Annotated in this window: 916 protein-coding genes, 18 tRNA genes, 3 rRNA genes, 18 pseudogenes, 14 riboswitches and 1 other annotated feature (2 of these 970 cut by a window edge); of the genes and pseudogenes, 629 read left to right on the forward strand and 326 right to left on the reverse strand. The window is 45.5% G+C overall.

What is annotated here, in order from left to right:
- The 7 genes and pseudogenes from CEF21_RS05440 to CEF21_RS05470 form a co-directional block, all read left to right on the forward strand.
- Positions 1–262, forward strand: the 3' end of a protein-coding gene (locus CEF21_RS05440; RefSeq protein ID WP_164462090.1) for a sensor histidine kinase. Its footprint begins 1,493 nt before the window's first position; only the last 262 of its 1,755 coding nucleotides appear in the window; its start codon lies off the left edge, out of view; its stop codon occupies positions 260–262.
- A gap of 15 nt (positions 263–277) precedes the next feature.
- Positions 278–1,759: a response regulator gene (locus tag CEF21_RS05445; RefSeq protein WP_164462091.1), complete on the forward strand. Its 1,482-nt coding sequence runs from the start codon at positions 278–280 to the stop codon at positions 1,757–1,759.
- Between the two features lie 72 nt (positions 1,760–1,831).
- Positions 1,832–2,194 (forward strand): annotated as a pseudogene (locus CEF21_RS05450) (family 4 glycosyl hydrolase); the annotation flags it as partial.
- A gap of 27 nt (positions 2,195–2,221) precedes the next feature.
- Positions 2,222–2,674, forward strand: a complete 453-nt coding sequence (locus CEF21_RS05455; protein ID WP_123913974.1) for a hypothetical protein — start codon at positions 2,222–2,224, stop codon at positions 2,672–2,674.
- Between the two features lie 19 nt (positions 2,675–2,693).
- Positions 2,694–3,563, forward strand: coding sequence for a MurR/RpiR family transcriptional regulator (locus tag CEF21_RS05460; RefSeq protein WP_123913976.1), 870 nt, complete (start codon positions 2,694–2,696; stop codon positions 3,561–3,563).
- Positions 3,564–3,584: 21 nt separating this feature from the next.
- Complete coding sequence (locus CEF21_RS05465; RefSeq protein ID WP_123913978.1) at positions 3,585–3,929, forward strand: HAD family hydrolase; 345 nt, start codon at positions 3,585–3,587, stop codon at positions 3,927–3,929.
- 37 nt (positions 3,930–3,966) lie between these two features.
- Positions 3,967–4,482: a hypothetical protein gene (locus tag CEF21_RS05470; protein WP_123913980.1), complete on the forward strand. Its 516-nt coding sequence runs from the start codon at positions 3,967–3,969 to the stop codon at positions 4,480–4,482.
- Positions 4,483–4,894: 412 nt separating this feature from the next.
- On the opposite strand, the gene CEF21_RS05475 is transcribed toward CEF21_RS05470, so the two are convergent.
- Positions 4,895–5,257, reverse strand: coding sequence for a hypothetical protein (locus CEF21_RS05475; RefSeq protein ID WP_123913982.1), 363 nt, complete (start codon positions 5,255–5,257; stop codon positions 4,895–4,897).
- A 334-nt stretch (positions 5,258–5,591) separates the two neighbouring features.
- Between CEF21_RS05475 and CEF21_RS05480 the strand changes: the two genes are divergently transcribed.
- The 4 genes from CEF21_RS05480 to CEF21_RS05495 all read left to right on the forward strand — a co-directional run bounded on the left by CEF21_RS05480 (position 5,592) and on the right by CEF21_RS05495 (position 11,301).
- Complete coding sequence (locus CEF21_RS05480) at positions 5,592–5,873, forward strand: heterocycloanthracin/sonorensin family bacteriocin (RefSeq protein ID WP_123913984.1); 282 nt, start codon at positions 5,592–5,594, stop codon at positions 5,871–5,873.
- 116 nt (positions 5,874–5,989) lie between these two features.
- Positions 5,990–7,810, forward strand: a complete 1,821-nt coding sequence (locus tag CEF21_RS05485) for a bacteriocin maturation protein (RefSeq protein ID WP_123913986.1) — start codon at positions 5,990–5,992, stop codon at positions 7,808–7,810.
- Positions 7,807–9,741, forward strand: coding sequence for a TOMM precursor leader peptide-binding protein (locus CEF21_RS05490; RefSeq protein WP_123913988.1), 1,935 nt, complete (start codon positions 7,807–7,809; stop codon positions 9,739–9,741). Before CEF21_RS05485 ends, CEF21_RS05490 begins: the two co-directional genes overlap by 4 nt.
- Before the next feature lie 12 nt (positions 9,742–9,753).
- On the forward strand, positions 9,754–11,301 hold the full coding sequence (locus CEF21_RS05495; RefSeq protein WP_481747629.1) for a SagB family peptide dehydrogenase: 1,548 nt from the start codon (positions 9,754–9,756) through the stop codon (positions 11,299–11,301).
- A 228-nt stretch (positions 11,302–11,529) separates the two neighbouring features.
- Here CEF21_RS05495 and CEF21_RS05500 read toward each other — a convergent pair whose 3' ends face one another.
- The 5 genes from CEF21_RS05500 to CEF21_RS05520 all read right to left on the reverse strand — a co-directional run bounded on the left by CEF21_RS05500 (position 11,530) and on the right by CEF21_RS05520 (position 15,836).
- Positions 11,530–12,192, reverse strand: coding sequence for a Type 1 glutamine amidotransferase-like domain-containing protein (locus CEF21_RS05500; RefSeq protein WP_123913990.1), 663 nt, complete (start codon positions 12,190–12,192; stop codon positions 11,530–11,532).
- A 424-nt stretch (positions 12,193–12,616) separates the two neighbouring features.
- Entirely contained in the window at positions 12,617–12,937 is a 321-nt protein-coding gene (locus CEF21_RS05505; RefSeq protein WP_123913992.1) for an ArsR/SmtB family transcription factor, read from the reverse strand.
- The gene (locus CEF21_RS05510; protein ID WP_123913994.1) at positions 12,934–13,353 is read right to left on the reverse strand and encodes an SRPBCC family protein; all 420 of its coding nucleotides are present in this window, start codon (positions 13,351–13,353) and stop codon (positions 12,934–12,936) included. The genes CEF21_RS05505 and CEF21_RS05510 overlap by 4 nt, the downstream gene beginning before the upstream one ends.
- 107 nt (positions 13,354–13,460) lie before the next feature.
- On the reverse strand, positions 13,461–14,420 hold the full coding sequence (locus CEF21_RS05515) for a D-2-hydroxyacid dehydrogenase (RefSeq protein ID WP_123913996.1): 960 nt from the start codon (positions 14,418–14,420) through the stop codon (positions 13,461–13,463).
- A 69-nt stretch (positions 14,421–14,489) separates the two neighbouring features.
- Positions 14,490–15,836: an FAD-binding oxidoreductase gene (locus tag CEF21_RS05520; protein ID WP_123913998.1), complete on the reverse strand. Its 1,347-nt coding sequence runs from the start codon at positions 15,834–15,836 to the stop codon at positions 14,490–14,492.
- Positions 15,837–16,229: 393 nt separating this feature from the next.
- Between CEF21_RS05520 and CEF21_RS21190 the strand changes: the two genes are divergently transcribed.
- From CEF21_RS21190 to CEF21_RS05535, 3 genes are all read left to right on the forward strand, one after another.
- Entirely contained in the window at positions 16,230–16,403 is a 174-nt protein-coding gene (locus CEF21_RS21190) for a hypothetical protein (RefSeq protein WP_164462092.1), read from the forward strand.
- Positions 16,404–16,521: 118 nt separating this feature from the next.
- On the forward strand, positions 16,522–17,283 hold the full coding sequence (locus CEF21_RS05525) for a TerC family protein (protein ID WP_123914000.1): 762 nt from the start codon (positions 16,522–16,524) through the stop codon (positions 17,281–17,283).
- Between the two features lie 894 nt (positions 17,284–18,177).
- Positions 18,178–19,221, forward strand: a complete 1,044-nt coding sequence (locus CEF21_RS05535; protein ID WP_123914004.1) for a hypothetical protein — start codon at positions 18,178–18,180, stop codon at positions 19,219–19,221.
- Between the two features lie 123 nt (positions 19,222–19,344).
- Here the strand turns inward: CEF21_RS05535 and CEF21_RS05540 are convergent, their stop codons facing one another.
- The 5 genes from CEF21_RS05540 to CEF21_RS05560 form a co-directional block, all read right to left on the reverse strand.
- Positions 19,345–19,686: a hypothetical protein gene (locus tag CEF21_RS05540; protein ID WP_123914006.1), complete on the reverse strand. Its 342-nt coding sequence runs from the start codon at positions 19,684–19,686 to the stop codon at positions 19,345–19,347.
- A 76-nt stretch (positions 19,687–19,762) separates the two neighbouring features.
- A complete protein-coding gene (gene rbsK / locus CEF21_RS05545; protein WP_123914008.1) occupies positions 19,763–20,635 on the reverse strand; it encodes a ribokinase in 873 nt (290 codons plus the stop codon).
- A 96-nt stretch (positions 20,636–20,731) separates the two neighbouring features.
- The gene (locus CEF21_RS05550; RefSeq protein WP_123914010.1) at positions 20,732–21,364 is read right to left on the reverse strand and encodes a YczE/YyaS/YitT family protein; all 633 of its coding nucleotides are present in this window, start codon (positions 21,362–21,364) and stop codon (positions 20,732–20,734) included.
- Positions 21,365–21,442: 78 nt separating this feature from the next.
- A complete protein-coding gene (locus CEF21_RS05555; protein ID WP_123914012.1) occupies positions 21,443–21,916 on the reverse strand; it encodes a GNAT family N-acetyltransferase in 474 nt (157 codons plus the stop codon).
- A 31-nt stretch (positions 21,917–21,947) separates the two neighbouring features.
- Positions 21,948–22,400: a DUF2269 family protein gene (locus CEF21_RS05560; protein WP_123914014.1), complete on the reverse strand. Its 453-nt coding sequence runs from the start codon at positions 22,398–22,400 to the stop codon at positions 21,948–21,950.
- Between the two features lie 218 nt (positions 22,401–22,618).
- Here CEF21_RS05560 and CEF21_RS05565 point away from each other — a divergent pair, with 218 nt between their 5' ends.
- Positions 22,619–22,966: a DoxX family protein gene (locus CEF21_RS05565; protein ID WP_123914016.1), complete on the forward strand. Its 348-nt coding sequence runs from the start codon at positions 22,619–22,621 to the stop codon at positions 22,964–22,966.
- Between the two features lie 55 nt (positions 22,967–23,021).
- On the opposite strand, the gene CEF21_RS05570 is transcribed toward CEF21_RS05565, so the two are convergent.
- Entirely contained in the window at positions 23,022–23,996 is a 975-nt protein-coding gene (locus CEF21_RS05570) for a LacI family DNA-binding transcriptional regulator (RefSeq protein WP_123914018.1), read from the reverse strand.
- A gap of 220 nt (positions 23,997–24,216) precedes the next feature.
- Here CEF21_RS05570 and CEF21_RS05575 point away from each other — a divergent pair, with 220 nt between their 5' ends.
- Together CEF21_RS05575 and CEF21_RS05580 are read left to right on the forward strand one after the other, a co-directional pair.
- On the forward strand, positions 24,217–25,686 hold the full coding sequence (locus CEF21_RS05575) for a glycoside hydrolase family 32 protein (RefSeq protein WP_123914020.1): 1,470 nt from the start codon (positions 24,217–24,219) through the stop codon (positions 25,684–25,686).
- Positions 25,687–25,742: 56 nt separating this feature from the next.
- Entirely contained in the window at positions 25,743–26,741 is a 999-nt protein-coding gene (locus CEF21_RS05580; protein WP_123914022.1) for a carbohydrate kinase family protein, read from the forward strand.
- A 26-nt stretch (positions 26,742–26,767) separates the two neighbouring features.
- Here the strand turns inward: CEF21_RS05580 and CEF21_RS05585 are convergent, their stop codons facing one another.
- Positions 26,768–27,451 carry a ribosomal eL19 family protein gene (locus CEF21_RS05585; protein ID WP_123914024.1) on the reverse strand — a complete coding sequence of 228 codons (684 nt, stop codon included), beginning with the start codon at positions 27,449–27,451 and terminating at the stop codon, positions 26,768–26,770.
- A 51-nt stretch (positions 27,452–27,502) separates the two neighbouring features.
- On the opposite strand from CEF21_RS05585, the gene CEF21_RS05590 reads away from it, so the two are divergent.
- The 14 genes and pseudogenes from CEF21_RS05590 to CEF21_RS05655 form a co-directional block, all read left to right on the forward strand.
- Entirely contained in the window at positions 27,503–27,871 is a 369-nt protein-coding gene (locus CEF21_RS05590) for a YhfM domain-containing protein (protein WP_123914026.1), read from the forward strand.
- A 34-nt stretch (positions 27,872–27,905) separates the two neighbouring features.
- Complete coding sequence (locus CEF21_RS05595) at positions 27,906–28,310, forward strand: VOC family protein (RefSeq protein ID WP_123914028.1); 405 nt, start codon at positions 27,906–27,908, stop codon at positions 28,308–28,310.
- Between the two features lie 230 nt (positions 28,311–28,540).
- A complete protein-coding gene (locus CEF21_RS05600; RefSeq protein WP_123914030.1) occupies positions 28,541–28,993 on the forward strand; it encodes a YwqH-like family protein in 453 nt (150 codons plus the stop codon).
- Positions 28,990–29,256, forward strand: coding sequence for a YwqI/YxiC family protein (locus CEF21_RS05605; RefSeq protein WP_123914032.1), 267 nt, complete (start codon positions 28,990–28,992; stop codon positions 29,254–29,256). Before CEF21_RS05600 ends, CEF21_RS05605 begins: the two co-directional genes overlap by 4 nt.
- Before the next feature lie 22 nt (positions 29,257–29,278).
- Positions 29,279–31,252, forward strand: a complete 1,974-nt coding sequence (locus tag CEF21_RS05610) for a T7SS effector LXG polymorphic toxin (protein WP_123914034.1) — start codon at positions 29,279–29,281, stop codon at positions 31,250–31,252.
- 17 nt (positions 31,253–31,269) lie between these two features.
- The gene (locus CEF21_RS05615) at positions 31,270–31,632 is read left to right on the forward strand and encodes a hypothetical protein (protein ID WP_123914036.1); all 363 of its coding nucleotides are present in this window, start codon (positions 31,270–31,272) and stop codon (positions 31,630–31,632) included.
- Between the two features lie 259 nt (positions 31,633–31,891).
- Positions 31,892–33,118 carry a zincin-like metallopeptidase toxin domain-containing protein gene (locus CEF21_RS21855; protein WP_123914038.1) on the forward strand — a complete coding sequence of 409 codons (1,227 nt, stop codon included), beginning with the start codon at positions 31,892–31,894 and terminating at the stop codon, positions 33,116–33,118.
- 17 nt (positions 33,119–33,135) lie between these two features.
- The gene (locus CEF21_RS05625; RefSeq protein ID WP_123914040.1) at positions 33,136–33,474 is read left to right on the forward strand and encodes a hypothetical protein; all 339 of its coding nucleotides are present in this window, start codon (positions 33,136–33,138) and stop codon (positions 33,472–33,474) included.
- Between the two features lie 868 nt (positions 33,475–34,342).
- Complete coding sequence (locus CEF21_RS05630) at positions 34,343–35,155, forward strand: alpha/beta fold hydrolase (protein ID WP_123914042.1); 813 nt, start codon at positions 34,343–34,345, stop codon at positions 35,153–35,155.
- Positions 35,156–35,309: 154 nt separating this feature from the next.
- Positions 35,310–35,744, forward strand: coding sequence for a YciI family protein (locus tag CEF21_RS05635; protein WP_123914044.1), 435 nt, complete (start codon positions 35,310–35,312; stop codon positions 35,742–35,744).
- Positions 35,741–37,006, forward strand: coding sequence for an RNA polymerase sigma factor (locus CEF21_RS05640; protein ID WP_123914046.1), 1,266 nt, complete (start codon positions 35,741–35,743; stop codon positions 37,004–37,006). Before CEF21_RS05635 ends, CEF21_RS05640 begins: the two co-directional genes overlap by 4 nt.
- A 117-nt stretch (positions 37,007–37,123) precedes the next feature.
- The gene (locus CEF21_RS05645) at positions 37,124–37,558 is read left to right on the forward strand and encodes a YciI family protein (protein ID WP_123914048.1); all 435 of its coding nucleotides are present in this window, start codon (positions 37,124–37,126) and stop codon (positions 37,556–37,558) included.
- A gap of 86 nt (positions 37,559–37,644) precedes the next feature.
- Positions 37,645–37,986, forward strand: a complete 342-nt coding sequence (locus CEF21_RS05650) for a DUF1801 domain-containing protein (RefSeq protein ID WP_123914050.1) — start codon at positions 37,645–37,647, stop codon at positions 37,984–37,986.
- Positions 37,987–38,140: 154 nt separating this feature from the next.
- Positions 38,141–38,359, forward strand: a pseudogene (locus CEF21_RS05655) (pre-toxin TG domain-containing protein); the annotation flags it as partial.
- 287 nt (positions 38,360–38,646) lie between these two features.
- Here CEF21_RS05655 and bla read toward each other — a convergent pair.
- The gene (gene bla / locus CEF21_RS05660; protein WP_481747655.1) at positions 38,647–39,552 is read right to left on the reverse strand and encodes a class A beta-lactamase; all 906 of its coding nucleotides are present in this window, start codon (positions 39,550–39,552) and stop codon (positions 38,647–38,649) included.
- A gap of 310 nt (positions 39,553–39,862) precedes the next feature.
- On the opposite strand from bla, the gene CEF21_RS05665 reads away from it, so the two are divergent.
- The 5 genes from CEF21_RS05665 (at position 39,863) to CEF21_RS05685 (ending at position 42,945) form a co-directional block, all read left to right on the forward strand.
- Positions 39,863–40,705, forward strand: a complete 843-nt coding sequence (locus tag CEF21_RS05665) for a sialate O-acetylesterase (protein WP_123914052.1) — start codon at positions 39,863–39,865, stop codon at positions 40,703–40,705.
- Positions 40,702–41,247, forward strand: coding sequence for a PadR family transcriptional regulator (locus tag CEF21_RS05670; RefSeq protein ID WP_123914054.1), 546 nt, complete (start codon positions 40,702–40,704; stop codon positions 41,245–41,247). Before CEF21_RS05665 ends, CEF21_RS05670 begins: the two co-directional genes overlap by 4 nt.
- 495 nt (positions 41,248–41,742) lie before the next feature.
- Positions 41,743–41,982 (forward strand): hypothetical protein, encoded by a 240-nt coding sequence (locus CEF21_RS05675; RefSeq protein WP_123914056.1) that lies wholly within the window; start codon positions 41,743–41,745, stop codon positions 41,980–41,982.
- Positions 41,983–42,026: 44 nt separating this feature from the next.
- Complete coding sequence (locus CEF21_RS05680; RefSeq protein ID WP_123914058.1) at positions 42,027–42,575, forward strand: GNAT family N-acetyltransferase; 549 nt, start codon at positions 42,027–42,029, stop codon at positions 42,573–42,575.
- A 76-nt stretch (positions 42,576–42,651) separates the two neighbouring features.
- A complete protein-coding gene (locus tag CEF21_RS05685) occupies positions 42,652–42,945 on the forward strand; it encodes a hypothetical protein (RefSeq protein ID WP_123914060.1) in 294 nt (97 codons plus the stop codon).
- Positions 42,946–43,257: 312 nt separating this feature from the next.
- Here the strand turns inward: CEF21_RS05685 and CEF21_RS05690 are convergent, their stop codons facing one another.
- The 3 genes from CEF21_RS05690 to CEF21_RS05700 form a co-directional block, all read right to left on the reverse strand.
- Positions 43,258–43,659 (reverse strand): ankyrin repeat domain-containing protein, encoded by a 402-nt coding sequence (locus CEF21_RS05690; protein WP_123914062.1) that lies wholly within the window; start codon positions 43,657–43,659, stop codon positions 43,258–43,260.
- Between the two features lie 120 nt (positions 43,660–43,779).
- Positions 43,780–44,982, reverse strand: a complete 1,203-nt coding sequence (locus CEF21_RS05695) for a glycosyltransferase family 2 protein (protein WP_123914064.1) — start codon at positions 44,980–44,982, stop codon at positions 43,780–43,782.
- A 103-nt stretch (positions 44,983–45,085) separates the two neighbouring features.
- Positions 45,086–45,751 carry an O-methyltransferase gene (locus tag CEF21_RS05700; protein ID WP_241156771.1) on the reverse strand — a complete coding sequence of 222 codons (666 nt, stop codon included), beginning with the start codon at positions 45,749–45,751 and terminating at the stop codon, positions 45,086–45,088.
- A gap of 121 nt (positions 45,752–45,872) precedes the next feature.
- Between CEF21_RS05700 and CEF21_RS05705 the strand changes: the two genes are divergently transcribed.
- Entirely contained in the window at positions 45,873–46,811 is a 939-nt protein-coding gene (locus CEF21_RS05705) for a M23 family metallopeptidase (RefSeq protein WP_123914068.1), read from the forward strand.
- A gap of 34 nt (positions 46,812–46,845) precedes the next feature.
- Here CEF21_RS05705 and CEF21_RS05710 read toward each other — a convergent pair whose 3' ends face one another.
- The 4 genes from CEF21_RS05710 to CEF21_RS05725 form a co-directional block, all read right to left on the reverse strand.
- The gene (locus CEF21_RS05710) at positions 46,846–47,181 is read right to left on the reverse strand and encodes a hypothetical protein (protein WP_123914070.1); all 336 of its coding nucleotides are present in this window, start codon (positions 47,179–47,181) and stop codon (positions 46,846–46,848) included.
- A 17-nt stretch (positions 47,182–47,198) separates the two neighbouring features.
- Positions 47,199–49,136 (reverse strand): DUF6792 domain-containing protein, encoded by a 1,938-nt coding sequence (locus tag CEF21_RS05715; protein WP_123914072.1) that lies wholly within the window; start codon positions 49,134–49,136, stop codon positions 47,199–47,201.
- Positions 49,123–49,806 carry a hypothetical protein gene (locus CEF21_RS05720; protein ID WP_123914074.1) on the reverse strand — a complete coding sequence of 228 codons (684 nt, stop codon included), beginning with the start codon at positions 49,804–49,806 and terminating at the stop codon, positions 49,123–49,125. The genes CEF21_RS05715 and CEF21_RS05720 overlap by 14 nt, the downstream gene beginning before the upstream one ends.
- Before the next feature lie 420 nt (positions 49,807–50,226).
- The gene (locus CEF21_RS05725) at positions 50,227–50,862 is read right to left on the reverse strand and encodes a hypothetical protein (protein WP_123914076.1); all 636 of its coding nucleotides are present in this window, start codon (positions 50,860–50,862) and stop codon (positions 50,227–50,229) included.
- A 299-nt stretch (positions 50,863–51,161) separates the two neighbouring features.
- Here CEF21_RS05725 and CEF21_RS05730 point away from each other — a divergent pair, with 299 nt between their 5' ends.
- Positions 51,162–51,446, forward strand: coding sequence for a CD3324 family protein (locus tag CEF21_RS05730; RefSeq protein ID WP_123914078.1), 285 nt, complete (start codon positions 51,162–51,164; stop codon positions 51,444–51,446).
- Positions 51,447–51,547: 101 nt separating this feature from the next.
- On the forward strand, positions 51,548–52,180 hold the full coding sequence (locus CEF21_RS05735; RefSeq protein ID WP_123914080.1) for a FusB/FusC family EF-G-binding protein: 633 nt from the start codon (positions 51,548–51,550) through the stop codon (positions 52,178–52,180).
- Positions 52,181–52,575: 395 nt separating this feature from the next.
- On the opposite strand, the gene CEF21_RS05740 is transcribed toward CEF21_RS05735, so the two are convergent.
- On the reverse strand, positions 52,576–53,031 hold the full coding sequence (locus CEF21_RS05740; RefSeq protein ID WP_123914082.1) for a hypothetical protein: 456 nt from the start codon (positions 53,029–53,031) through the stop codon (positions 52,576–52,578).
- Positions 53,032–53,123: 92 nt separating this feature from the next.
- Between CEF21_RS05740 and CEF21_RS05745 the strand changes: the two genes are divergently transcribed.
- From CEF21_RS05745 to CEF21_RS05755, 3 genes are all read left to right on the forward strand, one after another.
- Positions 53,124–53,525, forward strand: coding sequence for a hypothetical protein (locus CEF21_RS05745; RefSeq protein WP_123914084.1), 402 nt, complete (start codon positions 53,124–53,126; stop codon positions 53,523–53,525).
- Positions 53,526–54,028: 503 nt separating this feature from the next.
- Complete coding sequence (locus CEF21_RS05750; RefSeq protein ID WP_123914086.1) at positions 54,029–54,526, forward strand: hypothetical protein; 498 nt, start codon at positions 54,029–54,031, stop codon at positions 54,524–54,526.
- 37 nt (positions 54,527–54,563) lie between these two features.
- On the forward strand, positions 54,564–55,790 hold the full coding sequence (locus tag CEF21_RS05755; RefSeq protein WP_123914088.1) for an MFS transporter: 1,227 nt from the start codon (positions 54,564–54,566) through the stop codon (positions 55,788–55,790).
- A gap of 42 nt (positions 55,791–55,832) precedes the next feature.
- Here CEF21_RS05755 and CEF21_RS05760 read toward each other — a convergent pair whose 3' ends face one another.
- Positions 55,833–56,999, reverse strand: a complete 1,167-nt coding sequence (locus tag CEF21_RS05760) for an ABC transporter permease (RefSeq protein WP_123914090.1) — start codon at positions 56,997–56,999, stop codon at positions 55,833–55,835.
- Complete coding sequence (locus tag CEF21_RS05765; RefSeq protein WP_123914092.1) at positions 56,989–57,738, reverse strand: ATP-binding cassette domain-containing protein; 750 nt, start codon at positions 57,736–57,738, stop codon at positions 56,989–56,991. Before CEF21_RS05765 ends, CEF21_RS05760 begins: the two co-directional genes overlap by 11 nt.
- A 163-nt stretch (positions 57,739–57,901) precedes the next feature.
- Here CEF21_RS05765 and CEF21_RS05770 point away from each other — a divergent pair, with 163 nt between their 5' ends.
- Genes CEF21_RS05770 through CEF21_RS05785 form a run of 4 tightly spaced genes read left to right on the forward strand, consistent with a single transcriptional unit; the run spans position 57,902 to position 61,329 of the window.
- Positions 57,902–58,603 (forward strand): LytR/AlgR family response regulator transcription factor, encoded by a 702-nt coding sequence (locus CEF21_RS05770; protein ID WP_123914094.1) that lies wholly within the window; start codon positions 57,902–57,904, stop codon positions 58,601–58,603.
- Positions 58,604–58,617: 14 nt separating this feature from the next.
- On the forward strand, positions 58,618–59,577 hold the full coding sequence (locus CEF21_RS05775; RefSeq protein WP_123914096.1) for a sensor histidine kinase: 960 nt from the start codon (positions 58,618–58,620) through the stop codon (positions 59,575–59,577).
- A gap of 1 nt (position 59,578) precedes the next feature.
- Positions 59,579–60,589, forward strand: coding sequence for a serine hydrolase domain-containing protein (locus tag CEF21_RS05780; RefSeq protein ID WP_241156772.1), 1,011 nt, complete (start codon positions 59,579–59,581; stop codon positions 60,587–60,589).
- Complete coding sequence (locus CEF21_RS05785; protein ID WP_123914098.1) at positions 60,586–61,329, forward strand: phosphotransferase family protein; 744 nt, start codon at positions 60,586–60,588, stop codon at positions 61,327–61,329. Before CEF21_RS05780 ends, CEF21_RS05785 begins: the two co-directional genes overlap by 4 nt.
- A gap of 37 nt (positions 61,330–61,366) precedes the next feature.
- Here the strand turns inward: CEF21_RS05785 and CEF21_RS05790 are convergent, their stop codons facing one another.
- The gene (locus tag CEF21_RS05790) at positions 61,367–62,452 is read right to left on the reverse strand and encodes a site-2 protease family protein (protein ID WP_123914100.1); all 1,086 of its coding nucleotides are present in this window, start codon (positions 62,450–62,452) and stop codon (positions 61,367–61,369) included.
- 140 nt (positions 62,453–62,592) lie between these two features.
- Positions 62,593–63,066 carry a VOC family protein gene (locus tag CEF21_RS05795; protein WP_123914102.1) on the reverse strand — a complete coding sequence of 158 codons (474 nt, stop codon included), beginning with the start codon at positions 63,064–63,066 and terminating at the stop codon, positions 62,593–62,595.
- A 269-nt stretch (positions 63,067–63,335) separates the two neighbouring features.
- On the opposite strand from CEF21_RS05795, the gene putP reads away from it, so the two are divergent.
- Both putP and CEF21_RS05805 read left to right on the forward strand, forming a co-directional pair.
- Entirely contained in the window at positions 63,336–64,838 is a 1,503-nt protein-coding gene (gene putP / locus CEF21_RS05800; protein ID WP_123914104.1) for a sodium/proline symporter PutP, read from the forward strand.
- A 41-nt stretch (positions 64,839–64,879) separates the two neighbouring features.
- Positions 64,880–65,509, forward strand: coding sequence for an MSMEG_1061 family FMN-dependent PPOX-type flavoprotein (locus CEF21_RS05805; protein ID WP_123914106.1), 630 nt, complete (start codon positions 64,880–64,882; stop codon positions 65,507–65,509).
- 441 nt (positions 65,510–65,950) lie between these two features.
- Here the strand turns inward: CEF21_RS05805 and CEF21_RS21530 are convergent, their stop codons facing one another.
- Complete coding sequence (locus tag CEF21_RS21530) at positions 65,951–66,388, reverse strand: peptidoglycan-binding domain-containing protein (protein WP_277423935.1); 438 nt, start codon at positions 66,386–66,388, stop codon at positions 65,951–65,953.
- A 60-nt stretch (positions 66,389–66,448) separates the two neighbouring features.
- Positions 66,449–66,970 (reverse strand): annotated as a pseudogene (locus tag CEF21_RS21535) (peptidoglycan recognition protein family protein); the annotation flags it as partial.
- A gap of 429 nt (positions 66,971–67,399) precedes the next feature.
- On the opposite strand from CEF21_RS21535, the gene nagA reads away from it, so the two are divergent.
- The 4 genes from nagA to CEF21_RS05830 are packed head-to-tail and all read left to right on the forward strand — an operon-like array spanning position 67,400 to position 70,892.
- The gene (nagA, locus tag CEF21_RS05815) at positions 67,400–68,581 is read left to right on the forward strand and encodes an N-acetylglucosamine-6-phosphate deacetylase (protein WP_123914110.1); all 1,182 of its coding nucleotides are present in this window, start codon (positions 67,400–67,402) and stop codon (positions 68,579–68,581) included.
- Positions 68,568–69,314 (forward strand): glucosamine-6-phosphate deaminase, encoded by a 747-nt coding sequence (gene nagB, locus CEF21_RS05820; RefSeq protein ID WP_123914112.1) that lies wholly within the window; start codon positions 68,568–68,570, stop codon positions 69,312–69,314. The genes nagA and nagB overlap by 14 nt, the downstream gene beginning before the upstream one ends.
- Positions 69,311–70,048, forward strand: coding sequence for a phosphonate metabolism transcriptional regulator PhnF (gene phnF, locus CEF21_RS05825; RefSeq protein WP_123914114.1), 738 nt, complete (start codon positions 69,311–69,313; stop codon positions 70,046–70,048). Before nagB ends, phnF begins: the two co-directional genes overlap by 4 nt.
- A gap of 1 nt (position 70,049) precedes the next feature.
- A complete protein-coding gene (locus tag CEF21_RS05830) occupies positions 70,050–70,892 on the forward strand; it encodes a DUF4037 domain-containing protein (RefSeq protein WP_123914116.1) in 843 nt (280 codons plus the stop codon).
- Positions 70,893–70,911: 19 nt separating this feature from the next.
- Here CEF21_RS05830 and CEF21_RS05835 read toward each other — a convergent pair whose 3' ends face one another.
- Entirely contained in the window at positions 70,912–71,496 is a 585-nt protein-coding gene (locus CEF21_RS05835) for an RDD family protein (protein WP_123914118.1), read from the reverse strand.
- A 243-nt stretch (positions 71,497–71,739) separates the two neighbouring features.
- Between CEF21_RS05835 and CEF21_RS05840 the strand changes: the two genes are divergently transcribed.
- The gene (locus CEF21_RS05840) at positions 71,740–72,963 is read left to right on the forward strand and encodes a threonine synthase (protein WP_123914120.1); all 1,224 of its coding nucleotides are present in this window, start codon (positions 71,740–71,742) and stop codon (positions 72,961–72,963) included.
- 219 nt (positions 72,964–73,182) lie between these two features.
- Here CEF21_RS05840 and CEF21_RS05845 read toward each other — a convergent pair whose 3' ends face one another.
- The 5 genes from CEF21_RS05845 to CEF21_RS05865 all read right to left on the reverse strand — a co-directional run bounded on the left by CEF21_RS05845 (position 73,183) and on the right by CEF21_RS05865 (position 76,659).
- Positions 73,183–73,374, reverse strand: a complete 192-nt coding sequence (locus CEF21_RS05845) for a YfhD family protein (RefSeq protein ID WP_123914122.1) — start codon at positions 73,372–73,374, stop codon at positions 73,183–73,185.
- 75 nt (positions 73,375–73,449) lie between these two features.
- Positions 73,450–73,569: a YfhE family protein gene (locus tag CEF21_RS05850; protein WP_123914124.1), complete on the reverse strand. Its 120-nt coding sequence runs from the start codon at positions 73,567–73,569 to the stop codon at positions 73,450–73,452.
- Between the two features lie 180 nt (positions 73,570–73,749).
- Entirely contained in the window at positions 73,750–74,307 is a 558-nt protein-coding gene (locus CEF21_RS05855) for a GNAT family N-acetyltransferase (RefSeq protein ID WP_123914126.1), read from the reverse strand.
- Positions 74,308–74,559: 252 nt separating this feature from the next.
- The gene (locus tag CEF21_RS05860; RefSeq protein ID WP_123914128.1) at positions 74,560–75,732 is read right to left on the reverse strand and encodes an amidohydrolase; all 1,173 of its coding nucleotides are present in this window, start codon (positions 75,730–75,732) and stop codon (positions 74,560–74,562) included.
- Positions 75,733–75,765: 33 nt separating this feature from the next.
- On the reverse strand, positions 75,766–76,659 hold the full coding sequence (locus CEF21_RS05865) for a TIGR01777 family oxidoreductase (protein WP_123914130.1): 894 nt from the start codon (positions 76,657–76,659) through the stop codon (positions 75,766–75,768).
- A gap of 95 nt (positions 76,660–76,754) precedes the next feature.
- Here CEF21_RS05865 and recX point away from each other — a divergent pair, with 95 nt between their 5' ends.
- Together recX and CEF21_RS05875 are read left to right on the forward strand one after the other, a co-directional pair.
- Positions 76,755–77,570 (forward strand): recombination regulator RecX, encoded by an 816-nt coding sequence (recX, locus tag CEF21_RS05870; protein WP_123914132.1) that lies wholly within the window; start codon positions 76,755–76,757, stop codon positions 77,568–77,570.
- Between the two features lie 60 nt (positions 77,571–77,630).
- A complete protein-coding gene (locus CEF21_RS05875) occupies positions 77,631–77,948 on the forward strand; it encodes a YfhH family protein (RefSeq protein ID WP_123914134.1) in 318 nt (105 codons plus the stop codon).
- A 31-nt stretch (positions 77,949–77,979) separates the two neighbouring features.
- Here CEF21_RS05875 and CEF21_RS05880 read toward each other — a convergent pair whose 3' ends face one another.
- Positions 77,980–78,144: a YpzG family protein gene (locus CEF21_RS05880; RefSeq protein WP_123914136.1), complete on the reverse strand. Its 165-nt coding sequence runs from the start codon at positions 78,142–78,144 to the stop codon at positions 77,980–77,982.
- Positions 78,145–78,168: 24 nt separating this feature from the next.
- Positions 78,169–78,324 carry a small, acid-soluble spore protein K gene (gene sspK, locus CEF21_RS05885; RefSeq protein WP_123914138.1) on the reverse strand — a complete coding sequence of 52 codons (156 nt, stop codon included), beginning with the start codon at positions 78,322–78,324 and terminating at the stop codon, positions 78,169–78,171.
- Positions 78,325–78,449: 125 nt separating this feature from the next.
- Here sspK and CEF21_RS05890 point away from each other — a divergent pair, with 125 nt between their 5' ends.
- A complete protein-coding gene (locus tag CEF21_RS05890) occupies positions 78,450–78,719 on the forward strand; it encodes a YfhJ family protein (protein WP_123914140.1) in 270 nt (89 codons plus the stop codon).
- 225 nt (positions 78,720–78,944) lie between these two features.
- On the opposite strand, the gene CEF21_RS05900 is transcribed toward CEF21_RS05890, so the two are convergent.
- A complete protein-coding gene (locus tag CEF21_RS05900) occupies positions 78,945–79,925 on the reverse strand; it encodes a metal-dependent hydrolase (RefSeq protein WP_123914142.1) in 981 nt (326 codons plus the stop codon).
- 87 nt (positions 79,926–80,012) lie between these two features.
- On the opposite strand from CEF21_RS05900, the gene mutY reads away from it, so the two are divergent.
- From mutY to CEF21_RS05920, 4 genes are all read left to right on the forward strand, one after another.
- Positions 80,013–81,101 carry an A/G-specific adenine glycosylase gene (gene mutY, locus CEF21_RS05905; protein WP_123914144.1) on the forward strand — a complete coding sequence of 363 codons (1,089 nt, stop codon included), beginning with the start codon at positions 80,013–80,015 and terminating at the stop codon, positions 81,099–81,101.
- Between the two features lie 61 nt (positions 81,102–81,162).
- Positions 81,163–81,417, forward strand: a complete 255-nt coding sequence (locus CEF21_RS05910) for a hypothetical protein (protein ID WP_123914146.1) — start codon at positions 81,163–81,165, stop codon at positions 81,415–81,417.
- Entirely contained in the window at positions 81,372–81,749 is a 378-nt protein-coding gene (locus CEF21_RS05915; RefSeq protein ID WP_123914148.1) for a hypothetical protein, read from the forward strand. Before CEF21_RS05910 ends, CEF21_RS05915 begins: the two co-directional genes overlap by 46 nt.
- Positions 81,746–81,976 (forward strand): hypothetical protein, encoded by a 231-nt coding sequence (locus CEF21_RS05920; RefSeq protein ID WP_123914150.1) that lies wholly within the window; start codon positions 81,746–81,748, stop codon positions 81,974–81,976. The genes CEF21_RS05915 and CEF21_RS05920 overlap by 4 nt, the downstream gene beginning before the upstream one ends.
- Before the next feature lie 62 nt (positions 81,977–82,038).
- Here the strand turns inward: CEF21_RS05920 and CEF21_RS05925 are convergent, their stop codons facing one another.
- On the reverse strand, positions 82,039–82,263 hold the full coding sequence (locus CEF21_RS05925; protein ID WP_123914152.1) for a hypothetical protein: 225 nt from the start codon (positions 82,261–82,263) through the stop codon (positions 82,039–82,041).
- A gap of 90 nt (positions 82,264–82,353) precedes the next feature.
- Between CEF21_RS05925 and fabL the strand changes: the two genes are divergently transcribed.
- The 5 genes from fabL to CEF21_RS05950 all read left to right on the forward strand — a co-directional run bounded on the left by fabL (position 82,354) and on the right by CEF21_RS05950 (position 86,397).
- Positions 82,354–83,103, forward strand: a complete 750-nt coding sequence (gene fabL, locus CEF21_RS05930) for an enoyl-[acyl-carrier-protein] reductase FabL (protein WP_123914154.1) — start codon at positions 82,354–82,356, stop codon at positions 83,101–83,103.
- Positions 83,104–83,171: 68 nt separating this feature from the next.
- Complete coding sequence (locus CEF21_RS05935) at positions 83,172–83,357, forward strand: gamma-type small acid-soluble spore protein (RefSeq protein WP_123914156.1); 186 nt, start codon at positions 83,172–83,174, stop codon at positions 83,355–83,357.
- Between the two features lie 271 nt (positions 83,358–83,628).
- The gene (locus tag CEF21_RS05940; RefSeq protein ID WP_123914158.1) at positions 83,629–83,883 is read left to right on the forward strand and encodes a YgaB family protein; all 255 of its coding nucleotides are present in this window, start codon (positions 83,629–83,631) and stop codon (positions 83,881–83,883) included.
- A 173-nt stretch (positions 83,884–84,056) separates the two neighbouring features.
- Positions 84,057–84,587 (forward strand): nucleoside tri-diphosphate phosphatase, encoded by a 531-nt coding sequence (gene ntdP / locus CEF21_RS05945; RefSeq protein ID WP_123914160.1) that lies wholly within the window; start codon positions 84,057–84,059, stop codon positions 84,585–84,587.
- A gap of 64 nt (positions 84,588–84,651) precedes the next feature.
- The gene (locus CEF21_RS05950; protein WP_123914162.1) at positions 84,652–86,397 is read left to right on the forward strand and encodes an ABC transporter ATP-binding protein; all 1,746 of its coding nucleotides are present in this window, start codon (positions 84,652–84,654) and stop codon (positions 86,395–86,397) included.
- A gap of 377 nt (positions 86,398–86,774) precedes the next feature.
- Here the strand turns inward: CEF21_RS05950 and CEF21_RS05955 are convergent, their stop codons facing one another.
- Entirely contained in the window at positions 86,775–87,449 is a 675-nt protein-coding gene (locus tag CEF21_RS05955; protein WP_123914164.1) for a hypothetical protein, read from the reverse strand.
- A 341-nt stretch (positions 87,450–87,790) separates the two neighbouring features.
- On the opposite strand from CEF21_RS05955, the gene CEF21_RS05960 reads away from it, so the two are divergent.
- The 5 genes from CEF21_RS05960 to nikC are packed head-to-tail and all read left to right on the forward strand — an operon-like array spanning position 87,791 to position 93,359.
- Positions 87,791–88,792: an ABC transporter ATP-binding protein gene (locus CEF21_RS05960; RefSeq protein WP_123914166.1), complete on the forward strand. Its 1,002-nt coding sequence runs from the start codon at positions 87,791–87,793 to the stop codon at positions 88,790–88,792.
- Complete coding sequence (locus CEF21_RS05965; protein WP_123914168.1) at positions 88,767–89,735, forward strand: ABC transporter ATP-binding protein; 969 nt, start codon at positions 88,767–88,769, stop codon at positions 89,733–89,735. The genes CEF21_RS05960 and CEF21_RS05965 overlap by 26 nt, the downstream gene beginning before the upstream one ends.
- A 46-nt stretch (positions 89,736–89,781) precedes the next feature.
- The gene (locus CEF21_RS05970; protein WP_123914170.1) at positions 89,782–91,395 is read left to right on the forward strand and encodes an ABC transporter substrate-binding protein; all 1,614 of its coding nucleotides are present in this window, start codon (positions 89,782–89,784) and stop codon (positions 91,393–91,395) included.
- Positions 91,396–91,454: 59 nt separating this feature from the next.
- Entirely contained in the window at positions 91,455–92,456 is a 1,002-nt protein-coding gene (locus CEF21_RS05975) for an ABC transporter permease (RefSeq protein ID WP_123914172.1), read from the forward strand.
- 27 nt (positions 92,457–92,483) lie between these two features.
- Positions 92,484–93,359, forward strand: a complete 876-nt coding sequence (gene nikC, locus CEF21_RS05980) for a nickel transporter permease (RefSeq protein WP_481747656.1) — start codon at positions 92,484–92,486, stop codon at positions 93,357–93,359.
- A 32-nt stretch (positions 93,360–93,391) separates the two neighbouring features.
- Here the strand turns inward: nikC and CEF21_RS05985 are convergent, their stop codons facing one another.
- Positions 93,392–94,468, reverse strand: a complete 1,077-nt coding sequence (locus CEF21_RS05985; protein WP_123914176.1) for an FUSC family protein — start codon at positions 94,466–94,468, stop codon at positions 93,392–93,394.
- Between the two features lie 273 nt (positions 94,469–94,741).
- On the opposite strand from CEF21_RS05985, the gene CEF21_RS05990 reads away from it, so the two are divergent.
- Positions 94,742–95,014 (forward strand): DUF2651 family protein, encoded by a 273-nt coding sequence (locus CEF21_RS05990; RefSeq protein WP_164462093.1) that lies wholly within the window; start codon positions 94,742–94,744, stop codon positions 95,012–95,014.
- Positions 95,015–95,106: 92 nt separating this feature from the next.
- On the forward strand, positions 95,107–95,928 hold the full coding sequence (locus CEF21_RS05995; protein ID WP_123914180.1) for an MBL fold metallo-hydrolase: 822 nt from the start codon (positions 95,107–95,109) through the stop codon (positions 95,926–95,928).
- 116 nt (positions 95,929–96,044) lie between these two features.
- Here CEF21_RS05995 and CEF21_RS06000 read toward each other — a convergent pair whose 3' ends face one another.
- The 4 genes from CEF21_RS06000 to ssuD (CEF21_RS06015) are packed head-to-tail and all read right to left on the reverse strand — an operon-like array spanning position 96,045 to position 99,696.
- Complete coding sequence (locus CEF21_RS06000; RefSeq protein ID WP_123914182.1) at positions 96,045–97,019, reverse strand: sulfonate ABC transporter substrate-binding protein; 975 nt, start codon at positions 97,017–97,019, stop codon at positions 96,045–96,047.
- A gap of 1 nt (position 97,020) precedes the next feature.
- Positions 97,021–97,776, reverse strand: coding sequence for an ATP-binding cassette domain-containing protein (locus CEF21_RS06005; protein ID WP_123914184.1), 756 nt, complete (start codon positions 97,774–97,776; stop codon positions 97,021–97,023).
- Between the two features lie 14 nt (positions 97,777–97,790).
- Positions 97,791–98,564, reverse strand: coding sequence for an aliphatic sulfonate ABC transporter permease SsuC (ssuC, locus tag CEF21_RS06010; RefSeq protein WP_123914186.1), 774 nt, complete (start codon positions 98,562–98,564; stop codon positions 97,791–97,793).
- A complete protein-coding gene (ssuD, locus tag CEF21_RS06015) occupies positions 98,557–99,696 on the reverse strand; it encodes an FMNH2-dependent alkanesulfonate monooxygenase (protein ID WP_123914188.1) in 1,140 nt (379 codons plus the stop codon). Before ssuD (CEF21_RS06015) ends, ssuC begins: the two co-directional genes overlap by 8 nt.
- 556 nt (positions 99,697–100,252) lie before the next feature.
- On the opposite strand from ssuD (CEF21_RS06015), the gene CEF21_RS06020 reads away from it, so the two are divergent.
- Both CEF21_RS06020 and CEF21_RS06025 read left to right on the forward strand, forming a co-directional pair.
- On the forward strand, positions 100,253–100,408 hold the full coding sequence (locus CEF21_RS06020; protein ID WP_123914190.1) for a YezD family protein: 156 nt from the start codon (positions 100,253–100,255) through the stop codon (positions 100,406–100,408).
- 11 nt (positions 100,409–100,419) lie between these two features.
- Positions 100,420–100,689 (forward strand): hypothetical protein, encoded by a 270-nt coding sequence (locus CEF21_RS06025; RefSeq protein ID WP_123914192.1) that lies wholly within the window; start codon positions 100,420–100,422, stop codon positions 100,687–100,689.
- Positions 100,690–100,923: 234 nt separating this feature from the next.
- Here CEF21_RS06025 and CEF21_RS06030 read toward each other — a convergent pair whose 3' ends face one another.
- From CEF21_RS06030 to CEF21_RS06065, 8 genes are all read right to left on the reverse strand, one after another.
- The gene (locus tag CEF21_RS06030) at positions 100,924–101,742 is read right to left on the reverse strand and encodes a carbohydrate ABC transporter permease (RefSeq protein ID WP_123914194.1); all 819 of its coding nucleotides are present in this window, start codon (positions 101,740–101,742) and stop codon (positions 100,924–100,926) included.
- A gap of 11 nt (positions 101,743–101,753) precedes the next feature.
- Positions 101,754–102,629, reverse strand: a complete 876-nt coding sequence (locus CEF21_RS06035) for a carbohydrate ABC transporter permease (RefSeq protein ID WP_123914196.1) — start codon at positions 102,627–102,629, stop codon at positions 101,754–101,756.
- Between the two features lie 64 nt (positions 102,630–102,693).
- Complete coding sequence (locus CEF21_RS06040) at positions 102,694–103,938, reverse strand: ABC transporter substrate-binding protein (protein WP_123914198.1); 1,245 nt, start codon at positions 103,936–103,938, stop codon at positions 102,694–102,696.
- Positions 103,935–105,020, reverse strand: coding sequence for an FMNH2-dependent alkanesulfonate monooxygenase (ssuD, locus tag CEF21_RS06045; protein ID WP_123914200.1), 1,086 nt, complete (start codon positions 105,018–105,020; stop codon positions 103,935–103,937). The genes CEF21_RS06040 and ssuD (CEF21_RS06045) overlap by 4 nt, the downstream gene beginning before the upstream one ends.
- Positions 105,021–105,527: 507 nt before the next feature.
- A complete protein-coding gene (locus tag CEF21_RS06050) occupies positions 105,528–110,009 on the reverse strand; it encodes a glutamate synthase-related protein (protein WP_123914202.1) in 4,482 nt (1,493 codons plus the stop codon).
- Between the two features lie 591 nt (positions 110,010–110,600).
- Entirely contained in the window at positions 110,601–111,893 is a 1,293-nt protein-coding gene (locus CEF21_RS06055) for a glutamate-1-semialdehyde 2,1-aminomutase (RefSeq protein WP_123914204.1), read from the reverse strand.
- 65 nt (positions 111,894–111,958) lie between these two features.
- The gene (clpP, locus tag CEF21_RS06060) at positions 111,959–112,537 is read right to left on the reverse strand and encodes an ATP-dependent Clp endopeptidase proteolytic subunit ClpP (RefSeq protein ID WP_123914206.1); all 579 of its coding nucleotides are present in this window, start codon (positions 112,535–112,537) and stop codon (positions 111,959–111,961) included.
- 15 nt (positions 112,538–112,552) lie between these two features.
- Positions 112,553–113,155: a sigma factor-like helix-turn-helix DNA-binding protein gene (locus CEF21_RS06065; protein WP_123914208.1), complete on the reverse strand. Its 603-nt coding sequence runs from the start codon at positions 113,153–113,155 to the stop codon at positions 112,553–112,555.
- A gap of 166 nt (positions 113,156–113,321) precedes the next feature.
- Between CEF21_RS06065 and CEF21_RS06070 the strand changes: the two genes are divergently transcribed.
- From CEF21_RS06070 to CEF21_RS06080, 3 genes are read left to right on the forward strand one after another with little or no spacing between them, the layout of a single operon-like run.
- Positions 113,322–114,347 carry an ABC transporter ATP-binding protein gene (locus CEF21_RS06070; RefSeq protein ID WP_123914210.1) on the forward strand — a complete coding sequence of 342 codons (1,026 nt, stop codon included), beginning with the start codon at positions 113,322–113,324 and terminating at the stop codon, positions 114,345–114,347.
- 15 nt (positions 114,348–114,362) lie between these two features.
- Positions 114,363–115,154: an ABC transporter permease gene (locus CEF21_RS06075; protein ID WP_123914212.1), complete on the forward strand. Its 792-nt coding sequence runs from the start codon at positions 114,363–114,365 to the stop codon at positions 115,152–115,154.
- Positions 115,155–115,157: 3 nt separating this feature from the next.
- A complete protein-coding gene (locus CEF21_RS06080; protein ID WP_123914214.1) occupies positions 115,158–115,943 on the forward strand; it encodes an ABC transporter permease in 786 nt (261 codons plus the stop codon).
- Between the two features lie 442 nt (positions 115,944–116,385).
- Here the strand turns inward: CEF21_RS06080 and CEF21_RS06085 are convergent, their stop codons facing one another.
- Genes CEF21_RS06085 through CEF21_RS06095 form a run of 3 tightly spaced genes read right to left on the reverse strand, consistent with a single transcriptional unit; the run spans position 116,386 to position 118,613 of the window.
- A complete protein-coding gene (locus tag CEF21_RS06085; protein ID WP_123914216.1) occupies positions 116,386–117,666 on the reverse strand; it encodes an FtsW/RodA/SpoVE family cell cycle protein in 1,281 nt (426 codons plus the stop codon).
- 3 nt (positions 117,667–117,669) lie between these two features.
- A complete protein-coding gene (locus CEF21_RS06090) occupies positions 117,670–118,074 on the reverse strand; it encodes a PadR family transcriptional regulator (RefSeq protein WP_123914218.1) in 405 nt (134 codons plus the stop codon).
- On the reverse strand, positions 118,059–118,613 hold the full coding sequence (locus CEF21_RS06095) for a sigma-70 family RNA polymerase sigma factor (RefSeq protein ID WP_123914220.1): 555 nt from the start codon (positions 118,611–118,613) through the stop codon (positions 118,059–118,061). Before CEF21_RS06095 ends, CEF21_RS06090 begins: the two co-directional genes overlap by 16 nt.
- Positions 118,614–118,871: 258 nt before the next feature.
- Here CEF21_RS06095 and CEF21_RS06100 point away from each other — a divergent pair, with 258 nt between their 5' ends.
- Together CEF21_RS06100 and bcp are read left to right on the forward strand one after the other, a co-directional pair.
- Positions 118,872–119,279, forward strand: a complete 408-nt coding sequence (locus CEF21_RS06100) for a potassium channel family protein (protein ID WP_123914222.1) — start codon at positions 118,872–118,874, stop codon at positions 119,277–119,279.
- Positions 119,280–119,339: 60 nt separating this feature from the next.
- Positions 119,340–119,807, forward strand: a complete 468-nt coding sequence (gene bcp / locus CEF21_RS06105; protein WP_123914224.1) for a thioredoxin-dependent thiol peroxidase — start codon at positions 119,340–119,342, stop codon at positions 119,805–119,807.
- A 173-nt stretch (positions 119,808–119,980) separates the two neighbouring features.
- Here the strand turns inward: bcp and CEF21_RS06110 are convergent, their stop codons facing one another.
- On the reverse strand, positions 119,981–120,136 hold the full coding sequence (locus CEF21_RS06110; RefSeq protein WP_123914226.1) for a type II toxin-antitoxin system antitoxin: 156 nt from the start codon (positions 120,134–120,136) through the stop codon (positions 119,981–119,983).
- 11 nt (positions 120,137–120,147) lie between these two features.
- Positions 120,148–121,014, reverse strand: a complete 867-nt coding sequence (locus CEF21_RS06115; RefSeq protein ID WP_123914228.1) for an SPFH domain-containing protein — start codon at positions 121,012–121,014, stop codon at positions 120,148–120,150.
- Between the two features lie 333 nt (positions 121,015–121,347).
- Between CEF21_RS06115 and perR the strand changes: the two genes are divergently transcribed.
- Complete coding sequence (gene perR, locus CEF21_RS06120) at positions 121,348–121,785, forward strand: peroxide-responsive transcriptional repressor PerR (protein ID WP_123914230.1); 438 nt, start codon at positions 121,348–121,350, stop codon at positions 121,783–121,785.
- Between the two features lie 25 nt (positions 121,786–121,810).
- On the opposite strand, the gene CEF21_RS06125 is transcribed toward perR, so the two are convergent.
- Positions 121,811–122,170, reverse strand: coding sequence for a YgzB family protein (locus CEF21_RS06125; RefSeq protein ID WP_123914232.1), 360 nt, complete (start codon positions 122,168–122,170; stop codon positions 121,811–121,813).
- Positions 122,171–122,369: 199 nt separating this feature from the next.
- Between CEF21_RS06125 and CEF21_RS06130 the strand changes: the two genes are divergently transcribed.
- The 23 genes from CEF21_RS06130 (at position 122,370) to CEF21_RS06240 (ending at position 133,575) form a co-directional block, all read left to right on the forward strand.
- Positions 122,370–123,242 (forward strand): nucleotidyltransferase-like protein, encoded by an 873-nt coding sequence (locus CEF21_RS06130; RefSeq protein WP_123914234.1) that lies wholly within the window; start codon positions 122,370–122,372, stop codon positions 123,240–123,242.
- 232 nt (positions 123,243–123,474) lie between these two features.
- Positions 123,475–125,013, forward strand: a 16S ribosomal RNA gene (locus tag CEF21_RS06135).
- Between the two features lie 242 nt (positions 125,014–125,255).
- Positions 125,256–128,183, forward strand: a 23S ribosomal RNA gene (locus CEF21_RS06140).
- Between the two features lie 130 nt (positions 128,184–128,313).
- A 5S ribosomal RNA gene (rrf, locus tag CEF21_RS06145) occupies positions 128,314–128,429 on the forward strand.
- Together the 16S, 23S and 5S rRNA genes with 15 tRNA genes alongside form the textbook arrangement of a ribosomal RNA operon.
- 6 nt (positions 128,430–128,435) lie before the next feature.
- A tRNA-Asn gene (locus CEF21_RS06150) sits at positions 128,436–128,510 on the forward strand.
- 6 nt (positions 128,511–128,516) lie between these two features.
- A tRNA-Ser gene (locus CEF21_RS06155) sits at positions 128,517–128,607 on the forward strand.
- 8 nt (positions 128,608–128,615) lie between these two features.
- Positions 128,616–128,690: transfer RNA gene (locus tag CEF21_RS06160), tRNA-Glu, on the forward strand.
- Between the two features lie 119 nt (positions 128,691–128,809).
- A tRNA-Val gene (locus CEF21_RS06165) sits at positions 128,810–128,885 on the forward strand.
- A 161-nt stretch (positions 128,886–129,046) separates the two neighbouring features.
- Positions 129,047–129,123 (forward strand) — tRNA-Met (locus tag CEF21_RS06170).
- 4 nt (positions 129,124–129,127) lie between these two features.
- Positions 129,128–129,204: transfer RNA gene (locus CEF21_RS06175), tRNA-Asp, on the forward strand.
- Between the two features lie 63 nt (positions 129,205–129,267).
- Positions 129,268–129,343, forward strand: a tRNA-Phe gene (locus tag CEF21_RS06180).
- 10 nt (positions 129,344–129,353) lie between these two features.
- A tRNA-Thr gene (locus CEF21_RS06185) sits at positions 129,354–129,426 on the forward strand.
- Between the two features lie 16 nt (positions 129,427–129,442).
- Positions 129,443–129,526: transfer RNA gene (locus tag CEF21_RS06190), tRNA-Tyr, on the forward strand.
- Between the two features lie 5 nt (positions 129,527–129,531).
- Positions 129,532–129,605: transfer RNA gene (locus CEF21_RS06195), tRNA-Trp, on the forward strand.
- Between the two features lie 18 nt (positions 129,606–129,623).
- A tRNA-His gene (locus tag CEF21_RS06200) sits at positions 129,624–129,699 on the forward strand.
- 47 nt (positions 129,700–129,746) lie between these two features.
- Positions 129,747–129,821 (forward strand) — tRNA-Gln (locus CEF21_RS06205).
- Positions 129,822–129,884: 63 nt separating this feature from the next.
- A tRNA-Gly gene (locus tag CEF21_RS06210) sits at positions 129,885–129,959 on the forward strand.
- Between the two features lie 7 nt (positions 129,960–129,966).
- Positions 129,967–130,040, forward strand: a tRNA-Cys gene (locus CEF21_RS06215).
- 8 nt (positions 130,041–130,048) lie between these two features.
- A tRNA-Leu gene (locus CEF21_RS06220) sits at positions 130,049–130,129 on the forward strand.
- Between the two features lie 221 nt (positions 130,130–130,350).
- Complete coding sequence (locus CEF21_RS06225; RefSeq protein WP_123914236.1) at positions 130,351–130,980, forward strand: dihydrofolate reductase family protein; 630 nt, start codon at positions 130,351–130,353, stop codon at positions 130,978–130,980.
- A gap of 137 nt (positions 130,981–131,117) precedes the next feature.
- Positions 131,118–131,693, forward strand: coding sequence for an MEDS domain-containing protein (locus CEF21_RS06230; protein ID WP_164462094.1), 576 nt, complete (start codon positions 131,118–131,120; stop codon positions 131,691–131,693).
- A gap of 170 nt (positions 131,694–131,863) precedes the next feature.
- Positions 131,864–132,235 carry a MerR family transcriptional regulator gene (locus CEF21_RS06235; protein WP_123914240.1) on the forward strand — a complete coding sequence of 124 codons (372 nt, stop codon included), beginning with the start codon at positions 131,864–131,866 and terminating at the stop codon, positions 132,233–132,235.
- Positions 132,236–132,279: 44 nt separating this feature from the next.
- Positions 132,280–133,575 (forward strand): hemolysin family protein, encoded by a 1,296-nt coding sequence (locus CEF21_RS06240; protein ID WP_123914242.1) that lies wholly within the window; start codon positions 132,280–132,282, stop codon positions 133,573–133,575.
- A gap of 99 nt (positions 133,576–133,674) precedes the next feature.
- On the opposite strand, the gene CEF21_RS06245 is transcribed toward CEF21_RS06240, so the two are convergent.
- Positions 133,675–134,529 carry a DUF1206 domain-containing protein gene (locus CEF21_RS06245; RefSeq protein WP_123914244.1) on the reverse strand — a complete coding sequence of 285 codons (855 nt, stop codon included), beginning with the start codon at positions 134,527–134,529 and terminating at the stop codon, positions 133,675–133,677.
- Positions 134,530–134,673: 144 nt separating this feature from the next.
- Between CEF21_RS06245 and CEF21_RS06250 the strand changes: the two genes are divergently transcribed.
- Positions 134,674–135,411 carry a helix-turn-helix domain-containing protein gene (locus CEF21_RS06250; protein ID WP_241156774.1) on the forward strand — a complete coding sequence of 246 codons (738 nt, stop codon included), beginning with the start codon at positions 134,674–134,676 and terminating at the stop codon, positions 135,409–135,411.
- Between the two features lie 33 nt (positions 135,412–135,444).
- Here CEF21_RS06250 and CEF21_RS21860 read toward each other — a convergent pair whose 3' ends face one another.
- Entirely contained in the window at positions 135,445–135,687 is a 243-nt protein-coding gene (locus tag CEF21_RS21860) for a PH domain-containing protein (RefSeq protein ID WP_123920001.1), read from the reverse strand.
- Between the two features lie 260 nt (positions 135,688–135,947).
- Here CEF21_RS21860 and CEF21_RS06260 point away from each other — a divergent pair, with 260 nt between their 5' ends.
- From CEF21_RS06260 to CEF21_RS06275, 4 genes are all read left to right on the forward strand, one after another.
- Positions 135,948–136,463 carry a PH domain-containing protein gene (locus CEF21_RS06260; RefSeq protein ID WP_123914246.1) on the forward strand — a complete coding sequence of 172 codons (516 nt, stop codon included), beginning with the start codon at positions 135,948–135,950 and terminating at the stop codon, positions 136,461–136,463.
- On the forward strand, positions 136,460–137,896 hold the full coding sequence (locus CEF21_RS06265; RefSeq protein ID WP_123914248.1) for a PH domain-containing protein: 1,437 nt from the start codon (positions 136,460–136,462) through the stop codon (positions 137,894–137,896). The genes CEF21_RS06260 and CEF21_RS06265 overlap by 4 nt, the downstream gene beginning before the upstream one ends.
- A gap of 148 nt (positions 137,897–138,044) precedes the next feature.
- The gene (locus CEF21_RS06270; RefSeq protein WP_123914250.1) at positions 138,045–138,422 is read left to right on the forward strand and encodes a MaoC/PaaZ C-terminal domain-containing protein; all 378 of its coding nucleotides are present in this window, start codon (positions 138,045–138,047) and stop codon (positions 138,420–138,422) included.
- A 338-nt stretch (positions 138,423–138,760) separates the two neighbouring features.
- Positions 138,761–139,399 carry a hypothetical protein gene (locus CEF21_RS06275; protein WP_123914252.1) on the forward strand — a complete coding sequence of 213 codons (639 nt, stop codon included), beginning with the start codon at positions 138,761–138,763 and terminating at the stop codon, positions 139,397–139,399.
- Positions 139,400–139,566: 167 nt separating this feature from the next.
- Here the strand turns inward: CEF21_RS06275 and CEF21_RS06280 are convergent, their stop codons facing one another.
- Entirely contained in the window at positions 139,567–140,409 is an 843-nt protein-coding gene (locus tag CEF21_RS06280; protein ID WP_123914254.1) for a hypothetical protein, read from the reverse strand.
- Positions 140,410–140,610: 201 nt separating this feature from the next.
- Here CEF21_RS06280 and CEF21_RS06285 point away from each other — a divergent pair, with 201 nt between their 5' ends.
- Both CEF21_RS06285 and CEF21_RS06290 read left to right on the forward strand, forming a co-directional pair.
- The gene (locus tag CEF21_RS06285; RefSeq protein ID WP_123914256.1) at positions 140,611–140,886 is read left to right on the forward strand and encodes a hypothetical protein; all 276 of its coding nucleotides are present in this window, start codon (positions 140,611–140,613) and stop codon (positions 140,884–140,886) included.
- Positions 140,887–141,020: 134 nt separating this feature from the next.
- Positions 141,021–141,094, forward strand: a tRNA-Gly gene (locus tag CEF21_RS06290).
- Between the two features lie 92 nt (positions 141,095–141,186).
- Here the strand turns inward: CEF21_RS06290 and CEF21_RS06295 are convergent.
- Positions 141,187–141,852: a B3/B4 domain-containing protein gene (locus tag CEF21_RS06295; RefSeq protein ID WP_123914258.1), complete on the reverse strand. Its 666-nt coding sequence runs from the start codon at positions 141,850–141,852 to the stop codon at positions 141,187–141,189.
- Between the two features lie 76 nt (positions 141,853–141,928).
- Between CEF21_RS06295 and queG the strand changes: the two genes are divergently transcribed.
- On the forward strand, positions 141,929–143,062 hold the full coding sequence (gene queG / locus CEF21_RS06300; RefSeq protein WP_123914260.1) for a tRNA epoxyqueuosine(34) reductase QueG: 1,134 nt from the start codon (positions 141,929–141,931) through the stop codon (positions 143,060–143,062).
- A gap of 591 nt (positions 143,063–143,653) precedes the next feature.
- Here the strand turns inward: queG and CEF21_RS06305 are convergent.
- Positions 143,654–143,989, reverse strand: a complete 336-nt coding sequence (locus tag CEF21_RS06305; RefSeq protein WP_164462095.1) for a DUF3221 domain-containing protein — start codon at positions 143,987–143,989, stop codon at positions 143,654–143,656.
- A gap of 145 nt (positions 143,990–144,134) precedes the next feature.
- Between CEF21_RS06305 and CEF21_RS06310 the strand changes: the two genes are divergently transcribed.
- The 3 genes from CEF21_RS06310 (at position 144,135) to CEF21_RS06320 (ending at position 146,843) form a co-directional block, all read left to right on the forward strand.
- Complete coding sequence (locus tag CEF21_RS06310; RefSeq protein WP_164462096.1) at positions 144,135–144,971, forward strand: DUF2785 domain-containing protein; 837 nt, start codon at positions 144,135–144,137, stop codon at positions 144,969–144,971.
- A gap of 155 nt (positions 144,972–145,126) precedes the next feature.
- On the forward strand, positions 145,127–145,909 hold the full coding sequence (locus CEF21_RS06315) for a YwqG family protein (protein ID WP_123914266.1): 783 nt from the start codon (positions 145,127–145,129) through the stop codon (positions 145,907–145,909).
- Positions 145,910–145,952: 43 nt separating this feature from the next.
- Complete coding sequence (locus CEF21_RS06320) at positions 145,953–146,843, forward strand: PhzF family phenazine biosynthesis isomerase (protein ID WP_123914268.1); 891 nt, start codon at positions 145,953–145,955, stop codon at positions 146,841–146,843.
- A gap of 107 nt (positions 146,844–146,950) precedes the next feature.
- On the opposite strand, the gene CEF21_RS06325 is transcribed toward CEF21_RS06320, so the two are convergent.
- Positions 146,951–147,496: a nucleotidyltransferase family protein gene (locus tag CEF21_RS06325; protein ID WP_123914270.1), complete on the reverse strand. Its 546-nt coding sequence runs from the start codon at positions 147,494–147,496 to the stop codon at positions 146,951–146,953.
- A complete protein-coding gene (locus tag CEF21_RS06330; RefSeq protein WP_123914272.1) occupies positions 147,493–148,104 on the reverse strand; it encodes an FMN-binding negative transcriptional regulator in 612 nt (203 codons plus the stop codon). Before CEF21_RS06330 ends, CEF21_RS06325 begins: the two co-directional genes overlap by 4 nt.
- Before the next feature lie 155 nt (positions 148,105–148,259).
- Here CEF21_RS06330 and CEF21_RS06335 point away from each other — a divergent pair, with 155 nt between their 5' ends.
- The 17 genes from CEF21_RS06335 to CEF21_RS21865 all read left to right on the forward strand — a co-directional run bounded on the left by CEF21_RS06335 (position 148,260) and on the right by CEF21_RS21865 (position 163,159).
- Positions 148,260–149,153, forward strand: a complete 894-nt coding sequence (locus CEF21_RS06335) for an amidase domain-containing protein (protein ID WP_241156775.1) — start codon at positions 148,260–148,262, stop codon at positions 149,151–149,153.
- A 38-nt stretch (positions 149,154–149,191) separates the two neighbouring features.
- Positions 149,192–149,674, forward strand: coding sequence for a tRNA (uridine(34)/cytosine(34)/5-carboxymethylaminomethyluridine(34)-2'-O)-methyltransferase TrmL (gene trmL / locus CEF21_RS06340; RefSeq protein WP_123914274.1), 483 nt, complete (start codon positions 149,192–149,194; stop codon positions 149,672–149,674).
- A gap of 529 nt (positions 149,675–150,203) precedes the next feature.
- The gene (locus CEF21_RS06345; protein WP_123914276.1) at positions 150,204–152,099 is read left to right on the forward strand and encodes a PrkA family serine protein kinase; all 1,896 of its coding nucleotides are present in this window, start codon (positions 150,204–150,206) and stop codon (positions 152,097–152,099) included.
- A gap of 484 nt (positions 152,100–152,583) precedes the next feature.
- A complete protein-coding gene (locus CEF21_RS21195; RefSeq protein WP_164462097.1) occupies positions 152,584–152,751 on the forward strand; it encodes a hypothetical protein in 168 nt (55 codons plus the stop codon).
- Between the two features lie 272 nt (positions 152,752–153,023).
- Positions 153,024–154,193, forward strand: a complete 1,170-nt coding sequence (gene yhbH / locus CEF21_RS06350; protein WP_123914278.1) for a sporulation protein YhbH — start codon at positions 153,024–153,026, stop codon at positions 154,191–154,193.
- 70 nt (positions 154,194–154,263) lie between these two features.
- A complete protein-coding gene (locus CEF21_RS06355) occupies positions 154,264–154,617 on the forward strand; it encodes a GIY-YIG nuclease family protein (RefSeq protein WP_123914280.1) in 354 nt (117 codons plus the stop codon).
- 263 nt (positions 154,618–154,880) lie between these two features.
- A complete protein-coding gene (locus tag CEF21_RS06360) occupies positions 154,881–155,840 on the forward strand; it encodes a sugar kinase (RefSeq protein WP_164462098.1) in 960 nt (319 codons plus the stop codon).
- A 140-nt stretch (positions 155,841–155,980) separates the two neighbouring features.
- Positions 155,981–156,619, forward strand: a complete 639-nt coding sequence (locus CEF21_RS06365; protein ID WP_123914282.1) for a bifunctional 4-hydroxy-2-oxoglutarate aldolase/2-dehydro-3-deoxy-phosphogluconate aldolase — start codon at positions 155,981–155,983, stop codon at positions 156,617–156,619.
- Between the two features lie 84 nt (positions 156,620–156,703).
- Complete coding sequence (locus CEF21_RS06370) at positions 156,704–157,711, forward strand: LacI family DNA-binding transcriptional regulator (protein ID WP_123914284.1); 1,008 nt, start codon at positions 156,704–156,706, stop codon at positions 157,709–157,711.
- A gap of 3 nt (positions 157,712–157,714) precedes the next feature.
- Positions 157,715–157,900 (forward strand): hypothetical protein, encoded by a 186-nt coding sequence (locus tag CEF21_RS06375; protein ID WP_123914286.1) that lies wholly within the window; start codon positions 157,715–157,717, stop codon positions 157,898–157,900.
- A 154-nt stretch (positions 157,901–158,054) separates the two neighbouring features.
- The gene (locus CEF21_RS06380; RefSeq protein ID WP_123914288.1) at positions 158,055–158,852 is read left to right on the forward strand and encodes a transporter substrate-binding domain-containing protein; all 798 of its coding nucleotides are present in this window, start codon (positions 158,055–158,057) and stop codon (positions 158,850–158,852) included.
- A gap of 18 nt (positions 158,853–158,870) precedes the next feature.
- Positions 158,871–159,536, forward strand: a complete 666-nt coding sequence (locus tag CEF21_RS06385; RefSeq protein ID WP_123914290.1) for an amino acid ABC transporter permease — start codon at positions 158,871–158,873, stop codon at positions 159,534–159,536.
- A gap of 12 nt (positions 159,537–159,548) precedes the next feature.
- A complete protein-coding gene (locus CEF21_RS06390; protein ID WP_277423927.1) occupies positions 159,549–160,289 on the forward strand; it encodes an amino acid ABC transporter ATP-binding protein in 741 nt (246 codons plus the stop codon).
- 173 nt (positions 160,290–160,462) lie between these two features.
- A complete protein-coding gene (locus CEF21_RS06395) occupies positions 160,463–161,197 on the forward strand; it encodes an IclR family transcriptional regulator (protein ID WP_123914294.1) in 735 nt (244 codons plus the stop codon).
- Between the two features lie 15 nt (positions 161,198–161,212).
- On the forward strand, positions 161,213–162,391 hold the full coding sequence (locus tag CEF21_RS06400) for an MFS transporter (RefSeq protein WP_123914296.1): 1,179 nt from the start codon (positions 161,213–161,215) through the stop codon (positions 162,389–162,391).
- 13 nt (positions 162,392–162,404) lie between these two features.
- Positions 162,405–162,872: a heme-degrading domain-containing protein gene (locus tag CEF21_RS06405; RefSeq protein ID WP_123914298.1), complete on the forward strand. Its 468-nt coding sequence runs from the start codon at positions 162,405–162,407 to the stop codon at positions 162,870–162,872.
- Between the two features lie 2 nt (positions 162,873–162,874).
- Complete coding sequence (locus tag CEF21_RS21865) at positions 162,875–163,159, forward strand: putative quinol monooxygenase (RefSeq protein WP_481747657.1); 285 nt, start codon at positions 162,875–162,877, stop codon at positions 163,157–163,159.
- A gap of 72 nt (positions 163,160–163,231) precedes the next feature.
- On the opposite strand, the gene CEF21_RS06415 is transcribed toward CEF21_RS21865, so the two are convergent.
- Complete coding sequence (locus CEF21_RS06415) at positions 163,232–163,654, reverse strand: pyridoxamine 5'-phosphate oxidase family protein (RefSeq protein ID WP_123914300.1); 423 nt, start codon at positions 163,652–163,654, stop codon at positions 163,232–163,234.
- A 188-nt stretch (positions 163,655–163,842) separates the two neighbouring features.
- Here CEF21_RS06415 and CEF21_RS06420 point away from each other — a divergent pair, with 188 nt between their 5' ends.
- Positions 163,843–164,469, forward strand: a complete 627-nt coding sequence (locus CEF21_RS06420) for an FMN-dependent NADH-azoreductase (RefSeq protein ID WP_123914302.1) — start codon at positions 163,843–163,845, stop codon at positions 164,467–164,469.
- A gap of 457 nt (positions 164,470–164,926) precedes the next feature.
- On the opposite strand, the gene CEF21_RS06425 is transcribed toward CEF21_RS06420, so the two are convergent.
- Positions 164,927–165,211: a hypothetical protein gene (locus CEF21_RS06425; protein ID WP_123914304.1), complete on the reverse strand. Its 285-nt coding sequence runs from the start codon at positions 165,209–165,211 to the stop codon at positions 164,927–164,929.
- Between the two features lie 189 nt (positions 165,212–165,400).
- Here CEF21_RS06425 and CEF21_RS06430 point away from each other — a divergent pair, with 189 nt between their 5' ends.
- From CEF21_RS06430 to CEF21_RS06445, 4 genes are all read left to right on the forward strand, one after another.
- Positions 165,401–165,874 (forward strand): divergent PAP2 family protein, encoded by a 474-nt coding sequence (locus CEF21_RS06430; RefSeq protein WP_123914306.1) that lies wholly within the window; start codon positions 165,401–165,403, stop codon positions 165,872–165,874.
- Between the two features lie 252 nt (positions 165,875–166,126).
- Entirely contained in the window at positions 166,127–167,524 is a 1,398-nt protein-coding gene (bcaP, locus tag CEF21_RS06435) for a branched-chain amino acid transporter BcaP (protein WP_123914308.1), read from the forward strand.
- A 72-nt stretch (positions 167,525–167,596) separates the two neighbouring features.
- Complete coding sequence (locus CEF21_RS06440) at positions 167,597–167,929, forward strand: DUF3889 domain-containing protein (protein ID WP_123914310.1); 333 nt, start codon at positions 167,597–167,599, stop codon at positions 167,927–167,929.
- Between the two features lie 320 nt (positions 167,930–168,249).
- A riboswitch (SAM riboswitch) is annotated at positions 168,250–168,355 on the forward strand.
- 107 nt (positions 168,356–168,462) lie between these two features.
- Positions 168,463–169,809 carry a Na+/H+ antiporter NhaC family protein gene (locus CEF21_RS06445; protein WP_123914312.1) on the forward strand — a complete coding sequence of 449 codons (1,347 nt, stop codon included), beginning with the start codon at positions 168,463–168,465 and terminating at the stop codon, positions 169,807–169,809.
- Positions 169,810–169,877: 68 nt separating this feature from the next.
- Here CEF21_RS06445 and CEF21_RS06450 read toward each other — a convergent pair whose 3' ends face one another.
- Positions 169,878–170,099: a hypothetical protein gene (locus CEF21_RS06450; RefSeq protein WP_123914314.1), complete on the reverse strand. Its 222-nt coding sequence runs from the start codon at positions 170,097–170,099 to the stop codon at positions 169,878–169,880.
- A 201-nt stretch (positions 170,100–170,300) separates the two neighbouring features.
- Here CEF21_RS06450 and CEF21_RS06455 point away from each other — a divergent pair, with 201 nt between their 5' ends.
- Positions 170,301–171,416, forward strand: coding sequence for an acyltransferase (locus CEF21_RS06455; RefSeq protein ID WP_164462099.1), 1,116 nt, complete (start codon positions 170,301–170,303; stop codon positions 171,414–171,416).
- Between the two features lie 11 nt (positions 171,417–171,427).
- On the opposite strand, the gene CEF21_RS06460 is transcribed toward CEF21_RS06455, so the two are convergent.
- From CEF21_RS06460 to CEF21_RS06480, 5 genes are read right to left on the reverse strand one after another with little or no spacing between them, the layout of a single operon-like run.
- Positions 171,428–171,901, reverse strand: coding sequence for a hypothetical protein (locus CEF21_RS06460; protein WP_123914318.1), 474 nt, complete (start codon positions 171,899–171,901; stop codon positions 171,428–171,430).
- Positions 171,898–172,182, reverse strand: coding sequence for a YczF family membrane protein (locus CEF21_RS06465; protein WP_123914320.1), 285 nt, complete (start codon positions 172,180–172,182; stop codon positions 171,898–171,900). The genes CEF21_RS06460 and CEF21_RS06465 overlap by 4 nt, the downstream gene beginning before the upstream one ends.
- Positions 172,160–173,284, reverse strand: coding sequence for a GerAB/ArcD/ProY family transporter (locus tag CEF21_RS06470; RefSeq protein ID WP_123914322.1), 1,125 nt, complete (start codon positions 173,282–173,284; stop codon positions 172,160–172,162). The genes CEF21_RS06465 and CEF21_RS06470 overlap by 23 nt, the downstream gene beginning before the upstream one ends.
- A gap of 12 nt (positions 173,285–173,296) precedes the next feature.
- Positions 173,297–174,472, reverse strand: a complete 1,176-nt coding sequence (locus tag CEF21_RS06475) for a Ger(x)C family spore germination protein (protein ID WP_123914324.1) — start codon at positions 174,470–174,472, stop codon at positions 173,297–173,299.
- The gene (locus CEF21_RS06480) at positions 174,469–175,860 is read right to left on the reverse strand and encodes a spore germination protein (RefSeq protein ID WP_164462100.1); all 1,392 of its coding nucleotides are present in this window, start codon (positions 175,858–175,860) and stop codon (positions 174,469–174,471) included. Before CEF21_RS06480 ends, CEF21_RS06475 begins: the two co-directional genes overlap by 4 nt.
- Positions 175,861–176,391: 531 nt before the next feature.
- Here CEF21_RS06480 and CEF21_RS06485 point away from each other — a divergent pair.
- From CEF21_RS06485 to fabF (CEF21_RS06505), 6 genes are all read left to right on the forward strand, one after another.
- Complete coding sequence (locus CEF21_RS06485) at positions 176,392–177,060, forward strand: cobalamin B12-binding domain-containing protein (protein ID WP_123914328.1); 669 nt, start codon at positions 176,392–176,394, stop codon at positions 177,058–177,060.
- Positions 177,038–178,144 (forward strand): ATP-binding protein, encoded by a 1,107-nt coding sequence (locus CEF21_RS06490; RefSeq protein WP_123914330.1) that lies wholly within the window; start codon positions 177,038–177,040, stop codon positions 178,142–178,144. Before CEF21_RS06485 ends, CEF21_RS06490 begins: the two co-directional genes overlap by 23 nt.
- A 655-nt stretch (positions 178,145–178,799) precedes the next feature.
- Entirely contained in the window at positions 178,800–178,913 is a 114-nt protein-coding gene (locus CEF21_RS21785) for an RAxF-45 family protein (protein WP_481747658.1), read from the forward strand.
- Between the two features lie 207 nt (positions 178,914–179,120).
- A complete protein-coding gene (abc-f, locus tag CEF21_RS06495) occupies positions 179,121–180,929 on the forward strand; it encodes a ribosomal protection-like ABC-F family protein (RefSeq protein WP_123920009.1) in 1,809 nt (602 codons plus the stop codon).
- 31 nt (positions 180,930–180,960) lie between these two features.
- Complete coding sequence (locus CEF21_RS06500) at positions 180,961–181,323, forward strand: DUF4181 domain-containing protein (RefSeq protein ID WP_123914332.1); 363 nt, start codon at positions 180,961–180,963, stop codon at positions 181,321–181,323.
- Positions 181,324–181,420: 97 nt separating this feature from the next.
- Positions 181,421–182,662, forward strand: coding sequence for a beta-ketoacyl-ACP synthase II (fabF, locus tag CEF21_RS06505; RefSeq protein WP_123920011.1), 1,242 nt, complete (start codon positions 181,421–181,423; stop codon positions 182,660–182,662).
- 27 nt (positions 182,663–182,689) lie between these two features.
- On the opposite strand, the gene CEF21_RS06510 is transcribed toward fabF (CEF21_RS06505), so the two are convergent.
- From CEF21_RS06510 to CEF21_RS06525, 4 genes are all read right to left on the reverse strand, one after another.
- The gene (locus tag CEF21_RS06510) at positions 182,690–183,385 is read right to left on the reverse strand and encodes an LrgB family protein (RefSeq protein WP_123914334.1); all 696 of its coding nucleotides are present in this window, start codon (positions 183,383–183,385) and stop codon (positions 182,690–182,692) included.
- Positions 183,375–183,752 carry a CidA/LrgA family protein gene (locus tag CEF21_RS06515; protein WP_123914336.1) on the reverse strand — a complete coding sequence of 126 codons (378 nt, stop codon included), beginning with the start codon at positions 183,750–183,752 and terminating at the stop codon, positions 183,375–183,377. Before CEF21_RS06515 ends, CEF21_RS06510 begins: the two co-directional genes overlap by 11 nt.
- A 403-nt stretch (positions 183,753–184,155) precedes the next feature.
- Positions 184,156–184,569 (reverse strand): carboxymuconolactone decarboxylase family protein, encoded by a 414-nt coding sequence (locus CEF21_RS06520; RefSeq protein WP_123914338.1) that lies wholly within the window; start codon positions 184,567–184,569, stop codon positions 184,156–184,158.
- Positions 184,570–184,748: 179 nt separating this feature from the next.
- Positions 184,749–185,648, reverse strand: coding sequence for a LysR family transcriptional regulator (locus tag CEF21_RS06525; protein ID WP_123914340.1), 900 nt, complete (start codon positions 185,646–185,648; stop codon positions 184,749–184,751).
- A gap of 288 nt (positions 185,649–185,936) precedes the next feature.
- Between CEF21_RS06525 and CEF21_RS06530 the strand changes: the two genes are divergently transcribed.
- Positions 185,937–186,548: a flavin reductase family protein gene (locus tag CEF21_RS06530; RefSeq protein WP_123914342.1), complete on the forward strand. Its 612-nt coding sequence runs from the start codon at positions 185,937–185,939 to the stop codon at positions 186,546–186,548.
- Between the two features lie 112 nt (positions 186,549–186,660).
- Here CEF21_RS06530 and CEF21_RS06535 read toward each other — a convergent pair whose 3' ends face one another.
- Positions 186,661–187,893, reverse strand: coding sequence for a M14 family metallopeptidase (locus CEF21_RS06535; protein ID WP_123914344.1), 1,233 nt, complete (start codon positions 187,891–187,893; stop codon positions 186,661–186,663).
- Between the two features lie 963 nt (positions 187,894–188,856).
- Here CEF21_RS06535 and CEF21_RS21870 point away from each other — a divergent pair.
- Together CEF21_RS21870 and CEF21_RS06545 are read left to right on the forward strand one after the other, a co-directional pair.
- Positions 188,857–189,531 (forward strand): methyl-accepting chemotaxis protein, encoded by a 675-nt coding sequence (locus CEF21_RS21870; protein ID WP_481747659.1) that lies wholly within the window; start codon positions 188,857–188,859, stop codon positions 189,529–189,531.
- A 91-nt stretch (positions 189,532–189,622) separates the two neighbouring features.
- Positions 189,623–190,201 (forward strand): NAD(P)H-dependent oxidoreductase, encoded by a 579-nt coding sequence (locus CEF21_RS06545; RefSeq protein WP_164462102.1) that lies wholly within the window; start codon positions 189,623–189,625, stop codon positions 190,199–190,201.
- 453 nt (positions 190,202–190,654) lie between these two features.
- Here CEF21_RS06545 and CEF21_RS06550 read toward each other — a convergent pair whose 3' ends face one another.
- Entirely contained in the window at positions 190,655–192,412 is a 1,758-nt protein-coding gene (locus CEF21_RS06550; RefSeq protein WP_123914350.1) for a glycoside hydrolase family 66 protein, read from the reverse strand.
- A gap of 67 nt (positions 192,413–192,479) precedes the next feature.
- Positions 192,480–195,023 carry a glycoside hydrolase family 31 protein gene (locus CEF21_RS06555; protein WP_123914352.1) on the reverse strand — a complete coding sequence of 848 codons (2,544 nt, stop codon included), beginning with the start codon at positions 195,021–195,023 and terminating at the stop codon, positions 192,480–192,482.
- Between the two features lie 457 nt (positions 195,024–195,480).
- Here CEF21_RS06555 and CEF21_RS06560 point away from each other — a divergent pair, with 457 nt between their 5' ends.
- Positions 195,481–196,311 carry an aldo/keto reductase gene (locus CEF21_RS06560; RefSeq protein ID WP_123914354.1) on the forward strand — a complete coding sequence of 277 codons (831 nt, stop codon included), beginning with the start codon at positions 195,481–195,483 and terminating at the stop codon, positions 196,309–196,311.
- Between the two features lie 119 nt (positions 196,312–196,430).
- Here the strand turns inward: CEF21_RS06560 and CEF21_RS06565 are convergent, their stop codons facing one another.
- A complete protein-coding gene (locus tag CEF21_RS06565; RefSeq protein ID WP_123914356.1) occupies positions 196,431–197,336 on the reverse strand; it encodes an RluA family pseudouridine synthase in 906 nt (301 codons plus the stop codon).
- Between the two features lie 180 nt (positions 197,337–197,516).
- Here CEF21_RS06565 and CEF21_RS06570 point away from each other — a divergent pair, with 180 nt between their 5' ends.
- Together CEF21_RS06570 and CEF21_RS06575 are read left to right on the forward strand one after the other, a co-directional pair.
- Complete coding sequence (locus tag CEF21_RS06570) at positions 197,517–197,918, forward strand: DUF5365 family protein (RefSeq protein WP_123914358.1); 402 nt, start codon at positions 197,517–197,519, stop codon at positions 197,916–197,918.
- A 31-nt stretch (positions 197,919–197,949) separates the two neighbouring features.
- Positions 197,950–198,612, forward strand: coding sequence for a hypothetical protein (locus CEF21_RS06575; protein WP_123914360.1), 663 nt, complete (start codon positions 197,950–197,952; stop codon positions 198,610–198,612).
- Positions 198,613–198,648: 36 nt separating this feature from the next.
- Here the strand turns inward: CEF21_RS06575 and CEF21_RS06580 are convergent, their stop codons facing one another.
- The gene (locus CEF21_RS06580; RefSeq protein ID WP_123914362.1) at positions 198,649–199,119 is read right to left on the reverse strand and encodes a thioredoxin family protein; all 471 of its coding nucleotides are present in this window, start codon (positions 199,117–199,119) and stop codon (positions 198,649–198,651) included.
- A gap of 2 nt (positions 199,120–199,121) precedes the next feature.
- Complete coding sequence (locus CEF21_RS06585; RefSeq protein ID WP_123914364.1) at positions 199,122–199,553, reverse strand: disulfide oxidoreductase; 432 nt, start codon at positions 199,551–199,553, stop codon at positions 199,122–199,124.
- A gap of 161 nt (positions 199,554–199,714) precedes the next feature.
- On the opposite strand from CEF21_RS06585, the gene CEF21_RS06590 reads away from it, so the two are divergent.
- The 6 genes from CEF21_RS06590 (at position 199,715) to CEF21_RS06615 (ending at position 206,072) form a co-directional block, all read left to right on the forward strand.
- Positions 199,715–200,716 carry a LacI family DNA-binding transcriptional regulator gene (locus CEF21_RS06590; RefSeq protein ID WP_123914366.1) on the forward strand — a complete coding sequence of 334 codons (1,002 nt, stop codon included), beginning with the start codon at positions 199,715–199,717 and terminating at the stop codon, positions 200,714–200,716.
- A gap of 15 nt (positions 200,717–200,731) precedes the next feature.
- A complete protein-coding gene (locus CEF21_RS06595) occupies positions 200,732–202,417 on the forward strand; it encodes a glycoside hydrolase family 13 protein (RefSeq protein WP_123914368.1) in 1,686 nt (561 codons plus the stop codon).
- 162 nt (positions 202,418–202,579) lie between these two features.
- A complete protein-coding gene (locus CEF21_RS06600) occupies positions 202,580–202,999 on the forward strand; it encodes a CBS domain-containing protein (RefSeq protein ID WP_123914370.1) in 420 nt (139 codons plus the stop codon).
- 88 nt (positions 203,000–203,087) lie between these two features.
- Positions 203,088–203,756: an HAD family hydrolase gene (locus CEF21_RS06605; RefSeq protein WP_123914372.1), complete on the forward strand. Its 669-nt coding sequence runs from the start codon at positions 203,088–203,090 to the stop codon at positions 203,754–203,756.
- 50 nt (positions 203,757–203,806) lie between these two features.
- Entirely contained in the window at positions 203,807–205,354 is a 1,548-nt protein-coding gene (locus CEF21_RS06610) for a bifunctional GNAT family N-acetyltransferase/carbon-nitrogen hydrolase family protein (protein ID WP_123914374.1), read from the forward strand.
- Between the two features lie 160 nt (positions 205,355–205,514).
- Positions 205,515–206,072, forward strand: a complete 558-nt coding sequence (locus CEF21_RS06615) for a glycerol-3-phosphate responsive antiterminator (protein WP_123914376.1) — start codon at positions 205,515–205,517, stop codon at positions 206,070–206,072.
- A 219-nt stretch (positions 206,073–206,291) separates the two neighbouring features.
- Here CEF21_RS06615 and CEF21_RS06620 read toward each other — a convergent pair whose 3' ends face one another.
- A complete protein-coding gene (locus CEF21_RS06620; RefSeq protein WP_123914378.1) occupies positions 206,292–207,098 on the reverse strand; it encodes a hypothetical protein in 807 nt (268 codons plus the stop codon).
- A gap of 766 nt (positions 207,099–207,864) precedes the next feature.
- Here CEF21_RS06620 and CEF21_RS06625 point away from each other — a divergent pair.
- The 6 genes from CEF21_RS06625 to CEF21_RS06650 all read left to right on the forward strand — a co-directional run bounded on the left by CEF21_RS06625 (position 207,865) and on the right by CEF21_RS06650 (position 215,793).
- Entirely contained in the window at positions 207,865–208,374 is a 510-nt protein-coding gene (locus tag CEF21_RS06625) for a DUF3916 domain-containing protein (RefSeq protein ID WP_123914380.1), read from the forward strand.
- A 490-nt stretch (positions 208,375–208,864) separates the two neighbouring features.
- Complete coding sequence (locus CEF21_RS21540; protein WP_241156776.1) at positions 208,865–209,272, forward strand: hypothetical protein; 408 nt, start codon at positions 208,865–208,867, stop codon at positions 209,270–209,272.
- 227 nt (positions 209,273–209,499) lie between these two features.
- Complete coding sequence (locus tag CEF21_RS06635; protein ID WP_123920015.1) at positions 209,500–210,318, forward strand: MIP/aquaporin family protein; 819 nt, start codon at positions 209,500–209,502, stop codon at positions 210,316–210,318.
- A 66-nt stretch (positions 210,319–210,384) separates the two neighbouring features.
- Positions 210,385–211,875, forward strand: coding sequence for a glycerol kinase GlpK (glpK, locus tag CEF21_RS06640; protein ID WP_123914382.1), 1,491 nt, complete (start codon positions 210,385–210,387; stop codon positions 211,873–211,875).
- Between the two features lie 155 nt (positions 211,876–212,030).
- A complete protein-coding gene (locus tag CEF21_RS06645; protein WP_123914384.1) occupies positions 212,031–213,689 on the forward strand; it encodes a glycerol-3-phosphate dehydrogenase/oxidase in 1,659 nt (552 codons plus the stop codon).
- 355 nt (positions 213,690–214,044) lie between these two features.
- Positions 214,045–215,793 carry a phospho-sugar mutase gene (locus tag CEF21_RS06650; protein WP_123914386.1) on the forward strand — a complete coding sequence of 583 codons (1,749 nt, stop codon included), beginning with the start codon at positions 214,045–214,047 and terminating at the stop codon, positions 215,791–215,793.
- A 477-nt stretch (positions 215,794–216,270) separates the two neighbouring features.
- Here CEF21_RS06650 and CEF21_RS06655 read toward each other — a convergent pair whose 3' ends face one another.
- Positions 216,271–216,675 (reverse strand): Na-translocating system protein MpsC family protein, encoded by a 405-nt coding sequence (locus tag CEF21_RS06655; RefSeq protein WP_481747637.1) that lies wholly within the window; start codon positions 216,673–216,675, stop codon positions 216,271–216,273.
- A 212-nt stretch (positions 216,676–216,887) separates the two neighbouring features.
- A riboswitch (cyclic di-AMP (ydaO/yuaA leader) is annotated at positions 216,888–217,029 on the forward strand.
- Between the two features lie 497 nt (positions 217,030–217,526).
- Here CEF21_RS06655 and CEF21_RS21875 point away from each other — a divergent pair.
- The 9 genes from CEF21_RS21875 to CEF21_RS06700 all read left to right on the forward strand — a co-directional run bounded on the left by CEF21_RS21875 (position 217,527) and on the right by CEF21_RS06700 (position 228,473).
- Positions 217,527–217,604: a potassium-transporting ATPase subunit F gene (locus CEF21_RS21875; protein ID WP_123920017.1), complete on the forward strand. Its 78-nt coding sequence runs from the start codon at positions 217,527–217,529 to the stop codon at positions 217,602–217,604.
- 23 nt (positions 217,605–217,627) lie between these two features.
- A complete protein-coding gene (kdpA, locus tag CEF21_RS06665) occupies positions 217,628–219,301 on the forward strand; it encodes a potassium-transporting ATPase subunit KdpA (protein WP_123914390.1) in 1,674 nt (557 codons plus the stop codon).
- A 27-nt stretch (positions 219,302–219,328) separates the two neighbouring features.
- Positions 219,329–221,353: a potassium-transporting ATPase subunit KdpB gene (gene kdpB / locus CEF21_RS06670; protein WP_123914392.1), complete on the forward strand. Its 2,025-nt coding sequence runs from the start codon at positions 219,329–219,331 to the stop codon at positions 221,351–221,353.
- Positions 221,354–221,375: 22 nt separating this feature from the next.
- Positions 221,376–221,930 (forward strand): potassium-transporting ATPase subunit KdpC, encoded by a 555-nt coding sequence (gene kdpC, locus CEF21_RS06675; RefSeq protein WP_206427799.1) that lies wholly within the window; start codon positions 221,376–221,378, stop codon positions 221,928–221,930.
- 21 nt (positions 221,931–221,951) lie between these two features.
- On the forward strand, positions 221,952–224,273 hold the full coding sequence (locus CEF21_RS21700; RefSeq protein ID WP_123914394.1) for a universal stress protein: 2,322 nt from the start codon (positions 221,952–221,954) through the stop codon (positions 224,271–224,273).
- Positions 224,274–224,397: 124 nt separating this feature from the next.
- A complete protein-coding gene (locus CEF21_RS06685) occupies positions 224,398–225,843 on the forward strand; it encodes an amino acid permease (protein WP_241156839.1) in 1,446 nt (481 codons plus the stop codon).
- Between the two features lie 319 nt (positions 225,844–226,162).
- The gene (locus tag CEF21_RS06690; protein ID WP_123914398.1) at positions 226,163–227,302 is read left to right on the forward strand and encodes a GAF domain-containing sensor histidine kinase; all 1,140 of its coding nucleotides are present in this window, start codon (positions 226,163–226,165) and stop codon (positions 227,300–227,302) included.
- Positions 227,299–227,931 carry a response regulator transcription factor gene (locus CEF21_RS06695; RefSeq protein WP_164462103.1) on the forward strand — a complete coding sequence of 211 codons (633 nt, stop codon included), beginning with the start codon at positions 227,299–227,301 and terminating at the stop codon, positions 227,929–227,931. The genes CEF21_RS06690 and CEF21_RS06695 overlap by 4 nt, the downstream gene beginning before the upstream one ends.
- 11 nt (positions 227,932–227,942) lie before the next feature.
- On the forward strand, positions 227,943–228,473 hold the full coding sequence (locus CEF21_RS06700) for an NADPH-dependent FMN reductase (RefSeq protein ID WP_123914402.1): 531 nt from the start codon (positions 227,943–227,945) through the stop codon (positions 228,471–228,473).
- A gap of 32 nt (positions 228,474–228,505) precedes the next feature.
- Here the strand turns inward: CEF21_RS06700 and CEF21_RS06705 are convergent, their stop codons facing one another.
- The gene (locus CEF21_RS06705) at positions 228,506–228,748 is read right to left on the reverse strand and encodes a YhdB family protein (protein WP_123914404.1); all 243 of its coding nucleotides are present in this window, start codon (positions 228,746–228,748) and stop codon (positions 228,506–228,508) included.
- A 175-nt stretch (positions 228,749–228,923) separates the two neighbouring features.
- On the opposite strand from CEF21_RS06705, the gene CEF21_RS06710 reads away from it, so the two are divergent.
- Positions 228,924–229,247, forward strand: a complete 324-nt coding sequence (locus CEF21_RS06710; RefSeq protein ID WP_123914406.1) for a DUF3889 domain-containing protein — start codon at positions 228,924–228,926, stop codon at positions 229,245–229,247.
- Positions 229,248–229,309: 62 nt separating this feature from the next.
- Positions 229,310–230,221 (forward strand): alpha/beta hydrolase, encoded by a 912-nt coding sequence (locus CEF21_RS06715; RefSeq protein ID WP_123914408.1) that lies wholly within the window; start codon positions 229,310–229,312, stop codon positions 230,219–230,221.
- 48 nt (positions 230,222–230,269) lie between these two features.
- Here the strand turns inward: CEF21_RS06715 and CEF21_RS06720 are convergent, their stop codons facing one another.
- Complete coding sequence (locus CEF21_RS06720; RefSeq protein ID WP_123914410.1) at positions 230,270–231,748, reverse strand: catalase; 1,479 nt, start codon at positions 231,746–231,748, stop codon at positions 230,270–230,272.
- Between the two features lie 144 nt (positions 231,749–231,892).
- Between CEF21_RS06720 and CEF21_RS06725 the strand changes: the two genes are divergently transcribed.
- Positions 231,893–232,240: a DUF4362 domain-containing protein gene (locus tag CEF21_RS06725; RefSeq protein WP_164462104.1), complete on the forward strand. Its 348-nt coding sequence runs from the start codon at positions 231,893–231,895 to the stop codon at positions 232,238–232,240.
- A 381-nt stretch (positions 232,241–232,621) separates the two neighbouring features.
- Here CEF21_RS06725 and CEF21_RS06730 read toward each other — a convergent pair whose 3' ends face one another.
- On the reverse strand, positions 232,622–233,059 hold the full coding sequence (locus CEF21_RS06730; protein WP_123914414.1) for an RrF2 family transcriptional regulator: 438 nt from the start codon (positions 233,057–233,059) through the stop codon (positions 232,622–232,624).
- A 223-nt stretch (positions 233,060–233,282) separates the two neighbouring features.
- Here CEF21_RS06730 and CEF21_RS06735 point away from each other — a divergent pair, with 223 nt between their 5' ends.
- Positions 233,283–234,692 carry a SpoVR family protein gene (locus CEF21_RS06735; RefSeq protein WP_123914416.1) on the forward strand — a complete coding sequence of 470 codons (1,410 nt, stop codon included), beginning with the start codon at positions 233,283–233,285 and terminating at the stop codon, positions 234,690–234,692.
- 141 nt (positions 234,693–234,833) lie between these two features.
- Entirely contained in the window at positions 234,834–235,325 is a 492-nt protein-coding gene (locus CEF21_RS06740; RefSeq protein WP_123914418.1) for a PCYCGC motif-containing (lipo)protein, read from the forward strand.
- Positions 235,326–235,443: 118 nt separating this feature from the next.
- Here the strand turns inward: CEF21_RS06740 and CEF21_RS06745 are convergent, their stop codons facing one another.
- Both CEF21_RS06745 and CEF21_RS06750 read right to left on the reverse strand, forming a co-directional pair.
- Positions 235,444–235,761, reverse strand: a complete 318-nt coding sequence (locus CEF21_RS06745) for a DUF3784 domain-containing protein (protein ID WP_123914420.1) — start codon at positions 235,759–235,761, stop codon at positions 235,444–235,446.
- A 51-nt stretch (positions 235,762–235,812) separates the two neighbouring features.
- Positions 235,813–236,292: pseudogene (locus CEF21_RS06750) on the reverse strand (IS1595 family transposase); the annotation flags it as partial.
- Between the two features lie 151 nt (positions 236,293–236,443).
- On the opposite strand from CEF21_RS06750, the gene CEF21_RS06755 reads away from it, so the two are divergent.
- The 3 genes from CEF21_RS06755 (at position 236,444) to CEF21_RS06765 (ending at position 239,105) form a co-directional block, all read left to right on the forward strand.
- The gene (locus CEF21_RS06755) at positions 236,444–237,112 is read left to right on the forward strand and encodes a YncE family protein (protein ID WP_123914422.1); all 669 of its coding nucleotides are present in this window, start codon (positions 236,444–236,446) and stop codon (positions 237,110–237,112) included.
- Positions 237,113–237,368: 256 nt separating this feature from the next.
- Positions 237,369–238,409: a hypothetical protein gene (locus CEF21_RS06760; RefSeq protein ID WP_123914424.1), complete on the forward strand. Its 1,041-nt coding sequence runs from the start codon at positions 237,369–237,371 to the stop codon at positions 238,407–238,409.
- 162 nt (positions 238,410–238,571) lie between these two features.
- Positions 238,572–239,105, forward strand: coding sequence for a GNAT family N-acetyltransferase (locus tag CEF21_RS06765; RefSeq protein WP_123914426.1), 534 nt, complete (start codon positions 238,572–238,574; stop codon positions 239,103–239,105).
- A gap of 49 nt (positions 239,106–239,154) precedes the next feature.
- Here CEF21_RS06765 and CEF21_RS06770 read toward each other — a convergent pair whose 3' ends face one another.
- On the reverse strand, positions 239,155–239,466 hold the full coding sequence (locus CEF21_RS06770; RefSeq protein WP_123914428.1) for a winged helix-turn-helix transcriptional regulator: 312 nt from the start codon (positions 239,464–239,466) through the stop codon (positions 239,155–239,157).
- Positions 239,467–239,597: 131 nt separating this feature from the next.
- On the opposite strand from CEF21_RS06770, the gene CEF21_RS06775 reads away from it, so the two are divergent.
- The 3 genes from CEF21_RS06775 to CEF21_RS06785 all read left to right on the forward strand — a co-directional run bounded on the left by CEF21_RS06775 (position 239,598) and on the right by CEF21_RS06785 (position 241,331).
- The gene (locus tag CEF21_RS06775; RefSeq protein WP_123914430.1) at positions 239,598–240,518 is read left to right on the forward strand and encodes an NAD-dependent epimerase/dehydratase family protein; all 921 of its coding nucleotides are present in this window, start codon (positions 239,598–239,600) and stop codon (positions 240,516–240,518) included.
- Between the two features lie 22 nt (positions 240,519–240,540).
- Complete coding sequence (locus CEF21_RS06780; protein WP_123914432.1) at positions 240,541–240,732, forward strand: DUF1272 domain-containing protein; 192 nt, start codon at positions 240,541–240,543, stop codon at positions 240,730–240,732.
- A gap of 113 nt (positions 240,733–240,845) precedes the next feature.
- Entirely contained in the window at positions 240,846–241,331 is a 486-nt protein-coding gene (locus CEF21_RS06785; RefSeq protein WP_241156777.1) for a GNAT family N-acetyltransferase, read from the forward strand.
- Between the two features lie 232 nt (positions 241,332–241,563).
- Here CEF21_RS06785 and CEF21_RS06790 read toward each other — a convergent pair whose 3' ends face one another.
- A complete protein-coding gene (locus tag CEF21_RS06790; RefSeq protein WP_123914434.1) occupies positions 241,564–242,112 on the reverse strand; it encodes a TetR/AcrR family transcriptional regulator in 549 nt (182 codons plus the stop codon).
- A gap of 167 nt (positions 242,113–242,279) precedes the next feature.
- Between CEF21_RS06790 and CEF21_RS06795 the strand changes: the two genes are divergently transcribed.
- From CEF21_RS06795 to CEF21_RS06805, 3 genes are read left to right on the forward strand one after another with little or no spacing between them, the layout of a single operon-like run.
- Entirely contained in the window at positions 242,280–243,074 is a 795-nt protein-coding gene (locus CEF21_RS06795; RefSeq protein WP_241156778.1) for a carboxymuconolactone decarboxylase family protein, read from the forward strand.
- Positions 243,052–243,801 (forward strand): SDR family oxidoreductase, encoded by a 750-nt coding sequence (locus CEF21_RS06800; protein ID WP_164462105.1) that lies wholly within the window; start codon positions 243,052–243,054, stop codon positions 243,799–243,801. Before CEF21_RS06795 ends, CEF21_RS06800 begins: the two co-directional genes overlap by 23 nt.
- Positions 243,802–243,828: 27 nt before the next feature.
- The gene (locus CEF21_RS06805) at positions 243,829–244,224 is read left to right on the forward strand and encodes a cupin domain-containing protein (protein ID WP_123914438.1); all 396 of its coding nucleotides are present in this window, start codon (positions 243,829–243,831) and stop codon (positions 244,222–244,224) included.
- Between the two features lie 44 nt (positions 244,225–244,268).
- Here the strand turns inward: CEF21_RS06805 and CEF21_RS06810 are convergent, their stop codons facing one another.
- A complete protein-coding gene (locus CEF21_RS06810; RefSeq protein WP_123914440.1) occupies positions 244,269–244,814 on the reverse strand; it encodes a TetR/AcrR family transcriptional regulator in 546 nt (181 codons plus the stop codon).
- Between the two features lie 332 nt (positions 244,815–245,146).
- Here CEF21_RS06810 and CEF21_RS06815 point away from each other — a divergent pair, with 332 nt between their 5' ends.
- The 4 genes and pseudogenes from CEF21_RS06815 (at position 245,147) to CEF21_RS21885 (ending at position 248,626) form a co-directional block, all read left to right on the forward strand.
- Entirely contained in the window at positions 245,147–245,512 is a 366-nt protein-coding gene (locus CEF21_RS06815; RefSeq protein WP_206427800.1) for a cyclophilin-like fold protein, read from the forward strand.
- Between the two features lie 25 nt (positions 245,513–245,537).
- A pseudogene (locus CEF21_RS06820) lies at positions 245,538–246,692 on the forward strand (MFS transporter).
- A 719-nt stretch (positions 246,693–247,411) separates the two neighbouring features.
- Positions 247,412–247,621 (forward strand): annotated as a pseudogene (locus CEF21_RS21880) (HAMP domain-containing protein); the annotation flags it as partial.
- Positions 247,613–248,626 carry a methyl-accepting chemotaxis protein gene (locus CEF21_RS21885; RefSeq protein ID WP_481747660.1) on the forward strand — a complete coding sequence of 338 codons (1,014 nt, stop codon included), beginning with the start codon at positions 247,613–247,615 and terminating at the stop codon, positions 248,624–248,626. The pseudogene CEF21_RS21880 and the gene CEF21_RS21885, both read left to right, overlap by 9 nt.
- Before the next feature lie 162 nt (positions 248,627–248,788).
- Here the strand turns inward: CEF21_RS21885 and CEF21_RS21555 are convergent.
- A pseudogene (locus CEF21_RS21555) lies at positions 248,789–248,992 on the reverse strand (GNAT family N-acetyltransferase); the annotation flags it as partial.
- A 73-nt stretch (positions 248,993–249,065) separates the two neighbouring features.
- Here CEF21_RS21555 and CEF21_RS06835 point away from each other — a divergent pair.
- On the forward strand, positions 249,066–249,665 hold the full coding sequence (locus CEF21_RS06835) for a hypothetical protein (RefSeq protein ID WP_123914444.1): 600 nt from the start codon (positions 249,066–249,068) through the stop codon (positions 249,663–249,665).
- A 168-nt stretch (positions 249,666–249,833) separates the two neighbouring features.
- Here CEF21_RS06835 and CEF21_RS06840 read toward each other — a convergent pair whose 3' ends face one another.
- Together CEF21_RS06840 and CEF21_RS21890 are read right to left on the reverse strand one after the other, a co-directional pair.
- Positions 249,834–250,349 (reverse strand): hypothetical protein, encoded by a 516-nt coding sequence (locus CEF21_RS06840; protein ID WP_123914446.1) that lies wholly within the window; start codon positions 250,347–250,349, stop codon positions 249,834–249,836.
- 14 nt (positions 250,350–250,363) lie between these two features.
- A pseudogene (locus tag CEF21_RS21890) lies at positions 250,364–250,534 on the reverse strand (CGNR zinc finger domain-containing protein); the annotation flags it as partial.
- Between the two features lie 483 nt (positions 250,535–251,017).
- Here CEF21_RS21890 and mntA point away from each other — a divergent pair.
- A complete protein-coding gene (gene mntA / locus CEF21_RS06850) occupies positions 251,018–251,425 on the forward strand; it encodes a type VII toxin-antitoxin system MntA family adenylyltransferase antitoxin (RefSeq protein ID WP_123914450.1) in 408 nt (135 codons plus the stop codon).
- Positions 251,415–251,822: a type VII toxin-antitoxin system HepT family RNase toxin gene (gene hepT, locus CEF21_RS06855; protein WP_123914452.1), complete on the forward strand. Its 408-nt coding sequence runs from the start codon at positions 251,415–251,417 to the stop codon at positions 251,820–251,822. Before mntA ends, hepT begins: the two co-directional genes overlap by 11 nt.
- Positions 251,823–251,825: 3 nt before the next feature.
- Here hepT and CEF21_RS21200 read toward each other — a convergent pair whose 3' ends face one another.
- Both CEF21_RS21200 and CEF21_RS06860 read right to left on the reverse strand, forming a co-directional pair.
- Entirely contained in the window at positions 251,826–252,002 is a 177-nt protein-coding gene (locus CEF21_RS21200; protein ID WP_164462107.1) for a hypothetical protein, read from the reverse strand.
- 179 nt (positions 252,003–252,181) lie between these two features.
- Complete coding sequence (locus CEF21_RS06860) at positions 252,182–252,436, reverse strand: hypothetical protein (protein ID WP_123914454.1); 255 nt, start codon at positions 252,434–252,436, stop codon at positions 252,182–252,184.
- 113 nt (positions 252,437–252,549) lie between these two features.
- On the opposite strand from CEF21_RS06860, the gene CEF21_RS06865 reads away from it, so the two are divergent.
- Positions 252,550–253,473, forward strand: coding sequence for an RNA polymerase sigma factor (locus CEF21_RS06865; RefSeq protein WP_123914456.1), 924 nt, complete (start codon positions 252,550–252,552; stop codon positions 253,471–253,473).
- A 415-nt stretch (positions 253,474–253,888) separates the two neighbouring features.
- Here CEF21_RS06865 and CEF21_RS06870 read toward each other — a convergent pair whose 3' ends face one another.
- Positions 253,889–254,257 carry a MerR family transcriptional regulator gene (locus CEF21_RS06870; protein ID WP_123914458.1) on the reverse strand — a complete coding sequence of 123 codons (369 nt, stop codon included), beginning with the start codon at positions 254,255–254,257 and terminating at the stop codon, positions 253,889–253,891.
- 236 nt (positions 254,258–254,493) lie between these two features.
- On the opposite strand from CEF21_RS06870, the gene CEF21_RS06875 reads away from it, so the two are divergent.
- The 3 genes and pseudogenes from CEF21_RS06875 (at position 254,494) to CEF21_RS06885 (ending at position 256,137) form a co-directional block, all read left to right on the forward strand.
- Complete coding sequence (locus CEF21_RS06875; RefSeq protein WP_123914460.1) at positions 254,494–255,231, forward strand: SDR family oxidoreductase; 738 nt, start codon at positions 254,494–254,496, stop codon at positions 255,229–255,231.
- Positions 255,232–255,582: 351 nt separating this feature from the next.
- A pseudogene (locus CEF21_RS21560) lies at positions 255,583–255,783 on the forward strand (DUF4190 domain-containing protein); the annotation flags it as partial.
- A 99-nt stretch (positions 255,784–255,882) separates the two neighbouring features.
- A complete protein-coding gene (locus CEF21_RS06885; RefSeq protein ID WP_123914462.1) occupies positions 255,883–256,137 on the forward strand; it encodes a hypothetical protein in 255 nt (84 codons plus the stop codon).
- Positions 256,138–256,194: 57 nt separating this feature from the next.
- Here CEF21_RS06885 and CEF21_RS06890 read toward each other — a convergent pair whose 3' ends face one another.
- Both CEF21_RS06890 and CEF21_RS06895 read right to left on the reverse strand, forming a co-directional pair.
- Positions 256,195–256,611 carry a VOC family protein gene (locus CEF21_RS06890; RefSeq protein WP_123914464.1) on the reverse strand — a complete coding sequence of 139 codons (417 nt, stop codon included), beginning with the start codon at positions 256,609–256,611 and terminating at the stop codon, positions 256,195–256,197.
- A gap of 149 nt (positions 256,612–256,760) precedes the next feature.
- A complete protein-coding gene (locus CEF21_RS06895) occupies positions 256,761–257,219 on the reverse strand; it encodes a GyrI-like domain-containing protein (RefSeq protein WP_123914466.1) in 459 nt (152 codons plus the stop codon).
- 142 nt (positions 257,220–257,361) lie between these two features.
- On the opposite strand from CEF21_RS06895, the gene CEF21_RS06900 reads away from it, so the two are divergent.
- Positions 257,362–257,634, forward strand: coding sequence for a hypothetical protein (locus CEF21_RS06900; protein ID WP_123914468.1), 273 nt, complete (start codon positions 257,362–257,364; stop codon positions 257,632–257,634).
- Positions 257,635–257,733: 99 nt separating this feature from the next.
- Here the strand turns inward: CEF21_RS06900 and CEF21_RS06905 are convergent, their stop codons facing one another.
- The 3 genes and pseudogenes from CEF21_RS06905 to CEF21_RS06910 form a co-directional block, all read right to left on the reverse strand.
- Entirely contained in the window at positions 257,734–258,183 is a 450-nt protein-coding gene (locus CEF21_RS06905) for a hypothetical protein (protein ID WP_123914470.1), read from the reverse strand.
- A gap of 145 nt (positions 258,184–258,328) precedes the next feature.
- Positions 258,329–258,433 (reverse strand): annotated as a pseudogene (locus tag CEF21_RS21895) (IS1595 family transposase); the annotation flags it as partial.
- 14 nt (positions 258,434–258,447) lie between these two features.
- Positions 258,448–259,305, reverse strand: coding sequence for an alpha/beta fold hydrolase (locus CEF21_RS06910; protein ID WP_123914472.1), 858 nt, complete (start codon positions 259,303–259,305; stop codon positions 258,448–258,450).
- A gap of 163 nt (positions 259,306–259,468) precedes the next feature.
- Here CEF21_RS06910 and CEF21_RS21205 point away from each other — a divergent pair, with 163 nt between their 5' ends.
- From CEF21_RS21205 to arsC, 13 genes are all read left to right on the forward strand, one after another.
- The gene (locus CEF21_RS21205; RefSeq protein ID WP_164462108.1) at positions 259,469–260,056 is read left to right on the forward strand and encodes a CGNR zinc finger domain-containing protein; all 588 of its coding nucleotides are present in this window, start codon (positions 259,469–259,471) and stop codon (positions 260,054–260,056) included.
- A 283-nt stretch (positions 260,057–260,339) separates the two neighbouring features.
- Positions 260,340–261,563 (forward strand): DUF418 domain-containing protein, encoded by a 1,224-nt coding sequence (locus CEF21_RS06920; protein WP_123914474.1) that lies wholly within the window; start codon positions 260,340–260,342, stop codon positions 261,561–261,563.
- A 224-nt stretch (positions 261,564–261,787) separates the two neighbouring features.
- Positions 261,788–262,225 carry a MarR family winged helix-turn-helix transcriptional regulator gene (locus CEF21_RS06925; protein WP_481747638.1) on the forward strand — a complete coding sequence of 146 codons (438 nt, stop codon included), beginning with the start codon at positions 261,788–261,790 and terminating at the stop codon, positions 262,223–262,225.
- A gap of 89 nt (positions 262,226–262,314) precedes the next feature.
- Complete coding sequence (locus CEF21_RS06930) at positions 262,315–263,247, forward strand: ring-cleaving dioxygenase (protein ID WP_123914476.1); 933 nt, start codon at positions 262,315–262,317, stop codon at positions 263,245–263,247.
- Between the two features lie 13 nt (positions 263,248–263,260).
- Positions 263,261–264,208, forward strand: coding sequence for a ring-cleaving dioxygenase (locus tag CEF21_RS06935; protein WP_123914478.1), 948 nt, complete (start codon positions 263,261–263,263; stop codon positions 264,206–264,208).
- Entirely contained in the window at positions 264,205–264,807 is a 603-nt protein-coding gene (locus tag CEF21_RS06940) for an alpha/beta hydrolase (protein WP_123914480.1), read from the forward strand. The genes CEF21_RS06935 and CEF21_RS06940 overlap by 4 nt, the downstream gene beginning before the upstream one ends.
- Positions 264,808–265,350: 543 nt before the next feature.
- A complete protein-coding gene (locus CEF21_RS06945) occupies positions 265,351–265,905 on the forward strand; it encodes a YdhK family protein (RefSeq protein WP_123914482.1) in 555 nt (184 codons plus the stop codon).
- A gap of 483 nt (positions 265,906–266,388) precedes the next feature.
- Entirely contained in the window at positions 266,389–266,835 is a 447-nt protein-coding gene (locus CEF21_RS06950) for a MarR family winged helix-turn-helix transcriptional regulator (protein ID WP_123914484.1), read from the forward strand.
- A 67-nt stretch (positions 266,836–266,902) separates the two neighbouring features.
- Complete coding sequence (locus CEF21_RS06955) at positions 266,903–267,769, forward strand: permease (protein ID WP_123914486.1); 867 nt, start codon at positions 266,903–266,905, stop codon at positions 267,767–267,769.
- Between the two features lie 11 nt (positions 267,770–267,780).
- A complete protein-coding gene (locus CEF21_RS21210) occupies positions 267,781–267,948 on the forward strand; it encodes a hypothetical protein (RefSeq protein ID WP_164462109.1) in 168 nt (55 codons plus the stop codon).
- A gap of 71 nt (positions 267,949–268,019) precedes the next feature.
- Positions 268,020–268,370 carry an ArsR/SmtB family transcription factor gene (locus CEF21_RS06960; protein WP_123914488.1) on the forward strand — a complete coding sequence of 117 codons (351 nt, stop codon included), beginning with the start codon at positions 268,020–268,022 and terminating at the stop codon, positions 268,368–268,370.
- Positions 268,371–268,383: 13 nt separating this feature from the next.
- Positions 268,384–269,679: an arsenic transporter gene (locus CEF21_RS06965; RefSeq protein WP_123914490.1), complete on the forward strand. Its 1,296-nt coding sequence runs from the start codon at positions 268,384–268,386 to the stop codon at positions 269,677–269,679.
- 30 nt (positions 269,680–269,709) lie between these two features.
- A complete protein-coding gene (gene arsC / locus CEF21_RS06970) occupies positions 269,710–270,129 on the forward strand; it encodes an arsenate reductase (thioredoxin) (RefSeq protein WP_123914492.1) in 420 nt (139 codons plus the stop codon).
- 39 nt (positions 270,130–270,168) lie between these two features.
- Here the strand turns inward: arsC and CEF21_RS06975 are convergent, their stop codons facing one another.
- Positions 270,169–270,435: a putative periplasmic lipoprotein gene (locus CEF21_RS06975; protein ID WP_123914494.1), complete on the reverse strand. Its 267-nt coding sequence runs from the start codon at positions 270,433–270,435 to the stop codon at positions 270,169–270,171.
- A 522-nt stretch (positions 270,436–270,957) separates the two neighbouring features.
- A complete protein-coding gene (locus tag CEF21_RS06985; RefSeq protein ID WP_123914496.1) occupies positions 270,958–272,694 on the reverse strand; it encodes an ABC transporter substrate-binding protein in 1,737 nt (578 codons plus the stop codon).
- A 100-nt stretch (positions 272,695–272,794) separates the two neighbouring features.
- Between CEF21_RS06985 and CEF21_RS06990 the strand changes: the two genes are divergently transcribed.
- Both CEF21_RS06990 and CEF21_RS06995 read left to right on the forward strand, forming a co-directional pair.
- On the forward strand, positions 272,795–274,060 hold the full coding sequence (locus CEF21_RS06990; RefSeq protein ID WP_123914498.1) for an MDR family MFS transporter: 1,266 nt from the start codon (positions 272,795–272,797) through the stop codon (positions 274,058–274,060).
- 255 nt (positions 274,061–274,315) lie between these two features.
- Positions 274,316–275,227, forward strand: coding sequence for a cation diffusion facilitator family transporter (locus CEF21_RS06995; RefSeq protein ID WP_123914500.1), 912 nt, complete (start codon positions 274,316–274,318; stop codon positions 275,225–275,227).
- 159 nt (positions 275,228–275,386) lie between these two features.
- Here the strand turns inward: CEF21_RS06995 and CEF21_RS07000 are convergent, their stop codons facing one another.
- Together CEF21_RS07000 and CEF21_RS07005 are read right to left on the reverse strand one after the other, a co-directional pair.
- A complete protein-coding gene (locus CEF21_RS07000) occupies positions 275,387–275,710 on the reverse strand; it encodes a hypothetical protein (protein ID WP_123914502.1) in 324 nt (107 codons plus the stop codon).
- 114 nt (positions 275,711–275,824) lie between these two features.
- Positions 275,825–276,148: an ArsR/SmtB family transcription factor gene (locus CEF21_RS07005; RefSeq protein WP_123914504.1), complete on the reverse strand. Its 324-nt coding sequence runs from the start codon at positions 276,146–276,148 to the stop codon at positions 275,825–275,827.
- Between the two features lie 125 nt (positions 276,149–276,273).
- On the opposite strand from CEF21_RS07005, the gene CEF21_RS07010 reads away from it, so the two are divergent.
- Positions 276,274–276,888: a hypothetical protein gene (locus CEF21_RS07010; RefSeq protein WP_123914506.1), complete on the forward strand. Its 615-nt coding sequence runs from the start codon at positions 276,274–276,276 to the stop codon at positions 276,886–276,888.
- Positions 276,889–277,314: 426 nt separating this feature from the next.
- Here CEF21_RS07010 and CEF21_RS07015 read toward each other — a convergent pair whose 3' ends face one another.
- On the reverse strand, positions 277,315–279,060 hold the full coding sequence (locus CEF21_RS07015; protein ID WP_164462110.1) for a methyl-accepting chemotaxis protein: 1,746 nt from the start codon (positions 279,058–279,060) through the stop codon (positions 277,315–277,317).
- 113 nt (positions 279,061–279,173) lie between these two features.
- On the opposite strand from CEF21_RS07015, the pseudogene CEF21_RS21900 reads away from it, so the two are divergent.
- The 4 genes and pseudogenes from CEF21_RS21900 to CEF21_RS07030 form a co-directional block, all read left to right on the forward strand.
- Positions 279,174–280,466 (forward strand): annotated as a pseudogene (locus tag CEF21_RS21900) (amino acid adenylation domain-containing protein); the annotation flags it as partial.
- On the forward strand, positions 280,443–282,188 hold the full coding sequence (locus CEF21_RS21905) for an SDR family oxidoreductase (protein ID WP_481747661.1): 1,746 nt from the start codon (positions 280,443–280,445) through the stop codon (positions 282,186–282,188). The pseudogene CEF21_RS21900 and the gene CEF21_RS21905, both read left to right, overlap by 24 nt.
- A 43-nt stretch (positions 282,189–282,231) precedes the next feature.
- Positions 282,232–282,867: a 4'-phosphopantetheinyl transferase family protein gene (locus CEF21_RS07025; protein WP_164462111.1), complete on the forward strand. Its 636-nt coding sequence runs from the start codon at positions 282,232–282,234 to the stop codon at positions 282,865–282,867.
- Between the two features lie 187 nt (positions 282,868–283,054).
- Positions 283,055–287,050: a beta strand repeat-containing protein gene (locus tag CEF21_RS07030; protein ID WP_241156781.1), complete on the forward strand. Its 3,996-nt coding sequence runs from the start codon at positions 283,055–283,057 to the stop codon at positions 287,048–287,050.
- Positions 287,051–287,164: 114 nt separating this feature from the next.
- Here the strand turns inward: CEF21_RS07030 and CEF21_RS07035 are convergent, their stop codons facing one another.
- On the reverse strand, positions 287,165–288,904 hold the full coding sequence (locus CEF21_RS07035) for an ATP-binding protein (RefSeq protein ID WP_123914516.1): 1,740 nt from the start codon (positions 288,902–288,904) through the stop codon (positions 287,165–287,167).
- Positions 288,904–290,061 carry a beta-ketoacyl synthase N-terminal-like domain-containing protein gene (locus CEF21_RS07040; protein WP_123914518.1) on the reverse strand — a complete coding sequence of 386 codons (1,158 nt, stop codon included), beginning with the start codon at positions 290,059–290,061 and terminating at the stop codon, positions 288,904–288,906. Before CEF21_RS07040 ends, CEF21_RS07035 begins: the two co-directional genes overlap by 1 nt.
- 122 nt (positions 290,062–290,183) lie before the next feature.
- On the opposite strand from CEF21_RS07040, the gene CEF21_RS21215 reads away from it, so the two are divergent.
- Positions 290,184–290,330: a hypothetical protein gene (locus tag CEF21_RS21215; RefSeq protein ID WP_164462112.1), complete on the forward strand. Its 147-nt coding sequence runs from the start codon at positions 290,184–290,186 to the stop codon at positions 290,328–290,330.
- Positions 290,331–290,387: 57 nt separating this feature from the next.
- Here CEF21_RS21215 and CEF21_RS07045 read toward each other — a convergent pair whose 3' ends face one another.
- The gene (locus CEF21_RS07045) at positions 290,388–291,338 is read right to left on the reverse strand and encodes a hypothetical protein (protein WP_241156844.1); all 951 of its coding nucleotides are present in this window, start codon (positions 291,336–291,338) and stop codon (positions 290,388–290,390) included.
- 229 nt (positions 291,339–291,567) lie between these two features.
- On the opposite strand from CEF21_RS07045, the gene CEF21_RS07050 reads away from it, so the two are divergent.
- Both CEF21_RS07050 and CEF21_RS07055 read left to right on the forward strand, forming a co-directional pair.
- The gene (locus CEF21_RS07050) at positions 291,568–291,759 is read left to right on the forward strand and encodes a hypothetical protein (protein ID WP_123914522.1); all 192 of its coding nucleotides are present in this window, start codon (positions 291,568–291,570) and stop codon (positions 291,757–291,759) included.
- Positions 291,760–291,776: 17 nt separating this feature from the next.
- A complete protein-coding gene (locus CEF21_RS07055; RefSeq protein WP_164462113.1) occupies positions 291,777–292,247 on the forward strand; it encodes a PH domain-containing protein in 471 nt (156 codons plus the stop codon).
- On the opposite strand, the gene CEF21_RS07060 is transcribed toward CEF21_RS07055, so the two are convergent.
- The gene (locus CEF21_RS07060; RefSeq protein ID WP_123914527.1) at positions 292,244–292,681 is read right to left on the reverse strand and encodes a YoqH family protein; all 438 of its coding nucleotides are present in this window, start codon (positions 292,679–292,681) and stop codon (positions 292,244–292,246) included. The two genes, CEF21_RS07055 and CEF21_RS07060, sit on opposite strands and share 4 nt — an antisense overlap.
- Positions 292,682–292,862: 181 nt before the next feature.
- On the opposite strand from CEF21_RS07060, the gene CEF21_RS07065 reads away from it, so the two are divergent.
- The 3 genes from CEF21_RS07065 (at position 292,863) to CEF21_RS07075 (ending at position 294,111) form a co-directional block, all read left to right on the forward strand.
- Positions 292,863–293,144 carry a GNAT family N-acetyltransferase gene (locus tag CEF21_RS07065; protein ID WP_346773371.1) on the forward strand — a complete coding sequence of 94 codons (282 nt, stop codon included), beginning with the start codon at positions 292,863–292,865 and terminating at the stop codon, positions 293,142–293,144.
- Between the two features lie 65 nt (positions 293,145–293,209).
- On the forward strand, positions 293,210–293,416 hold the full coding sequence (locus CEF21_RS07070) for a DUF5316 family protein (RefSeq protein WP_123914529.1): 207 nt from the start codon (positions 293,210–293,212) through the stop codon (positions 293,414–293,416).
- Positions 293,417–293,466: 50 nt separating this feature from the next.
- Positions 293,467–294,111: a hypothetical protein gene (locus CEF21_RS07075; RefSeq protein WP_123914531.1), complete on the forward strand. Its 645-nt coding sequence runs from the start codon at positions 293,467–293,469 to the stop codon at positions 294,109–294,111.
- A 41-nt stretch (positions 294,112–294,152) separates the two neighbouring features.
- Here CEF21_RS07075 and CEF21_RS07080 read toward each other — a convergent pair whose 3' ends face one another.
- Positions 294,153–294,542 carry a DUF1761 family protein gene (locus tag CEF21_RS07080; RefSeq protein ID WP_123914533.1) on the reverse strand — a complete coding sequence of 130 codons (390 nt, stop codon included), beginning with the start codon at positions 294,540–294,542 and terminating at the stop codon, positions 294,153–294,155.
- Positions 294,543–294,670: 128 nt separating this feature from the next.
- Here CEF21_RS07080 and CEF21_RS07085 point away from each other — a divergent pair, with 128 nt between their 5' ends.
- A complete protein-coding gene (locus CEF21_RS07085; RefSeq protein WP_123914535.1) occupies positions 294,671–295,435 on the forward strand; it encodes a MerR family transcriptional regulator in 765 nt (254 codons plus the stop codon).
- Positions 295,436–296,013: 578 nt separating this feature from the next.
- Here the strand turns inward: CEF21_RS07085 and CEF21_RS07090 are convergent.
- A complete protein-coding gene (locus CEF21_RS07090; RefSeq protein WP_123914537.1) occupies positions 296,014–297,195 on the reverse strand; it encodes a NupC/NupG family nucleoside CNT transporter in 1,182 nt (393 codons plus the stop codon).
- 343 nt (positions 297,196–297,538) lie between these two features.
- Positions 297,539–297,679, forward strand: a riboswitch (cyclic di-AMP (ydaO/yuaA leader).
- A gap of 144 nt (positions 297,680–297,823) precedes the next feature.
- Here CEF21_RS07090 and CEF21_RS07095 point away from each other — a divergent pair.
- Genes CEF21_RS07095 through CEF21_RS07105 form a run of 3 tightly spaced genes read left to right on the forward strand, consistent with a single transcriptional unit; the run spans position 297,824 to position 298,978 of the window.
- A complete protein-coding gene (locus CEF21_RS07095) occupies positions 297,824–298,234 on the forward strand; it encodes a CBS domain-containing protein (protein WP_123914539.1) in 411 nt (136 codons plus the stop codon).
- Between the two features lie 25 nt (positions 298,235–298,259).
- On the forward strand, positions 298,260–298,721 hold the full coding sequence (locus CEF21_RS07100; protein ID WP_123914541.1) for an MgtC/SapB family protein: 462 nt from the start codon (positions 298,260–298,262) through the stop codon (positions 298,719–298,721).
- A 20-nt stretch (positions 298,722–298,741) separates the two neighbouring features.
- Positions 298,742–298,978 (forward strand): hypothetical protein, encoded by a 237-nt coding sequence (locus tag CEF21_RS07105; protein ID WP_123914543.1) that lies wholly within the window; start codon positions 298,742–298,744, stop codon positions 298,976–298,978.
- A gap of 23 nt (positions 298,979–299,001) precedes the next feature.
- Here the strand turns inward: CEF21_RS07105 and CEF21_RS07110 are convergent, their stop codons facing one another.
- The gene (locus CEF21_RS07110) at positions 299,002–299,298 is read right to left on the reverse strand and encodes a hypothetical protein (protein ID WP_123914545.1); all 297 of its coding nucleotides are present in this window, start codon (positions 299,296–299,298) and stop codon (positions 299,002–299,004) included.
- A gap of 163 nt (positions 299,299–299,461) precedes the next feature.
- On the opposite strand from CEF21_RS07110, the gene CEF21_RS07115 reads away from it, so the two are divergent.
- Positions 299,462–300,304 (forward strand): dimethylarginine dimethylaminohydrolase family protein, encoded by an 843-nt coding sequence (locus CEF21_RS07115; protein WP_241156782.1) that lies wholly within the window; start codon positions 299,462–299,464, stop codon positions 300,302–300,304.
- Between the two features lie 72 nt (positions 300,305–300,376).
- On the opposite strand, the gene CEF21_RS07120 is transcribed toward CEF21_RS07115, so the two are convergent.
- The 6 genes from CEF21_RS07120 to CEF21_RS07145 all read right to left on the reverse strand — a co-directional run bounded on the left by CEF21_RS07120 (position 300,377) and on the right by CEF21_RS07145 (position 307,880).
- Positions 300,377–301,825, reverse strand: coding sequence for an MDR family MFS transporter (locus CEF21_RS07120; RefSeq protein ID WP_123914547.1), 1,449 nt, complete (start codon positions 301,823–301,825; stop codon positions 300,377–300,379).
- Positions 301,826–302,032: 207 nt separating this feature from the next.
- Complete coding sequence (locus CEF21_RS07125) at positions 302,033–302,491, reverse strand: nucleoside deaminase (protein ID WP_123914549.1); 459 nt, start codon at positions 302,489–302,491, stop codon at positions 302,033–302,035.
- Positions 302,492–302,594: 103 nt separating this feature from the next.
- On the reverse strand, positions 302,595–303,929 hold the full coding sequence (locus CEF21_RS07130) for a (Fe-S)-binding protein (RefSeq protein WP_123914551.1): 1,335 nt from the start codon (positions 303,927–303,929) through the stop codon (positions 302,595–302,597).
- Complete coding sequence (gene glcD, locus CEF21_RS07135; RefSeq protein WP_123914553.1) at positions 303,926–305,338, reverse strand: glycolate oxidase subunit GlcD; 1,413 nt, start codon at positions 305,336–305,338, stop codon at positions 303,926–303,928. The genes CEF21_RS07130 and glcD overlap by 4 nt, the downstream gene beginning before the upstream one ends.
- A gap of 101 nt (positions 305,339–305,439) precedes the next feature.
- The gene (locus CEF21_RS07140) at positions 305,440–306,540 is read right to left on the reverse strand and encodes a CdaR family transcriptional regulator (RefSeq protein ID WP_123914555.1); all 1,101 of its coding nucleotides are present in this window, start codon (positions 306,538–306,540) and stop codon (positions 305,440–305,442) included.
- A gap of 500 nt (positions 306,541–307,040) precedes the next feature.
- On the reverse strand, positions 307,041–307,880 hold the full coding sequence (locus CEF21_RS07145) for an endo alpha-1,4 polygalactosaminidase (protein WP_164462114.1): 840 nt from the start codon (positions 307,878–307,880) through the stop codon (positions 307,041–307,043).
- 116 nt (positions 307,881–307,996) lie between these two features.
- Here CEF21_RS07145 and CEF21_RS07150 point away from each other — a divergent pair, with 116 nt between their 5' ends.
- Positions 307,997–308,284: a hypothetical protein gene (locus tag CEF21_RS07150; protein ID WP_123914559.1), complete on the forward strand. Its 288-nt coding sequence runs from the start codon at positions 307,997–307,999 to the stop codon at positions 308,282–308,284.
- 204 nt (positions 308,285–308,488) lie between these two features.
- Positions 308,489–309,451, forward strand: a complete 963-nt coding sequence (locus CEF21_RS07155; protein ID WP_123914561.1) for an L-lactate dehydrogenase — start codon at positions 308,489–308,491, stop codon at positions 309,449–309,451.
- 40 nt (positions 309,452–309,491) lie between these two features.
- On the opposite strand, the gene lepB (CEF21_RS07160) is transcribed toward CEF21_RS07155, so the two are convergent.
- A complete protein-coding gene (lepB, locus tag CEF21_RS07160; RefSeq protein WP_123914563.1) occupies positions 309,492–310,019 on the reverse strand; it encodes a signal peptidase I in 528 nt (175 codons plus the stop codon).
- Between the two features lie 340 nt (positions 310,020–310,359).
- Between lepB (CEF21_RS07160) and CEF21_RS07165 the strand changes: the two genes are divergently transcribed.
- The 5 genes from CEF21_RS07165 to CEF21_RS07185 all read left to right on the forward strand — a co-directional run bounded on the left by CEF21_RS07165 (position 310,360) and on the right by CEF21_RS07185 (position 316,816).
- Positions 310,360–310,839: an RrF2 family transcriptional regulator gene (locus CEF21_RS07165; protein ID WP_123914565.1), complete on the forward strand. Its 480-nt coding sequence runs from the start codon at positions 310,360–310,362 to the stop codon at positions 310,837–310,839.
- Positions 310,840–310,855: 16 nt separating this feature from the next.
- Positions 310,856–311,242 (forward strand): nuclear transport factor 2 family protein, encoded by a 387-nt coding sequence (locus CEF21_RS07170; RefSeq protein WP_123914567.1) that lies wholly within the window; start codon positions 310,856–310,858, stop codon positions 311,240–311,242.
- A 556-nt stretch (positions 311,243–311,798) separates the two neighbouring features.
- Positions 311,799–312,770: an aromatic ring-hydroxylating oxygenase subunit alpha gene (locus tag CEF21_RS07175; protein WP_123914569.1), complete on the forward strand. Its 972-nt coding sequence runs from the start codon at positions 311,799–311,801 to the stop codon at positions 312,768–312,770.
- Positions 312,771–312,945: 175 nt separating this feature from the next.
- The gene (locus CEF21_RS07180) at positions 312,946–314,151 is read left to right on the forward strand and encodes an ROK family protein (protein ID WP_123914571.1); all 1,206 of its coding nucleotides are present in this window, start codon (positions 312,946–312,948) and stop codon (positions 314,149–314,151) included.
- A gap of 19 nt (positions 314,152–314,170) precedes the next feature.
- Positions 314,171–316,816 carry a CBM35 domain-containing protein gene (locus CEF21_RS07185; protein WP_123914573.1) on the forward strand — a complete coding sequence of 882 codons (2,646 nt, stop codon included), beginning with the start codon at positions 314,171–314,173 and terminating at the stop codon, positions 316,814–316,816.
- Positions 316,817–316,852: 36 nt separating this feature from the next.
- On the opposite strand, the gene CEF21_RS07190 is transcribed toward CEF21_RS07185, so the two are convergent.
- The 4 genes from CEF21_RS07190 to CEF21_RS07205 form a co-directional block, all read right to left on the reverse strand.
- Positions 316,853–317,404: a glutathione peroxidase gene (locus CEF21_RS07190; protein WP_123914575.1), complete on the reverse strand. Its 552-nt coding sequence runs from the start codon at positions 317,402–317,404 to the stop codon at positions 316,853–316,855.
- A gap of 172 nt (positions 317,405–317,576) precedes the next feature.
- Positions 317,577–317,840 (reverse strand): hypothetical protein, encoded by a 264-nt coding sequence (locus tag CEF21_RS07195; protein ID WP_123914577.1) that lies wholly within the window; start codon positions 317,838–317,840, stop codon positions 317,577–317,579.
- Between the two features lie 128 nt (positions 317,841–317,968).
- Positions 317,969–318,385 carry a VOC family protein gene (locus tag CEF21_RS07200; RefSeq protein ID WP_123914580.1) on the reverse strand — a complete coding sequence of 139 codons (417 nt, stop codon included), beginning with the start codon at positions 318,383–318,385 and terminating at the stop codon, positions 317,969–317,971.
- Between the two features lie 623 nt (positions 318,386–319,008).
- Entirely contained in the window at positions 319,009–320,052 is a 1,044-nt protein-coding gene (locus CEF21_RS07205; RefSeq protein WP_123914582.1) for a hypothetical protein, read from the reverse strand.
- A 496-nt stretch (positions 320,053–320,548) separates the two neighbouring features.
- On the opposite strand from CEF21_RS07205, the gene CEF21_RS07210 reads away from it, so the two are divergent.
- From CEF21_RS07210 to CEF21_RS07220, 3 genes are all read left to right on the forward strand, one after another.
- A complete protein-coding gene (locus tag CEF21_RS07210; protein WP_123914584.1) occupies positions 320,549–320,812 on the forward strand; it encodes a YueH family protein in 264 nt (87 codons plus the stop codon).
- A gap of 194 nt (positions 320,813–321,006) precedes the next feature.
- On the forward strand, positions 321,007–321,414 hold the full coding sequence (locus tag CEF21_RS07215; protein WP_164462115.1) for a nuclear transport factor 2 family protein: 408 nt from the start codon (positions 321,007–321,009) through the stop codon (positions 321,412–321,414).
- The gene (locus CEF21_RS07220) at positions 321,362–321,922 is read left to right on the forward strand and encodes a maltose acetyltransferase domain-containing protein (RefSeq protein WP_123914588.1); all 561 of its coding nucleotides are present in this window, start codon (positions 321,362–321,364) and stop codon (positions 321,920–321,922) included. The genes CEF21_RS07215 and CEF21_RS07220 overlap by 53 nt, the downstream gene beginning before the upstream one ends.
- A gap of 55 nt (positions 321,923–321,977) precedes the next feature.
- On the opposite strand, the gene CEF21_RS07225 is transcribed toward CEF21_RS07220, so the two are convergent.
- Positions 321,978–323,447, reverse strand: a complete 1,470-nt coding sequence (locus tag CEF21_RS07225; RefSeq protein ID WP_123914590.1) for a potassium/proton antiporter — start codon at positions 323,445–323,447, stop codon at positions 321,978–321,980.
- 331 nt (positions 323,448–323,778) lie between these two features.
- Here CEF21_RS07225 and CEF21_RS07230 point away from each other — a divergent pair, with 331 nt between their 5' ends.
- The 7 genes from CEF21_RS07230 to CEF21_RS07260 all read left to right on the forward strand — a co-directional run bounded on the left by CEF21_RS07230 (position 323,779) and on the right by CEF21_RS07260 (position 329,904).
- Positions 323,779–324,345, forward strand: a complete 567-nt coding sequence (locus tag CEF21_RS07230) for an RNA polymerase sigma factor (RefSeq protein ID WP_123914592.1) — start codon at positions 323,779–323,781, stop codon at positions 324,343–324,345.
- Positions 324,335–325,090, forward strand: a complete 756-nt coding sequence (locus tag CEF21_RS07235; RefSeq protein ID WP_123920034.1) for an anti-sigma factor — start codon at positions 324,335–324,337, stop codon at positions 325,088–325,090. The genes CEF21_RS07230 and CEF21_RS07235 overlap by 11 nt, the downstream gene beginning before the upstream one ends.
- A gap of 150 nt (positions 325,091–325,240) precedes the next feature.
- A complete protein-coding gene (locus CEF21_RS07240) occupies positions 325,241–326,167 on the forward strand; it encodes a nucleoside hydrolase (RefSeq protein ID WP_123914594.1) in 927 nt (308 codons plus the stop codon).
- 42 nt (positions 326,168–326,209) lie between these two features.
- Complete coding sequence (locus CEF21_RS07245; RefSeq protein WP_164462116.1) at positions 326,210–326,593, forward strand: fluoride efflux transporter FluC; 384 nt, start codon at positions 326,210–326,212, stop codon at positions 326,591–326,593.
- Positions 326,590–326,940, forward strand: coding sequence for a fluoride efflux transporter FluC (locus CEF21_RS07250; protein ID WP_123914598.1), 351 nt, complete (start codon positions 326,590–326,592; stop codon positions 326,938–326,940). Before CEF21_RS07245 ends, CEF21_RS07250 begins: the two co-directional genes overlap by 4 nt.
- Positions 326,941–327,422: 482 nt before the next feature.
- Positions 327,423–327,794 (forward strand): ArsR/SmtB family transcription factor, encoded by a 372-nt coding sequence (locus CEF21_RS07255; RefSeq protein WP_123914600.1) that lies wholly within the window; start codon positions 327,423–327,425, stop codon positions 327,792–327,794.
- Positions 327,787–329,904 (forward strand): heavy metal translocating P-type ATPase, encoded by a 2,118-nt coding sequence (locus CEF21_RS07260; protein ID WP_123914602.1) that lies wholly within the window; start codon positions 327,787–327,789, stop codon positions 329,902–329,904. Before CEF21_RS07255 ends, CEF21_RS07260 begins: the two co-directional genes overlap by 8 nt.
- A 392-nt stretch (positions 329,905–330,296) precedes the next feature.
- Here CEF21_RS07260 and CEF21_RS07265 read toward each other — a convergent pair whose 3' ends face one another.
- Positions 330,297–330,710, reverse strand: coding sequence for an NUDIX hydrolase (locus CEF21_RS07265; protein WP_123914604.1), 414 nt, complete (start codon positions 330,708–330,710; stop codon positions 330,297–330,299).
- A gap of 191 nt (positions 330,711–330,901) precedes the next feature.
- Positions 330,902–331,660: an MBL fold metallo-hydrolase gene (locus CEF21_RS07270; RefSeq protein ID WP_123914606.1), complete on the reverse strand. Its 759-nt coding sequence runs from the start codon at positions 331,658–331,660 to the stop codon at positions 330,902–330,904.
- Positions 331,661–331,778: 118 nt separating this feature from the next.
- Here CEF21_RS07270 and CEF21_RS07275 point away from each other — a divergent pair, with 118 nt between their 5' ends.
- The 4 genes from CEF21_RS07275 to tenA all read left to right on the forward strand — a co-directional run bounded on the left by CEF21_RS07275 (position 331,779) and on the right by tenA (position 335,805).
- Complete coding sequence (locus CEF21_RS07275) at positions 331,779–332,201, forward strand: Lrp/AsnC family transcriptional regulator (RefSeq protein WP_123914608.1); 423 nt, start codon at positions 331,779–331,781, stop codon at positions 332,199–332,201.
- Between the two features lie 87 nt (positions 332,202–332,288).
- Positions 332,289–333,479 (forward strand): chromate efflux transporter, encoded by a 1,191-nt coding sequence (gene chrA / locus CEF21_RS07280; protein WP_123914610.1) that lies wholly within the window; start codon positions 332,289–332,291, stop codon positions 333,477–333,479.
- 257 nt (positions 333,480–333,736) lie between these two features.
- Positions 333,737–334,711 carry a DUF3231 family protein gene (locus CEF21_RS07285; RefSeq protein WP_123914612.1) on the forward strand — a complete coding sequence of 325 codons (975 nt, stop codon included), beginning with the start codon at positions 333,737–333,739 and terminating at the stop codon, positions 334,709–334,711.
- 50 nt (positions 334,712–334,761) lie between these two features.
- Positions 334,762–334,868, forward strand: a riboswitch (TPP riboswitch).
- Positions 334,869–335,118: 250 nt separating this feature from the next.
- A complete protein-coding gene (gene tenA, locus CEF21_RS07295) occupies positions 335,119–335,805 on the forward strand; it encodes a thiaminase II (RefSeq protein WP_123914614.1) in 687 nt (228 codons plus the stop codon).
- 216 nt (positions 335,806–336,021) lie between these two features.
- Here tenA and CEF21_RS07300 read toward each other — a convergent pair whose 3' ends face one another.
- Positions 336,022–336,375, reverse strand: a complete 354-nt coding sequence (locus CEF21_RS07300; RefSeq protein WP_123914616.1) for a hypothetical protein — start codon at positions 336,373–336,375, stop codon at positions 336,022–336,024.
- Positions 336,376–336,531: 156 nt separating this feature from the next.
- On the opposite strand from CEF21_RS07300, the gene CEF21_RS07305 reads away from it, so the two are divergent.
- Positions 336,532–337,011: an RIP metalloprotease gene (locus CEF21_RS07305; RefSeq protein ID WP_123914618.1), complete on the forward strand. Its 480-nt coding sequence runs from the start codon at positions 336,532–336,534 to the stop codon at positions 337,009–337,011.
- Between the two features lie 50 nt (positions 337,012–337,061).
- Here the strand turns inward: CEF21_RS07305 and CEF21_RS07310 are convergent, their stop codons facing one another.
- The gene (locus CEF21_RS07310) at positions 337,062–337,502 is read right to left on the reverse strand and encodes a ferritin-like domain-containing protein (protein ID WP_123914620.1); all 441 of its coding nucleotides are present in this window, start codon (positions 337,500–337,502) and stop codon (positions 337,062–337,064) included.
- A gap of 235 nt (positions 337,503–337,737) precedes the next feature.
- Here CEF21_RS07310 and CEF21_RS07315 point away from each other — a divergent pair, with 235 nt between their 5' ends.
- The 7 genes from CEF21_RS07315 to CEF21_RS07345 all read left to right on the forward strand — a co-directional run bounded on the left by CEF21_RS07315 (position 337,738) and on the right by CEF21_RS07345 (position 346,280).
- Positions 337,738–338,526, forward strand: a complete 789-nt coding sequence (locus CEF21_RS07315) for a GNAT family N-acetyltransferase (protein ID WP_123914622.1) — start codon at positions 337,738–337,740, stop codon at positions 338,524–338,526.
- 153 nt (positions 338,527–338,679) lie between these two features.
- Complete coding sequence (locus CEF21_RS07320) at positions 338,680–340,530, forward strand: IucA/IucC family protein (RefSeq protein ID WP_164462117.1); 1,851 nt, start codon at positions 338,680–338,682, stop codon at positions 340,528–340,530.
- Positions 340,493–342,397: an IucA/IucC family protein gene (locus CEF21_RS07325; protein WP_123914626.1), complete on the forward strand. Its 1,905-nt coding sequence runs from the start codon at positions 340,493–340,495 to the stop codon at positions 342,395–342,397. Before CEF21_RS07320 ends, CEF21_RS07325 begins: the two co-directional genes overlap by 38 nt.
- A complete protein-coding gene (locus CEF21_RS07330; RefSeq protein ID WP_164462118.1) occupies positions 342,394–343,605 on the forward strand; it encodes an MFS transporter in 1,212 nt (403 codons plus the stop codon). The genes CEF21_RS07325 and CEF21_RS07330 overlap by 4 nt, the downstream gene beginning before the upstream one ends.
- Positions 343,606–343,607: 2 nt before the next feature.
- Positions 343,608–344,792: a type III PLP-dependent enzyme gene (locus CEF21_RS07335; protein ID WP_123914630.1), complete on the forward strand. Its 1,185-nt coding sequence runs from the start codon at positions 343,608–343,610 to the stop codon at positions 344,790–344,792.
- 235 nt (positions 344,793–345,027) lie between these two features.
- Positions 345,028–345,336: a transposase gene (locus CEF21_RS07340; protein WP_123913424.1), complete on the forward strand. Its 309-nt coding sequence runs from the start codon at positions 345,028–345,030 to the stop codon at positions 345,334–345,336.
- Positions 345,324–346,280: an IS3 family transposase gene (locus tag CEF21_RS07345; protein WP_123913123.1), complete on the forward strand. Its 957-nt coding sequence runs from the start codon at positions 345,324–345,326 to the stop codon at positions 346,278–346,280. Before CEF21_RS07340 ends, CEF21_RS07345 begins: the two co-directional genes overlap by 13 nt.
- A gap of 398 nt (positions 346,281–346,678) precedes the next feature.
- Here CEF21_RS07345 and pdxR read toward each other — a convergent pair whose 3' ends face one another.
- Entirely contained in the window at positions 346,679–348,040 is a 1,362-nt protein-coding gene (gene pdxR / locus CEF21_RS07350; RefSeq protein ID WP_123914632.1) for a MocR-like pyridoxine biosynthesis transcription factor PdxR, read from the reverse strand.
- A gap of 101 nt (positions 348,041–348,141) precedes the next feature.
- Between pdxR and CEF21_RS07355 the strand changes: the two genes are divergently transcribed.
- From CEF21_RS07355 to CEF21_RS07365, 4 genes are all read left to right on the forward strand, one after another.
- Positions 348,142–348,573 carry a GNAT family N-acetyltransferase gene (locus CEF21_RS07355; protein WP_123914634.1) on the forward strand — a complete coding sequence of 144 codons (432 nt, stop codon included), beginning with the start codon at positions 348,142–348,144 and terminating at the stop codon, positions 348,571–348,573.
- A gap of 230 nt (positions 348,574–348,803) precedes the next feature.
- Entirely contained in the window at positions 348,804–348,911 is a 108-nt protein-coding gene (locus CEF21_RS21220) for a YhdX family protein (protein WP_164462119.1), read from the forward strand.
- A gap of 222 nt (positions 348,912–349,133) precedes the next feature.
- On the forward strand, positions 349,134–350,234 hold the full coding sequence (locus tag CEF21_RS07360; RefSeq protein WP_164462120.1) for a mechanosensitive ion channel family protein: 1,101 nt from the start codon (positions 349,134–349,136) through the stop codon (positions 350,232–350,234).
- A gap of 47 nt (positions 350,235–350,281) precedes the next feature.
- Positions 350,282–351,049, forward strand: a complete 768-nt coding sequence (locus CEF21_RS07365) for an NAD-dependent protein deacylase (protein WP_241156783.1) — start codon at positions 350,282–350,284, stop codon at positions 351,047–351,049.
- Positions 351,050–351,324: 275 nt separating this feature from the next.
- Here the strand turns inward: CEF21_RS07365 and CEF21_RS07370 are convergent, their stop codons facing one another.
- Positions 351,325–352,170, reverse strand: coding sequence for a polysaccharide deacetylase family protein (locus CEF21_RS07370; RefSeq protein WP_123914636.1), 846 nt, complete (start codon positions 352,168–352,170; stop codon positions 351,325–351,327).
- 266 nt (positions 352,171–352,436) lie between these two features.
- Here CEF21_RS07370 and CEF21_RS07375 point away from each other — a divergent pair, with 266 nt between their 5' ends.
- The 4 genes from CEF21_RS07375 (at position 352,437) to CEF21_RS07390 (ending at position 356,067) form a co-directional block, all read left to right on the forward strand.
- Complete coding sequence (locus tag CEF21_RS07375) at positions 352,437–353,222, forward strand: SDR family NAD(P)-dependent oxidoreductase (protein WP_123914638.1); 786 nt, start codon at positions 352,437–352,439, stop codon at positions 353,220–353,222.
- Between the two features lie 64 nt (positions 353,223–353,286).
- The gene (locus tag CEF21_RS07380; protein WP_123914640.1) at positions 353,287–353,592 is read left to right on the forward strand and encodes an ArsR/SmtB family transcription factor; all 306 of its coding nucleotides are present in this window, start codon (positions 353,287–353,289) and stop codon (positions 353,590–353,592) included.
- Positions 353,593–353,668: 76 nt separating this feature from the next.
- A complete protein-coding gene (locus tag CEF21_RS07385; protein WP_123914642.1) occupies positions 353,669–354,685 on the forward strand; it encodes an NAD-dependent epimerase/dehydratase family protein in 1,017 nt (338 codons plus the stop codon).
- On the forward strand, positions 354,685–356,067 hold the full coding sequence (locus CEF21_RS07390) for an aldehyde dehydrogenase (RefSeq protein WP_123920040.1): 1,383 nt from the start codon (positions 354,685–354,687) through the stop codon (positions 356,065–356,067). Before CEF21_RS07385 ends, CEF21_RS07390 begins: the two co-directional genes overlap by 1 nt.
- A gap of 149 nt (positions 356,068–356,216) precedes the next feature.
- Here CEF21_RS07390 and CEF21_RS07395 read toward each other — a convergent pair whose 3' ends face one another.
- On the reverse strand, positions 356,217–356,624 hold the full coding sequence (locus tag CEF21_RS07395; RefSeq protein WP_123914644.1) for a hypothetical protein: 408 nt from the start codon (positions 356,622–356,624) through the stop codon (positions 356,217–356,219).
- Between the two features lie 1,362 nt (positions 356,625–357,986).
- Here CEF21_RS07395 and CEF21_RS21910 point away from each other — a divergent pair.
- The 8 genes from CEF21_RS21910 to CEF21_RS07435 all read left to right on the forward strand — a co-directional run bounded on the left by CEF21_RS21910 (position 357,987) and on the right by CEF21_RS07435 (position 364,478).
- Positions 357,987–358,637 (forward strand): methyl-accepting chemotaxis protein, encoded by a 651-nt coding sequence (locus CEF21_RS21910; protein WP_481747662.1) that lies wholly within the window; start codon positions 357,987–357,989, stop codon positions 358,635–358,637.
- Positions 358,638–358,792: 155 nt separating this feature from the next.
- A complete protein-coding gene (locus tag CEF21_RS07405; RefSeq protein ID WP_241156784.1) occupies positions 358,793–359,572 on the forward strand; it encodes an NUDIX hydrolase in 780 nt (259 codons plus the stop codon).
- A gap of 19 nt (positions 359,573–359,591) precedes the next feature.
- Positions 359,592–360,140, forward strand: a complete 549-nt coding sequence (locus CEF21_RS07410; RefSeq protein WP_123914646.1) for a cysteine hydrolase family protein — start codon at positions 359,592–359,594, stop codon at positions 360,138–360,140.
- A 23-nt stretch (positions 360,141–360,163) separates the two neighbouring features.
- Positions 360,164–361,630, forward strand: coding sequence for a nicotinate phosphoribosyltransferase (locus tag CEF21_RS07415; RefSeq protein ID WP_123914648.1), 1,467 nt, complete (start codon positions 360,164–360,166; stop codon positions 361,628–361,630).
- A gap of 7 nt (positions 361,631–361,637) precedes the next feature.
- Positions 361,638–362,252: a nicotinate (nicotinamide) nucleotide adenylyltransferase gene (gene nadD, locus CEF21_RS07420; protein ID WP_123914650.1), complete on the forward strand. Its 615-nt coding sequence runs from the start codon at positions 361,638–361,640 to the stop codon at positions 362,250–362,252.
- Positions 362,253–362,276: 24 nt separating this feature from the next.
- Positions 362,277–363,095: an NAD(+) synthase gene (gene nadE, locus CEF21_RS07425; protein ID WP_123914652.1), complete on the forward strand. Its 819-nt coding sequence runs from the start codon at positions 362,277–362,279 to the stop codon at positions 363,093–363,095.
- A 687-nt stretch (positions 363,096–363,782) separates the two neighbouring features.
- On the forward strand, positions 363,783–364,259 hold the full coding sequence (locus tag CEF21_RS07430; protein WP_123914654.1) for a DUF2975 domain-containing protein: 477 nt from the start codon (positions 363,783–363,785) through the stop codon (positions 364,257–364,259).
- A 9-nt stretch (positions 364,260–364,268) separates the two neighbouring features.
- Positions 364,269–364,478, forward strand: a complete 210-nt coding sequence (locus tag CEF21_RS07435) for a helix-turn-helix domain-containing protein (protein ID WP_100330217.1) — start codon at positions 364,269–364,271, stop codon at positions 364,476–364,478.
- Positions 364,479–364,962: 484 nt separating this feature from the next.
- Here CEF21_RS07435 and CEF21_RS07440 read toward each other — a convergent pair whose 3' ends face one another.
- The 3 genes from CEF21_RS07440 to CEF21_RS07450 all read right to left on the reverse strand — a co-directional run bounded on the left by CEF21_RS07440 (position 364,963) and on the right by CEF21_RS07450 (position 367,747).
- On the reverse strand, positions 364,963–365,856 hold the full coding sequence (locus CEF21_RS07440) for a DMT family transporter (protein ID WP_346773372.1): 894 nt from the start codon (positions 365,854–365,856) through the stop codon (positions 364,963–364,965).
- Positions 365,853–366,401, reverse strand: a complete 549-nt coding sequence (locus tag CEF21_RS07445) for a bifunctional transcriptional activator/DNA repair enzyme AdaA (protein WP_123914656.1) — start codon at positions 366,399–366,401, stop codon at positions 365,853–365,855. Before CEF21_RS07445 ends, CEF21_RS07440 begins: the two co-directional genes overlap by 4 nt.
- 95 nt (positions 366,402–366,496) lie before the next feature.
- Positions 366,497–367,747, reverse strand: coding sequence for an ATP-binding protein (locus CEF21_RS07450; RefSeq protein WP_123914658.1), 1,251 nt, complete (start codon positions 367,745–367,747; stop codon positions 366,497–366,499).
- A 205-nt stretch (positions 367,748–367,952) separates the two neighbouring features.
- Here CEF21_RS07450 and CEF21_RS07455 point away from each other — a divergent pair, with 205 nt between their 5' ends.
- The 3 genes from CEF21_RS07455 (at position 367,953) to CEF21_RS07465 (ending at position 368,815) form a co-directional block, all read left to right on the forward strand.
- Positions 367,953–368,219: a hypothetical protein gene (locus tag CEF21_RS07455; protein WP_241156785.1), complete on the forward strand. Its 267-nt coding sequence runs from the start codon at positions 367,953–367,955 to the stop codon at positions 368,217–368,219.
- Between the two features lie 7 nt (positions 368,220–368,226).
- On the forward strand, positions 368,227–368,478 hold the full coding sequence (locus tag CEF21_RS07460) for a hypothetical protein (RefSeq protein ID WP_123914660.1): 252 nt from the start codon (positions 368,227–368,229) through the stop codon (positions 368,476–368,478).
- A 127-nt stretch (positions 368,479–368,605) separates the two neighbouring features.
- Positions 368,606–368,815 carry a hypothetical protein gene (locus tag CEF21_RS07465; protein ID WP_123914662.1) on the forward strand — a complete coding sequence of 70 codons (210 nt, stop codon included), beginning with the start codon at positions 368,606–368,608 and terminating at the stop codon, positions 368,813–368,815.
- Here the strand turns inward: CEF21_RS07465 and CEF21_RS07470 are convergent.
- Positions 368,812–369,069, reverse strand: a complete 258-nt coding sequence (locus CEF21_RS07470; RefSeq protein ID WP_206427802.1) for a hypothetical protein — start codon at positions 369,067–369,069, stop codon at positions 368,812–368,814. The genes CEF21_RS07465 and CEF21_RS07470 overlap by 4 nt on opposite strands.
- Positions 369,070–369,160: 91 nt before the next feature.
- Between CEF21_RS07470 and CEF21_RS07475 the strand changes: the two genes are divergently transcribed.
- Positions 369,161–369,811 (forward strand): hypothetical protein, encoded by a 651-nt coding sequence (locus CEF21_RS07475; protein ID WP_241156786.1) that lies wholly within the window; start codon positions 369,161–369,163, stop codon positions 369,809–369,811.
- A 403-nt stretch (positions 369,812–370,214) separates the two neighbouring features.
- Here CEF21_RS07475 and CEF21_RS07480 read toward each other — a convergent pair whose 3' ends face one another.
- Both CEF21_RS07480 and CEF21_RS07485 read right to left on the reverse strand, forming a co-directional pair.
- Complete coding sequence (locus CEF21_RS07480) at positions 370,215–371,261, reverse strand: ribonucleotide-diphosphate reductase subunit beta (RefSeq protein WP_123914664.1); 1,047 nt, start codon at positions 371,259–371,261, stop codon at positions 370,215–370,217.
- A gap of 12 nt (positions 371,262–371,273) precedes the next feature.
- Positions 371,274–373,523: a ribonucleoside-diphosphate reductase subunit alpha gene (locus tag CEF21_RS07485; protein WP_481747663.1), complete on the reverse strand. Its 2,250-nt coding sequence runs from the start codon at positions 373,521–373,523 to the stop codon at positions 371,274–371,276.
- 132 nt (positions 373,524–373,655) lie between these two features.
- Positions 373,656–373,835: riboswitch (cobalamin riboswitch) on the reverse strand.
- Between the two features lie 197 nt (positions 373,836–374,032).
- Here CEF21_RS07485 and dat point away from each other — a divergent pair.
- The 8 genes from dat (at position 374,033) to CEF21_RS07530 (ending at position 380,298) form a co-directional block, all read left to right on the forward strand.
- Positions 374,033–374,890 carry a D-amino-acid transaminase gene (gene dat, locus CEF21_RS07490; RefSeq protein ID WP_123914666.1) on the forward strand — a complete coding sequence of 286 codons (858 nt, stop codon included), beginning with the start codon at positions 374,033–374,035 and terminating at the stop codon, positions 374,888–374,890.
- A gap of 141 nt (positions 374,891–375,031) precedes the next feature.
- Positions 375,032–375,832 (forward strand): SGNH/GDSL hydrolase family protein, encoded by an 801-nt coding sequence (locus tag CEF21_RS07495; protein WP_123914668.1) that lies wholly within the window; start codon positions 375,032–375,034, stop codon positions 375,830–375,832.
- Positions 375,829–376,743, forward strand: coding sequence for an ABC transporter ATP-binding protein (locus CEF21_RS07500; protein WP_123914670.1), 915 nt, complete (start codon positions 375,829–375,831; stop codon positions 376,741–376,743). Before CEF21_RS07495 ends, CEF21_RS07500 begins: the two co-directional genes overlap by 4 nt.
- On the forward strand, positions 376,736–377,716 hold the full coding sequence (locus CEF21_RS07505; protein WP_123914672.1) for a DUF2705 family protein: 981 nt from the start codon (positions 376,736–376,738) through the stop codon (positions 377,714–377,716). Before CEF21_RS07500 ends, CEF21_RS07505 begins: the two co-directional genes overlap by 8 nt.
- 692 nt (positions 377,717–378,408) lie before the next feature.
- Positions 378,409–378,753 (forward strand): histidine kinase, encoded by a 345-nt coding sequence (locus tag CEF21_RS07515; RefSeq protein ID WP_241156787.1) that lies wholly within the window; start codon positions 378,409–378,411, stop codon positions 378,751–378,753.
- Between the two features lie 61 nt (positions 378,754–378,814).
- On the forward strand, positions 378,815–379,057 hold the full coding sequence (locus CEF21_RS07520; RefSeq protein ID WP_123914676.1) for a hypothetical protein: 243 nt from the start codon (positions 378,815–378,817) through the stop codon (positions 379,055–379,057).
- Between the two features lie 175 nt (positions 379,058–379,232).
- Entirely contained in the window at positions 379,233–379,718 is a 486-nt protein-coding gene (locus tag CEF21_RS07525) for a hypothetical protein (protein ID WP_123914678.1), read from the forward strand.
- Positions 379,719–379,929: 211 nt separating this feature from the next.
- Complete coding sequence (locus tag CEF21_RS07530) at positions 379,930–380,298, forward strand: hypothetical protein (RefSeq protein WP_123914680.1); 369 nt, start codon at positions 379,930–379,932, stop codon at positions 380,296–380,298.
- A gap of 283 nt (positions 380,299–380,581) precedes the next feature.
- Here CEF21_RS07530 and CEF21_RS07535 read toward each other — a convergent pair whose 3' ends face one another.
- Positions 380,582–381,364, reverse strand: a complete 783-nt coding sequence (locus CEF21_RS07535) for a GNAT family N-acetyltransferase (protein WP_123914682.1) — start codon at positions 381,362–381,364, stop codon at positions 380,582–380,584.
- Between the two features lie 151 nt (positions 381,365–381,515).
- On the opposite strand from CEF21_RS07535, the gene CEF21_RS07540 reads away from it, so the two are divergent.
- Positions 381,516–382,553, forward strand: coding sequence for an alpha/beta fold hydrolase (locus CEF21_RS07540; RefSeq protein ID WP_123920054.1), 1,038 nt, complete (start codon positions 381,516–381,518; stop codon positions 382,551–382,553).
- Positions 382,554–382,587: 34 nt separating this feature from the next.
- On the opposite strand, the gene nhaC is transcribed toward CEF21_RS07540, so the two are convergent.
- Both nhaC and CEF21_RS07550 read right to left on the reverse strand, forming a co-directional pair.
- Complete coding sequence (gene nhaC, locus CEF21_RS07545) at positions 382,588–383,973, reverse strand: Na+/H+ antiporter NhaC (RefSeq protein ID WP_123914684.1); 1,386 nt, start codon at positions 383,971–383,973, stop codon at positions 382,588–382,590.
- Positions 383,974–384,219: 246 nt separating this feature from the next.
- A complete protein-coding gene (locus CEF21_RS07550; RefSeq protein ID WP_123914686.1) occupies positions 384,220–384,732 on the reverse strand; it encodes a universal stress protein in 513 nt (170 codons plus the stop codon).
- 189 nt (positions 384,733–384,921) lie between these two features.
- Between CEF21_RS07550 and CEF21_RS07555 the strand changes: the two genes are divergently transcribed.
- Complete coding sequence (locus CEF21_RS07555; RefSeq protein ID WP_164462121.1) at positions 384,922–386,952, forward strand: transglycosylase domain-containing protein; 2,031 nt, start codon at positions 384,922–384,924, stop codon at positions 386,950–386,952.
- A 393-nt stretch (positions 386,953–387,345) separates the two neighbouring features.
- On the opposite strand, the gene CEF21_RS07560 is transcribed toward CEF21_RS07555, so the two are convergent.
- Positions 387,346–387,624 (reverse strand): hypothetical protein, encoded by a 279-nt coding sequence (locus CEF21_RS07560; RefSeq protein WP_123914690.1) that lies wholly within the window; start codon positions 387,622–387,624, stop codon positions 387,346–387,348.
- A gap of 607 nt (positions 387,625–388,231) precedes the next feature.
- Between CEF21_RS07560 and CEF21_RS07565 the strand changes: the two genes are divergently transcribed.
- Together CEF21_RS07565 and CEF21_RS07570 are read left to right on the forward strand one after the other, a co-directional pair.
- Positions 388,232–389,989 (forward strand): ABC transporter ATP-binding protein, encoded by a 1,758-nt coding sequence (locus CEF21_RS07565; protein ID WP_123914692.1) that lies wholly within the window; start codon positions 388,232–388,234, stop codon positions 389,987–389,989.
- Positions 389,986–392,016 carry an ABC transporter ATP-binding protein gene (locus CEF21_RS07570; RefSeq protein ID WP_123914694.1) on the forward strand — a complete coding sequence of 677 codons (2,031 nt, stop codon included), beginning with the start codon at positions 389,986–389,988 and terminating at the stop codon, positions 392,014–392,016. Before CEF21_RS07565 ends, CEF21_RS07570 begins: the two co-directional genes overlap by 4 nt.
- Before the next feature lie 43 nt (positions 392,017–392,059).
- Here CEF21_RS07570 and CEF21_RS07575 read toward each other — a convergent pair whose 3' ends face one another.
- Positions 392,060–392,734: an NAD(P)H-dependent oxidoreductase gene (locus CEF21_RS07575; protein ID WP_123914696.1), complete on the reverse strand. Its 675-nt coding sequence runs from the start codon at positions 392,732–392,734 to the stop codon at positions 392,060–392,062.
- Positions 392,735–392,857: 123 nt separating this feature from the next.
- Here CEF21_RS07575 and CEF21_RS07580 point away from each other — a divergent pair, with 123 nt between their 5' ends.
- A complete protein-coding gene (locus CEF21_RS07580) occupies positions 392,858–393,208 on the forward strand; it encodes a winged helix-turn-helix transcriptional regulator (protein ID WP_123914698.1) in 351 nt (116 codons plus the stop codon).
- 34 nt (positions 393,209–393,242) lie between these two features.
- On the opposite strand, the gene CEF21_RS07585 is transcribed toward CEF21_RS07580, so the two are convergent.
- Entirely contained in the window at positions 393,243–393,860 is a 618-nt protein-coding gene (locus CEF21_RS07585; RefSeq protein ID WP_123914700.1) for an NAD(P)-dependent oxidoreductase, read from the reverse strand.
- Between the two features lie 313 nt (positions 393,861–394,173).
- On the reverse strand, positions 394,174–394,374 hold the full coding sequence (locus tag CEF21_RS07590; RefSeq protein WP_123914702.1) for an alpha/beta-type small acid-soluble spore protein: 201 nt from the start codon (positions 394,372–394,374) through the stop codon (positions 394,174–394,176).
- Positions 394,375–394,627: 253 nt separating this feature from the next.
- Between CEF21_RS07590 and CEF21_RS07595 the strand changes: the two genes are divergently transcribed.
- The gene (locus CEF21_RS07595; protein ID WP_123914704.1) at positions 394,628–394,870 is read left to right on the forward strand and encodes a hypothetical protein; all 243 of its coding nucleotides are present in this window, start codon (positions 394,628–394,630) and stop codon (positions 394,868–394,870) included.
- Between the two features lie 51 nt (positions 394,871–394,921).
- On the opposite strand, the gene CEF21_RS07600 is transcribed toward CEF21_RS07595, so the two are convergent.
- The 7 genes from CEF21_RS07600 to CEF21_RS07630 form a co-directional block, all read right to left on the reverse strand.
- Positions 394,922–396,049, reverse strand: coding sequence for an ABC transporter ATP-binding protein (locus tag CEF21_RS07600; RefSeq protein WP_123914706.1), 1,128 nt, complete (start codon positions 396,047–396,049; stop codon positions 394,922–394,924).
- Between the two features lie 134 nt (positions 396,050–396,183).
- The gene (locus CEF21_RS07605) at positions 396,184–397,020 is read right to left on the reverse strand and encodes a helix-turn-helix domain-containing protein (protein ID WP_481747664.1); all 837 of its coding nucleotides are present in this window, start codon (positions 397,018–397,020) and stop codon (positions 396,184–396,186) included.
- Positions 397,021–397,538: 518 nt separating this feature from the next.
- Positions 397,539–397,748 (reverse strand): YheE family protein, encoded by a 210-nt coding sequence (locus tag CEF21_RS07610; protein WP_123914710.1) that lies wholly within the window; start codon positions 397,746–397,748, stop codon positions 397,539–397,541.
- An 80-nt stretch (positions 397,749–397,828) separates the two neighbouring features.
- A complete protein-coding gene (locus CEF21_RS07615; protein WP_123914712.1) occupies positions 397,829–398,857 on the reverse strand; it encodes a YheC/YheD family endospore coat-associated protein in 1,029 nt (342 codons plus the stop codon).
- The gene (locus tag CEF21_RS07620; protein WP_123914714.1) at positions 398,854–400,224 is read right to left on the reverse strand and encodes a YheC/YheD family endospore coat-associated protein; all 1,371 of its coding nucleotides are present in this window, start codon (positions 400,222–400,224) and stop codon (positions 398,854–398,856) included. Before CEF21_RS07620 ends, CEF21_RS07615 begins: the two co-directional genes overlap by 4 nt.
- A gap of 19 nt (positions 400,225–400,243) precedes the next feature.
- Positions 400,244–401,344, reverse strand: coding sequence for a YheC/YheD family endospore coat-associated protein (locus CEF21_RS07625; RefSeq protein ID WP_123914716.1), 1,101 nt, complete (start codon positions 401,342–401,344; stop codon positions 400,244–400,246).
- Complete coding sequence (locus CEF21_RS07630) at positions 401,341–402,711, reverse strand: YheC/YheD family endospore coat-associated protein (protein WP_123914718.1); 1,371 nt, start codon at positions 402,709–402,711, stop codon at positions 401,341–401,343. The genes CEF21_RS07625 and CEF21_RS07630 overlap by 4 nt, the downstream gene beginning before the upstream one ends.
- A gap of 115 nt (positions 402,712–402,826) precedes the next feature.
- Here CEF21_RS07630 and CEF21_RS07635 point away from each other — a divergent pair, with 115 nt between their 5' ends.
- A complete protein-coding gene (locus tag CEF21_RS07635) occupies positions 402,827–403,963 on the forward strand; it encodes a DUF445 domain-containing protein (protein WP_164462123.1) in 1,137 nt (378 codons plus the stop codon).
- Positions 403,964–404,063: 100 nt separating this feature from the next.
- Positions 404,064–404,414: a YlbF/YmcA family competence regulator gene (locus CEF21_RS07640; RefSeq protein WP_123914722.1), complete on the forward strand. Its 351-nt coding sequence runs from the start codon at positions 404,064–404,066 to the stop codon at positions 404,412–404,414.
- A 235-nt stretch (positions 404,415–404,649) separates the two neighbouring features.
- Here the strand turns inward: CEF21_RS07640 and CEF21_RS07645 are convergent, their stop codons facing one another.
- Positions 404,650–405,612, reverse strand: coding sequence for an acetylxylan esterase (locus CEF21_RS07645; protein ID WP_123914724.1), 963 nt, complete (start codon positions 405,610–405,612; stop codon positions 404,650–404,652).
- 262 nt (positions 405,613–405,874) lie between these two features.
- Here CEF21_RS07645 and ssuD (CEF21_RS07650) point away from each other — a divergent pair, with 262 nt between their 5' ends.
- The 12 genes from ssuD (CEF21_RS07650) (at position 405,875) to CEF21_RS07705 (ending at position 421,596) form a co-directional block, all read left to right on the forward strand.
- A complete protein-coding gene (gene ssuD / locus CEF21_RS07650; RefSeq protein ID WP_123914726.1) occupies positions 405,875–406,933 on the forward strand; it encodes an FMNH2-dependent alkanesulfonate monooxygenase in 1,059 nt (352 codons plus the stop codon).
- A 508-nt stretch (positions 406,934–407,441) separates the two neighbouring features.
- Entirely contained in the window at positions 407,442–408,677 is a 1,236-nt protein-coding gene (locus CEF21_RS07655) for an ROK family transcriptional regulator (RefSeq protein WP_241156789.1), read from the forward strand.
- Between the two features lie 122 nt (positions 408,678–408,799).
- The gene (locus CEF21_RS07660) at positions 408,800–410,107 is read left to right on the forward strand and encodes an ABC transporter substrate-binding protein (RefSeq protein WP_123914728.1); all 1,308 of its coding nucleotides are present in this window, start codon (positions 408,800–408,802) and stop codon (positions 410,105–410,107) included.
- 127 nt (positions 410,108–410,234) lie between these two features.
- The gene (locus CEF21_RS07665; RefSeq protein ID WP_123914730.1) at positions 410,235–411,158 is read left to right on the forward strand and encodes a carbohydrate ABC transporter permease; all 924 of its coding nucleotides are present in this window, start codon (positions 410,235–410,237) and stop codon (positions 411,156–411,158) included.
- A complete protein-coding gene (locus CEF21_RS07670) occupies positions 411,158–411,985 on the forward strand; it encodes a carbohydrate ABC transporter permease (protein ID WP_123914732.1) in 828 nt (275 codons plus the stop codon). Before CEF21_RS07665 ends, CEF21_RS07670 begins: the two co-directional genes overlap by 1 nt.
- 360 nt (positions 411,986–412,345) lie before the next feature.
- Positions 412,346–413,581 carry an ROK family transcriptional regulator gene (locus CEF21_RS07675; RefSeq protein WP_123914734.1) on the forward strand — a complete coding sequence of 412 codons (1,236 nt, stop codon included), beginning with the start codon at positions 412,346–412,348 and terminating at the stop codon, positions 413,579–413,581.
- Between the two features lie 53 nt (positions 413,582–413,634).
- On the forward strand, positions 413,635–414,894 hold the full coding sequence (locus CEF21_RS07680) for an ABC transporter substrate-binding protein (RefSeq protein ID WP_123914736.1): 1,260 nt from the start codon (positions 413,635–413,637) through the stop codon (positions 414,892–414,894).
- 60 nt (positions 414,895–414,954) lie between these two features.
- A complete protein-coding gene (locus tag CEF21_RS07685) occupies positions 414,955–415,806 on the forward strand; it encodes a carbohydrate ABC transporter permease (protein WP_123914738.1) in 852 nt (283 codons plus the stop codon).
- Positions 415,806–416,666, forward strand: a complete 861-nt coding sequence (locus tag CEF21_RS07690; protein ID WP_123914740.1) for a carbohydrate ABC transporter permease — start codon at positions 415,806–415,808, stop codon at positions 416,664–416,666. The genes CEF21_RS07685 and CEF21_RS07690 overlap by 1 nt, the downstream gene beginning before the upstream one ends.
- An 11-nt stretch (positions 416,667–416,677) precedes the next feature.
- Positions 416,678–418,399 (forward strand): glycoside hydrolase family 35 protein, encoded by a 1,722-nt coding sequence (locus CEF21_RS07695; RefSeq protein ID WP_123914742.1) that lies wholly within the window; start codon positions 416,678–416,680, stop codon positions 418,397–418,399.
- Between the two features lie 15 nt (positions 418,400–418,414).
- Positions 418,415–420,640 carry an alpha-galactosidase gene (locus CEF21_RS07700; RefSeq protein ID WP_123914744.1) on the forward strand — a complete coding sequence of 742 codons (2,226 nt, stop codon included), beginning with the start codon at positions 418,415–418,417 and terminating at the stop codon, positions 420,638–420,640.
- Positions 420,641–420,729: 89 nt separating this feature from the next.
- Entirely contained in the window at positions 420,730–421,596 is an 867-nt protein-coding gene (locus tag CEF21_RS07705) for a Cof-type HAD-IIB family hydrolase (RefSeq protein WP_123914746.1), read from the forward strand.
- An 81-nt stretch (positions 421,597–421,677) separates the two neighbouring features.
- Here CEF21_RS07705 and CEF21_RS07710 read toward each other — a convergent pair whose 3' ends face one another.
- Positions 421,678–422,604: a S66 peptidase family protein gene (locus CEF21_RS07710; protein ID WP_123914748.1), complete on the reverse strand. Its 927-nt coding sequence runs from the start codon at positions 422,602–422,604 to the stop codon at positions 421,678–421,680.
- 156 nt (positions 422,605–422,760) lie between these two features.
- Here CEF21_RS07710 and CEF21_RS07715 point away from each other — a divergent pair, with 156 nt between their 5' ends.
- The 10 genes from CEF21_RS07715 (at position 422,761) to CEF21_RS07760 (ending at position 433,795) form a co-directional block, all read left to right on the forward strand.
- Positions 422,761–423,525 (forward strand): alpha/beta fold hydrolase, encoded by a 765-nt coding sequence (locus CEF21_RS07715; RefSeq protein WP_123914750.1) that lies wholly within the window; start codon positions 422,761–422,763, stop codon positions 423,523–423,525.
- Positions 423,525–424,109, forward strand: a complete 585-nt coding sequence (locus CEF21_RS07720) for a TetR/AcrR family transcriptional regulator (protein ID WP_123914752.1) — start codon at positions 423,525–423,527, stop codon at positions 424,107–424,109. Before CEF21_RS07715 ends, CEF21_RS07720 begins: the two co-directional genes overlap by 1 nt.
- Before the next feature lie 72 nt (positions 424,110–424,181).
- Positions 424,182–425,687: a coproporphyrinogen III oxidase gene (locus CEF21_RS07725; protein WP_123920067.1), complete on the forward strand. Its 1,506-nt coding sequence runs from the start codon at positions 424,182–424,184 to the stop codon at positions 425,685–425,687.
- A 556-nt stretch (positions 425,688–426,243) separates the two neighbouring features.
- Complete coding sequence (locus tag CEF21_RS07730) at positions 426,244–426,681, forward strand: GNAT family N-acetyltransferase (RefSeq protein WP_123914754.1); 438 nt, start codon at positions 426,244–426,246, stop codon at positions 426,679–426,681.
- 146 nt (positions 426,682–426,827) lie between these two features.
- Positions 426,828–428,387, forward strand: a complete 1,560-nt coding sequence (locus CEF21_RS07735) for a fatty acid--CoA ligase (protein WP_123914756.1) — start codon at positions 426,828–426,830, stop codon at positions 428,385–428,387.
- 18 nt (positions 428,388–428,405) lie between these two features.
- Positions 428,406–429,554, forward strand: coding sequence for an acyl-CoA dehydrogenase family protein (locus CEF21_RS07740; RefSeq protein WP_123914758.1), 1,149 nt, complete (start codon positions 428,406–428,408; stop codon positions 429,552–429,554).
- A gap of 16 nt (positions 429,555–429,570) precedes the next feature.
- Positions 429,571–430,446 carry a 3-hydroxyacyl-CoA dehydrogenase family protein gene (locus tag CEF21_RS07745; RefSeq protein ID WP_481747640.1) on the forward strand — a complete coding sequence of 292 codons (876 nt, stop codon included), beginning with the start codon at positions 429,571–429,573 and terminating at the stop codon, positions 430,444–430,446.
- Entirely contained in the window at positions 430,443–431,597 is a 1,155-nt protein-coding gene (locus CEF21_RS07750; protein WP_123914760.1) for a thiolase family protein, read from the forward strand. The genes CEF21_RS07745 and CEF21_RS07750 overlap by 4 nt, the downstream gene beginning before the upstream one ends.
- Positions 431,598–431,610: 13 nt before the next feature.
- The gene (locus CEF21_RS07755; protein WP_123914762.1) at positions 431,611–432,381 is read left to right on the forward strand and encodes an enoyl-CoA hydratase; all 771 of its coding nucleotides are present in this window, start codon (positions 431,611–431,613) and stop codon (positions 432,379–432,381) included.
- A 211-nt stretch (positions 432,382–432,592) separates the two neighbouring features.
- The gene (locus CEF21_RS07760; protein ID WP_123914764.1) at positions 432,593–433,795 is read left to right on the forward strand and encodes a dicarboxylate/amino acid:cation symporter; all 1,203 of its coding nucleotides are present in this window, start codon (positions 432,593–432,595) and stop codon (positions 433,793–433,795) included.
- 375 nt (positions 433,796–434,170) lie between these two features.
- Here CEF21_RS07760 and CEF21_RS07765 read toward each other — a convergent pair whose 3' ends face one another.
- On the reverse strand, positions 434,171–434,356 hold the full coding sequence (locus tag CEF21_RS07765; RefSeq protein ID WP_123914766.1) for a YhzD family protein: 186 nt from the start codon (positions 434,354–434,356) through the stop codon (positions 434,171–434,173).
- 145 nt (positions 434,357–434,501) lie between these two features.
- On the opposite strand from CEF21_RS07765, the gene CEF21_RS07770 reads away from it, so the two are divergent.
- A complete protein-coding gene (locus CEF21_RS07770; RefSeq protein ID WP_123914768.1) occupies positions 434,502–435,401 on the forward strand; it encodes an ABC transporter ATP-binding protein in 900 nt (299 codons plus the stop codon).
- A complete protein-coding gene (locus CEF21_RS07775; RefSeq protein WP_123914770.1) occupies positions 435,394–436,644 on the forward strand; it encodes an ABC transporter permease in 1,251 nt (416 codons plus the stop codon). Before CEF21_RS07770 ends, CEF21_RS07775 begins: the two co-directional genes overlap by 8 nt.
- A 120-nt stretch (positions 436,645–436,764) precedes the next feature.
- Here CEF21_RS07775 and CEF21_RS07780 read toward each other — a convergent pair whose 3' ends face one another.
- The 5 genes from CEF21_RS07780 to CEF21_RS07800 form a co-directional block, all read right to left on the reverse strand.
- Positions 436,765–437,490, reverse strand: a complete 726-nt coding sequence (locus CEF21_RS07780) for an ABC transporter permease (protein WP_123914772.1) — start codon at positions 437,488–437,490, stop codon at positions 436,765–436,767.
- A gap of 1 nt (position 437,491) precedes the next feature.
- Positions 437,492–438,346, reverse strand: coding sequence for an ABC transporter ATP-binding protein (locus CEF21_RS07785; RefSeq protein WP_123914774.1), 855 nt, complete (start codon positions 438,344–438,346; stop codon positions 437,492–437,494).
- 20 nt (positions 438,347–438,366) lie between these two features.
- Entirely contained in the window at positions 438,367–438,720 is a 354-nt protein-coding gene (locus CEF21_RS07790; protein WP_123914776.1) for a DUF2178 domain-containing protein, read from the reverse strand.
- On the reverse strand, positions 438,698–438,940 hold the full coding sequence (locus CEF21_RS07795; protein WP_123914778.1) for a helix-turn-helix transcriptional regulator: 243 nt from the start codon (positions 438,938–438,940) through the stop codon (positions 438,698–438,700). Before CEF21_RS07795 ends, CEF21_RS07790 begins: the two co-directional genes overlap by 23 nt.
- Before the next feature lie 249 nt (positions 438,941–439,189).
- Complete coding sequence (locus CEF21_RS07800; RefSeq protein WP_123914780.1) at positions 439,190–439,519, reverse strand: DUF3889 domain-containing protein; 330 nt, start codon at positions 439,517–439,519, stop codon at positions 439,190–439,192.
- Positions 439,520–439,698: 179 nt separating this feature from the next.
- Between CEF21_RS07800 and CEF21_RS07805 the strand changes: the two genes are divergently transcribed.
- The 6 genes from CEF21_RS07805 (at position 439,699) to CEF21_RS07830 (ending at position 446,773) form a co-directional block, all read left to right on the forward strand.
- The gene (locus CEF21_RS07805; protein WP_123914782.1) at positions 439,699–439,905 is read left to right on the forward strand and encodes a hypothetical protein; all 207 of its coding nucleotides are present in this window, start codon (positions 439,699–439,701) and stop codon (positions 439,903–439,905) included.
- 166 nt (positions 439,906–440,071) lie between these two features.
- A complete protein-coding gene (locus CEF21_RS07810; RefSeq protein ID WP_123914784.1) occupies positions 440,072–440,896 on the forward strand; it encodes a GNAT family N-acetyltransferase in 825 nt (274 codons plus the stop codon).
- Positions 440,897–441,251: 355 nt separating this feature from the next.
- Positions 441,252–442,499, forward strand: a complete 1,248-nt coding sequence (locus tag CEF21_RS07815) for a metallophosphoesterase family protein (RefSeq protein WP_123914786.1) — start codon at positions 441,252–441,254, stop codon at positions 442,497–442,499.
- Positions 442,496–445,510: an ATP-binding protein gene (locus CEF21_RS07820; RefSeq protein ID WP_123914788.1), complete on the forward strand. Its 3,015-nt coding sequence runs from the start codon at positions 442,496–442,498 to the stop codon at positions 445,508–445,510. Before CEF21_RS07815 ends, CEF21_RS07820 begins: the two co-directional genes overlap by 4 nt.
- A gap of 62 nt (positions 445,511–445,572) precedes the next feature.
- Positions 445,573–446,517 carry a 3'-5' exoribonuclease YhaM gene (gene yhaM / locus CEF21_RS07825; protein WP_123914790.1) on the forward strand — a complete coding sequence of 315 codons (945 nt, stop codon included), beginning with the start codon at positions 445,573–445,575 and terminating at the stop codon, positions 446,515–446,517.
- 67 nt (positions 446,518–446,584) lie between these two features.
- Complete coding sequence (locus CEF21_RS07830) at positions 446,585–446,773, forward strand: sporulation YhaL family protein (RefSeq protein WP_123914792.1); 189 nt, start codon at positions 446,585–446,587, stop codon at positions 446,771–446,773.
- A gap of 98 nt (positions 446,774–446,871) precedes the next feature.
- On the opposite strand, the gene CEF21_RS07835 is transcribed toward CEF21_RS07830, so the two are convergent.
- Together CEF21_RS07835 and CEF21_RS07840 are read right to left on the reverse strand one after the other, a co-directional pair.
- Positions 446,872–447,072 carry a cold-shock protein gene (locus CEF21_RS07835; RefSeq protein ID WP_123914794.1) on the reverse strand — a complete coding sequence of 67 codons (201 nt, stop codon included), beginning with the start codon at positions 447,070–447,072 and terminating at the stop codon, positions 446,872–446,874.
- Positions 447,073–447,444: 372 nt separating this feature from the next.
- On the reverse strand, positions 447,445–448,329 hold the full coding sequence (locus CEF21_RS07840; protein WP_123914796.1) for a peptidylprolyl isomerase: 885 nt from the start codon (positions 448,327–448,329) through the stop codon (positions 447,445–447,447).
- A 356-nt stretch (positions 448,330–448,685) separates the two neighbouring features.
- On the opposite strand from CEF21_RS07840, the gene CEF21_RS07845 reads away from it, so the two are divergent.
- The gene (locus CEF21_RS07845) at positions 448,686–448,769 is read left to right on the forward strand and encodes a YjcZ family sporulation protein (protein ID WP_035406462.1); all 84 of its coding nucleotides are present in this window, start codon (positions 448,686–448,688) and stop codon (positions 448,767–448,769) included.
- 103 nt (positions 448,770–448,872) lie between these two features.
- Positions 448,873–448,956, forward strand: coding sequence for a YjcZ family sporulation protein (locus CEF21_RS07850; protein ID WP_035406457.1), 84 nt, complete (start codon positions 448,873–448,875; stop codon positions 448,954–448,956).
- Between the two features lie 1,197 nt (positions 448,957–450,153).
- Here the strand turns inward: CEF21_RS07850 and CEF21_RS07855 are convergent.
- On the reverse strand, positions 450,154–450,333 hold the full coding sequence (locus CEF21_RS07855) for a hypothetical protein (RefSeq protein ID WP_035413651.1): 180 nt from the start codon (positions 450,331–450,333) through the stop codon (positions 450,154–450,156).
- A gap of 138 nt (positions 450,334–450,471) precedes the next feature.
- A complete protein-coding gene (locus CEF21_RS07860; RefSeq protein WP_123914798.1) occupies positions 450,472–451,008 on the reverse strand; it encodes a DUF3267 domain-containing protein in 537 nt (178 codons plus the stop codon).
- A gap of 172 nt (positions 451,009–451,180) precedes the next feature.
- Between CEF21_RS07860 and CEF21_RS07865 the strand changes: the two genes are divergently transcribed.
- Positions 451,181–451,519, forward strand: a complete 339-nt coding sequence (locus tag CEF21_RS07865; protein WP_123914800.1) for a DUF1878 family protein — start codon at positions 451,181–451,183, stop codon at positions 451,517–451,519.
- On the opposite strand, the gene CEF21_RS07870 is transcribed toward CEF21_RS07865, so the two are convergent.
- Together CEF21_RS07870 and CEF21_RS07875 are read right to left on the reverse strand one after the other, a co-directional pair.
- Positions 451,513–452,118 (reverse strand): HTH-type transcriptional regulator Hpr, encoded by a 606-nt coding sequence (locus CEF21_RS07870; RefSeq protein WP_123914802.1) that lies wholly within the window; start codon positions 452,116–452,118, stop codon positions 451,513–451,515. The genes CEF21_RS07865 and CEF21_RS07870 overlap by 7 nt on opposite strands.
- Before the next feature lie 200 nt (positions 452,119–452,318).
- A complete protein-coding gene (locus CEF21_RS07875) occupies positions 452,319–452,675 on the reverse strand; it encodes a YtxH domain-containing protein (protein ID WP_123914804.1) in 357 nt (118 codons plus the stop codon).
- 248 nt (positions 452,676–452,923) lie between these two features.
- Between CEF21_RS07875 and yhzF the strand changes: the two genes are divergently transcribed.
- A complete protein-coding gene (gene yhzF / locus CEF21_RS07880) occupies positions 452,924–453,109 on the forward strand; it encodes a membrane protein YhzF (protein ID WP_123914807.1) in 186 nt (61 codons plus the stop codon).
- A 47-nt stretch (positions 453,110–453,156) separates the two neighbouring features.
- Here the strand turns inward: yhzF and CEF21_RS07885 are convergent, their stop codons facing one another.
- The 3 genes from CEF21_RS07885 to CEF21_RS07895 all read right to left on the reverse strand — a co-directional run bounded on the left by CEF21_RS07885 (position 453,157) and on the right by CEF21_RS07895 (position 455,539).
- Positions 453,157–453,675, reverse strand: a complete 519-nt coding sequence (locus CEF21_RS07885) for a tryptophan transporter (protein WP_123914810.1) — start codon at positions 453,673–453,675, stop codon at positions 453,157–453,159.
- A 99-nt stretch (positions 453,676–453,774) separates the two neighbouring features.
- Positions 453,775–454,878, reverse strand: coding sequence for a 3-phosphoserine/phosphohydroxythreonine transaminase (gene serC, locus CEF21_RS07890; protein WP_123914812.1), 1,104 nt, complete (start codon positions 454,876–454,878; stop codon positions 453,775–453,777).
- A 238-nt stretch (positions 454,879–455,116) separates the two neighbouring features.
- Positions 455,117–455,539, reverse strand: coding sequence for an HIT family protein (locus CEF21_RS07895; RefSeq protein WP_123914815.1), 423 nt, complete (start codon positions 455,537–455,539; stop codon positions 455,117–455,119).
- Positions 455,540–455,646: 107 nt separating this feature from the next.
- On the opposite strand from CEF21_RS07895, the gene CEF21_RS07900 reads away from it, so the two are divergent.
- The 4 genes from CEF21_RS07900 (at position 455,647) to CEF21_RS07915 (ending at position 459,187) form a co-directional block, all read left to right on the forward strand.
- Positions 455,647–455,964, forward strand: coding sequence for a hypothetical protein (locus CEF21_RS07900; protein ID WP_123914818.1), 318 nt, complete (start codon positions 455,647–455,649; stop codon positions 455,962–455,964).
- A 558-nt stretch (positions 455,965–456,522) separates the two neighbouring features.
- Positions 456,523–457,272, forward strand: a complete 750-nt coding sequence (locus CEF21_RS07905) for an ABC transporter ATP-binding protein (protein WP_123914821.1) — start codon at positions 456,523–456,525, stop codon at positions 457,270–457,272.
- Positions 457,256–458,476, forward strand: coding sequence for an ABC transporter permease (locus CEF21_RS07910; protein ID WP_123914824.1), 1,221 nt, complete (start codon positions 457,256–457,258; stop codon positions 458,474–458,476). The genes CEF21_RS07905 and CEF21_RS07910 overlap by 17 nt, the downstream gene beginning before the upstream one ends.
- 3 nt (positions 458,477–458,479) lie before the next feature.
- The gene (locus CEF21_RS07915) at positions 458,480–459,187 is read left to right on the forward strand and encodes an EcsC family protein (RefSeq protein ID WP_123914827.1); all 708 of its coding nucleotides are present in this window, start codon (positions 458,480–458,482) and stop codon (positions 459,185–459,187) included.
- 40 nt (positions 459,188–459,227) lie between these two features.
- Here CEF21_RS07915 and CEF21_RS07920 read toward each other — a convergent pair whose 3' ends face one another.
- Together CEF21_RS07920 and CEF21_RS07925 are read right to left on the reverse strand one after the other, a co-directional pair.
- Entirely contained in the window at positions 459,228–460,442 is a 1,215-nt protein-coding gene (locus tag CEF21_RS07920; RefSeq protein ID WP_123914829.1) for an amidohydrolase, read from the reverse strand.
- A 946-nt stretch (positions 460,443–461,388) separates the two neighbouring features.
- On the reverse strand, positions 461,389–461,889 hold the full coding sequence (locus tag CEF21_RS07925) for an antibiotic biosynthesis monooxygenase family protein (protein WP_123914832.1): 501 nt from the start codon (positions 461,887–461,889) through the stop codon (positions 461,389–461,391).
- A gap of 469 nt (positions 461,890–462,358) precedes the next feature.
- Here CEF21_RS07925 and CEF21_RS07930 point away from each other — a divergent pair, with 469 nt between their 5' ends.
- From CEF21_RS07930 to CEF21_RS07960, 7 genes are all read left to right on the forward strand, one after another.
- Complete coding sequence (locus CEF21_RS07930) at positions 462,359–464,497, forward strand: transglycosylase domain-containing protein (protein WP_123914835.1); 2,139 nt, start codon at positions 462,359–462,361, stop codon at positions 464,495–464,497.
- Between the two features lie 126 nt (positions 464,498–464,623).
- On the forward strand, positions 464,624–465,667 hold the full coding sequence (gene hemE, locus CEF21_RS07935) for a uroporphyrinogen decarboxylase (protein WP_123914839.1): 1,044 nt from the start codon (positions 464,624–464,626) through the stop codon (positions 465,665–465,667).
- 115 nt (positions 465,668–465,782) lie between these two features.
- Positions 465,783–466,712: a ferrochelatase gene (gene hemH / locus CEF21_RS07940; protein ID WP_241156790.1), complete on the forward strand. Its 930-nt coding sequence runs from the start codon at positions 465,783–465,785 to the stop codon at positions 466,710–466,712.
- 18 nt (positions 466,713–466,730) lie between these two features.
- On the forward strand, positions 466,731–468,140 hold the full coding sequence (gene hemY / locus CEF21_RS07945; protein WP_123914842.1) for a protoporphyrinogen oxidase: 1,410 nt from the start codon (positions 466,731–466,733) through the stop codon (positions 468,138–468,140).
- A 190-nt stretch (positions 468,141–468,330) separates the two neighbouring features.
- The gene (locus CEF21_RS07950; RefSeq protein ID WP_123914846.1) at positions 468,331–468,930 is read left to right on the forward strand and encodes a TetR/AcrR family transcriptional regulator; all 600 of its coding nucleotides are present in this window, start codon (positions 468,331–468,333) and stop codon (positions 468,928–468,930) included.
- A gap of 47 nt (positions 468,931–468,977) precedes the next feature.
- On the forward strand, positions 468,978–471,185 hold the full coding sequence (locus CEF21_RS07955) for a YhgE/Pip domain-containing protein (RefSeq protein ID WP_123914849.1): 2,208 nt from the start codon (positions 468,978–468,980) through the stop codon (positions 471,183–471,185).
- Positions 471,186–471,386: 201 nt separating this feature from the next.
- Positions 471,387–472,409, forward strand: a complete 1,023-nt coding sequence (locus CEF21_RS07960; protein ID WP_123914852.1) for a LacI family DNA-binding transcriptional regulator — start codon at positions 471,387–471,389, stop codon at positions 472,407–472,409.
- A gap of 189 nt (positions 472,410–472,598) precedes the next feature.
- Here the strand turns inward: CEF21_RS07960 and yhfH are convergent, their stop codons facing one another.
- Positions 472,599–472,733: a protein YhfH gene (yhfH, locus tag CEF21_RS07965; protein ID WP_123914855.1), complete on the reverse strand. Its 135-nt coding sequence runs from the start codon at positions 472,731–472,733 to the stop codon at positions 472,599–472,601.
- Between the two features lie 222 nt (positions 472,734–472,955).
- Here yhfH and CEF21_RS07970 point away from each other — a divergent pair, with 222 nt between their 5' ends.
- Both CEF21_RS07970 and lplA read left to right on the forward strand, forming a co-directional pair.
- The gene (locus tag CEF21_RS07970) at positions 472,956–473,729 is read left to right on the forward strand and encodes an MBL fold metallo-hydrolase (RefSeq protein WP_123914858.1); all 774 of its coding nucleotides are present in this window, start codon (positions 472,956–472,958) and stop codon (positions 473,727–473,729) included.
- Entirely contained in the window at positions 473,716–474,705 is a 990-nt protein-coding gene (gene lplA / locus CEF21_RS07975) for a lipoate--protein ligase (RefSeq protein WP_123920073.1), read from the forward strand. Before CEF21_RS07970 ends, lplA begins: the two co-directional genes overlap by 14 nt.
- 352 nt (positions 474,706–475,057) lie before the next feature.
- On the opposite strand, the gene CEF21_RS07980 is transcribed toward lplA, so the two are convergent.
- Positions 475,058–476,101: a hypothetical protein gene (locus CEF21_RS07980; RefSeq protein ID WP_123914861.1), complete on the reverse strand. Its 1,044-nt coding sequence runs from the start codon at positions 476,099–476,101 to the stop codon at positions 475,058–475,060.
- A 117-nt stretch (positions 476,102–476,218) separates the two neighbouring features.
- Between CEF21_RS07980 and CEF21_RS07985 the strand changes: the two genes are divergently transcribed.
- The 5 genes from CEF21_RS07985 (at position 476,219) to CEF21_RS08005 (ending at position 482,798) form a co-directional block, all read left to right on the forward strand.
- Positions 476,219–477,940 carry a pyruvate oxidase gene (locus CEF21_RS07985; RefSeq protein ID WP_481747642.1) on the forward strand — a complete coding sequence of 574 codons (1,722 nt, stop codon included), beginning with the start codon at positions 476,219–476,221 and terminating at the stop codon, positions 477,938–477,940.
- A gap of 226 nt (positions 477,941–478,166) precedes the next feature.
- On the forward strand, positions 478,167–478,811 hold the full coding sequence (locus tag CEF21_RS21470) for an excalibur calcium-binding domain-containing protein (RefSeq protein WP_206427805.1): 645 nt from the start codon (positions 478,167–478,169) through the stop codon (positions 478,809–478,811).
- A 127-nt stretch (positions 478,812–478,938) separates the two neighbouring features.
- A complete protein-coding gene (locus tag CEF21_RS07995) occupies positions 478,939–480,504 on the forward strand; it encodes a fatty acid--CoA ligase family protein (RefSeq protein ID WP_123914867.1) in 1,566 nt (521 codons plus the stop codon).
- Complete coding sequence (locus tag CEF21_RS08000; RefSeq protein ID WP_123914870.1) at positions 480,501–481,277, forward strand: enoyl-CoA hydratase-related protein; 777 nt, start codon at positions 480,501–480,503, stop codon at positions 481,275–481,277. The genes CEF21_RS07995 and CEF21_RS08000 overlap by 4 nt, the downstream gene beginning before the upstream one ends.
- A gap of 519 nt (positions 481,278–481,796) precedes the next feature.
- The gene (locus CEF21_RS08005) at positions 481,797–482,798 is read left to right on the forward strand and encodes a hypothetical protein (protein WP_123914874.1); all 1,002 of its coding nucleotides are present in this window, start codon (positions 481,797–481,799) and stop codon (positions 482,796–482,798) included.
- 68 nt (positions 482,799–482,866) lie between these two features.
- Here CEF21_RS08005 and CEF21_RS08010 read toward each other — a convergent pair whose 3' ends face one another.
- Positions 482,867–483,232, reverse strand: coding sequence for a hypothetical protein (locus CEF21_RS08010; RefSeq protein ID WP_123914877.1), 366 nt, complete (start codon positions 483,230–483,232; stop codon positions 482,867–482,869).
- 240 nt (positions 483,233–483,472) lie between these two features.
- On the opposite strand from CEF21_RS08010, the gene CEF21_RS08015 reads away from it, so the two are divergent.
- The 8 genes from CEF21_RS08015 to aceA all read left to right on the forward strand — a co-directional run bounded on the left by CEF21_RS08015 (position 483,473) and on the right by aceA (position 491,890).
- Entirely contained in the window at positions 483,473–484,195 is a 723-nt protein-coding gene (locus CEF21_RS08015; protein WP_123914881.1) for an AzlC family ABC transporter permease, read from the forward strand.
- The gene (locus CEF21_RS08020) at positions 484,188–484,496 is read left to right on the forward strand and encodes an AzlD domain-containing protein (protein ID WP_123914884.1); all 309 of its coding nucleotides are present in this window, start codon (positions 484,188–484,190) and stop codon (positions 484,494–484,496) included. Before CEF21_RS08015 ends, CEF21_RS08020 begins: the two co-directional genes overlap by 8 nt.
- A 71-nt stretch (positions 484,497–484,567) precedes the next feature.
- On the forward strand, positions 484,568–485,836 hold the full coding sequence (locus CEF21_RS08025; RefSeq protein ID WP_123914887.1) for a M48 family metallopeptidase: 1,269 nt from the start codon (positions 484,568–484,570) through the stop codon (positions 485,834–485,836).
- A gap of 93 nt (positions 485,837–485,929) precedes the next feature.
- The gene (locus tag CEF21_RS08030; protein WP_123914889.1) at positions 485,930–486,940 is read left to right on the forward strand and encodes a DUF2332 domain-containing protein; all 1,011 of its coding nucleotides are present in this window, start codon (positions 485,930–485,932) and stop codon (positions 486,938–486,940) included.
- A 19-nt stretch (positions 486,941–486,959) separates the two neighbouring features.
- Positions 486,960–488,126 (forward strand): GNAT family N-acetyltransferase, encoded by a 1,167-nt coding sequence (locus tag CEF21_RS08035; RefSeq protein ID WP_123914892.1) that lies wholly within the window; start codon positions 486,960–486,962, stop codon positions 488,124–488,126.
- 121 nt (positions 488,127–488,247) lie between these two features.
- A complete protein-coding gene (locus tag CEF21_RS08040) occupies positions 488,248–488,784 on the forward strand; it encodes a GNAT family N-acetyltransferase (protein ID WP_206427818.1) in 537 nt (178 codons plus the stop codon).
- Between the two features lie 196 nt (positions 488,785–488,980).
- Positions 488,981–490,570: a malate synthase A gene (gene aceB / locus CEF21_RS08045; protein ID WP_123914898.1), complete on the forward strand. Its 1,590-nt coding sequence runs from the start codon at positions 488,981–488,983 to the stop codon at positions 490,568–490,570.
- Positions 490,571–490,594: 24 nt separating this feature from the next.
- Positions 490,595–491,890, forward strand: a complete 1,296-nt coding sequence (aceA, locus tag CEF21_RS08050) for an isocitrate lyase (protein WP_123914901.1) — start codon at positions 490,595–490,597, stop codon at positions 491,888–491,890.
- A gap of 357 nt (positions 491,891–492,247) precedes the next feature.
- Here aceA and CEF21_RS08060 read toward each other — a convergent pair whose 3' ends face one another.
- The gene (locus CEF21_RS08060) at positions 492,248–492,484 is read right to left on the reverse strand and encodes an IDEAL domain-containing protein (RefSeq protein ID WP_123914904.1); all 237 of its coding nucleotides are present in this window, start codon (positions 492,482–492,484) and stop codon (positions 492,248–492,250) included.
- A 256-nt stretch (positions 492,485–492,740) separates the two neighbouring features.
- Between CEF21_RS08060 and CEF21_RS08065 the strand changes: the two genes are divergently transcribed.
- On the forward strand, positions 492,741–493,268 hold the full coding sequence (locus CEF21_RS08065; protein ID WP_123914907.1) for a competence protein ComK: 528 nt from the start codon (positions 492,741–492,743) through the stop codon (positions 493,266–493,268).
- Here CEF21_RS08065 and CEF21_RS08070 read toward each other — a convergent pair.
- Positions 493,265–493,618 (reverse strand): YhjD family protein, encoded by a 354-nt coding sequence (locus tag CEF21_RS08070; protein WP_123914910.1) that lies wholly within the window; start codon positions 493,616–493,618, stop codon positions 493,265–493,267. The two genes, CEF21_RS08065 and CEF21_RS08070, sit on opposite strands and share 4 nt — an antisense overlap.
- A gap of 231 nt (positions 493,619–493,849) precedes the next feature.
- Here CEF21_RS08070 and CEF21_RS08075 point away from each other — a divergent pair, with 231 nt between their 5' ends.
- The gene (locus tag CEF21_RS08075; protein ID WP_123914913.1) at positions 493,850–494,467 is read left to right on the forward strand and encodes a TVP38/TMEM64 family protein; all 618 of its coding nucleotides are present in this window, start codon (positions 493,850–493,852) and stop codon (positions 494,465–494,467) included.
- 10 nt (positions 494,468–494,477) lie between these two features.
- Here the strand turns inward: CEF21_RS08075 and CEF21_RS08080 are convergent, their stop codons facing one another.
- On the reverse strand, positions 494,478–495,611 hold the full coding sequence (locus CEF21_RS08080; RefSeq protein ID WP_164462124.1) for an MFS transporter: 1,134 nt from the start codon (positions 495,609–495,611) through the stop codon (positions 494,478–494,480).
- Between the two features lie 124 nt (positions 495,612–495,735).
- On the opposite strand from CEF21_RS08080, the gene addB reads away from it, so the two are divergent.
- Genes addB through CEF21_RS08105 form a run of 5 tightly spaced genes read left to right on the forward strand, consistent with a single transcriptional unit; the run spans position 495,736 to position 507,813 of the window.
- Positions 495,736–499,242, forward strand: a complete 3,507-nt coding sequence (gene addB, locus CEF21_RS08085; RefSeq protein ID WP_123914918.1) for a helicase-exonuclease AddAB subunit AddB — start codon at positions 495,736–495,738, stop codon at positions 499,240–499,242.
- The gene (addA, locus tag CEF21_RS08090) at positions 499,223–502,933 is read left to right on the forward strand and encodes a helicase-exonuclease AddAB subunit AddA (protein ID WP_123914921.1); all 3,711 of its coding nucleotides are present in this window, start codon (positions 499,223–499,225) and stop codon (positions 502,931–502,933) included. The genes addB and addA overlap by 20 nt, the downstream gene beginning before the upstream one ends.
- A 19-nt stretch (positions 502,934–502,952) precedes the next feature.
- Entirely contained in the window at positions 502,953–504,134 is a 1,182-nt protein-coding gene (locus CEF21_RS08095) for an exonuclease SbcCD subunit D (RefSeq protein ID WP_123914924.1), read from the forward strand.
- Positions 504,131–507,496, forward strand: coding sequence for an AAA family ATPase (locus CEF21_RS08100; RefSeq protein ID WP_123914927.1), 3,366 nt, complete (start codon positions 504,131–504,133; stop codon positions 507,494–507,496). Before CEF21_RS08095 ends, CEF21_RS08100 begins: the two co-directional genes overlap by 4 nt.
- Before the next feature lie 14 nt (positions 507,497–507,510).
- Positions 507,511–507,813 (forward strand): HNH endonuclease, encoded by a 303-nt coding sequence (locus tag CEF21_RS08105; protein WP_123914929.1) that lies wholly within the window; start codon positions 507,511–507,513, stop codon positions 507,811–507,813.
- 171 nt (positions 507,814–507,984) lie between these two features.
- Here CEF21_RS08105 and CEF21_RS08110 read toward each other — a convergent pair whose 3' ends face one another.
- The 6 genes from CEF21_RS08110 to CEF21_RS08135 all read right to left on the reverse strand — a co-directional run bounded on the left by CEF21_RS08110 (position 507,985) and on the right by CEF21_RS08135 (position 510,042).
- On the reverse strand, positions 507,985–508,203 hold the full coding sequence (locus tag CEF21_RS08110) for a spore germination protein (RefSeq protein ID WP_123914933.1): 219 nt from the start codon (positions 508,201–508,203) through the stop codon (positions 507,985–507,987).
- A gap of 41 nt (positions 508,204–508,244) precedes the next feature.
- Positions 508,245–508,652 carry a spore germination protein GerPE gene (locus tag CEF21_RS08115; protein WP_123914936.1) on the reverse strand — a complete coding sequence of 136 codons (408 nt, stop codon included), beginning with the start codon at positions 508,650–508,652 and terminating at the stop codon, positions 508,245–508,247.
- A gap of 2 nt (positions 508,653–508,654) precedes the next feature.
- Positions 508,655–508,831: a spore gernimation protein GerPD gene (locus tag CEF21_RS08120; RefSeq protein WP_123914939.1), complete on the reverse strand. Its 177-nt coding sequence runs from the start codon at positions 508,829–508,831 to the stop codon at positions 508,655–508,657.
- Entirely contained in the window at positions 508,828–509,442 is a 615-nt protein-coding gene (gerPC, locus tag CEF21_RS08125) for a spore germination protein GerPC (protein ID WP_123914942.1), read from the reverse strand. The genes CEF21_RS08120 and gerPC overlap by 4 nt, the downstream gene beginning before the upstream one ends.
- 138 nt (positions 509,443–509,580) lie before the next feature.
- Positions 509,581–509,808, reverse strand: coding sequence for a spore germination protein GerPB (locus CEF21_RS08130; RefSeq protein ID WP_123914945.1), 228 nt, complete (start codon positions 509,806–509,808; stop codon positions 509,581–509,583).
- Between the two features lie 12 nt (positions 509,809–509,820).
- Positions 509,821–510,042 (reverse strand): spore germination protein, encoded by a 222-nt coding sequence (locus CEF21_RS08135; RefSeq protein WP_123914947.1) that lies wholly within the window; start codon positions 510,040–510,042, stop codon positions 509,821–509,823.
- 191 nt (positions 510,043–510,233) lie between these two features.
- Between CEF21_RS08135 and CEF21_RS08140 the strand changes: the two genes are divergently transcribed.
- On the forward strand, positions 510,234–511,388 hold the full coding sequence (locus tag CEF21_RS08140) for a DUF418 domain-containing protein (protein WP_164462125.1): 1,155 nt from the start codon (positions 510,234–510,236) through the stop codon (positions 511,386–511,388).
- Positions 511,389–511,408: 20 nt separating this feature from the next.
- Here CEF21_RS08140 and CEF21_RS08145 read toward each other — a convergent pair whose 3' ends face one another.
- Complete coding sequence (locus CEF21_RS08145; RefSeq protein ID WP_123914953.1) at positions 511,409–511,591, reverse strand: aspartyl-phosphate phosphatase Spo0E family protein; 183 nt, start codon at positions 511,589–511,591, stop codon at positions 511,409–511,411.
- Between the two features lie 233 nt (positions 511,592–511,824).
- Here CEF21_RS08145 and CEF21_RS08150 point away from each other — a divergent pair, with 233 nt between their 5' ends.
- Positions 511,825–512,643, forward strand: a complete 819-nt coding sequence (locus CEF21_RS08150; RefSeq protein WP_241156791.1) for an SPL family radical SAM protein — start codon at positions 511,825–511,827, stop codon at positions 512,641–512,643.
- A 171-nt stretch (positions 512,644–512,814) separates the two neighbouring features.
- The gene (locus CEF21_RS08155; RefSeq protein WP_123914960.1) at positions 512,815–513,717 is read left to right on the forward strand and encodes a fumarylacetoacetate hydrolase family protein; all 903 of its coding nucleotides are present in this window, start codon (positions 512,815–512,817) and stop codon (positions 513,715–513,717) included.
- Positions 513,718–513,817: 100 nt separating this feature from the next.
- Here the strand turns inward: CEF21_RS08155 and CEF21_RS08160 are convergent, their stop codons facing one another.
- Positions 513,818–515,014: an ornithine--oxo-acid transaminase gene (locus tag CEF21_RS08160; RefSeq protein ID WP_123914963.1), complete on the reverse strand. Its 1,197-nt coding sequence runs from the start codon at positions 515,012–515,014 to the stop codon at positions 513,818–513,820.
- Positions 515,015–515,324: 310 nt separating this feature from the next.
- On the opposite strand from CEF21_RS08160, the gene CEF21_RS08165 reads away from it, so the two are divergent.
- Positions 515,325–515,555 carry a hypothetical protein gene (locus tag CEF21_RS08165; RefSeq protein ID WP_123914966.1) on the forward strand — a complete coding sequence of 77 codons (231 nt, stop codon included), beginning with the start codon at positions 515,325–515,327 and terminating at the stop codon, positions 515,553–515,555.
- A gap of 89 nt (positions 515,556–515,644) precedes the next feature.
- Entirely contained in the window at positions 515,645–516,001 is a 357-nt protein-coding gene (locus CEF21_RS08170) for a YisL family protein (protein WP_123914968.1), read from the forward strand.
- Between the two features lie 48 nt (positions 516,002–516,049).
- On the opposite strand, the gene CEF21_RS08175 is transcribed toward CEF21_RS08170, so the two are convergent.
- Positions 516,050–516,610: a DUF2777 family protein gene (locus CEF21_RS08175; protein ID WP_164462126.1), complete on the reverse strand. Its 561-nt coding sequence runs from the start codon at positions 516,608–516,610 to the stop codon at positions 516,050–516,052.
- Between the two features lie 316 nt (positions 516,611–516,926).
- On the opposite strand from CEF21_RS08175, the gene asnB reads away from it, so the two are divergent.
- From asnB to CEF21_RS08210, 7 genes are all read left to right on the forward strand, one after another.
- Complete coding sequence (asnB, locus tag CEF21_RS08180) at positions 516,927–518,768, forward strand: asparagine synthase (glutamine-hydrolyzing) (protein ID WP_123914974.1); 1,842 nt, start codon at positions 516,927–516,929, stop codon at positions 518,766–518,768.
- Between the two features lie 291 nt (positions 518,769–519,059).
- Entirely contained in the window at positions 519,060–519,632 is a 573-nt protein-coding gene (locus CEF21_RS08185; protein WP_123914977.1) for a TetR/AcrR family transcriptional regulator, read from the forward strand.
- A 73-nt stretch (positions 519,633–519,705) separates the two neighbouring features.
- Positions 519,706–522,168: a YhgE/Pip domain-containing protein gene (locus CEF21_RS08190; protein ID WP_123914980.1), complete on the forward strand. Its 2,463-nt coding sequence runs from the start codon at positions 519,706–519,708 to the stop codon at positions 522,166–522,168.
- Between the two features lie 186 nt (positions 522,169–522,354).
- Positions 522,355–523,881, forward strand: coding sequence for a phytoene desaturase family protein (locus tag CEF21_RS08195; RefSeq protein WP_123914983.1), 1,527 nt, complete (start codon positions 522,355–522,357; stop codon positions 523,879–523,881).
- Positions 523,878–525,371 carry a phytoene desaturase family protein gene (locus CEF21_RS08200; protein ID WP_123914985.1) on the forward strand — a complete coding sequence of 498 codons (1,494 nt, stop codon included), beginning with the start codon at positions 523,878–523,880 and terminating at the stop codon, positions 525,369–525,371. The genes CEF21_RS08195 and CEF21_RS08200 overlap by 4 nt, the downstream gene beginning before the upstream one ends.
- Positions 525,337–526,170 (forward strand): phytoene/squalene synthase family protein, encoded by an 834-nt coding sequence (locus CEF21_RS08205; RefSeq protein ID WP_123914988.1) that lies wholly within the window; start codon positions 525,337–525,339, stop codon positions 526,168–526,170. Before CEF21_RS08200 ends, CEF21_RS08205 begins: the two co-directional genes overlap by 35 nt.
- Positions 526,171–526,413: 243 nt before the next feature.
- The gene (locus tag CEF21_RS08210; RefSeq protein ID WP_164462127.1) at positions 526,414–527,559 is read left to right on the forward strand and encodes an MFS transporter; all 1,146 of its coding nucleotides are present in this window, start codon (positions 526,414–526,416) and stop codon (positions 527,557–527,559) included.
- Positions 527,560–527,682: 123 nt separating this feature from the next.
- On the opposite strand, the gene CEF21_RS08215 is transcribed toward CEF21_RS08210, so the two are convergent.
- The 3 genes from CEF21_RS08215 to CEF21_RS08225 are packed head-to-tail and all read right to left on the reverse strand — an operon-like array spanning position 527,683 to position 530,584.
- Positions 527,683–529,158, reverse strand: coding sequence for a phytoene desaturase family protein (locus tag CEF21_RS08215; RefSeq protein ID WP_123914994.1), 1,476 nt, complete (start codon positions 529,156–529,158; stop codon positions 527,683–527,685).
- Positions 529,159–529,173: 15 nt separating this feature from the next.
- Positions 529,174–529,830, reverse strand: a complete 657-nt coding sequence (locus CEF21_RS08220) for a lysophospholipid acyltransferase family protein (protein ID WP_123914998.1) — start codon at positions 529,828–529,830, stop codon at positions 529,174–529,176.
- Entirely contained in the window at positions 529,799–530,584 is a 786-nt protein-coding gene (locus tag CEF21_RS08225) for a carotenoid biosynthesis protein (RefSeq protein ID WP_123915001.1), read from the reverse strand. The genes CEF21_RS08220 and CEF21_RS08225 overlap by 32 nt, the downstream gene beginning before the upstream one ends.
- Positions 530,585–530,754: 170 nt before the next feature.
- Here CEF21_RS08225 and CEF21_RS08230 point away from each other — a divergent pair, with 170 nt between their 5' ends.
- Together CEF21_RS08230 and CEF21_RS08235 are read left to right on the forward strand one after the other, a co-directional pair.
- Positions 530,755–531,579, forward strand: a complete 825-nt coding sequence (locus CEF21_RS08230) for an immunoglobulin-like domain-containing protein (RefSeq protein WP_123915004.1) — start codon at positions 530,755–530,757, stop codon at positions 531,577–531,579.
- A 120-nt stretch (positions 531,580–531,699) separates the two neighbouring features.
- Entirely contained in the window at positions 531,700–532,524 is an 825-nt protein-coding gene (locus CEF21_RS08235; protein WP_123915007.1) for an immunoglobulin-like domain-containing protein, read from the forward strand.
- 42 nt (positions 532,525–532,566) lie between these two features.
- Here CEF21_RS08235 and CEF21_RS08240 read toward each other — a convergent pair whose 3' ends face one another.
- Complete coding sequence (locus CEF21_RS08240) at positions 532,567–532,692, reverse strand: hypothetical protein (RefSeq protein ID WP_123915010.1); 126 nt, start codon at positions 532,690–532,692, stop codon at positions 532,567–532,569.
- Between the two features lie 140 nt (positions 532,693–532,832).
- Positions 532,833–532,977, forward strand: a riboswitch (cyclic di-AMP (ydaO/yuaA leader).
- Positions 532,978–533,110: 133 nt separating this feature from the next.
- Between CEF21_RS08240 and CEF21_RS08245 the strand changes: the two genes are divergently transcribed.
- Together CEF21_RS08245 and CEF21_RS08250 are read left to right on the forward strand one after the other, a co-directional pair.
- The gene (locus CEF21_RS08245) at positions 533,111–534,937 is read left to right on the forward strand and encodes an APC family permease (protein ID WP_123915013.1); all 1,827 of its coding nucleotides are present in this window, start codon (positions 533,111–533,113) and stop codon (positions 534,935–534,937) included.
- Positions 534,938–535,173: 236 nt separating this feature from the next.
- Positions 535,174–535,746, forward strand: coding sequence for a histidine phosphatase family protein (locus tag CEF21_RS08250; protein ID WP_123915016.1), 573 nt, complete (start codon positions 535,174–535,176; stop codon positions 535,744–535,746).
- Between the two features lie 81 nt (positions 535,747–535,827).
- On the opposite strand, the gene CEF21_RS08255 is transcribed toward CEF21_RS08250, so the two are convergent.
- The 4 genes from CEF21_RS08255 to CEF21_RS08270 all read right to left on the reverse strand — a co-directional run bounded on the left by CEF21_RS08255 (position 535,828) and on the right by CEF21_RS08270 (position 540,470).
- Complete coding sequence (locus CEF21_RS08255) at positions 535,828–536,634, reverse strand: SDR family NAD(P)-dependent oxidoreductase (protein ID WP_123915019.1); 807 nt, start codon at positions 536,632–536,634, stop codon at positions 535,828–535,830.
- Between the two features lie 24 nt (positions 536,635–536,658).
- Entirely contained in the window at positions 536,659–537,348 is a 690-nt protein-coding gene (locus CEF21_RS08260) for a GDSL-type esterase/lipase family protein (protein ID WP_123915022.1), read from the reverse strand.
- A gap of 11 nt (positions 537,349–537,359) precedes the next feature.
- Positions 537,360–537,956 carry a TetR/AcrR family transcriptional regulator gene (locus tag CEF21_RS08265; RefSeq protein ID WP_123915025.1) on the reverse strand — a complete coding sequence of 199 codons (597 nt, stop codon included), beginning with the start codon at positions 537,954–537,956 and terminating at the stop codon, positions 537,360–537,362.
- Between the two features lie 1,146 nt (positions 537,957–539,102).
- The gene (locus tag CEF21_RS08270; protein WP_241156792.1) at positions 539,103–540,470 is read right to left on the reverse strand and encodes an MATE family efflux transporter; all 1,368 of its coding nucleotides are present in this window, start codon (positions 540,468–540,470) and stop codon (positions 539,103–539,105) included.
- Positions 540,471–540,593: 123 nt separating this feature from the next.
- On the opposite strand from CEF21_RS08270, the gene CEF21_RS08275 reads away from it, so the two are divergent.
- Entirely contained in the window at positions 540,594–541,460 is an 867-nt protein-coding gene (locus CEF21_RS08275) for an AraC family transcriptional regulator (protein ID WP_123915031.1), read from the forward strand.
- A 356-nt stretch (positions 541,461–541,816) separates the two neighbouring features.
- Here CEF21_RS08275 and CEF21_RS08280 read toward each other — a convergent pair whose 3' ends face one another.
- Positions 541,817–542,869, reverse strand: coding sequence for an alkene reductase (locus CEF21_RS08280; RefSeq protein WP_123915034.1), 1,053 nt, complete (start codon positions 542,867–542,869; stop codon positions 541,817–541,819).
- Positions 542,870–542,988: 119 nt separating this feature from the next.
- Between CEF21_RS08280 and CEF21_RS08285 the strand changes: the two genes are divergently transcribed.
- Both CEF21_RS08285 and CEF21_RS08290 read left to right on the forward strand, forming a co-directional pair.
- On the forward strand, positions 542,989–543,516 hold the full coding sequence (locus CEF21_RS08285) for a GNAT family N-acetyltransferase (protein ID WP_123915037.1): 528 nt from the start codon (positions 542,989–542,991) through the stop codon (positions 543,514–543,516).
- A gap of 543 nt (positions 543,517–544,059) precedes the next feature.
- Positions 544,060–545,466: an amino acid permease gene (locus CEF21_RS08290; RefSeq protein ID WP_123915040.1), complete on the forward strand. Its 1,407-nt coding sequence runs from the start codon at positions 544,060–544,062 to the stop codon at positions 545,464–545,466.
- Between the two features lie 87 nt (positions 545,467–545,553).
- Here CEF21_RS08290 and CEF21_RS08295 read toward each other — a convergent pair whose 3' ends face one another.
- Positions 545,554–546,321, reverse strand: a complete 768-nt coding sequence (locus CEF21_RS08295; protein ID WP_123915043.1) for an alpha/beta hydrolase — start codon at positions 546,319–546,321, stop codon at positions 545,554–545,556.
- Positions 546,305–548,083 carry a glycoside hydrolase family 13 protein gene (locus CEF21_RS08300; protein ID WP_123915046.1) on the reverse strand — a complete coding sequence of 593 codons (1,779 nt, stop codon included), beginning with the start codon at positions 548,081–548,083 and terminating at the stop codon, positions 546,305–546,307. The genes CEF21_RS08295 and CEF21_RS08300 overlap by 17 nt, the downstream gene beginning before the upstream one ends.
- 300 nt (positions 548,084–548,383) lie before the next feature.
- Between CEF21_RS08300 and CEF21_RS08305 the strand changes: the two genes are divergently transcribed.
- The 6 genes from CEF21_RS08305 (at position 548,384) to CEF21_RS08330 (ending at position 556,040) form a co-directional block, all read left to right on the forward strand.
- The gene (locus CEF21_RS08305) at positions 548,384–549,664 is read left to right on the forward strand and encodes a sugar ABC transporter substrate-binding protein (RefSeq protein WP_123915048.1); all 1,281 of its coding nucleotides are present in this window, start codon (positions 548,384–548,386) and stop codon (positions 549,662–549,664) included.
- A 198-nt stretch (positions 549,665–549,862) separates the two neighbouring features.
- Positions 549,863–551,179 carry a sugar ABC transporter permease gene (locus CEF21_RS08310; protein ID WP_123915051.1) on the forward strand — a complete coding sequence of 439 codons (1,317 nt, stop codon included), beginning with the start codon at positions 549,863–549,865 and terminating at the stop codon, positions 551,177–551,179.
- Positions 551,179–552,021 carry a sugar ABC transporter permease gene (locus tag CEF21_RS08315; protein ID WP_123915054.1) on the forward strand — a complete coding sequence of 281 codons (843 nt, stop codon included), beginning with the start codon at positions 551,179–551,181 and terminating at the stop codon, positions 552,019–552,021. The genes CEF21_RS08310 and CEF21_RS08315 overlap by 1 nt, the downstream gene beginning before the upstream one ends.
- Positions 552,022–552,116: 95 nt before the next feature.
- Positions 552,117–553,655, forward strand: a complete 1,539-nt coding sequence (locus CEF21_RS08320) for an alpha-amylase family glycosyl hydrolase (protein ID WP_123915057.1) — start codon at positions 552,117–552,119, stop codon at positions 553,653–553,655.
- A gap of 120 nt (positions 553,656–553,775) precedes the next feature.
- On the forward strand, positions 553,776–554,816 hold the full coding sequence (locus CEF21_RS08325; protein WP_123915060.1) for a LacI family DNA-binding transcriptional regulator: 1,041 nt from the start codon (positions 553,776–553,778) through the stop codon (positions 554,814–554,816).
- A gap of 180 nt (positions 554,817–554,996) precedes the next feature.
- A complete protein-coding gene (locus CEF21_RS08330) occupies positions 554,997–556,040 on the forward strand; it encodes a ParA family protein (RefSeq protein WP_123915063.1) in 1,044 nt (347 codons plus the stop codon).
- A gap of 105 nt (positions 556,041–556,145) precedes the next feature.
- On the opposite strand, the gene CEF21_RS08335 is transcribed toward CEF21_RS08330, so the two are convergent.
- From CEF21_RS08335 to CEF21_RS08350, 4 genes are all read right to left on the reverse strand, one after another.
- Positions 556,146–557,015, reverse strand: coding sequence for an SDR family oxidoreductase (locus tag CEF21_RS08335; protein WP_123915066.1), 870 nt, complete (start codon positions 557,013–557,015; stop codon positions 556,146–556,148).
- 289 nt (positions 557,016–557,304) lie between these two features.
- Positions 557,305–560,712: a methionine synthase gene (gene metH, locus CEF21_RS08340; RefSeq protein ID WP_123915069.1), complete on the reverse strand. Its 3,408-nt coding sequence runs from the start codon at positions 560,710–560,712 to the stop codon at positions 557,305–557,307.
- Positions 560,696–562,552 carry a bifunctional homocysteine S-methyltransferase/methylenetetrahydrofolate reductase gene (locus tag CEF21_RS08345; RefSeq protein WP_123915073.1) on the reverse strand — a complete coding sequence of 619 codons (1,857 nt, stop codon included), beginning with the start codon at positions 562,550–562,552 and terminating at the stop codon, positions 560,696–560,698. The genes metH and CEF21_RS08345 overlap by 17 nt, the downstream gene beginning before the upstream one ends.
- Before the next feature lie 163 nt (positions 562,553–562,715).
- Positions 562,716–562,828: riboswitch (SAM riboswitch) on the reverse strand.
- A 377-nt stretch (positions 562,829–563,205) separates the two neighbouring features.
- Complete coding sequence (locus tag CEF21_RS08350) at positions 563,206–563,697, reverse strand: YajQ family cyclic di-GMP-binding protein (RefSeq protein ID WP_123915076.1); 492 nt, start codon at positions 563,695–563,697, stop codon at positions 563,206–563,208.
- Positions 563,698–563,812: 115 nt separating this feature from the next.
- On the opposite strand from CEF21_RS08350, the gene CEF21_RS08355 reads away from it, so the two are divergent.
- The 5 genes and pseudogenes from CEF21_RS08355 (at position 563,813) to CEF21_RS08370 (ending at position 568,618) form a co-directional block, all read left to right on the forward strand.
- Positions 563,813–564,667 carry a CvfB family protein gene (locus CEF21_RS08355; protein WP_123915079.1) on the forward strand — a complete coding sequence of 285 codons (855 nt, stop codon included), beginning with the start codon at positions 563,813–563,815 and terminating at the stop codon, positions 564,665–564,667.
- Positions 564,668–564,849: 182 nt separating this feature from the next.
- Positions 564,850–565,812 carry a BMP family lipoprotein gene (locus CEF21_RS08360; RefSeq protein WP_123915082.1) on the forward strand — a complete coding sequence of 321 codons (963 nt, stop codon included), beginning with the start codon at positions 564,850–564,852 and terminating at the stop codon, positions 565,810–565,812.
- Positions 565,813–566,372: 560 nt separating this feature from the next.
- Positions 566,373–566,516, forward strand: a pseudogene (locus tag CEF21_RS21915) (HAMP domain-containing protein); the annotation flags it as partial.
- Entirely contained in the window at positions 566,511–567,461 is a 951-nt protein-coding gene (locus CEF21_RS21920; protein WP_481747665.1) for a methyl-accepting chemotaxis protein, read from the forward strand. The pseudogene CEF21_RS21915 and the gene CEF21_RS21920, both read left to right, overlap by 6 nt.
- A 125-nt stretch (positions 567,462–567,586) precedes the next feature.
- On the forward strand, positions 567,587–568,618 hold the full coding sequence (locus tag CEF21_RS08370; RefSeq protein ID WP_123915088.1) for a hypothetical protein: 1,032 nt from the start codon (positions 567,587–567,589) through the stop codon (positions 568,616–568,618).
- 370 nt (positions 568,619–568,988) lie between these two features.
- Here CEF21_RS08370 and CEF21_RS08375 read toward each other — a convergent pair whose 3' ends face one another.
- Both CEF21_RS08375 and CEF21_RS08380 read right to left on the reverse strand, forming a co-directional pair.
- Complete coding sequence (locus CEF21_RS08375) at positions 568,989–569,120, reverse strand: DUF3941 domain-containing protein (RefSeq protein WP_123915091.1); 132 nt, start codon at positions 569,118–569,120, stop codon at positions 568,989–568,991.
- Between the two features lie 62 nt (positions 569,121–569,182).
- Positions 569,183–570,040, reverse strand: coding sequence for a DegV family protein (locus CEF21_RS08380; protein ID WP_123915093.1), 858 nt, complete (start codon positions 570,038–570,040; stop codon positions 569,183–569,185).
- Positions 570,041–570,217: 177 nt separating this feature from the next.
- On the opposite strand from CEF21_RS08380, the gene CEF21_RS08385 reads away from it, so the two are divergent.
- Both CEF21_RS08385 and CEF21_RS08390 read left to right on the forward strand, forming a co-directional pair.
- A complete protein-coding gene (locus CEF21_RS08385; protein ID WP_206427806.1) occupies positions 570,218–571,060 on the forward strand; it encodes a YitT family protein in 843 nt (280 codons plus the stop codon).
- A gap of 10 nt (positions 571,061–571,070) precedes the next feature.
- Entirely contained in the window at positions 571,071–571,541 is a 471-nt protein-coding gene (locus CEF21_RS08390; protein ID WP_123915099.1) for a BsuPI-related putative proteinase inhibitor, read from the forward strand.
- Positions 571,542–571,576: 35 nt separating this feature from the next.
- Here the strand turns inward: CEF21_RS08390 and CEF21_RS08395 are convergent, their stop codons facing one another.
- The 3 genes from CEF21_RS08395 to CEF21_RS08400 form a co-directional block, all read right to left on the reverse strand.
- Complete coding sequence (locus CEF21_RS08395) at positions 571,577–571,747, reverse strand: DUF3813 domain-containing protein (RefSeq protein WP_123915103.1); 171 nt, start codon at positions 571,745–571,747, stop codon at positions 571,577–571,579.
- Position 571,748: 1 nt separating this feature from the next.
- Positions 571,749–571,907: a hypothetical protein gene (locus CEF21_RS21225; RefSeq protein ID WP_164462129.1), complete on the reverse strand. Its 159-nt coding sequence runs from the start codon at positions 571,905–571,907 to the stop codon at positions 571,749–571,751.
- Positions 571,908–572,010: 103 nt separating this feature from the next.
- Positions 572,011–572,820: a Cof-type HAD-IIB family hydrolase gene (locus tag CEF21_RS08400; protein WP_123920077.1), complete on the reverse strand. Its 810-nt coding sequence runs from the start codon at positions 572,818–572,820 to the stop codon at positions 572,011–572,013.
- A gap of 171 nt (positions 572,821–572,991) precedes the next feature.
- Here CEF21_RS08400 and CEF21_RS08405 point away from each other — a divergent pair, with 171 nt between their 5' ends.
- The 10 genes from CEF21_RS08405 to CEF21_RS08450 all read left to right on the forward strand — a co-directional run bounded on the left by CEF21_RS08405 (position 572,992) and on the right by CEF21_RS08450 (position 584,399).
- Positions 572,992–573,777: a prolyl oligopeptidase family serine peptidase gene (locus CEF21_RS08405; protein ID WP_123915107.1), complete on the forward strand. Its 786-nt coding sequence runs from the start codon at positions 572,992–572,994 to the stop codon at positions 573,775–573,777.
- Positions 573,778–573,837: 60 nt separating this feature from the next.
- Positions 573,838–574,146: a metal-sulfur cluster assembly factor gene (locus tag CEF21_RS08410; RefSeq protein ID WP_123915110.1), complete on the forward strand. Its 309-nt coding sequence runs from the start codon at positions 573,838–573,840 to the stop codon at positions 574,144–574,146.
- A 707-nt stretch (positions 574,147–574,853) separates the two neighbouring features.
- Positions 574,854–575,882 (forward strand): N-acetyl-gamma-glutamyl-phosphate reductase, encoded by a 1,029-nt coding sequence (gene argC, locus CEF21_RS08415; protein ID WP_123915113.1) that lies wholly within the window; start codon positions 574,854–574,856, stop codon positions 575,880–575,882.
- A 27-nt stretch (positions 575,883–575,909) separates the two neighbouring features.
- Positions 575,910–577,127, forward strand: coding sequence for a bifunctional ornithine acetyltransferase/N-acetylglutamate synthase (gene argJ, locus CEF21_RS08420; protein WP_123920079.1), 1,218 nt, complete (start codon positions 575,910–575,912; stop codon positions 577,125–577,127).
- A 14-nt stretch (positions 577,128–577,141) separates the two neighbouring features.
- On the forward strand, positions 577,142–577,921 hold the full coding sequence (gene argB, locus CEF21_RS08425) for an acetylglutamate kinase (protein ID WP_123915116.1): 780 nt from the start codon (positions 577,142–577,144) through the stop codon (positions 577,919–577,921).
- Complete coding sequence (locus CEF21_RS08430) at positions 577,918–579,072, forward strand: acetylornithine transaminase (RefSeq protein ID WP_123915119.1); 1,155 nt, start codon at positions 577,918–577,920, stop codon at positions 579,070–579,072. Before argB ends, CEF21_RS08430 begins: the two co-directional genes overlap by 4 nt.
- Before the next feature lie 123 nt (positions 579,073–579,195).
- Positions 579,196–580,248 carry a carbamoyl phosphate synthase small subunit gene (locus CEF21_RS08435; RefSeq protein ID WP_123915122.1) on the forward strand — a complete coding sequence of 351 codons (1,053 nt, stop codon included), beginning with the start codon at positions 579,196–579,198 and terminating at the stop codon, positions 580,246–580,248.
- Positions 580,241–583,249, forward strand: coding sequence for a carbamoyl-phosphate synthase (glutamine-hydrolyzing) large subunit (locus CEF21_RS08440; protein WP_123915125.1), 3,009 nt, complete (start codon positions 580,241–580,243; stop codon positions 583,247–583,249). The genes CEF21_RS08435 and CEF21_RS08440 overlap by 8 nt, the downstream gene beginning before the upstream one ends.
- Positions 583,237–584,178 carry an ornithine carbamoyltransferase gene (gene argF / locus CEF21_RS08445; RefSeq protein ID WP_123915127.1) on the forward strand — a complete coding sequence of 314 codons (942 nt, stop codon included), beginning with the start codon at positions 583,237–583,239 and terminating at the stop codon, positions 584,176–584,178. The genes CEF21_RS08440 and argF overlap by 13 nt, the downstream gene beginning before the upstream one ends.
- 41 nt (positions 584,179–584,219) lie before the next feature.
- Positions 584,220–584,399, forward strand: coding sequence for a YjzC family protein (locus CEF21_RS08450; protein ID WP_123915130.1), 180 nt, complete (start codon positions 584,220–584,222; stop codon positions 584,397–584,399).
- A gap of 87 nt (positions 584,400–584,486) precedes the next feature.
- Here the strand turns inward: CEF21_RS08450 and CEF21_RS08455 are convergent, their stop codons facing one another.
- On the reverse strand, positions 584,487–584,672 hold the full coding sequence (locus CEF21_RS08455) for a YjzD family protein (RefSeq protein WP_123915133.1): 186 nt from the start codon (positions 584,670–584,672) through the stop codon (positions 584,487–584,489).
- Between the two features lie 209 nt (positions 584,673–584,881).
- On the opposite strand from CEF21_RS08455, the gene CEF21_RS08460 reads away from it, so the two are divergent.
- The 3 genes from CEF21_RS08460 to CEF21_RS08470 all read left to right on the forward strand — a co-directional run bounded on the left by CEF21_RS08460 (position 584,882) and on the right by CEF21_RS08470 (position 586,569).
- On the forward strand, positions 584,882–585,616 hold the full coding sequence (locus CEF21_RS08460; protein ID WP_123915135.1) for a hypothetical protein: 735 nt from the start codon (positions 584,882–584,884) through the stop codon (positions 585,614–585,616).
- 43 nt (positions 585,617–585,659) lie between these two features.
- On the forward strand, positions 585,660–586,304 hold the full coding sequence (locus CEF21_RS08465; RefSeq protein ID WP_123915139.1) for a hypothetical protein: 645 nt from the start codon (positions 585,660–585,662) through the stop codon (positions 586,302–586,304).
- A gap of 79 nt (positions 586,305–586,383) precedes the next feature.
- The gene (locus tag CEF21_RS08470; RefSeq protein ID WP_123915142.1) at positions 586,384–586,569 is read left to right on the forward strand and encodes a ComZ family protein; all 186 of its coding nucleotides are present in this window, start codon (positions 586,384–586,386) and stop codon (positions 586,567–586,569) included.
- 51 nt (positions 586,570–586,620) lie between these two features.
- Here the strand turns inward: CEF21_RS08470 and CEF21_RS08475 are convergent, their stop codons facing one another.
- Entirely contained in the window at positions 586,621–586,872 is a 252-nt protein-coding gene (locus tag CEF21_RS08475; RefSeq protein ID WP_123915145.1) for a hypothetical protein, read from the reverse strand.
- Between the two features lie 175 nt (positions 586,873–587,047).
- Between CEF21_RS08475 and CEF21_RS08480 the strand changes: the two genes are divergently transcribed.
- The 4 genes from CEF21_RS08480 (at position 587,048) to CEF21_RS08495 (ending at position 591,199) form a co-directional block, all read left to right on the forward strand.
- Entirely contained in the window at positions 587,048–587,980 is a 933-nt protein-coding gene (locus CEF21_RS08480; RefSeq protein ID WP_123915149.1) for a beta-ketoacyl-ACP synthase III, read from the forward strand.
- A gap of 41 nt (positions 587,981–588,021) precedes the next feature.
- Complete coding sequence (gene fabF / locus CEF21_RS08485; RefSeq protein ID WP_123915152.1) at positions 588,022–589,260, forward strand: beta-ketoacyl-ACP synthase II; 1,239 nt, start codon at positions 588,022–588,024, stop codon at positions 589,258–589,260.
- Positions 589,261–589,560: 300 nt separating this feature from the next.
- Positions 589,561–590,346 (forward strand): DUF2268 domain-containing putative Zn-dependent protease, encoded by a 786-nt coding sequence (locus CEF21_RS08490; protein ID WP_164462130.1) that lies wholly within the window; start codon positions 589,561–589,563, stop codon positions 590,344–590,346.
- Positions 590,347–590,446: 100 nt separating this feature from the next.
- The gene (locus tag CEF21_RS08495) at positions 590,447–591,199 is read left to right on the forward strand and encodes a YjbA family protein (RefSeq protein ID WP_123915158.1); all 753 of its coding nucleotides are present in this window, start codon (positions 590,447–590,449) and stop codon (positions 591,197–591,199) included.
- Positions 591,200–591,483: 284 nt separating this feature from the next.
- Here CEF21_RS08495 and trpS read toward each other — a convergent pair whose 3' ends face one another.
- Positions 591,484–592,473, reverse strand: a complete 990-nt coding sequence (gene trpS, locus CEF21_RS08500) for a tryptophan--tRNA ligase (protein WP_164462131.1) — start codon at positions 592,471–592,473, stop codon at positions 591,484–591,486.
- A 51-nt stretch (positions 592,474–592,524) separates the two neighbouring features.
- Positions 592,525–592,737, reverse strand: a binding site (T-box leader).
- A 45-nt stretch (positions 592,738–592,782) separates the two neighbouring features.
- Complete coding sequence (locus CEF21_RS08505; protein ID WP_123915164.1) at positions 592,783–593,136, reverse strand: DUF3899 domain-containing protein; 354 nt, start codon at positions 593,134–593,136, stop codon at positions 592,783–592,785.
- A 380-nt stretch (positions 593,137–593,516) separates the two neighbouring features.
- Here CEF21_RS08505 and CEF21_RS08510 point away from each other — a divergent pair, with 380 nt between their 5' ends.
- The 6 genes from CEF21_RS08510 (at position 593,517) to CEF21_RS08535 (ending at position 601,089) form a co-directional block, all read left to right on the forward strand.
- The gene (locus CEF21_RS08510; protein WP_123915167.1) at positions 593,517–595,205 is read left to right on the forward strand and encodes a peptide ABC transporter substrate-binding protein; all 1,689 of its coding nucleotides are present in this window, start codon (positions 593,517–593,519) and stop codon (positions 595,203–595,205) included.
- A 130-nt stretch (positions 595,206–595,335) separates the two neighbouring features.
- Positions 595,336–596,268, forward strand: a complete 933-nt coding sequence (opp3b, locus tag CEF21_RS08515; protein WP_123915170.1) for an oligopeptide ABC transporter permease — start codon at positions 595,336–595,338, stop codon at positions 596,266–596,268.
- Positions 596,265–597,293, forward strand: a complete 1,029-nt coding sequence (opp3C, locus tag CEF21_RS08520) for an oligopeptide ABC transporter permease (RefSeq protein WP_123915173.1) — start codon at positions 596,265–596,267, stop codon at positions 597,291–597,293. The genes opp3b and opp3C overlap by 4 nt, the downstream gene beginning before the upstream one ends.
- Before the next feature lie 14 nt (positions 597,294–597,307).
- Positions 597,308–598,351, forward strand: a complete 1,044-nt coding sequence (locus CEF21_RS08525; RefSeq protein ID WP_123915176.1) for an ABC transporter ATP-binding protein — start codon at positions 597,308–597,310, stop codon at positions 598,349–598,351.
- A gap of 1 nt (position 598,352) precedes the next feature.
- Entirely contained in the window at positions 598,353–599,297 is a 945-nt protein-coding gene (locus CEF21_RS08530) for an ABC transporter ATP-binding protein (RefSeq protein ID WP_123915179.1), read from the forward strand.
- Positions 599,298–599,913: 616 nt separating this feature from the next.
- Positions 599,914–601,089: a putative glycoside hydrolase gene (locus tag CEF21_RS08535; RefSeq protein ID WP_481747666.1), complete on the forward strand. Its 1,176-nt coding sequence runs from the start codon at positions 599,914–599,916 to the stop codon at positions 601,087–601,089.
- A 47-nt stretch (positions 601,090–601,136) separates the two neighbouring features.
- Here CEF21_RS08535 and CEF21_RS08540 read toward each other — a convergent pair whose 3' ends face one another.
- The gene (locus tag CEF21_RS08540) at positions 601,137–602,378 is read right to left on the reverse strand and encodes a sialidase family protein (protein ID WP_241156793.1); all 1,242 of its coding nucleotides are present in this window, start codon (positions 602,376–602,378) and stop codon (positions 601,137–601,139) included.
- Between the two features lie 328 nt (positions 602,379–602,706).
- Here CEF21_RS08540 and CEF21_RS21565 point away from each other — a divergent pair, with 328 nt between their 5' ends.
- Positions 602,707–602,970 (forward strand): hypothetical protein, encoded by a 264-nt coding sequence (locus tag CEF21_RS21565; protein ID WP_241156794.1) that lies wholly within the window; start codon positions 602,707–602,709, stop codon positions 602,968–602,970.
- A 21-nt stretch (positions 602,971–602,991) separates the two neighbouring features.
- The gene (locus CEF21_RS08550; protein WP_123915188.1) at positions 602,992–603,360 is read left to right on the forward strand and encodes a hypothetical protein; all 369 of its coding nucleotides are present in this window, start codon (positions 602,992–602,994) and stop codon (positions 603,358–603,360) included.
- Between the two features lie 1,154 nt (positions 603,361–604,514).
- On the opposite strand, the gene CEF21_RS08555 is transcribed toward CEF21_RS08550, so the two are convergent.
- The 3 genes from CEF21_RS08555 to CEF21_RS08565 all read right to left on the reverse strand — a co-directional run bounded on the left by CEF21_RS08555 (position 604,515) and on the right by CEF21_RS08565 (position 607,132).
- Entirely contained in the window at positions 604,515–605,552 is a 1,038-nt protein-coding gene (locus CEF21_RS08555; RefSeq protein WP_241156795.1) for a glycosyltransferase family 4 protein, read from the reverse strand.
- Between the two features lie 71 nt (positions 605,553–605,623).
- Positions 605,624–606,811 (reverse strand): glycosyltransferase family A protein, encoded by a 1,188-nt coding sequence (locus CEF21_RS08560; protein ID WP_123915194.1) that lies wholly within the window; start codon positions 606,809–606,811, stop codon positions 605,624–605,626.
- 132 nt (positions 606,812–606,943) lie between these two features.
- Positions 606,944–607,132 (reverse strand): hypothetical protein, encoded by a 189-nt coding sequence (locus CEF21_RS08565; protein ID WP_241156796.1) that lies wholly within the window; start codon positions 607,130–607,132, stop codon positions 606,944–606,946.
- Positions 607,133–607,260: 128 nt separating this feature from the next.
- On the opposite strand from CEF21_RS08565, the gene CEF21_RS08570 reads away from it, so the two are divergent.
- On the forward strand, positions 607,261–607,839 hold the full coding sequence (locus CEF21_RS08570; protein WP_123915196.1) for a GNAT family N-acetyltransferase: 579 nt from the start codon (positions 607,261–607,263) through the stop codon (positions 607,837–607,839).
- A 247-nt stretch (positions 607,840–608,086) separates the two neighbouring features.
- Positions 608,087–608,485: a transcriptional regulator SpxA gene (gene spxA, locus CEF21_RS08575; RefSeq protein ID WP_123915199.1), complete on the forward strand. Its 399-nt coding sequence runs from the start codon at positions 608,087–608,089 to the stop codon at positions 608,483–608,485.
- Positions 608,486–608,519: 34 nt separating this feature from the next.
- On the opposite strand, the gene CEF21_RS08580 is transcribed toward spxA, so the two are convergent.
- Complete coding sequence (locus CEF21_RS08580; protein WP_123915202.1) at positions 608,520–609,182, reverse strand: TerC family protein; 663 nt, start codon at positions 609,180–609,182, stop codon at positions 608,520–608,522.
- A 308-nt stretch (positions 609,183–609,490) separates the two neighbouring features.
- Between CEF21_RS08580 and mecA the strand changes: the two genes are divergently transcribed.
- The 4 genes from mecA to pepF all read left to right on the forward strand — a co-directional run bounded on the left by mecA (position 609,491) and on the right by pepF (position 615,317).
- On the forward strand, positions 609,491–610,147 hold the full coding sequence (gene mecA, locus CEF21_RS08585; protein ID WP_123915204.1) for an adaptor protein MecA: 657 nt from the start codon (positions 609,491–609,493) through the stop codon (positions 610,145–610,147).
- Positions 610,148–610,320: 173 nt separating this feature from the next.
- On the forward strand, positions 610,321–611,835 hold the full coding sequence (gene cls, locus CEF21_RS08590) for a cardiolipin synthase (protein ID WP_123915207.1): 1,515 nt from the start codon (positions 610,321–610,323) through the stop codon (positions 611,833–611,835).
- A gap of 401 nt (positions 611,836–612,236) precedes the next feature.
- Entirely contained in the window at positions 612,237–613,400 is a 1,164-nt protein-coding gene (locus CEF21_RS08595; protein WP_123915210.1) for a competence protein CoiA, read from the forward strand.
- Positions 613,401–613,499: 99 nt separating this feature from the next.
- Positions 613,500–615,317 (forward strand): oligoendopeptidase F, encoded by a 1,818-nt coding sequence (gene pepF, locus CEF21_RS08600; RefSeq protein ID WP_123915213.1) that lies wholly within the window; start codon positions 613,500–613,502, stop codon positions 615,315–615,317.
- Between the two features lie 721 nt (positions 615,318–616,038).
- On the opposite strand, the gene CEF21_RS21230 is transcribed toward pepF, so the two are convergent.
- Positions 616,039–616,212: a hypothetical protein gene (locus CEF21_RS21230; RefSeq protein WP_164462132.1), complete on the reverse strand. Its 174-nt coding sequence runs from the start codon at positions 616,210–616,212 to the stop codon at positions 616,039–616,041.
- A 318-nt stretch (positions 616,213–616,530) separates the two neighbouring features.
- Here CEF21_RS21230 and CEF21_RS08605 point away from each other — a divergent pair, with 318 nt between their 5' ends.
- Positions 616,531–617,148, forward strand: a complete 618-nt coding sequence (locus CEF21_RS08605; protein WP_123915216.1) for a hypothetical protein — start codon at positions 616,531–616,533, stop codon at positions 617,146–617,148.
- A 44-nt stretch (positions 617,149–617,192) separates the two neighbouring features.
- Here the strand turns inward: CEF21_RS08605 and CEF21_RS08610 are convergent, their stop codons facing one another.
- The 4 genes from CEF21_RS08610 to CEF21_RS08625 all read right to left on the reverse strand — a co-directional run bounded on the left by CEF21_RS08610 (position 617,193) and on the right by CEF21_RS08625 (position 619,923).
- The gene (locus CEF21_RS08610) at positions 617,193–618,068 is read right to left on the reverse strand and encodes a ClpXP adapter SpxH family protein (RefSeq protein ID WP_123920085.1); all 876 of its coding nucleotides are present in this window, start codon (positions 618,066–618,068) and stop codon (positions 617,193–617,195) included.
- Positions 618,068–618,478 (reverse strand): globin domain-containing protein, encoded by a 411-nt coding sequence (locus CEF21_RS08615; protein ID WP_123915219.1) that lies wholly within the window; start codon positions 618,476–618,478, stop codon positions 618,068–618,070. Before CEF21_RS08615 ends, CEF21_RS08610 begins: the two co-directional genes overlap by 1 nt.
- Before the next feature lie 218 nt (positions 618,479–618,696).
- Positions 618,697–619,329: a lytic transglycosylase domain-containing protein gene (locus CEF21_RS08620; protein WP_123915222.1), complete on the reverse strand. Its 633-nt coding sequence runs from the start codon at positions 619,327–619,329 to the stop codon at positions 618,697–618,699.
- A gap of 15 nt (positions 619,330–619,344) precedes the next feature.
- On the reverse strand, positions 619,345–619,923 hold the full coding sequence (locus tag CEF21_RS08625) for a CYTH domain-containing protein (RefSeq protein ID WP_123915224.1): 579 nt from the start codon (positions 619,921–619,923) through the stop codon (positions 619,345–619,347).
- A gap of 146 nt (positions 619,924–620,069) precedes the next feature.
- Between CEF21_RS08625 and CEF21_RS08630 the strand changes: the two genes are divergently transcribed.
- Genes CEF21_RS08630 through CEF21_RS08645 form a run of 4 tightly spaced genes read left to right on the forward strand, consistent with a single transcriptional unit; the run spans position 620,070 to position 622,850 of the window.
- Positions 620,070–620,450 carry a UPF0738 family protein gene (locus CEF21_RS08630; RefSeq protein WP_123915227.1) on the forward strand — a complete coding sequence of 127 codons (381 nt, stop codon included), beginning with the start codon at positions 620,070–620,072 and terminating at the stop codon, positions 620,448–620,450.
- A 38-nt stretch (positions 620,451–620,488) separates the two neighbouring features.
- Positions 620,489–621,127 carry a GTP diphosphokinase gene (gene yjbM, locus CEF21_RS08635; protein WP_123915230.1) on the forward strand — a complete coding sequence of 213 codons (639 nt, stop codon included), beginning with the start codon at positions 620,489–620,491 and terminating at the stop codon, positions 621,125–621,127.
- 36 nt (positions 621,128–621,163) lie between these two features.
- Positions 621,164–621,958, forward strand: coding sequence for an NAD kinase (locus tag CEF21_RS08640; RefSeq protein WP_123915233.1), 795 nt, complete (start codon positions 621,164–621,166; stop codon positions 621,956–621,958).
- Between the two features lie 43 nt (positions 621,959–622,001).
- Positions 622,002–622,850: an RluA family pseudouridine synthase gene (locus CEF21_RS08645; RefSeq protein ID WP_123920087.1), complete on the forward strand. Its 849-nt coding sequence runs from the start codon at positions 622,002–622,004 to the stop codon at positions 622,848–622,850.
- Positions 622,851–622,931: 81 nt separating this feature from the next.
- Here the strand turns inward: CEF21_RS08645 and CEF21_RS08650 are convergent, their stop codons facing one another.
- From CEF21_RS08650 to prpE, 3 genes are all read right to left on the reverse strand, one after another.
- Positions 622,932–623,312 (reverse strand): hypothetical protein, encoded by a 381-nt coding sequence (locus tag CEF21_RS08650; RefSeq protein WP_123915236.1) that lies wholly within the window; start codon positions 623,310–623,312, stop codon positions 622,932–622,934.
- Positions 623,313–623,337: 25 nt separating this feature from the next.
- On the reverse strand, positions 623,338–624,072 hold the full coding sequence (locus CEF21_RS08655) for a class I SAM-dependent methyltransferase (RefSeq protein ID WP_123915239.1): 735 nt from the start codon (positions 624,070–624,072) through the stop codon (positions 623,338–623,340).
- Positions 624,073–624,138: 66 nt separating this feature from the next.
- The gene (prpE, locus tag CEF21_RS08660; RefSeq protein ID WP_123915243.1) at positions 624,139–624,882 is read right to left on the reverse strand and encodes a bis(5'-nucleosyl)-tetraphosphatase PrpE; all 744 of its coding nucleotides are present in this window, start codon (positions 624,880–624,882) and stop codon (positions 624,139–624,141) included.
- Between the two features lie 204 nt (positions 624,883–625,086).
- Between prpE and mgtE (CEF21_RS08665) the strand changes: the two genes are divergently transcribed.
- The 3 genes from mgtE (CEF21_RS08665) to fabI all read left to right on the forward strand — a co-directional run bounded on the left by mgtE (CEF21_RS08665) (position 625,087) and on the right by fabI (position 629,202).
- On the forward strand, positions 625,087–626,463 hold the full coding sequence (gene mgtE, locus CEF21_RS08665) for a magnesium transporter (RefSeq protein WP_123915246.1): 1,377 nt from the start codon (positions 625,087–625,089) through the stop codon (positions 626,461–626,463).
- Between the two features lie 15 nt (positions 626,464–626,478).
- Positions 626,479–628,326: a monovalent cation:proton antiporter family protein gene (locus tag CEF21_RS08670; RefSeq protein WP_123915249.1), complete on the forward strand. Its 1,848-nt coding sequence runs from the start codon at positions 626,479–626,481 to the stop codon at positions 628,324–628,326.
- A gap of 99 nt (positions 628,327–628,425) precedes the next feature.
- Entirely contained in the window at positions 628,426–629,202 is a 777-nt protein-coding gene (fabI, locus tag CEF21_RS08675; RefSeq protein WP_123915252.1) for an enoyl-ACP reductase FabI, read from the forward strand.
- Between the two features lie 174 nt (positions 629,203–629,376).
- Here the strand turns inward: fabI and CEF21_RS08680 are convergent, their stop codons facing one another.
- From CEF21_RS08680 to CEF21_RS08690, 3 genes are read right to left on the reverse strand one after another with little or no spacing between them, the layout of a single operon-like run.
- The gene (locus CEF21_RS08680; RefSeq protein WP_123915255.1) at positions 629,377–629,574 is read right to left on the reverse strand and encodes a hypothetical protein; all 198 of its coding nucleotides are present in this window, start codon (positions 629,572–629,574) and stop codon (positions 629,377–629,379) included.
- Entirely contained in the window at positions 629,571–629,888 is a 318-nt protein-coding gene (locus CEF21_RS08685; protein ID WP_123915257.1) for a DUF2178 domain-containing protein, read from the reverse strand. The genes CEF21_RS08680 and CEF21_RS08685 overlap by 4 nt, the downstream gene beginning before the upstream one ends.
- On the reverse strand, positions 629,866–630,090 hold the full coding sequence (locus CEF21_RS08690; protein ID WP_123915260.1) for a helix-turn-helix transcriptional regulator: 225 nt from the start codon (positions 630,088–630,090) through the stop codon (positions 629,866–629,868). Before CEF21_RS08690 ends, CEF21_RS08685 begins: the two co-directional genes overlap by 23 nt.
- A 153-nt stretch (positions 630,091–630,243) precedes the next feature.
- Here CEF21_RS08690 and purU point away from each other — a divergent pair, with 153 nt between their 5' ends.
- Together purU and CEF21_RS08700 are read left to right on the forward strand one after the other, a co-directional pair.
- Positions 630,244–631,146 carry a formyltetrahydrofolate deformylase gene (gene purU / locus CEF21_RS08695; protein ID WP_123915263.1) on the forward strand — a complete coding sequence of 301 codons (903 nt, stop codon included), beginning with the start codon at positions 630,244–630,246 and terminating at the stop codon, positions 631,144–631,146.
- 60 nt (positions 631,147–631,206) lie between these two features.
- Complete coding sequence (locus CEF21_RS08700) at positions 631,207–631,833, forward strand: CotO family spore coat protein (RefSeq protein ID WP_164462133.1); 627 nt, start codon at positions 631,207–631,209, stop codon at positions 631,831–631,833.
- A gap of 75 nt (positions 631,834–631,908) precedes the next feature.
- Here CEF21_RS08700 and CEF21_RS08705 read toward each other — a convergent pair whose 3' ends face one another.
- The 5 genes from CEF21_RS08705 to CEF21_RS08725 form a co-directional block, all read right to left on the reverse strand.
- On the reverse strand, positions 631,909–632,355 hold the full coding sequence (locus CEF21_RS08705; RefSeq protein WP_123915268.1) for a CotY/CotZ family spore coat protein: 447 nt from the start codon (positions 632,353–632,355) through the stop codon (positions 631,909–631,911).
- A 1,031-nt stretch (positions 632,356–633,386) separates the two neighbouring features.
- Positions 633,387–633,881, reverse strand: a complete 495-nt coding sequence (locus CEF21_RS08710) for a CotY/CotZ family spore coat protein (protein ID WP_123915271.1) — start codon at positions 633,879–633,881, stop codon at positions 633,387–633,389.
- A 166-nt stretch (positions 633,882–634,047) separates the two neighbouring features.
- Complete coding sequence (locus tag CEF21_RS08715; RefSeq protein ID WP_123915274.1) at positions 634,048–634,512, reverse strand: spore coat protein; 465 nt, start codon at positions 634,510–634,512, stop codon at positions 634,048–634,050.
- Between the two features lie 93 nt (positions 634,513–634,605).
- Positions 634,606–634,884 (reverse strand): hypothetical protein, encoded by a 279-nt coding sequence (locus CEF21_RS08720; protein WP_123915276.1) that lies wholly within the window; start codon positions 634,882–634,884, stop codon positions 634,606–634,608.
- 36 nt (positions 634,885–634,920) lie between these two features.
- Positions 634,921–635,319, reverse strand: coding sequence for a spore coat protein (locus CEF21_RS08725; RefSeq protein WP_123915279.1), 399 nt, complete (start codon positions 635,317–635,319; stop codon positions 634,921–634,923).
- A gap of 144 nt (positions 635,320–635,463) precedes the next feature.
- Here CEF21_RS08725 and CEF21_RS08730 point away from each other — a divergent pair, with 144 nt between their 5' ends.
- The 4 genes from CEF21_RS08730 (at position 635,464) to spoVIF (ending at position 636,880) form a co-directional block, all read left to right on the forward strand.
- Positions 635,464–635,802 carry a DUF1360 domain-containing protein gene (locus tag CEF21_RS08730; RefSeq protein WP_123915281.1) on the forward strand — a complete coding sequence of 113 codons (339 nt, stop codon included), beginning with the start codon at positions 635,464–635,466 and terminating at the stop codon, positions 635,800–635,802.
- A gap of 260 nt (positions 635,803–636,062) precedes the next feature.
- Positions 636,063–636,275 (forward strand): hypothetical protein, encoded by a 213-nt coding sequence (locus tag CEF21_RS08735; RefSeq protein ID WP_123915284.1) that lies wholly within the window; start codon positions 636,063–636,065, stop codon positions 636,273–636,275.
- Between the two features lie 87 nt (positions 636,276–636,362).
- Complete coding sequence (locus CEF21_RS08740; RefSeq protein WP_123915287.1) at positions 636,363–636,488, forward strand: YjcZ family sporulation protein; 126 nt, start codon at positions 636,363–636,365, stop codon at positions 636,486–636,488.
- Positions 636,489–636,625: 137 nt separating this feature from the next.
- On the forward strand, positions 636,626–636,880 hold the full coding sequence (gene spoVIF, locus CEF21_RS08745) for a sporulation-specific transcription regulator SpoVIF (RefSeq protein ID WP_123915290.1): 255 nt from the start codon (positions 636,626–636,628) through the stop codon (positions 636,878–636,880).
- A gap of 42 nt (positions 636,881–636,922) precedes the next feature.
- Here spoVIF and CEF21_RS08750 read toward each other — a convergent pair whose 3' ends face one another.
- The 3 genes from CEF21_RS08750 to CEF21_RS08760 all read right to left on the reverse strand — a co-directional run bounded on the left by CEF21_RS08750 (position 636,923) and on the right by CEF21_RS08760 (position 641,246).
- The gene (locus tag CEF21_RS08750) at positions 636,923–638,311 is read right to left on the reverse strand and encodes a M28 family peptidase (protein WP_123915293.1); all 1,389 of its coding nucleotides are present in this window, start codon (positions 638,309–638,311) and stop codon (positions 636,923–636,925) included.
- Between the two features lie 295 nt (positions 638,312–638,606).
- Positions 638,607–638,849, reverse strand: a complete 243-nt coding sequence (locus CEF21_RS08755) for a hypothetical protein (RefSeq protein ID WP_123915296.1) — start codon at positions 638,847–638,849, stop codon at positions 638,607–638,609.
- A gap of 135 nt (positions 638,850–638,984) precedes the next feature.
- The gene (locus CEF21_RS08760; RefSeq protein ID WP_123915299.1) at positions 638,985–641,246 is read right to left on the reverse strand and encodes a UvrD-helicase domain-containing protein; all 2,262 of its coding nucleotides are present in this window, start codon (positions 641,244–641,246) and stop codon (positions 638,985–638,987) included.
- 155 nt (positions 641,247–641,401) lie between these two features.
- On the opposite strand from CEF21_RS08760, the gene CEF21_RS08765 reads away from it, so the two are divergent.
- Together CEF21_RS08765 and CEF21_RS08770 are read left to right on the forward strand one after the other, a co-directional pair.
- Positions 641,402–641,650: a hypothetical protein gene (locus CEF21_RS08765; protein WP_123915302.1), complete on the forward strand. Its 249-nt coding sequence runs from the start codon at positions 641,402–641,404 to the stop codon at positions 641,648–641,650.
- 39 nt (positions 641,651–641,689) lie between these two features.
- Positions 641,690–642,022, forward strand: coding sequence for a tRNA-binding protein (locus tag CEF21_RS08770; protein ID WP_123915306.1), 333 nt, complete (start codon positions 641,690–641,692; stop codon positions 642,020–642,022).
- Between the two features lie 69 nt (positions 642,023–642,091).
- Here the strand turns inward: CEF21_RS08770 and CEF21_RS08775 are convergent, their stop codons facing one another.
- The 4 genes from CEF21_RS08775 to CEF21_RS08790 all read right to left on the reverse strand — a co-directional run bounded on the left by CEF21_RS08775 (position 642,092) and on the right by CEF21_RS08790 (position 644,534).
- Positions 642,092–642,766 carry a DUF421 domain-containing protein gene (locus CEF21_RS08775; RefSeq protein WP_123915309.1) on the reverse strand — a complete coding sequence of 225 codons (675 nt, stop codon included), beginning with the start codon at positions 642,764–642,766 and terminating at the stop codon, positions 642,092–642,094.
- Between the two features lie 75 nt (positions 642,767–642,841).
- Entirely contained in the window at positions 642,842–643,264 is a 423-nt protein-coding gene (locus CEF21_RS08780; RefSeq protein WP_123915311.1) for a GNAT family N-acetyltransferase, read from the reverse strand.
- The gene (locus CEF21_RS08785) at positions 643,264–643,782 is read right to left on the reverse strand and encodes a YjcG family protein (RefSeq protein WP_123915314.1); all 519 of its coding nucleotides are present in this window, start codon (positions 643,780–643,782) and stop codon (positions 643,264–643,266) included. Before CEF21_RS08785 ends, CEF21_RS08780 begins: the two co-directional genes overlap by 1 nt.
- Before the next feature lie 32 nt (positions 643,783–643,814).
- Positions 643,815–644,534: an alpha/beta hydrolase gene (locus CEF21_RS08790; RefSeq protein ID WP_123915318.1), complete on the reverse strand. Its 720-nt coding sequence runs from the start codon at positions 644,532–644,534 to the stop codon at positions 643,815–643,817.
- An 812-nt stretch (positions 644,535–645,346) separates the two neighbouring features.
- Positions 645,347–645,456, forward strand: a riboswitch (SAM riboswitch).
- A gap of 84 nt (positions 645,457–645,540) precedes the next feature.
- Between CEF21_RS08790 and CEF21_RS08795 the strand changes: the two genes are divergently transcribed.
- Positions 645,541–646,665, forward strand: coding sequence for a methionine biosynthesis PLP-dependent protein (locus CEF21_RS08795; protein WP_123915321.1), 1,125 nt, complete (start codon positions 645,541–645,543; stop codon positions 646,663–646,665).
- A complete protein-coding gene (metC, locus tag CEF21_RS08800) occupies positions 646,652–647,857 on the forward strand; it encodes a cystathionine beta-lyase (protein WP_123915324.1) in 1,206 nt (401 codons plus the stop codon). The genes CEF21_RS08795 and metC overlap by 14 nt, the downstream gene beginning before the upstream one ends.
- 78 nt (positions 647,858–647,935) lie before the next feature.
- Here the strand turns inward: metC and CEF21_RS08805 are convergent, their stop codons facing one another.
- Positions 647,936–648,145 carry a hypothetical protein gene (locus CEF21_RS08805; protein WP_123915327.1) on the reverse strand — a complete coding sequence of 70 codons (210 nt, stop codon included), beginning with the start codon at positions 648,143–648,145 and terminating at the stop codon, positions 647,936–647,938.
- A gap of 329 nt (positions 648,146–648,474) precedes the next feature.
- On the opposite strand from CEF21_RS08805, the gene CEF21_RS08810 reads away from it, so the two are divergent.
- Together CEF21_RS08810 and CEF21_RS08815 are read left to right on the forward strand one after the other, a co-directional pair.
- Positions 648,475–648,795 (forward strand): DUF4183 domain-containing protein, encoded by a 321-nt coding sequence (locus CEF21_RS08810; RefSeq protein WP_241156797.1) that lies wholly within the window; start codon positions 648,475–648,477, stop codon positions 648,793–648,795.
- A gap of 15 nt (positions 648,796–648,810) precedes the next feature.
- Positions 648,811–649,230: a DUF4183 domain-containing protein gene (locus tag CEF21_RS08815; protein WP_123915329.1), complete on the forward strand. Its 420-nt coding sequence runs from the start codon at positions 648,811–648,813 to the stop codon at positions 649,228–649,230.
- 37 nt (positions 649,231–649,267) lie between these two features.
- Here CEF21_RS08815 and CEF21_RS21235 read toward each other — a convergent pair whose 3' ends face one another.
- Complete coding sequence (locus tag CEF21_RS21235; RefSeq protein WP_164462134.1) at positions 649,268–649,408, reverse strand: hypothetical protein; 141 nt, start codon at positions 649,406–649,408, stop codon at positions 649,268–649,270.
- Positions 649,408–650,154 (reverse strand): MerR family transcriptional regulator, encoded by a 747-nt coding sequence (locus CEF21_RS08820; protein WP_164462135.1) that lies wholly within the window; start codon positions 650,152–650,154, stop codon positions 649,408–649,410. The genes CEF21_RS21235 and CEF21_RS08820 overlap by 1 nt, the downstream gene beginning before the upstream one ends.
- 82 nt (positions 650,155–650,236) lie before the next feature.
- Between CEF21_RS08820 and CEF21_RS08825 the strand changes: the two genes are divergently transcribed.
- Positions 650,237–650,944: a CPBP family intramembrane glutamic endopeptidase gene (locus tag CEF21_RS08825; protein ID WP_241156798.1), complete on the forward strand. Its 708-nt coding sequence runs from the start codon at positions 650,237–650,239 to the stop codon at positions 650,942–650,944.
- Here the strand turns inward: CEF21_RS08825 and CEF21_RS08830 are convergent.
- The 3 genes from CEF21_RS08830 to CEF21_RS08840 form a co-directional block, all read right to left on the reverse strand.
- Positions 650,922–652,136 (reverse strand): MFS transporter, encoded by a 1,215-nt coding sequence (locus CEF21_RS08830; protein ID WP_123915335.1) that lies wholly within the window; start codon positions 652,134–652,136, stop codon positions 650,922–650,924. The two genes, CEF21_RS08825 and CEF21_RS08830, sit on opposite strands and share 23 nt — an antisense overlap.
- Positions 652,137–652,241: 105 nt before the next feature.
- A complete protein-coding gene (locus CEF21_RS08835) occupies positions 652,242–652,781 on the reverse strand; it encodes a type 1 periplasmic-binding domain-containing protein (RefSeq protein WP_123915338.1) in 540 nt (179 codons plus the stop codon).
- Positions 652,782–652,805: 24 nt separating this feature from the next.
- A complete protein-coding gene (locus CEF21_RS08840; protein WP_123915341.1) occupies positions 652,806–653,441 on the reverse strand; it encodes a DsbA family oxidoreductase in 636 nt (211 codons plus the stop codon).
- A 144-nt stretch (positions 653,442–653,585) separates the two neighbouring features.
- Here CEF21_RS08840 and CEF21_RS08845 point away from each other — a divergent pair.
- Positions 653,586–653,658: transfer RNA gene (locus CEF21_RS08845), tRNA-Val, on the forward strand.
- Positions 653,659–653,990: 332 nt separating this feature from the next.
- Here the strand turns inward: CEF21_RS08845 and CEF21_RS08850 are convergent.
- The 3 genes from CEF21_RS08850 to CEF21_RS08860 all read right to left on the reverse strand — a co-directional run bounded on the left by CEF21_RS08850 (position 653,991) and on the right by CEF21_RS08860 (position 658,337).
- Entirely contained in the window at positions 653,991–655,490 is a 1,500-nt protein-coding gene (locus tag CEF21_RS08850; RefSeq protein ID WP_123915344.1) for an FAD-dependent monooxygenase, read from the reverse strand.
- Positions 655,491–655,529: 39 nt separating this feature from the next.
- On the reverse strand, positions 655,530–655,895 hold the full coding sequence (locus CEF21_RS08855) for a YidH family protein (protein WP_123915348.1): 366 nt from the start codon (positions 655,893–655,895) through the stop codon (positions 655,530–655,532).
- An 87-nt stretch (positions 655,896–655,982) separates the two neighbouring features.
- Positions 655,983–658,337 carry a M14 family zinc carboxypeptidase gene (locus tag CEF21_RS08860; protein WP_123915351.1) on the reverse strand — a complete coding sequence of 785 codons (2,355 nt, stop codon included), beginning with the start codon at positions 658,335–658,337 and terminating at the stop codon, positions 655,983–655,985.
- Between the two features lie 82 nt (positions 658,338–658,419).
- A riboswitch (SAM riboswitch) is annotated at positions 658,420–658,526 on the reverse strand.
- Between the two features lie 470 nt (positions 658,527–658,996).
- Here CEF21_RS08860 and CEF21_RS08865 point away from each other — a divergent pair.
- Complete coding sequence (locus tag CEF21_RS08865; RefSeq protein ID WP_123915354.1) at positions 658,997–659,545, forward strand: GNAT family N-acetyltransferase; 549 nt, start codon at positions 658,997–658,999, stop codon at positions 659,543–659,545.
- Positions 659,546–659,571: 26 nt separating this feature from the next.
- Positions 659,572–660,501, forward strand: a complete 930-nt coding sequence (locus CEF21_RS08870) for a GNAT family N-acetyltransferase (RefSeq protein ID WP_123915357.1) — start codon at positions 659,572–659,574, stop codon at positions 660,499–660,501.
- A 61-nt stretch (positions 660,502–660,562) separates the two neighbouring features.
- Here the strand turns inward: CEF21_RS08870 and CEF21_RS21240 are convergent, their stop codons facing one another.
- Positions 660,563–660,736, reverse strand: coding sequence for a hypothetical protein (locus CEF21_RS21240; RefSeq protein ID WP_164462136.1), 174 nt, complete (start codon positions 660,734–660,736; stop codon positions 660,563–660,565).
- Entirely contained in the window at positions 660,736–661,614 is an 879-nt protein-coding gene (locus tag CEF21_RS08875; protein ID WP_123915360.1) for a LysR family transcriptional regulator, read from the reverse strand. Before CEF21_RS08875 ends, CEF21_RS21240 begins: the two co-directional genes overlap by 1 nt.
- Before the next feature lie 159 nt (positions 661,615–661,773).
- On the opposite strand from CEF21_RS08875, the gene hpaI reads away from it, so the two are divergent.
- The 7 genes from hpaI to CEF21_RS08910 are packed head-to-tail and all read left to right on the forward strand — an operon-like array spanning position 661,774 to position 668,668.
- A complete protein-coding gene (gene hpaI, locus CEF21_RS08880) occupies positions 661,774–662,700 on the forward strand; it encodes a 2,4-dihydroxyhept-2-ene-1,7-dioic acid aldolase (RefSeq protein WP_123915363.1) in 927 nt (308 codons plus the stop codon).
- A 24-nt stretch (positions 662,701–662,724) separates the two neighbouring features.
- Complete coding sequence (hpaE, locus tag CEF21_RS08885) at positions 662,725–664,236, forward strand: 5-carboxymethyl-2-hydroxymuconate semialdehyde dehydrogenase (protein ID WP_123915365.1); 1,512 nt, start codon at positions 662,725–662,727, stop codon at positions 664,234–664,236.
- Positions 664,237–664,239: 3 nt separating this feature from the next.
- The gene (hpaB, locus tag CEF21_RS08890; protein WP_123915368.1) at positions 664,240–665,715 is read left to right on the forward strand and encodes a 4-hydroxyphenylacetate 3-monooxygenase, oxygenase component; all 1,476 of its coding nucleotides are present in this window, start codon (positions 664,240–664,242) and stop codon (positions 665,713–665,715) included.
- 39 nt (positions 665,716–665,754) lie between these two features.
- On the forward strand, positions 665,755–666,717 hold the full coding sequence (gene hpaD / locus CEF21_RS08895; RefSeq protein WP_123920093.1) for a 3,4-dihydroxyphenylacetate 2,3-dioxygenase: 963 nt from the start codon (positions 665,755–665,757) through the stop codon (positions 666,715–666,717).
- Positions 666,718–666,730: 13 nt separating this feature from the next.
- Positions 666,731–667,507, forward strand: coding sequence for a fumarylacetoacetate hydrolase family protein (locus CEF21_RS08900; RefSeq protein WP_241156799.1), 777 nt, complete (start codon positions 666,731–666,733; stop codon positions 667,505–667,507).
- The gene (locus CEF21_RS08905; RefSeq protein ID WP_123915371.1) at positions 667,504–668,295 is read left to right on the forward strand and encodes a fumarylacetoacetate hydrolase family protein; all 792 of its coding nucleotides are present in this window, start codon (positions 667,504–667,506) and stop codon (positions 668,293–668,295) included. Before CEF21_RS08900 ends, CEF21_RS08905 begins: the two co-directional genes overlap by 4 nt.
- A complete protein-coding gene (locus CEF21_RS08910) occupies positions 668,276–668,668 on the forward strand; it encodes a 5-carboxymethyl-2-hydroxymuconate Delta-isomerase (protein WP_123915374.1) in 393 nt (130 codons plus the stop codon). Before CEF21_RS08905 ends, CEF21_RS08910 begins: the two co-directional genes overlap by 20 nt.
- A gap of 26 nt (positions 668,669–668,694) precedes the next feature.
- Here CEF21_RS08910 and CEF21_RS08915 read toward each other — a convergent pair whose 3' ends face one another.
- The gene (locus CEF21_RS08915) at positions 668,695–668,994 is read right to left on the reverse strand and encodes a DUF3243 domain-containing protein (RefSeq protein ID WP_123915377.1); all 300 of its coding nucleotides are present in this window, start codon (positions 668,992–668,994) and stop codon (positions 668,695–668,697) included.
- A gap of 156 nt (positions 668,995–669,150) precedes the next feature.
- On the opposite strand from CEF21_RS08915, the gene CEF21_RS08920 reads away from it, so the two are divergent.
- The 3 genes from CEF21_RS08920 to CEF21_RS08930 all read left to right on the forward strand — a co-directional run bounded on the left by CEF21_RS08920 (position 669,151) and on the right by CEF21_RS08930 (position 672,389).
- Entirely contained in the window at positions 669,151–670,077 is a 927-nt protein-coding gene (locus CEF21_RS08920) for an acetamidase/formamidase family protein (protein ID WP_123915381.1), read from the forward strand.
- Entirely contained in the window at positions 670,070–671,422 is a 1,353-nt protein-coding gene (locus CEF21_RS08925) for an APC family permease (RefSeq protein ID WP_123915385.1), read from the forward strand. The genes CEF21_RS08920 and CEF21_RS08925 overlap by 8 nt, the downstream gene beginning before the upstream one ends.
- A gap of 85 nt (positions 671,423–671,507) precedes the next feature.
- Positions 671,508–672,389, forward strand: coding sequence for an NAD-dependent epimerase/dehydratase family protein (locus tag CEF21_RS08930; protein ID WP_123915388.1), 882 nt, complete (start codon positions 671,508–671,510; stop codon positions 672,387–672,389).
- A gap of 428 nt (positions 672,390–672,817) precedes the next feature.
- Here CEF21_RS08930 and CEF21_RS08935 read toward each other — a convergent pair whose 3' ends face one another.
- Positions 672,818–673,252 (reverse strand): universal stress protein, encoded by a 435-nt coding sequence (locus tag CEF21_RS08935; protein WP_123915391.1) that lies wholly within the window; start codon positions 673,250–673,252, stop codon positions 672,818–672,820.
- A 78-nt stretch (positions 673,253–673,330) separates the two neighbouring features.
- On the opposite strand from CEF21_RS08935, the gene CEF21_RS08940 reads away from it, so the two are divergent.
- The 3 genes from CEF21_RS08940 to CEF21_RS08950 all read left to right on the forward strand — a co-directional run bounded on the left by CEF21_RS08940 (position 673,331) and on the right by CEF21_RS08950 (position 675,943).
- Positions 673,331–673,828, forward strand: a complete 498-nt coding sequence (locus tag CEF21_RS08940; protein WP_123915393.1) for a DinB family protein — start codon at positions 673,331–673,333, stop codon at positions 673,826–673,828.
- 335 nt (positions 673,829–674,163) lie between these two features.
- Positions 674,164–675,360 carry an MFS transporter gene (locus tag CEF21_RS08945; RefSeq protein WP_123915396.1) on the forward strand — a complete coding sequence of 399 codons (1,197 nt, stop codon included), beginning with the start codon at positions 674,164–674,166 and terminating at the stop codon, positions 675,358–675,360.
- A 130-nt stretch (positions 675,361–675,490) separates the two neighbouring features.
- A complete protein-coding gene (locus CEF21_RS08950; RefSeq protein WP_123915399.1) occupies positions 675,491–675,943 on the forward strand; it encodes a GNAT family N-acetyltransferase in 453 nt (150 codons plus the stop codon).
- An 87-nt stretch (positions 675,944–676,030) separates the two neighbouring features.
- On the opposite strand, the gene CEF21_RS08955 is transcribed toward CEF21_RS08950, so the two are convergent.
- From CEF21_RS08955 to CEF21_RS08965, 3 genes are all read right to left on the reverse strand, one after another.
- Positions 676,031–676,540: a hypothetical protein gene (locus CEF21_RS08955; RefSeq protein WP_123915402.1), complete on the reverse strand. Its 510-nt coding sequence runs from the start codon at positions 676,538–676,540 to the stop codon at positions 676,031–676,033.
- Positions 676,541–676,545: 5 nt separating this feature from the next.
- A complete protein-coding gene (locus CEF21_RS08960; protein WP_123915405.1) occupies positions 676,546–678,021 on the reverse strand; it encodes an FAD-binding oxidoreductase in 1,476 nt (491 codons plus the stop codon).
- A gap of 280 nt (positions 678,022–678,301) precedes the next feature.
- Positions 678,302–678,667 (reverse strand): helix-turn-helix domain-containing protein, encoded by a 366-nt coding sequence (locus tag CEF21_RS08965; protein ID WP_123915408.1) that lies wholly within the window; start codon positions 678,665–678,667, stop codon positions 678,302–678,304.
- 197 nt (positions 678,668–678,864) lie between these two features.
- On the opposite strand from CEF21_RS08965, the gene CEF21_RS21705 reads away from it, so the two are divergent.
- The 6 genes from CEF21_RS21705 to CEF21_RS08990 all read left to right on the forward strand — a co-directional run bounded on the left by CEF21_RS21705 (position 678,865) and on the right by CEF21_RS08990 (position 681,264).
- Positions 678,865–678,993 (forward strand): hypothetical protein, encoded by a 129-nt coding sequence (locus CEF21_RS21705; protein WP_277423929.1) that lies wholly within the window; start codon positions 678,865–678,867, stop codon positions 678,991–678,993.
- A 44-nt stretch (positions 678,994–679,037) separates the two neighbouring features.
- A complete protein-coding gene (locus CEF21_RS08970; protein ID WP_123915412.1) occupies positions 679,038–679,289 on the forward strand; it encodes a hypothetical protein in 252 nt (83 codons plus the stop codon).
- A gap of 49 nt (positions 679,290–679,338) precedes the next feature.
- Positions 679,339–679,653, forward strand: a complete 315-nt coding sequence (locus tag CEF21_RS08975) for an ArsR/SmtB family transcription factor (RefSeq protein WP_123920097.1) — start codon at positions 679,339–679,341, stop codon at positions 679,651–679,653.
- A gap of 137 nt (positions 679,654–679,790) precedes the next feature.
- Entirely contained in the window at positions 679,791–680,219 is a 429-nt protein-coding gene (locus CEF21_RS08980) for a DMT family transporter (RefSeq protein WP_123915415.1), read from the forward strand.
- A 34-nt stretch (positions 680,220–680,253) separates the two neighbouring features.
- A complete protein-coding gene (locus CEF21_RS08985; protein ID WP_123915418.1) occupies positions 680,254–680,718 on the forward strand; it encodes a DMT family transporter in 465 nt (154 codons plus the stop codon).
- Between the two features lie 96 nt (positions 680,719–680,814).
- The gene (locus CEF21_RS08990; protein ID WP_123915421.1) at positions 680,815–681,264 is read left to right on the forward strand and encodes a hypothetical protein; all 450 of its coding nucleotides are present in this window, start codon (positions 680,815–680,817) and stop codon (positions 681,262–681,264) included.
- 116 nt (positions 681,265–681,380) lie between these two features.
- Here CEF21_RS08990 and CEF21_RS08995 read toward each other — a convergent pair whose 3' ends face one another.
- Positions 681,381–681,929, reverse strand: coding sequence for an NAD(P)H-dependent oxidoreductase (locus CEF21_RS08995; RefSeq protein ID WP_123915423.1), 549 nt, complete (start codon positions 681,927–681,929; stop codon positions 681,381–681,383).
- A gap of 264 nt (positions 681,930–682,193) precedes the next feature.
- Here CEF21_RS08995 and CEF21_RS09000 point away from each other — a divergent pair, with 264 nt between their 5' ends.
- Positions 682,194–683,150 carry a diguanylate cyclase gene (locus tag CEF21_RS09000; RefSeq protein ID WP_123915426.1) on the forward strand — a complete coding sequence of 319 codons (957 nt, stop codon included), beginning with the start codon at positions 682,194–682,196 and terminating at the stop codon, positions 683,148–683,150.
- A gap of 115 nt (positions 683,151–683,265) precedes the next feature.
- On the forward strand, positions 683,266–683,628 hold the full coding sequence (locus tag CEF21_RS09005; protein ID WP_123915429.1) for a hypothetical protein: 363 nt from the start codon (positions 683,266–683,268) through the stop codon (positions 683,626–683,628).
- 54 nt (positions 683,629–683,682) lie between these two features.
- Here the strand turns inward: CEF21_RS09005 and CEF21_RS09010 are convergent, their stop codons facing one another.
- Positions 683,683–684,111, reverse strand: coding sequence for a hypothetical protein (locus CEF21_RS09010; RefSeq protein WP_123915432.1), 429 nt, complete (start codon positions 684,109–684,111; stop codon positions 683,683–683,685).
- Between the two features lie 493 nt (positions 684,112–684,604).
- Here CEF21_RS09010 and CEF21_RS09015 point away from each other — a divergent pair, with 493 nt between their 5' ends.
- The 5 genes from CEF21_RS09015 to CEF21_RS09035 all read left to right on the forward strand — a co-directional run bounded on the left by CEF21_RS09015 (position 684,605) and on the right by CEF21_RS09035 (position 691,110).
- Positions 684,605–685,621: a LacI family DNA-binding transcriptional regulator gene (locus tag CEF21_RS09015; protein WP_123915435.1), complete on the forward strand. Its 1,017-nt coding sequence runs from the start codon at positions 684,605–684,607 to the stop codon at positions 685,619–685,621.
- 76 nt (positions 685,622–685,697) lie between these two features.
- Positions 685,698–687,818, forward strand: a complete 2,121-nt coding sequence (locus CEF21_RS09020; protein ID WP_123915438.1) for an amylo-alpha-1,6-glucosidase — start codon at positions 685,698–685,700, stop codon at positions 687,816–687,818.
- A gap of 15 nt (positions 687,819–687,833) precedes the next feature.
- Positions 687,834–689,081: an ABC transporter substrate-binding protein gene (locus CEF21_RS09025; RefSeq protein ID WP_123915441.1), complete on the forward strand. Its 1,248-nt coding sequence runs from the start codon at positions 687,834–687,836 to the stop codon at positions 689,079–689,081.
- Positions 689,082–689,367: 286 nt separating this feature from the next.
- Positions 689,368–690,270: a carbohydrate ABC transporter permease gene (locus tag CEF21_RS09030; protein ID WP_123915444.1), complete on the forward strand. Its 903-nt coding sequence runs from the start codon at positions 689,368–689,370 to the stop codon at positions 690,268–690,270.
- 15 nt (positions 690,271–690,285) lie between these two features.
- A complete protein-coding gene (locus CEF21_RS09035; protein WP_123915447.1) occupies positions 690,286–691,110 on the forward strand; it encodes a carbohydrate ABC transporter permease in 825 nt (274 codons plus the stop codon).
- A 173-nt stretch (positions 691,111–691,283) separates the two neighbouring features.
- Here CEF21_RS09035 and CEF21_RS09040 read toward each other — a convergent pair whose 3' ends face one another.
- Positions 691,284–691,751, reverse strand: coding sequence for a CBO0543 family protein (locus tag CEF21_RS09040; protein WP_123915450.1), 468 nt, complete (start codon positions 691,749–691,751; stop codon positions 691,284–691,286).
- Between the two features lie 217 nt (positions 691,752–691,968).
- Between CEF21_RS09040 and ggt the strand changes: the two genes are divergently transcribed.
- From ggt to CEF21_RS09060, 4 genes are all read left to right on the forward strand, one after another.
- A complete protein-coding gene (gene ggt / locus CEF21_RS09045; RefSeq protein WP_123915453.1) occupies positions 691,969–693,720 on the forward strand; it encodes a gamma-glutamyltransferase in 1,752 nt (583 codons plus the stop codon).
- Between the two features lie 632 nt (positions 693,721–694,352).
- Positions 694,353–695,780, forward strand: coding sequence for an alpha/beta hydrolase (locus tag CEF21_RS09050; RefSeq protein ID WP_481747668.1), 1,428 nt, complete (start codon positions 694,353–694,355; stop codon positions 695,778–695,780).
- A 225-nt stretch (positions 695,781–696,005) separates the two neighbouring features.
- Positions 696,006–696,617 (forward strand): class I SAM-dependent methyltransferase, encoded by a 612-nt coding sequence (locus tag CEF21_RS09055; protein WP_123915459.1) that lies wholly within the window; start codon positions 696,006–696,008, stop codon positions 696,615–696,617.
- Between the two features lie 346 nt (positions 696,618–696,963).
- Positions 696,964–698,076, forward strand: coding sequence for an IS110 family RNA-guided transposase (locus CEF21_RS09060; RefSeq protein WP_123915463.1), 1,113 nt, complete (start codon positions 696,964–696,966; stop codon positions 698,074–698,076).
- 582 nt (positions 698,077–698,658) lie between these two features.
- On the opposite strand, the gene CEF21_RS09065 is transcribed toward CEF21_RS09060, so the two are convergent.
- Genes CEF21_RS09065 through CEF21_RS09080 form a run of 4 tightly spaced genes read right to left on the reverse strand, consistent with a single transcriptional unit; the run spans position 698,659 to position 702,126 of the window.
- Positions 698,659–699,363: an ABC transporter permease gene (locus CEF21_RS09065; RefSeq protein WP_123915466.1), complete on the reverse strand. Its 705-nt coding sequence runs from the start codon at positions 699,361–699,363 to the stop codon at positions 698,659–698,661.
- 17 nt (positions 699,364–699,380) lie between these two features.
- Positions 699,381–700,271, reverse strand: coding sequence for an osmoprotectant ABC transporter substrate-binding protein (locus CEF21_RS09070; protein ID WP_123920099.1), 891 nt, complete (start codon positions 700,269–700,271; stop codon positions 699,381–699,383).
- 43 nt (positions 700,272–700,314) lie between these two features.
- The gene (locus CEF21_RS09075; RefSeq protein WP_123915468.1) at positions 700,315–700,968 is read right to left on the reverse strand and encodes an ABC transporter permease; all 654 of its coding nucleotides are present in this window, start codon (positions 700,966–700,968) and stop codon (positions 700,315–700,317) included.
- Positions 700,969–700,986: 18 nt separating this feature from the next.
- Positions 700,987–702,126 carry a betaine/proline/choline family ABC transporter ATP-binding protein gene (locus CEF21_RS09080; RefSeq protein WP_123915471.1) on the reverse strand — a complete coding sequence of 380 codons (1,140 nt, stop codon included), beginning with the start codon at positions 702,124–702,126 and terminating at the stop codon, positions 700,987–700,989.
- A 404-nt stretch (positions 702,127–702,530) separates the two neighbouring features.
- Between CEF21_RS09080 and CEF21_RS09085 the strand changes: the two genes are divergently transcribed.
- The gene (locus tag CEF21_RS09085; protein WP_123915474.1) at positions 702,531–702,815 is read left to right on the forward strand and encodes an AbrB/MazE/SpoVT family DNA-binding domain-containing protein; all 285 of its coding nucleotides are present in this window, start codon (positions 702,531–702,533) and stop codon (positions 702,813–702,815) included.
- 187 nt (positions 702,816–703,002) lie between these two features.
- On the opposite strand, the gene CEF21_RS09090 is transcribed toward CEF21_RS09085, so the two are convergent.
- A tRNA-Arg gene (locus CEF21_RS09090) sits at positions 703,003–703,076 on the reverse strand.
- 113 nt (positions 703,077–703,189) lie between these two features.
- On the opposite strand from CEF21_RS09090, the gene CEF21_RS09095 reads away from it, so the two are divergent.
- The 8 genes from CEF21_RS09095 to CEF21_RS09130 all read left to right on the forward strand — a co-directional run bounded on the left by CEF21_RS09095 (position 703,190) and on the right by CEF21_RS09130 (position 709,361).
- Complete coding sequence (locus CEF21_RS09095) at positions 703,190–703,819, forward strand: metal-dependent hydrolase (RefSeq protein ID WP_123915477.1); 630 nt, start codon at positions 703,190–703,192, stop codon at positions 703,817–703,819.
- 14 nt (positions 703,820–703,833) lie between these two features.
- A complete protein-coding gene (locus CEF21_RS09100) occupies positions 703,834–704,289 on the forward strand; it encodes a GNAT family N-acetyltransferase (protein WP_123920101.1) in 456 nt (151 codons plus the stop codon).
- Positions 704,290–704,456: 167 nt separating this feature from the next.
- A complete protein-coding gene (locus tag CEF21_RS09105) occupies positions 704,457–705,119 on the forward strand; it encodes a hypothetical protein (RefSeq protein WP_123915480.1) in 663 nt (220 codons plus the stop codon).
- Between the two features lie 99 nt (positions 705,120–705,218).
- Positions 705,219–705,566, forward strand: a complete 348-nt coding sequence (locus CEF21_RS09110) for a hypothetical protein (protein ID WP_123915484.1) — start codon at positions 705,219–705,221, stop codon at positions 705,564–705,566.
- 793 nt (positions 705,567–706,359) lie between these two features.
- Positions 706,360–707,088 (forward strand): amino acid ABC transporter ATP-binding protein, encoded by a 729-nt coding sequence (locus tag CEF21_RS09115; RefSeq protein WP_123915487.1) that lies wholly within the window; start codon positions 706,360–706,362, stop codon positions 707,086–707,088.
- Positions 707,089–707,110: 22 nt separating this feature from the next.
- On the forward strand, positions 707,111–707,914 hold the full coding sequence (locus tag CEF21_RS09120; RefSeq protein WP_123915490.1) for a transporter substrate-binding domain-containing protein: 804 nt from the start codon (positions 707,111–707,113) through the stop codon (positions 707,912–707,914).
- A gap of 61 nt (positions 707,915–707,975) precedes the next feature.
- Entirely contained in the window at positions 707,976–708,629 is a 654-nt protein-coding gene (locus CEF21_RS09125) for an amino acid ABC transporter permease (protein ID WP_123915493.1), read from the forward strand.
- 15 nt (positions 708,630–708,644) lie between these two features.
- On the forward strand, positions 708,645–709,361 hold the full coding sequence (locus CEF21_RS09130) for an amino acid ABC transporter permease (protein ID WP_123915496.1): 717 nt from the start codon (positions 708,645–708,647) through the stop codon (positions 709,359–709,361).
- 181 nt (positions 709,362–709,542) lie between these two features.
- Here CEF21_RS09130 and CEF21_RS09135 read toward each other — a convergent pair whose 3' ends face one another.
- Both CEF21_RS09135 and CEF21_RS09140 read right to left on the reverse strand, forming a co-directional pair.
- Complete coding sequence (locus CEF21_RS09135; protein ID WP_123915499.1) at positions 709,543–709,716, reverse strand: DUF4083 domain-containing protein; 174 nt, start codon at positions 709,714–709,716, stop codon at positions 709,543–709,545.
- A gap of 48 nt (positions 709,717–709,764) precedes the next feature.
- On the reverse strand, positions 709,765–710,967 hold the full coding sequence (locus CEF21_RS09140; protein WP_123915502.1) for a cytochrome P450: 1,203 nt from the start codon (positions 710,965–710,967) through the stop codon (positions 709,765–709,767).
- Positions 710,968–711,311: 344 nt separating this feature from the next.
- On the opposite strand from CEF21_RS09140, the gene CEF21_RS09145 reads away from it, so the two are divergent.
- Positions 711,312–713,441, forward strand: a complete 2,130-nt coding sequence (locus tag CEF21_RS09145; RefSeq protein WP_164462137.1) for a YhgE/Pip family protein — start codon at positions 711,312–711,314, stop codon at positions 713,439–713,441.
- On the opposite strand, the gene CEF21_RS09150 is transcribed toward CEF21_RS09145, so the two are convergent.
- Both CEF21_RS09150 and CEF21_RS09155 read right to left on the reverse strand, forming a co-directional pair.
- Positions 713,438–714,499, reverse strand: coding sequence for a hypothetical protein (locus tag CEF21_RS09150; RefSeq protein ID WP_123915508.1), 1,062 nt, complete (start codon positions 714,497–714,499; stop codon positions 713,438–713,440). The two genes, CEF21_RS09145 and CEF21_RS09150, sit on opposite strands and share 4 nt — an antisense overlap.
- Before the next feature lie 63 nt (positions 714,500–714,562).
- The gene (locus CEF21_RS09155; protein ID WP_123915511.1) at positions 714,563–715,081 is read right to left on the reverse strand and encodes a hypothetical protein; all 519 of its coding nucleotides are present in this window, start codon (positions 715,079–715,081) and stop codon (positions 714,563–714,565) included.
- Positions 715,082–715,320: 239 nt separating this feature from the next.
- On the opposite strand from CEF21_RS09155, the gene CEF21_RS09160 reads away from it, so the two are divergent.
- The 8 genes from CEF21_RS09160 (at position 715,321) to CEF21_RS21925 (ending at position 726,967) form a co-directional block, all read left to right on the forward strand.
- Positions 715,321–717,537 (forward strand): helix-turn-helix transcriptional regulator, encoded by a 2,217-nt coding sequence (locus CEF21_RS09160; protein ID WP_123915513.1) that lies wholly within the window; start codon positions 715,321–715,323, stop codon positions 717,535–717,537.
- Between the two features lie 225 nt (positions 717,538–717,762).
- Positions 717,763–718,737, forward strand: coding sequence for an ABC transporter permease (locus tag CEF21_RS09165; RefSeq protein WP_241156800.1), 975 nt, complete (start codon positions 717,763–717,765; stop codon positions 718,735–718,737).
- Between the two features lie 10 nt (positions 718,738–718,747).
- Complete coding sequence (locus CEF21_RS09170) at positions 718,748–719,620, forward strand: carbohydrate ABC transporter permease (RefSeq protein WP_123915516.1); 873 nt, start codon at positions 718,748–718,750, stop codon at positions 719,618–719,620.
- A 41-nt stretch (positions 719,621–719,661) separates the two neighbouring features.
- Positions 719,662–721,236: an extracellular solute-binding protein gene (locus CEF21_RS09175; RefSeq protein WP_123915519.1), complete on the forward strand. Its 1,575-nt coding sequence runs from the start codon at positions 719,662–719,664 to the stop codon at positions 721,234–721,236.
- A 54-nt stretch (positions 721,237–721,290) separates the two neighbouring features.
- On the forward strand, positions 721,291–721,917 hold the full coding sequence (locus CEF21_RS09180) for a YesL family protein (protein WP_123915522.1): 627 nt from the start codon (positions 721,291–721,293) through the stop codon (positions 721,915–721,917).
- 216 nt (positions 721,918–722,133) lie between these two features.
- A complete protein-coding gene (locus CEF21_RS09185) occupies positions 722,134–723,693 on the forward strand; it encodes a M14 family metallopeptidase (RefSeq protein ID WP_123920105.1) in 1,560 nt (519 codons plus the stop codon).
- A 708-nt stretch (positions 723,694–724,401) separates the two neighbouring features.
- Positions 724,402–725,370 (forward strand): S8 family peptidase, encoded by a 969-nt coding sequence (locus CEF21_RS09190; RefSeq protein ID WP_123915525.1) that lies wholly within the window; start codon positions 724,402–724,404, stop codon positions 725,368–725,370.
- A 976-nt stretch (positions 725,371–726,346) separates the two neighbouring features.
- A complete protein-coding gene (locus CEF21_RS21925) occupies positions 726,347–726,967 on the forward strand; it encodes a methyl-accepting chemotaxis protein (RefSeq protein WP_481747669.1) in 621 nt (206 codons plus the stop codon).
- A 41-nt stretch (positions 726,968–727,008) separates the two neighbouring features.
- Here CEF21_RS21925 and CEF21_RS09200 read toward each other — a convergent pair whose 3' ends face one another.
- Positions 727,009–727,368, reverse strand: coding sequence for a DUF2500 domain-containing protein (locus tag CEF21_RS09200; protein ID WP_241156802.1), 360 nt, complete (start codon positions 727,366–727,368; stop codon positions 727,009–727,011).
- A gap of 289 nt (positions 727,369–727,657) precedes the next feature.
- Between CEF21_RS09200 and rsgA the strand changes: the two genes are divergently transcribed.
- The gene (gene rsgA / locus CEF21_RS09205; protein WP_481747644.1) at positions 727,658–728,716 is read left to right on the forward strand and encodes a ribosome small subunit-dependent GTPase A; all 1,059 of its coding nucleotides are present in this window, start codon (positions 727,658–727,660) and stop codon (positions 728,714–728,716) included.
- A 627-nt stretch (positions 728,717–729,343) separates the two neighbouring features.
- Here the strand turns inward: rsgA and CEF21_RS21245 are convergent.
- Entirely contained in the window at positions 729,344–729,517 is a 174-nt protein-coding gene (locus CEF21_RS21245; protein WP_164462138.1) for a hypothetical protein, read from the reverse strand.
- A 367-nt stretch (positions 729,518–729,884) separates the two neighbouring features.
- On the opposite strand from CEF21_RS21245, the gene CEF21_RS09210 reads away from it, so the two are divergent.
- The 4 genes from CEF21_RS09210 to thiE all read left to right on the forward strand — a co-directional run bounded on the left by CEF21_RS09210 (position 729,885) and on the right by thiE (position 732,695).
- Positions 729,885–730,169, forward strand: coding sequence for a DUF4282 domain-containing protein (locus CEF21_RS09210; protein ID WP_123915531.1), 285 nt, complete (start codon positions 729,885–729,887; stop codon positions 730,167–730,169).
- A 248-nt stretch (positions 730,170–730,417) separates the two neighbouring features.
- Entirely contained in the window at positions 730,418–731,233 is an 816-nt protein-coding gene (gene thiM / locus CEF21_RS09215) for a hydroxyethylthiazole kinase (protein ID WP_481747645.1), read from the forward strand.
- On the forward strand, positions 731,230–732,036 hold the full coding sequence (gene thiD / locus CEF21_RS09220; protein ID WP_123915534.1) for a bifunctional hydroxymethylpyrimidine kinase/phosphomethylpyrimidine kinase: 807 nt from the start codon (positions 731,230–731,232) through the stop codon (positions 732,034–732,036). Before thiM ends, thiD begins: the two co-directional genes overlap by 4 nt.
- Positions 732,033–732,695 carry a thiamine phosphate synthase gene (gene thiE / locus CEF21_RS09225; protein ID WP_123915537.1) on the forward strand — a complete coding sequence of 221 codons (663 nt, stop codon included), beginning with the start codon at positions 732,033–732,035 and terminating at the stop codon, positions 732,693–732,695. Before thiD ends, thiE begins: the two co-directional genes overlap by 4 nt.
- A gap of 59 nt (positions 732,696–732,754) precedes the next feature.
- Here thiE and CEF21_RS09230 read toward each other — a convergent pair whose 3' ends face one another.
- Entirely contained in the window at positions 732,755–733,429 is a 675-nt protein-coding gene (locus tag CEF21_RS09230) for a serine/threonine-protein kinase (protein WP_241156803.1), read from the reverse strand.
- A 199-nt stretch (positions 733,430–733,628) separates the two neighbouring features.
- On the opposite strand from CEF21_RS09230, the gene CEF21_RS09235 reads away from it, so the two are divergent.
- The 5 genes from CEF21_RS09235 (at position 733,629) to CEF21_RS09255 (ending at position 737,076) form a co-directional block, all read left to right on the forward strand.
- Positions 733,629–733,952 (forward strand): YnfA family protein, encoded by a 324-nt coding sequence (locus tag CEF21_RS09235; RefSeq protein ID WP_123915540.1) that lies wholly within the window; start codon positions 733,629–733,631, stop codon positions 733,950–733,952.
- A gap of 148 nt (positions 733,953–734,100) precedes the next feature.
- Positions 734,101–734,478, forward strand: a complete 378-nt coding sequence (locus tag CEF21_RS09240; RefSeq protein ID WP_123915544.1) for a hypothetical protein — start codon at positions 734,101–734,103, stop codon at positions 734,476–734,478.
- A gap of 78 nt (positions 734,479–734,556) precedes the next feature.
- Complete coding sequence (locus CEF21_RS09245) at positions 734,557–735,354, forward strand: thermonuclease family protein (protein ID WP_241156804.1); 798 nt, start codon at positions 734,557–734,559, stop codon at positions 735,352–735,354.
- A 163-nt stretch (positions 735,355–735,517) separates the two neighbouring features.
- Positions 735,518–736,177 (forward strand): YwaF family protein, encoded by a 660-nt coding sequence (locus CEF21_RS09250; protein ID WP_123915547.1) that lies wholly within the window; start codon positions 735,518–735,520, stop codon positions 736,175–736,177.
- Positions 736,178–736,320: 143 nt separating this feature from the next.
- Positions 736,321–737,076, forward strand: coding sequence for a TspO/MBR family protein (locus CEF21_RS09255; protein WP_123915550.1), 756 nt, complete (start codon positions 736,321–736,323; stop codon positions 737,074–737,076).
- 510 nt (positions 737,077–737,586) lie between these two features.
- Here CEF21_RS09255 and aldA read toward each other — a convergent pair.
- A complete protein-coding gene (gene aldA, locus CEF21_RS09260; protein WP_123915552.1) occupies positions 737,587–739,038 on the reverse strand; it encodes an aldehyde dehydrogenase in 1,452 nt (483 codons plus the stop codon).
- A gap of 257 nt (positions 739,039–739,295) precedes the next feature.
- On the opposite strand from aldA, the gene CEF21_RS09265 reads away from it, so the two are divergent.
- Positions 739,296–740,231 (forward strand): CAP domain-containing protein, encoded by a 936-nt coding sequence (locus CEF21_RS09265; protein WP_123915555.1) that lies wholly within the window; start codon positions 739,296–739,298, stop codon positions 740,229–740,231.
- A 33-nt stretch (positions 740,232–740,264) separates the two neighbouring features.
- Here CEF21_RS09265 and CEF21_RS09270 read toward each other — a convergent pair whose 3' ends face one another.
- A complete protein-coding gene (locus CEF21_RS09270; protein ID WP_123915558.1) occupies positions 740,265–740,582 on the reverse strand; it encodes a hypothetical protein in 318 nt (105 codons plus the stop codon).
- 348 nt (positions 740,583–740,930) lie between these two features.
- Between CEF21_RS09270 and CEF21_RS09275 the strand changes: the two genes are divergently transcribed.
- Positions 740,931–741,659, forward strand: coding sequence for a Bax inhibitor-1/YccA family protein (locus tag CEF21_RS09275; protein WP_123920115.1), 729 nt, complete (start codon positions 740,931–740,933; stop codon positions 741,657–741,659).
- 147 nt (positions 741,660–741,806) lie between these two features.
- A complete protein-coding gene (locus tag CEF21_RS09280; protein ID WP_123915561.1) occupies positions 741,807–741,968 on the forward strand; it encodes a transcriptional regulator SplA domain-containing protein in 162 nt (53 codons plus the stop codon).
- Positions 741,969–742,255: 287 nt separating this feature from the next.
- Here CEF21_RS09280 and CEF21_RS09285 read toward each other — a convergent pair whose 3' ends face one another.
- Complete coding sequence (locus tag CEF21_RS09285; RefSeq protein WP_123915563.1) at positions 742,256–742,903, reverse strand: MOSC domain-containing protein; 648 nt, start codon at positions 742,901–742,903, stop codon at positions 742,256–742,258.
- Positions 742,904–743,045: 142 nt separating this feature from the next.
- Positions 743,046–743,210: riboswitch (M-box (ykoK) riboswitch) on the forward strand.
- 218 nt (positions 743,211–743,428) lie between these two features.
- On the opposite strand from CEF21_RS09285, the gene mgtE (CEF21_RS09290) reads away from it, so the two are divergent.
- Positions 743,429–744,787: a magnesium transporter gene (gene mgtE, locus CEF21_RS09290; RefSeq protein ID WP_123915566.1), complete on the forward strand. Its 1,359-nt coding sequence runs from the start codon at positions 743,429–743,431 to the stop codon at positions 744,785–744,787.
- 30 nt (positions 744,788–744,817) lie between these two features.
- Here mgtE (CEF21_RS09290) and CEF21_RS09295 read toward each other — a convergent pair whose 3' ends face one another.
- Complete coding sequence (locus CEF21_RS09295) at positions 744,818–745,015, reverse strand: aspartyl-phosphate phosphatase Spo0E family protein (protein ID WP_241156805.1); 198 nt, start codon at positions 745,013–745,015, stop codon at positions 744,818–744,820.
- Between the two features lie 721 nt (positions 745,016–745,736).
- Between CEF21_RS09295 and CEF21_RS21930 the strand changes: the two are divergent.
- A pseudogene (locus CEF21_RS21930) lies at positions 745,737–745,958 on the forward strand (hypothetical protein); the annotation flags it as partial.
- A 150-nt stretch (positions 745,959–746,108) separates the two neighbouring features.
- A complete protein-coding gene (locus tag CEF21_RS21935; protein WP_481747670.1) occupies positions 746,109–746,927 on the forward strand; it encodes a methyl-accepting chemotaxis protein in 819 nt (272 codons plus the stop codon).
- Between the two features lie 406 nt (positions 746,928–747,333).
- Here the strand turns inward: CEF21_RS21935 and CEF21_RS09305 are convergent, their stop codons facing one another.
- Positions 747,334–747,666, reverse strand: coding sequence for a MerR family transcriptional regulator (locus CEF21_RS09305; RefSeq protein WP_123915573.1), 333 nt, complete (start codon positions 747,664–747,666; stop codon positions 747,334–747,336).
- Between the two features lie 307 nt (positions 747,667–747,973).
- Positions 747,974–748,243: a hypothetical protein gene (locus CEF21_RS09310; protein WP_123915575.1), complete on the reverse strand. Its 270-nt coding sequence runs from the start codon at positions 748,241–748,243 to the stop codon at positions 747,974–747,976.
- A 179-nt stretch (positions 748,244–748,422) separates the two neighbouring features.
- On the opposite strand from CEF21_RS09310, the gene CEF21_RS09315 reads away from it, so the two are divergent.
- Both CEF21_RS09315 and CEF21_RS09320 read left to right on the forward strand, forming a co-directional pair.
- Positions 748,423–748,602 (forward strand): Fur-regulated basic protein FbpA, encoded by a 180-nt coding sequence (locus CEF21_RS09315; protein ID WP_123915578.1) that lies wholly within the window; start codon positions 748,423–748,425, stop codon positions 748,600–748,602.
- Between the two features lie 328 nt (positions 748,603–748,930).
- Positions 748,931–749,392 (forward strand): MarR family winged helix-turn-helix transcriptional regulator, encoded by a 462-nt coding sequence (locus tag CEF21_RS09320; RefSeq protein ID WP_123915581.1) that lies wholly within the window; start codon positions 748,931–748,933, stop codon positions 749,390–749,392.
- A gap of 112 nt (positions 749,393–749,504) precedes the next feature.
- Here the strand turns inward: CEF21_RS09320 and CEF21_RS09325 are convergent, their stop codons facing one another.
- A complete protein-coding gene (locus tag CEF21_RS09325) occupies positions 749,505–750,332 on the reverse strand; it encodes a hypothetical protein (RefSeq protein ID WP_123915584.1) in 828 nt (275 codons plus the stop codon).
- Between the two features lie 276 nt (positions 750,333–750,608).
- On the opposite strand from CEF21_RS09325, the gene CEF21_RS09330 reads away from it, so the two are divergent.
- On the forward strand, positions 750,609–752,297 hold the full coding sequence (locus CEF21_RS09330) for a putative bifunctional diguanylate cyclase/phosphodiesterase (RefSeq protein WP_123915587.1): 1,689 nt from the start codon (positions 750,609–750,611) through the stop codon (positions 752,295–752,297).
- A 132-nt stretch (positions 752,298–752,429) separates the two neighbouring features.
- Here CEF21_RS09330 and CEF21_RS09335 read toward each other — a convergent pair whose 3' ends face one another.
- A complete protein-coding gene (locus tag CEF21_RS09335; RefSeq protein ID WP_241156848.1) occupies positions 752,430–754,256 on the reverse strand; it encodes a DNA ligase D in 1,827 nt (608 codons plus the stop codon).
- 67 nt (positions 754,257–754,323) lie between these two features.
- Here CEF21_RS09335 and CEF21_RS09340 point away from each other — a divergent pair, with 67 nt between their 5' ends.
- A complete protein-coding gene (locus CEF21_RS09340; RefSeq protein ID WP_123915592.1) occupies positions 754,324–754,845 on the forward strand; it encodes a D-glycero-alpha-D-manno-heptose-1,7-bisphosphate 7-phosphatase in 522 nt (173 codons plus the stop codon).
- On the opposite strand, the gene ku is transcribed toward CEF21_RS09340, so the two are convergent.
- On the reverse strand, positions 754,842–755,711 hold the full coding sequence (ku, locus tag CEF21_RS09345) for a non-homologous end joining protein Ku (protein WP_123920119.1): 870 nt from the start codon (positions 755,709–755,711) through the stop codon (positions 754,842–754,844). The two genes, CEF21_RS09340 and ku, sit on opposite strands and share 4 nt — an antisense overlap.
- 103 nt (positions 755,712–755,814) lie before the next feature.
- Between ku and CEF21_RS09350 the strand changes: the two genes are divergently transcribed.
- On the forward strand, positions 755,815–756,882 hold the full coding sequence (locus CEF21_RS09350) for an SDR family oxidoreductase (RefSeq protein WP_164462139.1): 1,068 nt from the start codon (positions 755,815–755,817) through the stop codon (positions 756,880–756,882).
- Positions 756,875–758,401 (forward strand): aldehyde dehydrogenase family protein, encoded by a 1,527-nt coding sequence (locus CEF21_RS09355; RefSeq protein ID WP_123915598.1) that lies wholly within the window; start codon positions 756,875–756,877, stop codon positions 758,399–758,401. The genes CEF21_RS09350 and CEF21_RS09355 overlap by 8 nt, the downstream gene beginning before the upstream one ends.
- A 187-nt stretch (positions 758,402–758,588) precedes the next feature.
- Here CEF21_RS09355 and CEF21_RS09360 read toward each other — a convergent pair whose 3' ends face one another.
- Entirely contained in the window at positions 758,589–759,368 is a 780-nt protein-coding gene (locus tag CEF21_RS09360) for an undecaprenyl-diphosphate phosphatase (RefSeq protein WP_123915601.1), read from the reverse strand.
- Between the two features lie 141 nt (positions 759,369–759,509).
- Positions 759,510–759,620, forward strand: a riboswitch (yybP-ykoY riboswitch).
- 92 nt (positions 759,621–759,712) lie between these two features.
- Between CEF21_RS09360 and CEF21_RS09365 the strand changes: the two genes are divergently transcribed.
- From CEF21_RS09365 to CEF21_RS09375, 3 genes are all read left to right on the forward strand, one after another.
- Positions 759,713–760,507 carry a TerC family protein gene (locus CEF21_RS09365; protein WP_123915604.1) on the forward strand — a complete coding sequence of 265 codons (795 nt, stop codon included), beginning with the start codon at positions 759,713–759,715 and terminating at the stop codon, positions 760,505–760,507.
- 913 nt (positions 760,508–761,420) lie between these two features.
- On the forward strand, positions 761,421–762,176 hold the full coding sequence (gene sigI / locus CEF21_RS09370; RefSeq protein ID WP_123915607.1) for an RNA polymerase sigma factor SigI: 756 nt from the start codon (positions 761,421–761,423) through the stop codon (positions 762,174–762,176).
- The gene (locus CEF21_RS09375) at positions 762,173–763,456 is read left to right on the forward strand and encodes an anti-sigma factor domain-containing protein (RefSeq protein ID WP_123915610.1); all 1,284 of its coding nucleotides are present in this window, start codon (positions 762,173–762,175) and stop codon (positions 763,454–763,456) included. The genes sigI and CEF21_RS09375 overlap by 4 nt, the downstream gene beginning before the upstream one ends.
- A 54-nt stretch (positions 763,457–763,510) precedes the next feature.
- Here CEF21_RS09375 and CEF21_RS09380 read toward each other — a convergent pair whose 3' ends face one another.
- A complete protein-coding gene (locus CEF21_RS09380) occupies positions 763,511–763,705 on the reverse strand; it encodes an alpha/beta-type small acid-soluble spore protein (RefSeq protein ID WP_123915614.1) in 195 nt (64 codons plus the stop codon).
- Between the two features lie 154 nt (positions 763,706–763,859).
- On the opposite strand from CEF21_RS09380, the gene CEF21_RS09385 reads away from it, so the two are divergent.
- Entirely contained in the window at positions 763,860–765,074 is a 1,215-nt protein-coding gene (locus CEF21_RS09385; RefSeq protein WP_123915617.1) for an NAD(P)/FAD-dependent oxidoreductase, read from the forward strand.
- Here CEF21_RS09385 and CEF21_RS09390 read toward each other — a convergent pair.
- The gene (locus CEF21_RS09390; RefSeq protein ID WP_123915620.1) at positions 765,069–765,758 is read right to left on the reverse strand and encodes a DUF1836 domain-containing protein; all 690 of its coding nucleotides are present in this window, start codon (positions 765,756–765,758) and stop codon (positions 765,069–765,071) included. The genes CEF21_RS09385 and CEF21_RS09390 overlap by 6 nt on opposite strands.
- A 129-nt stretch (positions 765,759–765,887) precedes the next feature.
- Here CEF21_RS09390 and htpX point away from each other — a divergent pair, with 129 nt between their 5' ends.
- Positions 765,888–766,766, forward strand: coding sequence for a protease HtpX (gene htpX, locus CEF21_RS09395; RefSeq protein ID WP_123915623.1), 879 nt, complete (start codon positions 765,888–765,890; stop codon positions 766,764–766,766).
- Between the two features lie 81 nt (positions 766,767–766,847).
- On the opposite strand, the gene CEF21_RS09400 is transcribed toward htpX, so the two are convergent.
- Positions 766,848–768,569, reverse strand: coding sequence for a methyl-accepting chemotaxis protein (locus CEF21_RS09400; RefSeq protein WP_123915626.1), 1,722 nt, complete (start codon positions 768,567–768,569; stop codon positions 766,848–766,850).
- A 203-nt stretch (positions 768,570–768,772) separates the two neighbouring features.
- Here CEF21_RS09400 and CEF21_RS09405 point away from each other — a divergent pair, with 203 nt between their 5' ends.
- From CEF21_RS09405 to CEF21_RS21255, 4 genes are all read left to right on the forward strand, one after another.
- The gene (locus tag CEF21_RS09405; protein ID WP_123915629.1) at positions 768,773–770,119 is read left to right on the forward strand and encodes a TrkH family potassium uptake protein; all 1,347 of its coding nucleotides are present in this window, start codon (positions 768,773–768,775) and stop codon (positions 770,117–770,119) included.
- 119 nt (positions 770,120–770,238) lie between these two features.
- A complete protein-coding gene (locus CEF21_RS21710) occupies positions 770,239–770,373 on the forward strand; it encodes a hypothetical protein (protein ID WP_277423931.1) in 135 nt (44 codons plus the stop codon).
- A gap of 108 nt (positions 770,374–770,481) precedes the next feature.
- Positions 770,482–770,649, forward strand: coding sequence for a hypothetical protein (locus tag CEF21_RS21250; protein WP_164462047.1), 168 nt, complete (start codon positions 770,482–770,484; stop codon positions 770,647–770,649).
- Positions 770,646–770,819, forward strand: coding sequence for a hypothetical protein (locus CEF21_RS21255; protein WP_164462140.1), 174 nt, complete (start codon positions 770,646–770,648; stop codon positions 770,817–770,819). The genes CEF21_RS21250 and CEF21_RS21255 overlap by 4 nt, the downstream gene beginning before the upstream one ends.
- A gap of 35 nt (positions 770,820–770,854) precedes the next feature.
- On the opposite strand, the gene CEF21_RS09410 is transcribed toward CEF21_RS21255, so the two are convergent.
- Positions 770,855–772,624: a B12-binding domain-containing radical SAM protein gene (locus CEF21_RS09410; RefSeq protein ID WP_123915632.1), complete on the reverse strand. Its 1,770-nt coding sequence runs from the start codon at positions 772,622–772,624 to the stop codon at positions 770,855–770,857.
- 123 nt (positions 772,625–772,747) lie between these two features.
- Complete coding sequence (locus CEF21_RS09415) at positions 772,748–773,755, reverse strand: acyltransferase family protein (protein WP_123915635.1); 1,008 nt, start codon at positions 773,753–773,755, stop codon at positions 772,748–772,750.
- A 297-nt stretch (positions 773,756–774,052) separates the two neighbouring features.
- Between CEF21_RS09415 and CEF21_RS09420 the strand changes: the two genes are divergently transcribed.
- The 3 genes from CEF21_RS09420 to CEF21_RS09430 all read left to right on the forward strand — a co-directional run bounded on the left by CEF21_RS09420 (position 774,053) and on the right by CEF21_RS09430 (position 777,611).
- A complete protein-coding gene (locus tag CEF21_RS09420; protein ID WP_123915638.1) occupies positions 774,053–776,260 on the forward strand; it encodes a PAS domain S-box protein in 2,208 nt (735 codons plus the stop codon).
- Positions 776,261–776,740, forward strand: a complete 480-nt coding sequence (locus tag CEF21_RS09425; protein WP_241156807.1) for a methylated-DNA--[protein]-cysteine S-methyltransferase — start codon at positions 776,261–776,263, stop codon at positions 776,738–776,740.
- A 289-nt stretch (positions 776,741–777,029) separates the two neighbouring features.
- Positions 777,030–777,611 carry a DUF2087 domain-containing protein gene (locus CEF21_RS09430; RefSeq protein WP_123915642.1) on the forward strand — a complete coding sequence of 194 codons (582 nt, stop codon included), beginning with the start codon at positions 777,030–777,032 and terminating at the stop codon, positions 777,609–777,611.
- A 59-nt stretch (positions 777,612–777,670) separates the two neighbouring features.
- Here CEF21_RS09430 and mtnA read toward each other — a convergent pair whose 3' ends face one another.
- The 3 genes from mtnA to CEF21_RS09445 all read right to left on the reverse strand — a co-directional run bounded on the left by mtnA (position 777,671) and on the right by CEF21_RS09445 (position 781,084).
- Complete coding sequence (gene mtnA / locus CEF21_RS09435) at positions 777,671–778,735, reverse strand: S-methyl-5-thioribose-1-phosphate isomerase (RefSeq protein WP_123915645.1); 1,065 nt, start codon at positions 778,733–778,735, stop codon at positions 777,671–777,673.
- A 17-nt stretch (positions 778,736–778,752) separates the two neighbouring features.
- A complete protein-coding gene (mtnK, locus tag CEF21_RS09440) occupies positions 778,753–779,946 on the reverse strand; it encodes an S-methyl-5-thioribose kinase (RefSeq protein ID WP_123915648.1) in 1,194 nt (397 codons plus the stop codon).
- Between the two features lie 88 nt (positions 779,947–780,034).
- Positions 780,035–780,198: riboswitch (SAM riboswitch) on the reverse strand.
- 79 nt (positions 780,199–780,277) lie between these two features.
- A complete protein-coding gene (locus CEF21_RS09445; protein ID WP_123915651.1) occupies positions 780,278–781,084 on the reverse strand; it encodes a carbon-nitrogen family hydrolase in 807 nt (268 codons plus the stop codon).
- Positions 781,085–781,187: 103 nt separating this feature from the next.
- On the opposite strand from CEF21_RS09445, the gene CEF21_RS09450 reads away from it, so the two are divergent.
- The 7 genes from CEF21_RS09450 to CEF21_RS09480 all read left to right on the forward strand — a co-directional run bounded on the left by CEF21_RS09450 (position 781,188) and on the right by CEF21_RS09480 (position 787,651).
- Positions 781,188–782,372 (forward strand): pyridoxal phosphate-dependent aminotransferase, encoded by a 1,185-nt coding sequence (locus CEF21_RS09450; RefSeq protein WP_123915654.1) that lies wholly within the window; start codon positions 781,188–781,190, stop codon positions 782,370–782,372.
- A gap of 96 nt (positions 782,373–782,468) precedes the next feature.
- A riboswitch (SAM riboswitch) is annotated at positions 782,469–782,580 on the forward strand.
- A 79-nt stretch (positions 782,581–782,659) separates the two neighbouring features.
- Positions 782,660–783,904: a 2,3-diketo-5-methylthiopentyl-1-phosphate enolase gene (gene mtnW, locus CEF21_RS09455; RefSeq protein ID WP_123915657.1), complete on the forward strand. Its 1,245-nt coding sequence runs from the start codon at positions 782,660–782,662 to the stop codon at positions 783,902–783,904.
- The gene (locus tag CEF21_RS09460) at positions 783,901–784,566 is read left to right on the forward strand and encodes a 2-hydroxy-3-keto-5-methylthiopentenyl-1-phosphate phosphatase (RefSeq protein ID WP_123915660.1); all 666 of its coding nucleotides are present in this window, start codon (positions 783,901–783,903) and stop codon (positions 784,564–784,566) included. The genes mtnW and CEF21_RS09460 overlap by 4 nt, the downstream gene beginning before the upstream one ends.
- On the forward strand, positions 784,563–785,192 hold the full coding sequence (locus tag CEF21_RS09465) for a methylthioribulose 1-phosphate dehydratase (protein WP_123915662.1): 630 nt from the start codon (positions 784,563–784,565) through the stop codon (positions 785,190–785,192). Before CEF21_RS09460 ends, CEF21_RS09465 begins: the two co-directional genes overlap by 4 nt.
- Before the next feature lie 15 nt (positions 785,193–785,207).
- On the forward strand, positions 785,208–785,744 hold the full coding sequence (locus CEF21_RS09470) for a 1,2-dihydroxy-3-keto-5-methylthiopentene dioxygenase (protein WP_123915666.1): 537 nt from the start codon (positions 785,208–785,210) through the stop codon (positions 785,742–785,744).
- Between the two features lie 471 nt (positions 785,745–786,215).
- The gene (gene cbpA, locus CEF21_RS09475; protein WP_123915669.1) at positions 786,216–786,890 is read left to right on the forward strand and encodes a cyclic di-AMP binding protein CbpA; all 675 of its coding nucleotides are present in this window, start codon (positions 786,216–786,218) and stop codon (positions 786,888–786,890) included.
- 503 nt (positions 786,891–787,393) lie between these two features.
- On the forward strand, positions 787,394–787,651 hold the full coding sequence (locus CEF21_RS09480; protein ID WP_123915672.1) for an aspartyl-phosphate phosphatase Spo0E family protein: 258 nt from the start codon (positions 787,394–787,396) through the stop codon (positions 787,649–787,651).
- A gap of 74 nt (positions 787,652–787,725) precedes the next feature.
- Here CEF21_RS09480 and CEF21_RS09485 read toward each other — a convergent pair whose 3' ends face one another.
- A complete protein-coding gene (locus tag CEF21_RS09485; RefSeq protein ID WP_123915675.1) occupies positions 787,726–788,457 on the reverse strand; it encodes a ZIP family metal transporter in 732 nt (243 codons plus the stop codon).
- A 237-nt stretch (positions 788,458–788,694) separates the two neighbouring features.
- On the opposite strand from CEF21_RS09485, the gene CEF21_RS09490 reads away from it, so the two are divergent.
- The 3 genes from CEF21_RS09490 (at position 788,695) to CEF21_RS09495 (ending at position 790,455) form a co-directional block, all read left to right on the forward strand.
- Complete coding sequence (locus tag CEF21_RS09490) at positions 788,695–789,642, forward strand: aldo/keto reductase family protein (protein ID WP_123915678.1); 948 nt, start codon at positions 788,695–788,697, stop codon at positions 789,640–789,642.
- Positions 789,643–789,676: 34 nt separating this feature from the next.
- Positions 789,677–789,835 (forward strand): hypothetical protein, encoded by a 159-nt coding sequence (locus CEF21_RS21260; RefSeq protein ID WP_164462142.1) that lies wholly within the window; start codon positions 789,677–789,679, stop codon positions 789,833–789,835.
- A gap of 182 nt (positions 789,836–790,017) precedes the next feature.
- Entirely contained in the window at positions 790,018–790,455 is a 438-nt protein-coding gene (locus CEF21_RS09495; RefSeq protein WP_123915681.1) for a MarR family winged helix-turn-helix transcriptional regulator, read from the forward strand.
- Positions 790,456–790,707: 252 nt separating this feature from the next.
- Here the strand turns inward: CEF21_RS09495 and motB are convergent, their stop codons facing one another.
- Positions 790,708–791,475: a flagellar motor protein MotB gene (gene motB, locus CEF21_RS09500; protein WP_123915684.1), complete on the reverse strand. Its 768-nt coding sequence runs from the start codon at positions 791,473–791,475 to the stop codon at positions 790,708–790,710.
- Positions 791,468–792,259 carry a flagellar motor stator protein MotA gene (gene motA / locus CEF21_RS09505; protein WP_123920121.1) on the reverse strand — a complete coding sequence of 264 codons (792 nt, stop codon included), beginning with the start codon at positions 792,257–792,259 and terminating at the stop codon, positions 791,468–791,470. Before motA ends, motB begins: the two co-directional genes overlap by 8 nt.
- Positions 792,260–792,442: 183 nt before the next feature.
- Here motA and CEF21_RS09510 point away from each other — a divergent pair, with 183 nt between their 5' ends.
- The 3 genes and pseudogenes from CEF21_RS09510 (at position 792,443) to CEF21_RS09520 (ending at position 795,307) form a co-directional block, all read left to right on the forward strand.
- Entirely contained in the window at positions 792,443–794,137 is a 1,695-nt protein-coding gene (locus CEF21_RS09510; protein ID WP_123920123.1) for a M3 family oligoendopeptidase, read from the forward strand.
- A 60-nt stretch (positions 794,138–794,197) separates the two neighbouring features.
- Positions 794,198–794,812: pseudogene (locus tag CEF21_RS09515) on the forward strand (IS1595 family transposase); the annotation flags it as partial.
- Between the two features lie 15 nt (positions 794,813–794,827).
- Entirely contained in the window at positions 794,828–795,307 is a 480-nt protein-coding gene (locus CEF21_RS09520; protein ID WP_123915687.1) for a DUF6557 family protein, read from the forward strand.
- Between the two features lie 102 nt (positions 795,308–795,409).
- Here the strand turns inward: CEF21_RS09520 and CEF21_RS09525 are convergent, their stop codons facing one another.
- Positions 795,410–797,554, reverse strand: coding sequence for an ATP-dependent Clp protease ATP-binding subunit (locus CEF21_RS09525; RefSeq protein ID WP_123915690.1), 2,145 nt, complete (start codon positions 797,552–797,554; stop codon positions 795,410–795,412).
- A gap of 194 nt (positions 797,555–797,748) precedes the next feature.
- On the opposite strand from CEF21_RS09525, the gene CEF21_RS09530 reads away from it, so the two are divergent.
- The 8 genes from CEF21_RS09530 to CEF21_RS09560 all read left to right on the forward strand — a co-directional run bounded on the left by CEF21_RS09530 (position 797,749) and on the right by CEF21_RS09560 (position 804,827).
- The gene (locus CEF21_RS09530; protein ID WP_123915693.1) at positions 797,749–798,786 is read left to right on the forward strand and encodes a YkvI family membrane protein; all 1,038 of its coding nucleotides are present in this window, start codon (positions 797,749–797,751) and stop codon (positions 798,784–798,786) included.
- Positions 798,787–798,829: 43 nt separating this feature from the next.
- Positions 798,830–799,561, forward strand: a complete 732-nt coding sequence (locus CEF21_RS09535) for a metallophosphoesterase family protein (protein ID WP_123915696.1) — start codon at positions 798,830–798,832, stop codon at positions 799,559–799,561.
- A gap of 22 nt (positions 799,562–799,583) precedes the next feature.
- Positions 799,584–800,159, forward strand: a complete 576-nt coding sequence (locus CEF21_RS09540; protein WP_123915699.1) for an HAD-IA family hydrolase — start codon at positions 799,584–799,586, stop codon at positions 800,157–800,159.
- A 710-nt stretch (positions 800,160–800,869) separates the two neighbouring features.
- Positions 800,870–802,222: a hemolysin family protein gene (locus tag CEF21_RS09545; RefSeq protein WP_123915702.1), complete on the forward strand. Its 1,353-nt coding sequence runs from the start codon at positions 800,870–800,872 to the stop codon at positions 802,220–802,222.
- Positions 802,223–802,551: 329 nt separating this feature from the next.
- On the forward strand, positions 802,552–803,055 hold the full coding sequence (locus CEF21_RS09550) for a LiaI-LiaF-like domain-containing protein (protein ID WP_123915704.1): 504 nt from the start codon (positions 802,552–802,554) through the stop codon (positions 803,053–803,055).
- A 53-nt stretch (positions 803,056–803,108) separates the two neighbouring features.
- The gene (locus CEF21_RS21575) at positions 803,109–803,234 is read left to right on the forward strand and encodes a DUF6254 family protein (protein ID WP_241156808.1); all 126 of its coding nucleotides are present in this window, start codon (positions 803,109–803,111) and stop codon (positions 803,232–803,234) included.
- A gap of 343 nt (positions 803,235–803,577) precedes the next feature.
- On the forward strand, positions 803,578–804,345 hold the full coding sequence (locus CEF21_RS09555; protein ID WP_123915707.1) for a hypothetical protein: 768 nt from the start codon (positions 803,578–803,580) through the stop codon (positions 804,343–804,345).
- Positions 804,346–804,356: 11 nt separating this feature from the next.
- Positions 804,357–804,827 carry a hypothetical protein gene (locus CEF21_RS09560; RefSeq protein WP_123915710.1) on the forward strand — a complete coding sequence of 157 codons (471 nt, stop codon included), beginning with the start codon at positions 804,357–804,359 and terminating at the stop codon, positions 804,825–804,827.
- Between the two features lie 329 nt (positions 804,828–805,156).
- Here CEF21_RS09560 and CEF21_RS09565 read toward each other — a convergent pair whose 3' ends face one another.
- A complete protein-coding gene (locus tag CEF21_RS09565) occupies positions 805,157–806,467 on the reverse strand; it encodes a DUF2254 domain-containing protein (RefSeq protein WP_123915712.1) in 1,311 nt (436 codons plus the stop codon).
- Positions 806,468–806,547: 80 nt separating this feature from the next.
- Positions 806,548–806,592, forward strand: a riboswitch (PreQ1 riboswitch).
- A 153-nt stretch (positions 806,593–806,745) separates the two neighbouring features.
- Here CEF21_RS09565 and queC point away from each other — a divergent pair.
- The 5 genes from queC to CEF21_RS09590 all read left to right on the forward strand — a co-directional run bounded on the left by queC (position 806,746) and on the right by CEF21_RS09590 (position 809,414).
- Positions 806,746–807,405, forward strand: coding sequence for a 7-cyano-7-deazaguanine synthase QueC (queC, locus tag CEF21_RS09570; RefSeq protein ID WP_123915715.1), 660 nt, complete (start codon positions 806,746–806,748; stop codon positions 807,403–807,405).
- Entirely contained in the window at positions 807,402–807,842 is a 441-nt protein-coding gene (queD, locus tag CEF21_RS09575) for a 6-carboxytetrahydropterin synthase QueD (protein WP_123915718.1), read from the forward strand. Before queC ends, queD begins: the two co-directional genes overlap by 4 nt.
- Complete coding sequence (gene queE / locus CEF21_RS09580; RefSeq protein ID WP_123915722.1) at positions 807,835–808,566, forward strand: 7-carboxy-7-deazaguanine synthase QueE; 732 nt, start codon at positions 807,835–807,837, stop codon at positions 808,564–808,566. The genes queD and queE overlap by 8 nt, the downstream gene beginning before the upstream one ends.
- A 13-nt stretch (positions 808,567–808,579) precedes the next feature.
- Positions 808,580–809,077, forward strand: a complete 498-nt coding sequence (gene queF, locus CEF21_RS09585) for a preQ(1) synthase (RefSeq protein WP_123915725.1) — start codon at positions 808,580–808,582, stop codon at positions 809,075–809,077.
- A 115-nt stretch (positions 809,078–809,192) separates the two neighbouring features.
- Positions 809,193–809,414 (forward strand): hypothetical protein, encoded by a 222-nt coding sequence (locus tag CEF21_RS09590; protein ID WP_123915728.1) that lies wholly within the window; start codon positions 809,193–809,195, stop codon positions 809,412–809,414.
- Positions 809,415–809,965: 551 nt separating this feature from the next.
- On the opposite strand, the gene CEF21_RS09595 is transcribed toward CEF21_RS09590, so the two are convergent.
- Together CEF21_RS09595 and CEF21_RS09600 are read right to left on the reverse strand one after the other, a co-directional pair.
- A complete protein-coding gene (locus CEF21_RS09595) occupies positions 809,966–810,190 on the reverse strand; it encodes a hypothetical protein (protein WP_123915731.1) in 225 nt (74 codons plus the stop codon).
- 1 nt (position 810,191) lies between these two features.
- The gene (locus CEF21_RS09600; protein WP_123915735.1) at positions 810,192–810,683 is read right to left on the reverse strand and encodes a GNAT family N-acetyltransferase; all 492 of its coding nucleotides are present in this window, start codon (positions 810,681–810,683) and stop codon (positions 810,192–810,194) included.
- 210 nt (positions 810,684–810,893) lie between these two features.
- On the opposite strand from CEF21_RS09600, the gene CEF21_RS09605 reads away from it, so the two are divergent.
- Positions 810,894–811,691 (forward strand): peptidoglycan-binding protein, encoded by a 798-nt coding sequence (locus tag CEF21_RS09605; protein WP_164462143.1) that lies wholly within the window; start codon positions 810,894–810,896, stop codon positions 811,689–811,691.
- A 61-nt stretch (positions 811,692–811,752) separates the two neighbouring features.
- Here CEF21_RS09605 and CEF21_RS09610 read toward each other — a convergent pair whose 3' ends face one another.
- Positions 811,753–811,935 carry a YkvS family protein gene (locus CEF21_RS09610; protein ID WP_035408884.1) on the reverse strand — a complete coding sequence of 61 codons (183 nt, stop codon included), beginning with the start codon at positions 811,933–811,935 and terminating at the stop codon, positions 811,753–811,755.
- Positions 811,936–812,233: 298 nt separating this feature from the next.
- Here CEF21_RS09610 and CEF21_RS09615 point away from each other — a divergent pair, with 298 nt between their 5' ends.
- From CEF21_RS09615 to CEF21_RS09625, 3 genes are all read left to right on the forward strand, one after another.
- Positions 812,234–813,106 (forward strand): patatin-like phospholipase family protein, encoded by an 873-nt coding sequence (locus CEF21_RS09615; protein ID WP_277423932.1) that lies wholly within the window; start codon positions 812,234–812,236, stop codon positions 813,104–813,106.
- A 70-nt stretch (positions 813,107–813,176) separates the two neighbouring features.
- Positions 813,177–813,815 (forward strand): SDR family oxidoreductase, encoded by a 639-nt coding sequence (locus tag CEF21_RS09620; protein WP_123915745.1) that lies wholly within the window; start codon positions 813,177–813,179, stop codon positions 813,813–813,815.
- Between the two features lie 60 nt (positions 813,816–813,875).
- Positions 813,876–814,070, forward strand: a complete 195-nt coding sequence (locus CEF21_RS09625; protein ID WP_123915747.1) for a hypothetical protein — start codon at positions 813,876–813,878, stop codon at positions 814,068–814,070.
- A gap of 37 nt (positions 814,071–814,107) precedes the next feature.
- On the opposite strand, the gene CEF21_RS09630 is transcribed toward CEF21_RS09625, so the two are convergent.
- Positions 814,108–814,590 carry a sigma-70 family RNA polymerase sigma factor gene (locus tag CEF21_RS09630; RefSeq protein WP_123915750.1) on the reverse strand — a complete coding sequence of 161 codons (483 nt, stop codon included), beginning with the start codon at positions 814,588–814,590 and terminating at the stop codon, positions 814,108–814,110.
- Positions 814,591–814,867: 277 nt separating this feature from the next.
- On the opposite strand from CEF21_RS09630, the gene CEF21_RS09635 reads away from it, so the two are divergent.
- The 7 genes from CEF21_RS09635 (at position 814,868) to CEF21_RS09665 (ending at position 824,488) form a co-directional block, all read left to right on the forward strand.
- Positions 814,868–815,506, forward strand: coding sequence for a cell wall hydrolase (locus CEF21_RS09635; RefSeq protein ID WP_241156809.1), 639 nt, complete (start codon positions 814,868–814,870; stop codon positions 815,504–815,506).
- A gap of 835 nt (positions 815,507–816,341) precedes the next feature.
- A complete protein-coding gene (locus CEF21_RS09640; RefSeq protein ID WP_241156850.1) occupies positions 816,342–817,817 on the forward strand; it encodes a spore germination protein in 1,476 nt (491 codons plus the stop codon).
- A 17-nt stretch (positions 817,818–817,834) separates the two neighbouring features.
- Entirely contained in the window at positions 817,835–818,929 is a 1,095-nt protein-coding gene (locus CEF21_RS09645; RefSeq protein WP_123915753.1) for a GerAB/ArcD/ProY family transporter, read from the forward strand.
- Entirely contained in the window at positions 818,926–819,990 is a 1,065-nt protein-coding gene (locus CEF21_RS09650; protein ID WP_123915756.1) for a Ger(x)C family spore germination protein, read from the forward strand. The genes CEF21_RS09645 and CEF21_RS09650 overlap by 4 nt, the downstream gene beginning before the upstream one ends.
- Positions 819,991–820,061: 71 nt before the next feature.
- A complete protein-coding gene (locus CEF21_RS09655) occupies positions 820,062–821,387 on the forward strand; it encodes a polysaccharide biosynthesis protein (RefSeq protein WP_123915759.1) in 1,326 nt (441 codons plus the stop codon).
- Positions 821,388–821,471: 84 nt separating this feature from the next.
- Positions 821,472–821,831, forward strand: coding sequence for a rhodanese-like domain-containing protein (locus tag CEF21_RS09660; protein WP_123915762.1), 360 nt, complete (start codon positions 821,472–821,474; stop codon positions 821,829–821,831).
- Positions 821,832–822,601: 770 nt separating this feature from the next.
- Positions 822,602–824,488, forward strand: a complete 1,887-nt coding sequence (locus CEF21_RS09665; protein ID WP_123915765.1) for a heavy metal translocating P-type ATPase — start codon at positions 822,602–822,604, stop codon at positions 824,486–824,488.
- A 395-nt stretch (positions 824,489–824,883) separates the two neighbouring features.
- Here CEF21_RS09665 and CEF21_RS09670 read toward each other — a convergent pair whose 3' ends face one another.
- The 3 genes from CEF21_RS09670 to CEF21_RS09680 form a co-directional block, all read right to left on the reverse strand.
- A complete protein-coding gene (locus tag CEF21_RS09670) occupies positions 824,884–825,075 on the reverse strand; it encodes a hypothetical protein (RefSeq protein WP_123915768.1) in 192 nt (63 codons plus the stop codon).
- Between the two features lie 237 nt (positions 825,076–825,312).
- Complete coding sequence (locus tag CEF21_RS09675) at positions 825,313–826,431, reverse strand: glycosyltransferase family 2 protein (RefSeq protein ID WP_123915771.1); 1,119 nt, start codon at positions 826,429–826,431, stop codon at positions 825,313–825,315.
- Between the two features lie 148 nt (positions 826,432–826,579).
- Entirely contained in the window at positions 826,580–828,091 is a 1,512-nt protein-coding gene (locus tag CEF21_RS09680) for a phytoene desaturase family protein (protein WP_123915774.1), read from the reverse strand.
- Positions 828,092–828,304: 213 nt separating this feature from the next.
- On the opposite strand from CEF21_RS09680, the gene CEF21_RS09685 reads away from it, so the two are divergent.
- From CEF21_RS09685 to CEF21_RS09695, 3 genes are read left to right on the forward strand one after another with little or no spacing between them, the layout of a single operon-like run.
- The gene (locus CEF21_RS09685) at positions 828,305–829,420 is read left to right on the forward strand and encodes a glycosyltransferase family 2 protein (RefSeq protein WP_123915776.1); all 1,116 of its coding nucleotides are present in this window, start codon (positions 828,305–828,307) and stop codon (positions 829,418–829,420) included.
- Positions 829,417–829,920 carry a glycosyl-4,4'-diaponeurosporenoate acyltransferase CrtO family protein gene (locus CEF21_RS09690; protein ID WP_123915780.1) on the forward strand — a complete coding sequence of 168 codons (504 nt, stop codon included), beginning with the start codon at positions 829,417–829,419 and terminating at the stop codon, positions 829,918–829,920. Before CEF21_RS09685 ends, CEF21_RS09690 begins: the two co-directional genes overlap by 4 nt.
- A gap of 55 nt (positions 829,921–829,975) precedes the next feature.
- Positions 829,976–831,076 (forward strand): M24 family metallopeptidase, encoded by a 1,101-nt coding sequence (locus CEF21_RS09695; RefSeq protein ID WP_123915783.1) that lies wholly within the window; start codon positions 829,976–829,978, stop codon positions 831,074–831,076.
- A 39-nt stretch (positions 831,077–831,115) separates the two neighbouring features.
- On the opposite strand, the gene CEF21_RS09700 is transcribed toward CEF21_RS09695, so the two are convergent.
- Complete coding sequence (locus CEF21_RS09700; RefSeq protein ID WP_123915786.1) at positions 831,116–832,138, reverse strand: EAL domain-containing protein; 1,023 nt, start codon at positions 832,136–832,138, stop codon at positions 831,116–831,118.
- A gap of 180 nt (positions 832,139–832,318) precedes the next feature.
- Between CEF21_RS09700 and pfkA the strand changes: the two genes are divergently transcribed.
- Positions 832,319–833,278: a 6-phosphofructokinase gene (gene pfkA / locus CEF21_RS09705; RefSeq protein ID WP_123915789.1), complete on the forward strand. Its 960-nt coding sequence runs from the start codon at positions 832,319–832,321 to the stop codon at positions 833,276–833,278.
- A gap of 412 nt (positions 833,279–833,690) precedes the next feature.
- On the opposite strand, the gene CEF21_RS09710 is transcribed toward pfkA, so the two are convergent.
- A complete protein-coding gene (locus tag CEF21_RS09710) occupies positions 833,691–834,161 on the reverse strand; it encodes a hypothetical protein (protein WP_123915792.1) in 471 nt (156 codons plus the stop codon).
- Between the two features lie 150 nt (positions 834,162–834,311).
- Here CEF21_RS09710 and CEF21_RS09715 point away from each other — a divergent pair, with 150 nt between their 5' ends.
- The 4 genes from CEF21_RS09715 (at position 834,312) to CEF21_RS09730 (ending at position 835,617) form a co-directional block, all read left to right on the forward strand.
- Entirely contained in the window at positions 834,312–834,677 is a 366-nt protein-coding gene (locus CEF21_RS09715; RefSeq protein WP_164462144.1) for a PilZ domain-containing protein, read from the forward strand.
- A 227-nt stretch (positions 834,678–834,904) separates the two neighbouring features.
- Positions 834,905–835,123 (forward strand): DUF1659 domain-containing protein, encoded by a 219-nt coding sequence (locus CEF21_RS09720; protein ID WP_123915798.1) that lies wholly within the window; start codon positions 834,905–834,907, stop codon positions 835,121–835,123.
- 21 nt (positions 835,124–835,144) lie between these two features.
- Positions 835,145–835,363 carry a DUF2922 domain-containing protein gene (locus tag CEF21_RS09725; RefSeq protein WP_123915801.1) on the forward strand — a complete coding sequence of 73 codons (219 nt, stop codon included), beginning with the start codon at positions 835,145–835,147 and terminating at the stop codon, positions 835,361–835,363.
- Positions 835,364–835,422: 59 nt separating this feature from the next.
- Entirely contained in the window at positions 835,423–835,617 is a 195-nt protein-coding gene (locus tag CEF21_RS09730) for a YvrJ family protein (RefSeq protein ID WP_123915805.1), read from the forward strand.
- Between the two features lie 40 nt (positions 835,618–835,657).
- Here the strand turns inward: CEF21_RS09730 and CEF21_RS09735 are convergent, their stop codons facing one another.
- Together CEF21_RS09735 and CEF21_RS09740 are read right to left on the reverse strand one after the other, a co-directional pair.
- On the reverse strand, positions 835,658–838,837 hold the full coding sequence (locus tag CEF21_RS09735) for an efflux RND transporter permease subunit (RefSeq protein ID WP_123915808.1): 3,180 nt from the start codon (positions 838,835–838,837) through the stop codon (positions 835,658–835,660).
- Between the two features lie 157 nt (positions 838,838–838,994).
- Positions 838,995–839,207 (reverse strand): WYL domain-containing protein, encoded by a 213-nt coding sequence (locus CEF21_RS09740; RefSeq protein ID WP_123915812.1) that lies wholly within the window; start codon positions 839,205–839,207, stop codon positions 838,995–838,997.
- A 140-nt stretch (positions 839,208–839,347) separates the two neighbouring features.
- Here CEF21_RS09740 and CEF21_RS09745 point away from each other — a divergent pair, with 140 nt between their 5' ends.
- The 6 genes and pseudogenes from CEF21_RS09745 (at position 839,348) to CEF21_RS21950 (ending at position 842,899) form a co-directional block, all read left to right on the forward strand.
- Positions 839,348–839,557: a hypothetical protein gene (locus tag CEF21_RS09745; protein ID WP_123915815.1), complete on the forward strand. Its 210-nt coding sequence runs from the start codon at positions 839,348–839,350 to the stop codon at positions 839,555–839,557.
- Between the two features lie 88 nt (positions 839,558–839,645).
- Entirely contained in the window at positions 839,646–839,885 is a 240-nt protein-coding gene (locus CEF21_RS09750; protein WP_123915818.1) for a hypothetical protein, read from the forward strand.
- Positions 839,886–840,296: 411 nt separating this feature from the next.
- Positions 840,297–840,752: a hypothetical protein gene (locus tag CEF21_RS09755; RefSeq protein WP_123915821.1), complete on the forward strand. Its 456-nt coding sequence runs from the start codon at positions 840,297–840,299 to the stop codon at positions 840,750–840,752.
- A gap of 340 nt (positions 840,753–841,092) precedes the next feature.
- Positions 841,093–841,257 (forward strand): annotated as a pseudogene (locus CEF21_RS21940) (transposase); the annotation flags it as partial.
- Between the two features lie 469 nt (positions 841,258–841,726).
- A pseudogene (locus tag CEF21_RS21945) lies at positions 841,727–842,146 on the forward strand (transposase); the annotation flags it as partial.
- Between the two features lie 669 nt (positions 842,147–842,815).
- Entirely contained in the window at positions 842,816–842,899 is an 84-nt protein-coding gene (locus CEF21_RS21950; protein WP_481747671.1) for a putative holin-like toxin, read from the forward strand.
- A gap of 712 nt (positions 842,900–843,611) precedes the next feature.
- Here the strand turns inward: CEF21_RS21950 and CEF21_RS21715 are convergent.
- Positions 843,612–843,734, reverse strand: coding sequence for a hypothetical protein (locus tag CEF21_RS21715; protein WP_277423933.1), 123 nt, complete (start codon positions 843,732–843,734; stop codon positions 843,612–843,614).
- 141 nt (positions 843,735–843,875) lie between these two features.
- Between CEF21_RS21715 and CEF21_RS09765 the strand changes: the two genes are divergently transcribed.
- The 11 genes from CEF21_RS09765 to CEF21_RS09815 all read left to right on the forward strand — a co-directional run bounded on the left by CEF21_RS09765 (position 843,876) and on the right by CEF21_RS09815 (position 855,886).
- Positions 843,876–844,934: a Gfo/Idh/MocA family oxidoreductase gene (locus CEF21_RS09765; protein WP_206427807.1), complete on the forward strand. Its 1,059-nt coding sequence runs from the start codon at positions 843,876–843,878 to the stop codon at positions 844,932–844,934.
- Positions 844,935–844,984: 50 nt separating this feature from the next.
- Positions 844,985–845,395, forward strand: coding sequence for a DUF6843 domain-containing protein (locus CEF21_RS09770; RefSeq protein WP_123915830.1), 411 nt, complete (start codon positions 844,985–844,987; stop codon positions 845,393–845,395).
- A gap of 116 nt (positions 845,396–845,511) precedes the next feature.
- Positions 845,512–846,357 (forward strand): glucose PTS transporter transcription antiterminator GlcT, encoded by an 846-nt coding sequence (gene glcT, locus CEF21_RS09775; protein WP_123915833.1) that lies wholly within the window; start codon positions 845,512–845,514, stop codon positions 846,355–846,357.
- A 234-nt stretch (positions 846,358–846,591) separates the two neighbouring features.
- The gene (gene ptsG, locus CEF21_RS09780; RefSeq protein WP_123915835.1) at positions 846,592–848,691 is read left to right on the forward strand and encodes a glucose-specific PTS transporter subunit IIBC; all 2,100 of its coding nucleotides are present in this window, start codon (positions 846,592–846,594) and stop codon (positions 848,689–848,691) included.
- A 101-nt stretch (positions 848,692–848,792) separates the two neighbouring features.
- Complete coding sequence (locus CEF21_RS09785; RefSeq protein WP_123915838.1) at positions 848,793–849,059, forward strand: phosphocarrier protein HPr; 267 nt, start codon at positions 848,793–848,795, stop codon at positions 849,057–849,059.
- Positions 849,059–850,777, forward strand: a complete 1,719-nt coding sequence (gene ptsP, locus CEF21_RS09790; protein ID WP_123915841.1) for a phosphoenolpyruvate--protein phosphotransferase — start codon at positions 849,059–849,061, stop codon at positions 850,775–850,777. Before CEF21_RS09785 ends, ptsP begins: the two co-directional genes overlap by 1 nt.
- A gap of 200 nt (positions 850,778–850,977) precedes the next feature.
- Positions 850,978–852,522 (forward strand): ATP-binding protein, encoded by a 1,545-nt coding sequence (locus tag CEF21_RS09795; RefSeq protein WP_164462145.1) that lies wholly within the window; start codon positions 850,978–850,980, stop codon positions 852,520–852,522.
- A gap of 263 nt (positions 852,523–852,785) precedes the next feature.
- The gene (locus CEF21_RS09800; protein ID WP_123915847.1) at positions 852,786–853,031 is read left to right on the forward strand and encodes a transcriptional regulator SplA domain-containing protein; all 246 of its coding nucleotides are present in this window, start codon (positions 852,786–852,788) and stop codon (positions 853,029–853,031) included.
- A gap of 24 nt (positions 853,032–853,055) precedes the next feature.
- Positions 853,056–854,084, forward strand: coding sequence for a spore photoproduct lyase (gene splB / locus CEF21_RS09805; protein WP_123915850.1), 1,029 nt, complete (start codon positions 853,056–853,058; stop codon positions 854,082–854,084).
- Between the two features lie 117 nt (positions 854,085–854,201).
- The gene (locus CEF21_RS09810; RefSeq protein ID WP_123915853.1) at positions 854,202–854,987 is read left to right on the forward strand and encodes an SDR family oxidoreductase; all 786 of its coding nucleotides are present in this window, start codon (positions 854,202–854,204) and stop codon (positions 854,985–854,987) included.
- A gap of 23 nt (positions 854,988–855,010) precedes the next feature.
- Positions 855,011–855,886, forward strand: coding sequence for an NAD(P)-dependent oxidoreductase (locus CEF21_RS09815; RefSeq protein WP_123915856.1), 876 nt, complete (start codon positions 855,011–855,013; stop codon positions 855,884–855,886).
- A gap of 66 nt (positions 855,887–855,952) precedes the next feature.
- Here the strand turns inward: CEF21_RS09815 and CEF21_RS09820 are convergent, their stop codons facing one another.
- Positions 855,953–856,792, reverse strand: coding sequence for a CAP domain-containing protein (locus CEF21_RS09820; RefSeq protein WP_123915859.1), 840 nt, complete (start codon positions 856,790–856,792; stop codon positions 855,953–855,955).
- A gap of 383 nt (positions 856,793–857,175) precedes the next feature.
- On the opposite strand from CEF21_RS09820, the gene CEF21_RS09825 reads away from it, so the two are divergent.
- The 3 genes from CEF21_RS09825 to CEF21_RS09835 all read left to right on the forward strand — a co-directional run bounded on the left by CEF21_RS09825 (position 857,176) and on the right by CEF21_RS09835 (position 861,776).
- Positions 857,176–859,350: a peptidoglycan D,D-transpeptidase FtsI family protein gene (locus CEF21_RS09825; protein ID WP_241156810.1), complete on the forward strand. Its 2,175-nt coding sequence runs from the start codon at positions 857,176–857,178 to the stop codon at positions 859,348–859,350.
- A 108-nt stretch (positions 859,351–859,458) separates the two neighbouring features.
- Positions 859,459–859,641: a hypothetical protein gene (locus CEF21_RS09830; protein ID WP_123915862.1), complete on the forward strand. Its 183-nt coding sequence runs from the start codon at positions 859,459–859,461 to the stop codon at positions 859,639–859,641.
- Between the two features lie 347 nt (positions 859,642–859,988).
- Positions 859,989–861,776, forward strand: coding sequence for a PAS domain S-box protein (locus CEF21_RS09835; RefSeq protein ID WP_123915865.1), 1,788 nt, complete (start codon positions 859,989–859,991; stop codon positions 861,774–861,776).
- A 21-nt stretch (positions 861,777–861,797) separates the two neighbouring features.
- Here the strand turns inward: CEF21_RS09835 and CEF21_RS09840 are convergent, their stop codons facing one another.
- Positions 861,798–862,958: an aminotransferase A gene (locus tag CEF21_RS09840; RefSeq protein ID WP_123915868.1), complete on the reverse strand. Its 1,161-nt coding sequence runs from the start codon at positions 862,956–862,958 to the stop codon at positions 861,798–861,800.
- Positions 862,959–863,155: 197 nt separating this feature from the next.
- Here CEF21_RS09840 and corA point away from each other — a divergent pair, with 197 nt between their 5' ends.
- The 4 genes from corA to CEF21_RS09860 all read left to right on the forward strand — a co-directional run bounded on the left by corA (position 863,156) and on the right by CEF21_RS09860 (position 865,293).
- On the forward strand, positions 863,156–864,121 hold the full coding sequence (gene corA / locus CEF21_RS09845; RefSeq protein WP_123915872.1) for a magnesium/cobalt transporter CorA: 966 nt from the start codon (positions 863,156–863,158) through the stop codon (positions 864,119–864,121).
- A gap of 40 nt (positions 864,122–864,161) precedes the next feature.
- Positions 864,162–864,365 (forward strand): hypothetical protein, encoded by a 204-nt coding sequence (locus CEF21_RS09850; protein ID WP_123915875.1) that lies wholly within the window; start codon positions 864,162–864,164, stop codon positions 864,363–864,365.
- Between the two features lie 124 nt (positions 864,366–864,489).
- A complete protein-coding gene (locus CEF21_RS09855; protein WP_123915879.1) occupies positions 864,490–865,044 on the forward strand; it encodes a TIGR00725 family protein in 555 nt (184 codons plus the stop codon).
- A gap of 6 nt (positions 865,045–865,050) precedes the next feature.
- Positions 865,051–865,293 carry a hypothetical protein gene (locus tag CEF21_RS09860; RefSeq protein ID WP_123915881.1) on the forward strand — a complete coding sequence of 81 codons (243 nt, stop codon included), beginning with the start codon at positions 865,051–865,053 and terminating at the stop codon, positions 865,291–865,293.
- Here the strand turns inward: CEF21_RS09860 and CEF21_RS09865 are convergent.
- Together CEF21_RS09865 and CEF21_RS09870 are read right to left on the reverse strand one after the other, a co-directional pair.
- Positions 865,276–865,671, reverse strand: coding sequence for a hypothetical protein (locus CEF21_RS09865; protein ID WP_123915883.1), 396 nt, complete (start codon positions 865,669–865,671; stop codon positions 865,276–865,278). The two genes, CEF21_RS09860 and CEF21_RS09865, sit on opposite strands and share 18 nt — an antisense overlap.
- A 74-nt stretch (positions 865,672–865,745) precedes the next feature.
- Positions 865,746–866,714: a GGDEF domain-containing protein gene (locus CEF21_RS09870; protein ID WP_164462146.1), complete on the reverse strand. Its 969-nt coding sequence runs from the start codon at positions 866,712–866,714 to the stop codon at positions 865,746–865,748.
- A 281-nt stretch (positions 866,715–866,995) separates the two neighbouring features.
- On the opposite strand from CEF21_RS09870, the gene CEF21_RS09875 reads away from it, so the two are divergent.
- Entirely contained in the window at positions 866,996–868,252 is a 1,257-nt protein-coding gene (locus tag CEF21_RS09875; protein WP_123915889.1) for an ATP-binding protein, read from the forward strand.
- Between the two features lie 291 nt (positions 868,253–868,543).
- Here CEF21_RS09875 and CEF21_RS09880 read toward each other — a convergent pair whose 3' ends face one another.
- Positions 868,544–869,854: an NCS2 family permease gene (locus CEF21_RS09880; RefSeq protein WP_123915892.1), complete on the reverse strand. Its 1,311-nt coding sequence runs from the start codon at positions 869,852–869,854 to the stop codon at positions 868,544–868,546.
- Positions 869,855–870,044: 190 nt separating this feature from the next.
- Here CEF21_RS09880 and CEF21_RS09885 point away from each other — a divergent pair, with 190 nt between their 5' ends.
- The 4 genes from CEF21_RS09885 to CEF21_RS09900 all read left to right on the forward strand — a co-directional run bounded on the left by CEF21_RS09885 (position 870,045) and on the right by CEF21_RS09900 (position 873,640).
- Complete coding sequence (locus CEF21_RS09885; RefSeq protein ID WP_123915894.1) at positions 870,045–871,367, forward strand: MFS transporter; 1,323 nt, start codon at positions 870,045–870,047, stop codon at positions 871,365–871,367.
- A gap of 67 nt (positions 871,368–871,434) precedes the next feature.
- Positions 871,435–872,085 carry a glycoside hydrolase domain-containing protein gene (locus tag CEF21_RS09890; protein ID WP_123915896.1) on the forward strand — a complete coding sequence of 217 codons (651 nt, stop codon included), beginning with the start codon at positions 871,435–871,437 and terminating at the stop codon, positions 872,083–872,085.
- 82 nt (positions 872,086–872,167) lie between these two features.
- Positions 872,168–873,073 (forward strand): chemotaxis protein, encoded by a 906-nt coding sequence (locus tag CEF21_RS09895; RefSeq protein WP_123915898.1) that lies wholly within the window; start codon positions 872,168–872,170, stop codon positions 873,071–873,073.
- A 30-nt stretch (positions 873,074–873,103) separates the two neighbouring features.
- Entirely contained in the window at positions 873,104–873,640 is a 537-nt protein-coding gene (locus tag CEF21_RS09900) for an HD domain-containing protein (protein WP_123915900.1), read from the forward strand.
- Positions 873,641–873,699: 59 nt separating this feature from the next.
- Here CEF21_RS09900 and CEF21_RS09905 read toward each other — a convergent pair whose 3' ends face one another.
- Together CEF21_RS09905 and CEF21_RS09910 are read right to left on the reverse strand one after the other, a co-directional pair.
- The gene (locus tag CEF21_RS09905; RefSeq protein ID WP_123915902.1) at positions 873,700–874,164 is read right to left on the reverse strand and encodes a YkyB family protein; all 465 of its coding nucleotides are present in this window, start codon (positions 874,162–874,164) and stop codon (positions 873,700–873,702) included.
- 89 nt (positions 874,165–874,253) lie between these two features.
- Positions 874,254–875,762 (reverse strand): HD-GYP domain-containing protein, encoded by a 1,509-nt coding sequence (locus CEF21_RS09910; protein ID WP_123915904.1) that lies wholly within the window; start codon positions 875,760–875,762, stop codon positions 874,254–874,256.
- 187 nt (positions 875,763–875,949) lie between these two features.
- Between CEF21_RS09910 and CEF21_RS09915 the strand changes: the two are divergent.
- Positions 875,950–876,120, forward strand: a pseudogene (locus CEF21_RS09915) (IS1595 family transposase); the annotation flags it as partial.
- Positions 876,121–876,216: 96 nt separating this feature from the next.
- Positions 876,217–876,713, forward strand: a pseudogene (locus CEF21_RS09920) (kinase).
- A 367-nt stretch (positions 876,714–877,080) separates the two neighbouring features.
- On the opposite strand, the gene CEF21_RS09925 reads toward CEF21_RS09920, so the two are convergent.
- Together CEF21_RS09925 and CEF21_RS09930 are read right to left on the reverse strand one after the other, a co-directional pair.
- Positions 877,081–878,376, reverse strand: coding sequence for an MFS transporter (locus CEF21_RS09925; RefSeq protein WP_123915906.1), 1,296 nt, complete (start codon positions 878,374–878,376; stop codon positions 877,081–877,083).
- 106 nt (positions 878,377–878,482) lie between these two features.
- Positions 878,483–878,977, reverse strand: a complete 495-nt coding sequence (locus CEF21_RS09930; protein ID WP_123915908.1) for a L,D-transpeptidase family protein — start codon at positions 878,975–878,977, stop codon at positions 878,483–878,485.
- A gap of 144 nt (positions 878,978–879,121) precedes the next feature.
- Between CEF21_RS09930 and ppx the strand changes: the two genes are divergently transcribed.
- On the forward strand, positions 879,122–880,660 hold the full coding sequence (gene ppx / locus CEF21_RS09935) for an exopolyphosphatase (RefSeq protein ID WP_123915910.1): 1,539 nt from the start codon (positions 879,122–879,124) through the stop codon (positions 880,658–880,660).
- 133 nt (positions 880,661–880,793) lie between these two features.
- Complete coding sequence (locus CEF21_RS09940; protein WP_123915912.1) at positions 880,794–882,899, forward strand: RNA degradosome polyphosphate kinase; 2,106 nt, start codon at positions 880,794–880,796, stop codon at positions 882,897–882,899.
- Positions 882,900–882,995: 96 nt separating this feature from the next.
- On the opposite strand, the gene CEF21_RS09945 is transcribed toward CEF21_RS09940, so the two are convergent.
- A complete protein-coding gene (locus CEF21_RS09945; protein WP_123915914.1) occupies positions 882,996–883,862 on the reverse strand; it encodes a metallophosphoesterase in 867 nt (288 codons plus the stop codon).
- 160 nt (positions 883,863–884,022) lie between these two features.
- On the opposite strand from CEF21_RS09945, the gene fadH reads away from it, so the two are divergent.
- The 5 genes from fadH to CEF21_RS09970 all read left to right on the forward strand — a co-directional run bounded on the left by fadH (position 884,023) and on the right by CEF21_RS09970 (position 888,769).
- Positions 884,023–884,787 (forward strand): 2,4-dienoyl-CoA reductase, encoded by a 765-nt coding sequence (gene fadH / locus CEF21_RS09950; protein ID WP_123915916.1) that lies wholly within the window; start codon positions 884,023–884,025, stop codon positions 884,785–884,787.
- 258 nt (positions 884,788–885,045) lie between these two features.
- The gene (locus CEF21_RS09955; protein WP_123915918.1) at positions 885,046–886,263 is read left to right on the forward strand and encodes an EAL domain-containing protein; all 1,218 of its coding nucleotides are present in this window, start codon (positions 885,046–885,048) and stop codon (positions 886,261–886,263) included.
- Positions 886,264–886,313: 50 nt separating this feature from the next.
- On the forward strand, positions 886,314–886,541 hold the full coding sequence (locus CEF21_RS09960) for a hypothetical protein (RefSeq protein ID WP_123915920.1): 228 nt from the start codon (positions 886,314–886,316) through the stop codon (positions 886,539–886,541).
- A gap of 497 nt (positions 886,542–887,038) precedes the next feature.
- A complete protein-coding gene (locus tag CEF21_RS09965; protein WP_123915922.1) occupies positions 887,039–887,563 on the forward strand; it encodes a DUF3993 domain-containing protein in 525 nt (174 codons plus the stop codon).
- Positions 887,564–887,875: 312 nt separating this feature from the next.
- Positions 887,876–888,769: a manganese catalase family protein gene (locus tag CEF21_RS09970; protein ID WP_346773373.1), complete on the forward strand. Its 894-nt coding sequence runs from the start codon at positions 887,876–887,878 to the stop codon at positions 888,767–888,769.
- A 103-nt stretch (positions 888,770–888,872) separates the two neighbouring features.
- Here CEF21_RS09970 and CEF21_RS09975 read toward each other — a convergent pair whose 3' ends face one another.
- Positions 888,873–889,109 (reverse strand): glutaredoxin domain-containing protein, encoded by a 237-nt coding sequence (locus tag CEF21_RS09975; RefSeq protein WP_123915926.1) that lies wholly within the window; start codon positions 889,107–889,109, stop codon positions 888,873–888,875.
- A gap of 4 nt (positions 889,110–889,113) precedes the next feature.
- Positions 889,114–890,076 (reverse strand): MBL fold metallo-hydrolase, encoded by a 963-nt coding sequence (locus tag CEF21_RS09980; protein ID WP_123915928.1) that lies wholly within the window; start codon positions 890,074–890,076, stop codon positions 889,114–889,116.
- A 206-nt stretch (positions 890,077–890,282) separates the two neighbouring features.
- On the opposite strand from CEF21_RS09980, the gene CEF21_RS09985 reads away from it, so the two are divergent.
- The 4 genes from CEF21_RS09985 (at position 890,283) to cbpB (ending at position 891,983) form a co-directional block, all read left to right on the forward strand.
- A complete protein-coding gene (locus CEF21_RS09985) occupies positions 890,283–890,522 on the forward strand; it encodes a YkuJ family protein (RefSeq protein ID WP_035407102.1) in 240 nt (79 codons plus the stop codon).
- Between the two features lie 100 nt (positions 890,523–890,622).
- A complete protein-coding gene (locus CEF21_RS09990) occupies positions 890,623–891,141 on the forward strand; it encodes a ribonuclease H-like YkuK family protein (protein WP_123920131.1) in 519 nt (172 codons plus the stop codon).
- Between the two features lie 86 nt (positions 891,142–891,227).
- Positions 891,228–891,416, forward strand: coding sequence for an antirepressor AbbA (gene abbA, locus CEF21_RS09995; protein WP_123915930.1), 189 nt, complete (start codon positions 891,228–891,230; stop codon positions 891,414–891,416).
- A 120-nt stretch (positions 891,417–891,536) separates the two neighbouring features.
- A complete protein-coding gene (gene cbpB / locus CEF21_RS10000; protein ID WP_123915932.1) occupies positions 891,537–891,983 on the forward strand; it encodes a cyclic-di-AMP-binding protein CbpB in 447 nt (148 codons plus the stop codon).
- Between the two features lie 43 nt (positions 891,984–892,026).
- On the opposite strand, the gene CEF21_RS10005 is transcribed toward cbpB, so the two are convergent.
- Together CEF21_RS10005 and CEF21_RS10010 are read right to left on the reverse strand one after the other, a co-directional pair.
- Positions 892,027–892,404 carry a VOC family protein gene (locus CEF21_RS10005; protein WP_123915934.1) on the reverse strand — a complete coding sequence of 126 codons (378 nt, stop codon included), beginning with the start codon at positions 892,402–892,404 and terminating at the stop codon, positions 892,027–892,029.
- 12 nt (positions 892,405–892,416) lie between these two features.
- On the reverse strand, positions 892,417–893,151 hold the full coding sequence (locus CEF21_RS10010) for a sulfite exporter TauE/SafE family protein (protein ID WP_123915936.1): 735 nt from the start codon (positions 893,149–893,151) through the stop codon (positions 892,417–892,419).
- Between the two features lie 107 nt (positions 893,152–893,258).
- Here CEF21_RS10010 and CEF21_RS10015 point away from each other — a divergent pair, with 107 nt between their 5' ends.
- The 5 genes from CEF21_RS10015 to CEF21_RS10035 all read left to right on the forward strand — a co-directional run bounded on the left by CEF21_RS10015 (position 893,259) and on the right by CEF21_RS10035 (position 897,676).
- Positions 893,259–894,134, forward strand: a complete 876-nt coding sequence (locus CEF21_RS10015; RefSeq protein WP_123915938.1) for a transcriptional regulator CcpC — start codon at positions 893,259–893,261, stop codon at positions 894,132–894,134.
- A 136-nt stretch (positions 894,135–894,270) separates the two neighbouring features.
- Positions 894,271–895,365 (forward strand): low temperature requirement protein A, encoded by a 1,095-nt coding sequence (locus CEF21_RS10020; protein WP_123915940.1) that lies wholly within the window; start codon positions 894,271–894,273, stop codon positions 895,363–895,365.
- Positions 895,366–895,471: 106 nt separating this feature from the next.
- Positions 895,472–896,182: a 2,3,4,5-tetrahydropyridine-2,6-dicarboxylate N-acetyltransferase gene (dapD, locus tag CEF21_RS10025; protein ID WP_123915942.1), complete on the forward strand. Its 711-nt coding sequence runs from the start codon at positions 895,472–895,474 to the stop codon at positions 896,180–896,182.
- A 68-nt stretch (positions 896,183–896,250) separates the two neighbouring features.
- Positions 896,251–897,375 carry an N-acetyldiaminopimelate deacetylase gene (locus tag CEF21_RS10030; RefSeq protein ID WP_123915944.1) on the forward strand — a complete coding sequence of 375 codons (1,125 nt, stop codon included), beginning with the start codon at positions 896,251–896,253 and terminating at the stop codon, positions 897,373–897,375.
- A gap of 55 nt (positions 897,376–897,430) precedes the next feature.
- Complete coding sequence (locus tag CEF21_RS10035; protein WP_123915946.1) at positions 897,431–897,676, forward strand: YkuS family protein; 246 nt, start codon at positions 897,431–897,433, stop codon at positions 897,674–897,676.
- Between the two features lie 279 nt (positions 897,677–897,955).
- Here the strand turns inward: CEF21_RS10035 and CEF21_RS10040 are convergent, their stop codons facing one another.
- Positions 897,956–898,804: a mechanosensitive ion channel family protein gene (locus tag CEF21_RS10040; RefSeq protein ID WP_123915948.1), complete on the reverse strand. Its 849-nt coding sequence runs from the start codon at positions 898,802–898,804 to the stop codon at positions 897,956–897,958.
- A gap of 332 nt (positions 898,805–899,136) precedes the next feature.
- Between CEF21_RS10040 and ahpA the strand changes: the two genes are divergently transcribed.
- Together ahpA and CEF21_RS10050 are read left to right on the forward strand one after the other, a co-directional pair.
- The gene (gene ahpA, locus CEF21_RS10045) at positions 899,137–899,679 is read left to right on the forward strand and encodes a biofilm-specific peroxidase AhpA (RefSeq protein WP_123915950.1); all 543 of its coding nucleotides are present in this window, start codon (positions 899,137–899,139) and stop codon (positions 899,677–899,679) included.
- Between the two features lie 67 nt (positions 899,680–899,746).
- Positions 899,747–900,202, forward strand: coding sequence for a TlpA family protein disulfide reductase (locus CEF21_RS10050; RefSeq protein WP_123915952.1), 456 nt, complete (start codon positions 899,747–899,749; stop codon positions 900,200–900,202).
- A 58-nt stretch (positions 900,203–900,260) separates the two neighbouring features.
- On the opposite strand, the gene CEF21_RS10055 is transcribed toward CEF21_RS10050, so the two are convergent.
- A complete protein-coding gene (locus CEF21_RS10055) occupies positions 900,261–900,848 on the reverse strand; it encodes a hypothetical protein (RefSeq protein WP_123915954.1) in 588 nt (195 codons plus the stop codon).
- A gap of 227 nt (positions 900,849–901,075) precedes the next feature.
- Here CEF21_RS10055 and CEF21_RS10060 point away from each other — a divergent pair, with 227 nt between their 5' ends.
- From CEF21_RS10060 to CEF21_RS10075, 4 genes are all read left to right on the forward strand, one after another.
- A complete protein-coding gene (locus CEF21_RS10060) occupies positions 901,076–901,276 on the forward strand; it encodes a cold-shock protein (RefSeq protein WP_123915956.1) in 201 nt (66 codons plus the stop codon).
- 440 nt (positions 901,277–901,716) lie between these two features.
- Positions 901,717–902,280: a GrpB family protein gene (locus CEF21_RS10065; protein WP_164462147.1), complete on the forward strand. Its 564-nt coding sequence runs from the start codon at positions 901,717–901,719 to the stop codon at positions 902,278–902,280.
- 279 nt (positions 902,281–902,559) lie between these two features.
- Positions 902,560–904,146, forward strand: a complete 1,587-nt coding sequence (locus CEF21_RS10070) for an ATP-binding cassette domain-containing protein (protein WP_123915960.1) — start codon at positions 902,560–902,562, stop codon at positions 904,144–904,146.
- Positions 904,147–904,297: 151 nt separating this feature from the next.
- The gene (locus CEF21_RS10075) at positions 904,298–905,635 is read left to right on the forward strand and encodes a sodium-dependent transporter (RefSeq protein WP_123915962.1); all 1,338 of its coding nucleotides are present in this window, start codon (positions 904,298–904,300) and stop codon (positions 905,633–905,635) included.
- 183 nt (positions 905,636–905,818) lie between these two features.
- Here CEF21_RS10075 and CEF21_RS10080 read toward each other — a convergent pair whose 3' ends face one another.
- The 3 genes from CEF21_RS10080 to CEF21_RS10090 all read right to left on the reverse strand — a co-directional run bounded on the left by CEF21_RS10080 (position 905,819) and on the right by CEF21_RS10090 (position 908,644).
- Positions 905,819–906,190 carry a winged helix-turn-helix transcriptional regulator gene (locus CEF21_RS10080; RefSeq protein WP_123915964.1) on the reverse strand — a complete coding sequence of 124 codons (372 nt, stop codon included), beginning with the start codon at positions 906,188–906,190 and terminating at the stop codon, positions 905,819–905,821.
- Positions 906,191–906,463: 273 nt separating this feature from the next.
- Positions 906,464–907,642: an FtsW/RodA/SpoVE family cell cycle protein gene (locus CEF21_RS10085; RefSeq protein ID WP_123915966.1), complete on the reverse strand. Its 1,179-nt coding sequence runs from the start codon at positions 907,640–907,642 to the stop codon at positions 906,464–906,466.
- Positions 907,643–908,005: 363 nt separating this feature from the next.
- Positions 908,006–908,644 carry a LysE family translocator gene (locus tag CEF21_RS10090; RefSeq protein WP_123915968.1) on the reverse strand — a complete coding sequence of 213 codons (639 nt, stop codon included), beginning with the start codon at positions 908,642–908,644 and terminating at the stop codon, positions 908,006–908,008.
- Between the two features lie 223 nt (positions 908,645–908,867).
- Between CEF21_RS10090 and lepB (CEF21_RS10095) the strand changes: the two genes are divergently transcribed.
- The 3 genes from lepB (CEF21_RS10095) to CEF21_RS10105 form a co-directional block, all read left to right on the forward strand.
- Positions 908,868–909,431: a signal peptidase I gene (lepB, locus tag CEF21_RS10095; protein ID WP_123915970.1), complete on the forward strand. Its 564-nt coding sequence runs from the start codon at positions 908,868–908,870 to the stop codon at positions 909,429–909,431.
- 175 nt (positions 909,432–909,606) lie between these two features.
- The gene (locus tag CEF21_RS10100; protein ID WP_123915972.1) at positions 909,607–910,494 is read left to right on the forward strand and encodes a DUF4349 domain-containing protein; all 888 of its coding nucleotides are present in this window, start codon (positions 909,607–909,609) and stop codon (positions 910,492–910,494) included.
- An 84-nt stretch (positions 910,495–910,578) separates the two neighbouring features.
- Positions 910,579–911,858: the 5' portion of an ABC-F family ATP-binding cassette domain-containing protein gene (locus tag CEF21_RS10105; protein WP_123915974.1), read on the forward strand. Its footprint extends 343 nt past the window's final position; 1,280 of the gene's 1,623 nt are visible here — the first part of the coding sequence; its start codon is at positions 910,579–910,581; the stop codon falls past the right edge of the window.

A 911,858-nucleotide genomic window follows, 5' to 3' on the forward strand; every position in this document is an offset into this window, starting at 1 on the left:
GGTATACCATGCCTTCGAGCCTGAAACCGAGCAAGGGCACATTGAAATAAAGGGATGGATCGAGGAGGGAAGCATGGTATTTACGATAAGGGACGATGGCAAAGGCTTTGACCCTCTCGAAAGCACAGAGGGGTATGCGCTGAAAAACATCAATGACCGCCTGAAGCTTCATTACGGGGAGGGATACGGTCTGCGGATTGAAAGTGAACCGGGCAGCGGGACGAAGGTTTTGGTTAGGGCCGGGCTGCATTCGAACAGATAAGAAGGGGGCATGGATATGTACACACTTTTTATCGCGGATGACGAAAAAATTGTGATTGAGGGGCTGACGAGTGCCGTCGATTGGGAGAAATACAAGATTCAGATTACCGGTACAGCAATGGATGGAATCGACGCTTTGAAGCAGATCAACTGCCTTCGTCCCGATATTGTGCTCGCCGATATCCGGATGCCCGGAATGAACGGACTGGATTTAATCCGGGAGGCGAAGCGGGAAAATCCAAATCTTCTCTTCATTATGATCAGCGGCTATTCAGAATTTACATACGCGAAGCGGGCGATAGAGATGGAGGCCGTGGATTACCTCGTCAAACCAATGGAAGCAGCCGATATTGTCGCTTCCGTAAAAAAAGCGATTGAAAAGCTGGAAAAAAGGAAGGAAGAAAGCAAGTTAACGAGCAAGATAGAATTATACGAAGCGGAACTGGAAGAGAAGCACGTATTGGATGTACTCATGGGCAGGTGCCCGCTAAAGCCCGTGCCAATCCGTCCGCTTCATGAATACGCCGTCGCGGTCATCCGCGGCCACAATGAGGCATTTGTTGTTCATCTGAGGGAAAAATGCCTGGAAGAATTCATTTATATAGTGGAAGACAGCGTCGTCATGGTTTCCCCCCGGCCTCATGATTTGCAGGACATGTTAATAAGCCTCGCGGATCTCGGAAATCCGGTCATGGGAATAAGCCGTGTCCGCCAAAATGATCTTCACTTGCCTGCCGCCTACGAGGAAGCGAAGGAAGCGCTGAAAATCGGGATCTTTGGAAGCCAGTGTTTAACGAAATATGAAGAGCTGAAAGAGTACGGCCTCCATCAAGGCACAACCATGTTGAAGGAAATTGAGCTGTTCTTTTCCTCAAGGCCAGCGGATGTTTGGAATGAAATGGGCCATCTCATCGATAAAACGATGAACTATGCCGAGGTAAATAAGCTCTCCCCCAAAAAAACGAAATACCTTTGCTTTAACCTGATCAAGACTTTCCTCCGGCATGTCGAAGCCGAATACGAATTGGAAGACAAACTGTTCGGAGAGGGATATCTCCTCTATGAAGAAATGGAGGAGCTCAAATCAAGAGAGGAACTGAAACAATGGCTTACGAATACGGTCCGGGAAGCTGTGGAATATTTAGATCAGAATCGGATTTCTTTTAATGAAAAACTGGTTTTGGAACTGAAGCAGTATGTGAACGAGCATTACAGCGAACCGATTGTGCTGGATGAACTCGGCAGGCGCTTTTACAAAAGCCCCGCCTATTTGTGCAGTCTTTTTTCAAAAAATGCGGGCCAGACAATCTTTGAATACATCACATCCGTCCGAATTGAGCACGCCAAGAGACTCCTTCGCTCCACCAATCTCAAAATTTCAGAAATCTGCGAAAAAACCGGGTACAGCAATCATAAATATTTTAATCAGGTTTTCAAAAAACACGCCGGGAAAACGCCTGGCCAATATCGGAGCAGACACTTAGTGAAGCAGGAATAAGGGCCGGAAAGGCCTTTTTTTTGTTTGTCATCTAGCGCTCAGCGGAGTCGTTTTCCTTAGCAGGCGATTTTGATGAAGCAAAAGGGATTAAAAGTAGCGACGGTCGGCGGTGGTTCAAGCTACACGCCGGAGCTGGTCGAAGGTTTTATTAAACGGTATGATGAACTCCCTATTAGGGAGCTGTGGCTGTCAGACATCGAAGCCGGGAAAGAGAAGCTTGAAATCGTAGGAAGTCTTGCGAAGAGAATGGTAGAAAAAGCGGGAGTGCCAATGGAAATCCATCTGACGCTTGACCGCAGAAAGGTATTTAAGGATGCTGATTTTGTCACAGCCCAGATGAGGGTCGGTTTGCTGGATGAGCGGATTAAGGATGAGCGGATTAAGGATGAGCGGATTCCGCTGCAGCACGGCATGATCGGTCAGGAAACAAATGGAGCTTCTTGGGGATGAAGGAAGCGGGTAATGGATTGCGATCAGGGCTTTTCAGCAGATGGCAATGGAGGAAGACCGGGGGATGCCGTTCAGCCCGTTAACGAAAAGCATTCTTTCAGAGCTCGGCTATACACACGTCCAGGAGATAAAAAAACCATCTATTCCGCGACTAAAGCGGAAATTGCCTCCTTTGTCCCGCTGATTGTGAAGGAGGCAGAGGCGGGAGGGAAAATGGCCCTGCAAATCTTTCAGGAAGCCGGCATCGCACTTGCCGAAATGACGCTTGCCGCCGCGGATAGGCTGGGGTTTGAAAATTATGTTAAAATGGCTGTAAAAGGCAGTGTCCTCCAACATATCCTGTTTGTTCAAACCTCCTTTCTAGACCGCATCAAGCAGAGCAAACCGGAAGCTGAGGTTATTACAGAAGATGTGTCATCTGCTTTGGGCTGCTATTATTTGGCCCGGAAGGAAATGACGCGTTAGAAGGCAGGGGAAGCATCAGGTGGAAGTCGTTAACGTATTACTAAGAATGGAAGGATTGCTGCAGCAGCTGCCGAAATCCGAAGCAAAAATAGCAAGCTATATCCTTGAAAATCCCCGGGAAGCAGTCAGGATGACGATTCATGAACTGGCTGCCGAGGCGAACGCAAGCAGTTCGGCCGTTTCCCGGTTATGCAGGTCGATTGGAATTGATAGTTTCTCCGAGCTGAAACTATCCATCTCTTCTCATATTGCCCGTCCTGAAAGAGCGGGATTCTACGATATTGAGCCGAATGAACCCATTTCCTCCATCAAAGATAAAATTGTCTCCAATTCGGTACAGGCGATTCAGGAGACTGCGCTGTATCTGGATGAAGAGGTGATTGATGAAATTGTGGAAGTGCTGAAACATGCGGATGTCATTTACGTGTACGGCCTGGGAGCGTCCTGGCTCGTAGCGGAGGATATTTCCCATAAATGGCTGAGGCTTGGAAAGTTTGTCAGCATCAATCAGGATCCGCACGTGACCGCGGCCGCGCTTGCTTCTTCCAATAAAAATGCGGTGTTTTTCGCGATTTCCAACAGCGGGGAGACACAGGAAATACTGCAGCTTGTGAACATCGCAAAGCAATCCGGCGTCAAAACAATCGGACTGACGCGCTTCGGAAGCAATCCCTTAACGAATCAGACGGATTTGTCTCTTCACCATGTAAGGGCACCGGAAGCGAAATTCCGCAGTGCGGCAACGAGCTCGCTCTTTGCACAGTTTTTAACGGTCAATATCATTTTTTACGCCTATGCATCCAAGTATTACGATGAAAACATTAAAGAAATCGACCGTTCCAGAGAATCGGTTCTCCGTTTTTCCGGCCGGAATTCACCTAACTTGTAAAGAAAGCGGGGCGGAGAATTCATGTATATAGCCCGGGCTCAATATGAAATTGATTTCGTGCCGACCGGCCTTGCTGAGCATATAAGCGCAGCTGTGCTGGAAGATGACACCGCAAACCATAAACCGCATCCGGAACCGCTGCTGCATATACTGGACCTGCTCCATGCGAGAGCGGAGGAGGCGGTTTATATCGGCGATGCTCCTTCCGATATGGAGAGTGCCAGGCAGGCGGGGATGAAATTCGGGCTTGCGCTGTGGGGAAGCGGAACGGAAGCGGGATTCGAGGACGCGGACTATGTTTTCCGTTCTCCGGAGGAAATACTGAAAACCTATAAGCATATGGTGGATGAAAGTTTCCTAAAATGATAGAATATGCTAAAACCGGTCTGCAAAGGAGCTTTTTATGGCTAACATTTCATTGGCGGAAGCCGTTAAGTTAAAAAGTGTTTTGTCTAAAAGAATTCATGAGCTGGAAGAAGAGATGGACCGGGTGGCCTATCAGGAAGTGGAAAAGGGCAGCAAGGTTCCGAAACAGGCAAGGACGCTTAAGGATGCTGAGGCGGACCTGGACGAGATCCGGAAAGATTTCCGAACTCTCGACCGGCTGATGTATGAGGCGAATATTGGAAATACGGTGGAGTTCGGCGGGGAATCTTTTCCGATCGTAGAAGCGATTGAGCTCGCCACACAGCTCCGGGCAAAAGCAAGGAAGTACAAGGAGTACGGTTCTGCCCAAAAAGAAGAATATCCATATGCGTACAGTGAAAATAACTCCATTATCCGTCTGGCGATGTTCGAGCCGGAGGAATACCGATTGAAAGCGATCGAAATGGACCGGCAGGCCAATCGTCTGTCCAACCAGATTAATGCGAAAAATTATTCGGTAGAATTGAAATTTGACAGCGAAAAGTATTTTTAATCCTTGAAGAGGTGAGAATCCTCTTCAAGGCATAGAAGGAGAACTCCGAATGTACCTTTGGTACTTTAGTTTGGAAATGGCAAGCGGACAAACCAATGATTCCTGACCCATTCCTCTTTTACTGTTTACCAATGACCCACTATGGCAAACGAGGTCGATGACCAAGCCTCTTTGTGAAAATTCTCTCCTTCTATGGATCCCCCGTCATTTTGGCGGGGGATTATTTTTTTACATGGCTATGCTAAAGCATGTTGCTGATTTTTGAACCCCGGTTGATTGAAGCGGAAGGCGTGAGACTCCGAGCTTGAGAGCAGCGGGACATGTGAGATCCCGCAGTCGCAAAGCGGCGAGGCCCGCCTAAGGATAAGCGAACGGCTGCAGCGGAAATCAACAGCGAAGTTTACAGAGCTTTTTACATAAATGCATACATGAACAGCCCGAAATATAACGGGCCGAGGAAAAGGATAAAACTTCCCCCGATGAGGACCGGTCTTGCCTGCTTTGGTATTTCCTCATAGATGGAATCCCCATTCTCGTCTTTTATTTTAAAACTGAAAAAGACATCCCACAGGAGTCCGCCCGCAAAAACAAACTTCCACACAATCGGTGTGAAGAAGCTTGAGCCTGTGACATACCCCATTAGTCCGATCCACGTCAAGATGGAAACGATGAAATCGGCCCTCATCCATGTGGTTTTGTAGCCTCCTTTAAGAAGGAAGCCGATTGCGGCCGTGCCTAAAATCCCTAAATAAATGACCCACAGCATATGTATCACGTGATGTACCTGCTTTCTCCAGTATGACTCTATTATAGTTCAGAAGAATGATAGATGAACAGATACCGTGTAATGGAACTGCGTGCCCATAGTGCCCGGTCAGGCGGCCCTTGGGCTTGCCTTAACAGGACGCTGTGTCTGCTGCTGGTTTCACTGGCTGACAAACCGGTCGAATTTAGATCCTTCCGATGTTTGAAGATTGGGCTTACCCACTATGAACCCAATTCTGCTGTTCTACATAAATTAGGGGGGAATGACACGGAAATGGTGCATTCACCTAGCACGAAGTGAATTTATGAGGGCATGCGAATATAAACATACGGAGGTTATGCAAATGTATCCAATTCAACATGATTTACAGGCATTGCAATTAGGCGATTACCACGTGGGGCAAGTGACTCCCTGGGATATACGGGATGCGCAATATGGAGATTCCAGCCGGCTCTGGGGCTGTGTAGGAATTGGGATTTTCCGATGTTTCGGATGTGCCGGATGTGCGGGCTGCGGCGGATGCGGAGGCTGCGGCGGCTGTGGAGGCTGTGCGGGATGCGCGGTTCGCTGCGGAGGCTGTGCACGCTGCGGCGGATGCGGAAGATGCTGGAGAGGCCAGGAGTAAGGTCTGCCGTTTCATACAAAACCCCTGTGCATATGCACAGGGGTTTTTTGGTATAACGGACAATTTCCGCCGCATAGAGTTAATCGATATAGACTGATTTTTGGAGGAGGAGCGGAATGCAGAATTTGGATCCTTCCATGCGGCTGAAAGTCAATCGGGATACGGTGTACATCCCCGATTCATCGGGCGGTATATATTTCAGAAATAACACCAGTTCATTCCAAATGAAGGGAAGCACGATTGCTCAATGGATTGAAAAACTGATGCCTATGTTTACAGGCGAGTACACGTTAGCGCAGCTGACTGGCGGACTGATGCCTGATTACCGGGAGAGGGTGCTGGAGATTGCCGGCAGTCTTTTTCAGAATGGATATGTAAGAGATGTGAGCGGAGAACGGAGCCATCAGCTGACGGAACAGGTGCTGGAACGATACGGTCCGCAAATTGAATTTCTGGATGGATTCGGCGGATCGGGTGCTGCCCGGTTTGAGGATTATCGAAGGACGAAGGTTCTGGCAGCAGGCTCCGGCCCCTTTTTTGTCGCGCTCGTTTCCTCGCTCCTCGGATCGGGCTTGTCTAAGTTCCATATGAAAATCACCAATACGAACTGGACAGACCGGAGGCGCATAAAGGAATTAGCGGATCACGCCCGTCTGTCGGATCCGGATGCAGCTGTTGAAGAGGCCGATGCAAAGGACTGGGCGGAAGCCATCCGGCCCTTTGAGGCTATTCTGTATGTTTCAGAGGATAAGGAGGAATTGCAGTCCCTTGCCGCCATTTGCAGAGAAGAGGGGAAAATCCTGATTCCGGCGCTCATGATGGAAAATCAAGGGGTGGCAGGGCCGGTTTTATACCCTGAACAAGAAGCCGGTCCTGCAGCTGTGTTTAGAAGTATCCAATCAGATGGCGCCGCATCAGCAAAAGCTGGGTCTTCTGCCGCTTCTGCCATGCTTGCGAACCTCATTGCATTTGAGTGGCTGAAGACAGCGGCGGGACTGAAAGCAGCAGACCGGGAATTTTATCTGCTCGACTTAGAAACGCTTGAGGGAGAGTGGCATCCGATAGCGCCTCATCCTGATCGGTCTGTCACTTTGAGCAGGGCGGGCGGGATCAGAGAGCGGATCGAAAATGAAATGGAGATGAAGCTCGGGTATTGGATTGTCCGTTTCAGTGAATTAACCTCTCCTAAAACGGGGATTTTCCGAACGTGGGATGAAGGAGATCTCCCGCAGCTTCCGCTTGCGCAATGCAGGGTTCAGGCCGCACATCCAGAAACCGGGGGCGTGCTGCCTGAAGTGATCTGCGCCGGGCTGACTCATGAAGAGGCGCGGAGAGAAGCCGGTCTTGCCGGAATTGAAGCCTATGCCGCGTGTCTGTTCGGCACGGCGGGAGCGGGGGCAGGCGAAACGGCGGCGGAAGCCGTCTGCCGCGGTCTCCAAAGGGTGCTGGAAGAAGAACTCAGCCGGAGAAATCAGGAAACGAGCCCTGTCTATCCCGTTCAGCTGCAGGCAGAGGATGAAACATGCCGGTATTACTGGCAGGTGCTGAATACACTTCAATCCCGGCCTGCAGCAGCGGTTGGCAAGGAAGTGGCCGGTTTCCCGTCCGTTTGGATCGGAACGAACCGGGGCTGGACGAACAGCACCGGTCTGAACGTGACCCTTGCCATGAGAAATGCATTGAAAAAAGCCATTCAGCTCGTTCAGTCACCAAACGGAGAAGGTCAAGTGAAGCCGCCGGTGCCCCTGCAGAATTCGTTCCATCTGATTGTGCCTCCTTATGAACTGGATGAACGAACGCTTTTCCTTCAGGCAGAGTCCATATTGGAACAGGAAGGAAGAAGTGTGGAAATTGAAGAGCTTGACATGGGCCCTCTCTTGAAAGAAGGAATTGCGGGAGTGTTCCGGGTTGCTCTAAGAGAGGAGGAAGCTGAATGAAGACCATCGCAGTGATCGGTGAAGGAGCTCTTGCGGATCTTGCCAGTGAGCAGCTGGCTTCCAGCTATGAAGTGATTCATGCAAAAGCTGCCGGGGACGGGACGGCTGGAGCACAGATTGCCCTGCTTTTGCAGGATGGCTGGAACGCTTCTTTTTACAGGGAAAACCGTAAAAAACTCGGGGGCGTTCCCCGGCTGTATGCCTATATGTCTTTTGGGGAGGCTGTGATCGGACCGTTTGAAGAGGACGGATGGAAAGGCTGTGTGTATTGTGCTTCTGTGAGAAGGCTGATGGCCGGGCGGGACCGGAAGGAAATGTGGGATTTGACGGAACGATTGGATGAAACGGGCAGCTCCAGGGATGCATGGGCCACAAGGGCAGCGATGGAGCAAGTCATTCATGTGATCGGGGATGAGATCCGCTTATCCCTTAGCGGCAAGCCGGTCCGTTCAGAAGGAGCGGTCTATTTGATGAATTTAAAAACGCTGTCCGGGAGCTGGCATTCCTTTCTGGCAGATCCTTTCTGCAAAGTATGCGGCACACCTGAAGAAGACTCTCCGGAACTTGCGCGCATCAGACTTGAGCCAAGCCCGAAAATCAGTGAAGACAGCTACCGCTGCCGTTCCATGTCCGAACTCTCGCACGTTCTTTTCAAGGATTATCTGGACGGGAAAACCGGGATCTTCAATGAAAAAACGGTCGATCTCTCAACCCCGTTTGCCGACGCCATCATCAATCTTCCTCTATTCGGGGGAAATGAGGGGACAGCGGGGCGTACCCTTTCCTACGAAGCGAGCGGAATGACGGCGATCTTGGAGGGGCTTGAGCGCTATTGCGGCATGCTTCCGAGGGGGAAAAAACCGGTCATTCGGGATAGCTACAGCCAGTTAAGCGAGTATGCCATCGATCCGAGGACGGTAGGCGTTCATGCCCCTGAAAACTATGAGCAGCCCGGCTTTCCCTTTAAGCCGTTCCGCCCTGACAGGAAGATGAGCTGGGTATGGGGATACTCTTTTTTACAGGAAAGGCCGGTTCTTGTACCGGAGCTGCTTGCGTATTACAGCCTAGGCTGCGGTCATAAAGGCGGATATGTGTACGAAACTTCCAACGGGTGTGCGGTGGGCGGAAGCCTGGAAGAGGCCGTTTTTCACGGGATCATGGAAGTGGCGGAGCGCGATTCCTTCCTGATCACCTGGTATGCAAAGCTTCCTCTCAGGAAGGTTGATCCCCGTTCAGCAGGGGATGAAGAGCTGAATCTGATGCTTGACCGGATGGAATTTGTAAGCGGCTACGAGCTTCACTTGTTCCGTTCCACGATGGAGCACGGCATCCCGAGCATCTGGACTGTCGTTAAAAACCGAAATGACTCCGGCATGAATGTCATGTGTGCGGCTGGAGCCCATCTCGATCCGGTGAAGGCTGTGAAAAGTGCGGTGTTTGAGCTGGCCGGGATGATGGGGGGGCTCGGTGAAAAGCTCGAGCACAGCCGGGAACGTTATGAAAACATGCTTGCGGACGGGTCGCTTGTGAAAAAGATGGAGGATCACGGCATGCTTTACGGGCTGAAGGAAGCAGAGGAGCGGCTCGGATTTTTGCTGAATGATACCCGGCCCATGCTTACGTTTGAAGAGGCTTTCGGGCGAACGCCGGTCCGGTCCGATTTAAAAGAAGATTTGGAAGATGTCCTCGGGCGTTTCAAAGAACGGAAGATGGATGTGATTGTGGTGGACCAGACGGCGCCCGAGCTGAAACGAAATGGCCTGCACTGTGTAAAGGTGCTGATTCCGGGCATGCTTCCTATGACGTTCGGCCATCATTTAACCCGCGTAACAGGTCTTGAACGGGTGCTGAAGGTACCGGCTGAGCTGGGGTATTATCCTAAACCGCTGACCATGGCGGAGCTCAACCCGTATCCGCATCCGTTCCCATAGGAGGAGTGTGCGGTGAATACGAAGGAACTGCTTTACACCATTCACTTTGATATGGATCGGGCAAATCCCCCTGACTGGAAGCCGGACTGGGACGATGCCCCGCTTCCTTATAAAGTGTATAAAGGTCTTGAAACGTTTCCGCTTTCGTCAGCTGTACCCCTCCGTCTATCAGAATCAGAGGAGCCGAAGCAGCCGGATCTGGAGAGAATCGGACACTTTCTCTGGTACACCTACGGACTGGCGCAATGTACACAGACCGCCTATACAGAAGGGGACCTCGTTCAGTCGCTGAGAAGGTTCGCTCCGTCCGGAGGAGGCTTGTACCCGAACGAATTGTATGTGTATTTGAAAATTGAGGATGCTCCCGCAGGCGTCTACCATTACGATGTCGCAGGCCACCGGCTCGTGCTCTTAAGAGAAGGGGAAGCCGATGGATATTTGTCCAAAGCACTCGGCAGCGGCTGTGATCTTTCTTCGTGCTTCGGGGCAGCCATCATCTCGACAAGGTTCTGGAAAAACTTTTTCAAATACCATCAGTTTTCCTACCGGCTGCAGGGGCTTGATGCAGGGGTCCTGATTGGTCATCTGCAGGAGACAGCGAAGCGGTTCGGATTTGCATCCGGCGTGTATTTTCAGTTTCTTGACAGGGCGCTTAACCATCTCCTTGGTCTGAGCGACAAGGAGGAAAGTGTATACGCGGTTGTGCCCCTTTCCGTTGAGGCGACGAGATGGTGTGCAGGCGGGAACCGGCCTGAGGTGACCTCAGAAATCCTGTGCAGAACCATTCCTGCCATTCAAACGAGTTATTCGGCAGGCTCGAAAAGGATACTGGAATTTCCTGCTTTATGCGAGGCCAACGAAGCATCTTTTTTCGATTCGTCTGAATCATTCAGGCGGATCAGGCCGGCGGAAAAGCCTGTCCCGGAAGGACGGAGGCTGGAGCTGCCGGGAACGGGGGTTTCTTATGATTTGGCTGAAGCGTGCCGAAACCGGTTTTCCCCGGAAATGGATTTCACGCATGGAAAAGTCACCATGGAACAGACCGGGACTCTGCTGAGAGAGGCGTTCCGTTCATTTGCCGGCCGGAATGATCTCGACGGTCTGGGGCAAAACCTCCCCCGCGTATCCATCTATGCGTGCTTTCATAAGGTAGATGGCATTCCGGACGGAGCTTATCAATACTGCGATTCTGAACAGGAGATCGCGGAAATCAGACGCGGTGATCACCGGTTTTTCCTGCAGGACGCTATGTCTCTCCACAATATTAACCTCTACCAGGTTCCGATGGTCATCCACATAGCCGGGAGCCGGAACCACCTGCTGGATGAGCTCGGATACAGAGGCTACCGCATACAGCAAATGGAAGCGGGAATGCTCACCCAAAAGCTCCTGCTCACTGCAGCGGCCATCGGCTGGGGAGGCCATCCGCTGCTTGGATATGATGTGAATAAATGCGACGAACTTTACGGAATGGAAGAGCGGGGAGAAACGTGCCTCATCCAAATCCCAATCGGGCCCTGCCGCAAGCGGGCATGGCTTGCGGGGGGGCTGCACACGTGATGCAGAAAATAAGAAAGACCGCCATGGATTCCGCTAACGGGTTCGGTTTCGAAGTGAAAAATTCGTATTTGCAAAGCTTTTCGCACGGTAATTAACAGTTGAATTTACAGAACACTTTAGCAGTAAAATTAGCACGAAAAAAGCTCGGAGTCATTATGCTCTGAGCTTTCTTTGTTGCAGCAAATTTTGAAGATAAGCACCCTTTAGTTGAAGAAGAAATAAGTGACACTACAAGCAGAGCGTCTCATCCAATTTCTGAATCTTGGAGTGGGAAATTAAAAAAACATTGCCTAAAATGTCGATTTTGTCTCCCTTTACACGTACAGCACAATCTTTGTTCGAAGCATAAATGTTTATTTCCTCCGATAGGGGAGATAGTTCACTTTGGACAAACGTAATGTTATTTTCGAGATCAAAATGAGAAAGGACGGAAAATTTGTCAAGACCAATTCCGTCGTAAACAGAGCTCATTTCAACTTTATATCCAAAGTTTTTCGAGCATAACCATTTTGCGGACATATTGATTGCACCAGCACTTGCTCCAATCACAACGCCGCTGCTTTTTTTAATCGAATCCGATAATTCATATTCCATCAAAAAACCATTTTGTTTAAGAGTGTTCCCCCCCAATAAGAAAATGACTGAAGCATTTTGAATTATCGTTTGGGCATCTTCCTTCTGTACGTGATAATTAATTAGATGATATTCATCAAATATAATGCCAGCCTGGTCAAGCCACGATTGTTCAGTAGCACCATTATCTTCATAAATAGATGGATTTGAGCTAATCATAGCAAGCGATTTTCTATCAGTTATATCTGCCTGTAACACACTACCCAGATTCTCTGGAAAAAAATCGTTAAACCAACCTAAATAATAATGAGTTTTCATAAATACCCCCATAGCAAAGTGTAAATCTACCATTTATTCCTTGCGTCATCATTCTGTTTTCTTGTCACAAAAAAAGCTCTCAATATGAACCCATTATTGAATACAAGTTAAACAACACCCTTCACCTAACCTGCTCGATTAGTTGAATAACTACATAATTTTAACATAAATATCCAGAGAGCTGCTTACGTTTTCAACATACCAATTCGCATAGCGATTCTCCAACTGACTGACAATAACCTCTGTCACTCAGCTAAAAGTGGTGCAAATTTGAGTGCTAAAACACAAAAAACATACATTATTGTCCTTAAAATCAACGAAAAAAAGCAGTCCATTTAAGTTGATAATTGGACTGCTAATTAGTGTGTGAATTTAAGTTTTTGTTCTCAAAAACCGAACCCATTAACATTCCGGCGGTCTTTCTTTATTCCTTTTCAGCCAAGTGCTTCATCACAGACAATTTATTCTCCCAGAACCGCTCATAATAGGCGAGCCAGTCTTTCAGTTCAGCAAGCGGTTCAGGATGCAGACGGTAAATTTTTTCCCGTCCGGACTTATGTCCTTTTATAAGCTCTGCTTCAGAGAGGATGTGAAGGTGCTTCACGATGGCAGTCCGGCTGATTGGAAAGTGGGATGTGATTTCTGAGATCGGCAGCTCTTTTTCACTGAGTAATTGAAGGACCTTCCGTCTTGTAGGATCTGCAATTGCCTGGAACACATCATGCTTCTCGGCCATTGAAGTCATTCACCCTCAACTGCTTTTTTCAAACGCTCCTGAACAATCCCGTTCCAGCCGCCGTTCATACGGTCGCGAATGTCGGAACTCTTTGCATTCGGTTTTTGCAGGAGGTCATCCGGGTTTTTCCACCCGCTGTGAATGAGCGTAAACTCTGTGGCATCCCCTAAATCTTTCAGAATAAATGAAACGATCCAGCCTTCCGTATCCCATGAAAAAGAGAGTTTTGCGGGAGGATCAATCTTCAGAACTTTGCACGGAGATGGACCGAATGGAGATTGAACATGAAATTCGTATCCCTCCCGGGGTTCGAAGTCGTTGGGCATAAACCATTGGGCAATCCCCTCTGAAGTGGACACCATTTCCCAAACCTTTTGAATAGGGGCTTTAAGTGTTACTGTTTGGATAATATCTGGCAGGCTCATTTGAATTCTCCTTTTGGTGAAATAACACCTTATGGTTGTATAAAAATGATATAACACCAAATGGTTACATGTCAATCTGTAAAAAGAGGCCCAGTTAGGCCTCCTTTTTAGTATCCTTTATTAAAATCCACCCGGTTCACATCCGGTTCCTCTCCAGCTAAATACTTCTTCAGGTTCGGAAGCAGAATATCTCCGATTACGCGTTCATCATAGTATTCCGTTGAGCCTGCCGTATGAGGTGTAAGTATGACATTTTCCATTTCCCACAGCGGGCTGGCTTCTTCGAGGGGCTCGTTTTCAAACACATCCAGGCCGGCTCCGGCAATTTCCCCTGATTGAAGAGCTGCGACCATATCTTTTTCCACGATTATATCCCCGCGGCCAATGTTGATCAGGAAGGCGGAATTCTTCATTAAAGAAAATTGTTCTTTCCCGATCATGCGGTTTGTATCCTTTGTCAGAGGGAGAGTGACCACCACATAGTCACATTCCGGAAGCATGTCGTTCAGCTGATCCGGTGTGTACATTTTGTCCACAAATTCCGCATTCTTTCCGGAATGCCTCATACCAAGCACGTTCATATTAAAGGCCTTCGCGATCTTCGCTGTTTCTTTCCCGATTGCGCCAATTCCCAAAATCCCAATGGTCTTATTATGGATTTCAAGCTTCAGACCTGCGTGATGCCACGTTTTGCTCTGCTGATTGCGGAGGTAGGCATGGATGTTCCGGGTCAGACCAAGCATGAGAGCAAAAATCGTCTCTGATATCGGGGAGGCGTGGACGCCATTGGCGCTTGTAAGCATGATGGATCGTTCTTCAAGCCAATCCAGCGGTATGTCATTGACGCCTGCACTCCAGGATTGGATCCATTTCACGTTTGAACCGCTACTCAGGTGGCCGGCCATGCCTTTTCTCCACCCGGCAATGATTTCCGCGTCTTTCATATCGTTTTCCCAAACCGATTCATCTCTCCCGACAAGAAGCTCCCAATCTGGAATGGCTTCCTGAATTTGCTGTACGTAAGAATCAGCCAGGTTTTGGCCGATGATCATTTTCCGTTTTCCCATAAAAAAATCCCCCATTCCAGTCTTTCCCTTATTGTACCAAAGGAAGTCGGGGGGATGGAAAAACGGTGCTTATCGAATGGCCTGAGGAAACTGAAAGACACGGGACGGATCATAGCGATCATGTACTTTCCTTAGTCTTTCTGCATTTCCTCCAAAATACGCCGTTTCATAATTTTTCAGTTCACTGATTGGGAAATTGACAAACGAGCCTTCTGTAAGCGACTCAAGCGTCTGGAAGCGCTGCACGACCCAGCGCTGATTGGCGGAGGCGAACCGGTCTTCTTCCCAAACGGATTGAATACCGGCGATATACCGTGCATTCCGGTAGTAAAAAGCCGTTTCTTCAGGATTGACGTCCTTCACCTTTCCGCCAAGCGCATACACCGTGAATCCGGCAAAAATTGAACCGGGCGGTTTGTTTTGAATCAGTTCGGCAAGCGTTCTGATTTCATCCCTTGTATATGGCTTGTAAACAAAACGCCCCGTTGACTTGAATTTTTCAGAGGGGGGATACGTCTCCGCTACCTCTCTAACTGCTTCTAAAAATGTCTTTTCTTCAGCGGATATCTCCATTCCAATGATTTTTAAAAAAGGGGCCAGGATTTTTTTCGCTTCATCCGGCGGACCGTAATAAAATCCCCTGCCGAAAATAGCCATGCCCTCTGAGGAAGAATCATACAAGGTGGCGCTGATCGTCATCTTTCTGTCAGCCTTTGTCAGCCATTTTTGCCATGTCAGCAAAAACTGTTCCATGACAGCAGGGGAGGCTTCAGGACGGTATAGCTGGACGAGCGTAACAGAGCCTATTTTCGGCGGCAGCCGGAACGTCATCGAAACGACGACTCCGAAATTGCCTCCGCCTGCCCCTTTACACGCCCAGAAAAGGTCTTTATTTTTATTCTTGCTTGCTTTCACAAGCTCACCTTCAGCATTTACGAGCTCAAGCTCAATCAAACTGTCGCAGCCCAGTCCTAAAAAGCGGCTTGAGTACCCCCAGCCTCCGCCAAGCACATATCCGCTTACGCCTACAGTCGGACAGGTCCCGCCGGGAAACGGATACCCTCTTTTGCCTGCAAACTCGTATAGCTGTTCATTTCTGACACCTCCGCCTGCTGTGATGGTACGGCTGGAGGAATCCATTTTAATCGTATTTAAGCGGCTGATATCAATAACGAGCACATTATTCCCGACAGAATAGCCTTCATAATGATGTCCCCCTGACCGGATCCTCAAATCAATCTGATTTTTTACTGCCCATTTGATGGCGTTGGAAACATCCTTGACTTCGGATGCATACACAATGATGAGGGGGAATTTTTGGATGGAACGGTTCCATTCCTGCCGGGCCGCTTCATATTTTAAATTTCTGCGAGTAACGACTTCTCCGGTTAATCCATTCAAATCCAGTCCAAACACGCTGCAGTCACCGCCTTATTTCTTTATTCTATTTATAAGTATGAAAGGCGCTGCCCTGCATACCACAGTTACATGCAATGGCCAATCAGAAATCCTTGACAGACAGCCCTGGTATCCATTATGATTTTTTTAACAGCTGAAAGAGTTGAGGCTGTGCTCGAAGAAGAGCGTATATACTCCAAAGGGGAGTAGCTGACAGTTATGTCGACAATACGTGATGACCTCATCACCGGCCTGACTGGCAACAGAAATGTTGTTTGCGAGACCTTTGCCATAATGGTGAAGGGATAAATAGGATGATTTCAAACCTTCACCGGCCTATGGTGGAGGTTTTTTATTTACAAAAACCTTCATACGCATACGACAAACCCATGAAGGAGAATTGAATTTCTGTTGAAATTTGATCTGCAAAAAAGGATTCTTTTATTCATCACCATGCTTGTAACCTTTAAATTGTACGCCGTTACGATTCTGACCCTGGACATCTACAATCCGCCGCGCTCCCTTGCCCTGCAGACCCAGCAGATCCAGGCTGAACAGCCGAGGATGCTGCTTAAACATAGATGAAAGAGTGTTCACTGAATGTTCCTTTTTCAGCCGTTGGATGCAAAAAATTCCGGGTAATCATAAAATGCATGAATGAACAGGATACTAAGAAACATAAACCGAAAAAGGGGGACCCACTTTGGATGCCGGCTTATTGTTGGAATATGGATGGGTATTATTAATACTGATTGGACTGGAAGGGATTCTAGCCGCCGATAACGCGCTTGTCATCGCAACGATGGTGAAGCATCTTCCTGAGGAGCGAAGAAAAAAAGCTTTGTTTTACGGGCTCGCAGGGGCATTTCTGTTCCGCTTCGGCTCCCTGTTTATCATTTCTTACCTCGTGGATATATGGCAGGTTCAGGCGATCGGAGCTCTTTATCTTTTTGGCATCGCGTTTTACCACATTCTCAAAAAGCATGTGCTGAAGCCAAAGGTAAAGGAAGAAAAACCCGAAGCGAAAGAAGGCTCCGGATTCTGGCTCACCGTCATTAAAGTGGAAGTCGCCGATATTGCCTTTGCCGTTGATGCGATTTTGGCCGCGGTGGCTCTGGCTGTGACCCTGCCGGAAACAAGCCTGCCGGATATCGGAGGACTCGACGGAGGCCACTTCGCTGTCATTTTGACAGGAGGAATCATCGGTCTAGTCATCATGAGATTTGCTGCAAGCTACTTCGTGGTCCTGCTTGAACGCAGACCCGGTCTTGAGACCGCGGCCTTTGCCATCGTCGCTTGGGTAGGGGTAAAACTTGCCGTTTACGCATTATCCCATCCGCAGCTTGCGATCATTTCAGAGGGCTTTGGAAAAAGCGTCACATGGAAAGTCATCTTCTGGTCTGTGCTGCTGATCATCGCTGTAGCCGGATGGTTCTTATCCAAACCGAAGAAAGAGCTTGCATAAGGGGAAAAAAGCTGCCGTGGAATCGGCAGCTTTTTTTATATGACAATGTGGGATAGGATAGGTAAACGCGCGGCCTGCTGTTAGTCTGTTGAATTGGGCAATACGGGGGATTTGCTAGGTGCAGGTTACGGGGAAGTTTGTGGGGATTGGGGGTAACTTTGTGTGGATTGGGGGTAACTTTGTGTGGATTACGGGCAAGTTTGTGTCGAGTGTGGGCAAGTTTGTGTCGAGTGTGGGCAACTTTGTGTGGATTACGGGCAGCTTTTTGTCGATTGCGGGCAACTCCGTGTCGATTACGGGCAACTTTTTGTCGATTACGGGCAATTCTGTGTCGATTACGGCCAAATCGACACAGTGCTGCAAAATACGACTCTTATTGGCCCGTCCCTAATTGGGGAATATGGTCCACTCATTGAATACGGGCCAGTTCGGCCGGAATGCGGGCCAACTTTCACCGAAAGCGGGCCAGTTTGGCTGAAATACGGGCCAACTTGCATCGAATACGGGCCAGTTTGGCTGAAATGCGGGCCAACTTTCAACGAATGCGGGCCAGTTTGGCTGAAATACGGGCCAACTTTCAACGAATACGGGCCATCCGACAAACTCCGTCAAAAACCGACCGGCTCAGAAAATACGACCCTTCACAATAATACTGGCCGGTGCCCGCCTTGCTCCGAAAAAATGCCCCTTCATACCGATCACGGGCACCGCCGTGGCAATAATTCCGTGACTCATTAACCCATACCAATATCCTATATTTCTATAAAATCCCAAATTAACCTTTTCTTTCATTGTTATCCATGTTAAGTTACAACTGCGTTAATTTTATATTCATAAAAAGGAAACGTATGGACCTGCAAAACTATATTAGTACATAATTCAGGAGGAAAAAAAGTGAAAAACAAAATGAAGTTTGGTTTTATTTCAGCAATCGCTTTATCTGCTTCTATTTCATTCCAGGCTCATGCAGCAAGTTCTCCGCTGTCTACAGCTAATATCGCTGGCGAACAATTAAAAAAAGCTACATCTGCGTTTGCTGCGACTACTGACTCTGGTGATGTTTATACGATCAATGAAAATTATGACGCCTTTACAAAACGGCTATCCTATACGGAATCAACTATTGGAAAAGTACCCGGTGCTGCGGTTCGCAAAAGTCTATACGAGAAATATGTAACACCTGCTAAAAAAGTAAAAGAGCGAGTCATTTATGAAGTTTCTGAAACCAGATTATTGGGGTCCATTTCAAAATCGACGCTCTTTAATAAAGAGGAAAAAGCAAAACTGGATCTGAAAAAACTTAACCGGCTGAAAACCAGGGCAGTTGAAATTAAAAAGGATGGCGGATACGCCGCTGTTCCACAATCCATTGTAAATGAGTTAACTTGGCTTGAAGATTATTTAAAAGTTGCGGCGGCTGATCCTTTTTACAAAAACAGCAAAAAATTCGTTCTAATGCTGGATTTCGATCCAAGTTCTAAGCAGGCAATGTTTGGCGGAATCAAAATTGGAGATTCCAGACAGAAAGTTAAGCTTCTGCTTGGTGAACCGATAACAGCCTATGGAAACGATGGATGGGAATATGACTACAACGAAACCGCATATGGCGGTGAATTCCTTGGAGTTGAATTTAAAGGCGGCAAATCTGTATCAGCCTTGTTTTATACAGCCAGGTCTGACAAAAACCAATCCTTTTCAAAAGAATTTGCCGATGCATACCCTGGAGATTTATACCAGTCAACGGATTCATACAACAAAAAACTGAAGGTTAATTCCCTTTTTGTACTAAATGGAACCGGTAAAGACTTTGTATACCTTCAAAATTTCGATGATACTGAAACAGTTCAAGAGATTAATCATTATGTAATTCAGGATAAAAACAAAGTGAGCTTTATAAATGTAAACTCAAAAGAGGACTTTACTAGAGTTCCAAAATGAAGTGAGTACAGGCACCACCAATCACTAGCCTGCTCACTATACGGGTATCAGAATATATGAATTCATGAAAACTGCATGGAACAGCCATGCAGTTTTTTTTATTCTCTTTATGCCCGTTCCTGCTTATTGGAACTGCACTATCAAATAACTTGCGATAGGGATGATTGTATTTAAACGTTCAGCCCCTCCGCTAAGGATGGCGTTTACAATATTAGGGAGGATCGCCTGCTGTTTGATTTTTAAGTGTCCAGCCTGCATTTTACTGAATAAGGGCCGGTTCCGATAAGATACGGGCCAACTTTCAACGAATACGGGCACCACCATGCCGATCACGGGCAACTTTGTGCCGATCGCGGGCAACTTCATGCCGATAACGGGCAATTCCATGTCGATAACGGGCAACTCTGTGTCGATCACGGGCAATTCCGTGTCGATCACGGGCAATTCCGTGTCGATTACGGCCAAATCGACACAATTCCACATCATCCGCAGACTTTCACCCTAATAAAAAAAGACGCGCCAGGTTCAGCGCGTCTCCCGTTTACCGCAGCTTCTCTTCCAATTCCTCCCGATAAGGCATCCCGCCCTGGGCACCGAATTTCGTGACGGAGATGGAAGCGGCTTTGTTTGCAAAACGGATGGCCTCCGCCAGGCTTTTTCCTTCGGCTAACGCAACGGCAAAGGCTCCATTGAATGTATCGCCTGCTCCCGTTGTATCGAGCGCTTCGACAGGGAAAGAGGGGATGACCGTCTCGCTTTCGCCATTATAATAACGGACCCCGTTTTTTCCTTCGGTAATCAGGAGCTTGTTCGGGTATTTCTCTAAAAGAGGTTCATCTCCAAAAATCAGTTTTGCTTCGGTTTCATTTGGTGTGACGTATGCGGCATTTTCCAGAACCGCCCCGCTTACCTTTCTTGCCGGCGCGGGGTTCAGAAGCAATGGGACCCCGTGGGTTTTGCATAATTCGGCTGCATGCTCCACCGTTTCTTCCGGGATTTCCTGCTGAATGAGCACCATTTTCGCTTCCTTCAAAATCGGAAGGGCCTCATCCACTAATGAAGGGGAGACGTGCTTATTGGCTCCCTGTACGACAACGATGCTGTTGTCCCCCTCTGCAAGGATGATATGGGCTGTGCCGCTTGCGGTTTCCGGTAATGACTTTACATAATCTGTCCGGACTCCGTTTGCCTGTAGATTGCTCAAGATGGATTCCCCGTAGGAGTCATCCCCAACACAGCCGACCATGTAGACGTCTGCTCCTAATCTTGCTGCCGCGACTGCCTGGTTCGCACCTTTTCCGCCTGGTACCGTTTTAAACGATTCGCCGAGAATGGTTTCTCCGCTTTCCGGACGTTTTGCTGCTGTAACAACCAAGTCCATGGATGAACTGCCGATTACTAAGATTTTTTCCATCGTTTCTCTCACTCCTGCCATTCTGTCTCCTATTATGTATAGCGGAAATCGCATGAAAATACCAACGAAAAACAGACTCTTATGAGGAGTCTGCTGTCAGCTTGCCAATTCCTTTTCCCGTGCGGCCGACCGGTTTGCGATCCATTTCGAGCAGACAAGGTAGGAACGCTGATAAATCGGGCTTTGTACAAACGGATAAATAAACGTAAAAATGAAAACCGGACCGCCGATGACTAAGCCGATGATCACAACTAGGCTTTCCATCATAATTCGCACCCGGCTGATGGAGATGCCCGTTTTATCCGAAAGGGAAAGCATAAAGCCGTCGCGGGGACCTGCTCCGATGCCGGCAGCAGAGTACATGCCGCCTCCAATCCCCATCGTGATGATGGCTAAAAGCAAGATCGCAATATCAGCAGGAAGGCTGGATGCACGGGGGAGAAAGCCGGTAAACAAAAACGCATCAACGAAGACACCGACTAGGACGGCATTTAAAAAGGTGCCGATATTGATGTATTTGCGGCCGATGAATAAGGAGCACACAATCAAAAAAAGCCCGACGAGAATGGTCCATGTCCCGATCGTGAGGCCAAAGCGGTCTCTGAGCGCGATATTCAGCATATCCCACGGGCTGACCCCTAAATACTGAACCTGTATCGCCATGGCGATGCCGTAGCTGAAAATCAATAATCCAATGAAAAAGATCCCTAACCTGGAGCTGTACCGCATCTGTATTCCCCTTTTTTGGATGTTTACATCCGACTATACGTCAAATACGGTGTGAAATAAATAGTAAAAAGGATTTCTTCAGCTAAGTTTTTTTATAAAAAGCACCCGATCCTTCCCAATTCCGTCGTAATCCGAATGAACGGGGATTCCCTCCATCATGTTATTTCCCGGAACGATTTCAAATCCCATTTTTGTATGATAGGCAATGGAACCCTGGTTCACGGGAGACGTAATGCAGCGGACGAAGCTCCGGTCAAAGTCCTGAACGGTTTGGAAAAAGGACCGGTAAAGCAGCTGACCGATCCCCTGTTTCCGGTATTCGGGCTGCACTCCTGCAAAATGGATGTACGCTTCGTCAGGATTGCTTTGCGAGAGGAAGCCAACAAGAAAGCCGATCATCTCCCCATCTTTTTGGGCAAGGAAGCTCGTATTGGAAAAATGATCAAAAAACAGCTTGGGAAGCATATCAGCCATCTGTCTGCCTCCCCACCAGTCATTAAGGACGGCGGAGATGGTGCTGAAATCTGAACGTTTGATGCTCCGGATATTCATGGAAAGTCCCCCTTTCCATCTATTAAATCATTTAAAACGGCTTTAAGACCATCAGTACAATTAAAATAATCGCGGAGGAATGAAGGAACCCATTGTAGGGAGCCATTTTTTTCCCGATTTGAAGGTACGATTCCGGCAGTTCTTCGCCTGAATGATTTTCGAGGATGGCTTTTTGCTCGGCCATCCGTTTAGGCAGGATCACAGCAACAATGGGCTGGACGGCAACGTAAATGATGAGGGAAGCGATGTACCATACTTTTGTGAAAAGATCCGGATTGAGAATACCTAAGAGAATGCCTGTAACGAGAAGGATAATGCTCCCGACTTTTGCGAGTTTTTCAATTCCATCATTCACGTGAAAAGCAAAGTGAGCCTGGGATACCGTCTTCGGGCGGTTCATCAGGATTGGAAGAGCGAAGGTAGCCCCGAGTCCGCATACAGCGGCAATAACATGAATAAGTACAATGATTCCGTAAATGCTCATAAACCTTTCCTCCTAAGTTTTTGATAGGATAATAATACCAAATAAGAAAAGAGAATATGATTAAAATTACAAAATTTACAATTTGTTACACGGATGAAAAATTGGAATATTTATCTCGCTGAAACGAGACTAAACCAGAAATAAACCGAATATATAATACTGTAACTCAGTCTTCCTGACATACATGAGGTTCATCACAAAGCGAGGAGGAAGTAAAGATGGGTACAGTTGCCTTTATTCTTCAAATTTTATTGGGATTGGCGTTTCTTTTCTTTGGCTTTAACAAGTTTGGTTCAAAGATGAACGAAGAGTTTACCCGCTACGGCTACCCGAAATGGTTCAAAATTGCTACCGGAATCGTCGAAGTTGTGGGAGGGGTGTTCCTTCTTGCCGGTTACTGGAATGATCAGCTGACCGCCTGGGGATCTTTGCTTGCAACCTTAACCATGCTCGGTGCGGTTGTGACCCATTTGAAAGTAAAGGATGCGGGATCAAAATTTACAGTTCCGGTCGTACTTCTGCTCGTCTCAGTATTTCTGCTGTATGTGAACAGCGGGAACTTTTAATGGGAGAAAGCCCTGTCTGGAAAATAAGACAGGGCTTTTTTATATCCTCTTCATCTTAAGTGGTCCCGTTTTCCAAGAGTTCAACCGGCAGCTGCGTTTCAAAAGGGAGACTGTCCGTTTCTCCGCTGATCCTTTGGGATAAGCGTTCAATCGCGGTTTTCGCGATATCATAAATTGGCTGCCTGATGGTGGATAACTCCGGGAGCAGCGCACGGGTCGTTTCCGTCCCGTCGTATCCGATCACTTTGATGTCTCCGGGAATGTGCTTTCCCCGTTTCTTTGCTTCGTTTATAAAGGCGGCCGCAATGAGATCATCGCTTGCAAACAGTCCGTCTGCACCGGGATACTCATCGAGAATCCGCTTTACTAAAGAAATCCTGTCCCCGTCTAAGGGAAGCTCATACGTGACGGGGTTCCGGCTATACGCTTCCATCACATCCTCATATGCTTTCCGTCTTAGATTGGCAGGAGTATCGAGTTCTTTCGGCCCGTTGACATGGAGGATTGTCTTGCAGCCTTTTCGAATAAGCAGTTCCGCTGCGGCTTTCCCTCCCGCATAGTTGTCTGAGCCTACAACCGGGATTGTTTCGGACAAGTAATGATCAATGGCGACAATCGGCAGATCCTTTTTGCCTGAATTGAGAACTCCGCGGTTGTAGGTAACGGCAATTACGCCATCCACTTGATTCCGGATCAGCATCTCCATGTATTTTTCTTCTTTATCCATTCTGCCCAGGCTGTTGCAGAGAAGCAGCTTATATCCAAGCGATCCGGAAATGTTCTCGATGTGAAAGGCCAATTCGCCGAAAAAAGGATTGCTTGTATTGGGGACAATCAGGCCGATTACATAGGTCCGTTTATGATAAAGGGAGCGTGCCAGGTCATTAGGGAAATAATGAAGCTCCTTCATTGCTTGAAATACTTTTTCTTTTGTTTTATCGCTTATATAACCCCGGTTATTCAGTACGCGGGAAACAGTCGTAGGAGATACGCCGGCTGCTTTTGCCACGTCATGTATGCTTGGATTCATGGAGGGACCTCCTTATCTCTTAAATCGTCATCAGAAACATCTTATCTTAAAGCGACTGAATTGTTCAAAAATATTTTGACATATGAAACCGGTTGACATAAACTTTTAAGAAAGCGCTCTTATACATTTATTTAACAGGAAGATGACGCCGGCAGCAAGGGGAAATGGCGAGAATTGATCGAAACATAAGCCTTATAGAAGATAATCAAGGAGGAAGAAGATGCTCACAAAAATGAAACTTCAGCAGGCAGAAGATGCGGTCAGGGAAGCGGAAAAAACGATGAATGAGCGTTACCGTCTCGGCTATCACATTATGGCACCGGCCAATTGGATCAATGACCCGAATGGCTTTGTTCAATATAAAGGGGAATACCATGCTTTCTTTCAGCATCATCCATACAGTGTGAATTGGGGGCCCATGCACTGGGGCCATGTAAAAAGCAAAGACCTCGTTCACTGGGAGCATCTCCCGATTGCACTCGCTCCGGGAGATGAGTGTGACAAAGACGGATGTTTTTCGGGCAGCGCAGTCGATAACAACGGGGAACTAACGCTGATTTATACGGGTCATCATTATACGGATCGAGAGAAGGACTTGTTTTACCAAAACCAAAATATAGCCGTAAGTACGGATGGGATTCACTTTGATAAACTAGGTGAAAATCCAGTCATCGCAGCTCCGCCTGCAGACAGCTCCCATCATTTCAGGGACCCAAAAGTGTGGAAGCACGAGGATCATTGGTACATGATTGTCGGCAATTCCGATAAGAATGAAACCGGGCGTGTCATTCTTTACCGCTCTGCCAATCTGAGAAACTGGGATTATATTGGTGTTCTTGCTCAGAGCGACGGCACACTTGGGTTCATGTGGGAGTGTCCGGATTTCTTCGAGCTTGGCGGCAAGCATGTCCTCATGTTTTCTCCGCAGGGAATGAAGGCGGACGGCGACCATTATAACAATCTTTTCCAAACCGGGTACCTCGTTGGGGATTACACATATGAAACCAATACCTATCTTCATGGCGGGTTCAAGGAGCTGGATCACGGCCATGATTTCTATGCTGTCCAGACGTTGAAAGACGATAAAGGCCGCCGTATCGCGATTGGCTGGATGGATATGTGGGAGTCGGATATGCCGACAAAGAAGGACGGCTGGTGCGGTGCACTCACTCTGCCACGCGAAGTAACGCTCGGCAGCCGGGATCAGATTCTGATGAACCCGGTGGAAGAGCTGGAACGGCTCCGCATGGAGGAGCACCGGGTTTGCTCGAACGAAACCATCCAAAAGAGCTATACAGCAGAAGCAGCTGAAGATCTTATGGAGATTCAAGCCGTTATAAATATGGCCGCTTCATCCTCAAAAAAAGCGGAGATCAAGATTTTGGGCTCGAATGGAGAGCATGCCTCGGTTTCCTATGATGCCGAACTCGGGCAGCTCACATTGGATGTATCGAAGTGTGGAAAGAAGAAAGACGGAATACGCAGGGTTTCCCTGAAGAACACCGGTCTTCTTACTCTAAGAATCTATCTGGACCGCTCTTCCATCGAGGTTTTCGCCAATGATGGAGAAGCTACGATGACGAGCCGGATCTATCCGGAAAGCAAACGGCAGGGAATTGAATTCACGGCAGATGCCGATCTTTCCATCAAAGAATGTACGTACTGGAAGCTAAAGGATATCTGGAAATAAAATCAGCAAGGGACAGGCGGATTCTGGCGCTTGTTCCTTCTTTTGAGGTGAGACAGGTGAAAAAGGTATACTGCGTTGGAGAAACATTGATCGATTTTATCCCTATGCAAAAAAACAGAGCGCTAAAGGATGTCGGAGGCTTTGAAAAAGCTGCAGGCGGTGCGCCGATGAATGCGGCGATTGCCGTGGCCAAATACGGGGGCCATTCGGTCATGCTGACTAAAATGGCCCAAGACCACTTCGGCGATTTTCTGCTGGACGTCATGTCTGCGAACGGAGTGGATGTCTCGCATATTGTAAGGACCGACGAAGGAGAAACCGGACTTGCCTTCGTTTCTGTGGACGAGGATGGAGAACGGAGCTTTACCTTTTACCGGAAAAATGCGGCAGATTTGCTGCTGGAGCCGGAGGAGGTTGCGGGTATCGAGTTCCAGGAAGGAGATTTCCTCCATTTCTGTTCCGTTGATTTAGTGGAAAGTCCCATCAAACAAACGCATCTGACACTCATCGAAGAGATCCGCCGGGCAAACGGCACGGTCTGCTTTGACGTAAATGTGCGGATTCCCCTCTGGCCGGACGAAGCAAGCTGCAGGAAGACCATCCTCGAATTTGTGCCGCACGCCGACCTTATTAAAGTATCAAGCGAGGAGCTTGAATTTGTCACCGGCATTGCGGATGAAGAAAAAGCCGTTCAATCCCTGCTATGCGGCAGCGTTAAAGCTGTTATCTACACGAAAGGCGGCGAAGGAGCGTCGATCTATATGAAGGGCGGTCCAGTATTCGAAGATCCCGGCTTCAAAGTAACCGTCGAAGACACAACAGGCGCAGGAGATGCGTTCATCGGAGGTCTGTTAAGCGAACTGCTCAGCCTCGAAGCGGTACCGGACACACTCATCCAAACGCTCCACACCCATCATAGCCGGCTCCTCACATTTGCCAACGCAAGCGGAGCACTCGCCGCCTCAGTGAAAGGAGCCATCGAAGCGGCACCGGGCCGGGAAAAGGTAATGGAATTTATAGATGCCCAGCGGCCGTCGTCGGAGTCGGGGCAATAGTAAGGATTTTTCCATTTGAAGAGAAGCTAGCTTGCTTCTCTTTTTGTTTTGTTCATTCGTGAACAGGGCGGGAAGGATGCTTGGTTCGGCAGGAAAGAAGAGATTGGCAGGAAAACGGCCGGATGCGGCAGGAATAGCAGCGATGTTGGCGGGATAGTTGCTAGATTCGGCAGGAAAGAAAAGATTGGCAGGAAAGTTGCTGGGTGCGGCAGGATAAGCAGCGATTTTCGCGGGATAGTTGCTAGATTCGGCAGGAACCAGCCCCATTTCGGCAGGAAAAAAGAGTTTGGCAGGAAAAAGCCCGGATTCGGCAGGAAAAGCAGCGGTATTGGCGGGAAAGGTGCCAGGTTTGGCAGGAACCAGCCCCGCTTCGGCAGGAAAGAAGAGATTGGCAGGAAAGTTGCTGGGTACGGCAGGAAAAGTAGCGATGTTGGCGGGATAGTTGCTAGATTCGGCAGGAACAAACCCCATTTCGGCAGGAAAAAAGAGTTTGGCAGGAAAACGGCCGGTACGGCAGGATAAGCAGCAATGTTGGCCGGAAAGTTGCCAGGTTCGGCAGGAACCAGCCTCACTTTAGCAGGAAAAAAGAGTTTTGCGGGAAAATGGCCTGGTACGGCAGGATAAGCAGCAATGTTGGCCGGAAAGTTGCCAGGTTCGGCAGGAACTAGCCCCCTTTCGGCAGGAACCAGCAGCGGTGCATGTCGAAACAATAAGTAACCTTCCTCCCAACCTTCCCGTCCATTAAGAAAAGGGGGAATTAGATGAGACGACTATATAGAACGGCAATTTTTCTTATGATTCTATTGATCCTGGCTGCAGCATGTTCCCATGAGACACGAAACGTCATTGTTCAAGGAACGAAGCAGGAGGACAATCGGAGAATTTCTGACCGCGGTAAGGTGCAAAGCATCATCCACATCATTGACACGGCGGAATGGGAAAAGGCGAAGATAGATATCCGTCCGCCTGATTACCGTCTCGGCTTTGAAGAAAATGAGGGAAAGCGGGTCTACTACGATGTTTGGGTGGATCCTGAGCAAAATCTGCTTACGCTTGCCACGAGGAGTCTTTATGGTAAACTTTCAAGACAAAACTCCGCCGATTTATTAAAACTCTTGAGTGAAAAGTAGGTCAGCAGGGCTAAGTAAACTGGAGGGAAAAACCATGAAACTTGATCACACCGGCATCGCTGTTAGAAGGATGGATGAAGCCATTGAATTTTATACGGATGTTCTCGGCGGCAAGCTCGTCGAACGATATACAAGTGAAAAGCCAGGGGTGGAGACGCATATTGCGGTCATCCATCTTGATAACCAGGTCATCGAACTGCTCGAACCAACCAGCAAAACCTCGCCCATCGACCGGTTTATCAGACAAAAGGGAAAAGGAGTCCATCATCTTGCATACGAGGTAGACGATTTGGACAAAGCGATCGATGAGTATGAAGCCCGGGGGTTGACCTTCTTAAAGGATACGTACCGGACAAATCCATTTGGCCGCAGACTGATTTACATGAATCCGGTTCATACGCATGGTCAGATTATCGAACTTTGTGATTACAAAGGGTAAATGGAAACAGCCTTGGAATTATTCTATAGGCTGTTTTTTTATAGGTGATTATTCATATGAATGGAGAAGGAATGGCCTCTGGAACTAGTTAATATCACTCATTTATGCAGGTGAGTGGGAATAAGATGAGGACTTTCTTCCAATTGGGGTATATGGTAAAAAATGATAAAATTAAGGATAGATGAATGTGGGATATTGGCGAAAATAATGAATTTCCGAGGTGAATAAGGATGGATTTATGGGGAGCGCTCAATAGCGCCCAATCGTACATCAGCGGCGGAATTGAAGGATTAGAGGAGAAGATCAGGAAGCTTCAAAAAGCAAACAGTGATATTTCAAAGGAGCAGGGTCAGGGGCAAAGGGAGATTCACATCATCCAGCAGCCGGAGCTTGCCAATGAGTGGAAGGGTCCGCGTGCGAACGATTTTGATGACTCACGTGAAGCGGCCTATAAGGACATGGAGAGAGTATTCAGCAAGGATTACGATGAATATCAAGAAAAAATCAGCAGTGAAATACAGAGATTGCAAAATCAGCTAAATGATTTAAAGATGGCGATGGCTTTTGCGTCTTCCATTGAAGACGGCTTAAGAGCCGTTGATGACACACTGGAAAGTGCCCAAAAGCAATTGGCTTCAATTGGGAAGGATATTGAAAGCCTGACGAGGAAGGTGTTCTCATGACGGATATTAAGCTTGACCATGCGGAGGTTATGAAGCAGCTCGCCGATATGAAAAAGGCGCTCAGTGAGATAAAAATCGATCCGCCTTCCGCTGAATCGCTCGGTGAAAACGACCTCAAATTCACGAAATCGTGGCTTGAAAAGGAAGAGCAAGTTCATAAATTTGCCGGTGAATACGTAAAAGCGGTCCTGAAGAATATTGAAGATACCGAGGACAACGTGAATTATTTGAGAGAGCAGGATGAGGCAATTACAATGAAATAAGAAAAGAGAGGCAGCGTGACAAATGACCAAAGTATATGAATCTGACTCGTTAGCCACGGCCATTGAAACACGGACCAAGCAGTATAAAGACCTCGAAGACAAGCTGATTGCCCTTGAAAACACGTTTAAGGCACTTGTCGATAATACCGAATTCAAGGGAAAAGGCGCCGACAACATTAAAAATTTCTACCAGGCCCAAATTGATCTGGTCACAGACTGGAAAAAATTTATCCAGGCCGTTACGGATTTCTACAGTGATGTTCCGAAATGGGCAGAAGATCATAACCTTGCAGAATCGACCAAAGTGGCCGTTCCTTTTCTTAAGGAAGGGCTTGAAACAGGGTCGAAAAACAGTAAAACGATGGTCGAAACGCAGCACAGTGATCTTGAGGGGATTTTAACATCCATTCATGACCTGATTTCCCTCACCGCTTTCTCCACAGAAGCCTATGACACCAATATGAAAAAAGCGGACACGAAAAGAAGTGAAACGGTTACGGCGGTAGAGAATCTTGATACTTCCTATGAGGAAACGTATAATGCTCAGGCCAGTACGATCGGAGTCGTCCAGCAAGGCTATATAGCCATCATGAATGCAACCGCCAAAAGCGGTTCGGTTCAGCCTATGAATTTCAACGTCAAAACCTATCAGGCCGACCCCATCCACGAAGTCCGGAAAAACGTGCAGGAATCAATCGATGCGTACGAAAAGCAGCAAGAGGAAGCCCAGAAAATCCGCGACCAAATTGCCGCTGAAAAAGCGAGAATCGAAGCAGAAAAGGCCCGCATCGAAGCCGAAAAGAACAAGCCGTGGTATGAAAAAACATGGGACGGCGTCAAAACGTTTGCCGGCGAATTCAGCGGCTATTATGACTCCGTCCGGGCAACGACAGGCGTCGATCCCGTCACCGGCCGCAAGCTCTCCAACGCTGAGCGCGTAGCCGCCGGCGCCATGGCAGCCGCAGGCTTCATCCCCGTCGTCGGCTGGGCAGGCCGCGCCGTCAAAGGCGGAAGCGCCATCGTCAAAACTGCCAAAGGCATGAACGCCGCCAACCACATGCTCGACGCCTACAAAAGCACAAAAGCCATGGACATTCTAAACAAAACCGAAAAAGGAATCTACGGTCTCTACACCGCCAACAGCGCCTGGGAATACGGCAGCGGAATGGACATGTTCGGGAACAAGCTGACGGAGGAGCAAAGGCAGAATGCGCTTTGGAATGGATTGACGATGGGGCTTGTGGGTGGTGGAGCTCATATTATTGATAAGGGCGGACTCCAAAAGCTCGGCAGTAAATTGCCGTACAGCAATACTCATGCAAAAGATTACACTGCAAATGCCCATAAAACCCTTAAAGAAATCGGCAAGCAGGCAGGTTCTAAAACCCACCAACTCATCAAAGAAACACCATTAGCAGCTAAAAGAGTCCTCCAAGTAGCAGGACGGGAGTTAGCCCAAGTAGATATTCCTCTTGTAGTGGTGAGAGAAGCTGTTACTACAACTGGGGAAAAAGTTAGAACGCTAGGAATGGAAAGCAGGAAGCTTGGGGATTTAACTCAGAATAAAAGGCATATTGTAGGGGAAAATGGTCTGCCGAAGTCAGATATAGATCCTTACGGAGGTTATTTTGAAAGAAAAGATTTTCGTACTAAAATTTATAATGCAGAATATACCCCGCATGGCAATAAGCATATAAAGGCAAAAACAGAAGAAGAGGCAAAAAGATTTAGCGAAACCGGAAAGAAACAAGCTCAATATTTACCATCTGTAGATAATAGCATAATTGAGAAAGAGGCCTTATTAAAAGGACATGTACTAGATAAAGGAAATAATAACTACTATTTCTTCCACGATGCTGGTAAAGTAATTGGGTATGATAATGGGCTGCCTACTAGTTGGGTCAGAGCTGAACTTACTAGTGGCGGTTCATACCACGGACATCCAATAGCTGGAGATAGACTGGATAAATATCTGAAAAAAATGGGAGTAAAATAAAGCGAGGTTGTTTAATAGTGAGAAAATATTCTAAATTAAATGTTGATCAATTAAATGTACACCCACTGAGAATACCTGAAGGATGGACAGTTAATTATAATAGTTTTCTAGAATTTGATCCACTTGCTTTAAATGAAGAAGATGATAGATGGTATTTAATGAGCGAAAGTCTTTTGCAATTAAATCACTCAAAAAAATCTATTATGGTGGATTTAGGATGGTATCCAGATACATCAGTAGAAGGTAACTTTTCAGTAGATATAATTAAAAATGAGGATTGGGAAAATCCGCTAGATTCTTATGAAACTAAGGATTACCGGGAAGTGATCAGGTTTATTGAATCTACTCTAAAAAACATTACGGAAACGCAGGATATTTAAAACTGAATTAGAGTTTGAAATAAGTGGAGTAAAATAATAGAGGAGATAATTTTCTTCAAAAAAAGGCTCTTTTCTTATTTGATTAAGGGAGTCTCCTATAGAAAACAACAAAGTATAAACCACTCTAATTGGCAGCTAGCAGTGATTTAGACATTTTACGAAATAAATAAACAGGAAAAGTCTAGTCTTTTAAAAAATAATTGCTTACCTAGAATACTACCTAAAGTACTAATACCTTAGTAGAGCCTTTTGTACATAAATGGGCTCTACTTTTTTTAATCTTTATAAATCCTCCAAAACAAAAAGCGGTTTTATCAAGACCATAAATTTCAACGTCAAAACCTATCAGGCCGACCCCATCCACGAGGTCCGGAAAAACGTACAGGAATCCATCGAAACCTACCAAAAGCAGCAAGAAGAAGCCCAGAAAATCCGCGATCAAATTGCCGCTGAAAAAGCGAGAATCGAAGCAGAAAAGGCCCGCATCGAAGCCGAAAAGAACAAGCCGTGGTATGAAAAAACATGGGACGGCGTCAAAACGTTTGCCGGCGAATTCAGCGGCTATTATGACTCCGTCCGGGCAACGACAGGCGTCGATCCCGTCACCGGCCGCAAGCTCTCCAACGCTGAGCGCGTAGCCGCAGGCGCCATGGCAGCCGCAGGCTTCATCCCCGTCGTCGGCTGGGCAGGCCGCGCCGTCAAAGGCGGAAGCGCCATCGTCAAAACCGCCAAAGGCATGAACGCCGCCAACCACATGCTCGACGCCTACAAAAGCACAAAAGCCATGGACATTCTAAACAAAACCGAAAAAGGAATCTACGGTCTCTACACCGCCAACAGCGCCTGGGAATACGGCAGCGGAATGGACATGTTCGGGAACAAGCTGACGGAAGAGCAGCGTCAGAATGCGCTTTGGATTGGGCTGACGATGGGGTTAGTTGGTCGAGCTGCTACTAAAATTGATAAACTTAACGCTGGAAAATCTACTATAAAAATAAGTAGAAGTCATGTAGGTAATTATAGAAAGAAAGCGGAAAGTTTTGATTTTAATTCATGGGAAGGTCGCCGTGTACGTGGGGAAACTAAATATACTCATATTGGGCTAAGGTTATTAAGCACACGTGAAATTAAAGATTTTAAAAAGGAGATGCATGCAAACGGTATTAAAGTAAAAATAGACAAAAAAGGCATGTTGCCAGACGAAGTTGCTGCTGCTTTTGATCCTAGTAAGGGTCATATTTATTTAAGAAAAGATGCCTCTTATTTAAGTGCAACCCATGAATCTTTCCATGCTAAGCAATGGAAGGAACTTGGAATGGAAAAGTATCAAATGCAAACCAGGTTGGATAAGGAAGAATATGTTTATAGTAAAATTATGGAGAATAGTAATCGTTATAACAGCAAAGAAATTCATGAAGCGCAGAGATATATTTATCAGGTGCGAAATGGAATTTGGCCTTCACCTGATTGGGAAGGATTTAAATAATAAAGGATGGGTAAATAATGAAACTGAATTTAACTCCAGAAAAGGCCATTATGCTTGCAGAATCATATAAGAAAAAATATAAAATATCCGGGAAAACTCCCACAAATACAGAGGAAGCAGTAAAATACTATGAGAATTTTTATAATGTTCAAGGCCCAGCGTGGTTAGTTATATCTGTATTAGATAATAAAATATTTGAGGGTGATGATGAATTTACTATTGTTGTATCTGACACTAAAGAAAAAGTTGAATTCTTTATTGATCATTCAGGAATATCACATTATCCACATATCCCTCAACAAAGCGCAATGAGTGATGAAGAGTTTGAGGCTATTTTTGAAAATGATGAAGAATAATCTCTAGAACTTAGAAGAAGGACAATATGGATCCAATTGAAAGCGGATATTAAATAGTGCCTAATACTACCTGAAAACGGGAAGTGGTAGGCACTTTTTTTAATAACTACAAATTTATTGCCCACGCCAAAAGGGGTTCTGTCCAGCCAGGATGATAAAACGGAGAAAAAAGATTATTTTCTCCAGTCTTTTAAATTGTGGAGGATATCTATATAATGCCGAAGAGATTAAATGAATCTGATCAACTAGAACAAAATCACTTTCCAATTATCGCTTTTTTCAACGCGGTTTCCTTTATCTATTTCTTATGATGGTATTGATTTATTTCCAAACCGAGAGAATCAGCAGAGAAGGCGCCCATTGAAGCCGAAAAGTGTGACTTTAGGCGATAATTTGCGCTGATTTGAAGTGCTATTTCTCACATCCCACCTTATACCCCAGCTACTTACAAACTCAGCAAATCGTTTATATTCCTTCGTTTCAAGAAATGTCTGTGTACTATTCATTTAAATACCTCTTCAAATTTGACTTAGTTGTCTTAGGGTGCTCTGAATCTTCTTCTAATTGGCTTTGTTTAGACTGGACAATATCTGCAATGACTGATTTCTCCGGGATGATTTGATTTTTTAAATGTGTGTTTCCTTTTATTTTTATAAGAAAAAATGGCCTTCTTTTTTAAAGGGGATTTTTAAACAATTGGAGTATTTAAAATGAAATGGGATTTATAAGAAAAAATTTATAAATTTTTACTGCGGATGTGTCGATTTTGCTTATAAGGGTTCGTCGTCTTATTAGAAGCAGATATAATCTGTGAATATTGGAAGTAAATATCTAAAAAATCAGTTGCAAAGACAAGGAGGAAAATTTAATGTATTTTGTTACTTCAAAAGACGGAACGAAGATCGCCTATGACAAAGTTGGCCAAGGGCCAGCTCTCATCCTGATAGCAGGTGCCTTTAGCTACCGGAAATTTCCTCAGCAGGTGGAGCTGGCTAACTTGTTGTCCGAGTACTTCACGGTTTACAACTACGACCGACGCGGCCGAGGAGATAGCGGTGATACTAAGCCATATGATGTTGGACGAGAAATTGAAGATCTTCAGGCTTTGATTGTTGAAGCAGGTGGTTCGGCAAAGGTTTGGGGATTATCTTCGGGAGCTGTTCTTGCCCTGCTAGCTGCAAAGAAAGGGTTAAACATTACAAAATTGGCTCTGCACGAACCTCCTTTTGTGGTTACAGCGGAGGACCGTAAGCCGCCGAAAGATTTTGTGAGGTATACTGCTGAACTTATTTCCAAGGATAAAAGGGCTGAAGCCATTAAGTACTTTATGACCAAGGGCATGGGGGCACCATCATTTGTTGTCAGCATGATGCGCATTATGCCGGGTGTGTGGTCTAAGCTTATGGCGGTTGCTCATACGCTTCCATATGATGCTGCTGTGCTGGATGGCTATATGGAAGGAAAGGAACTGACTGCTGAATGGTGGAGCAGTGTTACGATGCCAACGTTGGTATTAGAAGGGACAGAGAGCCCTGCATCTCTTCGTCATAGTGCTCAAGCATTGGCGAACGTACTCCCCAATGCAAAATTGTTGAGTAAAAAGGGTCTCGGTCATACTAAAAAGCTTGATACAAAAAAGATATCACCGGAGCTTACCGTATTTTTTACGGCTAATCACTAATTAGGCAAAAATTTTTACAAAAAAGTATGGAAAAAATAGTTTCGGTTGTTGATTTAACAGGCAGGTCTCCGTTGAATAAATAGAAGGGGATTTTTGATGCGATTTTACTCAATTAGAACGAAGCTTCAGCATAAAAAATAGGAGGTTATGACTTATGAGATTTATGATGATTGTAAAAGCGACTACAGACTCAGAGGAAGGAAAAATGCCTAGTCTGGAGCTTATTGAGGCGATGCAGAAGTATAACGAAGAATTGGTGAAAGCGGGTATTTTATTAGCAGGAGATGGACTACATTCTAGTTCAAACGGAATAAGGATTTCATATCCTGAACCAGGTGGTAAACCAAAGATTTTAGACGGGCCATTTACGGAGGCAAAAGAATTAATTGCGGGATATACCTTGATTGAAGTTAAATCAAGAGAAGAAGCTATTGAATGGGCATTAAGGATGCCAGATCCACATGGATTTGGGCAGGGAGAAATTGAGCTTAGGCAGGTATTTGATGCAGTGGACTTGACAGATAATCCGGAATTCCTGGAAAAAGAAGCAGCACTTCGCAAACATGTAGAGGAGCGAATAAAAGCGTGAGTTTGCCCCAAACACAACGAACAATTGAAGCGATATGGCGAATAGAATCTCCAAAACTCATTGCAAAGTTAACTGGGGTTGTACGGGATGTTGGTCATGCAGAGGATTTGGCACAAGATGCCTTGGTGATTGCTCTTGAAAATTGGCCGCATGCCGGGATACCAGACAATCCTGGTGCATGGCTGATGACGACGGCGAAAAGGCGTGCGATTGATTTTTTGCGAAGAACGAAGATTCGTGACAAAAAGTATGTAGAGATTGCTAGAAATACAGATTTATATACTGAGGAAGACATAGATCATGTTCTGGATGAGGAGATTGGTGACAATCTCCTTTGTCTGATTTTTATGACCTGTCATCCAGTATTATCAAAGGATGCCAGAGTTGCCTTGACACTGCGACTGTTATGCGGACTTACCACGGAAGAAATAGCGCGTTCATTCCTCGTCGCGGAATCAACTATTGCTCAGAGAATTGTCCGTGCTAAGAGAACCCTTAACGAAAAAAAGATTCCCTTTGAGGTACCTCTTGGAGAGGAACTTAATAATCGCCTGTTGACCGTACTGGAAGTGGTTTACCTTATGTTTAATGAAGGATATTCAGCAACTTCCGGGAACTACTGGATTCGTCCTTTACTATGCCAAGAGGCACTGAGACTGGGACGTGTCCTTGCCGAGATCGCACCTAATGAACCGGAAGTTCTTGGACTAGTTGCTTTAATGGAAATTCAATTTTCCCGGTTCAAAACTCGAGTTAATTCGAAAGGCGAACCTGTTCTTCTTATGGATCAAAACCGTGCAAAGTGGGATCAATTATTGATTCGCCGAGGTTTGGCAGCACTGGAGCGCAGCCGGAAGTTAGGGCGTTCACTTGGGCCATATTCATTGCAGGCAGCCATCTCTGCTTGCCATGCTCAGGCACCGACTCCAGAGGAGACAGATTGGCCGCGAATTGCTGCTCTTTATGAAGCTCTTTCGATTGTAATGCCCTCGCCAATCGTAGAATTAAACCGGGCAGTTGCTATATCTATGGCATTTGGTCCGGACATTGGCATCCAGATTGTAGACGAGTTGAATGCTGACCCATCCTTAAAGAAATATCATCTATTGCCGAGTGTTCGCGGGGATCTTCTGGTGAAGCTAGGTCGTTACGATGAGGCTCAGACAGAATTTAAACGTGCTGCATCACTAACCCAGAATGAACGTGAACGAACACTTCTGCTTAATCGCGCAATGGGATGTGGAAAAGGAACATCTACATAAAATTTTTTCCCATCCTTGTCGATTACCTCGTTCCTTATTCGTCGTGTGGGTAAAGGAAGGGTTGAGCAGCCTATTCTGCTCGTCATTTCTTCCAACTTAAACGAGGAGGCGAAAGCAATGAGGTTTTTATTGATTATCAAAGCTACAGAGTACTCCGAGGCAGGACTAGCCGGCGGAAAGGATTACCGAGAGGCGATGATTTCGTATAAGAAGTCACTGGCTAAAAAAGGTGCACTTCTTGCCGATGAAGAGCTTCAACCAAGTTCAATCGGGTTAAGAATAACGTATCCAATGAAAGGTGAAAATCCACAGGTATTGGCTGGCCCGTTTCCGGTAAATCAAGACCTTATCATGGAATATATGCTGATTAATGTGAGTTCGGAGGACGAGGCACTAAACTGGGCGCTAAGAATGCCGGTTCCAAAGGTGAGAGGCAAGTACGAGATAGAATTGCGAAGATTAAAAGAGAAACTAGAGTCCATACAAGACCCTGGAATAAAGGCGATGGAAGCCTCTTTACAAGATCAGCTTAATGTGTTGAAAAATTTATAATGTCAATTAGGTAAGTTTATTTGTTTTATTCAAGAAAAGATTTTCCAGGCAGTACATAAACCCTATGAAAAGGAGCGTGTGTAAAAATGAACCAAGAAATAACTGATTTTATTGATGCATTAAACGAACCTTGGCAGGGAGAACTTGCCACTAATCTGCGGGAGGCCGTACATCAGGCCATACCAGATGTACATGAACGCATTCAATACAAAAAGCCACATTTTCTAAAGAACGGAAAGTACGCTGCTGTTATCTCGATATCTAAAGCAGCAGTCAGCTTTACCATTTTTAATGCCGTCACATTGAATCTTCCGGAAGGCATGTTCGATGGACCTCCAGAAAGAAAGACAATGAAGCTCCGTAAAGGGGATGCGGTTGATTTTGAACAGCTTGTCTTATTAATTAGTCAAGCCTCAGAAGCGCTTTAATTACAATTCAATTCTATAAATGATTGGATGTAAATATTAAGAAACCCAGCTAATCTTCTCGTGTGAAGATAGCTGGGTTTTTTAAAGTTAGATGGGATGAAATCAGTGGAGTTTATCGCCTATAGTGATAGCCGAAAAGAACAAGCCATAATAAGAAAAAATATGGGACGGCGTCAAAACATTCGCCGGCAAATTCAGCGGCTACTATGACTCCGTCCGGGCGACCACAGGCGTCGATCCCGTCACCTGCCTCAAACTATCCAAAGCCGAGCGCGTAGCCGCAGTGGCCATGGCAGCCGCAGGCTTCATCCCCTTCGTCGGCTGGGCAGGCCGGGTGATTAAATGCGGAATCGTAATCATCAAAACCGAAAAATAATTAAGATAATACATGGAGTAATTATATTGATAGAACCTGTATACGAATATCATAGTCGGGGTTATCTATAATCATAAATTTAATTGGTATGTGACTGATAGAGAGTTATGGTTTTTAGATTGCAAAAAATTTTATGAAGCAGTTATCAGGACAGCCAGAATGATAAAACGGAATCCCGTATTTTATGAAAAAAAGAATCCATTTTGAAAAATGATGGTTCAAAATGGATTCTTCTTCAGCCTATTAAGTTTCGGTTTTATACCATCTTTGCTCTTAAAGTAAAATCACTTGAAAGCATTCAGTGCGACCTTGGCCGCTTTTGCTATAAGTTCATTATCATAGGTGGCATCCTTGGTATCACGGGTGGATAGAATCGCGATGATGATGGGATCTCTGTTCGGCGGCCAGATGACCGCGATATCGTTTCGCGTTCCGTAGTCGCCTGCTCCGGTTTTATCGCCGACTTCCCATCCTTTAGGAACAGCCGCACGGATCAGCTCGTCTCCAGTCGTATTCCTCCGCATCCAATCTGTTAGGATTGCTCGCTTCTCATTCGGGAGAACGCCATCGACCGTGAAAGCCTTGAGGCTGGTGGCAAGTGCTCTTGCTGTACTTGTATCACGGATGTCTCCTGGGATGGCGGTGTTTAAATCAGTCTCGAAGCGGTCAGCTTCGGTGACATGGTCGCCAATTTCCCTCAGTCCTTTTTCGAAGCCGTTAGGTCCGCCAAGCTTCTGCAATAAAAGGTTCGCGGCGGTATTATCGCTGTATCGAATTGCAGCATCGCAAATTTCCCTAAGGGTCATCCCGGTATCCACGTGCTGCTCTGTGATTGGGGAATACGTGACCAGGTCATCTTTGGTGTAGGTGATGACCTCGTCCAGGCTGTCAATCGGGTTTTGCTTTAGCAATACCCCTGCGGCCAAAGCCTTAAAGGTGGATGCATAGGCGAACCGTTCATCGGGCCGATAGACCACCGTGCGATTTGTACCGGTGTCGATTGCATAGACGCCGAGCCGGGCATCAAACTGTTTCTCAAGCTGCCCGAACTTTTGGCGAGTTGCATGACTTGTACGGTTTGTTTGTTCTCCTATTTCTTTTGCCTCGGTCTGCTTTAATCCTTCTCCAAAAGGGCTTAAACTTACAAGACTTAAACTTAATAATCCAACACTCATCCATATTTCTAGCATGCTCACACTTTTCACCATGATCCGTCCTCCCATGAGTTGATAATGTTGGTTCCATTCCAGTCTGAGTCGATCCACTTAATCACATAATAAACACGGATGAACGGTGCAATGTTCATACTGTTCCGTCTCTATCATTCGTAAATTTCTATTTTGATTAAGTTCTATAGATGTAGAATAGCCCCAACAGTTTCTTTCCGGCCTTAAGCAGTTAGTTGAACGCTTACATTTCCATAGTGAGTTGACGATAGTCTAATTAGACTCTATACTAGCATAGTCTAACCAGACTATTATGTAAAGGGATGAAGATTAAATGATAAAATCTTTCTTAATGTTAGGTCAATCAAATATGGCAGGCCGGGGATTCTTGCATGAGGTAGACCCTATCTATAATGAAAAAATAAAAATGCTCCGCAACGGACAGTGGCAAATGATGACAGAGCCTATTAATTATGACCGCCCTGTTGCTGGTATAAGTCTGGCAGCATCTTTTGCAGAGGCGTGTTCGAAAGCAAACCCTGATGAAGAAATTGGTTTGATTCCCTGTTCGGAAGGCGGCAGTTCCTTGAACGATTGGCATCCGCAGGGTACTCTTTTCCGACATGCTTTGTCTGAAGCTCGATTTGCTCTTGAAACGAGTCAAATTTGCGGCATCCTTTGGCATCAGGGTGAAAGTGACAGCCACAATTCTCTGTATGAAACGTATTATGAAAAGCTATCTCTTATCATGGAAACTTTGCGTAAAGAATTAAACCTTCAAGATGTCCCATTAATCATTGGTGAGCTGGGTGACTTCTTAGGGAAAACAGGTTTCGGAAAGTACTCATCTCAGTTTCAGGAAGTCAACGAACAGTTACGTCGATTCGCTCATGAGCAGCAAAATTGTTATTTTGTATCGGCAGAAGGCCTGACTTCCAATCCGGATGGTATTCATTTGAACGCCGTTTCCCAACGGAAATTCGGCTATCGCTACTTCAAAGCTTTTTCCGAAAAACGTCATATCTTAGAGCCTCTACCTGATGAAAATCAGTCACTAGAAATAAAACGTACCTATTCGAAGACTGAACAAATCTATCTTCACAGTCTGAATTTGGCTCTCGGGAAAATCACATACGCTGAATTTGAAGCACAGATGGCAAAGGTGATGCAGCCATGATTCCCTTACTCATTCTTGGCTTACTTATTCAAAACCCCGGCGCTCATGGATACGAACTCTTAAGTTTAATGGAAAAACGGCATTATAAATATATCGTTAACTTTACGAAAGGATCCTTTTATTACAATTTGCAGCAGCTTAAAGAAAAAGGGTTGATTGAAGAAACACATCAAATACGCCCAAACAGCAATCGTGAAATTCATCCCTTCAAAATCACGTCTTTAGGAATAGAAGAATTTGAAAAATTAATGTCCAAATATGGAACGAAATCCGAGTATGTAAACCTATCAATTTATGGGGCATTACTCTTTGCGGATGTATTCGATAAAAATAAATTATTGGAATTCATCCAATCCCAAATGGATCAAACGGAAGCCAGAATTGCTCTTCTCGATGAGTACTTAGCTAATACGAAGGAATTGCCTGGCAAGATGGATTATTTTCGCCGCATGAACGAAAATTCCCGTTCTCATCATTTAGTGAACTTAAAATGGTTTGAAGAATTGAAGGCAGACATAGAAGAAGCTGAAGCTGCTGTATAAATAAAAACGATCATCACCTATCCGCATTGGAATGGATAGGTGATTTTTTATGTTTTCTGGAGATGGATTTGTACTCTCAGCACTAGATTGGTCAGAAGGTTAACCTGATGAAATCATTCAAGCTTTAAGAACAAATGAATCATTTTAGAAAAAAGGCTCTATCAAAGCCTGATGTTGATTTTTAATACCAGTTGATTGAAGTGGAAAGCGAGCGCCTGTAACGGAAATCAACAGCCAAGTTTAATAGAGCTAAAAAAGTAATTTGGATGTATTAAGGGCACTATTTTTGTGAAAAGCACAATCCCCCTATTTTCTATTTATATAAGTTCCCCTTCTCTCTATTTTTTGTATTAAAATGGAATTTAAGGGTTTTCTTACAGAAAGACCGGGGTAAATAAAATTGTTTCAAAAGATATACATAAAACAATTCTTCCGGCTATATCATCCCTTTCACAAACAGCTGCAGAAGCCTCATGGGGAAAAGAAGGAGCAGAAATGAACGGACAATATCCTGATTTAAACCGTTATCGGAAAGATTATCAAAAGCCGCAAAATCCGAAAAAAGTGAAGAAAGAGGAAAAGGATGGATGTTTAGGGGACCTCGGGGAAGGCTGCATGGAGGGCTGCCTGCCATCAGGGTGCGGATGCGGGGGATCGGATGGATGCATGATTCTGATCATGGTTCCGGTTCAGCTTGCGGTCCTTGGAGTTTGGTTCTTTGACAAACTGTTTTAATGAAGAGGCAGACGACGGCCAATAAACTTTTCCAGGAGGCCCCCATGAAAAATATCTACATTCAAAGACCTGTACCAGGTCAAATAAACGAGCTGCACCAATTCTTTATTCGGGTTATCACCGACACATTCACCAAAGAAGGGCTCGGCGGAAAAAAAGAGGACATAGAAGAGGAAATCGCTTCAAAGTTTAAAGTTCTTCAATGTGATTTCGATACGAGGGGGGATGAGCGGTTCTTTTTGACTGCAGCAGAAAATGGCAAGATCATTGGCACGATTGAATTTGGTCCGGCCAGTGAGCTGATTTGTGCATGTACGAACGGTTCCATTAAAGATCTGATGGAGGTTGGCACGGTGTTTGTGGATCCAGATTATCAGCAGAAAGGGATTGGCAGCCGGATGCTGCAGGCGGTGTTTGCTGAATTAAAGAATCGGGGATTTGAGGAGTTTTGCATGGACAGCGGCTACAGCCGGGCACAGGCAATCTGGAGAAAAAGGTTCGGCGAGCCGGAATATTGCCTGCGCAATTATTGGGGTGAGGGATTAGACCATATGATATGGAGATTGAAGGTGCGGGATGTTTTAAAATCTTGATTCACAAAGTGCCTGAAGTATTTAGCAGGTTTGTTTAACAAGCAAGTGAAACTTAAAAGAGAGTAGAGATTTAAGTATGAATCAATTATATGTGTCTTTAAATAAAGCAGGTTTGATGTTTAAGGGGCAGACAGAACAAGGAGAGGTTGATTATATTCATCTCGAAACTCAAGAGAATGGAACAATACATTCAGTGGACGTGAACACATTTGAAACGCTTTTCGGGGATGTGAAAAATAATCCAAGCTATGAAGCCTTGTCGGGATCTCATACTTTTACATTGGAAGATACTCAATACACGATGACAGCGGAGGAAATGGGTTATCAAAAGTATTTCGACAAATGGAAAGAGCACGGATTGTTTAATTAACAGATGCATGGGTTAAAGAAGAATTGTGTGTTGAGCAATTTTAGGACTGAGGCCATATTGCAGTTACTCTGTTAAAGGGGGCTTTAATTGAATAAGGAACCTAATTATATCCCAAAAGCCCAGAACAACCTGTTCCAGGCTTTTTACTTTTCATATAGTTCTTGCTCAAAATGTTATTCAAATTATCTGTTCAGCGTTTATAGGTGATATCTTCCCGTTTATAGACTTTATTGGTTGGGGATTAAATCTGCACAATTTGATCCCCCTTTTCTATGTTTTGATTAATCCTTAAAACAGAACCCGTTACTTTCGTCATCTGCCGCTCAGGCTGTATTCATTCAAAACGGCTGCATGATCACCTGTCGTTATCAGGCTGATGATTTCATGATTCTTAAGCCGGATGGCCTTTTTCAGTTCCTTTGAGTTTGGAGCCGCTCCGTATTGCATCAGGTAGGCGACCATGTATTTATTATTTTTGGTGATAGCGAGTTCCATGGCAGAGTGGCCGGATGCGGATTTCGAGCAGGGGGTGTGGTTCTGTTCCAGTGCAGCGGCAAGGCTTGTGACATTGCTGCTCAAAATACTGGAAATCAGGATGTTATCCGGCTCCTTCCTTTTTTTATTTTTTCCATACACATATAGTCCAATGGCTATGATCATCACGAAAGTCCAGGAGATGGCGGGTAAAAAAGAGCTGATTGATTCGACATTCATGCTGCGTTGACTCCTCCGATATTGGTTTCTTACCACAGTTATATCGGGTGAAAAAAAGAATCGTTTAGTCCGGGTTCTGATTGCCACAAAACAAAAAGCCCCTGTTAATGGGGCTTTTGCTTATTTTCTGGCCATGTTTGTGCTGTAAAGCTCGTTAAAATGCAATTGGGGCGGCAGTTCATAGTTCGGGATCACTTCTGTTTCATTTACACTGTAGCCGAACGACACGATGGAGTGATTAGCATAAAGGTTAAAATTCGTGATAAGTGTCTGAAGGAAGCTGTGCTGGGAGAAAGGCTGCTGATTCAAAACCATCACATAAGGCGTCGTTACTTCAGGAAGATAGGATTGGATGGCGCCGCCGACTGTCTGATTCGCACAGCCGACTGCTGTTGTAAGCGGATGGGAGACAGACGTTAATCTATTGGTAACGTGCTGGTCGGGTGAAAGATCAAGAATAACAACAAGGTAGTTGCTGTAGGTTTGTTCATATACATTCTCGAGTCTGGCAATTGTGCTTTCGTCTGCATAATTCAACGGGAGAAGCAGGGTTAGTTCAAGAGGGATATTCCGTCTTTGTCTTGCCTGATGGCGTACAAAATGGAAGGCATATCTCCAGCGGCGGTGCTGCTCTGTGGTTTGCAGTTTGGCTGAAATGCTGTGTTTGGAATTGACCCGGTAACTGGCGAGTTCAACCGGTACATACTTGATGTCACAGTGTTCAGTCAGCCGCAGCCAATATTCGTAGTCTTCAACGGGTTCTGAACCGTAGCCGGCAATCTTCGCTGCGATGTCTTTTTTGTAGAGAAAGCAGATGCCAATGGTGCAGGCATTCAACAGGTTTTCTTTCGGCTGGTTTAAATACCTGCGAAAGTGGACCATGTCTTCTTCGGTCTGAAGGAATTGACCTTCGTCATTGAACATCCGGAAGGAGCTGTGCACAAGTCCGATTGGTTCCGGGGAAGACTCGATTAGATTCCGCAGTGTCTCAATGAACGGAGCATAATAGACGTTGTCGCTTGATACCCATGTGAAATAACGGATCTCTGAATCGGAGAAAAGCACGTCAAATCCGCGGTTCAGAGAATAGGTAACGCCCTTGTTAACCCCATTATCGAGAATGGTTACTCTCGGATCATAGGAAGTAAGCGATTCAGCGATCACCTTCATCTCCGGCGCTCCGTCAATGACAATGACAAATTTAAAATTCGCGTATGTCTGGGCAAGAATGGACTGGATGGCTGCTGTTAAAAAAGCAGGATTTTGATAATAAACAGGCATAACAATGCCAACATCAGGCATAACAATGCCAACATCAGGCATAACGGGTTCACCACCATTAGAATGTAAAGTATCTTATTCAATCCGGCAATCAGTGGCTTGTATATTTGTCTAATGAAAAAAGAAGCAGGCAACCCGCTCCTTTTTATCCCTCTTTTACAATTCCGATAGCAAATCCGTCATATCCTTTGGAACCGACCGTTTGAATGGCGGTCGCATCAATTCTCGGGTCTTCTGAGAGCAAATCGATAAACTGCTGGACCCCTTTTACACTGGCATCTTCAGCGTCCCCATCCACGACATGTCCTCCACGTACGACGTTATCTCCAATGATGACTGCTCCGGGATTGGCAAGCTCGAGTGCCCATTTCAAATAATGGGGATTGTTCGGTTTGTCAGCGTCGATAAAGATAAAGTCGAACTTTTTCCCTTTTAATCCGGGAAGGGTGTCAAGCGCCGCACCTGTTACAATCTCCACCTTCTGTTCCAGTCCTGCATTCCGGATATTTTCTTTTGCCACCTCTGCGTGCTTCGGATCATACTCAAGCGTAGTGAGGTGCCCGTCACCCGGCAGCGCGCGTGCAAGCCATATGCTGCTGTATCCGCCAAGTGTGCCGATTTCCAGTATATTTTTTGCCCCTTTCAGCTGAACGAGCAAATGAAGAAATTTTCCCTGATTCAATGAGACATCAATCGCAGGCAGACCGGCATCTGCATTTGCTTTTAATACAGCATCCAGAATCGGATCCTTTGGATGAAGTTTTGTACTGAAATAATCGTCTACCTCTGTCCATAATGCTTCTTGATTCACGTTTACATCCCCCTTTATTTTTATGAATTGTATCATATTTCCACTCTTGCCGGTAAGGCAGGAAGGGGAAAGGAAAAAAATGTCGAATGGGTAAGGGAAAGTCAATCTGGGGGGATATTGCATGAAAAAGCTACTGGTTCTATTAGGCACTGTGCTTTTGTTCAGTGTAACAGCAGGGTTTCAGACCATATCGGAAAAAACGGAAAAACCGTTTCATCCGGCGGAATTGGGAGACCGGTTTTTAAAGGGAGACTATGAAGCGGTCTACAGCCAGACAAGTTCCGAATTTAAAGCAGAAGTGCCGATGAAGGATTTTATACAGCTGGCCGATGAGTTTAATAAAGGTGTCACAGGCTATAAGCTTACTTCCCATCTAACTCTAAACAGAGAGCTGAAGCAGTATACGTGGACCGATCAGACAGGAACGAAAGGGATATCCGTTATCGTGCAAAAGGATTATACGATATCCGGTTTAAATCTCATTCCGCTTAAACAGCATGAAAGCGACAAAGCCTTTACAAAAAACAAATACACCATGCCGTTCAAAGGGCGGTGGCTCGTATATTGGGGCGGAACAAATGTCCTCTTGAACTACCATTATCCGTATGAAAGCCAGCGCTATGCGTATGACTTCCTGGAGATGAGAAGGGGCCAAACGTACAAAGGGGATCCGGCTGAAAACGAAAACTATTTCGCATTTGGAAAACCGGTAACAGCACCCCTTGAAGGGAAGGTCGCAGCCGTTGCCGATGGCATCAAAGACAATGTGCCAGGGGAATTGAATGCAGCTCAGCCTGCAGGAAACCATGTCATCATTCAGCACAAGAACGGCGAGTACAGCATCCTGGCCCACTTTAAGAAAAATTCCATTAAGGTCCGAAAAGGGGATACAGTCCGGACGGGGCAAATCCTTGGAGAATGCGGAAACTCCGGCAACTCGACAGAAGCACACATCCACTTCCAAGTAAGCACAACCCCTGATCTCATGAAAGGAAAGTCCGTAAGAATTCGTTTTGCGGATGGAAACGAGCCGGTCAGAGGCGAGTTTGTAAAAAAATAAGCAAAGAAAGTCCCTGCATCCGATGCAGGGACTTTTAGACGTGAAGGACGGCTTCTTTGTCTTCTTCGTAGTAAATGGTCGTCATTTGCCGGTTCATGCTGTTGATAAAACTGCTGTACTGAAACGCGAGAGCGGTCATGGAAGCCTTCTGCTGGGAAATGGCCTCCTGCTGGAGCTTTTGATGCTTCTCCATTTGCTCGCCTATTTTGTCCACCAGCTCACCCGACTGGGCTTCCATTTCAGATTGAACGGTTTGCGTAAATTTTGTTCCTGCTGCGTTTAACTCATCAAGAAGAGTGTTAAAGGTTTGGGCTTTATGAGTCAGGTCCTGTTCCGGAATAAGCTGATGCAGGAAAGACAGCTGCGGCATTGATCATCCCTCTTTTCTCATATTAACGTGAACATCGCGGCTACTTTTTTATCTTCTTTAAAAAAATCTTCAACGGAGGATTTGATTTTATTTACTTGTTTGATACCTTCTGCCTGTTCGGTTTCATGGTAGTGGAATAAATCTTGGAAGGTTGCCGTATTGGCGGGAGGAATCGGATATATGGCTTCCTGGACATCGATGCCGGTCACTTTATAAACGGCCGAGCTGTATCCAAGTTTACCCAGAGCCCAGGAAAAATCGGATTCGGTTGCAGCAATTTCCTTCATGAGCGCTGCTTTTCTGGAGGTATAATCATCGGTATATTCTCTATGATAAGCTTCTTTCAGCTGATTCAGAAGCGTTTTCTTTTCTTCATAAATGCCCAGGCCTTCCTTATAAAGACGAAGGGCAGAAGATAGGTTGATGATAATGGGCTTGCCGTTAACGGATTTCGCCTTATACATATCATCTCCGTTATAAGAAAAACCGTCTAAGGAGAGTGCGCTGATGACCGCATCCATTAAATGGGCATCCGTGGCCATTCCGAACTTTTCCATCAGCTCTTCAAGGATCGTCTTGATGGATCCGAAGCCAGCCATAAATTCATTGAATTCGGTTTGAATGATATCAGATGTGTTCATCAGGACTTTGATCTGATCTAAGAACCCTTTAATATCCCCATTGCGGAGCTTCTCTAAGGAGGCAACATCGCCAATGTTTTCAATGGCCGCCTCCATCGTTTCCAGATTTTCCACCATGCCATCAATGACGGACTCAATCTGCTCCCGCTCTTCAGCGGATACCGTCCCCACAATCGATAGGAGGGCAGGCAGCTCATCCTTTAGACTTGTCACCCTTTTAATCATCAGCACAACATGATCCTTCATCGCACCAATCGTTTTAGCGGCCGTAATGGCATCCTCCGCCCGCTTAATCGGATTAAGGATAGTAAGGTCAAGATCTTTCAGCGTATCAAAAGAATCATCCCAGAACTTTTTATCGTAGCCTGTCACCCCGAAAATGACACCGTCAATCCCATCTTTCTCATAATAAGGAGCAATCTCCGCAAGCTTCTTCTGAATCACCGCCAAATCCTCATCCGAGACGTTATCCATCACACTCTTAATCCCCTCAAAATCCGGATTCGTATCAATCATCTTCCGGTCCCCGAAGAAAAGAAAGCCCCGGAAACCTGATATTGCATAAAGGATTTCCTCTTGAGATGTAGTGTGGTGGATGTTTTTGCCTCGTTCTTTGTAGTAGTCGGTCGCGAATTTTTCGAGTTCGGCGCTTGGGATGGAGTAGATTTCACTTGGATTAGATAGATTAAATTTATTATTAACACGCAATAAAAATTCCCTGTCTACATATGCAAGCTGATATGCACTGGGAGGTGCGTCGTTAAAAGTATAAACCTCTTTGAAATTACCTTTTTGAAGCTGGAGCATCTGAATTAAATTTCCTCCAAGAGAATGGCCTAAGCCATATCTTTCTAAAGGCGGAATTGACTCATCTCCTGTCTTTGATTGAATCTCTTTGTTTACCGTTTCTGCGAACCTGGTTGCTTGATCCAATTGTGTACGATCTCTGCCTGTGTAAATACCAAAAACATTATATAACCAGTCCAATGGTTTCCCTGAACCGTTATCCTCGCCCATTTCACTGCCTCTAGTGATTGTGTAGGATTGATTTATTTTCTTTTGTGGATCATAAAAATGGATAACTGTTCCGTCAAACCCTGAGTCTTTATCAGTCTGATACTTTTCTGAGCCTGAATGATAAATATTGATTTCGGCAGGAGGTGCTTCACCTGTCTCTTCAATATATATTTGACGGACCTTTTCCTGAAAAGCTTTTATTTCGCTATCTGAGGGGTCTTTTGGAATTTCGTATTCCAGTTTCGTAATCCGTGCACGCAACATGTCAGAGGATAATACTTCTTTATTTGATTTCATCCGTCTGCACCTGCTTAAATTTTACGGAATCCATGATTTTTTTTGCAATCTGTTTATGCTTTTCTTCGTTCGATGTACAGTCCTTATCGTCTTTCTTGCAGCTTGCACTATACATAAAACGGATGCCCTGATTACTTTCTTCCGTTTTGATAAAACTAAAAAAATTATAGCTGATGGCATCGTCTATATCCGATGTTTTCTCTCCGTAAAAAATTGTAGCATTCTCGTTTTTCATTTCCTCATACTTGCCGTCATAACTTACCGAAGTGGAAAGAAGATCCAGGTTAGCAGCAATATCCTTTGTGATTGGCAAGTTCTCATAAATAACCTGGGTGTTAACCTTGGCCTTCTCCATGCTTCCGGAAAACATGACGGCTTCCGAACTATTCCCGTTCCTTTCATTGCCAAAGTCTTTGGAAATGACAGCATCCTTAGGAAATAACATGGTGTAGCCTTTAGTTTTTGATTCAAACGTATAATATCCTTTTTCCGCTTCTTTCGATGAAGTCAGATAATCTCTTGTGAAATCATCTGCTATAGCCGGTGGTGCAGGAGATTTTTCTGGATCGGTTTCTCCTTGGACAGTTTTCTGGTCGGGATTTTTATCCATTCCGCAGCCTCCAATAGTTAATAAACTAAAAATCACGGCAAGGCTTATAAATATTTTCAAAGTAAAGCCTCCTTAAAGGTCACTTCTTTCCTATAACCTATTACTACCACATATTCCCACGACGATACAATATAAAACGGAACTCCCCTTGTTTTTGCAACTTTTTACATATGGATAGTACGGTGCATAAGTATGAATCGTTTTGCCGGTCAAGAACTTTTGGCATGGTTAGGACACAGTACTTAAATAACGGATTAAAGCGTCACGATTTACATTATTTTTTTGTGGTTAGGGAATTTTGGAGTTTAGCGACAGGGGGTTATTATCTGTTGTTTAGTTGCTATGAAGATGTATTCAACACCAATTTTTCAACCTGCTCGGATTACCCAGATACGTGCCTCAGCCTCCCATCGCAAAAAAATGAAACATGCAGCAAGTATTAGGAACCGTCACAATTTAATTCCTCCTGCCCTCCGTATTTTATTTGTGAATAAAATTTACCGATTTTATTATTTTCATAGCGGTTGTTTCAAAAGTATGGGTAGCAGATAAGCATTTCTTATCAGCCTTCTGACAGCTTACTCCATATATAAATTGGATGGCTTGGGTACTGTGCTGGGACTTTATATAAGCAAAATAGTTAAAGGAAATGGTGTCTTGAACATCAAATGAATTTTGAGCGAAATAGATGGCTAGTTTCGTGTCTTTCATTTCCTGGTAATTTCCCTCATATCCTATTGTTGAAGATAATAGGTCCAAATTTACTTCCGTATTTTTGGTTATGTTCTTATTTTCGTAGGTGGAGTCGACCATGATTGGGGCATCGTCACGCTCTGCACCATAGATAATTGCTTCATAGTAGTCACCATGAATTTCATTCCCAAACCCATCCGATATCACCGCATCAACGGGGAATAGCATCGTATACCCGCCTGTCTTTGATTTAAATCGATAAAATCCTTTTTCCACTTCTTTGGAAGAAGTCAGATAGCTTCTTGTGAATTCGTCTTTCATGGCCGCAGTGTCCGGCATTGTTTTTTTCTGTGTTTGAACAGAGCTGCAGCCGCCAAACAGGAGCGTCAGGCAAATGATTACAGGATAAAATAATTTAGTCATGGGCATTCTCCTCTCGGAATTGGACTTTTCTAAAAATTACCACAAACAGGGAGGAAAGGCTTTTAGAAAGCTTTGGTATAAGGTATGATTTAATGTGAAGCACTTACAATTTTCAGGGGGTGTCCTTATGGCTGTGAGCACTCTTTTGCCATACATGTCAGCTTCCCATGCAGAGCCTGAGTAAGCAGAAGGCGATCCTTTGCATGGGTGATGGTTAATAATCGCCTAAAAGTTAGGGTCACTTCTGCGGAACCGGCTTTGCCCTTCATTCTTACATTCAGAAGAAGGAGCTGGCAGAAGTGAAACATGTAAAAGCAGCCGCTGTGCTGCCTGAAAGTCTGCTGATTGAGATTCAGAAGTACGTGCAGGGAGAGACCATCTACATTCCTAAGCCTAATGAGGCTTATGGAAAATGGGGATCCCGCTCAGGCGGAAGAAGAGCAGTGGATGAGCGGAATGCAGAAATGAGAAAAGCTTTTAAAAGCGGAAAAACCATTTCACAGCTTGCATCTGACCACCACTTATCAGTGGAAACGGTAAAAAAAATTGTCTATAAAAAAGCCTCAAAGCACGGGTCGTCATGATCCGTGCTTTTTATGCCGAAAATAATTCATAATCATGTTTCCCCTTTCGAAAATACACAGCCTGTGTTTACAATAAAAGAGGACAGAAAGGGGCGGTGGAAATGGAACCATTTATTCGGACGGATCAGTATCAATTTATTAAGTCGCAGGCCTATTCCATTGTGAACGGACACGCGACAGCGAATCATCAAGGTGTATTGAAGGCCGTTAAAGAGATGGCAAGGGAACAGGTTTTGCGTTTAGCGAAGTGGACGGATGAGCAGAGAAGACTGCTTGAGCCGGTCTATGACATAAAGGACCGGGGAGATGCAGAGCTGTATGCAGCCGCCATTAAATCTTACGTGATTCCTTTCAGGGAAGTCGGGGAGCCTGAGATAAAAAAGCTTTTTCCTAAAGCGAAAAAGCTGAAGGCACCTGCCCTTGATGAAGTGGATTTAAAAGAAATCATCTATTTAAGCTGGAAAGACAAAGGCTCAGATAAAATGTTTCTGATTGCCCCTTATCAAGGGAAATTGAAAGGATTGCATGGCACGTTTAATCCCCTGCATAAAAAAAGCATCTGCACCATCTGCGGCGGACATCAAGAAGTGGGCCTGTTTATGACCCAGGTAAAAGGAACGGCGCAGGGAACCTTTGTAAAGCGCGGGAATTACATCTGCAGCGATTCCCTTCAATGCAGCCAGCATATAAAATCACTCGACCGGCTGGAAGACTTTTTCGGACTGATGAGCTGATGAAGGAGTGGGGTGGAGGTGACTGTCCGGCTATGTCCGGTACCAGTTCGGCTTTTGGGGGAGAGGGGCACGGTGCCGGTCTGGTTTGCTTTGCGAGCTATAGTGCCAGTCCGGCTTGATGTGCAAGCTACAGCAGGTGCCAGTCCCGTTCTGCTTCACCGCAGCGGGGGACAGAGGGAACGAATGATGGACCCTTATGGCTCAAGGGCTGGCGGGGAAGGTGCCGGAGCTTTAGTACGGTGAAATTTGTGGGGACTGGCACGGTGCCAGTCCCTTTTTGCTTCACCGTAGCGGGGGACAGAGAGAACGAATGATGGACCCTTATGGCTCAAGGGCTGGCGGGGAAGGTGCCGGAGCTTTAGTACGGTGAAATTTGCGGGGACTGGCACTTCAAGTTAGTCCCAAGCATTAAAAATAATCTCCCCGATTCTCTCCGGCTTCCAAAAAGCGATTTCTTTAAGCTCTGCTTCATCTAGTTCGTTTTCATTTTTAAGCTGATTTCCGCTTATCGTTACTCGCTCATTTAATTCTGTCTTACTTAAAATTGTGTAAAAAGGGCGGAAGGATTCGGCCCATTCAGGCGGGTCCACAAACGAAATCCGGCCATACTCCACTGAAGAAGCAAAGGAAAGATAAGGATAATGGTGATTAAGCAATAGATGGATTTGCACGGTTTGGCTGTACATTTTCACATGATAGAAATTCAGGGGATACTCGGAATCCAGAAACAGCTCCATTTGCAGGCGATGTTTTTGTGCTGCAGTAAAACATACTTGTTTAAACTGAGCTTTGCCGATTTCGGGAAGGGGCGCTGCCTGAGTAAAACCGGTAATGCCATTCGGCAAGTGCATAAAATTCCTTCTTTCTTATATGATAAAAAAATTATATCTCTCTTTGTGTAAGCTATCTATTATAATGAATAAAAAAACTGGAGAAGGATCACATGGCAAGAAAATTTACGATTACGGGGCTGGCTATTCTTTTCATAGCGTTCATTGGTTACCTAACCTACCAAACCTTTTTCAGGATGACATCATTACAAGGAACGTCTCAAAGTGGAAAATGGGCGGCTGAATACCATGAAAATGATGTTTACTGGGAAACAAAAATCATAAAGCTCAAAAACACGGACGATCAATTGACGAAAGTAAACTTCATTGATAATGGGGATGTCGATGAGTACTCAGGCTTCAGCCGCGAGGAGTGGATGAAGGACCGGAACGGAAGATCGTACATAACGATCAATGTATTGGCAGATGCACCTGAAGAGAATCATAGCTATCAAGTACAGATCCATTGGCTGGAAAATGAAAAAGAATACGAAGAAACGATTACCCTGAAGTGATTCAGGGTGTTTTTTCATTTCTTAGCATAGCCGGGAAACGGTAAGAAAGTGGAGGTGCCAGTCCCGTTCTGCTTCACCGCAGCGGGGGACAGAAGGAACGGACGCTGACTCCTTATGGCTCAAGGGCTGGGGGAGAAGGTGCCGGAGCTTTAGTACGGTGAAATTTGTGGGGACTGGCACGGTGCCAGTCCCGTTTTGCTTCACCGCAGCGGGGGACAGAGGGAACGAACGCTGATTCCTTATGGCTCAAGGGCTGGCGGAGAAGGTGCCGGAGCTTTAATACGGTAAAATTTGTGGGGACTGGCACCGCCGCCAAAAACCGGTCGATGCCCGGGAACAATGTCCGGGAAGAGCGCACACCCGGTCGATGCCCGGGAACAATGTCCGGGAAGAGCAGCCCACCCGCTGATGTCCGGGAACAATGTCCGGGAAGAGCGCCCCAACCGTCGATGTCCGGGAACAATGTCCGGGAAGAGCAGCCCACCCGCTGATGTCCGGGAACAATGTCCGGGAAGAGCAGCCTACCCGCTGATGTCCGGGAACAATGTCCGGGAAGAGCGCCCCAACCGGTCGATGTCCGGGAACAATGTCCGGGAAGAGCGCCCCAACCGGTCGATGTCCGGGAACAATGTCCGGGAAGAGCGCCCGACCGCTCGATGCCTGGGAACAATGTCCAGGAAGAGAAGCTCGACCACTCGATGCCCGGGAACAATGTCGGGGAAGAGCGCCCCAACCGCTCAATGTCCGGGAACAATGTCCGGGAAGAACAGCCCAACCGCTCAATGTCCGGGAAGAACAGCCCAACCGCTCAATGTCCGGGAACAATGTCCGGGAAGAACAGCCCAACCGCTCAATGTCCGGGAAGAACAGCCCAACCGCTCAATGCCCGGGAACAATGTCCGGGAAGAGCGCCCCAACCGCTCAATATCCGGGAACACGAAATCACCTTCTCCCAAAAAATCACCTCACCCCCAACCATCCCCCAAAAAGTGGTAGACTAAAATGGAAAGCTTACGTACATAAAGGGGAGAGACCAACATGCAAGCTGCTGAAAGAAGGCCGTCGGTTAATCCGACGGTGTATCCGATCCTTTTTGCGATTGGGTTTGTTCATTTGCTGAATGATTCGATGCAGTCGGTGGTTCCGGCTGTGTTTCCGATTTTGGAGAGGAGTATGAATTTATCGTATGGCCAGCTGGGGTGGATTGGGTTTGCGCTTAGTATGACATCATCCATTATGCAGCCCGTTGTGGGATGGCTGACGGATAAAAAGAGTGCGCCGTATGTGCTTCCGTTTGGTATGGGGCTGTCGATGATCGGGATGCTTGGGCTGGCTTTTGCACCGGGATTCGGATTTGTGCTTCTTTCCGTGATATTCATCGGGCTTGGCTCGGCGGCGTTCCATCCGGAAGGGTCACGGGTTGCGTATATGGCAGCGGGAGGCAGGCGCGGGCTTGCCCAGTCCATTTACCAGGTAGGCGGGAATTTTGGACAGTCGCTTGCCCCGCTTATGACGATCCTGATTTTTATTCCGCTGGGGCAGTTCGGTTCGATTTGGTTTACGCTTGTCGCGGCCTTAGCGGTTTTGGTGCTTCTGTTTGTCTCCAAATGGTACTCAAATCAGCTGATCCGGTTTCCGAAAACGACAAAGGCTGCGGTGAAAACAGCGACTCGCAAAAGAACGAAGCAGGTCGGCTTTGCGATTACGCTGCTCGTTTTTCTCGTGTTTGCCCGTTCCTGGTATTCTGCCGGAATCTCAAACTATTTTCAGTTTTACTTGATTGAGGATTATGGAATCTCCATTAAAGAAGCCCAGTATTTTATTTTTCTATTCCTTGCGTCCGGTGTCATTGGAACGTTTCTCGGCGGACCGCTTGCCGACCGGTTCGGCAAACGGAATGTCATTTTGTTTTCGATGGTCGGATCGGCTCCATTTGCGCTCATTCTCCCTCATGTCAGTCTGATATGGGTGTACCCGTTATTTTTTATAATCGGTGTCATTATTCTTTCGAGCTTTTCCGTTACGGTTGTATATGCGCAGGAGCTCATTCCCGGTAAAATCGGAACGGTTTCAGGGCTTATTGTGGGCTTAGCCTTCGGGATGGGGGCAATCGGGTCTGCGTTTCTCGGAATGCTTGCGGATGTATGGGGCTTGTATGCAACGATGATTTTGTGCAGTGTGCTCCCGGTGATCGGGATTTTGACGGTGTTTTTGCCATCGGATCAGAAGCTGAGAGAGTGGGAAGAAGAGTCTCAAACGCAATGAAAAAAGCAGGCTATCCGTTTTGGGATGTGCCTGCTTTTTTCGTTATTTCCCCATTACCCACTGGTCCTTCTTAAACAGAGAAACCGTAATGGCAAGTACGATGACCATGAACAAAGCGGTACTTCCGACAGTCAAAAGAATGTTCTGGACATTAATAATGCCGTAGAGCATTTCTTTTATCAGAGCAAACATATTGATTGCGGGAATGATGAAATGGTGAAAGCCCGTTTCATTTACACCCGTGCTTGTTAAGGTAATGATCGGCAGGATAGGCAGCATCATAATCGGAGTTTGATAGCTTTGGGCCTCTTTTACCGATTTTGAGATTAGACTCGCGAGCATTTGCACGGATGACATAAAGAGGGCGAACATGACGGATGTCATCAGTGTGATTCCTATGAAAATCCAAACATGATCTCCAAATTGGAGAGCCTCTTTCAACTTTTCGGTCAAAAAGATAATTTCTAAGCTGACAACGACAACTGCTGCAAAGCCGGAAAAAACAGCAATGGTCGAGACAGTCAGCCATTTAGCCAAAAGCATTTTTGTCCGGCTTACCGGCGTAATCAGGAGGGCTTCCATCGTTTTACGGTCTTTTTCGCCTGCAAATAAATCGGTTGCAGCAGGGTAAGCGCCTGAGACGATGGCCATTGCGATAATCATTGGCAGGAAGTTTGAGATAATACTTAAGGCGGCAGCACTGTCATCCTCACTGTTCATTTCTTTCGTTTTGACTTCAAGAGGCTGAATGACCATTGGATCAATATTCGCTGCCTGAAGGCGGTTTTTGACTACCCCATCCTCAAATGCGGTTAGCTGTGCATCAATCATCTCCATCAATACAGACGAATTTTTGCTGAAGGAATCACCATATAGAGTGGCATTTGCCTGCTGCCCGCTGTTAATTTTTTGCACAAATTGGCTATCGAATGTAACGGCCGCCTGAGCATCCCCATCTCTTACGGCTTTTTCAGGATCCGTAAAGCTTTTTGTGTTCACATTTTTTAATCCGCTCACCAGCTGTTCTTCATCGTTAGCAATGCTTGAGGATACAGCTAGGGTAAAAGTTTGTTTTGAATCCGCCATGATGTTTTCGTAAAACAGGGTGATTCCTGTCAGAACCAGTATTGGAATAAATACTCCCATCAGCAGCGTTCTCCGGTCCCGGAGCGAATCCTTCATTTCCTTCAGATAAATGTTAAGAAACATGGCTTTTCCCCCTTACTAATTTTGACATGAATATATAGTTCAAATCCTTGCTCGCTTCCTCTTGGTAAAGGCGATCGAGGTTCCCCTTGTATACGACTTCCCCTTTATGAACCATGACAACGGAATCGCAAAGCATCTGGACCTCTTCCATAATGTGGCTTGAGAAGACAATGGTCTTTCCCTTTGACTTCAGCTGGTGAATCAGCTGGCGGAAAATGTTCGACGACGTGATATCAAGCCCGGTTGTCGGTTCATCAAACAGGATGATGTCCGGATCATGGATCAGTGTTCTAGCAATGGCAACCTTCTGGCGCATCCCCTTTGAAAAGCCGCCGACTTTGCGGTCCAGGTAATCTTTCATCCCGAACCTCACGGCGAGCTCATCAATCCGTACCTTTGTTTCATGCTTGCTCAACCCGTAAAGAGAAGCAAAATACTCAAGGTTTTCTTTAGCGGTCAGCCGGTCGTATAAACCGGTTTCCCCTCCGAAGAGAACGCCAATCCGTTTTTTGACATCGTAGGAATTCTGGACGGTATCAAACCCGGCTACGCTGATCGATCCGTGCGTCGGGGTAATCAGTGTAGCGATTGAGCGGAGAAGTGTGGTCTTGCCGGCACCGTTTTCACCGAGCAGACCGACCACTTCTCCCTTTTTTACATCGAATGAAATGTGCTTGAGTGCCGTTACGTAGGTTTTTCGATCTTTAAATTGCTTTGTCACTTCGTTTATCTGTATCATTCTCTCGTCTCCTTTTCTGCTGGTTTCTACCGTAATCATACAGGCGCATAAATGAGGTTACAGCGAAGTTGTCGCGAAAACGCCTTTTCCTGTCGCGAATGGGTCAAAAAGGGAATCTTAAATGTTACAATAATGGTGGAATTTGTTTACTAGGAGCAGAGCGATGATCAAAGTAGGATTAGTAGATGACCGGATGATTGATCTGGATAAACTGAAGGGCATTGTGTCAAATATGGATGAAATCAAGATTGTTTTTGCGACCCAATCTGCAGAAGAAGCGTATGAGTATGTAAAAAGGGAAGAAGTGGATCTGCTGATCGCCGACATTGAAATGCCGGAGCTCTCCGGCTATGAGCTTGCCGACATCATCCATACCCACGCCCTCAGTATCGCGGTTATTTTCGTAACAGCGACAAGCGGCTATGCCGTGCATGCGTTTGAATTGAATGTCCATGATTACATCATGAAGCCGTATACGAAAGACCGGCTGGAAAAATCGATTCAGCGCTACATTGAAAAAAGCCATTCCTCTGAAATTGCGGGAAGACTGTTTTTAAAGCAAAAATCAGAGATACATATTGTTCAAAAGAAAGAGATTATCTTTATTGAGCGGACAGGCCGGTCGACGACCATTTATACAAAGTCCGGCCAGGTCAAAACGTACCAGACGCTGAATGAACTGGAAGGGGAGCTCAGAGAACGGGATTTCATACGTTCTCACCGTTCCTTTATTATCAACATTCATTTCGTGAAGAACTTTTCGATTTATACAAAAACGACCTATACGGTTTCTTTTGAGGGAATTGATGAAAAAGCGATGATTACGAAAGAGCAGATTGATTTTCTTCAATCGCATTACTTTTAAGGCGGAGATGATGAATGAAAGGAATGACGTATGCAGCGATCCCTGTAATCGGAGTTTATTTTTTCATTTTAATGACTGATGCCCTGCCTGTATGGATGGCTGGCATTGCTGCGGCCGTTTTGATTTACTTATCGGTTAAGCAGTGGTTCGGGAAGATTGGATATGTACCGAATTCTATGAATGGAGCGCTGACTGGGCTTCAGCTTCTAATCGCGGTCAGCGCTTGGCCGGCTCCTCTTCCGGTTCGCTGTCTGCTTTTCCTGGTATTCGCCGGATTGGAATCTATCCGCTATTTAATGGGGAAACAGGCAAGGGAAGCGGACCGGAAAATGACTCAGCTTCTTGAAGCACAGAAGTCGGTGAACGAAACCTTTCGAGTGATCCGGAGCCAGCGGCATGACTATCTGAAGCATATTTCAGCTGTCCATTATCTCATGGAAAAGAATCAAGAAAGCGAAGCGAAGGCGTATATGAACGGCCTTGTCCGCACTTATGAAGAGACGAATTTCTCGATAAAAGGCGAGGACGGGGTGGCGGCGGGACTCCTGCATGATGCATATCAGCGTGCCGGCAGTCTTGGAATCAAGATCACCTATGAGTTTGATTTGCCGATCTCTGCATTGCCGATTTCCCCCTTTGACATGGTTGGTTTACTTGGCAACATGCTGTCCAACGCGATGGAGGCGTGCGAAGAATGGATTCACATGGGAAAGAAAGATCCAGCGCTGACGGTCCGTTTTGAAAAACGAAGCGGGGTTTATATTCTTATTTGCCGGAATTCGAGCGTCCAGCCGCCAAACGAAATACTGGATGTCCTCTTCCAAAAATCGGGCCGTTCCACGAAGGGACAGGAGGGCCTCGGGACAAAAGTAATCGCGGATATTGTAAAACAATATGGGGGCTTTCTCGATTTTACATACAAGGAGCATGAATTTACGCTGAAGCTGAAATTTCCTTCGATAGGGAGAGGGTAACATGCATGATCTTTATGGAAGGGAAAAAATGAAGGAGTACCATATCGCAGGTGCCGGCATGGCTCTTTTAGAGAATGGCCGGGTCAGCCGGAAGGCAGGATTTGGGGTGCTCGAAAGGGGGCAGGAGGAGACCGTTACGGCCGATACCGTATTCAGCGCCTGTTCCATCAGCAAATTTGCCGCGGCCATGCTTGCAATTAGACTCGTAAGTGAAGAGATTCTAGCGCTGGATGAAGAGGTGAACAGGAGACTGAAATCCTGGGAGATTCCTATGAATGGGTTTGAACAGCCAGTGACGCTCCGGCTGCTTTTAAGCCACCAATCCGGGATAAAAGATCCTGAAGGGAGTTTCATGGAATTGGATGATTCACAGCCAAGCCCCTCCATTCGTGAGATTCTGAACGGTATCACGCGCTATTGCCCGCAGCCCGTACAGATCCAGTATGAACCCGGGACGGAGTTTCATTATTCTGATGCGGGATTCTGCGTGCTTGAGCAGCTGATGGAGGACGTAACAGGTATAGCATACGAGGATTTGGTAAGATCAAAGGTGCTGAACCCGCTCGGAATGGACCGCAGTACATTCCATGCGCCAGATGCTAATGCGGCAGCGGGCCATGACCGAAAAAGCCGCGTTTTAGCGGACAAGTATCCGGTATATCCATACCCGGCGGCTGCAGGTTTATGGTCGAGCGCGTCCGACCTCGGGAAGCTTGCAGCTGAATTGATCGATGCTTTGAATGGCAAAAGCACATTGGGGATCTCCCAAGAGCTTGCGGAAGAAATGATTCGTGCACAGGGATGTTCACCGTGGACGGGGCTGGGGGTTTTTGTAAACGGACAGGAAATTTCATCGTTTGGCTGGGGCAAAGGGTTTCAGTGCATGGCGGCTGTTTATCCCCGGCTTGGGACCGGAGCTATTGTCATGACGAACACGGATACAGGTGTTCATCAAAGAGAGGGATGGATCGGAGAGATGCTGGAATGCTTGCTGAAAAGAGAGAGTCAATGAACTTAGACACTGAGATCGCAAAAGGAAATACAGCATCGCTTTACTTGTGCAATAACAGCGTCATCAAACTGTTTCATGAAACTTACCAGGGGACGGAGTCTTTACATGAAGCTGACAAGCAAAGATTCGCCTATTCATGCGGCCTTCCTGTTCCTAAAGTAGAAGATGTGGTAAGGATAAACGGGAGACAGGCAATCATTATGGAGTTGGTTCAGGGCAGAACAATCGGTGATCTTTTATCAGGAAATATGGACAAAGCTGAAGAGTATCTGTCGATTTCCGTTGATAGTCAACAGGAGATACACAGGATTGAAGCGCCTTCTATTGAACCGATGCGCGAAAAATTAAGCAGGCAAATTCAAGATGCCCCCTTGCCTGGTCATCTAAGAGAAGCCCTGATCAGAAAAATGAATGCCATTCGATTTGAAAAAAAGCTGTGCCACGGAGACTTTTACTTGTTTAACTTGATAATGGGAGACAGCAAAGTGACCATTCTTGACTGGGTCGATTCAAGTGCAGGGGATCCGCGTGCCGATGTGTACCGAACGTATCTTTTGTATTTGCAGTATTCAACCGAACTGGCCGAAAGGTATGTACAGCTTTATTGTGAAAAAAGCGCTCTGTCAAAAGAGGAAATTTTACAATGGGCGCCTATTATCGCAGGTGCAAGATTGTCGGAGAACGTCTCTTCTGATAACCGCGAACTCCTCTGTGAAATCGTCTGTTCAGAAACAAAATAAAAGGCTTGGATGCCCGATCATCCAAGCCTTTCTGTCTTTAGGCAGTCACCGATTTTCTCACACAGTCCGCCCGCTTTAAAAGCTTCCTTTCCATTTCTCCGTCTCCGTATAGAGCATACATGCTTGATGAGCAGGCGATGGCTTTTTTTAGGGCTGCTTCGGCTTTCAGGTGATCTCCGGTCAATGCCGCGGCTGCGAACTGCGCTTTTTCATAGGCAAGAGGGTCGCGTTTTTGCACATTATCTGCGATTGCTGATAATTCTACACCTGTTTCGCCTGCCATGTAACAGGCGAGAAGGTAGTTCGCATAGGTTTGTTCCCAAAAGATGCTTCTTTTCTTCTTATCAGGGGTACGCATGACAAAGATGCGAAGGAGTTTAACCGCTTCCCCCGGCGCTCCGCGGCTCATATCATATTGGCTGAGTGCGGACGCAATGGAAAGAGACATCATGTTTTCAGGGAAACCGGTAATCGCTTTTCTTGCCCTTTCGGCAATGTCGGCCGGGAGCTCAGACCAGTCTTCCCGTACATTTCCGGCGATTAGATAAGCGGCGATAAACACCTCTTTTGTCAGCGGATTTCGCAGGTTTTTTAAAGCCGCTCCATCAGGTATGGCATCTTTTGCCTCGGTTATGAGGAGGTTCGTCACACCTGCAAGCAGGCTGATCACAGCAAATACGAAAAGCCATACCTCGTGCAAAACAAGGGACACGATTAATGCGGCAGCACCGGTAATGAGGCTTGCAAGCGGACCGCCTAAAATGTGCCAGTAAAGCTGCTTTTCAATAGAGGCCTTTCTCTCAGTGAGATCAGGATACATGGCAGCTCTCCCGCCAATGCTCAAGCCATGCTTTTCCCATTTGACCCGAGTCTTGCTCCGTTCTTTCGTTATGAGCACCGGTCCGACAAGGATGCTGTAAAAAGTCATCCCTCTCGCAGCACCTCCGGCTAAATGGCCAAGTTCATGGAAAAAAACAGAAAGATAGTGGCCGAACCAAAAATAAACGCACAGCCAGAACAAAGTATTCAAGGAAAGATCGACTTGGAAATAATCGAGTAAAAAATAGGTGCCAAAACCTCCTGCGGCTGCACCGATCAGGTTCATGACAATCAGTTTTTTCATGCTGCCTCCTTATAGCAGGAACGTATTAGTTTCATTATAATACGATTTCGAACGGATAGGATGGAAAAATGAGAATAAATGGATTTTGGATGTTGCCTTCACTTTGTTCCCCTATTTATTTCTGGCTTGTTTTAAGTGTTTTAACAATTGTATCCTGCCTTTTTTTGAATTTCCCTCCATGTACTCAAATGTACAGCTCCCAATTCGGGTATAGGTTCACCTTCAAGTGCTGATATGTATTCTAATGAATTTCCGTCAGGATCCTCAAAGTAGTAGCTTGCAGATGGCATCCATGAGTGGACAATTGGTTCACTAGTGTCAAGACCGAAATCAGGTGACAACTCTATTCCTTGTTTGCTTAGAAAAGTGGGGGCGTTTAGCAGTTCTTCTAAATTAACATGAAAAGCAAAGTGAGATTTTCTAAACTTTACTTTAGGTACCTCCCATACTCCTAACATCTGCTTTTTTTTCGCAGGGTCACCTATCCAAAAGAAAGCAACTCCGCGCTCTTTAATGATATATGCTACTTCCAATTCTAATTTTCGATAAAACTCTATTGAATTCATTAAATGAAGGGTATAAACGTGGGTCTCAAATAGTTCAAGGTTCTTCATCAGTTATCTAACTCCTTTGGTTAATTAGGACTTATCCTAATTGTAAATAATAACCTTTGAATATAAATCCAGAAATAGATGGAATGTACTTGCAACTTTAGTCTTACATACCAAAATGAATAGAACTGTATTCAATGCTATTATTATGTAAGAGATGATCCAATCGGTCAGCTGGTTTATATGGAAAATAGTTCTTAACATTCTATTAATATATTGGTATTCTTAATTTTGTATAAATATTGAAAGCGCTTTTATGAAAGGGGATGCCTATGGATAGTGGAGTCGTTTTATCAATCGGGATTTATATGGCGGGCATGCTGCTGATCGGTTATTTGGCTTACCGGCGCACAGCAAATTTAAATGACTACATGCTTGGCGGAAGAAATCTGGGGCCGGCTGTAACGGCACTCAGTGCAGGTGCATCGGACATGAGCGGCTGGCTTTTAATGGGGCTGCCCGGAGCTATGTTTGTATCCGGATTAAGTGCCGGATGGATTGTTGTGGGATTAACGGCAGGAGCCTGGCTGAACTGGCTGTTTGTCGCGCCGAGATTGCGTACATATACGGAAGTGGCCAACAATTCGATTACGATTCCGGATTATTTTGATAACCGGTTTAAAGATCACTCCCGGATTTTGAGAGTGACCTCAGCGCTTGTCATCTTAATCTTTTTTACCTTCTATACATCCTCGGGAATGGTGGCAGGAGGAGAACTGTTTAAATCGGCCTTTCATCTTGATTACCGGTGGGGAATCTGGCTGACGGCAAGTGTTGTGATCCTGTATACACTTTTTGGCGGGTTTCTTGCGGTCAGCTGGACAGATTTTGTGCAGGGTACCATTATGTTTATTGCTCTTATTCTCGTTCCAATTGTAACCATTGCCAATATTGGAGGCTGGACGGAAACCTTCAGTGAAATCCGCTCCATCGACCCAACGCTTTTGGAAGCATTCAAAGGCACTTCCTTCATCGGGATCATTTCTTTGCTTGCCTGGGGTCTCGGCTATTTCGGCCAGCCTCATATTATCGTCCGTTTTATGGCGATTACCTCGGTGAAAGAAATGAAGAGTGCGAGAAGAATCGGGATGGGGTGGATGATCTTCTCGATTGTCGGTGCGATGTTTACAGGACTTGTCGGAATTGCTTATTTCAGCATCGAAAATATGAAACTTCCGAATGAAGAGACGGTCTTTATCGTCCTGTCCGACGTATTATTTCCGTCTCTGATTACCGGCTTCCTTCTGGCCGCGATTCTGGCGGCGGTTATGAGTACGATTGCGTCCCAGCTTCTCGTCACCTCCAGTGCCATTACGGAGGATTTCTATAAAGCGTTTTTCCGGAAAAACGCTTCGGATAAAGAGCTCGTACTTGTCGGCAGGCTCGCTGTTCTAGGCATAGCCTTAATCGCGCTCGTCATGGCCTTAAATCCGAGTAAAACAATCCTGAATTTGGTCGGGTACGCATGGGCCGGATTCGGAGCGGCGTTCGGACCAGTTGTCCTGCTGAGCCTGTACTGGAAACGCATGACGAAATGGGGAGCCCTTGCCGGAATGATTGGCGGAACCCTTACGGTAATTATATGGGAACAAATCCCGCTCCCATTCTTTAAGGAAGTTTACGAAATTATACCGGGCTTCATTGTGTGCGCCGCTGCTATTGCGGTCACGAGCCTGCTCACAGCCAAGCCTTCCCAGGACATGGAAAACGAATTCGACGAAGCAGTCCGGATGCTGACTGGAGAAAAAAGCAACGACAAGGCTCTTCCTTTATAGGGAGAGCTTTTTTCAAAAAAGACAATAGAGGAGAAGAAGCGATGAAACCATTTCAAAATGTAATTAAATCAGCAGATCAGCTGGAAGAGATTTGGGGGAAACCGGGTAAGCTTGCTGCAAACAAAGTCATTCCCTATCTGGACGCTCACTGTATAAACTTTCTATCACTTTCTCCATTTGTAGTAATCGGTACGTCTAATGCCGATGGAGAATGTGATGTTTCACCAAGAGGCGACCATCCAGGTTTTATTCTCGTATTGAACGAAAAGCAGCTGGTCATACCGGAGCGGCCGGGAAACAAGCGCCTGGACTCCATTCGCAATCTATTGGAAAATCATCATGCAAGCCTGTTATGTATCATACCCGGTTTGGATGAAACGCTGAGAATTACCGGGAAAGCTTCTATTATAAAGGACCCGGATATTCTGGAGCAAATGAAGGCCAAAGGAAAAACACCGATTGCAGGGATCGCGGTTGAAGTCGGGGAGTGCTTCATCCATTGCGGAAAAGCAATGAAGCGGTCACACCTCTGGAACCATACGGAATGGCATGCTGCAGAAGAACTGCCTAAAGCAAACGAAATATTGGCAGAGCATGCAAAAAGCGCAGGACTTGATGCTGTAGGCGTGGCGGCTGCTTTGGAAGAAAGCTACAGAAAAAGAATGTATTAAAAACGGAGTGAATAGCCCGCAATCCGCTGACAGCGGATAAAACGACCGGCTTACTGGCAAATAGAGAAGGATGGGTGCGTGTTTTTTGAAGTTGGAGAGGTTTTTATGGATAGAGGGGAGCTGTCCAAACTAGTTAGGTTAGGCGGCCTGAGAGATATCGGCGATTTTTTCGATATATCGGCGATTTTTCCAATATATCGACTAATTTTTCAATATATCGGCGATTTTTTCAATATATCGATTTTTCGACATGATACGCTAAGCTTCGCTGGCCGCTCTCCCAGTCTGGCCGCCGACAAAGTCCGTAATATACCTAGGTCCCCGCCGCCCCTCTAAATCCCGTGCCCCCACCCGGTTCCAAGTGCGCCCCCCCCCTAAATCCCGCCATCCAGCCTTCCGTTTTCAAATGAAAAGGATGCCCCAAAAAAAGGCATCCTCTTCCTATTTCAATGCATTCAGCATGTAAGTTCGTGTAGTTGGTCCATATACTCCATCATCAGCAAGGGCCGAATAACGGGCTTGGAAGCGGCGGACGGCAGCGGTTGTCTGCGGTCCGTATTGTCCGTCAATGGAACCGGTGTAAACTCCAAGCTTTTGCAGGGCCCGCTGAATTTGCTTAACAGGCTCTCCGGTTGAACCTTCTCTGTAGACTCCGGCTGGCAGGGGATAGCTGGCGGATGGCGGCTTGACCCGGTTTAGTGCAGCATAGGTCTGACTGCCGACAATGCCATCAGCGGTGAGTTTGTTTTTCTTTTGAAAAGCAATGACCGCTGCTTCCGTATCTGCTCCGAAAATTCCGTCTGCTGAGAGGCGGTATCCGGAAGCCATCAATTTTCTTTGAACGTCTTTCACCAAATCTCCTGTATCGCCTTTTCTCACCGGCAGGCTTTCTGCAGGGGGTGAAGAAGCGGGGGGCTTGCCAAAGTCATTGGCCAGTGACCGTTTGACGCTGCTTATAAACTGCGCCCATGATACACCGTAGCGCTGGAAAGCATTCAGCGGATCGGTCCGTCTTGATGGATCAAGCGTGTAGTGGCCGATGATGTGTTTATCCGGATTCAATCCGAACCGGTCGCACAGGTACGCGTGATACCAAACATAACGGTCGAATGCCTTCTGGAAATTAATGCTGCCGCCAAAGCAAAATTCAACTCCGATGGCTGCATCGTTGGCATCTTCCCCAAAGCGGCGGTTGTCTTCCGTAATGCCGTATTGGACATGGTAGGCTTTTTCATCAAGCGGAATGATTTCTAAAATGGTCTTATCGTCGATAAACGTGTGGGCGGAAGCGGATGGCTGCTGATTGTTAAAATATTCGCGGTTCTGAGCCGCACTTGTCCCAGGATTCCCAGTGTCATGGCTGACAATGAACAGAACGGTCCCTATTTTAGCTCCGGAGCGGGAATTCCCGGTCCGAATGTAGGAACGCTGTATAGGATATTTCACTCTCTCACTCTCCATCTCTCTATATAGCTAGTTTATGTTTCTGGAAAAACAACGTTCCGAAGATTCGACAAAATGGTTATCCACACAAAATTCGCACAATATAGAATAATTCAAGAGTTATCAACGTTATCCACACAATTGGTAGGTCATTACATGCAATATTGTGGATAGGTGGGCTTTATCCTCCTAGTCACCCACACGTTTTTCCACAATATCAACAGGGGTGTGTATAACTTATTCACAGATTTGCGGAATTTGTAGAATGGTGCGGAACATCATTGCTACATAAGAAAAACGTTCAAAAAATAGATACAGCCCTGAATGGATAGAGTAGCGAGGAAGAGAAAAGAATGATGACAAAAATAGACATATTACTGGTATAGACAACTAGCCTTATAGATGGTAAAGTTTGTTTAGAATCAGAAAAAAGGAGTGCCTGTAAACATGATTGCGATTACTCAAGCAGCCGTTTATGCAGAAACGGGAACTTTTATACCTGGCTACGTCCTTATACAAGATGGAAAAGTGAAAGAGACGGGAATGATGGAAGCGTTAACTATTCCTGAGGGATGTCAAGAGATCAGGCTGACAGAAAACATCGAGCTGATCCCCGGAATGATCGACATGCACATCCATGGAGCAGGCGGTGCGGATGTGATGGATGCACAAGAAGAGGCACTTAAAACGATGGCCCGGCAGCTTGTTCAGGAAGGGACGACAAGTTTTCTTCCAACTACTATGACGTCGGATGTTTCTTCAATTGAAAAAGCCCTTTCGAATCTGGATGTCTTTATGTCTAGACCGGCTTCAGGAGCGGAAGTGCTCGGTATTCATGTAGAAGGGCCCTTTCTTTCTCCGAAGCGGGCCGGTGCGCAGCTTCCGGGTCATTTCCTGAAGCCGGATATCGAGCTTTTTCAGGAATGGCAGGAAAAAGCAGGGAACGGAATTAAAATGATGACGATGGCTCCTGAGCTGGAAGGCGGCCTTAAGCTTGCGCAGCACTTAGCGGAGACAGGCGTCATTCCTTCCATCGGGCATTCGGATGCTCTTTTCCATGAAGGGGAAAAAGCGGCGGAACACGGAGTCATTCAGGCCACCCATCTTTTCAATGGAATGAGAGGGCTCCATCACCGGGAAGCGGGAACGGCAGGATTCGCCTTGCTTGATCCCCGTATAAAATGCGAAATCATTGCAGATGGAGTACATGTTGCTCCTGAAATGATCAGACTGGCTTATCAGATCAAAGGTGCAGACGGGATGATTCTCATTACAGACTCTATGAGGGCTAAAGGACTTGAAAATGGTGTCTATGATCTTGGAGGACAAGATGTGCATGTGAAGGACGGCAGAGCGGAGCTTTCTAACGGGTCCCTTGCAGGCAGCGTCCTGAAGATGAACGAGGCGGTCCGCAATATGAAGCGTTTTACAGGCTGTTCCACAAAAGACATCATCCAGATGGCTTCTGCCAATCCGGCAAAACAGCTTAATGTGTATGACCGGAAAGGAAGCATCAGAGCAGGGAAGGATGCCGATCTCACAGCCCTGTCAAAGGATGGGGAAGTTGTTCTTACGATTAGTGCCGGAGAAGTTGCTTATCAAAAGGAGGATTCCAATGAAACTGATTAAAACGGAAAATTACCGGGATATGAGCCAGAAAGCTTCGCATATTTTTTTGGATCAAATGGATGCAAAACGGGACCCTGTTCTTGGACTTGCTACCGGCGGAACCGTTAAAGGGGTTTACTATGAACTGATCCAGCTTTATAAAGAAGGACGCATTTCATTTTCAGAGGCCGTCTCGTTCAATTTGGATGAGTATTTCGGAATGAAAAAAGAGGACCCTAACAGTTATTTCAGCTATATGCAGAAGCAGCTGTTCCATTATACGGACTTTGCACCGAATCATAACCACATTCCCGACGGAACAGCCGAAGATCCAGTCAGAGAATGCGGACGGTATGAGCGGATGATTGAAGAAGCGGGCGGAGTGGATCTGCAGCTGCTCGGCATTGGAGAAAACGGCCACATTGGATTTAATGAGCCCGGCACATCTTTTGATATCCCCACTCATCTTGTCCAGCTGACGGACTCAACGCGAAAAGCGAATGCCCGGTATTTTGAAACGATGAACGATGTTCCAGAAAAAGCGGTTACCATGGGAATCAACACAATTATGAAAAGCCGCAAAATTGTTCTTCTTGCTTCCGGTGTCAAAAAGGCGGCAGCGATCGAAAGGCTTTGGTACGGAGAGGTCACGGAAGAATTTCCTGCATCCGTATTAAAAAATCATCCCGATGTCACCATTATTGCAGATGCGGAAGCGCTCTCCGGAATCCGGGAAGGAGATTCAGCTTCATGATCAAAAAAGATTCCCCGGTCCCAATTTACTATCAGGTGGAAGAAAACATTAAAGAAAAAATCCATTCGGGCGAGTGGAAAAGCGGGGATGCCATCCCATCTGAGCGCCAGTTCTGCGAGCAATACTCCATTAGCCGAATGACGGTACGCCAGGCAATCAGCAATCTGGTCAATGAAGGAATTTTGGAACGGAAGAGAGGCCGGGGGACATTTGTCTCCGCTGCCAAGCTGAATCAGGAGCTCACAGGAATTACGAGCTTTACCGAGCAAATGGCGGAACAGGGAAAGAAGCCGGAAACGAAAGTGCTGAGCTTCGAGCAGACTTCCTCTTCCAAGCAGGCGGCGAAGGAACTTGGGCTCGATCAAGATGAAGAGATATACAAAGTGAAACGGATCCGTCTCGCGGACGGAGAGGCAATCGCCTATGAGACCCTTTATATGCCCGTCCGTCTTTTTCCGGACATGACAAAAAAGCATGCAGAGGGATCTATCTATGATTACATTGAAAATCAGTGCGGACTTCCGATCCAGTATGGAAAGCAAGAACTGGAAGCAGCCGAGGCAGGGAAAAAAGCGGCCGACGCGCTAAAGCTTGATGAAGGGGCACCGGTTCTCAAGATTCAGAGGACCAGCTTTACTCCGGACCACACAGCGGTTGAGTATACGAAAACGATTTATAGAGGCGACCGGTATAAATACGTGATGGAACTGGAACGCAAACACGGAGGAATATAGGGTGGAGCCGGCGAAAATTGCAGAAAACATGGCCCGTGTATACCGGCAGAATCCGAAGGTCGAGTCTGTCTGGATTGGCGGTTCTGTATCACGCGGATGGAATGACGGTTTTTCGGACATTGAGCTGTTTCTCGTTTGGAAGTCAGAACCGGCTGATGCAGACCGCATGGAGCCAATTCAGGCCGTTCAGGGGGAAATCCTCGATTATCATGCATATGAAGACGAAGAGTGGTCCGAATCCTATATGGCATTCGGAGTGAAGATGGAGCTCAGCCATTTCTTAACTGCCACGGTGGAAAAGGTCATTAGGGAAGTCACGGTAAATCATTCGGCCAATCTTGACCATCAGTGCCTTGCTTCTTCCATCAGCAGCGGGATATGCCTTGAAGGAGAGGAAGTTTTTTCAAAACTGAAGAACGGGCTTACCCCCTATCCGGCGGGTTTGAAAAAGGCAATGATGGAAGAAAATCTGGATTTTGGAAACCGGTGGCGGAATCGTCAAGCGCTGGCAGACAGACAGGATTGGCTCATGCTCCATGAAGTGTTTGTTACCGTTCAGAAAAAGGTGATGGCGATTCTCTTCGCGTTAAATGAAAGCTATGTCCATCATCCCGCTTTTAAATGGCAAAGAAAATCACTGGATGAGATGGCTGTAAAGCCGGCAGATGCGGCAGAGCGGCTCGAGCAGGTTTTTCTGGAACATCCTTCATACGGTTTAGCCATCCTTGAAGAGTTTCTTGACGAATTTTTCGGAATTGTCAGGATGCATCATCCGGTTCTTTCATTCGATCAAAAGCTGGAAAGCAGCATGGCTGTACGACCGCAGAAAAAAACAGGTGAGTGAGTCACCTGTTTTTCCGGTTTCATATTTCTTTTGCTTCGTTCCATTCGGTCTGGACCGGTTCATTCGGTAAGTTCCGTGTCACATATGTTCCGGCAATCAGATCGTGAATGGATCGTTTGTCTTCCCTTACGCCCATCATGATGGCGCTCGCTGCAAGCACGATCAAGGATAGCAGCATGCCCCCGAATAGAACGGCAAATGCTGCGATGAGGGAGTTGCTTGGTTCAGGGGCTGTTTCCAGCGGATTGCTCATGATTTCGATAAATTCAGACCATGAAAGAGATAGAGCAATGACAGCTCCGATAATGGCCGGAAGACCGTAAAGAATGCCGCTGATCACCGTCCGTTTGATCATCGTCCAGAACGTGACACCCTGCCCGTTCACTTTGACAATCCGAACCTTCACAGCCCTTTTGCCGACCGTATAGCCATACCAGAAAATCGGCAGCAGAAGCCCGTAAAAGAATTGAATCCCGCTTGTCGTATTCTGTCCAATTGTTTCGCCAACCAGGAGAGTAAGTAAATATCCTATAATTGCAAATAGCACTCCGTCAATAAGATTCGCCCCAAGGCGTATCCAAAAGCCTGCCGGATTTTTTTCCATAAAAAATCGCCTCCTTTAATCATCATTTTCCATCATACCCTAAAATACCAAGTAAACCAATGTGTGCCCCATTCATAAGAAAAATATTCTGTGATAAGATAAGGACAAGATTGCTGATCAGACAAACTGAAGGCCCATCTCTAGTTTATTAGGGATGGGCTTTTTTTATCCCATATCCAGCGGGGATTGTATGCAGGATTTGGGCATCAGCGGAAAACCATCATTCACAGGGAGGAATTTTTCATGCTTTACAGTTATATGACACAGCTTGTATGCCCGAAATGCGGCAGCAGCTATGATCCGGATCAAGTCCAGCAGCTGTGCACATGCGGTTCGCCGCTGCTTGTTGAATACGATTACGAGGAACTGAAAAAGGTTTGGACAAAAGAAAGCCTGGCATCCCGCGCAAGCAGTCTTTGGAGATATCACGAGCTTTTGCCGGTTCGTGAAGAAAGCAATGCCGTAACGATGGGGGAAGGGGGCACTCCGATTCTGCCGGTTCCTGAAATAGGCGCGCAGTATGGCATTAAACAGCTATTTATGAAGGATGAAGGCTTGATTCCAACCGGTTCATTTAAAGCGAGGGGAGCAGCTGTCGGTCTATCAAAAGCCAAAGAGCTCGGAGTGAAAAAATTCGCCATGCCGACGAACGGGAACGCCGGGGCTGCATGGTCCCTCTATGCTGCACGAGCCGGACTGGAAGCCAATGTCGTGATGCCGGTGGATGCCCCGATCACGACACGCAAAGAATGCGCTGCATCCGGAGCCAACCTGTGGCTTGTGAATGGACTGATCAGCGATGCAGGGAAAATGGTGGCGGAGCTCGTTGAAAAGAAAGGATATTACGATGCATCCACGCTGAAAGAGCCATATCGGATTGAAGGCAAAAAAACAATGGGTCTAGAAATTGCCGAGCAGTTCGGATGGGAGGTGCCGGACGTCATTCTCTATCCGACAGGCGGAGGGGTCGGGTTGATTGGAATTTATAAAGCACTTATGGAACTCCAGAAGCTTGGCTGGATCGCTCCTGATAAACTGCCGAGACTCGTAGCGGTTCAGGCGGAAGGCTGCGCGCCGATTGTGAAGGCCTGGGAAGAGGGGAAAACCGAATCCGAATTTTGGAAGGATTCTAAAACCGGGGCCTTTGGAATCAATGTTCCGAAAGCCATCGGTGATTTCCTTGTCCTCGATGCGATCTATAAGACAAAAGGCTGTGCCGTTTCCATTTCGGAGGAAGCCATTCAAACCGCCCAGCTTGATATTGCGTCAAAAGAAGGATTGTTCATCTGTCCTGAGGGAGCAGCTGTATTCGCAGCCGCCAAAAAGCTTCGGGAGGAACAATGGATCAAGGAAACGGACAAGGTGGTCCTTCTGAATACAGGGCAGGGAATCAAGTATGCAGATGACCTGAAAGCAGAGGCTCCGGTGCTTGAACCGGGGGATTCCCTTCTATCCGCATTTCAGTAAAAATAAAGAAAATGACCAGCCAATTTAAGCACCGGGAGTTAGGGAAATGGCGCTATTGGCATGATATGACCTTGCCGGGAAAAGGCCAGGTCATCCTCACTTCAAACGAAGGGGTCAAAGTCATTCATTATCAATTGAGTATGTACTGGCCCGATAAATTCCTAAAAGCGAAGCGAATATAAAAAAGCCCCTGCTGACTCCTGGCAGGGGCTTTTGCATTTATCTTTTTCTTTTTTGCTGACGCTGGTTGGCTGCATCGGCTCTGGATTGAGCCTGCGTATCAGCCTGGTCGGCTAATTCACGGGAGAACTCCTCATATGTTCCATCTGTCTCTTTCTTCAGCTGTTTCGGAACTTGAGCAAGACCATTCTTGTTTTTATCACGAGTATGCTGCTTGTGTCCTCTTCCCAAAGTGAACGCCCCCTGTGAGTTGAACTTGTGGTTCAATGTTAGGATAGCCTTACAGCGGGACCTGTATGCTGGTAACTAGTTCTTTTTCTTCGTAAATCCGCCAGCCCGGTCCGCCGCTTTAAATTCCCTGCCATAAAGAACTTCCTGCATCGCGGTCAAGGTTTTCTTCGAATTTTCATGTCGTTTCTTTTCCATCCTTCAATCAGCTCCATTCTTAAGACTAGAACTATTTTGGACAATCGGCATGGGATTCATACTCCATATAAAAACACGGCAGGATTGGCGGACAAAGAGCGGCGGCAGGGAAGCGATTCAGTTCAATAAGTCCGCCTGCCGCAAACAAAAGACCCGCCTTTTTCAGGCGGGCCGTTCTGATTAAGCTTCTTTCAAATGCTGTTCTTCCGCAATGGAAGGGGTTCTCATGGTGTAGAGTGTATATAGATCCTTTTTAATTTCATAAAGGCTGTAGATGTCTTCCCCGTTATTAATTTGATCCAGCAGCGCTTTTCGGGTTTCGTTCGCACATACGACATAAGGAAGCTTTTCTGCCGCTTTCGTTGACCGGACGTTCACCTTCCGGATGCGGAGAAAAATGGTTTCAATGCCTAGTTCGTAGAACAGTTCATTGAAAAAAGCGTCTTTTGCTGTTTGATTGTAGCCTTTGCCGTGGTATGGCTTTCCAAGCCAGGTTCCGAGGAACCCGGCATTTTCCTGGAGGTCAAAAAGACTGATGGTCCCGATTGGAGAGCCCCATTCATCGAGAATGGTCCGTGAAATCAATTCACTGCGCTCTTCGGCTTCAATTGTTTGCTTGGTTAAAAACAAATATTCCTCGATTGAATCAGCTTTATGACGTACGTAAGGGAAGACATCGGGGTGTACCATAAGTTCGTACAGCGCATGACTATCGTGAATGTCACGTTTTTTAAGCATCTTTCTCGCTCCCTCCAACATGAGGGCAGACGCGTAGCCTTAAGCCCCACCCTCGAAATTTTTTAAATTAGCCAAAAAATTTCGGGGTGGGAATCGAACCCACTAGAACCAGTAAAACTGGTGGCGCACCATTTGCCTTCCCATAGATCCCAGGTCATTAAATTGTCATACACAGCAAGGCTTTGTGAGCAAGCCATGCACTGATATCATACTCGAATTTTTATGAAAAAGATACTGTTTTTTTTGTGTTTTTTACTGTTTTTTTTGGCCGGTTTTTATCCCTTTTCCGGAGGCCCATTTTGCGTCTTCAAACACAAGTTTTCCATCAATCATCGTGCACTTCGGTTTCGCTAAATAATGGAAGGGATGGTGGCTCCAGAGAACAAGATCGGCGTCTTTTCCCTCTTCCAGGCTTCCGATGCGGTCATCGACCTGCAGATTGCGTGCTGCGGTGATGGTGATGCCTTCAATCGCTTTTTGTTCATCGAATCCTTCACGGACAGCGAGGGAGGCTACGACATTTAAATATTGAATCGGTGTATATGGGTGGTCGGTTGTAATCGAAACTTCCACACCCTGATCCGAAAGAGCCTGATACGTCTGCCAGCTTTTGTTTTTCAATTCGACTTTCGACCGGCGTGTGAATGTAGGTCCGACGCTTACCTTTGCGTTTTTCCCGGCGAACTCCTCTGCTATCAGATGGCCCTCTGTACAATGCTCGATTCGGTAATCAAGGTTGAACTCCTCGGCAAAACGGACCGCGGATAAAATATCATCCGACCTGTGGGCGTGAATGCGTACGGGAATTTCCCTTCTTAACGCACGGCGTATGGAAATGGAGCGGAAATCTTCTTCATCATCGCAGTATTTGGCAGCGTAAAAGGCTTCGCGAAGCATTCCCATTATTCCCATTCTTGTGATGGAGTCTTTGTTCCCCTGACTATGAATCCGCTTAGGGTTTTCCCCTAATGCAATTTTCAAACCGGCGGTCTCCTTGATCAGCATATCACTGATGTTCACTCCGCTCGTTTTAATGACGGAAGTCGTGCCCCCGATTACGTTCGCGCTTCCCGGCATGATGTGAACCGTGGTAATCCCGTGGGAAATGGCATCATGAAAACCGGAATCAAGAGGATGAACACCGTCAAGGGCGCGGATATGAGGGGTCAGCGGTTCCACGGTTTCATTCGCATCATTCCCCGCCCAGCCGGTTCCTTCATCATAAAGTCCAAGATGGGTATGGACGTCTATGAGTCCGGGAAAAAGGAATTGATCATGACAGTCAATGACCGTACAGTTTTCGGGCGGTGAAATGTTTTTCCCGATCTTTGCGATTTTCCCGTTTTCAACGAGCAGGTCGGACGCATATAAAATGTCCGAGGTTACTGGAAAAATGGTGGCGCGCTTAAATAATGTGCAGGTCATTTTTTTGATCTCCTAGCGGAAATAGATTTTATACTATTTTATTATGTCAGAGAGAGCGCGTTCAAGCGACGGATAAATAAAAGTATATCCGCTCTCAATGGCTTTTTTCGGCAGCACCCGCTGTCCCTCTAAAAGCAGGATGCTCATTTCTCCAAGCGCGAGCTTAATCGCACTGCCTGGAGCAGGGAGCCAGTGAGGACGGTTCAAGACTTCGCCGAGTGTTTTCCCGAAGGTTTCCATCTGCACCGGATTGGGGGCTGTCATGTTAACGGGTCCGCTGATTTCATCGTGACGGATAATAAAATCCATTAAGCCCGCGATGTCGGTAACATGGATCCAGGACATCCATTGAGTTCCTGACCCAAGCGGACCTCCCCCATACAGTTTGTAGGGAAGAATCATCTTCTGCAGCACTCCGCCTTCGCCAAGTACAATGCCAAACCGGGCGTATACAGTTCGTATGCCAAGGTCACGGATCATGGATGCTTCCTGCTCCCATTTCTGTACGGTATCGGAAAGGAAATCCTCGTCAGTCGCAGCAGAGTCTTCGGTAAAGGTTTCTTTCTCAGACGTTCCGTAAACTCCCACGGCACTTGCACTGATAAACACAGATGGTTTTTGGTCAAGACTCTCTAAAATTTTATAAACTTCACGTGATGATTCGACACGGCTTTCTACAATCTCTTTTTTCGTTTCCTCTGTCCAGCGGGTGCTGATTGATTTTCCCGCAAGATTGATCATCACGTCCAGCCCTTCAAGATGCTTGGCAGGATCTGCCCCGTCCGTCATCCATTTTGCATATTCAATATTTCCATAACCTTCTTGCTCGCTTCTGGATAAAATAACGACTTTATGTCCTTCTCTGGCAAAGTATTGAGCGATATGTTTCCCGACAAAGCCGGATCCTCCGGCGATAGCAATTTTCATGGTTTCACCCCGCATAAGTTTTAAGTGCTTTTTCTAAGCTCTACCCTGCCTTCATGATGATAAACGTATGGTAAAATAAGAAGGAGGTGTTGAGGATGGCTTTTGTAACGAAAATTACGTCCCAGCAAAAAAATGCTGAGCGGTACAACATTTATCTGGACTACGGAAAAGGGGAGGAATTTGGTTTCGGTGTGGATGAACACACCTTGATTAAATTCGGCCTTGCAAAAGGAAAAGAGCTTTCAGACCTTGATATTGCCGAAATAACGACAGGCGATCAAATCAGAAAAGCGTACAACTCCGCTCTGGACTATCTCAGTTATAGAATGCGCTCAACAAAAGAAATCAAGCAGCAGCTGGAGAAAAAAGAATTTCAGCCTGAAACCATTCAAGAGGTCTTACATCAGCTTGATGAGTCGGGGTTAACCAATGATCAGCAGTTTGCTGATGCCTATACAAGAACACAGTGGCAGGCCGGAAAAGGCCCGGATGTAATCAAGCAGGAGCTGTTCCAAAAAGGGATTGCCCAGACTCAGATTGAGCAGGCCCTGTCTCTGTATGGTCATGAAGACCAGCTTGATGCTGCCATGGTGCACGCAGAGAAATTTTTAAGAAAAAATCATGCGATCTCGACCATTCAGGTCAAGCAAAAGCTCGAGCAGCTCCTTGTCCGGAAAGGCTACAGCTTCAACCTTGTTTCTGAAGTGCTGCGGTCGGTTGATTATGGAAACAATCAGAACGAGGAAAGAGAAGCGCTCGCAAAGCAGGCTGCAAAAGTGAGCTCCAAATACAACAATGGCCAGGACTATGCGAACAGGCAAAAGATGAAGCAGTACCTGTACCGCAAAGGGTTTCCAATCGAACTCATCGATGAGTATCTTGAAAATCCTGACCAATTTATTCAGAGTTAATATTCGCTTTTACCATGCCCGATTCCTGTTCGGGAGCACACATTAGGGGGAACAAAGGATATGCAGACACAAAGATACAGCGAAATGACGGAATATGAATTAAATACGGAAATTGGAACGTTAAAGGAAAAGGCGCGGAAGGCGGAACAGATGGGCATGGTTAATGAATTTGCCGTGCTTGACAGAAAAATATCCATGGCAAAGTCCTATCTGCTGAATCCCGCTGATTTTAAACCGGGAGAGGAATATGAGATTGAAGGAGCACCGGGAGATACGTTTAAAATTGTTTACATGAACGGCATTTTTGCATGGGGGCACCGGCTTGAAACACCAGATCATGAAGAGGCCCTGCCGATTTCTGTCCTGATTAAACGATAAAAGCCAGCCGGGTATGCCCCGGCTGGTTTGGTTAGGATTGTTTACGCGTCTGGTTTTTCAATATCACCAGATCCTGCGTCATTTGCGTTTCGCCGTTCACTTGTGAGTGAGCGTGCTTTGGGTTAGCCCAAGGCTGCGGATACGCTTGTGTCCGGGAAGAGTAAAAGTGATCATAGGATGGTTTGTGATTGCCCAAACGAATCAGCCTCCATGTCTTAGACTAGTTGGAATCTTCTCTTTGGCCAGAAGCCCTCATGCGCTCCTGGGGATGGTCATTGATCGTACCGTCGGCGCGCTTTGACGCATAAGCGCCTTTTGCGCGCGCTTCGCCTTCAGATCTTTCTGCTATAGGAAAATCCTTTGCCTTATTCCGCAATCTGACCGCCTCCGATGATTAGGGAAATCGCTTCTTTAGAAGCGTACCATTATTATGGCCAGCCCCGTTTGTTTTATAATTAGTACATACAGGCAGTATTGCCTGCAAAAAGGAGGTGCTCCGAAATGGAGAGCTATTTTGAGCGTCTGACGGATCTGCTGCTGCTCAAAAACGATTCGCTTGCCTACGCCCAGGCGAGAACGTGGGTAGAACTTTTATGGGAAGACTTTGAAGCAACCTATGCCAAAGCCGGTGAAAAATATAAAGGCAAAGAAATGACTGAAGCAATCGTCCGGAAATGGATTGAACAATACGGACCACGGCTGCACGAATTTGTTGCATCCAATCCGAAATACAAGCATCTGCTTAATCAGGATGACTATTTAAAACATTAAGGCTATGTTGAAGCATGTTGTTGATTTTAACCCCTGTTGATTGGAGCGGAAGGCGTGAGACTCCGAGCTGAGAGCAGCGGGACAGGTGAGACCCCGGGGTGGCGAAGCCAGGAGGAGGCTCACCGCCCGCCCAAGGATAAGCGAACGACTGCTAGCTGCAATCAACAGCCAAGTTTAACAGAGCTAACATTAAAAAGAGGCGTGTTCCGCTTGGGAACCGCCTCTTTATTCAGGGATAAGATGAAGTTTCTTCCTCAGCTTTTCCTCACTGAAAATCCAGCCGGTATAGGAGCTTACAATCCTAAGGTTCATATCAAGCTGAACAATCGCCACAAACGGGTAGTATCCTTTGCTCCGGTAGCGCAGATCAATGAACCGGACTTCATAATGATCCGAGAACTCTTCCACTTCCCACCGGTAAACGGGGGAGAAGGAAAGAAAGGCAGAGACATTATCATCCTTTTCTGCTGCTTTTATCATATCGGTCTGCGGAACAGGCACACGGTCAAATTCATCAAGAACCGTTAACACCCCTTTAACATGCCGGGCTACATAAAAGTGTGACTGAGTCGTAACGGCTAGATGCCAGCTTCTGAATTTCAGCGTAGGGGAAATGATAATTCCCGTCACATTATCAAATCGCTCATATATTTCGTGAACAATTTTTTTGTTCATAACATATCTGACAATATAATAAATCACAAGCACGGCGAACATTCCTGCAAATGTATATCCCTGCGGAGCGCCCAATACCCAGGCTGCGATTGCCAGCCCATGGATGGAAAAAATAATCGGATCAAACGTATTGATCAGGCCGAGTGCAATCCATTTTCTTGAAAACGGCCTTAATGCCTGTGTTCCATAAGCATTAAAAATGTCGACAAATACATGCAGGGCGACGGCAGCAAATGTCCAAATCCCTAAATGAAGCAAATCCGTTCCCGGAAAGAGAAAATAGATGAGCGCCGTAATCAGGACGGACCACAGCAGGACAGCCGGTATTGAATGCGTAATCCCCCGGTGATTTCGAATATAGACAGCATTATTGCGAAGTTTTAAAATAGTATCCAGGTCAGGAGCCTGTGAGCCAATAATCGCAGCAGCCATAACGGCATGGGATGCTGCGGGATCGCTCCCCATAACGGGATCAAGAGTTGCCACTCCGCCAAGTGCAATCCCCATTACTACATGGGTGGCAGTATCCATAAAATCCCTCCAAGCAAATCCTAATTTTTTATCATTGTATAGCTATGTTTCCCATTTTAGAATGAATCTTAACATCTGGAGGCCACCATGAAAACCATTCTGTCTGATTTTAATATAAATGCGTTCCAGCAGGACTTAATCGGCTGGTTCCAAAAAGAACAGCGAACCCTGCCATGGCGGGAAAATGCTGATCCCTACCGTGTATGGGTATCCGAAATCATGCTCCAGCAAACAAGAGTAGACACCGTAATTCCTTATTTTTTAAACTTCATGGACAAGTTTCCCACGATAGGCGACCTTGCTGAAGCAGATGAAGAACAAGTATTGAAGGCATGGGAAGGACTCGGCTACTATTCCAGAGTCCGCAACCTGCAATCAGCCGTAAAAGAAGTCCATGAAGTCTACGACGGAATCGTACCGGCCGATCCTGATAAATTCGGGGAATTAAAAGGAGTAGGTCCCTACACAAAAGGGGCAGTGATGAGCATCGCCTACAACATACCGGAGCCCGCTGTTGACGGCAATGTGATGCGCGTGATGTCAAGAATTCTGTTGATTGACGAAGACATCGCCAAACCAAAAACAAGAAAACTGTTTGACACCGCCATCCGAGAAGTCATTGCAAAGGACAACCCGTCCGACTTTAACCAGGCCCTCATGGAACTCGGCGCGCTCATCTGCACCCCGACCTCTCCATCCTGCCTGCTCTGTCCGGTACGCGATCATTGCCAGGCATCTGAAGAAGGAAAACAAACCGTTCTCCCCGTGAAAAGCAAAAAGAAAAAACAGAAATCCCTTCTGCTCGCAGCGGCCGTTCTGACAGACAGCCACGGCAATTTCTGGATTCACAAGCGGCCATCAGAAGGCTTGCTCGCCAACCTGTGGGAATTCCCGAACACCGAAACCGTATCAGAAACCATGCCCCAAAAAGATGAACTTGAGCTGTTTTTAAACAAACAATACGGCGCACTGACCGAATTACGGCCGGTCGAAGGAATCATCCAGCACGTCTTCAGCCACCTGATCTGGAACATCACCCTATTCGCCGGAAAAACGGAGCGGGTGGAAGAAGGAAGCGGACTTGTAAAAGTAACCGAAGAACAAATGAAAGAATACGCATTCCCTGTATCGCATCAGAAAATCTATCAGCTGTACCTGGACGGGGAGAATAAATAAAAGAAGGAACCTGGCTTGCAGCCGGGTTCTTTTTGTATATACGTATATCGGTGAACAGGTGGTGGAAAGGTGCGATGTCCGGGAACAATGTCCGGGAAGAGTGGGAATGGGTGCGATGCCCGGGAACAATGTCCGGGATGGCGGAAATGGGTACGATGTCCGGGAAGAATGTCCGGGAAGAGCGGGAAAGAGTGCGATGTCCGGGAAGAATGTCCGGGAAGAACAAGAAATGAGTGTGATGCCCGGGAACAATGTCCGGGATGGGCGGAAATGGGTACGATGTGCGGGAACAATGTCCGGGAAGAACATGAAATGAGTGTGATGCCGGGGAACAATGTCCGGGAAGGGCGGAAATGGGTGCGATGTGCGGGAACAATGTCCGGGAAGAGCGGAAATGGGTGCGATGTCCGGGAACAATGTCCGGGAAGAACAAGAAATGAGTGCGATGCCCGGGAACAATGTCCGGGAAGAACAAGAAATGAGTGTGATGCCCGGGAACAATGTCCGGGAAGAACAGGAAAAGAGTGTGATGTCCGGGAACAATGTCCGGGAAGAACAAGAAATGAGTGTGATGCCCGGGAACAATGTCCGGGATGGGCGGAAATGGGTGCGATGTGCGGGAATAATGTCCGGGAAAGCGGTAAATGAGTGCGATGCCCGGGAACAATGTCCGGGAAGGACTGGAAAAGAGTGCGATGCCCGGGAACAATGTCCGGGAAGGACTGGAAATGGGTGTGATGCCCGGGAACAATGTCCGGGAAGGACTGGAAATGAGTGCGATGCTCAGGAAGAATGTCCGGGAAGAACCGGAAAAGAGTGAGATACCCGGCAACAATGTCCGGGATCACAAAAAAAGGGTGCGATGCCAGGCATGAATACCCGGCATCATCCCCCAAAACAGCAAAGCCAGGCAGCAACTGCCTTTACCCAACTTCCTTCAGTCGTAGCTAACCCTCGTTCCGTGCGTATAATCCGCTTCGTTTCTTTTCATCCCGCCGCGCACTTCGATTTCTTTCATGATTTCTTTGTGGACGGTTAGGCCTTCCGAATTCATATAGGGAAGAACTTGCTGCAGCGCATGGTGGAAATAGGCGAGTTCTTCATTTTTCCATTCGTGTTTGGAGATCATCGTCAGTTCTGACATATCACGTCCAACGTACATAAGTTTATGCCTCCTTGCCGAATATGGCGTATGAACCTTATTGTTTGATACAATAAACGTATCTATTCGAAAGAAAAGAGGATTGGAAACATGACACAAAATCGAGTCGCTTTAGTAACAGGCAGCAGCAGAGGAATAGGAAAGGCGATTGCTTTAAGTTTGGCGAAGCAGGGCTATGATATTGTTATCAACTATGCGAGAAGCAAGCAGGCTGCGCTTGAAACGGCAGAAGAAATTGAGAAGCTGGGTGTGAAAACCCTTGTGGTAAAAGCAAATGTAGGGAAAGTGGAAAAAATCAAAGAGCTTTTTGAACAGATTGATTTAGCGTTTGGACGTTTGGATGTGTTTATCAATAATGCCGCTTCCGGTGTGCAGCGTCCGATTATGGAGCTGCAGGAGAATCATTGGGATTGGACAATGGATATCAATAGTAAAGCGCTGCTTTTTTGCGCTCAGGAAGCTGCGAAGCGTATGGGGGATAATGGAGGGAAAATTGTGAGCATCAGTTCGCTTGGTTCCATCCGTGTTCTTGACAACTATACTGTAGTGGGGGTTTCCAAGGCGGCACTTGAGGCGCTGACCCGTTATTTGGCGGTGGAGCTTGCATCAAAAGGAATCGTTGTGAATGCCGTTTCCGGCGGTGCGGTTGATACAGAGGCGCTTAAGCATTTTCCGAACAGGGAGGAACTTTTGCAGGATGCGATTTCCAAAACGCCTGCCGGCCGGATGGTGGAAATTGAGGATATCGTCAGCGCTGTTGATTTCCTTGTTTCCGATCAGTCTTGGATGATTCGCGGTCAGACGCTTATTGTAGACGGAGGCCGTTCTTTGCTCGTTTAAATTTCAAAAAAAAAATCGTATATTGATCATCTCCTCGGGACATTCTATTTTTTGTGGAGGTGATTACAATGGCAAACAACAACCAAAACCAAGCTGGTAAAACAACTTCTGGAACTAACGTTCAACACGTTAAGCAACAGAACCAACAAGCAGCACAAGGACAATACGGTACTGAGTACGCTTCTGAGACAGACGCTCAGCACGTGAAAAAGTACAACCAGCAAGCTGAAGCAAACAAATCTAAAAACAGCTAATTCACACCACTGAATGCAGAAATGCATGAGAGGTCGCCTGCAAGAATTGTGCTTATCTCCAATCTCTGTACAAGGATCGCTTAATCGTGAGCGGGTCCGGCTGCAGAGGGAGAGAAAGGACGGCTTGCGTGAGGGCGGCCTCTTTTCATTTTCTTATCCCTCTGATTCCCGACAAAATGTGCCATGCTTCTTCTTTTTCTTCTAAAGGAGGCCGACTCGATGGCAACGAATATATACATGAACGCCATTCAAAGCAGAAAGGGGCGCGTGCATGAGCAAATTCGATGTACTTGTAGGAGAGCAGCTCAGGACGATGGATAAGCTGCTGGAGCTTCAAAATGAAGTGGAGCGATGCCAGCGGATTGAAAGGGAGCTTGAACGTCTTCAAAATGAGGATAAACTTAAGATGGTTAAAGATGAGATTCATGAAATGAAGAGAGAACTGCATTCGATTCAGAAAACATTTGAAAAGCAGACGGAGGAAGTCATCCAATCGTATAAGAGCCATCCGGTCTGGGAACGGTAGGCGCTGTTTTAGGTCATCGATCTGCCCGCAGGGGGATTCTCTGTTTGAGCAGCAATGGCCTTTTGTTTTCTTTTTCATTCTACTAACTGTATAATAAAAAGAAATATGAATTCAGGCTTCTGGGAATGAACGGAAACCCTGGCGGAGGCTGCTTTAAAGGATGGCGAAATAGGATGGGCTTACCTGCGGAAGGAGAAACGATACAAATACATAGCTATAAACACAACGGCAAGCTGCATCGGATCTGGGAAGAGACAATGATTCTGAAAGGAACGGACAGCTTGATTATCGGCGGGAATGACCGTACGACAGTTGTGGAGTCAGATGGACGGACATGGATTACAAGAGAACCGGCAATCTGCTATTTTCACGCCAAATACTGGTTTAATATTATCGGCATGATTCGTGAAGACGGGGTGTATTATTACTGCAATATCAGCTCCCCGTTTGTATGGGATGATGAAGCGCTCAAGTACATCGATTATGATCTCGATGTGAAAGTGTTTCCGGATAAGTCCTATATTCTGCTTGATGAGGATGAATATGAGGCCCATAAAAAAGAAATGAATTATCCGGGTGTGATTGACCTCATTTTGAGAAAAAATGTAGATAGGCTGATTAACTGGATTCATGAAGGAGAAGGCCCTTTTTCCTCTGAATTTATTGATAAATGGTATGGGCAGTACTTGAAATTTTCGAAATAAGATGCCTGTTGGAGCGGTTCAGCAGGCTTTTTGCTTGTTTTTAGACACCATGGGGGTTAGGAAAATGGGTTCAATTAAGCGGTACATGGAATTTGTAAAGCCATATAAATGGCAAATTGCCGGAACGATTGCAATCGGAATTGTGAAATTTGCGATTCCGCTTTTAATTCCGCTGTTAATCAAATATGTAGTGGATGATATTATAGGCGGGCCCGGCACTGCCAATGCAAAAACGCAGCACCTTTTCACCATTCTTGGCATTATGTTTGCCGTGTTTGTTGTGATGCGGCCTCCGGTAGAGTATTACCGGCAGTATTTAGCCCAGCTCGCTTCAAACAAAATTCTGTATGATATTCGGGACCAGCTGTTTACCCATCTGCAAAAACTGAGTCTCCGCTATTATGCGAATACCCGCGGCGGCGAAATTATTTCTCGGGTAATTAACGATGTAGAGCAGACAAAGAACTTTGTTATGACAGGCCTGATGAACGTTTGGCTGGATGTCGTCACCATTCTGATCGCGATTGGAATTATGCTGACGATGGATATTCCGCTCACTCTCGTCTCGATTGTCCTTTTCCCTCTTTACGGATTTTCGGTTAAATTTTTCTACGGAAAGCTTCGCGAACTGACAAGGGTCCGCTCCCAGGCACTTGCGGAAGTGCAGGGGCATTTGCATGAGCGGGTTCAGGGGATGCCTGTAATCCGAAGCTTTGCCATTGAGGATCATGAGCAGAGGCAGTTTGCTTCGGAAAATCAAAACTTCCTGCAAAAAGCCATTGATCATACGAGCTGGAATGCAAAAACGTTTGCCGTTGTGAATACGATTACGGATGCGGCGCCGCTTCTCGTTATTGCCTATGCCGGATATCAGGTTATACATGGAGATTTAACAGTAGGAACGATGGTAGCATTTATTGCCTATATCGAGCGTCTATACGGTCCACTGAGGAGACTGATTAACTCTTCGACTCTGATTACCCAGGCTTTTGCTTCTATGGATCGGGTCTTTGAATTTATGGACGAGCCGTATGATATTCAGGATAAACCAAACGCAGTTAAAGCCGATCAGGTAAAAGGGAAGGTCGAGTTTGACCATGTTACCTTTCAGTATGATGACGACGATGCAAAAGTGCTTGATGACGTCACGCTTCAAGCCAATAAGGGGGATACGATTGCTCTCGTTGGGATGAGCGGCGGCGGAAAATCAACTCTTGTCAGCCTGATTCCGCGATTTTACGATGTAACGGGCGGCAGGATTACTCTCGACGGTACGGATATCCGCGATTATGAAGCGACCAGTCTCCGCCACCAAATCGGGATGGTGCTGCAGGATACCTTTTTATTCTCGCATTCGGTGAAAGAAAATATTTTGGTTGGAAAACCGGGTGCGACCGATGAAGAAGTCATTGAAGCGGCTAAAGCAGCCAATGCCCATGATTTCATTATGAAGCTTCCGGACGGATACGAAACGAAGGTCGGCGAAAGGGGCGTCAAACTTTCAGGAGGACAAAAACAGCGCGTGTCCATCGCGCGGGTATTCCTGAAAAATCCGCCGATCCTTGTCATGGATGAAGCGACCAGCGCGCTGGATTTAGAGAGCGAACACCTGATCCAGGAAGCCCTGGAAAAGCTGTCTAAGGACCGGACCACATTCATTGTAGCCCACCGTCTTTCAACCATTACCCATGCTGACCAAATTGTTCTGATGGAGCACGGGAAAATAGCCGAAAAAGGAACCCATCAGGAATTGATGGCGAAAAAAGGCTTGTATTTTAACCTCTTTCAAATTCAGCAGCTTAATATGTAAAGCCCTCCGTCCTGGAGGGCTTTTTGTCATACCGGGAACTTTGTCCACATAAAAATACAGTACGAAAGAAACAAATTCAGTCGGTTGAAGAAAATAATTAAATTTTACTGAAAAGTACAGAAACCCTAGAGTAGTCGCTGAAAAATTCATTCAGGTTATTTTTACTGAATATTTACACTAATGTGAAAGTTTGCTATATTATTGAAATATAAAACTTCTTTGTTCCCACTATAATCAATTCCTCACTATCTACATAAGCAGATCAGCTGTATTTTATTTAAAACAACGAGAGTTTAGGGTTGGGCAGGAAAGCACCGCGGTTCAGCAGGAAAAACCCCGTCGCGGCAGGAATCCGGACTGAATCGGCAGGAAACCAGTCATGTTCGGCGGGAAAATGCAGTTTGGCAGGAAAGCACCATGGTTCGGCAGGAAAAACCTCCATACCGGCAGGAATCCGGACTGAATCGGCAGGAAACCAGCCGAGTTCGGCGGGATAATCCAGTTTGGCAGGAAAGCACCATGGTTCGGCGAGAAAAACCTCCATACGCGCAGGAATCCGGACTGAATCGGCAGGAAAACAGCCGGGTTTGGCGGGATAATCGAGTTTGCAGGAAAGTACCCCGGTTCGGCGTGAAAAACCCCCGTCCCGGCAGGAATCCGGACTGAATCGGCAGGAAACCAGCCATGTTCGGCGGGATAATCCAGTTTGGCAGGAAAGTACCCCGGTTCGGCAGGAAAAACCTCCATACCGGCAGGAATCCGGACTGAATCGGCAGGAAAACAGCCGTGTTCGGCGGGATAATCCAGTTCGGCAGGAAAGCACCATGGTTCGGCAGGAAAACCCCCCGTCCCGGCAGGAATCCGGACTGAATCGGCAGGAAACCAGCCGTGTACGGCAGGATAATCCGGTTCGGCAGGAAAGCACCATGGTTCGGCGGGAAAAACCCCGTCCCGGCAGGAATCCGGACTGAATCGGCAGGAAACCAGCCGTGTTCGGCAGGATAATCCAGTTCGGCAGGAAAGTACCCCGGTTCGGCTTGAAAAACCTCCATACCGGCAGCAATCCGAACTGAATCGGCAGGAAACCAGCCGTGTTCAGCGGGATAATCTAGTTCGGCAGGAAAGCACCATGGTTCGGCAGGAAAAACCCCCGTCCCGGCAGGAATCCGGACTGAATCGGCAGGAAACCAGCCGTGTTCGGCGGGATAATCCGGTTCGGCAGGAAAGCACCATGGTTCGGCGTGAAAAACCCCGTCCCGGCAGGAAAGCACCTCGGTTCGGCGGAAAAAACCCCCGCCCGGCGGAAAGTAAGCGCATGCTAACTGCAATCAGCAGCCAATTTTAACAAAGCCTACAAAAAAATAGAGTGTACCGCATAGAGGGGGCAAGACGCTTGGCAAATGAAACAGTGTTGGAAGTCCGGAATCTGTCTGTCGGCTTCAAAAATGATGCATCGATTACAAATGTGGTGAAATCCGTTGATTTGACCTTGAAGGAAGGGGAAATTCTCGGGATTGTCGGAGAATCGGGCTGCGGGAAGAGTGTGACGTCGATGGCACTGATGGGGCTATTGCCGAAGACCTCTTCTATTCAGGGAGAAATCCGTTATAAAAATAAAAATTTGCTTAAAGAAAGTGAAGTGTCACTTAGGAAAATCAGGGGCAACGAGATTGCGATGATTTTTCAGGAGCCGATGACGTCACTGAACCCGCTCCTCAAAATCGGTGAACAGCTTATGGAAGCGTGCCGGGTCCATACAAAGTGCTCTAAGAAGGAAGCGAAGGAGCAGGCGGTTAAGATGCTCAGTCTTGTGGGAATGCCGAGGCCTGAATCCCTTCTCGGCGAATATCCGCACCAGCTGTCTGGCGGGATGCGCCAGCGGGTGATGATTGCGATGGCGATGATCTGCAATCCGGGTGTTCTAATTGCGGACGAGCCGACGACAGCGCTTGATGTTACGATTCAGTCGCAAATTCTTGCGCTGATGAAGGATTTAAATAAAAAGCTGAATACATCGATTTTGCTCATTACCCATGATCTCGGTGTGGTCGCTCAAGTGTGCGACCGGGTTGCGGTGATGTATGCCGGACAGATTGTGGAAGAAGGAGACAGTGAAGCGATCTTTTCTTCACCGAAGCATCCGTATACGAGAGGGCTGCTTCAGTCTGTACCGGATATCCGCACGAAAAAAGACAAGCTTTTTTCCATTAAAGGCCAGGTTCCGAAACCGGGCAGCATCCAGAAAGGCTGTGCATACGCCAACCGGTGTGAATTTGTTCAGCCGCTGTGCCGGGAGGAAGGACCTGATTTAACAGCAAGCGGTGCGCAGCAGGTCCGCTGCTGGCTGTATAAAGAGGAGGGTGCCCTGATTGAGTCAGCCATTGCTAGAGATTGAAGACTTAAAAAAAGTATATACAACCCATAAAGGGCTCCTGGGCGTGAATAAAACGGAAGTCACGGCAGTGGATGGAGTAAAGCTTGAAGTGAAAGCGGGCGAAACGCTCGGAATTGTCGGCGAGTCGGGCTGCGGAAAATCGACCCTCGGAAGATTGATTGCAAGACTGACAGAGCCGACATCCGGATCGGTCACATTTAATGGACACTCCTTGTTTGATCTGAAAAAGCAGGAAATGAAGTCTGTCAGACGTGATATGCAGATGGTGTTTCAGGATCCGTATGCTTCCTTAAATCCGCGGCAGCAGGTTCGATCCATTTTGGAGGAGCCGCTCATTGTCCATAAGATGGGTTCAAAGAGCGAAAGAATGGACAGGGTTGCGGAAATTATGAGGATTGCCGGCTTTGATCCCGATCTTGGAACCCGGTATCCGCATCAGTTCAGCGGAGGACAGAGGCAGAGAATTGGAATCGCAAGAGCCTTGATGACGAATCCAAAGCTTATTATTGCCGATGAGCCGGTTTCTGCTCTTGATGTCTCCATACAAGCGCAAATTTTGAATCTGTTAAAGGATCTTCAAAGCACGTTTTCTCTTACGTATCTATTTATCTCACATGACCTTGGAGTTGTAAGGCATATCAGCGACCGGGTGGCGGTCATGTATCTTGGAAGATTGGCAGAGCTGTCGGATAGCGAATCTCTTTACCGCGATCCGCTTCATCCATATACCGAGGCACTGTTGTCCAGTGTGCCGATTGCGGAGCCTTCCGCCAGAAAAGCGCCGATTGTCATTAAAGGGGATATGCCGAATCCGGCTGATCCTCCGAAGGGCTGTGCGTTCCATACAAGATGTCCAAAGGTAAAGGCTGTTTGCAAAGAAGTGAAGCCGGATCTTTTCCCGGTTGGGGATGGTCGTTTCGCTGCCTGCCATTTATATGGATGAGCGGCGTGAATGATAGATAAAAGTGAATAATGGGGGGAACCAGAAAATGAGAAAAAAGTGGTCCATGCTTGGTTTAATTTTTGTCCTCATTTTGTCGCTCGCTTTGTCCGCATGCAGCAGCAACACGGCTGGCGGAAAAGACGGGGACGGGAAGTCCGGCGGCAGCAAGAACAAGAAAGATACGCTCATTTACGGAAGGGGCGGGGACTCTACCTCTCTTGATCCGATTACCACAACGGAAGGGGAAGCCTTTAAAGTTACGGAAAATATTTATGAAAGTCTTTTAAGCTATGGGGATAAGGATACAACGGTTCAGCCGGGACTGGCTGAAAAGTGGGAAGCGTCTGAAGATGGTCTCACTTACAAGTTCCATTTACGCAAAGGGGTTAAATTCCATGATGGAACAGACTTCAACGCAGAGGCAGTTGTTGTAAACTTTGACCGGTGGATGAACGGGGATGCAGAGAAATTCCCTTACTACACGATGTTCGGCGGCTTTAAAAAAGATGAGGGGCATGTGATTAAAGAAGTAAAAGCAACAGATGAAAACACTGTTGTCTTTACATTAAAGCGTCCGCAGGCTCCGTTCCTTAAGAATATCGCCATGTCCCCATTCGGCATTGCGAGTCCTGATGCCATTAAGAAATTCGGAGATGACTTACGCGCGAATCCGGTCGGAACAGGCCCGTTCAAGTTTGTGGAATGGAAACAGAATGACCGCATTGTACTTGAGAAAAATAAGGATTACTGGATGAAAGGGTATCCGAAGCTGCAGCAGGTTATCTTCAAAACGATTCCTGAAAACTCAGCACGCCTTAACGCTCTTCAAACGGGAGAAATTGATTTGATGGACGGACTGAATCCGTCTGACCTTTCTAAAGTCGAAGGCGACAAAAATCTTCAGCTGTTCAAGCGTCCATCCATGAACGTTGGATATGTTGGATTAACGGTAACGAGAAAGCCGCTTGATAACAAGCTTGTCAGACAGGCGCTTAACCATGCGGTGGATAAGAAAGCGATTATCGATTCTTTCTACGGCGGATTTGCAGAGCCTGCGAAAAACCCGATGCCTCCTTCCCTTGAAGGCTATGATGATTCCATCGAGGAATACCCGTATGATCTGGAAAAAGCGAAGGCTCTTTTAAAAGAAGCCGGTTTCCCGAATGGATTTGAAATGGAGCTATGGGCTATGCCGGTTGCGCGTCCTTATATGCCTGAGGGAATGAAGGTAGCGGAAGTGCTGCAGGCAAGCTTTGAAAAAATTGGGGTTAAAGCGAAAATCGTCACTTATGAGTGGGCTACGTACTTGGAGAAAGCGAGCAAGGGAGAAGCCGATTCCTTCCTTCTTGGCTGGACTGGTGACAATGGAGATCCTGACAACTTTATCTATACGCTATTGGATAAAGACAGCATTGGCGGAAACAACTATACCTACTTCAGCAATCCGGAAATGCATGACATTCTGATTGAAGCCCAGACGGTAACCGATCAGGCAAAACGAAACGAGCTTTACAAAAAAGCTCAGAAGATTGTACACGATGAAGCACCTTGGATTCCGCTCGTTCACTCAACTCCGATGATGGCGGGAATGTCCGACATTGCAAATTTCATTCCGCATCCAACCGGAACGGATTTGTTCACAAAAGTAGAATTTAAGTAAAGAGAAAAGGGAGGGGGTCTATGCTCCTCCCTTTTTCCAATTTGAAAGGGGATACGGTGATGCTTTCTTATTCTCTGAAGCGCATCGGCATGCTAGTTCCGGTTCTGCTCGGAATGACGATTGTCGTTTTTGCGATTATCCGCGCGATTCCGGGTGATCCTGCCCAAGTCATTTTAGGCCAGCGGGCGACACCGGAAGCGATCCAGCAGCTCACTGTGAAGCTCGGACTGGATCAGCCGGTTTATGTGCAGTACGGCTCTTATTTAAAGGATTTGTTAACTGGAAATCTCGGAGAATCCATCCGCACCGGAGCCCAGATCAGCAAGGAAATGCTTCCCTACCTTGCCGCTACGGCAGAACTGACGATTTTTGCCATGGTGATTGCAACGGTGGTGGGAGTCAATGCCGGGATCATCAGCGCCTGGTTCCAGCGGTCATGGTTTGATTATCTCGCTATGATTATTGCGCTTATTGGAATCTCGATGCCGATTTTCTGGCTTGGCCTTATGGGACAATGGTTCTTCTCCATTCAGTTGGACTGGCTCCCGACAACAGGACGCGAGGAGATCCGGAATCCTGTTGATGCGGTAACCAATCTGTACCTGATCGATACGCTTCTTAATGGCCGGTTCGACCAGTTCGGCGAGGTGTTAAAGCATCTCATTCTTCCCGGGACGGCGCTTGCGACCATTCCGATGGCGATTATTGCGAGAATTACCCGTTCGAGCATGATTGAAGTGCTGAACGCTGATTACATAAGGACAGCCAGGGCGAAAGGGCTTCGGATGAGCTGGGTTGTCTACCGCCACGCACTGAAAAATGCGGTGATTCCGATTTTGACAGTCATCGGTCTGCAAACAGGCTTGCTGCTTGGAGGCGCCATTTTGACAGAGACGATTTTCGGCTGGCCTGGACTTGGACGGTATATTGTAGAGGCAATCAGCTACAGGGATTATCCGGTCATCCAATCCGGAATCCTGATCATCGCCCTTCTTTTCGTCCTCGTCAATCTCGTCGTGGATCTGCTCTATGCAGCGATTGATCCGCGCATCAAATACTAAGGGGGAATCGTTTTGGGAGAACCGCAGCTGTCTGAATCTGTCCAGTATACGGAAGAAAAACCGCTGACTCCTTTTCAGGAAGGACTCCGTTCTTTTTTGAAAAACAAAATAGCGGTGGCTGGTACGGTCATCGTGCTATTCTTTATCGCTGTTGCCATTTTATCTCCGCTCATCGCTCATACGGGGATCAATGAACAGGATTTAACGAAGCGCCTGCTTCCGCCATCCGCTGAGCACTGGCTTGGAACCGATGATTTCGGCCGGGATATTTTTTCAAGGGTCGTTTACGGAGCTAAGATCTCCCTGTTCGTCGGCTTCTTTTCCGTGCTGGGATCTGTTGTTGTCGGTTCCCTGCTCGGAATCATTGCAGGCTATTATGGAAAATGGGCTGATACCATCATCTCAAGACTGTTTGATATCATGCTTGCTTTTCCAAGCATTCTTCTGGCCATTGCTATCATTTCGATTCTCGGGCCGTCTCTGCAAAATGCGCTCATTGCGATTGCGGTCATTAATATTCCAAACTTCGGCCGCCTGCTTCGCGCAAAAGTGCTCAGTGTAAAAGAAGAAGATTACATTTTGGCTGCAAAATCCATTGGGATGAAGGATTCCAGGATTCTTTTCAAGCATGTGCTGCCGAACAGTGTATCTCCTATTATCGTGCAGGCAAGCCTTGCGATTGCGACGGCGATCATTGAAGCGGCTGCTCTCGGGTTTCTCGGACTTGGCGCCCAGGCACCGAGCCCTGAGTGGGGGAAAATGCTTTCGGATTCCAAGCAGTATTTAATTCAGGCGCCGTGGACGATGATTTTTCCGGGGATTGCGATTATGCTGACGGTGCTCGGCTTTAACTTGATGGGGGACGGACTGAGAGACGCGCTTGATCCGAAGTCCAAGAATTAAAAAGGGATGACCAATTGCGGTCATCCCTTTCTTTATTCTTTCGTTTCGCTTATTTCAATTTCATTTTCATCCTTGTGGTAGCTCTGGAAGCTGTTGATCAGCGTATCCAGATGCTCGAGCTGTTCGCTGTAATCGAGTATGCTCGCCACAAGCGGCAGCATGTGGTAAAAGCAGGCGGGATCATGACACTGATTCTGGTACTTCATGAATTCGTCCACCAGTTCCCGTTTATTAAAGAAACCTTCCTGTATCAATTCATTCGGTGTTTCCGTTTTGATTTTGCCGATAAATTTTAAAAGAATGCGCTCATGATAGCTTAGCAGATAATCGAGTTCAGCTGTAATAATCTGCTGCAGCTCCGGCGTCGTCAAATGAAGCTCGTTTTCAAGGCGGTGCAGTTTTTTTAATGTATCAAGCGACTTGTTCGTCGTCAGAAGCATTTGTCTGAACAATACGAGCTTGCGGGATTTCGTTAAGGTATTCCGGCGAAGATAATTCCGCTCTTCTTTATATAGAAGGTAAAGCTGGTCAAGCTGCATCATATTTTCTTTCAGCCGCTCGATATCCTCCTTCAGGACGTTATGTTCAGAAGCCTGGCGGATATTAATGCGAATCCACTTCAGGATTTCCTCTGTACTGTCCGAAATGCGGTAGTACAGCTTCGTTTCATATTTCGGAGGCAGGAACAGCAGATTCACGATAAAGGCGGAGAATACTCCGAGCATAACGGTTCCGAAGCGGAGCAGGGCGAATTGAATAAAATGCTCTCCCGGCGTTTCCATGATTGCAATAACCGTTACAATGGCAACCGGAATGGTATTCTGAATCTTAAGCTTCAGGTTGATGGAAATGACAATAACCGCGGTTAAACCGACAACAAATGGATGAGGGCCAAAAACAAGACCAAAAATAATCGCAAACGCAGCACCGATAAAATTCGCTTGAACTTGCTCGATAACAGATAAATAAGACCGGTAAATCGTTGGCTGAATGGCAAAAATCGCTGCAATCCCTGCGAAAACAGGAGACTGCAGGTTCAACAGAGAGGCAATCCATAAAGCAATGGTGATCGCAATCCCTGTCTTTAAAATTCGGGCACCGAGTTTCATAAAAGTTAAGGTTACATTCCTTTCAAAGGGTTTAAGTAAACAACTACGTAATATACAATGTTTAAAAGGATTATTCAAGATACTATTTCCCATTTTCGGATAAATCATAACGCGCACTTATTAAACATAATTTCAGACCCCTGTATTGGCAAAGATGGAAGCCTTTACAAACCGGAAATGAAACTTGAATTATTTTTTAGTAAAATAGTCCATTCACTTATTTTACAGATAATGTTATATTTTAATGGTATTTTTTTCTAGGAGTTGATGCGAATGTGGGAAATTCCTTTTTATGCGTTTATTGTTCCGGTTGCCGTGCTGCTTCTTTCAATGGTATGTACTCTTAAATATAGAAATCTTTTTTTAGCGCCCGTCCTCACTTTTATCGGGCTCAATCTCATCACAATTGTCCTCCCCTTCATTCAAAATGCCGGTTGGGAAGCTCTTTTTGGGTGGTCTGTCTTTTATACAGGTGTCTCACTGCTGATCTCCCTCATCGGATGGGCTTTCAAAAACAGGGCCGGACGGTTAAAAGAAGCAAGATAACAAAGGCGTTTATTCTATGCAGAATACACGCTTTTTTTTGTCTTAAAATGTGCTAAAATTCAGAATAGAGTTTGATTTTAGGAGGAGCCAAAATGAATTTTGCCATTTGCGAAACATGCGGAGTGCAGTATGAAGATACTGGCATTCCGGCACAATGCATGATATGTTCCGAGGAAAGACAGTATATCAATCCATCAGGCCAGACATGGACGACCCTTGATGAAATGAAGAATTCCGGAATCTATAAAAATGAAATCCTTTCAGAAGAACAAGGATTGTCCAGTTTTACGACGAAACCGGAGTTTGGGATTGGCCAGACAGCTTATTTGATTCAAGAACAGGGATTTAACATCCTATGGGATTGCATCACCTATTTGGATGAGGAAACCATCCAGCGTATTCATGATTTGGGGGGACTTCAGGCCATCGCTCTTTCCCATCCCCACTATTATTCGACCCAAGTGGAATGGGCAGAAACGTTTCAAGCTCCCATCTATATACATGAGGATGACAGGGAGTGGGTAACGAGAAGCAGTGACCAAATCATTTTCTGGTCAGGAGAGTCCCTGGAACTCCACCCAGGAATCGTTCTTCACCGGCTTGGAGGGCACTTCAAGGGAGGAGCAGTGCTCGAGTGGAAAGGCGGGGACAGCGGCAGCGGAATTTTGCTGACGGGAGACGTGATCCAGGTCGTCGCTGACCGGAAATGGGTAAGCTTCATGTACAGCTATCCGAATCTGATTCCGCTGCCTCCCGGCAAGGTTGAGCAAATAGCGGAAAAAGTAAAACCGATCAAATTCAACCGGCTCTATAATGCCTTTCACCGTGTTGTTCTCGAGCAGGCAAACGAAGCCGTACAGCGCTCAGCTGAAAGATACGTAAAAGCGATTAATGGGACATTATTCGATACATAATACAGTAGAAGACTGGTATTTGTATTCCAATTTTATATTAATAAGGTAAACAATTTCATAAAATATAACACCATGAAAGAGAAAGAAAACAGGAACCGCTGCCGGTTCCTGATTCTTTAATCGGCTATCGCTTCCTTCACCTTAATCTCCTTAGGAAGCAGCTTAATCGAGTAGAAGGCTTCCGCAATTTCCTGCTGCTCTTTCTCGATTTCAGCATCGATTTTTACGACTCCGTAAGGTCTTCTTTTTACAGCTGTTTTCAGAATATCTTCATCGATTCCCACAAGCGGGGAAAGGTAGCCTGCGACTTCATCGGGATGCTCCTTCGCCCAGTCGGAAACCTTTTGGACTTCTTCCAGTACATCGTCAATCGTTTGCTTATTTGTTTTCAGATAGCTTTTTGAAGCAAGATAAAAGTCGCGGTCATTGGCGAGACCGTCACCCGATGTGAGGACTCTTGCTTTTGCTTCTTTTTCGGCGACAGCGAGGAATGGATCCCAGATAATCCAGGCGTCTACACTTTTGCGCTCAAAGGCAGCGCGGGCATCGGATGGGGTCAGGTTTACCGGCTGGATATCCTCATATTTTAGACCTGCTTTTTTCAAAGTGCTTAATAGAAGATAATGAGCACTTGACCCTTTCGTGAAGGCGATCTTCTTTCCTTTTAAGTCTTGCAGTTTTTGAATAGCTGAATCCTGTGGAACGAGAACGGCAGACGTTTTTCCTTTTTTATAGCCGGATGCAACATAGCTGAATTCAATGCCGGCAGCCTGGGCGAAGATGGGAGGGGTATCCCCGGTTCTTCCGAAATCAATGCTTCCGGCGTTCAAAGCCTCAAGGAGCTGAGGGCCTGCCGGAAATTCGACCCATTTAACGGAGATTCCTTCTTCTTTTAGCTTCTTCTCCAGTGTTCCTTGAGATTTTAAAATATTGAGAGGGCAATTTTTCTGGTATCCGATTCGAATCACTTTCTTCTCGGAGCTTTGCTTTTCTGCCGGTTTGGAAGATGCATTGGATGCATCAGAGCCGCATGCGCTTAATAGTCCTATAGTTAAAATGAACATCAAGAATAGAGATAAAGATTTTTTCATGTTAACGATCTCCCCCTGCTTTTATGGAATGGACGGATTCTTCCCCCATGACTTTTCTCAATATTTCTCCTGAAAGTGCGGCAAACTTGGCGTGATCTCTCTGCCTTGGACGCGGAAGCGGAATGACTTTATCCATGACGATTTTTCCTTTATCTATCAGGATGACACGGTCTGCGAGCGCAACAGCTTCATCCACATCATGGGTAACGAGCAGAGCGGTGAATTTTCTTTCCTTCCACAGGTTCTCGATAAGGCGCTGCATTTCAATCCGGGTTAACGCATCAAGAGCGCCGAGCGGTTCATCGAGCAGCAGGATATCGGGTTCATTCACGAGTGCCCTTGCAAGCGCGACTCTTTGCCGCTGGCCGCCTGAGAGAATGGAAGGCCATTCCTCTGACCGGTCTGCCAGTCCAACCTGCTTAAGTGTCTGACTCGCAAGCTCCCGCCAATTTCCTTTCAAGCCGATGCCTACGTTGTCAATTACCTTTTTCCATGGGAATAGGCGTCCGTCCTGAAACATGATGCGGGCCGAGCTATTCAGCCCTAACAGTCGCTTGCCGCCGACAAGAATTTCCCCGCCGTCCGGCTTCTCCAGTCCTCCGGCGAGTTTGAGCAGCGTACTCTTTCCGCAGCCGCTTTTTCCGACAATCGCAACAAACTCCCCTTTATCCAATTCGAGATGGATTCCTTCCAGCACATGCTTCTTTCCATAGCTCTTTTCTAAATGGCGGATAGTCAGCTTACCGGTTTGCGTCATTTTTCTCATCTCCTTTACTGGTAGGATGGATGCCATTTCAGGCATTTTTTTTCAAGGATTTTTGCCAGCACATCGGATAGTTTCCCAAGGAGAGCATAGAGGATGATGCTTAATACCACGACATCCATTTGCAGGAATTCCCTTGCATTCATCGCCATATAGCCGATGCCGGAATTAGCCGAGATGGTCTCAGCGACGATAAGTGTGATCCACATGACCCCAAGCGAGAAGCGAACGCCAACAAGGATGGAAGGCAGGGCAGCCGGCAAGATGACATGCCAGAATAGAGAGAAGCCTTTTAATCCATAAACCCGTGCTGCTTCAATCAGCCCTTTGTCAATGGATTTCAATCCATGATACGTGTTGAGGTATATCGGGAAAAGGACTCCGAGTGCCACAAGGAAAATTTTGGCCTCTTCCTCTATGCCGAACCATAAAATGACGAGCGGTATGAGCGCGAGATGCGGGATATTCCGAAGCATCTGAACCGATGTATCTAGGAGCGTCTCCGCTTTGGAGGACAATCCATTTAAGAGCCCGAGCGCGAAGCCGATTCCGCCTCCAATGATAAAACCGATTATGGCCCGCTGCGAACTGATGCCGATATAGTTGAATAGGTCTCCTGATTCCGTCAGAGCAACGGCAGCAGCAAATACAGCGGATGGAGCGGGAAGAATCTTTTCGGAAAGCAAACCGGTCATGGAAAGAACCTGCCACAGAACAATGAGAAGAACGGGAACGCCCCATGCTGCAAGGCTGTTCTTAAAGGATAAAACTTTGTCAGCCACTGGCTTTCGCCTCCTTTGAATCAGGATAGTGATTGTTTGCGACGACCTCTCCGTATGCCTGAATGGACCGCTGAACAGTGTTTTCGAGAGGGAGTTTTGGAAATAAAAGCTCAGCTACCCGGTACGCTTCCTCCAGATGAGGGTAACCGGAGAAGATGAAGTGATCGATTCCAAGATCGTGATACTCTTTCATCCGCTCTGCAACTGTGTCTGCATCGCCTACAAGTGCCGTACCTGCCCCTCCGCGGACAAGTCCGACACCGGCCCAAAGGTTCGGGCTGATCTCAAGAGAATCCTTTTGGCCGTTGTGAAGGGCGGTCATTCGTTTTTGCCCGACAGAGTCATAGCGGGCAAACACCTCCTGAGATTTTCGTATCGTTTCTTCATCCACGTACTGAATGAGAGAGTCCGCCGCATCCCAGGCTTCCTTAGCGGTTTCTCTTACGATCACATGGAGACGGATGCCGAAGCTGACCGTTCGGCCGGACTCAGCTGCGAGCTTTCGTACTTTAGCAATTTTTTCAGCGACGAGAGCGGGGGGCTCGCCCCATGTAAGATAAACGTCAATGTGCTTGGCGGCGACATGCATAGCCGGGTCTGATGAGCCTCCAAAATAAAGCGGCGGATACGGCTTTTGGAGTGAAGGAAGAAGGGATTTTCCGCCTTTAATTTTCAAATGCTTTCCTTCAAAATCAATCTCCTCCCCAGCCAGTTCACGGCGCCATACTTCAAGGAATTCATCCGTCAGTTCATACCGTTCCGTGTGATTCAAATGAAGACCGTCTCCGGCAAGCTCTACCGGATCTCCGCCTGTGACCACATTGATCAGCATCCGGCCACTGGAAAGTCTGTCGAAAGTCGCGGCCATTCTTGCCGCAACGGAAGGAGAGATAAGACCGGGCCGGATTGCTACAAGAAACTTCATTCGTTCCGTGACAGAGAGAAGAGAGGAGGCAGTAACCCAGGAATCCTCGCAGGATTTCCCCGTCGGCAGGAGAGCCCCTTCAAAGCCCAGCTCATCAACAGCCTGGGCGATTTGCCTGAGGTATGGAAAGGTGATCGCTCTGCCGCCTTTCGCTGTTCCTAAAAACTTGCTGTCACCATGTGTCGGAATAAACCAGTAAATTTTCATCTGTTCAGCTCCTTTTGAAATATAGGCTATGTTAAAGTATGTTGTAGATTTTTCACACCTGTTGATTGGAGCGGAAGGCGTGAGACTCCTGCGGGAGCAGCGGGACAGGTGAGACCCCGCAGTGGCGAAGCCGCGAGGAGGCTCACCGCCCGCCCCGCGGAAAGCGAACGACTGCAGTGGAAATCAACAGCCAAGTTTAACAGAGCCAAAATATAAAAAAAGAAGGCTCCCGGACGCACCTGAATGTGCACGCGGAAGCCTTCGGTTGACCGATAAGCCTTTATATATCATTCGTTAACGGAGGGGTTAACTTGAAATTCATAATAATATAACTATTCCGACCAGTCAACTGTGAATTTATGAAATGACAGAATTTTTATGAAATTAATCCATTTGGATTATTTTCTAATTCCGAGTTGACCGATAGGATAAAATTGTTTATTATACAAGTAATCAGACTATTTTGCCGATCGGTTAACCGAAGGCTCTTTATTTCCCCTCTTTGGCGAGGAATAAAGAGCCTTTTTTCATGATAAAAACAGAGGAGTGGACATGGATGAAAAAGCTGGATCAAACGAAAATAGAGTATTTAGTGTCCCTGCTGCAGCGCCTTGAATATGGTTCATTGCTTATAACCGTTCACGCAAATGAAATTACTCAGGTGGAAATTAAAGAAAAAACGAGAATAGCCAAAACAGGAACAGTGAAATAGGAGGGAGAAGGATGACTTCAACAGAAACTGTGAACAGTCCTGATCTTGTTTTTCAGCAGTATTGCAAAGAGGTCTTCGGGGTGAATAGAGGAATTTACAATACGATCGATGAGTGGTTTTTTCAAGCAGGAGCTGTATCTGTTTTAAAAAGAAGGCGGCTGATCCTTGATTTTCTGCAGGATTTGTCTGAACCGAACCCAGGGGAAAAGGCCGCTCTGTTAAAAGTAGGAAAAGGAGGATTGGCGCCTGCCCTTCTTGCCTTTTGGAAGAAGAGTGCGTAGGATTCCTTCGAGTGTTCAAGAACAGCGCTGAAAGCTCCGGCACCATCTCTCAGAGCCGCTGCGGCTCAAAGACTCGCATAACGCAGTCTCTGTCCCGCGCTGCGGTGAAGAATGACAGGAAGTCACCATTGATCCGGTGCAGTACAGTCTCCGAGCCCTGATGTATGAGAGCAAGCAGGATCAGGCACCGGTAAAAAAATACGCCAAAAGAAAAAACCGGCATAGCCGGTTTTTTTACCCTTTCACTGCACCGCTCAATGCCCCCGAAATAAAGAATCGCTGCAGGAACACATACAGAATGATCAGCGGAAGAGATGTGATGAGGACGCCTGCAAACAGGACAGGGTAATTGGTCAGATATTCGCCCTGAAATTGCAAAAGAGCGAGCGGCAGCGTCTTTTTCTCCTCGTTTGTAATAAAAAGAAGAGAGAACAGCAAATCGTTCCATACAATGACCATGGAAAAGATGGCGGTAATCGCAAGCGACGGGAAGGATAGCGGGAGCGTGATTCTCCAGTACATATTCCATTCTGACGCTCCGTCGACTCTGGCTGCTTCGAATAATTCACCTGGCAGGGTCTTCATAAATCCAGTTAAGATAAAAACGCAGATGGGCATGAGAACAGCGACATGGACAAGAATGAGACCGAGCAATGTATTCGTTAATTGAAGCTTCAGCATGAGAGAATATAGCGGAACCATAAGCGTTTGTGCGGGTACAATCATTCCGAGCATAAAGACTGCAAAAAGAAGGTTTCCCCATTTGCTTCTCAGTCTCGTAATGCCATAAGCGATCATACTGGCAAACCACAGGGCGAAAAATACCGCAGCAGCCGTCACGATGATGCTGTTTACAAGGTAATGAGCCAGGGATTTCTCAAACAGCAGAAGGCTGAAGTTGGAGAAATCAAGCACTTTTGGCAGAGCAAGGGGCCCGTCATACACATCGCGCAGCTGTTTAAAAGATGTCAGCAATGCGACAAAAAGCGGGACGATAATGAGTACTGAATAGCTTGACAGAAGGATCGGTTTAACAAGTCCTGTTTTTTTCATGGAGACCTCCTTTAATAGCTGATGCGGCTTGAACGGAGCAGTTTAAATTGAATGAATGTAAGGATGGCGATCAGGATCATAAAAAGCACGGAAGCAGCTGACGCATATCCAAACTGATAGTTTTCAAAAGCTGCATGATAAATATAGGTTGATAGAATCTCTGTTGAATAATTTGGACCGCCTCTCGTCATGGCAAATATCAGGTCAAAAGCTTTGAATGACTGAATCGTCGTATAGGCTACAACAATGGTTGTGGTCGGAGCGAGCAGGGGCCAGGTGATTTTCCGGAATATGTCCCATTTTGAACCGCCCTCGATGGCTGCGGATTCATATAGCTCTGCTGGTATCGCCTGCATCCCGGCTACGAAAAGGACAATCATCTGTCCGATATGGGCCCATACCTGCACGAAGGCAAGGGAGAAAATCGCCCGTTTCGGATCTCCAATCCAGTTTGCGGCAAGGAAATCGAGATGCACCGCCTTCAGAACCTGGTTTAAAAGACCAAGACCCGGATCGTAAATAAACGACCATAGAAACGCCACGGCAACCGAAGAGAGGATGGTCGGAAAAAAGAATAAGGCTCTGAAAAAAATACTGATCTTGTTATTCTTTAATAAATAAAGTGCCAGAATCAGAGAGAACAGTGTTTGAAGAATGACCACGGTCAGCATGAATTTTCCATTGTTGCCAAGCGACTGCAAAAAGATGGAATCGCCGGTGATGAGCTGCACATAGTTTTTTATCCCGACAAAAGGCGGATTCTCCGTATAGCCGTCCCAGGATGTAAAGGAATAATAAACGGTTTGGGTGAGCGGCAGCAGGAAGAAAACGGTGAATAAAAGCAAACCGGGCAGGAAAAACAAGTAGATGCTTTTGCTGTATTTCAAAGGTCGTCCTTCCTTTCTCAGATAAAAAGGAAGAGGGTGGTGACTACTCTCTTCCTTTTTACGCTTATTTGTTTATCGTCTGGTCAATAATTTTCTGTGCCTTTGCAGCGGCTTCTTCAGGACTCGTGCCGCTTAATGTATCCTGAATAGAGTTTACGACCGCTTTTTGTACATCAAGGTTTTCAATCAGGAAGCGCGGCTGAAATCTTGTTTTTTTGTCAGCCCATACTGCCGTTTCTTTTAAATCGTCAGATTCGTACGTAACATCCTTAATGGTTACATGCTGGGCTGTTTTATTGGCATAATCGGATGCATGGTCAGGCTCGCTCAAGAATTCGATGAATTTCTCTGCGGCTTCTTTATGCTTGGAGCGGCTGTTGATTCCGAGCATGAAGGTAGTGGTATGGATGCCTTCCCACTTTGCCTCGTTTTCCGGAACTGTAATAGGAGCAAGCAGCTGGACTTTTAGATCAGGGTTAAGAGATTTTACCGTTGCGATGGAGTAGGAACCAGTAGCAAGCATAGCTGCTTTTTCCTGTGCAAATAATGCAACGGCTGCGTCCTGCTTCGTGCCAAGCGCATCCTTCTGGAAGGCACCCTTATCCTGAAGTTCTTTTATTTGGGTTAATGTTTTAACCCACCATTCTTCCGTCAGCTTTGAATCACCTTTCTCAAGGCCCGTAATCGTTTTGTCATCAGGTGCGTTATTCATGACCATTGTATTCATGAACTGCCCGGGGCTGATGTCAGCACCTGCAAAAGCAATCGGAGTGATTCCATTATCCTGAAGCTTTTTTGAGACAGAAAGAAACTCTTCCCAGTTCTTTGGCGGGGTCAGCCCATATTTTTCAAAAAGCTTCGTGTTATAAAGCGGCATGTTGTAAACAAGCTGATATGGAACCGCCAGCTGCTTTCCATCCTTCTGTCCAGCCTTTATGTACTGTGGCTGATATTGCTTGACTGCCTTGCTGTCAGTGAGGTCTGCGTACAGATTCGCTTTTGCGATGGATTGAAATTGTGCTCCCGGGAAGGAAGCGAAGACATCTCCTACTGTCCCGTCCATTAATTTCGTTTGCGCAAGGGTTTGATATTGATCCGATGGAAAGACATTCATTTCCACATCGATATTCGGGTTCTTTTCTTCAAACTGGGAAATCAGTTCATTAAATACTTTCGAATCCTCTCCTCGCCAGTGGATAAAACTGATTTTTTCCTTTTCCCCGCCGTTTTCCGAAGTACCGGAAGTACCTGCTGAACATCCTGTTAGTGCTAAACTTGCAGCGAATATTAGCCCTGCCCATTTCTTCATATAGCTTCCTCCCTAATTGCTGCTGATTGATTTTTTATGATTGGAAAAACAAGTTCTGCAAAGCGATAAGCTTCTTCCAGATGCGGGTATCCGGAGAGAATAAAGGTATCAATACCAAGACCCTCGTATTCTCTCAATCTTTCAGCGACCGTATCAGGGTCACCGACAATGGCGGTCCCTGCGCCTTCTCTCGCAAGACCGACCCCTGCCCAAAGATTAGGAGAAATCTCTAAATCTTTTCTGGACCTCGAACCGCGATGCAGGGAAGACTGCGTTTTCTGCGCCGTTGAATCAAAGGCAGAAAAACGCTGCTGGAAGCTTTCAATCGTCTCATCTGTTACGTATTGAATGAGTTCTTCCGCTGCATCCCATGCAGCCTGTTCGGTTTCTCTTACGATGACATGCATACGCAAGCCAAATCTTATCGATTTCCCGGCTGCCTTTGCCTGTTTTTTCATCTCCTCTACTTTTTTTCTTATTTTTGCAGGGGGTTCTCCCCATAACAAATGGACATCAGCGTGCTTCAGCCCAACCCGTTTGCCGGCATCGGACGAGCCGCCAAAATAGATTGGAGGATAAGGCTTCTGGATGGGCTGTTCCGGTACATGGGCACCCTTAACAGAAAGATGTTTTCCTTCAAAATCAACCGTTTTCCCTTGAAGAACGTCTCTCCAGATGGTTAAAAATTCATCGGTAAGGTCGTACCTTTGGTCATGGTCCAGATAATTTCCGAAGCCAGCCTGTTCAGCCGGATTTCCCCCGGTCACAATATTAAGAAGGAGGCGGCCGTTTGACAGCTGATCGAAGCTTGCAGCCATACGGGCGGATAGGGTAGGGGACATTAGACCCGGCCGTAATGCCACCAAAAATTTTATACGCGCTGTCACGGATGCAAGCATTGAAGCGGTGATCCATGCATCCTCGCAGTTTGCTCCCGTTGGCAGCAAAGCACCGTCATAGCCGAGAGTGTCTAAGGCGCCTGCGATTTGCTTTAAATAGGAGAGATCGCTTTTTCTGGCTCCTTGAAGGGTTCCTAAATAACGTTCATCTCCTGCTGTCGGAAAAAACCAAAATAAGTTCAATTTTTTTCTCCCCTTATGGTTATGTGTAATGGAAAAATGGTTGTTAAAACAGAAAAAAGACGCCTGCTTACCTTGGGAGTAAGTAGACGCCTTCAGTTTTTCTGATCAGCTCATATTATTGTTTTATTTTAATGTATATAATTCCGATGAGTCAAGTGTGTATTTGATTTTTTTTTGGAGGGAAGCCGGTGGTGTCTGACCCGCACTTTATTAGAGAAGGAAAGCTCTGGCACCATTTCCGTCATCCGCTGCGGCGCAAGGCTTCACACAACGCAGTCTCTGTCCCCCGCTGCGGTGAAGGATGACGGGACTGGCACCGTGCCAGTCCCCGGCTTCTGCAAAGAACGAAAGCTCCGGTACCGCATGCCTCAAACCTTGGTATAAAAGGGTTTAAACGCCGCAGTCTCTGTCCCCTGATGCGTTAAAGCATGCCGGGACAGGCACGCCCCAATTAATACGAAAAGAACCGCCCCCAAAAAAGGCCGGTTCTTTTCGATTCTGGCGATATCACTCTGTAGAAACAGAAGGATCTGCCTGTTCCTTCGCCGGTACAAGCTGAAGGAAGTGCTGGGCCGGATTGTCGAGAAGAGACTTTAGCTCTTCCGCTTCTGCGTGCTGGCCATGCTCTTCAAGTGCGGCAATGTATACGCCAAGCAGCTCTTGAATATCAGTCAATCCTTTTTTATTCAGGTGACCAATTTCAACCTTCGCTCCTTTGGCGACGCGGCGTTCAAGGGCAGATGGAGTAAGGCCCATTTCAGGCTGATGGCGGACATAAACCACTCCGCCGGTCATCCCTGCGCAGATCCATGGACCCGGATCGCCAAGCACAAGGCCGCGGCCGTTTGTCATGTATTCGAAGGCAAAGCCTTTGATATTCGCGTTGACTCCGATGTTGCCATGTTCCGCTGCCGGGATCGGCTTTTCGATGCGGCCTCCGATAATCATATCGGCACCGGATAGCCGGATACCGGCTCTTGCATCTGCATCGCCCTGAACGAGAAGGGTTCCGCTTTGGGCACCGTAGCCGAAGCCTTTTCCGACCGAGCCGCTGTAGAATTCTCCGTCTCCGCCTTTTCCTTTCAGGACGCGGATCGCGCCGCCGAAGGACGTTTTTCCGGTTCCGTCCTGTGCACCGCCTTCAACGGAGATGGTAATTCCGCTTGAGTTATATGCACCAAGGCCATTCCCTGGCACCGAGCCGTTTTTGTACGTCAAGCGGATATCTTCCAGTTCCTTATAGGATCCGTCGAGACGCTCGCGCACCCGGTGGCCGGACACACGGCTTCCGAGAACACGCTGTTCGGAGGTGATGCTTGCAAATTCTCTCGACTGATGAAGGTCTTCATCCCTGTAATCCAGGTATTCAGCGCCTGCTGCAACGGCAAGACCGCGTTCCTGGCTGCTTGCGGCAACCTCTTTATGAGCGCTTGCCAGATTCTGAATTTCAAGAGGCTTCAGCAGCAGGGAAAGATCCATTGCATCAGTCTCTTTTGTTTGTTCAAGCAGGTCGGAGCGTCCGACAATGCTTTGAAGATTCGTAAAGCCGAGGGAAGCGGTCAAAGCTTTCAGTTCGGTTCCGAATGCCGTGAACAGGTTTTTCAGCCCTTGAACGGCAAGATCATACTGTCTCGGAACGAAGCGTCTCAGACCATGTTCTTTCGCCTGTGCCTCCGATTCAATTTGAGTGGCGATTCCGACATGGCACGTATCCAGGTGACAGCCGCGGCACGTGGTACAGCCGATGGCGATCATGGACAGGGTGCCGAAGCCGATGCGGTTCGCACCAAGCAGCATCAGCTTTACAACGTCCAGGGCGCTTTTTACGCCGCCGTCTGCCCATAGCTCGACCTTCTGGCGCAGTCCTGCTTCAAGCAGGGCATTGTGCGCGGCTTTCACACCGATTTCAACCGGAAGACCAACATATTGAAGGGCATGAATCCTTGCTGCACCGGTTCCGCCGTCAAATCCGCTTAGGGTGATGATATCAGCGCCTGCCTTGGCAATACCGACAGCGATGGTTCCGATGTTCGGAACAACCGGTACTTTAACCGCAACCTTTGCCTGGTCATTCGCTGTTTTCAGCTCAGTGATCATTTGAGCCAGATCTTCAATGGAATAAATATCATGGTTGTTTGACGGTGAAATCAAATCGGAACCGATGGTCGCATTACGGGCTTCCGCGATTTTTGCCGTTACTTTTGAACCTGGCAAGTGTCCGCCTTCTCCAGGCTTTGCTCCCTGACCGATCTTAATTTCAAGAAGATTGGAGGAGTTCAGGAGCTCTGCGTTGACTCCAAAACGGCCGGATGCCACCTGCTGTCCGCGCGTTTTCGGGTATTTGCCGAGCATATCCTTAATTTCTCCGCCTTCTCCGTTCAGACTGACCATATTCAGCTGATCGGCTGCCTCCGCATAGGCACGAAACGCAATCTCGTTTTGGGAACCGAAGGACATAGAAGCAATGACGAACGGAAGATCATGCTCTCCGACCCTCAAATCGACTTTTTCCGGATTCACGCTGGAATCGGTTTGTTTAAGGCTTGTGAGGTGGCGGATCGTAATTGGATTCGCTTCCTCCTGCTCGGAAATTTTCTCGCGGTATGCCTCATAGTCCCCGTTCGCCGCCACATCACCGATTGCTTTCCAAATCCTCGGGAAGAGATGGAAGGTTTTCGCCGGACGGGCTTTTTCATTTTCAAAATCTTCCGCACGCTCCATGGCATCGGATTTCATCTGATTGAAATTGTAGCGGAGCTCGTTTGAACCAAGGAAATTCGGAATATCAAGCAAGTCGCCGATTTCATGGTTAAGCCCAATGGCGGAGAAAAGACGTCCATACCCGCGCAGTTCGTGAATGCCGATCGTGGAAATGACTTTTTCCAGCCCTTTATTCAGTGCTTCAAAAAGATTAACAGAAGGCTGTGTCTGGCCGTCTTCCGCTACAGTCGCAAAAATCATGTAAGGATTCAGGATATTCGCTCCGAGTCCATATGCTGTGATGATGTCATGCAGGGAACGAATCGCTCCGGAACGGAGAAGAATCGAACAGTTTCGGCGAAGCTGCACAGCCACAAGATTCTGATCGATCACAGAAGTAATCAAGTGGGGGTCTATCCACAGATTACCGTCTTTATGGGCAAGATGATCGTCCAGTACAAGCAGTGCGGCACCATCCCGAACCGCTTGGATGGCTTCGGCAGATAGACGGTCAAGTGCCTCCTTCAGCGTTTCATTTTCAGAAAACACGGTATTTAAAACGTAAAGCTGTTTATTCCTTGAAAAATGCTCCGTCAGTTCTTCATATGGCAGCTGGCTGGACGCATCAGCTGCTTCATGGGCGAGAAGACCTTCCATGATAATCGGGGAAGGAAGCTCCAGAATATGCTCGCTGGATTCCGCCTCAAACAGGGACGGGCGTTTCCCGACGATTGTCCGGGTAGAGAAATGCTCGGATTCGCGGTCGCGGTCAATGGCCGGATTTGTGACAACCGCTACGCTCTCTTTAAAGAAGTCCGCCAGGTTTTTCCGGCCGGGATGAATGGCGGCAAGCGGCCCGTCATGTCCGAGAGAACGGATTGGTTCAACGCCTTTATCTGCCATCTGCTCTAGCAGCTGGATATGCTCCCTGTCCCAGCCGAATGCGGCATAGTGACCGTTATGAAGCTTCATCACCGGTGATGTGGAGCATTTGCCTTTTGAAACAGGATGGTTCAGATTAGCGCCAAAGCCATCGGTTTGAACGCGTTTTGTAAAGCGGCCGTGAACCTCCTCCTGGTACGCAGGATAGTCATACACCTTGATGGAATCCCCGTCCCATTTCAATCCTACTTTTTCACCCGGCGCCAGCGGCTTTGGATTCGCCATATATTCACTTGCTGGAATGATTCCAGGCTCTGACGCGAAAATATAGGAGGTTTTCGTTTCCACTTTCCAAAGCGGACGCAGACCAAGAGCGTCCACGCTGTAAACCGCTTCATCCCCAAAGCGGGAAATGATGCCTGCCGGACCCTGTGCAAAATGGCCCCAGGCCTCGCGGATATACGTATACAGATTTTTGAGGTGATCCGGATAGGCCTTGATTTCATTAATAATAGGAGGAAACAGAACGTCAAGTGCCTCAAACAAGCTGTATCCGTCACGGCATACAAGAGTCTCGATCGTCCGGTTCAAATCCTGTGAATCGCTTCCGCCGATTGTAAGCGGGGCACCAATCATGCGCGCCTCATCGCGAAGCTTCGAAATCGTATTGATTTCACCGTTATGGCCGAGCATGCTGAATGGCTGCACACGGAAAAAGTTGGACAGGGTATTCGTTGAATAGCGGTTGTGCCCGAGTGTCATGGAGGATGCCACTGAAGGATCCGCAAGATCATGGTAATACTGAGGCAGGATGTCGCCTGCGCCCATGACTTTATATACGGCGGCATGCTGGCTCAAGGAAGCCGCATGGATGTGCTCATCTTTCTCAAGTTCAATGGCCAAATCAAATAGGCGTTTAGTCAGTGATTCACTCGTTTCCTTTGCAGGGATCAGGGCAGTCTGCCAGAAAAGAGGCTCTTCCTGAACAGCAATCGGACCCAGTGCGTGAGAAGAGGTGACTTTGTCCGTTTCAAAAACAATCTCAAAACCGTGTGAAGCAATATGGTTTTCTGCGGCTTTTTTCGTTTCCTGCTGATTGCCGTGGCGGGATAAAAAGAAATGGCCGACAATGAAATCGTCTCTGTCGGTCAGGCTTGAATCCGCACCGGCCTTTTCAAGCTTTTGTTTCCAGAGTTTGCGGGGAATATCAATATGAATGCCTACGCCATCGCCTTCTTCATTTATGAAGCCTGCACGGTGGTTCATCGTGACAAGAGCTTTAATACAAGCATCGATATTCTCTTTCGTTGGTATGTTATGTTTCTCGACGATGGAAACAATTCCGCATGCATCGTGTTCTGCGTTTTCATAGTTTTTGAATAGACTGGGACTCCATTTTTGCTTCATATTAATCGGCTGCTATGAGGGAATGGTTTATTCCGCTCGCTGCGCCTTCACCTCCTGCTTATATAGGTTGAAAATTGATAATAAAATTGAAGAGTAATAGGGTGTAAAAATAAGGCGGAGAAAAGAAAAGAAAACAGTGCCGGACAGGAATTGAACGTACACTGAATTTATATAATTTTCAGAATTGTAGCTTTTATCATATCACCTTGAAATAACATTTTCAATTATTTATGCAAAAAGATGAGAGGGCTATTCATGTCAACCACTGTGTCACAAATGTTCCAAACGCTTATATGCATGATTAAGTAAGCGTTTTCATAGTTGAGGTTAAAAAGAATCAGAGAATGCAAGCTTAATCGGACTGAATAATTATGTATTTTTATGCACTGTGAAGAAAGCTGAGGAAGGCCTGTATTTGAAACGAGTTGGCCCTGAAGAGCGGCCGTATCTGGAGAATGGCCCGTAAACCTAAAGAAGTGGCCCGTATCCGGTGGAACTTGGCCCGGAAACCATCGGATAAGTTCGGCCTCACCTTGTGTGTAAGCACAAAAAAAGGACCGGCTCATAAGCATGCCGGTCCTGTACCCATTCTTATTTTTTCAAAGCTCTAAACGCTTTTTCAACTGCAGCGAGAGTCTCGTGAATATCTTCCTCAGTATGCTCAGTTGTCAGGAACCAGGCTTCGTATTTTGAAGGGGCAAGGTTGATTCCCTGGTGCAGCATTTCTTTAAAGAAGCGGGCGAACATTTCGCCGTCTGTGTTTTCTGCCTGCTCATAGTTTTCTACTTTTTCATCTGTAAAGTAGATGGTGAGCGCACCTTTCAGACGGTTCACTGTGATGGTGACATCATGTTCAGCCGCATGCTTTAGGATGCCTTCTTCAAGGATCGCGCCAAGCCGGTCCATTTCTTCGTAGACGCCTTCCTGCTCCAGTACTTCGAGGCAGGCGATTCCGGAAAGAATGGAAGCGGGGTTGCCGGCCATGGTTCCTGCCTGATAGGCAGGTCCGAGCGGTGCGACAGTTTCCATAATCTCTTTTTTACCGCCGTAAGCGCCAATTGGCAGACCGCCGCCGATAATTTTTCCTAGCGCAGTCAAATCAGGTGTCACGCCGAGCATATCCTGGGCGCCTCCATACATGAAGCGGAATGCCGTGATGACTTCATCATAAATGACAAGAGCACCGGCGTTGTGGGTGATTTCGTTTACCTGCTCGAGGAAGCCGGGTTTCGGTTCAACGATTCCAAAGTTGCCGACGATCGGCTCGACCAGCACAGCAGCGATTTCACTGCCCCATTTTTCCATGGCTTCACGGAAAGGTTCGATGTCATTAAACGGAACGGTGATGACTTCCTGGGCAATGCTTTTTGGAACCCCTGCAGAATCCGGTGTACCGAGTGTTGCAGGACCTGATCCTGCTGCCACAAGAACAAGATCGGAGTGGCCGTGATAGCAGCCCGCAAATTTAATGACTTTATCGCGTCCTGTATAGGCACGGGCTACACGGATCGTTGTCATAACCGCTTCGGTACCGGAGTTTACGAAACGGACCTTTTCCATGTTCGGCATGGCTTTTTTCAGCTTCTTCGCAAAATCGATTTCGAACGGTGTCGGTGTTCCATAAAGAACGCCGTTTTCCGCCGCTTTTGTAATAGCTTTTGTGATATGGGGGTGGGCATGTCCGGTAATGATCGGACCATATGCCGCCAGGTAATCTATGTATTTATTTCCGTCTACATCCCAGAAGTAAGCGCCCTGGCCTTTTTCCATGACGACCGGAGCTCCGCCGCCCACAGCTTTATACGATCGGGACGGGCTGTTTACACCGCCGACAATATGTTCAAGAGCTGACTTTTGAAGCTCTTCAGATTTGGTGAATTGCATAAATCATCCTCCTAAAAAAGTTTGCTCTCTCATTCTAGCACTTTTTCAGGAGGATTTCTGTTCAGCTACCTGGTAATGATTTCATCGACGATTCCGTAGGCGAGTGCTTCCTTCGCGGTCATATAGTAATCGCGGTCTGAATCCCGGGCAACCTTCTCAATTGGCTGTCCGGTCTGTTTGGCGATTTTTTCATTTAAAATCTGTTTGGTGTGAAGCAGGCGTTTCGCGGTTATTTCAATATCGGACGCCTGGCCCCGGGCACCTCCGAGCGGCTGGTGGATCATCACCTCGGCTGACGGGAGCGTATATCGTTTTCCCTTTTTCCCGGACAGGAGCAGCATCGCTCCCATGGAAGCGGCCATTCCGATGCAGATTGTTTTCACGTCAGGCTGAATGTAATCCATCGTATCGATAATCGCAAAACCTGCCGTGACTGAACCGCCCGGACTATTTATATAGAGGGAAATATCTTTTTCCGGATCCTCTGAAGCGAGGAAAAGCATCTGTGCGACCGCGCTGTTGGCTGTCTGGTCATTGATTTCGTCACTGATCATGATGATGCGGTCTTTTAAAAGCCTTGAGTATATATCATACGAACGCTCGCCGTGTTTCGTTTGTTCCACTACATAAGGAATCATGTTCATCTGCAAATCCTCCGTTTATGAAGCGGCCATGAGTGCTGTAGGTCCGCTGTTTGATTTCGGAACGAGGGTCAGCAGATTGAGCAGGGGATGCGGATCTTCTTCCGTCAGAGAACGGCTGATGGCTGCGGCCAGTTCTCCATCAATGTCCGATGTGCCATCCTGCATCGTGTGCTGCCTCGCCCTGAATAAAAGCGCTTTAACGGTTGCAACCGTAAAGCCAGTCAATTCAGCAATTTCTTCATTTTTGAAAAGCAGCGCTTCCTTCAGCACAAAGACGGCTGCCTGTTTCTTCGTCATGACAGAGGCGAGCCATTCGGCAAGCTCTGCTATTTTGTTTTCTGTTTTGGGTTCAGTTAAATCAGAAGGAACGAACCCGATCGTAATCCGGCTTTGTTTGCGGTAAAAGTCAATATGCAAATGATAGGCGGCTTTGTTATAGAGGGCCTGCGGCAGGTCCTCCGGGAGTTCCTGATACTTTTCCAAAAGCCTGCAAACGGCCGCCTGAGCAAGGTCCTCGGCATCCCATTTATTCCGGGTAAGCATGAGACAGTATTTAAATAGGGAAAGATACGTTTCATGAAGGTCTTTTTTTTCAAAACGGGCAGCGCTGCTCTTCATTTCATTCACTCCTTAAAGGTGCACCTTTGTATAATAAACGGCTGAGCCGGCCAAAAGGATATGGGTTTCTGCATTTTATTCTTTCCATGGAAGATGAATTCCTTCAATGTTGGGATGATATAGGCTAAACTAATCTTTGGCAGACATGAAGAAGGGAACGTGCAAAATGAAAAATGTCATTGAAACAGAAGGGCTTCGGAAGGAATTTAAAGCCTATTCGAGCCGGGAAGGCCTCGGTGGTGCTTTCCGGGATTTGTTTACACGCAATTATAAAGTGGTCCGCGCTGTCGATGATCTATCGTTTACCATCAAGCAGGGAGAGATGGTCGGCTATATCGGCGAAAACGGAGCGGGAAAATCCACTTCCATAAAAATGCTGACGGGAATTCTGAATCCGACGGCCGGGACGGTTCGTGTCAATGGAATGGACCCGCATAGGCAGCGGGAGAAATTCGTAAGCTCGATCGGTGTAGTATTCGGCCAGCGCTCTCAGCTCTGGTGGGATATCGCGGTTCAGGAATCATTCCGTCTACTGAAAAAAGTGTATAAGGTGTCTGATGAAGACTATAAAAATCACATGGAGCATGTGATTGAATCACTTGATATCGGTCCGCTCCTTGATAAGCCGGTCCGAAAGCTGTCGCTGGGCCAAAGGATGAGATGCGAGCTTGCGGCTGCATTGATCCATAATCCGCCGCTCTTGTTTCTGGACGAGCCGACGATTGGGCTGGATGTACTGGTGAAACTGAAGATCCGGCAGTTCTTGAAGGAAATGAATGAAAAGTACAAAACGACGATCCTGCTGACCACCCATGATTTATCCGATATTGAGGCGCTTTGCGAGCGGGTCATCATGCTCGATCAGGGGAAAATCATTTATGATGGGGCACTTGCTCATCTCCGCCAGGATTTCGGCGAAGGAAAGAAAATTGAATTTCAGTTTGGAGAGCCTGTTGATGAAGCTTCATTAAAGGAGCTTTCTGCTGAGCTTGAGGTTTTCTGGCAGCAAAACAATGAAAACAGCTGGACAGCCTTGCTTACCGCACAGGAAGCCGGCATGTCTGAGCTCATCGGCCGTGTAGTAGGGGCGAAAAAAGTGCTGGATATGAGCATCCACGAAGTGTCGACAGAAGAGATCATCCGCCAGATTTATGAAAAAGGATATCAGCCGGAACAGAGGGTCCTGACATGATGCGGGGGTCTCATAATGGATAAGTACATTGAAATGGTGCGCATCCGCTTTTTGATGATGCTTGCGTACCGGACGAACTACTACAGCGGGATTCTGATTTACAGTATTAACATCGGCGCCTACTTCTTTTTGTGGTCTGCGATCTATGGAGACAAAGGGAATATCCAGGGCTTGAGCGTACTGCAGATGTCGACGTATGTGGCGGTAGCCTGGATGGCGAGGGCCTTTTATTTCAACAACATCGACCGGGAGATTGCCCTGGAAATAAAGGAAGGGAAGGTAGCGGTTGAACTGCTGCGTCCCTATCATTACCTGGGCATGAAAACGATGCAGGCATTTGGAGAAGGGGTATTCCGTCTGATTTTCTTCTCGCTGCCCGGCATGATATTTATCGCCTTCGTTTTTCCGCTGGAATTTCCGGGCGGGGTGTCCACTTGGATCTTTTTTGCCCTGTCACTCGTTTTCAGTTTTATCATTAATACACAAATTAATTTGCTTACCGGAATTATGACGTTCTTTCTATTTAATAACGACGGACTTATCCGGGCGAAGCGCGTCGTCGTGGATCTGTTTTCCGGACTGCTCCTGCCGATCAGTTTTTACCCGGGCTGGGCACAGAATGTGATGCAATACTTCCCGTTCCAGGCGATCAGCTATGTGCCGAACATGATTTTCACCGAGGCCTATAAAGGAAACGAACTTATGCAGGCCCTGTTCTATCAAGGGGTTTGGGCTGTCCTCCTCCTCATTCCGATCCAGCTTCTATGGATGCTGGCAAAAAAGCAAATGGTCATCCAGGGAGGGTAACACATGTATTACCTATCGATGTTTATCCAATATGCAGGACAATATATGAAAACGAGGCTGCAGTACCGTGCAGACGTCCTGGTTGAAATTTTTTCAGATTTCTTATTTCAGGCTGTCAATCTGATCTTTATCCTCGTCGTATTCGGCCACACCCAGTCCTTAAGCGGGTGGAACCAAAACGAAATCATCTTTATTTACGGATTTTTCCTAATCCCATTCGCGATATTCGGAGCCTTCTTCAACATATGGGACTTTAATGAACGGTACATTGTAAAGGGGGAGATGGACCGGATCTTAACAAGGCCGATCCACAGCCTGTTCCAGATCACGCTTGAGAGGATGGAACTTGAATCGCTGTTCGGTGCGGTAACCGGTTTTGCGGTTATGATGTACGCAGGATTTCAGCTGGATCTCCCGTTTTACTGGCATGATCCGTTCGTATTCCTGCTGTTCACCGTCGGAGGAGTACTCGTTTACGCAGGAATCTTCATCATGATCGCAAGCATCAGTTTCTACTCCGACTCCCGGACATCCATTATGCCGATGATGTATAACATCGGGAACTACGGACGATATCCGGTCGACATTTATAACAAAGCCATCCGCTTCGTCTTAACATGGATCCTGCCATTCGCTTTCGTCGGCATGTATCCGGCGGCTTACTTTTTGAGAAAAGAAGAATGGTATACGTACGCGTTCTTAACACCGGTTGTCGGAATCGCCTTCTTCTTGATTGCCGTATTTGTATGGAATCAGGGCGTGAAGCAGTACCGGGGAGCGGGGAACTAAGCTTGCCTCGCTGTTTTGCACTGACCCTCGATGCGTTCATGCGGCGGGGGAACAAGGAGCTGTCCGGTAAACCCTGTCCCGACATGTAATTGGGAGGGAGGGGGACGGAGGTTTAGTGCTTTAGCAGAGCGGGGGTCAGAGCATTGCACTGACCCCCAATGCGTCAGTGCAGCAAGGGACAAAGCAATAATCCGCTCATCCCCTATCAATGAACCGTTCTGCGGGATAGGGGACGGAGGTTTAATCCTTTAGCAGAACGGTGGTCAGTGCAAACCCGCAGTCGAAAGGAGCCAATCCTGATGGCCAAGAAAAAAGATACAACGCCAAAAGAAGAACCAAAAAAAGCTCCCGAGTGGGAGAAGCTGTATCAGCTGATTAGTAAGAAAGTGAAGAAAAGATAAGATGGGAAGACCGGCTCGTGAATTGGGAGCCGGTCTTTTTGTTAAATAAAGCTAAGATTTTTCCGCCTGTAAATACTTAATGCAGCTCCTACCAATACAGCATTCATCACAAGAGGAGTAAAACCGTAGCTTATAAAGGGCAAAGATACAGATATGGATGGAAGCAATCCCAAGGACATAGCGATACTGTATAAAACTTGGACTGAATACAGGAAGCAGCCTCCTGTGATCAAAGTTCTGCCAAAAGGGTCTTTTACAGAAGAGATCAATTGAAATATCCTAATCAGCAGCAGAATAAGGGCTAAAGCTACAAGAAAGGCTGGTAAATACCCAAATGAGCGTATAATGCTTAAAAATGCATAGTCTGTGTGTGCTAGAGGAACTCTCTCCATATTTGACCCCAACCACTCGGCATTGCTCAAAACTTTTTTTATTTCTACATATATATAGCCGGAACTATGTTTGTAAATGTCGGGATTGATAAATCCGTTGAAACGATCCAATAGCTCCTGATTTTTCAGAAAAGTAATAGCTAAAGTTACTCCAGATATTATCAACATGCAGCTTGATATTACTATGATCTCTGCTCTTTTCTTTACCCTGCTCTGGAACAGCATGGAGAAGACCATTACCATATAAAGCATACAAGTAGGAATTCCAGTTTTATAAAAAATAAAGCCAGGAATTGTGAACAATAATAGGAATTCCCATAGTTTTAAGTCAGATTTTTGCAGGATGCCTGCCCAGCCTAAATAAAATAAAGAAAGTGTAAATAAATTACTGAAAATAAAAGTCCCACCTAAATATATATAGGTGACTCCCTTTACTTTAGGAAAGAATTCAGGGAACAGCGAATGATCAGGGAATAAATTACTCATCAGGCATAATAGAACCAGTCCAGCTATATAAAAATGCCATCTAAACTTAGCCCATTTCCTATAGTCTGCATACATAAGGACAATTGCGATACTCGCTCCAATCAGCACAGATATAGACTTGCTCATAATGTAATCTCTACTACTTAATGCACCAATTGAAATAAGCGGCAAAAACCCAAAGCCCAAAACCGCTGCAAGCAGCACAAGCGTTATCCAGTCCACCTGAGGCCTGTAAATCTTATTAAACTTCTCACCAATCGAATGAGGACTCCCCATCTCCCTAACCGCTTTTTCTTCTGCCTCTTCTTCCGTTAGCCCTTGCCGGATCCACTCCTGTTTCCCTGCCTCAATATGGCCCGCAAGCTCTGCTGTAACGAGTTTCTTCGCTTCTTTCATTTTGATGTGCTTTGTGACTTCACTTAAGAACGTCTTTTGATCCGCCATTTTTTATCCCTCCGGCTGTTCATTCCATTTTAATGAAGGAGCGGCTGATTTTTTTTCGAGCTTTTGGAGCTGTTTCCGTCCTTTAGCATTCAGCTGATAGTGTTTGCGGCTCTCATTGTCCCATCGGCTTTTGAGCCACCCTTTTGATTCAAGCTCATGCAGCATCGTATATAAATCCCCCTCATTTTCATGAAATTTCCGGATGCCTCGGGAACGGATAGAGCGGGACAGGTCAAAGCCTGTTTTCTCGGCTGCCAACAGCTGCATGACAGCCAGAAGCAGATCTTCGTCTGAAATGTCTTCTGTGATTTTTTTTCTGATTTCCCTGTGCATCTTTTCTGTAAAGTTCAGTTCGCTGAACACAGTCTTTTTCATTGATTGGCGAAGGGATCTTAATCGCTTGTCCATTGATGATTGTCCTCCAATCTTTCCTTCAAAAGTTCTTTAGCACGCTTCATTCTTGTTTTAACGGTGTTTTCATTAACGCTGGCTAAAGCAGAGATTTCTTTGATCGTTAATTCTTCAAAATAAAACAAGTAAATGACCTCTCTATATTGAATCGGCAGCTCCATGACTGCGGCTGCAAGCAGGTCATCGGTATCTTTTTGCAGAACTTCCTCTTCAACTAATTGTTCAGAATCCCAGCTATGCGTTAGTTCTTCGCTTGCAGCCATAACGTTTTTGCTGTACCAGCTCTTTACATGATCTTTGCATGTATTAATGGCAATTCTCCATAGCCAAGTCCTAATCTTGGATTTTCTATTATAGGTATGTAAGGATTTATAGCACTTCACGAATATATCCTGAGTCAAATCTTCCGCAATTGCTTTATTCTTTACGTAAGAATAAGCAAGCTGGAGGATATCCTGTCCATATAAATGAATGATTTCATCGAGAACGGCTTCCTTATCTTCGGTTTCCCATATTTCAGCGATTGATTCTTCCAACCTGTCTTCCCCCCTTTTCCACACTTAGACGACGCCCGGTGCCAAATAGTTTTTGGCTTTGTTAAAAATTTATCATATTTCCATAGGTGCGGTTTTTTTTTTTCACACCCCCTTTATACGGAGGTTCAGGGGGGCAGTGCAAAAGCTAGTTTCAGTGCAAAGCCGATCCAATCCAGCCAGACCCTACCCCAAATCCAAAAACATATTTAACTTTTGTTCCCGCATATACATACAAAAAGGACAAACACGGAGGCATTTATGGAACCGGTTATTGCCATCGCCACAATTTTTTGCCTGCTCATGTCCGTCCGGATCACAGCGAAGACGTTTAAAGAGCAGCAATTTCTGTCCCGCGAAACAATTCTTGTTATCGCTTTTTTATATATGTCCATCCTGATCGGCTTTGCGATGATGTACCTTCTTTTCATCCAGACAGGACATGGGGTTTTGACGCAGGGAAATGAACCGATTAAAGGAAATTATCTGGAGCATCTGAACACCAGTCTGTATTTTAGCGCGGTTACACTGTTTTCTGTCGGTTACGGGGAGATTATTCCGGTCGGGGCGGGGAGGCTGCTTGCTGTAATTGAAGCGCTGATTGGCTATATGCTGCCGGTTATTTTAGTAGCCAGAACTGTATTTGAGATCGATAAAAACGCGAAATAGTTGTATGAATTCCCGCTTTTGGGTACGCTCTAGATAGATAACCTATCTGGAGGGGAAAACATGAGTATTGAAGTTGGAGTACAGGCTCCCGAATTTGAACTGATTGCAGCTGGCGGCGAAAAAGTGAAGCTGTCTGATTATAGAGGCAAGTATGTGGTTCTCTATTTTTATCCGAAGGACATGACGCCGGGGTGCACCACGCAGGCTTGTGATTTTCGTGACCGCCACAGTGAATTTTCGGATGTAAATGCGGTGATTCTTGGTGTGAGCCCGGATCCTGTAGACAAGCATGATAAATTCAGAGACAAATATGATCTTCCGTTTCACCTGCTTGCCGATGAGGATCATAAAGTGTCAGAAGCATACGGTGTCTGGAAGCTGAAAAAGAACTTCGGGAAAGAATACATGGGCATTGAACGCTCCACTTTTATTATCGATCCGGAAGGGAAGATTATAAAAGAATGGAAAAAAGTCAAAGTGAAGGATCATGTGGAGGAAGCACTGGCGTTTATTAAGCAAAGGAACTAAACCGCGAAAGCCTGGGAGATTGTTTCTCAGGCTTTTTTCTTATATTCAGGATGCTGACGGAGAAAGAGAAACCAGCCTGGACCTAATCAATCACAGCACTCAATGTTTCAGCGATGCTTGTGATATGCCTCGACATTAAAGAGAACCGGATGCATAGCGTCCGGCTCCTCCTTTTATTCTTCTTTTTTGCTTCGTCCGGCGCGTTTTACCGCTTCCTTCAAAATGATCTCAATCTGGGCATTGACGCTCCTAATTTCATCATCCGCCCACTTCTCCAGTGCTTTATAAAGCTCCGGATCAATTCTGAGAGGAAAGTTTTTTCGCTTCATTTCATCACAACCTAGTAGATGCTTCCTGAATTAATGATCGGCTGCATGCCTTTTTCGGACACGAGGGAAACCATTAAATTATTGACCATCTGTGCTTTTTTCTCTTCATCCAGCTCAACAACGCCTTCTTCCGCGAGCTGTTCAATTGCGGATTTCACCAAACCTACTGCCCCATCCACAATGACTTTCCGGGCAGCTAGAACTGCTGTTGCCTGCTGCCTCTGAAGCATCGCAGAAGCAATCTCAGAGGAATAGGCGAGATTCATAATCCGGGCTTCGATAACTTCCACTCCGGCAACTTCCAATCTTCTTTGAAGATCTTTTGCGAGCATATCGGCTATTTCATCACTATTCTTTCTTAAAGAGATTCCTTCTTCCCCGTAAAAATTATCATACGGATATTGAGTGGCAATATGGCGGATTCCTGTTTCACTCTGAATACGGACAAATTCCACATAGTCGTTAACATCATACATGGCTTTCGCTGAATCCAATACTCTGTAAACGATGACGGCTGCGATTTCAATCGGATTGCCTTCAAAATCATTCACTTTAAGTTTTTCACTGTTAAAGTTGACAGCTCTCAGGGAAATGCTGCTGCGAATCGTAAGCGGGATTGTCAGCCAGAAGCCCTGCTCCCGGATTACTCCCCGGTATGTTCCGAAGAATGTACACACATGGGCTTTATTCGGCTGGACAATGGTCATGCCGCTTAAAATGAGCATCCCGAGAAGGAGAGAGGCGACGGCAAGCCCAATGGCGGGAACTTCACCCATCTGCTGCTGCATGTTTAAGAAAAGAAGAGCGCCTCCGGCAAAAATAAGAAACAGTAAAACCCCTGCAAAACCATTCACTTTCCAAATCTTTTTTTCTATCATGATTTGACCCCCTGTATGTTTATATCAATATGATATCACTTTAATATCAAAATGACACTATATTTTTCCATTTAAAGAATAAATATGTAAAACAAGGCGGGTGTCCATTCCAAAAGGAAGACAAATGTATATAGTAAGAGGGAAGGCATAACCTCCTCAAAGTTAGTGCGACATGGGTGCAGAATCTGATTCTGCACATTTTTTTATGAGAAAATACCGGCTTAACTGCGCATTCCAATAGGCCGGAGCATTGACAAAACTCAATTCCCCGGAGTACACTATTTATAAATATTATAATGTGAGAATGTTTTTCGGAAGAGAGGTGCATGGCGGATGTCTGAACATCAGCTCAAGGAAGCGATTGATACGTTAAAGCAAACCGGAGTCCGGATTACCCCGCAGCGTCATGCCATTTTGGAATACCTTATTCAATCCATGAACCATCCTACAGCGGACGATATTTATAAATCATTGGAAGGTAAGTTTCCAAATATGAGTGTGGCAACAGTCTATAATAACCTTCGTGTTTTTAAAGAAGTCGGTCTTGTAAAAGAATTGACCTACGGTGATTCCTCCAGCCGGTTCGATTTCGTCACAACTGAGCACTACCACGTGATCTGCGAAACATGCGGCAAAATTGTAGACTTCCATTATCCGGGTCTGGATGAAGTGGAACATCTTGCAGCCCATGTCACGGGATTCAAAGTAAGCCATCACAGGATGGAAATCTACGGGGAATGCAGCAGCTGCAGCCAGAAAAAAATCCATTAAAAAAGCTGATAGGATTCAGAGCCTATCAGCTTTTTTTTGCCGTTTTCCGGTTATAATCTTCATTGAATTCTTTTCCTTCAAGCTGCTTGTCCAGTGTCAGAGGCTCCCGGCAGTGCATGCACATATCCACCCTTCCGAGAATTTTCGTCGGCTTTTGGCAGGAAGGACAGATTACTTGTACAGCTCTTGTCGACAGCATGCCAATCCAGAAGTAAACAGCTGTGCTGGCTAAAATCGAAAGCAATCCCAGAAGCATAAAAATTGTCATTGCAATGATTGACTGTCTGAAAAAAATCCCTAAATACATAATAATGAACCCAATAAAAACTAAACTGAGCGCGAACGTTCTTATTTTGTTAATTTTATTTGAGTATGCGCGAGCCATCTCATCATCCCCTTATACTAAATATATCACAGGAAAGGGGAAAGAAATTGAAAAATTACCCATAAATATCCGGAAAAATTCCTTGCCGGAAAAACGGATTTTAATCCTTTAGTGGGATAAATGTTTGTCGAAAAAGGGTATTACGAAAAAATGTAGAAGTAAGAGACGAATCAATCTTGTGCTTGGAGGAATTATTAAGATGGAAAACATTCTCCGTCCTATTTATCAGGAACGGGCAAGTCATCCTGACACGCTTGCAGTAATCATGGTAGAAAAAAAAGATCAGACTTCGGCTGCGACAGACATGTTTGATGCAGCTCTGCTCATCATTGTCAGGACAGCTGAAACACCTGTACATATCAAACACTACGAATTTAATAATCAGAAGGCTTCGATGCATATCGTCACAGAAAAACAAATTAGCGAATGGCTTGTTCTTGGAACAAACAGAAGAATCATTGACTGGATTTTGAACGGGAAAGTTTTATTCGACCGGAATGAATACTTGTCTTCAATGGTAGAAACACTGAATACATTTCCTTTTTCAGAAAGAAAATTAAAAATTGTAATGGAGTACGGGAAACTCATCAGGCGTTATTTTGAGGGGAAGGCTTTTTTTGAGGCAAAACAATATCTGGACGCATATAATCATATCGTTCATGCCCTTCATCATCTTGCAAGGCTGGAAGTGATTGACCAGGGCTTCTATCCGGAAATTACGGTATGGAATCAAGTAAGACAAATTGAGCCTCAGGTTTATAAACTTTACCAAGAGCTGATCGATAGCGGAGAACCTTTGAATAAAAGACTGGAACTTTTATTTTTAGCGAGTGATTTCCTCATCCATTCGAAGGCGGATGTGGGAGCCGCGCATTTGCTTTCTATATTAGAAGAAAAAGATTACTGGCATTTTTCAGAGCTCCTGGCTCATCCGGAAATCGCCTATTATGGAGTGGACCTCAGTATTTTACTGGAGTTTTTAGTGGAGAAGCAGTTCGTGGGAATCCATCTCATTGAGACGAAGGGCAAAGGAATTTATCACCGGGCTTATTCTTTTAAAAAAAGTTATTGACCTGAGTTTAACCAGGTGGTATATTAATAAGCGTCGCTGCTGAACGAAGCCGATAACGCCGAAATCGGCAGCGATAAAAATTAAAAAAAGATGTTGACTCGAGCTGCTTGAGATGTTATGATAATAAAGTCGCTTCTGAGGAAACGAACGAAACAAAATGATCTTTGAAAACTAAACAAATCGAAGTGCCAACGTTAATTCTAGAGCAACAAACAAGAGCTAGTCAAACTACTTTTTGGAGAGTTTGATCCTGGCTCAGGACGAACGCTGGCGGCGTGCCTAATACATGCAAGTCGAGCGGATCTCTTCGGAGATCAGCGGCGGACGGGTGAGTAACACGTGGGCAACCTGCCTGTAAGACTGGGATAACTCCGGGAAACCGGAGCTAATACCGGATAACCTTTCGAACCGCATGGTTCGGAATTGAAAGACGGTTATGCTGTCACTTACAGATGGGCCCGCGGCGCATTAGCTAGTTGGTGAGGTAATGGCTCACCAAGGCGACGATGCGTAGCCGACCTGAGAGGGTGATCGGCCACACTGGGACTGAGACACGGCCCAGACTCCTACGGGAGGCAGCAGTAGGGAATCTTCCGCAATGGACGAAAGTCTGACGGAGCAACGCCGCGTGAGTGATGAAGGTTTTCGGATCGTAAAGCTCTGTTGTTAGGGAAGAACAAGTGCGGGAGTCACTGCCCGCGCCTTGACGGTACCTAACCAGAAAGCCACGGCTAACTACGTGCCAGCAGCCGCGGTAATACGTAGGTGGCAAGCGTTGTCCGGAATTATTGGGCGTAAAGCGCGCGCAGGCGGTCTTTTAAGTCTGATGTGAAAGCCCCCGGCTCAACCGGGGAGGGTCATTGGAAACTGGAGGACTTGAGTGCAGAAGAGGAGAGTGGAATTCCACGTGTAGCGGTGAAATGCGTAGAGATGTGGAGGAACACCAGTGGCGAAGGCGACTCTCTGGTCTGTAACTGACGCTGAGGCGCGAAAGCGTGGGGAGCGAACAGGATTAGATACCCTGGTAGTCCACGCCGTAAACGATGAGTGCTAAGTGTTAGAGGGTTTCCGCCCTTTAGTGCTGCAGCTAACGCATTAAGCACTCCGCCTGGGGAGTACGGTCGCAAGACTGAAACTCAAAGGAATTGACGGGGGCCCGCACAAGCGGTGGAGCATGTGGTTTAATTCGAAGCAACGCGAAGAACCTTACCAGGTCTTGACATCCTCTGCCACTTCTAGAGATAGAAGGTTCCCCTTCGGGGGACAGAGTGACAGGTGGTGCATGGTTGTCGTCAGCTCGTGTCGTGAGATGTTGGGTTAAGTCCCGCAACGAGCGCAACCCTTGATCTTAGTTGCCAGCATTCAGTTGGGCACTCTAAGGTGACTGCCGGTGACAAACCGGAGGAAGGTGGGGATGACGTCAAATCATCATGCCCCTTATGACCTGGGCTACACACGTGCTACAATGGATGGTACAAAGGGCAGCGAAACCGCGAGGTTCAGCGAATCCCATAAAACCATTCTCAGTTCGGATTGCAGGCTGCAACTCGCCTGCATGAAGCCGGAATCGCTAGTAATCGCGGATCAGCATGCCGCGGTGAATACGTTCCCGGGCCTTGTACACACCGCCCGTCACACCACGAGAGTTTGCAACACCCGAAGTCGGTGGGGTAACCCGTAAGGGAGCCAGCCGCCTAAGGTGGGGCAGATGATTGGGGTGAAGTCGTAACAAGGTAGCCGTATCGGAAGGTGCGGCTGGATCACCTCCTTTCTAAGGAAGAATTATCAGCACCCATGCGGTGCAGCGATTAACGGACGCACTTCGAATTTGTTTAGTTTTGAGAGATCATTCTCTCTTAACTTGTTCTTTGAAAACTAGATAACGATATGAATGTCAAACATTCACACGAGTAAGAAAGAACCTTACGATTTTCTTCTGCGTCTATCGCAGAATGAAATGAAAAGTCTGAAGACATCTGTTTTCAGCTTCTAACGAAGATAACTCCGTTATCAGGTTAAGTTAGAAAGGGCGCACGGTGGATGCCTTGGCACTAGGAGCCGATGAAGGACGGTACGAACACCGATATGCTTCGGGGAGCTGTAAGTAAGCGTTGATCCGGAGATTTCCGAATGGGGAAACCCGCTGCTCGTAATGGAGCAGCATCCTGACTTGAATACATAGAGTCTGGAAGGCATACCCGGGGAACTGAAACATCTAAGTACCCGGAGGAAGAGAAAGCAAATGCGATTCCCTGAGTAGCGGCGAGCGAAACGGGATCAGCCCAAACCAGAAGGCTTGCCTTCTGGGGTTGTAGGACACTCAACACGGAGTTACAAAGGAACGGGGTAGGCGAAGCGGTCTGGAAAGGCCCGCCAGAGAAGGTAACAGCCCTGTAATCGAAACTTCGTTCCCTCCTGAGTGGATCCTGAGTACGGCGGGACACGAGAAATCCCGTCGGAATCCGGGAGGACCATCTCCCAAGGCTAAATACTCCCTAGTGACCGATAGTGAACCAGTACCGTGAGGGAAAGGTGAAAAGCACCCCGGAAGGGGAGTGAAACAGATCCTGAAACCGTGTGCCTACAAGTAGTCAGAGCCCGTTAACGGGTGATGGCGTGCCTTTTGTAGAATGAACCGGCGAGTTACGATTACGTGCAAGGTTAAGTTGAAGAGACGGAGCCGCAGCGAAAGCGAGTCTGAATAGGGCGAATGAGTACGTGGTCGTAGACCCGAAACCAGGTGATCTACCCATGTCCAGGGTGAAGTTCAGGTAACACTGAATGGAGGCCCGAACCCACGCACGTTGAAAAGTGCGGGGATGAGGTGTGGGTAGCGGAGAAATTCCAATCGAACCTGGAGATAGCTGGTTCTCTCCGAAATAGCTTTAGGGCTAGCCTCATAGCAAGAGTCTTGGAGGTAGAGCACTGATTGGACTAGGGGCCCTCATCGGGTTACCGAATTCAGTCAAACTCCGAATGCCAAAGACTTATCTATGGGAGTCAGACTGCGAGTGATAAGATCCGTAGTCAAAAGGGAAACAGCCCAGACCACCAGCTAAGGTCCCCAAGTATCCGTTAAGTGGAAAAGGATGTGGGGTTGCTTAGACAACCAGGATGTTGGCTTAGAAGCAGCCACCATTTAAAGAGTGCGTAATAGCTCACTGGTCGAGTGACCCTGCGCCGAAAATGTACCGGGGCTAAACGGATCACCGAAGCTGTGGACTGTTCTTTCAGAACAGTGGTAGGAGAGCGTTCTAAGGGCTGTGAAGCCAGACCGGAAGGACTGGTGGAGCGCTTAGAAGTGAGAATGCCGGTATGAGTAGCGAAAGAGGGGTGAGAATCCCCTCCACCGAATGCCTAAGGTTTCCTGAGGAAGGCTCGTCCGCTCAGGGTTAGTCGGGACCTAAGCCGAGGCCGAAAGGCGTAGGCGATGGACAACAGGTTGAGATTCCTGTACCACCTCTTTTCCGTTTGAGCAATGGAGGGACGCAGGAGGATAGGGTAAGCGCGCTGTTGGATATGCGCGTCCAAGCAGGTAGGCTCAAGGGATAGGCAAATCCGTCCCTTGGTTAAGGCTGAGCTGTGATGGCGAGGGAAATTAAGTACCGAAGTTCCTGATTCCACACTGCCTAGAAAAGCTTCTAGCGAGGAAAATGGTGCCCGTACCGCAAACCGACACAGGTAGGCGAGGAGAGAATCCTAAGGTGATCGAGAGAACTCTCGTTAAGGAACTCGGCAAAATGACCCCGTAACTTCGGGAGAAGGGGTGCTCTTTAGGGTGAATAGCCTTGAAGAGCCGCAGTGAATAGGCCCAGGCGACTGTTTAGCAAAAACACAGGTCTCTGCGAAGCCGCAAGGCGAAGTATAGGGGCTGACGCCTGCCCGGTGCTGGAAGGTTAAGAGGAGAGGTTAGCGCAAGCGAAGCTTTGAATTGAAGCCCCAGTAAACGGCGGCCGTAACTATAACGGTCCTAAGGTAGCGAAATTCCTTGTCGGGTAAGTTCCGACCCGCACGAAAGGCGTAACGATCTGGGCACTGTCTCAACGAGAGACTCGGTGAAATTATAGTACCTGTGAAGATGCAGGTTACCCGCGACAGGACGGAAAGACCCCGTGGAGCTTTACTGCAGCCTGATATTGAATTTTGGCACAGCTTGTACAGGATAGGTAGGAGCCTTGGAAACCGGAGCGCCAGCTTCGGTGGAGGCATCGGTGGGATACTACCCTGGCTGTGTTGAACTTCTAACCCGCGGCCCTGATCGGGCCGGGAGACAGTGTCAGGCGGGCAGTTTGACTGGGGCGGTCGCCTCCTAAAATGTAACGGAGGCGCCCAAAGGTTCCCTCAGAATGGTTGGAAATCATTCGCAGAGTGTAAAGGCACAAGGGAGCTTGACTGCGAGACCTACAAGTCGAGCAGGGACGAAAGTCGGGCTTAGTGATCCGGTGGTTCCGCATGGAAGGGCCATCGCTCAACGGATAAAAGCTACCCCGGGGATAACAGGCTTATCTCCCCCAAGAGTCCACATCGACGGGGAGGTTTGGCACCTCGATGTCGGCTCATCGCATCCTGGGGCTGTAGTCGGTCCCAAGGGTTGGGCTGTTCGCCCATTAAAGCGGTACGCGAGCTGGGTTCAGAACGTCGTGAGACAGTTCGGTCCCTATCCGTCGCGGGCGCAGGAAATTTGAGAGGAGCTGTCCTTAGTACGAGAGGACCGGGATGGACGCACCGCTGGTGTACCAGTTGTCTTGCCAAAGGCATCGCTGGGTAGCTATGTGCGGACGGGATAAGTGCTGAAAGCATCTAAGCATGAAGCCCCCCTCAAGATGAGATTTCCCATCATTTGAGTAAGACCCCTGAAAGATGATCAGGTTGATAGGTTCGAGGTGGAAGCGTGGCGACACGTGCAGCTGACGAATACTAATCGGTCGAGGACTTAACCTTTATTCAAGTAAGGCTTCCATTACTCGTGAAGCATATCGTTATCTAGTTTTGAGTGAACAAAAAAGATTAAAAAAAGTCTTGATTTTTTCTGCTCAGACGATATAATTAATCTTGTCACTTTTAAAACTTGTCTGGTAACTATGGCAAAGAGGTCACACCCGTTCCCATACCGAACACGGAAGTTAAGCTCTTTAGCGCCGATGGTAGTTGGGGGTTTCCCCCTGTGAGAGTAGGACGTTGCCAGGCAGGTATTCCGCAGTAGCTCAGTGGTAGAGCTATCGGCTGTTAACCGATCGGTCGCAGGTTCGAGTCCTGCCTGCGGAGCCATATTATGGAGAGCTGTCCGAGTGGCCGAAGGAGCACGATTGGAAATCGTGTATACGTCATAAGCGTATCGGGGGTTCGAATCCCCCGCTCTCCGCCATAATATCTGGCCCGTTGGTCAAGCGGTTAAGACACCGCCCTTTCACGGCGGTAACACGGGTTCGAATCCCGTACGGGTCACCAACAATTTTAAATCAGCAGCAAGTTAAAGGTGTTACGATCACCCAACAAAACGAATGTAAGAGGGTTGGGAGGAGCAAGCAGTGCAATTGCGCCGCTCATCACAAGCCGAAACACTACATGGAGGATTAGCTCAGCTGGGAGAGCATCTGCCTTACAAGCAGAGGGTCGGCGGTTCGATCCCGTCATCCTCCACCATTAACCTATTATAATTATTATTGTCGCGGGGTGGAGCAACGAGCGAAACTTCTGCGAAAATGCTTCGAGTTGTACTCGCTGAGCTGCTGCTTGGTTTTACTTCCTGAAGCGAGGACAGTCAGCTGTCTGAGAGCATGCTTAAACTTAATACTTCTTATTATCGCGGGGTGGAGCAGTCTGGTAGCTCGTCGGGCTCATAACCCGAAGGTCGCAGGTTCAAATCCTGTCCCCGCAACCAAAATGGTCCGGTAGTTCAGTTGGTTAGAATGCCTGCCTGTCACGCAGGAGGTCGCGGGTTCGAGTCCCGTCCGGACCGCCATTTGATTTTTCGATCAAATCTAAGTAAAATGTAAGAGGGTTTCAATAGAAGCCGAAACTTAATGGCTTGGTAGCTCAGTCGGTAGAGCAATGGACTGAAAATCCATGTGTCGGCGGTTCGATTCCGTCCCAAGCCACCATTTGTTTTTTGCCGGTGTAGCTCAATTGGTAGAGCAACTGACTTGTAATCAGTAGGTTGGGGGTTCAAGTCCTCTTGCCGGCACTGTCTTCACTGATGTGGAGGGGTAGCGAAGTGGCTAAACGCGGCGGACTGTAAATCCGCTCCTTAGGGTTCGGCAGTTCGAATCTGCCCCCCTCCACCATTTACAGGGGCATAGTTTAACGGTAGAACAGAGGTCTCCAAAACCTCCGGTGTGGGTTCGATTCCTACTGCCCCTGCCAATATAAATTCATAATGTGGCGATTGTGGCGAAGTGGTTAACGCATCGGATTGTGGTTCCGACATTCGTGGGTTCGATTCCCATCAGTCGCCCCATATTTTTGTCTTTAGATATTGGCTGCTGTATAATCAATATACATAGATGGGCTATAGCCAAGCGGTAAGGCAACGGACTTTGACTCCGTCATGCGTTGGTTCGAATCCAGCTAGCCCAGCCATTTTTATTTTAAAGGAAATACTTTACTTCCTTTTGCATAGAATGACTTACAGAGATCCATTAAGCGGAAGTAGTTCAGTGGTAGAACACCACCTTGCCAAGGTGGGGGTCGCGGGTTCGAATCCCGTCTTCCGCTCCATAAGTTTGGCGGCATAGCCAAGAGGAAAGGCAGAGGACTGCAACTCCTTTACCCCCGGTTCGAATCCGGGTGCCGCCTCCAAACAATATGCCGGTGTGGCGGAATTGGCAGACGCGCACGACTCAAAATCGTGTTCCTCTGGAGTGCCGGTTCGACCCCGGCCACCGGTATCATAGAAAAAGACCTCAACCTTCATGGTGGGGTCTTTTTTTGTTCCCGTCTTTGAACGAACGAAATAAATGGCAACGGGTTACCTTATGCTCGTCACCGGTGCACCACTTTTTCAGGATGAACAGGTGGAAAAGGATTCTTTACTCTGAGCGTTGAAGTGTAAGGCAAAGAATGTTGTTAGTATTCCTAAAGTACTTATACTGAGAGGATGACAATGAACATGGGCAAACTGGTTGTGAACATGTTTATGACGCTGGACGGCGTTATTCAGGCTCCGGGAAGAGTGGATGAAGATGGAGAGGGCGGGTTCAGCTACGGAGGATGGCAGGCACCGTATGTCGATCCGGAATCGGGGCAGCTGATTGCAGCTGATTATGCAAAGCTTGACGCGCTGCTGCTCGGCCGCAAAACGTACGAAATCTTTGCTCCATATTGGCAGCAGGCTCCGGCCAGCAATCCGTTCACCACGCTGTTCAATGAAAAACCCAAATATGTTGTGTCCCGCACATTAACGGGCGTCGACTGGAACAATTCTAAGCTCATCAAGGGGGAAGTGGCAACAATTGTGCCCTTGCTGAAGGAGAGGTATGCAGAGGTCCACGTTGCCGGAAGCAGCCACTTAATTCAGACATTGCTGCTTCACGGACTGATTGACCGTATGAACATCTGGCAGTTCCCGGTATTGCTTGGAAAGGGCAAACGGTTCTTTGACTCGGGTACGATCCCTACGGCCCTGCGCCTGCTTGAATCGAGAACATTCCGGAGCGGCTCGGTTCTATTGCGCTATGAGACTGCGGGAGAACCGGCGTTCCGGAATATGGGGCAGGAAAAGGATGAGCCGCGTCCATAAGATAAAGGGCATATATCTCGGCAGATAAATAGCTAATATACCCAATTTGTGCGCAGCCGCATGCTTTTTCCTGTAAACATGATAGAATGGTAGGCAGAACGATTTTCGTTCACATTGTTTTATTAAGGAGATTTTATTTGGATACATCCATTATGGCATTTAAGAAAGACATTGATGCATTAGACAAAGGTCATGTTTTATATTTCATAGATGAACCGCACGTATATATTAAAAACGCAGCTGCCTATATTCTCTCCGGAGTTGAGAAGGGGGAGCATGTTTTTGTCATTGAAAATGAGAGGATGTTTTCTTCTTTGCATGCCCTGCTGAAAACTTCATTGACTAAGACTCAGCTCGATATGGTTCATTTCGTAAACAATTTTGATTTTTACTATTCCAATGGAGATTTTCACACCCCTACGATCGTGGCTTATTTTCTGGAGGTTGTGAAGCCGGTCCTCCATGAAAAACAGGCGTTTCGGACATGGGCCCATATTGAGTGGGGGGAATTAAAGGATATTGAGAGTAAGCTTGATGCTTATGAAATAAATGCTAAAACGACCGTGCATGAGATGGAATTGCTTTCAGTCTGCGCCTATGATGTGGTGCGCCTGCCGGAAACCATTAAAGGTTCATTATTAAACTCGCACGACTATTTAATACGTAATCATGAATTAGAGACTTTAAACCGGCAGAATGCGGTAAATGAATAATTTCTTAGGTCTTGCTTACTGTGAGGCCTCTTTTTTTAATTGTGAACCTTCTATTAACATTTTCGATACGGCTTGTCTTCTATTCTATTAAAGGATACAATTCTCGTATAACCATCACGTTACGGTTTAGGGGTGATTCCGTTGGGGCTGAGAAATTAAAGATTGGTGAATTGGCTGAATTGTGTGGAGTAACAAAGAGAACGATTGACCATTATACGAATCTGGGTCTACTAAAAGCAGAACGTTCCCCTTCGAATTACCGCTATTATGATCGGTCTGCTGTTGAGCAAATCCATTTGATTGAACAATGTAAAGCAGACGGGATGCATTTGGCGGAAATTAAGAAGCGGCTGCTGGAAAAGGACGCAGAGGAAATTGATTTATCGGAATTGAGATTAAAAATATGCGGTCTTGAAAAGGATGTTTCTGACGTACTGGCTCATTTGGATAAAAATGATCCAAAGAATGCGGAGCTGATCAAAAAGAATTTGTCTCCCGAAAGTTTATCGCTGATTCAGACTTTGCTTGTGCTGCTTAATTGAATTTATTCAGGAGGTGTGAGATCTTACTTTTGTAAGATCCTTCATTGACAGCTATTAACTTAATTATGTTTGTACTTTTAATTGCACTAACCGGGTTCTTCGTAGCTACGGAGTTCGCGATTGTTAAAATCCGTATGTCCAGGATTGATCAAATGATTGAAGAGGGCAGGAAGGGTGCTGTTGCGGCTAAGAAAGTCGTTTCCCACCTGGATGAATATTTATCTGCGTGTCAGCTTGGAATTACGGTAACGGCCCTTGGACTTGGGTGGCTTGGGGAGCCGACGTTTGAAATTCTATTACACCCTGCGTTTGAATATTTTCAAATAAATGAATCATTGTCTCATGTGCTGACAATCGGTATTGCTTTTGCCCTGGTAACCTTTCTCCATGTTGTTATAGGGGAGCTCGCGCCAAAAACAGTGGCGATTCAAAAGGCGGAGGCTGTAACCCTTGCATTCGCCAAGCCGATTATTTGGTTCTACCGCATTATGTATCCCTTCATATGGTTCTTGAACGGTTCAGCACGCTTTCTGGTCGGTCTATTCGGCCTTAAGCCTGCTTCGGAACACGAACTGGCCCACTCGGAGGAAGAACTGCGTCTGCTGCTCTCAGAGAGCTACAGGAGCGGTGAAATTAATAAAAATGAGCTAAAATATGTGAACAATATTTTTGAATTTGATGAAAGAATCGCGAAGGAAATCATGGTTCCGCGTACCGAGATGGTGAGCATTTCCATTGATGCCCCTTTTGATGAGATTATGGAAACGATGATTGAAGAAAACTATACCCGCTATCCGGTTACGGACGGAGACAAGGATAATATCCTTGGTTTCATGAATGTGAAGGAATTGCTGACGGCTAAGGTAATGAACGGGAACTCCAACGAGGAATTGAAGCTTGAATCCTTCATTAATCCCGTCATCCGGGTCATAGAGAATATCCCGATTCATGATCTGCTAGTGAAAATGCAAAAAGAGCGCACCCATGTTGCGATTCTCATGGATGAGTACGGCGGTACATCCGGTATGGTAACCGCTGAAGATATTTTAGAAGAAATTGTTGGTGAAATCCGCGACGAATTTGATGAGGATGAAGTAGCCGAGATCCGCAAAGTCGGCGAACAGCATTATATTCTGGATGCGAAACTGCTTATCGATGATGTGAATGACCTTCTTGGAACAGAGCTTGAAAATGAAGAGGTCGATACAATCGGGGGCTGGTTCCTGACGCTGAATATTGATGCCGAGTCCGGTTCGGAGATTGAGGAACAGGGTTATCTATTCCGTGTTCATGAAATTGATGGCCATCAGATTTATTATTTGGAAGTGAAAAAAGTTTAAAAGAAAAAGCCATGGATGACATGGCTTTTTCTATGTTTAGGAAAGACCGGTATATATGGCAAGAAGCAGGCGTGCAGAACCAATGTCAGCACGTCTTCATCATTTTCCCCCGTAACTCATGTGCTCGTATCTGCCGCGGATGATTCCGTATACTCCATATAAAATCAAGCCGAGTGCCACTGCCCCGAGCAGCCATTGTCCGTATGGCTGTTTAGCCAATTCAGAAAGGGCGCCGTCCAGACCTTTATTTTGGCTTGGATCCGAGGTGACGGCTGTTTGTACGAAGAAGAATCCAACGATGGCCAGTACGATGCCGCGGGCGATCAGGCCCATTTTGCCGGAGTTACGGGCAATTTTGCGCTCGTGCATGCTCATTTCGCTTGTTTTAAACTTCGTCATGAATTTTTCTTTGTAGCCGGAGATGAATTCATACACCCCATAGCCGATAATGATCACCCCGATGCCGCCAATTATCCACTGTCCGTAAGGCTTAGAAAGGAGCTGGGCGGACATGCTTTGCTCCGAGCTTCCACCAGAGCTGCCGCCGTTCAGTGCGGTTTTAATGGCGGTGAAGGCAATGCTTCCATAGATGACAGCGCTGATCAGATAGCCGATCCGGATGAAGATTCCTTTTGCGTTGGATCCCCGGTGCTCAGGGTCCGAGAAGCATTTGACAATTCCCCAAATACAGTAGCCGATTAATCCTATCCCGATAATCCACAGAAGCACTTGACCAAATGGCATGTTAGGCAGCGATTGAAGCATTCCCTTTGTATCCGTCGTTTTGCCGCCTGCCCCGATGGCTGCCATGAAAGCGAGAACCCCGATCAGCCCATAGACGAGCCCTTGTGCCATGTAACCGAAGCGCCCAAGCCTGCGAATCCATGGTTTCGTGTCATGCTTTGCTTTTTCTGAAGTTTGCCGTGCTCCAGCTTTTGATCTTGATAATTCCATCTTGTACCCTCCACGTTTTCTTCTCAATTTGTACTTCGTAAATTCCCTCTGGCAAAGTATTAGAAACCTTTTTCCTGTGCAGACGCTACTCCTTTTCTTTCCATCTGTATCCCTTTCTTAGAAAAGGAAGCGGAGGTTAGCACAATGAGAGAGTATACTTCGTTTAAAAATGTGAAAGAAATGGATCAATTTGTGAGTGAGGTGCTGGAGCAGCTGCCGCTGGGCCAAATGGATAGAAAGCTGTTAAAGCTCCTGGCAGGATACTCCTGCAAATTTCCGGGAGTGAGTTTTATGAAACTTAAAACGATGGCCGCACATCTGCAAGTCAGCATTAAAACCATCCAGAGAGCCATTAAAAACCTGGCGAATGAAGGAATTGTTAAAAGGATGAAGATGATCAGACCGGTAAGCGGCGGATACGGGGCGTCCCTCACTCTCATATGTCCAATCGATTTGTCCAATCGCAGCAATCCGGCAGAGCCTGTAGGAACAAAGGATGAACCACCGTGCAAAAAGAATGAAACCATTCTTTTTCAATCAAATTTAAAAGATTTAAAAGAACGACAGCAGGAACCTCAAATAGACTATAGCTATGTAACGGAATGGGTTCCTCATGAATTTTTGGAAACGGTGCAGCCGTTCATCAATCCGGAGTCAGCATTCAGGCTGTGGGGAAAAGTTCTGGCTGCCGGAAAAAGGCATGCTCCAAGTGTAGTGGACTTAGTTCCGCCTGCCATCCGGGCATTTAAAGCATCCGTATTTGCATTAAAAATGAAAAGAATCAAGAAAAGTTTTGCCGGATATTTTTGGGGAACGGTCTGCGGAGTTTTAGGAGTTGAACAGCGGAGAGCAAAAGGCCCCCTTTATAATTGGCTTGAGTAGGTATACAAAAAGAGGGCTCTCCAATCCTATCTGTTATTTCAATTTTGATTCCATTTTTATATCAGGCTGAATCTTCAAAAGCATGTCTATAAACTCCTGCTTTTCCTTTGGAGACACAACAGCGATATCAAACGACCTTCCATAGGTGATTTCGAGCCTGTCTAATGATAATGCCGGTGCAGAGAGAGGTTTTTCGTCTGCCGGATTGTTAATGTCCATTATAGGCAGGGTATTGGAAAAGCGGCCATAGTGGATTGTAAGCTGATTGCCATCTATTCGATAGCCGGTAGTAAACCAGAGCTAAATAAGAAGGCCTGCCAATGGTACTGTGACAAACAGGGCTTCATAGTCTCTGCCGGCAGCAAACGGTGAAAGGCAGCAGAGAAGGACCCCTCCCCAAATGACAGGATAGACCCACCAGTCTTTTTTGGATATTCCCTCTCTTCCTCCTGTTTTCCTTTTACATAGCTTGCGCTAGAATAAATAGTTGAAACATTTTCCTTTTTCATACGTAATGACTACTAGAGGTGAACGAAATGTATTTGGAAATTGAAGAACCGAAACAGCGTATTTCCCATAAGGCTGTTCGGGTATGGCAGGTAACCAATACCATTGGGCATTCAGCTGCCGTTGGGATTTTATGTGTTTTGCTTTATCTGGATCATCTGTTTAACTGGCCGGGTTGGGCCGGCTATGTTTTATACGGGTTGATTGCCCTTATGGTTCTTTCAGCTGTGTACTCCATCGCCATTGAACCGAAATATCTGCAAAAAACATGGAGATATGAAATTGATGAGGAATTTATCCAATTAAAGCATGGCCGCTTTACCCAGACTCATGTGATGATTCCCATGGCAAAAGTGGAATATGTTTCAACAAGCCAGGGGCCGTTTTTAAAAAAGCATGGATTGTATAATGTCAACATCGGATCCGTTAACTCGAGCCATACCATCCCTTCAATCGGTAAAGAAGAAGCCATTTCTCTTAGAAATCAGATTGCCATATTCGCAAAAGTGGAAGAGGCTGAAGATAAAGGGGAGATGTCAGAATGACGGACGGGCAAAAAAGGTTCCATCCGGCTTGGCTGCTCGCGGAATTTGTATCGTTTTTTAAGAACACCTGGTTTATCATTGTGTTTCTTTATGTTGTGAAGGCGGACCAGCATACAGGCTGGATCATGTGGGGGAAATATCTTTTTGCTGCCGCTGCCGCCGGGACCCTTCTTTATACCGTCCTGAAGTGGCTGACCCATACATATGAAATGACGGATTCCTCCATTGTTCTCAGGGAAGGGGTATTTGTCAAAAGTCAGCGGAATGTTCCGTTTGATAGAATTCAAAATACCCATACAGCGGCAAACTTTTTGCACCGGATGCTTGGAATGACCTCGCTGACCCTTGAAACAGGAACAAACGAAGGAGAGTCCCCGGCAACATTTTCAATGATTACCCAGCAGGAATCCGCTGCTATTCTGGAACTGGTTCAGAATCAGAAACAGCATGGGGATCCGGAAAGAACCGCGGCTCCCGGCAAAAAGATTTACTTTCAATCGAGCCGGAAAGATAACATAAAAGCAGCATGTACCTCCCTGAGCTTTTTTGCCCTTTTTCCAATCCTGCTTGGACTGTACACACAGATAGATGATGTTTTCAGCCTGGATGAGTCGACCAGGCAGGCGGCCGGCTATTTTAAAAACCATCTCTGGCTGCTTGTGCCCTTGGTTATCGGAGCGCTTGTTTTATCCATCCTAGTCGGGTATGTACAAACTGCCATGAAATACGGAAAATATGAAATCGCAGCAGACGCTGACCGGATATACATCTCAAAGGGGATGCTGAGCTCCAGTGCTTTCTCCATCCAGAAAAACAGGGTACAGGCGATTATGATTCAGCAATCCCTTTTGAAAAGGGTATTTGGAATGGCTGAAATTAAGCTGATCAGCGCGGGAAGTACGGGCAGTGAGGAATTAGAGACCAATTCGCTTTATCCGTTTATGGCGAAGCGGGAAGCCTATGAATTATTGAAACAACTATTGCCAGCCTATCAAATTGAAGAAGAAATGAGCAGGCTCCCAAAAAAGGTGCTGCTGCTCCGGCTCATCCGGCCCTATTATGGAACGGCTGCAGTTGGAATCCTGCTCGCTATATTTAAGAATGAATGGCTATGGATCACAGGAGTGGTGTTCCTAATTGCGATTTTATCGAGGATATTGAATTATGCGTTTACAAGTTACTTGAGAAAGGGAACGTTCATCCAAATCCGTAAAGGGGGCTTTGTGAATGAGACGTTCCTGACAAGGCGCGAACGAATCCAGCAAATTGAAGTCTCCCATTCATGGCTGCAGCGGAAATTCAACACAGGCACACTTCAATTCACAAATCGCTCCAAGCCGGTTCAGGTGAGCACCCTGGAAGACTTGCCCCGGGAAGAGGTAAGTGAGTTTTATGGATGGTATAAAGAGAAATACATCGTACAGGACAGGTAATCAGAGATATAGCTGGAAGCCTCTGAATTTAACCGGAACACTTCAAATGCTGCTGAAATTTGTAAATCCGTTAACAGAAAAGTGAATACTCATTCATTCTTCTTCTGCCCTATGCTATATTCAAAGAAACAAGAAAGGGGCTGACGGAATGAGTATTAAAACGGGGGATCTATTTACATGGGAGCGCACATTTACAGAAGAAGAAACTCTGCTTTTCGCACAGCTTACAGGAGACATGGGCCGGCATCATATGGAAAAGGATGAGCAGGGCCGGCTGATGGTTCACGGGCTGATGACCGCAAGCATCGGGACGAAGATTGGCGGAGATCTTAATTATATTGCAAGGGAAATGGTAAGTGAATTTCTCCGTCCTGTTTTTACAGGGGATACGGTTACGTGCGAGGTCATGGTGACCGAAATTGAGCAGCGGGACGGCTTTAAAAAAGTTGCAATGAAGAGTGTATACCGGAATCAGCATGGAAAGGAAGTGCTGACTGGTTCGTCCTTTGGGATTATCAGGGATTAAAAAGAAGCCCCTGGCAAAAGCCTAACGGATTCGGTTATCGGGGGATAAAACATTAAATAGCAATTTAATTGGGGACTCAATTCACAGATAAATTGGTGTCCCTTTGTTTTTGTTATATCAACGTTTTAACTAATTTAACTAACTACTTCGCACAGAAATACGCACATCAATTGGAGACACCACATAAATTTATGTGGTGTTGTTAAATCCCATGCTAAAACTATTGCGATTTCGATATTTTAAGCAAACTTTATTTTTGGAGATGATAAGTAATTTTTTGCTGAAATAACTATATAGATGGATAGAAATTTTACTTATGAACACTAAGGAGAAATTGAATGGCATTAAAGTTATATAACAAAGAAATACATTTTAAACCTTACCTACTTTATGCTGGGTTTGGATTGGTTGCGGGCATTATAACTAGATTATCAGATTTTTCCTCTAACGATGACTTATGGAGTTTTAGTTCAATAGCAACATTATTTGGCTTTTGGATGTTAACCGTAACATTAGTTATATATTTCAGTTCTTCCAATATAAAAGCGGCGATTAATGTTTTATTGTACTTATTTGCTATGAATTTCAGTTTTTACTTATTAAAATATGTACTCGGCTTTTTTGTTCCAATGTTTGATAATGGCGGATTCCAATGGGGTCTTTTTATTCTCTATAATATTTTTGCCTTAGTATGCAGTGTGATTAGTTATGTACTTTACTTTTGGAACAAAGAAAACAAATTGAGTAATTTTTTGTATGCATTACCTGTAAGCGGATTAGCTGCTGAAACAATTGGTGTTAGTATCTATTTATATAAAAATCATACATTTTTGTTCCAAGTCATTTTTGATGCTATTAGTTTAATAATATTAGGCTATTGGTTCTATAAAAAAGCAAATAATAAATTGATTTATTCAGCAACCTTTGTCATTATCACTTTAATCGGTTATTTTCTGGTTTACCATCCTTTTCTCTAAAAAAATTCATTGTAAACATAGCATAAAATAGCAACTGAATGATTCAGTTGCTATTTTTGAGGTTACATTTAATTGTGAAATCGGTGATATTAATGGGTAAAAAACACTTGTAAATTGAAGTTATCTCCTCATCAAGCGAACCCGTTAGCAAAAGCCGGGGGCTTTTCTTATTTTTCATGAAATGCGGCTGCAATGTCCAGGCCTGTCATCGCGCCATTTGGCTGTTCGATTTGATAGACGATGTTTCCGTCCTGCCAGACAATCATATGGTTCCGGCCTTCAGGAGCGTTTGCATCCAGTGTGACTCTCCCTTTATCAGGCGGAGGGAGCATGGTGCTTTCAAGGTAGGAGACTACCTTTTTGCCAAGTTCAATATTTTGATTTCCTTTGGCACTCATGGCTTTTGAAGCAAACAGCCATCTGCCTTCATTCCAATTCAAAAAAACACTTCCAGCTCCGGCATCGGTATAGCCTTTAATGCCCGATCCAAGATTAACCGGCGGATTTCCGGTAGGATCAGCCTTTTGATAGCCTACCATATCAGCGGCCTCTTGTTCGGTTTTATATTCGGTTGCTTTCACAACCGCAATCTTGCTGTCATTCCCAAGGCCTTTAAGCTTGCTGCTGTTAATCGGAATCGGCTCTTTCGTTTCGTAGAAGGTGATCTCATAGGATTTGCTGTCTGATTTAGTCATAGAGGTTAAATGAAGATCATCTGCTACCGGGATGGTTTTCGGCAGTGTAAATGGCACACGCGACTTCAGCTGAGCCGCTGTTTCGCTTATGACTTGTTCGGGAGTCAGTTCATTGCTCCCGGGTGTTGTTCCGGGTGCCGGTTCTCCCTTGGCAACACCGCTTGAGGATTCCGGAACATCAGCGGCACCATTTGCAGATTCGGAAGCCTTTGCTGTGCTGTTTTGATCAGCCGGTTTTGACTGACTGTCACTCTGGCTGCAGCCGGCGGCGATAGACAGGATCAGAGCGGTACTCAAGATGTAAGGACTTTTCATTGGGTTCCCTCCTTCGCTGTTCCCTTAAACTATTCCCCCTTTTGGCACATGCAAACGGAAAAATTGGATTGAATTGTAAATCATTCTTCTGTCATAGAGTCTTGCACTATTTCCTAGGAAATTTTAGGAGAAAAGGAGGAGGTTTGACGAATCGTGCAGAAATGGAAATATAAGGGGAAGATACAAACAGGAGAACATGATATGAAATTGGAGATGAAGAACCTGTTATTCTTAATCATCCAGCTATTTGTTTCTTTCTTCATTCTCATGCTGATTAGTGCATTGCCTGCTTTATTCGATGGAATGGAGCTTAATATAAGGCAGTATGGAGAGTATCTTTTGCTGCTTGCTCAAAAACTGATTTCTACAACAAAGATACGTTTTGGGAGAAAGGACCGCTCTTTCCGCTCATATTTGAAAAAGCGGGTGACAGTTTTTATTTGCTGTTTCTTGCTCTTGGGTTCTCATTTGCTATAGCTTAAAGCCTTAAAAAAAATGGTCCAGTCTGTCAATTTGCACATATAATAAAAAAAAAATGAATTTTACTGTTGACGAATCATTGTAATAGGAATATAATAAATTACATCGTCATCAAGAGAAAAACTTCACATGCGGGTGTAGTTTAATGGTAAAACCTCAGCCTTCCAAGCTGATGTCGTGGGTTCGATTCCCATCACCCGCTCCATACATACGTTACTAACGCAGTGTTTCGTTCCGATCAGCGAAGCATTGCGTTTTTTACTGTCCAAAAAAGCCTGCCGGGAAATCTGCAGGCTATTATGCAATAATAAAATGTTTTTCCGTTCCTCCGTGAATTTGGACGAACATGGTGGTCAATGCTGATAACAGCTTCCCGGCTTCCGTTTCACTCATCGATGGGGTGAGATAGACAAGCTGAAGGGCATTGACCGTTTCTCTGGTGGCGGCTGTCCGTTTCGAATCAACATATGGACTGCCAAATGCCCCATTTCTGTCAGCGGACAGAATCTTCTTCTCCATGGAAACGTCACGGCCGTTAATGGCTTCGTATGAATCCTTGTCCGTTCCGACGCGGATTTCAATTTCCCCGCTTAGTCGGTCAAGGTCATAAATGCCGATGGGAATCTGATACTCCATGGAAAAGAAGTTATTGATGTCCGCAGCAGAATGAATGGTTTCTAAATACTGCTGTTTTTTAATCCGGCGGAAAATGGCTTCCTGAGAAGGGCGGTAACGGTTCGGATCGGTTCCTGCCTTCTTGAACAGGCTCCGCCATTCCTGAACTGCCGGTATATCTTTAATTTCAATTTCGTCAAAATCGAAGTATAAGGACTCTTGAAACAGCCTCATTCTTCCTTTCAGCATTTGGGGCGCGTCTCCTACTTCAATTCCCCGATAGACGGCTGCTCCGATCTTGAAACCGGGTTCCAGCTCTTTCAGTGTTTGATTAACTTTGATTTCCATTTTATCCGGCCTCCATGATTTGGTACTATTATCTTATCACAATGCATCGGGAAATCTGAAGAAAGGAGAATCACCTATGAATATTCAGTCACTGAAGGAAGAAGTCATCGCGTACAGCCAGTCCATCGGCATCGATAAAATTGGATTTGCCAGTGCTGATACGTTTGAAACGCTAAAAGGAAGACTGCTTATGCAGCAGGCCCTTGGGTATCAGTCCGGTTTTGAAGAGCCGGATATTGAAAAGAGAACGAAGCCGGAGCTGCTTGTTCCGAAAGCAAAATCCATCATAGCGATTGCCCTTGCCTATCCATCTAAAATGAAGGATGCGCCGAAGAGTACAAGAGAGGACCGCCGCGGCATTTTTTGCCGCGCTTCATGGGGAAAGGATTATCATGATGTTCTGCGCGAAAAGCTCGCAAAGCTTGAACAGTTTTTAATAGAAAAGTCACCGGACATCAGGGTGAAGTCCATGGTTGATACAGGGGAGCTGTCCGACCGGGCTGTCGCGGAACGTGCCGGCATCGGCTGGAGCGGAAAAAACTGTGCGATCATTACCCCGGAGTTCGGTTCCTACGTATATCTTGGCGAAATGGTCACCAATATCCCGTTTGAACCGGATCAGCCGATAGAAGACCAGTGCGGAACGTGCAACAAATGCGTCGATGTCTGTCCGACCGGTGCACTCGTTCAGGGCGGACAGCTTAATTCCCAGCGGTGCATCGCGTATTTGACGCAGACTAAAGGCTTTTTGCCGGAGGAATTCAGAACGAAAATCGGGAACCGGCTATATGGCTGTGATACGTGCCAGACCGTATGCCCGGAAAACAAGGGAAAGGATTTTCATTTTCATGAAGAAATGGAGCCCGACCCCGAGATTGCGAAGCCGAGTCTGAAGCCCCTACTGTCTATGTCCAACCGGGATTTCAAAGAAAGGTTTGGACATGTATCCGGGTCATGGAGAGGGAAGAAACCGATCCAGCGAAACGCGATTATTGCCCTTGCCCACTATAAGGATGAAACCGCCCTTCCTGATCTGTACAAGCTGATCAAAGAGGATCCGAGACCGGTCATCCGCGGAACGGCTGCCTGGGCGCTTGGGAAAATCGGAAAATCCGAATCCATTGATTTCTTAGAAGAAAGACTTGGACGCGAAGAGGATGAAGAGGTTTTGAAGGAAATGAAAGCAGGACTGAGCCAGCTCAAGAGATGAAAAAGACTGAACGCACCGGAACATGGTATCCGGTGCTTTTTTTGTTCGGGGAAGATACCATATGATGCATGCAAAATAAAAATTGATTTAGCACTTTTGCCGTTTCAAATGATTTACAATAGAAAATTTTATCTTCATCGGACGATGTGGCATCGCTTGAGAGCGCCGAGAGGGATGAAGGCTCCCGTGTTTACGGCGAGGGCGAGTCGGATAAGGTCTTTTATGAAGTCACGGATGAATTCATCAAGTATCATTCAGAGTCGCGGTGCGATCTTCGGATGCCGCTTTGAGCAGGGGGCGAAGGGGCGTACCAGATGACAATTCAAAATTAACGCCATCGGTGGTTTGTTAGCTGTTTGACAGCCATTCCAGAAAAATAAAGAGGTTTCGGCCTCTTTATTTGTGTTTTTCCCTAGAAGGAGTATTTGTTTTTTATGTAGGAGATGTGAACCCAGGGTACGATCCCAAACTTAAAAAGGAAGATTGATGGAGGGCAGCTTATCGTTTTTCAATTTCTTACATGCTTGTTTGACAGTTAACTATCAATCTACAAGTGTATTATTTCTCGTTACGATTAGGCACGTTCACATTCTACTTTAAAACTTGTATCTTTTCTGCTTTTGCTTTAACGGGATTTGGCATTTTCAATCCCCCAGAAGGAAGCCAAACTTTTACCTTCTGTCCCTTTTTTAAACCATTCGAATTGTATGTGAGCAAATAGTACACATAGTTGTGATGAACATTTTCATTAGACGCTTTCGCTTCCATAAGTTTTTCAAATTCTTCATAACTAATATCCTTTATTACTTCTACTTGGTCTTTATCCGTGTTCGATATATAGCCTGTAAACGTTGAACTGGATGAGCTGCAAGCTGAAAGCAATAGAATTATACAAACACAAACTATAAAATTCGAAAACCATTTCAATTCCGCCACCCCTTTCCAATATTACAAATATTATAATATATTTGAATAAATGATAGGCGCTGCATCAAAATGAAAAATGGATATGGCACTTTTCCCGTTTCATATGATTTACAATAGAAAAAAGAGAAACAAAGGGGATGGAACGATGAAGACGGCTGACGAGATGCTGAAAAGCAGGCTGGTTGAACTTTCTAAAAATCAGTTTAAACCAGGCCGTGAAGAGGATTGTTTTTTGCTCATTAAAGAGGTGTGCCGAAACCTTGGAAGCCCTGACGCAGTCTTAAGGGACGAGCTTGGCTACACCCTTCTCGCGGAATGGGTTTACAGACAGAAATTGTTGACCAATGATCAGCTGCACGAGCTTTATAAAATGATGATTTCAGAGGATATGTGGTTTTATAAAATTGGAGAAATCCAGACTGATAGTGTGCTCATGAGAAGCTTCACGAGCCTTGGTATGACTCTTCTACTCAAGACCGATCAGGATGATCCGTTCCTGACGAAAACAGATTGGCAAAAGGCTTTGATGAGCACGGTTCAATATTGTACGCTGGAAAAAGATCTTCGGGGCTATTCAGAAACGGCCGGCTGGATGCATGCTGCGGCCCACGTCGCTGATCTTCTCACGGCTTTTGCAGAACATCCTGATTTTTCAAGCATCCATACTAAAACCCTGTTAACCTGCATGGAACGAATCATGGAGAATGCAAAGACGGTCTTTAAAGATGAGGAAGATGAGCGGCTTGCAAGAAGCCTGAAAGCGCTCGTTCAGCACAGCCATCTTTCAGCGGATGAAATGCTTGATTGGTTTGCACGTATACCGCTGGAGGCGGAATCGTACATAAACGGATATCGGAAAAGAATCAATTGGAAGCATCTTTTCCGTGCGTCCCTGCTCCAGCTCCATAAAAAAGATCTGTTTTCACAGGAACGGCTCAGTTCCGAACTGACTCGAAGCCGGTTTAATAACCCCTATATTTGATGGGGAAGCAACTCTCCACATTTATTAGGACTTTTTCATCTGTGATAAATAGAAGGGGTTTTAAGGCTCTAATGCTTTTAGAATAAATAGATGGAAGCGGTCTCCTAACCGCAAGCTTGCAGCATACAAATACTAAAAAAAGAGAGGCGACAGACATGCTGACTTTGCCGAAAGAATTAGAGAAGTATCGAAATCAATTGGAAAAATACATGGTTCCTTTTGTAAGCATAACTGCCAAAAAAGGCAGGGCGGAGCTTTTTCAAAGTAAATTTGGAGGGTTTCCATATCTTCCAAAGAACGTTGAACACCCTAAAGATGAAAAGGGTTTGCCTATGAAGCTGCTGGCTCAGATCAACTTCAGCGAAGTTCCTCCACTGGAAGATTTCCCGGAGCGCGGTATCCTTCAAATCTTTCTCTCTGCGAGCGATGATGTATATGGTTTGGATTTTGATAACCCTGTGAGTCAAAAAAACTTCAGGATTCTCTATCATGAAGAGATCCTGGCGGCTGAACAGATTGTGACCGATTTTTCATATCACCATCATAGTGAAGATGAGGATTTCCCTCTAGAAGGGGAGGCAGTCCTTTCTTTTGAAAAGTCGGCTGAAACCATTTCCTCTTCCGATTTCCGCTTTGAACAAGTGGACGTTGATACAGATGAGGTGACAGAAGAAGGGACAGACATTGAGGAATTGATGTGGGAAGCATTATCAGGGCAGGGTCATAAACTAGGCGGCTACCCTTTCTTTACCCAGTATGATCCAAGGGATGGAGACAAAACGTTTAAGAATCATTTGATTACGCTGATTCAAATCGATACAGATGATCACATTGACTTGATGTGGGGAGATGCTGGCGTGGCCAATTTCTTCATCACAAAGGAAGATTTGCTGAACAAAAATTTTACGAATGTTCTTTATAACTGGGACTGTCATTAAATAGGTGGGAAGTAAACACCTTACATTAACGCGGAGGTAGACGATGAAACGAATAAAGGTTCTTCGGTATGATGCGTTCAGCAGCATACCGGGGAAAGGAAATCCGGCAGGAGTCATTTTGAACGGGGATCACTTGAATGAAGCGGACATGCTGGAGCTTGCAAAAATAGCCGGATTCAATGAAACGTCGTTCCCTGTCCGGTCCGGTATGGCTGATTTTAAAATGCGGTACTTTACTCCGGGCGGTGAAATGGATTTATGCGGTCACGGAACGATAGCCGCCATTTATGCATTAAAAGAAAACGGGCTGCTGGGTGAAAAAGAAGAGATCACGATTGAAACAAAGGCAGGAATGCTGCCAATCGGCCTTCAGCATAGCCCGCGCGGCTTATTCGTCACGATGAAACAGGCGGAACCAGTCTTTAAGCCTTTTACGGGGTCAAAGGCAGACTTAATGGCTTCTATTGGACTGTCGGAAGAAGATGTAGCGCCTGATTTGCCAATTGTATACGGAAGCACTGGAAATTGGACGCTGTTAGTCCCGATAAAAGAGCTGCGTGCTTTTGATCGAATGGTTCCTCATAATCAGCAGTTTCCTGATGTGCTGGAAGAGATTCCGCATGCATCGGTCCATCCATTCTGCCTGGAAACCTATGATCCAAATGCTGATATGCATGGCAGGCATTTCTCCTCGGCATTTTCCGGAACCATTGAGGATCCTGTGACAGGCACGGCCTCATGTGTCATGGGTGCATACTATGTGAAATACATAGCGGAGAATGCAGGAATGGAAACGAAGCTGATCGTCGAGCAGGGGAATGAGATTGGAAAAGAGGGGCAGGTTCATGTGAAAGTGACGAAAGACCACAATCGTCTCCATGTTGAAATGACAGGAAATGCCGTTTTTGTTGAGGGATTTGAGACGATTTTGTGAATGCAGAGGGGGACGATTAGTCCCCCTCTTGTTATTGCCCAATTCAAGAAGCGGAACGGCTAAATAGGACTGATAAAAGATTGATTGGCAACAAGAGAATGTAGCTTTTATATTTCTATTATCACCATAGGCCAGACAGCCCCCCAGTTCTTTTCGGTAACCCGGTCTCTATAAACACCTGTGTTCACAAAATATGGCGTCGGCTTCACCTGCATCTTCACCAGATCTTCAATGCCGTGCGGAGCAGCTAATACAGCGCGACCGTCATGGTTCAGCGTAACGCCAATGGCGGTTGCTGTTTCAGGGAATTTGGACATCGCGTCGATCGAATCTGTGTAAGGGTTCATCTTGTTTTTACGGTGCATCCTTGCCTGGTTTTTAACCGACCATGGAATACCTGGTGATAAGGAGAACAGCCTTCGTTCAAGCTCTTTTTCAGCCGCTTCCTCCTGGCAGGAGGGGTCATAATAGATAACATCAACATCGGGGAGCGCGGTTTTTTTTCTGTACCCATGTAGGACATCCCAGACTTTAGAACGGACAAAGCCTGCACAGATCCACCAGTCAGACAGCCTCAGCTGTTTAACGGTTTGAAGGGTATGCATCATCCACACGTCTTCTTCTATAAGCGCGATGATTTCTTTTTCATTCATTCCTTTAGATTCCTTTTCATCAAAGCTGCAATTTTCTGTTCGTTTTCTCCCGGAAGACGTTCAAGCGCTTGAATAACCCGTGCCTGCCGTTCGGGTGGATGATTCTGACTCAGCTTTGCTTTGCCTTCCATTTTCGTGATCCGAATTTTAAATGCAGCAATTCCCTTGCTCAAGTTTTCGATATAATCACGGCCAGCATCCTGCAGATGATAGGAGCTGTCCTCCGGTTCATGCTGGCGGACGAGCATGGACAGCACTTCCAGTATATTTTCCTGGTTTTCGATGAGCTCCAGTTCCCCGCTGACATGGACCGATGTATAATTCCAGGTCGGAACCGCTTGTTTCGTATTGTACCAAGCTGGAGATATGTAGCAGTGAGGCCCTTGAAAAATGATGAGCACCTGCTGGTTTTCAGCATCCTTCCACTGCGGATTCGTTCGGGCAAAATGTCCGTAGATGACTCTTTCCGTCTCATCGACGATCAGAGGCAGCTGGCTTGCGAACGGCGCGCCATGATGATGAGTAAAAACGGTTGCAAAGCTGTTTTCTTTCATCAATTGGTACATCGCTTCTTCGTCATTCATTTCAAAGGGTTGAGGAACATACATAGCTGTGCCTCCTTTTTCTTTAATTTTACCAATGAAGAAGCGCAGGAAATAGGGCCAGTTTTTCTATTCAGGAGGGTGCCATATAAGAAAAAACGGCTACTCCCCGTTTTTCTCTCATATTCTAATAGCAGAAGAACGGGAAGCGGGTGGCTAATGTGAATGAATTGCTTCGAACAGCGGCAGAAAGCCGGCTTGATTATGTAGTGAACGGAAAGGCGAGGAATCTGCCTTTTATGTCGGATGCGGAAAAGCTGTCCCTGGAAAGAAAAGCAGAAGAACTGATTGAGAGGAAGACAACGGCTGTTAAAGGCTCCTCTAAAATCAAAGTCACCGGAATTCAGGATTACCCCGATTTCCGGGAAGTGCAATACCTTCTTCATGAAAAATGGCTGATACAAAATGATGACAGTTTTTATCTGGAGGAAAAAATCGCCCGCCGTTTTGCAGCCGTGACCGATTCGGAAGTGCTGGAGGATTGGGCGGAAAGCAGGCCGGCTGAAGAGGAGATGTTCATTCCGCCTGACTATGAAGACAATCTGGATCGAAAAGGATTCTATTATGACCGCATGGCCGCTGTCCAGTATGCAGAGCGCTGGTGGAACAGCCATAACAGCCAGTATAAAAATTTTGAGGTGAATTGCACCAATTTCGTATCGCAGTGCCTTCGCAGCGGGGGAGCGCAGATGAGGGGATATCCCGGCAAAGGGACCGGCTGGTGGATGCAGAATAATACGTGGAGCTACAGCTGGGCTGTTGCCCATTCGATGAACTTATTCCTGCCGCGCTCCAAAGCGGGGCTGCGGGCGGTGAAAGTGAACTCTGCTGAGGAGCTTCGGCCCGGAGATGTCATTTGCTATGACTTTCAAGGGGATGGGCGGTTTGACCATACGACATTCGTCGTGGCGAAAGACAAAAACAGTATGCCGCTTGTGAACGCGCATACGTCCAACAGCCGGATGCGCTATTGGTCTTATAAGGATTCGACTGCCTATACACCGAACATCCGCTATTCGTTTTACCGGATTCAGGATGATTCTGAGAAAAGCTAAAGCATGGTATAATAGCGGAGATCGAATTTTTAGCAGAGGTGACCATTTTGGGATTACACGTAGTATTGTACCAGCCTGAGATTCCTGCCAATACAGGAAACATTGCCCGTACATGTGCAGCAACGAACACCGTTCTTCATTTAATCCGCCCGCTCGGATTTTCAACGGACGATAAAATGCTGAAGCGGGCAGGCCTCGATTACTGGCAGCATGTTGATATCCGCTATCACGATTCGCTTGATGAGCTCTTTTCTGAATATAAGGACGGAGAATTCTTCTACTTAACAAAGCACGGCAAGCAGCCGCATACGGTGTTTGATTACTCCGATCAGGAGAAGGATTTCTTCTTTGTTTTCGGAAAAGAGACGACGGGTCTGCCGCGTGATTTAATTGATGCGAACATGGAGCGCTGTCTGAGACTTCCCATGACGGAGCATGTCCGTTCGCTGAACCTGTCCAACACAGCGGCCATCCTTGTATATGAGGCATTAAGACAGCAGGATTATTTGGATTTAACGTAAAAAACGGCCTTCCTGCGAAGGCCGTTTTGTTGTTCCTGTTTAGGAAAATGACTCAATGTGGATCAGCATGACCAGGTGGATCTCGATCCAGCTCCAGCGCCCAGCCCATCAGTCCCTCATCCTGCGGAAGCCCGCAGGAAGCGGGGCAGCTGTGCGTTGCGACAGGACTCGCGCACTTAGCAGAACTTCATTTCTTCAAGGCGCCTGCGCTTTTGTTCCTTACTTGCGGATCTTCGGTTTGTCGTTATACCCTGCGGTAAAAATTGAAACGAGGAATGTAATGCAGACTCCAAGCAGCAATACGGTCTTCATAAAAAAGCCTCCTCAGCAAATTAGTCCAAGCGTATGTCTCTCATTATACGGTAATATGTAAGCGCTGTGAATTGTATTCGTTCTCTTTTTCTTCCATTTCTAAATTTTCAGTCATAATGATTGCTTGGCAAACAATCTGAAAAACGAGAATGATAAGCCCCCTTCCTTCATAAAGTGTAATAATCTCTTGTGATGCACAAAGATGAAGGAGGTCCTTATGGATATCTTAAAGAAGATTGAACGGTACAGAGAAGATGAAGAGCGCTTGAAATGGGAAGGAACCTTCGTGGAATATTTGGAAATATTGAAAACCCGTCCGCACGTGGCACAATCGGCTCATTCACGGGTTTATAATATGATCAAAGACTTTGGGATTGAAGAAGTGAATGGGGTAAAGAAGTACAAATTTTTTGATCAGCAGCTCTTTGGTCTCGAAGAAGCGCTGGAGAGACTGGTAGAAGAATATTTTCATCCTGCGGCGAAGCGGCTTGATGTCCGGAAGCGGATTTTGCTTCTCATGGGGCCTGTAAGCGGAGGAAAATCAACGCTTGTTACGATGCTGAAAAGAGGACTGGAAAAGTACTCGCAAACCGATAATGGATCCGTTTTTGCCATTAAAGGCTGCCCGATGCATGAGGATGCCCTTCATCTGATTCCGCATCACCTGCGGCAGGACTTTTACGAGGAATACGGTATTCGGATTGAAGGGAACCTGTCCCCGCTCAATATGATGAGACTGCAGGAAGAGTATGGCGGAAGAATTGAAGATGTGATCGTGGAACGCGTCTTTTTCTCCGAAGATAAGCGGGTCGGAATCGGAACGTTCAGTCCATCGGATCCTAAATCGCAGGATATCGCCGACTTAACCGGAAGCATCGATTTTTCAACCATTGCCGAATACGGCTCAGAGTCCGATCCGCGCGCCTATCGGTTCGACGGGGAGCTGAATAAAGCGAACCGCGGGATGATGGAGTTCCAGGAGATGCTGAAGTGTGACGAGAAATTTTTATGGCACTTGCTTTCTTTAACACAGGAAGGGAATTTTAAAGCAGGCCGGTTTGCCTTAATTTCGGCCGATGAACTTATTGTCGCCCACACAAATGAAACCGAGTACCGCTCCTTCATCTCCAATAAGAAAAACGAGGCGCTTCACTCAAGGATTATTGTTATCCCGATTCCATATAATCTGAGGGCGACAGAGGAAGAGCGCATCTACGATAAAATGATCAGCGAAAGTGATGTTAACGATGTCCATATCGCCCCTCATACACTGAAGGTAGCGGCCATGTTCTCAATTTTGACGAGATTGAAAGAAGCGAAGCGCGGGGATATCGACCTCGTCAAAAAGATGAGGCTGTATGATGGCGAAAGTGTAGAGGGCTATAATTCAGTCGATTTAGAGGAATTAAAGAAAGAATACCAGGATGAGGGCATGAGCGGGATTGATCCGCGCTACGTCATCAACCGGATCTCCTCCACCATTATCCGTAAAGAAAACCCGTCCATCAATGCACTGGATGTCCTTCGTTCTCTGAAAGAAGGTCTGGATCAGCATCCGTCCATCTCGCAGGAAGACCGCGAGCGCTACTTGAACTTCATTTCTGTCGCCCGGAAAGAGTACGACGATATTGCGAAAAAAGAAGTTCAAAAAGCCTTCGTATACTCGTATGAGGAATCAGCCAAAACGCTTATGGACAATTACCTCGATAACGTGGAAGCCTACTGCAACAAAAACAAGCTGCGTGATCCGCTGACAGGAGAAGAGATGAATCCGGACGAAAAGCTCATGCGTTCCATTGAAGAGCAAATCGGCATTTCCGAGAATGCGAAAAAAGCGTTCCGCGAAGAAATCCTGATCCGCATCTCCGCCTATGCGCGCAAAGGGAAACGCTTTGATTACAATTCACACGAACGTCTGCGTGAAGCGATCCAGAAAAAACTGTTCGCCGATCTGAAGGATGTTGTCAAAATTACGACCTCGACTAAAACACCGGATGAGCTGCAGCTGAAAAAGGTAAATGAAGTGGTTGCGAGACTCATTGATGAACATGGCTATAATTCTACCTCTGCCAATGAATTGCTGCGGTATGTGGGAAGTTTGCTGAACCGATAGGAAGGAAGCCGGGGATCCCCCGGCTTTTTGTGTTGGGGGTAATGCAATGGGGAAAGGTTTTTATGTTTAGTAAGGTTTGCAGTAGTTTATCAAGGTTTGCACTGACCCTCACTCTGCTAAAGGACTAAAGCTCCGTCCCCTTATTCCGGCATCGCTGTAGCGGCAGTGGGGGATGTGAGCTTTGCTCTGTCCCCTAATGTGGTAAAGCAATGGGGGTCAGTGCATTGCTCTGACCCCCGTTTCACTGCAGAACTAAAGCTCCGTCCCCTTTATCAAAAAAGCCGCTAAGCAGTTTGGTTCGCAGCATTTCTGCTTTGTCCCCCAATGCGGTAATACGGCGGGGGTCAGTGCACAGTGCACAGTGCACAGTGCAACGCCGAAAACCAGCGCAGACCTGTACTCCCCCAAACCACCCCATAATGCGTGTTTCACTCCCTTCCCAACCGGGTATTTATCTTATATAACCTCCTAAGGAGTGATACACATGGATCAGAAGAATCCGAAAAGATCAAAAGAGAGTTCAAGTATTCGAGATATGGATGATTTGGTGGAACAATCGAAAATTATGGAACATATGAAGACAAATCAGGAAGTGAAGAAATCTGGGAAAACCCCTGACCCTGATCAGCATAAAGTAAACGGGAATAAGTAAGAGTGAACCCTTGCCGGCGGGCAGGGGTTTTATTTTTATGTATAAAATCTAACTGTTTCCTTGCCTTGTAGCCTTGTCTATCTTTTTCAGCAGAGAGCGCCCAATTTTCATAATTGTTTGTCAATAATCCTCATCCCCCGCATAGGATAGAGTAATCTCAAAAAATCAGCCAACGGATAGAATTACATTCACCGACATCATATGCAATGGGCTCTAAACTGGTGAATGCCGCAAGAAAATTTTTTCAAAAAAGTTTGGAGGGGAAGGGGAATATGTCAAAAGGAGACGCAAGCAACTTCGTCATTTCGAATGAAGATTGGTCCCTCCACCGCAAAGGCTACGATGACCAGCTAAGGCATCAGGAGAAGGTACAGGAAGCGATTAAAAACAACCTGCCTGACTTGATTACTGAGGAAAGCATCATTATGTCCAATGGAAAAAACGTAGTGAAGATCCCGATCCGGTCACTTGATGAATATAAAATCCGCTATAATTATGATAAAAATAAACATGTCGGCCAGGGTGACGGAGACAGCCAGGTGGGAGATGTAGTCGCGCGGGACGGCTCACAGCAGGGCCAGGGACCAGGGAAAGGCCAGGGAGCCGGAGACCAGGCCGGTGAAGATTATTATGAAGCAGAGGTTTCCATGATGGAGCTTCAGGAGGCTCTGTTTAAAGAACTGGAGCTGCCGAATCTGAAGCGCAAGGAAATGGCTGAAAACGTGGTGGAAAACATTGAGTTCAACGATATCCGCAAAACAGGCTTAATGGGGAATATCGACAAGAAGCGAACGATGATGTCTGCTTACAAACGGAATGCGATGAAAGGGAAGGCACAATTTTATCCGATTTATCCGGAGGATTTAAAGTTTAAGACGTGGAATGAAGTGATTAAGCCTGAGTCCAAGGCCGTTGTCATCGCGATGATGGATACAAGCGGAAGTATGGGACTTTGGGAAAAGTACATGGCCAGAAGCTTTTTCTTCTGGATGACGCGTTTTCTGAGGACGAAATATGAGCATGTAGAAATTGAATTTATTGCGCATCATACCGAAGCAAAGGTCGTTTCCGAGGAAGACTTTTTTAATAAAGGTGAAAGCGGAGGAACGATTTGTTCATCTGTCTACAGGAAAGCACTTGAGATCATTGGAGAAAAGTATCAGCCTTCCCGCTATAATATTTATCCTTTTCATTTTTCAGACGGGGACAATTTAACGTCCGATAATGCACGGTGCGTGAAGCTTGTCAGTGAATTGATGAAGGTATCCAATATGTTTGGGTACGGGGAAGTCAATCAGTACAACCGCCACTCAACCCTCATGTCCGCCTATAAAAACATCAGCAATGAAAACTTCCGCTATTATATCCTCAAGCAAAAGGCCGATGTGTTCCATGCGATGAAGAGCTTTTTCCGGAAAGAAGCAGCTGAAATGAGCAGCTGATCAGGAGTCCTGCGTGCAGAGCGCAGGATTTTTTTTGATAAATGATTTGGTAAATAGGGAGGGAGAAGAAATGGACCGGAAAAAAGAGCTGAAACAGGCATATAAAGAAGCAAAAATTGAGGCAGGCGTCTACCAGATTAAAAACAGGGTGAATGGGAAAATATTTGTCGCAAGCACCAGGAATCTGAAAACGCTGAACGGGAAACAATTCGAGCTCGAGAACGGCACAAGCACAAATCGAATTCTGCAAAAGGAATGGAATGAATTCGGCAAGGAAGCATTTGACTTCGAGGTGCTGGAAGTATTGATAAAGAAAGAGGAAGGATATTTTAACGAAAAGGATGCGCTGGCGAAGCTTGAAGAAAAGTGGATGAACGAGCTGCAGCCTTATGGTGATCGCGGATATAACCGAATGAAAAAGTAAAGGATGAAAGCTGCCATTGCACGTGCAAGGCAGCTTTTTATTTTTAGCTCTGTTAAACTGGGCTGTTGCTTTCCGTTGCAGGTGCTCGCTTCCCGCAGGAGTCTCGCGCCTTCCGATTCAAACAACTGGTGTTAAAAATCAACATCAGGCTTTAACAGAGCCTTATTTTTTGTGAAAACCGTTGTAAAAACGCTTACATTCTTTTATACTATCAATAAACCGATTTACTAAACCGATTTATCTCGTTTAGAGGAGTGGAGAAAATGCTGGATACGGTAACGTTCGGAGAAGCGATGACCATGTTCATAGCCAATGAGGCAGGGCCTCTTTCTCAAGCAGAGCATTTTACAAAATCGCTTGCCGGCGCTGAAACAAACACAGCAATCGGGTTTGCCAGACTCGGTTTGAAAAGCGGCTGGGCAAGCAAGGTCGGCAAGGATGCCTTTGGCCAATTCATTCTGGACCGCCTCGGACAGGAAGGCGTGAACGTGGACTGTGTCATCACAGATGACCGGTTCCCTACCGGATTTCAGATTAAATCAAAGGTATTAATGGGAGACCCGGAAGTCCAGTATTTCCGGAGGGGGTCCGCTGCAAGCACAATGGCTCCGGATGATGCGGACAGCCGCTACTTTTTGTCCGCAAAGCACCTTCATATAACGGGGATTCCGCTTACGCTTTCCGAAAGCACAAGGGCTTTTTCCCATCATATTTTAGCTCTTATGAAGGAGGCGGGCAGGACGGTTTCATTCGATCCGAATTTGAGGCCTGTGCTGTGGAGCTCACAGGAAGAAATGGTTCGTGAGATAAATAAAGCCGCGTTTCAGGCAGATTATGTTCTTCCGGGAGTGGAAGAAGGCTTGATTCTGACGGGATCGGATCACCCTGAGGCCATTGCGGATTTTTACCTGGAGCAAGGGGTAAGGGCTGTTGCTGTAAAGCTTGGTGCTGAGGGGGCTTTTTTCAAATCAGCGGATGGAAAAGGAACAGCCGCCGGATTTAAGGTGGAAAAAGTCCTGGATACAGTCGGGGCAGGAGACGGCTTTGCGGTTGGCTTTGTCAGCGGAATGCTTGAAGGTCTTCCGATCCGTGATGCTGTTCAGAGAGGGAATGCAATCGGAGCATTAGCCGTTCAATCGATTGGGGACAGCGACGGCTACCCGGTGAGGGAAAAACTTGAGAACTTTTTGAAGGAACAGACAAAGGGGGCAGATCAAAAATGAAAGGGACACTGGCTAAACAGCGATGGACGGGACAACGGGAGGATTTGGTGCTTTGTATTTATTCAAAGTCATCACAATCAACAGCAGCTGCAAAACGGCAGCCATCGGGAGTAAAAAGTGCGTAAGGGGAGGCAAAAAAAATGAAAGCAAATGCGATACAGGAAAGCGGAATTGTCGCTGTCATCCGGGGGGCGAATCCGGAGACGATTATCCCAATTGCCCATGCACTGAAGGATGGAGGCGTGACGGCGCTTGAAATAACGATGGAAAACCCGAAAGCGGTCCGCGTTATTGAACGGCTGAGCGGGGAATTTCATGAAGAAGTGCTGGTCGGTGCAGGAACCGTGCTGGATCCGGAAACGGCAAGGACTGCCATTATGGCGGGAGCTAAATTTATTTTTTCGCCGACGGTTAATCTGGACACAATCCGCATGGCCAAACGGTACGGCGTCATCAGTGTACCCGGTGCCATGACGCCAACCGAGATTTTGGCGGCTTATGAAGCGGGCGCTGATTTGGTCAAAGTATTCCCTGCGAATGTACTGGGGCCTGAATTTTTAAAGGCAGTCGCTGGACCGCTCCCGCATATCCCGCTTATGCCGACAGGCGGAATCGGACTGGATAACATGGAGGCGTTTCTGAAAGCAGGGGCAGCCGCGGTTGGAGCGGGAAGTACACTCGTAAGCGGAAGCATGGAAGCAGATTCCGGCAGCCTCGTAAAGCTTGCGGAACGGGCCAGCCGATTCAGTGGAATTTTCCGCGGTTTCCAAGTTAAGTAACAGGTGCGTCCTCTTCTCCAATGGATTATCACAGCCCGGACCAGTACAATAGAGATAGAATCTATAGACAAGAGGACGGATTAAATGAAACGCGTAACAATGGCAGATGTAGCCGCAGCAGCGGGAATCAGCAAAAGCACGGTCTCTCAATATTTGAACGGCCGTTATGAATATATGGGACAGGACACAAAGGACCGGATTAAGAGAGCGATTGAAGAGCTTGGATATCATCCGAACTATATAGCGAGAAGCCTGAAGCAGAAAAAAACGTCGCTTGTCGGCATCATCGCCGCCAATATCGTCCATACGGTATCGACAGAGGTCAGCCGGGCCATCGAGGATTATTTTCAGGAAAAAGATATACAGGTGATTTTCTGCAACTCGTATGAAGATCAGGAGAAAGAAAAGAAATACATCGAAAGCTTAAGAGCGAGACAGGTAGACGGACTCGTGATTTTTCCGACCGGCAAAAATGTTGAACTTTATAAGAAGCTTGAGGATGAGAGATTCCCAGTCGTATTTGTCGACAGAAAAATGGAAGGTCTCCATGTAAACACGGTCGTCGCGGATAACCGGGATGCCATTCACCAGGCGGTTAGCCACTTGATAGCGGAGGGACATAAGGATCTTGCAATTTTGACGCCGCCGCTTACAATTTATCCCCGGGTGGAGCGGGTAGCGGGATTCAGGGAAGCCATGGAGAGACATGGAGGCCGCCTCAGTGATCGTTTTATTCAATCAGTTCAGATCTCAGGAATGGTGGCTGCGCTTGAGGCTATGTTTGCGGATGGGAATGGTCCTTCGGCACTGATTGCAGGGAATGACTTAACGTTTTTTGAAGTGATGAAGTTCGCCCGGAAGCATGGGGTTCGGATTGGCACGGATCTTGCCCTGGTTGTTTTTGACAACATTGAAATGGCGGCCATTTCCGAGCCTGCTCTTACGGTTATTAACCAGCCCGCTTATGAAATGGGCATGAAGACCGCGGAGCTTTTATTTGAACAAATCAGTGAAAAATGTGATTCTGCAGGGCTGTATGTATTCCGGACGGAGTTGGAAATCAGAGAATCTTCACAAACGAGGAGAGGATAAGAAATGGAGCTTCAGCTCGCACTCGACAGGATGAGTGTGGCGGATGCATTGATACTTGCGGGGAAGACCGGACCGTTTATAGATTATGTGGAGGTCGGAACCTCCCCCTTAATTTATCCGAGCGGAAAAGCCTCAGCCATGAGAAGGTTTTGGGGATGCACAGCAATATGGAATGAACCTGGTATATGAAAATGGAAAAGCACCCGGACAATGCTCCGGGTGCTTTTTAGTGCAGGTCATTCATTTGTTTTCAAAAATCAGAAAAGATTAAATAATGTGAAAAATGGGTAAGTACTACCAATGACGCTAGAAGCTAAATCCTGATAAGGAAGGGAGAGAAAGGATCCGGATGAAAAAGAAATTCATAATGGCGTTCCTCGTGACGGCTGCCGTTCTCACAGGCTGTGCCGAGAAAGACAAAGGAGAAGATGGGCTTGAACTCGTCCATGAAGGGCAGTTTATTTTTGCCGCTTCCGGTGAATTCAAGCCGTTCAGCTATGTGAAGGATGACATGTCGATGACCGGCTTTGATGTAGAAGTAGGAAAAGCAATCGCAAAGGAGCTTGGGCTCAAGCCGGTTGAAAAGCGGATTAAATTTAAAGGGATTGTTGAAGGAGTCAAAACAGGCCGGGCAGACGTTGCCGTGGCGAGTCACACGATTAACGACATGCGTGCCAAATATGTGCGTTTTTCCACACCGTACTATTATTCCGGGCCCCAGATTTTCACAAGGGCGGACAGCGATATTAAGACGACCGCTGATCTGAAAGGAAAAGAGGTTGCCGCAGCAAAGGGATCTACATACGCTGACACAGCGAAGCAGTATACAGGAAACGTAAAAATTTATGACAGTGATATAACTGCATTGAAGGCACTGAGCGAAGGCCGCCATGATGCGGTGATCACGGATTTTGTAACAGGCAGAAGCGCTGCCAATGAAGGATTCAAGATTAAGGGACAGCAGCTGATTGAACGAAGTGCCCAGGCAGTCGTGATCCCGAAGGACAACCCGCTGATGGAGAAAAAAGTGAACGAAGCCCTTGAAAAATTGCGCAAGGATGGGACTTTGGCGAAAATCAGCATCAAGTATTTTGGTGATGACATCACAAAAGAAGAAACAGCTGAAAAACAAAATCAATAAAGAGAGGGAGTAGGAGCCTTGCCTAGTTTGCCGCACTTTTTTCAAGTATTCGGAGAAAGCTATGATGTCTTTTTAAAGGCGATGCTGCTCACTTTGCAGCTGACGGTCGTATCAATTATCATCGGAATTTTTATCGGTCTGTTTTTTGCTTTATTAAAAATTTCCAATATTAAGCCGCTTGGGTACATATCGGATGCCTATATTTATTTGGTTCGCGGAACACCGCTCATCGTTCAGATATTCATCCTGTATTTTGGAATCAGCGGCATCTTTTTAATACCGGATTTCTGGGCCGCATCGCTTGCGCTTGCCTTCCATAATGGTGCTTACATCGCTGAGATATTCAGGGGTACCATTCAATCGATTGACAAGGGGCAAATGGAAGCGGGACGGTCCCTCGGGATGACACGGTCTCTTGCCATGCGCAGGATTATTCTGCCACAGGCCTTTCGCCGTGCCCTTCCTCCCCTTGGGAACCAATTTATCATCGGACTAAAAGATTCATCTCTGGCCGCCTTCATTTCCATGAATGAATTATTCAACGTGGCGACAACGCTCGGTTCCAACAACTTTGATGAAATGACCTACTTATTAATTGTCGCGGTTTATTACTTAATTGTCGTGGCCATTTTGACGATAGCGGTCAACCTGATTGAGAAAAAACTGGCCGTCAGTGACCGGTAGAAGGAGGCAATCATGGATAGAGAAATGATTAAAGTGGAAAAACTGAACAAATCATTCGGAGATTTGCATGTATTAAAGGACATTGACATGACGGTTTATGAAAGTGAAGTGGTATGCCTGATCGGCTCGAGCGGATCAGGAAAAAGTACGCTTCTCCGCTGTCTGAATTTCCTTGAAAAGCGTGATAATGGAAAAGTGATTATCGAGGGGGAAGAAATAAAAAAAGAATCCCATAACATCAATGATGTCCGGCAAAAGGTGGGAATGGTGTTCCAGCATTTCCACCTCTTTCCCCATAAAACGGTGCTCGGAAACGTCATCGAAGCACCCCTGATGGTGAAAAAAATGAACAAGGAAAAGGCTGTTCAGCTCGGAAAAGAGCTGCTTAAAAAAGTTGGCCTTGAGGATAAAGCGGATGTATATCCGAGCAAGCTGTCCGGCGGACAAAAACAGCGGGTGGCCATTGCAAGAGCGCTTGCCATGGAGCCGGATATCATGCTGTTTGACGAACCGACCTCAGCTCTCGACCCAGAGCTCGTTGGAGAAGTGCTCGAAACGATGAAACAGCTCGCTGAAGAGGGGAAAACGATGATTGTCGTCACTCATGAGATGGGATTTGCACGCGAGGTGGCCGATTCCATCGTCTATATGCACGAAGGCCGGATTGTCGAGAGAGGAACGCCGGATGAGTTCTTTGACAACCCAAAGGAAGAGCGCTCGAAGGAGTTTTTGATGTCGACCACGTTTAAATAATGATAGGAAGAAGCTTGAGGTGGACCCTCAGGCTTTTTTTATGTTTGTATTCCTGTTTAAGAATCTGGTGACATTAAAAATAGAGGTTCAAATATAGAAACAATCGGTTCTTTTTTTGATTTATTCTTTTTAAGGCATTAAGATAATCACCGCAGGAAAGAGAGGTGCAGAAGATGAGTCAATATGAGGTGGCCACGCTGAAAAAGGGACTTCTCATCCTGGATGCTCTGCAGCAGGAAGAGAGATTAACTCTGAAGGAAGTCATGGAGAAATTCTCTTTTAATAAATCAACCGCTTTTCGCTTGCTTTATACACTGGAATCAATGGGCTATATCCGAAAAACGGAGCATGCGTATCACGCTACAGCCAAAATAGGCGGAATTTCCGCTCCGGGTCAGGCTAAGCTGAATTGGTTATCCGTCCCGCCTCTTTCAGAGCTGAGCAGCGAAATCGGGGAAACTGCCTATGTTGGAATTCTTTCCGATACGGATGTAGTGACGGCCCAAGTGATTGATGGGAGCCGATCCATTAGAGCGCATTCCGAAGTGGGCGATCGGATGCCTGCTCACCACAGTGCACTTGGTAAGGTGATTCTTGCGTTTCTAAATGATTCTGAACAAAGGCAAGTACTGCAGGATATAAAGCTAAATCCGCATACGGAAAACACTTTTGCCGATTTTCACTTGCTGAAGGAACATCTTCATGTGATCCGCAAGCAAGGATATGCGGTGGATGATGAGGAAACTGAAATCGGCCTGCGGTGTATTGCTGCTCCGATTATGTACGAAGGAAAAGTTATTGCCGCAGTCGCTATATCTGGTCCAGCGACGAGGCTGACGAAAAAGCTCGATAAGCGTCTGAGCAAAAAACTGATTCAGTGCAGTCAGCAAATTTCAGCCATTTTATAGAAAAGGAGCATCAAGATGTCTGCCAAAATTTATTTAGCTCTTCTATCATTTGCCATCAGCGCATTTGCAATCGGAACGACAGAGTTTGTCATTGTCGGCCTGCTTCCAACCGTTGCGGGTGATTTATCGATTTCCGTAACAAAAGCCGGAACGCTGATTTCAGGCTATGCACTTGCGATTGCGATTGGAACCCCAATCGTGACAGTCCTTGCGGGAAGACTTCCGAAAAAAGGATTTCTTATCAGTTTGATGGCGGTTTTCACATTAGGGAATATGCTGTCAGCCGCAGCAGCAAATTATGAAATTTTAATGGTATCTCGCATCATTACGGCCGTTGCCCACGGTGTCTTTTTTGCCATTGCTTCAGCGGTTGCAGCCGATATGGTGCCTGTTAATAAAAAAGGAACAGCGATTTCCATTATGTTTACCGGATTAACGGTAGCCACGATTGCCGGGGTGCCCCTCGGAACGTATATCGGACAAAATTTTGGATGGCGTTCCACGTTTACAGCCGTTGCCGTCCTCGGACTGATCGGTCTGATCGCGAATGTTTTGGCGGTGGAAAAAGTTAAGAAAGCGGATCAGCCTGCGAAATTAACGGATGTGTGGAAGCTAATGAAAAACCGAAGGATCCTTGTCGCCTTGCTCATGACAGCACTGGGTCTGGCGGGAACGATGACCGTATTTGCTTACATCACGCCCATTCTCAAGGAAGTGAGCGGATATCCATCCGAAACCATCACCATTCTCCTGCTTGTTTATGGGGTGGCTGTTGCCATTGGAAATATCGTGGGCGGAAAAATCGCCAATCATCATCCGGTAAAGGCCTTAAGATTTGTATTCGTAATTGAAGCCATTGTTTTGCTCCTGCAAATGTGGCTGCTCCCAAGCAAAATGCTCAGTATCGTCTCGATTATTTTGCTTGGATTCGTTTCGTTCCTGATGTCGCCAGGTGTACAGGCATATATTGTGACTCTCGCTGAAAAGTTAGTCCCCTCTGCAAAAGACCTTGCATCTGGCCTGAACATTTCAGCCTTCAACATCGGAATAGCGGCAGGCTCCACTCTCGGAGGATTGGCCGTGGATTATTTGACGTATTTGGATACAGCGTGGATTGGTGCGATTCTGGCTATACTTGCTGCAGTTTTGGCAGCTGTAAGCTATCGATCCGATAAAAAACAAAAATTATTTTAGAGGAGAGATTTTTATGAACCTGGAACAGTTTGAAAAATTGGAAATGGATTGTCAGTTTGATTCTTTCACAAACGAAGATGCATTAAAGCTTGGAATGACCGTGGTTGACTACGCGAAGGAAAACGGGAAATCCGTTGCCGTTCATATTGAGCGAAACCGCGTTCCGCTGTTTACTCACTTGATGGACGGAACATCTGAAGAAAATGTATTTTGGCTGTACCGGAAAAAGAGAGTGGTTGACCATTACAACAGAAGCTCCCATTATATCGCGAAAAGATTTGAACAAAATGGGACCACTCACGATGAAAGCTCCTTGCTTTCCTCATCCGAATACCAGGCGGTTGGAGGTTCGCTTCCAATCCGGGTAAGGGGAGCAGGGGTAATCGGAAGCTTGACGGTAGCAGGGCTGACACCCCAAATGGACCATGATTATGCGGCAGAAGGGGTTAAACGCTTTTTAGGAAAGGATGAGGAACAATAATTATTGAACAGGCATCCCTCCGTATTAAAACGGGTGCTGAAGATGAATTTATCACTTCTCTTCAGCAAGCACTTCCGATTATTGAACGGGCAAAAGGATTGATAAGCTATCAGATGATCCGGAATATAGAAAATCCTCATTTGTTTATTTTCATAGTCAGGTGGGAAACACTTGAGGACCATATTGAACACTTTGTAAAAAGTGAGGACTTTAAAAAATGGAATGCAGCCATTGTCCCATATTTTGCCGGGGAGCCAGAGGTTTTACACTTTGATGAAATCATATAAATTTTTACTTTGAGCATATCTTCAAAAAACAGGCGGACAATCAACATGGATTGTCCGCCTGTTTAAGCCTGTTTATACTTCAAGTGTATGAGGAGGCTCGCCTTTTTTATTCATTAATCTGATTTGATCAGGAATGATTTTTAACACAATATAGTTTTCATCATTCGGACCGTCGAACCACATCTTCATATTGTCATCCCATAGGCGCTGTTTCAGCTCTTCGGATTTTTCAATAGATGCCGTGCCCTCTACTTCAACGTATGTATCGCCGAAGCCTTCCCCGTCATAGCCGAGAAGAATATGAACGTTCGGGTTTTCGTCAATTTCCTCGACTTTATGGGTTTCAATATCTGTTGGGGTATAAAGGGTCAAATTTTCATTAAAGAAAGTCATATACCGAGAATGCGGCTTGCGGTTTTTCACCGTAGCGAGTGTCCCGATTTTATTTTGATCGATGATTTTCACAATTTGTTCTTTTAGTTGCTGCTGATCCATTATTTTCTCATCCTTTCCATTCAATTGCTTACTTATGAATTACCCTCATTCCCCAAAATTTAAAACCAGGGAATGTTTTGAATCAATCTGGTTGACAGAAGAATGGAAGTGAGATAGAATAAACCTCGAAGTCGAGATACTTTAATAAAAAATATATAATTTCTAACTATTTGAAGGAGAGATAAATTATGGCAAACATTCTATATGTAAAAGCAAATCCAAAAGGTGACGAAATGTCATTCTCAGCACGTGTAGCGAACACGTTCCTTGATGCATACCAAACTGAAAACACTGGAGATAAAGTGGAAACACTTGACCTTTACAATACAGATCTTCCAATGATCGACGCAGACGTTCTTGGCGGCTGGGGCAAACTTGCTGCAGGACAAGAGCTGACTGACGCAGAACAAGCAAAGATTACCCGTCTTTCTCAGATTGTAGATCAATTTCTTGAAGCAGACAAAGTCGTATTCTCTGCTCCAATGTGGAACTTCGGATTCCCTCCATTGATGAAAGCTTACATCGATGCAATCGCAGTGGCTGGAAAAACATTCAAATACACTGAAAATGGTCCAGTCGGTCTTTCCGGCGACAAAAAAGTAGCTCTAATTGAAGCACGCGGCGGAGTATACTCCGAAGGACCTGCTCAATCCATGGAGCACACAGAAAGCTACTTCCGCGCAGTGATGAGCTTCCTTGGCATCAATGATGTCACAGTTGTTCTTGCTGAAGGAATGGCAGCAGATCCTGCAGCAGCTGATGAAATCTTCGGTAAATCTGTAGAAAAAGCAAAAGAAGCAGCACTAAACTTCTAAACAATACAGCAGAACCGTCCGCTCTTTGAGCGGGCGGTTTTTTGTGTGTAAACAGATCAGAACGCTAAGCCGGCAGGTGCGGGAGCGGCGGCTAAATAACGTAGACCAACGGCTAGATAAATTGGTACGGACAAGATAAGGATGGGAGCGGCCGGAAAAGGAGCGGGGACGGCTAAATAACGTAGACCAATGGACAGAAAAATTGGAACGTACAAATTAAGGATGGGAACGGCCAGAAAAGGAGCGGGAATGGCTAAATAAGGTGACGGAACGGCTGAATCACGTGTCCCAACGGACAGAAAAATTGGAACGGACAAATTAAGAATGGGAACGACCAGAAAAGGAGCGGGAATGGCTAAATAAGGTGACGGAACGGCTGAATAACAGGCACCAACGGACAGATAAACTGGAACGGACAAATTAAGAATGGCGACGGCCAGAAAGGGAGCGAGAATGGCTAAAAAGAGGAACGAATTGGATAAATAACGTGTCCCAACGGACAGATAAACTGGAACGGACAAATTAAGAATGGCGAGAGCCAAAAAGGAGCGGGAATGGCTAAATAAGGGGACGGAACGGCTAAATAACGGGCACCAACGGACAGATAAACTGGAACGGACAAATTAAGAATGGCGACGGCCAGAAAAGGAGCGGGAACGGCTAAAAAGAAGAAAGGAACGGCTAAATAACGGGCATCGCCGGACAGAATATAATCCGGCGTCCCGGCCAAATTATGGATCAAGCGTGCTCCATTAGTCTCTTTGCATAGCAGGTTGAACAGGGCTTTCCTGCAGGATATCATCCTCATCTTTAACTGGCATAGTGCAACTCAAGAAATAATAAGAATTTTAACCTTGCCTATATTCGGGTATAAGACATATTGGAACGTGTATAGCTGCCGCGGAACAGTCTAAAACTAAACTCACGCGAGGTGAAGAAATTGATTAGAAATCGAGGAATATTGACCGCTTTATCTGCAATAGGGATTGCACAAGGATTAAAGATTTTTGGCCATAAACGGCTGACCGGCAAATGGGATTGGCGGCCGGTATTTTCAACGGGGGGGATGCCGAGTTCCCACTCTGCAGGTGTTTCTTCACTGGCTACATATGTAGCAGCTAAAAACGGAAGCAGCTCGATTGAGACGGCGTTAGCCGTTATATTCGGCGTAATCGTAATGTATGATGCACAGGGGATCAGGCGTCATACAGGTGAGATTGCGAAGCTTGTGAATGATATTGATGAAGATATTGAGGTCCTTTCCGGTCATTTTCCGGGACTTGGGCATGTAAAGCAGAAAGAGGAGCTTAATGAGCTTTTGGGGCACCAGCCTGAAGAGGTTGCCTATGGGGCTTTGCTTGGAATTGTCATCGGGCTCATCAGTGCAAAAACTGAATCGGAATAAGGAAAAGCCGGCAGATGCCGGCTTTTTCCTATAGTATTTTTATTATTGGAAGATGGTTGACGGGCAATGACCATCCCTATAGAGAAAATGCCGTTTTGTTCAGTAAATCTGCTTCTCTGTGCAGAATTGGGATTTGTCTTAATAAATTAAATTTTCAAAAAACGGTTGATTTTTCGACATCATTCGATTAAATTAAGGATATCTCAAAAATTATGTAAATATTTCAGAATATTTTGAACAGCGGGTGATTGGATGAGTGTATTCAGGAAAAAATCGATTGATCAAATTATCAGAGATTCAGGAAGTAAAGGGGTGTCCCTGAATAAAACGCTTGGAGCGTTTGACCTGACGATGCTCGGGATTGGAGCCATTATCGGGACTGGAATTTTCGTATTAACAGGGGTGGCCGCGGCCGAGCATGCGGGGCCTGCATTGGTTTTATCATTTATTTTGGCCGGTATTGCCTGTGCATTTGCAGCATTGTGCTATGCTGAATTTGCTTCAAGTGTCCCGGTTTCCGGAAGTGCTTATACATACAGCTATGCAACATTCGGGGAATTGATGGCTTGGATATTGGGCTGGGATTTGCTGCTGGAGTACGGTCTTGCCTCTGCTGCGGTTGCAAGCGGATGGTCCGGCTATTTCCAGGGATTGCTGGCCGGATTCGGCCTTCATCTTCCAACAGCCCTGACCAGTGCGTATTCACCCGAAAATGGAACGTATTTTGATATTACGGCAGTTGTGATTGCCTTTTTAATTACCTTCCTTCTGACAAAGGGAGTAAGAGAGTCAGTGCGCCTTAATGCTATAATGGTGATTCTTAAAATCGTCGTCGTGCTTCTTTTCATCGCAGTGGGAGTCTGGTACGTAAAACCGGATAATTGGACACCGTTTATGCCATTCGGTTTCTCAGGAGTTGCTGCAGGTGCAGCGACGGTATTCTTTGCCTATATTGGATTTGATGCCGTATCCTCTGCAGCCGAAGAAGTAAAGAATCCGCAGAAGAACATGCCGATTGGGATTATCGCTTCCCTTGCGGTATGTACAGTCCTATATATTGTAGTTTCCGGAATTCTGACGGGGATTGTTCCTTATACAGAGCTTAATGTGAAAAATCCTGTTGCTTTTGCGCTAAATTATATTAATCAGGATTGGGTAGCAGGTTTAATCTCGATTGGTGCCATTGCCGGAATGACGACGGTTCTTCTCGTGATGATGTACGGCCTGTCCCGTCTGTTTTATGCGATCAGCCGTGACGGACTGCTCCCGAATGGACTGTCGAAAATTAATAAAAAGACAAAGACGCCGGTTAAAACGACTTATCTTGGATGTGTGCTTGTTTCCATTTTTGCGGGCTTCATTCCCCTGGATGAACTCGCTAATCTGACAAGCATCGGTACTCTTTTCGCTTTCATGTCCGTTTCCATTGGAATCCTTGTTCTTCGATCATCCGGACAAGGCAATCAGGGCGGCTTCAGAACCCCGCTCGTGCCGCTTGTCCCGATTTTAGCATTTGTATCCTGTGCGTATTTGATGCTTCAGCTTCAAAAACAGACATGGATTGCCTTTGTCATCTGGCTTGCAATCGGATTGGTCGTTTATTTTGCCTACGGAAAAAAACACAGCTTGCTGAATAAAAAAACTGGATAAAAAAGGCGTGCGCAAGCACGGCTTTTTTTTCTGTTTTGCGCCACCCTAAAAGAAAAAGGGATGTGCTGCACAATGAAAAAATGGATATCCTGCTGTCTGATTACCGCAGTATTAGCAGGGATAGCAGAACCAGGGGCTGCATATGCCCAAACGCATCAGCAGGAACCGGCCTATGCAAAATGGTCAAGGATTGCCATCATGGAGGCGAAAAAGAAGTATCCGGATGCGAAGCTGCTCGATTATTTGCATATTGGTCAGGAAGATACCGGTACAGGGACAGTCAAAGAGAAGTTTAAGTTATGGGTGCGGCAGGGTACAAAAGAGTTCGGCTTATATGTAACCGTTGAGTATGATCCAAAGACACAGAAAGTGAAAAAAATTGATTTTAAAGAATCTGACCGCTGACAGGCTGGATTCAAAGGTCCGAAACACAGGATTTTGCAAATCCTGTGTTTGGGCATGCATTAGAACTCATTTTTTTTTAAAAGCGTAAAGAAGTGTTGAAAAAGAGTGGTAAAAAAAGTAAGTCGAGGTAAAGGGTATACGTGAAGTGTGGAATCGTATATCTTTTTATGATAGCATTGTAAGGGTTTTCCTAATGTTTTATCAATCCAAATGTTTTTTCAGGAAAGTAAAAAGAGGGAGATTTTTGTTTGACATTTTTTGCGGCAGCCAGTAAGGTAGTAAAAGATTGTTTTTGAAAACCCCCATAAATTGATTCCAACTTCTTATCATGAGAGGCGGAGGGACTGGCCCTGCGATGCCTCGGCAGCGGACTTATTAAGAGTGCTGTGCCAAATCCAGCAAGCTTCCATGCTTGGAAGATAAGAAGAGTGTCCTGACCATTGTGTATTAAGGCCTCTTCTTAAAAGGATAAGAAGGGGTCTTTTTTATAGCTTGAAAAAAAGGGAAAACAGAATTGTTGTGAGGTGGAGAACATGGATAGAAAGAATGGATTGAAAGCAAATCCGGTGGCCTTATTGCCATTGATGATTTTCATAGCGCTGTTTATTTTAGCCGGTGTGATTACGGGCGACTTCTACAAGCTTCCGATGGTAGTGGCGATCCTTGTTGCCGTTGCTGCTGCACTGTTTATGAATCGAAAGGAAAATCTGACGTCAAAGGTTGAACGGTTCGCCAAAGGGGCAGGGCATCCGGATATTATGATTATGGTCTTTATCTATATTCTTGCCGGTGCGTTCTCTGAAGCGGCAAAGGGAATGGGAGCAGTTGAATCAACCGTTAATCTTGCGTTAACGTACTTCCCTCAAAGTTTCCTTGTTGTCGGGTTGTTTATTATCGCTGCTTTTGTTTCTCTATCAATGGGAACTTCAATGGGGACAATCGCAGCCCTCGGACCGATTGCTGCAGGAATAAGCGGCGAAACAGAAATTCCAGTCGCTCTTGCGGTTGCATCCGTTATCGGAGGCGCGATGTTTGGGGATAACCTGTCCTTTATCTCCGATACGACCATTGCTGCGGTCCGGACACAGAAGACCGAGATGCTGGACAAGTTTAAGACGAACTTTTTCATCGTGCTTCCCGCAGCGATTGTTACAGCTGTTATTCTGATCATCATTTCGCTTGGAATGAACTCAGCGGTTGAGCCGAAGGATTTCAGTTTCGTTAAAATGCTTCCTTACCTCGGAGTTCTCATTGCAGCTCTCGCTGGATTAAACGTTGTAGCTGTTCTTGGTGGAGGGATTGTTTTGACCGGAATCATCGGGCTTGCGGATGGAAGCTTCAGCCTTCTGTCCTTTTCTCAAACGATGATGAAGGGGATCTCTGGAATGTCCGAGCTTATCATCCTATCTGTTCTGATTGGCGGAATGGTTGAAATCATTAAGCATAACGGCGGGATTGATTTCCTTCTTAATGCAATGACGAAAAACATCCGTACAAAAAAAGGAGCGGAGTTTGGCATAGCCGGACTTGTCAGTGCGACAAATCTATCGACTGCCAACAACACCATCTCGATTATTACAGCCGGTCCGCTGGCTAAAAATATTGCGGATCAGTATGACATCGATAGAAGAAAATCTGCCAGCATCCTGGATATTTTCTCCTGCAGCGTGCAGGGACTGATTCCATATGGTGCGCAAATGCTTGCAGGTGCCCAGCTTGTTAAAGCTTCTCCTTTAAGCATTCTGCCATATACCTTCTATCCGATGCTTACACTTCTATGCGGAATTTTAGCCATTGCCTTCGGTTTGCCGAGACTGAAACCGAAAGCAGGAAGCAAAAAAACGGATGCCGGCAAACTGGAAGAGAACTATACGAATTAATGGGAAACGGGGCTGTAGCCTCATTAAACTTATAACAGGGAGACGCTTCTAAGCGTTTCCCTGTTTTTTTACGAGTAAAGAAGCGGGACAGGTATCGGATGCTTTGCTCCCTCCAGTACGAGCAGCCGGAAATCAGCCAAATCAAACACGAAGTCTGCCTGTAGGAATGTTACAAAAAAAGAAGGTTCGCTAAATTTCGACAGAATTTGCGTGCTGCTTTCTCCGCTTCTTGTAAACCCTTGATTTACCGCCATTCTGCCTTTTTCAGCAATTAATGACAATAACACCATTTTAAAGCCATCTTAGTTAAGAGATGACTTTTTGCTTACGCGCTATTTGTGTGAGTTAGCGCTTACAAGTTCCGTTTCTCTATCTTAAGGCCTTATGTCCAAAACTGGACCAAAGATGGCTTTTGATGGAACAGCCCCATTTCGCTTTCGTTTACGATTAAAATAATGGAGGAGTTATTTTTATATAAAGGAGCGATTGATATGGCAAAAGAGGCTGGCAAGAAAAGCGGTAAATCGTATTTGTTTGAAATTCATTTCCTGCGTGCTTTCGCTTGTTTAGCGGTTGTGGCGGTACATGTGTCTGCGACAAATTCCGGTATGAACAGCGATACGTATAACTGGTTTTCTTATTTTCTGAACCAGATCGGCCGGTTCGGAACCCCCATTTTTGCGGTAATCAGCGGTTTTCTTTTGTTTTTCCAAGTACGGAACAAAGGGTTCCAGTTTGGGAAGTTTATGAAGTCACGCTTTGCCAAAGTCATTATCCCGTTTATTTTATGGAGTGTAGCCTACCGTTATATGATGTACATTTATAACGGGCAGGGAATCGGCGATCCGATGGAAGAACTGGGAGGATTCCTGCAGGGGAAGGCATTTTATCATCTTTATTTCATTTCCATTGTTGTGCAATTTTATCTTGTTTTTCCGCTTCTTCAAAAACTGTTCAGAACACAGACAACCATTATAATTTTTCTGTTTGTGTCGTTTTTAATCAGCTACAATATGTACGGAATAAAGGCCCCGTTTGATGGACCGGTCGGCGAGTTCATTGCGAGTAAATCCTTTATGCCCGTTTGGATTTTCTATTTTGCTTTTGGTGCGTTCCTTGCTTACTACTGGGAAGGAATCCGCAATTTCGCGCTAAAGCGTCCGATTCAAATGCTGATCCTTGCACTGGCTGTTTCTGCGGGAGCTGTCATTGAGTATAACGTGAAAGGCTATGTTTCAAACCGAAGACTTTCCAATTTGGCTAATATTCCGCTTCTATCCATAGCGACAATTGGAATTTACCCGCTTCTTGCCAGGCTTCAGGTCATTAAGCAGCCGCTCGTTTTAATCGGAAAGTATTCGATGGGGATTTATCTTATTCATCCTATGGTGCTGTATTTAATGGCCAGACATTTGCCGGAGTCTTATTGGAATGTTAACTATGTAGGCCTTATGTATATTGCCGTGATGGTGATTTGTGTCGCGGCAATCCGCCTGATTACATTTATTCCGCTCACGACGTTCCTTCTTCCTGTGCCGAAGATCAAGAAACCTGCCCAGGAGAAACAAGTGGATGCTGCTGCAGAAAATGAAAGACAGTCTGCCTAGCGAAAAAGAGCTCAGTGAAATTCACTGGGCTCTTTTTTACTGTCTGTTTTTTCAATGAGCATTTGATATCCATAAATCACAACAGCCCATATCATGGATACGCCAAACATATATGGGGGCTGGAATTTGAGCAGCTTGAAGAGCTTTTTCTTTTGGAAAAAGAAGGCGATTGGATAGGCAAGCAAAAAATCCATTAAAGAATTGGCCAGCAGGTAGCGGAAAAATTTACCGTACGTCAGATGGAAGATCCAAAGGGTTCCGGTAAAGAACGGACCGAAAATAAAGCTTAAATTGACACTGGCTTCTCTTTTTTTTCCGCCCGGCACCCGCCAGTAATGATAGGCGTCTGCAAGAATGCTTTCTACACATAAAATCAGCGAAATAAAGATTCCGGATGGCAAAAAGCGGAGGAGCTGCTTTTTGTTCATAAACAAGAGAGAGAGCAATGAGAGAATGGCCATCAGCCGCTCAGGATACTTTTTCATCCGTTTTTTCCTCCTTTACTGAGCTTTTTTTTTCCTGATTTTACGGAAGTGACAGATAAATAAATGATGATCAGCAAAGCGAAAATCATAAGAGAAAATAAGTCGTTCATAGAAGAGGTTTTCAGCTCATAGGTAAACGTCTTGGCAACCATCTTCCATGAATAGCCCTGATAAAGATCGATACAAATCAAGGCTGCTATCAAGGCTGCTACTATAGTCAATGAAAATATGATGGTTTTTATTTCTGTCAGGATACGTTTAAATTTCTTTATAAATTTCATTGGATGCCCCTTTTTTCTGAGCCTTTTTTTTCTTTAACCAAAGTATTCCCAAGATCAGGGAAGGAAACACCATTTGAAAGGGGATATGAAGGAAGTATGGGACAAATACGAGCCCTTCCTGAAAATGCTCATATTGGGTATTGGCGATAAACAGCGAGCAGGCAATGAGGGAAATGCCATATATCAGAGCAGGAGGGATCGGATTTTTTGTTCCGGTCAACTCGACGGTTCCTCTTAATGCCGCATAAAAGAAGAGGAATACCTTGGAGAATCCTACAATGATCATGAGAATGACGACAATCGAATCAAGGCGCTGAATAAAATCAGAGATATTGATGAGCGACACGGTCGCAAGGATCGGGAAAACAAAGTTTTTCGTCATTTCCGCTCCGAGGATGGAAACATGCAGCGCAGCAGTGGTAACCAGCACAAGGGTGGCCAGAAAAATAGAAGAGAGTGTAATTTTGACCAGTTTTACACTGTCACAGACGAGCGGATAAAACATGGTGAACACCACCATTTCTCCAAAAGGAAAGGTCATAATCGTCGGAAAAATCGTTTTTAAAATCGGCATCGGTCCATTTTGTGCAATGGGCAGCAATTCATGAAGATCAACAATTCCTGAAATGACTTCGAAGGAAACCACAATCACAAATGGGATGGTAATGGAATAAAACAAAGGTTTCGATACAGCTGCGATCACGTGGAATCGCTTAATGCCAAAGTACATGACGGCAAGCATCATAAAGCTGCTGATGACGACCAAAAATGTTTCGTCATAGGCGGTAATAATGAGCAGCTCACCGAAATCCCTTAAAACCCGGGCACAGATATATAAGAAGTAAAGAATATATAGAGACGAAGCGAGGGCGCCCGCTTTTTTCCCGAGCAGCGCAAGAAGAATTCCTACCATGGTCTTTTTGCCGGAAAGTTTTGCGAGAGCAATGTAAATGAGAAAAAGGGGAATGCTCGCTGCATAGCCAAGCAAAATGGCAAGCCATGAATCCTTCATTGCCTGTTTAGCAGGATCAAGAAGGATGGCGCTACCTATTTCAAATATGAAAATTAAATAAAACAGCTCCTTCGCTGACACTCTGCTCATTTTAATCCCTCTTTACATATGGCTTTCAATGACTCCGCCTCTCAGCAGCTCAGTCGATACTTTTACATGAATCTCTGCCTCTTCAAATAGCTGATCCCACTGGTGTTTAATCCGTTTCCATTGCTGTGCATCCTCAGTAGCCAAAATTTGTCCAAAGCCAAACAGATCGGTTTTATGATCTTGAGCGATGGAGATGGATTGCATGATTTCAGATCTTAATTTCGCCGTCATTTCATGCTCGAGTCTCCGGATGATTTCTTCCGTCAGTTTCTTATTTTTCATGCAGCCAAGCGAATACAGCTCGCTTCTTGTTCTCACATTCACTTTGATAACGGCTCTTCCGTTCTCTACAGCTACTTGGGAAGAGGATTTTGAGAAGGGCAATTCATAGGAAATATGCTCACTGTCACACGGTGCATTGACGAAAGTCCGTCTGATTTTATTTTGCAGGATCAGCATGGCTTTCGTCTCATTGGGACCGAGCCAATACATTAATTTGCCTTGCTTGCTGAAGACCGCCGTGTAGCCGACCGCCGTGGAATAAGGTTCACTTTGTTCCAAATTTGCCTGTTTCGTAAAAACGTTCGGATCCCCGTTATTATAAATCCCCGGCATCACTGCATACATACCGCGGTGCTGGTTCATTTTTACCCAGTCAATAATATTGACTCTAATGACAGATCCGTAGTTTTCCATATTGTTTTCCAGCTTTCCGAGAGCGGATAAGGCCGGAACCTTCGTAAGGGGAGGCAGAGCGGACAGAACTTCAAGTGCGGTCTGGTCCTTAGCGGTCAGGAGAAGAAGGCTGCTTCGAATTTCCGAGCCTCTTTCCAAATGCTCAATGATTTCTGTAATTCCCCGCCGCGCCAACGGTTCTCCGATCACCACAACGGAGAGATGGCTGTAGAACGTTCTCCTTGAAATTTTGGAGACGGCTTCCTGGAAAGCCTCGTTGAGGGATGCACCTTTCCCGACCATATTAATCACAGGGACCGCTTTGCCTCCGGAGGACTTGCCGGCGCTCGTCGAGATCTCACTCGGATCGACCAGCTGCAGGGTAACCTGGTAGCCGGGATCCGCCTCATCCATTCCGATTCCAATCACGATGGAAAGATCATTAAGCTCCTGCTGGGTCCCGCAGGATGAGAGAAGAGGAAGAACACATAGAATCAGCAGCCATTTTTTCATGGTTTCCCGTTTCCTTTTCCAGCCTGGGCCCCGTTAGCCATATACGGAGTGCCGAGTGTTGTGAGGTGATAAAGGTGCCCCATGAACATAATTGCCGCGAGCATCAATCCATAATAGCCGAGGAAATATGTGACAAACATTAAGATAAACCGGACTATTCTCGCCGTGATGGCTAAACTGTAATTCGGAAGGGTAAAGCTTGAAATAGCCGTTATCGATACGACAATCACGACAGCCGTGGAAACAAGTCCTGCCTGAACGGTTGTTTGACCAATCACGAGCGCTCCTACGATGGAGACTGCCTGGCCGATTGCTCTAGGAAGCCTCACCCCGGCTTCACGCAGAATTTCAAATGTTACTTCCATAATGAGCACTTCAATAAGCGCCGGGAACGGAACGCCTTCGCGCTGAGAATAAAGGCTGATCAGCAGGGAGGTCGGAATAAGGGCCTGATGGTGAGTGATCATGCCGATATAAATAGATGGTGCGAAAACGGATAGGAAGAAAGCGATATAACGGAGCATCACAATCAGCTTTCCGGAAATATTTGACTGGTATTGATCCTCAGGTGAGTAAAAATAATGCCTGAAACTAGTAGGGCACAGAAGAACAAAGGGCGTGCCGTCTACCAGTATCGCAATTCTTCCGGCGAGAAGACTGCTAACCACTTCGTCCGGCCTTTCCGTATTGTTCATTGTAGGGAAGAGGGTAATTTGATGATCTTCCAAAACTCTTTCAATATAGCCTGATTCCAGTACCGCTTTTGCTTCACTGCCTGTAAGTCTGTCTTTTACAAGCTGAAGCGTTTCCGGGCTTACTTTTTTATCAATGTACATGACGTTTACCTTCGTACGTGAAATCTCGCCGATGACATATTGCTCAAGCTTAAGATCAGGAGACTTCAGCCTTCGCCTGATCAAAGCGACATTCGTACGGAGGGTTTCATTGAAACTCTCTTTTGGACCTCTGATGACCATTTGGGAAGAAGGCTCCTCTACGGCTCTTCTTTCTCCTCCTGATGTCTCAAGATCGATAAATCCTTTATAGCCTTCAATCAGAAAAACAGTGTGCCCTTCCAGAATGGCCTCTGCCGCCTCTTTGCAGGTCGACCCAATCGTGAAATCACTGGCCAGTACACGCTGGGTCAGCTTTTTTAAAAAGTCCTTTTTTAAAGGCATTTCGTTTGAATACAAAATCGGATGGAGTACCTTCTCCGTCACTTTCGTATCATCCGAAATGCCCTTCAGCCGGATCAGACACCCTTCGCTGGATGGCTGGGAAGGAAGCAGGATTGGATGAACGGACAGATCCTGCATCGTATGAAGAGCTGTTTTGATATCGCGGATATTTTGCTTTAAATTACCTGCAAGCTCATTCTGAACGGTCATTCCTTCTCCTCCTGCCATCCCTTAATCTTCTGTCTAGTGTTTGTGAAATCATTAAATTTATGTAACAAAGCAACGATCCATTGAAGAATATGTTACGATTGGCATAGGAAAATAGATAAAAGTCATACAAATAAAAAGTTATTTATGTTTTTCACAATCTAAAAAGGGTTTTGATTCACCCGTCTAGAAAGATATAAGTATCCTCTTCATGCCTCTCACTCCATTCTCAAGTGACATAATCCTCACTCAAACTCTTCATATCGTTTTCACGGCCAACCTTCACCCAAGGGAGGACAAGCCGTCTTACATGGCCGCGGCATTCCTTTCCTGGACATATTTCACTTATTGATGGAAATTAGCTGGTTTCAATAAAGATTCGAATGGGTATTGAAGAAGTTAATCCCTTTTCTAAATGAGCCGAAAACACTAACCGATAATAAAGGCGTAACCATACCTAAAAGCATTCACATATGTTAACCTTTAGTAGACGGGCATTAATTAACTGAATCCAGAAAAGGCAGGTGAGGAAGAATGAATGTTCAAGTGGAGGAGTTAAGCAAGCTTCTGCTGAATGGAAAAGTGATGAAAGCCTGGACCTATTTAAATTCTGCAACAGAAAGTAAAGACAGCATGGAGTTTTACGATGCTTTGAAATATACCATGTACCATATCGGTGAGCTTTGGGAAGAGAATGTGATTACTGTAGCAGATGAACACGTCGCGTCCTATGTGTGCAAGAATCTGCTTTCGTACAAGTATTATCACACGGCAAAAAAACTGCCTGCAATTACCCCTCTTAAAAAGAAAAAAGCGATGTTTTTCTGTGTAGAGGGCGAAGAACACGATTTGGGTGTTCATATGGTCTCGAACTATTTTCAGGAAAACGGCTGGGAAACGCAATGCCTGGGTGCCAATCTGCCCCTTGATTATGCGCTTGACTTTGCTCTTAAGTACAAACCGGAGGTCATTGGGCTGTCTGTTAACATAGCCTATCATCTGCCCACGGTAAATAAATATATTCTGGCACTGGAAGAACTGCCGTTCGGACCTACGATCATGGTAGGAGGAAAGCTGGCTTCGAGTCACGATCTTGAGTTTCATTGTCCTCCCAATACGATGATTATCCGCAATATAACCGAGATTAAGGATTTAATTAAATATATAGGGACTGTTCAACATGGAAATGCAATTAATGTCTAGCAAATATGAAAAAATCCCCTTTTCTTACTTTATGGTGGACCGAAAGCTTAACATCCTTTCTGTGTCCAAAAAGACCTTCAGTGAATTTGATGAGGTTCAAAATTTTATTGAAATCGTCGGAATAGGGAGCAAAAAGAAGGCCGCTTCCTTTATTCTTGATACACCATCCATATCAAAGGTCGAGCTCAACATGAAAACGAAAAACAAGCCGCTGTGTTTGTTTGATATATATATTCAATATGAAAACAAAGAAACGATCCATATTTTCTGCATCAACAAAGAAGAGTCGCTCGAACCTGTATACCAGGCGATGAAAAACCTGGAGCTAGATTTAATGAAAGCTAATATGTCTCTGCTTGAAAAGAATACACAGCTGGAAAAATCACTGAAGGAAATGAAAGAACTTGCTGTTCAAAATCATCATTTGCGTTCATTTAAAGAGATTGCAGCGAGCATATCCATGGATCTGTCCAATCCGCTTACGAGCATTAAAGGATTCTTTAACCAGGTGAAGCCTCATCTGGTAGACCCGGGCGAGAAAAAATTGAATTTTGACGGGTTGAACCGGGCCAATTATGACCTTTACGAATATTTATTCGACGAGCGTCCGCCTATTATGTCGAAGCGGAAGATCATGCTTTCCCAGCTGCTTGATGAAGCGGCGATGATCGTTAAAAAAGAGGCCGATGACTTTGGATGTGAAGTCCATTATCAGGCGAACCTTAAGAATCCGGTTCTTTTTGTAGATAACCGGAAAATTACACAAGTCATTTTAAACATCGTCAGAAATGCAATGGAATCGTTCATGGAAAAAGAGGAATGTGAAGGAAAAGTCCAAATTTTCACTACCCTGAAATCCAATTCGATTGAGATTGTCATAGAAGACAACGGCTGCGGGATGAATCAGGAAGTGCTGGAGAAGCTTTTCATTCCTTTCTCTTCCACAAAAGAAAAAGGCAAAGGCCTGGGCCTCGCCGTCAGCATGGAAATCCTGAAAAACCACGAAGGCGAAATCAAAATAGACAGCAAACACGGAGAAGGCACAAGAGTTACACTCGTTCTTCCATACGTGGAAATTTACTGAAGAGGATGGGACAGAAGTATCTAAGCCCATAATAAACCCGAACAATAAGGCGAGAGGTTCATAAATCTATCGTCTTATTGTTCGGGTTTTGTTTGTATTTGCTTTAAGGATTGTACATTGTACATGTTTTAAACTAGTGGAATGAAGCGGAAGGCACTCGACTCCTGCGGGAAGCAGAGGAAAGACTGAGACCCCGCAGGCAAAGCCGAGGAGGCTCAGCTTCCTCCCCGCGGAAAGCGAGTGTCTGCAGCGCAATGGAACGGCTTACGAAAGGGATTCTATTTAACTGGCAGAAGCATGGAACTAGGATTCGTTTTTGTGGATTATTCATCTTGTTATGTCCCGGCCCCTTTTTTCGCTCTGTTAAAGTCTGATGTTGATTTTTAACACCAGATGATTGAAGTGGAAGGCGAGCGCCTGTAACGGAAATCAACAGCCAAGTTTAACAGAGCTTTTTTTGGGAACTTCAACTTACAAAAACAGCTGGAAAGATAACTGGGTGTGAGGCTGAACAGCAAGTATGCCGGGCATGGTTTCACAAACTTCCCGAACCGCCTGAAAAAATAGGATGGTCAGAAAACCCTTTTTTGTATATACTATACTTAATTACTTGTTCGAAGGAGGTGGAGAAGAGATGAAACGTTCTGAAATTGCAATGGCGGAGAGACTGACTTTTCTTTATTTGTGCCGTGCAATTTTTCACGCTGCAGCTGCCAACGGGACACGTTTGTCCTTTTTTCGCAACTGCATAGCTGAACCAGAATGTTAAGAAGATTCTCTTGTCTGCCAATTAGGAATGCGCGATCAGGGAGGGCTTGTTAGCTCTCCTTTTTTGTATTCTGTTTTTAAGGCCGGGATGGGCAGTGTCTGCTTATCCGGGTCTTTTTGTGTTTTTAACGGGTTTTCTTCTGAAGCTTCACCGCATGGTTTTTCTCCATGGCGCACATCAAAATTTAACATTAAAGGAGAAATGATGATGATCATTTGTTCGGTAAAAAATTTATCTAAATCTTTTGGAGGCCATTTTCTGTTTACCAATTTATCACTTGAAGTTCATGATCACGACAGAATAGGGCTGGTTGGGCGGAATGGTACGGGGAAAACGACCATTTTTAAACTATTGAAAGGGATAGAGCATCCGGACACCGGAGTCATTTCCGTTCGGAAAAATGCAAGGATTGGCTATTTAGAGCAGATTCCGAAGGCCGATCCGGATGAAACGGCGGAGGATGTTTTGAAAAAAGCCTTTGCTGAGTTAGCGGGTATTCAGGAAAAGATGTCATGGCTGGAAGGGGAAATGGCCGCAGCCGGTTCAGAAGAGTTAGACCGGATTCTTGTCCAATATGGGAGTCTGCAGGAACAGTTTGAGCGCCTTGGCGGCTATGAAATGGAAGCGAAGCTGAATAAGGTGGCATCTGGTCTGCAGATCAGCCCCTTGCTGAAGCAGCCATTTCAGTCCTTGAGCGGAGGAGAGAAAACAAAAGTCGGTCTTGGGCAGATTCTGCTTCAGGAGCCGGACTTACTGCTGCTGGATGAGCCGACGAATCACCTGGATATACGGGCTGTGGAATGGCTGGAGCAATTTTTGAAGGATTACAAAGGGACCGTCCTGCTGATTTCGCATGATCGCCATTTTCTCGACGCGGTGGCAACGAAAATGATGGACCTCGAAGATGGGGAGATTACCGTTTACGAGTCCAATTACACCGGCTTTACTGAAGAGAAGCAGAAACAGCTCTTATTGGAATTTCAGGCTTATCAGGAGCAGCAGAAAAAAATCAAGAAGATGAAAGAGGCAATTAAACGGCTCCGGGAATGGGCGAATCAGGCAAATCCGCCAAGCGAAGGACTTCATAAGCGAGCGCGCAGCATGGAGCGGGCACTGGAGCGAATAGAAAAATTAAAGCGCCCTGTGCTTGAACACAAAAGAATGGGACTGCAGTTTGAAGGCTCCGAACGAAGCGGGAAACGGGCTGTCATCATTGAAGAACTCGTTAAACAGTTTGAAGGAAAAACGCTGTTTAAGGGTGTAAATTTGGAGCTGTATTATCGGGACCGCCTCGCAGTAGTCGGAGAGAACGGAACGGGAAAATCGACGCTTATCCGAATGATCTTAGGGAAAGAAAGACCGGATGCCGGAAGGGCGGAATTGGGAAGCAGTGTAAACTATGGCTACTTAGCGCAGCAAGTTTTGGCAGAGGAGGACGAAAAGGAAACGGTTCTTCAATATTTTCGCAGGGATCTTCAGATGACGGAGGAGCATGCGAGGCATGTGCTGGCGAAATTTCTATTTTACGGTGCCTCTGTGTTTAAAAAGATGAGCCATACGAGCGGCGGGGAAAGAATGAGGATTCAGCTTGCAAAGCTGATGCAAAACGATCTCAACCTCCTTATTCTGGATGAGCCGACGAATCATTTGGACATTGAATCACGGGAGGTACTGGAGGATGCGATTGACCAGTTCGAAGGGACCGTTCTGGCCGTATCCCATGACCGCTATTTTTTAGAAAAGCTTTTTACAAAAACGGCCTGGATCCACAATCAGCAGCTCCATTCATTTGAAGGCAGCTATCAGTATGCCAGAAGAAAAATGGATCATCTTCTTTCCGAACCTGGGCATCCAGTGGAGGTGAAAGCCTTTCACAAAAGAACAGCAGAACAAATTGAGGAGGAGCTGATTCGGATTGAAGAAAAAATCGCGTCTGATGCCACTGGCGAACTGGAACGTGTGCGATTAAATCATTTGCGGGAGGATCTCTATGACCAGCTTATGAACCTTCTATAATATGGTAAAATATTGGTAAGGGGGGAGGCTAATGGAATTTTGGAATACGGCGGTTATCGTTTTAGCAGTTGTTCTTTTGGCGTTTGGAGGGGAATGGCTGGTCATCCGGTTTTTCCAAATAGATAAACAGGCTCGCTGGGTTTATAAAAGGGTAAATCAGTGTCACCGTACGGGGGAAGTGATCCTGGTTTTTATATATTGTCTGTTTCTCCTGTTTAATTTCAGGTTTATTTATTGGCCGATTACCTATTTGATGTTCGGTTTTATCATCATGCTGAATCTATTCAGAGCTGTAATGGAATGGAAATATATAAGAGAGACAAAAAGATATATATTATCCATGTATGCTGTCTGTTTTTGCCTTTTATTCTTAGTTTGGATGAATATATTCTAAGTTTAATCATCAGCGGTTCTCCTAATAGAGAACCGTTTTTTTTGTGTGTTAAATATTGTATAAAATATTAGAAAATGGTAGAAGTAGGAAAGGGGGGATTTTGTTGAAAAGGGTGGTCGTTACAGGTGTGGGAGTCATATCAGGCATGGGGAATAATAAAGATACTGTATGGGATGCTGCAGTAAACGGGATTTCCGGGATTGGAGAGCTGACAAGATTTGATTCAGCCGGTTATTCGGCAAAAACTGCATCAGAAGTGAAGGATTTTCAACTATCGGATTATATGCGGGTAAACAAACGGCATCGGATGGACCGCTTTGCCCAATATGCCATTGCTTCTTCAGTTATGGCTGTTGAAGATGCAGGAATTCGGATTGGGGAGCATGTTGAGGCAGAACGGATCGGGGTTTGGTTCGGAACGGCAATCGGCGGGATTGAGAGTTTTGAAGAAAGCTTTAAAAGCTTGCAGGAAGGGGGATACAAAAGTTTGTATCCCTTTGCTACAACGATGGTGATATCGAATATGGCTTCAAGTCAGGTCTCTATCGCTCTTCAGGCAAAAGGAGTGAACAATTGCACCGTTTTATCCTGTGCTTCCGGTGCCAATGCAGTTGGGGATGCGATGAGGGTGATCCAGCGGGGAGAGGCGGACATCATGATTGCGGGCGGAACAGAAGCGTCCATCACACCTCTTGGAGTCGGCGCATTCTGTGCGATGGGAGCCATCTCCTCTAACCCTGACCCAAAAGTTTCATGCCGGCCGTTTCACAGAAAACGGGACGGGCTTGTAATGGGGGAAGGGGCCGCTGCCCTGATTTTGGAGTCGTTTGAATCCGCGCTGAAAAGAGGGGCAGATATTTACGGAGAAATAATCGGATACGGAACGGCGGCAGATGCTTATCATATTACAAGTCCTGCCTCGGGGGGCGAAGGGGCAGTAAGGGCAATGGCCATTGCGCTGGAGCAGTCCGGTCTTGAGAAAGAAGAAATCGGGTATATCAATGCCCATGGAACCAGCACCCTGTATAACGATAAAACCGAAACAGAAGCCATTAAAGCATTTTTCAGAGATTATGCTTATCAAGTGCCGATCAGCTCTACAAAATCGATGACAGGACACATGATGGGAGCGGCGGGAGCCATTGAAGCGATGTTTACGTTAATGACGATAAAAACAGGAATCATTCCGCCGACTCTGAACCTGGATGATCCGGATCCGGATTGCGATTTGGATTATGTGCCGGGGAAAGCGCGAAGACAGAGAATCCGCGCTGCAATGAGCAATTCCCTTGGTTTTGGCGGGCACAATACAGTTCTTGTGTTTCAATCCGTCCAATAAAAAAAGCTTGCTTCCGGGCAAGCTTTTCTACGTGATAAACCGTAATAGAACCGGGATGAGGGAATAACCCCACACAATCGTCAGAAATCCGGCTAAAATCATGGACAGGCTTGAGAATGTCCCCTCAAGCTCCCCATATTCCATCGCTTTCGAAGTGCCGACGCCATGGGCCGCCATTCCGAGCATTAATCCGCGGGCGACCGGAGTCTTAATCGCCATCCATTTAATAATCGAAGGACCGATGATGCCGCCGATAATACCGGTAATGATGACAAACACGGTAGTGAGTGTAGGGAGACCGCCGATTTCCTTTGAGACTTCAACGGCAATGGGGGTCGTGATGGAACGCGGCAAAATGCTGATGATCCATTCGCCGTTTAGATGAACCCAGAGGGCCAAAAGGAAAGAAGTCATAATGGCAGCAACAGAACCGGCTGTTACACTGAAGAAGATCTCTGCCATGTACTTTTTAATCAAGGCTCTATTTTTATAGATAGGAATGGCAAATGCTACAGTGGCGGGACCGAGCATATGGGTCAGAGGTTTAGAGGCATCAATATATTCAGATGCCGGAACCCCGAATAATCTGATGCCGCCGATGAGTACCAAAGGGCAGATCAGGAGCGGATGCAGCAGCGGGAACTTCCATTTCCTGTACAGTGATTTTCCAAGCCGGTAAACCAGATAGGTGATAAATGTCGCCAATAGGAGCTTAATCAGCATCGATCACCGCTTCCTTTCTGCGGGTATGAATCCGTTCAGCGGTAAAGGCTGTCGCTCCCATGACGAGCAGGGTGCTGATCAAGATGATGCCTAGCATCTGCAAACCGGCCCAGCCGAATAGTTCTGTATAATCTACGATTCCAACGGCAGAGGGAACAAAGAACAGCAGCAATTCCGCCAACAGCCAAGACGCTCCTTTTTCAACCCATTCAAGCTTGACGAGTTTAAAAGAAAGGGCAAGGAGAAGAAACGCCATTCCGATGATTCCGGATGGGACGGGGAGTGAAAATACTGCGTTGATCCAAATGCCAAGAAAATAAAAACCGTGTATGAGTGCAATTTGAGAAACAATCAGAATCCATTTCATCCTTGGACCTCCTTTCTTTTTTGTAGTGTTTCATTGAGAGTGGCCAGTGCCAGTGAAGCGCCTGACCCCACTTGCTTCACCGCAGCAGGGGACAGAGGAAACTTGAGCTGAGGCCTTCTCCTGCAAGGGTTTGCGGACACGGTGCCGGAGCTTTCGCACGGTAAAATACTGGGGGACTGGCACGGTGCCAGTCCCGTCATCCTTCACCGCAGCGGGGGACAGAGGGAAGCGGCGGTGAGGCCAACTCGCTCAAGGGTCTGCAGAGATGGTGCCGAAGCTTTCGTTCGGTAATAAACAGCGGGTCAGACCCCGCATCCATACAAAAAAATCCATCAACCTCAGACCCTGCATAAACCGCAGACCTCAGCACCGCAGATTCCACGCCTGCGCCTCAGCATTTCCTTTATTCCCCCGTATTTTCAGATTCGCGCTGTGCAAACACCTTCTTCGCAACGGTCAGCGCATTCAGGACTTTTGGAAACCCGGTATAAGGGACCAGCTGGATAATGGATTCGGTGATTTCCTTTGGTGTCAATCCGGCGGTTAATCCGGTATTCAAGTGGAGCTCAAGCTGAGGCTCGGTTCCCTGGGTGATCAGAGAAGAAATCGTCACGAGCGCTCTTTGTTTATTGGTCAGTCCCTCGCGTGAGTATACCTCTCCGTAGGCGAAATCAATAATCATATCCCCGACATCAGGCGCAATATCCTTCAACTCATCAACAATCCGCAAATGAGTGGAAATATCATCATTGGTATGAAGGGTGTATTCCATCAATTTGTTCATTCCTGTTTGATGACGGTCAACTGGTTTAGTCATATTGCATTCTCCTCTCCTGTAATCTCTGTCTACAACGATAGCACGGAGAAGAGGTATTCGTGAAATATATAAATATTATTAAAGCCATAACTTATAGTTATCGTTGATCCGCAGATGGATGAACGCGAAAAGCCAATGGACGAAAAACGTCAACTGGCTGCGCTATTGAATATTCGCTGTTATTCCCGCATTCTGAGGCGGTCTTTCATCCCCATGATAAATTCGATGAATGCCCTTCCGGCGAACGTGGTGTAGGTATCTTTTGCAATAATGATAGCAAGGCTCCAGGGAATGGAAGGCTTTTGAATGGGAATTTTCCTGACCCGGGTGCTGGTAATCCTTCTGCAGATGGATTGGGGCAGAATGGTGACACCGAGTCCCGCGGCGGCCATTTCCGACATAAAGTCCCACTGAGAGCTTTGGAACAGAATGGCTGGTTCAAATCCTGCATTGATGCAGAACTCTCTTACTTGTTCATAGAGGGCAAAATCTTCACTGTAGAAGATAAAATTTTCATTGCTGAGCTGGGATAATTGAACTTCGCTGCTGGATGCCAGAGGATGGTGTTCATTTACAACGAGTACCAATTCTTCTTCGACAATCGGATACGCATGAAAGTTTTTTTCGTCAACGGGAAGAACGGCAACCCCCATTTCGATGTCACCTGCCAGTACGCTTGCCGTCACCTTTTTTGCCCCGAACTCGGTTATTTGAATCCTGATGTTCGGATGGGCTGTGTGAAAGGCGGCAAGGACTTTTGGAAAAAACAAACTGCCGATGATAGGCGGAATACCAATTTTAATCGTTCCTTTGCTGAGTCCCTGCACATCTTCAACCGAGGAAATAATATCTTTTTCAATGCCGATCATTTGCACCGCATGGCGATAAACGGAATGGCCGGCATCAGTCAGCTCAAGACCTTTATAATTCCGGATAATGAGAGGGACACCCAGTTCATCCTCCAGCGATTTGATCATTTTGCTTAAAGCGGGCTGGGAGACGAGCATGTTTTCAGCCGCTCTTGTGAAGTTTTTCTGTCTGACGGCTTCGACAAAATATTTCAGCTGTCGTAATTCCATACGTCACCTCTATTCATGGTTGATATAACTTTAGCCGTCTTTAAGGATGGTGTCAAAAATTGCTGGAAACTGGCGAATATGAGAAGATTAATTGCCTGAAAAAACGGGTAACTGCCAACAGAGGTTAAGGATCACCCATTTATTCTGAACTTTTCACTTCAGCGAAAACGACTGTATTCTTAATATAGCCTCGGACCAGCTGACGATAACAGCCGGTCCGTTTCCGCATGAACGTCTTTAAGGAGATCCGGCTGCCCGCTTGTTTATGATGAGAAAGGATGAGAATGTATGATTTCGATTTGCCCGAATGATTTGTCTGCATTAGAGAATTACAAGCTTCTGATTGGGAGCGTTATACCAAGACCGATTGCTTTTGTGACCTCCATTTCGGAAAATGATGTGGTGAATGGAGCACCATTCAGTTTTTTTAACATTGCATCATCCAATCCCCCTCTGCTGACGCTTGCTGTTCAAAGAGCAGATGGAAAGATGAAGGATACTGCCCGCAATATTATCAGCCATAAAGAGTTTGTCATTCATGTGACGGATGAGGAAAATGTAGCAAAAATTAACGAAACATCCGCGCCGCTCCCGCCTGATCAAAGTGAAATTGATTTGAGCGGTCTGACCTTGACGCCGAGCATGCAAATACAGGTGCCGGGGATCGAGGAGGCAAAGATCAGGTTTGAATGCAAACTTGAAAAGCATCTGGAGCTTGGCGGCACGGATGGCGAACCGGCTGTGGATTTTATCATCGGCCGTGTTGTTCAATACCATTTTGAAGACGCTGTTTATAAGGATGGAAAAATCATGGAAAGAGAGCTTGCAGCGGTGAGCCGTCTCGCCGGAACGAAATATGGGAAAATCGGAGAAATTTTCTCGATGGAGAGACCTAAGTAAAAAAGCAGGAGGCCATGGGCTTCCTGCTTTTTTTGGAGGTGGATGGCGCGTTAAGCGGTACAGAGCTGCCATCCACTCCTTCAAACTAAATGCTAAAACTGAAACAATAGCCTTACAGAGCACCCTTATAAGTAAGAACTCCTGTCATTGCCTGCTTAAAATCCGCAACAGCCTTTTCACGCCATTTTGTTTCGGCCGGGATGAAGAGCTCTTTGTAGCGGGCCTGAATGATCAGCTTGCTCAAATCGCTTGAGGCACCATAGTGGTAAAGCTGATTCTCCTCGATTGTCCGCTTAAGCGACTGGATGGAATCCACCGTTCCGTCTCCAAGTGTTCCAAACTCAAAAGTAGTGGAGTAGAATGTTTTATCGGGCGCCTTCTCTTTTGCAAGGGCTGTGAAATACTCGGTAATATCCCCTGTTGATGCGTAAAAGCCTTCTGAGTCAGGTGTAAGCACAAGCGGATATTGATAGGCCTTCTGCGCTTCATCCTGCTTTAATGTTTCGCTTGAGGAGCTGAAAATGCTCATCTGATAGCGCGGTCCGTACCCGGTATGCAAGTCAATATGGATGATTTGCTTGTAAGGGGTGGAGAGAATGCTCTCAAACTCATTTTTCATAAAGGAAGTAGATTTCTCATCTTTTGTTCCCCCGTAGTAAACCCCTTTGGAATTGGTGTATTGGCCTGTCAGCAGAGCGCCCTGAACCTTGTCTGTTCCGGCTGTCAGAGCAGCTTTTGCCAGGGAGGCGGTAAATTCAGCATCGTGTGTAAGGATGCTGCCGATTTTCTTTTTCGGTTCAAAGAAGTTTTCAAGTTCTGTGTACGCTTTATTGCTGCTCAGATCGAACGTGCTCCAGTCAGGAATGAAGTTCCGGTTTAAATCTACATTGTTTTCATTGTACCGGCGGAAGTTTTTCATTCCCCAAGGATTAATGGAATGGATCATGTAGACTCCGGTTTTATCCGGATTGAGCTTTTGAATGAATTCATTCATGAACACATCCTGCATAGCAGAACCCGTATACCCTTCAATTCCATGGGTGCCGCTGGAAAGGACAATCAGAGTATCTTTGGACTTTGACGCTTCCGCTTTTAAAAGGTCAATGGAAAGCTCATCCCGGTCAGAAACGGAGAAGCTTTCTTTAGATACAGTCTTCCAGCGTTCAGATAGTCCCTTCTCATAAGTCCGGAAGCGGTCTCTAGATTGTTCATAGGAATTTGGAAAGCTAGTTACGCGTGTTTGTTTTGTGATTCCGGAAGTGGCTGCGAGCAAATGATTCGGAATGACCACGCTGTAGAGAAAGAGAACGGCGATGATCGCGAAAACGGTTTTTTTAAATTTCATAATTTCCTCCAATTAAGCAGATTAGCAGAACAATAGTATTATAACTAATTACCTATATTTTTTACATAAATAGTGGAAAATTTTAAAAATTTGCCGAAATAAGAGGTAATGAGAGATGAAAGAAGGGGTTCCACTGTGCAAGTGCAAGAAATTCAGTTAAAGAAACAAAATCTTAAAAAAGTTTCAGCCATTCTGTTCAGACTGTTTTTGACAGCTGGAGTTATTTTCTTCCTGAACAGCATTGCGCAGAAGATTCTTTACGGCTGGCCGGAGCTTACGTTTATGAATATCGCCTATAATTTCCTGTTCCTGCTGTTTCTGGTTCCGGCATTGCATTATAAGGTGAAAAAAGATGACGAAACGTTTAAGAAACTGTCCGTCTGGACGATGACCGTGTTTGCTTTTTTGCTGAATACGGATTCCTGGGTGAATGTCCCGTTTGTATGGCTTGTGCCGCTTGGAATTGCAGCGCTCTTTGCTGATTCAAGACTGATGAAAAAAGCCTTTTATGTATCCCTTCCGCTCATTGTTGCGGCGCAGTTCGCCCATTTATTTCTTGCGGATCCAATGGATATTGAGACAAGCATGAACCGCAGTGTATTGACGGCCGTTTATTACGGACTTCAATTTCTTTTTGTCGGTCTGCTTCTATCCAGCAGCACGAAACGGTTTGACGGGATGCTGAACGAGAGTGAACTATTGAAAAATGAAATGAATGAAGTCTTGGAAAAAAATCAGCTTGCTTCCAAGGAAATTGGAGGCCATGTAGAAGAATTGAACGGAAACATTGCAGATACGAGCAGCGGAGTGGCGCAGATGAATGAAGCGATCCAATCCATTCACTCTGATTCTGTGCGTTTTCAGGAAGATATGAGAAAATCTTCTGCAGAAATGAAATCCATGGTTATAGATCTTGAATCATCAAATGAACTGACAGGCCGGATCTCGGATTACTCAGGGAAAATGAATGGGTTCATCGAAATCAATAAACAGCATTTAACCCATGCCATTGAAAGCATTAATGAGGTCAAGGAATCGTCTGCAAGTTCCATCAAACATGTACAGCTTCTAACGGAAAAAACATCCGAAGTTGAAAAAGTGCTGAGTGCAATCCGGACGATCGCCGACCAGACGAATTTGCTGGCGCTCAATGCAGCGATTGAAGCTGCAAGAGCGGGTGAGCATGGCCGCGGGTTTGCCGTTGTGGCAGATGAGGTAAGGAAGCTTGCTGAACAATCCTCCCAGTCATCACAGATTATTCAGGACATTTTAAAAGAAATTCTTGATGCAAAAGAACAGGTTTCCGCCTCACTTTATCAAACATCGGAAACCATTAATGAGAGCGTATCGGTCATCTCCAGAACAACGGATGACTTCGATAAAATGGCGGATATCCAGTCAGAGAGTGAAGAGCATTTGTCAAAGGTGGCAGAACGGTTTAATCATTTAGCGGCAAAAGGCGGAGAGGTCGGGAACATCATCAGTTCCCTTCAAAGCCAGCATGAAAGCAACGAAGACCAGATTGCTGCCGCTGCTTCAGCCATCGAACAAATCAGTGCGTCGATTCAGCAGGTTTCTGCGTTTGTTGAACAAGTAGATACGAAGGCAAAACACTTAGTGAACAACAGCCGTGCATAAGTTACTCCTATCTTGAGAATCATACGGGCAGATACGTATTTTCAGGATGACCGACGCATGTGCGGATTGTTCCTTAAGGGAGTCCTTGACTTTGAAAACGCTGATCATTTACGCTCACCCGAAGCTCGATAGTTTTAATGGAGCGATTTTGGAAAAAGTAATCGCAGAGTTAAAGATTCTTCAGGCAGAAATCAGGGTGCGCGATTTGTACCGGATTGGATTCCAGCCTGTCCTTGACGAGGATAACTATTCTGAATTTTACCAAACGAAGGCACCGGCCGATGTAATTGAAGAGCAATCTTATTTGCTGTGGGCAGAACAGATCATCTTTATTTTCCCGACGTGGTGGTCGGGGATGCCGGCCATTTTAAAAGGATACATCGACCGGATTTTCACAAATGGCTTTGCTTTCCGGATGGTAAAAAACGGGACAGAAGGTCTTTTAAAGGGGAAAAAAGGACTGATCTTTCAGACGACGGGTCAGCCTGAACAAAAATTAAAGCCATCCCAGCTGACAATGGCGATGGAAACGGCCATAGACTACGGCATCTTCCATATATGCGGAATTGAAACGGTCTCCCATCAATTTTTGTACAGCGTCACCTTTTCCGATCATGAAACGAAAAAGCGGATGCTTGAGGAAATCGGGGATATTATTCGGATTTTATAAGAGGGGTTTAAAAAGTGGCCAGGGTCTGTCTGAACATTCCCAAAGCGAGGGAATGGCTTAAATGGAAGAGACTGGGACAGAAGCATCTAAGCCCATGATAAACCCGAACAATTAGGCAAAAGGTTCATGAACCGATCGCCTAATCGTTCGGGTTTTGTTTGTATTTCCTTTAAGGATTTGTACATTTTACATGTATTAAAACCAGTGGAATGAAGCGGAAGGCACTCGACTCCTGCGGGATGCAGAGGACGCTTAAGACCCAGCAGGCGCAGCCGAGGAGGCTCCGCTTCCTCCCCGCGGAAAGCGAGTGTCTGCACGTAATGGAACGGCTTACCTGATGGAAAAACGACAATGGCTACGAGAAAGGTATTCTATTTAAGTTTTACCGCGGACTTCCTGGACATCCTCTATATCGGATTGGATTGTTCTCTTTAGGTGTTCCGCTGTGCTTTATTAAAATTCCATAACGAGCATGGTCCAGTAGGTAAGGGAAGGCATGGTCATGGTGACCGTTCCATCTTTTTGGGAAAAGTGAACGGGCACGGGTGCTGCTTTCCTTGAATCAGGAGAGGCAGCCCATATTTTATTTACCGGTCTTTGTTCTGCTGTTTTCACTTCCACTTCTCTGAGTGCATCCGGCTCAGGCTGAGTCCCTTCAGTGTCGCGCCATTCCATGGAGTCTGCCTGTGTGAAGTTGATAAAATGAAGCATTCGCTGCTGATCATTTTGCTTCGAGAATCCCCAGATTTTCCCCTGTTCCGGTTCTGTGCTGATTCCCTTATCTGATTGGGCTTCAAGAGGAACTTCTTTCAGTCCATCCCCGCGGAGCAAGTTTTGATAGGCAACCAGGAAATCGTAATAAGAGTTGAGCTGGTTTTTCAAAGATGCCGTCATTTTTAGATTGTCATTCGGAAAATACTCACTGGAAAGCATATGCTCTCCCAGCTCCAGGTGGGCCCCTCCTGAGGAAAAAATGACACTGTCCGCGAGCAGAAGACCTGGAATGTTAAAGATTCCCGGCTGTTTTTGGGAAAGGCTGTAATCCATGTATGCCGCAAGGACGGTATTTTTTCCGCCTGAATAGGCTGCGTTGTCGTCGATTATCTTTTTCAAATCCTTGAATTGCTTGTATTCATCCCATACTTCCGTGTACATGAAATCCATCGGCGCTGTTCCAATTTGCTTCTGGCCGTATTGATTGACCGCGTTCATAACAAGGGATTGATCCGGTGCTTTGCTTTTGGCGTTGTGAAGGAATTCGTCAAACTGCTCCTCAAGCTTCAGCGGATTGCCGTCATAATCATACACGTCTCCCCGGGAACCGAGCTGGTCGATATGCCATCCGTCAAACGGAAGCTGTTCATATACCGCATTTTGCTTGGCCAGAATATATTCTTGCCATTCTGGATTGCCTGAGTTCAGAAGATACACATTGCTTTTCCAGTCTTCCGGCAGAGGATGAATGTCCTGCTCTTTATGGTTGGGATCCTTATAAACCCGCCATTCATCTTTTACTCCATCCGGACCGGCATCTTCATAGGTCCCGTAAAGGAGATTGTAAGCCATCGTCTTCATCCCCAGCTTTTGGGCATGGGTGATGTAGTCCTTAAGGGTTCCAACGGATACTTCCCGGTTTGCGATGTCCTCCCATTTTGACTGAAGAGCTCCGTTTTCTGTTTTCACCGGTTCATGGTGCTTGTATTGCCAGTCATAAAATTGAACCCCATTAATGTGATAGCGATTCAAACTTTTAAGAACATCGGATGATTGCTTTCCAGCTTTTTCGGAGAAATCGGAAAGAAACCCGTAGCGCGGAAATTTGCTCCAGTCACTTGATACATCAATTCCAATGGTGAATCGCTCCCCATTTACGACGGTTTCAGCCAAATATCCGCGGTAATCTTCCTTTGGGGGAGACCAGCTCCATTTTGCCTCACCGTTTTCAAGAGGGATGGTTTGTGAATCAACTTGCTGTCCCAGATGAAAATATCGGATGAGAGCGGTTTTTTGCTTTGAATGATTGTCCGAAGTAAAAGAAAAAGACACGGCTTCCCCTGGAGCAAACCGTGCCTTATTTAATTCCAGCCCTGCAGCCACCTCTTTTTCAGGTTTGGTTTCGGGCTTTGGCTGAAGAGAAAAGTAAAGAGAAAACATGCCCAGCACCGCCAATATCAGAATAAGGATTGCTAGGATGCGGATTTGCCCTTTCATTAAGAATCGCCTCCATATAAGAAAAGGGACTGCCGGCTATATACCGGCAGTCTCTTTTGTGCTGTGATTAACGAATTTGAACGTCTCTCTTTTCACCAGCAGGGATGTTTACGTAAAGCGTCTTCGTCTTCTCATCGAAGAAGTAAGTACGGCTTGCGTTTGTCATTTTATCCATTGTGTTCACAGCTTTGTATTTCTTCATTCCAGCTGCTACTTTTCTAGGATTTTCTGCATTGTGAAGTTTAAGCGTGTATTGCTCAAGTTTCGTATCTTTGTAGTTCGCTGCAAGCTTCTTCTGGCTGAATGTAACATTGTGCTTGCCTTTGCGTTCTACAGTGAATTTCGTTTCGTTGAATTCACCTTTTTTGCTGTGATCAAGAGTTGCAGCATCATCTTCGTAGAAGCTGTATTCTGCTTTCTTGTCAAGGTAGGTGTCAAGAACAAGGTTTTCAAGCGGTTTTTCGCCAGTGTGCTGCTGCACATCGCGAGTCGGAATCATTGAATCTTTCTTAACGAACATAGGCATTTCATCAAGCTGGCCGCTCACATTAATTGTGCGTCCGCCTTCATATTCTTTTCCGGAAACATAGTCGACCCATTTGTGTCCCTCCGGAAGATAAACGCTGCGGGAAGTTTGTCCTTCTTTTACAACCGGTGCAACCATCAGAGAATCACCGAACATGAATTGGTCTGCAATGTTGTAAGTGTTCTCGTCTTCCTGGAATTGGTACACAAGCGGCTGCTGAACTGGTTTACCTGTTTCAGAAGCATCCTGGAACGCGTTGTATAGGTATGGAAGCAATTTGTAACGCTGTTCAATGTACTTTTTGCTGATTTTTTCAATTTCCGGTCCGAATGCCCATGGCTCTTGACCTTGTTTCACTGTTGCTTTTGCATCACTATCATAATGAATACGGGCGAATGGATACAGGGATCCGATTTGAATCCAGCGGGCATACATTTCAGCTGTAGGACGCTGAGCAAATCCTCCGATATCCGTTCCAACGTTTGCTACACCGGACATACCGATGTTCATGTGGCTAGGAAGGGACATTTGAAGATGTTCCCACGTACTGACTGTATCACCAGTCCAAAGAGCTGAATAACGCTGAGTCCCTGCATACATATCACGAGTCAGAACGAATGGACGCTCATTTGGTTTGTGCATGCTGAATGCACGGTGAGTGGCATCTGCTTCATCATGTCCATACATGTTGTGGTACTCAGTATGAAGAATTTTATCATTGTCGTATCCGAAGTATGCATCAAGCGGCATTGTATGGTTATGCTGCGCATCATCGCGGAATACGGCAGGTTCGTTCATATCGTTCCAGATGCCATCAATTCCGGCATCGAAAAGAACGTTGTGTTTTTGAGCCCACCATTGGCGAACTTCTTCTTTAGAGAAGTCAGGGAATGCAGAATCTCCAGGCCAAACTGGTCCGATAAATGGAGTTCCATCTGCATTTTTAGCCCAATAATCGTTTTTTGTACCTTCTTGGTACGTGCTGTTGTTCTCATCTTGTTTCACAGCCGGATCGTTGATCGCTACAGTATGGAATCCGTCCATTGATTTTACTTTTTTCACAGCATCTTTGAACTGCTGGTTCCATGTGAATACGCGGAATCCGTCCATGTAGTCGATATCAAATACCATTGTATCAAGAGGGATCTTTTTGTCGCGATATGTCTTTGCAACATTTACGATATCATCCGCTGTGTATTCCCATTTACTTTGCTGAAGACCCATTGACCATTCAGGAGGAAGTTCCTGTTTTCCTGTAAGGTCTGTATAGCGGTCGATAACATCAGATACTTCCGGACCATTCATGAAGTAGTAAGTCAGGTCTCCGCCGTTTGCGTAGAAGTAGTAGTAGTCGTCAGATTCTGAAGCCATTTCGTAGTAAGAACGGTGCGTGTTATCAAACAAAATTCCGTAGGCTTTTTCGTTTTTAAGACCGATAAAGAAAGGAATGGTAGTGTAGATGTATTTTGTATCTTTGTCATATGCATAAGCATCTGTGTTCCACATTCCGATGCTTTCGCCGCGCTGGTTCAGGTTCAGTCCGGCTTGCTCTCCGAAACCGTAGAATGCTTCGTTTTTATCGGTTTTCTTATAAACGTAAGGCTTTCCGTTTTCATAGCCGGATGTGCTTCCGTTATCCATGTAATCTTCATTGATCACGTTTCCTTTGTGATCCATGAATTTCACGCCGAATGTATCTTTTTTAATATGAATAATAAGTTCTTTCGTTCTTAGCTCGTATACATTGCCTTTGTCTTTCGCTGTGAATCTTGGAGTCTTCCAATCTTTCTTTGCAATCCCGCGGGAAGTGTACTCTTCTTTTCCTTTTTCAAGGATGGAAACCTTCGCAAGATCGTCTGCAAATAGACGAATGTATGCGTCTTTGTTTCCAAGGTCGAATTTCACTCCATTGTCGAGTCTTTCGATCCCTTTAACTGATAGTTTTTCCAGCTTGTCTTTCGCTAGAGGAGTGTCAGCTTCCGGCTGGGTTACAGCAAGGGCATTTGGAGCAACGGCTGTTGCGGCCAATCCCATTGCAAGGGAAGCGGAGATAACTCCTTTAATGATGCGTTGTGACTTTTTCATCTTCCACCTCGTTAAAAAGATTTTTGTGAACAATTTGTTGTGCACACGACTGCACAAGTCAAAATATAGACTCAATCACATAATTCCACAATCCATTATTTGTCTGTTTTTGTGAGAGAAATTGAACGTGCCATTGTACCTTATCCCCTTATTTCATAAGGGTTTGCAAACGTTTTTCAAAGAAGAGGGAACCGATTCCGCATTAACTGAAAAATAACCCGATGTGTCTAGACAAGTTTTGCATGTTACAATGTGCGGGGCGAAAGTCCCTCATTATGTAATAAAAGAAATATTTCCGGTACATCTATTGATAAAACAAGCTCTTCTGCCTTAACAAATCTTTGCTGTTTGATATAAATAGATAATTCTAAAAAAAGAGACAAGCATCATTTTTGATATTTTGGCGGCGATAAAGGATAATAAAACCGAAATCGGTAAGTGAAGGGAGCTAATAAAAATGGTTAAAAGTTTACAGGAAACCACAACACTTCATAATGGAGTGAAAATGCCATGGTTCGGTCTTGGAGTATGGAAAGTAGAAGATGGGAATGAAGTGGTAAGCTCCGTTAAAGCTGCCATTAAAGCAGGATACCGCAGCATTGATACTGCAGCGGCTTATAAAAACGAAGAAGGCGTAGGACAGGCTATTAAAGACAGCGGTGTGCCGCGCGAAGAGCTTTTCATTACCACTAAATTGTGGAATGCAGATCAAGGATATGATTCTGCACTGAAAGCATTTGAAGACAGCATGGAAAAACTGGGTCTGGATTATTTGGATCTCTATCTAATCCACTGGCCTGTTGAAGGAAAATATAAAGACTCCTGGAGAGCGATGGAGAAGCTTTATAAAGATGGCAAAATTAAAGCCATTGGCGTGAGCAACTTCCAGGTGCACCATCTGGAAGATTTAATGAAGGATGCTGAAGTCGTGCCGATGGTCAATCAAATCGAGTTCCATCCAAAGCTTTCACAGGAAAAAGTCCGCGCATTCTGTAAAGAAAACGGCATCCAGGTGGAAGCATGGTCTCCGCTTATGCAGGGTCAATTATTTGATGAGCCGGTTTTGAAAGAAATCGCTGAAAAGCATGGAAAATCCGTGGCGCATGTCATTCTTCGCTGGGACATTCAAAGCGGAGTAGTGACCATTCCTAAATCAGTGAAAGAACACCGCATTCAAGGGAATGCCGACATCTTTGATTTTGAACTGACTCAGGAAGACATGGAAAAAATCGATGCGCTGAACGAAGACAAGCGTGTGGGTCCAGATCCTGATAATTTTGATTTTTAATCGATAAAAACCGCCTGCTTTGATGAAAGCAGGCGGTTTTTTTACGAGGAAATGGTCTTCGGCCGGCTCCCGCATCAAGAAATTCCACACGGCACACCGTAATAGGCAGAGCTTGAACTTCAGCCGTGGGATTCTTTTGTTTCCCAGCGGATCATATCTTCCGGGAACGGGGCGCATAAATGCATTTCTTCATTTGTGAGGGGGTGCCGGAAGCGGATGCGGGCAGCATGCAGCGCCTGCCTGTCAATCATGCCGGACGGTTTTCCATAAAGCTTGTCTCCAATAATCGGATGGCCGATGTGGCTTAAGTGAACACGGATCTGGTGCGTTCTTCCCGTCTCAAGCTGAATTCTCAAGACGGATTCGGAACCGCTGCTTTTCAGCAGCTCATAATGAGTGACAGCGGACTGGCCTCCCGCTGACACCCTTCTTCTTGAAGAATGGTGGCGGTCCCTTCCAATCGGCTTGTCAATCGTTCCTTTTTTAGGCTTCGGCTGACCATGGACAGCCGCAATGTACGTTCTTGAAATCTCGTGTTCCTGCAGCGCTCTGTCCATAACCGACTGGGCGAGGGCATGTTTGGCAAACAAAATGGCACCCGACGTATCCTCATCAAGCCGGTGAACATGGCGGACTGCCCGTTCCTCCCCCTGCATCATATAATAAAAGGCCAGTGCATTTGCCAGTGTGCCCGTTTCTTTAGCTTCATTCGGATGAGTCTTCATCCCAGCCGGCTTATTCAGTGCTATGAGATGCTCATCCTCAAACAGAATATCAAGCTCTCTGAACTCCGGGATGATCTCCTCTTTTTCAGGCTTAAAGACCTCAAGACTAACGGTATCCCCTTTTTCAACCCGCGGATTTTCTTCATGGAGAAGCGACCCGTTCAGCATAAGTCCCTCTGTCTTTCGATAGTGGGCAATCACTCCCTTTGAAGCGCCGACCTGCTGCAGCAGAAAATCATTTATATGGACAGGCCCTGTTTCCCCCACTGGAAATTCAAGCCACGAACCTCTTCGTTTCATTCCGTTTCTCCTTATCAGAACCAATATAGTAAGGCTGTTGTTCATCGGATGCGTTCTTTCTAGAATGAGTATACCGGACGAAACCACTGCCCGGCAAACGAGGAAACACTTACCTGTCATTTGGAGAATCCTCCTGTGCTATTCTTATGTTACGAATATCGGAAACAAAGGGTGGGGTATATGAAGATTGTCACGGCATCTACAAATGAACAAGAACAGCACATTGAAGAACTAGTGGAAGAAATGTATAAGGAAGTCTTTCCAATCTATTTCTCTGACGAAACAATTGGTCAACTCGAGAAAATGGCTGTTCTCAAACCTACAGACGAAACCATGATTTACAACGGGACGCTGAAAGAAGCGTTTGAAATTATGTCCAGCCTTCAAACTTTAATCGCCGTATTGAAGCATGCAGATGAAGGCAGGAAACAGGAATACGAATCCTTATATGAGCGGAACCGTGAAATACTGGGGCGGTATGGATACGAACTCCCTCTAACCTTCAGCGATTTTTTAACAGAAGGCGGCAAGGGGCCCTTGCTTAGCCGCTATACAAAAGCCGCCAACCGGTACTTGATATAAAAAGCTCTTCCCTGGTGATGGGAAGAGCTTTTTGGCATTGTTTCCTTTCGGAATGTGGGTGCCGGCAGGAAACTGGAGCGAGTGGTGGATGGGGGGCGATTGGCTGGAAAAGGAAATGGTTTGGCAGGATTGTGTGCTGAATGGGCAGGAAAGAGACGTGGACCGGCAGGAAAGCAGGGCGGTTTGGCGGGAAAAACAGAGTGGGCGGGAAAAAGGCCTGGTTTGGCAGGATTGTGTGCGGGATGGGCAGGAAAGAGACGTGGATCGGCAGGAAAGCTGTGCGGTTTGGCGGGAAAAACAGAGTGGGCGGGAAAAAGGCCTGGTTTGGCAGGATTGCGTGCGGGATGGGCAGGAAAGAGACGTGGACCGGCAGGAAAGCAGGGCGGTTTGGCAGGAAAAACAGAGTGGGCGGGAAAAAGGCCTGGTTTGGCAGGATTATGTGCGGAATGGGCAGGAAAGAGACGTGGACCGGCAGGAAAGCAGGGCGGTTTGGCAGGAAAAACAGAGTAGGCGGGAAAAAGGCCTGGTTTGGCAGGATTGTGTGCGGAGTGGGCAGGAAAGAGACATGGACCGGCAGGAAAGCAGTGCGGTTTGGCAGGAAAAACAGAGTGGGCGGGAAAAGAGTGAACTGCACCTGGTTCGCCGCGAAGCCAGCCCGGCAGAGACCGGGAGGGTGCTTCGATCCAGCGGATAAAAAACAGCCCGCTGAAAAACGGGCTGCTGTCCAATTTTACTTTCCGGACCATTCTTTTAATAGCGGTTCGAGTTCTTTTTTTGTTTTTTCCCCTTCGGATGCATCGACTTGTTTCCCGTCTTTATAGTGAACGAGGGTTGGTGTGCCGGTGATGCCATAGGTGTCCCAGTATGCAGGAAATTCTTTCAGATTGAACTGGTCAATCTGGATGCCCATGTCTTTTGCCAGCGGCATCAGTTCCGGTGTTGTGCGCTTGCAGTGAGGACAGTCGGATGCGTAGAAGTAGGTAATGAAATCTTCTCCGCTCTTAATTTTTTTATCGAGCTCGTCCGGCAAAATGTTGTTTTGGTAGTTGGGGTCATCCAGGATGGCCACGGTTGACGGATCGAGAGTTTTCTTCCCATAAGGATTGTCTTTTACTTCCTCTTGTTTCTGAAAATTCGTTACGAGTGCCAGAGCACCGAAAATGACGATTAAGATTGAGGCGAAGATAAGAAGTTTCTTCAAAATTAGCGGCCTGCCTTTCTGATTTTAAGGATCATGATGCTTGAGATGATAATCAAGGTAAATCCGGTCAAGGCTAGAAACGGAATGGTGATGAATCCAAGCCAATTGATGTATTCGCCTGTACAGGGAACTCTTCCGCAGGCTCCTGCATGGTCGGCGAGGAAAGGGATTTTCTGCAATCCGTAATGATAGACGGAAATCAGGGCGCCGATGCTAGAGAGGATCAGGCTGTAGAGCGCGATGCTCCAGTGTTTCTTTGCGATGGCAATTCCCAGTATAATAACCTGTGGATACATGAGGATTCTTTGATACCAGCATAGTTTGCATGGTTCAAACCCGACAATTTCGGAGAAATACAAACTGCCGAGAGTAGATACGAATGAAGCGATCCAGGCAAACAACAGCCAGTTTTCCAGTGCTTTATTTTCAGACATATAGGTCTCCTCGTAAACAATATTAGACAAGAAAATTATAGTACAGAGAGAAGAAGATTGTAAACAGAGATTCACCGCGATTATTGACAACGTTTTCATAGATGGAATACAATATAAATAGAACGTAAACGTTTACGTTTCTGAAAGGGAAGTGCTGAAATTTGAGACCAACGATTAAAGATGTGGCAAGACTGGCGGGAGTATCCGTTGCAACCGTTTCAAGGATTGTAAACGGCCTGCCCGGCTATTCACCGGAAACGAGAAAAAAGGTTATGTCGGTTATCGATGAGCTTGGATATAAGCCTAATGCGGTGGCCCGGAATCTTGTGAACCGGAAGACGAATACGATTGGTGTTCTGCTCCCGCAGCTGTCAAGCCATTTTGCGGCCAAGCTCCTCCAGGGTATTGAGGATGAAGCGCATAAGAGACGGTACAGTGTGGTCATTTGCAATACCGACTCGAACGGGAAGAGAACGATGGACTATTTAGAGCTGCTGAGGGAAAAGCAGGTTGAAGGAATTCTGTTTGCAAGTGAATTTTTAACCGAAGAGTATGCAGATACCATTCGGGGATTCGGGATTCCTGCTGCGGTCATCTCCACCGAATCCCATGTTCCGGAGATCCCGTTTATTAAAGTGGATGATGAGGCGGCCTCTTTCTCAGCTGTGCAATACCTTATGGAAAAAGGCCACAGGAAAATCGGGATGATCGCCGGAACGAAAGAGGATCCGATTTCCGGTGTCCCGAGGGTAGCCGGATTGAAGAGGGCGTTTGAAGCCAATCAGCTTTCATTTAATGAAAATTGGATTGAGCATGGGGATTTTGGATTCAAAAGCGGGTATGAAGCAATGAAGAGGCTTTACCGCAGGAATCCGGATGTCACAGCTGTTTTTGCAGCAAGTGATGAGATGGCGCTTGGGATCTTATCGTTTTGTTATGAGAAAGGGATTAAAGTGCCCGATGATTTATCCGTAATGGGCTATGACGATACCGAGATTGCAACCATGTCGATTCCTCCCCTGACTGCCGTCCATCAGCCGATACAGGAAATGGGCGCAGAGGCGGTAGGGATGCTGATGGACATGATCGGCGGGTCTGAAGCTGAAAGTGTGTTTATGCCCTTCAGCATAACAGAGAGAGACTCAGTTAAAAATCTGAATTAGAGGAGCCAGAGATCAATGGAGAAAATATGGTGGAAAGAAGCGGTTGTGTATCAAATATATCCTCGAAGCTTTATGGACAGCAACGGGGATGGAGTCGGTGATATTAAAGGAATCATCTCCAAGCTTGATTATTTAAAAGAGCTTGGGGTGGATGTTGTATGGCTTTCTCCGGTCTATCAGTCGCCAAATGACGATAATGGCTATGACATCAGTGATTACCGCCGGATTATGGATGAATTCGGAACGATGGACGACTGGGAGCACATGCTTGAGGAAATGCACCATCGTGGCATTAAACTTGTGATGGACCTGGTGGTGAATCATTCTTCCGATGAACACGCATGGTTTGCAGAGTCCCGCAAGTCTAAAGATAATCCGTACCGCGATTATTATATATGGCGCCCGGGCAAGAACGGGCAGGAGCCGAATAACTGGGAGTCTGTATTCAGCGGATCGGCATGGCAGTATGATGAGGAAGCGGGGGAGTATTATCTTCATCTTTTCTCGAAAAAACAGCCTGACCTGAATTGGGAAAATCCTGCGCTTCGTAATGAAGTATACGATATGATGAAGTTTTGGCTGGATAAAGGGATTGACGGTTTCCGAATGGATGTCATTAATTTCATTTCAAAAGAAGAGGGGCTTCCGGATGCAGAAAATCCGGAAGGAAGGCCTTTTGCTCCAGGCGGGCAGCATTTTATGAATGGCCCGCGGATTCATGAATTTTTGAAAGAGATGAATCAGGAGGTCCTCTCGAAATATGATGTGATGACAGTGGGAGAAATGCCTGGAGTTTCACCGGAAGAGGGCATTCTTTATACCGATTCCGAACGAAAGGAACTGAATATGGTGTTCCAGTTTGAGCATATGGATCTTGATGTTCAGCCGGGGAAAAGCAAATGGGACGTAAAACCTCTTGATCTGCGTGATTTGAAGCATTCATTGTCACGCTGGCAGCAGGGAATGGATGGAAAGGGCTGGAACAGTCTGTACTGGAATAACCATGATCAGCCGAGAATCGTTTCCCGTTTCGGTGACGATCAGAAATACAGAGTAGAATCAGCGAAAATGCTTGCGACGTGTCTGCATATGATGCAGGGCACTCCTTATATTTATCAGGGGGAAGAAATCGGCATGACGAATGTCCGTTTTGATTCCATTCAGCAGTATAAAGATATTGAAACGATGAACATGTATAAAGAGCGTGTCATCGACAACAAAGAAGATTCTGCAGAAGTGATGAAGTCCATTTATATAAAGGGCCGTGATAATGCACGTACTCCCGTTCAGTGGGATGATTCGGAAAATGCGGGTTTCACAGAGGGTACTCCATGGATTGAAGTGAATCCAAATTATAAAGAGATCAATGCGAAACAGGCGATAGGAGATCCTTCTTCCATCTTCCATTATTATAAAAACCTGATCTGCTTAAGAAAAAATCATGAAATCATCGTGTACGGTTCCTATGAGCTGATATTGGACGATGACCCTGAAATTTTTGCTTTTATCCGGGAATACAACGGGGAAAAGCTGCTTGTCGTGACAAATTTCTCGGGAAATAATCCGGTGTTTCGACTTCCTGAAGGCTTGGCATTGGGGAGCGATTCTGAACTGCTTGCCGCTAATTACGAGGGAGAGCACGAAGGGAATCACGAGGAGTTTACCTTGAAACCGTGGGAAGCGAGAGTGTATAAATTTTAAGAAAAAACGGCGGGCTAATTGGTCCGCCGTTTTATTCTTTTTCTCGTGATGCATAAACAGACAAGAAAATATCCCCTCATTTCTTTCGCTTTATTGAGATTATTTTCTAGTCCTGCCTGTTCGAAAATTGTTCATACTACTTAACGAAAGGGGAGGGTCATCATGAATTCAGTCAATCAAATCATGTCCAAAAATGTGGCGTGTGTCAGTTCAAGCCAGTCCATTCAAGAGGCAGCGCAGCTTATGAGCCAGCACAATGTCGGATCGATTCCGGTTGTGGATAATAGCCAGATGAAGGGAATTATCACAGATCGTGATATTACACTTCGAACAACAGCTGAAGGCAGAGAAAGCAATACGAAGGTGTCTGATGTGATGACATCCCATGTTGTTTCCGGAAGCCCGGATATGAGTTATGAGGAAGCATCCCAGATGATGGCTCAAAACCAAATCCGCCGTCTGCCGATTGTGGAAAACGGCCAGCTGGCTGGCATGGTAGCCCTTGGCGATCTTTCAGTAAATCAGCTTTCCAATGATTCTGCAGGAAGCGCCCTTTCAAACATTTCAGACCAGCATAAATAAAGAAAAGGAAGGGTAGCCGGGGGTTCCCGGTTATCCTTTTCTTTTTAGTGAAAAGATGTTCATAATAGAAGCAAAGGAGCTGATTCACATGTATAAAGCGGTTGTGTTTGACTTTGATGGTTTGATCCTGGATACGGAAACCCTGCATTACAACGTTCTTCAGGAAATGTTTGAGGAACAGGGATCCCATCTGCCTCTTGAGGTATGGGTGAAGGATGTAGGAACCGATTCCGGATTTAAGCCGTTTACATATTTGGAAGAACAATTAAAGAAGACGGTGGACCATGATTCACTTCAGAAGGAACGTGAAAAACGGTTTGGGGAACGAATTTTAAAAGAGAAGGCGAGACCCGGAGTGGTAGACTATCTGGCTGCCGCGAAGGAGCTCGGATTTAAGGTTGGGCTGGCTTCAAGCTCCAATTATAAATGGGTGAGCACCCACTTGAAACATATTGGCTTATTTGAAGAATTTGAGTGCATTAAAACAAGTGATGATGTGGAGGAAGTAAAGCCAAATCCGGATCTCTATTTAAAAGCAGCTGAATGCCTGGGGGTGAAACCTGAGGAGTGCATCGCGTTTGAGGATTCTGCCCATGGATCCACTGCAGCAAAACGGGCAGGGATGGCGTGCGTGATTGTGCCGAATCAAATCACCGGCGGACTGCCGTTTGAAGAAATGGACCACCGTCTTGAATCGATGGCTGAACTGGAATTCAAGCTGCTTCTTGAAAAGCTGGAAGGAAGAAATCGCGTTTAATACAGACTGAAAAGAGGGTAAATGATTCTAATGGTAAAGGAGATGTTGTCATGAGTGAAGAATTGGATTTATCTAAATTTGAAAAAAAAATGATCATAAGGAATATAGAGCATAAAGATATTGATGAAATTATCAATATGCAGAAGAAATGTTTTCCGGGAATGGAGCCATGGAAAAGGGAACATCTTGAGAGCCATTTAGAGCATTTTCCGGAAGGACAGTTTTGTGCAGAGTTCGAAGGGCAGATTATCGGTTCCTGCTCCAGTCTGCTTGTAAACTTTGATGAATACGATGACCGCCATACGTGGGATGACATTACGGATAACGGATACATTACAAACCATAATCCCGACGGCTATAATCTCTACGGAATTGAAGTAATGGTGGACCCGGAATTCAGAAGAATGAGCATCGGCTACAGGCTTTATGAAGCGCGCAAGGAATTTGCCCGTCTTCAAAATTTAAAAAGCATCATCATTGGGGGCCGAATTCCTAATTTCCATAAACACGCAGGCGAAATGACTCCAAGAGAGTATGTGGAGGAAGTCATCCATCACCGTATTTATGATCCGGTTCTTTCCTTCCAGCTAATGAACGGGTTTACGCTGATGAGGATCAATCCGAGCTACCTGCCGGATGATAAAGCGTCCAATCAATATGCAACCCTGATGGAATGGAACAATGTAGACTATCAGCCGAATACGAAGCGTTATTATAAAACGTCCTTCCCGGTCAGGATTTGTGTGGTTCAGTACATGATGAAGCAAATCGAGTCTTTCGATGAATTCGCGAAGCAGTCCGAATATTATGTGGATGTTGCATCCGATGCAGACGCTGATTTCGCTGTTTTCCCTGAGCTTTTCACCACACAGCTCATGTCTTTTGGCCATGAAAAAACGCCAAGCCAGGCAATCAGACGGCTGACGGAGTTTACAGAAGATTATATATCCCTGTTTACAGACCTTGCTGTGAAGTACAACATCAATATCATCGGCGGATCCCATGTAGTGGAAGAGGATGACGGGGATATCTACAATATTGCCTACCTTTTCAGACGGGACGGGACAATCGAGAAGCAATACAAAATTCATATCACCCCAAACGAGCGCAAGTGGTGGGGCATCAGCGCAGGCGATCAGGTCAGGGTGTTCGATACGGACTGCGGGAAAATTGCCATCCAAATTTGCTATGATATCGAGTTCCCGGAATTGGCACGAATTGCGACAGATATGGGGGCAAAAATCATTTTCACTCCATTTTGTACAGAAGACCGCCAAGGCTATTTAAGGGTTCGGTACTGTGCGCAGGCGCGTGCGGTTGAAAATCAGGTATATACCGTTATTTCAGGTACGGTCGGCAACCTTCCCCAAACAGAAAATATGGATATTCAATACGCCCAATCCGCTATTTTCGCTCCATCCGATTTCGAATACGCAAGAGACGGGATTGTCGGGGAGTGCAACCCGAATATCGAGATGGTCGTAATCGGGGATGTCGATTTAGAAATTTTAAGAAGACAGCGCCAGTCCGGAACCGTCCGGCAGCTGAAGGACCGGCGGCGCGATTTGTATTCGCTCCAGTATAAGAACAGATCGTGATTCAATAACAGCCTGCTTTCCGCGGGCTGTTTTTTTGCTGTCCGACGTATCACAAATTTTATATATGTTAATATAGGTAAAAAAGAATACGATTCATGCTATTTTTACATACATACGAGAGTATACTTAGAAAAAGACAAGCTGGCAGGAGCGTGCGGATATGGGATTTGAAGGGCAGACGATATTGCCTGCATTGAGAAATATGAAGCAATTTGATCAGTTTTTACAGAGTCATTACGAATATGGAGTGCTGCTTGATACTCATTTAGGCCAGCTCAAGGGTATTGTGAAGGCATCTAATCAGGCAGGAAAGAAGCTTCTGATTCATGTCGATTTAATTCAGGGACTTAAGCACGATGAATACGCGGTTGAATTTATCTCCCAGGAAATCAAACCTGCCGGGCTTATCTCTACCCGGTCGAGTGTAATCGGAAAAGCGAAACAGCGCGGCCTCATAGCGATCCAGCGTTTATTCCTGCTTGATACAAGTGCATTGGCAAAGAGTCTTGAGCTTATTCAAAAAAACAGACCGGATTTCATTGAAGTACTTCCCGGAGTTGTCCCGAGCTTAATTGAGGGCATCCGTAAAGAAACGGATATTCCTATACTTGCAGGCGGGTTCGTAAAGACAGAGCAGGAAGTCCAGGCAGCTCTTCAGGCGGGTGCTACAGCTGTTACCAGTTCAGAAACCGCTCTTTGGAAGGAACTGCAGAAATAGCAGGCAACTCCGGCAACGTTCACTTATTAATTCTCAAACAATTATAGTGTTTCTTGATTGCAGCCAGCAGGAGCTTTTCTTTACTTGTGCAGGCGTTGAGCCTCTTCACGCTGCTCTCAGCTCGGAGTCTCGCGCCTTCAAAAGGGGGAAATCGACAACAGACCTTAACAGAGCCTTCTTAAAAAGTAATAAACATGGTGGAAGCTGCTCCTATCAACATTAGCCAACCATTGTATCGTTTCTTTTCCTTTTGGTGACAAAGATGATAAGTGCAGAACCACCTAAAGATAATACTAAAGCAATTCCCCCATAGAGGACGAGCGGGTTTATGGAGTTATTCTTTTCATTGATGACATTTGATGTGGTACCGCTGCCTCCAACAGAAACGTCACTGCCGTTTTTGTCTAGTATTGGATTAGCGTCTTTATATCGCTGAATAAAACGATCTTGAAATTGGTTAATTGTCATGTCCTTCGTAATCATTGTTTTCGCACTATCATTAAGGGCTTTGACAATTTTTAAATCGACCATGTACCAAGCATCAATAGGCATTTCATATATAATTTTTTTATTCTTATCAGGGGTAAACTTGGCTAACATCTCAGCAAAATCTTTTCCATAGCCAAAAGTCGACATAGTGAATTGTCCATCATCTTTTTTGAATGTTCCAATGACATTGACAGGGTTTCCATTTTGGTAGACGACTGATATCCATTCGTTTTTTTGAATCATACCAGATGCATCTTTATCCATCTCCCTGCTCTCTTTAAAGCTTCTGCTAAAAGCAAAAGTAGAGAATAGAGGTCCGAAGGTGATGTTTCCGTCTCCTGTCAGATTGTAATTAGAAGGTGTATCCCTATTAATAACCTGCTTTACATCATTTAAAAAATTCGTATCGGCGTATATTTTAGCTTCTGCCGGTACTTCACCAGTACCATTCTCAAAGTAATCCTCAGCCCTTGCTATGTTTCCATTTGTGGATAATAGAAATGCCAATAACCCGACCACAACGCTCCATCTTTTCAACGTAATAATCCCCCTTAAAACATTCTATTCTGTAACGTGAGTGTGTCTATGTGTAATACGCATATTACTACGGAATTGCGAAGTTAACTTGACGGCGGAGTCTGAAACTATTGGATTAAAACAATGCACTTTGTTTTCATTAGCTGTATCATAGCCTCGAATAACCTTCATATGTCCTTTTCCATGCGCGTCTTCTTGATCTCTAACCTGCATTCTAGCTAAATTATATTCAAGTTGGATACTCCCATAATATACCACTTGGAATATGCTGAAGACTATAACGAGTATCGATAATCATGGACATTTATTTCGTTAATAAAAGCGGAGGAATATATTTTCAAAATAAGACTCATGCAAAAGGATTTTATCCTCCTTTTTGATCATCAAAGAGAGGGAATAGAACCTATTTTCTATTAGAGGAGAAAAAACTTAACTGAGAAAAGATAAAGCGGATGCCTCCGTCTTGTGGGGGCTTCTGGGGAACCACTTGTCTTTGTTTGGAGCCAGATTCCTTTTTAATATTTACCTTTAATATTTAGGCTTTATTAAAAAGCATGATGTTGATTTTTAACATCAGTTGTTTGAAGTGGAAAGCGAGGGCCTGTAACGGAAATCAACAGCAAAGTTTAACAGAGCTAAATTTTAAAAGGTAAAATTAAAAATAGATACGATATTATAAGTTCATAAGTAAGATGCTTATTGATAGTTGTTTATTCTCAACTTAGATAACGTATAAATTAAATTATGGGTAATGAGGAGAAATGGTATGCGGGAGAAAAAGGTTCGAGGAATTAAACGTAAGTCTTATCATTTGATTGAACGAATTAAAGCAAATACTTTGGAGTTTCCAACAGAATTTTACAATGGTTATTGGCATATGCACCTACCCGTTGCTCAGGACTTTATAAGTTCCAACAAAACACCCAAAAAAATCAAACGATTATGCATTCAAACCCTATTGGATAGATCTGAACATCTAATTGGTTTGAAGCCAAATGACAAAGAAAAGTACCGTGTAGTAGTTACAGTTGATTTCCCAGATTTATGGGGTTCGCAAATAATTGTATTTAAAGGTGATTCCCATTTTAAAGATTTCTTTAATAGGAACGACGAATATCAACAATGGCTTTATCTGCCTGATGATAGAAACATTCAAGCTGAATGGGGATTGTCTGTTCCTAACAATTTGAAAATATCAGGTTTTAAAGAAATAATTACAGATGAAGATGGATATCACTATGAAGGTGAAATTTGGTTTATCGGGGAATTAAAATAAATTTAAAGAGACATCATAATTTGTATGTCCCTTTTCTTAATTAAAAAACAACATTTTTGGTTAACAGAGTTTTCTTAATAGGTACGGGAACCTTTTGATCATGCCTATAGGGCGAATGGCCGCAGCATCCTACTGCAGGCAAAAATTGAAGAAAACAGCAAAAAAATGAGAAAATAAGAGATTTGCCTGCATTTATCTGGAAATATTGCCGCTAAACAGTGTTTGTCAAAGTTTACAAATAAACAATCCGGGCAGTAGAATAGCTTCTATCGATATCGATGAATAAAAGCATTCTGGAAGACTTAACACAAAGGGAGCTTGTCTCGCTGGGTGTCCGGTAGGCCAATGAATACTTTTTCATTCAAAATGGGTGTTTCCATTGGATGAAAAGTAATCATTGGCCTTTTTATATGCATCAAATCTAAGCAGACCCCCGGCTCCCCGATCATTTTCAGCAAAGACAGAGTGCCTTACGAAAGAAGGGGATAACATGTTAACGGCAAGCTATGAGGAGCACTGTTCCTTAATCTGCGTACCAAGTATGAGGGAACTGGATTATTTCCAGGCATTTGCGGGAAACGCCCATTCCTCGATCCTGTATTTGACGAGTGATGAGGAAGTGAAGGTTTCTCTTGAGCGTCAGGGGGCAGACAAAGTTCTGCTGACAAGTCTGTATTCAGAGACCATTTTTTTTGAAGAGAATGTGACCCGCATCATTCTTCTGGAGCACAGTCTTTTATCGACGAGCTTGCTGCTAAGGTCACTGAAAAACAGCATCAACGCGCCTATTACTGTAGTAACCAGATTTAAAGCCTATCCGTCAGAGCTTTACCGCAGGCTGGGTGCACGGTATGTGATTTATTCCAATTCCAGCAAGATCGGATTTTTAGTACAATAGCCTCACGGAAAATCCGGTCTATATGCTTGACAACGCTTTCAAACAGTCTTAGTATAATGAGTAAGTTAATTTATGTGACGGAGACGGGGAGATCCACAACTGTACTTTACTTCTGTAAGGGGATAGTTGTGGATTTTTTTGATGTAATGATTTTTCAATCGCTGCTCTACTTTATGGAAGCGTTCTCCTCACAGGTTAACTATAGACTTGATCATGGGGGGATTATAATGACTGCTTTTTGGGGTGAATTAATTGGAACGATGATTTTAATTGTGTTTGGTGCAGGAGTTTGTGCCGGAGTCAATTTAAAAGGATCGTTCGCTCAAAATTCAGGATGGATTGTCATCACCATGGGATGGGGACTGGGCGTTGCCATGGCGGCCTATGCGGTCGGAGGCATCAGCGGAGCCCATTTGAATCCCGCCCTTACAATCGGCCTTGCACTCACAGGCGCTTTTTCCTGGAGCATGGTCCCTGCATATATACTGGCTCAAATGATAGGGGCATTCATAGGAGCGGCACTTATTTATTTTCATTACCTGCCGCACTGGAAGGCAACAGAAGATCCCGGTACGAAACTCGGCGTTTTTTCAACCGGACCGGCTATTCCGAATGTTTTTGCCAACTTCATCAGTGAAGCACTTGGGACATTTATATTAGTACTTGGTATCCTTTCAATAGGAGCAAATAAATTTACAGAAGGGTTAAATCCTCTGATTGTCGGTTTCCTCATTGTAGCCATTGGTTTATCATTGGGGGGGACAACGGGCTATGCCATCAATCCGGCCCGCGATCTCGGTCCGCGAATTGCCCATTTTGTTCTTCCGATTCCGGGAAAAGGACCATCGAACTGGCGTTACGCTTGGATACCGGTTGTCGGACCGATTGCAGGCGGAGCGTTTGGAGCTGTCTTTTACAACTACGCATTTAAGGGCATCATGAATTCATCATTCTGGATTGTAACCGCTATCCTGGCTGTATTGCTAATTGCGACTTACGCGATGACAAAGCGGGAAAGTAATACACTGAAACAAAAAGCCGCTTAATAAAACATGCTGCTGCAGTAAATGGATGGAATTTAGCTGCTGAATAAATTTGAGGAGGAAACATAGATGGAAAAATATATTTTATCACTGGATCAGGGTACAACGAGCTCAAGGGCTATTATCTTTAACAAAAAAGCAGAAATCGTTCATACCGCGCAAAAAGAATTCACACAGCATTTTCCGAAGCCGGGCTGGGTAGAGCACAATGCCAATGAAATTTGGGGAACCGTTCTTGCCGTCATTGCCTCTGCGCTATCAGAATCCAATATTACAGCCGAACAGATAGCCGGAATCGGTATTACGAACCAGCGTGAAACTACGGTGGTCTGGGATAAAAACACAGGGCAGCCTGTCTACAACGCGATAGTCTGGCAATCCCGCCAGACGGTGCCGATTTGCGAAGAGCTGAAAGCGGAGGATCTGAATGATAAATTCAGGGACAAAACCGGGCTTTTGATCGACGCGTATTTTTCAGGAACGAAAGTAAAATGGATTTTGGATAATGTAGAAGGAGCAAGGGAGAAAGCGGAAAAAGGCGATCTTCTATTCGGAACCATTGATACGTGGCTCATCTGGAAACTGTCGGGAGGCCAGGCGCATGTTACCGACTATTCCAACGCTTCCAGAACCCTTATGTACAACATTTATGATCTGAAATGGGACGAAGAGCTGCTTGAAATTCTCGGAGTTCCAAAATCCATGCTTCCTGAAGTCCGTCCATCCTCTGAAGTGTATGGAGAAACCATTGACTATCACTTCTTCGGCCATAAAATTCCGATTGCCGGAGCAGCGGGTGACCAGCAGGCTGCATTGTTCGGCCAGGCTTGCTTTGAAAAAGGGATGGCGAAAAATACGTACGGAACAGGATGCTTTATGCTCATGAATACGGGCGAAGAAGCGATAAAATCTGAACATGGCCTGCTTACAACTCTTGCTTGGGGGGTAAATGGAAAAGTAGAATACGCTCTCGAAGGAAGTATCTTTGTAGCGGGATCTGCTATCCAATGGCTGCGGGACGGATTGCGCATGTTCAAAGATGCGAGAGACAGCGAATCTTATGCAACACGCGTTGAATCAACGGACGGTGTTTACGTGGTTCCTGCATTTGTAGGACTGGGCACACCATATTGGGACAGTGATGTAAGAGGGGCTGTTTTCGGGCTTACACGCGGAACATCGAAAGAACATTTTGTCCGCGCGACACTCGAATCCCTTGCGTACCAGTCCCGCGACGTTCTTGACGCGATGGAAGCGGATTCCGGTATTTCCCTTAAAACACTGAGGGTGGATGGCGGTGCCGTTAAAAATGACTTCCTCATGGAATTCCAGAGCAATATTCTCGGTGTGCCGGTTGAACGTCCGGAAATCAACGAGACAACGGCTCTCGGTTCCGCGTATCTTGCGGGCCTTGCTGTCGGCTTCTGGGAGAACCAATCCGAGATTTCCGACAAATGGGCGATCGACCGCACATTTGAACCGGATATGGAAGAGAAAGATAGGGAAGAATTATACGAGGGCTGGAAAAAAGCAGTGAACGCTGCCAGGGCTTTCAAATAATTCAAACCTGTGCTATAATGAAATCAAGTTAATGACAGTACGGTTGGAGATAAGGAGAGACCGCAGCGCTAAAACAGTGGAGACATTGTTTTGGTTCGTTGCGGTCTCTTTTTTTGCGCCTTACGCTCCTTCCAAAAAATAGGGAGGCTAACATAATGAGTTTTTCCAGTTTAGATAGAGAACAGCAGCTTCAGAAGATGGCAACGGAAGAATATGATTTGTTTGTAATCGGCGGAGGCATTACAGGGGCCGGCATTGCACTTGATGCCGCATCCAGAGGAATGAAGATCGGTCTTGCGGAAATGCAGGATTTTGCAGCCGGAACATCCAGCCGCTCCACAAAGCTTGTCCACGGCGGACTGCGCTACTTAAAGCAATTCGAAGTAAAAATGGTAGCGGAAGTAGGAAAAGAACGCGCGATTGTCTATGAAAACGGCCCTCACGTTACAACACCGGAATGGATGCTTTTGCCGATGCATAAAGGCGGCACGTTCGGAAAATTCTCCACCGGCATCGGACTTCGCGTCTATGATTTCCTGGCAGGCGTGAAGAAGAGCGAATGGCGGACGATGCTGACAGCGGATGAAGTGCTGGAAAGAGAACCGCTCGTCAAAAAGAAAGACCTCCTCGGAGGCGGACGCTATGTTGAATACAAAACCGACGATGCCCGGCTGACCATTGAAGTGATGAAAGAAGCGGTCCGTTTCGGAGCAGAGCCGGTTAACTACGCAAAGGTCGATGGACTTCTTTATGAAAAAGGCAAAGTGATCGGCGTGAAGATTCTGGACGTGCTGACCGGCAAAACCTATGAAATCCACGCGAAGAAAATTGTCAATGCAACCGGCCCGTGGGTCGACGGTCTAAGAGAGAAAGACCACTCGAAGGAAGGCAAACACCTGCAGCTGACTAAAGGAATTCATCTTGTATTTGACCAGTCCCGCTTCCCGCTGAAGCAGGCGGTATACTTTGATACACCGGACGGACGGATGGTATTTGCGATTCCGCGTGAAGGCAAGACTTACGTAGGAACAACGGATACAGTTTACAAAAGCGATATTGCCAAACCAAGAATGACAGAAGCGGACCGCAAATATGTGGTCGATTCCATCAACTATATGTTCCCAAGCCTTGAAATCAAGCCAGAAGATGCCGAATCGAGCTGGGCAGGTCTGCGTCCGCTTATCCATAAGGAAGGAAAGGATCCGTCTGAAATCTCAAGAAAAGATGAAATCTGGACATCCAACTCCGGTCTGATTACCATCGCAGGAGGAAAGCTGACCGGCTACCGGAAAATGGCCGAGCATATCGTGAACCTTGTAGCAGAACGGTTAAAAGACGAAACAGGAAAAGACTTCGGCAAATGCAAAACAAAAAACATGCCGATTTCAGGCGGACATGTCGGAGGAGCATCCAGCTTCCAGCAGTTCAAAAAGGTGAAAACAGAAGCCGGCCAAAAGCATGGACTAACAGAACAGGAAGCAGAACGCCTTGCCCAGCGATACGGCTCCAATGTGGATCAAGTATTTGAAATTCTGGACGGCGTAAAGGAAGAAGCGGCCCGCCTGCAGGTTCCTGCATACGTTCTTGCCGCTGCAGAATACGCGATTACGGAAGAACTGGCTGCTACACCGGCTGACTTCTTCGTCCGCCGCACAGGCGCTGTCTACTTTAACATTGACTGGGTTCGGAGCTACAAAGAACCTGTCATAGATTACATGGCCAGCCGCCTCAGCTGGACGGATGAACAGAAACGAATCTATACCGAGCAATTGAACGAGCAAATCGATTTTGCGGTCGTGCCGCTCGCTGAATAATTTTGACTGCCCCGATGACCCGGGGCGGTTTTTTTTTGTGTATATAAGGGTATGGTATGGGGTTGAACCGGTTTACGGGCACCATCCGGAAGACTGAGGTCCAAACAAAGCTGTGTTCGGGAAAGATTTAGTCCGAATTGATGTCGCCTAAGGGCGATTCGACACAGCCTGACAAAGTTCGGCCCGGAGGACACGGACCATGGCCCCACACCAGGCAAAACCCGCCCCCATCCCTGCTTTTATGATAAAATAATCAAGAACATGCGGCTCTTTTTCGTGCGAAACAGCAGGAGAGCGCGGCATGGATGGAGAAACCGTATAGAAGGATAAAACTTAGCACTTCAGGAGGTAAACGATGAACTGGACACAAAGCTATGAGCGCTGGAAAAACCAAACCAATCTTGACCCTGAACTATTGGATCTGCTTGTCAGTTTCAAAGATGATGAAAAACAGCTGGAGGATTGCTTCTACAAGGATCTGGAGTTTGGTACAGGCGGTATGCGCGGAGAAATCGGACCGGGCACAAACCGAATGAACATTTATACAGTTCGAAAAGCTTCCGAAGGCTTGGCAAAATACATAGAATCTTTCGGTGAGGAAGCGAAAAAGAGAGGCGTGGCAATCGCATACGATTCCCGTCATAAATCTCCTGAGTTTGCGATGGAAGCAGCGAAAACGCTTGCGACACATGGCATTCAAACATACGTATTTGATGAGCTTCGCCCGACCCCTGAGCTTAGCTTCGCGGTTCGCGAGCTGAATGCTTTTTCAGGAATCGTTTTAACGGCAAGCCACAACCCGCCTGAATACAACGGCTACAAAGTATACGGCGAAGACGGCGGCCAGCTTCCGCCTGCTGCGGCAGACGAAGTAATCGCAAAAGTTAATGAGCTTGAGGACGAGCTGTCCATAGAAGTGAAGGATGAATCAAGTCTGAAAGAAGCAGGCCTTATTAAAATCATCGGGGAAGAAATCGATGTAAAATATACAGAGAAATTGACCTCCATTTCGGTGAACCCGGACCTGTCCAAGGAAGTTGACGTGAAGGTTGTATTCACACCGCTTCACGGAACAGCAAACAAACCGGTAAGACGGGGCTTGGCGGCATTAGGCTACGAGAACGTTACAATTGTAAAAGAGCAGGAGCTTCCTGACCCTGATTTTTCAACCGTGAAATCTCCCAATCCTGAAGAGCATGCCGCGTTTGAACTGGCCATTCGGGATGGCGAAGCAGCCGGGGCAGATATCCTCATTGCAACCGATCCGGATGCAGACCGTCTAGGAATTGCAGTGAAAAACGAAGAAGACGAATATGTGGTTCTCACAGGGAACCAAACAGGCGCAATCCTTCTTCACTACTTGCTGTCTGAGAAAAAAGCAAAGGGCATCCTTCCGGAAAACGGCATTGTCCTGAAGACCATCGTGACGTCTGAAATCGGACGGGAAGTGGCTTCTTCTTTCGGACTGGAAACATTGGATACCCTCACCGGCTTCAAATTCATCGGGGAAAAAATCCGCGAATACGAAGAGTCTGGAGAGTATACCTTCCAATTCGGATATGAAGAAAGCTACGGCTATTTAATCGGCGATTTTGCCCGTGATAAAGATGCGATTCAGGCCGCCTTGCTCGCAGTGGAAGTATGTGCCTTCTATAAAAAGAAAGGCATGACCCTTTATCAGGGATTGCTTGAAATTTTCGCGCAGTACGGCTACTTCAAAGAAGGATTAAAATCATTGACGCTGAAAGGCAAAGAAGGCGCTGAGCAAATCCAGGACATCCTTGCTGCCTTCCGTTCCAACCCGCCAGCTGAAATCGCCGGCAAAAAAGTAACCATTATCGAGGATTACAAAACCAGCGAAAGACAGCGGAACGATTCCGGCGAAAAAGAACAAATCGATCTTCCAAAATCCAATGTGCTGAAATATTTCCTCGAAGACGGCACGTGGTTCTGCCTGCGTCCATCCGGAACAGAACCAAAAATCAAATTCTACTTCGCCGTTAAAGGCACGTCCCTCGAAGACGCCGAACAGCGCCTTGCGCACGTAGAACAATCCGTTATGGAAACGGTAGAAGAGATCATTGGAAACAAGGCAGGAAAATAATCGGGTATACAAAAACGCTTGGATCTGATCCAAGCGTTTTTTTTGTGGGGTGATCGTTCTGTTGTTGTGGCTTGCTGTGGCGGGGAGGCAGTCAGGATTCACTCCAGTAATGCCGTGGCGGGGGTCAGTCCCCACATTCATCACCGCAGCAGGGGACAGAGACTAAGTCCGATGAGCCCTTATGCAGCAAGGGATTGGGAGATAGGTGCCGGAGCTTTCGTACGGTAAAATGTAAGGGGACTGGCACGGTGCCAGTCCCCACATTCATCACCGCAGCGGGGGACAGAGGCAAAGTCCGATGATCCCTTGTGCAGCAAGGGTTTGCAGGAGAGGTACCAGAGCTTTAGTACGGTGAAATAGCAGGGGACAGGCACCGCCAGCTGAAAAAAGCGAGCCGCCACCCGCCACCCGCCCAAAACGAGCCATCAGCCGCACCCACTCCAAAGTCCACCGTCCCATTCCGCCCCAACCGCGTTTTTATTCCCCTTGAGAAGAACAGGCAGACGCAGACTCCATGAGCCGCTCCAAATCCTGATCCATGATAAACATTTCGATGCGTTCGCCGGTTTTTGTGCTGATATCGCTATGGCTGGACAGAACTTTGCAGCCGGTCAGTCCTTCAATGATTTCTTCGTATTTTTCGCTGTACATTTCCCTCAGCAGCTGTCTCATGTGCTTGACGAGTTTTCGGCCGTCATCCCGTTCGACCAGGTGCTTCTCTTCAACCGTCATGACTCCTTTGAATCGGGTAATGACCATGTCCCTCATGATATACGTTTTGGCTTCTTGAGGACCTCTGCCGATCAGCTCGCGCTGAAATTTGATTAATGCTTCGCTTACGTCTGCTTCCAGTTTCTTTTTCGTTGTATAAGGCAAACCCATGTCCTCCATAACCCGTTTGATTTCCAGCTAATCTTAATCAGGAGGAAAAAGTTTGTCAACAGGAGAAAAATGGAGAAATAATGTGAAAAGTTTATCCTGGGTTGCGATATTAATGAATAAAGGCAAAATATAAGGAAATATGAATGGATATGATGATTAACCAGGTATTTACTTTGCTGTTCAGCAGGATTAAAATAAATCTCGTAAGAAACAATTAAAGACGGCTTAGTCCCTGTCACACAGGGAACGGAGGAACCAATTTTTTGGGGTTAATTCTGCAGCAGCAGAAAGGATGAGAAACTCTTTCGCCATCCTACCCGTCAGCTAACTTCGTCGGCTAAAGCGAAGGAGGTCCATGACCGCCTTAAGTAAGGTGTTTTTTTATGGAGTTTTTTAATAAACTCTGCAAAAAAAACCTTCATTCCGCTGGTCTTTTTATTTTGCTTACAAACTGAACATGTGAATGGATAAGTGAAAAAGTCTGGGAGACTGGACGTAAAGGAAGCTTCTGGCTTGCTGGACGTAACGTAGACCAATGAGTGCTTTTTCTCCGAATCAACAAATCTTTGCTTGGCCCTGCCCATCAGGTGCCGGAGCTTTCTTAAGATTTGCCCGGGGAAGGAGTAAGCATTGGTCTATTTTTTGTTTTCGGGACTGCTCCATCCCCTGGAGGGAGCACTCAGGAGAACAATCGGCGGAGGCAGCCGCCTTCCTGCTTATCATTCATTGAACTCAATTTGGGAGGTCGCGTATGGACATTGCAGCGATAGGGATCGCCGTTATATGCTTCGGTCTGTTTTACGGATTTATCGTATTTTGTGAAAAAGTCATAAAAGAATAGGAGTGGCGGAATGATCTTTTTACTGATTCTCGTACTTGGTTTGTCAGCCTACTTAATTGATGCCCTTATTCATCCTGAAAAATATTAATTCGAATGCCGGAGGAGAAAATCATGGATTTTGTTCAAATAGGAGTTGTCCTGCTGCTTGTCGTGCTGCTGGCTATTCCGATGGGGAAATATATTGCACGCGCCTTTTCGCTGGAAGAGACGAAGCTGGACCGGGTGTTCGGCTTTGAGAAAATCATCTATAAGTTATCAGGAATAAAGCTTTCATCGATGACCTGGAAGCAATATGCGCTAGCCGCTTTGCTTTCCAACATCGCGATGTTTGCCATCACCTATCTCGTTGTCAGACTGCAGCATGTTCTGCCGGGAAACCCGAGCGGAATTGCCGCAATGGACCCGTTTTTATCCTTTAATACGATTTCGAGCTTCTTAACGAATACGAACCTTCAGCATTACAGCGGCGAGTCGGGATTATCCTATCTGTCCCAGATGATGGTCATCATGTATTTAATGTTTACGACGCCTGCAACCGGGCTTGCCATCTGTATTGCCTTTTTTAGAGGCCTGACCGGGCAAAAGAGCATGGGGAACTTTTATGTGGACCTCGTGCGTGCCCATACCCGGATCCTTATTCCGCTTTCCATCGTGGTGGGTCTTGTTTTAGTCAGCCAGGGTGTTCCGCAGACATTTAGCGGTACAGTAAACGCTGAAACCCTTGAAGGAGCACAGCAGCAAATTGCCCGCGGGCCGGTTGCGGCACTTGAATCCATTAAGCACTTGGGTACTAACGGCGGAGGATTTTTCGGAGTCAACTCGGCCCATCCTTTTGAAAATCCTAATCCATTTACAAACGTATTGGAAATTCTTTCAATGTTCCTGATTCCCGCATCGCTGCCGTTTGCTTTTGGGCACATGGCGAAAAGCCGCAAGCAGGGGTGGATCCTGTTTGGCTCCATGGGCATCATTTTCCTTGCCTTCCTGGCTACTGCCTATTTTGCTGAAAGCAACGGAAACCCGGCGCTTGCAAACATCGGACTTTCCCAGGAAAACGGAAGTATGGAGGGGAAAGAGGTCCGGTTTGGAATTGCCCAAAGTGCCTTGTTTACAACGGTCACAACGGCGGCTACAACAGGAACCGTCAACAATATGCATGATACGCTGACGCCGCTTGGCGGAATGGTTCCGCTCGGATTGATGATGCTGAACAACATCTTCGGCGGTGACGGTGTCGGTACGATCAATATTCTGATGTATGCGATTCTCGGTGTTTTCCTCGCTGGCCTGATGGTCGGAAGAACGCCGGAATTCCTTGGAAGAAAAATTGAAGCAAAAGAAATGAAGCTGATCGCGATTACGATTCTTGTTCATCCGCTGATCATTCTTGTTCCTTCGGCCATCGCGCTGGCTACTGAAATGGGCTCATCCGCGATTTCCAACTCCGGTTTCCACGGCATTTCACAGGTTGTGTATGAATTCACTTCATCTGCTGCGAACAATGGATCCGGATTTGAGGGCCTTGGCGATAATACACCGTTCTGGAATATCTCCACAGGGATTGTGATGCTGCTTGGACGCTACTTATCCATTATCGCTATGCTTGCTGCGGCCGGGTCGCTTCTCAGCAAAAAGCCGGTGCCTGAAACACTTGGAACATTTAAAACCGATAATTTGACGTTTATGACGATTCTGGTATTCACCGTTATTGTGGTTGGAGCCCTTACATTCTTCCCTGTGCTCGCACTGGGACCGATTGCAGAATGGCTGACGATTGCGAACTAATACAAAGAGAAGAGAAGGAGCAAGATCATGAATACGAAGCGGAAAGCGACGATGACAAATGATATTGTCAAACAGGCTTCAATTGATGCCTTTAAAAAATTAAATCCCATGACGATGGCGAAAAACCCAGTTATGTTCGTAGTGGAAATCGGGTTTATAGTCACCCTTATCCTCACTTTGGCTCCAAGCCTGTTCGGTCCTGGGGAAGGTGCCGGGTATAACGGGATTGTCAGCATCATCCTGTTTATCACCATCCTTTTTGCTAACTTTGCTGAAGCATTAGCGGAAGGCCGGGGAAAGGCGCAGGCCGATTCCCTGAAAAAAACGAAGCAGGATACGAAAGCAAAGCTTCTTCAGAAGGATGGTTCCTATAAGGTTGTCAGCTCGACGGATTTACGGAAAGGCGACCTTGTCCTGGTGGAAGCGAATGAACTGATTCCAAGTGACGGAGAAATCATAGAAGGGGTTTCAGCGATTGATGAATCCGCCATTACCGGTGAGTCAGCGCCTGTCATTAAAGAGTCGGGCGGTGATTTCAGCTCGGTGACGGGCGGAACAAAGGTTATCAGTGATGCGATTAAGATCAGAATTACGACGGATCCCGGGGAATCCTTCCTTGACCGGATGATTGGCCTGGTCGAAGGGGCGAAACGCCAAAAAACACCGAATGAAATTGCGCTGAATACCTTACTTGTCAGCTTAACCCTGATTTTCCTGATTGTTTGCGCGACACTGCTTCCCATCTCGTCTTATGTGGACGCTGCAGTTCCAATCGCGACGCTTGTCGCTTTGCTAGTCTGTCTCATTCCAACGACGATCGGCGGCTTGCTTTCCGCGATCGGGATTGCCGGAATGGACCGTGTCACACAGTTTAATGTCATTGCAATGTCAGGGAAAGCCGTTGAGGCTGCAGGGGACATCAACACCATTATCCTCGATAAAACCGGAACGATTACACACGGAAACCGGATGGCTGCTGACTTTGTAGCCGTTGGGGGGACAAGTAAAACCGAACTGAACAGAGTCGCGATGGAAACCTCTCTTTTCGATGAAACACCGGAAGGCCGCTCCGTGATCGAGCTTGCGAGAAAGCAGGGAGCGGCGGAAGAGAAACGCGATGGCGCTGAAGGGGTCGAGTTTAAAGCGGAAACCCGGATGAGCGGAACGGATTTTGCCGGCGGCCGAAGGGTGAGAAAAGGGGCCGTTGATGCGATTAAGGAATATGTAAAGGAACAGGGCGGAACGATTCCTTCCGATCTTGATGATCAGACGACGATGATTGCAACAGAGGGCGGCACTCCGCTTGCCGTGGCAGACGGAAATCGTATCCTCGGCTTAATTTATTTGAAAGATACCGTGAAACCAGGGATGAGAGAACGCTTTGATGAGCTCCGCAGAATGGGGATAAAAACGGTTATGTGTACAGGGGATAACCCGCTGACAGCCGCGACCATTGCCCGCGAAGCAGGAGTAGATGACTTCATTGCCGAAGCAAAGCCTGAGGATAAAATTGCGGTCATCAAAAAAGAACAAGCGGAAGGAAAACTGGTCGCCATGACCGGGGATGGAACGAATGACGCGCCAGCCCTTGCTCAGGCAGACGTTGGTCTTGCGATGAACAGCGGAACCATTGCTGCAAAGGAAGCAGCCAATATGGTGGACCTAGACTCGGATCCTACGAAAATCATTGAAGTGGTGGCAATCGGCAAACAGCTGCTCATGACCCGTGGAGCACTGACCACTTTCAGTATTGCCAATGACATAGCGAAATATTTTGCTATTATCCCTGCGATGTTTATGCTTGCGATTCCAGAGATGCAGGCGCTGAACATCATGCAGCTTGATTCGCCGCAAAGCGCCATTTTATCAGCTCTGATTTTTAACGCGATTATTATACCGATGCTGATTCCGCTTGCGATGAAAGGCGTTAAATACATTCCGATGAGCGCAACGAAGCTATTGAACCGCAACCTCTTTATTTATGGATTTGGCGGTGTCGTCGCTCCGTTTGTTGGAATTAAACTCATTGATATGATTCTATCTGTATTTTAAATCGAGAGAAAAGGTGAAAATTATGCTTAAAAATTTACGAATTGCCCTAGTGCTTCTTGTCATCTGCGGAATCGTCTATCCCCTTCTTATGACAGGCATTGCACAAGCGGTCATGCCCGCAAAAGCGGATGGAAGTCTGATTGAAAAAGACGGAAAGGTGATCGGCTCTGAGCTGATCGGCCAGACATTTAAAGATCCTTCCTACTTTACCGGGCGTATTTCTTCTATTGAAAACAATGCAGCAGGTTCCGGATCCGGAAACTACGCACCATCCAATGAGGAGATGATTGAGCGGACGAAAAAAGATATCGCAGCGTTCCTGAAGGCGAATCCGGATGTGAAGAAAAGCGACATTCCGGCGGACCTGCTGACCAACTCCGGCTCCGGTCTGGACCCGCACATCTCACCGATGGCTGCAGAAATTCAGATTCCGAGAATCTCCAAGCTTCGCAATCTCGATGAAAACGAGCTGAAGGAAATGGTGAAAAAACATACAGAAGGCCGTCAGTTTGGATTGTTCGGAGAGCCGAGAGTCAATGTTCTGGAACTGAACATGGAACTTAGCAAGGAAAAGTAATGAATAAGGGGGGCGGAAGCGATGGCTGACCAATTTAGACGAAAATCACCTGAGGAACTGCTGGACTCCATTTCCAAGCTCCATCGCGGCCGTCTGAAAATTATTTTAGGAGCGGTCAGCGGTGCGGGAAAAACGTATCATATGCTGCTCGAAGGCCATTCTTTAAAGAAAAAAGGGCTGGACGTTGTGATCGGTGTCGTCGGCAGGGGGGAAAACCGCCCGAAAACAGAAGAGAAAATCGGGACGCTTGAAACGGTTCTTCCCATCCAGTGGCGGCGGGGAGAAAGCATTCGCTATGACTTGGACATGGAGCACCTCATTGAACGGAATCCAGAGGTGGTGCTCGTCGATAATCTGGCCAAAAGAAACCGTCCCGGAGCAGATCATCCGAGCAGACTGGACGATGTCCTCGAGCTGCTTGAGCACGGAATCTCGGTCATCACCACGCTGAACATTTATGAGCTGAGCGGGGCCAGGCAGATCGCCGAAAAGCTCACGGGTTTTAAGGTGAAAATTGAGGAATGCCTGCCGGAGGATACATTAACCCGGGCAGACGAAGTCAAGCTTCTTGATGTTCCTCCCGAAGCGATTTTAAAAAGGCTTCAGGAGGGATGTCCGGAAGGTCTGTACGGGGAACTGTTCAGCCAGGGGAGCCTGAGTGCATTGCGTGAGCTGTCCCTTCGTTTTTTGGCAGGCGAAGTAGGAGAGGATCTTGAGGAATACCGGGAAAAACAAGGGCTGATCGGAGCCTCCGGTGCCTCGGAGCGGATCCTCGTTACTGCGCAGTATCACTGGAACGGCTCCATCTTAATCAGAAGAGGCCACCAGATTGCCAAACGGCTCGGCGGAACCCTGAATGTTGTTTGCTTTATCCCGCACAACCGGTCCATCACCTCGGAACAGGCAGCCTTTAAACGGTCGATGAAAAAACTGACCGAAAAACTGGAAGGGAAATTCGAGGAGCTGCCGCTCTTGAAGGAAGATGCACCTTCCGCCATCGTTTCCTATGCAACAAAGAAAAACATTACCCGAATTGTCATGGGACATTCCAAAAAGAGTGTGTGGGAAGAGCGGATTCAAGGCTCGGTTGTCAATAAGATTCTCCGCCACACAAGGAACATCGATATTTTCCTTGTCCCGGACCGGACGGAAGCGGAAGGAGAGCGGCTGCTGCCAGCTAAGCAGACGGAGCTCCCCGTTAATCCTTTCAAGCGGCTCTCCGCTGATGAAATGGCCGATGAAATCAGCAAAATCCGGAGGGGAACGCTGAAAATCTATATCGGTGCCGCGCCGGGTGTCGGGAAAACCTACACGATGCTGAGAGAAGCGAACGAATTGAAGAAAGAAGGCATCGACATTGCCATCGGTCTCCTCGAAACCCATGGACGGAAGGAAACGGAGGAGCAGGTAGGGGAGCTTGAGCTCATTCCGAGAAAACAGATCCCATACAAAAATGTCACCTTAGAGGAAATGGATACGGCTGCGATTATCGCCCGGAACCCAGAGGTCGTGCTGGTTGACGAGCTCGCCCATACGAATGTCCCTTTCAGCAAGCATTTGAAACGGTATGAAGATGTAGAAGAAATTCTGGAGGCGGGAATATCCGTCATTTCCACGGTAAACATTCAGCACCTCGAATCCCTGAACGACAGCGTGGAGCAAATTACCGGAGTCAGAGTGCGTGAGACGATTCCGGACCGGGTTTTAACCGCAGCAGATGAAATCGAGCTGATTGATATTTCACCAAAAGCCCTCAGGCAGCGGATGAGAGAGGGAAATATATACGCCAGGGAAAAAGTCGAGCAGTCGCTTCAGAATTTTTTCAAAACCGGAAATCTGATTGCCCTTAGAGAACTTGCACTAAGGGAAGTCGCAGACGATGTAGATGAAAGGCTTGAATCTCTTGAGCGGAACCAGACGATGCGGGGGCCGTGGAGAAAGCAGGAAACCATCTTCGTCTGCATCAATCTCCGTCCTGAAAGCGAAAGGCTGATCCGGAGAGGCTTCCGCATTTCCTACCGGCTTAAAGCGAAATGGTATGTGATGTTCGTGAAAGGTCCGGCACCTCTTTCAATGGATGAGGAAGCCCTCTTGAAAAAAGCAAAGATGCTGACAGAGCGCCTCGGCGGAGTGTTTTTACTGAGAGAAACAAAAGAGTCCGGGAAAATTGTTCAAAACATCGTGATCCAGCTGATTGATAAAAAAGCAACCCAGCTCATTGTCGGCCATACGTCAAGGTCAAGGGTAGAAGAATTATGGAAGGGAAGAGTGGTTCAGAATCTGCTCAAAGAAACAAGAAATTATGATGTTCTCGTAGTGGCGAATCCAACCGATAAAGGATAGGAGAGTGGACCATGTCAGGCGACACGAGCTAGTTTCCATGTGTTTCATCATTCGTTATGAAAACGGAAAGGGATGAACATGGATGAAACAAGCAGTGGTAAAAGACAGGCCGGCCGTGCTGCCGATGCCGAAAAGCAAAGCAGTCAATGATTTGCAGCGGGGCCTTCAGGCAAGGCATTTAACGATGATCTCGATTGGCGGAAGCATTGGCACGGGCCTCTTTTTGGCAAGCGGCGCCTCTATCTATTCCGCAGGCCCCGGCGGTGCGCTCATCGCTTATTCGATCATTGGAATCATGGTGTATCTGCTGATGACTAGCCTTGGGGAAATGGCTGCCTATATGCCGGTAACCGGCTCGTTCAGTACGTACGCTTCAAAATTCGCGGATCCTGCTTTCGGATTCGCGCTTGGATGGAATTACTGGTTCAGCTGGGCCATTACACTTGCCGTCGAGACATCGGCCGCAGCCATATTGATGAAGTATTGGCTTCCTGATTCTTCCTCTCTCATGTGGAACGCCCTGTTTCTTCTGTTGATTATAGGATTGAATCTGATGCCGGTGAAAAAATACGGCGAAGCTGAATACTGGTTCTCCATGATCAAGGTGGCAGCCATCATCGTGTTTATTATCACGGGGCTGCTGATGATCACAGGCATCCTTTCAGGACAAACCTCAGGATTCAGCGGCTTCACCGCGGGGGATGCGCCCTTCCACGGAGGACCGCTTGCGATCCTTGGAATCCTGATGATTGCCGGCTTCTCCTTTCAGGGAACCGAAATTGTCGGCATCGTTGCAGGAGAAAGTGATCATCCGAAAAAGAACATTCCAATCGCGATCAGACAGATTTTTTGGAGAATTCTGCTCTTTTACATGCTCGCGATCTTTGTAATCGCCATGATCATTCCATTCACGGACGAGCGCCTGATGGGCGGCGATTTAAGCAATGTTGCGATGAGTCCGTTCACTCTCGTATTTGAACGGGCAGGGATTGCGTTTGCTGCTTCCGTAATGAACGCTGTCATCCTCACCTCCGTCCTGTCAGCCGGAAATTCCGGACTGTATGCCGCAACCCGGATGCTTTACGTGATGGCAAAAGAACAAAAAGCCCCGGCGTTTTTGAAAAAGGTAAACCAAAACGGAGTCCCGATCTTTGCTTTGCTGCTCACGGCATTCGTCGGCATGCTTGCGTTCCTAAGCTCCATTTACAGCGAAGGCACCGTCTTTCTCTGGCTGCTGAACGCTTCCGGACTGACGGGATTTATCGCATGGATGGGAATCGCGGTCAGTCATTACCGGTTCAGAAAAGGCTACCTTGCACAGGGCAACCGTCTCGAAGACCTCCCGTACCGCGCCAAATGGTATCCGCTTGGACCGATCCTTGCCGGCATGCTGTGCCTGTTTATCATCCTCGGACAGAACTACCAGGCGTTTTTAGGAGGGCCAATCGACTGGAACGGAATGCTCGTCACCTATATAGGACTTCCAATATTTCTTTCAGCGTGGCTCGGATACAAATGGACCCGCCGGACAAAATGGGTCAAACCCGAAGACATGGATTTGAAACCGTAAGAGGAGAAATCACTTCGGTACATGGCTATAAGTGAAAACCGCTCTTACTGAATGGACTTACAGCCATCATGCGAAGTGATTTCACACTTTCCCCCGTCATCCTGGATGGCGGGTTTTTTAATCGTTATAAGGTACAAATTTACAGCTCTTGATATCAAACATACGGCAGGCACCGGCTAATGCTGCCGCCGCTCCCTCTGAAGCCCCTTTCCCAGCTCTCCATCTCTCCAACCAAAGTATGAGACACAATTCCTTCTTTTCATGTAAGAATATTCCGCTTTTTCCTGATATACTATCTAGAGAGAAGGAGAGAGACGGGATGAATCAGGATCAAAGAAGGATGAAAGAGCTGGGCGCTTTGAAGGTGATTGCGGAAAAATTAAATGAGGGCAGTGAACTGCAGAAGCTGCTTCCGGATGTGCTGAAGGAGCTTGTTCAGCTGATTGAAATGAAATCGGGCTGGATTTATCTTGTGAATGAAGAAGGGGAGAAATTCCTCGCTGCCGATTACTCCCTTCCGGACGCCCTGCTTTTTGACGATAAGCGGGTGATGTGCGGGGGAAAGAGCTGCTGGTGCCTGGACCGTTTCAGCGATGGACGCTTGAAGAAAGCGGCCAATATTCTCAGCTGCAAGCGGATTGATGAGGCAGAGGAGCATCAATACGGGGATACAGAAGGAATGTCGCATCATGCAACCGTTCCCCTCCATGCAGGGGGAGAGCGGTTCGGCTTGCTGAACGTTGGAGCGCCGGGGAAGTCTCATTTTTCAGATGAGGAGCTTGCCTTGCTGGAATCGGTTGCTCTTCAGATTGGGTCAGCGATTAAGCGGATTCAGCTGACCGAAAAAGAGCAGCAGCTTGCGCTTGCGGCAGAGCGGAACCGCCTTGCCCAGGATTTGCACGATTCGGTCAGCCAGCTGCTGTTTTCCATTTCGCTCACGGCGGGGGGGATGAGAGAAATGACGGAGGATGAACATCTGAAAGACATGCTTCGTTATATGCAGGGATTATCCCAGGATGCGCTCAATGAAATGAAAGCACTCATCTGGCAGCTTCGTCCGCCGGGGCTTGAAAAAGGATTAGCCTGTGCCCTTAAGCAGTATGCGGATTTGCTCGGACTTGATCTGGTTCTTCATACGGAAGGAGTTCATACGCTTCCTTCATTGCTTGAAGAAAGTTTATGGCGGATTGGGCAGGAAGCGCTTAACAACTGCAGGAAGCATTCCGGATTAAATCTTGCCGAAATGACCCTCTCCAAATCCAGTTCAAAGGTTCAGCTGGTGATTCAGGATAAAGGAAGAGGGTTTAAATGTCCTGAAGCTGATCTTCCTTCCCTCGGTCTTCAAGGAATGAAGCGGAGAGCGGAACAGCTTAACGGGACCTTTTCCATCCGCAGCAAACCCGGGTCCGGAACTTCCATTCAAGTGACCATTCCATTAAAAGGAGCCGAAGGATCATGATTCGAATTCTTATTGCGGATGACCATCCGGTTGTCAGGAGAGGGCTAGGCTTTTTTCTGGGCATGCAAAAAGATATGGAAATTACAGGGGAGGCGTCAAATGGGGCCGAGGCGCTGAAAATGGCGGGAGACTTGAAGCCTGATTTGATTCTCATGGATTTAAGCATGCCGGAAATGGATGGGATCCAAGCAGCGAAATTGATTAAAGCATCTTTTCCTGACATCAGCATCATCATTCTAACGAGCTATGCGGACCAGGATCACGTCATTCCGGCTATTCAAGCGGGTGCAAGCGGCTACCAGCTTAAAGATGTGGACCCCGCAGAACTAGCCCGCACAATCCGTGCTGTTCTAAACGGCGAACATAAGCTTCATCCCAAGGTAACCAATCATGTCCTTGCCCATCTGGCGGGCGGGAAAAAAGAGACGAATCCCTTTGCTGAATTAACGGCCAGAGAACTTGAAGTACTAAAAGAAATCTCGAAAGGCAAAAGCAACAGAGAGATTGCCGCATCCCTGTTTATTACAGAGAAAACAGTAAAATCACATGTATCCAATCTCCTTCCAAAGCTGCAGGTATCCGACCGCACACAAGCGGCGCTGCTCGCAGTGAGAGAAGGATTGGCATAGGAGGAAATCAGATGAACCTATTAGTCCTAAGCGGAGGCCCAAGAAAACATGGACGGTCCGCGGTTGCAGCCAAACACATTTCAGAGGCGCATCAAACCGAATTGATCGATTTATCGAGTTTTGGATTGCCGATGTACACGGGTGAAGAAGCTCAGGCAGATGATTCACAAGTGAAAAAACTGAAAGCCGCGGCGGAAAAAGCGGATGGCTTTGTTCTCATATCTCCTGAATACCATGGCGGAGTGGCCGGTGCTTTGAAAAATGCTCTGGATTTTCTGAACAGCGGTTATTTTGCCCAAAAGCCCGTCGCATTAGTATCGGTTGCAGGCGGAGGAAAAGGCGGCATTAATACGCTGAATCAGATGAGGACAATCATGAGGGCGCTTTATGCCAACGCGATTCCAAAGCAGCTTGTTCTGGATCCGCATTGCTTTGACATGGAAGCGAAAACCGTGAAGGAAGAGCCGGCTGAACTGGTCCGGGATTTAATAAATGACCTCACTCTTTATGTAAACATCTCTAAAGAAATAATAAAGGGATAATAAAAAAGGAAGGCGCGTGCCTTCCCTTTTTTTTATGTGAAAGGAAGAGCTTCTTCCTGAATATCTTGATGGGAAGCATGGTCAATGTAACGAAGGAGTGTATATAGATTCTGCTCAATCATCGTATAATCATGCTCGAAATTGTAGGCATGAAGGAAATGCTCAATTTTTTTGGAAAGAAAATCATCATGGGTGCGCACCATCAAGATCAGCAGGTTATCCCACTGTGACCTGTGCGTGTAATACAGGGCTTTGTCATAATCAACGTTGTCCAAATGACTTTCCTCCTTTGTTTAGGAGTCCTTCTTAATGTGTGCTGCCGGGCGGCTAATATCTCCGGGGAAAACTTGGCTTTCGCATGTTTACGGATTGGGAGTTACTTTCCGGAATAAGATTAATTTGCTTCGTTCAGGACAAAATAAAGAAAACATCCAAGCGGAGGAGATTGAGTTGAAATCGGGATACTGGGTGAAATCCTTTGCCTTTCTTTTATTTGCTGTGTTTTGTGCCGACTCTGCCGGGGTGTACTTTCATAAAGAAGAACAGCTGAAAGAAGAGGGAGAATATGCGCTTCAGGCTGTTCAAGGAACATTTCCGGATGCGGCAATCCGTACTTTTTCCTATAAAGGAAGAAAACCATCAGGGCGCGATGCGCTCGATTACTACAGGGTGGAAGCAGCCGGGAAAAACCGCCATCCCCTGGTGCTGATTGTTGAAGTAACCGTAAATCCTGAGACGAGTGAACCGAAAAAAGTGCATGTAAAAAAGATCTGAACGTTTCTCCATCTCTCCCCGGTGGTATAGTTAGGCATGCAGGGAAAGGGGCGGATTCATAGATGTTTCATGATACGGAAAAGAAGCTGATTTCGTTATTTGTCCAAAAAGAATGGGATGAGGCCTACGCACTTATTTTGCAGGAAGAACCAAAGCATCCTGAAAAGCTTCATAAATTCAGCTTTTGGAAAGCTTGTGTGCTCTGCATCAATCATGAACCGGATCAGGCATTGGAGGCTTTGCAGAAGGCATTCAATAAAGGATTCTGGTGGAATCCGGATTTGCTGAAATGCGATCAGGATTTAGAACCCCTGCGCGGGAAAAAAGCATTCAATCATCTGATAGACGAATGTGAAAAACGGAAAGAGCAGGCGGCCAAAGAGGCCAAGCCGCAAATTGAATTTCATGGAAATCAGGATCCGTCCGCAGCCATTATTGTCCTTCATGGACGCGGGGGAAATATGGAGGATACCATTCCATATTGGATGAATGAAAGGTCTGTCCGAGACTACTTATACGCCTTCCCCCAATCTTCCCAGGCCGCAGGTTATGAAGCATTCGGATGGGACAACAGAGAGAAGGCAACAGCAGAAATTAAAAGTGTTGTGAAAAAAATAACAGAGAAATACCCAGACGTTGACCGGATCATTCTTGCCGGTTTTTCGCAGGGAGGCAAGCTTGCAATCGAGCTTACTCTAAACGGAGAGCTTGAAAAAACGAATGAATTTTACGCAGTGGTTCCGGCTATTCGTGAGGAGGATCTTAAGCTGAATGGGAGAAGTGGAGTCAGCGGCTGGATCGTCACGGGAACAGAGGATCCGTTTTATGAGGAAACCATTAAAATGACGAAGCACCTCGAAGAGCAAAAAGTACCATGCCGCCTGACAGAGTATGAAGGAATGCCTCATACCTATCCGGAGAAATTTTCAGAGCATGTACAGCAATCGCTTCAACCAAAAAAAGTCACCCGCTGAAGGGTGACTTTTTTCTCAATTGCTGAGAATAAATGAGAATAATTGGTCTTACATTCTGCTAAGCTGAGCGGTGTAGGCGCTGATATCAATTCCAAGGGAGTCAGCTAAACGCTGGCCGTATTCTGCATCCGCACGGTAGAAATTGCAAATCGCAAGAAGTTTTGTGCGTTCGTGAACACCCTGCAGGTCATCAGTCAGATTTTTGATCAGATTGTCCTGCTCTTCTTTTGTATAGCTGCGGTATTTTTCACCGGCTTGCTTAAAGTCGTTCGGTTTTTCGATTTTTTCCCTCGTGATGTAGCCTGAAGGAAGCGGCTGAACGCTGTCGCGGAAGGCTGGAGCTTCTTGAGGGGCATCCGAATGCCGGGTCGGCTCATAGTTCACCGGAGAATTTTGCTGTTTCGTCTGCATGAAGCCGTCACGCTGATTGTTGCGGACCGGGGCATACGGGCAGTTCACCGGGATCTGCATGTAGTTCGGCCCAAGGCGGTGGCGCTGTGTATCCGGGTAGGAGAACAGGCGGCCCTGAAGCAGTTTGTCCTCGGACGCTTCAATACCAGGCACCAATGCGCTTGGGGAGAAGGCGACCTGCTCCACTTCTGCAAAGAAATTTTCCGGATTTTTGTTCAAAGTCATCGTTCCGACTTTCTGAAGCGGATATTCATCTTCAGGCCAAGTTTTGGTCGGGTCGCATGGGTCGAAGTCAAGGCTGTCGTATTCATCAAGCGGCATAACTTGAACATGCAATTCCCATTGCGGATAATCTCCTTTTTCAATCGCATCAAAAAGGTCGCGTGTCGCATGGTTGAAATCCGTTTTTTGGATTTCAGCTGCTTCTTCAGCGGTCAGATTTTTAATGCCCTGAACTGGCTTCCAGTGATACTTCACGTAAACTACATTCCCTTGAGCGTTTACCCATTTGAAGGTATGGACGCCGAAGCCTTCCATGTGACGGTAATCAGCAGGTGTTCCATAATCGGAAAACAGGAACGTCATCATATTGGTGGATTCCGGGGTAAGGGACATAAAATCCCAATAGCGGTCCGGATCCTGAATATTCGTTTCAGGTGACGGCTTTAAGGAATGAACCATATCCGGGAATTTCATCGCATCGCGGATGAAGAATACTGGCAAGTGGTTTCCGACAAGATCATAATTTCCTTCGTTTGTATAAAATTTAACGGCAAATCCGCGCGGATCGCGAAGAGTTTCCGGTGATCCTTTGGAATGGATAACGGTTGAGAACCGGACAAAGACAGGAGTTTCTCTTCCTTCTTCACTTAAGAAATCGGCACGGGTAAACGGCACCATGCTTGTCTCCGTTTTAAAAACACCGTGAGCGCCGGCTCCGCGGGCATGCACGACTCGCTCCGGAATCCGTTCGCGGTCAAAATGGGCGATTTTTTCAAGCAAATGATAGTCTTCGAGAAGTGTAGGACCGCGCTGGCCCGCTGTTCGTGAATTCTGGTTATCCCCGACAGGCACCCCTTGATTCGTCGTTAAATTTGGTCGATTATTTTCAGTCATGTTATAGCCTCCCTTTCACTCTATCAATAATTATTATTATATAGTTTATATTCTAATAGTCAATATTTAATTGTAATGATTTTAATGTGGGTGTGCTGCTTATAAAGGGAGATTATGGTAGAGTGGAAAGAAAGGCGGTGGTACATGAAAAAGCGGATGGTTTGTTTCATGGTGGGTATTGGAATGACAATGAGCGGATGCAGCGGAATCAATCCCTTTAATGGATATACCCCTTCCAGCGAGGATATAATCAATACACATGGAGAAATCAAAAACTTCGAACGCTTTGCCGAATTTACAGAGCATGCTGAAAAAGGGATAAAGGACCAGATCCGAATTGTGAGCTATACGACTGAAGGAGATCCAATCCTTCAAGACCTTGAATTCGACGGCAAGCTGATTAAACTAAGGCATGATTCATCGAGGGATCAATACGGAAGCGAAGAAGTAACCTATGCCTCCTGCAAAGCGATTGAAAAGAAGAAAGGGTAGGAGCAAACAGATTACACATTGATACAATGCGGCAAGGATAATGGAGAAACTCCGGTTTTATCGGTGGAAATCCAATAAAATGAAAATGCCAAGACAGAGAAGGATAAAGCCGCGAAGAGAATGACCCCAGCTAAAATGATGCCGCCAGAATTTTTTATATCGATGAAAATAATGAAATATCGAGGAAAATAACACGATATCTGCGAAATTAGTGAGATATCGGCGAAATTAGTGAGATATCGATTTTTCGGAGGGATTCGACAAGACGGAGATTAAACGCAACCGTGCGGACTGAACAAAATTGTCAACCTAAAATAAAGTCGTCCACCCTAAACGAAAGACCGGCCGCTGTGTCCGATTGGACAATGCGGCCGGTCTTTTTTAGCTTGTTCCGAGAAGGTCCTGCAGCTGGCGCTGGTTTTTCACAAGGTCTGCAAGTGTATAGCCGTCCAGGATCTGCAAATAGGATTGAAGTGCTTTATTCAACACATGCCGCAATCCGCAAACAGGGGATATGACACAATGGTTGGTCTCCGGATCGAAGCATTCTACAATATTAAAATCGTCTTCTGTCTTGCGGACAACCTGTCCGATATTGATGTCTGAAGGATCAAGGGCGAGCTTAATGCCCCCGTTTCTTCCGCGCGTTGTACTTAGAAGGCCCATTTTGCCAAGTTCATAGGTAACTTTCATTAAATGGTTTTTGGAGATGCCGTAAACGTCGGCAATTTCTTTAATGTTGGATAGTTTCTCTCTATCCTTCGCTGCCAGATAAATGAGAACCCGCAGCGAATAGTCGGTATAATTAGTCAGTCTCATATCTACAACTCCGCTTTAGAATCTTACTTTAATAGTATCATACTGTTGCGTTAAATCGAGAAAGAACTCTCCAAATCAAGTGCAATTATGAATTTTTTGTGAATTTCCGCTTGAAAAGTGATCCAAAATCTTTTTCACATAAAAAGGAAAGAAGCGGTCCCTTTCATTTTTTGTTTCAAGAGCTCATACATTGAGTTAAGAACTTGATAAGGGGGAAGGACGTTTGAGCGGATCAAAACATGAATCCCTTCAATATGCGATTGAGCAAATTACCGAAATCGCTGATGGGTTTGGACTGGATTATTATCCAATGCGCTATGAAATCTGTCCCGCGGACATTATTTATACGTTCGGTGCCTACGGTATGCCAACCCGTTTTTCACATTGGAGCCACGGAAAACAATTCCATAAGATGAAACTTCATTATGATCTGGGGTTAAGCAAAATTTATGAGCTCGTGATCAACTCCGATCCGTGCTATGCGTTTTTGCTCGATACGAATTCACTCGTCCAAAACAAACTGATTGTCGCCCACGTGCTGGCCCACTGCGACTTCTTCAAAAACAACTGCCGGTTCGGCAACACGAAGCGTGATATGGTAGAGAGCATGGCCGCAACGGCAGAGCGGGTGAAGCATTATGAGGTGCTCCACGGCAGAAAAGAAGTAGAGGATTTTCTCGATGCGGTTCTCGCGATTCAGGAACACATCGATCCATCCTTGATGAGACCGAAGCTTTCGTGGAGCATGGATGATGAAGAAGATGAGGACGTCCCGAAAAACAGCCCGTACGATGATTTGTGGAAGCTCGACAGCAAACAGGAGAAAACGGAAAAAAAGAAGAAAGGAAAAAAACATTTTCCGCCGTCCCCGGAAAAAGACCTTCTCTTATTTATTGAAGAATACAGCCGGGAACTGGAAGACTGGCAGCGGGATATTCTGACGATGATGCGGGAGGAAATGCTGTACTTCTGGCCGCAGCTGGAAACGAAGATCATGAACGAAGGCTGGGCTTCCTACTGGCATCAGCGCATCATGCGGGAACTCGATCTCACCTCAAGCGAAGCCATCGAATACGCCAAGCTCAACGCAGGGGTCGTTGTCCCATCCAAAACGAGCATCAACCCGTATTACCTGGGCTTGAAAATCTTTGAGGACATCGAAGAACGCTATGACAATCCGACCGAGGAAATGAAACGGCTCGGCGTCAAGCCAAACTCGGGCCGTGAAAAAATGTTCGAAGTGCGGGAAATCGAATCCGACATTTCCTTCATCCGAAACTATCTCACAAAAGACCTCGTCCTGCGTGAAGACATGTACCTGTTCCAAAAGCAGGGCCGCGACTACAAAGTCGTCGGCAAAGACTGGAAAGGCGTCCGCGACCAGCTCGTCAGCATGCGCGTCAACGGCGGTTTCCCATACATCACCGTCAATGACGGAGACTATATGAAAAACAATGAGCTGTATTTAAAACACTGGTACGAAGACATCGAACTTGATCTCAAGTATCTGGAGAAAGTGCTCCCGTACGTCCACCAGCTCTGGGGCCGTCCGGTTCACATGGAAAGCATGCTGGAAGGGAAAAAAGTGATGTTTACGTACGATGGGAAGAGTGTGCACCGGAAGTATTTGTGAGGGAGGAAGAGCCGCTTTGGGGAGCGGCTTTTTTTGCATGCACAGAAAGGCCATATATGTAGTTATTGTGAAAACGCTTGATTCTTCTCGAGGTATCGATAAGATTAAACATACATACTGCGTTCTGGAGGATTGAAAAACTTGAAAATCAAACTGTTCATTATGTGTATCTTGTCCACATTGATGCTCGCCTCTTGTTCAGCTGAACCGGGCAGCGGAATAAAGGAAGAAGCACATGCCGGCCATCAGGAACATGCCAGCGGGGATATCCGTGAAGAGACCAAAAACGTCCAAGCTATTCCTTCATTTTTGGAAGACAAACCTAAGGAAATGCAGGGGATTTATACAGCTGCGGCGAAACACAGGGAGTTGCTTGAATCCATCCCCTGCTATTGCGGCTGTGGTGATTCGGCTGGACACCGGAACAACTATGACTGTTTTGTATTTGAAAATAAAGAGGATGGAAGCCTCGTATGGGATGACCATGGAACGAAGTGCGGGGTTTGTATGGAGATCGCAGCCAAATCGGTCGCTGATTATCAAAATGGGAAAAGCATAAAAGAAATCCGCAGTGAAATCGATCAGCTATACAAAGAAGGATATGCAAAACCGACTCCAACGGAAAACGTATAAAATGACCAAAGGCCTCACGTAAAGTGATGGCTTTTTTTGATAGGCTTTGTTAATGTATAATGTTGATTAGTTTTATAAATTTAGGACTTCAAGTTATGAAGTCATCTGTATATTACCATTAAACATTCTTTTTGAATCTGTTTCTTGTATTTGAGTACACCAATGCAAAAATAATAAAAGTTAAAAGTAAAATAAGACCTATAATAAATAAAATTTGGTTTACTAACATCTCACTCAATGCAAATAATAATAGGCTAAAGCTAATACCATACATAATTTTCCCCATAAATTTGCACAAAGCTACCTCATCATATTGAGCCTTTTCACTGTCAGACATTGTATTATACCCTGCAAGTAATGAAGCTCCTTTTCCTTTTGATAGTAAAATAGCGAAAATTAAGAACGGTATTAAAACGATAAGGATAGCTACTCCCATTCCAAGTTACCTCCTTTCTATAAGATTGCCCTGTAAAGTAACAATTAAGTTCTAATACTGATACGTTCTTAATGAATCATAGGTTTCATTAATTGAAAGTAGACAACTCTCCACAATCATTTTACTTATTGATTCATTATCAGTGCGATGCTTAACAATATCTAAGAATTGAAACCAACTCAAATAATGGTCGAGGTATTTTGTAGCTACGCCATTAAATCGTTGCATTCAACCTTTGAATCTACTGTGATAGTTGTTAACATATTGTATATGATAAATCCCTTTGACTCGTTCCGTCCCATCCGATTTAAAGCGATAATGTTCCATTCCTTTGCTTCTTGCATAGGTGGAAAAAGCCCTCCAAGCATCGGTACAAAGGGTATGATCAGTCCTTAATTTAGCACCAATAGCCTTATCTAATTGTGCTTTCACAATTCTGCCCATACCAAGTACACCTGAATACGTGGCTTTTTGGCGGTCTCTTGCTATTAAAACACAAACTTGTTCGTAGCTGATACCACCGATGTTGCTCTGCTAAATTTAACTTTTTAATTTCTGCAATTAATTCCTTTAACGTCATTGCAAACTCTCCAAACGAAAATTCTTAACTATAATGAAGATACTTTTGCAGCATCAAATCATTTTGTTCGTCATGTTGCTATTCAATGGAGATGGTTTATAAATGAAACAAATTTTAAGGAACACAGTCTTAGGCGTTTTTACACAAAACAATCACCTTTATTTTTGCGAAAATCAAAAGTTCTTTGTGCACGATTTCAGTGTTCAAAAGCAAATCAGTGAAGATGAGTACTGGACAGCATGCTATGGAACAGCTTATCCCAAAATCCTGCAGCAATTTGGAGTCGGGAAAGCTTTGGATGCATCATGGGCGAAACTGGATGATGGTTCGGTACTGATTCATTACTATCAGGATGATGATATCTATCGATTCAATAAAAACGGTGAAATCATGATGAAAACGGATCTTGGCTTTGACACGATTTACAGCTTAGCCATTCAAGGCGGATCGTTTTGGTGTGCGTATCCAACGAATCATACAATCAAGCGCTATTCACTAGAAACGTTCGCAGAAGAAGCCTCAATTGGGGATCAAGAACCGTGGAGCTTTAAAGCCGAAATATTTGACCACCCGGAGCATGTGTTTGTAAAGGGGAATCACTTGTTTGTTTCAGATATGGGAAACAGAAGAGTGTGCAGAGTGGATTTGTCGTCATTTGAGGTAGAGGACTATTTAAAAGCGGATGAACCGGTCTGGGGTTACATGGCAGGGGACGATCAGGAAGTTGTTCATTTGGAGAGCGGGTATTATCTTTATTCATCGCAAGTGTAATAATGATTTACTTCCTATATAATTCAGTATTTACGAGAAGGCGCTTTCCTGCATGACGGATTGCGCTTTTTGTATTTGTCCCAATTATGAAAAGAAAGAAAAAGATATAACATATGGGTGAAAAATCCTAAAAAGCAGGATTTAATAATGGTATAATTGTATATATTTGTTATATTTTCAGAGAGTTAGGAGGAGGTATGAACTACCAGAAAGAGAATAGGAAAGGCTGAAAAGTACATAATAAAAGGAGATTTCTATGTTAAAAAAACTGTTCCTAGTCATGATGGCGTCTATCTTTTTAATGACTGCCTGTGAGCCATTGAAGGGCGTCAATCTAAACCAAATGTTATTAAACCAAGGCAAAATTAAATCATCGCAGAGCTATTCAGTCTTTTCGCTTGACCTTTCTTATAAGAAATCCGAGGTAAAAGATAAAGAATACTTAAATGTTCTCGAAATGCTGGATAATATGGTCATCCACACACAAACGAAAATGCAAAATGCCGATACGATGTCCATAGGCGGTTTTGTTCAGCTTAAACAAGGTAAGATTCCATTCCAGTTATATATGGATAAGAAGCAATTGGTTTTATTGCTAGACCAAGCCTCTAAAGCGATACGGATTCCAATTGAAAGCGCCGGGCCAAATAATCAAACCATGCAAGATATGCAATCTAAGATGCTAGCAGCTGTCGTTAAGGATCTGCCAAATCCTAAACGGATAAACGTACAGACGAATGTCAGTTATAAAGTGCATGGTCAGAATGTAAAAGGCCACAAGATTCATGCCGAAGTCGATGCGAATGAAGCTCCTGGCTTATTACTGAAATTTATGGATAATCTTTCGAAAAATGAAAAAGCACTTAGACAATTAGCTCGGACCATGAATGATCTTAATAAAATGGCCGGTGATGATACAGCAGTTACAGCAGCTCAACTCAAACAGATTCTACAGGAAAATAAGAAAAGCTTTAATGAGTTGCTGCCTGAAATGAAGAAATCAGGAATGCTTGATAAACGCAACCTGTTGAAAACGGATATTTTGCTGGATAAAAACCTCAACGAAAGAAAATCATACACTGAAATTAAACTGCAGAAACTGCCGCAGGATGCAGGAGGCTTGAAAGGAATCACCATTAAGGTAACATCAGAAAATTGGAACATTAATAAAAAGGTCACTGCACAAAAAATCAAAAGAAAGTCATTTTTGAGTGTGGATGCTTCCGAAGAGGAATTTCTGTCCACGCTGGACAAGAAGCGCAGTGTTCTTTACCGCATCTTAAAGTCTTCTAAGTAATAAGGATCCAGACCCCTGTCAATTTGGAACGGATAGGTATCCCGAAATGTCTGCAAAGGGTCTGGAATTTTTTGTTCTTTCTATAAAAAAGTCAAATTAACCTTTTATGGTATTGTATAAAAAGGAACACCTGGAAAAAAATGAGGATAGGGAGAGGAAGCAATGTTTCCAATACTAGAGACAGAGAGATTGGTACTAAGAGAAATAGGCATGGATGATGCAGAGGAGATATTCGCTTGTTTTTCAAATGAAGAGGTAACACGGTATTATGGGCAGGATCCTCTCGAGAATATCGGACAGGCTGAAGGATTCGTCCAGTTCTTTGCCAACAGCTACAGGGAGAAAAGAGGAATCCGGTGGGGCATTGAAGTGAAAGGGACTCAAAAGATCATCGGGACTATTGGATTTAACGCGTGGTCTCCAAAACATAAGCGGGCTGAGATTGGCTATGAGATCCATCCGGATCAATGGAGAAAAGGTTATACATATGAAGCGGTATCGAAAGTGATTGAATACGGCTTCGGCGAATTTGGTTTAACGAGAATCGGAGCAGTCGTGTTTATGGATAATGATGCATCCAATTATTTGCTGAAAAAAGCGGGATTCCAACAGGAAGGTATTTTAAGAGAGTACATGTATCAGAATGGAAAGGCCTATGATACGTATACGTATTCACTGCTTAAAAAGGATCGATAAAGTTTAACCCCAGCCATTCTTTGAGAAGAATGGCTGTTTTCTTATGCATTTATACGTTCCAATGGTATCCCCAGGTTTCCATGGATTTAAAGACGGGTCGAAGAGACTGTCCTTTTTCGGTCAGGGAATATTCTACATGCGGTGGAATCTCAGAATACATTTTCCGATGAACAATCTCTTTTTCTTCCAGCTCTTTTAAACGGATGGATAACGTACGCGGACTGATGCCATCTAACGTTTTTTGAATTTCTCCAAATCTTTTAGGGCCATAAAACAATTCCCTTAAAATTATGAAGGTCCATTTACCTCCGATGATTCCCATTGTCCGTTCGATGGGACAGCCTGCACGCTGTTCTTCCATTTGCTCATCTCCCTCATACTATCCAAAAGTATAGCAACTTCAAAAAATATCACTAATTTATTTTTTATAGTGCTTCATTTATTATAGGGTTGAAAGCAGAATTAGTAAATATTGGGGATGGGTGAAGATGGATGAAAGCAGTTGTTTTTGGAAGTACCGGTTTTATCGGAAGCCATGTGGCCGAACAATTGGCTCTCGCTGGTCACACGGTGACAGCGGCCGCAAGGGAAACGAGCGATATCTCGTTTCTGGAATCGCTGAATGTAAAAGTGGAAAGAATCCGTCATGATGATCCGGATGCCATCCACCGTTTGATGAGCGGAATCGATGTGGTATACAACTGCACGGCAGACAGCAGCCTGGGTTTAGAGCGATACAGTGAAGAATTGGTTGAAATCAAACTGACAGAGAGACTGATCACGGCTGCAGGCCATTGTCATGTTTCCCGTTTCGTTCAGCTAAGCACCGTTGTGATCTATGATTTTAAGAGCAATCAGCCGTTAGATGAGAAGTATATCTCTCAACCCGAATTTCCGTTTCAGCAACTGGCATTGGAAAGAGAAAAAATAGTCCGGTCATTGGGGAAAAAGCTGGGGATCGAGACCGTCATCCTTCGGCCAGCCAGTGCCATTGGGACCCGTGATAAGAAATCTTTTTTCTCGAGGCTGTATCTTGCCCACTTGCACAATCAGTTTCCGATGGCCGGTTCAGGTGAAGCCAGGGTCTCACTCGTTGACACAAGGGACATTGGCAGAGCAATGGAATGGCTGGGAACGTGTGCCTTGGAAGAATGGGATGATGGGGTATATGTCCTGAAAGGGTACGATACAACTTGGTCAGGCCTCAAGGAAGAGATGGATAAGGCGATTGGCACAGAGGCAGGAGTCGAAAATATGCCCATATCTCCATCCATTATGTATAAAAATCTTTCCACCCATCGAATATGGGATGACCAGAAGATCAAAAAAAGCTTTCATACACTCTATACGCTGCCTGTCTCCATCAAGGCATCCTTAGAGGAATTAATGGCAGCTTCAGCAAAATCAAAATGAATGAAAAAGGCGGCTGGTTAAAATGGCATTGGAAATGAGAAAAAATTGTGAACGCTGTGAAGCTTCTATTGAAGAAAATGAATATGCCTACATATGTGTGCATGAGTGTACATTTTGTGCTCCATGCACGGAAGAGGTGCACCATATTTGCCCGAATTGCGGGGGAGAGCTTGTAAGAAGGCCGAAGAAACCAGAAAACGCCTGTATGCTATAATTTTTCGTTTTAGGCATTTACTAAACTTTCGCACGTGAGTTTATCTAACTGAAACTACACCCGCCATGTTTCCAATACTAGAGACAGATAGACTGATACTATGAGAAATCGGCATGGGTGATGCAGAAGAGATATTTTCTTGTTTTTCAAATGAAGAGGTAACACGGTATTATGGCCAGGATCCGCTCGACAATATCGGACAGGCTGAAGGATTCGTCCAGTTCTTTGCCAACAGCTACAGGGAGAAAAGAGGAATCCGGTGGGGCATTGAAGTGAAAGGGACTCAAAAGATCATCGGGACTATTGGATTTAACGCGTGGTCTCCAAAACATAAGCGGGCTGAGATTGGCTATGAGATCCATCCTGATCAATGGAGAAAAGGTTATACATATGAAGCTGTATCGAAAGTGATTGAATACGGCTTCGGCGAATTTGGTTTAACGAGAATCGGAGCCGTCGTGTTTATGGATAATGATGCATCCAATTATTTGCTGAAAAAGGCGGGATTCCAACAGGAAGGTATTTTAAGAGAGTACATGTATCAGAATGGAAAGGCCTATGATACATATGTCTATTCATTGCTGAGAAATAATAGGTAATGACACGGCAGCCGTTTTTTAGGGAACGGCTGCTTTTTAGGCCATGATTTCAATGAATGTTCATTTGTCTTCTATCAGTCACTTTATTTTAAAACTAAGCTCTGTTTAACTCCGCTGTTGATTTCCGCTCCAATCATCCAAAATCAAGATTGTTCAATAAAACTGGTAAAAAAAAGCTCCTGAATGCTATGAGTGCTCAGGAGCTTTTCAAGCCTTTTCAGACTGCTCTTTTTTATTCCAGATTGCGATCCAAAAGAATGCCTACTTGCCTTGCAACAGCTTCAGTCGGTTCATTCAATCCATTGACAATCCACATTTCCACGATTTCAACGATTGCTGCACTAAAAAAGCTAAGAATCAATTGCTTGCTTAATCCTTTGTTTATCCCTTCTGATACATTTACTTCATCTTCTAATTCTTCCATGACAAATGCTAGGAAATGCTTTCTGAAGGTCGTTGCTCCTTTACTCGTTAACATGGTAAAAAAGAAAGAATGATTGCGTTCAAAGTATTCAAACCAAATCAAATTACCTTCTGCAAAGTCCAGATCAGCTGCTGCTTTGCATAGCTTTCTCAGCTCCTCAATATGTTCTTCAATAAGCTTTTCCAGAATATCGAATTTATCCAGATAATGGTCGTAGACCGTTCTTCGCCCAACATTGGCTCTATCTGAAATGTCCTGAATGGTGAGCTGGTCAAAACTTTTTTCTGACATCAGTTCTATAAATGCGTTTTTTATTGCTTCCTGAGATTTCTGTACTCTTCTATCAATTCTTGGCATTCTATTTCATTCCAGCCCTTCCGTTACTTTTCGCACAATTTCACTCTTCCTGAGCAATAATACACAAACTTCAGCTTTTTGATCATTGCAGACGGTCTTTGTTCGTTTTATATTATACACAGATGTGCGATATCGCATCAATGAGTTAATAAAAAGGAGGGGTGTTTATGATGAACCGGGCTGAAAAGAGCCGGGAATTGTTCAATCAGCTATTCGGTAAGGAAACATTCGCCGAAAATGAAGCCGATCCTGATTTCTATGAAATAATGAACCGCTTCATATATGGAGATATTTTTCACCATGGCAGCCTCAGTAACGATATTCGGGAGCTGATTACACTGGTGGTTCTGACGGTCAATCATACCGTTCCTCAGCTGAAAGAACATGTTTCTGCTGCAATAAAAACCGGGGTTACACCGGCAAAAATAAAAGAGGCGGTCTATCATTGTGCTCCTTATATCGGATTCCCTAAAACGCTGGATGCACTGGAAGAAATAAATAAAGCTTTCAAATCGCTGGGGATTGATTTGCCTGTTCAAAGTCAAGTACAAACAGAGGAAACCGATCGCTTCGACAAAGGTCTTGATGTACAGGTAAAGATTTTTGGTGATGTGATTGCACAAATGCATAAGAGTGCCCCAGCAAATCAAAGGCATATACAAGAGTACCTGTCGGCTTTTTGTTTCGGTGATTTTTATACGCGAAGCGGCCTTGATTTGAAAACACGCGAGCTGTTAACGCTTTGCATAGTCACCGCACTTGGAGGAGCAGATAGCCAGGTGAAATCCCATGTGCAGGGAAACATTCATACCGGTAACGATAAAGAAACACTGATTGCTGCCATTACGCATTGTCTGCCGTATATTGGTTTTCCGCGCACATTAAATGCATTAGCCTGCTTAAACGAAGTGATACCTGAAAAGCAAAGAAAGGAAGGAAATGACGATGAAAATTCAAGATAAAGTGATTGTGATGACAGGAGCCTCATCCGGAATTGGGGAAGCTGCGGCTAAGGAGCTTGCATCCAAAGGGGCAAAGCTTGTGCTGGCAGCCCGCCGTGAAGAGCGTCTGAAGAAGCTGCAAGAGGAGATTCAAAATGCCGGAGGACAGGCAATCTATAAAACCACAGACGTTTCTTCCCGCAAACAAATGGAAGAACTGGCTGAATATGCTCTTCAGGCATACGGAAGAATCGATGTATTAGTGAATAATGCAGGAATCATGCCCCAGGCGTTTCTTGCTGAAAATAAAGTGGATGAATGGGACCGGATGATTGATATCAATATTAAGGGAGTTCTCTATGGGATAGCCGCAATGGTTCCGTCAATGAGGGAGCGGAAAGCAGGGCATGTGATTAATTTATCTTCAGTAGCGGGACACAATATTTACCCGGGCGGAACGGTTTACTGCGGCACTAAATTTGCAGTGCGGGCCATTTCAGAGGGACTGCGGCAAGAGGAAGCCATGAATGGAACGAACATCCGCGTAACGAACATTTCTCCTGGTGCTGTCACAAGCGAACTGTTAGAAACGACGACAGATGAAGCAATGAAAGCAGGGTTAAAAGATTTTTACCAGGTTGCCATTGAACCTGACAGCATTGCCCGTGCCATTGCATTTGCAATCGAGCAGCCAGCCGATGTAGCGTTAAACGAAATGATTATTCGTCCAACTGTACAGGTTGGTTAAAAATAAAAAAAGGACGTGAACCGTAACATGAAGAATGAACAGCTGAAAAACGGCCCAATTTTCCCGGTGGGACAAAAAGTGGAACCGAACTTTACCGGAGATGCCTTTCTGCAAATGATCTTTACCGATCCCGCACCGCTTAATACAGCGATCGGAAATGTCACCTTTGCTCCTGGTACTCGCAATTACTGGCATACCCATAAAGAGGGACAAGTCCTTCTGGTAACAGGCGGGGAGGGCTGGTATCAGGAAGAGGGAAAACCAGCTCAATCTCTCAAAACCGGAGACGTGGTGAATATTCCACCCAATGTGAAGCACTGGCACGGAGCATCAAAAGACAGCTGGTTTGTACACTTGGCTCTTACTCCTGGTGAGACAGAATGGCTCGAACCGGTCGATGATGAGACGTATAACTTATTATAAAAAATAGCGCATCGAGTCAGTTGATTCGATGCGTTTCCTGTCTGCTAAACAATCCGTTCAATTAATTCCCCCACTTTTTCTGCCATTACCTGAGGGGGATAGGGCATTTCATTTTTCAGCCACCATTCCACTACTCCTACGTAGGCATTCGCCACAAATTGAGCGACGATCTCTTCGTTTTGGCCAAGGTTTTTTCCGCTCGTGAGGTCAACATCTTTCTTAAATTCTGCAATATTAAACTTCAGGAACTGATGGCGGAAGGAAGGAGCGCCTTCACTAGCGAGCATCGTGGAAAAGAATAGATAGTTGCTTTGAAGGTATTCCATACAATGGACGGTCGATTCGATATAATCCATTTCGCTAGCCGACTCACAAAAGTCAGTCATGTTGAATATATGCTCTTCCATTACTTTATCCAGAAGATCAAATTTATCCATGTAATGAAGGTACACCGTGCCCCTGTTTACATTGGCCCTGTCAGCTATATCCTGAATCGTCATGGCATCAAAATTCTTTTCAGACATTAATTCAATGAGCGCTGTTTTTATCGCTTCCTGGCTTTTCATCACTCTTCGGTCGGCTTTTTGCATGCTGTTTTCCCCCTAACTTTTTTATTTCTGGTTGATAAATTCAACAAATAGGCAGGATTTGTTGAGTAATCAACAATCTGAAATGAATTATCCATTGTAGCCATTATAAATCCAGATATAATGATAGACAAATGTTCATTATTGAATACATGATGATTTTTAGCTGAAAGAGAGATTGCCACAGCCTGAGGAAAACAAGGAGGCGCTGTAAAATAAGAAAGATCATTTTTCTATCCATTTTATCCATCCTGCTGACAGCATGCAGCACGAATTCAGGTGATTCCTTTACAGAACATAAAGGGAAAGCGGAAAAGAACAGGGGGGCAGAGAGAATGATGCAGGACACCAGAATTAAATTGGAGTTTAACGGCCACACGGTTATTGTGAAGATGTACGATCATCCTACCAGCAGGGATTTTATAGAGCGTCTTCCATTAAGCCTGCCCTTTAAAGATTATGCAAATAACGAGAAAATCAGTGTGCTGGAGGAGCCCTTAACCGTAAAGGATGCTCCGGCAGGCAGTAAACCGTCCGCAGGGGATTTGGCGTATTTTTCTCCATGGGGCAATCTTGCTCTATTTTACGGAGATTATGATTTTTCACCTGGATTGATTCTGCTTGGGAAAATGGAAGAGGGCGGAGAACATATTAAAAACATGCAAGATGAAACAATCGTAAGACTTGAGAAAATGAATTAACCTGCTTTAGATTGGAGTGCTTTTTTTGTTTAACCGGAATAAATGGCTTTTATCTATTTTAATGCTCGGAGCCTTTGGGATCATCAATACCGAAATGGGCGTAATCGGCCTTTTGCCTTTCGCCGCTGATCATTTTGGAATCAGTGTATCCAAGGCAGGGCTGCTCGTTAGTCTCTTTGCGTTAACGGTTGCGATATCAGGCCCGGTCATGCCATTGCTGTTTTCTGGAATCAATCGGAAGACGGCTATGCTGGCTGTGCTTAGTATTTTCGTTCTGGCCAACACGATTGCCGCCTTTACATCTAACTTTGCTGTGGCTATAGCGGCCCGCATTATCCCGGCCATCTTTCATCCGATTTACTTTTCAGCCGCTTTTACGATTGCTGCTGATTCAGTAAAAAAGGAAGAATCCCATAAAGCGGTTTCGAAGGTTTTTATCGGGGTATCAGGAGGGATGGTCCTTGGAGTGCCCATCGCAAGCTTTTTGGCCAGTTCCGCCTCCTACCATATCGCGATGTTGTTTTTCGCTTTGGTCAATGTGATCGTCTTGATTGCGACCTTTGTCTTTTTCCCATCACTGCCCGTTAAAGAACGGCTGACCTATGGAGAACAGGTTTCTGTTTTGAGAAAACCGATCGTCTGGCTGTCCATCGCCGCTGTCCTATTTTTGAACTCAGCTATATTTGGGGTTTATAGTTATTTTGCTGAATACCTTAAAACCGTGACCCATACTCCCGGGAAAATCATCGGCCTCATTTTGGTGCTGTTTGGGGTAGCCAATATGATCGGAAATGTTCTGGCAGGCAGGCTGCTCTCGAATGATTCCCGAAAATTGGTCGTGTCGTTTCCGATTGCACTAGGAATGGTATATGCCGGGTTGTTCTTTTTTGGGCCGTTTCTTATACCGGCCGCTATTGTTACTTTATTCTGGGGAATAATGGCCGGCATAGGTGCTGCCATAAATCAGTACTGGATTACTTCGGCGGCTCCCGAAGCGCCTGATTTTGCGAATGGTTTATTTTTGTCATCTGTAAATATCGGAACAACGATGGGGACAGCTGCGGGAGGATAGTTTATTAGCGGACTCGGCACACAGTATGTGGTGTTGACAGGGTTCTTATCATTGGTCCTCTGTCTGGCATTTATATTATGGAGAGTTGCCTCATTAAATAAGAAATAACGATTATGAGAATCAAACCTCGATATTGCGAGGCTTGGTTTTTAATTATATAAGACCTTTGAACTAATTATTTTAATAAAATCAGGTAATAAAGATTAAAATTTACAATTTATTCACTCTGTGTTCATATTTAAATGATAAAAAAGTATTATAAATACATTCTAATAGAACACGGAGTGGTGACAGACATGCTATGGAAGAAATTAACCTTTAGCTATGGATTGGTGCTGGTATTTTTGCTGCTTGTTGCAGGGGTGAACGTCTATGCTTTAAACGTCCTTTATGGCAAAGCAGATGAAATTGTACATGAAGCCATTCCGCTTATTGAGGCGGTCAACGCTCCGGAAAAAAGCCTCGTAGGCCTTGAAACAGCAGTCATGCAATTTATCATGACTCAAAATGAGAGCTCCCTTTCCGCCTACACAAAGGATTATAAGCAGGCTGAAAAGGATTTAAGCAAAGCTGCCACCTATGGAAGCAAATACCCTGAAATTAAAAAGCAAATTGAAATTCAGCAAAAGCAGCTGAAAGAGATGAAGATTTTCTATGACGAACAAATTGAGCTTGTCCGAAACTTTGATGTCGTAACAGCGCAAATGAATCTCTCAGAAAAAAAGCTAATGGAAAACTACCGTGCCTCTAAGAATAAAGAATTGGACATGATCAAAAGAATCAATGCCGACTCGCTGAACTCCGCCGGCAGTCTGAAAAACCAGATTATGCTGATCAGCCTCTTTTTCAGTGTGCTGGCCATATCGGCTGTGCTTGTCGTCGCGTACAAAATCATCCGAAGCATTTCCATGCCGGTCAGACGGGTATCAATGGTGCTTGATCAGGTCGCAAATGGAAATTTGGCTGTTCATACTGAAGAAAGTACAAGAAAAGACGAAATCGGTGATATGCTCCGTTCCCTTCATAAAATGGTGGCCGATCTAAGAGAAACTGTCTCACAGGTGAGCGGGACATCAAGCCAGGTAGCGGCTCAGTCAGTCGAGCTTGCGGCAAGCACAGAGCAGGGAAGCCGTGCTGCCGAATTTACGGCCCGGATTGCCCAGGAGACGATGGGGGGATTCGGAAGACAGCAGAAGTCGTTTCATAGCATATCAGATTCCATCCATTCGGTAACGAAAGGCATTCATCATATCGCTGCCAACTCAGACAGCATGATCAGTGCGACAAATGAAGCCGCCATGCAGGCTGAGAACGGGTCGGCTGCAGTGCAGAATCTCGCTGTTCAAATGGAGGGCATTCATTTGTCGGTGGAAGAAACCACGTCCATCATTCAGGAGCTTGGCCGGCACTCTGAACAGATTGATCATATTGTACGGATGATTACAACGATATCGGAGCAAACCAATCTCCTTGCTCTGAACGCTGCCATAGAGGCAGCGCGGGCCGGGGAACATGGCAAAGGGTTTGCGGTCGTTGCAGATGAAGTGAGAAAGCTTGCGGAAGAAAGCAAAAACTCGGCTGCCGAAATCTCGCACATGGTCCACAGCATTCAGACTGAAACAGGGAAAGCCGTAGAAAGCATGAATGTGAACAAGAAAAAAATTGCGGATGGACTTTTTTATACAAATGATGCGAAAACGGCGCTTTCCAATATCGTCCAATCCATACAGGAAACATTTGCAAAAGGCGAGGCCGTAAGAACAGAGGTGCTGCAGGCTGAGACTGTTGGCAGAAGCATTATGCACTCATTGGAAAAGGCGACTGAGGTGATGGAGCACAGCGTACAGCAGCTTCACCAATCCCACCTTTCTTCGGAGGAACAGCTGAATTCAATCGAAGTCATCTCCCAATCTGCTATTCTCCTGGAAACCCTCTCAGGAAGCCTGAAGGAATCCGTTCTCAGGTTTAAGCTGGAAGAGACAGAAGAGGCCAGAGAGCCGGAGGAAGATGCAGAAAATCAAGAACTGGCGGAAGCGATATAAACCCAGCAGAAAAGCGCCTTTTTAGAGGTGCTTTTCCATTTTTCATAAGCATTTATAAAGGTAGTATTCATTAACAAATACCCCGCTGATTTTCAGCGAATGGAACCTTTCGCCTTCTATAACAAACCCATTTTTCCTGTACAGCTGGACGGCCTTATCATTTCATTTGATCACCGTAAGGCCTAATCTGGAAATCCCGGCATCCTTTGCCCATGTAAACGCCTGATTGAACAAATTAGTTGCAATGCCTTGTCCCTGGTAGTCTTCAAGGACACCAAGCACGATATTGGTCGATTGCCGATTTCGTTTTAACACGCTGCCGATTACAGCCATATATCCAACAATTATCGTTTCTGTTTCGCAAACAAAAAAGTTTGAAAATTTATTTTTTTATGAAATAATTGTAAATACATGACCAAAAAAGAATAGGAAGTGCGAGATGAAAAGAGTTTCAGTTGTATCAATTGTAATGCTTCTTATCGTTTCCTTAATGGGTTGTAATTCTTCTCAGCAGAGCGCCAAACCCGGAAATATATCTGCAGCTGACTTAACGGAAAGAGAGAAAACCATCCTTTCATCTGCAGCAGACCATGCTTTCGTATTTGATTTCAATGCTGGAGGAACCTATAAACAAGCAGATGTATGGGTGGAAAAATACGTTGCAGGAAAGCTTACAGGAAAAATCAACCGAATATCCACTGAGGTTAAAAACAACGGGACGTTGATCTTTACCGTATCTAATGCCATTGAAGGTACAAGCCAGTCTCTCTTTTCAACCGCCATACATAGTGACGGCACCACTTTCACGGGTAAGGGTTCCGAACCTGCTGTTGACCAAGGAAAAGCCATTGTAGAGGAAACCAATCCAAATGATAGCATTCCTATTAAGGGCAGGATGGTGCTAGCCAGCATTTGCTACTCGAAGGAACAGGAAGATGTCAGGTCCCTCTCCACTGATTTCTATGAACATCCAGAGCGCCATATGGATGAATTGAAATCCTATGATGTAATTTACTTGCTTAGAAGCGAGTTTAAGTGAAACCGGGCAAAAAAAGTAAGCAAGGGTACAGTCGGAAATCACAGCATCCTAAGGAATTGCGTAAAAACTGAAATAATTGCACAAAATCCAAAATAATTTCCCTAAAATCCGAAATAATTGCACAAAATCTAAAATAATTTCCCTGAAATCCAAAATAATTGCACAAACCTACTCAACATCAATCCCCAGCCCATTTACCACAAAATGAGGGCTTTTTTCTTTCCAGTTAAATAATCTCCAGTATTCAGTGTCGGGGTCTTCGTCAGAGGAATCAGGAAACACTTCCAAAGCGACCCCGTCTGAGAAGGATAGTATGCATCCTCCAAGGTCATCAGCCACAATCTTTTCTACAATCAGTTTTCGCTTCCTGCCATTGAATAACTGAATACGCTCATCGAATCGATTGTTTCCGTATTCATCCCAGTCAAAGTCATCCATTTCCCCGTTCCACTGTGAGGAGGGAGAATAAAAATCTCTGGACCCTGCGATGATTTTCTTGCCGGCGGATAAGCGCCATGAACATTGTATATGCAGGGAATATTCAGCTCCAATTTCGGAGCCTCTTTTTGTTTGGACTGTTGCCAATGGGCCGGTCCCGAGCCAAAACAAATTTGACGCCCTGCCTGCTTCCTGTAATTCAAGTCCTATGAGTGGGTTTAAGCCTGATTCAATTTCGTTTTTCATCTATGCACCTCTTGCTATTTAGTTGATATTTGATTCCGGCTTCGATACCTCTTCACTTTATCAATCGTCCCGCAAGCGCGGCCATTTGAGCCCCCCGCATACATGCTGCACCATTTTTTACTGCCGTTTTTCGAGTGATCATAGAAGACGTATCGGCAGTCAGGGCAGGATTTCAATCGGTTCCACTGTCCTTTCGATACCACTTCCGCGATGATCGCAAGAAAAATACCTACGAACTTGTCTTCATCTTCTGGCTTGAAAATAATCTTCACAGCCCCTTCTTCCTTCACGAAAAGCGTGTATACAGGATGGGCATGCATCCAGGGGGAGAGCACATCTATTTCCTGCGTCTCGATGCTTTTGCGAACATCCTCACGAAATGCTTTAAACTCTTCTACATTCCCTTGCAGATCTTTTAGCAAAGGCTGCTGGTGAAAAAAATCAATGAGATCCTGCTGAGTGCGGATGGCTCCGTCAGAAGCCATTCAAAGGCGAAAGATTTAGAGGTTGAGCAGATTCATTTAACTGTTGTGTCTGCGAATAAACCTGCAAAAAAACTTTACTCCACTTTTATAGATACCGGACTTTCAAGTGAAAAGCTGATACATCAAAGCAAAATGAAAAACAATTTGGTATAATACCCCTAATTAAGGTTTGGGGTGATATCCATGGAAGAGCAGACAGTGCGTCAGATTGAAGAGTTTTTGAGGAAAGAAATTGATCCTGCTTTTATCATTATTTTTGGTTCGTTTGCGAAGGGATCCGTTCATAAGGATAGCGATTTGGACATCGCCTTTTATAGTGAGGAGAGAGAGTTTTCCTCTTACGACCTTTTCATGATGGCACAGGAACTGGCGGATATGCTGAAATTGGAAGTGGATCTCGTCAATCTCAGGACAGCATCGACTGTATTTCAGGCGCAAATCTACACGACAGGCAAAGTGATTTATTCTAAAGATGAAAGTCTCCGCAAAAGATGCGAGATGCTGTCTCTTCGTATGTATGTCAAATTAAACGAAGAACGAAAAGATATCATACTAAAAGTAAATGAGAGCGGGACGATTTATGACAAGTGACGTGATCTTAAATAAAATCAGTGTAATTGAGCGATGTCAAAAGCGTGTTTTAACGGTGTATGAGAACCAGCCTGATAATCTAAAGGATTTCACGAAGCAGGATTCCATTATTCTGAATATTCAGCGTGCCATAGAAGCATGCATTGATTTGGCCATGCACATTGTGGCTGAAAGGAAATTGGGGCTGCCCCAGTCCAGCAGGGAATCATTTGATATGCTTCTTGACCATTCTATTATTGAATCTCAAACCGCTTCCAGGATGAAAGCAATGGTTGGCTTTCGAAATATTGCTGTGCATGATTACCAGACCATCAATCTTGATATCCTTCAGCAAATTATTATAAACCACCTAGATGATTTTACAGATTATACAAAGCAAATCCTCCTAAGTCCATAACCTTCATTCATACTCAAAAAAATCAGCATGGATGTCTTTCGGCAGCGTCCGGCTGATTTCCTCTTTGCTTGAAAACCGAGGATCATTTGATATCGCCACGAGTCCGTTTCCATCATAATCCATCCAAAAGACGCTTGAATCTTTTTCCGTTTCAACGACAACCGTGTTTTCACTGAGCAAACTGCCTTTCCACTTCCTTTTCTCGATACGAAGGACATCGTGGTTTGTTGACCAAAGAACCAAATCATTGCAGCTGGCGAGATTTAGGCAGAAGGGCAGAAATTTTTCGAATTGGCTGCGGTTCTTGATTATCGTGATGATAAAGGAAGAAGAGCGCTCTTTTAAAAGATACCGATGCTCTAAATGTTCCTGCCGGCAATGCTTTCAAGATCTTCAATTAAGTAAGAGGGAATTTGGGTGCAGACGTATAGAGGGAAGGCAGCAAGAGATTCCATCCAGTCTGGAATCCAGCTTTTTTCCTGATTGCTGTAATAAAATTCATTTATCGAAAAAACATGTGAGCTTTCACCTTCTATTGCAAAAGGAAAGTATCCTCCTTCACTGGGCTCACAGCTGTATAAATGCTGTCGGAAAAAGCCAATCGCGATCTTCATCTTTTCTCCCTTTCTATTTTAAAATGAACTCTTTCTGAAATTTTTCCAGTTTCCCCGTATAATTTTCTTATACATAAACGTTTTATTTATGAAGGGAACAGGAGGGGAATACAATGGAAAAAACCATTCATCAGGATTTTATAAAGGAAACCCGAAAAGTAAAAGATGAATTTAATGAAATTGTAGCAGAATATTCCTCGGATTTATGGGATTTTTGCCGATATGTAACCGGATCGCCTTGGGACGGGGAAGACCTTTATCAGGAGACAATGATCAAGTCCTTTGGATTGCTGCCGGGCCGGTGGAGTGAGATTACGGACAAGAAAAACTACTTATTTCGAGTGGCAGCGAATACGTGGCTGGATCAGTGCCGGAAGCGAAACCGGGAAATTGGAACATTGGATGAGGGGCATGAGCCAGCAGTCCATTTTTCAGATCGTCTAGTATTAGAAGAGGTTCTTACATCCGTGGCAGCCATACTGACGCCTAAGCAAACAGCGGCCTTTTTGCTGCTGGATATTTTTCAATTCAGCGCAGAAGAAACAGCCGGAATCGTCAAAAGCACGCCTGGTGGTGTGTATGCCGCCGTACAGCGAGCGAGAAGGAAAATCGCTTCTTTCGATCTTGCAAATTCCAAAAAGGACGTTCACTCACAGCCGTCTAATGAAACGATTCAAGCCTATTTGCGAGCGTTTAATGACGGGGATGTGGAAAGTCTTGTAGGATTCTTCAGTGAGCAGGCACAAAACGAAGCCTTCTTTGGTTTCCAGGAATTCTCGAGAGAAGAAATGCTGAAAGGTTCCCTGAAGTTTGGACTGCCCGGGTACTCTGCAGAGGAATTCATGCTTTGGGGAAAGCCGGTTATCCTTGTCTTAGCGAAGGGCCGTGAAATCCATGATATTCAAATGCAGGAAGTTGAAAACGGGAAAATAGTCAGCCACAAAAGCTATTTCTTCAGAAAAGAATTCGTTTTGGCAGCCGCCAAAGAGCTTGGGTTAGAGGCGCAGTTAGTCAAACCGCCTGTTGACTGGAGCTAAAGTAGATCTTCTGGTAGCATAAAGTCTTTTTATAAAAAGCTCTGTTAAACTTAGTTGTTGATTTCCGCTCCAATCTTAAAAATCAGCAACATGCTTTAATAGCCTTTAAAAAAATGCAGCCCGAATGTGCAGGGCTGCATTTTTCGTATTCAAACTGTTAATTAGCCTTAATTATGAAGTCCATTTTTAGTTAGTTTTTGAAGGTATATTCTTCCTTCGAATTTTAAACCTAATGGGTGCTTGTGCACATATGGGTACAGGCTTTTTTCGTGCTATTTTTACTGCTTAATTGTCTGCTAAAACTGTGAATTACACTGTTAAGGAAAATCAAATATAAGAAATTAGCCCTTAGTTATTTCTTTAAAGCGCGATAACCGAAGACTGCAATCGAGATCATTAACTACCTATAATTCTTTTATTTAAGTTCTCTTTCTTTAAGATCATACATAGCTGCTTTATAACTTATGACTTCCAAATATTTTAGATTCTCATTAATTTTTTTTTGAACCCTTGTTTTGTGTTGGAGGATCATTTCCTTTCTCTGTGAGATGGTATCATCCCCTAACTCAGTTAACTCAAGATACTTTTTAATTTCGGAAATCGGCATCCCTGTCAATCTTAGAGCGCGAATGAAATCTAATACCCCAATATTTTCATCGTTATATACTCTATTCCCCCCAGAATTACGAGATATATTTTTTAATAACCCTTCCTTTTCATAATATCTGAGTGTATTGGCTGTTACATTTAAATTCTCCATTACGTATTTCATAGAATATGACATTATGATTATCCCCTTTAGGTTATAGTAACAATAACTTTAGGCGTGTATCAAAAAGGTGAGAAAACTTCAATATCCTTATTTTAATAGTGATATGTTCTAGAAAAAAATTACTTATTGACTTGTAGTTAGAATAACCAACTATACTGAATGTGTAAAGTTGATGGAGAGATTTAAAATAATCCAGATTATCCTGTAAAGCAAGAGGTTCTTATGGGAAAACAGAAGGAGGATGTTTTGTGTCAAATATTAAAGACAAGGTCATTGTTATTACTGGTGGAAGCAGTGGTATGGGAAAAGCAACCGCAACGTTGTTGGCGGAACGAGGTGCTCACATTGTTGTTGGTGCACGAAGGAAACAGAACCTTGAAGAATTGGTCGCTTTTATCACCTCCAACGGTGGTTCAGCGAGTTATCAAGTAACAGATGTGACAAACCGCAGCGATGTTGAGAATTTGGTAAAACATGCTGTGAATTCCTATGGGAAAGTTGATGTAATCATAAATAATGCTGGAATTGGGCCAATTTCTCTCCTGGATGACCTACGCGTAGAGGATTGGGAGCAAATGATTGACGTAAACGTCAAAGGTGTTTTGTACGGTATCGCTGCAGCACTGCCCATTTTCCGCAAACAGGGCTCAGGACATTTCGTTAATCTCGCTTCGACTGCAGGACTTAAAGTTACGCCTAAACAATCCGTATATGCTGGCACAAAATCCGCTGTGCGTGCTATTACTGAGGGTTTGCGCCAAGAAGCCGGTGATAAACTTCGCGTAACAATCATTTCACCGGGCTTTGTAGACACGAACTTTGCCGACTCAATAACAGATATGGAAGCTAAGGCACAGATAATCAGCGCAAGAGACAAGATGGCGATTTCGCCAGATGCCATTGCCAACGCTATTGCATTTGCCATTGAGCAGCCATCCGATGTTGATGTGAATGAGGTTATTATTCGTCCTACGGCACAAAATTAGAGTTTAATCAATTTGGGATTATAAAACCTAACTCAATAAAAAGATAAGAGCCTGCTTTTGAAAACCTGAGGCTATCTCATATAGTTCGGGCTTATCTTACACTGAGAAAAGCACTGTTAATTCGAATTTTGTACAAGCCTTAATATAACTGGGCAGATCAGGAATCTAATTGGAAAGACCAACGTTTAAGAGTGGGATTGATGGAATAAACAAAGGACGGATAAAAAGTTGAATTGTTAATATGTATATTTATGGTAAAATTGATGGAGCAGGCTTTTTGAATGGAGAATACGGTATTGGGGGACACAAATGTCCGAAAAGAATCGAACAAACCATTAATCAGTCGTCTCTTTAACATTTGGGATTCTGTCTATTATCGTTCCGCTCCTGGGGATTATTCTCGGTATCGCGGCAGCTGTCTTTTCAAGAAAAGCCTTAAAGCGTATAGAGCAGTCAAATGAAGAGGGAAGAGGTCTGGCCATTGCCGGTTTCATTTGCGGGTTGATTGGAATGGTAGTTCAACTTTATCCGTTGCTTAGTATTTTTGCATGAGAAAAATTTAGAAGCGGCAGGTTGTATGAAACGGATCATAAATGTTCTGGCAGTTTCTCATTCTTTAATAAAAGCGGGGTGCATGTTGTGGAAGAATCAATGAAGATTAAAAGAGGTTCCACATCTGTGAGAATCTCCATTTTTCTGATTCCGGGTGTGCTTAACATTTTCATGCCGCATGTTGGATGGTTTTATTTGATGGGAATCGTGCTCTATGGACATGTGGTTTACTTGAATAGAGATTCGAAAGCAATCGTGATGAGACAGCTGATGGAGTTTGTCCTGTTTATAGCGCTCGTTTATATTGTTAGTATGCTGTTTGCTGTGAATCATTGGTTAACGTTCAGCCAATGATTCACGGTAATAAGAAGAGAATTGAAGCTTGATCAATGGTGTTGTCCATATCACAATTTAAGAAGGGTATCTTACCTTTTCTATAGGAGCCACCACTTCAACTTTCATTCGATCGGGGTCTTCGAAAAAAACGGCGTAATGTTCGTTCCCTCCCGCAAAGGGATGCTTGTCAGGATAAAGGATGGGTATTCCTTTTTCCTTTAATTCATTCGTAATTTCATCCACTTGATGGCGGGAACGTGCGTGGAATGCTAAATGATTTAACCCAACCCGGCATCTATGATAGGGAATATCCAAAAATCTTTCTTCTGCCTGAACGAAGACTATATAGGCTTCGTTTCCCTTCCAGCTTCGCCCTTTCTCCCATTTTTGATAGGGCTCATATCCGAGTTTTTCTAATAGCCAGCCCCAAAATTCGATTGATTTATTTAAATCGGAAACGTAAAGCTCAATATGATGAAGTCCCAGCGACAAAGGATTTCCCCCTCTAATCTTCTATTCTCATTTTCTATTTTATATAGATGATATCGTCCATTTGTAATGGCCTGTGACTAATTTCTATCGGCTGCCCATTTTTAGCATGATTAATTGGACAGCCATTTTTCACTAAGGTTCCAAGATCCTTATTCAACCGGAATCCAAATCTCCATTTCATACTCAGCGTCTGTTTCTTTTCCGAACATACAGGACTCAACCACTTCTATTTCCGGTGCACCTTTTTTTAACTTGTATCCCTCGTCATCAAACGTTTTCCAAATCTCTGCGTATGTACCCGGAATTCTGTCTGCAGACCCTTTATGGATAAACACGAGATAATCCTGTTCCGGGAAAGTATGGACGGTCATTCCCTGGACTGCATGAAAATCCACTTCGGCCATCTCCAGCCCGCACGTGTAAAAATAATGGTCGCTGCGGGGAGGAAGGCATACCCCGGTAATGCGTTTTGCTCCTTTACTCTCAATCATTTCCTCTGCTTTTTCCCATAGACCCGGGATCGGATAGACCATCTCCCCATCCCATTTCCCAGCCGCACTAAAGCCTGCCAGGACGAAGGCGCTCTTTTTTCTCTTTTCGTAGTTCATTTGAATTCTCTCCTGCTTTAATCGTCTTTTACCTAAATATACCTCAAAAAGGAAGGGGGGTCCTGTCCTATTTTGCTTGCTTATGACAGATGCAGCAGGATGAATTGAAAATGGATAAAAAAGGGTAAAGGTGAAAAGCAGATTGCTATTGAAAACGGGGAGGGATGCAGAAGTGTTGCGCCGGGTCATGATTATTTGTTTCGCTTTGCTTATGGTTATGTATTACTGGTCCCCTGTCAGTAAAACTGGAAAGGTGATTCTTCTTGTCCTGTTAATGGCTTTTTGCGGGTTTGCAATTTATGACCGTTTTAAAAATGCCGGCACACAAAAAGAAAAGGATGCAGGAATCATTGTCCTGATCCCCATTTTATTGTTTTTGACTTGGGTATTGGAACTGATTGTTCAATTACGGTAGAGGGGACCGACCTATGGATTTGTGGTTTCGCTTAGGCTCTGTTAATGATTATGGTTGATTTTAACATTTGAAGGGACTGCCGCGGCCCCTTCAAAACTATTATATTGGGTATTTCTCTAAGGAAATCGTCAAATGTATTAACTCATCAATTTCCTTACTTGACCACTGTTTTCTGTTGATTCCCCTGATTATCTTTTTAGAGGCGGAAAGCAAAGAGTCTCTTAATTGTTGAATGCCAAACACACCTGAAAAATCAACTTTTTGTAAGCCGTCCTCACAAAACAAAATTTCAACTTGGCTTTCGTTAATCTTTTTGGCAAAGACAGTAGGTGTACCGTCCATAAAATCAAACTCATAGGTTCTTCCGACTTCAGATACCATAATCCCTTTGTAAGATTTAATCCACCAAGACAAGATTATCACTACAAAATCCGACCAATCATGTTCTGGAAAGTACCTATAATAATCAATCATAAAATATATATTTCCAGTGATGTTCGTTCTGTTTTCTAATGTATTTGCATCCACTTCAATTGTAATATCCTGCAAAAACCATCCACTCCCTTAATTAGCGGAAATATCTTGATAATCTAAGGCTATCATAAGCACATCAGTCGGGAACGAGCAGCTATCAATCACCATTTTGCTTACCGTTGTAGATCATTACAGAATCTGATTAAATCCAGGAGTCGGGGTACTTTGTTTCCGCGTTATTCATACGGTCCATTCGCCTTTTAAGCGGCTGTGGCAGTTGAATATGGTACAGTCCTTTGACTCGGTCCTTCCCATCTGATTTAAAGGAATCATTTTAGTCTACTTTACTTTTTTTAGAAATTCATGAATTAGCTCACTGATCTCTGTAGCATGTGTTTCAAGTGCAAAATGTCCAGTATCAAGTAAATGAACATCTGCAGATGGAATGTCGCGCTTATAAGCCTCGGCTCCAGCAGGAAGAAAGGCAGGATCATTTTTACCCCATACGGCTAAAAGTTTAGGTTGAAACTTACGAAAATAAGCCTGAAAGTCAGGATAACGTTCAACATTTGATCGATAATCAAGAATTAAGTCCAGTTGGATTTCTTCAGCTTCTGGGCGAGACATGTAAGCAATGTCCAAGGAATACCCGTCTGGTGAAACCAGACTGGCTTCAGTTCCATGTAGATACTGAAAATTTTTAATGGTTTCGGGGGTCAAGGAATCTCGGCAGGCTTCACGGTTCTCAGGTGTTGGAGAGTACCAATAATTCTCCCATGGCCCCCATGCGTCACTAAATCCCTCCATATAAGCGTTGCCATTCTGACTAATAATGGCTTGAACTCTTTCCGGGTGAGCCACTGCCAAACGATAGCCAACAGGTGCACCGTAATCAAACACATAAAGTATATAATGCTTTAGAGCTAATTCTTCAGTAAAACCTTCAACTACTTTAAACAGATTTTCAAATGTGAATGTAAATTGACTGCGCTGTGGAGTTATTGTCTGGCCGAACCCAGGAATATCAGGGGCAATGACACGATATTGTTCTGCCAGCTTAGGAATGAGGTCCCGGAACATATGACTTGAAGATGGGAATCCGTGTAATAATAAAATTACTTGACCGTTCTTAGGACCAGCTTCACGATAGAAAACTTCAACATCCCCGACTTTTTGTTTATGGTAACTAATTTTCAATTTTTTACATCTCCTTTAAATTTTTATTATCACTTCCAAAAAACCTGATTTAGTATAACCTCTAAAAATAAATTTTAACGGTTACGCAACTCTATGTTACTACCCAACACCTAACTTGTAAACGTATTTTTTAAAGGTTATAATTAAATGGAGGTGAAACAGATTGAACAAATCACTATTTTTATTAGGTGGAACAGCATGGATAAACCTGGTGAATACGCAGTATATCTCCGAAAACCAAAACATTGATATCCTTATCGATCCATCCAAAACTCTTCAATGGCTTGAAGATAATCGCCTATTACGGAAGTCAGATTTTCTGGCTTTAAAAAATGGAGAAATCCTTAATTCTCTAACAGAGGACCTCAAATCACTTCGTGACCTGAGCAAAATGATTTTAGGTGATTTAGAAAAACAAGGAAAACTTTCTCTAAATCTCACAGAGCAACTAAAAAGGCTTACCAAACAAATTAAGGTAAGCCTATCTATTGATTCAGAGTTTGACAAATTAACATTGGTCTATGAAGGATTAACGACCAGAGAACACGTGCAATATTTTATCATTCAATCAATTATTCAAACACTAAATTCAACTCCTGCACATCGGGTTAGGAAATGCGAACACCAGGAATGTCAGCTCTATTTTGTCGATACTTCAAAATCAGGAAAAAGGCGCTGGTGTAGTATGGAATTATGCGGAAATCGCCAAAAAGCAGCCGAATTTTATGCAAGGAAAAAGAAAAAGCAATAAGTATTTTAAAAAGACACCCCTTTGGTTAAATAAAACCATGGGTAAAGGTTTAAGCCAGTTAACGAATTGGGAAGAAGACACCTCAGAAGATGAGATGCCCGAGTCTCCTAAAAAGGGGATTTGGAGCCGGCTTTTTGGTAAGTAACCCTTTAGGCGTCTTAAGAAGACGCCTTTTTGTCTCTGGGCCAGCAGCCCGTCATACTGAATATTCATCACTCTCATGTACATATAAATAGGCTAAAGACTGGATCTTTTATCAGTAAGAGAACGGAGGCGATTTAGAATGAGCAGGAGAAGGGGGCAAGCGGACAATCCGCTCCCGCAAAAGAAGCGCATTACGGTTATTGACAGTTTGAGAGGTTTTGCTTTGCTTGGAATCTTTCTTATCAATATTACCTCCATAGCAGCAGCCGGTGGTCCGCCCTCCTTAGACAGTAAAGCAAATTTCATCGATGAAATGGTGAATCAATTTCTCTTATTATTTGTTGAATCTAAATTTTTCACGCTCTTTTCGTTTTTGTTTGGCGTAGGATTTTCGATTCAGCTTTTGAGGGCAAAGGAGCAGGGAATCAATATTGTACCAAGGTTCTCAAGACGGCTCGCCGCCCTTTTTCTGTTTGGTGTCCTGCATATCGCCCTGTTTTGGGAAGGGGATATCCTTGTTATCTATACTGCAGTGGGCTTTGCTTTGCTGCTTTTCAAAAAATGCAGCGAGAAGACACTGCTTATCTGGATAGCGGGGCTATTGATCGTTCCCATTTTAATTGTGATAGGATCTGCAGCAGGAATTGAAGTGCTGCGCCACACTTCTGAATACGGGGGGCAACTAAAGGAAGCGGATCAAGAGCTGATCCGTGCTTTCAGGATGCTGGAGGGCGGGAATGAAGAACCGCTGTCCTATACGGATTCGATCATCGAAAGAATAAACTTGTATATTGAAGTCCTTCCTTTATTAATCTCACGGTTCTCAACCGTTCTGGCGATGTTTCTGCTAGGATTGTATGCAGGGAAAAAACGAATATTTGTGAAGCTTGAAGAGTATCTCCCATTATTAAAAGGCTTGAGCAGACAGGGAATGGCGATTGGCCTGCTGCTAAACCTTGCCGTTGTAATCCTGTTCAATACACTGCAGCCAGTGACTGCTATTGTCGTCCTCCTGCTTAATCAGACACTTACGGGGCCTATTCTATCGATCAGCTACGCAGCTATCTTTATTTTACTATCCAGAAAAAAGAACTGGGACTTTCTGTTTCGCTGGCTTAGCTATCCCGGCCGCATGGCGCTGACAAACTATATTCTTCAGTCCGTTCTATGTTCCTTTATTTTCAACGATTACGGATTAGGCCTAAGAGGGCAAGTCTCCCTGTCCGGTACGATTTTAATGGCATTGGGAATTTATATGATTTTAATGATTGGAAGCAGATTTTGGCTCAGCACCTTTAAATTCGGTCCGCTGGAGTGGATTTGGCGCTGCATTACGTATATGAAAATCCAGTCTATTCGATAATTGTATAGATACTTAAAAAAGCCGCAGACAGAGCGGCTTTTTTAGGTGGAGAGCATGTATAAAGAGTTGTTTTCCTCGATTACTGCAGTGATTCTGAACAAACTTTCACTATTATGCGGTTTTTTATGAAATTCCATTGACTCCAATACAATTAAAGGGTTATAATTATCTCAACTTCAAGATATTTAAATTCAAAACACTTTACTTAAAACAAAAACCAGGAGGTGACCAATTTGGATGAAGCGTGCAAAAAAACGCCTTATCTTGCTTTGATGCAAACAGCGAAAGCGGTTCATGAACGGATGCGAAGGGCAGCGGCTTCAGAAAATCTGAATCACACCGAATTCTCCATCTTGGAAGTCCTGTTTCTGAACGGAAAACAGACGATTCACCAAGTGGGTGAAAGCATCCTGGTATCAAGCGGTTCCATGACCTATACGATCGATAAACTTGAAAACAGAGGACTGATTTACCGCAGCGCCTGTCCGGATGACCGCAGGGCTATTCACCTGGATTTAACGGAGCTTGGCAAAAAGCAAATGGAGATGATCATGCCGAAGCATCAGGCATTAACAAGCTACATGCTCGGTTCCTTGCAGAATGATGAGGCAGCAAAACTCGTTGAGATGCTCAACAAAGTAAAAGAAAGAGCAGAAGATTAGTTATTTTTACCCTCTTATCTTGAAATCGAGATAAAAGGATGTTGCACCATTTTTGTCGAATAAAGAAATGATAAGGAGTGAAAAAGAAGATGAAAAAAACAATGGGGATTCACCATATTACAGCGATTGTCGGGCATCCGCAGGAGAATGTTGATTTTTACGCAGGCGTTTTGGGACTGCGTTTAGTGAAGCAGACGGTAAATTTTGATGATCCTGGTACGTACCATCTCTACTTTGGGAATGATGGCGGAAAACCGGGCAGCATTATCACCTTTTTCCCGTGGGCCGGAGCGCGCCAGGGTTCGATTGGCGATGGTCAGGTAGGGGTCACCACTTATTCGGTGCCAACGGGTTCGATGGAGTTTTGGGAGCAGCGGCTGGAAGCATTCAAAGTTGAATTTACGAAATCGGAACGCTTCGGTGAACAGTATTTGGAGTTTGATGATCCTCATGGCCTTCACTTGGAAATTGTAGAACGGGAGGAAGGCGAGACGAATACATGGACCTTTAATGGCGTTACTCCTGAGACGGCAATCAAAGGATTTGGAGGAGCGATTCTGCTTTCCACTCAGCCGGATCAGACAGCACAGTTGCTGGAGAATGTCATGGGGCTTGAACGCGTCGGAAAAGAAGGTGATTACATCCGTTTCCGTTCCGAAGCCGATCTTGGAAATATAATCGATGTAAAAGCGACGCCAATCGGCCGCGGACAAATGGGAGTGGGAACCGTGCATCATATCGCATGGCGCGCAGCGGATGATGAGGATCAATTGGAGTGGCAGAAATACGTGGGTGAGCACGGATATGGCGTCACACCGGTAAAGGACCGAAACTATTTTAACGCTATTTACTTCAGAGAGCACGGCGAGATTTTATTTGAAATCGCAACGGATCCTCCAGGCTTTGCCCATGATGAATCTCATGAGACAATGGGACAGAAATTAATGCTTCCAGCTCAGTATGAAGAGGCAAGAGACCGGATTGAGCGGGCGCTGATTCCGATTGAAGTAAGAGAATTCTAGGGGGAGAAATACCGTGCAAAAGACAGCTGGAATCCATCATATCACAGCTATGGTAAACGATCCGCAGCGGAACATCGACTTTTATGCCGGCGTCCTGGGCCTGCGGCTCGTCAAAAAAACCATCAACTTCGACCGGCCGGAAGTGTACCATCTTTATTTTGGAAATGAATCCGGCCAGCCCGGAACCATTATTACCTTTTTCCCCTGGGCAGACCAATTGAAGGGACGGATCGGGACCGGACAGGTCGGAGTAACAAGCTATGTGATTCCACCCGGTTCCCGTTCATTCTGGGAGAGCCGCTTGAAAAAATTCGGGGTAAAGTTTTACAAGACCGAACGGTTCGGGGAAACGTATATCGCCTTTCAGGATCCGGATGGTTTGGAGCTTGAATTGGTGGAACGGCAGGAAGGACCTCTCAATACGTGGGGTGTCAGCGGAATCCGGACGGATCGGGCGATTAAAGGATTCAGCGGCGCGACGTTAATTTCAGCCCAGCCGAATAAAACAGCCGATTTGCTTGAACAAGTACTTGGACTCGAATGCGTGGGACAGGAAGAAAGCTTTCTGAGATTTAAATCCGAGGGAGAGCTCGGCAATACGATTGATGTAAAGCTGTCCCCTTCTGTAAGAGGGTTAATGGGGGCCGGCACGGTGCACCATATTGCCTGGAGAGCGAAAAATGAAGAGGACCATCTCAAATGGAGAGCCCTTCTTCAGGAGAAAGGGTTCTATCCAACGGACATATTGGACCGTAACTATTTCAAGGCCCTCTATTTCCATGAAGAAGGCGGCATTCTATTTGAAATTGCGACCGACCCGCCCGGCTTTACAGCAGATGAACCGGCGGATCAGCTTGGAACAAAGCTCATGCTGCCATCCTGGCTTGAGCCGCAGCGGGAAGAACTGGAAAGAACCCTGCCTCATATAGAGGTACACGTTTTGGAGGAGGAAATGGAATGAAACATATTTTTAATAAAGGAACCAATCCGGAAAAACCAACCCTGCTTCTGCTTCACGGCACAGGCGGAAATGAACTGGACCTGCTTCCGCTCGCTGGAATGATCGATGAAGAGGCATCCGTTTTGAGCGTTCGCGGAAATGTGCTGGAAAATGGAATGCCCCGCTTCTTCCGCAGACTTGCTGAAGGCGTATTTGATGAAGAAGATCTTGTTTTCCGCACACAGGAACTCAATCAATTTCTGGATGAAGCGGCCGATAAATATGAGTTTGACCGCCGTCAAATCATCGCCGTCGGCTATTCAAACGGGGCCAATATCGCAGCCAGTCTGCTGTTCCATTATGGGGACGCCCTAAAAGGCGCCAGTCTCCACCATCCAATGGTTCCGAGAAGAGGAATTGAACTGCCGGATCTGACAGGGAAATCCGTCTTTATCGCAGCCGGCACAAACGATCCAATCTGTCCGGCTGAAGAGTCAACAGAACTGCACTCCCTGCTCGAAGGCGCCAATGCCAAGGCAGACTTGCACTGGGAAAATCAAGGCCACCAGCTGACACGCAGTGAAGTCGAAGCTGCGGCGAAGTGGTATAAGGGATTGTGAAGGAAGAAAACTGCTTAGGCAGTTTTCTTTTTTTATGCACTTTGTGCACTGACCCCCGCTCTGCTAAAGTGTGAAAGCTCCGTCCCCGTTTCACGTGACGCTTAGAGCGGTAAGGGGTTGCACGGGCTATGCTCATTCCCCCGGTGCGGTAAAGGATCAAAGGTCAGAGCCATGCACTGACCCCCGCTCTGATAAAGGACTAAAGCTCCGTCCCCCTATCTTACGGAGCCAAGAGCGGTATGGGATTGCAAGCTTCTTCCTTCTTCCCCCGGTGCGGTAAAGGATAGAAGGTCAGAGCCATGCACTGACCCCCGCTCTGATAAAGGACTAAAGCTCCGTCCCCGTGTCACATGAAGCTTAGAGCGGCATGGGATTGCAAGCTTCTTCCTTCTTCCCCCGGTGCGGTGAAGGGTAGAAGGTCAGTGCACAGTGCACAGAGCAAGCGCATCTTTCAACTCTTATTTTATCCGTCTGCTGTGCACATTTTTTGCAATCGAATGAGGTGTGGGTATACTAAAAGCATACTAACTGGAGGGTGATTCAATGAGCCGAAAAAAAGTGATGATGTTCACTGTTTCCCTGTTTGCCGCATTTGGTTTGGCCGCCTGTTCGAACGGCGGGATGGATGAAAAACATGAAGGAATGGACCATTCAAAGATGGAACATTCAAGCTCGGGTGAAGTGCCTGAAGGATTAAAAGAAGCAAAAAATCCGGCATATCCGGTCGGGAGCAAGGCAATAGTGAAAACAGAACATATGGAAGGCATGAATGGAGCGGAAGCGACCATTGCGGGTGCTTATGATACAACGGTCTATGCGGTTACCTATACACCCAAAGGCGGCGGAGAAAAAGTAGTCAATCACAAGTGGGTGATTCACGAGGAAATCGAGAACGCGGGAGATGTTTCTTTTAAGAAAGGTGAAAAAGTTACCTTGATGGCAGACCATATGAAAGGAATGATGGGAGCAAAGGCGACCATTGATTCTGCTGAGAAGACAACCGTTTATATGATTGATTATTCTCCAGCGAATGGCGGAGAAGAAGTGAAGAATCATAAATGGGTGACGGAGAGCGAGCTTTCAGCCGTCAGCAAATAACGAATGAGGAAGAGCATCTTATGGGGGATGCTCTTTTCCATTTCGTCGCTCGTCGGAAAGGCCATCTGGTCAGCGGGAAAAACGGGCTTTTCTATCGTATAGACAGGAGTCTGCAGTTGCTGCAAATGAACAGGTGTCAAATCCTCTTTCTCATCTGTATAAATGGCGGAACGGTGCAAAGTTTTTTGGATACTTGCATTATGCAAATTTATTACTTGCAAAGTGCAAATATATAGATTAAGATCAATTTAAGGAGGCGGTACCGTGGAGCTAACCATCAATAAGTCAGGGAATTTGTCCGTTCAGTATTTTCTGTCATACCTTTTTCTTGTATCAAAATCTATGAATGGATCATCATCTCAAATTATCGAGTTTACAGAGAAGCGAATGTTTGGGATAGACTGCGGTTCACGGGGAGAAGCTTCCTATCAAAATTTTTTAAAGGCATGCAGTCAATTTTTAGAGAGTGAAGGTTGTGAATAAATGGAAAATACACGCGAGCTGTTTCAAGTCATGGTCCGCCGTTTCGGTCTATTGGATAAGAATTGCTGTTCAGTTGGATCGCTAGAACTGAGCCTGGTTCAAAGTCATATTCTGTATGAAGTAGAACGACGGGAAGCTCCATCCATACAGGAAATTGCCGATACGCTAGGAACAGATATTACGACGTTCAGCCGGCAGGTTCAGGGGCTAGTTAAGATTGGGCTTATAGAAAAAAAACAGTCTGTAGAAGATAAGCGGATCTATCAGCTTTTCTTAACGAGTGAAGGAAAAGATATAGCTTCATCCATCGATACCCAAATGAATGGGTACTTAAAAGAAGTATTTTCCTATATGCAGCCGGAAGAGAGAAACCAGGTGATCGAATCTGTAAAATTGCTGAACCAGGCGATGGCCAAAAGTGCGATGTGCTGCCGGCCTGTGAAATAATAGAAAGATCGAATACGGTCTTTTTACATATATACTTGCATTTTGCAAATAAAAGGAGTGAATCATTATGTGGGGAGAAGTTGCCCGAAGTTTTGTTGAAATTGCACTGGAGCTGACGGTGTTATTTATCGCCATCTCGTTTTTGATCAATTTGCTTCAAGCATTTATACCATATGCCAAGATGGAAACATTGATGAGGGTGAGCCATCCTCTATTAAGCGGCGGGTTGGCCCTGGCTTTTGCCTTTGTGACTCCTTTTTGCTCCTGCTCCACCATTCCAGTAGTCGTAAATCTGCTCAACAACCGAATACGTTTCGGCATAGTGATGGTGTTTTTGTTTGCCTCTCCTGTTCTGGACCCCACCATTTTAACACTGATGACGGCCGTCTTAGGATGGAAAGTTGCCATGTACTACACCCTCATCACTTCGGTGCTGTCTATTATGATTGGTTTTACGCTCGAGAAGCTTGGCTATGAAAAAGAGGTCAAAAAGGTGATTGTAAAAAATTATGATCCGATCAAAAGCGGTTTGAGTCTCAAAGGTGCTTTGAATGAAACCATCCTGCTCATGAAGACGGTGTACCCATACCTTCTCATAGGAGCTGCGATCGGATCGATCATCCACGGGGCCGTTCCCACCGGGTTTATCACTCAGTACTTTGGCGGCGACAACTGGTGGCTTGTACCGATTGCAGCTGTCGTTGGGGTCCCTTTATATATCCGTCTTTCTTCGATGATTCCCATTACGCAGATTATGATTGCGAAAGGAATGGCGCTAGGCCCTGTCATGGCACTGATGATCAGTTCCGCTGGGGCGAGCCTGCCTGAACTGACGCTTTTGAACAGCATATTTACGAAAAAGCTCGTCGTTGCTTTTGTAATTTCCGTCATAACTATGTCTATGATTTCAGGATTCTTATTTTATATCGTATAGGAGGTGACAATATGAATTTTTTAAAAAAGTGGTTAGGTGCAAAAGAACAGAAAGACTGCTGTAATGTGATTATCGAGGAAGTGAAGGATGGGTCTTGCTGCTCAAAGCAAATGGAGGAATCAACAAAGGCTGCAGAAAACAGCGGGCAGAGAAACGTTTATGAAGCACGAGATAAATGATTTGGTTTCATATAAGTTATTGATTATATAAGCGTATTGTTATATGATGATACGCGGAGGTGAACCGATTCATGACGTTCCAGCATAAAACGATAGAATTAGAGCAGGCTACATCCATTATGAAGCTCCTTGGTGATAAAACCCGGCTTGCGATGATGAAGATGCTCCAGAAAAATGAATGCTGCGTATGCGAATTTACTGCGATTTTTCAGGCGAGTCAGCCTGCAATCAGCCAGCACTTGCGAAAATTAAAAGATGCGGGGCTTGTAAAAGAAAAGAGAAACGGACAGTGGATTTTTTATTCGCTGAACGGGGAAAGTGACATGTATGAATTTGTTCAAAATCTGCTTGCGTTCATTCCGGATCAGGATCAAAAGCTGAAGGATCTGGAGAAACAGGGATTGCGAATAACTTGCAAATAATGGAGGGACCATTTTGACATCAGTAATTTTAGCATCCCTGATTTTCCTGGTGACCCTGGTGCTTGTGATCTGGCAGCCGAAGAACTTATCGATCGGCTGGTCTGCTTGCGGCGGGGCAATCCTTGCGCTCCTTGCTGGGGTTGTTGATTTTCAGGATGTGTGGGATGTAACCGGCATCGTTTGGAATGCTACGTTAACATTTATTGCGGTTATTATCATTTCTTTAATATTAGATGAAATTGGATTCTTCGAGTGGTCCGCCTTACATATGGCGAGAGCGGCGAAAGGCAGCGGAGTCCGCATGTTCATTTATGTAAGCATACTCGGAGCTGTCGTCGCTGCTTTCTTTGCAAACGACGGGGCAGCCCTTATTCTGACCCCGATTGTTCTGGCGATGGTGCGGAATTTGAACTTTGAAGAAAAACTCGTTTTTCCTTTTATCATGGCCAGCGGATTTATTGCGGACACGACGTCTCTTCCGCTTGTCGTCAGCAATCTGGTGAACATTGTGTCAGCCGACTTTTTTAACATCGGATTTGTCGAATATGCAAGCCGGATGATCGTCCCGAACTTTTTCTCGCTTGCAGCCAGCATTTTGGTCTTGTACCTGTTCTTTAGAAAAAGTATCCCCAAACACTATGACGTGACGAGCCTGAAGCAGCCGAAAAAAGCAATCCGGGATATAAAGATGTTCAAACTATCATGGCTGGTTCTAGGTTTATTGCTGACAGGGTATTTCATTAGCGAGTTTATAGGTATTCCTGTATCCGTTATTGCCGGCGTCATCGCCATTTTCTTTTTGATTATGGCGAAAAGGAGTCCGGTGGTCCCGACGAAAAAAGTACTGAAGGGGGCTCCATGGGCGATTGTCTTCTTCTCTATCGGGATGTATGTGGTGGTCTATGGTCTTCGTAATGCTGGATTAACAAGCGTTCTTGCCGATGTCATTCAGGCAGCGGCAGACCAGGGATTGTTTGCCGCGACGATCGGGATGGGATTTATTGCAGCGATTCTTTCATCGGTGATGAACAATATGCCGACGGTGATGATTGATGCGCTTGCCATTTCTGATACCGACACATCAGGCATTGTCAGGGAAGCGCTCATATACGCCAACGTGATCGGTTCCGATTTGGGACCAAAAATCACCCCGATCGGTTCCCTTGCGACCCTTCTTTGGCTTCATGTCCTGTCGCTTAAGGGAGTGAAAATATCCTGGGGCACCTATTTTAAAACAGGAATTATCCTGACAGTCCCGACTCTTCTTATAACACTAATCGGCCTGTATCTATGGCTGTTGGTTTTCTAAAACTAATACATTTAAAAGGAGACTTACAACATGTCTAAAAAAACACTTTACTTTCTTTGCACAGGAAACTCATGCCGCAGCCAGATGGCAGAAGCATGGGGAAAAAAATACCTTGGGGATGAATGGAACGTACTCAGTGCCGGAATTGAAGCACATGGCTTAAATCCAAATGCCGTAAAAGCGATGAAAGAGGTAGGGATTGATATTACGGATCAAACCTCTGACATCATCGATAATGAAATCCTGAATAACGCGGATTTCGTTGTAACCCTTTGCGGAGATGCGGCAGACAAATGCCCAATGACGCCGCCCCATGTAAGACGTGAGCACTGGGGCTTCGATGATCCTGCGAAAGCAACGGGAACACACGAAGAAAAATGGGCCGTATTCCAGCGGGTCCGTGATGAAATCGGAGAACGCATTAAACGTTTTGCGGAAACAGGGAAGTAAGAAAGCAGCCGGGAGTGAATGCTCCCGGCTTTTCTTTATTCAGCAAATGGATCCTTCCCCTTTCATTATTTTTCCACTTCCTCTATCAATGTAATCTGTCCCCTTTTCACAGTTTTCTGTATTCTTCCATTTAACCTTGTAGGTGTCTGAATCAAGGCTGACCGAAATGATTTCTACTCTTCCGATGCTGCCCGAATGCTGATCCAAGACAATCTCTTTCGCTTCTGCTTCGGAAATGCCTGTTTTTGGACTGCTGCATCCGGCTGTTAAAAACAAGATGCAAATCCAGATTGAAATATGCTTCACAGCTTTCACCTCAGCTCATTAGACGGAAAGAATCAAGAAAGGTTGCTTTTCACAGAAGGAATTAGGAAGTATCTGGTGAAAGTAAAGAGAAGGGCTATCAATTTTATAGCAAAGGAGTACCTTACTATGGATTCTTCTTGCAGAATAAATGGCAGACTTTCGAATTGTACAGAAAAATGGCATCAACATTTTAAATAAGAAAAACGAAATTTACTTCTTATGGTGTTTGGTGTATGAACTATAAGAACTTTTTCAGTTTAAATGAGGAGGGCTTATCATCCCGTTTTGGATTTCAGTCATTGGCGGTCTTTTAGTTTTTGGTTCGTGGGTTTGGTACTATACATCCTTGGGAAAAAGAGTCCATCAAGAAGAAAAAGAAGCTGGGAAAGATTTAACTTATGAAATCAATCCTTTTACGGGCTCAGCGAAACATCCACTTGATAAAGAGAAAAAGTGACGAACATGAAAGAGCATCTAAAATACAGATGCTCTTTTTTTTATAGCGAGCTGAAGGACTGCGCTTCACCCTCTGTTTTCTTTGATCCACATCCTCCTGAAATCCACATATCCAAACGATTCAAACTGGATATCCCGGATCATCGGATGAAAGGTCCGGTTCTTCATCGGGTGGTACAGGTAGATAAATAGATTTTCTTTCTTAATATAATCTTCGGTTTCTTCAATAAGTTCCTCTCTTGTCTGCCGGTCCGGTGCCTGTTTAATTTTTTCAAAAAAGAGATTCAGCCGGTTCATGTGGCTCTCAGCCAGGAAACGGTTGAAGATGAGGGCTTTGTTTAAAAAAGCGCCCATAAAGGACAGGTGATAATCGGTTGATGCGACTTCTCCCATGAATAAGAGATCGGCCTGTTCCAAAAAGGGGTCATAGTATTGATCCAGGGTGTACGATTGGATCTCGAAATGGATGCCTGCTTTTAGCGCTTCCTCCTGAAAGAGTTTCCCCCGTTCTAATTCATTTTTTTTATCTAAAATAAAGACCTTCAGTGGTTCGCCATTGTACCCCGCTTCCTTCAGGAGCCCGCTGACCTTCGAGAGCTCCTTCCTTTGCGGCTCCGATTTCCATGGAAAGTAGCTGGATGCTTCCTGTAATTCCTCTTCAATGGAGGCGGAACTCAGCTTGTTCATGTCTGCTAAATGATAGATGGCTTCCCGAAAAGAGGGGTGGTGGACGATGGTCTTCTTTTTAAAGTTAAAAGCCAGGAAGCGAAAGCCTACTTCAATATCGGATTTTTGCAAAGAAGGAGCACTGGAAGCTTCGCTTGCAATCTCATAAACGTGTGAAGAGGCCATTCCGGGATCGACCTTGTAAAACTCAATTTCATCCAACAGCGGTCTGGTGAGGAAATAATCGTCAAATGCCTGTAGCACGAGCAGCTGATCGGTCCGCTTTTTGAGCCGGAATGGGCCGGTGCCGATCCATTTCCTTTCATCAAACGGTTCGTTTGCCGGCAAAATCGCCAGGTTGTGGGAACTGACATAGCGCGGAAACAGCAGATTCGGTTTGTTCAATGTAAATACGATCGAATAGGGGGAAGGACAGTCGATTTGCCGGATATCCTCTGTGAGCCATGAATGGGCCGAATCATGGTCCTGAAAGCGCTGAAAGGTAGCGCGTACATCCTCACTCGTCAGTCCGTGCCCGTTATGGAACCGGACACCTTTTCGCAAATAAAACGTCCAGATTCGGCCGTCATCCTGCTGTTCCCAGCTGTGGGCAAGATGCGGCTGAAGCAGATCCTGCTCCTGATGATAGGCAAGCAGGCTGTCTCCCAGCTGATGAATTAAGTAGGTTTCAAAGGTAATAGATGAATGAAGCGGATCGAGAGTGGTCAGATTTCTCGTGACCATTGTCCGCAGCACATCCTTCGACTGTTCCGAAACGTGCAGACCGAATAAGGCCTGAACTTCTTTTGATACGTTTGCAATCCAGGCTTTTGGTATCGGAAGCTGCAATAAAAGAATAATCGCTTCCATTTTTTCGTTTTGGACAAGCTGAAGAACGGTTTTTTCAATTTCCTCCTGGAAGCCGGAAAGAAAGATAAGACGTGAGGAGTGGCCCCGCCCTTTCCCCGGCTTGTACGTCAGTTTCCCGGCTGCCTCGAATTGCTTCAGCCTTCTCTTCACATTTTTCTGAGTGCAATACCACAGCTTTTCCAGTTCGCTGAGCTTTAAGGAAACGGATTGCTGTTCTTCTCTATTGTATAAATAGGCTCTCATTTCAAAATAGATCAAGTCTTTCATCGCAAAGCTCCTTATCGTTTAAAAGGGGACATTTCTAATCGGATTGTACCCTTTTTTTCCACTTTTGGCCAAAGCATAATGGAAGCAGGAGGGGATTTAGATGTTTAAAGAACTGCATCCCAATATTAAAATTCGTATTTACACGTCCTTCTTAAGCCGCTTAGTCGGCTCGATGGTCTTTCCGTTTATGGCCATTTATTTCGCAAGGGAGATCAATGCGGTGGCGGCTGGAATTCTGCTTCTGATCCAGGTTGTCGTTCAATTTCTTTCCGGTTTCTACGGAGGATATTTGGCGGATACATGGGGGCGCAAGAAAGTCATGGTAGCGGGGGAATGGATGAAGGTCATTTCGACAGGAGGCATGCTCTTGGCCAACTCTCCATGGTATACATCGGCATGGGTCACGTTTGTGATGCTTGTGCTTCTCGGAATCTCCATGGGAATCGGAAATCCGGCGGCAGAGGCCATGCTAGTTGATGTCAGCACAAAAGAAACGAGAACGATGATCTATTCCATTAACTATTGGACCATCAATCTGTCCATCATGCTCGCCCTGATCATCGGGGGCTGGTTTTTCGAATCAAACTTTTTCGAGCTTCTTCTGTCCCTGCTGGTCATTTCCATCTTTATTTTGTGGATCACGAAGGCGAAAATTGAGGAAACCTTCATTCCGGAAAAAAAGTCACCCGGTTCTTTTTCCCTGAAGCCTGTCTTCAGCAGCTATGTTTCGGTTATGAAGGATGTTCCGTTCATGCTTTTTACGATCGGAGGCATTGCCATTCTTTCCATTGAGTTCCAGCGGAATAATTTTATGGCGATCCGGCTGGAAGAGGAAATTCCTAAACAGATGATTTCTATATGGGGGAGCCTTCCAATTGAGATGACCGGTGTCAGAATGATGAGTCTGCTAACGGTCGAAAATACACTGCTCATCGTTCTCCTCACCGCAGCCGTCAATAAATGGCTGAAACATAAATCGGAGCAGAAAATGATGTACATTGGATTCATCGTGTTTGGCTTCGGGTATTCGTTCCTCGCTTTTTCGAATCATATCGCTGTATTAACGGCCGCTGTTTTCATCATGACTATTGGCGAACTGATTTACGTCCCGACGAGGCAAACGCTCATGGCCGACATGGTGGATGAATCCCAAAGGGGAGCGTATATGGCCGTCAACGGGATTGTATTCCAGGCGGGTAAAATCTTCGGAGTGTTCGGAATCATGGCGTGGCAGGCAATCGGCGGAATCGGGATGGCGGTTCTCATTCTTCTCTTTGCCTTTGCAGGAGTCCTTTGTTCAAGATGGGCCATTGTAAAGCGGAGTCGGCGTGATGCTTTTTTAGCGAAACCGGATCAAGCCGTGTAATGGTTTTATATAATTGTTATTACGACAAGAAGCAGCCTTCCGTATTAAACGGGTTCACGGAGGGCTGGTTTGTTTTTTATTTTGAACATGAAAGCGGTCAAGAAGAGTTCGGGTAAACTGCTTTTTTTATCCCGCTATGTTTCCCCACATAATTTAAAGGGGAAAGCTAAAAAATAAACCCAATCTTGAAAACATGTCAGAATTGATACATAATATATATGAGTATATATTCATATATTGAAATGAGGGGTAGAAATGGGACATTCACATGATCATCATGGACATCATCATCATTCATCAACAAACAAAAAGGCATTAAAGTTCTCTTTTTTCCTTATCGCCACATTCATGGTAGTGGAAGTCATCGGAGGCATTTTGACCAACAGTCTCGCTCTTCTCTCAGATGCAGGCCATATGCTGAGTGATGCGGCGGCTCTGGGTTTAAGCTTTTTCGCCTTGAAATTCGGAGAGAAGGGGGCTTCCCTTTCCAAAACATACGGATACAAACGGTTCGAAATTCTCGCGGCTTTCCTGAACGGGATTACGCTCATCGTCATTTCCCTCTACATTTTGTGGGAGGCCATCCAAAGAATCATGGATCCGCCTGCTGTCATCAGTTCGGGAATGCTCATCATTTCGATCATCGGTCTGATTGTTAATATCGCAGCAGCCTTTATTTTGATGAGAGGGGATAAGGACGGCAATCTGAATGTCAGAAGTGCCTTTCTTCATGTACTTGGGGACATGCTCGGTTCCTTTGGGGCCATCGTTGCTGCGCTGCTCATCATGTTCTTCGGATGGAGTCTCGCCGATCCTATCGCGAGTATCATAGTCGCTGTTCTGGTTCTGATAAGCGGATGGCGGGTGACAAAGGATTCGTTCCATATCCTGATGGAGGGGACACCGGTCAACATTGATGTGGAAAAAGTGAAAGAAACCCTGCTCGGGATTGAGGAAGTTACAGGCGTTCATGATCTCCATGTGTGGTCGATCACTTCCGATTTTCCGGCACTAAGCTGCCATCTGTGCGTAAAGCCCGGAATGGATTACCAGCGCCTGCTCGAAACAGCCAAAACACAGCTGCATGACACATTCGAACTGCACCATACCACCATTCAAATTGATGTGGAAGGAGAGGGGTGCGAGGAGAGGGAGCATTGTAATTGATTTTTGGGTGGCCCATTGATAAGGGCCGCTCTTTATTTTGTTAAAATTGGTTGCTTACTTCCGCTACAGTCGTTCGTTTTCCGCGGGGCGGCCTAGCGCCTTTGTGATTGCCGGGTCTCACGCCTTTCGCTTCAATCAACAAGTGTACTTTAACATAGCCTATTTTTTACGGATGATGGCAAAAAGGAGCCAGACCCCATACATTGCTATAGCTGCAAGGATGGGTGCTTTAAACGGTCCGTAAAAGACCACTTCCATGTAGTATTTTTGGGCTTCAAGCCCTTCTATCCCAGATGGCGGGTAAGTGAATCCGACAATAAGAATAATGATATAGCCCAGCATGGTCAGGGTAAGCAGCATACTGCAGCCAAGCTTAAAAGGAATCCCTCGGTGATTTTTGCTATTCTTATATTCAAAGAATTGGTTCAGTGTGTAGAAAGAAGCGCAGATCAGGATAATGACAAATAATAAAATAAAATTCAATGGGGCTTCTCCTTTTTCGGCTGAGGGTACATGAACGCAAACGACTATAAATAGCATATAAAAAGGAGCTTACCGCTGTAAGAGAAGCTCCTTCTTGCTGATTTCCCGGTTTTTCTACATATGCCTCGCATGGTCAATCGTCTGCTTCAGCACATCGATTACATGTTCATCATCATGGGAGTAATAAAGGGAGGTCCCTTCCCGTCTGAATTTGACCAAACGGACATTTTTCAAGAAACGCAGCTGGTGCGAAACGGTTGTCTGGAGAAGCGATAATTTCTCCGCAATTTCATTTACAGAATGTTCCCCTTCGAATAAAAGATTCAGAATTCTGAGACGCGTCGGATCCGACAGGGCTTTAAAGGTCTGCGAGACAATAAAGAGCGTTTCTTCATCCAAATCGAATTCCGGTACAACTTCTAGGTCCTCTTCTTTCATCAGGCGGACTCCTTTTCATTTTTCTACTCTCATTATAGAAAAAAGGGACAACTTGCACAATCAATCATAACTGTAAAAAAATGTCTGATATAATAGAGGGAAAAAGCTTTTAGGAGAGGACCAGTATGAAGCGAATTCCTTTTAACCGTCCCGAATATTACGACAGCCGTGTTGAATCAATCGATGAGCAGATCTGTGAAATGCTGCAGAAACGAAAAAAACTCTCTGATCAAAAGCCGGGAATGCCGCCATCTGATAAGATTGCTGCATGGGCGAAGTCGTATGACTTGGAAGAAGAGCTCCTCACTACGATCTTTTCAACACTCAGAATGGAAGAATTCTTTAAGAAAAAGGTTGAACCTTCGGGATTCAGGAAGCATGTGCCTGTAATGAAATCGGCAGAGGTGGATGAGCGCATGTTCACGGTTACCTTTATCCGCCAATTTGAGAATGCAAGTGTGGTGCATTTGCATATGGATTGGCATGAGATAGAAGAACCGGATCCTAGAAGATGGCCTAAAAACCATCATACCCATTTTGAATTGGATATGGCCGGGGACTACCAGTGCAGACAGGATAGCTCTTCAGGTTCTACCGGAAGACATACATATGAATTCATCGTGACTCCTGCCTTACCTGATGATTTAACTGGTGTGACGTTTACGTTTAAAGAATATGATGCCCCCTTTATGGGAAATGCTCTTGGAGATGAAATCGTTTTTGAGATGGACAGAGCTTAGAAACGATTTTCTTCAATTAGGTAAGCTGCCGGTGCCAGTCCCCCAGAATTTTACCGTACTAAAGCTACGGCACCGCCTCCGTCATCCCTTGTCCCATAAGGGTTCAGCGCTCCTTGTCTCTGACCCGCACTGCGGTGAAGCGGAAGGGGACTGGCACCGTGCCAGTCCCCTGATATTTTACCGTACTAAAGCTCCGGCACCACCTCCGCCATCCCTTGTCCTGTATGAATTCAGCACACTTAGCCTCTGTCCCCCGCTGCGGTGAAGCAGAGCGGGTCAGGCGCCGCCACCACCGACTTCACCCCCGCCGCCACCACCGACTTCACCACCGCCGCCGCCAACTGCGTCTCATCCACCATCCCACAACCCCCCCGCCGCTATCCCCACACAAAAACACCGCCCCCAATCAGGACGGTGTTCCATTTATTAAGATGTTTTAAACGTTTTAACTAATCCTTCCAGTTCGTCCGCCAGATTGTTTAATCCTTCAGATGATTTTCTTAATTGACTGACGCTTTCCTGGTTTTCGCCTGCGATTTTGGAAATTTCCCCTGCGAAATCACTGTTTTGGACAGCGGAATGCTTGAGGTCTTCTGCTGTGGCTGTAATTTCCTCGGTTCCGGCTGAAATCTGCTGGGAGGAGGCCGAGACGTCGAGGATGTTGGCTGAGACTTCGTTTGAGTTCTCCTGAATTTGATGGAACAGGCTTCCTGTCAGGTTCACGTATTCAATCCCTTTGCTGATTTCCGTGTTTCCGATTTCTACATGGGAAACGGTATTCTGAGTTTCGGTTTGAATTTCTTTAACGAGCTCAGAGATCACCCGTGCCGACTGATTGGACTCTTCCGCCAGTTTGCGGACTTCGGAGGCGACAACGGAGAATCCTTTGCCCGCTTCTCCCGCCCGTGCGGCTTCAATCGCTGCATTAAGTGCAAGGAGATTTGTTTGATCGGCAATGCCGGTTATGATGCCAAGAAGCTTGTCAATTTCCATGGACCGTTCTTTCAGCGCAGCCACGGACTTTGTCGTTAAGCTGAAGCGCTCGCTGATTTTGTCCATCTGTCTGGCCAGGGTTTTGACGGATTCGTTCCCGTCAATCGTGATTTTGTTCATATGCTGGGAAGCGGCGCTGACTTCGCTTGAGTTATAGGCAATGGACTGAATGGCTTTGGCCACCTCTTCAATCGCAATGGAAGTGTTGGAAATCGACTCTTCCTGTGTTTTGGCTGCTGACGACATGTTTTCGGTTACATCGGCAATTTTAAGAGACTTGGAGTCGGTGGATGAAGCCGTCTCGGCAAGCATTTGAGAGGAATGCTTAATGTTGTCCGAAGAAGCTTTTACCTTTAGAACCATGGTTTTTATATCCGTTACCATTTCATTGAACCGCTTATTGATCGTCCCCAGTTCATCATCGCCTGTATGCTTCAGCTGCAGGTTAAAGTTTCCGCTGCTCACCTCTGTTAATCCGCTCATTAGTTCATTTAAAGGCTTAAAGCTTCTGCGCGTCATGAAAATCTGCAAAATGATGGCGATCAGCAGTCCGGGGAGAAGGATGGATAAGCTTGTTTTAATAATTTGGGACTGGCCTTCTGCCACCATGCTTGCATCCAGGTCAACCCCGAAGTAAGCATAAATTTTGCCTTCCCTGTTTTTAAGAGGATAAAGCTCGGTAATCCAGGTGCCGATGTCATCCTGATAAATGCTTGTTGAAACCATTTTGCCTTCGCTGAGCATGTTTTGAATGCCTTTTACGATATGTTTCGGCTGCGGATACGGATCGCCGGGATTCAAACCTTCGCTCTTTAGCGGTTCAACTAAATGACTGGGCACACTCACAATCGGAGTCTGATTCCCGTCAATCAGCTCTGTGCTGAAAATGTAAGCCTGTGCGACTTTCGGGTTGTATTCAGATATAGTATCAAAGGATTTGGTCAATTCCTGCTGGGAAGGAGTGCTGTAATCATTTGATTGTGCCGCTTCCTCCACTAGGGCAAGGTCCAGCTTTTTCCCCCATTTTGAGGCGAGGCTGCTTGCTTCCTGAGTGGTTTCGCTTTTAAGTGTATTGGTCAGCAAGAGAAAGCTTGCTGCTGTGATCAATAGTCCGATTAACACGATTAACGTAATAGATAAAGATAAATTTTTAAAAATAAACGATTTTTTCTTAAACATTTTGTTCATCCTCCCGATTAGTAAGGTGAGAGGAAAAACTGCCCAGTACCATCTTACCTGAAACAATCGATAATTGTCGAATTTTAGCAAAATATTTTTTTAGGAGTGTGTTTATGACATCGCAAACTACCCAGTTCAGCCTCTCACTAACAGACGCAGACAGAACGGACACCACCCTGAATGTGCATCGCACGATTCTGGATTTGTTTTATGAGCAAGTTAGAACATTCCCCGATAAAAAGGCTTTAACCTATTTAGAAGAGTCCTATACATACGAAGAACTCAATGAGCTTTCAAATGGCATAGCCGCAGCCCTGCTGGACCGAGGCATAAAAAAAGGGGACTTTGCGGGCGTTTATATCAAAAGAAGCGCTGACGCTGTTCTTGCCATGTTAGGAGCTTTGAAAGCCGGAGCCGTTTATGTACCGATCGATCCCGCTTATCCGGCAGACCGCATTCAGTATATGATTGAAGACACCAATTGCCGGGTCATCCTCGTGAATCAGTCTGTGGAAGAACCCGGTTTGGATAAGCTTTCTGTTAATATGAAAACGATTAAGCCTCTGAAAGAACCTATACAAACCATGAATATCTCCCCCCAAGACCTTGCCTATATTATTTATACCTCCGGGTCTACTGGAAAACCAAAAGGGACCATGATTAGGCACGCCGGTGTTCACAATCTGGCAAAATGGTTAGCCAGTCACTATCAATTTCATGAGAATACAGTGATTTCTGAATTTGCTTCCTTCAGTTTCGACGCTTCCATTATTGATATTTTTCAGGCACTTTTAAATGGTGCCCGGCTTCATATTTTCTCTGAAGAGTCCAGAACAAATTACAGCGGGCTGCTTGATGAAATCGAACAGCATCGGGTAACGAATATGATTTTGCCGACCGCTTATTTTAACAATATGGTTTCGGCATTAGGTCCGGACGATGTAAAAAAGCTTGATTCTGTCGAAGTGATTGCACTGGCAGGTGAAGCACTTACGGGAGAGCCTGTCCGACTTTGGCAGGGACTTTTCGGCATGAAGCCGATGATTTCCAACTTTTACGGACCTTCTGAGGCCACGGTCATGGCGAGTTATTATGACATCGATGAACCGCTTGATAAGGAAGTGGCAAATGTCCCGATTGGCCGCCCCATCGGAGGGGTTCAGCTTTATGTTGTAAACGGGACAGGTGAACAATGTCTGGATGGAGAACCTGGAGAATTGCTGATTGAAGGACCTGGAATTTCAGCCGGATACCTGAATCAGCCGGAAAAAACAGACGCCGTTTTCTGCAGCTATAATGGCCGCATGTATTATCGGAGCGGAGATATTGTCCGAAAGCTTCCGGATGGCAACATTGAATTTCTGGGCAGAACCGATGATCAGGTGAAAATCAGGGGCCATCGGATTGAAATAGGGGAAATTGAGAATGCGCTGATTGCACTTGGCTATATCCAGGAAGCGGCTGTTATACCGAAAGCGAACGCAGCAGGAAAAGAGCTTTACTGCTTCTACACCGTTAAGGAAGGGATGCATGTACCTAAAGAGGTGCTGAATGCGGATTTGAAAAAACGGCTCCCGGAATACATGGTTCCCTCTTTTTACATTGAGCTTAGTGAGATGCCGATTGCAGCAACAGGGAAAATAGACCGCAAATATCTCGAAAATGAAGATATTCACCGTTTCTTAAGCGGCCGGATTACTCCTCCTCAAACAGAAACGGAAGTGAAAATTGCAGATGCGGCGGCTGCAGAGCTGACGATGGCTGAACTGGACCGCCATGATGATCTTTTCACCATTGGGGCGAATTCCTTCAAGGTATTGAGCATTCTGGCGAAGCTGAAGCCTGACTTTCCGCAGCTGAACCTGCAGCATTTCTATACCCACAGAACGGTTGCGAGGCTCGGAGAATTTCTTGATCAATCGCAGGAAGATGAGGCAGGCCGCCAAATCCGGAAGCAGGTTAAGCTGACTGAGCATCCTTTATTTATCGGCGACAATCAGAATAAAGAAGGGATCAGCCAGGACCGACATATTCTTCTGACTGGGGCAACCGGCTTTCTTGGTGCACATGTTCTAATGGACCTGCTGAAGGAACCGGATGTTCACGTTTATTGCCTTGTGCGGGGGAATAGTGAAGCGGAAGCGGAAATGAGACTGCAAAAAGTGCTGGATCCTTTTCAGAATGAGTTTACCGATAAAACCAAGCAATCCGTTCTATTAGGGGACCTGGGAAAAGACCGGTTAGGCCTTCAGGAAGATGTGTATGAAGAGCTGAAGCATACTCTCACACACATTATTCACTGTGCAGCGGAGGTACGGCATTATGGAGATCCGGAGCACTTTTATCATATCAATGTGAGAGGCACGCAAGAGCTGCTTGATTTGTGCAAAGACAGCCGCCATATTCATTTTTCCTATGTGTCAACGATGGGAATCCCTGAAGATTTGGCTGTGGAAAACCTTTGGGAAAGCTATTGTTCCGCCAATCCTTCACAGTTTGTTGGGAAACTTGCCAATGTCTATACAAGCAGCAAGTTTGAGGCGGAGAAAAGGATTCATATGGAAATGGAAAAAGGACTGAAGGCAGCGGTTTTCCGTGCAGGGAATCTGACAGGCCGTTCCGATACAGGGGTTTTTCAGGAAAATATCGAAAGCAATGCTTTTTACCGGATGGTCAAAGGGCTGATGATGTTAGAGAAAATGGAAGAAACCGATAGTCTGGTGGATTTTACACCGGTTGATTTAGCGAGCCGTGCTGTCACTGAGCTCACCTTTGACCCGGAAGCGGCCGGAAGAACCTTTCATATTATCGATCCGAATCCGATGAGCTTCGCTGATTTTCTTGATTGTTTAAACAAGGCGGGCTATGAAATCGATACCGTCAGCCATGAACAGTTTATGGAGCGTGTCTATGGCGTAGAACTCGATGCGGAAGGGCGCCAGCTTGCCATCTCCATTCAGGAAGGCGAGGGACTGAAAGATCCTTTAATGGAATGGGACTGTTGCCAGACACTTGCCTTTCTTCCTTCTTATGAGGATCAATTCGAAAGAAAAGAAGAGTACGTGAAAAAACTCGTTTCCTACGGCCAGGAATGCGGCTACTTCCCGGTTCCAAAAGTCCTTGTCTAAAGCCGAGAAGGTTTTTATTCATGTTCTTCGGATGGATCAGCCAATGTCACCGGAAAAATTTTCAGATCTAATCGAAGCTTTTTCTCCTGAGGAGCAAAAAGAAATTCGCAAATATCAACATTTCCCGGACCAGACCAGGGCTCTTATGGCTTATCTGGCGGTTAAAGAAAACTTGAAAGAAAATGCATCGCTTTTTAATGCCGAAATAGCCAAGGATGAAAGAGGAAGACCGTTCATTAAAAACTGGCACGGAAACATCAGTCTTTCCCATTCAGGAAATGTAGCCTTATCGGGTGCAGCATATAACAGAATCGGAGCAGATGTTCAAAAAAGGACGGCTGTTCCGGAGGCAGTGGCTGAATTGATTTTTTCCGGGGAAGAAATCAATTTATACCGGAAGCTGAGCGCGGATAAAAAAGTACACTACTTGTTTGTCATCTGGACACTTAAAGAAGCTTATGTGAAGCTTCAGGGAACTGGTTTTTTAGAATATGATCCTGCATCTATCACGTTTATCCTGAATGAACGGTTCACCGAAGTAATAGAAATAAGAGGCGCTGCAAATCGGGCTCTTGATTTCTATTTATTTGAACCCGTTTCCGGATACCAGGGGGCAGTTTGCACAGAAGGAGTAAGATCGAAAAAGGCGCTGCAGACCAGCTGTTCAATAATGGAATAACTCAAAACAAAGACCGCTTCTGAATGACATTGTTCAGAAGTGGTTTTTTTTATTTGGTAGATTCCTCTATGGATTTGCTTTGATTTTGGATAAGGAGACTATACCATCATGATTCATTTGTTGAATGAATAATTTACAAAGATGACAGATGGTGTTGTGAAATTTGTTTGTAAAGGAGGGAATGGAGTTGGCTGTACGTTCAACAGGTCCAATAGAGAATCACGCTGCAGGCGGCAGAAGGCCCAGTGTACAGACGGTGGTGAAAATTGATAACACGGATTCTTTGGAAAATGCCGAGGTTTTGGTGCAGGGTTTTATTTTAAATGGCTTGAGGACGCTATATATCAGTGAACTGTTTGAAGTAAAATCTAATGAAGTGATTACTAAATTGTATTTTACTGATTTTGATGGGTATGAATTTTTGTTCACTACCGGTGGTGCCGCGGAGGATTCTCTTCAAATATCTGTTTGGGGACTAAATGAAAATGGTGAAATCTCAGCTTCGCAGCGAATTGTTTCAGCTGAATTACTGGGAGCAGATGAAGTAAACACTGGGGAGACCGGTCCGACCGGTCCAACGGGGTCTGATGGGTTACCAGGGACAACCGGTCCAACAGGAGCAGATGGATTGCCTGGGGCAGTAGGAGCAACCGGTCCTACCGGAGCAGATGGCGTACCGGGAGCAGCGGGAGCAACTGGTCCTACCGGAGCAGATGGGTTGCCGGGGGCGGCGGGAGGAACCGGTCCAACAGGAGCAGATGGGTTACCGGGAACTCCAGGAGCAACCGGCCCAACGGGATTAGATGGAATACCGGGAGCAGCGGGAGCAACTGGTCCAACAGGAGCAGATGGGTTACCGGGAGAACCAGGGGCGACGGGTCCAACGGGAGTAGATGGATTGCCTGGGGAAGCAGGAGCAACTGGTCCAACAGGAGTAGGAACCCCAGGAGCAACGGGCCCGACTGGATTAGATGGTTTACCAGGAGAAGCGGGGCCAACCGGTCCAACGGGAGCAGACGGATTACCTGGAACCCCAGGAGCAACCGGTTCAACGGGAGCAGATGGAGTACCGGGAGCACCAGGAACAACCGGTCCAACGGGAGCAGACGGATTACCGGGGGCAACCGGTCCAACAGGATCAGACGGTTTACCGGGAACCCCAGGAGCAACGGGTCCAACGGGAGCAGATGGAGTACCGGGAGCACCAGGAACAACCGGTTCAACGGGATCAGACGGATTACCGGGGGCAACCGGTCCAACAGGATCAGACGGTTTACCGGGAACCCCAGGAGCAACGGGTCCAACGGGGTCTGATGGAATACCGGGAGCACCAGGATCAACTGGCCCAACAGGAGCAGATGGTTTACCGGGAACCCCAGGATCAACCGGCCCAACGGGATCAGATGGTTTACCGGGAACAACCGGTCCAACGGGAGCAGACGGTTTACCGGGAACCCCAGGATCAACCGGCCCAACGGGATCAGATGGTTTACCGGGAACAACCGGTCCAACGGGAGCAGACGGTTTACCGGGAGCAGCGGGAGCAACCGGTCCGACGGGATTAGCTGGCTTGCCGGGAACACCAGGAGCAACGGGCCCGACAGGAGCAGATGGGTTGGCGGGAGCACCAGGAACAACGGGTCCAACGGGGTCTGATGGGTTAGCAGGATCAACCGGTCCAACGGGAGCAGATGGAGTACCGGGAGCACCAGGAACAACCGGTCCAACGGGAGCAGAAGGCGTACCGGGAGCAACGGGTCCAACGGGGGCAGATGGATTGCCGGGGGCAACGGGTCCAACGGGGGCAGATGGATTGCCGGGGGCAACGGGTCCAACGGGGGCAGATGGATTGCCGGGGGCATCAGGGGCAACGGGCCCGACTGGATCAGATGGTTTACCAGGAACCGCAGGAGCAACGGGTCCAACGGGGTCTGATGGAATACCGGGAGCACCAGGATCAACTGGCCCAACAGGAGCAGATGGTTTACCGGGAACCCCAGGATCAACCGGCCCAACGGGATCAGATGGTTTACCGGGAACAACCGGTCCAACGGGAGCAGACGGTTTACCGGGAGCAGCGGGAGCAACAGGTTCGACGGGATTAGCTGGCTTGCCGGGAACACCAGGAGCAACGGGCCCGACAGGAGCAGATGGGTTGGCGGGAGCACCAGGAACAACGGGTCCAACGGGGTCTGATGGGTTACCAGGATCAACCGGTCCAACGGGAGCAGACGGTTTACAGGGAGCAGCGGGAGCAACCGGTCCGACGGGGTTAGCTGGCTTGCCGGGAGCACCTGGAACAACCGGTCCAACGGGAGCAGATGGAGTACCGGGAGCACCAGGAACAACCGGTCCAACAGGAGCAGACGGGTTACCGGGAACCCCAGGGGCAACGGGCCCTACTGGATCAGACGGGTTACCGGGAATACCAGGAGCAACGGGCCCGACAGGAGCAGATGGGTTGGCGGGAGCACCAGGAACAACGGGCCCAACAGGATCAGACGGTTTACCGGGAACCCCAGGAGCAACGGGCGCAACAGGATCAGATGGCTTACCCGGAACACCAGGAGCACCCGGTCAAACGGGAGCAGATGGAGTGCCGGGAGCACCAGGAACAACCGGTCCAACGGGAGCAGACGGTTTACCGGGAACCCCAGGGGCAACGGGCCCTACTGGATCAGACGGTTTACCGGGAATACCAGGAGCAACGGGCCCGACAGGAGCAGATGGGTTGGCGGGAGCACCAGGAACAACCGGTCCAACGGGAGCAGATGGAGTACCGGGAGCACCAGGAACAACCGGTCCAACGGGAGCAGATGGAGTACCGGGAGCACCAGGAACAACCGGTCCAACCGGATCAGACGGTATACCGGGAACACCAGGGGCAACCGGTCCAACCGGATCAGACGGTATACCGGGAACCCCAGGAACCCCAGGAACAACGGGCCCGACTGGATCAGATGGCTTGCCGGGAACACCAGGAGCAACGGGCCCAACCGGATCAGACGGTTTACCGGGAACACCAGGAGCGACAGGCGCAACCGGATCAGAAGGGTTACCGGGGGCAACTGGTCCAACGGGATCAGTCGGTATACCGGGAACCCCAGGACCAACCGGCCCAACAGGGGTTGACGGCTTACCAGGAGTAACAGGACCAACAGGATTCCAGGGAACTGCCGGCCCGACCGGAGCAACGGGAACTCAGGGAATTGCCGGCCCGACCGGAGCAACGGGAACTCAGGGGACCGCCGGCCCGACCGGAGCAACGGGAATTCAGGGAATCGCCGGCCCAACTGGAGCAACGGGAACTCAGGGAATTGCCGGCCCGACCGGAGCAACGGGAACTCAGGGGACCGCCGGCCCGACCGGAGCATCGGGAACTCAGGGGACCGCCGGCCCGACAGGAGCAACGGGAACTCAGGGGACCGCCGGCCCGACCGGAGCAACGGGAACTCAGGGAATCGCCGGCCCGACCGGAGCAACGGGAACTCAGGGGACCGCCGGCCCAACTGGAGCAACGGGAACTCAGGGGACCGCCGGCCCGACCGGAGCAACGGGAACTCAGGGAATTGCCGGCCCAACTGGAGCAACGGGAACTCAGGGAATTGCCGGCCCGACCGGAGCAACTGGGAATCAGGGAATCGCCGGCCCAACTGGAGCAACGGGAACTCAGGGGACCGCCGGCCCAACTGGAGCAACGGGAACGCAGGGGACCACCGGTCTGACTGGTGCGACGGGAATCCAGGGAAATACAGGTCCAACCGGAGCAACCGGAGCATCAGGAGCCGGTTCCCTGGCATTTAGTAATAATAATGGGAGTATTTCCGTGTATCCACCGCTAAACAACCTGGTCACAGTGGCGAGTGTGACAACTCCTGTAACTGCAGGGCAAAATATTAAAATAGATTTTGGTTTAGGTTTTGAAGTCTCAACTTCGGATGCGGGCGGCTTCACTGCAGAATTCAGAATTTACCGAAGCGGAGTCTTAATTTCGACTAGAACTTTGAATCAAGCCACTTTTAATGCCGGAAATCGAAGATATGACGTTTCCAACACTTATGTAGATACTGCTCCCGCTGCTGACCCTGGAGCTATATATGACCTAAGAGTGATCGTGACGGCAATAAATAATGTAAATACCGGGATAGCTGTAAACAGAAATTTAAATTTAATCAAGTTTTAACCGAAAAAAAAGAAGCATTGGCATAAAAAGCCGTGCTTCTTTATTATTTTATTCCTAGTGCAAGTCAAATCCATCCATAACAGGTCTGTAATCGTTATTCATCATACCCGCTCTTTAAGAGAGAACCTGAGGTGCTTTCGGAATACAGACTGTAATGGCTGTTCCCATCTTGCTTTTACTTTTTACAGTGAGGGTTCCATTATTTTCTCTAATCAGCTTAAAACAAATGGTTAATCCAATACCTGTTCCTTTCTCTTTATTTGTATAGTAGGGCTCTCCAATTTTTTCGAGAAGGTCCTTGCTCATTCCAATTCCATTATCGATTACCCGTACTCGGATCTGTGAGGGAGTGTCATCCAGAATAATTTTAATTTTCCCTTTTTCTGACGTTGCTTCAAGGCTGTTTTTTATTAAATTGATGAAAACCTGTTTGAAATAATCTTTATGCATGTAGGCTGCAGCAGATCCCGATAGACGGTTTTCCATCTTCATTTCTTTGTTTTCCTCAATGGCCAATGGACCAGTCAGGAGATGGAGGTTTTTTATTTCCTCCAGGACATTTGCAGGGGACTGCGCAGCATCTAATTTTTGTTTTGCTTCTGGCTTGGCTAAAACCAATAACTCTTTTAAAACTTGATTGATCCGGTCGATTTCATCCAATATGATATGTTCAAAATTGGATTGGGTATTTCTTTCTTTAAGTAATTGGATAAATCCCCGGATTGTCGTTAATGGATTGCGGATTTCGTGTGCGACACTTGCAGCCATTTCTCCCAGGACCTTTAATTTTTCTGAAGAAAGGAGGATTTGTTCGTTTTGTTTTTGCTCCGTAATGTCAATTCCAAAGTATAGAGTATAAATTTCCCCTTGATCTTCCAAAATTCTTTTCACTTCCCACTGAATCCAGCGGGCCCTGCCCCGATATTCTGTTATGGATTGCTGCGCTTCCTGCTCAGCTTCCGTGAAATGATGCTTGGCGGCCATTGCATAATAGGGGCTGCCAATCAGCTCGTCCCTTGAGACCTGGAAAATATCGCAAAATGTGTCATTAACCCGGACAATGATATCCCGTCTATTCTTTACAATGATGCAATTTGGGCTAATATCCATGATGGACTCAAGCAAACTGCTTTGTCTGGATAGCTTTCTGTTAACAAACGTTATACGTTTGGATTGCATTTTGAAGAAACTGACAAATAATAAAACGGTGGCAAAAATGGAATTTAAACTTGAGAAAAACAGGGGGATAAATGAAAAGCCGCTTAAAAGCCCATTTAAAAATATAATAAGAGCCGCAATGACCAGTTTAAAATAAAAGCTTCTTTCAACCTGATTTTTGACTTTTATCGTCGCAATCAGAAGCAGGAACGTATTAATAAAGACGAACAGCACATTGATTTTAAAAAGAATGCTGTATTCACCATACACGGGAAACCAGTGAGGCAAATCAAATGTCTTTGCCTGATCGGAAGCGTACGATTGAATTCCATAGTTTGTATAATTAATAAGATAGACTAAAGTACTGAAAGACGTTACGAGAACAAGTCCGGCTTTATTCACAAACAGGGCAATAAAGGAAGAAATACGGTTCTCTTTCACAATTTGATAGGCAAAGAAATAAACAATTGGCATGATAAAAACAGGTCCCGCCCTAAATGCCCGAAAAATGAAATCGATCATGGCAAGGTTTAATAAATCATAGGCATATAAAACGGATATATCAATTTGCCAAAAGGAAAGCATAAGCAAAAAAAGGGAAAGAGCCCTGGTCAGAACACCGTTTGCAAAATAAAGGATCGTAAATGATATGGTCAGAGGAATCAAAGAAATTGCAAATAACAGGATAAATTCCATTATGTATCTCCTTTTGAAATGAGGGCGGCACAGTTATTGCCGCCATATCCATGGGCAGTAATCAGTACGCTTTGAACGTCTCTGCTTAAAACCGAAGTGCTTATGGGCAAATCATTTGATATACATGCAGGAATCGTAGGAGGAATGAAGTTTTCCTTCATACTGATCAAGCTTGAAATCAACTGAAATATCCCCGAAGCCCCCATAGAATGGCCAACCATTCCCTTGATCGAGGTGAGGGGAATACCCGCATTTAAAAATCTTTTCTGGTAAATCATCTCTTCTATTCTATCATTTTCTAATATCCCGAGGGCCTGGCTATTGATATAGGATGGAAATCCTGATAGAAGGCAGTGGTCTACTGCCTGCAGCAATAAGTTTCCCGTTGGATCACTTAGGTAAGGGGAAACGGCATCTTGCGTCATGCATACAGATTCTATCACTCCTATGGACTTAGCCCGCCTTTTATTTGCTATATCAAAACGTTCTGCAATGATGACTCCTGCCCCTTCAGACATAGAAAAGCCTTTCCCATTTGAAAAGGGACCGGAATACTCCCTGCCATTTTGTAAGACTTTAAGCGGTGAGAAGCCATCCAGTACGGTTTGGCAAATTGGGGAATCGACACCTCCCACTATACAGAGATCCACTTGATTCGCTGTTAATAATATATCTGCGAGATGAAGAGCATCAAGGCTGGATGTGCAGCTATTGGATAGTGTAAAAGACATCCCGTTTAATCCGTATGCCGCATTAATGCTGGTTGAGAGAGAATGGCTATTCATATTCCCTATAGAATAGGGAGACCGTTTTTCACAAGAACCGGAAGCTAAGGCGTTTCTCTCAATTTCTGAGATCTGGCCGGCCGAAGTCCCGACAATGACCGCAGTGCGGTACCCATTTAAGTGAATTTCGGCTTCTTCAACCGCCTGTTTACAAGCGTGCAGGAGCATTCGCAGTTGCTTCGGATATCTCTTTTTTTCTTTCTGTCCTATGTCTGAAATCGTGTCTTCCTCAACTTCTCCTATGTAATACGATTCATTATTAAAAACTCTCTTTTTAACAACACATTCCCCATTAAATAATATTTCAGAAAAGCGGTTAACTGCAGAAAAAGACGGACCAATAATTCCGCATCCTGTAATGACATTTTTCACTTTAATCGCTACCCTTCGACATGGATTGTATCTATTTTACTATTTATCCGAGGTCTGTTGGTAGATTTATAGTACATTTATCACGAATGAAACGGAACGCTGAGTATACGGGGGGAGAGCTCTTGAGTTTTGTAAAAGTCTTAACCTGTCTGCATTTTGGAGGTGGTCCAGAAACGACTGCTGTTCATGAACCCGCAATCAGCCGGGTGGATCCTGCAAACAAAAACAGGGAAACGCTTGAGCTGCGTCTCCCTGTTTATAGTGAATGAGACTTTTCAGCCCCTTTTGCATATTGAATTCGGTTGTGCACCTTGTTCCATTGCTTCTTAATTTAACCCAAGATCCTTTTTCAAGTCACTTTCATAAGCGAGCAGTTCATCATAAATGGCTTTTGAAAGCTTTCTATAGCCGCCTGCTTCTTTGATAGCTGCCGCACGTGATTTCAAGCCTTCAAGCTTGCTGAAAAGAGTCTTGGCTTCTTCCATTTTTCCTTCATCGATCAGCGCAGAAACGCTGTTCATTAAGCGAAGCTCTGAAATCTCGTATTTTGTGCGTTCAACCGTCACTTTTGCAGGAGCCACAAATTCGTTTAACAGCTCTGTGCGATATGATTTCTCAGCAACTTGACCGATTTTTATTTCCGTTTGCTTCAGGTAGCGAGTCAGATCATCGTAGAACTCGTCTGCTGTATATATGTCCGGGTCGGCCCCTGTATATTCATCCACCGTGTAATCATAAATGGATAGATTGTAACCTGCTGTTAAAGCTTCAAGCTTGCGGAGATCCAGGTTGATGGAAGCAGGCAATGCCTGATATCCTCCTGCTTGTTTAATGGCCGCTGCCCGTTTTTTCATGCGCTCAAGCTTGGCCATATCTGCATCGTACGGATAGTCTTCTTCTGAATCCAAACCGTTTAAGATTGTATAGAGCAAACGAAGCTGTGACACTTCATAGATGGTTCTTTCCACTTCTACTTTAGCAGGTACGGCGTATTTCGTAATAAGAAGCTTGCGGTTGGCTGCGCCGGATACTTTTCCAATGCTCTTTTCCGTGATGGACAATTGCTTTGTTATCCCATCATAAAGGTCATCAATTTCGTCAATGTTTCCTGCTGATACAGTTCGCTTGTAAACGGACAGTTTCTTTAATAGAAGCTCCCCTTGTTTCACAGCTTCCTGGCTTTGAGATGTTACTGCGGCTGAAGCGAATGGTGCGGGTGCTGCAACAGCTGCAAAGGATGTGAGAAGCATAGCTGAAGTGATACCTGTTAACATCATTTTTTTCAAGTTTTTTTCCCCCTAGAATTCTATCAATCGAACTAATTATAGGGATGATTAATTGATTCAACATGTGTTAAATGACCTATTTTTTATCAGCTTTTTGAATAAGTCTTAAGAATTGGATTTGATGGAAATTTCTTGTGAAGACAATGGGTTTAATTTACAATGGTGAATCATAATGATGGAAAAACGTAAGAGGGGGAGTGGGATGTGATTCCCCATTACTTTGAGCATGTTTTTGCCGCTTGCCTGGGTGTCTGCGACAGCCATCGTGTTTGGAGTGAAGGCATATCGGCGCTATGAAGCAAGAGCGGAACGGCTCCAGGCTTACCATGATCATGAGCAGCAGATGCAGGTGATGAAAGAATGGAATGGGCTTCTTCAAAAGACAGAAGCTTTTATTATGATGGCCAATTAGGAGAGGAGCGAAAGTCTGTGGTATTCCGTTCAAAACTCGACTCGTTTTTTATAAAAATCATGGTGTGTACAGCCATTTTTGTGGGACTCGTTTTATTTGTTCCGCTGTTTTTCGATTCATCGGCCGGGCCAATCGTCTATTTAATCGAAGCAGGAATTTTCCTGGCAGTTGTGCTGTTTTTCATCTGGTCGATTGCATCGTTAGAATATACTTTTCATCCAGGCTTTCTGACGGTTAAGGGAGGCCCTTTAAAAAGCAAAATTCCATACGAAGAGATTACACGGGCCGCTCCGACCCGCGATATTTATACAGGCTACCGGCTCGTTTCATCCAGATACGCCATTGATTTGTCCTACCGGTCTGCGTCCCTTGGAAGTGTAAAAATTACACCGGAGAATCCGGAGCAGTTTCTTAAAGAGCTTAGAAAGCATTGCCCGCAGGCGGTTATAGAGGAAGATAAGATTTTGAGCCTGCTTGGACGTGTTTAATGGCAGGAATTGGTGTGGCCGGTGAGGATTGGCGGTCCCGGCTTGCCTGATTTTGAGTTGAAGGGGCGGACTTCTGCTACAATGTTATCCAATCTTGCTGTGATGGAGTCAATTTTACCCGACCATATTGGATCGATGCCGGAAGTGGGATAAAGCCTGAAATGCCAGCTGATTTCATTCGGAATATAGGCATACCCTTCATAGCTGTCAAAGCTTCCGTACGAACCAGGAGCCGGCAAATGGACAGCATGGATGCTCAGGCTTGTTCTTGGAAAGCTTGGAGAAAGTTTCACTTTATACATAAGAGCGGTTCCTTTTGCATTGGCCAGTGCCGGCGATTCCAGGAGAAAACTGCAGGGAATATGGATCGCTTTCGTTTTCGAGGGATGGCTAAAAATAGTAAGCAGAAAAATAAGGGAAAGGGAAATTTTCATATTGCTCTCTCTTTCGTATGGTTTTCAATAGCTTTCCCTGCCTCGCTAAATTTATTTTGAATAGGAGGGATGATGTGCTGCATAAAGTCATCAATTTGTAGCTCTCTGAAAAAGAGGTTCCGGAATTAAGAGAACTGAACGGATGGGAGGCGCGGAAGCAAGCCTATCCGGCTTTATTTGATTGCTGCAATTTTGGGCAGGTGTGAAAAATGATGCAGGAGAACTGATTGGATTTGGATATGTGGCAGGCGCAGGGCTGCAGCACGGATACATGGAAGATCTATTAGTCCATCCTGATTACGAAAGGCATGGAATAGGAGGACAAATTGTAAAAGCTTTGCTACTAGGATCAGAGAGAAGCGGATTGGAAATCGTGACGCTCACCTTTCGTGCTGAGCATGAAGAATTTTATAAATGCTGCGGATTCACGCTTTGTTCAGGAGGGGTTTGGAGAAGAAATTAGGTCGGGTGGAAACTTATTCCTTTTTGGAACGTATAATTACTAAAACCAAAGAGAGGATGTTCTATATGACCCAATTCTTTTTATATGCGGGAATTGTCTGCATCATCATTTCTGGAATGGCTATTGGAGCCTGGGTGCATGGAGATCGGCAAAGAGCGAATTTCTTTTCTGAGACGAAGGAACACCGGAATACGAAAACGAGAGTGGCTATGTATTCTGGATTGGCGGGAATCATTTGTTTGGGGATATCGGGATTGATCTGGTATTTGTAAAAGAACGTATGAACGGGTAAGAGCAATAAGTGCAGAAAGAAGTGAGGGGTTTGCTGAATGTTTTATATGTCCTTTTGTTCCTCGGCGGGGTGTATTATCTTATAAAGCATCGGAACAATGTGAAGAATGCGGTTGATCTTTCCAAGCAAGCCGTCTATCCCACAACAAAGGACGAGTACAGCAGCATCTTGATCCCTGGAGAATGGAAAGAGATGGAGCCCATTTCACAAAATGCCAGGTCCTATCAGATGGTGAAATGGGGGACTGCGGCTGCTTTTATCATGATGCTGGGTCTGATGTGGATGGTTTTTTTTACAGATTGGCTTGAGTTTTCCTTTTTAAATTTGGTGTACATGGTTCTTATCGTCATGAATCTCGTTAAGCACAGAGGGAACCTGTTTATTTTGCAGTCGGGAATTGTCCTGGACGGCATCTTCTATCCTTTCAAGAACATCAAGGAGTATGAAATCGAGAGAATTACTCTTCCTCATCCCCTTTACGGGCTCCACAGCCGTCTTAACATGTCCTATAAACTATCAATCAGACGGAAAAATAAATTCAGCCAGGATCATTATGTAGTGATTGAGGATCAGGAACATCTTAATCGAATGACTGATTTATTGGATCAGCAGGGAATCAAGGGTAAAACAAACCAAATTCATGCAGCAGTTAAGGATATAACGAGTCATCAGTAATGTTTAAGAAGGGATTCGCTTCCGTGCGAATCCCTTCCTTTTCAGTTCAGCAGTCCGTGCAGCCCGCCGAGCAGGGTGAAAATCACGAGATGATCTCCAATGGCAATGAACATCGCTTTTCTGCTCATTAAACCAAATAAGGAATTCTTTACATAAACAAGAGAGATGAGAAGGCCGATGATGAAGCCGATTCCCAATCCGGTCAGCAGACTGCCGGTCCAAATGGACTGAACAAGGATGGCGGTTAAGAACGAACTGATAAAAGCAATAACAACTGAGACCGCATACTTTATTGGGCCCCGGGTCTCGTTCTTCGAGAATTCTCCCTTTTCCTTAAGCAAAATAGAATAATACATGCCGCCATAAAGGATATAGAGGACAGCACCTGCAAGTACGGATACATAATGGATATGAGTCCAATCAATTAGCATGTTAATTCTCCTTTCATTCTTTTCCATTATGAAGATTTCGATTGGGAATCTCTACATTTTTTTAAAAACACCTATTGACCTTTACGCAGCGTCAACGTGTAATCTGAATTCAACAGGAGGGAAGAACGATGGAATATACGGTGCAAAAGCTCGCTAAACTGGCAGGGGTTACGGCCAGGACCCTTCGATATTACGATGAAATTGGCATTCTAAAGCCGGTAAGAATGAATGCATCGGGGTATCGGATTTATGGTACAGCGGAAGTGGATCGGCTGCAGCAGATCCTCTTCTACCGGGAGCTTGGGGTGGCCCTGGAATACATACGGGAAATTCTGGATGATCCCGGTTTCAGCGGGGGGAAGGCGCTGATCGAACATCGTGAAAAACTCCTGGAGAGGCGAAAGCAGCTTGATTTGCTGATCGCAAATGTTGAGAAGACCATTTCAGCAAGCGAAGGGACAATGGATATGCAGGATCTGGAAAAGTTCGAAGGATTTAAGAAAGCAAAGCTTGAGGAAAATGAGGTGAAATACGGAAAGGAAATCCGCAGCCGATATGGGGATGAAACCGTCGACCGTTCCAATGAAACCTTTCAAAACATGACTAAAGAGCAGCATGAAGCAGCGGTGAAACTAGAGCAGGAGATGAAATCCGTTTTGGCGGAAGCCTTTATAACAGGCGACCCAGCGGGATCCGCTGCTCAAAAAGCAGCAGATTTGCATAAGCAGTGGCTGAGCCATTATTGGCCGGAATACAGCAAAGAAGCCCATGCAGGACTTGCTGATATGTACACGGAAGATGAACGGTTCAAGGCTTACTACGATGAGCAGCAGACCGGACTCGCTGAATTTTTGAGGGACGCGATACATGTTTATACGGGTCAGAAAAAGTAAGATTTGGATGCACGAAGTGATGACTTCGTGCATCTTTAGGTGGAGCCAGCAATTCGTAGTTAGAAGTCAGCGATTGAGGATGGTAAGTCAGCAATTCAAGGTGGAGTCTGCAATTCAAGGTGGAGTCTGCAATTCAGGGTGGAGTCAGCAATTCAAGGTGGAGTCAGCAATTCAGGGTGGAGTCAGCCATTCAAGGTGGAGTCAGCAATTCAGGATGGCAAGTCAGCAGTTAACGCTCAGAATTCAGCAATTAGTGCTGGGAAGTCAGCAATTAAAGGATAAAAGTCAGCAATTGTAGCTGGAGAGTCAGCAATTAACGGTTAAAAGTCAGCAATTAATATCAAAGGGTCAGCAATTACATAAAAAAGTCAGCCATTCTCAACCTAAAAATTAGGTGCAGCGTGTTGTATTTCAGAGGATTCAGCATAAGTCAGCCATTTTTCATTATAAATAAGAAAAATTCATCATAAATGCCAAAAATTTCATCATAAATAAAAAAATTTCATCATAAACGAAAAAGTCAGCCCGATTCTCCACCAAAAAAAAACGATGCAGCGCAATAGCGCCGCATCGTTTGATTAAAACAACAGCATTCCAACGATTGCTGCGGATAGGAAGCTTACCAATGTTGCACCGTAAAGAAGTTTTAGTCCAAAGCGGGCAACTACGTTTCCTTTTTGTTCGTGCAGTCCTTTCACCGCACCGGTAATGATACCGATGGAGGAAAAGTTGGCGAAGGAGACGAGGAATACGGAGATGATGGCGGTTGTCCGGGCAGACAGATCCGTCATTTTCCCAAGGTCCAGCATGGCAACAAATTCGTTGGAGACAAGCTTCGTCGCCATAATGGTGCCGGCTTGTACAATTTCTCCCGCCGGAATTCCGATGATGAAAGCAAATGGTGCAAAGACGTATCCGAGCATGGTCTGGAAGCTGATTCCGAAAATGATGCTGAACAGATCATTGATGGCCGCAATCAGGGCAACGAAACCGAGAAGCATGGCTCCAACAATAATGGCGACTTTAAAGCCGTCCATAATGTATTCGCCGAGCATTTCGAAGAAGGTTTGTTTTTCCCCTTCCTGCACCTCGATGAAGTCTTCGCTGTCTGCGACATCGTAAGGATTGATGATGTTCACGATGATAAAACCGCCGAACAGGTTCAGGACAAGGGCCACAATGACATATTTAGGATCGATCATTGTCATGTATGCACCAAGAATGGAGGCGGATACGGTCGACATAGCGGAAGTGCACAGTGTATACAAACGGTGGTCCGGAAGATGGCCGAGCTGTTTCTTAACCGAGATGAATACTTCGGATTGGCCGAAAATGGCAGATGCCACCGCATTGTAGGATTCAAGTTTCCCCAAGCCGTTCACTTTGCTTAAAACCAATCCAAGATACTTAATGATGATCGGCAGCAGTCTGATGTGCTGGGCAATCCCGATTAAAGCTGAAATAAAAACAATCGGGAGAAGAACATTTAAGAAGAAAGGCATCTCTTTCGGATTGGCGATTCCACCGAATACGAAGTTGATCCCGCTTGCTGCATATTCCAAAAGTTTGGTAAACAGAGCTGAAATCCCATTGATAATGAATAACCCAATCCCTGTATTCAAGAGAATAAACGTTAGAACGATTTGCAGCACAAGCATAATGATTATAGGTTTGTACTTAATTTGCTTTTTATTGTTACTCGCCAAATACGCAAGCAGCAAAATGATGACGATTCCAACCAGTGAAATAATGATACTCAAAGCAGCAACCTCCTTATGTAATAAGCCTGATGATGACGAGGGTTTGAAAGAGTGTACAGTTTATCATTTCCCAAACAATCCCTAACTTGTACAAATCCGCAGCAAAAATCTTTTTGTCTCTCTGCTGCTTTTTTGCCCTTTCCTATTATACTGGTTTACAGACAATAGGGAAGGGGTTATGGAAAGAAAAATGAATTCGTTTTCTTCCTTTCGCTTATATTTTCAGAAAAGAGAAGGACTGGCAAGCATACTGGAGATAACGGAGAATAAAACGCAAACATGATCAATAATAGTCAAAATCTCACATTTACATAGGGCAATGGGAGGGAGTAATATAGACATGCAAATATAGTGGCTTAATCCCGTGCAGACGGGAACGGAGGAACCAATTTTTCGGGGCTAATTCTGCTTATGCAGAAAGGATGAAGCACTCTTTCGCCATCCTGCCCGTCAGCTAACTTCGTCGGCTAAAGCGAAGGAGGTCTTGAGACCGCCTTATTACAGGGGCTTTTTTTGCTGTCTTTTTTACACAGCAGACCGGAAGCCGCGCAGGAGGTCTTTTTGTTATGGAATAAATGAATAGAAGATGAATGAAGATAAGACTTGATATAAAGGAGTTTCGATACAAATGAATATAGCCTTTTTCTTAATTCCAAAAAAAGAAGTGGTCCATCTGCCGATTCATGCAACGATGCGCCAGGCATTGGAAAAAATGGAGTATCACCGATATTCGGCTCTGCCGCTGTTAGATGAAAAGGGAAAATATGTGGCAACGCTGACGGAGGGGGATTTGCTGTGGAAAATGAAGAACACCCCCAATCTAAGCTTTGACAGCACACATAAAATCAGCCTTAAAGAGGTCGAAATGCATAAAAAAAATGAACCGGTTTTGATTCATGCAAAAATGGAGCAGATTATTTCCAGGGCAATGGAGCAAAATTTTGTTCCGGTTATTGATGACCAGGGAATTTTTATCGGCATGATCCGGCGGAGAGAAATTATTGAATACTGTGCGGAACAGCTTTTTAACAAAATTTAATGAGTTCGATAAGGGGAAAGAATAAATGGAACTGGAAATGATCGCGAGGCTTCTGACGGCACTGTTTTTAGGAATCATCATTGGAATTGAAAGGCAATGGCATCAATGTTTAGCAGGCCTTAGGACGAATGTGCTCGTCGCCGTTGGGGCTTGTCTTTTTGTTCTTCTTGAAGCACTGGGAGACGGCCATTCCAGTATGAGAATTGCGGCACAGGTAGTTAGCGGGATTGGCTTCCTTGGTGCAGGGGTCATTTTAAGGGAAGGGCTGACAGTGAGAGGGCTTGATACAGCAGCGACTCTTTGGTGCTCGGCCGCAGTGGGAACACTTGCCGGGTCAGGATTTTTGCTTCTCGCCGCTGCGGGAACAGCGGTTGTAGTGGCTGTGAACAGCATTCTCAGGCCGATGGCGAAATGGATTGATCAGCATCATAAAATTCCTGCTTCCCAGAAAGTAATGGCAAACGATAAAATATATATGCAGAAATAAACAGAAACAGGGGGACTTTTATGGAGAAGAGATGGAAGCATGAGGACCGTTTGTTTGAAACACTGTGGGAAGCTGAATTGTGGGCAGATTCCATTGCCAATGAGATGTCTGCGAAGCTGTACGATGGATACTCGACACCTGATCACAAAGTAGCGTATGTCCTTTCTTTTCTTCTGGCTTCTGATTCAGGAGCTAAAATCGGGACCGAGAAACGCTCTGAGAACGGCTCTTTTCTATATAAAGTCTGGATAGAATAAGAAGGGGGGCATTCACCCCTTCGTTATTCAACCCCGTCCGGATAGTTTTTCACCCAGTTTTTATCCCCTTTATGGCCGATATCCTCTGCTGTTTTTTCAAGCTCCGTTAAAATGATTTGTTTCACTTGATTAATCGTTTCGAAAAATGTCCGTTCCTCATCCGGATTCGGCTGAATTTTCGCTGTGGCATTTACCCCCACATAATGGCGGTGCTCCTCAATGAGATGATCAAAAGCCTCAAAGATGTGTCCTGTTAATACAGCGATATTCTGATGTTTTTCCGGAAGGTTCTTCTTTAAATTTTCAATTCGGTTATACATATTTAATCCCCGTTCCTATTATGGATTTACCCATTATTATGCGCTTGATACAATCATTCATATACCCGAATATTCAGGCGCAAAATCCCGTCAGAGTCATGAAACCCCATAAAGAGGGAAACACTACTTTTCATACATTCCCGTATGAGGAGGACCTGAAAAAGTGAAGACCATACAACCGAGCTGTTCCAATGAATTTGCCGCTCTAAGAAGCGTTCTGTTATGCCCGCCGGTATATATGAAAATTGAAGACATTATCAATGAAACCCAGAAGGAATATCAGGATGAGGAGCTCGATGCCGGAAAAGCAGTCAGGCAGCATAAGGAATTCGTCCGCATTTTGGAGGAGCATGGAATCGAAACCCATCTTCTGGAACCGGACGAACGGTTTCCTGAGCAGGTATTCACAAGAGATATCGGCTTTACGATCGGCCGCACATTGTTTATTGCGAATATGGAAATGGATATCCGCCAGGGGGAAGAGGGCGTATTGAAGGCCTGGCTCGACCGGGCAGAAGTAGATTATGTGGATTTAAAAGGTTCCGGAATTGAAGGCGGAGATGTTCTGATTAACGGAAAAACGGTCTATGTAGGCATCAGTGAGAGGACCTCGGCCGACAGTGTAAAGATGCTCGAGAGCCATCTTCCCGGCTATGAAATACAGCCGATTCCGATTAAAAAGGAATACTTGCACTTAGATTGTGTCTTTAACATGATTTCAGAAAAGGAGGCGCTTCTTTTTCCGGAAGCGCTGGAGCAAAAAGACATTGATTGGATTAAGTCCCGTTTCGAAGTGATTGAAGTGAAGGAAGAAGATCAGTTCAGGCTGGGTGTGAACGTTTTTTCTATTGGAAATAAAAAAATTATTGCCCTTCCGCTCAATACGCACACAAATGATCGGTTGAGAGAGTGGGGATACGAAGTAGTCGAAACGGATTTATCGGAAATTATTAAGTCCGGAGGAGCATTCCGGTGCTGCACGCTGCCGCTAAGGCGGGATGGGTAATGTCCTTAAAATCATTCTAAGGCCGCAAAAAAAGGCTGGTCCGGAAGCCATTTGACTTCCGGGTCAGCCTTTTTATAGCGTTTCCTGCACGGCATTGTCTTTTACCTTCACAAGCAGCCATGACATTCCAAAGCTGAGAAGGGCGAGAATCAGCGTTCCTCCGTAGATAAAGTGAACACCTGATGCAAGGATTCCCTGCAAGCCTTCCAGTTGTTCCGCCGGCACATTCCCGTGGTCGAAGGACGCGTTCAGGTTAAGATTGCCTTTCCCTGCCTGGGAGAGTGTGACCAGATTAAAAATGGTTCCAAAAACGGCTGAACCGAGTGTCTGGCTGAAGGTGCTGATGAATGTGTTGAGTGCAACGGCAGATCCTCTTTTATTTGAAGGCACGGACCCTTGGATGATCAGCATAAAAATGGGGGTGATCAAACCCATACCGAGACCCATCATTCCAATCGATGCATAAATGAAAAACTCGGGTGACTGGGCGGACAGTGAAAATAGAAGAAAAGCGCCGGCGCTTAAAATGGCCGTTCCCATCGTAATAATGGCCTGGGCTTTCAGGCGGCCGACAAGGTTTCCTGCAATAATTGATCCAAACGTCCAGCAAACCGGCATCGGCATGAGAATGAATCCTGCGGCTGTGGCGCTTTTCCCCAATACCCCCTGGCTCCAAATCGGAAGGTAGATGGTAATGCTGATAATGACGGCTCCGGTGAGAAGCGTCAGCATGTTCACAATGAGCACCCGCTTGTTGGAAAACAAATTGAGCGGGATAATCGGTTCTGCGGCTCGTTTTTCGATCCAGACAAATGCCCCGTATACCGCCAAAGCCGCTGCAAAAAGGCTGATTATGACCGGGTTGCTCCAATCCTGAGACTGGCTGCCGGACAGGAGGGCATAAAGAAGAGAGATCGTTCCGATGGAAAACGCCGCTGCGCCCAAATAGTCGATGCTCTGCTTTTCCTTTGAGGCGTCTTCCCTGTAAAACTTCAGGAGCATGACTAAGGCAACCAAACCAAACGGAAGATTCAAAAAGAAAATATAGCGCCAGGACATCGTATCGACGATAAAGCCTCCGAGAAGGGGACCAAGCACGCCCGCCACTCCCCAGACGGCGCTGATCCAGCCCTGTGCTTTGGCGCGGTCTTTCGTTTCGGTATACAAATCCCCGATAATGGTCATCGTTACCGGCATGACAACACCGGCACCAAGACCCTGGATGGCGCGGAAGATAATCAATTGCTCCATCGTGAATGCAATACCGCACAGAGCGGCCCCAATTAAAAACAGGATAATGCCAAACACCATAATTTTTTTCCGACCGAATAAATCGGCAAGCTTTCCGTAAATCGGAGCGGAAACCGCTGTAGCCAGCATATAGACTGCATACACCCAGCTCACCAGTTCAATTCCGGATAAATCACTTGTGATACGCGGAATCGCCGTGCTGACAATCGTTCCTTCCATTGCGGCAAGAACGGTTACGAGCAGCAGGGCGCCCATAATTTTTTTCCTCATGTTAAAATCTCCCTTACACCATGACAATAAAGAAAAGTTTACCATTAAATTTAAGATGATTGGAAGAAAATCAGCTTATTTACTATAAGGCTCTGTTCAAGACAGAAGTTGATTTTTAACTAGAACGGAAGGCGAGCGCCCTCAACGGAAATCAACAGCCAAGTTTAACAAAAAAAAGAGAGGGAAGATGCATTCCCTCCTTCGTTATCATTCTTTCAGCTTATGGAACAGCTCGTAAGGGTTTTCCGCATCCTCTGCTTCAGCCTGCCAGATTGGAAGGGACTGCTGTCCGATCGGAAGGGCAAGCTGTTTGTAAATCGGAGCGGTTGAAAAGCCAAATGGCTCCGCATCCTCGTTTGAGTAGGCGAAATACACTTCTTTGATTTTACTGAAATACATAGCGCTTAAACACATCGGGCAAGGCTGTCCGCTTGCGTAAACGGTACAGCCGGATAAATCAGATGTTTCAAGTGTTTTTGATGCGCTGCGGATGGCCTGGATTTCGGCGTGGGCGGTTGGATCGGACGTTGCGGCCACATCATTTACCCCTTCTGCAATCACTTTTCCTTCTTTCACAATAACAGCGCCAAATGGATTTCCGCCATGCCCGGATACATTTTTGCAGGCGAGTTCGACGGCCCTTGTTAGATAACGAGTCGTTTCCAAAACGTTCCCTCCTGAATTTTTGATTTACTCCAGTCATTCCCTTTGAGAAGAAAAGTTATGTCTTTCAGCTGGTTAAAGCAGAGCATTGGAAAAAACCTCAACGTTATTCATGAGGTTTTTTCATGGCTTCTGCCAGCAAATCGGCCAAATGCACGGCTTTTACTTTGCCGGAAAGGCCTTCCCGTTCAATTCCAAGCTGCATTTGGAGAAGACAGCCGGGGTTGGCGGTGACAATAATGGCTGCCTGGGAGGCTTTTGCCTGCTCCATTTTATGGTCTAAAATCTGCATGCTCATTTCGGATTCAACAATGTTATAGATTCCCGCCGATCCGCAGCATCGGTCTGCATCCTTCATCTCCCGGAATTCAGCGCCTTTAATCGCATGGAGGAGGCGGCGCGGAGCAGAAGAGGTGTGCATGACATTCCTCAAATGGCATGAGTCCTGGTACGTCATGATGGCCGGCGGAAGGGCTAGCGGAATAAGCTTGTGAAAATCGCATTCAATCAGTACCTCAGTAAAGTCCTTTAGCTTCGATGAAAAGGCTTTTGCCCGATCGTGCCAGTCCGGTTCATCGTGGAGAAGATGATCATATTCAATGAGGAAGGCTCCGCAGCCGCCGGCATTTGTGATGATGTAGTCCACGTCCAGCTCCTCAAAGGTTTGAATATTCCGTTTCGCGAGCTCTTTGCCTTCCGCTTTTTCGCCGCTGTGCCCGTGAAGCGCGCCGCAGCATGCCTGGTTTTTCGGGATGACAATTTCGCATCCGGCCGCCTGAAGGAGTTTAGCGGTCGCATTATTTGTTTCCATAAACATGGTGTCCATCAAACAGCCGCTGAAAAAAGCGACACGTTTAGCGGTCTTTCCGCTGGATGGCAAAAATTCCGGACGGTTTTTCATTTCTTTCATCGTCGGAACGGAAGGGAGCACTTTTTCCATCGTCGCAAGCGTTTCAGGAAACAGCTTCATCACGCCTGTGTTCCGAGCGAGCTTCTGCAATCCTGAACGCTGGTAAAAGCCAAGCAGACCGGTTACATGTCTCATCCGGTTCTGGTGAGGGAATAAATGATGAAAGGCAGCCTTCCGCATGACCCGGACAGGCAATGAGTGCTTTTTATTTTGATTGATAATATCCCGGGCTTCCTCAAGCAAATGCCCATAGTTCACACCAGAAGGACAAACCGGCTCGCATGCACGGCAGCCGAGGCAAAGATTCAGGGACCGCTCCACGTCTTCATCCGGTTCAATCAAACCGTCGACCACGCCTTTCATCAAGGCAATCCGTCCTCTTGGTGAGTGCGCTTCGTCAAAGCCTGATTCAATATAAGTCGGGCAGGAGGGAAGGCAAAAGCCGCACCTCATACAGTTCAGCAATTCATCTTCATTCATGCGCTCTTTGAACTGTGTCTGGATTTTTTCGCGTTCCTGTACCGTTGTCATGATGACACAACCACCCTTTTTCTTGTGTCCTTCGCAAATACTTTCCCTGGATTCATGATTCCGTTTGGATCAAGGGCCTGTTTGACAGCCTTCATAGCATGAATGCCTGCCGCTCCGAGTTTTAATTCAAGATACGGCGCCTTCATTTCCCCGACGCCATGTTCACCGGTAATCGTTCCGCCAAGTTCAATGGCCTTTTCGAAAATAGCGGCAAACGCTTGTTCCACCCGTTCCATTTCATCGTGGTCCCGTGCATCGGTTGCAACCGTAGGATGAAGGTTCCCGTCGCCGGCATGGCCGAACGTGCAGATTTGTACATTGAATCGTTCGCCTATTTCATTAATCGCGGCCACCATCTTCGCAATTTCTGATCTTGGAACGGTCGCGTCTTCCAGAATGGTTGTCGGCTTCAGACGGGCAAGCGCGGACAATGCGGAGCGCCTTGCCGTTCGCAGAGCCTCGGCTTCTTCAGCTGTTTTGGCCAGCTGAACGGAAACAGCCTGCTCCTGCTTGCAGATGTCCGCCATTTTCAGCATATCTCCTGAAACGAGATCAGCCGGGCCGTCCTGTTCGATGAGAAGGACCGCTTTTACATCCGTCGGCAGTCCGATTTTGGCAAAGTCTTCAACCACCTGCAGTGTAGGCTGATCCAAAAACTCCAGTGTAGCCGGAATGATTTTATTGGAGATAATTTTAGAAACCGATCTTGCTGCGGCCTCCAGATCCTGATAAAGAGCAAGCATCGTGCTCTTTGTCTCCGGCATTGGAATCAGCTTTAATGTTGCTTCCGTCATGATTCCAAGCGTCCCTTCAGAGCCTACAAACAACCGGGTGAAATCATACCCGGCCACATCCTTCGCAAGCTTTCCGCCTGTCCGGATGATGTCTCCATTGGCAAGTACAATCTCAAGTGCCATGACGTAATCACGGGTAACACCGTACTTTAATCCGCGCAGCCCTCCGGAATTTTCGTTGATATTCCCTCCGATCGTGGAGATTTTCATAGAGCTTGGATCGGGAGGATAAAACAGTCCGCGCGCCTCGACTTCATGGATGATATCCAATGTAACGGCTCCAGGCTGGACCGTCACAGTCAGGTTTTCCTCATCGACTTCAAGGATTTTGTTCATATGCTTAAATAAAAGCACAATCCCCCCTTCCGTCGGACAGGTGCCTGCGCATAGGTTTGTACCCGAACCTCTTGGTACAATCGGGACGTTGTATTGTCCGCAAAGCTTTACCACCAGTGACACTTCCTCAGCAGACCTTGGTGATACGACCGCATCGGGCAGCGCCTGAAAATTCGGTGTTGCGTCATACGAATACACAAGCCTGCTTGCCTTCGAGTCCTCCACGTTGCTTTTGCCGACAGCATTTATCAGTTTTTCTTTGAATTCTAAGTTCAGCATAGCGATCCCCCTGTAAAGGTAAGCGTTTTCTCTAAGTATAAAAGAAAGCGGGTCCCGCCATCTATGTAGATTCCTCTAAAAATAGTGGTGGAAACCCGCGTTTATTTTGGATGTTTATCCATAAAGATGACAGCCAGATAGAGAATGAGAGCGTCATTAAGCCTGGAAGGGTTCAGTCCTGTCAGATCTTCGATTTTTTTCAGCCGGTAATGAAGCGTATTAATATGGATATGAAGAGCTTCGGCTGTTTTCTTTAAAGAATGATCCATTTCAAACAGCACAATCAATGTACGCAGCAGGTCCTCCTCTGGCAGCATGGGGGCGAGGGTGCGTTCTATATACTCTTTTTTCGTTTCAGAAGAGATGTCACCGAGCAGCATTTCAATCGTCAAGTCTTCATCGAAAATAATCCGCTGCTTCCCCCGAGGTGAGTTCAATGCGCGCTCTGCCTGTGCATAGGAAGCAGACAAATCAGCGGAGGGGACAGCCTTTCCGGCTCCCATCAAAACCCGGGTCTGAAGCTTTTCCTCCAGATACTCGTGAATGGCTGCAGCCCGGCTTCTCGCATATGCCTTGTCCCCAGCCTGAAAGACCATCACAATCCGGTTGTTGCCCCATTGGACAAAAAGATCGGCCGGGTAACTGTTCTGCCATGTTTGAATCACAGAAGCAATGTGTTTAAAGTGGAGATCTTCATCGGGCAAAACGGCGATCGCCGCCATTCGCGGAACGGTTAGATCTACATTCAGCATCTGGGCGCGGTCCATAAAAGACGGAGTCCATTTCTTCAGCTCAATCCAGTCAAAAACAAAGGCTTCCCGGGTCCGGGCTTCCCAATTTAATTGGTCTGTATAGTAATTTTCGTTCACAAGAAGCTCAGTCATTTTCCGGATGACTTCTCCGAAAGGGGATATGTTTTCAGGGATCCCGGTGATGCCGATCACGCCGGCCACTTCTCCCTGAAAAAATACGGGAAGGTTGATTCCCGCTTTGACACCCGCAAGTGTCTGTTCATCTTCTTTGGAAATGATGACCTTGCGCTTTTCGCGCGAAGCCATTTTCGCCCCTTCATGGAAGTCGCCCATCCGGCTGTCATCCGTGCTTGCAATGATCGTTCCTTCAGGAGTTACAACGATTACATCCTCCTCAATCACCTTTTTGACTTCTTCCACAATTTTAGCGGCAAGGGCAGGCAGCAGCATCGTACATCCTCCTTTTCAATTTCTTCTGCGCCCATTATACCAAAGACGGCTCTTGCGGAATCATCCGCGGCAGGAAATTATGCTGGAGGTGGTATTGGGTCCGGTAGCTGGAGGTGGTGGGTGGAAGTGGCGGGTGTTAGGGAGCGGTTGATGGTTGGAAGTGGCGGGTGTGATTGGGAGTGGTCAACAGGGACAGGGTGCCAGTCCCGCTCTGCTTCACCGCAGCGGGGGAAGGAGACCAGGGTGTGCCTAAGCCTTGCAGCACAAGGACTTGCAGTGGAAGGTGCCAGAGCTTTCGTACGGTAAAATATCAGGGGACTGGCACGGTGCCAGTCCCGCTCCGCTTCACCGCAGCGGGGGAAGGAGACCGTGTGCGCTTGAAGCCTTGAAGGACAAAGACTTGCAGAGGAAGGTGCCAGAGCTTTCGTACGGTAAAATATCAGGGGACAGACCCCGGCCGGGCCCGGCATTTTTATCTCTGCTTTAACAGGCCCCATCTATCACCATTCCTCATACCCGCGCGGAGCATAATAATGAATAAATCCCTGATCCTCAGATAGCTGTTCACTTTTTCTCTTCTCTTTTTCGGATACGGTAAAGATTTCTATTTCATAGTCTTCGGCCAATCGGCGGGTTTTCTTCATCCACTTTCGCGACCAGTCATCCATCATGATTTCAGAATACTGAAAGTCCTCCCACATAAAACCGTCAATGTAAGGAGCTGTCTTCTGCAGGGTTCTCATCCCCCAATTCTGAATGACGGAAATCTGGCGGCTCTCAAGCTCTTTCAAGAGTTGAATCAGTCCCGTCTGCTGGCGTCCCATCTCTTTCGGGTCATCAATGAAATAATCATCAATGTCTCCCACCGTATCTAAAAACACTCCATCCAGCTGTTTATCTATAATCTGATTTTTTATTTCTTCCAAAAGTGTGCTCCGGTAATGATCGGATGTCATATTCATTAAATATGCATCCCATTTCTTTATATAGACCCGTTCTCCATGATCGCCTCTATAAAAATCCTGATCCTCAAACTGCCGGAACAGTTCTTCGTTCCACTTGTCCGATTCCATGGAATTGATATATCCATATACAAGTGTTCCGTTTTCCTGGATTTCGGCTATTTGTTTTTTCGTATAGTAAACGGGTTCGATGATGACCAATGGATACCGCGACATTTCTTTCACTACAGCCCGGGATGGTTCATCATAGTAAATTTTATAAGAAGAAATCTCAAAAAGCTGGTTCCTCTGTTTATTTATAAGAAACAAAGAGGATCCGAGAATGATAAAAAGTATAAGTGTGGCACAGCCTGCGAGCAGTACAAATTTTCTATTCAATGGGTTCATCCCTTTATAACCGTTCTTTTTTTAAACTTACCATACATTTCTCTTGAGTCTATTAATATGTATGCTGCAGATGAGGATCTTTGGCTTTTGAAAAAGGGATGCCGGATATGGCAAAAAAAGCTGCGATGTCGGACAAGAATGCCGGACATGGAGAAAAAAGCTGGCGATGCCAGGTAAGAATGCCGGACATGGCAGAAAAAAGCAGTGATGCCGGACAAGAATGCCGGGCATGGAGACAAAAGCTGGCGATGCCGGACAAGAATGCCGGACATGGAAAAAAAACCGGCGATGTCAGGCAAGAATGCCGGACATGGAGACAAAAGCTGGCGATGCCAGGCAAGAATGCCGGACATGGCAGAGCACCGGCAACTCTCATAAAAACAGTAACAAAATAGTCATAGATTATCATGGGTTCCCATTGGAAAATAATCACAGGTGCAGTAAAATATAAATGTGAATTAATTCACAAACGAGAGCATTATAACAAACCAGAGCTTAATAACAAACCAAAGCTTAATAACAAACCCAAGCATCATAGTAACCCAGCTTTACACCAAACACCAAACACATGTCTAAACACTAAGGAAGGATGAAGCCGAATGACAGGCGTACAAACTAGCCGGGTTGTACTGATTGGGACAGGATCTGTTGGAGCGAGCTATGCGTTTGCTTTGATGAATCAGGGGATTGCGGATGAATTAGTGCTGATTGATATGAATGAAGAGAAAGCGATGGGCGATGTGATGGATTTGAATCACGGGAAGGTGTTTGCGCCGTATCCGACCCATGTTCAGTCCGGCACCTATGAAGATTGCCGAACCGCTGATTTAGTTGTGATTTGTGCGGGTGCGAATCAGAAGCCTGGTGAAACCCGTCTGGACTTAGTGGATAAAAATTTGAAGATTTTCAAACAGATTGTAAGCAGAGTAATGGATGCCGGATTTAATGGGATTTTTCTTGTGGCAACGAATCCTGTCGATATCCTGACGTATGCGACGTGGGCATACAGCGGCCTGCCGAAAGAGCGGGTCATCGGTTCCGGAACGATTTTGGATACAGCAAGATTCCGATATGAATTGGGAGAGTATTTTCAGGTGGCCCCAACTAATGTCCATGCGTATATCATTGGCGAGCATGGCGACAGTGAGCTTCCGGTATACAGCGCAGCTGATGTCGGGGGGGTTCCTGTTTTAAAGCGGATCGAGCGGGATGCGTCCTATAAGAAAGAAGATTTGGATGAAATTTTTATTCATGTCCGGGATGCGGCATACGAAATTATTAAAAGAAAAGGGGCTACGTTTTACGGGATTGCGATGGGGCTTGTCCGAATTACAAAGGCTATTCTTCATAATGAGAACAGTGTTCTGACGGTTTCCTCTTTGCTTGAGGGGGAGTATGGAGAAGATCGGGTTTATATCGGGGTTCCGGCTGTGATTAACCGGGAGGGCATTAGAGAAGTGATTGAACTGGATTTGAATGAGGAAGAGAAAAAGCGGTTCAGCCATAGTGCAGAGGTGCTGAAGAATACTTTGAAGCTGCATTTTGATGAGGAAAACGAATAAAAAAAGAGAGGCATTTCTGCATGAAATGCCTCTCTTTTTATTAATTCAATGTTCCCATCCGTTCAATAGGAGAAAATCTGAATTTGGCTTCCCCGATGACTGACTTTTTGGAGATGCAGCCGAATACACGGCTGTCCATGCTGTCGCGGCGGTTATCCCCCATTACATAGTAGGATCCGGCGGGAACCCTGATTGTCAGGTTTTCCGTCAGGTTTTCGCGTGGAACAAGAATGCTTTTATTTTGTTCTAAATAAGGCTCTTTATATATTTTACCGTTGATGGTTAAGACATCATTTTTAATTTGGACCGTGTCGCCTGGAAGTCCGATGACCCGCTTGATGTAATTGTCTTTGGAGATCGGCGAGTGGAAAACGATCATATCAAAGCGCTCGATCCTGCTGATTTTGGATACGATAATCTGGTTATCGCTTTCAAAAGTCGGCATCATGGACTTTCCTTTCACCATGACGGGGGTAAAAATAAACTGCTGGCAAATCATGGCGACAATGACAGCGGCTAAAATACTGCTGAGCCAGGACCAGATTTCTTTCTTTTTCCGTTCTTTCATGTAAACGCCTCCTGTTCTTGCTTGGCTAAAAGGCAGAATGCAATGTTCCTTTTTTCTATTTTACATGTTTTTGGCCAGGAAAGATATGAGCGGTTCCCCCTTTTACCAACTTTTTAAACATATTATCTGCGATGAGACAGCAGGAGTTCCGTTCCTCCTGTATGTGTCCGTTTTAACCGGGAGATCCTGAATCGTTATCAGAGCCTGCTTAAAAGGTGGAATTACCTCAAGGAAAGTAGAGTATATGTATTTGTTTTACGAGAGAAATAGAGTAATGTGTATAAAGTGGATAATAAATATCCACTTTATACTTCGTTGATTAGGAATGGAGATGGATCCTTTGCAAATGAAAACCGGAGTGGAACAGGCCGTATACGCAATTCTTATGCTGACTTTCTTACCTGAAAAAGCGGTATTGCCTGGAGAAGTCATAAGCGGCCAACTGGGAGGATCGCCGACCTATTTTCAAAAACTGCTCAGAAAGCTGGTCAGTGCAGATTTGATTGCTTCTGTTCCCGGTAAGAAGGGCGGCTTCCGTTTAAAAAGAAAACCGGAGGATATTGCAATCTATGATGTGTACATGGCGATTGAAGGAAAGCAGTCCCTTTATTCATCAACCGGAATCTTTCATGACATGCTTAATATTCAGGATAAAGAAATCGACTTGCTGTCCAATTTAATGGGAGAGGCTGAATCATCATGGAAATCAATATTAAACCGTGAAACAATCGGATCCCTCAATGAAGAGATTCACAAAAAATGCCCTAAGGAAAGCATCGTAAATTTGCGTGCGGCCATTCATGAAAAAATGGTGGTCTAAAATAGGAGGATGAAACATGGAAAACTTAGATAAATATTTTGACTTATTTGATCAGTCCAGAACGAGTGAAAAGGCAATGGAAGAATTGAATGCTCTTTTTTCAGATGACATGGTTTTCGTTTTAAATGGGGACAAGAAGTCCGGTATTGAAAACTGGAAGCTGTTTATGAAGTTGGTGTTTACCGAAAACAGCGATATTAAACATATGTATGAAGGCTGGAAAAAAGCAGAGGGTGCTGATCATTACGAAACCCAATGGGCGGTATGCGGAAAGCATTCATCAGGGCGGGTGTTCACTCAAACGGGCAAGGACATAGCAAAAGTGAATGAGCACGGCAAGATTGTTTATTTAGAAAATGTGCCGGACAGCAAGGATATGTTTCATACCTATAAAACGCTATAAAGGGATGGGAAGAAAAGAAGAGAATAATAAGCACATGGACTCGGTGTCCATGTGTATTTTTACATAGGTGCCCTAATGATATGCCCCTTCCAGACCTATGTCAGTCATCAGCTATTGTGAGTCTCGATCAGCGGGCGACCGGAATGATGAACAGAGCCGGGCTTATCGGACAGGCCATTCAGGAAAAGCGCTGCCTGAACAGGGTGAGATAGCAGGCTTCCTTCTTTTCCATGTTCCTTTTTAAAATTGCAGTTTTATTTCATTGCTAGTCATCGCCCCATCTCTAAGGCGAAAAGGTAATGCCTCCCGTCTGCTGAAGCAATCTAAAACGTTTTCTCCCACAGTTAAGGTGTTCTCGTCAACCAACCAGTCCAATACGGCGATGCTAAAGGTTTTTGAGGCAGCAGGCTATAGACGGAGCGTGTTTTTAGAGAACCTGGATGAAGGGGATCCTGAATTTTTTATTTCAAATGGCGTCCGCCTATTGATATTTCTCATTCCCGCCCAATAGGCGTAAGATGATAGGAAAAGGAGAATGGCAAGGGAGGATGGAAAAATGGAGGAGAACATCAACCGCGTTTTCCCCTCGGCATGGTATGCGGTCGCTTATTCATCTGAGCTGACAAAAAAGCCGGTCAGAAAAAAGGTCATCGGCCGGGAAATGGTGCTCTACCGCGACCAGCAAGGCGAGGTGAAGGCGCTGCATGCGTTTTGCCCGCACAGAGGGGCCGATCTGTCACTTGGCTGTGTGAAAAACGGAGAGCTCATGTGTGCCTATCATGGCTGGAAGTTTGACGGAGACGGAACGTGTTCAGAAATTCCGTCCCAGCCGGATAAACCAATCCCGAAATTTGCCCATACGGCGGCATTTCCGGTGACGGAGGAAGCCGGCCTCATTTGGGTGTATCCCGATTATGAAGCAGAGGAAGTTCCTGATTTTCAAGTCATTCCGGACATCAAGGAGAGCAGGTACCGTCTCTCTCCTTACAAGGCTCATTGGGATGCCCATTTAACAAGGGCTGTCGAAAGTGTCCTGGACGTCGCTCATTTGTCCTTCGTTCATAAAAAAACAATCGGCCGGAACTCGAATACCGTCTTTCACGATCTTCCCTACACTCACGAAGGGGACAGCATTATGATTCAAAACGGAGGCGGTCTTCTTGAATACCGGTTTCCTCAGCAATGGATTTTAAGGCCCGCCCATGACACGAAACATGCCTTTATTAACTATGTGACGTTTACACCTGTAGATGAGGAAGAAACGATGATTTTCGGCTATGCCGGGAGAACATTCGCGAAAAAGGTGCCCTTTATGGATCGGGTTTTTTCAAAATACAGCCTGAAAATCCTCGACGAAGACAAATCCGTTGTGGAAAGCCAGCACCCGAGACCGATTCCCGAAGCACTCCGGATGGAGGCGCACGTTTACGCAGATGGCCCGCAAATCGCCTTCAGAAAAAGATGGTTTGAATTTCTGTCGCAGGAAGAAAAAAAGATCAGCCTGGATGAGGGTGTGAAGGTATATTAAAGTTCAGAGACTGCTTTCGGGCAGTCTTTTGCTATGGTGTTTTTTAGTGGGAAAGTCCCGTAAAAAGAATCAGTAAAGGTATAATGATTCATTATTGCGATTATTCAAAAAATATACTTGTTTCACTGAACGAAGTAAGTTACATTATAGAAAATGGAAGATAGAGGAAGAGATTATGAGGATTGGCAATAAAGAGTTAATAAAGGATATTAACCGGAATCTCGTATTGGAAACGGTTCGTCTTTACGAGCCGCTCAGCCGTACGGATGTGTCTAAAAGGGCTGATCTGGGCCTGTCCACCGTTACGTCGATCGTGGACCGGCTCATGGAAGCGGACCTTATTTACGAGAAAGGAGAAGCTGTTTCGACGGGAGGAAGGAAGGGGGTTTTACTCCGATTCAATCAGAACTACGGCTTTACAGCGGCTATTAAATTGGAAGAATCAAGGCTGATTCTGTCCATTACAAATCTTGCATCAGAGATTCTATTAAAAACGGAGCAATCGTTTGAACCCGGAGCATCAGTAAAAGAGGTCATGACACTGCTTATCCGGTCACTGGCATCGGCACTGGAGCAGCTGCGTTTATCTCAGGACCGGTTTCTTGGAATCAGCATCGTGTCATCCGGGCTGATCAGCGACAAGGAAGGCAAGATTATCCGTTCGACTCTTCTCGGCTGGGAAAATGCGGATGTCTGTACTCCTATTCAGGATCATTTTCATACTCCTATTTTTTTATCAAACAATGTAAACGCTTACACATTAGCGGAAAAAGAATTTGGATTCGGCTCCCGGTTTACGAGTTTCATATGCCTCTCGATTGGTGCCGGCATTGGAGCGTCGTTTTCCTTTGGACAAAACCTGTATACAGGGCATCACGGAGGAGCGGGAGAAGTGGGGCACACCATCCTCTATCCGAATGGATACCAGTGCCATTGCGGCCAGAGGGGCTGTCTTGAAATGTACGCCTCAGAACGTTTTTTTCAAATTGCGGGACCTGAAACAAAACGGGAGTATCCGGAAAGTCCGCTTCACAGCTTTACTTTCGATGAGGTATACCATCAAGCCGGCTTGGGAGACAGGCTGGCATTGGATTTGTTTAAAGAGCTCGGAGAGAATGCGGGATTCGGGCTGCTGAATCTAATCAACCTGTTAAATCCGGAAGCCATCATCTTAATTGGCGAAGGGGTGAAAGCAGAAAGATTTTTCCTGCCGTATGCACTGGAAAAAGCGAATGAAAATTTCTTTGGAAAAGCAGGTTTGTCTACGCCGGTTTTTGTTTCCCGGCTCGGGGATGACGCATGGCTGAAAGGAGCTTCTCTTTTTGCCATTAACCATTTATTTGCCCCGCCTATTTATAAAAAAAGTGAGCTTTTCAGCTGAATATAGGAGGAATGAGAACGTGGATAAAAGATGGAAGCGTTTCGCACTGGCATCAGCTGCTGCATTAAGTATCGGGGTTTTGAATACGCAGGATGCCGCAGCAAGAGAAAGCACCGCCACCCAAAAAGGATCGGGCCCGCTATACTGGATTTCGTATGAACATCAATTTACGAACAACAGCTTTCTGCCGGAGGACCGATGGAAGCAAAATATTGACTGGATGGCGAAGAATTTTCAGCCCTATGGATATGATATGGTTTCAACCGACGGGTGGATTGAGGGGTCAACGAAGCATACGGAGAACGGATACATCCTCTCTCATAACGACTCTTGGGAGCATAATTGGAAATACTGGGGGGACTACATCCACTCCAAAAATATGAAGCTCGGAATTTATTATAACCCTCTTTGGGTCACACCGGCAGCTGCAGAAAATGAACAGGCAACCGTTATTGGCCGGCCGGATATCAAAATTAAAGATATTGTGAATACCGATGACCGCTTTAACGGCGGACAGCCCAATTCACTTTACTGGGTGGATGTAACGAAGGATGGGGCTAAGGAATACATCCAGGGGTACGTCAACTACTTTAAAGAACAGGGAGCAGACTTTTTAAGAGTGGACTTTCTATCCTGGTACGAAACGGGAACCGATAAAAACGTCGGCAATGTTGGAATGGCTCATGGCCGTGAGAATTATGAAACGGCTTTGAAGTGGATGGAGGAAGCAGCAGGAAAAGACATGACGCTGAGTCTCGTTATGCCGCATTTGAAGGAACACGGGAAAGTGGAGCTGAAATATGGTGATATGGTCCGGATTGATGAAGATGTGTTTAATGGAGGATGGGATCATATAAGCGGAAGAAGGCAGGGCTGGACCGATACGTGGTCGCAATGGGCGAACGCGTTTCAGGGCTTTACCGGTTTTGCAGATATCTCCGGAAGGAATGCGATGATTCTGGATGGTGATTTCTTAAGGATGAATACATTTAAAGGAGACTATGCAAAAAATGAACGGAAAACGGCCGTCTCGTTATTTACAATGGCCGGATCTCCGATGGCGATTGCAGACCAGGCTGATACAATCGGAAGCAGCGCAAAATACTATCAGAACCCCGAGCTATTGGAATTTAATAAGCTTGGATTTGCGGGAAAACCGATTTTTAAAAGCAATGCCCACTATAAATACAACTCAAGGGACAGCGAGCGGTGGGTGGGACAGCTGCCGGATGGAAGCTGGGCTGTCGGTCTTTTCAATCGCTCGGATTATGCGAAAAGCCTAAGTATTGATTTTCAGGACGTGCTTGGATTCAAGGAGGAAGCTATGGTCCGGGATATATGGAAACACAAGGATCTTGGATACAAAAAAGGCTACAGCGTGAAGCTCCAGCCCCATGACGCTGCCGTCATAAAGGTGATTCCGAAAACGGCGGGAAAAACGTATGAGGCAGAGGTGGCGTCCTTCCAAAACGGTGCATCCTTTAACAACATCAGTCTGGATTTTAAAGGATTTGGCTTTATTGAAAATCTGGATAAACCGGGCGCAAGTATGACGATTCCCGTATCTGTTCCTGAGAGCGGGGAACAAATGGTTGCGGTTAACTACGCAAATGGGGCAGACAAGGCGGTTTCCAAAACACTGATTGTGAACGGAGAAAAGCAGAACATGCTATTCAAGCCTCTCGGCGATTGGGAAAAATGGGGCAAACAGTTCGTAAAGGTGAATCTAAAAGAAGGGGAAAACCTGATCACATTGGAAAACGGGGACAGAGATCAAGGAGAACTCCGGATCGATTCTATCTCACTGGGAGAGGACCCGGGAGCCCTTGTTAATGGAGGATTCGAGACAGGGGATCATACAGGATGGGAACTATGGAATCCAAACGGAGCCGCAGCAGGAGTGGACACGAGTGATGCCCATACTGGATTCAAGCATTATTTCTTTAAGTCAGAGCCTTACGAAGCCCGTATCCATCAAAAGCTTTCAGGACTGGAAAACGGAACGTACGATGTAAAAGCATGGGTGAAGCTCCAGCCTTTTGACCACCCTGATTTTTCAGGATACACAGCCCGCATGGAATTGAAAGGGCAAGGGGTTAAGGAAACAAATCTTGATTTGAAACCGGAACAGCCTGAATTTGCCTGGAAGGAGATATCTCAAAAAGCAGAGGTAACAAGCGGTGAACTGGATATCGGTTTTTATATGAACGTTCCCAAAAATACGTCCTTCCAGCTCGATGACGTGACGGTAACGAAAGACGCGCCGGAAGCCGATCAGCCATCCATCCTTCAAAACGGAGACTTTCATCTCGGAATGAAAAACTGGTCCTTCACAAATCTCCCGGCTGCCCAATGGGTGAATCATAAAAAAGCAGCATTCATCCGCCAATCCGGCCCATCCGAAATGTGGCAGTATGCCGCAGTTGAACCGGGAACCTATACCGTGCAGGCAAAGGTTAGAAATCACGGGCGCCAGGCAGAAATTTTTGTAAAGGGACAGGGCCGGAAATCCGCAAGAGCCATCCCTTCAAACGGAGAATGGGGAACGGTTGAAATCCAGCAGATTACCGTAGCTGAACCTGAGGTCCTGAAGCTTGGAATCACTGCAGGAAAAGGCGGCAAGACACTCGATACGGATTCTGTTAAATTGATTAGAACAAAGTGAAAAAAAACATCCGCTCACCATAGAGCGGATGTTTCTTTATATATTCAGCAATCTCTCAATATCCTGTTCCATATCCAATGGATCGGTTGTTGCTTCAAACCGTTTGACCGGCTGGCCATTTTGATCAATCAGAAACTTAGTGAAATTCCACTTGACGGAGTCGCCGAATAAGTATTCCGGATGCCGTTCATTTATGAGAGGAATTAACACTTTCGCTACAGGGTGAAAATGGTTAAAGCCTTCAAAAGGCAAGTTGGATACTAAATAATCGAACAGCGGGTGTGCTCCTTCATCACGGACTTTTACCTTTTGAAACATTGGAAAGGATACACCATAGCGAAGGGTACAGAAGGTTTGAATCCGGTCATTATCATCCGGTTCCTGATCAGCAAACTGATTGGATGGAAACCCTAAAATGACAAAGTCCTTTGATTTGTAGCGGTCATAAAGGCGCTGAAGATCCTCGTACTGAAAGGTGAATCCGCATTGGCTGGCTGTATTGACAATCAGGACGACTTTTCCTTTGTAGTCTTCAAGTGAAATTTCGGTTCCGTTCATTGCTTTGGCTGAGAATGGATAAATGCTCATAGTATGCCCCCTTATGTCAATCTTCTTAGTTTATATCGGTTCGAAAGTCCCGTTATTAATAAGAGTAATGGAGTCAAAGACTATAAGCTTATAAAGTATGTGAAAGCAGTCGGGCAACTAGAGGCTGAATAGGGAGAAGTTATTAAGTGATAGACCCTTAGCAAATAAGGCACTAACGACCCAGCGATTTATTTGCTGAGACTTTATTTATGATTTTTATGATCAAGAAATAGGCGAAATAGACGACGCAATAATTGAAAATTAGTCCAAGCATTTCAAAACTAAAATAACCATCCCCATATAAACCGATCACTTGAGCAGGAAAGCCAAAATGTTTTTCAGCATGATCACTTCCTATTCCATTAGGGATGCAGGCAAGCACAGCAGTTGTAAGCATGCTTAAAAGATGTAAAATCTTAAATCTAGACCATTTCATAAAATTAACCTGCTTTTCGTAAAGTATTTGCGGTGATTGAAAGGCTGCAAAAAATAGCCTGCTCTTGAAAGGAGGCTATTTTGGGGGAAAGATGGAATTGTATTTTACCCTATTTTCCAAACAAACAGCTATTGCCCGGGCACAGCCGTTTCATCCATATAAAATACTTCCCACAGATGATCGTTCACGTCCTGGAAACTCCATCCATACATAAACCCGTGATCGATCGGGTCATTTGAAGACTTACCGCCTGCATCGAGAGCTTTGTTTACGATTTCATCAACATGCTCTCTGCTTTCCGCAGCAAGAGCGACAATCACTTCTGTGCTTTTTGCTGAATCCGAGATGTCTTTTTTCGTAAAGGTCTTAAAATAATCTTCTACAAGAAGCATCACATAGGAGTACTCATTAATAATCATGCAAGTGGCGTTTTTGTCTGTGAAATGAGGATTAAATTCGAATCCAAGCTTCGTAAAAAATTCAACGGTTTGATCCAGATCCTTTACAGGCAGATTAATAAATACCTTGCTGATGTTAGCACTCATCCTAATCCCTCCAAAATGAATTGTTAATGCCGGATAAAGTCCTTTTACATATTCGTCTAAAAGGCAAGTTATCCTTCTTCAAGGATGGAAGGAATCACGATCTATTTTCTGCTATCCATGAGGTCACGTCTGTATAGATCGGACTTTTAAGGAAAATCGCTGGTCGAGAGCGGGAAATCAGACACTTAGTCGAGGATATCAGACATTCAGCCTAATCATTCCGCTTCAAACCATTCTGTCACGCTGTCGGGCGTGCATGTAGTGCGCAGCTGCGGTGCCTAACCCCTATGCTATAATAAAAAACAATAGAATAGGGGACTCAAGGGTGGACGGTACACTCCCGGTGAAAGGGGGTGATGCCTATAACGGTTTTTCAGGCGCTGATGTTTGCGGTTTCGTTTGCGAATCTTGTGATTGCCATTTTGGCGTTTAACCATAAAAAATAATCCACCCTTGAGTTGACGGCTCGGCGGGTGGATTATCTTCGTTTTGACCGATCCCCCTTGCAGGGAACCTTTCTATTAATGGGCCGTCTGGTGTGCAATCACCAGGCGGTCTTATTTAGGATATTCTTTATTTATTCCAGTATACAGGTAATTCGTTTAGCATGCGAATGGATGGCTTTATTTTGTAACCCTTGTAAAATCTTCCGTTGAGTTTACATTGATGAAGGTTACGCTGTTTTTATCCTGGATTGCGTAGTCATTGACATATGTTCCGGTTTTCACATCTTTGCTGTTTTCCAGGTAGACAAAGTCTTTTCCCGTTCCGCTAAGTACATAGAGGGAATCGATTTTCAGTTCTTTGTTGAATGCATCAGTTGACTGATACAGGTCACCAGGGTATTCAGCGATCAATTCTTTTGAGAACGATGCGCTTTTATCCGATTTAGCCGTGTAAAACAATCCGGATACGTTCATGCCGTTTTTAAAATCGATGGCGATTTTTTCGCCGCCGTATACGGTTTCGCTGAAGTCGTATTCCCAGGCTTGGTTTCCGAATGCTACATAAGGTTTTCCAAAAAGAAGCTCGATTTTGTGGCTAGGATCTCCGATTTTGATGCCGCCAAGTGTTGCCTGTTTGGAGCTTGCATCGTTTTCCAGAAGCAGGACGACTTTTTCATTTTTTGTGTAAAATGGATTCACTGCTGCAGCTTCAAAATAGTTCTCAAGCCAGCTTAATTCTTTTGTCACAGAAGCCGGTACATCTGCGTATCCGCCATCCTCTTTGATTTCAGCTGCTCTGTTTTTCAGGCGGTCCAGTTTTTGCAGGTCCAGAACTGCCTGATCTTCGGCGTTGAAGATGGTTGATTTTGAAACAGCGCCAAGCAATCTCGCTTCAGACACTTCGTAAATGACTCTTTCTTTCGCTTTTTTGGCAGGCGTTACATACTTCTCGTTAAGACTTTTGCGAACCGCGGCACCAGGTACTTTCCCGATTGTGGATTCTGTGTAGGAGAGCCGTTTTGTAAACGCATCATAATTTTCATCAATGGCATAAATGTCTCCTTTGTTCGTTGTCTGAACAAACGAGGCTGTTGCCTTTTTTAATTGCTCGCCAGCCACGGTCGCTGTTGAGAGTGGAGAAGAAGCGGCATCCGCCGAGAATGAGACGGAAGCTGATAGAGCGATAGCCGAAATAAGACCAAACTTCATTTTGTTTTTCATTTTTTCCTCCCGGAATTATGTATTTTTGTAATGTAAATGTAATATATTTAACTAAAATGTAATTTATCATGAATGGCGAAAAAGATAAAGGGGTTATTGTAAAATTATAGAAAGATAGGAAAATAGAATGATAGGTGGAGAATTTTTAGCCATTGGGAGTGGGGGAAAGGACTTTTTACCCGATTTTTCTGTCTCTAAAAACGGGCTTTCCCATTTTCCTGCCGGAGTTCTCGAAGGCTCCTTCAGTGGTAGAAAGATTTCTATCTATTAGACGACAACCATGATCAGAAAGTTTCAAAAAATGCAGCAGCTGAAAGATACGAACTAAAATGAACCATTTTAAGAGCAGCCGGCGCGAATGAGGACAGCCCTGGCAGTGATTATTTTTTTCTGAAAACAGGTTTACCATTTCCGTATATGGGTTATGCTGGGTTCCGATGTATGTTATAATAGAAACGAACGTTCGGAAAACCTCGAACAGATAGGAATGATGGAAATGAAAACCGCATTCGAAGAAATGAACCTATCGGGAAATCGGGTAGCAGAAGTATTTTTGCACAAAACCGCCAACGGAAAATTCATTGCCGCTGTACCAGACATTCATTGGTCCGCAAAGTTTAACCAAATAGATGAACTTCATGAGCAATTCGTACACCTTCAGTCGTCGTTAAACTTTCACATGTTTGAAGGGAATACCGATGAATTGGCAAACGCCATTATCGGCATGGTAAAAAAAATTGATCAGCAGGATGCTGTTTAGACCGGGAAGTGATTCCCGGTCTTTTTTTGACTGGACAGGAATACATGGTCTGTCTTTTCGATTTTCTAAGAGGTCAGAGCTTCAGAAGCCTTCCCGCTCATTTAAGCCGGTCTGTTTTAAAAAGGATAACGAAATTTCTTGTCCTCCCCTGGTGAAAGAGTTTGATACAATGAATGAAAAAGGAGGAAGCCCTTGTGGAGCATGACAGCGTGGAAAATCATTTGAAAGCATTGGAAGAACGCTTGCTGCAGCCGGAGATCCGTAAGTCCAAAGAGGAGCTTGACCTTCTTCTAGCGGATGATTTTATGGAGATTACAAGCTCCGGGCTGATCAAAGATAAAACGGACTGTCTTAATGGTCTTGCTGTTCCGGTGATGAAGCTTTCGGAGTTTTCAATCCGTCTTTTAGGAGAGCATCTCGTTCAGACCATGTATACCATGACGGATGTGACACAATCACGTACATCCTTGCGCAGCTCGATTTGGAGACGCTCCAGTCAGGGCTGGCAGATGACGTTTCACCAGGGTACTTTACTTAAGGAGGATGGAAATGAGAACAGAAAAAGAGAAAATGCTGGCGGGAGAAATGTACATACCGAGTGATCCTCAGCTCCTTGAAGAGCGAATCCATGCCAGAAGGCTGACGAGATTGCTTAACGGAACAACGGAAACAGAAGGGGAAGAGAGGGTTCGTGTCATTAAAGAGCTGTTTGGTTCAACAGGAAAGGAAATCTGGATTGAACCTTCCTTCCGCTGCGATTACGGATCCAATATCCATACAGGAGAAGCATTTTTCGCTAATTTTGATTGCGTCTTTCTGGATGTGTGTGAGATTCGGTTTGGAGACAACTGCATGCTTGGGCCGGGAGTCCATATTTACACGGCGACCCATCCGCTTCATCCGCATGAGCGAAATAGCGGAAAGGAGTATGGAAAACCGGTTACAATCGGCCATAATGTCTGGATTGGCGGGGCAGCCGTTATTAATCCCGGTGTTACAATTGGGGACAATGCGGTGATTGCCGGAGGAGCCGTTGTTGTGAAGGATGTCCCTGCCAATACCGTGGTGGGCGGAAATCCGGCGAAAGTGTTAAAGGAAATTGACATATAAAAAAATAGATGAAAAACCCCAGGAACGCCGGATTCCTGGGGTTTTGATTGTAGATTTACTCTTTTTCCAATGCAAAATCTGTGTCTTTTTCCTCGAACAGCTGCTGAATCGTGTCCCGGTTTTTTTTCGAAACGAGAATGTAAAGCGTATCTTTCCCTTGAAGAATGGTATCCCCGCGTGGAGTAATCAGCTTTTCCCCCCTGATTACGCCCGTAATCAGCGTGTCGGTCGGAAGATCAATGTTCTTCAGTTCAATGCCGGCATACGGAGTTTCCGCAGGGATTTCAAGCTCAATCAATTCGTTGCTTGTTTTGCCGATAGAAACAAGCTCCAATGTGTGGCTCTTCACTTTCGTTTCGCCTTCTTCCAGCTTCAGCTTTTTGGCGAGCGGCGAAATGGTGGCGCCCTGAAGCAGAGCCGAGAGCAGGACAACGAAGAAAACCACATTGAAAATCAAATTGTCATTTTCCAAATTGGCCATCAGCGGGTAGGTGGCCAATACGATTGGCACAGCTCCCCTTAATCCGGCCCAGGAAATAAAGATTTTTTCCCTGAAGGAAAACTTGCTGAACATCATACTGATGAAAACGCCAAGCGGCCGAGCGACAAGCATAAGCAGGAAGGCTAGAAGCAGCCCCTGCCAGGTAATGGCGATGAGCTGTTTCGGGAAAGCAAGCAGCCCCAGCAGGATAAACATTAAAATCTGCATCATCCATGCAAAGCCCTCATTGAAACGGATGATGGTGTGCCGGTAAGTAAGCGGCGAGTTTCCAATCACGACGGCTGTGACAAAGACGGCCAGAAGTCCGCTTGCATGAAGGCTCGTGGTGATTCCGTAAGATAGGATAGCTAACCCTAATGTAAGAACGGGATAAAGACCGGACGAATCAAAATCAATCTTATTGATCAGCCAAACCGATCCTTTCCCGACAAGGAAGCCCATGACAAGTCCAAAGCCCATTTCCCAGAAAAAGGTCAGAATCAGAATAAGAAAGCTTGTGTCCGGATGCTGAATAATCTCAATCAGTGTAACGGTCAGGAAAACCGCCATTGGGTCATTGGAACCTGATTCTGCTTCAAGGGTCGTGGTCAGCTTTTTGCGGATATTCTTGCTCCCGAGCACAGAGAACACAGCCGCAGCGTCGGTTGAACCGACGATCGCTCCAAACAGAAGGCCTTCAAGCCAGCTTAAATCCAGGATGAATTTCGCAAAAAGCCCGGCAACAGCCGTGGTCACGAGCACCCCGACTGTGGCAAGGGAAGCGGCGGGGCGAAGAACGCTGCGCAGATCCTTCCAGCGGGTTTGGACGCCCCCTTCAAATATAATGATAATTAATGCTAAGATACCAAATAGCTGTGTAATTTTTGCGTTATCAAAATACACATAACTGCCGAGGCCCATACCGACTGCGACGAAAAAAACAAGTGCGGGCAGTCCGAGGCGATTGGAGAACTTGGCAGTCAACACGCCGATGATCAGCAATAATGCCAATACAAAGATGATACTGTCTATGGAAAAATTCAAAAGGATCGAACACCTTTCTCTCTTTAGTCTAAGCTGCTTTCATTCCCCTTTCAGAAAAGAAAATGGCTTTACGCTTATACAGGATAGTAAGTAATGATTTCCAGAGGATATGAGGAAGAGAAAAACTTTTGAAGAAATATGTAAGTATAATTATACACAAACTCGGATTAGAACTCCCTGTATCTGCTCAAAATGGAAAACATCAAAAAAAATTCTGTGAAAAATGATCTGCTTATAAAGTATTTACGTTACCTATATAGACCATTCCATTTCCACTTTAGGTATAAACTATGATATTTTTTTATTAGCCCCTAAATTAAAGGAGATAACTATGGTCGAAAACAATGACGCAGAACTCTACGAACGGCTTGCTGTGAAAGATAAGCAGGCTTTTGAAACGCTGTATGACCGATACGAGAAATTGCTTTTTTCTTTTGCTTATAAAATAACAAAAGACCGCGGTTTAGCAGAAGAAGTCATGCAGGACGTATTCGTCAAGCTCTGGAATGGAACGCACGCCTTCGACACCTCAAAAGGAAAGTTCTCCTCTTGGCTGCTTACAATTACACGGAACAAGGCGATCGATATGATAAGAAAAAATGCGAAGCATGAGCATTATGAATTAATAGAGAAAGATTCTTTAATCAGCGAAGAAAAACCGGTGGATCAGGCAGTGGAATGGAAAGAAGACAGGGAAGTGATCCGCCGGGCGGTATCGCAGCTGAACGGGGATCAGCAGAAAGTAATTGATCTATTTTATTTTAAAGGGTTCAGCCAGCAGAAAATTTCCGACAAATGCGGGGTGCCTCTTGGGACAGTGAAAGGGAGAATTAGACTTGCGCTGAAGCATCTGAGAGAAACATTGGAGAAAGGAGGGAGGTCTGATTATGAAGTCTGAGCAATGCAATCATTTAATCGATTATTTTAACGGGATGATGTCAAAAGAGGAAGAAGCTGTATTTGAACGGCACTTGGAAGAATGCGGGGAGTGCAGGGAAGAACTTGCGGAACTTCGTTTGCTGACCGAGGACCTTCCTTATCTTTCAGATCCTGTTGAGCCATCACCAGATCTTAAGAGCCGGATTTTAGAAGCGGCATATGAAGAGAACGGATTGAATCAAGAAGAAGTTCCTGAGCTGGAAGCTTACCGCAAGAACAAACCCCTGAATGAGCCAGAGGTCAAAAAATCAAAACGCAGCCAGGCTCTTTTAATAGGAGGTTTGGCAGCCGGATTGGTTGTATCCCTCGCAGGCAATGTCATTCAGCTGTCCGATCAGAAAGAAGAAGAGCAGCTTGTGCAGAGTGAAGCGATTGAGAAAAAAGTCGCGCTTGCCTCAACGGAAGGAAATCAGTCGCTTAGTGCAAAGGCATCCTTTGTAAAAGAAAAAGATGAGCAGCTTATGGTTCTTCAGGCAGACGGACTTCCGGAAATTAAAGACGGAGAATTGTATCAGGTATGGCTGATTAAAGGGGAAAAACCTGTTCCAGCCGGTTATTTTACTCCCGACAAAAAAGGAAACGGAGCTCTTGTTTATAAGGTATCAGACGAAGAACTTGACTGGGATACAGTGGCCATTACAGTAGAAAATGAGCCGAATTTATCGGCTCCGCAGGGAAAAGTGGTATTAGCCGGAACCATATAGAACCGGAAAACAGAAGGTAAACAGACCTTCTGTTTTTCTGTTTACCCTCACAAGAGCTGCTGCAAACTCCGGAAAGCACATCCGAAATCCCTGTGTGCGGCCGTTCTATTTTTCAGCCCCGCCTCATACGTAATGCATAGAGGTGATGGAATGAAGGTGCTGCTGTTCTGCGATCCCGGAATTGATGATTCTCTTGCCATTATCTATGCCCTTCAGCATCCCGGCATTGATCTGCTCGGGATTGTAACAAGCTATGGAAATGTATCAAAAGAGCAAGCGACCGTAAACGCGGCTTATTTGGCGGGCCTTGCCGGACGGTCTGATCTTCCTATCATTTCAGGGGCGGAATTCCCGCTCTCCGGTGAAAACACTCAATATTACCCTGAAATTCATGGTCCGGACGGTCTCGGGCCCATCCGGCCCCCGAAACAGGTCCAGGGAAATTATAAGGGATTCGCCCACCTTTTCAGCATCGTGAAGAATCATTTGAATGATTTGGCGATCATCGATGTCGGGAGAAGCACCTCTTTATCCGCAGCATTTAATCTGAATCGGGATCTTATGATGAGGGTGAACAAGATTTATCTGATGGGCGGGGCCTTTCATGTGCCGGGAAATGTTACTCCGCTTGCGGAAGCAAATTTTCACGGAGATCCCATCGCAGTGAATGTCGTACTCAAATATGCGAAAGAAGTCTTTATCGCTCCTCTCAATATTACGAACCATGCCCTTGTCACACGGGAAATAGCGAACTATATTTACACAGCTTCCCGGTCTGTTTTTAAAGAACTGATTCCTCCGGTTACCGATTTTTATGCGGCCTATTACCGCAAAATGAATCCGGGGATGAAGGGGGCCCCGGTCCATGATGTGCTTCCATTCTATTACATGATGAATGAGGGACTCCTTTTTGCGAAGGAGCGGAAGGTTTCCGTTCTGACTTGTGAGGATGGACGGGGAACGAGTGTGGCGGATTTAAGGAACTCGAGCAGAAACGACGGAAGCAAAAGGCACATCGCTCTTCAGTTCAATTACCGCCATTTTATCGCGGATTTTATCAAGATTATGACCGGATGATCGGTTATACTAGTAACAAAAATGGAAAAACACGGAGGAATCATGAAGTACATTGCCATCGGCCTTGCAGGAGCAGCAGGCGCCATTCTCAGATACCTAACCGGACTGGCGGGAACTATTTCAGGATTTCCCGCCGGAACGTTTATAGCCAACATGTCCGGATGCTTCCTGCTTGCCTTTTTAACGGCAGGAGTATTCAAAATGGACCAATTTCCTAAAAATCTTGCGGCTCCAATCGGTACAGGCCTGATTGGGTCTTATACGACGTTTTCGGCTTTTAGTCTGGAATCTGTCCAGCTGTTTGAAGGGAACCGCTTTGATCTCGCTCTGCTTTATATCGCTGTGAGCGGCCTTTTGGGACTCGCTCTTGCGATTGCGGGATACAGAGCGGGCAATGTCCTGCTGGAAAGGCGTGAGCAGCGGTGATTTCTTATTTTTACATAGCGATTGGGGGATTTCTCGGGGCCATCTCCAGATATGCCGTCAGTCAAAAATGGAACGGCCCTGCCCTTCCTTATGGAACGCTATTCGTCAATTTGGCTGGGGCCTTTTTAATAGGCTGTCTGGCGGGGGTCACGCCTTCAGAAACGGTCTATCTGCTCGCAGCGACAGGATTCCTGGGCGGGTTCACGACATTTTCTACGATGAATCTTGAACTGGCAAAGCAAGTGATGGAGAAGAAATACAGGGCATTTCTTATTTATGGGGCAATTACCTATATAGGAGGCATCCTTCTTGCATACGCCGGGTTTTTGCTGACTGGAATACGATGAGAAGAGGCTGTGACAGAAGTATTTAAGCCCATGATAAACCCGAACAATTAGGCGAGAGGTTCGTGAATCGCTCGTCTTATCGTTCGGGTTTTGTTTGTATTTTCAATAGCGATTTGTATATGTTTTAAAACGAGTGGAATGAAGCGGAAGCACTCGACTCCTGCGGGATGCAGAGGAAAGGATGAGCCCCCGCAGACGCAGCCGAGGAGGCTCGGAAAGCGAGTGTCTGCAGCGTAATGGAACGGCTTACCTGATGATAAAACAACAATGGCTGCGAGAAAGGTATTCTATGCCAACGGGCAGAAGAATGGAAACAGACTTCGTTTTTGTAGATCATTCATCTTGTTATGACTCAGTCCCTCTGCTCATCTTGTTTGTGCTCTTATTCTATTTTTTTTGAACATTCAAACGCCCATTTGACTATAATACCTGTAAGCGATATATTAATAATCAAATAGACGTTTGAATGAGGGGATTCCGAGATGGAAGAAACGAAGGATGTTTGTACGGACGTTTGTGAGACAGTGGAAAAAGGCACGAGAATGAAAAGCGCTCTGCAGGAAAAGAATCCGGCAGCCGTAGCCAATTTATTTAAAGCACTGGCCGATGAAACGAGGATGAAGATCGCCTATGCCCTTCTAATAGAAGGAGAACTATGCGTCTGTGATGCGGCAGAAATTACAGGTTCTTCGAATGCAACAGCCTCTCACCATCTTAGATTATTGAAAAGCCTGGGTCTTGCCCGTTTTCGCAAAGAGGGAAAACAGGTCTATTACGCATTGGATGACGACCATGTGAGGCAGCTGATTGAGGTTGCTTTTGCCCATCAGGAAGAGGTGGCAGCACGTGGATAAGGTCGAGGATCAGCACGTTTATCGTGTTCAGGGATTTACATGCGCACACTGTGCAGGCAAATTTGAACGGAATGTGCAGGCGATTACCGGGGTGCATGACGCAAAAGTAAATTTTGGGGCTTCGAAGCTGACGGTTTTCGGAACGGCTTCCATAGAAGAGATTGAGCATGCAGGAGCATTTGAGAATTTAAAGGTCCATAAAGATGATCGAAGGGCGGCCATCCCTGCAGAACCGGTGCTTCCTTTTTGGAAACGGCATGTTATGCTGCTTTTATCAGCGGCTGTTCTTCTCCTGGCTTTCATTTTTCAGGTGCAGCTTGGAGAGGGAAGTGTTTTATCGGTTTCCGCCTTTGCTGCGTCCATGCTGATCGGAGGCTACGGTCTTTTCATTACCGGACTGAAAAATCTGGTTCGATTCGATTTTGACATGAGAACGCTCATGACGATCGCGATCATTGGGGCAGCCATCATCGGAGAGTGGAGTGAAGGTGCGATTGTCGTCATTCTTTTTGCCATCAGCGAAGCGCTGGAAAGGTATTCGATGGATAAAGCAAGGAACTCGATCCGTTCTCTGATGGACATTGCCCCTAAGCAGGCAACGATCAAGAAAAACGGGAAAGAGTGGACAATTGATGCTGAAGACATCGAGGTTGGCGATGTTCTCGTAGTGAGACCCGGCCAGAAAATCGCGATGGATGGAATTGTCCTAAACGGCATGTCTGCCGTCAACCAGGCAGCGATTACGGGTGAGTCGATGCCGGTGCCAAAGACAGCGGATGATTCAGTTTTTGCCGGAACCCTGAATGAAGAAGGGGTTCTTGAAATCAAGGTGACCAAGAGAGCCGAAGACACGACGCTTGCAAAAATCATTCACCTTGTCGAAGAAGCTCAAGGTGAAAAAGCTCCTTCTCAGGCCTTCGTGGATGTATTTGCCAAATATTATACACCTGCAATCATGCTGATTTCCCTGCTTGTGATGATCGGACCTCCGCTCATCGCCGGTGCGGACTGGAGTACGTGGGTTTATCAGGGACTCGCCGTTCTTGTTGTCGGCTGTCCATGTGCTCTCGTTGTTTCGACTCCGGTTGCGATCGTAACGGCGATTGGGAACGCGGCACGAAACGGGGTCTTGATTAAAGGCGGGGTCTATCTCGAAGAAATGGGTTCGCTGAAGGCGGTCGCGTTTGATAAGACCGGAACCCTTACCGCCGGCAAGCCAGTTGTTTCCATGCTTGAGATGTTTGGGGACCGGGAAAAGGTGTATCCTTTATTCGCCGCACTGGAACATATGTCACGGCATCCTCTTTCCGCAGCGGTCATAAAGAAGGCGAAAGAAGATGCGGTTGAATTTGAAGAGATTGCAGTGGAGGATTTTGTCTCCATGACCGGAAAAGGGATACGGGGCAGGATCCATGGAACCGAGTATGCGGCGGCGAGCCCTTCGTTTTTTAAAGAATGGAGCCATGCTTTGGAACTGCCGGATAAAATAGAAGAACTCCAGACACAGGGCAATACCGTCATCCTGTTCGGAACACAAGACGAAATCCTCTCGGTTGCCGCTATTGCCGATCAGGCGAGGGAAACGAGTGTGGAAGCTGTTCAAAAGCTGCATCAGCTTGGGATTCAGAAAACGGTCATGCTGACGGGAGATAACCGGAGGACCGCGGAAGCAGTCGGAAGGTACCTCGGAATGGATGAAATCCGCTCAGAACTGCTTCCGGAGGATAAGCTCACGGAAGTGAAAAAAATGAGGAACGAGTATGGCCGTGTAGCGATGGTGGGAGACGGAGTCAACGATGCCCCGGCTCTCGCTGCATCAACCGTCGGAATTGCCATGGGGGGAGCGGGAACAGATACCGCTCTTGAAACGGCGGATGTCGCCTTGATGAGTGATGATCTCAAAAAGCTTCCGTTCACGATATCCTTGAGCCGGAAAGCACTTATGATCATTAAACAAAATATTTTCTTCGCGCTCGGCATTAAATTGGCCGCACTCGTGCTGGTTGTACCAGGATGGCTCACTCTGTGGATTGCCATTTTTGCAGATATGGGCGCGACCCTTTTGGTCACATTGAACGGTTTAAGGCTGCTGAAAGTGAAGGATCGCTGAACAAAAGGTTACTTTGGGCACCGGAAACATTCTTTCCGGTGCCTTTTGTATGGGGAAAGTTATACAATTGCGGTGTTGTACACTCAGAGTAAACGAGGCAATAAAACCAGGCTGGACAGGACTTAATCCTGCCATTGCTGACTTTATTGGAGAATTGCTGACTTTATTGGAGAATTGCTGACTTTCTGAGATTGATGGCTGACTTTCCACAAAGAATTGCGTTTGGCGAGTTATGATGAATTTTTTTCAAGTTATGATGAATTTTTAACATTTATGATGAAAAATGCCCTGCTTATGATGAATTTTATTCATTTTATGATGAAAAATCGATCACTTATGCTGAATCCATCAAAACTGATCCGCTCCGTTCACCGCTCCACTCAATGTATTCCTCACTCCTCCAGCACATACGGAATGGAGGATTTCAGCAGACCTCTGATTCCTTCCGGATGGTAAGGCATCCAGCGGTCCGCTGTCTCCCAGTCCATCCATGCAATTTCATCAATGGTCTCTGTATCCTGAATGCTCAATTCACCGCTTATAATTTCAGCTTTAAAGGTGAAAAAGAGAACGTGGGCATGGCTGTTTTCCATAAATGCTTCGTTCACCGAAAGGAGGTCGCCTATTTGAAGGGTCAGGCCGGTTTCTTCAAACGCTTCTCTTTTGGCGGCAACGGGAAGCGTTTCACCCTGTTCCACTGCCCCTCCCGGCATAGACCAGTCATCACGTTTGCTGTTTTTCACCATTAATATTTTCTCATTTGCTTCGTCACAGACTAAGGAATAGACCACATCTTCTCGTTTCATAGGAATTCCTGCTTTCCTCTTTAATGTAGAAAGGAGATGTAAACCAACCGGAATAAATCAGGGTGCCGAAGAATTCAGCCGGCCGGAACGTCACCGTATCTTCTTTATAAGACATGGGGTTCCTTTCGAGATAAAGGGGAGATATTCCTCCCTACAATCAAAAAAAGTGCGGGACAAGCCCGCACTTTCCTTTAAAATTGCAGCGTTTCCCCGTCTTCCGGTATAGAAACTTTTTCTGACCATTCTTTATCCGAAAGGAATTCCTTCAGCCCGGCCCTTGTCAGCAGACAGTGATTGAGTGTTTCCATATGGATCACAGCGAGTTCTGCGTCCGGAGCTGCCTTCTGAGTCTGTTCGATGTCTTCTTTATCCATGGTGATCACATCACCGCTCGTGTATTGGGCGGCCCCTCCGTTTACAAAAATCACTTCAGGGTGATGCTTCTCGATGGCATCTTCCACGTCTTTGCACCAGACGGTGTCCCCTGCTATATACAGCGTTTTTTCTTCAGGATGGCTAAATACGAATCCGGAAACCGTACCGGTGTGCTTCGTAATTTCGCCCCTCCCGTGCTGGCCGCTTGTTTTTGTTATGGTAATATCTCCAAAGGAAATGGACTCTCCCAATGATTGTGCGTGTACAAACCCATCCTGCCGGAGCACTTCTGCATCATTCTCATTTTGAGCGTATAGGGGAAGTTCCTTAGGCAGAGCCTGTTTCGCTGTTTCATCATAGTGATCGGGATGCAAATGGGTAACAAGTACCGCATCCGCCTTTACGATCTCTTCGATGGAGTCAGGCAGACTGACCAATGGATTCCGCTGGTCCTGATTCGGAGTATTCGGAAATGGAGGCATGGCTCCTTTTTCTGCAAAAAACGGATCGATTAAAAATGTTTTTCCAGCGTAATGGACGTGTAATGTCGCGTTGCGGATAAGACGTATTTCCATTCCAAGTTCCTCCCTTTTGTATGATTCTTCTATAGGATAATATAAGAAGGGACGTGACATACATAGATAAGATCAAGTGAATGCGTTGATTTGCTTGATTTATGAAAGAGGTGGAAGAATGCTCGATCAGACCGACGGAAAAATTATCAGCGAACTGAAGAAAAACGGCCGGATCACGATGAAGGAGCTCGGGCGGAAAGTCCATTTGACGGGTCAGGCTGCTTCTGCCCGGGTAATGAAGCTTGAGGACGAGGGGATGATTGAAGGATATACAATCCAGCTCAACGAAAAGAAAACAGGCTACGCGATCCATGCCTTCCTGAACATTTACACAAACAGCTTTAATCATCAGCCCTACCTTGCGTTCCTGAATGAATCCATGCAGTATGTCCGAAAAAATTTTAAAATCAGCGGCGATGGCTGCTATCTGCTGGAATGCCGGTTTCCGGGCAATGAAGAACTGGACGTATTTCTAACAGGGCTGAATAAATTTGTGAATTACAAGCTTTCCATTGTCATAAACGAAACCCATTCTGTGTAAATTTTTCATGACATTTTATAGGCCATTCATCTCTGGGGAAATCCCCGTGCTACTATAAAGATAAAAAGCAATTCGGAGGACTTATAAATGCAATCCAAGTATAAGACATGGCTTGAAATCCTGCTCGTATCCTTCAAGCTTGGATGTACGTCCTTTGGCGGGCCCATTGCCCACTTAGGCTATTTTCGGGAAGAGTATGTGAAAAAGAAGAAATGGCTGGATGATTCGTCTTATGCGGATATTGTGGCGCTATGCCAGTTCCTGCCCGGTCCGGCCAGCAGCCAGGTCGGGCTGTCCATCGGTTTGCTTCGGGGAGGGGTAATCGGAAGCTTCCTCGCCTGGTTCGGGTTTACGATGCCATCTGTTTTCACGCTGATTTTATTTGCCCATTTGTTCCAGGGGTCGGATGTTCAGAATGCAGGGTGGCTGATGGGACTGAAAATTACGGCTGTCGCAGTTGTTGCCCAGGCTGTAATGGGAATGGGGAAATCGCTTGCGCCAGACCGACCGCGGGTAACACTTGCTGTCCTCGCTGCGATCGGTGCCCTGTTTATTCCTTCCGCATGGGGCCAGATTGGGATCATCGCAGCAGCTGCAATCTTCGGGTGCATTTACTATAAAAATGAAAAAGTTCCTGAAGTTCCGAAGCTTGCCGTATCGGTCAGCAAAAAGGCCGCTTTCGGATCGCTTATTTTATTTGCGGCGCTCCTGGTGCTTTTGCCTGTTCTGCGGCATGTATTCCCCGGCACTTTTATGGCTTTGTTTGATGTGTTTTACAGGGTTGGCTCCCTCGTTTTTGGGGGAGGGCATGTCGTTTTGCCGATGCTTGAAAAAGAAGTCGTTCCGCCGGGCTGGGTGACACAGGATGCATTCCTTGCAGGATATGGCGCGGCTCAGGCTGTGCCTGGCCCGCTGTTTACACTGGCAGCCTACATAGGAGCGGTTATATCCGGCATACCGGGTGCCCTCATTGCAACAGCGGCGATGTTTCTTCCGTCCTTTTTGCTCGTTATGGGGGTTCTCCCTTTCTGGAGCAGAATCCGCAGTGTAAAGGCCGTGCAGGCCGGACTGATGGGAGTGAATGCCGCTGTTGTCGGGATCCTTTTAGCTGCCTTATATCATCCCGTTTTCACAAGCGCCATCCATTCGGCCGGGGCGTTTGCGCTTGCGCTGTCAGCTTTTGCTCTTCTTGTCTATTGGAAACTTCCGCCTTGGCTTGTCGTCGTGCTTACGGTGCTCGGTGGCACACTGATGGACCAGGCAGGCCTGCTTTCGTAAAGAGATGTGGTATAATCATGAACAAGGAAGGTGATTTTGATGAGCAGTAAATCATCCATTTTGAAAAAAGTAGTGGATTATGCAAAGAAAAATCCTGACCAAACGAAAAAAGCATTGAACCTTGTAGGCAAAGCCTTAAAAAACCGAAAAAAGTAAGTAGAAGGATGGCCATTTATGGTCATCTTTTTTTATTTTTCATAAAATCCCCATCAAATGGAAAAATAAGTTCATCTATTTATTGAAATGAGGCTGGAACGATGAAACCGATGTCTTCGTCCGAATTAGCAAATTTGTGGTCTACTTACCAGAAGAAGACGATGCTGCTTCGGATCATAGAACATGCATTAGATGTCACGACCCAGAAAGATATCACATCCATCCTTCACTATGCGTATCAGGAAGAAACAAAATTTGTGAAAGAAATCGCCCAGCTTTTAAAAAAGGAAGGGGCGTCCATTCCTGAAGGGTTTGATGAAACCGATGTGAACCGGAATGCGGAAAGGCTGTTCGATCAATATTTTTATATCCGTTTTTTGCGCATGCTGATGAAACTTGGAATCGGACTGAACGCCGTCCATTTATCGATGGTATACAGAAATGACATCCACGATTTTTTCTCGAGAACGTCTGCCCATTCTAATAAAGTGTTCGGAATGTGTACAAATTGTCTTCTTCAAGTGGGCAATGGAACGATTCCTCCGGTTATACAGATGCCGGAACATCCTAAATATGTGGAAAAGGAAAAATATCTGGCAGGATTTCATTTCCGCAAGAGACCGCTCAATGCGACCGAGCTATCCATCATTTATCATATTGTTGAAAACAACAATTTCGGCGCGCAGCTCATGAAGGGTTTGGCGAAGGTAGTGAAAGAGCCGGCTGTCAAAAACTATATGAAGAAGGGCGAGACGCTCGCCATCGATTTGTATCAATCGTATGGCAAGCTGATGGAGGGGAGCGGCATTTCGGTTTCTGCCTTGCCTGGAGCGGTTATTGCCGAGACAAAAACTTCACCATACTCCGATAAGCTGATTATGTATCTGATCAACCTTCTCAGCAGTTTAGGACTGACAAGCAACGCCTTGGGAACGACGTACAGCCTGAGGCCGGATCTTCCGCTGAAAATGGCGCTTTCGGCGAGAGATATTTATTCGTTTGCAAAAGAAGGCGGAAAAATCATGATTGATCATCATTGGATGGAAGAAATACCGGCGGCTGTCATGAAACGCTAGTTGAATTTTTTCCTCTGCATGTTATGATGGACCTGGAAAATAAAATACCGCATTGCCACTAGGGGAGCCTTAAAATAGGCTGAGACCGGAGCAGACTCCGGGACCCTTGGAACCTGATCTGGTTTGAACCAGCGGAGGGAAGTGGGAGATTGTCTGTTTATGATCTTTCCCGCTCTTATCCGCTAAGAGCGGTTTTTTATTTTTAAGCTCTGTTAAACTAGGATGTTGATTTCCGTTTCAGGCGCTAGCTTTCCGCGGGGCGGGCGGTGAGCCTCCTCGCCGCTTTGCGGCTGCGGGGTCTCACCTGTCCCGCTGCTCTCAGCTCGGAGTCTCACGCCTTCCACTTCAATCAACATCAGACTAACAGAGCCTATTTTTACACAAAAACATGCAGGGGGAATTCGGAAATGGCATCTTTTACAGAAACACTGAGGAACGCAACCGATTCAATTTGGGAGGCGAATTTCAATCATCCATTTGTGAAAGGAATCGGCGATGGAACACTCCCTCTTGAAAAATTCCGCTACTACGTCATGCAGGATGCGTATTATTTATCCCACTTTGCCAAAGTACAGGCGCTCGCAGGAGGGATGGCGGATGATCTTCATGTCACAGCCCGGATGGCTTTTCATGCTCAAGGGACGTACGAAGCAGAGCTTTCGCTTCATGAAAAATTTTCCGCACTGCTGCAGATCACCGATGAAGAGAAACAAGCTTTTGAACCATCACCAACGGCATACGCCTACACTTCCCACATGTATCGTTCTGCGGTTACCGGCAGCCTTGGGGAGATCATCGCCTGTATTTTGCCGTGCTACTGGATTTATTACGAAATTGGCGAACGGCTGAAAGAATGTCAGCCGGAAGAGCCGATTTACCGCGAATGGATTGCAGCCTACGGCGGAGAATGGTTTAAAGAACTCGTTTACGAACAGCTCGAGCGTCTCGATCAGCTCGCTCTTGAAGCTTCCGAAAAAGAACGCCAGAAAATGCTCCGGCACTTTACCATCAGCTGCAAGTACGAACTGGCATTTTGGGAAATGGCGTACACGATGGAACAATGGCCGGATGTGGCCGGTGCTGAAGTACGGTAAAAAAACGCGGAACAAATGCTGGCCGGCAGGATCCCAGTCAAGTCAGGTACGGATAGAAATTAGGAGTACGATATGAAGCGGGGCTTTTGCAGCGGAATAGATCCGCGTGCGGACTGAAGTGTCCGATTTCCGATCCAGAACCTCCGATAAATGGCAGCCTCCGGGACACATATGACCAAAAAAGCCGTTCTCCCTAATCAGGAGGACGGCTTTTTCTCAATCTGCTATTTCATCATCAAAAGGATTAATTACATAAATATAAGCGTGGGCTAAGTCGATTCGGAGGATCCATTCCCATGGAACATCCAGTCTTTTATAGATCGCTTTCCAAAACTCAGCGGATTTTGTTTCAAACTCCAGGTATTCCTGAAGAAGCTCCTTATAAGACACTCCCTGGATCTGGATGTTTGAATCCATTAGACGCATGTGGGCGAGGTGCCTGCACTCCAAATCCTGTGCCATTAGAAGTTCTTCCTGTGTGGCCGTTCCGATAACGGTACCGTCCTCAGGAATCGCCGCAAAAACGTTTACATTTTCATCTACTGTTACGGGCTGATCATCGAAGCGCATGAGTCATGTCCTCCTTGTTTTGGAATAGGGTGGTTCTTTCTCTATCATACCTTAAATGTCAGAATAATGACACGATTAAACGCTGGTTTGAGGTCAGAATTTAGGGGAAAACAGGCAGTACGGGCGAGACAGATTCACATAAGGAGGATTTTCATCATGTTCGAGCTTCGGGATGTGCTCACGCTCCTCTGGTCGCTTTGTATTGTTCTGCCTATTGCTTCGTTCATCCACCAACTCGGCCATACGATTATGGCGCTCGTTTTTGGCGGAAAAGGCACCTTTACAATCGGAAGAGGGAAAACGCTGTTTACGTTTAAGTGCTTTACTGTAAAACGCTTATATTTTCTGGATTCTTTTTGCCAGTACGAAGGATTAAAGTATGATAACCGTGCTACTCATGCGCTTGTCTATGGAGGGGGAGCCCTTTTTAATCTTCTCTCGATTTTAATTTTGAATTTCCTGATTATAAAAGGTGTACTGGAACCGCATATGTTTTTCTATCAGTTTGCTTATTTTTCAAGCTACTACGTTATTTTTTCATTGCTTCCGGTCCGTTATTCCGATCATCATCCCAGTGATGGAATGGCGATTTACGAAGTGATCCGGCACGGGAGAAAATGCGATCCCGTTGATTGAGGTCCGGTTCTGTTCAAGCGGCAAAAAAAAACCGCCCTCAGGCGGCTGCGTTACAGTTTGGTCAAGTAATAAAGAAACCAGACAGCGTGGTTCTGTTCATCCGATGCGGCTCTTCTGAATATTCGCTTTATATAGGCGTTTGTTGACTTATCATAAATATTCAAGTAAAAATCCACCGTTTCCTGCTCATCTTTAATGGCTGCATTAAGTCCCTTCTCGTATGTGGATGCACACTCTTCGGTCAGCTGAGGTTTATGCTGGCGCCCGGTCAGAGAGAGGTAAATCTGCGAAATCTCCTCATAATGTCTTTTCTCATCCATTCGAATCTCCAAAATCTTATCCCGCTGTTCCTGTGTCGGCGCCTGCTTGGCCAGCACCTCATAGCAAGTAATCGCTGTGTATTCTCCGTCCAATGCTTTTGCTATATCTTTCGCAAGCAGTGCATTTTGATTCATCTGCCGCTGATATTCTTCGTAATACGAATATTGCATGTCCTTAAAACCCCCTATTTAACTGGCTTGATAAACTATATGACAGAAATTTCAATTTAGTAGTGAAAAGGTTCGGAACATTCTTTATAATAAACTCTAAAACCATCAGAAGGTCCGGCTTTTGGACCGAAACTCAGCTTCTTCATCCCGAGAAGGAAAAAGAGCAGTGAGTGGAATGGAGAAATGAAAATACGATTCTCTTTGGTGAAAGAGAATGCTTTAGGGGGAGCAGCAGATGATCAGACAGTTATCAGAAAAGGACCACGGGCAATGTTTCGCATACATTTCCAAGAAGCCCGCGGAAAATTTATTTTTAATCGGGGACATTGAAGCATTCGGATATGATGAGTCTTTCCAGAAAGTGTGGGGGGATTTTGATGAGGACGGGGAGCTTAAAGGGGTTCTTTTAAAATATGAAGTAAACTATATCCCTTTTTCTTATGGAGAGTTTGACGCGGAGGGTTTCGCAGATATTATGAAGAGGGATCCAGAGTGGCAAATTCTTTCCGGACTTGAAGAGGTGACAGCGAAGCTTGAGCCTTACCTTAACCGGAAAACGGATAAGCGGGTTTTATATTATGCCAAGTGCAATACGCTTGAAGGAACCGGGGAGGATGATTCAGCGGTTTCCGTAAAAAAAGCAGAGATCGATGACGCTGAAAAAATCATCGGGCTTCACAAAAAAATTGAGGAATTCACTGGCAGCGAAAGCATCGAAAGCAAGCGCCGCAACATGGAAAAGGGCGTTTCCAGGACGTATTATGTGGAAGCGGACAGCATGATGGTGAGCGCGGCATCAACGGCCGCTGAAAATTCTTTGTCCGCGATGGTGGTCGGGGTCTGTACGGTCAATGAGCATAAGCAAAAAGGGTATGCGACGGCATGCATGCTGAAGCTTTGCGGCGAGGTGCTGGACGAGGGAAGGGAGCTTTGTTTGTTTTACGATAATCCCGCTGCAGGGAAAATTTATAAGCGAATCGGATTTAAGGATATCGGAATGTGGACGATGTATAAGTGTTTATAATCGGACGGGCTGCCTGTAAAAAGGCAGTTTTTTTAATGCCGGAGTCCATTGGCTCATAGTATAAGACTATCGAAGTATTGATTAAAAGTGTCATATTCATTATGATTAATGAGATTGATTCTCATTATCGGAAAGGGAAGAGGGCCAACTGCCATGGAGTTTGAACAAAAAGCAAAAAAAGGGATACTCGACAGGCTGACACAATGTCTGATCCGTGAAAAGCTTGTACCCTGCAAGGTAAAACATAACGTGATCATCATTGGACTTCAAGAGGAGAAGTCTATTCACATACATATGAAGCGCAAGTATCAGCTTAACCGCTTTGTTATAGCGGAGATTGTTTTTCATGAATCCGGCCGCATCAGCCCGATTCACGATCCTATTCAGCTTCTTGAACAGCTGCAGTCTGCCGGTCTTTTTCCTGCATCAGAAGAGACGGAAGGGTTTAAAAAAGAACTGGCGAACAGCTCAGCGAATTATGCGCTTGGATTAAAGAAGTTTGCTGAGAGGCAGAAGGAATGGCTGGTGAATAAAGAAGCACACGCAAATTCGATTAACTGGATCGGGCATACAGCGGCGGAAGACGAGTTTTTCAGCCCGCTCGCCTTTTTCGAGCAGCTTGCTGTTCACGGACATACGCTTCACCCGTGTACGAAAACAAAAATGGGCATGAGTGCGGAAGAGGTGAAGGCATACTCTCCTGAATGCGGTGGAAAACCGGCTGTTGTGTACGCGACGGTCCATAAGAGCCTCACATCGGCAAGCCTCCTGCGAAGCGGCGGGGTGAAGGAGCTTTTATTTCTTCAAAATGAAGGACTTCAGGAAGTTTTTGAACAAGAGCTTAACGGCTGCTCCATGAACCCGGGGGAGTATGAATTGATTCCGCTCCATCCGTGGCAGGCGGAGCATGTTCTTCCTGACCTGTATATCCAGGAGCTTCAGGAAAAACGGATCGTTCTCCTGCATGGATGGACGGAGCCATCTTACGCGCTTTCTTCCCTGAGAACGCTTTTGCCTTTAGCGAAAGGGCGGAATCAGCCATTCCATTTAAAAACAGCCATCCGGGTACAGGCGACTAGCGCTGTAAGGACCGTTTCCCCCGCTTCCGCCATGCACGGGCCGATGTTCACGGGTTTGTTCCGGGCTTTAGCCAGAACGGAACATTTCCCTTCCGGCCTGAAGCTGCTCGCTGAGGAAGCAGGCATTCATTTTAAGGATTCAGAATCGGAAGAACGGGAAAAAAATCTGGCGGCGATGATTCGGGAAAACCCGGAACGCTCTGTTGCCTTCCATGAGGGGGAGCTTGCGGTACCCGGAGTTGCCCTAATATCGGATTCTCCATTCGGAAACGGGTCTGTCCTTTTAGAAGCCGTTCGCCTGTATAAGCGGACGATGAATGACAGAAGTCTGGAACAGGCAGCAGTAAACTGGATTCGCGACTATTCGAGACTCCTGTTCGAATCCTGCCTTCCGCTTATGACCAGGTATGGAATTGCCCTGGAAGCCCATCTTCAAAACAGCATCCCCGTATTGAAGCATGGCGTTCCGGTCAGGTTAATCGTAAGAGACTACGGCGGCATTAAAATCTTGAATCAGCGCCTCCGCAAAGCCGGACATGAATTTGTTTTCCAGGTGGATACTCATGTGGAAGCGAAAAATGAAGCCGCACTGCAGGATACCGTCTCCCATGCACTGATCCAAAATCATCTCGGGGAACTGATCATTCAGCTTGTTCAGGAGCTGAATATGGATGAGCTCCCATTGTGGGAGGCCGCAGCGGAAGAATTGGAGCGGGTTTTTGATGAACTCGCTGAGGATCCGGATGCGGTGTCTGACCGGACGGCCTTAATGGAAGAAGAGCTTTCTCTCAAGAGTCTTGTGGGAATGAGGCTTAACCATACCATTGACAATACGTACACAAAGGTGCCGAACCCCTTTGCAACCATCACACGAGGAGGAAGCAAACGTGCTGAATTACAGAACGGAAACGAAACAAAATCATAATAATTATGCACAAGAGATGCTGGAGTATCTTGAAAAAGAGCTTCCTCATTTAAAGAACGCTTTTCTGGAACAGCTGCCGAGAGCGGAAGCCGCTATCCTGAATAAATGGGCCGAATCCCTGCTGCGTGAAGATGTACTGAACATGAGAAGCGAAGCGGCAGAGCAGAAAATTCACGGTTCTGCTTCAGCGGGAAAACCATCCGTATTTTTATCCGTTCCGCTTAAAGACCGGGCAAACCTTGTCATCGCCTGCTCAGGAAGGCACGCTTTTAACCGGATTATGGTTACAGAGCTCTTTTTGCTGAAGGACGGTTTGGTTAAAATTCGAACATGTGCTGAATTGCTTGAGCTTCTCGAAAAACACCATCCCGGCTTTCCTGATTTTGGCGGGAATTGGGACAGCTACGCAGATGAACTGATGAACGGGAGTGCGAATTTAGCGCTCACGTATGCTGTGTTTGAGAAAACGAAAGAAGCACTGCCTTTATCTAAACGGCTGTACTCCTATGCAGAAGATCTCGCCGATCCCGGGTTGTTCTTTGAGCAGCTGTGTATTGAAGGGCATCACCTTCATCCGGGCACAAAAACGAAAATGGGGATGAAAGCAAAGGATGTCTTTCATTATTCTCCCGAATTGCGGGGAAACGTAGCGGTTCGTTTTGTGCTTGGGAAAAGAGAAACCTTTATGTGGAAGGTACAGTCCAATATAGACCCAAATGAATTCTTATTTGCAAGTCTCCCGGGTTTGAAAGACCGGGCCGCTGCTGAATGCAGGAAGAAACGGATAGAGCTTGATGAATGGCTCATCATTCCGGTGCATCCATGGCAGCTCGATCATATGCTGCCCGAACTGTTTGGGAAAGAGCTGGATGAGGGAGTCATTCACGTTTTAGAAATGGAATGGACGGCCTTCCCGACCACTTCCTTCCGAACGGTCATCCCGAAAGGAAATGATCTTTATCTGAAGCTTCCTGTCCATTCGCAGATGACGTCAACGAAGCGTTCTGTATCCGCACAGACGGCCTGCAATGGTCCAGCCGTCTCCCGGCTTTTTGATGAAATTCTTGACAGGGAGCCGCATTTAAAGGATACGTTCGTTCCAATCCCGGAAACGTTCGGAGTGGCCTTTAAAACAGAGGATCCGCTGAAAAGCCGGAATATGACAGCGATGATGAGAAGCGGCCTCGGAAATTTAACGGGGCACAAAGAAATACCAGTCGTCGCCTCATCGTATAACAGCCCGTCCCCATTTTCAAAAAGGCTCGTGCTGGAAGACATCTATGAGGAGTACTGTCTTCGTCATGAGGTGACTCATCAGGAAGGGTTCGAATCCTTTATGAAGGCCTATATTTCGGTCGTTTTACCAGGCACGCTGACCTTGATGACGAAGTACGGAATTGGGCTGGAAGGGCATATGCAGAATTCCATTGTGTCCTTTAAAGACGGGAAGCCCGTAAAGTATTTGTTCAGAGACTGGGGCGGCGCGAGGATTTTTAAAGAACGGCTTCATGAGCAGGGTCTTAATCTGAATTTAATGCCGGGTTCGGTGACACTGACAGATTCCCTTGAAGAGATGCAAAGTAAAATGCATTACACCGTCTTCCAGAGTCATTTTGGCGAGGTCATCCGAATCTTATCCTCCTATACAGGCACTGAAGAAACCGCCGCATGGAAATGGCTTCGTGAGGAAGCGGAACGGACGCTTGAGGCAATTGGCGGCAGGACGGCAAAAGAAGACCGGGAGCTGCTTTTCGGACCATACGTGAAACACAAAGCCCTTTCGTTAATGAGGCTTTTTCCAGAGCATAAAGGGTACGTGTATGTGAAAGCACCGAATCCGTTAGCAGAGGCGTGTGGCAATCCGTGAAAAGTGCCGCATCCGCCTTTAAGTCAAAAGGGTACCGGCTATTTTATGCGTCAGGCTTTGCGGGACGGCTGTGGGAATGGGCTGACTTCACCGTATTAAACTGGGCCGTGCTGCAAATGACGCATTCTCCTCTTTATTTGGGGCTCATTAACGTATGCCGGCTCCTTCCCATCTTTCTTTTCAGCCTGACCGGAGGAGTTCTGGCTGACCGGTTTCCGAAAAAGATGCTGCTGCTCATCAGCCAGCTGCTTATGCTGGCATCGACCGTCTGGCTCATTTCCGCCTGGGGAGGACCGATGCCGCTTATCCTTGCCATTGTCTTTATCCGCTCTGCGATACAGGCTGTTGAAGCGCCGATTCGAAATACATATGTCGCCGATCTGGCGGGAAAAGAAAGCTTAACAAGCGCCGTCGCCCATTACAGTTCGATGATCCATTTGGCGAGACTGATCGGACCGGCTGCAGCAGGCGTGCTGCTTGGATCCATGGACGCAGAATTTTTGCTCGCGCTGTTTCTCGGATTGCTTGCGGTATCCGTTCTTGTCATGGTTTTCGTTCCGCCGGGACAGGCTGTTCCTGCTAAAAAGGACAAGCCCCGGGGTTCGAATTTGAAGGATGCTTTTATGTATGTGAAAAAAGATTCGTGTATTCAGGGCCTGCTGCTGCTTTCCGTCATCCCGATGACATTCGGATTTCCTTATTCCTCGATGATGCCGATTTTCGCAGATTCTCTGATGAATATAGGTCCCCAAGGCTTCGGACTTCTGCTTTCCCTTTCATCCTTTGGAGCGATTATTGGAACGTGGGTCCTGTCAGCGGGATGGATCCGGGCGAACCACAGGACGATGATCGGTTCATCGGTTCTGTTCGGGGTATTTATTATCGGGATGATCATGGCGGCAGAAAGCACGTATCTGCTTTTTGCCATCGTCTTTATGATGGGGCTGTTCGGGCAGGTATACCGGACGCTGAACCGGATTTCCCTGCAGCACTACGTACCGTCCCATTACAGGGGAAAGATTTTAAGTATTGCCCTCATGGATAGAGGATTCATCTCTCTCGGAACGATGCTGTTTACACTCCTGGCTGAGTGGAATGTATATTGGAGCGGCCTGTTAATGGGGCTCTCCTGCTGTGCCCTGACCATCATAATCGGAGCGATTTTCAGCCGTCCGCTCGAAAAGATGCATAACGAAGTGGGAGGTTAACCATGTCATCTGCAGAACAAATCAAGATTGAACTGTTAAAAATGAAATCACCGCGGCAGCCTTTTTGCGCGTATCTTTATGATGTAAGCGGGATGGAGGAGCATGCCCAAAGCCTGGCCGCTTCCCTTCCTGAGCAGGTAAGCCTGTATTATGCAATGAAAGCCAATCCGGATCCTGTACTCCTTCACGCGGTTCAGCGGCATGTAAAAGGGTTTGAAGCGGCATCACTCGGAGAGCTGGACAAGCTTACCGCTTTTCCCGACCATCACAAGGTTATCAGCGGCCCTGCAAAAACCGATGAATTTTTGAAAGCCGCCATTACCCGGGAAATCAGAATGATTCATGCCGAAAGCATGTGGGAGATTGAACGGATTCATTTTATCGCCCAGCTGCTTGGGAAAAAAGTGAGGATTGCACTTAGGGTCAACCTGGAGAAGGCAATCGGAAAAGCCCGACTCACCATGGCAGGCAAACCGACGCAGTTCGGCATCGATGAATCCCTGCTGCCCGAGGTCATGGAAATGGTGAAACAGCTCCCGTTTATTGAAATTACAGGCTTTCACTTTCATTCTGTCTCCAACAATCTGGATGCAGAGGCCCATCTTGCTTTCGTCCGCCACTGTATCGAGAAAGTGAACCTTTGGGAAGAAATGTACAAGGTGAACGCACAATATGTCAACTTCGGCGGTGGAATCGGTGTCCATTATGAGAAACAGGACAAACCGTTCGACTGGGGGGCCTTTGCAAAAGGCATGCACGAACTCGTCCGGGAAGCACCGGACCGATGGGAGCTCGTATTTGAGCTTGGACGCTATTTGGCCGGGCCTTTTGGCTATTATGCTGCTGAGGTTATGGATGTAAAAGAAAACCATGGTCAGGCTTACGTATCTGTAAGAGGAGGAACCCATCATCTCCGGCTGCCGGCCGCATGGAAAATGAGCCATCCCTTTGAAGTCGTCGCTGTGGAAGAATGGGAATATCCGCTTTCGAGACCTGAACTTCGGTCCAAGGAAGTGTGGATTACTGGAGAACTGTGCACACCGAACGATGTCCTGGTCAGAGGAGAGCACTGTGACCGCGTCCGGGTTGGAGATATCATCCTTTTTCACTTTGCAGGAGCCTATGCATGGACAATTTCACACCACGATTTTCTAAGCCATGAAAAGCCGCAGATGATTTATATATGAGAAAAACGGCGGGCGGACCGCCGTTTTTGCTTTATATGCTGGTGAAGAGGGGGCCGGCACTCCGCATTCAGCATAAATTTGAAAAATTCATCATAAACGGCTGAAAATTCATCATAAACGGATGAAATTTCATCATAAAATTTAAAATTTCATCATAAACCTCTCAGGCCCCCTAACTAGTTTGGACACCTCCACTCATTCTAAATATAATGAGGGCAGAGGAGATGAGGCCAAGATGAAGAGAAAGAATGGTCCGATTGAGGACGTAAAGAAGAAATATGTCAGAATGGCATTAGAGTCCGGCAATACGGCTTTCCTAGCCAGGAAATTATCAGTAGCTCCTTCTACTCTGTCTGGGTGGGTGCGCCAGTATCGGGATGAAGTCGAATTAGAGATGAAAATGGAGGGTGTCTCTCCCCTTTCTGAAAACTCTGGTACGGATGAGATCCAGAAAAAATATGATCAAGCCATGAAACTGTTAGGGGAAAAAGAGCTGGAAGTTGAAATGCTTCGAGAAATGATAAAAAAAAAATCGAAACGCTAACCGATAAAGTCGAATTCGCAAAAGAATGGGTAGAAGCCGGGTTTGCGGTCACTCGGGTAATCAACATTGTGGGAATATCTAAGTCCACTTACTATTATCAACAGGCCAATCCCATTCCGGCGAAAAGGGTAGCTGGCGGAAGGCCTATCCCCGGTTTTTCCTTAGACTCAAAAGGAAAACGTGTATCTGACGAGCAAATCAAAGCGTACCTGGTCAAGCTGATCGGTGGTATGGAGGCGGTCTATGGGTATCGGAAACTGACAAGCTGCCTAAAACGGAAGCACCATCTGACCATCAGTAAAAAGAAGGTGTACCGTCTGTGCAAGGAAATGGGGATCCTGTTCCCTTTAAAAATTCGAAACAATAAGTACCCCAGAAAGATTGCCAGGAATCGAATCGTCACAGGTCCAAATCAAATGTGGCAGATTGACATCAAATATGGATACATCCCAGGCATAGAGCGTTTTTTCTACCTGGCAAGCGCGATAGACGTGTACGATCGGAAGATTGTCGGCTTTTATTTAGGGAGAACATGTGGCGGGAAAGATATCACAAAAATGCTTAAGACGGCTCTGAGAGCCCGTAAAATAGAAAATTCCGGCGAAGAGAAGCTGGTGCTTAGAACCGATAATGGACCCCAGTTTATCGGGATCCAATTTCAAGAGTTCTGCCTGGAAAACAAAGAAAGGCTGGAGCATGAACGAATTCCTCCAAAGTCACCTAATTTGAATGCTTATATCGAGTCCTTTCATAGCGTCCTCGAACGAGAGTGTTACCAGCGGCACGAATTCCAGACATTCGAAGAGGCCAATGAAGTCGTGAAGGAATACATTCAGTTTTACAATAACAAAAGACTGCATGGAAGCCTTGAGGACTGGCCTCCAGCTGTCTATTTTCAGAAACATAAAAAGGGTGAAGTAAAACCTAGAAAGATCGCTCTTTGAAAAACGGAGAAAACATTAGAATTCGGAAGAGCGTGTCCAAAATTAGGGGGCTCAACCGAAACCTCTCAAAATTCATCATAACGGTGGAAATTTATTATAACGATTTACTTCTAAAGAGGATGGTCTGGCGCCTGACCCGCGCTGCTTTACAGAACGAAAGCTCCGGCACCAGTTCTGCAACCCCTTGACACATAAGGGCTCAAAGGAACTGTCCTCTGTCCCCCGCTTCGGTGAAGGATGCCGGGACTGGCACCGTGCCAGTCCCCAAGAATTTTACCGGACTAAAGCTCTGGCACCGACTTCGCAAGCCCTTGATAAACAAGGGCTCAACGGATCCGGTCTCCGTCCCCTGCTGCGGTGAAGCAAGTCGGGACTGACCCCACCCTCACCGTTCTCCCCTAAAACCATGCCCTCCGTAATAGCTCAATTCCCACCACAATCTCTTCCTCCGTCACCCCGCCAAACCCTATAAAAAGCAGCGGTTTTTCCGGCTTTACCTTTACAAAATAGAGGGAGGCAGGATACACCTTCACTCCTTGACGCCCAGCGGCTGTGATGAGTTCTTCTTCGCTCATTCCGTTTTCCGCTTGGATAAGAATGTGCATCCCTGATTTTTCTCCGATGATCCGAATCCGATCTTGGAACACGGCCTGCATTTGCCTGATCAGCAGGCTGTGTTTTTTCCGGTAATGAGTCCTCATCCGGTTCAAATGCTGCTCCCAGAAGCCGCGTGCCATAAAAAGAGAAAGGGCATGCTGATGGAATCTGGACACGGTTTGTTTAAATGCCATCAGCTGAGGCTCGGCGGAACGCATCAGTTTTTCCGGCAAAATCATGTAGCTGATGCGAAGGGAGGGGATGAATGATTTTGAAAAAGTCCCGAAGTAGAGTACGTCCTCATTTTGACTCAAGCTTTGAAGGGACGGTATAGGCCGGCCTTCATAGCGGAATTCCCCGTCGTAGTCATCTTCAATGATCCAGCGGTTAGTTTCCTCTGCCGCCCATTCCAGCAGTTCCAGTCTCCGTTTCACCGGCATGACCGTACCATACGGGAATTGATGGGAGGGAGTGATATAGACAGCTGTAGCATTGGAGGATTTCAGCGCTTTGATATCCATTCCTGATTCGTCAAGCGGGATTGGAATGAGGCTGTAATCCTTCAGGGAATCCCTCGTCCGGTGGTAGCCCGGATCTTCAATGGCAAAGGTTTCAGCGCCAAGGATCCGGGCTGCCTTCTCAAGCAGAATATGAGTGCCGGCTCCGATGATGACCTGATCCGTATGGCACCGGACCCCTCTGGCACGGAACAGATAAGCGGCGATTTCTTCTCTGAGCTCCTTTTCTCCAAAAAGATGCCCGGTATGAAACAGTTCGTCTTTATGCAGGGCTTCGACCGAGCATTTTTTCCATTGAGCGTATGGGAATTTATCCGTGTCGATTGTTTGGCTAAAGTCGATTACTGGCTGAACGGGTGTGTCTTCGTTTTTTTCCTGAAGCGAGGAGGGATGGCTGAACAGCGTGTTTTCAAAATGAAGAACATACCAGCCTTTCCTCGGTCTCGCTTCAATGTATCCTTCCGCCTCGAGCTGTGCATAAGCCGATTCCACCGTATTTACACTAATATTCAGCTGAAGGGAAAGCTTTCTTTTTGAGGGAAGCTTCGAATCGGATGCCAAGGTGCCGTCATTGATGCTCTGTTTGATTTGTTCGTAGAGCTGGACAAAGAGCGGGCTTCCCTCTCTGAAAAAAATTGTATCCATTTTAGCCTCCTTAACTGGTACCTTCCGAATTAATTAAACTGGCTCTCAACACCATACCAGTGATTTGCTATCTTTATCCTATCACAAAGGAGGAATGACAGATGGAAAAAATTGTAGAGTTGATTGGTGAAAGAGATTGGAAGAAAGGCTTTCCGGTTCTTTCTCAGCTTAGGCCTCATTTGACTGAGAAGGAGTTTCTGGAATTGGTTTCCTTGGCATCAGAGCTTGAAAACTACCGGATTAAATTACTCTATCACGAAGGCCAGCCTGTTTCCTATATTGGGTACCAGCCGATGATTACCTTGTATTACGGCAAATTCATATGGGTATCTGACCTGGTTACCGATGCCGCCCATCGTTCAAAAGGATACGGTGAAAAACTGCTGGCCCATGTGGAGGAAGAGGCGGAAAAAGAGGGATTTGACGGAATAGCTCTTTCCTCCGCTCTTCATAGAAAAGGGGCACACCGGTTTTACGAGGAGAAAATGGGATTCGAAAAAGCAAGCTACAGTTTTAAAAAAGTTTTTAAATAATGCTTTCCTTCACTTGCCAATTTTCCTAGAAACATAGACCCTTTTTTCAGAAGATTTGAGCCCTAAAATAGAAAATGATTCGCTGTAAATCTACTGGTTTCGCCATTTTCTCTTAAGTGGGACAAACGGATGCCTATCGAAAATTGTTGGATATTCAGATGTAATTAGGCCATCTGGTTTATTTACTAAATATTCTGATAAATTTATGATGTGTAAAAGGAGGCGAGACAATGGGAAAGGGAAGAATCAGAGTGGAGGAGCGTATTAAAGTTGAGACAAATGAAGAAATGTATAAAGCCACCCTCGTTGACCAGAATCGTCCAAAGGAAAAAAATTAATCCCAATTCCATAAACAAAAGTCCACATGCCTTTCCGGAAAACTTTACTTAGAATCCCGTTATTGCTTTAAGCTGCCAGCCCCGAAACTGGCGGCTTTTTTCATTTATCCCGTTTAATTATTTTTCTTGCAGGTAAATAGAAAAAAAGGACAATATTCCCGTTCAGCCAGCGAATCTATAGTATAATGCTTTTTTAAAGCAGCTAAAAGGAGAGAACGCAGTGTGCAGGTAAATTGGTTTACATATGATCATTTAACGAAGCTCGGAATCAGCATTGGAATCCTTGTTTTGTTTTTGGTGCTAAGAAAGATTTTCACGAAATACATTTTCCACCTGATTATGAGGATCAGCAGGCGGACACCGACGGAGTTCTTTACTCATATTCTGCTGTCCTTTGAGAAACCGGTCAGATGGCTGTTTATGTCGGTCGGGGTTTACCTCGCGATTATCTACTCGCCTTTTTTCAATAACAGCATGGAGGTCGTCCATGAGGTTTACCGGTCTGTCATCGTTATTGTCATAGCCTGGGGACTTTATAATTTGACTGGTTCTTCGTCGTTATTTTTCAATAAAGTAAACAGCAGATTTGACCTTGGAATTGATGATATTCTCGTTCCTTTTCTTTCAAAGCTTCTCCGCTTTGTTGTGGTGGCCTTGACCTTCAGCATCGTAGCGAAGGAATTTGATTATGATGTCAATGGTTTTGTGGCGGGGCTCGGACTCGGGGGACTGGCGTTCGCGCTTGCAGCGAAGGATACCATCGGGAACTTTCTTGGAGGAATCGTGATTATCACAGAAAAGCCGTTCACGATTGGGGACTGGATTAAAGCGCCAAGTGTGGAAGGGGTGGTTGAGGATATCACCTTCAGAAGTACGAAAATCCGGACGTTCCCCCAGGCGCTTGTCACTGTACCGAATTCTACGCTGGCCAACGAGCCAATCACGAACTGGACAAAAATGGGGAAACGGCAAATCAATTTTAAAGTGGGGGTCACGTATCATACAAATCAAAAACAAATGAGCCAAAGCGTGTGGAGAATTGATCATATGCTGCAGGAGCATGATGGAATTGATGATGAATCCATCCAGGTGAGCTTTGACAGCTTCGGGCCGAGCAGTCTGGACATTCTCATCAACTGTTTTACGAAAACCACCCACTATGGCGAACACTTAAAAATTAAGCAGGACATTAACCTGAGAATTATGCGTATATTGGAAGAGGAAAGCGTGCAATTCGCCTTCCCTAGCCAGACGATTTATGTGGAGCAGGTGCAGCAAAAGGAAATCAATCTTGAAAAAGAAAAGCAGTACTCTAAAAGTTGAGGCGGGATTTTGGAAAAAATCTTACAGCATAGAGGCAGGTTTTCTCTTTGAATCAACCCATTTATCAGCTGGCTGACTGGCTGCACAAAGCAAATGTCCTATCTGTTCTGACCGGGGCGGGAATCAGTACGGAATCCGGCATTCCGGATTTCAGGTCATCAGAAGGACTGTGGACGGAGAATCTTTCCCGAACGGAAGTCATCAGCCGATCCTATTTTGAACGAAACCCTAAAAGCTTTTGGAAGTATTTCAAAGAAATTTTCCAGACAAAATTAAGTTTGAATCATCAGCCGAATAAAGGCCATCTGTTTTTGAGGGAGTTAGAGGATGCCGGTAAAGAGGTTCATATATTCACCCAGAATGTTGACGGTCTGCATCAAAAGGCGGGAAGCAGGGCTGTCTTCGATATGCATGGATCCATCCAAACAGCTGCCTGCCCCAAATGTAAAACCGTTTACGGGCTCGAGTATATTCATGCAGAAGAAATTCCGAGGTGCACAGCGGAGCTTGCAGGCGGCAGCCGATGCGGGTTTATCCTGAAGCCGGATGTGGTTCTATTCGGAGATGCGGTGCGGCATATGGAAACCATCTGTCCCATAGCAGAACGGTCGGAGCTCCTCCTTGTCATGGGAACTTCCCTTGAAGTGTACCCGGTCAATCAGATTCCAAATGATTTCCGTCTGCGGGGAAACAAAAAAATGGTGCTCATTAACCGCGAACCAACCCGGCTGGACCATCTATTTGACTTAGTCATCCATGCCTCCATCGGAGAAACCCTCGAACAGACCAGGGAATGCATGCGTGAACATGCTTGAGACCTCTCATTAGGGTAAATAACGATGTAACTGAGTATATGTTATCTGCGCCGGAGAGTTCGATAAAATGCGGTGGAGGCGCGATTGTCCTAAATTCGTTATCCGAGACTGAGTCTCCGATATGAAGGCCAAGTGGTCCGCTGCCCAAACCAAAATGTCCGGTAACCGGATTCGGAGGCCGGCAACGGACGCAGATCAGCCTGCTAAGCTAAGCATTTTCGTAAAAAGAATCATGCCAAAAAAACGCCCGGGATTCCAAATCCCGGGCGTTTTTCCTATTTCAAATGAACAGGTTCCATATTTTCGCTGAGTGCATCAAAGGAGTATCCTCTTTTTTTAAGCTCCGGAATAAGCTGGTTCAGTGCTTCCGGTGAAGGGATGCGGTCGTGCATAAGGATGATGATCGGCTGATCCGGAAAGTCTTGATTGCGTTTTTCGACCTGCTTGAGAACATCTTCAACATACTCAGGCTTTTTGTATTTCCAGTCAAAGCTGTCGACATTCCAGTCCCAGTATTGGAAATTTGCCGACTGGAGGGCCAGCTGTTCAGGTTCTGTCAGGTTAGGCACACTTCCATAAGGCGTTCGGACAAGTTCCGTTGAAATTCCTGTTATGTTTTTTAATGTATCTCTTGCTGCTGTCATTTCTCCTACAACAGAATCCGGAGTGGCATAAAACACTTTCGGTTTATGGGAGACTCCGTGCAGGCCGGCAGCATGCCCTTTTTCAACAAGGCGCTTGACCTCTTTTTCATGCTTCCGCATATTCGGTTCAAGCATAAAGAAGGTTGCAGGCACATCATATTTATCCAGAGCATCCAGCAGATCTTCCGTTGCCGGCGAAGGCCCGTCATCAAACGTCAGGTAAACGGTTTTTCGTTTCATTGTCTGTTTTGGCTTCGGCTTCGGGGTTTCCGGAATCATCGTTTTCGGCGGATTTTCCTTCATTAATTCTTTTTCCCCTTCTGTTCGAAGCATCCCGATTTGTTCGCTTTTTACTTTCGCTTTTACCGGACTATGCAGGTCCGGTCCAATCCAGAGGGAAGCGAGAACGAGTCCCATTACTCCTAAAATTCCTGCTTTCATCCATAAATATTTTGGCGTCGGCTGTCTTTTTTCCACATGAACATCTCCCCCATGACGTATAGCTATGTATCCTTCTAGTAGTGTAACGAAAAAAGGAAGGGGTTTTGTTACAGAAAAGTAACAATTTAACGACGATTATGTAATGGAGTATGATGAAAGCGCTGTTTAAAAGGGTACCTAAATTTGGAGGTGTTTTCTCTCTGTAATTTTGTTGACTTCCATCAGGAAACCTTTTATATTATGTTTATAAGTTTAAATGTTTAAGTTTTTAAACATACAATCAATTGAGAGGGGATACAAATATGAATTCGAATGAATATGTATTGATTACAGGTGCATCAGGCGGGATTGGGATGGAGCTTGCCAAAATTGCCGCGGAGAAAGGCTACGCGCTCATTTTGGCAGCAAGAAATGAGAAAAAGCTTCTGGAATTGAAAGAAAACCTGGAAAAACAATACCGGACAGCTGTTATGGTGCATCAGGCCGATTTATCAAAACCGGAAGAAATCAGCAAAATGGCCGAAGAGCTGAAGCAAAAGCAAATTCATGTCTCTTATCTTGTGAATAACGCGGGGTTTGGATTGTATGGAGAGTTTCTTGAAACAAATTTGGAAGATGAATTGAATATGATCGATTTAAACATACGCTCCCTGACTCACATGGCGAAACTGTTCCTTCCGGAAATGGCGGAAAGGAAAGAGGGAGGCATTTTAAACATTGCCTCAACGGCTGCTTTCCAGCCAGGTCCGTTAATGGCGGTTTACTATGCAACAAAAGCGTATGTACTGTCCTTTACGGAGGCGCTTGAAAATGAGCTGAAAGGTACGAACATCAAGGTTTCCGCTCTATGTCCGGGCCCTACTGCAACAGGATTTTCTGAACGGGCCGATCTTGGCAAGTCGAAGCTTTTCAACAGCGGGGTGATGAGAGCGGATCAGGTGGCACAAATCGGATTTAATGAATGGATGAATGGGAAAACGGTGATAGTCCCCGGGTTCCAAAATAAACTGTTAGCAGGCTCCGTCCGCTTTATGCCGAGAAAAATGGTGACTTCCGTTGTTCGAAGGGTGCAGGGAAAGAATGCGTAAGAAACCGCGCATGCAGCGAATTGGTGTATAATAAGGGTAATTGGATGAAGAAAGGCTGATTAGCATGTCAGAACCGGTTTTAGAAATTTTTCGCTCCTGCACGCCGATTTTTCAGGCACTTGGAGATGCAGCGAGACAGGATATTATTTTGCTGCTCGCGAAGCACGACACTCTAACCGTTAATCAAATTGCCGAGCAGTCCCACTTATCGCGGCCGGCGATCTCCCATCATCTTAAGGTGCTAAGAGACAACGGGCTGGTAGCGATTGAGCAAAAAGGGACACAGCGGTACTATTCATTATCGCTTGATCAGTCTGTCGATCTTTTAAAGCAGCTGATTTCTAAAATAGAAGAAGAGTGTGATCTGTAAATACAGGTTCCCCTCTGTCTTTAATGTTTAAGTATTTAAACGTTTGAACAATAGAACGTGAAAGGAGAAGAATCTCTTGAAAATCGGCGTTATCGGTGCAACCGGCATGATCGGGCATCATACGGCAAAAGCGGTTTTGGAACGCGGCCATGAATTAACCGTGATTCATAGAAAAAACTCAAAGCTTTCATTATTAAATGATTTATCATTCGAGGCAGCCGAAGCCGATCTATCCGATGAAGCGGCTCTGACGAAAGCCTTTGCGGGGTTGGATGCCATTATTCACTGTGCCGCCTATTATCCTTCTGAGCCCCGTCCGCTCAAAGAAGATGTAAGACTGGCCCGTTTGCAGATGGATACATTTTTGTCAGCATGTGAAGCAGCCAAAGGACTGAAAAAAATCGTCTACACCGGGGGATCCATTGCACTGCCTAAAGCTCTGGATGGCAGCCATGGTACCGAGGAGCTCACCTACCGGAGCGCTCCGTCCATAAAAAATGCGTATCTGCATGTCAAATACGAGATGGATAAAATGGCGAGAGAAAGGGCTTCGGAGAATTTGCCGATTGTTATTGGCATTCCTGTCATGTGCTTTGGGGAGTATGACTACGGTCCGTCTACCGGGCAGCTTATTGCAGAGGTCGCAAATGAAACCCTGCCGGCGTATTTAGAAGGAAAACGGAATGTCGTTTACACGGGAGACGCTGGAAGAGGATTAGTGCTTGCAGCTGAAAAAGGAAGGATTGGAGAACGTTATCTATTTGCCGGGAGCAATATTGCTATGAGTGTACTGGTACCGAAGATCGCCATGCTTGCCGGTGTGAAACCTCCGCGCGTAATTCTTCCTCTCCCGGCAGCGAAAATCATCGCTTCCTTCTTATCGGCTAAACAGCGATTATTGGGAGGCCCGAGTCCGAAGCTGTCCAAAACGGCGGTTGCGGTTATGGGACTTGGGCAATTTATAAATGGGAGCAAGGCACAGCGGGAACTCGGGTACAGCCCGTCCCTCACATTGGATGAAACACTTGAGCGGACATTGGATTGGTTCGTTCAGGAAGGCTATATAAAAGATAAAGGAGAGGGTACATCATGATGGAAACACAGCCGGAAGAAATAAAACTTGTTCTCCAAGAACAAAAAACGTATTTTGCCTCTCAGGAAACAAAATCGGTTTCCTTTCGAATGGAACAGCTCCGCAAATTAAAAGATGGGGTAAAAAAGCACGAACAGGACATCGTAAAGGCTCTTGCCCTCGACTTGAATAAATCAGAGCTTGAAGCGTACTCAACAGAAATCGGCATTTTATATGAAGAAATCAATTTTACCCTGAAAAGACTGCAAAACTGGGCGAAACCGAAAAAAGTCCGCACCGCACTGACTCATACCGGTTCAAAAGGATATGTCATCTCTGAGCCATTTGGTGCAGTCTTGATCATTGCACCGTGGAACTATCCGTTTCAGCTTGCTTTATCTCCGCTCGTTGGTGCGATTGCTGCCGGAAATACAGCGGTCATCAAGCCTTCAGAATTGACGCCGAATGTGTCGGCACTCATAAAGAGGATTCTAGAAGAGCAGTACCCGGCTTCCTATATAACGGCGGTGGAAGGTGGAGTATCGACGAGCCAGGCTTTGCTTGCGCAGCCCTTTGACTATATCTTTTTCACGGGCAGCGTCCCGGTTGGAAAAGTCGTGATGGAGGCCGCATCGAAGCATCTTACTCCCGTGACGCTTGAACTGGGCGGAAAAAGTCCGACGATTGTGCATGAAGACGCCAATCTCAAGCTTGCGGCAAAACGGATTGTGTTCGGCAAGTTTACGAACGCCGGCCAGACGTGTATCGCTCCTGACTATCTCCTCGTTCACAAAAAGGTGAAGCATGGACTGATGGAAGCGATGAAGGAAGCGATCAAAGAGTTTTACGGGGAAAATCCGCTGGAAAGCAGCCGCTATTCCAAAATTGTAAACGAGCGCCATTACAGCAGGCTGACGGGTTATTTGCAGGATGGAGACATTCTTTTCGGAGGTGACCGCTCAGACGATACTCACCGCATTGCTCCGACTCTGCTTGAGAACGCTGCCCCCGATTCTCCGGTCATGACCGAAGAAATTTTCGGGCCGATTTTCCCGGTGATGGAGTACGAAACCCTGGACGAAGCGATTGAATTTGTGAACGCGCGTCCGAAGCCGCTCGCCCTCTACTTGTTTACGGAAAGCAAAGACACAGAGCTTGCCGTCACAAGCCGGGTATCGTTCGGGGGAGGCTGTGTCAATGATACCCTCATGCACATTGCCACGCCGTATCTCCCATTCGGAGGAGTCGGGGAGAGCGGAATGGGGAATTATCACGGCAAGTACAGCTTTGAAACCTTCTCCCATTCGAAAAGCGTGCTGAAGCAGACGACCCGGTTTGATTTCAGCTTTCGTTATCCTTCTGCCAAGAATGGATTGAAGCTTGTGAAGAAACTGCTGAAATAAGCGGGATCAGTGAAAACACAGCGGTGATGGAACCGCTGTGTTTTTTTAAGAGCTGGAAGAGTATAAGCAATTTTTTTAAGAGGCTGTGTTAGTTTATTTTTAGGTCAATTTAAAGGGAATCATGATTTATAGAAGGAAATACGTAAAACTCATTCCGTCTTTTCCTCTTTGTTTGCTCGCCCCATTTGATAAATCGTATCCTTGCTTTCTACCCAATAATAATAAGTAACTCCCGGTTCGTTTTCAAAAACAACACCAATATAGTAAGGGTTTAGATGGCGATAGCCGCTCTTACGGTGAGGAACTGCGGAAATAGTCCAATCTTTATCTGGATATTGCTCTTCTAAATATGGTCTAAGCAATTGCATTTTATGGTCAATTTGTGCATCGATCCAAAAAGGGCGTGCACCAAAAAAGATACCGTAAGCTGAAAATACAACGAATGCTAATAACCAACCAGTTTTGCGCCACCTGTCTTTTAATAAGTTGGCAATGAATGCGATTGATATAATTATAGCCCCAACAATTATGAATTCTATTAGTTCTTTAGGATGCATGATTTTTATCCCCCTTTATACAATCAGCCAGAACCAGAACGAAGCATTAAGCTTTGAAAATAATAGGAGCAAGAACACTTTGTTTTCCGTTGCTGGGGCTTTTTATAAGGCTCTGTCAAAGTCTGCAATTGATTCCTGAAATCTGCTGATTGGTGTGAATGGCACGAGACTCCTGATTAGAGCAGAGGCTCACCGCCCGCCCCGCTGGTCGCTGAGCGCCTGAAACGGAAATCAACAGCCAAGTTTAGCAGAGCTTAGAACCAGGCAAGGCAGTGGTCGGTATCGCTGCTGCCCCTTTATAACGGACTATGCATGTTTCATTCGAGAAGGGAGATCATTTCCCTTTAATAAATCCTAAAAAAAGCAAAATTCGAATTTGTCGAAAAATAAACGTGAATTTAGCGCATTTGAGCTACACAACTAGTACTTTATTACGATATATTCATAGATAGACAAATAGGTTTTTTTACTTACACTGGAGGAATCGTTTTGAACGCATTTAAAAACAAGCTTATGCTGTGGGTTTCCGCAGTCTGCATCCTCGTTGCCGGCGGGATTCAGGCCATTCACCGGATTTGGCCGATGCACGAACATATGGAGCATGCAGGCAGCCGCTCCCCCATTCTTTTTATTGCCATGATAATCCCTGTTCTTTTGCTCCTTGCAGCTTTATTTTTTTACGCGAGAGATAACGACCACCGGCTTGTGCCGCTGCTGACTGTTATGACGCTGACCTTTTCGAGTATGGCGATGATTGTGTCCGGAGATGGAATGGTTGTCTATCATTTCTCCATTTTTCTGGTGATTGCTTTAGCTGCTTATTACGACAGCATCAAGCTCATTTCAGTTATGACCGTTTTGTTTGCGATTCCTCATTTCGTGGCCATGTTTGCTTTTACGGAATTGTTTTTCGGTGATCATGCCTACACGTGGTTTATGTTTGCCATTCATGCGTTCTACCTCGTTCTCACTTCGGGAGGGATTTCATGGCAAATTCATACAAAAAATCAGCTGACGAAGCAGCTTGTGCAAAAAAATGAGTGGCAGCGGCAGTCTCTGGACCGTCTGACAGAAGAACTGGCTTCTACGGCCGGCCATATTGCAGAAAATGTGGAAAAGCTGACGGAACATGCGGAATTAACAGAAGGAGTCAGCCATCAAATGAAAGATACGGCTTCAGAGGTAGCTGCGGGAACCGTTCATCAGCTTGAAGAAGCGAAGCAAAGTGAAATCAAAATGAAGAATATGCAGGATGGCGCTGTAAAAATCTCCGATGCTGCAAAGGAGATCAGGGAACGGTCTTTTAATGCCAATAAGCTAGTGAGTACTGGAAAGGCTTCCTTGAAAAATACAGAACGCCAAATGGAGAACATCCATCAAACGTTCCGGACACTTGCTCATTCTGTTTCCGCCCTGCAGAATCAGTCAAATCAGATTGGCGGCATCGTTTCTGAAATTTCCGCTATTGCGGATCAAACGAATCTTCTTGCTTTAAATGCCGCGATTGAAGCTGCAAGAGCAGGAGAGGCAGGAAAAGGCTTTGCCGTTGTTGCGGCAGAAGTGAGAAAGCTTGCCGGAAAATCCAATGAGTCGACTGAGAAAATCAGACATCTCATCGAAACGATTCAGCATGACATTCACCAGGTCACAGAGGAAATGAATACAGGTTCCACAGTGGTCGAAGAAGGTCTTCTGAAGGTAGGAACGACAGCAGAAGCATTCGAAAAAATCGCGTCTGCTTCAAACGATGTTGCGGACGGGACGGACCTGGTAGCAGAACAGTCCGCTCTCTTCCTGCGAACAATGGAGGAAATAAGCGGCGCCATTACAAGCATGACATCCGCTCTGCAGCACAGCCGTGTAGCAAGCGGAGAAATGATCGGCAGCATGGAGCATCAAACAGAAGCCGTTCATCATCTGCAGACAATCATGGAATCGCTTGGCGGCCTTACCGTTCATTTGAATGAGCTTGTTGGATCTCTTGGAGAGAACAAGGCGAAGGCTGTTTTATAAAACTAGTGAAAAAGAGCATCCGGACCGGATGCTCTTTTTATATTGTCTTTCCGAAAAGTCGGCCGCCGATTCCTTTTGGCTTCCGAGTTGACTTCCTGCAAATCCTGTATTACAATTTCAATTAACAAAATGTTAATTAAAAAGATGGTGAAAAATTGAGCCAAACAAATAAAGATGCTTTGAAAAATTACAACCCGGGAAAGTACCGGACACCTGATGGATATACGTCTGATATTGCGGTTTTTACGATTCATTCAGAAAAGCGGGAGCATAAGCCTCCGGTCATGAGCCTGATGCTGATGCTGATTCAGAGATCGATGGAGACAGCGGAGGGCACACCGAACATTGAAGCGGGCAAGTGGGCGCTTCCGGGAGGATTCGTTCAGCCTGATGAGACGGCGCTTGAAGCCGCTCACCGTGAACTGCTGGAGGAAACGGGGGTTCGCGGAATTCATATGAAGCATTACGGCATGTATGACCAGCCGGGCCGGGACCCGCGCGGATGGATCTTATCGAACGCCCATTACGCCATTGTTCCGGAGGATTTATTGCACAACCGGAAGGCAAGTGATGATGCGGAGGATGTTCAGCTTTTCCCGTTGGAGGATCTGGACTCCATTACGCTCGCTTTTGATCACGAACAGCTGATTCAAGACGCCATCCGTGAAATACGGTCGGATTTGCTTCAGACAACAGCCGCTAAAAATTTCCTTCCGGAAGAGTTTACTTATTCGGAGCTTCAGGCCGTGCTGCTGACTGTTACCGATGATCAGGCCATTAAAAGCGATCAGTCATTTGCAAGGAAGATTAAGACCCTTCCATTTATCGAGGAGGCGGCGGGTAAAACCACGGCCAGAACTTCTAAAAAGCCGGCAAAGCTGTACCGGTTTGTGGAAATGGACGTCATTAAGCCAATCTATACGGCACGATACTAAATAAACAGGGGGAATGGGCATGAGCAGGGCATTGATTGTGATTGATTACACAAATGACTTTGTGGCAGACGGCAGAGCACTCACTTGCGGAAAACCGGGGCAGGCCATCGAAGGAGAAACGGCCAGAATAACAAAGGAATTTATCATGAAGGAAGATTTCGTTGTTTTCGCTGTGGATATTCACAAAAAAAATGACCCGCATCATCCTGAAACGGCCCTTTACCCTCCTCATAATATTGAAGGAACAGCCGGCCGGCACCTTTACGGCAGTCTCCAGGATGTATATATGGAGAGCCGGCACCTTGATCATGTTTTTTGGATGGATAAAACGCGCTACAGCGCATTCGCAGGGACGAATTTGGAAATCCTTCTCAGAGAGAGGGGAATAACCGAGCTTCATTTAATCGGGGTATGCACGGATATTTGTGTGCTTCATACAGCCGTTGATGCTTATAACAAAGGCTTCAAGCTGGTTATTCATGAAAAAGCAGCGGCAAGCTTTGATGAAGAGGGACATAAATGGGCGCTAAGGCACTTTAAAGGAAGCCTGAACGCGCAAATTCAGTAGTTGGATGGAGAGGAGATCAACAGATGCACCACAAATATGAGGATGACAGCCTGGCCCTTCATACGGACCTTTATCAAATAAATATGGCGGAAACCTATTGGGAAGACGGGGTTCATAACAACAACGCGGTGTTTGAACTGTTTTTCCGGAAGCTGCCGTTTGGCAATGGATACGCGGTTTTCGCAGGATTGGAACGAATCATTCAGTATTTGGAGGAATTCCATTTTTCCGAAAGTGATTTGGCCTTTTTAAAGGAGCTTGGCTATCAGGATGATTTCCTTGCCTATTTAAAGGATATGCGCTTTACCGGTTCCGTCCGTTCGATGGAAGAAGGGGAGCTTGTATTCGGCGGAGAGCCGATGGTCCGAATCGAAGCTCCGCTTGCAGAAGCCCAGCTGATTGAAACGGCTCTGCTTAATATTGTGAACTTCCAGACCCTGATTGCGACGAAAGCATGCAGAATTAAGCAGGCAGTCGGAGATCAGACGGTCATGGAATTCGGTTCAAGGCGGGCGCATGAGCTTGATGCAGCCGTGTGGGGAACAAGAGCGGCATTTATCGGCGGCCTGGAAGCAACATCTAACGTGCGGGCAGCGAAGCTTTTCGGTATTCCGGCTGCCGGTACCCATGCCCATGCCCTTGTTCAGGCATATCGCGATGAGTATACAGCCTTCCATAAATACGCACGCCGCCATAAAGATTGTGTCTTTTTGGTGGATACGTACGATACACTGAAGTCCGGTGTGCCGAATGCGATAAAAGTCGCTCAGGAGCTGGGGGACAAAATTAATTTTGTTGGAATCCGGCTTGATAGCGGCGATATGGCGTACTTATCGAAAAAAGCGAGAAAAATGCTGGATGAAGCGGGGTTCACGGAAACGCATATCATCGCCTCCAACGATCTGGATGAGGACACCATTATGAACCTGAAATCCCAGGGGGCAAAGATCGATACATGGGGAATCGGGACGAAGCTGATTACCGCTTACGATCAGCCAGCCCTTGGCGCGGTGTATAAACTCGTCAGCATTGAGGGCGGGGATGGACGGATGCAGGATACGATCAAAATCAGCGGCAACCCTGAAAAGGTGACGACTCCGGGCATGAAAAGGATCTACCGGATCATTAACACAAACAATCATAAGTCCGAAGGCGATTATATTGCGCTTGAAGAGGAAAACCCGAACGAGGAAGAACGGCTGAAGATGTTCCACCCGGTTCATACGTATATCAGCAAATTTGTCACAGACTTTGAAGCGCGCGATCTTCACAAGGACATCTTTGAAAACGGGAAACTCATTTACGATCTGCCTTCCATCCAGGAAATTCAGGGGAAAGTGAAGACAAATCTTGAGGAGCTTTGGGATGAGTACAGAAGGAAGCTCAATCCGGAGGACTACCCGGTAGACTTGAGTGAAAAATGCTGGGAAAACAAAATGCGAAACATTCGCGAAGTGAAGGAAAAGGTGGAAAAAATAAGAAAAGGGTGAGAGACGGATGGCGAAAATCGGGATATACGGCAGCTCCTTCGATCCGGTCACAAACGTTCACCTGTGGACAGCAAGCACGGTCGCCCATCGCTGCAAGCTGGACCGGGTCATTTTCCTTCCCTGTTCAAGCAAGCGAAAAGATAAAAGCCTGAATACGACCGATGAACACCGGATGGCGATGCTTGAGATGGCCCTGAATAACAATGATAAATTCATTCTCGATGACTACGAAATGAAGCAGGACAGCTGGAATGTGTACACGTATCACACGATGCAGCATTTCCATTCCGTTTTCCCGGGCGATGAAGTATCGTTTATCATGGGAGCGGATCTTCTTGTCGATATTGCCGAAGGGAAATGGAAGTATTCCGATGAGCTGATTGCCAATAATAAGTTTATCGTCATGGCCAGGAATGGTATAGATATGTTAAAGACCATATCCCGTTCGCCCTTTTTGCGCAATTACGATGACGGCACAAGGTTCCATTTGATTGATAAGGGACTCGCGATGGAAATCAGCAGCACATATATCCGCGAGGAGCTGGCAAAAGGCGGGGAACCGCGCTACCTGCTTCCCGATGCCTGCTATGATTATGTGAAAAAGCACGGCCTGTATCAATAAGCAATCTTAGAGGAGGACTTTATTGTGAGTATGCAAAAGCAGATTATGAAGGACTTAAACGTTCAGCCTGAAATCAATCCGGCAGAGGAAATCCGGAAACGGGTCGATTTCCTGAAAGACTATGTGAAAAAAACAAAGACAAAAGGATTCGTTCTCGGAATCAGTCTTGGCCAGGACTCCACGCTTGCAGGCAAGCTGAATCAAATGGCAGTGGAAGAGCTTCGCCAGGAAGGCTATGACGCGAAGTTCCTGGCCGTTCGTCTGCCATACAATGTTCAGCATGACGAACATGACGCAGAGCTTGTATTTGATTTCATGAAGCCGGACAAAATCGTGACGTATAACATCGCCGCTGCGGTGGACGGTTTCACCGCTACATACAACGAATCCGATGAGGTGAAGCTCGCGGATTACCATAAAGGAAACGTTAAAGCACGGATCCGCATGACCGCACAATATGCGTTCGGCGGACAGCATGGTCTCCTTGTAACGGGAACAGACCACGCCGCTGAAGCCGTAACCGGATTCTTCACGAAATACGGAGACGGCGGAGCAGATATCCTGCCGCTTACCGGCTTAACAAAAAGACAGGGGAAAGCTCTTCTAAAAGAGCTTGGCTGCCCGGAAAGCCTGTACATGAAAGCTCCAACGGCCGACCTGCTCGATGAAAAGCCGCAGCAGGCCGATGAAACCGAGCTTGGCATTACGTATGATGAATTGGACGACTACCTGGAAGGCAAAGAAGTATCAAGTGAAGTGGCTGAAAAGATTGAAAAGCGCTATATGATTACAGAGCATAAGCGCCAGCTGCCGGCTACGATGTTTGATGGATGGTGGAAGTAAGGGAAGAAGACCGGGTAGACTAGCTAGATAATTAAAGAGGTTGGGACAAAACTAAAATTTTTGTCCTAAAGCCGAATAGTCTTTTGAAGAGGCTATGTTAAAGAAAGTTGTTGATTTTTCACACCTGTTGATTGGAGCGGAAGGCGTGAGACTCCTGCGGGAGCAGCGGGACAGGTGAGACCCCGCAGTGGCGAAGCCAGGAGGAGGCTCACCGCCCGCCCCGCGGAAAGCGAACGCCTGAAGCGGAAATCAACAGCCAAGTTTAACAGCGCTTTTGAAGAAAGCATGAAAAACAATAAAACCGAACGATTACGAACCTCTATACCAGAGATTCAGATAATCGTTCGGTTTTTTAATTAGCCGAAAACCTTTTGTCCCAGTCTCTTTTTTGTTATTGGTCTGTTAAGGCGTGCTGTTGATTTTTGACACCTGTTGATTGGAGCGGAAGCGTGAGACTCCAGCGGGCTTACCGCCCGCCCAAGGATGAGCAAGCAGCCTGAAGCGGAAATCAGCAAAACAAATGTTAGATGAAAAGGAAGAAAAGCTTTAAATCGGACTTACTGGACAGCCCGATTTATTTGAAAAGGAAATCCTCTACAATAATAATTTAATAATAAATAGTAAATATTTATTGATAAACAATAAATATTGGTTTAAAATTAACAAAAAATGGAGGTGGATATTGGAATGAAACAAAATAAAATTACTTTTTTGAAAATAACTATTTTTATCACTGGGCTCATTGTACTGTCGTTAAGTATATTTTTATTGCCAAACTTGGCAGGAGATACAGCAGTGACGTACCCGGAGTTTGCTTATTTGGAAATCCCAGTTCTGTTGGGGATATATGTAACAGCCATACCATTTTTTCTGGCTTTATACGAAGCGTTAAAAATTTTAAATCATATACAACGAAAGAATGCCTTTTCTAATTTGTCTGTAATTTCTCTAGGATATATAAAGAACTGTGCATTAACCATTTTCGTCTTATATGTAATAGGGATGATTTCGCTTGCTGTGCTAAATGCTTTACACCCTGGAGTTGCCATTATGGGTATGGTGATTGTTTTTGCAACTCTTGTTATTGCGGTATTTGCTGCTATTCTTCAGGAACTCTTAAGAAATGCAATTGAATTAAAATCCGAAAATGATTTAACCGTTTGAGGTGGTAAAATGGCAATAATCATAAATATTGATGTCATGCTTGCTAAAAGAAAAATGAGTGTAACAGAACTTACAGAGAAAGTAGGCATCACAATGTCTAATCTTTCTATATTGAAAAACGGAAAAGCAAAAGCGATTAGGTTCTCCACTTTAGAAGCAATATGCAAGGCATTGGAGTGTCAACCTGGTGATATTCTTGAGTATAGAAGTGAAGATTGAACATTTACAAAGGAAAATGAGGTTGGGACATAACTAAAATTGTTGTCCTAGAGCCGAATATTTCTTTTGAGAAGGCTATGTTAAAGCATGTTGTTGATACTTAAGACCTGTTGATTGGAGCGGAAGGCGTGAGACTCCTGCGGGAGCAGCGGGACAGGTGAGACCCCGCAGTGGCGAAGCCAGGAGGAGGCTCACCGCCCGCCCCGCGGAAAGCGAACGACTGCAGCGGAAATCAACAGCCAAGTCTAACAGCGCTTTTGAAGAAAGCATGAAAAACAATAAAACCGAACGATTACGAACCTCTATACCAGAGATTCAAATAATCGTTCGGTTTTTTTTTATAAGTCGGAAACCTTTTGTCCCAGCCTCATTTTTGTGTGAATTTAACTGCGAATTAGAATTTGAAATGCAAGCATTTCATAATGAGATTTTAAATTTGGCATCTCAAAAGTAACCTTGTTACGGGTAGACCCGGCCTCTTTTTTTACGCAGATTCACCGATTGAAACGGCCGCTTTCTTTTTCCTGGTCGCCAGATAGACGCCGGCCAGAATGATAAACAGTCCCAAAACGGCGTGAGAGCTGATTTTCTCCTGCAGCAGGAAGGATCCCCACAGCAGGGCGGTGACTGGAATAAGGAAGGTAACCGAAACGGCCATTTCCGGTCCGCCCTCTTTTGTGATGTAATAAAAAAGAAGCTGGGCAATGCCTGATCCAAAACACCCGAGTCCGATAATCGCAAGGATCACTGGACCATTGGCGAGAGCCGAAAGTTCAATAGGCTGTGAGAAAAGCATGCCGATCAGTCCAACGATTGCACCGACCATCAGAGAGACAGCCGTCGTAAACAGTACTCCGCTGTTCCCGAGGTATTTTCTCGTCAGCTGGGCTGAAGTTCCATAGCACAGAGTGGCGATCAGCATCGTGCCGACTCCCGTGAAATTTTCCTGAGCGAGCTTTACGACGTCAAAGTCGATGAAAATCAGGATTCCGATCAATCCCATAAACAGCCCGATCCACTGTCTTGCGGCCAGGGCAGCCGAGAAAAACAGGATACCGATCAGTCCGGTCCACAGCGGTGTGGTGGCATTCAGGATTGAAGCCGAGCTGCTCGAAATGACCGTTTCACTGAGCGCGATTAAGCCCCATGGCAGCCCGGTGTTCAGGACGCCAATGACCAGGAGCGGGATCCAGGGAATCTTGCGCGGAATGGCTTTTCTTTTTGCAAGTAAAAGGGGCAGGAGCAATAAAGCCCCGGCTGCACACCTCAAAAAGACCGTCCCCCACATGCCGGCGGGGCCGACGAGTACCTTAATAAACACAAAGGAAAGCCCCCAAATAAGACTGAGGCCTCCAAGAGCAGCATATACACGAATCATGTAAGCACCTTCTGTCTGAAATGGGATGGAGATTCACCGGTCAGCCGCTTGAACACCCGTGAAAAATGGGAGGGCTTTTTGAAACCGGTCAGGCTGGCGATTTCCGCAATCGAATAGGCTCCTTCCTTCATCATGGCTTGAGCCGCTTTAATGCGGACTTCCGCTGCATATTGAGCAGGGGATTTCCCTTCAATCTCTTTAAACGTTTTCTGAAAATAATAGGGGCTGATATAGAGTGCATCGGCTATGGTCTGAAGAGTCAGATCTTCTCGGTAATTCTCTTCAATCCATCTTTTGGCATTCCGTACAAGAAGCCTCTTAGGGTCAGGAAGTCCTTCCTCATCGGGCCGGCACCTCTTGCAGGGACGGTAGCCCTGGTGAAGGAAATATTCCGCAGAGCTGTTCACTTGAACATGTTGTCTCAGAGGAGTCCTTGAACGGCAGGATGGCCTGCAGAATATGTTCGTTGTTTTCACTCCGTAGAAAAACCGTTCGTCAAAAGCTTTACTGCAGGATACGATGGCATCCCATTCGTGATCGCGCATGGCCGCTCACCTCCGTTTGTAACAAGTTTAACATCTTTCAGCAGATGAAAACGGGTGGCGGAAAGGAACAGCAATAATCGATAAGCGGTAGCCTGTTAAGCCGCCTGGGGAATAAGAATGATAAATTCGGTCCCTTTATCCTTTTCGCTTTTCACCAGAATCTTCCCCTGAAAAGACCGGACAATTTGAAAACTTACCATCATTCCCAAGCCTGTTCCGGTTTCCTTTAAGGAATAAAATGGAGACCCGAGCCGCTCCAGCTGAGTTTCGGTCATCCCAATTCCCTCATCCTTAATCGTGATTCTTACATATCCATCTTCAGTTGGCTCGCATGTTATCCAGACGATTCCTCCATCCGGCATAGACTCGATTGCATTTTTAAAAATATTAATCAGTGACTGGTTCAGTTTTTGCCGATTAGCATAAATCCAGCAGCTCTCGCGAATATCCGTTTTCAATTCAACATGATGGTTCAAGGAGTAACTCTGAAGGATGCTGACTGCCCGAAGCAGCTGATCACCAGCATGAATTCGTTCATCATTATGGACGGCCGGTTTGCCGAAAGAGAGGAAATCATGGATAATTTCATTTGCCCGATCCAATTCTTCAATCGATAGCTGAAGATATTCCTTCTTTTTGTCCGGCAAGTCCGGATCGTCCAGCAGCTGGAGAAAGCCTCTGGTTACTTGCATCGGATTTCTGATTTCATGGGCAAACACACTTGCCAGCTCGCCGATGACCCGGAATTTTTCTGAGTTTTGCATGTCTGATCTCAGCTGGTGAATTTCTTTAATGGTTTCATTTAACGTCGTACAGAACCAAGTAACAGCCAATACAAAGACCAGATGAATCATCTGTATTTTAAGGTTATCGATGGAAAAACCTTTAAACCATCCGAAAATAGAAATACCTGTCAATAGATAGAAAAAAGAAAGGCCGACAGCCATTTTAACCCGTTTATCTTTATTCGAACGAATGAAGGCTTTTTGAAAATACAGGAGAACAGGAAGGGAGATGGATAAGACAAGAACCGTCGTATAAAATCCCGTACTGATTCCAAGATAAAGCCGGTAAAGGACGATTAGGGCTGACAGAAAGATGCCCGGCCAAAAACCGCCATACAAAATGCCAAAAAGAAGTGGAATAATTCTCAAATCCAGACGGGCATTATGGCCGAAACTAACTGGGAAGGACATACAAAACAATATCGAAATCCCCCATAGAACAGACATGAAGACCTTTCTATTTTTATGACTCTTTATCTTCTCCGTGATAAAAGTAAAGTAAATAAAAATGGGTATGGCCATCAGTGCGAGCTGCAGCAAAAAATCCTTAATTATACTCATCTTGGCTACCTTTCCTGTTCCGTTCTACAGCTGGATTCTTACATTCAGCTCAGTCTTTTTCCTTATAAGAAAAATTGAATTATAGTAGCTATTATACTTTAAAATTATCAGAATTTGTCGACGATTTAATCGGCCAGGCCATTTTCTTTCCCGGCAGGTCCATTCACATCGCTCAGAATCACTACATATAGTAAGGTAAATTTGCATGAGAGAAACGGAGGATGGGATGATGCCGGTTTCCGTCGTTTTTAATCAGATTAATGTGATTAGCATGTCTGCTAATTGCATCATTTCTTCTGGACAGAACAGCCAGTCGGACTGGAATGCCCAAGGGAAATTTAATTCGGGCAATGGCAACTACGTAAACTCAGCAACGATTGGATGCACGAATATTATCAATGATCAAGATCTGTTTGATATGGCGATTTCCCAGCCGGAAAATATAAATCCGCAGCCGACTACTCAGTTCTAAGAAAACGATGAAAAGTCTGCACATTCAATTTTCCAATATAAATGTTTCGGCCATTTCGGGGAATTCCGGTATTTTTACCGGCTCAAACTATCAATATAACTGGACGGTCAACAAGAAAAGCAATGCGGGCTTCGGGAAAATGATTGGATATGACAATCTGTCCATGCAAAATGCGAATATTGTCCACGATAACGATGTAATGGATTCTGATTTTTCTCAAACAGAAGGGACCATTAACCAGCCGACTACGCAAAGCTGAAATGGAAAGCGCCATCTTCCGGGATGGTTTTCCTTTTGATTACACGCATACTTGGACAGGAAGGGATATATATATTTAATAATGAAGCTAAGGTTCTGTGGACAAGCAGAGGAAAGGGGCTTTTTCGATGCCGAAGATCCATTTTCAATCGGTAAACGTGAAGCGGATTCAAAATAGCTCCGGGTTATTTTATGGAGAGAACATTCAATATAAATGGAAAAATAGATCAGGGGTTTATGAGGGGTTTGGAAGAGTAAGCGGGAATGGCAATAAGATTTATAACAATATCACAGTAGAAGAAACGCAGGAGAAAAAAGCGGATGAAGGTTCGAGCTAGCCTTTTTCTTTAGTGATTTGCTGAAACACCTTTTCCGGTGATTTTTTCCCATGATCGTGAAGAACAAGATGTGTGTTTTGAAAAACGGCATTATCATGTCCGGACACGGTGCCAAAGCCCGAATGATGGCTGTCAAGCGACGAGGTCCAGCTGATCTGCATGTTTTTTCCGATAAAGACACCGGCATTATCTGCCATTTCCAGCACGTTTAAATCTTTAAATATGATTTCAGGGGAAAGAAGGGAACGTTTCATATTTTCCTCCCTCAATTCAAAATGTCAGTCCGCCAGGCTCATTTTATCGTATGCTTCAGCTGGGCGGAACGTGCAAAAGGGATGAAACAGGATGGCTTCGGATGAAAAGGGATGGTTCGAACTTCTTCAGAGGATGGAGAAAAGACTTGAAGCGATAGAGGAAACGGTCAAAAAAACACAAAGCCATGTAAATCAAACCTTCTATATTGAGCATATGGAGACAATGAACGTTCAGCAATTAACTTATGAATTGCAAAAGGTGGATGTAAAACAGCTGAGCGGGACATTGAATATAGGAAATACGTTTTCCGCGAAGACTCACCGGCATGCCCAGCCTGAAAGACAGGTGAAAGAACCAATTTCCATTAGAATTAATGGAAAGAGCATTCCTTATGAAATGGATAATGAAAATCCTAAATCACATGAGGTCCCAGATGAAGAACGGCCGCTTTCTGCTGACTTCAGAATCGGGGACATTCATATCGGTACCGTAGAGGATGCGTCTGCTGTGAACTTCGGCAATAACTTCCCGACCGATTTTAAAAGCAGCAAAAAGCATAACCAGGGCTTCGGCAACATCCTGGGCGACGGCAATGATATTCATGATATCCTCTCCCATCAAGAGGAAAGGGATGTCACCGAAGTCTTCAGCGAAAGTCCCGACCAGCCGGAGCCTGAGTGGCTGAAATGGCTGAAAGAGGAGCAGAAAAAAGATCAGGATGAAGAAGAGGAAGCGGAATGAACGAAGGAGGGGCTGCTGAAAGATATTCTTTAGCAGCCCCTCCTTTTTGAGGTGGGAGGACCCAGGTTTAGTATTTAGGTTTAGTACCTCGGTTTAGTACCCCGGTGCCAGTCCCGTACTTTATTAGCGGACGAAAGCTCTGGCACCAACTCTGTAAACCGTTGGCGCGCAAGGGGTTGAGGAGAGGTGCCTCTGTCCCGCTTTGCGGTGAAGCAGTGCGGGACTGACCCTGTGCCAGTCCCGCAATCTATTAGCGAATTAAAGCTCTGGCACCAACCCTGTGAACCGTTTCCACGCAAGGGATTGAGGAGAGGTGCCTCTGTCCCGCTTTGCGGTGAAGCATCGCGGGACAGACCCCATCATCCCATCATCCGCCACCCGTCACCCCAGCCAAAACCCACCATCATAAATCATCAAACCCATTATCCACGTTATTAACCTTCGTATACTGCCTTGATTTCTGTTCAAAGAAATCAGACTTTCCGAGGTCCACTTCTTCGTAGGCTTTGATCCACTTGAGCGGGTTTGTCCGGTAGCCTTCAAGCGGGCGGTCATAGCCGAGCTGATTGGAGCGGACGTTGGCATAGAATTTGATGTAGTCCTCCAGGTCCTTCATGCTGATGCCATCCATTTTGTTTCCGATCATATGGCGGCCCCATTCGATTTCAAGTTCGGCTGCTTCGACCATTGTGCTTTCGACAAAGCGTTTAAGGTCCGGTGTATCATACTCCGGATACTGGACAAGCACTTCTCTGAAAATTTTCACGAACAAATCGACGTGAATTTGCTCATCGCGGTTGATGTAGTTGATCATTGTGCTTGTGGCCACCATTTTCTGATTGCGGGCAAGGTTGTAAAAGAAGGCAAAGCCTGAATAAAAGAACAAGCCTTCGAGAATGACGTCGTACACAAGTGACTTCAGCAGGTTTTCCACGTTCGCATTTTCAGCGAAAGCCTTGTAGCCGTTGGTGACAAAATCGTTTCGCTTCCTCAGGATTTCCTCGCTTCGCCAATACTCGAATACTTCATCCTGCTTGCTTTTCGGGACGATGCTTGAGAGCACATAAGAGTAGGAATGATTGTGAATCACTTCCTGCTGGGCGAGCATAATCATGAGTGCGTTGATGCTTGAGTCGGTGATGTAGTCAGCGACTTTTCCGGCATAGTCGGTCTGAATGCTGTCGAGAAGGGCAAGGAGGCCGATGATTTTCAGAAAGGCATCCTTTTCGTGCTCCTCGAGATCCTTGAACTGCTTCACATCCTGGGACATGTTGATTTCAAACGGGGTCCAGAAGTTGGAGAGCATTTTCTTATATTTTGAATACGCCCACGGATAGGCCACGTCATCCCAGTTCAAAATGTTGGAGCTCCGGCCGTTGATCAGCGCTGTGGAACGGTTCGGCGCATCCGGATCCATTATGGTCCGCTGCGAAAGAGCGATGTCTGTCATCTGTTTTTCCTCCTAGCTCGCACAGGAATCGCAGTCTTCGATGAGGCTTGAGGTGGAGCGGACGTAATAAGTCGTTTTCAGTCCGGCGCTCCAGGCACTCATATGAAGATCAAGCAGTTCCTTTGCTTTAATCGTGTTCAATACATAAAAGTTAAATGAAATCGACTGGTCGATATGGCGCTGTCTCGCGGCGTTCTGTTCAATGCTCCAATGCTGGTCCGTGAAATAGGCGGATTTATAGTACCACGTCGTTTCCGGGCTTAAATCAGGTGCGGTTACCGGAATCTTGTAATCTTTCTTTTCCTCCGAATAGACCTTTTGGAAAATCGGATCGATGCTTGCGGTGCTTCCGGCAATAATCGAGGTGGACGCGTTTGGCGCGACAGCCATCAGGTAGCCGTTCCGCATACCGTTTTCCGCGATTTGCTGCTGAAGCGCCTGCCACTCATCCGATTGGTAGCCCCGGTTTTCAAAATACGTGCCGGTTGCCCAGCCTGACCCTTCAAAGGCCGGGTACGCTCCTTTTTCTTTTGCGAGTTCTGAGCTCGCCTGGATGGTTAAGTAAGAAATTTTTTCGTACAGCTGATTGGCATACTGGACGGCTTCTTCGCTTTCCCATTTGATGCCTTCGAGGGCTAAAAGATGGTGCCAGCCGAACGTGCCGAGTCCGATGGCACGGTATTTGGAATTGGTCAGCTTCGCCTGCAGAACCGGTATATCATTTAAATCGATCACATTATCGAGCATCCGGACCTGAATCGGGATCAGTCTCTCCAATACATCCCCGGTAACCGCTTTCGCGAGGGAAATCGAAGACAGGTTGCAGACGACAAAATCGCCGGGGGTTTTGACGGTGATGATTTTTCCATCCTCTGTATATTGCTCATCCATCGTTGTCGCGCTCTGGTTTTGGGTGATTTCTGTGCAAAGGTTCGTGCAGTAAATCATGCCTGCGTGCGAATTGGCGTTCATCCGGTTCACTTCGTCCCGATAGAACATAAACGGTGTTCCCGATTCCAGCTGGCTGATCATCATCCGCTTCATAATCTCAATCGCCGGTACTTTTTCTTTTGCTAAATCGGGATGGCGGACACATTCCCAGTATTTTTTACGGAAGCTGCCGCTGCCTTTTTTCTCGTCAAAATAATCTTCGAGGCTGAAGCCGAGTGTTTTTCTGACCTCATGAGGGTCAAATAAATACCAGTCGCCGCGTTCCTCTACCTGCTCCATGAATAAATCCGGGAGACACACCCCTGTAAACAGGTCATGGGTGCGGAGGCGTTCGTCCCCATTATTCAGCTTGGAATCAAGGAAAGAAAAGATGTCTTTATGCCATACATCAAGGTATACGGCAATCGCGCCTTTCCGCTGGCCGAGCTGATCAACGCTGACTGCTGTGTTGTTCAGCTGTTTCATCCATGGGAGCACGCCGGAGGATACCCCTTTGAATCCGCGGATATCACTGCCGCGGCTGCGGATTTTCCCGAGATACACCCCGATGCCGCCGCCGCTTTTGGATAGATTGGCAATGTCTGTGTTGCTGTCAAAGATCCCCTGGAGGCTGTCATCAATCGTATCGATAAAGCAGCTGGACAGCTGTCCGACGGATTTCCCGGCATTTGATAGAGTGGGAGTTGCAACGGTCATATATAGATTGCTCAGTGCCCAGTAGGCTTCTTTGACAAGGTGAATTCTGTGCTCTGCCGGCTCACCAGCCATCAGGGTCATCGCAATGATCATAAACCGCTCCTGGGGAAGCTCCATCACGTTCTTGCTGTAGTCGCGGGCAATGTAGCGGTCAGCAAGCGTCCGGAGACCGATATAGGTGAAGAGAAGATCACGTTCCGGCTCAATGGCCTCGCCAAGCTCGCTGATTTCTTTCGGCGTATACCTTTGCGGAATCAGGTCTCCGTAAATGCCGATGCTGTGGAGCTTATCGATCAATTCTAGAAAAGATCCGTACTTCGCCGGCCTCTCGTAGCCGCGGCTTCTGGCTGCTTCTGAATAAAGCTCGTCCAAATACAGTCGGGCACAAAGGTAAGTCCAATCCGGCTCGAGCTCTGATATGTTCGCCAATCCTTCTAAAATGGCGAGGTTCTTCATTTGTTTTTCTGTATATGTATCTCTCGCTGCGATGGCTTCCATCAATCTCTCTGTAAAAGAAAGCAAATCCAGGTGTGGGAAATCTTTTCCCGCTTCCTCGATCCATTGCATAAAATGCTGCTGATCAAATGGCCTTTTTACGCCTTTTTCATTCGTCATTACGGTGGTCATCGCCATCCTCCTCCAAGGGAAAATAAAAAATCCGCTCTTGGCAATTGAGCGGATCAAACGATAGAATAAAAGAGAATCTTTTACTTCCACCGTTTCATCTTCCCAATCCCCGGGAAAAGCGAAACATATCCAGCATCGGCAGGTCTCCTGACTTGTGCTTTTTCCTACTTTGAGCCCTTCCCGTACCAATTCGTACAGTGGCATGCCCATTTCGTCACACTTACAGTTGCGGGGACAGTTCCGGTATCTCACCGGATTCCCTTTTAAGCTAATCGTAGCACCGTTTGCTGTGGAATATAATCAATATATAGTAGTTTAGTTGAAGTTTGTTTTCTATATCTTGTGTTTTGTATAGATACATATTATCGGACAAGAATCATAATTTCAACTATTTCCCCTTAAAAATATTCTTTTTTATTTGCGCCGATGTGCTTGACAACAACTTGGTCTACCGTTTGTAATGGGAGAAACAAATCTGAAAATTCCAGAGGTGTCCGATGAAAATTCTCATGAATCAGGAACTGATCGACCGAGATCAGGCGAAAGTAGATATTGAAGACAGAGGCTATCAATTCGGAGACGGTGTTTATGAAGTGATCCGGGTTTATGATGGAGAAATATTCACAATGGATGAGCATTTAGAGAGATTGAAAAGAAGTGCCGGAGAAATCAAAATTTCGCTTCCTTATGATCTGGAGGAGCTGAAGGACCGTGTAAGGGAACTCGTTTCAGTGAACGGGGTTTGGGACGGCGGCATCTATATGCAGGTGACGAGAGGAGTCAGCGCCAGGAATCATCTCTTTCCAGGGCCGGATGTAAACGCCCAGCTTGTCGCCTATCCCATTCCGTCGAAACGTCCGGCAGAGCTTCAAAAGACCGGGGTTGAAGTCATCACTGCGGAAGATATGCGCTGGAAACGCTGCGACATCAAAAGCCTGAATCTTCTGTGGAATGTGATGGCGAAGCAGGAAGCGTCGGATGCCGGCAAATATGAAACGGTTTTTGTGCGGGATGGAGTGATTACGGAAGGAAGCTCCACCAATTTTTACGCGGTAAAGGATGGAACCGTCTACACCCATCCAGCCAATAACTTTATTCTGAACGGCATCACCCGCCTGAAAATTATCGAAGCATGCCGGAATGCCGGAGTAAAGGTTGTGGAAAAAGAAATCCCGGCAGCTGATCTCGATCAGTATGAAGAAGCCTTTATTTCCTCGACCACCATCGAAGTCATGCCGGTTGTCAAAATCGACAGCCGCCCATTCAGCAGCGGAAGGCCGGGACCTGTCACCTTGTCCATTCAAAAAGCCTTCAGAGACCTGCTTCCAGACCGGGAAAAGAATAGAATGGTATAACGGACGATTAACCCCCTGGAAATTGTGTTCCAGGGGGTTGAACATTTTTTCATTTCAACACATTGATGAAACCGCTTCTGTAAGCTTTTTCATCGATTTGAGGTACAATGAAAGAATCTCACTGAAAGGTGCAAACACGAAATGAAAAGTGTAAAACTGATAGCAGCCGTTTCATTGGCCGCAGGCATCGTATGGATAGGCGGTTTAGGATACACGATGAACAGCCAGTTTTTTCAGCAGCCTGCACCTCCCCCTAAAACAGATCCAAAAGAAGTGAATTCAAAGCCCGTTAAACAGAAGGATGAATACCTCGTGGTCGGCCTCGGCGATTCTCTGACCCGCGGAATCGGTGACGGAGACGGAAAAGGGTATGTCGGCTATTTAATGGATCATCTCAGAAGCAAGTCAAAAGAGAAGGTCCAGCTTTCGAACCTGGCGATCAGCGGCCTTAAATCACCCGGGCTCGAAAAGCAGCTTAAGCAGCCTGAAATTCAGCGTCAAGTCAGCGAAGCCGATGCCATCGTGATGACAATCGGGGGAAATGACTTATTCGCGGGCGGACAAGTCATGAATAACCTGTCCAGCGAATCGGTTGAGCAAACAAGAACGGCTTTCCTGAACCGGCTTGGCGGAATCTTTAAGCAAATCCGCACGATCAATCCGGATGCGACCATCTTTTATGTTGGCCTGTATAATCCGTTCAATGATCTTTCAAGCGGCTCCATGACCTCGTCCATTGTGAGAGACTGGAATTATTACACCGCAAAAGAAGCAGCAAAGTATAAGAAAACGATTGTCGTTCCTACCTTTGATCTGTTTGAACAGAATGTGAATGACTACCTATACAGCGATAAATTCCACCCGAACAGCGAGGGATATAAATTAATAGGAGAGCGGCTGTCCTCCCTTATGATGTTCAGCGAGGAGGGGAAGACAAAATGACAGAGAACGTGACGCTCTCGGTAACGGGTCTGAAGAAACGGATCAAAAAGAAGGAAATCATCAAGGGTTTGAGCTTTGAGCTGCAAAAAGGAGAAGTATTCGGATTTTTAGGACCGAATGGAGCTGGTAAAACAACGACGATCCGCATGCTGGTCGGCTTGATTAAACCGACATCCGGAAGGATTTCCATCTGCGGATATGATTTGGAGAAGCATTATACGAAGGCGATCCGGAATATCGGCTGCATTGTCGAGAATCCAGAGCTCTATCCTTATTTGAGCGGACGTGAAAATCTTGAGTATTTTAAACGGATGATTCCGGGTGTGACGATGGAGCGGATTGAAGAAGTGGTTCACCTCGTCCGGCTCGAGCACCGCATTGATGACCGGGTCAGCACGTATTCACTCGGGATGAGGCAAAGGCTCGGAATTGCCCAGGCGCTCCTAAGCAGTCCGAAAGTGCTCATTTTGGATGAGCCGACAAACGGGCTTGATCCGATGGGAATCCGGGAAATGCGCGAGTTTATCCGTTTCCTTGCTGAAAAAGAAGGATTGACCGTCCTTGTTTCTTCCCATTTGCTCAGTGAAATTCAATTGATGTGCGATAGGGTTGCCATTATGTCGAAGGGCAAGGTCCTCCGCATCGACACCGTGTCAGCCCTGCTGACAGAAAAAGAGCGGGTGATCTGGCATGCCGCCCCTCTTTCAAAAGCGAAGGAGCTGCTGGCGCAGGAAACCGCGATTCTTGCAGAGAAAGACGGGACGATTATAACGGCTAACGACGAAGCGCAAATCGCCCGCTGGAATGAAAAGCTTATTCGCGAAGGCGTGAGCGTGAAGGGAATCGAAGTGAAGCTCCCGACACTGGAAGACCTGTTCATTGAGCTGACAGAAGGTGAAACCATTGATTAATCTCATATATAACGAAATGATTAAAATCGTCCGCAAAAAAAGACTGTTCATCATTATGGGGATCATTGCAGTCCTTGCCGCCCTGTTTACCTATGCGCAAGTCAAAAAACATGAGGAAGCAGTGAAGCAAGCGGGAACTGAGGACTGGCGCACCCAGGTGCAGCAGGAAATCATCAATACCCAAAACAGGCTGAGCTCAGGCGGCATTTCGGGCGAGTGGAAAGAATTTTTGCAAATCCGGGTCAAACAGCAGCAATATTACCTCGACCATGATATCAATCCAACAGCGCCAGGTGCGCCGACATTCATGAAAACCTTCGCAGAAAATTCAATTGATCTGCTTCTGCCGCTCATGGTCATGGTCATCGCGAGTGACCTTGTTTCATCCGAGCATACAAACGGGACCATCAAGCTGCTGCTGACGAGGCCAATCAAAAGGTGGAAAATCCTTTTAAGCAAATATTTGACGCTTCTATTAGCCATCTCTTTCATTGTCCTGTCCGTCGGAGTGCTGACGTATCTTGTTTCGGGTACCGCCTTAGGCTATGGGGGATGGAATCTGCCTGTTCTGACCGGATTTACCGTGAACGGCGGGCAGCTTGATACAAGCCAGGTCCAGATGATGAGCCTGTGGCAGTACATCCTGATGGACTTTGGACTCGTCTGGTTCGTCGCGGTAATTGTCGGCACGCTCACATTTGCCCTTTCGTCCCTGATGAAAAGCACCGCCTCCGTTATGGGCGTCATGCTTGCCTCCCTTATAGCGGGAGCCATCCTCGCAAACATGGTTTCTGCATGGGACTCTGCGAAATATCTCTTTATGGTAAATTTAAGGCTGACGGACTACATCAGCGGCATGGCACCGCCGATAAACGGCATGACGCTCGGCTTCTCCATGACCGTCCTGACCATCTGGGCCGCTGTCGCTCTGGCCGTTTCGTTTTTCTTTTTTACGAGGAAGGATGTTTATTAAGCAGAGGGAATCCAGATTCTTTCTCAGTGGTTGATGCTGAGCACCGGTTCAGCTGAAAAGTTGAAAGATAGGAACTTTCACTGATTATATGGGAAAACAATGCTTCATTAAAAAGACCAGCTGATTTACGCAGCTGGTCACTTTTCATTTGCGAAAATAGAAAAATGGATGTGAATAGAGGGGATTAGAGAAGTGGAGAAGAAAGAATTTTAAAAAATAATTAATGACTGATTTTTAATAAACGGTTTCGTTAAAAAGGGAAATTTTACTATAAAGTTAGTGGTGAAGTGATCTGTTCTCTAGGTTTACAAAAATCAGACTATTCAAGTTGTTAAAGTTGTTACTATGTGAATGCGGGAATCGTCATAAAAGAAATTAACCCTAATCTGAAATGACTAAAAGATGTTGATGGTGATAGTAGATTCAGGTTCTACTTTGAAGTGAATGGAAATGCAGTTGACTGTTTGCCAATAGACCAATTGAGCGAAAATACTGTTATTATTACTTCTCTAAAGAATAATAGTTTCAAACTAGTGAACCCATCATTAGAACTTGAAGGACTTAAAGAACTATTAAACGATAAGCCGTCCTTTTATATCAAACAAAAATGGTGGTTAAAAGTGCTTAGGCATAGAAGGATAAAATGTTAGAGATAAAGTGATTTTATGATGATACCTTGAGAGGAGCAAATATTGTTATTTGAGCGACTGACAGAAACAAAAGATTATTGGGTTAACACTATATGTGAAGGTTTAGATGATAAAGCAGACTTAATATGGTCTGAAGTAGAAGCGGAGTACGAAATACTCCAGAAAAAACTTACAAGTCTGGAAGAAAGAGAAGCATATCAAAAAGTAGTGGATGAAGTTATTAAAGGTGTCATGCATTCGATTTTAGTAATGATTGATGGTGGAGACGAATTAGCTGATCGTATATTGTTAGACTTGATAGAACGTGACTCACGTAAGTCTCTCTCAATACAAACAGCTTTACACGAAAAGTTTTTTGGTTATTTGCTAGATAAAGAAATTGAGTGAAAACAGATGTAAGCCCCTTCAGTTATGCTAAAGATTCAAAAGTGATAAGGAGCAAGTAATCATGTTAAATCTAAGTAATGAAATGCTTTCTATATTAAGAAATTCTATAAGTTCTCAAAGACCCGACTTATTATGGGTCATTGAGCAAGAAGAGATGATTATCACGGAAGAAGTAGGTGATAAACTAAGAGACGCATTAAATGAAGAATTGCTCCAAAATGGTTTGAATAGTGATGAAAGCCCAAATCAACTAGGTTTTAAATTAGAATACTTAATAGATTATATTGGCAGATATTATTTCTGATATCTGTAATTAAGACTGCAAAACCTCTTTTTTATAGGTAATGAAATTACAGCAAAAGAAACTAATATTATATAAAAAGTTGCTTGGATATAAACCAACAAATAATAAAGAGTAAGGATATAAATAGGGTAGGTGTTTAATCATACACAAGTACAGAATTTCTAAGTATAACCCCTTGTTTAGGGATGAAGCTGGACGCTATCAGAAAAATGAGTGGACTGCAATCAGTGATATTGGGAAATCTTTCGATGGGATTTTATTAACAGATGAAGAGTATATAAGTGTTGAGGATCAATATGTTCGTGCAGTGAAACTAATCATGAAATTTCATTCCCTTACTAGTTTAAGGGCAGCAAATTTATGTCACTCATTCTCAAATGAAGAATTTTTAAATTTAATCAAACCTTATTCCCATTTGTATTCCGAAAGGTTACTTGACTTCTATTCAAATTTTAATGGAAGTCAGGCGGGTCTTGATGAAGTGGAGAGTTTTTGCAGGTTACAGCTAAGAGAAGATATCGGGGTTAAACTATTTGCTCCGAGAAAGCTAAAGGTATTTATCGGATACGATTATTTAATGGGGGTTTATAGTTCAAAATCATTGAATCCAATCATTCAGGAAATAAGCGCTATGGGACTGTTTGTCGAAGAATTTGATTGATAAGCCGAATGGTTCTTATTACAAAAAATGATTTACATTACCTGAACTGAAAATTAATCCGCATGTCTTTCAACTCGCGAAAAAAACATGACGTATCTCCCGTTATCGGACCAGAAAACCGAACATGGAAATAAAAGGTTTTTGAGTTATAGAAAAAGAAAGTAAAAGAACTAAAAATGTTCATATTAGATTGAGATAGAGGGCGGCTAAAGTGATTAGAATATATAGGGATGATGAGTATGCCCTGAAACTGGAATTTGATTTTACAGGTGCTACCGAATTAAAAGAAATGTTTAAGAAATCTCTTCATGAAGGGAGAGCATTTATTCAGATTAGTAATAGCTTTTTAGAAGATTACAAGCCGATTAATGTATTTTTAGTAACAAATCAGGGTAATCCCTCAGAGTTAACTTATAATGATGGGGAATTTATTTTGGACATAGATCCGGATATAATAGAGTTTTGTATGGATAGATTTAACGAAAGCATAAGTAAAAGGGGTTTCTTTCCTGCAGAAATTTGTGATGTTGACTATAAAGATACGGAGTTAACGATCTATGGCATAGTCATAGGGGAATAAACCTAAAAAAGACGGATGGCTACAATGTAGTCTTCCGTCTTTTTTATAGGCGGAAATTGGTCAGCAGGACGGAATTTAAAAATTACTAGCCATTGGAAGCCCTGTAAAATATATCGATCAGAATGGTGCAAAACATTTAGAAGGAAACGGTTGAGGCGACGAAACCAGCAGTCAAAAATATATTTGAAGGTATCAAACTGAGGAGAGACAACAGTCAGTTTTCCAGCTGTTATCTCTCCCCTCCACAACCGGCCACAACGGTCATTCAACTATCCCCATCTCCCTAACTCTGAATCTCCTTAATGCTCTTTCCTCCTAAAAACGCATGCCCCGTTTTCATTGAGGCAATGGTTTTAAAGCCGTAGCGGCTGTAGACCTTTTCAACCCTTTCATTGATCGGAAATACCCAAAGTTTCTCAATGTTTTTTCTCATGGCTTCTTTTTGGATAAAGGCGAGCAGCTCCCCAATCAGCCCTTTCCCTCTGTATGCCTGAAGAGTGGCGACGCTTTCTATTCGGGCCTGTTTGCCTTCTTCAAATATACAGGCAGCTGCACACGCTTCTCCGTCATAGCGGAGAAGATAGTGGGTGAAGGAGGGATGATTGAATTGTTTTTTGAAGATTTTTTCAATCACGTTCGTCCCGCCGAATTCTTTGATGCTGCATTGAATTTGAAGGGCCTCATGAAAATTTTCCAGATTGACCTTTTCAATCGTTACGTTCTGGCTCGGCACCGTTTCAACCTGTCCCGTCCAGATCTGAACAGGATTAGTCAGCTCTTCATATTGAAAACCTCTTGTCTGCAGTTCCGTAATGAATGATTGCTGCTTTTGAAGCTGATAGAGGTAGAATCTTGGGATGATGTTTCTGGACTGATAAAAGCGGATGACTTCATCGGCGACATCCGCCGGATTGGAACACTCCCCGCTGATATGGGCATGATTGGCATCATAATAGTTTGGCTCGTTTTCGTTTAAAAACAGGGAACCCCAAGGTGTATCTTTCCGTGTTGTGAACGTTTCCAGATAAGCGAAATCAAGTGTTAATGCTTCTTGCAGGTTCATTATGTGACACCTCTGATCTAATTTATACAGCTAAACTATAGTATAGCGTTACCGACTATTTTTAAAAAGGAAATTTACCTTTTATAGAATAATATGGTAATCTGTTTAAGGTTCTTAATCTTGTAGCTTATTGAACGGGCAGAAGGGGAATATGATGCAGCGTATAAAAAAAATCATGATGTACTCAACAGCAGCTATCATCTTATTCATCATTTTGGCACTTTTTTTTCCTTCTTGGACTTCAAACATTAAGGGAGATAACAGCATCCATGCGCTGGAACAAGTAAAAATCAACGGGAGCAATCATGAAATCATGATTCGAGGAACGGATAAAAATCATCCTGTTGTTCTATTTGTTCATGGCGGACCCGGATCCTCAGAGATTCCGTATGCTGCCAAATTCCAGGATCTGCTGGAATCCAATTTTACCGTCGTCCAGTATGACCAGCGGGCAAGCGGGAAATCCTATCATTTTTTCGAGGATTATTCGAATCTTTCAACAGACCTGCTTGTAGATGATTTACTGGCCATGACGGACTACATTTCAAAACGGCTCGGGAAAGAAAAAGTGATTTTAGCAGGCCATTCGTTCGGTACGTATATTGCGGCACTGGCGGCTTCCGAAGCCCCTGAAAAATATGAAGCCTATGTTGGGATCGGACAGATGAGTGATACAGCAGAAAGTGAAACGGACAGTTTAAACTACACGATTAATCAGGCTCAAAAAGCCGAAAATACGAAAGACGTGTCCGTGTTAAAAGAATTGGCAGACAAAATAAAAAAGGGGGAAGCGTTTACCCCGAGGGACCTTGTCATGAAATATGGCGGTGCTTCAAGAGGGATGAATAGCCCTGACGGAAATAACATCAGCATGCTTCTGAGCACTGAATACAATCTATTGGATGTTATCCGCTATAATTATGGAATTGCTTTTTCTCAAGAGACCCTGGTAAAAGAGGTTTTAAAAAAACCATTGTCTGATCGGGTAAAACAATTCGATTTACCGATTTATTTTGTTATGGGCAAGTATGATTATATGACTTCAACCGACGCGGCCAAAACCTATTTTGATCAACTGAATGCCGGGAAAAAAGAATTTATTACGTTTGATCAGTCCGCTCATTATCCGCAATTGGAAGAAAAGGAACATTTTAATGAGTGGATGTATAATACGTTTATCAAAAACAAGTAAAAAGAAGCAGCCAAACGGCATGCTTCTTTTTTCATCAGGCGGCCAATTTAATAGAATCGGCTTTCTTATCCGGCAGAAATCCGAACAAGATTGAAAAGATTGGAGACAGGTACAAAAAGAAAGCAAACGGCAGGTACTGTACAACGTCAACGCCGAGTGACTGGGCGAAAAAGGCTCCGCTGACACCCCATGGAACAAGGGGATTGACGAGGGTTCCTGCATCTTCAAGCGTTCTCGACATGTACTTGTTCGGAATCCCCAGTTTTCCGTACATCGGTTTAAGCGATTGGCCGGGAATCAGAATGGACATATACTGCTCGCCGGTTGAAAAATTGACGCTGACGGAAGAGGCTGCCGTCGATGCGATGAGCTGGCCCCGTGTTCTCACCTTTTTAATCAGTCCGTTCATCAGCGACTGGATGACCCCTAGTTTTTCCATTAAGCCGCCGAGGGCGAAGGCAATCATAATGAGGGAGATCGACCACATCATGGATTGAAGGCCGCCGCGGTTTAAAATGGAAGCAGCCTGTTCATTCGCTACTTCAAATTTCGTCCCATTTTGAAGGATGGTCATAAACTGGGCAAAGTCGCCATTGCCGGCTAAAATACCAGTGAGACCGGCTGTTGCCAGTCCAATGATCAGGGTTGGAATGATCGGTTTTCTGAGCATAGCGAGTGCAACGACGATAATAGGTGAAATTAACGTGAACCAGCCGGTATTGACCGCAGCTGAGATGGCTTTCGTGATTTCCTTCATTTCACCGGCTCCTGCCGGGTCTATGGCAATCGTCCGTCCCATAATGAAGAAAATAACGGCTGTCAGCAAAATAGCCGGGATCGTCGTCTTCGTCATATGGCGGATATGCTCGATGATGGAGATTTCAGCCACTCCAGCCGCAAAGTTTGTCGTATCCGACATCGGCGACATCTTATCCCCGAAACAGGCTCCGCAAATCACAGCGCCCGCAGCCCACTCCAATGGAATCCCGGCAGCTGCCGCAATTCCCATCAAAGCCACTCCTACCGTACTGACCGTCGTAAAACTGCTTCCCACAAGCATAGAAACAATCATGCAGCTGATCAGTCCTGTGATCAGAAGAAACTGAGGCTGAATCACGGACAGAGAAAAGTCAATAACGGTTGGAATGGTGCCGCTGAACATCCAGGCAGCAATCAGCATGCCGATCAGAGCCAAAACAAGAATTGGCTGGATGCCGTTCTGAATGCCGCTGACCATTCCTTTTTCAAGCGAGCTCCATTTTTGCCCCTTTGCTTTTCCGAATAGGGCCAGGAAAACCAGGCAGAGAATTAAAGGGAGATGGGGCTCTGTTTTTATATAGAAGAGACACGTGAATATCGTCCCCAGCATAACGGCTAAAATGAGTAATGAAGTTCTAAATCGAATAAAATCAGATTCCATGGCGGTCCTACTCCTTCTTTTTCACTTAAACGCTTTTATGCTTTTGTGCATAAAAGTATTATAGCAAGCCCTCATTATATGTCAATGGCAGGGGCTAAAGTAGGAATAGTGAGAAAACAATCACAGAACAGCCGCTAGCTGTGCTTGAAATAATTGGCTGAGAAGTCCGGCCCGCTATTAGCCTGAGTGTCTTTTACCAGGAAATAAAAAAAGCTGCCCGCGAAGAGCAGCATTTCTGCATTCTATTTATTTGGCAATCAGCACTGGAATGACCGACTCTTTGGTTACCTTTTCACTGACGCTGCTTGTAATAAGCTTCTTAATGCCGGATAGATTGCGCTGTCCGATAACGATCATATCGGCTCCGATTTCTTCAGCATAGGAGAGAATGGCGTCAGACGGGTTCCCGTCCATTACTTTTACTTCGCCTTTGATCTGGTTTTGCTGAAGAATGGATTGAGCTTCAGCTGTGATGCGGTTTGTCCCGTCTGTTGAATATTGCTCTTCGGGATAAGGCTGTTTGCTTGCTTCAACGACAGGGGGCATTGGATAATTAGTCATGCCATCTCCGCTCATCCGGTTGGCATAGAGCGGCTGAGTGGACGATGCGGTGACAGGCGGATTCGGTTCGTCTTCATATACATGAAGAACGGATAAATGGGCATTAAGCTGTTTGCTCAAGCTAATGCCGGCTGACAGTGCTTCCTTGCTGTCTTCTGATCCATTGAACGCGACGAGCAGGTGACGAATGGTATTCATTTTCCCCACATCCTTTTTTTATTTTTCATGATCTACCATTCCATACCCTTTTTGGTAAATATTAATCCATAAGGCTGCTACCCCTAGGAAAAGCTGCTTCTGTTCGTATCATTTATCGTTATGTTTTGATAGGGTAATGCGAAAAGTCATTGGACCATGCCCAATTTCCTTAAAGATTGCGGGGATACTATGAAGAAAAAATTTCGTTTGAAAATATTTATTATTGTTTTGCTGATTGCTGTTCTGGCAGGACTTCTCCTTCATCAGGTCATGATTGCGAGGGCGGATGTCAGTAAGCTTGAGAAGTCAATTGTTCAGCCGACTTCCATCTATGATCAGAATGGGAAGCTTGCGAGCAAGCTCTCATCTTCTAAAGTGGAGTGGATGGACTACGAGGAAATGCCAAAGAACTTTGAACATGCTCTCGTCGCCACGGAAGACCGGGACTTCTATAAGCATCATGGAATTGATTATCTTGGAATTGTTCGTGCGGCGGTGAAAAATATCGCGGCAGGAGGCGTAGTGGAGGGCGGAAGCACCATTACACAGCAGCTTGCCAAAAATACGTTCCTGACTCAGGATCAAACGTTTACCCGGAAATTTGATGAATACTTTTTGGCCAAGAAAATTGAACAGGAGTATTCCAAAGAAAATATTCTGGAGCTTTACGCGAACCAGGTTTATTTTGGAGAGGGTGCGTGGGGGCTGAAAAAAGCGGCGCAAACCTATTTCGGAAAAGAGCCTGAAGATTTATCTGACAGCGAATCGGCTATTTTGGTCGGACTGATAAAAGCGCCGAATAACTACTCGCCTGTAAAAAATTACGATAAAGCGATTGAACGGCGCAATGTCGTGCTCAAGTTAATGGAGAAACAGAAATTTCTTTCAAAAGCGGATGCGGATAAAGCCCGGAACGAAGAGCTCGTTTTAAAAGAGAAATCAACCGATCCGCTGAAGGGAAAATATCCATCTTACGTGGATCAGATCATCGCAGAAGCGAGCCAGCGCTACGGCATTTCCCAGGAAAAGCTTCTTGCCGGCGGCTATCAGATTCATACCGAATTGAATCAGGATATGCAGGCAGGTCTGGAAGAAGTATTTAAGGATGACAGCCTGTTCCCTCAGAGTAAAACCGACCAAATGGTCCAGGCGGGCTCGGTGTTAATTGACCCGAAAACGGGCGGTATTCAAGCTCTGATCGGAGGAAGGGGAGAGCATTCCTTCCGCCAATTTAACAGGGCGACCCAGCTGAAAAGACAGCCGGGATCCATCATGAAGCCGATCGCTGCGTATACACCTGCAATTGAAAAAGGATATACGCTGGATTCACCGCTGAAGGATGAGGAAATGGATTTCGGCAATTATACGCCTAAAAATATTGATGGACAGTACCGGGGTACGGTCTCTCTTTATGACGCGTTTATTCATTCCTATAATGTTCCGGCTGTATATACCCTAAGCAAAATCGGAATTGATGCGGGACTGCATTCCGCAAAAAGATTCGGTATTCCGGTTACGGAAAAAGACCGCCAATACGGACTGGCTCTCGGCGGATTGAATGAAGGGGTTTCCCCGCTGCAGATGGCAGAAGCCTTTTCGGCCTTCCCGAATAAAGGGATCCGAAATGAAGCCCATTCCATTACGAGCATCGTAAATTCCGATGGAAAAACCATTGGGGAGTGGAAGGGAGCTAAAACAAAGGCAACCGACCCTGAGACAGCGTCGAAAATCATCCAGCTTATGCTTGGAACGGTAAATGAAGGAACCGGGAAAAACGCACGGATTGACGGGTGGGAGTTAGCCGGAAAGACCGGTTCCACTCAGGATCCAAACGGCGGGGACGGCACGAAGGATCAGTGGTTTGCAGGCTTTACACCAAACCTAGCCGGAGCCCTCTGGGTCGGCTATGACAAAACCGATGCGGATAACATCCTTGATACAACAGCCAGCAAAACCGCGGCTCCGCTTTATAAAAAAATCATGGAGCGTGCCCTGAAAAACGAGGAAAAGCAAAGCTTCAATCTGCCGCTCTACCAAAAACCTGCCCCATTACCAGCACCAGCACCGCCCGGAGGCAATTTTGGAGGCAGCTTTGATGAAAAAGGGAAAAAAGAGCATAAAGACCACGGCCACAAAAAACAGGGCGACCTTGAAAAGAAGATAAAAGACAAAATTAAAAAAGAACAGAAGAAGCTGAAAGAAAAATTTAAAAACGGATAATCAAGAAGCCCTGCAGCAAGCCGCTGCAGGGTTTCTTTGCGTTTGAATAGGGAGTCTGATCCCGATATGAACCGGTGAAGTCAGCAATTAACGGTGAAAAGTCCGCAATTAACGGTGAAAAGTCAGCAATTATCAATGAAAAGTCCGCAATTAAGTTCATAAAGTCAGCAATTATCCTTAAAAAGTCCGCAAATCAAGACCCGGAAGCTGCTGTTCCTCTTTTCCCTGGCCCTCAGCAAAGTCACTCCAAATAAAAAAACCTGCTCAGCAGGTTTTTACAGCATATTTACGATCCAGGCAATAACAACGATTGCACCGATAACCATGAGGATTGTACGCAGCATAGTGGATTCTCCTTTACCTTTTAGTTTTAGTGTGTACGTTATTGGAATTTTAATGCAAAGGTGCTGCCAGTCCCTGGGAAGCGAACATCATTCCTAGTTTTTCACTGACTTGATCATATTTATCTTTATCGCAAATAATTTGGAGCTCTTTATCATCAGATACTGTCAGCAAAAATGCGACAAGAGATGGGAGTTTTGAAACATCGACTTTAGACCTTTCATCTGCATTGATATATATGTCAGTGTTAAGTGATTTTGCAAGCTGGTTCAATTCAATTGCCTGTTCCATTTTCAAAGAAGAACCAACGAAATATGTAGCTTTTTCCATTTTAGAACCTCCTGGTTGTCGTTCTTTTTCGTTTTTTATTGTTGTATATTATCTACCTCTTTTCTGAGAAACTGAAACTGGAAAAATTAAAAATGGGTCCTTAGACCTCCCGAAAAAAGATGCTGCTTTAAGGAGCCAGTATGCTGTTTGAAATGGTGTCAGGCCGAATGAGGCAGAACTGCCGATAGGATTTAGAAAAATTAGAATTGACAAAAAGCTGTCACAAATGATATCTTTACAAAGAAGATTAAACAATAAATGGAAGGGAGGGACGCGTCATGAGAAGAATGGATCGAATCAAGCTTATTTCTGTACGTCAATCAGACGCGGCCTTCCTTTAACGTATAAACAGCATATGGTTCCAGCTGTTATGAGTTAAGGCGTGGTCTGCGTTTCTATCGCAGTTCCATGCCTTTTTCATTTTGGAAAGGCATATCCCAGGGGTGTGCCTTTTTTGCTTTTTAAGACTTTCCAACGTCTTTTAAAGATAAATAAGCTGATTTTAAGGAGGAAATTCAATGACCGCAAAAAAAATGTCCAGACTGCTTCTCAATGCAGGAGATCCAGAGAGTGGCTAGCCGCAATGGAATGAAAAGGAGATGAACGCATGTTTTCAGTTTTAGGGAAATTAAAATGGTTTTTTAAAAAATACTGGCTTCGCTATGCCATCGCTATTATTTTGCTGCAGATGGTGAATGTACTCGAGGTCGTTCCTCCGAAGCTTCTCGGCACAGTAATCGATGAGATCAAGGCAGGAACGTTTTCGTCAGAATCTCTGATCAGGTATATCCTTTTATTCCTCGGTCTCGGTGCTGTTACGTACACGATGACCTACTTCTGGATGTACAATTTGTTCGGAGGAGCCCAGCTGATCGAGAAAATCCTCCGCTCCAGATTTATGAATCATCTGATCAAAATGACTCCGAGATTTTATGAGCAGAACCGGACGGGTGATTTAATGGCCCGGGCGACGAATGATCTCAGACAGGTTTCCTTGACGACCGGCTTCGGGATTTTGACGCTTGTCGATTCGAGTTTGTTTATGCTCACTATACTCTTTTCGATGGCCTTCCTCATCAGCTGGAAGCTTACGATTGCTGCAGTGCTGCCGCTTCCGCTTATGGCGATTGCCATGAATCTGTACGGAAAGAAAATTCATGAACGGTTTACGCAGGCGCAGGACTCGTTCGGGGATTTGAATGACAAGGTGCTTGAGTCTGTTCAGGGAGTCCGGGTTCTGAGAGCCTTCGTGCAGGAGAAAGAGGATGTAAAACGGTTCAGTCAAATGACCGATGACGTATACAGGAAAAACGTGGCGGTCGCAAAAATTGACGCTTTGTTTGATCCGACCGTGAAGCTACTGGTGGGAATCAGCTATATGATCGGGCTTGGATTTGGGGCTTATCTTGTTTTTAACCAGGAGCTGACGCTCGGGGAACTGGTTTCCTTTAACGTCTATCTTGGAATGATGATCTGGCCGATGTTTGCAATCGGTGAACTGATCAATATTATGCAAAGGGGAAATGCTTCCCTTGACCGCGTCAATGAGACACTCGCCTATGAAGAGGATGTAAAGGATCATGAGCATCCGATTGAGGCCGCAGTGCCGGAGACGATTGAATTCAGGAATGTGACGTTCCAGTATCCGTCTTCCTCTGTTGAAAATCTAAAGAGCCTTTCGTTTAAAGCGGGCAGGGGGGAAACCGTCGGAATCGTCGGGAAAACCGGAAGCGGCAAAACGACGGTCATCCGCCAGCTTCTAAGACAGTACCCTCATGGAAAAGGCGAAATTCTGATTGCGGGAGTACCCATTCAGCGGATTCCAATGGAAACGATGCAAAAATGGATCGGCTATGTTCCGCAAGACCATATCTTATTTTCCAGAAGCGTCCGGGAAAACATTCTCTTCGGGAAGAAGAACGGAACGGAGGGGGATGTGGAGCAGGCAATCGATTCAGCCTTTTTCCGAAAAGATATCGAGATGCTTCCTGAGGGGCTTAAAACCCTCGTCGGGGAAAAAGGGGTCGCGTTATCAGGAGGGCAGAAGCAGCGGATTTCGATTGCACGGGCCCTTATTGCCAATCCTGAAATTCTGATTTTGGATGATTCGCTTTCAGCAGTGGATGCAAAAACGGAAACCGCCATTATTGAAAACATCCGCCGCGAGCGGGCAGGAAAAACAACATTTATTACGACCCATCGTCTGTCAGCAGTTGAGCATGCCGACCGGATTCTTGTCCTGGAAGATGGCCGGATTGCGGAAGAAGGCACACATGAGCAGCTGATGAAAGAAGATGGCTGGTACAAGACACAATATGAACGCCAGCAGGTTGAGGCGCAAAATGAAGGCGGGGTGGGCGCATGAAAACAGGAAATCGCTTAGTCCAATACGCGCTTCATTATAAAAAAACACTGATTGCAGCTCTGCTTATGCTGACAGTCGCCGTCAGTGCAGAACTGACCGGACCGATTATTGCAAAGAAGATGATTGATGACCATATTATCGGAATTGAAAAGCCGTGGTATGAAACAGAATCATCCGGAAAAGATACGGTTCAATATCATGGCCGGACTTATAAGAGAGCAGACCGTTTTGAAAAAGGAGAGCAGAAAGGGAAACAAGTTCAAGTTCTTCAAACGGAATTGAATTATTATTTTATCCCTGAAGCTGTCAAAGAAGATGGCAAACGAAGTGCAAAAAACGGACAGTTTACGATAAAAAACCGGGATGGTGAAACGCGGTATCCCGCTCAAAAGCTCAGCAAAGATGAATTGCTGAAATTTTATGAGCCGGAAGTAAACGGGCTGATCTTCCTGATGTCCCTGTATTTAGGGCTGCTCGTTCTGGCATCATTTTTTAACTACGGCCAGCGTTTCTTTCTTCAGGTGACGTCCAACCGGATCATCCAAAAAATGAGGCAGGATATTTTTGAGCATATCCAGAGGCTGCCGATTCAGTATTTTGATAATCTGCCTGCCGGAAAAGTAGTGGCGAGGGTCACAAACGATACAGAAGCAATCAGGGAACTATATGTGGCGGTTCTCGCTACGTTCTTTACAAGTGCGATTTATATCACCGGAATTTTCATCGCCCTGTTCCTGCTGGAGGCAAAACTTGCCCTTATTTGTATGGCTATTCTGCCGATTCTCGTTCTGTGGACCATTGCCTACCGGAAATTCTCCTCTGATTATAATGAGAAAATCCGGACACTCGTCAGTGACATCAATGCCATGGTCAATGAGTCGATACAGGGAATGACGATTATTCAGGCTTTCCGCCGCCAAAAGGAGACAGCAAAGGAGTTTGAAGAGCTGAATGAAGCGCATTTCCGGTATCAGAATAAGCTGCTGAGCGTGAATGCTCTTTTATCCCATAACATGGTCGGCTTTATCCGGAATGTCGCGTTCGTTGCTCTTATCTGGTATTTCGGAGGGGCATCATTAACCCCCGGATCCATGGTGTCTCTCGGTGTTCTGTATGCGTTTGTTGATTACCTGAACCGTTTGTTTCAGCCGATTTCAGGAATTGTCAATCAGTTTGCCCAGCTGGAGCAGGCGCGTGTTGCATCGAACCGGGTGTTCAGCCTTTTGGATGAAAAGGGAATTGATGTGGCAGAAGCGGACAATAAACGGTACAAAGGAAATGTCGTTTTTGAACATGTTACCTTCGGCTATACGGAGGACCATGATGTTCTCAAGGATATTCATTTTGAAGCAAAACAGGGAGAAACCGTTGCGCTAGTCGGCCATACCGGATCCGGGAAAAGTTCCATTATGAACTTGCTTTTCCGTTTCTACGATGTAAAAAAAGGCCGGATAATGATTGATGGGGTAAACATTCAGGATCTGTCCAGACAGGAAATCCGTAAGCATATGGGAATCGTCCTGCAGGATCCATTTCTGTTTACCGGCACGATTGCTTCAAACGTCAGTCTTGAAAATGAACAGATAACAAGAGAACAAATTGAGAAGGCTTTAACCGATGTAGGAGCGGAGAATCTTCTGAAAAATTTACCGAAGGGCTTTGATGAGCCGGTTATTGAAAAGGGAGGCACGCTTTCTTCCGGACAGCGCCAGCTCATCTCCTTCGCCAGAGCACTCGCCTACGATCCGGCCATTCTCATTCTTGATGAAGCAACGGCAAGCATCGATACCGAGACGGAAACGGTCATTCAGGAAGCGCTCGAGGTGCTGAAAAAGGGCCGTACCACGTTTATCATCGCCCACAGGCTGTCGACCATTAAAAATGCTGACCAAATTCTCGTTCTGGACCGGGGCAGAATCGCCGAACAGGGAAATCATGATGAACTGATGAAGCTGGAAGGAAAATATTATCAAATGTATCAATTGCAGCAAGGAAAACAAAATGCAGGCAGCAGCCTCGCAGGATAAAAAAAAGCCCGCTCGTTTTGAAGCGGGCTTTTTTCTATGGATATTAAACCCAGTCTACAAGGGTATCGAGAGACTGTCTCGTTTTGGCTCTTGGTTCATCTACGCGGTAACCGAAAGCGGCAATGACAGACAATTCCAGGTTATCGCCAGTTAAAATTCCTTCCTCACGGAGCACTTGTTCCACTTTATCTTTATCAAATCCTTCAATCGGACAGGAATCGATCCCGATTTGGGCAGCGGATGTCATCATATTGGCGAGCGCAATATACGATTGCTTGGATGACCAGTCAAACATCGCGCGGCTCGATTCAAGGAGTTTAAAATCAGATTCCTGGAACGTTTTAAAAATACTTCGTCTGATTTTCTGGGATTCCTCAGAAAGGCCATTTGCATCCATCATATGCTGGATATATGGAGATTCGTGGTGCATGTCTTTCTCATTTCTTGAAAAGATCAGAATAAAATGGCTGGCAGTCTGCAGCTGGCCTTTTCCGCCCCATGTATATGGCATCAGCTTTTCTCGGATCTCTTTATTTTGAACGACAAGTATTTTCCATGGTTCATACCCAAATGAAGACGGTGACAGTCTTGCGGTTTCCAGGATAAAATGGAAGTCCTCTTGAGAGATTTTCTTATCTGCCTGAAAGGTTTTAGCTGCATGCCTGAACTCGAATGCCTTTATGATTTCCTGTTTTTTATCTTGAATGTTCATTTTCATGTATCCTCCTGTTGTTGTTGAATTGCTGCTGGATTTAGTATAATAAATTGGAATGATAAATGTAAGTACGCACATGTATGTGGTATAGGAACATTTTTTATACTGTAAGATGGAGTGGAAAAAATGACGGATTTTAAAGCATATGGGTATTCTTGTTCTGTCGCAGCGACGCTTGATATTATCGGGGGAAAATGGAAAGGGGTCATTCTTTTCTATTTGCTCGACGGAAAAAAACGATTTAATGAACTTAAACGTCTGAATGGGGAAATCACGCAGCGCATGCTAACCCTTCAGCTTAGAGAGCTGGAGAGAGATGGAATCGTTCACCGGGAAATCTATAAAGAGATTCCTCCAAAAGTCGAGTATTCTCTTACTGAATTTGGCCAATCTCTGAAACCGCTCATTTTGATGATGAGAGAATGGGGAGAGCATCATGTCGAGTATGTGATGGAAAAAAGGAAGAATGAGGCATAAGAAAAGCGCTGCATCGGGAGGATGCGGCGCTTTTCTAATAAGCAAGCCCAACACGTTTTCCGGTATACCTCGGATTCTGCCATTCATGGAACACAAAATGAGCCGTGTCCTGGACGGAGATGGATGTACCGCCATCAGGAAGCACATCTTCTTCAGAGCGGTAAATTCCTGTGAGCTTTCCATCCGGTAAGTAGGTAGGGCATGCGATTGTCCAGTTTAAATCCGATTCCCTCAGCATTTCATACACCTTCGCATGTTCTTCGGCGGCTCTCGTTGAACGCCGCTTCGATTCATTGGATTGGAACCGGTACAGCGATGAATCATTTCTGGACTGAAGGATCCCTGCGGTTCCAACGGTAATCATTCTTTCAACGCCATGTTTTCTTGCAGCATCCAGGATGATTTCCATGCTGACGGATAACGTATCATTGCCATCTGTATTCAGACAGCTGATAATCGTTTTGCATCCTGCAACGGTTCTTTCCACGTCCACTAAGTTACGGGCATTTCCTTCTATGATTTCAGCGTTCCCTAAAGCATGAAGTTTTTCTGGAAACCGGACCAGTGCTTTGAAGGGCTGTCCGGCTTCAGTGAGGAAGGAGGCAAGTTCAAGGCCTACCCGGCCCGTGCTTCCAAAAAATGCGATGTTCATATGGCCACTCCCTTTTTCCTCATCATACCTTACTTTGCGGATTTTTAAAAAGAAATAGCCGAAAAGGCAAATCAGTTTCCTGCATGAAAAATAAAAGAATAAATCCAATTAAACCCCAATCCAGCTCGGCAGTCATTCTCCATAGCTCCCTCCATCCCTATTTTGTACATTATATGGAGGTTTGCCTCGGCGGGAACCGCCAAACAAAAGAGGTATGCGGGATTTCCGGTCATGAATAGTCTGCCGCCATTCCACCAAAATAGAAGAAGGGAGATGCGCTAAAGGCATCCCCCTTCGAATCCATGATATTAAATTAGCGAGCTCCGCCGAAAGACTGTTGAGCCATTTGTACTAGACGTTTTGTGATTTCTCCGCCTACAGAACCGTTAGCGCGAGCAGTTGTTTCTGCTCCAAGGTTTACTCCAAACTCAGAAGCGATCTCATATTTCATTTGATCGATAGCTTGTTGTGCACCTGGTACTACTAGTTGGTTTGAGCTAGTGTTGTTTGCCATGTTTTTCAACTCCTATGAGTGTATTTTGGTTGGGCCAGCTGGACTTGCACCAGCCGGAGAATCAGCGAGTGAACCTCCCGCATCTGCTTGCTTGGCCCAGTGCGCTTTCTACACTACGTATTATGTTTCGGATATGAATGTTTCATCCAGATATAAAATTGGTAAATTATTCAACGGGCAAAAAAGGGCCACATATTTCATAAGCAGAGGTAAAAAATACGGAAAGAATGACAGATGAAGGAGTTTGATTCCGATGAGCATGTGCCCGCTTTGCAATGGCTTTGAAGCAAAAGAGATTCTCTGTCCCAATTGCGGGACCATCATGGGGGATGAAGGAAGAGCGACGGATTATCTGGATGAATACAGCGCCTATATGGAAATTGATACAATGAAGCTCTTCGACGGGGTTCTTCATTCTTTGGAACAGCATGAATGCATTCATCAGTTCAGCTGCCCGAATTGTTTGCATGTGGAAGCTGTGATGATAAAAGAATGAGACTGGAGCAAAAAAAAAGAAGCTGCCCGGGTAAGCAGCTTCTTTTTCATATTACACTAGTACAGCTTTTGCTTCGCTTGCAGGACGGATTCTGGATTCAGAATCTTTATCAAAGAAGTGAACTTTGTTCATATCAAATGCAAGAGGCAGAACCTGTCCCGGATCGATATCTGTACGGGAATCGACGCGTGCGATAAATTCCTGGCCTGCTACTTGAGAGTAAAGCATAGTTTCAGCACCCATAAGCTCGGATACTTCAATTTTTGCATCGATTTTAGAACCGATGGAAGCGTCAACGAATACAGGCTCATCATGAATATCCTCAGGACGGATTCCCATGATAATTTCCTTGCCGACATAGCCTTGCTCGCGAAGGAACTTCATTTTTCCTTCAGGAACGGTTACTTTCTCACCGCTCATTTCGAAGAAGCCGTCGGAAAGTTTTCCTGTCAGGAAGTTCATGGCAGGGGATCCGATGAACCCGCCAACGAATACATTTTCAGGTTTTTCGTACACTTCTTTTGGAGCTCCGACCTGCTGGATCAGACCGTCTTTCATAACAACAAGACGTGTTGCCATGGTCATCGCTTCCGTTTGGTCATGCGTTACATAAATTGTCGTCGTTTGAAGACGCTGATGCAGCTTGGAAATTTCTGCGCGCATTTGTACGCGAAGCTTCGCATCAAGGTTGGAAAGCGGCTCATCCATAAGGAAAACCTTTGCGTCACGCACGATGGCACGTCCAAGTGCAACACGCTGGCGCTGACCGCCGGAAAGAGCTTTTGGTTTACGGTCTAAATACTGTTCAAGACCAAGGATTCTTGCTGCGTCTTTTACGCGGCGGTCAATTTCATCCTTAGGGAATTTACGCAGTTTTAATCCGAATGCCATGTTATCGTATACGTTCATATGAGGGTAAAGAGCGTAGTTCTGGAAAACCATCGCGATATCGCGGTCTTTCGGCGCAACATCATTCATGCGCTTGCCGTCGATCATGAAATCGCCTTTTGAAATTTCTTCAAGTCCTGCAATCATACGAAGAGTCGTAGACTTACCGCAGCCTGAAGGCCCTACGAATACGATAAACTCTTTATCCTGAATGTGAAGGTTAAAATCGCTAACCGCGGTTACTTTATTGTCGTAAATTTTATGGATGGAATCCAATACTAGTTCTGCCATGTCTCTTCCTCCTAATAAATGCTTTTTTCAGAAATTTGAAAGCGTTTTATCTATACTTTCATTCTAGAAAAAGGAAGGGAAAGCGTAAATAGACAAGTTGCACAAAAAACTGAAAGGGCTTTCGTGCAATCTGCCTATTCAACAGGAGGAAGCGGATTTTCCCTGTGAATAATCAAGAGATAAACCGCAAGGGCGTTAGAAAAGTATTTAATATCAATCCCTGTCCTCTCAATAAAGCGGTCAATCCGGTATTGAAGGCTGTTCCGGTGCATATACAGCGCTTTGGCTGCAGAAGAAACGTTTAAGTTGCTGGAAAAAAACACCTTCAGCGTTGAAATCAGCTCTTCCTCCTCAAGCGTTTCAATCAGCCGGTCCGAAATCGCGCTTTGAACAGCCCGATACCGGCTTCCCGTCAGAAATAGGGGACAGGCTTCATAAAAGGTCATGATTTTATTTTTTGGAAGAAGTCCCGGGAACTCCAGGAACATGTGCCGCTCAGCATCAAATTTTTCTTTCAGCTGCGCATTGCTTTCATGGATTTGTCCGATGAAAAAGGCAGGCTCCATGAAAAAGTCACTCAGGACGGAGGAGGACAGAGCGGCAATGGATTCCATATCAAGCAATCCTGATGCCGCCTTTTCAATAACAACACACGTCTGCCGGGACAGCCAGACGACTTCAGACTCCTCCATAAATCCTCCCGCCGCTTCCACAAATGCCTGCTTATCCTCAATGCGTTCACTGAATTTCACATGAATAAAGCGAACAGCAAGAGGAGTAGGGGGCGAAGGATCTTTTCCCGTTAAATAGCCGTACCACCGATTTTCTGCTGAATTTCCGCCAGTATCCTCATGAAGAAAAACTTCCTCAAAAAGAGCTTGAAGCAAGCTTTCCTCTTTATCTGTCAGCCTGGATTTCCGAATGCCAAAACTCTCTCCGTCAGCTGTTTCAAACCATTTATACTCATCCATCAGCCTTGGTTCTCCCGATAGAAGATCATGCTGGAAGTAAATCTTCAGTTGCTGAAGCATCGCCATACTCCTTTATATTGGTAGTGTGATTTTTATTATAACAGGAAGTCAGTCCCGTAGTACCGGCAGGCGGATAGAGAGCGGAAAGCGGTTTGGAGATGTGCAGAAAACCAGATGCTGGCTGATTGTACCTGGAAAGTTACCGGCGGGGGTCAGTCCCCCAAAATTTCACCGTACTAAAGCTCCGGCACCGCCGCTTGAAAGCCTTGGCAGATAAGGGGTGATCGGCTGAGGTCTCTGTCCCCTGCTGCGGTGAAGCGGAAGGGGACAGGCACTGTGCCAGTCCCCTGAAATTTTACCGTACTAAAGCTCTGGCACCGCCGCTTGAAAGCCTTGGCAGATAAGGGTTGATCGGCTGTGGTCTATGTCCCCTGCTGCGGTGAAGCAGAAGGGGACAGGCACCCCCGCCATCTCCGCACAAAAACAGCAGAACGAAAGTGTCCGTTCTGCTGTTTCATTTATTCATAAACGTGAAAAAGCATCAGTTCATGGATCTGGGTAAGCAAGTGTTCTTCTTCGTCTCCCGGAGGAATGGATGTGCCCCATTCCACCTGTCCATTTTTATGGTAAATGCCATCGTAATGGGTTCCTTTAAAATAAAAGGAAATTCGCCATCCCGGCAGGTTTGCCTGCTGGAATAAGGGTTTCCACTGAAAATGCTGAACCATGTTCCATCACTCCTTGTTCAATGTTTCTTTACTAAAGTAAATACGGCATAAACAGAAAAAATCCTTTTGCCAATAACTGGTCAAAAGGATCGGGTTTCCGCCAGATGAAGGAACAGCCTGGAAAGCTGCGAAATGCGGGCACGTTCAATTTCGGGTTCATCAAATTTCATGGGCTTGGAATTGATTTCGTAAATGTAAAGGTTCCCGTTTTGATCGAGGCCGGCATCGATTGAAAATTCCCCGATCAGTCCATACCTTTCTGATAGGGCTTTCCCGGCTGTTTCTGTGAGAAAGTGCAGCTGATTTTGATCAACCCGATTTTCAATCAGGCGGAATGGCACGATTTCTCCTCCGGCTGGTACATGGGTGGTCAGGTTTTGTTTTTTCGCTACGCGCACTCCGGTTCCAGCGAGCACGTGGGATGTTCCATTAAAAACGCCAAGGATTCGCAAATCGTATTTCCTTCCATTGATCAAATCCGAATCGATGGACTGCTGAACGATGACAGGTGTGCCGGAAATTTTCTCCCACACCTCTTCAATCGTTGTTTGAAAGGGAGGCGCTTCAATCGTTTCTGCCAGTACAGCGTGTTTGCTTAGCATAGTCACCTTCATAATGCCTTTTCCTTTGCATTGATGGACTGGCTTAATGTAGATTTTTCCAAGTCTTGCCGTCCATTCCTTTAAATCTTCCTCACTTTCTATAAAGGAGGTGATCGGGAGAAAGGGACGGAGAAGGGGGACATCGGATAGAGCATTCCAGACTTCCCATTTATTGAAAAAGGAAGGATTGCACAGGATGATTTGTTTTTCTTTCAGCTTCTTAAGGCACTCCTCCGCTTTTTGTTCGGCTGTTCTTGTTGGAATCCGGTTGTAGACAACGTCCGGAAGCGGAGCTTTAATGATTCGCCATTGATGCTTTTCGGCAAAGAAGCTGAATCCTTCCGCATACCGGTCCTTCATTCCTTCGGGTGTAAGGACATAGCATAGACCGCCGCGTCTGGAAATCTCCCCGATCAGTTTTTTAAAATAAAACTCGCTGCCGCAGAAGGTCCGGGGATTTTTTCCTGAAGCCGTCAAAATGGCAACCCTCGGCTGACCGGTCGTCATTGAACGATATCCTCCGGCGATTCAACAGACTTCTTCATGAGAAACATGGCATAATCAAGGAATTGCCGTCTTGAAAGCAAATCTCCATCCTTGAGCTTCGGATGGGAAAAGATGGAGCGTCCGGGTTTGGAATTGGCTTCAAACAGCCAGACCTTCCCTGACTGATCCAATCCGAGATCAAATCCAATTTCCCCGATGAACCCGGGAACTTTACTGTCAATATGACGGCTGAGCAATATGGAGGCGTCGGTTAAATGATGCAGGACACGGATTCGTTCCTGGGGATCATCGAACAGCTCCTCCAGTGTTTTCACAATGCCTCCGCTGTTTAAGTGAGTCGTGACGCTGCCCCGCCCGGCAACCTTCGCCGCAATCGCCGTTACATTCCACTCGCCTTCCGCATCTTTGTTTGTGTGAATACGGAAATCAACCGGCTGGCCGCCCTGCTGGAACAGCTCGATTCCCTGCTGGGCAAGATACGCATCAAGGAGCCGGCCTTCGAAGGAATGCTTGAAGAAATGTTCAAGGGAAGGATACTTTCTCAGTTTGTTCTGAAAGGTTTCATCCCTGTATTTGCAGAAGTAGCATTCTTCCTTCCGGCTGTACATGATCTGAAACACTCCGAGACCAAGGCTGCCGTTTGCCGGCTTCAAATACACGCTTTTATAGGAACTGAGCATTTGCTCAATTTTTTCCAGAGTCGGACCGAGGACGGTTTCAGGCAAATACCCTTGGGCTTCCGGAATGTCGGATAGCGTTTGGTGAATGTCCCATTTGTTGAAGAAGCCTGGATTGAACCATGGGATTCCGTATTCTTCGATCAGCCGGCGTTTCACGAGCTTCAGAGCCTGATGGTTTTCCACTTTTCGGTTCGGAAGGCGGTCATATACGACGTTTGGGATAGGGACTTCAAGCTCGCTCCACCCTTTTTGGCCATATGTATAGCCGGTGACCGTTCCATTTTCCCAATTGATGTGATGGGCGCCGAAGACAACCGTATACATTCCGGCTGTCTGGTCCATGCTCATCATTTTCGCAAAAAATAATGAGCGTTCCCCAATCGGACGGAGAAGCGAATCTGTAAATCCTGCTGTGAAAATGCCGATCAGCGGACCTAGATACAGAATTCCGTCATGAACGAGAATCCTTGTTTTCCCCGCAAAAGGGAGCTTCAGTTTCTTCACGAGTGCAGGATGGATTCCGATTTCGGATTCGCTTTTTCCGCTCGTCTGAGAAGTGCACGGAAGGCAGAACGTTCCAAAAGCGGCATGGGTGACGGAATCGAACACATCATGGCCGGCGGGGAAATGAAATTCCGGTCCGCTGTCGTTTTCATCGAGCAGATAGAGTGTATAAAATTCGGACATAAGTTCGTTCAGGCTCCTTTCATTCTGGTAATGGGCGGTCGCTGCCGGCGAGACTATTCCCTGAAATCAGGTGCTTGCAGTATGCAAGGGGGGCTTCAAAAAGATTGTTTTTCTGTTCCGGCAATGTTTGCATAATAAGCTGTCGTCCGGGCTTTGAGTTGACGTCGAGAATCCAGATTGATCCGTCCCGGGAATAGCCGATATCGATTCCGAGCTCGAACAGGGAAGCGAACGATTCCTCGAGAACAAGGGGAAGCTTCGCCAGAATGGTGGAAAGATCATCATGGAAAAGATAAGCCTGGCGCCTTGATAGTTTGCTGAACCAGTCCTCGTAGGAGTTGCCTTCTCCGCCGCTTCCCAAATTGGAAATGAAGGAGCCTTGGTACCCTCTTCGAATTCCCCGTCCGCGCTCGGTCCAGTTGCCGTTTCCATCCTTTTGCATCAGAATCCGGATATCAAACGGATAGCGGTTCCGGTCTGAGAGCGAAAGGAGAGGCTGCATTAAGTAAGCGTGGGGGGATTGCTTTAGGAACAGATTCATCCACGATTCAAATTCATCCAAAGAAGGGAAGGGCTTCGTTTTTTTATGAACCCCGCTGTGATATACGGCTTCAATGGTTTTTCCGCTAAGGGTCAGGGCGATAATCCCGCGTCCCTGAGAGCCTTTTAATGGCTTTAACATGCATTGTCTTTCACGGAACAGAAGCGGGAGTACATCCTTGGCTGTCTGAATGAGTGTGGTGTCGGGAAGATAGAAGGAGAGAGTGGAATCTTTTTTGACCGCCTCGTACACGGCCCATTTATCGGGCAGTCCCTTTCCAAGAAAAACCGTATCGGGTCTGTTTTTCAGCCATTCGGCTATAGGGCGGGATTTAGATGAGCGGTCCCCCTTGCTGTAAAAGCACCGGTCATAAATATAGGCTGGAATGGGCTGGAGAGAAGGTGTCCACGTTTCGTTTTCATATACAAATCCTTTTACAAGCGCCGTGCCGGGCTGAATATCAGCAGGACAGAAACGGAACAGTGTCAGTCCGTAGGCACCGGATCTTTTGGCAATTTCAGTGGAATATGCTTTTTCCGCTTCCTGATGAAGCGTCATAAATCCGAGTGTCATCTTCATTTCTTTTCCACCTCATTTCGATTACTTAAATGCATTCCAAAATCCGCCACCGCTTTAGCGGAGGGTCTTACTTTTACAAGCCCTGAAACGTATTCGCTGTTTTTGGAAGGCTTGGAATTAATTTCGATCAGCCAGAGACGCTCATCCTCATCCAATGTCAAATCAATTCCGAACTCTCCGTAGCAGCCGTCCGTATTCCGTTCGACAGCAAGGCAGATTTCTTCGGATAGTTCTGCAAGCATGTTTCGGATGCTGCGGGCTTTTTTATCGCCGTACAGCTCCGTCAGAATTTTTTTGACCGGATAGGCTGTGCCTCCCTGATATAGATTCGAAACGAAGGTGCTGTCTGATGAAACCCTTGCTGTCATCGACGTGACCCCCCATACCTGTTCATTCTTTTTATGGCAGAGAATGCGGAAGTCGAGAGGCTTGCTGTGGTACGTAATGATGCGGATGGTTTCCTGAAGCATGTAAGGCTCTTTTGTCAGCCTCGGATACATATGCCTGAATAGTTCATCGGTTTCCTTGAATCGGGAAGCCGGTTCTATGGAAGACGTATCATCGAGTAAATATCCGTCATCCGTTTCCCGGACCCTGAATATTTTTTTCCCCTGGCTCCCGTAGATCGGCTTAATAAAAAAATCAGCATAGGTTGCGGTGTACAGATCGAAATCCTTCTTGGAAGCAAGTTTTTTAGAAGCCGGAACGTATGGCAGCAGAACAGGATCCGATTCAAGCCATTCATAAACCTCCCATTTGTTTAAGAAGCGGTGATTAAAAAAAGGGATTCCAAGCCGGACCAGTTCTTTTGTAAAAGAAATGAATGGGAACCCGAGCTCCGTTTTTCTTTGATGCAGCCGGTTGTGAATAACGTCCGGATAAGGCATCACCGTCCTTACCCACTGTTCATCCTGCCGCACCCAGCCGCTGACGTTCCCTTCTTTCCAGTCTTTCAAAGCAAACAGATAAAATAAATACCCTCTCTCCGCACAGTAAGAAGCAAGCTCTGTAAAATAATCCTCCATATTCCCGAGTGAAATGTGATTCTCTGCAGCCCGGCTGTCTGTAAGGATGGCAAAAACGGGTCCAAGCGAAATCCGGTCTGCTTCCATGCGAATCTGAAGGGTTTGGCCGCCAATCAGCCGTTCCGGAATGGAAGCAGAGAGGGCGGCGGACTTGGATAAGGAGAGGAAAGAACTCTTATCATTTATAATTACGAGCCGGACTTTCACACTATTCCTTCCAATCGAAAGGACACACCATCGGGAATTTGAAAATTCCCTGAATTGTTCAAGCAGTCCGCTGCTGATTTTGACAGACGGATTTGGATCATCGTGAAGAAAAAGATCGGTTTTTTTCCATTTCATCGCAATCCCTCATTTGCCGAATGGCGTAACTAGAACTATAATTTGTTCTAGGCAGATGTCCTTATCAGCAGTTTATGGAAAAAACGAAAAGTATGTGAAGATATGGAGTGTTAGAATGAGCGTACTATGGACTTTTATTTTTATGATTGGAATTGGAGCAGCGATTGGCGGAATCACGAACCATCTGGCCATTCAAATGCTGTTCAGGCCCTATAATCCTGTCTACGTATTTGGAAAGCGGGTCCCCTTTACTCCGGGTCTGATTCCGAAGCGAAGAGACCAAATGGCGGAGCAGATGGGGAAAATGGTGATCGAACATTTGCTTACGGCGGATAGCCTCAAGAAGAAAATAACAGAATCTTCTTTTGGACAGGCCCTTGAATCATGGGCTGAAAAAATGGTGTTTGACTGGTTGAAACAAAATCAGACAGTGCTCGAAATCGCTGAAAAAGCTGGCGTCAGTCACGCGGATGAGAAAACCGAGCAAATGATTTTAACAATGATTGAGAACAAATGGAGAGAATTTGAAGCGGAAAACCGCGAAAAGACTCTGTCGGAGCTAATGCCGCCGGCGCTTGAAGCAAAGCTTGACGGAAAAGCGAAAGAAATCGCTCATTATATAATCCTTTCAGGGATCCGCTATTTTGAGAGCGTGGAAGGCAAAAACAGGATCCGGAATATGATCGATGACTTCCTGGCAGAACGCGGCCGCCTGGGAAGCATGATTCAAATGTTTACTGGTAATATGAACCTATCCGACCTCGTGCAGCCGGAGCTGATCAAATTCCTGAAAAACGGCGAAACGGAAGCCTTTATCGGCGACTTAATTACAGGCGAATGGCAAAAAGCAAAGCAGCTGAAATTCCGGGAGATTCAGGAGAAATTGAATCTGAACGAGAGCATCGGCGAGCTTAAAACCAGGATCATCCGCTCTGCCGGCATCAAGGATTGGTATGGCAAAACGGTCTACGAAATAACAGAGCCTTACCACAATCAGATGAGAACGAGGTTCATCCCAAATATGATTTCGATGGCACTTGGCGGTTTGACCAATCATATGGATGAGCTCATGAAACAGCTTCGAATTGAGCAGATCGTCAAGGAACAGGTCGATACGTTCTCCACTCAAAGACTGGAGCAGATGGTGCTCTCCATTACAAGCAGTGAGTTGAAAATGATTACTTATTTGGGAGCCCTGCTCGGCGGTCTGATTGGAATCATCCAGGCTTTGTTCGCCATTTTCCAAGGGTAAAGACATGAGCCGGCCAGGCATCCCATGAAAAACAAAAGCATTTCTGTTATAGTGGGTAGGGGTCCTAAACTAGGATCGTATTAAAAAGGAGGGCGACCATATGTCAAACCATTTATATGATGAAGCAAGCGGTCTGGAAAAAGCGCTTCGCGAAAGCACAGAATACAAGCAGCTGAGAGCGCTGTACGATCAAGTAAACGCAGATGAAGCAGCTAAAAATATGTTCGACAACTTCCGTGACATTCAGCTGAAGCTTCAGCAAAAACAAATGTCCGGCCAGGAAATCTCACAAGAGGAAGTCGAGCAGGCGCAAAAATCTGTCGCGCTTGTCCAGCAGCATCCAACGATCGCCCAACTTATGGAAGCCGAACAGCGCATGAGCATGGTTATCGCCGAACTAAATAAAATCATCATGAAGCCGCTTGAAGAGCTATACGGAGCGGTAGAATAAGAACATAAAAAAATCGCCTTCTCCGGGGGGCGATTTTTTTATGTTTCTCAATTGGAATTATGGCTGCCGCCCATTGTCAGTCCGATTCAGCATAAAATACGGAAAGTCAGCAAATATCAGAAAAAAGTCAGCATAAACCCCTCAAAAGTCAGCATAACGTTCAATGGGCGATTCCCTTTCTCCTCTGGCGGGTCCCCCTGTTCCTAAAAATGGCCCTTTGCATGATCAAAACCTGCTACTTGCTGAAAAGTTCTTCCTTCACGTATTCCAGCATTCTCCGCTGCACGTGCGCAGTCATTTCATGCGCGGTAAAAGGATGGACGTCAAGCTTTTTACGGGATGGAATTCTGTTGTATACGGCCATGATGCTTTCCGGAACAGAGACCGGATCCTTTAATCCGACTTGGATGTGAACGGGGACTTTAATAGCCGGAGCATGATTCAGTAAATCGAACAGGCTTAGCGTGCTCATGACTTTTTCAAGATGCTCAGGGTGTTTTTGAATAAAAGCAGCGGCTTCACTTAGAGAGCCGGTTGATTTCATGATTCCAAGATCCATATGGCACATACCGGGAAGCGAGGCGGCTGCGAATTTTATTTTGTCTCCGCTTAATGCAGCGGCCATCAGCGCCAGTCCGCCGCCCTGGCTGAGACCGGCAGTGAACAGCCGGCTTGCGTCTACTTTTGGGTGGGAGGCTGCGGCGTCTAACGCTCTGACAGCATCCAGCACAATCGCAAGATAATAGGAATGTTCAGGATCCAGAATTCCCTGGGTGATCCACCCGGACGCCATTCCATGTGCACTCGGCAAATGGTTCCCTGTCTCCCCGCCTTGCCCTCTTACATCAGCCGCAAAAACGGCAACACCCATTAAAAGCAGGGCCGCATGTTTTTCTGGCAGGCCTTTGCTGTCTCCATACCCGTGAAAAACGACGGCACAGGGAAGCTCTTGATCCTCTGCAAACAGCGGGACGAGCAGCCGTGCGTGAAGCGGTGTCTCATCATAGCCATAGTAAACCGCAGAATACACATGTACGGAAGGAAATAGATCCGTGGTGTCAGAAAAGCTTGCTCTTACAGGAGTATTCTTAAGGGATTCCAATTTTTTTTGCCAGAAAGAGGATAATTCCTCCGTTGATCTCGTAGGTTCAGCTGAGTAGGATAAAAGCTGTTTCATCTGATTTTCCAATGCATTCATCTTCTTACCACCGTCCTTAAAATAAGGTTCTTCCCGAAAACTGAATTTCCTGCTATTTCAGATTGTTTACTTGACGTATCGGAATTATCGACTTTACAATGGAATATAACGAATATTCGGATGATCCTGGTAACGGAGAGCCTGATGCACCGGATTGAATACAGTGCTCTTTTGGCTTATCAGGACATGTCCCATCCATTTAGACATAACTTGATTACAAGGCAGTTTCTCAACAGAGAGAGAGGAAGGGGTACAGTACAGCATGAATGTATTCTGGTTTTTTCCAACCGCAGGTGACGGACATTATTTAGGGAAAAGAGCAGGTGAACGGAAGCCTGACATCCATTATTTAAAACAGATTGCGGCTGCTTTGGACAGCCTTGGATATGACGGTGCTCTTCTGCCGACAGGTGCAAATTGCGAAGATTCATGGGTTACTGCTTCCTATTTGGCATCTGTTACACAAAAACTGAAATTTCTGATCGCGCTCCGGCCGGGACTGATGTCGCCAACCCTGTCTGCAAGAATGGCCGCTACATTTGACCATTTTTCGGATGGCCGTCTTTTATTGAATGTTGTAACAGGCGGAGACCCGGCTGAACAAGCCGCTTTCGGAAGCTATCACAGCCATGACGAGCGGTACGAAGTGACCGATGAGTTTCTGGATATTTGGAGACAAGTGATGGAAGGAAAACGGGTGGATCATAAAGGAAAGCATCTGGAAGTGACGGGAGCAAGCATCCCTGAGCCGCCTGTACAAAAGCCGTATCCGCCTCTTTATTTCGGAGGCTCATCTCCTGCAGGAAAGACGGTGGGAGCAAAGCATGCGGATGTATACCTGCTGTGGGGACAGCCGCCTGCACAAATAAAAGAAAAGATTGCAGAGATGAAAGAAAAGGCTGCAAAGGAAGGCAGAACGCTCACCTTTGGTATCAGGCTTCATGCTATTGTCAGAGAGACGGAAGCAGAAGCATGGGAAGCAGCGGAGCGGCTGATCCGTCATGTAGATGATTCGGTCATAAAGGAATTCGAAGACCGCCACGCGTCCTTCGATTCAACGGCGCAGCGTACGCAATCTTCCCTGCACGGCGGTTCCAAGCTTCGTGAAAAATTGGAGATTGCGCCAAACCTTTGGGCAGGAATCGGATTAGCCCGCGAAGGCGCAGGTACAGCCATAGTAGGCGATCCTGATATTTTAGCCGAGAGAATGAAAGAATACGAGGAAGCCGGAGTAGACACATTCATTTTATCCGGCTATCCGCATTTAGAAGAAGCATACCGATTCGCAGAGCTTGTGTTCCCGAAGCTGAATAAAGCATGAAAAGCAGTCCGGCCGGCTAAGATTCACTGAGCCGGTTTTTTTGTGCTGGAAGTGGAGAGGTGGGATGTCAGCAGGGAGAAAATCTATTCGTCTCTTGCTAGGCTGCTGAGATATCTATTAAAAAACGATGCAGCAGGCGCTAAAGCACGGATGAGGCTCACCGCTTTCCCAGCGAAGACTCCTGCTAGGTTCGGCTCCATTTTATTTTCCTCTATACAAGACACATTCCAAAAGAGAGGCGTCTGAGCTCCTATTTCCTGTCCCCCTATAAAAGCCCTTGTCAAAATCAGAAACGGTTGCGATAATAAATGAAAGTGCTTACATAAAGCCTATCAAAATTAACTTAATTAATGAAGCAGGAGGCGGAATGCATTTATTTTTTGGCTCTGATAAAGCCTGATGTTGATTTTTTACAGCTGTTGATCGAAGTGGAAGGCGAGCGCCTGCTAGATGCAATCAACACCCAAGTTTAACAAAGCTATTTTTTTAGGAAAGGAGGAGAAGAGGCGTGGCAAACCACTTAGTCGGAAGTTTTCAGCTAATGAAGTCCCTGAACCGGTCGCTTATTTTAAATATTATCCGGTCATCGGGTTCGATATCGAGAGCAGATATCGCCAAAAAAACGAGACTCACCCCGCCGACGGTGACGAATATCGTCCATGAACTGCTGAATGAAGGGCTCGTGCTGGAGGGGCAGACAGGTCCTTCAAACGGCGGGCGGAAGCCGATTATGCTGAGAATCAATTCAAAGAATTTTTACATTATCGGGGTGGATGTCGGGGTCAAAAAAATCCGTTTTGCCATGACGGATCTAAATGCGGACATTCTGTTCAAGAATATGGTTTCCATAAATGAAAAAATGAGAGAAGAAGAGCTTGTCAGAACCATTGTTAAGCAGATTTACATGCTGATTGATCAATCTGCGGTTCCGAGGGAAAAAATTATGGGAATTGGAATCGGGATGCACGGAATTGTTGACGCTGAAAAGGGAATCTCCATTTTCGCACCCGGTCTTCATATGAAGAACATTCCGCTCAAAAGTATGCTGGAGACAGAATTTATGATTCCGGTGAAGGTAGAAAATGACGTGAGGGCGATGGCACTTGGAGAAGCATGGTTTGGCAATGGAATCGGATTTGAAGATTTGATCTGCATCAATATCGGATATGGTATTGGAGCGGGGATCATTATGAATGGCCAGCTTTTCAGAGGACGGCATGGACTGGCGGGGGAAATCGGTCATACGGTCGTTGATTTAAATGGACCAAAGTGCACATGCGGAAGCTACGGCTGCCTGCAGACGCTTGCAGCCCATGATGGATTGAAGCATGCGGCGGTAAAAGAAATTATTTTGGGAAGACAAACGCTTATTTCCGAGCTTGCGGAAGGAAATGTGGAAAAAATCAGCGGAAAGATCATCCACCAGGCTGCAGGGCAGGGCGATGGACTGGCCATTGAGATTCTGCGCTCTACAGGCAAATACCTCGGTGCGGCCATCTCCAATTTAGTCCATATCCTGAATCCTCCGAAAATCATTATTGGGGGAGGAATATCGAAGGCCGGGCATTTTTTGCTGGAACCCCTCAAGGAAGTCGTTCAAAAACGCGCTTTAAGTGAGGAAGCGAGGAATACCCTCATCGTGGAATCGGGGCTTGGAGACCGGGCCGGGCTTGTCGGAGCCGTCACTCTCGTTCTCGCAGACATGTTTTCGCTAAACTATGAAAATAGGAGACAAACTGTATAAGAAAGCCCTTACATTTTTGAAAAAAGTGTGCTATTTTTATAGTAGTTCGTTATATTATTTAATTAAGTAACGGACTTTGTATTTGGGGAGAAATGAAAGCGGATACAAAAAGGGGGATTTATATGAAAAAGTACTGGGCAGTTCTGATTGCTGCGGTGATGACAGTTGGGATGCTGTCTGCCTGCAGCTCGAAAGGAACGGGTGGTTCCGCTGGGGATGGCGGAAAGCCTAAGGGCGAAATTACCGTTTGGGGATGGAATGTTGCTGCAAGCTCTATGGAACTGGCCGTTGATCAGTTCCAGAAAAAGTATCCGGATGTAAAAGTCAAGGTTCAGGATATCGGTCGTCTGGATTTATACGATAAGCTCACAGTGGGACTTGCCGCGAACGGTGCCGGACTTCCGGACGTTCTAATGGTGGAAAGCGATCGTCTCGATAACTACAAAAAGCAGTTCCCGAAAGGGTTCATGGATCTTTCTGAAAAAGGCTTCGATCAATATGAAGATAAGTTCGGAAAATCCAAGATTGCCACAGCGAAAAACAAAGATGGAAAATTTATCGCCATGCCTTGGGACATCGGGCCAACAGGCGTATTTTATAGAACCGATCTTTTTGAAAAAGCGGGCGTAGACCCAAAATCGATTGAAACGTGGGATGATTTCATCGAGGCGGGCAAAGTCATTAAGGAAAAAACAAATGCAGCAATGGTGCCGGTTGATATTGCAAAAGACGATGCTTTGTACCGGATGATGCTGAATCAGCAGAGTGCTTTTTATTTTGATGAAAAAGGAAACATCGACTTTCAGTCAGAAGAGTCGGTGAAAGCCATGTCGATGATTCAGAAGCTTCAGGAAAACAAGCTTATTGCAAACGTCGACGGCTGGGACGGGACCGTTACAGCCACGGTGAACGGAACTGTTGCGACTGTGCCATTCGGTGTCTGGTACACAGGCACGATCATGGAGCAGGCAAAAGACCTTGAAGGAAAATGGGATGTTATGCAGCTTCCGGCCTTTGAAAAAGGCGGCAACCGCAATGCCAACCTTGGCGGATCGGACATCGTGATCCCTGCCGCGTCTAAAAACAAAGAGGCAGCGTACGCATTTGCTGAATTTTTCACAACCGATAAAGATACACAAGTCAACGTACTAAAAAAATACGGAATTTTTCCTTCCCTGCTTGAAACATACGAAGACAAATATTTTGATGAGCCGGTTGCTTTCTTTAATAACCAGCCGATCTTCCGCATGTTTGCAGATGAAGTAAAAGACATTCCGGCGGCTAACTATACAAACGATTACCCTCGCGGACTGAAATATGCGGCAGATGCACAGGCTGCGGCCCTGCTGGATATGAAGGACCCGGCAGAAGTGCTGAAGGCAGCTGCTGATCAGCTGGCAAATGAATCGAAACGCGAAATCAATAAGTAACCGAAGCCATTTTGCTGAGGAAAAAGGAGAGGGCTGCTTGTTTTACGGCAGCTCTTTTCATTCCACTGTTTCTAAAGTTAATGAACAAACGCGTTTCATTCCTATGTCCCGAGAGGAGGATTCCACTATGGCAGAACTTCAAAAAAAGACAGCTCCCAGCCAGGTCTTTGAACCAAAGACTTACAGGAAAAGTTGGATCACACCGAAAAACTTTCCCTATATTCTCATTGCACCTACGGTCATTCTCTTCTGCTTATTTACGGTCTATCCGGTCATCTCTTCTTTCATTATGAGCTTTCAGAAAAGCGACGGAGCCGAAATGGCGTTTGTAGGACTTGAAAATTACGTGAGGCTTTTCAAGGATCCTCTATTTTTAACCGCGTTGAAGAATACGTTCTTTATCCTGATTATTCAAGTACCGATCCAGCTCTTCCTGGCCTTGATTCTTGCCGCGGCCCTGAATTCAAAGCTTATTAAAATGAAGGCGTTTTTCCGGATTTCCTATTTTATGCCGGCCATTACTGCCCTTGTCGCGTATTCTATCGTTTTCATGATTATGCTGGATGAAAACTATGGAATCATCAACTATTTTCTATCTCTGCTGGGAATGGAAAAAGTGGGCTGGCTGACGAGTACTACATGGTCGAAAGTCGCCCTCATGATTGCCATCACCTGGAGATGGACAGGCTACAATATGGTGATTTACCTTGCGGGACTTCAGAACGTATCCGAATCCTTATATGAAGCCGCAAGCATTGACGGGGCTGGGAGAGTCCGTCAGTTCTTCTACATTACGATTCCGCAGCTGCGTCCGATTATTTTGTTTACCTTCGTGCTGTCTACAATTGGAACGCTGCAGCTTTTTGATGAACCGTTTATTCTGACAGAGGGCGGACCGAATAACTCTACGCTAACCATTTCTCTATATTTATACCAAAATGGGTTTAAGTATTTTGATTTTGGCTATGCCTCCGCCATCGCTTATGTGCTTGTCATCATGATTGCGTTTCTCTCTTGGATTCAGATGAAAGTCGCAGGTGACCGAGACTGATGAAAACACAAAAAACCATTTCAAAAGGACTGCTGTATGTTCTTCTTATTGCCGGAGTCATCTGCTCCATTGGCCCATTTTACTGGATGGTAATCGGGGCAACGCATTCAAGCGGGGAGATCTTTAAGGTGCCTCCGAATTTTCTTCCGGGAAGCGAACTGTGGAACAACCTGAAAAACCTGGATGAATCCATTGGCATTCTAAAGGTTCTCGGAAATTCCCTCACGATTACGCTCATTTATACGGCGCTTGCCCTTATGATCTGCTCCGCCTCGGGCTATGCGTTTGCGAAGTTCAAATTCAAAGGGAGAGATGCCATCTTTTTCGTCCTGCTCTTAGCGATTATGATCCCGTATCATGTGACGCTGATTCCGCTGTTTAAAATGATGGCAGCCCTTGAGTGGATCAACACATACCAGGCAGTTATCCTGCCGAATCTTGCGTATCCTTTCGCGATTTTCCTGATGCGGCAGAATATGAAGGCGCTCCCGGATTCTCTGCTTGAAGCAGCGAGAGTGGACGGAGCAGGCGAATTTAAAATCTTTTTTACCATCGTGCTTCCGACGATGAAGCCCTCCCTTGCAGCGGTGGCCATCTTTCTGTTTATGTTTCAATGGAATAACTTTTTGTGGCCGCTTGTGATTCTCAATACACAGGATATGTACACTTTACCGGTTGCCCTGTCGAGCCTGATCGGGCTATCAAAAGTCGACTACGGACAGCTGATGATGGGAACGGCTATTTCCACTTTGCCGATCATGATTTTCTTCCTGCTGCTGCAGCGCCAGTTTATTTCAGGAATGCTCGGGAGCTCTGTTAAAGAATAGGCTGTGATGGCGGGAGGTCCAAGGCGGCTATCCCTGAAAATACCCCCGGAACGCTAAGCGGCCCGGGGGTATTGGTTTTCAAATCTTTCTTTTTGCAATCGTTCCTCTCTGTCCAGAGATCCAGTCCTGCTCATTCCCATTCAGCCGCGGGGGATAAACCGCGAGTTCCATGGCAGGTGTTAAAACTCCGCCGTAAGGCTTTAGGAGAGCCGATGAAAGAGCCGGGATGAATGAAGGGACCATTTTCCCCCTTGCATAAAATGAAAACGCTTGCCATAATACATGTAAGTGCTTTCGGCGAAACATTATTAAATTAATTAATTTTCTAGAATAGAGGATAGAAGCAGGGAGGATGAATAGATGGCCAGCCATCTCGTTGGAAGCTTTCAATTAATGAAATCGCTTAACCGTTCGCTGATTCTCAATACCATTCGGTCAGCAGGCGGGATATCAAGGGCAGAAATCGCCAAGAAAACAAGGCTCACACCTCCCACCGTCACGAATATTGCGGGAGAGCTGCTCCATGAAGGACTTGTTGTAGAGGGACAGCACGGCCCCTCGAGCGGAGGAAGAAAGCCAATACTCTTGAAGATTAATTCCCAGGGCTTTTTTGTAGCCGGCATTGATGTAGGGGTAAGAAAAATCCGGTTTGCCCTCACCAATCTTGATGCGAAAGTTATGCTTCAAAATACGATCCCTATCCATGATTCGATGACAGAGGATGAGTTCGTAAACATTATGACCCGCGAAGTTCAAAGTCTCGTAAAAACGGCAGCCGTTCCGAAAGAAAAACTGATTGGCATCGGAATCGGAATGCACGGAATTGTGAACTCGGCGGATGGCGTCGCCTTATTCGCCCCCAATCTGAACCTGAAAAATATTCCGCTGAAGCAAAGACTTGAAGAGGAGCTCCAAGTGCCGGTCAGAGTGGAAAACGATGCGAGAGCGATGGCCCTCGGGGAGTCATGGTTCGGCAATGGTGCTGGAGCGGGAGATTTGATCTGCATCAATGTAGGATATGGAATCGGAGCGGGAATCCTAATGGACCATCAGCTATTCAGAGGGCGCCATGGGCTTGCAGGAGAAATCGGACATACCGTCGCTGATTTAAATGGATCGAGATGCACATGCGGAAATTATGGATGCCTTCAAACCGTTGCCGGACATGATGGATTAAAGCGGGCCGTTATGAAGGAAATGTCATTTGGGAGAAAAACATTGATTACGGAATTCACCGGCGGAAATGAAAATCTGATTACCGGAAAACTGATCCATAAAGCAGCTCTCCAGGGAGATGAGCTTGCGATTGAAACCTTCCGGAATGCAGGGAGATATCTCGGAACAGCGGTTACGAATCTGATTCATATCGTCAATCCTTCAAAAATTATCATCGGCGGCGGACTCTCAAAAGCCGGATCCTTTTTGCTGGATCCATTAAGAGAGGTCGTGAAACAGCGGGCGCTGGATGAAGAGGCAAAGGAAACGAAAATTGTCCAGTCCGGTCTGGGTGATCAGGCTGCTTTAATTGGTGCCGTCACGCTCGTTTTGGCTGAGATGTTTTCGGTTCAATATGATCGGAGAGAAGAAGTTTTATAAATGGAAATAGTTAGTTTCGTAATTTAATTAAGTAACAATTTAGGAGGGATATCATGAAAAAAGTAAGCATCATACTTTGTGTTGTTTTAGGAATGGCGCTGCTTTCCGGCTGTTCGGGAAAAAAGGAGAACCCGAATAAACTGACGGCCTGGGTTTGGAATGTCAATGTTCCGGTACTGAAAGCTGCTGAAAAACGCTATAAAGAGCAGCATCCTGATTTTGATCTTGAGATTGTGGAGATGGGGACGAGCGATGTTTATCAGAAGCTTACGACCGGTCTTCTTGCAGGGGGACAAGGACTGCCGGACATTGTGCTGGTAGAGGATGACCGGATTCAAGGCTATTTAAATTCCTTCCCGGATGCCTTTCTGAACTTATCCAAACAGGGATTTGGGAAAAAGGAAGAATCAATGTTCCCGGAATATAAAAGAAACCTTGTTTCAAAGAACGGAGATATGTATGCGTTTCCTTTTGACGCAGGTCCAACGGGGGTATTTTACCGGACGGATATTTTCAAGGCTGCCGGTGTAAAGGCAGAGGATATTGAAACGTGGTCTGACTATGTGGAGGCTGGAAGAACAATTAAAGAGAAAACAGGCAAGGATATGGCGGGCCTCGACTTAAACGGTGATGATGGTCTTTACAGAATGATGCTGAATCAGCAGGGTACATTTTACTTCGATGAAAAGGAAAAACCGAATTTAACCTCGGAAGAATCCAAAAGAGCGATGGAAATTCATAAGCAGCTGAAAGATGCGGATCTTGTGAAAAATACAGTCGGATGGGATGCCTGGATCAGCTCCATGGTCCAAGGCGATGTAGCGACTGCCCCGTCTGGAGCCTGGCTTGCCGGATCCATCACCCAGCAGGGAAAAGAGTCTGCAGGAAAATGGGGAGTCATCCCGCTTCCAGCATTTGAAGAGGGCGGGAACCGTGCTTCCAATCTCGGAGGCAGCAACTATACCATTATGAAATCCTCTAAAAATCCTGATGCGGCTTTTGATTTTCTTGAGTATTTCTCAACCGATGAACAGACACAGATCGAAGCAATGAACGGCGGGCTTTTTCCTTCTCTAACAACCATCTATGATGAAAAGGTCTTTACAGACGGTGTGGATTTCTTTGGCGGTCAGGCCATCTGGAAAACACTGGCTGATCAGATGACAAGCATCCCATCCGTTCATTACACGGGGTATTTCCCTTATGCCAAGGATGAAGCAGTAAAAGCACAATCCCAGGCAACAAGCGGACAGCTCACCATTGAAGAAGCATTTAAAGCCGCGCAAAAGCGATTGAAAAACAGAATGCTGTAAGTTTAAAAAATATGGGAGAGGGGTGTGAAAGCTCTTCTCTTTCAAAAGGCGGGATTGCAGATGAGTCGTTCTCGATTGTTTCCATATTGGTTTTTGGCACCGGCGCTCGTATTGTTTTTAATCTTTACGGTGTACCCGGTAATCGCATCCTTTATCTTAAGCTTTCAAAAATTTGAGGCAGGCTCTTACGTCTTTAACGGGCTGAACAACTATGTGCGCCTTTTCAACGATGAAATCTTTTGGACAGCGCTTAAAAACACGTTTATCATTTTTATTTTTCAGGTGCCGATTATGCTTCTGCTCGCCCTCGTGCTTGCGGGAGCGCTCAACAGCCAGCTTCTGAAGCTGAAGGGATTTTTCAGGGTTTCCTTTTTCCTTCCGGCGGTTACATCGCTCGTTGCCTACTCCATTCTTTTTTCTATCATGCTTCAGGAGGAAGGGATCATTAATAACGTTCTGAGCCATCTTGGAATAGCGGCTATTCCATGGCTGTCAGATGGTTTCTGGGCAAAGGCATCCATCATTCTTGCCATGACCTGGAGGTGGACGGGCTACAACATGGTCATTTTCCTTGCCGCACTTCAGAATATTCCGGAAGAAATCTATGAAGCCGCATCATTGGACGGAGCAGGAAAGGTGAGACAGTTCTTTTTCATTACCATTCCTCAGTTAAAGCCGGTGATTTTGTTTGCAGGAACGCTGAGTACCATCGGAACCCTTCAATTGTTTGATGAGCCGTTCAACCTGACAAAAGGCGGACCGGCAGATGCAACGATGACGCTGGGTCTATACATTTATCAGAACGGATTCGAATATTTCCAATTTGGCTACGCTTCAGCGATTGCCTATGTGGTCGTTGTCCTTGTTGCCATCTTGACGTTCATCCAATTTAAAGTGGCAGGTGATCAATAATGGATGCAGTAAAAACCTTACCGGCGGCAAAGGAAAAGAGAAACAGGAAGCTCCCACAGAAAATAGGCATGTATATCCTGCTCGCTCTGTTTCTCGTAATCTCAATTTTTCCATTCTACTGGATGTTTATCGGCTCTACGAATGAATCGGGGAAAATGTTTACGAATCCGCCGACGCTGCTGCCGGGAACAAAGCTTATGGAAAACTACCAGAATCTGAATTCGACTATTGATATTACGCGGGTATTGTTTAATTCCCTGTTTGTTTCGCTTCTGTATGTGGTGACGGCGCTGATCGTCTGCTCTCTTGCCGCCTATGCCCTGGCGAAATTTGATTTTAAGGGAAGAAATGTGATTTTCACAGCGTTTTTGCTTTCCATGATGATTCCATATCAGGCGACGCTCATCCCGCTGTTTCAGATGATGTCGTCAGCCGGCTGGCTGAACACCTATTTTGCGGTTATCGCCCCGCAAATCTGCTATCCGTTTGCCATTTTCCTGCTGCGCCAGAACTTTCTTGCGTTTCCGACAGAGCTTATTGAAGCAGCAAGGCTGGACGGGGCAGGCGAGCTGAAGATTTTTGCAAAAGTGGTGATGCCTGCGATGAGGCCTTCTCTTGCCGCCGCATCCATTTTCTTATTCATGACCCAGTGGAACAACTTTTTATGGCCGCTTGTCGTTCTGAACGATTCATCGATGCACACGTTCCCGGTTGCCCTATCAAGCTTAATGGGACTGTCGTACATTGACTATGGCCAAGTGATGATGGGGGTTTCAATTGCCACGATTCCCATTATTATTTTCTTCCTTGTCCTTCAGAAGCAATTCATTTCAGGCATGCTTGGGAGTGCCGTTAAATAAGGAGGTTCAGCATGCTGACAGTAAAAGACGGACAATTTCATCTCCATGGACAACCGTATCAGATTCTTTCAGGAAGCATTCACTATTTCCGGGTGGTGCCGGAGTATTGGGAAGACCGCTTGAAAAAACTCAAGATGCTCGGGTTAAATACAGTCGAGACGTATATTCCGTGGAATGTGCATGAACCGGAAAAAGGGCAGTTCGAATTTACGGGAATGGCCGATCTGGAAAGGTTTATTCAGACAGCCGCCGGACTTGGACTGAACGTTATTCTCCGGCCGGCGCCTTATATATGCGCTGAATGGGAATTTGGCGGACTGCCTGCCTGGCTGCTGAAGGGGCAGGAAATGGAGCTCCGAAGCTCGGATCCGCTTTTCCTGAAGCATTTGACCGGGTACTTTCATGTGCTTCTTCCAAAACTGATTCCATATTTAGCGTCAAACGGCGGACCAGTAATCGCGATGCAGATTGAAAATGAGTATGGGGCCTACGGGAATGACCGAAAGTACCTTCAGTATATAAAGGATTTGTACGGCCGCGCGGGAATCGATGTCCTCCTTTTCACCTCGGATGGTCCTGAATTTATCAGGCATGGTTCGATTGAGGGAACCGTAACCACACTGAACTTCGGTTCGCGTGCAGAGGAAGCCTTCCTGGAGCTCGAAGCTTTTAAGCCCGGTTCCCCGCTCATGTGTGCGGAATTTTGGATTGGATGGTTTGATCATTGGGGAGGAAAGCACCATACGAGGGAAGCGGCTGATGTGGCGGATGTTTTCGAAGACATGCTGTCAAAAGGGGCTTCGGTTAACTTTTACATGTTCCATGGGGGAACCAATTTTGGGTTTATGAACGGAGCGAATCATTACGAAGAGTATACCCCGACCATTACGAGCTATGATTATGACGCACTGCTGACGGAATGGGGAGACCCGACGGAGAAATATTTTGCGGTCAAGGAAGTGCTGGCAAGATTCAGGGAGGTTCCAAAGGAGAACCCTGAGGCAGGTGCAAAGAAATCGTTTGGGAAAATTTCGCTGCCGGAACGGATGAGCCTGTTTGATGCCATAAAAAATCAGCGTCCGATTGAAACCATTGCTCCACGTTCCATGGAAGAGTTCGATCAGAGCTATGGAATGATCCTTTACCGGACAAAGGTGGAAAAACAGGGGGAGCTGGAGATGGATATTTCGCCGGTCCGGGACCGGGCGTTCATTTACATCAATGGCCGGCACGTGAAAACCATCTACCGGAACGACTCGGCAAAAACAATTACCCTCCCCTTTGATCTACCGGTCAATAATCTCGAAATTCTCGTTGAAAACATGGGGCGGGTCAATTACGGAAAGCATTTGAAAGACCGCAAAGGAATCCTTCAAAATCTGTGGATCGGACAGCAGTACTGGTTTAACTGGGAAGTGATCCCGATTGAAGGGAAGCCGGACGAAATCGAGTGGCTGCCGGAGTCAGACGAGAGATTCCCCAAATTTTTTAAAGGGTCGCTGACCGTTCATAATCGTGCGGATACGTTTATTGATATGAGCGGCTGGACAAAGGGAAACGTCTGGATTAACTCGTTTAATCTTGGACGCTACTGGCAGACGGAAGGTCCGCAAGCCCGTCTTTACGTTCCGGCTCCCCTCCTGCATGAAGGGGAAAATGAAATACTCGTCCTTGAGCTTGAAGGGACAGCATCCGCCGCCGTTGAATGTTTAAGTGAACCCGATATTGGATAAGAAGGAGGATTCTGCGTGCCTATTCATATAAATGAATCATCTCAGCAATTTCATTTAACAAATGGAACAATCAGCTATATTTTCAACGTGATGAAAAACGGGGAGCTTGGCCACCTGTACTACGGAAAAGCAATTCGGCATCAGTCTGATTTTTCCCATTTTCAAAATGACCATGTGCCGACGCCTGCAAGCTGCCACCGGGAGAAGGAGGATCCCGCCTTTTCACTGGAAACCATGAGACAGGAATACCCTGGGTACGGTACGACAGACTTCAGGGACCCCGCGTTAGCGATAAGAAGAGAAAGCGGAAGCTCTGTTCACCGGTTCGAGTATGAAAGCTTTCAAATCACAGAGGGAAAGGAACGGATTCCCGGAATGCCTGCAACGTTTGCGCCGGCTGGGGAGGCGGCCAATCTGGCTGTTGTGCTTGTGGATCGGATAGCCGGATTGAAGCTCACTCTGCATTATACGATTTTTGAAAAGCTCCCGGTGATCGCCAGAAGAACGGTGATTGAAAACATTGGTTCTGAGAATGTTCAGCTCGAGCGGGTAATGAGTCTGTCACTCGACTTGAACGACCGGGATTATACGATGATGCATCTTTCCGGAACGTGGTCGCGGGAACGCCATCTTAAAGAGCGGGTTTTAGAGAGCGGCATTCAGTCCGTTGCGAGCGCAAGGGGGGCGAGCTCGCACCACCACAATCCTTTTCTCGCCTTGAGAAGGGAAGAAACAACTGAAACACAAGGAGAGGCGATAGGATTTCATTTCATTTACAGCGGCAACTTCCTGGCACAGGCCGAGGTTGATCATTATGACACCACAAGAGTAATGATCGGGATTCATCCATTCCAATTCAGATGGGTGCTTCATCCCGGCGAAACCTTTCAGTCTCCTGAAGCGGTCATGACCTATTCTGATCAGGGGCTGAACGGATTAACGCAAAGCGTCCATGATTTATTCAGAAATCACCTTCTATCACCAAACTGGCGGAATCAGGAACGGCCGGTTCTGATTAATAACTGGGAAGCGACCTATTTCGATTTCGATGCCGAAAAAATTACAAAGATCGCCAGACAGGCAAAAGATCTCGGGATCGAGCTCTTTGTTCTGGATGACGGGTGGTTTGGCAAACGTAATGATGATACGACGTCGCTCGGAGACTGGTATGTGGATAAGACAAAGCTGCCTGACGGGATTGATGCGCTTTCTGAAGCCATCCGCGGGGAGGGGCTCCAATTCGGACTATGGTTCGAGCCGGAAATGGTCAGTGAGGAAAGCGATTTGTTTGAAAACCATCCCGAATGGGTCGTTCATGACCCGGACCGTCCGAAATCATACGGACGGAATCAGTGGGTGCTTGATTATACGCGCAAAGAAGCCGTCGATTATTTATACGAAAGAATGTCCTCAATTATCCGATCAGCGAAGCTCCGGTACATTAAGTGGGATATGAACCGGAACATCACAGAAGCGTACTCTGCCTCATTGCGCAAGGATCAGCAGGGGGAGTTTTTTCACCGGTATATACTGGGGGTTTACGATTTATACGAGCGGCTTACGTCAGAATTCCCGGATGTTCTGTTTGAATCGTGTGCCGGCGGTGGCGGACGGTTTGATGCAGGCATGCTGTATTATGCCCCGCAGGCATGGACAAGCGATGATACGGATGCTGCCGAAAGAATGAAAATCCAGTATGGTTCATCCTTTGTTTATCCCATTTACAGCATGGGCTCCCATGTTTCCGATATCCCGAATCATCAGACCTTAAGAAAGACGTCTTTAAAAACGAGGGGCGATGTCGCCTTTTTCGGAACGTTCGGCTATGAACTCGATCCGAACCGGATGACAGAGGAAGAAAAGGAAGAAGTGAAAATTCAGATTCAGCAGTACAAAATCTGGCGCGCTCTTATCCGGGACGGAGATTTTTACAGGCTGCGCAGCCCGTTCACCTCGAACGAGCTGATCTGGATGGTCGCAGCGAAGGACCAATCCGCCGCTCTTGCCGGCTGGTATAAAACGCTTGCTGTGCCGAATCCGAAGAAGGATCAGGTGATCAGGCTTGCGGGTCTCGACCCGGATGCATCCTACTCGGTTGAGGGACGCTCCCGCATTTACAATGGAGACGAACTGATGAGAAGAGGGCTTGATCTATCGGCAGAGTTCAATGGAGCGAACGGAAAGTATGCCCATAGAGGCGGGGACTTCCAGTCGGAGGTCTTCTATTTAAAAAAAATATAACCGAAGCTGCCCGTCTCGTTCTGTCTCCCTTTATCCCGGCATACGCTGATAGGGGAACAACTTCAGACATCACGAGAGGGGGAGCCTGCGTGGTTTACCGCATGCTTGCATTGAACATAGACGGAACGCTGCTTCGTTCAAATGGGCGCCTTCACCAGGCGACAAGGGAAGCGATTGAATTTGTGCAGAAAAAAGGGGTCTATGTCACCCTTGTGACAAACCGCCATTTTCAGTCAGCGAGAAAGCTTGCAAGAGCATTGAAGCTCGAATCGATTCTGGTTACACACAGCGGGGCCTTTATCTCAGAAAAGATAGATGAACCGCTTTTTGAAAGAAGACTGGGCGAAGAGATGACCTATACGCTCGTGCAGGTGCTTGAAAATTATGAATGCCACATCCGCATTATTCATGAGCGCTACAGCATCGGCAACCGGGTCAAGGTAACACCGCACATGACAGGAAGTACGGTCATCCAGTCATCAGAACCGCTTTTTTACCCGAATCAGTACGTTGAATCACTTGGGGATGCCTTAAGGGATGAGCCAATCGACGCTCCGAAGATTGAAGTTCTTTTCCAAAGCAAAAGTGAGAAGCAGGCCGCAGAAAATTTCCTGAACGAAACCTTTCAGGAAGTGACACTGTCCACGAGGAACCCGCTGCGCTTCGATTTAACCGCAAAGGGCGTTTCAAAAGCGACAGGACTGGGGCTGCTTTGCAGCCATCTTCAAATTCCGATGAGCGAAGTCGTGGCGATCGGGGACAGTGCGGATGACCGGGATATGATTGCCCATGCGGGACTTGGCGTGGCGATGGGGCAGGCGCCGTTTGAAGTCAAACAGGCAGCCGACTGGATCACCCGCTCCAATGAGGATTCAGGTGTCGCCTATATGATTAAAGAACATTTCCGTAAACAATACAGGCTTGGGTATATAGATAAAATCAAATTGGACCGGTAAAAGAAAGGCTGACCTTCAAGGTTGGCCTTTTTTTTAGAGGGAAATATCTGCTTTTGGGACAGGGGGCGTACAGGGCGTCAATCATACAGGCTTAACCCCCGGCTCAAGCATGATGAAGGTGTTGGCAGATGTATTCAAATTCGCCTGAGCCCCGATTGGAATGGCCGCCTTATAGTACCCGTGAGCCGTCGTGACATTTGTCATGAGCGGTTTGCCGAGCGGAATAAAAAAATCGTTTATCAGATCTGAAAAGGTTTTGCTGTACGCCTCCCCGCATTCGGTGCATTCCCCAAGGACGATTCCTGCGCAGTCCTCAAACTTTCCGGCAAGCTTTAAATGATTTACATACCGATAGACCGTATTAATCGGTTCGTGCGTTTCTTCCAGAATGATGATTTTTCCAGCCGTATCGATTTCGTAGATGGTGCCCAGCGTATCAATAAAAGAGGTAAGATTCCCGCCAACCGTTTGCCCGGTTACATTTCCCGGGATCCTGCTCACCTGGGGGATGCCGGGAGGGTTCGCAATCTGTCTCGGAGATTGCAAAGTTGCCGTTGCAGCAAAAAACTGCTGAAAATTATAGGCTGGTGTCTCGGGGACAAAATCAAGCAGCAGAAGGCTTTGAAAGGTAATCAGGTCCGCATATTGCAAAAGAACATTCTGCAGCACGGTAATATCGCTGTAGCCGCTTATAATCTTTGGGTTCTGGCGGATGATTTCATAATCAAGGTAGGGAAGAATACCCGCTACTCCAACGCCTCCCCTCACAGGCAAAATCATTTTTACTTCCGGATTGGAAAACATCTTCATTAAGTCAGATGCCCGCTGTTCATCTGTCCCTGATAAAAAACCGTCCGCAGCATATACATAATCTCCAAGAACAATCCGGAACCCCATATTGCGCAGCATGGCAATTCCCTGATTAATTTTCTGCGTTTCAAGAGGACTGCCGAGCGAAACAATGCCAATCGTGTCTCCCCGCAGCAATACAGGCGGTTTTATAGCCATAGCCATCCCTCCAAAAAGTGATCTGTATTCTATATATATGTGAAAAAAGAAGGAAAAGAAGAAAGCTCAGCTATGTACCTTTCAAAGTATTGATGATTGACCGAATGTTCAGTCATAAGTTAGGATGGACTTGTCAGACAAATTAGGAGGGCTAACATGGATTTGCATGCCGAAGTTCAAGGCAGCGGCCGCCCCGTTGTTCTTATTCACGGCCCAGGAACAGATTTGCGGGAATGGGTGTTTATCGTCCCTTATCTTTTAAAAACGTGCCAGGTCATCTCGTATGACGGGAGGGGTTCCGGGAAATCGCCATCACCGCTCGGACCAATGAACCCCGTCGATGATTTGAGAATGCTGATGGACGATCTTCACATTGAAAAAGCAACGATTGTCGGACATTCAAGAGGAGGACAGGTTGCAGCCGATTTTGCTCTGACCGATCCATCCCGAATAGAAAAATTGATCCTCATCTCTCCATCCTTAACCGGTTACGAATATTCAGCCGAATACAATTCATGGCTTGACCGTGTCAATTCAGCCCCACGGGAGATTGACCGTGTTGTCGAACTTGTGATCGGAGGACCTCACCATACGATTGTTAAAGCTTCCGAACACCATGAGTTTTTCAAAGAAATGATGACGAACTACGTAAGAAAAGCACTCACAGAATGGAAAAGCTACGAAGTGAACTGGCCCGAGCCTCCTGCCATTCAAAGACTGAAAGAAATGAAAGCATCCACTCTTTTTATCCAGGGAACAAAGGAATTTGAAGATATTTATCAAATAAGAGAGTATTACGGACAGGTCCCATTATTCGACTTTGTCTTACTTCCCAGGGCGGATCATATGTCAACACTCACACATCCCGCAGAGATAGCCGGAAACATTCTGGAATTTATAAAGGAGGAAGCAAAACACTAATGCCGCGTACCCCTGAAGCATTTGAGAAGATAAGAAAAGAAACAAGCGAAAAAATTTTATTGGCAGCGATCGATCTTTTCATTAAAAAGGGCTATCACTCTACTTCTATTGAAGAAGTGACAAAACTCGCTCAAGTTTCAAAAGGCCTTCTGTATCATTATTACGAGGGGAAGGAAGGCCTTCTCGCTGCGATGGTTCATATGAGAATTGGCAATCTCCGTTCTGTCATGGAGCGCGCGGCTTCAATGGAAAGTCCGGCAGACCAGATTTGCGAGATTGCAGAAGGATCGATAGAAAATGTATACCGCCAGCCTGAGCTTTACCGGTTTTTTTTGAATATCCAGACGCAGCCTCATCAGGACCTGATTCTCGCCAAATATGCGATCCGGCTGAAAAACGAGTTTGAACAGCAATTTGAGCTGCAAAGCCAAATGTTTGAGCGGCTTGGTGTATCAGAACCAAGGAAGCGATCCCTCTTTTTTTCCTCCACTTTAAACGGCATCATGCTGATGATCTGCAGCTATCCGGACCATTTTCCAATAGAAGAAATGAAAACCCAGGTTACAGAGGAGTTTTGCAGCTGAGAAGCATTGTGTTCACATGAGCCATCATGTAAACTAAGGGAAGTTTTTAAATTAGACAAAAAGGTGATTATGTTGCGCATTCATATAAAAGGAATTCAGGACGAGAGGTTTCACCGGCCGCTCCGCCTGATTTCCAATTTGTTTTACGAAGAAACGGAATTGCTGTATGAAGAGGGAGAAGTAGACTTAACGGCCTCCTTTCAGATTGAAGACTTGGGCTCCTCTGTCCGGATATCCGGCTCCCTAATGGCAGACGGGAAAAAATACGAGGCAGCCCGTGAAAAATATGTCTCTTCTTATCCTTCTGAAAAAGAACGATTTAAACAAGTGAAAAATACGCTTGCTCATGTCTACCTTATGCTTCTGCAGGATCACACAGGAATCATTCAGAAATGGGGCATTTTAACAGGCATGAGGCCGGTTAAACTCTTGCATAAACTGCTGCAGGAAGGGATGACAAAAGAAGCCGCCCATCAAAAGCTCCGCGAAGAGTATTTAATTTCCGGCCAGAAAATTCAGCTTATGCAAAGCATTGTCGACAGGCAGCTGAAGGTGATACCGGATCTGTACAATCTCGGGCGGGAAATCAGTGTATACATCGGGATTCCATTTTGTCCGACGAAATGTGCCTACTGTACATTCCCTGCCTTTGCGATGAACGGAAAGCAGGGCAGAGTTGATTCTTTCCTTGGCGGGCTCCATTATGAAATGGAAGAGATCGGCAAGTACCTGAAGGAGAGCGGGATTAAAATTACGACCGTCTACTATGGCGGCGGAACCCCTACGAGCATTACAGCGGAAGAGATGGACATGCTGTATGAACGAATGACCGAAGTGTTCCCGGATGTGAAAAATATCCGCGAAATTACAGTCGAAGCAGGCCGTCCCGATACGATTACACCGGAAAAACTCGATGTCCTGAAAAAATACAGCATCGACCGGATCAGCATCAATCCGCAGTCCTACACACAGGAGACACTGAAAGCCATCGGCCGCCACCACACTGTGGAAGAGACCATTGAAAAACTCCACCTGGCGCGGAAGCATGGAATGAATAACATCAACATGGATCTCATTATCGGTCTGCCCAATGAAGGAGTAGAAGAAATGGCCCATTCTCTGGCTGAAACAGAAAAACTCATGCCGGAGTCGCTCACGGTCCATACGCTCTCGTTCAAACGCGCATCTGAAATGACCCAGAATAAAAAACGCTATAAAGTCGCAAGCCGCGAAGAAACGAGTGAAATGATGGATCTCGCCGTGGACTGGACTTCTAAAAACGGATACGAACCGTACTACCTGTACCGCCAGAAAAACATTCTCGGAAACCTCGAGAACGTTGGCTACGCCATGGAAGGACAGGATTCGCTCTACAACATTATGATCATGGAAGAACAGCAAACCATCCTCGGCCTCGGCTGCGGAGCGGCAAGCAAGTTCCGCGACCCCGCCACAGGAAAAATCTCGCACTTCAACAATCCGAAAGACCCGAAATCCTATAATGACGGGTACAAGCATTATACGGAAGAGAAGATCCGGATCATGAAGGAACTGTTTCGTGTGAAAGAGGAAGTATAAAACAGGTAAAGCGTCCGGCTTTTAAAAGCCGGACGTTTTTATATGGAACCGAATGGCAGGGACTACGCTCGGTTCCCGGACTTGGGCGATGCCAGGCAACAATGCCTCGCGTAACGAGGGGGGGTTTTTGTTGAAATTATTCGCATTTCCTCGAATCGATAATAAATTAGGAAAATCGATAATATACGGACCGATTTCGACCATATAATAAGATTTTCGATAATAAAACGGCAAATTCGATAATAAATGGAATAGCGGACACGGTGAAAGGTCTCTAATACCGGAGAAGAAACAAATCTTATCCCGCATAAACCGGTTATTCCAGGATTTTTCCGGTTTATGATGAAAATTCGTGAATATATGGTGAAATTCTCGGGGAATATGATGAAATTCTAAGAATTCTTTATGCTGAAATCGCAAAATGCTTCAATTTCTCCAAGTTAAGCTAAAACCGCACAATCCCTCCATTTCTCACAATCTGTAACTTTACATCCCCCAGGACGTCTTTTAAAATAGAATTTCCTATGGTTTTTGCTTTAGGACAGGAGGATCAAGAATGTTTGAAATTAAACCGATACAATCATCGGAAGCGATTCCGCTCCGGCAGCAGGTCATTTCACCGGATTTGCCGGTGGAGGAGAGCAAGTATACCGGAGATGAAAACAAAGAAACAATTCATATTGGGGCTTTTGCGAAGGAGCAGCTTGTCGGTACGGCTTCTTTTTACAAAGAGCAGCACCCCGAACTTAGCGGGAAAAGCATGTACCGGCTCAGAGGGCTTGCGATTGACCCTGAACACCGGAATGAATTGAGGGGACAGACGCTCATCCTTTTCGGTGAAAATCTATTAGCGCAGCATGAAATTGATGTGCTGTGGTGCACGACCAAAATTTCCAATCTCCCCTATTATCAGCATCTTGGATTCCGGGAGACCGGGCATACATTTAATGACGGGGAAAAAGGTCTCCAGGTTTTAATGGTTAAGCATATATGATAAAAGCAGGTGAACCGGATGAATTGAATGCCGGTTCATTTTTTATGTTTGAAAAGCAGGATTTTGAAAGAATGATAGGAAAGTATATAGGGAGATGTTTTTTTGCAGGGAAAAATGAAAGCGATTCCAAATTTGGAGGGGATACCATGTATTCATCGATAGGGAAGCTTTTTGATTTAGCGGCGGACAAGGACAGGGACAAGGAAGCGCTGGCCGATGTTTCACGCGGGATAAGAAGGACGTTCAGCGAGTGGAAGACAGATGTGCACCAATGTGCAAATGCTTTGTTTGCGGCAGGGATAAGAAAGGGAGACCGTGTGTCTACGTTTCTTTTTAACTGTGCGGAGCTTGCGACGGTGTTCTTTGCCTGTGCCAAGATCGGAGCGGTGCTGAACCCGATTAATTTCCGCTTGAAATCACAGGAAGCGGCGTTCATCTTAACAGATTGTTCCCCGAAGCTCGTTCTGTTTGAAAAAGCGCTGGAAGCCGAGATCGATGCGCTGCATGAGCAGTTCCCCCATACGCTGTTCTGGTCGATTGATGCCGGTCAGCCTTCCTATGCATCCTATTACCGGGAAAAGGTCAAAGAAGCCCCTGCTTCTGAAGTGGAGGCGGATGTAAACGAGGATGACCTGTATGCCATTATGTATACAAGCGGGACGACCGGCCGGCCTAAAGGGGTGCTGCACAGACACCGAGATATGATTGATCAGGCGATGGTCTGTGCGATGGCGCTCAGACTGACTCCGAACGACTGCGGTCTTGTGGCAGCCCCAATGTTCCATTGTGCCGAACTTCATTGCAGTTTTTTACCGAGGGTACTGATTGGGGCTAAAAACGTCATTATCCACCATTTCGACCCGAAGCAAGTACTGGATGTGATCAAAAAGGATCAGATTACGATTATGTTCGGAGCCCCGACGATGTGGAATATGCTCCTGCAGGAAGATTTGAAAGCCGCGGATTTTTCAAGTATGCGTGTTGGCCTGTATGGTGCAGCTCCAATGGCACCGGTTCTTGTCAAAGCATTGAAAGAAACGGTGGGGATCGATTTTGTCCAGGCATACGGAATGACGGAAATGGGGCCGGCCGTGACGTTCCTGGCGGAGGATGAGCAGCTTTCGAAGGCCGGATCCGCCGGAAGAGTCTGCTTCGGACATGAGCTGATTATCGTCCGTCCCAATGAAGAAGGACCTTCTGAACCGGATGACCGGCTTGAACCTTATGAAGTGGGAGAAATTCTGGTCAAGGGCCCGTCCATTATGGCTGGTTATCATCAGCGCCCGGATGCAAGCGAAAAGGCCTTGTACAAGGGCTGGTATCATTCCGGTGATTTAGGCTACCTGGATAAGGACGGGTATTTATTTGTCGCGGACCGGCTTCATGACATGATTATCAGCGGCGGGGAGAATGTGTATCCGCGTGAGGTAGAGGATGCGCTTCATGAGCATGAAGGCGTTCTGGATGCGGCCGTTTTAGGAGAGCCCGACGATAAATGGGGCGAGACCGTGGTGGCATATATTGTGAAAAAGAATCCTGATCTGACAGAAGATGACCTGGAGGCTTTTTGCAAAAATGGAAGCCGTCTTGCAGCATACAAACGTCCGCGGAAATATATCTTCACCGATCAATTGCCAAGAAACGCCAGCGGAAAAATTCAGAAATTCATGCTTAGAGAACAGCTTGCAGCACACACAGAAGCATAACAGAAGGGATGGGAAACCATGACAGCAGCGACTTACGTGAAAGAAGAACATGCGATATTCAGAAGCTCTTTAAAAAAGTTTTTGCAGAAAGAAGCCGTCCCTTACTACAATCAATGGGAAAAAGACCGGATCATTCCAAGAGATTTTTGGATGAAGGCAGGCCGGGAGGGGTATCTCTGTCCATGGGTGGAGGAGGAATACGGCGGACTGAACGCGGATTTCGGGTACACCGTGATTTTAAATGAAGAAATGGAAAGAGTCGGTTCAAGCCTGATCGGATTTGGCCTCCACAGTGACATCACGGTTCCGTACATAAAGGAATATGGCACGCCGGAACAGAAACGGCGGTGGCTGCCCGGCTGTGTGACGGGGGATATCATTACCGCCATTGCGATGACGGAGCCGGGTGCGGGATCGGACCTGGCAGGAATTAAAACAACGGCAGTAAAAGAGGGCAATTCTTACAGGCTGAATGGGCAGAAAACGTTTATAACGAATGGCATTCATGCCGACCTTGTGATTGTGGTATGCAAAACGGATCCCCGTGCCGTTCCCGCGCACAAGGGCATCAGCCTGATCGCGGTGGAAAAAGATACGGTTGGTTTTCATAAAGGAAAGAAGCTGGACAAAGTCGGTCTCCATGCACAGGATACGGCTGAGCTTTACTTCGAAGATGCAATGGTGCCCGCTGAAAATCTCCTTGGGGAGGAAGGAAAAGGGTTCTATTACTTAATGGAAATGCTTCAGCAGGAGCGTCTGCTGGTAGGGATTTGCGCGCAGGCTTCGGCTGAAAAAATTCTGGAGCTCACTTCTGCTTATGTGAAAGAGCGGGAGGCTTTCGGAAAACCGATCAGCAAGCTTCAAACGATTCAGTTCCGTCTGGCAGAGATGGCAACAGAGGTTCAAATCGGCCGGTCTTTTCTAAATGAAGCGATCCAGGAGCACATGGACGGAAAAGATGCGGTGCAAAAGGTTTCCATGGCCAAGTGGTGGCTGACGGAAATGGCGAAGCGGATTGCGGCAGAAGGCATGCAGCTCCACGGAGGATATGGCTATATGGAAGAATATGAGGTGGCGAGAAGGTACCGTGATATTCCCGTTATGGCCATATATGCCGGGACGAATGAAATCATGAAATCGATTATTGCTAAAAAGATGGGATTATAGCGAGGGGGAGAAGGGAATGAGTCTGGCAAAGGTAGCGGTGATAGGAGCGGGATTGATGGGAAGCGGAATTGCCCAGTCTCTTGCCATGGGCGGGAAACGGGTTGCTCTCTATGATTCTTCTAAGGAATCTTTGAAAAAGGCGCAGGCTTCGATTGAGGAGAGCCTGCAGCGCTTCGTCAAGGCAGGAACGATGGATGCGGACGTCGTATTCACCGTGATGGAGCATATCCGCCCCGCACAGGATGTATGGTCAGCGGTTAAAGATGCAGATCTCGTCATCGAAGCGGTTCCGGAGGCCCTTTCTTTGAAAAAACTCGTTTTTGAAGAGCTGGACCGTCTTGCTCCCCCGGAAGCGATTCTGGCAACGAACACATCCGAATTGAGCGTAACCGCAATCGCGGCTGCTACAAGCCGGCCTGAAAAAGTGCTCGGCATGCACTGGTTCAACCCGGCGCCGGTGATGAAGCTGATTGAACTCGTTCAGGGAGAAGATACATCTCCTGAAACCATTGGGCTTGTAAAAGAATTCTCCCATGAAATCGGGAAGGAAACCGTTGTTGTGAAGGACCGCCAAGGCTTTGTAACAACAAGGGCCATTGCGGCCCATATGCTGGAGTGCATGCGCATGTATGAGGAAAATATTGCCGAAGCCAGGGATATTGATAAAGCCATTCGGTTGGGATTGAATTACCCGATGGGACCTCTGGAGCTCGCCGATCTTGTCGGTCTTGATACGATGCTGTTTGTAAGCGAGGGAATGGCATCCGCTTATGGAGACCGCTTTTTGCCGCCGCAGATTTTGCGGAAGCTTGTGGAAGCGGGCCACTATGGAAGGAAGACCGGAAGAGGGTTTTATCATTATACCGAACAGAGGGAGACGAGTAAGCAATGACAAGAGAAGCCGTCATCGTGGAAGCTGTAAGGACTCCTGCCGGAAGGAGAAAGGGGGTTTTCCGGGAAACGCATCCGGTGCACCTTGCCTCAGGGATCTTAAAGGAATTATCAAATCGGTCCGGGCTGGATCCCAGATGGATTGAAGACGTGGTGATGGGCTGTGTCAGCCCGATTGGAGAGCAGGGCCTGAATATCGGGCGGCTCGCCGCACTGGATGCAGGCTTTCCTGTGACGGTGCCGTCCGTTCAGCTGAACCGGATGTGCGGCTCCGGTCTTCAGGCCATTCAGTTCGCCTGTCAGGAAATTATGTCCGGGGACATGGACATCACAGTCGCCGCCGGAGTGGAAAGCATGACGAAGGTTCCGATTCTGAGCGATGGGAACGATGAGACGATTCCTGCTTCGCTGAAAGAGAAATATGAGTTTGTCCATCAGGGTGTGTCAGCAGAGCTTATAGCCGAAAAATACAGCCTGACACGGGTCGAACTGGACCGGTTCTCATTTGAAAGCCATCAGAAGGCGCTGGCCGCACAAAAAGAGGGCCGCTTTGCAAGGGAAATTCACGACATAGAGGGACTGGATCGTGAAGGGAATACCGTTTCGGTCACGAAGGATGAAGGTCCCCGTCCCGATACATCGCTTGAAGCACTGGCGGCACTAAAGCCCGTTTTCAAAGAAAATGGGGTCATCACGGCAGGGAACGCCAGTCAGATGAGCGATGGAGCGGCCGCTCTTCTGCTGATGGAAAAAAACAAGGCGCTTGAGCTCGGACTCAAGCCGAGGGCAAAAATCGTGGCCAATACAGTGGTCGGCTCCGATCCGGTTTTGATGCTGGACGGCGTGATTCCGGCGACCAGAAAGGTACTCGATAAAGCAGGTCTCTCGATGAAGGATATCGATCTTTTCGAAATCAACGAAGCTTTTGCACCGGTCGTATTAGCCTGGATGAAGGAATTGGGCCCGGACAGAGAGAAAGTGAATGTAAACGGAGGAGCGATCGCACTTGGCCATCCGCTCGGAGCGACAGGTGTCAAACTGATGACCACTTTGCTTCACGAACTTGAAAGAAGAAACGGCCGCTACGGACTGCTAACGATTTGTATAGGCCATGGAATGGCTGTCGCAACAATCATTGAACGACTAAACTAAAGGGGATGCAGCAATGAAAACAGTAAACGTATCGTATGAAGGACGGATTGCAAAAATTGAATTGAACAGACCGGATGTTTTGAATGCCATGGACAGCGAAATGCTGAGTGAACTTTTGGCCGCATTTAAGGAAGTCCGCGACAGTGAAGCAGATGTTCTGATTCTTACCGGAGCAGGGAGGGGCTTCTCATCTGGAGGAGATATTAAGTCCATGCTGTCGAATATGGATGAATCCGCTTTTTCCTCCGTCATGCACACTATTTCACAAATGATTGTCGAGCTGTACACGATGCCGAAACTCACAATCAGCGCGATTCACGGAGCGGCTGCAGGCCTTGGCTTCAGCCTTGCCCTTGCAACCGATCATGTTATGGCCCATGAGACGGCCATTCTGTCGATGAACTTTATCGGAATTGGCTTAATTCCGGACGGCGGCGGACATTTCTTCATGGAAAAACGCCTTGGTGAAACGAAAGCAAAACAGATGATCTGGGAAGGCAGAAGACTTTCTGCAGAAGAAGCGCGGGCGCATGGTCTCATTGATCAAATGGTATCCGGCGATTTAAGGGCGGCAGCAGAAGAGAAAATCTCGGAATGGCTGGAGAAACCGGTTGCGGCGATGATTGAAACGAAGCGGATCTACACGTCGAGAAGCGCGGGCCAGCTTGAGAAAATGCTTAGCCTGGAAACCTCGTCCCAGTATAAAATGAGACAGACAAGGGATCACAAAGAAGGCATCTCTTCGTTCCTGGAAAAGCGCCAGCCGCAGTTTTCAGGGAAGTAAAAGCTGTGCAAAGGCTCCATTCTTAATGAGTGGGGCTTTTTTTATGCTCTTTTTAAGAGGCTGGTGTTACTGACTTGGATAACGGACCGGCTACTCAGGAAATGATACGAAGGAGCACCACAAATTCCCTCAAGCAAAAAAGGGGACTCAGGCCCTTACTAGATGGTATGATCACAAAATGAATACTAAGTCGATAAGAAAGGTTGGTTTTATGAAGCTGTCCACTAAGATTTTAATTGGCCTGGTATCAGGAATTGCAGTAGGACTGCTGCTCAATCTCCTGTTTCCCAGTGCGGTCAAGCCGGTTGATACCTACTTCTTCTCACCGGTAGGCCAAGCATTTATCCGGATTATCCAGTTTATCGTCGTTCCGGTCGTTTTTGCTTCTCTAATTATAGGCTTAACCAGCTTAAAGGGTACTGGAAAGGTTGGTGCCTACACAGTCAAGCTCGTTCCGCTTTATATCGTAACGAGTATCATTGCGCTAGGCGCCGGACTGCTCGTCGCTGCCATCCTGAAACCGGGGGCCGGGGTCAGCGGCCTTCAGGGGGCTGAGGCAAAAGCCGAGAAGTCTCAAAGCATTCTGGAGTGGCTTGTCAGCATTGTCCCGATGAATCCTTTTGAAGCCCTCGCAGAAGCGAATCTTTTACAGGTTATTATTTCGGCTATTTTGATCGGTGCAGCTATAAACATGATCAGTGCAGAGAAAGGCAGACCTTTTGTTTCCTTTATTGAAAGCCTGTATGCCATTACAGAAAAAATTCTGCAAATCATCTTAAAGGCTGCACCTGTTGGAGTTTTTGCGCTAATCGCATCCGTCACAGCAACTCAGGGTCTGGACATTATTTCAAAGCTCGGACTCTATGTCATCGGGCTGCTTCTTGCTATTTTCCTGATGATCGGACTATACGCTCTGATTTTGCTGGCAGCAGGTGCAAGGCCGAAAGCCTTTTTCCAGAGCCTGTCTCCTGCATTTATTCTCGCGTTTGGGACAGCAAGCTCCAATGCTGCCCTGCCTGTTGCAATGGAAAATATTCAGGAACGCTACAAGATGAACAAAATGCTCGCAAGCTTCGCCCTCCCATTCGGGACAGCGGTCAAACGAGACGGAGCGGCCGTTTTTCAAGGGTTCAACGCCCTATTTGTTGCGCAGCTGTTTGATGTGGCCATCACGCCTTCTCTCATTGCTGCTGTATTCATCAGTGCTCTTCTCGTTTCATTCAGTACAGCGGGAGTACCCGGTGCCGGCATTATTATGATGACAACCGTGCTTGCCGCTGCCAATCTTCCCCTTGAAGCCATTGCCATGGTAGCAGGGGTTGACAGGCTGACAGACGGATTCCGAACCTCCCTGAATGTCATCGGCAATGCCGCGAATGCCGCGATTTTAAACAGGTGGGAAAAATCAGAATAAAGAACAGACATCGAATGAAAAAGAGGCTGGTACAGAAGTATTTAAGCCCAAGATAAACCCGAACAATTAGGCGGGAGGTTCGTGAATCGATCGCCTTATCGTTCGGGTTTTGTTTGTATTTTCTGTACATTTTACATGTTTTAAAACGAGTGGAATGAAGCGGAAGCACTCGACTCCTGCGGGATGCAGAGGAAAGGATGAGACCCCGCAGGCTCATCTTCCTCCCCGCGGAAAGCGAGTGTCTGGAGCGTAATGGAACGGCTTACCTGATGATAAAACCAAGAAAGGTATTCTATGCCAACGGGCAGAAGAATCGAACTAGGATTCGTTTTTGTGGATCATTCATCTTGTTATGTCCCGGCCCCGTTCCTGTTTCTACCGTTCAAATAACACCATTTTACCGCCGGCGTTCACACAGCGGTGCGTTTTCTTTGTATAATTTTTTTCCTCAAGTTTTTGATAGCCGAGATCCTTTGCTTCCTGATCGTTCGCTGCTTCAAAGCTTTCGTCCAGCAGCTTTTCTCCGTTTTTTTCAAATACGGTTAAGTAGTACATCCCCATTGCTGCATCTCCTTTGTGTTTTAGTCTATTACTATTTCGGAAACAGCCTGCAAAAATCCTTCTTCTAACTTTGGAATCAATGGATTAAGATGAAAATGAAACTTATTTCCAATTGCTTCGTAATACAGGTGAAGGAGGGATTCGAATGGCTTTACTTATAAAAGGAGTAACGAAGAATTTTGGCACTCATACCGCTGTGAATAACTTGACTCTCAATATACCGGAAAAAGAAATTTTCGGCTTTTTAGGAGCGAATGGAGCAGGGAAAACAACAACGTTCCGGATGGTTTTAGGTCTCTTGAATCAAAGTGCAGGTGAAATCAGCTGGCAGGGCGATCCGATTACTTACAAAACAACGGACCAGATCGGCTATTTGCCGGAAGAAAGAGGTCTTTACCCAAAGCTGAAGGTAAAAGATCAGCTCGTTTATTTAGCTAAATTAAAAGGGATGCACAGGCACGAATCGGAAAAAGAACTGATACGCTGGCTTGACCGATTTAAAGTGCCCGAATATTTAAATAAGAGAGTAGAGGAACTATCAAAGGGCAATCAGCAGAAAATCCAGTTTATTACCGCGGTTCTTCATAAGCCGAAGCTGCTGATCCTCGATGAGCCGTTTTCTGGTCTTGATCCGGTCAATGTCGAGCTATTAAAAGAAGCGGTTGAAGAATTAAGACAGCAGGGAACATCAATTGTTTTTTCCAGCCACAGAATGGAGCATGTGGAGGAACTGTGCAATCATTTATGCATCATGCATAAAGGGAAGCCGGTTGTCCATGGAGGCTTAAAGGAGATCAAACGGTCCTTCGGGAAGAAAAACGTCAACATCCATGCGGATTTTGATTTAACGTTTCTCGGTGAACTGCCCGGAGTTGTCAAGCATAAGAAAACATCGGAGGGAATCAGGCTGCAGGTGACCGGCGAAGAAATTTCCCAGGACATACTGGCTTCCATTCAAAATAAGGGGTTTATCCGCAAATTTGTTCTCGAAGAGCCATCCCTGAACGATATTTTCATTGAGAAGGTAGGTGCCTCCTATGCGTAAATTCTGGGTTGTGATGATGTTTACATACTTGAACAAAATCAAATCTAAATCATTCCTGATTACAACGGGAATTTCGCTGTTGCTCATTTTGGGGATTTCCAATCTGCAAAGTGTAATGGAAATCTTCAATAAAAATGAACCGAAACAAATAGCGGTGATTGATGAAACAGGGAAGCTGTTTGAACCATTCCGCCAAAATGCAGAAGCACTTGATCAAGATCTGGAGATAAAGCCGTCTTCTGAAAAGGAAGCCGCTCTTAAAAAGCAGGTACTCGACGGAAAGCTTGATGCTTATGTGGTGCTGAAAAGTGATGAAGAAGGCTTGCCGGAGGGGACGTTTTATGCAGAATCAGTCGTTGATTCCGGATTCGCCTACAGTCTTGATCAGTCGCTTCAGCAGACGAAAGTTGCGGTAGGAACAGAAAAGCTCGGTGTGGATGCTGCCCGGATTTCAAAGCTTCTGGCACCGGTAGAGATGGAAAGAATCGCCCTTCAGGAAAACGCAAAGTCTGAGGAAGAATTGAATCAGGCGCGGGGGCTCGTATATGTGATGCTGTTTGTCATTTATTTCTCTGTCATTACGTATGCCAGCATGATTGCCATGGAGGTAGCGACCGAAAAATCTTCACGAGTGATGGAAATACTGATTTCAAGCATCTCGCCGATTCAGCAGATGTTCGCAAAAATACTAGGGATTGCTCTCGTCAGTTTAACCCAGCTTGCAATCATGATCGGTGTCGGATTCTTAGCTGTCAAAGATAAAATGGCTCAGATTGATGCGATGAGCGGCGGTGTGATGGGAATTTCCAATACGTCTCCTGCTACCATCGCGTATTGCGTCATTTTCTTCCTTCTCGGCTATTTCCTTTTTGCCACACTGGCTGCGTTCCTTGGCTCGCTTGTCAGCAGAATCGAAGACGTTCAGCAGATGATTACCCCAATGATATTAATTGTCGTCGCGGGCTTTCTGATTGCCATGTTCAATCTTGGCAACCCCGATAATACGTTCGTAACGGTTACATCCTTTATTCCATTCTTTGCTCCGATGATCATGTTCCTGAGAGTGGGGATGCTGGATGTTCCGTTCTGGCAGGTGGGGCTGTCCATCTTTATTCTGGCCGCGTCCATTTATCTGCTTGCTTATTTCGGTTCCCGTGTATACAAAGGCGGGGTGCTCATGTATGGAAGCTCAAGCTCGCTGAAGGATATCAAGAAAGCGATTAGCATCGGGAAAGACCATTAACGGAAGGGGCATGCTTTGTTGAATGAAGGACAATGCATGCCCCTTAAAAGGTCAAGGCCACACTTCGAAAGATTTTCTGCTGCTGTATGTGAAGACTATGTTACGGAATGAACATACTCCTTATCCTTCTATTCTTCCGCTCTTTCTAAGGACAACTGCAAATAAAACGATGAAAGTAAGAAGGCCTATCGTATATTGCAGGGGAGAGAGTGGATTTGACCCGACCATGATTGGAAAGAAATAACCAGGGAAATTCTCAATCAACTCTGAAAGGAATTTGTTTTCGATCAAACCCTTGGCATTGGCCAAGGCATTAGGGAAAAACAACATAGTGGCTGTTAAGATTCCATAAACCGCACCACTGCGAAGGCCATATAAGAACAGAAGGTAGCCAAATAAGAAATATGCCATTACCAAGAGTAAGATATTCACAGAGAACCCGGCCAAAAAAGAGATTTTTAAGTCACCTGGAACACCAAGTAATTTCGTCATTAGAAGCAGAACAATACCTGTCATTGTGTAAAGTAAACCGATTGAAAGAGCGATGAAACCATTAGCCAAGACATAGTTTCTTCTATTCTGCACTAAGTTATTAATAAGAGAAATCGTTTTTGCCGAGTAATCTCTATTGATAAAGGACAGCGGCATTAAGACGGCAGCAAGCATTCCTAACATACAATAAAAATTAGAAACATGTTTGATGGTAAAGGGCTTATTTCCGTTTAGGATAAAGGAAGTCATAACGATAGCAGGCACACAAGCAGCAATCAAGCCAGCAAACAGATAACCGCTCTTAATCAAATCTTTCAGGTTATGAATCACATATCTGTTAATACGAAGTATCACTTTATTCACCTCTCGCTTTGTTCATATATATACTGCGGAGGGTTTTCTTCTCCGCAGTAAAATCAATGAGCTGAATGCCAAGCAGATTGATCATTTCGAAAATCTCAGCGTTTTCAGCAGCAGTCTCAATCTGAATATCCTTGTCCCCTAAGCGGATCAAGTCCCCAAAGTGTTGTTTTGAAGCAAATGCAGTTACATCAGCCGAATGATTGAAGACTAGCGTAACTGTTCTTTTTTGCTCAGCTTTTAATAAACTCTGTTCCTCAGTAATTTTTCCATTTTCTAAAAATAAAACCCGATTACAAATTTCTTCAATATCCTCTAATTTATGGCTGGAAATTAAAATACCGACATTTCGTTCATCAGCCATTCTTCTCAATTCCTGCAAAACCTCAAAAGACGTTTCCACATCCATGCCGTTAGTAGGTTCATCCAAGATGATGTAGCTTGGATGGTTTAGCAGGCTAATAACAATCCCTAACTTCTGCCTCATTCCAAGGGAATATTCTTTCACCTTTTTATGCAGCACATCAAATAGATCCAAGTTTCGTAAGAGCCCTTCATATTCGTTTAATTTGAACGTGTTCCCGTATATTTCTGTAAAATAAGTTAGGTGAAATAGTCCCGTCTTATTACGAAATAGTTTTGGTTCTTCAATTAAGTATCCGACTTGATGATTATCGAAAACGGAACCATCATAAGATTGAATCGTTTGCGCTAAAATTTTCATCAACGTACTTTTGCCTGCGCCGTTTCTCCCGATAAGACCCACGATTTCTCCTTGATTGAAATGAAAAGAGAGATCTTTTAAAACGACAGAGTTCCTATACTGCTTAGTGATTGATTTTACAAGCATTCCCAATCCCCCGTTTAGCGTTAGTTTAAAAAATCCCTCTTATATCTAACTGCAAGGTATACACCTGCAGCAATGAATGCAATGGAATATTTAAATAAAAAGAAAATCTGCCACAAATAATCTTTCGGGAAGATCAAATCGCATAAAACAATGCCGCCTAACATGATGAAAGCACTTTTAAGATAGATTTGATTGGTTCTTTCGTCACCTTTCCCTATTTTATTTTGGTAGATGAATATGAGCACCGCTCCTGCAAAAACAAGTACCAAACCTGCTATAATCAGCATGTTTGAATGACCATTTGATTGTTCTGCCCATGCTTTTAATGGTGAAAAAAGTGCATTTGTTAGATTATCTGGCTTCATCTGAATCATTCCCTTTCTCATAAGTGAAAATTTCATTTACATCTGCATTGAAAAATTGAGCTATTCGAAAAGCTAACAGCAAGGTTGGAACATAGTTTCCTTTTTCCATTATGAAGATGGTTTGTTTTGAAACCCCAACGCGCTCTGCTAATTCTTGTTGAGACAATCTGGCGAGCACACGATATTCATAGACTTTATTTGATATCGTATCTCCAAAATCTTTCTTCATAACTCATCACCTCTTGAATAAAATATAAACTAATTATTTATAAAAGTAAAGTAAACTTATACAAATAAACAAAATAGATTTATTTTTAATTAAATTACTTTGACTATATCTAGAATAATCCAGAAACGGATTCCTGAGCCCCATTAGGATCATCTATCAGTAAAATCCACAATTAAACAAAAAATCCCCTTGAAAAAAGCGTCAAGGGGATTTCTTCTCTTCAAGACCTGTCACACAGTCCTTTTAAGCTTATTTCATTTCATGCACTTGCACAGAGTGAACCTTTTTGGTGCCCGTTTTGTAATGAATAACCACGATCACCTGAATGGTTTTTTGCCCTTCAGCAAGTGTCAGATGATATTGTTTCAGTGACTGGTCCTTTTTGGTCTGTTCAAATATTAGCTTCACCATCATGACCTGGCTTAAAGGATACACTTTAACCGCTTCTTTTTTTGCTCTGGCTGTGAAATCGGGTGTTTTGGCCGCCTCTGCCGAATGAATGGAAAATGAAACCTTTTCTGCATTCCATCCGTATAAAAGGACAAGGGAAGCGAATAGAGCAATCCACCACTTTTTCATTTTTCATCACCTTCCTGCCGGATAGTCTTCCCGGATAGCAGGTACCTATTCTTTAAGAAAAGGCTATGTTAAAGCATAATGTTGATTTTTAACACCTGTTGATTGCAGCGGAAGCCTGCTAGCTGCAATCAACAGCCAAGTTTAACAGAGACTAAGAAAAATGGACTGGGGGTATTCACATGGAATGGATTGGCATTGGGTTTGTCATTGTTTTATTTTTTCTAATCGTAAAAGCGGTAAGCGGACAGCCAAAAAGAAAAGGCACTGAAAGTCATTCAGGATTTCCTTTCTTTTATTCCGGAGATTCCTCACCAGACTGTTCTTCAGACGGCGGCGGATTTGACGGAGGGTGCGGAGATGGAGGCGGAGGAGGAGGAGGCGATTGATGCCTCTTCTTTTTTTGTTTTTCCGCTGAGGTGAAACCCTGCATGCGGAGAGGAAGCAGTAAAACCGAGTTTGATCGTAAATGATTGTTTATAAACGGTATTTGCTGGAAAAAGGAATTTGCGGGGCACATCGAGAATCCCTTTAACAGATATGAGGAGGGATATAATGCTGACAAAAGACCAGTTATCCGAGATTAGGGATCTTCAGGATGAATGTGAAGCGGAGGATGGAATCCGCCTTAAACTCAATTGGGATATGCTTGAACGGCGGCAGGATGGCATAAAGCAGGATTTTCTCGTTTACGATTCAAATGAATTAGCCGGCTTTATCGGGCTGTATGGATTCGGAAATAAAGCGGAATTGTGCGGGATGGTAAAGCCTGAGTACCGGAGAAAAGGATTATTCTCTTCCATGCTGAATGAGGCATGGGAGGAGGCTCGGAAGCAGGGATTTCATAAAATTCTTTTAAATGCCCCTTCCAGCTCTGAATCCGCTAAAAAATTCCTTGCCTCGCTTCAGGCCGTTTACGTTTTTTCGGAGCATCAAATGAAATGGGAAGGCGGCCCGCTTACGCCATCAGATGACGTCACACTCCGGTTATCCACCGATCAGGACATCCCATTTGAAACCGGGCTTGAGATCGATTGCTTTGGTTTTACTCCTATCGAAGCGGACATGTATGTGAATCGGGTGAAGCTGGAGAATAGGGAGCAATTTTTCATCATTGAATTCAAGGGCGAAGCAGTTGGAAAGGTCAGGTTAGCAGAAGAGAAGGAAAAAGAATCATGGATTTATGGATTTGCCGTCTCACCAAAGCATCAAAAAAAGGGGATCGGCCGCCAAACTCTGCACCGCATTCTGTCAGAAGAAACCTCAAAAGGCCGTTCTGTCTTTCTCGAAGTGGAAGCGAAAAATTTACATGCATTGAAACTGTATGAATCCGTCGGTTTTAAAGCTTATGATGCACAGGATTATTATCTGCTGCGATAGAATCTAAAATGAATGAAAGCCTGATGTTGATTTTTAGCAGCTGCTGATTGGAGAGGAAAGCGGGCGCCTGCTAACAGCAATCAACAGCCAAGGTGAACAGAGCTAAATTGACAGATAAGATGAATGGCAGTTACAGATGACTCCGGTATAGGGCCGGGGTCATTTTTGAGCTTGGAAGAATCAAGCTCAGCAAAAGACAGCCTGACCGGACACCGGGACACTTGCTAGGAAAAAGTATTTTGCCGCAGAAAGCAGCGGCTGTAAAGCTTCTGTTTTTCAACTTTTATCCAGAACGTGCATTCGCTTATCCGTGATGCTAAAATAGAAGGAAAGGCTTTAGAAAGCAGGGATTGCCATGCCATCGATAAAGTTTGTTCATGCAGCGGACTTGCATCTTGATAGTCCGTTTAAAGGGCTTCAGCATCTTCCTGAAAACATCCTGAACCGTCTGAAAGAAAGTACGTTTGCGAGCTTTTCGAATCTGGTTTCCTATACAATCAGGGAAAAAGCAGATTTTCTCCTTTTAGCGGGGGATTTGTTCGATGAAGATAACCGGAGCCTGAAAGCACAATTAAAGCTGAAAAGAGAGTTTGAGAAGCTGAACCGGGCCGGAATTGCCGTATATGCGATCCATGGAAACCATGACCATCTTGGCGGGGAGTGGCTTCACGTCGAATGGCCCGAAAATGTCCGCGTATTCAGTCATGAAAAAGTGGAATGCCTTCCCTTTTATAAGCAGGGAAAATTGGCAGCGCATCTATACGGATACAGCTACCCAGAACGTTCCGTTGCAGCAAATATGACACAGCACTACATAAAACAGCCCGGCGCTCCGTTCCATATCGGATTGCTTCACGGGTCCCTCGAGGGCGGAACAGAAGAACACGATGTATACAGCCCATTCACAATCAGGGAGCTGGAGGCAGCTGGATTTGATTATTGGGCGCTTGGACATATCCACAAACGGGAGGTTCTTCCTTCCGATGAAACAGTCATCATTTACCCGGGGAACCTTCAGGGCAGACACCGAAAAGAAACGGGGAGGAAAGGCTGTTACTCGGTCACTCTGAATGAATCAGGGGCAAGCGCTGAGTTTGCGCCTCTTCAGGACATCATGTGGGAGGAATCAGCCGTCAATCTTGAAGGGATCGAATCAATTGACCAGGTGATGAACCTCATTAGAGAAGAAAAAGAAACCGTTCGCGGATTAGGTGTTCCTGTCGTTTTGACAGTGGTTTTATCTGGAAAAACCGATCTTGCCGCGGACTTGAAAAATGCGGAGGTCATAAAGGATTTGCTTGGGGCTCTTAACGAGGAAGAAGAAGAGCGCAGTGATTTTGTATGGCTGGGCAAAATGGCGGATTATACGCTGCTGCAGGCTGATAAGGAGCGGCTTAAACTCGATTCCGTTTTTTACAGAGATTTTTTCAATGTAACCGAGCAATACAGTTCATTCAGGGAAGCCGCAGCTCCGCTGTACGGACATGCAGCCATTCGAAAGCATCTTGGGCATTTCTCCGAAGAAGAGCAGCAGGACATGATTCGTGAAGCCGAGGCACTCGTTTTGGCGGAACTGCTCAGAGGGGAGGGGGCTCGTAAATGAAAATCCGCGAACTGATCATTTATGGATACGGCCAATTCACCAGACGGCACATCGTGCTTGAGGATGCTCCCGCCTCCCTGTTTTTTGGACAAAATGAAGCGGGCAAATCCACCATTATGTCCTTTATACATAGTATTCTTTTCGGTCTCCCTCATAAACAGCAGGCTGACAGCAAATATGAACCGAAAAACGGGGAAGTATTCGGAGGGGCCATTGTAGCTGAGATAAACGGGGCAGGCATCGTAAAAATTGAACGGGTGCGCGGAAAAGCCGGCGGAGAAGCCATCATTAGCCTTCCGGGGGGGAGAATGGCTGGAGAAGCCCTGCTTCGGGAATGGACAGGAGGAGTCGACAAATCCTTCTTCCAATCTGTTTTTTCTTTTGATCTTCACGGCCTTCAGCAGATTGAACGGCTGAGCGAAGAGGAAATCGGAAAATTTTTATATGTGACAAGCATGGTTGGTACGGATGCCATTTATAAGCTTGAACAGAAGCTTGGAAAAGAGCAGGACCGTTTGTTTAAACCGAATGGGAAAAAGCCTGAACTGAATGAAAAGCTTGCCAGGCTCAAACGGGCTGACGAGATGGTGAAGGATTCTGCCCGGCGAGCCGGCAGCTATCAGCCGCCGCTAAGGGAAAAAGCAGAAGCGGATGAGGAAATCCGTAATCTGGAATCCCAATTAATGAAACGGAGAAAAGAACAGTCTTATTTAAACAAGGCTGTTTCACTCGTGCCCCTGTTAACCGAGGAAAAGGCGCTGAACTTAGAACTTAGCCTTTTACCGGATACAAGCCATTTTCCTGCGGATGGAATCAGTCGCCTTGAACGGCTTCTCTCTGAGCTTGACCCTTTGAAAGTCCAAACTTCACGGATGGAAGAACAGCTTCGTGTGCTAAAAGAAAAAGCGGCCGCACTCATACCGGACAAGTCCATCCTTGAAAGTGAGAAGCAGATTCAGGAACTGAAAGAAAGTGCAGGCTCCTATCAGTCTGCCGTGAAGGAAATAAGGGAACTAAAAAGATCGATCAGCCTGATGGACGACGAGCTATCCGCTCTTTCAGGCCAGGTTTACGAGTCGGCTCCCAGTCCTGAACAATTTTTAAAGATGGATACAACGTTAAAAATGAAACATACCATCAGCGAGATGGACGAAAAGGCGAGAACTCTCTCCATTCAAAAGACACAGCTGGATGAGCAGTTTGACCGCGCGAAAGAAGCGCTGGATTTGAGCGAGTCCCGTTTCACTGCCCTGCTTGAAAAGGCGATGAGCACGGAGGAACGGGCTGACTTGGAACGGGAGCTTGCTGCTCTTCAAGAAGCGGGAACAAAACAGGACGCCGGCAAGCTGAGGCAGGAACTGGATAAGGTTTCGTCCGAATTGGAAAGACATAAAAAAAGCGCAAGCGCGAATCAAAAAAGCCGGATGGCCGGATTTATGCTCCTCTTTCTAATTGCAGCTGCAGGTGTGATTTGGTCATTCAGCCAGCAGCAATGGGTGCTTGCGTCCATTCTCATTGTCATCCTTGCAGCGGGCGGCCTGTTTTTCAGGAATTGGAAAGCAGGCAGTGATCCGCTTGCCCTGCATTTGGAGGAAAGGAAGCGAAGTCTCACCGAAGAGCTCAGGAAGCATACAGAACCGTCTGCGGCTCATGTCCAAAGGGCAGAGGAGCTGAAAGGCCTTCTTTGGAAAGACGAGCAGATGAAACAGATGGCCGACCTGGAAAAGCTCCGCGGCGAACAGGAGGAGCGTGCCTGCGACCGGATCATTGCCAAATATGAAGAATGGGAGAAGACCCGTTTTCAGCTGAATGAATGGCTGATGCCTGTTCTAAATTCTTTTTACTTAAACAAAGAAACCACGGCATCCACTCTGATGCAATCCTTTCAATTGATTGAACAATATAAAGCGAAGCTGCTGGAAAAGCAAAAGAAGGAAGAACAAATGAAACGGCTTCTTTCCGAAACGGCCCTTTTTGAGGAAAAGGCAGAGCGGATAGTCAACGGGACCGGCATGAGCGGTGACTCGCTTCTCCAGCAAATCGATCAGGTTTCAGCTGCATTGAGGCATGAAGAAGAGAAGAAAAGAGCGCTTGAAGAAATCGGGCGCAGGATGACAGAGCTTACCGAAGAATACGAGGAACAGGCTCTTCTAATGAGAACGAAAAATGAAGCCATCCGCCATCTTCTGGACATTTCAAAGGTACAAGATGAAGAAGCGTTTCGGCAGATGGCCCTGCATCATCAGAAAAGAGAAGCAATCAATCAACAGCTGACTTGGATCTCCAGACAGCTGCAATCGAGTGAAATTGCACAAAGTATGGCGGGAAAAGAGTGGAACTCTCTAGAAGATGACTTAGCTGAAGCCGTTTTGGAAGCAGAAGGCTTAGAAAAGCGCCTTAAGACCCGGCAGGAAGACGCAGCCATGCTGCAGGCCAGGCTCGAAGCACTGGAAGCAGACGGGAGCCTTTCTGAACATTTGCATGAATACGAATTGCAAAAGGAGGAAGCGAGGGCAACGGCAAAAGAATGGATGGTCCAGACGCTTGCAAAAGACTTCCTGCTTCGTACGATTGATTATCACAGAACGGTGAGGATGCCCAAACTGCTTGAACAGACCGTTCATTTCTTTGCCAGATTGACAGAAGGAAGGTACGTGAACGTTTATCTGCCTGACCGCGAGCAGACGTTTATCGCCGAAAGGGCGGACGGACAGAGATTTAAAGCGGGGGAGCTGAGCCAGGCTACGTCCGAGCAGCTGTATTTGTCCCTAAGGCTTGCCCTCGTTTCAACGATGAATGAATCACTGAACATGCCGGTTTTAATCGATGACGGGTTTGTCCATTTTGATGCAGGGCGGACAACAAAGATGCTCGATATTCTAAAGGACATTTCTTCAGAGCAGCAGGTACTCGTCTTCACATGCCAGGCCCATCTCGCCAGTCAGTTCCATGGCCCCGTCACCGTCTTAGAACGGAAAGAAGTGGCAAACGGGCACACACAAACCGTATAGAAAAGCTGTCCTTTAAAGGTTGTGTTATACTTATTCACAGATAAATACAGGGAGGAATCAGCATGTCTAAAGGAGTTATGCATTTTGATGTAGGGGAGCAGGTTGATCTTTATCTGCTCATCAAATCATCCACGAAAGGGGTAGCAAGCAACGGAAAGCCCTTTTTGACCCTCATCCTCCAGGATCAGAGCGGGGAAATCGAAGCGAAGCTGTGGGATGCAAGCCAGGGAGATGAGCAAACCTACAGTGCTCAGGGAATTGTAAAAATCGCAGGGGATATTCATCATTACAGAGGAAGAAATCAGCTGAAAATCAAAAACATCCGTCCGCTGAATGACCATGAATCTTTTGATGTCGGGGACTTTCTGGAAACCGCTCCGCTGAAAAAGGACGAGATGATGAATACCATTACCCAATACATTTTTGAAATGAAAAACCCGAACATCCAGAGAATCACGAGGCACTTAGTGAAGCAGCATCAGCAGGAGCTTCTGGAGTATCCGGCTGCAACGAAAAACCATCATGAATTTGTTTCCGGACTCGCCTATCACGTGGTTTCTATGCTGAATCTGGCTAAGTCAATCGCCGCCCTCTATCCGTCGCTTGACACAGACCTTCTTTATGCGGGAGTCATTCTGCATGACTTAGGGAAAGTAACCGAACTGAGCGGACCGGTCAGTACAACTTACACGGTAGAAGGTAATCTGCTTGGCCATATTTCCATTATGGTGAATGAAGTCGCACAGGCTGCGAAAGAGCTGGGCATTGATTCAGAAGAAGTGGTCATTTTACAGCATCTCATTCTGTCTCATCACGGCAAAGCAGAATGGGGAAGTCCAAAGCCGCCGATGATTAAAGAAGCAGAGATCCTTCATTATATTGATAACCTGGATGCCAAAATGAATATGCTCGACCGTGCCCTGGAACGGGTGAAGCCGGGTGAGTTTTCAGAACGGGTTTTTGCGCTGGAAAACCGCTCCTTCTACAAGCCGGTTTTTCATAACTAGCATATTGGTTCCTCCTTCTGCATAAGCATGAGGTAAAAGCTTGGGCTATTTGAAGGAGGAAACCTGAATGCTGACATTGCCTTGGTGGATTTACCTGTGCATGGGCGGAGTGCTCTTCAGCGGTTTTAAATTTGTCACGCTGTCGAGAGAAGATAAGCGGACCGATACAGAGTTTATTGAACAGGAAGGCCAGATTTATCTGGAACGGATGAAAGCGGAACGAGAACGAAGAAAGCTTGAAAAAATGTCGGTTTAACTAAATGTGCATCGTTCTGCCCCCATGATGGACCCCTCGGTCAATCATTCATAACAAAAAAAGACTCCTGTGAAGGAGTCTTTTTATATGGGTAAAACTTATGCTTTTTCTACGTTAGCAGCTTGATCGCCACGGTTACCTTGAACGATTTCAAATGTAACTTTTTGGCCTTCTTCTAGAGTTTTGAAACCTTCGCCTTGGATAGCGGAGAAATGTACGAATACATCGTCGCCATCTTCGCGCTCGATGAAACCGAAACCTTTTTCTGCATTAAACCACTTAACTGTACCTTCTAACATTTTGTTACCTCCTAGTGCATGACGCACAAACGTGTTACTATTCTTGCTCTAAAAATATCAAGCTGAAACGTATTCGATCTTAATATCCGAACAAAAATAATTCTTAATAAGGATAACAGGAACAGGGATAAATAGCAAGTGTCTAAAGCCGGGCAATGCGCAGGACCCATAAAAAGAAAAGCTCTGTCTAACTTGACTGCTGATTGCTGCTAGCATTCGCTCGCTTATTCTTGGGCGGGCGGTGAGCCTTGCGGGTATCACCTGTCCCTCTGCTCTCAAGCTTTGAGTCTCACGGTTTCCGCCCAAATCCACAACATACTTTAACATAGAAAAAAAGAGAGGCAGCCGTGCGGCTTTCTCTCTTTTTGCAGATTATTGAGCCGGCTGAGCAGGCATTGCAGGCTGTTCAGGGGCTTTAAATGTATCTTTAAGTTTTTTATCTTTGACTTCGACCTTTGCGTCTTTAAGGGCTTTGTCGATAGCCTTCTGCATCGTTGCAGGATCCTGGGTTTTCTGTTCTTTTACTTCTTTCTCCAGGCTCTTCTTCATCTGATCATATGGCTTGTACGTCTCATCAATACGGATGATATGGTAGCCGTATTGTGTTTTTACAGGAGCGCTGACTTCGCCTTCTTTCAGTTTAAACGCAGCTGTTTCGAATTCCGGTACCATTTGGCCTTTGCCGAACCAGCCAAGGGTTCCGCCGTTTTGAGCAGATGGATCCTGAGAATATTCTTTGGCAAGGTCTTCAAATTTCGCCCCGCCGTCAAGCTTCGTTTTTACTTCTTTCGCCGTTTTCTCATCTTTAACAAGAATATGGCTAGCCTTCACTTTATCTTTTAAGCTCTCATGATACTTTTTAATATCATCTTCGGATACTTTAGCCTCAGCTTCAGCGGCTTTTTTGCGCAAAAGCTCTGTTTTAACCATATTGTCTACGGCTGCCTGGCCCTGCTCCTTGACAAGCATGTCAATTTGCTCCGCACCATACTGAGCTTTAATCGTTTCAAGCTCTTTTTTAATTTCATCTTTTGATACTTTGTATTTTTCACCCAGTACTTTGTTATGAACAAGTTCAGTAAGGACCTGTTCACCTGCACGGGATTTCATAGCTTCGTAAAGCTCGTCCTTTGTAACGTTTCCAGCTTTCGTCTCAGCCACAACATCGGAACCGCCTCCGCCTGCTGCTCCATTGCTGCATGCGCCGAGAGTGAAAAGGCTCGTCGCTGTAATAGCCGCTATAGCCATTTTTTTCATTAGTCGATACAACTCCTGCCCTATAGTGTTTGTACTAAATACTATAGAACATTGTGCCATGTTCATTGGACTTTTGCAACCCAATCTGAAAAGAGGAGACAAAGGAACGAGAGAAGATGCTGAATCGAGCTAAAGCCCCGCACACAGCCATTCTGGACAAGCCCAATGTTTAAAAGGATTCATTAGCGGAACCCCCCACAGCAGATGACGGCAGGAACCTAATATGTGAAATTATGTGAAATGATGAAAATAGGTTTAACCAGCTGCGAAGAAAGTTTTCTGAAGTAGGCAATAAGCCCATGCAAGCTGTTTTCGCGTTCATATAATGTCTTGACTGCGAAAGGAGGCTGAACGTTATGGGAGGATATAATTCCGGCTTTGCGTTAATTGTTGTTCTATTTATTTTGCTGATTATTGTGGGTGCAGCATACATCTGCTAGTCAATAAGGGCTGCCGATAACTGCAAAACTCAGGGTAAAAGCCCATTCGCAATACAAGGAAATTGCATAGTATATCTTAACCATCAGCAAGGAGGTGTTATAAATGGGCGGTTCTTACGGCGGAGGTTTCGCGTTAATCGTTGTACTTTTCATTTTGTTGATCATCGTTGGTGCAGCTTGGCTATAAGAAAAGCGTAGGCGGCTTGACCAGCCCCGACAAGCATAAGACGATCAGCCGGAGGAAGGTGAACTTTCCTTCCGCAGGATGAGCGGCTTATGACCTCGAGGGGCTAGCCGCCGGAGCTGGACATCAAGAAAAGCGTAGGGCGCTTGCTTAGCCCTGAAAGACGGTGGAGCTTCTGACCGAGGGGCGTTTTGTGCCCCGACCGAAGAAGCGAAGCGGCCGAAGGGCTAGCGCCCGGAGCTGGACACCAGTGCTGGGTTCAAGGTGTTCAATAGTATAAGGCGGAGCGCTCCTTGTGGGGCGCTTTTCTAATGAAGTTCTGCTAAAGGCGCGGCGTCCTGCCGCAACGCAGAACTGACCCGCTTCCTGCGGGCCTCCGACAAGCATAAGACGATCAGCCGGAGGAAGGTGAATTTTCCTTCCGCAGGATGAGCGGCTTATGACCTCGAGGGGCTAGCCGCCGGAGCTGGACACCAAGAAAAGTGTAAGGCGTTTGCTCAGCCCTGAAAGACGGTGGAGCTTCTGACCGAGGGCCGTATAAGTTAAGGAAGTTCTGCTAAGTTCGCGGCATCCTGCCGCAACGCAGAACTGACCTGCCTCCTGCAGGCCTGAAGAAGCGAAGCGGCCGAAGGGCTAGCGCCTGGAACTGGACACTGGTACAGGGTTCGAGGTGTTCCGATATAAATGGCAGAGCGCTCCTCGTGGGGGGCGCTTTTTCCATTGGGGATGGGAGTTTTGGGGCACAGGATACTGATCAAGAGTGCTTTTTTTGGATGAAGAGGCTGTGATGCTGTGCGTCAGAACGGAAGCCGGTCTTGGCACTGACCCCCGGCACACCACCGCAGCGGGGGAATGAGCAGCGATCATGGAGCAGCTTCTGGGACAAGGGGTCATGAAGAGCGGGGACGGAGGTTTAGTGCTTTAGCGAAGTGGGGGTCAGTGCAATGCACTGACCCCCGGCACACCACCGCAGCGGGGGAATGAGCAGCGATCATGGAGTAGCTTCTGGGACAAGGGTTCATGAGGAGCAGGGACGGAGGTTTAGTGCTTTAGCGAAGCGGGGGTCAGTGTAAACTTCGAAATACCCCACAGCAAACTCCGAAATCCCCCCCTGCAAACCCAATTCCCATACAAAAAAACCGGCCATATACCGGCCGGCTTTTCTGTGTATAAATTGATCGGAGCTGCAGATTCCGAGTTCTATGTATAAAGAATTTCAATATACGAAGAGATCAGCAGAATCGTAACAAGGACATTAATCATACGAAACACTCTCGTTTGACGGTCTTCAGGAATCTCACGAACTAAACAAAGCCTGTTCGTTAGCGTGTTAATATAAAACAGAATGAAGACAGCAAAGAAAATGAACAAGATGATCACATGAGATCCCCCTTTCCTTACTGATACTTATAAGATTACCAAATATTCGCTGAAAAAGATAGGAAAAAGCCGGCTTGGTTTGCTTAACCCTTAAAAAAGAAGAGCCCTGTTCCCTGGCACTCTTCTTAAGGATGACTTCTATTTTTCTATTAAAATTTCCAGTGCGTTTCGGTCTTCTTCGACCATGCAGGTGCGGGGAGCTGCCATAACCTGCCGCGCATAGATTAAATCGGGCACGCACCAGCCGATATGAAGGGCTGCCGCTAAACAGAAATAATGAACGTACTCAGGCATGATCAGGCTTGCCTGGATGCATGCTGCTGTTAGAATAAAGAAAGGAAGCAGCAGGGTAGCGAGCATCACCTGTTTTGATAGTTTAACGCATGGCTTTAACCGTATAATTGGAATCATGGCTGCGTATTCCATCTTCATTTTCGGGACATTTCCGCACAGAATAAGCGGGAGGGCATGAAGAAGTTTATGCACAGGCAGAATAAGAATGAGAATAAGCAAAAAATAAAAGATATGGCCGGCATCCAGCTTTTGCCTCGCATCTACCATCGACAGAGGAAGGTAAAGTGCGATAAAAGCGGTAATGGAGGCAAAAATGAAATACAAAAAGAGACGCTGAAATCCATAATCTTTCGACAGGTCGATGGTTTTCCAGCAGTTCATACAATCACCTTCCCCTAAAAATAAATCCTTTCCTACTTTACTGCCGAACGATAAAAAAATCAATACGCTTCAAGGAATTGTAAACGGTTTAATAAAAATAAATATCTATCGCTTTTTTTATAGAGGGGTTTTTCGCTAAAATAGAAGGATAAGAGAGAAAGTAGGGGTTAGTGTGGACTTATATGAGGAAAGGCTGAACAGGCTTGAATTTCAGATGCGTCTCCTTTTATCGATGGTTCGGACAGAGGACCATCCTTTTACATATATGGTGATTCAAAAACAGCTGCCGGAAAAGGAATATGTGGAGGTTCTGGAGCTTTGCCGGAGGCTTGAGGAGCTTCATCAAAAACAAAAAGCGCAAGGATTCGTCCATTTTGAAGGACTCCTTACGCTTTTTGTACAGGAATTGAACGATAAACTCGAGGTGAAAGAAACCGCAGAGGCTTTATTCAGAGAAGGGATGTTTCCCGGGCTGATGCGCGATTTTCTGTCCATGCTTGAGTCTTACTGATTGGCAGCTGCTTTTGGCTGCTCTTCTTCTTCCTCTTCTTCGGCAACCTTCTTTAAACTGCCGTTTTCTTCTTCAAATTCCCGCTCAATGTTGCTGAATGACCGTTCAAAGATCTCCATAAAGTCATCACCGTAAATGTTCCGGATGATGGCCATCATTTCAATTATCTCAGGAAACTTGCCATACAGGCTCTGCAGCGGCATGGCGCCCTTAAAGACGGCGTTCCGCGAAGGATCGTAGTCCTCCATTAGCTGAAGAAAGATGGCTTCCCCTTTAGGTGTCAGTTCAATATACGTATTCCGTTTGTCATCGAGCTTCTTGGAAAATTCCAAGTAGCCTCTTTCCTCCAGCTTTTTAGAGAAGTTAAAAGCGGTTGATACATGCATCACTCCGAATTTAGCAATCTCGGAAATGGATGCTCCTTTCAAATGGTAAGCAATCCAAAGAATGTGATGTTCGTTTATGTTCAAATCATAAGGCTTGATCCATTGCTGCCAGTCTTTCTCGATGGATTTCCATAAGGCTTTGCTTAACTGAGCGATTCTCTGGGTGAAGAGCATGGCCTCTTTTACGGTGTAATCCTTTTCATTTTTCTTCAAATCCACTCACCTACTTTTCCGCATTTCTAATATTCTCTATTATCCCAAAAAAGTAAAGATTAATAAAGATGTAAATTAACAAAATTTTTAAATAAATATCTCGAATCCAGTATTGTTCAAAAAAAGACGGAAAAAAGGTGCTAAACCGACAAAGTTTGAGCACCTTTTTGTTACAAACATTTCTTATATGGAAATATTCATCAATTTTTAATTGTATCTTCTAATTGTTTAATTTTCTTTTCAATGGCTTCAATTTCTTTCTGGAGACTCTCACGGTGCGGCTCAATTTCCTCCTGAAACTCTTTTAAGGAGGTTTGCAGCTCTGCAGAGACTTCCTTTATGACATCGGCACTATCTTTCGCCGCCTGCACAACCTGTTCTTTTAAGGCAATACTTTCTTCCTTCAGCTGATTGATGGTATCCAGCATCCGGTCCTTACTGTCTTTGATTTGTCCTCTCAGATCTTTACCGGAAGATGGGGCGGAAAGCAGGGCTGCTGCGCCGCCGGCGACGGTTCCGGCAAGAATACCAAGAAAAATGGATTTAGCTTTTGACATTGACTCATCACTCCCGTTATCCGTTCTCTTTACACATTCAACATTCTTATGAAAAAATCCTTCTTTACATGATACCCCTCAGACCGTTCCTTAAACGAACGACTGCTTTTTATCCGGAATTCAGCCCTCTTTGTGCTGAGAAATCCTTTGCGCTTAGCACAATCAGCAAACAGTTTAAAAAGGGAAACAAGTTTCATAGCCTGATTTTTTCGGCATATACATAAGCGTAAAAGGGGGAGAGGGGATGCATGTTGGGAATCCTATTTTACATCATTAGCCTCGTATTTTTAATGGTTGCCCTGAATTATGCCAGACAAGCGCAGCAGGCTGCTTCCTATCCGCCGAAATGGGTGTTAAAGCAGCGGGCTATGGTGATGGCGGGGGGAGCAGGGGTCACCCTATTGCTTGGAATCATGCTGTCCATTCTGCATTAAACTGCGGTGCCATAAAAAAAGGACTGACAGAGTCAGTCCTTTTCGGGTTATGCCGCCGAAGCCGGCTTCGAACGTTTTTGGATAGATGTCACGATCGGATAAATCAGAGTAATCGCAACCGTGTTCAAGGCAGCGGCTGGAAGGACAACGGTTAGGAACAGCGCTGTAAATCCGCCTGGAAGTCCTACAATTAACAGGGCGCTTCCAAGGAAGATGACCCCAGAAATAATCGTACCGACTGCTGTTAGTGAAGCAACTGTTACAGGTTTCGCTGCAAGCTTGCCTGCTAAAGTGATCAGCAGGAAGAATACAAGGGCAGTAACCGGCTTATCAATGATGTTCGGCAGCTGTCCTCCGGGAAAACCGGTTGTCAGAGCGGAAAGGATGCCTGTCAGTACTCCTAATAGAAGGGTATTCTTTAAATTAGGAAAAAGGGCAATTCCCAAAAACATCATCGTCAGCATCATGTCCGGCTTCATTCCAAGGAATATAGGCGGGATAATACTGTGCAAAGCAAGGCCAATCGCAACAAACAGCGACATCGTAACTAGTTCTTTCGTTTTCATAACTCAACTCTCCTCTTCTTGGCTCAAAAGTCTGCTCTCCAATGGTGAACTAATTTCCCATTGCAAAAGCGGTTAATATGATTATAACAGGGGCAGTGCTCATTGAAAAGTAAAAGAACGGGCCGGATGATTTTTCCTGTAGGCATTCATAAAATCAGCCAGCTTTTCGCATGCTTCCAGCGGAACAGCGTTATAAATAGAAGCGCGGCATCCGCCTATGCTCCGGTGGCCGTTTAAGCCGATGAATCCCTTTTCTGCGGCTTTTAATAGAAAATCCTTTTCCAGTTCTTTATCCGGAAGAGTGAATGTGATATTCATGTGGCTTTCGCTGCCCTTTTCCGCATGGCCTCTGTAAAATCCTTCACTGCCGGCAATCGAATCATAGAGAAGGGAAGCCTTCTCGCTGTTTTTTTTCTTCAGCCCGGCTGTTCCACCTTGAGACTCTGCCCATTCGAGTACAAGGCCCAGCATATAAATGGCAAATGTCGGCGGGGTATTGTAAAGAGAATCGGTCGAAGCATGAGTATTGTAATCGAGGAATTTAGACAGGCTGTTTGTGCTTCCGCTCAGCCACTGCTTATCAGCGATCACAACCGTTACCCCGGAAGGTCCGAGATTTTTCTGGGCTCCACCATAAATCAATCCGAATTTGCTGATATCGACAGGCCGGGAGAGAATATCACTGGACATGTCCGCTACAAGCGGAGCATCTGTATCGGGAAATTCATGCCATTGTGTTCCGTAAATGGTGTTGTTTGAAGTAATGTGCACATAAGAGACCCCATCCTCTCCTTCCCATTCAGAGCGGGAGGGGATGGATCGGTATTGATTCGCCTTGGAAGAGGCAATCACTTTTGTCTGCCCGATTTTTTCGGCTTCCTTGAGGGCCTTCTCAGACCAGGATCCGGTAAGGATATATCCCGCTGTCTCCTGTTTTTTTAGAAAATTAAGCGGCACCATGGAAAATTGAAGACTGGCTCCGCCCTGTAAAAAAAGGATGTCATGGGTATCCGGAACATCCATTAGTTTTTTCAGGCGTGATTTGGCCTCCGCATGGACAGCCTCGTAATGCTTTCCCCTGTGGCTCATTTCCATAATGGACATCCCTGTGCCTTGAAAATTGATAAATTCTTTCTGTGCCTTCTCCAGAACGGAAATCGGCAAAGCAGCAGGTCCTGCGCTGAAGTTCAAAGCTCTCACCATTTGTATAGCCCCCTAAAGCGTTAATGGAATAAATTAGTTTCATGGTATCATAAATGACTGAGTGTTTTGAATATTTTTTCACAAAACACCTCCGGGGCCGGGTCGTTCGGCTGTCCGTCAGAACTTCCGGAACAAAAAGACAGGCAGCCTTAATAGCGGCTGCCTGCTTTATAGACCGAAAAATTATTTTGTCCTGGGGAAGTTTCTGCATCTCCGTCAAGAGCGGCTAAAGCATTCGTTAAAGACGGATTCCATCGCGGATTTGAGAAGCAATTTCCTGAAGCTTCTCAGGAGTGTAATCATTCGTATGGGTTTTCCAGACGGCCCCAAAGCCATCTCCTTTGCCGTACCGGGGAAGAAGATGCATATGATAATGAAAGACCGATTGGCCGGCAATCTCGCCATTATTATTCAGCAGGTTTAACCCGTCAGGCTGAAACTGCTCCTTGATGGAACGGGCTATAGCGGGCACCGCTTCAAAAAAATGACGGGAAATCTCCGGTGTCATTTCATAAATGTTCTCTTTATGTACTTTTGGGACGACTAGCGTATGGCCTTTTGTTACTTGACTAATATCAAGAAAAGCAAGGACATGTTCATTTTCGTAAACTTTCGCGCCCGGAATTTCTCCGTTAATAATTTTGCAGAAAATACAGCTCATCCAATCATTCCTTTCACTGGGATTGTTTAGAGGTATTTTACCATAACGGCTTAACTGATTGAAACTTATGGAGAAAGCATACGTATAACCAGCAAGGGGGGATGGATGTGAATAAGATAGCAAAGGGACTTGTAACGATGATTGTGCTTGGTGCGATCAGCTGGGGAGTTTCAAATGCCGCAGGTGGAACAGCCATTGATTATGCCTTTTTCGTCGGATTGGGCGGGTGTGCTTTTATCCACTATTTTTTTTCAACAGGCGGAGCATGGAGTAATTCGGTTAATTCTCTTATCCAATCTGACACCGGAACGAAAATGAATCAGCAGCCATTCCGGCTGCAGGTTAATGTGGTGCTGTTATCCGCCGCTGTCTTCACGTTCATTGCTCTCATTGCGATGCTGGTGAAGTATGCGAGCTATTTTTAGGCATAATGTAAAACCTGATGGGGATCACGTGTGAATTGGAAGAAAATAGATTGGGATTTCAAACGAAGTTTTTGAGGAAAAAGCCGCCGGGTAATCAAGCTGCAGCTGAATTTTTTGCGAAGCAGTAAAGTGGTTTGGGATTGCACAATAGGAAAAGCAGGGCCAAGCCGATCAGCCAGCCCTGCTTAAAGAAGAAGGTAAGGACCCATTTAAAACGATAATATGCCTTCGACAAACACCTCATTTACAGAAGTGAACAGCTAAACATTTCATTCAGAAATCCTGTCCTTTAACAAACACCTCATTTTTAGGCGATGTGCTCGCGGATAAAATCCTTGACTTTCCCTCTGTTGAACCGTTTAAGCAATTGCGTCTTTGACAAACACCTCATTCTCGAAAGTAAATGAACTTCCTTCTTCCTTAACTAGAATGTGCTGAAAAGAGGAATTGTATTCTTGGGAAAATATGGACTTAAAAGCGGTGTGGAGGAGACATGAAGCGGGCGCATTTGTTATGATGGGAATTATGAAGACTAAAGGTATGGAGAGGAACATTCAGATGACATTATTGCATGTAGATGGCGTAACCGGAGGATATACCCGGAACCCTGTCTTGAAGGATGTTACGTTTCACGTGGAAAAAGGCCAGATTGTGGGGCTGATTGGATTAAATGGTGCAGGAAAAAGTACGGCGATTAAACATATCATCGGTTTGATGGAACCCCGTAAAGGCAAGATTTCCATTAATGGTCAAACCTTTCATGAAGGTCATGAGCATTACAGGCAGCAGTTTACGTTTATTCCCGAAACACCGATTCTTTATGAAGAGATGACGCTGCATGAGCATCTGGAATTAACGGCTATGGCTTATGGTCTCAGCAAAGCAGAATTTGAAAAAAGACTGAAGCCGCTTTTAAAAGAATTCAGGATGGAAAAAAGGCTGAAATGGTTTCCGGCTCATTTTTCAAAAGGAATGAAGCAGAAGGTCATGATCATGTGCGCCTTTCTTGCAGAGCCGGAATTATATATCATCGATGAACCCTTTTTAGGGCTTGATCCGCTTGCGATCAACTCCTTGCTGGAGCAAATGAACACGGCGAAGAAGCGGGGAGCCGGCATATTGATGTCTACGCATATTTTAGCGACAGCCGAACGATATTGTGATGCATTCATCATTTTACATAACGGAGAAGTCCGGGCAAAAGGAACACTTGCCGACTTGCAGAAAGAGTTTGGCATGACGGGGGCCAATCTCGACGATCTCTACATTCAGCTGACGAAGGAAGAAGAAAATGAAGAACGTTCTTGAGCTTTGGGGCGCCCGTCTGGAAGAGCATATAAAAGAGGTCCGCTCGTATTTGCGGTACATGCTGAACGACCATCTCCTGATTGTCATGATTTTTTTGCTCGCAGGAGGTGCGCTTGGGTATCAGTCCTGGCTGAAAGAACTGCCGGACTCCTTTCCGGCTGAGATTCTGATTGCCGCTGTATTTGCCCTGATTTTAATTTTTTCAAGCGTTCGGACGTTATTTAAGGAAGCAGATCTCGTATTTTTGCTTCCGCTCGAGGAAAAAATGCATACCTATTTGAAAAAAGCAAAAGGATACAGCTTTATTCAATCCCTAATTCCCCTGATCCTTTTATACCTGCTGCTGGGCCCGCTTTATCTTGCGGTTTCGGTTTCCGGGACCCCTTACATCTATACGGGGGTTCTCCTGTTGGTTCTAAACTTTTGGAATATGGAATCCGATTGGTTTATTTCTTATTCAGATGATGCGTCATCTGCGATTTGGGACCGTATCGTCCGGTTTGCTTTGAACGCGGCGGTCCTTTATTTTGTTCTTACTGAACATTATCTGTTTGCCGTGATCGTGATCGTGCTGATGCTTGGTCTGATGATCTATTATGCAAAGGCAGCGAAAGGCAAAGGGCTTAAGTGGGACCGTCTCATCCGGACGGAATTAAGAAAGAAACAGTCTTTTTACCGCCTGGCCAACCTTTTTACGGATGTGCCGAAGCTGAAAAAAGAAGCGCACAGAAGAGCGTATTTGGATTGGGTTTTGCAAAGCATCCGGTATGGGCGTGAACATGTATACATGTACATGTTTGCGCGCGCATTTATTAGAAGTACGGATTACCTTGGCATTTTCATCCGTCTGACGGTCATATCGGGACTCGTGCTCGGATTCGCGGACATGAGTTTATGGGCGGCGGTGCTCGTAACAGCGGGAACGATTTTTCTGACTGGAATCCAGCTGATTGTTCTTGTCCGTCATTTTGATATGCTTTCCATTCCGGATTTGTATCCCGTTCATCCGGAGACTAAGCTGAAAAGCTTTTTAACCCTGCTGCGCAACATTCTTTTTGTGCAGGGGCTGATACTGGGCGCCGTTCTGCTCGTGAAAATGGAGTGGATTCAAGGTGCTGCTTCGATTGGAGGAGCCATCGTATTTGTTCTCATCTTTGTCAGCGGCTACGCGAAGAAACGCATTGAGAAGATGTACAGGGGGTAAAGGATGAGCTATGAAAAGGAAGTGCAGGAAGAGCTTTCTCTCTGGAAACTGAGGTTGCTGAAACGCCCTTCCATATGGCAGAGGAAATCGAAAGACGTTCAATCGGTCATAACAGCCCGCATCCCAAAGAAAGTTCATGCTGCCCTTACGGAGAGCATCCGGCTCATGACTGAAATAACCATTAAAGGGTCACAGTGGACAAACGGAGAGGCAGGAGCGGATTTTAAAACGCTTGAGGAGAAAGACGAAGCGATACGTGCTCTGCTGTCCAGGTATAAGAAAACAGCCGCATTTGAGGGAGCTGCCACAGGTGCCGGGGGATTTGCTGCAGGGATGGCGGACTTTCCTCTGCTTTTCGGCATCAAAATGAAATTTCTTTATGAGGCAGCAAGCATCTATGGTTTTCCACCCAAGAGCTTGGAAGAAAGACTGTATATCTTGATGATTTTCCAGCTCGCCTTTTCAAGCAGTGAGGTAAAGCTTGCGACGCTTGAAATTCTGGAGAAATGGCCGGAAGCTCCTCTCAGCGCTGAGGATATGGACTGGCAGCAGTTTCAGCAGGAGTACAGGGATCACATTGATCTCGTGAAAATGCTGCAGCTCGTTCCGGGAATCGGGGCTGCGGTCGGCGGCGCTGCAAACTTCAGACTGCTCGGCGAACTGGGAGAAACGGCAATGAAGGTATATCAGATGAGAATATTGAACGGTTAAAAAGAAGAGCCTGCCCAGCTTGTGTGGCAGGCTCTTCATTTTATAGCCCGGCTGCGTTTTCAGCCGCTCCCATCCTTGCTTCTTCATGCTCATAGTGGACAAATAAAGAAGCGAACGTTTTGGCGGCGATCAGCATTGCTTTCTCGTCAAAATCAAATTTCGGATGATGGTGCGGATGGGCAGCATCAGGATCTGACGGCATGGCACCTGTGAAAAAGAAGCTTCCTTTCAGCTCCTGCAAATAATAGGCGAAATCCTCTCCGCCCATTTGGAGCGGACTCTCTTCTACATTCGTTACCCCGGGCACATCCTCGGCTAATTCTTTTACATAAAGGGTTTCTGCCAGGTGATTCACCACAGCAGGATAGCCGCGGTCATAAACATACGTATAATCCGCATCGTAAAGCAGGCAGGCAGCCTGAATGGCTTTTTCAATCTCCCGTTCCGCCTGATCTCTCACTTCTTCTTTAAAGGTTCGGGCCGTTCCAATGAGTTTTGCCGTATCGGCTATGATATTAAAGGCGTTTTCGGCCTTAAACGTTCCAACTGAAACAACCGCTGCTTCGACCGGGTCAACTTTCCGGCTGACGATCTGCTGCAAATTCGACATGACCTGAGCGCCGATCATGATGGCATCCTTCGTTAAATGAGGCTGTGCTCCGTGTCCGCCCTTCCCTTGAATGCCAATTTCAAATCGGTCGGCCGCAGCCATAATGGGGCCATTCCTGTACTGAATCGTTCCGAGAGGAGCAACGGACCAGAGATGGGTCCCGAAAATAGCGTCTGCGCCATCCAGGCAGCCGGCCCCCACCATGCTTTTCGCTCCGCCCGGCGCATATTCCTCGGCATGCTGATGGATCAAAAGAACATTGCCGCTTAAAGATTCACGGTACTTATGCATCACCTTGGCAAAAACAAGCAGCAGCGCAGTATGTCCGTCATGTCCGCACGCATGCATGACACCGGGAACCGTTGATTTATACGGAACATTTTTCTCATCCTGAATCGGAAGGGCGTCAAAATCAGCCCGGAACGCAACCGTTTTTCCCGGTTTTGCTCCTTTAATCAGTGCGGTAAGGCCATTCCCTCCAACCTTGTCCTTCACCTCTACTCCGAGATTCAAGTAGTATTCTTTAATAAACGCCGCGGTTTTCCACTCCTGAAACGAAACCTCCGGATGCTGGTGAAGATGTCTGCGGATTTCAACCATTTCATTGTAATGGTCATCCAGCTCACGATAAATGTCGGTAAGCATCATATTCCCCCTATGTAAGATGTTACGTCTAATGGTAGTGGTAAATTCGGAAAATTACAACGATTAAAGCCGCTAAATCATAACAGCGAAGTCTTTGTTATGATTTTCTGCTTTTTAAAAGAATACGAATGAAATTTAATATGCATGCCGCTTTTCTAGGTCCGTTAATGTTCGATATTTAGCTCATCATAGGTGTTGAAATGGTTGTTTAAGCATTTACTTGATGGTATTATCTTTATTTGAGGAAAAAAAGGTGGCCTTTAAGAGGCTTTGTTAAAGCCTGATGTTGAATTTTAACATGTAAATGGAGGAAAGATATGAAGTCAATAATTAAAAGCATCTCCTTAGGAATGCTTTTCAGTATCATCTTATTTATAATAGTTTTTTCATTATTTGATCATAACCTTGTAGTGGGAATATTTTTCATATCCCTTTTGTTAGGAGCAGTAATTGGCTTATTAACTGCTATTTATAATAAGGTATCCTCTTTAGTAGATAAAAGAAATTAGTGTAGAAAGTGTAAAAAAGGCTCTCTTATTATGAGGGCCATTTTATTTGCTCAGGAAGATTGCTATTCCTCTCTCTCAAATGTAAATGAAAGGCTTGTTTATTCAAATTCATTTTGATGATAAGATAACGATTCAATCGCTTCAAAGTTGACTAAGAAAACGAATGGAAGGTTCAAAGACCACTACATATAAACTATGAAGAACCGTAAGCTCAAACCCAATGCAATCACTCCCAAAATAAGCTGTAGTATAGCTTACGCTGGCAGCTCATTTGGGTGAGCCATTAATAAATTAGAAGACAGAGAGCAAATATGAACGAACTTTGTCATTTCCCAGGAAATTCGCTTGAAACAGGCAGTCATTTGCTGTCAAATTTCGCAGGGCATGGTATAGTAAATTTTGGATTAAAAAAGGACCCGAAAATCGGATCCTTTCCCTTATTTAAGTACTTGATAGGTTGTCACATAGGATGGGCGCGGGAAGATCGATTTCTGATCTACTCCGTCACTCGTTCCCCGTTTTTTATGGGCATGCTCGTAGGCTTTTGACTCCTGCCAGTTTTTGAAGGATGCTTCATCTTCCCACAAGGTAAAAATAACGTAAGTGTCATCCCGAAGCGGACGCAGCACCCGGATTGCAGCAAACCCAGGCTCATTTTCGATCATTCTGGCTCTTTCCTTAAAGCGCTGTTCAAACAGCGGTTTGCCTTCTTCTGTAACAGGAATATTGTTCAAAACAGCAAATCCGGCATTTTCCAGTGAGCCGACAGAATCAAGAACCTCGTATTTCTTCGGTTCCTTTAAAACCGTCTCTCCGTCTGTTTCATGAATCAGCATCGCATTATCATTCGTATGAAGAAGAAGCATGCTCTCATTTGAATTTGATTCTTTTACTCCTTCTAAATAATCCGCCGTTCCAAATGTCATGTACAAGTTCATCTGAATCACCTCATTATGATTATAAACTTTTAATAGGGATGGAAAACTAATACGCTCTTTATTTCATAATTCCTGCTTGAAAATGTGCAGCCCTGCAGAATGCAGGTTTATTCTGCGCTGCGCTAGGACGGCGCGAACTTAGCAGAACATCCACTTAAACTGCTTCCGCTTTTCGGTGTTGTCTAGCTTCAGCAGTTAGCCCTTCGGACGCTTCGCTTCTTCGGGCCTGCAGGAGGCAGGTCAGTTCTGCGTTGCGGCAGGACGCCGCGAACTTAGCAGAATATCCTTACTAGAAGCGCCTCTCGGTCAGAAGCTCCACTTTCAGAGGCCTGCAGGAGGCAGGTCAGTTCTGCGCTGCGCCAGGACGGCGCGAACTTAGCAGAACATCCACTAAAACTGCTTCCGCTTTTCTAAGAATATTTATACCTTAAAATAACAATCCTAAAACATAATGAATCGGGGTGGGTCCATGGGACGTTTTATATGGAAAGCAAGTTTTGTAATAGGAATCATTGCGGCTGTGTCGATTGCAGGTTACATTTTCATACTGGCTGCCGGGAGTACGATGATTGATGAGAAAAAGCTTGTCATGCCTTCTGCTTCGAGACTGGTGGATTCGAACGGACATGAAATTACCAGACTCTATGAGCAGAACCGGGAAATCGTGAAGATTGATAAAGTGCCCGATCATGTGCAGCAGGCCTTTGTAGCGGTGGAAGACCGCCGGTTTTATGAGCATAGCGGGATTGATGTGAAATCGATCGGACGGGCTGTGTATAAGGATCTCGCTGCCGGCGGAAAGGTAGAGGGCGGGAGCACGATTACCCAGCAGCTAGCGAAGAATATCTTTTTGTCGGGAGAAAAATCGTGGCTGAGAAAAACGAAGGAAGCCATGCTCGCGATTAACCTCGAAAACAGGTACAGCAAACAAGAGCTGCTCGAGATGTATATGAATCAGCTGTATTTCGGCCACGGAGCATATGGGGTGGAAGCAGCATCCAAATATTTTTTTCAGAAAGATGTGTCTGAGCTGACCGTTTCCGAAGGGGCGCTGCTCGCCTCCCTACCGAAGGCGCCTTCCTCCTACTCGCCGATTCTTCATCCAGAAAAAGCAAAAGAACGGAGAGATACTGTTCTCTCGCTGATGGAGGAACAGGGGTACTTAAAGGCTGAGGAGGCTGTGAGGCTTCAGGGGAAAACACTCGGGCTGAATATCAGCAAGAAGCTTGATCATCCATGGCTTTACAGCTACATTGACCTTGTCATGGATGAAGCGGAAAACACGTATGACATTTCCAATCAGGAGCTGATGCGGGGAGGGTATACCATCACGGTTCCCCTCAATCAGGAAATCCAGAAAAAAGCGTACAATACATTCCAGTCAGAACGTTATTTCCCCGGGACGGACAAACATGCCCAAGCCTCTTTTGTCTTATTGGACAACCGTACCGGCGGAGTAATGGCAGTGATTGGCGGGAGAGATTACCGTCCTAAAGGGTTTAACCGGGTTACAGCCAAAAGGCAGCCGGGATCTACCTTTAAGCCGCTTGCCGTATTCGGACCTGCGATGGAAGAGAAGCTCTATGAGCCTTATTCTCTCCTTTCAGACTCCTATCAAAAGTACGATGGCTACGCCCCTGAAAATAATGATGACCGTTATCTCGGGCAGGTCACGATGTATGATGCGCTGATCAAATCGAAGAATGCACCTGCTGTCTGGGCTTTAAATGAGCTTGGGGTCGGGAAAAGCAAAACATATCTGGATAAGCAGGGGGTCGCTGTTTCGGATAAGGGACTTGCCATTGCGCTTGGGGGGCTCAGCGATGGGGTGACCCCGCTGCAGCTGGCTGGCGCTTACCGCGTCTTTCCGGAATCAGGTGTGTATACGAAGCCTTACTTTATTCAGAAGATAGAGGACCGGCATCACAAAACGGTTGGCGAAAAAGACCGGAAAGAAATCAAAGTTTACTCTGCCCAAACCGCCTGGAACATGACGAGAATGCTGCAGCATGTCGTATCGGAGGGGACGGCAAAAAGCGGCAGCTATTCTGGGGAACTCGCCGGGAAAACCGGAACGACCTCCTATCCAGGTAAAAAAGGAGCCGTCATGGATGCCTGGTTTGCAGGGTATACACCTGAAGTAACCGGTGCTTTATGGATGGGCTATGACCAGACATCCCCAGACCGGCATCTTACAGCAGGCAGCTCGTATCCAACGAGGCTTTTCAAAAAGATTTTAAGTGAATCCGAATCCCTTCCCAAGACCGCCTTTGCCGTTCCGAAAGGGGCTGAAGATTTGGAGGATCCGATCAGACTGAAAAAACTGAACGATGTCGAGGCGAACTATGCCTTTGAACCGCTTGGTCTTATTACAGTATCACTGAACTGGAAAAAGCAGGAGGACCCGCGCGTCGTTTACCGGATTTATGAAAAAGACAGCGGACATGAAAAGCTGATCGGAAAGGTCAAAAACAACCATTCCTATGCGATTCCTTTCAGCAATGTGTTTTCGTCCGCCGCTTACAAGGTCGTTCCCTATAATGAGCAGACGAAACAGGAAGGGCAGGGAACCGGATATGTACAGCCCAAGATTTTCTCGGGCAGGTAAAAAAAGGAGCGGATGCGCTCCTTTTTTCGTCGATTTTTTGACAATTCCAGTCATCTGATATACTAATGGGATGAGAGCGTTATAATGAGTACAAATACATACGAGATTGAGTAAGGTGGGAGAATCATGGAGTCAAAACCATTTAATGATGCTTTTTTGAAAGCATGCAGAGGGGAAAAAACGGATCATGTGCCGCTTTGGTTCATGAGACAGGCTGGCCGGTCGCAGCCGGAGTACAGAGCCATTAAGGAAAAATACGGTTTGTTCGAAATAACCCATCAGCCGGAGCTGTCAGCTTATGTAACGAGACTGCCGGTCGAGCAATATAACACAGATGCGGCCATTCTATATAAGGATATTATGACTCCGCTCCCAGCCATAGGCGTAGACGTTGAGATCAAATCAGGCATTGGTCCTGTCATCAGCAATCCGATCCGCAGCCTTGCAGATGTGGAAAAGCTTGGAGAGATCAATCCCGATCAGGACATCCCATACATCCTTGAGACCATACGGATCCTGACTGAGGAACAGCTGAATGTTCCTTTGATCGGTTTTGCCGGAGCGCCTTTTACCCTTGCAAGCTACATGATTGAAGGCGGCCCTTCCAAAAACTATAACAAAACAAAAGCGTTCATGTATTCAGAGCCGAAAGCATGGTTTGCCCTGATGGATAAACTCGCTGACACGATGATTACATATGCAGCATCTCAGGTGAAGGCCGGAGCAAAAGCGATTCAGATTTTTGATTCGTGGGTCGGTGCTTTAAATGTTCAGGACTACCGTACATTTATCAAACCGGTTATGAACCGCATTTTTACAAGCCTTACTCCGCTGAACGTTCCGCTCATCATGTTCGGAGTCGGAGCGAGCCACCTTGCGAAGGAGTGGCATGATCTTCCTCTGGATGTTGTCGGGCTTGACTGGAGACTCCCAATCAGCGAAGCACGGTCACTTGGATTGACGAAGACGCTTCAAGGGAACCTGGATCCTGCCATCCTGCTTGCGCCTTGGGATGTTATCGAGGACAGATTGAAAGAGATTCTTGATCAGGGAATGAAAAGCGACAGCTACGTATTCAACCTTGGACATGGAGTTTTCCCTGAAGTACAGCCTGATACACTCAAAAGAGTTGCAGCATTTGTTCATGAATACTCCGCGGCGCATAAATGATTGAAAAACATTCCAAGAGCATTCTGCTTGGAATGTTTGCGTCTGAAGTGGCAGAATGGAAGGCATACGGAAAAGGATTGTGTTTCTTTTCACAAAATAAACGAGGTGCATGAAGATGAAGAAGAAAATGGGTCTTCTTGTAATGGCATATGGAACTCCCTATAAAGAAGAGGATATTGAACGCTATTACACGCATATTCGCCGCGGCCGGCCGCCTGCTCCAGAAATGCTGCAGGATTTAAAGGACCGGTACGAAGCGATCGGAGGCATTTCCCCTCTTGCGAAAATCACGCAGGCACAGGCGGAAAAGCTTGAACACCATCTTAACCGCATTCAGGATGAGGTTGAGTTTAAGATGTATCTTGGGCTGAAGCATATCGAGCCATTTGTCGAGGACGCCGTCAGGCAAATGCATGACGATGGAATCACAGAAGCGGTCAGCATCGTTCTTGCGCCGCACTATTCTACGTTCAGCATCAAATCCTATAACGGCCGTGCGAAAGAAGAAGCGGACAAGCTTGGCAATTTGACTATTACATCTGTAGACAGCTGGTACCAGGAACCGAAGTTTATCCGCTATTGGTCGAAGAGAGTGCAGGAGACGTTCGGCGCCATGCCGGAAGAAGACCGTGAAAAAGCGGTTCTTATCGTTTCCGCCCACAGTCTTCCGGAGAAAATTATTGCAGCTGGAGATCCTTACCCGGATCAGCTGAAAGAAACGGCCGAACTAATTACGGAAGCTGCAGGGGTCAAGCATTATGCAATCGGGTGGCAGAGCGCAGGGAATACACCAGATCCGTGGATCGGACCCGACGTTCAGGATCTGACGCGTGAACTTTATGAGGAAAAAGGGTTCCGCCATTTTGTCTACACACCTGTGGGATTTGTAGCGGACCACTTAGAGGTGCTTTTTGACAATGATTACGAGTGCAAAGTTGTAACGGATGAGCTTGGTGCAGGCTACTACCGTCCTGAAATGCCGAATGATCAGGAAGAATTTATAGACTGCCTGGCCACAGTCGTACTGAAGCATCTTCAAATGTAATGTAAAGAAGGCGAAAGCATGGAAAAGAAAAAAAGAATCGTGATTCTCGGAGGCGGTCTGACGGGGCTGTCCGCTGCGTATTACTTGCAGAAAGACCTTGAGGAACGCAATCAGGAAGCGGACATCACCCTGATTGAAGCGAGTCCGCGGCTCGGCGGGAAGATTCAAACCGTCCGCAAAAATGGCTGCATCATCGAAAGAGGACCGGATTCTTTTCTGGAGAGGAAAAAAAGCGCCCCCCAACTCGTACGGGATCTGGGCATGGAAGATCAGCTTGTCAATAATTCAACCGGCCGTTCCTATGTACTGCTAAAGGATGGGCTGCATCCGATTCCAAGCGGTGCCGTGATGGGCATTCCTACACAGCTTCTCCCGTTTGTCACATCCGGCCTGTTTTCACTGCCGGGCAAGCTCCGCGCTGCAGGGGACTTTGTCCTTCCGAGAGGCGGGGAGAAAAGGGATCAGTCATTAGGGAAGTTTTTTAGAAGACGGCTCGGCGACGAGGTTGTTGAAAATCTGATTGAACCGCTTCTTTCCGGCATTTACGCGGGGGACATCGACAAACTGAGCCTGATGTCCACTTTTCCGCAGTTTTATAAAACGGAGCAGGAGCATCGAAGTCTGATTTTAGGAATGAAAAAATCCGTTCCTTCATCAAATCAGAAACATGATCCATCTAAGAAAAAGGGGATCTTTCAAACTCTTGCGGGAGGACTCGAATCCCTGATTGAAGGGCTAGAAAAAAACCTCACAGGTGTCCGCGTTCTGAAAGGCACAAAAGTGGTCTCCCTTCAGAAAACGGCAGGAGAGACCTATACGATTGAATTGAACGGCGGGACGGTTATGGAAGCTGATGCGGTGATCATGACGATTCCCCATACCGCAGCAGGCGCTCTTTTGAAAGACAGCGAATTCGATTACTTCAGAAGCATGCCTTCTACATCGGTTGCGAATGTAGCGATGATTTTTCCGAAAGAGAAGGTAAGGATGTCTAAAGAAGGAACCGGATTTGTCATCTCCCGCAATGGCGGATTTTCCATCACAGCCTGTACGTGGACAAACAAAAAATGGCCCCACACCGCACCTGAAGACAAAGTCATTCTTCGTGCGTACGTTGGGAAAGCCGGCGAAGAAACGATTGTCGACCAGTCAGATGAACAGCTGGTCAGCATCGCGATTGAAGACTTGAAAAAGGCGATGGATATTTCGGGCATGCCGGAAGACTATGTCGTAAGCCGCTGGAAACAGGCGATGCCGCAGTATAATGTGGGCCATAAAGAAAACGTAGAAAAAATTGTTCATCATGTAAAAGAATCTTACCCCGGTCTGTTTCTTGCCGGTGCCTCCTTTGAAGGAGTCGGACTTCCTGATTGTATTGATCAGGGAAAAGCGGCTGTCACACAGGTGAAAGAATACCTGCAGCTATAACAGTACACTGAATGCTCAGAGCAATAAGCTTTGGGCATTTTTGCTGTGTTTAAAGCGGGCCATCCATTTGATTTCAATAGTCTGAACTAACTGAATATAACTTTATCTTGCAATCTCAATAGCGGTCGATTATAGTAAAATTACTGACTGACTAAAATGTTCAAGTGGTCATTGCAGAGGTGAAGGAGAAGTGAGTGTTGACCGGAAGCAGCTGATTATGGATGCTGCGACAAAATCATTTACACAATTCGGCTATAAGGCGACGACAATGGATCTTGTAGCTAAGCAGGCAAATGTGGGGAAAGGGACCATTTATACGTTTTTTAGAAAAAAGGAAGAGCTGTTTGATGAGATTATCAAGCTGCTATTGGCGGAAATGAGACATTCGGCGGAAGAATCATTTAGACCGGATACCAATTTTTTAAATAATGTACATAGAGCCCTTTACCAACTACTGGAGTTTCGGAAAGACCATCAGCTTACGATTAAAATTTTTCAGGAAAGCAGCGAACTTGGCACTCCGGAAGTCCAGGAGGTAGTCAGCCGTCTCGAAGGTATGGTGATCAGCTATATCAAGGAAAAAATCCAGGCGGCGGTTGAAAAAGGAGAGCTGAGTCCATGTGACCCGGAACTTACAGCGTTTCTTATGCTGAAGCTTTATGTTTCCCTGATTTTTGACTGGGAGAAACAGCACGCTCCTCTCCCAAAAGAAAAAATAGCGGAATTGTTCGAGCTCTATTTCCTGAAAGGACTATCCGTCAGGGAGAGCGGTTTTTTTGCGGTAAAATGACTAAATGAACAAAGTAGTCAGGTGTACAATACAGGAGGTTTTTGAACATGTCACTGCTCATAAAAGAGTGGAAGGCTCTAGTTACGAACAAAAAAGTACTCATCCCCGTTATTGCTGTTTTATTTATTCCTGTTTTGTATGCAGGAATGTTTCTATGGGCCTTCTGGGATCCTTATGAAAATCTGGAACAGCTGCCGGTTGCGGTTGTAAACCAGGATAGGGGTGCTGAATTTGAAGGGGAAAACCTTCATGTGGGGAAAGAACTCGTGGATAATTTGAGGGATAATCCTCAATTTAAATGGGTTTTTGTTGACCAGGCAACAGCAGACAAAGGATTAAAGGATCAAAAATATTACATGAAAATTGAGATCCCGGAAAATTTCTCTGCAAATGCGACAACCCTGCTGGATGATCAGCCGAAAGAACTGGAAATGAAGTATGTACCGAATGAAGGCTTCAACTTCCTTTCCGCACAAATCGGAAACACAGCGGTTGAAAAAATTAAAGAAGAAGTAGCGGCTGAAGTAACCAAAACGTATGCAGAAGGAATCTTTGACAATATCGGAAAAGTGGCAGACGGGTTGGGCGAAGCAAGTGAAGGCGCTTCTGAAATCAATTCCGGAACCGGGAAATTGAAAGACGGATCCGTTAAATTGAAAGACAACTTGACGAAGCTTGCGGAAAGCTCCATTAAATTTAAAGAAGGCGTTCAAACGGCTTCGAAAGGAACACAGGATCTGCAAAGCGGTATTAGCAGTCTGGATACCGGCCTTGGAAAGCTTCAGCAGGGCTACACTGGGCTGGAGGGCGGAATTAACGACCTTGCTGCAGGAAATTCACAGCTCGCTGCAGGCTCTGAAAAGCTGAACAGCGGTACGCAGGAGCTGAATCAGAAAATTCCTCAGCTTACCGATGGCGCAAAGCAGGTTAGTGAAGGAACAGCACTCTTCGATCAAAAGTTTGCCCAATTTGATGCCGGACAGCAGGAAGCAAAACGCGGTGCTGAACAGCTCGCAGGCGGCATCGACCAGCTGCAGGCGAAAATGAAGGAATTAGAGCCTGTGCTTGCCGCTCTTCCTCCTGAAAAACGCGCAGAACTGATGGCGGCTTTTGAGCAGCTGAACCAGGGAAGCGACAAGCTTTCAGCAGGAGTTGGTGAGCTTGCTGCCAATTCTACCCTGATTGCAGGACAGACGGATAAGCTTGCCCAGGGTGCCGCCGCTGTTTATAAAGGACAGCAGGGCGTTCAAGCCGGAGTAGGAGAACTTTCTAAAGGGCAGGAAGCATTAAACGCCGGCATCCAAAAGGCAGCTGCAGGTTCCGCTCAGCTGAGCCAGGGAGCAGAAAAATTCGGAACAGGATTAAATGACGCAAAAACCGGTTCCGCGGCTCTTGCCAGCGGAAGCTCCAAATTAACCTCCGGAGTAGGGGTGCTCGCTTCGAAATCAGGTGAACTGCAAGAAGGTGCAGGCAAGCTTGCCGATGGAGCATCTGAACTTGATAAAGGGGTAGGCACTCTTTCCGGAGGGACGTCCGAATTAAGCAGCGCGCTTGCCGATGCTGCGGACAAAACGAAGGAATCAAAGGGTTCTGAACCGCTTTACGACATGATGGCCAAACCGGTCGGCGTCCAAAATGAGAAAATTAACGAAGTGCCGAACTACGGAACAGGGTTTACCCCTTACTTCCTCTCACTCGGACTTTTCGTTGGGGCTCTATTGATTTCCATCGTCTTCCCTCTAAAGCAATCTGCAGGGGAGCCGAAATCTGCTTTATCATGGTTCTTCAGTAAATTTGGCATTTTGCTCGCTGTCGGGATTATCCAGTCCCTAGTAGCGGATGCTGTATTGCTTTTGGGCCTTGGTATAGAAGTGCAAAGTGTAGGATTATTCATGCTGTTCAGTATCCTGACCAGCTTGACGTTCCTTGCGCTGATTCAATTCTTTGTAACATCTCTCGGGGATCCGGGCCGATTCGTCGCCATTATCATTTTGATTTTGCAGCTGACAACTTCTGCCGGAACCTTCCCTCTGGAACTGATTCCAGAGCCGCTGCAAATCTTTAACTACTGGCTGCCGATGACCTACTCGGTTGCAGGGTTTAAGGCTGTTATTTCAAGCGGAGATTTCAGTTATCTTTGGAGTCAGTCAGCCATCCTGCTTGGCATGATGCTTCTCATGATGGTCTGCACGATTGTCTATATGTACTTTAACGTACGGAAGAATCGAAAGCTCACAGCAGCAGAAGAAGTTTAATAGATGGAGAGCAAAAACCCGGTCATAAGCACCGGGTTTTTGTGTTTTTTAAGAGTTTCACGGGTATGTTCATAGCTTTCTTAATTGCCAGACGGCAGCTGCCGCTTTCGCGATTACAGAATCTTATATTGAAATTATGAAAACATTTTCATATAATGGGAAATGTAAGCGCTTGCTTATGAGGGGGAGAGGTGGAGTGAAATGGCAACAATAGAGGATGTAGCAAGAAGTGCCGGGCTGTCCCGAACCACGGTATCAAGGGTGATTAATGACCATCCGTATGTATCTCTTGCTAAAAAAAAGAAAGTGATGGAAGCGATGGAGGAACTGGGCTATGTTCCAAATTCGGCAGCGAGGAGCCTCAGAAATCAGCGAACTGGAGTTATTGCTGTCCTAATCCCCCGGGTGATGAATCCTTTCTTCAGCCAGCTCATTGAAACGCTTGAGCTAGCGGCATCCGAAAGCTTCTACCAGCTTATTATCTGTCAAACACAATATTCCGCACAAAAGGAATTAACGTACTTAAATTTGCTGAAGACAAAACAAGTGGACGGGGTGATCCTTACTTCAACTGAAAATGACTGGAGTGTTATAGAAGGATACTTGGATTACGGACCAATCGTTTTGTGCAATGAATTTGATCAGCGGGCTAATGTTCCGATGATTTTTATGGATCAGAAAGAAGCCGGCTATAAAGCGGCCAGACATCTCATTGAGCAGGGACACAGAAAAATTGCGTACGCCTGCGGACGGTATCGCAGCAACGTGGCGAGCGCCCGCGAAGAAGGGGTCAGAAAAGCATTAGCGGAAGCCGGTCTGCTATTTGATGAAGAGAATGCGTTTCGTGAAGCGATCACAAGCGAGGACGGCAAGGATATCTTCCATATGATCCGGACAAAGCATGATCCCCCGACCGCGATTTTTACGGGATCCGACGAAGTCGCAGCAGGAATTATTTCGGAAGCATCCCGCTTTAATTGGAAGATACCGGGTGATCTTGCAGTAGCCGGTTTTGATAATCAGGTCATCACGGAACTTATGAATCCGAGGATTACGACCGTTGAGCAGCCAGTGTGCGAAATGGCGTTGAAAACGATGGAAATCATGATGGCAAGAATCAGGCTGCGGCAATTTTCAGGCAGGGAAATGCACAAATTTTATATGAAGCTCATTATCAGGGAGTCCACTAAATTACAGGCCGAACTGGCAACCATTCCATATTAGAATGGAGATCGCCGGTCTGGCTTTTTTTTAGCGGATTGTACCGCCCTGCTTCATTAAGAAAACAAAAAAAGAGCCAATCCGGCTCTTTTTTTATGGCTATGTTAAAGCATGTTGTTGATACTAAACACCTGTTGATTGGAGCGAACGACTGCTAGTTGCAATCAACAGCCAAGTTTAACCGCGCTTTTTTTATAAATCCTGAACGTTCATGCAGCTGCTGCATGTGTTGCCGTAGCATTCATGCTGCTCTTCTATTTCTTTCCCGCATTCTGAACACTGCTTACCCGGTAAGTTTCTGAAAAATTCAGTTAATTTAATTAACATGTAATCCCCTCCATGTCGTTTTGTTATGTATATTGTATTATAACAGTACCGATTTGGTCAACATCTGTTTTGTAACAATATGCAAAAATCGTAAAAAAGGGCACATTGCCTCCATCCGGTAAAAAAGTCTTTTGCCGTTTAATGCGTTCAGCTTGCGGTTTTGCCGCTGTTTTGGGTATATTGAACGGTAGAGAAATGATGAAAGAGGCAGGTGGAATAAGGATGAAAGTAACCGTAATCGGACAGTGGGGAGGATACCCCGGACCGGGTGAGGCTTCGTCGGGCTATTTGCTTGAGAAAAATGGATACAGTCTGCTGCTGGACTGCGGGAGTGCTGTTTTATCACAGCTCCAGCTGTATACCGAATTGAAAGCACTGGATGCAGTGCTCATCTCTCATTACCACCATGACCACGTCGCGGATATCGGTCCGCTGCAATATGGACGGCTCGTGTCCGGTTTTTTGGATAAGGATGTGCCGGTTTTGCCGATTTATGGACATAATGGAGATCAGGATGGATTTGACAGGCTCACGTATAAACATGTAACCGAAGGAAGGGTGTACGACCCGGATCAGCCTCTTCAGATCGGGCCTTTTCAAGTTCGGTTCCTTCAAACCGATCACCCTGCTGAATGCTACGCGTTCCGCATTACCGATGGAGAATCAGTCATCGTCTATACAGCGGATTCAAGCTTCAAGGAGGAATTTATCCCATTTTCCGAAGGAGCGGACCTGCTCATTTCAGAATGTAATTTTTACGCGGAACAAGACGGGAAAAGTGCCGGCCATATGAACTGCCATGATGCTGCCGTGATTGCGAGGGATGCGGATGTAAAGCAATGCCTTCTTTCCCATCTGCCGCACTTTGGAAACCATCAGGATCTACTAAACGAAGCAAAGACCATCTACAATGGATCCATCCAGCTTGCGTCAAAAGGATGGACCTGGTCCAAGGATGAAGGAGGAAATCATAATGGCTCAAATGCTGTTTATTGACAATAAAAAGATAACGGATCCGAGGATGAACCTCGCGATTGAGGAATACTGCCTTAAAAATCTGGATCCTGAACAATCCTATTTGCTGTTTTACATAAATGAACCTTCCATTATTATCGGAAAAAATCAGAATACCATTGAAGAAATCAATACGAAATACGTGGAGGAACAGGGACTTCATGTCGTGAGAAGACTGTCCGGCGGAGGAGCTGTTTATCATGACCTTGGAAATCTGAATTTCAGCTTTATCACAAAAGATGACGGGGACAGCTTCCACAATTTTAAAAAGTTCACAGAGCCTGTGATTGAAGCTCTTAAAAGGCTTGGGGTGAATGCGGAACTCAGCGGCCGGAATGACATCCTGGCTGAAGGACGTAAAATTTCAGGGAATGCCCAGTTTTCCACAAGAGGAAGGATGTTCAGCCACGGAACGCTCCTGTTTGATTCGGAAATGGAGAACGTCGTATCGGCACTCGTCGTGAAAAAGGACAAAATAGAGTCCAAAGGAATTAAATCCATCCGCAGCCGGGTCGCCAATATCAGTGAATTCTTAGAAAAGAAAATCTCAATCGAAGAATTCAGATCACTGCTGCTGAGCTATATTTTTGATACGGACGGGGAAGTGCCTCAGTACGTGCTGTCAGAAGACGACTGGACAGCAATCCGTAAACTTTCAGAAGAAAGGTATCAAAATTGGGACTGGAATTACGGGAAGTCGCCGAAGTTCAATCTTCAGCACTCCCACCGCTTCCCGGTCGGCCAGATTGATGTGCGGATGGAAGTGAGTAAAGGAGTCATTCACGAATGCAAAATCTACGGTGACTTCTTCGGAGTCGGGGATGTATCCGAAATCGAAGAGCTGCTCTCAGGCGCACGCTATGAAAAAGCTGAGCTTGAGAAGCTGCTGAGACCGGTCAATGTTCAGCATTACTTCGGAAATATCACAAAAGATCAGTTCCTGGACTTGCTTTATTAATAGAAGGCCGGCGGCGAAAGATTTCCTTTGCTGCCGGCTTTTTTTGTGGAACCTTTTTAGCGGTGCCTGACCCGCGTTCCTTCACCGCAGCGGGGGACAGAGACAGAGACGGCTGGGCCCTTGTGTACCAAGAGATTGAAGAAGGCGGTGCCATAGCTTTCGTACGGTAAAATCTTTGGGGACTGGCACGGTGCCAGTCCCCTTCCTCTTCACCGCAGCGGGGGACAGAGACAGAGACGGCTGGGCCCTTGTGTACCAAGAGATTTAAGAAGGCAGTGCCATAGCTTTCGTACGGTAAAATCTTTGGGGACTGGCACCACCGCCCAGCATCACCCGCCGCCCACCATCCCCATCACACCTCCCTGATATCCGGATTCCTTTCCATAATGATTTCCGCTTTCGTCCAAAGAGCAGGCAAGAACCGGATGACATCTGCACTTCGGTTTGTAAGATCTGCATAGGAGACGATGCCGAGGTCGGCAGCTGCCGCTTGAAAGGCGGGGGTGTACTGCTGCTGGACAGCCAGTGGCGCATCTGCTGCAAGAATTTTATGGCACCTCGCAAAGGTAGCAAGAATCCAGAACATCGCCTCGCGGTGATTTCCGGCATCAATCAGGTCCGCGCTCCCGCCGATTGCAATCGGTCTCGCGGCTTCCGTGATATCCGTGCTGAAGAAAAAGGGAGTTTTGGCCACGGAGGCTGCCGCATCAAATACGTGAGCGAGTTCGTTTAAATGGTTTTGCACTTGCCGGCCCGTTAAACTCCAACAGCCGAGTAACTGAAGCAGTTCGGGATAGAAGGATTTGAGCTTGTATTCATCCAATACGTCCCGTACCTTTAAATACCGAAGCCTGATCGTCGGATTGCGCAGTGCCGCGGTTAACAGGACATGGGTCGTCACACCGGCTGCAAAAAGCCAGGAAGTCAGCTGGTCATAAAAAGGTGCTTCCGGGCTAATCGTCTGCAGTCCATTCCTGATTCTCGCTTCGGCATCTTGGCATCTGCGTGTGACCCATGTTCTTTCATCGAACCGTTTTTCAACCTCCTGCTGGATCCTGTGAAGCTCTCCGGTTGGATCCACTATGATTGTGTTCGTCCTGAATGGATGGGCTAAGTGATAGGATGACAGGACATCCTCAGTGGAATGGAATGCATGAAAGGGTATATATGAGACCTCGATCAGCACACTGCTATATAAAAATTTTCCAAGCTTTAAAGGCTCGTTCTCCTCAGCGGTTACAATCATCACGTCCACGTCTGAACCAATTGGAAGATCATCGGAGTCCAAAAGTGACGCAGCGGATCCGCTGAAAAAAGCCCCTTTGAACCATGGTTCCATGCCGGCATGTTTTTGAACCCATTCAGCTGCCTTCTTTTTAGCATAAGCTGCTTTCATTGCCATCACATCCTTCCTATACATCTTCCGCGCATGAAAGGCGATTTCCTTTCATAGATTCAAAATCCCTGCAGCGGGTAAGTAAGAAAGGATGCTTGCTTGATAGAGAAAGGAAGGATGAATATGGCGAGAACCGGGGAAATCATGGCAGACATTCTGGAAAGATGGGGTGTGGACCACCTGTATGGAATGCCGGGTGATTCCATAAATGAGTTTGTGGAAGAATTGAGAAAAGCGAGAAATGAACTTCGGTTTTATCAGGTGAGACATGAGGAAGTGGGAGCCCTTGCTGCGGCTGCCTATGCGAAGCTGACAGGGAAAATCGGGGTATGTCTTTCCATAGCGGGACCTGGTGCTGTCCATTTGCTTAACGGTCTTTATGATGCGAAAGCGGATGGAGCACCTGTATTGGTTTTAGCCGGGCAAGTACATAGCAAACAGGTAGGGACAGATGCTTTCCAGGAAATCAATCTGGAGCGGATGTTTGACGATGTGGCCGTATATAACAAACGGGCAGAGTCCCATGAACAGCTGCCGGATATGCTGAATCAGGCGATTCGGACAGCATATGCAGAAAAAGGGCCTGCGGTACTGATTGTTCCTGACGATTTATTTGCAGAAAAAGCAGAATGGGACCAGCCGCTTACTTCTGATATTTTGGCCGATGCAGCAGGCTTTCCGGACCAAAAGGATATGAAGCTTGCGCTTGAGATGCTGGAAAGGGCCAAAAGACCGGTGATTCTGGCTGGAAAAGGAGCGTTGGGGGCCAAACAGGAATTGACTCTTTTCGCTGCGAAAATCGGAGCACCTGTTGCCATTACTCTGCCGGGAAAAGGAGCGATTCCGGATCTGCATCCTCACTGCCTCGGGCATCTGGGCCAGCTTGGAACCAAACCGGCTTATCAGGCGATGCAGGAGACGGATTTATTGATCATGATTGGAACCTCATATCCGTACCGTGAATTTTTGCCGGAAAAAGCGGATGCGATTCAGATTGACGTGGAAACGAAATTTATCGGCAAACGATATCCGGTAGCATGCGGACTGAACGGGGATGCGAAAAAAGTATTGGAAGTGCTGACTGCATCCGCTCCTTTTAAGGAGGATCGCTCCTTTCTTGAGGAATACCAAAAACGGATAAAGAGCTGGCGGGAGGAAATGGAAAAGGATAAAGCGCAGGAAACAGAGCAGCTCATGCCTCCTCAGGTAATGGCGGAGGTGCAGCAAGTTCTGGATCCGGACGCGATTTTATCTGTAGATGTCGGAAATGTGACGGTCTGGGCGGCGCGCTATCTGGATTTGGACCAGCAGAGTATGGTCATTTCAAGCTGGCTTGCCACAATGGGCTGCGGCCTTTCGGGGGCCATCGCTGCTAAAATTGCGGAACCGGAAAAGCAGGTCTGGGCATTTTGCGGAGATGGCGGATTCTCCATGGTGATGCACGATTTTGTCACAGCGGTCCGCTATAAGCTTCCAATTGTTGTGGTCATCTTTAACAATCAGAAGCTCGGGATGATCCATTATGAGCAGCAGGAAATGGGCCATCTCGAATATGGGACAGAACTTGGAACGATTGATTTTGCAAAGTTTGCAGAGGCTTGCGGGGGAATTGGAGTGCGCATCCATAGCCGGGATAAAATGAGGCTTGCACTTAAACAGGCTCTCAAAGTGGAAAAACCGGTAATCCTGGACGTTCAAGTGGAAGAAGAACCGCCGCTTCCGGGGAACATTTCGTATGGACAGGCCGTTCATTATACGGAGTACATGGTAAAAAAATTCTTCTCTGAAAAAAGCGTGACCATCCCGCCGATTAAGAAGAGTATGAAACGGCTTTTTTAAATACAGGCTTATAAACGCCTTCTGTACAAATAAAATAGGCTCCTAATGTTGATTCTTAACACCTGTTGATTGAAGTGGAAAGCGAGCGCCTGTAACGGAAATCAACAGCGAAGTTTAACAGCTTTAAAATAAAAAAAAAGACTCCCGGGTCTTTCTTTTTTTATTTATTGAAAATTCTGTATTTTTACATGTTAAAATGAATTTATCAAGAAATAGGAGGCGGAAAATGATGGGTCTTACTTGGGTTGGTTTATTCCTGGCTGCAGCGCTCATTTTTATGGTGATTCAGCTGAATGCATCTGTAAAGCAAAAACTTGCCCTTACAGCGGCGGCGTTTCTTTCTGTTCTTTTTCTTATGCTCGGGCAGTCGGGGACAAGCAAGCCTGCCTCGGTAACGGAAGGGTCAGCAGATCAGGAGAAGGCTTCTGCAGAAGAGGTAAAAGGTCTGAATAAAAAGCTTGAGGCTTTGGTGGACAAGAATGCGGAAATGGCTGAAGCGGCGGAAGAGATGAGGGATGAGCTTGCGGGTGCTGAAGCGAAAAAGGCAGAAGAAATAAAGCTTGCCGTTAAAGCGGCCGAAGAAGAAATGACGAAGGCCCATCAGGAAGAGATGAAGCAGGTTCTCGATCATGCCTTCAAGCAGTCCGCGGAAAAAGCGGCACCCGTCCAATCCATGGACGGAATAACCGGTGATCCGGAAACGGCTTCGGATAAGCCTTCAGAGTATGATCCTTTTGGTCCCGATTTGGACTGCGGGGATTTTGCCTCACAGGAGGATGCCCAGGCTGTCTATGAGGCTGCAGGAGGACCGGGAGCGGACCCCCATGATTTAGACCGTGACAAGGATGGAATGGCGTGCGATGTGAATTAGATAAACGCCAATTTTAGGAAGAAAGGCACTTTTGTCCTTGTTCAAATCATTTTCTTTTAATATAATATATTTAGAATTTTTTTAAAATATAATGAATGACTATTCATTCATTGCTAGGGGTGGGAGAATGAATGTAAGTACACGGTTATCCGAAACAGCTGCTCAATATGGGGAAAAAGCAGCTTATTATTTTGAAGGACAGGCTGTATCTTACGCACAGCTTGATGGGATGGTCAGCCGGTTTGCGGCAAGCCTGCAGTCGATGGGCATCCAAAAAGGGGATCATGTTGCACTGCTCCTGGGAAATTCACCGTATTTCGTTATCGGCATGTACGGGGCGCTTAGAGCGGGGGCTACCGTCATACCGGTGAATCCTATTTATACACCAGCGGAAATCGGGTATATTCTGAGCAATGGAGATGTAAAAGGGGTCATTGCGCTGGATCTGCTCGTCCCGATGTTTGAACAGATGAATGGACAGCTTCCGAAGCTTGAGCACATCATTGTCTGCGAGACACCGCCTTCGGAAAAGAAACGGGACTTTAATCCCGAAGAAGCTGTTATTTTCCCAAAAATGAAATCGTTTACAAATTTATTATCTCCGAATGATATCGAGTTTAAGCGCCCTGATCTGGAAGAAGAGGATATCGCGGTCATTTTGTATACATCGGGAACAACCGGGAAGCCAAAAGGTGCGATGCTTACCCATAAGAATATTTACAGCAACGCTTCAGATGTGGCAGCATACCTGAAGATGAATGACAGCGATAAGATTGTTGCCACCTTGCCGATGTTCCATGTCTTCTGCCTGACCGTCTCTTTGAATGCACCGTTAATGAGCGGGGCTTCGCTGATCATTGTTCCGAAGTTCAGTCCGAAAGACGTTTTCCGTTTAATCAAGGAACACAAAGCAACCGTCTTTGCGGGAGTACCGACGATGTATAATTTTATGCTTCAATATGAAAACGGTCTGCAGGAGGATGTTCAATCTCTCAGACTATGCATTTCCGGAGGCGCCTCGATGCCGGTTGCCCTGCTGAAGGGATTTGAGCAAAAATTCAAGGTTGTCATTTCGGAAGGATACGGTTTATCGGAGGCCTCACCCGTCACCTGCTTCAATCCTCTTGACCGGCCCCGCAAACCGGGATCAATCGGGATGAATATCCTGAACGTGGAGAACAAAGTTGTGAATGAATTGGGGGAGGAAGTTCCGCCGAATCAAGTAGGGGAACTGATTGCCAAAGGGCCGAACATCATGAAGGGCTATTACAATATGCCGGAGGAAACGGCGTCTGCTATCCGCAATGGCTGGCTGTATACCGGGGATCTTGCCAGAATGGACGAAGAAGGCTATTTCTATATCGTCGACCGGAAAAAAGATATGATTATCGTGGGCGGATACAATGTGTATCCCCGCGAGGTCGAAGAAGTGTATTACAACCATCCTGATATCACAGAGGCAGCCGTTCTTGGCATTCCGGATCCGGAGCAGGGAGAAGCCGTTCTGTGTTATGTCGTGACCCAAAATCCTGCTTTAACAGCGGAAGCCTTAATTGAGTATGGGAAGGGCCAGCTGGCAAAATATAAAGTTCCGTCGTCTATCGAATTTTTAGAGGAGCTTCCTAAAAATACAACCGGCAAAATCCTTCGCCGCGCACTCAAGGAACAAGTGGCTGAAAGATCCCGCATATGAGTCTGATTCATTACGCAAAGGAGAATGGTACGGCCCTGGCTGTAATCAACCGCCCGGAGATGCTGAACTGCTTCAGTTATCAGACCCTGCTCGACCTAGAACAGGCTGTCGAGGAAATCCGGATTGACCGGGAGATCCGAACGGTCATCATTACCGGAGCCGGCGAGAAAGCGTTCAGTGCCGGCGCGGATCTGAAGGAAAGAAAAACACTGACAGATGAACAGGTCAGACGGAATTTGCTTAAAATGGGCGAAGTCCTGACAAAAATTGAACAGCTGCCTCAGCCTGTGATTGCTGCCATCAATGGCTTTGCATTCGGAGGGGGGCTGGAGCTTGCATTAGCCTGTGATTTCCGGATCATGGCGGACCATACCCAAATCGGCCTGACCGAAACGGGGCTCGGCATTATCCCGGGAGCGGGCGGAACCCAGCGGCTGCCGAGATTAATCGGCCCCTCCAAAGCGCTGGAGCTCATTGTAAAAGCAAAAAAAATCAACGCAGAAGAAGCGTTAGTCTATGGCTTAATTAACGAAGCTGTTCCATCCGGCCAGCTAATGGATACATGTAAGGAATGGGCTGCAGCCATTTCGCAGAACGCACCGATTGCCGTCACTCAGGCGAAATTCGCCGTGAAAAATGGAATGAATACGGATCTGCAGACCGGACTGCAAATCGAGCGAAAGGCTTATGAAGTAACCATTCCAACGGAGGACCGGCTGGAGGCCCTTCAGGCATTCAGCGAAAAACGCAAACCGGAGTTTAAAGGGAAATAAGGAACACAGGGCTGGCTTGAAAAGAGGGAGGATGCCTCTTTTCAAGCCGGCTTTTTTGTTGGGAACGCGGCGTTGCGCGGCGGTGCCAGTCCCGTCATGCTTCACCGCATCGGGGGACAGAGGCAACATGTGTGAAACCCCTGCGGCTCATAGGTTTTAAAGAGGAGGTGCCGGAGCTTTATTCCGGTAAAAACTTTGGGGACTGGCACGGTGCCAGTCCCGTCATGCTTCACCGCATAAGGGGACAGAGGTAACATGTGTTAACCATCTGCGGCTCATAGGTTTTAAAGAGGGGGTGCCGGAGCTTTAGTTCTGTAAAATTTTTGGGGACTGACCCCAGCCGAAAGTCCCTCCCCGAATCAAGTTCAAAAGCACGTAAAAATTGATTTTTTTCCTGTGGAATTAGGTTTTCTAGTCTAATAGATTGTAAAATGGGATAATTAGACAAATGCAATCCCGATTATGCTACCATTATTACAGGAGCGTGACAAAAACCAATTTGGAAGGGATGACATTCATTTGAAAAAAACGATATGTGCTGTTCTCTGTCTATCCGTTATCGGCTCTTTGTTTGCAGGAACGGATGCGAAAGCAGCAAGTACAAACGATGCGCTATTTGGCCGGATTGCGGAAAAAGTAGTTTACGTACATAGGGCAGCGGAGGAAAAAGAAAGAGTGACTCAAAAGCTTTACTATAACGACGAGATGCTCATTTTGGCAAACTTCAAAAACAAAGCCGGAGAGAACTGGCTCCGTGTTCGATCCGACGACCACACCGGCTGGATCCAGGAGGATCAAATCCGTCCATACGGTGCAGAAGGGCTTCACCTGAATGCGGTAAAGGATACGGGAGCAAGAAGAGGGGCAGACAGCAGCGAAAAGCAAACCGGTACCGTTCAAAAAGGAAAAGGTGCAGATGTGTACATGTCCTTCATCAATAAAAAAGGAGAGCGCTGGGTGAAAGCCAACAACATCGTTCTTTATCGGGAAACGATTGGATCTTCTGCTTTTGACGGCTGGATCAAGCTTGAAGACTTAACGATCATGACATCTTCTGAAGAAAAACTCGGGTTAAGCAGCCGCACTGCAGCGAAAACGACGGTCATTTATAAAGACAGCGGCCTCAAAACAAAGACGGGATATGTGCTGCCTTACAAAGCTCCGCTGAATATTAAAGGAGTTTATAAAAGCGGGAACGATGCAAGCGGAGTGTTCAAAGTTTCTTTCAACATCAAAAGCCGTACTTATGAAGGATGGATTCCGAGGGATTATGCCGATACGTATGCTTATCAGGGACTGTACGGAAAAACCTTCCGCACCATTATTCTGGATACGGCTGTACATAGAAGTGCGACCCATGATTCACGGGTCGTGGCCCACTATAAACCTGGCACAAATTTAGTCGTAACGGATACCTTTTATGATCCGTTTGATGAAGATGGCTTTGGCAAATGGAGGAATGTACTGCTTCCGAACGGGCAAAAAGGCTGGGTGAATGATACAGCATTTTTTGGAGTGTAAGAACAAACCTGATCTGAAGGCGCGGCTGCCTTCAGATTTTTTTGCACGTAAACTGTTCGCGGATCCTTTTACTTGTTCCATACTCCGTCCACAAACTTTACTAAATCCGGATCGGAATGGTAGTTGTAATCATTAATTCGGTTTGTGGTGAAGGAGAGAGTCTTTTCTTCTCCTTCATAAAGGTCGAATGCGTAGGCATAACCGGCCCCTTTTTCCTGGTTTTTGTCAGGAACGAAAGAAATGGTTTTTATCCCATTCAGGAATTCTCGGGCCTGGCTGCTGTTCAATGTTTTCGTCCTGCCGTCGCCTCTCGTAATGACGATTTCGGTCACATCCTTCATGCTTTTTCCGTAAATTTCAGTGAACGTTTCCGTCTTCAGCCCGCAAGCTGCCAAAACAGTGATTAATAATGCTCCAACCCACCACTTTTTCATGAAATCCTCCTTAAAAATCTAACTTGTTCAAAAAATTAAACAATTGTATACTGGATAAAGCTTATGGCAGGAACGGGCTGTAATCATGGATTTGACTAAAACCCCTCTTTTTTCTTTAGTCGAAGAAAAAGCAGTTGAGGTTGCAGTTTGTGGTTTTATGATTTGGAAGATGAGCGCTGCTTGAATCGATCAGATTAAGCGGCAGCTTTTCTAAGCTCATATATGAAAGGAGGGGACTCCATGCAGCCAGCAGCTGCGTTTGAAAGAAAATCTTCGTTCACGGAAGGAATGCAGGCGGGCATTTCGATCGCGGTCGGATATATGCCTGTTGCCCTGACGTTCGGACTCATTGCGAAATCAACGGGCTTAAGCTTTGCGGAAGCGGTGATGATGAGTCTGTTTGTTTTTGCCGGAGCCGCACAGTACATATCGCTGAATCTGATTGCTGCGGGAACGGGAGCGTTTGAAATTGTGTTTACCGTGTTTATCATGAACATCCGCCATTTTCTGATGGCTGCTTCTCTGAATGAGAAGGCGGAGGAGGCTCCTTCATGGAAAAAAGCGCTATACGCATTCGGGATAACCGATGAGACGTTTTCGGTCGCCTCGCTGAAACAGGGCAGGCTCACCACGGGCTTTATGTTCGGATTGATTTTCATTTCTTATTCGAGCTGGGTTGTGTTTACGGGAATCGGACACTGGGCGGGGAACTTGCTGCCTGAATTGCTTCAGGAAAGCATGTCGATTGCTTTGTATGCTTTGTTTATCGGTCTCCTTGTCCCGTCTCTTAAGGGGCAGCGCAAGGTCATGGCTCTGGCGGCAAGCGCAGCTGTTATCAATTCAATCCTTGTCCTTTCAGGCTATTTATCGGCAGGCTGGTCCATTGTGACGGCCACTCTTATTTCCGCTGTGGGAATTGAACTGGTATGGAGAGGGGAAAAGGAGGAACCGGCAAATGAATGAATCAATCATCCTTTTGATCCTGGCGATGGGCGCTGTAACCTATATTCCAAGGCTGGTTCCATTCCTTTTATTCAGAGGAGCTGCGCTTCCTGATTTTCTCCAGAATGTATTGAAGAATGTTCCTTATGCCATATTAGGCGCCCTGATTGTTCCGGCTGTTTTTATGACGGATGGAGGATTGGTTTTTGGAGCGGTCGGTGCACTTGCTGCTTTTGCGGCCGGCTATCTTGGATGGAATGTCATCCTGGTTGTGCTGTCTTCGATTCTTGCCTGTTTGGGATACGGGTACTTTTTCGGCTGAGGAGTTCTATTTAAGCCCTGTTTGTCTTACACTAGTACAAACAGGGCTTGGTTTATGAGGAGGACGGCAGCATGCGCAGATGGCTGACTGCATCGGTACTTGGTTATTTTCTGTACGGCCTTTTTATTTATTGGTACTTATTTATGATGTCAGATGGAACACTGCCGCAGCATTTGGAAGGCACACCCGCTGATCCGAAAACATTTATGAGCGGAAGAGAGCTTCTCCTTTCCGAAGAATACTCGAAAATAAAAGATTTTCTTTTCTTCGTCACGGCACCTTTTGAATGGTTTTTGTTTCTTGTGATGCTGATTACTGGCCTCGCCCGCAAGTTCCAGCAATGGGCAGAGGGAACGACGCGTTTTTCTGTTCTGCGGACCGCCATTTTCTGGTTTTGGGTCTCGCTTGTTGTAAGCATCGTATCCCTTCCGGTTGAGTACATGGGCTATCACTTGTCAAAAACGTACCATATTTCGACCCAAACGTTTTCAAGCTGGATGAAGGATCAGCTCCTTGATTTTTGGACGAATTACGTGCTCATGATCCTTGTTGTGAGCGTGCTCCTTTACCTGATCCGCAGGTTTAAAAAACGCTGGTGGCTCGCGGCATGGGGGCTGTCGGTTCCTTTTACTTTGTTCTTAATGTTCCTGCAGCCGGTCGTTTTAGATCCGCTGTACAATGATTTTTATCCGCTGAAAAACAAAGAACTCGAAACCAAAATTTTAACGATTGCAGAGCGGGCGGATATACCGGCTGAGCATGTATATGAAGTCAACATGTCGGCAAAAACGAATTCCATGAATGCTTATGTAACGGGAATCGGATCGAATTCAAGAATCGTTTTATGGGACACTACGCTGCAAAAGCTGAATGAGAAAGAAATCCTTTTCATTATGGCGCACGAGATGGGCCATTACGTCATGAAACACATTTATATTGGGATTGGGGGCTATTTGCTGCTGTCGTTTGCGGGACTGTACCTTGTTCAGCAGCTGATGGAGTGGCTGATCCGCCAAAGAGGGAAAAGGCTTCACATTGAGTCGGCAAGGGAGCTCGCCGCGATGCCGCTTTTTTTCCTTCTGATCGGGGTCCTTTCCTTTGCATCCAGTCCGCTGACAAACGCGGTATCCCGCATGCAGGAGAAATCGGCCGATATGTATGCAATTGAAATGACCGGTGATAAACAATCCGCGGTTCAAAGCTTCCAGGAACTGTCCAAAAGCAGTTTAAGCCGGGTGAATCCGCCTGAGCTTGTAAAGCTTTTCCGGTATACGCATCCGACAATGGCAGAACGGATCACCTATTTGGATCAATGGACGGTTCCGGAGAAGAAGGAGTAGCAGGAGAAGAGTGCGTATACCGCACTCTTTTTTCATGGCCGATAAAAGGAGAAGCAGGCATGTATGCAGAAAGTAAGGGGATGGGGGTGTTTCATGAACGAGGTAAGGGCGGCCTTTCTTCGTTTTGCAGAAAACGAATGCAAAGGGTCAAGCAGCCTGTATGAGTATCTTTCAAAACAGATCGCAGATGATGAGGAATTGCTGCAGCTTGCCAAGCACGGCAGAGAAGGGCAGCCGATTCCGAATTTGTTTCTGGGAGCGGTGCATTATTTGCTGCTGAAACGATCCGGGCACATGCTTATGGAAATATATGAAAATCCCCCGGAACACGAGGACTGGTTTCCGGTATTTAAAGATTTTTGTTTAGCCCATCAAAACGAAATCACGGTTCTTCTTAAAACGAAGCTCGTCCAGACAAATGAGGTCAGACGGTGCGCGTATCTTTATCCTGTCTTTCAGCACATCCACGAGCAGACGGGCAAGCCGCTTGCGCTGGTGGAAATCGGCACGAGCGCCGGACTTCAGCTTCTTGCCGATCAGTACGCCTATTCCTATGGAACGGACGGGGTTTTCGGGAATCCGGAATCTTCCCTGCTCATTCATTCGGAATGGAAGGGGGAAAACAAACCTCCGCTGCAAAAATCCATCCCGCCTGTCGCTGTCAGAATTGGAATGGATTTAAACATTGTCGATGTAAAGGACCCTGAAGAGTACTTATGGATGAAGGCCCTTATTTGGCCGGAGCATAAAGAACGGATGGAGATGTTTGATCAGGCAGCAGCGCTGATGGGAACCCGGCCTGTTCAGTTTTTCGAAGGGGATGGAACGGCTATGCTTCTGTCTGCCGCAGGAAGGGTGCCGGATGAGTATACCCTTTGCATCTTTCATACGCATGTCGCGAACCAGATGCCGGAAGAGGCGATCGGCCGTCTTCTGAAAAGCGTAAAAGAAATCGGGCAGAAACGGGATGTATTCCATATTTATAACAACATTGAAGACCGGGACCTCCACCTGGATTACACAGGTAACGGCGTGGAGGATCACCATAAGGTTGCCGAAACGGATGGACATGGCCGCTGGTTTAAGTGGCTGATGGGAACATAACACAGAGGGGGCATACATATTGAATGTGATTCAGCTTGGGAAAGAGTGGTTTAAAGAGGCCATTAAACTTTCCGAATATGCGTTTATTTATCAAGTTCCGGAATCGGAACTCGAAGAACGATTGAGCGAAATGGAAAAGCACCACCAGCTGTTTGGGATTTTGGATAAAGGTGAACTGGCCGCGAAATTCCATTACCTTCCCCATGAGGTTTATTTCAGCGGGAAAAAACTGATGATGGGCGGTCTTGCCGGCGTCGCGACCTATCCTGAATACAGGAGACAGGGGCACGTACGGGAGATGCTCGCGTACGTGCTTGAGAAAATGAAGCAGGAAAACATAACCGTTTCCATGCTTCATCCATTCAACGTGTCCTTTTATCGGAAATATGGCTGGGAGCTGTTCAGCAGCCGCAGGAAGACAACCCTTCTCGCTCAGGATTTGAAAGTTCTCCAGCATACGGGCGGAACGGTAAAACGCTACAGCAAAGAGACCCATCATGAGGATATCGAAAAAATTTATGACGCCTTCGCATCACGCTTCACCGGGATGCTTGTCAGAGACCGAGAATGGTGGATGCGCGCCATTTATGATGAGGAAACAACGGCGGTTTATTACAATGAAAACGGAGAGCCGGCAGGATATATTCTTTACCAGCTTAAGGAGAAAAAACTGCTGGTTGATGAGTTCGTTCCGCTGAATGCGGAGGCAAGACACGGCCTCTGGAATTTCATCTGCCAGCATGATTCGATGGTCCAGGAGATTGAAATGGATACCCATGAAGCGGAGCCTCTTCTCTTCGCCCTGCCGGAGCCGAGACGGAAATCCGAGCACAGACCGTATTTTATGGCGCGGATCGTCGATGCGGAAGCGTTCCTTGCAAGCTATGCATTTACGGAGGGGACTGAGGCACTGTTTCATGTGAATGATCCTCATGCACAGTGGAATAACGGATCATACTTAATCCGGAAAGACGGGACAGCGATACGAATTTCAGATGATGAAGCACTGGCTTCCGAGCTTGAGGGAGTGGAACTATCGATCAATGGGCTGACGGCCATTCTATTTGGCTATAAAACTCTTTCAGAGCTTGAGATGCTCGGGCTTGCATCGGGAAGGGAAGAAGAAATCAAAGCAATGGAAAAAGCCATCCCTCCCCATCGGCCGTTCTTTTACGATTTCTTTTAAGAAAGGCTTTGTTCAAGCATGTTGTTGATTTTTAACACTTGTTGATTGGAGCGGAATTCAACAGCCAAATTTAACTGAGCTTTTAAGAAAAGCGGCAAAGAGGTAAAGAAGGAGAGTAATGATGCTGACAGGAAAAAACATTACACTGAGGTACTTTACGCTTGAAGACGCTCCTGAAAGACTGCGTCTTCAAAAAGACAACCGCGCTTTTTTTGAACGGTTTTCTATGGATCGCGACGAAAGCTTTTACACAGAGGACGAGCAGAGAAAATTGATTGCCCAGCAAATTGAAGGGCGTGAAAATGATTCAGAATATCATTTTGGCATTTATACGAAGGACGAAGTGCTGATAGGCACTATCAACTTGTTTTTCGTTGCCCGTGGTGCGCTTCAAAGCGGGTTTATCGGATATTTTCTGGATGAACGCTACAATGGCAAAGGCTATACAACGGAAGCGGTCAAGCTGATGGTGAACTATGCATTTGAAGAATTAAAGCTTCACCGGATTGAAGCCGGGGTCATGCCGCACAATATCGGTTCAATCAGGGTGCTGATGAAGGCAGGCTTCCATAAAGAAGGCCTGGCGAGGAAAAACGTGAAAATCAACGGCAGGTGGGAGGATCATGAACTGCTGGCGATTGTGAATCCGAATGACTGAAAAAAGGAGCCCGTGTGCGACGGGTTCTTTTTTTGTTTGTTTGCTTTTTTGTAAGCCATCTAAACTTTTAACCTATCCGATCTTATGACAATTAATTTGGTAAATTTTCAAAAAAGTGTTTCTTTTTTGAATAGACTGTTATATATTAATCTTAGATTTTATAATCTGTATTATAACAATTTGAAGAGGTGATCGTGTGGCGACCCAAACAGAAGGTATTCGAATCACTGGGGAATGGAATGAAGCGTACGAGAATCTGCTCACCCCTGAAGCGCTGTCCTTTATTGCCGGGCTAGAGGAGAAATTCGGGCCGAGGCGGAGGGAACTGCTGTTAAAAAGAGAAGAGCGCCAAGAGCAGCTTAACGAGGGGAAGCTCTTTGATTTTCTGCCGGAAACGGAAAGCATCCGCAGCAGTTCCTGGACTATCGCGCCGCTCCCTGAGGATTTGCGCGACCGCCGGGTCGAAATCACAGGGCCGGTCGACCGGAAAATGATGATCAATGCGCTTAATTCCGATGCAAAAGTGTTTATGGCGGATTTTGAAGATGCGACAGCCCCCTCGTGGAGAAACCTGGTTGATGGACAGCTGAATTTAAGGGACGCCGTTCAGCGGACCATTCGGCTGGAACAGGCAGATGGAAAAGTGTATGAGCTGAATGGCCAGCCTGCTGTACTGAAGGTCCGGCCAAGGGGGTGGCATTTGGAGGAAAAGCATGTACTTCTCCATGACAGGAGAATTTCAGGCAGTCTGTTCGACTTTGGCCTGTACTTTTTCCATAACGCCAGGACGCTCCTCGAGAAGGGAAGCGGTCCCTACTTTTATCTTCCGAAGCTTGAAAGCCATCTTGAGGCGAGGCTTTGGAACGATGTGTTCATTTATGCCCAGAATGAGCTTGGCCTGCCGCAGGGAACCATTAAGGCCACGGTCCTGATTGAAACGATACCGGCCGCCTTTGAAATGGATGAAATTCTCTATGAGCTGAAAGAGCATTCGGCAGGGCTGAACTGCGGCCGATGGGATTACATCTTTAGCTATCTGAAAAAACTGCGCAGCCGGGAAGATGTAATTTTGCCGGACCGGGTCCAGGTCACGATGACGTCTCCATTCATGAGAGCGTACTCGCTGCTTGCGATCAAAACGTGCCATAAGCGAAATGCTCCCGCAATGGGAGGGATGGCTGCACAGATTCCGATTAAAAACGACAGTCAGGCCAATGAGGCGGCGATGAATAAGGTGAAGGCGGATAAACTCCGCGAAGCAAGCGACGGTCATGACGGTACATGGGTTGCCCATCCGGCACTCGTTCCGGTGGCGATGGAAGTGTTTAACGAATACATGCCGGAAAAAAACCAGATTTCCAAACAGCTCGACCATGTTCAGGTAACAGCGGCCGACTTGCTTGCAGTACCGGATGGGACGATTACGGAGCAAGGCCTCCGCATGAATATTGACGTCGGCATCCGCTACCTTGCTTCATGGCTGTCAGGAAGAGGGGCAGCACCGATTCACCATTTAATGGAGGATGCCGCTACCGCTGAAATCTCACGGGCTCAAGTATGGCAATGGATCCGTCACGATAAGGGGATTCTTGATGACGGAAGGCCGGTGACGATGGAGCTGTATGAACAGCTGAAGAGGGAGGAAACAGCCAAAATTGCGGAGGAGCTTGGGGATACGTTCTATGCGCAAATGAAGTTTCCGGAAGCTGTTCAGGTGTTTGATGAACTTGTAAAAAACGATGACTTTATCGATTTTCTGACACTGCCAAGCTACGAAAAAATGTAACGAAACCAAAGGGGATGAATGTAAATGGGGAGAAATGAACGGATTAATCAATTAAATGAACAATGGGAACTGGATGGACGCTGGAACGGAATTACCCGTACCTACACAGCGGAGGAAGTGATCAGACTACGCGGATCACTCGATATCGAGCATACGCTGGCGAGACGCGGCGCTGAAAAACTGTGGGATTTGCTTCATCAAGAGGAGTATGTGCACGCACTTGGCGCCCTGACCGGGAATCAGGCGGTGCAGCAAGTAAAAGCGGGATTAAAAGCGATCTACTTGAGCGGATGGCAGGTGGCAGCGGATGCCAACCTTTCCGGCCACATGTACCCTGATCAAAGTCTGTACCCGGCAAACAGCGTTCCAAGCGTGGTGAAACGGATTAACCAGGCACTGCAGCGCGCCGATCAGATTCAATTTTTGGAGGAAGAAGGGGACATCGACTGGTTCGCACCGATTGTAGCGGATGCGGAAGCAGGCTTTGGGGGACAGCTGAACGTGTTCGAACTGATGAAGGGTATGATTGAAGCGGGAGCCGCCGCTGTTCATTTTGAAGACCAGCTTTCCTCTGAGAAAAAATGCGGCCATTTAGGCGGAAAAGTGCTGCTGCCGACGCAAACGGCGGTGAAAAATCTGATCTCAGCACGGCTTGCGGCGGACGTGATGGGTGTGCCGACCTTGATCATCGCAAGAACCGATGCGGATGCAGCCGACTTGATTACAAGCGATGTCGATCCGGCCGACCACCCGTTCATTACGGGAGAACGCACGCCTGAAGGCTTCTTCCGGACAAAATCCGGCATTGACCAGGCCATCGCACGCGGCCTTGCGTACGCTCCTTACGCCGATCTTGTCTGGTGTGAAACGAGCGAACCGAACCTTGAGCAGGCTCAAAAATTCGCAGATGCCATCCATGAAAAGTTTCCGGGCAAGCTGCTTGCCTACAATTGCTCCCCATCCTTCAACTGGAAGAAAAAACTCGATGAAACAACGATTGCAAGCTTCCAGAAAGAACTCGGGAAGATGGGCTACAAATTCCAGTTCGTTACCCTTGCAGGCTTCCACGCCCTGAACCATGGCATGTTTGAGCTTGCGCGAAAATACAGAGACCACGGCATGGCCGCCTACTCCGAGCTCCAGCAGGCTGAATTCAGCAGCGAGCAGTACGGCTATACGGCAACCCGCCATCAGCGCGAGGTCGGAACCGGGTATTTTGATGAAGTGTCCCAGACGGTGAGCGGGGGAACTTCTTCTACTACCGCACTGAAAGGATCAACGGAGACAGAGCAGTTTACGTCGGAAACGACGACGGTATAAGAAAAGGGAGCGGGCGTATAGCCCGCTTCTTTTTATCGTACCCCGCGGTGCTTCTGGTTCCGGGCAGGTTTGTGCCGGTTGCGGGCAGGTTTGTGCCGGTTACGTGCAGGTTTGTGCCGGTTGCGGGCAGGTTTGTGCCGGTTCCGGGCAGGTTTGTGCCGGTTGCGGGCAGGTTCGTGCCGGTTACGGAGCAGGTTTGTGCCGGTTGCGGGCAGGTTCGTGTCGATTACGGGCAGGTTCGTGTCGATTACGGGCAGGTTCATGTCGATTACGGGCAAAACGGCTTCATCACCGCGATCACGCCATTCCTTTAGTCTTGCAAAAAACAAAAAAGCCAATCCAATAGGATTGGCTTCATTATTGTAGGCAATGAACCACGTCGGCGTATTGCTTGGACAAATCCATAAATAAGGGCTTATTTCTTTGGTCAAGAGCATCGTTAATCTGAGTTTCAAGAAGCGCCAGTTTTCGTTTCAGTCCTGCTTCGTCCAGAATCATTTGAATGTAGATGTCCAGCATGGTTGCGGCCTCTGCCTCACTCTTCATTGTGTGACGGGACTTCATAAGCTCTGCATACGATTTTTTGTTCTTCATAGGATCACCCCTGATGCCTTTTTTTTATTATATGGACTGAGTGGAAGAAAATCAACTAAATATTTATAATTTTTAGATAATTTATCCCGCAGGGCATATTTAAAGGAGTCCAGGCAGTAAAAAAGCAATTTAAAACCGCTATTTGTTAAAATGTTACATTTTTATGAGGTTTGTGTAAATTTGTAGATCTTCTATCTGTGTGCGTGGTAAATTTCTCTTAGTTAAATATACCTAACCATTTTGAGGTGATTCGAACATGGAAAAAATCAATCAATATGAAGCAAATCGCTATACGATGGCGATTATCAGCAGTGCATCGAATGGGAGTCTTTCTTCTTATGTGCTGGAGGTGGAAAAAGAGTATGAGGTTTCCATGAGGCCGCTTGATATTGTGGATCGGAGCTGCCGCTATTTCGGTTCGAGCTATCAGGGGAGAAAGACGGGAACGAAGGACACTATCGGAATCACGCATAAGCCGCCAATCGTGGTGGACGCTGTAAACTCCATTTATCTTTTCCCGACCGCTGCATCCTCAAGACCTCAATGCTCCTGGATTTCCCATCAGTATATTGAGCATTATTCTTCTACTGGCGAGGCGGAGACACTTGTCACGTTTTCCAACCGGAAATCGTATATTCTGCCCGTTTCAATTCATTCTTTTGAAAATCAGCTTTACCGTACAGCGCAGCTGCGTGCCGTGATCACTTCCCGTGTAGAAAATGAAAAAAGGATGTTCACCCAGCTTTTATACAGCAGAAGCCCGGGCGAAACGTTCCATACTTAAACCTTCACCAGATACTCCTGCAGCAGCTCACATACCTTATTCCGGATTCTCGGGTTAAAGTAGCTGTGCTGCTCCTCGTATCCTTTGTAGAGGAACGAATACATAGTAAAGGCTTCGTCATGCTTGATTTTGCTCACTTTGATTTTTTGGCGGTGAAGCTCCTGTTTGACCTGCTGAAGATCCTTTTGGGCGAGCTTCAGGGATTCTTCGATAAGATGAAGGTAAGGCTGCTTCAGTTTAAATGGACTTTTTTCAACGACGGAGAGATCGCGGTTCAGAATGGAGATGGTCATTGGCAGGTAGATCGCCTGGTCGATTACGTCTCTTACGTCTTCTGGTATTCTTGTCATATTCATTGGCCTCGCTTTATCCTCTGTTTTTTTAACCTCTTGCTCAAACTGCTCACAGCTAAGGACAGAGAAGTTCTATCTTTGTTTAGTATAGAACGTTTGTTCGTAATTTATTCTATTCCGATTTTAACATTTTTTCAAGAGGGATTTCTTTTCCAGCACCTGCATATTTAAGTTTTCCCCGAAAGGCGGTAAAATAGGAGGATACTCAAATCGCTTAAGGAGCTTGAAATGGACCTGCATACGCTGCTTGATTCCCTGACCCTGGAAAACATGATGAAAATTTTTGAGAAATACCGATCGTTTGGGCCTTTGCTTGGAATTGCCCTCCCGTTTTCTGAAGCGTTTTTGCCTTTTCTGCCGCTTGTTGTTTTTATTGTGGCGAATGTGAATTCGTTCGGTCTCGGATTTGGCTTTTTCCTTTCCTGGCTTGGAGCGTCAGCGGGAGCTTTTGCGGTATTCCTGCTTGTAAGGAAGTTTGGACAGGAACGGTTTTTCCGTTTTCTAAGCCGGCATAAAGGAATCAGACGGATGGTGGACTGGGTGGAAGAAAAAGGATTCGGTCCGCTCTTCCTTCTTCTCTGCTTTCCATTCACACCGTCTGCGGCCGTGAACGTAGTCGCCGGGTTATCCAGAATCAGTATTTGGAATTTCATGCTGGCTGTACTGACAGGCAAGCTTGTGATGATCTTCATCGTAAGCTATGTCGGACAGGATTTGCACACGTTAGTGACCAATCCTAAAAAGGCGATTATAGCGGGAGCGGTGCTGCTCACTGTGTGGATCGTCGGCAAAATCCTTGAAAAAAGACTGAATGCCAAGATGGCAAGCAAATTGGACAAGGACTAAGCCCGGATGATTAGGACTCCGGGTTTTTTTCATCTTTCTTCATCATCTGGCGGCGAATCAGAAAACCGAGGGCGGCGAACAGAACGCTGAATCCGGTCAGCAGCAGGCTGAAGGAGAACTGATAGGCAAGAATCGGCCCGGCTGAAGCGCCGGCCAGAAGCAAAAAGGAATAAAAGGGAATGGCGGACGCTCTTTTTTCTCCAGCCTGCTCCCCGATCAGTAAAATCAGCGCTGGAAGCAGCAGAGCCATGGCTGCGGTGAAACAGATCGAAATGACGGTGACAGCGGAAAGAAATGGAACCGCGGCGGAAATAAACAGCGCTGCGGCCGCGGTTCCGAGGCTCGCAAAGAGAACAGGCGTACTTCCGAACCGGCGGATAATCGGTCTGCTCCAGAAGGAAAGCATCACTCCTAAAAGACCGAGTGCCCGGCAATAAAAAAGGACGCTCGCACCGGCATCAGCAAACTGACGGTTGAACGAATCATAAAAAGCTGTAAAAGACATGAGAAGGAAAAAGGTCAGTACATAGCATACAAGTAAACGGCGCTCGAGCAGGACGGAGAAGTCCAGGTGCGGCCGGTCTGCGGACTTTGGGGAAGGAAGCAGCCGTACCGCTGCCAGGACAATGAGCAGAAAGATACATCCGAAGCAGAGAAATACAGCATACCAGCCCGCATAACCGGTGACTGCAGAGCTGATGATCTGGCCTGCAACCCCGGCAATCAAAAAGCCGCCGTTGATGAGAGAAATCATATGCGTTCTGGACTCTTCCGTAAACACTTCAAAGCAATAGGAATAAGCGACCGGAGCGAAGCCTGCTAAAAAAAATCCCTGTATGCCTCTCAGAATCTGAAACCAGCCGGCAGAAGAGGAAGCGGAAAGGAAAAAAGCGAGGACCGCACAAAGAAGCATGGCGGCGGCCATCGTCCGTTTTCGTCCAAAAAAACATGAAATGGGGCCGAAACTGAGAAGCCCGACCGCATAAGTAACGGTAAAAAGCGAAGCGCTCCAAACAATGTCTTCCGGCTTCCCGCCGACTCCATCGGCAACTTCCGAATAAATCGGAATGAGCAGGTACAGATTGCTTGCGACAGCAACGGCTGTAAGCAGAAAAAAGATTCCGGCGGACCTGGTCGCGCTCAAAGGCATACCCCCCAATCTCTGTTACACTATATGCAGCGCATCTGTCCGTTTTTCAGGAAGATGTAAACGAACGTGTATTCGTATATAATGAATTCAGGAACCATTCAAAAAGGAGGCAATTTTAATGACGATCCGGTTTATGGCAGGACGATCTGGAAGCGGGAAAACAACGATGGTTTTAAATGAAATAAGAGACCGGCTCCGGGAACAGCCGGACGGACCGCCGATTATTTTTCTCGTACCGGATCAGATGACGTTTGAAATGGAATACGAACTTGCCTGCACACCTGATTTGAACGGAATGATCCGGGCGCAGGTGTTCAGCTTTTCAAGGCTCAGCCTTCGGATCCTCCAGGAAACATCGGGCGCGGCTAAGCAGCCGATCACGTCAACAGGCATCCAGATGAGCTTGAGGAAAATCATTGAGGATGAAAAGCAGCATTTTAAAGTGTACGGCAAAGCAAGCGACAAGACCGGGTTCATACAGCATGTTGAATCCATGATCACCGAATTTAAACGCTATAACGTAAATCCGGAGGCCCTGCTTGAAAACATCCGGTCTATTCAGCAGCAGATGGATGAAAAGGAGCGGGTGCTGTCCGGGAAGCTGGAAGATTTGCATACCATTTATGAAAGACTGGAGGAAGCGCTTGACGGCCGGTATGTGGATGCTGAGGATACGCTTCGCATGCTTTCCGAACGGATTCCTGATTCCGCGTATCTTGAAAACGCGGAAGTATACATAGACGGCTTCCACCATTTCACCCCGATGGAAATGGAGGCGGTCAAAAGCCTTCTTGCCAAGGCGGACCGCGTCACGGTAACCATTACAGCGGATAAGCTGTTTGACCGGCATCTGCCGCATGAACTCCATCTGTTCCGCATGACCGGCATGACCTATGCCGATTTTAAAAAAATGGCGGAGGAGCTGCATATTGAAACGGAAGAACCTGTTCTGCTGAATGAATACCCGAGATTTGCAGGTTCCCCATCCCTTCACCATCTCGAGCAGAACTTTGATGCGAGGCCGTCGAAGCCGTTCAGAGGAGCGGCTGATCTTTCCATCAGCCAGGCGGCAAGCCACAGGGCGGAGATTGAGGGGATTGCCCGCCGGATTCATGAGCTGGTGAGGAAAAGAGGGGTCCGTTTCAGGGAAATCGCGATTTTGCTTCGGAATCCTTCGAGCTATCATGATTTGATCGAACAGGTCTTTACCGATTATGAGGTGCCATTTTTCATCGATCAGAAGCGGTCCATGCTCCATCATCCGCTTGTTGAACTGATCCGTTCCGCTTTGGAGTCGGTAACGGGAAGCTTTCGCTATGAAGCGGTCTTCCGGGCGGTGAAAACGGACTTTTTGTTTCCGGCAGATGCAGATAAGCCGCTATGGAGAGAAGAGATGGATATTCTCGAAAACTATGTGCTTGCGTACGGAATAAACGGTTCCAGATGGACGTCCGGAAAAAGATGGATTTACAGGAGGTTTCGTTCATTAGAAGGCGAAACGGCCGTTACGGATGAGGAACTGAACCGTGAGGAGCTCATCAACCGGCTTAAGGAGCTTGTTGCCGGACCTTTGAAAGAGCTTGCGGATGCGCTGAAAAAGGCTAAAACAGGAATTCAAAAAGCATCGGCTCTTTATTTGTTTCTTGAGAATCTGGACATACCGGCCAAGCTTGACCGGATGATGAATGAAGCGGAAATCGCAGGGCGGCTCGTTGAAGCGCGCGAGCACGCCCAAGTATGGGATGCTGTTATCGTGCTGCTGGATGAGTTTGCGGAAATGATGGGTGACCGGCCGGTTTCATCCGCGCAGTTTACGGACATGATCGATACCGGTCTGGAAAGCCTGAAATTTTCTCTCGTCCCTCCTGCGCTCGATCAGGTGCTGATCGGTGATATGGAGCGTTCCCGTTTCTACGCATTGAAGCATACATTCATCGCCGGGGTGAATGACGGAGTGCTTCCTGCAAGGCCGGCAGAGGACGGCATTCTTTCAGATGAAGACCGGGAGCTCCTTGAACGGAACGGTTTTGCGGTGGCTCCATCATCCAGACAGCAGCTGCTGGATGAGAATTTTATGATTTATATGGCGATGACGAGCGGCTCCGAGCATCTGCATGTATCTTATCCATCTGCGGATCCGGAAGGGAAGTCCCTTTTGCCTTCTATACTGATCGGCCGTCTGGAGGAGCTCTTTCCCGATGCAGTGAAGGAGTGGTTTGTCAATGAACCGGAATCGCTGCCTGAACCGGAGCAGCTTTCATTTATGCCGAATCCGTCGGTGGCCCTTACGTATTTAAGCTCCCAGCTTCAGACGTGGAAAAAGCAATACCCCGTCCATGAGAGCTGGTGGGATGCCTATAACTATCTTATCGGGCATGATCAGTCCGGCCATGCCGCAATGGTGACCGGAAGTCTGTTTTATCAAAATCAGGCAAAGCCCCTGAAGCCCGCAGTCACAAAAGAGCTGTACGGCGAGCATATTCTTGGGAGCGTATCGAGAATGGAGCAATTCAGAAGCTGCCCATTTTCCCATTTTGCAAGCCATGGATTGAAACTGAAGGAACGGGAGCAGTTCCGTCTTGAAGCACCGGATGTCGGGCAGCTGTTCCACTCGGCGCTTAAAATGATATCCGACCGGCTGGTGGAGACGAATGTTTCGTGGAGGGATGTTACAAAGGATCAATGCAGATCCCTGTCCAATGAAGCCGTGAACCACCTCGCTCCGATGCTGCAAAAAGAGGTGCTGATGAGTTCGAACCGGCATCAGTATTTAAAGAGAAAGCTCGAAAAAATTATCGCGAGAGCGGCTCTTGTCATCTCGGAGCAGGCAAAAGCCTCGCTGTTTGCACCGATCGGCCTTGAACTTGGCTTCGGCAAAGGCGGTCCTTTGCCGCCGATGCGGTTCAAGCTCGAAAATGGTTTTACAATGGAGCTTGCGGGACGCATTGACCGTGTGGATTCAGCAGAGAGCTCCAAAGGCCTTCTGCTTCGGATCGTTGATTATAAATCGAGTGACCGGGCTCTGAATTTAAGCGAAGTGTATTACGGAATCGCCCTTCAGATGCTGACCTACCTGGATGTGATCATTTCGTATTCCAAAACGTGGCTTGGGGTGGAAGCGAATCCCGCTGGTGTCCTTTATTTCCATGTTCACGATCCTATGATTCAGACAGGCTCCGCGCTCTCGCTTGAGGACCTCGAGGAAGAGGTGTTCAAAAAGTTCAAAATGAAAGGCTTGCTTCTTGGGGAAGAGGAGGCCATTCAGCTCATGGATCAGACGCTTGAAAGCGGGTCTTCCAATATTGTATCGGCAGGCTTCAAAAAAAGCGGAGGCTTCAGCTCAAGTTCGTCGATTGCGAGCAATGAAGAATTTGATATGCTGCGCCGCCATGTGAGAAATGAGTTTAAGCAGATTGGAACGGAAATCACAAACGGAGTGACAGACATCCGTCCATACAGGATGAAGGACCGGGTGCCGTGCACCTTCTGTCCGTATAAAGGGGTCTGCCAGTTTGACCAGTCGCTGAAAGATAATGATTACCGGGTATTAAAAGACGAGAAAAATGAGCAAGTACTCAAGCGCTTAAAAGAGGAGGCCATCAAAAATGAACCATCAGCTACCTAAACCGGCGGACAGTCAATGGACCGATGACCAGTGGTCGGCGATCGCCTCCTCCGGACAGGACATCCTTGTGGCTGCGGCAGCCGGATCCGGTAAGACAGCAGTCCTCGTGGAACGGATGATCCGGAAGATTACGAGCCGGGACAACCCGGCGGATGTGGACAGGCTTCTGGTCGTAACCTTTACGAATGCCTCCGCAGCCGAAATGAAGAACAGGATAGGAGAGGCGCTTGAAGAAGCGCTGAAGAATAATCCGGCTTCCCTGCATTTAAGAAGGCAGATTACGCTGCTGAACCGCGCATCCATTTCAACCCTGCATTCCTTCTGCCTGAATATCATCAGGAAATATTACTACATGATTGATCTTGATCCGGGCTTCCGGATTGCGGACCAAACCGAAGGCGCCCTGATGATGGATGAAGTGCTGGATGATTTGTTTGAAGAGGAATACGGAAAAGAAGGGAACGAAGCGTTTTTTGACCTGGCCGACCGCTATTCTTCGGACAGAAGTGATCTCGCTCTTCAGGACTTAATCCGCATTCTCTATGATTTTTCGAGATCCAATCCGAACCCGGATGAATGGCTTGATCAGCTGTCCGGCTTATATGATGTCAGCGAGAATTCGAGACTGGAAGAACAGCCTTACTTTCCGGTTATAAAAGAAGATATCGAGATTTCCATCGGACTTGCACAGGAACGTCTGGAGCAGGCGATGAGGCTGATCCGCATGCCTGGAGGACCGGCCCCCAGAGCGGATGATGTTTCCGATTACCTCAATCAGGTAACAGCCCTCATGGATCCGGAATCCTCGTGGGATGAACTGGCTGAAAAATTCAAGGCTCTTAAACCGAAGCGTGCGAAGCCGGTTAAAGGAGAGGAATATGATCCCGCTTTGGCAGAAGAAGTAAAATCATTGCGGGACAGTGCGAAAAAGCAGCTGGAAAAAACTGAAGAGGATTGGTTTAAACGGGATATCCGGCGTTCTATGAAGGACCTTGGGGAATTGAAGGGGGTCATTGAAACCCTCGTCGGGTTTGTGAAAAAGTTCGGAGACAGGTTTCAGCAGAAAAAGAAGGAAAAGGGCCTCGTGGACTTTTCGGATCTTGAGCATTTATGTCTTTCTATCTTATCGGAGAAGGATGAGGAAACTGGACGGCTTATTCCGGCTGAACCTGCCATCGCCTGCCGCCAGCAGTTTACAGAAGTCATGGTCGATGAATACCAGGATACGAACCTTGTTCAGGAAGCGATCCTTCAGCTTGTAAAGAAAGAATCGGAAGAAGCCGGCAATCTGTTTATGGTAGGCGATGTCAAACAGTCCATTTACCGCTTCCGCCTTGCGGAGCCGATGCTGTTTTTGAATAAATACAAACGGTTTACAGCGGATGCGGACGGTACAGGACAGCGAATCGATTTAAATAAAAATTTCAGGAGCCGCTCGGAAGTGCTCGACGGGACGAATTTTCTTTTTAAACAGCTGATGGGCGAAAAAGTCGGGGAAATCGATTATGACGATCAGGCGGAGCTGAAGCTCGGCGCATCCTATCCTGAAAGTGCCGGAATGGAAACCGAGCTGCTGCTTGCGGACCGGACGGGACTGGAGGAAGAAGAAGAGGCGGATGCAAATCCGATGAATGAGCCCGAAGCCGAAACCGTCCAGCTTGAATCGAGGCTGATCGGGAAGAAGATCCGCGAGCTTATTGACAGCCGCTCCCAGGTTTATGACCGGAAAAAAAGCGGGACGCGCAATATGATGTACCGGGATATTGTCATCCTGCTCCGATCCATGCCATGGGCTCCCCAGATGATGGAGGAGCTGAAAAAGCAGGGAATCCCTGTATACGCAAACCTTTCAGGGGGGTACTTTGAAGCAACGGAAGTCGCCATTATGATGTCGCTTCTGAAATGCATTGACAACCCGTCCCAGGATATTCCCCTTGCAGCCGTCTTAAGATCTCCGATTGTCGGGCTGAATGAAACGGAAATGGCCGCCATCCGCACGTATGACAAAAAGGGAAGCTATTATGAGGCGTGCAAAGAAGTGCTTAAGCATCCTGTGCCTTCCGACCGCGGGCTTGCCGGCAAGCTGTCCCGGTTTTTCGCCCGCTTAGAGGAGTGGAGAAGCGAGGCAAGGAAAGGCGCCGTTTCGGACCTGATCTGGAAGATTTACAGGGAAAGCAAGTTTTTCGACTTTGCAGGCGGAATGCCCGGCGGAAAACAGAGGCAGGCGAATCTCAGGGCTCTATACGACAGAGCGCGCCAATACGAAGCGACCTCCTTCCGCGGACTTTTCCGTTTCCTCCGGTTTATTGAGAGAATGCAGGAAAGAGGGGACGATCTGGGAGCGGCACGGGCGCTCGGCGAGCAGGAGGACGTTGTGCGCATCATGACGATCCACAGCAGCAAAGGGCTGGAGTTCCCCGTCGTATTCACAGCAGGCCTTGCCAGGCAGTTTAACATGATGGATATGAACAAAAGCTTTTTGCTCGATAAGCATCTCGGATTCGGAACGAAGTACATTCATCCCGGTCTGCGCTTCAGCTATCCGACACTCCCGCTCATTGCCATGAAAAAAAAGCTGAAAATTGAACTGCTCTCGGAGGAGCTTCGGGTTCTTTATGTCGCTTTGACACGGGCGAAAGAAAAGCTTTTCCTCGTCGGAACAGTAAAAGACAGGCAAAAAGCACTGCAGAGCTGGAAAAGATCCCTGTTAAAAGAGGACTGGCTGCTTCCGGACGGAGACCGTCTGCAGGCCAAATCCTATCTGGACTGGATCGGCCCGGCGCTGACACGGCACCGGGATGCGATTGAACTCCATGAAGGAGAAGGGTCAGCAAGTGAGTTAGCGGCTCATCCGTCTAAATGGAAGGTCCGGTTTGTTCATCAGAGTGAACTGGCGGAACCTGATGCCGGTAGGGAAGAAATGGAACAGAAGATCATTGAGTCCCTTTCAGCCAGGCAGCCGGTTCCATTCAAGTCGCCATGGAGCGGTGAGGTGGAAAAGGAACTGACCTGGACGTACCCGTTTGAGGCATCTTCCCGTCAGCGTTCTAAGCAGTCGGTTTCCGAGATTAAAAGAATGCAATCCTACCGGGATGAATATTCAGAGCCTGCCGAGCCGAAAAAACAGTCCGTCCTATATGACCGGCCGAAATTTCTGCAGCAAAAGGTTCTGACGGCAGCTGAACGCGGAACGGCTATGCATGCCGTTATGCAGCATATCCCTCTTTCCGGTTCTGTGACACGCGAAACGGTGATGGCAGCGGTTGAGCAGATGAGAATGAGAGAGTTGCTGACAGAAGAGCAGGCAGCCGTTATCGATCCCGATTCCATTATGGGCTTCTACTCTTCTGAAATCGGTGAAAAAATGCTTCATGCCAAACGTGTGCTGCGCGAAGTGCCGTTCAGCTACGCACGGACTCCCGAGCAGGGAACGGGGGAGGAAAAAGTGCTCGTTCAAGGGGTGATTGACTGCCTCATCGAAGACGAAGAGGGGCTGACCATCATTGATTACAAAACCGACGCCATTAAAGGGAAATTTCCGGGAGGCTTTAAAGAAGCCGAACACACGATGAGGGACAGGTATGAAATTCAGCTGCGCATCTACAGTGAAGCGGTCGAATCCATTTTCAAGAAAAGAGTGACAAGAAGAGTGCTGTATTTCTTCGATGCGAATGAGCTATTAGAAGTGTAAGAGGAGGCAGGAACGGAAGATGAGAATATTGCATACAGCCGACTGGCATTTGGGGAAAACACTGGAAGGCCGCAGCCGCCTGCCGGAGCAGGCCGCTTTTTTGGACGAGCTTGCCGGTATAGTGGAAAGTGAGAAGATTGATGCTGTAATCATGGCCGGGGATGTATTCGATACGGTGAATCCTCCGTCAGCAGCGGAAAAGCTATTTTATGAGAGCATGTCCAGGCTGTCAGACAAAGGAAGGCGTCCGATTGTTGTCATCGCGGGAAACCATGACAATCCAGAGAGGCTCTCTGCTGCCTCCCCTCTTGCCGGAGATCACCACATTCATTTAATCGGCTATCCGTCTGACCATCTGCTAAAGGTCGACGTTCCGCTTGCTGGCCAGACGATGAACATCGCGGCCCTCGCATACCCGTCTGAATCACGTCTTGAGCAGGTTCTTTCAGAGAACTTTGATGAGCTTTTAATGAGAAATCATTATGACGCAAAAATCAAAGCCCTTTTTGAAAGCATGGCAAAAGGATTCGGCAAGGATACAGTGAACCTGGCGATGAGCCACCTTCACGTAGCCGGAGGGAGCACTTCTGATTCCGAGCGGCCGATTGAAGTCGGGGGTGCCTATACCGTGGCGGCTGACAGTCTTCCTGCTGCGGCGCAATATGTCGCGCTCGGCCATCTCCACCGTCCTCAGACGATTAAAAGGGCCTTGACCGAGGCCCGCTACTCCGGCTCTCCGCTTGCGTACAGTTTTTCTGAAGCAGGATACGCGAAGTCCGTGACCATTGTTGAAGCAGATCCGGGAGAGGCCGCCAAGGTTCAGGAAGTCTTTCTCTCCAGCGGAAAGCCGCTGGTTCAATGGAAGGCTGCCGGGGGAATTGCCCAGGTCCATGATTGGCTTGAACAGGGAAAAGATGCAAATGCCTGGGTCGATCTTGAGATTCAACTGTCAGATGCCCTATCCATGGAGGAAATTCAAAACCTCCGAAAGCGGCATTCGGGAATCGTTCATATCCGGCCGGTCTTTCATTCGGCTGATGAAGCTCTTCAGCCTGAAGCGAGATCCAGTGTTCCGATCGATGAGCTGTTTGCGCGCTTTTATGAAAAGCAGACAGGCGGTGCTAAACCGGATGACAGGCTGATCCGGCTTTTCCGGGAGCTTGTAAGCGAAGAGGATTCAGGGGAAGGTGAAGGAGCATGAAACCGATTGAATTAACGATATCCGGGCTTCACAGTTTCAGAGAAAAACAAACGGTTGATTTTGAAAGCTTATGCGACGGAGGGGTATTCGGGATATTCGGGCCGACCGGCAGCGGAAAATCATCCATACTGGATGCCATTACACTCGCTCTCTATGGAAAAGTAGAGCGGGCGGCGAACAATACACACGGCATTCTCAATCATGCTGAAGACCAGCTTTCCGTTTCCTATACATTCGAGCTCCAGAACGGAACATCTGTTAAGCGGTACAAGGTAGAAAGAACGTATAAAAGAACGGATGAGCACCGGGTGAAGGGCACAATTTCACGTCTTGTGGACATGGAGGCCGTTCCGGTTGTTCTCGCTGACAAAGCAAGCGAAGTGAATGAAAAAGTCCATGAACTTCTCGGCCTGACCATTGATGATTTTACAAGGGCGGTCGTTCTTCCGCAGGGGAAATTCGCCGAGTTTTTATCATTAAAAGGATCTGAACGCAGGCAGATGCTGCAGCGTCTTTTTCACCTCGAGCAATATGGGGATGAACTGCTAAAAAAGCTCCGGGCAAGACTCACTAAGGCAAAATTCCATCTCGGAGAAACGGAGGCAGAGCAGGCGGGGCTTGGAGATGCTTCCAAATCGGCTTTGAAAGAGGCGGAGACAGAATGGCAGGCAAGCTCTGTCCTGCTGGAAAAACGAATCGCTGAACGAAAGGCAGTCAGGGAGCAGCTGGAGAGGCAGCGGACGATTTGGACGCTTCAGGAGGAATACCGCCTGCTGCAGGAACAAGAGCGAAAGCTTGAACAGCAGGCAGAAGAAATCAGAGAAATCGAAAACAGACTGAAGCTTGCCGATCAGGCTGAGCGCCTCAAGCCGTATGCGGACCAGCTGGATGCTGCGGAAAAAAGATATGCCGCGCTTTTGGCCGACGAAAAGAAATGGTCAAGGGAGCGCGAAACGCAAAAAGAACGGACCGGTTTGACGAAACAGGCACATGAAAAAGCAAGACAGGAAAAAGAAACAAATGAACCCATTCTTGCTGTAAAAAAAGAAAAGCTCACACAGCTGCTGGATGTGGAAAAAGAACGAAACGCGCGGAAACAGGAGACCGAGGAGCTCACTCAGGAGCTTTCGCGCCTTGAAGAAGCTCACGTGCTGGCAGAGAAAGAATTCAGCCATGCGGGACAGCAGCTTCAGAAAGCAAAAGCGAAGCAGCAGCAGCTTAAAGCGGAACTGGAGACCCACACCGTTTCCTCCGCATACCGGCGAAGCCTTCAAGCCGCTTCTGATTTGCTGAAGGAATGGAGCTATACCGGACGCCAGAGGCTCGAAAGCGAACAGCAAGAGTCCAGCCTTTCTCTTCAGCTGAGCAGCGCCGAACGGGAGAGAAAAGACCGGAGCGGCAAGCAGAAGCTGGAAAAAGAAAAGCTTGCTGTCCTGTATCATGCGCTCATCCGGACATTTGAGCGGACGAGTGTTCTTAAAACACAGCTGGAACGGAACATTTTCATGAATGAGAAACAGACAGCAGATGCAAAAGCTGCACTCGAACAAGAGCGGGTCCATTCGATTGCCCTTCAGCTCTCTGCATCTCTTAAGGAAGGCGAGGCCTGTCCGGTTTGCGGTTCTCTGAGCCACCCCGCACCTGCCAAAGGGGAACCGGAACAGGAAAACCTTCGTAAGCTTGAGCTGCTCGAGGAGGAGCTTCTCGGGAATCGGCAGCTGCTTCAGGAGACGGAGCTTCTCAAAGTGAAAATGGAGGAGTTTTCTGCCTATTTGATCGGCGAATTCAGCTTCCTTTCTGAACCTGCCATTCAATCCGAAAGCGCCGCTGCCCTTGAGCAGGGGGAGGTCAATGAATCAACGGAATTAAAAGCGCTCAAACAGGATTTGCTTCATTTAAGAGAACAGGCATCTTCCAGTGCGAAGCGGATTAACCAGATGGAAAATGAAGAGCAGCAGTCCAGGCAGCTGCTTGAGCGAATTGACCATGACTGGAAGGAAGCGCAAAAAAGGCTCCGTCAGTATAAAGAAAAAGAAGAAGCATTCAAGCAGCAGTGGAGCGAAGCTTACCCCGATTTTAAGGAGGATGAGCTGCCCGGCCTGATCAAAGCAATGGAGGAAAAAGACACTCAATTTGAAGCTCTTCAAACGAGAGTCAATAAAAGCGTGGACTATATAGAGGAGCAGGAGCGTGTCCGCCAGACGGCGCAAAACCGCCTGTCAGATATAGATAAGCGGCACGCCCAGACTTCTGAAAAACGGCAGGCTTCCCTGGAAAGACTGGATGAAAAAGAACAGATTCTTGAAAAGGAAAGCCAAAACGGCCCGATTCCAGCCCAGCTTGAACAGGTGCAGCAGCAGCTTTCGCAATTAGCGGCAGCTGAAAAACGCCTGAGATTGGAGCACGAACAGGCAGACCTCAAGCTCCAGCAGGCGGAAAAAGAAGCGGCAGCGGCGGCAAAAGGACTGGCCGATGCTATGACGTCTGCTGAAGAAGCACGCGCAGCCTGGGTTACGCACTTGAGCCGGACAGGCTTCCAAACCATTGCAGAGGTGCAAGCGAGTATTCTCGGAGAAAAAGAGAAAGAAGGCTTTACGCTGCGGGCAGAAACGTTCCGGGATAATTGGAGGCAATGCAAGGCAGACTTAAAACGAATGGATGACCAGCTTGGCGGCCGTTCACTCGATGCGGAACAGTGGCAGCAAACGAACGAACTGGCAGCGGAATCAGAAAGGCTCGTCAGCGAGGCTGAAGGAGAGAAAGGAGCCGCAGCTAAAGCGCTTGAACTTCTGAAAGAAAAACATGAACGATTCGAGCAGCTTGAAAAGCAGCGTCTTGAGGTTTCGAGTCAAATGGCCGATCTTGAAAAGCTTCAGGCCGTTTTTAAAGGGAATAGCTTTGTGGAATACATCGCTGAAGAACAGCTGCATCATGTCACAAGAGATGCTTCTGAACGATTAGGCCTTCTGACCAGACAGCGCTATGCCATTGAAGTGGATTCGCAGGGCGGCTTCATTATGAGGGATGATGCGAACGGCGGGGTTCGGAGACCGGTATCCAGCTTATCAGGAGGGGAAACATTCCTCACCTCCCTCGCACTGGCGCTATCCCTGTCAACCCAGATTCAGCTGAGAGGCGAGTATCCGCTCCAATTTTTCTTCCTCGATGAAGGATTTGGAACGCTTGATGGGGATCTCCTTGATACGGTCGTGACCGCGCTCGAAAAGCTGCAGTCGAACAACCTGTCTGTCGGTGTCATCAGCCATGTGCCGGAGCTCAGGGCAAGGCTTCAGAAAAAGCTTGTTGTAACGCCTGCTGACCCGACTGGAAGAGGAACGTCAGTCGCAATTGAAAATCTATAAAAGGATGACGGCATATGGGCAAAAAAATGATGGGAAGATGCGAGCTTTGCGGCAGGACCGATACAGAGCTGACCGAGCACCATCTTGTTCCAAAAGAAATGGGAGGCACGTTTTTGGCGACGGCCAATCTGTGCATCCCTTGCCATAAACAAATACATGCTCTTTATACAAATGAGGAGCTGGCTGCCAGATTATCCACAATTGAAGAGCTGCAAAAGGATGAAAAGCTGTCCAGGTTTATTAAATGGATTCGGAAACAGCCCTCCTCAAAGCTCATTGCAACAAGAAAATCAAATGAGCGGAAGAAAAGGAAATAGAATACAGGACGCTCCGGCATGAATCAGCGGCTGATGCAAAAAACAGTGGTTCAGGAAGCCCCAGGGTAGCCAGAACTGCTTGAGCCATGGGATGAATGGAATTCCGGAGCTTCTGAATCTCGCTGATAAGGCAATGGGAAAAGCACCGGGAATCCGGTGCTTTTCTCCTTATTAATTGTTTGCCGTAATATTTTGATCCGCCACATCCGGATCAATCATATTCGTTGCACTAATACCGTTATTTAAAATCCAGAAGTCACCCGTATTTCCTCCGCCGGATCCTGATGCTGATTTAGAGGCACTTTTCGGAGACAGATAGAACGTATCCCCAAAGTTCACGACTCCGCCGGAAACCGTGTTGATTTTTATAGGGCCGACGATGGCTGGCATGGCAAACACCCTTTATTTTCTAAGTCATATGACCAGTATATTCAATCCTCGCCTGATTGTTCTTCAGGATCGAGAACCCCTTTCGGCCTGAATAGCTGACGGGTATGCTTGACACGGGCCTCTGCTTCAATCAAGTCCGCTGATCCGATTTGAAAAACGGCGGATGTAGACAGGGCCAGGATTTTTACAAATTTTGTGCGGATGAACGGTTTTTCATGAATGTAGGAGACAGCGACCTGTTCGGATTTAATCGGCCGCGGGACAGGAAGCTGAAAAATATCATATTTGCTGAAGTCCCCTTCATTGTCGTAAAAGACCTCCGCTTCCCTCTGCACGGCGAAGACATTGGCTTTGGGTAAGATTTCTCTTGAGTCTCCAATGTTAAAGACAGAGGAAAACCCGAGAATATTTACATAGGCAGCATCTACGATTGAATTTCGGTTATACATCCTTATTGAGGCGCCAATGGAACGAATGGTCCGATAATCAGTGACTCGGGAGGTGTATCAAAAACGGCCGATTGTCCGACATTGTTTACGTCCCCGATTAAAAAAACAGAAGAGGTGGCAACGGCGGACACACGGCAAAATACGACATTGATATCTTTGTTTATGACGGTGAAATTCATGGCTGGTCTCCTTTCATTTCAACAGGCAGATATTTAATAAAGTGATCAACCGATTGAGCAATTTCTTCCTTGACCCGTTCGGTGATCTGGTCTGCCTGGGCTTCCGGATCGCCTTCCTGGAAGTTTGCAGTCTTCAGGTAATATTGAACCCGGGTATCGATTTGTTTGCGGATGTCATCAATGACCATTTTCCGCTGTTCTTCATTCAGCTTTCTGGAATGGCGCTGTTCTTGTATTTCGAGCATATGGATGCACTCTTCCGTTAAGTACGTGTTTAGCTGATCGAGAGCGATGGCGTATGTTTCTCCATTCACTTCGCGCTCCAGTTTCCCGACTTGCTGTCCCTTTTGAATGACTTCAAAATTTTCGATTGGTTCAGGGTCCGTTGGGTTTAATCCGATATTCAGCGTACCCTCAAGTGTTTCTACTTTCAGCTGATCGAATTTATATTCGATTTTTTCAATGTTTGTGGACGGCATATTTTTTAGTGCCTGCAGGTCATCCGACATTTTTTGAATCATGGCTTCGAGCTGCTGGATTTTGTTCGCCTGAGACTGGATACAGGTGCAAAGCTGCTGCAAGTAGGATCCCATATCATTTCCGTAATACATGACAAATCACCTCGCAATCCCGATCTTTCGTTACTGCATCATATGCGCATACAGTAAATTGGGTGAATGCCTATTTTTCAGAAGAAAAATCTTAGCGTAATTACTGTGGGCGGTTAACAGGCCCGGCATCTGCGCTTTTTATCGGGAAGGAGGCGGTGCCAGCGGAACGACAGGGCGGGACAGTGCCTGTGACAGCTCGGCACGGCGGGTCGCCGGAGGTGCCGCTTCAAAAAATCCCCCTGTATTGTAAAGATTAGATAGGGACTTGATATACCCGGCGCTGCCGATTTGAAGAACAGAGGAGTTATTGACAGCTCCTACACGAAGATAATTAATACAAATGGATTGATTAATATAAAAATTCATATCATCCCACCCCTATGCATTTCCAGCGATCGGCTGATCGACAACATCCTGATCAAACGTATTTGTCACACTGTTCTGATTAAAAATGGACATCCCGTCTCCTGTATTAAATGAACCGGCACCGGCGAAGGTCTTAACATTGCTGATCGGAGCGATCGTGAAAACATCTCCGATATGAAGAACACTGCTTGTTCCGATGCTATTAACTTTAAAAACCCCAACAATGGCTGGCATGGCTAAACATCCTTTTCATTTTCTAGAAGGGTCGAAGTTCTTTGGGATTTGTTTACTGTATTTATATGACAGGAGCGGAGACTTGTGATAAACGCGGATATTCCGCACGGAAATGCAAAACCCCAATAGGAAGGGATTCAGGATGTTTTGCAGAATTTTTATGGAGGCAGAAAATATGGAGGGGGAGTACAGTGAAGAACATACAGGCATCCTTCATTTCCGCAGAGGAGCGGCTTCAATCGCTTGATGTTTTGCGGGGATTCGCTTTGTTTGGAATATTAATGGTGAATTTATTCGATTTTTCAGGACCGCAGCTTTATAAAAATACGCTTATTCACAGCAGCGGGTGGGCAGACCGGACGGTTGAAATCCTTGTATTTGTGTTGGCTCAGGCAAGCTTTTACCCGCTTTTTTCCTTTTTATTCGGAGCAGGAGGAGTCATGTTCTATAAAAGGCTTGAAGAGAAGGGACAATCCCCGGAACGGTTTTTCACCAGAAGAATGCTCGGTCTCCTGATTATTGGCGTATTCCATGCGTTTTTCATATGGCATGGGGATATCTTAATCACCTATGCGCTGATTGGATTTCTGTTTATGCTTTTTATCAGAATGCCGGCCCGTGCACTTGCTGTCTGGAGCTGCTCTCTGATTGCCATTCCAAATATGATTATTGCATTGCTGCTTTTGGGTATAGGGAATTTGCCTGCAGAGGAAATCAATACGGAGAACATCTTATCTGTGTATCAAAAGGGGAACTTTTCCGAAATCATGAGCCAGCGCGCAGCCGATTGGTTTTATGTAAACAATCCGGTTAATGCACCGTTCTTAATTTTATCTATTTTGCCTATGTTTCTGCTTGGAGCCTATGCCATGAAAAGAAGATGGTTTGAAAGAGATCCGTCAAAGGAAATGGTTAAAACATGGGCTATTGCCGCCGCAGCATCTGGTTTGACGGGCTTTTTTATCAAAATAATGCCTGTGATTCACCCGGAATCGGCTTTGTGGAGCTACCTTCATCAATCGCTTGGAGGGCCGCTCGCTGCCATGTTTTATCTGACAGGCATCCTTTTATGTATTCATATAATTAGAGTGCCGGGAGTTTATCGGGTGCTTGCATGTGCAGGGAGAGCGTCCATGACCAATTATTTGCTGCAGTCGATTGTGTGCACGTTTATTTTTTATTCCTATGGCATCGGATTGTACGGGAGAACGGCCTCTCTTCAGACCGTTCTCATTGGTATAGGGGTGTATCTTGCTATCCTCACCGCCAGTTGGTTTTGGTTTAAGCGATATAAGCAGGGACCGGTCGAAAAATGCTGGAGATGGTTCGTTTACTGGAGACCGTGAGGAGGGCAGAGAATTTTCGTTCAGCGGGCCTGTGCTTTGTTAGTCCGGCTGCTCTGAAGGCGGGAATGCCGCTGTTTAATTTCCTGCAAAAGAAGATGGTCAAGCTCTTGGCTGCACTTTAATGTAGCATCCGAATTAATGCCATGCTTTTGAGCAAGATCGATTAAGTTTTTTCTTTTGGATTCAATTTCATTAAAAAGCATTTCTTCTCCAACTTTCAAAGGGGACTTTTTCGTACTCTGGAATGCTGCTGGAAAACCCTTCTTTTTAAATGGCAAATAGGCAAAAAAGAAGAGGGAAACCGGGAAAATTCCAACCAGACAGCCTGTCCTAAAAAATGGATAAACCTATTATACAATGGAAAAGGAGAAAGTATCCAGTTTCGATAAAAAAATATAAAATATTACATAAACATACACGAAGGAGGGCGGGGGACTTGAATACTCATTTAAAAACACCAAGGTCTTTCCTAACTAAAACAGGCGGGTTTTTAGAAGACTATACGTATTCTTTGAACCCCTATACCGGCTGTGCGTTCGGATGTTCCTACTGCTACGTAAGAAGATTGCCGGTTTCTTTATTCAGGCAGGAGGAATGGGGCACGTGGGTGGATGTAAAGCAGGCAGAAAAAGAGAAATTTAAGAAGGAGCTGCAGCGTGCCGGGAAAAAAGGACCGGTACGTATTTTTATGTCATCCAGCACGGATCCTTATCAGGCGGAGGAGGCAAAAAATGAAGTGACCCGAACCCTTCTGTCAGCCATGGCGGAAGAAAAGCCTGATTTTTTATTTGTACAGACACGGAGTCCGCTTGTGAAGAGAGACATTGAATGGTTTCATCAGCTTAAGGATCGTATCCTTGTGAGTATTACAATTGAAACAGACCGGGAAGATGTACGGAAAGCGTTCGCTCCGGCTGCTCCTCCCATCGCAGCCAGAATGAAGGCACTGGAGCAATTGACGGCGGAAGGGATTCCGTCTCAGGCAGCTGTTGCCCCGATGCTTCCATTTACGGAAACATTCCCTGAAAAGCTCAGGGGAGTGACAAATTTCATTACGCTGGACGATTTTTTTCAAGGGGACGGAGGCGGAGGAAAAAGGTCGGCTTCACTTGGTGCTGAAGAAATTCTGGCCGGTCTCGGGGAAAACGATTGGTTCAATCCAGACAGAATCCAAAAGGAACAGAGCAGATTCGAGGCAGTGTTCGGAAAATCGAATGTTCGGATCAGCAGGGACGGGTTCGCCCCGTTTCGGTAAAAAGCAAGACGGAGCTTGTGTTTTTTAAGGGGAGTTACTCCCTGTTTAAGAAGGATTATAATAGTCGGATGTCGAAATTAACATAATCATGTACAATGAATAAATGTTTAAGGGTTTTGCAGTCCGGCGGCTGAATTCCGGACAGATAGAATGGCAATGGGGGTTTTGGAGATGAAATTTGCATCAGCACGGCTGAATGGAAGAACATTTATCGGATTAATCCAAAATGAGGAGCAAATTTTCGACCTGCAAAGAGCGGAGAAAAAGTTTTTCGAAATGGAAACCATTTCAGGAAATCTCGAGGACTGTATTTTAGACGGGGATAAGTTTATCAGTCAGGCTCAAGTGTTAGAGCAGAGATTACTAAAGTCAGATGATCATCAGGAATTGGTGTACTCCTTGTCAGATGTGGATTTGCTTGCGCCCATCCCGAGGCCGCGCAAAAACGTCTTTTGCGTAGGGAAAAACTATCGGGAGCATGCGGTGGAAATGGGCAGTGAAGCAGATATTCCGAAGTTTGTGATGCTCTTTTCAAAGGCGCCGACATCGGTCATCGGGCACGGCGATTTAATTGATCCGCATACCCATATCACGCAGGAGCTCGATTATGAAGGAGAGCTTGCTGTCATTATCGGAAAAAAGGGCAAACAGATTTCGGTAGAAGACGCACTGGATTATGTATTCGGCTATTCCATCGTGAATGATATTACCGCAAGAAATCTACAGGCCAATCACAAACAGTTTCTTCTTGGGAAAAGTTTGGATACCTCCTGCCCGTTCGGACCGTTTATAGTACATAAATCAGCGATACCGGATCCCCATGATTTGCATATTGAGACGCGTGTTAATGGGGAAATCCGTCAAACCGGCTATACCGGTGACATGATTTTCTCTATCGCCTCCATCATTTCGACGATCTCACAGGGGACAACGCTTGAGCCGGGAGATATTATCGCCACAGGAACACCAAGCGGAGTAGGAAAAGGCTTTAACCCTCCGAAGTTCCTTAAGTCAGGTGATATGATTGAAATCTCGATCAGCGGAATCGGGACCCTGGAAAATGGTGTGAATTAAAAAAACTCCCTCCAGCCTTTCGTCTGGAGGGAGTTTTTTGACGAGTTTCCCCGACTGTATGGTGTAAAAAAGCCCCCCGGTGCAGGAGGGCTTTTTCCGTTTATTTAGAAAGAACTTGGAATACCTTTTCTATTGCCCAGTCCAGGTCTTCTTTCGAAATGGTCAGCGGCGGTGCGAAACGGATAACCGTATCGTGTGTTTCTTTGCAGAGCAGTCCGGCTTCCTTCAGTTTTTCACAGTATGGACGCGCTTCTTCATGAAGCTCGACGCCGATGAACAGCCCTTTTCCGCGCACTTCTTTGATGACCGGATTATCGATTTCCTTTAACCGTTCCTGGAAGTAGTTTCCGAGCTCCAGCGAGCGTCCGGCCAGGTTTTCGTCAATCAGGACGTCAAGTGCTGCGATGGAAACGGCACAGGCAAGAGGGTTCCCTCCGAATGTCGAACCGTGTGAGCCGGGATTAAAGACACCTAAAATGTCTTTATTTGCAGCTACGCAGGAAATCGGGAAGACCCCGCCGCCCAGTGCTTTTCCGAGAATGTACATATCCGGTTCAATCTGCTCCCAATTGCATGTGAACATTTTTCCGGAGCGTCCGAGTCCGCATTGAATTTCATCTGCCACAAACAGGACGTTGTTGTCTTTGCAGATTTGAAGGGCTTTTGTTAAGAAGCCTTCCTCCGGAATATTGATTCCGGCTTCGCCTTGGATCGGTTCGATGATGAAGGCGGCTGTGTGGGGAGTGATTGCCGCTTCAAGCGCCTCCAGATCTCCGTATGGAATGACCTTAATCCCAGGGAGCATCGGACCGAATCCGCGTTTGTATTCTTCGCTTGAAGACATGGAAACAGCAGCCATTGTCCGGCCATGGAAGTTGTCCTCGCAGACGATGATTTCCGCCTGGTCCGTTACGACACCCTTCACATCGTATGCCCAGCGCCGGGCTGTTTTGACCGCAGTTTCCACTGCTTCCGCTCCGGTATTCATAGGAAGAACCATATCTTTCCCTGTCAGCTCTGCCACTTTTTCATACCACGGACCAAGCTGGTCATTATGAAAAGCCCGGGATGTCAGGGTGATGCGGTCTGCCTGATCTTTCAATGCCTGAATGATTTTAGGATGGCGGTGCCCCTGGTTTACGGCAGAATAAGCACTAAGCATGTCCATATATTTATTGCCTTCAGGATCCTCTACCCACACACCTTCTGCTTTAGAGATTACGATTGGCAGCGGGTGATAGTTGTTGGCTCCGAACTTTTCGGTTTGTTCGATTACGTGTGAAGTTTTAGTCGTCATGCGTTTCCCTCCGTTTATAAAAATTGAGTGCAGCGCTTTCAATAGTTAGAAAATTAACACCTATCTATACAATATATCAGGAGGGGCAAGATGACAATAGAGCGGATTTTGCCAGTAAACGCGGCATTCAGCGAGGATGAATATTTATCCGGCTGAGTGATCACGTTCAGCCTCATAACGGCCATTCAGCGAATATTTATCCAGCACTCTTTTAACAAAACCGCCGAAAAAGGTTTTCTATTAAAAAGGGGATTAGCCTGGAGGAGCAGAATAACAGGAAGAAGAACAGCAAGACGGGAAGGGTGGGAAAATGAAACAGACACATGAAACACAGCCGTCAAAATCTTTTGATGGAACAGAAGACCAAGTCTTTTCTCCTGTAGAAGACCTTCAGCGAATGGAGGGCACCTCGCCTCTAAATAAGAATGCCTTTGTAAATGCAAGCGGTCTTCCGAAAGGGGTGAAAGTTACGGGGTATATTTTGCTGGGCATGTTTGGATTGATGATCCTGGCTGCTCTTCTTTTGAATGTTTTACAATGAAAGCGGTGTTCTTATTCTATCGTCTGCCTCCCCATTTCGTGGTAAGATGAAAAGTGTAGAATTTTGACAGAAAAGGAGGGGGGACTAAAATGATTCATATGCATATCACTTCATGGCTTTTAGGACTGATTTTGTTTTTTGCGGCATACTTTTTACATACTTCCGGAAACGCGAAGGCTTCTAAAATCGTTCATATGATTTTAAGAGTGTTCTATATTCTCATTATTGTGTCCGGAGTCGTTGTCATGCTGGGTGTGTCCAATCTAAATGCAGAATACATCATTAAAGGTCTTGGCGGCTTGTGGCTCGTTGCTTCTATGGAAATGATTCTCGTCCGCTTGAAAAAAGGAAAACCAGTCAGAGCGTTCTGGATTCAGTTTTTCATTGCGCTCGTGATTGTGCTGCTGCTTGGATGGCGTTTGCCTCTGGGTGTTCTTCATATGTAAAAGCAAGATAAAAAGTCTGCTCCCGACGTTGAATGGGGGCAGACTTTTTTATTTCTTCAGCAGCAGAATCGAGCGCTTGCCAAGACTTGTCGTGAATTCGTAGCGGTCCAATACATCCTCAGTCGGCATGCGGTGATGCTGAACGCCGCAAATGCTGTCCTCGTTGTCAAACTGATAAAACGACGTGCAGGCTGTTTTCAGTTTTTTGTTCGTAAACAGCAGATGGTTGTAGCAGTAAATGCAATCGTATATCGAATAGCCGAGCTGATTCAATTCTCCGGTAAACCGGACAAGCGAATCGTCATCAAGGGAGCGCAGCATTTGTTCAAAAGCAAAGGGCAGCTTTCGGCGAATTTTAAATACATGGCTGTCAGCAATGGAATGTTCTCCGGAATCGGTCTTGATTTTTCCGTCGGACAGCCAGATTGCCTGATACCATATTCCGTCCATCAGCATGTGCATGTCAGAAAGGTCCATCACATCGACAAGCTTTCCTTCATCTGCATCTTCTTCGAAAAACAGCCATTCTCCTTCAAAGCAGCAGATGTTGCCGGTCATACATGACCTTTCCTGTGTATGGAGCAGTTTTTTTCTTATTGAAGAAGCCAATTCGTTCCCTCCAGAGCTTAGTGTCGATCGTGCATAAACGGGCAAGTGAAATCCATCACTGAATGCTGCGGAACAGCAAGGATAGGCGGTGCAGGAATGGCCCGTAAAGCCCGGCTGGTTCATTCCCCTGCACCGGAATCGTTAAAATGCCCGCTGCCGGAAAATGATCCATTGTGTATTAACCTTTTTACCCTTAATCGGACATCTTTATGCAACAACTTCTTCATGAGGACAATTCAATCATTCATACACTGTGAATAGGATAGGTACATCAAAGCTCGCGCTCAGTGAAAAATGCTTGAAGGAGATGACGGATATGTGCGGAATTACAGGTTGGGCTGATCAAAAACAGAGTCTTGCGGGAGAGCGGAATGTTGTATCTGCCATGACAGAAACCCTTTCGAAAAGAGGGCCGGACGATACGAACTTATGGTGGCAGCCGAATGTATGGTTCGGCCATAAAAGGCTTACGGTAGTGGATCCGGAGAGCGGCGTGCAGCCGATGACGAAAGAAAAAGATGGAAGAGAATATACGATTTGCTATAACGGCGAGCTTTATAACACAGAAGACATCCGCAGGGAATTGCTCCGCAAAGGATATACGTTCAGGGGGCATTCTGACACGGAAGTTCTCCTTGCATCTTATATGGAATGGGAAGAAGACTGTCTGGATCGCTTAAATGGCATTTTTGCGTTTGCCGTATGGGATACAGCTAAAAACAGGCTCTTCATTGCGAGAGACCGGATGGGAGTCAAGCCGCTCTTTTACCGCTATGAGGATGGAGCGCTTCAATTCGGTTCAGAGCTGAAAGCCATCCTCGCGCATCCAGACGCCAAACCTTCTGTTACCAGGGAGGGCTTGTCAGAAATTATGGGGCTTGGGCCCTCCAGGACACCCGGGCATGGGGTTTTTGACGGCATAAAGGAATTAAGGCCGGCTCATGCGATGATTTATAGCCGGGACGGTTTGAAAATCTGGCGCTACTGGAATGTGAAGAGCCGCCCTCATACAGATTCGTTTGAGGAGACGGTTGAGAAGGTCCGGTTCCTGCTGACCGATGCCGTTACCCGGCAGCTTGTGTCAGATGTCCCGCTCTGTACATTCCTGTCAGGAGGCGTGGACTCAAGTGCGATCACAGCGATTGCCGCCGAATCGTATAAAAAAGAGGGAAAAGGCAAGCTTCATACGTACTCGATTGATTACGAGGAAAATGAGAAATTTTTTAAAGCGAACGATTTTCAGCCGAATTCAGATGGACCGTGGATTCAGAAAATGACGGATGCATATCAGACAGAACATCACCGGAGGGTAATCAGCCAGGAAACCCTGGCGCATTTTTTAACCGAGTCGGTTGAAGTAAGGGATCTCCCGGGAATGGCGGATATTGATTCTTCTCTCCTCTGGTTCTGCAGGGAAATCAAGAAGGATTTTACGGTTGGGTTATCCGGTGAGTGCGCGGATGAAATATTTGGAGGGTATCCCTGGTTCCACCGCCCTGGTGAATCCGATGTATTCCCGTGGATGAGATCCACAGCGGCGAGAACGGGGCTGCTGAATGATAAATGGAGAAAAGAACTCAATCTTGCCCAATATGTTCAGGACCGATATGCCGAAACGATAGCGGAGACCCCGGTGCTCGAGGGAGAGAGTGAAACCGATGCGAAACGCCGGGAGCTGTTTTATCTAAACATTCTCTGGTTTATGACGACGCTGCTTGACCGGAAAGACCGGATGAGTATGGGGGCAAGTCTTGAAGTGCGTGTTCCATTTGCCGATCATCGTCTCGTTGAATACGTGTGGAATATTCCGTGGGAGATGAAGATGCACGGCAACAGGGAAAAAGGGATTCTCAGAAAAGCGCTGGAAGGCATCCTGCCGGAGGAAGTGCTTTACCGCAAAAAAAGTCCGTACCCGAAGACCTATCACCCCGCTTATACAAAAGCGGTGCGGACCATTCTCGAAGACAGCCTGAAGCATAAAGATTCGATTCTGCATGAACTGTTTGCAAGAGAAAAACTGGACCGTCTTATTGAGACTAACGGGAGTGACTTCGGAACACCTTGGTTCGGCCAGCTGATGAGCGGACCTCAGCTTCTCGCCCATCTTGGACAGATTCACATTTGGGCAGAGCGGTATCATGTTCAAATTAAAGCTTAAACGAAGGTGTACGGTCTGGAAAAGTAACATAATGGATTAAAGAACGGGGCTGTCAGAAAAGTCCCGATTAGAGAAAACAGCGACTCGCTTATAGCGGGTCCCTGTTTTTGTTTAAAGATAATAGAAGCGGAAGGGCGGGTGAATCCTGGAATCCGCGCGGCGAGGAGAAAGGTAATCCGGTCTTTTTTGCATAAAGGAGAATCAAAATGTTGCGGGCGAAAAGTGAATGTGATATCTTTAATTACATAAATTGACCAAAATACTATTTCAGTCAGGAAGTGTTGAATTTATATGTCTGTTGACCGCCGAAGGCAAATTATCGACGCAGCTACAAAATCTTTTTCGATGTTTGGCTACAAAGCAACAACGATGGATCAGGTTGCGAAATTAGCCAATGTAGGGAAGGGAACCATCTATACGTTTTTCAAGAATAAGGATGAGCTGTTTCATGACATTGTGTCGGTCATGGTAAAAGAAATGATTCTTGAGGCAGAGGACGCCATCAACCCTGACGAAAGTTTCGGAGAAAATGTTCATGCGGCTCTGTACCGGATCCTCGAATTCCGGAGCGAGCATCAGCTGATGCTGAAGCTCCTGCAGGAAGAAAAAGAAATGGGCACCCTTGCCGTTCTGGAGATGCTCAATCACATAGAAAATCAGATTATCGAGTACTTAAAAACAAAGATTGAAACTGCGCAGAAAAAGGGTCTGATCAGGGAAGCGGATTCTGAAATTACAGCCTTTCTGTTCTTACGAACGTACATTGCTCTTGTTTCAGACTGGGAGCGCAGACACAAGCCATTATCGTCTGAAAAAATTGCTGAGGTAATGAAGATTTACATTTTGGAAGGATTGTCGAAATAGGATAATCCTCATTTTTTCAGAATGAAATGACCATATGATTAAATTAGTCATCTATTCAATTAAGGAGGCAGCCATGAAAGGATTTACTTCATTAAAAGGAGAATTTCAGGAGATTGCCAGGAAAAAGAAACTTCTGATTGCTGTTATTGCTGTGCTATTAATTCCCGTATTGTACAGCGGAACATTCCTGTGGGCATTCTGGGATCCGTACGGCAAAGTCGATCAGCTTCCTGTCGCAGTCGTCAATAAAGACAAAGGAGCCGACTTTGAAGGCGAGAAGCTGACAATCGGCAAGGATTTTGTAGATGAACTAAAGGAGAACAAAAAATTCAACTGGCAGTTCGTCGACGAGGCCGAAGCGAACCGCGGTCTTGAAAACCGCAAGTACTACATGAAAATTGAAGTGCCGGAGAACTTTTCGCAAAATGCGACCACTCTTCAGGATGTTCATCCGAAACGGCTGGAACTGATTTATACTCCGAATGAAGGGACGAACTACCTTTCAACCAAAATCGGAGACTCCGCTATGGAAAAAGTGAAGGCGGAAGTGTCATCCGAAGTAACAAAAACGTATGCTGAATCAATGTTTGATAACATTAAAGATGTCGCAAAAGGATTAGATGACGCGACAGAAGGCGCCGGTAAACTGAATGACGGAATCAATGATGCAAAGGGCGGTTCGGACGATCTTCATGATGGAATTAATACCGCTAAAGATGGTGCGGGCAAGCTGGATCAGGGAGTGGCCTCTGCCAAAGATGGAGCGGGCAAGCTGAACAGCGGGATCGGATCTGTCCATTCAGGGGCTGAAGAGCTGAAGAAAAACCTTCAAATGCTCGCTGAGAATTCAGTCTCCTTCTCAAACGGACTGCAATCGGCAGATGAGGGCGCCAAAAGGCTGGACGAGGGCATTCAAAAGTTCGGCACAGCGGTCGGGCAAATGAAGGATGGAAACGCGAAACTGCTTGACGGGGCTAAAAAGTCCCAGAGCGGAACGGATCAGCTTTCTGCAGGCCTTGATCAGTCATTAGCCGGATTAAATCAACTCAATGAAAAACTTCCGGCGCTAACGGCCGGAACAGAAGGTTTATCGGACGGTGCTGAGGCGCTGTCTGTTAATCTCGGAAAGTTCAAAGGCGGTGCAGATCAAACGAAAGAAGGGTCTGCCCAGGTAGCGGAAGGACTTGAGCAGCTCCAGCAAAAAGTGGATGCCATGGCCAAACAGTCCAGTGACCCGCAAATTGCGGCACTGAAAGCGACCATCGACCAATTGGCAGCCGGCAGCAAGAAAGTCGATGGAGGGGTAAATCAGCTTTCAGAAAATGCTTCCCTGCTGCAGGGAGGAGCGGACAAACTATCCGAAGGGGCAAATGCTGTTCACGACGGCCAGTCCAAGCTTGGCGGCGGAATCAATCAGATTGCTGAAGGGCAGCAAAAGCTTGCGGATGGAGCGAAGGCGCTATCCGGGGGTCAATCCCAGCTCGTTCAGGGCCTCACTGTATTCGGCGGGAAAATCGGGGAAGCCCAAGACGGAATCAATCAGCTTTCAGCCGGAAGCCGTTCCCTCTCAAGCGGTTTGGGCCAGCTTGCACAGGGGTCAGGACAGCTGCAGGATGGAACAGGCAAGCTGGCTGATGGTTCAGGCAAACTTGCCGAGGGAACGGAAAAGCTTGCCGACGGATCAAACGGACTTGTAAACGGCCTTGGAAAGCTATCCGATGGATCCGGTGATTTGTCTGGCGGCCTTGGAAAACTTTCGGATGGGTCAGGCGATTTATCAAACGGCATGAATAAGCTTTCTGACGGTTCAAAGGAACTGAAAGATGAGCTTGGTGACGGAGCGAAAGATGCAAATGATGTGAATGCCAACAATGATATTTATGATATGTTTGCAAAACCTGTACAGCTGAAAGATGACAGACTGAATCATGTACCGAATTATGGAACGGGATTCACTCCATACTTCCTTTCTCTGAGTTTATTTGTAGGAGCGCTCGTCTTCTCTGTTATTTTTCCATTGAGAGATCCGGCGGTCCGCCCTAGAAACGGATTCAGCTGGTTCCTTGGAAAATTCGGTGTACTTCTTGCGGTAGGAGTATTCCAGGCGGTCCTTGCAGACTTGATCTTATTGAATGTACTTGGACTTGAAGTGCAAAGTCTGCCATTCTTCTTCATGATGAGCGTTCTTGCAAGCTGGACTTTCCTGGCCATTATCCAATTCCTTGTAACAGCACTGGATAACCCGGGGCGTTTCATCGGAATTCTGATCTTGATCCTGCAGCTGACTAGCAGTGCCGGAACGTATCCAATCGAGCTGGTGCCTGGAGCGCTGCAGCATTTTACAAACTTCCTGCCGATGACATACACCATTTCGGCATTCAGAGCCATTATTTCAACAGGAGATTTCAGTTTAATGTGGCACAATGTTTCCATTGTTCTTATTTTCCTGATTGTGCCTATTCTCGGCACGATTTCATATTTGACTTTCGCCCACAAGCGGGAGTTCAGGAATGAGGAACAGGAAGCAGCCGTTTAATATTGTCTCCCATAGCCCGGGCCATGGCGTCCGGGTTATTTTTTATGTGCAGGGTTCCAAACCCAAATCGAATGTGCTGCTGAACATTCGGGTATAGTGGAAGGTAGAGGTTATTCATTGTATTTTTGCTTTGTAATTCGTATAATGTTTGTATAACTAATGTACAATTCAGGGGGACGACCCATCATGGCAAAAAAAATAATTGTTATCGGCGCAGGTCCGGGCGGGATGGCTGCGGCTCTCCAGCTTGCTGGAAGAGGGTATGACGTTCACGTTTATGAGAAGCAAAACTATATCGGCGGACGAAACTCTTCATTCGAGATGGACGGATTTACATTCGACATGGGCCCCACTTTCCTGAGCATGGTGCATCTGGCGGAAGAAATCTTTGAGGAATCAGGAAAAAATTTATACGACTACCTGGAGCTAAAAGAAATCGATGATATGTATGAACTGATTTTTGATGAGGAAAGTCTTCATATGACCCGCGATCCGGAAGAAATGAAGCGCAGAATCGATGCATTTGCACCGGGGGACGGAGATGGGTATCTTTCGTTTATAAAAGATACAGAACAAAAAATGGACCGTCTGACTCCGATTCTGCAAAACAGAATGGACCGTTTCCGGCATTATTTAAGCTGGAGGGTTCTGAGAGCGATTCCTAAGCTCACACTGACTAAAAGTCTTTACGATGTCCTGTCTAAATATTTTAAAGATGAGCGCGTCAAACTTGCCTTTACTTTTCAATCGAAATATTTAGGCATGTCTCCATGGGAATGCCCCGGTGCATTCTCCATTCTCTCCTATATGGAACACGCATACGGCGTTTTTCATCCAATCGGCGGCGTCAATCAGCTTCCGAAGGCGATGGCAAAAGCATTTCAAGAACTCGGAGGGAGCATTCATCTTGGGCAGGGAATTGACAAGCTAATCCTCGATGGACGGACGGTCCGGGGTGTGAAGCTTGAATCAGGTGAAGAAGTGATGGCCGATGAAGTGGTCATCAACGGGGATTTCGGTCATGCGGTGACCAACTTGGTGGAAGACGGGCAGCTCAAAAAATATGCGAGGCAGAAACTGGAGAAAAAGAAATTCTCCTGTTCTACTTTTATGATTTATCTCGGCATAGATAAAAAGTTTGAACTCCCGCATCATACCATTCTTTTTTCGAAAGACTATAAGAAATATGTGGAAGAAATCACGAAAAGCTATTCCCTGCCGGAGGATTTGTCCATTTACATCCAAAATGCAAGTGTGACAGACCCGACGCTTGCACCGGAAGGCCAATCGGCTCTATATATCCTCGCCCCTGTTCCGAGCAATATGGGCAGCATCGACTGGGATCAGGAAAAAGCAGCATTCAGGGATCTTATGCTGAAAACGCTGCATGAACGGACAGAGTTCAAAAACCTGGAACAGCATATAGTCACCGAACGGATTCTGACCCCGAAGGATTGGGAAAAAGAGATTTTCGTATATAAAGGGGCTACGTTCAACCTGGCCCACAATCTGACACAAATGATGGTGCTCCGGCCGCATAATGAATTTGAAGAACTGGAACATGCATGGCTTGTCGGGGGCGGAACACACCCTGGAAGCGGCCTCCCTACTATTCTTGAATCAGCGAGGATCACAACCAATATGATTCATGAAAAACACGGCGGGAAGCCGGTCATCGTAAAATCTGAGAAAAGGCTGGGGAAAGCGTTATGAGAGCAACGATAGCAGGCGGCGGAATCGGCGGCTTAATCACAGCTTTATTGATGAAAAAGAACGGGTTTAATGTTACGATATTTGAAAAGAATGACAGGCTCGGAGGACGGCTCGCCTATGTAAAAGAAGGAGAATACAAAATAGACGAGGGGCCGACCATCGTTCTCCTCCCGGAGATGCTCCAGCGTATTTTGAGAGAAGCCGGGATTTCCGACAGCGAATACGAACTTGTCTCACTCGATCCTCTTTATAAGCTGCATTTTGCAGACGGAACCACCTATTCCAAGTATTCGGATTATGAAAAGCAAATGGATGAACTGAAAAATCACTTCCCCGGAGAAGAAAAAGGCTTCCAGCGGTTTATGAAGGATATGGATACGAGATTCCGTCTCGGGAATGATCAGTTCCTTGAGAAAACATTTGTTGACCGCCGTTCTTTCTGGACGCAAAACAACATTCGCACGCTGATGAAACTCAAGGCGTACCGGAATGTGCATCAATCCCTGAAAGCCTATTATACGGATGAGAGGCTTAGACAGGCATACTCGCTGCAAACCTTATATATCGGAGGGAACCCGTTTGAATCACCGGCGATTTATTCCCTCGTTTCCTACAGCGAGCATAAGCATGGCGTGTATTATATGAGAGGCGGATATGCCCGGCTAGTGGAAGTGCTGGAAGAAGCCCTCATCCGGAATGGTGTGGAAATCAGAAAAAATGCGCTCGTCCAGTCGGTCAAGTCGGATGGCGTGAAGGCTCAGGGGCTGTATGTAAACGGGGACTATCATGAAACGGATTACCTGATCATGAATGGAGATTTTCCTTCGGTGACCCATATGCTTGAGCCGTACGCTCCGAAACGGGAATATGTTCCCTCATCCGGCTGCCTGCTTCTGTATATGGGGCTGGACAAGGTGTATAATGAGGCAAATGTTCATCAGTTTTTTATGGGATCTGATTTTCAGCAGCATATGCATCAAATCTTTGTATCAAAGGAAGTTCCGTCTGATCCATCCATCTATGCGTTCCATCCTTCAATTATTGATTCCTCGCTTGCACCAGAAGGGAAAAGTGTGCTGTATGCACTCATTCCGGTCCCTTCAGGAAGCCATATTGACTGGGATCAGCAAAATGAATTTACAGACCGAATTATAGAAACACTGGAAAGAAGAGGATTTCCGGGCTTGAGAGACCATATTGTCTGGAAAAAAGTAAAATCACCGAACGACGCGAAAAGAGAAGGGCTCTTTGAAGGGGGCAGCTTCGGACTTGCTCCAACCCTGTTCCAGTCCGGAGTCTTCCGTCCCCAGGTCAAACCTTCCAAATTGGAGAATGTCTATGCAGCAGGTGCTTCCATTCACCCGGGCGGCGGAATACCGCTCGTGATGCAGGGAGCAAAAATGATGGTATCCGTACTAATGGAAGATGCAAACATACACAAAGGGGTGAGCTTAAGTGGAAAACCTGAAAGAAGCGTACGCACAATGTGAAGAACTCATTAAAATCCATTCCAAATCCTTTTATAAAGCATTTTCACTCCTCCCAGCAGAAAAGAAACGGGCGGTATGGGCTGTTTATGCTTTTTGCCGCACGGTGGATGACATTGTAGATGAAGGGGCAGAGCCTGAAAAAGAGCTTCAGGCTTTTGAAGAAGACTTCAGACGCTTTTTAAACAGGGAGCATGACCGCAACCACTACATATGGCTTGCTCTGGAAGACACATTCAGCCGCTACGATATGGATGAAGAAGCTTTCTGGGATATGATCAAAGGCCAGAGAATGGATTTGACAAAAACAAGATATGAAACACTGGAGGAAGTGTTCGACTATTCCTACCATGTGGCAAGCGCCGTCGGCCTGATGCTGCTGCCGATTCTCGCTCCGAGGAAAAAGGAGACGCTCCGCAATGGTGCGATTGCCCTTGGCATCGCCATGCAGCTCACCAATATTCTTCGCGACATTGGCGAAGACCTTGACCGGGACCGGATCTATCTTCCGAAAGAAGTCCTTGACCAGTTCGGGTACAGCGAATCAGAACTTGAAGCAGGCATCATTAATGATTCATTCATTTCCGTCTGGGAGTATCTAGCCTTTGAGGCAGAGGCCTACTACGAAGAAGCGATGGATACGATTGATTTATATCCGCTCCACTCCAGAACACCTGTGAAAGCAGCGGCCTTTTTCTATAAAGCCATTTTGAATAAGGTGCGCGGCAACCATTACCGGGTTTTTGGAGAGCGCAACTATGTCACACAGGATGAAAAAATCTCCATCCTTTCACAAATGTAAAGGAAGCGTTCAAAGGACGCTTCCTTTTTGTTCGGAAAGGATTCGTCATGTTTGAACGGTGGGGATTCCTGAGCGATGAAAGGCAGAGGAATAATGAAGGGAAAGAAAGAATAAAAAACGATAAGAATACAAAAAGGAGGTCTGTAGGATGATCCGGAACAAATCGAGCAGCTGATTTTGACCGAACGCACGAGGTCCACCCTGATGATGATTCCAAATTTGGATCATCAGGAGGGGGATGCAATGAAAAATACCGGCAGGCTTCTCGCCATTGCAATGGGCGAAGGGCTCGTTTTTGCCTATGCTGTGGAGCGGCTCTTTGCTGAATCGCGCGGTTTATCCATTGCCGATATGCAAAATCTGATTATATTTTATGCGGTGATCAGTGCCTTGCTGGAAATTCCGTGCGGTGCATTAGCGGATGTTTGGAAGAAAAAGTATGTGCTCGCAGCCGGATTATTTATCTGTTATTTTGAGTTCGTATGTTCTATATTTTCCTATGACCTATATGGGTTCGGCATCGCCTATTTGGCGGCAGCGATCGGCGGTTCGTTAAAGTCGGGTGTCACTGAGTCTATTCTTTATATGTCTTTAAAGGAACATGGCAGGGAAGAGGAATATGTAAAATGGAACGGCCGCTGTCACTTTGCTGCCAATGCGGTTCTCGGACTTTCTGGTATAGCGGGGGGCTATCTGGCGTATTACACATCCTATGAAATTCCTTATTGGCTATCATTGCTCGGCTTCCCGATATGTCTTTATTTTGCCCTCACCCTGGAGGAACCAGAAAAAGGATTATCAGAAAAAAAGGATCAGAAAAAGATACGGAGTCAGCTTAAAGCGGGCATTGTCTATGCATTCACAAGCAGAAGATTGCTTGTCATAATTTTGGCAAGCGGCATTTCCGGATCGGTTCTGCACAGTGAGCTGCACGAGATGAGTATGCTTGTTTATCCGGAAATCGGGATTGCGGTTTTGTACTTTGGATACATCAGCTTTTTGATTACCGGTTCAAGTGCTGCGGCAAATCTCCTAAGTGAGAAGTATGAAAGCCGGGGATGGGGGCTAAAACCGGCATTTGCTGCTGCGGCAGCGGCCATTTTCCTTTTTGGCTTTGTTCAGCATTGGAGTGCTGTTCTGTATGTCATTGCCGCTATCGCAGTCTTGGAAATGATCAGCCCTATCCTCTCAGCCCGGCTGCAGGAAAAGGCATCCGATGAATGGCGGGTTACCGTGACATCGATAGAGGCATTCACAGGCAATCTGCTGAGCATCGTGATTGGAATGGGCTTTGGCTATGCGGCAGACCTGTACGGTGTTCAGCTGGCCTTCCAGCTTTTGTCCTGTATTCTCCTTGTGCTGCTCCTATTTAGGCTGAATCCTGAATAGCTTGCTCTCAGTGTCCTGTAAAAAAACCTGCTTCAAAACAGAACCCCGGAAAGCTCTCAGCCTTCCGGGGAATCCTCTTCCATCATTTCTCTCAGACATTGAACTTCCAATCATTCAGACTCCTCATTTTGATCTCCTGGCAATCTCCTCCGCCACATTCATCCCGCTGATTGTCACCATCGGTGATCCGCCACCCGGATGCGTGCTTCCTCCTGCGAAGGAGAGGTTCTGTATATCGGCAGGGAAATTACTTGGCCTCATAAAGGCATCCCATTTTTTATTGGCAGAAATGCCGTATAAGGCCCCACGGTACGCTCCGAACGTATCCTGAATATCAAGCGGTGTGAAGATCCGCTCCTCTCTGATTCTGCCGGTAAGAGAAAGTCCATGGTCCTCCAATTTTTTATAAATAATAGCTTTATAGCTTTGCGGCGACACTTGAAGCCTTCCATCCTCTGTGAGAGGCGGGGCATTCACCAGGATGAACAGATTGCTTCCGTCCGGGGCCTGTGATGGGTCCGTATAAGCGGAGTTGCTGATATAGATGGTTGGATCGCTGCTATAGGCCTGTCTTTTGAAAAGCTCATCAAATTCACTGCGGTAATCGTTTGAGAAAAAGACATTATGGTGGCCCAGCTGGTCAAATTTCCCTTCGGCGCCGGCCGTTATGACAAAAGCAGAGATCGAAGGTGCATACCCGTTTCTTTTTTTATCCGTAAAATGAGGCCTGTCTGATTCTGCGACAAGCTCCGGGAACGCCTTCAGCAGATCCGCGTTCAAGATCACCTCGTCGGCAGTCAGCTCCTGTCCGTTTTCAAGCAGAACCGTGTTGATTCGTTTGTTGGAAACCTGCAGCTCCTGAACCTTCGTGTTCATGATAAACTGGACACCCATTTCCTGGGCAATTTTATAAAAGGACTCTGCAATCTTCGTATTTCCGCCTTTCACATAATACACACCCTGTACAAGCTCCAAATAGGCAATCATCGCAAAGGTTGCGGGAGATTGATAGGGAGAGGAGCCGATATAGGTAGCGTATCGGTTGAATGCCTGAATCACCTGTTCATTCCCGAAGTATTTTCTGAAAAAATGATCCATGGTCTCCAGCGGACGGACGCGCATAAATGCATAGCTGAGACTTGGAGAGGCGTAATCCATCACGCTTTTAAACATTCTCGGGAAAAAGTGTGCTTCTGATAATCGGTACAATCTTGAAATCTCTTCAAGGAACCGCCCGTAGTTCTTATGTCCCTTTGGATCCAGGTCCTTCAGCTGCCGTTTCATCGCCTCTTTATCACTGCTCAGGAAAAAACGGGTCCCATCCGGAAAGTAATTGACCGTATGCTGTTCAAGCTTGACCATTTCCAGAAAGTCTTCCATCTTTTTTCTGGCATGCCGGAATACTTGTTCAAACACCTGAGGCATGGTAATCGTATTCGGCCCGAAATCGAACTGGTACGATCCGAGCATGACTGGCATTAATTTTCCGCCGGAATGGCTGTTTTTTTCCGCCACCGTTACGTCCCAGCCTTTGCTTGCAAGGGTAATGGCTGCAGACAATCCGCCAAGCCCGGCTCCAACGACAACCGCCTTTTTCATCGTATTCCTCCTTTCTTATAGAACATTTCGGAAATCTCCTGTCTTTCCGGAAATCACCTTGGCCCGGAGTCCGTCGAGCTGAACGGTAAAAAGCTCCTCCAGCCTATATGTCTTTTCTTTCCGGCTTCCTGTAAGGCTTGAATAGGCCAAAGGCTCGCCAATCTGTATGTATAGCTCCTGTTTTTTCTCAGCTCCGAATGAATAATAGAGGGCAATCGGCAGAATAGGAGTATCCGGACTTTTTTCAGCGATGGCGATAATCCCGGATAAAAACCCAAGCGGCCTCTGTTCCAGGTGCTTTTCATCCCCCTGTGGAAAAATGGCGGCACTTTTCCCCTCATTCAGCAGCGTTCCTGCGTATTGGACCGAATGAATGATTTCCCGAGGATGATCACGGTTCACCGAAAAAGCTCCCATTTTTCTGAAATAAGGGAAATCCTTTAAGCCTTTTTCATGCATCATGACATGGAAATCGTGTTTCAGCACCGTCCGGTTCAGATAGTGCAAAACAAGGCCGTCCCACCAGGAGCTGTGGTTGGAGCACCACAATGCATGATCAGGGAGGGCTGAAGGAGCCATTATGAAAATCCCTCTGAAATGCTGCTTAAACAGCCTGTTCACATATTTGGAAAAACCAAAATCAAACCACTTGCTTTTGCTGGCTTCGATCATGTGAACCCCTCTTTACAGATAAAATATAGACAGACAGGACAGCAGCGGCAGGGATTACAGTGAACGCAACCGCAAGCCATAGGAAATGAATCGCTGCGAGCAGGACAAACATGAAGAGCACTAAAAAGTAAACAAGAACAATCCTGTTTTGCCAGAGCGGGACCTGTTTGAATGTCTTTTTCCCAGCCAGCTGAATGATCATATGCAGGACAAATGCGGTAATAAACCATCCTGAAAAATTCGAAAAGGGGATATTGTAATAGAAGCTGTCCGCTGTCCACACCCAATAGTTTTTCACTTCATATGCGACCGGATCAATAATCAAATCAATCATAACAGCAAGTAGAGCGCCGATGGCACTGAAGATGACCGCAGGTGCCTCAGGCAAAACCGCTTTTAACAGGGCATGGGATCCCGCTATTATCATCAGCCAGGCAAACCCAATCGCAATGGGAACGCTCATCAGCTGCGGGCCGAAGTCTCTCGTATAATAATAATCTCCAAACAAAATGCCATACTCCACACCCAAATGCTCAGCGAATATGGAGAGGAAGATGACCGAGAGCGATAAGGCCGTTCCAAGTGCCTTTCCGTATGTATGATAAAAATAAACGCCGCCTAAAAGACCGGCTACCATGAGAAAGACGACATTAGCCCATTCCAGCCAGACAGGCAGAATGTCAAATCCAAGCAATATAACACCGCAGCCGTACCAAATAAGAAAAAATACGTAAAGCCAATGATCCGCTTTCAAATTCTTCACCTCTTTACCGTCATTATAGGCAAAGGAGGACAGACAGCACAAGAAATGAGCGGTTAACGACCTTGGTTTTTGTAACTTTTTCCATTCGCGGCCGACTATTAGACGAAGGCAATGCTTCCTGACGGAGTATTTACTAACAAAGAAAAAGGGTGTGTGAATGAGTGAAACCGAACAAAATGATGGCCTTATTTTTGCTCTTAGTATTGGCTCTTTCCGCTTGTTCAAAAGAGGAAATCTCAGTGACAGCTTCTGCAGAAAGCAAGATCCCCTCGCAAATCGGAGCTCCCGGCAAAGAAAATGAATACTTTGTGTGGCCCGGCAACATTCACAAGCAAACAGAATACGGTCCGCATACAGGAAAGTATTTTAAAAGAAGGGGAGGCTTCCATTTTGACACCTCGGAATACATCCTGCCGCCCCAATCGCCTGTACAGTCCGTGCTAAAAGTCGCTTCCGCTGAGAAAACAATCCGGTATCAGCTGACGGAACGAGACCGGAATTACAAAAAAGTGAAGCTGATCGCGGAGAAAACAGGAAAAATGGAAAACTTCTCTGCTGTTTTGCCAGATAAAGAAAATGCGCTGTATTTGATTAGCATCGAAATTTTGGGGGAAGACGGTCAAGTCGAGGATACGGATGTTGAACTCATTTATGTGCCAACAGCGGAAATCAATGCAAAGGTGTCATTGAATAAAAAGCAGATCACGAAATCGGATACCATCCAATTGAAACTTGAAAATTTCGGTCCTCAGGAATTGTCAACGGGAGAAGGGTACCTGTTTGAAAAGTGGACGGGAGGAAAATGGGAACTGGCAAATCCGGATATGACGTTTAATGCTATAGGAATCAGTGTGCTTCCGGGGAAATCCCAAACCGTAACGCTGAATACAGCGAATTTGAGTTCGGGAAAATATAGAGTTGTTAAAGACGTTCGTAATGTTTTAAACATGGAGACAGACCTCGCGGCGGAATTTGAGATCAAGTAGTCACCAGTTCGATTAGACTGTGCAAAACGAAGCTGCCCCGCCATTCAGAGCCGGCCAGTGTGCGAAGGCAATCCTTCCTGACGGAGTATTTACTAACAAAGAAAAAGGGTGAGTGAATAGGTGAAACCGAAAAAAATGATGGCCGTATTTCTGCTCTTAGTATTGGCTCTTTCCGCTTGTTCAAAAGAGGAAATCCCAGTGACAGCTTCTGCAGCAAGCAAGATCCCCTCGCAAATCGGAACTCCCAGCAAAAAAAATGAATACTTTGTGTGGCCCCACAACATTCACAAGCAAACAGAATACGGTCCGCATACAGGAAAGTATTTTAAAAGAAGGGGAGGCTTCCACTTTGAGACCTCGCAATACATCCTGCCCCCAAAATCGCCTGTACAGTCCGTGCTAAAAGTCGCTTCCGCTGAGAAAACAATCCGGTATCAGCTGACGGAACGAGACCGGAATTACAAAAAAGTGAAGCTGATTGCCGAGAAAACAGGAAAAATGGCAAGCTTCTCTGCCGTTCTGCCCGACAAAGAAAATGCGCTGTATTTGATTAGCATAGAAATTTTGGGGGAAGACGGACAAGTCGAGGATACGGGTGTTGAACTCATTTATGTGCCAACAGCGGAAATCAATGCAAAGGTGTCATTGAATAAAAAGCAGATCACGAAATCGGATACCATCCAATTGAAACTTGAAAACTACGGTCCTGAAGCATTGTTTACGGGAGAAGGATACCGTTTTGAAAAATGGACGGGAGGAAAGTGGGAACAGGCCAGTCCCGATATGTCGATTAGAGATATAGGAATCAATGTTCTCCCCGGAAAATCCCAGATCATTACGCTGAATACTTCAGAATTGAGTTCGGGAAAATACAGAGTTGTAAAAGACGTTCAGAACATTTTAGACATGAAGGCGGACCTCGCAGCGGAATTTGAAATCAAGTAGTCTGGAAAGCCAGAAAAAGAGCATCTTTTCCGATGCTCTTTTTCATTGGTCCGCTTTTAGGGGCTCTTCATTTTCCTCAACGGTTTGCACGCCGTATAAATCTGAAATCTCTTTTTCTACCGCATCCAGAAATTCATCCGAAAGCAATGGCTTTTTTTCTTTGTTCATACGCTTCCTCCAATCATTTTTCCTATCGTGTATTCTTTCCGTTTTGCCATCAAAATATCTCATTTCTCTTCAGCTGAAAAAGCCGTAAAATTTTTGTTTACTTTTCCTAAATACGGGAGTATGATAATCAACGGTTTCATATTTCTAAACCGCTTAAACCATCATGGTACGGGGGACCCGTTTAATGGATAATCGTTATCCGAGGGGTGAATCCTTTAAAAAGGTAGGGCTACTCAATGGTCCGAATCCGGCAGCTAACCTCGTAAGCGTTATATGAGAAGGAAGGTGGAGCTTGTGAGACAGGAACATCCATGTCTGCAGGTCTGTTTTTAATGGCTTGCGGACATTTTTAATGGCTGAAAATCGTTTTTAGCAAAAATGGGCATCATAAGTTTAATTCTATATGGCGGTGAAAAGTTTGATTTCTTCAATAAAACGGTTACTAATCGGAAGGCCTTTAAAATCAGGGGAGCTTGGGGAACAGAAACTCAATAAGAAAAAGGCGCTCGCCATTCTGTCATCTGATGCATTATCTTCCGTTGCCTATGGTCCGGAACAAATTCTGATTGTGCTGATCACCATCAGTGCAGCTGCGTTCTGGTATTCCATTCCGATTGCATTAGGGGTTTTAGTCCTGCTGGCGGCATTGATCCTATCCTACCGTCAGATTATTTTTGCCTATCCCCACGGAGGAGGCGCCTATGTTGTTTCCAAAAACAATTTAGGAGTAAATCCCGGTCTGATTGCCGGCGGTTCCCTGCTGGTGGACTACATTCTGACTGTAGCAGTGAGTGTTTCTGCAGGAACGGATGCGATTACGTCCGCGTTTCCTGCTTTGCATGATTATAACGTGGAAATTGCGATTGTCTTTGTCATCTTGCTTACAATTTTAAATTTAAGAGGAGTAACGGAGTCTGCTTCTGTATTAGCCTATCCGGTCTACTTATTCGTTCTTGCTTTATTTATTATGATTGGAGCAGGCTTATATCATATTATAACAGGTCAGGTCCCGGCTGACGCACATACACCGATCGGCACACCGGTTGCAGGACTCAGTCTGTTTATTCTGTTAAGAGCTTTTGCATCAGGAAGCTCCGCTTTGACAGGGGTCGAGGCGATATCCAATGCAATTCCGAACTTTAAAAATCCGGCTCCGAACAATGCCGCGAAAACCCTTGTTGCGATGGGTACACTTCTTGCAATTTTGTTTACTGGAATTGTTTATCTTGCTTATTATTACGGAATTGTGCCCGCTGCAGAAGTAACGGTTGTTTCGCAAATTGCCGAGGAAACATTCGGCCGGAACTTTATGTATTACTTTATTCAAGGGACAACGGCCTTGATCTTAATTTTGGCAGCGAACACAGGTTATACCGCCTTCCCGCTCCTTGCCGTCAATCTCGCTAAGGATAAATTCATTCCAAGAATGTTTACGGTAAGAGGAGACCGCTTAGGCTACTCAAATGGAATCATCATCCTTTCTGTTTTTTCCATTATCCTGATTATCGCATTCAAAGGCCAGACAGAGCACCTCATCCCTCTATATGCCGTTGGAGTATTTATTCCGTTCACGCTTTCCCAGACAGGGATGATGGTGAAATGGCTGAAGGAAAAACCGGCCGGCTGGATCCCGAAGTTTATTATCAATACAGCGGGAGCGGTCATTTGCTTCCTTGTTACGCTGATTTTCTTCCTGACAAAATTTACACAGGTATGGTCGATTCTAATCTTCCTGCCGATTATCATTATCCTGTTTCACCAGATTCGCAAGCATTACGAAGCAGTGGGCGACCAATTAAGGATTACAACGTGCGAGCGCGCAATCCCAATCGAAGGAAACGTCATCGTCGTTCCGGTTGCCGGAATTACCCATGTTGTGGAGAATTCTTTAAACTATGCCAAATCCCTTTCTCCGGACCAGATTATTGCGGTGTATATCGCATTTGAGCGCGAAGATGAGCGCAAATTTGAAGAGAAATGGAAAAAGTGGCAGCCCGATGTTAGGCTCGTCACCCTGCAGTCCCATTACCGCAGCATCATCAATCCGCTTACCAAGTTTGTCGATACAGTCGAGAAAAAAGCGAGTGAATCCAACTATAAAGTAACAGTGGTCATTCCGCAGTTTATTCCGAAAAAGGGCTGGCACAATATACTCCATAACCAGTCCAGTCTGCTGATCCGTGCATTCTTGCTGTATCGGAGAAATGTAATCATTACGACAGTACCGTACCATTTGAAAAAATAACACGGAAAGAGGCCGATTAGGAAAGGCGGATCAGAGGCCAGCAGGGCCCTGGTCAGTTCTGCGCTGCGAGTCGGGTTCTTAGCAGAACTTCTTTAAATGATAATAAATAATAAGGCTTCAAATAGGATGAAATCGAAACGATTTCATCCTATTTTTTTTCTCCTGAAAAAAGCTGGTAAGCGTCATTTCCTTATTGTGGTATGGTATTCCCAGAGAGCGGACAGGAGGAAAAAAGAATGAGTACCTTTATTTATATGGTCAGACACGGTGAATCACCGAAGGAAGGAAAGGAAAGAACAAGAGCATTGACCGAAAAAGGGTATGCAGATGTGGAACGGGTAACGGAGATTCTGAAAGATGAGAAGATTGATGCAGTGGTATCGAGTCCGTATATACGGTCCATATTAACCGTTGAAAAATTAGCTGAACAAATAGGAAAAGAGGTTATTGTATTTGAAGATTTAAAAGAAAGAATCTTTTCTTCTGATGATAGCCGGGCAGCGGACAAAGAATTAATTCCTCTATTAGAGAGGTCATTTTTGGAACCGACATTCTCTTTAAAAGGAGGCGAATCCAATGCAGACTGTCAGAAACGAGCAGTTAGCGTATTAGAACAACTGCTCGTTTCGTACAGCGGGCAAAGAGTTGCAGTCGGAACACACGGGGCGGTTATGACCTTGATGATGGCGTATTTTGATAGCAGCTATGATTTAGAATTTTTATATAGCACCTCAAAACCTGATATTTACAGAATGGAGTTTCACGGGCATAAGCTAATCAATGTTCAAAGATTGTGGAGTGAAAATTGAAGCACACTCAGCAGAGTGGTGAAACCAGGCGTATCCGAAAGCTCAAAGCCAAACACCTGCTTGAGCTTTTCAGGTTTCCATTCAAGCAGATACTTTTGCCTTCCTGCTGACCCTGCAGACAAGCCGCATAAGGGATGAATGTGCAGCAGGAAAAAGGGTAAAGAAGACATCCATCGTTTTTCTGAGAGGCATTGGGCATATAATTGTCTTATTTTGGTGTACGCCTTTTAACGCAATCTTTGCAAATCTTTCGGGAGACATCATTTTTTGTTTCTTGAATTGTTCCATGATGAGGGATTTATCCAGTTTAACCGCTTCTGCTTTATTAAGAATCGGGGTGTCCACAAAGGCGGGGCAGAGGGCGGTCACCTTCACTCCGTATGCTTCTGCTTCATAATGAAGGGAAGTCGTTAACCCTACAACGGTATGCTTTGTTGCCGAGTAAACGGCTGAAAAGGGGGATGGACCAAGTCCTGCAGCGGAAGCGGTGTTTACGATATGGCCAAATCCCTGTTTTTTCATAATCGCATAGGCAATCTGTGTTCCGTGAATCACTCCCCAGACATTCACGTCCATCGTTTTTTTCCAGTGTGTCATATTCATATCAGAGAACTCCCCATATAAAGCAACCCCGGCATTATTAAATAAGTAATCGATTCTCCCATAATTCGTATACGTTTCATGAATGATTTTTTCCATGCAGCGGAGATCCTTTACGTCACAATAAACAAAGGCGGAACCGGTGATGGCTGCTTGAGCTTTCTTTCCCTCCGTTTCATTTATATCCGCAATGATCACAGCAGCTCCTTGACGGGATAATTCCAGGCACAGTGCTCTTCCTATCCCTGAGGCTCCGCCTGTTACAATGGCTACCTTTTTATTTTCCATCTCATCATCCCCTGACCGAAAGAGTTATAATGCAGCTTTTTTATTTTCCGCCTTAATAAGTTCTGCGTATTCGCCGGCTGTGATCTGGGCTCCCAGGCTGTTCAAATGGACGCCGTCAAGCGTTAAATGAAGACCTCTTTCTCTCGAGAGTTTATCAATCCGAGAAGGCTTTCGGTGGAAAAGAGCATCTGCCATTATCCGAGTGACTTTCACAGAAATATAGTCGGAGCTTGTTTTTTGAGCAAGATGATGCTTGAAAATTGTATGCAGGTCGAGACCGAGGAGATTAGGTTGTTTGTCCGCTAATGACAGGATGATGGAGGATAACGTTCTAAGCTGTTTATTTGCATGGCTTTCAGTGTCTTCACCAATTAAAGCCGGTGTGACCAGAATGATCTGTTTTGATGAGCCAAGTATGATTTCCACGCATTTTTTATACACTTCTTCAAATTCCTTCTCATCCTTTGCAGGAACCTGTGCCTGGGCGTTCAGCATTTTCGTATACACATCGTTTACACCAATCCAAAGAAAGGCAAGATCATAATGAGCAGGGAGCTTCTTTTTAGAAAGTCTGGAATAAAGGCTTAAGACTGTATCCCCGCCTTTTCCAAGGTTATCAAAACGGAACCCGGGAAACTGTTCTTTCAACAGCCTGGCAAAAGGGATACCTGGTCTTCCTTCGGTTAAACTGTCGCCAATCAATGCAATATGCATTTGTTTTCCTCCTAACTGGATTGGATGGATTTAAGAAATATCGAGGTTGCTTCATGAAAAAGAGGTTCCAGGGAAGCTGGCTCCTGTGTATTTGTGAGCTGGCACAGTCCTCCGAGCCATGTTCCGTAAAGTGCCGTCCATTGATCCGCGTTTCCATTGGACATAAATTCCCCATTACTGATACCTTCTGTAAAAATAGTCCTGTAGGCTGCCATGGGCACCACTGCCAGTTCATACAGCTGTTTGACCGATTCAGGACTGGACTGCGGATTCGCAGCAAGCTCCTGACCGGAACGGAGCAGCGGAGTCTGATAGTGATAAAGTACATGCATGGCCATTCCGTAAAGTTTTTCACTTGCATTTTGATAGATTGGTTCTTTAATCATCCACTTATCATTCCATTCCTTCATTGTTCTTTGAGCAAGCAGCACAAAGAGCTTCTCTTTGTTTTCAAAATGATAATAAATGTGCCCTTTGCTATAGCCGGATGCCTTTGCTAAATCTGCCACAGACGTATGATTGTAGCCCTTTTGAGAAAAAACGGTTTGAGCATGCTCCATGATTTCTTTTTTTGCCTTCCCGCTGTCATAGCGGCGTGTGCCTGTCATGAGGTGAAAACTCCTTTCTTAAATTGAACGGACGTTCTAATTTAAGTATACTTAAATTCACCCGCATAAGTTAAAATTTTTAAAATGTTCATTAAATTGTAAATATTGTTTGAGCTAGTGGTAGATAAAAGGTGGATTCATACGCTTAGGGGGATTGTAAAAAGTGCTCGATGCCGGACATCGCACGGAATGAGGATTGATCCTGGACATTAATGCCGGACATCGCAAGGAAAGAGGATTGATCCCGGACATTAATGCCGGACATCGCACGAAAAAGGTGTGATCCCGGACAACAATGCCGGACATCACGAGAAAAAGGTGTGATCCCGGACAACAATGCCGGACATCGCGGGAAAAAGGTGTGATCCCGGACAACAATGCCGGACATCGCATGGAAAGAGGTGTGATCCCGGACAACAATGCCGGACATTGTATGGAAAGGGTGCGATCCCGGACAACAATCCCTGACATCGCACGAAAGAGGTGCGATCCCGGACAACAATCCCTGACATCGCATGGAAAGAGGTGTGATCCCGGACAACAATGCCGGACATCACAGGAAAGAGGTGTGATCCCGGACAACAATGCCGGACATCGCAAGGAAAAAGGTGCGATCCCGGACAACAATCCCGGACATCGCGGGAAAAAGGTGCGATCCCGGACAAGAATCCCGGACATCACAGGAAAGAGGTGTGATCCCGGACAACAATGCCGGACATCACGAGAAAAAGGTGTGATCCCGGACAACAATCCCGGACATCACAGGAAAGAGGTGTGATCCCGGACAACAATCCCGGACATCACAGGAAAGAGGTGCGATCCCGGACAACAATGCCGGACATCGCAAGGAAAAAGGTGCGATCCCGGACAACAATCCCGGACATCGCGGGAAAAAGGTGCGATCCCGGACAAGAATGCCGGACATCGCACGAAAGAGGCGTGATCCCGGACAAGAATGCCGGACATCGCATGGAAAGAATTGCAATCCCGGACAACAATGCCGGACATCGCACGAAAAAGGTGCGATCCCGGACATCAATCCCAGACATCGCAAAGAAAAAGGATGTGCGATCCCGCACACCACCCCTCAAAAAAGGACAATCCCCATAAAAAAGCGCCGGCCTCAACCGGCCAGCGCTTTCCCTCTTATACCGCCTGCTCATGCAAAGCGGTTTTTTCTTTTTCCACAAATCCTTTTGATACCCACACTCTGGATTTCCATCGGAAGTACATCATGATGCCTCTTGTCCATTCATCGAGAATGAACGCAATCCATATGCCGGCGAGGCCGTAGCCGAAGTGGACTCCAAGAAGATAGGCGACCGGGACGCTGATTCCCCACATGGAGATCATTCCCATGTAGACAGGGAATTTCACATCGCCTGCAGCTCTGAGTGCTCCGATGATGACGAGGTTGAAGGCTCTGCCGGGTTCGAGTATAACAGTCAGCAGAATCAGCATGCCGCCGGTTTGGATGATTTGTTCATTGTTTGTGAATAAATCAAACAGGTTATCCGAGAAGGCGCTGACCGTCACAGCCATGAACAATGAGGCGCCAATGGCAAGATACAGGCTTTTCATGCAGCGTTTGAACGCTTCTTCATATTTTTTGGCTCCGACCATCCGGCCAACGAGGATCTGCGTTCCCTGACTGACGGAGATGCTGAAAAGGAAGATAAACATCATGATGTTCTGTGCATAGATTTTAGTCGTTAGCGCTTCGGTCCCGATCATGGCTACAAAAAAGGTGATGGCCATCTGGGACATGTTATAGGCAAGCTGTTCACCTGCAGAAGGTATCCCGATTTTAAGCAGGTTTCTTAAGTGGCTCCACTTGAGGTTCAGGCTTTGATTCAGAGCCGGAATGCGCTTAATCAGCAGGATTGACACAGCAATCAGGCCAAGGACCCTGGAGATGACGGTAGAAACGGCTGCACCTTGAATACCCATTTCCGGAAAGCCGAAAGCTCCGAAAATCAATAAAAAGTTTCCGCCAATATTCAGCAGGTTCATGCAGACGGTTACGACCATCGTATCTTTCGTGTAGCAGTAGCTTCGAAGAATGGAGGCACCTGTCATGATTAACGCTTGTATGAAGATAAAGGTTCCGACGATTCCCAAATATTTATTCCCTTCCTCCATCAGGGATGGGGCAAGGTTCATCATTTGAAGGATGGGTTTGCTGAAAGCAAGGAGTACGCCGCTGATGAGGATACCAATCAATAAATTGGCAATAACCGACATGATGGCCACTTCTCTTGCAGTGTGTTCCTTTCCGGCTCCAATATTCTGTGTTATTAAGATGACCGAGCCTGTTGCAATGAATCCGAACATAACGATCACCAGGTTTAAAATCTGGTTGGCCACGCCTGCTGCCGCTACTGAATCATCTGTATATTGACTAAGCATGAATGTATCGGCATTTCCCATAAGCATATGCAGGAAAATTTCAATGAAGATCGGCCATGTTAAAGCAAATAAAGTAAGTTGTTTTTTGTCTATTTTTTTTGTCAAACTGTATTCCTCCCTTGCTGCATATAATACAGCGATTCCTAGTTTACAGGGCTTATCGTATAATAGAAAGAGAGTAAAGCGATTAAACTTGGAAAAATACGACCTGAGAGGGATTGGTATTGTATGTCTTTTCTGACATTTCACGTTCCGCCGTTCCCGACCTTTATCAAAGCGGGCAAATTTACATTTAAAGCAGGAAACCGGCATTTTAAAAGAACGTTTACGGTTTTTGATTTTCTTTATGTAAAAAAAGGGGCCTTATATATGACGGAAAATGGCATTCCTTACACTGTCAGTGAGGGGGAATACCTGCTTCTTCTGCCTGGGCTCGAGCATTATGGCCATAAAGAAAGCAGCCAGAATACGGAAGTGTACTGGATGCATTTTAAGGCAGAAGGCGAATTTGCTCTTCTTGATGAGGGGCATGACAATTGGCTGGATGCCCAGCGGCGAGAAGCGGATTTTGAGCGTTCCGCCGAATATGAATTCAGGATCAAACAAAAAGGCCGTCTTGAACACCCCCTGACAGCTGAGAAGCTTCTTGAAAACCTGGTGAGCATTACAAGCCAGTCCCCTGATTTTCCTCTTCGCCAGCAGCTTTATTTTCAGGAGCTGTTGGTGCATCTGCAGAAGGAAGCACTGAATATTCCATCGGCTGCTGAGCAGGTGACCAATGAAGCGGTGCAATTTTTACAGACCCATTATCATGAGGATATAAAGATGGAGGACCTTTCGAAAACCATTCTGTATCATCAGGATTACATTACAAGGTGCATGCAGAAAACTTTGGGGCAGACGCCGTCTCAATATTTAAATCAGTACAGGCTTTCCCAGGCGAAGAGGCTTCTTGCTGCGACAGATGACAAAATTTCGTACATAGCAAAAGAAACGGGGATCACGGACGCCACTTATTTTTCCAAGCTGTTCCGTAAAATAGAAGGCATGACGCCCAATGAATACCGGAAAGTCATCAACCGGCTGAAGGATTAGATGCCCAAAGAAAAAATGGGCTGGGACGAAAGGTTTTCGGCTAATAAAAAGCTCTGTTAAACTTGGCTGTTGATTTCCACTGCAGGCGCTCGCTTTCCGCGGGGCGGGCGGTGAGCCTCCTCGCCGCTTTGCGGCTGTGGGGTCTCACCTGTCCCGCTGCTCCCGCAGGAGTCTCACGCCTTCCGCTTCAATCAACAGGATTTAAATAATCAACAACATGCTTTAACATAGCGAATAAAAAAACCGAACTATTATTTGAAACTCTGGTATAGAGCTTCGTAATAGTTCGGTTTTTATTGTTTTTCCTGCTTTTTTCAGGACAACAATTTTAGTTTTGTCCCAACCTCTTTTGTTTATTAAACAAGCTCGACTAAATGTTTTTTCGGCTCATATTCAACCAGTTCTTTTCCTGCTTTTACTCTGTGCAGGTAGTCAGGGTTGGAAATGAGCGGGCGGCCGAATGCGGCAACGTCCATGACGCCTTTTTGCAGCATGGCTTCCGCTTTATCCGCGTTCAGGCTGCCGACACCGATGATCGGTCCTTCCCAGTATTTTCTCGCCAGATCATACAGGGTTTGGTTTTCTGCAATGTTTTCTTCAGCGTCCATAATGGATGGATGGATGATTTGAATACCGGTTTCTTTAAATGCGTCCGTATAGGTTTTCATCGCGGCATCTGCATCCTCCCAGCGGTAATCAGGAGCGTCCACTTTATGGGCTGAGAAACGGATGATCGTACGGTCAGCACCGATTTCTTGAATCACAGCGCGGATGACCTGCTTCATGAATGTAAGACGTTCCGCAAGCTCTCCGCCATATTCATCTTCACGCTTATTGGACTGATAGCTGTTGAACTGGTCAATCAGGTAACCATGGGCACCATGAATTTCAACACCGTCAAAGCCCGCTTCAATCGCATTTTTTGCGGCTTGTGCATATTGTCCGATTACTTTTTGAACATCTTCTTTTGAAAGTTCTTCAGGAACTGCGTAAGGTTTGCGGAAGCGTGGTACCTGGCCTTCTGCCGCAATCGCCGATGGTGCTTCCGGTGTCTGGCCGACAATCAGCTCAGGATGGCTCAGGCGTCCAACGTGCCAGATTTGGGCAGCAATCGTTCCGCCTTCTTTATGAACGGCTTCGGTGACCTTTTTCCACCCTTCGATTTGCTCCTGTGTGAAAAGTCCAGGAACCCCCGGATTTCCTTTTGCCCGGCTGCTGATGACAACGCCTTCCGTGATAATAAGGCCGATGCCGTCTGCTGCACGTTTCCGGTAATATTCCGCCACTTCCGGACCGGGTACTCCGGTTTCGTCATCTGAAAAAGAACGGGTCATCGGTGCCATAGCGGAGCGGGTTCTTAAGCTGAAAGCTCCAATTTTTACAGGTTCAAATAATTTATCATAAGCCATTTATTTTGCATCTCCTTTTTCAAAAGAATTACTCAATTAGTGTATCAGGGAGATCCTTTTAATCCAACTAATTTGATTGGAAAAGGAAAACCCTTCTAAATGGCGAATGGTTAAGCTGGGTGGAAGAAAACGATCTTGAGGAGCTCTATCAATTGCGATACGGGGAAGAACACCCTGAGTGGAAGAAGTGGGATGCCCCTTATTTTCCTCATGAGCGAATAAGCTTTGAAGAATATAAAATGAAACAGGCTGAAAAACAGCAGGGGATGGAAGCGATAATCCAGGCTGGAAAAAAAACAATCGGCACCATCATTTATTACTGGGAGCACCAGCCTTCAAACTGGCTGGAGATTGGAATAACCATTTATCTTCCTGAATATTGGAATGGAGGCTATGGTACCGAGGCGCTCTCACTCTGGATGGATCATTTGTTTGAGACCATGTCCATTCCCCGTGTCGGCATCACCACCTGGTCAGGAAACGAGCGGATGATGCGCGCTGCTGAAAAGCAGGGGATGAAGCTTGAGGGCAGAATGAGGAAATGCAGATACTATAATGGAGAATATTATGACTCGATTCGAATGGGAATCCTAAGAGAAGAATGGGAAACGCGGAAAAGTGGCGGTCTGCCTGTTTACAGAGCATAATGAAACCCCCGGTATGGCTAATTTAGAAGCATACCGGGGGTTTTCTTTGTAAAAAGGAATGGAGGAAGCTGATTGGAGCAAAAGGCGCTTGGTTCCCGGGGGAGCGGCGGGAGGGGTCGTGAAGCGGGATGGTTTATGAACGAAACAAGCCCCTTACTCGTAACATCGCAGGTTAATCTGGTTAAACCAGATCAGAGCTGCATTACGGAAGGAGCCAGCTGTTAATCAGGTTGCCGCAAAATGCGCTGGTTTATACATATGGAAGGAAAATCGTGCTGCTGCGGTGGGAAGAAATCAGCCTAAACAAGCAAAATCCTTCCTTCCGGGAAGTTCCTACTATTCTGGAATAACCTCTGGGAGAAAAGATACGGAGAAGCGCTCGTCCCATTTCCTATGGGAATGGACTTGTAATCAATTAAGAAACCTATAGATATATGGATCTTTTAATTTTAGAAAAAAATAAATTTTCATATAATTTAAATGATGTTAAAATAGGGTAAGTTTTATTCAAATAGTTGTTACCGCTTACATAGGAGGGATTACATGGCTTATCAGCAGCAGGATTTGAAGAAGGAGCTTAAAGACAGACATATTTTAATGATTGCATTAGGAGGAGTGATTGGAACCGGTTTGTTTCTGAGCACCGGCTATACAATCGGTGAAGCAGGGCCGGGAGGAGCGATCCTTGCTTACCTGATTGGGGGCTTTGTCATGTATTTGACGATGCTTTGTCTCGGAGAGCTTGCGGTGGCCCTTCCGCACGTTGGTTCCTATCAGACTTATGCAACAAAATTTATTTCCCCGGGCACAGGGTACGTGGTGGGGTGGATGTCATGGCTGAATTGGTCCGTTACGGTGGGGCTTGAACTGCTGACGGTCAGCATCTTGATGAAGCGCTGGTTTCCTGACGTCTCGCCATGGGTTTGGTGTATTGTATTTGCCATTGTATTATTCAGCATTAACGCATTGTCTACAAAAAGTTTTGCAGAAGTAGAATTTTGGTTTGCAGGCATTAAAGTGATCACCGTCCTCGCTTTTATTCTCTTAGGGGGAGCGGCTATGTTTGGGCTGCTTCATATGGGAGGGGGAGAGCCTGCGCCATTTTTCAGCCATTACACCGGTGAGGGCGGATTGTTTCCAAACGGGATTACCGCGATTTTAGTCACAATGATTGGCGTGAACTTTTCCTTCCAGGGAACGGAGCTAGTCGGAATCGCAGCGGGAGAAAGCAAAAATCCGGAAAAGACGATTCCAAAAGCAATTCATAACACAGCCTGGCGAATTCTGATTTTCTTTATTCTTTCGGTATTTGTCCTGGCAGGACTGTTTCCATGGAAAGAAGCAGGGCTGATGGAGAGCCCGTTCGTCACCGTATTTGATCAAATCGGAATTCCATATGCAGCCGATATCATGAACTTCGTCATCATAACCGCTGTCCTTTCCGTCGCAAACTCCGGCCTTTATGCGACATCCCGTATGCTCTGGTCGATGTCCAGAGAAGGGATGATTCATGAACGATTCGGCAGGCTGAATAAAAGAGGGGTTCCAATCAACGCCTTAATTGCAAGCATGGTGGTAGGTTGTCTCTGCCTGCTGTGCGGTTTTTTTGCAGAAGACACCGTATACTTATGGCTGCTTTCCATCGCAGGCTTCGGTGCCGTATTTGTTTGGGCATCCATTGCTCTTTCGAATTATTTGGGCAGGAAATCTTTTGTGAAGAATGGCGGAAACATCAGCGATTTAAAATTTAGAACCCCTTTTTATCCGGTCGTTCCTTTAGTTGCGCTAACAGCAAATGTCCTTGTGATGATCAGCCTCGCCTTTATCCCGGATCAGCGCATGGCGCTGTATTGCGGCATTCCCTTCCTGATTGGCTGTGCGCTTTATTATCGTTTCTATGCAAAGAGGAAGATGGAGACGAAAGGGATTGGAGAAAAACATTCGATGTAACAGCTGGAAAAAGGCATAAAGAAAAAAGGACCGGCGCCGGTCCTTTTTTCTATTTTCTACAGCTGGCAGCCAGGTTTACCATAGCCTTCAGGAATATAAATAGTTCAAAATCCCGGGCAGTCTTTCCCGCCACGCAGATTCATGATGAATGCCGCCTTCTATGATGTCAAACCGGCAGTTTTGTACTTTGTCCTTCATAATCTTATAGACCGGCTCGCTTGCATCGATGTATTGCTTTGCATCAATGATAGACGTTTCTTCCTCCGTCCCGACATCCATATAGAACTTTTCAATGGCGGTCAGGTTACTAGTCCGGATTCGTTCTTCAATTTCTTTCTGATTGAACCAGTAAGCAGAGGAGAGAGAAGCCGCTCTTTTAAAAATATGCGGGTATTTACAAATGGCATAAGTCGTAATGTGTCCGCCCATTGAGCTTCCCATCATCGCCGTTTGTTCAGGAAGGGTACGGTAGCTTGCATCAATCATCGGCTTAAATTCTTCCGCAAAAAACTGAATATAATCTTTGCCTTCCCCGCCCAGTTCTTCATCGATTTGAAAGAGCTGCTGTCCGAGTCCTTTGCTCACCCACGGCCCATATTCATCGAACCGTCCAAAGCGTTCTTCATTGCAGTCAATCCCGGCCACAATGATATCGAGCCCCATGTCAGAAAGCACATCGGCGACTCCCCACGATACTCCGTACCCGGCATCTTCATCGCGGAAAAGGTTTTGGCCGTCATGCATATAGAGCACAGGGTAGCGTTTGCCGGACGTTTCATAGTCATCCGGCAAATACATGCGCACCTTCCGTTTACGATTAAATGGAGTCAGCACGATTTCAAACGTTTTGAGCATGATCTTCATTCTCCTTATCATATAGGAAAAACTGAGTGCTCAATGGTTCTGCGGTTATCTTAACGGATGAGAGGTTTTGTCCCTTTAGAAGATCTTGTGCGGTTTTTCCGGCTAATTCCGCAGGAAGGGAAATCTCTTGTTTCTTTTCCGATTGATTGACCACCGCCACAAGAACCTGATGCCCGTTTTCCTTTGCATAAACCAGTGTATTGTTCCCGCTGTCTGCATGCAGCACTTTAAATTCGCCTTCGTTCGCCAACAGAGGATGAGTCCGGCGAAGCTCGAGCAATTTTTTTACGAAGGCATGCAGTTCTCTGTCCTGTTCAACTTCATCCCAAATCATGCAGGCGCGGCAGCCTGGATCGTTTCCTCCGGCCATTCCGATTTCATCCCCGTAATAAATGCATGGAGAACCGCCGAAGCTCAGCTGAAAAGCAAACAGCTGCTTCACTCGTTCCTTGCTTTCGCCCGCTAATGTCAGGATCCGGTCTGTATCATGGCTGCCCAGAAGGTTGAATGCCGCTTCGTTCACATTTTTCGGATAGGCATGAAGACCGTTTACGATGACGGAGGCGAATTCTTCCGCTCTGATTTTATCTTTGGCATAAAAGTTAAGAGCCCCGTTTGTGAACGGATAATTCATGACCGCATCGAATTGATCTCCCTGCAGCCAAGGCATACTGTCATGCCAGATTTCTCCCAATATATAGACATCCTCTTTTACTTCCTTCACCGCTTTCCGGAAGTCTCTCCAGAAGGCATGGTCCACTTCATTTGCTACGTCCAGGCGCCATCCGTCGATATCAAACTCTTTGATCCAGTATTGGCCAACATCCAATAGGTACTTTTTAACGTCCGGGTTCTGGGTATTCAGCTTTGGCATCGTCGTTTCATAGGCAAAAGTATCGTAGCCGGGTTTTTTCGTATCCACCGGAAATTCATAGATATGGAACCAGTCTTTATAAATAGAAGCTTCTCCTTTTTGAAGAACGTCCTGGAACGGTTCAAAGAAGTAGCCACTGTGATTAAATACTGCGTCCAGCATGACCCGGATTCCTTTCGAGTGGGCTTCACGGACGAGACGGCGGAACGTTTCCTTGTCGCCGAACTGAGGGTCAATTTCCATGTAATCAATCGTGTCATATTTGTGGTTTGAAAATGCTTTAAAGATAGGGGTAAAGTACAATCCGCTGATGCCGAGATCCTTTAAATAATCAAGATGATCAATGACTCCTTCAAAATCTCCCCCAAAGAAATTCTTTGGTGTCGGATCGGCGCTGCCCCACGGCAATGCTCCTTCAGGGTCAAGTTCCGGATTGCCATTAGCAAACCGTTCAGGAAATATTTGATACCAAACCGTATCTTTTACCCATTCAGGAGCCTTAAATCTGTCTTCCGCGTGCAGGAATGGAAAGCAGAAGAAATTGGCGATGTCTTCATAAGGAGCTTGAGTGAAAAAGCCTTTTTCTGCATAAATCAGAGTTTCGCCGCCTGACTTCATCTCGAACCCGTACCGCATGCGGCGGAAGGGAGGCTTCACCGCAATAAAATAATAGTCAAATAGAGAATCGGATCCTGATTTTTCCATCACAGTTAATGAAGCAAGCCACTTTCCGTCTTCCCAGTCGTAAGGATCTCCGTGAATCAGCCGAACGGATTCGGCGTCTCCTTTTTTCGTCCGGAGGCGGATGTGCAGCGTATTTTCATCATAAATATAGGCGAATTCATTTTTGGGCCGGTGGTAGATAGCTTCTTTTAGCATAAAGGTCACACTCCTATTGGCATGGAACGCAAACGTTTGCGCTCATTTTTAAGATAGTTAAAGAGTAGGTGAAAGCGTTATTAATGTCAATGTTGCGGTTTTTTCGAAATGTGCAAAAATTTTTTCGAAAAGTGCTTGTCAAAACCTAATTAGGCGCTATAATAAGATTTAGGTTGTGCAATCGTTTTCACAGAAATGCAAGCGCTTAAGTGAAAGCGTTATATTTTGAACAGAACGTGCAAACGCTTGTACATACTAATCGTACTATTTTACTAGACAACCATATTAGGAGGGGTCAGAATGAAGAAAGTCATGTCCTTATTCATGATGGTAATTCTTCTTATCGGCGTATTGGCTGCTTGCGGACCAGACGCGAAAAAGGGAACATCAACAACTGAAGGCGGTAAATCCGAATCCGGAGAAGCAGCAAAACCGGAAAAACTAATTGTTTGGGAAGATAAAGATAAATCCAAATGGCTAGAAAAAGCAGCTGCTGATTTCGAAAAAGAAAACGGTATCAAAATTGAATTTAAAGAAGTTGAAATGGCAACAAAAATGCGTGATCAGCTTCGTCTTGACGGACCGGCTGGAACAGGTCCCGACGTTGTAACACTTCCACATGACCAAATTGGCCAGGTAGCAACAGAAGGGCTGATTGCACCTCTTACTGTTGACAAAGCAGTAACAGATGCGTTCACAGAGTCTTCTATTACATCTCAAACATATGACGGCAAACTTTACGGACTTCCAAAGTCTACTGAAACGCCTGTCCTAATCTATAACAAAAAGCTTGCAACTGAAGTTCCTGCAACAATGGAAGACCTTCAGGCAAAAGCAAAAGAACTGACTGCTGGCGGCAAATACGGTTTCCTTGCTCTATTCGATAACTTCTACTTTGCAAACGCTGTTATCGGCGGAATGGGCGGCTATGTATTCGGAGATGAAGGCGGCAAGCCAAATCCAAAGGATCTTGGTCTTAACAATGAAGGCGCTGTAAAAGGTGCAGAATTCATTCAATCGTTCTACAAAGAAGGTCTTTTCCCGAAAGGAATCATCGGTGAAAACGGCGGATCCGCTCTTGACGGACTTTTCAATGAAGGCAAAGCAGCTTACGTAATGAACGGACCATGGGCATTCCAATCTTATAAAGATGCTGGAATTGACATCGGTGTAGCACCGCTTCCTAAATTCGCAAACGGCGAGCCTATGAAAACATTCGTCGGTGTTAAAGGATGGCATGTAAGTGCATTCTCTAAAAACCAGGAATGGGCAACAAAATTCATTGAGTACGTAACAAGCGAAGACGTAGCAAAAGCACGCTATGAGCAAACATTCGAAATTCCACCGGTAAAAGCTCTTGCTGAAGATCCGGTTATCGCTGACAATCCTGAAGCTAAAGCAGTAGCAGATCAATCTGCTGTAGGTATCCCAATGCCAAACATCCCTGAAATGGGTGAAGTATGGAAGCCAATGGCTGACAACCTTCAAACGCTTGTAACAGGCAAAACAGAGCCTAAAGCTTCTCTTGATGCAGCAACAAAAGCAATTGAGCAGAACATCAAAGCGAACCACTCTAAATAAGCAGCACACATGAGAAGCAGTACCTCTGCTTAGGGGTACTGCTTCCTTTCCTAAAAAAACAGCTCCGAGGAGCAGGCTTTTAAGAAACAGTAAATCAAATGGCTTACTGTTCCCTAAGAGCCTGGCTCTTCCAAAAACAAGCTCAATTGATCAGTCAGCAGCAGGCCTTGTTCTGCTAAAAGAAAGGGGAATACCGTCATGGCAGATTTAGCTTACCAGCCAAACCAAGAACCAGCAGAGCTTGTTTACCAGTCCAGCCACAGAAAAAAGGCAGCAGCCCTTTCCATCATCCCTGGATTAGGTCAAGCGTATAACAAGCAATACATTAAAGCAGCTGTATTTCTAGTTATTGCAGCATCCTTCCTGTTTGTTTCATGGGATATGCTCGATATCGGAATATGGGGGCTCATGACTCTCGGAACCGAAGTGCCAAGAGATCATTCTATTTTCCTTTTAGTTTATGGAATAATTGCACTCTTCATTTTAGCGTTTGGATTGGGCTTCTACGCTATAAACATTCGCGATGCTTATAAAAATGGGCAAAAAAGAGATCTGAACATCCCTTTAAGCTCCATTAAAGACCAATACCGCAATCTTGTAGACAATGGATTCCCATATTTGATTATGTCTCCAGGGTTTATGCTTCTCGCTTTTGTGGTCATTTTGCCGATAATCTTTATCGTCCTGCTTTCCTTCACAAATTACGATTTATACCATTCTCCGCCAGCGAAGCTTGTGGATTGGGTAGGATTCAAGAACTTTGTGGATATTTTCAGAATTGATATTTGGCGCCAGACCTTCTTCTCAGTCTTTGCCTGGACGATTGTTTGGACGTTTGGAGCAACTACCCTGCAAGTAGGCCTTGGAATTTTCCTTGCGATCCTTGTGAACCAAAAAGATCTGAAGGGAAAAGCCATTATCCGTACGGTGTTCATTTTGCCTTGGGCTGTTCCATCATTCGTGTCCATTCTGATTTTTGCAGGATTGTTCAATGAGTCATTTGGAGCAATCAACATTGACATCCTTTCAATGTTTGGAATCGATCCCATTCCTTGGATGACAGAACCGATGTATTCGAGACTCGCGCTCATCCTTATCCAATGCTGGCTTGGTTTCCCATTCATTTTTGCCATGACGACTGGTGTTCTTCAATCCATTCCGGATGAATTGTATGAAGCTGCAACAGTAGACGGGGCGAACACTTGGCAGAAGTTCAAAGGCATTACGCTTCCGCTTGTCCTGTACTCTACGGCACCGATTATCATCACTCAATATACATTTAACTTTAACAACTTCAACGTGATCTACCTGTTCAATGGCGGCGGACCGGCTGTAGCTGAGCAAAATGCAGGTTCTACCGATATCCTGATCTCCTGGATTTACCGGCTTACCATGTCATCCGCACAATATTCAAAAGCGGCTGCCATTACCTTGATGCTTTCCACCATCGTCATCATCGTGGCCATCTGGCAGTTTAGAAGAACGAAATCATTCCAAGAGGAGGATATGATGTAATGAGCGGAAAACAGCAGAAATTAGTCAGACTAACCTTATCCTACCTCGTCATCCTGATCATGTTTGCAATCATTCTGTATCCTGTCGCCTGGGTCGTTGGATCATCTTTCAACCCTGGCAACAGTTTATCGGGATCCACCATCATCCCGAAGAATCCTTCTCTGAAGCACTATCAGGCTTTGTTTGATACATCACAGAGCAATTACTTGTTCTGGTACTGGAACTCGCTGAAAATCAGTGTGCTGACCATGCTTTTAACCCTGATCATGGTTTCATTGACAGCCTATTCGTTTTCCCGCTACCGCTTTGTCGGCCGGAAAAACGGGCTGATGACGTTCCTGATTCTTCAAATGATCCCGAACTTCGCGGCCCTGATTGCCATTTATGTGTTGGCTCTTGTTACCGGGCTTCTTGATTCACACTTCGGACTGATCCTTGTTTATGTAGGGGGACAAATTCCGATGAATACGTATTTAATGAAGGGATATCTCGATACCATCCCGAAAGAATTAGATGAGTCAGCAAGAATGGATGGAGCGGGCCACTTGAGAATCTTCTTCCAGATTGTCATGCCGCTTGCCAAGCCAATCATCGCAGTTGTCGGGCTTTTCTCTTTCATTGCCCCGCTGACAGACTTTATTATTGCGAGCGTTCTGCTCCGTTCAGAGAAAAACTTTACATTGGCTGTCGGTCTTTATGATATGGTTGCGAAGCAATTTGGAGCAGAGTTTACGAAGTTTGCGGCAGGTTCAGTTCTGATCGCTGTCCCAATCGCTATTCTGTTCTTATCCCTGCAGCGATATTTCGTTTCAGGACTTACAGCTGGAGGAACAAAAGGATAAGCATCGAAAGAAAGGTTCGGAGAAAAGGGCTGCAAAGGCCCGTGCTTTCCCCGGGCCTTTTTTTGAAGAGAAAACAAAGGGGTAATGGTCATTTTATGAAAACAAAGTGGATAATGGCTTGCCTGGCTTTCCTGATGATTTTGCCGCTCGGGCCGGCAGCGGCAGCAGAAGAAAAAGATGCGTCAGGATGGCAGGATGAACGAATTTATTTTCTTATGGTGGACCGGTTTGCAAACGGAGACCCGATGAACGATTTTGATGCGGACCGTGAAGATCCCGCTGCGTACCATGGCGGGGATTTTAAAGGGATTACGAAAAAGCTGGATTATATCAAGGATATGGGGTTTACCGCTATATGGCTGACCCCGGTTTTTGATAATGAAGGACAGGGCTACCACGGCTACTGGATTTCAGATTTCAGAAACACGGACGAGCATTTCGGCACGATGGAGGAGTTTAAAACACTCGTTAAGGAAGCCCATAAGAGGAACATAAAAGTTCTCTTGGATTTTGTGGTGAATCATACGGGTAAAACCCACAAATGGCTGAACGATCCCGGGAAAAAAGACTGGTTTCACGAACAAAAAGAAATTACGAACTGGGAGAACCAGGACGAACTCGAGAACAATTGGCTTTACGGTCTGCCGGATTTGAATCAGGAGAATCCGGATACAAGGAAATATCTTCTGGATACAGCGAAATGGTGGATCCGCGAAACCGATATCGATGGATACAGACTGGATACCGTCCGCCATGTGCCAAAGGATTTCTGGCGAGACTTTTCCAAAGAAGTCAAGTCGGTAAAGAAAGACTTTTTCCTGCTTGGCGAGGTTTGGTCGGATGACCCGGCATACCTGGCTGAATATGAGAAAACTGGTATTGATTCTTTTGTTGATTATCCATTTTACGAAGAAGCTTCTGAAATTTTTTCTAAATCCGGACAATCTGCCGGTCCGCTCATTGATGTATGGAAACGCAATGAGCATTATTATCAATCACCGTACTTGCTCGGAACATTTTTAGATAATCATGATAATATCCGTTTTACAAGGAAAGCGCTCATTAACCAGGAGCCCCCCGGAATCAGGTGGAAGCTGGGATTAACCTACCTTTTTACCGCACCCGGCATTCCGATCGTTTATTACGGCAGTGAAATTGCCCTGGATGGCGCAGAAGACCCGGATAACAGAAGAATGATGGATTTCCGTGCAGATGAAGAACTGATTTCATATATTACGAAGCTTAATAACATCCGCGGTCATGAAAAAGCGCTGGTTTATGGGGATATGGAAAAACTGTACGATCAAAAAGGGATGACGGTCTTTAAACGCACGTATAAGGGAGAAACGGCTGTCATTGCCATTAACAATTCCGATCAGACAGCAAAAGTGAAGATTCCTTCTGATCAGCTTGCGAAAGCAAAAGAACTGAATGGCTATATCAACGGAGAAATGGTAAAGGAAAAAGGCGGGAAGTACGAGCTTATTCTGAACAGGGAAACGGCTGAGGTTTTCAAGATGGAGGATCCGACAGGTCCCCACTATGGCATCATTGCCGCTACGGTTTCCGTTCCGATCCTGTTTATTGGATTTTTATATGCAGCCGGCAGAAGAAGAAGAAGGCCGGTCCAGTAACGGTTTTGTTTCAAGGGATGAAATATGATATAACAGAATGATAAAATGATGTCCGGTATGAAGAAATGTAAGCATTTTCTTTTTAGGTAAGGATTGTGGTGGGAGAGAGGAAGTGGGAAAATGGCGACTATTAAAGATGTGGCAAAACTGGCAAAAGTGGCGCCATCAACGGTATCGAGGGTGATTGCGAACAATCCTCGAATCAGCGACAGGACGAAGGAACGTGTGCGGGAGGCAATGAAAAATCTCGGGTACCACCCGAATTTTATTGCGCGAAGCCTCGCTAACCAGTCTACGCAGGCCATCGGCATCGTTCTGCCGAGCTCTGCAGATAAAGCGTTTCAGAATCCTTTTTTCCCGGAAGTCATAAGGGGAATCAGCAAAGCTGCTCATCAAAAGCAGTATGCGCTGTATATGTCAACAGGTGAAACCGAAGAGGAAATTTTTGAAGGCGTCGTTCACATGGTGGAAGGGAAAAGAGTCGATGGAATTGTCCTTCTTTATTCCAGCGTAGATGACAAACTCACCCATTTCCTGCGCAAAAAGGAATTTCCTTTCGTTGTCGTAGGAAAACCATTTAAAGATATCAATGAAATCACACATGTGGATAATGATAATTACCGCGCTTCAAAAGAGGTAACGGAGCATTTAATTGAAAGCGGGCACCAGCAAATTGCCTTTGTTGGCGGCGACTTAAATCTCGTTGTTACCATTGACCGGCTTCTTGGCTATGAAAAAGCGGTCCGTAACGCCGGTCTGCCGTATAAAGATGAATACATCGTCCACGAAGAGTTCCTGAAGGAAGGCGGACAGGAAGCCGTTAAAGAACTTTTCGGACTAAGCGAACCGCCGACAGCCCTTGTGGTAGCGGATGACCTCATGGCGGTCGGCGTTCTGAAAATGCTGTTTAAGATGGGAATCCGCGTTCCGGAAGATGTGTCCGTCGTGTCGTTTAACAATATTATGATGGCCGAGCTTTCACAGCCTCCGCTCACAACCGTCGACATTAACATTTTCCAGCTGGGCTGTGAATCAGCAAGAAGCATTATCCAAACGATTGAGTACCCGGCGGAACCGGCAAGACGGATTATTATTCCGCATAAAGTCATCAAGCGGCAGTCCTGTAAAGCAAGGGACGAAATAAATCTTAAAGAAGCGTAATGACTAACCCTCCGTAATCTTCACAGAGTTGCCGAGGATAATTTGTATCGTTATAATCAGATAACATTCAACTAGGAGGTTTAGATTTATACAATCTAGTAATTATAAGGTTGTTAATGTTTTTTAAAAGCCGACATGTTAAAACGGTAAAAAATTCTTATATAGGTGGAGAATAAAAGTATGGTGAAAATAATATCGTTCTTTAATCACAAGGGTGGAGTTAGTAAAACTACAACAACTTTCCATTTAGGTTGGATTTTAGCTGAGCTCGGTAAAAAAGTACTTTTAGTTGATGCTGATCCGCAGTGTAATCTAACTGGAGTATCTTTGAGTTTAACTGGCAATGATAATTTTGAAGAGTTTTACAATGATAGCAATATCGATGATATTAAAAGTTGCCTAAATCCAGTATTTGAAGGTAAACCTGTTGCATTAAAACCTGCTAAATGTTTTGAATTTCCTGGAAGGGAAAATTTATTTCTCTTACCAGGAAATATTGGTTTCTCGGAGTTTGATGTATCAATTGGAATTGCACAGGAGCTTACAGGTAGTCTGAGAATGACTCAAAACATACCCGGGGCAATTTCTCATTTATTAAGAATCACAGGTGAAGAGTATAAATTTGATTATATTTTAATAGACATGAGTCCAAGTGTTAGTGCTACTAATTCTAATATCCTTATGCAAAGCCATTACTTTATTGTTCCGTGTAGTCCAGATTACTTTTGTAATATGGCTATTAATTCACTTAGCAAAGTAATACCAAGTTGGTATGACACATACAATTCCTTAACTTCACATTCAGTATTTAAGGATGCAGTTTATAAAATGCCAGAAACCAAACCTAAATTTATTGGAACAATCCTTCAACGATATAGACCTAGAAATGGCGCGCCAGCAAGAGCTTTTCAGCAGTGGATTAATAGGATAAACTCAAATGTTAATGAAAATCTTGTTCCAGTTCTCAAAAAAAATGGCATGATTATTAACGAAGATAAATTTAGTAAGTTGGGTTTGTCTGAAGAACCATATAACATAACAAATATGGCAGATTTTAATGGATTAATAGCTCAATCCCAGAAATATAATGTTCCAGTTTTTGCGTTAACATCAGATCAGATTGAGCAGGTAGGAAGAGTATTGGATACATCTGAGAAATCAAGAGATGAATTCCATAAAACCTTTGTTAATCTCGCGAATAACGTAGTCAGCTTAACATCTTAATATAGTTATCTGAAGCTAAATTATTTGAAAGATTTTGCTTTCCTAATAAGAGGAAGATTCTAAGAACAAAGACCTCCTGAAATATTATCAGGAGGCTTTTGTTTACTAGCCGTTTACAACTTTTCCACCATTCACATGCAGAACCTGTCCTGTTACATAAGTGGAATCTGCGCTTGCGAGATACACATAGCTTGGTGCCAGTTCTTCCGGCTGTCCCGGCCGCTGCATCGGTGTGTCTGCACCGAATTGGGCAACTTTATCCTCTGTAAAGGTCGACGGAATCAGCGGGGTCCAAATTGGGCCTGGGGCTACTCCGTTAACGCGGATACCTTTTTTGACCAGATTTCCTGATAAGGAGCGGGTGAAGGATGTGATAGCCCCCTTTGTTGCGGAGTAATCGATCAGGCCTGGACTTCCTGCATAGGCTGTAATGGATGTTGTATTAATAATTGAGCTTCCTTCTTTTAAATGCGGAAGGGCAGCTTTTGTCAGATGGAACATGGAGAAAATATTTGTTTTAAATGTGCGCTCCAGCTGCTCCGCAGTGATGTCTTCAAAATTTTCCTGCGGATGCTGTTCCGCTGCATTGTTTACAAGAATATCGAGTTTGCCGAATTTAATGATGGTTTCGCGAACCACTTGTTTACAAAAACCTTCATCGCCGATGTCCCCGTCAATCAAGAAGCAGCTGCGGCCTTCCTGTTCAATGAGACGCTTCGTTTCCGCAGCGTCATCATGTTCATTCAAATAGGCGACGGTTACATCAGCGCCTTCTCTGGCAAAAAATACGGCTACTGCGCGTCCAATGCCGCTGTCACCGCCCGTAATAATCGCTGTTTTGCCTTCAAGCTTTCCGCTGCCTTTGTAAAAATCACCTGCAAATTTCGGTCTTGGATTCATTAAAGTTTCCTGTCCGGGCTGAACGTCCTGTTCCTGTGCCGGCAAAGTTTGTTTTGTCTCGTTTTGTCCGCTCATCTTTTCCACTCCTGACTAAAATCTATAATGGCTCATACTTGATGATTCCCCAAGAAATGAAAATAAAACATTCTAATCTGGGACTTACGGACAGTTTTTTACAGTAAATCTCCGCGGGCTGTTGACTGCAGTCAGCAGGCGCTTTTCTTTTTATGACCGGGCGGCGAGCCTCCTCGTGCTTTGCGCCTGCGGGGTCTCACCTGTCCCGCTGCTTCGCGCCTTCCACTCCAATCAGCATCAGGAATTAACAGAGCCTAAAGGAAAAAAGAACCGGCCGCAGCCGATTCCATTACATAACATTAAAGTACCTTGCTTCGGGATGGGAGACAACGATGGCAGAAACAGAGGCTTCGGGCTCCATCATAAATCCGTCTGTCAGCTCAATACCGATTGTTTCCGGCCGGATCAGACGGAACAGCTTAGCCTGATCATCCAGATCCGGGCAGGCCGGATAGCCGAAGGAATACCGCTGTCCCTGATATTTTGCGGAGAACCGCTGATCCATCGTGAAATCCGGTGAATCCGGGAAGCCCCAGCGGTCGCGGATGAGCTGGTGAGTCTGCTCAGCGAGGCCTTCTGCCATTTCAAGCGCGAGTGCCTGAACCGCATGGCTTTTCAGATAGTCTCCCTGCTCTTTAAAGCGCCTGGCCGCTTCCCGGACATTGCGTCCAGCTGTCACGGCAAAGAATGATACGTAATCTTCTCCTTCGCTCTGGTCCCGTACGTAATCCGAGATGCAGCGGTTCGGAAGCTTCGCCTGACGCGGAAAATCAAATGTTTCAAGCGGAGTGCCTTCCTCAGAGAAAATATGAAGCTTGTTGCCATCGCTTTGGGCACGGAAAAACTGATACACCAATGCGGGTTCGAACCAATTTTCTTCTTTTCCCTGGATAATCAGGTCTTCAATGAGCTGCTTAAGCGCGAGCGTTTTCTCATCTTTTTTGGCAAGCAGTTCTTTAATTTTTCCTTTTACACCAAGATGGTGGCCAAGCAGCATCTGCATGTTAATGTACGGAAGAATGTGCTCGAGGCTAATGGATTTCACCACATGCCGCTTGCAGTCTGCCGGCTTGAAAAGCGGCGCTTCGCTAACGGTTTTCCGTCTTTCCAGCAGGGTCGCGACAGCAGAAGAGACCTCTCTTGCGGCCGGAACGGTTTCCGGAACTTCCTTTTTAATGAACTGCAAAGGGTCCTGCCGCAGTCTGTTCGCGAGAGAAAGGCCATCCATGGCATCCTTTGCATAGAGCACCGTTCCTTGATACTCAGGAGATATTTTATAATCCGTGAATTTCCTTGAGAGTGCCGCACCTCCGACCATGATGGGAGTGTCGATCTCCGCCTGCTTTAAATCCTGTGCCGTCAGCACCATTTGCTGGGCTGATTTCACTAAGAGGCCGGACAAGCCGATCACATCCGGTTTTTCCCTGCGGACGGCTTCAATGATTTCCTGCGGTGTGACTTTAATACCGAGATCAACAACCCGGAACCCGTTGTTGCTTAAAATAATCTCCACCAGATTTTTGCCGATATCATGGACATCGCCTTTAACGGTGGCAAGGAGAATTTTCCCCTTTCCGCTGTCATCCTTGATTTCCATGTGAGGTTCAAGGAAGGAGACGGATGTTTTCATGACCTCCGCACTTTGAAGAACCTCCGCTACAATCAGCTGATTCGTGTTGAAAAGCACCCCTACCTCTGCCATCCCTTCCATAAGCGGGCCATTGATAATATCAAGCGGGTCAGAATATTGCTGGAGGGCTTCTTCCAAATCAGGGAGCAATCCTTCTTTTGTGCCTTCAACGATATACGAGGCGAGACGTTCTTCTAGTGTAAGAGTTTCCGCCGGTTTTTTGACAGTTTTCTTCTTTTCCCGGTAAAAGTTCGTGAAAAGTGCCAGGTTTTCATCGGTTGTATGGAAGAGGAGGTTCTCCGCCATTTTGATTTCTTCTGCCGGGATGCTTGCGAAGCGCTCCAGTTTTTCTGTATTCACGATCGCATAGTCAAGCCCGGCCTTTGTACAGTGGTACAAGTAAACGGCGTTCAAAATTTCTCTTCCGACCGGAGGAAGACCAAAGGATACGTTGCTGACACCAAGGATGGTCAGACACTCAGGGAGCTCCTTCTTGATCAGTTCCAGTCCTTTGACCGTTTCCGCTGCTGAACCGATGTATTGCTCATCCCCCGTGCCGACCGGAAAGACGAGCGGATCAAAAATGATGTCGGAGGATTTTAATCCATGCTTGTTTACAAGCAATTCATGAGACCTTTTAGCAATCTCGAGTTTTCTCTCGGCAGTGGTAGCCATTCCCGTTTCATCAATGGTTCCAACGACAAGAGCGGCTCCGTATTTTTTTACAAGGGGGAGCACCGCTTCAAAGCGTTCCTCTCCGTCTTCAAGATTGATGGAGTTGATAATGGCTTTCCCCTGTGAATACTTCAGAGCCGTTTCAATGACAAGATGATCGGTTGAATCAATAACGAGCGGTACTTTAATTTTCTTTGTGACTTCCTGGATAAACTGCTCCATATCTTCGTTTTCTTCCCGGTCCGGGTCGGCGAGGCATATGTCAATCACGTGGGCCCCGTTCTTTACTTGAAGCCGTGCAATTTCAGCAGCCTCTTCAAATTTCTGTTCCGCAATCAGCCGTTTGAATTTTCTTGAACCGATGACATTCGTCCGTTCTCCGACGAATAGCGGCCTCATAGAGTCGTCATAGACGAGAGGCTCGATCCCGGAAACGCTATGCTGGGTGAGCCGCTCTTTTACTTGGCGCGGAGGAAGGTCCTTTACGGCTTCCGCCAGTGCTTCGATATGGGCTGGAGTCGTTCCGCAGCAGCCCCCGACAATGTTCAGCCAGCCTTTTTCCGCAAATCCCCTGATTTTCGCGGCGAGGGTGGAAGGGGATTCGTGATAATTCCCTTCTTCATCCGGAAGACCTGCGTTCGGGTAGCAGCTCACCGCTGAGCCCGCCATGTCTGAAAGGGTGCGAATGTGATCCGTCATAAATTCAGGGCCGGTTGCACAGTTAAGCCCGACAGAGAGCGGGTTCATGTGCTCGAGCGATATATAGAAGGAATCGATGGTCTGGCCGGCAAGCGTTGTTCCCATTGGTTCAATCGTTCCCGATACCATTAGCGGAAGCTCCTTGCCTGTTTTCGCAAACGCTTCTTTGATGCCGAGAAAGCCTGCTTTTACATTGAGCATATCCTGACTCGTTTCAAGCAGCAGCAAATCTGAACCGCCTTCAATGAGCCCGCGAGCCTGTTCTTCATAATTGGCAATCAGCTGATCGAACGTTGTGCCGCCGGTGACGGAGAGCGTTTTGGTGGTCGGCCCCATGGAGCCTGCCACATAACGAGGACGCTCGTCTGTTGAAAAAGACTCCGCTGCCTGTCTGGCAAGCTGCGCCCCCTTGAAATTGATTTCATACGCAAGGTGGCCGAGCTCATATTCGTCTAAGACGATGGCGGTTCCGCCGAATGTATTGGTTTCAATAATATCCGCTCCAGCCTGCAAATACGTTTCATGAATACGGGAAATGACATCAGGCCTTGTAAGGATCAAATATTCATTGCATCCCTCATAAGCCTCGCCGCCAAAATCATCGGCGGTCAAATTGGCATCTTGAATCATCGTTCCCATTGCACCGTCTAATACTAGAATTCTTTTTGCGATTTGTTCACGAATGGTGGACATGTGAAAACTCCCTTTCTGAACGCTGCTTCTCTTTTTCCCGGATGTACTCTGCCAGTTCAACTGAGTATTCGTATTTCAAAAACGGCGTAATCAGATAAATGCCGTTAAACAAATCAAATGCGGCATCGATCAGGTCTTTCGCAATCGCGATGCCCTCTTTCTTTGACTGAAGGGGGTCACCGCCCGCTTTTGCCATCGTTTCACGGATGCTGTCTGAAAGCTTGATGCCGGGTATTTCGTGATGGATAAATTCTGCGTTTCTGCTGCTTGTGAGCGGCATGATGCCGATATAAAGCGGTGCAGAAAGATGCTTAACCGCATCGTGCACCTCTTTCATCTGTTCGATGGAGTAAATCGGCTGAGAAATAAAATAATCAGCCCCGCAGGCGATTTTTTTCTCAAGACGCTCGGCTGCTTTATTTAAATGGCGGACATTCGGATTAAATGCTCCTGCCACGGTGAAATTCGTTTTCCCCCCAAGTGCTTTCCCTGAGTAGGATAACCCTTCATTGAACTGTTTGATTAGCGAAATCAAGTCAAAGGATGAAAGGTCATAAACGGATGTAGCGCCTGGGAAATCGCCGATTTTAGATGGATCGCCTGTAATCGCCAGCACGTCCGTCAATCCGAGGGAATGAAGGCCCATCAGGTGAGACTGGAGGCCGATCAGGTTCCGGTCGCGGCACGTTAAATGAATAAGCGGCCGCATATCATGTTTTTCCTTCAGCTGGGTACCGACTGCCACATTGCTTACCCTTGGCGAAGCAAGGGAATTGTCGGCAAGTGTGATGCTGTCGATCCCGGTCTTTTTCAATTCCTCGGCGCCTTTAAAAAATTTTTCCAGACCGAGCGTTTTCGGTGGATCCAGTTCTACGATAACGGACCGGCGCTCCTTCACAATCTGGTGGAGCGGGGGATAGGCAGGCTCGAGCCGTTCATGAACTGTGACGGGCTTGCGGAGCTTAACCGATTTTTCTTTGATGGGTGCAAGTCCTCTTAACGCATCCGCCATTGCCTGTATGTGTTTGGGCGTCGTTCCGCAGCAGCCGCCGATCAGGCGGGCACCCTGGTTTCGGAAGGCAAGGGCGCTTTCTGCAAAATACCTTTCATCGGATTCATAAACAAGTCTTCCTTCTTCGACCGATGGAAGACTGCCATTTGGATAGACAGAGAGAAACGCATGATCAAGCAGCGGAACCTCCTCAAGAGATTCGAGCATGTGATATGGTCCTAGCCTGCAGTTCAAGCCGACGACATCTGCGCCAAGTGCTTCTAAATTCTTTAAACCCATTTCAAGCGGAGTCCCATCCTGCAGCACCCCGGTTTCATGAAGCGACACGTTGGCGACGATCGGTTTATTCGTTTCTTTTCGAGCAATTTCCAGTACGGTTTGCAATTCTTCCAAGTCATAAAACGTTTCAAGCAGAAGCCCGTCGATGTCTTCATTCAGCAAGACGTACAGCTGCTCCCGGAAGCTGCGTTTCAGCTCATCCAGCGTATGAGAGCTTTTTTTGAAAGCGCGGACCCCGCCCATCGTGGCAAGCACATAAGCGTGAGTACCGGCCGCCTTCCGGGCAAGCCTGGCCGCTTTGGAGTTGATGGCCCGAATATCATCTTCCAGTCCATAGCGGGACAGTTTGATATGATTCCCGCCATATGTATTCGTTTGAATCACGCGTGCACCGGCTTTAATGTAAGCCTCATGGATGCCCTGAACCTGATCCGGACTGGAAAGGTTCAGCTCCTCAAAACAACGGTCAATGCCGTGAGAGTATAGAAGGGTTCCCATTGCGCCGTCTGCTATTAAAATTTCATTTTGTAAATCTTCCAGAAAACCCACTTGATGATTCCCCCTCTAAAAATAAAGGCTTCGTTAATGCCTTGTGCAGATTTTTCCGGCCTTTAGTCTGGCTTGGAAGGCGGTGGACTCCTGCTGCCGGCTTGGTTAACAGAGCTAAAATAAAAAGCCCTCTTTTAGAAGAAGGCTTTAACATTCGGTCTTCTTCTTATCTTCCAAGCATCTCGCTTAGCTGGATTTAGCACCTTGGCACGCACACTTGCATGACCGGTTGCTGAAGCGTCATCGGGCCAGTCCCTCAGCTTCTCTTGATAAGAACGATATTGGTTTGTGTGAAAATAGATTACTCCCAATTTACCTAATTTTGCGAAAACATTCAAGGGGGAGGGGGAATTTTTTGCAAATTGGACTTAAAGTTCCTTGCAAATGAAGGCGAAGAACATTTAATTCGATTGAATGGGAGGGCATTCACAATCAGTATGGAAATTCTTATGACTAATCGCTCACTTCCAGAGAGCAAGTGGTGCCTGTTCGGGTTAATTGCACAAGTTCGAAGATTATTTCAGGGAAATCTAAAATAATTGCACAGGTTTGGAGATTATTTCGGGGAAATCTGAAATAATTGCACAAGTTTAGAGATTATTTCAAGAAACATTATTTATAACGAAAAGGCCGCTCACCTAGAGCGGCCGGAATTACCGGTAGTTAATAAACTGCACATCAATTGGAAGCTCGGCCTGTCTGATCGCCGCAATGACCTGCTGCAAATCGTCGCGGTTTTTTCCGGTTACCCGCACCTGGTCATCCTGGACCTGGGATTTCACTTTCAGACCGGAATTTTTAATAATGGAATTAATACGTTTAGCGTTGTCCTTATCAATTCCCTGGACAAGCTTTCCGCGCTGGCGGACGGTACCGCCGGATGCGCCTTCCACTTTGCCGTATTGAATGTTTTTAACAGGGACTTCCCTGCGGATCAGTTTGCTGATCAGCACATCTTTGAGCTGTTCGAGTTTGTAGTCATCATCCGAAACGAGTATAAGGTCTTCTTTTTCAAGCTTAATATCGCTCTTGCTGCCCTTAAAATCATAGCGGTTCTGGATTTCTTTTAAAGCCACGACGATAGCGTTTTGAACTTCCGGCAATTCAATCTTTGAAACGATGTCAAATGAGTTTTCCTTAGACATGTTCATTCCTCCCATATGAAAACCTTCCGAATGGAAGTTTCACTTTATGAATTGATTATAGTAGAATTAGACATGCCATACAACATGTACGAGGTACAGAAAGGTTAGGTGACTTGTGAGAGCAGGCACATATGAACGGTTAGAAATTGATGAACGTCTGGAGTTCGGCTATTTCCTGACGGATGGAGAGACGAGAGTTCTCCTTCACGACAGTGAAATCACAGAGCCGATTGAAGATAAAGAATATGTAGATGTCTTCCTCTTCCACGATTTTGAGGATAGACTGGCGGCTACTATGAAAATGCCGATTTTGAAAGAAGGAGAATACGATTGGGTAGAAGCTGTGGACACGGTGGATCATATGGGAGTGTTCGTGAATATCGGTTTATCAAAAGATGCGCTGATTGCCAATGATATTCTTCCTGAGTTCAGACCGATGTGGCCAGAAAAAGGGGATAAGCTCTACTGCACGATGAGAATCACGGAAAACGGCCGCTTCTTTGCAAGGCATGCGACAGAAGAAGTCTTCAGTGAAAAATTTGTACCGGCTTCCCGTGAAGCTTTTAATAAGAGTGTTTCCGGACACGTGTACCGTCATATTGCAGCAGGATGCTTCTTTTATTCAGTGGAAGGCTATAAAGGATTTATTCACACAAGCCAAATGACGAGAGAGCCCCGTCTTGGAGAACTCGTTGAAGGGCGTGTCATTGATGTGAAGGAAGACGGATCCATTAATGTTTCCCTTCTTCCGCGTAAACAGGAAGCCATCAATCCCGATGCTGAAAAAATTCTGGATTATATGGGCCTTCGCAATGGAGCGATGCCATACTCGGATAAATCCGATCCGGAAGATATTAAAGAACGGTTTGGCATGAGCAAGGCTGCATTCAAGCGAGCGCTGGGCCATCTTATGAAAGAGAGAAGAGTCTATCAGGAAGAAGGCTGGACATACTTTACGAAAGAGCAATAAGCCGCAGACGGCTTATGCTCTTTTTTTATTCCTCAAGCCGGCCGGAAATCACGCTTCGGCAAGGCGGTTTTGCCTAATTGCGCAAATCAGCCAGCTAAAGCGGTAAAGTGTGTATTAACTCCCTGTGAAAACAGCCGATAAAAGGTTGTAGTCATAAATAGATAAAAGGGGAGTATACCACTTTGAAAAAGTACATATTGATCCTTAGTGCATGTGTTATGTTTTTGGCCGGGTGCATGCAGCAGCCAGAGGAGAGCAAGGCAGAAAAGAAAATAAAAATCGGCATTATGCTGTCGGATGTCGGTCTCGGTGATCAATCTTTCAGTGATTCTGCGTTCAGAGGCTTGCAAAAGGCAAGAGAAGAGCTTGGGATTCAGTTTGATTATAAAGAATTAAAGGATTCAAAAACGTATGAACAAGGAATTGAGGAACTTATTAAAGAAGATAGCGATGTCGTGGTCGGGCTTGGATTTATGGTCCAGGAGGATCTTGAAAAAGCCGCAAAAAAACATCCGAAGCAGCGCTTTGTTTTAATTGACGCGGTTTCCGGTCTGAAAAACATCACATCTCTTACTTTCAAAGAAGATGAGGGGAGTTATTTAGCCGGTGCTTTAGCCGCAATGAAATCGAAATCAGCCATCATTGGATTTGTGGGCGGAGCGGATGTGCCGCTGATTCGAAAATTCCTGGATGGTTTTCAAAAAGGCGCACTCTCCATCAATCCGGATGTTCAAGTGAAATCGGTGTTTGCGGGGAATTTCGGGGACGATAAGCTCGGGCTTGAGCTTGCATCCAATCTCATAAAAGAAAACGCAGATATTTTATATGCGGCAGCAGGATTTACAGGGGTAGGAGTGCTTAAGGAAGCACAAAAACAGGGTGTGTATGCGATAGGCGTGGACAGTGATCAATATTTTTATGCAGAAAAGGCGGTCATAACGTCTATGCTGAAAAATGTGGATGTCGCTCTTTATAAGATTGTAAAAGATTATAAAAAGAGCGGCAAACTGCCGGAGGGGCATGTAGAGTTCGGAATTTCGGAAAATGGAGTGGCTCTTGCACCTGTTCGGATTTTGGATTTATCGCCTGAAGAACAAAGCAAATTGGACAGCATGAAAGAAGAATTAGGGGGAGAAGCAAAATGACGATAAGAAGACGGCTCCTACTAAATATTCTGGGAATGATGGCCCTGGCAGCCGGTCTGATCCTGTTCATTATTTTGAACATGCTTTCCATTCAATCCTCCAATCAGGATTTTGTCCCGATTATGATGAATGTCCAGCAGCTGGATGCAGATATGGAAGGGCTGAAGCAAAGCATCAGCAATTACTCATTCTCGCTTTCTGAGGCTCAAAAGGAAGAAGCGGTCCAAGGGATGAAAAAGGTTGATAACCAATTCGACAGCCTTGGCGAAAAATTTGGGAACGATCAAACGCCCGCCTTATTTACGAAAGCCAGGAAAAAATATGAGAGCTGGAAGCCGGAGGCAGAAGCGGCTCTTCAATCTGCAAACCCAGCGGAGGCTAAACGCCAGTCCATCCGTATCGAAGGAATCCAAAACGATGTATACATGCTCAACGATGAGGGGAAAGCCTACTACGGCAAACTGCAGCTGCAGCTGAAAAATCAGATTGCCTTCGTTATTTTTTCCGCGATTGCAGGCTGTGTGCTTCTGTTAAGTGTATCAGCGGTGATTGCTGTAAGAATGACTTCAAGAATTACGAAACCACTGAAACGGCTATCGGAAAATGCAAGACAGATAACGGAAGGCAATCTTTTAGTCGATGAAATTCACTACAAAGGGAAGGATGAAATCGGCATTCTGAATGAATCCTTCGGCCAGATGACGAATCAGCTGAAAGCTCTGCTATTCTCCATTGACAGTGTAAGCAAAGAGGTGGAGGGATTTTCAAAACAGCTTGAATCCGATAATCGCTCTTTAACGGAAATCAGCAGCCAGGTAGCTGTTTCGACGGATGAGCTGTCTGCAGGATCTCAGTCGATTTCAGAAGATCTCCAGGATGCGGTCAATATGATCAATGAAATGGACCGCAGCTTCCAGGGGAATGTGGAAAGAAGCGGTCAGGTCCTTACGTACGGCAAAGCTGCACAAGAGGCTGTTCAAGAAGGGGTAAAAGCGATCGATCATCAACAATCGCTCATCAGAAGCAACTTAGAAGCGAGTGAACATATACAGAAAACGACGAAGGATTTTGCCGGATACACCTCGAAAATTGAAGATATGGCAAAAGCCGTTTCCGGAATAGCCGATCAGACGAATCTTCTTGCCCTGAATGCTGCGATTGAAGCAGCCCGGGCCGGTGAGGCAGGTAAAGGATTCGCCGTTGTAGCGGAAGAAGTGAGGAAACTGGCTGAACAATCCGCCCGCTCCACTCAGCATATCTTTGAGATGGCGAATATGATTAAATCCGGAATTGCCGAAGTGTCTGCAGCTGTCGATAACGGGATGAATCTTGCTTATAAGCAGCAGGAATCCATGTCAGAAACAACCCAGACATTTATGGACATAGAGAAGGCAATGGGCGGAATTTCAGGTGAACTGGATTCACTTAGTTCCGGTCTCGTCCACTCAAAGGGTCTTGGAGGGAAAGTGCTCGATAATGTCGAGAGTATCAGTGCCGTTGTTGAACAGACTGCAGCTGGAAGCGAAGAAATTTCAGCCTCTACAACCGAGCAGCTCACAGCATTCGAAAAAATGACAGCGAAGGTAACAGAGCTGCGTGTTCTCACAGACGACCTGAACTTTACCCTTTCTCAGTTTAAAATCAAATGATAAAGCAAAAGCCCTCCAATTGCCGGGGGGCTTTCGTATGTCTTGAGAACCTTTATTTCCCAGCTTAGCCGGGGGGGCTTCCGGGAAAAGGTATCTTTAACTGCATCTTAAGGAGAGGTCCATCCGTGTTGATAAACTTTATTCTTGGTATTGCTTCTAAAACGCTGAGCAAACTTTTCAGCTTTGCGACCGCTTCGTTTCTTGGGCGGGTTCCGTCGAAGGACGATTCAAAGGTGAGCCTGATCGGGGTTCTCTCTTTTTATTGGCTTTTAGTTGTCATTACATTTATTTTTCCGCTATCTGCGCGAAGTCTGATTCCGCTTGCGCCCGATGACCCTAACGCTGTCCGGATGATGGCAGCTGTACTCCTCATTGCCATTCCGCTTTTTAACGGCTGGATGACCACAAGAGTAGAGAATTTTTCACGTAAGGAGCACGGATACGGAAAGCAAATAATGATGGGCTTCCCAGTGACAGTTATTATGGGATTTCTTGTCGTGTCGTTAGTCATCTCCATCCCGATTATAAAAGCTCCTCACTTTATCCATATGAATTATCTGGATACCATCAAGATTATGATTAGAAAAGGCCAGTTTGATCAAGTGGTTAGTCAATTAAAAGAGATATTAACTGACTATCCGCTTAGAGAAGAAGAGCCTCCGAAGGTTATGCAATACCAGTTCACCTTTTTGACATGGGTGCAAAGTGAAATTTTTCATAAGCATATGTCCAAAGAGATGAAAGTACTGAAAGGGCAAGACGGTGATGAGAACTTTCAAATCATTCTCCATGCCACAGACATTGCCATCACAGCGAAAAGAAAGACGGCGACGAAAATCCGGTCCATTCTTGCTGAAAAGTTAAATGAGGAGCATCTTTATTTTTCATGGGATGATCCGTCACATGAGGTGGAGGATGCGATTCTTGAATACAAGCACAGGCTTATCAACAATGAAGAGGTGAGTCCGGAGGAAATAAGGCACTTGGCAGAACGAATCAAAGAAACAGGCCTTTCTCAAGAGGAATGGAATTCAATCCGCCGCCAGATTTACCATCTCCAAATAGCCTGGTATGAAAGGAACACAAGTGATCTGCCCCGTCACATGACCGTGGTGCCGGATTATTTGATGGCCTCGAAGGAAAACAGCCGCCTATAGCGATAGAAGGGTGTCTAAATTAAACGATTCCACAAAGAAAGAGGCTGGGACGTAACTAAAATTGTTGTCCTAAAGCCGAATATTTCTTTTGAAAAGGCTATGTTAAAGCATGTTGCTGCTTTTAACACCTGTTGATTGGAGCGAACGACTGCAGCGGAAATCAACAGCCAAGTTTAACAGCGCTTTGAAAGAAAGCATGAAAAACAATAAAACCGAACGATTACGAACCTCTATACCAGAGGTTCAAATAATCGTTCGGTTTTTTTATTAGCCGGATTTTGTCCCAGCCTCTTCCCGTTTCTTTTTCTGAGGCTGGACCGCCTAACATGAATGGGGGAGCAAATCAAAAGCAAACCAGCCATGTTTCGAATTATAAATGATCGGTTTTCTTGGAATACTGATTTTTCCCGGCTTTGCGGTTTTTCTCTTCCAGCATATTTTTTTCATGTTGTTTGGCGTTGTTATCTTTAGCCTTCTTGTCGTTGTCACTTGTATGCGGCATCCTTCTTCCGCTCCTTTCGAATGGAGTTGGTGTTAGGATAACCGGCCGGCTGAAAGTTTATGTCACAGTTCCTTGTTCAGGAAATAGAGAGCGATGGTTCCTGGACCTGAATGGGACCCTACAGCCGATCCAATCATGGTAATCATGACTTCTTTTGGAGAGAATTCTTCTAGAACCATCTGCTTCAGCTCTTCAGCGGTCTCGAGGTCATCCCCGTGACTGATTCCAACAACCTGGCTGCTAAGCCCTTCCCCGCGTTCACTCATAACCTCAATCATGCGTTTCAGCACTTTTTTACGGCCTCTGATTTTCTCAAGAGGAACAAGTTTTCCTTCTTCTACGTGAAGGAGCGGCTTAATGTTAAGCAAGCCTCCGAGAAACGCAGAAGCCTTGCTGACGCGTCCGCCTTTTGCCAGGTATTCCAGGTCATTGACCGTAAAGAGATGCTCCATATGCTCAGCGTGGAGCCTTACCGCTTTCTCGATTTCATCGATCGATTTTCCTTCTGCAGAGAGCTCGGCCGCTTTTCTGACGACCAGACCGTACCCTAATGAAGCGCATTTTGTATCCGTAATGACAAGATTGAAATCGGGATATTCTTCTTTCACTTCATTCGCAATCATGACCGCTGTCTGATACGTGCCCGACAGTTCGGATGAAAAGGCAGGATACAGGGCTGCGGTTCCTTTTTCCGCCAATTTGGTAAATGTTTCTTTCAAAGTCAGCGGATTGCACTGGGATGTTTTCGGAACATCTCCAGTTTTGATGGCATCATATATATCTTTGGACTGGATGGTCAGCAAATCTTCATAATCTTCACCTTTAAGATGAACTCCAAGCGGAAGAAGAAGCACTCCATGTTTTTTGTAAAAGTCCAATGGCAGGTCGCTTGCGCTGTCTGCTATAATTTGAACGTTCATATGTACACCTCGGTTTTTTCAATTATTTTCTATTTTACTGTAAAACAAATAAAAAGAATACGAATAAATTCATTACACATTGTATAGCAAGGAACAAGCCGTGACAAACAATGTATTCGGAAACGCCTATTTGGGGTAAACCAACAGTAAGACGAACGTCTCGGGAGGTACCTAATTATGGTCATGGAAGAATCGAAGAAAATCATTGTCGTCATTTTCGGGGCGCTGCTGAATGCCATTGCACTGAATTTGTTTTTGATTCCCGCCAAGGTTTATGCAAGCGGGTTTACAGGAGTATCACAGCTGATCTCCAACATCCTTACCAGGTACACTCCGTTTAGTATTTCAACGGGTGTGCTGCTGTTTTTGCTGAATATTCCTGTCTTCTTTTTAGGATGGACGAAGGTTGGAAAATCTTTTACGATTTACAGTATTATTAGTGTTGGGGCGACAACTGTTTTTCTTGGCTTCATTCCGCTGCAGGAAATTTCGGGGGATATCCTGCTTAACGCTGTGTTCGGCGGGGTTATAGCGGCAGTCGGTGTCGGTCTGACCTTGAAATACGGTGCATCGACCGGAGGGCTCGATATTGTCGCGATGGTTTTATCCCGATTAAAGGACAAGCCTGTTGGCACGTACTTTTTTATGCTGAATGCGGTTATCATTTTCTCGGCGGGAGTCTTATTCGGATGGGAAAAAGCCCTTTACACGCTGGTTGCTCTATACGCGTCAACACGGGTCATTGATGCCATTCACACCCGCTATGAAAAACTGACGGCGATGATTGTAACAAAAAAAGCAGACGAATTGAAAAAAGCCATTCATGCAAAGCTCGTCCGCGGCATTACAGCCGTTCCCGCTAAAGGCGGGTTCACGAACGAATCAAAGGAAATGCTCGTTATGGTCATAACGAGATATGAACTGTATGACCTGGAAAAAACGATACAGGAAGTCGACCCGCAGGCCTTTACAAACATTGTGGAAACAACGGGAATTGTCGGCTCATTCAGGAAAGATTAAGAGGTGAATAATGAAAAAAGCGTGTTTGCTTATCATCATCCTGCTTCTATCGGGCTGCAGCCATCAGGCCGATGAAGGGAAAGAGGTGACGGCTCCTATGGAGAAAACGAATCAGGTGCTTCTCAACGTTTCCGCAGAGGAAAGCATGGACCAGGCGGTTCTGAAACTTTCCATTCAAAATGATACAGACATGAAGAAAACGTTCACCTTCCCAAGCGGCCAGACCTATGAACTTAGTGTCACCGATCAGGAAGGAAATGAAGTGTACCGCTATTCAAAAGGGAAAATGTTTACCCAGGCAATCAGGGAACTAACCCTGGAGCCGGGTGAAAAAAAGGAATATCAGGAAGTATGGGGCTATCGTTCAAACGGGAATAAAGCGGCTTCGGGAGAGTATAAGGTTGAAGCCTTATTTTTAGGGAAAGAGAAAGCAGAAAAACCTTTAAAAGCCCAAACCAAATTAACCATTCCGGAAAAATAATCAAACCGCCCTTTATAAGGGCGGTTTGATTTAAATCAGCGGTTTTCAAGCTTCTGCTGGAGCTCCTGAAGCTGAGCTTTCTCCGCATCTGTGGAATTGGAAAATGCAGAAGATAAAGCATTTTTCGCACGATCCATGGAGGCCTGATCTTGAGGTGCAGCTTCATTAACGGTTTCCCGTGCTTTTTGAAATAATTTATTCCCCATCTTAAAATCCTCCGAGAGAAGTGTCAGACGCCTGTTCCTGCTTGCGGCTGACCTGCTCCTCTGCTTCGGCCATTGTCAAATGGTAAGGAATGCGTTCGTCATGAAGAGCGACCGCATTTTTTCCCTGCTGAATAAAACGTTTCGATTTTCCGCTGCCCATCGCTATCAGCTCCTTAGATAGACTGTAAAAGGGATTCCTCTGCTCTGAAGGAATCCCTTTTATCTTGTGCTTTCAGGGCGCAATTATGGGTGGGAAATTCCGCTTATAAATCCAATTCCTTTTTTAAATAAACGGCGATTCCATCCTCCATATTGGACAGCGTCTCTTTATTGGCTGTCTGTTTCAGGATATCAATGGCATTTCCCATTGCGACACCCTGGCCTGCAAATTCAAGCATTTCCAGATCGTTATCCTCGTCCCCGAAAGCGATGACGCGCTCAGGCGGTATACCGAAATGGTCGGTTAATTTTTTTAAGCCGACTGCTTTATTAATGCCGGATTTAATGATTTCAATTACGTGCCACGGGGCGGCCCATCTCCGGTGCTCCACTACTTCAGCATGCACATCGGACAAATAAGCACGGATTTTGTCCACATTCTTTTCTTCGGCGTGGATCAAAATACTTGTAACATCCTCTCCAAGCGTCTGGCTAAGGTCCCCGATCGTCATTTCCGGGTCCCCCATGCTGAATACATCAAGCAGCCGCTCATCGTGTTTGTGGAAATAGACACGGTCTTTTACTTCAGCAAGCATATTATGTACACCGTGCTGATCCGCTGTCTTGATGATTTCCTGAACGACATCGAGTTCAAGCGTGGTGTGGAACATTCCCCAGCCCTCATCTTTTGGATGGTGAACAAAAGCTCCGTTGAAGTTCACAATGGGGGTATCAAGGCCAAGCTCTCTGTAGTATAGAGAACTGGAACGGTAAGGCCGTCCAGTCGCAATGCAGACAATGTGCCCGGCAGCTCGTGCCTTTTGAATGATTTCCTTCGAATAGGCGGAAATGGTTTTATCATCCCGCAGCAAGGTTCCATCTAAGTCCAAAGCAATTAAATGTTTAGTATCCATAATGTCTCCCTTAGTCATCATTTTCTTCATCCTATTCATTATTATATCAAAAATACCCAAGCCTTAACGAATTCTCCGCCTGATCTTCCGGCGGCTGATTTTTTCAAAAGTAGAGAAAAGCATGATACACTATACTTGGATAAAGTGTCACCACAACAAGGAGGATGCAGCGTGGTCATTGTGGAAAACATCATTGCAGGCGGAGTACCGAGCCTGCATGTCGTTAAGGAAGAGTTAAAAGAGGAACAAACCCCGTTTGTCATTTTTGTTCACGGGTTTACAAGTGCAAAGGAACACAATCTTCACTACGCTTACCTTCTGGCGGAGAAAGGGGCCAGAGTGGTTCTCCCCGAAGCCCTCTATCACGGAGAACGCTCGGAGCCGCTTGCCCCTATGGAATTGAACGTCCGTTTTTGGGACATTGTAATGAATACCATCCATGAACTGAATGCTGTAAAGAATTATTTTGCTGCACAGGGATTAATTGATGAAAACCGCATCGGTGTTTCCGGAACGTCCATGGGCGGAATTGTTACGCTGGGTGCCCTTACCCAGTATGAATGGATTACGGCAGGAGTCAGTCTGATGGGGAGCCCTTATTACGTCCATTTCTTAAAAAAACAAGTAGAATACCTGCGGGAAGCAGGGCACGTTCTGCCCATTTCAGATGAAGATCTGGAAACGAAAATGCAGTCGCTCGAGCAATTTGACCTGAGCATACATAAAGACAAACTCAATAACAGGCCGCTCCTGTTCTGGCACGGCGAAAAAGATAAAGTGGTTCCCTTTAACCCAACCTGGACTTTTTATGAAGAAATCCGTGAATCATACGCCGATCAGCCTGAAAAGATTCAGTTCATCCGGGACCGGAATGCCGACCATAAAGTATCCAGGGAAGGCCTGCTCGGCCTCGTCAGCTGGTTTGATCAGCATCTCGCCTTAAGCACTCAAGTTTAAAAATAGGACAAAGTCCGTTATAATGCGAAAATAGGCATTGAATGAAGGAGTGAATAGAAAATGGAAGAAGCATTAAAAGAAAACCTGATGGGCGCACTTGAACAAGTCGTCGATCCCGAGCTTGGAATCGACATCGTCAACCTGGGACTTGTCTATGAAGTCGATATGGACGAAGCCGGCCTGACAACTGTGACAATGACACTTACTTCAATGGGCTGCCCGCTTGCCGGTACCATTGTGGATCAAGTGAAAATTGCCCTTTCCGATATCCCGGAAGTGAAAGAAACAGAAGTCAACATCGTCTGGAATCCGCCATGGTCCAAAGACCGCATGTCAAGATATGCTAAAATCGCACTTGGCATTACCTGAGGAAATGCTGACACCTCCTGCCTGAAGGCAGGGGGTGTTTTTTTATTATCCGCTAAACGTGTGGTTCTTCCTGTGGAAATCAGGCGGAATGAAAACGCACGGAAGAAACAGGGAGGCCATGGACGGAATTTAGGCAGTGGGAGCAATGAAAAGAATTTGTCGAAACCGGTCGTTTGGCCCGTAAACAGAGGAAGTTGGCCCGTAACCGGGGGAAATTGGCCCGTAAACGAAGAAAGTTGGCCCGCAAACGAAATAAGTTGGCCCGTAAAAGAAGAAAGTTGGCCCGGAACCGTAGTAAATTGGCCCATAAACGCAGACCGTGCCAGGCAAGAATGCCGGACATCCCCTAAACCGTGCTCCATGCCGGGCAAGAATGCCGGACATCCCCGGAACTGTGCTCCATGCCAGGCAAGAATGCCCGGCATTCCCTAAACCGCTGCTCCGTGCCAGGCAAGAATGCCCGACATCGGAACCGTGCTCCATCCCTCGCATCCCCAAAAAACACAAATCAACATCTCAAAAATCTGCACACCACCCACCCCAAGTCTTTCCAGAAAAGCTAATTCCCTCTTCTATCACCGCTGTAAAGCACTTTTGCACTTTATCTTCCAAAGTTCGAGTAAAAAATCATAAATATACAGTTGATTTTATTTATATGCGTATTTATAATGATAACTAATTCAAAGAAGGAGACGGAAGGTGATTGTTTGAATGTAGGAATTGTAGGCTCTACCGGCTATGGGGGGATTGAGCTTTATAGACTGCTAGCGAATCATCCTTATACAGATAAATGTATACTTTATACATCGTCGCAGGGGGGCAATTTGTATTCGGATGTGTACCCCCATTTAAATGGACTCATGGATGAGCCGTTGGAAAACGCGGATGAAGCCGAAGGAATCGATGTCATGTTTCTTGCGGCTCCCCCCGGGGTATCGGCTGAGCTGACTCCTTCGCTTATGAATAAAGGTTGTAAAGTCATTGATCTCTCGGGTGATCTTCGATTAAAGGCGCCGGGGGATTATGAGAAGTGGTATCAGCGTAAGCCTGCTGCAAAAGAATTGATTGGGGAGGCCGTTTACGGTCTAACGGAAATAAACCGGGAACGGATTGCCGATACAAACATTCTTTCCAATCCCGGCTGTTATCCCACGGCATCGCTCCTTGGTCTTGCCCCTTTGGTGCTCCGCCATCGGATAGAACCCGCGTCGATCATCATCGATGCGAAATCCGGTATTTCAGGTGCGGGAAGGAAGGCGGGGCTCGGCACGCATTATTCCGAGCTGAATGAGAATTTTAAAGTTTACAAGATTGCCGAGCATCAGCATACTCCGGAAATTGAGCAGCAGCTTGGTATTTGGATGAAGGAGCCGGTCAGGATCAGCTTCACCCCTCATCTTGTGCCGATGACGAGGGGGATTATGGCGACGATGTATGTGCAGCTGAGCGAATCTGTTTCGACGGAAACGCTTCTCGAAAGCTATCAGTCTTTTTATGAGGATGCCCCATTCGTAAGAATTCGAAAACCGGGAACTTACCCTCAGACAAAAGAAGTAGCGGGATCGAATTTTTGCGATATTGGCTTGAAGGTGGATGAGCGGACGGGACGTGTAGTGATTGCTTCCGTGATCGATAATCTGATGAAAGGGGCAGCGGGGCAGGCGGTGCAGAATTATAACGTGATGAATGGCTGGGATGAACGGGCAGGGCTGAAGCTTGTTCCGATGTATCCATAAGAAGGAGTGTTGAACGTGCAGGAAACAATGGAGGCGGCTGTAACGCTTGCAGAGAATGGGTCGGTCGTATCGCCTAAGGGCTTTAGAGCACATGGGGTTCATTGCGGCCTTCGGTATTCTAAAAAAGATTTAGGTATTCTTTACAGTGAGGTTCCGGCGAGTGCGGCAGCGGTCTATACACAGAGCCACTTTCAGGCAGCGCCTTTGAAAGTGACACAGGAGAGCATAGCAGCCGGAGGGAAAATTCAGGCTCTGATTGTTAACAGCGGGAACGCGAATGCGTGCACTGGAAGACAGGGGTTGGCGGATGCCTATCAAATGAGACGGGCCTGTGCAGAAAAGCTGGGGATTCATGAATGCTTAACCGCTGTTGCTTCCACGGGAGTCATTGGAGAACGGATGAAGATGGATAAAATCCTGGAAGGGATTCCTAAGCTTAATCCGGTAAATTCAGAAGAAGGAAGTGATTCGTTTGAAACCGCCATTTTAACGACCGATACGGGTGTGAAGAATGCGGGAGCAAGCATAGAAATTGACGGTAAAACGGTTTGGATCGGAGGAGCGGCGAAAGGCTCGGGGATGATTCATCCGAATATGGCAACGATGCTTGGTTTTGTGACGACGGATGCAGCGATTGAGCCGGTTCATCTTCAGCACGCATTGCGCGAGATTACTGATTTGACCTTTAATCAGATTACGGTAGACGGAGAAACCTCCACGAATGACATGGTGCTTGTCCTTGCCAATGGTATGGCAGGCAATGACCCGCTGAATCCGGAGCATTCTGAGTGGAGCGTGTTTAAATCCGCCATGCAGGAGGTCTGCAAAGAGCTTGCCAAGCAGATCGCGAAGGATGGAGAAGGGGCGACTAAGCTGATTGAGGTTCAGGTGAGCGGTGCAGCCACTGTGAAAGACGCAAGAGCAGCGGCGAAAAAAGTGGTCGGCTCAAGTCTTGTCAAGACCGCTGTTTTTGGAGAAGACGCGAACTGGGGAAGAATCATCGGAGCCATCGGCCACAGCAGCTCGGCTGTGAATGCGGATCAGACAGAAATCCGTCTTGGCGATCTATGCCTTTTCAGCCAAGGAGAACCTCAAAACTATAGTGAAGAGAAGGCGGCTCTTTATTTAAAAAATAAAACGATTGTCATTAAAGTAAATCTTGCAGCGGGAAATGAAGAAGCGACGGCATGGGGCTGCGACCTTACGTATGATTACGTGAAAATCAATGCGAGCTACCGAACATAAAGGAGGAATCTTCATTGAATCGTGTGATAGTCCTGAAATGCGGAGGGAGCATTATCTCCAAGCTGTCTGAGTCTTTTTTTACCTCAATTCAATCATTAAAATCCTCCGGATGGGACATTGTCCTCGTGCACGGCGGGGGACCGGATATTACGGATACCCTAAAGCAAATGCAAATTGAAACGGAGTTCAAAAACGGACAGCGGAAAACAACGAAGCAAGTGCTTGAGGTTGTCCAGATGACGCTTGCCGGTAAATTAAATAAACAGCTGGCGGGAGAATGCATGAAAAGAGGACTTTCTGCTGTCGGACTTTCCGGTCAGGATGCGGGATTGCTTTCTGCGGAGGTGCTCAATGAGGAAGAGCTCGGTCTCGTCGGGCGGGTTGTCCGTGTCAATACCGGGCTGCTCGGGCTTTTGCTCAAGCAGGATTATATTCCTGTTGTAGCGCCTCTTGGCATAACGGAAAGCTTTGAAACACTGAATGTGAACGCGGATACGGCCGCAGCCGCGATTGCGCAGGCCCTTAACGCGGATAAACTCCTGTTTGTCACGGATGTAGACGGCATTTTGAAAAACGGGCAGCTTATTAGCGAAACCCATCCTGCCGAGATTAGAAGCTGCATCAAGAGCGGTGTAATTTCCGGCGGCATGATTCCAAAAGCAGAGGCAGCGGTTCAATCCCTGTCTGCAAGCTTAAAAGAAGTAATGATTGTAAACGGGAAAAAAGCATTTTTGAAAAATAATGAATTCCTCGGTACAAAAATATGCAGCAAAAAGGAGGCGGCAGCCGGATGAGCTCTTTGTTTCCTACATACGCGAGGTGGGACCTTACCCTCACGGAGGGGAAAGGTGCCTGGGTAAAAGATACAAATGGGAAGGAGTATCTCGATTTCATTTCAGGGATTGCAGTATGCAGTCTCGGCCATCAATTTGAACCTGTGAAAAACGCGGTAGCCGCTCAGCTGGATAAGCTGTGGCATGTATCCAATTTGTTCGGAATCGAACAGCAGGAGCAGGCGGCCGCTCTTCTTACGGAGCATTCTTTTGCGGAAGCGGTTTTCTTTTGCAACAGCGGTGCGGAAGCGAATGAAGCAGCGATTAAACTTGCGAGGAAGCATACAGGTAAAGGGACCATCGTCACCTTTCATCAATCCTTTCATGGAAGAACGTTTGCTGCGATGGCGGCAACAGGACAGGAAAAAGTCAGAACCGGATTCGGGGAAATGCTCCCGTCTTTTGAATATTTGCCTTATAACCATCTGGATGCCCTCGATGAACTGGAGGGCGACCACTATGCAGCAATCATGCTGGAGGTAATTCAGGGGGAAGGCGGAGTTGTTCCCGGTTCGGACGAATTTTTAAAAAAGGCCGGGGAGACGTGCAAACGATTGGGTTGCTTGCTGATTGTGGATGAGGTGCAAACCGGAATCGGCCGCACAGGGAAATTGTTTGCCCATGAAGGGAAAGTAACACCGGATATTGTCACATCGGCGAAGGGGCTGGGAAATGGATTCCCTGTAGGGGCGATGCTTGGAAGCGGAGAATTGATTCCATCGTTTCAGCCGGGATCCCACGGTTCCACCTTTGGAGGAAATCCTTTAGCTATGGCAGCGGTTCAGGCCGTTCTGAAAACCATTCTCCAGCCAGGATTTTTAGAGACGGTAAAGGAAAAAGGAGCCCATTTCATAAGGGAGCTAAAAAAAGAAACGGAAGAGCTGCCTTCTGTACTTGAAATCAGGGGGCAGGGAATGATGATCGGTTTGGAATACGATGGCCCCGCTGCCGGAGTGATTGCGGAACTGAGAGAAAACGGGCTGCTCGTTTTGCCTGCGGGAGAAAACGTCATCCGTCTTCTTCCGCCTATAAACTGTACGTATGAAGAGTGCAGAATGGCGGTATCCATTTTAAAGACCGTTCTGGAGGCCCATTCAAAAGCGAGGATCTGAAAAGGCAGCGGCCAGTTCCTGTGGTTTCCGCAATGTATATTCAAGCTGCAGGAAATTTTTTTAAAAATAAATGAATAAAAATACATTTGTATTAATTTATATACAAACTATGAGGTGAACGGAATGAAGGGATACATTAAGCTTGAAAATGGCCTGACGCTGGCAGGAGAAATTGGAGATGAGACCCATCCCGAAGCAGAGGGAGAAGCGGTTTTTTTTACAGGAATGACCGGCTATCAGGAAGTGCTGAGCGATCCATCGTATCAAAATCAAATCCTTGTTTTCACTTATCCGCTGATTGGCAATTATGGAATCAATCTGAAGGATTTTGAAAGCAAAAAGCCCCAAATCAGCGGAGCGGTTTTTTATGAATGCTGTGAAGCGTTTTCGCACTATGAAGCGGTTACCAGCTTAAAGGCTTATTTGAAAAAATGGGGGATTCCTTTTTTGCATCATGTGGATACCCGATTTTTAGTGAAAAACATCCGCTCATCCGGAACGATGAATGCGAAAATTTCGGCCGTTCCGGACGCGGCCGTTCCTCCGATTAAGCTCCCGCAGCATTGCGGGGGAAAGGCTTCGGTGCACGGGGAAGGAAAGCAGCATACGGTCCTTATTGATTTTGGATTAAAAAAATCGATCCTAACGTCATTGTTAGACAGAGGCCAGCGCGTAACCGTTCTGCCGTATGAAAAAATGGCGGATGTATTTGAAATGAAGCCATCCGGCGTGGTTTTATCCAATGGCCCGGGAGACCCGAAACAGCTGGAGCGCTATTTGCCGGTTATTAAAGAAATCGCCGCAGCGTTTCCGGTTCTCGGCATTTGCCTCGGCCATCAGCTGCTTGCTCTGGCGCATGGAATGGATACGGAAAAGCTTCCGTTCGGCCACCGGGGAGCCAATCACCCGGTCGTTGACCGCACCACAGGGAAGGTGTTCATGACCTCCCAGAATCACAGCTATGTTGTGAAACAGAAGCCGGGGGAACAGGAGCTTTCCGTCCGTTTTGAAAACGTGAACGATGGAAGTGTGGAAGGCCTTTTTGATCCGATCCATTCCATTCTTTCCGTTCAGTTCCATCCTGAAGCGAACCCGGGGCCGCGGGAGAGCGAGTGGATTTTCGACGAATATACAGCAATGATGAATCAGACAGGGAGAGTGGCGGACTATGCCTAAGGATGAAACCGTTAAACGCGTGCTCGTGATCGGCTCCGGACCGATTATTATCGGCCAGGCAGCTGAATTTGATTACTCCGGAACACAGGCTTGCCTCGCCTTGAAAGAAGAAGGGTGCGAGGTGATTTTGCTGAACAACAACCCCGCAACGATTATGACCGATCCGGATGTCGCCGACACTGTATACTTTGAGCCGATGACCGCTGACTTTTTAGAAAGGATTATTCAGAAGGAGAAACCGGATGGGCTGCTGCCTACAGTAGGCGGACAGACAGGTTTGAATCTAGCCCTGGAGCTTGATGAAAAAGGAATTCTGGAAAAATACGGTGTAAAGCTGCTCGGTACCTCAGCGGGATCCATCAGGCAGGGCGAGGACAGGGAGCAGTTCCGAAAGCTGATGCATGAACTGAATGAACCAATTCCTGAAAGCTTAATCGTCAAGAATGTGGAGAAGGCCGCAGCTTTTGCCGAAACCATCGGCTATCCGATTATCATCCGTCCTGCCTATACGCTTGGCGGAAAAGGCGGAGGGATTGCACATGATGAGCGTGAGCTGCTCCAAAAGCTCGCCCGCGGACTGGAAGCGAGTCCGATTCATCAGTGTTTAATAGAAAAAAGCATAGCAGGCTTTAAAGAAGTTGAATACGAGGTTATGAGGGATGCGGCAGGGACGTCGGTGACAATCTGCAACATGGAAAACTTTGACCCGGTCGGGATTCATACAGGAGACTCCATCGTTGTTGCCCCGTCGCAGACACTGACAGATACAGAATATCAGATGCTGCGCCAGTCTGCGCTCCGCATTATCGGGGAACTTGGGATCATTGGAGGCTGCAACATTCAATTTGCGCTGGATCCGGAAAGCAAGCAATACTTCGTAATTGAAGTAAATCCCCGGGTGAGCCGTTCATCCGCCCTTGCTTCAAAGGCTACCGGCTATCCGATTGCCCGCATCGCAGCAAAGCTTGCCCTGGGGTTTACATTGAGCGAACTTAAAAATCCGCTGACCGAGACAACGTATGCGAGCTTTGAACCGGCTCTGGATTATGCGGCGGTTAAATTTCCGCGCTGGCCCTTTGATAAATTTAAAGACCTCGACCGATTGCTCGGAACAAAAATGAAAGCAACAGGGGAAGTGATGGCTCTGGCCCGCAATATGGAAGCGGGCTTTCTGAAAGCACTGGATTCGCTTGAACTGGATACAATCGGCGCCTATTCTCCTGAGCTGGCAGCATTTGAGGATGCTGAACTGGACGCTTTGCTGACCAATGCGGATGACCGCCGTTTTTTTGCCGCAGCCGAAAAAATGAGAAGAGGATCCGGAATTGAGGCGATCCATTCGCTGACGAGGATCGACCGCTATTTCCTGGCCGTTGTCCAATCCATCGTTCAGATGGAAAAGGACATTCAATCCGCTTCCGTCATTGAAAAAGAAAACCTGTCTTTATGGAAGGAAAAAGGCTTTTCGGATGAGTCGATTGCATTTTGGTCGAACCGGACGGAGAGTGAAGTAAAACAGCTCCGCAATAAATGGAACATCCGGACGATCTATAAAATGGTGGATACGTGTGCCGGGGAATTTGAAGCAAGAACGAATTACTTTTACTCCTCTTATTTCGGAGAACAGGATCTCATTCCCGAGAAAACCGAAAAGAAACGGATCGTCATTATCGGTTCCGGGCCAAACAGGATTGGCCAGGGAATTGAATTCGACTACAGTGCGGTTCACGGGATAAAGGCACTGAAGAAAATGGGCTGTGAAGCCATTATGATCAACAGCAACCCCGAAACGGTCAGTACCGATTATGAGCTGGCAGACCGTCTTTATTTTGAGCCTCTTACATTTGAATATGTCATGAATGTCATCGAGCATGAGCAAGCGGACGCAGTCATTGTTCAGTATGGAGGCCAAACGGCAATAAACCTGGCCGAAAAGCTCTGGGAAGCCGGTGTTCCTCTGCTTGGAACGGATCACCAAACCTTATTCAAACTGGAGGACCGGGATGCCTTTTATCAGCTTCTGGATGAATGCGGAATAGACCGGGTAAAAGGCACGGCTGCTCAATCGGCTAAAGAAGCGATTCTTGCAGCAAAGGCAATTGGATTCCCCGTTCTTCTCCGGCCTTCTTATGTCATCGGAGGAAAGGGAATGGCCATAGCGAAAGATGAAGACGAATTGAGAGCTCTCCTTAAAAAAGCGGAGCCCGCGTCCTTTCCTGTCCTTGTCGATCAATTTGTGTCAGGAAATGAAGCAGAGCTTGATCTCGTTTCAGACGGGGAGAATGTGTGGATTCCGCTTGTGATGGAGCATATTGAACGGGCGGGGATTCACTCCGGAGACAGCATGGCCGTCCTTCCCGCACAATCCTATACGGAAAAGCAGAAGTCTGTAATGAAGAAGTATGCCTCCGCTATTGCCCGCCGTCTTCACTATAAGGGAATCATGAATATTCAATTCATCCTCGCAGATGAAAAGATTTATGTTCTGGAGGTGAATCCGCGTGCAAGCCGGACTGCACCTTTAGTGAGCAAAATTGTGCAGCGGCCGGTCATTGAAGAGGCAACGGCCGCACTGCTGGGAGGGAAAATCTCAGATCACACAGATCCCGTTTCCTTTACAGCGGTTAAATTTCCTGTTTTCTCGACCCATGCCCTTCATGATCAGCCACTCGATCTCGGACCGGAAATGAAAGCGACCGGAGAGGGGATGTGCATCGGCGCCACACTTGAAGAAGCGCTGAGTAAGGTGTTCGATGACGGGAAAGAAAAACCGGTCCTGTTGGATGAACCCGTTTTAAAAAATGAACAGATAAAATCATGCGTGCTGTACAGCCCTGCCACCGGCAGTGATGATGCAGCAAGAAAAGCAGCCCTTGCCTATGGACAGCGGGTTATTACGAATCATGAAACATTTATGGCCTTTCAAAAAGGGAAAGCAGCGGGGACGGGCGCCCTGAAACCGATTCAAAGCAGAAAGGAAGTGGGCGCATGCACGCTATAACCAATACACGGCAAAGTCTAAAGGGGCGGGATTTATTAACCCTGATCGAGCTTGAAACGGATCTGATTCATGCGATCCTTGATGAAGCGGCCATTTTGAAAAAGGCTCCGGTCGAATCATCGCTTGCCGGCAAGACATTGGCGATGATTTTTGAAAAATCCTCTACCCGGACACGTGTCTCGTTTGAGGCAGGAATGCTTCAGCTTGGCGGAGCGGCCCTGTTCTTAAGCAGCAACGACCTTCAGCTTGGAAGAGGAGAGTCGATTGCAGATACGGCAAAAGTTCTTTCAGGATATGTGGATGCGATCATGATCCGGACTTTTGAGCATGAAAAAGCTGAAGAGCTTGCAGAGCATGCAACCATTCCTGTCATCAACGGCCTGACAGATTTGTATCATCCGTGCCAGGCACTTGCGGATTTGCTTACGATTTACGAACTGAAAGGCGCGTTAAAAGGGAAGAAAGCCGCCTACATCGGAGATGGAAACAATGTAGCTCATTCGCTGATGATTGCCTGTGCCAAAACAGGAATCGATTTTGCGCTTGCCAGCCCAAAAGGATACGAAGCGGATCAATCGGTTGTAGGGGAAGCGAAAAAACTGGCGAGTCATTCAGGCTCCAAGCTGTTGTTTACAGAATCTCCTCAAGCAGCTGCATCCGAGGCGGATATTGTGTATTCGGATGTCTGGACGAGTATGGGACAGGAGGATGAATCGCTAAAGCGATTAAAGGATTTTGAGGGTTATCAGGTAAATGCGGAGTTAATGAAGCTTGCCAAAAGTGATGCTCATTTCCTGCACTGCCTTCCCGCCCATCGTGAAGAAGAAGTGACTTCGGAAGTAATTGACGGGCCCCAGTCTGCCGTTTTTCAGCAGGCGGAAAACCGTTTGCATATTCAAAAGGCTCTTTTAAAAATGATTCTCAGCTAAATGGGCATACTATTCGTGAACTTTGACTAGGAGGGTTTCCCATGGGACAGCAGCATCGTTTTCGTGAAGGCCAAAAAGCGCCGAATAACGGCACTTATGTAGAAATTGGAGAAACGGGAGATAACGTCATGCACCCGAAGCAAATCAAATTGCAGGCTGGGGATCATTTTCCGGAAACGTCCAATCATAACCGCCAATGGACGTATAAAAGAAAACCTTAAACAGGCTGGGGGTGCTTCGAAAGGAGGCCCTCAGCAACTGAATCAAAAAGAAAAAAGACCTTTCCGGGGAAAGGTCTTTTTTGCTGTTTAATGATGATCATTTACAGGCTCATTTGGAATCACTGCCGCGATAGCAAAGATCAGCACGGTTACGACAACAGAAAGGATTGAAGCTGTCGTAAAGTCGTATGCGCTTGCAACCATTGATGAAGTTACATACGTCAGCATATGTATCAGAAGAAACGTCCAGAAAAAGGTCCAGAAATAACGCAATATTTTCCCCTCCATTTGCACACAATTCTCATTTAATAATAGCACACATAAATTAGACAGAAAAGAGTCTGATTGGAACATTTGTGACAAGGATTTGTCTGTTCTAAAGCGAATTTCCTAATGAGAGGCTGGGCTCCTTCCCAGACCGATTCTTTTTTTAAGTCATAAGATAAAGCGGGCATATCCTACCGGGAAAGGCGGTGAGCAGCATGGAGATATATGATCGGTTTTTCCAATATGAATCAGAATGGACCGTTATTCACACCCCGTACCAGCCAAATGGATTTGGCGTGCTGATCTTCGGAGATAAAAATCATTTTGTTGATGAACACAGCAGCTTCTGGATGCAGCATCTCGGTCGCAAACAGCTGCTTGCCGCTTTACGGAAAGCAGGCTTTACACTGATTCAGTCCAATCTTTACGGTAATCATTGGGGTTCGCCGAAAGCGCTCGATTTAGCAGAAAAACTTCTCCATCTTTTTCCGAAAAAAGAAATACTGAATGAGAAGGTTCACATCCTTGCAGAAGGAACGGGAGCACTCGCTGCCCTTGAATTGATGGAAAGAAGTCCGGACCGCCTCCGTTCCATCGGCTTGTTTAATCCTTGTATTGATCTTCAAAGCTATTTTCAGGAAGAAAAAATGAATAAACTTTTTTATAAAAGACTGACGAAAGAGATTGCTGCTGCGTATGAAATAGATGAGAAAGAGATGGGTCAGCATGCGTTCCGCTCCCTGAAAAAGATCAACTCCCATGTTCCGGTTAAAATTTGGGACCGGATGAGCGGCACCCCCTTTCCATATCAAAAGCACAGCAAAATATTTGAAGAACAGCGGAAAGAGCAGGGATACCCGATTGAACTGATTCTTCATCTGGGGGAGCAGCCATACCGAATCCATCAGTCCGTTATTAAATTTTTTTCTCTGCATCAGAAAAAATTGTAAGACGTAAATATAAGAGACCATCACTTTTTTGAGGAGGGAAGCCATGAAACAGGCAGCCGTGCTGGGAGCTCAAACCTTTCTTGGTTTCACGTTATGCAAGGAATTACTGAATCGGGGAATTCAAGTCCTCGCAGTGTACGAAAAAGCGAAAAATCGTTTTGAACAGCGGCAGATGGAAGAGAAGTGGCTGACCGTCGGGAGAAATGCGTATTTTGAACTTGTAAGTGAAGAGGATTCGCCTGATCTCGGAAGCTGTGATACCGCTATATGTGAAGCATCCTGGCTGAAAAGCCGTCCGACGCCTGCGGTGCCATTCGTCCTTGTTGAGGATGGACCGGCATGGAGAAAGGACGTATTTGAAAAAGCGGCCATGGTGTATACCGGACATTTTTACGGACCATGGCAGCCTGCAACAGAAGAACTGATTCAATGGGCTGCCGATGAGTTTAAATCCCCGCCGTTTAGGGATGAGCCGGGTCTGTATATTGAGGACGCTGCTAAAACGATCATTCATATAGCCATGGATGAAAGTTCATTTGGAAAAACATTTTATCTCCCGGGAAATGGAGTCCGCAGTGATTCCCTTTATTCTGTCGTCCAGAAAACCGCGTTAACGAAGGGGCTGGATGAACTTAAAAATCATATCGAACAATATCCGTTTTTCTATCATTCCTCTGCGCTTGTCTGATTGCCGATTTCCGCATATAGTTAGTAAAGAAACCCGCTGGACAAGCAGGAATTTTAATATCCGAAGGAGACATGAACAAATGGAACAGCACGAAAAGCAAATGGAATTTATGCAAATTGCCATGAAATATTTTCCGGAAGCGAAAGAACAGCTTGATGCACTTGGGCTCGAGCTTTCCATTGAACACATCCAGCCTTTGCTTGGTTTGTTCAATAAAGTGATGGCAGAAGCCTATGAGCTCGGCAGGCAGGACGCCGCAAAATAAAAAAAGGCTTGAACGCTCTGAAGAGGGTTCAAGCCTTTTTTTGCGTCATTTTCAATCACTCAATTTCTTTTTAATCAAATCAAGCATCGGGCTGAGCTTTTTAAACATAGGCTTCATTTCTTTCAATGAACCCATAATATCGTCCACTTGCATCATAATCTTCATGTAGTCGAGCTGGTCCTCTTGATTAACCGGCTTATCGGAGGCTTGAACGGGCTCTTCAGTGATTTCCTTTTGCTCTTCTTTCTGCGGCCGGCTGCCGAACATTAGCTGATTGAACTTGTTCTCATGGGAATTTGCCACTCTTTTTTCACCTGCCATATATGGGGATTCGGATGATATTAATCTATGAAACGGAGACAAAAGTGCATGGACGAATGAATCAGTCTTTATTGATAAATTTAAGAAGATGAGCTAAAATTAGTACCAAGTCATAATATTTGATGTTAAAAATTTTAAAACTAAAGGGGCTGCACATATGAACGCTGGTATTATCGGAATCGGCCGGTATATTCCCGAAAATGTGATCACCAATCATGACCTTGAAAAACGAATGGATACATCGGATGAATGGATCCGTACACGCACAGGTATAGAAGAAAGACGGATTGCAAGCGATGATATTGATACATCGGATATGGCCTTTATGGCTGCTGAAAAAGCGCTGAAGGATGCGGGCATTACGGCTAAGGAGCTGGATATGATTCTGGTCGCAACCGTTACCCCCGATCAGCCGTTTCCTTCGGTTGCATGCCGGATTCAGGATAGACTGGGAGCCGGGCAGATTCCTGCCATGGACATCAGTGCTGCCTGCGCAGGGTTTATGTATGGCCTTGTAACGGGAAAGCAGTTTATCGAAACGGGTGTATATAAAAATATCTTAGTCGTCGGTGTTGAAAAACTCTCTAAAGTGACAAACTGGGAAGACCGCAACACAGCTGTTCTTTTCGGTGATGCCGCGGGTGCTGCCATCCTCGGACCTGTTTCTGAAGGAAAAGGAATCCTTTCATTTGATCTTGGAGCAGACGGTTCCGGCGGAAAGCACTTATATCAAGAAGAATTTATCATTATGAACGGACGCGAGGTTTTCAAATTCGCTGTAAGACAGATGGGTGAGTCCAGCGTGAAGGTGCTTGAAAAAGCGGGCCTTACAAAGGCTGATGTCGATATGCTTGTTCCTCACCAGGCGAACATCCGTATAATGGAAGCATCAAGAGAACGCCTTGAGCTGCCTCCTGAGAAAATGTCCAAAACCGTTAACAAATTCGGAAATACATCTGCCGCTTCCATTCCTTTAAGTATTGTAGAAGAGCTGGAAGCTGGTAAAATAAAAGACGGAGATCTGCTTGTCATGGTCGGATTCGGCGGCGGCTTAACATGGGGCGCCATTGCCATGAGATGGGGACGTTAACAGACCGGACTAATCTAAACAAAAGATGAGGTGTCTTCTTTATGGAAAAGAAAAGAGTGGTTGTAACAGGAGTAGGTGCAGTCAGTCCGCTTGGATTGGATGCGGAAACAACATGGAAAAATGCGATTAACGGGGTATCGGGAATAAAGCCGTTAACACGCGTTAATCCGGATGATTACCCGGCGAAGGTAGCGGGAGAAATCACCGATTTCGACCCTGAGCAGTTCATGGATAAAAAAGAAGCGCGCAAAATGGATCGCTTCACTCAGTATGCCGTTGCAGCATCTTTTATGGCTGTAAAGGATGCGAATCTTGAAATTACCGATGAAAATGCTCCAAGAGTGGGCGTTTGGGTTGGGTCAGGAATCGGCGGCATGGAAACGTTCGAAACCCAGCATCGGATTTTAATGGAAAAAGGACCGAAGCGGGTCAGTCCGTTCTTTGTACCGATGATGATTCCGGATATGGCAGCAGGCCAGGTTTCCATTGCTTTGGGTGCTAAAGGATTTAATGCATGTACGGTAACGGCATGTGCAACCGGAACGAATTCCATTGGGGATGCGTACCGGGTCATTGAGCGCGGCGATGCCGACGTGATGATTTCAGGCGGAGCTGAAGCCCCGTTGTCACAGATGGCCTTTGCCGGTTTCAGCTCAAGCAAAGCACTGTCAACCAATCCCGATCCAGCGAAAGCAAGCCGCCCGTTTGACGCAGAACGCGACGGATTTGTCATGGGGGAAGGGGCTGGAATACTTGTGCTTGAAGAGCTTGATCATGCTCTTGCCCGCGGTGCGAAAATCTACGCTGAAATTGTCGGCTATGGCGCAACAGGCGATGCCTACCACATTACCGCTCCGGCTCCGGGAGGAGAAGGCGGCGTCCGTGCGATGAGACAGGCTATTGAAACCGCAAATCTTAAGCCTGAAGATGTGGACTACATCAATGCCCATGGAACAAGTACTCCTTATAACGATAAGTTTGAAACGCTGGCTATTAAAGAAGTATTCGGAGAGCACGCGAAAAAAGTTGCCATCAGCTCGACTAAATCGATGACCGGCCACTTGCTCGGCGCAGCAGGCGGTGTAGAAGCCATTTTTGCTGTGAAATCGATCGAGGAAGGAATCATTCCTCCAACCATTAATCTCGAAAATCCGGATCCGGAATGCGATCTTGACTACGTTCCAAATGAAGCGCGCAAAACAGAAGTGAACGTAGCACTCAGCAACTCGCTTGGCTTCGGGGGACACAACGCAACGATTTTATTTAAGAAGTATCAGTAAAAAAAGGCTGGAAAAGTCTCATAAATCTAAAACTGGGAAACGCATTCTAAGCGTTTCCCTATTTTCGTTTGTTTGAGTCATGCTGATTAAAAAAGCGGGACCGTTGAGACCCTGCAGACAGGATCTCAGCGCCCGACTTAGTACATAAACCATCTTTGAATCTTTTCTGGACACCCCGTCCTGCGGAGAAAACAGATTCAGTGCTGCTAAAAAGCTGCTCTGCCAAAAGCAGCATGGAGCAAAAAATTTCACTCCCCAATCGAAACCTTTTTTCATACCTTAGCAATAGAGGTGATGAAAATGGGTGTCATTCAAACAGAGGACTGGTTCAACAAAGAAACCCCTTTGACGGAGCTTGCCAAAAAGCTGAAACCTTATTTTCCAGACCGGAGCGAGAAGGCGCTTATTCAATATTTGCTCACGTTTGGGCTCTATAAAAATGGAAAATCCGGCTATAAAATTATTCAGTCGCTTAAGGAAGAAAAAGTATGGGGATATGTCGCAAAAGAATATGAATGGCTGCGGACCAGGTGGGGAGGCCCGGACGTTCCGGTTTTTTTATTGCCGGTGGATTTGTCCAATACAAAAATACAGCGGGAATACGGCGGGAAATCCGGACTTGCCTTTTTTGACAAGTTGTTTCTGTTTCTATCTCCGGGTGTGCCGAAAGAAGAGATCAAGTCTCTCCTTATTCACGAATACCATCATATTTGTCGGTTAGCGAAAAGCACAAAAAAGGAGAAAGACTTTACGCTGACCGATGTGGCCATTATGGAAGGATTAGCTGAACAGGCTGTCCGGGAACTGATGGGAGAAGAAAGAACAGCAAGCTGGACGCGGCTTTATCAAGATGCTCAAATCCGCACGTTTTGGAAAAAGCTGATTCTCCCCAACGAGAACGTGAAACAGGAGGACCGCCAATTCGACAAACTGATGTACGGATTGGGCATGTACCCGAAAATGCTTGGCTATACAGCGGGTTATTATGCGGTCAAATCCTACATGAAGGATACGGGCTTAAAGACGGAAAGTCTCTTTACCGTTCCGGCAGAACGTATTGTAAAAGCGCTTCATATAGAGGAATGACTCTGAAGAAAATCCGCCCATTATCTGTAGAAATTGGAATATTTTCTGCCTGGCCTGCCTATACTGATTGACAAATAGATGAGAAGGTGAGGGGTAAGAAATGTTGTTTCTTCATGATGTATGGGTGAATTGGTTTGAGGGAGAAGAGAACGGATACAATGTATGCCATTTCCATGAATGGCGAAAGGATGACAGTGTTGAACTGCTGGATCAAGTTCCTTTGCTCAAGGTGAATCAAGTGCTGTTCAGGTATATTGAAAACGATCTTTCCGAAATTCCGCAGAGCCTCCTAAAAGACATTCACCAAAAAGCCTACATCCGGAAAAATCATGAACGAATCCAACTGGATTACTGCTTCGTCGTTACGGATGGACAAGGAATTATCGCAGTGGACACAATCGGCTACAGCATCCCTGTACGGAAAAGCCGCTTGATTCCAAGACAGGAACAGCTTGTTTATGAGATGGTGAAGGATGTAGAAGCAGATGACTATCCGTTTCATGGACCGCTGCATGGAGAGGAAAAGGAATTCCATATCCTTTCTCTTTCTCCGGATCACATGAGAGGGCTTACGCGGAAAGAGCGGCAGCTGAAGCAGCTTCTGTTTATGGCGCTGGACCAGCTGCAAACGACACAAAATACAGCGGAAATCAAATACTGGTACACAGAATGGAATCCTCAGGAATACGAGCAGATCCGCTCCCTTGACTTCCAGGATGTCTTTCAGAAGCTATACAGCGAAACGCTGAATGGCTGGTCTCCGAAGCATATGTCCCTTTGCGAGCATCTCGTAAAAGGACAGCCGTTCTTTGAAAAACTATGGGAAACCGAGCACGAGTCAAAAGTAAATTGATGCGAATGGACAAGCCTCCTGATCAATCCGCCCGAGTGAACGGGCATCAGGAGGCTATTTTGCGTATACAGCCGTACTCCCGTTTTGCGGAGGTACGGTATAATAGAAGATAGAGCGCTTTCTTTTGGGGAAATCCGAAACTGTAGGGCGTTTACCGTAAGGGGGCGGTGAGCCTTCTCTCAGCTTCGCAACTCGGGGTTTCACGCCTTCCGCTCTAATGAAACGGCACATTGCTATAACCGATGCAATGAAAAAAGAGCCCAGCTAAGCTGAGCTCCCCCAAATTATCTCCGTTTTCTTCCCAATCCCATCGCGTTTTCCATTTTCCGAAGCATTTTCGTTGCAGCACGGTTTGCGCGCTCGGCTCCTTCATCAAGGATGCGGTCGAGCTCATCGGATTCCATCAGCTCATAATAGCGTTTTTGAATCGGAGCAATTTCATCGACCACGACTTTTGCCAGATCGCCTTTGAAATCGCCGTAGCCTTTGCCTTCATACTTCGCTTCCAGCTCTTCAATCGTAAGTCCTGTAAAGATCGAGTAGATGGAAAGAAGGTTGGATACTCCGGGTTTGTTCTCTTTATCAAATTTCACGATGCCTTCTGAATCGGTTACAGCACTTTTAATTTTCTTCTCAATTTGTTTTGGCTCATCAAGCAGGGTAATGAATGCTTTCTGATTTGGGTCGGATTTGCTCATTTTTCTTGTTGGATCGGCCAGAGACATGATGCGGGCGCCGACCTTTGGTATACGGACATCCGGAACGGTGAAAATATCATTGTATTTCCGGTTGAACCTTTCAGCCAAGTCTCTTGTTAATTCGATGTGCTGCTTTTGATCTTCTCCAACCGGTACTAAGTCTGTTCCGTAAAGAAGAATATCTGCCGCCATTAATGGAGGATACGTAAGCAGACCTGCTGCCACCGCTTCTTTTCCGGAAGATTTATCCTTGAATTGCGTCATCCGCTCGAGTTCTCCGATATAAGCGACGCATTGAAGCATCCATCCTGCCTGTGTATGCGCAGGAACCTCTGACTGGATGAAGAGGGTAGCCTTTTCAGGATCAAGACCGATTGCTACATACAAAGCAGCCAGACTGCGGATGCTCTCGCGCAGTTTTGCTTTATCCTGGTGAACGGTAATCGCATGCTGATCCACGATGCAGAAATAGCTGTTGTAATCATTTTGAAGCTCAATAAACTGCTTCATGGCGCCAATGTAATTCCCGAGCGTGACAACACCGCTCGGCTGAATGCCTGAAAAAATCGTTTTCAATAGAAACAACTCCTTGTCTGATCAAAATAAAAAAGGCCCATCCATCCCTGTAAAAGGGACGAATGAACCGTGGTGCCACCCTAATTGCTTTCATAAAAGAAAGCCTCTTAGAATCCTTTAACGCAGGACATACGGCATTGCCTACTCACTTTTTCGGAATGCGGCTCAAAAGTCCATTCCACGAAGTTCAATGCCTGCTTTCCAGCATCCGCAGGCTCTCTGTAAATGAGGGGTTCGTGTACTACTCTTTATCACAGCCGGTACATTTAACTGTTTCATATTATAAAAAAGAAATGCAAAACGTGCAACCTATGTGTAATAAAGTCCAAGACCGATCAGCATGAAGCCGAGCAATGCCAGACTTGCAAACAGGAGCGGAGCAACGGAAAACGAAATCAGCTTGGAAACAGGGCGCATTTCATCGACTTCTTTTTTATCCATATCTTTTCCCTGAATCCTGAATGTCCGTCTCATTCCGTATGCGGCTGCGTCAAAGAATCCGCTCTGGGCTACAGTTCCGAAAAGAGAGACAAACAGCAGAATCCCTCCGACCATGAATGTTGAGTTAATCATGCCGAGCAGCGAAAGCTCTTTATAATAGACGAGACACCCAATGAGGGAGACGGCCAAACCGCTTAGAAAAATGATTCCGCTTTTCTTCATCCTGCAATCACCTCGTTTCTATAGATATTACTAGTATAGCCATAATAATTTGCATAAGGTTCATTATATCTAAAAAGTAGCACACACAATTAGATCCCTATATTTTACCATTATGCATAGGGAATCTTACACTCTCTTTACATAAACATTAATTATTTTTTACAGACCCCCTGCTTGTCAAGGCTAAGCTGGCAACTTTTTAAAAAATGCCTGAAATATAAAATAAATGAACTAGGTATAAAGAACTATTTTTGTAGGCCTGAATTATTAGTATTATTGCATTTGTGTAAATTTTTTTAAAAAAACACATGTACAAATATTTAAAAGCTTGTATAATAATCCTTGTAAGAATTATCAGAAAATAAAAGGGGGTCAAACAAGTGAAAAATTCTAAATTTTCACTTCTCGTAGTACTTACTTTAGTCCTGAGTTTGTTCTTGACTGCCTGCTACGGCGGCAGCAAAGAAGGAGCATCTGAACCTAAGGACAATGGTAAAGGTACTGAAACAGAAGAAACACCATCTGTTCCTCAGGAACTGAAAATCCTCGAAAGTGCTGAGCTTCCATCCATGGACAGCGTAATGGCTGAGGATGCAGCAAGCTTCGAAATTATCAATAACGTAAACGAAGGGCTTTACCGCCTGGATAAAGACCAAAAGGCAATTCCAGGTATGGCTACTGAAGCTCCTCAAAAAAGCGAAGATGGCCTTACTTACACAATGAAACTTAGAGAAGATGCGAAATGGTCTAACGGAGAACCTGTTACAGCAAACGATTTCGTTTTCGCTTGGCAGCGCGCTCTTAACCCGGACACAGCTTCTCCTTACGGTCCATACATGATGATCGGCAAAATCGCCAATGCTGATAAGGTTTATGACAAATCTGCTAAACCTGAAGAGCTTGGAGTTAAAGCAATCGACGAGCATACACTTGAAGTTAAGCTTGTAAAACCAATCGAGTACTTCGATACATTGATGGCATTCCCATCTTTCTACCCGCAAAACAAAAAGTTTGTTGAAGAAAAAGGCGACAAATTCGGTACAAACGCTGAAAATCTAGTATTCAACGGACCTTTCAAAATGACTGCTTGGGGCGGCCCGACTGCTACAGAGTGGACACTTGAGAAAAACGCTGACTACTGGGGTGCTAAAGACGTAACACTGGAAAAAATCCAATTCAACGTATCTAAAGATCCTCAAGCTTCTGTCAATGCATTCGAAGCTAACGAAGCAGACAGAACGCCTAAGCTTGCAACAGCTGCAATCATCTCTCAATACGAGGGCGACAAGCAAATGCAAAGATTCCTTGAGTCATCTGTATGGTGGATCAAGATGAACGAAAAGAACCCTGCTCTTGCAAACAAAAACATCCGCCGCGCAATTGCACTTGCAGTTGACAAAAAAGCGCTTGTTGACGATGTACTTCAAAACGGTTCCATTGTTGCTGACGGTGTAGTACCTCGTGAATTCGTTTCTGATGATTCAGGAAAAGACTTCCGTGACACTGGTAAATACTTAGAGCCAAACAAAGATGAAGCGAAAAAACTATTCGCTCAAGGTATGAAAGAAATCGGCAAGAAAGATCTAACTCTTGGTTATGTAACTCAAGATACTGAAACGGCAAAACTTGAAGCTTCTTTCGTAAAAGAGCAGCTTGAAAAGACTCTTGAAGGCTTGAAAATCGAAGTGAAGAACGTACCGTTCAAAATCCGTTTGGATCTTGAAGACAAAATGGATTACGATCTTCTAAACGGCGGATGGGGACCAGATTACCTGAACCCTATGACGTACCTTGACCTTTGGGTAACAGATGGACCACAAAACAAAATGGGCTATTCTAACCCTAAGTATGATGAGCTAATCAAAAAAGCGGATGCGACTACTGACAAAGCTGAGCAATACAAATTGTTCACTGAAGCAGAGAAAACGATGCTTGAAGATGATGTAGCCCTTTCTCCTCTTTATCAGCGTGCAGTGAACGTTCTGATCAAAGAGAAGGTTGAAGGAATGGTTTACCACCCAATCGGCGGCGAATACAGCTACCAATGGGTAAAAATTAAAGGCGAATAAGCCTCAAATTAAATAGCTTCACTATTTTCTATGAACAGTAGAAGAGAGTATAGAAATATACTCTCTTTTTACCTATCGTTAAATTGTCGAAATTCGTTGAATATTGCATTAATTAGGAGGTGTCTGCATCATGACAAAATACATCTTGCAACGTATTGTATATATGATCATTACATTATTCATTGTTATTTCTGCGACCTTTTTCCTCATGAAACTAATCCCTGGAAGCCCGTTTAACTCTGCAGAAAAACTATCAGAGGCGCAGCTGCAAATCATGAATGAAAAGTACGGACTGAACGATCCGGTGCCGGTACAGTATGTGAAGTACATCGGCGGCATGCTGAAAGGCGACCTGGGTACATCCTTCCAATTTAATAACACTCCTGTCACAACAATCCTTTCAGACAGAATTAGTCCATCTGCAACCCTTGGGCTGCAGGCGATGTTCTTTGGGACAATCTTTGGTATTTTCCTTGGAGTCATAGCGGCCTTGAAGCAAAATACTTGGCTGGATTATGGTTCCACCCTGATTGCAGTTCTGGGGAAATGTATTCCTTCTTTCGTATTTGCCGGACTTCTGCAATACTACATTGCACGTAAACTGGGCTGGTTCCCAACTATGTTTTGGAGAGGACCGGAATACAGCGTACTGCCGACCATAGCACTTGCTATTTTCCCAATCTCTATTGCAGCACGATTTATGAGAACGGAAATGATCGATGTACTGAATTCTGATTACATTACCCTTGCAAAAGCAAAAGGGGCAAGTTTCTTTGAAATCTCTGTTAAACACGCGCTTAGAAATGCGCTGATTCCGGTAGTAACGGTTCTTGCACCGCTTGCAGTCGGCTTAATGACAGGTTCTCTTGTTATTGAAAAAATCTTCGCGATTCCTGGAATCGGAGAACAATTCGTAAAATCAATTCTGACAAACGATTATCCGGTAATCATGGGTACATCCATTCTCTTTGCCGCATTATTCGTTGTCGTCATTTTACTTGTAGATATTTTATACGGAATTATTGATCCGCGTATTCGTGTAAGTGGGGGGAGCAGCAAATGATAAACACAGAAAAAAAATCACCAGATTTATTTGTCCCCGCTCCACTGGATGCATCCAAAAGCGAGCGGATTGAAAAACCTAGTTTGAATTACTGGCAGGACAGCTGGCTGCGGATTAAGAAAAATAAAGGCGCGCTTGTAAGTTTTGTTGTCCTTATTCTTCTGATCATTATGGCCTTCATCGGTCCTATGCTGACACCTTATAATTACCGTGATCAAAATACAAAGCATGGTAACCTTCCTCCGCGTATTCAGGTTTTGGAAAACGTGGAATGGCTTCCGTTTGACGGTACTGTCAAGCAGCCGAGTTCAGGGAAAATCCTGCATCCTTATGAGCAGCGTCAAATAAAAGAATACTATTGGTTTGGAACGGACACTCTTGGCCGTGACATTTTTGCCCGGGTATGGAAGGGCACTCAGGTGTCACTGCTGATTGCGCTTGTCGCATCATTAATCGATTTATTGGTTGGGGTAGCTTACGGGGCAATATCCGGCTACTTTGGCGGCAAGGTCGATGGATTTATGCAAAGGCTGATTGAAATTATTGTCGGGATTCCGAATCTTGTTGTGGTTATCCTGATGATCATCGTACTGAAACCGGGGATTATCCCGATTATCATTGCCTTATCCATTACCGGATGGACAACGATGGCACGTGTTGTCCGAGCCTCTGTGCTGAAAATGAAAAATCAGGAGTTTGTTCTTGCAGCAAGAACTCTTGGGGCATCTGACGGAAAAATTATTTTTAAACATATGCTTCCGAATATGTTCGGAATCATGATTATCAATACAATGTTCAGTATTCCAAACGCGATTTTCTTCGAGGCTTTCTTAAGCTTTATCGGTCTTGGACTGCAAGATCCCCAGGCATCTCTTGGGACACTAATTGAAGACGGCTACAAAGCGATGACGGTATATCCGAGCCAGATGATTATTCCGGCAATTATCATTACCGTCCTTATGATTACTTTCAATCTAATTGCAGACGGATTGCGTGATGCGCTTGATCCAAAAATGCGCGACTAGGCAGGTGAACGATAATGGAAAAAGTATTAGAAGTTAAAGACCTTGAAATCTCCTTCCATACGTTTGGCGGAGAAGTTCAAGCCATACGTAATGTGAGTTTTGATTTATATAAAGGGGAAACTCTTGCGATTGTAGGAGAATCCGGTTCCGGAAAGTCCGTTACGACGAAATCAATTATGAGACTGCTTCCTGAAAGCAACTCTGAAATTAAAAATGGTAGCATTCTTTTTGAAGGAAAAGATTTAACAAAGCTGAAAGATAAGCAGATGCAAAAAATCCGCGGAAAAGACATCTCGATGATTTTCCAGGATCCGATGACCTCTTTGAATCCTACGATGACAGTCGGCAAGCAGATTATGGAGCCGATCATCCGTCACCAGAATTTGAGCCGCTCGGAAGCAAAACGCCGTGCGATTGATCTTTTGAAGCTTGTGGGAATCCCGATGCCGGAAGCACGATTTAAACAATATCCTCATCAGTTTTCCGGCGGGATGAGACAGCGTGTGGTCATCGCGATTGCCCTTGCCTGCAATCCGAAGGTTCTAATCGCCGACGAACCGACAACGGCATTGGATGTAACCATCCAGGCGCAGATTCTGGATCTGATGAAAGAACTGCAAAAGAAAATTGATACGTCCATCATTTTCATTACGCATGATCTTGGCGTTGTGGCAAACGTTGCAGACCGTGTGGCTGTAATGTACGGCGGTAAAATTGTCGAGTACGGTACAGCAGATGAGATTTTCTACAATCCTAAGCACCCATACACATGGGGCTTGATCAGTTCCATGCCGGATCTCGATGCGAATGATGATGAACTATTCTCGATTCCGGGTACACCGCCTGACTTATTGGCTCCGCCGAAAGGTGACGCCTTTGCAGCAAGGAACCCATTTGCTTTGAAAATTGACAGGGAAGAGCAGCCGCCTTTCTTTAAAATTTCAAACACCCATTACGTAGCCTCCTGGCTCTATCATGAAAATGCACCGAAAGTTGAACCGCCTGAAGCGGTTAAAAAGAGAATGCGTCAGTTCCCTGTACTGAAGGAGGGAAAATAGGATGGCAAAAGAAAAGTTGCTGGAAGTTAAAAACCTGAAGCAATACTTTAACAAAGGAAAATCCAATGAAGTAAGAGCGGTAGACAATGTCTCCTTCGATATTTTTAAAGGTGAAACGCTTGGATTAGTAGGAGAGTCCGGCTGCGGAAAATCCACAACCGGCCGTACTATTATCCGATTGTATGATGCAACAGGCGGAGAGGTCCTTTTTGACGGAGAAAATGTTCACGGCAAAAAGAGCAAAAGCGAACTAAAAAAATTCAACCGCAAAATGCAAATGATTTTCCAGGATCCGTACGCTTCCCTTAATCCGAGATTAAAGGTTTCTGAAATCATTGCAGAAGGCATTGATATTCACGGACTCGCTAAATCTCCGAAAGAGCGGATGGAACGGGTTGTAGAACTGCTTGAAACGGTAGGGCTTAACCGCGAGCATGCAAACCGCTACCCGCATGAGTTCAGCGGCGGGCAGCGCCAGCGGATTGGAATCGCCCGGGCACTTGCAGTGGAGCCAGAATTCATCATCGCCGATGAGCCGATTTCTGCCCTTGATGTATCCATCCAGGCTCAGGTTGTTAACCTTTTGAAAAAACTTCAAAAAGAAAAGGGCTTAACGTTCCTGTTTATTGCCCATGACTTGTCTATGGTTAAATACATCAGTGACCGGATCGGGGTTATGTATTTCGGCAAACTTGTAGAACTTGCCGACGCGGATGAGCTTTATAAAAATCCGATTCATCCTTACACCCAGTCCCTGCTGTCAGCGATCCCTCTTCCGGATCCCGACTATGAGCGCACACGTGTAAGAAAATCCTATGAGCCTGCTAAGCATAAGCTTCAGCCAGGCGAGGAAATGGAGCTTCGTGAAGTCAAACCAGGGCACTTTGTTATGTGCTCCAACGAAGAATTTGCTCTGTATCAGAAGCAATACGCAGCAACGGTATAAGGAATAAACAAAAGGCTGGGACATAAGTATTTCAGATAATGAAAAACCCGAACGATCAGGTGGATGTAAGTAACTCCTTCCCCTAATCGTTCGGGTTTTTATTTGGTTTAAAAAGAGTTTATTCATCCTAAAAATCGTATCCTTTAGTGGAATGGAGCGGAAGCCACTCAACTCCTGCGGGAAGTAGAGGACGCTTAAGACCCCGCAGGCGCAGCCGAGGAGGCTTAAGCCTTCCTCCCCGCGGAAAGGGAGTGGCTGCAGCGCAATGGAACGAACTTGTTTCTTCAGTATAACTCATTCGTAAGAAACAAAGTTTAGGAAAAATCATTTAGACATTGTTCGTCTTTGAGAATAGTTGTTTCAGTTATGTCCCAGCCCCTTTTCATTTTCTGATCGGATGATTGATTTGTCTTTGTATTTCCATCAAACCAGGCCTGCCGACAGAAAGAAAAGTAAAAACAAGGACTTTTCTAGTTCGTAATACTTAAGGAGCGGAATCGGCATAATGTGCAGGATATCCTCTATTAACCTGTGTCAAACTTCCCTATACTTTAAGATAAAGAGATTTAGAGGAGGGGTTAGAGTGAAAACAGAGCAGATCAAAAAAGCTTTCAGCTTGACTGTATTGGTTTGTCTGGCCGGTAATGGGCTTTTTGTATCCGGTGCCCAGGCGGCAAATGATGGTTCGCTTGCATTAAACGAAATAAGTATTCCGGAAAAAAAGCTGCCGGCCGATATGCCGCGGTTTGCCTACCAATCAGGATATAAATTTGATTATCCAGATGCAGTAAGAGGGGTTTACGTAACGGGGACAGCAGCAGGCGGCGCAAAAATGGATTCGCTTATAAAATTAATGGATGATACCGAGTTGAACAGTATGGTGATTGATGTGAAAGATGATTCGGGGAATTTTACCTTCCATCCGGATAAAAAATCTCCGTATTATGAAATAAGCAAGGGATACATAAAAGATCCGAAAGCCATGATGAAAAAACTGGAGACACATAAAATTTATCCAATCGGACGGATTGTCGTGTTTAAAGATAATGTACTCGCTGATAAAAAACCGGAATGGTCTTACAAAAAAGACGGCAAGGTTTGGCAAAATGGGACAGGAGCTAAATTTGTCAATCCTTTTGTGAAAGAGGTCTGGGACTACAATGTGAATGCTGCGATTGAAGCGGCCAAGATGGGTTTTAAAGAAATCCAGTTTGATTATGTCCGTTTTCCTGAGGGATTTGAAAACAAGGACAAGGAATTATCGTTCAGTGAAGGGGATTACCGGCAGGACAGCCGGGATAATACACAGAAACGGGTGCAGGCTGTGACAGATTTCACAGAGTACGCGAAGAAAAAACTGAAGCCGTACGGAGTAAAAGTATCGGTTGATATTTTCGGCTATTCGGCAACCCTTCCAGAGGCGCCGGGAATCGGACAGAATTTTTCCCGGATTTCTGAAAATGTGGATGTGATTTCATCCATGATCTATCCGAGTCACTGGGGGCCGTATTTTGGGATCGAAAAGCCGGATACTGAGCCTTACAGGCTGGTCAAAGAGTATGCGAAAGTAGAAAACAAAAAACTGGATGGATTAAAAACGAGGCCGGTTTCCCGTCCTTGGCTGCAGGATTTTACCGCTTCTTATTTAGGAAAGGGCAACTACTTGAGATATGGAAAGCCTGAGGTGGAAGCGCAAATAAAAGCACTGAATGAGGAAGGGATCGATGAGTTCCTTTTATGGAATGCAAGTAACCGGTATACGAAGGGCATCGATTATACGCCGCTTAAATAAGAACGCTGAAAAAACACTTGGGAAATCCAGCCCAAGTGTTTTTAAATTCAAATCGGATCTGTATTATATCCCGCAAAGATATTTTGAAATCCAGTTCGAGTATCTGTCCAGACTCCGATGTATCCTCCTGCAGGAACCGATGCAATGTCTATATAATCCCCGATTAACGGAACAGGAGTTGGGCTAGTTCCGTTAGGGTTGAAGGAAGTGGACGTGATTCTTTGGTTCACAAACGTCTCCCCTCCGTCATTGGATCGTGCGGTAAAGACATCCAGGTTGAATCCATCCAGCTGATTGCTGTAATAAATGATGTTAATCGTGCCAACCAAAGGGTCAACATCAATAGCGGGAAAAAAGTTTTGGGAGCCCGGGATGGCATTTGTTACACTCTTTGGCGCACTCCAGGTCAATCCCTCATCTGTTGATTTTGACAGAAAAACATCCGAATAGCCCAGACGAAAATCCTGCCACACGGCGTAAACGCTGCCGTTGTTAATGCCTACTGAATTATCCGTCCCTAAATTGGCGAATGTCAGGACCCTGAAAGCATAGCCTGGTACTGGCAAAACGGTTGGGACCGGTACAATATCCGATACAATAACCGTCGTCTCGAAGGTTGCCCCTCCGTCCAGAGACCGTCTGATGTCGAATTGAGAAACAGGATCGGTTGTGATCCATGCGGCATACACATTCCCTGTAAAACCAACGGTTACATCAGGTCTTTCCACTTGTTCTGCTTCGTCTGAGAGAAGAACAGGAGTTTGGAACGTCTTGCCGCCGTCGATAGAACGGTTAAAGAAGGCAACGGATCCACCAATATTATTTACGTTAAATTGATGATTATAGGACACGTAAATGTTGCCTAAGTAAGGACTGGACTGTGAATTATCCACCGTAATATTGGTCTCATCGTTGTTTATATACGTTCCGTAACCAGGACCCACCACAACAGGATCCGAAAACGTCACTCCATTATCCGTTGATCTATAAACGAGTGTTGTACCGCTCTCTGCACCAGGAAAGGCATGGGCAGAGACGACAAAGGTTGCGGGGAAAGCGTAAGCAACCATCGCTGCTTCTGCTCCTGTAAATGGAGCGGGAAGCGGAAGAATGGAATTGGACCAGTTTGCACCCCCGTCCACTGAACGGTACAGACCTGTCCTTGGGAGACCGGTGGAATTATCAGTTGCGACTGCAACCATAATGTTTGTACTTAGAAGATTAACAGCGATACTTGGTTCGAATTTGGGAAGGCCATCCGGGGTAACCTGAAAATTAAATATCGGCAAGTATGTTTCCTCCTTAATCATCTCTTAGTTATTTATATGTGGGGAAAAGTGACAAGGACTGGACAGGTTCACCAACTTACATAAAAAGGATGGGGAAATCAGCAAACATACAGTCATTTCCGCTTTCTATTAATAAGCTATAGTAATTCCATGAAAGGAGTAGATTCATATCGCTAGACTAGTAGATGCCAAAACTTCTCAAAACGCAAGCTATGCCAATTCTATTGGGGTTCTGGTAACAGGGACTCCACAACTGACAGGTCAGTTAACACTGGATTTAAGCAGTGCGGGAGAAAACAGCCGTGTCACCTTTGAAGGTACCGTTTCCTTGCAGCTTCCGTTGCTTCCTGTTACCGCCCAGGCTACGGCCACCATTGTAAGAGGAACTTCCCCCTCAGACTTGGCTGTTTATTCTGCTGCACAGACCCTTGATTTGAACATTATAGGGCCTCAAGTTTTATCGTTCAGCGGATCAGATTTCAATGTACCAGCAGGAGGACCTGTATCGTACACGATGTTTCTCAGTGTAACTGGGCTTGGAGCAACCCGGGTTGGCCCTGAAAGTTTTAATGCTGTTGCTTACACAGATTAAGAAAAGTAGGTGAAATGAAAAATGAATTATTTTACAGGGGTTATTACCAATACACGCGTAACGGGTACGGCAGCTTCAACCGTAGTTGTAAATACTAGAAACCTTAGTCTAGTGGATGATGCCACCATAGTCGTCCAACTTCGCTATACGCTTGAATCGCCTATTATGACTCCGCTCTATGTAAATGGTTACGTTGTGCCGGCTGGTACAGTTGATATTCGAGAGTTTTCTATTGCTGGGGTATTTGCATACGAACTGCAAATCAATGTAATCAGTCCATCTGAAGAAGAAACCGTTTTGACAGTATTCGGATTGGATGAATCCGGTAATCTTGTGCAAAATCAAAGAGTTCTCCAGTCCGAATTTACGGTTCTGCCTGCCGTTCTGTAAAAAAGAGAATTATTAACTAGTGATTTTAAATTTAAAGGTGTTTTCGCAAGCTTTGTTGCTTTAAATAGGATAAGGTATGGCTGATTTCCAGCTTGCTGAGTGAGGTGCTCGGGATCTACGTCACCAGCGCCTCCTGAAAATAACCTGTCCCGCTGTTCCCGCAGAACTCTCGCACCTTTCACTTTAATCCTAAATGATTTGGATAATAGCACTACCATAGTGATTTTAGAAGCATATAAAACAACCTATTAGGCTGCCATGACTCTAAATTCAATCAGGGTCAGGCAGCCTAATTTTGCTTGGATTCTTTCCTCGATGTAGTTAAGAATATACTGGTGGAAAAATAATGGATATTGCAGAATTGGAACTCTACGGTCTTTAAAAGAGTTTGGAAGAAATCAATCACTGCAAGATTCCAACAATTTCCGCTCCTTGACATACTGCTTACTGCTTCATTTTCCGTTACACCGTTCTGATATGCATGTGTAAACACTCCCTTTCAAGTACTTTATTAAGATTTCATTCTCCATCTTTAAACGGGAGATCTGACGGTTCATTCGTTTCTCTTCTGTTGTAAAATCAGGTTCATGTCCATATGAGTTCTGGTTTCCAATTGGCTGATCAAACCGATATATTTCCCCATTTCTATACCACCTCATCAATGTCTTAATTTTTAAAAAAATTTTTTTCATATTTCTCCATTAGCTGTATGGCCGATCATTTTTCGTTAATTTATTTCGAACAACCGCCCATTTAATTTCACTTGAATATAGGTTTTTGCCCAAGCAAAAACACCTCTGAATAGTAGTGGTTACAGTGTAACCATTTCAAAGGTGTTTTATAGTGTTTCATATTTTATGCTAGTCTAAGAATGAAATACTCTCGGCTGGTTTTCCTCTTTTTATTTGGAGTGCAAGACAGTCATTCTTAAAAGCTTGTGTATAGCTCATTATTTTGAATAAGTTATTGATTGCAGAAGGGTATGAAATCTCTGAGAGAAAGCAGATTAAGGCTGATGCCAAAAAAAATCTGCTATGAGGAGAATCCCCTGCGAGGAAAGTGAATGTCAGAAGAGCTTCTCACAGCGGGCATGTTTATTAGAGCAATACAAAAAAGCGCTGCCGTAAGTTCTGCTTCTCTGCATCTCATAAATATTATGATCCAATGATTCCAAGGGATCTGAGCATTATATTAAAAGAATTCCCATACTTTTCGGGTGAAAAATTCTGTTTAATGTGGAGAACGCCCTGCTCCCGGATTTTTTCTCTAGCCTCAATGTCAATGATGATTTCTTTAGCGTAATTGACAGCTTGCATCAAGTCTCCTTGATTATTAATCTTTCCTGTGTAGTTATGAATAATGAAGCTTTTGATTCCATCCGAATCGGTCGCTACTACAGGACACCGGCACAGCAAAGCTTCCGAGACGCTGTATCCAAATCCTTCCAGAATTGATGTGGAACTAAGAAATCCTCCGGAATCGCCAATTTTTGAATAAAAATCAGCCATTTCATGATTGGGGACGTCCTCATGATGAATCAAATGAGAGGTAAGGTGAAGTTGTTCCGTACGTTTTTTAAATTCCTCCTTTTGATCATCAGCACTCAATTTGAGATCTCCAAACATCCATATTTGGAGATTATTATTCCATTTAATTAAATGTGAACAAAGCTCTAAAAAAAATGTCCAATTTTTATTGGGTTCCATTCTGCCTACCCACCCGATAATTGGCTGGCTTATTTTTTCATGATTTCTATATCCAAATCCATGGATATCCAATGGATTGTCAAAACAGTATTGCGGAATATCAGGTATTTTACTATTAAATAAATGAATAAGATGGGAGGTCTGCGGATATAAAATGGCTTGAGCATATGATTTGATGTAAGGAACAGCCTGATCCACTACTGCAGCTGCTTCACTGGGTACGCCAAGACCTTGAACTTCATATATGATTTTTCCCGAATAACCTAGATTCCGTATCCTTTCCAATAAATAAAAATCTGTGCAAACGACAATTACATCGTATTGATTTTTATCCAAAATTTCTTTTATTTTTGTGTCATCATTTGTGATATAGGTAGTAATACCTACGATATTTTTTTTGCCTTCTGCGTTGTAAAGGTAGAGAAGATGGGATTCGATTCCAATATTCGCCAGTGATTTTGCCCTTATCCGGTTTAATGTTTCCATCCCTCCGCTTGGAAGATAGAATGTGAACAAAATTTTCATGTTTTAAACCTCTCTTGTTGGAATGTCATCCATTATTGAAGTTTTTCTTTTAACTTGAATGTCCTGAACAACTGATTTGTGAATGGATACTCGGAATTAAGATCTGTCTGAAAAACAACCTGTTCATAGTTTGAAGTAAAGGAGCTGGAAAGAAAGGAGGGATCAGCATTCCTAAAATGAGAAATCAAAGTTTGAATGAACATTGGGGTTGGAAAAAAACTATCTCCTAAGATTAATGTATAAGGAGTTTGGATGGAATGTATGGCAGTGAGTAGTGCCTGATGTTCATCTGCAAATGGATTCGAGATAAATTCAGTAAGAGGATGGGGAATATGGATTAAAGTGCTCGTTATAGATTGGTCTGGGGATCTATCCACGATTTTAAAATGATAATTGCTAAATACTTGATCGTAGAGATCTTCAGCTCTCTTTACTGCATTTTCTGTATTTGTTCCTATATATACAACTGTCAGCTCAGGTGTGATTTGGAGTCTCACTCTTGCTTGATGTCTTACTAGGTGATACATATATCTCCACCTCCGATGTTGATTTTCACTCTTTAATGAGGTTGAAATACTCAATTCAGAGTCAACTCGGTAATCAACAAGTTCAACAGGAATGAACACCATGTCGCAGAAATAGGTAAGTCTTAGCCAGTAATCATAGTCTTCTACGGGCTCCGCTCGATAACCGTCTATCTTTTTAGCGTATTCACTTCTATACATAAAAGAAACTCCTACAATACACGCGTCCAGCAGGCTTTCTTTCGACATGGCTTGGTAGTTTCTCTGTAATTGAAGCTGGTCTTCATTTAAAAGAGTTTTTCCATCATCGTTAATATGCTGAAAGGAACTGTACACCAGGCCCACTTGAGGATCAGAAGCAGAAAGAGTGTTTCTTAATTTGCTTAAGAAATTTGGATAATAGATGTTATCGCTTGAGACCCATGTTACAAATTTAATGGAAGGATCCTGAAAAAGAAGATCAAATCCTCTGTTAAGAGATTTGGAAACTCCCTGGTTTGTTTCATTAATAAGCATCTCAATTCTGGCGTCTTTTCTACTGTATCTTTCTGCCAGTTCAATCATTTCAGGAGCTCCATCCACCACGATAATCATACGGAATTCAAGTAGGTCCTGGTTCAGCATGGATTCAATAGCTGCCTTTAAAAAGGAAGGTTTCTGTATATATACGGGCATAACAACACCGGTGTCATACATGATATGAAAAGCACCTCTTTGTTTTTTATTTCATCTTATTCATGCCGGTTTCCTCTTGTTTGTAGATTTGTCCATTGAAAGGCTAAAAAAAAGCAAGCACAAAGGCTTGCAGGTTATATCGAGCGATCATCTTTATATTTTTTTTACCGGATTCCAGCCCTTTTGAGTCTTTGCGGACTGTACGTAAAACGCATCCTTTGTTTTTCCTCCAAATAAACCGGAACCAATGCCATTGGCGATTACTCCCATTAGGGCGGTCAGCCCAATGACAAAAATGGCCACAAGAATGAAGTCGGTAAAGTAAGCGTTCGTCGAAATCAACTCCTTTCTTTTATTATATATGAAATGAATTGAATTTTCAGTTAACTTATTGAAAAAGATAGAATGATGTTTATGCGTAAATAAAATGGGTAAATTACCAATACAACTACATTTACAGGAGAGAATGCATGAATTGGTACGAAAAGCTGAGCCAGTATTTTCCGATTGAAGAGATGAAGTCGCGTGACCATATAGAAGCCTTATTAAAAGAAAGAGGTGACATTTACTACAAAGATGAAAGCCCGAAACACGTGCTCATGTATGCGGAGCTGGATGACTTTCTCTTTATAGACTACATATATGTCTCTAAAGATGCCCGCGGAGAAGGATTGGGCCATAAGCTCATCTCCAGGCTGAAGTCGAAAAATAAGCCAATTCTGCTGGAAGTAGAGCCGGTGGATGAATCCGATGAGGACACGGCAAAACGGCTGAAATTTTATCAGCGCGAAGGGTTTCACCATGCAAGCTCCATCGGATACTCAAGAAAATCATTAGCCACAAACGTGGTCAATCATATGGAGATTCTTTACTGGTCACCGAATGACCGTCCTGAATCTGAAATTTTTTCTGCGATGAAGGAAACTTATGAGAAGATTCATACGTATAAGGATAAAGAATGGTATGGCCGTTCGTATGAAGATGTTTCAGACGTTCTGAAGATCAGGAAAGAAGACGAAATAAATAACATTTTCGATGAGAAAAGCTAATTGAGAATGAAGGTTTAAATGATACGCTGAAAAAAACGGTCTCAAACCTTTATTCCAGGGAATCCTGGAAAAGTCAGAATGTTAAACAAATATCAAAAATATTGATTTAAAAGGAATTGTAACGAATTCGTCAAACTTTTGCTGAAAAGATATTCACTAACTTACTTTTTTATAGTATAATGAGCCATAGGCATTACTTGTTTAAAGTAATTTTATTTTAAACTACGTACAGAGGAGTGAAAGTTCCATGGTAACACTATATACATCACCAAGCTGTACTTCATGTAGAAAAGCAAAGGCATGGCTGGAAGAGCATGAGATTCCATATACAGAAAGAAATATTCTTTCCGACACAATGTCGATTAACGAAATTAAAGAAATTCTGCGGATGACAGAAGATGGAACAGATGAGATCATCTCAACCAGATCTAAAATCTTCCAGAAATTAAATGTTAATCTTGAGAGCATGCCTCTTCAAGACTTATATCAGCTGATTCAAGATCACCCTGGACTTCTTAGAAGACCGATTATGATCGATGAAAAACGCCTTCAGGTTGGATACAATGAAGATGAAATTCGCCGTTTCCTTCCAAGAAAAGTGCGTACGTATCAGCTTCGTGAAGCACAGCGCTTAGTAAATGAATAATAAATGAAAGCCTTCCGTACACCTGGAAGGCTTTTTACGTGCTTGTTTTCATTTTTTTCATCATCATGCCGCTGATGATGAAAATCAATACGGTAAAATAGGGGAGGGCTTCAAGAAACATCGGTTTTTCGGAGAGAAACTGCAGCTGATCTTCATGTGAAATCATTTTCCCTGCTGTATAAGCAAGCATTCCCCCGCCGACATAAATTAAGTAAGGGAAACGATCAATGAGCTGCAGGACAAATTTGCTTCCCCAAATGATGACTGGGATTGAGATGAATAAGCCTGTCACCACGAGCCATGTATGGCCGTTTGCAGCCCCAGCAACGGCGATCACGTTATCAAGCCCCATTAAGACATCCGCTGCTACAATCGTCCGTACTGCCTTCCACAGGCTTATATGACTCTTAATGGAATCATCATTCTCCTCTTTTCCGGCCATCAGCCCAAAAGAAATATAAAGAAGAAAAATCCCTCCAGCCAGCTGCAAATAAGGAATCGTCAGCAAATAAACGGCAATGGTTGTAAGAGCGGTCCTAAGAGTGATGGCCAAAAGGGTGCCGATTATAATGGCTCTTTGCCTGTCCTTTTCCGGCAGCTTTCTGCTGGCCATCGCAATCACAATCGCATTATCCCCGCCAAGAATTAAATCGATACCGATAATCATCAATAAAGAGATCAGAAACTCCTGCTCCATCCCATACCCCCGTTTACTTCCTATGATTCGTGCTTGTACCAAATATATGAAAAACACCCTCCATTATGACTCAAAGTGGGTTAATAACTGTTTTCGCTTATTTCAGTGTTTTTTTATTTCATTTATGTCCGATTTATCATAAAATAGGAGTACAAGATTCTCACTTGCCGCTGTTGACTGGCAGGAGGATATTGTGGTATGCAAGAGGGCGGTTAAAAAACAAGTCTTTGGGGTAAAGTGTAGGAAAGTGCAACTATCGGGGGTTTAGTTGTCCCTTCAACATCAAAAAAAGAAGGGAAGTGTAATCCATGGAAATAGAACGCATAAATGAGCATACCGTGAAATTTTACATTTCATATGGTGATATAGAAGACCGCGGGTTTGACCGGGATGAAATCTGGTATAACCGCGAACGCAGTGAAGAACTTTTCTGGGAAATGATGGATGAGGTTCATGAAGAAGAAGACTTCATGATGGAAGGTCCGCTGTGGATTCAGGTGCAGGCCATGGACAAAGGTCTCGAAGTAGTCGTTACGAGAGCACAGATGTCGAAGGATGGACAAAAGCTGGAGCTGCCAATCAGTGATGATAAATATCATGAAATTCCCGTTGATGAAAATATCGACAGCCTGATGGATGAGCACTTTTCTAAGGGGCAATCTGATTCTGAGGAACAGCCTCCTCAGCTGGAATATGTCATTCATTTCGGTGATTTCGAAGATTTAATATCGCTGTCCAAAACGAACGTATCCGGTTTTACCAATCGTTTGTTTGCTTTAAACTCCCACTACTATTTATATGTTGAATTTACCGAAGAACAGGCCGCTGAAGAAATGGACAATGTTCTCAGCATCATTTCTGAATACGGCAGCCAGTCCAAGGTAACGGTGCACAGACTGGAAGAGTACGGTAAGAAGGTCATGGACGAACATGCTCTGCATACGATCCGTAAGCATTTTCAGTAACTTTCCGAGCCGATTTCATTTGGAATCGGTTCTTTTTTTTGATTTCTGCAGGGTATAATACTAAATGCAGATGGAATGATGGATGATTCTTATTTGAATATGGATTATAAATGAATCTTTTAGGGAATGTAAATCGTACTATAGCGAAAGCCGCAGAAAAGTCAGGTGAGCCGATGAAAAATTTTATTCAAGTTATTATTTTTACATTATTTATTGCAGGTGTGATTTTTTTAACGAAAAACTATTGGGGTGACTGGATTCTCGGTACACTGAGCATCATTTTTACGTTATCGATTGTTTTTATCGGATTCGTGATCTTCATGGAAAACCGGAAACCCAATCAGACATTGACTTGGCTGATCGTGCTCGGTGCTTTTCCAATCGTAGGGTTTTTATTTTATTTGCTGTTCGGACGAAATGTACGAAAAAGAAGACTTTTTGAAAAGAAAGCCCTCATTGACCAGCAGGTGTATCTGCAAATTGAAGGAGACCATCATCGTTACGAGGAAAAGGCGGAGCAAATGGGGGACCATCAGAAGCTTATGTTCAAGCTTGCTCATAATCTCAGCCACAGTCCTGTATCCTTCGCCTCTCAAACCAAGATTTTAACCAATGGCGACGAGAAGTTCCCTGCCATGCTGGAAGCGATAAAGGGAGCGAAAACGTACATTCATCTTGAGTATTACATTGTTCGCCACGACGAAATCGGGGTGCAGCTTCAAGAGGCGCTCATCGAGAAAGCGCGGGAGGGGGTTGAAATCCGTTTCCTGTATGATGCCGTGGGAAGCTGGAAGCTATCAAAAGCCTACATTAGCAAAATGCATCGGGCCGGAATCGAGATGGTTCCGTTTCTTCCTGTAACCCTTCCATTCTTAAGCAATAAGATCAATTTCCGCAATCACAGGAAAATTGTCATAATTGACGGGAAAACTGCCTTTATGGGCGGCTTAAACGTTGGCGATGAATACCTTGGCAAAGTGGATTTCTTTGGCTTCTGGCGTGATACTCATATGATGATCGAAGGGGAAGCCGTACGGATGCTTCATATGATTTTCCTTCAGGATTGGTACTATATGACCGGCAAGGAGCTCGATACGGCTAAGTTTCTTGCAGCCGACCCGGATGATTTTCCAGAAGGCAATGGCGGTGTTCAGATGATTGCCGGAGGGCCGGATAATAAGTGGGAAAATATTAAAAGCCTGTTTTTCTCGATGATTGTCTCGGCAAAAGATTCCATCTGGATCGCGTCCCCATATTTCATTCCGGACGAGGACATTCTGTCTGCTTTAAAAGTTGCTGCACTGAGCGGAGTGGACGTGCGCCTGCTCGTTCCGAAAAGACCGGATAAGAAGCTTGTCTTTTACGCATCCCGTTCTTACTTTGCGGAACTGATGGAGGCTGGAGCGAAGATCTATGAATATGAAAAAGGATTCATGCACAGCAAGATTGTCATTGTTGATTATGAGCTTGCCTCCATCGGAACGGCTAACATGGATATGAGAAGCTTTCATTTGAACTTTGAAGTCAATGCGTTCCTTTACCGGACGGACAGCACCGTCACCCTGGTTGAGGAATACGAAAAGGATTTATTGGAATCAAAGAAACTGGAGATGGACGATTTCGTGAAACGAAGCTTCTTTCAGAGAATGTTTGAATCCTTTGCAAGACTATTGTCGCCGATGCTTTAAGCAGCGGTCTGAAAAGTCCTCAAAAGAGAGAATAAACCTCCTGAGCGCTCATGGCATTCAGGAGGTTTATTTTTTATTAGTTCAAGAACAACCTTGGTATTGGCTGATTGGAGCGGAAGGTGCTTGACTCCAGCGGGACAGGTGAGACCCCGCTGGAGTCAAGCGAGGAGGAGGCTCACCGCCCGCCCCGCGGAAAGCAAGCAGCCTGGGAGCGTAAATCAGCCAAAGAAACGAAAGGTAAAAAGGGTAAAAGCCTTAATTAATGGACCGCCCCTTTTTGCGCTTTAGTCAGTAAAAACGGCGTTTTTCAGTGCGAAAAGCCATTCTTTCAGCGGAGGAAGGATTCCGGTCCGCTCATGTTGAAAAGGTAGAAGCAATTCATTCATGAGAGGAGACAGAGCATGTTAACGTCGATGACAAATTCAGGACCCTTTTCATTACTGAGCAAACCTTATTCATTTGAGGAACTGGACAAACTCCGTCAAAAAGAAAGCTTTTTTTGCCCCGCCTGCAGACAGCCAATGGAGCTGAAGCTCGGCACAATAAAGAGGTTTCACTTCGCCCATCGAAAGAAGACGGTTTGCGCTTATGATGCTGAGCCGGAGACTGAGCGACACGCGCTGGGCAAGCAGCAGCTGTACCAACGGCTAAAAGATATGGGGGAGATTGAACTTGAACCATACCTTCCCCGTATACGCCAGAGGCCGGATCTGCTTTTAACGGTGGACAGCAAAAAATACGCCATTGAATATCAGTGTTCAAGTATCCCGAATGAACAGGTGATCAAACGGAACAAAGGATATAAGAGACTTGGAATTATACCGGTATGGATCCTTGGGTCGAATCAGCTCCAGCGGACTGGAGCTTCAGAGTACCGGTTAAACTCATTCCACTGGCTTCTTGCCAGAACCTTCCCCCATGCATTGGAACCCTTCCTCCTCTTTTATTGCCCGGAAAATAAACACCTTCTGCAATTGTCGCATTTTTATCCATTCTCCAAACAAATATTTCATGCAAAAGCAAGCCTGATAAACTTTGAAGAGGTACTGGATCCTAAGCTTACAAAGGAGCCTTCAATCACAGACTGGCTGAAGCGAAAAATCCTCAAATTCAGGACATATCCTCCTGCAAAGCATGTGTCAGCCCTTCAAAAAACCCTCTATATCCAAAAGCGAATCCCCTTATCTCTTCTTCCTTCCATTGTGTTCATTCCCTGTAAATTTGATTTTGCCTTTGAAACAGAGCCTTATGTGTGGAAAACACAGCTTTTATTACGGCTTGAAACCCGCACTTCCTTTACAAAAGGGGAAATCCTCTCGGTTCTTTCGTTTTTAGAGAAGGAAGGCCATATTATAAAACGAAAATGTGAATGTTCCCTTCCATCTAATGAAGAAGTCGCAGACGAATTAAGAAGAACTCTTTTAAAAGCAGGAATTTTGGAACGGATGGAGAAAAACAACACATATCGGTTTCGCCCTGTCCGCTGGTCTTCCCGTATGACAGAGGTACTGAAGCGGGATAAAGAATTTTTCAGGCTAATTTCTTTTCTGGAGCATAACCTATAGGCAGCGGGCTGCATATCGATTGACTTCCCGGGTAAATTTAGACAAGATGAATTTGAGGCTTATATAAGCCGGATCCAATTTGGATAAGGGGGAAAGACAATGTCAGAACAACAGACAGTTAAAAAGCTGCCGCTTCGAAGTGAAATCGCGGCAGAGGATACATGGAGACTGGAAGACATTTTTGAAAATGATGAAGCATGGGAAAAAGAATTCTCAGAATTGAAGCAGGCCATTCCAAAAATTGCAGATTTCCACGGCAAGCTTGCGGACTCTGCCCAATCTCTATTTAAGGGCCTCAGCTATCAGGATTCCGTAACAGAGCGTCTTGGCAGATTGTATACATACGCACACATGAGATATGACCAGGACACTGGAAACTCCTTTTATCAGGCTTTAAATGACAGGGCAGCAAGCCTTTATACGGAAGCGTCCAGCATCTCTTCCTATATGGTTCCGGAAATCCTTGCAATGGACGAGAAGACGCTGAAGCAGTATGTCGAGCAAAGTGAAGATTTAAAGGTTTACCGCCACGCACTCGAAGAAATCAACCGGGAGCGCCCTCACGTTCTTTCGGCAGAGCAGGAAGCGCTGCTCGCTCAGGCTTCTGAAGCATTGCGTGCTTCCAGCGATATTTTCGGCAAGCTGAATAATGCCGATATGGAGTTTCCGTCCATAAAAAATGAGAACGGGGAAGATGTGGAGATTACGCACGGCCGTTTCATTACGTTTATGGAAAGCGAGGACCGCCGCGTCAGACATGATGCCTTCAAGGCGGTGTATGATACGTACGGCAAATTTAAAAATACGCTGGCAAGCACCTTGTCCGGGGCTGTAAAGAAGGATAATTTTTACGCGACGGCAAGAAAGTATGAGTCTGCACGCCAGGCTGCTCTAAGCGGAAACAACATCCCGGAGGAAGTCTACGATAACCTCGTGTCAACGGTTGAAAAGAACCTTCATCTGCTGCAGCGTTATGTGGAGCTCCGCAAAAAAGCACTCAATCTGGATGAAGTTCATATGTATGATCTGTACACACCGCTTGTCCAGAACACAAAAATGGAAATCCCATATAGCGAGGCAAAGGACTACCTACTAAAAGGTCTTGCCCCGCTTGGGAAGGAATATCTGGATATCCTTAACGAAGGCTTTGAAAATCGCTGGGTTGATGTTCATGAAAACAAAGGAAAGCGCAGCGGTGCCTATTCTTCCGGCACATACGGGACCAACCCTTATATCCTGATGAACTGGCAGGATAATGTGAACAATCTCTTTACCCTTGCCCATGAGTTCGGACACTCAGTTCACAGCTATTACACGAGAAAAAATCAGCCGTATCAATATGGCGACTATTCCATTTTTGTAGCGGAAGTAGCATCTACAACAAATGAAGCGCTATTAAACGACTATCTTCTAAAAACCATTGATGATAAGAAGAAACGGATGTACTTGCTGAACAATTACCTGGATGGATTCCGGGGAACCGTTTTCCGCCAAACGATGTTTGCCGAATTCGAGCATGCCATCCATAAGCGTTCGCAGGAAGGTGAACCGTTAACCCCTGAGCTGCTGACAAATATGTACTATGAGCTGAATAAAAAGTATTACGGCGAAAACATCGTCGTAGATGAAGAAATCGGGCTGGAATGGGCACGAATTCCGCATTTCTATTACAACTATTATGTTTATCAGTACGCAACTGGATTCAGTGCAGCGGCTGCATTAAGCAAGCAGATCCTTGAAGAGGGGGAGCCGGCTGTAAAGCGCTACATCGAATTCCTGAGTGCCGGAAGCTCCGACTATCCAATTGAAGTGCTTAAAAAAGCAGGCGTCGATATGACATCTTCCCAGCCTGTAGAAGAAGCATGCAAAGTATTTGAAGAAAAGCTGAACGAGCTTGAAAAATTAATGAACGAATAAGGGGAATCTGCAGGGGGAACGCATTATTAGCGTTCCCCCTTTTTTGATTGGAGTGGGGGTTTTGGGCGGGAAGGAGGGAAGCGGGAGTCGGCGGGAAAACGGGCTGATTCGGCGGGAAAATGGGCTGATTCGGCGGGAAAACGCGGTTTGGCAGGAAAACAGCCGTGAATGGCAGGATAGTAGGTTGGTCTGGCGGGATAATGGTGTGGGTCGGCGGGATAACGGGCTGATTCGGCAGGAAAACGCGGTTTGGCAGGAAAGTGGGCGTGAATGGCAGGATAAGGTCTAGACTCGGCAGGATTAGAGGCAGGAATGGCAGGAAAACGGCCTGTTTTGGCAGGAAAACGCGGTTTGGCAGGAAAACAGCCGTGAATGGCAGGATAGTGGCTTGGTCTGGCGGGATAATGGCGTGGATCGGCAGGATAACGGGCTGATTCGGCGGGATAACGCGGTTTGGCAGGAAAGTGGGCGTGAATGGCAGAATAAGGTCTAGACTCGGCAGGATTAGAGGCCGGAATGGCAGGATAACGGCCTGATTCGGCAGGAAAACGCGGTTTGGCAGAAAAACAGCCGTGAATGGCAGGATAGTAGGTTGATGTGGCGGGAAAAAGCCGTTCAGCAGGAGAACGGCGTCTAACAGGAAAGATTCACGTGCCAGCTAAACAAAGTGCAGCGTCCCCCGCCCTAAACAGCATCTGATTAGGGCGGGCGGGAACGTGGCCTAGTATCCTTTGAATGTTTTCTTTCGCGTGAGCAAAAAAATGCCTGCTGCAATGACAGCGAAAAGAATAATAGAGGATACGATCATTGGAATTAAGTTCATCAAGCCAAGCAGCTGAAGGAAAAAGGCTCCTCCGAATAGCAGGATCATTCCGATGTTCACGTACAGTTTCATGTCCCAACACCCCCGTCCCCCTTGTATATGCCAATCAAGTGTGAAATATGAATGTGACAATGTTGTGAATTTAGAACTAAGCTCTTGTCAAAACTCGACATATTCTGATATACTCAGGGTGTGAAATTGATCACATAACAAACATTTACCCCTTTGTTTGACCGTGAAAAATTTCTCCCATCCCCTTTGTTGTCGTTAAGACATACAAGAAGAGACCATGCTTATCCCGGCATGGTCTTTTTTAATTTAATTTATAAAGTAAGCGATTTCAATCAATCTCTGATATAATGAATTTACTAAAAATAGGAGATGGGAGATATGAAATTTAAAAACGAAAGACTTTTGCCTGTTTTTTTGCTTTCAAGCATCGTGCTGATTCTGGCAGCTGAAGCGGTTAAGATCAGTTTTCCGCAGGTATCTAATTTCTATATGTGGTATCCAGTGAATTTTTTTGTTTTTATCTTTGCCCTTGTTTTGCTTGGCTTTTCTATCCGTTTTTGCAAAACTTATTTTAAAAGCAGCAAAGTGAAGAGTCTTTTGCCGATCTTGCTGAATTTGATTTTGCTTGCGATGATTATTTTTCATCCGCTCCTTCCTTATATGCAAAAAGCGGAATTTGCACTGAGGTATGAAGCGCGCATGAAGGCTGTAGAATCCTATTATAAGAATAAAAAAGAGAAGGAGGCGAAATTTTTTGATTTGAACGTCATGCTTGATACGCTCGACCGGGAAACCATTTTGGGGCAGCCGGTCAGTCCTGCAGGGGATAAGCTTCTTTTTTATACATACACAGGGATTCTTGAGAGTTTTGAAGGATATGTTTATTCCCCGGACGGGAGTGCGCCCACGAAGAAGGACTTGAGAGCAGAGGTTTACAAGACTGAAAAGATAAATAAGCATTGGTACTATATTGAATGCTCGTTTAGCTTCTTTTGATGAAAAATAAAAACCGCCAAACCCGTTTGGGTCGTGGCGGTTTTTCAGTCCAGAGCTCTCCAGAACGTTCCATGCTTGACAGGCACCCGTTCCACTTTCTGAGCCAGCTGGTATTTTTTCATTTCGCGCTCGGCTTCTTCGATGCTCATGTTGTAGACGAGAGCGATTTCTTTGGAAGCGACAAACCGGAAGTAGGAAAGAAACACCGGGAGCGGAGGCGGTTCAGATGGCGGCGGTGTTTCGCCGAGCATTTCGAACAGCACTTCCTCATACATTTCATATGGATAGTATCCGGCGATTTTTAAGCCTTCGTCTTCGACCCGTTCATTGAAGAAGGCGATGGTTGGCATTTCGCTGACTTCCATTTCGGCTGTGATTTTCATGTCGCATTGCAGGGCCTTCACTGCACTATCGGAGTGAAGATCTTTGATGAATTCATCCTGATCCAGTCCGGTAATCCCGGCGATCTCAACCAGAACTTTTTCATCCGATACGTCTTGTTTCTCCGTAAAAAGGACTTCCTGGAGCTTGCGGAGGAACCGGATACCTGATTTTCTTCCCTGAAGCTCGGCCGCTTTGATGGCGACGGATGAGGCATAAGGAGAAGAAATCGGGTTTTCGAACCATATGGATCCGTCGCAGGACATGCCTGTACGACAGGCTGTCTGATCCCAGGAGGCGGCAATATTTTCAGGCCGCTGCTTGGTTATGGCATGAAGGGAAGCAAGGTTTCCGCTGATGATATGCTTCAGTGTGAAAAAACGGCCGTATCTCATCAGCAATTTTTTGATGACGGGCTCAAGAGCCCAGCACTCGGGACAAAGAGGGTCTACGAACAGGTAAATTTCAAGCGGTTTTTTAGCATTGCCGTGGCAATGGGAGAAAAAATGCCCGATATTCTTTTTCTCGCCAAGAGGCATTAATTCCATTCTCCTTTCTCGTCAAGCGCATTTCCCGGAGTATTCACCATATGATGCGCTGTTAATGTGAGCCGCTCGAAAAAGAAACTGCGAATATCTCCCTCTAACCCAACTTCATCCATTGCTTGGTCCATGCACTCGAGCCAGGCTTCAGCCCTGTCTTCTGTTATAGGAAAAGGCAGGTGCCGCGCTCTGAGCATCGGATGGCCGTGTTCATCCGTATATAGAGAGGGACCGCCTAAGTATTGCGTCATAAACTGTTTTTGCTTTCTTGCCGTCTCGCTTAGCTCATCCGGAAAGATGGGGGACAGCAAGGGGTGTTTTCCTACATTGGAATAAAAAGCATCAACAAGCTGGGAAAGAAGCTCTTTTCCAATCGCTTCGTACGGAGTTGCAAAAGATTCTGCCATGTTGATAACTCCTTTATCGAAAATTCTCTTTATATAGAGTGATAACCGTTTGTGAGACATTCATAAAATCGCATGGCGCCAAGGGTTGAAAGAACCCCCGGCTCATGTAATAAGCTTATTTTAACAATGAGAACCATATATCTCAAACAAATCGCATTATCTTTTAGCAAAATTTCCGTTTTCTCACAAAAAAAACAGCCCTTTACGGACTGAATACCTTACGCAAAATAGGAAGCAGATATTTTTTCGACATAATTTCGGGTCTCTTTAAAAGGCGGGATTCCGCCATATTTATCAACGTTTCCGGGTCCTGCGTTGTAGGCTGCAAGGGCAAGCGTTACGTCTCCGTCATACTTGGTTAGCATTTGTTTTAAGTATTTTGTTCCGCCCATCACGTTTTCTTTTGGATCAAATGGATTTTCGACTCCGAGACCTTTCGCTGTAGCAGGCATCAGCTGCATCAGCCCCATTGCTCCTGCACCGCTTTTGGCCTCCGGATTAAAATTGGATTCCTGCTTAATGACAGACCGGATCAGGTTCGGGTCCACCCCATAACTTTTAGCGGCTTCCTCAATAATGGTTTCAATGGAAGCGGGACCTGCCGGAAGCTTAACCGCAGTGGCTTTCATACTGTCCAAAGAAGGAAGGGGCTGGGCTCCGAAAGCCATTTGGCGGCTGCGGATCGAGGGATACTCGGCAGCATTGGAAGTGCCTGTGTAAAATTGAAGCATCGTATCAAGCAAGTCACTGAACATTTCGCTTGCCGGCTGACCGGTTTGATTTTTGGAATTCATATCAAGGGAGCGGAGATTCTGAAGTTCCATCATTGTCTGAAACGGCTTAATATCCATTTGGAATTCACTCCTCTATTCTTTATATTTTTGTTCGTAGAAACGGCGGACCTTATTTTTCGTTGGGCGGACGGGAATTTGATGCATGTCGAGAAGGCGGCTGAAATAAAGTTCTCCAGCGGCGAATTCATTAGCTTCAAATTCTAATTCGAAGTCCTCTATTGTTAAATATCGGCTCCGATCGAGAACGATTAAGCCATTTTCTGATTTTTTTTCGGCCCGCCATGTGGTTAACGATCCAAAATAGGTGACGGCAAGAGGATCTATCCCCAATTGCGAAAGCTGATTGTATACAATGCCTGCAGGAAATTGCTGCTTGTCCATTAGGAGGCGTGCCGTTTCGTGCGAAAGAATTTCCTCTGTTTCAAGAAGACCTGTTTCGGCAGGTTCTTTTAGTGTCAGCACCCACTCTCCATGTTTAAAGCGGGTTCGCAGTGCAGCCTGCTTCGCCTTTATTTGAAAGTCATTCGTATCAAAATAATGATTGACCTGCTCTTTAAAATCCTCTTCTTCAAATCCGAAAGCAGCGGATAGCCGCTGGAATTCATCTTCTGTAAGCATGTTTTTAAACTCGATTTCAATATGCTGGGCCATGGTGATCCTCCAATAATTCTTGTTTCCTCTATTATCCCTTTTTCAAAGAGGGAGGGCAACGGGATAATCCAAGAGGTTCTTTTTTTATGAAAGGCGACATTATGGTAAAATGGATGTGTAGTTTTGGATTGGAAGGAGTTTGGATAATGAATAAGAGAATAGAAGTAAAAGAAGTGTCGTCAGAGAGCGAAAAATTGATGCTTATAGCGGATGCATACGATGGCGAGGCACAGCAGCTTGAAGCAAAAGGGCAAATATTGGCGGATTCAGACCGCATCGCCTTTATATACATATTGGAAAATCCTGAACATTTTACATACTTAAGCATTCCGGCTGCCTATTGGCCGCACCTTGAGAAAGCAAGAAAAGAATCCGCATCAGTATGGGCCCGTATTAATGAAACAGACATAGAGCTTGAGCATTTTTGCGCAGAACTTGAGGAACTCGTTCAAAACATAGCAGGAAATGCAAATTACGGGGATGAAATGGAAGGAAAAGTGTCTGAAGTGTTTGCTTCCTTAGCGTAAGAAAAAATGAGAACATTTCATGCTGGGGGCGATGGTAGATGGATGAAAAAGAATGGAAGCGGTTTTTGGCTCCCTATCAGCAGGCGGTCGACGAGCTGAAGGTTAAGCTGAAAGGATCAAGAGCTGAATATGAACTTGACCGCTCGCACTCTCCTATTGAATTTGTGACAGGCAGAGTGAAGCCGATTGCAAGTATTTTAGATAAAGCAAAGCGGAAAAACATTGATTTGGATAAGCTGGACAGTGATATGCAGGATATTGCCGGCCTGAGAATGATGTGCCAGTTTACAGATGATATCCGCGTCGTCGTGAACATGCTGAGAAAAAGAAAAGATTTAGAGATTGTCGAGGAGCGGGATTATATTTCACACAAGAAAGAGAGCGGTTACCGTTCTTATCATGTAGTGGCGCACTACCCGGTCCAGACGATCAGCGGGGAAAAAAAGATTCTGGTTGAAATTCAGATACGCACTCTGGCCATGAATTTTTGGGCAACGGTTGAGCATTCCCTCAATTACAAATACAAAGGAAATTTCCCTGATGCGATTCGGATCCGTCTGAAGCGGGCAGCGGAAGCCGCATACAGGCTGGATGAAGAGATGTCGCTGATCAAAGGGGAAATTCAAGAAGCCCATGCTATTTTCTCCAGAAAAACGGAAACGAACGAGACGGACTAGGAGCGATTCCAAAATTATTGAAAAGGGGCCTGGAATATGAGATTTGCAATTACGTCTAAAGGCGATAACAAATCGAATACGCTGATGCAGAAAATGAGGTCTTATTTGAGCGATTTTGAGCTTGAGTACGATGAAGACAGACCCGACATTGTGATCTCCGTAGGCGGCGACGGCACCCTTCTGTATGCCTTTCACCGGTATCGCAGCCGTTTGGATAAGACCGCATTTATTGGGGTTCATACAGGACATCTCGGCTTTTATGCAGACTGGGTGCCGGACGAAATCGAAAAACTGGTCATTGCGATCGCAAAGACTCCCCATCAGATTGTGGAATATCCGATTCTCGAAGTGATTATCCGCCACAACGACGGCGGAAAAGAAGCGCGTTACCTCGCTCTGAATGAATGCACAGTAAAAGCCATTGAGAATTCTCTCGTCATGGATGTAGAAATTAAAGGCCAAAAGTTTGAAACCTTCCGGGGAGACGGGTTATGCATATCCACTCCATCAGGAAGCACAGCGTATAATAAAGCCCTGGGCGGTGCTATTCTGCATCCATCCATCCGGGCGATCCAGCTTGCCGAAATGGCCTCCATAAATAACCGTGTGTTCCGTACAGTCGGATCTCCCCTCATCCTGCCGGACCACCATACATGCATGCTGAAGCCGGTCAATGATGTAGATTTTCAGATTACGATTGACCATTTGACTCTTCTGCACAAGGACGTTAAATCCATTCAATGCCGTGTAGCAAAAGAAAACGTGCGGTTTGCGCGATTCCGTCCGTTCCCGTTCTGGAAGCGCGTGAAGGATTCCTTTATTGGACAGTAAGCAGTTCCGCCTGGAATGGTGCGTGTCAAAAGAAGAGAGCGGTATGATGGTGAAAGAGTTTTTAAAGGGGAAGCAGCTCACGAAGAGGGCGCTGACGGATATTAAATTCAGCGGCGGGGATATTCAGGTGAACGGGCAGAAGGAAACAGTGAGGCGAAGGCTTGCGGAAGGCGACCGGGTTGCTGTTATGTTCCCGGAGGAAAAGCCGAGTGAAGGACTGATTCCTCAGGAGATCCCGCTGTCCATCGTTTACGAAGATGATCATTGCATTGTTTTAAATAAACGGGCCGGCATGCCGACGATTCCGTCCCGCCTGCATCCGGATCAGACCGTTGCAAATGGGCTGCTGTACCATCTGCAAAAACAGCAGCTGTCTTCGACCATCCATATTGTCAACCGGCTCGATAAGGATACGTCTGGACTAATGCTTGCAGCAAAGCACCGCTACAGCCACTCCCTTTTTTCTATGCAGCAAAAGGAAATCGGCATCCACCGCGCATACACAGCCATTGTGCATGGACGGGTGGAATCAGATGAAGGAATGATTAATAAACCGATTGGCCGCAAACCAGGCAGCATCATTGAAAGGGAAGTGCGGGAAGATGGCCAGCATGCGGTAACCGCCTATAAGACTTTAGGAAGAAAAGAAAGCTTCAGCCTGCTTTCGCTGAAGCTTGAAACAGGAAGAACCCATCAGATCCGTGTGCATATGAGCAGCATCGGACATCCGCTGGCCGGAGATACGCTGTATGGCGGGCTGGATGACCGGATGAAAAGACAGGCTCTGCATAGTACAGAACTGACATTTTGGCATCCGTTTCTTCAGAAGGAATTGAAATTTGAGACCGGGCTGCCGGACGATATGAAGGAATTTTGGCTGGCAGAAAAATAAGCGCTGAAACCCCCGGTCCTTAAGCCGGGGGTTGTTGTATTTCCTTTGTTTTTTTCGGACTGGGAGCCGTGTAAACCGCGTCTATAAATGCAGAAACTGATAAAGAACAATGAAGAAAATAAATGCAGCCGCCGCAGCGTATCCTGCAGCCCATTTTTTGCTGGTTTTCATTCTGGAAAAGACGTTTAGGGTCAAGATACAAACTGAAACGAGATTTAATAAAGGATAATAAACGGGCGAAGGAAACGTTATGCCTAAAATGAATATTATGAAAATGACGATTAGAAAGAAAAGGGCCAGTCCATCAAATCGTTTGCGCCGGCCGTTCTTTTTTCCTTTTAATGAATCCTCGATCCCATGCCCTTCAGAAGCTTCCCGCTTAAGAGTGGACAAACCTTCATCATCTCCCTTCTCATGCATGCACAGACTGGACATAAAATGGCGGGCGGCTTTGCTTTTCACCCAGCCTGCTTGATCATTTCTCTGGCTATTCTTTTGTACAGGAGAACAAAAGAAACAGCGGGATTCTCATCCGGCGTCTGTATTCCTCGGGATCGGAAAACAGAGCAGGGTCGGGCTTCGGTTCCATCATTTTGTCAATGATAAACCCGGCTTCTGTCAGAGCGGAAAAATAATCTCCTGCCGTCCGGTGATATTTGACGACTTGCTCCCCCATCCAGTCCTCGACCCGTTTACCCGTGTGAAAATAATCATCTACAATCCAGTCGCTTCTTTTTTCTCCTGATTTTGCACTTTTGCCGGACGAGGTGAGAAGGGGATGCTGAAGACTGAATACAAACCGTCCGCCCGGTTTTAACGTATGGATAATGGAGTGGAACAAAGAGTCCATGTTTTCGATATAGTGAATCGCGAGCTGGGAAACGACCAGATCAAATACCTCTGCAGGATAGGAGTACTCCTCCATTTGGCATAACTCCATTTTTCCTTCGGTGTCTTCGAGCACCCGGATCGCTTCCTCAAACATATTGTTTGAGCCTTCAATTCCAAGATAGGACGAACATCCTTTTTCAAGCAGGGCCAATCCGAGGGAGGCATCTCCGCATCCCAGATCCAGAACTGACTTGCCTTCAGGGCTGCCGATCAGCTCCAGCATGGCGGGTGTTTCTATACGGAGGTTCGGACTATCCGCCCGGTATCTCCTGTTCATAAACTGAGTGAAAAAGGCATCTTCGTCATAGGCTTTTGCCCCTTTTCGTTCCATAAAGATCCCCCTTTTAATCGTGCAGTGATCTTCAAGATTTTACGTTAATTTTCATATTTTGACAATCTAAATTTCCGGGAATTCCCTGAAACGGGATTCGTCAAACGGCATAGAAGAAGGGACCGAAACGATTTCTTCCTCCGGGTATCTGAGTGCAGTCAGATGTCCGCCGAATACAGCCCCTGTATCAATATTAATTGTTCGGTTCATCTGTCTCGGTTTTTTTACAGGTGTATGGCCGTATACGATGAGAGGATCCCCTTTGTATTGAAGAGCCCAGTCACCGCGCTCCGGCAGTCCGTTTTCCATCAGTCTCCCGGTGACATCCCCGTACAAAACAAATTCCCTGATCCGATTCGTGTATCTTCCAATGTCTTTTTCCTGAATTCCGGCATGGGCTACAATCAGCTTTCCATTATCCAGTACCTGATAAATTGGTGCTTGTTCGAACAGGTTCATAAACGTATCCCGGATTTTGTTTCGTTCCCGCTCACTCAGCCTTTCCAGTTCGGCCACCGTTGTCTCAAGACCGTGTTTGATTTGGACCTTGTTTCCTTTGAAATAGCGGTAAAGCTTGTCACAGTGATTTCCAGGGGAGTAGAAACCATGTTCGGATTTAACGATTGCCGCCGTTTTTTCAATGACTTGCAAAGAAGCGGGTCCCCGGTCCGTCAAATCTCCTGCAAAGGACAGCTTCCGGCCTTCCGGATGAACCGGCACACCGTTTTGTTCCTGATAGCCTAATTTTTCAAGAAGATCATTCAATTCCTGAAAGCATCCGTGCACATCTCCAATGATATCGACTTTCATTTTCTTCACTCCCAAATCCGCGTCGTTCGGGTTATTTTCCTGCTGTTATCACAAACTATACCCAAAGATCCACCCGGATTTCAAATCGGGCAGCCAGGTACAGGGCAGCAAGGGTTAAGGGTGGAAGAAAAAAAGGGAATGCGTTATTCTAATCACTATGTTATTATGCTTTTTTCAGGCGTACAGCTATAAATAAGGGAGGGGATGTCTGTGGCGGAAATACAAAAAATGGATGAGCTTGAAGAGGAGCTTTTGCTGGCTGAACTCAGGGAAGAGCGGATGGATGCGTTCAGGGAGCTGTTTTTTGACCGTCATTCCTATGATCAGGGAAGATGGTTTGTGAAGCTTGAACCTGAAGACCGGGGACTCCTCTACCGCTTTCTTTCACCGGAAGAAATGGCCGCGATATTTGAAAATATTGATGCAGATGAAGAAGAGGTAGAAATCTACCTGTCTGAAATGGATTCGATTTATGCCGCTCAAATGCTTGCGCAAATGTATGCGGATGACGCAGTCGACGTTCTGAATGAGCTTGATCAGGGGCAGGTAGCCGGGTATCTGACCTTGATGGAGGAAAAGGCTGCCAAGGAAATCCGCGAGCTTCTCCATTATAAAGAATTTACAGCGGGAAGCATCATGACGACCGAGTTTGTCGCCATACATGCCCATCAAACGGTCCGGTCCGCGATGCAGATTTTAAAAACGGAAGCTCCGAATGCAGAAACCATCTATTATACATTTGTTGTTGACGAAGACAGGCGTCTTGTCGGGGTTATTTCGTTAAGGGACCTTATTATTTCAGATGATGATACGATGATTGCTGAAATCATGAATGAAAGGGTCTATTCGGTTCTGGTCTCTGTCGACCAGGAGGAGGCTGCAAGGAAAATCAGGGACTATAATTTCCTTGCACTGCCCGTAGTGGATATCAATGACCGGCTGCTTGGAATTATCACGATCGATGATATCGTGGACGTGATTGATGAAGAAGCCTCAGATGATTATTCCAAGCTTGCAGGGGTAACGGATGTGGACTCAATTGATAAAGGGCCGTTTTCAGCAGCCAAAAAGAGGCTTCCGTGGCTCATCATTCTGCTGTTTCTCGGAATGCTGACGGCAAGCATGATCGGCCGTTTTGAAAAAACGCTCGATCAGGTCGCCATTCTTTCTGTCTTTATTCCGCTTATTGCCGGAATGGCCGGAAATACAGGAACTCAGGCGCTCGCGGTCGCGATCAGAAGAATTGCGCTTGGAGAAATTGAAAAAGAAACGTCATTTAAAATTCTTGCCAGAGAAGCAGGAACGGGGCTGATTGCCGGTGCGGTATGCGGTGTACTGGTTACAGGAGTTGTCTTTATGTGGAAAGGTGATTTGCTGCTCGGCATGCTTGTTGGCGCGGCGATCCTCTGTTCGCTCATTGTCGCTGCAGTAGCCGGGGCGATGGTTCCAATCATTATGCACCGCTTTAAAATTGACCCGGCTGTAGCATCCGGGCCGTTTATTACAACGATTAACGATATTATCAGTATTTTAATTTATCTTGGACTGGCTACCCTATTTATCCAAAATCTTCATTCATAGACAGGAGGGAACTGTATGGAACACGGTGCTTCCGTAACATCATTGGTCATTGTCGTTCTCGTCGCGTTTCTGACCCCGATTCTGATGCACCGGCTCAGGCTGAATTTTATGCCGGTTGTTGTAGCCGAAATTTTAATGGGGCTCGTCATCGGGAAAAGCGGGTTTGATATCGTCGATCAGGACACATGGCTTCAGACACTTTCAACACTCGGCTTTATTTTCCTTATGTTTTTGAGCGGGCTGGAAATTGATTTCAGCGCTTTTACAGGAGGAAAAAGAAAGGAAAAGCTGCCGAATGGGAAGCCTGTTCCAAATACCTTTCTTGCATCCGGAGTGGTTTTTGCCGGAATTTTTGTCCTTTCGATTTTGCTTTCGCTCCTTTTCGTATGGACAGGCTTTATTAAAAATGCTTTCCTCATGACCTTAATTATTTCCACCATCTCGCTTGGTGTGGTGGTTCCGACCTTGAAGGAAGCCAATATCATGAAAAGCAACATCGGCCAGATCATCCTTCTCGTCGCCGTGATCGCAGATTTGGTGACGATGATCCTCCTTGCCGTTTTTGCTTCTATCTATGGAGATGGAGGGGGAAGCATCTGGCTGCTGCTGATCCTATTTGCAGCCGGAATTGTTTTATATTTTGTCGGGAACCGGTTCAAAAACCGTTCATTCGTGGAATCCATGTCCCAGGGGACAATCCAGATTGGAACAAGGGCCGTATTCGCCCTGATCATCATTTTAGTTGGGATTTCAGAAACCATCGGAGCCGAAAATATCTTGGGGGCCTTTTTGGCCGGGGTGCTCGTTTCCCTTCTGTCCCCGAATAAAGAAATGGTTCAGAAGCTTGATTCCTTCGGCTATGGATTCCTCATTCCGATCTTCTTCGTGATGATCGGTGTGGATCTTGATTTATGGAAGCTGTTTGAAGATCCGAAAATCCTGGTATTGATTCCACTATTACTGGTCGCCTTATTTCTGTCTAAGCTGCTGCCGATTCTTTATTTGCGGAAATGGTACGATATGCGGACAACCTTGTCAGCCGGTTTCCTTTTAACGGCGACCCTGTCCCTTGTTATTGCAGCGACAACCATCGGACAGAAAGCAAATGTCATTGATGCACAGATGTCAGGAGCGCTCATTGTGACGGCAGTTCTTTCAAGTATTATCTCTCCCATCGGGTTCAAGAAGCTCTTTCCGAAGCAGAAGCATGAAGACCAGAAGCTGAAAGTGGCTCTGATCGGGGCCAATCAAATGACACTGCCGGTTACGAGAGAACTCAATCCTGATTATTATCAGACCGTTGTTTTTCACACGTTCCAGGATAAAATGGATGACCAGATTGCCGAATCCCTTTTTGAAATCAAGGAACTGGAAGATTATTCGATGGAAAGTCTGCAGAAGAGCCATGTCTTTGATGCGGATATACTAGTCGTAGCAACGGGGGATGAGCAAACGAACGCAGATATTGCGATGTTTGCCAAAGAGAAAAAGGTGCCCCGTGTCATTGCCAGTATCTCATCCTCAGAGCTTGGAGAAAAATTGAAGGACCATGGCGTTGAGTTATTCTCTGTCCTTCTCTCTACAAAAGTATTGCTCCAGGCTTTAATCGAATCGCCTGATATCGTCCGGATCTTAACGAATAAAGAAACAGGTCTTTATCAGATTAAAATGAACAATTCCAAATATGCAGGGGTGACTGTGCGCAGTTTTCCATTCACGGGAGACATTATCTTTGTCCGGATTTTCAGGGGGAAAGACTCGATCGTTCCTCACGGGGATACGAACCTTCAGGAAGGGGACCGGCTTCTTGTGACAGGTTCCTCTGAATATGTAGCCGAACTGCGCAGAGAACTGCAGAATTAGTTTTCGGACAGGTGCCATTGGTGCCTGTCTTTTTTGAAGGAGAGATGCTATAATTGGAACCAGGTACTAATAACTTGTATAAAACAGGAGGCACGCCCGATGAACGTTTCTTTAGAAGGCCGCAATATTGTGGTAATGGGAGTCGCAAACAAGCGCAGCATTGCCTGGGGAATTGCGCGTTCTCTTCATAATGCAGGCGCAAGAATTATTTTTACATATGCAGGAGACCGCTTTGAAAAACCGGTAAAAGACCTTGCCGATACATTGGATCGCAGTGATTCTTTATTTTTTCCATGTGACATCACGAACGATGAAGAAATTAAACAATGCTTTGCCGATATTAAAGCAGAAGTCAGTGTCCTCCACGGAGTAGCCCACTGCATCGCTTTCGCCAATAAAGAAGACCTGGCCGGCGATTATATGGATACCACGCGTGAAGGATTCCTGCTCGCCCACAACATCAGCTCCTATTCTCTGACAGCCGTTGCTAAAGAGGCAAAAGGGCTGATGACAGAAGGCGGCAGCATCGTCACTCTTACGTATCTTGGAGGAGAGCGCGTTGTGAAAAACTACAACGTAATGGGCGTGGCGAAAGCTTCTCTTGATGCCAGCGTGAAATATTTGGCAGAAGACTTAGGGAAAGAAAAAATCCGCGTTAATTCCATTTCGGCAGGTCCGATTCGTACTCTTTCTGCAAAAGGAATCAGCGACTTCAATTCCATTCTGAAGGAAATTGAAGAAAAAGCACCGCTTCGCCGCACGACAACTCCAGAAGAAGTAGGAGATACGGCTCTCTTTCTTTTCAGTGACCTATCCCGCGGCATGACTGGTGAAAACCTGCATGTAGATTCAGGCTATCATATTATCGGCGGATAAACGCCGCAAAAAAGGGACGGTCTAATAAGTCCTGCCCAGAGAAAATAGTTGAACATAAAACCCCCGGGATGCTTTGTTGATGTAAAGCATCCTGGGGGTTTTTGTAAAAAATGGGTGAGCAGCTCTTGCTAAACGGCTAGCCGGGCATTTTAGAAGCCTTTTTGGCCAGCCCCTTCATTCAGCCTTTTTATCTTTTCTGATTTGCTGAAAGGTGAACAAAAGTCCTGTAAATCCGGCAAAAAAAGAAGGGAAAAGGGAGAAAAGAAAGTATTCCCATTCTCCGGAAGCGAGCGAAAGAGAAAGAAACAGAAGCGGAAATCCAATCATAGCAATAAGCGATGCCAGCAGTCCGGCTTTTGTCTGATTGGTCATCCGGCTTGCCTCGAAAAATAAGCGGCTGACACAATTAGCGACAAACAATGAAGGACATAAACTCCGCTTAAAATAAAGAATGAAAGCGAGATTCCTTCGAATAGAATGACTAAAGCCCAGGCAATTAAGATTACTGCAAAGGTTATATTCCAGGAAATTGCTTTCGCGTTGGACATCAGATAATGATAGCGTTCATCTAATCCGCGCTTCTTTTTGCTGAACCGTTTGCCGAAAACAATAGCTGTTCCAGCAAAGATGACGCCCGCTATCAGCCCGGATAAAGCAATCCAATTATTGATCAGCGTTCCAGTCAATATTCTCATCTCCCTCAAAAATAAATAAGTCTTCAATGCTGCATTTAAATACCTGGGCAAGCTTGTGGGCTAAAACAAGAGAGGGCTTATATTTGCCCTTTTCCAATGAGATAACCGTTTGCCTCGATACATCTAACACTTGGGACAGTTCTTCCTGCGTTATCTGGCTTTCTGTCCTTTTTTCACGAATGAGTGACCTCAATATTGGCCTCCTTCAGTCTGTATGTAAAGTTTACTGTACGTTAAGTGTACTTTACTATTTATTGGCAGTCAAGTTCGCTTCCCTTTTTTCTAATAAGAAATTTGATTATAATTAGGAACAATTCAACGTTCATAGGAGGCTTGGGAAAAAGAGATGAAGCCATTGAATAAAGAGCAATTAAAAAAATTCCGGAATAAATATGAGAACAGGGGACGGATTGTGCTGAAATGTGCAGACCGCCCGGGAATTGTCGCGGCCGTTTCCAAATTTTTATTTCAGCATAAAGCAAATATCATCGAGTCCAGCCAGTACTCTTCTGACCCGGAAAGCGGCACCTTTTTCCTGCGGATCGAGTTTGAATGCCCGGATTTAAACGGAAAACTCCCTTCCATACGCGATGCCTTCAAACCAATTGGTTCCGAATACAATATGGAGTGGAAAATTGTGCGGGTAGCGGAACTCACCAAGACCGCGATTTTTGTATCAAAGGAGCCGCACTGTCTGCTCGAACTTTTATGGGCATGGCAAAGCGGGGATATTATGGCGGATATCTGCCTTGTTTTAAGCAATCATGAGGACTGCCGCGACATCGTGGAATCGCTTGGAATTCCGTTTTATCACATCCCTGCCGCAAAAGAGATCAGACAGGAAGCGGAAGCAAGGCAATTGCACCTTCTGAATGAATATAGCATTGAACTCATTATCCTGGCGCGCTACATGCAAATCCTGACGGAGGAATTTGTGGCTGCAAATCCGAACAGGATCATTAATATCCACCATTCCTTCCTTCCTGCCTTCATCGGGGCAAGACCGTATGAACGGGCCCACCAGCGCGGGGTCAAGCTAATAGGCGCAACCTCCCATTATGTAACGAATGAGCTTGATGAAGGGCCGATCATCGAGCAGGATATTGAACGGGTCTCGCATCACGATCATGTGGATGAATTAAAGAGAATCGGCCGTTCCATTGAACGAAGTGTCCTTGCCCGTGCCGTTAAATGGCATCTTGAAGACCGGGTTCTGGTAGACGGAAACAAAACGGTCGTCTTCTCTTAGCATGAAACCGTCCCAAGGCGAATAAACTGTCTTGAATCGTTTATGACCCGGAGGTGGGATATGTTGAGCAATAAAAATGAAAAGCGGCAGCAGCCGCTCATGTATATTGTTCAGCCCGAAACAATTCGGGCAGAAGCTAACATGCAGCAGGTAGCAGTGAGAAAAAAGCCAATCCATCCAAAGACGGAAAAAAAAGCTCCTGAAACCGAGCAGGCTGCAGCACCGCCAGCCGAAGCCGCCCTGGATACACCTCAAGCCGTTCCTGAGGAGAATTTGGCATTGAATGAGACGGCTGAAGAAGTGCTGAAGCTGGAAGAAGCCGTGCCGGTCTCCCCTGTTCATTCGGAAAGGCCGCCGGAAGAGGCCAAAATAGAAAAGGCACCGGAAGAGGTCAAAATAGAAAAGGCACCCGATGAGGGGAAAACAGTAAGCAGCAAGCCGGTGTACGAACGCAAAACAAGGAAAACACTCAATCAGATGAGCGTCGCAGAAAAAATCGCATTCTTCGCCAATTTGCCGGCCAATATCCCAAGAACCCTTTGCCAAGTCGAACTTCCGGACCAGACATACCGGGGAATCATCCTGGGCGAAACAGACGGAATGGTCCAGCTGAGAACCACCGCCAGCTCCCAGCCCGTTCAAATCAAGTCCGAAGACATCCAGGCGATTCAGCCGCTCGGCTTTTAACATCCCTGCTGGCTAAAGAGAATCGAATAAAAAAAGAGCTGAACCGGTTCACCCGAATTCAGCTCTTTTTGCCGTTCAATCGCTATGTGTGCGGTTAATCAGTCTAGGGCTTAAGCATTGAATAGAGCAGAAGCAGTTCAAATCTACTTCAATACAGAAATCCGTTTTTTCCAAACGGAAAACGTCACAAGGACTGTTTTCATGGAAATCCAGCACCTCTGTATCTTCTCCGAACGCAATCAGCAGGCGGAGAGTAGCGCAGCAGCCATTAATGTTCTCGACGCGAAAGAAAATGGTATTAAAGCAATCTCCGGCGGTTAGTCCTCCAACATTCCCGTACGCTTTGAAAGGAGTTCCTTTTTTCGTATATAGAATGAACGGAATCGTATCTCCTAATGTATTCGCTGGGGAAAGAAGGTTGCTGAAACAGCTGGTGGAGCACTGCTCCTCAACAGCATTCTGCAGATCGTTGATATTTTCAACCGCATCGCATACGCAGCCAAAGTCTTTTTGACGAATCATATTATTCCCTCCCGATTAAGGATTTTTATCTATACTAGGATAGGCAGGTACAAGGGTAAATGTGCTAGTGCAAACGCCCATTATTAAAAATAAATTATGTGTTCGCCTGGATCTTCAAGTTGACCGCCTATAACATTAGAGTGGCCGAGATCTTAAAAGGGACTCTCAATGCCAGGGATTAGCGGGTAAACTTCTGATGTCCGGGAAGAATGCCGGACATTAGTGGGTAAGCTGCTGATGTCCGGGAAGAATGCCGGGCATTACCGGTAAACTTCTGATGTCCGGGAAGAATGCCGGGCATTAGCGGGTAAACTTCTGATGTCCGGGAAGAATGCCGGACATAACCGGATAACCTTGTGATGTCCGGGAAGAATGCCGGGCATAACCGGATAACCTTGTGATGTCCGGGAAGAATGCCGGGCATTAGCGGGTAGGCAGCCGATGTCCGGGAAGAATGCCGGACATTACCGGGTAGGCAGCCGATGTCCGGGAAGAATGCCGGACATTGCCGGGTAACCCTCCCATGTCCGGGAAGAATGCCGGACATTGCCGGGTAAACTTCCGATGTCAGGGAAGAATGCCGGACATTACCGGGTAGGCAGCCGATGTCCGGGAAGAATGCCGGACATTACCGGGTAAAATTCCGATGTCCGGGAAGAATGCCGGACATCGCCGGATAAACTGATGCCCGGGAAGAATGCCAGACATAACCGGGTAAGCTGCCGATGTCCGGGAAGAATGCCGGACATTAGCGGGTAAGCTGCCAATGTCAGGGAAGAATGCCGGACATCGCCGGATAAACTGATGCCTGGGAAGAATGCCAGGAATCGCTAAGTACCCCCAATACAGGGAAGAGCCCAGATGAAAAACGCCTTAAAAATAGATTGGCCGGCCATAATTTTCTGGGAAATCAAATCACAGCGTAATTTTTAAATAGACTACGCGAATGATCAACCCTGGCCGCCTGCTTTCACCAGGCAAAACCATGCAGGCAAAAAAAATAGACTACCGTTTAGGCAGTCTATTCGATGTTAACCATGGTGGTGCTTCTTTTTATTCATAGGGGAAACGCGGTTCACCAGTTCAGGTGACAGACATTGGATTGCACAGAAGCAATCAAGGTCTACCTCGATGCAGAAGTCGGATTTTTCAAGTCCGAAGAAATCTTCTGCGCAAGGGTTGCAAACGCCCAGGGTGTCGCCTTCTACGTCTACTGGCTTTAGAAGTTTAAGTGTAGCGCAGCAGCCTCTGAGGGATTCGACACGGAAGAAGATCGTTTCGAAGCAAGTTGCATCGTCCATTAATCCGCCTACGTTTCCATATGCTGAGAATAGCTTTCCTTTTTTATCGAATAACAAGAACGGAATGGTGTCTCGGCCAGGCATGGCAGAAGGGCTTAGCAGGTTGCTGTAGCAGCTGGTCGGGCAGCTTTCTTCAACGGCTTCTTGTTCTGCGAGGATGTTTTCAACCGCTTCGCATACACAGCCTTCGAAGTCGCGTTTTCCATTGTTTTTTCCGCAGCTCATGTTTTCATCTCCTTAGTAATTGGTTGATTGACATTAGTCTTTAACAACATATGAGCGGACATCTTGATTGGTGTGGGTGAACATCACGAATATCTGGGATGATGCGGAAAAAGAAAAAGCAGGCGGGGTGCCTGCTTTAAATCTTCTATTATATTGTGGGGGGGAATTACAGAATGTCGATGGATACTACTAGCGCAAGCAAAATTTGAATCAAAAGCTGCAAAGAAATGGCAACGTCTGTGTCTGTTGTGCTTACGTTTACATTGCGGGAGTTTTCGATGACTAGTTTTTGATTGTTTGCTTGAGTGACTGATGCTTTTTGAAGCAAGTCTTGTGTAACCATTTCAGCGCGGTTGCTGTCAGCGATTGTTAGGTTGATGACTAGTGCGATGGCTACTTGAAGGGCTGCTTGAAGGGATACAGCGATTTGAGTTTCAGTTGTGGATACAACGATTTCGCAAGAGTCTTTGATGATGATGGTTTCAGAAGAAAGCTGAGCAGTGTTGCTTACTTGATCAAACTCCTGATTTACACCTTCACCTTTTGTATCGCAAAAACTGCCTAGTCTGCTGCTGTTTTCAGTTGGATGAGAGCAGCTTTTGTCGTTCGCTACCCAAGAGTAATTTGACATGTTCTTTTTCCTCCTTTCATTGTAATACTATTAAATGTTGGATAAGACGCTTTGGCTTAGACAAACAGCCTGATTGAAAAGCCTATTTTTCAATTAATTGCTGCTTTTTTTGTTTTTGAGCATGTCTCTAAGCGTTGTGTTTTTTGGTGTTTCGACTGCCGGTGCTTCCGATTCTGCTTTCTTTTGGTTTTGAGTGGCTAGGAATTCATCCACTTTTGTCTGCAGATCCAGGACGACTGCTTTGATTTTGGCTTTTTGGTCATCCGTTAGCTCTTTTCTTGTTTCTTCTGTGATTTTATTCTTATTGAATACATCGGAAACGAAAAGCTGCATGAGGGTGGCAGAGATTTCATTTAAATTGTCTTTTGACATGTTGGTCACTCCTTTTTGGGAAAATGTAAGAAAGGGCTAAAGAATATCGATCTGTGCCAGCAGAGCCAGCAAAAGTTGGATGAGCAGCTGCAGGGAGATGGCTAAATCGGTATTGGTTGACCGGACGATGACGTTTTCAGATCTCAGTACGATGATGCGCTGCTTTTTACTTTGCCGGATGATGGCATTGTTTAAGAGATGCTGGGTCACTTGTTCCGCGCGGACGCTGTCTGCAATCGTTAAATTGACTGCAAGGGCGATGGCCACCTGGATGGCAGCTTGTATGGACAGAGCAAGCTGAGTGTCGGTAGTTTCGATGGTGATAAACTCTGAATCTTTCACATAGATTCCTTCGTCGGAGAGCTGAAATAAAGAGGAACTCTGCTCGGCATCCTGGCTCACTGCTTCATCCATGACTGACCATTCATTAGACAAATGATTCACTCCTTTCCCATATATACATAGTAAATGCAGGAGCGTCCGGATTGGACTGATGAAAACATACAGATTTATCCCGATTTTTTTTCATAATTGTTCCTGCGCTTCATATCGTAGTAAGGGAATGGATGGTGGGAAAATATGCTGCAAAGCTGGCTGACGGCAGCTCTATTCGGTCTGGCGATTTTTCGTCTGACCCGTTTGGTTGTATTTGATAAAATCACAGACTGGATCAGAAGGCCGTTTCATGAGGAATATGAGGTGAATGGAGAAATCTATATAAAAATGAAAGGAAAAGGATGGAGGAAGTGGATCGGGGAGCTTCTCAGCTGCTACTGGTGTACCGGAATGTGGTGCACAGCCTTTCTTTACGGAAGCTGGCTGCTGTGGCCGGCCGGTGCGGAGCCGCTGATCTGCATCCTCGCTCTTGCAGGGCTTGCAGGAGTGATTGAATCAGCCGTTTCGAGGCTGCTGGATTAGGTTGATGACTCAGTCAAAATCTTGCTTTCCTTCATAAAATACCGTATCACCGAATAAGAAAGGTGGAGCGGAGATGAGTAAGCCCTATATGAATTCATATCCGAAAACTGCGGCAAAGCAGGTTTCAAAGCCTGTTAAGAAAAAAGGCTGCGGCTGCGGAAGTAAAAAAAAGTAAAGCCATAAAAGCAGGAAATGTCCCTGCTTTTTTTTGTGTCTTCCTATATACAGGAATTCATAGTGTATAGCAGGGAGGGATGGAATTGGGAAAAAGCTTGAGCAAAGAATTTGAAACATTTATCGGAAACCGGATGAAGGATCACGATGCAGTCATGAAAAAGAGTGACAGCTGGTTAAGCGGGAAAGAAAAGGACCTGAATAAAATGGAGACAGCGGCTGATGGGTTTGATGCAGAAATGGAGAAATTTGCAGGAGATATAGAAAAATGGATTGGTACCCGCAGTTCGAAAAAATAATTTCAAAAGGAATTAAGCGAATGTCCATACCCTTTCCGGCGGATCTACATATGTTGTAGAGAAGAAGGAAAGGGAGGTGCTTGGCTAATGGGTTACGGATGTTATGGATACGGCGGCGGCTACGGCGGTGGCGGTTACTACGGTTCTACTTTCGTTCTAATCGTAGTATTGTTCATTCTTTTGATCATCGTTGGTGCTTCTTTCTACAACTAATTAAAAACATGCAGTCTCCTTCAAAGATATGCAGACAGGAAAGTACGGGCTTATGGTCCGTACTTTCTCCGTTTAGGAAACGCACCATTTTTTGGGCACCTTCATAAGATAAATCAACAGGTAAGGAGGCAGAAAAAATGGATAATAAATTCTTTAAAAATATTGAAAAGAAAACCGGCGTGAACATGAACGAAATCCTGAATCTTGCCAATTCTCTTCAGAACGCGAATTTCCGGGATGAAACAACCGTCCGCAACGTCATCCGCAAGGTGGCTCAAATCGCCAACAAAAAAGTACCGAAAGAAACCGAAGACAAAATCGTCAACTCCATCGTAAATGGAAAAGAAAAGCTGGATTTTAACACAATCTCTAAAATGATCAATAAAAAATGAACAAAAGCCTTTCGTCCCGCTGGATGAAAGGCTTTTGTTTTTTTAATTCAATTCCTGCTCCTGAACCATTTCCGGTGCCGCCTTCACCTTCGGCCCGTTGAAAATCTTCGGCCATTTGATGTCGAGACGGGCACGCTCATAAACAGAGGTACTGACGATTTCTGCTACATCCTGAAGCTTGTCCTTGCTGATTTTATCAATGGTATCCTGAGGAGTGTGATACCAGGGCTCAGTCGGTTCGTGGATAAATAGGGCTGCCGGAATGCCTGCTTCCGCAAACGGAACATGGTCACTTCGCCCGCCCTGTCCGAACGGAGTAGGCTCTCCATTCAGTTTTTCGCTTTTACTTTGGGCAAGCTCTGTTACTAAATTTGGTTTGCCGTCGAGAGTCAGCATGACAAGATCCCCGGCATCCTTGCTTCCAACCATATCCAGGTTAAAGTTTGCAATGGTCCGGCTGATTTCATCATCTGTTAAGTTCTCAACATAATGGTAAGAACCGAGAAGGCCCACTTCCTCTGCACCGAAGGTTACAAATCGGAGCTCGGTATCCGTTGGCACATTTTTATAAATACGGGCCATTTCCAGAGTCATCGCGGTACCGGAAGCATCATCATTCGCCCCTGGTGCTCCTTGAACCGAATCATGATGAGAGCCGATGACGATCACATCACTTTTTTTGTTTTTTGAAACAGCCGGCTTTTTCACAGCGATGACATTATGGGAGGTGCGGGTCTCCACTTTTCCGCCTTCTACATTCAAATCTGCCGTTAACCGTTCACCGCCGCTGATTTTAGCGGCAAGCGCCTCGCCCTCTGCTTTTGTCAGAGCCACAGCAGGCACATATTGATCGTTCGCTGCTCCTAATGTGCCGCTCAGGGCACCAGTTGTATTATTGTAAATGATGACCGCGGCTGCCCCTTTTTCCGCAGCGTTCAGAACTTTCTCGGCAAAACTGATTTCACCGCGTTTAATCAAAGCAATTTTTCCTGATAGATCAGTATTTTGGAGCTCTTCCTTTTTTCCAAGACCCGCAAGAACGAGTTCTCCTGAAACCTTCCCGCCGACTGTGTATGTAAAGGAGCTAGGCTTAAAGCTTTCTGATCCCGCTGTCAGCTCAATCTTTGAAGGAGCCGTATAACCTTCAAATGTAAAAGGCTGAATCTCAGTTTTGTATCCATAAGACTCAAATTTTTTCTTCACATATTGAACAGCCTTCCACTCGGATTCCGTCCCGGCGACACGAGGTGTTCTGGAAAGCTCTGCAATCGTGCTGTAAATCTTCTCAGCATCAATCTTCTTGAGGATTTTTTTCTCCGTTACATTGAGCTCATAAGCCTGCTCAGCAGGTTTTGCCAAAACCGTTTGTGTACCCGCTGCACTGAATGCAAGCGCCGCAGCAAGCACCGAAGCAAGAATAGGTTTGTTCATCATAGACCCCCAGTAAGTGATAGATTTATAGTTTTATTTTATAGCGTTTCGGTTCCCGTAATAAGTGACCATATGACCGAACTGAAGTGGTCTGAATATTCTATTTTTTAGTGGAATTTGAATTAAATGGTAATTTAGGCGCGGTGTAAAGGTCCCTTTGGAGGAAAAACATGTCGGTGATTAAAGAGGGGGGAGGAGTGTCTCATTTCTAACAGAGAAATCTCTGCTAGATTTGTCCTCGATAAACGGTTTAATCAAAAAGAAGCAGAGCGCGTGTTCCGCTCTGCTTCTCCGTCTATATACTGACGGCTATGGAATAAAGAAGGTAAATAATAAGAACAACAGCCAGTGCAATTTTTGAGACATCCCGGATACGTTTATCAGGGAAGGCGAGATTCAGCAAATAGAAAAAGCCAACAGCCCAAATGCCGTTTTGGAAAAAAGTGAAGAAGATGTTTCGCAGCACGGTGAGAAATTCCAATTTCCACAGCTCCTTTCCGCTTTCTACTCTAAATGTATGGATGTTTTCATAAAACATTCCGGTGCCTGCAATCAATCCCGATATTCTCGCTGCTCTAATTCCTGCCGCCTCCTTAACCGACAAAATAAAAACAGGGAAACGCCTAGAATGCGTCTCCCTGTTTTAAGAATTAGTTTTCTCGGACACTATTTCTTATTCAATCGCCTGAAAAAACCTCGAAGGTGAGCTTCTTTTTCCGCGTCTTGTCTGGGGAGCTGATAGATAAAGCTCGAATTGAGCACGGGTCATGGCCACATAAAGAAGCCGGCGTTCTTCTTCAAAGGATGCAAAGTCTCCGTTTCGGGCGGATTCCAGTGAAAAGTCGTGGGGGATGCTTCCGTCTACAGCGCCAAGGACATAGACATACGGAAATTCAAGTCCTTTGGATCGGTGGATGGTCATGAGACGTACGCCGTTTGCCTGGTTGCGGCCGCTTTTTTTGATATCGGCGGACAGGGCGGTCATATGGTCTGCGTGGTCGATCAGTTCAGGGACCGTACTGAACTTTTTGGCCGCGACTTTTAGGTCTTGCAGATCGTCGGATCCCTTGTCCATTTTATTTCCTTCATTGCCCCGTTTTTTAATGGTGTCCGCAAGTCCCATTTTTTTCTCGATCAGATTTAGGGCATCCAGAGGAGCCATCGTGCGGATTCGTTTGAAATAAGGGAGAATGTCCCGGATTTTTTTCTGCTGGAAGGGCTTTATGTCCTGAATATGAAGCAAGGCTTCCAAAAGGGAGCAGTCGTTTAAGATGGATAGGGCTTTTATATCTTGCAAAACCTGGGATTTCAAAAATAAGGCAAAAATCAGGTCTTTCATCGCTTGTCCGTCATCCGGATTTACCGCTAATCTTAAATAGGCGAGCGGGGTTCTGACCATTTTCCGTTCGTAGAATGAGCCTGTTTCCTGATCGACAGCGAATGGGATGCTCGACTCGCTTAACCGTTCAAAGATCGCGCGGCCGCCGGTATGGGTTCTGTACAGGACCGCAAATTCTTCAGGTTTCCGTCCATTCCGTATTTTCTCTTTCAAGTCGTTTACAATCAGGGTGGCTTCTTCCTCTTCATCGTATGGATAGAAAAACATTGGTTTGATTCCGTTTGTAAAGGTGGCGTCCATTTTCTTCTTATGCCGTTCCCGGTTCTTGGCAATCATTTTGTTCGCTGTAGCGACAATTTCATGGCTGGAACGGTAGTTGGAAGCAAGGTGAATCACCTTTGCACCCGGAAAATCCTTCGTAAACTGGAGCAGGAAAGCGGGATTGCTTCCGCGAAAAGCATAGATGGACTGATCGTCATCTCCCACAGCAAAAACGGATTGATGTTTGGCGGACAAGAGCTGAATGATTTCGTACTGAACTTGATTAATGTCCTGGAATTCGTCGATTAAAATGGATGCAAACCGGTTTTGATACGCTTCCCGGATACTCTCGTTGTTTTCGAGCAAAAGCAGGCACTGAAGCAGCATATCATCGAAATCAAATTGACCGCTTGCTTCTTTATACTCTTCGTATTTCGTGTACAGGAAAGCGATTTGTTCTTCCCATTTGTCTTCCGGTTTTATATCGGAAGGGGAGAGGCGCGTATTCTTCCACAGTCCGATTTGCTGAAGAGCCTGGTCAAAAGGGAAATCCGTTTCATCCAGCTTAATTTCCCGGCCGGCCTGTTTTACATACTGTTCGCGCTGCCATTCCTTCAGCAAATGCCTGGAATCCCAGCGTTCCCGGTCATGATGGGTGAGAATCCGGTAGAAAATGCCGTGGAACGTGCCGGTCACCATCCGGTTCACCTGCTGCATGGAAAGCCCGTACAGGGAGGCCATGCGCTCCTTCATTTCCTTTGCTGCTTTAACGGTAAAGGTGATCAGCATGATGGATGCGGGATCGGCTCCCGTTTCCTGAATCAAATAGGCAGCCCGAGAAGTGAGTACCCTGGTTTTACCGCTCCCCGCCCCGGCGAGAACAAGGGTTGAGGCGGCATCTGATGTCACCGCAGCGGCTTGAGCCTGATTGAGTGTAATATCATCAAAGAGGGTAATGAACGGATCGTTTTTTTCTGTAAACGGCGTGATGATGCCGGGGAAGTCAGGGTTTTTCCAGACAACAGAAGGCTTCGGCTGATCAGAATCCGTAATGGAGCGATTTTTTGGAATACGGAAAGCTCCCACTGTTTCGGCCACTCGTGCCGGTTCTTCCGCTTTGGCCGGTTTGTAAGCGTTTAAGCATTCATTCGAATCCGTTTGATCCCGATGTGTAAATTCCGGCGGTGCGGCAATACTCATCTGCAGCACCATCGGTTTTCCGCAAACCGGACATTCAAGCAAACCGGCTTTGCCAAGGTCGTAAAGTTTTTGGTAATCCTCCCGCGGGTAAGCGGGGAGTTCTATTAATCTATCTGAATATTTAGCAAAAAACATCGGAATTCCTCCCATAAAATCTCGATTGGGCGCGTAAACTATATGTAAAATAGACAAGAATCATCTTAACACAGACTCATAGAGAAAGAAAAAGGTGATGGTCACGTTTTTTCGCTAAATTATGGGGTATATCATTATTAAAGGAGTGTGGGAAGATGAGTTGGATTGCACCAGTTCAAATGGATCAGTACACACAATATGCGAACCGTTCTGTTGAGGTAAAGGATGATTATGCCTCTTTAAACCGTGTCTCGAAAATTCATCTTCAGCGTGATAAAATGGAGGAAGAACGCAAGTATGAGGAAAGCCGTTTCTCGCGAATTCTTGATCGTGTTAAACGCTCTTCCACGCAAGCCTTGCCTTCAGAACCCGGCAAAGGTCTTTCATTTGATGTGAGGATTTAGCGCGAGAAGTCAGAATGTTCTATTAAAAAGGAGATGTAAATGGCTGTTATTGAGGATTTTCAAAAACTTGATATTCGGATTGGAACGATTGTAAAAGCAGAGGATTTTCCAGAAGCGAGGATCCCAGCCATTAAAATGGAAATAGATTTCGGAGACGAACTGGGCATAAAGCAATCCAGTGCTCAAATTACTAAGCACTATAAGGCGAGTCTTCTCCCTGGTGTCCAAGTCGCGGCCGTTGTCAATTTTCCACCTCGAAAAATTGCAGGGTACCGGTCAGAGGTTCTCGTAATCGGAGCCGTGACAGGGGAAGGTGAAGTGGTCCTGCTGAAACCGGATGCACCTGTTAAAAATGGAACCCCCATTGCGTGATCACCTTATGATAAAAGGGGAAAGCCGTTCCGTACGCCTGGAACGGCTGACTGAAGACCAGATGCTGGTCTATTTTTTTTGCACATAGAGCCCTTCTCCCTTGCGCCACTCTGCGTATAAAACGTGCTTGTAGGAGTGAATGTCCTGAGCAGAAAGTTCCTTTTTCAGCCACTCTTCCTCGAGACCCGCCTCCTCCAGATTGTCTCTTTGTACCGACCCATCGAGCACGAGGCTGTAAGGGAGGACCGGACTGGTTCCGCTAAAAGAAAAATCAGACCGGACGGGAAGGTCGTACTGCGGCTTTTTCAGAATGCTCACACTGCCATCCGTTTCCAGGATGGCGAACTCAATTTCCCTCATGGAAAAGGTTCCCTTCGACCGGATAAGATGCTGAAGCTGATTTAGATCAAGCTTCTCTTTTTTTAGCTGGCTTCTTAAAATCTGTCCGTTCCGAATAATGATGGTCGGACTTCCTTCCATGATTATCCTTGCTTTATTCGATTTCTGGGTCAGCCATTCTATAACGAAAATTAAGAGACCCCAGACAAAAATGGCAAATATAATATCAATAAGTCCAATTTCATCATCATAGACTGCGTTTCCCACCAGTTCGCCTAATACAAGGGCAGATATAAAGTCAAACGTGGTTATTTGTGTAATTTGAGTTTTTCCAAGCAGTCTGGACATTACAAACAATCCAAAAAAGCCAACGACCAGCTCGGCCGTGATCCGGTACATATCCATTGTCATCACCCTTTATAGGTTGCACACGAAAAAAGGTTTTCAATCAAAGAAAAACAGACAGCGTGTCGCTGTCTGTTATGTACGGCTCTTAATCATCGTCACATGGGGGATGCCGGCGTCCATAAAAACTCCGGAACGGACATCATACCCAAGCTTTTCGTAAAAAGGTATGGCTTGCGTCTGGGCATTCAGTTTGAATTTCTCAATGTTGGGAGCAGCAACAATTTCAAGCTCCTTCATAATCAGACTGCCTGCGCCTTTTCCTCGGTGGGAAGGGAGGATGCAGATGCGTTCAAGCTTGCCGTATCCGTCTACTTCACGAATTCTGCCTGTGCCGACCGGCTCGCTTTCGTCGTATAGAACGACATGGACCGATGTTTCTTCATTTTCGTCCACTTCTTCCTCTGCAGGCACTTGCTGTTCTTCTACAAATACCTTCATCCGGATTGAGAAGGCATCCTGCATTTCTTTTTCCGTTTGGACAACTTTTGCGTGCATTAGAGTTCTCCTTTTTCAAGGATAAACGTTTCATAAACCGTCCAGGCACCGTTTTCAAGCTGGTACAGCAGATGGAAACGGTCAATCAGTTCGATGTGATGATTTTCCTGCATTTTCAGCTGTCCTAAAACATCCGCCATCTCCGCATCGGAAAGCTTTTGGCCAATCGTAATGTGAGGGACAAAAGAATACTCAGGCTTGGAATCAAGGGAACCGGAATGCAGCGCGGCGTGAAGGTCCATCAGTTCATCTGTTGGCTCTACCTTCAGGTAAATAACATTGTTAACCGGTGAAAAAGAACTGATTTTCTGCACTTCCAGCTTAATCGGACTGTGGCCGTTGGCAAGAGATCGTAGTTCTTTGGAAATCGCCTTAATTTCTTCATCCGACGCTTCAAACGGAGCCTTAAGCGTCAAATGCGGCGGAATGAGTGCATAGTGAGGGTCATAGCGTTTTCGATAGGAATTCGCCAGATCTTGAAGTTTTTTAGCCGGGAATAAGACAATTCCATATTTCATTTAGGTTCCCTCCAGTAGTAAGGATGATTTAATTAAAACATGGCTTTAAGCGCCTTTGGAAGCAAAGGCTGCCAATGTGTCCATGTGTGGTCCCCATCAAATTCTTCATATGTGTAGGGAAATCCTTTTTTTTCGATCGCTTTTTGCAATAAGCGATTGGGTTCGATGAAATTCTCCACCTTGCCCGCAGTCGTTTTGACTTCTGTTTCTTTTTTGCCGATCTGATGATAGATGGTCATATCAGCACTTGCAGCTGCCTCGGCCGCCTTGAGCACTTGATCATCTACATAAGGTGACTGCATAATTATTTTACCAAATATACTCGGATAGTCGAGGGCTGTCATAAAACCAATGGTCGCTGCGAGAGAATCCCCGATCAGCGCCCGCCCCTGTCCAACCTGGTAAGTTGGAAACTCTCTGTCTAGAAAAGGGACAAGTTCATGGGCAAGAAAGCGTTTATAGGCAGAGAACTTTTCTCCGTCCGGATGGTACTTAGCCCGCCGGTCCTGAACATTCTGATATGGAATTCCGACAATGATCAGGTTTTCCGCATCGCCGTTTTCAAGCAGTGCTTCATATTGCCGGGCAATGCGCCCGAGCCTGAAATAATCCTGTCCATCCTGCGCAATGAGCAAGCTGTATTTATACAGCGGGGAGTAGTTTTTCGGCAAGTATGTAAGGACAGTCAATTCTTCGTTCAATGCTTCTGAGAAAAAAGACGATTCTTTAACGACTCCAGTTTGCTTCTCCACAGTTAAATCCTCCAGATGAATAGATTGATCATGATTAGAATCCGATTCTGCGCCTGGCTCCGGCCGTTTGCTTCTTTGGGGCTGCAGGACAGGACGCCGCGCTTTTAGCAGAACTTCTATACTAGAAGCGCCCTGCGCATTTGGAATATGACGGATAAGATGTTTGTACTAAGTTTTTGCGTCTAGCTCCGGCCGCTAGCCGTTCGGCCGCTTCGCTTCTTCTGTCAGGGCAAAAAGCGCCCTTCTGTCAGAAGCTCCACCGTCTTTCACGGCTGGGCAAGCGCCCTACGCTTTAGGAGTATAACGGATAAGTGTTTGTACTAAGTTTTTGCGTCTAGCTCCGGCGCCTAGCCCCTCGAGGTCATAAGCCACTCAACCTGCGAAAGGAAAAACGCCTTTCTCCGGCTGATTGTCTTATGCTTGTCGGGGGCCTGCAGGAGGCAGGTCAGTTCTGCGTTGCGGCAGGACGCCGCGCACTTAGCAGAACATCCTTCCTAAAAGCGCCTCCGCTTTAGGAGTATAACGGATAAGATGTTTGTACTGAGTTTTTGCGTCTAGCTCCGGGCGCTAGCCGTTCGGCCGCTTCGCTTCTTCTGTCAGGGCAAAAAGCGCCCTTCGGTCAGAAGCTCCACCGTCTCTCACGGCTGGGCAAGCGCCCTCCGCTTTTAATTTGTATTCGCTTCCACTTATTTTATCATGATTCGGCAAAAAATGCTGTTGCGGAGAAAATGGGGAAAGTTTGCATGAAAGGCTTGTCAAATTCATAGAATTGCGTTAAGGTTATACAAAATTCATATATTTCCGATTATTTATTCTTATCCAGAGAGGTGGAGGGACTGGCCCTGCGAAACCTCAGCAACCGGCAGAACGCTTTATGCGTGCCAAGGTGCTAAATCCAGCAAGCGAGCTTGGGAGATGAGAAGAAGAACTGTTCAGCGACAAGCCTTCTTCTTATTTTAGAGGAAGGCTTTTTGAATTTCTATTTTTCAGAAACGAGGGTGTAAAAATGACAAAACATACAGAAACGATTCTGGCTCAAATTGGAAACCGCAGTGAACAGACCACGGGCGCTGTCAATCCTCCTATCTATTTAACGACTGCTTACCGGCACGCTGGCATTGGGGAATCGACCGGTTTTGATTACATCCGGACCGGCAATCCGACCCGTGCCATTGCCGAGAAAGCACTGGCTGACCTTGAAGGGGGAGATCAGGGCTTTGCTTTCAGCTCTGGAATGGGCGCGATCCAAACGATTATGGCCCTGTTTAAAACCGGAGATGATTTGATTGTTTCCTCCGATATTTATGGAGGAACGTACCGGCTGTTTGAACAGGAATGGCGGAAATACGGCTTAACTTTCCAATATGATACGTTTACTGACCTGGGGGATACAGAGGCCCGGATTCTGCCAAATACAAAAGCGATTTTTCTGGAGACACCGACGAATCCGCTTATGCAGGAGGCAGACATTGCAGCGGTGGCTGAAGTAGCGAAGCGCCATGGTTTGCTTTTGATCGTGGACAACACGTTCTACACACCGGTTATTCAGCAGCCGATTAAGAGCGGAGCGGACATTGTCATCCACAGTGCGACTAAATACCTCGGGGGACACAATGATCTCCTTGCCGGGATCGTGGTAGCGAAAGGGCAGGAGCTTTGTGCGGAACTCGCTTCCCATCATAATGCGATCGGCGCGGTTCTCGCACCGTTTGATTCGTGGCTATTGATCAGGGGGTTAAAAACGCTCGCGCTTCGGATGAGGCAGCATGAACAGAATGCAGCTGAAATAGCCGGATTCCTGGAAGAAGCCCCGGAGGTAACCGATGTGCTTTACCCGGGCCGGGGAGGCATGCTGTCGTTCCGGATCGCGAAAGAGGAATGGGTGAATCCTTTTTTGAAACAGTTGAAAACGATCACCTTCGCTGAAAGTTTAGGCGGGGTTGAGAGTTTAATGACGTATCCAGCCACTCAAACGCATATGGATATACCGGAAGAAATACGTACGGCAAACGGTGTCTGTAACCGGCTTCTGCGCTTCTCGGTCGGAATCGAGCACGCAGAAGATCTGATAGCCGATTTAAAGCAGGCATTCCAGGCTGTGAAGGAGGAGGAAAAAATTGAGCAATACTGATTGGTCCATCCAGACAAAGCTGCTGCACAATAGCCATAAGACAGATAAGGAAACGGGAGGGGTCAGTGTCCCCGTCCACTTATCATCCACCTTCCACCAGTCCGATTTTGATCAGTTCGGTAAATACGATTACGCACGCTCCGGGAACCCGACGAGAGAAGTGCTTGAAAATGCGATTGCCGACCTTGAGGGCGGTACGCGGGGATTTGCTTTTTCATCCGGAATGAGCGCAATCTCGACCGCATTCCTTTTGCTGTCAAAAGGGGATCATGTTCTGGTTACTGAGGACGTATACGGAGGAACGTACCGCATGGTCACAGAGGTGCTGAGCCGGTTTGGCATTGAGTATACGTTTGTGGATATGACGGATCTTCATAACGTGGCATCCAAAATCCGTCCGAATACAAAGGTCATATACATGGAGACTCCATCCAATCCTTTGCTGAAAATTACCGATATTCAAGGAATCGTTAAGCTTGCGAAAGCAAATGACTGTCTAACATTCCTGGATAATACGTTTTTAACCCCTGCTCTGCAGCGTCCGCTTGGGCTCGGAGTCGACATTGTCCTTCACAGCGCCACGAAGTTTTTAGCGGGACACAGTGATGTCGTCGCGGGACTTGCAGTCGTGAATGATGAAGAACTCGGGAATCAGCTGTACAAACTGCAGAATTCGTTTGGGGCCATTCTCGGTGCCCAGGATTCGTGGCTTGTGCTGAGAGGCTTAAAAACCCTCCATGTACGGCTGAAGCAATCGACCGAGTCGGCTCATAAACTGGCTGCATTCTTATCCAGGCACCCGGCGGTGGAGGAAGTCTATTATCCGGGATTGTCCTTCCACCCCGGCTGCTCTGTCCAGCGCTATCAGGCGGAAGGGCCGGGCGCGGTGCTTTCCTTTAAGCTAACCGATGAAGATGCGGTCCGAAAGCTCGTTCAAAACGTCCAGCTTCCTGTGTTTGCGGTGAGCTTGGGGGCGGTAGAGACGATTCTCTCCTATCCGGCCAAAATGTCCCATGCGGCTATGCCGAGAGAGGAGCGCTATGCAAGAGGGATTACAGATGGGCTTCTCCGTGTGAGCGTTGGGCTGGAAAAGGCGGAGGATTTAATTCAGGACTTCGGTGCGGCGCTTGATCTGCTGCCGAAGACGAAGCCTTTGCCGTATGCAAGGCTGCAGGGCAGCGGGCGCGGATGAGGAGCTGCTGAGCAGAATAAGGAAAAGAGGCAGCCGGGCGGGCTGCCTCTTCTTATGGGTTCACGGAGCATCTGCTCGTTATCTGGACTCTTTTGGCGGCTGGCATACATCGCATTTACGCTGGTTATTGTTTTTGAATTTCGTAAATGTTTTTTCGAATTCGTTTCCGCAGGCGCATTTAAATTGCAGCTTTTGTGAAAAGCCGTGATATTCCGCTGTCAGAAGCGTGCTTTCCGAATTTTTCTCAACAAATTCCCGAATCTTACTGATTGTCCACCGTTTATTCATTCTCTTACACCTCCATATTTAATCGAAAGGCGGAGGCTTTTCTCTGCATCCGTTTCATTAAAAAGTTTTCCTTCAGCTGGCTGTCTCATTATATCATGAGCGCACCCTCATTTATACGGAGTGTTCCGTTTTACAGAAAACCGATGAAGTCGTTCTTCCGAATTTTTAGTGACCCTGGCCGGTGTATGCGCCTGCTTCGCCTGTTTTGTCATTTTACCAATCCAGCCCTTTATTTCCATCCGTATTGGTGAAACGTTCCCGCACCATTGGATTTGGAGAGAAATAAACTAGTTATAGATAGGTAAACGAAAAGGGAGGGGAGAGGCTGCTTGACGAGACCGCTCATCACCATTCCGGTAGTCAGGCCGGACAGCATAAGCAAAAGGCTGCCGAGAAAAATAGAAGTCCTGACGTATTTTGCAAAATCCGACGGAACGAAGCACCTTTATACAAATCATGATGCACTCGCTCCTTACAGCACAGCGCCCATCCTCGATCCCGCAGCCGTTTCCTATCTAAACGTATTTATCAATGCTGTTCTTCAGCCGGAGCAGAATTATGAGGTGCAAAAAGGGCTCTTCACACTAAAAACCCGTGATGTTCCGCTTAAAGGGACAGCCATTATCATACAGTTTGTTAAGCTTCATTAAGAAAGGAGTTTTCGTATGCCAGCTGAATTGATTAAACTCGTCCTGTCTGCTTCCAATACCGTAAGCGGGGATGTGAATGTAAATACGGTCACGGATGTAGCACCCGTCGCTTCCCGTTATGCGGCTAATGTAACAGCACTTATGATTGTAGGCGGCAATACAACAATCCCTGCCACATCATTCCGTGACGACAATGGAAATGTATTGGCAGCAGGGGCCCTGCCGGTTCCGAATGCCGAAACGGTGGTCAACGTTTATGTAAATGGAGTTCTTCAGCAGGGGGGACTGTCCACCTTATCTGCGAACAATTTACTCATCCGTGCCTCCATTCTCCTTGGTGCACCGGTTGTCCTGGAGTATTTGGACTTCAGCAGCGTTACATCTACCTCCACTGCAACGAACACGCTTGCCGTGGATACGGTCATTGATACGTAAAAAAAAGAAAAACAGCGGTGCAGGATAGCCGCTGTTTTTACATTTTCTCATTTCTTTTTATATCCTCCAGCACAGACATGATTTTTTTATTTTGTTCAATCATCTCTTTGTTCTGCTGTCTTAGCTTGGTGAAATCATACAGGAATACAATGAGGATAATCGTGATAAGAAATACCATTAAAGCATCTCCTTCTTGTTCCGGGATGTTTCTTCGCAATAAATAACCGCTTCCTCAATAAACTTCAGCACTTCTTGTTTAACCGGAAATAAATTTAAATCTGCTGAAACTCTTTCTTGTTTGCGTGACTCCCAAAATTTGTTCTCAAGCTCCCGGTCATTTTGAAAAAGATGTTCAGAAAGCCGGATGATCTCTCCAGCAATGAGCTGTCCTTCTTGAGAATCATAGCTTGTGCCTTCTTCAATGCAGCGTTTAATTCGCTTAATAAGGTGAATCCATATACCGGTCTTCTCATCCTCCAGTTTCGGAAGACGGCTGACAAGGGCAGACCGTTCTTCTTCGCTAAATTGAGAATGCTCTAAATCAAACTGTTTCTGCAGATTGACAAGGGGCAGCAGCTGCTCCCAGTTTATTTCTCCTTCAAGCCTCCATGTATGTAACAGAGCGGTTGTATGGCCAAGACCTTCTTGAAGGTGCTTAATCTGGATTTCAAGCTGCTCTTTATGTAAAAGCAGGATTTCTTCACTTGTGACTTGATTAATGATGTTCAACGTATCCTTTAATGGCATAGAAGCAGATTTCAGCAGGCAAATCTTTTCTAAAAGGAGCATGTTCTCCTCTGAATAAAACCGTTTGCCGTATTCATCTGTTTTCGCCGGTTTAACTAAACCGATCTGGTCATAATAGCGCAGGGTGCGCAAGGTGACATTCAGTTTTTTTGACACTTCTCCCGTTGAAAAATACATGATAACCCCCCTGATAAAAAGGCTTGCAGGTGACGCTGCGTAACCGATTATGCTAAATGTATCACACATCTTTACAGGAGGAATGGTTATTTTGGGTAAAAATGTATTTTTTTCAATGGAGTGGTCTTTGAGAGATTGTATGGCCCTGCTGTTTCTGGCATTTGGCCTTGTCCCGCTGCTGATTGAATTTCTCCTGCAGGATTTTCTTTATGCTTGGCTGCAGAATCAGTTATACTCGGGAATGCTAACAGGATTGGTCATGGCAGGAGTGTTTATTTTAGGTGTGTATGATGTCATTGCACTGAAACCATACCGCCTAACCTGGGACGCTGTGGGTCTAAATCGATTTTCAGGCCGGTATTGGATATGGATCTTTCTGTGGATTATCCTGCTTATTGGAAGCAGTCTGATCATCCTCTCCTTAATGGAGTGGATGCATATAGGGTGGGAAAACGGAAAAACCAAATCTCTGGAGAACAGCAGGTCCATCTTTTCTTTTTTCATTGCATTTCTCTCCGCTGCGGTGATTTCTCCGATCTATGAGGAGATCTTTTACCGGGGCTTTCTGTATAAATGGTTCAGAGTGAAATGGGGCATAGGAGCAGGAATCCTGCTAAGCTCGGCTGTTTTCACTCTGGTCCATATTCCAACCTATAACGGTCTGCCTGTAAATTTCCTGTCAGGAATCATTTTTGCCTGGTCTTATGAAAAAACAAAATCAATCATTCCCGGCATGATCATCCACGGAACGTTTAATGGGCTGGCGATTACGCTTTCGTATTTTTCGTAATCAAACCGAGCGGCCGAATAGAAGGTTTGAGAACGGCAATGAAAAGAAGAGATGAGAGAATCATCATAAATCCGGCACCTGCAAAAATAACGGAACGCAGCGGGAAAAGGTCACTGGAAAACCCGATTCCGAATATAAAAATCACCTGAATGAGCGAGATCACCATGCCGAGGGCACTGCCCACCCGTCCCATGATGTCTGCCGGCACATGATTTTGATAAAACGTCCAGATCCCGGTGTTCGCAAACGCCATAAAGAAGGCAAGAATGAAAAAGCCAGCGGCTGCCCATAAAAATGTGGAGGAGAGGGAGTAAATCAGATAGCCTCCTGCAATCATCAATCCTCCGCAGCCGATCAGTAAAGATGGGTTCAGTTTTTTTACAGCTAACCGGTTAACAAATGATCCGATAAGCAGTCCAACGCCGGAAACACTGACAAGCAGACCATAGGCACTGTCAGAAAGCTTCAACACCTCCCGGGAAAACACGACTTCCTGTGAATCGAGAGCGGCTGCCATCATCATCAGTCCGTTAAAGAGGAGATACACAGCCATCACATAGCGTGCGGATTTCATATATCCCATGACCATTCTCCAATCCTCTGCCAGAACGGAAAGGGAGATTCTTTTTTGAGATGTCTGCTCCCCCGAGCCGAGGTAAGGCAAACGGAAGAGAAGAAGGGCAGAAAGAACGAAGGATAAAGCGTTAGCGAAAAACGCTATTTCCGGCCGTCCGGTCATAAACAGCAGTCCGGCCAGAGCGGGACCGAGTATAAAAGATCCTGACCAGGCGAGGCTTTTATAGGAGTTGAAAACTTGGCGGTCTTGAGAAGGAATCAGCCGGACCGTATAAGCGGCAGCTGCAGGATCATAGAACGCATCCGCCATACAGATGAAAAAGACGAGAGCGTAAATAACAGGAAGGGACGGAGCGGCTAATAAAAGCAAAACGAGGATCGCCCTTATCAAATCGAGCCCCATCATCAGGTTCCTCTGAGAATACCGGTCTATTAAACTTCCAGCCCAGAAGGAAGTCATCATGCCCGCCAGCGGACGGATCATGTAAAGCCCGGCTACTGCGGCAGCGGACCCCGTCATGCTGTAAACCATCATGTTCAGGGGGATGAAATAGATCCAGTCTCCGAGATTGGAGATGCCGGTAGAGGTTAAGAGAAGGGCGGCTTTTTTCTTCATGGTCTGCTCCCCCTTTAAAAGGATATTTTATCCACTTTATAGCAAAAGCAGAATAGAAGCAAGGGGGACAAAGGAAAAAGACTGCCAGAGCGGCAGTCTTTTCGATTAATTCAATTCCATAAAGTCATATACATCTCCGCCGTCAAATCCGGCTCCAAGGATCACACCATCCGGGAAAAGCTCTCCATGTCTGGATACGAACTCTTTCACAAAAATGATGATCGTTGCCGTTCCTAGAAACAGCCCTGCGGGAAGATGGTCTTCCAATAGCTGATAAATCGGCTTATAGACCGGGAAATAAGGCTCAACCGACAGCGGTGCGTAATCCTTTGCAAGAGCCCAGTCGCCTTCCTCATCCCATTCCTCGGCTCCTGCCACATACAAACTGATCGTATCCGCGGTCTCATAAAGTGCAAAGTTGATTGCTTCAAGTGAAGCAGGCGGCTTTTTCTCCGTAAGAAGGGTGGTCAGCCAGCCTTCAAATTCCTGAAAACTCGCTTCAAACTCGTTCCCGAATTCCTCAACATGGTTCTTAATGCCAAGCTTCCCGGCCCGGTTCAACATCCATTCCCTGCCGTCCTTCAAACCATCCGCCTCATCGATGGCATCATAGATGGCGTCTGTAAAAGCTTCTGTTTTAGCCATTTCCATTCACTCCCTTTTTAAAGTTCAGCAGCCCTCAGGTCCGCAAGAAGCTCCATTCATCATCCCGTCGTTCGCCTGATCCGCAATGACTTGTTCAATGGATTCTTTGGAATGGAGGCCCTGCAGCTTCTGATTTCCGATAATAAACGTCGGAACGGCCTGAATTTCCGCATTTCTGGCCAGATCCAATGCCTCCTTGTGATCCTGCACATACGTGCCGCCGGTAATCGCATCCTGAAAAGCAGCTTCATTTAATCCGAGCTCGCGGACAATCCCAGTCAGGATCGCCACATCCCCGATATTCTGGCCCTCCTGCCAATAAGCCTTAAACACCGCATCCACATAAGCCTGGCCCTGGCCATGCTCCATCGCAAACTGATAGCCCTGATGAGCAAGATGCGTATGCGGAACCGGATCCAAATCCATCGGAAGCTCCATCTCCACACCAAAACGCTGAGCGAGCGGCTGCACCGACTGCTTATACGCCTGCTGAATATAATCGCTTTTCGGAGACATTCCCTCCATCGGATAAGGACGAAGCTCAAACGGCATAAACTCTACCTCAACATCCTTACCTTCCACAGCCTGCCGAAGCGGCTCCTCCCCAATAAAACAGAAAGGGCATACAAAATCCGAAAACACCTGAATCTTAACCGTCATCTAAACTTCCTCCTCGTGATTGATAGACTCATTGTAGCAAAAGGAAGAAAGGAAGACGATTTATTTGGATAAGTTATTGACAGGGAGGGGGGAGAGAAATATAATAGAGAAAGTCAGCTGAGAGATGCTGCAACTACATATTACGATTCCTTAGCTCAGCTGGGAGAGCGCTACCTTGACAGGGTAGAGGTCGCTGGTTCGAACCCAGTAGGAATCATACGAAAAAGAGTTGCTTTTAGGAGCAGCTTTTTTTAATTCTATTAACACCTACTAGACTGTTTGCTGATATGAAGTGAATGAAGCTGGAATAAACAAAATAGGGTAAGGTACACGGAGTTTGTGAATTTTGTCCAATTCATATTATAGTAAATGTAAATAATCATACAATATAAAAGAACCCTGGTGCTCTAACACCAAGGTTCCGATACAATAGTTGTCTTCCTGCAAGGGGGAAGACTTCAATCAGAATAGAAAAGACCACCCTAATCGCCGCCACAGCTCAAAGGGTGGTCTTAATTGTTGGCTATGACATGTTGTTCAAATCAACCTTTACTTCAAAATAAAATCCCGAACCTCCCGATCCCGACCCTTCCCAAAAGCAAACCCCACATGCCCATCCGGTCTTACCCAATAAACCGCATCCCGTTCAAATCCAGCTTTCGCCATCTCGGAATTCCACTCAAACTCTATCAGCTCAATATCTTTTTCAACGGCAAATTCCCGCAGATTCCTGCTTGCCTTCCCATACACATGAATCTGCCATTTCATCGACTTCAGGGGTTCATAGTTATCCCCTCTATCTGTTTTAATCCATGGCAATCTATCCCCGCCATGAATGCTTCCGGCTTTGCCGTCGCTGATCTTGCTGCCTCTGTAATGAATCCGGGTTTGAGAAAGCAGGTTAAAGGCTCTTTTTCGTGCATTCGGTACCTTTAGCAATGCCGGAATGACGAGAGGGAAGAGGATCTTCCGAATCAGCTTGCTTTGAAAGCCTCTGCCTACGAGCGGTCGGAAGGCACGGTCGGTTGTGGAAACGAGCAGCCGTGCGAAAGCGATCCGTTCGGTTTCGTACGTGTCTAAAATATCGGGATCTGCTTTTCCTTGCAGGACGGCGGCGAGCTTCCAGGAGAGATTGACGGCGTCGCCGATTCCTGTGTTCATCCCCTGACCGCCGGCAGGGCTGTGGATATGGCCGGCATCTCCGGCAATAAACGCTCTGCCTTTGCGGAAATGTTCACTGACGCGATGGTGTACGCGATAGGTGGAGAACCAATTTACATTATGAATAGCCAAGCCAAGTTGCTTTTCTGCAATCGGCCTTACGTTTTCAAACGATAGATCTGGAGAATCTCTCATTTCGTTCGGTACAATTCCAACCACTCTTCTCATCCCGGTTGTGCGGACCGGGATAAACGCACAAAATCCGCCTTGATCGATGAACATGTAAAAGCCGTCTTTTTCCATCCCATCATCGGCAGCTTTAACATCCGCTACATAAAACAGCTCTTCATATGTCCCGCCTGAAAATTTGAAGTTCAATGTTTTACGGACCGTGCTGTGAGCTCCATCACAGCCGCATATGTAGTCAAAACGGGCCCATTCTGTCTTTCCGTTTTTGCAGATGACGGCCTCCACCTCATCTCCATAGTCCGTAAAGGAGAGGAGCTCTGTTTCCCATTCCACTTCAATGCCTTGCTCCTGCAGTTTCTTGACTAAAAATTGTTCGTGAACATCCTGTGCGAGACTCAGGATAAACGGAAAAGGGCTTAGTCCGGCTCCTAAATCAGCCAGCTCAAGCTTAGCCTTTTTCTGTCCGTTTTCAAGAAGGCGGACGGATTTCATTTTGATGCCGAGTTCGATTAATTCCTCCGCAAAGCCAAGCTGCCGGTAAAATTCCAGTGTTCTCGCATGAATGACAAGAGCACGGGACGATTCTCCGGGTCCTTTGTTTTGGTCAATAATCCGAAACGGGACCCCGTGCCCTGCGAGACGAAGGGCGAGCACCAGACCGGTTGGACCGGCGCCTGTAATGAGTACCTGAGCAGACATCGCATTTCCCCCTTAGTAAACATCGTTTTTCTGCAATGGCTAAAAAATTAAAAAGAAATAAAGGGAAAAAATCAAGATAATGACAACAATCAAAGCGGAAACCCACGTGACAATATGGCGGGATGGACGGAAGGTCTGCTCATCAATTTGCTTTGTTTTTTTTCGGTAATCAAATGTAGAAAACAGAATGAGTGAAAACCCGCAAATAATGGAGAAAACACCGATGATGATGGTCAATATGTTCACTTCCGGGGAGGCTTTGTCCATGAAGCTGAAGTGAAGGTTGGTGATTATAAAACCGATTCCTATAATGGCGATGGCCGTTCTTACCCAGGCGAGATAGGTCCGTTCATTGGCCAGATGCTGCTGGATGTATTTTGAACTGATGGTTTGTTCTTTTTCCATTGAATCTCCTCTATGTTTGCCGTTTTACCCGTATTCTATCATATTATTCCATGAAAAAGAGCACCGGCATCCGATGCTCTTTCTTGTCTATTCTTTATCAAATACGCTATTTGAAATCAGCCTGAATAAATAATCCGTATGGTTCCTGAATCCCGCTTCAATGCCGATTAATGTAACCGGCTTGTCTTTTTCCTGCACGATGACTGGCTGGCCTTTAGCCGGTGCCCGGTCTTTCCAGTGGCCGGCGGTAAAGAAGGAGTCATTGTTCACAAAAGTGGCGGCAATGTTTGTGCCCTCTGTGCTGGAATACCAAACGGGTCCGTATACGAAACCGGCATCGTTCCTGCTGTAACCGGCAGTAAGAGGGGATGGGAGATAATCCACTTTTACAATTCCGTTGCTGCTGGAAAAGCCTTTATTGATCTCCACTTCCGTTAATCCTGCAGCTTTTGCTGCCTGTGAACCGCCTGCTCCGATTGCGATGAAATGGCCATCCTGTTCGACAAACTGCTTGATCTGTCCGTTAAACCTTTTCAGTTCCTCTTCATCGGTTAAACCGAATTCTTTATTGGCTTCGCTGAGCCTATAGGATGTAAGGCTGGCGCTTCCGCTGTAAATAAAGGTATCAAAGCCATTTAATCCATTATTGGCTACATCTCTCGGATGAACTTCCGACACTTGGAATCCAAGCCGTTCGAGGGCGAGCTTTGTGCCTGAATGGGACTGGACTTTGCCCAGACCGCCATCCTTTAAGATCGCAACTCTGTGCTTTTTAAGCGGGATGGCATCTTTAGGGACTGCTTTGGTGCGTAAGGTTAATCCTGATACCTGAACCGCTCTCTGAATCGCTTTCCCTTTTTCCGCAGCGTAAAAATTTCCTTCGTTATCCTTTTTGACGGAAACGCCCTGATCAATAAGAGAGTTCACAAGGCGGACCGCATTTACAGATGTATTCGGAATGGAGTAGGGTCCTTTGCCAATGAGTTTTCCGCGGACATTTTCCTCCCGAACTTCTTTCGTTTGGACGTTCACATCCTCCTGGCTTTTGATGGCATCAAAGCCCCAAAGCTCAGAGAGATTCCAGGCGGAAATGTCGTACATAGCGTCAATATCGTTTGTAATGTCTTCACCGTCCCATAAGAACGCATTAGCCAAGCCGGCCTTTGCCTGGTTAAGATCCACAATATACGTTCCTTTTTCATAGCGCTTTCCATCTGCGCGAAATGGCTTAGCCGCCTGCTCCACTTTCACATCATTTTTAAGTAAGTGCTGGACAACCTTTTGCACCGCGCTGTTATCCTTTTTATTTTCCGGGATGATGTAGCTGTCAGGATAAAAGCCATCTTTATTGTTCGGATGCTCCCCCTTGACTCCGCGGTCAAACACTTCAAGCTGGTCTTGAAGCATGGCCTGTTTATTCTGTAAAGCGAACTCCAGGGCCCCATTCACAGCATCGACCTGCCATTTCACTCCGTCCCAGTCATTTGTCGGTGCTTCCAATGTATAGCCCAGGCCGCCATGAAGCATAGCATAAGCCGGGGTGTAAATAGGAGGGTAGACATCCCAGCCGGATTTTGAATCTCTTAATGGGATGTGAGTGCCTTCCAGTGTTTTGTACAATTCGGTCTCATAGTGATCTCTTTCGCTGACAATATTCGATTCCATCGCTTCTGCCTGCTGATTCATCCACTTATAAAGCAAATCGTATTCGTAATTCGGGTTATGAGGGGGTGTACCCGGAAGAATCAATCCCGGATGCTTTGCTTCCCCGCGTTGCCTGACATAACCGTGAAGATCAAGAAGAACGAGAGGGTTGAGCTCGGCGATTTGCTTAACGGCCGCTTCCGTTTCAGGCTGGGACTGGGTCACGAAATCACGGTTCAGATCAATTCCGTTTCCGTTAAAGCGGGTAGCATCGACACGTCCGTCAGGATTCGCGTCCACATTGATAATCAGTGTGAAGTTCTTCAGTATCTCCTTAGTTTCCTGATCATTCTTAAATCCATACCGTTCAATTAACCGGAGCGCTGCATCTGTTCCGACAAATTCGGTTCCATGAATGGAGGCATGAATCAAAATCGGGGGCTTAATATCCGGATTGGCTTTCAGGTAGCGCTGCGCTTTTTCCGGATTTTCTCTCATGAGTTTCCGCAATCCCTTGTACTTAAGTTCACTCTGCTTAGACTTGCTGTCTGAAATGGTGACCGTGTACAAATTTTTGCCGGTGGAAGATTTTCCTGTAATGTCCAATTGAACTCGGCTGCTTTGCTTTTCATAGGACTCCAGTTTGCTTCTAAGAGCATCATACGTTATGTAGTCATATTGTTCTGAATTGAAAAGACTCTGCTTTCGTTCAGTCTCCCCGGCCAGTGCTTGAGCGGGAAGAAGACTTCCCAGTAGACTTGCGCTCAGTAAAACGGATAAAATCGGCTTCTTCTTCATTTCTTTCCTCCTAAAATTTTTACAACACAGAAAAGCCTCTTTCCGGATAAGAAAGAGGCTTTGCACACAAAGGGATCCCTCTCTCTTATCTGTCAGCGTAATCGCTGCAAGAATTAGCACCGTATTGACCATGGTCAACCGGTTGCCGGGCTTCATAGGGCTTGTCCCTCCGCCTGCTCTTGATAAAAGAGTTTTCGTATTGAATTAGTTTGAATTATAGAGGATTTTAACAGCGCGTCAATATGAAAATAGGAAAATGATTCTTTGTGTTTAGGAGAAAATGGTAAAATAGGAACAGGTTATGGAGAAGGAAGATTACATGAATACAATCTTTAGTTTTATTTTACCCCCTCAACTTAATGATTGTTACTAGCTATATAACATTGAAAATTGAAGTGAAATATTGTTTCCTTCCGGCTTTGATTCTTCCTGCTGCCGTTTTTTCTAAATTTAGAAGGATTCGGGCCGGTCCTATCCAGCAAATACTTTTCTAGTGCTCTTTTACTTGGAGCAATCGTAAATGGAATGACGGCTCTAATCATGAGGAAAAGCTGAAATCGTATCGAGTAGTGCCCTTTACAAAAGAATATATTGCCCGATCAGCAGGAATACCCTTAATATGGAAAGGTGAAGTGAACGAATGAAGATAGGAGAATCCCATGATAATAAAGAATCGGTTATTTGAGGTGAAAGGCCTTACCTATTCAATCAGGTCTGCTATGCATGAAGATGCTGGGATGCTCTCCAAGGTAAGAGTCCGCATTGATGGAGAAACAGAAAATATGGATAGGGAACAGGGAGAGGGATTGATCGACGAAGCAGGCTTTGAACGGCTGATTAAGAATGATACGGAAATGCCCGGCCATTTGTTTTTAGTGGCCGAGGTGGAGGGGGAGATTGTCGGATTTTCAAGGTGTGAAGGAAATCAGCTGAAAAGATCCTCACACAAAGCAGAATTCGGAGTGGGCGTGCTGAAGGACTTCTGGGGGTACGGGATTGGCGTGAATCTATTAAAAGAATCGATTGCCTGGGCCGACTCCAATGGGATCAAGAAAATGAACTTAAATGTACTGGAAACGAATGACCGGGCGATAAAGATTTACAGCAGTCTCGGATTTGAAACAGAAGGTGTTTTAAAAAAGGATAAGCTTTTATCAGACGGCAAATTCTACAGCACCATCCTTATGGGAAGATGGAATGGGTCATAATCCAAAACAGGGAGATTAATAGAAATATGTCCAATATAACGATCAAAAGAGCTTCCCTATCGGACGCTGAAACGCTGACAAACATCATGAAGGCAACCTTTGATGCAGAAGCAAAGAGGTGGCTGAGGGAAGAGGAACCTATCATAGATTACAATATTCAGCCGCCGGGATATCAATCCATACATATGACTGAATACAGTATCCGTGAGTTAGTCTATTACAAAATCCTCGCAGATGAAATGATAGCAGGCGGATTGATTATGACAATCGCAGGCGATTTGCACGCGAGAATTGACCGTATTTTTGTAAGCACTTCCTTGCAGGGGAGGGGAATCGGATCGATTGCTCTTAAATTGGCCGAAGAGGCGTACCCGCAGGTATCTTCCTGGGAGCTGGAAACATCCAGCAGGCAGCTGAATAATCATTATTTTTATGAAAAAGCGGGTTTTGAAAGAGCGTATGAATCTGAGGATGAATTCTGTTATGAAAAACGGAAGGAGTCATCTAATCATTCGAAAGCCACTCAAAATCAGGATCTGTCAGGAACACATTATGAAAGCTGCGGGATGGACGAAAGTGATTTCTTTAAGGTGAATTTAGCCGGCAGCTCCGTCAGCAACAGCAATGTGATGAACACTCATTTCAGTAATTGCAATTTGAGCCAGTCCAGGTTTCAAAACATTAATTTCAGAAACAGCCTGCTCGCAGATTTAAATTTGTCCGGCAGCCGGATCGACCATGTAACGATGGGCGGGGTTCAGTTTAAGGATACGAGCCTTGAAGAGAATCAGCAGCCTGTCACATTTGAACGATGTGACCTGAAAGGCAGCCGCTTTATGGAGTGCAATCTGCAGGAGGTGGAGATTCAGCAAAGCGATTTGGAAGGTATGAGGATCAATGGGATTTCGGTGAAGGAATTGTTTGATGTGTATGAAAAGGCTGTAAAACACACCTGATTTGGGGTGTGTTTTTTTGTGGAGGGAATGGCGTTGCACTGACCCCCGCTCCTCTACCGTACTAAACCTCCGTCCCCGCTCTCTGCAAGCTCTTGTCCACCATCCTTTTAGCACAGTTTTCCTCTGACCCCCGATACGGTGCTGTATTGGGGGTCAGTGCAAACCAAACCGATAATGGAACAATCGCCCCAATCGCCCACCCCGCCCAATCACTCCAAACAGCTCCACCCCTCATCACCTTCCCTCCCCAACAAACGTCTCCCGAAACCTTACCGCTTTCTTCGTTAATGACCGGTCCTTCAGCCAAATCAGCGCACAATCGGAAAGAATGGCCGCATCCTGTATACGGACGGCTTTTAGTCCGGAATTTGGGAATGCGAGCAACGCAGATTCAGGAAGCATGGCGGCGCCGACTCCTTCGCGGACTAAGGACATCAGCATGGCCGCGTCCGGGCATTGGCAGACAATTTGAGGGGTCAAGCCTTTCTTGTGAAAGGCATTCAGCACGAGCTCATACAATCCGATGCCGCTGACCCGGTGGAGCAGAAGGAGAGGGAGGTCTGACAAATCTTTCATACAAATGGTGCTTTCTATGGGCCAGTGGTCAGGTACGATCGCTGCAAACGGATCTTTGGATAGCGGGAGATGATGAAAGTCATGTAAATCGAGCGGCATGCGGATCAGAGCAAGTTCGATTTGCCGGCTGCGGACGTCCTCTGCCAGCCGGAAGGAGTCTCCTTCGTGCAGGCGGAACGAGACGTTTGGATATTGTTCCCGGAAGAAGCGGATCCGCTCGGGGATATAGGAAAAGCATGTTTTCACAGAGCCGATTGACAGAAGTCCGGTCAGGCCTTCTCCGGCTTCCTTTACCTCAGAGACAGCCGCCTCCATTTGGAGGAGAAGCGAGCGGGCCCGTTCGTAAAGGATGGTTCCGGCATCAGTTAGCTCCATTTTTTTACCGTTCCGCTCCAGCAGCAGCACGCCGAGCTCCTCTTCAAGGGATTTGAGCTGATAGCTTAACGGTGGCTGGGCCATGTGCAGTTTTTTGGCTGCGCGTGTCACCTGTCCTTCTTCCGCGATGGTACAGAAATAGCGGAGCTGTTTAATGTCCAACGGGCTCACCCTTCCATACTTTTTTTGTATCGAATGCCTAGTTTTTATGTATTTTCCATCTATAGTAGCACATGATAGATTGGATTTGTAAGCGTTTTCAAATTAATCTGAAAACAAGTGGACCCGGATGAAAGTATTTATAAAAAGGAGAGAGTGCATGTGGCTGGATTTGAAGAAGCAAAGAAGAGATTAAGAGGTTCTATTGCACCGGTCATCACCCCGTTTCACGAAGATGGATCGATTGATTTTCAAACACTAGAAAAGCTGATCGACTGGCATATTGAGAGCGGAAGCCACGGGATTTCTGTGACGGGTACAACGGGGGAACCAAGTTCTCTGACTGTCGAAGAACGTGTTCAGGTAATGGATATTGCAGCAAAGACGGTCAGCAAGCGGGTTCCTTTTGTACCGGGTACGGGATCGGCGAATTATGAAGAGACTCTGTATTTAACGAAAAAGGCTCAGGAACTTGGTGCAGATGCCGCCATGGTGATTGTGCCTTACTACAATAAGCCATCCCAGCATGCTCTCTATAAACATTTCAAAACAGTGGCGGAATCGGTTGATATTCCGATTATTATTTACAACATTCCCGGCAGGACCGCTGTGAACCTGGAAGTGAAAACGATGGCACGTCTGGCAAAGGATGTTCCGAATATTATCGGCGCAAAGGAATCCAATAAGGATTTTGAACATGTGAACCGCGTCCTTCTCGAGTGCGGAAGAGATTTTCTTCTTTATTCCGGGATTGAACTGCTTTGCTATCCGATGCTTGCCATTGGCGGGGCGGGTTATATCAGTGCAACGGCGAATATCGAGCCGAAAAAAGTGGCGGATGTTTACAACGCCTGGAGCGAAGGTGATCTTACCCGTGCACTCAACCTCCACTATGAGCTGATGCCGCTGAACGATGTTCTCTTTAAGGATACGAATCCGGCACCGCTTAAGGCGGCTCTCGGCATGATGCATAAAATCAAACCGGTGCTCCGGATGCCGATGGACCTTCCGTCAAAAGAGCTTCAGGACGAAATCCGGAGTGTGCTCAAAAACTATGTGCAGCTGCCGGAAGAAGCAGGAACGCTATAAAAAGAGAAGAGGAGGCCTGAAAAGATGCAGACACAATCACATAAGGCTGCTGCTGGACACAAACAGCTCGAGCCTGTTAAGCACTATATCAACGGAGAATTTTTACATTCAGAACAGTCTTTTGAAAATAAAAATCCGTTTATGAACACGGCGATGAACGAAATAGCTGAGGGACGGAAGGAAGAGATTGAGAAGGCTGTGGCATCTGCTAAAAGCGCCTTTGTCCAGTGGGGCTCGATGAAAATGGAGAAGCGGATGAAGTTTATTGAGCGGATTGCAGCACTCATTGATGAGGAGATGGAAGAGGTTGCTTTCTTGGAATCCCTTGATACCGGCCTTCCGATCAGCCAGACAAGAAAAATGACAGCCCGGGCAGCGGAGAATTTCAGGTTTTACTCGCGGATGGTTCAGACAAAGCTGCATGGTGAATCGTACGCTGCAGACGATGAGTTTATTAATTATACCGTGTATAAACCTCTTGGTCCCATCGGGCTGATTACACCGTGGAATGCCCCGTTTATGCTGGAAACGTGGAAGGTCGCTCCGGCGCTTGCGACAGGGAATACCGTCATTTTAAAGCCGGCAGAGCTTTCTCCGCTTACGGCTAATAAGCTCGCGGAAATCATCCATAAAGCAGAGCTTCCTCCTGGTGTATTTAACGTAGTCCATGGATACGGAGAAACCGCAGGAGCCGCGCTGGTTGCCCATCCTGATGTAAAGGCTGTTTCGTTTACGGGAGAAACAAAGACAGGCTCAATCATTATAAAGACCGGAGCCGACAGCTTGAAGAAAACGTCGATGGAGCTTGGCGGAAAGTCCCCGCTCATTGTATTTGATGACGCGGACGTTGATAGAGCGCTCGATGCAGCGGTTTGGGGAATATTTTCTTTTAATGGAGAACGCTGCACGGCTAACTCCCGCCTGTTTTTGCATAAGAGCATGAAAGAATCGTTCGTCGAAAAGCTGAAGGAGCGTGTTCAAACTATCGTCATGGGTGACCCGATGGACACTGGAACCCAGCTTGGACCGCTTATTGATCAGGATCATTGCAGGAAGGTTCGGTCCTACATTGATTTAGCAGAAGAAGAAGGCTGTACGGTTTTTCAGGGGGAGGTCCCAGAAGAGCTGAAAGCGGGAAATTTCGTTCCTCCTACACTGCTTCTGAATGCGCGGAATGACATGAGAGTGTGCCAGGAAGAGATTTTCGGGCCGGTTATGTCTGTGATTGAATTTGAAACAGAAGAAGAGGCGATTGAGCTTGCAAATGACGTTCCTTATGGCCTCGCAGGGTACGTCTGGACAAATGATATGAAGCGGGGACACCGGGTGGCACAGGCGGTGGATGCCGGAATGCTCTGGGTGAATTCGCACAATGTACGCGATCTCCGCATTCCGTTCGGAGGGATGAAAGCAAGCGGAATCGGAAGAGAAGGCGGCCATTATGCGATGCTTGAATTTTACTGCGAGCCCAAAGTCATTCACGTCGCACTCGGAGACCATCACATTCCGCAGTTCGGGAAAAGGAAGGGGAGCTAAAGCATGCCGGCAAAAACGGGAGAACAGTATATAGAACGCGTAGATAAAGCGCAGGCGGAGATCTGGATTCACGGGGAGCAGGTCAAAGGGAAAATTTCAGAGCATCCTGCTTTTAAAGGCGTGATGAAATCACAGGCAGAGCTATATGACATGCAGCATGATCCGGATAAAAAGGATTTTATGACCTATATCTCCCCATCGACAGGAGCGCGGACGGGAACGTCCTTTATGCAGCCATCTACGAAGGAAGAGCTTATGATGCGCCGCCGGATGATGCAGGAGTGGGCCCGCTACAACGGGGGCATGATGGGGCGCTCGCCGGATTATATCAATTCAGGACTCATGGCGTACGGTGCCGCATCCGACATGTTTGGAAGCCAGGATCCGCTCTATGCGAAAAACATGCAAAACTATTATGAATATGCGAGAGAGAACGATTTGTCTCTAACCCATACGCTCATCCAGCCGCAGGTGAACCGCGGCGTTCATTCAGCCCAGCTGCCGGATCCCTATATAGCGGCGAGAATCAAGGAGAAAACATCAGAAGGTGTGGTCATTAAAGGAGCCCGTCTGCTCGCAACCCAGGGCGGGATAACAGATGAAATCATGGTGTTCCCGTCCACGCTCCTGAAACAGTCGGACGAAGAAAATCCTTATGCGTTCGCGTTCTGCATTCCGAATAACACACCGGGATTGAAATTTATATGCAGGGAATCGTTTGATTACGGAAAATCCGGTTTTGATCATCCGCTCGGATCCCAGTTTGAAGAAATGGATACCATTGTCGTGTTTGACGATGTGACTGTCCCTTGGGACCGCGTCTTTTCCCTTGGAGATGTTGCGGTCTGCAACAAAGCCTATACAGAGAGCAGTGCCGTTGTTCATATGACGCATCAAGTGGTATCCAAAAATGTGGCGAAGACAGAATTTGTCCTCGGGATTCTCCAGCTGATGGCGGAGACGATCAACATCAGCCAGTTCCAGCATATTCAGGAGAAAATCTCTGAAGTCATCCTTGCGCTTGAAACGCTGAAAGCCTATGTAACGGCGTCTGAAGCCAATGCCGGGCTTGACCGCTGGGGGACGATGACGCCTGATTTTGCTCCGTTAAATGCGGCGAGAAACTATTTCCCGAAAATTTATCCCCGGTTCACGGAAATCATGCAGCTGATGGGAGCGAGCGGTCTGATGGCGATTCCGACTCAGGCTGACTTCCAATCAGATATCCGTCCCGATCTGGATCAGTACCTGCAGTCGGCGACTGGGGATGCAGAGAGCCGTGTGAGGCTGTACCGGCTTGCGTGGGATGTATGCATGAGCTCATTCGGGTCAAGACAAACCCTTTATGAGCGCTTTTTCTTCGGCGATCCGGTTCGGATGGCTAGTGCCCTGTATAACGGATATGACAAGCAGGAATACGTGGACCGCGTGAAGGCATTCCTGGACCGTTCACAGGAACTGATCAAAAATAACGGATGAAAGAGGGAATAAGCTGTGACGGAATTTAACATTATTCGGATGGCCCGAACGGTATTGAATGTAAAAGACTTGGATGTTTCCAGAGCGTTTTATGTGGATGCCCTTGGCTTTATTGAAACGGAACGGACAGAAGAGGCGATCTATTTAAGGGGCCTTGAGGAGCATGTCCATCACAGCCTCGTGTTGAAAAAATCAGCAAAACATGGTGTACATGCGCTTGGCTATAAGGTAGCGGCCGATGAAGATCTTGACCGACTTCAGGCATTTTTCCAAGCAAAGGGGCTGAAGACCAAATGGCTGGAGGAAGGAACGCAGCATGCACTGGGCAGAGCCTTGCATGTTCATGATATTTCCGGAATGCCGCTTGAGTTTTTCAGCAAAATGGACGGGGCTGAAAGGATGCTTCAGCGCTATGAACTGTACCGCGGCGCAAGGATTCAGCGCATTGACCACGTCAACTGCAGTGTGCCGGATGTGGAGAAAGCGTACCATTTTTACATTCAGGAACTGGGCTTTGCCTGCTCGGAATATACGGCAGCCGGGGAGGACCGGATTTGGGCGGCTTGGCTTCACCGGAAACAAACGGTTCATGATCAGGCATTTATGAATGGGGAAGGGCCGAGGCTTCATCATGTCGGCTTCTGGCTCCCGGATCCGCTTTCGATTATCCATAGCTGCGACGTGCTGGCTTCCCTCGGATATGCCGGAAGCATCGAACGGGGCCCGGGCCGCCACGGTTTATCCAATGCTTTCTTCCTCTATTTGCGTGATCCGGACGGCTACCGGATTGAGCTGTACAGCGGGGATTACTTGACAAGTGATCCGGATTTTAAGCCGGTCCGCTGGGATTTAAATGATCCGAGAAGACAGACGTTCTGGGGGACGAAAGCACCGGACAGCTGGTTTAATGAGACCGCGCCGTTTCTCGATATCGAAACAGGAGAGCCGGTCGGAACCCGGTCACCGGTGCTTGAGCAAAAGAAGCCTGAATTTATCATTTAAAGGAGGGAAATCCGTGAGAACTGGACAATTAATGATGCCGGGAACATCCCGGCTCCAGACCGTGGAGCTCCGGGGAAAAGAGTTTGTCTGCAATGGAACCGCTTTTCAAACGGATCAGCTTATCCTAAGCCCCCCTATTTCAGGAACGGTGTACGGCACGGCCCTGAACTACAAGGGAGAACTGGAGCTGCTTGGAGATTCTGTCTATGAATCACCGTACCAGCAGCCTCCTGCTGCCCCGGTTTTGTATATAAAGCCTGTGAATACGCTGAACGGGCACGGCGGCGTCATCCCATTGCCGGATGGTGCTGATGAACTCCAGACAGGTGCTGCCCTTGGAATCGTCATCGGCCGGAAAGCAAACCGGGTAAAGGAAGAGGCGGCGCTCGATTTTGTGCTTGGATATACGGTCGTAAATGACGTGAGTATCCCCCATACCACCGTGTACCGTCCTGCTGTGAAGGAAAAATGCAGAGATGGCTTTTGTCCGGCCGGTCCGTGGATTAGGCCCCGCAACGAGGTGAAGAATCCCGATTCTTTAAGCATCTCGGTTTATATAAACGGTGTACTGAACCAGAAAACATCGACTTCGAGCCTGATTCGTTCTGTTCCAAAGCTGATTGCCGACGTTACAGAATTTATGACGCTGAATGAAGGAGATGTTCTGCTTGCGGGAGTTCCGGAACATCCTCCCCGCATGAAGGATGGGGATGTCGTTACCATTGAGATTGAAGAGGTGGGTTCTTTAACGAACCGGGTGGTGAAGGAAGATGGGAGGGAAAGGCCATGAAGAGAGCAAGAGTTGCCTATGCCGGCGGCCTTCATGAAGCCGTTGAAGAAAATGGACGGCTTAAGCTCGATGACGGGCGCTTTGCGGAGGAGAGCGAAGTTGTGTGGCTTCCGCCTGTAGAGCCCCGGACTTGTTTTGCACTTGGACTGAATTATGCGGACCATGCAAAGGAACTCGCATTTAATGCCCCGGCTGAGCCCCTTATTTTTCTGAAGGGACCGAATGCCTTTACCGGCCATAAAGGATATTCAAGGCGGCCCGCCGGAGTGAAAAATATGCATTATGAATGCGAGCTTGCGGTTGTGATCGGCAAAGAAGCCAGAAGGATAAAAAAGCAGGATGCCTATCAATATGTGAAAGGGTATACGGTGGCAAATGATTATGCCATCCGTGACTATCTGGAAAACTATTACCGGCCGAACCTCCGTGTCAAAAACAGGGATGGCTGCACGCCGATCGGTCCCTGGCTTGTGGATGCTGCCGATGTGCCCGATCCGATGAATCTCAAGCTATTAACCTATGTAAATGGAGAGCTGATCCAGTCCGGCAGCACAAGGGACATGGTATTTGATATTCCATCACTGATTGAATACATTAGCAGCTTTATGACCCTGAACGAAAACGACATTATTTTAACGGGTACGCCGGAGGGACTGAAGGATACCGTTCCCGGGGATGTGGTCATCACAGAGATTGAAGGGATTGGCAGACTGGAGAATACCATTGCGGGTGACGCGGAATTCGGTATTCCGGTGAAGGAGGATGCTCATGCCTCACATCATCGTTGAATACACCGATAACATGAAAGCGAAGGGGGACATTCCTGGACTGCTGAAAAAGATCAACGGGGTTCTTCTATTGAGAAACGATCTGTTTCCAATAGGAGGCATCCGGTCACGGGCCATCGAATTAACAGATTATGTGATAGCAGATGGGGAAGAGGACGACGCCTTTGTCCACATCACAATGAAGATCGGAGCGGGGCGTTCAGAGGAAGACAAGAAAGCGGTTTGTGATGAACTATTTAAAAGAGCGATGCAGCATTTTCAGGAGCTTGCCTCCAGCCGGTATTTTGCCCTTTCAATGGAACTTTCGGAATTTGCGGGAGAAACGTATAAATACAACAACATTCATGAACGGTTCAAAAAAACACCCCGTTGAGTTTATGCCTCACGGGGTGCTTCATTTTACTTTACCATTCGGACAAGCATATGGGCTAATGCGTGCTGCTGTTCCTTATCTCCGACTTTCCATAATTGGTACAGAAGATACTCCTCAGAGTTGCGGGGCTCCTCATGTTTTGCTAAGTAATCTGCTACTTTCTCAGCTGCTTTTGCCAGCTGCTCTTCGCCTAATCCCAGTTTTTCACCCTTGCTCACTTTATCAGATAGGTAGCTTTTAAATTGCTCGAAATCCTGAAGAATACGGTCTTTTTTTTCGGAGTCCATTTGATCAACTTTCTCTTCCACATTGTTAATGTTCGCCATTTTCAAAACACTCCTTAAATTTGGTATAAGTTACAATACCCGGTAGTCGTGCTTTCAAACTCGTAAAACACACTTGAGATGCAAAATTTTCAGAACAGTTGAAAAATTAATGCAATAGAAGTAGTCTTTATGTATAAAAAAAGAGGAGTGAAACGGATGAAGAAAGTAGGAAAAAACCATCTTGTTTATTCAATGGATCCACATCATGAGCCTGTTCTGACCGTAAAGTCAGGAGAGCGGGTTGTGTTTGAAACGTCCGATTGCTTTGAGGATCAGATTACATCGGCGGATACCCCATTTGATTCTTTAAATTGGGAGCGCATCAATCCTGCAACCGGTCCGGTTTATGTAGAAGGGGCAGAGCCCGGAGATGTGCTGTCTGTGACCATCGAGCACATTGAGATTGCGGATCAGGGAGTCATGGTCACAGGACCCGGCTTGGGCGTACTTGGTGATGAACTTACGAGTAATTCGGTGAGGATGATTCCAATCGGCGATGGGTACGCGCACCTGAGTGACTCCTTGAAAATCCCCGTCAATAAGATGATCGGTGTCATCGGGACGGCTCCTGCGCATGAAGGAATCTCGTGCGGAACCCCCGATCTCCATGGAGGGAACATGGATTGCAAGGAAATAAAAGAGGGAGCCACTCTTCTGCTTCCTGTAAACGTAAAAGGCGGATTGCTCGCGCTCGGCGACCTCCACGCTGCGATGGCAGACGGAGAGGCGGCGGTATGCGGAGTAGAAGTAGCAGGGGAAGTGACGGTAACCATTCATGTGATTAAGGGGAAGAGACTCCCGCTTCCTATGCTCATCAATGAAAATCAAATTATGACCATTTCATCCAAAAAAGAGCTGGATGAAGCGGCTAATCAGGCAGTACTCAATATGGTTTCTTTTTTATCTGAAGAATGCGGCTTTGACAAAGATGAGGCGATTTTCCTCCTCTCCCTGGCAGGCGATTTAAAAATTTGCCAGGTGGTGGATCCGAATAAGACAGCAAGGGTAGAGCTGCCTCTCCGATACCTGGAAAATAAGCTTCAGCTGGAATCTCTTATTAAAGGGGAACAGGTACATGTCTAAAAAACCGTCCGTTTCAGAATTCGGCTATAAGGAGGAGCTGCAAAGATCCCTTTCTCTAAGGGATCTTGTAGTATACGGAATGATTTTTATGGTTCCCATCGCTCCATTTGGAATTTATGGCTATGTAGCGGAAGGCGCGAAGGGAATGGTCGCTCTCGCCTACCTTATTGGAATGACGGGCATGATCTTTACCGCTCTCAGCTACCGTCAGATGTCAAGGGCTTTTCCGATTGCAGGGTCTGTTTATTCTTACGCGCAGAGAGGAATCCATCCTTCCGTCGGATTTTTTGCAGGGTGGGTCGTCCTTCTGGATTATATTCTCGTCCCGTCTTTGCTTTATATTGTATCCGCAAATGCTTTGCAGTCTTTGCTTCCGGGAGTGCCGGCGTGGATTTGGCTTATTCTTTTCATTGCGATCAACACTGCCATTAATATAAGGGGGATAGAATTTACCGCTAAGGCCAATCTGATTATTCTTGTATTTGAACTTATTGTCCTTCTTTTATTTATTGTCATTGGGATCATCGCTATAAATAAAGGAGTTGGAAGCGGTTTTACGTTCAAGCCTGTATATGATTCCGGTTCCTTCAGCCTGTCGCTCGTAATGGGGGCGGTTTCCCTTGCGGTTCTTAGTTTTCTCGGATTTGATGGAATCAGCACACTGGCGGAAGAAACGAAGGGCGGAAAAGAAACAGTTGGGAAGGCAGCCATTTACTCGCTGCTAATCGTCGGAGCTTTGTTTATCGTGCAGACGTGGGTGGCTGCAATGATTTGGCCGGACTATACTAGCTTTAAAAATCCGGATATCGCTTTTTACCAGATCGCAGAGCTGGCAGGCGGAGTCTGGCTGAAAAATCTGTGCATTATCGCGACCGCTATTTCATGGGGACTGGCTAATGCACTAGCGGCACAGGCTGCTATTTCCAGAATCCTTTTCAGTATGGGCCGCGACCGCAATTTGCCGTCTGTTTTAGCAAAGGTCCACCCAAAGTACAAGACACCATATCTGAGCACGCTCATCGTCGGAGGCGTTTCCCTCATTGTCGGCCTTGTTTTCATGAGCATGACTTCAGCCCTGACTTCACTCGTAAATTTCGGTGCACTATCGGCTTTCCTTTTGCTGCACATATCGGTAATCTATCATTTTATCGGAAAGAAAAAGTCGAAGAATTATATCGGGCACCTCGTATTGCCGGCAATCGGTTTTGCGATCATTGGCTATGTGGTATTCAGCCTGGATATCCTGTCTATTTCCCTTGGTCTCGCATGGCTTGGAATTGGAGTGATCTACTTTGTCTATATGAGATTCACGAAAAAGAATGTTTCGTTTGAAGAAACGATGTAGGGTAAAAAGGATATGGAAAGCGCCGGGAATTCCTGGGATATCAAATCAGTTCAGGCTTGAAAATGGAAAGAACGGAAGGTGAATCATGAGAAACATTCTGGTATTAGGCGGGACCAGCTATTTCGGGAAAAAGCTGGTCCAAAAATTAATCGAGAACGGGGACCGCGTAACCATCGCTACAAGAGGGAATCAAGCTGGGAATTTTGGCGGGAGGGCAGCCCATTTGAAAATAGAGCGGGGAGACCGTGCCAGCATGAACAAGGCATTTGAGGGAAAGGAATGGGATTTGTTATACGACCAGTCGTGTCTGGCTTCCCGGGAAGCGCTCGATGCTGCGGAAGCTTTAAAAGATAAAACAAGCCGGTATATTTTCACTTCTACACAAGCTGTTTATGATTTTGGTACAAATCACCGGGAAGAGAGCTTTGATCCAATTGCCTTCCCCTTTACTCTTAAGAAAAGAGGAGAATATCAAGGCTACGAAGGATATCAGGAAGCGAAAAGAGCTTCTGAAGCGATTTTCTTTCAGAAAGACTATTTTCACACGGCAGCTGTGAGAATGCCTATTGTTGTATCAGAGGATGATTATACAGAACGGCTGAAGTTCCACGTGGAGAGGGTCAGTAATTCACAGCCTGTCGGGATTCCTCACCCTGAATTCCGGTACAGCTTCATTCAAGCGGATGAGGCGGCAGATTTTCTATTCCGGCTCGGGAAAAGCGATTTCACTGGTCCGATTAATCCTGGATGCAAGGAAGATATCAGTCTTGCGGAACTGATGGAGAAGATTGGTGAGATCGCTGAAAAGCCTCCGCTTATTGAACAGGCAGTCACGAAAGAAAATGCCTCTCCCTATGCACTTCCAGGCTCCTGGTCCATTGATACGGGGATGGCAGAAAATCTCGGCTATCGCTTTTCAGCCCTTGATGATGTTTTAGACCCGCTGATCCGGTATTGGAACAAATAGCTTTCCCGCTTAAATCCTGCTGCAGCTTTCCCGCAGGAAAAGCGTGACTGACAAATAAAAGTGGCCGAGACATAACAAAATGAATGATCCACAAAAACGAATCCTAGTGGTAAATAGAATGCCTTTCTCATTGCCATGGTTGTGTTTTCATAAGGTAAGCCGTTCCATTACGCTGCAGACACTCGCTTTCCGCGGGGAGGAAGCTGAGCCTCCTCGGCTGTGCCTGCGGGGTCTCAGACTTTCCTCTACTTCCCGCAGGAGTCGAGAGCCTTCCGCTTCATTCCACTAGGATTAAAACAGGTAAAATGTTAAAATCCTTAAAGAAAATACAAACAAAACCCGAACGATAAGGCGATCAATTCATGAACCTCTTGCCATATCATTCGGGTTTATCATGGGCTTAGAAACTTCCGTCCTAGTCTCTTTCCTTATTTTACAATGTAGACTGGACACGAAGCTTTTTGGACGACAGAATGGCTGACGCTCCCCAGAACCCATTCCTTCAGACCGCTGAGTCCCCGGCTGCCCATGACAACAAGATCTGCGTTTTCCTGTTCGGCATACTTTACAATCACAGCAGAAGGTTCGCCTTGGAGCACAGCGGTTTTTATGGTGTTTGGGAGTGTATTCAATGTCTCTTTTGCAAGATCAAGAGTTCTTCTTGCCTGCTGGAGACGGTCTTCCCGGACAGCAGTTAGTTCCAGCAAGTTAAAGTAAACGGTCGGAGAGGGCTCTACAACGGTGATGATTCTCAGCTCAATCGTTTCATCAGCAAGCGCGAGCGCTGCCGCCTTGGCCAGTGCTTTTTTGCTCGATTCTGAGTCGTCATAGGGGGCGACAATTTTTGAACAAACGCTGATCATTTGCTTAGCCTCCTAAATCATCGTTACTTCTCCTTTTCCCCGGAAAATGTTTGTAAAAACGAAAAAGGAGCGAAATGCATGGGACTATTAAGTGAGCAGTATAAAATGGTGAAAGATACGAGAAACCTCTTATTCGAATTTTGTGAAAGAATCAATCCAGCGTATTATACGCAGGAAATTGAAGACTTCGGCTGGGGATCCATCCGCAATTTGCACGTTCACGTGGCCGAATGTTATCAATCCTGGCTTGAGAGGTTTGCACTAAAGAGGCCTGCAGCCAATTATGATGAACTTGGCATAAGCAATGTCGGGGAGATGAGAAACCTTTTTCAAAAGACGGATCAGATTGCCGCTCAATTTTTGAATGAGTATGAAGATCAGCCGGCAGCTAAGTTAAAAGGAACCGTTTCATGGCAGAAGGAAGAAGAGGAGCTTTCGGTGCTGTGGCTCTTCACTCATACGGTGACGCATGAGTTTCATCATAAAGGGCAGATTTTGTCTATGGCCCGGCACCTGGGCTACATTCCAGTTGATACGGATTTAATTACGCCGGCAGATTTAAAGCGGCTGTCCTGAGGAAAACAGGGTGCGCAGAACGTCTCTGTAAAAATAATTCGATTCATTGCACGGCACAGAAAAATAAGGTATCATAAAGTCTACTATTAATGGAAGGGTGACCCAATCGCCATGATCAGCTAATCCTATCTCAAAAACATTCGTATAGACAGCGAATCGTTCTGGATGGGATCAGTGTGTCCATATATAACAAGTAAAACCGCGGATGCCACTTGGGAAGGACTGCCCGGTTTTCCTGTTAGGAGACCTGCTATCCAGAGTTGGTAGCAGTTTTTTTGTGTGCTGGCTTTTGCAGGGATGCAAGCGTAAAAAGAAGCAGAAAGTGAGGATGCATCATGACAGGAAATCAGAGAAAACAGCTTATTGTGCTGATGATTAATATGTTTATTGCGATAGGGAGCTTTGGAATCATTATTCCGATCTTGCCTGCTTATCTGAAATCGATTAACCAGGGAGGTATGGCTGCAGGACTGATGATTGCCATTTTTGCCGGTGCCCAGCTCGTATTTTCTCCTATTGCAGGGAGATGGGCGGATCAGTATGGCCGGCGGAAGATGATTGTTTACGGACTGGCAGGGTTAACTTTGTCCATGTTCATTTTTTACGCGACGGATTCGATTTGGTGGCTGTATGCTTCACGCATAGTCGGAGGAATCGGTGCGGCTCTGCTGATTCCGGCTATTTTTGCCTACATTGCCGATATTACGACTCTTGAACAGCGGGCGAAAGGGAATAGCTACATATCGGCTGCCATGTCATTAGGGATCGTCATCGGACCGGGAATTGGAGGGTTTTTAGCGGACTTTGGCCTGAAAATGCCATTTCTGATTTCAGCGATTGTATCACTTGCAGCTGTCTTGTTTTCTGTTCTTTTCCTGAAGGAAAGCGAATCTATTCAAGAGCCTGCACAGCATCTTGAAGCAGATGCTGAGTCAATGCTGAGGAAGCTTGCTTTGTCGGTAAAAAAACCGTATTTCATCCCGCTCGTCATTACACTAATCATGAGCTTTGGACTGATGGCTTATGAATCGGTACTTGGTTTGTTTGTGGATAACCAATTTGGTGCAACACCGCAGGAGATTGCGTTGATGATTACATCCACTGGAATAATCAGTGTGATTGTGCAGCTGTTTATCGTGGATCGGATTGTTCAAAAATTTGGAGAAGGCGCCGTTTTGAACATGTTTGTCGGAGTAGCAGCCGCAGGGTTTCTTTTCTCCCTGTTTGCGAAGGATTACGTCCTGTTTTTCGGAATCACCCTGCTGATCTTTCTCGCCACTTCCATTTTGAGACCGGTTCTGAACACGCTCATTTCCAAAATGGCAGGAAACGAACAGGGCTTTGCTATGGGATTAAACAATTCGTACATGAGTATTGGGAATATTTTAGGGCCGACCCTTGCAGGCTTGCTCTATGACATTCAAATTCTTTACCCCTTTATGCTTGGCTTTGTTCTGCTCCTCATCACGCTGTTCATCACAATCGGATGGCAGAAACAGTCTCAAAAGAAAACCGCACCAGCTAAATCCTAAGCGAATAAGGCGCTACCGTTTACTGCGGTGGCGCCTTTTTTATTGGCAAGAATAAGGATGGGATACTTTAAAAGGGCAAAAGAGGTTTGGTAAAATGACCTTACTTACATCATTTATAAAGGAGAGCAAAATGAACATTAGAAAACTTAAGATCGATGAAAAGCCGCCGATGGACTTGCTTTTGCTGGCTGACCCTTCTCCCTCTGCTGTTGAGGACTATAGGAAAAGGGGAGAATGCTTTATTGCGGAACGTGATGAAAAAATAATGGGGGTTTATATCCTCCTTGCCAGCAGGCCTGAAACAGCTGAACTGGTGAATGTTGCGGTTGCAGAAGACGAGCAGGGGAAAGGCATTGGAAAACGGCTGGTCATGGATGCGGATCATACAGCCAAACGGAAAGGATTCAAAACCATTGAAGTGGGTACAGGGAATTCAGGGATCGGACAGATAACTTTGTATCAAAAATGCGGATTTCGAATAGTGGGGGTTGACCTGGATTTTTTTATTCGCAGGTATCCGGAGGAAATTTTTGAAAACGGCATACCGTGCAGAGATATGATTCGGCTGTCGCAAGATTTATGATGGGCTAAACGCGATTGAGTTTGAAAAGACGTTTCCAAACTCAATCTTAGTGTTTTTGCCATGTTTCATTGGCTCCTCACAGGAATGCTACTCCGCTCGTTTCTTAACCCATTCCGCCAATCCGCTGACGATAAGCACCGCCCCAAAAAGGATTAGGAAAAAAGCGGGTGAAAAGACTTTCACAAATGAAATTCCAAACATAATGATTCCGACGGCCATATAATGATTCACCGCATGAATGCGATAGGACGGCTCTTCTATGTGCCATGCCCGGAAATAGCCCTGCATAAAACCAAGGCCGATCTGCAGCACAAGGGCTGCATAGGGAAGCAGCCAGATGGGGAAGGGCATCAAGCCGGCGGTTAAATAGACCGATCCCATCCCGAGGTATAGGAAAGAAAGATTTGAATTCCGCTTCTTTTTTTTGTTTGAAAACGTACTGTATCCCCATGCTGCTGAAAAGGAGAAAGCGGCGAAGAGCCAGGCAAATAGCGAGTAGCCAGCTGAAACCTCTTTAAGCCAAACAATATAATAAGGGAAAATGACCACTTGTCCGGCAGTAACCGTTAAGGGAATGAAACGGAGGGCATTCTGCATCGAATTCAGCCTCCTTCATTCTGCAAGTAATGATCATAGAAAAGATTGACAAAAATCTCTTTTGGATCCTGCAGCGATTTTTGATTTTTAAACATTTCCCATTCGGGATACGCCCTTTTAAACTGATTCTTCGTTTGATAAGGATAATAGGGAAGATAATACGTTCCCCCAAAATCCATGGTCAAATCGGTCCATTTCTGGATCATTTCCTGTGCGTGGGCCATTTTCTGTTCGGTTAATCCGTGCTGGATTAAAACGACAAGCCCGAGCATATTTTCTTTCGCGTAGTTCAGGCTTGTGCCGGAATCCTCCGCAGCAAAGCGGACGGTAATATTATGTACTTTAAAATCATCCCTCTGATCGTTGGCAGGGAGAATTCTTTTTAACGCGTTTATGTATTCTTCAAAAGAATCGGCCGGAACAAAAAATTCCTGCAGGACTTCCACTCTTCCGGGGGACGTAAATTCCATAAACTCGGATTCAGAACGCATCGCATTATTTCGGGTGATAAGTTTCCCGTTGAGCCCTCGGATGAACTGTTTTTGACTGGTCCAGAAAAAATCCTCCATTAATCCGCCGCTTCTCCCCATATCGAGGGCAAGCTTGCTGAGTCTGACAGCTGTTTCCCCTTTTAAAGGCGTTTTGTGGTCCGCCGGACCTGAGATGTTGTAATCGAAGGCATACATTTCCTTTAAGAAAGAGCCTGGTGCCACACTGATTCTTGCATAATGCAGCCCGGTTTTTCTGTCCCGCAAAACCCGATGGAAATAATCTTCATACTGCTCTGTCGGCAATTCCTCCGTATGGATTCTATACACCGTATTTTCCGTTAATTCAAGCGTTGCGTCGAGGATCACCCCAAACAGCCCATAGCCCCCAAGTACATATTTCAGTCGTTCATCACCCCGGGTCAGCTTCTGAATATCTCCCGAAGGAGTGAGCAGGGTTATTTCCTTTACGGTGCCAGCCATCGGTCCGTTCCGGATATCGCGACCATGAGCATTCACGGAAAGAGAGCCGCCAACGGTAAAAATAGATTGGGACTGTGTAACTTTTAACGCCAGTCCATATGGATTAACTGCTTTTTGGACATCATCCCAGGATGCCCCAGCCTCAACCTTAACGGTCCGTTCCTTTTCATTCAATTCAAGGATGCGGTTCATCCCTTTCATGTCCAGAACCGTTCCATTTTTGTAATAGGTGTGCCCGCCCTGTGAGTGCTGCAGGCCGGCAATCGAGATATGCTCGCCTTTTTCGTTTGCTTCCTTCACGATTTTCTGAAGCTGATCCCTGTTTTCCGACTGCACCGCACGCTCAATTTTTTCAGGCAGGAGCCCCGTGTAGTCTGTCGCCAGCCCGGATTGGCTCAGTCCGTATTTTCTTTTTTCTACCGGAATGTTCCATACAATAAATCCGGCAAGAAGAAGGACAAGAATTGCTAGTGCATAAGGTTTCTTCCATATCGTTTTACGTTTTTTCATCGCTGCTCCTGATTGAATCAATATTTTTCTAATTTCATTATAGCGGAAATAAGAAAAAAGAGGAGGAGCGCCGTTCTTCTATTTTTAAAGCCATGTTAAACTTGGCTGTTGATTTGCGCCTGTGGGGTCTCACCTGTCTCGCTGCTCTCAGCCCGGAGTCTCACGCCTTCCACTCCAATCAATAGGTGTTAAAAATCAACATAAGGCTATAACAGAGCCATTATTAAAAAATGAGAGGCTGAGGAATAAGGGAAAAGTATGTGGCTCATATAAGGAACGGTCATTTTTCACTTTTTTTCACAATGTTTCTCAAATTTCTCGTCAGCTCCACCATAAATTCCAATTCTTCTTTTGTTATTTTCTGCCCGTCTATATAAAAGTTGAAGTTTTCTATAATCGTCGGAGAAGCCAGGTCCATCTCATGAATGAGGGTTTTCTCACTGTCGGAGTACCATTTTTTATCCTCTTCGACAAAGTAGTCCAGATCTTTAGAGTATACTTCTGCAATCCTTGTAAGGAGGGTTAATGAAGGCTGGTTAATGCCCCGTTCGATTTTGGAAAGATTGCTTGGGTCATAATTCACTTTTTCAGCCAGGTCTTTTAGGGTATGTCCGTGGCGTTTCCTAAGTTCCTTTATCTTTTTCATATCGCGGATCCCTGCCTTGAAGAGTTTAATTTTGTCAAAATAGACCTGAAGAGTGGGGTTTTTATCATTTTATTTAACAGGAGAAATTGGTATACACAATTGGGTGATAAATTTTATTCTTTGGTTTCATTTACCGAAAGATGTATTCATAAGATATCTTTAATAATGAAGCTTTGAAAAAGAAAGGATGGAATGCGTTGGACATTGATTTGGCCTCTTTTCTTATGAAAATCATTCAGGAGTACACAGAAAAATTCGGAGCGCTGCATTTTTCCATCAGAAAAGAGAAGGAAGACTTTGTTTTTTTCACATCAATTCCAGATTGATTTCCCTGACCAAGCTGACACCGGAATACATCGGAAGACCTTTCATGGATTTTGATTATCTGAATTCCAGGGGAAAGGATTTTTACCAGTTGGTATATGCCAGGGCATGGAGCGGAAAAACCATGGTTTATTATATGGTTCCAAACCGAAATGAAAATATTTACTTGCTGTCTATTCTTACACCTGTAAAAAATGGTGATGAGAACCAGTTTCTGAACGGGCAATGTGCCTGCCTGCAAAAGCAGGAAATGGAATGCCTAAACATTCCTCTGCAAACCTATCAGGCATTTGGATAGCAAAAACCAACCATTTGACTTCCCGTTTAAAACGATTAAAATAAAAGCCATGGACCTAATAACCATTTTTAAAGCACTTTCTAATGACACACGTTTAAATATATTAGAGTGGCTTCGGGAACCGGAGAAGCATTTCCAGAAAGCACAGGCTCATTTGCCGAGGGAGGTTAATAAGCAGGGCGGAGTTTGTGTAGGAGATATTCAGGAAAAAGCAAATCTGTCCCAGTCCACCGTTTCCAATTATTTATCGATGCTCCAGAAAGCCGGTCTGCTCCTTTCAGTCAGGCACGGGCAATGGACGTATTACCGCAGAAATGAAGAACTCATACAGGAGCTCTCGAAGTATATCTCAAAGGACCTATAAAAGGGGAGACTGCTCCGGGTGGACACGTTTTTAGGATTATGTTAGTCTTGTTGGGAGCTATTCCTTATAGCTCTATTATTTTGCCTTATATATCGAAAAATCTAAATATACAAATATATAAAAAAGGAGGCACTTAAATGAAAATATTGTTTTATGCTGCTGCAGTGCTTGCCGGAGTTTCCCTTGCATTTGAAGGAGCGATTGCCGGTCAGCTTGGAACGGTGATCGGTGAGCTTGAGAGCAGTTATTACATCTTTATGATGGGGACCATTCTTCTGGGTTTGATCACGTTATTCTTCGGCAAAGGGAATCTGGCGAATATTTTTAAAGCCCCTAAATGGAACCTGACAGGCGGATTGCTCGGAACAGTATACTTAACGATTCTCGTTATAAGCATTCCTTTCGTCGGAATCGGGGTATCCATGGTCTCCGTGATTGTCGGTCAAATGATCACTTCAATGGTCATCGAACATTTTGGCTGGCTTGGAAGTGAAAAGATCACGATCAGCAAGGAACGGGTTGCAGCGATTGTCTGTATGGGTGCGGCGCTGTTCTTCATATTTTAGTCTTGAACAACTTCGATCAAACAGGAGGGAAAATATGAGTATTGTTATGGCCGTATTAGCTCTGTTCGGGGGTGTGACTCTTAGTGCGCAATCCTCTATCAACGGGGCATTCAGCAAAAAGACCGGCACATTTGAAACATCGTTCTTCACATTTTTAACAGGCTTTATGTTTTTAACGGTTATTGTTATTTTTTTCGGCGAGGGAAATATTTTGAACATCCTGGAAGTGCCGAAATGGCAGCTGATTTGTGCGATTCTTGGAACAGCTTACATGTTTTTGACGGTGCTTTCTGTCCCATTCATTGGAGTAACTGCCGCAAGTATTGCAACTGTCATTGGCCAGCTGGGAGGGAGTATGCTTGTTGACCACTTCGGCTGGTTTGAGAGCAAGCATATTCCGTTTGATTGGGAGCGTGCTGCCGGCGTTCTGCTCATGATCCTTGCTTTATACTTTATTTTTAAAGGAAATAAGAAAGCCGCTAAGCAGGCTGCATCATAAAAGAGCTCTTCCGGGAGGGCTCTTTTTTTTGTCTGATCAAAGACCGTTTCTGGGCATATGGTATAAGATGGCTATTAATGGGGAGGAGCGGCTCGTATGTTCAATAAATGGAAAGAACGATTGGAAGAAGTTTCTGTCAATGGATTATCCATACCGATATCAAGCCAAATGCTTGAACGGGTCTTTCGTCTGAAAGCGAAGGAGGTTCAAAACTTAAAGGCTGAGATTACGGAGGACTTCGTAAGCTTGAGTGGAACGGTTAAGGTCAAAAAAATGATGTTCGAAAAAGACATTCCCATTAAAATTGTTCTTAAGCCGCTCCGGATTGAAAAAAGAACCATCATAATGGAGCTCGTAAAAGTAAAGCCGATGGATATCGGATTGATCAATCAAAAGCTGTTGAACAAACCGCCGTTTGCTGAATACAGGGAACGAACAATCAGATTGGACTTGGATGCTTGGGATGCAGTAAGAAGGATTCCATTTGGCCAATTTAAATCATTTGAAATGAAAAAGGACGCCATTGTTGTGAAAGTATGGATTTAAACCGGCTGGGCAAAAAACAAGCATGGGGCAGCTGCCCCATGCTTGTTTCTATTCGTTTGGTGCGGCTGGCCGGAGTGGAATGCTTAATTAGGCTTAATTTCTCAGGAATAACCATTCTATCGAAAAATCCGGTTCAGATGTTCCCGCAGCTCTGCTACTGCCTTTTCTGCATCAGGATTTTTTACCACGTTGTAGCAGGCAAACGTCGGCAGCTGCTTCATCCCGATGAACTGCTGCATTTTGTGAAGATGGAACAATGCTTCATCTACACTTTTTCCTTCAAAAAAATCGTCTTCACGATTGAACGCGGTCTCCGGGGCATTCCAGGTTACGGAGAACATATAATGTTTTTCCGTGAATTGTCCTCCCTGGCCATACCTGTCAGAACCTTTGAAGAAAATGTTATCCATATAGACTTGATCGATATAATGCTTAAACAGCCCCGGAATACTGAACCAATAAATCGGAGTTTGGAAAATGACAGCGTCTGCCCATTCCCATTTTTTGATTTCCTCCTGTACATCGTAGCCCATCTGCACAGTCGTTTCCTTCAAGCTAAAACGCTCATTCAGAGTTTCCCGCATGGTTTGGAATAATGTGGAGTTCAATTTTCCTTTTGATTTGCTGTAATACTCATGTCCGTTCACAATCAGGATCTTCTTCATCTTAGTCCTCCTCTTTCACGGTTCATCAAGGGCTAGTATGCGTAAAAAGAAGGATCATGAACAGTACGCACTTTCAAGTTCGTAAGGTACAAAAAAGGTATATTTGGCTACTGCTGCATATTGAGAATCAGATTCTAGTTAGATTGCTTCTATAAATTGGGTATAAGAAATAAAAACAGATTGCAATCATGATCCAAGAGCAGACGATTTTCGTTATATAAGTGAGGGGTATTTTGGGAATAAGACAGCGAGGGAGTGTCACAAATGAACATTTTACATATAGGAAACAAAGAAAGTGAAGCAGGTATACAGGAAATGGATTGGCCGAATCACATCCAATCAGAGCCTAATCTGTCCTCTGCAGCAGCTTATAAAAAGAATAAAGTTTCAAAAGGATTTGACTTAGTTCTCATGTCTGAAGAGATTTGGCTGGATTCTCCCTCGAAAGCAGCCATGGAAGTTAAAAAGAACATTCTTTCTAACGGAGGATGCATTATTGCCATTCTGGAAGATGAGACTTCTGAAAAGGTAAACAGGCTGTACCGGGCAGGGGTAAATGATTATATTGTTAAACCGTTAATTGAAAGCAAACTTCTATTCCGGCTGAACCGCATATCACGCGGTAAGGATGAGCTGGATCGGGAAGGTGAATTGCTGCAAGCGATCCGTCAGCTGGAAAAAACGAATGAAAAGCTGAAAAGCCTGACGGATCTGGATTCATTAACCGGTATATATAACCGCAGGTTTTTCCATTCCTTTATTTCAGAACGATGGGAAGGGCAGCGCGATGAAAATTTCTTTGTGATCATGGCGGATATTGATAAGTTTAAAGCATTTAATGATACATACGGACACTTAAAAGGAGATCAGTGCCTAAAACAGGTAGCACAAAGCTTGAAAAAGACATCGGATAAGCTCAATGCGATGACGGCGCGCTTCGGCGGAGAAGAGTTCGTTGTCGTCGTTCATACTCCGGATGGGGAGCAGGTGCTGAGCCTGGCGGAAGAAATCAGGAGCAGCATTGAGAAACTGTGCGTAGCTGATGAAGACTCGGAATGCCCTGCGAAAGTGACGATCAGCCTCGGTGTTTCGTCGGGGTCACTAAACGGAATTTCCTCTTATAAAGAATTAATTGACCAAGCCGATCAGTGTCTGTACGAAGCAAAGCGGCTGGGGGGGAATCAGGTGGTCCAGGCTGATATAAAAACAGCGGTTAACTGATCCGGAGATTTAACAGAGCAAAGATTTGATTCGGAAAGTGAAACAGAATATTTGGAGAATTGAAAACACGTCATGCGCTGGTCGAATATTTTTGAACTGGAAGCGTTCCTCTTTTTTGAATACGAAAAGATACGATGCTCCATCCTATGACCCTGGCTGCAATGGCGGAAGGAATAAAGGAACTCCTTACGGAGGCAGGCAGATAAGCTTTGGTGATGTGGGAGCTTCTTACAGCAAAAGACTTGTATTTAAGAAAAGCGGCGATTGCGCTCTCATTGAGATGCATCCTGCCAGGGAAAGCGGACAAATAGCAATCGATCGGAATGTCCTCGCGAAGGATTATGCAAAAGCATTTAGTCAGCATATAAAAATCCTCGCCCGATACCAGCGCGATGAAATCGGTGCAGGTATCCTGGAGGGTTTAAAGAAAGCGGAACAAGACCTGAAACAGGCCGTTCTGGACAGGCAGCGCGGATAAGCCTCTTCTTGGCAAATCCGGATTGCAGTGTCTAAATCCATGCTCAATAAAAAATCAGAGTGGCTGGTCATTATACATATAATCAGGAACGGCCAGATTATGGCGGTGAACGGCTAAATAAAGGGCGCTGCTGGACAGATAAATGGGACAGGCCAAATTAAGGTGCTGAACGGCCAAAAAAGAGGCGGGATCGGCTAAATTATGGACTGGACCGGCTAGATAAAAGGCGCAGTTGGACAGATAGATGGGACCGGCCAAATTATAACGCTGAACGACCAAAAAAGAGGCGGGACCGGCTGAATTAAGGTGTCCAACGGCTAAATAAAGGGCGCTGCTGGCCAGATAAATGGGACCGGCCAAATTAAGGTACTGAACCGCCAAAAAAGAGGCGGGATCGGCTAAATTAAGGTGTCCAACGGCTAAATAAAAGGTACTGCTGGACAGATAAATGGGACCGGCCAAATTAAGGTGATGAACGGCCAAAAAGAGGCGGGATCGGCTGAATTAAGGTGTCGAACGGCTAAATAAAGGGCGCTGCTGGACAGATAAATCGGAAAGGCCAAATTAGTGTGCAGAAGAGCCAAAAAAGAGGCGTGGCCGGCTAAATTAAGGTGTCCAACGGCTAAATAAAGAGCGCTGCTGGCCTGATAAATGGGACAGGCCAAATTAAGGTGATGAACGGCCAAAAAAGAGGCAGGATCGGCTAAATTACAGTGTCGACCGGCCAAATCAGGCGCGGAAAAGGCAAATTAAATAGCGCTCCCAGACATATAACCTGCGGCAATTAATCCAGACAGCCTGCATCAGCCGATTGCCTCCCCGCTAGCAGGAATTGCCCAGCAAGCTTAGTAACAGGGGGAATTGCGCTGGGTAAAAGTGAATGTGCCGGGATAGAAAAATAAGTGTTGCAATCGTTTCCATTCCAGAGTATGATTTACTCATAAACGGGATCCGAAACGTTTTGGAGGTTTTTGGAGTGACGACAATCAAGGATATTGCCAAGGCAGCGGGAGTATCGGTTACAACGGTTTCTAGAGCCTTGAACGGATATTCAGATGTGAATGAAAAGACGAGAAAGAAAATTATTGAGATCTCTAAACAGCTGAATTACAGTCCTAATATTTTAGCAAGAGGTCTTGTCATGAACAAATCCAAAACCATCGGTCTGCTCGTTTCCGGATTCAATAAGGAAAGCATAAAAGATAATTTTACGTTTGAAGTTCTTTCAGGGATCAATCAGTATGCGGCAGAAACCGATTATGATCTTGTTTTATTCAATACGAACTCGACTAAGCAGCGGGAGAAGACGTATGCTCAGCTTTGCCGTGAAAGAAGGGTAGACGGGGTGATTCTGCAGGGCATTAAGACGGATGATCCGTATTTGCAGGAAGTAGTGGAAAGCAACATTCCGTGTGTTTTAATTGATATTCCCATTCAGACGGAGAATGTCGGATACGTAACAACCGATAATGTATTAGGTGCCGAGAGTGCTGTCCGGCATTTAATAGAGCTGGGTCACCGTCATATCGCTATGGTGAATGGACATGAATTTGCCTTTGTCAGTCAGGAGCGTCTGGAAGGGTATAAAAATGCCCTCTCTAATGCGGGTATACCTTTTTGTGAAGAGCTCGTTCTAAATGGCTTGTTCCAGGAAGAAGCGTCAAAGGGAGTGACGGGTCAATTATTACAGGAGCACCCTGAAGTGTCAGCTGTTTTCTGTGCCAGCGACTTAATGGCCATTGGTTCGGTTAAGGCGGCTGCAAAGCTCGGTCTGTCCGTTCCGGAAGACCTGTCCATTATTGGCTACGACGATATTTTGCTTTCATCCTATCTAACTCCAAGCCTTACAACCATTGCGCAAAATAAGCAAATGCTCGGCTTTCAGGCGGCAAAACTGCTTACGGATATGCTTGAGAACGGGAGCATGCCATCCCATCTGGTTTTGGACACAGAATTAAAAATCCGCCAATCAACAGGAAAAGTAAAAAGCTGAAGCTGTTTTTTACTACACAAAATCCGAAACGTTTTGGTAAAATCCGAAACGTTTCGGAACAGCCAGGAGGAACGAGATGGACTATCTTGTTATAAAAGAAAATGACTTATTTCTATTATCAGAACCAAATGGAGACATAACAGGAGATCACTCTTACGGATTAGGTCTTTATTCGAAGGATACACGGTTTTTGAGCAAATTGGAGCTGACCATCAACGGAGAAAAGCCGGTTCTTCTCTCATCAGACGGATCGGATAACCGCATTTCAAAGGTGCTTCTGACAAACCCCCATATGGAAGACAACGGGGAACTGATCCTCTGGAGAGAATCTGTTCAAGTAGAGAGGGAGCGTTTTATCGCAGAAGAGGTCCTCTATGAAACCATCACCTTGAAAAACTACTTTCCTAAAGCTGTCTCCTTTTCGATCGAACTTGCCTTTGAAGCTGATTTTAAAGACATGTTTATTGTGAGAGGCTTTCAAAGCGGCCATGTAGGAGAAAGGGCCGGACAGGCAATTAATGAAAACGCATTCAGTATCCACTATGAAGGAGCCGATCAAATCAGCCGTTCGACCGTTGTTTCCTGGGATAAAAAACCGGATGACATACAGGAGCACGGGCTGATTGCCTATCACTTCGACTTGGAGCACGGGCAGGAAGATTCATTTACGGTCAAGATTCAGCCATTAGCCGGAAATGGAACAAAGGATATTCTTTCCCGTGAAGAAGCGCTGGAGAAATTAACCTTGTCCTATGAAGAATGGCAGCAGTCCAGTACGACGGTAAAAACAGATCTTGTTCCCCTGCAGAATCTGCTGGACCGGGGGATGGCGGATCTTCGGGTACTTATGACAGACATAGGACACGGAATCTTCCCGGTTGCCGGTCTGCCGTGGTTCGGAGTTCCATTCGGCCGTGATAGTTTAATAGCCGCCCTGCAAATGCTGGCGTTCAATCCAGAAGTGGCAAAGGGAACGCTCAAAACGATGGCGAGTACGCAAGGGACAAAGGTGGATCCGTGGAGAGATGAACAGCCTGGGAAGATTATGCATGAAATGCGCTTCGGTGAGCTTGCCAATACGAATCAAATTCCATTCACACCTTATTACGGAACGATTGATGCAACCCCATTGTATTTGATTCTTCTTACAGAGTATGTGAAATGGACAGGGGACCTGAAGCTTGCAGAAGAGCTGATGGATAGCGTTGAGCAGGCGCTGCTTTGGATTGATGAGTATGGAGACCGGGACGGGGACCTCTTCGTCGAATACCATCAGGAATCAAGCAAGGGAATCGCCAATCAGGGCTGGAAGGATTCCGGGGATTCAATCGTGCACCGGAACGGGGACTATGCAAAAACTCCGATCGCCCTCGCTGAAGTACAAGGATATGTGTACCAGGCAAAAATGGGCATTGCGGACATCCTCGATGCTCTTGATCAAAAAGAGAAATCAGCAAGACTGAAAGAGCAGGCAGAGGCCCTTAAGCAGAAGTTTGAAAAAGAGTTCTGGATGGAAGACAAACAGTTCTATGCCATCGCGCTGGACCAGAACAAGAAACAGGTCGGTACGATTACGTCCAACCCTGGCCACGTCCTGTTTTCAGGGATAATTGACAGCTCCAGAGCGGATAAAGTTGCGGATATGCTGACATCCGATAAAATGTTCTCCGGATTTGGAATCAGGACGATGGGCGAAGGCGAAGCCGGTTACAATCCGATGAGCTACCACGACGGAAGCGTCTGGCCGCACGATAACAGCATGACGCTGATTGGCATGAGCAAGCTGAAGCAGCAAAAGCAGGCGAAAAAAGTGATGTCAGGCCTGATCAAAGCAGCCGATCATTTTGAATACGAACGCCTTCCGGAATTATTCTGCGGTTATTCATCAGCGGTCGGCAAGGCGGTTAAATATCCGGTTGCCTGTTCGCCGCAGGCATGGGCAGCAGGTACTCCGCTCATTTTTATCCAATCGATTCTTGGGTTATTCCCGGACAGCCTGAATAAAAGAATCAGCTTGTCTCCTGATCTCCTGGAAGAGATGAATGAGCTTCAGGTAAGCGGGATTTCGATCGGGAACGGAATTCTTTCTGTGCGGCTATACCGTTCAGAAAAAGGGACGGAATTTGAGATTACTGAGAATACAACGGGGTTTGAGATTATTACCGCGGGAGCAGGCTCTCCGGTCCAAAACAATTAAAAAGGGGTAGTGACGATGAAAACAAAAAAATGGCTCGCTGGATTAAGTATGACGGCATTGCTTTTAGGAACAGCTCTTACCGGCTGCAGCGGAGGAAAGGAAAAAACTGCATCCAACGGGGAAAAGGTAGAAATTACGCTTGCTGGCTGGGGTACTCCTGAAGAAACAAAGCTATTGGATGAGATATTAAAAGATTTCGAATCGACTCATCCAAATATTAAAGTAAAAAGAGAGAACATTTCTGATCAATACATGGATGTGATGAAAACCCGTTTAATTGGCGGAAAAGGCCCGGATGTTTTCTATCTGGATGCATTTGAAGCGCCGGGTCTCATTTCTACAGGGACGATTCAGCCTCTCGATGAATACATCAAGGAAGATTTTGATCTGAAAGATTTTGAAAAACCGCTTATTCAAGCATTCCAGAAAGACGGAAAAACCTATGGTTTGCCGAAAGGCTACTCCACTCTGGCGATGTTTTACAACAAAAAAATGCTGAAGGATGCCGGAGTTGAAGTGCCAAAAACGTGGGAAGAATTCCAGGCTGCCTCTAAAAAGCTTTCAAACGGAAAAGGGGTATATGGTTTCGGGGCTTCTCCTGAGCTTGCGCGTCTGTATCACATCGCCCAATCGAAAGGCGGTAAAGTGGCAACAGACAATAAAGCAACCTTTGCAGATCAAAAGGTAATTGAAGGCCTGCAGCCAATCGTTGATATGCACAACGTGGAAAAATCTGCGGCAGAACCGAAAGAAACGGGAGCAACCTGGACTGGAGAAATGTTCGGTCAAGGGAAAGCCGCTTTCGTATTTGAAGGAAACTGGGCTATTCCTTATCTGGAGGCAACCTTCCCGGATGTGGATTACGGAACAGCCGAATTGCCGACGATTGACGGCAAAAAAGGAACCATGGCTTACACCGTTTCTTATGTTATGAATGCAGCCTCTGAGAAAAAAGAAGCTTCTTGGGAATTGATCTCCTACCTGACAGGAAAAGAAGGCATGGAAAAATGGGCGTCTAAAGGCTTCGAACTTCCAAGCCGCAAATCTGTGGCAGAAAAAAGCGGACTTGCTGAGGATGAACTTCGCGGACCGATTGTAGCAGGTGCCCCATATGCGACGGTGTGGGCAGATGATACAAACCTGCCGATTATCTTTAACAACTTTAACAATCAGTTTATCAGCTCCTTCCTTGGAGATCAGACACTTGATAAAGCATTAAAAGCAGCGGAAACTCAGGCAAATAAAGAGATTGACAATCAATAAGAGGCAATAGAAGGAAAGAGGAGACATCCTCTTTTCTTTGTTCCTGCTTTTATAGGAAGAGCTCTGCTAAACTTGGCTGTTGATTGCAGCTAGCAGGCGATCGCTTATCCTTGGGCGGGCGGTGAGCCTCCTCCTGGCTTCGCCACTGCGGGGCCTCACCTGTCCCGCTGCTATGGCCTTCCGCTCCAATCAACAGGTGTGAAAAATCAACAACATTCATTAACATAGCCATAGGAAGAGCTCTGAATCAACATTAGCGGAGCGATGGAAAAGGAGTGATTTACACATGAGCAAAAGGAACTTTTCAAAAGCGAAAGCAAGGGAAGCAGGCCAGGGGTATTTATTTATGAGTCCGACGCTGCTCGTGCTGCTTTTGTTTATTCTCGGACCGATTCTATATGCAATCTACCTAGCTTTTCATAAGGTGCAGCTCCTTGGAATAGCAGATTTCCAATTTGTCGGATTCGATAATTTCACAAAAATCCTGAATGATGAAAGAGCTAAAATTGCCCTTTGGAATACAGCCAAATATGTCATCATCGTGGTTCCTGTTCAGACCATCCTGGCACTTGTCCTGGCCGCGACGCTGAATGCGGGAATCAAGGGCCAGAAATTCTTCCGTATTATTTACTTTCTTCCAACCCTGACTTCATCGGCTGTTTTAACGCTGATTTTCATGTGGATGTATAACCAAAATGGTCTTTTCAATAAGTTTTTATCCATTTTCGGTTTGCCGGCTTACAATTGGATCGGGGACCCATCGATCGCCCTGAATGCGATCATGCTGATGAATATCTGGTCTACAGCGCCATTTTATATGGTTATCTACCTTGCCGCTCTTCAGGATATTCCTGAATCACTGTATGAAGCAGCAGAGCTGGATGGAGCGAATGTATTCCAGAAGTTCTTGTTCGTTACGGTTCCGAATCTCCGTCCGGTCACATCCTTTGTTGTAATCATGGGGTTAATTGGAACATTCCAGCTTTTTGACCAATCCTACATTTTCTCAGGAGGATCGGGAGGGCCGAACAACTCAACCCTGACAGTCGTTCTGCTTATTTACCAATATGCATTTAAAAGTCTGGGAACGATGGGATACGCCGCTGCCATCGCATTCGCACTGGCCCTTGTCATCCTCATTGCCACACTGATCCAGCGAAAGTTTTCAAAAGAAGAATCCTTATATTAAGGGGAGGGACAGACAATGAAAAAATTCAGCCCGGGAAAAATCTTTCTCTATATCATTCTTGTTCTATATGCAATTGTCACCCTGATTCCATTTCTGTGGGCACTCGGCTCTTCGTTTAAAACACTGGGTGAAATCGTAAGCGGGTCCATTAATTTTTTCCCGAAAGAATTTACATTTGATAACTATAAGCAAATTTTCCTTGAGCAGAAGCTTTTCCCAAGATGGCTGTTCAACAGTTTATTTATAGCAGTCGCCGGCACGCTCCTGAACCTTCTGTTTAACAGTATGGCAGGCTACGCTTTGGCAAGGCTGAGCTTTCCCGGCAAGAAACCTCTGTTTATTATGATTTTGGCGATCCTTATGATTCCTGCCCAGGTTACCATGATCCCGAATTACCTGATTTTAAAAGAATTCGGATGGCTGAATACCTATCAGGGAATGATTGTGCCGGCCATGATCAATGTCACCTTTATTTTCATGATGCGCCAGTTCTTCATTAACTTCCCGAGAGAGCTCGAGGAAGCGGCGGAAATCGACGGATTAAATCGATTTGGCGTATTTTTCCGAATCGTTCTTCCATTGGCAAAACCTGCACTCGCTGCCCAGGCAATTTTTGTGTTCATGGGCTTCTGGAACGATTTTATGAGACCGCTCATTATTATGTCCGACCCCAATATGTTTACCCTGCCGCTCGGTTTGAACACGTTTAAAGGCCAGTATATTTCATATTGGAACTACATCATGGCAGCATCTATGGTCTTCACCCTGCCAGTGCTGCTTCTGTACGGATTTTTCAACCGGTACTTTATTAAAGGAATTTCGTTTACGGGTGGAAAGTAAGGGGACAGCACTGAACCCGGTGTTCTAGTCACGAAACCTCCGTCCCCCTTTAAGAGCGGCAAGCCGTTACGTGTTTTCAGCTCCTTCCCCCTCTGCGGTGAAGGAGCAGGGTTCAGAGCAAATGAAATGAAGCCGGTCAAAGGGAGCATCTCTTTGGCCGGCTTCATTTTGTTCTATTCTTTCAAGCTTTCTATTTTCTTAACGCCTGCAAGAAGGGCGCGGATGGTAAGCAGTGTGAAGCTTGTACAGCTGAACGTGTAAAAGATGTTCCATTTCTTCCATGTGAACAGCTTCGTTTTCTTCTCCATATACCATTGAATGATACTCATTGGCACACTCCACGTCAGGCTCTTTAACAAAATCCCGCCAATTCCGTCTTTATAGGATTGCCGAACCCATATGACGCTGAGAAGCGGAAAGAATAACAAATCAAATAGGATGTTCGTTTGAAAGATTTTTGGAAAAGGCCGGACGGGATACTCAATTCTTTTACGGCGAATATAAAACAGATCCAGAACCGTAGAAAGGGTTCCTTTTGCAAAAAAGACAATCAGCAGTTCTTTAAAATATCTGCTTTTAAAAACAAAAGGAATCACTGCGGTACACGCAGCAAATAGTCCTTTTAGAAGAATTTTTTCCATTCCTAACATCCTTTGCGGTCATATGTAATGGGGACTCCATAAAATCTTAAATTGACTCTCTCTGCCATAGTGTTTGTATTGTACGGGAACTTATTCATTGAGCAGAATAAAAGCAGGTATATAATCACAAAATTCAGAAAATAAAGCCTTTTTATTTGAAATAATTCTGTGTACTACATAAGGTTAAAAAGTAAATACAGACTGAGGGAGGAAAAAGATGAAGAATTTATTTAAAAAGAGTGTTTCCTTTTTCATTTGTTTCGCTTTTGTATTTGGTACTGCCTCACCACTTAGTGCCGATGCGGCCTTTGCATCGAACCACCAGCAATCGTCACAAGTCGCTGTAGGTGCTAAAGGCATGGTATCCACTGCTACTCCTCAAGCGTCTAAAATTGGTGCTGACGTTTTAAAAAGAGGAGGAAATGCCATTGACGCTGCTGTTGCCATTCAATTTGCCCTCAATACAACCGAACCGATGATGTCCGGAATCGGAGGAGGCGGATTCATGATGGTGTACGATGCGAAGACGAGGAAGACTTCTATTGTGGACAGCCGGGAACGTGCTCCAGCAGGGGCAAAGCCGGATATGTTCCTGGACAAGAACGGCAGCCCCATTCCATTTGCTGAAAGGCATACACACGGGAATGCGGTGGGAGTGCCGGGGACACTGAAAGGGTTAGAAGCAGCTTTGGACCGGTGGGGAACAAAATCAATGAAGAAGCTTATCTCTCCTTCTGTAAAGCTTGCTGAGAAAGGCTTTCCAATCGATTCTGTGTTAGCGAAAGCCATCAGCGATAATAAGGAAAAGCTTCAGAAAACGGCAGCTGGACGTGTATTTGTACCAAACGGCAGGCCGCTTAAAGAAGGTGAAATGCTTAAGCAGAAGGATTTGGCAAAAACATTTAAACTGATTCAGAAAAATGGATCAGCTGCTCTTTATAAAGGGAAAATAGCAAATGCCTTGTCGGATGAGGTTCAAAAGCGCGGAGGATCACTGGATGAAAAAGATTTAAAAAAATACAGCATCACGTGGGACAAGCCAATATGGGGTGAATACCAGGGCTATCAGATTGCCAGTATGCCGCCTCCAAGCTCAGGCGGGATTTTTCTCCTGCAAATGCTAGAAACGCTGGATGGATATAATCTGTCTCAATACCCTCAAAAATCTTGGCAAAAGTATCACCTGCTGGCAGAAGCGATGCATTTATCGTATGCAGACAGAGCCGTTTATGCAGGGGATCCTGAATTTGTGAAAGTCCCTGCCAAAGGCTTGCTTGATCCTCAATACATCTCAGAAAGGCAAAAGCTGATTTCTTTAGACAAAGTGAATGCCGCTCCAAAGGCGGGAGATCCCTGGAAATATGAAAAGGGACAGGCGAATTATGATGAACAGCCTAAGCAGGATAAAAAAGCTGTCGGACAGACCACCCACTTTACCGTAGCGGACCGGTGGGGCAATGTAGTTTCCTATACGACAACGATTGAACAGGTTTTCGGCTCAGGGATTATGGTGCCCGGGTATGGATTCATGCTGAATAATGAGCTGACGGATTTTGATGCAGTTCCGGGCGGTGCCAATGAAGTTCAGCCAAATAAGCGTCCACTGAGCAGCATGAGCCCGACCATCGTATTCAAGGATGGAGAGCCTGCGCTGTCTGTAGGTTCTCCTGGAGGTCCAACCATCATCACCTCTGTCCTTCAAACCATTATAAATAAACTGGAATATGGGATGGAGCTAAAGGCGGCAGTGGAGGAGCCGAGAATTTACACGAACAGTGTAACCTCCTACAGTCAGGAGAATGGAGTCCCTAAAGAGATCCTTGAAAAATTGAACGGCATGGGCCATAAATTCATTAAGCCTTCAGAAGAGATAGGAAATGTACAAAGCATAGAAATTAATGGACCTGAAGGAAGGTATAAAGGAGTGGCCGATTCGAGCAGGAATGGGGCTGCGATTGGAGTAAATTGACGGAGGCAGTTCTGTCAAAATCGCAATCTCAAAGCTGCCCTGGTTGATTGAAGGCGGATGGAGTTTACTAAAACCAGAATAATAGGCTAGTTACGGGGCGAGTTCGTAAATTACGGGCAGATTTGTGTCGACTACGGGCAATTGTTTGTCGATTACGGGCAATTGTTTGTCGATTACGGGCAAACATATGCCGATTACAGCCAACTCGACCAAATGCGACATTATCTTCCTGTCGCTGCAGCAGAAGTCTCGTGTCTTCTGCTACAATCAGCCTAATCCAAACTTTTAAGTGTACCTAGATAAAACCCAAAAACCCTCGTGATGCTTAAAATGAAGCACGAGGGTTTTAATTTTTACCATTCTTCTCATCAGGAATAAGTTAAGCCTACAATAAACAATTTTACCCAATCTCTTTTCTTTAAGAGGCCACTCACAAATTTATTTTAAGTGCCAATTGCCCATGCACAAGCAAATAAATGGATATAAAATGGAAAGAAAAATGGAAATTCTGTCAGGAGGATGCTTAGTTGAGAAAGAAAATGGTAGCGCTTACGTTGTTGTCCTCGTTAGTCTTTACTGCAGGTCCTGTAATAAATGCCAATGCTTTTGCTCATGCAGCGGAAGAACAAGCCATGGTAAAGGGTGCAGAGAATGTGTCGGAAATTTATTTTGACGGAAAAAACGGCAATTGGCTGACTACGAAGAATCCAAAGCAGTATGAGCAGGCTGTATTATACGGAAATCTTGGACTGGCTCCATACAATTGGGGAAGTGCAGCAGACGGTTCCGGATGGCATCAAATGTATAAGCCTGCAGAAGTGACGGGTACTCAGGTTACGGGAATGTTTGATGACGCTAAATTTGTCATCCGTGTACCGGACCATTGGAATGGAAAACTGGTGACGGCAGGTATTCCGGCTACACGGAATGAAACGTCCACTGATTTGCTGTTCAGTGATTATGTTCTGGAGAAAGGATACGCTTTTGCCGCCATTGATAAAGGAACTCAAGGAGAGCTTGATCCGGCTGATCCTTTTGCCAAGGTGAAAAATGCGCTGATCAATGAAGATGACAGTGTCGCCGAATGGCATGTGCGCTTCAGGCAAGTAACAAAGGCAGCTCAGACATATTTGGCAGAAAACTATCCGAACAGGCTCATCAAAGCAAGTGATAAAAAGAACCCTGCGAGTGATTTAATTAAAAAAGATCACCAAGTGCCTACATACGCTATCGGAATTTCAAATGGGGGGTATGTTGTGAGGTATGCCCTTGAAAACGACGGGCCTGAAAAAACAGGAGAGCCCCGACTTTTTGACGGAGGAGTTGATTGGGAGGGCGTATTATGGACAGCAAAGGAACCGAACCTGATCAGCTCGCTGACTGCGGTGGTCAACAATGAGGAAGAAGCTCTTTACGGGCAGGGGAAAGAACAGCAAAAAGCCATGAGGCAGATGTATAAAGCTGGTCTCCCGAAAGGATCTGAGAAGCTTTGGGCTTATCATGACCAGGTGTACTGGTTTGTCACGCTGAATATTTACCGCGACCACTTTGACCCGGATGCACCGGGAAGAATAGATTGGAGAAACTATCTGAACTTTACAGCGGATGGAAAACGGGACCGGAGCTATGATGCTATTTTCGAGGATTATACCTACAGCAGCCGTAATAGAGAGGTTAAGAGAAACATAAATAAAATCGCCAACACAGGAGATATTGAGGTGCCTTTAATCAGTTTTACAGGCTCGCTTGATTCACTGATTTTCCCTGACATCCATGCAAAAGGGTATGAAAAGATGGTGAGATGGCAGGACAAAGAAAAATTCCACCGTCTTTATACCATTGAAGGCGGCAATCACGTGGACAGTCTCGTTTGGAATAAGCAAACGGATCCGGAGCAAAAGCTGCAGCCGTTGCTTCCATATGCGCACCAGTCCTTTGATCTGCTGATTGACTGGGTAGAAAATAAGAAAAACGCCCCTTCCAGCAGAACCATTCCGCTGCCAAAAAACCCGGTCAAGGTGATGGATATCAAAACAGGAGAGGAAACCGATCCCCGGTAAAGAGCAGCCTATCAAAACAGGGAGACGCATGATCAGGCGTTTCCCTGTTTTCGTTTGACATGTCAGTCAGGCTGATGGAATTGGAAAAGCGAAGCTGAATTAGAGAATGTGTCCCGTTTATGGGTAAGGGGGAAAGGCGGTTCGTTTTTGTTATCGGGAAATCTTGTGTAGTATAGGGAATAGCAGAAAAGAAATGGTTTATTGGCTGCAGAGAGAAGGGAACACATGGAAGAAGAGTACGAGCAGCTGATGAATATCCGGACAGGAATACATGTACAAGATATGAAGCAGAAAATGAATGCTCATTATAATCCTTATGAACCGACGCCCTATGCTGCGCTGGACTTGCTTTTTCAGCAATACAAACTGGATTCTCAAGATCAGATTGTAGATTTTGGGTGCGGAAAAGGAAGGCTTGTTTTTTACATCCATTACTTTTTTCGGGCGGCTGTAACAGGTGTTGAAATGAATCAGGCTCTTTATGATGAGGCTGTTGAAAACAAAGAGTATTATTTGGAACAGCAGCCTGACGGGGAAGAGCAAATTCAATTTTGCTGCTGTCTTGCGGAAGAGTATGACATTCATCCGCTTGACAACCGCTTTTACTTTTTTAATCCATTCTCCATTCAGGTGTTTTATAAAATCATTCGGAAAATATTGCTCTCCGTTGAAGAGACGGAAAGGAATGTAGAACTGGTTTTATATTATCCGTCCGAAGAGTACATAATGTTTCTGGAGAACCAGACGATTTTTGAGCTGAAAGAAGAAATCCAGCTGCCTGGCTTGTATGAGAGTAATCCCTCAGAGAAGTTTTTGGTTTACTGGGTTCCTTATTGAATATCTTTTACCTGCGTAAAAAGAGGTTGGGACAGAAGTATCTAAGCCCATGATAAACCCGAACAATTAGGCGAGAGGTTCATGAATCGATCGCCATATCGTTCGGGTTTTGTTTGTATTTCCTTTAAGTATTGTACATTTACATGTTTTAAACTAGTGGAATGAAGCGGAAGGCACTCGACTCCTGCGGGAAGCAGAGGACGCTTAAGACCCCGCAGGCAAAGCCGAGTTATCATGAACGAAACTAGCCCCTTACTCGTAAAATCGTAGGTTGATTTGGTTAGACTGTTTTTGTCAAACAAAACAAAACCAAATCAGAGCTACATTACGGAAGGAGCTAGCTATTATGCAGGATACCATTAAATACGTAGGTTTAGACGTATCAAAAGAAAATATTGCCGTTGCGGTCGCAGAAGAAGGACGGGAAGCACCGAGATACTGGGGGGTCATTCCTCATACGCCTGAAGCCGTGAAAAAATTGATGAAGAAGCTGGGCAGCCCAAAGTCCCTTCGTGTCTGTTATGAAGCCGGTCCTACCGGATATCCGTTATACAGACTATTACTAACATTGGACATTCATTGTTCGGTGATCGCCCCAACTCTTATTCCGAAAAGGCCTGGAGATCGAATTAAAACCGATCGCCGAGACTCTGTTCGTCTGGCTCAATTATATCGGGCTGGGGAGTTAACGTCCGTTTATGTTCCTACTCCAGAAGACGAAGCCCTTCGGGATCTGGTACGTTGCCGGGAAGATGTGAAAGAGGATGAGTTAAGGGTGAAACACCGGTTAAGCAAATTTTTACTACGCAACGATATTAAGCCACCGGCAGGTGTAAATAAGTGGACCACCAAGTACTTCAGATGGCTGGATACCCTTCATTTTGAAAATTCTTCTTTGCGGGTTACGTTTCAGGAGTACTATTATCAGCTTAAAGAAATCGGTCAAAGACTCTTAAGGCTGGAAGAAGAAATTCGGGTTCACTCAAATGAAGGGGTACATGCTCTGAAAATTCAGGCCCTCCAATGTTTGAGAGGTGTTGCCCTTGTCACCGCCTCGAGTGTTGTGGCAGAAATAGGTTCGTTTAAACGGTTCCCAACCCCTAATCACTTCATGGGATATGTCGGGTTGATTCCAAGCGAATATTCGAGTGGAGAAAGCAGACGGCAAGGAAATATAACCAAGACAGGAAATCGGCATGTACGACGGTTATTGGTCGAAGCCGCTTGGAGTTACCGATATAAGCCTGCGGTTAAAGGAGAATTGGCACGAAGACAAAGTGGACAATCTCCGACCATTCAGTCCATATCCTGGAAAGCACAAAATCGCCTTCATCAAAAGTATTACCGCTTACTATCCAGAGGAAAAGAGAGCAGTAAAGCCATAACAGCTGTAGCGAGAGAGTTAGCTGGTTTTATTTGGGCCGTGATGCAAGAAGTCGAAGATGTCCCAGAATCGTAAAAAGATGTCGTGATCCTGACGTGTTGTAGACCGATTCAAAATAGAATAGGGAGAATAGGGCTCGAAGGCAAAGAGTAAAACCGGAAAGGAAAATCCACGCGCCTCCTCTGTGCTAGTCCCATGTGGATGAACGCACGTCCCGAGTTTGTGGAAAAGTCCTTTATACGGAAAGATAAAATGTGAGAACCCACGAATATCAGAGTGCTAACCGCCGTTGAAATTTTTGCCTTCGTGCCTTGTCCTTCCTGTCTATTCTATAAACAAGAAAGGAATTATATTCAGTCGCTGCCTGTCAAATAAAACACAAAAAAAGAAGCGAAATACGCTTCTCTTCTTAAAGCTGTTCAAAAACAAAGTAAAACATTAGGTTGCAGGGGGCCCTTGAAAGTTTCGTTCATATCAGGAGGCTCAGCTTCCTCCCCGCGGAAAGCGAGTGTCTGCAGCGTAATGGAACGGCTTACTTGATGAAAAAACAACATTGGCTACGAAAAATGCATTCTATTCAAAGGGCAGAAGAATGGAAATAGAATCCGTTTTTTGGATCATTCATCTTGTTATGTCTTGGCCCATTTGTGCGGCCGATTAAGAAGCCTGGACTTCATCTGCGGAAGGACGTTCTTCTGAACCGGTACTCCATATCTTTTTCTTTTTAGCCGGCGATAGGATTTTTTCAAGCCAGCCCAGAAGCAGATCAGCCAGGACGGCCATCAAAGCTGTCGGTATGGCTCCAGCCAGTATAATGGCTGTTCCGTTTGTAGCATTTGTTCCTCGAACGATGATATCGCCAAGCCCGCCTGCACCGACAAAGGTTCCGATAGCGGTAATTCCGATGGCGATGACCAGTGCGGTACGCAGCCCCGCCATAATAACGGAAAGCGACAGCGGCAATTCAACCATGGTCAGAATCTGAAGCTTTGTCATTCCCATTGCTTTCCCTGATTCTAAATAAGCACTTTCGATGCTGACAATCCCTGTGTACGTATTCCGGATGATGGGGAGAAGCGAATAGAAGAACAAGGAAAGAATGACGGTATTCACTCCAAGTCCCATTACAAGCATTAATACAGCAAGCATGGCAAGGGCCGGAATCGTTTGAATGACATTGGTTATGGAAAAAATCCACTTGCTCAGCTTTCGATATCTGGCAATGAATATTCCGGTTGGAATTCCGACAATGGCTGCAAAAAATACCCCGTATGCAGACATCAGGAAGTGACGGTAAAATTCATGGAGCACATAGGCTCCATTTTGTGAATAATACGTCCAAAGCTGCTCGAGCACATTCATGTCAAACACCTCCTATTTCATTCGAAATAATTATTTTTCTTTAAGAATTCCTCGGCGACAACAGATGGTTCCTTTAAGTTCCCGTCGACTTCATAATTCAATTCCTGCATGGTTTCCGTATCAATCTTGCCAATCAGCTTATTCACAATTCCTTCAAGCTCAGGATGTTTTTTCAGCACCTTTTCTGGAATAACAGGGGAACAGTCGTAAGGCGGGAAATATTTTTTGTCGTCCTCCAGAATCTTCAGGTTATAGGCTTTAATTCTTCCATCGGTAGAGAAGGCGAGAACGATGTCCATTTTTTTGTTTTTCACGGCATCGTATACAAGGCCGATCTGCATCGGAAAGGTTTTTCCAAACTGGATGTTATAGGTATCAACAAATCCCTGATAGCCGTCTCCTTTTCTCTTCAGCCAGGCGTTATCTACTCCAAGCTTATACGTACCGGCGTTTTTGGCTAAATCGGACACCTTTTCCAAATGATTTTCTGCTGCCAGCTCATCTGTGACTGTAAAGGCATATGTATTATCGAAACCGAAAGAGTCAAACCATTTATATCCGAATCGCTTATCAAATTCCTTCTGAACTGTTTTCAGCGCTTTTTCAGGGTCTTTAATGGCTTCCATCCCGAGTGTGCTGGTCAGGTCTGTTCCGGAATAGCGTGTAGCGGATATGTCGACATCCCCTGACAGCATAGCCTGATGCTGAACATAGTTGGATCCCAGGTTTTTGATCAGCTCTGTATCTAAATCCGTATTCCGCTGAATTAACTGGGCGATCATGTTGGCGAGAATCTCAGATTCCGTGAGGTTTTGAGAGCCGATTTTTATCGTTGTATCCGAAGCCCCGCTTAAGCCGGGAAGGGAGCAGCCGGTTAAGAGGATGGAGAAGGATAATAGAATGACCATTATTGCTTTTTTAGCTTTATTTATTTTCAAGTATGCCGCCTCCTCATGCAACTTCCTTCATCCCTTTGATTCCCTTTGGCGTTACTTTATCTTCAGTGATGGAAAGGATGTAATCAATCACTACCGCAAGAATGGTTACCGGCACAGCTCCGCCGATAATGAATTCAGGCTGATACAGGTTCAAGCCGATGAAGATGTAATCTCCAAGTCCTCCGCCGCCAATGAAGGATGCGAGAGTTGCCCAGCCAATCAGATAGACGGTGGATGTACGGATTCCAGCCATAATAATCGGGATGGACAGGGGAATTTCAACGTACCTGATTTGTTCCCATACCGTCATGCCAACCCCTTTTCCAGATTCCAAAAGGTTTTTGTTCACACCGCGGACACCTGTATATGTGTTCCGCAGAATCGGCAGGACGGAATAGAAAAACAGAGCCGCGATGGCCGGCACTTTTCCTATGCCAAGCAATGGAATGAAAAAGGCCAGGATTGCGAGACTTGGAAGGGTCTGAATAATATTCACGAAACCGATAATCACTCCGGCGCCTTTTTTCATCCTTGTCAGCGCAATGCCCATCGGGACAGCAACGATGATGCCGAACAGGACAGCAATTAAGGAGATGTAGAGATGCTCCCACGTTTTAAAAAGCATTTCTGTTCCGTTTGTCTGCAGAAAATCAATGATTCCGTTCATTTGCAGCGCTCCTTTCTATTAAGATACAACATGAATATCTGCATCTCCCCAAATGGAGTCATAAACGATATCTACAAGACTGGCCCGGGTTACAATACCAACGAGACGCTGATTCTCATCCACAACCGGTACATACTTCATCCCTCTTTTCAGGATTTTTCTCACGGTGTCGCGAACGAGTGTATCTTTCTGAACGGTAAACACATCGGTATTCATGACGTCTCCGACGAAGGTTGCTGTTCTGCGGTTGTAGTCAATGGACTCAACGTCTATGTAACCTTTTAAAACATTGTTTTCTCCAACGACCAGCAGGGAATCTACACGGTTCTGCCTCATGATCTGAATCGCGTCTGTAAGTGTTCTCTCTGCCGTCACTGTAATAGGATTCGGGTTCATCAGCTGCTCAACCCGCTCCAGATTCGGCCGGGCCTGTAGCAGACGTTCTTTTCCGATAAATTCTTCGACAAATTCATTCGCTGGATTTCTTAGGATTTCATCAGGCGTCCCGACCTGGACAATTTCTCCTCCCCGAAGAATGACAATCCGGTCAGCCAGTTTAATCGCTTCATCCATATCGTGAGTAACAAACACAATCGTTTTATGTAAGGTTTTCTGAAGTTTCTTAAATTCTTCCTGAAGGGCATCCCGTGTAATGGGGTCCAGCGCCCCAAATGGCTCATCCATAAGAATCAGCGGCGGATCAGCTGCAAGTGCACGCAGCACGCCAATCCGCTGCTGCTGTCCTCCGCTCAATTCGTGAGGGTAGCGGTCAAGGTATTCAGGCCCCATATCAACGAGCTTAAGAAGCTCTTCGGCTCTGGCTCTCTTTTTATCTTCCGGCCATTTCAGCAATTTCGGTACGAGCACAATATTTTGCTGGATGGTCATATGAGGGAATAAACCGATCTGCTGGATGACGTAACCGATTTCACGTCTGAGCTGAACCGGGTCTTTATCCAGAATGTTTTCCCCTTCGATGAAAATGTCTCCCTCTGAAGGTTCAATCATCCGGTTGATCATTTTCATGGTCGTGGTTTTCCCGCATCCGCTTGGTCCGATGAAGCAGATAAATTCGCCTTTTTCGATCTCCAGATTGATTTCTTTTACTGCATGTTTTCCGCCTTTGTAAATCTTTGATACATTCGTCAGTTTTAGCAAATACCTGCACCTCCAGTTTTATACATCTGTTTTCTTTCCTTCTTTCCTGCTGTCTTATCCATTGACTGTACGATCTGCAGCCCTAATCCTTATGTATTTTAGAAGAGGATAAGAAATGGGGAGAGAATGTTGCATCAAGCCTGTTTAAAGGGAACGCTTAAAAAGTATAAAGGGTATAAGGTTTATACCCATATTGAAGGAAGGTTAAGCCTTTTTTCTTCTTTTTTCGAGGAAATTCGATATTTTCCGCTCAGACCTTTCCCGGGAAGGGGTGGGTAGAAATGGAGATTGGAAGTGTAGGCAACTTTAAAACAGCGGGAATTTAAAACCTATCATTTTACAAAAATATAAGGAAATGGTACATAATAGATATGCAAGAAATCATAAAGATTGGAGGCAAGGAAATGAAATCTACAGGAATCGTCAGAAAAGTAGATGAACTTGGACGGGTTGTCCTGCCAATCGAGTTAAGAAGAGCGCTGCATATTGAAGATAAAGATCCAATTGAAATTTTCCTGGATGATGAGAAAATTGTGCTGCAAAAGTATACCTCTCAGGACAGCTGCTTGGTTACGGGGGAAATCAGCGCGGAAAATCAGTCTTTTGCCGACGGGAAAATCATTTTGAGTCCTGAAGGTGCTCAAAAATTAGTAGAAGAACTGCAAGAGAGGATGCAAATACATGTATGATCCTGCCATCATATAAGTCCAAAACGAGTTTTTGTAGGTCCTATTAAGGCCTTATGTTGATTTTTAACACTAGTTTATTGAAGTGGAAAGCGAGCGCCTGTAACGGAAATCAGCAGCAAAGTTTAATAGAGGTTCAAAAAAAAAGCAGCCGGCAAATCCTGTGAACAGGAAAGCGGCTGCTTTTTGACGTCCCAGGCGAGATTCGAACTCACGGCCTACAGCTTAGGAGGCTGTCGCTCTATCCTGCTGAGCTACTGGGACATAGAACAACATTATAAATCAAAACATGAAGAAGGTCAAAGAAAAACCTATAGATGCGAGCGTATGTTTGCTATAATAGATGAGAATACATAACAGCTAGAATAGGCGGATGGATGATGAGAGGAAGTTCACATGCTTTTATTGGCGGCGCAGCCGGTATGGCTGTCGCATATGGCCACCATGCAGATCCGGTTGCGGCTGCTTCTTTAATTGGAATCGGGGTCCTTTCCGGGCTTGTACCGGATTTAGATGTAAACGGAAAGCTATCGAATACACTCACCTCAAGAAAGTGGATTTATGGGCTGCTCGCTCTGATGGGTGTCCTGCTCGCAAGTGACAGTGCCCTGACTGAAAGAGGGACGCAGCAGTGGCTAGGGATGGTGATTGGAGCAGGTCTGATTGCCCTGCCAAGAATTTTTATGAAAAAGAGGACCATCCTTTTAATGACTGGAGTTGTCATTGCAGGGGCAGGGATGGTTTTAAATGAGATGTGGATCATTTTGATGGGGGTTTTCATTTGTGCAGCATCGCGACAGCCTCATAGAGGAATTACACATTCCATCATCGGTTTAATTTATTTTGGTTTTATCGGTTTTTATCTGGAACAGGATTTGCAGATTCAGGGTGTATTTTATACTTCTATAGCTGGGTATGCGAGTCATCTCCTTGCCGATCTAAAAGTGCTCCCGGCGAACCGGAAGGGCGTGAAGCTCCTGCAGCCATTCTCCAAAAAAGAATTTTGATGAGGTGATAGATGATGGGCTGGGAGATTAAGAGTTTTCAGGAATTATCAGCTGAAACGCTTTACTCGATTTTAAGGGAAAGAACGCAGGTATTTGTAGTGGAACAAAATTGTCCGTATCTTGAAGTGGATGGGAAGGACTTGGCATCCTTTCACCTTTATCATGAAATAGACGGAGAGATCACTGCTTACGCAAGGCTTCTGCCCGCCGGTATCTCTTTTCCGGAGGCATCCATAGGCAGGGTTCTCGTTAAAGCGGAATACAGAGGACAAGGACTGGCCGTGATGTTAATGGAAAAAGCGCTTGAATTCATTCGGGAGGAACAAATGGAACCCGCTGTGCAAATTCAGGCTCAGGAATATTTACGGGACTTCTATGGTTCATTCGGGTTTGAGGCTGTAACGGAAACCTATTTGGAAGACGGCATTCCTCATATAGATATGATGGTCCGGTTTAAGGAGCGGCCTTAGCCCTGATTAAAGAGAAAAAATGCACACGATTTAATTTGCTGTTTTATGAAACCTATTCGGGATAGGATTCGACAAATACTATGAAAGATCTTCAATGATTTTCCTTTGCTGCATGATTTTATGGTACCATTATTTTTGTGATTTTAATTCGGGAGGTCTTATCCATCATGTACAAGCACATTATTACGCTGGGAGCCGCTTTCATGCTGATTTTTGCCGCTGGCTGCCAATCCCAGGAATCATCATCAGGCGAAAGAAAAGCAGAACCTGCCAAAACAGAGCAATCCGTTCAAGACGAGCAGGGTCAAGCGGAACAGCCGGCTAAAGAAGAGTCACCTGATCAGGGTACGGCCAAAGAAGAAGAACCTGCGAAAGAAGAGCAGGATCAAGCAGAAACAGAACCTGCAGATGAAAATGCAGGAACGGAAACAGAAGAGCCTGACCAGGGAGATACTGGAGAGGAGCAGCCCGCTCAAGAAGAAACACATTATGTCTCTCCTTTTGAAATGAGAGATGAAATTTCAATCGGATTAACAAAAGAAGAAGCCGAAAGTGTGCTTCAGAATACACAGCCGTCAGAAGTAACGACCGAGGATGGCTCCAAGGCATTCCGCTATGATTACATGCCGGCGGATGGCTATAAGCCTGCCGCAGCCGACCCGGACGTCGAAGGGATAAAAGCAGGCAAAATGGAAGCGCAGGTGTTCATCTACTATACACCTGAAAATACAGTTGAACGATTTACGATCTATCATAAAACGGACGATGGAAAAGTAATTGAGTACCGTGACGAAGGCAATGGAGAAGGAACTGAAAGTTTGATTAACTGAAAAGCAGCCGCAAACCGTTTATGGTTTGCGGTTTTTTCTTTGGACATGTTTTTCCCGCCATCCGAATAAAATAATTAAAAACAAGGAGGGGAACCGCCTGTGAGCATAAGGAAGAGTATATGGCCGGCACTTATGGCTCTGTGCATCATTGGTGCTTCTGTATATATGGGTTCCTGGGACATTCGGAATGAAAAAATTCACAGCCCGGTCCTGATCGGCGGGGATGAGGAAACGGTATCGGTCCAGGGCGTGCCGGCGGATGCTTCAGAGGATCCGTTTGACCTCGAAGACCGGCTTGTCGGGACGAAGAAAGTGGAGGACAAAGGGATCACTTATCAAGTTGAAACCTACCGGGAATTTGAAGTGTATAAAGGTCAGGATGGCACCACCGTTAAAGAAATTCCAACCTCGAACTTTAATTATTTGAGATATAGAGTAAAAGAGTAGATAGAAGGGGCTGTCTTAAAAGTTTCATTCACTTAAAACGAGACTGGGACATAAGTATTTCAGATAATGAAAAACCCGAAAGATCAGGTGGATTTAAGTAACTCATTCCTGTAATCGTTCGGGTTTTTATTTGGTTTAAGAAGAGTTTATTCTTCCTAAGAATCGTATCCCGTAGTGGAATGGAGCGGAAGCCACTCAACTCCTGCGGGAAGTAGAGGACGCTTAAGACCCCGCAGGCGCAGCCGAGGAGGCTTAAGCCTTCCTCCCCGCGGAAAGGGAGTGGCTGCAGCGCAATGGAACGAACTTGTTTCTTCAGTATAACTCATTCGTAAGAAACAAAGTTTAGCAAAAATCACTTAGACATTGTTCGTCTTTGAGAATAGTTGTTTCAGCTATTTCCCAGCCTTTTTTCTTGAAAATTTGAGTCAGGCTAATTGAAGCGGAAGGGCGGCACTCCTGCGGGAGCAGCGGGACAGGTGAGACCCCACAGGCGCTTGCGCCGCGGAGGCTCACCGCCCGCCCCTGGATGAGGGAGTCCTGCAGCGGAAATCTGCCCAAACAAATCTAAGTTAAATAGCAAGTGCGACATCTTAGAATACTTTCTGGACAGCCCGTTTTTTAGTTATATTTCCTTACAAAAAATACTAAATTATAAGAATTTTGTCATTTTAAGAAGGAAATTAGGAAGTTAAATGGAATTATAATTACACAAGTCAGAATATTCCTATTTTAAGGGAGCAGCAGGCTTAAAACCTGAGCCGCATACATACAGCATATAAAAGGGGGGACAGGGTTGATTTCATTTCGTCATGTAAATAAGCATTTTGGAGATTTTCAGGTTCTGACCGACATCAATCTTGAAGTGGCTGAAGGAGAGGTCGTGGTTGTAGTTGGACCCTCTGGATCAGGCAAAAGCACCATGCTCCGGTGCATTAACCGGCTGGAAACGATAACGGATGGGGAACTGGTGGTCAATAAAGAAGCCATTCACGATTCAAAGGTCAATATCAACGATTTACGGAAAAACATAGGGATGGTGTTTCAGCACTTTAATCTGTACCCGCACAGGACTGTAATGGAAAACATTACACTTGCTCCGAAAAAAGCGCTGAAAGTTTCAGATGAAGAAGCCAGGAAAACAGCGATGTACTATCTCGAAAAAGTAGGGATTCCCGATAAGGCGGATGTGTTCCCATCCCAGCTTTCAGGGGGACAGCAGCAGCGTGTGGCCATTGCCAGAGGGCTTGCCATGAAACCGAATATTATGCTCTTTGATGAACCAACGTCAGCGCTTGATCCGGAAATGATCGGAGAGGTGCTGGATGTCATGAAGACGCTCGCACGTGATGGGATGACGATGGTCGTGGTGACCCATGAAATGGGGTTTGCCCGTGAAGTGGCAAACCGGATTATCTTTATGGACCAGGGCAGAATCCTTGTAGACAGCAAACCGGATGAATTTTTCACAAACCCGAAGGAAGACCGGGCAAAAGTATTTTTAAGCCGTGTATTAAATCATTAAAAGATATAAGGGGGAAACAGAAATGAAAAAGCAATTGAGATGGTTGTTCAGCGCTTTCCTGATCCTGATCCTTGCCGTGGCAGCAGGGTGCGGCAGCAGCGGATCATCAGGATCGGAAAAGAAAAACACATTGGAAGCGATTAAAGACCGGGGGAAACTGGTTGTCGGGGTTAAATATGATACGAACCTTTTCGGCTATAAAGATCCTGCAAGCGGTAAAGTCGAAGGCTTCGATATCGATATAGCGAAGGCTCTTGCGAAAAAAATCCTGGGCGATGAAAAGAAAATTGAATTAAAAGAGGTCACATCCAAAACGCGTGTGCAAATGCTCCAAAATGGAGATATCGACGCGATTATTGCAACCATGACGATTACGGAGGAGCGCAAAAAAGAAGTGAATTTCTCCGACGTTTACTTTGAAGCAGGCCAGTCTCTTCTTGTGAAAAAGGGAAGCGACATTAAAAGCGTGGAAGATTTGAAAGGCAAAAAGGTATTGGCTGTTAAAGGTTCAACATCTGTTGCGAACGTGAAGGAAAAAGCACCTGAAGCGGAGGTTCTTGAATTTGAGAACTATGCAGAAGCCTTTACCGCTCTCAAATCAGGGCAGGGGGATGCGCTGACAACTGACAACTCCATTCTTTATGGGATGGCAGCACAGGATTCCAATTATGAATTAACAGGAGAACCGTTTACAGATGAGCCGTACGGAATTGCCATCGTAAAAGGTGATGACGAGTTCACTACTTACGTTAACGACTTCCTTAAAGAGCTGAAGGACAGTGGCGAGTACGACAAAATTAAACAAAAATGGATCAAGGAAGAATAGAAGCAAAAAGGAGATGGGTGGGCTTCCTGCTCATCTCGTCTTTGCTTGAAAGGAGACCCGTATGCTTGACTTTACCATTCTGACAGATAATCTGGATGTTTTTCTGCAAGGCTTCGGGAACACCGTAAAGACAAGCGTGATTGCCCTCATCGGCAGTTTTATCCTCGGCATTATCATTGCGGTGATGAGAATATCGCCGATGAAGATTCTAAATGCAATCGGTACGGTCTATGTTGAATTTATCCGGAATATCCCTCTTATCCTGATCGCTTTCATTTTCTTTTATGGTCTCCCTTCCCTTGGATTAAAGCTGAATGGCTACCAATCCGGTACGGTCGCTTTAATGATTTATACAGCTGCTTTCATTGCTGAAGCGGTGAGGGCCGGGATACAATCCGTTTCAGCAGGCCAGATGGAGGCAGCGAGATCTTCAGGGCTGACCTATATTCAGGCGATGAGGTATGTCATTTTGCCGCAGGCAATCAAAATTGTCATACCGCCGCTTGGCAATCAATTTATCAATTTAGTGAAAAACTCCTCGATCCTCGGGGTGATTGCCGGACTGGATTTAATGTATTTCGGAGATTCGGTCGCGAATAAGACGTACGCCATCTTTGATACGTACATTTTTGTCGCTGCGTTTTACCTCGTATTAACGATTCCGCTCAGTCTGTTTGTCGGCTATCTCGAACGCCGGCTTGCTGTAAGCGGGTAAGGAGGGGAGCATTATATGGACTTTATCGGAGCATACTCAATCGGAAATTTAAACTTTCTGCTCTCAGGCCTGTGGAATACACTTATTATGGCGGTCATCGCCATAATCTTCAGTTTTATAATCGGCAGTGTGCTCGGAATTCTCCGCTACGCTAAAATTCCCGTTGTCTCGCAGCTTGTAGCCATTTGGGTGGAGACAATCCGCAATCTGCCTTTGCTGCTTATCATCTTTTTTACGTATTTTGCTTTGCCGGAAGTGGGAATCAAGCTCGAAGTCATAGTGGCGGCAATTGTTGCCCTGATTGTCTTTGAATCAGCCATGCTCGCTGAAATTGTCCGAAGCGGCCTGGATTCGATTGAAAAGGGTCAAATTGAAGCAGGACGGTCATCCGGTTTAACGTGGATGCAGACAATGCAGCACATTATTTTACCGCAGGCTTTAAGAAGAATGGTACCGCCAATCGTCAGCCAGTTCATCTCGCTGCTGAAAGATACATCGCTTGCGGTCGTAATTGCCATGCCTGAACTTTTGCACAACGCCCAAATTATCAACGGAAAAAGCGTGAATTATGTGATACCGATCTTTCTGCTTACAGCCCTGATTTATTTTGCCGTGAATTTTTCACTCTCCATTGTTGCGAGAAAGCTTGAAAAGAAAGAGCGCAAAAGCAAGAAAACGAGTGGAAAAACGATGATCTATCAGGAGCAGTCAGGAGGAGGCACGGCCATTTGAGCTTGGAGGGAAAATTCCCTTTGAGCTTTTTTTATGGCGAAATCATTTGGAATTGAATGGAATTCCATCATTCAACGGGTGGTTCCGCTATACACGCAGACCGCCTATTGCCTGGAGGATGATGCGTTTGAGAGGCATCAGAACCGGTACAGATAAAAATCCGGCCGATTCCTGGCCGGATTTAAAACTTGCTCTTTTGATCCTGATGCAGCTGATCAAGCTTTTCTTCAATCCGGTCCAGCTGCTTTTTGGACCGTGCATTAGACTGGAAAAACCGGACAAAAACCGCGCCTGCCAAAAACAAAATACCAAAGCTGAATAGCTGAAACAGTAGATCGCCAGAATTAAAGTGCATGTTTCCCACCCCTTTTTCTTCCATTATACATGGCAGGGGAAAAGGGTGTTAGCTGGTTTTAACCTTTAATTCCTTCAATCCATAGACGAACGTGCTTTCAATCGGATTCAGCTCGAAATCGCTGCTTAATCCAAAGTCCGGAAATTTTTTAATCCATTCTCTCAGAACAATTTCTGCCTCCATCCGTGCAAGAGGGGAGCCTAAGCAAAAATGAATGCCTTTTCCAAAGGCAAGATGCGGATTGGGTTTCCGGTCGGCTATAAAGAGATGGGCATGTTCGAATACGTCCTCGTCTCTGTTGGCTGACCCCATCCATGCAAAAACAAAACTGCCTTTTGAAATGAATGTTCCTGAAATCTCCACGTCTTCTTTTGCGACCCTTGACATGGATTGGACAGGAGAGCGGTACCTTAAGCCTTCTTCAATGGCTGATTTTAAGTATAAATCAGGGTCCTTTTTTACTTTTTTATATTCATCCGGATACTCGATAAAAGAGTAAAGGGTATTGGAGATCAGGTTCGTAGTGGTTTCGTTTCCGGCGACAAGGAGAAGGATGCAGAATCCGATGATTTCTTCATCCGTCAGTTTTTCCCCGTCAATTTCGGAGCGGACGAGGACAGAAATGATGTCGTCTGCAGGTTCGGTTTTTTTGAAAGAGATGGTTTTCGCAAAATATTCATACAGCTCCCGGTACGTCCGCATCTGATTCTCCGCGAGCTTCTGCAGTTCTTCCGCTGAGTTATCTTTCGGGCCTGCGACCACCCAATCGGACCATTCTTTAAATTTCGCATGATCATGTGAAGGAATGCCCATTAATTCGGCTATAACCAGGACGGGAAGAGGGCTGGACAAAGCCGCCACAACATCCGTCTCTTTGCCGGGCTGGATGTCGTCCAGCAGCTCCCGGACGATTCGTTCAATCCTCGGTTCCCAGTCTTTCATCGCCCTCGGAGTAAACGCTTTGTTCACTAATGATCTCATGGCGGTATGCTTTGGAGGATCAATGCTGATTAAACTCTGCTCGATCGGTGACTTCTGGCTGCTCTGAGATCGGCTCGATGAGAATACATCCTTGTTTTCAAGAACAAATTTAACGTCCTCATACCGAAAAACATCCCATACGCCACGGGCTTCGTCATACCTAACCGGTGTTTTGCTCCGCATCTCGCGGTACCACCCGAATGGCTCATACCTTTCTTCTTTCGTAGAGATTTCACTCACCTGAAGAAATGCTGATCCTGTGTTATTCATCTTTACTCCTCCTGTCATTCCGTTTCCCCTTAAAACTACGGGATTGACGTGCCATTCCCCTTCTGTTTTGACGATAAAGGGACCTTTTCACTAGGAAATGACTTACTGCCTTCCAGTACATACGGAAGGATTACCGAAACTATTCGCCATTAAGCGAGTACAGGGAGGAAAATTTCCGGGTCAAATGGCAGGATGAACATCATGCCATTGTTCATGCCTTGCGGGAAAATAAAGAGTGAAATGATGATCAGTGATTAACAGAAGTTCCGAATGGGTCTCTTTTTTTATGCATGTCTCAACCCGCATCCGGCAAACTAACAGTACCAATTAGCGGCGGTGACGAAATGAGATCTGTTTTTTCCATTTATACGAAGGACTTAAAACGAATAGCGCGGAACTGGGCAGCACTGATCATGGCAGGAGGACTGATTCTGCTGCCCAGCCTTTACGCATGGTTTAACATTAAAGCGTCATGGGATCCATACGGACACACGAATCAAATAAAAATCGCTGTTTCCAATCTGGATGAAGGCGACAATTTAGAAGGAAAAAACGTAAACCTCGGAAACAAAATTGTCTCTAAGCTTCGGAACAACCATTCGTTTGACTGGCAGTTTGTCAGCAAAGAACAAGCGCTAAATGGAGTTCAGCATGGTGATTATTACGCACGTATGGAAATACCAAAGGACTTTTCCAAAAAAATTGGCACCGTCCTGTCCGATCAGCCGGTTCAGCCGGAAATTATCTATTCGGTAAATGAGAAAATCAATCCGATTGCTCCGAAAATAACGAACAAAGGGGCCACAACCATTATTGAACAGGTTAGCTCCAGTTTTGTAAAAGAAGCGACAAAAGCCATTTTTGCCGAATTCAATAAGCTTGGAATTAAACTGGAGGCTGAGCTTCCAGCCATCCAAAAACTCGAATCGCTCATATTCCGGCTGGAACGGGAATTTCCAAGAATTGAAGAAATCCTCCTTACAGCATCGGATGATGTAGAAAAGTCCCAGAAGGTCGTTAAAGAAGCAAAGAAACAGCTTCCCATCGCAGCGGACCTGTCTTCCAAGGGAATAGAAGTAACAGAATCTGTTCAAAAAATTCTAAGCAAGAGTGAAGAGGCTTTTCAAAAGCTTCCTGAAAATCTGAAAAGTGACCTCGGTGTGCTGAATGACCAATTTACTTCGCTCGAGGGACTAGCAGAAGAGTGGAAGAATCCAGAAGCTGACCCCGCCAAAATAGAGGAAGCAAAAAAACGCCTGTCAGCTGCCGCTGCTTTGTCAGGAGCTCTTTCTGACGTGCTCGGGAGACTTAAAAGCCAGTCTGATTCTTCTGCTCTGGATGAACCGATCAGCAGGCTGAACGAAATCAGCAGCGATAGCCGTCAGCAGCTGGAATTATTGGATAACTTGTCCGGCATATCCGATACCGTCGAGCGGGGACAGCGGGCTGATGAACTGAAAAAAAGAATTTCGGATACAAAATCAAAAGCGGCAGAGCTGGACAGTCAATTTGAGACGGTCATCCAGCCGAACATCATGGACGCTCTGAAGGGTGCCCGAAAGTCTGCTGATGAAGCTGCCTCCGTGCTTTCAGCTGTCAGCAGCAGCATTCCGGACGTGGAGAAAATCCTGAAAGATGCAGAAAAAGGCTTGTCACTCGGAGAAACGAAACTTGCCGATTTCAAAGAGGAAATGCCTCGCATTAAAAAGAAAATCGGTCAAATTGCCGGTGATATCCGGACGTTTAAAAAAACCGAGAATATCAATAATTTAATCGAATTGCTGAAAAACAACGCCGAAAAGGAAAGCAGTTTTTTCTCCGAGCCTGTCAAATTGAAGCAGGAGCGGATGTTTCCCATACCGAACTATGGATCTGCTCTGGCTCCGTTCTATACCGTTCTTTCTTTATGGGTAGGCTGCGTGCTGCTCGTTTCCCTGCTGTCAGTGGAAATTATGGAGGATCATCCGTACCGGAGCATTCACGTCTATTTTGGACGATTTTTAACCTTCTGGACCATCGGACTTTTTCAGGCACTGATCGCTGCCGCCGGAAACGTATTTCTGCTGGGGGTTTATGCAGTTCACCCAGGCTGGCTGATTCTCTTTTCATTGCTGATCAGCACCGTATTCATGCTCATCGTCTATTCACTTGTTTCTGTATTCGGCAATATCGGCAAAGCCTTTGCCATCATTTTGCTTGTCTTGCAGCTGGCAGGTTCAGGAGGCACGTTCCCCATACAGGTAACTCCGCCGTTTTTCCAGGCAATCAATCCATTTCTTCCTTTTACGTATGCCATCAGCCTATTGAGAGAAGCAATCGGAGGCATCCTGTGGGACATCGCCGCTGCGGATGTAGTGCGAATCATCTGTTACGGGGCGGGCGCCATTTTATTCGCAGTTTTTTTGAAAAAACCGATCAACCGGGCATCAGAAGGATTCAGGAGGAAACTAAGTGAGTCGAAGCTGATCCACTAAGGGGTGGCTTCGTTAAGCTGGGAACGAGAGGGAATTTGGATGGACAAATAAGCGTGGGGGATGGACAAATTCTGTCTTGGAACGGACAAATTAGGGTGGCGAATGGACAAATGAGATGGGGGAACGGACAGATAAATTCGGACGGACAAATTAGCGTAGGGAATGGACAAATCCTTTAAATTCTTTCTTGGAACGGACAAATCTGTGCGGCGAATGGACAAATAAAGTGGGGGAACGGACAGATAAAATCGAATGGACAAATTAGCTTGAGGGATGGACAAATTCCTTTTTAGAACGGAAAAATCAGGGCGGCGATTGGACAAATAAGGTGGGGGAACGGACAGATAAAATCGAACGGACAAATAATCGTGGGGAATGGACAAATTCCGTTTTGGAACGGATAAATAAGGCCGGCGAATGGACAAATTGAGGGGGAAAACGGACAGATAATTTCGGATAGACAAATAAGCGTTGGGAATGGACAAATTCCGTTTTGGAACGGACAAATTATGCCGGCGAATGGACAAATTGAGTGGGAAAACGGACAGAAAAATTCGGACGGACAAATTAGCTTGAGGGATGGACAAATTCCGTTTTGGAACGGAAAAATCAGGGCGGCGAATGGACAAATAAGGTGGAGGAACGGACAGATAAATTCGGACGGACAAATAATCGTGGGTAATGGACAAATTCCGTTTTGGAACGGACAAATAATGCCGGCGAATGGACAAATTGAGTGGGAAAACGGACAGAAAAATTCGGACGGACAAATAATCGTGGGTAATGGATAAATCCAGTCTTGGAACGGACAAATAATGCCGGCGAATGGACAAATTGAGTGGGAAAACGGACAGAAAAATTCGGACGGACAAATAATCGTGGGTAATGGATAAATCCAGTCTTGGAAAGGACAAATAATGCCGGCGAATGGACAAAGTGAGGGGGAAGACGGACAGATAAATCCGGACGGACAAATTACCGTGTGGAATGGACAAATTCCGTTTTAGAACGGACAAATCAGGGCGGCGAATGGACAAATAAAGTGGGAAAACGGACAAATAATTTCAGACGGACATTCAACTCCGTTCCATAAAAAAAGACCGCTCCCAGTCTGAGCAGTCTCATCCATTCCACACAATCTCTCCGCACTGGTTTTCACGGTCCAGCTCCACTTCAAACTGGTGTTTTTTATAAAAGTGGACAAGACGGTCCACGTGATCCCAATCCCGTTTGGCAATATCTCCGACGATAAATGGGATGTTGTTTTGGCGGGCTTTTTGTTTTAAATAATTCATGCAGATGGACCCATATCCTTTGTTGGCAGGTCCTTTGATGTCACCAATTTTAATGGTTCCATCGGTTTTGTATGTCGCTTGGATGGAGAAGTCCCACATTCCCCTGTAGGAGGTTTCACAGTCATTGATCATGATTTTGCATGCATTCCCGTCGTCCACAGCGTGCACAATCACCCATTTGTCTTCCTTTGACTGATCGATTCCGAGTACCTCGCCTTTTCCATTCTTCGCGATATCTTTTATATTGGCTTGCATCCTGTAAAGCTGCATTTCGAGTTCTTCTTTTTCCTCTAAAATTTCTTCTGCGTCCTTTTCCTGGTCAGGTCTGGTATCCGCAAGAAGCATGATATGCGCCCTCCTTTTTAAATGAAAATAAAACCGTTCAGCACACACAATTTGATATTTTACAAGAGTTTGGATGGAAATTCAAATGGTATGCAATCAAGATTTCATGCATAAAAAACCTATAAGGGACAAGGCTTAAGCCGGATTTCTGTGTGAATGAACAGAGTGAATTTGAAGGATTTGGAAGAGGGAAAATCGAATATATAGAACAAAGAGAGAGGCAGAGGGGGGACTGTGGGTTGTGGAGAAATAAATTCTTTCGGACTCTTTTCTATTCTTTTTGTTTAATCATTGTGATTTATTCTATTGGGGCGCTTGGAGTTTATTATTCTAAAAATATGGAAATAAGCCGGGTTGAGCGCAACAGCAGCCAGAAGCTTTTGCTTCAGCAGGCCCAGGAAATGATGGACCAGAGAATTCAAGTGGCGTTGAATGCCATGATCCAGCTGGAAACAAGTGAGGCATTTAAGGATTATACGGACCTCTCCGCGTCTGAACTAAAGTATTACCATATGGGAAGGGTTCTTCAGGAAATTCAGCGCAATAAAACAGCCTTTTCTAATTATGATTATGAGATAGCGGTTATGCTTCGGGGCGACAGAACGGTGATTACGTCAAATTATACGGTGCCTGCGCAGAATTTTTTAAATGAGCTTGCGATGAAAGGCAGCGCCCGCAAACGATTTGATCAATTTGCAAAGGATAATAGCTGGTCCAGTTATTTTGAAACCATTTCGATTCCCGGTGCCCGCAACGCAGATACTTTAACGCTTGTTAAAAAGTACAGGGTCAGCCATCTTAAAACGGTCCTGTTTTTCCTGACATTCAAAAAGATGGATCTTCTGCCGGAGGCTTTGGAACATCAGGATGATGCCTTGCTGCTTGTATCCGGAGGAGAGGTGCTCTCTTTGGATCAGGCTGAGAAAAAAACATTGCATCAGGACGTATCGAAGCACATTGCCCTCAGGAATGAACAGGTATCTTCGTACTCGAGAATGGAAAAGGAAGGAGAGATCATTCATTCAATCGGTTCTAAAAGTCTTAAAGATTTAAGCTATGTGTACGTTACACCAAAAAATCCGCCGCAAACGGATCAAAACAGCCAGTGGCTCGCAGCTGCGCTTCTTCCGGCTTTGCTTGTTCTTGCGGGAATGATCATCGCCTGCGCTTTGATTTGGTATACATATAAGCCGGTTCATAAAATGGTGGCCGCTCTTAGAGAAGAGTATCCAATGGAATCAGGTGAAGATGAATTTTTGTATATACAGGAAACAGCTAAGCGGATCAGAGAGGTTAATAGGGAGCTGACAATAGCCATCAGTCAAAATGAAATTCCGCTGAAAATGAAATTTTTGTGGGATGTCCTGCATGGCATCTCTTCCGAGGAAGCCATTCAAAAAGGGATCGGGCAATTTAAGCTGGCTCCATTTGAAAAGCATGCATCCGTTACCATTATTGAATTCGATTACCGCCTGCTGAATGAGGCAAGAATACAAGTGAGCCGTGAGACCATCCGCCTGCTAAAAGAGGTCTTGGGAGATAACGTTCCTTTTGAGATGGTGGAACTGGGTCCCGGGAGAGCCGCTCTCCTGACAGGAAAGATTCCCGTCTCAGCATTAAAAGAAAAAATTACATCTGCCCTAAAATTATTGGACCGGGAAATCAATCAATATATTACAGCTGCGATCGGTCCGGAGATTGAAGGTTTTTCGGGATTGGATCAGTCGTTTCAGCAGGCATCCGAACTGCTTGAAAAGAGGCAGTCTATGGAAAAGCTGCAGGTATTGAGTATGGATGATTTTACAGCCAAACGGAAACAAACCTTTTATTACCCAATAGAGGTCGAAAAAGAACTGATTCATTATTTTGTACAAGGCAAGAAGGAGGAAGCATTTCGCATTCTGCATCGGATCCTAAAGGAAAATATTGATGAAAAGAATTTGGACAAGGCGGATCTTTCCCAGTTTGTCTTTGCCATGGCTGGAACGGTCAACCGGATTGCCCAGTCATCTTCCAGTACCTCAGGAGGTGAATTGCTGCATTTAGAATTCAGTGAAATCAGGAATCGTGCAGCGTTAAAAGGAGAAATCGTGAAAACCTTCACAAGCGCGACCGACCAAATCGAAACGAATCAGAACGGATCCTCCACTGCCAGTCAAATCGTCATGTTTATCCAGCATCACTATCATGAGGACCTTTCTTTACAGGATTTATCTGAGCGCTTCCAGCTGACTCCAAGCTACATTAGCACCATTTTCAAAGACCATACCGGAGAGAACTACAAAGAGTATTTAAACCGGTATCGAATACAGAAGGCGAAGGAACTGCTTGCGGATAAAAAGATCAAGGTTCATGAAGCTTCAAAACTCGTTGGCTATAATAACGTCAATACTTTCATCAGGATTTTTAAAAAATACGTAGGATTATCACCCGGGCAATATGAGAGATCGGACTAATACGGAGCCTTAAGGGTTCTGTTTTTTTACTCTTCAATTTATCCGCTGTACCTCAAATCTTAAACCATCGCTATTTTTTCATATAAACCCTCATTTCTTTTAATTTTCATTCTCTTTTTAAAAAATGGATATCCGTTCAGGAAAATTGAGATAGATAGACGGCTTGCAGGCAGGATAAGATGAACACATTAAGAAAACGCTTACAAAAAAAGGAGGGATGATGGATTGGAATCACCCGTTATCCAATCAAAACAAACATCTGATCTTAAACCTGCACCTGTCAAAATCCCCTTTCTTCTGTCTGTCAAAAACAGCTTGGTCCGCGATAGGTATCTGTATTTAATGCTCGTACCCTTTATTCTGTGGTACATCATCTTCCAGTACAAACCGATGGCCGGCCTGCAGATCGCCTTTAAGGACTACAGTTTATTTAAAGGCATTGCGGAAAGTCCATGGGTAGGTTTTGATAATTTTATCCGTTTTTTTGAGAGCGAGTATTTTGTGCGCACCCTGACAAATACAATCTTGATCAGCTTTTACGGACTCGTTTTCGGATTTCCCGCACCGATTTTGCTTGCGCTTCTAATAAATGAAGTGAAAAACAAGGTTTTTAAAAATACGGTGCAGACGCTAACCTATCTTCCGCATTTTATCTCGGTAGTGGTCATAACAGGAATCATAACGAACATGCTTGCTCCGACAAACGGTCTGGTGAATATCATCATCGACAGGATGGGCGGGGATAAAACGTATTTTCTTACTGAATCTGAGTATTTTCGAACCATTTTCACGGGTATGAACATTTGGAAAGACGTTGGATTTAATGCCATCATTTATCTGGCGGCAATCGCCGGCATCAATCCGGCACTCTATGAAGCCGCAAAAATGGATGGGGCAAACCGGTGGCGGCAAATCTGGCATGTGACGATTCCGGGAATTCTGCCAACCATCATGATCTTGTTTCTGATTCAGATTGGAGCCTTCCTTGAGGTAGGGTATGAAGCCATTATCCTCCTTTATCAGCCAAGCACTTATGAGACAGCAGACGTAATCAATACGTATGTGTACCGTGCAGGACTTCAGGGGGGAGAGTATGAAATTGGCGCAGCGGCCGGATTATTTAACTCAGTTGTCGGACTCATCCTTGTGGTAACCGCCAATAAACTCAGCAAAAAATTTACGGAAAATAGTTTATGGTAGGTGGATCAAATTGAAAAAAAGCAGAAGTGAACGTTTGACCGATATCCTCATTTATGGATTTCTCACTCTTTTAGCTGTTGCCTGCATCTACCCATTCATCTACGTGTTTTCTGCTTCCATCAGTTCCGCACAGGCGGTGATATCAGGTGAAGTTATTCTGCTGCCGAAGGATATTACGTTTCTTTCATACTTTAAAGTGCTGGAAGATCCGGCAATTTGGACTGCTTACGGAAATACGATTTTTTACACAGTAGCGGGAACAGCGGTCAATCTTGTATTCACGATTTGCGGTGCGTATCCTTTATCGAAAAAACGGCTGCGCGGCAAAGCGCTGATCGCGTTCTTTATCGCCTTTACGATGTGGTTTCAGGCAGGAATCATCCCGACTTATCTTAATTTTAAAGAGCTTGGTCTATTGGATACACGAACAGGCATCCTTATCGGATTTGCTATTTCCACCTTCCTCGTCTTTATTTTAAGAAGCTTTTTTCAATCGATTCCGGATTCACTTGAGGAGTCGGCAAAGGTGGATGGAGCGAATGATCTTCAAATATTAATGAAAATCTATCTTCCGTTATCGAAGCCTGCACTCGTAACAGTGGGACTTTTCTATGCGGTTGCCCGCTGGAACGGCTACTTTTGGGCGATGGTCCTGCTCAATGATGAAGGCAAAATACCTCTGCAGGTGATGCTGAAAAAACTGATTGTCGAGATGACGGTCAGTGAGCAAGTTCTGTCAGCCGGGGATGTGATGATGGAGTTTTCCAGGGAAACCATTATTTATGCCACCATCTTCATCTCAATTTTGCCGATCATCATTGTGTATCCATTCCTTCAAAAGTACTTTGTGAAGGGAACGATGCTTGGGGGGATCAAAGAGTAGCCGGGATTTCTGATGGATAACAAAAACAAGGGGGAGAAAACATGGGAAAAGGGAAACAGCTATCATTGATTCTTGCTTCAGGAATGCTTGTCTTATCAGCTGCAGCATGCAGCAGTTCAGCTTCAGCGCCGAAGGAGAAAACAGAGCAGACGGGTGACAGCAATGAAACGAAGGGGCCGAAGGCGAGTGAAAAGCCGATGGAGATGACGATTCATCTTCATTACAATGACGGACAGGTGATCTTTGATGATAACTGGAGTACGTTCAAAAAAGCGGCCGAAGTGACAAATGTGAGCCTGAAGGGAGTCGCCCCTAAATCCTCTACCAAGAGTGAAGAAGCCTTTAACTTAATGATTGCTTCAGGGAAAATCCCGGACCTTGTTTTTGAGAAAAAAGAAAACCTCAATAAATATGGAAAAGAAGGGGCGTTTATTCCGCTGGAGGATTTGATCAAAGAGCACGCCCCGCATATACAGAGCTATCTGGATAAAATGCCTGAGATTATGAAGGTCTCAGAAGCGGCTGACGGGCACTTGTATTACCTGCCGTTTATTGCAGACGGGGAAGCCGCTGAAGGCTGGTTTATCCGCCAGGACTGGCTGGATAAGCTCGGGCTGAAAATGCCTCAGACTGTCGATGAATACTACACGGTTTTAAAAGCATTTAAAGAAAAGGACCCGAATGGAAACGGGAAGGCTGATGAAGTTCCGCTCTTTTCACGCATCAATCAGCGTATTTTTGACCTTGCGAGCCTTTGGGGCGGATACGGTGATTTTTACCTGAAAGGGGACAAAGTGGCCTATGGACCGATGGAAATAGACTTTGGCACAGCCATGGAAAACCTGGCCAAGTGGTATGGGGAAGGACTGATTGACCCTGAGATCTTTACCAGGGGTGCAACATCAAGAGACGTTCTATTCGGAAACAATACAGGCGGTTCCACCCACGATTGGTTCGCAAGTACAGTTACGTACAATGATATATCCAAAAAGCATACACCCGATTTTAATCTTGTCCCGATGGCTCCCCCTGAAAATGCGAAGGGTGAGCGCGTTGAACCGACGGTACGTTCACCATTTAATAATTACACAGGAGTGGCAATCGGCCACTCCGTTAAAGACAAGGTTGCAGCGATTAAATATTTAGATTACTTCTTCACCGAAGAAGGCCGCAGACTGATGAACTATGGCGTAGAAGGGGATACGTACACGGTTGAAAACGGAGTGCCTACATTCACGAAAGAAGTTTTAAGCAGTCCGGATGTGCCGGGAGCTCTCCGTGCAAAAGGCGCCCAGATCATGTTCGCTTATCAGCAGGACTTCGAATACGAAAAGCAATGGATGGCTCCTCTGGCATTGGAGGGAGTTAATGATTATGTGAAAAACGATTACTTCCTGAAAGAAGTTCCCGCTTTGAATTTCACTGAAGAGGAAGAGAAAATTAAAAATGACATCGGCCTGCAGATTATGACCTACCGTGATGAGATGATCCAGAAGTGGATGATGGGGGCAGAACCCGTAGACTTTGCTCAATTTAAAAAGCGGCTGAAGGAAATGGGAGTGGATCAGCTCATTAAAGTTCACAAGGATGCATACGACCGCTATACAAAGGGTTGATGACTAAGAGGGTCTGGTCTTATTGGCCAGACCTGTTTGAATAGGAGGATCTGTATGGGAACCCGTCTGTATGCGGGATTGGAATGGGTCATGCGGCTCGTGTATGTCCAGTTTCTGTGGATGGTTTTTTCTGTTTTCGGACTTGGAATATTCGGCTTTTTCCCCGCAACTGTCAGCATGTTTACCGTGATGCGCAAATGGATCAGGGGAGAATCGGAAGCCGGAATATTGGATACCTTTAAAAAGACATGGATGCGTGAATGGAAAAAAGCCAATATCATAGGCTGGGTCTTTACGGGCATCGGGTTTGTCCTATTCTTTTATTTAAAAGCGGCAATCGGAATGAGCGGAATAACAGGCATTATTTTCTATTTGCTGATGGCAATGGCTCTCGTTATCTATACCCTGTCCTTCCTCTTTGTTTTTCCGGTGTATGTGCACTTTCATGCAGGAGCACGGGAAGCGATGAAACTTGCCCTGCTTCTCGCCCTTTCCTTTCCGTTTCATTCGATTTCTATGCTGGCCGCAGCAGCGGGCTTTTATTTTTTAACGCTTTTTCTTCCATCGCTGCTGCCGTTCATCAGCTTCAGCCTGCTTGGGTTTGCTTTGATGGGGATTGCGGATTTAGCGTTCGCGAAAGCGGGAGAAAAGGAGGAACAGCGTATGCAAACAGAAGCCTGAGAAGGAACTGCTGCACCGGTGCCGGGGTTCTTTTTCGACAATATCTCCTCCATGTGACCAAAGCCTCAACAATAAATCACATATTTCATAATATTTAGATAATTAACGAAAATCGTTATACTGGATGTATAGATTGAGAGGAGTGGTGAAGTGGAGAGACGAGTGGGAAAGTGGGGAGCGGCTGCTGCGGCAGCGAGTCTGATCCTTGCAGGGATTATGCCGTCCGCAAATGCCGTAACCCCTTATTACGGAAAGGAATTCAGTCAGCCGAAGCAGGTTATGGATCTTTACCCGGAACCAAAGCCTGAAGTTTTGACGCCGGCCTTTGGAAGAGAGGGCGACGCCTTTACCTCGCAGGAAGAATTAGAAGATTTTGTGGCAGGACTGAGAAAGGAAACGAATCATTTGTCCGTAAAAAAAATCGGAGAATCCCAAACAGGTCTGTCCATCCTTGGCCTTTACTTTTCAAAGGATCAAAGAATCTCTCCATCGGCTGTCTCCAGGAAACCGACTGTATGGCTGCAGGGCCAGATCCATGGAAATGAGCCTGCGGCAGGGGAAGCCGTGCTTGCTTTGGCAAAAAAACTTTCCGGAAAGCTCGGGGATGAAGTACTGGACCGCATTAACGTCATCATCATCCCAAGGGTCAATCCAGACGGCTCTTATCAATTTAAACGACAGCTTGCAAACGGAATGGACGGCAACCGTGATCACGTAAAGCTTGAGTCAAAAGAAGTTCAGGCGATTCATGAGGAATTCAGCCGCTATATGCCGGAAGTCGTAATTGATGCTCATGAATACAGTGTCGGACAGGAATTTACAAAGCTTGGGCTGCTAAAGTATCATGATTTGCTGCTGCTGTCCGGGAAAAACTTAAACATCCCTAGAAACATAAGAAAACTCTCAGATGATCTATATGTTAAAGATACGGAAGCAGTATTAGATAAGAAAGGCTTTTCAAATGAACCGTACTACACTTCAAAAATCAGCAAAGATGGAAAAATCGAGCTTGAGGAGGGCAGTACGGAAGCAAGAATTGGCCGCAATGCTTTTGGTTTGTCCCCGGCAGTATCCTTTCTTGTGGAAACAAGAGGAATCGGAATCGGCAGGGAAAACTTTGCAAGAAGGACAGCAGCCCAGATTGCCGCCCACGAGAACATCATCAGGCTGACAGCCGAGCATGCGGGGAAGATTAAGCTGCAAGTAGCGAAAGAAAGACTGAAGCTCATCCAAAAGGGACTCACCCCGAATGACAAAGATGAGATTGTGATTAACAGCGAGAACCAGACAGTCGAAGGAAAAACATTGAAAATGGTCGACGTGTCCGCCGGCAAAGTGAAAGACGTTCCGGTTCTGTATAAGAGCGCATCTCAAGCAAAAGCCGTGATGACAAGAGAACGCCCTACCGCATATATTATAGAGCCCGGTCATGAAAAGGCAGCAGCCAAACTAAGAAATCAGGGATTAAAAAGCTTTACCCTGAAAAGGGACAAGACCTTGCCGCTTGAAACATTCGTCGTCACACACAAATCAAGAACCGAAGAATATGAAGGAATCGAGTTGAACGAAATCAAGGCAGCGGTAAAAGAGGAAAGCGTGACGGTTCCAAAAGGAAGTGTGGTGTTTTTAACGTCCCAGCCGCAGACAAATCTGCTCTCTCTATCACTGGAACCGGAATCTGTCGACAGCTTTGAAAGCTTTGGCTTTATCCCTTCTGAAGTAGGGGAAAGGCTCCCGGTATACCGGTTTATGGATAACATAAAAACGCTCAAATAAAGGGAGGGAATAGCGGGCAGAACCGCTCTGGTTGGACAAATAGTATGAAACGGCTAAATTACGTTCGTGATCGGCTTGATCAAGACGAGTAACGGACAAGCAGGCAGGAACGCACAAATAACAAGCGGGATAGACCTAAAAACGGAACGGCAAAATTGTGTTCAAGTTTGGCTGAATAAAGTCCAGGAACGGCTTAATAGGCCGGCAGATTGGACAAATAATGTGCGCGATTGGACAGAAAAAATGGAATGGACAAATTCCGTTTTCTATCGGCTAAATAAAGTCCAGGAACGGCTTAATAGGCCGGCAGATTGGACAAATAATGTGCGCGATTGGACAGAAAAAATGGAATGGACAAATTCCGTTTTCTATCGGCTAAATAAAGTCCAGGAACGGCTAAATAGGCCGGCGGGATGGACAAATAACGTGTGTGATTGGACAGAAAAATGGAATGGACAAATTCCGTTTTCTATCGGCCAAATAAAGTCCAGGAACAGCGAAAAAAGCCGGAGGGATGGACAAATAACGTTCGTGATTGGACAGAAAAAACAAACGGACAAATTTTAAGTGCCAGTCGGCTAGATATTTTTAAAGAGCTAAGAAGAAAAATAGATGGAAATTCATTCCTTTATATGTTAAAATAAGAACAAGCGTTCGTTTCTTTACCCCTTTATTACGGAAGAACCTATCTTAAAGGAGGACAAGAGCATGAGCAAAGTTCGTTTAATTCCATTTAAATTAGAAGAGGTTTTTGATTCGGCAGCTGAAGAAATTCCTTATGGGGTCAACATGATCAATGCCCCTGAACTGTGGGATCAGGGTATTAGGGGCGATTCAGTTGTTGTTGCCGTTCTGGACACAGGATGTGATGCCGCCCATCCGGATTTAAAGGACCGGATTATCGGCGGGAAAAGCTTCGTTGGCGGGGATGAGGCCGATTACAGTGATTCACACTATCATGGCACGCATGTTGCCGGTACCATTGCAGCAACATTGAATGACAAGGGAGTGGCCGGTGCAGCACCGGATGTGAAGCTGCTCATTCTGAAAGTGCTTGGTGATGACGGCAGCGGATCTTATGAAGGAATCATTCATGCGGTTCGTTATGCATCAGAGTGGAAGGGTGAGAATGGGGAGAAGGTAAGAGTGATTTCCATGTCGCTTGGCGGCCCTGAAGATATTCCTGAGCTTCATGAAGCCATTCAAGATGCAGTCGCAAATAACATTCTCGTCGTCTGTGCAGCTGGCAATGAAGGTGATTCGCGGGAGGATACAGTCGAAAAAGCCTACCCTGGCTATTATAAAGAAGTCGTACAGGTCGGGGCTGTAGATGAAAAGAAACAGCTGGCCGAGTTTTCCAATACAAATGATGAAATTGATCTGGTTGCACCGGGAGTAAATATTGTGTCGACTTATCCGGGCAATAAATACGCGAAGCTCTCCGGCACATCGATGGCTACGCCGCATGCCTCCGCAGCGGCTGCGCTGCTTATCCAAAAAGAAGAAAAAGAGTTTGGAAGAACATTAACAGAAGCAGAAGTTTATGCGCAGCTCTGTAAAAATACCGTCTCAGTGGGACTATCCAAAAAGGCGGAAGGAAACGGACTGATTTTTCTTCGGGCGCAGGAAAAAGAGGAAGCCAAACAAAATAATTCGGCAGTCAAGGCTGTGAACTAAATCAATTCCCTCCCGGACGATTCGGGAGGGAATTTTTTTTCTTTCTGTAAATAAGCATGGGCATCATGCCGATATAAAATCCGTATGGCTTATATTATAATTGGGAGTGGCGAGAATGGATTTGGATCGGAATAAGATGCGGGTGCATCAAAGAAATATCATCATGATCTATATCATTTGGGGATCATTGATTTTAGGCTTGGCGGCTTATTGGATTACAGGAGCAAGCTCGGCCTTTTTACTGACGCTTGGGGGTTTTGGCACAGTAATTGGGACGGTCTTTACAGTCTTAGTACTGAAAAAATGGCTTGTTATCCAATTGAGTTATTTAGCCATCATATTTATAGGGATCCTAAGCTTTATTATGATGGAAATGGAACCGACCATCATATCCTATTTGATGGCTTATTATATGATTGCCGTCAGCACGCTTTACTTAAATTACAGGCAAGTTGTTTTGGCCGGGATTCTTGGACTTGTGCTGACGAATTATTTTTATTTCACACATAGCGATACCATGTTTCCTGGCATTGAAGGAATAATGGTTGTGAATTTAAATACATTTATGATTCTGATTGTAGCCGCCCTTATTTTTCAAAGTCTGCAAGGGGAGAAGATGAGGAAAGAAGCAGAAAACAGCCTGAATGCTGCGGAAGAATCAAAAAGGAACAGTGATTTGCTGCTCGGACAAATCCAGCATGCCTTTGAAGCCCTTACGAAAAATACCGGTATCCTAAAAACAGATTCAGACACTGTTGGGGAAATCTCAAGTGATTTGACGATGGCGTTTAAAGAACTGGCAGCGGGAGCAGAAACACAGGCGGGAAGCATAGCAAAAATTGATCAATCGCTGAAATTGATCGGCAATTTTACTGAAGGTGTTCAAGATTCATCCGCTACTATGAAAGAATCATTTATCAAAACCGAAACATCGGTTGCGGATGTAAATACACAAATGACCTCTTTATCCGAAGAAATGGACAAAGTATCTGTTATTATTCAGAAGGTTGTTGAATCGATCACTGATTTGCAGAAGGAAACGAAAGATGTGGAATCGATTGTTAAGACCATTACCCATATTTCAGATCAGACGAATCTTTTGGCGCTCAACGCGAGTATTGAAGCGGCAAGAGCGGGCGAGCATGGAAAAGGATTCTCTGTTGTGGCAAATGAAATCAGAATTTTAGCTGAGAACTCTAAGCAATCTGCCGGAGGCATTCATGAAATTCTGGACCGGATTATCGAAAAAACGAACAAAACGTCAGAAGACATGCAATTAGGGAATGAAGCTTTCCTTTCAAGCCTTGCTTCCTCAGATGAAGTGAAAAAGAGGATGGACCATATCCTGCTGACGGTTGAAGATGTTTCCAATGGGGCCGTTCAGCTTGAAGAGCGCCTCGATGCCCTAAGTCAGAATACGAGTCTTGTTATGGAGGAAGCCTCTTCCGTTTCCGCTGTTACAGATCAGACAAGTGCGGTCATTGAAGAAGTGCTATCGAGTACAGAGGAACAAAATACACGGATCGGCAGCATGGTCCGGAGTATTCATGATCTGGAACAAACCGCTTCTGCCATGCTGAAAAAGGCAGGCGCCTAAATAAAAGACAGCCAGCGGACCAATCTCCTCTGGCTGTTTTTTTATTGAACAGAACGGGTAAATGCTTTAAATCTTGTTCCCTGATAACTGAGTTCACCTGAGTCGCCATCTGTAAGAAGTCCGAACTCCTCTCCTTTTATCTGAAATTCTTTTCGTTCAGAACCGCCGGTTTCAAAGGTAACAAAATAGGTGGTTATGACTCTCGTTTCCCCGCCGCCTCTTGTACCGGTCCTTTTTGTGACAACTTTTGCAGGAACCGTTAAAAGAGGCTGCTGATTATTGCGGCTCCATTCCGATATTCCTTTAATAATCGAGAAAAGGATCAGGCCAAATACAATAATAAAACCAATGATGACGACAGTGGATACAATTTGAAACATCATGTCCGGATTATCAGACATAGGGACCCCTCATTTCAGTAAGATGTGCTGTAAAACCACTTTAACATTTTTTACCTATTTACGGGATGGTTTGTAAATAATTTTTCGTGAGGAGTATTTGTCATTTTCTTCTATTCTCTCGTATAATGAATGGTATGAGCACAAAGCTCAGAAATCCCTTAAGGAGTGATGTATGATGAGAAAATTTGCGATTGCAGGCAGCGTCATGGAGGGATTGATCCTGTAAAGTGTCATCTCTCTATGACCGTTATTCATTGATGAACGAAACGGAATAGGGAGGAAATGAAAATTGAACTTAGCTGAATTGGGGATGACCCCATTTTTTGAACAGGCTTTTCTGCCTTTTAAGGCTGATGGATATGAAATCGGGAGAGTTACGCTGGAACATAAAAGACTGTACCGGATTTTGACTGAGCATGGAGAAGTGCTCAGTGAAGTGGCAGGAAAAATGAGATTTGAAGCTGGTAGCAGAGAGGATTTTCCTGCAGTTGGCGATTGGGTTGTTATTAAACCGCGCTATCAGGAAGGAAAAGCAACCATTCATGCGATTCTGCCAAGACAGAGCAAGTTTTCCAGAAAATCAGCGGGAAACACCACGGAAGAGCAAATTGTTGCAGCGAATGTCGATACGCTTTTTATTGTGATGGCCTTAAATCACGATTTCAACATACGAAGGCTTGAGCGATATTTAATCATGGCCTGGGAGAGCGGAGCGAGTCCGGTTGTGGTTTTGAATAAAGCAGACTTGTGTGAAGAGAGGGACGAGCGCATTGCTGAGGTGGAATCCGTGGCTTTCGGGGTGCCTGTTTATGCCATCAGCGCACTGGATGCTGATTCTGCAGCCATTCTCAGGAGCTACTGTGCACGAGGAAAGACGGCTGCACTGGTTGGTTCATCCGGTGTCGGAAAATCGACGATTACGAATCAGCTTCTCGGAACGGAGCACCTGAAAACTCAGGCGGCCCGTGAAGATGATGACCGCGGCAGACATACTACAACGTACCGCGAACTCCTTCCCCTAGAAACGGGAGGCTGCCTCATTGACACACCGGGAATGCGCGAGCTGCAGCTGTGGAGTGCAGATGAGGGGTTTCAGGGAACGTTTGAAGATATTGAAGCCCTCGCGTTAAGCTGCAGATTCACCGATTGCCGCCATCAGGCAGAACCGGGCTGCGCCATCCAAGCAGCACTCGAAGAAGGCGTATTGGAAACAGAACGGTATGAAAGCTACAAGAAGCTGCAGAAGGAGCTTGCTTTTCTAGCCAGAAAAGAAGATAAAAAAGCTCAGGCAGAAGAAAAAGCAAAATGGAAGCAAATATCCAAAAGCATGAAAAAGCATAAGAAATAAAAAAAGAGGCAATGGGAGTCCATTGCCTCTTTGTGCTTGCATTCGAACTTTGCTTACATGACCATGCTGGAGTGCAGGAAGCTGCAGCGGTAGAATTCAGCAATTAACGTTGAAAAGTCAGCAATTAACGGCAAAAAGTCAGCAATTAACGTTGAGAAGTCAGCAATTAACGGCAAAAAGTCAGCAATTCTCAGTCCGAGGTCAGCAATTGCACTCCTCTGAACCCGTTTCCTTGAAAGCGCCCTCCGCTTTTCTTGTTGTCGAGCTCCGGGCGCTAGCGCTTCGGCCGCTTCGCTGGTCCTGTCAAAGTCAAAATACGACTTTGTCAGTTCCAGCTCCACCGTCTCTCAGCGCTAAGCAAGCACCCTCCGCTTTTCTAGTTGTCCAGCTCCGGCGGCTAACCTCTCGAGGTCATAAGCCACTCACCCTCCGGAAGGAAAAAGCGCCTTCCTCCGGATGATTGTCTTATGCTTGTCGAGGATAAGCAAGCCGCCTCCGCTTTTCTAGTTGTCCAGCTCCGGGCGCTAGCGCTTCGGCCGCTTCGCTGGCCCTGTCAAAGTCAAAGAGCGACTTTGTCAGTTCCAGCTCCACCGTCTCTCAGCGCTAATCAAGCGCCCTCCGCTTTTCTTAGTACCCGATGTGGTCATCGAAGAAGAAGGCGATGACGATGACGAAGACGAGCAGGATGGATGATAGATTCATGTATTGGGCGAACTTTGAAAAATAGAGGATCTTTGCTGAAAAGTAGAGCAAAACAGATAAGATCGAACAAACCATGCATAATCTTGAGGTTAGCCTCATAACGTTCTCCTTTTTCCCTTTTTCCATTGTTCCCCTTTTTATATGTATACCCATATTCTATTCGAAATTGAATGCGCTTTTATGTACTAATTGCAAAAGGGGAAGATGGTAGCGGACTTTTCACCTTGTATCCGTTTTTAGGGGGCTCTATTGAACCATGAAGCTTTCTTGGAAGCAGACTTTTAAGAGGATGGTCGTGGGTGGTTTTTCTTGATTGAATAAAGATGGAATTATATGGATCTCGGCAGGCTGGGACAAACAGACGAATGGCGGCGAAAAGGGGACTAAATCCGGATCATGGAATGTATGGGGAAAAGTCTGCATACCTATTGTTTGAAGATAAACTCAAATGAGAGGATGGGTGCAGATGAAGGAGTTTCTGAATTTTAATAAAATGATTACTCCGGCTATTATTACGATTATATTTTATATCGGGAGCGGGATCAGTGTGCTGACCGGTGCAGTGATGGTATTCAGTTCGGCAAGTTCCATGACACCCGGGCTTCAGATATTGATGGGGCTGTTTACGCTGGTTCTGGGGCCGTTTGCGATAAGGATTTATTGTGAGCTGCTCATTGTCCTGTTCAAAATGAATGAATCCCTTGGCAAAATGGCATCCGATCATACAGAGGATGAAGAGAAGCTCGTGTAAAGCTTGATTTTCATCACGGTAAGGGATACACTTACGTTAAAAATACACGGAACGGGAGCTTGCGGATGCAGGCTGAGAGTACGGCTAAACCGCCGTAGACCGGGTGAACCTGTTGGATAATGCCAGCGTAGGGAAAATGTACAGCTTTATCATGATGGGATGATAAAGGCATTTCGCTTCGGGGCGGAATGCCTTTTTTTATATGGTACATACCTGCAGTAAGCCCCTTCCGGAGAGGATGAAATGGTTTGAATGCAAAAGATGCGGGATTGATGCTTAAAAAAGTGAGAGAGAAAAATCCGCTCGTTCACAACATTACAAACATTGTGGTTTCCAATTTTACCGCGAACGGTCTTCTAGCCCTGGGTGCATCACCGGTGATGGCAGATGCAAAAGAAGAGGTTGAAGAAATGGCCCGTATGGCGGATGCACTCGTTTTGAATATTGGCACCCTTACGGAACGGACGGTTGAGTCTATGATTCTTGCTGGAAAGTCCGCTAATCAGCATGGGGTCCCGGTTGTCCTGGATCCCGTTGCTGCAGGGGCAACAGAGTTCCGGGCAAGGTCTGCAAAAAGAATTTTAGAGGAAGTCCGGTTTGCGGTGATCCGCGGAAATGCAGGGGAGATTGCGAATGCAGCGGGTGAAAAATGGACGATGAAAGGTGTGGACTCCGGCAAAGCCGAAGGTGACTTAAAAGAGCTTGCATGGAAAGCAGCGAATAGCCTTGAAACCGTGGTGGCCGTGACAGGGGCAACCGATTTCATTTCAGATGGAAATCAAGTGGTTTCCGTTACGAACGGGCATCCGATTCTGACAAAGATTACAGGGACAGGCTGTCTTTTAAGTTCTGTGACAGGCGCCTTTCTCGCTGTGGAAAACGATCCTCTGCGGGCAGCCGCTGCCGCTCTCGCTGTCTATGGAACAGCGGCTGAATTGGCCGCTGAAATTTCAGCTGAAAAAGGGCCTGGAACGGTTCAGACGGAATTATTAAATCAGCTGTACAATGTAACGGAAAAAGACGTAGCAGCCCGTGCCATTATCGAAGGGGGGCGCTTTAAATGATAAAAAAAGCCTTAACCATCGCTGGCTCAGACAGCGGGGGCGGAGCAGGAATCCAGGCTGATTTAAAAACGTTTCAGGAGCTCGGGGTATTTGGGATGAGCGCGGTTACGGCGGTTACAGCTCAAAATACGCTTGGGGTGCATGGTGTATATCCTCTGTCAGCAGAGGCAGTGGCGGCCCAGACTTCTGCTATAGGAGAAGACCTCCCGCCGGATGCGGTAAAAACCGGGATGCTTTTTAACAGAGAAATCATTATCGCCGTTGCGGAGGCCATTAAAAAATTTGGCTGGACGAATCTTGTCATTGATCCGGTCATGATTGCAAAAGGCGGAAGCACTCTCCTGCAGCGCGAAGCCATTCAAGCGATGACTGAACATTTGATTCCGCTGGCAGCTGTGATTACACCGAACATTCCGGAAGCAGAGGCCTTAACGGGACTTTCAATTCGTTCAGAGACGGATAAGAAAGAGGCTTGTCATCTCCTCCATGAGATGGGTGCAGCTTCCGTGCTGATTAAAGGCGGTCATGAAGAGGATGCAGCGTATTCTTCAGATTTGCTTTTTACCGGGGAGAGCTACACAGTGCTGAAAAGCAAGCGGGTTGATACGAGACACACACACGGAACCGGCTGTACCTTCTCAAGCGCACTGACTGCCGAATTGGCTAAAGGCAAAACGGTGACAGAAGCAGCAGGGACGGCTAAGCAATTTATTCAGGCAGCGATTGAAGAAACACTTGAATTCGGCGGCGGCCATGGCCCTACAAATCACTGGGCATACAAAAGAAGGGAGAGAGAGCTATGAACCGTACGGGAATCAAAGAGCATCTCCCGCTGTATTTTATCGCGGGCACACAGGACTGCCACGGGAATATAGCGGAGATACTGAAGGAGGCTATTAAAGGAGGAATTACGCTCTTTCAGTTCCGCGAAAAGGGAAAGGGATCGCTGCACACGGAAGCCGAGATTGAACAGCTGGCGGCTCATCTCCTGCAAATCTGCAAATCCTCCGGGATTCCTTTTATCGTGAATGACGATGTGGAACTGGCGCTGAAGATCGGTGCAGATGGGGTCCACGTTGGACAGGATGATGCGGCTGCAGGTGAAATCAGAGACCGATTAAAAGGGAAGATCCTTGGCGTGTCTGTGCACAGCTTAGCGGAAGCGGAGCGGGCCCTTGCTGACGGAGCAGATTATATCGGGGTTGGCCCAGTCTATCCTACATCATCCAAAGAGGATGCGAAAGAAGCGAAAGGGACATTGGTCATAGAACAGATTCACGCTGCGGACATTGGAATCCCGATGGTCGGAATCGGCGGGATTACAGCGGATAACGCTAAAAAGGTGGTGCTTGCAGGGGCATCGGGCATCTCGGTCATTTCAAGCATCAGCAGAGCTGAACATCCTCTGGATGCAGCAGCAAAATTAAGGAAAGCTGTGAATGGAACGGTCGACTCTTTATAAGCATGACGCACTCGGCAATACATAAACTGAACCAGTTTCAAGATCATATGAAAAAACGCCTAGCTTCTTTTAGCCAGGCGTTTTGTCTCTTTGCTCTGTTTTTTCCGTTTATAGTATCCGTTAATTTTTAAATATTTTTGATAGCCTTTCCGAATGCGTTCAAGCATCCATCTGGGAATCTTCCATTTTCCAAGCTTGGTTAACGGAAGATAGATCCGGTAATAGGCTTTTTTGAAGTCTTTCCAGCGGGGGCATTCAAATTCTTCCAAAAAATCGGAGACATCAACAATGTATCCTCTTCCGTCTTTCATCATGACGTTTTTCCCATGTATATCAGCAGGTCTAAGTCCTTCTTCAATGGCGTATTTAATGGCTTTATCGACATCTTTAATCACTCTTTCAGGAATGTATACCCCTTTTCTGAGAGCTTCATAGAGTGTAAGGCCTTCCAGTTTTTTCAGGATCAGATACCTGTCGCCATATCCGTACATTTCGGAATAGGCAGGATGTTTGCCGAGCATGCGGTAAACCTGCTGTTCTTTCTCTGCGCCTTCCCGGTTTTCAGCGTACAGCTTTACAATTTTATCAGGAAGATCCTTGTGTATAAATACAGCTGCATAATTTCCCCTGCCGAGAAGTTCCCAGCCCTCGGGGATATTGTCTACATGCACCGGATCGAGCGGATCGACACTTTTTACAGAAACTTTGTCTGTTAGTTCCAAATCGATATTCATCACATTCATCACCTCCGGGAAACAATCGGTTCCCGATTTAGCTTTCATCCATTTAGAGTATTCATAAATCTATCATACTCTTTTCTGACGGTCCAGTCATCTACTTGAATGTAAGAAGTTTTTAGTGTGCGGAAGCTTGTTATTTCAGGGTTCTTCGTATAATGTTGGCTGTAACGATGGATGGAAAGTGTGTGGGTTTATGTTTAAATCGATTACGTTGTTTATTTTGGCAGGATTAGCGGAAATTGGGGGTGGGTACCTGATTTGGCTATGGATTAAAAATGGCCTTCCGGTTTGGTACGGTGCGATGGGAGGAGCCATTCTGATTGTATATGGCATTCTGCCGGCACTTCAGGATTTCCCTGACTTTGGGAGAGTGTATGCAGCTTATGGCGGATTGTTTATCGTTCTTGCCCTATTATGGGGATGGGGAGTCGATGGAAAAGCCCCGGATTTTTATGATGGGCTCGGGGCTTTGATTTGCCTGGCAGGAGCAGGTATTATTTTATGGGCTCCAAGGTAAGATCCTCTATTCTATTAATTTTTTACTAGTAGGGACAAGTGTCGCTTCCAGGCTGATAGAGTTTGAATAATCTATTAGTGAAAGGAGGCGATTTTTTTGAGTTCCAGAAAAAAATGCCACTCCTGCAGCAGACCTAAGCAGGTGATGGATGAGGCAAGCCGCCGTCATCAAAGCGATACAGAAGGAATGTCCAGCAGACGCAGAAATTGCGGATGCAATCAAGTTCGTTCCGGCGACTGCTCCCGCTTTTGCTCAAATGTATGCAGAAGATTATTTCCATTCAGCTTCAACCAGTGCTTTAATGACTGTATTTCTTGTCAGGAAGACTGAGAATCCGATATGCCCGCTGAATTCCCGAACCGCGACTGCTTTCTTTATGAGCCGTCGCGGTTTTTTGATGATGAAGGGTGAGGCGGATCCGGATGCTGCGGCAGGATGGAATAGCAAGGAGAGATACTGCGCTTTGCTTCAGGCGAATCGGCCGCCGGGCAATTTTTTGAGGCGGCTGAAAGCAGTCCGCTGCTGATGCGAAAAAAAGAATGCATATTCTGTTCATTGACTCTATAATGGAATTTATCTTTATGAAAAAGGGGTTTTAATCGAATTGAAAAAGATATTGATGACCTTTGCCATTTTATTCAGTCTTTTTGCATCAGGGTGTTCGGTTCAGGAAATGGAGGCTGGGCAGGCAGGGGAAAAGGATGAGGCTCCGGTAAAGCCGGAATCGGATCTTCCGCTGGAGTCTGAGCATGGAGAACAGCAGGAAACGAAAGGTCAAACCATGAAAGCTGCCGTTATTTCCGTCACAGACGGGGATACGATCAAGGTCCGGCTCAAGGATGGCAAAACCGAGAAGGTGCGTTTTATTCTAGTGGATACGCCTGAAAGCAGAGGGAAGTATCAAGGTCATCCCCAGCCTTTCGCGAAAGAAGCATCAGACTATACAAAGAAGCAGCTTTTAGGGAAGGACATTGAACTGGAACCGGGAGTGGAAGAGCGTGACCGGTTTGGCAGGCTTCTCGCATACATATGGATGGATGGTACATTATTTAATGAGCGCCTGTTAAATGAAGGATTCGCCCGTGTAGCCATTTACCCGCCGAATACGAAATATCTTGATCAATTTGAACGGATTGAAAAGCAGGCGAAAGAAGAAAAACGGAAGATTTGGTCACTTGAAAATTATGCGACGGACAGGGGCTTTACTCAGTCTGTACGGCAGAAAGAGGCTGCTCAGCCGGATTCACAGCCTGGAAAAGTCCCGTTTGATCCAAAGGGTCCGGACCGGGATTGCGGTGATTTTGAAACGCATGAAGAAGCCCAGGCATTTTTTGAAGCGGCAGGCCCAGGAGATCCTCATCAGCTGGACAGAGATGGAGACGGGCTAGCCTGTGTTAAATGAAAAAGGGGAGAAGGCGAGTCCGTGCCTTCTCTCCTTTTTGCTGTTTTGAGCTGTATGTCTGCAGCGAAGTCTTTCTTTGGAGGGAGAGCTGTTTTTTAGAGGCCTCCTGCAGTGAATAATTAAAAAGAAACGGATAAACAATGGTGTAGAGGTGATAACGACGATGAGCGGCTTCCAGCTGTTTTCCCTGCCCCATATTTTGACGATGTGCTTGCTTCTTTTCCTTTTCCTTATTCTGTTCTTCTTCAAAGATTGGTTTCATTCCATCCGGTTCCTGCTGGGATTCCTTTTACTGACTGCAATAACAGCAGAGAATGTATGGAAGGCACAAGCGGGACGATGGTCTTTTTCTTCAGATTTGCCCTTGCATTTAAGTGATGTGGCCGTTATTTTAACGGCTTTTATGCTTTTCACAAAAAGCCGGCGGCTCTTTCAATTTCTATGGTTCGCAGGCATTGCAAGTTCCGTACAGGCCATCGCTGCACCTGATCTAGGTCCCTATCCGTTTCCGCATCTCATTTTCTTCACCTTTTTTATTTCCCACGGAGCCGTTATCCTGGGATGTCTGCTGTTTGCTGCCAATCATTTCAAACCGGATAAGAAAAGTCTTTGGATAACGGTGGGCTTGATCAACCTTTACGCATTGGCAGTTTATCTGCTGAATCTATGGCTCGGATCCAATTATTTATATCTCATGAAAAAACCAGAAGGCGGTTCTCTTTTAAATTGGCTTGGTCCCTGGCCGTGGTACTTGCTTTCCATGGAAGGAACGATGCTGGTTAGTTTTCTGCTGCTATATTGGCCTTTTCGGAAACGGAGCTGAACAACACGGGAGGCACCAGCCCGGTTTAATCATGTTCATGAATCGGCTGAAAGGGGAATGGAAATTGGAAAAGCGGGGAAAAGGTAGACATGTTCCGGAGAGTTTCGGGATATGTATGAAGTAAAAGGAAAGGGAGGATGCAGATGAAGTCGTTTAGGATGCTTGCCGTTTTGAATGCATTCACATACATCATTATGGTAGGGATGAATTTTTTAGCCAATGCCCTTCCGTTAAACGGGCAAACGACCGGGGAGGTTTCTGCTGGAGTGCCGGTTATTTTTGAACCTGCACCCTATGCTTTTGCCATTTGGAGTGTCATCTATTTGCTCCTGGCGATTTGGGTAGTGAGGGCGTTTTTTGTTTCGGATCAGGAGAAACAGGTATACAGGAATATCGGCTATTATTTTGCTGTAAACGCTCTGCTCAATGCGCTATGGATTGTCCTTTTTCATTATGAATTATTTAATGCGACACTGGTTGTTATGCTGGGTCTTTTGTTCACGCTTATTAAAATCTACACCATTATCGAAAAATCCGGCCAAACCAAATTTTTCTTGAACGTTCCGATATCGGTCTATATGGGATGGATTTCTGTCGCGACAATCGTGAACGTATTTATTTTCTTTAAATCGAACGAAATCACTTCGTTTATCGGATTGGGTGAGCTCGCATGGGCAATCATTATGATCATTGTGGCCGGCCTCCTGGGAGCCTATATGATCCTTGCCAAAAACGACCTTGCATACGGACTCGTGTTTGTCTGGGCGCTGATCGCCATCGCGGTGAATCAGATGAATGCCGTACCATCCGCAGCAAAAACCGCTGTTGTCGCAGCTGTTCTGCTTGCGATTCTGATCGTGTATAAAGGAAGCATGCTTCTGCTTAGGAAAAGAAAATAATAAAACACGCCCCTGCTTGAAGAAAGCAGGGGTTTATTTCTGCAGTGGGAGCAGCAGGGAGGATCGAAAACTTTTTAGCAGATTCAGTTAGCAATTAGAGACCTTAAGACTGTATTAGCCGGAAATGAAAGAGGCTGGGACATAACTGAAACAACTATTCTCAAAGACGAACAATGTCTAAATGATTTTTCCTAAACTTTGTTTCTTACGAATGGGTTATTCTGAAGCAACAAGTTCGTTCCATTGCGCTGCAGCCACTTCCTTTCCGCGGGGAGGAAGGCTTAAGCCTCCTCGGCTGCGCCTGCGGGGTCTTAAGCGTCCTCTACTTCCCGAAGGAGTTGAGTGGCTTCCGCTCCATTCCACTAAAGGATAAGATTCTTAGGAAGAATAAACTCTTCTTAAACCAAATAAAAACCCGAACGATTAGGGGAATGAGTTACTTACATCCACCTGATCGTTCGGGTTTTTCATTATCTAAAATACTTATGTCCCAGTCTCTTAAGCCTATGTTTACTTTAAATCTGTTTTGTATTGCATGTACACAACCTGAGTGACAAGGAAGTCTTCAAGTCCGTGTTTTCCGTCCGCGCCGCCCAGTCCGGATTGGCGCATTCCGGCATGATACCCCTGGATCGCTTCAAAATTTTCCCGATTGACGAACGTTTCTCCGAAGCGCAGCTGATTGGATACATACATCGCTTCATTGTAATCATCTGTGTAAACAGAGGAAGAAAGTCCATATACAGAATCATTCGCCATTCTGATGGCCTCATTCAAATCCGTATACGTGGTAACAGGAAGGACAGGCCCGAAAATTTCATCCTTCATAATATCCATGTCATCCGTCACGTTGGTTAAGACCGTTGGTTCGAGGAAGAATCCGCCGTTCATTCCATCCGGACGCTTACCGCCTGCTGCTACCTTAGCCCCGTCCTTGATGGCCTTTTCGAGAGCTTCCTCAACCGTTTTCAAACGGTCTTCACTGACTAGCGGCCCCATTTCAGCATGTCTGTCATGGACGGCGTCGCCCACTTTCACCTTTTTAAAAGCAGCGGCCAGTTTTTCTGTGAATTCCTCAGCCACTGATTCATGGACATAAACCCGCTCTGCATTTGTGCACGCCTGCCCGGCGTTATTAATGCGGGATGTTTTAATGTTTTCAACCGCCAAATCAAGGTCCGCATTCTTTGTGACGATGGCCGGTGCCTTGCCGCCAAGCTCAAGGTTGACTTTCGTAATATTCTGAGCGGCTGCTTCCATTACTTTTGTGCCTGCACCTATTCCGCCGGTCATAGTAATCATTCCGACTTTCGGACTTGCAGCAAGCGCATTTCCAATAGTAGATCCTGTACCGGTAATCATATTGTAAACGCCTTTTGGAAGGTCGAGCTCATCAATGATTTTTGTCAGTTCCGCTGCTGTATTCGGTGTCTGCTGACTCGGTTTTAAAACAATGGTACAGCCGGCAATCAGAGCCGTTGCCACTTTTCTGGCGAAAATAAAGACTGGGAAGTTCCATGGCACAATGCCGCCTACAACCCCAATCGGGCGTTTGTGAAGGAAGATGTTCTCATTTGGCCGGTCACTTTGAATCACTTCTCCTTCAATTCTGCGTGCCCACTCGGACATATACCGGAAGTAATCAATAGCCAAATCTACTTCCGCAGAAGACTGTTCATATGGCTTCCCTTGTTCCTCTGATAACAGAGAGATGATTTTTTCGCGTTTTTTCTCAATCTCGTCGCCGATCTGGCGGACAATTTTTCCTCGTTTATAGGAAGGAACCTGTTCCCATTCCTTTTGTGCTTCATAAGCAGCATGAATGGCCTTTTCGGCATCTTCTTTCGTGCCGTCCGGAATTCTTGAAATCACTTCTCCATTTGACGGGTTTACAACATCGATCATCTCGCTCGATGTTGAATTTGTATATTCTCCGTTGATATATAGTTTATGTTCTTGCATGGTAAATCCTCCTCTTTCTTCTTTTTTGCGACTATCTATTTCGTTCCACAAAAGAAAGAGAATAAAACATGTAAACTGTCTGGGAAAATAGGTTCAAGGCCGGATGGATTATTTTAGGAGAGGGTCCAAAAGAGGATAACGAATCATACGAATTCCTTATTTTTATAATAAATTGAAAAAAATGGTTTTTAATAGGCTTATAGAAGGGTATAGTTGCTATGACTTGTTTTACATATTAGGTATGGAGGAATGGGAGAATGAAAAAGAAGAAATTAGTCGGTTTAGGGCTGGGTTTTATGCTGGCGCTGGGTGTTTTGCCTGCGCAGGAAGTGCATGCCTCAGTAAACAGCACCGCAGTCCAGCAGGGGGAAAAGCTTGCCTATCAGCTTCGGGGATTTAATAAATTGATTGAATCCGGAGACATTTATGATGTAAACCGCTCTTATGACAGCTTTTCCAGACAAATTCAGGCTGCCGAGAAAGCAGTGGGGCGCGTTTCGGGATCATCAAAAAGAAAAGCACTTTCTAAAAAGTATGTGACGCCAGCAAAGGTTGCGAGAGAGCGCGTCATCTATGAAGTCTCTCAGTACCGTCTGATGAAAGTGATAGGAAAAGATGCTTTATTGAACCGTGTTACATATGTAGACAGCAATCTTAAAAAATTAGACCGCTTAAAAAAACGTGCGGTAGAAATTAAGAAGGCTGGCAAGTACAAGGCGGTTCCGGCTGTAATGACCGGATATCTTTCCGAAACGGAAAAACTCCAGAAAACGAACCGTTTTGCAGTCCCTGACCTTTCACTCAATCATACGCTGACGAGCGATGAACTGGATTCTTTTCTTCTGCTGAACCAGGATCGGTACCGCAGTAAAAAGCCATTAATGACACTAAGTGAAAAATTAAGCTATATCGCTCAGATGAAATCAAAGGATATGCACTCTACAGGGATTCTAAGTCAATATTCTTCTAAATACGGCGATGTCGGCCAGATGATTATGAAATTTGGATTCCAGCAGCCTAATGAAGCAGGCATCCTTGTATATAAATTTACGACTGCGAGCAATGCCAAGGCTCAGAGAGAACTATGGAGAAACAATGCCAGTCTGAAAAACGTTCTATATCATCCTGCTTTTAACTATGCCGGTGTAGGCAGCTACAGGAGCTATGCGACGCATCTTTTTGTAAATATCTAAAAAGGAAAGCAGCCGCAGCAGATGGCTGCTTTCTTATTTCTTATCCAAATCCTTCAGAATTTGTGAGAGCCACACCCTTTTTAAATCATTGGAGAATACAAACTCTTTCGTCAGCAGCAATTGAAGGTCGAGATGAATTCGCTGGATTTCTTTTTTCGTTTTCAACAGGTGCCATTGATCGAGATTCATAAGAGAGAATGTGTGAAGAAGGGAATGAAGGGCTTGGAGCTGAAGGCGCAGCTGGTGCAGAAACCTTTTGTATTCTGAATATACTTCTCTTCTGTAAACCGTTAACGCGGCTGCTTCAGTGATGGATTGGAACGTTTTATTAATCCCGCGTTTTTTAATCATTGGATCCCTCCATATTGCCTGTTTACCTCAATTTATATGGACTTGCAGAAAAAAAAGAAGAAGGTTTTTATTTTTTTCTGCTGATTGGGAGCTGCTGGAGGATGAAAGATTTCTTTGAATGGGAAATGGGCGGGGAAAATCGGGTATGCTAAAAGCGCTGTTACGGAATGTGGCTTTTTAAGTGACCAGGCAAGTTTAAGAATGGATGAGAGCAAGGTATATAGAAACAAGGCAGTCTATAGACAAGGACTAAAACACCTTTCGGAAAACTATACTTAAATGATAAACATGAAACTTTTGTAAGGGCTAGTCCGTATTAAAGGAAACAGAAAAAGGAGTGTACAAGTGATGAGAACAGCTAATCCTACTATGAAGTCTTTTGAAAAAGAGATCGGATATTCCGGCGGCCGCCGCATGACCTTAATGGGTGCGGTCCATAAATCATTTTTGCTGTTATTTATTCTCGTTGTTTCAGCGGGAGCTACCTGGTATTATGCAGCGCAGGGAGATAATGTTGCGCCAATGATGATGATTGGCGCAATCGGCGGACTCATTTTTGCTTTGATTACAAGCTTTGCACCGAAAGCATCGCCAATTACAGCACCGATTTATGCAGTGCTTGAAGGAATGTTTGTCGGTGGAATTTCAGCTTACTACTCAAGCCTCTATGAAGGAATTGTCATGCAGGCAGTGCTGATTACAATGGGTGTATTCCTTGGATTGCTTCTCATTTACAGAAGCGGGCTGATCAAAGTCACCCAGAATTTCCGTCTTGGGGTAGCTGCTGCAACACTGGGTGTGTTTATGGTATATCTGATTTCATTTGTCCTCGGTCTTTTTGGAATTGCCGTTCCATTTCTTCATGAATCCAATACCATCGGGATTATCATATCACTAGTTATCATTGTCATTGCTGCATTGAATTTAGTTCTAGATTTTGATTTTATCGAGCACGGGGCAGCAAGGGGATTGCCGAAACATATGGAATGGTATGCAGGATTTGCGCTGCTTGTAACCTTGGTTTGGCTTTACCTTGAAATCTTGCGTTTGCTTTCAAAAATCAATTCAAGAAGCTGAAACAGCAGGGTGAAATGTCTATTTTTCGCTCACGGCATAGCGCGGAGAGCCTTGAACGGCTATTCATTCAGCTCATCTTGTCATTTCGCTAAATAGTTCCTGCAGAAATTGGGATACTAAAAGAAATGAAAAGGAGGACTGTATTGAATGGATCATTCAGAAAATGAAAAACAGGTGCTGAACATTGATTATCCGCAGCTCGTACAGCACCCTAAAAATAAAGACGGAATGGCATTGTTTTTAAAAGAGTCCTATCATCTGCTATCATCAGACGATCTGGAATCGCCCCCACATGATGAACAAAATTGAAGGGGCTGTCCAGTAAGGTTGATTCAAAGCTTCTCTTCATTTTTATTTAACATTTGTTTTGCTGATTTCCACTTCAGGTTGCTTGCATACCCTTGGGCGGGCGGTGAGCCTCTTCAGCGCTTTGCGTCTGAGGCGACTCACGTGTCCCGCTGCTATTAGCAAAAGTCAGGCACCTTCCGCTCCAATCAGCACGCAAGGATTGTTCAGAAATACAAGTTAAAAATAAACCCCCTGGATGCTCACTAATGAAGCGCTCAGGGGGTTTTGGTTTTCATTTTTTATTTTATTCAGATTCCTTTTCCGGAACGTTCTGCGAGGGCTTCGAATTTCCTGTGCCAATCCGCTGCAAGAGGTTCGAGCTCTAATATTTTCAGAATGCTTTCCGAGTCACTGCGGTTATGAAAAAAGGTATGGTGAATATCCGCGACGGTAATGGAAGTAACCCGTTTGGCCAGCTGAATGGAATCAGCAGGTTTAATAGTCCCGGGTTCAATGATCCTTAAGAAGTACCCGGTATAGCCGGTTTCGATTATTCTTGAGAGCAGCTGGTCGTTACCTGTTCTCCGATTAATAGTCACACATGGATAGCGCCCTTGGGATACTTCTGTGAGTACGGATCCTATTTTGTATTGATCTCCGATGCACACGTCTATTTCCTTCATGCCCGATACCGTTAAATTTTCTCCGAAAGCCGATTTCAGCAGCGGTTTTCCGAATTCCTTTTCCCAAAACGTGTAGTGCTCATAAGGATATACACAAAGAACGCGGTCCAGTCCTCCGTGATAGGTATGGTTTGCTACATCATCACCCGTCACCCTTTCAGCTGATACTTCCAGATGATTGGTTTGTTCCTTATGAATACCTGAAAGGTAAGGTTTCCCTTTATGATCGATGCGTTCTGCCGGTTTCCCTTTGCTTACATATTCAATTCTCATTCAAAAGATCCTCTCATTAAAAATAGGCGGTTCCAGGCCTCTCCCTATGGAGATTGCCGCATATACTGGCAAGGAAGGGATTGGTTCCCGAATTTCATTGACACAGTTGATGAATTTCTGTAATCTCAATGTGTGAACTGAATAGATTCTTCGTTAGGTGAGGCTCCTGTGTGGAGATATGCTGCTGCCCAAAAATGTCCAAAGACGCCAATGGGTCAACAGGAATCATCGACTTAAGGTGATTTTTAACGCAGCTGGACATCGTCCTATGCTGCACAGTGCTAAAGCTCTACGATGGAAGAATGGAAAGCTTGTTTATACACGCCTTCATTCTTGGTGTGTTTTTTTCATTCCTATAATAGCATGATGATATAAAAATTGGGAGGTGCTGGCATGGATAATCCCCGATCGGGAGAGCCGCAGACAATAGATTCAGATAGTCATAGTACGTACTCCGCGGATCGGATCCTGCCGGCCATTTCAGCAGATAGGATGGACTCCGCGGAATAATAAGGAGGACCATCCATGGTGAAAAACATGACATACGACGAAATTCTTCTTCGCATCATTCTGCTTCTTCGGGATGGAAAGCGAAAAGAATTCCGGGATTTAATAGAAGAACTGCAGCCATATGATATGGCCAGCATTTTTAAGGAAATGCCGGAAAAGCATTATGCCCGCTTTTTATCGTTTTTGAACGTAGATGATATTACAGCACTTATGCAGGAACTGGAACGCCCTTTTCAGCTCGCGCTTTTTAATAAAGTCGGAAAGGTGAAGGGTGTCCAAGTCATGAACAAGATGGACAATGATGACTTGGCCCAGCTGCTCGAGGAGCTTGAGCCGGAGCTTAAGGACCAGCTCCTTTCAAGCATGGAGCAGGAAGAATCCGAGGCGGTTCAAACGCTGATGAATTATCCGGCTGAAACTGCAGGGCGGATTATGACGAACCGTTTCGTATGGATTCCACAGCACTTCACTGTATGGGATGCAGTCGTCAAACTAAAGGCGTTTGCTGAAATTGCAGAAGCCATCAACTACCTTTATGTCATCAACGAACAAAAGCAGCTTGTAGGTGTAGTCTCCTACCGCGATTTAATCCTTGGGGAGCGGGAAGAACTGATTGAAGATATTATGTACACCCGGGTCATCTCCATTAAAGCGGATGCCGATCAGGAAGAAGTAGCCCGGCTCATTGAGCGCTATGACTTCCTCGCACTGCCGGTCGTGGAAGAAGATCATGTTCTTGTAGGGATTGTAACAGTAGATGACGTCATTGATATTGTTATTCAGGAAGCCAATGAAGATTATGAAAAATTTGCCGCATCCGGTAAAGCTATTGATTTTGAAACAAAAGCTTTAACGGCAGCGTACAGAAGGCTGCCGTGGCTGATTTTGCTGTTATTTATCGGTCTTGTGTCCGGGAGTATCATCAGCTTTTTTGAAAGCACATTAAACAGAGTCGTCGCTCTCGCCTTTTTCATGCCGATGATTGCAGGGATGACCGGGAATACCGGCACACAGTCATTGGCGGTCGTCGTAAGGGGCCTTGCACAAAATGACCTGGATTCGAAAATGGTATTCCGGCTTATTTTCAGGGAGCTGCGCGTCGGTTTATTGATCGGGGTCGTGTGCGGGATTCTGATTACCGGAATTGCTGTGATTTGGCAGGGGAATCCGCTTCTTGGTCTTGTTGTCGGATCCTCTCTTTTCTTCACGCTTATTATCGGTACGATGGCGGGAACCATTATCCCCATCCTGCTTGACCGGATGAAAATTGACCCTGCGATTGCTTCCGGGCCTCTCATTACAACATTAAATGATATTTTATCGCTGCTCATTTATTTTGGAATTGCTACCGCCTTTTTGCAGCATATCCAATAAAAAAAGAGCTGATTCAGAATATAATCTGAATCAGCTCTTTTTTATTGAATAATGGATGTTTTCATAATTACGGACAGTGCCCTGCCGCATCGGATGGGTGCTCATATTAAGAAGCTTATCCAAATCCTGGCTTGCTCTCACCGTTTCTTTCGCAGTATACCCATGTTTTCCGGCTACTTCTACCATTCTTTGTCGATATTTTTCCACAACCGATTCATAAAGGTTCAAGGCACTCCCCCCTCATTGCCAATTATTATCCTATATACATTATATCGAAAGAATAAAGAGAAACATAAGGGGAATGGAGGAAAAAAGTTAGACAAAATAGTACATGATTTGACAAAAACAGCATAAATTTGCTGAAAATATGCAAAAGTTATTCCTTTTAGAACATTCTAATAGTAAAATAGATGGAGGCATAATGTAATAGGGGGTCCATATGAAAAAGACACAGAAAAATGTGAAGAGTGTTCGGAAAATACTGGTGACCGGTTTTGGATTTCTGATTGGATTAAGTGTACTGCTTGCCGTACTTAATTTTGCGAGCATCTATAAAACCAAAATGGACACAGAACGAATTGTGAATGTGGAGACTGCTTCTTTAATTTTAAGTGAAAAGCTCTCATACAATTTAGCCCAGCAGGCTTCTACAATCCGGGCGTATTTCCTATATGACAGCCCATCTTATAAGGACGAGTATGAAAAACTGAAAAAAGAAGGGGAGTCCCTGCAGAAAGATTTGCTTGCTGCAAGCGACAATCCTGAGATTCGGTCGCTGATCAAAAAGACCGCAGACTGGCATAAGCTCCTGGAAGACGATGTTATTTCCCGGTATGAGGGAGGCTTCAAAATACAGGCTGTACAAAATCTGTCAAAAGAGCCTCAAACCATTTCCAATGAGCTGATCAAAGATTATATGAGCATGGCAAATGAACGTGAAAAGCAAATTATGAACTCCGGTATCCAAATCATCCGCGGCGGTGAAGTGACATCGATTGTTATTCTCGTTTTCTCGTTCCTGATTGCCGGCGCCGGACTATTTATTGCTTTCAGAACATCTAAAATTATAGCCCGTCCCATTTCTCAGCTGACGAAGAAGATGAATGAAATTGCTTCAGGCGTATTAAAGCGGGACACGCTGCCATCGAACAATAAAAATGAATTAGGGACACTCATTGACTCTGCCAATGCCATGAATTTGACTCTTTTAACGCTTGTGGGCGAGATTAAATCTGCCGCTGGCGAAATTGAACATCAAAGCGGCAAGCTTCAGACTTCATCCATTCAGGTCAAGGAAGGCAGTGAACAAATAGCTTCTACGATGCAGGAATTGACGCTCGGAGCAGAAAGCCAGGCCGAGTCTGCCGCAGACATGGCGGAAAATATGGGCCATTTTCTCGACAAAATGGGTGAATCAGCTGCAGGAGGAGAACTGGCAGCCAAGTCTGCCGGAGAAGTTTTGCGTGAAACCAAAAACGGAAGGAGTTTAATGACTCAATCCATAGAAGACATGAACCGCATTTATGAGGTCATGAAAACTTCGGTTTCAAAGGTAGCAGGATTAGACGAGCAGTCAAGAAAAATTTCGAAGCTCATGGAAGTCATCCAATCGGTCGCCGATCAGACGAATTTACTCTCGCTCAATGCCGCCATCGAGGCCGCGCGTGCTGGTGAACATGGAAAAGGTTTTGCCGTTGTTGCGGATGAGGTAAGAAAACTTGCAGAACAGGTATCCCATTCTGTAGATGATATTGATGCCATTGTAAACAGTGTCCGATCGGAAACCGGGGCAGTGGCTCTCGATTTAAAAACCGGATATGAGCAAGTGTTAAAAGGTAAAACATCGATCGAGAAGACAGGCCATTCCTTTGAAATCATTCATGAAAAGGTGGAAGAGGTCTCATCGGGAATCACCCTGATTTCCAGCAGGCTCGACGACCTCCTCGAAAGGGGCAGGAATATGGATGATGCGATTTCCAATATTGCAAGCGTTTCTGAAGAAGCGGCGGCAGGAATCGAGCAAACAGCAGCAGCAGCGGAACAGGCAAACGGAACAATGGAAATGGTAAGAGAAAATTCAATCCATCTATCAGGCCTTTCTGAGAAACTGGCTTTATCGGTGAACCAATTTAAACATTAAAAAAGATGCGTTCCGGGAAGGATTGTAAGATAGCGGTCTTGCTATGGCGATTGGATCAGTTAAGGCTGATTCGAGCTTCATGATCCAGGGCGGGCAGTGATCCTCCTTAAACGTAAGTCCGTGGTCTCATCTGCCCCACTACTACAGCCGGAGTGCCGCCTTGCGGCTTCCGGCAGTCTGGTTATCCATTAAACAAAAACAGGGAAACGCTTAGAATGCGTTTCCCTGTTTTTTATAGATTAGACGATTCAGATCCTTCGTTTTCTTAACGGAATGCTTTAATCCTTTAACACCTATCGATTGAAAGAGAAGCTGCGAAATTCCGGCTGAAATCAGAGGCTGCGTTAGATTGAGCACAAGCCGCACACTCTTTTGCAAGAGCCGCTGCTTCAGCTGTCCTCTATCATTAGTTGCTCTTATATTGGAAATGAGCATTCAGCTGCCCCTGGAGCATTTTTTTGCGGAGGTGGGCCTGATTGTTATTCATCTTTTCTTCTTTCCTTCTTATATCCTTCAGAATTTCGGTCGTCTGGACACCCTCTTCTCTGAGGTCGGCTATGTTCATCAGCCTTTCCACGTCAGAGAATGAATACTTCCTTGTTCCTTTTGAGCTTCGCTGGGGAGAAATCAGCTGCCGTTCTTCATAATAGCGGATTTGTCTGACTGACAGACCCGTAAGCTCGCTCACTGTCCCGATTGAGATGACTTTTTTATCCTTGTAAGACCGCTCTTCTTGCAATGGACTCACTCCTCTGAGGAAACAAATCTTTCCTTTACTATACTAGAGGATGGAAAGAAATTCTTCATTTATGTTAGATTTTCTTCCATTTCGTAAAGTCTTAGCAATTTGGATGTGAGATTTCGTATCAAGTTTGAAGATGGCCGTTCAGTGAGCTGATAGTATAAGGGTATCCGTTATAGAAGGAGGCGATCCAATGGAACCTGGCAAAGCACTAAAGCTTGCCCGAACCCTGACTGAACTGGATGTAAAGAGAGACCGGCTACTGGAAGAGCTTTTACGGACGGCAGGAAAAGACGCATATGAATTATTGCGCCTCGTCCAAAACGGCGAGCTTCGCCAGATGAAGAGACAGAGTCCGTAATCGAACCGTTTCCTCAAATTGGGTGAGCCAGTCTTGAAGCAGCGACGAATGATATAATACCGTCACTTCATAGAATGCTTCCTGATCATAAACGGATAAAGAAAGAGTTCCGGCTTCAGCAGAGAGCATCATGAACTGCGTCTGCTCCGGTTCATCTTCAATGGAAAAATAATAATGTTTAAACAGGTCGAATGCGAGAAGCTTTGGTTCCATGGTTTATCCTTCTTTCTAATTCGAATAAACCCATTTTTGACAGCTTTCACATTTCCCATACTTTTAAGCAATCTTAATATCTTCATATGAAATTTTTACATTGAGTTAACCGTCTGCTTACATTGATTGGGTATGGTAGGAGTAATGAAAAAGATAAGAATGGAAAGGAGGGACACAAGATGAGCAAACTCCTGAAATTTGCCCTTGAAGAACAGAGAAATTATTATGCACAAAAGCTCCTTGCAATTGGGGTTTATAATAACGATGTGCTGCAGAGGATGACGATTTCTGAACTGAAAAATGAATATGTCTATTTTTATCATAGCATTCCGGCCATTAAACGAAAACCAGCGCCATAAGGAATTTGCTCAATTGGGGCAGATTCCTTTTTTATGCCGCATGAAAAATAAGCACGGTCCTTTTTACAGCTATCGATTGTAAAGGCAAAAAATCCATCCTGAATTTTTAAAGCCCCCAAAGCACTCGTGAAAAAGAGGGTTTGATAGCAATCTCTTCTTACAAGTAATCCCCCGCCCTAAGCGATTTAAAGCGCCATCAGGCACCTTCCATTTGAGTCATTTGCCTCAAAGTAAATGTTTTATGAAAACCTCCTTTAATTATTACCTCCTTCATAGTAAAATAAAGATAAAATTTGAGAATTTTGAAAATATTTAAGAGGGCGATAAAATGAGATTTTCTTACACGCAAGAAGAAACGGATCAAGCATTGGCTCTGTTCAGGGTATTTGCGAAAGCGTTTAAAAGCATCTCGGAGCATTCGATCAGGGATAGCAAAGAACATGGGTTTAATCCGACTGAATTTGCTGTGCTGGAATTGCTTTATACAAAGGGGGCCCAAAAGCTTCAGCAGATTGGCACACGTCTCTTGCTTGTCAGCGGGAATGTCACCTATGTGATCGATAAGCTGGAAAAAAATCAATACATTGTCCGTGAACAGGATCCGCGGGACAAGCGGTCTATTTATGCAAAGCTGACTCAAAAAGGGGAGGAATATATGGATGAAATCTATCCCATTCATGCACTCCGTATCACTCGCGCTTTCTCAGGACTTTCAAGCGAGGAGCAGGAACAGCTGAATCAGCTTCTTAAGAAAGCTGGCTTGCACAGTCAGCATTTGCTTTTCAGGTAAAGCAGCAGGGCCCGGCACACAAGCCGGGCCCTATTTGTGATTCTTGCAAACAATGGTGGAAGTTATGCATCCGTATCGAACAAAGCGAACAAGCAGGAATTATTAAGTTCCATTACTCTCTGGAGCGTAAAGGTAAAAGCCTTTGCAATAAAAGGGCCGTTCCGATAAAAAAGAGATGAATCATTACGATTGATGCTGCTTCATGATCATGCTGTATGAACAGAATATGGTTTTTATACAGAACGGTATCAGTCAGTAAAATGACCGTGAACAGTAAGCCTCTCCATATAAAAGGGCGGATGAAGGCGATGGCGGTGTAGAAAACGGATATGAAGATGGAATACATCGCATTGGTAAAAGTGTGATCCCGGCTGCTTTCTCCGAAAAGGCCTGTTTGAAAAACGATGCTCGGATGAATGGCAAATAACAGCCAGGTAATGGTTATCGATATTGTAATCATGCAGATGTAATGGGTAAATACTTGAGTGAAAGGCTGTTCGGTTTTTAAACGGGCATACCAATATTTAGAAAGGTAAAATATAACGGGTATAAATATAAAGGTGTACGGGGTTCTCCACCATATATGCTCATATATATTCAGTTGAAGAAACCATATTTCAATCACTGAAAAGAGAAGGCTGAATAACAAAATAGCCTTGATTCCCAGATGATAGATGGCAGCGAAGGCTGCCGCAGCCGGAACAGATAGACCCTGACTGAAAATGGAGCCGAAGGTGCTGTCTGTAAACTGGTCGTCAAATACATTTGGTTTGTATAAATAACAGTCGTAAACCACATATACAATAAGTTCAAATAAATAAGAAAGACCTGAATTAAAAAGCCATAAAGGAAGAAGTCTTCTCCAATCTTTCATTCCGCAAAAAAGAAACAGAATCATGGAAAAGAATAAAAGGAGAAGATACCAGAATATATGGGGCATGTCGCAATTCTCCCGTATCAAGACGTTATGGTTAGTTTGAGCAATAAAAATGTTTTTAAACAAAAAGCGGTGATAAATGTAAGAATGCGTGACCGAAAAAACATGAACTGCAAGGCGGCAGCCTGTACGAATGGTGCCTCCCATTAAGCCTGATAGCAGGCTGATGCGAAATAAAATGTGCTATATCGTGATTATGAGACTTTTTACCCTTTATAAATAGATGAACTTGACGATACAAAGAACATACAGTTGTTTAGCAGCAAGGAGGAGAGCTTTATGACGTCAAGTCTTCCTGAATACAGTGAATACAGCAAACCGGTTCAGGAGCGAGATAACTCCTTTGAATTTTTATATAAGTATCATCGGGACGCTATTTTGCGACTGGATTGCCAGGGGATGATCCTGTACGCAAATGATTCTGCATGCAGTTTATTTGGCATGGACCGTCACTCATTAGAGGGCCATATGTGCTCTAATTTGATGACACATAATGAATGGAGCCAAACGGAGGCACTGATCAAAGGGGCGGAAGAGTCCCTCCTGCCGAACGAGTGCGACGTTTTGACCCAAAAGGGCAGGGTGTGTGCGGTGACCGCCTTTCCTATTTTGGCGAACAAGAAGGTAAGCGGTTTTTTCCTTAATTATCATGATATGACAGAGATGAGAAGGGCTGAAGAAAAAATAGCGCATTCTTCTTATTATGATGAATTGACGAAGCTTCCCAATGACCGCCTTGTCATGAAGAAATTAGAAAAGATTACATCTGAAGAAATTGTCCGGACGGCGATTATCAAGGTCAATATAGACCGGTTTAAATACATCAATGAAATGTTTGGAAAGAAAACGGGAGATGCCATCATCCGCCAGGTGGGGCAGGAGCTGAGAAAACTTGTTCCTAAACAATATTTTGTAGGCCGTTTTTTTAATGATGAATTTGTGGTCATTGTAGAAAGTTTAGAGGATACCGAGTTTTTCTACAGCATCGCGAGCGAATTGGCGAGGGGATTTAAAAAGCGTTATCTGTCAGAGGAACAGGAGTACCATGTTAAAGTCAGCTTCGGGGTAGCGATTTACCCGGATCATGGAACGAATCCGGATCTCCTTCTTAAAAAAAGCGATTTGGCTTTAAGAATCAGCAAAGAATCTCCGCTCGGAACGTACAGCGAAGAGAAGAGCCAGGCGATTGAACGGCGCTATTATTTACAGAAGGAACTTATGCATGCACTGAAGCGGAATGAATTCCTTCTGTACTATCAGCCGCAGTATGATACAAGAACCAAGCACATTACCGGAATGGAAGTCCTTTTGCGATGGAAGCACCCGGAGCTTGGCATCGTTTCGCCTGCAGAGTTCATTCCCATCGCAGAAGAAACCGGTTTGATTATTGAAATCGGCAAATGGAGCATGCAGGAAGCCTGCCGCCAGCTCAGGTATTGGCAGCAGACAGCATGTCCGACATTAAGGCTGAGTATGAATCTGTCCGTTAAACAATTTTATCAGCCGGATCTTGTTCCAATGGTATCAAGTGTCCTTGAAGAGAACGGCATTATTCCGGATCATTTTGAGCTGGAATTTACGGAAAGCCTTTCGATGCACAACAGCGATACATTTCTTAGAACGATCCGTGAGCTGAAAAATATCAATATACATTTGAGTATCGATGATTTTGGGACAGGCTACAGCTCATTAAGCTATTTGACACAGCTTCCTCTGGATAAAATAAAAATTGACCGGAGTTTTGTGCAGAAAATGCTGAGCAGCAAGCAGGACGAGATTGTCATTAAAGCAATTATCGGTCTCGCAGAAAATTTAGGGCTTCAGATGATTGCTGAAGGGGTAGAGTCTCAAACCCAGGCCGCATTTTTGGAAGCACACGGTTGCCACCATATGCAGGGCTTTTTGTTCAGCAGGCCTCTGCCGCAGGAACAGATTACAGAAATGCTTGGAAAACAATACATCTCTTAATGAAGCTCAAAAATCCTGCTTTATAGAAAAATGGAATGAACCCCCGGTCGGCATCCCGGGGGTTTTCTTTGTGAAGAAGTCCTATCTAAATGGGAGAAACTAGAAAGAGACGTACTGGACACCCTCTCTATTTCAGGGCAGATTTTTCCGGATAAATGCAATCACGTTAGAGACTGTCTCATCTTGAGGGCTATTCAGATAATTCTCAAAGGGGCAGCCTCTTTTTATGAGATGGTCAAAAACAGTAAAAACGGTAAAATCCGAAGGTGACAGATTGTCTGTCACTTCTTCCCATAAAAGGGGTGCGGCTACACAGGCTCCTTCCGCTCCTCTCGGTGAATAGGGGGCAATGATGGTTTTCCCTTCTCCGTGCTGCAGATAATCAATATACAGCCGGCCGGCCCGGTGCTTTTTTAACCGTTCGGTCGTGAAGGCATCCGGAAATTTTCTTGTCAGGTAATCGGCTATAAACGATGTAAACGTACGGGTATCTTCATAAGTCAGAAGATTACCCGATAAAGGAATATGTATTTGAATTCCTTTTCCTCCGGACAGTTTCGGAAAAGAAACAAGGCCGAATTCCTTAAAAAGTATTTCGAGTTGCATGGCTGCGGATACAGCAAGGTGAAATGCATTTCTGTCCGGAGGATCGAGGTCAAATACGATTTCCATCGGCTTCTTCTCTGAAATTCGCTCGAAAGGAACGTGAAATTCAAGAGCGAGCTGATTTCCGAGCCAAATCAAATCGGAGAGGTGTCTGCACGTCATATAGTCAATGCCTTCATGCACAGCGGATTGAATAAAGGACGGAGCATAATCAGGTTTGTTCTTCTGGTAAAATTGTTCTCCGCCGGATCCATGCGGATACCGAATCAAAGTCAGAACTCTGTCCTTCAGCAGCGGAAGCAAATAAGGAGCAATCTTTAAGAGGTATAGAAGATACTGGAGCTTAGTGACAGCCGGGCTTTTCCATATTGGTTTGTCAGGATGGGTGACCTGAACGTCGCTGTGCAGCGGGGCAGCATCCAGCTGAAAGTGTTCCCATGTGCACTTTTCGGGAGCTGATTGAAAATCAAAGCCCGCAAATGATGGTTCCCTCAAACGTTCCTTATAAAAGGAAAGGAAGTGAATGCGAACGCAAATGGCAGGTTCGATTTTGATGAAAGCTTTGCTCGTTTCTGAAGCATTTTTTTTTACAATCTGGATAAGGGCTTCCCGATCCTTTCCTTGCAGTCCATGCGAAAAGGAACCGGGAGAGTAGATCAGCCCGTCGCGGAACAAACCAGTTTCGAAGTATCCGTTTTCTTCATCATAGCCCGTGATGAATAGCGTGGCCGATCTGTAGTTTTTTACTTTTTTCCAGGATTCCGTTCTCTTTCCAGCCAGCCATTTTCCCCTAAGATTCTTTGCTACAATTCCTTCCCCTCCGAAAAGCTGAACTTTATCCCATAAGGAGTCGCAATTAGGATAAAAAGGTATCATTTGGATCAATTCCTCAGCCTCCCCGGATGGAGAGAGAGGAAACCCGGTTTTTTGAAAGAAGTCTTCAAGCTCTGCTTTTCTTGATGAATAGATTTCATCATGCTTCGGTTTTCCATGAAGTAAGAGGATATCAAATATAAGCAGTCTGCACGGCTCATTGGTAGAGGCCTGTTTGATTTTGGCAGCTGATTTCAGACGTCCGCGGATTTGAAGCTTTTGAAAATCGGATGCAAAAGGATGACAAAGAGAAACAAGTTCTCCATCAAGAGTCAATGGAAGAAACGGATTGAGTTTGTATCTATGTTGCTGGACAAACTCATAGATCTCCGGAAAAGCATGAAGCAAATCCTTCCCATTTCTGCTGACCAGTGAAATGGACGATTCATCTATGTATAAGATGGCCCGAAAGCCGTCATACTTCACTTCGTAGACCCAGTCAGAACCGGAGGGCGACTTGGAAGAAAGAACAGGGAGCATTGGTTTCAACAGAAACACCTCCGACGAATTGAATTGAAAGCCCCGCTTATACGAAAGGAGTCCTTATATGAAAAAAGCTGTTTTTCTCGATCGGGATGGAGTCATTAATGAAGTTTTGTCCGATCGTGTAAAATTTGTGAATCGCCCGGAGCAGTTTTATTTACTCGATCATGCAGGCGAGGCCGTTAAACTTTTAAATGATAGCGGCTATCTGGTGTTCGTTGTTACAAATCAGGGCGGTGTGGGACTAGGGCTTATGACTGAAGAGGCACTGAAAGAAGTGCACGAAGAAATGGTCCGGCAAATCGCGGAAAAGGGAGGGATGATTCACGGCACCGTTTGCTGTACACATGCTCCAAAAAGCGGATGTGCATGCAGAAAGCCGGAGCCGGGTATGATTCTTTCCCTTGCAGACCGGTATCATGTGAACCTTGCCGCCTCTTATATGATTGGGGACCGGGAAGCCGACATCACAGCCGGCAAAAGGGCAGGCGTCCCCACTATTCTCATTGGAGAAGAAGCGGGTTTTGCTGATGCGCAGTTTCCTTCTTTATGGGAGGCGGCGCAATGGATTGTCCATAAAAATTAAGCCTTTTTCCTCGCTGTACGTTTTTTCTTTCCTGTTGAAGAAGGACTTCCCTCGGCTTTTGACTGAGGGTCTTTCTCTTTTCCAGCCACATTCTTTTTCGATTTCTCAATGCTCGCCTGCAGCTGGCTCATCAAGTCGACAACATTTTTCCGCGGTGCATCGGATGGGGCGGCAGTTCCTTCGTTTTGGTCGATTTTGCTTTGGATTAGACGAAGCATTGCTTCCCGGTAGTCGTCCTTATATTGTTCCGGGTCGAAATTTGCCGTCATCTGGTCAATGAGCATCATGGCTGTATCAAGTTCTTTTTCCTGAATATCCGCAGAATCCGGAACTGAGGGAACTTCATCGGCAGAACGTACTTCATCGGGATAATGAATGGTTTCCATCACTAGACAATTTTTATACACTCTCACGACGGCCATTTGCTGCTTGGAGCGGATCGTCATCTCGGCAAGGCCGATTTTCCCCGATTTCAGCAGGGCTTCTCTCAATAATGCATAGGCTTTTGAACCGTTTTCTCCAGGCCCTAAAAAATAGCTGCGGTTATAGTAGATGGGATCAATATCCTCAAGCTTAACGAAATCCAAAATTTCAACCGCCTTATCTTCATGTTCCTTTTTCAGTTCTTTCATATCTTCCTCGGTCAAGATCACATATTTTCCTTTTACATACTCATATCCTTTGACAATGTCACCTGATTCTAGCGGACGGTCGCAGTTTGGGCATTTTTTTTCATACTTAATCGGCGTTCCGCAATCTTTATGAAGACTTCTCAGTTTTACATCTTTATCCTCTGTAGCTGCATAAAGCTTGACCGGGATGGTAACTAAGCCAAACCGGATGGAACCTTTCCACATCGTATGCATCATAAAATCCTCTCTTCATCACATTTTTATAGTTCTAGTTTGTATACGTTTCCATGGTATGATGAATAAAAAAACAAGCAAAATCAGGAAGAGGAGGAACAAAATGAAAAAATGTTTCTTTACAGGTTTCCCCGGCTTCATTTCGAGGGAATTAATTAAAGAGTCCATGAAACAAAACCTGTTTGATTTTTATTATGTCCTGGTCCTTCCTGAACTGGAAAAGCAGGCAGCTGAAGAACTTAATTTCCTTACATCAGGAAGAGCCAGGGCAGTAGCCGGTGATATTACGGTACGGGGACTGAACATGGACGCCGGCGTATTGGAAGAAATGAAACGGGAAGTGACGCATGTTTTTCACCTTGCTGCCGTTTATGACCTTGGAGTGGACAGGGAATTGGCAGAGAAGGTAAATGTCACGGGCACGGCGAATGTGGCAGAGCTTTTTTGCCAATTCAATCTGGAGTGCTTTACATATTTCAGTACAGCATATGTATCCGGGAAGCGGGAAGGGCTGATTCTGGAAGGGGATCTTCAGGGAGAGTGCGGATTTAAAAATCATTATGAAACCACCAAGTACAGGGCAGAGGAAATTGTCAGGGGAAAGATGGGCGAAATGCCTGCTGTCATCATCAGGCCCGGCATCGTAACCGGTCATTCAAAAACCGGGGAAGCGAGCAAATTTGATGGTCCGTACTACATGCTGAATATGTTCAGCAGGCTGAAGTTTTCTCCCTTTATTCCCCGAATCGGAAGAGGAAATGTACCCTTTAATACAGTGCCGGTGGATTTCCTTGTGAAGGCAGTTCTTTTCTTATCCTTGAGGAGGGAAGCGGCCGGCCAGACGTTTCATGTGACAGATCCCCACCCTGGTACAATCGGAGAACTTTACACTCTTTTTTTGAAAGAGCTTCTAAACAGAAGGCCGTTGGGAATCCTGCCTCCTTCAGCAGCAAAAGCCGGATTGTCATCCGATTGGCTGTGCAGGTGGCTCGGAATTAGAAAACAGGCATTGGATTACTTCCAATATGATGTGAGATACGACTGCTCCAATTTGAAAAGGCATTTGGATGGATCGGGGATTGTCTGTCCGAATATTAGGGAATACGGTCATAAACTTGTGCAATTTTATAAAGAAAAACAGGAAAACAAGGAGGAGAGAACCTATGCTTAAAGCGATGAACCCTGCTACAGGAAACAAAATCACGGAAATTGAAGAAGTGAAGCTAAGTGAAGCAGGCCGGATTTTTCAGCAGGCCGAACAGGTGCAAAAGGAATGGCAAGAGAAAACGATAAAAGAAAGGCTTGAATATTTTAAAGCGCTTCGTCTTTTGATGGCTTCCAAATTGGATGCGATGACGACAATTGTCCATGCAGATACAGGAAAACCGAAAGCAGAAGCACTGGCTACGGACATTATGCCTGTCATCGATTCAATTCAGCACCTGGAAAAGACAGCGGAATCCGTGTTAGGGAGACAAAATCCGCCGACACCGATGCTTTTCTGGGGAAAGAAAAGCTACATTGAATACATGGCAAGGGGAACGGTCCTTATTATTTCTCCATGGAACTATCCGCTCCAGCTTGCTGTTATTCCCGTCTTAAGTGCATTGGCCGGCGGGAATGCAGTGGTCCTGAAGCCTTCAGAGGTAACGCCGCTTACCGGAAAGCTGATTGAACTGCTATTTAAAGAAGCCGGATTTCCTGATGGTCTCGTTCAGGTGGCGCAGGGAGGAAAGGAACTGGGCGAAGCACTGGTGAAAGAAAAACCTGACTATATTTTCTTTACAGGGTCTGTAAAAACGGGGAAAATCATTCAGGAACAGGCAGCTAAAGATTTGATTCCCACCACACTTGAGCTTGGCGGAAAAGACCCGTTCATTGTTTTTGAAGATGCTAATCTTGACCGGGCAGCCAAAGCAGCGGTTTGGGGGGCTTTTACAAACAGCGGACAGGTATGTATGAGTACGGAAAGGGTATACGTCGAGGGTTCTGTTTATCAGACGTTTGTCCGAAAGGTACAGGAACTGACTATGAACCTGAAGCAGGGAGCCTCTCTCCATGATGATCTCGGGTCTATGACGTTCCCTCAGCAGGTCAAAACGGTAAAAGAACAGGTGGAAGACGCCATTAGCAAAGGTGCGAAGCTAGCTGCTGGAAATGTGCCCTCTGACTGGGATGAAAACAGCATGTACATCAAGCCGATGATTCTTGTGGATGTAAAGCAGGATATGGCCATTATGCAAGATGAAACATTCGGGCCGGTCATGCCGATTATGCCATTTGATACAGAAGAAGAAGCCATTGAGCTTGCAAACGGAACCGTTTATGGATTAAATGCAAGCGTATGGTCTTCCGATTCTGCCAAGGCAGAACGTGTTGTGTCCAGGCTTGTCACAGGAAATGCAGCCATAAATGATGTCATGCTGACTGTTATGAATCCGAATCTTCCGTTTGGAGGAGCGAAGCAGAGCGGCATCGGGCGCTACCATGGAGAAGGGGGCCTCCGGATTTTCTGCCACGAAAAATCCGTGATGGCGGATCCCGGAAAACGAAACAGTGAAATACAGTGGTATCCTTACAGGGGAAAATACAAACCATTTAAAGTTTTATTTGAGACGCTTTTCGGCCGCGATAAAAACTGGAAAGCGGCTGCACAAGCCTACCGTTCCATTATGAAACAGTCTAAATGACTGCTGAATGACACAGCTAAAAGGTGCCTGATTGCAGCGGAGCGGGGAAACGGCTGACAGGCCGCTGAACGCCCGCCGGAGGCTCAGGATATACCGGTTCAGCTGAAAAGAAGCCGCCCTTCATTGGGAGCCGGCTTCTTTTTTATAGGGACAGGAAGGGGGATCCTGTAGACAGCAGCCGCCCATTCTAAAAAATCTTTAAACTTTGCAGAAGGAGAATACCTGCCCCCAGAACCGCCACATATAAAGCAAACCCTTTTAAGGAATGTTTTTTAACGAAATTAATCATAAAAGCGACTGCTATATAGCCAAAGATGCTCGAGGAAATGGTTGCAATCAGCATGGAAGGCAACCCGATGGCCGGACCTGTATATTCAGCTAAATCTTTAAGCTGAAAGACGAGAGCACCAAAAACGGCCGGGATGGAAAGCAAAAAGGAAAAATAGGCAGCTGTTTCTTTATCAATTCCCCTCATCAGCGCACCGGCTATCGTAAGGCCGGAGCGCGATACAGCCGGAAAAATCGCAAGCGCTTGAAATGAACCGATCCATACTGCGTCCCCGATGTTCAGCTGATCGAGTTTTCGGCTTCCTGCTTTTGTGCGATCTGCAAAGAAAAGAAAGAGAGCGGTAAATATAAATTCCCAGCCAATCGTCATGCCCGTTTTGGAAATGCCGTCAAAAAAATCCTTAAATAAGAGGCCTGCGGCTACTGCGGGAAGGGTACCCGCTGCCAAAAGCAAAACCAGCTTGCTGAACGGCTGTTTGATCAGCTTCCAAAGAATATCTTTATAAAAGACAATCAGCGCAATAAACGTACCAATATGAAGCATCGTGTCGAGAAATAACCCCGCATCCTGCAGGCCGAACAGTTTTCGCCCAATATACAAATGCCCTGTGCTGCTAATCGGGAGAAATTCAGTCACCCCTTGTATAAAGCCAAGTATAGCGGCTTCCAGCCAATTCATAACTTCGACATTCCTTTCCTCTTGGTATCCATGACATCCCATTTCATTGTATGTACGAGCCCGTATAATTTAGAACAGCTGCACAAATGGGTTGACAAGTCTAAAAAACTCGGATATTATAAGGGTAACAAAATAGTATTCTCTCTCGTCAAAGGGGAGTAGCCGGTCAGGTGCCTGCACCTGAAAACAAAGTCGTCAATTCATGGATGATATCCATCGGCTTTGTTGACATGACTCAGTACATACATGTTCAGCAAGACCTTTGCCCATTAGTGGCAAAGGTCTGTTTTTATGTCTGCTAATGGGAGCCCGGGAAGGGAAAACACATTAGGAGGAGATAATATATGGATGCATCATTGTTACTTGAGTATGGCTGGGTGCTGCTGATTCTGATTGTACTCGAAGGGATCCTGGCAGCCGATAACGCCCTGGTAATGGCCGTTATGGTTAAGCATTTGCCTGAAGACCAGCGTAAAAAAGCTTTGTTTTATGGATTAGCCGGAGCTGTCGTATTAAGATTTGGTGCCTTGTTTGCGATTTCTTTTCTCGTCAACGTATGGCAAGTACAAGCTATCGGAGCTCTTTACCTGCTCTACATTTCGATTAACCACTTAGTGAAAAAGCATGTTCTGAAAAAAGATGAAGATGAAATCAATAATCCGAAAAAGCAATCCGGCTTCTGGGGTACCGTACTGAAAGTGGAACTTGCTGACCTGGCATTTGCAGTCGATTCCATTCTTGCTGCGGTTGCATTAGCCGTAACGCTTTCGCCTACGAACCTTCCGGAGATCGGCGGTTTAGACGGCGGACAATTTCTCATTATTCTGGCCGGAGGTTTAATCGGTGTAGTGATTATGAGATTTGCTGCCAATGCATTTGTAAAACTTCTAAAAAGAAAGCCTAATCTTGAGTCGGCAGCATTCTTGATTGTCGGCTGGGTAGGGGTAAAACTTGCTTTATATACATTGGCCCACCCGGAAATCAATCTCATTTCAAAGCATTTCATTGAGTCTCCGCTATGGAAAGGGATTTTCTGGACGGTTCTCGCAGGGATTGCAGTAGGAGGATGGTTCCTGTCAAAAGAAACAGAGCCGGAATCCGAAGAGTCAGCACCCCTTAAAAAAGCGGAAAACGAATAATAAATTGAAAGGCTGTCTAAAGCCTGTCCAGATACGAAAGACGCTGGGACATAACTAATATTGCTGTCCTTAAGCCGTTGAAATAAGCATGAAAAACAATAAACCGAACGATTAAGAAGCTCTATAACAGAGTTTCAAATAATCGTTCGGTTTTTTTATTCGCTATATTAAAGCATATTATGGATTTTTAAACCCTGTTGATTGAAGCGGAAAGCGAGCGCCTGCTAGCTGCAATCAGCACCCAAGTTTAACAGAGCTTTTTTATTAGCAGGAAACCTTTTGTCCCAGCCTTTTTCTTTGCTTATAAACGTTCGTCAAAAGATTGACAGCGGGACAGGTGGTACGCGTACGGAAATCAGCCAAAGCAAAGAAAGGGGTATGAGCTTTAGAGTCGGATGGAACGGACAGTGTCTTTCTTTTGTTACAGACATGTTACTTTTACGGCAGTGCTAAAATCATATTTTGATTTCTTAATTACTATTTTTCAGGCCTTTTGGCTTAAAAGTAAACTTTTTTTTGCGTTTCCCCCTTAAACCAGGATTATCCGGCGAAACGTTTAAAAGGAGGTGATGACTATTAAACACCCTGTATAAATGAGTTCTTAAGTCGCGGGTCTTTCGTTTGGTATCTCTTTCGCTGAAAAGAGTCAGGCGGACGCATCCTGGAGAAATATTGTTTCATAAAGATTACAAAAACGTAACAAAAGTTTCCCGGAAACCTTGAATTGGCAAGGTTTCGGTATAAAAAAAAGGCAAACCCCATAAAAGATGTCTCCAAAATCTTTCTTTTCATTCTGTGAAAATGGACTGAAGCCAATGCTGGTGCGGTTTATATAGATAATTCCAAATTTCTTCCTTTGCGCTCTATTCATTATTTAGCTATGATTAACGCAGTATGATCGGGAGAAACTGAGGTGAAACCGTTGCTCAGCCTATTATTTAAAATTGGCAGGAAAAAACATACGTTAGAAGACAGCGTGTTTAAAATCCAAAATGGAGATTTGGATTTGCAAAATAAATTAATTGATCAATATAAGCCGTTTATTGCGAAAACTGTTTCATCTGTCTGCAAAAGATACATAGACGAGACAGATGATGAGTTCAGTATTGGACTGATCGCCTTTAACGAAGCGATTGAAAAATACTCAACGGAGAGGGGAAATTCCCTCCTAGCTTTTGCAGAGCTGATTATTAAAAGAAAAGTAATCGACTATATTAGAAAAGAAGCCCGAAACGCACAAACCGTTAACATGGATTTGCAGGAACACGAAGAGGGAGAAGCGTCCCAAAGCAAGATTGAAGCGGATCTTTCAATTGATGAATATCAGAAATTAGTAGAGCAGGAACACAGGAAAGAAGAAATCCTGCACTTTCAGGGAGTATTAAAGGAATTTAATCTGACGATTGCAGACTTGATTGATCATTCTCCAAAGCATATTGATGCCAGGCAGAATGCCATTCAGGTTGCACAAATACTTGTAGAGCATGAAGAACTGACGAAAATCCTTTTTCAAAAAAAACAGCTTCCTGTCAAACAGCTGGAAAAGCTCGTTTCCGTCAGCCGGAAAACGGTAGAACGGAACAGAAAATACATCATCGCGATGGCCGTCATCTTGACAGGGGACTATCTCTATTTAAAGGATTACATTAAAGGAGTGCTTGAAGCATGAAACGAGGGGTCATCATCGATCTGGCAGATAACTTTGCCATTGTCCTTACAGCAGACGGGCACTTTGTAAAAACCCGGGATGTGAAAAGCCACTATCAAATTGGAGAAGAGATTACCTTTCAAGCGGATGAATCAGTGAAGGCCTCTTCTCCCATTAAGCGCGGCTTATTAGGACTTCAGCAGGTAAGAATTGGATTTGTTACAGCGATTGCTATTATTTTAATTTTCTTTAGTCTGTATCCAGTTTTTAATGCGAACAAAGTGTATGCCTATATGACGATCGATATCAATCCCAGCTTTGAGCTTGCGATCAATGGAAATATGGAAGTCGTAAAATTAGAGCCTCTTAATGAGGACGGACGAAAACTGCTTGCCTCTTTTCCGGACTGGAACAACCAGGGGTTTCAGTCGGTGGTCAACAGCATTATTAATCAAAGCAGATCAAAGGGATATTTGAAAAAAGGGAAAGAAGTTTTAATCACCACAGTAATTGAGCGGAAGAACGATAAAAATTTTGAGAAAAATCTTTTAAGCCATGTGCAAACGATGGAAACCTCCTATACGGCAGAACCCATGACGATTAAAACCATCCAGTCAAATGTGGAAACACGCAATAAAGCGAAAGAAGAAGGAGTATCAACCGGCACATATATAAGGAACCATCACGCCGAAAAAAGCAATCCTCCAGCTTCTCCCGAAAAAGAGAGCAAGAAGGAGCAGCATCCAGCACCGGAGCCTTCTCAGGCACCTGAACCGGAAGAACAAAATAAAACGAACCCGGGAAAAGAAACCGGATGCAAGCCGGCCTGTGATGAGAAAAAAGAAAAGCCGGAAGACAAGAAGCAAAAACCGGATCCAAAGGTATTAAAGGAAATGGAGAAGAAGGGAAAACAGCCACCGACCGTTCCTCCTGAGAGGGACAAAGCTCCATCCGCCCGTCAGGATAAAGAGACGGAACATCCAAAACAAATGGATGAACCTTCGTTCGGACGATCTGAGGATGAAGACAAATACGAAGAAACAAATAATCCGGACGATCTCCATTCTGAAGATTCCGATTCAATGGATGGAGAGGATGGTAAAAAAAAAGATAGCAAGGTAAAAAAAGAAAAAGATAGCAAAGTGAAAATAGAAAAAGAAAGCAAAGTGAAAAAAGATAAGAACCAGCAAGGGTCCAATGCTAATCGGCAAATGAAAAAAGCGGCGGAAGATATGGAGACTGATTCTAAGCATAAACGCCTTGATGGGGATGAAGAAGACGAAAAGCAGGAAGACCAATAGATGTTATGTGAAAGAAAACAATCGCCGTGCAGGTGCACGGCGATTCAACCATATTTATTCTGATTTGCCATGCTGGCTTTGCTGTGCTTGGGCAATTAGCCGTTTTGTCATTTCTCCGCCCACGGACCCGTTTGAACGGGCAGTCGTGTCTTTTCCAAGTGAAACACCAAACTCCTGGGCAACTTCCATTTTAAATTGGTTAAGAGCCTGTTCAGCACCAGGTACGAGCAGTTTATTTGTTCTCGCCATGTTTTTCTCCTCCTTCCCTGCAGCTTCAAGCTGTACCTCTATTGTTCATCCGCGCCAATAAACTATTCATGGAAAACGCAGGGAGTAGATTCTCTTCATTTGCTCATAACAACAAGGAAACAAGTACATGCTATGAGTAAAAAGGGGATTGCCCATGAACTTGCAAAATGGAAAGTTTTACTGGCCTGAAACGTATCATCCCAAAACTACATTTCCAATACTCGAAGAAGATATAAAAACCGACGTGCTTATTATTGGCGGAGGCGGTTCAGGTACCCAATGTGCGTATCGGCTGGCGAATTCAGGTTTATCGGTGACGGTAGTGGATCAGCGTGCCTTTGGCCAGGGGAGCACCTCCACGAATACGGCTCTTATCCAATACGCAGGCGACAAGACCTTTACGGAGCTCATCTCATCTTTCGGTGAAGAAGCGGCTGTGAACCACTTGAAGCTTTGTGAAGCCGCCATAAGCGAGCTGGAAGCCATCTGTCCCAATCTCCCTGTAAATCCGGATTTTAAGCGGCGCGACAGCTTGTATTATGCGAGTTATGAAGAAGATGTTGAAAAGCTGAAGATTGAATATGCGTATTTAAAAAAGCATGGATTCTCCTGTGATCTCTGGAATGAGGAGAAAATCGGATCGCATTATTCATTTAAGAAAAGAGCTGCGCTTTATTATTTTAATGATGCGGAACTTAACCCCTATAAGCTTGTTTATGGGCTTTTGGATGCAGTAAAACCGGCTATCCGCTGTTACGAGAATACGAAAGTGACGGGAATGAAGGCAAAAGAGGGGGAGCATCAATTCCATACCCGCAACGGGAAAACGATCACAGCAAAATATGCGGTTGTTTGCGGAGGATATGAAACGCTTGAGCTGAAGAAAGAGAAAAATGCGGTCATATCAAGCTCTTATGCCATCGTTACAAGCCCGGTTGAACGTTTTGACGGATGGCATAAACAGAGTCTGATCTGGGAGTCTGCCCGTCCTTACATTTACATGAGGACAACACCGGACAACCGGATTATCATCGGAGGACTCGATGAAGACACGGCGATTCCGGAGGAGCGGGATGCAAAAATGACCCGTAAAAAAGAAAAGCTTGTCCAAGAGTTAAACAAGCTATTCCCGGATTATCAGGTCAAAGCAGATTATTACCTCGGAGCGATGTATGGAGGTACCCATGACGGGCTGCCAGTAATCGGCATGTACGAAGACTGGCCGGATTGCTACTTTTTGTTGGGATACGGAGATAACGGGACCGTATACAGCATGGTTTTATCGAAGATCATCAGCGAACATATCGTGAATGGGCGGAGCGCCAATCTGGATCTTTATCTTCAGATGAGACCATCCATCCGCTCATGAGAAATTCAAATGCGTCTCCTGATATTGCTGGGCCTTGCTCAATAGATGCGAATAAAGGACAGAGAAAACCGTCAACACCAATACTGGCTTGATGCGGATCCAGGATGAATCCGGAATAGACGGAAAAGCTGTTCTGACAATCTCTGCTTCCGCTTCAATTTTTTCTTCCAAATCGGTTGCCGGAGGAAAATGGAACGATTCATGGATCAATTTGTCTAAAACCACTGCATATGCTTCATAATAGTCAACAGGGCTGATCAAATCGTCTGTGCGGTCTGAGAGCGTATTGAAAAGCCGGTTAAGCATTTTGCGGATTGTTTCAAAATCGTAAGTTGATTTCAAATCCCTGACAATCAAAAGAATGACCGCCTGGTCGATGGAATATTTTTTTCCAAGCTCCGGCTGACCAATCAGCCCTTTTATATCGCGTTTGATCCAGTTTTGAATGGATGTTGATTTAAACGTAGTCAGCTCGCAAAGGTTTCCGAGCGCTACGATATCATTTGTAGATAGCCCGGAAACCGCTCCGCCGCTGCGTTTAAATCGCTTTACGAATTCGGGAAGGTTCGCGCTTGCCTGGCGGTTCCAGTTGCTTAAAAAATTTTCAAGCTCCAGCCCGTTTTGGAGATCAAGCGCATGAAGCAGTCCTGACATTTCAAGTCTTGTTAATTTAAGTTCTTTCATCGTGCACCTCTTTAATCTATCCTGTTCTTGGAAACATCTTCTTAAACCATAATACTTGTCATAAAATGAATATGGAATTATAATCATTGTATAATAAGTTCATATGAACTTGAAACTACGAGGTGAAAAATGTTTAAACGAATTGGATTGTTCATATTAACCAACATCCTTGTTATCACGACGATTGGGATTGTTTTATCCATTTTAGGCGTTGGTAATTATATGACTGCATCTGGTGGAATCGATCTCGTTACCTTGCTTGCATTCAGTGCAGTTGTAGGTTTTACCGGATCATTATTCTCCCTGGCGATTTCCCGCTGGATGGCGAAAATGATGATGGGGGTTCAAGTATTAAAGCCTGAAGATAATCTTTCACCAATTGAAAGAGATTTAGTCAACCGCGTTCACGCACTTGCAAGGACTGCCGGTATGAGAGTGATGCCTGAAGTGGGAATTTACCGCTCGCCGGAGGTTAATGCATTTGCTACAGGGCCTTCCAAAAACCGTTCTTTAGTTGCGGTTTCAACCGGATTGCTTGAGGAGATGGATGAAGATGCCATCGACGGTGTGCTTGCCCATGAGATTGCCCATATTGTAAATGGCGACATGGTAACCATGACTCTTCTGCAAGGAATTGTCAATACATTCGTTGTATTTCTTGCAAGAATTGCTGCCTGGGCCGTATCAAGATTTGTACGCGAAGAGCTTGCAGGGGTTGTTCATTTCATTGCCATTCTTGTATTCCAAATTCTATTCTCCATTTTAGGAAGCCTTGTTGTATTCGGATTCTCGCGTTACCGCGAATACCACGCAGACCGTGGAGGCGCTGATTTTGCCGGCAAGGATAAAATGATCCATGCTTTACGAAGCCTGCAGAACTATACACAGCGCACTAGAGATGATGACACGTCTTTAGCAACTTTAAAAATCAACAGCAAACGCAAACGTTCCCTGTTTTCAACGCATCCTGATCTTCAGGACCGGATTGCAAGACTGGAACAGCGATAATAGGAAAACCGGCCGTATATGCAACGGCCGGTTTTTTTATGATGGCTGGAACGTGTGCTTTCTGAAGCATCCGTTCTGTTGTCAAATCTTATAGGATGAGAATGAATCACGAAACTCTTTTGACAGTGATGCGAGAACCTGAGAGGAATGAAGCATCTCCTGCATAACTGCATTTTGCTCTTGTGTAGTGGCGGCAATATGTTCAATGTTCCCGTTCGTCATTCTGGTAATGTGTTCAATGTGACTGGTCGCCTGATTGAGTACGTCCATTTGTCCGGTAACATACATCACTGCTTTTTCCACCTGCTCGCTCTTTGCCTCAAGCTGTCCGATGTGGCTTGAGATCACTTTAAAGGATTCGTCCACTTCCAGCACGAGTTCGTTTCCTTTCATGATGGCTGCAGAGCTTTGCTTCATTAGCCTCGATGCAGCCTCTGTTTCGTGCTGAGTGGATTGGAGGATATTCTGGATGTCGCCGGCTGCTCCTGCTGTCTGTTCAGCGAGTTTTCTTACTTCAGAAGCAACAACACCAAATCCTTTTCCGTGTTCGCCGGCTCTGGCAGCCTCGATAGCCGCATTCAATGCAAGCAGGTTCGTCTGCTCGGAAATATTCGTAATAAGTCCGGCAATGGCGGTGATGGTTTCAGATTTTTGTGCAAGCGTTTGTATGGTTTGGTCAAGGCGGTCAACATGTTCCAGTATCGATTCCATTTGAACCATAACATCCTCAGCCTGGGTTTTTCCTTCCAGGATTTTATGAGCGGAGGCCCGGCTCAGGCTGCTTGCTTCTTTTGTTTCAGCTGCAGCCAGATTCAGCTGAGAAGAGATGGTTTGCGCGGAACCGGCAGCCTGATGGGTAGACTGCAGCTGCTGATCAGAACCTGAGGCGAGTTCAAGAATGGACTGCGTGATTTGCTCCGTTCCATCGGAAGTCGCCACTGTATTTTCCTTTAAATGTCCTGACATGTTTCTTACTTTTTCTGAAAGAGCAAATATATCTTGGATGGATTGTTTAAGTTCGGCTTTCAGACTGTTCATTGCGTTCGCGATATCAGCCGTTTCATCTTTTGAGCGAAAGTGAAGATCGTCAACTAGAAGATTGCCGCTTGCCAGTTCTTTGCACATATGAACTGCCAGGGCCAGCTGTTTACGGATTCTTCTGCTGACAAAAAAGAGAAGAAGAGCCGACAGAAGAATGGAGACAGCAATAAATCCTGATGATAAAAGGATCCGGTTATTTGATGTTTGTTCGGTCTGCGCAATCAGCTCAGCCCGGTCTTCTGCAAGGAGCTTCTCCAGAGCGGATAATTTTTCACTGCTTACATCCCGGATAACGGCTGCCCGGTTTTGAAGTTCAATTTGTTTTAAAGGATCGAGTGTTCCTCCATTGCTTAAAACGGAGTTTACCTCTGGTTTTATTCTTGTCTCAAAGAATTTGTCGAGCTCATCATTCATCGTTTGAGCCGCATTAAGCAGCAGAAGCTGATCTTGTTTCGACATATTCCTTTTAAGCTCGGCTAAAGTCTGGTTCATTTTTTTTACTTGATCTTTGTAGGCGCTCTCATTTTCAGGTGCTGCTTTTGTAATGTAATCGGTGATGACGATGTACTTTTGCTTGAAAATTTCAGAGGCTGAGGAAACCTTGAGAGCGTCGTTTGCTTTTTGTTCTGTTGTACTGATCGTTTTAAGGGTGGATGACAAGGAAAATAAAATAAAAAGGAAGGCAATAATAATAAGGGAGAGACAAGCATAAAAAACTAGTCCATATTTACGGCCGATTGAAGATTTACGTTTAAATTGCATCGTGCTAGACCCCGTTCACTCGAATTTTGTAGAAAAAAATAGGAAAAATGGTATAAATTTAATACTCCAATTTTAATGCAAAAGGAAGGGTGTTGTAAACGCTTTATGTCAAAAGTTTTATGCAAATTGTGTGTGAAGGGTTTTTTTTGAGGGTATTTTTCTTTAAGATAGAACAGTGAATTCAACGAGGAGGAAGGTTTCTAATGAGAATGCTCGAACGCTTGAGAAGACAGAAGCTTTCTCCGGCTAAAATTATTGTTGGTTATTATTTTATCGCAGTGACTGTTTCCATTTTGCTGCTAAGCCTTCCTTTTTCCAGACAGTCTGATGCAGAATGGACCTTTATTGATGCACTGTTTACTTCTGTCAGTGCGGTGAGCGTAACAGGGTTATCGACGATTTCCATTAAGGATACCTTTACTGTTCCCGGTTATTTTATTCTCTCTTTTATCCTCCAGTTTGGCGGAATAGGCATCATGACTCTCAGTACGTTCATCTGGCTGGTGCTTAGACGGCGCATCGGCCTTAAGGAAAGAAGACTGATCATGACCGATCAAAACCAATCAAGCTTGTCAGGGCTTGTGAGTCTTTTGAAGCAAATTCTTATCCTGATCTTAGCGATTGAAATTGTTGGAGGCATTATTCTTGGTACATACATGCTAAAATATTTTCCGGATTGGAAAGAGGCTTATCTTCATGGATTTTTTGCCTCTGTGAGCGCCACAACAAATGCGGGTTTTGATATAACCGGCGAATCCCTTATTCCGTTTGCAAAGGATTATTTCATTCAATTCATCAACATTTTGCTTTTAACACTTGGCGCGATTGGCTTTCCGGTTCTCATAGAAGTAAAAGCTTATTTGTTCCATGAAAAAAAGCACCGGTTTACGCTTTTCTCTAAAGTAACATCCATCACGTTTTTAGGCTTGCTTGCCTTCGGTACGATTGGAATCCTGCTTCTGGATTCCCAGCATTTTTTTAAGGGGAAACCGTGGCATGAGTCGTTATTCTATGCCCTGTTCCAGTCTTCGACCACGAGAAGCGGAGGGCTTGCGACTATGGACGTGGCACAATTCAGTGATGCCACTCTATTGTTTATGTGTCTGCTCATGGTCATTGGTGCTTCGCCAAGCTCTGTAGGCGGAGGTATTCGGACAACCACTTTTGCCCTGAATCTGCTGTTTATTTATCATTTTGCCCGCGGCAGAAAGTCCGTTAAGCTGTTTAAAAGAGAGGTCCATCATGATGATATTACAAAATCGCTCGTTGTCACGATTGTAGCGGCGCTTCTTTGTTTTGTTTCAACAGTCATTCTTGCGGCAATCGAACCGTTCAGTCTGCTGGAAATCCTATTTGAGGTTTCCTCTGCTTTTGGAACGACTGGATTGTCTCTCGGGATCACAGCGGATTTGAGTACGCCTGGAAAGGTCATTATTATTCTGCTTATGTTCATTGGAAGAATTGGAATCGTCACGTTCCTGCTTATGATGGGGAAAAAAGAAATCGAGGCCAATTACAAATATCCTACCGAACGGATTATTATCGGCTGACAGGATTGCATGGTCCTGCCTGGACATACTGTTAATTCCCGGCTTCCCTCTTCGGTTAAGATCCTCTTCATAAGTTCCGGACGAAAGGAAATAATGAAGAGGGAAGGGAGTGAAGCGGATTGAAACAGGAAAAACAGTTTCCCGTTGCAGAACTGACCGCAGAGGAACTGGGCCAGCTGCAGAAGTTTGAAGAAGATTTTCGAAACCGTACCGGGGAAGAAATCGTCTTGATTGCCTACGAACATCAGGATTGAAATAGGGAAGGCACTGAAAAAAATGCCAGGACTGAAAATCCTTCAATGGGTGAACCTATTCTTGCGGAGAGATCCGCGCATTCATTTTTCCAATTGAGGGGGATGTTTATGAAACGAAAAGCAGCTAATCATCAGGCATTAAAAAACAACACGACTCCGTCTGAGAGCATGGCGAAAACAGAGTTTGCTGCAGAGTTCAATCATGAAAACCCTCAAAAGTATGCGAACCGCAATTCCAAAAAAGGATTGCAGGGCAAGTCGGAGAGCAGCCGATGAGCAAGAAAAACCAAAAAAGCAAAGATATGCAAAATCATAAAAAGCCGATGAACCCGGATGTTCTGCAGGAAGAATTCGGAAGCGAATTCGGAGATGCGAATTCCGCTAAGATTTATGAGGTAAAAGAAGAATTGAAACACCGGCCGAAATCGGGCAAAAAGAAAAAGTGAGGGCTTTCGCCCTCACTTTTTCTTTTACGCATCGGTTATACGGTTCTGCTGTGGTCCGGACTTTCATTCGTTGTGTAAACCAGAGTATGGTTTTCAGAAGGATCATAATGGAAAAGGATCCACGTTTCATTCAAGACGACTGTACCGTTCAATTTATATTCTGCCAAGTCAAAAGGAAGATGCTCGACAATTGTGTGTTTATAAAGGTCCTTTTCAGACAGCGGATTTTTTTGATAAACGGACCCCAGAATAGCAGGCTGGTCCATTAAGCGCTTGTAAAATAAATCACGCTGCTCTTTGGCAATCAAGGAATGATCCCAGAGCGCTTTTCTAGGTTTGTACCGCTGATTTTTTAAATAGTCGTACGTCATAAAGGCTGTAGCTGTCTTCAGATGTTCAGGAGCTGCGGCTTCGATAAAATCACGCAGTCTTCGGAAGAGATCCTCAAGCTGGTGTCCAATCCGGCTCCAGCCCTGCTCATCCCAAAATGTCCCGAACTCCTGGAAGAAATCAAAGGGAGTAGGGAAGACATGCTGTACCAAATATTCAACGGTTTCATCCATCCGGTGATCGTTCCAATATTTTTCGAGAACATCTTCTACCTGTTTGATGCGGGAAATATCATCAAAGGTCAAGACGTTGTTTTTCAGAATCTCATATGGCGAATGGTCCATGTATACATAATCATGCTGAGAGGCTCTTAACCGAAGACCTGTTCCGCGAAGCATTTTAAGGAAACCGAGCTGGAGCTCCTCCGGTCTCATCGCAAATACATCATTGAAGGTCTTCTTAAACGATTGATAGTCTTCTTCCGGAAGTCCGGCAATCAAGTCCAGATGCTGCTCAATTTTCTGTCCTTCTTTCACCATCATGACCGTTCTCGTCAGCTTGCTGAAATTTTGTCTTCTCATGACAAGGTCGTTCGTTTCATCGTTTGTTGATTGAACACCGATTTCAAAGCGGAAAAGCCCTTTTGGGGCATTATCATTTAAAAATTGAATCACTTCAGGACGCATGATATCCGCGGTAATCTCGAACTGGAAAACCGTTCCGGGACGGTGCTCGTCTATCAGGAACTGGAACATTTCCATTGCGTAGCTGCGGCTGATGTTGAAGGTCCGGTCAACGAATTTTATCGTTTTCGCTCCATGCTTCATGAGAAAGCGGATATCTTCTTTCACTTTCTCCCGGTCAAAGTAGCGGACTCCTACTTCAATTGACGAAAGACAAAATTGGCAGCTGAATGGACAGCCCCGGCTTGTCTCTACATAAGTTACCCGTTTGGACAGGCTTGTTAAATCTTCTTCAAAACGGAATGGGGAAGGCAGCTCTTTTAGATCAAGCTTGTTTGCCTGCGGCTGAATCTTCACTTTTCCTTCTTCCCGATACGCTATGCCATTTACGGTTTTCATCGGAAGGTTCTGATCTATGGCGTGAAGGAGCTGTTTAAAGGTCTGTTCCCCTTCGCCTATCACAATATAATCGGCTTGAGGAATCCTTTCCATCCACTCCAGGACATCATAGGTCACTTCAGGTCCGCCAAGAACGATCTTCAGCTCCGGCTTGATTTTTTTCAGCATATTGATCACTTTAATCGTTTCTTCAATATTCCAGATGTAGCAGCTGAAGCCAATCACGTCAGGATTTCTTTTGAACAAGTCACTGACGATATTAATAGAAGGATCTTTGATCGTATATTCGGCAAGCTCAGGGTTGTATTCCGGCTGAGCATAAGCTTTTAAGTAACGAATGGAAAGACTTGTATGAATGTATTTTGCGTTTAATGTGCTGAGCACGATATTCATGTTTTTACACCACTTTTATTAAGAATCATTATTTTAAAACATTACCCATTTTAACACATTCCGGACAGCGGGAAACGTTTTTCCTCAAAAAAAAGCGGGTGCCCGCGAGGCACCCGCCATTTTCTAGGTTTGCTGTATGGACTTCAGTTTCCGCTTCAAACGTGTGGCTTTCAGTTCAACAATCGGCTCCGTCAGTGTTTTGATTAAATTAGAAGACAGAAGGAACGTCACGATAATCGCTGCAGCTGCGTAAATGGTGATGCTTTGATAATCATTCAGCCAGCTTTCTGCCGGACTGTTGCGAATCCCATTGATGATGAAACCATGCAGGAGATATACATAAAAGGTTCTCGTGCCCCATGTTGTAAAGAAAGCCTCTCTTTGAGGGACAATCGCAAGAAAACTCAGCGTAGTGGCAACGGTCAAACCATAAAAGGCAGAACGGATGAGCGCACTTACTGCGACAGCCTGCCCGAATGCAGAATACGGCTTTGAACCAAAGAGCCATTCAAAATCAAATTGCCAGAAGAAATACATGCTGAAAGTAAAAGCCAGAAACAGTATGGAAAGGACTCTCCCTTTAAAAGAAGTCAGTTTATAAAAATGCTCTCTTTTCATGTAAAAACCAATCAGGAAAAGCGGAAAGAATACAAATGTTCTCCCCATACTCAGAAAGCTGTTCGCAAAATCTGCGTATCCGATTCCGATTCCTAGCAGAAATGAAAGGGTAAGAGCGATTTTCCAGTTTGTTTTTGTGAAAACAAACAGCATCAGATTCCAGAAAAACAGGCTTAGCAGAAACCATAAAGACCACTGCGGATCAAGCGGGTTGAGCTCAAGCTGATCCTGCTTTTGGATGAGGACATAATAGACCGAGTAAATCCCCTGGAAAATCAAATAAGGAATGATCAGCTTTTTTGCAATCTTTCCTACATATCCCTTTTTGCGGAAACCTTTTGCAAAGTAGCCGGATACTAAAATAAAGGCCGGCATGTGGAACGTATAAATAAATTTGTAAATGTGGAGCATCACTTCGTTGTTATCAATAAAAGAACGGATGAGATGGCCAAATACGACAAGGATAATTAATAAAAACTTCGCATTATCAAAGTAGCTGTCTCTCGTTTTCAACTCAAATCACCTGCCTGAATGCGCTAAATTTACGGGAATTCCTGTAAATACAATTTACCCATGCGTGAACAGTGTAAAACAAATCAAATGGTGATTCCTGCCCTTTAACCGGATTGTCAGCCGGATTTAACCGCGCTGTTACATATTTGTGAAAAATGTATTTGCACTGATATAAAGAGGAAAGGAATGGGGGTTTTTCCGCAAATCGCGACTTTTAGCGGGCCAGTTTGAAGGACAATGGAAATTATTGTAGAAATTAATGATATGCAGAACAGGGGAAAAAGGAGTGTACGGGGGATGAGTCAGCTTATAGAGGAGGCGCAAATTGCTCGGCTAAACAGCGAACTGAACCGCCTGAAAAATGAAAATAAGCAGTTGAAATCGGAACTGTCGAAGCACCAGGTTATTTTTGATCAGGCACTGGATGCAATTATTATTTTTGATCAGGACATGAACTTTAAAGATGCCAATGAGGCAGCTTGTAAGATGTTTGAGGAAGAAAGGGAGACGCTGTTAAAAGAATCTCTCTATGATTATCTGGCTATGTTTCCAAACGAAGAAATTAAAAGGCACCGGGATCAGCTCTCTGAAAGAGGATCCCTTAATGAGGAAATCATTATAAAACTTAAAAATGGGCAGCTGAAATTTATCGAGTTCTCGGCTAAAAAAAATGCGATAGGCAGCGATGACCTTTCCATAATGAGAGATGTATCGTCCAAAAAGATGCTGGAAAGAGAACGTTCCATCAATGAAAAGATGTTTCAGGATCTTTTTCACCGCGCGTTGGACGGAATTGTTATCTATGATCACCATGGACGGCTAGTAGATGCCAATACATCCTTCTGCCAGAACTTCGAAATTCAGAAAAATCAGCTTTCTTCCTACCGGCTCAAAGACTTTATTGATAAAGAAAGCCATTTTAAAATTGAACAGACGTGGAAACTGTTATCCAAATCCGGAAAAGCCAAAGGAGATCTCCCTGTGCGCCTGAAAAGCGGCACAAGGAAAATCTTTGAATTTACGACCACAGCTAATATTCTGAATGGCTATTACATGTCGATTATGAGGGACATAACCGAAAAGAGAAGCATGGAAGCAGAGCTTCATAAGAGTGAAGTCCGTTTTCGGGAGATATTTGAAAATGCTATGGATGCCATTGTGATATGGGATAAAAGAGGAAGGATTTTAAAAGCAAACCGCTGGGCAACCCGTATTTTTGAGCTTTCCATGGACGGTTTGCTGAAAAGTTCCATTACAGATTTTCTCGATGAAGAAGACCCGCGTTATCAGGCGGCTTTCCGGCATTATATGACGACAGGCTCCATCAGGCAGGAGCTCCGCTTTCACATGCCGAACGGACAATGCAAGGACCTTGAATTCACTTCCAAAGCAAATGTCTTTGAAGGCCAGCATCTGACCGTTTTGCGCAACGTGAGTGACCGGAACCGGATGGAAAAAGAATTGAGGGAAAGCGAAGAAAAGTTCAGAAAGATTTTCAGCGGGGCGCTGGAAGGGATTGTATTGTTCGACAGTCATTACAGGATTATCGCGGCAAATCCTGTTTCCGCCAAAATATTTGAAATGACGCATGAGGAAATTGAACAATGCAACCTTTATTCGCTGCTTTTCCCGGATAAAAGCAAGCAGCCTTCCGATTTTCTGGCGGAATTTCAAAAAGAAGAAGAAGGAACGGAAGAAATTCATTTACAATCTAAAAACGGGCAAAACAAAATATTAGATTTCTCTCTCAAGCTAAATTTAAATGAAAATATGCATTTGGCTATTTTCCGGGATGTCACAGAACGAAAAGAACTGGAAGAAAGGCTCCGGAAATCGGACACATTAAATGTAGTGGGTGAGCTCGCTGCAGGGATTGCCCATGAAATCCGCAATCCGATGACGGCCCTTAAAGGGTTTATTCAGCTGCTTGAAGGAAGTGTTAAAGACGACTTTGGCATGTATTTTAATGTCATCAAGTCGGAGCTGAACCGCATTGAATCCATCATTACAGAATTTCTTGTGCTTGCAAAACCTCAGGCTGTACATTTTGAACAGAACAGCATTGTCAAAATCATGAAGGATACGATGGAATTGCTCAATGCCCAGGCGATTTTTTCGAACGTTCAGCTCGAGCTGTCCGAAGAAGGGGACATTCCGTCCATTTACTGTGAACCGAACCAGATGAAACAAGTTTTTATTAATATATTAAAGAATGCCATAGAAGTCATGCCCGGCGGCGGAACGGTCAAATCGGTCCTTAAAATGCAAGGTCCCGATCAGCTCAGTATTTCCATAAAAGACGAAGGAAACGGAATTCCGGAAGATAAGCTGAAAAGACTGGGAGAGCCTTTTTATACAACAAAAGACCGCGGCACTGGCCTGGGACTTATGGTAAGCTATAAAATAATTGAAGAACACCGCGGTAAGGTAAGAGTGGAAAGCAAAGTGGGCAAAGGAACGACTTTTTTTATCACACTGCCAGCGGGAAACCATGAGGTGAAATAAGTGCCAGGATATATTTGTGTTGAAACGCCCATTGGTCCATTAAGGGTTGTTTCAGATGGAGAATCTATAACGAGGGTCGACCTTCCCGGATCTGTTATGCCTTCCAGTCAGGAAGCCGCTGCCGATTATCCAATATTAATAGAAGCAAAAAAACAGCTGGAGGAGTACTTCAGCGGGTCAAGAAATGAGTTTGACCTGCCACTATCCATCATAGGTACACCTTTTCAGATGAGGATATGGGAGGCCCTTAGGGAGATCCCTTTCGGCCAGTCACTGAATTATGCAGAAATTGCTGCAAAAGCGGGCAGTCCAAAAGCGGTTCGCGCAGCCGGACAGGCAAATAAAGCGAATAAACTGCCTATTTTTATTCCCTGCCACAGAGTAATTGGGAAGAATCAGTCCCTAACCGGATATGCCGGGTCAAAAACTGATTTGAAAGCTATTCTGCTGGAGCATGAGAAAATAGAATTTAACAGATAAAGCCGGATGAACTGTTTCCGGTTTTTTTTACGCTTGTCACCAATATGCAGCAGCGACATATTATTTAGTAAAGGAATAAAAGTTTCCCTGGGGCAATAAAGGAGGAGTAAACATGCTGAAGCCAGGCAGACAGGCAAAAGTGGCCGCATATGCAGCCCTTTTTCAGAAGGCAAACGTGCTATCTAAAGAACAGGCAGAGTTGATTGTAAAACTCCAAAAATAATTGACAGAACTTGGTGGTGAGATTATTATCTAATTAGATGATAATCGAATAAGGAGATGGTGGTTTTTGCAGCTAAACCGTTTAGTCCAGTTTCATAAGGCGATGGGTGATCCGACAAGGCTTAGAATCATTGCCATTTTGTCCGGGGGTCCGAAGCACGGCCAGGCACTGGCAGGGATCCTCGGGCTCACTCCGCCAACCATTACTCACCATTTGGCGAAGCTGAAAGAGATGAATCTTGTGCATCAAAAGAGAGAAAAAAACACCATCTATTATTTTCTTCAGGAGAAGGTCATTGCTAGCCATGCAGGGGATATTGTCCGTCTTTTGGAGCCGAAGGAGGGAACGGGAGTGAAAGAACTGTCCGGAGAGCACATGAAGGTCGTTCAGAACTATTTGACAAAAGAAGGGAAATTGAAAACGATCCCCTCTCAGCGGAAACGCAAGCTTATGGTCCTTTTCTACATAGCGAAAGAATTCGAAGCAGGACGAAAATACACCGAAAAAGAGATAAATGAAGCAATCAAACGGTTCCACGAAGATTTTGCCACAATCCGCAGAGAATTTATTGTAAACGGAATCATGTATCGGGATAACAGCATATATGAACTCAATCCAAAAGAGCTGTGGGCGGGAATTGAAGGATAGCCTCCGCTTATATAAGCAAACAAAAAAAGAGCCTGTGCCGAGGCTCTTTTTCTAATGGATCAAACAGCTGATTCCTCTTTGAACAGGACGCTGATGGCTTCTTTTAAGTCTCCGGTGAGAACGCCTTTCTCCGTCACGATGCCGGTAATCAGGTTTGCCGGGGTCACATCGAAAGCCGGATTAAACACCGGAACGCCGTGCGGTGCGATCCGCACCCCTGCAAGTTCGGTGATTTCCTTTGGATCCCGCTCCTCAATAGGAATTTCCGCACCTGTTTCAATGCTGTAGTCGAAGGTAGAAAGGGGGGCAGCAATGTAAAAAGGGATGTTGAACGCTTTTGCCAGGATGGCTAAATTATAGGTTCCGATTTTATTTGCCGTATCTCCATTTCTTGCGATCCGGTCCGCACCGGTAATAATGGCTGAAATGTTCTTCTCCTGAATCGTGAAAGCCGCCATACTGTCGGTAATTAAGGTTACATCGACCCCAGCTTCCATAAGCTCCCATGCGGTCAGCCTCGCACCCTGGAGCACAGGCCGTGTTTCACAGGCGAAAACCTCCAGCGGGAAATTCTGTTCTTTCGCCAGATAAAACGGAGCGAGAGCTGTACCGTAGCGCGCGGTAGCAATCGAGCCGGCATTGCAAATGGTCATGATCCGGTCCTTTTTCTGAAAAAGCTTTAGCGCATGCTGCCCGATTTGTCTGCAGGTTTCTTCATCTTCCACTTGAATTTGAATCGCTTCATGGATAAGAATGGTTTTGGCTTCATTTACAGATTGGGCTCTTTGGCAGGATTGTTCCAGCCGGTTTAAAGCCCAGGCCAAGTTAACAGCAGTCGGTCTGGAGCCGGCAAGATAGGCTTGCTCTTTTTTCAGTCTGATATGAAAAGAGTGAATATCTGTTTCTTCATAATGGGAAGCGGAAAGGGCAAGCCCGAATGCAGCCGTGATGCCGATGGCTGGAGCTCCGCGCACTTTTAGACTCTGGATGGATTCCCATACATCTTCAATCGTCTTTAATTCTATATATTCCGTTACGGACGGAAGTTTCCGCTGATCCAGCAGGGAAATAGAGCTGTCCTTCCATTCTACTGAACGGGGTATGGAAAATGATAAATTTGTCATGTTGCAGAATCCTCCTGTTAACGTGCAATGGCATGGCGGAAAAAACGCTTCAGCTGGCCGGGCTCCGTGATATTGCGGCGCTGTTTAATCAGTTTCTTTCCAAGTTCCAAGCTTTGGATTTTTGTTTCAATTTTTCTTTCGTACGGTTCAATCGTATCCAGGTCGGCTACATGGGCAAGGCCGATAGTGCGGCGGATCACCTCACAGCCTGCAAATCCGATCGTATCTTCAAAGATGGATTCCAATGTATGTTCGAGATAGCCATCAACCTCTGCATAACGCTCAAGACTGTCTTTTTTCCATGCTTCCGTAAACGTTTCTTCAAAGGTGTTCCATGCTTCTTCAATCGCTTCAAAAATGAAATCCTGTTCGTGCTCATCTCTTGATAGAGCATTTAGCAGGAGATTGGCTATAAACTGGCCGGGGTCAAATCCGATTGGCCCAAAGAAGGCAAATTCCGGATCAATTACCTTTGTTTCGGTTTCACTTACAAAGATGCTTCCGGTATGAAGGTCTCCATGGAGCAGAGCATCTGCCTCCGTCAGGAACTTCCTCTTCAGCTTCGCGGCCTCTAGCTTCACGTGAGTGTCTGCCCAAAGTGCTTCGGCCGCTTCCTTCAGCTCTGGTTCAAAATCATTGGAATCATGGTCGAAAAACGGATCCGTAAAGACAAAATCCTCTGTGATTTTGCATAAATCCGGATTCGAGAATTGCTGGACAAGCTGCTTTTTAACATGAGGCTTTAATGCAAAATCACTTGTATAAAATAGGGTTCTCGCCATAAACGTTCCAATATGCCCTGCCAGTGCCGGAAGATTTTTTCTTTCCATCAGCGCTTTTCTCGCGATTTGCAGATGAGACAGGTCTTCCATTACTGTGATTGCCAGCGTCTGGTCCGTATAAAAGACCTCGGGTACGAGCCCCGGTACGAACTCTGCCTGTTTCACAAGGGCGCTGCTTTCAATCCGTGCCCGGTCCAGCGTCAGCGGCCATGATTCGCCGATCACTTTTGCATAGGGAAGCGCCTGTTTTAAAATGACGCCTTTGCCGGATTTGGGATCGGTGATATGAAAGACAAGGTTTAGGTTGCCGTCGCCGATTTCTTCGCAGTGAAGGACTGTCTGGTCCTCGAATAGTCCGAGTCTGACTGCGAGTGCGACAGCAGAGCTCTCAGTAAGCGGTTCATAAAGTGATGATTGTGGAATGGCCATCTTAATTTCCCTCCTGATTTCCTGATAAAGACAAATGAAAAAGCCTCTTTCCTTTTGAGAAAGAGGCTTGAAGAGACAGTCTTCGCACCTCTTATCTCCCAGAAAGATTGATTCTTTCTGCCGGATTTAGCACCGTGCCTTATGGAGCGTATAGCTCCGGCGCTGACTTTTGCGCCCCATTTCACAATGGTATTACGGTCGGTTGCTGTTGGGGTCAACGGGCCAATTCCCTCTCCCAACTCTCGATAAGAGTTTCATTTATAATTTTTTGAATGTTTTTATTGTTTTGTAATCACTTGATGAAAATGTTACCAGTACAAGAATGCACCTGTCAATCCTTTTTTACAAATGATTGATAAAATTCAGGACGGCGATCCTGGAAGACAGGAATTTGGCTGCGGATTTTTTTAATCTCTTCCAAGTCCACTTCAGCCCGCAGAATTTCTGCCTCCTTTCCCGCTTCGGCCAAAATATTGCCCCATGGGTCAATGACAATGGAATGGCCGGCAAATTCGTTTTCCGGATCCGATCCGGATCGGTTGCATGCTACAACAAATGCCTGGTTTTCGATGGCTCTTGCAATGAGCAGGGACCTCCAGTGTTCAAGACGCGGAAGAGGCCATTCTGCCGCTACGAATAATATTTCCGCCCCCTGTGCAGCATGCTCGCGCATCCATTCAGGAAAACGGATGTCATAGCAAATGAAGCCCGCACAGGTTACGCCGTCCGCTGTAAAAAGGCCGCTTCCTTTTCCGCCCGTTAAATAGCGGTGCTCGTTCATCAGCTTGAATAGATGAAGCTTACTGTATTCATGAATGTGATTTCCTTCTTTGTCATAAATGAGCATCGTGTTCGTCACTTCATCGCCGGATTTTTTAGCAATCGAACCTGCAACAAGCGTCGTCCCATACTTTTTTGAAAGGGAGGAGAGAAATTGATGGGCATCCCGGCCACCGGCATCAGCAATCTCGTCCAGTCTTGTCAGATCGTACCCGGTATCCCATAATTCAGGAAGAACGATAAAATCTGATTTACCAGCCTTATGCGCTTCTTCAAGTGCTTCGGCAACACGCCGTTTATTTTCTTCCGGATCTCCGAATGCAATATCGTATTGAATACAGCTAATGGTGTATGTCATCCCGTCCCAGCTTTCTATCGGTAAATTTTTGCTTTACTTTTTGTACCTAACACTATATGATTTGGGACTAGAATTTCAAGAATTTTTTGAGAAGGTGAAAAAATTGAACCAATTTGAGCCATCCCGGCTGCTCCGCCGTTTGCCAGAACAGTTCTTTGCAGCACTGTCCCTGAAGGCGGCAAAAAAGATAAAAGAAGGCTATGACATCATTAACCTTGGACAGGGGAACCCGGATCAGCCGACCCCGTCCTTTATTGTAGAGGCCCTGCAAAAAGCTGCCGGAGACCCGCTGAATCACAAATATTCTCCCTTCAGAGGGAAACAGTCACTGAAGGAAGCAGCGGCAGCATTCTATCAAAGAGAATACGGCGTTTCCCTTGATCCAGAAACGGAAATCGCTGTCCTGTTTGGCGGAAAGGCAGGCCTGGTGGAGCTCCCGCAGTGCCTGATGAATCCTGGAGATATGGCCCTCGTACCGGATCCCGGCTACCCCGACTATTGGTCCGGAGTGGAAATGGCGGGAGCGGAAATGCACACAATGCCGCTGCTTGAAGAGAACGGTTTTTTGCCTGATTATAAAACCATCCAGCCGGAAGTCCTGGATGAAGCAAAGCTTATGTTCCTGAATTACCCGAACAACCCTACAGGGGCAGCGGCAACAGAGGAATTTTTTGAAGAGACGGTCCGATTAGCCCGTAAGCATCATATTTGTACAATCCATGATTTTGCCTACGGTGCGATTGGCTTTGACGGGGAAAAGCCCCTGAGCTTTCTGCAGACTCCGGGTGCAAAAGAAGTGGGAATTGAAATGTATACCCTGTCCAAAACGTTCAACATGGCGGGCTGGAGAGTGGCCTTTGCTGCAGGTAATCGATCTGTTATTGAGGCGATTAATCTGTTTCAGGACCATATGTACGTGAGCGTGTTTGGCGCGGTTCAGGATGCCGCTGCGGCAGCGCTGCTGAACGGGCGGGAAAGCATAAGCGGGCTCGTTGAGATGTATGAAAACCGAAGGAACACGCTCGTCCGGGCATTCAGAAGTATCGGCTGGGAGATTCAGGCACCGAAAGGAAGTTTTTTCGCCTGGCTGAAAGTACCTGAAGGGTATACGTCCCAGGAATTTGCCGACATTCTACTTGAAAAGGCATCGGTTGTGACAGCCCCTGGAAACGGGTTCGGCCAATATGGAGAAGGGTACTTGAGAGTGGGTCTGCTGACAGAAGAAAAAAGGATTGAAGAAGCGGCAGAGAGAATATCAAAACTTGGTTTTTTTGCTTTAGCAGAGTGAAAGTTTTTTGCAAAATGGGTTGACATTGCATCGAATTCCTGTAATAATCCAAATTAATTGAAAATTTAACCTGATGAACCTATCAGGTCTATAACGTACTTATCAAGAGCAGGCGGAGGGACTGGCCCTATGAAGCCCGGCAACCGACCCGAACGGATCCGTTCGGGCACGGTGCTAATTCTTGCAGCGGAAAGCTGAGAGATAAGGTACTGCAGCATTGCTATGCACAGCCTCTTCTCTCACCTGGGAAGAGGCTTTTTAATTTGGTTTAAAGCGGGGGAATGAAATTGAGTCAAGTGACAGCAACCTATCTAATCCATGACCGTAAAGGCAGCTTGGAAAAAAAAGCGGAAGGAATCGCGCTTGGACTGACAATCGGGTCCTGGACAGATCTTCCTGACCTTGAGAAAGAACAGCTCAAAAAGCATAAAGGGACGGTCCTTTCCGTCAAAGAATTAGAAGAGGATCCGGGTGTGAATGCCTATTTTGGAGAAAAAAGAACGAGAGGCCTCGTTAAAATTGTTTATCCTTCCGCCAATTTCAGTCCGGACCTGCCGGCTGTTCTGACGACAGTCTTCGGAAAATTGTCTCTCGACGGAGAGGTGAAGCTTCTAGATCTTGAATTTTCTGATTCTCTGGCCAAACAATTCCGGGGTCCTAAATATGGAATCAGCGGAATAAGAGAGAAGCTTGGTGTGTATGGCCGGCCGCTGCTGATGAGTATTTTTAAAGGAGTCATCGGCAAGGATCTCGATTATCTGGAAAAGCAGCTCTATGATCAGCTTGCGGGAGGAATGGACTTAGTCAAAGATGATGAAATCCTTTTTGACAATCCGCTTACGCCATTCTCTAAACGGGTAGAGCGGGGGCGCCGCATAATCGATCAGCTGAGAGAAGAAACGGGCAAACATTCTCTTTATGCAGTCAATCTCACGGGAAGAACGTTTGAACTCCGGGACAAAGCAAGATATGCAGCGGAGGCCGGCGCAACGGCATTGCTGTTTAACGTCCATGCATATGGTCTCGATGTCCTGCAGGCGCTTGCCGAAGATGATCAAATCCCGGTGCCGATAATGGCTCATCCGGCAGTGAGCGGTGCGCTTGCCTCATCATCTGTCTACGGATTCTCTTATTCTCTGATTCTTGGAAAACTGACCCGTCTTGCAGGAGCGGACTTTTCGCTCTTCCCTTCTCCGTATGGCAGTGTTGCCTTAGAAAAAGGGGAAGCGCTCGGAATAGCAGAAGCATGCACGACGGAAGGGCTGCATCAAGAGGTTTTCCCTGTCCCTTCTGCAGGAATCCATCCAGGAATGGTGCCGGTACTCATAAAGGACTTCGGGCTCGACAGCATTATTAATGCAGGAGGAGGGATCCACGGTCATCCAAATGGAGCGAAAGGCGGCGCTGCGGCTTTCCGCTCGGCAGTGGATGCTGTTCTTGAAGGCATCCCGCTCGATGAAAAAGCCAAAACAGATGAGCACTTGAGAAAAGCCCTTGAGCTATGGGGACAATATGAGGCAGCAGCGAAATGAAGCCGATTATTTTTTGCGACTTCGATGGCACCATCACCAACAGCGATAACATTATTGAAATTATGAAAAGGTTCGCTCCTCCTGAGTGGGCAGGTCTTAAAGATCAAGTACTGGATAGATCCATCTCTGTCAAAGAGGGTGTAGGGAAAATGTTTTCTCTCCTCCCCTCATCCAAAAGAGATGATATTATCCGCTATATTTTAAGTAAGGCAGAAATCCGGGAAGGATTTGCTGAATTTGCAGCTTATACAGAAGAACAGGGGATCGATCTGTACATTGTGAGCGGAGGCATTGATTTTTTTGTTTATCCGCTTCTTGAAGGGATCATTGAAAAGGAACGCATTTACTGCAATCTGGCGGATTTTCAGGGAGAACGCATTTGCATTAAATGGCCGAATCCGTGTGATAAGGAGAGCGGCTGCGAGCTCGAATGCGGATGCTGCAAACCATCCATTATCCGCAGCCTCGCAGCTTCAGATGATGAAGTGATTGTAATAGGCGACTCTGTCACAGATCTTGAAGCAGCGAAAATGGCGGATTTCGTCATTGCAAGGGATTATTTGCTGGAAAAAGCATCTGAACAGAATCTGCCGTATAAACCTTTTGAAACATTTTATGATGTCATCAGCATTTTAGAGAGCAGGAGGGTGATGAATCGATGAGCACGCTGAAAGAACAGCGCTGGAGAGAGCTTGCAGATGTTAAGCGGGAGCTTGCTGAAAGAGACTGGTTCCCTGCGACGAGCGGAAACCTCGCCATTAAAGTGGACGGAGATCCGCTCACCTTTTATGTCACGGCAAGCGGAAAGGACAAACGGAAGGAGACGGCGGACGATTTTTTATTAGTGAATGCAGATGGAGTTCCTGCAGAGGAAACAGACCTGAAGCCATCCGCGGAGACGCTGCTGCATGTGGAAGTATACAGCCGCACACAAGCAGGCTGCAGCCTGCATGTTCATACGGTTGAAAACAATGTCATTTCAGAATTGTATGCGCATGAAGGGGCTGTTACGTTCACAGGCCAGGAGATCATTAAAGCGTTCGGGCTTTGGGAGGAGAATGCTTCCATTTCAATTCCCATCATTCCGAATCACGCTGACATTCCGCAGCTTGCCGGTGTTTTCGGACAGCATGTCCATGAGGACGCAGGAGCTGTCCTGATCCGCAACCACGGAATTACGGTATGGGGCAGGGACGCTTTCGAAGCTAAAAAATATTTAGAGGCATGCGAATTTTTATTTTCCTATCATCTCAGACTTAAACAAATGAGTGCAGTCCAATTCAACTAATAGGGGGAAGAACAAATGGCAACGATTTATTTTCAACGTACTGGAGAAAGAATCAGCGATCAGGATCAAGTAGCAGCCTTTCTTGAACAGCAGGAAGTCATTTATGAGAACTGGGACATCCAAAAACTGCCCGGCCATCTGGAAGAAAAATATGATCTGTCAGATGAAGAAAAAGACGAGATTCTTGAAGTGTTTAAAGGAGAGATAACCGATATTTCAAAAAGACGCGGCTATCAGGCGCAGGACATTATTTCTCTTTCAGACAAAACACCGAACTTAGATGAGCTCCTGAAAAATTTCCAGCAGGAGCACCATCACACTGATGACGAGGTAAGATTCATTGTCAGCGGCCATGGAGTCTTTATTATTCAGGCAAAGGACGGTTCTTTTTTCAACGTGGAACTTGTACCGGGAGATTTAATTTCGGTACCGGAAAATATCCGCCATTACTTTACCCTTCAGGAAGACCGGAAAGTAGTAGCGGTCAGAATCTTCGTAACAAAAGAAGGCTGGGTGCCAATCTACGATAAAGAAGAGCTGAATACAAAATAATTTAATAGAGAGGCTTCGTAATAGTCTCGTTTTCTAATGAGGCTGGGACAGAAGTTTCTAAGCCCTTTATAAACCCGAACAATAAGGCGATAGGTTCATGAATCGATCCCCTTATCGTTCGGGTTTTTTTGCCGTTTACGACAGGCCGATTGAAACGGAGGGGAGGCACTCCTGCTTCACTGGAAGAGGGAGTCGTGCAGCCGAAAAAATTTTGATCATTTTTAGTTCTAACGGGATATTTACTGAATAGCCTATTTCTTAGTGATTCCAGCCAAAAAGTCGTCTTGAATGATTGGATAGTGGGAACTGCGGGAAAGAAGATATAAACTGGCGCCTGGCCGTGTGAAAAAAAACGGGCGGCAGAAGAGGATTCAAAGGAAACTGAAAACTCATAATTTTCTTTACTTATTACCTTCTTATGTGTAAAATTTTCTAAAATCCTTATCAGTCTACTTTACTAGGAGGTTTAAGATGAAAATCCGTTATAACTATGTGAAAAAAGAAGAAGTAAAGTACTGTGATGCTTCAAGTACTGTAAAGGAAGCCTATAATCAATTGAAAGAAACCGGTTATCGCAGCATTCCGGTTCTTGCTGAGGGCGGGAAAAAATTCGCGGGTCTTATTTATAAAGTGACGCTGCTTGAGTATTATCACGAGCACGATGGAAAAGGTGAAGATTCCATTGCTTCCCTGATTAAGGATCAGGATGCTTTTATTCTCGAAGAAGAATCCTTTATTAAAGCGTTCCTTACCATTAAGAGACTTCCGTTCCTGGCTGTTATTAATGAAGACGGGGAATTTGCGGGAATCATGACCCATGCCAACATTATGGATGTACTGGAGGATTCCTTCGGCATGAAAACCGGCGGATATTTGATGACCGTGGCGACTAAGGAGCATAAGGGAGCCATCAAAGAACTGGTAAGTACGGTAAAAGATGTGAATATTGAAGGGATGCTGACTCTTGATAATGGAGATTATCTTAGAAGAATTGTCGTGAATCTTTCCCATGAGCTGTCAGAGAAAAAGCTCAATAAAATTATCAGCAAGCTGGAGGAAAAAGATTTCAGGGTTACCTTTATTGATGATGTGAAAAACGATAAAGCCCCGGCAGGCAAGTCAGCAGAAAAAGAGGCTGTTAAATAAAATGAGTAGCACAATCCACGGCCATGGTTTGTGCTATTTTTTTTGAGGTGAAGATAAGGCCGTGACAATGAGAAGCTTTAGGACAGGCCTTACTGGTAACCTGCAGCTAGCAGGAGGGCGGGACAGCCTTATTGGCGCATTGAGCCTGAGGGACCGCACCTTAAGCTTCAATCAGCCAGTAACAGGATTGTTCAAAAAATGGGTAAAAAATAAACCTCCTGAATGCCATGAACGCTCAGAAGGACTTAATTTCAATTATTTCTTCTCTTCAAGACTTTTCAGACCTTATCCGCAATCAAAAAATAACGGTGAAAAATGCGAAAAATCAAATTTTTTATAAAAAAATGGTTTAGGCTGTTTCTATTTTGGGAATAAAGTAATAAAATCTAAATATTAACAATTATGTAACATATTTATATATGATTCGGCAATTTTTTCTCTAGGAATTTACAATTAGGTTTTTGACATACCCTGCTTTTTAAATTCTAAGAGGAGGAGAAGACGTGATTGAACCTTTGCAAAAAGAAGAGCTCATTTTAAAAATCAATAAAAAAAGAGAGGAAATGATTTCGGCTGCAGGGTCTAAAAGCTATACGAGCAACGAAGTCGTAAAATACAGCCAGGAGCTGGACGAGCTGTTAAATCAATTCCAGGAAATGGAGTGGGGGCACAGAAGTGCTACACCCTTTACAAAGCTCGTTACACGAGTGGCCACATGGGGATTTTCACAGCAAACACAGCACGCTGCTGCAGACCATTAAGAGAGACTGGGGATAGATTCCCGGTCTTTTTGTTTTTCAGACACGCATCATTTCTTTTCCAAGTGTCACCCGATTCAGAAGGCATCAATAAGAATAAGCATACAGACAATACCTGCAATAAAAGCATACGTGGCGGTCCTTTCATTTCCATCACCATGGCTTTCGGGAATGAGTTCTTTATAAATAATGAACAGCATAGCTCCGGCTGCAAAGGAAAGACCGTACGGCACAAGCATATTGACATAGGAAGTTAAATAAAAGCCGATTAGAGAGGTGACAATCTCAACCGCTCCGGTCGCGGTCGCAATCAGGAACGCCTTCATTTTCCCGATGTTTTGGCTGATCAGAAACAAGGCAACGAGGAATCCTTCAGGCGCATTCTGGAAACCGATCGCAAAGGCGATTAAATTGCCCGTATCTCCTGAGTCTGCTGCATAGCTGACGCCAACCGAGAGCCCTTCTGGAAGATTATGCAGGGTAATGGCTGCGACAATCAGCATCGCTTTTTCATCAAACTGGATTCCGGTTTTTGAATGCTCAAGGTCAATATGAGGGATTTGTTTTTCAAGGATTGTCAGAATTAATACGCCTAAAAAAAGGCCTATTCCGACCTGTACCATTCCTCCGGTTTTCAGCGCTTCCGGAATCAGGCTCACCATTGAAGCCGTCATCATTATTCCCGCAGAAAATGCAAGAAGATTGTCCCGCCATTTATGGGTTAAAGTTTTTTGCAAAAATAGGATAGGCACTGCACCCAAGCCTGTGGATAGAGCAGAAAGAATACTTCCAAAAATAACGTCGTTCATTTCACACCTCTCGTTTTCTCTTCATTAAGAGTAATGTATCACAATTCCCGGAAAAATAATAAATATGTCTTCCATTCGACATGAATCCCTGTAAACCTCTGATTATGTCGGCATTCGTTGAATCATTTATCGTGAATTTCCTTTACGGTTTTTGAAATTTCTGATAAGTTAAGAGTGATTTTACAGAATGCTGTCAAATTTTTTACATATGGCAAGTATACACACGGGGGGATCGGGATGAATTATCGAAGACTGGGAAAATCCGGTTTGAAAGTATCTGAAATCAGCTTGGGGAGCTGGCTTACTTTTGGCCAGACAATCGATGAAAAATCCGCTGAATTGATTATACATAAAGCGTATGAGGCGGGCATTAACTTTTTTGACTGTGCAAATGTGTATGCGAAGGGCCTCGCTGAAGAGGTGATGGGTAAAGCACTTAAGTCATTTAAACGGGAAACGTATGTAGTGACGACAAAAGCTTTCTGGCCGACGGGCGAGGGGCCGAATGAAAGAGGGCTGTCGAGAAAGCATATTATGGAGCAGGTGCATGCGAGCTTGAAACGTATGGACTTGGATTATGTGGATGTTTTTTATTGCCACCGCTATGATACAGAAACTCCTTTAGAAGAAACGCTAAGGGCCATTGATGATTTAATCAGACAAGGAAAGATCCTCTATGCAGGTGTCAGTGAGTGGTCAGCGGCCCAGCTTCAGGAAGCGGTCCATGTAGCCGACCGGTACTTGCTTGATCGAATTGTTGTCAATCAGCCTCAATACAATATGCTGCACCGCGACATTGAAGAGGAAATAATGCCGATCAGCGAGAAAAATGGAATTTCACAAGTGGTCTGGTCCCCGCTGGCACAGGGGGTTTTGACAGGGAAATATATGGAAGGGGAAATTCCGAAGGGGAGCCGCGCTTCCAATGAACAGGTTAATACATGGGTGAAGGAAATCTTAAACGACATTATGAACCGGAAAGTAAGCCAGCTTTCGGAGCTTGCTTCGAGTCTTGATATCACCCTTGCCCAGCTGGCATTGGCCTGGACATTAAGAAATCCGAACGTGGCGAGTACGCTTGTCGGCGCATCGACTCCTGAACAAATTGAGGAAAATGCAAAAGCTTCCTCTGTTATGCTATCGTACGAAGTATTAAATGAAATTGAAAGCATTCTCGCTGTTTAAGCTGAAGATGGAACAGTCATTCGGAGCCATCTAAATGAAGAAATCCTTAGTGAAGCTTCCCGTTAAAAGATTTTATCCTGCATGGGTATTTAAAAAAAGCCTGTTAAACTTGGCAGCGGGCGGTGAGCCTCTGCTCTATGCAGGAGTCTCGCTCCTTCCGCTCCAATCAACAGATGTTAAGAACAATATATAACAGAGAAAAATAAGCCTCCAGAAAGGCTCACTGGCGGGATAAAGAAGAGAATGGGAGAGGAACGGGGAAATGGTTGCCCTTCATTGATGCATCCAGAAGACGATTCTATTGACTTAAGGGCATAATTTTACTATGATTTAGTTAGAATTCAAGATTTTTTAAAATTGAAGGATTGATGCAAAATGAACCATTCTGAACAATCGCTTAAACTATTTGTCGTTTTGTCGCGTGCTTACCGGGCGATGAATGACCGAATGAACAAGCACATTACTTCTTTTGGACTGAACCCGACCGAATTTGGCGTATTGGAGCTTTTATATCATAAAGGTGACCAGCCGCTTCAGCAAATTGGCGGCAAGATTCTTTTGGCAAGCGGAAGCATCACGTATGTGGTAGACAAGCTGGAGCAAAAGGGCTTGCTTGCCCGTAAGGCATGTGACAAAGACCGCAGGGTGACATACGCTCATATTACGGATGAGGGAAAAGCTCTCATTGAAGATATATTTCCGTCCCATCAGCAAAAAATCGATGAGATTGTCGGAATCCTTTCAGAAGAAGAAAAGTCTCAGGCCATTGAAATGATTAAACGCATTGGCTACCATGCAAGAGAACTGGACTGAGCAGGTATTTCAAATGAAAAAAAGAAGACCGGATGATTCAGTGAATCGGTCTTCTTTTTTGCTGTCTAAAAGCAAAGGGTGCAGCTCACGTCGGCTGAGGTGAGCAACATTCAGCATAAAAAAGGCCGGATTTTCATCCAGGCCTTTTTTGATTCGCTATGTTAAAGCATATTGCTGATTTTTTAAACCCTGTTGATTGAAGCGAGCGCCTGCTAGCTGCAATCAACAGCCAAGTTTAAAAGAGCTTTTTGATTATGAAGAAACCGGATTTTGCTGTCCTTTTTGGACAAGAGGAAGAATCAGAATTTCAACCCGCCGGTTTTTCTGTCTTCCCTCGGTTGTTTTGTTGCTTGAGATGGGTTTGAATTCACCATATCCTTTCGCACTGAATAATTCAGGGGAGAGGGAGGGATTCGTGAGAAGAAGCTTCATAAATTCAACAGCTCTCATCACACTCAATTCCCAGTTGGAATCATATTGTGCATTTTGAATAGGAATATTATCCGTATGTCCGCTTACGATAATGCTTCTCGGCGGTTCCATGACAAGCAGCTGGGAAATTTCTTTCGCCAGATCTTCATCTCGCTTTCTTACATAGACGCTTCCTGATTCAAACAAAATATCATTATTAATCGTAATGAGAAGTCCTTCATCTGTAAGAGAGGTTTTTAATTTATCGTTCAAGCCTTTTTTTGAAATGTAGTCGTTTATTTTCTTCTCTGCTTCCTTCAGCTTTTCATGCTCCTGATCCTGCTGTTCTTTCGGCTCTGTTTTTGTCACATCAAGCTCTTCCATTTCTCCATCCGGCAGCGGACTTGGATATTCCATGATCCCTGTACCGCCTTCAAATGTGCTGTTGAAAGCTCTGGCCAGCATCTGAAATTTATTCGCATCAATGGAGCTCATTGCAAAAAGCACAATAAAGAGGGCAAGGAGAAGAGTTAAAAGATCAGCATAAGGGATGAGCCAAGATTCGTCCATATGTTCCTCATGCTTTTCCTTTCTCTTCCTTTTAGCCATTGGAATTTTCCCCTTCCGTTTTCAGCTTTGCGCGTTCTCCCGCTGGAAGATACGTAGCAAGCTTTTGCTCAATTGCTTTCGGAGCCTGTCCTTCCAAAACGGAAAGGACTCCTTCAATCATGACTTCCCGAACTTTAACTTCCTGGCGGGACTTCCGCTTTAATTTATTGGCAAAAGGATGCCAGAGGACATAGCCGGTATAGATACCGAGCAATGTTGCAATAAATGCTCCGCCGATTGCATGGCCAAGCTCATCCGTTTTATCCATATGGGAAAGGGCGGCGATCAGTCCGACTACGGCTCCGAGAACCCCTAAAGTAGGTGCGTATGTTCCAGCCTGCGTGAAAATCGCTGCTCCGGATGCATGCCGGTCTTCCATTGCCTCAATTTCTTCACTCATCACATCACGGATAAAGTCAGCGTTTTGCCCGTCGACCGCCATGCTTAAGCCGTTCTTCAGAAACGCATCATCCACATCAGATAGCTTCGCTTCCAGTGCAAGAAGGCCCTCTTTCCTTGCAACCTGTGCCCACTCTGAAAACATCGGAATCAGTTCCTGGATCGTTGGGATTTTTCTTTCTTTAAATAAGACCCCGAATAATTTAGGCACTCTTTTGATTTCATCTGCCGGAAAAGCTGTCACAACAGCTGCGGCCGTTCCTACGATGATGATGAGAATCGCTGCCGGGTTTATCAGAACAGAAAGATTAACCCCTTTCATCACCATTCCTACACCCACACCGATAATCCCTAATACAAGACCTATTAACGTTGTTTTATCCATGATTTCACCAAACCTTTGTACATCTTTTTTTCCGGACATAAAGTATTAGCCCTTTATCTACTTCCTATATCGGATTATTCGGGCCATTCTTAATAGGTAAAAGGAAATCAATCGCAGAAGGGATTTCCGGTTTGATGAAGAATAATTAATAGGAAGGTCATATTAAGGAAGGCAGTGAATTTGATGCGTTTTGAACAATACATATACGAAAGACCGGATTTGAACCAGATAAAGACACAATTTAATGAGGCGCTTTCTTTATTCAAAGAAGCGGAGCGTTTTGAAGATCAGGACAAAGCGATGAAGGAAATCTACAAAATCCGGAATGCGGCGGATACGATGGCAAACATATGCTACATCCGGCATTCGATCGATACAAACGATGAATTTTACAAGGCTGAGCAGGATTTTATGGATGAGCTTCAGCCCCATCTCCAGGGACTCGTAACTGAATTTTATCAGGCACTGGCTGATTCCAAATACCGCGGCCGGTTAGAGGAGCAGTGGGGGCAGCAGCTGTTTGACCTCGCTGAAACACAGCTGAAGACGTTTAAAGAAGAGGTGCTTCAGGATCTTCAGGAAGAAAATAAGCTCTCCAGCGAGTATACGAAACTTGTAGCTTCAGCAAAAATTGAGTTCGATGGCAAAGAATATACACTTGTGCAGCTGCAGCCTTTTGCAGAATCCACAGACCGGGATTTGCGTAAGCGGGCGAGCGAAGCAAAGTTTGAATTCTTTTCAAGCCAGGCGGACCAGTTCGATGAAATTTATGACAAGCTCGTGAAGGTAAGGACCCGCATCGCGAAAAAATTAGGCTACCGCACGTTCACAGAACTTGGATACGCAAGAATGAACCGGATTGATTATAATGCGGAAATGGTCAGCAAGTTCCGCAAACAGGTTGAAGAGCATATCGTTCCAATTGCAACCGGCCTTTATGAGCGGCAAAAAGAACGGCTTGGCTTAGATGAATTCTTATACTACGATGAGCCGGCTGAATTCACATCAGGAAATGCTGTGCCGAAAGGAGATCCGGACTGGATCGTAGACACCGGGAAACAAATGTACAATGAGCTTTCTCCGGAAACGGATGAATTTTTCCGGTTTATGGCGGATAAAAACCTGCTCGATCTCCTCTCGAAAAAAGGGAAGGCAGGCGGAGGGTACTGCACCTATGTAGCAGATTATGAATCTCCGTTTATTTTTGCAAACTTTAACGGTACATCCGGGGATATTGATGTCCTGACACATGAAGCCGGACATGCATTCCAGGTTTATATGAGCCGCGGCTTTGAGGTGTCGGAATACCAGTGGCCGACCCATGAGGCGTGCGAAATTCATTCGATGAGCATGGAATTCTTTACATGGCCATGGATGGAGCTGTTCTTCAAGGAAGACACAGAAAAATATAAGTTCTCTCATCTGAGCGGGGCATTGAAGTTTATTCCTTACGGGGTGGCGGTAGATGAATTTCAGCACTTTATCTATGAGAATCCGGATGCGACGCCGAAAGAGCGCAACAGCAAATGGAGAGAGCTTGAAAAGACCTATCTGCCTCACCGCGAATATCAAGACAGCCACTATCTGGAGCAGGGAGGATTCTGGCAAAAACAAAGCCATATCTACAATTCTCCTTTCTATTATATTGACTACACCCTGGCTCAAATTTGTGCTCTGCAGTATTGGAAGCAGCTGCACGAAGATAGAGAGGCGGCTTGGGGCAGTTACCTGAATTTATGCAAGCAGGGAGGAAGCAAAGCGTTCCTTGGACTGGTAAAAGCAGCTGGTTTAAAATCTCCATTTGAAGATGGTACCATTCAGTCGGTAGTTGGAGAAATTACAGAATGGCTGAATAAAGTGGACGATCAAGCTTTGTAATAGAAGAGTAAAAGCCCTCCGGATCCGTGGGGCTTTTACTATGTTTTCCATTGAAAATCATCCGCTTTAAAACAAATGGACTTTGACCAATTTTCTGGTATTGTTGAAATGGATGAAACCTATTTCCTATACTCTGAAAAAGGTATACGAAAATTAAATGGGCGTAAAGCCCGCAAACGTGGCGGAGCTTCTCAATTCCGTGGCATCAGCAAAGTACAAGTTTGTGTGTTGATTGCAAGGGACCGTCAAATACTGACCTTTTCAAGAGTGATAGGACAAGGGCGAATTGTGAAATCTCGTTTGGATCAAGCTATTGGGTCCAGATTATCCAAATCCAATACCCTTTGTACTGATGCGTGGCGAGCCTTCAAAACCTATGCAAAAGATACAGGGTTAGAACATTATCCATTCAAATCTGACGGAAAGGAACGAGTCAGAGGGCTTTATCACATTCAAAATGTCAATAACTATCATATCCGGTTAAAAGGCTGGATGGACCGATTTAAAGGCGTGGCAACCAAATACCTCGTCCATTATTTAAGTTGGTTCCAATTCGTTGACTTAATCAGATTTCGTAATGATTCTTCAACGGTAAGTAAAATGGTTATTGATAGCTGCTTGTTCTCGACTAATGCAACTTATGAAAGCCTAAGATTGTCGGGCTTTCAGGTATAATTTTTGGAGGCGTATATGAATACCTTAAAAGACTTAGTTTCAATAACCCCCTTTGATAAAGTTTGGGGAAAAATCATTTTGAATTATTCAGATAGAATGGAACGAGAAATCAAAGATATTCAAAACGATTTTATAGTTTTATATGAAAAACTGCATAATGTTGAGCTAAAAGATAATCTTTCAAATATGTTTATTTATATAGTTGCATTTGAATCGGATGAAGATGATGAACCAGTTTATCAACCATCTTTCGATGAAAATAATCAAAACTTGTATTTTGACGTTTCGGGTAGAGATGATGAGCATTTTGGCTACTCACTTGTTGGTAATAACTTCAATGAATGGTTAAATTTTTACATCGATTCCGACACTTTAAACTCAATGAGTTTTGAAAGTATTCTTGCACATTGTTTGTGGGAAATGACGTTTTTTGGCTACGATAATTTTGATAATGATAATGATAATGATAATGATAATGATAATGAAATGAACTAAGGGACCATCAATTGAGGTCCTTTAGTTCTTGTCCAAAAACAACAATATTTTTTAACAGAGCCTAAAAAAAGGGCTGTCCGCCGGGACAGCCCTTTTTCCTTATTAAGCTTTTGTGACAGTAATGCTTTCATTTTCGAATACAGCTTTTACATGGTCCAGCTCGCTGTGATCAATCAGCAGGTCTGTAATTTGATCTTCAAGCTGTTCCTGAATGACCCGGCGAAGCGGACGGGCACCGAATGCAGGATGGTAGCCGAGTTCGGCAAGTCTGTTTTTCGCTTCATCTGAAACAGTGAGCTTCAGATTCTTTTCATCCAGCGTTTCCTGAAGCTCGGCAAGCATGAGCTCAACAATGGCCAGCATATGTTTGCGTTCAAGTGACTGGAATTCGATAATCGCATCGAAGCGGTTCAGGAACTCTGGTTTGAAGAACGTTCCAAGTGAATCCAGCAGCGTGCTTTCTTTAATTGCAGCGGTTGCCTCTGTATCGAAACCAACCGTCATCCGTTTTTCCGTTGTTCCGGCATTGCTCGTCATGATGATGACTGTTTCTTTAAAGTTGACGGTTCTGCCGTGACTGTCTGTTAAACGGCCGTCTTCCAGTATTTGAAGGAACATATGCTGCACGTCAGGATGTGCCTTCTCAATCTCATCCAGAAGGATGATGCTGTAAGGATTCCTGCGTACTTTTTCGGTCAGCTGGCCTCCGTCATCATGGCCGACATATCCTGGAGGAGAACCGATGATTTTGGACACGGCATGTTTTTCCATATATTCGCTCATATCGAGGCGGATCATGGAATCTTTTGTGCCAAACAGTTCTTCTGCCAGTGTTTTCGTCAGCTCTGTTTTCCCTACACCGGTCGGACCTGCAAAAAGGAAGGAACCGATCGGACGGTTTTTGCGTTTTAAACCGGCGCGGCTTCTGCGCACAGCTTTCGCAACTTTTTGAACAGCCTCATCTTGTCCTATTACTTTTTTGGAAAGATTGCCTTCCAGGCTTTTCATTTTAGCTTGTTCGTCTTCCTGGATTTTACCAACAGGAATACCGGTTTTTTGTTCAATGATGGCCTGTATCTCACTAAGTCCGACAATCATTTTTTCCTGATGATCCTGTTTCTCAAGCTGTTTTTCCAGCAGAATTTCTTCGTGGCGCAGTTTGGCGGCGAGCTCATAGTTTTCCTCTGCAGCCGCTTTTTCTTTCTCTTTCGCCAGCTTGCCGAGCTGATCATGAATATCAGCTTCCTCAACACGGTCTGCTTTCAGGTTCGCTTTTGATCCGGCTTCATCGAGAAGATCGATGGCTTTATCCGGCAGGAACCGGTCCTGAATATAGCGGTGCGACAAGTTTACGCAGGCACGAATTGCTTCATCGCTGAACGTGACACCATGATATTCTTCATATTTGGACTGAATGCCCTGTAAAATTTCGATGGCTTTATCAAGAGACGGCTCATGAACCATGACCGGCTGGAAGCGGCGTTCTAAAGCAGCATCCTTTTCAATCTGGCGGTATTCTTTCAGTGTAGTCGCCCCGATGAGCTGCATTTCACCTCTGGCCAGTGCAGGCTTCAGAATATTCCCGGCATCCATTGATCCCTCAGCAGATCCTGCTCCGACAACAAGATGAATTTCATCAATAAACAAGATGACGTTTTTGCGTGATTGCAGTTCTGCGATGAGTTTTTTCATCCGGTCTTCAAATTGTCCGCGCATGCTTGTATTGGCTACAAGAGAAGCGACATCAAGAAGGTAGACTTCCTTTTTCGCAAGCTTCGAAGGCACTTTCCCTTCCGAAATTTTAAGGGCCAATCCTTCCGCTACGGCTGTTTTACCGACCCCTGGCTCTCCAATCAGAACCGGGTTGTTTTTATTCCGGCGGTTAAGGATTTCAATGACCCGGCTGACTTCGTCTTCCCGGCCGATGACCGGATCAATAAGGCCGGCTTTTGCTGCGTTTGTAAGATTTCTTCCCATCTGATCCAGAAGACCTCCGCCGTTTTGGCCGGATTTCCGTTTAGATTCTGAGCCTGGGGCACTTTGACCTTGGCTGCTTCCCATATTTTTAAATAATTGATCGAATGGGAAGGATGAGAATCCTCCGTTTCCTCCGCTGAAGCCTGAAGGAATCTGGCTTTCATAATGGGAAAAGCATGTATGGCATAACTGAACTTGTTTTAGGGATCCGTTTACTTGAACATTTAATTGAACGGTTGCCTGATTCTGCTTACAGTTTTGACATTGCATGAAAAAACAACCTCCTTAAGAATATAAACTGACTTTGACTATCTTTGACTTTTATTATAGTTTGACCTTTTTTGACTTTCAAGTATTTTGTTTGAAAAATTTCTAAGATGGATTGTCCATGACTTTAATGCATCTTTCCTCTTCTTTTCAAGAAACTTGTCTCATACGTATATAGAAGAGGAGGGGAGGACGTCATGCAAAATAAGAATTTTTTAGTCGTTCAGATTGCTTTTGTCTATGTGGGAACGGTTGTTGGAGCGGGTTTTGCTACAGGAAAAGAAATTGTAGAGTTTTTTACCCGTTTTGGAGCAGCGGGAACCATCGGCATCCTCCTTGCCGGCAGTTTGTTTATTCATCTTGGAACAAAATTGATGATTATTGCCTCCAGAATCAAAGCGTCCTCCTTTAAAGAAATGAATGTGTATTTGCTGGGGAATAAAGCCGGACATGCAGTGAATGCTGTAATGCTCCTGCTGCTTTTTGGCGTCACTTCTGTCATGGTATCGGGGGCAGGGGCAATTTTTGAGGAACGGATCGGGCTTCCGGCTTCAATCGGCGTTCTGATCAGTATTCTTTTGACCTTGATCATCATGTCAAAGGGACTTCATGGAGTGGTCGGTGTGAATATGCTCGTTGTGCCGATGCTTCTTCTGCTGAGCATCGCCGTTATGACGAGCTCCATAAATGAGGGAGGGATGTCTTTCCTCTTTAAAGAAATGAGGCTTTTCAGCCATGGATGGGCGGTGTCTGCTGTATGCTATGCCGCATATAATCTCGCTCTTGCCCAGGCTGTGCTTGTCCCCCTTGCGTCAGAAGTGAAAGATGAGAATGTATTAAAGAACGGAGGACGGCTGGGGGGGCTGATTCTTTTAATCATCATGCTTGGAAGTCATTTGGCTCTACTTTATGTACCGGGTGCTGTTAAGTTTGAAATTCCGATGGCAGAGGTAATGAATACCGTCTTTTCAGCTGCGTACTATTTGTATGTGCTTGTTATTTTTGGCGAAGTGCTGACTTCGATTATCGGCAACCTTTATGGAATGGAACGGCTGCTCACCCAGCTGTTCGGTCTCCCCAGAATGGTGATGGTTGCTTTGATCCTTGCCATTTGTTTTTTCCTCAGCTTTATCGGCTACGGAAAATTAATTTCTTCTATTTATCCTGTAATCGGCTACATAAGTCTTTTATTTCTGGGAGCTCTCGTTTTGAAAAAGAAGCCGAAGAAAGGCTGACCTATGTTAAAATGGATTCTGTCTGGAAAAGGAGTGACGAGAATTGAATCGAATAGCTGTGATTTCGGATATACATGGGAACGTCCCGGCACTTGAGGCCGTTCTGGACGATATTCAGTACAGAAGAATCGAGAAAGTGATCTGCCTTGGTGACCTAGCAGGGAAGGGACCCCAATCCCATGAAGCCATTTCAATGGTTCAATCCCACTGTGATGTGACAGTGAAGGGGAATTGGGACGATTTTATTACAAATGATACCGAATTTGAGACTCTGAAGTGGCATCAGCAGCAGCTCACCGAAGAGGACCGGCGCTTTTTGAAAGGGCTGCCTTTTCAAGCGGAACTGATGATGAGCGGAAGACTGATTCGCCTTTTTCATGCCTCTCCTTTCAGTATTTATACAAGAATTCAGCCCTGGGACTCACTGGAGAAAAGATTGAGCATGTTTGAAAACACGGAAATGACGGGCTTTTCATCAAGAAAGCCGGATGTTGCAGGGTATGGGGATGTCCATCAGGCATTCGTCCATCAATATAAAGAAAAAACACTTTTTAATACCGGAAGCGTCGGCAATCCGCTTGACCTGGCGCAGGCATCTTATGCTGTATTGGAAGGGGCAGAGGGCGATGAAGCAGAAGGACCTTTTTCGATTCAGCTTATCCGGGTGCCTTATGATATTGAACGCTCGATCCGGATTGCCAGAGAAGCGGGAATGCCGGAGCTGGATGAATACATTCAAGAACTGACAACAGCGAAGTACAGAGGACTTAGCTGAAAAAATAAGGGTGATTTCTTCTATGAATATACTTTGGGACTTTGACGGAACGCTTTTTAATACGTATCCGGCGTTTACGGAGACGATGTACAAGCTAATAAAGCCGGAGGTTAAAAAAGAGCACATTTTTGAACAGCTTAAAATTTCATTTTCCCATGCTGCTGAGACCTTTGGGTTGACGGAAGAAGAAATCTCAGCGTTTAAGCAGAAGGAAAAGGCGCTATCACCAGTTTTAAAACCGCCTTTTCCATATGTAGAGGACGTGCTGAAGCGGGCTTCTAAAAATGTCATCATGACCCATAAGCCAAGAAATGAAGTAGATGTCATCTTGCGTCATTATGGCTGGGAGCACTATTTTGAGGAGATCGTCGCAGGAGATGATGGATTTCCGAGGAAACCCCATCCTGCTTCGTATTCCTATCTACATGAAAAACATTATATCGATCTTGCAATTGGGGACAGGGAGCTTGATATTCTCCCGGCAAAAGAGCTTGGGATCAGAACATGTCTCTTCCAGAATGATTCTGAGGGGGCGGATTTTTATTTAATGGACTACCGTCAATTTGAAGACCGGGTGGCTCCTTCATTCAAAAATTAATACGCGGAAACCATCACTGAACACCTCTTAAGAGCAGTGATTATCCGCTTGGATAAAGAATACCGGCAGAATGAGAGGAGGCACGTGTGGCAGTGTCTCCTTTTTTATTTAGAGGCAAAGCAGGCTGTTGACTGGTGCAGCCGGCAGGCTTCCGCTTATCCATGGAAGGCGGTGCCCCCGGGATGAAAAATCAGCACTATGTTCGTGCTTACCGCTTTATGTTGGCGGAAATCATGAAAAACCTTCCAAACGATCGAAAAAATGAGATTAGAGCGGTATATCAAGTATTTTTCTTTCGTTTTCGTCATATTTATAAGGAAATTGGGAATCTGTTATGTTTGACTCTATCGTTTTCTATCGTATATGATTCTAATAACTATATTCAGATTGGGGTGATAAGATGGGGCAGTGAACACGTGGAGAAAAGCAGATCGAATAATGAACACAAGAGGTTCTGCTGACTGCTTCATGCTTATCGGCCATGATCTGCGGCCGGTTTCATCTGATGTTTTATCAGAATGTATGCTTTAAAAGCAGGAAATTAGAAAAGAGTTTCGGGCACGGAATGGCGCATCATATGGTTTTGCAGCCTTGAAACGGTTTTTCTGTAACGTATGCCCTCATGGCAGTAATGCTGCCCTGCAGGGAGGATTTATCATTAGCCCGGGAGGTGACTTCCTTTTCCGTATATGACGGAACAAGGAACTTATTTGGACATAGTAAATTTATTGCTCATTGCAATATTGATTGGATTAACCGCGTTTTTCGTGGCATCTGAATTCGCTATTGTAAAGGTTAGAAGTTCTCGTATTGACCAGCTTGTTGCGGAAGGCAATAAGAATGCCGCAGCGGCTAAGCGCATCATTTCAAATCTTGACGGCTATCTATCGGCCTGTCAGCTTGGAATTACCGTTACAGCCCTTGGAATCGGGTGGCTTGGGGAGCCGACTTTTGAACATATGCTTAAGCCTCTTTTTGTTCAAATCGGATTGCCTGAAGCGCTCACGCCCGTTATTTCCATTGCTTTTGCTTTCGCGATTATGACATTTCTGCATGTGGTGATCGGAGAGCTTGCTCCCAAAACGGTAGCTATACAAAAAGCAGAAGAAATTACTTTGATGCTTGCGCGCCCGCTTACCTGGTTTAATACCATTATGTACCCTTTTATATGGGCTCTAAACGGCTCAGCGCGGTTCGTTACAGGTTTATTCGGACTGAAGCCTGCATCTGAGCATGATTTAGCGCATAGTGAAGAAGAGCTTCGCATCATTCTTTCAGACAGCTATAAGAGCGGTGAAATTAATCAATCTGAATTTAAATATGTCAACAAAATCTTTGAATTTGATAATCGGATTGCCAAGGAAATCATGGTGCCGAGAACCGAAATCATTTCCTTATCCATTGATTCTTTAATGGATGAAAATATCCAAATTATGCAAAATGAAAAATATACAAGGTACCCGGTGACAGACGGCGATAAGGACCATATTATCGGGATGGTGAATATTAAAGAAGTATTTACAAACCTGATTCAGAAAAACGGCGCGGATTCCTTCTCCATGAAAGATTATGTAAGACCGATCATTCAGGTTATTGAGTCCATTCCGATTCAGGATCTTCTGGTGAAGATGCAGAAGGAACGGATTCACATGGCGATCTTAATTGATGAATACGGCGGTACTGCAGGTCTTGTAACAGTAGAAGATATTCTTGAAGAAATCGTCGGTGAAATCCGTGACGAATTCGATACAGATGAAGTACCGAGCATTCAGAAAATCAATGATAACCGCTACATTCTGGACGGAAAGGTCCTTGTCAGCGAAGTGAATGATTTATTCGGTCTTGAGATCGATGATAAGGATGTAGATACCATCGGAGGATGGATTCTGACGGAGAAGTTTGATATCCAAAAAGGCGATCTTGTCCAGCTTGAATCGTTCACCTTTAAAGTCCGTGATATGGAGAACCATCATATTAAATACCTTGAGCTGACGAGACAGATTCAGGAGAGCGCTAATCCCGTTCTTGAACAAGTCGACCAAAGCGTAGCCAGTACCACTTGAAAGAACCTTTAGAGGCTGGGACAAAACTAAAATTGTTGTCCTGAAACAAGCATGAAAAACAATAAAACCGAACGATTACGAAGCTCTATACCAGAGTTTCAAATAATCGTTCGGTTTTTTTTATTCGCTATGTTATCGCATGTTGATGATTTTTTAAACCCTGTTGATTGAAGCGGAAAGCGAGCGCCTGAAGCGGAAATCAACAGCTAAGTATAACAGAGTTTTTTTATTAGCCGGAAACCTTTTGTCCCAGCCTCTTTTTTTATGCTCTTTTCAGGAAAATTACGGCATACACTTGGAAATGAAAAGCGCTGATGGGGGGAAGGGAATTGGAAGGAAAGCAAAGAAGACTTTTTGGCGGTCTGCTCATAGTGGCGGGAGTGTATTATCTTATTCAGTCGTTTGGAATCTTTCCGGATTTCTGGCGCTATTCCTGGCCGGTTCTTTTACTCATTCTTTCTGCGGGATTTCATGTCTCTTTTTTTCTGGGAGAGAGGGATGAGAAAAAAACGGGTCTCCTTATGCCTGGAGGGGTGCTCTTAGTCCTCGGGGGGCTGTTTTTGTACGAAGCCATAACAGGATGGCATAACAAAGGCGGTATCTGGTTTTATTATTTGCTTGCACCGGCTCTTGGTTTTTTAGAAATGTGGCTGTTTGGCGGCCGGGAGAAAAAATGGCTGATTCCAGCTTTTTGGCTTTTGGCTGCCTCCTTTTTTTCAGCTTCAGAACAATGGCGCATTCTTAGCGGCGGTAAAATCTGGCCGGTCCTTGCTATAGCGGCCGGGTTTTATTATTTGTTTAGAAAACAGCATTCTGAAAAACCGAAAGAATAATTTTACGCGCCTTATCAACACTAACGGTATGAATCAGGAAAGGATGGAGAATCATGAGCCAGTCAAAAAAACAGGAAGAACGTCAATGGAAGGATCACAAACAGCATCAGAATCCCCATGGAGAAGTAAAATCTCTGGAAGAGCTCTCTGAAGAAGTCGGGACGAAAACAAAGAAATAGCAGATGCTCAGGAAATAATTCCTCCTGTGTGTGCGGAGAGGAAATGATTGAACCCTGAATGCTTTCGAGTATTCAGGGTATTTAATTTTATAGGTTTTTATGCCATTTACCAGTTAGGCCGCTGGTTGCGGACGGATTAGGCTCGTGGAGGATCACCAGGCAAATGAAATCGCGACATGCGCATCGAGAAGAGATCAGCCCGCACCGTAAATAAGCGAAAAGAACGTCGAAAATGAACTTTCTGGACAGTCCATTAATCTTTCGGGAGATATTGCTCCAAAGGAATAGCATTCCTGCATACGGACAAAATATAGGGGATACTGCTTTGAAAAGAGGGAGCCTTGTGCCGGTACAACCTTATCATAGACGAAGGCTGATTGCTGCCGTCAATCCCTATATGACGAACGTCTTCCACCTGAGAAATCCTTTCATCGTTTCATGGTGGTCTGCTTCCTTCCCTGGATTCGGCCATGTCCTGCTTGGCAAATACATAACTGGATTTTTATTGATGGCTTGGGAAGTTTTTGCGAATAACATTGCCCATTTAAACGAGGGCATCTATTACAGCATGACAGGCAGACCCGGCATGGCGCTGGATGTAATGAATGAAGAGTGGCTTTGGCTTTATGTAACCTTTTATGTCTTTATTATATGGGACAGTTACAGGCAATCCATTGAATACAACAAATATTTCGTTCTGTCTTTCCGCGAAGGTGCCCCGATTCAAATGAAAAATATAAGTCCGCTTGAAATCAATGTCCTGGAAAAAAGAAAGCCGGTCTACGCCCTGTTTTGGTCTCTTCTCACACCGGGTCTCGGCCACTTTTATTTAAACCGGCTGCCATCCATTGTTTTTGGAGTCCTTTTCTGGATTATCACAGCGTATTATTCTGGTCTCTACAAATGCATCTTCTATACTGCGAGCGGTCAATTCGGGCTTGTCCATCAAATCGCCCAGCCGCAATGGTTTTTATTTTTACCCTCCCTTTATGTATTCCTTGCCTATGACAGTTACGTAAGTACGGTGGAGTACAATAAATTGTTTGACCGGGAACTTGAAAAGCATATGCAAAGCCGCTATCAGCATCCCGATTTTAAAATGCCGCTGTAGATAAGGACGTGGTGAAGCTGAATTACCTATTCTCAACTTTCACATACTCTACATCTCTCGAATTGCTTGTTACCGAGCTTGAAAAAGCAGGTGTTCCGGCAGCCAATATTCTGGCTGTCCCGTTGGAGAGGATGGGAGATTTCCAAACGGTGTTTGATACAGATTTATCAGACGATGGAAAAAGCCTTCTGGATTTGGCGGCAGTATTAGGAGCGGTCTTTATGCTGCTTGGAGTGATTTATGGTCTTTCTTTTTATTGGGGACCAGTCATATGGGGCCTGATTGGGTTAGTGTGCGGGATTGCGCTGGGATTCGTGATGGAATACCTTTACAAGACCAAAAGAAAAAAATGCTCTTTTAAAAAAGAAGAGAGAGAATTTATGATTATTGTTCATCATCCGGATTCCATGACAGAAGCAGTGTTTCAAATCATCCGGAGCCACAGTCCGAAAGGGATCGGAAAATTAAAAAAGGACGATTGATACATGAGGCAAGCCTGCTTATAGAGCCGAATGAAAAACCGATGAAGCAGTCTCAAGGTAGTGCATGTTTTTGATTTCTCCCCCTTTTCCTTTTTTGTTTGTGCTGACTAATTGCATATACGCGTTGGCGGGTCTCACCCGTCCAGCTGTTCTAAGCAGCAGTCAATCACCGTCCAATCCAATCAGCCTAATCCATTGCTTTTTTTCGAACGGCTACCAAAAAAAACCCCCGGTATGCTTCAAGCAGAGCATACCGGGGGTTCTATTTCACTCATATCTGGACTTAGTAAACAGCATTTTGGGTTTTAAAGGGGACATTTACGGCCCGTTTAAATTCTCTGAAAGGATTCTCTTTGCCCGCATGCTTCGGCAAGGATCTGAAACTCATGTTCCAGATATTTTTTATCCAGTGTAAGCCATTCCACTTCCCTCAGACCTTCTAGTATATAGGATGAAAAACCCCAGATGATATGTTTCACTTCTTGGCCGTTATTGGATGCGACAATCGTTAAAGCACGGAGGATGGAATGCATGACAGCGGTGTCGTCCTTTCCATGATGCCGGATCAAGTAAAAGCTTTTATACAATAAATCTTCAAAAGAAGGCTTATGGAATATAACGCGAAGAGACTGCCCGCTGTCCATATAATAAGGGCGGGGAGTATAGGTTTTCCCGAGCTTCGTCAGGATTCTAGCGATATGTTCCACTGCATTCGCGGTCGTATAGGGGTCGTTGAATGCAGGTGATATGGATCGGATGGCGATTTCAGAAAGCTTTTGCAGTCCAAAGCCGACATCCTGTACCGGCTCCTGTTCAGGGATAATCAAGATCTGATCCAGCAGCCTTTCTGTATCGGCACCATCAGGCGCCCAATAAGTAAGAATCGGGGTGCCTTCATCAACATAGCTGCCCAGGTCTTTATCAATCCTGACTACAGCATTCATCGTTTGGGCCGCTTTAATCATATCCTGAAGCTGCACATGCTGAATGTATCCGGCTTTTTTGCTCTTCAGTTCCCTGCCTTCTCCAGATGTGATTGTGTTAACTTCACTGGAGGATGGCTGCGCATGAAGTCTTTCATCCGCCTTGCGATTTTCTTCCCAAGCTTTCATCGTTTTGCTTGTAATTTGAAAAATGAGATTGCTGACTTTAATGGAAGCTACCGAATGATGGATAAAGAAAACAAACGCTGCAAGACAGGCAAAGGCAACAATAATGGCCAGTGTAGGCACAATGAATAAATCTCCGCCCTTATCCCTTGCTAAAAGCAGAAGAACAATCGTATAAACGAAACCGCCTGTGAACATGCCAAGAACGCGCTGGGAGCTTTTGTCAGAGGTGAAGTTCTGCAAGGCCCTCGGTGAAAACTGGGCGGCATAAGTGGTCAGTACGACAAGAATCGACGAGAACGTAATGGTTGTCATCGTTAAAAGGGAAGTAGCAAGAGAGCTTAAAATTGTCTGGGCGAGCTGCATATCGGACAGAAATAAATCAGGTATGTAATCGTACAATCCGGTGTGCTTTGAAGCATACCGGTCAAGTGCCATGCTGGCATAGGCGAAGAACAGGGCGATGATCCCGTAAAGCAAGGGGATGAACCAAAAGCTTGCCCGCACCTGTAAAAAACGGTTCTTTTCCATTGAAATTCCTCCGGTATTGGCAGATGGCCATTTTTCATGTATAGTGAACAGGTCAGCTAAATACAAATCCGTTTTTCAAAACGGGAGAGGTTCTAGCACAACCCTCTATAAAAAACTAAGGACAGCAATATCAGAGGCGTTCCTTGGATATTGTTTTTTGTTTTTTTATAGATCATTCGCTAAGGCACCTCTCTAGGGGTGCCTTTATTATTTCACCGAATTGAATCATGATAAACATGGTTGTGACTGGAAGCTCCGTCTACAGGAGGAGATTTAACATGAAAAATGAAAAAGCACTGGTTGTTTTCAGCGGAGGCCAGGACAGCACCACCTGTCTATTCTGGGCATTAAAAAATTATAAAGAAGTAGAAGCGGTCACGTTTAACTATAATCAGCGGCATAAGCTTGAAATTGAAATCGCCGAAGCCATTGCAAAAGAGCAGGGAATCCGGCATCACGTCCTGGACATGTCCCTGCTGAATCAGCTTGCGCCGAACGCATTGACTAGAAATGATATTGAGATTGAACAAAAAGATGGCGAACTGCCGTCGACCTTTGTTCCCGGGAGAAATCTGCTGTTCCTATCATTTGCATCCGTTCTGGCCAATCAGATTGGAGCCAGGCACATCGTGACCGGAGTGTGTGAAACAGATTTCAGCGGGTATCCGGACTGCCGCGACCAATTTATAAAATCCTGCAATGTCACCGTCAATCTGGCTATGGATGAGCAGCTTGTCTTCCATACACCGCTTATGTGGCTGAACAAAGAAGAAACGTGGGAGCTCGCAGATGAATTGGGAGCCCTTGATTATGTCCGGACGAAAACCCTCACATGCTATAACGGAATTCCGGCAGATGGCTGCGGTGAATGCCCGGCATGTGTGCTGCGAAAAAATGGCCTTGACGCCTATATGAACAAAAAGGAGGCGGCGAAATGATTCAGCAGATTTATCCTCAAGTGAACCATGACTATCAATATGAGCTTAATAAAGACATGCATCTGTCCGCCGCCCATTATATTCCCCATGAAAGTGCCGGCCCGTGCCGCAATGTCCATGGGCATACGTATTTTGTCAATGTAACCATTGCCGGAAACACGCTGGATGAGTCAGGGTTTCTTGTGAACTTTAAAACGCTGAAAAATCTTGTACACGGACAATTTGATCATACGATTTTAAATGAGCATGCTCTTTTTAATTCTGAAAGTCCAGAGGATTTTCCGACAACAGAAGTAGTTGCCCGTAAAATCAGCGAGGTCATTCAGGCGGAGTTGGATCAGCTTCCTGGCAAGCCTGTCTGTGTACAGGTATTTGTCAGAGAAACCCCGACAAGCTATGTGGTCTTCCGTCCGAAGAAGGTGAAAAGCAATGGCTGAAACGATTCCGGTTCTTGAAATTTTCGGCCCGACGATCCAGGGAGAAGGGATGGTCATCGGCCAGAAAACGATGTTCATCCGGACGGCAGGCTGCGATTATTCCTGTTCATGGTGTGACTCCGCTTTTACATGGGACGGGTCCGCGAAGAATGACATCATCCAGATGGATGCCGAGCAGGTATGGGCAGAGCTCACCCGTGTTGGCGGAAACCGTTTTTCGCATGTGACGGTATCCGGAGGAAATCCGGCGCTGCTGAAAAATTTACAGTCTGTCATCTCGCTGCTGAAAGAAAAGGGCATGGAGATTGCTCTCGAGACGCAGGGAAGCCGATACCAGGAATGGTTCACGGAGATTGATGACCTTACCATTTCCCCCAAGCCGCCAAGTTCAGGGATGAATAGGGATTTTGATGTTTTGAGCGGTATTTTTAACCGTCTGAAAGATGCTGGTACCCTTTCTTCAGCAAGCCTGAAAGTGGTTATATTCAATGAAGAAGATTTAGCCTATGCAAAAACGGTTCATCTCAGGTACCCAGGTATTCCATTTTATCTGCAGGTCGGAAATGACGATACAGCAACTGCAGATGATGAAGCATTGATGAAAACACTGATGAGCCGCTATGAATGGCTGATCGATCAGGTTATGCAAGATGAACAATTAAATCGTGTCCGCGTTCTCCCGCAGCTTCATACGCTGCTGTGGGGAAACAAGCGCGGCGTTTAAAGGAGAAGTGAACATGAGCGGAAGAAAAGACGAAGAATTGACAGGAGTAACTCTATTAGGAAACCAGGGAACGAACTATTTATTCGAATATTCCCCTGACATTCTCGAATCCTTTGAAAATAAGCATACCGGCCGGGATTACTTTGTGAAATTCAATTGTCCGGAATTTACCTCCCTGTGTCCGAAAACAGGCCAGCCGGACTTTGCAACCATTTATATCAGCTATATTCCAGACAAGCTGATGGTGGAAAGCAAATCCTTGAAGCTATATCTCTTCAGCTTCAGAAACCACGGCGATTTTCATGAGGATTGCATGAACATCATCATGAACGACTTGATTGACCTGATGGATCCCCGCTATATCGAAGTTTGGGGGAAATTCACACCAAGAGGCGGAATTTCCATCGATCCGTATACGAACTACGGGAAGCCGGGAACGAAGTATGAAACAATGGCGGAACACCGTTTGATGAATCATGATCTGTATCCGGAAAAGGTGGATAACCGTTAAAATGAGACAGCTTTCCTTATGGAAGGCTGTTTTTTAATATGAATCCATCCAGTCGAAAAGGATTTTTTAAGAGGAGGGTGGAATAGGTTACAAATAGGAAATAGGAGGGGAAAACATGAAAAAATACAAAATCCGCTATCACTTCAGCAATGATTTTTATGTGACGAGAGAAGTGGAGAGTGAACTTGATAAAAGCTCCGTTCTCATGAAATTCAGTGAAGAGGAAAGAATGATGTTCGAAGATAAACGCGGGGATCTGCTCAGCTTTTTTATGCGTGATGTGAAGCTCGTCACGGTTGAAGACGGAAATGGAAATACAGTCAAAGCAGGTTTTTGAATTACACGTCTTATATACTGAAAAAGGGAGATGCATTGTACGCATTCCCTTTTTTGATTGAAGATAGCAGATAGACGTGACGCCTGCTTAGAGAAAGTCGCAAAGCTGGGATGAGAATCACTGCCCGCATTTTGATGAAGCAGCCCTGGAGCGGAAACCAGCAAGTAAGTAGGAAGGGCACATCTTGAAAAACCTTCCGAGGGGCCTCTTTTTTTTACCATGTCATACTGTCGAATATTAGCGAAAAATCGATATATGGAAAAAATCGCCGATATATCAGAAAAATCGCCGATATATCAAAAAAATCGCCGATATACCAAAAAAATCGCCGATATATCAGAAAAATCGTCGATATACCGGAAGAATAGCCGATATACCGGATATCCATCAGGAAAATAACTAGCCTCATTATTCAGCGCAGGATGCTGGAGACCTGATCTCGCCCGAAATGTCTTGCTGCATCACCAAAATTGATAGCCTTGTTAGAGCCCTTCTCACTTCTCTAAAAACAGTAGAAATGCTCCGTTTTCAGACCTAGCGGCTGCGCATATTCAATGGCAGCCCAGTCCTTCGGCGGAAGGCGCCAGTGCCTCAGAGATATCCCCTTCTCGAATAGCCAAAGTTTGTCCGCATGTCCGCCTAATCCCAATTACGATATTCCGATTAGCTGTCCGCTGAATTGGTTTTCCAAGAGGATCGGATCGATGTCCGCCTTTGCCAGCTGTCCATTCTTCGAATCTGCTAACTTGCCGATCATCTGCAGCAATGAAACGCATATTACAGCAGTCTCCCCATCATGTACTCATCGACCCATTCTCCATCTACGAAGAGTGAATGCCGAATGGTTCCTTCTATTTCAAATTGTTTCTTCAGATAAAGGGCAATGGCGGGTTGATTGTGAGCCATGACCGTTAATTCCAAACGATGCAGGTTCTGTTTCTGGCCCCAGTCAATTGCAGCATCGATGAGGCGTCCGCCAATCCCTTTCTTTTGATAATGAGGCAGCACTCCGAGGACAATGGCTGCTTTGTGCCGGTTTCGCTGAAGCATGCCGGGAATCACCATAATAAAGCCCTGCAGCCTTTCATTCTCTTTGCTGACCCAGACAAAAATCTCCTTATTCAGAGCGTTCTTTAATTTTTCTGTGTACGCATCATAATCAGATGACCGCTCTCCGGGCTCATAAAGCATCGTTTGAGTGCCCTCATCAAGTTCCAGAAGGAGTTTTAAGTGGCTCCCGGCATCCTCTAAAAGAAGCGGCTGAATCATTTTTACACCCCCTTTGACTTTTTTCTAATTTTAGCATTTATTGGATGGCTGCTCTTAAAATATTTCCTTGTGAGAAAAAAGTCGGCAGGAAAACAAGATAATGGAAAGATTGTAGGTCTGCCGGTTTGTTTTTATGATGCTGCCATTATAAAAACAGATCGCACACGAACTTTTTAGATGTTGATTTGGAAACCAAGGAGGAACGAACCAATGTTTAAAAAAACAGGTACATTATTAGGAGTTTGTATGCTGGGAGCTGTGTTATTTACTCCGGCTAAAGGAGAAGCAGCACTTGGGGATCAGCTTCTTCATAAAGGAATGTCGAATGGGGATGTAAAAGAGCTTCAAACGTATTTGCTCACAAAACAAGTGTATCCCTACTATGACAGCACGGGAAATTACGGGTCTATAACAGAGGAAGCTGTCCGTGATTTTCAAAAAAAAGCAGGCATCAAATCTGATGGAATTGCCGGGCCGCAGACCATTGCAAAAATTAAAGTGCTTAAGCCGGGCAACATTGGAAAGCCGGTAGCCGATTTGCAAAATAAGCTGAAGGCGTGGAATGTCTATTCAGGTGCCGCAGACGGAATGTATGGAAGCGGAACGAAAAATGCGGTAGCCAGGTTTCAGTCGCAAAAAGGGCTGTCTGCTGATGGAATTGCGGGTCCAAGGACGTTTAATGAGCTAAATAAAAGGGTGAATACGGCTTCGGGAACGGTAAAAGAAGTAACAGTACATAGCACGGCCTACACTGCAAGCTGCAAAGGCTGCTCAGGTGTAACGAAAATGGGGATTGATTTAAACCGATTTGATGACTCCAAAGTAATTGCCGTGGATCCAAATGTCATTCCGCTTGGCTCTGCTGTGGAAGTAGAAGGCTATGGAAGGGCAGTAGCCGGGGATGTCGGGGGAGCCATCAATGGAAATGAAATTGATGTTTTCTTCGATGACCTTAACGAGGCGATGAACTGGGGCAGCAGACAAGTGAAAGTAAAGGTTTACCGGTAACCGGAAAAAAGGATGGCGCATTTGGCCATCCTTTTTAAAAGAGATATTACGAATTAAAGAATCAGGATTCCTTGAGGATTTTATAGTTTTTATGATTCACGACTGTGCGTCTCTCGAGTTCAAGATCAAGAAAATTCTCCATATACGTCAGATCAACGATTACCGAATTTTCGTTTACCTTTTCGACGATTCCCCGCAGGCCGTTTTTAAATTCAATAAGGTTTCCAACTTTAGCAATCTTCATTTCCTCTCTCCTTCAATCGTACTAACTACCCCCATTAGAAAACATTTTGCACTATTTTGCCAATAAAGTAAAGACTATTTTGACAGCGCTCTCTCGGTATGTCAAGCGTGCCTGAAAGGTAGATTCATTCTTATTGTGCTATCATAAAATGGAGGATTCTATATAAATACGGGAAATGATCATTTTTATGTTCCGGCTTTTGAAGCAGTCTATTCCGCTTTAAATGGGAGCAGGCTGATCTATATGATTAAATCTCATCAGAAACATGCAAAAAAGTGATAGGAAGGGAGTCAGGAAATTGGAGCAAACAGGTTTGGTGCTTGAAGGCGGAGGAATGCGTGGGGTCTATACTGCAGGGGTGCTGGAGTATTTTATGGAAAAGGATCTTTATTTTCCATATGTAATCGGAGTTTCTGCGGGTGCCTGTATGGCAGCCTCCTATTTATCAAGGCAAATGGACAGAAACCGGACGGTAAACATTGACTACGCGGGGGACCCGAAATATTTGTCTCTTCAAAACTATATTAAAAACAGGCAGCTGTTCGGAATGGATTATATTTTTGATGAAATACCCAATAGGCTCGTTCCGTTTGATTTTGAGGCTTTCTCCAAAAACCCGGAACGTCTTGTTATTGGAACAACGGATTGCGAAACTGGAGAACCTGTTTATTTCAATAAACCGGAAACGATGGGCGATTTATTAACCATTATCCGGGCATCGAGTTCATTGCCATTTATTGCACCGATGGTTCCATACCAGGACAAGCTTCTCATGGACGGAGGAATTGTCGACTCTGTTCCGATCAGGAAGGCGGAAGAGGACGGGATTGAGAGAAGTGTCGTGGTTCTCACAAGGAACAAAGGATACATAAAATCCGCTCCAAAAGCCCAATGGATGGTCAGAAGATCATTAAGGAAATATCCGAAGCTTGCGAAAGCCATCCTGAACCGGTACAAGATGTACAATGAAACGATGGCTTATCTTGCAGAGCAGGAGAAAAAGGGCCGTATTTTTGTGATTCAGCCGACAGCAAAGCTTGAAGTCGGAAGAATTGAACGAGATCCGGTAAAACTGGACGCGCTCTATAGACAGGGAATAGAAGATGCAAAACAAATAGCCGGCGAGCTTCAAGTATGGCTTGAAAAAAGCGGACAGCCTGCCGTACGATAACTGCCTCAAACACTCCATCGGTTTAAACAGTTCTTTTGCAGGGAAAAGTACCGGCAGAGGAGTGATAAAGATGAAAGTATTAATAGCGGGTGCCAATGGAGGCACAGGCAGACTTGTGATTGAAAAAGCATTGAAAAAAGGGTATGACCCGATTGCGATGATCCGGGATCCCAAGCAGGCGGATGACCTTGAACAGATCGGGGCCAAAACGGTTGTGGCAGACTTGGAAGGCGATGTGTCAGAAGCTGTTCAAATAGCCGATGCCGTCATTTTTGCTGCTGGATCAGGCTCAAGCACAGGTGATGATAAAACGATAGCGATTGACCAGGATGGCGCAATTAAACTGATTGACGCAGCAAAAAAGCATGGGGTTAAGAAATTCGTGATGCTGAGCTCGATCGGAACGGATGCCCCGGATCAGGCACCTGAAGAAATGAAGCTATATCTCAGGTCAAAGGCAGTAGCAGATGAATATTTAAGAAATTCTGAGCTTTCCTATACAATCGTTCGTCCCGGTGCATTATCAGATGAGGATGGATCAGGGAAAATTGCTGCAGGGAAGTCAGTGAATCACGAAGGATCCATTCCGAGGGAAGACGTGGCGGAAGTTCTTGTCTCAAGCATTGAAGAAGGATCCGCTCACAATCAGACGTTTGAAATCATCAGCGGCGATACAGATATTTCCGAGGCAATCCAGTCTATCATGTAAGCAGTAATTGATGGATGTCATCCTGCCCTGTACACTGTAATAAGTAAGGGAGGTATTGTCATGGATCATCAAACGGTTAACGAAATGCTCGATCAGCTTAAAAACGGCGAGCGGAAAGAATTTACGGTCTCAAATGACCTTTTTCTCACGGTTCGTGAAGTTCTTGTAAAACGGGAGGACTTTAAACATTTTCGGGGAATCGCAAGGCATGAAGGCCATACGGTTTACCGGTATATGGAGACGGCAAGAAGCTAAAGGGGAGTTCGCCTGATCGGAGGCGCACTCCCTTTTTTCACCTTTCCTGAAGCTGATCCCGAAGTTTCTTAATGGCATCCCTTCTCCAGCTTTTCACTGCAGCAGGAGTCGCTCCTTCTTTTTGGGCAATTTCCGTAATGGTGAGCCCCAGGAAGGCATAGTTTCGAATCCACTTCTTTTGGTTGAGGGTAAGGTCTTTCATCAAATCCTCCCAGTCATACCTCTCCGCTGGAAGGAAGTCATCCGGACCGGAATCTGCCCAGCCCCATTCATCCTTTAGATCCTCTCTCATCAGCAGCCGGTTTTGCCTTGTCATCTCATTCATCAGTTTTCCTTTTATAAATAAGTAATAATAGGCGTCCATTGTGCCTTTTGATGGCTGATAATGATTGGAAGCTTCCCAAAGGGCAATACTGGCTGTCTGAAAAAATTCTTCATGGTTCCTGTAAATCGAAAGTCTTTTCATCAAATGCAAAATCATAGGCTTATACCGTTCAAGCAATTCTGAATACATCAACATGAAATGTCCCTTAAGGGATGCATCCGCTCTCTTATTCCGCCGGTAAGCCTATAATAAAATTGTTTTTTCCGGGAACAAAATAAAGTTATTGCCCATATGAGAACTGATTTTTAGAGCAAATGGGGGATTCGGATCTCCTTTTTGACCCGTTCGGATCGTTTTCAATGGGGAAAGGCGCGGTACAGGGTGAAAAAAGGACTGGAAACTTTTCGCTAATGAAACAGTCCTGAAATGCTGTTAGTCTTGACCATATAAATTTTTTACCTGGAGGTCATACATGAAACAGAAGATAAGAAGAGTAATTTCAGTGGCTTCTATTGCCTGTACGCTGATGTTTTTTTGCGCCGCCGCCGCTTCTGCTAAAATGAGGCAGTCTGACAATCAGCCGGAAACAATGGAGAAGATTGGCCTTGCTGCCATTCTTTCGATTGATGATATAAAGAAATGGAATCAAAATCATCCAGATAAAGAAGTAAAAGGAATCTCGATTAAAGCACCTGAAAAAGCACCCGGAAAAGCACCTGAACCGGAAATGAAAAAGGAAAAGGAAAAAGCCGGTGTTCATGTATCTGAAGAAGAGAAAAAGCTGCTTGCCCAGCTCGTTCATTCAGAAGCAAAGGGAGAGCCGTATGAAGGAAAAGTCGCTGTTGCATCCGTTGTTTTAAACCGGGTTGAAAGCAAGCAGTTTCCGGATACGGTCAAAGATGTCATCTATGAAAAGAATGCATTTTCACCTGTCGGAAACGGCTCTATTCATGAAAAAGCGGATAAAGAATCCATAAAGGCAGCAGAAGAAGCTCTCCAAAATCAATCTGTCGATTACCTTTATTTTTTTAATCCGGACACTGCCGAAAGTGAATGGATTAAAACGAGGAAAGTAGAAAAAACAATCGGAAATCATAGCTTTTCTATGTGATGGGTTCCGTTCGCCCATTGTGCCTTTGCGTTTGTTTTTGCTGGTTTCCGCACCGGGCTGCTTCGGGAAAAGCTTCCTTCCCGCTTTTTTGAGCAGGATCCTGAAGGCTGACCCACTCCCCGGTTCTCTCAGAAAAAAGGCTGGGACAAAAAATTTCCGGTTAATAAAAAAACCGAACGATTATTTGAAACTCTGGTATAGAGCTTCGTAATCGTTCGGTTTTATTGTTTTTCATGCGTTCTTCAAATGCGGTGTTAAAATTGGCTGTTGATTGCAGCTAGCAGTCGTTCGCTTTCCGCGGGGCGGGCGGTGAGCCTCCTCGCGGCTTCGCCAGTGCGGGGTCTCACCTGTCCCGCTGCTCCCGCAGGAGTCTCACGCCTTCCGCTCCAATCAACAGGTGTTAACAATCAACAACAGGCTTTAACATAGCCTTTTCGAAAGAAATAATCTGCTTAAGGACAACAATTTCAGGTATGTCCCAGCCTCTTTTTTATTCTCTAAGCTCTGTTTAACTTGGCTGTTGATTTCCGTTTCAGGCACTTTTCTTTCCTTGGTCGGGCGGTGAGCCTTTTTGCCGCTTAGCGCCTGAAGGGTCGAACCTATCCCGCTGCTCTCAAGCTTAGATTCTCGCGCATTCCACTTCAATCAACTTCAAAATTAGGCTTTAACAGAGCTATTCTCCAAAGCAGTTTCTATTCAGACAGCGGGAAGCGGGTGCCATCCCCATTAGAGGATCTTTCCGGGCTTCCGTTTTTGCCTATTTGTATAACATTCATCCATTTTCCGCAAAATAATCCATAATCATAACAGACCGGGGCTGAAGCTTGTGGATACAATGAAAAATATGGATGGATCACCAAAGACTTCAATGCCTGAGATGATGGCTGTGCTTAGAAGTTCTTCTGATTTTATCCAGTATGGCGGCAGTGGAACCTCCGTGAAATATTGGATTTCTTATTTCCGCACCTTAGTGGATACAAAGATGCTGCATGAAAGCGTTCTGGCCGTTCTTTCTAAAGAAAAATGGAATACGCTCGAAGAATTGAAAGAAATCATCCCGGTTGAAAACCTTGTACTGACTTCGGATACAGATGTGGTCAAGGAAAAGCTGCTACAGGGGTTCATTATGGTCACGCTCTCAGAATATGGCCAATCCTGTCTTTTAATCCGGGTATTTATGGAAAAGTCCAGGCAGGTCAGTCTTCCTGAAGTGGAATTTAGTGTGGTCGGCCCAAAAGAGGCATTTGTCGAATCCATTGAATCGAACATTCATCTCATTAGAAAGAGGCTTCCTTCAGAAGATTTGCGGATAAGGGAAATCAATATCGGCAAACTGACCCATACGAAAGTAGCTGTCCTCTTTCTTGAGAATATTGCAGATGAGGAAAATGTAAGGACCGTATGGCAGAGACTGAATGATATAGAAATTGATCATATTAGTGACAGTTCCTTTTTGACTCAGGTTATGTCGGATAATCATCATTCTCCATTTCCTCAGCTGCTTGATTCAGAACGGCCGGACCGTGTCGTGTCGATTCTTTCAGAGGGAAAAATTGTCATTATTGTTGACGGATCCCCGCAGGTGCTGATTGGCCCAAGTACTCTTGTCGAATTCTTTTCTGCATTTGATGATTACTTTTTTAATTACATCGTTGCCTCTTTTTTTAGAATCGTCCGGCTGGCCTCTGTTGCGTTCTCGATCCTGGTGACGCCGGTGTATGTGGCAGCCCTGAACTTTCATTATGAGCTGATTCCCCGGGATCTCTTGAATACGCTTGTCAGCTCCAGGGAAGAGATTCCTCTGCCGCCGATTCTGGAAGCCATTTTTCTCGAGCTTACGATTGAACTGCTCCGGGAGGCGGGAGCACGTCTCCCGACGAAAGTCGGCCAAACCATCGGGATTGTCGGGGGGATCGTTATCGGAACTGCTTCTGTCGAGGCGGGATTGACGAGTAACGTTCTTCTCATTATTGTCTCGCTTGCAGCGCTCGCTTCCTTTACAACACCTGTTTATAAGATGAGCAATACCATTCGTTTAGTCCGCTTTCCGTTTCTGCTGTTTGCTGAATTTTATGGATTGCTCGGCATTGTGTTCTGCTTTTGTGTGCTTGCGACGCACCTGTTGAAGCTTTCTTCTTTAGGAAGGCCGTTTTTGGAGCCGATCTACCCGCCGAGGTCCGCCGATATGAAGGATGCGCTTATTCGTCTGCCGTTATCGATGATGGCGAAACGACCCATCCAGCTCAGAACGAAACAGCCGTATCGTTTTAATGAAAAAAAAGCGAAGCAAAATAAGGATATCGACGAATGAGGGAGTGGTGAGCGGGTTTGACTAAAATTGCGGAAAAATATCAAGTCTCTCATTTTCTTGTGTTCTATCTCATTCATTCCCTTCAATTCGGTGTCGGGGTCCTTGGATTTCAGCGGATAATCGTGAAGTTTGCCGGTCAGGATGCCTGGATCGCGGTGATTTTGTCCGGGGTATTTTCGCATATCATGGTGTGGATGATCTACCGGATTTTAAGAGGGGCTGAAGGGAACATTCATGATATCCATCACCGGATTTTCGGAAAATGGCTGGGTAAAGGGATCAATATCTTAATTTCGCTTTATTTCACGATGCTTGCCATTGGTGTATTAAGAACCTTTATTGAAATAATCCAAGTCTGGATGTTTCCGGATATGAATGTGCTGGTTTTCAGTCTGCTCTTTTTGGCGCTTGTCTACTATATTGTAACGGGAGGTTTCAGGGTCGTTACGGGGATTTGCTTTTTCGGGGTAGTTTTACCCGGCTACCTGATGATTACGTATTTTTTTCCGCTGGAATTTGCTGAATGGGAAAACTTATTTCCGATGTTTGACCATTCGCTCGGCGATATTTTTTCAGCGACTAAAAGCATGGCTCTGACCGTTTTAGGGTTTGAGGCGCTGCTTGTTTACTATCCGTTCATTAAGCATCCGGAAAAATCTCAAAAATGGGCGCATGCAGGGATCTTTTTTACCACTGCCTTATACTTGCTCATCCTGATTGTGACGATTGTATTTTTTAATGAAGAACAGCTTCAGAAAAACATTTGGGCGACATTAACCATATGGAAGATCGTGGAGATCCCTTTCGTGGAACGTTTTGAATATATAGGGATTGCCAACTGGAACTTAGTGATCCTTCCCAATGTCTGCCTCACGTTATGGTGTGCGAGCAGGGGCTTTAAACAGACGCTGAATCTCCCTCAAAAGAAAACACTGCTGATTGTGCTCGTATTGTGCTTAATCGCCGTCAATATGTTTCAGACGCGTAACCAGATTGATGATTTTAACACCATAATGGGGAAGGTAGGCCTGTATTTTTACCTGTATATTCCTGTTATTCTGTTTACGCAATTCTTAATGAAAAGAGTAAAGAAACAAGGTGGTGCCGGATGAAAAAGTGCATTCAGCTCACTGCCCTTTTTATACTGATGGTGACACAGACCGGCTGTATTCAAAAAGAAATCATTGATGATGTGAATATCATTCTGGCTTCAGGCTATGACTCTTCCGGAGGAGAGCTGACGGGCACGGTTGTAGTACCTGTTTATCAAAAGCAGCAGCCGGTAAAAAGTGAAATCCTTGAAGAGCAGGCGGTGCTTACGAGGGATTTGCTGACAAACCTTCAGCGGAAATCTTCAGATCCATTAGTATATGGAAAACTGCAAGTCGCTCTCTTTGGTGAAGAGCTGGCCAAAAAAGGGTTCAAGGATTTGCTTGACTCCCTGCAGCGGGACGCCAGCGTAGGGTCCAGGGTTTATCTGGCAGTGGGAAGAAAGTCCGCTTCGGAAATTTTAAGAGGACAGTATGGTATACGGGGAACGGCCGTATATTTAAGTAATTTAATCCGCCACAACATTGAAAGCAGGGATTTATCGAGGGAGAACCTGCATCTCTTTTTGTACAACATGTATGATAAAGGAAAAGATGCCTATTTGCCGATCCTTGAGCTTTCAGGCAAGGATGAGCTTGAAATTTCAGGGGTGGCTTTGTTTGATGAAGACCGAATGGTTGCGGAAGTGCCGAGTGATAAAATGATTTTCTTTAAATTGCTGACAGATCAGTATATGGAAGGCACTTACACGATGGCTTTAAAAGACGGGGTAAAGGTCTCGGTCAAAAGTATAACGTCCCACAAAAAAGTCAGAATGAAGTCGGAAGACTCAGTCAAGATTGACATCAAGCTTGAAGGCCATATCCGCGAGTATACAGGCAAAAAAATTACACCGGCCGTAGTTAAAAAAGTGGAATCCGAGTTTAAAAAAACAGTTGAAAAGGAATGCCTGGCATTGATCGAACAGTTCCAGTCGCTGGACATTGATCCTGTCGGAATCGGAGATCAGGCATCCCATACCTTCCGGGGATTCAAGATCAAAGAGTGGAAAAAGAATTACCGGAATGTGAAAGCGGATGTGAACGCCGACATTATTGTAAATGAGTCCGGAGTTATTGACTAACCAAACATGAAAATAATTTGTCCATCTCTCTCATAAAATGAAAAAGCGGGATCAGGATGGGAGTGCTATGGATGAATTCATTTGCGAAAGGTGCCTTTTTACTGGCGCTTGCAGCTTTTTTTGGGGAATGTCTTGAATTTTTTCTGAACATGATTCTGGCAAAAGAGCTTGGGGAACATGGAATGGGCATGTATATGCAGATTCTGCCGGTCATTTTTTTCGTTGTGATTATATCCAGTCTGGAGCTTCCTATCTCTATATCAAAGTTTGTGGCCGAGCAGAAGAAGGAATACCACTACAGCATGCTGAAGCATGCCCTTAGATTTGTCTACAAGCTGACAGGGATGATCTTAATTATTGTGCTGGTTGTTCTTCCGTTTCTTCCGGTATTTTCGGCATATCATCCGCTTGTCCGGTATATGATGTTCCTGCTTGTTCCGATTGTCTCGTTTTCATCGATTGCGAGAGGGTATTTTATGGGTGTGCAGCAGATGGATAAAATCGCTATTTCGAATTTTTTGAGGAAAGCGGTTCAGCTTGGTGTCCTTTATTTTCTGTTTCACGGAATGAGTATGGACGAGAGCACATCCCTATTTACTGCACTTGCCGTGCTGATTGGAAGCGAAGCGGTTGTTTTTATCTATCTGTTTACACAGTATCTCATCCAATACCGGATGATGAAGAATGAGCGTTTTCATGAGATGGATGAAAAAGAAGTGAGAAAAAGCTTAATGTCGGTATCAGTTCCGACGACTGCGCTGAGGATTTTTAATGCGGTCACGAATGCGGTTCAGCCTTTTTTGATTAAAGGAGCGCTTATCGTATCAGGTGTAGGAGGAGTTATGGCTACCGAGCAGTATGGGCTTCTTGCCGGAGTGGCGATGAGCATTGGATTTTTCCCGGCCTTTTTATCCCACTCATTAATGGTCGCCTTGCTGCCGAATGTATCGGAAGCCTATGCCAAGCAGGACGGGGAGACGCTGCGCCACTTGCTGCAGCAGTCCATGTGGATTACATGCCTGTACGGCATTCCCGCCGTCTATTTAATGTACTGGTTTGCAGAACCGCTTACCCATCTGTTTTTTAAATCACCTGAAGCCTCTTTATATTTGCAGCTGCTATGGCCATATTTCCTTTTTCATTTTTTCATTCATCCTCTTCAGGCCTATTTAATCGGGCTTGGACTTGTAAAAGATGCTTTTTATCACTCGGTTTGGTCGCATATCATCTCATTTGTGATGATGTACGTGCTCGGCTCGATGGGGGAATTTCAAATGACTGGGATTATTCTCGGGATGAATATGGGCATCATTCTTCTCTTTCTTCTCCATTATGTGACCATATGCCGCAGAATCGGCCTTTCCATCACTCTTATATCGGGAAATCGGTTCACGTAACGGCTGGACAGAAGCAGGCAAATTGAATATTTTTCATGCGGGGTATATAATTGCCATACGAAAGATTTAGTGAGGAGGATTTCCTTGTTTGTGCTGGCTGCTGTCTTAATAGCCATTCTTTTTTATGCGGCAAGAGAATGGTACAGGAGATACATCCCTGTCAGGAATATCCCGTGTATGCCGCCACAAATGATGAATGGCTTCACGATTGTAGACGTAAGAGACTATAACAACCGCCATGATCTCTCAATAGACCGCAGTCTGAACATTCCCTATTCCTATTTGCAAAAAGCGTTTAAAGATATCCGCACGGAGGAAATCTATTTAATTGCCGCTACAAAACTGGAACGAAATATGAGTATTCGATTTCTTAAGCAAAAAGGTATTTCTGTAAAAGGCTATGCTTTGACGAATGAGGAAGAATGCGGGAAACCCGCAAAATAAATCCGCGTTATACGGAAACGCGCAAAGGCTTCTGTCCCGGTATGGATCCATGATCCAACGCTCAAGACAGAGGTTTTTTTAATGGGCTTTTCGTAACCGCCGCTTCTCTCTAAAACGGCTTACTTGATGGAGCCGTTTTTTACAGTTTGAATGTTGAAGCATTCTGTTTGCCGGTCCCATTGCAGCCGCTGCATTTTGAAGTGAATGGCAAAAAGGATATACGCTTCACTTTTCCTGTACCGCTGCATGATTTGCATATCACAACCAAGGCCAAGTTTTTCCACCCCCTGTTACTAAACATTCTCCTTAAAAACGTCTCAATATACATCTGAATAAATATCTTAATATTCTAAAAACTCTACTCCTATTTTATGATTTTTTCATCCATTTTGCCTGCTTTTACAGACACAACTTTCGTCTGGAGAAGAATCTGTTCTTTTATGTGCAAGTAAACACGGTTTATCCGTCCATTGAATAGAAAGTGCAGAAAAAAAGATAACCGAGGCGGCATAAAACATAAAATGGCGTAAATCTTTAGCGGCTGATGCTTTCGATCACCACTGGTTTCTAGTCATCTACACGTGCTTCCAGCATGAAAAGGAACAGGCACCAATCACTCGTTATAAATGATTATTATTTTTAAGTGTAAATTATAATTATTATTATTTAAGTATTAATAAAAATTTGATATAATCGTACATATAGTAACTCATAATAAGGTTTTTATAATGGTGAGTATGATTCCTATTCTCAATTAGAGGTGATGAAAAATGGAAAGGGATTATAATATTGGTCCGCTGGAAAGATGGGGCCAGAATGCGGAGCTGCTGGCAGCCGTTCTCTCTGGTTTATTGATCGCTGCAGGCTGGGCATTTCAGCAAAGCCAGCCGCAAACTTCTATTGTGCTGTTCATTCTTGCGTTCCTAATTGGCGGATTTGCAAAGGCAAAAGAAGGGATCGGAGAAACAATTGCCAACCGTACCCTTAATGTTGAGCTTCTGATGATTTTTGCTGCAATTGGTTCTGCCGTGATCGGCCACTGGCTGGAAGGGGCTATTTTAATTTTTATCTTTTCATTAAGCGGTGCTTTAGAAACGTATACGATGAACAAAAGCCAGAAAGAAATCTCTGCTTTAATGAAAATACAGCCTGAAGAGGCAATTGTAATCAATGGGGATGAATATTCCAGAGTCCATGTGAGTGAACTTCAAAAAGGAGACTTCATTCTTGTAAAACCAGGAGAACGGATTCCGGCTGATGGGATCCTGGTCAGCGGCCAGACAACGGTAGACCAGTCTGCCATTACAGGAGAATCCATTCCGGCGGATAAATATGAACAGGACGAGTTTTTTGCCGGAACAGTCAATCTCACAGGTTCGATTACGATTGAAGTGACAAAAACGAGCAATGATTCGCTTTTCTCCAAAATTATTGAGATGGTACAGTCTGCCCAATCAGCAAAATCACCTTCCCAGCTTTTTATAGAACGATTTGAAAACACGTATGTAAAAACCGTTTTGGCTGCTGTTCTTATTATGATGATCGTACCTCATTTTGCCTTCGGCTGGAGCTGGAATGAAACGTTTTACAGGGCAATGGTACTGATGGTTGTTGCCTCACCCTGTGCGCTTGTCGCTTCCATTATGCCGGCAAGCTTATCGGCCATATCGAATGGAGCAAGAAACGGACTGCTGTTTAAAGGCGGGGTTCACCTGGAGCGGCTTTCCCGGGCAAAAGTGATCGCGTTTGATAAAACCGGAACGTTAACAAAAGGAGAGCCCGAAGTAACCGATGTAAGGCTTCGCAAAGAATTGGATGAAACGGATTTATACAGTGCGGTACTTTCCATTGAAACTCAATCAAACCATCCTCTTGCCAAAGCGATTGTAAACTTTGCCCGTCAAGCAGAAGGAGTACAGTCAAGATGGACCGCTGTTACGGAACATTCCGGAATGGGGGTCGGAGCTCAGTGGAATGGAAGCGAATTTCTGATTGGAAAAGAGGAGTTTGTCGGTGCGGAAGAAGCCCGGAGTTTTTCAGGCGGAGCTGCAGAGAAGCTTGCGGAGGAAGGGAAAACGGTTGTATTTGTCAGAGACGGGGAGGGAATTGCAGCCGTCTTCGCCCTTAAGGATACTCTCCGTACTGAAACAAAGGATGCCATCAATTCCTTCAGGGAAAATGGGCTTCAGACCGTAATGCTGACAGGCGACAGTGAGGTAACAGCAAAATCGATTGCCCGGGAAGCAAAACTGGATGATTACCGGGCGGAGTGTATGCCGCAGGATAAACTCGATGAAATAAAAAAGAGAAAATCCAATGACGGAATCACCATTATGGTCGGAGACGGAATCAATGATGCACCTGCTCTTGCCCTTGCTGATATCGGGATTGCGATGGGGGAAGGCTCAGATGCGGCGTTGGAAACAGCCGATATCGTCCTGATGAAAAATAATCTGCAGAAGCTTTCAGAAGCAATCCGGCTTTCAAAAAGAATGAACCGGATTGTGAAACAGAACATTATCTTTTCCATGGCGGTTATTGCCCTTTTGATCTGCTCCAATTTTCTGCAGGTGATAAGCCTTCCTTTCGGCGTAATCGGACATGAGGGAAGTACAATCCTTGTGATTCTGAATGGGCTGCGCCTGCTGAAAAATTAAAGAATAGATGCCGGAATGAAGAATGGATCAATCTGAAAACCCCCTGAACGCTTCGCTGGAGCATGCAGGGGGTTTTTGAGTTTTATATAGTGCTTTCAACAGGTGCGGGGTTCACCCCCGCCCTAGATGAAGCTTAAACACCGCGAGACGGTAATCAGCCTCAGCTTAAAATGAGAAGGGAGCTTTCAGCCCTATTGGCTCTTCTTTTAGTATGTTAAAGCATGGTGCTGGTTTTTTGACACCTTTTGATTTGAGCGAAAGACGAGAGACTCCTTCTTTGAGCAGCGGGACAGGCGAGACTCCGCGGTAGTGAGGTCAATAGGAGGCTCACCGCCCGCCAGCGGCAATTAACAGCCAAGTTGAACAGAGCTTTCTTTTCAACATACACAATATACTTACGATCCGGTTTCCGTTTCAGGCCTTCGGATGACAATAATGTAGGCGAATACAAAACATAAAAAGCCGGCAATCCACCCGACAAGGGAACTGTAATAATAAAAATCGATAAGAGCCATCCCGATAAACGGACATGCGAGTCCGGTGATGGTTAATAGAACCACACTTTTTTTCTTAATAAATTCAGCCATATACACATCTCCTTAGGCATGCGGACAACGTTATTATACAGAAAAACAGCAGGAAAGAGAAATGGGTATACCAACATCTTTTCCAAAAATGGATGGATTAAAGCAAAAATAAACGAAAAGAGCGGAGAATCTGTTTCCAGGGTGCACTGATATCACCGATTCTGGAAATCGGAATGCTAAAAAACAGATAAAAAAAAGAGTGGAGCATGCCACTCTTTTTTTCACCTTGGGAGCCTGTTATGTATAAGAGCGTCCTTTCCACTCGTACCCCTTTTTTCGATAGGAGGCATTCATGGATGCAATCATGAGGCAGATAAATACTCCGCCGGCAAGCGGCATCATCAGCGAAAGAGTCAGTTTTTGATTGGACTTCCAATCTATATACATTTTTTGAGCGGAAATGAGCACATATGGTAAAAACCAGTATAAAGAAAATGACTGGAAGAGCACTAGCTGAATAAATCCGTACATCAATAATAAACCAGGTAAAAGATAAAATGCCGCATAGAATAGACAAAGTCCGAGAGCAGCAGGAAAAGACCGGCCGAATCCGGGGAATATATTTTTTTTGAATCCATTCCATGCTTCTTTTCCCGATGCATACATATAGCACGTCACATCGTCCGTAATATTTGCAAGAAGAACCTGTCTGCCCGTTTCCTTCATCTTCCGCGCAAGATGTACGTCGTCCACGATAGAATCTTTTATGGCAGCATGACCGCCCGCTTCCATATATGCGGAACGTTTAAAAAGCATAAACGCTCCATGGGCTGCTGTAGCTGCAGGAAAAACGGTGCGGTTTGCCAAAAAAAGAGGCAGGTGGGCATACACCAGGAAGTGCTGCATGGGAACGAGCAGTTTCTCAAGCAGGTACTTGACTGGAAATCTAGGAAATCCGGTTAATAGTGCGACATCATGTTTTTTAAGCGTATAGACCGCACGTTCCACTGTATTTTCTTTCAAACGGACATCTGCGTCTAAAAAAAGGATGAATTCAGTTTCAGCATGCAGGCTCAATGTATGGCACGCATGGACTTTCCCGGCCCAGCCTTTAGGAAGGGGGACGCCTGAAAGAAGGGTAAAGCGCTGGTCATCTCCAGAATACCGCATGAGAAGTTCCTCCGTCCTGTCTTCAGACTGGTCATTTAAAAGCAGGAACCGGAGATTCGGGTAGGTGAGTTTTTTCAGCATGGTGATCAGCTTTTTTACATTTCGCTCTTCATTCCGGAGAGGAACAAGAATACTTACTTGAGGAAATTCGCTCAAGTCCCCGCTATTTAGCTTTGGCATGAAAAAGGAGTTAACCGCCGTCAGAATCAAGAAAATAAAAAGGATGAAGCAATATAATAGCAGCAATCTGCAACAGTCTCCTTTCAAAATGGCTCCGTTTTAGTGAAGGCCTGCTTGAACAGGGCGATCTAAATAAAAAAGAGGGGGTGCCCTCTGGGACAGCCCCTTCTAGTATAAGCTTTTATAAAAGATGAAGCGATGATCTTTATGCGAATCAGCCGATTTCTTTTTTTGTTGCCTTCGCCAGTTCGTCTTCCAAGATCAGATCCGCAGTGAGCTGGCCGGAGAGTGTGACCATTGGAACTCCTCCGCCAGGATGTGTGGAGCCTCCGGTGAAATAAAGATTATGAAGGAGCTTACTGCGGCTTGGAATTTTAAATCCGCCATTTTTCTTGCGGTCCGTGGCAACGCCGTAAATCGAGCCTCCATTTGAACCGTATAGCTCCTGAATATCGTCCGGAGTGAATTGGTATTCCCATTCAATGTGATTCCTTAAATCCGCTACGCCCATGCGTTCCAGTTTATCTAGAACTTTTTCGCGATACTGCTCCTTTTGCTCCTCCCATGTTTCCCCGTCCTTTAAAGGCGGTACATGGGTTAAAACAAAAAGGTTCTCTTTTCCGTCAGGAGCCTGGGAAGGATCGGATTTAGAAGAAATCCCGATATACACAGTTGGATCGTCCGCAGGAACGCCCTCATTAAAGATCTGGTCAAATTCTTTTTTAGGATCCTCAGAAAAGAAGAAGTTGTGATGGGCAAGATGCTTGTATTCTTTATTCACACCAAGGAGAAGAACAAGGCCTGATACGGTTGGCACATATTTCTCCAGATCTTCCGCTGCTTTTTTGCTGCCGCTCTGATTTTCCATGATGGTTTTATAGGCTGGTATAGCTTCAAGGTTCGAAACCACCAGATCTGAATGGAGAATTTCTCCGTTCTCAAGCTCTACTCCTACAGCGGTTTCTCCTTCCGTCACGATCCTTTTCACTTTCGTGTTCAAAAGCACGTCCACGTTCTGCTCCCGCATGACCTTGCTCATCGCTTCAGCAATTTTATACATGCCGCCTTCTACATAGTGAATGCCGATGCCAAGCTGCACGTATACGAGCTGAGAAAGAATAGCCGGCGCCTGATAAGGGGAGGAGCCGATATACATGATCATAAAATTAAACAGCTGCTGAAGATGCTTGCTGCTAAAGTGTTTTTTCGTCACCTGATCCATGGATTTCATTGGATCCATCGCAAGAAGTTCTTTCATAGAATGCATATTTCTCAAATCATTGATTCCTGAAAGACTGCGCTTGTAGAAACTCTTCATGCTGTATTCATACATCTTTGTGCAATAAGCCATATATTGAAAAAATTCGTGAACATCTTCGGGGTTATGTTCCTTCAGCTGTTCCATCATAAGCTGCAGATCACTCGTCAGATCAATGGATGTTCCATCTTCAAAAAACGTTCTCCACTGCGGTTCAATCCGTTTAATGGTTATGTAGTCGTGGATATTGCGGTTTGCACTCCGGAACAGCTGTTCAAGCACCCATGGCATCGTTAAAATAGAGGGACCGGTATCAAATGTAAAGCCGTTTCCTTCCCGCTTATTTAATTTTCCGCCAAGCCGCTCTCCCTTTTCAATTACGGTCACATCATACTGATCCGCTGCAAGACGGATGGCTGATGACATACCTCCAAGTCCTCCGCCGATCACGATCACTTTTTTCTTCAAATCTTTTCGCCTCCTTATGGATTAACAAAAAATGGATTACAATGGGTATTACATCCGCTATCATTTTATCCAAAGCCGTGATTCTTTCATTCATTGAGATATGAAGTATTTTCCACAAAACTGCAAAATAGAAACCTGATTAGAAGGCTTTGTAACGCAATAGGAGAGAAAAAAGGGTATAATGAAGAAACCGTTCTAGTGAGGTGGCTGTTTGTGGCAATTATTATGATCGCTCTGATCATCGGAATCTATCTGTTTTGGAACATTCCGACACTTGAGTCCATTCCAGGTGAAAAAGCAAGAGCATATGTACGTAAGAATTTATCGATTATTATTCCGGCGAGAAACGAGGAAGAAAATCTGCAGGTATTATTTCGTTCGATTTCATCCCAAAGCGATTTACCGTATGAAATCATCGTTGCGGATGATCAATCAGAGGACCAGACGAAAAAAGTCGCTGAAGCCTTTGGTGCGAAGGTGATTGAGGTACCCGATTTGCCTGCCGGCTGGTCAGGGAAATCATGGGCCTGCTGGAACGGCGCGAACTCCAGTACGGGGACATGGCTGCTCTTTCTTGATGCAGACACAATCGTAGAAAGAAATGGTCTGGATAGACTGGCTGATTTATTCAGGCACATAGAAAATAAGGGAATATTAACGGTGCATCCGTATCATAAAACGAAAAAAGCTTATGAGAACGGGTCGGCTATCTTTCATATGATGACCATTGGCGCAATTGGTGCGTTTGTTCCTTCCTGGGCTGGAAAAAAAGCGAACGGGGCATTTGGACAGGTGCTCATGTGCAGACGTGAGGATTATTTCGGCTGGGGAGGCCATGAGTCCATCAAGGGTGAAATCGTCGAGAATATGGCAATGGGGCAGAAAATCAAAGAATACGGTAAGTCTGTGTACTTTGCGAGCGGGAAAAAGGCCATTTCCATGCGGATGTATCCGGATGGAGTGAAAGCCATGACAAATGGCTGGGCAAAGAGCTTTGCTTCAGGAGCTAAAACCGCCAGCCTGGTATACTTGATTCTCTCTTCTATTTGGCTTGCCGGACTTCTGTCCTTTTTCGTTAAAATTCCGGTGTTATTTTCAGAAGCGTGGCTTGCGTATGTTCTTCTTTACGCGGCAGCGGTCATCCAGCTGGCGGCTGCGCTGTCCAGGTTCGGACGCTTTTCCATCTGGGGATTAATAGCGTTCCCCCTTCATCTTTTATACTTTTTATCCGTATTCGGACTCTCATTGTATAAGACATTTATCCGTAAAAATGCCAGCTGGAAGGGCAGAAGCATCGTGAAACACTCAGAGGGGGACCATGATCAATGAACGGCATCCTTCTTGCCGTTTTAAATGCGTGCCTCCTGCTTTTTATTCAGCTCGGTGTTTCTTGGCTGATGTCGCGTGCTCCTTCTCAGTATTTCAACTATTTCCAATGGGTCTTCCAAAAGTGGAAATGGGAGAAGGATGGAAAGATTTATGAGCATCTCGGGATTAAAAGCTGGAAAGATAAGCTTCCTGATGCAGGCGGGTGGTTTAAAAATGGCCGGTCCAAAAAGAGACTGCGCGGCCGATCCGCGGAAACGCTTGAGCAGTTTATCCTTGAAACAAAACGCGGTGAGCTTGCCCACTGGCTTCAAATCCTCCCGTGTCTTTTATTTTTTTTATGGAACAGCGTGCTTGGAGGCTGGATTATTTTAATCTATGCTTTTGCATTTAATTTGCCTTTTATCGCCGTACAAAGATATAACAGGATGCGGCTTTCAAGAGCATTAGAGAGAAAAAAGAATGAAAGAATGGAAAATCGGGTGGGTTTACATAAAATTTGAGATTTTGATAAGATAACATCGGAGACATACATAACAGCGGAAAGGCGTGGAACATATGAATAAAAGAATCGAACAGCTTCGGGAATGGATGAGGGATGAATCAATCGATGCAGCATACATTCACTCTCCGGAAAACGTGTATTATTTAACCAACTTCCTGACAGATCCGCATGAGCGTTTAATGGGATTGTTTATTTTTCAGGAAAAAGAGTCCTTTTTCATTCTGCCGGGCATGGAGACGGGGCAGGCAAAGGATGCGGGCTTTAAGGAGGAAATTATAGGATACGGCGATCATGAGAATCCGTTCGATAAAATCCGTAAAGCCTTTGCATCCAGAGGGATGCAGTCCATTCAGACGGCAGCTATTGAAAGCGAGCTTCTGTCCTATTCCAGAGCTCAGGAATTCCTGAATGTAACAGGGTCGCCAAAGCTTGTTTCAGCAGAAGAGAAGATGAATGAACTCAGGGTCATTAAAGACGAAAAGGAAATTGCCATTATGGAAAAAGCAGCCAGGCTTGCTGATTACGGCGTAGAGGTCGGAGTGGCTGCTCTTAAAGAGGGCATTACTGAAATGGACGTTGTGGCCAAAATTGAATATGAACTAAAAAGAAAAGGCGCACAGGCGATGTCTTTTTCCACTATGGTTCTGTTCGGAAAGAAATCAGGCCTGCCGCACGGAAATCCTGGTACGGCCGTTTTGAAAAAAGGAGATTTCGTTTTGTTTGATTTAGGTGTGGTCCTAGATGGATATTGCTCGGATATAACCCGAACGGTCATGTTCGGCCAGCCGGATGAAAAACAGAAATCGATTTATCATACGGTTCTTGAAGCAGAGCTTGCTGCCTTGCAGGCAGCAAAACCTGGTGTGAGAATTGGGGATTTGGATAAAATTTCAAGAAAAGTAATCGAAGACGCAGGATACGGGGAATACTTCCCTCACCGCCTTGGCCATGGACTTGGCATAAGTGTCCATGAATTCCCTTCCATGGCTCATACAAATGATGGCGTGCTGAAAGAGGGAATGACCTTTACGATTGAACCAGGGGTTTATATCCCTGAAGTAGGCGGCGTCCGAATTGAGGATGATGTCCTGATTACAAAAGATGGGGCCCGTGCCCTCACTGCCTATCCTAAAGAGCTGCAAATTATAGAATGAGCAAAACCGCGCCGGCCCTATGGGTAACGGCGCGGTTTTTTAATGGACGAGACCTGAAAACAGCTTTTCCTGAGAGGCTGGCCGTTCCGACGGTTTCCCAATAAAATATCCCTGTCCGAGTGAAATGCCGATCGAATCAAGAAACCCATACTCTTCTTCTGTTTCGATGCCTTCTGCAAGGACGGTGATGGAAAGGTCGCGGGAAAGGGCCTGCACATTTTTAAGGAAGCTTTGCTTCTCAGGCTCTTTATAGCAGTCTGTAATGTAATGACGGTCTATCTTCACAAAGTCCGGCTTTAAATTTTCCAGTACTTCGTATGTGGAATACCCGCTCCCCATATCATCCAGCGCTACTTTCATCCCGTTGGCACGGTACGTATCCAAAATGTTTTTCAGATGATCCATATCATTGATTTTTTCGGTTTCGACCACTTCAAAAATCAAATCTTCAGGTCTCACGCCATATTGCTTAACCATTTTAAATGTGTGCTGAAGGCAGTGTTCAGGATTATAGATGGATGACGGAATAAAATTGATAAATGATTTGATGCCTTTTTGAATTTGATTGGAGCGGGCGATGATTGCTAGCTCCCGGGCTCGCCTGTCCAGGATTGACTGCATGCCGGTTTTAATCGCGGTATCAAAAAGCTGGTATGGTGATACGGGCGGATGGATGCTCCTCAGCAGAGACTCATAGCCGAAAATTTGTCCGGAGCGGAGATGAACAATTGGCTGGAAAAAACTTAAAAAATCGCCTTTTGTAATGAGATTCACGATGTCTTTGTAAACGACGCGTTCATAAATGTAGCTGAATGGCGAGTAGGAAAGAGGAGATTCGGAATCTTTCGAAATGGCGGCATTTAGTTGCCGGGTATCGCATGCAGCCTGCACTTCTTTAACCTTCATTTCAAGTTCAAGACTGGAGTGATAGGAAATCGTACAGGTCCCTTCATCTGTAAAAGGCAGGCCGGAAGTGTACAAGCTTTTATTTGATGTGCGAAGGAGAAGAAAACCTTCTTCATGAATAGGCGGAGCAGGTGTGCAGGCAGTACAGGAAATCATTGGTTCTCTCCTTTAGGTATAATGTAGTGAGTCAATTGTATCAAATGCGTAAAAAGATTTGTAGTATTTTGCTGAAGGTTCTCATATTTCCTTAATATGAGGTTTTTGTTTTGAGAAATCTTTCTATGGGGATTATAGTAGAAGAGGCATCATAGCACGTTACATAAGAGGTGAATGGAAATGAAGAAAATTGCGGTTTTGACAAGCGGGGGAGATTCCCCGGGAATGAATGCAGCCATCAGGGCTGTTGTACGAAAAGGAATATACAGCGGTCTTGAAGTGTACGGTGTATACCAGGGATATCAGGGACTTATGCAGGGTCAAATTAAAAAGCTTGAGGTAGGTTCAGTCGGAGATATCATCCATCGCGGCGGAACCATGCTGTATACGGCCCGGTCTGAAGAGTTCAAAACAGATGAAGGTCAATACAGAGCGATTGAACAGCTGAAAGCACTTGGAATCGAAGGCCTCGTCGTGATCGGCGGTGATGGCTCCTATCAGGGGGCTGCAAAACTCACCCAGAAAGGTTTCCCATGCATCGGATTGCCTGGAACGATTGACAATGATATTGCCGGCACGGACTATACAATCGGATTTGATACAGCATTGAATACAGTGGTGGATGCCATTGATAAAATCAGGGATACAGCGACGTCTCATGACCGTACATTTATTATTGAAGTGATGGGGCGGAGGGCTGGAGATATTGCCTTATGGTCCGGACTTGCCGGAGGAGCAGAAACCATTCTCATTCCAGAGCATCCCAATGAACTGGATGAGATGATGGACAGGCTCAACAGCGGAATCAGCAGAGGGAAAAAACATTCCATCATTGTTCTTGCTGAGGGGGTAGGCTCAGCAGAAGATCTGGCGGGCGAGCTAAAAGAAAAGTTTGATTTAGAAACGAGAATCAGCGTTCTTGGTCATATCCAGCGCGGGGGCAAACCTACAGGAAGAGACCGTGTTCTTGCTTCGCGATTGGGAGCGAGAGCGGTAGAATTGCTGCTGGAAGGCAAAGCAGGCAGGGCGATCGGAATCACCAATGAAAAGATTACCGACCGGGATCTGCTGGAGATTGCAGGGCAAAAAGATCCGCTTCCCGAAAAACTCTACACTCTTTCACAGGAACTTTCTATTTAAAGGAAGATGGCTGGGGGAGGGGGAACGGAACGATTGCCAAAAAAACAGACCCCCCCCAGATAGAATGAAGAGCAGAATGTCCAGGGCAGTCCTGGCTTAGAGAAAAGAATGAATCGAAAACCCCCGGTATGCTTATGCCGGGGGTTTTTTTATGGAGGCACTGTTAAAGCCTGATGTTGATTTTTAACACCAGTTGAATGAAGTGGAAGGTGTGAGACTCCTGCGGGAGCAGCGGGACAGACTCACTGCCCGCCCCGTGGAAAGCGAGCGCCTGTAACGTAAATCAACAGCCTAGTTATCAGAGATTTTATGGAAAGTTATTCGAATTGAAAGGATCGGGCCAGGCTGATGAAAGCGAAAATCAGTCAAGATAAACGTGCTTAAAATCAGGCTTGCAGGACATTGCCTTTGTCTAGTGTGTCTCCTTAGTCATTTTAAGGAGAATGTATCTAATGGCAAATCCGACAGAGAGTCCGGGTATGAGAGAGAGCATAGGAAGCCATACGGGACCGGGGAGAAATCCGAACAAACGGACTTTATCTGAGAACATGATTCCAACCGTTACAAAATAGGCGGAAAAAGCAAACGGCAAATAAGAGAACCTGGGGCATGGGCCGTCAGCAAATTTATACGCGTCATACATGGCGAATAGATAGACACAAGGATAAAACATAAGCCATTGAAGGTCCGCTGTGCGAAAGGCTTCTGTAATATCGCCGTTAAAGCTGTATTTAATAGACAGATTAAAGAGGGCATTCATATTAATCAAAAATTCCAGTGCAATGAAAACAATGCCTTTTCCAAAGTGGCCGTTAAGGAACTGCCCGAACCCAGGCAGGGCGATGCTCCAAAGAATAGCTTCCAGTTTGCCTGTTTTTTTCATCGAAAAGCTCCGTTCGCTTGTTTTTATTAGGTTTCCCTCATCCGGTATGAACATACATAAAAGCCCATCCATTCAAAAAAAGATTGAATATCATTCCTGAATCGGCTATTTTTACAATAGATGGATTACTTGCCAGAAAGGGGATTTTTTATGCGGTATAATCGTTCTGAATCATTCCGGTTTGTGTTTTCCGATCCGGTCGATGCTTCTTTTTCCATTGTTGAAAGAAGCGGAAAAGAAGTTCATACAAAACAGGGGAAAGCTGTCATTATGGACATAAGCCCATCCGGCCTTAAGCTGATCTCCCATCTGGAGCTGCCAATGGAAGAACAGGTTATTTTAAATATTACGTTTACCATTAGGAATGAGGAGCTTGAACTTCGCGGTATACCAATGTGGAAGAAAAGATCGGGCAGCGGCTTTCAATACGGAATTAAAAGTGTAAATGATGAAATCCTTCGGGAACGGATTGTAAAGGAATTAAAGGAGTATGCTCAAACCAGAACAAAAGCATAATGATGAACTCTGTTGCATGCAACTGAATTAGCACTCCGGGACATGAAAGTACCCGGGGTGTTTTTTTATGGGGTAAAAATAGGATCCAGTTTTAGTCCGCCGCACCAAAAAATATTGTTTTTAACCTTCTCTCTCCTGTCTGGCGATTCGAAAACAAATAAATTGGCAGGTTTCCGCTACTTTCCCTTTCTTTCGGTGTATTGCTATAGCGAAAGGGGGTGAGAAACATGGCACAAACAATTCTAATCGACAGACAGCTGCGACTTGTATATGACCTCGGTCTGAATAAGGAAGGAAAGCAAGTATTCAAGTCCAAGACTTACAGCAATGTTAAACCGGCTGCTGATTCTGATCAGCTGATGGCAGCAGCATTGATTCTTTCAGGGCTGCAGCAGTACCCGCTTTTCGCAGCTGAGCGTCTGGATGTAAATGAAATTCAAAACTAATGAATGGAGTGAGGTGTAAAAATGGCAAAAACACTTGAAATGCAATTTGTAAATGAACAGGGGAAAACCGTCACAATCAGTGTAGATGCTCCAAAGGAATCGATTACAAACGAGGAAATTGCGGCAGCGATGGATGGCCTGCTTGGATCCGGTGTTTTTACTTCCGGAGGAGGCAATTTAACATCCAAAAAAGGTGCGAGAACGATTGACCGGACTGTAAAAGACATGGATATAAAATAAACAGGGAAACAGGGGGCTGACCATGTCAGGTCCCTGTTTTAAAAAAGGCAGGGGGTAAAATGGAGCAATGGCTTCAGCTCATAGGAGACACAGGGTTTCCGATTGTCGTGACGATGTACTTGATGCACAGGATTGAAGGGAAACTGGACGTTCTGATCCAGACCATTCAGATGCTTCCGGTCCGGATACACGATGAAAAAAGAGAATCCACAGATCGTACGGGCAGAATGCATTTAACTGAAAAAATTCAATAAAAGAATCCCGGTCATCAGACCGGGATTCTTTGACATTCTATTATTCAGCTGTCCCATTCATTCTTTTTCTTTCCTTTTTGGACTGTTTAAAGAAGAACAACTCGTATACAACCGGTACGATGATCAGTGTCAATAAGGTGGATGAAGTTAATCCGCCGATTACCGTAATGGCAAGACCCTTTGAGATCAGTGTGCCGGATGACGTTGTAAAGGCAAGCGGAAGCAGGGCCGCAATGGTCGCAAAAGCTGTCATCAGGATAGGACGCAGTCTTGTTTTTCCTGCTTCGATGAGCGCCTCGCGGATGACAAGGCCTTTTTGCTCCCTGTTCTGGCCGATCCGGTCCACCATTACAATCGCATTGGTTGTAACAATTCCAATAAGCATGAGCAATCCGATCATCACGCTGACGCTAAGCGGCTCTTTCGCCAGATAAAGCCCCAGAAGGGAACCGACCGGAACAAAAATTAAGGAAGACAGGATAACAAAAGGAATTCTCGCCTTGCCGAATGTAATCAGCATGGTGATATACACAAGTCCGATTGCAACTGCCATCGCAAGGCCGAGCTGCTGGAACGTCTGGACGGTTTCGTCGCTTCCGCCTCCGCCTTCAAGGGAAACTCCTTTAGGAAGATCAACATCTTCCTTTACTCCCTTGATAACAGAAGAGGATACTTCCGCTATATTATCGGACGTAATTTGGGCACTTACCTGAGCATACACTTTTCCGTCCAATCGCTGAATGGATGTGAACGCATCAACCTCTTTTATATCTGCAACATCTGAGAGTTTGATTGGCCCTTTTTGGCTGAAGATGACCGTATCTTTCAGCTGATCCACGGACGTAATATCTTCTCCGTAGCTCAGTTCCACACTCCGGTCCTGCCCGTCTAATTTTAAATCTCCAACATCGACAGGCTTCGTCTGATCGGAAACCGTGCCGAGCACCTGGAATCCGGAAACTCCATACTCATCTGCTTTGTCGGGTTTGATCGTCACTTCCGCCTGTTTCTGTTTTTCTGCAAAATTGTTGGATACATATTTCAAATCTTTGTTTTTGTTCAGATAATCCTCTACTTTTTTAGAAGCTTCGGATAAAGCGTTCAAGTCATTTGAATATAAATCAATATTTACATTGTTGTTGGATGGAGGTCCGCCGCTGCTCTGCTCCTGAATGCCGAGTTTCGCATCCGGTGCTGTCTTTTCTGCAACAGTTTCCATCTTTTTCTGAAGATCTTTAATATAATCCGATACTTCTGTTCCATCTTTCAATGTAATAAAGTAACTGGCTTTATTCTCCCGTTTGAGTCCGGTTGTAAAGTCACGGCTTCCAATTCCGGCTGTTACTTCTTCAATCGGTTCCTCTTTATCAAACATTTTTTCCAGTTCGAGGGAAACATCGTTCGTTTTCTCAAGTGTTGTAGAAGATGGAAGCTCTACGCTTGCAACGAGCGTTTTTTGCTCTTCGTTCGGAATAAAAGTGAAACCGAGTCCGCTGACTAAGAATACGGAACCGAATAAGAGCAGGAGGGAAACCCCGATAACGGCAATTTTATGATTCAGCGACCATTCGATTACACCGGCATAAAACTTCTGAAGAGGGCCTTCCTTCTCTTCTTTCGGAACTTTTTTAAACGAGAACCGTGCCAGAATCGGTACAATCGTAATGGATACAAGCAGAGAAGTAATAAGGGCAAATATAATCGTTAAAGCGAACGGCAGGAAAAATTCGCCTGTAATGCCTCCTACAAATCCAAGCGGCAGGAAGACGACAACCGTTGTGATGGTAGAAGAAGTAATAGCTTTCAGAATCTCTTTAGTGGAATCCTGAATAAGTTCATTGGAAATGCCGCTATTCGTTTTGCGCACGCGTCTGAATATGTTCTCAATAACAACGATACTGTCATCCACAACACGTCCTACTGCGACAGCCATTCCGCCAAGTGTCATGATATTCAAAGAAATATCAAGCTGGTTCAGGAAAATGGAAGTGACGAGCAGGGAGAGCGGAATCGAAATAATAGCAATGATGGTCGCTCTGAAATTCCGAAGGAAAACAAGTACAGCAAGAGAGGCGAACAATGCTCCAAGAAGTCCTTCGCGAATGAGTGTTTCCACTGACTTTTCAATGCCTTCAGCCTGGTCAAATCCAATGGAATAATCCAATTTGTCGTCGTATTTTTTCAGTGTCTTGATGACTTCATCCGCTACTTCAACGGTGTTGGCATCCTGTTTTTTCGTAATCGCCATCGACAGGGAGTCTTTGAGATTGTAGCGGGTTAACTCCGGGCGGTCTGTAATGGTTTCGATTTTAGCAATATCTTTCAGTTTTACTGGTTCCTGCTGTGCAGGCTGTGCAGTCTGAGGTGCTGAAGCGGCAGGTGCTCCGCCGGATGGAGATCCTTGTGGAGAACCTCCTTGCTGTCCTCCCGGAGCGGCCGGTGCCTGGCCGGATGTTGGGCCTCCCTGCGGCGAACCTGCTGCCGGTGTCCCGGAGGTAAGCTGCAGTTCTTTCAATGTGTTTACTTCATTTAATCCTTCCTGTACTCTGATTGGAATTTCGGTATCTTGATCTACGACGTTTCCAGCAGGAAAAGATAAGTATTTTGCGTTGATTTTGTCTTTAATCTGGGAAAGAGACAAGCCGCTTTTTTCGGCTTTTTCTTTATCGACCGTAATACGGACCACTTCTTCTTTAAGTCCTCCGACTGAAACACTGTTTATGCCGGAAATTTTATTCAATTCCGGAATGACATCGTCCTGCAGCAGTGATTCAATATCAGCGTTGTCCTTCGTAAAGAGGGAGATGTTGAATATCGGGAACGTTCCGAACGAAAAACGGTTTACTTTCGTTTCGGCTGTGTCGGGAAGATTCGCTTCACCGATCAGCGTGTTAATCTGATCTTCAACTTTATCAATATCAGTGTTAAACGGGAATTCGAGATTGATGATGCCCACACTTTCATAGGAGGAGCTGGTGACACTTTTTACCCCGTCAATCCCTTTAAACTCGTCCTCTAGCTTCGATGTAACCTGCTCACTGACATCATCAGGGGAGGCTCCGGGATAGACTGCTTCCACTGAAACTTGCGGAAATTCAATGTTCGGCAGCAAATCCACTTTAAGCTGTGTAAAACTGTATAGCCCTCCCAGAATGAGCAAAAAGGAGATAATGAAAACAGCTACCGCATTTCTAAGACTAAATTTAGTTAAAAAATTCATGGCTACACCTCTTTGTATTAGTTGTACAAAAGTTATACAAGAAATACTATACTCCCTTTTCTGTAAAATTGCATCTATAAAATGTAAATAAATTGTGACGGAAATGAAATGAGAATTAAAAAGACCGCCGCCGGAATTTCCCGGGGGATCTGCAGCACTATTTTCTGGAATGAGAAAGGAATCCTGCTGAAAGAATCCGCTCAAGCTTGAATACCCGAAGTTCTCCTTTCAGAAGGCAGCGGGCTGTAATGGATTCCGCGGATTTCTTGAGAACGATGATGGGCCGCTGTGTGATTTCCCCGCGGCTGGATAGATAGATTACCTGGATCGGTTTTTTCGTCTCCAGACTTTTTGATAAAATAATGCCCAATTATATTCCCTCCTCTTTGTGGATGTATATTCAGTATATACGAACGCATGTTTGTTATGCTACTATTTAAGAACATTTGTTCTTTAAACGACTGAAGCAGTAATCAGCGTCTATCCGTTGTAAACAGGAGGGTGACCAGGGTGAGGCATCATATTATGTACACATTTGTTATACAAGGAATAAGAAACATAAAGGTTATGGACTTTCAGGAAGGAAGAATTCTTACCATTTCATCAGCAGAGCTGGAAACAAATCTGCTGTACAAAGAGTTAGCCGGGGACCTAGCCCCTTTTATCGAAAAAATCAATCAGGGAGGCTACGATTATCATCCGCCAAAAGGAAAAAAATAAAGGATTCCCAATCTCCGGACCGAATATAATCCATATATGATATGACAGCGATCTGAGAGGCATACACTTTAAAAAAGGGGTGCTGGATATGTCAGAAAATGAAAAGATGGAAGAGCTTTACAACATTTCGCAGGAAATTGTACGAACACTTCTAAAGGATGGTTATGAAGGGAATCAGCAGGCATTAAGACAAGCAGTCGAGCTTCTGAGCAGGTCAGTGGGAGATTTATCTTTCATGTACGGGAAAAAGGATGCGTGCCACGAGGATCTGCTTAAAGGGACTGTAGCAAAGGTTCAAATTTCGTATAATGCCGTTCAAATGAAATGATTCTTTGGCTTATGGGCAGGTTCAGTGTTCAGACAGTTTATAAAGAAGGAATGAATCGTTCATTTTCTATTTAATAGGGGCATGTCTTCATTCACGCGAAGGGCAAAAAAACAGCCTGTCTATTTCTTAGCGGGGCAGACAGGCTGTTTTTTTTGTCTATATTCCAGTTATAAACTTAGAGTAGAAACCGCAAAAAGAACATTCCGGTATTCTAAAGAATTTAAGTTAAGCATTCTTGGGGCTTCTATATTTAATCTTTTATTACTACCTAATTTACACTCAAGTAATAAAAGATCTCTACGTTAATAAAGAAACTTTTCATAAATATGGGTAATAAGTAAGTATTAATCAATTCCAAATTATTTTAAAATATAAATATATTGTTAAAATAAAATTGGAGTGAAGAAAATAATGAAAAAATTAGTTGAAAAGTTTACACCCATAATTCTAGCAACATTAGTGATCATTGGTGGAGTAAGTGCCTTGCCAATGAAAAAAGCGGCAGCTTACTCTGGAGTTAAAACAGTTGAAACAAGTAGTAATTTTACATACCAAATTGGATACCATGAAATTGCTACAAGTGAAGATAGTTCGAACGTTTATGGATCTGTAAAAATGGCTCCAAATACAGCTGCATACATTCGGATGACTCTTCAAAAATACGAAGGAGGAGCTTGGAAACAAATTTCAGCACATAATGCTGGGTATGCATACTCCGAGTATGGAGATATTAAGCAAGCACACACTACTTTTACAAACGTGATAAATAATGCTGGTCGAACTATAAGAATACAAGTAGATTTCTTTAATAATTCTAATTACACTGATAATCTTCAAACAGCTTATTCATATAGTTGGACAAGATAATTGGAATACTACACTGGTTAATAATGAAAATAAGGCTAGGGCAAAGCCCAGTAAATAAGAGAGGCCGCCGCAAATAAGTTTGCGGCGGCCTCTCTTTCTATTCTTTACGTTCATTTTTAATAAAAAATATAATGATACCTTTTGATAAAAAATAAAGTTACCACACAATAACCAACGGAAGTGTCCTTATATATAAACAGTATAACATGGACCAGGTTGTTTTGCCCTTGGATCTAGAAGTGAAACTCGATGAAAAAGATATAGCCTACACCGTTCATCATATGGTTGAACAGATTCCTAACAAATCGTTTTTTAGTTTCCTACTCTAGACCGATGTCCAGCTTATCATCCGAGAATGATCATGAAAATTATCTTTTGTGCCTATACCCTATTTGTTTTTTTAGGCAGAAAAATTGAGGACTCCTTACTGACAGTGTTCGGATGATGTGGCTTTCTCAAGGGTATGTAACGTGTTATCGAACTATTAACAGGTTCCGGGTACATCAGGAAGTAAAACACCTTCTCCATCAAGCTTTGTCCAATTTTGCTGTCAGCTGGGCTCAAAAAAAGCGAATTGCTACAGAGGGTATTTTTATTTATGAAACCAAAATTGAAGCCAACGCAAATATATTAAAATTTGTATGGCGGAAATCGGTGGAAAAATTCAATGCCTGTTTGATGGAGAAGACCAGGCAAATCTATGATGAACTGTTGGGGAAAAACATTATTCAACCATTGAACGGGATTATGAGGACGAAATCAAGGGGGGAAATTCTCTTTAATCGTGAAACAATTGGAAGAAAAAGTCGAGGGATGGAATTGAAAATTAGAGTCAAGATAAGATAGGGAAGAGCGGAAAGAACTTCGTTGCATGCGCAAAGAACCAAAGAAGCTTCATAAGATGTTTACAGACTTTGTGATGGGTATACAACTCATTCCATTTTGAATCATATTGAGAAGCACTTCTTAAACTCCCGGAGTATATCGTCGCGGATGCGGGGTATGTATGCGAAGAAAACTACGCAGATGTCTTAAAAAAATCGGAAACGGACACCGCTCATTACCTATAAAAACTATCGTAAAGAGAACAAAAGAGTTTCAAGGAGAACGAGTTTCATGCCGTCAATTGGGCGTACAACGAAGAAGACGATTCGTTTACATGCCCAAAAGGGAAACGAATAATGTTCCGCTATTTATCCCAACGAGCCGGTCGCAACGACTTTAAGCGAGAGATCAAAGTATATGAATGCGAGGACTGTTCCAATTGCCCTCTACGCGCTCAATGTACAAGAGCGAAGAATGGGAATAACCGCAAGGTCTATTATAACGAGACGTGGGAACAACAGAAAAATCAAATCAAGCAGCAGCTTTCGGAAGAAAAAACGGACTCCATATAAGCTCAACGAAAAATTGACGTAGAACCAGTTTTGGATATTAGAATGTTTTTGCTTTAAATGTCCACCACTTAGTTTAATGTATTCCTTCTGAAGCCATTGGTCCTTACTTCAAAAGTTTGCAGTCCATTATCTTCTGTGCCTATATGCAACTTTTCTTTTCGAGAGGCAAGATGTGAGCTCCATCAAAAGAAAGCCTTAGTATGGTGGAGTTGACATAAGAGTTGAGTTAACCATATATTAAACGACAGCATGAGCGAATTCTAATTGTAAAACTGTTCGAATGAATCATTTAGTTAATTGTGTACAAAAGCAAAAGAAGAAAATAATTGATGGCTTATGGTGCAAGAGTTATGAGAAAGGCTAAAAAATATATAAAAGGAAAGCTTTCATAAGAGAGAACAAGCTCCTTCTATATTAAAATAACAAGCTCCTTCTTTATTAAAACAAAAAATCGTTAGCTCATTCAATAGTAAGTGAGGCTAATAATTGTAAAAAAGGGTTGTGAAAACAAGGGTTGGCATAGGGGAACTGCTTGAAATTCGTGGGCTATAGGACTTATTTTACCAAACGCTTGTTCTGTTTTTGTGTTCGGATGTGCTATAATGGACATGCAGCAGGTTGCCCGGAATACGGGAGAATCCCCTTGCGGAAAGGGGGTGAGGAAGCATGACCATTTATGAGAGTCTGATTTTAATGCTCACGTTTGGTTCTGTGATTATCGCGATTCTGTCTTTTCCGAGAAAAAAATAACCTTCTCAATAAGAGAAGGCTGATTAACGAGTAATTCTGCTGTGGCTGTGTTAGATGTTGGCGCATCTACCCAGCCTTAAACTGACATTCAATCAATTTCAAGTATATCATAATTCCGGATAAAGCCGCTTAGCTTTTTTCATAAAATGCCTATATTAAAGCAAGGTGCTGACTTTTTGACTCCTGTTGGCTGGAGCGGACGCTTGCCAGCTGCCATCAGCAGCCAAGTAAACAAATCTAAAAAAATAAGATAATGTTCGTTCATATTAAGAGAACAGATGCCTGCTGCCGGTAAATAAGGCTGGCTGAAGGTAAAAAAGGGGCCGGGACATAACTAGATGAATGATCCACAAAATCGAATCTTAGTTCCATTCTTCTGCACGTTAAATAGGATGCCTTTCTTGTCGCCATTGTTGTTTTTTTATCAGGTATGCCGTTCCATTGCGCTGCAGGCACTCGCTTTCTGCGGGGAGGAAGGCTTAAGCCTCCTCGGCTGCGCCTGCGGGGTCTCAGTCTTTCCTCTGCTTCCCGCAGGAGTCGAGTGCCTTCCGCTTCATTCCACTCATTTCAAACATGTAAAATGTACAAATCTTAAAGGAAATACAAACAAAACCCGAACGATAAGGCGATCAATTGAATTTCTCACCTTATTGTTCGGGTTTATTATGGGCTTAGATATTTCTGTCACAGCCTCGTTTCCAGTATGTAGCTTTTATTTTTGATTCTTACCGGCTTTCTTAGCGTTCATCTCTTTGCTGAATTCTGTATCAGACTTCTGGTTTTGCTGATTTTGCCTATTCTGCTCTTTGCTTTCATTCTGGTTGTTCTGCGCCATATTGTCATCCCTCCTTTGCTTAAAAAACTCTGCAGGGGGTAATTACCCTATACTGCGAAATCTATTTTTTCCTATTAATTCCGTTTCTATACACCGTTCGCCGGAACATTACTGAAATGAACTGAAAAGGAGTGGATGAATATGAAAAAAATCCGGTCAGCCCTCATTGGATATGGCTTATCCGGCCAAGTATTCCATGCACCGTTTTTGCATACAAGCGCTCATTTCGATTTTTGCACGGTCATGGAAAGATCAAGAAACCTTGCAAAACAAACGTATCCTTATGTAGAAAGAACGGATTCATTTGAATCCATCCTTGAAGACGAGTCCATTGAACTCGTTGTAATTACAACTCCCAATTCACAGCATTACGACATGATCAAGCAGGCCCTTTTGCATAAAAAACATGTTATTGCCGAGAAGCCTTTTACCGTAACTTCGCTTGAGGGCTATGAACTTTCCCGTCTTGCAAAAAGCCAGAAGAGGCTCCTTACGGTCTATCATAATCGAAGATGGGATGGGGATTTTCTTACGGTTCAAGCCATTCTCAGCCAGGGATTAATTGGCCGGCCGGCTGTGTATGAAGCTCATTTTGACCGGTTTGAAACCAGGATTGATGAACATGCCTGGAGGGAAAAAGCACTCCCTGGATCTGGCGTGGTATATGATTTGGGTTCCCATTTAATTGACCAGGCACTTTGCCTGTTTGGGGAACCGGATGAGATCACAGCGGATATATGGGTTCAGCGCGAGGGAGGAAAAGCGGATGATGCATTTTCAATCAGGCTGCATTACCCTGGTTTAACCGCTGACCTCAAATCAGGGATGCTTGTAAAAGAGCAGGGTCCCCGGTTCCAGATACATGGAACCATGGGTTCGTTTGTTAAATATGGTATAGACCCTCAGGAGGAGAGACTGAAAGCGGGTAGAATGCCTGATGAAAATCTCGGGAAAGAAACAGACAGAGATTGGGGAATATTGAATACAGAATTAAATGGTCTCCACTGCAGGGGCTCCATTGAAACCAAGCCCGGGCGATACATGTCCTTTTATGACGCGGTGTACCAGTCCATTAGAGAGGGTTCGGAACCGCCGGTGCATCCAGAAGCTGCGGCGGACGTGATCAGGATTATTGAATGCGCCATGATCAGTGCAAGAGAGAAACGGACCGTCTCCTTCCCGGTCATGTCTTCTTATTGAATAGAAGAAACACCCTTATGCCAATCTAATAGGCAGAGGAGGGTGTTCATATGAAAAAACAAATTCTGCTTGTATTGGCCGCTCTATCTGTATTATCAGGCTGCAAAGAGGATGATCAGGCATCGCCCCGGACATTTTTGATTCCTGAAGGCTATACGGGCTGGATAAAAGTGGATTATGAAGGAACGATGAAAGCGTCAACTTCTCAGAAGGAGACGAAGGTGTTAAAGGCTGATTCGAAGGGCGTTATTAAAACTTCTGACAAACACATCCACGAAGGATGGGCAGAGAGCAATTACTACTATGTAAATAAAGAAGGGAAGAAAACAAAACTTAACCCTGATAAAATGATTCACGGAAACTCCAGCGGAAGAGAATCGGAAAAGGAAACCGATCAGTTTTTCTTTGTGGGAACAGATGCTGAATTTCAGAAAAATCAATACCAGCCAGCACATAAATGAGTAAGATGCCGCCCGTTCTGCTTATTTTCTACAATATCCGACATTATTCGTTGACGTCAGGGCTAAACACCTGTACGATATGAAGGGTTATAGCATGAAAAGGAGCTGGGTAGGTCGTGAGTACGCCCTTTATCGTTAAGAAAGTCCTTAATAATAATGTGCTGATTGCTGATCACCTGGATTTTCATGAGGTTGTTCTTATAGGCAGGGGGATAGGCTTCAGCAGATCAAAAGGCGATCAAATCGAAGAACATTCCTATGAAAAGATGTTTGTGCTGAAAAATGAGAAAGAACAGGAGCAGTATAAAATGCTGCTGCCATATATTGATGAAGAAGTCATTGCCGTCATCCATGAAGTGATTCAGCATATAGAGGCGAGGCTCGATCAGCCGCTGAATGAACATATTCATATCGGTCTGACAGATCATATTTCATTTGCACTTAAACGGATTAAGCAGGGAATGGATTTGAAAAACCCTTTTATCGTTGAAACGAAAACGCTGTATCCTCTCGAATATGAGCTGGCGAAGGAAGCAGTAGACATCATTCAAAAACGTCTGAGTGTCAGTTTGCCCGATTCGGAAGTCGGATTTATCGTGCTCCATATCCACGGGGCCATTACCGATAAGCCGCTGAGTGAAGTGAACCAGTCTTCTCAGCTGATCGCCGTTTTGACAGGGATTATTGAGGATTCTCTAAAAATTAAGATTGATCGCGACAGCATCAATTATTTAAGGCTTGTCCGGCATATCCGTTTCACGATTGACCGGGTTCAGGCGGGAGAGAAACTTGAAGAACCTGAAAAAATGGCAGACCTGTTGAAAAACGAATATCCGCTGTGCTATAATACTGCTTGGAAATTAGTTAAAGTGATGCAGCAAACGCTTAAAAAGCCTGTATATAATGCTGAAGCAGTCTATCTGACTATGCATTTATACCGTTTATCCAATAAAATATCGTAACCGGTATCAGCGTGTAACTGATTCGATCAGGCATGAGTGATCAAGGTTTAGGTTTCCGTCTTTCCATTTAGGGAAGTATATTTTAGGGAATCTCTATACCTTGTTTCACCATGCCTTTTTCTATGCGGATTTTTCTGATTCAGTAAGATTTCATAAGAAAACGGTTGCACCTCGCATTTATAGGATTTTTTTGCCGCTGCTCGCACAAAATAGGCTCAAGGAGGATTGAATCGAATGTTCAAAAACTTATTTGGTGTTTTGCAGAAAATCGGGAAAGCGCTTATGCTTCCGGTTGCGATTTTGCCTGCTGCAGGTATCTTGCTTGCTTTCGGTAACGCGATGCAAAACCCTCAGTTAACAGCAAAAATACCAGCACTGACGAATGAAACATTTACATTGATTGCAAAGGTGATGGAGTCTTCAGGGGATATCGTCTTTTCAAATCTGCCGCTGCTCTTCGCAGTCGGGGTAGCGATCGGTCTCGCTAATGGAGACGGGGTTGCCGGTATTGCGGCAATTATTGGTTACCTTGTAATGAACGCGACAATGAGCGCCGTTCTGACACAAACTGGACAGATTCCTACAGATGCCATTGAACTGGCTAAATTTTTCCAGGCGGGTCATCCTGAATATGCCAAGGTGTTAGGAATGGCCACACTCCAGACCGGGGTATTCGGCGGGATTATCATCGGGGTTCTCGCAGCAGCGATGTACAACCGCTTCTTTAAAATTGAACTTCCGCAATACCTTGGATTCTTTGCAGGAAAGCGTTTCGTTCCAATTGTAACCGCTGTTTCGGCTTTGATTATCGGATTGATCATGCTATTTGTATGGCCTCCGGTCCAAACAGGCCTTAATGCATTCTCAACAGGATTGCTTGATGCGAATCCGACGCTTGCGGCTTTTGTTTTCGGTCTGATTGAACGTTCTTTAATTCCATTTGGACTTCACCATATTTTCTACGCACCATTCTGGTTTGAGTTCGGCAACTATACGAATCAGGCAGGGGAACTTGTTCGCGGGGACCAGCGTATTTTCATGGCGCAGATTAAAGATGGCGCTGAATTGACAGCAGGTACGTTCATGACGGGTAAATTCCCATTCATGATGTTCGGTCTTCCGGCAGCAGCACTGGCGATTTATCACGAGGCACGTCCTGAAAATAAAAAGTTCGTTGCGGGTATCATGGGTTCCGCAGCCCTTACATCTTTCCTGACAGGGATTACAGAACCGCTTGAGTTCAGCTTCCTGTTTGTAGCTCCTATTCTTTTCGGAATTCACGCCGTTTTTGCAGGTCTATCATTTATGGTTATGCAATTGCTTAATGTGAAAATTGGAATGACCTTCTCCGGAGGAGTCATCGATTACGTCTTATTCGGTATTCTTCCTAACCGGACAGACTGGTGGCTTGTGATTCCGGTAGGACTTGTCCTTGCTGTTGTGTATTACTTCGGTTTCCGTTTTGCGATCCGCAAGTTCAATCTTGGAACTCCGGGCCGTGAAGAAGTGAAAGCAGAAGAAAATGGCGATAATGCTCCGGCAGCAGATGGAGATCTTCCTTATGAAATTCTTCAGGCTCTTGGAGGCCAGGAAAACATTAAGGACCTTGATGCATGTATTACAAGACTTCGTGTACAGGTTCAAGATGTAAAAGCAGTCAAAAAAGACCGTTTGAAAAATCTTGGTGCATCAGGAGTATTGGAAGTCGGAAACAACATTCAGGCAATTTTCGGACCAAAATCCGATAACCTGAAAGGGCAGATTCAGGATGTTATCGCAGGTAAGCGCCCTCGTCCGGTTCAGCCTGTTAATGCAAAAGAGGAAATTGAACAGCAAATTGAAGAAGTGAATCCGGAAGCTCTGCAAAATCATTTTGATGAAGAAAAATTTGTCTCTCCGATTCACGGTAAGATTCTTCCAATCACAGAAGTGCCCGACCAAGTGTTCTCAGGAAAAATGATGGGTGACGGGTTCGCGATCGAGCCGATCGAAGGCACAGTTGTCTCTCCTGTCGATGGCAAAATTTTGAACATCTTCCCTACGAAGCATGCAATCGGACTTCTTTCTGACAGCGGACATGAAATTCTGATCCACGTTGGAATTGACACGGTAAGCTTGAAAGGCGAAGGGTTTGAGTCCTTCATTTCAGAAGGCGATACAGTTAAAAAAGGACAAAAGCTCCTTGAAGTGAACCTGGACTTCATTAAGGCAAATGCACCATCCTCCATTACACCGATCGTTTTCACAAACCTCAAGGACGGAGAAACACTTGAGCTGCTTGAAAATGGAGAAGTGAAGCTGGAGCAGAAAAACATTGTGAAAATCACAAAATAATCGGAATGCAGCCGTCCCACTTGTCAGATGATAAGCGGGACTGGTAAGATAACTTATTGTGAACAATTAAAATACGCATAGTGATAAAGGAGAAGATAAACATGGCTGAAAAAACATTTAAAGTAACTGCAGAATCCGGAATTCATGCACGTCCTGCAACAGTATTGGTGCAAACGGCTAGCCGTTTCGATGCAGATATTAACCTAGAGTACAATGGCAAAACGGTAAATCTTAAATCCATCATGGGTGTTATGTCTCTTGGAATCGCTAAAGACTCTGAAATCAAAATCACTGCAAACGGTTCTGATGAAAGCGAAGCGATCACAGCTCTTGAAGAAACAATGAAAAACGAAGGGCTAGGAGAATAATGCTGGAACTTAAAGGTATCGGAGCTTCTGCCGGTATTGCGATTGCGAAAGCGTATCGCCTTGAAGAACCAGATCTTACTGTTACCAAAACAACAGTTGCGGATCAGGATGCAGAGATTCGCCGGTTTGAAGAAGCTATTCAAAAATCAAAATCAGAACTTGAAAAAATCAAAGACCATGCATTAAAAGAACTTGGAAAAGATAAAGCTGAGATATTTGCAGCACACTTGCTTGTTCTCAGCGATCCAGAGCTTTTGAATCCGGTTAAAGATAAAATCAGCAGCGAGGCTTCAAATGCTGAGTTTGCTATGAAAGAGACGGCAGACATGTTTGTCAGCATGTTTGAATCAATGGACAATGAATACATGAAAGAACGTGCTGCGGATATCCGCGACGTGACCAAACGTGTTATTGCCCATTTGATCGGCGTTGAACTTCCAAGTCCGTCTCTTATTTCCGAAGAAGTGGTCATCGTGGCAGAGGATTTAACTCCTTCTGACACAGCTCAATTAAACCGCCAATATGTGCTTGGATTCACAACGGACATCGGCGGACGGACTTCTCACTCTGCTATTATGGCCCGTTCCATGGAAATTCCGGCTGTCGTTGGTACAAAAGAGGCAACAGCGAAGATTCAAAATGGAACAATGGTCATCGTTGATGGACTAAGCGGAGATGTGATTATCGATCCTTCTTCAGAAACGATTGCTGCTTATGAAGACAAGAAGAAGAAACACGAAGCTCAAAAAGCAGAGTGGGCCAAACTTGTGAATGAGCCGACCGTTTCCAAAGACGGACAGCACGTTGAGCTTGCAGCGAACATCGGAACTCCAAAAGACGTAAAGGGTGTTATTGAAAACGGAGGAGAAGCAGTTGGTCTCTACCGTACAGAATTCCTTTACATGGGACGCGACCAGCTTCCGACTGAGGACGAGCAGTTTGAAGCTTACAAAGCAGTCCTTACAAACATGGAGGGCAAGCCGGTTGTGGTGCGTACTCTTGATATCGGCGGAGATAAGGAGCTTCCTTACCTTCAGCTTCCAAAAGAGATGAACCCATTCCTTGGCTTCCGTGCCATCCGTCTTTGCCTTGAGGAACAGGATATTTTCAGAACCCAGCTTCGTGCGCTGCTCCGTGCCAGCGTATACGGAAACCTTCGCATCATGTTCCCTATGATTGCCACTCTTGATGAGTTCAGACAGGCAAAAGCCATTCTTCTTGAAGAAAAGGCTCAGCTGCAGTCAAAAGGAACAGAAGTGTCCGAGAATATCGAAATTGGAATCATGGTAGAGATCCCATCCACAGCAGTCATGGCAGATGTATTTGCGAAGGAAGTTGATTTCTTCAGCATTGGAACAAATGACCTTGTTCAATATACGATGGCAGCTGACCGTATGAATGAGCGCGTTTCCTACCTTTATCAGCCATACAATCCAGCAATCCTTCGTCTCATCAAACTTGTTATTGATGCGGCACATAAGGAAGGCAAATGGGTTGGTATGTGCGGAGAAATGGCTGGCGATTCAATCGCAATTCCAATTCTTCTCGGACTTGGACTGGACGAGTTCTCAATGAGTGCGACATCCATTCTTCCGGCAAGAACTCAAATTCTTAACCTTTCCAAAGAAGAAGCTGCTTCTCATAGTGAAGAGATTCTTGGAATGCAAACAACGCAAGAGGTTATTGATTTTGTGAAAAAGAATTTCCACGTTGAATAAGTAAGACTGAAAAGACAGGCGAAAGCCTGTCTTTTTTTGCATATTTTTGTAGAAAAATGGGCTATTGGATAGAATTAACTGATATAATAACGATATCAAAACACTGCCCGACGGGATAAGAAGATTTAAAATGAGCAAGACCTCATGCACATTTCCAGTGCAAAAGAAAGGAAGGTCTGCTGATGATAAAGAGGTTATTTATGGAGAACACGCAGTTGATAATGAAAAGGAACCGTTTTTTACTTAGATTGCTGTCGGCTTTTTACATATTGGATTTGATGTTTATCTATGCCGTTGACGGTGTAAGAGATTACTGGCTGTTCTGTCTGTGCTTTGCCATTCCCTTCCTTTTTTTATTCATGTTCGAAAAAAAGATGAAGGCGGAATGGATGATGTACTCCTTAACCGCTCTTCTATACGCTTATCTGGTGATGCTGAGCATGACAGTGCCTTCTTACGTTAACATCATGTTTCTTGTTCTGCCCCTTCTTGTATGCACCATTTATCAGAACCGTAAAATCCTGATTTATTCAGCACTTTTTACTACAGCATCACAGCTTTATTTTTTCTATTCAGATTTTGACGTTCTTTTAGACAGTGTCTCGAGCAAAGAAATCTCTTATTACCTCCTGTTTACTTTTCTTGTACTATTCTTCCAGCTTTATTATCTCCAGTTCAGCAATAAGCTCTGGAAACAGGTAAATGATCAGAAAAATGAAATGGCGGTCACACTGGAATCAACAAAAGCCCAGCTGGAATTGCTTTTTTCCCAAAGCAAAGATGCGATTGCGCTATTGGACCAAGATTATAAAGTAACAGCTGTGAATCCCGCTTTTGAAATGCTCTATGGCATGCAGGAAAAAGATTTAGCAGGAAAAAAGTACCCTCATGGAGATTATGAACCGAATCAGGCAGCCATTCATGCTGGAAAAGAAAGTACCATTACGAGGACAGACCGCGCCAAGAATGGCCGTTCCGTTGAAGTGGAAGTAGCCCTATCCCCTATTTACGGGAAAAAAGGGGAATTAATCGCCCATTCAGAAATTATCCGTGATGTGACGGCAAGAAGGACGGAGGAGCTTATGCTGATCCAGTCTGAAAAGCTGAAAGTTGCCGGTGAAATGGCAGCGGGCGTCGCCCATGAAATTAGAAATCCTTTGACCGTGCTCCAGGGGTTTCTCCAAATCCTTCATGAAAAAGCACATGCCGAATATCCATATACGAAAATTATGCTGTCAGAATTAAAAAGACTGAATGAAATCGTGAGCGAATTTTTGATTCTTTCAAAGCCTCAATCTGCAGCGAAAAAATTATTTAACCTGAGAGACATTCTCCAGGAAACGATCAATTTCTTCGGCACTGAAATGGCGCTTAAAAATATTGGGATTGAAGCGGGCGATTTTCAGTCGTATACGATATACGGGGACGGCAATCAGGTTAAACAAGTGCTGATTAATCTCCTGAAAAATTCCAGCGATGCCATGCCGGATGGCGGAATCATCAGGATTTCCTTAAGCCAGTCACGCGATCGAAAGGCCGTGCTTATCATTAGTGACAGCGGGACAGGAATTCCGGCGGATGTGCTGGAAAAAATTAAAGAACCATTTTTTACAACGAAAGAAAAAGGGACAGGGCTTGGCCTGGTTATTACGGAAAAAATTCTAACGCAGCATGGCGGATCAATGGAAATAGAAAGTGAGGAAGGCAGGGGAACGACGGTTAAGCTCTTCCTTCCGATGGCATAAAAGGGCTGGACTTAAGCATCATTCGAGAATCATTTAGAAACCCGGGCGCGCGCCCGGGTTTTTTGAATTGAATACAGGTGCACGCTCCGCTTCTTAAGCTGGATGGCTTGTTCTGTTAAAGAGGCAAGCCAAATCAAATTCTGATTTAATCACACAAAGCCTAAACGGGTTTGTGGGCAAAGCCTTTTTTTCCTTAAGAAAACATAAAAATCCCCAATCAGGCAAAGATTAAGACTGGTAAGAGGAAAGGAGCTGACATCAGAATGAATAGACTGCAGGCAAAAGCAGGAGACACGGTTTATGTGATCTATCGAAATCCCCATACAGCCAATGTGGCCGTCATTAAAGAGGCTGAGGTCGTCCGGCACCCGGAGGACAAAAACGATGTAGCCCTCTTTATGTATGAGACGTATCATGAGCTGCTCCCGGATGATGCTGTTTTTTCTACATATGAAGAAGCAGAGCAGTTATATAATGAACTTTTCAATTCTGAACAATATGAAGGCTAAAGGCGCTTTGAGGAGGGGAACGGAATGGTGAAGCCGTTTATTCCGCAGCTTGTATACATAGAGCCGCGCGCTCTAGAATACCCGCTCGGAGTGGAATTAAAAGAGAAGTTTGAAAAGATGGGTCTCGAAATCAGAGAAACGACATCCCATAACCAGGTTAGGAATATTCCCGGGAAGAATCATCTTCAGCAATATAGGAATGCAAAGTCCACCCTTGTTGTCGGTGTGCGCAAAACGCTGAAATTTGATACATCCAAGCCGTCGGCGGAGTATGCCATTCCGCTCGCCACAGGTTGTATGGGGCACTGCCATTATTGCTATCTTCAGACTACAATGGGGAGCAAACCATATATCAGAACCTATGTGAACGTAGAAGAAATATTAGGGCAGGCACAGGAATACATGGAAGAACGGGCCCCGGAAATCACCCGTTTTGAAGCATCCTGTACGTCTGATATTGTCGGAGTCGATCATTTGACACATTCCCTCAAGCGGGCGATTGAATACTTTGGACAAAGCGATCTCGGACAGCTCCGGTTTGTGACCAAGTTCCATCACGTGGATCATCTGCTTGATGCCAACCATAACGGGAAAACCCGATTCCGGTTCAGTGTCAATGCTGATTATGTCATTAAAAACTTTGAACCCGGCACCTCTCCCCTTGATAAAAGAATTGAAGCAGCGGTCAAAGTAGCAAGGGCCGGGTATCCTCTCGGTTTTATCGTTGCACCGATTTATATTCATGAAGGCTGGCAGGAAGGGTACAAACAGCTCTTTATTAAACTCAGTGAATCCCTCCCTAAAGACACAGTGCAGGATATTACGTTTGAAATGATACAGCATCGTTTTACAAAGCCGGCAAAACGGGTGATTGAAAAAAATTATCCGAAAACGAAGCTTGAAATGAGTGAAGAAGAGCGCCGCTATAAATGGGGCAGATATGGAATCGGAAAATACATTTATCAAAAGGACGAAGAACAGGAACTAAGGGATACATTGGAGGATTACATTGAACACTATTTTCCGCAGGCGAAAATTGAATATTTCACGTAAGCGGCGGCAAAAAGACAGCTCTTTATAGGCTGTTCTTTTTTCGTATGAGACCCTGAAAATGTCCGCTTTTGCCAGTGTGTGATAAAATGAAACCAATAAATACAAGGGGTGGTATAGATGGATTTAAATTTGCAGCATAAAACAGCTCTTGTCATTGCCTCAAGCCAGGGACTGGGCAAAGCTGTAGCTAAGAAGTTAGCACAGGAAGGGGCAAATGTCGTTATAACAGGAAGAGATGCGGAAAAGTTAGAGATCCTGCAGCAGGAGCTTGCCTACATAGGGGACGGGCGTATTATCAGCAAGGTTTGTGATATCACCGATCTCGAGCAGATTAAAGAGCTTGTCCGCCACACAGTAGAAGAGTTTGGGGAAATTGATGTGCTCGTCAACAATGCGGGAGGACCTCCTGCCGGAACATTTGAAGAGATAAGTGATGACCAATGGTACAAGGCATTTGAACTGAATCTTCTGAGCTATGTAAGAGTCATTCGCGAAGTCCTTCCATTTATGAAGGAAAAAGGCGGAAGAATCGTGAATATCGCCTCTTCTTCCGTGAAGGAACCGATTGCCGGCCTCTTGCTGTCTAATACGTTCAGAATGGGGATTGTCGGCCTGACTAAAACGTTATCCCAGGAATATGCACCGCAGAACATTTTAATAAATACACTCGCACCAGGAAGAATTGCAACAGACAGGGTCGCCTTTTTGGATGAAACATCTGCGAAGAACAACGGGATCACAGCAGAAGAAATGGCTGAGAAAAATAAATCATTGATCCCGCTTGGAAGATACGGAGAGCCGGAGGAATTTGCCAACTATGCCGTATTCTTATTATCCGGTGCGAATACATACGTGACAGGCCAAACACTGCTGGTCGACGGCGGAATGGTTAAGTCTGTTTAAGCTGAAAGGGTAAGGAGAGGAAAATGATGAAGAAAGCAGCATTTATAGGAATTGGAGTTATGGGGAAAAGCATGGCCGGCCACTTAATGGATAAAGGGTACTCTTTATCCGTCTATACAAGGACGAAAACGAAAGCGGACGAGCTCATTAAAAAGGGGGCCATCTGGGCGGACACGGTGCAGGAGGCTGCAGCAGAAGCAGACTTTGTCATTACGATGGTCGGGTACCCTCACGATGTCGAAGCCATTTATCTCGGTGAGAACGGAATCATCGAATCTGCAAAAACAGGCGCCATCCTGATTGATATGACAACTTCGAAGCCGTCTCTGGCCATCCGGATAGCCGATGCAGCCCGAAGCAGGGGACTGGAAGCGATTGATGCACCTGTTTCCGGAGGTGACGTTGGGGCGAGAGAAGCGAAGCTTGCCATAATGGCAGGCGGAGACCGCGATGCCTTTGAAAAATGTCTGCCTCTTTTTGAAGCAATGGGGAATAATATTGTTTATCAGGGTCCTGCAGGCTCAGGCCAGCATACAAAAATGAGCAATCAAATTGCGATTGCCTCGGGCATGATTGCCGCCTGTGAAGCGCTTGCCTATGCAGAAAAATCAGGCCTTGATCCTGAAAACGTACTGAAAAGCATATCGACTGGCGCTGCGGGAAGCTGGTCACTCAGCAATCTTGCACCGCGCATGCTGAAAGGAAATTTTGAACCGGGATTTTATGTGAAGCATTTTATTAAAGATATGAAAATTGCCAAAGAAGAATCTGAATCGTTCGGGATGAAAGTCCCTGGATTGGACTTGGCCCTTTCTCTATATGAAAAATTAGAGGAGATGGGTGAGGAAAACAGCGGAACCCATGCTCTCTATAAGCTCTGGAAACAAGAGAGAATCTAGGTTAAAGGGTTATGTAAATAAAAAAACAGCCGCTGCAAAGCGGCTGTCTCTTACTCTCAAACTCTATTATTTACCGATGAACTGCTGAGTCCAGTAGTTGCCTTCTGCAACATGTCCAACTCCGATATGAGTGAACTCAGGGTTCATGATGTTTTTACGGTGTCCTTCACTGTTCATCCATGCCTGTACAACTTCTTCTGGAGATTTTTGTCCCATTGCGATGTTTTCACCGGCAGTTTGGTACTGAATGCCGAATTTTTTCATCATATCAAACGGAGATCCGTAAGTTGGGCTGTTATGATCAAAGTAGTTGTTCTTTTGCATATCTGCTGATTTCTCTTTTGCCACTTTGCTTAAGTTCTCATCCACTGCAAGCGGTTTAAGACCTTGCTTTTCGCGTTCTTTGTTTGTAAGTTCTACAACTTGCTGTTCAAATTCGCTTAGAGCGCCGGATTTAGCTGATTCTTGTTTAGGCTTCTCAGAAGCTTGTTCTTTTGCTGGTGCCTGCTGCTGTGCTTGAGCTGGAGCCTGAGCTTTTTCCTGAGGCTGAGCTTGTTCAGGTGCTTGATTCTGTTGAGGCTGCTGTCCTGCAGGGCATGGCTGGCCTTGGCTGTTCTGTGCCTGCTCTTGACCTGGCTGCGCCTGCTGCTGTTGAGCTGCCTGTGCTTGCTTTCCAAGAAGCTGCTGAACTTGCTCTTGAATTTGTTTTTGGCTGCCGTTGCCTTCAGCTGCCTGCTGAACTTGCTCCGGGCTGATATTAAATTTCTCGCTAAGCTGCGTTACTTTAGCCTGTACGTTTTGCTGGGAAAGTTCCTGTGCACTTGCTGGATTGCCTCCGCCGAATGTAACGAATCCTGCCGCCGCTGCGACTGATATAATGAAAGATTTCTTAGTAGTGTTCTTCATAAGTTAAAGCCCTCCTAAAAAATGTTTGTTTTTGTTTTTCTGTGGTGCTCTCTTGCACAAACTCATCATAACACGCTAGTTTCGTAATAATAGAGCCACGGTTTTCCATCGTCAGAAAAGAGAATGAACCAAACCTTTCCAATTCTGTGAAACTGTGATTATATCAAGGTTTGCTGAACTATCTTTATGTAAGTAACCATCCTTTTACTAGTGGAATTCTTCCATAAAATTCAACGGATTGAAGTTATTTCTTTGAATTTAATGTTGACAGTAAAAATAGGCCGTTCGACATATGACAACTGTTACGTAAGTGTTACAATAGGAATGTTATTTTACAAAACCGTATATGAAATAGATAAGAATTTGAAAGGAGTTATCATCAATTGACTGAGCAAGCTGCAAATTCCCCCGAGAACCGGAAGCTGAAACGATCACGCCACTTTCGGATCAACATTTTCTTCTTTTGCGTATTTTTGATTTTCACCCTGCTTATCGTTCGCCTCGGAGTTGTTCAAATCGTAAAAGGGGAAGAGTATACAAAAGAGGTATCAAGAACAGAAGCCAATATTTCTTCCTACCCGGCACCAAGGGGAAAAATGTATGACCGGTATGGAAGGGTAGTTGTGGACAATGTCAGTGTCCCTGCCATTACCTATTCAGTTGAAAAGAGCACGAAAACGGAAGACAAGCTGAAAACCGCCAAAAAACTGGCGGAATATATTGAAGTGGAAGAGGAAGCCCTTCAATATACGGCTGAACAGAAAAGCGAACGCGACATCCGCGACTACTGGCTTGCCGCCCATCAAGAAGAAGCGGCGAAGCTTTTAAAGAAAAAAGAATTGAAAAAGAGCGGCAAGGAGCAATATAAGCTGCAGGTTGAACGGGTTCCTGATAAGGAAGTGGAGGAAATCCGCACGAATCCCGAGGAACTTGAAATGGCGGTTCTGTTTAAACGCTTTTCAGCAGGCTACCAGTATGAACCGCAAATTATAAAATCGCAGGCACCGCCAAAAGACAAAGTGCCGAGTGCCAAAAATATGCTGACGAACGATGAAATGGCCAGAGTGTCGGAGAACATCGAGTCCATGCCTGGAATCAATATCATCACGGACTGGAACAGGAAATATGCCTATGGGGACACGCTTGGAAGCATTCTGGGAGGGGTCACCACATCATCCCAAGGGATTTTGCAGGAACGGAAATCCTATTACCAGTCCCGCGGATATGCCCGCAACGACCGGGTAGGCAAGTCCCGTCTTGAATATCAGTATGAGGATTATCTCAATCCCCGTAAGGCCAAAATTCAATATGTAACAGATAAAAGCGGGAAGACGATCTCTGAAAAAGTAGTGGACCCGGGAAGACGCGGCCTTGACCTGGAGCTGACATTTGATGCAGAGCTTCAGCAGCAAGTCGAAAAAATTGTGGAAGAAGAACTTAAAAAAGTGGTGGGAGACAGCCCATATGCAGACCGGGCCTTCGTGGTCATGATGGATCCTTATCAAGGGGATATCCTCGCGATGGCTGGAAAAGGATATGACCGGTACAACTCGAAGAAATTTTATGATTTTTCCTATGGCGCTTATACGACTCAGTATGAGATGGGATCGGCTGTTAAGGGAGCCACGCTTCTAAGCGGTTTTCAATCCGGACTTAAACCCGGGACTTCTTTTAATGATAATGTTCCTATTCTTTTAAAAAATGCAAAACCGAAAAAATCACTCCATCCAAGCGGATGGGTGGATGACCGGGAAGCACTTGAAGTGAGTTCCAACGTATACATGTTCCGTACAGCAATGGAAATTGCGGACATTCCATATGTTCCAAATGGCAAATTTCCGGCCGGTCCGGATGATTTGCAGAAGTTCAGAAACTTAAATGACCAGTTTGGCCTAGGCGTTCCAACCGGTATTGATCTTCCGGGTGAAGCACATGGTCAGCGATCACATCCTGATATAGTTGGGGGATTGCTTCTCGACGTTGCCATCGGCCAGTACGACACGTATACGCCTTTGCAGATGGCTCAATACATTTCCGTTATCGCGAATGGCGGGTTCCGCGTTGAACCCCGGGTTGTCCGATCCATTCATGAACCGGTTAATGAGAACAAGCCCGGTCCGCTCGTAGTGGAAAAAGATCCGAAAATACTCAATGGAATCAACAATACCCCCGGACAGATTGAGCGGATCAAAGAAGGAATGAAGCTCGTTACAAAAGGATCAAGAGGTACAGCCAGAGCATATTTTAAAGGTTTGGATGTAGCAGGAAAAACGGGAACGACCCAGTCATTTTATACAAACCTTCAGAAAGGCATTAAAATGAAATCTGTCAGTAATGTTACCTTTGTAGGATTTTATCCGACCGATCACCCGAAGGTGGCATTCAGCGTGACGGTACCGAGCGTGAGAAACAAGTCTAACTCCACAACGGCAAGCCGTGTCATTGGAGACCGGATTATGAAGGCTTACGTAAATCTTGAAAAGAAATACGAAGGTCAGGAAGATAAATCCACGGTGAAACTGGAAGATGAGAAACCTGATCAGAATGATACAAATTAAAAACCGCTGCCTAGCGGTTCTTTTTTTTGCCATTCATATCCCATTCTGTGCGTAGCAAACTATAAATGGCGTATTTATAGCCGACAATGAAGAATGAGGTGATGAATCATGGCCAAACGAACAAAAAAGCATGATGCAGACCAAAAGAACAAAAAAGGATTCGACTCTGCCAAAACAGACACCGAATTTGCACATGAATCAGGGAGTCATCATGTAAATGAGCTTCATCACGAAAAAGCAAAAAAAGAAAAAGCATCCAAAAACCAAGGGCAGTATAAAGGGATGCATTAACCAGAAATCGTCTGGATATTACATGCATCCAAGCAGCGTATGCATCAATATCCTTTCTATTTCACTGGCTTATAGCCCCCGGGCAGGATGTGTGACAGTTCACAGCATCCCCGGGGGTGTTCTGTTTAGCGGCAAGAGCCGCCATCTTTTCCTTTTATCTGCAGGTTTAAGAAAAGGAGTCATTCAGCAAAAGCTTCCCTTTTAAGAAAAATGGAAACTTTTGAAAGTGCTTGAAGGATTCGGGGAGGATTTCTCGAATGTTTATTGATATCAAATTACATAAAAAGCGAAAGCACTGTTAGGAGATAAGATTCATCTGATAGCTTTTCCGAAAAGGGGGGGAAGCCATGGATCAGCAAAGGGAAAAAACAGATTACATGTATACCGTGCTTAATGCAAAAGGGAAAATTTTATACGCATCAGCGAATGCTGAAGATTTCACCAGCTACAGCAATAATGAGCTGATTGGGGAAGATCTGGTTGATTATGTATACAGGGAAGATATTGATACAGTCGAACAGTATCTGAAGCACGAGCATCACATGTTTCCATGCACCTTTCGGATGAAAACGAAAGAAGCTTCCACCGTTTGGGTAGAAGCGACAATGGATTATATTCAAAGCATGACCGGATTAAAAAGAAGAGAAGAAATCGTACTGAAAGTCGTGCTTTGCGAAAACAAAAGAAACCTTCTTGAGTACCGTTCATATTCTCATGCCGGGGATCTTGAAGGGGATACATATTTGAATCATCTCCCCAGCCCGCTGCTAATCACCGTTAAGGGGATCATTCATTTTGCCAATAAAGAAGCCGTTTCTTTGCTTCACGCAAGCCACGCGGATAAGCTGATCGGTTTAGACTCCCTTGAACTGATACAGGATGAATACAAAGAAATATTCCGTAACCGTATTGAACGGCTTCAAAAGGGCGGGAAGACCGGAATCATTGAACAAACTTGGCGAAGGCTTGATGGCAATCCAATTGAGATCGAAGTAAAGACCTCCTCTATTGAATATGAGCAGCAGAGGGCGGAGCTAGTCGTTCTCCTGGATATATCCGCCCGCAAAAGGTTTCAGAAAATCCTTCAGAAAAGCCGGGAGAGGTACCAGCGTCTCATACAGAATTCTTTGGACACAATTGCCGTTATCCACAGAAATAAATGGGTGTTTATCAATGAATCCGGAGTCAGACTTTTCAAGGCTTCCGGCTATCAGGATATGCTGGGCAAGGATTTTACGCAGTTTATGGACCGGGACCAGCAGCCGCTTGCTGCTTCATTTATAAGAAGGATTCTTCAAGGCGGGGCTGATTCGGAAGTGGGGGAAATAATCTGGAGAACGTACGAAAACCAGCTGATTTATACCGAGATGGTTTGTATTCCCACCTCCTATTTCGGGGAGCCGGCTGTCCAAGTGATTTTAAGGGATTTGTCAGAGAAGAAAAAGACGGAAGAGCTGATGCTGCAGTCTGAAAAGCTATCGGTAGCGGGTCAGCTGGCTGCGGGCATTGCCCATGAAATCCGCAATCCGCTTACTGCCATTAAAGGATTTCTTCAGCTGATGAGGACGAAAGAAAATCGCGGTGACCAATATTTTGATATCGTTTTTGGAGAACTGGACCGGATTGAACTGATTTTAAGTGAGCTGCTTGTATTAGCAAAGCCCCAGACAAGCATGTTTGTGGAAACGGATTTGAAAAAGCTGATCTTGGAAGTGACGACCCTGCTTGAAACTCAAGCTAATTTAAATGGGGTCTTTATTGAAAATATCCATCCTGATGGAGAATCGATGCTTTTCGGTGATCCCAATCAGCTGAAACAAGTCTTTATCAATCTGATTAAGAATGCAATCGATGCGATGCCGAGCGGCGGAAAGGTCAGAATTTCTACAAAAGCGGCTGGCGATAAAATCATTGCGGTGGTTGAAGATGAAGGAGAAGGCATCCCCCAGTCCATATTGAAAAAAATCGGGAGCCCCTTTTTTACAACGAAGGAAAAAGGGACGGGGCTTGGTTTGATGATTACGTATAAGATCATTGAAAATCATTTTGGAAAAGTCGATCTTGACAGTCAAATAGGAAAAGGGACGACATTTACAATTAGTTTTCCTGCAAAAGAAGGACGCCCGGTCAGCTGAGCGTCCTTTTTTGTATGCTGTTTAGATGGGCTGAACGACATTTCGAATGAAGTGATCCAGGCGATCCATCCCTTTTTCAAGCTCTTCCATTGAATAGGCATAGGAAATGCGGACATAGCCTTCCCCATGTTTAGAAAAAGCGCTCCCCGGCACAACGGCGACACCGCCGTCGCTTACGAGCGAGAGGGCAAAATCAAAGGATGACAGGCCGAACTTTTTAATCGACGGGAAAATATAAAAAGCTCCGGTAGGCCTTGCTGTTTCAATCCCCATTTTAATGAGTCGTCCATACACATATTCCATTCTCTTCCGATACTGATCCCGCATGATGAGTGCATCATCGATTCCATTCGTCAGCGCTTCAAAAGCTGCTTTTTGCGAGATGGAAGATGCACAGGATACATTATACTGATGAACCTTCAGCATATGCTTCACGATCTCCTTGCGGGCAAATACGAATCCAATTCTCCAGCCGGTCATGCTGTGGGATTTGGAGAGTCCATTGATCACAATGGTTTGACCGGGGAGCATAGAGGCAATGGAATAATGTGAATTGGTAAAGGAAAGCTCACTGTATATTTCATCAGATAAAACGAAAATATCCCTGCCCCTTAAAAGCCCGGCAATTTTTTCAAGCTCTTCCCGGTCAAGTGTCATGCCGGTAGGATTTGAGGGATAAGGCAAAATGACACATCGGGTTTTGTCTGTCAGTCTGGCCTCAATCTGTTCTGCTGTCAGTTTAAACTGGGTTCTCGTTGTATCGGCATGCACCGGAATCGCTCCGCACAGCCGTATAATCGGCTCGTAGCCCGGGTAGACGGGTCCTGGAAGGATAACCTCGCTGCCTTCCGTCAGTATCGTCCTGAGCGTGATGTCAATCGCCTGGCTTGCTCCGGCTGTCACAATGACTTCGTCTTCGGGACTGTATGAAAGCCTGTATTTTTTTAATAAATAATCGGCTGCCGCATTCCGCAGTTCAGGGAACCCGGCATTATGGGTATACGAAGTGAAATTTTCATCTATCGCTTTTTTAGCTGCCGCTTTCACATGATGAGGAGTGAAAAAATCAGGCTGGCCGATCGTGAGGGAAACTACATCCTCATAGTCTGCCACTAGATTAAAAAACTTCCGTATTCCTGACATTTCAATTTCTCTCACTCTGGGCTGGATTAAATGTTCCATACAATCACCTTTTCTTCTCGTGCTTATGTATCATTTTAACAAAACTTGTGCCGAAATTGTTAAGATAAACAATTTATGTCCCAAAATCCTGCATACAAAAGGAAAGGTTCCTATTGTATACTGAAAGAAGGGGGTTTGATTCCATTATGAAAGGGTAAATTCATATGGAGTAAAACTGTTAATCGGAGTTGGAGCATATGATTCGGACTGTTGCCGTAGCAAACACTGGAGAAGTTATCTATGATTTACCTCTCAGTTCATTAAAAAAAGAGGATTACAAATGGTATTGGGTTGATTTCCAGGAGCCCACTGAAAAAGAAGTTCTCCTTCTTTCTAAATTTTTCCGTTTCCATCCGCTTGCCATAGAAGACTGTGTGGAATTTACACAGCGTCCTAAAATGGATTTTTATGACGGCTATTTTTTTCTTGTTCTTCATGCCATTCACCAAAAAACATTGGATGCAGATGAAGTGGATTTATTCGTAAGTGACCGGTATCTCGTATCCTTTCATAAAAAACCGATAAGAGAAATAAGCAACATGTTTTTAAAGGTAAAAAAAGATACTGCGATGCAGGCAGGACCCCTTCAGATTATGTACCAGATTCTGGATAAGCTTGTAGATGATTATTTTCCTCCTGTCTACCGGCTTGAAGATGTGCTGAACCAGCTGGAGGATAAAACCGAGGAGAGAACCATCAGTTCTCTTATGGAAGAGGTTTTTTCTATCCGTACGGATCTTTCCAGCGTCAGAAGAAGCATTATCCCGATGAGGGATTTGCTTTATCGAATGATCAGCTCTTCAAAGCTTAGCGGATTAAAGGAAAAAGAAATCTATCTTCAGGATGTATATGACCATTTGCTGAAGCTTGTGGAAATGATCGATGCGAACCGGGAACTCACGGCTGATATCAGGGACAGCTATCTCTCCATCAGTTCGGATAAAATGAATCGAATTATGATGACCCTGACGGTGATGTCCTCCATTTTTCTTCCGCTCACCTTTATTGCTGGTCTTTACGGCATGAATTTTCAGTATATGCCCGAGCTGCAGGGAAAAAATAATTATTTTGTCGTCTTGGGAATCATGATCGTCATCGCGTTCATCATGATAGGGTTCTTTTGGAAGGTAGGCTGGCTTCGCTACAAAAAATCAAAATTTTAACGTACTTGCAGGATAAATAACCACTAAGAAGGTGAATCGTGTGCTTCCAGATGATACCTATCTTACACCGGAAGAAAAAGTTCTTGTTGTAAAATTGAGAAATGAAATGTTTAATGCTATGACGCTTGAGCATATGAAATTTTACAAGAATGAAATGGAAAAAATCTATGAACAGGCTGTACGGAGAGAAGAATTTAAAGAAAAAATGAAAAAGATGGAAGATGAAATCCGGTCCCTGGTATAGAGGGACCGGATTCTTTTTTCAGCTTATCAGCGTTCAGCAAAAGGAAGCTCGCCTTTTACCGTTTTTTAAACCGCGAATTAAAGTATAATAAAGAGAAGAGAATGAAGCGGAGGGCTTGCCTATTATGATTAGAATAGCGATTATTGGCCAATCAGGGGAAATCCCGGAAGACATCTGCACCATTGCAGAAGAAGCGGGAGCGGAGGTTGCGAAAAGAGGGGCAGTTCTTCTGACAGGCGGAGGCAGCGGAGTCATGGAGCATGCTTCCAAAGGGGCAAAGGAAGCAGGCGGGCTTGTGATTGGGATATTGGCGGGAGACCGTACGGATGTAGCCAATGACTATTTAGATGTTCCAATCACAACGGGCCTCGGATTTGATTACCGGAGTCTGATTCTCGTCCATTCATGCGATGCCATTATCATGATCCGCGGCGGCAATGGAACGCTCGGTGAACTGTCTGCTGCTTACATGAACAGCAAGCCGGTTGTAGCCGTTGAATCATCAGGAGGATGGGCAGCTAAAATAAAAGAGACAGCCTTTGAGGGGATGTATCTGGATGAGCGAAGAACCGTAGAAATCCACTATGCTTTGACAGGAAAGCTTGCTGTGGATAGGGCGTTCGAATTGCTAAGCCAGAAATGGGACAAATCCAGAAATACTGGTCTGACAGGAGATTGAATAAAATTGACTCAGCAAGCCTGCTGGCTGAAAAAGAAAAAAAAGGCTGACTGGATTTTTCCAGTCAGCCTCTTGAAATTTCTGTTAAGCTTGGCTATTGATTGCAGCCGGCAGGCGGTGAACCCCATCCTGGCTGCGCCACGGCGGGGTCTTTCCCGCTGCATCAAGCATAAATCTCAAATGTCTCTGCGCCCAAAAAAAATTAAATATCATGCTTTAACATCGACCAAATTAAAAACAGGTAAATGAACTGATTTGTCTAAGGTCGATGCCGAAGTAGCCCCATTGCCTGAACTGAGGGAACCATCTAAATCCTGCGACAGAATTTCTTCCGACAAATGTCGGGTAAAACCAGAATTGCTGCCCGTTAATAAGCCATACATACGTATTGCGGAATAAGCACCGGCGAATTCCGCCCGGATCTACGGCAAATGCTGTCGCCTGCTGCTGCTGAGGAGTAAAGGACGGGGGAGGGCCAGGCGGCTGCTGACTCGGACCTTGCTGACCGCCTCCTCCTCCAGGAAATCCTCCGCCGGGCGGAGGGGGAGGGGGCTGAAGCATTTGGCGGTCATATGGATAGACCGGATATGAATAAAAATCGTAGGGGTTCGTGATATATGGATACATAGTGTTCCTCCTTCGTGAGGGAAAATGTAGTCATTGTACATTATGTCAGGAAGGAGTCATGGGTGTTTGCCCGTTTAAATTTCAGCGGGGAATTTCTGCCCGGGTATGTAATGAAGGTAACAGCTTTTCAAAATGGATTTGCATTGTTTTTTTGCGATGGCTGCCGCCTTGCTGATCGATTCGCTCGTCTGGAAATGTGTCGCCTGATTGGTCAGAACAGCGATGGAGATGGAAACCAAAGGGATTTTTTCGTATTGGTTCTTTCTTGAAAGGCCGAATGTATACCCCCGTTTCCAATCTTCTTCTTCATAGTATTTTTGTGCAACGACTGTAAACTCCTTAATCACTTGATTGCAAAGGGACTCAAAATCATAATGGGGAAGGACACCGATAAAATCGTCTCCTCCGATATGGCCTATAAAAGCGTTCTCATCCCGGAGATATTTAATCAGGATGTTAGCGGTTTCTTTTATAAGCAAGTCTCCGCGCTTAAAGCCAAAAAGATCATTGTATTCCTTGAAAAAATCCAGATCGGCATAGAGCAGAGAATAAGGAGAATTTTTACTGATCATATCGTTAAGCTTCTGTTCAATCAGGACGTTGCCGGGAAGACCGGTCAGCGGGTTGGTCCAGGTTGCCAAGTCTGCCTGAACTTCTGCAAATTTAATGAGGAGATTTTTAATGCTTATGATGCCGGAGTACCTTCCCTCTGAAGTGACAATGATGGAATCATAAAGGTGCTCCTGATTGCGACTCATGGCCAGGGAGCTGACTGCAGTCAAACTTTCCCCGCTGTCGACAATTAAGGGGGCCGGATCCATGATCAATTCAATCGGGCGGCCCATAAAAAGGTCATATCCATATTTAGCGGATAATTTAAAATTGTATCTTGATTTCATGACAAGACCAATGGGGCGCTCTTCATTCACAACCACGATTCCTTGGACGGAAGGATGGTTTGTAAAAATTTCTTCCGCAGCCTGGGTTTTCACATTGCCTGTAATGACCGGGGCTTTTTCAATGATATCTCCAATTTTTATCATAAGCATGACTCCTTGGCTAATTCGCATTCCATCTTACCTACTACTATTTTACTATAGTCTTCCAAATGGTTCTATTAAATTTTTGTAAAGAAACACCATCTGAACGTAAAAAAAGTGGTTCCAGGCACGATCCTTCGATTGAGCTGAACAGATTTTTTTCATTTATTTACAGAAAGGAACATGAAAATACAGGATTGGATAAGCTTTCACAACTTTTTATTTGGCTGGCGGAGATTTCGTGATATATTTTGAATTGGTATAAAGAAAGACGGAGGTAGCATGTGCTCATTTATTTAAAACCGCTTATTGTGAACATGGCTATATTATTTTCATTCACGTTTAACGCCAATTTGATGTTTCCATTCCATTCAAGAAAAACAATAAAAGTAAAGCAGCAGGTTATTTACGGCTTAGTCAGCGGATTCGGGGCTATGCTTTGTATGCTTTATCCAATAGAGGATTTAGGAGAAACATACTTTGATTTCAGGATGATCGCCATTCTGATTGTCACCCTTTATTCCGGCTGGCTTGCGGGAGGAATCAGTCTGCTTTTTGCAAGCGTGGTCCGCTACGGATTCGGCGGAGAATACGTTCTTATCGGTATGTTGATTAATGCCGCTCCGTATTTTATTGGTTTAACTTTCCGGAACATCTATTTAAAATCAAAGGTTCGCCTTGCCGCAGGTGTTTTCATCATTCTCATTTATTTTTTCCTTTATATTTGGATCGTTTCTTCTTTTATCCCGTTTTTGGATCTCGAATTTTATATGATTTATTTTTTATTTTTCTTTGGGGTTACGATGGCCATGATGGCGATAATTGAAGCTCTTGTCCGTATTAACCGGAATCTTGATAACATGGTATATTTGGATAAACTGACCACGATCGGGCAGATGGCCGCATCCATTGCCCATGAAATCCGGAACCCGATAACAGCTGTCAGAGGATTTATTCAGTTTTTGCAGGAGGATACGTCAGATGAAAAACTGAAAGAATTCTCTCCTCTCATATTAGGGGAGCTGGACCGGACTAATAAAATTATTACGGATTACTTAAAATTGGCCAAGCCTTTTGAGTTTGAGCTAACCAGAGTTAAAATTGACGATCTGGTAAAAGATTCAGTTGATCTTTTAATTCCTATGGCTACCTATGAAAATACGGAGATACAGCTGGAATTAATTCCGAGTAATGATGTTCTTGGCGACGGGGAGCATTTAAAGCAGGCGATCATGAATGTGTTAAAGAACTCCATTGAATCCATCGAACACGGAGGAAAAATAAAGGTCGTTAAAAAACCGGATTACTTTAACGGCAGGGTTGTTTTAACCATTACAGATAACGGCAAAGGGATGACTGAGGAACAGCTGCAGCATATTGGCCTTCCTTTTTACACCACAAAAACGAAGGGGACTGGAATCGGAACGATGATTGCAAGCCGTCTGATTCATGATATGGATGGTGAAATTGAATACAGCAGTAAGCCCGGCGAGGGAACAGAGGTGACCATTACGCTGAAAGCTTTCACAAGCTTGACATAAGTGGTGCGAGCTGCTGATTTAGTACATCGATGAGAGATTCCACTCTTCCTATTCAAGAAGATATAAAGGGAAAGAGGCTGTTTGAAAAGTCCGAAGAGAGAAACCAAAACCCCCTGAACGCTCCATACAGAGCATCCAGGGGGTTTGTTTTTTGCAAGCTGCAGGCCTTTGCTAAGAGCAAGGCTGAAACTGGGCCCTAAGCGCTGAGAAGTCTCAACGCCAAGCAGCCAAATCAGGTAAAAAAATAAAAGGTAAAAGGGCAAGAAGCCCGGAATTAACGGACGGCCCCGTCTAATGTATTGAATGAAAAATCATGCTGGCTAAAAAGAGAAGCGCGATAATATATAGCGGGAACGCGATTTCCTTCGAACGCTTCATAGCCACTTTTAAGATTGGATAGGCGATAAAACCGAAAGCCATTCCATCAACGATGCTATAAGTGAGCGGAATCAGAGCGATGATGAGAAAAGCGGGAAAGCTTTCAGAGAAATCCTGCAAATCAATGTTCTGGATGTTCTGAATCATCAGTCCCCCGATTAAGATCAGGATGGGAGCGATCGCTGTATCCGGTATAAGCTTTATATAAGGCAGAAAGAGAAGCGATGCTAAAAACAGCAGTCCTGTAGTCAGCGCGGTAAGCCCTGTTCTTCCGCCGGCAGATATTCCGGCAGCCGTCTCCACTGTGCTTACAGTCGGACTTGTGCCAAGGAAGCCAGAGGCAATAGCGGATAAGGAATTAGCCTGCAGTGACCGTTTGAACCGGTTTTCCCGGCTGATCATGGACGTATGTCCGTGAACGAGACCGACATTCTCGAATACGATCACCATCGTTAATGAAAAAACAGCAATCCAAAAAGAAAGTTCAGCGATCCCCTCAAAAGAAACGGAACGAAGCACGTTTGCATAGGACTCGAATGCTCCCGTATTACCGGCAGATGATGCCGGAGCACCCGCACCAAAAAGATACGCAATCGCGGTCCCTGCCACGATACTGATCAGGAAATGACCCGGAACACCTTTTGCAAACAAGACAATCGTCAGCAGGAGTGTGATGAGTGCTGCAAGAACGGCGGGGCTTGATAAGTCGCCGAGCTGAACAAAGGTTGTTTTGCTGGCTTCAACCATCCCGGCTTTTTGAAGGCCGATAAAGGTCAGAAAGATCCCAATTCCAACCGTAATGGCTTCCTTCAGTGAAGAAGGAATGGATGCAGATATAATCTCTGTTAATTTTGTAAAAGCGACAGCGGCAAAGAGCAAGCCTGAAATAATCACGACCGCTAAGCCCTGCTGCCATGGAATTCCCATAGACTGGCAGATGGTATACGTAAATAATGCGTTGACGCCCATACCGGGGACAAGAATAATCGGTGTATTTCCGATCAGTCCCATAAGCAGACAGCCAATGAATGAAGCGAGAACTGTAGCCAGCATCCCTGCTTCAAGAGGAATGCCTGCATCTGAAAGAATGGATGCATTCACAGCGACAATATAAATGACGGTCAAGAATGACACAAGACCTGCCAACAGCTCCCGCTTGAATGTTGTTCCATTTTCTTTAAGCTGAAAAATCGATTTCAACAATAATCCTTCCTTGTTTGTCATCCCTCGGCCCTACCCGTACAATCGGCTGCTCGCCGATTCACATTAAGCATTATATCAACTGGAAGATGTTTTTGCACCTTTGATTTTCCTGTTTTGAAAAGAATGTAAAATCTCCGTAAAGAGAAAGGAGGCCGGCAGGGAGTCCTAGAATTAGTAAGGGATGTTCATTTTATTGAAGGGTGTCGTTTCCATGTCTGAAATCCAGCATACAGAAACCAAATCTTTAAAGCTTAAAACTGCCTTGCCTCTCTTTTTCTCTCTGCCTGTCTTTTCATGGGCGCTTTATGATTTTGCAAATACCATTTTTTCATCGAATATGATCACCATTTTCTTTCCCTTTTATTTGGAGGAAGCAATCGGCAGCAGCGAAAAGATGGATCAGATCGCGAGTACTTTTCTTTCCTATGCGAACGCCGCTGCAGGGCTGTTCCTCGTCCTTTTTTCTCCGCTGTTCGGTGTTCAGATTGACAGGTCAGGGAAAAAGAAGGCATACATTATCCGATTCACAGCTGTTACCGTATTATGTACGCTGCTGATGGGGGTATTCGGTTCAGCTGCCATCCCCGGCACGCTATTCGGACTGCCCGCATCAATGGGGATCGTTGTGATTCTGTTTATCATCGCAAAATTCTTTTACTCATCCAGTCTTATTTTTTATGATGCAATGATTACGGATGTAAGTAATGCGAAAAGTCTTCCCCTGATTTCCGGATTCGGCGTCGCGGTAGGATATGTGGGCACACTGGCAGGGCTTTCTATTTATCCGTTTATAGGAGGCCGGGATTTTCATCATGCCTTTATTCCGACGGCGATTTTATTTGCCTTGTTTACGCTTCCGCTCTTGTTCTTTACACACGACCAGCCCATTGAAAGAAAAGGGCCCAAGAAACATTTTATGAGCGGATATAAAGAGATAATAGCCACATTTAAAGATTTAAAGCAATACAAGCCGGCTTTTTTGTTTATGATTGCGTATTTTTTTATTAACGATGCCCTTGCTACGGCCATTGCAATGATGGCGATTTACGCAAAAGCGATTGTCGGCTTTTCAAACAGCCAATTCATTCTATTGTATCTCGTCTCAACCATTACAAGCATCGGAGGCTCCTTCCTTTTTGGCTTTATTACAAAAGCTGCGGGAGCAAAAAAATCGGTGATGATGGTTGGATTTGTCCTCCTCGGCGCTCTGCTGATTGCCGTTGCCGCAACGGAACAGTGGATGTTCTGGATTGCCGGCAGTCTTTTTGGCATCTCACTCGGCGCGATTTGGGTCACTTCCAGAACATTGATTGTCGAGCTGACCCCTGAAGAAAAGCGCGGACAGTTTTTCGGGCTATTCGCGTTTTCCGGGAAGGTTTCTTCTGTCATAGGACCTTTCATTTACGGGACGATTACGCTCCTTCTGTCCGATTACGGAGATTTAGCGAGCAGAGCAGCGCTCGGATCTTTACTGATCATGACGGCAGCAGGACTTGCTGTCCATCAAAGGGTCCGGTATACAAAGCCTTCCTGAATGGATTGAAACAGGCCTCTTCCCGCATATACATAAATAGATTAGCACCCGGGAGGACGTGATAGGAATGGCGCGCAATGCTTGGGGAATCGATTCTGCCAAAAAAGCAGATCAGGATTTATATAATAGTGTGAAAAAATTTTACGGGACCCCTGCCTACTGGGGGCGATATCTTGCAGATGTCCCAGGGGTATCAAGAGGCTTATCAAAGCTTGAGATCAGTTTTATCCACAGCAGGGGAATCAAGGTTCTGCCCATTTATAATATTTTTGATCAGGCTCTTTTGTATGATAAAGGCGCAATCGCTGTGAGAAATGCCGTTTTTCATGCAAAAAGACTTGATATTCCGCAAGGAACCGTGATCTTTGCCAATATTGAACATTTTTTCTCGGTTCAGGCAGATTGGATTGCTGCCTGGGCGGAAAAAATGTCTGAAACAGGCTATCGGCCCGGATTTTATCATGATCCTCTAAAAGGTGATTTCGCTGAAGCCTATTGCGCAGCAGTGAGTAAAAACAGTAAGATCGCCAATCTGAGCATCCTTTGGAGCTCACGGCCTGAAACGGGAACGAGCAAGGAATATGAAGCCCCGCCATTCAATCCGGCCAAGACCACATGTAAAGGAAATGTCTGGATCTGGCAATATGGAAGAGACGCGAAACACTGTCCGATTAATACAAACCTTGCGGATGACAGGCTTCTCAAATATTTATATTAACGCAGAGGTCCTGTTGTGCTTCATCTATTTGCTGAATCGTCCGATATAAAGGCTATATAAGCAAATGGAAGGAAGAACTTGAATGGAATCAAATAAAGGCATTTTGCTGGACAGCGGTACAAATGAATTGGAACTAGTGGAATTTCTCATCGGGGAAAACCGCTTTGGCATCAACGTAATCAAAGTGAAAGAAATTATTCAGCCTGTTCCTGTGACAGCAGTGCCTCACTCCCATCCGAATGTGTCGGGGATCATCGAGCTTCGGGGAGAGGTACTGCCTGTCATCAATACAGCTAAAGCTCTGCAATTGCCAGAAGCCGAACTGACTAGAGCCGATAAATTCGTTGTGACAGAGTTCAATAAACAAAAGCTCATCTTCCATGTACACGGAGTGACCCAGATTCACCGGGTAACATGGGATCATATTGAGAAGCCATCTTCTATGTACCAAGGCCTTGAATCACATGTAACAGGTGTCATTCAGCTGAATGAACAAATGGTTTTAATGCTTGATTTTGAAAAAATAGTTGTGGACATTGACCCGTCCTCAGGTCTTACGTTAGACCGGATCAGAAAACTCGGGAAGCGTGAACGCTCGAATAAAAAGATTGTGGTAGCAGAGGATTCACCGATGTTAAGAAAACTGCTAAAGGAAACGCTCGAAGAGGCAGGCTACACAGAATTGGAGTTATTTGAAAATGGAAGAGATGCACTTGATTTTCTTGAGACTGCAAGTACAGAATCGGAGTCTTTGACTGACTCGATCCATCTGGTCATCACCGATATTGAGATGCCGCAAATGGACGGGCACCATTTAACAAAAAGAATCAAAGAACATCCGGCGCTTCAGGCTCTCCCTGTTATCATTTTTTCCTCTCTTATTACAAATGATTTGCTGCATAAAGGAGAAAAGGTGGGGGCTGCTGCACAAGTCAGCAAACCGGATATCGACGAGCTTGTTGCACTCATCGACCAATATATTTTATAGTAAGGGAAAAGCGGAAGGGATGCAGAGGAAATGATAAGCGAAGCAAAAAGGTTTGCTGAATTCGTCCATCGCGGCCAGGTCCGCAGGCTGACCGGTGTCCCATATTTTGTTCATGTTGAAAACACAGCCACTATTCTGCTGAAAGCCGGGGCATCGGATGAACTCGTCGCAGCAGGCTATTTGCATGATACTGTGGAGGATACGGATACTTCTATGGAAGACATCCGCAGCAAATTCGGTGGATCAGTTGCGGATCTTGTGGCATTCAACACCGAGGATAAGAAAAAGACGTGGGAAGAGCGGAAGCAAGCTACCATCGATCATGCAGCAGGCGCAAGTCTGGAGGAGAAAATGCTCCTTGCTGCTGACAAACTGGATAACCTGCAAAGCATGGAGCAGGGGCTTATAAAATATGGAGATGAGCTTTGGAATCATTTCAGCAGAGGCAAAGAGCAGCAGGCCTGGTATTACAGGAACGTGGCAAAAGAGCTTTTTGCCCAGCTGAAGCCGGAAGAGGTTCCCACCTACTTTTATACATTGGATCGGCTCCAGAACCGGCTATTCTAAAAAGCTCGCTTCATTTTAGGGAAAACATAAAGAAAACCGCGCGGATATCTGCGCGGTTTTTAATAATTTTCTCCGAGTTTCTTAAATACAGGCTTTACGTATGTACGGGACTGGTGCACGGGCTGCGACTTTTGTTCTTCTTTGATTCCCGTATACATTTGCAAAAGCTCTTTCGCTTTTTGGAGGGAAAGGTGAGTTTTGGGATTTCGGTAGGATTGATTTAAAGAACCTAAATGCGGTAGCTGATGAAAATCTTCTTTTGTCGGGGGCATGTGAAAGTAATAGGAGCCTGCACATACTAATACATCAGACTGCTGTTTGCTGAATCTGGGGTTTTGTGAAAAATGGAGACCTTTTTTTTCTGCTTTTCCTTCCGCAATCAGCTTGAGAAGGGCTTTTTTCTTTAAAAAATAAAGAAACTTTGGATTGGTAGCTGTTTTAGCATGACGGTTTACCGTATATATGGCTTTAGCAATATTGTCAGCTGTCATGGTTAAAGAATGTTCTTTCTGTCTGTCCATCATACGATTCTCCTTAATCCGCCAATAAAATTGACTGGTTTAATACAATTATACGGAACCTTAATTAAAAAGCAACTTGGGATCAGACGGAGTCAAGATCCCAACTCTTCTCCCATATATCCCTGCTTTTCCATGTGCTTAAGAAACAATTCAGTATAAAACGGGTCCCACTGGGTGCCTCTTCCTTCACGGAGGATTGACAAAGCTTTGCCGACCGGCATGCCTTTCCTGTATGGTCTGTCGGATGTCATAGCATCATATGCATCGGCCACAGCAAGGATCCGGCCGAATTTAGGTATACTTTCTCCCTTTAGTCCATCGGGGTAGCCCAATCCATCGTAACGCTCATGGTGATACCTCACGCCGGGAATCAGGGGAGCCATTGCAGAGGCGGGTTCCACGTTAGCGAGGATGTTAGCTCCGATTACCGGATGAAGCTTAATTTCTTCAAATTCTTCCTCTGTTAGCCTGCCATCTTTTAACAGTATGCTGTCTTTAATTCCGATTTTACCGATATCGTGAAGCAAAGCGGTTTTTTTCAGGAGGTCAAGTTCTTCTTTACTCATACCCGATTGCTCCCCGATAATAAACGCATATTCTGCGACACGGATAGAGTGTCCGGCTGTGTATAAATCTTTTGCATCCAAAGTCATAGCGAGCGTACGGAACAGGCTCTCGGTAAGAAGGCTGTTGATGCGGTCCTTCGCTTTCAAACCCTCAAGCATTTGATTGTATCCGGCAATCAGAGTAGAAAATTCATCGGAATAGACCTCATTGCGGTATTCGTACTTTCCTTTTTTAACAAGCCTCATACCCTTTTCAAGATTGGCGATCGGTTCTCCGATATCCTTTAATAAAAGAAAGCAGACGAATGAGGAGAAGGCGATGGACATGAACATGACAATCGCAGCCCAGCTCCAGTATTCCTGCGTTAAAGTGACGGACGCTTCTGATAGGTGGACTTGTGTGGCGAGACTGAATAGGAGAAGGGGGAAAATACCGATATAAATGGCGGTGAATAGAACCTTGCTTCTAATCGTCGTATAAATTTTTGATGGCTGGGCCAGATCCTCATTATACTGCATGAGGGCCCTTCTTCTTAAATCGTAAAGCAGGGGCTTTATAGACTTCGTTGTCAGAAAATATTCAATTACACTGTGCATTCCGGCAATCAGGACGGCTCCTACCATCGCTAAAATAATATAGTAGCCGGGAATGCTTAAGTATCCATTCTGATAGAAAAAAGCAGCGGACGTAAATCCCGGGACTGAAAACCCGAGCAAATGGGGTACGTTGATTCTAAGGATGGTAGACAGCGGAAATTTGTGCACGCGGCTGAATGCGTCCCTCATTTCCTCCAGGCTCGAATTACTCATCAGCCCTTTTTTAATCGGTTTAAGCTGATAATTCAATATAAGAATATCCGAAGTAACCATGCAAATAAAGGAAAACAGCATGATGCCTACTAAAAGAAGAATTTCCATCAATGGAATAGCAAGAGTGGAGAATATGAAAACAGACCCGACTCCAAACACAGCGATCAGGGAACCGGAGATATAATTAGTTATTACTTTTTTTAGAAAAACTGAGTAAGTATTCATTATTTCACAACCTTTGGAAGCAATAGCATGATATACCTAATTATACTAAATTCGACATGGATATTCATTACTAAAATAATTAAATAGTCGGAGCTGCCCAAAAAGTCCGTGTTAAAGCTTGATCCCTCTTGATCCGTTTGAGTGTTTTTGGCTGATTTATCCTCCCATCAGCCTATCCGAAGTTGGAGGTGCAGCTGCAAAGTATCTAGACCATTATCTGAGCTGGTTTCAGTTCCTGGATGACATCCGTTTCCGAAACAACTCTAAAACTGTAAGTAAGATGATTGTCGATAGCTGCTTATTTCCGACAGTAGCTGCTTATGATATTTTAAGGTTATCTACATTCAGAGTTTTATAATCCTTGTTCAACAAACGGGGCAGTAATGTTCAAGAAGGAAAAAAATAATTGGGACTAAAAGTAAGAAAAAAAAAGAGACAATGGGTAGGGAAGTTTATGGAATCTATGCTAATTATCTTGCGAGGCAATTCTGGAGTGGAAAAACCACGACTGCGAAAATCCTGCAAAATCATTTAGGCCACGGAACGCTCTTGGTCTCTCAGGATGTCGTTCGTCGTGATATGTTGAAAGTTCACGATAGAGATGGAAATCTTTCCATTGATTTGATCCGCCAAATTGCGGAATATGGTAAAGGTAAGTGTGAATTTGTTATAGTGGAAGGAATCTTAAATACAAAACGTTATGGTGGAATGCTAAAGGACTTAATCCAGTTCTATAACCAAGAAGCATATATTTATTATTTTGATTTATCCTTTGAAGAAACAGTCATACGTCATAATACTCGTGCCAAAAAGATGGAATTCGGAGAAGACTCTTTAAGAGCTTGGTGGAATCCAAACGATTATCTTGGCGTGGAGGGAGAAACGCTATTCACTAATGATATGCTGCAAAACGATGTAGTGAAACAGATTTTAAATCAACTACAAAAGTAATTATTCCCTTTGGCTTCTACAAAAAACGGGTGCTTACGTGGAATTATGGATGGTAAACAAAGGTCCTTAAATCAGGTTCTTATTTTTTATGGTCATTTATCGACAATATTATATAACATAGCTTTTAAAAAAAGCATGAAAAACAATAAAACCGAACGATTACGAAGCTCAATATCAGAGTTTCAAATAATCGTTCGGTTTTTTTATTCGCTAAGTTAAAGCATGTTGTTAGATTTTTTAAACTCTGTTGGCTGAAGCGGGAGCGAGTGTCTGCTAGCTGCAATCACCAGCCAAGTATTAGCCGGAGAGCTTTTGTCCCAGCCTCTTTTACTTTTTCTCTTCATAACTTTTCAAACTGTCCCGTCCATTAAACCGTATTGATTGTTTTTTTTGATTTTTTTTCCTTCAGCTTCTGTATTTTTTCTTCCATCGCCGCCTGTTCACTCAGTTTAGGGAGAGTCAGGGCATAGAAGACGAAGACGAGGAAAATGACAATCGCCATTCCGTAATAGATATAATCAATCGTTTCAATGAATTTAGGAAAAACAACCGCAATCAGCCCTAAAGTAATGGATTGGGCGGTCATCATCAGCGGATCGATCCATCCGCTTACCCTTCCCATTAATTTCGGATTGACAATTTTAGGCATCCATCCGCCGATGGCGATGTTAATAGGGCCAAGACATATTCCAATGAAAAAAACAGCGGTCAGATAAACCCAGAGATGGTCGGTAAAGCCGAGCAAAACGATCAGGGCGGAAGCCGCTAAAATCGGAACAATCATCATCAGATGAGGCTTTACCTTTTTTTCAATAAACGTCGCAATGGCGCTTCCTGCAAGCAATCCGATGCCAAGTGAGATGGCAAAGAAGGATGCGTACCATTCATAATTCTCAGGAGAGAGCTTGTACTTCATTGTAAACATCGGAAGAATGGCGAACCCGCCATTTACGAATCCGAACACGAAAAAGCCAAAGATAATGACAGCCAAGAGTTTGTTTTGAATAATGTAGACGATTCCGTCTTTAAAATCCCTGAAGGAGGTTTTAAAGTTAATTTCCTTCCAGTCAGGTTTTCCGTTGGGAAGGCGGGCGCCTTTCGGTATTTTGCAAGCCCTGATCAATAAAGCGGAAATGACGAAGCTCACAAAGTCAATGACGACGGCTCCATGAATCCCAATCGTTTTATAGGCGATTGCCCCAAGGCCGACTCCAAAAACCATGAAAATACTAAATAGGATTTGGTTTAATCCAGCAGCCTGAGCATATTGATCTTTTTTTAAGATTCCCTGTACAAGGCTGTTTTCTGCAGGGAAGAAAAACTTGGTGACGGAACTTCTCAAAAACAAGATAAAAAAGATAAGGGGAACTGAATTTAAGAATAGTGCTCCGAACAAAACGACGCTCAGTACGGCGCGGATCCAGTCACAATTTTCAGCTACTTTTTTACGGTCGAATCTGTCTGCCACAACGCCGACAAGGAAAAACACAAAAATTGTCGGGAGGGAATACATAAGCTCAGCAAGCGTCGCATAATAGGGCTGGCTGCTGAAATGCTCCAGCAGGTAAAAAGCAAAGGCCATGTTGCCGATGGTCGTACCCATTTGCGAGGAAAGGGCTGCTAAAAAGAGCTTTACGAAATTTGGATTTTTAAAAATCTCCATTCTAACGCTCCTTTTCACCATTAAGTCCATTCATTTCAATGTTATTATAAGTGATTCAGCCTTTTTTTAATATGGAATGTTTGTAAATCTTTTACTGCAATTTCATTTACTGAAGCGAAATGGATACCCGTGTACCGTTTGGAACCATACGCGCCAGTTCAAGAACATCTTTATTATACATTCTGATACAGCCTTTTGAAACAGATTGACCGATGGATGCCGGATTATTTGTTCCGTGAATCCCGTAACCGGCTTTTGATAAGGAAAGCCACATCGCTCCGTAAGGGCCGCCTGGATTCGGCTCACGGTTTACAATGATAAATTCTCCAATCGGAGTATTGTACAATATGCGGCCGGTTGCAATCGGATATTGCTTTACAAGGAGGCCGTTCCGGTACAGCCCCAACTTCTTTTTTCTGACGGAAACTGCGATCCGGTAAGGCGTATCTCCTCCGGGAAATCCTGGAATAACGATGGAGCTTCCCGGGATCAGAACGGAATTTACATTCAGCCTGTTTGCCCGGGCGAGCGCCTCAGGAGTGATCCGGAAATCAGCCGCAATCGAGCGGATGGTTTCACCAGCTTTTACAATATAGGTCATTCTGCTTTCACCTCTCACAGCAATCACTTCTTAAACCAAAATATGCGGAAGGAGATTTTTGTTTCCTGGCGGAAAGAAAGCCTAATATGGGAAATATGGTATAATAAGGAGCAGCTTTCATACAAAAAATTAAGGGTGTTTTTAATGGAAAAAGAAAAATTTGCAATCGTTGATATAGGATCCAATACGATGAGGCTCGTCATTTTTGAACGGGACCAGAGCGGCAGAATGAAAGAAATTGAAAACGTAAAAGCGGCAGCGCGTCTCAGAAACTATTTAAATGAGAAAAACATCCTGGAAGAAGAAGGCATTCTTAAAATGCTTGATACGTTAAAAAGTTTCCAGGAAGTATCCCGGCACCATCAGCTGAAACATGTACACGCTGTCGCTACAGCAGCAATCAGACAGGCTGTCAACAAGGATGACATTCTTTCCCGTGCAAATAATGAAACGGATTTTACCATCAGGCTTCTTTCAGAATATGAAGAGGCGTACTACGGATATTTAGCGGTGATCAATTCCACTTCTATCCAGGATGGAATTACGATTGATATCGGAGGCGGCAGTACCGAAGTCACGCTTTTTGTGAATCGTGAAATGAAAGAATATCACAGCTTTCCTTTCGGAGCGCTATCCCTTAAAAGGAAGTTTGTCCGCGGAGAACTGCCGGATGAGAAAGAATCAGAGCAGCTTGATGCTTATATTCTGGAACAGTTTCAAACCCTTCCATGGCTGAAAGACCGCGAGCTCCCGGTGATTGGAATTGGAGGAAGCGCACGGAACCTTGTTCAGGTGGATCAGGCGCTGAAGGAATATCCGCTCGCAGGTGTCCATCAATATGAAATGTCGATTGAAGATATTCGGAGCACTCTGTCTTATTTAACCTCTCAGTCCTTTGAAGAATTGCAGCGTGTTGACGGCTTATCGAAAGACCGGGCTGATTTGATCATTCCGGCTGCAATGGTTTTCCGGGCCCTGTGCAGTGAGGTGAAAGCAGATACATTCATCATGAGCAGAAAAGGGCTCCGGGATGGAGTATTCTTTGAGGATCTTACACGGGAATATGGAATTAGCGCCTATCCAAATGTGGTCGAAGAGAGCTTTTACGAAATGGCTTCTGATTTCCGTATTGATTTGAACCATGTCATCCCCGTTACGAATATGGCTTTTGATTTTGTTCATTTGCTGGAGAAACAATCCCTTGTATCCTATACGAATAAGGAATTGACTGATTTAAAAAGAGGGGCTTTTGTTTTTAACCTTGGCCAGTATATAGATTCCGAGTCAAGCAGCCAGCATACCTTTTATCTCCTGGCAAACAGGACCATTGATGGAATGTCGCATAAAGAAAGATTAAAAACCGCATTAATCGCATCTTTTGCAGGCAAGGCTGAGCTGAAGCGGTTTTTGCAGCCGTTTCAAGACTGGTTTACAAAAGAGGAGCAGAAAGTAATCCGGACATCCGGGGCAATACTTAAATTTATGTATAGCCTGAACTCTACGAAGAGAAATATCGTGGAATCCCTTGATTTATCGATAACCGGCGGTGTTCTAACGGTGCATGCCATCTGCAGCGCTGACTGGAGACCTGAAGCGTATCAGGCAGAAAAACATAAAAAGCATATTGAAAAGCTATTCAGAATGCCGGTTGAATTAAAATTCAGCTACGCAGAGCATGTTTAATGGCTGATTTAAGGGGTATCTAAAGATTGAATTGGCAAGGTTTATAAAGTTTACACAAATAAAACAATAAATTTACATACTCCCAAAAAAATTTTGGTAAGATAGCAACCAAAGAAAGGCGGCGATTTTATTAATGACTACAGTTAAATATGCAGCAGATCTAAGCAGTCCGGCCTATTATAACAACCGGGAACTCAGCTGGCTTTCGTTTAACGAAAGAGTGCTGGAAGAAGCGATTGATGCCCGCAATCCCTTACTCGAGCGCCTGAAATTCCTGGCTATTTTCAGCTCCAATTTAGATGAATTTTTCATGGTCCGGGTAGCAGGCTTAAAGGACCAAGTGAAGGCCGGATTTAATAAACCGGAGAATAAAGCGGGACTTACTCCAAAAAGACAGCTTTTTAAGATCGCTGAACAGAATCACAGACTCGTCGCCCTGCAAAGCCGCACGTATACAAAAACCCTTCTTCCAGCTCTTAAGGAAGAAAATATAGAATTTCTATCTCTTGAACAGCTCACTTCCCTGCAGCTGAACAGGCTGGAGCAGTATTTTGATGAACAGATTTTCCCGGTTCTTACACCGATGGCGGTGGATGCATACAGACCGTTTCCCATGCTGCTGAATAAAAGCTTAAACCTCGCCATTGTGTTGAAAGATCCGTACACACCGGACGAACTCCGCAGCAAAACGGCTATCGTCCAGGTTCCATCGGTGCTTGAGCGGTTTATAGAGCTTGATCATGACGGAAAAGATCAGTATGTCCTTCTTGAAGAGATCATCGGACATTTCATTTATAAGCTGTTTAAAGGCTACATAGTAGAATCCGTAACCCAGTTTAGAATTACGAGAAATGCGGATATGACGATCCATGAAGAGGGAGCTCGCGATCTGCTGAAAGAAATTGAAAAAGAATTGAAGAAAAGAAAATGGGGGGCAGCCGTCCGTCTTGAATTAAAAAAGGACGGGTATGACAAAAATGTTCTCCAATATTTGCTTCATGAACTGGAAATCCATGAAAAAGATGTTTATGAAGTAGAAGCACCTCTCGATTTAACCTTCTTATTCAGCTTCTTTAAAGAAATATCTTCCAAGTATGATCATCTGGAATATGAAACATTAATCCCCCAGCCGCCTAAAGATATGGTTTCTGAGATGCATATCTTTGATCAGGCTTCAGAAAAGGACATTTTTTTGCACCATCCTTATGAATCCTTTCAGCCAGTCGTCGATTTTATTGCCGACGCTGCCGATGACCCTGACGTATTAGCCATCAAGCAGACGCTATACAGGGTAAGCGGCGGTTCCCCTATCATTGAAGGCTTGAAAAGGGCAGCTGAAAATGGAAAACAGGTAACCGTTCTTGTCGAATTAAAAGCGAGATTTGATGAAGAAAATAATGTTCAGTGGGCGAAGGAGCTTGAGAAAGCAGGGTGCCATGTCATTTATGGAATGACGTATTTAAAAACCCACAGTAAAATTACGCTCGTTGTCCGCAAAAAGAATAATCGCATTGAGCGGTTTGTGCACCTTGGCACAGGCAATTACAACGAGAAAACAGCGAACATGTATACAGATATGGGCCTGATCACATCAAAGAGGAAATTTGGAATCGATGCTACAAACTTTTTCAACTATTTAAGCGGCTATACTGAGAAGCCGGAATTTCATCATTTATCTGTTGCTCCGTTTGATATTAGAAAAGATTTCATTCAGCTGATCGATGAAGAAATCGCTTATCAAAAACAATACGGAAACGGCCGCATTATTTCAAAAATGAATTCTCTAACAGATAAAGTCATTATTATGAAACTCTACGAAGCTTCCAATGCCGGTGTGAAAATTGATTTGATCGTCAGGGGAATATGCTGCCTGCGCCCCGGAATTAAGGGTGTAAGTGAAAATATCCGGGTGCGCAGCATTGTCGGCAGGTTTCTTGAACACAGCAGAATTTACTATTTTCACCATAATGGAGAAGAGAAAATCTACTTATCTTCAGCGGATATGATGACGAGGAATATGGAGAAAAGAGTGGAAATCGCTTTTCCGATATTTGATGGACACATCAAAAAACGGATTAATCGAATTCTTGCCGTTCAGCTGGAGGACAATATGAAATCCAGAGAGCAAAATTCGGAAGGCCTCTACAAATATGTTGATAAATCAAAGGATGAACAAGACATAGACAGTCAGCTTGTCATGTATGGAATGGCTTATGACGTCCTGGAAGATGAGGAATAAAAAAAGTCCGGTTTTTTTTCCGGACTTTTTTTATGGAGAAGACCTTAAAGGATCTTCAGGGCATTCGTACATTCGTATAAAAAGGACGGCATGAATCTATACATGGCTGCTTTTTAAAGTGAACACGGTTAATTCAGGCATGGAAAGGAATCGGAATGGAAGCCTCGTTGTTCCAAGACCCCGATTGACATACAGTTTTCTCGTTCCATATTTATAAAGTCCTTCTGTATAAATATCTGCAAGAGGCGGCGTAATAACCGGGCCGTAAAAGGGGAGCTGAATTTGTCCTCCATGACTGTGGCCCGAAAGCTGCAGATCCACCGGAAAATTCTTCGCTCTGATCCAGGCGTCCGGTTCGTGGGCAAGAAGGATATTATAGGAGTCAGGATGAAATGCACCTGCTGTACGTTCATAATCGGGTCTGCCCAGTATCAAATCGTCTAAACCGCCAATCGTAATAAAGCTCTGATTTGCCAGGCGGATCTTTACTGTTTCATTTTTGAGCACATTGAAGCCTGCCCGGCTCATAATTTCTGAATAGGCGTCACTGCCGTAACCGCCATGATCATGATTTCCGTATACCGCAAATTTCCCAAGAGGCGCTTTAATTTTTTTCATAAGAGGAATGATTTTTTCAGGGTGTTTATAGCTCCCGGGGTCATCCATTAAATCGCCGGTGAAAAACACCGCATCCGGTGAATAGTCGTTGATGATTTCTTGTATATGTTCAAGCTGCCCGAGCGTATAATACTCGCTTAAATGTGTATCACTGAATTGGATCAGTTTCATTCCGTCAAAGCTCTCAGGAATTTTAGGGTCGGCTACCACCAGCTCCTGAATGTCAAGCAAGCCCGGCTCCATATACCTTGCATAGCTGTAACCGCCGATTGAGATGGTAAAACCGGCTGCGGCAAATGAAAGTAGGCTTTTTAAAAATAACCGCCGTGACATTTTTTTCTTCATGCAATCAAACCTTATCTAATTAAGTATGGCCTTATTATAGCATGGTCCATTTTGGGAAAATGCTCGAAAGGTGGACAAAGCTAGAAAATAGTTCGAAATGAGGGAATGGATATGCTAAAATATGAATGAGTATTCATTCATCGTTCAAGGGGGAAGTACAATGGGAGAAAAGGTTTTTATTATTACCGGAGGCTCAAGCGGGATGGGAAAAGCAATGGCGAAGCGATTTGCTAAGGACGGGTATAACGTCGTGATCACCGGGAGAACGCTGGAAACACTGGAAGAGACAAAAACAGAAATCGAGCAGAGAGACGGCCAGATTATGACCTTTTCAATGGATGTCAGACAGCCTGAGAAAGCTGCGGAACTTGTACAGGCTGTTCACAGCAGGTTTGGAAGAATCGATGGATTGGTCAACAATGCTGCCGGAAACTTTATCTGCCCTGCAGAAAAGCTCTCGGTGAATGGCTGGAACTCTGTCATCAACATCGTTTTGAATGGGACCTTTTATATGAGCTCAGCCGTCGGCAATTATTGGATCGAGCATAACCAGAAAGGGTCCATTATCAATATGCTCGCTACCTATGCATGGGGAGCAGGAGCCGGCGTGATTCACTCCGCTGCAGCCAAAGCGGGGGTGCACTCCATGACAAGAACATTAGCCGTTGAATGGGGGAGCCGATATGGAATTTGTGTGAACGCTATCGCCCCAGGTCCAATTGAAAGAACGGGAGGCGCCGATAAACTATGGGAATCAGAAGAAGCAGCTAAGCGCACCGTTGCAAGTGTGCCTCTGAAAAGGCTTGGTACGCCTGAAGAAATTGCAGCCGTTGCAGCCTTTTTAATGTCGGATGAAGCGGCTTATATTAATGGAGAATGTATAACAATGGATGGAGGCCAATGGCTGAATCCGCATCCTTTTTAATAGGCGATGTTAAAGCCTGTTGATTAAAGCGGAAGGTGTAAGTTTCAAAGGTGGGACTCCGCAGGTTCACGGCTGGGAGGTTCACCTCCCGCAGCGGGAATTAACAGCCAAGTTTATCAAAGCTGAATAAACAGCAAAAGCCTGCTTCTTTCCGGCAGGCTTTTGCTGTGGACCCAGTCAGACAAATCCTTACCAATTCTGCCTGAAAATTGTGATATAATTACGCATAAAATAGACAGAACGAGGGGGAAGGAATAGATGGATCCTCTAGATATCCTTACAAATAAACAGGAGGTTATTCCTTATTATCAAGCCATTTTCAGCGCGGATGACCAAATCATTGCCGGCTATGAGGTAATAGGGAGATTCCAGTTTCAAGGCGAGTTGCTCAGCCTTGAAGATTTCTTCGCTGACGATAGTGTTCCTGATGAATATAAAATTGAAGTGGATGATTACATAGTGGAACAGGCACTGAACTATGCCTTATCCGAAAATTCAGATGCGCTAATCTTTATTAACCGGGATGCAAATTTACTGATGCTGGACCAAGGCGAAAGCTTTCTTGATTTATTGCTTCGCTTCCAGTCCAGGGGGCTGAATTTAAGCAGAATTGCCATAGAACTGACCGAGCACCATTTTAAAGGGGATATGGAGCGTCTTCTTCATTTAGTTCATTATTACCGGACCTATGGCATTAAGATTGCAGCGGCGGATATTGGGAGAGAAAACAGCAATCTGGACCGTATAGGCAATCTTTCGCCGGACCTTCTGAAAATTAATTTGCAGCCGCTGCGAATGACGTCCTCTCCGGTTTCCTTTAATGATGTCCTCTATTCCATTTCGCTGCTTGCAAGGAAAATCGGGGCGGCTCTTCTATTTGAAGACATTGAAGCTAATTTTCAGCTTCAGTATGCATGGCGCAATGGAGGCCGGTATTTCCAGGGCTTTTACTTAACCGAACCCGGACCGCAATTTTTGGAAAAGGAATTACTTAAAGAAAAGCTTTCCAATGAATTTCACCATTTTATTGTTCATGAAAAAAAGAAGCTGGAAACATTCCATCAGCTGTCTGAAGATTTCTATCAGAGAATTCATTTTCTCGCAGCGAGAAGTGAAAAATTGTCTGAAAGTCAGGATCAGCTGATTACCATGCTGGCAAAGGAACTCTCTGATTGCAGTTTTCGGCTGTACATCTGTGATGCAGATGGGTTCCAGACAACCGGGAACATTTTCAAAGAAGAGGATGGATGGGTATTCCAGGAACAGTACAAGAACAAAAATTGGAGCTGGAGACCGTATTTTTTAGAAAACCTGATGAAAATGAGAATCGGAAGAAGAGGATTTTTCAGCGATCTATACAGTGATATCGAAACCGGGGAAACGATACGGACATACTCGTATCCCCTTGATGACGGACATTACCTTTTTATTGATTTGCCATATCAGTACCTTTATGAGCAAAACGGCATGCTTTGAATGAAATCTTTCTCGGGTGCAGACAATAAGCAAAAAACATGGAGGAACGTATGATTGTTCTAGGCATCATCGCATTGCTTATTTTGTTTGGAGGCCTATTTTTGACAGTCCGGACAGGGAACTGGACACAGGCAAGGAAAAAGGAATTTGATGCGTCAGCGCCTAAAACGGTGCAGGCCCATCCTTATCTTCTTAATCCTATTTTCCTTGTATATGCTGGAGCAGGGCTCTTGCTTGCTATCCTGATCCTGTACTTTGCAGCGAAATATGGATATTAAAAAGATCAATATAAGAATTAAAATGGATGGGGACTTTTCAAAAAGTCTTATGTGTAAAAAGTCTATTTGAGAGCGTGATGTTGATTTATAACACCTGTTGATTGGAGAGGAAGGCGCGAGACTCCTGCGGGAGCAGCGGGACAGGTGAGACCCCGCAGGCGCAAAGCGGCGAGGAGGCTCACCGCACGCCCCGCTGGTCGCTGAGCGCCTGGAGCGGAAATCAACAGCCAATTAGAACAGAGATTATAAAAAAGGAGACGCATTCCAGGCGTTTCCCTTTTTTTGTTTGCGAAAGTCCGCCATGAAAAGTCCAAGTATAACTGCATCGGATAGCCTTTTTTGTAAGTGGAGAACATTTGGGGGATTCTTCATCAGAAAGCGGGCGAAATGATGGAAGGTGAATTGGCCCGGTATCCGACGTTTCAAATTCTTCATTAGTGGAATAACATGACTAGAATGTAATGCCGGATTAGAAACCTATAAGGGAGGAATAAGTAATGAAAACGTTAACATCCTTGTCTGCCGCCGCGGTTATATTTTTTTCACTTGGATCCCCTGCTGTAGGTGAAACAGCGGCGGTTACAGCGGACCGGCCTGCCCAGCATAATGCGCAGAAAGCAAATCCGAAGGAAACGGTCTTTAAATATTTGCAGGATGCCAGCTATGCTCAAGTATCTCTAAGTGAAAAGGAACGGACAAAAGCACAAATGAAAGAGGTGCTTGCCCCTTATTTTACAGATGAAATAGCAGACGCTTACCTGAAATACAATGCTGTTAAAGGAGAAACTCAGTACATTGTATACGGAACGGATTTTCCAATTCTCTCTCTTCCTTTTTTCAGCTATGATGAATCAACGAAAATAAAGCAGCAAAAAAATAAAACCATTGTCTATCAGTATTTCAAAAAAACAGATACCGGCCCCGTCACTTTTGAAGGTCATTATGAAGCTGTGACCATGATCAGGACGGACGGAGCATGGAAAATATCCTCCATTTCCGAGAGCAAAGAAGAACCAAATTAAGCGGTGCGGAGAGATGATGGTCTCCGCTTATAGAATGGTCAGGCTGACTTGCTGAAAGTCAGTCTTTTTTGCCGGCAGCAGCACAGCGACAGATGTTCCAGCAAATGATTGGACCTCATAAGTTCCGCTCCGGTTATCATCGGTTTACTGCGGGGCAGCGGGTCACTCTGCCAAGCCATTCATAGCTAAGAGGCAGTTATCCAGCTTACACCGTCTTGCATGCTTGTGCTTTTGTTTCCCGAAAAAAGAATATGAACAGGCTATTTCCTCATAGGTAAGTAATAGTGCCTTAACGAATAAGGAGGAATGCGCGTGTTTACAAGGATTGACCGTTTATTAATCGATTTGCCGAAACCGAAAAATCCGGATGCCAATGCAGCTGCGGCTGTACAGGAGCTTCTTGGCGGCAAATTTGGAGAAATGTCCACGCTGAATAATTATATGTACCAGTCGTTCAATTTTCGGAACAAAAAGAAGCTGAAGCCTTTTTACGATTTGGTTGCGAGCATTACAGCCGAAGAAACAGGGCATGTAGAACTTGTTGCCAACACCATTAACTTGATGATCATAGGAACGACCCATCCGGGGCCCCCTGATTCCACTCCTATGCGAGAGGCGGTAAATAAGCGAAACTCGCTTCATTTTATCTCCACTGCACAAACCGCATTCCCATTTGATTCAATGGGGCGCCCGTGGACGGGAGATAATGTGTTCAGCAGCGGAAACTTGGTCCTTGATCTGCTTCATAACTTTTTTCTGGAGTGCGGGGCAAGGACCCATAAGATGAGAGTATATGAAATGACGGATAATCCGGTTGCAAGGGAGCTAATCGGGTATTTGCTTGTACGGGGCGGAGTCCATGTGGTGGCATATGCAAAGGCACTTGAGATCGCGACAGGCGTTGATGTCATGAAAATGCTGCCGATTCCCAATTTAGACAACTCAAAATTCTCCGCTGCGAAAAAGTATGAGGATCAGGGAGTAAACAGAAGGCTCTATACATTCAGCGACCAATATTACCGGGATATTAATCAAATTTGGAAAGGCACCGGTCCGAAAGGAGAGCCTCTTGAAGTCATCATCGGCCATCCTCAGGGAGCAGCCATTCCTGATTTAGAGGAGATACCGGAAGAATTCGCTCCTGGAATTTCCGAGGAGGACTTTCAGGAAATTGCCCGCCGTCTGCAAAGATCAGCAGGAATTTAAAAAATTCATTTCTTGATGCGCTTAAGCCGCATGCAGCCAGAGCAGGCACAGAGAAGAATAACTATGTGCCTGCTCTGCGTTCATGAATAGCTATGCCCGTTCATCAGAGTGACACAAGTCTTTCAAGTTCCTGCAAATCGAATCCTTTTACTACATGATCATCCACGGTCACAGTGGGGGTAGAATACGATTGAAGGTTGTGCATCAAATGGTTTTTTGCCTCTTCATTTTTCGATATATCCGCTTCTTCATAAGGGAGCTGAAGATGATCTAAAAACTGTTTGACAATTTTGCAGGGCGGACAGTCAGGCTGGGTGTATACCGTAATTTTTTTATTCATCCTATCACTTCTTTCCTTTTCCTGAAGTCTGAAAATAGTGGACAAGCCCCATAGCACTTACAGCTAAATCAAGGTTTAGAATATCATATACAGGATGGTGTTTGGGGATGTTTTTATCTGTAAGTTTCGGGAAAACGCGGTTTTTTAATTCTGCTTCTGTTTCTTTCCATTGCACAGCCGGCGGCATGCCTTCTGTTTTTCTTATGGCTTTTTCTGCTGCCTCCAAAAAGACCGGCAAAAATTGGCGCATGTCTTCAAGAGCTTCGGCCGGATTGTCATGAGGCCCGAAATGACTGAAATAAAATACGTCAGGCTGAAGGGATTGCAATTTCTCAGCAGTCCGGAGCATGGCTTCCGGATCAAACTGATTCGGTGAGGCAGATGGCAGGCAAAATCTGCTGAATTGTTCATCCGCATAGGCAATTCCTGCGGCATCTCCTGTAAATATCCCTTTACTTATTGGTTCAAATATGCTGAAATGATGATTGGCGTGTCCGGGCGAATCAATAAACTCCAGGACACATTTTTCGCTAATCGCCAAACGGTCTTTATCCTTCATCGTTAGAATCCGCTCTTCAGGGACAGGCAGAACAGGATCGAAAAGCTCGTCAAAGTGCTCTTTGTACACCGCTTTTGCACCGGCAGTCAATCTTTCGGGATTGACTAGATGACGGGCCCCCTTTGGATGCACAACAACTTTTGCATTGGGACATTCCTTCAGGAGCAATCCTGCTCCGCCCGCGTGATCGAGGTGTACGTGAGTGACGATGATGTACTGAATGTCTTTAACAGAAAGACCAAGCTCAGCCATACCGGATTTAATATAAGGTACAGACGGGCTTGCCGAGGGCTCAAGCAGAGTCAGCATGTCTTCATGCAGGACATATGCCGATGTTCTCCCTTTTTTGCGAAGATCAAAAGTGTCAATCATACTAATCCGGTTTGACAGCCGTTTAACCGTTCCCATTTTTTTCATCCCCCTTTGTCGATGCTCTTTCATTATAGCCCGGCTTAGACAGGGAATGAAATTTACATGATTGCGAACATATTATCCTGAAGATAAATGTGGTAAACTTTCTAATAGATATAGGATGAAACAAATTGGATAAGAATAGCAAATACGAGGAAAATAATTGATAAGAACAGCTTGTTCTTTGGAAGGAGAAAAAAGAAATGTCACAATTAACAGGTATTATCAGCCGTCTTCAAAGTCTTCAGGAAACAGCGGTGGGCAATGAGCCTTCCCAGCGTTTTTTCGAAGTAGAGGGTGAAAAGCGCTGCAGCGTAAAGTATTTCGAAAAAAATGAAATGTTTGAGCTTGAAGTATTTGAAAAGGGCGGAAAACCGCAAACCTATCAATTCGATAACATTGATATCATTGCGATTGAAATTTTCGATCTTTTGCAAGCCTGATCAGGCATTTACATATTTTCAGCACAATTGGGAAAAAAGGATAACATATCGGTTTTAGATTGCGTATAAGGTTAAAAAGAACCTTAAAAGGAGATGCATGATGAGCGATACGTTTGCCTTTTATAATGTAACGGAAGAGAACATGAGCCTTGAGGACGTTATAGCACGCTTGAAAGGGTTTTTGAGGAAAGATCCTCGTTCTGTTTACATCCTGTCGATTGGTACAGATTCCCACGTGCACCATAAAGAAACAAAATTTATTACGGCCATCCATCTTCACCGGGTCGGAAAAGGGGCGTGGGGATGTCTGAAAAACTTTGTCATCCCCCGGCCAATTTCAAGTGTACACGAAAAAATTTCGACGGAAACCGCGCTCAGCCAAGAGCTTGCTTATTCTTTTGTTACCCTGTATTTGGGAGAATTGTCTGATATTCTCATTCCGTTTTCAGAGGAAGGGGCCGATTTAAGTTTCGAAATTCATTTGGATATCGGCAGAAAAGGCGCAACGAAGGACCTCATTCAGGAAATGACGGGAAGGATCACGGCAATGGGGCTGGAAGCAAGAATCAAACCGGATTCATACACAGCCTTCAGCTACGCTAATCGATATACAAAATAAGGAAACCTTTGTCGAAAATTGCGTTTGACGAAAAAAATCCCTTTTATTATGCTTGTAGTGACAACAGGCAGCAGGGGGGCAAAAGAATGGGTTTGGCAAATAAGAGACTCTCGACAGAAGAGCAGGAATTACTTGTTAGCTTGCTAATGAAGCAGGAATATGCCATCGAGCTTATAAGCAGTGAACTAAATGATATTGAGAGCGGACAAAAAGCGGTAGATATGGAGACATACAGGCAGCTGACAACTCTCTATGACCGAATTCGTTTTGACTGATGTGTCTACATAGAGAACGGTGCCCGGAGTCGGGTGCCGTTTTTTTGCCTTTTTGTTTAGGCCGTCAAAAGGACGGGTAAAATTAAAACGCTAACCGTCATACAGAGAGGAAGTACAGCAATGATTACTCTTCGTGCTGAAGAAATGATAGAAATAAGTATTAAAGACCTGATGATTCCCGGAGATAAAGTGGCACATGTCCAGCTGGGCAATAATCTTGAACATGCCCTTATGGTCCTTACCAGAACAGGCTATACAGCTATACCGGTCCTTGATTCTTCCTATAAGCTTCACGGCCTGGTCGGAACGAATATGATTATTGACTCCATCATGGGCCTTGAACGCATTGAAGCGGAAAGACTTGTAGATATAAAGGTATCAGAGGTAATGAACCGGAATATCCCAAGACTTAAAATCAGTGATTCTCCAGCGAGAGGGCTGGAACTGGTCGTCGATCATCCTTTTGTTTGCGTGGAAGATCAGGATGGGTTTTTTGAGGGGATATTTACCAGGCGTGAAATTCTAAAACAGCTGGACCGGCATGTGAAAAGACTGAACAGAGGCTGAGATGAAAGAGACACCCGCCGCATGGAGGGTGTCTCTTTCCGTTTCAATTTGTTTTATATTGGAGCAGTTCGATCCGATTTCCAAAAGGATCGGCAAAGCTGAATCGGTCTCTTCCTGGGATCGGCTTTTCCTCTTTAATTCCTACTCCTGCATTTTCCAATAGAATTCTTGCGGCATCAAGGTTTCCGATTTCAAATGCCGGATGCCTCTTGCTTGTGACGGGGTCCATTTCTTCCAGTCCGATATGAACTTCAATGGCTCCTGCAGAACACCAAAATCCTCCATTTCCTTTCAGGCTATCAGGCTTTGGAATTTCATTAAAGCCCAGCAAATCCAGATAAAAGGCCCGTGCTGCGGCTTCTTCGTGAGAGGGTACACAAATTTGTACATGATCCATTTTAATGAATTTCAGTGAGTTCATTTTTCCATCCTCCTATTGTATGAACTGATAAAAAATCTGGCCGATGAGAAGAAGCGTGACGCCTCTAATGATCCACTTTGCCGAAGAAAAGGAGATTCGTCTTGCGGTCCGGATTGCCAATTGAGCACCAATGAGCGACCCGATAGCAAGCGGGATTGCGATTTGGAAATTCACCATGCCTGCAAATAAATAGGCAGTAAATGCTCCTACACAGCTGACAAACGTCTGAAATCTCGTATAAGCAATCGATGAAAGGTAGGAAAGTCCGAGCTGAAAATACATGTACATGCTTAGCGTAGCCTGCCCGGGGCCGAAAACCCCGTCATATACACCAATCCCAAATATGGCTGGATAAGACTTAGCAGGCAGCTTTCTGTTTCGATCCGGCAAATCCTTTTCCCTTTTCTTCAAGACGCTTAAGACGAAGGCAAAAGTCAGGAGAATCAGTGCCGCCGCGTTCATGAAGTCCTCTGGAATCATCCCCGAAATACATCCTCCAGTAACCCCTCCTGCCAGCGCAAAAGGAACCGTTTTAAGCACCTCCGTTAACTTTATTTCATCACTTTTCAGCAAAAAGAAAAAGCTTGAGAAGGAACTAATTGTATTCGAAAACTTGGTAGCAGCGATAATCTGATGAATGGGAAGCCCGTATAGGATCATAGCAGGCATTCCAATCAATCCGCCCCCGCCTGCAAGCGTTCCGAGAAAAGAAGTCATTGCACCGATAAAGATGAGAGGCCATTCCATTTGTATTCCCCCTCTGTATATTAAAGTATATTCATTGCCAAATCATAATGAAATGTCGAAATAATTAGCATATAATATAAGAAAAACTTATTGAATGAGGTGAAAGGGTGCAAATCACAGAATTACGAATGCTTCTCGTATTGGCGGAGGAAATGAATATGAGAAAAGCCGCCGAGCGATTATTTGTGTCCCAGCCTGCGCTGTCCCAGCGTCTTCAGTCTATCGAGAAAACATGGGGGGCCAAAATCTTCATACGCTCCCAAAAAGGCCTGACGCTGACCCCTGCCGGAGAAAAAGTAGTTGAGTACGCGAAGGAAACGGTTCTGAGGGAAGAAAAAGTGAGAGAAGATATATCCGCCCTTGAAGGGGAAGTGAATGGAACGCTGCGGCTCGCGGTGGCTTCTATTATCGGCCAGCACTGGCTGCCGAAAGTACTGAAGACATATGTTCAAAGGTATCCTCATGCGAAAATCTCACTGATTACCGGATGGAGCAGCGAGATTTTGAAAAGTCTTTACGAAGATAATGTCCACATTGGGATTGTAAGGGGAAGTCATGAATGGAAAGGAGTGAAAAAACACTTGATTCGCGATGAGCTCTATCTGGTCGATACGGAAATCCGAAATGCCGAAGAGCTGATGACAACAGAACGCCCCTTCATCCAGTTCCGCAGTGATTCCACCTATTATCAGGAGATTCAGGATTGGTGGCACCGGAAATTTCAGACCTCACCGAAAAGAACGATTATCGTAGATCAAATCGAGACATGCAAACAGATGGCCTATAACGGAATCGGCTATGCGATTCTGCCTTCCGTTGCACTCGATGAACATGAACCCATCTACAAGGTCCTGCTTTCGGACCCCGATGGAAAACCAATAGCAAGGGATACATGGATGCTCGGCTATGAAGCGGCTTTTCAGCTGAAGCAAGTGCAGGCTTTTTTAGAGGTGGTAGAAGAGTGGACAAACGCAGCACCCTAACGGATTACCAGTCCAGACTCAGGAAGGTCAGTGTAAAGCAAGAGCCGTATCTGAATTCATCGGATAAGAAAGAGAAGATTGGATGGTCTTGAATGAGGAGAAGTCCGCTTTAATAACGATACAAGGGAGAAGACTTATGGGGGAAAAGAAAGTTTTGTGGCTTGAATTGTTTTACGACCTGATTTTTGTAGCTGCGGTGGCTAAAGCTACTCATCTGCTGCTGCATGTGGAAGAGGGAATCGTTCCGGCGGAGTATTTGTTTAAGTTTATTTTGATTTTTATTCCCATCTGGTGGGCATGGGTGGGTCAGACTTTATTTATCAACAGGTATGGTGAAGATTGCTTTTCACAGCGGATCTTTATGATTATTCAAATGGTCTTCGTAGTTTTAATGACCGCCAGTCTCTCAAGCGATTTCGATCCGTATTATGTGCCTTTTCTGATTGGATATGCCGGAATCCGCTTTGTAACATCGCTGCAATATTTATGGGTTCTTAAAAGAAAAAGTGATTCAAAGGAGCCGGCAGCGAAATATTTAGGGTTCGGATTTTTAATAGGAATTGCCATCTCCTTAAGCTCTGTTTTCTTTGATCCGCCTCTCCGTTACGCAGTCTTATATCTTGGTATCTTTGCAGATCTCGCAGTTCCGGTTTTGGGCCGCAGATATTTGAGCAAAGCACCGGCTAATTCCCCGCATTTACTGGAGCGGTTCGGATTATTTACGATTATTTTGTTCGGAGAATGCATTGTCAGCTTAATAGCCATTCTTCATCTGGAAAAAGGGGATTGGGGAGCCATCTTTTTTACCCTTGTCTCGCTTATTTTAATTGCGGCAATGTGGTGGCAATATTTTGATAATCTTGAGAAAAAAGTTGATAAAGAAAAGAAAACAACCGGACAGAGAATTATCTATGGGCATTTATTTATATTCATGTCTTTAAGTGCAATTGCCGCGGCCATTCAACTGGCTTATTTGCATAAAGTGGATCATCACTTCCTGACCATCTTGTCATTTGGGGCCGCTTTCGTTTATTTTTTGTCAACAGCCCTTGTTTTTCATCGGTTCCGGTTTGTTCATCACCGGCTCCGTGTTTTTCACTTCGGTTTATTAGCAGGTATTTTAGTGTTGTTTATGATTTTGGATTTTGTCCTGCCGGTTCCAAGCGTCGTCATTTTTGTACAATTAGCCTTTTTCTTTATCTTGTATGCGAAAATAGCACCCAGGGGATGAAAGACGTCCTTCCGCCGAACGAGTCTTTCTTATCAATACGCTTGTCAATTACCCGTTTCGTTTGATAGAGTAAAAAAGATATTATATACGATGGAGGACGATACATATGAAAATGATGGATGCAAATGAAATTATTTCATTTATTCAAAATAGCACGAAATCAACACCTGTTAAGGTTTATGTGAAAGGCGATGTGGAAGGAATCAATTTTGGAGCTTCTTCTAAAACCTTCTTAAACAGCGGCAGCGGAGTTGTTTTCGGTGAATGGGCTGAAATTAAAGAAGCGATCGAAGCAAACGAAGGAAAAATCGAGGATTATGTAGTTGAAAATGACCGCCGCAACTCAGCGATTCCGCTTCTGGATATGAAAGGAATCAAAGCGCGTATCGAGCCGGGTGCCATTATCCGCGATCAAGTGGAAATCGGAGACAATGCCGTCATTATGATGGGTGCATCCATTAACATTGGATCTGTCATCGGGGAAGGAACCATGATTGATATGAATGTGGTTCTTGGCGGCCGTGCTACGGTCGGTAAAAACTGTCACATTGGTGCAGGTTCTGTGCTTGCAGGCGTCATCGAGCCGCCATCCGCTAAGCCGGTTGTCATTGAAGACGATGTTTTAGTAGGAGCGAATGCTGTTATTCTTGAAGGCGTGACAGTCGGAAAAGGCGCGGTTGTTGCAGCGGGAGCCATCGTTGTAGAAGACGTGGCGCCGTATACAGTCGTAGCAGGAACTCCTGCCAAGAAAATTAAAGATATCGACGAAAAAACAAAATCAAAAATTGAAATCAAGCAAGAGCTTCGTCAACTGTAAGAAGCTTGAAAACAATGCGCGGGTGGCCACCATCCGCGCATTGCTATATCTTTCTGGAGGATGATCGAATGCTCTCTCTTGAGAAATTAACAGCAATCCGCAGGGATCTTCATCAGATTCCTGAACTCGGGTTTCAGGAGTTCAAGACTCAAAGGTACCTGCTTCACTTTTTTGAAAAGCTTCCAGCAAACCGGTTTGAGCTGAAAAAATGGAGAACGGGTCTTCTTGTTAAAATAAAAGGGACGAACCCTTCTAAAATCATGGGCTACCGTGCCGATATCGACGGCCTGCCGATTACGGAGCAAACAGGCTATTCCTTCTCCTCAGTGCATGAAGGGATGATGCATGCATGCGGGCACGATCTCCATATGACGATTGCGCTCGCCATTGCGGAACACTTTATCCATAACCCGATTTCAGACGACCTTCTCCTCCTGTTTCAGCCTGCAGAAGAAGGGCCGGGCGGTGCCCAGCCAATGATGGAAAGCGAAGAGTTCAAGGAATGGAAACCTGATTTTATCACAGCCCTTCATATAGCTCCTGAGCTTCCGGCTGGAACGATTGGAACCAAGCCGGGCCTTTTGTTTGCCAACACGTCCGAACTTTTTATTGATTTAAAAGGAAAAGGCGGGCACGCAGCCTATCCGCATACCGCAAAAGACATGATTGTAGCAGCGAGTCAGCTGGTTGGCCAGTTTCAGACCATTATTTCACGGAACGTTGATCCGCTTGACAGTGCTGTTATCACGGTCGGCAAAATCACAGGAGGAACCGTTCAGAACATTATTGCTGAAAACGCCAGACTCGAGGGAACCATCCGAACCCTTTCCGTTCAGTCCATGGGAAGGGTCAAGGAACGCATTGAAGCGATCGTAAAGGGCCTTGAATTAGCCTATGACTGTGAAGCGCATATCGATTATGGAGCGATGTATCATCAAGTGTTCAACGAAGCAGAGCTTACCAAAGAGTTTATGCAATTTGCCGAGAGCCTGCCGTTCGTCCAATTTGAAAAAAGCAAAGAGGCAATGACCGGTGAGGATTTCGGATACTTCCTATCGGAAATTCCCGGATTTATGTTCTGGCTTGGTGCGGAGTCGCCTTATGGCCTTCATCACAGTAAGCTTCAGCCTGATGAAAATGCGTTGGAAACTGCCGTCCGTACCATGATTGAATATTTTTTGTTTAAATCCTAAATTATGGAATAATCACCTCTTGTCTGTGGCACCTTATCAGACAGGAGGTGTTTTTATGCCAAGAATAGGTGTAGAGCAATCATTGACAAATGTTGAAGAAGCTTTAAAATCCATGGGCTATGATGTGGTTCAAATCCGCAGTGAAGAAGACGCTCAAAACTGCGACTGCTGTGTGGTAACAGGTCTGGACAACAACATCATGGGGATCAGCAACACGGTTACTGAAGGTTCTGTTATTGAAGCGAGCGGATTATCAGCCGAAGAAATCTGCCAGCAGGTACAGCATCGTTTTAATCAATAAAAAAGCCAGCGCTGCTGGCTTTTTTTTATTTGGAAAGAGCAAGCTGACAGACAGGCCGTGGGAAGGGGCGGAATCTGCCGGAAAAAGTCGATTGGCCCGTATGTAGGGAAAGTTGGCCCGTAAACAGCGGGAAGCGGCCCGTAAACCGCGGGAAGTGGCCCGTAAATCGCGGAAAGCGGCCCGTAAACCGTGGAAAGCGGCCCGGAAATTGTAAATCGGGAACGGAGGATGATTCCTGGGCTGCCATCCAAACAAAAAAAAGAGCCGCATCGGCTCTTTTTACTCTTTCCCGGAAGGATCTTTTTTCTCCATGTAGACTTGATGAGGAAAAGGGATTTCGATTCCATTAGCATCGAAAGCTTCTTTAAATGCTTTTCGCAATGCGCGTTCCGCTCCCCATTGCTCGCCGTTTTCTGTTTTGGCGATAACGCGGATAACAACGTCGGAAGCACCGAGTGCCTGAACCCCTATAACGTTCGGCCCTTCCACAATTACAGGCATTTCGGCAGCCATTTTATCGCATACATCCTGCATGACCTTAATTGCGTGGTCGATGTCGTCGTCGTATGAAATTCCAATGTCGACGAGTGCTCTCATGTTGCCTCTTGTATGGTTGCTCAAGTTTGTGATTTCCCGGTTCGGTACATAATGCAGCGTTCCGTCAAATCCCCTGATTTGAGTTGTCCTCAGGCCGACCTGCTCTACGATCCCTGAGAAACCTGCTGTAGTTATATAATCTCCGACATCCAGCTGGCGTTCCAATAATAAGAAGAAACCTGTAACAACGTCACTCACAAGACCTTGTGCGCCGAAGCCGATGGCAAGACCGACTACGCCGGCACCGGCAAGAAGAGCGGTAGCGTCGTATTCAAAGACTTGGAAAACCATGACGACAAAGATGAAAACAAGTATGTATCCAAATACATTTAACGTGAGGCTTTGCAGGGTCATGGCACGTCCGGGAGATATCTGCTGCCGGTTTTGGACTTTTTGGAAGGACCTTTCAATGATCCGGTTCCCGATTGCTTTGACAATAAGAAAAGCGACTAGAATGATGACAAGTTTCAATACAATGATTCCCGCGTTTGTCAGCAAACCAGCCCAATTAATTTTTTGTATGATGTCCATTTGCATCTTCCTTTCTGGATCTGAAGGGCAAGCTAATCATTTTGTTACCCTTAACTCATCATGTTAAACTTATTATGCTCATGAATTCGCAAATTCATTGACCAGTTTATCATAGGTTTTTTCTCATTTGAAACAATTATCGTCATGATTTGCATTTTTTTGGGGATAACAAGTATTGTTGGAAACAGTACATTCGCAAATTAAATTCATTATCATTTAACATTGACTAAAAATAGCTATCTGCTATAATAGGCAATGTGAAAAATGAATAGGTGTTGAGAAAAGACCTTTTTTTTTCTCAATTGCTTTAATACATACTGGAGGGATACACAATGGCAGAACGTATGGTAGGAAAACAAGCACCACGTTTTGAAATGGAAGCTGTAATGGCTAACAAAGAATTTGGCAAAGTAAGTCTTGAAGAGAACATGAAGAACGATAAATGGACGGTTCTTTTCTTCTATCCAATGGATTTCACATTTGTCTGCCCGACTGAAATCACAGCGATGTCAGACCGCTATGATGAATTTGAAGATCTTGATGCTGAAGTAATTGGTCTTTCTACAGATACAATCCACACTCACTTAGCTTGGATTAACACAGACCGCAAAGATAACGGTCTTGGAGATCTCCGCTACCCGCTTGCGGCAGATACGAACCATGCAGTTTCACGTGATTATGGCGTTTTGATTGAAGAGGAAGGCGTAGCGCTTCGCGGACTGTTTATTATCAATCCGGAAGGCGAGCTTCAATATCAAACCGTGTTCCATAACAACATCGGCCGTGACGTGGATGAAACACTTCGTGTGCTTCAAGCACTTCAAACAGGCGGACTTTGCCCGGCTAACTGGAAACCGGGACAAGCTACACTTTAATTTTTAAATGAATAGTTGAAGGTCTAACTGCCGGTTAGACCTTTTTCTTACTACAGGAGGGGTACAGATGAAACTACGTGAACCAATGCCGGAATTAAACGGTGCTGTTGAATGGCTGAACGGCCAAGTGACGAAAGAGGATTTGACTGGTGAGAAACCGACTCTGATCCATTTCTGGTCTGTAAGCTGCCATCTTTGCAAAGAAGCGATGCCTCAGGTCAATCAGTTCCGTGATGAGTATAAAGACAAATTGAATGTGGTGGCTGTTCATATGCCTCGTTCTGAAGACGATCTTAATCTGGATTCTATTAAGAAAACAGCGGAAGAGCATGGAATTCACCAGCCGATTTTTGTAGACAGTGAGCACAAGCTGACCGATGCTTTTGAAAATCAATATGTACCTGCTTATTACGTTTTTGACAAGGAAGGCAACCTTCGCCACTTCCAGGCAGGCGGCAGCGGGATGAAAATGCTTGAAAAGCGTGTAAACCGCGTACTCGCTGAAACAGAGAACGCTGAATAACCAATATGAAGTCCGCTGCTCTCCACGGGCAGCGGACTTTGCTTGTATCAGCTCGTATTTACAGAACTCTTTTTTTTCTCAGCAGTGCAATCTGTGCACCGGCAAGAGGAAGAACACACCATTTTTCCTGACCTGGCAATGATTTTCTCATCCACCAGTAAGAATAAATGACAAGGACGATAAAATCAGCCGTCATCACACTGACAAGCTTGGATTGCATGAATGCCTTTTGATACGCTTCAGCACTGCCTTGCGTCAGCCCGTAGACATAGAGGCAAATCGTGAGTGCTAAAAGCGGGAGCATAACCCAGGGGCTTGAAAGGGCATTGCCCAGTTTTTGAATGATCGGGCGCTGTTTTTTTCCTTTCCCTTTGAAAAACAAATAGGGCAGAAGGGAAAATGCTCCGAGGCCAAACGATAAAACGGCGAACGGCCATGCAGGAATAAGGTTCTCGTCCTGACGGAAGTACAAGGCTGCCCAGACAATCGGAAAAATACCGAGAAAAGAAAAAACCATGGTCACCATTGGATTGGCCTCATTAAATTTTCCTGATAAATACGCCTGAAGGACCGGATCCTGCATCCCTCCCTGACCTGGGGCCAGCAAAATAGCGTAGGCAATGAGAGCGAACCAAAGCCATTTCATAAAAAGATCACCTGCCGATAGAATTTATTTATAAGTATGGTTGTACTTTTTATTTAAATATAGTATGATGATATATGTAAAGTTAAAGTGTTCCATTTCCTTTTGAAGTTCACATACAATAGGGATGTATCTCACGTGACACTTTAGGGATGCTGCTTATTGTATGTGAATTTTTTATTTACACAGGTAAAGGAAATGCGCATAAATAAATTTTTGGAGGTACCAACATGGAAACAGGTACAGTAAAATGGTTTAACTCAGAAAAAGGATTCGGATTCATCCAACTTGAAGATGGAAACGATGTATTCGTTCACTTCAGCGCTATCCAAGGCGAAGGCTTCAAAACTCTTGAAGAAGGCCAAAAAGTTGAATTCAACGTTGTTGAAGGCCAACGCGGACCTCAAGCAGAAAACGTTGTAAAACTTTAATTTTCTGACTTAACTGTTCAAAAGTCTTGATTCATTTTATGAATCAAGGCTTTTTTCATTGTATAGGCGGATCTTGGCAGCCGGAACTCAGCCGGCAGCAAAAGCTTATGGTGAGATTTAAGGTCATGGTTCGGTTCACGTCTGGTCCTCCGGAAAGCAGCAAGGGGCTGCCCCATGATGCTGCCGCTGCCTGGACTTTTGCTTAACCGGACTATGGTACAGACAAAAATGACAGCGCTTTATTAAGGGGAGAGAACATGATTGAAACGCCCAAACCATCAGAAGAAACGGCGGGTGAAACATACACCCCGCCGGCTTGGATATCCTGTCTCTGCCCCTTCCGGCTAAATCAATGATTTGGTTGGATGGCTTTTTGGTTCAGGCGGGGAAGTGAAGACACATTGAGTATACATTTGGATTTTGCAGGGGGGATTTTCAGAGTGAGAATAGAATTGGTGCCTTATCAGGATAAGTGGGCCACGGAATTCAAGCTGCTTCAGAATAAGCTGTCAAACAGGCTTACAGCTCTTGCTCCTGTCATTGAACATATAGGGAGTACTTCAGTACCGGGTTTATGGGCAAAACCTATTCTAGATATTATGGTCGGACTGAAGTCAGAAGAAGAATTAGATCAATTGGTGACTTTGCTTGAGGGCGATGATTTTCATTATATCCCGGCTTATAATGCCGGTACTCCGTTCAGACGTTTCTTTATAGGGGTGAAAAGCGGGAGCCATGAAGGAATGGTCCCGCATAAGGATCGTTCATCCCATATACATGCGGTTCCTGTCCATTCGGATTGGTGGAGAGAACATCTTCTGTTCAGAGATTATTTGATCAGCGATGCTCGAGCACGAAACGAGTATGCTGAAGTAAAAAGGGAACTGAGCAGATTGGAGTGGAAGGATGGAAATGAATATGCGGCTGCCAAGCAGGAAATCATTTGCAGAATTTTGGAAGAGGCAAAAAAGGCACGGGGTATGAAGGGGAACTCAGTCATCTAAAGCAACGAAAGCTGGTTTATGATCCTGTCGTGGCCCGGGGACCGCTGCGGAGTGAATCGATTAATCGGTGTAAAACGAAATGCGCAGCGCAGTGCTGTGCATTTTTTTTGCGGATTTTTTTCGTTGAACAGACTTTATATAAGAAAGATAGCCTGCTCCTTAGGATGTGAATGTAAGAATTTAATCGAATAGACTGGCTTATTTTATCGGTTACCGATATATTATGGTGTACATTGAAAAAAATGGGAGTCTGTAACTGGCAAGAAGGGGGATGATCTCATGAATGCATTAAAAAATCTTACTTCCTATTGCGGCTCCTTCAAAAGCGGTTTCTATCCGCTCCTTCTTTTTACTCTCCTTCTTTCTGTCACCATCCCGGCCGGCTTGCTTTTTCTGCAGATGATGATTGATAAAATCCTGTTAAATGAAGCACCCGTTTTCCTGTCTGCGGTGATCATGGGCATGTTGACTGCAGTATCCTGTACAGCGGCCGTGATGCAAAGGAAAAGGGCGGACGTCTTACAGATGAAAATAGAGAATGAATTGAATCGGGCACTCTATGAACAGTTAAACATCCGTTCGGTGTTTACTTTTGATCTTGTAAAAATGGATAAATTTATGGCGGCATTCCATTCAGATCTCTTAATGATCCAGCAAACGCTGTCCAAAGGAATATTCGGGGTTCTGGGATTCTCTGTCCGTTTCATCATCAGTGCGGCGATTTTATTAATCTATTCCGCTCCGCTTGCCCTTTGCTTAATTCCGTTTCTGGTGATAAGCGGAGCGCTTATCGTACGCCGTTCAGCAATACCCTCCGCTTCTGCCTCTGAATGGATGCGGCAGCCTTTTTTAAGGCTGGACAAGAATCATCAGCCTCGGCTTTTTTCGGGCAGGACATTAAAGGCAGTAGTACTCATCTGGTGTGTGTTTATTTCCGGGTGCGCCGTTTTTATAAGAGCTTCCGGCGGGCTGACGGCAGGGGAATTAGCTGCATCTCTTTGTATGCTCTGGCTAATAGCCATGCCTTTATTGTTTACTAAATCCGGAGTGGCCAGAATGGCGGACGCGGGGATTGCAGCGCGGCGGGTCTTATCTGTACTGGAGCCTGCAGAGGACTTGGTTTTCATTAAAGGGAGAGGCCAATTAAAACTGGACCGGGTCTCGTTTGCCTATTCTGAAAAAGAGGTTTTATCAGGAGTATGTATAGAAGGAGTATCAGGAAAAACGATCGGCATAGTAGGAGAAAGGGGGGCGGGAAAAACGTCCCTTGCCCACATAATAAGCGGATTTTACAAGCCTTCAAGCGGTACAGTCACCATTGACGGAACGGATATATACCGGGATCCCCTCGGATCGGCTGCTGCTGTCGTTTTTGAGCATTCTTCTTTCCGGACCGCTTCGGTAAAAGCAAATCTGGCTTTCGGTTTAACCGAAACTCCAATGAGTGAAATCATCCATGCGGCCAAGATGGCCCAAGTGCATAATTTTATTATGGAGCTTCCTGAACAGTACAACACCATTCTGGATCGTTCCGTTCATCTGTCAAGAGATTGCTGCCAGCGTCTTGCCATCGCACGGGCGTTGTGTCTAAATCCGGACGTTTTGGTTCTGGATGATGCGGCAAGCTGTATAGATCTGGCTGCCTTCCGGAGAATTTTTGAGGCAATCAAAGAGAGGAAAGGCAGAAGGACCTTAATCATTCTGTCCGATTCACCTGAATCGGTGTGTCTTGCGGATGAGATTATCGTGCTTTGCGATGGCGCCGTCTCTGAACGGGGGACACATAATGACCTGCTGCAAAAAGGGGGAGTATACAGACGGATGTATGACCGCTGCGGATCGGCTCCTGCTTATCCCCTCCAATGAATACGGCTAGACAAAACGCATGCCGCAGACGCATGCGTTTTTTGCTTTCTTCCAAGGTCTTTTCTTCTGAAATAAAAAAGCGTGTTTACTTTGATGTATGATCTTTGATATAAAGGAAGATGTACAAAAATACAGAAATGAGGATCTACATATGAATCAATCAGAGCAATGGTCTTCAAAACTTGGGTTTATTCTCGCTTCAGCCGGTTCTGCGATTGGAATCGGAGCGATATGGAAGCTTCCGTATGTAGCGGGAACAAGCGGCGGGGGAGCCTTCTTTCTGCTGTTTATTCTATTTACCGCACTAATCGGTCTGCCGCTTCTGCTCGGGGAATTTGTCATCGGGAGAAGTACACAAAAGGAAGCCATTCGTTCCTATCAGTCACTTGTACCAGGCACTGCGTGGTCATACATAGGTTATCTCGGTGTCATCACCAGCTTTATCCTGCTTTCTTTTTACAGTGTTGTAGGAGGCTGGATTCTGCAGTATTTGTATTACAGCGTAACAGGCCAGCTGTCGGGCGGAGGTGATTTCGCCGATTTATTCAGCGCATCCATCGCAAATCCTTATCTGGCAGTCGGATCACAGCTATTATTTATGCTGCTGACCATCATTGTAGTGGCGAGGGGTATCTCGAGCGGGATCGAAAAAGCGAATAAATTTATGATGCCGGCATTGTTTATCATTTTTATCGTCATTATTATCCGGTCTCTTACACTTGACCATGCCATGGAAGGGGTTGCCTTTTTCCTTCAGCCTGATTTTTCCAAACTGACATCGGAGTCGGTACTTGCGGCAATGGGGCAGGCATTCTTTTCTTTAAGTGTCGGGGTTTCCGTTATGCTCACGTATGCTTCTTATCTGGATAAGACACAGAATCTGCCGAAGTCTGCCATTTCCATTGTTATCATGAATATCGTCATTTCTTTGCTTGCGGGGCTTGCCATCTTTCCGGCTGTCTTTTCAGAAGGGATGAAGCCGGAAGCAGGGCCGGGACTGCTGTTTGTCATTCTGCCTGCCATTTTCGGGCAAATACCGTTTGGCTCTGTTTTTATGACGCTCTTTCTTGCTCTTTTCCTTTTTGCTACATTAACTTCTGCTTTTTCCATGCTTGAAATATTGGTCGCATCCATTGCAAAAGGAAAGCAGGAAAGAAGAACGAAGCTTTCATGGACAGGCGGTCTGCTGATTTTTGCTGCAGGGATTCCGGCAGCTCTGTCTTTCGGAGTGCTTGGAGAGATCAGCATTTTCGGGAAAAATATTTTTGATGCAGCAGATTTTCTTGTCAGCAACATTCTGCTGCCAGTAGGGGCTCTGCTGATCGCCCTTTTTATTCCGTGGAAAATGGATAAAAAGATGCTGAAGAGCGAGCTTGAAAAAGGAGCGGGCAGTGCTTCTGCATGGTTTTCCCTTTGGCTGTTCATCCTTAAATTTATCATCCCGATTGCGATTATTTTAGTTTTCCTTGATGCACTGAGCGTGATCTGAAGAATGAGAAAAAGGCTGTTGGGTAATCCACTTTCGCTTCATTCAGCCTGTGTAAAGATATTAAAAATTAAGTGTCAACAAAAAAACCCCCTGAATGCTCCTGTATGAGCGCTCAGGGGGTTTTGGTTTCGGTCGTTTTTTTCACATCACAGTGCGCTGTAAAAGCTCAAGGCACCTGTTCTCTTAGTGGACATGCAATTCATCTTGCTCCGGCTGGGACATGAGGACTTCGTTTTTATCCGGATAAACGCGTTCGATGTGCTGTTCACCCCATGCGCATAAAGAATCAAGGATCTCTTTCAGAGACCAGCCGTAATCAGTCAGGGAGTATTCCACTTTAGGGGGAACCTGATTATACACTTTTCTTTCAATGACACAGTCATCTTCCAGTTCCCGAAGCTGCTGTGTCAGCATTTTTTGGGTAATCCCGGGCATTAGCCTTTTTAATTCACCTGTTCTCCTTGTTGCTTTAATAAGGTGACAGAGAATGACTACCTTCCATTTTCCTCCGATCACTTCCAGAGCTGCCTCAACGGGAATATTGTATTTTTTCATCCTGTCTTCACCGCCTCTCCTATTTCTTTTACTACTAGTATATTACGCAGTGCACTAAAAGACTATACGGTACTTTTTGGTGCCTATGGAAATGAGGGGACCTTACTGGAATGAAGCATCATGACATAGCAAAAACAGCAAACTTCTGTTTCAATGCCTGTAATAAGATGGTTCCAAATACAAAACCCCCGGGTGCTCACGAAGAGCACTCCAGGGGCTTTGGTTTACATCATTAACGATTCGCAGGAGTTTCCAAACAGTTTTGCAAACTTTCTAATTATCCGAGAACATAGATGTCCGATGGTGATAACGGATTCCGAATATCAGTCCGATCGCCATCATGCTGCCCATCAGGGAGCTTCCTCCATAGCTGATAAAAGGAAGGGGAATCCCAGTAATAGGCAACAGTCCGACGGTCATTCCTGCATTTTGAAGAACGTGGAAGACGAACATGCTGATTACGCCCGCGCAAATATAGCTGTTAAAAGGTTCTGCTGTTTCCATCGCTACTTTAATTAAATGATAGATCAGCAGGAAGAACAGGCTGATGACGATACTTGTACCGAGAAATCCGAATTGCTCGCCAATGACTGCAAAGATAAAATCGGTATGGCTTTCCGGTATGCGGACATCGCTGTTTCCAAGTCCTTTTCCGAAAATCTGTCCCGAGCCAATCGCTTTCATCGAGTTAAGCAGATGAAAGCCTTCCTTTGATCCGTATTGTTCGGGATTCAGCCAGGAGTAAATCCGTCCGAATTGATATTCCCTGATCCCTGTAAGTTTCCTGATTAGTTCCTGCTGCTGGAGGACCAGGTACAGAATGGTCATGGCGACAAGGGCGATAGATGAATAAACCACAGTGATGATTTTCCATGAAATGCCTGAAACCAGAATCATTCCTGCCGTGATGGCAATGAGTACGAGTGATGTCCCCAGATCCTGCTTCATGATCAGGATAAGCGGAAAGCCTGCAGCCGCCCCAATTTTAACAAGAAGAAACAAGTCGGAACCAATCGTTTTCATTTGAGTTTTTTGATGATGTTTAATGACCACGCTGCTGATTGCAAGGATGACAAAGGTTTTCATAAATTCAGAAGGCTGTATGGTCGTAAACTTCAAATCAAACCAGCTCTTCGCTCCATTCTTCACCGGTGCAATGGAATCCGGTGAAACCATCAGAAGCAGCAGAAGGAAGATTCCGAATCCGTATAAGTACCATGTCAGCTTCTGAAGCTGTTCAGAATCGAAAAACATAACAATCGCAACGATTCCGCAGCCGATTATGTAATTGATTAATTGCCGGATGACGAAGAAGGCAGGATTTGACGAATATTGAGTAGTGGTCAGCCCTGCACCGTAAATGGCAATCATACTTGTGCAAAATAGCAAAAACAGCAAAAAAGCCAGCTGATAGTCAAACTGCTGATTCAGCGAATTTTTTTCTCTTTCCATACATTCACCAACTTACAAAAGTTTCCGCTGGAAACGAGAGTTCCAGCGCCTCCAAACACTATCTATCATCCTACCACAAACCCCTCCATTTTTGTGAGGAAAATTGCTTTCAGAGAGTGCATACAAGATTAGACGGATGGAAAGGGGAAAATGTTTCTAAAAAAGCCTGCATAAAGCATGCTGCGAATTTTTTATTCTGTTAATGGGAGTGCATTCATAAAAAAAACCCTTCTAAGGGGAAGGGCAGGAAATCTACTTAAAGAAACGCTATGTTAAAGCATGTTGTTGATGTTTAACACCTGTTGATTGGAGCGGATAGCGAACACCTGCTAGCTGCAATCAAGCAGACTGGTTTAACAGAGCTTAAAGAAAAGCGGAAATAAAATCCCATGCAAGCTTGCAGGAAAAGGCAAGCAGCATCACACCTGCAGCCAGACTAATGGTTTTGATAACCCGGATTGAAATGAGCCTTCTCGCAAAGTGGACCGTGAAAGCTACATTCAGGTTCCAAAGAAAGATGCCAAAGACGATAAAAAAACTATAAAGGGCCATGTGAAAAAGCTCTGCTTCTGCTGGGAATCGGGAGAGAGCCGCCCCGTATATTCCAAACCAGAATAAAAAGTTAAATGGATTGGAAAAGGCAATCAGAAAACCGGATGCAAAGGATTTCTTGAGAGAATGAACCATATTGGGGCTGTCGAGAACAAATTCTTTATGAAAGAAAGAATGAATGCTTTTTATGCCGAGTTTAAACAAAAGGTACACTCCTATAACGGTTAATCCTGCTGATACAGCCGGATTTTTAAAAATCGGAAGCAGTCCTCCCGCAATGGAGATGATATAAAGCAAGTCTGCAGTTAAAGCCCCGAGCCCGGTAAGCCAGCATGGCCAGAATCCGCCAGCAAGCCCTTTTTTAATCATTTCAAGCTTTACCGGACCGACCGGCGCTGCAAGACTGATTCCGAGAACTAACGGTGTCAGGATTAGTGATAGCACTGTCATATCTGTTTGCTCCTTTGCAGCCCGTCCTTTTCACATTGTATTCAGAACAGAGGGGGCGGCATTCGAATTATTTAAAGCGAACCGGTTTAATGAAAGGATTGACATGAATATTTCCTATCTATAAACTTGAGTTAATTTGATTCTCCTGTGGTAAAATAGGGAAGCATGTGCGATTTGAAATCAGCTTGAATTTTAAGTGGAGTACATATGAGGAGGAACACCCGTGACGGAAAAGTCAGCACCAAAAAAGAAAAAGAGCCCTGTGCTGGAATGGACAATTGCCATTGTAGTAGCCGTGCTTCTTGCGTTCAGCATCCGTGTTTTTATTTTTGAGCCGTATGTGGTAGATGGAGATTCAATGGATCCTACACTGAAAAACTCTGAAAAGCTCTTCGTTAATAAAGCCATCCATTACATAGGAGAGTTTAAACGGGGTGACATTGTCATCATCAATGGAAAAGAAAATAAAGAGCATTATGTAAAAAGAATCATTGGTCTTCCAGGAGATACAGTAGAAGTGAAAAATGACGTATTGTATGTGAATGGCAAGGAAGTGAAAGAGCCTTACCTAAATTCAAACCGCAAGGCTGCCGAAGCATCAGGCCTCCAGCTTACGAATGATTTTTCGGAAGTGAAAGTTCCAAAGGACCGTTATTTTGTAATGGGAGACAACCGTCTTGTCAGCATGGACAGCCGGACAGGCCTTGGCTTAATTGAAGTAAACCGCGTAATAGGAAAGTCAGAGTTCGTGATGCTTCCTTTCAATAAAGTCCGCGCAACCAATTAATAGCAGGAAACAGCCGTTCCACAGGGAACCGGCTGTTTTTTTATAATTTCCTGCCGGTTGACACTTCGGAAGGGCATTGATTATAAAAAAGGTTCTTCGGTTTCAAAACCATTTTTTGTAACATTTGTCATACAGCTTTCGTCCATTTACATAAATAGGGAAAAGAGGCTGCGAAATGAAGAAGCTGTTAACCGGGATGATCATATGTATGATGGCATTAACAGGATGCATGGGTGACCAATCATCGTCTAAAAAGGAAAGCGCGGATAAAATGTCGGGCAGTTCGGGAAAAAGTGAAGCCTCTATAGCAAAAACGGAAGAGGCTGCGGAAGTGAAGGCAGATCCGGCGCTTCGAATGCCGGCCAGCCGTAAAATCATCTATACAGCAGAGATGAGGATTGAAGTGAGTGATTATGAAGATGCCTCACTCCGCATTCAAAAGAAAGCACAATCAGCGGGCGGATATGCGGTCAGCACAGCCTCTTCTGCCAACGGCGAAAGAGACGGGCTGAACGAGGGAACGATGACTCTCCGTATTCCGCAGGATCAATTCAGCCGCTTTTTAAGCTCCATTGAAGACAGTTCTTACAAAGTCATTGAAAAAAATGCAGCCGGACAGGATGTCACGGAAGAATTTGTGGACCTTGATTCAAGGCTTAAAGCAAAACAGGCTGTAGAAGCAAGATTGCTCGAGTTTATGAAGAAGGCAGGGAAAACAGAAGATCTACTTGCCATTTCAAAAGATCTCGCAGCGGTGCAGGAAGACATAGAGCAGCTGAAAGGAAGGATGAAGTATTTACAGAATCAAACGGACTATTCGACCATAACGATTCATTTAATTGAGTCGAAGGTGGTTGTTCCGGGAGTGGATAATAGAGAATTAAACACATGGCAGAAAACACAAAAGCAGTTTGTAAACAGTCTGAACGGACTGCTTTATGCAGGATCAGGGCTGGTGATCTTTTTCGCGGGCAATTTGCCGGTTTGGATTCTTTTGATTATCATCGGCTGGGCAGGAGTGTATTTCTGGAAAAAGAAGCGGCCAGGCAAGTCAGATTCATAGAGGCCGGTCTGCAATACCATTGTCTACAGACGAACGTTTCATGCTATAATAGGATGGATGCTTATTAATTGGAGGATTTAAACTATGATTACCGTAAACAATGTTGGTTTGCGCTATGGTGACCGCAAACTGTTTGAAGATGTTAATATAAAATTCACGCCGGGGAACTGCTACGGTCTTATTGGAGCAAACGGGGCCGGGAAATCTACGTTCCTGAAAATCCTTTCCGGTGAAATTGAAGCTCAGAGCGGAGATGTTCATATGGGCCCGGGCGAACGTCTGGCCGTATTGAAGCAGAATCACTTTGAATATGAAGAGCATGAAGTACTGAAGGTTGTCATTATGGGACATGAACGTCTTTATGCCGTAATGGAAGAGAAAGATGCCATCTATATGAAAGCGGACTTCTCGGATGAAGACGGAATGAAAGCGGCAGAACTCGAAGGGGAATTCGCCGAGCTGAACGGATGGGAAGCGGAAAGTGAAGCGGCTATTTTGCTGAAAGGTCTTGGAATTACAGAAGATCAGCATACGAAAACAATGGCGGAGCTGACTGGCGGAGACAAGGTGAAAGTTCTCCTTGCCCAGGCACTTTTCGGCAAGCCGGACGTTCTCCTTCTCGATGAGCCTACCAACCACTTGGATCTTAAAGCGATCAACTGGCTGGAAGAGTTCCTGATTAACTTTGAAAATACCGTTATCGTCGTATCCCATGACCGTCATTTTCTGAATAAGGTCTGCACACATATCGCCGATCTTGACTTCGGTAAAATTCAGCTTTATGTCGGAAACTATGATTTCTGGTATGAATCAAGCCAGCTTGCACAGCGGATGGCTTCTGATGCCAATAAGAAAAAAGAAGAAAAAATCAAGGAGCTTCAAGCCTTTGTCGCACGATTCAGCGCCAATGCGTCCAAATCAAAACAAGCAACGTCCCGTAAAAAATTGCTTGATAAAATATCACTTGATGATATTCGTCCTTCTTCAAGAAAGTATCCGTATGTTCACTTTACCCCTGAACGTGAAATCGGAAATGATCTCCTTCGTGTTGAAGGCATCTCCAAAACGATTGACGGTGTAAAGGTACTCGACAATGTCAGCTTTATTATGAACAAGGATGATAAAATTGCCTTCACAGGCGGAGATGAAGTGGCAAAAACCACTTTGTTTAAAATTCTGATGGGCGAAATGGAAGCCGACAGCGGAACGTACAAATGGGGAGTGACCACATCCCAGTCTTACTTCCCGAAAGACAACAACGATTATTTCGATAACAATGAACAAAATCTCGTTGACTGGCTCAGACAGTATTCACCGAATGATCAGAGCGAAAGCTTCCTGCGCGGGTTCCTTGGAAGAATGCT

Source organism: Bacillus sp. FJAT-42376 (assembly GCF_003816055.1).
GTDB lineage: Bacteria > Bacillota > Bacilli > Bacillales > Bacillaceae > Metabacillus_B.

What these genes read in the sequence shown, in the direction of transcription:
- CEF21_RS05445 (WP_164462091.1), top strand. Translation starts at nt 278, where the DNA reads ATGTACACACTTTTTATCGCGGATGACGAAAAAATTGTGATTGAGGGG.
- CEF21_RS05455 (WP_123913974.1), top strand. Translation starts at nt 2,222, where the DNA reads ATGGATTGCGATCAGGGCTTTTCAGCAGATGGCAATGGAGGAAGACCG.
- CEF21_RS05465 (WP_123913978.1), top strand. Translation starts at nt 3,585, where the DNA reads ATGTATATAGCCCGGGCTCAATATGAAATTGATTTCGTGCCGACCGGC.
- CEF21_RS05470 (WP_123913980.1), top strand. Translation starts at nt 3,967, where the DNA reads ATGGCTAACATTTCATTGGCGGAAGCCGTTAAGTTAAAAAGTGTTTTG.
- CEF21_RS05480 (WP_123913984.1), top strand. Translation starts at nt 5,592, where the DNA reads ATGTATCCAATTCAACATGATTTACAGGCATTGCAATTAGGCGATTAC.
- CEF21_RS05485 (WP_123913986.1), top strand. Translation starts at nt 5,990, where the DNA reads ATGCAGAATTTGGATCCTTCCATGCGGCTGAAAGTCAATCGGGATACG.
- CEF21_RS05490 (WP_123913988.1), top strand. Translation starts at nt 7,807, where the DNA reads ATGAAGACCATCGCAGTGATCGGTGAAGGAGCTCTTGCGGATCTTGCC.
- CEF21_RS05500 (WP_123913990.1), bottom strand. Translation starts at nt 12,192, where the DNA reads ATGAAAACTCATTATTATTTAGGTTGGTTTAACGATTTTTTTCCAGAG.
- CEF21_RS05505 (WP_123913992.1), bottom strand. Translation starts at nt 12,937, where the DNA reads ATGACTTCAATGGCCGAGAAGCATGATGTGTTCCAGGCAATTGCAGAT.
- CEF21_RS05510 (WP_123913994.1), bottom strand. Translation starts at nt 13,353, where the DNA reads ATGAGCCTGCCAGATATTATCCAAACAGTAACACTTAAAGCCCCTATT.
- CEF21_RS05515 (WP_123913996.1), bottom strand. Translation starts at nt 14,420, where the DNA reads ATGGGAAAACGGAAAATGATCATCGGCCAAAACCTGGCTGATTCTTAC.
- rbsK (WP_123914008.1), bottom strand. Translation starts at nt 20,635, where the DNA reads ATGGAAAAAATCTTAGTAATCGGCAGTTCATCCATGGACTTGGTTGTT.
- CEF21_RS05550 (WP_123914010.1), bottom strand. Translation starts at nt 21,364, where the DNA reads ATGCGGTACAGCTCCAGGTTAGGGATCTTTTTCATTGGATTATTGATT.
- CEF21_RS05555 (WP_123914012.1), bottom strand. Translation starts at nt 21,916, where the DNA reads ATGAATATCCGGAGCATCAAACGTTCAGATTTCAGCACCATCTCCGCC.
- CEF21_RS05560 (WP_123914014.1), bottom strand. Translation starts at nt 22,400, where the DNA reads ATGAGCATTTACGGAATCATTGTACTTATTCATGTTATTGCCGCTGTA.
- CEF21_RS05565 (WP_123914016.1), top strand. Translation starts at nt 22,619, where the DNA reads ATGGGTACAGTTGCCTTTATTCTTCAAATTTTATTGGGATTGGCGTTT.
- CEF21_RS05570 (WP_123914018.1), bottom strand. Translation starts at nt 23,996, where the DNA reads ATGAATCCAAGCATACATGACGTGGCAAAAGCAGCCGGCGTATCTCCT.
- CEF21_RS05575 (WP_123914020.1), top strand. Translation starts at nt 24,217, where the DNA reads ATGCTCACAAAAATGAAACTTCAGCAGGCAGAAGATGCGGTCAGGGAA.
- CEF21_RS05590 (WP_123914026.1), top strand. Translation starts at nt 27,503, where the DNA reads ATGAGACGACTATATAGAACGGCAATTTTTCTTATGATTCTATTGATC.
- CEF21_RS05595 (WP_123914028.1), top strand. Translation starts at nt 27,906, where the DNA reads ATGAAACTTGATCACACCGGCATCGCTGTTAGAAGGATGGATGAAGCC.
- CEF21_RS05600 (WP_123914030.1), top strand. Translation starts at nt 28,541, where the DNA reads ATGGATTTATGGGGAGCGCTCAATAGCGCCCAATCGTACATCAGCGGC.
- CEF21_RS05605 (WP_123914032.1), top strand. Translation starts at nt 28,990, where the DNA reads ATGACGGATATTAAGCTTGACCATGCGGAGGTTATGAAGCAGCTCGCC.
- CEF21_RS05610 (WP_123914034.1), top strand. Translation starts at nt 29,279, where the DNA reads ATGACCAAAGTATATGAATCTGACTCGTTAGCCACGGCCATTGAAACA.
- CEF21_RS21855 (WP_123914038.1), top strand. Translation starts at nt 31,892, where the DNA reads ATGGGCTCTACTTTTTTTAATCTTTATAAATCCTCCAAAACAAAAAGC.
- CEF21_RS05625 (WP_123914040.1), top strand. Translation starts at nt 33,136, where the DNA reads ATGAAACTGAATTTAACTCCAGAAAAGGCCATTATGCTTGCAGAATCA.
- CEF21_RS05630 (WP_123914042.1), top strand. Translation starts at nt 34,343, where the DNA reads ATGTATTTTGTTACTTCAAAAGACGGAACGAAGATCGCCTATGACAAA.
- CEF21_RS05635 (WP_123914044.1), top strand. Translation starts at nt 35,310, where the DNA reads ATGAGATTTATGATGATTGTAAAAGCGACTACAGACTCAGAGGAAGGA.
- CEF21_RS05645 (WP_123914048.1), top strand. Translation starts at nt 37,124, where the DNA reads ATGAGGTTTTTATTGATTATCAAAGCTACAGAGTACTCCGAGGCAGGA.
- CEF21_RS05650 (WP_123914050.1), top strand. Translation starts at nt 37,645, where the DNA reads ATGAACCAAGAAATAACTGATTTTATTGATGCATTAAACGAACCTTGG.
- bla (WP_481747655.1), bottom strand. Translation starts at nt 39,552, where the DNA reads ATGCTAGAAATATGGATGAGTGTTGGATTATTAAGTTTAAGTCTTGTA.
- CEF21_RS05665 (WP_123914052.1), top strand. Translation starts at nt 39,863, where the DNA reads ATGATAAAATCTTTCTTAATGTTAGGTCAATCAAATATGGCAGGCCGG.
- CEF21_RS05670 (WP_123914054.1), top strand. Translation starts at nt 40,702, where the DNA reads ATGATTCCCTTACTCATTCTTGGCTTACTTATTCAAAACCCCGGCGCT.
- CEF21_RS05675 (WP_123914056.1), top strand. Translation starts at nt 41,743, where the DNA reads ATGAACGGACAATATCCTGATTTAAACCGTTATCGGAAAGATTATCAA.
- CEF21_RS05680 (WP_123914058.1), top strand. Translation starts at nt 42,027, where the DNA reads ATGAAAAATATCTACATTCAAAGACCTGTACCAGGTCAAATAAACGAG.
- CEF21_RS05685 (WP_123914060.1), top strand. Translation starts at nt 42,652, where the DNA reads ATGAATCAATTATATGTGTCTTTAAATAAAGCAGGTTTGATGTTTAAG.
- CEF21_RS05690 (WP_123914062.1), bottom strand. Translation starts at nt 43,659, where the DNA reads ATGAATGTCGAATCAATCAGCTCTTTTTTACCCGCCATCTCCTGGACT.
- CEF21_RS05695 (WP_123914064.1), bottom strand. Translation starts at nt 44,982, where the DNA reads ATGCCTGATGTTGGCATTGTTATGCCTGATGTTGGCATTGTTATGCCT.
- CEF21_RS05705 (WP_123914068.1), top strand. Translation starts at nt 45,873, where the DNA reads ATGAAAAAGCTACTGGTTCTATTAGGCACTGTGCTTTTGTTCAGTGTA.
- CEF21_RS05710 (WP_123914070.1), bottom strand. Translation starts at nt 47,181, where the DNA reads ATGCCGCAGCTGTCTTTCCTGCATCAGCTTATTCCGGAACAGGACCTG.
- CEF21_RS05715 (WP_123914072.1), bottom strand. Translation starts at nt 49,136, where the DNA reads ATGAAATCAAATAAAGAAGTATTATCCTCTGACATGTTGCGTGCACGG.
- CEF21_RS05725 (WP_123914076.1), bottom strand. Translation starts at nt 50,862, where the DNA reads ATGACTAAATTATTTTATCCTGTAATCATTTGCCTGACGCTCCTGTTT.
- CEF21_RS05735 (WP_123914080.1), top strand. Translation starts at nt 51,548, where the DNA reads ATGGAACCATTTATTCGGACGGATCAGTATCAATTTATTAAGTCGCAG.
- CEF21_RS05740 (WP_123914082.1), bottom strand. Translation starts at nt 53,031, where the DNA reads ATGCACTTGCCGAATGGCATTACCGGTTTTACTCAGGCAGCGCCCCTT.
- CEF21_RS05745 (WP_123914084.1), top strand. Translation starts at nt 53,124, where the DNA reads ATGGCAAGAAAATTTACGATTACGGGGCTGGCTATTCTTTTCATAGCG.
- CEF21_RS05750 (WP_123914086.1), top strand. Translation starts at nt 54,029, where the DNA reads ATGTCCGGGAAGAGCAGCCTACCCGCTGATGTCCGGGAACAATGTCCG.
- CEF21_RS05755 (WP_123914088.1), top strand. Translation starts at nt 54,564, where the DNA reads ATGCAAGCTGCTGAAAGAAGGCCGTCGGTTAATCCGACGGTGTATCCG.
- CEF21_RS05760 (WP_123914090.1), bottom strand. Translation starts at nt 56,999, where the DNA reads ATGTTTCTTAACATTTATCTGAAGGAAATGAAGGATTCGCTCCGGGAC.
- CEF21_RS05765 (WP_123914092.1), bottom strand. Translation starts at nt 57,738, where the DNA reads ATGATACAGATAAACGAAGTGACAAAGCAATTTAAAGATCGAAAAACC.
- CEF21_RS05770 (WP_123914094.1), top strand. Translation starts at nt 57,902, where the DNA reads ATGATCAAAGTAGGATTAGTAGATGACCGGATGATTGATCTGGATAAA.
- CEF21_RS05775 (WP_123914096.1), top strand. Translation starts at nt 58,618, where the DNA reads ATGAAAGGAATGACGTATGCAGCGATCCCTGTAATCGGAGTTTATTTT.
- CEF21_RS05780 (WP_241156772.1), top strand. Translation starts at nt 59,579, where the DNA reads ATGCATGATCTTTATGGAAGGGAAAAAATGAAGGAGTACCATATCGCA.
- CEF21_RS05785 (WP_123914098.1), top strand. Translation starts at nt 60,586, where the DNA reads ATGAACTTAGACACTGAGATCGCAAAAGGAAATACAGCATCGCTTTAC.
- CEF21_RS05790 (WP_123914100.1), bottom strand. Translation starts at nt 62,452, where the DNA reads ATGAAAAAACTGATTGTCATGAACCTGATCGGTGCAGCCGCAGGAGGT.
- CEF21_RS05795 (WP_123914102.1), bottom strand. Translation starts at nt 63,066, where the DNA reads ATGAAGAACCTTGAACTATTTGAGACCCACGTTTATACCCTTCATTTA.
- putP (WP_123914104.1), top strand. Translation starts at nt 63,336, where the DNA reads ATGGATAGTGGAGTCGTTTTATCAATCGGGATTTATATGGCGGGCATG.
- CEF21_RS05805 (WP_123914106.1), top strand. Translation starts at nt 64,880, where the DNA reads ATGAAACCATTTCAAAATGTAATTAAATCAGCAGATCAGCTGGAAGAG.
- nagA (WP_123914110.1), top strand. Translation starts at nt 67,400, where the DNA reads ATGATTGCGATTACTCAAGCAGCCGTTTATGCAGAAACGGGAACTTTT.
- nagB (WP_123914112.1), top strand. Translation starts at nt 68,568, where the DNA reads ATGAAACTGATTAAAACGGAAAATTACCGGGATATGAGCCAGAAAGCT.
- phnF (WP_123914114.1), top strand. Translation starts at nt 69,311, where the DNA reads ATGATCAAAAAAGATTCCCCGGTCCCAATTTACTATCAGGTGGAAGAA.
- CEF21_RS05835 (WP_123914118.1), bottom strand. Translation starts at nt 71,496, where the DNA reads ATGGAAAAAAATCCGGCAGGCTTTTGGATACGCCTTGGGGCGAATCTT.
- CEF21_RS05840 (WP_123914120.1), top strand. Translation starts at nt 71,740, where the DNA reads ATGCTTTACAGTTATATGACACAGCTTGTATGCCCGAAATGCGGCAGC.
- CEF21_RS05850 (WP_123914124.1), bottom strand. Translation starts at nt 73,569, where the DNA reads ATGGAAAAGAAACGACATGAAAATTCGAAGAAAACCTTGACCGCGATG.
- CEF21_RS05855 (WP_123914126.1), bottom strand. Translation starts at nt 74,307, where the DNA reads ATGCTTAAAAAACGTGACATTCACGATAGTCATGCGCTGTACGAACTT.
- CEF21_RS05860 (WP_123914128.1), bottom strand. Translation starts at nt 75,732, where the DNA reads ATGACCTGCACATTATTTAAGCGCGCCACCATTTTTCCAGTAACCTCG.
- CEF21_RS05865 (WP_123914130.1), bottom strand. Translation starts at nt 76,659, where the DNA reads ATGAAAATTGCTATCGCCGGAGGATCCGGCTTTGTCGGGAAACATATC.
- recX (WP_123914132.1), top strand. Translation starts at nt 76,755, where the DNA reads ATGGCTTTTGTAACGAAAATTACGTCCCAGCAAAAAAATGCTGAGCGG.
- CEF21_RS05875 (WP_123914134.1), top strand. Translation starts at nt 77,631, where the DNA reads ATGCAGACACAAAGATACAGCGAAATGACGGAATATGAATTAAATACG.
- CEF21_RS05890 (WP_123914140.1), top strand. Translation starts at nt 78,450, where the DNA reads ATGGAGAGCTATTTTGAGCGTCTGACGGATCTGCTGCTGCTCAAAAAC.
- CEF21_RS05900 (WP_123914142.1), bottom strand. Translation starts at nt 79,925, where the DNA reads ATGGATACTGCCACCCATGTAGTAATGGGGATTGCACTTGGCGGAGTG.
- mutY (WP_123914144.1), top strand. Translation starts at nt 80,013, where the DNA reads ATGAAAACCATTCTGTCTGATTTTAATATAAATGCGTTCCAGCAGGAC.
- CEF21_RS05915 (WP_123914148.1), top strand. Translation starts at nt 81,372, where the DNA reads ATGGGTACGATGTGCGGGAACAATGTCCGGGAAGAACATGAAATGAGT.
- CEF21_RS05920 (WP_123914150.1), top strand. Translation starts at nt 81,746, where the DNA reads ATGAGTGCGATGCCCGGGAACAATGTCCGGGAAGGACTGGAAAAGAGT.
- CEF21_RS05925 (WP_123914152.1), bottom strand. Translation starts at nt 82,263, where the DNA reads ATGTACGTTGGACGTGATATGTCAGAACTGACGATGATCTCCAAACAC.
- fabL (WP_123914154.1), top strand. Translation starts at nt 82,354, where the DNA reads ATGACACAAAATCGAGTCGCTTTAGTAACAGGCAGCAGCAGAGGAATA.
- CEF21_RS05935 (WP_123914156.1), top strand. Translation starts at nt 83,172, where the DNA reads ATGGCAAACAACAACCAAAACCAAGCTGGTAAAACAACTTCTGGAACT.
- CEF21_RS05940 (WP_123914158.1), top strand. Translation starts at nt 83,629, where the DNA reads ATGAGCAAATTCGATGTACTTGTAGGAGAGCAGCTCAGGACGATGGAT.
- ntdP (WP_123914160.1), top strand. Translation starts at nt 84,057, where the DNA reads ATGGGCTTACCTGCGGAAGGAGAAACGATACAAATACATAGCTATAAA.
- CEF21_RS05950 (WP_123914162.1), top strand. Translation starts at nt 84,652, where the DNA reads ATGGGTTCAATTAAGCGGTACATGGAATTTGTAAAGCCATATAAATGG.
- CEF21_RS05955 (WP_123914164.1), bottom strand. Translation starts at nt 87,449, where the DNA reads ATGGAGGTTTTTCAAGCCGAACCGGGGTACTTTCCTGCCGAACTGGAT.
- CEF21_RS05970 (WP_123914170.1), top strand. Translation starts at nt 89,782, where the DNA reads ATGAGAAAAAAGTGGTCCATGCTTGGTTTAATTTTTGTCCTCATTTTG.
- CEF21_RS05975 (WP_123914172.1), top strand. Translation starts at nt 91,455, where the DNA reads ATGCTTTCTTATTCTCTGAAGCGCATCGGCATGCTAGTTCCGGTTCTG.
- CEF21_RS05985 (WP_123914176.1), bottom strand. Translation starts at nt 94,468, where the DNA reads ATGAAACTCGGTGCCCGAATTTTAAAGACAGGGATTGCGATCACCATT.
- CEF21_RS05990 (WP_164462093.1), top strand. Translation starts at nt 94,742, where the DNA reads ATGTGGGAAATTCCTTTTTATGCGTTTATTGTTCCGGTTGCCGTGCTG.
- CEF21_RS05995 (WP_123914180.1), top strand. Translation starts at nt 95,107, where the DNA reads ATGAATTTTGCCATTTGCGAAACATGCGGAGTGCAGTATGAAGATACT.
- CEF21_RS06000 (WP_123914182.1), bottom strand. Translation starts at nt 97,019, where the DNA reads ATGAAAAAATCTTTATCTCTATTCTTGATGTTCATTTTAACTATAGGA.
- CEF21_RS06005 (WP_123914184.1), bottom strand. Translation starts at nt 97,776, where the DNA reads ATGACGCAAACCGGTAAGCTGACTATCCGCCATTTAGAAAAGAGCTAT.
- ssuD (WP_123914188.1), bottom strand. Translation starts at nt 99,696, where the DNA reads ATGAAAATTTACTGGTTTATTCCGACACATGGTGACAGCAAGTTTTTA.
- CEF21_RS06020 (WP_123914190.1), top strand. Translation starts at nt 100,253, where the DNA reads ATGAAAAAGCTGGATCAAACGAAAATAGAGTATTTAGTGTCCCTGCTG.
- CEF21_RS06025 (WP_123914192.1), top strand. Translation starts at nt 100,420, where the DNA reads ATGACTTCAACAGAAACTGTGAACAGTCCTGATCTTGTTTTTCAGCAG.
- CEF21_RS06030 (WP_123914194.1), bottom strand. Translation starts at nt 101,742, where the DNA reads ATGAAAAAAACAGGACTTGTTAAACCGATCCTTCTGTCAAGCTATTCA.
- CEF21_RS06040 (WP_123914198.1), bottom strand. Translation starts at nt 103,938, where the DNA reads ATGAAGAAATGGGCAGGGCTAATATTCGCTGCAAGTTTAGCACTAACA.
- CEF21_RS06050 (WP_123914202.1), bottom strand. Translation starts at nt 110,009, where the DNA reads ATGAAGCAAAAATGGAGTCCCAGTCTATTCAAAAACTATGAAAACGCA.
- CEF21_RS06055 (WP_123914204.1), bottom strand. Translation starts at nt 111,893, where the DNA reads ATGCAATTCACCAAATCTGAAGAGCTTCAAAAGTCAGCTCTTGAACAT.
- clpP (WP_123914206.1), bottom strand. Translation starts at nt 112,537, where the DNA reads ATGAACATGATTCCTTATGTAGTGGAACAAACGAAACACGGCGAGCGT.
- CEF21_RS06065 (WP_123914208.1), bottom strand. Translation starts at nt 113,155, where the DNA reads ATGAAGAGCAGCGCTGCCCGTTTTGAAAAAAAAGACCTTCATGAAACG.
- CEF21_RS06070 (WP_123914210.1), top strand. Translation starts at nt 113,322, where the DNA reads ATGAAAAATGTCATTGAAACAGAAGGGCTTCGGAAGGAATTTAAAGCC.
- CEF21_RS06075 (WP_123914212.1), top strand. Translation starts at nt 114,363, where the DNA reads ATGGATAAGTACATTGAAATGGTGCGCATCCGCTTTTTGATGATGCTT.
- CEF21_RS06080 (WP_123914214.1), top strand. Translation starts at nt 115,158, where the DNA reads ATGTATTACCTATCGATGTTTATCCAATATGCAGGACAATATATGAAA.
- CEF21_RS06085 (WP_123914216.1), bottom strand. Translation starts at nt 117,666, where the DNA reads ATGGCGGATCAAAAGACGTTCTTAAGTGAAGTCACAAAGCACATCAAA.
- CEF21_RS06090 (WP_123914218.1), bottom strand. Translation starts at nt 118,074, where the DNA reads ATGGACAAGCGATTAAGATCCCTTCGCCAATCAATGAAAAAGACTGTG.
- CEF21_RS06100 (WP_123914222.1), top strand. Translation starts at nt 118,872, where the DNA reads ATGGAACCGGTTATTGCCATCGCCACAATTTTTTGCCTGCTCATGTCC.
- bcp (WP_123914224.1), top strand. Translation starts at nt 119,340, where the DNA reads ATGAGTATTGAAGTTGGAGTACAGGCTCCCGAATTTGAACTGATTGCA.
- CEF21_RS06110 (WP_123914226.1), bottom strand. Translation starts at nt 120,136, where the DNA reads ATGAAGCGAAAAAACTTTCCTCTCAGAATTGATCCGGAGCTTTATAAA.
- CEF21_RS06115 (WP_123914228.1), bottom strand. Translation starts at nt 121,014, where the DNA reads ATGATAGAAAAAAAGATTTGGAAAGTGAATGGTTTTGCAGGGGTTTTA.
- perR (WP_123914230.1), top strand. Translation starts at nt 121,348, where the DNA reads ATGTCTGAACATCAGCTCAAGGAAGCGATTGATACGTTAAAGCAAACC.
- CEF21_RS06125 (WP_123914232.1), bottom strand. Translation starts at nt 122,170, where the DNA reads ATGGCTCGCGCATACTCAAATAAAATTAACAAAATAAGAACGTTCGCG.
- CEF21_RS06130 (WP_123914234.1), top strand. Translation starts at nt 122,370, where the DNA reads ATGGAAAACATTCTCCGTCCTATTTATCAGGAACGGGCAAGTCATCCT.
- CEF21_RS06225 (WP_123914236.1), top strand. Translation starts at nt 130,351, where the DNA reads ATGGGCAAACTGGTTGTGAACATGTTTATGACGCTGGACGGCGTTATT.
- CEF21_RS06245 (WP_123914244.1), bottom strand. Translation starts at nt 134,529, where the DNA reads ATGGAATTATCAAGATCAAAAGCTGGAGCACGGCAAACTTCAGAAAAA.
- CEF21_RS06250 (WP_241156774.1), top strand. Translation starts at nt 134,674, where the DNA reads ATGAGAGAGTATACTTCGTTTAAAAATGTGAAAGAAATGGATCAATTT.
- CEF21_RS06260 (WP_123914246.1), top strand. Translation starts at nt 135,948, where the DNA reads ATGTATTTGGAAATTGAAGAACCGAAACAGCGTATTTCCCATAAGGCT.
- CEF21_RS06265 (WP_123914248.1), top strand. Translation starts at nt 136,460, where the DNA reads ATGACGGACGGGCAAAAAAGGTTCCATCCGGCTTGGCTGCTCGCGGAA.
- CEF21_RS06270 (WP_123914250.1), top strand. Translation starts at nt 138,045, where the DNA reads ATGAGTATTAAAACGGGGGATCTATTTACATGGGAGCGCACATTTACA.
- CEF21_RS06275 (WP_123914252.1), top strand. Translation starts at nt 138,761, where the DNA reads ATGGCATTAAAGTTATATAACAAAGAAATACATTTTAAACCTTACCTA.
- CEF21_RS06280 (WP_123914254.1), bottom strand. Translation starts at nt 140,409, where the DNA reads ATGAAAAGTCCTTACATCTTGAGTACCGCTCTGATCCTGTCTATCGCC.
- CEF21_RS06285 (WP_123914256.1), top strand. Translation starts at nt 140,611, where the DNA reads ATGAAATTGGAGATGAAGAACCTGTTATTCTTAATCATCCAGCTATTT.
- CEF21_RS06295 (WP_123914258.1), bottom strand. Translation starts at nt 141,852, where the DNA reads ATGGAAATCAAAGTTAATCAAACACTGAAAGAGCTGGAACCCGGTTTC.
- queG (WP_123914260.1), top strand. Translation starts at nt 141,929, where the DNA reads ATGAATATTCAGTCACTGAAGGAAGAAGTCATCGCGTACAGCCAGTCC.
- CEF21_RS06310 (WP_164462096.1), top strand. Translation starts at nt 144,135, where the DNA reads ATGAAGACGGCTGACGAGATGCTGAAAAGCAGGCTGGTTGAACTTTCT.
- CEF21_RS06315 (WP_123914266.1), top strand. Translation starts at nt 145,127, where the DNA reads ATGCTGACTTTGCCGAAAGAATTAGAGAAGTATCGAAATCAATTGGAA.
- CEF21_RS06320 (WP_123914268.1), top strand. Translation starts at nt 145,953, where the DNA reads ATGAAACGAATAAAGGTTCTTCGGTATGATGCGTTCAGCAGCATACCG.
- CEF21_RS06325 (WP_123914270.1), bottom strand. Translation starts at nt 147,496, where the DNA reads ATGAATGAAAAAGAAATCATCGCGCTTATAGAAGAAGACGTGTGGATG.
- CEF21_RS06330 (WP_123914272.1), bottom strand. Translation starts at nt 148,104, where the DNA reads ATGTATGTTCCTCAACCCTTTGAAATGAATGACGAAGAAGCGATGTAC.
- CEF21_RS06345 (WP_123914276.1), top strand. Translation starts at nt 150,204, where the DNA reads ATGGATATCTTAAAGAAGATTGAACGGTACAGAGAAGATGAAGAGCGC.
- CEF21_RS21195 (WP_164462097.1), top strand. Translation starts at nt 152,584, where the DNA reads ATGGATCAGAAGAATCCGAAAAGATCAAAAGAGAGTTCAAGTATTCGA.
- yhbH (WP_123914278.1), top strand. Translation starts at nt 153,024, where the DNA reads ATGTCAAAAGGAGACGCAAGCAACTTCGTCATTTCGAATGAAGATTGG.
- CEF21_RS06355 (WP_123914280.1), top strand. Translation starts at nt 154,264, where the DNA reads ATGGACCGGAAAAAAGAGCTGAAACAGGCATATAAAGAAGCAAAAATT.
- CEF21_RS06360 (WP_164462098.1), top strand. Translation starts at nt 154,881, where the DNA reads ATGCTGGATACGGTAACGTTCGGAGAAGCGATGACCATGTTCATAGCC.
- CEF21_RS06365 (WP_123914282.1), top strand. Translation starts at nt 155,981, where the DNA reads ATGAAAGCAAATGCGATACAGGAAAGCGGAATTGTCGCTGTCATCCGG.
- CEF21_RS06370 (WP_123914284.1), top strand. Translation starts at nt 156,704, where the DNA reads ATGAAACGCGTAACAATGGCAGATGTAGCCGCAGCAGCGGGAATCAGC.
- CEF21_RS06375 (WP_123914286.1), top strand. Translation starts at nt 157,715, where the DNA reads ATGGAGCTTCAGCTCGCACTCGACAGGATGAGTGTGGCGGATGCATTG.
- CEF21_RS06390 (WP_277423927.1), top strand. Translation starts at nt 159,549, where the DNA reads ATGGATAGAGAAATGATTAAAGTGGAAAAACTGAACAAATCATTCGGA.
- CEF21_RS06395 (WP_123914294.1), top strand. Translation starts at nt 160,463, where the DNA reads ATGAGTCAATATGAGGTGGCCACGCTGAAAAAGGGACTTCTCATCCTG.
- CEF21_RS06400 (WP_123914296.1), top strand. Translation starts at nt 161,213, where the DNA reads ATGTCTGCCAAAATTTATTTAGCTCTTCTATCATTTGCCATCAGCGCA.
- CEF21_RS06405 (WP_123914298.1), top strand. Translation starts at nt 162,405, where the DNA reads ATGAACCTGGAACAGTTTGAAAAATTGGAAATGGATTGTCAGTTTGAT.
- CEF21_RS06415 (WP_123914300.1), bottom strand. Translation starts at nt 163,654, where the DNA reads ATGGATCAGCAGCAACTAAAAGAACAAATTGTGAAAATCATCGATCAA.
- CEF21_RS06420 (WP_123914302.1), top strand. Translation starts at nt 163,843, where the DNA reads ATGGCAAACATTCTATATGTAAAAGCAAATCCAAAAGGTGACGAAATG.
- bcaP (WP_123914308.1), top strand. Translation starts at nt 166,127, where the DNA reads ATGAGTGTATTCAGGAAAAAATCGATTGATCAAATTATCAGAGATTCA.
- CEF21_RS06440 (WP_123914310.1), top strand. Translation starts at nt 167,597, where the DNA reads ATGAAAAAATGGATATCCTGCTGTCTGATTACCGCAGTATTAGCAGGG.
- CEF21_RS06445 (WP_123914312.1), top strand. Translation starts at nt 168,463, where the DNA reads ATGGATAGAAAGAATGGATTGAAAGCAAATCCGGTGGCCTTATTGCCA.
- CEF21_RS06450 (WP_123914314.1), bottom strand. Translation starts at nt 170,099, where the DNA reads ATGGTGTTATTGTCATTAATTGCTGAAAAAGGCAGAATGGCGGTAAAT.
- CEF21_RS06455 (WP_164462099.1), top strand. Translation starts at nt 170,301, where the DNA reads ATGGCAAAAGAGGCTGGCAAGAAAAGCGGTAAATCGTATTTGTTTGAA.
- CEF21_RS06460 (WP_123914318.1), bottom strand. Translation starts at nt 171,901, where the DNA reads ATGAAAAAGTATCCTGAGCGGCTGATGGCCATTCTCTCATTGCTCTCT.
- CEF21_RS06465 (WP_123914320.1), bottom strand. Translation starts at nt 172,182, where the DNA reads ATGAAATTTATAAAGAAATTTAAACGTATCCTGACAGAAATAAAAACC.
- CEF21_RS06470 (WP_123914322.1), bottom strand. Translation starts at nt 173,284, where the DNA reads ATGAGCAGAGTGTCAGCGAAGGAGCTGTTTTATTTAATTTTCATATTT.
- CEF21_RS06475 (WP_123914324.1), bottom strand. Translation starts at nt 174,472, where the DNA reads ATGAAAAAATGGCTGCTGATTCTATGTGTTCTTCCTCTTCTCTCATCC.
- CEF21_RS06480 (WP_164462100.1), bottom strand. Translation starts at nt 175,860, where the DNA reads ATGACCGTTCAGAATGAGCTTGCAGGTAATTTAAAGCAAAATATCCGC.
- CEF21_RS06485 (WP_123914328.1), top strand. Translation starts at nt 176,392, where the DNA reads ATGAATGTTCAAGTGGAGGAGTTAAGCAAGCTTCTGCTGAATGGAAAA.
- CEF21_RS06490 (WP_123914330.1), top strand. Translation starts at nt 177,038, where the DNA reads ATGGAAATGCAATTAATGTCTAGCAAATATGAAAAAATCCCCTTTTCT.
- CEF21_RS21785 (WP_481747658.1), top strand. Translation starts at nt 178,800, where the DNA reads ATGGCGGAGAGACTGACTTTTCTTTATTTGTGCCGTGCAATTTTTCAC.
- abc-f (WP_123920009.1), top strand. Translation starts at nt 179,121, where the DNA reads ATGATCATTTGTTCGGTAAAAAATTTATCTAAATCTTTTGGAGGCCAT.
- CEF21_RS06500 (WP_123914332.1), top strand. Translation starts at nt 180,961, where the DNA reads ATGGAATTTTGGAATACGGCGGTTATCGTTTTAGCAGTTGTTCTTTTG.
- CEF21_RS06510 (WP_123914334.1), bottom strand. Translation starts at nt 183,385, where the DNA reads ATGCTGATTAAGCTCCTATTGGCGACATTTATCACCTATCTGGTTTAC.
- CEF21_RS06515 (WP_123914336.1), bottom strand. Translation starts at nt 183,752, where the DNA reads ATGAAATGGATTCTGATTGTTTCTCAAATTGCACTCATACACGGTTTT.
- CEF21_RS06520 (WP_123914338.1), bottom strand. Translation starts at nt 184,569, where the DNA reads ATGACTAAACCAGTTGACCGTCATCAAACAGGAATGAACAAATTGATG.
- CEF21_RS06525 (WP_123914340.1), bottom strand. Translation starts at nt 185,648, where the DNA reads ATGGAATTACGACAGCTGAAATATTTTGTCGAAGCCGTCAGACAGAAA.
- CEF21_RS06530 (WP_123914342.1), top strand. Translation starts at nt 185,937, where the DNA reads ATGATTTCGATTTGCCCGAATGATTTGTCTGCATTAGAGAATTACAAG.
- CEF21_RS06535 (WP_123914344.1), bottom strand. Translation starts at nt 187,893, where the DNA reads ATGAAATTTAAAAAAACCGTTTTCGCGATCATCGCCGTTCTCTTTCTC.
- CEF21_RS21870 (WP_481747659.1), top strand. Translation starts at nt 188,857, where the DNA reads ATGAATGGGTTCATCGAAATCAATAAACAGCATTTAACCCATGCCATT.
- CEF21_RS06550 (WP_123914350.1), bottom strand. Translation starts at nt 192,412, where the DNA reads ATGAAAGGGCAAATCCGCATCCTAGCAATCCTTATTCTGATATTGGCG.
- CEF21_RS06555 (WP_123914352.1), bottom strand. Translation starts at nt 195,023, where the DNA reads ATGAAAAAGTCACAACGCATCATTAAAGGAGTTATCTCCGCTTCCCTT.
- CEF21_RS06560 (WP_123914354.1), top strand. Translation starts at nt 195,481, where the DNA reads ATGGTTAAAAGTTTACAGGAAACCACAACACTTCATAATGGAGTGAAA.
- CEF21_RS06565 (WP_123914356.1), bottom strand. Translation starts at nt 197,336, where the DNA reads ATGAAACGAAGAGGTTCGTGGCTTGAATTTCCAGTGGGGGAAACAGGG.
- CEF21_RS06570 (WP_123914358.1), top strand. Translation starts at nt 197,517, where the DNA reads ATGAAGATTGTCACGGCATCTACAAATGAACAAGAACAGCACATTGAA.
- CEF21_RS06585 (WP_123914364.1), bottom strand. Translation starts at nt 199,553, where the DNA reads ATGTCTGAAAATAAAGCACTGGAAAACTGGCTGTTGTTTGCCTGGATC.
- CEF21_RS06595 (WP_123914368.1), top strand. Translation starts at nt 200,732, where the DNA reads ATGGAGAAAATATGGTGGAAAGAAGCGGTTGTGTATCAAATATATCCT.
- CEF21_RS06600 (WP_123914370.1), top strand. Translation starts at nt 202,580, where the DNA reads ATGAATTCAGTCAATCAAATCATGTCCAAAAATGTGGCGTGTGTCAGT.
- CEF21_RS06605 (WP_123914372.1), top strand. Translation starts at nt 203,088, where the DNA reads ATGTATAAAGCGGTTGTGTTTGACTTTGATGGTTTGATCCTGGATACG.
- CEF21_RS06610 (WP_123914374.1), top strand. Translation starts at nt 203,807, where the DNA reads ATGAGTGAAGAATTGGATTTATCTAAATTTGAAAAAAAAATGATCATA.
- CEF21_RS06615 (WP_123914376.1), top strand. Translation starts at nt 205,515, where the DNA reads ATGGGATTTGAAGGGCAGACGATATTGCCTGCATTGAGAAATATGAAG.
- CEF21_RS06625 (WP_123914380.1), top strand. Translation starts at nt 207,865, where the DNA reads ATGCGGGAGAAAAAGGTTCGAGGAATTAAACGTAAGTCTTATCATTTG.
- CEF21_RS21540 (WP_241156776.1), top strand. Translation starts at nt 208,865, where the DNA reads ATGTTAACGGCAAGCTATGAGGAGCACTGTTCCTTAATCTGCGTACCA.
- CEF21_RS06635 (WP_123920015.1), top strand. Translation starts at nt 209,500, where the DNA reads ATGACTGCTTTTTGGGGTGAATTAATTGGAACGATGATTTTAATTGTG.
- glpK (WP_123914382.1), top strand. Translation starts at nt 210,385, where the DNA reads ATGGAAAAATATATTTTATCACTGGATCAGGGTACAACGAGCTCAAGG.
- CEF21_RS06645 (WP_123914384.1), top strand. Translation starts at nt 212,031, where the DNA reads ATGAGTTTTTCCAGTTTAGATAGAGAACAGCAGCTTCAGAAGATGGCA.
- CEF21_RS06650 (WP_123914386.1), top strand. Translation starts at nt 214,045, where the DNA reads ATGAACTGGACACAAAGCTATGAGCGCTGGAAAAACCAAACCAATCTT.
- CEF21_RS06655 (WP_481747637.1), bottom strand. Translation starts at nt 216,675, where the DNA reads ATGGGTTTGCCTTATACAACGAAAAAGAAACTGGAAGCAGACGTAAGC.
- CEF21_RS21875 (WP_123920017.1), top strand. Translation starts at nt 217,527, where the DNA reads ATGATCTTTTTACTGATTCTCGTACTTGGTTTGTCAGCCTACTTAATT.
- kdpA (WP_123914390.1), top strand. Translation starts at nt 217,628, where the DNA reads ATGGATTTTGTTCAAATAGGAGTTGTCCTGCTGCTTGTCGTGCTGCTG.
- kdpB (WP_123914392.1), top strand. Translation starts at nt 219,329, where the DNA reads ATGAATACGAAGCGGAAAGCGACGATGACAAATGATATTGTCAAACAG.
- kdpC (WP_206427799.1), top strand. Translation starts at nt 221,376, where the DNA reads ATGCTTAAAAATTTACGAATTGCCCTAGTGCTTCTTGTCATCTGCGGA.
- CEF21_RS21700 (WP_123914394.1), top strand. Translation starts at nt 221,952, where the DNA reads ATGGCTGACCAATTTAGACGAAAATCACCTGAGGAACTGCTGGACTCC.
- CEF21_RS06685 (WP_241156839.1), top strand. Translation starts at nt 224,398, where the DNA reads ATGCCGAAAAGCAAAGCAGTCAATGATTTGCAGCGGGGCCTTCAGGCA.
- CEF21_RS06690 (WP_123914398.1), top strand. Translation starts at nt 226,163, where the DNA reads ATGAATCAGGATCAAAGAAGGATGAAAGAGCTGGGCGCTTTGAAGGTG.
- CEF21_RS06695 (WP_164462103.1), top strand. Translation starts at nt 227,299, where the DNA reads ATGATTCGAATTCTTATTGCGGATGACCATCCGGTTGTCAGGAGAGGG.
- CEF21_RS06700 (WP_123914402.1), top strand. Translation starts at nt 227,943, where the DNA reads ATGAACCTATTAGTCCTAAGCGGAGGCCCAAGAAAACATGGACGGTCC.
- CEF21_RS06715 (WP_123914408.1), top strand. Translation starts at nt 229,310, where the DNA reads ATGTTTCATGATACGGAAAAGAAGCTGATTTCGTTATTTGTCCAAAAA.
- CEF21_RS06720 (WP_123914410.1), bottom strand. Translation starts at nt 231,748, where the DNA reads ATGACTGAAAATAATCGACCAAATTTAACGACGAATCAAGGGGTGCCT.
- CEF21_RS06725 (WP_164462104.1), top strand. Translation starts at nt 231,893, where the DNA reads ATGAAAAAGCGGATGGTTTGTTTCATGGTGGGTATTGGAATGACAATG.
- CEF21_RS06730 (WP_123914414.1), bottom strand. Translation starts at nt 233,059, where the DNA reads ATGAGACTGACTAATTATACCGACTATTCGCTGCGGGTTCTCATTTAT.
- CEF21_RS06745 (WP_123914420.1), bottom strand. Translation starts at nt 235,761, where the DNA reads ATGGGAGTAGCTATCCTTATCGTTTTAATACCGTTCTTAATTTTCGCT.
- CEF21_RS06755 (WP_123914422.1), top strand. Translation starts at nt 236,444, where the DNA reads ATGAAACAAATTTTAAGGAACACAGTCTTAGGCGTTTTTACACAAAAC.
- CEF21_RS06760 (WP_123914424.1), top strand. Translation starts at nt 237,369, where the DNA reads ATGTTAAAAAAACTGTTCCTAGTCATGATGGCGTCTATCTTTTTAATG.
- CEF21_RS06765 (WP_123914426.1), top strand. Translation starts at nt 238,572, where the DNA reads ATGTTTCCAATACTAGAGACAGAGAGATTGGTACTAAGAGAAATAGGC.
- CEF21_RS06770 (WP_123914428.1), bottom strand. Translation starts at nt 239,466, where the DNA reads ATGGAAGAACAGCGTGCAGGCTGTCCCATCGAACGGACAATGGGAATC.
- CEF21_RS06775 (WP_123914430.1), top strand. Translation starts at nt 239,598, where the DNA reads ATGAAAGCAGTTGTTTTTGGAAGTACCGGTTTTATCGGAAGCCATGTG.
- CEF21_RS06780 (WP_123914432.1), top strand. Translation starts at nt 240,541, where the DNA reads ATGGCATTGGAAATGAGAAAAAATTGTGAACGCTGTGAAGCTTCTATT.
- CEF21_RS06785 (WP_241156777.1), top strand. Translation starts at nt 240,846, where the DNA reads ATGGGTGATGCAGAAGAGATATTTTCTTGTTTTTCAAATGAAGAGGTA.
- CEF21_RS06790 (WP_123914434.1), bottom strand. Translation starts at nt 242,112, where the DNA reads ATGCCAAGAATTGATAGAAGAGTACAGAAATCTCAGGAAGCAATAAAA.
- CEF21_RS06795 (WP_241156778.1), top strand. Translation starts at nt 242,280, where the DNA reads ATGATGAACCGGGCTGAAAAGAGCCGGGAATTGTTCAATCAGCTATTC.
- CEF21_RS06800 (WP_164462105.1), top strand. Translation starts at nt 243,052, where the DNA reads ATGACGATGAAAATTCAAGATAAAGTGATTGTGATGACAGGAGCCTCA.
- CEF21_RS06805 (WP_123914438.1), top strand. Translation starts at nt 243,829, where the DNA reads ATGAAGAATGAACAGCTGAAAAACGGCCCAATTTTCCCGGTGGGACAA.
- CEF21_RS06810 (WP_123914440.1), bottom strand. Translation starts at nt 244,814, where the DNA reads ATGCAAAAAGCCGACCGAAGAGTGATGAAAAGCCAGGAAGCGATAAAA.
- CEF21_RS06815 (WP_206427800.1), top strand. Translation starts at nt 245,147, where the DNA reads ATGATGCAGGACACCAGAATTAAATTGGAGTTTAACGGCCACACGGTT.
- CEF21_RS21885 (WP_481747660.1), top strand. Translation starts at nt 247,613, where the DNA reads ATGGTGGCCGATCTAAGAGAAACTGTCTCACAGGTGAGCGGGACATCA.
- CEF21_RS06835 (WP_123914444.1), top strand. Translation starts at nt 249,066, where the DNA reads ATGAAAAGAGTTTCAGTTGTATCAATTGTAATGCTTCTTATCGTTTCC.
- CEF21_RS06840 (WP_123914446.1), bottom strand. Translation starts at nt 250,349, where the DNA reads ATGAAAAACGAAATTGAATCAGGCTTAAACCCACTCATAGGACTTGAA.
- mntA (WP_123914450.1), top strand. Translation starts at nt 251,018, where the DNA reads ATGGAAGAGCAGACAGTGCGTCAGATTGAAGAGTTTTTGAGGAAAGAA.
- hepT (WP_123914452.1), top strand. Translation starts at nt 251,415, where the DNA reads ATGACAAGTGACGTGATCTTAAATAAAATCAGTGTAATTGAGCGATGT.
- CEF21_RS06860 (WP_123914454.1), bottom strand. Translation starts at nt 252,436, where the DNA reads ATGAAGATCGCGATTGGCTTTTTCCGACAGCATTTATACAGCTGTGAG.
- CEF21_RS06865 (WP_123914456.1), top strand. Translation starts at nt 252,550, where the DNA reads ATGGAAAAAACCATTCATCAGGATTTTATAAAGGAAACCCGAAAAGTA.
- CEF21_RS06870 (WP_123914458.1), bottom strand. Translation starts at nt 254,257, where the DNA reads ATGTCATATTCTATGAAATACGTAATGGAGAATTTAAATGTAACAGCC.
- CEF21_RS06885 (WP_123914462.1), top strand. Translation starts at nt 255,883, where the DNA reads ATGAAGATTAAAAGAGGTTCCACATCTGTGAGAATCTCCATTTTTCTG.
- CEF21_RS06895 (WP_123914466.1), bottom strand. Translation starts at nt 257,219, where the DNA reads ATGAACTACGAAAAGAGAAAAAAGAGCGCCTTCGTCCTGGCAGGCTTT.
- CEF21_RS06920 (WP_123914474.1), top strand. Translation starts at nt 260,340, where the DNA reads ATGAGCAGGAGAAGGGGGCAAGCGGACAATCCGCTCCCGCAAAAGAAG.
- CEF21_RS06930 (WP_123914476.1), top strand. Translation starts at nt 262,315, where the DNA reads ATGAAAAAAACAATGGGGATTCACCATATTACAGCGATTGTCGGGCAT.
- CEF21_RS06940 (WP_123914480.1), top strand. Translation starts at nt 264,205, where the DNA reads ATGAAACATATTTTTAATAAAGGAACCAATCCGGAAAAACCAACCCTG.
- CEF21_RS06945 (WP_123914482.1), top strand. Translation starts at nt 265,351, where the DNA reads ATGAGCCGAAAAAAAGTGATGATGTTCACTGTTTCCCTGTTTGCCGCA.
- CEF21_RS06950 (WP_123914484.1), top strand. Translation starts at nt 266,389, where the DNA reads ATGGAAAATACACGCGAGCTGTTTCAAGTCATGGTCCGCCGTTTCGGT.
- CEF21_RS06955 (WP_123914486.1), top strand. Translation starts at nt 266,903, where the DNA reads ATGTGGGGAGAAGTTGCCCGAAGTTTTGTTGAAATTGCACTGGAGCTG.
- CEF21_RS21210 (WP_164462109.1), top strand. Translation starts at nt 267,781, where the DNA reads ATGAATTTTTTAAAAAAGTGGTTAGGTGCAAAAGAACAGAAAGACTGC.
- CEF21_RS06960 (WP_123914488.1), top strand. Translation starts at nt 268,020, where the DNA reads ATGACGTTCCAGCATAAAACGATAGAATTAGAGCAGGCTACATCCATT.
- arsC (WP_123914492.1), top strand. Translation starts at nt 269,710, where the DNA reads ATGTCTAAAAAAACACTTTACTTTCTTTGCACAGGAAACTCATGCCGC.
- CEF21_RS06985 (WP_123914496.1), bottom strand. Translation starts at nt 272,694, where the DNA reads ATGAAAGACTTGATCTATTTTGAAATGAGAGCCTATTTATACAATAGA.
- CEF21_RS06990 (WP_123914498.1), top strand. Translation starts at nt 272,795, where the DNA reads ATGTTTAAAGAACTGCATCCCAATATTAAAATTCGTATTTACACGTCC.
- CEF21_RS06995 (WP_123914500.1), top strand. Translation starts at nt 274,316, where the DNA reads ATGGGACATTCACATGATCATCATGGACATCATCATCATTCATCAACA.
- CEF21_RS07005 (WP_123914504.1), bottom strand. Translation starts at nt 276,148, where the DNA reads ATGAAAGAAGAGGACCTAGAAGTTGTACCGGAATTCGATTTGGATGAA.
- CEF21_RS07010 (WP_123914506.1), top strand. Translation starts at nt 276,274, where the DNA reads ATGAAGCGAATTCCTTTTAACCGTCCCGAATATTACGACAGCCGTGTT.
- CEF21_RS07015 (WP_164462110.1), bottom strand. Translation starts at nt 279,060, where the DNA reads ATGTTTAAGAAAAAATCGTTTATTTTTAAAAATTTATCTTTATCTATT.
- CEF21_RS07025 (WP_164462111.1), top strand. Translation starts at nt 282,232, where the DNA reads ATGTCACCGGAAAAATTTTCAGATCTAATCGAAGCTTTTTCTCCTGAG.
- CEF21_RS07035 (WP_123914516.1), bottom strand. Translation starts at nt 288,904, where the DNA reads ATGGAATTTATCCTGTTATTTGCAATTTCTTTGATTCCTCTGACCATA.
- CEF21_RS07045 (WP_241156844.1), bottom strand. Translation starts at nt 291,338, where the DNA reads ATGATGTTAACAGGTATCACTTCAGCTATGCTTCTCACATCCTTTGCA.
- CEF21_RS07060 (WP_123914527.1), bottom strand. Translation starts at nt 292,681, where the DNA reads ATGAAAATTTCCCTTTCCCTTATTTTTCTGCTTACTATTTTTAGCCAT.
- CEF21_RS07070 (WP_123914529.1), top strand. Translation starts at nt 293,210, where the DNA reads ATGACCCAATTCTTTTTATATGCGGGAATTGTCTGCATCATCATTTCT.
- CEF21_RS07080 (WP_123914533.1), bottom strand. Translation starts at nt 294,542, where the DNA reads ATGCTAATTGATTGGACTCATATCCATTATGTATCCGTACTTGCAGGT.
- CEF21_RS07085 (WP_123914535.1), top strand. Translation starts at nt 294,671, where the DNA reads ATGGAATATACGGTGCAAAAGCTCGCTAAACTGGCAGGGGTTACGGCC.
- CEF21_RS07095 (WP_123914539.1), top strand. Translation starts at nt 297,824, where the DNA reads ATGAATATAGCCTTTTTCTTAATTCCAAAAAAAGAAGTGGTCCATCTG.
- CEF21_RS07100 (WP_123914541.1), top strand. Translation starts at nt 298,260, where the DNA reads ATGGAACTGGAAATGATCGCGAGGCTTCTGACGGCACTGTTTTTAGGA.
- CEF21_RS07105 (WP_123914543.1), top strand. Translation starts at nt 298,742, where the DNA reads ATGGAGAAGAGATGGAAGCATGAGGACCGTTTGTTTGAAACACTGTGG.
- CEF21_RS07110 (WP_123914545.1), bottom strand. Translation starts at nt 299,298, where the DNA reads ATGTATAACCGAATTGAAAATTTAAAGAAGAACCTTCCGGAAAAACAT.
- CEF21_RS07120 (WP_123914547.1), bottom strand. Translation starts at nt 301,825, where the DNA reads ATGAGGAAAAAAATTATGGGCGCCCTGCTGCTCGTAACCGTTCTTGCC.
- CEF21_RS07130 (WP_123914551.1), bottom strand. Translation starts at nt 303,929, where the DNA reads ATGACAACGGTACAGGAACGCGAAAAAATCCAGACACAGTTCAAAGAG.
- glcD (WP_123914553.1), bottom strand. Translation starts at nt 305,338, where the DNA reads ATGCTGAACTTAGAATTCAAAGAAAAACTGATAAATGCTGTCGGCAAA.
- CEF21_RS07140 (WP_123914555.1), bottom strand. Translation starts at nt 306,540, where the DNA reads ATGCTGCTGCCTGCCCTTGCCGCTAAAATTGTGGAAGAAGTCAAAAAG.
- CEF21_RS07150 (WP_123914559.1), top strand. Translation starts at nt 307,997, where the DNA reads ATGGCAAAAAAAGCTGCGATGTCGGACAAGAATGCCGGACATGGAGAA.
- CEF21_RS07155 (WP_123914561.1), top strand. Translation starts at nt 308,489, where the DNA reads ATGACAGGCGTACAAACTAGCCGGGTTGTACTGATTGGGACAGGATCT.
- lepB (WP_123914563.1), bottom strand. Translation starts at nt 310,019, where the DNA reads ATGAAAGAACGGAAAAAGAAAGAAATCTGGTCCTGGCTCAGCAGTATT.
- CEF21_RS07170 (WP_123914567.1), top strand. Translation starts at nt 310,856, where the DNA reads ATGGAAAACTTAGATAAATATTTTGACTTATTTGATCAGTCCAGAACG.
- CEF21_RS07175 (WP_123914569.1), top strand. Translation starts at nt 311,799, where the DNA reads ATGGAGGAGAACATCAACCGCGTTTTCCCCTCGGCATGGTATGCGGTC.
- CEF21_RS07180 (WP_123914571.1), top strand. Translation starts at nt 312,946, where the DNA reads ATGAGGATTGGCAATAAAGAGTTAATAAAGGATATTAACCGGAATCTC.
- CEF21_RS07190 (WP_123914575.1), bottom strand. Translation starts at nt 317,404, where the DNA reads ATGAGCATTTATCCATTCTCAGCCAAAGCAATGAACGGAACCGAAATT.
- CEF21_RS07195 (WP_123914577.1), bottom strand. Translation starts at nt 317,840, where the DNA reads ATGAAATGGTCTAGATTTAAGATTTTACATCTTTTAAGCATGCTTACA.
- CEF21_RS07200 (WP_123914580.1), bottom strand. Translation starts at nt 318,385, where the DNA reads ATGAGTGCTAACATCAGCAAGGTATTTATTAATCTGCCTGTAAAGGAT.
- CEF21_RS07205 (WP_123914582.1), bottom strand. Translation starts at nt 320,052, where the DNA reads ATGAAAAACAAAATGAAGTTTGGTCTTATTTCGGCTATCGCTCTATCA.
- CEF21_RS07210 (WP_123914584.1), top strand. Translation starts at nt 320,549, where the DNA reads ATGAAAACCGCATTCGAAGAAATGAACCTATCGGGAAATCGGGTAGCA.
- CEF21_RS07220 (WP_123914588.1), top strand. Translation starts at nt 321,362, where the DNA reads ATGAGAACAGAAAAAGAGAAAATGCTGGCGGGAGAAATGTACATACCG.
- CEF21_RS07230 (WP_123914592.1), top strand. Translation starts at nt 323,779, where the DNA reads ATGGTCGAAAACAATGACGCAGAACTCTACGAACGGCTTGCTGTGAAA.
- CEF21_RS07235 (WP_123920034.1), top strand. Translation starts at nt 324,335, where the DNA reads ATGAAGTCTGAGCAATGCAATCATTTAATCGATTATTTTAACGGGATG.
- CEF21_RS07240 (WP_123914594.1), top strand. Translation starts at nt 325,241, where the DNA reads ATGAAGGTGCTGCTGTTCTGCGATCCCGGAATTGATGATTCTCTTGCC.
- CEF21_RS07245 (WP_164462116.1), top strand. Translation starts at nt 326,210, where the DNA reads ATGAAGTACATTGCCATCGGCCTTGCAGGAGCAGCAGGCGCCATTCTC.
- CEF21_RS07255 (WP_123914600.1), top strand. Translation starts at nt 327,423, where the DNA reads ATGGAAGAAACGAAGGATGTTTGTACGGACGTTTGTGAGACAGTGGAA.
- CEF21_RS07265 (WP_123914604.1), bottom strand. Translation starts at nt 330,710, where the DNA reads ATGAAACGAGAAGATGTGGTCTATTCCTTAGTCTGTGACGAAGCAAAT.
- CEF21_RS07270 (WP_123914606.1), bottom strand. Translation starts at nt 331,660, where the DNA reads ATGGAAATACGTCTTATCCGCAACGCGACATTACACGTCCATTACGCT.
- CEF21_RS07275 (WP_123914608.1), top strand. Translation starts at nt 331,779, where the DNA reads ATGCTCGATCAGACCGACGGAAAAATTATCAGCGAACTGAAGAAAAAC.
- chrA (WP_123914610.1), top strand. Translation starts at nt 332,289, where the DNA reads ATGCAATCCAAGTATAAGACATGGCTTGAAATCCTGCTCGTATCCTTC.
- CEF21_RS07285 (WP_123914612.1), top strand. Translation starts at nt 333,737, where the DNA reads ATGAAACCGATGTCTTCGTCCGAATTAGCAAATTTGTGGTCTACTTAC.
- tenA (WP_123914614.1), top strand. Translation starts at nt 335,119, where the DNA reads ATGGCATCTTTTACAGAAACACTGAGGAACGCAACCGATTCAATTTGG.
- CEF21_RS07300 (WP_123914616.1), bottom strand. Translation starts at nt 336,375, where the DNA reads ATGCGCTTCGATGATCAGCCCGTAACAGTAGATGAAAATGTAAACGTT.
- CEF21_RS07305 (WP_123914618.1), top strand. Translation starts at nt 336,532, where the DNA reads ATGTTCGAGCTTCGGGATGTGCTCACGCTCCTCTGGTCGCTTTGTATT.
- CEF21_RS07310 (WP_123914620.1), bottom strand. Translation starts at nt 337,502, where the DNA reads ATGCAATATTCGTATTACGAAGAATATCAGCGGCAGATGAATCAAAAT.
- CEF21_RS07315 (WP_123914622.1), top strand. Translation starts at nt 337,738, where the DNA reads ATGATCAGACAGTTATCAGAAAAGGACCACGGGCAATGTTTCGCATAC.
- CEF21_RS07320 (WP_164462117.1), top strand. Translation starts at nt 338,680, where the DNA reads ATGGAGTTTGAACAAAAAGCAAAAAAAGGGATACTCGACAGGCTGACA.
- CEF21_RS07335 (WP_123914630.1), top strand. Translation starts at nt 343,608, where the DNA reads ATGTCATCTGCAGAACAAATCAAGATTGAACTGTTAAAAATGAAATCA.
- CEF21_RS07340 (WP_123913424.1), top strand. Translation starts at nt 345,028, where the DNA reads ATGAAGAGAAAGAATGGTCCGATTGAGGACGTAAAGAAGAAATATGTC.
- pdxR (WP_123914632.1), bottom strand. Translation starts at nt 348,040, where the DNA reads ATGGATACAATTTTTTTCAGAGAGGGAAGCCCGCTCTTTGTCCAGCTC.
- CEF21_RS07355 (WP_123914634.1), top strand. Translation starts at nt 348,142, where the DNA reads ATGGAAAAAATTGTAGAGTTGATTGGTGAAAGAGATTGGAAGAAAGGC.
- CEF21_RS21220 (WP_164462119.1), top strand. Translation starts at nt 348,804, where the DNA reads ATGGGAAAGGGAAGAATCAGAGTGGAGGAGCGTATTAAAGTTGAGACA.
- CEF21_RS07375 (WP_123914638.1), top strand. Translation starts at nt 352,437, where the DNA reads ATGAATTCGAATGAATATGTATTGATTACAGGTGCATCAGGCGGGATT.
- CEF21_RS07380 (WP_123914640.1), top strand. Translation starts at nt 353,287, where the DNA reads ATGTCAGAACCGGTTTTAGAAATTTTTCGCTCCTGCACGCCGATTTTT.
- CEF21_RS07390 (WP_123920040.1), top strand. Translation starts at nt 354,685, where the DNA reads ATGGAAACACAGCCGGAAGAAATAAAACTTGTTCTCCAAGAACAAAAA.
- CEF21_RS07395 (WP_123914644.1), bottom strand. Translation starts at nt 356,624, where the DNA reads ATGCATCCTAAAGAACTAATAGAATTCATAATTGTTGGGGCTATAATT.
- CEF21_RS21910 (WP_481747662.1), top strand. Translation starts at nt 357,987, where the DNA reads ATGGAGAACATCCATCAAACGTTCCGGACACTTGCTCATTCTGTTTCC.
- CEF21_RS07410 (WP_123914646.1), top strand. Translation starts at nt 359,592, where the DNA reads ATGAGCAGGGCATTGATTGTGATTGATTACACAAATGACTTTGTGGCA.
- CEF21_RS07415 (WP_123914648.1), top strand. Translation starts at nt 360,164, where the DNA reads ATGCACCACAAATATGAGGATGACAGCCTGGCCCTTCATACGGACCTT.
- nadD (WP_123914650.1), top strand. Translation starts at nt 361,638, where the DNA reads ATGGCGAAAATCGGGATATACGGCAGCTCCTTCGATCCGGTCACAAAC.
- CEF21_RS07430 (WP_123914654.1), top strand. Translation starts at nt 363,783, where the DNA reads ATGAAACAAAATAAAATTACTTTTTTGAAAATAACTATTTTTATCACT.
- CEF21_RS07435 (WP_100330217.1), top strand. Translation starts at nt 364,269, where the DNA reads ATGGCAATAATCATAAATATTGATGTCATGCTTGCTAAAAGAAAAATG.
- CEF21_RS07440 (WP_346773372.1), bottom strand. Translation starts at nt 365,856, where the DNA reads ATGATTCGTGTATATGCTGCTCTTGGAGGCCTCAGTCTTATTTGGGGG.
- CEF21_RS07445 (WP_123914656.1), bottom strand. Translation starts at nt 366,401, where the DNA reads ATGCGCGATCACGAATGGGATGCCATCGTATCCTGCAGTAAAGCTTTT.
- CEF21_RS07450 (WP_123914658.1), bottom strand. Translation starts at nt 367,747, where the DNA reads ATGAGTATAATTAAGGATTTTTTGCTGCAGCTCGCACTGATGGCCATA.
- CEF21_RS07455 (WP_241156785.1), top strand. Translation starts at nt 367,953, where the DNA reads ATGAGAGAAACGGAGGATGGGATGATGCCGGTTTCCGTCGTTTTTAAT.
- CEF21_RS07460 (WP_123914660.1), top strand. Translation starts at nt 368,227, where the DNA reads ATGAAAAGTCTGCACATTCAATTTTCCAATATAAATGTTTCGGCCATT.
- CEF21_RS07465 (WP_123914662.1), top strand. Translation starts at nt 368,606, where the DNA reads ATGCCGAAGATCCATTTTCAATCGGTAAACGTGAAGCGGATTCAAAAT.
- CEF21_RS07470 (WP_206427802.1), bottom strand. Translation starts at nt 369,069, where the DNA reads ATGAAACGTTCCCTTCTTTCCCCTGAAATCATATTTAAAGATTTAAAC.
- CEF21_RS07475 (WP_241156786.1), top strand. Translation starts at nt 369,161, where the DNA reads ATGGCTTCGGATGAAAAGGGATGGTTCGAACTTCTTCAGAGGATGGAG.
- CEF21_RS07480 (WP_123914664.1), bottom strand. Translation starts at nt 371,261, where the DNA reads ATGACAGACATCGCTCTTTCGCAGCGGACCATAATGGATCCGGATGCG.
- CEF21_RS07485 (WP_481747663.1), bottom strand. Translation starts at nt 373,523, where the DNA reads ATGACGAATGAAAAAGGCGTAAAAAGGCCATTTGATCAGCAGCATTTT.
- dat (WP_123914666.1), top strand. Translation starts at nt 374,033, where the DNA reads ATGAAAATTCTCATGAATCAGGAACTGATCGACCGAGATCAGGCGAAA.
- CEF21_RS07495 (WP_123914668.1), top strand. Translation starts at nt 375,032, where the DNA reads ATGAAAAGTGTAAAACTGATAGCAGCCGTTTCATTGGCCGCAGGCATC.
- CEF21_RS07500 (WP_123914670.1), top strand. Translation starts at nt 375,829, where the DNA reads ATGACAGAGAACGTGACGCTCTCGGTAACGGGTCTGAAGAAACGGATC.
- CEF21_RS07520 (WP_123914676.1), top strand. Translation starts at nt 378,815, where the DNA reads ATGTTAAATCTAAGTAATGAAATGCTTTCTATATTAAGAAATTCTATA.
- CEF21_RS07540 (WP_123920054.1), top strand. Translation starts at nt 381,516, where the DNA reads ATGCAGCGTATAAAAAAAATCATGATGTACTCAACAGCAGCTATCATC.
- nhaC (WP_123914684.1), bottom strand. Translation starts at nt 383,973, where the DNA reads ATGGAATCTGATTTTATTCGATTTAGAACTTCATTACTCATTTTAGCC.
- CEF21_RS07550 (WP_123914686.1), bottom strand. Translation starts at nt 384,732, where the DNA reads ATGAATACCATTCGTCACCTGCTCGTCGCGTTCAATGGATCAGAAGAC.
- CEF21_RS07555 (WP_164462121.1), top strand. Translation starts at nt 384,922, where the DNA reads ATGAAGAAAAAATTTCGTTTGAAAATATTTATTATTGTTTTGCTGATT.
- CEF21_RS07560 (WP_123914690.1), bottom strand. Translation starts at nt 387,624, where the DNA reads ATGGAAAAAGCTACATATTTCGTTGGTTCTTCTTTGAAAATGGAACAG.
- CEF21_RS07565 (WP_123914692.1), top strand. Translation starts at nt 388,232, where the DNA reads ATGTTTTCAGTTTTAGGGAAATTAAAATGGTTTTTTAAAAAATACTGG.
- CEF21_RS07570 (WP_123914694.1), top strand. Translation starts at nt 389,986, where the DNA reads ATGAAAACAGGAAATCGCTTAGTCCAATACGCGCTTCATTATAAAAAA.
- CEF21_RS07575 (WP_123914696.1), bottom strand. Translation starts at nt 392,734, where the DNA reads ATGAAAATGAACATTCAAGATAAAAAACAGGAAATCATAAAGGCATTC.
- CEF21_RS07580 (WP_123914698.1), top strand. Translation starts at nt 392,858, where the DNA reads ATGACGGATTTTAAAGCATATGGGTATTCTTGTTCTGTCGCAGCGACG.
- CEF21_RS07585 (WP_123914700.1), bottom strand. Translation starts at nt 393,860, where the DNA reads ATGAACATCGCATTTTTTGGAAGCACGGGCCGGGTAGGCCTTGAACTT.
- CEF21_RS07590 (WP_123914702.1), bottom strand. Translation starts at nt 394,374, where the DNA reads ATGGCAAACAACACTAGCTCAAACCAACTAGTAGTACCAGGTGCACAA.
- CEF21_RS07595 (WP_123914704.1), top strand. Translation starts at nt 394,628, where the DNA reads ATGAGCATGTGCCCGCTTTGCAATGGCTTTGAAGCAAAAGAGATTCTC.
- CEF21_RS07600 (WP_123914706.1), bottom strand. Translation starts at nt 396,049, where the DNA reads ATGGCAGAACTAGTATTGGATTCCATCCATAAAATTTACGACAATAAA.
- CEF21_RS07605 (WP_481747664.1), bottom strand. Translation starts at nt 397,020, where the DNA reads ATGGATGAGTATAAATGGTTTGAAACAGCTGACGGAGAGAGTTTTGGC.
- CEF21_RS07610 (WP_123914710.1), bottom strand. Translation starts at nt 397,748, where the DNA reads ATGGTTCAGCATTTTCAGTGGAAACCCTTATTCCAGCAGGCAAACCTG.
- CEF21_RS07615 (WP_123914712.1), bottom strand. Translation starts at nt 398,857, where the DNA reads ATGACGACCGGTCAGCCGAGGGTTGCCATTTTGACGGCTTCAGGAAAA.
- CEF21_RS07620 (WP_123914714.1), bottom strand. Translation starts at nt 400,224, where the DNA reads ATGTCCGAATTTTATACACTCTATCTGCTCGATGAAAACGACAGCGGA.
- CEF21_RS07625 (WP_123914716.1), bottom strand. Translation starts at nt 401,344, where the DNA reads ATGAAGATGACACTCGGATTTATGACGCTTCATCAGGAAGCGGAAAAA.
- CEF21_RS07630 (WP_123914718.1), bottom strand. Translation starts at nt 402,711, where the DNA reads ATGAAATGGAAAAAAACCGATCTTTTTCTTCACGATGATCCAAATCCG.
- CEF21_RS07635 (WP_164462123.1), top strand. Translation starts at nt 402,827, where the DNA reads ATGAGCGTACTATGGACTTTTATTTTTATGATTGGAATTGGAGCAGCG.
- CEF21_RS07640 (WP_123914722.1), top strand. Translation starts at nt 404,064, where the DNA reads ATGTCAAACCATTTATATGATGAAGCAAGCGGTCTGGAAAAAGCGCTT.
- CEF21_RS07645 (WP_123914724.1), bottom strand. Translation starts at nt 405,612, where the DNA reads ATGAATGCATTGGAAAATCAGATGAAACAGCTTTTATCCTACTCAGCT.
- ssuD (WP_123914726.1), top strand. Translation starts at nt 405,875, where the DNA reads ATGAATGTATTCTGGTTTTTTCCAACCGCAGGTGACGGACATTATTTA.
- CEF21_RS07660 (WP_123914728.1), top strand. Translation starts at nt 408,800, where the DNA reads ATGAAAAAGTACTGGGCAGTTCTGATTGCTGCGGTGATGACAGTTGGG.
- CEF21_RS07665 (WP_123914730.1), top strand. Translation starts at nt 410,235, where the DNA reads ATGGCAGAACTTCAAAAAAAGACAGCTCCCAGCCAGGTCTTTGAACCA.
- CEF21_RS07670 (WP_123914732.1), top strand. Translation starts at nt 411,158, where the DNA reads ATGAAAACACAAAAAACCATTTCAAAAGGACTGCTGTATGTTCTTCTT.
- CEF21_RS07675 (WP_123914734.1), top strand. Translation starts at nt 412,346, where the DNA reads ATGGCCAGCCATCTCGTTGGAAGCTTTCAATTAATGAAATCGCTTAAC.
- CEF21_RS07680 (WP_123914736.1), top strand. Translation starts at nt 413,635, where the DNA reads ATGAAAAAAGTAAGCATCATACTTTGTGTTGTTTTAGGAATGGCGCTG.
- CEF21_RS07685 (WP_123914738.1), top strand. Translation starts at nt 414,955, where the DNA reads ATGAGTCGTTCTCGATTGTTTCCATATTGGTTTTTGGCACCGGCGCTC.
- CEF21_RS07690 (WP_123914740.1), top strand. Translation starts at nt 415,806, where the DNA reads ATGGATGCAGTAAAAACCTTACCGGCGGCAAAGGAAAAGAGAAACAGG.
- CEF21_RS07695 (WP_123914742.1), top strand. Translation starts at nt 416,678, where the DNA reads ATGCTGACAGTAAAAGACGGACAATTTCATCTCCATGGACAACCGTAT.
- CEF21_RS07710 (WP_123914748.1), bottom strand. Translation starts at nt 422,604, where the DNA reads ATGGCTATAAAACCGCCTGTATTGCTGCGGGGAGACACGATTGGCATT.
- CEF21_RS07715 (WP_123914750.1), top strand. Translation starts at nt 422,761, where the DNA reads ATGGATTTGCATGCCGAAGTTCAAGGCAGCGGCCGCCCCGTTGTTCTT.
- CEF21_RS07720 (WP_123914752.1), top strand. Translation starts at nt 423,525, where the DNA reads ATGCCGCGTACCCCTGAAGCATTTGAGAAGATAAGAAAAGAAACAAGC.
- CEF21_RS07730 (WP_123914754.1), top strand. Translation starts at nt 426,244, where the DNA reads ATGTTTGAAATTAAACCGATACAATCATCGGAAGCGATTCCGCTCCGG.
- CEF21_RS07735 (WP_123914756.1), top strand. Translation starts at nt 426,828, where the DNA reads ATGTATTCATCGATAGGGAAGCTTTTTGATTTAGCGGCGGACAAGGAC.
- CEF21_RS07740 (WP_123914758.1), top strand. Translation starts at nt 428,406, where the DNA reads ATGACAGCAGCGACTTACGTGAAAGAAGAACATGCGATATTCAGAAGC.
- CEF21_RS07745 (WP_481747640.1), top strand. Translation starts at nt 429,571, where the DNA reads ATGAGTCTGGCAAAGGTAGCGGTGATAGGAGCGGGATTGATGGGAAGC.
- CEF21_RS07750 (WP_123914760.1), top strand. Translation starts at nt 430,443, where the DNA reads ATGACAAGAGAAGCCGTCATCGTGGAAGCTGTAAGGACTCCTGCCGGA.
- CEF21_RS07755 (WP_123914762.1), top strand. Translation starts at nt 431,611, where the DNA reads ATGAAAACAGTAAACGTATCGTATGAAGGACGGATTGCAAAAATTGAA.
- CEF21_RS07760 (WP_123914764.1), top strand. Translation starts at nt 432,593, where the DNA reads ATGAAGCTGTCCACTAAGATTTTAATTGGCCTGGTATCAGGAATTGCA.
- CEF21_RS07765 (WP_123914766.1), bottom strand. Translation starts at nt 434,356, where the DNA reads ATGGGGATGTACTACTTAACCGTATTTGAAAAAAACGGAGAAAAGCTG.
- CEF21_RS07770 (WP_123914768.1), top strand. Translation starts at nt 434,502, where the DNA reads ATGGCTTTACTTATAAAAGGAGTAACGAAGAATTTTGGCACTCATACC.
- CEF21_RS07775 (WP_123914770.1), top strand. Translation starts at nt 435,394, where the DNA reads ATGCGTAAATTCTGGGTTGTGATGATGTTTACATACTTGAACAAAATC.
- CEF21_RS07785 (WP_123914774.1), bottom strand. Translation starts at nt 438,346, where the DNA reads ATGCTTGTAAAATCAATCACTAAGCAGTATAGGAACTCTGTCGTTTTA.
- CEF21_RS07790 (WP_123914776.1), bottom strand. Translation starts at nt 438,720, where the DNA reads ATGATTCAGATGAAGCCAGATAATCTAACAAATGCACTTTTTTCACCA.
- CEF21_RS07795 (WP_123914778.1), bottom strand. Translation starts at nt 438,940, where the DNA reads ATGAAGAAAGATTTTGGAGATACGATATCAAATAAAGTCTATGAATAT.
- CEF21_RS07800 (WP_123914780.1), bottom strand. Translation starts at nt 439,519, where the DNA reads ATGAAAAAGTGGTGGATTGCTCTATTCGCTTCCCTTGTCCTTTTATAC.
- CEF21_RS07805 (WP_123914782.1), top strand. Translation starts at nt 439,699, where the DNA reads ATGGAATGGATTGGCATTGGGTTTGTCATTGTTTTATTTTTTCTAATC.
- CEF21_RS07810 (WP_123914784.1), top strand. Translation starts at nt 440,072, where the DNA reads ATGCTGACAAAAGACCAGTTATCCGAGATTAGGGATCTTCAGGATGAA.
- CEF21_RS07815 (WP_123914786.1), top strand. Translation starts at nt 441,252, where the DNA reads ATGCCATCGATAAAGTTTGTTCATGCAGCGGACTTGCATCTTGATAGT.
- CEF21_RS07820 (WP_123914788.1), top strand. Translation starts at nt 442,496, where the DNA reads ATGAAAATCCGCGAACTGATCATTTATGGATACGGCCAATTCACCAGA.
- yhaM (WP_123914790.1), top strand. Translation starts at nt 445,573, where the DNA reads ATGTCTAAAGGAGTTATGCATTTTGATGTAGGGGAGCAGGTTGATCTT.
- CEF21_RS07830 (WP_123914792.1), top strand. Translation starts at nt 446,585, where the DNA reads ATGCTGACATTGCCTTGGTGGATTTACCTGTGCATGGGCGGAGTGCTC.
- CEF21_RS07835 (WP_123914794.1), bottom strand. Translation starts at nt 447,072, where the DNA reads ATGTTAGAAGGTACAGTTAAGTGGTTTAATGCAGAAAAAGGTTTCGGT.
- CEF21_RS07840 (WP_123914796.1), bottom strand. Translation starts at nt 448,329, where the DNA reads ATGAAAAAAATGGCTATAGCGGCTATTACAGCGACGAGCCTTTTCACT.
- CEF21_RS07845 (WP_035406462.1), top strand. Translation starts at nt 448,686, where the DNA reads ATGGGAGGATATAATTCCGGCTTTGCGTTAATTGTTGTTCTATTTATT.
- CEF21_RS07850 (WP_035406457.1), top strand. Translation starts at nt 448,873, where the DNA reads ATGGGCGGTTCTTACGGCGGAGGTTTCGCGTTAATCGTTGTACTTTTC.
- CEF21_RS07860 (WP_123914798.1), bottom strand. Translation starts at nt 451,008, where the DNA reads ATGAACTGCTGGAAAACCATCGACCTGTCGAAAGATTATGGATTTCAG.
- CEF21_RS07875 (WP_123914804.1), bottom strand. Translation starts at nt 452,675, where the DNA reads ATGTCAAAAGCTAAATCCATTTTTCTTGGTATTCTTGCCGGAACCGTC.
- yhzF (WP_123914807.1), top strand. Translation starts at nt 452,924, where the DNA reads ATGTTGGGAATCCTATTTTACATCATTAGCCTCGTATTTTTAATGGTT.
- CEF21_RS07885 (WP_123914810.1), bottom strand. Translation starts at nt 453,675, where the DNA reads ATGAAAACGAAAGAACTAGTTACGATGTCGCTGTTTGTTGCGATTGGC.
- serC (WP_123914812.1), bottom strand. Translation starts at nt 454,878, where the DNA reads ATGGTGAGAGCTTTGAACTTCAGCGCAGGACCTGCTGCTTTGCCGATT.
- CEF21_RS07895 (WP_123914815.1), bottom strand. Translation starts at nt 455,539, where the DNA reads ATGAGCTGTATTTTCTGCAAAATTATTAACGGAGAAATTCCGGGCGCG.
- CEF21_RS07905 (WP_123914821.1), top strand. Translation starts at nt 456,523, where the DNA reads ATGACATTATTGCATGTAGATGGCGTAACCGGAGGATATACCCGGAAC.
- CEF21_RS07910 (WP_123914824.1), top strand. Translation starts at nt 457,256, where the DNA reads ATGAAGAACGTTCTTGAGCTTTGGGGCGCCCGTCTGGAAGAGCATATA.
- CEF21_RS07915 (WP_123914827.1), top strand. Translation starts at nt 458,480, where the DNA reads ATGAGCTATGAAAAGGAAGTGCAGGAAGAGCTTTCTCTCTGGAAACTG.
- CEF21_RS07920 (WP_123914829.1), bottom strand. Translation starts at nt 460,442, where the DNA reads ATGCTTACCGACATTTATCGTGAGCTGGATGACCATTACAATGAAATG.
- CEF21_RS07925 (WP_123914832.1), bottom strand. Translation starts at nt 461,889, where the DNA reads ATGAACTTGTACATGACATTTGGAACGGCGGATTATTTAGAAGGAGTA.
- CEF21_RS07930 (WP_123914835.1), top strand. Translation starts at nt 462,359, where the DNA reads ATGGGACGTTTTATATGGAAAGCAAGTTTTGTAATAGGAATCATTGCG.
- hemE (WP_123914839.1), top strand. Translation starts at nt 464,624, where the DNA reads ATGGAGTCAAAACCATTTAATGATGCTTTTTTGAAAGCATGCAGAGGG.
- hemH (WP_241156790.1), top strand. Translation starts at nt 465,783, where the DNA reads ATGAAGAAGAAAATGGGTCTTCTTGTAATGGCATATGGAACTCCCTAT.
- hemY (WP_123914842.1), top strand. Translation starts at nt 466,731, where the DNA reads ATGGAAAAGAAAAAAAGAATCGTGATTCTCGGAGGCGGTCTGACGGGG.
- CEF21_RS07955 (WP_123914849.1), top strand. Translation starts at nt 468,978, where the DNA reads ATGTCACTGCTCATAAAAGAGTGGAAGGCTCTAGTTACGAACAAAAAA.
- CEF21_RS07960 (WP_123914852.1), top strand. Translation starts at nt 471,387, where the DNA reads ATGGCAACAATAGAGGATGTAGCAAGAAGTGCCGGGCTGTCCCGAACC.
- yhfH (WP_123914855.1), bottom strand. Translation starts at nt 472,733, where the DNA reads ATGTTAATTAAATTAACTGAATTTTTCAGAAACTTACCGGGTAAGCAG.
- CEF21_RS07970 (WP_123914858.1), top strand. Translation starts at nt 472,956, where the DNA reads ATGAAAGTAACCGTAATCGGACAGTGGGGAGGATACCCCGGACCGGGT.
- lplA (WP_123920073.1), top strand. Translation starts at nt 473,716, where the DNA reads ATGCTGTTTATTGACAATAAAAAGATAACGGATCCGAGGATGAACCTC.
- CEF21_RS07980 (WP_123914861.1), bottom strand. Translation starts at nt 476,101, where the DNA reads ATGAAAGCAGCTTATGCTAAAAAGAAGGCAGCTGAATGGGTTCAAAAA.
- CEF21_RS07985 (WP_481747642.1), top strand. Translation starts at nt 476,219, where the DNA reads ATGAATATGGCGAGAACCGGGGAAATCATGGCAGACATTCTGGAAAGA.
- CEF21_RS21470 (WP_206427805.1), top strand. Translation starts at nt 478,167, where the DNA reads ATGATGGGTCTTACTTGGGTTGGTTTATTCCTGGCTGCAGCGCTCATT.
- CEF21_RS07995 (WP_123914867.1), top strand. Translation starts at nt 478,939, where the DNA reads ATGAATGTAAGTACACGGTTATCCGAAACAGCTGCTCAATATGGGGAA.
- CEF21_RS08000 (WP_123914870.1), top strand. Translation starts at nt 480,501, where the DNA reads ATGAGTCTGATTCATTACGCAAAGGAGAATGGTACGGCCCTGGCTGTA.
- CEF21_RS08010 (WP_123914877.1), bottom strand. Translation starts at nt 483,232, where the DNA reads ATGAAAAAGTGGTGGGTTGGAGCATTATTAATCACTGTTTTGGCAGCT.
- CEF21_RS08015 (WP_123914881.1), top strand. Translation starts at nt 483,473, where the DNA reads ATGCAGCCAGCAGCTGCGTTTGAAAGAAAATCTTCGTTCACGGAAGGA.
- CEF21_RS08020 (WP_123914884.1), top strand. Translation starts at nt 484,188, where the DNA reads ATGAATGAATCAATCATCCTTTTGATCCTGGCGATGGGCGCTGTAACC.
- CEF21_RS08025 (WP_123914887.1), top strand. Translation starts at nt 484,568, where the DNA reads ATGCGCAGATGGCTGACTGCATCGGTACTTGGTTATTTTCTGTACGGC.
- CEF21_RS08030 (WP_123914889.1), top strand. Translation starts at nt 485,930, where the DNA reads ATGAACGAGGTAAGGGCGGCCTTTCTTCGTTTTGCAGAAAACGAATGC.
- CEF21_RS08040 (WP_206427818.1), top strand. Translation starts at nt 488,248, where the DNA reads ATGCTGACAGGAAAAAACATTACACTGAGGTACTTTACGCTTGAAGAC.
- aceA (WP_123914901.1), top strand. Translation starts at nt 490,595, where the DNA reads ATGGGGAGAAATGAACGGATTAATCAATTAAATGAACAATGGGAACTG.
- CEF21_RS08060 (WP_123914904.1), bottom strand. Translation starts at nt 492,484, where the DNA reads ATGAAGAACAAAAAATCGTATGCAGAGCTTATGAAGTCCCGTCACACA.
- CEF21_RS08065 (WP_123914907.1), top strand. Translation starts at nt 492,741, where the DNA reads ATGGAAAAAATCAATCAATATGAAGCAAATCGCTATACGATGGCGATT.
- CEF21_RS08070 (WP_123914910.1), bottom strand. Translation starts at nt 493,618, where the DNA reads ATGACAAGAATACCAGAAGACGTAAGAGACGTAATCGACCAGGCGATC.
- CEF21_RS08075 (WP_123914913.1), top strand. Translation starts at nt 493,850, where the DNA reads ATGGACCTGCATACGCTGCTTGATTCCCTGACCCTGGAAAACATGATG.
- addB (WP_123914918.1), top strand. Translation starts at nt 495,736, where the DNA reads ATGACGATCCGGTTTATGGCAGGACGATCTGGAAGCGGGAAAACAACG.
- addA (WP_123914921.1), top strand. Translation starts at nt 499,223, where the DNA reads ATGAACCATCAGCTACCTAAACCGGCGGACAGTCAATGGACCGATGAC.
- CEF21_RS08095 (WP_123914924.1), top strand. Translation starts at nt 502,953, where the DNA reads ATGAGAATATTGCATACAGCCGACTGGCATTTGGGGAAAACACTGGAA.
- CEF21_RS08100 (WP_123914927.1), top strand. Translation starts at nt 504,131, where the DNA reads ATGAAACCGATTGAATTAACGATATCCGGGCTTCACAGTTTCAGAGAA.
- CEF21_RS08105 (WP_123914929.1), top strand. Translation starts at nt 507,511, where the DNA reads ATGGGCAAAAAAATGATGGGAAGATGCGAGCTTTGCGGCAGGACCGAT.
- CEF21_RS08110 (WP_123914933.1), bottom strand. Translation starts at nt 508,203, where the DNA reads ATGCCAGCCATCGTCGGCCCTATAAAAATCAACACGGTTTCCGGCGGA.
- CEF21_RS08115 (WP_123914936.1), bottom strand. Translation starts at nt 508,652, where the DNA reads ATGTATAACCGAAATTCAATCGTAGATGCTGCCTATGTAAATATTCTC.
- CEF21_RS08120 (WP_123914939.1), bottom strand. Translation starts at nt 508,831, where the DNA reads ATGAATTTCACCGTCATAAACAAAGATATCAATGTCGTATTTTGCCGT.
- gerPC (WP_123914942.1), bottom strand. Translation starts at nt 509,442, where the DNA reads ATGTATTACGGAAATGATATGGGATCCTACTTGCAGCAGCTTTGCACC.
- CEF21_RS08130 (WP_123914945.1), bottom strand. Translation starts at nt 509,808, where the DNA reads ATGAATTTTTATATTAATCAATCCATTTGTATTAATTATCTTCGTGTA.
- CEF21_RS08135 (WP_123914947.1), bottom strand. Translation starts at nt 510,042, where the DNA reads ATGCCAGCCATTGTTGGGGTTTTTAAAGTTAATAGCATCGGAACAAGC.
- CEF21_RS08145 (WP_123914953.1), bottom strand. Translation starts at nt 511,591, where the DNA reads ATGCTTTTTAATGAAATTGAATCCAAAAGAAAAAACTTAATCGATCTT.
- CEF21_RS08155 (WP_123914960.1), top strand. Translation starts at nt 512,815, where the DNA reads ATGAAATTTGCATCAGCACGGCTGAATGGAAGAACATTTATCGGATTA.
- CEF21_RS08160 (WP_123914963.1), bottom strand. Translation starts at nt 515,014, where the DNA reads ATGACGACTAAAACTTCACACGTAATCGAACAAACCGAAAAGTTCGGA.
- CEF21_RS08165 (WP_123914966.1), top strand. Translation starts at nt 515,325, where the DNA reads ATGAAACAGACACATGAAACACAGCCGTCAAAATCTTTTGATGGAACA.
- CEF21_RS08170 (WP_123914968.1), top strand. Translation starts at nt 515,645, where the DNA reads ATGATTCATATGCATATCACTTCATGGCTTTTAGGACTGATTTTGTTT.
- asnB (WP_123914974.1), top strand. Translation starts at nt 516,927, where the DNA reads ATGTGCGGAATTACAGGTTGGGCTGATCAAAAACAGAGTCTTGCGGGA.
- CEF21_RS08185 (WP_123914977.1), top strand. Translation starts at nt 519,060, where the DNA reads ATGTCTGTTGACCGCCGAAGGCAAATTATCGACGCAGCTACAAAATCT.
- CEF21_RS08190 (WP_123914980.1), top strand. Translation starts at nt 519,706, where the DNA reads ATGAAAGGATTTACTTCATTAAAAGGAGAATTTCAGGAGATTGCCAGG.
- CEF21_RS08195 (WP_123914983.1), top strand. Translation starts at nt 522,355, where the DNA reads ATGGCAAAAAAAATAATTGTTATCGGCGCAGGTCCGGGCGGGATGGCT.
- CEF21_RS08200 (WP_123914985.1), top strand. Translation starts at nt 523,878, where the DNA reads ATGAGAGCAACGATAGCAGGCGGCGGAATCGGCGGCTTAATCACAGCT.
- CEF21_RS08210 (WP_164462127.1), top strand. Translation starts at nt 526,414, where the DNA reads ATGAAAAATACCGGCAGGCTTCTCGCCATTGCAATGGGCGAAGGGCTC.
- CEF21_RS08215 (WP_123914994.1), bottom strand. Translation starts at nt 529,158, where the DNA reads ATGAAAAAGGCGGTTGTCGTTGGAGCCGGGCTTGGCGGATTGTCTGCA.
- CEF21_RS08220 (WP_123914998.1), bottom strand. Translation starts at nt 529,830, where the DNA reads ATGATCGAAGCCAGCAAAAGCAAGTGGTTTGATTTTGGTTTTTCCAAA.
- CEF21_RS08240 (WP_123915010.1), bottom strand. Translation starts at nt 532,692, where the DNA reads ATGAACAAAGAAAAAAAGCCATTGCTTTCGGATGAATTTCTGGATGCG.
- CEF21_RS08250 (WP_123915016.1), top strand. Translation starts at nt 535,174, where the DNA reads ATGAGTACCTTTATTTATATGGTCAGACACGGTGAATCACCGAAGGAA.
- CEF21_RS08255 (WP_123915019.1), bottom strand. Translation starts at nt 536,634, where the DNA reads ATGGAAAATAAAAAGGTAGCCATTGTAACAGGCGGAGCCTCAGGGATA.
- CEF21_RS08260 (WP_123915022.1), bottom strand. Translation starts at nt 537,348, where the DNA reads ATGCATATTGCATTGATTGGCGACAGTTTAACCGAAGGAAGACCAGGT.
- CEF21_RS08265 (WP_123915025.1), bottom strand. Translation starts at nt 537,956, where the DNA reads ATGACAGGCACACGCCGCTATGACAGCGGGAAGGCAAAAAAAGAAATC.
- CEF21_RS08275 (WP_123915031.1), top strand. Translation starts at nt 540,594, where the DNA reads ATGTCTTTTCTGACATTTCACGTTCCGCCGTTCCCGACCTTTATCAAA.
- CEF21_RS08280 (WP_123915034.1), bottom strand. Translation starts at nt 542,869, where the DNA reads ATGGCTTATGATAAATTATTTGAACCTGTAAAAATTGGAGCTTTCAGC.
- CEF21_RS08290 (WP_123915040.1), top strand. Translation starts at nt 544,060, where the DNA reads ATGGCTTATCAGCAGCAGGATTTGAAGAAGGAGCTTAAAGACAGACAT.
- CEF21_RS08295 (WP_123915043.1), bottom strand. Translation starts at nt 546,321, where the DNA reads ATGCTCAAAACGTTTGAAATCGTGCTGACTCCATTTAATCGTAAACGG.
- CEF21_RS08300 (WP_123915046.1), bottom strand. Translation starts at nt 548,083, where the DNA reads ATGCTAAAAGAAGCTATCTACCACCGGCCCAAAAATGAATTCGCCTAT.
- CEF21_RS08305 (WP_123915048.1), top strand. Translation starts at nt 548,384, where the DNA reads ATGAAGAAAGTCATGTCCTTATTCATGATGGTAATTCTTCTTATCGGC.
- CEF21_RS08310 (WP_123915051.1), top strand. Translation starts at nt 549,863, where the DNA reads ATGGCAGATTTAGCTTACCAGCCAAACCAAGAACCAGCAGAGCTTGTT.
- CEF21_RS08315 (WP_123915054.1), top strand. Translation starts at nt 551,179, where the DNA reads ATGAGCGGAAAACAGCAGAAATTAGTCAGACTAACCTTATCCTACCTC.
- CEF21_RS08320 (WP_123915057.1), top strand. Translation starts at nt 552,117, where the DNA reads ATGAAAACAAAGTGGATAATGGCTTGCCTGGCTTTCCTGATGATTTTG.
- CEF21_RS08325 (WP_123915060.1), top strand. Translation starts at nt 553,776, where the DNA reads ATGGCGACTATTAAAGATGTGGCAAAACTGGCAAAAGTGGCGCCATCA.
- CEF21_RS08330 (WP_123915063.1), top strand. Translation starts at nt 554,997, where the DNA reads ATGGTGAAAATAATATCGTTCTTTAATCACAAGGGTGGAGTTAGTAAA.
- CEF21_RS08335 (WP_123915066.1), bottom strand. Translation starts at nt 557,015, where the DNA reads ATGAGCGGACAAAACGAGACAAAACAAACTTTGCCGGCACAGGAACAG.
- metH (WP_123915069.1), bottom strand. Translation starts at nt 560,712, where the DNA reads ATGTCCACCATTCGTGAACAAATCGCAAAAAGAATTCTAGTATTAGAC.
- CEF21_RS08350 (WP_123915076.1), bottom strand. Translation starts at nt 563,697, where the DNA reads ATGTCTAAGGAAAACTCATTTGACATCGTTTCAAAGATTGAATTGCCG.
- CEF21_RS21920 (WP_481747665.1), top strand. Translation starts at nt 566,511, where the DNA reads ATGACGAATCAGCTGAAAGCTCTGCTATTCTCCATTGACAGTGTAAGC.
- CEF21_RS08375 (WP_123915091.1), bottom strand. Translation starts at nt 569,120, where the DNA reads ATGCCGCATACAAGTGACAACGACAAGAAGGCTAAAGATAACAACGCC.
- CEF21_RS08380 (WP_123915093.1), bottom strand. Translation starts at nt 570,040, where the DNA reads ATGAACGTTCAAATTATAGCAGACAGCGCAAGCGACCTGCCATTGGAC.
- CEF21_RS08385 (WP_206427806.1), top strand. Translation starts at nt 570,218, where the DNA reads ATGGTCATGGAAGAATCGAAGAAAATCATTGTCGTCATTTTCGGGGCG.
- CEF21_RS08390 (WP_123915099.1), top strand. Translation starts at nt 571,071, where the DNA reads ATGAAAAAAGCGTGTTTGCTTATCATCATCCTGCTTCTATCGGGCTGC.
- CEF21_RS08395 (WP_123915103.1), bottom strand. Translation starts at nt 571,747, where the DNA reads ATGGGGAATAAATTATTTCAAAAAGCACGGGAAACCGTTAATGAAGCT.
- CEF21_RS21225 (WP_164462129.1), bottom strand. Translation starts at nt 571,907, where the DNA reads ATGGGCAGCGGAAAATCGAAACGTTTTATTCAGCAGGGAAAAAATGCG.
- CEF21_RS08400 (WP_123920077.1), bottom strand. Translation starts at nt 572,820, where the DNA reads ATGGATACTAAACATTTAATTGCTTTGGACTTAGATGGAACCTTGCTG.
- CEF21_RS08410 (WP_123915110.1), top strand. Translation starts at nt 573,838, where the DNA reads ATGGAAGAAGCATTAAAAGAAAACCTGATGGGCGCACTTGAACAAGTC.
- argJ (WP_123920079.1), top strand. Translation starts at nt 575,910, where the DNA reads ATGGAGGCGGCTGTAACGCTTGCAGAGAATGGGTCGGTCGTATCGCCT.
- CEF21_RS08430 (WP_123915119.1), top strand. Translation starts at nt 577,918, where the DNA reads ATGAGCTCTTTGTTTCCTACATACGCGAGGTGGGACCTTACCCTCACG.
- CEF21_RS08435 (WP_123915122.1), top strand. Translation starts at nt 579,196, where the DNA reads ATGAAGGGATACATTAAGCTTGAAAATGGCCTGACGCTGGCAGGAGAA.
- CEF21_RS08440 (WP_123915125.1), top strand. Translation starts at nt 580,241, where the DNA reads ATGCCTAAGGATGAAACCGTTAAACGCGTGCTCGTGATCGGCTCCGGA.
- argF (WP_123915127.1), top strand. Translation starts at nt 583,237, where the DNA reads ATGCACGCTATAACCAATACACGGCAAAGTCTAAAGGGGCGGGATTTA.
- CEF21_RS08450 (WP_123915130.1), top strand. Translation starts at nt 584,220, where the DNA reads ATGGGACAGCAGCATCGTTTTCGTGAAGGCCAAAAAGCGCCGAATAAC.
- CEF21_RS08460 (WP_123915135.1), top strand. Translation starts at nt 584,882, where the DNA reads ATGGAGATATATGATCGGTTTTTCCAATATGAATCAGAATGGACCGTT.
- CEF21_RS08465 (WP_123915139.1), top strand. Translation starts at nt 585,660, where the DNA reads ATGAAACAGGCAGCCGTGCTGGGAGCTCAAACCTTTCTTGGTTTCACG.
- CEF21_RS08470 (WP_123915142.1), top strand. Translation starts at nt 586,384, where the DNA reads ATGGAACAGCACGAAAAGCAAATGGAATTTATGCAAATTGCCATGAAA.
- CEF21_RS08480 (WP_123915149.1), top strand. Translation starts at nt 587,048, where the DNA reads ATGAACGCTGGTATTATCGGAATCGGCCGGTATATTCCCGAAAATGTG.
- fabF (WP_123915152.1), top strand. Translation starts at nt 588,022, where the DNA reads ATGGAAAAGAAAAGAGTGGTTGTAACAGGAGTAGGTGCAGTCAGTCCG.
- CEF21_RS08490 (WP_164462130.1), top strand. Translation starts at nt 589,561, where the DNA reads ATGGGTGTCATTCAAACAGAGGACTGGTTCAACAAAGAAACCCCTTTG.
- CEF21_RS08495 (WP_123915158.1), top strand. Translation starts at nt 590,447, where the DNA reads ATGTTGTTTCTTCATGATGTATGGGTGAATTGGTTTGAGGGAGAAGAG.
- CEF21_RS08505 (WP_123915164.1), bottom strand. Translation starts at nt 593,136, where the DNA reads ATGAAGAAAAGCGGAATCATTTTTCTAAGCGGTTTGGCCGTCTCCCTC.
- opp3b (WP_123915170.1), top strand. Translation starts at nt 595,336, where the DNA reads ATGACAAAATACATCTTGCAACGTATTGTATATATGATCATTACATTA.
- opp3C (WP_123915173.1), top strand. Translation starts at nt 596,265, where the DNA reads ATGATAAACACAGAAAAAAAATCACCAGATTTATTTGTCCCCGCTCCA.
- CEF21_RS08525 (WP_123915176.1), top strand. Translation starts at nt 597,308, where the DNA reads ATGGAAAAAGTATTAGAAGTTAAAGACCTTGAAATCTCCTTCCATACG.
- CEF21_RS08530 (WP_123915179.1), top strand. Translation starts at nt 598,353, where the DNA reads ATGGCAAAAGAAAAGTTGCTGGAAGTTAAAAACCTGAAGCAATACTTT.
- CEF21_RS08550 (WP_123915188.1), top strand. Translation starts at nt 602,992, where the DNA reads ATGAATTATTTTACAGGGGTTATTACCAATACACGCGTAACGGGTACG.
- CEF21_RS08555 (WP_241156795.1), bottom strand. Translation starts at nt 605,552, where the DNA reads ATGGAAACATTAAACCGGATAAGGGCAAAATCACTGGCGAATATTGGA.
- CEF21_RS08560 (WP_123915194.1), bottom strand. Translation starts at nt 606,811, where the DNA reads ATGTATGACACCGGTGTTGTTATGCCCGTATATATACAGAAACCTTCC.
- CEF21_RS08570 (WP_123915196.1), top strand. Translation starts at nt 607,261, where the DNA reads ATGAATTGGTACGAAAAGCTGAGCCAGTATTTTCCGATTGAAGAGATG.
- spxA (WP_123915199.1), top strand. Translation starts at nt 608,087, where the DNA reads ATGGTAACACTATATACATCACCAAGCTGTACTTCATGTAGAAAAGCA.
- CEF21_RS08580 (WP_123915202.1), bottom strand. Translation starts at nt 609,182, where the DNA reads ATGGAGCAGGAGTTTCTGATCTCTTTATTGATGATTATCGGTATCGAT.
- mecA (WP_123915204.1), top strand. Translation starts at nt 609,491, where the DNA reads ATGGAAATAGAACGCATAAATGAGCATACCGTGAAATTTTACATTTCA.
- cls (WP_123915207.1), top strand. Translation starts at nt 610,321, where the DNA reads ATGAAAAATTTTATTCAAGTTATTATTTTTACATTATTTATTGCAGGT.
- CEF21_RS08595 (WP_123915210.1), top strand. Translation starts at nt 612,237, where the DNA reads ATGTTAACGTCGATGACAAATTCAGGACCCTTTTCATTACTGAGCAAA.
- pepF (WP_123915213.1), top strand. Translation starts at nt 613,500, where the DNA reads ATGTCAGAACAACAGACAGTTAAAAAGCTGCCGCTTCGAAGTGAAATC.
- CEF21_RS21230 (WP_164462132.1), bottom strand. Translation starts at nt 616,212, where the DNA reads ATGAAACTGTACGTGAACATCGGAATGATCCTGCTATTCGGAGGAGCC.
- CEF21_RS08605 (WP_123915216.1), top strand. Translation starts at nt 616,531, where the DNA reads ATGAAATTTAAAAACGAAAGACTTTTGCCTGTTTTTTTGCTTTCAAGC.
- CEF21_RS08610 (WP_123920085.1), bottom strand. Translation starts at nt 618,068, where the DNA reads ATGCCTCTTGGCGAGAAAAAGAATATCGGGCATTTTTTCTCCCATTGC.
- CEF21_RS08615 (WP_123915219.1), bottom strand. Translation starts at nt 618,478, where the DNA reads ATGGCAGAATCTTTTGCAACTCCGTACGAAGCGATTGGAAAAGAGCTT.
- CEF21_RS08620 (WP_123915222.1), bottom strand. Translation starts at nt 619,329, where the DNA reads ATGGATATTAAGCCGTTTCAGACAATGATGGAACTTCAGAATCTCCGC.
- CEF21_RS08625 (WP_123915224.1), bottom strand. Translation starts at nt 619,923, where the DNA reads ATGGCCCAGCATATTGAAATCGAGTTTAAAAACATGCTTACAGAAGAT.
- CEF21_RS08630 (WP_123915227.1), top strand. Translation starts at nt 620,070, where the DNA reads ATGAATAAGAGAATAGAAGTAAAAGAAGTGTCGTCAGAGAGCGAAAAA.
- yjbM (WP_123915230.1), top strand. Translation starts at nt 620,489, where the DNA reads ATGGATGAAAAAGAATGGAAGCGGTTTTTGGCTCCCTATCAGCAGGCG.
- CEF21_RS08640 (WP_123915233.1), top strand. Translation starts at nt 621,164, where the DNA reads ATGAGATTTGCAATTACGTCTAAAGGCGATAACAAATCGAATACGCTG.
- CEF21_RS08645 (WP_123920087.1), top strand. Translation starts at nt 622,002, where the DNA reads ATGATGGTGAAAGAGTTTTTAAAGGGGAAGCAGCTCACGAAGAGGGCG.
- CEF21_RS08655 (WP_123915239.1), bottom strand. Translation starts at nt 624,072, where the DNA reads ATGGAACGAAAAGGGGCAAAAGCCTATGACGAAGATGCCTTTTTCACT.
- prpE (WP_123915243.1), bottom strand. Translation starts at nt 624,882, where the DNA reads ATGAAAGTCGATATCATTGGAGATGTGCACGGATGCTTTCAGGAATTG.
- mgtE (WP_123915246.1), top strand. Translation starts at nt 625,087, where the DNA reads ATGTCTGTGGCGGAAATACAAAAAATGGATGAGCTTGAAGAGGAGCTT.
- CEF21_RS08670 (WP_123915249.1), top strand. Translation starts at nt 626,479, where the DNA reads ATGGAACACGGTGCTTCCGTAACATCATTGGTCATTGTCGTTCTCGTC.
- fabI (WP_123915252.1), top strand. Translation starts at nt 628,426, where the DNA reads ATGAACGTTTCTTTAGAAGGCCGCAATATTGTGGTAATGGGAGTCGCA.
- CEF21_RS08680 (WP_123915255.1), bottom strand. Translation starts at nt 629,574, where the DNA reads ATGACCAATCAGACAAAAGCCGGACTGCTGGCATCGCTTATTGCTATG.
- purU (WP_123915263.1), top strand. Translation starts at nt 630,244, where the DNA reads ATGAAGCCATTGAATAAAGAGCAATTAAAAAAATTCCGGAATAAATAT.
- CEF21_RS08700 (WP_164462133.1), top strand. Translation starts at nt 631,207, where the DNA reads ATGTTGAGCAATAAAAATGAAAAGCGGCAGCAGCCGCTCATGTATATT.
- CEF21_RS08705 (WP_123915268.1), bottom strand. Translation starts at nt 632,355, where the DNA reads ATGATTCGTCAAAAAGACTTTGGCTGCGTATGCGATGCGGTTGAAAAT.
- CEF21_RS08710 (WP_123915271.1), bottom strand. Translation starts at nt 633,881, where the DNA reads ATGAGCTGCGGAAAAAACAATGGAAAACGCGACTTCGAAGGCTGTGTA.
- CEF21_RS08715 (WP_123915274.1), bottom strand. Translation starts at nt 634,512, where the DNA reads ATGTCAAATTACTCTTGGGTAGCGAACGACAAAAGCTGCTCTCATCCA.
- CEF21_RS08720 (WP_123915276.1), bottom strand. Translation starts at nt 634,884, where the DNA reads ATGTCAAAAGACAATTTAAATGAAATCTCTGCCACCCTCATGCAGCTT.
- CEF21_RS08730 (WP_123915281.1), top strand. Translation starts at nt 635,464, where the DNA reads ATGCTGCAAAGCTGGCTGACGGCAGCTCTATTCGGTCTGGCGATTTTT.
- CEF21_RS08740 (WP_123915287.1), top strand. Translation starts at nt 636,363, where the DNA reads ATGGGTTACGGATGTTATGGATACGGCGGCGGCTACGGCGGTGGCGGT.
- spoVIF (WP_123915290.1), top strand. Translation starts at nt 636,626, where the DNA reads ATGGATAATAAATTCTTTAAAAATATTGAAAAGAAAACCGGCGTGAAC.
- CEF21_RS08750 (WP_123915293.1), bottom strand. Translation starts at nt 638,311, where the DNA reads ATGAACAAACCTATTCTTGCTTCGGTGCTTGCTGCGGCGCTTGCATTC.
- CEF21_RS08755 (WP_123915296.1), bottom strand. Translation starts at nt 638,849, where the DNA reads ATGTTTTATGAAAACATCCATACATTTAGAGTAGAAAGCGGAAAGGAG.
- CEF21_RS08760 (WP_123915299.1), bottom strand. Translation starts at nt 641,246, where the DNA reads ATGTTTTTTGCTAAATATTCAGATAGATTAATAGAACTCCCCGCTTAC.
- CEF21_RS08765 (WP_123915302.1), top strand. Translation starts at nt 641,402, where the DNA reads ATGAGTTGGATTGCACCAGTTCAAATGGATCAGTACACACAATATGCG.
- CEF21_RS08770 (WP_123915306.1), top strand. Translation starts at nt 641,690, where the DNA reads ATGGCTGTTATTGAGGATTTTCAAAAACTTGATATTCGGATTGGAACG.
- CEF21_RS08775 (WP_123915309.1), bottom strand. Translation starts at nt 642,766, where the DNA reads ATGGATATGTACCGGATCACGGCCGAGCTGGTCGTTGGCTTTTTTGGA.
- CEF21_RS08780 (WP_123915311.1), bottom strand. Translation starts at nt 643,264, where the DNA reads ATGCACGCAAAAGTTGTCCAAACGGAAAAAGAAATGCAGGATGCCTTC.
- CEF21_RS08785 (WP_123915314.1), bottom strand. Translation starts at nt 643,782, where the DNA reads ATGAAATATGGAATTGTCTTATTCCCGGCTAAAAAACTTCAAGATCTG.
- CEF21_RS08795 (WP_123915321.1), top strand. Translation starts at nt 645,541, where the DNA reads ATGACAAAACATACAGAAACGATTCTGGCTCAAATTGGAAACCGCAGT.
- CEF21_RS08805 (WP_123915327.1), bottom strand. Translation starts at nt 648,145, where the DNA reads ATGAATAAACGGTGGACAATCAGTAAGATTCGGGAATTTGTTGAGAAA.
- CEF21_RS08815 (WP_123915329.1), top strand. Translation starts at nt 648,811, where the DNA reads ATGCCAGCTGAATTGATTAAACTCGTCCTGTCTGCTTCCAATACCGTA.
- CEF21_RS21235 (WP_164462134.1), bottom strand. Translation starts at nt 649,408, where the DNA reads ATGGTATTTCTTATCACGATTATCCTCATTGTATTCCTGTATGATTTC.
- CEF21_RS08820 (WP_164462135.1), bottom strand. Translation starts at nt 650,154, where the DNA reads ATGTATTTTTCAACGGGAGAAGTGTCAAAAAAACTGAATGTCACCTTG.
- CEF21_RS08825 (WP_241156798.1), top strand. Translation starts at nt 650,237, where the DNA reads ATGGTTATTTTGGGTAAAAATGTATTTTTTTCAATGGAGTGGTCTTTG.
- CEF21_RS08830 (WP_123915335.1), bottom strand. Translation starts at nt 652,136, where the DNA reads ATGAAGAAAAAAGCCGCCCTTCTCTTAACCTCTACCGGCATCTCCAAT.
- CEF21_RS08835 (WP_123915338.1), bottom strand. Translation starts at nt 652,781, where the DNA reads ATGGCTAAAACAGAAGCTTTTACAGACGCCATCTATGATGCCATCGAT.
- CEF21_RS08840 (WP_123915341.1), bottom strand. Translation starts at nt 653,441, where the DNA reads ATGACGGTTAAGATTCAGGTGTTTTCGGATTTTGTATGCCCTTTCTGT.
- CEF21_RS08850 (WP_123915344.1), bottom strand. Translation starts at nt 655,490, where the DNA reads ATGTCTGCTCAGGTACTCATTACAGGCGCCGGTCCAACCGGTCTGGTG.
- CEF21_RS08855 (WP_123915348.1), bottom strand. Translation starts at nt 655,895, where the DNA reads ATGGAAAAAGAACAAACCATCAGTTCAAAATACATCCAGCAGCATCTG.
- CEF21_RS08860 (WP_123915351.1), bottom strand. Translation starts at nt 658,337, where the DNA reads ATGAAGAAGAAGCCGATTTTATCCGTTTTACTGAGCGCAAGTCTACTG.
- CEF21_RS08865 (WP_123915354.1), top strand. Translation starts at nt 658,997, where the DNA reads ATGATAATAAAGAATCGGTTATTTGAGGTGAAAGGCCTTACCTATTCA.
- CEF21_RS08870 (WP_123915357.1), top strand. Translation starts at nt 659,572, where the DNA reads ATGTCCAATATAACGATCAAAAGAGCTTCCCTATCGGACGCTGAAACG.
- CEF21_RS21240 (WP_164462136.1), bottom strand. Translation starts at nt 660,736, where the DNA reads ATGAGGGGTGGAGCTGTTTGGAGTGATTGGGCGGGGTGGGCGATTGGG.
- hpaE (WP_123915365.1), top strand. Translation starts at nt 662,725, where the DNA reads ATGCAGACACAATCACATAAGGCTGCTGCTGGACACAAACAGCTCGAG.
- hpaB (WP_123915368.1), top strand. Translation starts at nt 664,240, where the DNA reads ATGCCGGCAAAAACGGGAGAACAGTATATAGAACGCGTAGATAAAGCG.
- hpaD (WP_123920093.1), top strand. Translation starts at nt 665,755, where the DNA reads ATGGCCCGAACGGTATTGAATGTAAAAGACTTGGATGTTTCCAGAGCG.
- CEF21_RS08905 (WP_123915371.1), top strand. Translation starts at nt 667,504, where the DNA reads ATGAAGAGAGCAAGAGTTGCCTATGCCGGCGGCCTTCATGAAGCCGTT.
- CEF21_RS08910 (WP_123915374.1), top strand. Translation starts at nt 668,276, where the DNA reads ATGCCTCACATCATCGTTGAATACACCGATAACATGAAAGCGAAGGGG.
- CEF21_RS08915 (WP_123915377.1), bottom strand. Translation starts at nt 668,994, where the DNA reads ATGGCGAACATTAACAATGTGGAAGAGAAAGTTGATCAAATGGACTCC.
- CEF21_RS08920 (WP_123915381.1), top strand. Translation starts at nt 669,151, where the DNA reads ATGAAGAAAGTAGGAAAAAACCATCTTGTTTATTCAATGGATCCACAT.
- CEF21_RS08925 (WP_123915385.1), top strand. Translation starts at nt 670,070, where the DNA reads ATGTCTAAAAAACCGTCCGTTTCAGAATTCGGCTATAAGGAGGAGCTG.
- CEF21_RS08930 (WP_123915388.1), top strand. Translation starts at nt 671,508, where the DNA reads ATGAGAAACATTCTGGTATTAGGCGGGACCAGCTATTTCGGGAAAAAG.
- CEF21_RS08935 (WP_123915391.1), bottom strand. Translation starts at nt 673,252, where the DNA reads ATGATCAGCGTTTGTTCAAAAATTGTCGCCCCCTATGACGACTCAGAA.
- CEF21_RS08940 (WP_123915393.1), top strand. Translation starts at nt 673,331, where the DNA reads ATGGGACTATTAAGTGAGCAGTATAAAATGGTGAAAGATACGAGAAAC.
- CEF21_RS08945 (WP_123915396.1), top strand. Translation starts at nt 674,164, where the DNA reads ATGACAGGAAATCAGAGAAAACAGCTTATTGTGCTGATGATTAATATG.
- CEF21_RS08950 (WP_123915399.1), top strand. Translation starts at nt 675,491, where the DNA reads ATGAACATTAGAAAACTTAAGATCGATGAAAAGCCGCCGATGGACTTG.
- CEF21_RS08955 (WP_123915402.1), bottom strand. Translation starts at nt 676,540, where the DNA reads ATGCAGAATGCCCTCCGTTTCATTCCCTTAACGGTTACTGCCGGACAA.
- CEF21_RS08960 (WP_123915405.1), bottom strand. Translation starts at nt 678,021, where the DNA reads ATGAAAAAACGTAAAACGATATGGAAGAAACCTTATGCACTAGCAATT.
- CEF21_RS08965 (WP_123915408.1), bottom strand. Translation starts at nt 678,667, where the DNA reads ATGAAAAAGATAAAGGAACTTAGGAAACGCCACGGACATACCCTAAAA.
- CEF21_RS08970 (WP_123915412.1), top strand. Translation starts at nt 679,038, where the DNA reads ATGGATTTTGATTATCTGAATTCCAGGGGAAAGGATTTTTACCAGTTG.
- CEF21_RS08975 (WP_123920097.1), top strand. Translation starts at nt 679,339, where the DNA reads ATGGACCTAATAACCATTTTTAAAGCACTTTCTAATGACACACGTTTA.
- CEF21_RS08980 (WP_123915415.1), top strand. Translation starts at nt 679,791, where the DNA reads ATGAAAATATTGTTTTATGCTGCTGCAGTGCTTGCCGGAGTTTCCCTT.
- CEF21_RS08985 (WP_123915418.1), top strand. Translation starts at nt 680,254, where the DNA reads ATGAGTATTGTTATGGCCGTATTAGCTCTGTTCGGGGGTGTGACTCTT.
- CEF21_RS08990 (WP_123915421.1), top strand. Translation starts at nt 680,815, where the DNA reads ATGTTCAATAAATGGAAAGAACGATTGGAAGAAGTTTCTGTCAATGGA.
- CEF21_RS08995 (WP_123915423.1), bottom strand. Translation starts at nt 681,929, where the DNA reads ATGAAGAAGATCCTGATTGTGAACGGACATGAGTATTACAGCAAATCA.
- CEF21_RS09000 (WP_123915426.1), top strand. Translation starts at nt 682,194, where the DNA reads ATGAACATTTTACATATAGGAAACAAAGAAAGTGAAGCAGGTATACAG.
- CEF21_RS09020 (WP_123915438.1), top strand. Translation starts at nt 685,698, where the DNA reads ATGGACTATCTTGTTATAAAAGAAAATGACTTATTTCTATTATCAGAA.
- CEF21_RS09025 (WP_123915441.1), top strand. Translation starts at nt 687,834, where the DNA reads ATGAAAACAAAAAAATGGCTCGCTGGATTAAGTATGACGGCATTGCTT.
- CEF21_RS09030 (WP_123915444.1), top strand. Translation starts at nt 689,368, where the DNA reads ATGAGCAAAAGGAACTTTTCAAAAGCGAAAGCAAGGGAAGCAGGCCAG.
- CEF21_RS09035 (WP_123915447.1), top strand. Translation starts at nt 690,286, where the DNA reads ATGAAAAAATTCAGCCCGGGAAAAATCTTTCTCTATATCATTCTTGTT.
- CEF21_RS09040 (WP_123915450.1), bottom strand. Translation starts at nt 691,751, where the DNA reads ATGGAAAAAATTCTTCTAAAAGGACTATTTGCTGCGTGTACCGCAGTG.
- ggt (WP_123915453.1), top strand. Translation starts at nt 691,969, where the DNA reads ATGAAGAATTTATTTAAAAAGAGTGTTTCCTTTTTCATTTGTTTCGCT.
- CEF21_RS09050 (WP_481747668.1), top strand. Translation starts at nt 694,353, where the DNA reads ATGGTAAAGGGTGCAGAGAATGTGTCGGAAATTTATTTTGACGGAAAA.
- CEF21_RS09055 (WP_123915459.1), top strand. Translation starts at nt 696,006, where the DNA reads ATGGAAGAAGAGTACGAGCAGCTGATGAATATCCGGACAGGAATACAT.
- CEF21_RS09060 (WP_123915463.1), top strand. Translation starts at nt 696,964, where the DNA reads ATGCAGGATACCATTAAATACGTAGGTTTAGACGTATCAAAAGAAAAT.
- CEF21_RS09065 (WP_123915466.1), bottom strand. Translation starts at nt 699,363, where the DNA reads ATGAATGTGCTCGAGCAGCTTTGGACGTATTATTCACAAAATGGAGCC.
- CEF21_RS09070 (WP_123920099.1), bottom strand. Translation starts at nt 700,271, where the DNA reads ATGGTCATTCTATTATCCTTCTCCATCCTCTTAACCGGCTGCTCCCTT.
- CEF21_RS09075 (WP_123915468.1), bottom strand. Translation starts at nt 700,968, where the DNA reads ATGAACGGAATCATTGATTTTCTGCAGACAAACGGAACAGAAATGCTT.
- CEF21_RS09085 (WP_123915474.1), top strand. Translation starts at nt 702,531, where the DNA reads ATGAAATCTACAGGAATCGTCAGAAAAGTAGATGAACTTGGACGGGTT.
- CEF21_RS09095 (WP_123915477.1), top strand. Translation starts at nt 703,190, where the DNA reads ATGATGAGAGGAAGTTCACATGCTTTTATTGGCGGCGCAGCCGGTATG.
- CEF21_RS09100 (WP_123920101.1), top strand. Translation starts at nt 703,834, where the DNA reads ATGGGCTGGGAGATTAAGAGTTTTCAGGAATTATCAGCTGAAACGCTT.
- CEF21_RS09105 (WP_123915480.1), top strand. Translation starts at nt 704,457, where the DNA reads ATGTACAAGCACATTATTACGCTGGGAGCCGCTTTCATGCTGATTTTT.
- CEF21_RS09120 (WP_123915490.1), top strand. Translation starts at nt 707,111, where the DNA reads ATGAAAAAGCAATTGAGATGGTTGTTCAGCGCTTTCCTGATCCTGATC.
- CEF21_RS09125 (WP_123915493.1), top strand. Translation starts at nt 707,976, where the DNA reads ATGCTTGACTTTACCATTCTGACAGATAATCTGGATGTTTTTCTGCAA.
- CEF21_RS09130 (WP_123915496.1), top strand. Translation starts at nt 708,645, where the DNA reads ATGGACTTTATCGGAGCATACTCAATCGGAAATTTAAACTTTCTGCTC.
- CEF21_RS09135 (WP_123915499.1), bottom strand. Translation starts at nt 709,716, where the DNA reads ATGCACTTTAATTCTGGCGATCTACTGTTTCAGCTATTCAGCTTTGGT.
- CEF21_RS09140 (WP_123915502.1), bottom strand. Translation starts at nt 710,967, where the DNA reads ATGAATAACACAGGATCAGCATTTCTTCAGGTGAGTGAAATCTCTACG.
- CEF21_RS09145 (WP_164462137.1), top strand. Translation starts at nt 711,312, where the DNA reads ATGAGATCTGTTTTTTCCATTTATACGAAGGACTTAAAACGAATAGCG.
- CEF21_RS09155 (WP_123915511.1), bottom strand. Translation starts at nt 715,081, where the DNA reads ATGCTTCTTGCGGATACCAGACCTGACCAGGAAAAGGACGCAGAAGAA.
- CEF21_RS09175 (WP_123915519.1), top strand. Translation starts at nt 719,662, where the DNA reads ATGGGAAAAGGGAAACAGCTATCATTGATTCTTGCTTCAGGAATGCTT.
- CEF21_RS09180 (WP_123915522.1), top strand. Translation starts at nt 721,291, where the DNA reads ATGGGAACCCGTCTGTATGCGGGATTGGAATGGGTCATGCGGCTCGTG.
- CEF21_RS09185 (WP_123920105.1), top strand. Translation starts at nt 722,134, where the DNA reads ATGCCGTCCGCAAATGCCGTAACCCCTTATTACGGAAAGGAATTCAGT.
- CEF21_RS09190 (WP_123915525.1), top strand. Translation starts at nt 724,402, where the DNA reads ATGAGCAAAGTTCGTTTAATTCCATTTAAATTAGAAGAGGTTTTTGAT.
- CEF21_RS21925 (WP_481747669.1), top strand. Translation starts at nt 726,347, where the DNA reads ATGGACAAAGTATCTGTTATTATTCAGAAGGTTGTTGAATCGATCACT.
- CEF21_RS09200 (WP_241156802.1), bottom strand. Translation starts at nt 727,368, where the DNA reads ATGTCTGATAATCCGGACATGATGTTTCAAATTGTATCCACTGTCGTC.
- CEF21_RS21245 (WP_164462138.1), bottom strand. Translation starts at nt 729,517, where the DNA reads ATGAGGCTAACCTCAAGATTATGCATGGTTTGTTCGATCTTATCTGTT.
- CEF21_RS09210 (WP_123915531.1), top strand. Translation starts at nt 729,885, where the DNA reads ATGAAGGAGTTTCTGAATTTTAATAAAATGATTACTCCGGCTATTATT.
- thiD (WP_123915534.1), top strand. Translation starts at nt 731,230, where the DNA reads ATGATAAAAAAAGCCTTAACCATCGCTGGCTCAGACAGCGGGGGCGGA.
- thiE (WP_123915537.1), top strand. Translation starts at nt 732,033, where the DNA reads ATGAACCGTACGGGAATCAAAGAGCATCTCCCGCTGTATTTTATCGCG.
- CEF21_RS09230 (WP_241156803.1), bottom strand. Translation starts at nt 733,429, where the DNA reads ATGAATATCGATTTGGAACTAACAGACAAAGTTTCTGTAAAAAGTGTC.
- CEF21_RS09235 (WP_123915540.1), top strand. Translation starts at nt 733,629, where the DNA reads ATGTTTAAATCGATTACGTTGTTTATTTTGGCAGGATTAGCGGAAATT.
- CEF21_RS09240 (WP_123915544.1), top strand. Translation starts at nt 734,101, where the DNA reads ATGAGGCAAGCCGCCGTCATCAAAGCGATACAGAAGGAATGTCCAGCA.
- CEF21_RS09250 (WP_123915547.1), top strand. Translation starts at nt 735,518, where the DNA reads ATGAGCGGCTTCCAGCTGTTTTCCCTGCCCCATATTTTGACGATGTGC.
- CEF21_RS09255 (WP_123915550.1), top strand. Translation starts at nt 736,321, where the DNA reads ATGAAGTCGTTTAGGATGCTTGCCGTTTTGAATGCATTCACATACATC.
- aldA (WP_123915552.1), bottom strand. Translation starts at nt 739,038, where the DNA reads ATGCAAGAACATAAACTATATATCAACGGAGAATATACAAATTCAACA.
- CEF21_RS09265 (WP_123915555.1), top strand. Translation starts at nt 739,296, where the DNA reads ATGAAAAAGAAGAAATTAGTCGGTTTAGGGCTGGGTTTTATGCTGGCG.
- CEF21_RS09270 (WP_123915558.1), bottom strand. Translation starts at nt 740,582, where the DNA reads ATGATTAAAAAACGCGGGATTAATAAAACGTTCCAATCCATCACTGAA.
- CEF21_RS09275 (WP_123920115.1), top strand. Translation starts at nt 740,931, where the DNA reads ATGAGAACAGCTAATCCTACTATGAAGTCTTTTGAAAAAGAGATCGGA.
- CEF21_RS09280 (WP_123915561.1), top strand. Translation starts at nt 741,807, where the DNA reads ATGGATCATTCAGAAAATGAAAAACAGGTGCTGAACATTGATTATCCG.
- CEF21_RS09285 (WP_123915563.1), bottom strand. Translation starts at nt 742,903, where the DNA reads ATGAGAATTGAATATGTAAGCAAAGGGAAACCGGCAGAACGCATCGAT.
- mgtE (WP_123915566.1), top strand. Translation starts at nt 743,429, where the DNA reads ATGGTGAAAAACATGACATACGACGAAATTCTTCTTCGCATCATTCTG.
- CEF21_RS21935 (WP_481747670.1), top strand. Translation starts at nt 746,109, where the DNA reads ATGCAGGAATTGACGCTCGGAGCAGAAAGCCAGGCCGAGTCTGCCGCA.
- CEF21_RS09310 (WP_123915575.1), bottom strand. Translation starts at nt 748,243, where the DNA reads ATGGAACCAAAGCTTCTCGCATTCGACCTGTTTAAACATTATTATTTT.
- CEF21_RS09315 (WP_123915578.1), top strand. Translation starts at nt 748,423, where the DNA reads ATGAGCAAACTCCTGAAATTTGCCCTTGAAGAACAGAGAAATTATTAT.
- CEF21_RS09320 (WP_123915581.1), top strand. Translation starts at nt 748,931, where the DNA reads ATGAGATTTTCTTACACGCAAGAAGAAACGGATCAAGCATTGGCTCTG.
- CEF21_RS09325 (WP_123915584.1), bottom strand. Translation starts at nt 750,332, where the DNA reads ATGCCCCATATATTCTGGTATCTTCTCCTTTTATTCTTTTCCATGATT.
- CEF21_RS09330 (WP_123915587.1), top strand. Translation starts at nt 750,609, where the DNA reads ATGACGTCAAGTCTTCCTGAATACAGTGAATACAGCAAACCGGTTCAG.
- CEF21_RS09335 (WP_241156848.1), bottom strand. Translation starts at nt 754,256, where the DNA reads ATGCTCCCTGTTCTTTCTTCCAAGTCGCCCTCCGGTTCTGACTGGGTC.
- CEF21_RS09340 (WP_123915592.1), top strand. Translation starts at nt 754,324, where the DNA reads ATGAAAAAAGCTGTTTTTCTCGATCGGGATGGAGTCATTAATGAAGTT.
- ku (WP_123920119.1), bottom strand. Translation starts at nt 755,711, where the DNA reads ATGCATACGATGTGGAAAGGTTCCATCCGGTTTGGCTTAGTTACCATC.
- CEF21_RS09350 (WP_164462139.1), top strand. Translation starts at nt 755,815, where the DNA reads ATGAAAAAATGTTTCTTTACAGGTTTCCCCGGCTTCATTTCGAGGGAA.
- CEF21_RS09355 (WP_123915598.1), top strand. Translation starts at nt 756,875, where the DNA reads ATGCTTAAAGCGATGAACCCTGCTACAGGAAACAAAATCACGGAAATT.
- CEF21_RS09360 (WP_123915601.1), bottom strand. Translation starts at nt 759,368, where the DNA reads ATGAATTGGCTGGAAGCCGCTATACTTGGCTTTATACAAGGGGTGACT.
- CEF21_RS09365 (WP_123915604.1), top strand. Translation starts at nt 759,713, where the DNA reads ATGGATGCATCATTGTTACTTGAGTATGGCTGGGTGCTGCTGATTCTG.
- CEF21_RS09375 (WP_123915610.1), top strand. Translation starts at nt 762,173, where the DNA reads ATGAAACGAGGGGTCATCATCGATCTGGCAGATAACTTTGCCATTGTC.
- CEF21_RS09380 (WP_123915614.1), bottom strand. Translation starts at nt 763,705, where the DNA reads ATGGCGAGAACAAATAAACTGCTCGTACCTGGTGCTGAACAGGCTCTT.
- CEF21_RS09385 (WP_123915617.1), top strand. Translation starts at nt 763,860, where the DNA reads ATGAACTTGCAAAATGGAAAGTTTTACTGGCCTGAAACGTATCATCCC.
- CEF21_RS09390 (WP_123915620.1), bottom strand. Translation starts at nt 765,758, where the DNA reads ATGAAAGAACTTAAATTAACAAGACTTGAAATGTCAGGACTGCTTCAT.
- htpX (WP_123915623.1), top strand. Translation starts at nt 765,888, where the DNA reads ATGTTTAAACGAATTGGATTGTTCATATTAACCAACATCCTTGTTATC.
- CEF21_RS09400 (WP_123915626.1), bottom strand. Translation starts at nt 768,569, where the DNA reads ATGCAATTTAAACGTAAATCTTCAATCGGCCGTAAATATGGACTAGTT.
- CEF21_RS09405 (WP_123915629.1), top strand. Translation starts at nt 768,773, where the DNA reads ATGAGAATGCTCGAACGCTTGAGAAGACAGAAGCTTTCTCCGGCTAAA.
- CEF21_RS21250 (WP_164462047.1), top strand. Translation starts at nt 770,482, where the DNA reads ATGAAACGAAAAGCAGCTAATCATCAGGCATTAAAAAACAACACGACT.
- CEF21_RS21255 (WP_164462140.1), top strand. Translation starts at nt 770,646, where the DNA reads ATGAGCAAGAAAAACCAAAAAAGCAAAGATATGCAAAATCATAAAAAG.
- CEF21_RS09410 (WP_123915632.1), bottom strand. Translation starts at nt 772,624, where the DNA reads ATGAATATCGTGCTCAGCACATTAAACGCAAAATACATTCATACAAGT.
- CEF21_RS09420 (WP_123915638.1), top strand. Translation starts at nt 774,053, where the DNA reads ATGAGTCAGCTTATAGAGGAGGCGCAAATTGCTCGGCTAAACAGCGAA.
- mtnA (WP_123915645.1), bottom strand. Translation starts at nt 778,735, where the DNA reads ATGACAAATTTATCATTTTCCATACCCCGTTCAGTAGAATGGAAGGAC.
- mtnK (WP_123915648.1), bottom strand. Translation starts at nt 779,946, where the DNA reads ATGGCCATTCCACAATCATCACTTTATGAACCGCTTACTGAGAGCTCT.
- CEF21_RS09445 (WP_123915651.1), bottom strand. Translation starts at nt 781,084, where the DNA reads ATGACATACACCATTAGCTGTATTCAATACGATATTGCATTCGGAGAT.
- CEF21_RS09460 (WP_123915660.1), top strand. Translation starts at nt 783,901, where the DNA reads ATGAAGCCGATTATTTTTTGCGACTTCGATGGCACCATCACCAACAGC.
- CEF21_RS09465 (WP_123915662.1), top strand. Translation starts at nt 784,563, where the DNA reads ATGAGCACGCTGAAAGAACAGCGCTGGAGAGAGCTTGCAGATGTTAAG.
- CEF21_RS09470 (WP_123915666.1), top strand. Translation starts at nt 785,208, where the DNA reads ATGGCAACGATTTATTTTCAACGTACTGGAGAAAGAATCAGCGATCAG.
- cbpA (WP_123915669.1), top strand. Translation starts at nt 786,216, where the DNA reads ATGAAAATCCGTTATAACTATGTGAAAAAAGAAGAAGTAAAGTACTGT.
- CEF21_RS09485 (WP_123915675.1), bottom strand. Translation starts at nt 788,457, where the DNA reads ATGAACGACGTTATTTTTGGAAGTATTCTTTCTGCTCTATCCACAGGC.
- CEF21_RS09490 (WP_123915678.1), top strand. Translation starts at nt 788,695, where the DNA reads ATGAATTATCGAAGACTGGGAAAATCCGGTTTGAAAGTATCTGAAATC.
- CEF21_RS21260 (WP_164462142.1), top strand. Translation starts at nt 789,677, where the DNA reads ATGAAGAAATCCTTAGTGAAGCTTCCCGTTAAAAGATTTTATCCTGCA.
- CEF21_RS09495 (WP_123915681.1), top strand. Translation starts at nt 790,018, where the DNA reads ATGAACCATTCTGAACAATCGCTTAAACTATTTGTCGTTTTGTCGCGT.
- motB (WP_123915684.1), bottom strand. Translation starts at nt 791,475, where the DNA reads ATGGCTAAAAGGAAGAGAAAGGAAAAGCATGAGGAACATATGGACGAA.
- motA (WP_123920121.1), bottom strand. Translation starts at nt 792,259, where the DNA reads ATGGATAAAACAACGTTAATAGGTCTTGTATTAGGGATTATCGGTGTG.
- CEF21_RS09510 (WP_123920123.1), top strand. Translation starts at nt 792,443, where the DNA reads ATGCGTTTTGAACAATACATATACGAAAGACCGGATTTGAACCAGATA.
- CEF21_RS09520 (WP_123915687.1), top strand. Translation starts at nt 794,828, where the DNA reads ATGAATACCTTAAAAGACTTAGTTTCAATAACCCCCTTTGATAAAGTT.
- CEF21_RS09525 (WP_123915690.1), bottom strand. Translation starts at nt 797,554, where the DNA reads ATGCAATGTCAAAACTGTAAGCAGAATCAGGCAACCGTTCAATTAAAT.
- CEF21_RS09530 (WP_123915693.1), top strand. Translation starts at nt 797,749, where the DNA reads ATGCAAAATAAGAATTTTTTAGTCGTTCAGATTGCTTTTGTCTATGTG.
- CEF21_RS09540 (WP_123915699.1), top strand. Translation starts at nt 799,584, where the DNA reads ATGAATATACTTTGGGACTTTGACGGAACGCTTTTTAATACGTATCCG.
- CEF21_RS21575 (WP_241156808.1), top strand. Translation starts at nt 803,109, where the DNA reads ATGAGCCAGTCAAAAAAACAGGAAGAACGTCAATGGAAGGATCACAAA.
- CEF21_RS09565 (WP_123915712.1), bottom strand. Translation starts at nt 806,467, where the DNA reads ATGGAAAAGAACCGTTTTTTACAGGTGCGGGCAAGCTTTTGGTTCATC.
- queC (WP_123915715.1), top strand. Translation starts at nt 806,746, where the DNA reads ATGAAAAATGAAAAAGCACTGGTTGTTTTCAGCGGAGGCCAGGACAGC.
- queD (WP_123915718.1), top strand. Translation starts at nt 807,402, where the DNA reads ATGATTCAGCAGATTTATCCTCAAGTGAACCATGACTATCAATATGAG.
- queE (WP_123915722.1), top strand. Translation starts at nt 807,835, where the DNA reads ATGGCTGAAACGATTCCGGTTCTTGAAATTTTCGGCCCGACGATCCAG.
- queF (WP_123915725.1), top strand. Translation starts at nt 808,580, where the DNA reads ATGAGCGGAAGAAAAGACGAAGAATTGACAGGAGTAACTCTATTAGGA.
- CEF21_RS09590 (WP_123915728.1), top strand. Translation starts at nt 809,193, where the DNA reads ATGAAAAAATACAAAATCCGCTATCACTTCAGCAATGATTTTTATGTG.
- CEF21_RS09595 (WP_123915731.1), bottom strand. Translation starts at nt 810,190, where the DNA reads ATGCGTTTCATTGCTGCAGATGATCGGCAAGTTAGCAGATTCGAAGAA.
- CEF21_RS09600 (WP_123915735.1), bottom strand. Translation starts at nt 810,683, where the DNA reads ATGATTCAGCCGCTTCTTTTAGAGGATGCCGGGAGCCACTTAAAACTC.
- CEF21_RS09605 (WP_164462143.1), top strand. Translation starts at nt 810,894, where the DNA reads ATGTTTAAAAAAACAGGTACATTATTAGGAGTTTGTATGCTGGGAGCT.
- CEF21_RS09610 (WP_035408884.1), bottom strand. Translation starts at nt 811,935, where the DNA reads ATGAAGATTGCTAAAGTTGGAAACCTTATTGAATTTAAAAACGGCCTG.
- CEF21_RS09620 (WP_123915745.1), top strand. Translation starts at nt 813,177, where the DNA reads ATGAAAGTATTAATAGCGGGTGCCAATGGAGGCACAGGCAGACTTGTG.
- CEF21_RS09625 (WP_123915747.1), top strand. Translation starts at nt 813,876, where the DNA reads ATGGATCATCAAACGGTTAACGAAATGCTCGATCAGCTTAAAAACGGC.
- CEF21_RS09630 (WP_123915750.1), bottom strand. Translation starts at nt 814,590, where the DNA reads ATGTTGATGTATTCAGAATTGCTTGAACGGTATAAGCCTATGATTTTG.
- CEF21_RS09635 (WP_241156809.1), top strand. Translation starts at nt 814,868, where the DNA reads ATGAAACAGAAGATAAGAAGAGTAATTTCAGTGGCTTCTATTGCCTGT.
- CEF21_RS09640 (WP_241156850.1), top strand. Translation starts at nt 816,342, where the DNA reads ATGAAAAATATGGATGGATCACCAAAGACTTCAATGCCTGAGATGATG.
- CEF21_RS09650 (WP_123915756.1), top strand. Translation starts at nt 818,926, where the DNA reads ATGAAAAAGTGCATTCAGCTCACTGCCCTTTTTATACTGATGGTGACA.
- CEF21_RS09655 (WP_123915759.1), top strand. Translation starts at nt 820,062, where the DNA reads ATGAATTCATTTGCGAAAGGTGCCTTTTTACTGGCGCTTGCAGCTTTT.
- CEF21_RS09665 (WP_123915765.1), top strand. Translation starts at nt 822,602, where the DNA reads ATGGAAAGGGATTATAATATTGGTCCGCTGGAAAGATGGGGCCAGAAT.
- CEF21_RS09670 (WP_123915768.1), bottom strand. Translation starts at nt 825,075, where the DNA reads ATGGCTGAATTTATTAAGAAAAAAAGTGTGGTTCTATTAACCATCACC.
- CEF21_RS09690 (WP_123915780.1), top strand. Translation starts at nt 829,417, where the DNA reads ATGAACGGCATCCTTCTTGCCGTTTTAAATGCGTGCCTCCTGCTTTTT.
- CEF21_RS09695 (WP_123915783.1), top strand. Translation starts at nt 829,976, where the DNA reads ATGAATAAAAGAATCGAACAGCTTCGGGAATGGATGAGGGATGAATCA.
- CEF21_RS09700 (WP_123915786.1), bottom strand. Translation starts at nt 832,138, where the DNA reads ATGATTTCCTGTACTGCCTGCACACCTGCTCCGCCTATTCATGAAGAA.
- pfkA (WP_123915789.1), top strand. Translation starts at nt 832,319, where the DNA reads ATGAAGAAAATTGCGGTTTTGACAAGCGGGGGAGATTCCCCGGGAATG.
- CEF21_RS09710 (WP_123915792.1), bottom strand. Translation starts at nt 834,161, where the DNA reads ATGAAAAAAACAGGCAAACTGGAAGCTATTCTTTGGAGCATCGCCCTG.
- CEF21_RS09715 (WP_164462144.1), top strand. Translation starts at nt 834,312, where the DNA reads ATGCGGTATAATCGTTCTGAATCATTCCGGTTTGTGTTTTCCGATCCG.
- CEF21_RS09720 (WP_123915798.1), top strand. Translation starts at nt 834,905, where the DNA reads ATGGCACAAACAATTCTAATCGACAGACAGCTGCGACTTGTATATGAC.
- CEF21_RS09725 (WP_123915801.1), top strand. Translation starts at nt 835,145, where the DNA reads ATGGCAAAAACACTTGAAATGCAATTTGTAAATGAACAGGGGAAAACC.
- CEF21_RS09730 (WP_123915805.1), top strand. Translation starts at nt 835,423, where the DNA reads ATGGAGCAATGGCTTCAGCTCATAGGAGACACAGGGTTTCCGATTGTC.
- CEF21_RS09735 (WP_123915808.1), bottom strand. Translation starts at nt 838,837, where the DNA reads ATGAATTTTTTAACTAAATTTAGTCTTAGAAATGCGGTAGCTGTTTTC.
- CEF21_RS09750 (WP_123915818.1), top strand. Translation starts at nt 839,646, where the DNA reads ATGTCAGAAAATGAAAAGATGGAAGAGCTTTACAACATTTCGCAGGAA.
- CEF21_RS09755 (WP_123915821.1), top strand. Translation starts at nt 840,297, where the DNA reads ATGAAAAAATTAGTTGAAAAGTTTACACCCATAATTCTAGCAACATTA.
- CEF21_RS21950 (WP_481747671.1), top strand. Translation starts at nt 842,816, where the DNA reads ATGACCATTTATGAGAGTCTGATTTTAATGCTCACGTTTGGTTCTGTG.
- CEF21_RS21715 (WP_277423933.1), bottom strand. Translation starts at nt 843,734, where the DNA reads ATGGCGCAGAACAACCAGAATGAAAGCAAAGAGCAGAATAGGCAAAAT.
- CEF21_RS09765 (WP_206427807.1), top strand. Translation starts at nt 843,876, where the DNA reads ATGAAAAAAATCCGGTCAGCCCTCATTGGATATGGCTTATCCGGCCAA.
- CEF21_RS09770 (WP_123915830.1), top strand. Translation starts at nt 844,985, where the DNA reads ATGAAAAAACAAATTCTGCTTGTATTGGCCGCTCTATCTGTATTATCA.
- ptsG (WP_123915835.1), top strand. Translation starts at nt 846,592, where the DNA reads ATGTTCAAAAACTTATTTGGTGTTTTGCAGAAAATCGGGAAAGCGCTT.
- CEF21_RS09785 (WP_123915838.1), top strand. Translation starts at nt 848,793, where the DNA reads ATGGCTGAAAAAACATTTAAAGTAACTGCAGAATCCGGAATTCATGCA.
- ptsP (WP_123915841.1), top strand. Translation starts at nt 849,059, where the DNA reads ATGCTGGAACTTAAAGGTATCGGAGCTTCTGCCGGTATTGCGATTGCG.
- CEF21_RS09795 (WP_164462145.1), top strand. Translation starts at nt 850,978, where the DNA reads ATGGAGAACACGCAGTTGATAATGAAAAGGAACCGTTTTTTACTTAGA.
- CEF21_RS09800 (WP_123915847.1), top strand. Translation starts at nt 852,786, where the DNA reads ATGAATAGACTGCAGGCAAAAGCAGGAGACACGGTTTATGTGATCTAT.
- splB (WP_123915850.1), top strand. Translation starts at nt 853,056, where the DNA reads ATGGTGAAGCCGTTTATTCCGCAGCTTGTATACATAGAGCCGCGCGCT.
- CEF21_RS09810 (WP_123915853.1), top strand. Translation starts at nt 854,202, where the DNA reads ATGGATTTAAATTTGCAGCATAAAACAGCTCTTGTCATTGCCTCAAGC.
- CEF21_RS09815 (WP_123915856.1), top strand. Translation starts at nt 855,011, where the DNA reads ATGATGAAGAAAGCAGCATTTATAGGAATTGGAGTTATGGGGAAAAGC.
- CEF21_RS09820 (WP_123915859.1), bottom strand. Translation starts at nt 856,792, where the DNA reads ATGAAGAACACTACTAAGAAATCTTTCATTATATCAGTCGCAGCGGCG.
- CEF21_RS09830 (WP_123915862.1), top strand. Translation starts at nt 859,459, where the DNA reads ATGGCCAAACGAACAAAAAAGCATGATGCAGACCAAAAGAACAAAAAA.
- CEF21_RS09835 (WP_123915865.1), top strand. Translation starts at nt 859,989, where the DNA reads ATGGATCAGCAAAGGGAAAAAACAGATTACATGTATACCGTGCTTAAT.
- CEF21_RS09840 (WP_123915868.1), bottom strand. Translation starts at nt 862,958, where the DNA reads ATGGAACATTTAATCCAGCCCAGAGTGAGAGAAATTGAAATGTCAGGA.
- corA (WP_123915872.1), top strand. Translation starts at nt 863,156, where the DNA reads ATGATTCGGACTGTTGCCGTAGCAAACACTGGAGAAGTTATCTATGAT.
- CEF21_RS09855 (WP_123915879.1), top strand. Translation starts at nt 864,490, where the DNA reads ATGATTAGAATAGCGATTATTGGCCAATCAGGGGAAATCCCGGAAGAC.
- CEF21_RS09865 (WP_123915883.1), bottom strand. Translation starts at nt 865,671, where the DNA reads ATGTATCCATATATCACGAACCCCTACGATTTTTATTCATATCCGGTC.
- CEF21_RS09870 (WP_164462146.1), bottom strand. Translation starts at nt 866,714, where the DNA reads ATGATAAAAATTGGAGATATCATTGAAAAAGCCCCGGTCATTACAGGC.
- CEF21_RS09880 (WP_123915892.1), bottom strand. Translation starts at nt 869,854, where the DNA reads ATGACAAACAAGGAAGGATTATTGTTGAAATCGATTTTTCAGCTTAAA.
- CEF21_RS09885 (WP_123915894.1), top strand. Translation starts at nt 870,045, where the DNA reads ATGTCTGAAATCCAGCATACAGAAACCAAATCTTTAAAGCTTAAAACT.
- CEF21_RS09890 (WP_123915896.1), top strand. Translation starts at nt 871,435, where the DNA reads ATGGCGCGCAATGCTTGGGGAATCGATTCTGCCAAAAAAGCAGATCAG.
- CEF21_RS09895 (WP_123915898.1), top strand. Translation starts at nt 872,168, where the DNA reads ATGGAATCAAATAAAGGCATTTTGCTGGACAGCGGTACAAATGAATTG.
- CEF21_RS09900 (WP_123915900.1), top strand. Translation starts at nt 873,104, where the DNA reads ATGATAAGCGAAGCAAAAAGGTTTGCTGAATTCGTCCATCGCGGCCAG.
- CEF21_RS09905 (WP_123915902.1), bottom strand. Translation starts at nt 874,164, where the DNA reads ATGATGGACAGACAGAAAGAACATTCTTTAACCATGACAGCTGACAAT.
- CEF21_RS09910 (WP_123915904.1), bottom strand. Translation starts at nt 875,762, where the DNA reads ATGAATACTTACTCAGTTTTTCTAAAAAAAGTAATAACTAATTATATC.
- CEF21_RS09925 (WP_123915906.1), bottom strand. Translation starts at nt 878,376, where the DNA reads ATGGAGATTTTTAAAAATCCAAATTTCGTAAAGCTCTTTTTAGCAGCC.
- CEF21_RS09930 (WP_123915908.1), bottom strand. Translation starts at nt 878,977, where the DNA reads ATGACCTATATTGTAAAAGCTGGTGAAACCATCCGCTCGATTGCGGCT.
- ppx (WP_123915910.1), top strand. Translation starts at nt 879,122, where the DNA reads ATGGAAAAAGAAAAATTTGCAATCGTTGATATAGGATCCAATACGATG.
- CEF21_RS09940 (WP_123915912.1), top strand. Translation starts at nt 880,794, where the DNA reads ATGACTACAGTTAAATATGCAGCAGATCTAAGCAGTCCGGCCTATTAT.
- CEF21_RS09945 (WP_123915914.1), bottom strand. Translation starts at nt 883,862, where the DNA reads ATGAAGAAAAAAATGTCACGGCGGTTATTTTTAAAAAGCCTACTTTCA.
- fadH (WP_123915916.1), top strand. Translation starts at nt 884,023, where the DNA reads ATGGGAGAAAAGGTTTTTATTATTACCGGAGGCTCAAGCGGGATGGGA.
- CEF21_RS09955 (WP_123915918.1), top strand. Translation starts at nt 885,046, where the DNA reads ATGGATCCTCTAGATATCCTTACAAATAAACAGGAGGTTATTCCTTAT.
- CEF21_RS09960 (WP_123915920.1), top strand. Translation starts at nt 886,314, where the DNA reads ATGATTGTTCTAGGCATCATCGCATTGCTTATTTTGTTTGGAGGCCTA.
- CEF21_RS09965 (WP_123915922.1), top strand. Translation starts at nt 887,039, where the DNA reads ATGAAAACGTTAACATCCTTGTCTGCCGCCGCGGTTATATTTTTTTCA.
- CEF21_RS09975 (WP_123915926.1), bottom strand. Translation starts at nt 889,109, where the DNA reads ATGAATAAAAAAATTACGGTATACACCCAGCCTGACTGTCCGCCCTGC.
- CEF21_RS09980 (WP_123915928.1), bottom strand. Translation starts at nt 890,076, where the DNA reads ATGGGAACGGTTAAACGGCTGTCAAACCGGATTAGTATGATTGACACT.
- CEF21_RS09985 (WP_035407102.1), top strand. Translation starts at nt 890,283, where the DNA reads ATGTCACAATTAACAGGTATTATCAGCCGTCTTCAAAGTCTTCAGGAA.
- CEF21_RS09990 (WP_123920131.1), top strand. Translation starts at nt 890,623, where the DNA reads ATGAGCGATACGTTTGCCTTTTATAATGTAACGGAAGAGAACATGAGC.
- abbA (WP_123915930.1), top strand. Translation starts at nt 891,228, where the DNA reads ATGGGTTTGGCAAATAAGAGACTCTCGACAGAAGAGCAGGAATTACTT.
- cbpB (WP_123915932.1), top strand. Translation starts at nt 891,537, where the DNA reads ATGATTACTCTTCGTGCTGAAGAAATGATAGAAATAAGTATTAAAGAC.
- CEF21_RS10005 (WP_123915934.1), bottom strand. Translation starts at nt 892,404, where the DNA reads ATGAACTCACTGAAATTCATTAAAATGGATCATGTACAAATTTGTGTA.
- CEF21_RS10010 (WP_123915936.1), bottom strand. Translation starts at nt 893,151, where the DNA reads ATGGAATGGCCTCTCATCTTTATCGGTGCAATGACTTCTTTTCTCGGA.
- CEF21_RS10020 (WP_123915940.1), top strand. Translation starts at nt 894,271, where the DNA reads ATGGGGGAAAAGAAAGTTTTGTGGCTTGAATTGTTTTACGACCTGATT.
- dapD (WP_123915942.1), top strand. Translation starts at nt 895,472, where the DNA reads ATGAAAATGATGGATGCAAATGAAATTATTTCATTTATTCAAAATAGC.
- CEF21_RS10030 (WP_123915944.1), top strand. Translation starts at nt 896,251, where the DNA reads ATGCTCTCTCTTGAGAAATTAACAGCAATCCGCAGGGATCTTCATCAG.
- CEF21_RS10035 (WP_123915946.1), top strand. Translation starts at nt 897,431, where the DNA reads ATGCCAAGAATAGGTGTAGAGCAATCATTGACAAATGTTGAAGAAGCT.
- CEF21_RS10040 (WP_123915948.1), bottom strand. Translation starts at nt 898,804, where the DNA reads ATGGACATCATACAAAAAATTAATTGGGCTGGTTTGCTGACAAACGCG.
- ahpA (WP_123915950.1), top strand. Translation starts at nt 899,137, where the DNA reads ATGGCAGAACGTATGGTAGGAAAACAAGCACCACGTTTTGAAATGGAA.
- CEF21_RS10050 (WP_123915952.1), top strand. Translation starts at nt 899,747, where the DNA reads ATGAAACTACGTGAACCAATGCCGGAATTAAACGGTGCTGTTGAATGG.
- CEF21_RS10055 (WP_123915954.1), bottom strand. Translation starts at nt 900,848, where the DNA reads ATGAAATGGCTTTGGTTCGCTCTCATTGCCTACGCTATTTTGCTGGCC.
- CEF21_RS10060 (WP_123915956.1), top strand. Translation starts at nt 901,076, where the DNA reads ATGGAAACAGGTACAGTAAAATGGTTTAACTCAGAAAAAGGATTCGGA.
- CEF21_RS10070 (WP_123915960.1), top strand. Translation starts at nt 902,560, where the DNA reads ATGAATGCATTAAAAAATCTTACTTCCTATTGCGGCTCCTTCAAAAGC.
- CEF21_RS10075 (WP_123915962.1), top strand. Translation starts at nt 904,298, where the DNA reads ATGAATCAATCAGAGCAATGGTCTTCAAAACTTGGGTTTATTCTCGCT.
- CEF21_RS10080 (WP_123915964.1), bottom strand. Translation starts at nt 906,190, where the DNA reads ATGAAAAAATACAATATTCCCGTTGAGGCAGCTCTGGAAGTGATCGGA.
- CEF21_RS10085 (WP_123915966.1), bottom strand. Translation starts at nt 907,642, where the DNA reads ATGGAAAGAGAAAAAAATTCGCTGAATCAGCAGTTTGACTATCAGCTG.
- CEF21_RS10090 (WP_123915968.1), bottom strand. Translation starts at nt 908,644, where the DNA reads ATGACAGTGCTATCACTAATCCTGACACCGTTAGTTCTCGGAATCAGT.
- CEF21_RS10100 (WP_123915972.1), top strand. Translation starts at nt 909,607, where the DNA reads ATGAAGAAGCTGTTAACCGGGATGATCATATGTATGATGGCATTAACA.